Consider the following 912,599-nt stretch of genomic DNA (forward strand, 5'->3'; position numbering starts at 1 on the left):
GGTCGCGACCAACCAGAAGGCGGACACCTCCGGCTACAACTCGCTGCAGAAGAAGGCGGCCGAGGTCATCAAGAACGCCAAGCACATCACGCAGTTCCTCGACCGCGACACCGACCCCGGCTTCGCGAGCGAGGCGGCCACCAACGGCCTCATCGAGTTCATCAAGGACCCGAACAACATCGACTCCGTGCTCAAGGGCATGGCCGACCAGGCGAAGAACATCTTCAAGTGACCGCGGTGCAGGAGAAGCCGAAGGCGGTGGCCCCCTCCGGGCCGCCGCCTCGTCGGCGTGGAAAGCGTGCCACCGCCCTCGCGGGCACGGACACGCTGGTGCTCGCGCTCATGCTCGGCATTCCCACGATCGTGCACCTGCTGTTCGTGTGGATCCCGACGCTGGGCTCGGTCGCGCTGTCGTTCAGCCGGTGGAACGGCATCGGCGGCCTCGAGGACATCGAGTGGATCGGTGTCGCCAACTACGTCGAGATCTTCACCGAGTACCCGCGGTTCTGGCCGGCGGTGCAGCACAACCTGATCTGGTTGCTGTTCCTGCTGGTCGTCCCGACCTCGGTGGGCCTGCTGCTGGCCGTGCTGCTCGACCGGGAGCTCCGGTTCAGCCGCATCTACCAGAGCGCGCTGTACCTGCCGATGGTGCTGTCGCTCGCGCTGGTCGGCTTCATCTGGCAGCTGATCTACACCCCGGACGGCGGCCTGCTGAACTCGGTGCTGGGCCTCGGCGACGACCCCGTCGACTGGATCGGCGACTCGGACATCAACCTCTACGCGGTGCTCGTCGCGGCCGCGTGGCGCCACACCGGCTACATCATGCTGCTGTACCTGGCGGGCCTGAAGTCCGTCGACCCGGCGCTGAAGGAAGCGGCGGCGCTGGACGGGGCCTCCGCGACGCAGACGTTCTTCCGCGTCACGTTCCCGGTGATGAAACCGGTGAACATCGTCGTCGCGGTGGTGACGGTGATCGAGGCGCTGCGCGCGTTCGACATCGTGTACGTCATCAACAAGGGGCGCAACGGCCTGGAACTGCTGTCGGTGCTGGTGACCGACAACATCATCGGTGAGGCCTCGCGCATCGGCCGGGGCTCCGCGGTCGCGGTGATCCTGCTGACGATCTCGCTCGGCGTCATCATCCCGTACCTGTACCAGGTGTTCAGCAAGGAGAACCGGACGTGACGGCCACGCTGGAACGGCCGTCGGAGACGGTCGGGGTCAAGAAGAAGCGCCCGGTGACGCCCGCCCGCGTCGCGTTGCACGTGTTCCTCGTCCTGACGTGCCTCATGACGCTGGCCCCGCTGCTCTGGGCGGTCTACGCGTCGCTGCGGACCTACGAGGACACGTCGGTCAACGGCTACTTCTCCATCGCGAAGTCGCTGACGTTCGAGAACTTCGCGAAGGCGTGGGAGATCGGCGACCTGCCGCACTTCTACTGGAACACCTTCCTGATCACCGTGCCCGCGCTGGTCATCACGCTGGTGCTCAGCTCGATGGTGGCGTTCGGCGTCTCGCGGTTCAGCTTCAAGCTCAACATCGCGCTGCTCATGCTGTTCACCGCCGGCAACCTGCTGCCGCAGCAGGTGATCGTGACACCGCTGTGGAGGCTGTACCGGCTGATCGAGCTGCCGGCGTGGATGTCGGAGAGCGAGTCGCTGATCGACTCACCGCTCGGCGTGATCCTGATCCACATCGCGTTCCAGATGGGCTTCTGCACGTTCGTGCTGTCGAACTACATGAAGACCATCCCGTACGAGCTGACCGAGGCCGCCCGCGTGGACGGGGCGTCGGTGTTCCGGCAGTACTGGCAGCTCACCCTGCCGCTGTGCCGGCCGGTGCTCGCGGCACTGGCCACGCTCGAGTTCACCTGGATCTACAACGACTTCCTGTGGGCGTTGGTGCTCATCCAGGACGGCGACAAGATGCCGGTGACCTCGGCGCTGCAGAACCTGAAGGGCACGTTCTTCACGGACAACAACCTGATCGCAGCCGGCTCTCTCCTGGTCGCGCTGCCCACCCTGGTCGTGTTCTTCGTGTTGCAGCGGCAGTTCGTGGGCGGACTGACGCTGGGATCGACGAAGGGCTGAGGCCGAACGCGAAGAGGGCGGGGACCCGCGTGGTCCCCGCCCTCTTCGCACGTCTTGCGGCTACTTCCCGCCGGTCTGCGGGTTGTGGTCCGAGATACCGCCCCACCGGCTCACCGGGATCACGATCACGCGGGCCTTGCCCACCACGTTCTCGACCGGGATCGCGCCGTCGGCGGGCGTCGGGTCGCCGTGCTTGCGCGAGTCCGACGAGTTGTTGCGGTTGTCGCCCATCACCCACAGCTTGCCCGCGGGGACGGTGACCTTCTCGAACGAGTCCTGCTGCGGCACGCCGCCGCCGAAGTTCAGGTACGGCTCGTCGAGCGGCTTGCCGTCGACGAGGACGCGGCCCTGGTCGTCGCAGCACTCGACGGTCTGGCCGCCGACGGCGATGACGCGCTTGATGAAGTCCGTGCCGCTGGGCTCGGAGAGGTTCACCATCGAGCCCAGGTCCTGCAGCGTGCCGACCACGAAGCTCGGGGGCTGCTTGCCGCCCGTCCAGTTCGGCGGGCCGCGGAAGACGACGACGTCGCCCGGCCGGGGGTCGCTGAACAGGTACGTGATCTTCTCGACCAGCACCTTGTCGTTCACGCAGCCCGTGCAGCCGTGCAGCGTCGACTCCATCGAGGCCGACGGGATGACGAACACGCGCGCGACGAACGTCTGGATGACGACGGTCAGCAGCAGCGCCACGCTGAAGATGACCAGCAGCTCTTTCCAGAACGGCTGCTTCTTCTTCGCCTTCTTCTTGGAGAACCCCGGCGCCGCCTCCTCCTCGTGCGAGGAGGAAGACCGCGAAGACCGCGAACCGGACGTCTTGAAGCGCGACGTGGGCTCGGCGGGACCGTCTCCGGCGGGAGGCGTCGTCTCCCAGGTCGACGAAGAATCGTCGTTCACGCGATGACTCACGCTCCCACCTTACGGTCGTCCGGGTAGGCGCAACGTGAACAGGGCTCCGCCCTCGGGGGCCCTGCCCGCCGTGGCCGTGCCGCCGTGCCGTTGCGCCACCTGCTTCACGATGGCGAGCCCGAGACCCGAACCCGGCAGGGTCCTCGCCTCGGACGAACGGTAGAACCGCTCGAAAACGTGAGGTAGATCGGCATCCGCGATGCCGGGGCCCGCGTCCGCGACCTCCACGACGGCGCTGCCGTCGCCCAGCTGGCGGAGGCCCAGCCGCACCGTCGAGGCCGGCGGGCTGAACTTCACCGCGTTGTCGAGGAGGTTCAGCACGGCCCGTTCCAGGGCGCTGGAATCACCCAGAAGTGTCCACGGCTGGAGCTGCACGTCGAACCTGACGTTGTTCGAGGCGCGCCGGCGGGCGCGGTCGAGCGACCGCTCCACGACCTCGACGAGGTCGACCGGCTCGTGCACGACCTGCGGGGCGTCCTCGCGGGCCAGTTCGACGAGGTCGCCGATCAGCGTGGTCAGCTCGTCGAGCTGGCCGCGCACGTCCGACTGGATCTCCCGCTTGTCCTCGTCGGACAGCGTGGGGGCGTCCGGGCGTTCCGACGCGAGCAGCAGCTCCAGGTTCGTGCGCATGGACGTCAGCGGCGTGCGCAGCTCGTGGCCCGCGTCGGCGACCAGGCGGCGCTGCCGTTCCTGCGACTCCGCCACGGCGCCGAGCATCGCGTTGAAGCTGTGCGTCAGCCGGGCCAGCTCGTCGTCGCCCGACACCGGGATCGGCGTCAGGTCGCCCGTGTTCGTCACGCGTTCGGTGGCCTCGGTGAGCCGTTGCACGGGCCTCAGGCTCGTGCGCGCCACCGCCGTGCCCGCGATGGCCGCGAGCAGCACGCCGGCACCGCCGATGAGCAGCAGGACCACGCTGAGCTTGGCCAGCGTCGTGCGCTGCGGTGTCATCGACTGGGCGATGATGATCGCCTGGCCGGGCTGGTAGCCGACCGCGATGACCCGCGTCTCGGTCTTGTGGTCGGTCCAGATGAACTCTTCGCGCTCGCCGTCCGCGACGTCCCAGGACTCCTGGACCGTCGGCGGCGGCACGGACTCCTTGGGGTAGATGAGCTTGCCGGAGTCGGCCAGCAGCACGCCCATCTTCACGTCACCGGCCGCGAGGAACGCCGCCGGGTAGTTGGCGACCTCGTCGGGCGAGGTGACCTTCTTGCTGTTCGCCACCGTGGCGGCGCGTTGGCGCAGACCGTCGTCGAGCGCGTCGTACGTGCTCTTGCGCACGACCATGTACGCACCGAGGGAGACCAACGCGACCGCACCGGCCACGCAGAACGCCGCGAGCCACGTGACCCGGGCCCGCAGCGACGCCCGCTGGAGGCGTCCTTGGGGCTCGAGGATCACGGAGGGGTCTCCCGCAGGACGTAGCCCACCCCGCGCACCGTGTGGATCAGCCTCGGCTCGCCGTCCGCCTCCGTCTTGCGGCGCAGGTACCCCACGTAGACCTCGAGCGCGTTGCCCGAGGTCGGGAAGTCGTAGCCCCACACGTCCTCCAGGATGCGGCTGCGGGTGAGCACCTGGCGCGGGTGCGCCAGCAGGAGCTCGAGCAGCGCGAACTCGGTGCGGGTGAGGCTGATCGGCCGGTCACCGCGGCGGACGTCCCTGGTGGACGGGTCCAGCTCCAGGTCGGCGAACTTGAGCGCGGCGGCGGACTTCTGGGCGACGTCGTCGTCGTGGGCGGCGCGGCGCAGCAGGGCGCGCAACCGGGCCAGCAGCTCCTCCAGCGCGAACGGCTTGGGCAGGTAGTCGTCGGCACCGGCGTCCAGCCCGGACACCCGGTCGCTCACGGCGTCACGCGCGGTCAGCACGAGGATCGGCAGGTCGTCGCCGGTGCTGCGCAGCCTGCGGCACACCTCGAGCCCGTCGAGGCGCGGCATCATCACGTCGAGCACCATCGCGTCCGGCCTGGCGGCGGTCACCGACTCCAGGGCCTGCATGCCGTCCCCGGCAGTCTCGACCTGGTAGCCGTTGAACTGGAGCGAGCGGCGGAGTGACTCCCGGACCGCCCGATCGTCATCGACAACGAGGATGCGCATGGGAGCAGTCTTGCCGAGGGATCTGAGAGCCGCCTGAGAAGGGCCCTAACTGCGGGTGTGAGTACCGCGTTAGTTTCCCGCTAGCCCTCCAGGCCCCGTGCGACCGGCGCGTTCCACTTCCGCCAGAGCGCGATCAGCCTGATGGTGATGATCAACGACGCACCGGTGAGCGCGACCAGGCCCTTGGGCAGCTTCACCCATTCGCCGACCGCGACGACGACCGCTCCGGCGAGAGCCGCGACGGCGTAGATCTCTCTCCTCAGGACCAGCGGGATCTCCCGGAGGAGGAGATCGCGGAGCGCTCCACCGCCGATGCCCGTCGTCATCCCGATCAGGCACGCCGCGTACGGAGGGGCGCCGAGGGCGAGCGCGGTCGACGTGCCGGACGTGACGAACAGGCCGAGGCCCACGGCGTCCAGCAGCAGCACGCTGCGGCGGAGCTTCGCGACCTGCGGGTGGTACCAGAAGACGACCAGGCCCGTGCCGCCCGCGACCAGCAGGTACGGCCAGTTGCGCAGGCTCGTCGGCGGGTGCACGCCGAGCAGGACGTCGCGGACGATGCCACCGCCCAACGCCGTCGTGAGGGCCAGGATGGTCACGCCGAACACGTCGAGGCGCGCGCGGACCGCGGCGACCGCCCCGGAGGCGGCGAAGACCGCGATACCGATCAGCTCCAGGACGACGAGCAGCACGAACGGAGAGCGTAGTTGGTCAGCGCGGGGGCGCAGCCCGGCGGTAACCGGCCTCCATGCGCCCTCCCGCGGACTCCAGCACGGCCTCGACGACGGCGATGAACCGCTCGGCGCCCTCACCGCGCACCAACGCCCGGTAGGCGTCCACGAGCTCGTCCTCCTTGGCGTCGCGCAGACGCCGCAGCAGCCACTTGCCGTGCCCGAGCCACCGGTTCTGCACGACCAGGGCGAGCTCGCCCGCGCAGGTCAGCAGCCTCGCCGCGACGAACAGCCGTTCGTCCTCGTCCCGTGCGCCGATCAGGTCTTCCAGCAGGTCGGTGGTGCCGTAGCGGCGGTCTTCCAGCTCGGTGATCGTCGGAGGAGGCGGGCCGGCGTCCAGCAGAGCGCGCGCTTCGGCTCGCAGGCGTTGCCCGGTGCCGTCGGCGTCGAGCATGAGAAAACCCTTGGCGCACATGTTCAGCAACGGCGGCCGTCGGCCTTCGGCGTCCCTGGCCACGAAGTCCTGGAACGACTCGAGCGTGTGGCAGAACAGCTCCACCGGCCAGCCGCGGTGCTGCAGCGTCTCGCGGAACGCGCCGGGCAGGTCGTCGACGATCACGACCATGTCCAGGTCGGAGTTCGCCGTGTAGGTCCCCGCCGCGACGCTGCCGCCGAGGAACGCCGCCCTCGCGAGCGGGTACCGGACGTCGAGCAGGTCCCGCGCCACCTGCACCGGGTCCCTGTCCCAGTCGAGCGGGTGACCGGTGACGTAGTAGTCCTGGTCGGGGTCGAGCGGGCCGAGCACCTGCTCGACGCGCTGCCGGATGTCCGGGACCACCTCGTTCAGGTCCACCAGCCACGGGTTGTCCTCGGCGTCGAACAGCGGCCGGATCCGGAGGAACTGCTCGCGCGTGATCTCCCGCGCGCTGACCGGTGCCCCGCTGCGGCGCTTCGCGTAGCCCTTGAGGCGCCACCCCATGTTGTCGCCGTAGGCATGCCTGACGTCGTCCTGGTCCCCCGCCACGACCCCATTGTTACTCGAACGAGCCGTTCGGGTGAACAGTGACGCGCGTCAGAAGAAGTCGGCGAGCCTCGGCGTCCCGGCCGATCCGGCGAGCTGGTCGAGCACCACCGCGTCGGCCGGATCGCCCTCCAGCAGACCCGCGCGCCGCAGCGCGTGCGTGTTCTGGGCACCGGCGAACCACGGTCCGAGTGCCCGCGCGTGCAGCCGCACCGCCCCGCTGCCGCCGGGCTCGACGCGCACGGCTCCGTCCTCCGCGACGAGGCGGTGGAGACCGGCGTGCCACGGCGCGTGCTCGTCGACGACCTCCAGGTCCACCGCGGCGTTCGCGAGCCGGGGCCAGCCCCGTGCGGCCACGGCGGCGGGCAGGTCGACGACCCGCTGCATCCACGTCGAGGTCCACACCGAATGGCGCAGGGGCGTGCCACCGAGGAGGTCCACCGTCGCCGGGTCGGTGATCCGCAGGTCGACCGCTTCGAGCGTGCCCGCCCAGGAGGCCAGCGACGCCAGGAGGGTGAGCTGCGCCTCGACGTCGACGCCGATGAGGTCGGAGACCTTGAGCCGCCCCATGTCGCCGCCGGCCTCGCGGGTGGCCGTCAGGTAGCCGCGCAGGCCGTTCGGACCGGGCAGCACGCTCACGAGGTCCATCTCGAGCACCTTGGCGAGGTCGATCCGCGGCGGCCGGCGGTCGGCCAGGCCGTCGACCGTCCGCGCCACCTCGAGGTAGCAGTCGTGCAGCGCGGCGAGGTCGCTCTCCCCCGCCGGGCGCGACGGGACCGGCTCGGACGGCCGCGGCACCGACAGCAGCCTGTCCATCGGCAGCTCGACCCACTCGAAGACGCCGGTGCGCTCCCAGCCGAACTTGCGGTACAGCGTCGGCACGGTCGGGTAGAGCGCCGAGATCGCCTGGCCGTGCTCGCGCATGGTCGTCAGTGCCTCGCGGAGCAGCGCGTTCGCCACACCGCGCCCGCGCAGCGCGCCGTCGACGGCGACACCGCCGATCCCGCCCATGGGGACCGCGGCGCCGCCGTAGAACTGCGCGTAGGCACCGATGCCGAGCACTCCGGCGACCCGGCCGTCGATCTCGGCGACGAGTCCGTGCGACCCGGGCTTCACGACCCGTTGGGGTCGCTCGGTCGAGTTGAACGCGAGCTTGCGGAGGCGGAACACGGCGTCGAGGTCGTCCTCGACCAGCTCACGGATGCGCACGGCCGCCTGTCTACCAGGTGAAGAAGCCCTGGCCCGTCTTCTTCCCGAGCTCGCCGCGGGCGACCTTGTCCCGCAGGAGCCGGGGCGGGTCGAACCGCGGCCCCAGCTCGGCCGCGAGGTGCTCGGCGATGGCCAGCCGCACGTCGAGGCCGACCAGGTCGGTCAGCTCCAGCGGCCCCATCGGCCAGCGGTAGCCGAGCTTCATGCCGGTGTCGATGTCCGCCGCGGAGGCGACGCCCTCCTCCAGCATGCGGATCGCCTCCACACCGACGGCGACGCCGAGCCTCGACGTGGCGAACCCCGGCGAGTCGCGCACCTCGATGACGGTCTTGCCCATCTCCTCGGCCCAGGCCCGCGCCTTGGCCACGTTCGCCGGGTCGACGCCGTCGTGGTGCACGAGCTCGACGAGCTGCTGCACCGGCACGGGGTTGAAGAAGTGCATGCCGAGCACGCGTTCGCCGGGCAGTCCCGCCGCGATCTCCGAGATGGACAGGGAGGACGTGTTGGAGGCGAGGACCGCGTTCGGGCACTTCCCGGCCGCGATGCCCAGCACCTCCTGCTTGAGCGGCACGTTCTCCGGCACGGCCTCGACGACCAGCTCGGCGTCCGCGGGCAGCTCGCCCGTGCCGAGGTTCGCGAACACCGCGGCGGCGTCGGCGAGCTTGCCCTTCTCCTGCGCCCTGTCGAGCGAGCGCCTGATGGCGAGCCTGCCCTGCTCGGCGCGTTCGGCGTCGGCCTCGGACAGCGTGACCTCGTGGCCGCCCGCGAGCAGGAGGTGCGCGATGCCCGCGCCCATCGTGCCGCCACCGATGACGACGGCCTTCACCGCTCGACCACCTCGGCGCTGAACATGGCGACGAGCTCCATCCCGCCGATCTCGGCGAGGTTGGCGCCGGACGTCGCCCACTCCGGCGACTGGATGGCGGCCTTGAACGACTCCGGCGAGTCGAAGTACATCTCCGCGATGAGGTGGGGCTCGGTCTCACCGAGGAAGCCGGCCAGGAACACCCGCTGCACCTTCGCGACCTCGGCGCGCACCAGGCCGGGGACCGAGCCCACGATCGGCAGGTGCGACTCGAAGTACTTCTCGTCGAAGCCCTCGGGGTCGTCGGGCTTCTTGTACAGCGCGATGTACTTGATCATGTGACACCATCCTCCTCGACTCGCCGAGCACTGTAACGCCCGGAGCACCCGCGGGGGTGGGGCACGATGGTGAGGTGCGGATCATCCTGCTGCGCCACGGCCAAAGCCTCGGCAACGTCGACGAGCTCGCCTACTGCCGCATCCCCGACCACGCGCTGCCGCTGACCGGGACGGGCGAGGAGCAGGCACGCGCCGCCGGACCGGTGATCAAGGCCCTGGTCGGCGACGGCCCGGTCGCGGCCTACGTCTCCCCGTACACGAGGACGAGGCGGACGTTCGACCTGCTGGGCATCTCCGCGGAGCGCGTCGTCACCGAGCCGAGGGTGCGCGAGCAGGACTGGGGCAACCTCCAGGACCCGGTGCAGCAGGAGGTGCTCAAGCACCAGCGGCACGCGTTCGGCCACTTCTTCTTCCGGCTGCCCAACGGAGAGTCCGGCGCGGACGTGGACGACCGCGTGGCGGCGTTCCTCGACGGCCTGACCGTGCGGATGCACGAGGACGAGAGGCACCCGAAGACCGTGCTGGTCGTGTCGCACGGGCTGACGATCAGGCTGCTGTGCCGCCGGTTCTTCGACTGGAGCATCGACCTGTTCGAGTCGCTGTCCAACCCGGACACCTGCGAGCACCGCGTGCTCGACCACGACGGCACGGGGTGGAGGCTGGACCGCCCCTTCGACCAGTGGCGCGACTCACCGGACGGGACGGTCCAGCTCCGGCCCTAGATCAACCCGCGCTTGTAGGCGGCGACCAAACGACGGGGAACGAGCAGTTCCTTGCCGTCCAGCGTCCGCACGCGCACCAGGTCCGGCGCCGTGGCCTTCCACTGCGAGCGGCGGTGGCGGGTGTTGGACCGGGACGTCTTGCGCTTGGGAACGGCCATCAGCGCTCTCGCTTTCCGTAGCGGCGGTTGAACTTCTCGACCCGGCCGGCGGTGTCGACGAGGCGTTGCGTGCCGGTCCAGAACGGGTGCGAGTCGGCGGTGATGTCGACGACCAGCAGCGGGTAGCTGTTGCCGTCCTCCCACTCGACCGTCCTGCTCGACGTGGCGGTCGAGCGGGTCAGGAACGTCTTGCCGGTGGACGCGTCCTGGAAGACGACCGGGTGGTAGTCGGGGTGGATACCGGGCTTCATCAGATCTCCAGCTTTCGGATCGAGTCCACGAAGGACAGTTCGTCGTCGGTCAGCAGCGCTTCGGCGAACGCCGCGGTGATGGAGTCCGGTTCGCCCAGGGTGATCGCCACGATCTGGGTCGTCCTGCCCTCGCGGGGACCGCCCTCGCCGACGTGCATCCCGCCGCCCGCGGACTCCAGGTGCAGCGCGACGTCCGGTTCGTCGGCGACCCAGAGCCGGCCGCGCGAGCGCACGACCGTGCCGTCGAGCAACGAGTCGAGCGCGTCGTTCAGCCGCACCGGGTGGAACGGCCGGTCCGCCGTGAAAACCGCCGTCGAGACACCGCATTCGGGCGTCAGGGGCACCAGCCGCGGCCGCGTGCCCTTGCGCACGACGACCGTCTCGGGCGTGCAGCGGTGCGCACCGGGGGCGACGCGGTCGAGCACGGCGAGGGTCCGCTCGTCCGCGTCTCCCTGCAGCACCAGCACGTCGGCGGCCTCGGCCTGCGCCACGACGACCTGCGCCACCGTGCGCTCGTCGGTGACCATCGAGGCGTCGCCCAGCGCGTCGTCGAGCCACGTCGCCGCGTCCAGCACGGTGATCACGCACTCCACCTCGACGCCGAGGTCGCGGCGCACCGCGTCCGGTTCCAGCAAAGGATCCAGGTGCAGCACGACCGGGTGGCCCGCGAACGCGCCGAGCAGCTCCCGCAGGTCCTCCCGGACGGTGCAGGAGACGCAGCCGTGCAGCAGTTCGACGTCGGTCGGGATGCCGTCGACCCAGCGCCGCACGCACGTTTCCCCGGCGACGTGCCGCACGAGCACCGACCCGGGCCGGTCCCGCCACACCCGCACGGCGACGTCGTGGTCGACCAGCCCCGCCACCATGACGACAACGGTTTCCATGTGGGGTACCGTAGATGAAAACGAAAGTCGTTTCAATCTGGAGGTACCAGTGCGCTGCCAGCTGACCGGCCGCGAGCCGGGCTTCGGCAACCGCGTCTCGCACTCACAGCGCAAGACCCGGCGCCGGTGGAACCCGAACGTCCAGCGCAAGCGGTACTTCGTGCCGTCGCTGAACCGCTTCGTGACGCTGACGTTGTCCGCGAAGGGCATCAAGACCGTCGACAAGGTGGGCATCGAGGCCGCCGTGGCCCGGCTGCGCGCCCAGGGGGTGAACCTCTGATGGCCAAGAGCACCGACGTCCGGCCCATCATCAAGATGAGGTCCACCGCGGGCACCGGCTACACGTACGTGACCCGCAAGAACCGCCGCAACGACCCGGACCGGCTGGTGCTGCGCAAGTACGACCCCGTCGCGCGCAAGCACGTCGAGTTCAAAGAGGAGCGCTGACGTGGCGAAGAAGTCGAAGATCGCCGCGGACCTGCGCCGCCGCGAGGTCGTGGCCCGGTACGCGGAACGCCGCGCCGAGCTCAAGGAGAAGCTGCGGCACCCCGAGACGCGCGAGGAAGCGTTGCGGGGCCTGCAGAAGCTGCCCCGCGACGCGTCGCCGACCCGGTTGCGCAACCGGGACGCCGTGGACGGACGGCCGCGCGCCTACAACCGGAAGTTCGGCCTGTCCCGGCTCCGCCTGCGGGAGATGGCCCACCGCGGTGAGCTGCCCGGCGTGTCGAAGGCGAGCTGGTGATGCGCGAGAAGAGGCCGCTCAAGCGCAGGGTGAACCTCCTCGCGAAGGAGGGCGTGGCGGTCGTCGACTGGAAGGACGTCGCGCTGCTGCGCAAGTTCATCTCGGACCGGGGCAAGATCCGGTCCCGCCGGGTGACCGGCCTGACGCCGCAGCAGCAGCGCCAGGTCGCCACCGCGATCAAGAACGCACGGGAGATGGCTTTGCTGCCGTACCCGTCACAGGGACGATGACGCGGACCGCCGCGCCGGCCAGGAAGGCCAGCGCGGCGAGCTGCACCAGCAACGCGAGCACCCAGGTCGTGTGTTCGTCGACCGTCAGATCGCCGCGAACACCCACCAGGAAGGTCGCGTAGAGGCCCCAGCACTGCACCGCCGCGAACGCCGCCCCGGCGACCGTCGTCCGCAGCGAGACGACCATGACGACCGCCGCGAGCAGGACCAGGGCGAGCAGCGGCCAGGCTCCGGTGAACGCGGTCACGCCGACTCCGCCGCCGAATGCGAGCGCCGAGCCGTGACCACCTCTCATTCTCCGCATCCGATCGGTGTAACCCGCGGATGAGATCAGCGCCACCTCTCCAGCGTGAAGTTGGTGCTTTCGAGTGAGGCACGATCGCACGAATGAACCTGTACGAAGTTGTGCACCGGCGCAGGGACACGCGAGCCGAGTTCTCCGGCGAGGAAATCCCGTCCGACGTGCTGCGACGGGTGCTGACCGCCGCGCACGCGGCTCCGAGCGTCGGCCTTTCCCAGCCGTGGGACTTCGTGCTCGTGCGGGACGAGTCGATCCGGCGCGCGTTCCGCGACCACGTCCAGGCGGAACGCAGCGTCTTCGCCGCCCAGCTCGACCGGGAACGTGCCGAGACGTTCTCGCGCATCAAGGTCGAAGGGGTCATGGAGTCGTCCCTCGGCATCGTGGTCACGTACGACCCGGACCGGGGCTCACCTGCCGTTCTGGGCCGTCACGCGATCGCGGACGCGGGTTTGTACTCCGTGTGCCTGGCCATCCAGAACCTGTGGCTGGCCGCGACGGAGGAGGGCCTCGGTGTGGGCTGGGTGAGCTTCTACCGGGAAGATGTGCTGCGCCGCCTGCTGGACATCCCCACGAGGGTCCGTCCGGTTGCGTGGTTGTGCGTCGGTCCGGTTCGATCACTGCCCGACACTCCCGATCTGGAACGTCACGGTTGGCGCAACCGGCTACCTCTCGACGACGTCCTGCACCACGATCGGTACGGGGCGCGACCAACCCGGTAGCCTGTGCGGGCCGCTCGGCGAGTCGGAACGGAGTCGATGATCGAGTGGAGCAGCGCGATCCGCAGGTAGCGGGCCAGATTCCGCGGCTGGACCTCGAGGTCCGCGCGTTGTACAACGCTGGCCGTGTGCCGGAGGCGAACAGCCTCTTCGACGAGGTGGTCACGAAGGTCTCCCCCGGCGCCGACCGCTGGGTGCGCTCCGCGGTGCTGGTCAACCGGGCTGTGATGGCGTGGCGCCTCGGCCGGATACCGCTGGCCCTGGAACTGGCCGCCGAGGGGTGGACCGACCTCGACGCCGAACGTTCCGACAGCCCGGCCGTGGCCCACACGATGGGCTCCCTCGGTTATCTGATGGAGGGCATCGGCAACCGGCGCGCCGCCCTGGACATGCTGCGGCTGTCCGTCCAGGTGGCACGGCGCGCGGGCAACACCGACGTGCTGGCGCAGTGCCTGCAGCGCCTCGGCGGCTCGCTCAACTTCCGCGCCTGCTCCGGACCACCCGCCGCGGCGCCCGCGATCTTCGAGGAAGCCCTGGCGTACCTGGACGAGGGCTTGGGCATCGTCAAGGACGAGGGCCACCGGCGCGCTCTCCTCGGTGCGTGCGGGCGGTCCCTCGCCGGCGTCGGCCAGCTGGACAAGGCCGAGGAGATGGGCGAGGAGACCCTGCGGCTGTCGTTGGACGCCGAAGACCTGTGGGGCATCTCGGTCGGCAACTGGGTTCTCTCCGTCGTGCGCCGCGAACAGGGTGATCTCGACGAGGCGCGCACACTCGCGTCTCAGGCGGTGACGCACGCCGAACGCATCAACGACACGTCGCTGCTGCTGCGGTTCTCCACGGAGCTCGCGGACATCTGCCAAGCGCTGGGTGACGCGCAGGGCGAAGCGGAGGCGCTGCGCCTTTCCATGCGGGCCTCCAGCACGGCCAGGGAGACGTTGCAGGAAGGCCTCGGCCAGGCGCTGGAGCAGCGCCGCGTGGCCGTGCAGGCGCAACGGCTCGCGGTGGCGGCGCAGGAGGCGGCGGCGCGCGACCCGTTGACGGGGCTCGCGAACCGGCTCGGGCTGGAACGCGCGGCGGCGGCGTTGCTGGAGTCGACGGCGGCACGCGGCCGGGTGCCGTGGCTCGTGCTGGTCGACGTCGACTGGTTCAAGAGCGTCAACGACGACGCCGGGCACGCGACGGGCGACGCGGCGTTGCGCGAGATAGCGGCGTTGCTGCGGCGCGAGTGCCGGGCGGACGACCTGGTGGCGCGCTGGGCCGGCGACGAGTTCGTGGTGCTGCTCGGCGACACCGGCCCGAACAGGGACGTCGGCCCGAACGTGGCCGAGCGGATCCGCGCGGCCGTCGACGGGCACGACTGGACGATGGTGCTCGGCCCGGTCCGCCGCCCGACGGTCAGCATCGGTGTCGCGGCGGGACCGGCCAAGCTGGACCAGCTGTTCGCGGCCGCGGACATGGCGCTCTACCGCGCCAAGCGGCACGGCCGCAACAGGGTCGAGGTCGAGCCCTCGGTGGACGAGGTGCCCGAGATCGTCTCCGGGAACTAGCTAGGCGATCAGGCCGCCGCGGTAGGCCACCAGCGCGGCCTGCACGCGGTTGACCGCGCCGATCTTGCCGAGCACCGACGAGACGTAGCCCTTCACCGTCGCCTCCGACAGGTGCAGCGTGCCGCCGATCTCCGCGTTGGACATGCCCTGGCCGATCAGGACGAGCACCTCGCGCTCGCGTTCGGACAGGCTCTGGAGCAGCCTCCTGGCCGGCTCCGCCATCCGTTCGCCGTCGGCCACCGCCGCGAGAACCCTCGCCGCGACCCCAGGGTCGAGAACCGCACCTCCGCGCGCAAGGTCGCGCACGGCCTTCACGAGCTGTTCCGGTTCGGTGTCCTTCAGCAGGAAGCCCGCCGCGCCGAGGCGCAGTGCTTCCGACACGTACTCGTCGACGTCGAACGTGGTCAGGATGCAGACCCTAGGTGGGTCGGGCAGGGTCCGCAGCCGCCGCAGGGCCACCAGCCCGTCCGAGGTGCGCATCCGGATGTCGAGCAGGACCACGTGTGGGCGGTGCTGGCGCGCCAGGTCGGCTACCAGGTGCCCGTCATCGCATTCAGCAACTACCTCGATGTCTCCGACGCTGCTCAGGATCATGCGAAGGCCGGAACGGACGAGGTCCTCGTCGTCGGCCAGCAGAACCTTGATCACGACGCCTCCCGCATTGGCGTTCCGTGCTCCCTCATGTCGTGATCTTCGCGTACAGAAGCCGAAGGTCACGTTAATTCTCAGTTATCTCATCATGTGGTAACGGATTTTCGAGATCACCGGCACCGTTCACAGTTACCGGAATTGGGTGGTGACTTCGCTGCGTAAGCGCTTCACCTGGGGTTGGGAGGGGTTGTCGGAACACTGAGTGACGAAACATCGGAATCTCACTGAGTGGAATGACGTACCAGAAACACGGATACGCCCCGCTTAATCCGATTCAGAAGTCGTTCGTACCCTCGTTTCTGCCCATATGTCTCCTCGATGGGTTGCCGAATCGATACAGCACCTCCCGTTCCAGCCAGGTAAACGCGAAGCTCTTTCGCAATAGCCTTACCTGAAAGTAACGTACGTCACAACAGCCCTGCACGGAGAGGAGCTTCGCGGATGCGGAGAGCCAATCCGGTGACGTCCCTGCTGGCGACCGCCGCCGTCACCGCCTCCCTCATGATCGTCCCGTCCGCGGCCCAGGCCGAACCCCTCGCGCCCGCGTACACCGCGGACGACCACTGCCTCGGCCAGTGCGGCGACATCCTGCCGCCCGGCAACAACGGCAACGCGACGCTGGCCGAGATCCTCGGCCACAAGGCGTTCGGCACCAGGCCCGCGCACTCGGCCGACCAGCTCGCCAAGTACGACGGCCTCGTCGCCGGCCACAGCGGCCTGACCAACGCCCAGCTGTCGGACTTCTTCAACGACGGGTCGTTCGGCGTGCCGTCCGACCAGGTCGAGAGCACCGTCAAGCCGCGGCCGGACGTGACGATCGTGCGCGACAAGAAGATCGGCATGCCGCACATCACCGGCACCACGCGGTCCGGCACGATGTTCGGCGCCGGGTTCGCGGCCGCGCAGGACCGCCTGTGGCTGATGGACCTCTTCCGCCACCTCGGCCGCGGTCAGCTGACCGGGTTCGCCGGGGGCGCGCCGGGCAACCGCGTGCTGGAGCAGAGCTTCTACAACCAGATCCCGTACACCGAGGCCGATCTGCAGAAGCAGATCGAGACCGCCGCGGCGAAGGGCGGGGAGCGCGGGCGGCAGGCGCTGGCCGACGTCGACGACTACATCTCCGGGATCAACGCCTACATCACGCAGTCGGTCGCGGCGCGGAACTTCCCCGGCGAGTACGTGCTGACCGGGCACGCCGACGCCATCACGAACTGGAACGACATCCAGCCGTTCAAGTCGACCGACATGGTGGCGATCGCCTCGGTGGTCGGCGGCCTGTTCGGCGCGGGCGGTGGCGGTGAGGTGCAGTCGGCGCTCGTGAAGCTGGCCGCGCAGAACAGGTACGGCGCCGCCACCGGTGAGCAGGTGTGGAAGGCGTTCCGGGCGCAGAACGACCCCGAGGCCGTGCTGACCCTCCACGACGGACAGTCGTTCCCCTACTCGGCCTCCCCCGCGAGCCCCGCGGGCGTGGCGCTGCCCGACTCCGGCAGCATCACCCCCGAGCGCATGGTCTACGACGAGGTGGGCGGAACGGGCACCGCGGTCGCCGTCCCCGCGTCGCCGGAACTGGAGAAGGCCCGCGGGATCTTCTCCGACGGCGTGCTGCCCGCCGACCTGCTGAACAAGAAGCACGGCATGTCGAACGCGCTGTCCGTCTCCGGCGCGCACACCGACACCGGCAACCCGATCGCCGTGTGGGGCCCGCAGACCGGGTACTTCGCACCGCAGCTGTTGCTGCTGCAGGAGCTCAACGGCCCCGGCATCCGCTCACGCGGCGTCTCGTTCGCCGGCGTCTCGATGTACGTGCAGCTCGGCCGCGGCGTCGACTACTCGTGGAGCGCGACCTCGTCGGGTCACGACATCGTCGACACCTACGCCGTCGAGCTGTGCAACCCGGACGGTTCCCCGGCCACCAAGGCCTCCTCGTCGTACCTGTACCGCGGCGCCTGCCTGCCGATGGAACGGCTGGAGCGCAAGAACGCCTGGAAGCCGACCGTCGCCGACGGCACGCCGGCCGGTTCTTACACGCTGGTGATGTACCGGACCAAGTACGGGCTGGTGACGAGCCGTGCCACCGTCGGTGGCAAGGTCGTGGCGTACACGACGCTGCGCTCGACGTACATGCACGAGGTCGACTCGATCATCGGCTTCCAGGAGCTCAACGACCCGGACGCCATCCGTTCGGCCGCCGACTTCCAGCGCGCCGCCGACAAGATCGGCTACGCGTTCAACTGGTTCTACGTGGACTCCCGAGACACCGCGTACTTCAACTCGGGCCTGAACCCGGTGCGCCGTTCCACTGTGGACCCCAACCTGCCGACCTGGGCCCGTCCGGAGTACGAGTGGGTGAACTGGAACGGCGACGAGAACACCGCCGCGTACATGCCGTTCGCCGCGCACCCCAACTCGATCAACCAGGACTACTACATCTCCTGGAACAACAAGCAGGCCCGCGACTTCACCTTCGGCGGCTTCGGCCACAGCGCCGTGCACCGCGGCGACCTGCTCGACAAGCGGGTGCGGGCGCTGATCGCGTCGGGCCAGAAGGTGACGCGAGCGTCCCTGACCCGCGTCATGGCCGAGGCGGCCGTGGCCGACCTGCGCGCCGAACAGGTGCTGCCCGAGCTGCTGCGCGTCGTCGAGTCGGCGCCGGTCGACCCGGCCCTCGCCCCGGCCGTGCAGAAGCTGAAGGACTGGCAGCGCTCCGGCTCGTTGCGCAAGGAGACCTCGAAGGGCAGCAAGGCGTACGGGCACGCCGAAGCCATCCGGATTCTCGATGCCTGGTGGCCCCTCCTCGTCGAGGCGCAGTTCAAACCATCGCTGGGCGACGGGTTGTTCAACGCGGTCGTCGGTGCCGTCCAGGTCGACGAGGCCCCGTCCGACACGCACGGTGCCGCGCCGCACAAGGGTTCGTCGTTCCAGTACGGCTGGTGGGGCTACGTGGACAAGGACCTGCGCAAGGTCCTCGGCGACCCGGTCCAGGGCGCGTTCCCGCAAACCTACTGCGGTGGAGGCACTCTGACCGGCTGCCGCACGGCCCTCGTGACCTCCCTGCAGGCCGCCGTCGCCAAGCCCGCCACCGGGGTCTACCCGGGCGACGCGGACTGCGCCGCGGGCGACCAGTGGTGCGCCGACACGATCATCCACCGCGCCATGGGCGGCATCACCCACGACAAGATCCATTGGCAGAACCGCCCGACCTACCAGCAGGTCGTGCAGTTCCCGTCCCGCCGTGGCGAGAACATCACCAACCTGGCAGCGGGCCGCACCGCCACCGCGTCGTCCCACGAAACGGGCTGGAACACCCTCCCACCGTCCAACGCGGTGGACGGCAACCCCACCTCCCGCTGGGCGAGCGACTGGAGCGACGACCAATGGATCCAGGTGGATCTCGGCGCAGTGCAACGGATCGGTCGCGCGGTGTTGCGCTGGGAGCCTGCGTTCGGCAGGGGCTACCGCATCGAGATTTCCGATGACGGAACGAACTGGAGGAACGTTTTCTCCACAAGTGCTGGCGATGGCGGCGAGGATGTCGTAGCGTTCTCACCACAGGATGCGAGGTACCTCCGCATGACGGGTACCCAGCGGGCCACCCGGTACGGGTACTCCCTGTACGAGCTTGAGGTCTACAGCTTGTAGGCCTTCGAGATGAGGACGCCGATCCACCCCCAGGGGTCGGCGTCCTCTACTTATGTCCGGCCTCTTGCGACATGGGCGTCGATCAGCCCGACGTGCTCCAGGTCCCGCGGCCGCCCCAGCATCACCTTCGTGGCCCTGATGACCTCGAGCCGCACGAACCTCAAGCCGTGCAGGACGTCCGCCTCGTCGATCAGCGCGTCGGTGTCCCACCCGGGGAACCAGCGGTCCAGGAACTGGAGATCTCCCAACGTGATCTCCGCTCCCTCGGCGAGCGGTGTCGGCTTCGGCTCACCGAGCTGCGACACGCGGTCCCAGGCCTTCCCCCGCGCCAGCACGTCGAGGTCCCGCGGGTCGCCGATCACACCGTGGGCGTACAACACGGCACTACCGGTGACCGCGAAGTCCTCGGCCGGCAGCCCGAGGGCGAGCAACGCGCGGAAGTACTCGTGCTCCCAGAACCTGTTCATCACAACCTTCAGAGCGGCGACAGCCCGATCCCGAGCCTCACGGTGATCGCCACGATCGTCGCCAGCACGACGCTGGTCAACGTACCGACCAGGTAGTACTCGGTGAAGTCTCGGCTGCGGTCCGTGCTGATCCGGAACAACGCCTTGATCGTAATGGCCAGCGCCGCCGCCTCCGCCTGCCCGCCCGCGACCAGGATGAACACCAACGCCCGTTCCATCCAGCCGATGTGCGCACTTGTCGGCGCCAGTGACGCCACGTCGACCCCTTGCTGCTTGAGCTGGCGCACCAGCGGCCGCAACACCACACGGATGAGGTCGTCACCGACGAAGACGGCCGTGATCATGCCGGACAGCACGACAGCCCACCGGTGGTCCTGCAGCGCACCGACCAGGAGGCCGGAAGCCCGCGATCCCTTGCTGCCGAGAATCGCCACGAGCACCGTGGTCACCAGGGCGAGCAGCACCGTGATCGGCCACCACCGCAGGCGGAACCACTCCCAGACCTCGCGGGGGTTCTTGCGCGCACGAACGACTACGGGGTCTTCCCCGGCCCGACGCCCGAGGACGCCGAGGATCGCCGTGACAAGCCCCGCGCACAGCCAGGAGGCGACGGCCGCGACCCCGTCGACCGCCGGGAACACGACATAGGCCGCGTACACCAGGCTGACCGCGACGCAGACCCACAGACGCTGCCCCTGCCTGGCGAAGCCGACCGGGACGGTGACGGCGACGAGCAGCCCGAGACTCAACCGAGCGATCTCCACGTTGTCCTGCACATCCGCAAGACGCGCCCCATGCGCCCGCCGTGCACTCCGGTCCCGGGTTTCGCCCGGCCGGCCTAAACCCGGAAGAGGTAGTTGCGGATCTCGCCCCCGATGGCGTTCGTCGGCACCCACTCACCGCCGTGCCACGTGCTCATCCGGTACCCGCGCTCGGTCAGGAAGTCGGCGACGTCCTTGGCCTGGTACCCGAACCGTTCGACGTGCCGTTCCTCGATCTCCAGCAGGAACGCGGGCCTGAAGCGCTCGATGGTCCCCTTCGCGCCCTCGAGCACCTTGAGCTCGGCCCCCTCCACGTCCGCCTTGACGAAGTCGAGCCGCGAGATCCCCTGCTCCTGCACGAAGTGGTCGAGCGTGTCCGTCTTGACGAGCACGTCCAGGTGCTGCTCGAACTCCTCGTTGGACCCCAGCCCGTTCGCCCCCGCCGTGAGGAACGACCGCCCGGTGACGGGACTCCCGTGCCGCACCGGAACGCTCATGACCTCACGCCCCTGCTCCTCGGCGCCAAGCGCCACCGAGTGCCGCTTGATGTTCCGCCCCTCCCGGGGCCGCAGGACGTACGACAGGGCGGGGTGCGCGAACACCAGCGGCTCCACGCTGTGCACAGTCCCGTGTGGACCGACCAGCCGCGAGAGCGTCACCGTGTAGAGCCCCAACGCGGCCCCGACGTCGACACACACATCACCGGGCTTGACGACCTTGCGGAGCCCGATCAGCTCCGCCTCGGCATAGGGCGTGAGCCGGGCCAGGGCCCGCAACCCGGCGACAACCGCGGCACTGCGAAGTTGGGTCAGCACCTCACCGAGCCTAGACGTGTCCGTTCCGGTGCGGTTCGCCCGCGGGCAACCCGACCTGATCAGCGAACTCCGCGGCCACCCGAGCACCCCCGTAGACGCTCAGCGCCTTGGCCAGGTGCAGCCTCAGGTCCTTGCGGTGCACGTCCTCGAGCTCCGGCATGGCCCGCTCGACGCTGCTCACCAACGACTCGGCCCAGTGCGTGGCCGGCTCCCGCTGCGCGATCTTCACGAGCTCGGCGAGGTGGTCGGCCAACTTGACCGCCTCCTGCACCTGGTACCCGTTGCGCTGCAACCACCAGATCGTCGCGGTGCCGACGTCCGTCAGGACCTCGTCGCGCAGGTACCGGATCTCAGCGCGTTCCACATCCCGCTCGGCCAGCTTGAACGTCGAGTTCCTCAACAGCTCGATGTGCTTTCGAGCCATCTCCAGGTCCTCGTCCCCCACCGTGACCTTCACCTGCTCGGCCCGGGCCCACACGTGCGTACCGGGCACCTGCCGTTCGGTGGCGAGCTCGTCCCCCAACTGCACCTGCAGCGCGGCGTGGTGCACCAGCATCGCCTTGCCGCTGATCTCCTTCGCCCGCTGCAGGACGTGGTGGATGGCAGCGCTCTTCGGCGAGTTGTGCCGCAACCCGGTCGCCAGGTCGAGCCGCCAGACCACGGTCAACCGGAGCTGGAAGTCCAACCCGTACACGGCACTGGCCAACGGCGTCTCGAACTCCTGCTGATGGCTGCTGGCCGGCGGCACGAAGGTGATGTCGTCAACGCGCCGGGGCACCCGCCGGCGCCACCAAGCCTTGAGGGCACCGAGCGGGCCAGGACGGAAGTCGGGCCAAGGTCTGCTCACGCAACCCTCCCTACCTGACGTTTCTACTCGAAAGAAGGTGGCCTGCCTCACTTCCCTCCAACGGCCGCAGCTCCCTCCTCAGGGTGTTCACGGTGCGTGAGGAACCGGCCCGTCGTGCCGTAGCCGGGGGGCGCTGGTCAACTCGGTGGCGGTACCCCGCTAGACTGCTGTCGCCAGCCCTAGTAGCTCAGGGGATAGAGCATCGGTTTCCTAAACCGTGTGTCGCAGGTTCGAATCCTGCCTGGGGCACCACCTTTCGCCGGGTGAAACTAAGGGCTCTGACCAGTGAAAACAGGTCGGAGCCCTTGGTCTTTAGCCGGGACTGAAGTCGATCTACGTCCTCGTTCGTGGTGCCGCGCGTGGTGCGGACCGGGCGTACGGTCGCACCATGACCAAGCGCAAGGCGGGTCCCAAGGACCGCGAGCGCGGGCGGATCGAGGTCCTGCCGAGCGGCTCGCTGAGGGTGGTCGTCTACGCGGGAGTCGACCCGCTGACCGGTCGCCGGAACTACCGGAACGAGACGATCCCGAAAGACACGCCGAACCTCTGGGACGAAGCCGAGAAGGCCAAGACAAGAATTCTCAACGAGATCGACGAACAGCGCAGCCCGCGCACCAAAGCGAATGTGAACACCCTCCTCGATCACTACTTGAAGAACCTCGACGTCAAGCGGAACACCCGCAAGGGTTACGAGGGGTATATCAACAACCACATCCGCCCGCTGATTGGCGATCTGCCGGTAGCGAAGCTGGACGGCGAAGTCATCGACTCGCTTTACACGACCCTCCGCACGTGCCGCGCTCACTGTGGAGGCCGGAAGTTCATCGAGCACAAAACCGAGAAAGATCATGACTGCGGGAAGCTCAACTGCCAGCCGCACAAGTGCAAGGGACTGGAGAAGAACTCCGTTCGTCAAGTTCACTTCTGTCTGAGCGGCGCGCTTGACTGCGCGCTTCGCTGGGGCTGGATCAAGGTCAATCCTCTCGCCCAGGCGAAACCGCCGAAGCCGGTCAAGCCGAATCCGAAGCCGCCCACGCCCGAACAGGCGGCAGCGATCGTCAACGAGGCTTTCAAGGATCTTCCGTGGGGAATGTTCGTGTGGCTCGCGATGACGACCGGCGCACGACGCGGTGAGGTCTGCGCGCTACGGCTGGACCTTCTCGACTTGGACAACGCGGTGCTGTCCATTCAGACGGCTATCGCGCAGGACGGCACTGAAACCTGGGAACAGGACACCAAGACCCATCAACAGCGCCGCATCGCGCTCGATCCGGAAACTGTCGGTCTTCTCCGGACCTACCTCGAACAGCGCAAGGCCGAAGCGGAGATCGGCGGAGTCAAGCTCCAGAGGGACGGCCGTGTCTTCTCGCCATCTGCCGATCACAGCACCTGGCTCAAGCCGGACACCGTGACGCAGCGATACCGCCGCATGTGCGAACGACTCGGATGGAAGATGAACATCCACCAGTTGCGCCACTACTCTGCGACAGAATTGATCGCGGCAGGCGTGGACGTGCGCACCGTGGCCGGTCGTCTGGGACACAGCGGCGGAGGCGCTACCACTCTGCGCGTTTACTCGGCCTGGGTGTCGGAGGCAGACCAGCGGGCAGCCGGGAACATCGGCACCCGGATGCCCAAAGCACCGATCAAGGTTTCCGAGTCCGGCGCGGTGATGACGACTCTGGAACCGACAGCCGACAGCCCGTATCAGAGGATCTACACAGACCTTCGAGGCGCAATCACGTGCGGCGCGCTACGTCCCGGAGACCTGCTTCCCACCGTGGTCGAACTAAAGGGCCGTTACGGCGTGTCCGCTGGAACCGCCAATCGCGCTATCGCCGAACTGAAAGCTGACGGACTCGTTCACGCGAGCCGTGGCAAACGCGCCGTTGTGCTGGCTCCGGACGAAGAGCCGGACATTGCCGAAGTCGTGAGCCTTAGCCGGAAACGAGCAGCGAAGTAAGCCGCTTCCGCTGGCGCTGAGATCCGATCTGCGTAGCAAGTAGCCGCGCGCGCTCCGCGTGTGCGGCTACTTCGTTTTTCTCTCCGATAGCGGTGAAGACTTGGACCAAATCGACCCTGAGTGCGGTCTCGGCCCGCGTGAAAGTGGGGTCGAGTCGGCTAAGGACTTCAGACAGGGTCTCGACGGCCTCACGGGCACCGAGCCGAGCAAGCGCACTGCCGCGCCAACGCGCGAGGTGTGTTGAGTCGAACACCAGATACGGCGTGTCCGCCCCGTCGATCCTGGCAGGCATCGAACGCAGCGCCTCATCAAATGCGCGCATACAGGTCTCGGGTTCTCGGTTCGCCGCGCACGCTTCGCCATATCCCGCAGTGAGCCACGCGAAGAGCAGTTCGGGAACCTTGCCCCTGGCGGTCGTCAACGCATACTCCGTCAGATCGACGGCCGCCCGCACGTCGCCGATGTCGAGCAACACCACGGCCTGCCCGGCACACGCATACGCCTCAAGGGCGAGCGAACGCGCTTCGCGAGCTGCCATTCGAGCCGTGTTGTAGTGATCCCACGACTCGCTGACGAGTCCCTGATCAAGCGACTGCCAACCGGCGAGAGCGGAAGCGTCAACGAGCACTTCGGCAAGAGCGGTACGGATGGGCTGACTGAGCACGTCGCGCATCGCTCGTTCCATCTGCCCTATCTGCGAGCGAAGCTCGCCGAGCAAGGCGGACGCGCCCAACCGACGATCAATCACGCGCGTAATGTCGAGCTTCTGCCGGAGGAGATCGACGGTCTCCACGTCCAGGTTCCGCCCTGCGGCAATCCGGGCCTGCAATCCCAGGTCGTCATCGGTCACCACGGGAACGGCATCGGGCACGGGTGCGAGCAGCCGTTCGATCGGCACGCCGAGCATGTCTTCGAGCAGACGACGCGTTGACGACTGCGGAAGTCCAAGAGGCTTGCCATCGGCACGCCGGCCAGACGCGAACCGTTGAACGTGGCGCGCACTTATCGTCGCGCTCAGCCCGTGCTCGCGAGCGAAACGCTCAGCCTCTTGGCTGAACTCCTCCGCGGACTGCCTTCGCTGGCGCAGCAACTCGCCGAACAACGTCCGTGGCTGCCGTTCTCGCTCTCCTGAGTCCATCGGCTGACCTTCCGTCTCACTTGATGTCAGCGCCGATCAGTATAGGTCGCGAAATGTCGCCAGAGGTCGCATCCAGGTCGTTTACGCCCGATCTGTCGCCAGAGAAGCTGATATCTGCGATCAAGTTCCTGAGAAGGGCGGTGGACGGTCATGGTCTGGGATGCAACAGGAGTCGTGCTGTTCGTGGTGTGGCTGGTGCTGCCGCCCGCCTACGTGGTGCTTCTCGGTCGCCGATACGTCAGGGAGGCGCGGGCGGCTGCCGAGGAGGCCGCGAACGCCGCTCAGGAGGCCGCTTGGGCAAGCGCGGACGTTCAAGACGCACTTGACGACCTGGAGTCCGGACACGGCCCACAGCAAAGCGCTCCGGTCTCATTGCCGACCGCTCGCTCAGAGAGCACACAGGAGCTTCCTGCGATCGAGTTCCCGACGTCGATGGGCAAGCACAGACTTGACGAGGCACAGCTCGCGCGAAGGGTCGCATCGTGATCCCCGATGACAGCGACCTGATTGCCGAGTTCGGGAAGGTCTCCAGGCTCATGCCAGGTGTCCTGTTCGACTTCATCATGGGCACCCTGACACCGGAGCGACAGCACGAGTTCGGCGAGATCCTGATCATGCTCGGAGAGCTTCTGATTAAGAACGCCGAAGACCGCGAACAGCTGGGGCAGCCGACAACCGTTGAAGCTGCCGACAGCCCACCGCCACAGGTCGCCGGGACGGTCGAACCGTTGCCGCCCGTACGGGATCAACAGTCCTCGGGGACTGACTGAAGCCACCAGCTTCCGGGGCTCCGTCTCACTCCGTCAGAGGCTGGTCAGGGAGAGCCGACGCGGCACACGCCGCGTCGGCTTCTCGCATCGTCCACATCAAACCAGTGCGAGGAAGTTGGTATGCCGAAGCGGATCTCTACCGCGCGCGGCCGTGAGTTCGGCGCTGGCCTGCGAGCGGCGATCAAGGGCACCGGGTTGACCTCACGTGCGCTCGCCGACATCACGGGCTGGGATGAGGCCAAACTGTCGAACGTGGTGAACGGCAGAGGTGGCGCCACTCAGGTCGAGATCGCCGCGCTGTTGGGCGCTTGCCGGGTCAAATCGACCGAAGCCAGCCATCTGCTGGCGCTGTACCCGGAGACGCACATACGTGGCTGGTGGCAACAGCACGGCATGTACGCACCTGTCCAGGCCCGGACGATCGCCGAGAATCTGAGATTGGCCAAGGCTCTGACGAGTTGGCACACGCACATGGTGCCGCCGCTTCTTCAGACAGCGGACTACATCCGCGAGGCTCTACGTGCGTCCTCCACAACACCAGCCGACGAACTGCAAGAGCGAGTCATGGCGCAACTTGGGATGCAGGAGTCCCTTCGGCGCGGCGTGAGATGCACGTTCCTCATCCACGAGTTGGCATTGCACCTGCCGGTCGCTGGCGCCGAGGTGCACACCGGACAGTTGCTTCACCTTCTGCACATGGCGAGCCGACCGAACATCACCATCCGAATCGTCCCCACCGCCCACGGCGCGCACGCGGGATTGACCGGCCCCTTCACTCATCTGACCTTTGCGAAGCACGAGCCGCTGGTGATCACGGAGACCGAGAACTCCACTCTCTTTACCGAGGCAGCGGACGCGGTCAAGGGCTACGAGGAGGTCGTCCGCGCGCTCGGCGAGATCAGCCTGAGCGAAGCGGACTCCACGGAACTGGTGCTCCACCTGTGCGATGCCTCGCGAGACGCCGAGAGGCAGTGAGCGCGTCGCAGACGCGCTCACCCGACCCGTCTCCGCTGCACAGAAATGCCACCCCCAGACTGCGCGGATAGCACGCGATCAACGAGAATCGCCAGATGGCAGACGAGACTGAAGAGATCGACTGGAACGAGCTACGTGTCGGCGACATTCAGGTAGCCCCTGACGGGCGAACCCGTTCGGTCACCTCAGTGACCGAGGTTCCTGGGGGAACCAACTGGGTCAGCTTCGATGGCGACCCCTTGGTTGGCGACGGTGTGAAGGTAACCATCCGCGCTCGCGCATAGAACTTCTCTCGAAGCGTTGACGATGTGCCGCGCCCCTCCTGGAGCGCGGCACACGACCGTTTTAGGACTCCTGTGACGGGACTACCCGTCACACGTCACACCCGTCACGGTGGCCTGTTCCCGCTGCTAGATGGCCATTTTCGGCCCGTCACAGGATGTGTGACGGGGTGACGGGTAGCTGGGACGGGTTGTGACGGGTCAGCGGTCGTCATCGTCGATCACCTCGCCGTCGATCACGGCCGCTTCGCGGAGGCGTTCGACCGCCGCACGGATGTCTGGAACGGCGTAGCCGCGTACCTGCTTCACGCCGTCCTCTGTGGGCACCCTGTCCCGTGTCGAGCGACAACCGAGCTTGGCCATGTCGAGCCCGAACGTCGGCCCGACATCGAGCGCGGCCACGAGTTCAGCCGTAGGAACGAAGTCCCGACCGTCCTCACTGCTGATCTCGTCTGCGAGATAGTCCACAACGGATGCCAGCGGTTCGGGCAACTCGATCTCCTCGGCCCGCTCCGCTTCAGCGGGTGTCGGCGCGCTCCCGATGGCCTTCGCCACGGCCGCATGATCGAGCATCGGCTGTGCCTCCTGTCCTGCCGCGTGCCCGGTAAGCGTGCCTTCGGCCTCACGCAACGCCCGTCCTCGTTGACAGATCTCCCTCCAGTCCTCGTTGGGCATGTAGAACGTACGCACGGTCAGCGCAAGAACTTCGGCTCCAGCTTGGGTCTCCCCGTCTGGTCGCAGGATGCCCACGCCCTTGTGCGAGGGCAGTAGTCGGCTGGAGTCGTACCCGCGCGTGTTCATCTGCTCGCCAAGGATGATGTTGCTGTCCCGGTAGTCCATCACACGCAACGCGAAGCGCGAGCCGAGCACCGCCCGCAGCCGGGTCGGCAGGGTCTTGGCATCCGGTCGCTGCGTCGCGAGGACCAAGATCAGCCCTGCGGCCGGCGCCTTCTTCGCGAGCCACGTCAGCAACTCACCGATGTACTCACCCGCCGTGAGCTTCTTTCCCTGCACCTCAACGGGAGTGCGGTCCTCTAGCGGAATGTGAAGCTCATCCACGAACAGAGCCGTGATCGGCATGTCCAAGGACGGATCACGCGACATGTCCGGCGTCACCTTCGACTCCGGGCACGTTAGGTCGTCCAGTTCGCGCATCCTCCGGTAGCGCTGCTGCACGTCGGCGACCAGTTCCACGAGCCAATCCAGGAACGCCAACACGTGCTCGCTGTCGTCGCCGGACATGAACCGGTGCGCCACCTGCGCAACGGCGTCCCAATCCTTACCGGCCTTGAAATCCGCCACGAGCAGCCGAACGTGCGGGTCCATGATCAAGCCCGCGGCTGCCAACCGTTGCGCCATCGTCTTGCCCTGTCGGGGCAGAGCGCCGATCAGTACCGACGTCCACACCATCGGCAGGTCGATCAGGCGTCCGCGTGCGTCGGTGCCGAACGGCACCGGCCGCCACGCGTCCCACCGTTGCACCCCGAGCAGCGGTGTTCGGATGGGCGGCTTGGCATACGGATCCTCATCGGCTACCCACATGGCCACCCGTCCGGCGTGTCCGCCGTTGCCGCGTACGCGCTCCACACTGAGTTGGATCTCGTCCACCGCGAGCGCGGACGCGAGCGCTTCCCGGTTCTTGACGACATCGGCCGCCTTGCGGGTCGCGGGCAGATCGACGGTGACCGCCCACCCTTCACCTCTGCGCGTGGCTCGGTCGACCAGGCGCAGCGTCTCGTCCTTCCCGATCAACTTCGCGTCCCGGAAGGCGTCCACAAGGATCTGAGGGTCCATCGTCCACGTCAGCGTGCGCGGACCGGCAAGTACAGCCTTACGTCCAGGGCTGCCGTCTTTCCGGCGACCGAGGATCGCCAGCGCCACTGACGCAAAGCCGCCAGCGATCCACAACGCCCGATGCCCGTACACGAGATCGAGCACAGCGACCACGACCGCCATCGTGACCACCGATGCCCCGGTGACCTTCCAACGGAACAAGGCCAGCTCACGGATGTCGGTGAACTTGTCCGCCAGCTTCTCCGACTGTTCGGCAGCCTGCCGGTAGTCCCGCACGGTAACCCATGAACGCCACCATCTGACCGCGACCACCAAGCCACGCACGACCGCGCCCATGAACCGGATCGGTGAACGCAGCACCGCCGCTACGAGATCCTTCGCGGCCTGCGCCGTATGAACGCGATCCTTCGCCCACAACGGCACACGCGGTGAACGCCGCCACCAGATCACGACCCGCCGACGCCACGGCGTCCGCTCGACCGCCGGGACGTCGTTCACGAACTCGCCTTCGAACACGGCCCGCACCGGCAGGGAAGCGTCCACGTTGGCCAACTCTCGATCCTGCTCGGTCACCGCGGATCACCTCCGCTCGGTGTGGCCGCAGTCCGGAGTTCGGTAGCGAGGGTTGCGGCGAGCCGTGACGACAGGCCACGTGAGCAGCTGGTGACCTCACGTATCCATGCAGGACTGATCACGACCTCAGGTGTCCACGCTTCGCGAGCAGTCGCTAGGTAGTCATCGAACGTCACCCGTCGCTTGGCTCGACTCCTGTTGCGCTGCTTACGTTCCACGGCAGGACGCCCGGGAGTGGTCGTCTCCGGCGCACTTACCGACTCGACCGGTGCCGCGCGTCGCTGCGCTTCGGCGAACGCGGCCGTGACCGCCTCCGTCAGCTTGTCCCGAAGGTCCGTCACCGCCTCCGCAGCCACGAACACCACGAGGGGCGGAACCGAGTGCAGGACCACACCCGACACGGACCCTTCCGCCCATGAGTGCCAGGTGTTCATCACGTAGGTGGTTGCGAGCGTGAACCACTTCGCCCGACGCGTCCACGCACCCGTGCGCACCTGATACCGCGCGGTCACCTGCTCCGCGCGCAGAATCGCCAGCAACACCAGCGACACCGTGGGATCGAGCAGCCACGCCGCGAGCCACGGCAGCGACCATGCCGGCGTGCCCGCTGCCGCGAAGCTCTGAACGTTGGTCATCGTGAAGCCGAGGCCGAGCACGATCCCTGCCCAGCACAGCCGGTCGACCTCAGCACGGACGCGCTCGACACGTAGCGCTACCACGTCCGGATGCGTCGCATAGGCCCTCAGCTCTGCCGCCTCCGCAGCGTCAGCCGCGAGCCGCTGCGCTGCCGGGGCGGCGGGTGGCCGCCCGAAGGCGGCCACCCCTTCCCGAACCCTGGTGACAGCGTTCATCGCCGATCACCCTTACCGCGCGGGCTGTCGTACGACGTGATCGTGAGTGCACGAGTCAGCGTGTACGCGGCGAACAGTGCGGGCAGACCCAACACCACGAGCAACAACACGGTGTCGCCCCGGTGCGTGATCACCACCCACTGAAATCCGACGATGACGCCAGCCATCATCAGCACCCGCCCGGTCAGTGAGAGCAACCGAGCACCCGTTCGCGCTGCGTTCGCAGCGGCCTTCGCCCTACGGGCACTGGCTCGCCAGATCCACAGCAGCACCACGGCCACACCCAGAACGGCGAGCAGTTGCGTTGGTGTCACGTTGATCGTCACGATTGCTGCCCTCCGTCCTGGTCCTCGTTCATCGACTTACGGCGGGCACGCCACACCCGGTAGAGCGCACGGCGGTCCTCTCCTGTCAGTCCGCCGCACACGCCGAACTGGTACTCACCAGCAAGGCGCAGCTCCCACTCAAGGCAGAGCCGCCGCACCGGGCACGGCTCGCACAGACAAGCCGCCAACTCCCGATCGGTGATCTCCTCGCCCTGCCATTCCGGTTGTTTCTCGTTCGACCACAACCACATGCACGTGCCGTCACGCGTGACGATCTCCATCAGCACCGCGTCGGGCACCTTGGCGTAGCGGTCGAGCTCGGCCGCGATCACCTCGTAGTAGTTCTCCGGGTTCACCACGCACCCCCGGACTTCCGCTCGAACTCACGGGCGGACCGGCGCTCGGCGGTCATCCGGGCAACGTCCACGACGCTTCCGGACTCCGACGCCTGTCGAACGATCTCCTCGACGGCGCGAGAAGGGATCACGTAGCGAGTGCGCAGCCGCACGGCCGGGAACGCGTCCTCGCGGATCGCCCTGTAGATCGTCGCCACGTCCACGCGCAGAATGCGGGCGGCTTCAGCGACTGTGTAGAAGATCGGCGGGACGTTTCCCGCCGCGCCTGACATAGACATCAGCGAAGTACCTTTCGAAGGACTGATTTCTTCTCCGATGACGCTGACATCGGCGTTGATTAGTGCTGATTTACCGCCGATGTCAGCGCTAACCCCGTTTCAGGGCAAGACCGCGCGCTAACGTCGGCGCTGAGGCGGAGCACGGAGGCGTACGTGGCAGAGGATTGGTCGGCAGTCGCGGAGGCAATGAACGCCCGCGCGGCAGAGCTGGCTTTGAAGCAGAAGGAAATTGCGGAGAGATCCGGCGTATCGCTCGCGATCGTTCGCGAGATTCAGCAGGGAAAGATCCAGCGGCGACGCAATCCACGAACGCTTGAAGCGCTGTCGATCGCACTCGACTGGCACCCCCAGCACCTGATTTCGGTGCTGCACGGGAAGACGCCGCCTGAGCCGCCGACCCTTACCGCTGACGATCCGCTTGTTCCGCTGCTCAACACGATCATTCGAGAACTGCGCGGCCTTCGCGCTCAAGTCGGAACGCTCGCTAACCGCCTCGACGATGGGAACCGTCGAAAGGACTAGCTTGCGTTCTCTTGTTGCTTTCGGTGTCGCTGTCATGTGAACAGCAGACATCCGGAGAGGGGGTCCAAATAATTGTCAGCGGCTATCACGCTGCGTGTTAGGACGAGTTAGGTCCGCAGGTCACAACCGTTGGGGAGCGGGAGACGTGGCGACAAGAAAGCGCGGTGACCAGCCTCGATCGAGGCTGCAAGGGGTCCGCCTGGAGCTAGGCCACACGCAGGCGCAAGTGGTTAGGTTCTTCTTGACACGAGGACCACAGATCGGTGCTCCCCACGCGACGGAGCAATCAATGCTCATCATGATGTCGCGTTGGGAGAACGGCCACGTAGAGGTGACCGATCACAGCTATCGACGGTTGTTCCGAGAGTTCTACGGACGAACCAACGAAGAGCTTGGGTTTCCCCCTGAGGTCGAGAACCAAAGCGCTGAAGAGCTGCGCGAACGGCTGATCGTCGCACGTAGCATCGACCGCGGAACACTCGACATGTTCCAGCGCCAAGTCAACGATCTGCGTCGCTCTGACCACAAATTCGGCGCGGTCGTGGTCCTGGACCAGCTCAACACCCTTGTGCGTCAGATTGAGGACTATCGCACGTTCAGTGTGAGTTCGCGTCACCGCGAACGGCTCGCCGCGATCCTCACCGATGCGCGCACGCTCGCCGGTTGGACTGCCCTTGATAGAGGCTCACAGCTTCAGGCATGGCAGTACCACGAGGATGCGAAAGTCTCTGCACGAGAAGCTGATTCACCTCACCTGCTCGCGCACGCTGCCGCCCAGCAAGCGGTGATCCTGCTCGACATCGGGCAGCCGGCCGAAGCTGTCGAACTACTGGAGTACGCGCGATACGTCGCGGAGAACCGCGCGCCGTCGCTGCTTCGATCGTGGCTCGCCGCAGCACACGGCGAAGGGCTTTCCGCCAACGGCCAGCGGGACGCAGCGCTACGCGCGTTCGATGACGCAAGTTCTTTGCTGCCAACGAATCCCGTCGATCCCGAGATGCCTTTCCTGCTTCTCAACTCAGGACAGCTCGCACGGTGGCGCGGCAGCTCGCTCTTGCGGTTGGGCGACCAGGACGCCATCAACCAACTCGAAGCAGCCGTTCGAGATCTCGCCGCGCCCGGACTCAACGCTGTACGCGGTCAGACCAACCTGTACGTCGATCTCGCCTTCGCGTACGCCGCTGCTGGCGACAGCCGGGGAGCACTCGACTACGCGCGCAAGGCACGACAGCTTGCGTCCCGCATCAAGTCCGATCGCCAGCAACGGCGGCTCGCGAACCTAGAGCTACCGGTCCCCCGAGGACGTTCCGACAGCACGTGAAGCGAGGTAGTACAGAAGAGGCACGATCGCCCCAGAGCCCAGAACCTCGCCACGCCGTACGAGGTCTAGGACGCGATCAACGGGAATCCACTCGATCCGTGCGGCTTCCTCACCATCAGTCGGTTCGCCGACCTTCTCGGCCGCGCGCCAGAGATACGCATCAACGGGTGCATCGATGATGCCGGGCAACGGCTGGAAAGTGCCGATGTGCTCAGGTTTACCGATCGGCCGCCATCCCGTTTCCTCCTCAGCTTCTCGCGCTGCGGTGCGCTCAGGCTCCTCGCCTTCTTCAACAAGCCCACCGATAAGTTCATATCCCCACTGATCAACAGCAAACCTGTAGCGCCATAGCGTGAGTACTTCTTCGTGTTCATTCACCAACAACGCGACCGCCACATGATCGAGCTTCACAACGTGATGCTCGAACCGGCTGCCGTCAGGCGGTTGCACTTCAACAAGCTTGAGCTTCACCCATCTATTATCATATACAGTCCGCTCTCCGTAGACCTTCCACTTCAGTTCCTCCGGGTACTCCGTCACACGCGAATCCTAATGCATCTCGACTACCAGCGACAGTTGCAGTAAGCCTAGCTGCAGTAAATCGCCTGACGACTTTCGTCGCCGTTAGCATCCCTGATGATGTTCGTCCGATCGGGCGAACAATTCCAAGCGACGAAACGCAAGCAACCACACGTGCGATACAAGAGCAATAATCCTGGGAGGGATCGAGATGGCACGGCAAGCAGCAGACACCAACAAAACCTCCTTGTATCGCGTCAACCTAACCGCGAAACAGAAAGAGATCGAGGCCATACAGGAGAAGTATCTACAAAAAGGGTTCGAAACAAAACATCTCTCGATTGATGGACACGACGCCCTGCTGGTGTACGGCAGCATAACGAACGAACAGCCAGACTGGGCGAAGCACGTAAACTCACTAAGCGATTTTCTCCCTCCCGTCGGAAATAACACATCAGCAGGCGTGCTCATAATACGACTCGACGAGCACCACGAATTTTGCTACGCCCTCAGCTGGGGCATGGGGCATATCACCCTGGAACAGAAGTACATAGACACCGGATTCGGGCTTCGATTTGCACTTCGCCGTGCAGACGCCGATCAGATCAGTGCGCTTACGACGCACGCGCTTGATACGCTACCGAAAACTGCACGCATGTCAGTCATGGGCGGAACATCGCTGAGATCATACGGCCTTGAAGAGATCGGCGAAGTCATCAGCAGACTGGTGGGGCGAATTCCAGCCGACGGCCTTTCGAGCGAAAAAATACCTACAACCACCCCTACGCGGCGGAAGGTCAAGCCACCAGCGAAGAAATTCATCACAGTTAAGGGCGCAGACTCTCTGGGCATTCCACTTGCAAAGAAGGCATCTGCACTATTGGACGATCTACGATTCATTCATATGGTCGTAGAGACGGAGAAGCCGGCCGAAGGACTTGAGCACCTCGAAAACACCCATCCCCTCCAGCCCAAGAACCCCAAGACGAAGGAGCTAAACGCAAAGCTCTCCGAGCTCCTGCAGGCGGGCACAAGTCGACTAGCACTATGTTGGCCTTCCGAGTGGGACGACGAGGTAGGCGATATCTCCAACTTCGAAATTAGCGGATTCGGACGGAAGTGGGACACTACGGTCGACGAGCTTGAACTAAGCGACCTCGTCGATCCACTGGCAGCCACTGCTCCCGAAAACCGATTGCAGAGACTGAAGTCTGCACGCGTACAAGGCATCAATAGCGGATCGGCCGCATCGCGTGCGATATCCGGAGACCGGTGGATCACCTTCGAGACCGAGCTCAATGACGAACGCTTCGTCTTCCACCGTGGCCGATGGTACAACGTCGGCGGCGCCTATTTGGAACTGCTCAGGGATCGAGTGGACCGCATCCTTTCCAAAAAGAGTCCTGAGAGCCTGCCTCCGTGGCCGCAAATGAAGAAAACCCGAAAGCGGACAGGCGAAGAGTACATCGGTTCTGCTACCGAAGGTGTCTACAACGATCATGTTGTGACACAGACTGACGGATACTACTCGCTCGACCGCAAGCTGATTTATACCCAACAGCATCCTCGCGGGTTCGAGGCATGCGACATTTTGACGCCGAACAACGCGCTTGTTCACGTCAAGCGTCTAGACGACTCAGTCTCAGCTAGCCACCTTTTCAACCAAGCGATCGTTTCGGCAGAGGCGCTTCGTCGCCAGGTCGATGCACTTGAGAAGTTCCGCGAGCGAGTAAGAAATGTCAGTAATGGCTCTCGCGACCTTCCTGCAGATTTCCGCGTCAAAGAGGTCGTGCTCGCCTTTACAGGTGGTGCAGCTGAGGCAGGAAGCTTGTTCACCTTCTCACAGGTGACGCTCACTAGATGTGCGCAGCGGCTTGAGGAGCTGGAAATCTCGCTGACCGTGATTGAGATCCCCGAATCGGACGAACTCATCACACCTCCTCCAGCACCGCCCGCGACGAGAAGGCGAAGATCAACCAGATAGCTTGCACCTGTCGCTGTCGGCGTGGTCGCGGCTGAGACTCCGTGGTGCGGGTCGTGGTGCGAACTGTGGCCGAACCGAGACCAAGCGGCGCATGGTGCGATCGTTCGTGACGGCAAACCCGCAGGTAGACCGGCATTCGCGGCCCGAAAAGCACATTCCTAAACCGTGTGTCGCAGGTTCGAATCCTGCCTGGGGCACCACCTTTCGCCGGGTGAAATCAAGCTCTGACCAGCGGCAACGCGGTCGGAGCTTGATCTTTTCGCCCCAAAGCCGCTCACCCAGAACGCAGCGCCGAACGGCGTCAGCCGCCAGAGCGCACGAAACGGATGTAAGGCTCGTAGGCCGAGAGATCGCGACCGGGCTCATAGGTGCTGAGGTAGTAGTAGTCGGCCACGATGTTCGCCTGCTGCTCGGTGTTGAAGTCCGTGAAGGTCTTGCCGCGCAGGCCTTCGACGCCGCCGTAGTCGTAGAGGCTCTTCTTGAAGAAGCCTGCGATGGCGGTGGGCAGGAGGCTGAGGACGCCGCGCCCGCGCTGGTACTGGTAGGCGTGGGTCAGCTCGTGGACCAGCCAGCGTTCGTAGCGGGCCTGGTGTTGCGGGGTGGTCAGGACTCCCCTGGGGAACGTGACCAGGCGCGGGAGGGTGCGGGCCACGCCGAAGCTGCCGAGGACGCCGCCTTCGGCGAGGGTCAGGGCGCTGATGTCGAGGGCGTCGCCGAACACCTCGCGGGCTATCGAGGCCTCGCGGGACTCCAGGTTGCGGCGGAAGACCGGTCGGAACACCACGGCTGCTCCCTGTGTGCGCATCGGGATGCCGATGGTAGGCAGGAAGCGGGTGCCCACGAGCAGCGGAGCGAGATCAGGTCACCTGGCCGGTGAGGCGGTAGCGGATCTCCTTCAGCTCCTTGCCGTCCATGGTCTCGAACTTCTCGTGGCCGTCGGCGCGGAAGCCGAGGCGCTCGTAGAACCGGCGGGCGCGCGGGTTCTCGGCGAACACCCACAGCACGACGTCTTCGTGGCCGGCGAGGGCGGTCCTGGCCAGTTCGCGGGCCAGGCCGGTGCCCTGGGCGGAGGGCAGTACGTAGATCGCGTACAGCTGGGAGGTGGCGTCGGGTTCGCTGGACGGGCCCACGCAGATGAAGCCGGCCACGGTGTCGTCGAGCAGGCCCACCCACACGCCGCCGCGGGGGATCGCGCGCTCCCACATCGACGTGCGGGCTTCTGTGGAGAGGTTGTCGAGCTCCGAGTCCGGGACCAGGCCGCGGTAGGCGGACTGCCAGGTGCGGACGTGCACCGACGCGATGGCCGGAGCATCTGCCGGCACGGCTGGACGGACTGTCATGGCATCCCCCAATGGCATGATCGATCGCATGCGCATCATCGTCGACGCGGATCCCGGGATCGATGACGCCCTTGCTCTGTACTACCTGCGCGACCGGCCCGAGGTCGAAATAGCCGCCATCGGCACGGTGCACGGCAACGTTCCGGTGGAGCTGGCGACGGCCAACGCGTTGCGGCTCACCGAGCGCCTCGGTCTCGACGTGCCCGTGGCCACGGGGGCCGCGAAGCCGCTCGCGCAGCCGCTCATGACGGCCGAGGACGTGCACGGGGCGGACGGGCTCGGCGGGTACGCCGGTGACGAACCCACGACCAGCCCCACCGGGCAGAGCGCCGCCGAGCAGCTGGCGGACCTGGCGCGGCGGAACCCCGGTGAGCTGGGCCTGCTCGCGATCGGGCCGCTCACCAACGTCGCGCTGGCGCTGCAGATCGAGCCGCGGCTGCCGCGGCTGCTGGACAAGGTCGTGGTCATGGGTGGTGCGCTCAACGTGCCGGGCAACATCACCTCCCACGCCGAGGCCAACTTCTGGCACGACCCGGAGGCGGCGGACCTGGTCCTCGCCGCGGGCTTCGAGGACCTCACGATCGTCGGTCTCGACGTCACCATGCAGTGCCACGCTCCCGCCGAGTGGCTGGAGGCGCTGCCCGGCGACTGCTACCCGCGGCGGATCCTCGGGTTCTACGCCGACTTCTACGGCAGCTTCCTGGGCAAGCGGGGGTTCGTGCCGCACGACCCGCTCGCCGCCGCGGTCCTGGTCGAACCGGACCTCGCCACGTACCACGAGGACAGGTTCGCCATCGAGCTCACCGGGCGGTACACGCGCGGCAAGATCGTCGCCGACCAGCGGTTCCTCGCGCCGGACAGCCCTTTCGGCCGTGACATCGCCACCGAACGCACGAAGGCGAAGTACGCCGTCACCGCGCGGACCGACGTCTTCCTCGACCAGCTGAGGCGCGCTGTGACACAACCATGACGAACCGACGACGGAACCCGGACGAACAGCAGGGACCGTCGGAGGGGTGAACGTCCACTCGAAACGATGGCTCGCGGTCTCGGGGGCCGCCGTGGTCATCGCCGCGGGTGTCGTGGCCGGGGGTTCGTACTGGCGGCTCGAGAGCAACCTCGAGACCGTCGACCTCGCTCGGGAGATCACCCGCCCCAGGCCTCCGTCGACGCCCGGCCGCCCCCTCAACGTCCTGCTGCTCGGCAAGGACGACGACCGGTCCGACACCGCGATGGTCGTGCAGCTCAACGCGAAGGGCGACCGGGCCCGGGTCGTCAGCATCCCGCGCGACACGATGGTGCCGAGGCCGCGGTGCGGGGACACCCCGCCGGCCGCGATCGCCATGTTCAACAGCGCGTTCTCCACGGGCGGTGCGGCGTGCACGGTGGCGACGGTCGAGCAGCTGAGCGGCATCCGCATCGACCACTTCGTGCAGGTCGACTTCGGCGGTTTCCGCGACGTCGTCGACCGGCTCGGTGGAATCGACGTCACCCTGCCCGAGGCGATCGACGACGACAAGAGCGGACTGCGCTTGCCGGCCGGGCCGGCGAAGCTGAGCGGAACGCAGGCGCTCGCATTCGTCCGGACCCGGTACAGCATCGGCGACGGAAGCGATTTGAACCGCATCAAGAACCAGCAGCTCTTCATGCGCGCGTTGAGCGAGAAAATCGCGAACGAGAACTGGCTCGCCAGTCCGCGGAAAACCTTCGAGCTCGCCGACGTCATGACGAGGTCCGTCGTCACGGACACCGGCATCGGGTCGATCCCGCAACTGGCCGACCTCGCGGGCGAGCTCACCGCGTTGAGGCCGGACGCGATCACCTACGTGACGCTGCCGACCGAGACCTACCCGCCGGACCCGAACCGGGTCCGGCTGAAGCAACCGGAGGCGGACGCCCTCTGGCGGGCCGCCTGACCTAGCAGGCCGCGCCCTGCCACTCGCGCGGCCCGGGCCACGGCTGAGGAGACCCCCAGCGCTCCTCAGCCGTGGAAGTTCTGCCCCAGTCTGCCTCTGCCACTTTGACGGTCTCCCGATCTCGTGAAGGACGTGCGGTCGAGGTTGTCAGACCACCTCGTTATGGTGGGTTCCTGACAGCTCGTCCGGTGCGTTCGCCGCAGCTCAGACGGGCGGTACGCGTTTTCCGGACCGGAGGGTGGGAGGCCGCTTGGGACCCCGTGGCGTCTTCGCGGAGCGCTTCGCGCTGCTCTACGCGGAGGCGGGAGACCCTCCGCTGAAGCGGGTCACGGAGTCGGTGGCGCGCGCCCGCCGGACGGACGAACGGGGCAGGCCGCTGAGGGTGCCCGCGCAACGGGTCAGCGACTGGCGGCGGGGGCGCAACGTGCCCGCCCGGTTCAGCGGGCTGAGCGCGGTCCTCGAGGTCCTCGTCGGCGAGGCCCGCAAGCGCAGGCCGCAGCCGGTGATCGAGGGTCTCTACGAACTGGACGCCTGGCGCGCGCTCTGGGAGGAGGCGCTCGCGAGCCCCGCCTCGGAGGCGGAAACACCCCCTCAGGAAGACAGCGCGGTCTGCCCGTACATGGGTCTGAGCGCATTCGGTCCTGGCGACGCGAATTGGTTCTTCGGCCGGGAAAGGGCGACGAAAGCACTTCTCGGGCGAATGGACGACAACGGCATCACAATGCTGGTCGGCGCCTCCGGGGCCGGCAAGTCGAGCCTCATGAAGGCAGGCGTCGTACCGCGCCTGGACAAAGAGGTCGTCGTCATCTCCCCCGGCACCGACCCGTTGAAGGAGCTCGGGCTCCGGCTGCCGGAACTGGCGCACGCGCTGGAGGCGGCGGCCGAGCAGGACCTGCCGGCCGGCTTCGCGCACGAGGTGCAGTCCGCGGTCGGGGACAGGGTGGTGATCGTCGACCAGTTCGAGGAGGCGTTCACGCTCGGCGGCGACGAGGACCGGCTGCGGGTCTTCGTGCAGGCGCTGCACGTGGCGGCGGAGAAGACGGCGGTCGTGCTGGGCGTGCGGGCCGACTTCTACGGGCGCTGCCTCGACTTCCCCGAGCTGTCCGAGGCGTTGCAGAGCAGGCAGATGGTGCTCGGCGCGATGTCGGCCGCCGAGGTGCGCGACGCGGTGGCGAACCCGGCCAGGGCCGCGGGTCTGCAGCTCGAGGCCGGTCTGGTCGACCTCATGCTGCGCGACCTCGGCACGCACAACCGCCGCGGCAAGGACGCCTACGACGCGGGCGCGCTCCCCCTGCTCAGCCACGCCCTGCTCGTCACGTGGCAGCGCAGGCAGGCCGGGCGGCTCACGATCGCGGGCTACCGCGCGGCCGGCGGCATCCAGGGCGCCGTCGCCGCCACGGCCGAACGCGCCTGGGCCGACCTCGACGAACCGGCCAGGGCGGCCGCGCGGCAGCTGCTCCTGCGGCTGGTCAGGGTGGGCGACGACACGCAGGACACGCGCCGCCGGTCGAGCCGCCACAGCCTGCTGGAGGCGAGCACCAACCTGCCCGCCGCCGAACGGGCGCTCGAGGTGCTCACCCACGCGCGCCTGATCACCGCGGACGCCGGCTCGGTGGAGATCACGCACGAGGCGCTGCTGCAGGCCTGGCCCCGGTTGCGCAGCTGGATCGACGAGGACCGCGCCGGCAACCTCACCCGGCAGCGGCTGGAGGAGGACGCGGCCACCTGGGCCGCGCACGACCGCGACTCGTCGTTGCTCTACCGCGGCGCACGGCTGGAGGGCGTGCGGCAGCAGCGGGGTGTCACCACGATCGCGAAGGAGTTCGTGCGGACGTCCGAACGCCAGCACCGCAAGAGCGTCTGGCTCCGCCGCAGCGCCATCTCGCTCGTGGTGGTGTTCGCGCTGATAGCGGCCAGCGCGGCGGTGATAGCCGTCCGGCAGCGCAACGACGCGGTGTTCCGGCAGGTCGTGGCCGAGGCCGACCGGCTGGCCGACACCGACCCGTCGGTCGCCGCGCAGCTGCTGCTCGCCGCCCACCGGATGCGGCCGGACGACCTCGACGTGGGCTCCAAGCTGCTCGCGAACCAGCAGACGCCGCTGGCCGTGCCGTTGCAGGGCCACACCGGCGCGGTCTACCTGACGTCGTTCACGAAGGACGGCACCGTCCTCGCGACGGCGAGCTACGACCGCACGGCCCGCCTGTGGGACGTGCGCGACCGCTCGCACCCGAAGCCCCTGGCGGTGATCAGCGGCCACACCGACTGGCTGACGTCCGCGGTGTTCTCGCCGGACGACCGGGTCCTCGCCACCACCGGCAACGACAGGACGATCCGCCTGTGGGACATCGGCGACAGGGCGAATCCCAGGCACGTCAAGACGATCGATACGGGCAACGGCACCAGCTACCTGCTGGAGTTCAGCCCCGACGGCAGGACGCTGGCCGCGGCGAACGAGGACAAGACCGCGCGGCTGTGGGACGTCAGCGACCCCGCGGACCCGAAACCGCTCGGCGAACCGCTGCGCGGCGCCACCGCCGCGGTCAGGACGCTCGCCTTCACCCGGGACGGCAGAACGCTCGCCACCTCGGGCGACGACCAGACCATCCGGCTCTGGGACGTCGCGACCAGGACCCCGGTCGGCAAGCCGATGTCCGGCCACACCAACGGCGTGCACTCGGTGACGTTCAGCCCGGACGGCCGCCTGCTCGCGTCCGCCGCCGACGACACGACGGTGCGGCTCTGGGACGTGGCGACGCAGGCACCGGTCGGTGATCCGCTCGTCGGCCACACCGCCGGCGTGTGGTCGGTGAAGTTCAGGCCCGACGGGCTGGTGCTCGCCTCCGGCGCCGTGGACGGCACCGCCCGGCTGTGGAACGTCACCGACCCGGTCAACGCGAACCAGATCGGCAAACCGCTCGCGGCGCCGAGCGGTGGCGTGTTCGCGGTCGGCTTCACCCCGGACGGCCGCACGCTCGCCACCGGCGCCGGCGAGAACTCGGTGCGGCTGTGGTCGTTGCCCGAGCACGTGGTGCCGGTCCCGGCGGGCAACGCCGGGGTGGTGTCGTTCAGCAGGGACGGCGAGCTCCTCGCGACCGCCGACGGCACCGGCGGCAAGGACGGCAAGACCGCGCGGCTGTGGAACACGACGGACCCGTTCCGGCCCCGGTTCCTCGGCTCGGCGAAGGTCAGCCCCGACCGGGGCTCCGTGCGGGTGCAGCTCAGCCCGGACGGCAAGGTGCTCGGCACGTTCGCGGGCGAGAAGACGCTGCAGCTGTGGGACACGAGCGATCCGGCTCGGATCACGCCGCTCACCGAGCCGATCATGCTCGGCACGAGGTTCGCGAACCAGCTCGTCTTCTCGCCCGACGGCAAGCTCCTGGTGACGAGCGCCGACGACGAGTCGGTGCAGCTGTGGGACGTCAGCGATCCGGCGAACCCGCTCGAGCTGGGCGAGCCGCTGCCGGGCCACGACGGCTACGTCAACGACACGGCGTTCAGCCCGGACGGCAGGACCATGGTGACGGCGAGCAGCGACCGCATGGTCCGGCTGTGGGACGTGACCGATCCGGGTGCGCCGCGACTGCTCGGCAAGCCGCTGGAAGACCACCACGAACCCGTGCAGCGCGCCGTCTTCACGCCGGACGGCTCCACCCTGGTCACCGGCGGCACCGACAAGGCGATCCGGCTCTGGGACGTGCGCGACCGGGAGGAGCCGGTGGCGATCGGCGTGCTCACCGGGCAGACCCAGCAGGTCTTCTCGCTCTCGGTGACACCGGACGGGAAGACGCTCGCGAGCGGCAGTTCGGACAAGACGTTCCGGTTGTGGGACATCTCCGATCCCGCGAGCGCGACCCCGCTCGGCCAGCCGATGGCGCTCGCGTCCGGCGCCGAGCCGAACGTCCAGTTCCGGCCGGGCACCAGCGTTCTGGTGCTGTCCGGCACGGGCGACGGCCTGCTGCGGGCGTGGGACGTCGACGTCGCGCACGAGGCGGAACGCATCTGCGCCACCACGAGAGGAGCGCTCACGGAGAAGCTGTGGCAGTCGCGCCTGCCCCAGGTGGAGTTCCGGAACCCCTGCTGACCGGCGGCAATCCGCTCAACCGCGCCTCACCGGCAGCAGGTCGTCGGTTACTGTCCGCTCCATGCGTCTTCTTGCTCGGGTCGGCAGCTTGCGCGCGGTCGTCGCGGTGACCGTCGGGTTCACCGCCCTCAACATGCTCCTGGTGGTTCTCGGCAACATCACGGACTACGGCACGAACGAGGCGTTCGTGCGGCACGTCCTCGCCATGGACACCACGTTCGGCGAAGGTCTGAAGTGGCGGGCCATCACGAGCCCCGCCGTCGTCACGATCGTCTACGTCGCGATCATCGTGTGGGAGGCGATCTCCGCGGTCCTGCTGACCGCCGGCACGATCGCGTACCTGCGCGACAGGGAGGACAGCGCGCGCAGGTTCGCGTCCGCGGGCCTGCTGATGGTCGTGGCGCTGTTCCTGGGCGGCTTCATCACGATCGGCGGCGAGTGGTTCGCGATGTGGCAGTCGAAGGACTGGAACGGCATCGGCGCGGCCCTGCGCATGGTGACCATCGCGGGCTTCGCGCTGGTCCTGGTGCACCTCACCCCGCGACGGGCCACTCCGTAGTCGGCTCCCCGCAGAACACCGGCCCGACCCCGGCGTCGGCGCCCAACGAAGCCCACCAGTCGCGCTGCTCGGCGTCCTCGACCGGATCGACCACCACGAGCCCACCGGCCTCGTGCACGAACCCGACGAGGTCGCTGAGCACGTGCGACACGAGCTCGTCCGGCTTCTGGCAGCGCCCCTTCACCCGCACGGCCGTGACGCCGAGAGAACGGACGAGCTCGATCTCCGCCGTGGACCCCTTGAAGTCCCGCGCGCCGATGTGGATCCCCATGTCCGACAACAGGTCCAGGTTGTCAGCGGCCTCGCTGTCCTGCGACGCGAGCACGTGCACGGGAAAGCCCAGCAGCAACCGGCCCGCCGGCAACCCGGTGTCCGCGAGCACCCGCCGCACGTCCCGGACGAGGTCGGGACTGTTCGCCAGGCTCTCGGTGAGGCACACCGCGAGCACTTCCTCGTGCTCGCACGCGGTCTCGGCCGCCCTGCGCAACATCCACTCGCCCAACGGCAACATCAACCCGGTGTGCTCGGCCATCGACACGCACTTCTCGTGCGGGATGAGCCCGGCGTCGCGGTGCCGCCAGTTCAGCTCGGCCTCGACGCACACCCGTGCCGTCCCGTCGAGCCTCATGACGGGGTTGAACACGACCTCGATCTGACCGTTCTCCCACGCCCCCGGCATGACCGCGGCCAGGGCGAGCTCCTCCTGCTCGCGCTTGTCCTGCGTGGCGTCGTGCAACCCCCACTGCCGGCGTCCGCTGCGCTTGGCCCGCCGCAACGTCATGTCCGAGGCCCGCAACACCTCGGCGGGATGATCACCGGGGTGCAGCCGCGGTAACACCCCGATCGTCGCCGACACCGCGACCCCGTGCTCACCGAAGTACGCGGGCTCGGCCAGCTCGTGCTCGATGGTCCGCACCGTCGTGTCGACGTCCGGCGTGCCGGGTCCGTTCTCCACGAGCACGGCGAACTCGTCGCCCTCGAGCCGCGCGACCATCGCCTTCTCCGCGGCGAAGACGGAGCTGAGCCGCTCGGCGACGAGCTTGAGCACCTTGTCCCCGATCTCGCGCCCGAGCCCGTCCGTGATCACCGCGAAGGCGTCCAGGTCGAGGTGGTAGAGCGTCACGCCGTGCTCGATGTCGCTGTGCAGCAACGACTCCAGCCGAGTCGTCAGGTACTGCCGGTTGGGCAACCCGGTCAGCGCGTCGTGCAGGGACTGGTACTGCAACCGCCCGCCGAGCAACGTGAGCTGGCTGTCGTCGTCGATCATCACGACGTGGTGCCGTGGGTTGTCCTCGGCGTCCTTCTGCACGGTGGCGGCCAGCAGGACCCGGAAGTGCTCACCATCTCGGTCGATCAACCGCGGCCGCTCCTCGACGCGCCGCATCCGCCCGTGCCGGAGACTGGCGAGGGCGTCGTCGACCAGGGGTAGGTCGGCGGGCGCGATCAGGTCCGCTAGCGTCATCCCCGCGACGTCCTCGCGCCGCAGGATGGTGCACAACGCCTCGTTCGCCCGCTTCAGCTCGCCGTCGAGACCGACGATCGCGATGCCGGTCGACGAGTGGGCGAAGATGTCCTCGAACCGCTCCTCGCTGGCCTGCAGGTCGAGCTGCACAGCCCGGGTCGCCCGCAGCAACGCCTGGCTGACGCTCTCCTGCTGCTCCAGCACGAGCGCCTGGATCGCCGCTGTGTACGCGGCGGACACGGCCCCGATCACCAGCGCGGCCCGCTGCGCGTCCGCCCCTTCCCGCACGACGAACCGAGCAAGCACCTCGACGGACTTCGCCAGGCTCTCCGCGCCGACGCAGTGCATCTCGACGAGGCGGGTGCCTACCCGGGAGGCGACGGCGGGATCCTCGGCGACCGCCTCGGCCACGACGTTGAGCAGCTCGTGCAGCTCTTCCGTCAGCTTGGCGGCGGACAGGGGGATGTACGCGGTACGACTGACCTGGGCAGCCCAGTCGCGCGCCAGCTCGTCACGTCCTAACCGACGTGACGGTCCCGCGTCGTCCTGGCTCGGCAACCGTTCCACCTGACCTGCTCGGCGAGCAACGGTGCGGAAGCCTACCGCCGGCAACCCGCACCGTCCGATGACGAGGCGGCGTTCCCCCGGACGGGGGTATGGCGAACTCTCAGCGTTACGAGCTTGAGTCGCTCAACCAGACCAACTTCCGCTCAGAACAGCCCAACCCTCGATACACCATAGGGCTACACGCGCCCAGCAGGAGGAACGCACCGACGACCGGCACCGGCACACGACGAGCGGTGATCAGCACCACAGATGCGCGATGCCTGGCCGGCACACCCCGCGCCCCTCATGCTCCCAGGATGTGCCGCAACTGAGCCAGCAGATCCGACCGGGAGGTGGACCCCAGCCGCTGCCGCATCCGAGCCATGTGGTGCTCAACGGTCTTGGCGGAGATGAACAACCGGTCCCCCACCTGCCGGTAGGTCATCCCCTCGACGACCAGCTGGGCCACCTCCCGCTCCCGGTCGCTCAACTTCCCGGCGTCCTCGACGACGTCGACGGCCACGGCCTCGGCGGCCCGGCGAGCGGACACCGGCCGCCCCTGCAACAACCGGGCGCAGTCGAGCAGCCGGACCATCGCCTGCCGGTCGGAGGTCCGGATCGCGGCCTGACCGGCCAGCCGCGAGGCGTCCCACCAGAGCCCGACCGCGTGCAGGCCGCGAGCCGCGGCCTCGACCCGGTCCGGATCCACCTTCCCCGCCACCACGTCCAGCCAGCACTCGGCGGCGGCGGACAGGATCGAGCAGTACCGCGACCGTTCCCGGAACTCCCCCAGCACGGCCGCGTGCTCCTCGGCGACGGCGGTGTTCTCGTCGATGATCGCCGAGTGCAGCAAGCTCCAGTGGAACTGCGCGGCCCACAACGGCGGGTTTCCCAACGACTTCAGCAGCGCGGACGCCTGTGCCAGGTGGGGCGCCAGCCGCTCCTGGTCCCGCAACCGGGCGGCAGCCGCCGCGAACTCCCCCAGCGGCAGCAGGCTGAACAGGTCCACCGGATGCCGCAGAACAGCCTCGCAGGCCTGTTCCCAGGTGCGGCGCAGGGTGGCCAGGTCGCTGTTGCGCCGAGCCACCCCCACTTCCAGAGCCACGGCGAAGATCCAGTCACGGGGCTCGAAAGCACCCCGGACGGACATCAGGGTCTCCCGAGCCACGGCCAGGTTCCCGCGCAGCATCTGCAACCAGGCCTGCAACAACCGGTGCCGCACGGACATCAGCACGCCACCGGTTCCGGTCTCCACAGCGCGGTCCAGCACGGACTCGGCCATGTTCGGCTCACCGCAGTGCACCGCCACCAGCGCCGCCAGCGCGGCCGGGCTGTCCGGCAGCAGCACCGCCCCGCCGGCGGGTTCGAGCATCGACGAGGCGCGGACCAAAGTGGACAGTGCGGCGGTCTCGGCCCCGACCACCGACTGCCGGACACCTTGCAGCATCAGCGATGCCGCTCCACCGAGCATCGTCGGGGGCTGCGGCGGCGTCTCCTCGAACAGGTGCCCGGTCCCGATCAACCCGATGCCGGCGAACGCTGCCGCGTAGGGAGTGGCCGCCCACCGGAACAGCTCGGTGCTGCGGGCCAACTGGCCGCGGTGCGCGAGAGCCACCGCGGCGACCTCGGCGGCGGTCCGGCGCTGCGGGGTGTCGGACGAACTGATCACCTGGTCGGCGAGGCGCAGAGCCGCGTCCAGGTCACCGGCCATCGCGGAGGCGGTGGCCCACGAAGCAGCGGTCTCGGAAGAGGGCGTCCCGCCACCGGTGGAAGCGCGGAACAGCCGAGCCGCCAGCGCGGGGTCCGACGACAGGGCCTCCCTGGCGGCGGCGGCGAACACCGGCCCGCCGATCCCGGTGTCCAGCAAGGGGCGCACCAGCTCCAGAACCGGTCCACCGCGGTCCATCTGCAGCTGGGCCAGCTTCTGGCGCACGGCGATCCGCCGCTCGGCACGGGCGAGAGCACCGACGGCCCGGTGCGCGAGAGGCAGCAGGGTGCCGTCCTCGGCCAGCACGCCGGTGGCGCGGGCGGCCTCGATGATGTCGCTGACCTCGTCGAAGTCCTTGTCCAGCAACGCCGACAGCAGGTCGAGGCGCTGCGCGGCCCCGGCCTCGGCGGCCAGCAGGAACTTCTGCAGGTCCGGGTCCAGCCAGTCGAGCTCGGCGCGGAACGTGCCGAGCACCTCCGGCGAGACCTCGGTGGCGGCGCCGAGCCGTTCCACGAGCGCGGGCACGCCGCCGGTCTGCGCGTGCACGAAGTCCACGACCGCCTTGGGCGCGTGCAGGAGGTCGCGGACCTGCTCGCGGGTGAACGGCGCCAGCGGCACGACCACGGCGCCGCGGGTCAGCTCGGCCAGCACGGCGCGGCGCGGCCAGGGGCGGTAGGCCACCGCCAGCAGCGGCTCGGCAGCGAGCTCGCGCAGGGTGGCGTCGTCCAGCAGGTGCGCGTCGTCGACGACGCGCACGGCGGTGTTGGTGATCTCGGAAAGAAACGCTGTCTTGCCGTAACCGCCGGGCGCCGCGACGACGACGCGCAGGCGGGTGTCCGCGGCGGCGTCGTTGATCCGGTCGAGGACTCCTCGCACGGAGGTGTCCAGCACCAACCTGGCTCGCGTGGTCACGCTCAACGGCCGTCCTCATCATCGTCTCGGGATCGGGAGCTGGACCGGCGTCCGGCCGGCTTCAGCACGCTCGCCACGCGCTTGACCCGGCGCGGCGGCAGCTCCAGCGGGGACACGTCCACCGGCGGGCGGGGCGGTGGCGCGGTGAACTCGTCGTCGTCCGGGGCCGGGACCTCGCCGACGGGGAAGCGCAGCGACTGTTCGCGGGTGTGCAGCAGCACCGAGGTGTCGAGCGGTTCCGGCTCGACCTCGGGTCCCAGCAGGACGAGGCGGGCGGCGACCGCGAGGCCCTTCGCGACCGAGTGCTCCGGCGCCGCCTCGGCCAGCACCCGGCAGTCGACCGCGGCCGACAGCGCGTCGCCGACCGCGGTCATCCGGCAGGCACCGCCGACCAGCAGCACCGCGTCGGGCCGCACCGGGCCGACCGCGCGGACGAAGGTGCCGACCAGGTGGTCGACGGACGGCCGGACCTCCTCGACGAACTCGTCGCGGGTGATCTCGACACCGCTCACCACCACCGACTGCCCGAACGCCCGCTTGGCCGCCTCGCACTCGACGGCCGACACGCGGCCGTCCTTGCCGAGCCTGCCGCGCACCAGCGCGCCCAGCAGGTCGTCGAAGTCGGCACCGGTGTGGTGGTCGACGCCCTCGACGTGGTTGACCAGCTCGAACGTCCGGTTCTGCGCGCGCCGGACGACCGACGCGGAGAACGCGTGGCTGCCCAGCGAGAACACCGCCAGGAAGGCGTCGGGCAGCACACGGGCGCGCACGGCGTGGTTCTCGGCGGCCGCCAACGGCTCCGCCACGAGCGTCACGTCGTGCACGCCGACCGCCCGCAACGCCCCGTGGAGCTGTCCACGGCGGTAGGGGCCCCACCCGGCGGGGTGACTCACTGCCACGTGACGAGGCTGTTCACCCTCTCGGGCGACCACCTCGCCGATGACCCACATGATCATCAACGCGGTGAGCTCCTCGGCCGGGCACGTCTCCGGTCCCAGCGAGAACGGCACCGCGTCGCCGGCCCTGCGGGCGAAGCCGAAGGCCGTCCAGCCGGGAAGGCCGAGTTCACCGACCGTGAACGTGCCCGCGTCCGTGAGCTGCAGCAACGACGGCACCACCAGCGCGACCTCGGCGTCCCGGGTCCCGTCGAGGCGGCACACGGCAGCCGTCGTCCGGGTGGTCCCGACATCGACTCCGAGTACGTACGCCAAGTCTCTTCCTCACCTGTTCGCAGCAGCGACCAGTACCTACACGGGTGAACGAGAGGCACTCAAGTGATGCCCCTAATCCCCTAGGGGGTCAACGAGCATCACCCCATCGGGGAACGGGGATTCACTGGGAGTGATCCCCGATGTAGGGGAAGGCCGGGCTCTCATAGCTTTCAGCCGCACACCCCGACCGATCCGTGCCTCAACCATGGAGTCCCTTCAGATGATCCAGCCCAGCACGCTCCACGACTTCGTGCTCAACCTGCTCAGCGACCCGGCCCTCAAGGACGCGTTCGCGAACGACGCCCAGGGCACCTTGGAGCAGGCCGGTCTGGCGGACATCACGGCCCTCGACGTGCAGGAGGTCATCCCGCTGGTGATCGACCTGCTGCCCGCCACCCCCGCTGGCCTGCCCGCCATCGACGGGGTGGACCTGGCCCTGCCCACTGACGACCTCCTCTCGGACGGTCCGCTCGGCGCCATCAGCCAGCTGCAGGCGGTCGCGTCTCAGCTGACCTCGTCGGGCCTCAGCCTGAGCGACCTGCACACCTCGTCGGCCGGCGTGCTGGCGGCGGACGCGGACGGCCTCAACCTGATCGTCGCGAACAAGACCCTGGGCGAGTACACCTCGACCAACATCGGTCTCGACGGCGACTTCTCGGCCATCGGCGACGTGACGAGCGTCCTCGACCAGACCACGTCGCCGCTCACCGGCACCGTGCTGGACGTGGCCGACACCGCCACCGCGACGGTCGACGCGCCGCTCGCGGGCGTCACCTCGACCGTTCCCGGTGTCGACGGCGCCCTCGGCCACCTCGACGGCGTGACGGGCCTCGCCCACGACGCCCTCGGCGTGCTCGGCGGCGGTGACGCCAACCTGGGCGTTCTCGACGTCTCCGGCCTGGGCGACCTGGCCGACGGCACCCTCACCGCGCAGTCCACCGAGACCGTCGCGACCGTCTCGCACACCGCGACCGGCGTGGTCGGCACGGTCACCGGCGTCGGCGGCACCGCGACCGGCCTGGTCGGCGACGCGGGTGTCGGCAACGTGCTCGGCACCGTCAGCGACGTGACGCACAACGTTCCGGTCGTGGGCGACGCCCTCGACCTCGGCGGCCTGCTCGGCTGAGCCACCCTCCCCACCGCGAACCGGCCCTGTCCCACCTGGACAGGGCCGGTTCGGCGTCTCCGAGGCACCGTCCGGCCCGCTCACGCGGTGAGGAACGTCACCGCCCCTTCCGAACTGCCCGGTCCTGACAGAACCGGACCGGTCTCCCGTTCGAGACTTTCACCCAAGGGGGTGAACACGGCACTATGAGTCAGGTGATGGCACCGCCCTGGCTCGACGTGCTCGACGAGACGATCGGGGCCTGCGTCACGCACCGGCGGCCCGACCTGGAGGCCCGGCTGCGCGAGAAGCGGGCACAGCAACTGGATCCCAAGTTGCGCGTCCTCGTCGTCGGCGAGTCCAAACAAGGCAAGAGCCAGCTCGTCAACGCGTTGCTCAACGCCCCCGTCTGCGCGGTGGGCGACGACATCACGACGACTGTGCCTACCTTCGTCCAGCACGCCGACACGCCGTCGGCGGCGCTGGTCCGCAACGCGTCCGCGGGCGGCTCGATCTTCCACACCCCGACCGAGCGCATCGCCGTCCCGATCGACCAGGTGACGAAACAGGCCACCGCGCAGTCGAAGCACGTCGTGCGGGCCGAGATCGGCATCCCGCGCGCCCTGCTCGACAGCGGCTTGGTCCTGATCGACACCCCGGGCGTCGGCGACACCCGTTCCGCGCACACCGCCAGCACGTTCGCGACGCTGATGCAGGCCGACGCCGTGCTGCTCGTGTCCGACGCGACCGGTGAGCTGACGTCCGCGGAGATGACGCTGCTCAAGAAGGTCATGGAGGCCTGCCCGAACGTCACGGTGGTCGTCACGAAGATCGACCTCGTGCCGAGCTGGCGTGCCGTCGTCGAGCGCAACAGGGCGCTGCTCGCCCGCGCCGGCGTTCCCGCGAAGCTCATCCCGGTGTCGTCGGCGCTGCGCCTGCGCGCGGCGAAGACCGGTGACCAGCGGCTCAACGCGGAGTCCGGCTTCCCCGACCTGCTGGCGTGCGTGCAGCGCGACATCGTGGCGAGTGCCGACCTGCTGGCCCGCCGCGCCGTCGCCGTCGTCGCGTCGAGCGCGATCACCCAGCTGGTCACGCCGTTGCGCGAGGAGCTGACGGCCCACGACTCGTCGCACACCGCCGCCACGATCTCGACGCTGCAGGAGGCCCAGCGACGGGTCGACGAGCTGCGGCGCCGGTCCGCGCGCTGGCAGAACGTGCTCAACGACGAGATGGCCGACCTGATCTCCGACGTCGAGTACGACCTGCGCGACAGGACCCGCAAGATCCTGCGCGAGGTGGACAAGACCTACGACGAGGCCGACCCCGCGATCGGCTGGGACAAGTTCGAGCAGTGGCTCGAGGACAACCTCAACGAGGCCGCCACCACGAACTTCGCCTGGCTGATGGAACGCGCGGAGTGGGTGGCCGCGAAGGTCGCCAGGAACTTCCCCGTCTACCGGGAGGACCTGATCCCCGGTTCTGTGCTGCCGGACGACCTGCTCGAGCCTGCGAGCAAGCTGGAGAAGCCGAAGATCGAGCCGTTCTCGATGCCGCAGAAGCTCTTCACGGGTCTGCGCGGCTCCTACGGCGGTGTGCTGATGTTCGGTCTGGTCACGTCGCTCGCGGGCATGCCGCTGATCAACGTGATCTCGCTCGGCGCCGGTGCCCTCTTCGGCGGGAAGTCCATTCTGGACGAGAGCGACCAACGGCTGAAGCGCCGCCAGGCGGCCGCGAAGGCCGCCGCGCAACGGCACGTGGACGACTTCTTCATGAAGTTCTCCAAGGACGTCCGCGACTCCGGCCGCCACATCCAGCGAACGCTCCGCAACCACTTCAGCACGCTCGCCGAGGAGCTGCAGGAGACGTTGCTGGAGTCGGCCCGCAGCGCCAAGCGCGCGGTGCAGGACGACCAGACCGAGCGCGAGCGCAGGATGCGGGAAGGCCGCAAGGAGCTCGACAAGCTCGTCACGCTCTACAAGAGGGTGCAGGCACTCGGGGGTCCCGCGATGGAGCTCACCGCGTGACGCTGGACCGAGTCGTCTGGTCGATGCTGCAGGAAGCGATGGCGGTCTACCGGGACAGCCCGCGCGCCACGGCCTGGCTGCGCTCGCACGCCGAGCGCTACACCGAACCCGTGCGGATCGCGGTGGCCGGCCGGTCGAAGATCGGCAAGTCCACCGTGGTCAACGCGTTGATCGGCGACGAGTTCACGCCGCAGAGCTCGTTCGTCTGGTACCGGGGCGCGACCGAGCCGCGGGCGCACGTGTTCTCCGGCCCCGGCAGGCCGCACGAGGTCACGATCGGCAGGCGGGGCAGCCGCAACCACGTGGAGACCGGCCAGGTCGACCGCGCCGACCGGGTCGTCGTCGAGTGGCCGGCGCGGTCGCTGCGGGACGTCGTGCTGATCGACACCCCGGCCGAGGCCACGCCGGACCAGGTGCTCGGGGACGCGGACGCGTTGCTGTACCTGATGCGGCACGTGCAGGACGAGGACCTGAAGTTCCTGCGGTCCGCCAACGACCACCCCATCGCCCGCAGCGCCGCCGTGCACACGGTCGCGGTGCTCGCCCGCGCCGACGAGATCGGCGCCGGGCGGATCGACGCGCTGTCGTCGGCCAAGCAGATCGCGCGCCGCTACCGCCGTGACGTGGCCGTGCAACCGTTGTGCCAGAACGTGGTCTCGGTCGCCGGGCTGTTGGCGGTGGCCGCGAGGACGGTGCGGGAGGACGAGTTCGCCGCGCTGCGGGTGCTGTCCTCGCTCGGCCGCGAGGAGCTCGAGGACCACCTGCTGTCGGCGGACAGGTTCGTCGGCGAGCAGTTCCCGCTGACGATGGAACCCGCTGTGCGCCAGGCGTTGCTGGAGCGGTTCGGGATCTTCGGCGTCCGGCTGGTCACCGCGCTGATCCGGCAGGGCTTCGACTCGCAGGTGAAGCTCACCGGGCAGCTGGTGCAGCGCAGCGGGCTCGGGGAGCTGCGCGACTCGATCGCGATCCACTTCACCGAGCGCCGCGAGGTCCTCAAGGCCCGATCGGCGTTGCTCGCGCTCGACGTCCTGCTGCGGATGGAACCGCGGCAGCAGGCCCGCAAGCTCGTGACCGACCTCGAACGGGTCGTCGCCTCCGCGCACGACTTCCGCGAGCTGCGGCTCGTCGCGGCGCTGCAGTCCGGGCGCACCAAGCTGCCCGCCGACCTGCAGGGCGAGGCGCTGCGGCTCGTCGGCGCGGAGGGCACGGCTCCGGCGGTACGGCTGGGCTTCGAGTACGAGGCCGACGCCGGGGAGCTGCGGGAGGCGTTGCTCGACGCGCTGGTCCGCTGGCAGGCGCGGGCCCTCGACGTCCACGCGCCGAACGACCACCGCAGGGCCGCCCAGGTCGTGGTCCGCACGTGCGAAGGGCTGCTCCCCCGGTTCGGCTGAGGCACGATGGTCCGCATGGAACTCGTGCCGTGGCAGAACGAGCACTTCGGCTACATGCTGCGGTGGGCGTCCGATCCCCGCATGACCGCCCACGTCGGCAACGGCATGCCGTGGACGCCGGACTACGTGGACGAACGCCACGCGCAGGCGTTGAAGCACTGGGAGGACCACGGCTTCGGCCTGCACGCCGTCGTCGAGGACGGCGTGGTGATCGGGCTGGCGCAGATGCTCGACGGCGACCTGGGGCAGATCGAGATCGGCTACTGGATCGACCCGGCGCACTGGGGCCGCGGGGTCGCCACCCGCGTCGCCGCGGAGCTGCGGGACAAGGCCCTCGCCATCGCCGACCGGGTCGTCGCGGGCCACCAGGCGGACAACGTCGCGTCCGGGCGCGTGCTCGAGAAGGCCGGGCTGACCTACTTCACCAGCAGGTGCGGCGGCGGAAGAGTGGAGCACCACTACGCGTTGCAGCGGGGTATGAGCGACACCGGGGTACTGCGCTACAGCGCGTTCACGAAGGACCCGGCGGGCGGCAACCCGGCCGGAGTGGTGCTCGACGCGAGCGACCTCACCGACGAGGAGATGCTCGCCATCGCCGCGAAGGTGGGGTACTCGGAGACGGCGTTCGTGCTGCCGCGTTCGGAAGAGCGCGTGTTCGACGTCCGGTACTTCAGCCCGAAGGCCGAGGTGCCGTTCTGCGGGCACGCCACGATCGCCACCTCCGTCGCGCTGGCGGAGCGGATCGGGGACGGGACGCTGACGTTCCACACGCCCGCCGGGGAGATCACCATCGAGACCTCCGGCGGCACGGCGTCGCTGACCAGCGTGCCGACCAGCACGGCCGAGGCCGGTCCTGAGCTGGTGTCCGCGGCTCTGCGGGCGTTGGGGTACGAGGAGATCGGCTCCGGACCGGTGCACGTCGGGTTCGGCGGGGCGCGGCACCTGATCGTGCCGCTGCGGGACCGCGAGCAGCTGGCCGCCCTCGACTACGACTTCGACGCGTTGCGCGACCTGATGCTGGAGCACGACCTCACGACCGTGCACCTGTTCTGGCGCGAGTCGGCGGACCTGGTGCACGCCCGCGACCCGTTCCCGGTCGGCGGCGTGGTCGAGGACGCGGCGACCGGGGCGGCCGCCGCGGCGTTCGGCGGCTACCTGCGCGACCTCGAGGGACCGCAGCGGTTCGTGATCAGCCAGGGCGAGGACATGGGCAGGCCGTCGCGGCTGGAGGTCGACGCCACCCGCGAGGACCGGCGGGTCACCGTCACGGGTGCCGCCGTCCTCATCCCTTGACGCGCTCCAGCACGACGACGGGGATCTCGCGGTCGGTCTTGGCCTGGTACTCGTCGTAGTCCGGCCAGACCTCGGTCATGAGCTTCCACAGCCGGTCCCGCTCGACGGGGCCGGCGGTGCGGGCGTTCGCCTGGAACTTGTCCGCCGCGACCTGCACGTGGACGACCGGGTCCTCGGTGAGGTTGAGGTACCAGGACGGGTGGGCGGGCGCGCCGCCCTGCGAGGCGACCACCACGTACCCGTCACCGTCGGGCTGGTAGATGAGCGCGGTGCGCCGCAGCTCGCCGCTCTTGCGCCCCTTGGTGGTCAGCAGCAGCGTGTGCACGCCGGGCCGCCACTCGTGGCCCTCCGCGCCGTCGGTCTCGACGTACTTCCTGATGTGCTCTTGCACCCAACTCGTGGGAGAGTCCTTCACCGCCATGGGTTCGACGCTACTGCCGCGGAGCGCAGGGTGCGCGGCAGCAGCGTCGAACCGAGGGGTGCACCCTCCCGCGCCGGACCCGTAGGCGCTGCCGCAAAGCGCCGGGCCGGAAGATCGATCGAAGCCACTATGCCCCGATCGAAGGGTGGCGGCGCATTCAGAAGGGGGATACAAGGTCTTTATGCCCGAGCTGGAGCTGCGCCACCTCCGCGCGGTACGGACCATCGCCGAGGAAGGCAGTGTCACCAGGGCCGCGACGCGCCTGGGACTCACCCAACCGGCGCTGTCGGCCCAGCTGCGCACCGTCGAGAGACTCGTCGGCGGCCAGCTGTTCGACCGGACGCGCAACGGATGCGTCCCCACGGACCTGGGCCGCCGGGTGCTGGGCACGGCACGCCTGGTGCTCGACGAGATGGCCCAGCTGATGAGCACCACCCCGGCCGCGGACCGCCGCGGGCCGCTGATCTTCGGCTGCATCCCGGTCCTGTACTTCGCGCGGCTCGTGGAAGGGCTCCGGGAGCTCAACTCCGACGTCCGCGCGGAGGTGCGGCCGTCGTCGGCGGAGATCGTGGACATGCTGGAGGCCGGACAGGTCCACGTGGCGCTGTTCGAGTTCTTCGACGGGATGCACGCCCGCGACCTCGCCGGCATCGAGCTGCGCAAGCTCGTGACCGAGCCCGCGTTCGTGGCCCTGTCGGAGACGGACCCGCTGGCGTCGCAGGAGGAGGTGGAGCTGGGCCAGCTCGCGGACCGCGACTGGGTGACGCCGCCCAAGCCGCACATCGGCTCGCGGACGCAGCTGTTCCAGGTCTGCGCGGACGCCGGGTTCGTGCCCCGGCTGACGCACCACACGGGCGAGGCGAGCATGGCCAGGGGCCTCGTCGCCGGCGGGTGCGTGTCGTTCGCGGCGGCGCCCTCGCGGACCGGGGAGGGCATCGTGATCCGGCGGTTGCGGGGCATGCCGTTGATGACGGACATCTTCGTGGCCACCCGGAGGGATTCGCCGGTGGCCGGGCGGGCGCACGAGGTGTTCGCCTGTGCTGCCGGGGCTTATCGGTCCGTGTTGGACCGCAATCCGGAGTACCGGAAGTGGTGGGACGCGCATCCGGAGGCGCATCCGGAGTTCAACTGACGGACTTTGGGTGGGGTGTGGGTGCGGGGCGGTTTGCGTTGGTTGGTGCCGGTTCCAGCGGGGTGGGTGCGTTGGCGCGGTTTGGTCGCCTTGCGAGGGTGGTTCTTCAGGTCGGGACGAAGCGCCGGGGTTGCGATTGGAGCTTGACCTCGAGCCTCTGGCGGGGTGCTTAGACGGCCGGAAAAGCCGGGGCAGAAAGAGCCCCGGCCGAGCCCTGCGAGGGAAGCATCCCGCCCCTCGAGGTAAAGCCCCAATCGCCTTCGCCGGTGCCGACCGCTACCCGGCGGCGCCAGGTTCATCCGGCTCGCTGCGCATCGCCACGCCAGGCTGCGTGCGCGGCTGGGCTGCGACTTCGGCTGTCCGGTTGGGTGCGCGCGCTGGGCCTGGGTGCGTGGTCGCCTTGCATTGGCGACTGCGGCGGGCACCACGCCCACAAGCCTCGGTTGTAGGAATGTCAACATTGCTACAACCGGCCCACGGCCCACTGGCGGCTGGCGGCGAACTCGCCTCGGTGGCCGCCCCGCGAGGGCGACCACAGGAAGGCGCAGCGCGTGGGTCAGACCGCGATCGGCCGGGACGGGCGGCCGATCAGCTTCTCCAGGTCCGGGCGCACCTCGGCGAAGACGCCCTCGCGGATCGCCTTGAAGAAGTCGACGACGATCGGGGGCACGCCCGCTGCGAGGAGGTCGTCGTCGCTCACGTCGCGGAAGCGGTCGCCTGCCAGTTCCGGGAACGACCACGAGGTCGAGCCGGTGAGTTCGTAGGTCTGGTTCTCGTGGCCCTCGGTGGTGAGGGCGACGGCGGCGGCGAGGGCGTAGTCGTCGCGGGCCGCGCTTGCGATGCGGCCGTCCTTCGTGGAGACGGCGACGGTGTCGGCGGCGAGGGCGCCGAGGTAGTTCTCGTGGTACATGCCGTTGCGGAGGAAGGTGTACGGGATGCCGGTGGCGCGGATGGCCTCCTCGGTCGCCTTGTGGACCGCGGCCACGCCGACCGTGGAGGTGTCCGCGTCGGTCAGGCTCGTGTAGAGGATGTGGCCGACGCCGGCTTCGACGGCCTTGGCGACGGCGTTGGTGTGCTGCTGGATGCGGGTTTCGGTGTCGGGGGCCTCGCCGGACACGATCAGGAGCTTGCCCGCGCCGCGGAAGTCGAGGGTCTCGGGCTTCTCGAAGTCGCCCTGGCGGACCTCCACGCCGTCGAGCGTGAACTTCTTCGGGTCGCGCACGGAGACGATGACCTGCTCGTTCGTGCGGTCGAGGACGTAGCGGACCACTGCGTTGCCGAGCTGGCCGGTGGCGCCGGTGATGAGGATCGTCATGAGCGGAAGCATGAAGAAAGCGCTAACCTTTCGTAAGTACCCACCTTGGAGTTGGGTACTTACTCGGAGGTGAGCATGCAGGTCACCGCGTGTCCTGAGCGGGCGATCATGGAGCACATCACAAGCAAGTGGGGTGTGCTGGTGCTGCAGGTGCTGTCCGACGGCGGGTCGTGGCGGTTCAGCGCGCTGCGGCGCGAGCTGGCGGACGTGGTCAGCGAGAAGATGCTGACGCAGACGTTGCGGACGCTGGAGCGGGACGGGTTCGTGCTACGGGACGTGAAGCCGATCATCCCGCCGCACGTCGAGTACGCGTTGACGCCGCTCGGCAAGGGGGCCGCTCGTCACCTCGTGGCGCTCGCCCATTGGATCGAGGCCAACCAACCGGAGGTCAGCCAGGCGCAACGGCGCTATGACGCGTCCTGAAGTTCGCTGGAGAACGGCAGCTCAGACATCGGGTCGGTCACCCGAATGCGTAGTGAACGTTCTCACACCTCCCTGGTCAGCGCGATGGATCATCGGATGGGTCACGATCAGGGGGCGCATTCGGAGGCCTTGAACTGGCACAATGGACCAATGGCCCAACCGTTCACCGACGAAAGCCATCCGGCGGAGCCCTATCCGGGCACTCGTCCAGACCACTGTTTCGTCCACGTCGACGAAACGGGCTGGCCAGTGCGACCGGACCTCACGATGGAGTCGGGATGGCGTGTGGAGCCGGAGAACATCGATCTGGACCAATGGCTCGCAAACCACGGTGAACCCCCGCTGGCCGCCCGGATGCCGGTGCTCGGTTACGGGTCGAACGCCAACCCCAGCAAGCTCACCTGGCTCCGCGAGGAGCTCGGTCTCGAAGGCCCCGCTGTCGTGCTCCGCGCACGGTGCGAGGGCCTTTCTGCTGTCTGGGCCGCCGGGCTGCGCATGCGCGACGGGCAGCGGCCGGCCACGCTCGCCGGGGCGCCCGGCGTCACCGAGGAGCACTCCATCTGGTTCGCGACGCCCGAGCAGCTGAGGGTGCTGGACCGGTGCGAGGGGCGTGGGCTGCGGTATCGGCTCGTGCGCGTGCACACGGGGCGTGTGGTGCTTTACAACGGTGGCGTCATCGACAGCGTTCTGGCGTACACGGCGGGCTCCAAGAAGCGGATGCCCGTGCTCTTCAACGGCCGCATGGTCCGGTGCGCGGACGTCTCGCAGCGGGGCGCGCGCGTGCTGGGTGAGAGGCCTGCCATGACCGACGGTCTGGACGTGACCGAGGCGCACGGGGAGCCGTCCGCAGACGACTGGCCCGAACTGCTGTTCGTCTACGGGACGCTCCAGCCCGGCGCGAGCGCCTGGCGGCTGATGGAGCCGCACGTCGTGGAGTCCGAGAAGACCCACCTGCCCGGCACGCTGTTCGACACGGGGCTGGGCTACCCGGCTCTGCGTCCCGGCGCCGGCCTCGGCGTGCCCGGCTTCGTGCTGCGGCTGCGGTCGCCCGAGATCGCGCTGCCGCAGCTCGACGAGTACGAGGGCGACGACTACCGGCGCGTGCGGGTCGTGCTGCCGGACGGGCGGATCGCCTGGACGTACATCTGGACCGCCGCGGTGAAGGGCATGGCCGAGCTGCCCGACGGCTGGGACGTCCACCAGATCCGGTGAATTTCCGGCACGTTGTGTGGGCTTGTTGGTAATTGGGCACATCCTCCAGTGGTAGGAGGTGCACCCATGACACGACGGTTGATCGCTTGCGGACTGCTGGTGCTCGCTTCCGTTACGGCCTGTGGGACCAGAACGCCGGAAAACGCCGCGCAGACGCTGCCGACTGCGTCGTCCACGTCCTCGTCCACGCCGTCATCGACCGATCCGTCGGCCGCTCCGCCTTCGGACAACCCGGGAGCGGCCGGCCAGGACGTGAAGCGCTGCGACTCGACCACGCTCAAGGGCGAGGTCGCCCCGACCGACGCCGGTGCGGGCAACAGGTACGGCAGGTTCATCGTCACGAACTCCGGCACGGTGCCGTGCACGTTGAACGGCTACAGCGGTTTCCAGCTGGAGAACGCCTCCGGCGTGGTGCCGACCAAACTGGAGCGCAAGGCCGATCCCGGGCCTTCCCAGATGACGCTCGCGCCCGGCGGCAAGGCGGCGGCGAACCTGCACTGGAACGTCGTGCCCGCGGGCGGCGAACCCGTGGAGGGCCCGTGCCAGCCCGAGCCGTCGAAGGCCTCGGCCATTCCGCCCAACGAGACGGCGCCGCTCAGCGTGCCGTGGACCCTGGGCCCGGTGTGTTCCGGCGGCCGGATCGAGATAAGCGCTTTTTACGCCGCTTAGGCGCGAGCACACCCGGATGTCCTCGCCGTGCTGCCCCGCGGCGGGGACATCGGGCTGCGGCGAAGGCCCCGCCGGGCCGCCGACCGTCCTGATAGGACACTGCATCGGCGCACCGGCCGGATCCGCGGTTCCGCCTTCGAGGAGCGGCCCGCCGGTCGGCGGCGAGGCCGTCACCCAGGTGCTGGAGCGCGCCGGCCGCGTCGTCTGACACCATCTCTGCTGCCATGGACGAAGACGACCTCGTGCTGCTGATCACCGTTGTGGTCGAGGCGGCGGACGAGCACCAGGCGCGCGCCGCGTGCGACGCGCTCATCAGCCGTGCGGGTGCCCAGATCGTGGACGCCCGCGACTGCTCGGACGAGGAGCCCGGTTGCTGGGCCGTCGTCCTCACCCGGCAGAGCACCGAGAAGGCCACCCACAACGTCTCGGCGGCGCTGGCGCGGGCCGTGCGGACCTTCGTGCGCGGCCTCGGCGACGGCTTCCCGACGCCGCGAGTGGCGTGCGAACCGCCCACGGCGTGGACCGTGCTGGACGAACCGGAGCTCATCAACGGCCTCGTGCCGGGCGCCGAGCGCGTTCTGGTCGAGGCGTGGGCCGGAGATGACCCTTTTGGTGCAGGCACTTTGCGTGACAACGCCCCCGCGAAGCCGTCTTGATTCACCCGGCCGGTCGGCATGAACGCTCAACAGGCTGTAGGCGGCATTGTGAGAGTTGCTACACCCGTGGACAAGGGGCCAGCCGCGCGCTCAACTGATCATTAAATCAAGGCCCGTTCGAGTGCATTCAGGCATCCACCCGGTTAGCCGATCTTCGCTCTCAACTGTGAAAATCTGGGCACAATCTCTACTCAGGGTGGTCTCCAACCACCTGTGTTCCGGAGGGTTCGGGAGCCGACATGGCCAGCATCGAAGAGGTCCGTGCCGCAATTGCCCAGGCGATCGACAAGGCGAGCCAAAGCCAGTCGGCCCTCCAGCAGGCGGCTGAGCTCGCCGAGGACGCGCAGCAGCTGCTGACATCGGTCACGCAGGGCTCCGTGCAGGCGGACGTCGAGACGACGAACGCCCAGTTCGCCCAGGTCGTGTCCGGCGTGAGCGAGCTGCAGAACTACCTCGGCGCCGGCATTTCCGGGGCCGAGGGCATCAACAGCAGGCTTTGATGGCTTCCATCGGCGAGGTTCGCGCCGCGCTCGAGCAGGCGAGCGAGATCCTGCGCGAGTCGTACCGCAGTGTGCGATCAGCGCAGGAAGGCCTCGACGAGGCGGTCGCCATCCTCGCCGAGTCGAGCGAGAACCACCACGAGTCGCTGCTTCCACCGGAGTTCGTGCGCGCCAAGGAAAGATTTCCCGATCAACTCGAACTGATGGTGGGAACACTAGAGCGCATCCAACGACTCACCGTGGAGCTGTGATGAGCAGGCGCGACGACCGGCGGCGGAGGATCGAGGACGCGTTCGCGGAGTTCCAGCGCGCCGTCTCGGCCGCGCTGGGCTCGGTGGCGCGCGAGCACCGTGCGCTCGCCACCGAGCACGCCAAGGACATGTTCGAGCTGACCGTGCGCGGCATGGGCGTCGACAAGGCGGTGCAGGACGCCGCGCTGAGGGACGTCACGCCGTTCCTCACGGTCGACGAGAAGCGCACGGGGAACCCGCGCCGGGCACCGCTGTCGATGGCGCAGTTCGCCGATCGGCTCGCCCAGATCGAGCACGACTGGAAGCAGTCGTACCGCGAGTGGACGACCTCCGGCCCCGACCAGCTGACGGCGCTGGTGAACTCGGTGGCCGCCGGACCCGCCTCCTGGCCGTACGAGGCGTGGCTCGGCCATCCGGGCACCCACGACGGCAGCCAGGGCGTGCCGGAGCTGTGGCGCATCGGCACCGGCGTGGTGACGTCCGCGCCGGAGACCAGCCCGTTCCCCGTCGCGGTGCCGCTGCTCGACCAGGCGCACCTGCACATCTCGTCCACACCGGACACCCGCCAGCTCGCGGACACGCTGGTGGAAAGCCTTTTGTTGCGGGTGCTGTCGCACTTCCAGCCCGGCCTCGTGCACGTGCACGTGTGGGACGTCGGCCAGCTGACCGGGTCGCTGCCCGGCCTCTACCCGCTGACCCGCGCGAACCTGCTGACGGTGCACGACCCGTCGCGGCTGCACGAGCTGCTCGACGAGCTGTCCGAGCACATCCGCCAGGTGCACACCAAGGTCCTGGTCGACGGCCACCTGACCGTGCGCTCGGTCAGCGGCGAGGGCAGGCGCACCGAGCCGTGGCGGATCGCCGTGCTGTTCGGCAACCGCAAGGCGTTGAAGGAAGAACACCAGCAGCAGCTGCAACGCGTGGCGCGCAACGGTTTGGCGTGCGGCGTGCAGCTGTTCATCGTGGACATCCCGATCACGGTCAACTCGCCGGTCGAGACGGTGTCGTTGCGCAACGACGGTTCCGCCACCTGCACGATGACCGGCAAGCACGTCGCCGTGACGCTGGACCCCGCTCTGCCGCGCACCCTCGTGCCGCGGGCGTGTGCCGCCATCGCCGAGAAGCGCGAGGAACGCCGTTCGCGCATGGGCAAGTTCGGCGACCTGCTGCCCGACAGGCCGTGGACCGAGAACTCGTCGGCGGGAGTCATCGCGCCCGTGGGGTTCGACGACGGCGAGCAGGTCTGCGTGCAGCTGGGCGACACCTCGCCGCACGCGTTGATCGGCGGGCCTTCGGGCTCCGGCAAGACGAACTTCCTCTACGCGATGCTCGGCTCGCTGTGCGCGCGGTACTCGCCGGACGAGCTGGAGCTCTACCTGCTGGACTTCAAGGAGGGCGTGTCGTTCGCGCAGTTCGCGCCGGGCCGCAAGGACCCGTCGTGGCTGCCGCACGCGCGCCTGGTCGGCGTGAACGTCAACACCGACCGCGAGTTCGGCGTGGCACTGCTGCGCTTCCTGTCCGACGAGATGCGCCGGCGTGCCGACGCGGCGAAGCAGCACGAGGTCACGAAGCTCGAACACCTGCGCGCCGAGGACCCGTCCGGCCGCTGGCCGCGGATCGTCGCCGTGATCGACGAGTTCCAGTACCTGTTCAGCGAGCGCGACCAGGTCACCGCCGCCGCCACCCAGCTGCTGGAGGACGTGGCGCGCCGCGGCCGTTCGCAGGGCATCCACCTGGTGCTGTCGTCGCAGGACGTCTCGGGCATCGAGGGGTTCTGGGGCAAGTCGGCGATCTTCGAGCAGTTCACCGTCCGCATCGCCCTGCCCAAGGCCCGCCGCGTGCTGGCCGAGCCGCAGAACGACGCCGCCGTGGAGCTGCCCCGCTGGCACGCGGTGATCAACCACGAGTCGGGGGTGAAGCCCGGCAACGAGATCTGCCGCATCCCGGACTCGACGTCCAAGGGCACCATGGACCTGCTGCAGACCCAGCTGTGGCGGCACGAACCCGGCCAGGCGCCCGGCCTGTTCGACGGCAGCAAGATCCCGCTGCTCGACGCCCTGCCCGACTTCCTCGACCTGCGACCCGGTGACGCCTCGCCCACCGTGCTGCTCGGACAGGTGATCGACGTCGCGGGCAGCGCGGCACGGGTGAGGTTCGCCCGCACGCCGGGCCGCAACATCGCGGTGATCGGCTCCGTGGTCCAGGACGCGGCCGCCGTGCTCGGCGGAGCGGCCGCGTCGCTGGGCAGGCAGCACGAGCCGCACGAGGCGGCGTTCACGCTGGCCTGCATGGTGGACGAGGCGATGCCCTCGGCGCAGCACCTGGCGAAGCGCCTGAGCGCCGACGGGCACGACGCGTCGGTGGTCGGCATCGACGGCATCCGCGAGCTGCTGGACAGGACGGCGACCCGGTTGCAGGCGATCAACACCGGCACGGCCGACTCCCCGCCGTCACCGCACTACCTGGTGCTGTACGGCGTGGACGCGGCGCAGACGTTGCTGGAGCAGAAGGACCCGGCGACCCGCACGTCCGGTGTGGACAGCCTGCGCACCGTCCTGAAGCACGGCCCGGAGAACCGCACGCACGTGCTGGGCTGGTGGCGCGGCGTGCAGAGGCTCAAGGCGAGCCTGCCGCCCGGCGTCTACGACGACATCGGCGCCTGGGTGGCGTTCGACGTGCAGGGCAAGGAACTGCTGTCGCTCGGACCGGAACAGGTGATGGCGTGGTCGCCGCGACCGCGGCGCGGCCTGTTCTTCGACAGGTTCGAGCACTCGCGACCGCAGGTGATCATCCCGTTCGACACCGGAGAAGCGTCTTGACCTCGTCCCCGCGCCTCGCGGCAGGGGACTCCGACCCTCGCGGATCGAGTTCCCCGCCCCACGGGCAACCGCCTCGCCGACCGGTATCGGCTCGGTCACCGTTCGCAGTGGGATTCGACACCTTCAAGATTGCCGTCCTCGCCACCGTGGGTACACGTCGATGGGAGTTCCGATGAACCCGATGATGACGACGATGTTCGAGCCGGTCCCGTCGCAGCGCCAGAGCGAGGAGGTGATCGAGGTGCCGGCGATCTCCGCCGTCGAGCGCTACAAGGAGATCATCGCCATCGCCACCGACGCGGCGGCCCGCCAGCGCAAGCTGGACGAGGTGCGGTGTGCCGAGCTCGCCCGGCGGATCGCGGCGACGCAGCACGAGATCGCCGAGGTGCGCGATCGCGAGCGGGTCGTGCGGATGGGCGCCGCGCTGCACTGGGAGGCCGCCGTCGAGCAGCTGTGGAACGAGCGCTGGCTGCAGATGGTCACGTTCCCGCAGCCCGACGAGTCGGTGCCCCCGCGTCCCCAGGGCGAGTACAACCACGCTATGGACGTGGCGTACCAGGCGCTGGAGGACTCGCTCGCGAAGCGGACCCTGTTGCGCCGCAAGCAGAAGGACTGAGTGCGCCGCTTGCGCACCACCGCCGACGTGCTGGACGCCAGCGACGACCCGCTCGTCCGCTGGGCGTCCCAGGCGCTGTCGGCGGGAGGTGCCGCCTGGGGACACTGCGGCGCGGTCGCCGTGCACGCCCCCTGCCTGGCCCGGCGCCGCCGCCTGGTCCTCGCCGGCCCGGCCGAGGGCGTGGCCTCGCTGCTGGCCGCGCACGGCCGCGGTGTGGACCTGAGGCCGCTGATGGAACGCCGGCTGGCCGAGGAGGTCGAGCCGCTGATGCCGACGCCCTGGGTCGAGGACAAACCGTTCGGCTGGATGGACCGCACGGGCACGCTAGAGCTGCCCGGGGACGCCTCCTGGCTCACCGACACCGGCGACGTGACACCTCTGCTGCGCGAGGCGAACCCGGACTCGTGGGCCTGGCCGGGCGAGAAGGGCGTCCGCCGCTGGGCGGGGATCCACGACGACAGCAACACCCTCGTCGCCACAGCGGCCGAAGCGTGGTCGTCCACCGACGTCGGCTTCATGATGGGCGTGGCCGTCCACCCGTCCCGCACGAACCAGGGCCTGGGTCACCGCGTCTGCCAGTTCGTGACGTCGTCCCTGCTCACCCGCTACGGCACGTGCGCCCTTTTCGTCGACAACCACAACGCCCCGGCCATCGCCGTGTACCGCAAGCTCGGCTTCAGGTACCGCGACGTCACAACACTTCTGCCTGCGGCCTAGGTCACATCCCGGAACAGTCGTCACCGGCAGGCGGTTGAAACGGATAGTTGATCCGCAAATCAGGATGGAGATGGTTAGACCATGACCAGCACCGCACTCGAGGTCCGGCTCGCGTCCCGCCCGACCGGCTGGCCGACCGAGGACACCTTCGAGATCGCCGAGGTCGAGATCCCGACGCCAGGCGAAGGCGAGATCCTGGTCCGCAACGTCTTCATGAGCGTCGACCCGTACATGCGCGGCCGCATGAACGACGTGAAGTCCTACGTCCCGCCGTTCCAGGTGGGCGCCCCGCTGGACGGCGGCGCGGTGGGCGAGGTGGTGGCAGTCGGCGCAGGCGTCGAGGGCTTCGCCGAGGGCGACAACGTCCTGCACGGCCTCGGCTGGCGCGACTACGCCGTCGTCAACACCAAGCACGCCGTGAAGGTCGACAGCTCCGTGGCCCCGCTCACCACGTACCTGGGCGTCCTGGGCATGCCAGGCCTCACCGCCTACGCGGGCCTCCTGGTCACCGCGGAGTTCAAGCCGGGCGACACCGTCTTCGTCTCGGGCGCGGCAGGCGCCGTGGGCCAGATCGTGGGCCAGATCGCCCGCCTGAAGGGCGCAGCCCGGGTCATCGGCTCCGCGGGCTCCGCGGAGAAGGTCAAGTACCTCACCGAAGAACTCGGCTTCGACGCGGCCTTCAACTACAAGGACGGCCCGGTGGCGGACCAACTCGCCGCAGCCGCCCCCGACGGCATCGACGTCTACTTCGACAACGTGGGCGGTGACCACCTCGAAGCAGCCATCTCGAACCTGAACCTCAACGGCCGGATCACCATGTGCGGCGCCATCTCGCAGTACAACGCCTCCGAGAAGCCCACCGGTCCGAGCAACATGATCCAGATCCTCTCCAAGCGCCTCACCCTGCGCGGCATGCTGGTAAGCGACCACAAGGGCCTGCAGCAGCAGTTCGTGAGCGAAGCGGCAGCCTGGATCGCCTCAGGCGAGCTCAAGTACTCCGAGACGGTGGTGGAAGGCGGCGTCCGCCAGGCCCCCGCAGCGTTCCTGGGCATGCTGCGCGGCGAGAACACCGGCAAGATGCTCGTGAAGTTCTGACAGCCGCCCCAACGCAAAGCCGAAGGCGAGCAGTCCCAGAAGGCGAAGCTGAGCCGCTTTGCTTCGGCTTTTCAGGCGGCCCCGCCGGTGGGGTGTCCTGTCACGAGTCGCACCACAGCTCTCGCTGGTGTGGCTCGTGACGGGACACCCCACCGGCCACCACCCGACTACGCAACGCGCAGCCGCCCAACCCGACAACCCCGGGCTAAACCAACTTCCCGGGGTTCAAGATCCCGGTCGGATCCACCCGCTCCTTCACCGCCCGCAGAACCGACATCCCCACGCTCCCGATCTCCCTCTCCAACCAGGGCGCATGATCAACCCCGACAGCGTGGTGATGGGTGATGGTCCCCAAAGAGGAAACGACCTCGGAAGCCGCAGCCTTGGCCCGCCCCCACTGCCCCACGGGGTCCTCGAGGTCCCGGGGCACCAGAACCGTGAAGTACAACGAGGCCCCGGTCTCGTAAGCATGCGAGACGTGGCACATCACCACGGGATTCCCGAGCTCGGCGACCAAAGCGGCCCGAACGGCCGAACGCACCTCGGAAACCCGGGACCAGTGGGCAGCGGTCTCCACGGTCTCGACGCACACGCCGGCATCCAGGAGCGCATCCCGCTGCCGAGGCCCGTTGAACCGCCCGTGCAGCCACGACGCCCCCATCGCCCGCCCGAGCCGAACGACCTTGTGCCCGCTCAACGAGCTCATGGTCGCGGACCGCGACCGGCACTCCCACCCCAGGATCACCAGACAAGGCTGCGCCACCCGCCGGAACCGCAGGTACTTGCGCAGCAGAGCGGCCTTCTCGCCGGCCATCTCCAGCGCGACCTCGGTCTCGTCCGCGTCGGACAGCCGGGTGATGTCGGCGAGGACCCCGTCCTGGGCCAGGGTCCGGACGAGCGCGACCCCGGCCTCCCACCCGTCCACCACGAAGCCCTCGTACCGGGGCCCGTACGGCCGGGGCCGGACACGCACGGAAACCTCGGTGATGACCCCGAACACCCCTTCGCTGCCCAGGACCAGCTGCTTCAGGTCGGGTCCGGCGGCAGAGGCGGGAGCGGTCCCGGCCACCCACTCCCCCACGGGAGTGGCCACCCGGACGGACTCGACCATGTCCTCGAAACGCCCGTACCCGGACGAAGCCTGACCAGCGGACCGAGTGGCGGCGAACCCGCCGATGGTCGCCCGCTCGAACGACTGCGGCACGTGCCCGAGCGTGAACCCGTGCTCTCCCAACAACTTCTCGGCCTCAGGCCCGGTCAACCCGGCCTGGAGCACAGCAACCCGTGACACGGGATCAACGGACACGAGAGAAGAAAGCCCGGAAAGGTCCAGCGCCACCACAGCGGCCTTGGACCCGCGCAGGGCCTCGACCCCGCCGACGACAGAGGTGCCCCCGCCGAACGGCACCACGGCGACGTCGTGCTCGACGCAGACCTTCAGCACCTCGACGACCTCGTCGGGCGAGCCGGGCGTCACGACGGCGTCCGGCACGGCCAGCTCGCCGTGTCCACGCCGCCGCAGCAGGTCGAGGTACGACAGGCCACCGGCACGCCCCAGCCGGTCCTCGTCGTCGGCCGAGACAGCGCACACGGCCTCCAGCGCCGTGAACGCGTCAGCGGACAGGGCGGACGGCGGTGCCGACACCGGCACCTCGGTGAACGGCTCGCCCAGGCCGACTCGCTGGGTCAGCCACGCCAGCGCAGGAGGCGGCAGCGGCACGGTTTCGGTGGTCCATCTCGCCCTGGTCACTGCTACAGTGTGACACATGACGTCTCAACGTCACACCCATGACGCCCTGCTCGACGCGACCCGTGAGTGTGTTCTCGAGGTCGGGGTGCGCCGGACCACCCTCACCGACGTGGCGAAACGGGCCGGCGTGAGCCGAATGACGCTCTACCGCCGCTACCCCGACGTCGACCACCTCGTGCGGGCCCTCATGACGCGGGAGTTCGCCGCGCTGCTCGCCGAGGTGGAACGGTCGAGCGGCCAGGGCAACGCGCGCGAGCAGCTCGTCCAGCGGGCCGTGGACGCCATCCGGATGCTGGACGCCAACCCGCTCATGCGCCGGGTCGTGCAGCTCGACGCGGACCTGATGCTGCCCTACCTCACCGACCGGCTCGGCAGCACGCAGCGGCTGGTCGAGCAGTTCCTCGTCGCGCAGATCGAGGCGGGGCACCTCGACGGGTCGATCCGGTCCGGCGACGCCAGGACGCAGGCCCGCGTGGTGCTGCTGAGCACGCAGTCGATGGTGCTCTCGACGCGGCCCGCCACGTCCGGGCTCGAGTTCACCTCGCTGCTCGACGAGCTCGCCCGGCAGCTGGACGGAGCCCTGAAGCCGTGAACACCTCCCTGAACGCCGCCAGGCGCGCGGAAGACCTCGAAGCGGCACAACGGGAGGTCGCCGACGTCCTCGTGGTCGGCGGTGGTGTCACGGGCGCGGGCGTCGCCCTCGACGCGGCGTCCCGCGGCTTGAAGACGGTGCTGCTGGAGGCGCACGACCTGGCGTTCGGGACGTCGCGGTGGTCCAGCAAGCTCGTCCACGGAGGTCTGCGCTACCTCGCGAAGGGCGACGTGCGGCTCGCCCACGAGAGCGCCGTGGAGCGCGGGATCCTGATGACCAGGACGGCTCCGCACCTCACCCGCACGCTGCCGATGCTGTTCCCGTTGCACGGCACCGCCGGTCACTTCGTGATGTCGGGCTTCCGCGCCGGCAACGCACTGCGCATCGCCGCCCGCACGCCCGCCGACGTGCTGCCCGGACCGCGCAGGGTGTCGAGGCACGAGGCGCTCGCGCTGGTCCCCGGCCTGGACGCGGGGAAGCTCACCGGCGGCCTGCTGAGCTACGACGGCCAGCTCGTCGACGACGCGCGGCTCGTCGTGGCACTGGCGAGGACCGCCGCGGGCCACGGCGCGAAGGTCATCACGCGCGCGAAAGTCGTGACGCTGCAAGGAGACGGGGCCGAGGCGCGGGACACGCTCACCGGCACCTCGTTCACCGTCAGGGCCAGGGCCGTGATCAACGCGACGGGGGTCTGGGCCGGCACCCTCGCACCGGTGCCCCTGCGGCCGTCGCGCGGCTCGCACCTCGTCCTCGACGCCGGGAGTGCCGGGATCACCGCGACGGCGCTGACGATCCCGGTGCCGGGCGAACGCAACCGCTACGCGTTCCTGCTGCCCCAGGGCAACGGCCGCGCACACCTCGGCCTCACCGACGAACCGGTCGACGAGATCCCGGACGTGCCGGTCGTTCCCGAGTCCGATGTGGACTTCCTGCTCGCGACGGCTTCCCTGGTGCTGCAACGGAATCTGACCAGGGAGGACGTCATCGGCAGCTACGCGGGCCTGCGCCCGCTGCTGCGGGCCGAAGGCACCACCGCGGACCTCTCCCGCCACCACGCCGTGCTCAGGGCGTCCAACGGCGTCATCACGATCGTCGGCGGCAAGCTCACCACCTACCGCAAGATGGCGGCGGACGCGGTGAACGCGACGAACCTGACGCAGATCCCCTGTCGCACCGAGGACATCCGCCTCGTCGACGACAGGCCCGCCCCGACCACGCCGATCGCTCCCGGCGTCACCGAGGCCGACGTCGTCCACGCCGTCCGGCACGAGGGCGCGCTCGACGTCGACGACGTCCTGGACCGGCGCACGCGGATCGGCCTGGTGCCGAGCGATCGCGAGAAGGCCGCCCCCGAGATCGCGAAGCTCCTGACCGACGCGTGAGAACGGGGCGCCCCGTGGGGGACGCCCCGTTCTCAGCGCAAGGATCGCAGGATCACTCGCCGATGACCGGCTTCGCGGCCTTGGGCGGGTCGACCAGGGCCTCGCCCTCGATCCGCACCTTCCGCTTGTGCTCGCTGTTGCCGCCCTGCTGGCCACCGGCACCGGCCATGGGAGCACCGCCCATCATGCCGCCCATGCCACCGCCGGCACCCTTTCCGCCACCGGCGCCGGGCGCGCCCGCCGCGGGCGCCGGGCTGCCGCTGGCCGCGGGCATGACACCGGCCGCGCCGCCGAACTGCGTGGCCGAGGTGCCGCCGGCACCACCGCCACCGGCGGGGCCGCCGCCCATGCCGGCGGGGATGCCGCCGCCACCGCCGCCGCCGCCGCCCATGCCGCCCTTCGGGATGCCACCGCCACCGCCGCCACCCGCACCGCCGCCGGACGCGGCCGTCGCGGCGTGGTCAGGGGTGGTCGGGCGGTACCAGTCGGTGTTCGGCGTCGTGGGCATGACACCGATCGACGGCGGCTTGACGCCCGTGTTGCCCCCGGCCGTCGTGGTCGTGTCGGGCTCCCAGTGACCTGGGACCCAGCGACCTCCGCCGGAGCCGGAGCCGGAACCCGTGCCCGTGCCGGAGCCCGAACCCGTGCCGTAGCCGGGCGGAGGGGTGTACCCGCCGTGGCTGACCCGGCCACCGGAGCCGGTCTGCGGCCGTCCACCGGTGCCGCCGTGCTGGCCGGGAACGGGCTGGAACGGCGTCACCGCGGGACCGGTGCCGACGCCCGAGCTCCAGCCGGACGGACCGCCCGAGGCGTTGCCCGGCACCGGCTGGAAGGGCGTGACCTGGGGGCCCGCACCCGACTGGCCGAGACCGCCACCGCCGGCACCGCCGCCGGCGCCGCTCGTGTACGTCCCGCCCGCACCGGCGGACGCGCGGTCCTGCTGGTCGGCGCGGATGCCGTCGAAGCCGCCCTGCGTCTGCCGGGTGATGCCACCGGCGCCGCCGCCACCGCTCCTCTGCGCCATCGAGGAGATGGCGTCGATGACCTGCTCGGCGACCTTGGCGATCTGCGTGACCGACTTGATCAGGTTCATCAGCTTCTGCACGGAGCCGACGAGCTTCTGCAGGAAGTCGGCGAGCTTCTTCGCGTAGTTGACCGCGGTGGTCACGATGTCCGAGATCGCGCCCGCGATGGCCGCGCCGAAGGTGAGGAAGGAGGCCGCCAGCCACTGGATGATCTTCATGACCATGTCCGAGACGGCCTGGCTGATCAGGTCCATGATCATCTTGCGGACGGTGCCGACGAGCTGGCCCGCGCCCTCGACCGCGCCGGCGATGCCGTCGACGGACCTGGCGAGGGTCTCGAGGCCGCCCGCGTGCTTCTTGGCGGCGGCGCGGTAGCCGTCGGCCGCCCGGCCCTGCCACTCGCGGGTCTGCGAGACGCAGATCTTCTCGTACTCGGTCGCGATGCCGTGGACCTGCTTGCCCGCGGAGCGGAACGACTCGGCCATCCGCGAGATGGACTCGGGGCTGCCGAGCAGGACGTCGAACGGCTCGCGCAGGAAGTCGACGTGCTGGATGGCCCAGCTGAACCCGGCGGACAGGAAGCCGCTCAGCGGGTTCGCGGACATGCCGACGATGCCCATCGCCGTGTTCGCGATGCCGAGGCCCGCGTTGACCCAGTCCCCCCGCTCGATGGCGGAGTAGGTGGTGGAGATGCTGGTGATCAGCTGCTGGGGGTCGGTGCCCTTGGCCTGCGACTGCGACGCTGGCGCGGTCATCCCCGGCCTCCCTTGAAACCGAACATGTTGTCGAGGTCGACCTGCTCGTACTGCTCGATGGTCTCGCGGAGACCGGTGCTCATGTCCATCAACGAGTTCGCCGCCTTGCCGAGCCCGTCCTGCGACAGACCGGCCTGCTGCAGGACGTTCTGGGCCAGGAACCCGAGGAAGACGCCGAAGGCCTCGGTCGTGAGAGCCCCCGGATCACACGTCTCGGTGGCCTTGCGCATCCGCTCCATGAGCTTGTTCACGTTCGCCGCGTGAGTTCTGAGCTCGTCCAGGTCGATGTTGAACTGCTGCTGCATGCCTAACCCCCTCCTCCTGCACTCAGGCCATGACGTCGGGCGGGTTCGTGAAGTACTCGTCGTCGGGCCGCGTGTCCTTGCGCTCCAACTCCGACTTCGGTTCTTCCTCGTCGGTTCCATCGCCCTTGTAGCCGTTCGGCATCTGGGCCTTCACGAACTCGAGAGCGGGACTGTCACCGACGAAGTCCGTCATGATCTGCACCACACGCCCGGAGGCGTCGCGCTGGGCCTTCGCGGAGGCCGTGAGCACGGCGGAGGCGATCTCGGAGGGGTCCATGCCGCGGGCCTCGGGCTTGATCTGCAGGCCGGTCAGCACGCCCGTCGCGTTGACCGTCACCGTGATCAGGCCGTCGGGCGAGCTGGCGCTCCCGCCCACACCTCCGAGCTGGTCGCGGGCCTGTTCGGCGTTCTGCTTCGCCTGCTCGATCTTGGCCCCGTACTGCGCGAGCCACTGGTCCGGGTCAATGGGCTGCATGGTCACCCCCGTTGAGTGAATTGGTCGTTCGTTCGATTCGCCGTAGACGCCCGTATCGTTTCACCCGTTCCCTGCTCACCGATACTTTCCGTCCGATTACCGCCATCCGGGCTAACGAAGGGGTTCACCGTGCCTGAGGGAGTGCTGGAGATCGACGCGGTCTCCAAGCGCTACGGGGAGGTCGTCGCCCTGCGGGACATGTCCTTCGACGTGCGCGGGGGCGAGCTCTTCGGGTTCGTCGGCAGCAACGGCGCCGGGAAGACCACGACCATGCGCATCGCGCTGGGCGTGCTCGCGGCCGACTCCGGCGAGGTGCGGTGGAACGGCAGAACAGTCGACCTCGACACGCGGCGCCGCATCGGCTACATGCCGGAGGAACGCGGCCTCTACCCGCGGATGAAGGTGCTCGACCAGCTGGTCTACCTCGCGGAGCTGCACGGCATGGGCACCAACAAGGCCCACACGAGCGCGGAGAACTGGATCGCGCGTCTCGGCCTGCGCGACCGCCGCTCGGACGAGGTGCAGCGCCTGAGCCTCGGCAACCAGCAGCGCGTCCAGCTCGCCGCCGCGCTGGTGCACGAACCGGACGTGCTGGTGCTCGACGAGCCGTTCTCGGGCCTCGACCCGGTCGCGGTGGACGTGATGAGCCAGGTGCTGCGCGAGAAGGCGTCCGCCGGTGTGCCCGTGGTGTTCTCGAGCCACCAGCTCGACCTCGTGGAACGGCTGTGCGACCGCGTCGGCATCGTCAGCCAGGGCTCGATGGTCGCGAGCGGCACGGTGGACGAGCTCCGGTCGGGCGGGGTGCCGCGCCTCGTCGTGGAGTCGCCGACCACCGGCTGGGCTGACACCCTGGACGGCGTGCGGGTGATCGAGAAGGACGAGACGCGGTGCGTGCTCGAGCTCGCCGACGGCGTGGACGACCAGACGGTGCTGCACGCGGCGTTGGCGGCCGGTCCGGTGCACGAGTTCTCGCGGCAGCGGCCCTCGCTGACCGAGCTCTTCCGCAACGTCGTGACCACCGAGGGCAGGAGCGCATGACGTCGGCCCGAGCGGTCTCGCTGGTGGCGAAGCGCGAGTTCGTCACGAAGGTGCGCACCAGGTCGTTCCTGATCGGCACAGCGGTGATCATCGCCGTGCTCGCCGGGTACGTGGTGCTGCAGTCGGTGCTCTTCGACGACCAGCAGCGCAGCGTCATCGGCCTGTCCGGGCAGGCCACCCAGCTCGCGGACCCGTTGCGGGACAAGGCGATGTCGTTCGGCATCGAGGTCGAGACGCGCGACGTCACGCCCGCGGGCGACGCCGAGCAGCAGGTCCGCGACGGCAAGCTGGACGCCCTCGTCACAGGTGCGCCGCCGGAGCTGAAGATGATCGTCAAGGGCTCCGGCGACGAGGTCCTGACGGCGGTGCTGAACGACGTGCTGCGCCAGCAGGTGCTCGTCGCGCAGCTGGCCGAGGCGGGCATCACCCCGCAGCAGGTCGCGCAGAACCTGGCGAACGTCAAGGTCGCCGTGACGGCGCTGGAACCCGTTGACCCGCAACACGGACAGCGCCTCGCCATCGGGTTGGTCGTGGCCGCGCTGCTGTACTACTCGTTGCTGGTCTACGGGACGATGGTCGCGCAGGGCGTGGTGGAGGAGAAGTCCAGCCGGGTCGTGGAGATCCTGCTCGCGACCGTGCGGCCGTGGCAGTTGTTGCTGGGCAAGGTGATCGGGCTCGGCGCGGTCGGCCTGCTGCAGCTGCTGGTGATCTCCACCATCGGCCTCGGGCTGTCCTCGGCGTTCGACGTCGTGGACGTCGGCTCGCTCGGCGGCGCCGCCCTGCTGACCGGCATCCTCTGGTACCTGCTCGGCTTCTTCCTGTACGCCACCGTGTTCGCGGCCGCCGCGTCGCTGGTGTCGCGGCAGGAGGAGCTGCAGTCCGTGCTGACGCCGATCAGCATGACGATCATCGTGGCGTTCGTCGCCGGCATCAACCTCATGATCGGCAGCCCGACCGGGTCGGCGGTGACGGTCCTGTCGCTGCTGCCGCCGTTCGCCCCGATCCTGATGCCCGGCCGGATGGCGCTGGGCGTCGCGCCGGCCTGGCAGGTCCTGCTGGCCGTGGTGCTCGCCCTGGCCGCCATCGCGGCGATCACGTGGCTGGGCGGGAAGGTCTACGCGAACGCCGTGCTGAGGACCGGCGCCCGCGTCAAGCTCCGCGAGGCGCTCAGGCTTTGACCGCCTGGTAGCGGTCGAGCGCCACCCGGCGTTCGACCGCGTGGTCCACGATCGGCGTGATGTCCGGCGAGTCGGGTGCGTACCTGCGCACGTAGGCACCGTCCGGGTCGAACTTCTCGGCCTGCGTCGTGGGGTTGAAGACGCGGAAGAACGGCGCCGCGTCCGTGCCGCAGCCCGCCACCCACTGCCAGTTGTGCTGGTTCGAGGCGAGGTCGCCGTCGACCAGGTGCTCCATGAAGTGCCGCGCGCCCCACCACCACGGCAGGTGCAGGTCCTTGACCAGGAAACTGGCCGTGATCATGCGCACCCGGTTGTGCATGAAGCCCTCCTGCTTGAGCTGCCGCATGCCCGCGTCCACGATCGGGAACCCGGTGCGGCCCTCCTTCCAGGCCTCGAACAGCTCCTTGTCGTCGTCGTGCACCATGCGGTCGAACTTGCGGTCGTAGTTCTCCCGCGCCGTCTCCGGCCTGTGCCACAACACGTCGGCGTAGAACTCGCGCCAGGCGAGCTCGCTGCGGAACGTCCCGTCGCAGTCCCGCAGGAGCGTGCGGGGTGCAGCACGCCCCACCGCAGGAACGCGGACATCCGGCTCGTCGCGTCGAGGTCGGGCCGGTCGCGGGTCTTGTCGTAGTCCGCCAGCCGTTCGTCGCGGAACTTCTCCCAGAGCGCCAAGGCGTCGGGCAGCTTCTCCTTGGCGTCAGGGATCTTCTGGCCGCCGCGCGGCTCCACCCAGTCCACAGTGGAGGAGCCGCTGTCCGCGGGTTCGCGCCAGCCGTGCTCCAGCCAGGCGCCGCGGAACGGCGTGAAGACCTTGAACGGAGTCCCGTCCTGCTTGAGCACCCGGCCCGGCGCCACGGCGTAGGGCGAGCCGGTGCGGACGAGCTCGACGTCCCCCAGCGCCTCCTCGACGGCCTCGTCGCGCTTGCGCCCGTACGGCGCGTAATCCGCGGAGATGTGGACACTGGCCGCGCCGATCTCCTCCGCAATGCGCGGAACGGTCGTCACCGGGTCGCCGTGCACGACCATCAGGCGGCCGCCCAGTTCGTCGTTCAGGGCGTGCAGACAACGGTGCAGGAAATCAATTCGCGCCTGCCCCGACGGTTTCAGCAACCGGTCGTCGAGAACGAACAACCCGAGTGCGCGAGGAGACCTTTCCGCGGCCGCGAGAATGGCCGGATGATCGGATGTCCGCAGATCGCGGCGGAACCAGACGATCGAGGGTTCGGAACTCACCGTTCGACGCTAAGGCGAGGCCGACGGGGCCGCACAACGAGCGGCGAGTTCCTGCAACCCGATCGTGTAGGCGATCTCGTGCGGCTCGGCGAGCAACGGCAGCACCAGCTACGTCCGCCACGCCCACCCCAGAACACGCCGAAGGCGCGTCACCCGACGGGGTGACGCGCCCTCAGCTCACGAAAAACCTAGCCCGTGATCAGCGGTTTTCCATCGCGACGAAGTCACGCTCCGTCGGGCCGGTGTAGATCTGCCGCGGGCGGCCGATCTTCGTGGCCGGGTCGTTGATCATCTCGCGCCAGTGCGCGATCCAGCCGGGGAGCCGGCCGAGCGCGAACAGCACGGTGAAGAACTTCGTCGGGAAGCCCATCGCCCGGTAGATCAGACCCGTGTAGAAGTCCACGTTCGGGTAGAGCTTGCGGGAGATGAAGTACTCGTCGCTCAGGGCGGCTTCTTCGAGCTGCTTCGCGATGTCGAGCAGCTGGTCGTCGGCGCCGAGCTTGCCGAGGATCTCGTCGGCCGTCTTCTTGATGATCGCGGCGCGCGGGTCGTAGTTCTTGTAGACCCGGTGGCCGAAGCCCATCAGGCGGACGCCGTCCTCCTTGTTCTTGACCTTGTTGACGAACGACTTCACGTCGCCGCCGTCGGCCTTGATCTTCTCGAGCATCTCCAGCACCGCGCTGTTCGCGCCGCCGTGCAGCGGGCCGAACAGGGCGTTGATGCCCGCGGAGATGGACGCGAAGAGGTTCGCCTCGGAGGAGCCGACCAGGCGCACGGTCGACGTGGAGCAGTTCTGCTCGTGGTCGGCGTGCAGGATGAACAGCAGGTCGAGCGCGCGGACCAGGTCCGGGTCGAGGTCGTAGGCCTCGGCCGGGAAGCCGAAGGTCATGCGCAGGAAGTTCTCCACCAGACCGAGGGAGTTGTCCGGGTAGAGGAACGGCTGGCCGACCGACTTCTTGTACGCGTAGGCCGCGATCGTCGGCAGCTTGGCCAGCAGGCGGATCGTGGAGATCTCCACCTGGTTCGCGTCGAACGGCGACAGCGAGTCCTGGTAGAAGGTCGACAGCGCGGAGACCGCGGACGACAGCACCGGCATCGGGTGCGCGTCGCGCGGGAAGCCGTCGAAGAAGCGCTTGAGGTCCTCGTGCAGCAGGGTGTGCCTGCTGATCTTCTGCGAGAAGTCCTCGAGCTGGGCGGCGGTCGGCAGCTCGCCGTAGATCAGGAGGTAGCTGACCTCGATGAAGTTCGAACGCGCGGCCAACTGCTCGATCGGGTACCCGCGGTAACGCAGAATTCCGGCGTCACCGTCGATGTAGGTGATCTCGGAGGAGCAGGAGGCCGTGTTGACGAAACCGGTGTCCAGGGTTACCAGGCCGGTGGTCGACAGCAGCTTGCCGAGATCGATGCCGGACGCGCCTTCGGACGCCCGCACCACCTTCATCTCGAGCTCTCCGCCCTCGTGGCGCAGCGCGACGGTCTGTGGGTCGTTCGGCGCAGTCGTCGCGTCGGGCATTCAAGTCCCTCTCAACGCTCGGACGGGGTGGCGGCAAACCACGCTGGGCCTGCCGTCGTCTCGGACCACCCCGTTGGGATCTGAGTCTTCAAGTCCACTCACGCTAGTCGGCGGAAGGCCCGCCTCGCAGCAGCGGTGTGAACCGATTCTGTGAGATGGGACCGGCATCACATCCGCAATGCCGGTTTCTAGCGCGGCTCCCCCACGGTAGTCCGATCCTCCGCTTTATCCAGCCAACGCGGCGGTGAGTTCGCTCGCAAAGGGCGGTTCGGCACCCGCGCGGGAACATGTGATCGCGGCCGCGGCGCCCGCGTAGGTCAATGCGGCCGTCCATTCCTCGCGTGAGAGCGCGCGCACCTTCTCGACGTCGAGGGCGTCGTGGTCGTGCAGCCACGCGAGCAGGGCACCTTGCACCGTGTCGCCCGCCCCGATCGTGTCGACGACGTCCACCTCCACCGGCGGCACGTCGACCTGGTCGGTGGCGGTGATGACGGACAGGCCGTCACCGCCCTTGGTCAGGACGACCGCGGCCGGTCCCTGTGAAATCCACGTCCTTGCGATCTCGATCACGTCGCCGTCCTCGGCGAGCCACCGGGCGTCCTCGACGGAGGCCTTCAGCAGTCCGACGTCCGGCAGCCACGACGTGAAGCGCTCGCGGTACGCGCCCGGATCGGCGATGAGCCCTGCCCGGATGTTGGGGTCGAGCGCGGTCAGCAAGCGCTTGCTCTCGCGCCGCAGCACCTTCTCGTAGACCGAGGCGCCGGGCTCCAGGACGAGGCTGAGGGTGCCGAACGACACCGCCTTCGCGTCCGCCGGCAGCGGTCCCGGGTCCTCCACGAGGCGGTCGGCGGTGCCCTCGACGTAGAACGAGTAGCGCGCGCTCCCGTCCTCCGCGAGCCCCACGACCGCGAGCGTCGTGTTCTCCGGCCCGCGCTGGACGAGAGACGTCTCGACGCCCGACTCCTCGAGCCGCTTCACGAGCTGCCCGCCGAAGTGGTCGGTCGAGATGCGCGACAGGAAGCCCGCCGGCACGCCGAGCCGCCCGAGCGCGACGGCCACGTTGTACGGCCCGCCACCGAGCTTCGGCGCGAGCGGCGCCAGCTCGTCGTCCCCGACCGGCACCATGTCGACCAGCGACTCACCAGCAACCACGATCACAGCGTTCTACTCCTTCGGGGAAGCGCCCGTCCTCTGGAGCCCATCCAACAGCAGTTCCCCCAGCGCGGTGAACGCCTCGGCGTCCGAAACACCTGCCCGTTTCGTGAGGACCCCCGTCTGGATGCCCTCGATGAGCAGCCCGGCCATCTCGGCGAACAACGTCGCGTGCACCTCGCGGAACACGTGCAGCTCGACGCCCTCCTGGATGAACGCCTTGATGCGCTCGGCGGCGGCACGGGCGTTGCGCTCGTAGGTGGCGCGCGTGGGCGGGAAGCCGGAGACGTCCGCGATGAACGCCGCCGAGGCCTTCGTCAGCTCCTCCGCCGCGCCCGCGAGGTAGCTGCCGATGCGTTCGCGCACGTCGTCGAGGCCCGCGATGCGCTTCTCGATGCGCTCGGCCGCCCCTTTGAAGTACCGCCCGACGACCCGCACGGCCAGCTGCTCCTTGCTGCCGGCGAGCGCGTACAGCGTCGACTTGGAGCAGTGCAGCCTGCCCGCGATGTCGTCCAGGGTGAGATGTCCGAAGCCCTCGGTGAGGAACAGCGCCTCCAACCGGGTGAGCAGCTCGGCCTGCCGCTGCGTGAGAGCCCGCGTCATGGTGAGGACCCTGCCACATGCGCTGGCCGGTGTACTGCACAACGCACTAGAGTACTGCTACCAGTACACCACCGGAGGTCGACGATGCCCGCCGAGCGGCTGCTCCCCACCCAAGAGGCCGAGGACCTGATCGCGCTGGTCAGGGAGATCGCGCGGGACGAGCTCAAGCCCCACGCCGCGGACGCCGAGGAGAACGAGAAGTTCCCCCGCGACGCGTTCCGCCTGCTGGGCAGGACGGGTCTGCTCGGCCTGCCGTACCCCGAGGAGTTCGGTGGCGGCGAGCAGCCCTACGAGGTGTACCTGCAGGCGCTCGAAGAGGTCGCCTCGGCGTGGATGACGGTCGCCGTGGGCCTCTCGGTGCACGTGATGTCGTGCTACGGCCTGGCCACGTTCGGCACCCGCGAGCAGCAGGACCGCTGGCTCCCCGAGATGCTCGAGGGCGAACTGCTCGGCGGCTACGCGCTGTCGGAGGTCCAGGCGGGCTCCGACCCGGCCGCCATGGCGACCCGCGCGGTCCGCAAGGGATCCGAGTACGTCGTGAACGGCACCAAGGCGTGGATCACGCACGCCGGCGCCGCCGACTTCTACACCCTGATGGCCCGCACGTCCCCCGACGCGGGCCGCGGCATCTCCTGCTTCCTCGCGCCCGGCGAGACGCGGGGTCTCACCGCGCTGACCCCCGAGCGGAAGATGGGCCTCACCGGCTCCATCACCGCCCAGCTCGAGTTCGCCGACGTGCACTTCGAGGCCGACCGCCTGATCGGCGAGGAGGGCGACGGCCTCAAGATCGCACTGTCCGCTTTGGACTCCGGCCGCCTCGGCATCGCGGCGTGCGCCGTGGGTCTCGCGCAGGCGGCGTTGGACGAAGCGGTCGCGTACGCCAAGACCCGCACCCAGTTCGGCCGTCCGATCATCGAGTTCCAGGGCCTCGAGTTCCTCCTGGCCGACATGGCCGCGGCCGTCGAGTCGGCGCGCGCCACGTACCTGCAGGCCGCCCGCCGCCGCGACCGCGGGCTCCCGTTCCGCCAGCAGGCGTCGATCGCCAAGCTCGTCGCCACCGACGCGGCGATGAAGGTGACGACCGACGCCGTCCAGGTGCTCGGCGGCGCCGGCTACACCCGCGACTTCCCGGTGGAGCGCTACATGCGCGAGGCCAAGGTCCTGCAGATCTTCGAGGGCACCAACCAGATCCAGCGCCTCGTGATCGGCCGAGGCCTGCGCTAGCTAGCCGCGCTCGCGGTAGAAGGGGTCGGCGACGACCCCTTCCCCCTTGCTGTCGTCCCACGTGTAGACCTCGCGCCCCTGCACGAACACGCGCAGGGCCCGGCTCATCACGTCGAGCGGGTCCCCCGACCAGATGACGACGTCACCGTCGAGCCCCGGCTTCAACGACCCGACCCGGTCGTCGAGCCCCATGATCCGCGCGGGGTTGGTCGTGATCGACCGCAGCGCCACGTCGCTGTCGAGCCCTTCCTTCACCGACAGCGTGGCCTGGTGCACCAGGAAGTGGATGGGCACGACGGGGTGGTCCGTCGTGATCGCCAGCTCCACCCCGGCCCGCGCCAGGATGCCGGGGTTGCGCAGCCCGCGGTTGCGCAGCTCCACTTTGGACCGCGAGGTGAACAGCGGCCCGATGATGACCGGGATCCGCTTGTCCGCGATGACGTCCGCGATCAGGTGGCCTTCGGTGCCGTGGTTGAGGATCAGCCGGTACCCGAACTCCTCGGACAGGCGGATCGCCGTGGCGATGTCGTCGGCCCGGTGCGCGTGCTGGCACCACGCCAGCTCACCGGTGAGCACCTTGCCGAGGACCTCGAGCGTGGTGTTGCGGTCGAACGGCTTCCCGTCCGCCTCCGCCTCGGCCTTCTTGGCGAGGTAGTCCTGCGCCTTGGTCAGCTCGTCGCGGATGACCGCCGCCACCCCCTGCCGCGTGGCGGGCAGCTTCCCCTTTTCGCCGTAGACCCGCTTCGGGTTCTCGCCGAGCGCGCTCTTCACGCTGACGGGCTCCTTGACGAGCATCTCGTCGACGGTCCGCCCCCAGCACTTCACCGCGACCGTCTGCCCACCGATGGGGTTGCCCGACCCGGGCTTGATCACCGCCGTCGTGACACCACCACTGAGCGCGTCGGCAAAGCCCAGGTCAGCAGGGTTGATAGCGTCCAGCGCCCGCATCCGAGCCCCGACGGGATCGGTCATCTCGTTGGTGTCCTGCCCGGCCCACCCCTCGGCCTCCTCGTGGACACCGATGTGCCCGTGGGCCTCGACGAAGCCGGGCAACACCCAGGCCCCGCCCGCGTCGACGACCTCGACGCCGTCCGGAACGTCGACGTCAGCGCCGACCGCGACGATCTTCCCGTCCTGGACGAGGACGGTGCCGCCTTCGACGGGGTCGCCGTCGACGGGCACGACGTAGCCCCCGGTGATCGCGATGTTCATGGTTAGCAACGCTAACGGTTGGGCGGACCGACGGCCACCCCTGACCGCTCACACACGACGCCAAAGGCGAGCCGCCTCACGCGCGATGCCGAAGGCGAGCCGTCCTGAGCAGACGCTCCCGCCAACGCAACAGGGGAACGCTACGGACAGAGCGCGCACACCCACGCGAACGCAAGCTAACGCAGGCGTCCCCCCACCCTCAGGACCCCTCGCAACACAACCTACCCAGCACCCCCGACAAGATCAGGAGCTCAACGGCCGGATCCCCCACCGAGCCCCCCAGGACTCCCCCGGAGAAACCCAGATCAGGTCCACCCCGGAGTTCAGGGCGTCCGGCGGGCAGGTCATCGGCTCGACGGCCACGGCCCGCCCCCGCCCGGGGTAGGAATCGGGCGTGTAGACCTGAACCCACCGGAACGCCGGATCCGCCCACACCTCCACCCCGCCGTTCTCGGCGACCAGGGTGTGGTGGACCAGCCCGTCCTCCGAAGGCTCACACCCGCCGAACGGCGTGTCCAGCCGGACGCCCTCGAGCAGCCGCCCGCCGCGGAAGTCGAACGGCGTCCCCTCCACCGGCACGGCGGGCCCGGAAGGCACCATCCGCTCGACGTCGAGCGGCAGCACCGAGGTCGCGGCCAGCGTCAAGGTGCACGAGTCCGTGGAAGCGTTCCCAGCCCGAGGGTAGGGGTGCGTCCCCACCCCGAACGGCGTGGCCGTGTCCCCGACGTTCGTGACCCCGTGCGTGACCGTGAGACCGCGATCATCCAGTGCGTAGGACACCGTGACGTCGAGAGCGACGGGCCATCCCGCCTGGGGCTCGATCAACGCGCGCAACGACACCAAGGAGCCGGTGTGCTCCAGCACGGACCAAGGACGTCGGCGCAGCAACCCGTGGACAGCGTTTCCCCGGGCCGGCTCGGTGACCTCGAGCTGCTGCCGCACGCCGTCCAGCACCCAAGACGCGCCTGCTGTCCGGTTCGGCCACGGCACCAGGACGGCGCCCGCGCTCATCGGCGGTTTCTCGTCGGCGCCGAACGTCTCGACGTACGGGACGCCGTCCACCTCGAAGGACCGCAGGCCCGCGCCTACAGTCGTGATCACGGCGGTGGCACCCTCGTACGAGATCCCCAACATGAGGCTGAAGCCTACGGGGCCAGCGGAAGGATTCGCCCATGAAGGTTCACCATCTGAACTGCGCCACGTTCCGGCCGCCCCTGGTCGCGGGCGGGCTGGTGGCCCACTGCCTGCTGGTCGAGACCGACCAGGGGCTCGTGCTGGTCGACACCGGGTTCGGCATGAACGAGATGACGAACCCCAAGGCGACGATCGACCCGCTGAGCCGCAAGCTGCTCCAGCCGGTGCTCGACATCAACGAGACGGCGATCAGCCAGGTCGAGCGGCGCGGGTACACCGCCGACGACGTGCGGCACGTCCTGCTCACGCACCTCGACCTCGACCACGCGGGCGGGTTGCGCGACTTCCCGAAGGCCACGGTGCACGTGCTCGACTCCGAGCTGGAGGCGGCGAGCAACCCGCGCAACGTCAAGGAGCGGGCGCGGTACCCGAAGGCGCAGCGGGAAGGCGTCACCTTCCGCACGCACAGGGCGGAGGGCGAGGACTGGTTCGGGTTCCAGGCCGTGCAGGACGTCGCGGGGCTGCCGGACGACATCCTGCTCGTGCCGCTGATCGGTCACACCCGCGGCCACACGGGCGTCGCGGTCAAGGGGGACGACGGCTGGATGCTGCACGCCGGCGACGCGTACTTCTACCGCGGCGAGGTCGAGACGCCGCCGAGCACCATCTTCGCGCTCAAGCTCACCGCCAGGCAGACCGAGACGATCCGCGAGCAGCGTCTGTCCAATGTGGAACGACTGAGGGAGCTCAAGGCGCGGGGCGAGGTCGAGGTGTTCTGCGCCCACGACCCGGTCGAGCTGGCCAGGCTGGCGTGACCTTCATCCGCCAGATCCGGCTGGACGGGCGGCACGACACGCGCCGCTACCCGTTCACGCTGCCGGTCGTCCGGCACCTGCTGGAGAACCCGGTCGACCTCCGGACGCCGGTCACGTTCCTCGTCGGCGACAACGGCGCGGGCAAGTCGACGCTGGTCGAGGCGATCGCCGTGGCGGCCGGGTTCAACGCGGAGGGCGGCACGCAGTCGTTCCGCTTCGCCACGAAGGCCACGGAGTCCTCGCTCGGCGACCACCTGACGCTCAGCTGGGGCACCAGGAAACCCCGCACGGGGTTCTTCCTGAGGGCGGAGTCGTTCTACAACGTCATCACCGAGATCGACCGGATCGGCGCGGGGATCCACGCGTCGTACGGCGGGAAGTCGTTGCACGAGCGGTCACACGGCGAGAGCTTCATCGACCTGATGACGCACCGGTTCGGCGGCAAGGGCCTCTACGTGCTGGACGAGCCGGAGGCCGCGCTGTCGGTCAAAGGCTGCCTCACGGTCCTGAGGCGCATGCACGAGCTCGTCGGGGAAGGGTCGCAGTTCATCATCGCCACGCACTCGCCGATCCTGCTCGCGGCGCCGGGCGCGACGATCCTGGAGATCACCGACACGATCGACGAGGTCACCTACGACACGGCGGAACCGGTCGCGCTCACCCGCAACTTCCTGGGTGGGCCCGACCGGTTCCTGAAGCACCTGCTGGACTGAGCGGCTACTTGCCGAGGTTCTCCGGGTGCATCTCCACCTTGCCGTGCAGCACGCGGTTGATGCCCCAGAGCACCAGGCCGGCGAGCAGCAGCCAGCCCGCGATCACGTAGTCGGCCCACGGGCGGCCCGAGAGCACCGGCATCGCGAGGTACGCGCACGTGATCGCGCCGAGCACCGGAGCCCACGTCGGCGCGCGGAAGTGCTCGTGATCCGACTTCTCGCGGCGCAGCACGAGGCAGGCGACGTTGACGATGGTGAAGACGATCAGCAGCAGCAACGACGTCGTGCCGCCGAGCTTGCCGATGTCCGCGGTGGACACCAGGATCACCGCGACGCCGGTCGTGAAGACGATCGAGATCCACGGCGTGCGGCGGAACGGGTGCACGGTGCCGAAGAACTGCGGGATGATCTTCTCGTTCGCCATGCCGTACAACAACCTCGACGCCATCAGCATGTTGATCAGCGCCGAGTTGATGACGGCCAGCAGACCGATCAACGCGAAGATCCACAACGGGAAGCCGGGCGCACCGACGGTGACGACCCTCAGCAACGCGCTGCTGCCCGCCTTGGCGAGCTCGTCGGACGGGATCAGCAGCGACGACGTGATCGCGACCAGGACGTAGATCAGGGCGGCGATGCCCATGCCCCACAGCATGGCGCGCGGGAAGATCTTGGCCGGGCTCTTGCACTCCTCGGCCATGTTCACCGAGTCCTCGAAGCCGACCATCGCGAAGAACGCGAGCGCCGTGGCCGAGGTGACCGCGAGCACCACGCTGCCGTCCGACGGCACGTTGATCTCGGTGAGCCTGCCGGGTTCGCCGTCGCCGTTCAGGACGGCCCAGACGCCGATCAGGATGATGATCACCAGGCCGGACAGCTCGATGCAGGTCAGCACCACGTTCGTCTTGACCGACTCGGACACGCCGCGGAAGTTGATCAGGGCGAGACCGGCGATGAAGAGGATCGCGATGCCCGTGATGACGAGCGACTCCGGGCTGAGCGCGACGTCGAAGAACTCGACGAGCAGCTGCCTCAGGTACGTGCGGCCGAACGCGAGAGCCGCCGACGACGCCGACGTGATGCCGGAGCACATGACGGCGAACGCGACCATGAACGTCAGGAAGTGGATCCCGAACGCCCTGTTCGTGTAGAGCGCCGCGCCGGCGGCCTTCGGGTACTTGCCGACCAGTTCGAGGTAGCTGAACGCGGTCAGGAACGCCACCACGAACGCGAGCAGGAAGGGCAGCCAGAGAGCGCCGCCGATCTTGCCGGCCACGTTGCCGGTGAGGGCGTAGATGCCGGTACCGAGGATGTCGCCGACGACGAAGAACAGCAGCAGCTTCGGGCCGATCGCCCGGTGCAGCTCTGGTTGCTCCGTTCGCGGAGTCGCTTCAGCCATGCCCGAAGATTCTGCACGTTCTGCCGGTCACCTGCGAGAACGGACGCTGACCTCACCCGATTGGTGTAACAATCGGACGATGAGACTCGCGGCAACAGCGATCATCGCCGCCTTGGCGCTGACCGCCTGCTCCTCGTCCGAACCCGCGGGTGAGGACGCTCCGCAGCACCGCGACGTGAAGAGCCTGGTGGCCGCGGTGGAGAAGTCCGTCGCCGAGAAGGGCGCGTACCGCTTCACCATCGCGCCGCCGGCGACCGGGGGCGGCGTGCGGTACCCGTCGAACGGCACCGTGCGGCTGGGCGGTGAGGTGCCGGGCATGGACGCGACGACCACCCGTCCCGTGCGGTCCGGCGGTGACGCGGTGGAGCTGCGGCTCGTCTCGACCGCGAAGGACGCCGCGTTCGTGAAGCTGCCGGCCGCGCTGTTCGGGCTGCCCGCCGAGAAGCCGTGGGTGCGGCTCGACCGCAGGGTCGACGACGACTTCACCACGACGATGCTCGGGTTCCACGACGTCGTCTTCCAGCAGGCCGCCTTCACCACCTACCACCTGCCGGTGATCAAGGCCGGCGGCGAGCTGGAGCTGACGGCGCAGGTCGGCGGGAACACCCGGTACTCGATCGCCGTCGACTACCGGAAGGCCTACGACGCCCTCGCCGACGAGGGCCTGCGCACCGAGCTCAAGCTCGCCCTCGACCAGCAGGTCGCGGGCTCGACCGGGGAGATCGAGCTCGACGGCGCCGGCCTGCCGGTCCGCATCGCGTTCTACACGCAGTTCCAGGGTGCGCGGATCGTCGACGAGGCCCGCTTCTCCGACTGGGGAACCGCAGCGGAGATCACCGCGCCGGGCCCGGCCGAGATCAGTCCGCGGAGTTGACGCGGTAGCGCCAGATCGCCGGCATCAGGGCGACCATGGCGACCGACGCCACGACCACCAGCAGGCCACCGACGGACACGGCCGCCGCGGTGCCGAACGCCGCGCCACCCGTGCCGTGCAACAGGTCCGCGACGCGCGGGCCTCCCGCCACGACGACGATGAAGACGCCCTGCATCCGCCCGCGCATCTCGTCGGTCGCGGCCGACTGCAGGATCGCGCCCCGGAACGCCATCGACACCATGTCCGCCGCACCGGCGAGCGCCAGGAACGCCGCCGCGACCCACAGCGAGCCCGCGAGGCCGAAGCCGGTGATCGCGAGGCCCCAGCCCACCACGGCCAGCGTCAGCGCGACGCCGTGCCGGTTGATGTTCGAGATCCACCCGGACGTCAGCCCGCAGATCACCGCGCCGACCGGGATCGCCGCGAACAGCACGCCGAGCGCGAACCCACCGCCCGCCGGGTCGCCGAACGTGTGCTGCGCCATCTCCGGGAACAGCGCCCGCGGCATGCCGAACACCATCGCGATGATGTCGAGCAGCATGCTCGCCATCAGCACCTTCTGCGCCCACAGGTAGACGAACCCGTCGAGCACGTCCCTCAGGCCCGCGCGGCGGACCACCCCGTCCAGCGGGGGCATCGCGGGCAGCTTCCACACCGCGTAGACCGTGGCGGTGAGCGCGATCGCGTCCACCAGGTAGAGCGTCGAAAGCCCGACGACCGGCATGAACGCACCCGCGAGCAACGGCCCGAGCACCGCGCCGAACTGCATGACCGTCGAGCCGAGGGCCCCCGCGGACGGCAGCAGCTCCGCCGGCACGAGCCTCGCGATCGCCGCCGAACGCGCCGGGGCGTTGGCCGCGAAGAACACCTGCTGCAGGCCGAGCAACGCGATGACGAGCCACACCGAACCGACGCCCAGCGCCGCCTGCACCCAGAGCAGCACCGACGAGACGGCGATGCCGGCGTTGGTGACGAGCATCAGCTTCCGGCGGTCGACGGTGTCCGCGATCGCACCACCCCAGAGCCCGAAGACGAGCAGCGGGACGAGCGCGACACCGGCGGCGATGCCGACCCACGCCGACGAGCCGGTGAGGTCGTAGACCTGCTTGGGGACAGCGACGGCGGTGAGCTGGGAGCCCACCGCCGTCACGATCGTGGAGAGCCACAACCGCCGGTACGCGACGATCTTCAACGGACGGGTGTCGATCACGAACGTCGAACGCGCGCTTCTCCCCACAGTGGCCACATGGTTAGCCTATGACAACTAACATCCGCTTCACGTGGGGATGTCACCAAGACCACTCGGCTAGAGGCGCACCGGGTACACCGGCTCCGGCACCTTCGGGCTGATCCGGCCCTCGACGAAGATCCCGTGCCAGATCATGAAGCACAGCAGGCTCCAGAGCTGCCGGCTGCGGTCGAACTGCTCCGACCTGTGCTCGGCGAGCAGGTCGAGCACGGCGTTCTTGTCGAGCAGGTGGCCGGTCTGCGAGTCGTTGATGATCCCGCGCGCCCAGTCGTACATCTCGGCGCGCAGCCAGTGCCGGATCGGCACCGGGAAGCCGAGCTTCGGCCGGTTCAGCACGTGCGCCGGGATGATCTTGGCCAGCGCCTTGCGCAGCGCGTACTTGGTCGTGCCCTCGGTGAGCTTCTGGTCGAGCGGCACCTCGGCCGCGACCTTGAAGACCTCGGGGTCGAGGAACGGCACCCGCAGCTCGATGGAGTTGGCCATCGTCACCTTGTCGGCCTTGACGAGGATGTCGCCGCGCAGCCACGTGAAGAGGTCGATGTGCTGCATTCGCGCGACCGGGTCCCAGTCCTCCGACTCGCGGTACCAGGGCGCCGTGACGTCCTGGAAGCCGATGCCCTCCCTGTAACCGGGGAACACCGCCCGCACCTGCGCGTCGCTGAAGTTGCGCGCGTTGCCGTAGTAGCGCTCCTCCAGCTTGAGCGAGCCGCGCCGCAGCAGGTCCTTGCCGCGCACACCCTCCGGAATGGACTTCGACACCGCGCCCATCAGCTTGCGCACGCCGCCCGGCACCTTCTCGAACGGCGCCAGCGACAACGGCTCGTGGTAGATCACGTAGCCGCCGAACAGCTCGTCCGCGCCCTCGCCCGAGAGGACCGCCTTCACGTACTTACGCGCCTCTTTGGCGATGAAGTACAACGGCACCAACGCCGGGTCCGCCACCGGGTCGTCGAGGTACCAGAGGATCAGCGGCAGCTCTTCCATCATCTCTTCGGGCGACACGGTCCTCACGACGTGCCGCACCCCGATGGCCGCCGCGGTCTCCGCGGCGACGTCCACCTCCGAGTACCCCTGGCGGTCGAAACCGCTGGTGAACGCGATGAGGTTCGGGTTGTGCAACTTGGCCAGCGTCGCCGTGGCCGTCGAGTCGATGCCACCCGACAGGAACGCCCCGACCGTGACGTCCGGGTCGGAGATCATGTGCTTGGCCACCGAGTCGCGCATGACCTCGGCGATGCGCTCGTGCAGCGCCTCGGCCTCGTGCGCCCCGTTCACCGGCCGCGGCGAGAACACGGGCTTGAAGTACCGGTTGAACAGCACCTGCCCACCCGGGCTGACCTTGAACGACGTGCCGGACTCCACCCGCCGGATCGCCTTGTGCAGCGACTCGGGCTCCGGCACGTACTGCAGCACCAGGTAGTGCTGCAACGCCGTCTGGTCCAGCTCCTGGCTGATCCCGAGCACACCGGTCAGCTGCAGCAAGCTCTTCTTCTCCGACGAGAACGCCACCCCACCGGGGCCGCTCGCCCAGTACAGCGGCTTGATCCCGAACGGGTCCCGCGCCCCGAACACCACGCGCTCCTGCGCGTCCCAGATCATGAACGCGAACATCCCGCGCAGCCGCTTGACCCAGTCGGCCCCGAGGTAGTGGTACCCGGCGACGATGGCCTCACCGTCGCCCTTGGTCTTGAAGTGCGCGCCGAAGTGCATGGCCAGCTCGGCCCGCAGCTCCTTGTAGTTGTAGATCTCGCCGTTGAAGTTCAGCGTGTACCGCGTCGGGTTCTCCGGCGGCCCCCACACCAACGGCTGGTGGGAGTGCTCCAGGTCGATGAAGCCGAGCCGGTTGAACCCGTAGACGACCTCGGCATCGGCCCACGTGTCCTGCTCGTCGGGACCGCGGTGCCGCTGGCAGCGCAGTGCTGCGGCCACGGAGCCGCGCGCCGAGGCCGCGGCGGCTTCGGTGGAACAGATGAGTCCGAGCACTCCGCACACGTGAAATCGCACCTCGTAGCTAGCTGTTGCTGAAATCCCAGTATGCCGAAGCTGGGATCGGACATTCGCGCCACCCGAAGGACGCCCGGGGGCCGGGTCAGGTTCCGGAGGGGTGGCGCCGGGCACGGCCGGGGCGGCGCGGACGAGTGGTGGCCGTGGTGGTGGGGGCCGCGGTGGCGGGCCGTGTTGGCAGGGCCGGGGTGGCGGCACCGTGTCGGTGGGACCGTGGTCGTGGGCCGTGGCGGGGCCGTGGTGGGGGACCGGCGTGGGGGGCCGTGGCGGTGGGACCGTGATCGTGGGCCATGGCGGGACCGTGGCGAGGGGACCGGCGTGGCGGGGACCGGGTGCTCGGCGGTGCGGCTCGCGGTACGGGTGGCGGCAGCGGCTGTCGGCGGCAGCGGAGCTCACCAGCCAGGCGGTGGCTGCGGCTACGCACGCTGACGCAGGGGTCCCCTTCGATTTCGGGTCCCCCGCGACCGAACGTACTCAGCGGGTCTGACAATTCCGACGCGAAGCCGAAGGCGGGCCACCTGACCGCCGGCCCCAACCGGCCGCGACAAGCGAGCCGCGACGAGCAAAAGGGGCGCCTCCCGCCCACAGGAAGCGCCCCATCGCGAAAGCTCCAGCCGAACCTACGGAGCGACCCGCTCCAGCTGCCACCCGTCCCGCCCCAGCCGGAACCGCAGCCGGTCGTGCATCCGATCCCGCCGGCCCTGCCAGAACTCGACCTCTTCCGGCCGGATCCGCCACCCGCCCCAGTGCGGCGGCACCGGGATCTTCTCGGTGTCCGCGAACTGGCGCTCGATCTTGTGCAGCGCGGAATCCAAAGTGGACCTGCCGGTGACCACTCGGGACTGCGGCGAGGCCCAGGCGCCGATCTGCGAGCCGCGCGGGCGCGAGTTCCAGTACTCGGCGGTCTCCACCGGGCCGACCTTCTCCACGGTGCCGCGCACGTGGGCCTGGCGCTGCATCGCGAACCACGGGAACGTGGCCGAGGCGTAGCGGGTGGCCATCAGGTCGTGCGACTTGTTGGACGTGTAGTTCGTGAAGAACACGAGTCCGCGGGCGTCGAGGCCCTTGGCCAGCACCGTGCGCGACGACGGGCGGCCCTTGGTGTCGGTGGTGGCGAGCACCATCGCGTTGGGCTCCGGCACGCCGGCTCCCGTGGCCTGGTCGAGCCACAGCTGGAGCTGTTCGTGCCAGGTGGCGGCAAGCTCCGACTCGCTGAGCGAGCCCTGCTCGTAGGACACGCGCATCGCCGGTAGCGCGATGTTCGTGGTCTCCGTCATCGGCGAACCTCCAAGCGGCGGGCAGAACTCGTGGTCCCTGGACCCGCGACCATACGCACGGCGAACGGATCCCGAAACCGCCTGCGCGGTGATGACCACCACCCGAACGGTGACTGTCCGTGCAAAGAACAGTTCTGGATCGAGTCCGTGATCGAGTCAGATGGAATCGAGCACACGTGTGACGGTGACCACGTCTTCACCCAGTGCGGTGGCGAGGGTTCCGCCTGCTGCCAACGGAACGACGCTCCACCACTCTCCGCCGCCCGCGGGGCGCGCCTTCGCGTCCAGGAGCAGGTCGGTGCCGATCACGCGCTTGCCCGCGAGGCCGGCGGGCGATGAGTCGACAAGGGAGTCGCCGACGACGAGCTGCTGGTGCAGCAACGGCTTTCCGCACCGGGTCGCGCGCACCGACGTGGACAGCGAGCCGGCGGGCTCACCGGTTCGGCCCAGCGCCAGGACCTCGCGAGTGCGCAACTCCGCGTGACTGTCCAATTCGGCCTCCACCACGGCGGTGTGATGCGCGCGGGCCGTCACGACCGTCGGCTCCGGCCGGTACGACAACGTTCCCCCGATCAGGAAGCGCACCGAGGACGAGGACGCCGCACCGGACGTTCCGGGCAGCAACAGCGTCGCCGCAACACCTCGGAGCTCGAGCGAGGCCCCGGGACCGACTTCGACGGTCAGGGACAACGAATCGCCGCCCAGCGGTGCCGTCACCGAGGACACCAGGTGCACCAGCGCAACCGGGCCCACGCGGCGGTGCGGCACCAATGTCAACGGTGTCATGGACCGGAGGACCCGCACGACGCTGTTGCCGTGCGAGTCCAGCGTGACGACCAACCGTGCCGACGCCTTCACAGCTGGGCCAGCACCCACTTCGCGACCTCGGGCGCGTCCGGGGTCTCGACGAGCGACTGCGCGATGACGGGCAGCTCCCCGCGCACCCGGTGCGCGTCGGAGATCATGACGTCCATGTCCGCGCCGACGAACGGGGCGAGGTCGGTCTTGTTGATGACCAGCAGGTCCGCGGTCGTGACGCCGGGGCCGCCCTTGCGCGGCACCTTGTCGCCGCCCGCCACGTCGACGACGAAGATCTGCCGGTCCACCAGGCCGCGCGAGAACACCGCGGTCAGGTTGTCGCCGCCGCTCTCGATGATCACCAGGTCCAGCCTGGCGAACCGGTGCTCCAGGCGCTCCACGGCGTCGAGGTTCGCGGTGATGTCGTCGCGGATCGCGGTGTGCGGGCAGCAGCCCGTCTGCACGGCCTCGATGCGCGACGGGTCGAGCACGCCGGCGCGACGCAGGAAGTCCGCGTCCTCGGTCGTGTAGATGTCGTTGGTGACGACCGCCAGCTCCAGCTGCGAGCCCAGCGCGCGGCACAGCGCCGCGGTCAGCGCGGTCTTGCCGCTGCCGACCGGGCCGCCGATGCCGATGCGCGGCGCGGCTCCGTGGTGGTGGTCGTGCGGGTCGGGCCCGTGATTAGCTCCCAAAGAGACGCACCCCTTCTCGTCGTGCATGTGCTTCTGCCAGAAGATCCAGAGCAGGCGACCCCAGCGCGGGCAGTTCCTTGCAGGCCCTCGAAGCGACGTCCTGCACGGGCAGCGCGGCCACGATCGCGTTCACCCCGAACGGATCGAGCCCCAGCAGCCGCACCGCCGCCGACGCGGGCCCGCTCACAGCCAGGTAAGCGCACGTCAGAGCGGCTTCGAACGGCTCACCGACCAGCACGCCGATCACCAGCGGCTGGTGCGGGTCGCGCGGCAGCGCGTCCAGGCGCTCGGAGGGCCAGGCCCGGCGGGCGGCCCGCAGCATCCCGCGCCCCTGCGCCCGTGACGCCTCGCGTTGGGCGGGCGAAGGTGTGCGGGCGTCCAGCTCCGCGTCCAGCCCGGCCAGGTCCTCACCCCGCGCCGCCGCGGCCGCGAAGCCCGCCGCCAGCAGGCCCGCGCCGAGCAACCGGCCGTGCAGGAAGGACCGCAGCGACGGTTCGTCGTGCACCAGCCCGCGCGCGGCGGCCTCTTCCAGGCCGCCGGAGTGCACGTGGCCTCCGCCGGGGAAGCGGGAGTCGGCGAGGATCAGCGCGGTCAGCATCAGAACAGGAAGTACCGCTGGGCCATCGGCAGCTCCGCGACCGGCGAGGGCTCGACCAGCGATCCGTCGACGTGCACGGCGAAGCTGTCCGGATCGACGCGGACGTCCGGCATCGCGTCGTTGAGCACCATGTCCGCCTTGCTGACCGACCGCGTCGACGACACCGGCAGGACCCGCCGCGCGTACCGGTCCGCGATCCCGGCCTCGACGGCCTCCGGCGCCACGAAGAACACCGACGAGGCCGCACCGGCCGTGGCACCGAACATCGGCCGCGCCCAGACGGGCTGGGGCGTCGGGATCGAGGCGTTCGCGTCCCCCATCGCGCCCCAGGCGATGAAGCCGCCCTTGAGCACCACCGAAGGCCGCACGCCGAAGAACTTGGGCTCCCACAGCACGAGGTCGGCGAGCTTGCCGACCTCCACGGACCCGACCTCGTCCGCGATCCCGTGCGCCAGCGCGGGGTTGATCGTGTACTTGGCGACGTACCGCCGTGCCCGCAGGTTCTCGTCCAGCGACCGGCGCGACGACATCACGTGCGCGGTCTGCCAGGTCCGGACGACCACCTCGCCGACGCGGCCCATCGCCTGCGAGTCGGACGAGATCATCGAGATCGCGCCCAGGTCGTGCAGCAGGTCCTCGGCCGCGATCGTGGTCGGCCTGATCCGCGACTCCGCGAACGCCAGGTCCTCCGGCACGGACGGGTTGAGGTGGTGGCAGACCATCAGCATGTCGAGGTGTTCCTCGAGCGTGTTGACGGTGTGCGGGCGGGTCGGGTTCGTCGACGACGGCAGCACGTTGGGCAGCGAGACGACGCGGATGATGTCCGGCGCGTGCCCGCCGCCGGCGCCCTCGGAGTGGTAGGCGTTGATCGACCGGCCGCCGATGGCGTCCACAGTGGACTCCAGGAAGCCCGCCTCGTTCAACGTGTCCGTGTGGATCGCGACCTGCACGCCCGACTCGTCCGCGATCCGCAGGCAGGCGTCGATCGCGGCGGGCGTCGTGCCCCAGTCCTCGTGCAGCTTGAACCCGCCCGCGCCGCCCGCGAGCTGTTCCCGCAGGCCCTCCTCCGAGACGGTGTTCCCCTTGCCCAGCAACAACACGTTGATCGGCATGTGGTCCATCGACGTCAGCATGCGGTCGAGGTACCAGGCTCCCGGTGTGACGGTCGTGGCCTTCGTGCCCTCCGCCGGACCGGTGCCACCACCGATCAGCGTGGTCAGCCCGGACGCCAGCGCCTCGTCCACGATCTGCGGGCAGATGAAGTGGACGTGGCAGTCGATGCCGCCCGCGGTGAGGATCTTCCCGTTGCCGGACAGGATCTCCGTCGACGGGCCGATCACCAGGTCCGGGTGCACCCCGTCCATCGTGTCCGGGTTGCCCGCCTTGCCGATCGCGACGATCCGCCCGTCCCGCACGCCGACGTCGGCCTTGACGACACCCCAGTGGTCGAGGACCACCGCACCGGTGATGACCAGGTCGGGAGCCCCCTCGGCACGGGTCGCGATGCCCTGCCCCATCGACTCGCGGACGACCTTGCCACCGCCGAAGACCACCTCGTCGCCCGAGGTGGCGCCGCGCGAGCGGTCCTCGGTGACCTCGATGAACAGGTCGGTGTCGGCGAGCCGGATCCGGTCGCCGGTCGTCGGCCCCAGCAGGTCGGCGTAGCGCTCGCGGTCGATCATCGCTGCAACCCCCGGACGATCCTCGAGCCTGCCAGCGGAACCAGCACCACCTCGCGTTCGACGCCGGGCTCGAACCGCACGGCCGTGCCCGCGGGGATGTCGAGCCGGTAGCCGAACGCGGCCTCGCGGTCGAACTCGAGCCCCGTGTTGACCGAGGCGAAGTGGAAGTGCGAGCCGACCTGGACGGGCCGGTCGGCGGTGTTCACGACGACCGTCGTCACGCGCGGCCGGCCGGGGTTGAGCTCGACCGGCTCGGCGCCGACGACCACCTCCCCCGGCGCCGGACCGGCGGACGGCGCGATCGGGTGGTGCACGGTGACGAGCTTCGTGCCGTCCGGGAACGTCGCCTCCACCTGCACCGAGTCGATCATCTCCGGCACGCCCCGCATGACCTGCTCCGGCGCGAGCACCGTCCTGCCGCTCTCCATGAGCTCGCTGACCGTGCGTCCGTCCCGCGCGCCCTCCAGCACGTGGTCGGTGATCAGCGCGACGGCCTCGGGGTAGTTGAGCAGCACGCCGCGTTCGAGCCGGCGGCGGGCGACGTCGGCGGCGACGTGCACGAGGAGCTTGTCGCGTTCATGCGGCGTCAGATGCACTTCGCCGTTCTAGCACGCGAAAGCGCGCTATCCCGGAGTGGAAACACGGCCGAAACACGACCGCGTGTCCACCGACCGGTTGACGACCGGGGTCAGCGGTGCGGTCGTCCCGCGAGAGGGGTCCGCGACCGCAGGATTCACGGCATGAACGCGATCCGGGTGAGGGGCCTGACGAAGGCCTACAAGGGCCACCAGGCGGTGGCGGGGGTGGACCTCGACGTCGCTCGCGGCGAGGTGTTCGCCGTGCTCGGCCCGAACGGGGCCGGCAAGACCACGAGCGTCGAGATCCTGGAGGGGCACCGCGACCGCGACGGGGGCGAGGTCAGCGTGCTGGGGGTCGACCCGGCCAGGGGCGGCCGGGAGTGGCGTTCGAAGCTCGGCATCGTCCTGCAGAGCGCGACGGACGCGGCGACGCTCACGGTGCGCGAGGCCGTGCACCACTACGCCGGGTACTACGGCGACCCGCGCGACCCGGAGGAGGTCATCGACCTCGTCGGGCTCACCGAGAAGGCGAAGTCGCGCGTCGGCACGTTGTCCGGCGGGCAGCGGCGACGCCTCGACGTGGCGCTCGGCATCATCGGCCGCCCCGAGCTCGTGTTCCTCGACGAGCCGACCACGGGCTTCGACCCCGAGGCGCGCCGGCAGTTCTGGGGGCTCGTCGCACGGCTGGCCGCCGAGGGCACCACGATCCTGCTGACCACGCACTACCTGGACGAGGCCGAGGCGCTCGCCGACCGCGTGGCCGTGCTCGCCGGGGGACGGATCGTCGCCGAGGGCACCCCGCAGACGCTCGGCGGCCGCGCGCACGCCGACGCCACCGTCCGGTGGCTGTCCGACGGCGGCTACCGCGAAGTCCTCACGCACGAGCCCACCAAGGTCATCGCCGACCTGTCCCGGCACGGCGAGCTGGCCGAGCTGACCGTCACCCGCCCGTCGCTGGAAGACGTCTACCTGGAGCTGATCAAATGACCACCGCTGTCGCGTCCGGGGCGGCCGCTCTGCCCTCGACCCTCGCCCTCGGTCTCGCGAGGGGTGGGACCGAGCTGCGGGAGTTCTTCCGGCAGAAGGAAAACCTCATCTTCACTGTCTCGCTGCCGGCGGTCCTGATGCTGCTGCTCGGCACCGTGTACGTGAAGGAGGTCGCCGCCGCGCAGATGTTCGCGGCCAGCATGATCGGCGCCGGCATCATCTCGACGTCGTTCGTCGGACTGGGCATGAGCGTCGTGGCCGACCGCGAGGACGGCACGCTCAAACGGCTGCGCGGCACGCCGATGCCGTTCACGTCCTACTTCATCGGCAAGATCGTGCTGGTCTTCGTGTCGAGCCTCTTCGAGGCCGTGCTGCTGGTCGCGGTCGGTGTGCTGCGCTTCGACCTGGAACTGCCGGCCAGCGCGGAGAAGTGGCTGACGTTCGCCTGGGTCTTCACCCTCGGCGTCATCGCCTGCTCGCTGATCGGTGTGGCGCTGAGCGGGATCGCGAAGTCCACCCGCAACGCCGCCGGCGTGCTGAACCTGCCGTACATCGTGCTGCAGTTCCTCAGCGGCGTGTTCATCATGCAGGCGGCTCTGCCGGAGTCGCTGCGCACGGTGGGTTCGCTCTTCCCGCTCAAGTGGGTGTGCCAGGGTTTCCGCTCGGTGTTCGCACTGGAAGAGGGCTACGCGGTCATGGAGGCGGCGGGATCATGGGAGCTGGGCAAGACCGCGCTGGTGCTCGGGGCGTGGAGCGTCGCGGGCCTCGTGCTCGTCGGCAGGACCTTCAGGTGGAGCAACACCAGCCGCTGACCACCTGGTACGTGCTGTTCGGGCTCACCCAGGTCACCACCATCGCGCTGATCCTGGTGGACGCCAACCCCCTCGCCGACCGGCTGTCGGCGGTGGGGTTGCTCGTCCTGAACTCGCTGTGGTTCGTCGGGTACGGCCTGCGGCTCATGAGGGACGGGATCGAGGACTGGCGCGGCCTCGTCTACGCGGCCGGCTCGCTGGCCCTCTGGGCCCCGGCGGTCTGGCTGACCGGCAACGCCACGTTCGCGCTGTTCGGGCTCGTGCCGCAGATCTACATGATGATGCCGGTGACCTGGGCGTTCTTCCCGATGGTCGTCTTCGTCTTCACCCCGCAGCTGCTGACCTGGCTGGCCGGTGCCGACCCCGCGCTGCCGTGGCCCGGCGCACTGCTGATCGTCGGCTTCTCCCAGGCGTTCGGCTGGGCGGTGAGCCGGATAGCGCAGCAGAACGAGCAACGCGGTGAGCTGCTCGAACGCATCGAGGCGCTGACGCTCGAGACCGAGCGGGCGCGCTGGGCGGCCGAGATCCACGACACGCTGGCGCAGGGCTACACGTCGATCATCACGCTGCTGCAGGGCGCTCAACCGAACGTCGAGCTGGCGTTGCGGACGGCGCGGGAGAACCTCCGCGAGGCACGGGCCCTGGTCGCGTCGAACTCACCGTCGCCTTTGGACGGTTCGTCGCTGGAGGACGCGTTGCGGCGCCTGGTGTCCGGCGTGGCGCTGCCGTCCAGCTTCAGGGTGATCGGCGACGCCCGGCCGCTGGCGACCTCGGCCGAGGTGGTGCTGCTGCGGACCGTGCAGGAGGCGCTGACCAACGTCGACCGCCACTCCGGCGCCTCGCGGGTCGACGTCGTGATGAGGTTCGACGAGGACGGCGTCTCCCTGGAGGTGCGCGACGACGGCCGCGGCTTCGGCGACGCCCCGGAGGGCTTCGGCCTGCGGGGGATGCGCGCCCGGCTCGAACAGGTGGGTGGGACGCTGTCGCTGTCCTCGGACGAGGGGGCGTCAGTGCTGGTGGAGGTGCCGCTGTGATCAGGGTTCTGCTGGTGGACGACCACCCGGTGGTGCGCCAGGGCCTGCGGGGGATGCTCGTGGCCGACGACCTGGAGGTGGTCGGCGACGCAGGGTCCGGCCAGGAGGCGATCACCTCGGCGGCCGCTCTGAAGCCGGACGTCGTGCTGATGGACCTGCGGATGCCCGAAATGGACGGTGTGGCCGCGACCGCCCGGATCGTCGGGACCGGGCCGCGGGTGCTGGTGCTGACGACGTACGAGACCGATTCGGACATCCTCCGCGCGGTGGAGGCCGGTGCGTCCGGATACCTGCTGAAGGACTCGACGACCGAGGACCTGATCGCGGCCATCCGAGCCGCCGCGCGCGGCGAGACCGTGCTCGCTCCGTCGATGGTGGCGAAGGTGGTCGGGCAGGTGCGGACGCCGCCGCTGTCGGCTCGGGAGGCCGAGGTGTTGAGGCTGGTCGCGAAGGGGTTGTCCAACGTCGAGATCGGGCGGGCGCTGTTCATCTCGGAGGCGACGGTGAAGACCCACCTGCTGCGGGTGTTCAACAAGCTGGGGGTGTCGGACCGGACGGCGGCGGTGACGACGGCGATGGGTCGAGGCATGCTGCGGTGAGACCCCGACACGCCGTGGTGAAGTGACCCAGGACACCCGGTTGTCACCTCCCGGCCACCGGCCTGCAACACTGTGAACTCCGGCAACGGCGCCGGTCAGGTCCCTGAAGCTCGTCAATCGCCCCGGAGGCGTGACCACATGACCCAGACCGCCGATCCGACCTCGTTGGTGCTTCCCGCCGAGCTCAAGCCGTCCGACGGCCGCTTCGGCTGCGGACCGTCCAAGGTGCGTCCCGAGGCCGTGCAGGCCCTCGCCTCCGAAGGTGCGGCGCTGCTCGGCACGTCCCACCGGCAGAAGCCCGTCAAGAACCTCGTCGGCCGCGTGCGCTCCGGCCTGCGCGAGCTGTTCCAGCTCCCCGACGGCTACGAGGTCGTGCTCGGCAACGGTGGCACCACGGCGTTCTGGGACGCGGCGTCCTTCGGGCTCGTTCGCGAGACCGCGCAGCACTTCACCAACGGCGAGTTCTCCTCCAAGTTCGCGAAGGTCACGCAGACCGCGCCGTTCCTGAAGGACTCGCTCGTCACCAAGGCCGAGCCGGGCACCGCGCCCGAGCTCTTCTACGCCGAGGGCGCCGACCTGGTCGGGTGGGCGCAGAACGAGACCTCGACCGGCGTCGCGATGCCCGTCACGCGCATCGAGGGTTCCGAGCAGGCGCTGATCGCCATCGACGCCACCTCCGGCGCGGGTGGTCTGCCGGTCAAGGCCGAGGACTTCGACGTCTACTACTTCGCACCGCAGAAGTCGTTCGCGAGCGACGGCGGCCTGTGGCTCGCGCTGATGTCGCCGAAGGCCCTGGAGCGCGTCGAGGAGCTCAAGGACCGCTGGGTGCCGGAGTTCCTGTCGCTGCCGACGGCTCTCGACAACTCCACCAAGGACCAGACGTACAACACGCCGTCGGTCGCCACGCTCTTCCTGCTGGCGCACCAGATCGACTGGATCAACGGCAACGGTGGCCTCGACTGGTCGGTCGCGCGCACGAAGGACTCGAGCGACCGCCTGTACTCGTGGGCCGAGAAGACCCCGTACACCACGCCGTACGTGGAGAAGGCCGCTGACCGCTCGCAGGTCGTCGGCACGATCGACTTCTCCGACGACGTGGACGCCGCCACTGTCGCGAAGGTGTTGCGCGCCAACGGCATCGTGGACGTCGAGCCGTACCGCAAGCTCGGCAAGAACCAGTTGCGCGTCGCGATGTTCCCGGCCATCGAGCCGAACGACGTCACGATCCTGACGCAGGCGATCGACTGGATCGTCGGCCAGCTCTGACGACAGCAGCGACCTGGGGCGCACCGAACGGCTTTCCGGTGCGCCCCAGTGCTTTTCAGGCGAGTGCCTCCGTGGGCGACTGCCGTGCCGCCCGCACCGCCGGGTAGACGCCGGCGATGGCGCCGATGAGGACCGCCGACCCCACTCCTCCGAGCAGGGCGGGCCACGGCAGTGCCGCGGGCCACTGCTGGCTGATCGAGTACCCGGCCGTGACCGCGATGCCCACGACCACGCCGACCAGCCCGCCGAGGCCCGACAGCAGCACCGACTCGGTGAGGAACTGCCACCGGACCTGCCGGCGGGTCGCCCCGAGCGCCCGCCGCAGTCCGATCTCCCTGCGGCGTTCCAGCACCGAGATCACCATCGTGTTCGCCACGCCGACGCCACCCACCAGCAACGCGACCCCGCCCAGTCCCAGGAACAGCGCGTTGTAGGAGCTCTCGGCCAGCTGCTGGGCTTCGAGAGCCTCCGACGGCCGGGAAACCTTGACCTCGTTGGACTTCTGCGGGTTCAGCGTCGGCCCGAGCAGGTTGCGTACATCGTCCACCTGGTCGGGCGACGTGCGCACGTAGACCGTGTTCGCGTTGCCCTCGAACCCGAACGCCTCCTTCGCCGCCTCCCAGCCGACCAGCGCGGACCTGTCGATCTCCGGCGAGAGCGGCAGCGGCCCGAGGATGCCGACGACGGTGAACCACTGCCCGTCGATCCACAGCTGCACGCCCGGCTCGTCGACGCCCAGGCGCGAGGCCGCGGTGCCCCCGAGCACCACCGACTTCTCCCCCGGCGACAGCCACCGGCCCGCGCGGACCTCGGCGTTCAGCACCTTCAGCAGGTCCTGCTCCGCCGCCTGCACCTGCAGCCCGAGCGTGTCGCTCGACGGCACCAGGTCGTTCTTGCGGACGCTCGCGGAGATCTTGCCGGTGGCGCTGGCGGACGACACCGCGCCGATCCGCTTGGCCATCGGCACCGCGGTCTCCGGCAGCTTCGCGTCCTGGCCGAAGAGGTCCTGGCCGGGAGCGGCGGTGAGGAGGTTGGTGCCGAGCTTGGACATCTTCTCCCGCAACGCGGCCGCGCTGGAGGCCGGGATGCCGACCACGGCGACCACCGCGGCGATGCCGATCGCGATCCCCAGGGCCGACAGCACGGCGCGGACGGGACGGGTCCGCATGCCGAAGAACCCGAGGCGGAGGAGGTCGATCACAGCGCCCTCCTCGTGCAAGCCCGCGTCCGACCACTCATGGTGTTCCCGGTGACAGGTCGCTGGACGAACGGGCTCGCCGCTATCGCGACGAGGACGAACGCATGTCGTATCGCGGGACAGACCGGCTCGCCGAACTGCGGCTTTCGGCGCGGCAGTGGACGTGTCCGAGCTGCCGCACCCGGCACGACCGGGACCTCAACGCGGCCGAGAACATCCTTGCGGCTGGTCGAGCCGTAGCCCGAGGTGACTCGAGCGAGGCCGCGAGTCCCGGTTCTTGGTGAAGTCACACGATCACCCCGTCCCGCACCTCGACGCGGCGCGGCGCCCAGGCCGCGATGTCCCGGTCGTGCGTGATCATCACGATCGTCGTGCCGTCGGAGTTGAGGCTCTCCAACAGCTCCAGCACGCCCGCGCCGTTCTTCGTGTCCAGGTTCCCCGTCGGTTCGTCGGCCAGCAGGATGCCCGGCGTGTTCACCACGGCCCGCGCGATCGCGACCCGCTGGCGCTCGCCGCCGGAGAGCTCGTGCGGCTTGTGCAGTGCGCGGTGGATCAGGCCGACCCTGTCCAGGGCGGACATCGCCATCGACCGCCTCTTCGACCGCGGCACGCCGGCGTAGACGAGGCCGGAGGCCACGTTCTCGATCGCGGACAGGCCCTCGGTGAGGAAGAACTGCTGGAACACGAAGCCGATCGTGCGCGCCCGCAGTGCGGACAAGGCGTTGTCCGACAACGAGGACACGTCGTGGCCGTCGATCTCGACGCGGCCGGCGGTGGGCTTGTCGAGCGTGCCCATCAGGTGCAGCAGCGTCGACTTGCCGGAGCCGGACGGCCCCACGATCGCGAGCATCTCCCCGCCCCCGACGGTCAGGGAGACGTCGCGCAGCGCCTGCACACCGCCGGGGTACGTCCTGCTCGCGTGGTCGACGGTGATCACTCGGTGGTCACCACCCTCATGCCCTCGCGCAGGCCTTCGCCCTGCACCTCGACCTGGCCCTTGGCGAAGATGCCGGCGGTGACCGGGACGGTCCTGCCGTCGTCGGTGACGACGCCGTAGCCGCCCTCGTTCAACGCGAGCAGCGCGCCGATCGGCACGGCCAGGACGTTCTGCTTCTTCGCCACGGTGAAGAGCGCGGTGACGTTGGCGGTGTCCAGGCCTTCCGCGGCCTTCGGGTCGTCGACGGAGATCGTGAGGACGATCTTCGGCTTGGAGCCCTGGTTCGGGTCGCCCGTGGTGCGGTTGACGCCGGTGATGGTGCCGGTGGCGGGCTTGCCGCCGGTGATCGACAGCTCGACCTTCTCGCCCTGCTTGGCGAGGCGTTGCTTGGACTGCTCCAGCTCGACGGTGACCGCGCGCTCGGTGCCGGTGACCTTCATCAGGTCACCGCCGGCGGGTGCGCCGAGCTGGCCGGTCACCGACGCGACGCGGATCGCCCCGGGTTGGACGACGACGTCGCCGGCGCCGAGCTTCCCGGTCTGCTCGAGGCCGTTGGCCTTCTGCCACTTCTTCAGCGCGGTGGCCGTGTAGTAGGTGAACTTCTCGTCGGGCGTGCCGAAGTCCTGGAACCCCAGCGCGGCGAGGTTCTCCTCCACCACCTTGACGTCGGGCCCGTTCGACATGCCCTGGTCGAGGTCGCGGTAGAGCGGCATCCGGCCGTAGAACAGCGGCACCGGCTTGGCATCCGCGTGGAACACCGGCTTGCCCTGCTCGATGACGTCGCCCTGCTCCGGCAGGCCCGTGACGGTGCCGCCCTTCCGGCTGGCCAGCGCTCGTTCCGAGCCGAAGCCGAGCTGGCCGGTCACCGACTGCTGGTCGGCGAGGTCGGTCCTCGTCACCTGGGCGGTCTTCGCGGGGGCGTTCCGCAGCGGCGCGGCGCCGGCTCGGTCGGACGCGATCCTCGTCAGCACCACGACCCCACCGGTGCCGAGCACGACGGCGGCGACGAGGGCGGCGATGACGATCTTGCGGTTCACGCGGCGCTTCATCCGACGGGCCTCGCCGCGATCATGCCGCCGTCCCCGATGCCGCACTCCTTCATGTCCTGTTTGACCTTCTCGTCCTCCATGTCGGGCAGCTCGATCGGCTCCCCCGGCTCGCCAGGACCACCCCCGAACTTCGGCTCCGGCCAGCTGTGGCCCTTGTCCCGCATGCACTTCGCCTGCTTGCGGATCTTGTCCTGGTCCTCGGGCGACGGCGGCTTGAACTCGCCTCCGTTGGGCAGGAACTTCTTGCACGCCTCGTGCGCGGTCTTCATCTTCTCGGGGTCCATGCCTCCCTCGCCGCCGATCGTGATGCCGACGCCCGCGTCGCTCGACTCCGGGTCCGGCATGTCGATGCCGTTCTCCCGCATGCACTTGGCGAACTGGACCGAGTCGCCCTTCTCGTCCTTCTCCGCGTCGGCCGGCTGGTCCTCCGCCCCGCAGGCGGTGAGCGCCAGCAGCAGGCCGAGCAGCACTGCGATGGTGGATTTCATGGCGACAGGTCTACGGAGGCGCTCATTCGGCGGCGTTAAGCGAAAGGCCTTATCCGGTGCTTATGCCCTCCGCGCGGAAAATGGGCGCCATGCGTGTGCTGGTGGTCGAGGACGAACAGCTGCTCGCGGACACGATCGCCGAGGGGCTGCGCAGGTTCTCGATGGCGGTCGACGTCTGCTACGACGGTGAGGCGGCGTTGGAGCGTGTGGGGGTGCACGCGTACGACGTCGTGGTGCTCGACCGCGACCTGCCGCTCGTCCACGGTGACGAGGTGTGCAGGGCGGTGCACGCGACCGGCGGTGAGGCGCGGGTGCTGATGCTGACGGCGGCGGCCGAGGTGGACGACCGGGTCGCGGGGCTCGGCCTCGGCGCCGACGACTACCTGACGAAGCCGTTCGCGTTCGCCGAGCTCGTGGCACGCGTGCAGGCGCTGGGCCGCCGGGCCCGTCCCGCGTTGCCGCCGGTGCTGGTGCGGGCGGGCGTGACGCTCGACCTGCCGCGCCACCAGGCGTCGCGGGACGGGACGTTCCTGCCGCTCTCCCCGAAGGAGTTCGCCGTGCTGGAGGTGCTGATGCGGGCGGAGGGCAACGTCGTGAGCCCCGAGGAGCTGCTGGAGAAGGCCTGGGACGAGCACGCGGACCCGTTCACCAACGCCGTGCGGGTGGCGGTGATGACGCTGCGCCGCAAGCTGGGCTCGCCGCAGGTCATCCAGACCGTGCCCGGCGCCGGCTACCGGTTCGGCTCGTGAAGCTGCGGACCAGGCTGACGGCCTGGTACGCCGGGGTGTTCCTGATCGCGGGCGTCGCGCTGATCGGGCTCAACTACTGGCTGCTCGCCGAGTGGATGCCGATGGAGGGCATCGCCGTCTCGCGGGCCCTGCCCCCGGACGTGGCGGCCTACCCCGGTTTCGTGCCCGTCGAGGCCTCCCAGCTGCCCGCCGACACCCTGGTGGTGAGCGGCGCCGACTTCGCGGCGAACACGATGAACACCGTCCTGTGGCAGTCGGTCGTCGCGTTGCTGGTGGCCGCGGTGATCGCGGTGTGGCTCGGCTGGGTCGTCGCCGGGCGCGTGCTGGCGCCGTTGCACGCGATCACCACGACCGCGCACCGGCTGGAAGCGGAACGCCTGGACCGGCGCATCGAGCTGGACGGGCCGCCGGACGAGCTGAAGGAGCTCGCCGACACCTTCGACGGCATGCTCGACCGCCTCGCGTCGTCGTTCGACAGCCAGAAGCGGTTCGTCGCGAACGCCTCGCACGAGCTGCGGACGCCGCTGGCCGTGCAGCGGACGCTGATCGAGGTGGCGCTGGCGGCTCCGGACGCGAACGACGACATGCGGCGTCTCGGAGCGCACCTGCTCGACACGAACGAACGGAGCGAGAAGCTCATCGACGGACTGCTGCTGCTCGCTCGCAGTGACCGCGGCCTCGCGACGCGTGAGCTCGTGTGGCTGGACGAGGTCGTCGACGACGAAATCGAGTCCTGCGCGGCACTTGCCGCCGAGAAAAACGTCACGTTTGCCGTGCGCACTCGCAGGTATCTGGTCGACGGCGACCCGGTCTTACTAGCTCAGCTCGTCGGCAACCTGTTGCGCAACGCCGTCCTCTACAACGTGCCGGGCGGCTCCGTGACCGTCGAGCTTGATCGAGAACTCACCGTCACCAACACCGGCCCCACCGTGCCTGCCCAGGCAGTACCCGGGTTGTTCGAGCCCTTTCGACGTCTGCGCGACCGGACCGGGACCGCCGGATCGGGCCTCGGGCTGTCGATCGTGCAGTCCGTGGCGCGGGCTCACCAGGGCTCGGCGAAGGCTCGTCCGAACGGGGGAGGAGGCCTGGTGGTCCAGGTGAACCTTCCGGAAACCGGCGTGCGGCAACCCTCGTGAACTGGCAAGATCACGTAGAGATATCGGCGAGTCTCCCACTGCTGGTCGGCTCGTTGTCCTAACGTTGTCTGCTGGCGAGGTGCGAATTCAGGGAGGCCACGATGCGAGCGCTGCGAGTCATCGGGCTCGACGAGGACGGCAAGTCCGTCATCCTCGAGGACCCCGAAAACCGCGGCGAGCGCTTCACGCTCCCCGCGGACGAGCGTCTTCGGGCGGCCCTGCGCGGTGATCTCGCGCGCCTCGGCCAGATGCAGATCGAGTCCGGCGAGGCCCAGATGCGGCCGCGCGAGATCCAGGCGCGCATCCGCGCCGGCGAGTCGATCGAGCAGGTCGCGGCTGCCGCGGGCATGCCGACGAACCGCATCGAGCGCTTCGCCTACCCCGTCCTGCTGGAGCGCTCGCGCACGGCCGACATGGCCCAGCGCGCGCACCCGGTCCGTGAGGACGGCCCGGACGTGCAGACGCTCGGCGAGGTCGTCGCGCACTCGTTCGGCCTGCGCGGCCACGACCTGTCCGACACCAGGTGGGACTCGTGGAAGGGCGACGACGGCCGCTGGATCGTCCAGCTGCACTGGACGACCGGGCGTTCGGACAACCGCGCGCACTGGGCGTTCCACCCCGGTGCGCAGGGCGGCACGGTCACGGCGCTCGACGACGCGGCCGTCGACCTGATGGACCCGAACCCGAACCGGACGCTGCGCACGGTGCGACCCGTGACGCAGCTGGCGCGGCAGGCCCTGGAGGCGACTCCGGTCCTCCCCGCGTCCATGCCCCTCGTGGAGGACCCGGCGCCCGTGCCGGTTCCCGCCCAGGCGACGGCACCCGTGGCCACCCCGGTGGTCGCGGAGAAGCCGGTCCAGGAGAAGGCGCCCGAGCCCGTTCCCGTCCCTCCCGCACCGCCGGTGGAGCACGAGCAGGAGCCCGTCGCGGAGAAGCCGGTCCGCAAGGACCCTCCTCCGAAGCGGGGGAAGAAGAACCACCCCATCGTCCCTTCGTGGGAGGACGTTTTACTGGGCGTGCGGTCGAACCGCTGAGTGAGAAGCTGACGCCGTGGGACGTCGTGTCGCGCTGGCTGCCGGAGTGGGTGCACTCCTCGGCCTGGCCTGGTGGGGAATGTTCGAGCTCCTCGCCTCGGGTGCCGTCTGCTCGAAGGACGACTGGGGCTGCCTCCAGGCGTTCGTGATCGCAGCACCGGTGTTCGCGGTGGCCGGAGCTGTCGTGGGCGGTTTCGCCCTGCGTGCGTGGAAGGTGTCGCGGGCCTGGCTGGTCGCCGTGCCCGCGACCCTCATGGCCGTGGTGGCGATGGTGCTGCTCCTGGGGGTGACCCCGGTGTCCTTCGCGGTGTTCGCCGCGCTGTACGCGTTGATCGCCCTGCTCACGACGCCCCGCGGTGAAGGTGTCGTGGAGGGTTCGTGAAGATCGGCCCGGTCCGGTGCCCGGCCCGGTAGTCCTGGGTTCATGTTGCTGCGCACCGCGGTGGGGGCGGGTGCGGGAGTCCTCGCCGGCGCGGGGTTCGCGCTGACGCTCGAGGGCTTCTCCCGCCACTGCCACCTCCGGCCCGGCCGCACCGGCTGCGGCGTCTCGCTCCCCGTGCTCTACCCGCCGGTCTTCGCGCTCTGGATGGTGGTCGCCGGGGTCCTGGTCTGGGCGGGGTTCCGGCTGGCCCGGCAGGAACGCGGGTGGCTCGCCACCGGCATCGGCAGCGTGTTGTGGGCCGTGCTGATCGTGGGCGTCGTGTGGTTCGAGTCCGCCTACCTGGACCTGTACCAGGCGGAAGGGGTCCAGTTCCTCATGGCCGCGGCGGTGGTCGTGCCCGGCGTGGCCTACGCGGTCGCCGCTTCGGCGGCGGGGCGGGCGCGGCGGCGCTGACACGGCGGTCACCCGCCGTTCAGCCGCTGGTGCGTTCCGGTCCGCGTCGTCATGATCTCGGTGTGAAGGTGATCGCGGCCGCGGCCGGGTACGCCTTGGCCGCCGCGGTGACCGCTGGTTACCGTGGGAGGCGTGACGGAGCAGAGCACCGCGGGCAGGACGGGTAGGGCTGGACGCCGACTGCTGCTGCGGGTCGTCCTGTCGATGGCCGTGGGCGCCGGGCTGGTGCTCGGGTGGACGTGGGCGTACGAGTCGGGGTTCCTGAAGTCGTGGCTCGACAGCACGTCGATGTCGACGTTCCTGCTGCTCGTGCTGATCGGGTTGCCGCTCGCGCTGGTGTCGTCGCTGGTGCTGGCGGGGCCGGTGCTGTGGATCTTCGGAGTGCGGCCGGTGTGGCCGATCATCCTGCTCGGGCCCGTCCTGCTGGGACTCGGGCTCTACTTCAAGGTGCACGAGCCCGTCCTCGCGTGGTTCTCCAACCGGCACCACGCCGAGGCGTTGCTCGCGGCCGTCGCCTACGGGCTGGTAGGCCTGCTCACCTTCAAGAGGTCGTAGCCGGCACCTCGTCGAGCAGGTGCAGGTCCCAGCCCTCGCGTTCGCACCAGTCCTCGGCGTCCTCGCGGGAGACGGGCATCGCGTGCCTGGGGCGCGGGCCGGCCAGGTGGTCCCAGCCGTCCGGGGCCAGCACGTAGTTCACCCCGTCGCGTGAGGCGATGAGCCGTCCGTGTGGAAACGCCATCGTCTGCTCGCTGCGCAGAAACCGCGTCATGCTGGTCATGGTGCCCTTGACCTCGACCTAAGTCGAGCCGGCAGGCTCCGGTGGGGTGAAAAACCGGATGCTGAGTGCCGGTCCTCCTTCGTACTTTGGAGAGGACCTGGAGGGGGCTCGTCGCGTGAGCGATCAACGTAACTCGACAATCAGGACCTTGCGGAGGCTGTGGCCGTACGTGCGGCCGCACCGCGCACGGATGGCTGTCGTGCTGTCGGCGACGATGCTCGCGATGCTGTGCGGCCTCGGCATCCCGCTGCTCACGCAGCGCATCGTCGACGGTCCGATCCAGAACAAGGAGACCGGCCCGCTGCCGTGGCTGATCGCGGGCGTGCTGCTGCTCGGTCTCGGCGAGGCGGCGCTGTTCTACATCCGGCGCAAGATCGTCGCCCGGCCCGCCGCCGAGGTCGAGGCGCGCATGCGGTTCGACCTCTACCGCCACCTGCAGCGGCTGCCGGTGGCGTTCCACGACCGGTGGCAGTCCGGTCAGCTGCTCTCGCGCGCGACGAACGACCTCACGACCGTGCGGCGGTTCGTCGCGTTCGCGATCGTCTTCCTGATCGTGAACAGCCTGGTCGTGCTGATCGGGCTCGGCATCATCGCGGCGCTGTCGCCGTGGCTGCTGATCGTGTCGCTGTGCGGCGCGCTGCCGCTGATCGTCATCTCGTACTTCTTCGAGGCGAAGTTCAAGGTCGTGGCACGCCGGGCGCAGGACCAGGCGGGCGACCTGACCACGACGGTCGAGGAGTCGGTGCTCGGCATCCGGGTGCTCAAGGCGTTCGGGCGCGGCCCGGAGCTCTCGAAGCGGTTCCTGGCGCAGGCCCGCGAGCTGCGGACGACCGAGCTGAACAAGATCTCGATCCTGGCCGCGCTGTGGTCGGTGCTGATCGTGCTGCCGGAGCTGTCGATCGCGGGCATGCTCGGCGTCGGCGCGATCGGCATCGTGAACGGCGGGATGACGGTCGGCACGCTGGTCGCGGCCGTCGCGGTGAGCGCGTACCTGCGGTGGCCGATCGACTCGATCGGCTGGCTGCTGGCGGAGACGAACCAGGCCGCGTCGGCGCTGGAACGCTACTGGGAGGTCATCGACTCCCCCGTGACGATCACCGGCCCCGCGAAGCCCGCGCCGCTGCCCACGCCGCTGCGCGGGCACGTTCGTTTCGAGGACGTGCGCTTCGCGTTCGAGGACGGGCGGGAGGTGCTGTCGGGCATCGACCTCGACCTGCGGCCCGGCGAGACCGTGGCGCTGGTCGGCGCGACGGGCTCCGGCAAGACGACGCTGACCGCGCTGGTGCCGAGGCTCGCGGACGTGACCGGCGGGCGGATCACGATCGACGGCGTCGACGTGCGCGAGCTGTCGCTGGAGGACCTGCGGACCGTCGTCGGCACGGCGTTCGAGGAACCTGTCCTGTTCTCCGCGTCGGTGACCGAGAACGTGGGGCTGGGCGTGCCGGACGTCTCCGAGGCCGCCGTGCGCGAGGCGCTGCGGGTGGCCAAGGCGGAGGAGTTCGTCGACGCGCTGCCGTGGGGTCTCGCGACGCGGATCGGCGAGCAGGGCCTGTCGCTGTCCGGTGGTCAGCGGCAACGCCTGGCGCTGGCCCGCGCGGTCGTCGGCAAGCCGGCGGTGCTGGTGCTCGACGACCCGCTGTCGGCGCTCGACGTCCACACCGAGGCCGAGGTGGAGGCCGCGCTGCGCCGCGTCCTGAGCGACACCACGGCACTGGTCGTGGCGCACCGCTCGTCGACGGTGCAGCTGGCCGACAGGGTCGCGCTGCTGTCCGAGGGCAGGATCGCCGCGATCGGCGAGCACCGCGACCTGTTGGAGCACAACGAGGAGTACCGGCGACTTCTGTCCAGCATGGACGACGACCTGGTCGAAGAGGAGGTGGCGTCGTGAGTGAGTCCGTTGCACCCGTTGCGGCTGAAGAGGAAGAGTGGCGCGGCGTCGCCGCCGAGGAGATCGAGGAGCTGTCGCACTCGACGGGCCTGCGCCTGCAGGCCCGCTCCCGCAAGCTGCTGGGGTCGTTGCTGCGCCCGCACGTCGCCCGCACGTCGCTGGCGATCGCCGCGGTGGTCGGTGGCAACGTGGCGGCCCTGGCCGGCCCGCTGCTGATCGCCGCGGCGATCGACCGCGGCATCCCGGCCGCGCTGGGCGGCAACGCGTCGATCCTGATCTGGTGCGTCGCCGGCTACACGGTCGCCGCGCTGCTGATGACGTTCCTGCGCTGGGCGTTCCTGCGCGTCTCCGGCCGCGTCGGCCAGGACCTGCTGCTGGACCTGCGCGGCCGGATCTTCCGGCACTCGCAGCGCCTGTCGGTCGGCTTCCACGAGTCGTACACGTCCGGCAAGGTCATCTCGCGCCTGACCAGCGACGTCGACGCGTTGCAGGACCTGCTCGAGGAGGGCCTCGACAGCCTGTTCAACGCGGCCCTGTCGGTCGTCGGCATCGCGGTCATCCTGATCTGGCTCGACGCCCCGCTCGCCACGGTCGTGATCGCGGGATTCATCCCGCTGTTCTTCCTGTGGCGCTGGTTCCGCCGCCGCTCGATGGAGGCCTACCGCGGCACGCGAGGCGCGATCGCCAAGATCATCGTGCAGTTCGTGGAGTCCATGAACGGCATCCGCGCGGTGCAGGCGTTCCGCCGCCAGCCCCGCAACGAGCAGATCATGAAGGGCTTCAACGGCCAGTTCCGCGACGCGAACACCGACGCCCTGAGCGTGATGGCCACGTTCGTCTCCACGATCCGCGCCATCGGCAACGTCTCGCTGGCCGTCATCCTCGCCTGGGGCGCCTACCGCGTCGCGGGCGGCGTGATGGAACTGGGCGTGCTGACCGCGTTCACCCTGTACCTGCGCCGCTTCTACGACCCGTTCGACGAGCTGGCGATGTTCGCGAACTCGTACTCCTCCGCCACCGCCGCCCTGGAGAAGATCTCGGGCGTCCTGGAGGAGGAACCGTCGGTGCCGGAACCGAGGTCGCCGGCGGCCCTGCCGCACGCACGCGGCGCCGTCCGCTTCGCCGACGTGGAGTTCCAGTACCCCGGCACGTCGAGGCTGGTGCTCCCGCGCTTCTCGCTGGACGTCCCGGCGGGCCAGACCGTGGCCCTCGTCGGCGCCACCGGCGCGGGCAAGACCACGGTCGCGAAGCTCGTGGCGCGCTTCTACGACCCGTCTGCCGGCTCCGTCCGGCTCGACGGCACGGACCTGCGCTCGGTGGCGGACACCGACCTGCGCAAGGCCGTGGTGATGGTGACGCAGGAGAACTTCCTGTTCTCCGGCTCCGTGGCCGACAACATCGCCCTGGGCCGCCCTTCGGCGACCCGGGCGGAAATCGAGGCAGCGGCAGCCGAGGTGGGCGCGCACGAGTTCATCGCCGCCCTCCCCGACGGCTACGACACGGACGTCCGCAAACGAGGCGGCCGCCTCTCGGCGGGCCAACGCCAGATGGTCGCGTTCGCGCGGGCGTTCCTGGCAAACCCCGCCGTGCTGGTCCTGGATGAGGCAACATCATCCCTGGACGTGCCCACCGAACGCGCGGTGCAGGCGGCCCTGGAAACAGTGCTGGCGGACCGGACGGCGTTCATCATCGCCCACCGCCTGTCCACGGTCCTGATCGCCGACCGCGTGCTGGTGCTGGATGGTGGCATTGTGGTGGAAGACGGCTCCCCGGAGGAGCTGATCGGTGAGCGGGGCCGGTTCGCGGCCCTGCACACGGCCTGGCGCGACTCGCTCGCCTAGGCCAGCAGGTCGCGTTCGCGCCAATGGGGATCTGGCGCGAACGCGACCTACCGCTTCGGGCCTTGGGGCGGGATGGCGGCTCAGGCCGGGGGCGGGGTTACTCGCTTGGGGCCGGGGCGGCGGGGATGCGGAGTGCAGGCAACGACGCGGATGCGGCGGGCAGGCTCGCGCAGGGGTCCCCTCTGATTTCGAATCCCCGCGACCGAATGTACTCAGCGGGTCTGACAATTACGGCGCCGAGCAATGCGAAGCCGAAGGCAAGCCGTGACGAGCACCGTCCAAAGGGCAAAGCCGAAGACATCCCAGTTGCCAGGGGTGTCAAGCGGCTGCGGCGGTGTGGTGTGCCCAGGCGGTGTGTTCGTTGTAGGTGGTGCGGGTTTTGAGGCAGCCGTGCAGGATGCCGACCAGGCGGTTGGCGAGCTGGCGCAAGGCGGCGTTGTGGCTGCCGCCTCGGGCGCGTTGCTGCTGGTAGTAGGCGCGGGCGCCGGGGCTGACCCGCATGGCGACGAAGGCCTGGGCGATCAGGGCGTCGAGCAGCCGGTCGTTATGGACGTGCCGGGCCGCGATGGTGCGTTTCTTGCCGGAGGCGATGGTGATCGGGCTGGTGCCGGCGTAGTTCTTGCGCGCCTTGGCGCTGGCGTAGCGAGTGGGGTCGTCTCCGAACTCGGCGAGCACCCGAGCGCCGAGAACGCGTCCCATCCCGGGTTGGGACAGGATGATCTCAGCGTCCGGGTGCCGGCCAAAATGGGCCTCGACCTCGCGCTGCAGGCCGGTGATCTGCTCGGCCAGCGTGGCCAGGATCGCGATCGTGGCGCGGGTCGCCGCCGCATAGGCGGCCGTCACCACCGGCGGCTGTCCGAGGTGTTCGGCGCGCAGCGCGGCCTGGATCTCGGCGGCCCTGGTGTCGACGTCCCGACGCCGGGCCCGCGCCAACGAGCCGCGGATCTGGTTGAACGACAACCTCTTCGCGGTGTCCGGATCGGCTGCCCGGCCCAGCAGCTCCAGCGTGTCCGGCGCGTCCAGATCGGTGAACGCCGCAAGCGCAGCGGGGAAGTACTCGCGCAACGAATGCCGCAACCGCAGCGTGTGACGGGTCCGATCCCAGATCAACGTCTTGTGCACCCGCGCCACGACCTTGATGCCCTCGGCCTCGGCCGAATCACCCGCGACCGGACGCAACTGGTGCGCGTCGGTGCGGACCATGTCCGCCAGCACATGCGCGTCCCCCGCATCGCTTTTCGCGCCCGACACCTGATACCGGTCCCGAAACCGCGCCACCGACAACGGATTCACCGCGAACACCGCATACCCAGCGGCGACCAGCGCGGCCACCCACGGACCCCGGTCGGTCTCGATCCCGACCCGCACCTGCACATCCCCCACATCGGCATCACCCGAGTGCTCGGCGATCAACGCGTGCAACCGCGCCATCCCCGCCACCCCCTCGGGCAACCGGGCCTTCGCCAGCCTGCGTCCGCCAGCGTCCATCACCTCGACATCGTGATGATCCTCAGCCCAGTCATCACCCACCAGCAGCAGCATCTCACCCTCCCGACTCACACCTCATCAGCAGCAACGGGAGAACCATCAGCGACCTAATGAACAGTGCTCACACCAGCCGGTGGGCACGACATCCCAGCAGCGATCCCGTTCTCCCGGCACCGGCGAGGGCACGATCTTCGGCAAGGACTCACAGTCCAGGCGAGCCGAGTGCTCACCCACCAGCGCTACCAGAACCGAGCCTGCCAGACGACCGGCTCAGCACTCATTAGGCGAGCCACCCGTCCACCAACCGCGACGGCGAAGCCGAGCCCGTCCGAACCACACGCCCCTGAGCAGCGGTGATGACGCAACCACGACGGCGATTGGGGCTTGACTTCGGGTGCGAGGTGCTACCGTTGCCCGGATCGGCCGAGCCTTTCTGCTCGGCTTTTCAGGCCGGCCCAGCATCTCGCAAGGGCCCCGAAGTCAAGCCCCGATCGCGATCGTCGCGAAGCGGCGATGACCCAGCCACGCGCGATACGGCACCCAACGCAACCACCCGCACAAAGGTGACACCACCACACAGGTCACCACCCCGCTGGAACCGGAACCAGCCAACCCGAGCCGACCCGCACCCTCGCAAGCACCGCCCCAGCCCCCACATATCCGTTCTCCCCCTCCCCCACGTCCGATAGGTTCCTCCCGAAGCTCCAGACCGAGGAGGATCCAGTGGAGTTGCGAGTCCGGGACGGCCGTGCCGTGCTCGCCGGAGAGGATCCCTCCGGCGACCACCAGGGCGAGCGCGAGGTCGACCCGCACAGCCTGCCGCTCGGCGCCGACCTGGCCGAGGCGTTGCACGAGTGGGCGAAGGTCGCCGACGCCGTGGTGCGCACCGAGACGCCGGCGGACGGGGTGGCCAGTGCCCTCGTCGCTCGCAGGGGCAAGCAGCTCGCCGGTCGGATCGCGGCGGTCATGAACACGCCGATTCGCTACACCGACCCCGTCAGCGGCGAGCTGGTGAGCGTCGAAGCCCCTGAAGCCTCCGAGGAGGCGGTGGACGAGCCGTCTCCGGTGCAGACGTCGGTCGAGGAGGAGCCCGAGCCGACGCCCTGGGGTACCGGGCTCACGGTCACCGTCATCACGGCGGCGATCGTCACGGTGACCGTCGTGTCGCTGTCGCTCGGGCTGGGTGAGACGAGCCTGTGGCTCGCGCTCGTCGCGAACGTGCTGGTGGTCGGTGGTCTCGCGCCGAGCGTGTGGCTGGGGCGCAACGTCCCGGTATGGCGCTGGGTCGCGTACGGCGTGGCGACCGGGGTCCTCGTCGCCTGGCTCGCGCTCATCCTGACGCTGCTCTGACCCCGACCCTCACAGCAGCGCGTAGAAGGCCACCGCTCCGGCGGTGGCCACGTTGAGCGAGTCCACCCCGGACGACATCGGGATGCGCACCGCGACGTCCGCCGCCTCGATCGCCTCCTCGGTCAGGCCCGGGCCCTCGGATCCCAGCAGGACCGCCACGCGGCGGCCGCGCAGGTTGGCGTCCGCAAGATGCAGCGCGGAGGGTCGGGGCGTCAGAGCGGCAACTGTGAACCCCTTGTGCCGCAACATGTTCAGCGCCGCAGGCCACTCATCCGTGGTAGCGAACGGCACGCGCAGCACGTGGCCCATCGAGACGCGCACGCTGCGCCGGTACAGCGGATCGCTGCACCCCGGGCCCAGCACGACGCCGTCGACGCCGAGGGCCGCGGCGTTGCGGAAGATCGAGCCCAGGTTCTCGTGGTCGCCCACGCCCTCGAGCACGGCGAGGCGGGTCGAGCGGTCGGCCAGGTCCTCCAGGGGGACCGCCGGGGCGCGGTCGGCCGCCGCCAGCACACCCCGGTTCAAGTGGAACCCCACGACCGACGCCATCACCTCCGCTGACGTCACGTAGGCGGGAACGTCCAGGTCGGAAAGGTCGAGCGCCTCGATGCGCCGCCGCACCCCGAGCAGCCCGCGCACGGGGTACGGCGAAGTCAGCAGACGTTCCACGACCACGACGCCCTCGGCGATGACGAGACCTCGGCCTCCCGGCCGGTCCGGCCTGCGGTCGGCCGTCGACAGGTCGCGGAAGTCGTCCAGCCGGGGGTCACCCGGGTCGTTGATCTCGATCACCTTCGCCACGCGAGGAGTTTCGCATCCGGCCCGATGTGGAACAGGCGAGGTAGTCCGGAGGGCGGAACCGCACGCGCCCGACCAGCGGATGATCGCTGGTTGTTACCGCGACGTGACAGAGAGCACCGTTTTGGGCGATGTAAAGGGGCATTCGGCTGTGTCACGTTGGGCGTTCCGCCTGGCCCGCGCCCACCGGCGCCGAGCGAAGGGGTAGCGGCATGGGAAGTGAAGTGTCCAGCCGCACTTTCACCAGAGACGACCGCCAGCGCTACCGCGAGAAGATGCAGCGGAGTCTCGACGCACTGGCCACGATGCTGGCCGAAGACACGTTTTCCTTTCCCCGCAGGCAGATGGGGCTCGAGATCGAGCTGAACCTCGTCGACGACGCGATGCGTCCGGCGATGGCGAACTCGGAGGTCCTCGAGAAGATCGACGATCCCTCCTACACCTTGGAGCTGGGCCAGCAGAACCTGGAGATCAACGTGCCGCCGCGCGAGCTCGCCGGCGGGGAGATGCTCGGCCTGGAGGAGGAACTGCGGCAGTCGCTCGACAACGCCGACTCCAAGGCCAACGACGTGGGCGCGAACCTCGCCATGATCGGCGTGCTGCCCACGTTGCGGGAGCGGCACTTCGACCGCAGGTGGCTCTCCGAGGCCCCGCGGTACGCGCTGCTCAACGACACCATCTTCAAGGCCCGCGGCGAGGAGATGGTGCTGCACATGGAAGGCCCGGCGATGCCGGGCAAGGGTCCCGAGAAGCTGCTGAGCTACGCGGAGTCCATCCTGCCGGAGGCGGCGTGCACCTCGGTGCAGCTGCACCTGCAGGTCGAGCCGACGGACTTCGCCGCGCACTGGAACGCGGCGCAGTGCCTGGCGGGCGTGCAGGTCGCGATCGCGGCGAACTCGCCTTTCCTGCTGGGCAAGGCGCTCTGGCACGAGACCCGCATCCCGTTGTTCCAGCAGGCCACCGACACCCGCCCGGACGAGCTCAAGAACCAGGGCGTCCGTCCGCGCGTGTGGTTCGGTGAACGGTGGATCACGTCGATCTTCGACCTGTTCGAGGAGAACGTGCGCTACTTCCCCAGCCTGCTGCCCGAAACCGACGACGAGGACCCGATCGAGACCCTCGAAGCCGGTGGCGCGCCTCGTCTTTCCGAGCTGCGCCTGCACAACGGCACGATCTGGCGCTGGAACCGCCCGGTGTACGACGTCGTCGAAGGCGTTCCGCACCTGCGCGTGGAGAACCGCGTGCTGCCCGCGGGCCCCACGGTGCTCGACACGATGGCCAACGCGGCCTTCTTCTACGGCACCCAGCGCGCCCTCACCTCCCAGGAGCGTCCACTGTGGACGCAGATGTCGTTCCAGGCGGCCGAGGAGAACCTCTACACCGGCGCGCGGCACGGCATGAACGCCCAGCTGTACTGGCCGGGCATCGGCTGGATCCCGCCGGACGAGCTGGTGCTGCGCCGGCTCCTGCCGATGGCGCACGAGGGCCTGCGCGACTGCGGTGTCTCCGACGAGGCGCGGGAACGCTACCTCGGCGTGATCGAGCAGCGCTGCCTCGCGCGGCGCACGGGATCGTCGTGGCAGCGGGAAACCGTTGCGCTGCTGGAAGAACGCGGCCTGTCGAGGGACGCGGCGCTGTCCGGCATGCTCAAGCGGTACATGGAGCTGATGCACGCGGGCGAGCCCGTGCACACGTGGCACGTCGGCTAGGAAGCACGCGACTCCCGGGCGGATCGGCGTCAACGGCGCCGCCGGTCTCGTCCCCGGACCCCGGCCTCACAGCGAGGCGAGGAACTCCTGCCAGACCACCCTCGTGAGGTCCGTGTCGGTCGTCTGGTCCACGAAGACCGCCACCGCGAGCTGCGGCGTGTAGCCGACCGTCCACGGGTGGGCGCCGGTCACGCACGAAGTCCCTCCGCAGCCGGGTTTCTCCTTGAGCTGCGCGCTGACCCGCTCCGCCACCCGCCGGTCGACGACCTCGGGGGCACCGGTCCTGCGGTAGAGCTGCGAACCGTCCGCGCCCGTGACCGAGGTGACGAAGTGGGGCTGCTGCCGGACGCCACCACCGGCGAGAGCCGCGTACGCCGCCGTCACCTCCAACGGGCTCATCATCGTCCGCACCACCTCCGGCGCGCCCGCGTCGGTGAACGGGCGGACGACCTCCGGCGTCAGCTCCTCCGGCTCACCGCCCGGGTCGGAGGCCCGGCTCAGTCCCAGGTAGACCCGCACACCACCGGAGGCCGGTTCCACGGCGGTCACCGACGCGGCCCGATCACCCCGGTCCACCGCGACCAGCCTGCCGACCACCGCGGCGGCCATCGTCTGGGCCTTGGCGTCCACGGTCGTCCGCACCACGCCACCGGCGGCGCGGAGCTGGTCGAGGGACAGGCCCAGGTCGGCGAGCTCCGCGAGCACCCGGCGTTCCAGGTGCGACCTCGGCCGCCCCTCACCGCTGTTCCACAGCTCGGACCCGTCGGCGTACTGCAGGACGACGTCCCGCACCGGAGGCGGCGCGGGCGGCGGAGGCTCGGGCCTCAGCCAGACCACCGCGCCGACGAGCACCGCGACCAGCACCAGCGCGCCGAGGTTCGGCAGAAGACGTTGCACAGCTCCCCCGAGAAAAACTCCCAGGGGACCGAACCTAGCGGCGGCGTCCAGCCTTCAGGGGCGCCACGTCCGCGCCGTCGTGGGAGATGCGGCACTCGTCCGGGGTCACGGCCTCGACGGCCAGCGTGAGCTCGCCCTTCACCCCCGTGTAGATCGACTCACCGCGTGACGCCAGCGAGGCGTGCACCCGGTTCGAGTCCGTGAAGTCGCGCTCGTCCTTCACGCGCTTCTTCCCCGTCTCCTCCGGCCTGGTCGCGCTGCGGAGGTTGACCTCCAGCCACGCGGCGACCTCGGCCGGCGACGTCAGCACTTCCTCGGGGGTGCGTTCGAGCCGAACCTGCCGAGGGGAGGCGTGGTCGAGCGACGTGTGCTCCACGTAGGCGTGCCAGTGGGTGTTGCGCATCGACCAGGTCTGTTCGACCGGCCAGTCCTCCTCGGTGGTCATGACCCATATCTTCCACCCTTCACACGCGGAAACGTGAGAAGGTCGCGGACGTCGGTCTCGTGATCCACCCGCACGGCCGAAGCCAGCCGCCGGTCGTGCGTGACCAGCAGCAACGTTCCCCCGTACGTGTCGAGCGCCTGTTCCAGCTGCTCGATCGCCGGCAGGTCGAGGTGGTTCGTCGGTTCGTCGAGCACCAGGCAGGTCGTGCCGCGGGCTTGCAGCAACGCCAAGCCCGCGCGGGTGCGTTCGCCCGGTGACAGCTCCCGCGCCGGGCGCAGCACGGCGTCCGCGCCGAGCCGGAACTTCGCGAGCAACGTGCGCACCTCGACGTCCGGCAGCCCTGTCGCGTCCGCCACGATCCGCAACGCCGGGCAGTCGCTCGCGAACTCGCTCCTGAGCTGGTCGACCTCGCCGACCACCACGCCGGGCCCGATCGAGCGGTCGCCGGAGAGCAGCGGGATCCGGCCGAGCAGCGCGCCGAGCAACGTCGACTTGCCCGACCCGTTCGGCCCGGTGATCCGCCACCGCTCGCCCGCGCCGATCGTGAGGTCGACCGGCCCGAGCGTCACGTCGCCACGGCGGACGACCGCCTGCCGCAACGTGAACGCGGTGGAGCTGCCCCGTCCGGCCGACGGCAGGGTGAACCGCAGCCGCCACGCCTCGCGCGGCTCCTCGACCTCCTCGAGCCTCGCCAGCTGACGGTCCACGAGGGACGACTTCGCCGCGAGGTTCTCGGCCGACCGCGCCCGGCCGGCGCGGACGTTCTTGTCCGGCTCGTCCCTGCGCGCCTTCGCGCCCGTGGCCCGCCGCACGCCCTGCCTCGACCACTCCCCGACCTGCCGGCCGCGCTGCACCAACGAGTCGCGCTTGGCCGCGTAGGAGTCGTACTCCTCCTGCGCACGCCGTTCCGCGTTCGCCTTCTCCTCGACGTAGGCGTCCCAGCCGCCGCCGAACACGGTGAGGCGGTGCGAGAACTCGTCGAGCTCGGCGATCGCGGTCGTGGTGCGCGCCAGGAACTCCCGGTCGTGGCTGACCAGCACGACCGCGCCCCGGTAGCCCCGCACGTGGGACTCCAGCAGGTCGAGACCGGCGGTGTCGAGGTCGTTGGTCGGTTCGTCGAGCAGCAGCACCTCCGCGCGCGTCAGCAGCACCGCGGCGAGCCGGAGCCGGGCCTGCTGGCCACCGGACAGCTCGTCGGGCGCACGGCCGTCGAGGAGGTCCGCGGGCAGGCCGAGGCGGTCGCAGACGGCGTTCGCGCGTTCGTCGAAGTCACCGGCACCGATGGCGGTCCAGTGGTCGAGCGCGTTCGAGTAGTCCTCACCACCGCCGACGGCCAACGCCTCGGCTTCGCGTTGCAGCCGCTGCTCGGCCTCCGCGACGCCCGTGCGGCGGGCGAGGTGGTCGCGCAACGACTCCCCGCCGAGGTGGAGGGTCTCCTGCGTCAGGTGCGCGACGGTCCCGGTGGCCGAGACGGACCCGGACTCGGGTCGCAGCTCACCGGAGAGCAGGCGGAGCAACGTGGACTTGCCGACGCCGTTGGGCGCGATCAGACCGACGCGGTCACCAGGCGAAACATCGAAATCGACCTCCGAGATCACGGTCCTCGGACCGAACGACAGCGAAACGTTCCTTGCTGTCAGCACGGACACGCTTACGACCGTACGGGTCTCCGCAACTGGTTAACCGGCGTTGTTGCTAGTAAGTTGCAAGAACCAAGAGATTGCAATTGGGGAGACGTCATGGCCCAGTACGTGCTGCCGGATCTCGACTACGACTACGGCGACCTCGAGCCGGCGATCATCGGCGAGATCAACGAGCTGCACCACGGCAAGCACCACGCCGCCTACGTGAAGGGCGCGAACGACACGCTGGAGCAGATCGAGGAAGCCCGCGACAAGGAGGCCTTCGGCTCCATCGTCGGACTCGAGACCACGCTGGCGTTCCACCTCGCGGGCCACGCGCTGCACCAGGTGTGGTGGAAGAACCTCTCACCCGACGGCGGCGACAAGCCGGTCGGCGAGCTCGCCGCCGCGATCGACGAGCACTTCGGCTCGTTCGACAGGTTCCGCGGTCAGCTGGGTGCCGCCGCGTCGTCGATCCAGGGCTCGGGCTGGGGCGTCCTCGCGTGGGAGCCGATTGCCCGGAAGCTGATCACCTTGCAGCTCAAGGACCACCACTCGAACCTGTCGATCGCGGTCACGCCGCTGCTCGCGTTCGACATCTGGGAGCACGCGTACTACCTGCAGTACCGCAACCTGAAGGCCGACTACATCTCGGCGCTGTGGAACGTCGTCAACTGGGAGGACGTCTCCGCCCGCTTCGAGGCGGCGCGCACGGGCCGGAACGGCCTGCTGCTGCCCTGACGCTTCGGCGGTGGATGCTCCGACAAGCGTCCCTGCCGGACACGACGAGGCCCCCCGCTCTGCCCAGAGCGGGGGGCCTCGTCCGTTCCCGAACTGACTGCCGCTCCCACCACGAAGCGACGAGACTTAGGTTAGCCTAACTTCGCCTTCTTGGGAAGGCCTCCTGATCAGTCCTCTCGCGATCAGCTCGACGACGGTCGAGACGGCGGCGGCTTCGACGGCCAGCAACGCGAGGAGCACCACGATCTGCAGGGCGCCGGCCTGCCAGACGGGCGCCCCACCCAGCAGCATGCCGACAAAAGCACCCGGGAGGGTGACCAGGCCGACGGTCCTGGTCTGGTCGAGCGGCGGCACGAGCGCCTCGGCGGCGGGCTGCCGGATGACCAGGCGCACCGCCGTGGACTCCATGAAGCCCAGCGCGAGCGCCGCCTCGTACTCGCCGTGCCGCTCCTGGAGGGCGTCGAGGGCCCGACGCGCCGACAGCGTCGTGGCGGTCATGGCGCCGCCGATCAGGATGCCGCCGACCGGGATCAGCGCGATGCCCTTGACCGGCAGCAGCCCGATCGCGATGAGCAGCACGAGCGCGGGAACGGTGCCGACGAGGATCGCCGCCGCCACCCAGACACCCCGGCGGCCGGTCCTGGTGCGGCGGGCCGACGTCGCCGTCGCCACCACCGCCATGACGACGAGGAACACCCCGGTGAGGCTCAGGTGCGTGAGGACGACGGTGATCACCGCGGAGACGGCCGCCAGCTGCAGCACGGCCCTGACGGCGGCCTTGAGGAACGGCTGGGGCTTGGTGAGACCGGTGAACCAGGCGATCGCGCACGCGGCCGACGTGAAGACGACGCAGACGATCAGGAGCCGGACCCAGTCGGTTGCCAGGATCATGTGCGGCTACGCGCTGTCGAGACCCTGCTGGGCCGTGCGTGACCCTCGCCTCGCCGCGCGACGTTGCCAGTAGAAGACTCCGTAACCGATGATCCCGAGCAGACCGCCGGACAGCGTCGTCCAGAGCAACGTGCCGTTCGAGCGGTCGACGACCAGGACGACCAGGAACCCGAGGAACCACAGCGCGGTTCCACCCAGCACCACCGGCACGGGGTCAGCCAGCCTGTGCGGCAACGGCGGCGGGTGCGGCAGGGTGGAGTCGCGTTCGGACACATCGTTAGGAGACCAGATGCTGGACGGGTTCTTCAAGATTTCCGAGCGCGGATCGACCGTGGCGCGCGAAGTGCGCGGCGGTGTCGTGACCTTCTTCACGATGGCGTACATCGTCGTGCTGAACCCGCTGATCATCGGCAGCTTCGCGCCGACGGGTCCCGGAGCGCACCCGGACGTGCTCGGCAACATCCTCCCGGTCGGCCAGGTCGCCGCCGTGACGGCGCTGGTCGCCGGTGTGATGACCATCCTCTTCGGACTGATCGCGAACTACCCGTTCGCGCTGGCCACCGGCCTCGGCATCAACTCGTTCGTCGCGGTCTCCGTGGCGGCCAAGGTCTCCTGGCCGGAGGCGATGGGCCTCGTCCTGGTCAACGGCCTCGTCGTGCTGCTGCTGGTCGTCACGGGCGTGCGGACCGCGGTGTTCAACGCCGTCCCGAACGAGCTGAAGGCGGCGATCGCCGTCGGCATCGGCCTCTTCATCACGTTCATCGGCCTGGTCGACGCCGGTTTCGTCCGCCGCCTGCCCGACGCCGCCAACACCACCGTGCCGGTCGGCCTCGGCATCAACGGCTCGATCGCGAGCTGGCCGACCCTCGTCTTCGTCGTCGGGCTCGTGGTCACCGGCGTGCTGTTCGCGCGCAGGGTCAAGGGCGCGATCCTCATCGGCATCGTCGCCACGGCGATCTTCGCGATCGTCCTGGAGGCGATCGTGAAGGCGGGCCCGTCCGCCGGCGTCAACGCCAAGGGCTGGAACCTCGGCTACCCCGCGCTCCCCGACCAGGTCTTCGGCGTCCCTGACCTCTCCCTGCTCGGCGACGTGTCGTTCGGCGCCTGGACGAGGCTCCCGGCCCTGGCCGCGGCGCTGATCGTCTTCACGCTCGTGCTCACCGACTTCTTCGACACCGTCGGCACCATGACCGGCCTCGGCAAGGAAGCGGACCTGATCAAGGAGGACGGCCAGCTCCCCAACGTGAGCAAGGCCCTGTTCGTCGACGGCCTGGGCGCTGTCGCGGGCGGCGCGGCCTCCAGCTCGTCGAACACCGTCTACATCGAGTCGGCCTCCGGCATCGCCGAGGGCGCGAGGACGGGCCTCGCCAACGTCGTGACGGGCGCCCTGTTCCTGCTGGCGATGTTCTTCACCCCGCTCTACGAGGTCGTCCCGATCGAGGCCGCCGCCCCCGCGCTGGTGATCGTCGGCGCGCTGATGATGATGCAGATCCGCGAGATCGACTTCACCGACTTCACCATCGCCCTGCCCGCGTTCCTGACCATCGTGGTCATGCCGTTCACCTACTCGATCGCGAACGGCATCGGCGCGGGCTTCGTCAGCTACGTGCTGCTCAAGGCCCTGACCGGCAAGGCCCGCGAAGTCCACGCGCTCATGTGGGTCGTGGCGGCCGCTTTCGTCGTCTACTTCTCGCTGGGACCGATCCAGGGCCTGCTGGCCTGACCTTTCGGCAGGAAACTATTTCGTGAGGTATGCTAACTACGTGGCGACCGATCAGCACGGACTGGCGAGCAGGCTGAGGCTTGCCGTCGTTCGCCTCAACCGCCGCCTGCGAGCACAGCGCACCAACTCGGCGGTGTCGCTCACGCAGGTGTCAGCGCTGTCCACGCTGCACAAGTGCGGCCCCCTGACCCCGGGCGAACTGGCGGCGAAGGAAGGCGTGCAACCGCCGTCCATGACGCGCGTGATAGCGGCCTTGGAGGACTTCGGCTTCGCGACGAGGCGCCCGCACCCCACCGACGGCCGTCAAGCGATCGTCGAGCTGACCGGTGAAGGCTTGTCGTACCTGCAGGACGAGATCACAGCGCGCGAAGCGTGGCTGGACAAGAGGCTGGCCGAGCTGGACCCCGAAGAACGGGAGCTGCTCGCGCGGGCCGCAGAGATCATCGACAGGATGGCGGGGCAGTAAGGACGTGTCGGGTTACGCGGGTGGTGGAGCGGACGGTTCGCCACCTCGCCCTACCCGGATGTTCGGATCGTTGGGCATTTACAACTACCGCCTCTACGCCTCCGGTCAGATCATCTCGCTCGTCGGTGTCTGGATGCAGCGCGTGGCCCAGGACTGGCTGGTCCTGGAGCTCTCCAACGGCTCCCCCATGGCCCTGGGCATCGCGGCCTCGCTCCAGTTCCTCCCGGTCCTGCTGCTCTCGATGTGGGGCGGCGTCCTCGCCGACCGCATGGACAAGCGCAAACTCCTGCTCTGGCTGGAATCGGCCCTGGGCCTCTGCGCCCTGGCACTGGGCCTGCTGGACGTCACCGGCGTCGTGGAGCTGTGGCACGTCTACCTGCTCTGCCTGCTGCTGGGCGCCTTCTCGGCGGTGGAAACCCCGGTGCGCCAGTCGTTCGTCGTCGAGATGGTCGGCCGCGACTCCCTGACCAACGCCGTCGCGATCAACTCGATGATGTTCAACCTGGCCCGCATCATCGGCCCGGCCATCGCGGGCGTGACCATCGTGGCCATCGGCACGGGCTGGGTCTTCCTGGCCAACGCCATCAGCTTCGTCGGCGTGGTGGGCGGCATCTGGCTGATGCGCACGTCCCAGCTGCTGCGCTCGGACCCGGTACCGCGCGAGAAGGGCCAGCTGCTCTCCGGCCTGCGCTACGTACGAGGCCGCCCGGACCTCCTGACCGTCATGCTGCTGGTGTTCTTCATCGCCACCTTCGGCATGAACTTCTACATGACCCTCGCGATCATGGCCCGCAACGTCTTCGGCGGCGACGCAGACGCCTACGGCCTCCTCTCCACGTTGATCGCCGTGGGAACCCTCGCCGGCGCAACGCTGGCAGCACGCCGCAAGACACCGCGCATGACCGTCTTCATCGCCTCCGGCATCGTCTTCGGCCTGCTGGAGATCATCTCCGGCCTGATGCCGACAATGCTGCTCACGGGCCTGATGATGATCCCGGTGGGCGTGGCGATGATGACGTTCACCACGACCGCCAACGCCACCATCCAACTGGCGGTGGAACCAGAGATGCGCGGCCGGGTCATGGGCATCTACATGCTGGTCTTCCTGGGCGGCAACCCGGTGGGCGGCCCGCTGATGGGCTGGCTGGGCGAGATCAACGGCCGAGCCCCGATCATCATCGGCGGAGCGGTGTCGATGGTCGTGACGATCACCGCGTGGATCATCCTGATGAGGCGCGGGGACATCGGGAAACCCCGCCTGCGCCGCAGGAAGCAGAGCGAGGCGGGGCCGGCGCCGCAGGAACGGGCGGAGTTAGCCGGCTAGCCGCGCGCGACGCCGCCCTCCCACGCGCGATGCCGAAGGCAAGCCGCCTCACGCGCGACGCCAAAGGCGAGCCGTCCTGAGCAGACGCTTCCGGCGGTGGGACCCCACCGCCAACGCAAGCACCAACGCAACAGAGAGGATGCTGTGACGGGATCGCTTGGGCTGGTCTGACCCTCAACGCAACTGACCGTGGTGTCCTTCGCCGGATCTGTCGTCCGATCCAGGCGGTCCCGCTGCACGTCACCAGGCGGGCGGAAGTGACCTGATAGGAGCCTGTCGCCACAGGACCCATCTCTGTTCTGTCCATCCCGCCCAGCCCGGCGCGTGCCGTCCCACCACGTTCCAGCGAGCAAGGACGGCGGTCTTCAGGATGCCCGACCCACACCCCCCTGCCCACATCCAGGTCTACGGCGGAGTCGACACCCACACCGACACCCACCACGCCGCCGCACTCGACCACCTCGGCCAGGTCCTCGGCGACGCCGAATTCCCCGCCCCCCGAGGGCTGCGCACAACTACTCGGCTGGCTGACTGGCTTCGGCCCGGTCAACGCAGCCGGCGTCGAAGGCACCGGCTCCTACGGCAAACAACTCGCCACCCTGCTGCGCCACAACAACATCACGGTCCGTGAAGTCTCCCGGCCCAACCGGAGAACACGCCGCAGTCACGGCAAATCCGACGTCCTCGACGCGATCAACGCCGCCCGCACCGCTCTGTCCGGCAACAGCACCGCCACCCCCAAAACAGCCAGCGGACCAGTCGAGTCCATCCGCGCCCTGCGCATCGTCCGCGGCGGCGCGGTCAAAGCCCGCACCGCCGCCCTCAACGAACTCAGCAACCTGATCACCACCGCACCCGCCGCACTCCGCGAAGCCTTACGCGACAAGCAACGCAAAGCACTACTCACCGCCTGCGCCGCGCTGAACCCCGACCTCACCCAACTGGCAGACCCCACCCACGGCACGATGCTCGCCCTACGAGCGATCGCCGAACGGATCATCACCCTCAACCAGCAGATCAACCAGCTCGACAAACACCTCGACCACCTGGTCGCGGCCACCGCACCGACCCTGGTCGACCTACTCGGCATCGGCACAGACGTCGCAGGGCAACTCCTCGTCACCGCCGGCGACAACCCCGAACGCCTGCACAGCGAAGCCTCCTTCGCCAAACTCTGCGGCGTCGCACCACTACCCGCCTCATCCGGACGCACCGACCGGCACCGCCTCAACAAAGGCGGCGAACGCCAAGCCAACCGAGCCCTGCACATCGTCGCCGTCGTCCGCCTGCGCTACTGCCCACGCACCCAGGCCTACCTGCAACGACGCACCGAACAAGGCCTCACCAAACGCGACATCATCCGCTGCCTCAAGCGCTACATCCTCCGCGAAGCCCACACAGCGATCATGAAAGACCTCACACTCGCCGCTTGACATCTATAGGAGCGTCCGGCAGCCGCTCAACACAACAGGCGTGCCATCAACCCGCCAACGGCGCGGGTCCCCTGATCAGATTGCCGGGGGTCTGGGGGCAGAGCCCCCAGGGGAACCACCAAACAGGAACCGGCCGCCCGCAAAGCGACCACCCGCAGAAGCCGCCGCCAGCGAAACCGCGCGCTGACGCAGGCGTCCCCCCACTCTCAGGACCCCTCGCAACACAACCTACTCAGGGGGTCTGACAGCAACCGGCCCCCGAAGCTCACCCCAGCAACGTCGCAGCGGTCGGATCACCGATCAAAGCCGCGAACGTGTGCCGATCCCCCCACCGCCCGCACACCCAGGCGAGGGCCCGGGCCAGCCCCTCAGGCGTGTCGGCGGCGTGGGGAACCCCGTCAGCCATCCACCACTCGACCCGCTGCCCGTCCACGAACAGCGAGTCGTGCACCACCACGACCCCATCGGGCAGCGCGACCTCGAGCAGCTCGCAGGCCATCCGGACGGCTCCGAGATCAGCCCAGGCCACCACCGAACCGACGTGGTCCGGCGACCCGTCGAACTCCTCCGACGCCAGCGCCAGGTCCAGCAGGTCCGCCAGCTCCTCGGACCCGTCGGCCAGCAACACCCGGGACGCGGGCACGACCCCCAGCAACCAGGGGTGGTCGAGCACCACGACGTCGTCCGCGGCCACGACCTCGCCGCTCAGCACCCGAACCCGCTCGGGCGGGGCGAAGTCTCCCTCGGGCAGCGCCGCGTAGGCCCGCAGCACGACGGCGTCGGCGATGGTGCGGTCCGCGTCGCCGAGCCGGTCGAGCACGAACTCGGCGTCGTCGTCGTCGAGGATCTCCAACGACGACCGGACGCCGGCGGCTCGCAGCACGTGCTCCGGCAGTTCGACGTCGGGCACGACGTCGAACAGCCCGTCCAGCACCGAGGCACCGGGCAGCCGGAAGGAGCGCGGCGGCAGGCCGGCCAGGGACGCGTAGCGGGCGATCCACCAGCCCGTGTACCCGTCCGGCTCGGTGACGGCGCGCCAGGTGACCGGGTCGGCGGCCAGCAACCTCAGCGCGGCGGGCCAGTCGGCGACCAGGTCCAGGTCCCGGACGGCCACCACCCGCCGGGGCTCGTCGACGGCGGAGGACCACCAGGCGGACTCGTCGGCGAGGTCGTGGTCGGGCCCCGCCGGCTCGTCGTCGACCACCAGGGAGAACCCGTCCACCACGCCGATCGCGACCAGCGCGGACCGCGGGTAGGCCTCGGCGACCTCCTTGGACAGCAGCGGGAACGCGTCCGGCTCCAGAACGCCGACCAGCGCGGAGTCCGGCAGCAGCAGCTCGTCGGCCCGGTGCCACTCCCCGGAGGCGTCCGGCAGCGCCAGCGCGCCGAGCCACGGCTCCTCACCGGCTCGCACGCCGGCCAGGTCGACCAGCCGCAGCACGGTCCCGGCGAGATCGGCGCCGTCCAGCCCGGCCTCGGCGTCCTCCACGGACCGGGCCACGTTCTCGCGCAGCGAGGGATCGGCGAGCAGTTCGGAGGCCCCGGCCTCGACCGCGCCCAGGCGCACCAGCAGCGGGTGCACCGCGTCCGGGTGCACGACGCGCAGGCCGGGCAGCGGCTCGTCGGCGATCAGGGTCGTGCGCGGCCCGGTGACCACGCGGCCGTCGGCCAGCGGCACGGGCAGCGACGCCAGCGCCTCGCGGACGTCCGGGTCCACCTCGGCCAGCGGCTCGAAGGCGGCGTAGACGTCGCGCCACCAGCCGGGGTCGCCGGACACGCCGGCGAGCGCCGCGACGACCTCGGCCGTCGACACGCGCGGAACTTCCAGGGCCGCCAACGCCTTCGCGTGCGCGGGAGCCGACAGCTCGGCGTCGAGCAAGCCCGGCAGCGCGTCCTCGACGAGGTCGACCAGCTCCTCGGAGCCGACGTCGAGGACGCGGGCCCTGGCCGGCTCGATCCACTCGCCGGAAGCGAGCGGCAGCCAGGCGGAGGCGCGCAGCGCGCGCAGCACGGCGGTGCGCAGGCGGTCGTCCACTTCGGACAGCGGGAAGCCGGGCAGCGGCACCAGGGAGGTCCGCTCGACGGCGGGCACGCGGGCGACGAGGGCCGGGTAGGCGGCCGCGGCGGCGTCGAGCACCGACCACGCGGCCGGGCCGGGCAGGATGCGGCGGCGCGAGGGCTCGACCGGCAGCGTGGCGATCAGGCGGGCCGGCAGCGACAGGCGTTCGTCGGTCGGGGTCGGCGCGTGCAGCACGTCCTCGCCCAGCGGCTCGTCCAGCGGGTACGCCCACGAGACGGTCCACTGCGGACGGTGTTCGACGCCGGCGACCAGCTCGCCGGGCAGTTCGCCGACGGTGCGCTCGACCAGCCAGCGCGCCGAGCCGACGGTGACCACGCCGTCCGCGGTGACGAAGCGCTCCCACGACCGGGAGCCGATCTCGATCCGGCGCAGACCCGGCAGCGCGAGCAGGAGGTCGGGGACCTCGGCGGCGAGGTCGTCCAGGGACAGGTCGACCTTCAGCGGCAGGCGGACCTCGGTCGTGAAACCGGAGGGCACCTCCTCGGCGCAGGGCCACACCAGGCGCAGCACCGGCACGTCGCCGCCGCGTTCGGAGGCCAGCTCCGGCACCTCGGCGCGGGTCCGGTCGGCGGAGAACTCGACGCCACCGGACGTCGACACCACGCGCGGCGCGTCGGACACGGCCAGCACGGCCGCGAAGCCGACACCGAACTGACCGACGCCGGACTCCTTCGCGGACGCCCGCAGCGACGCCAGGGCGGCGACGCCCGCGGCGGTCAGGGGCGCGCCCGTGTTCGCCGCGCGCAGCTCCCCGTCGACGAGGGTGATCCGCAGCACACCGGGCTCGGCACCGGCCGCGTCGGCGGCGTTCTGCGCGAGCTCGACCAGCAACCGGTCGCGGTAGCCGCCCAGGCGGAGGTCTTCCTCGGCGTTCGCGTCCTCGCGGAACCGGGTGGGCGAACCGCGCCACGCCGCGAGGACCGAGGTGCGCAGGGCCTCGGTGCCGAACGGGTCGGTCACTCCGAGACGTCCAGAACGTCGAGCTGCGCGTCGTCGTAGACCAGGTCGGCGACCGGCACCATCGGGCTGATGTCGACCTCGACCTGCGAGTGCGCGCCGCAGCCGTACTCGACGTGCACGACGTGGCCGTCCGCGGGCGCGATCTCGTTCGCGCACACGCCGAACGCCGCGCCGAACGCACCGGCCACGCGGGTGTAGAAGCCGCAGGTGCCGCAGTGCGCGGGGGCGCTGCGGGCCATGTCGGAACGCGGCCCGAAGTCCGACGCCGCCCAGCGCTCCGCGGCTTCCAGACGGCCCTCGCGGGACAGGACGCGGGTGCGGCCGAGGCCGATCTCCAGCGCCACCTCCTCGACCGCGGGGTCGTCGGACTGCACGTACGCCTCGACCAGGCGCGGGTCGTCCTCGCGGGGCGGCATCAGGTCGCCGACACCGAGGTCGCCGGCGCGGACCCGTTCGCTCCACGGCACCCACTCCGGGGCGACCAGGGCGTCCTCGCCGGGCAGCAGCACGACCTCGCTGACCGAGACCGGGGTGCCCTCGCCCGCGTAGGCGACGGTCACGGCCCAGTTCCAGCCGCGGTAACCCGCGTGCTCGGCTTCGAAGAGGTGCGTCACCGAGTACTCGTCCTCGGCGGACACCCCCACATGAGCACCGACGCGGTCCAACCCGGCTTCGTCCTGCGCTGCGGCACGGGCGATGTCAACGGCGTCGGCGAGCAGTTGCGTGGCGTTCACGAGCTGAATTGTGCCGCAGGACTTCGCCGGGACGAAAACTCGTGCCACCCTCCGTTGCGTGCGCTCACCCGTCTGGCTGGTCATCGTCGCGGTCCTGGCCGCCTGCTCGACGCCTCAGGAAACAAAACCGCAGGTAGAAGTCCTGCAAAAGATTCCGCACGACACCTCGGCGTTCACCCAGGGGTTGGAACTCGTCGACGGCGTCCTCTACGAGGGCACCGGACTCGAGGGCCAGTCGACGATGCGCGCGCTCGACCCGTCGAGCGGCAACGTCCAGAAGAAGGTCGACCTGCCGCCTGACTTCTTCGGCGAGGGCATCACCGTCGTCGGCGACACCATCTGGCAGATCACGTGGCGCAACGGCGTCGCGATCGAACGGGACCGCCGGACGCTGGACGAGCTGCGCCGCGTGAGCTACGAGGGCGAGGGCTGGGGCATCTGCGACGACGGGCAGCGGCTGGTCATGAGCGACGGCACGGCCGAGCTGACCTTCCGCGACCCGAAGACGTTCCGGGAGACCGGAAGCGTGCAGGTCGTGCGGGACGGGAAGCCGCTGTCCCAGCTCAACGAGCTGGAGTGCGTCGGCGGCAAGGTCTGGGCGAACGTCTGGAAGACCGACGAGGTCGTCCGCATCGACCCGTCCACCGGCCGGGTGACCGGCACCTACGACCTCTCCTCGCTCAAACCGCCCGGTGACGTGGACGTCCTCAACGGCATCGCGCACGTCCCCGGGACCGACGAGTTCCTGGTCACAGGCAAGAACTGGCCCACCATCTTCCGGGTGAGGTTCAACGGCATGGGGCAGGATTGACGGTGTGACGGGCGACCGCGGGTGGAGTGACGACGGAACTCCGAAGCGCTACCCGTGGCAGGACGACGAGTACCGGCCGCGGGAGCGCCGCGGGGCGCCGTCCGAGCACGGGTTCGAGCCGCCTCCGCGCGGCCCGCAGAACACCCGTCCGCTGCCGAACCAGGACCAGCAGACGACCCCGACGCCCAAACCGCCGCGCAAGCTCACGGTCACGCGCGTCGCGTGGTTCCGCAGCAAGCAGCTCTCGCAGCGGGCGGTCGCGGCGTTCCGGCGCGCGGCCCGCGCCGACGGCGCCGGCAAGTCCGGCATGACATCGGTCACCTACGCGGTGATGATGAACTACGCCGCCGACGCCGCGATGGCCGTGGCCCTGGCGAACACGCTGTTCTTCTCGGCCGCGAGCGCCGAGTCCAAGACCAAGGTCGCGCTCTACCTGCTGATCACCGTCGCGCCGTTCGCGCTGATCGCGCCGGTGATCGGCCCGCTGCTCGACCGGATCCAGCGCGGCCGCCGGCTCGCCCTGGCCTCGTCGTGCGTGCTGCGGATCGGGCTGTCGGTCGTGATGGCGCTGAACTTCGACAACTGGCTGCTGTACCCGGCGGCGCTCGGCAGCATGGTGCTGTCCAAGTCGTTCACCGTGCTCAAGTCCGCGATCACGCCGCGCGTGCTGCCGCCGGAGATCACGCTGTCCAAGACCAACGCCCGCATGACGGTGTTCGGGCTCGCCTCGGGCGCGGTGTTCGGCGCGCTGGCGGCGGGCTTCGCGAACCTGTTCGGCTCCCCCGGCGCGCTGTGGTTCACGGCGGTGCTCTGCGGCGTGAACGCGTGGCTGTGCATGAAGATCCCGTCCTGGGTCGAGGTGACCGAGGGCGAGGTCCCGGCGACGCTGACGTCCAGGCCCGCGAAGCAGCGCATCTCCCGGCACGTCGCCGTCTCGTTGTGGGGCAACGGTTCCATCCGCATGCTGACCGGGTTCCTGACGCTGTTCGCGGCCTTCGTGGTGCGCGCGCAGACCGAGGGCGACGCGGTCCGGCAGCTGCTGCTGCTCGGTGTGATCGCCGGCGCGGCGGGTGCCGGCAGCTTCCTCGGCAACGCGATCGGCGCGCGTCAGCACTTCGGCAAGCCCGACGAGGTGGTCATCGCCTGCGTCGCCACGGCCCTCGCCGCGACGATCGTCGCCGCCGTCCTTCCCGGCCTGGTCACCGCCGCGATCGTCGGCCTGCTGGGCGCCACGGCGTCGTCGCTGGCCAAGATCAGCCTGGACGCGGTGATCCAGGACGACCTGCCGGAGGAGTCGCGCGCGTCGGCGTTCGGGCGTTCCGAGACGATCCTGCAGCTCGCGTGGGTCTTCGGCGGTGCGCTGGGCGTGCTGCTGCCCGCGACGTTCTGGATCGGCTTCACGGTGCTGTCCGTGCTGCTCGCGCTGGGCCTGGCGCAGACGTGGATGTACCGCAACGGCACGTCGTTGCACCTGCTGCTGGGCAGGCTCGTCCGCCGGCCCTCGCCGGCGACCCCGTAGGCTGCTGACGTGCGTCGACTTGCTTCGGTAATGGCTGCCAGTGTTCTCGTGCTGTCCGGGTGCTCGTTGCAGCGGCACGACCCGGAGGTCACGTTCTACGCGAACGGCGAGACCATTCGCATCGAGCCGACGATCTACTGCGACGTCGAGGGTGCGAACTGCGCCGAGAAGAACGCGCCCGGCAGCCTGAAGGTGCCGGCGGGCAAGGTCGTGCAGATCTCCGTGGACGGCCAGCTCGCGAAGGGCCTCTGGGAGGTCGTGTGCGTGTACGAGAACGCCGCGAAGGTCCAGGAGGGCTGCACCTCGCCGTTGCTCGGCAAGGGCGAGAACTACACCTACACGCTGGCCGTGCCGGACGACTCGGACCAGTTGCTGCGCATCGAGGTGCACGAGGCGGCCGGCGCGGTGCTGGAGACCGGCCAGCCGCTCATGCGCGGCTCGTGGGTCGTCGACATCACCCGCTAGGCACCTACCGCCTGCCGAAGGCCTCCCACCACTCGGTCGGCGCGATCCGGAGCGCGGAGTCCATCAGCGCCCTGCCGGTGTCGGTGACCACCGACTCCTGCATGGTCTGGATGAAGCGCTCCATCTTGGAGATCCCCGCCGCCTGGTACTCCCTGGCCTGCACCAGCAGCTCGAGCTTGTCCGCGTCACGCGAGCAGCGCGCCTCGGGCGTGTGGTCGAGGTCCTTGGCGGCCTCGTGCTCGGCGACGAGGGCCTCGACGTGCGCGGCGAGCGGTGCGGGCAGGTGCTGGACCTGGTCGCGCGCCACGGCCTCCGGCGGCACCTTCACGTCGAGGTAGAGCTTGCCGACGTACGGGATGTCGCCGAGGCGCGTCTCGGGCACGTCGTGGAAGAGGCCCAGCGTTGCCGCCCGGTCGGGGTTCGCGCCCTCCTGCACGGCGATCGCGAACGCCAGAACGCCCACCCGGAACGAGTGGGCGGCCACCGTCTCGGGGTGCTGCACCCCGGCGAAGAGCCACCCCGCTCTGGGCAGGCGTTTGAGCTGGCCGACCTCGTAGACGAACTCGACGATCCTGTCAGCGTCAGACATGACGCCGATCCTTTTACGGATCGAGGTCCCGCGCCACCGCCCGGACGACCTCGGCGATGAGCTTCATGTTCTTCTTGTCGGACGGGTAGCGGCCGCGGCGCAGGTCGGGCTGGACCTTGTTCTCCAGCAGCTTGATCATGTCCTCGATCAGGCCGTGCAGCTCCTCCGCGGGACGGCGGCGCGCCTCGACGACGGACGGCGCGGGGTCGATCAGGCGCACGGACAGCGCCTGCGGCCCGCGGCGGCCCTCCGCCATGCCGAACTCGATGCGCTGGCCGGCTTTCAGACCGGTGACACCCGGAGGCAGGGCGGCCTTGCGGACGTAGACGTCCTCGCCACCGTCCTGGGTGACGAACCCGAAGCCCTTCTCCGTGTCGTACCACTTGACCTTGCCGGTCGGCACCGCGCTCACCATTCCCAAGCTTGTCGCACAACGAACGCGCCCCGGGGCGTACCCAGGACGCGTCCCACCAGAGTAGCCAGAAGACCAGACCGAAGGCACCTCCGTTAGCACGACTACGCTGCCGGCATGACCGCTCCGAAGCTGATGCCGCTGGCCATCGGCCTGTTCGCCGTCGGCGTACTGGCCATCGTCGCGGTCTTCGTGCTGTTCATCGCGGGCCACAGCGACCTGCCCGTGTGGCTGAACGTCGCCGCGACCTACCTGCCGGCGATCGGCCTGGGCCTCGGGATCATCGCGGTGGTCAGGAAGTCACGCCGGAAGAGGTCCTGAGCCAGTCCGGGAACTCGCGCAGGTCCTCCAGCACGACGGCGGCGCCCGCCCCGGTCAGCTCCGCCCGTGAGCACGGCCCGGTGACGACGCCGACGCCCAGCGCCCCGGCCGCCTCGGCTCCCCGCATGTCCCCGACGTGGTCGCCCACGTAGATCGCGGCGCCGTGCAGCTTCAGCGACTCGGCCTTGCCCGTCGACCACAGCTCGCCGTAGAGGTGGTCGACCTCCCAGCCGAGCGCTTGCAGGTGCAGCGCGGCGTTCTTGCGGTACTTGCCCGTCACGATCATCGTCCGGCCGCCGAGCTCGCGGACGCTCTGCAACGCGGCGGACGCTCCGGGCAGCGCGACCGTCGCGGGGATCACGACCTCCGGGTACAGCGCGCGGAAGAGCGTGATCATGTCCGGGATCTCCTCCTCGGGCACGCCCATGTCGCGGTAGATCATGTCGAGGGGCGGGCCGAGGTTCGCCGCGAAGTGCTCGCCGTCGAGGTCGTGGCCGGTGCGGGCACCCACCTCGTTCAGCACGGCGGCCATGCCCGGCCGCGGGTCGATGAGGGTCATGTCCAGGTCGAAACCCACGGTGAACGGCACAGGACCCGACTCTACGTCTTTACAAAAGCCGTATTTGTGTAAAGGTGAACGCGTGAGCGACATCACCGGGCTCCTGCTGGACGCCGCCGCGGACCTCCTGGCGGCACGAGGGTTCCACGGGCTGCGCATGATCGAGGTGGCCAGCCGTGCGGGGGTGAGCAGGCAGACCGTCTACAACGAGTTCGGCAACAAGGAAGGGCTCGTGCAGGCCGTCGCGGCCCACAAGACGGAGGAGTACCTGACCGGGATCGCCACCCGGCTCGGCGAGAACCCCGACCCGTGGGAGGCGATGCGGTCGGCGTTCCGCTTCACCTTCGAGCAGACGGAGAAGGACCGGCTCGTCTCGGCGGTGCTGACCGGCCAGAACGCCGAGGACCTCCTGCCGTTCATCACGATCCGCGGCCACCCGATCCTCTTCCACGCCACCGAGGTCGTCGAGCAGCACCTCAGCGGGCACTTCCCCGGCAGGCGCGTGCGGCTCACGGCCGAGACGACCGTGCGGCTCGCCCTGAGCCACCTGCTGATGCCGAGCGGGGACCTGGACAGCGCGATGGACGCCGTGGTGCGGGTGGCGAGAGTGACGATGGACGCATGACGCCTGACCCCTTGTTGCAATAACATGGCAACAGGGTGAGGTGTCCGGAGGTTCTCGTCGCGCCGGCCGCGTGGGCGTTGGGCCTCGCGGCCGGTGCGACGACCGTGGCGCTGGTCTACCCGGCGGTGTCGTAGGCGACGCCGAGCTGGCGCAGCGCCTCCTCCACCGTGCGCATGATCTGCAGCGTGTTCTCCCACGTGATCGCCGGGCTCTCCGTCAGGCCGGCGGCGACGTGCTGCTCGACCGCGCGGATCTGGTGCGTGTAGCCCTCGTCCTCGATCGTGTGCTCGACACCGTTGATCGTCGCCCTGGTGGCGTTGAACATCGGGTCGGCGATCCGGATGCTGCCGCCGGTGCCGACGACCTCCGCCTCGCAGCGGAGGTTCGCGACGAGCGAGCAGCTCAGCAACGCGTGCGCGCCACCGGGGTAGCCCAGCAGCAGGCCGACGTCGGAGTCCACATCGGACGGTGCCACGCCGCCCCAGGCGTGCACCCGCTCGGGAACGCCGAGCAGCAGGTGCGCGAGGGCGACGGGGTAGACGCCGAGGTCGAGCATCGCGCCACCGCCCGCCTCCTTCGCCCAGAGCCGGTCGTTCGCGTCGAAGGGGTGCGCGAAGCCGAAGGACGCGCGCAGCGACCGGACCTCTCCGATCTCACCGCCGCGGACGGCGTCGTGGACCCTGCGGATCAACGGGTTGAACCGCGTCCACATGGCTTCCATGAGGAAGAGGCCGCGGGCGCGCGCCCGTTCGACCATCTCCTCGGCCTGCGCGACGGAGAGGCCGATGGGCTTCTCGCACAACACGTGCTTGCCCGCGTCGAGCGCGGCGAGGGTGACCTCGCGGTGCCGGCCGTGCGGGGTGGCGACGTAGACGACCTCGACGTCCGGGTCGGCGAGCAGCTCCCGGTAGTCCCCGTACGCGCGCTCGACGCCGAACCTGTCGGCGAACGCCCGTGCCTTCGCGACGTCGCGGGAGGACACCGCGAGAACCGTGACGCCCTCGACTTTCAGCATGTCGGCGGTCACGGTCTGCGCGATACCGCCGGTTGCGATCACACCCCACTTCATGATGTGAGCTTAGATGGACGCATGCGCCTCATCCTGAACGTGATCTGGCTGGTGCTCGCCGGTTTCTGGATGGCGGTCGGGTACGCGGTCGCCGGCCTGGTCTGCTGCATCCTGATCATCACGATCCCGTGGGGCATCGCGTCGTTCCGGATCGCGAACTACGCGCTCTGGCCGTTCGGCCGCGAGGTCGTGGACAAGCCGGGGGCGGGCACCGGGTCGCTGCTCGGCAACGTCATCTGGATCGTCGTCGCCGGCATCTGGCTCGCGATCGGCCACGTCGTCACCGGCATCGCGCTGTGCGTGACGATCATCGGCATCCCGCTCGGCATCGCGAACTTCAAGCTGGTGAAGGTCTCGCTGGTGCCGCTGGGCAAGGAGATCGTCGAACTCCCGTGAGGGCTACCGGGCCTCGTCGCCCATCACCGCGATGTGGCCGACCGTCTCGAAGCCGGGCAGGTCGTAGTCCTCGAAGCGCACGCCCCGGCCCTCCGGCACCGTGTGCCCGGTCTGCGCACCCTTCTCCGCGGGCATCAGGCCCCGCGCGTCACCCCGGCCGAGGGCGAAGACCCGCGTGCCGTCCGGGGTCGTGGTGATGGGCTCGAGACCGAGCACGTCCGCGTAGAAGCGGCCTGCGCGCTCGGGGTCTTCGACGGGCAGCATCGTCGTGGTCCTGGTGGCGGTGAGCATGCTCGCCTCCTTCGACGGGGACCACTGATGCCGCGCGCCGCGCAGCCCCGCCCACCAGGGTCTTTACGCCTCATCACCCCGTAGTGCGGCGATCACGGTCCGTCCGGTCAGGCGTGCTCCGCGCTGTCGTCCAAGCCGAGCAGCTCCACCGACCTGGCCCGCATCTCCACCTTGCGGATCTTGCCGGTCACCGTCATCGGGAAGTCCTCGACCACGTGCACGTACCGCGGGATCTTGTAGTGCGCGAGCTTGCCGGCGCAGAACTCCCGCACGGCCTCGGCGGTCAGCTCCCCGGCGCCCTCGCGCAGGCGCACCCACGCCATGAGCTCCTCGCCGTACTTCGCGTCGGGCACCCCGACCACCTGGGCGTCGAGCACGTCGGGGTGCGTGTGGAGGAACTCCTCGATTTCGCGCGGGTAGATGTTCTCGCCGCCGCGGATGACCATGTCCTTGATGCGGCCGGTGATGTTCACGTACTCGTCGTCGTCCATCACCGCGAGGTCGCCGGTGTGCATCCAGCCCGCGGCGTCCACCGCCTCGGCCGTCTTCTCCGGTTCGTTCCAGTACCCGAGCATGACCGAGTAACCGCGCGTGCACAGCTCCCCCGGCTCGCCGCGCGGGACCGTGAGGCCGGTCCCGGGGTCCACGATCTTGACCTCGAGGTGCGGGCCGACGCGGCCGACCGTCCCGACACGACGGTCGAGGGAGTCGTCGACACGCGTTTGCGTCGACACCGGGGAGGTTTCGGTCATGCCGTAGCAGATCGAGACCTCGCGCATGCCCATCCGGTCGACGACCTGCTTCATCACCTCGACCGGGCACGGCGAGCCCGCCATGATGCCGGTGCGCAACGACGACAGGTCGTAGCCGTCGGCCAGGTCGAGCATGGCGATGAACATCGTCGGCACGCCGTAGAGCGACGTGCACTTCTCTTCCTGAACCGCCGCAAGGGTTTTCGCCGGGTCGAACGCCGGGGCGGGGATCACGACGCACGCACCGTGGCTGGTGGCCGCGAGGTTGCCCATGACCATGCCGAAGCAGTGGTAGAACGGCGGCACCACGCAGATCCGGTCGTGCTCGGTGTAGTCGATCAGCTCGCCGACGAAGTAGCCGTTGTTGAGGATGTTGTGGTGCGACAGCGTCGCGCCCTTGGGGAAGCCCGTGGTGCCGGACGTGTACTGGATGTTGATCGGGTCGTCGCGGTCCAGCTCGACGTCCGGGAGCTCGTCGCCGGTCCACCGCGGGTCGTCGGTGAAGACGACGTTCTTCAGCGCGTCGCAGCGCGGCCGGACCTCGGCGATCATGGCCGCGTAGTCCGAAGTCTTGAACGACCGCGCCGACACCAGCGTGTGGATGCCGGCCTGGTTCAGCACGTACTCCAGCTCGTGCACGCGGTACGCCGGGTTGACGTTGACCAGGATCGCGCCGATCCGGGCGGTCGCGTACTGCACGAAGACCCACTCGGCGCAGTTCGGCGCCCAGATCCCGACCCGGTCGCCCTTGCGCACGCCGAGCGAGTGCAGCCCGGCGGCGGCCCGGTCGACCTCGGCCGAGAGCTCCGCGTACGTCCACCGTCGATCTGTTGCCTTGTCGACAAGTGCCTCGCGATCCCCGAACCGCGCGACCGTGGCCGCGAGGTTCGCGTGGATCGTGTCGCCCAGCAACGGGGCGGTGGACGTGCCCGAGGAGTAGCTGAGGGTCATCCCCCAGACCGTAGTCAGGCTCCCGCGTATGGCAAGGGCACGACCAGGCACGGACCGCCGCTGTAGAGCCCCGCGTCGATCGCCAGCACCTTGTCGCCGGCGTACACGAGAGGCCCGTCGATCTCCTCCGGCGGCACCCCGAGCTGGTCGGCGATGACGCTGTGCCCGTGCACGATCCGGCTGCCGCCGAGGGTCGCGAGCAGCTCGTCCGCGATCTCCGGGCCCTGCGGACCGCGGAACGCGTAGCGGGTCGTCATCTTGCGCCAGCACTCCCACCACTCGACCAGGTCGTCGCTCTGGAGCACCTGGCGGACGGCCTCGTTGACCTCCTCGATCGAGGACCCCCATTCGAGGTAGGCCGCCGTGTCGGAGTGCATCAGCAGGTGGTCGTCGCGCAGCTTCAGCACGGGCCTCGTGGTGAGCCACTCGACGTGCTCGTCGGTCAGCCGGTCCTGGTCGCTGCGCAGGCCGCCGTTCAGCAGCCAGCTCCGCGCGAACGACCGCGGCCCGAGGCTGTCCGGCACCTGCTCGTCGCCGAACCGGTGCATGCCGAGCAGCAGCACCTCGTGGTTGCCGATGAGCGAGCTGACCGTGCCGCCCGCCTCCGCGGCCTCCTCGCCCAGCCGCATGACCAGGTCGATCACGCCCACGCCGTCGGGACCGCGGTCCACGAAGTCGCCGAGGAACCACAGCTCGGCCTCGCCGCCCGACCAGCGCCCCTCCTCGTCGCACAGCCCGGCGACGTGCAGCGCTCTGATCAGTTCGGCTAGGTGCCCGTGCACGTCACCCACGACGTACATCGGGCGTCGATCCGTGTCCACCTCCGCGACGATAGGTGATGGATCCTCGCGCGTCAGTGGTCAGTCCAGTCGCCGAACGGGTCCGCGGAGTGACCGACGAGCTCCGCGATCGACTTCAGCACGCGCGTCGGCCGGTACGGGTACATCTCGGCCGTCTCGGCGCTGAAGACCCCGGACAGCACGAGGATGGTCGACAGGCCCGCTTCCAGGCCGGACCGCACGTCGGTGTCCATCCGGTCGCCGATCATCAGCGCCTGCTCGGAGTGCGAGCCCAGGGCGCGCAGGGCCGAGCGCATCATCAACGGGTTCGGCTTGCCGACGTAGTACGGCTCACGTCCGGTGGCGCGCTCGATCAACGCCGCCACGGCGCCGGTCGCGGGCAGCGAGCCCTCGCGCGACGGGCCGGTGGCGTCGGGGTTGGTCGCGATGAACTTCGCGCCCTCCTCGACCAGCCGGATGGCCTTCGTGATCGCGGTGAAGCTGTAGGTGCGCGTCTCGCCGAGCACGACGTAGTCCGGGTCGCGGTCGGTCAGCACGTAGCCGATCTCGTGCAACGCGGTCGTGAGGCCGGCCTCGCCGATGACGAACGCCGAGCCGTTCGGGCGCTGCGAGTCGAGGAACCGGGCCGTGGCCAGCGCGGACGTCCAGATGGACTGCTCCGGGATGTCCAGGCCGGTGCGCTGCAGACGTGCTCGCAGGTCCCGTGGCGTGTAGATGGAGTTGTTGGTGAGCACGAGGAACGGCGTCTCGGAAGCGCGCAGCTCCGCGACGAACTCGTCGGCTCCGGGGATCAGGTGCTCCTCGTGCACGAGGACGCCGTCCATGTCCATCAAGTAGTGCCACATGGCCTAAGTATCGATCACGCGCTTGCGGAACGTCTCGGTCTGGAGCTTGAGATAACGCTCGATCACCTCGAGCTCGGCCGCGTCGAACTGCTCCAGGACCTCGACCATGCTGTCGCGGGCCTTCTCGAACGGCGCGCCGAACTTCTCCAGGTCACCGGGCGTGACCTCGACGAGGACCTTGCGGCGGTCGCGCGGATCCCGGACACGGCGGACATAACCGGCGCGCTCCAGCCGGTCGATCACCCCCGTGACGGCACCGGTGGACAGGCCGGAGAGCTCGGCGATGCGCCCGGCGGTGAGCGGTCCCTCCGCCCGAATGGCGAGATCGAGGCACTTCTCGTCGGTCGCGGACAGCCCCATCTGCTCAGCCACGCGCGCGTGGAACATGACGGTGAGCGCGCTCTGCTCCCGCATGTACCAGGTGAACCTCTCCATCACTTCCGGTTCCATGCCGAACATCTTAGCTAGTAAAACAATTTGTTGTGACATTGCTCCAACGGAGCGGCGGTGAGAAATCTCGTTCGTGGAGTCATCTGCAAGGAGTTGTTCATTAAGCTGAACAAGGTGACAGCAGTGGAGTTGGGACTACCCGTCGTGCGCGGCACACCCGACGCGTCCACGCGTCCGGACTCGCCCCTGCTCGTCGACAGGTTCGCCCGGGTGGCGAAGGACCTGCGGGTCTCGCTCACCGACCGCTGCAACCTGCGCTGCACCTACTGCATGCCGGCCGAGGGCCTCGACTGGCTGGCCAAGGACGAGCTGCTCACCGACGCCGAGCTGATCAGGCTCATCCGGATCGCGGTGGTCGACCTGGGTGTCACGGACATCCGGTTCACCGGCGGCGAGCCGTTGCTGCGGCGCGGCCTGGAGCAGGTCATCGCCGCGACCGCCGAGCTGGAACCGCGTCCGCGCATGTCGATGACCTCGAACGGCATCGGGCTCGCCCGGCGCGCGCGGTCGTTGAAGGACGCCGGCCTGAACCGGATCAACATCTCGCTCGACACCCTCGACCCCGCGAAGTTCGCGACGCTGACCAGGCGAGACCGCATCACGGACGTGCTGGACGGCCTCGACGCCGCCCGTGAGGCCGGGCTGGAGCCGGTGAAGGTCAACTCCGTGCTGATGCGCGGCGTGAACGAGGACGAGGCCGTCCCGCTGCTGCGGTTCTGCGTCGAGAACGGCTACCAGCTGCGGTTCATCGAACAAATGCCGTTGGACGCGCAGCACGGCTGGACGCGCACGAACATGGTCACGGCCGATGAGATCCTCACGAAGCTCTCGGCCGCCTTCACGCTCACCCCGTCGGAGGTCCCGCGCGGTGGTGCCCCGGCCGAGCGCTGGCTGGTCGACGGCGGCCCCGCGGTCGTCGGCGTCATCGCGTCGGTGACCAGGCCGTTCTGCGCCGCCTGCGACCGCACCCGGCTCACCTCGGACGGCCAGATCCGCAACTGCCTGTTCAGCAACGGCGAGACCGACCTGCGCGCACTGCTGCGCGACGGCTCCCCCGACTCCGCGATCGCCGACGCCTGGCGCGCGACGATGTGGGCGAAGGCTGCCGGTCACGGCATCAACGACGAGGGCTTCTCGCAGCCCGACCGCCCCATGAGCTCCATCGGAGGATGACAGTGAGCACCGCCGTGAACGTCCGCTACTTCGCGGGTGCGCGGGCCGCGGCCGGGGTGGCCGACGAGGACCTGCTGCTCGACGCCGCCGAGCCCACCGTGGCGCTCGTGGTGAGCACCATCGGCGAACGGCACGGCGACAAGCTCGGCAAGGTCCTCGCGGTGTCGAGCTTCCTGCTGGACGGCGTGGCGGTGCGCGACACGTCGACGCGCGTGCCCGCCGGGGCTCAGCTGGACGTGCTGCCGCCGTTCGCGGGCGGCTGAGCCAGCCTCCGCACCCACGCCGTTCGCCCGGTCTCGCGCGCCAGTTCCCCGGCCCGCAGCCGGTGCCGTCCTGCCCGCGCGGGGTCTCCCGCGGCCAGGTGGATCTCCGCGAGTTCGGCCTCGACCTAGACGCGGCGCACCCGCAGCTGGCCCCGTTCGGCGATCTTGCTCGCCTCGGTGGCGCGGTGGAGCGCCTCCTGCAGGTCGCCCTGCTCCCGGAGGTCGGCGGCCAGCCCGGTGAGCGCCTGGACCTGGCCGCGCGCCAACGCGGCGTCCCTGCACGTCATCAGTGCCTGTTCGTGCTGTGCGGCGGCCTCGTCCAGCCGCCCGAGCCGCCGCAGCACCGTGCCGAGGGTGCTGCGGGCGTCCGCCTCTGCCATCTCCTTCTCGGCGCCCGCCGACGCCTCGACCGCGCGCCGGCAGACGATCTCGGCCTGCTCGAACCGCCCCTGTTCGAGCAGGAGGAACGCGCGGGCGTCCAGGACGCGGGACTCGAACGTCGGGCCGAACTCCGGTGTCAGGAGCGCCTCCACCTCATCCAAGTACTTCGCCACCCGGGCCAGGTCGCCGATGAAGAGGTGCGCGATCGCGAGTCCGTGCAGGCAGAACGCCACGCCTGCGGTCAGCTTCCGCTCGGCCGCCATCCGCAACGCCTCCTCGCAGCGCGACACCGCGAGCGGCAGCGGGCCGAGGTCGGTGAGGACGCAGCCGAGGTTGAACAGCGTGGTCGGGGTGGGCGCGATGCCCAGCGACTCGTGCATGGCTCTCGCCGCCTCGGCCAGGTTGCCGAGTTCCCAGTGGATGATGCCCAGGTTGCCGACGTAGGACGACAGCGAGTGGAGGTCGTCGCCGCGACGTGCCAGTGCGACCGCGTGCTCGTACTCGGGCAACGCGTCCACGAAGTTGCCCGACCGCCAGTGCGCGAGACCGAGCGAGCCGCGCATGCTCGCCTCGGCCGTGACGTCACCGAGTTCCTGCGCCGCTCGCAGGCCCGCCCGCGCGGACACGTACCAGTCGGCCACGTTCGCAGCGTGGCGCAGGAAGTAGCCGCGCATCGAGTCGGCCAGCTGCCAGGCGATCGGCCGGTCCCCCGCGGCGAGCACGGCCGCAACCACGTTCGCGCGTTCGGCGTCGAGCCAGGCGAGCGCGTTCGGCATGTCGCCCACGTCGTGCGCGGGCAGGTCGTCCTGCAGCGGCGGCACCGCCAGCCGCTGCAGTTCCGGGTTGAGCGTGCGGCCCGCCGCGTCGGCGTTGAGGAGGTAGTACTCGTACAGTCGGGTGGGCGCGTCCGCGCCAAGGCGGCGCGCGTAGACGCCGAGCAGGTCGTGCAGGCTGTACCGCTCCTTGGAGCGTTGCACGAGGTTCGCGGTGACGAGGTGGCCGAGCGGCACCGTCGCGTCCCTGCCGAGCAACGCCGTGGCGGCCTCGACCGGGAAGTCCGCGCCCGGCACCTGGCCCAGCAACCGGAAGAGCGAGCGGGACAGTTCGGGCTGGGCGAGGTAGGAGAGCTCGAAGGTGGCCCTGACCGCGGTGTCGCCCTCGATCTCCAGGGCCTCCAACCTGTTCTCGCCCCGCAGGTCGGTGAGGTAGTCGGTGATGTCGCGCTCCGCCAGGTGCGCCGCGGCGATGCGCAACGCGAGCGGGAGGTGGGCGCACAACCGGATCAGCTCCGCACGCTCGTCGGGCCTGCCCGCGACACCCGTGTTGTCGAGCAGTGCGCGGGCGTCGGCATCCGTGAAGACGCCGACGACGATCTGGTCGTGTTCGGGCAGGTCGGCGCGGCTGGTGACGATCGCTCGCGACCTGTCGCCCGCCGGGCACAGCGGACCGATGAGGTCGTGGGAGGCGTTGTCGATCACCACGAGCACCGCGCGGTGCGCGGTCAGCTGCCGGAACAGCGCGATCTGGGCGTCGAGGGCCGCCGGGACCTGCTCGGTCCCGAGGGCGCGCAGGAACCGCGACAGCGCCTGCTTCGCGGTGACCGGTTCGCCTTCCGAGAACGCCCGCAGGTTCACGTACAACTGACCGTCCGGGAACCGCGCGCTCAGCCGGTGCGCGACGTGGACAGCGAGCGAGGTCTTGCCGACCCCCGGCGGTCCGGTGACGGCGAGCACGGGCGCCTCGCTCGCCAGCGCTCGTGCGATCTCGTCCTTGCGGCCCACGAAGTCGGGGAGAACCGCGGGCAGCTGACGCGGCTCCGGCCCGCGCGCCACCAGCCGGTACCCGGACGTCTCGGTGACGACCTGGTCGGTGGCGCGCAACCGTTGTACGAGCTTGCGCAGCGCCTGCCGGGGGTTCGCCAGCCGCTTGTCGGGCCAGACGGCGTCGATCAGGTCGTCGAACGGGACCGGCTGGCCCGGTGCGGCGGCCAGAGCCCGGCGGAGCGCGTCGATCCTCATGCACCTGATCTTGGCGACTCGGCCCGCTCCGGTCGACCGCGTCGCGCCCCCGCCGGACACCTTTCGGAGGCGCCGCGGGAGCCGCCACGAACGGTCGACACACGTGAGCCATGCCTCACTTTGAGTGATAGATCTCGATCGATCTCAGAAGGGAAACGGAATGATAACGGCGCTCTGAGCTGCATGTTTGTCGGCCTAGCACAAGTCTTCGAGTCATTACAGTGATGCGTGTCACAGCGCGAAACATTTGGAGACCGGCTCGGCGGTTACGTACGGTCGCTCCTCGGCTGGCCCCGACCAGTCACGAGCTAGACCGGAGGACCGTGCACCGAACCCAGTCCTGGGGTTCTCCGGAAAATCCCCGAGCGAGAGAAACCGCCGGACTGGGAGCGCAGGAACGCACCGGGCCCGAACCCGAGTTTCCTGGCAGCAGGTGCAGGTGGACCGAGAGGCACATGGCTTTCAACCGAGGCAGCAAGGGCAAGCAGGGTTCCGCCGCTCGCACTATCGCCAAGGTCGCGGCTGTCGGCATCATCGCCGGCGCCCCTCTGGGCCTGGCCGTTGGCACCGCCAACGCCGCCCCCGGAATGGACTGGGACGCCCTCGCGCAGTGCGAGGCAAGCGGTAACTGGGGCGCCAACACGGGCAACGGCTACTACGGCGGCCTGCAGTTCACGCAGCAGACCTGGAACGCCTACGGCGGCCAGGGCAACCCGGCCAACGCCTCCCGCGAGCAGCAGATCGCTGTCGCCGAGCGCGTGCTGGCCGGCCAGGGCCGCAACGCGTGGCCGGCCTGCAGCGCCAAGCTGGGCGCGGGTCAGGTCACCCAGCGCACCGCCCCGGCCCCGCAGCAGCGGAAGGCCCCGGTGCAGCAGAAGCAGCAGCAGCAGCGCCAGGCCCCCGTGCAGCAGGCGCCGGTCGTGGTCGTCGACGCGTCGAAGTCGAACCCGAACGGCAACTACGAGATCAAGGCGGGCGACACCCTGTCGAAGATCGCCGAGGCCAACAAGGTCGCGGGCGGCTACCAGGCCATCGTGGAGAAGAACAAGGGCTTCCTCACGAACCCCGACCTGATCTTCCCGGGCCACAAGATCCTGATCTGAGCAGGACCAGGACAGGCCGCATGATCGCCGGCCCCGCACCCGTGGGCTGACGCAGGACCAGGGATCTCACCGTTACCCCCCGACGGTGAGGTCCCTGCCTGCGTCTCCGGGTTCGGCCGGCGCGGAAAGGGCGCTTGCGGCAGCGGGTGGACGCGGGCTGCCGGGGCGCTGGTCGAGGCGGGCCGGGCCGGGCAGGGTCCGGCACCGCCGGAAGTGCGGCGAGCGAGGGTCAGGCGCCGGGCGCGTCACGGACGGCCCCGGCTCACCGGAGCCGGGCAGGGCCCGGCACCACCGGAGATGCAGCAAGCAAGGACCAGGCGCGCCGCGGAAGATCCCGGCTCGCCAGGGCCGGGCTCAGGGGCAGTTGACCCACTCGTCCTGCCCGTCGGAGAACACCTGCCGCTTCCACACCGGCAGCCGGGCCTTCACCTCGTCCACCAGGTCGGAGCACAGGGCGAAGGCCTCCCCCCGGTGCTCGGCGGCCACCGCGCAGGCCAGGGCCACGTCACCGATCTTCAACGGCCCGACCCGGTGCGACACGGCGATCCCGTGCACGCCGGGGTACTTCGTGGCCAGCGAGGAGACCACCTCGACGACGACGTCCTCGGCCGAGGGGTGCGAGTGGTACTCGAGCTCCAGCACCGACCGCCCGCCGTCGTGGTCCCGGACGACACCGGAGAAGGTCACCACCGCGCCGGCGCGTTCGGACTCGACGAGAGCGGCGTGCTCCTGCACCGACAACGGCTCCGAGGTCACGACGGCCCGCAGCACCACGCTCATCGGTGGTCACCTCCACGCAGTTGGTCGAGCGCATGCTCCACGACGGTGCCGAGGACGTCCAGCCCGTCCCGCACACCTCCGGTGGAGCCCGGCAGGTTGACGACCAGCGTCCGGCCCGCCACGCCGGCCACCCCGCGTGACAGCACGGAGCCCGGGACCCGCGGCCAGCCGGACATGCGGATCGCGTCGGCCAGGCCGGGGATCTCGTAGTCCAGCACGGCCCTGGTCATCTCCGGGGTCCGGTCGGTCGGGTTGATGCCGGTGCCGCCGGTCGTCACGACCAGGTCGGCACCACCGGCCACCGCGGCGGCCAGGGCCTCGCGGACCGGCTCGCCGTCCGGCACGACCACCGGCGTGGACGCCGAGAACCCGCGTTCGACGAGCCACGCCAGGATGATCTGACCGCTGCGGTCCTCGTACACGCCGGCGGCGGCGCGGTTCGAGGCCGTGATCACCACCGCCTTCACGGGCGTTCCCACAGGCCGGTCTTGCCGCCTTCCTTGCGCTGCACCCGCACCGCGTCCAGCGAGGCCGCCGGGTCGACGGACTTCACCATGTCGTGCAGGGTCAGGCCGGCCACGGAGACCGCGGTCAGGGCCTCCATCTCGACGCCCGTGCGGTCGGTGGTGCGGACCGTGGCCGTGATCAGGACCGAGTCCTCGGCCAGGGCCAGGTCGACCACCACCGACGACAGGGCGATCGGGTGGCACAGCGGCACGAGCTCCCAGGTGCGCTTGGCCGCCATGATGCCCGCGATCCGGGCGGTGGCCAGGGCGTCGCCCTTGGGCAGGCCGTCGGCTCCCAGCAGCTCGACCACCTCGGCGGTCGTGTGCAGGATTCCGGTGGCCACGGCGGTCCGGGTGGTCTGCTCCTTGCCGGAGACGTCGACCATCCGGGCCGCGCCCTGGGAGTCCAGGTGGGTGAACTGCTTGGTCATACGGCGATCGTAGGCCTGCCTCTGACCGTTGCCCCCTGTCGAACGGCCCTCTAGGAGGCCGCCGCCTTGCGGACCGCCTCGGCCACGGCGGGCGCGACGGTGTTGTCGAAGACCGACGGGACGATGAACGACGCGTTCAGGCGGTCGCCGTCCACCACGTCGGCGATCGCGGCCGCGGCGGCCAGCAGCATCGCGTCGGTGATGGTCTTGGCGTGCGCGTCCAGCAGGCCGCGGAAGACGCCGGGGAACGCCAGGACGTTGTTGATCTGGTTCGGGAAGTCCGAGCGGCCGGTCGCGACGACGGCGGCGTGCTGCTGGGCCTCCATCGGGTCGATCTCCGGGTCGGGGTTGGCGAGCGCGAACACGATGGCGTCCTTGGCCATCGTGGCGACCTGCTCGGCACCGAACAGGTTCGGCGCCGAGACGCCGATGAACACGTCCGAGTCGACCAGGGCGTCGTGCAGGCGTCCTGACTGGTTGTCCTTGTTGGTCGACGCGGCGATCGACTTCAGGTTCGAGTCGAGGCCGGGGCGGTCGCGGTGCACGATGCCGTCGACGTCCACGGCGATGATGTCGCCCGGCGTCTGGGCCTGCAGCAGGCGGATGATCGCGGAACCGGCGGCGCCGACACCGCAGACCGTGATGCGGCAGTCCTTGATGTCCTTGTTCACGACCCGCAGCGCGTTGCGCAGGGCGGCGACGACGACGATGGCCGTGCCGTGCTGGTCGTCGTGGAAGACGGGGATGTCGAGCTTCTCGCGCAGGCGGGCCTCGATCTCGAAGCAGCGCGGAGCGGAGATGTCCTCGAGGTTGATGCCGCCGTACACGGGAGCGATGAGCTCCACCGCGCGGATGATCTCCTCGGTGTCCTGGGTGTCCAGGCAGACCGGCCAGGCGTCGACGCCGGCGAACTTCTTGAACAGCGCGGCCTTGCCCTCCATCACGGGCAGGGCGGCGGCGGGACCGAGGTTGCCGAGACCGAGCACGGCCGAGCCGTCGGTGACCACGGCGACGGTGTTGCGCTTGATGGTCAGGCGGCGCGCGTCGTCCGGGTTCTTGGCGATGGCCTCGCAGACGCGGGCGACACCCGGCGTGTACGCGCGGGAGAGGTCGTCGCGGTTGCGGAGCGGGACCTTCGACGAGATCTCGATCTTGCCGCCGAGGTGCACGAGGAACGTGCGGTCCGACACCTTGCGGACGACGATGCCGGGCAGCGTCTCCAGCGTGTCGGTGATGTCCTTGGCGTGGTTCGCCGAGAGGGCGTTGCAGGTGAGGTCGATGACGACGCGGTCGTTGTGCGACTCCACGACGTCGAACGCCGTGATCACACCGCCCGCGCGGCCGACGGCCGAGGTGAGGTCACCCGCGGCGCTCGCTGACGGCGGCGCCTCCAGTCGAACGGTGATCGAGTAACCAGGGCCGGGGACCGGCATCGTCGTCCTCCCACGAAGTGCTGCTCAAGCGGGAAACGAGCCTATCCCCGGGCCCTTTGCGGTACGCACGCGACTCGGCAGTTTTAAGACCGCCCTGACAGTCCGATGAGGACGTTCAGGACTTGTTGATCTCGGTGACCGGGTGCGTGTAGGGCAGGTCGTCCACCGGCAGCGGGAACGTCACCGTGCCGAACGGGGAGAGCGCACCCTGCAGGTCGCTGGTCAGTTCGGTGACGGGGTGACCGCCGTCGGGGCCATCCGGCCAGTGCGGGTCGACCCGTCCAGGGCGTCCTTTCGCCACGTTCTCCTCCTCGGTGGTGCCTGCCGATGACGCCACAAGTGTGACAGAGCACGACGCGATCTCCAGCGACCCATATACCGTGGTGAGAATGTCCGGCATCACTCTCGCCGACTGGCTGCGCGCCCAGGACGACGCCTCGCTCGTGGCGCTGCTGCGCGCGCGTCCGGACCTGGCAACGCCCCCACCTGCCGATATGTCCGTGCTCGCGACACGGGTCGGCACCAGGGCGTCGATCGCGCGCGCCTGCGAGGACCTCGACACGTTCACGCTGGCCGTGCTCGAAGGCCTGGTCGTGCAGGGCGCGGACGCCGCGCCCGTGGCGTTGCCCACACTCGCGGGCCTGCTCGGGCCGGACGTGAAGCCCAAGCCTCTCAAGCAGGCGCTCGCGCGGCTGCGGTCCCTGGCACTGGCGTGGGGCGACGACGACGCGCTGTCGGTCCCGCCCCTCACGCGCGAGGCGTTCGGCTCCCACCCCGGCGGGCTGGGCAGGTCGACGGGGCAGACCTACGACCTCGACGGCATCAGCGAGGGCGAGCAGCGCGTCCTGCGGAAGCTCGCCGCCGGCCCGCCCATCGGCGACACCAAGGACGCCTCGCGGGTCGTGCCGCTGGAGAAGGCGGAGACGCCGGTGCAACGGCTCCTGGCGCGCGGTCTGCTGCTGCGGCGCGACCCCGGCACCGTGGAGCTGCCACGGGAGATCGCCCTCGAACTGCGCGGCGAACGCCCGCTCGGCCCGATCCAGGTCACCGAGCCGAAGCCGAAGACCACGGCGTTGCAGCAGTCGAGCGTCGACGCGACCGGCGGCGGGGAGGCCCTGGAGCTCGTCCGGCACGTCGAGAACCTGCTCGCGAGCTGGTCCGCCGAACCGCCGCCGGTGCTGCGGGCGGGCGGCCTGGGCGTCCGCGACCTGCGCAAGGCCGCCAAGGACCTCGGTGTCGACGAGCAGCGCGCGGCCCTGCTGATCGAGCTCGTGGTCGGCGCTGACCTGGTCGCGAACACCGAGGCCACCGAACCGGAGTGGGTGCCGACGACCAAGGCCGACGTCTGGCTCGCCGCGACGGCCGAGGTCCGCTGGGCCACGGTCGCCCACGCGTGGCTGGAGCTGCCGAGGCTGCCGGCGCTGATCGGCCGCCGCGACGAGAAGGACAAGCTCTTCAACCCGCTCGCGGACGAGATCCGCCGCGCCCAGGCTCCCCGCGACCGCCGCTGGGTCCTGGAGGCGCTCGGCGCGTTCCCCGGGGCACCTCGATCGCGAACCCCGCCGACCTCGCCGCGCTGCTCGGCTGGCGCTCACCGCGCCGGGGCGGGCGTCAGCGCGACGAGCTGGTGCGCTGGACGGTCGAGGAGGGCACCGCGGTCGGCGTGCTGGCCCTCGGCGCGCTGACGAGCGCGGGCCGCGTGCTGCTCGACGAGGGCCCCGGCCACGCCGCCAAGTCCCTCGGCGACGCGCTGCCCGCACCGCTCGACCACGTGCTGGTGCAGGCCGACCTGACCGTCGTCGCCCCCGGCAGGCTCGAACCGGAGCTCGCCGACGAGCTGGCCCTGGTCGCGGACGTCGAGTCGGCCGGCAGCGCCACCGTCTACCGGGTCAGCGAGGCCACGGTCCGCCGCGCGCTCGACGCCGGGCGCACCGCCGACGAGCTGCAGGAGCTGTTCAAGCTCCGCTCCCGCACGCCCGTCCCGCAGTCGCTGACCTACCTGATCGACGACGCCGCGCGCCGCCACGGCCGGTTGCGCGGCGGCGCCGCGGGCTCGTTCCTGCGCTGCGACGACCCGGTGCTGATCAGCGAGGTCCTCGCGCACCCGGAGGCGGGCCGGCTGGAGCTGCGCCGGATCGCGCCGACCGTCCTGGTCAGCCCGCTGCCGCTGGCCGACGTGCTGGACGGGCTGCGCTCGGCCGGGTTCGCCCCGGCGGCGGAGGGCCCCGACGGCCAGGTCCTCGACCTGCGGCCGGGTGGGCGCCGGACCACCCCGAGGCAGCGCAGCGCCCGCAAACCGGCGTCACCGGCCGTGCCCACCGACGAGCGGCTGGGCGAGTTCGTCCGGCTGGTCCGCGCCGGTGATCGTGCCGCGGCGACACCGCGGGGTGAACGCGTGGCCGTCCCCGGCCACCTCGGCGCCGGTCCGTCCGCGACCCTGTCCCTGCTCCAGCAGGCCGCACGGGCGCGTCGCAGGGTGCTCGTCGGGTTCGTCGACTCCCACGGCACGGCGGCGCAGCGCGTGATCGAGCCCCACGTGGTGGGCGGCGGGGTGCTCGAGGGCTACGACCACAGCTACGGAGAGGTGCTGCGGTTCCCGCTCCACCGCGTCACGTCCGCCGCTTTGGTGGACGAGGACTGACCGCCGATCATCACCCGGTGGGGATGCACGAATCACCCGTACGTGGTCGTGCAGCGATGTGGCGTCGGTTGACGCGGGCGTACCCGAAGACGCCGCGCTGAGCAGGGCACAACGACGAGGCGAGCGCTCACCCGCGGGTGGCGCTCGCCTCGTTCGGTTGTCGTGCGGGTCGTACTCCGGCGGAGGGAGTTCAGCCCGCGCGGACGGACATCCACTGGCGCATCGCGTGCTCCACCAGCGTGATGAGCGTCTGCTTGGTCGACTGCCGGTTGCGCGCGTCGCACGTGACGATGGGCACCGACTCGTCGATCGTCAGCGCCTCGCGCACGTCCTCCAGCCTGTGGTGCAGGAGGCCGTCGAAGCAGTTGACGCCCACGACGTACGGCAGCTGCCGGTCGTCGAAGAAGTCGATCGAGGCGAACGCGTCGGCCAGGCGGCGGGTGTCGACCAGCACGATGGCGCCGATGGCACCTCGCACGAGGTCGTCCCACATGAACCAGAACCGGTGCTGACCCGGTGTACCGAAGAGGTACAGGATCAGGTCGCTGTCGAGCGACACGCGGCCGAAGTCCATCGCGACCGTCGTGGTGACCTTGTTCGGCGTGGCGGAGAGGTCGTCCACCCCCGCGCTGGCCTCGGTCATCACCGCCTCGGTGGTCAACGGGACGATCTCGGACACCGAGCCGACGAACGTCGTCTTGCCCACACCGAAGCCACCCGCCACCACGATCTTGGCGGAGGTCGTCGGCTTCCGTGCGCCCTCGGCGCCCTGGGGACTAGAGCCTGCGAAGCCCACTGAGCACCCTCTCCAGGAATTCCATGGAAGGCCGGTCCCCCACGACCAGACCGCCCTGGTGAATCAAAACCAAACCCATGCTTGCCATGTCGCCGATCAACACCCGAACGACGCCCAGTGGCAAGCGTAGGAGTGCCGCGACCTCGGCCACCGACCGCGTGTCCACACACAGCCCGCAGATGGACCTGTGCTCGGGAAGAACTGCGGCATCCCGTTCGAGGCCCTTCTCGCTGGTGGAGATCAGCGCCTCGATCGCAAGGTCGTAGTCGGGTCGTGTGCGTCCACCGGTGCGCGTGTAAGGCCGCACCAGTGAACCCGAGTCCGCAGAAGCATTCTCCTCCGGACGCACTTGAGGCTGCGCACCGGTGCTGTACGCCGGCTGCGCGCCGGTGCTGTACACCGGGTGCGGGCCGGTTGTGTACGGCAACTGCTCCGGCACCGCGTCCGGCATCTCGTGCTGGCCGAAGAGGTCCGCACCGGGTCCACCGAACAGCCCGGTGCCGTACCCGTCTATGTCGAACCGGTTCGGCACGTCGTCGTACTGATACGACGACGAGTCGTCCACCTCACGCTGAGACATATCGCCTAGCCCTTGCCCTGTAACCCGCTCATCGTGGGGCGCGTCCTCGGTTTCCTCTGGTTCTTGGGGTATCGCGTCAGGCTCGTCGAACTGGAACCCACCAGAAGCCCACTCCTGGTAGTTGAAGTTCCTACCGAAGCCACGGCCTCTAGCGCCAGATCTACCAGCCATTTGTTCTCACCCCTGAACTTCAGATGAGGTCTAGCGACGGACCACGCCCTGAAGCTGCGCGCGCAGCTCAGGGGTGAGTTGTTGACCGACTCTCTCCACCAACAGCGTCATCTCGTAGGCCACGAGACCGATGTCGCAGTTGGGTGCCGCCAGAACGGCAAGGCAAGAACCGTCACTGATCGACATGAGGAACAGGTAGCCCCGCTCCATCTCGACGACCGTCTGGTTGACCCCGCCTGCCTCGAAGCAGCGGGCAGCACCCTGGGTGAGGCTGACCAGTCCGGACGCGACCGCGGAGAGCTGTTCCGCGCGGTCCCGGGGCAAGCCCTGGGATCCCGCGAGCAACAGCCCGTCCGCGGACACCACAACGGAATGTGCCACGCCGGGCACCCTCCGCACGAAGTCGGTGATAAGCCAACCAAAGCTGCCTGGCTGCGCTGCGGTCGTCACTCCTGCTCCTCGTTCTGCCGGCTCGACTGGTCACCAGCGTATGCCTCGATCAATGCGTGCCGGCCTCGCTTGACACCACTCTGCAGGCTCGACATCCGTCCGCGCACCGCGTCAGCGGAGCGGGGCGGCAGCGGCGGGCGCTGTGCTGTCTGCGACAGGCTCTGCGGCTTGGGTGCTGCAGAGCCTGGCACGAGCTGAGCCTTCGGTGTCCGTTTCGGCAATCCTGCCGTCGTCTTCGTCTCCGGCGTCTTGTTCAACAACGCCTGAGCCGCGTGCCATCCCTCGTCGGCAGGCGACTGCCAAGCCGACTCGGAAGTGAGTGCCGCCGCTGGAGTCTCCTCCACAACGGGCTCCGGTTCCACAACTCGCTCCTGCTCGGCGGGTGCGATCACTTCTTCCTCGGCCGCCTTCTGGATCTTCGCGCGCGGCTGGCGCACGGGAAGACCAGCGGCGGACGTGGTCGTGGGCGCCACAGCCGGCACGGGCTTGCGGGTTCGGGTCGGGAGCTCCGGTTCGGGCCCGTCCGAGAGCGGAGGGGTCGTCACCGGCTCGTCGATGTACTCGACCGAACCCTTGTCGGCGCCGCCGAGCCTCGGCTCGACGTGTCCGTTGGTGTCGGCGCGGCCGTCACCCTCGGCGGCCGCTGGGACCGGCTGAGCGGCCGAAGCGGACGTCTCGCTGCCGACGGCCTGGAACCACTGCGACAGGACGGCCTCGTAGATCGGCAGGCGTTCCGTCGGGGCGTCCAGGTCGTGCTCGATCTTCTTGCGCGAGGCTTCCGAGGTGCCGTTGCGGTGTGCCATCCCGATGTCGAGGCGGCCCTCGTCGACCGAGGCGCGCGAGACGCCGTTGGACGAGGCGGGCTCGTCCTCGATCGGGGGAATCGGCACGAACTGCGTGGTCTCGTAGCCCGGCTCGAAGGAGATCTCGCCGGCTTCCTCGTTGCGGTCCTCGTAGGCCGTGAAGAGCGTGGGCTCGCCGAACGACCCCTCGGGCTCCACGGCGGCCAGCTGGTCGCGGCGCCACCGCTCGGACGGCGTCACGTCCTCGATCGGCGGGTCGGTGAAGACCGGGATCGCCGTCGCGCCGGCACCGGTGTCGGTGATCGGGCTCGGGACGAAGCTGACCGGGATGCTCGGGCTCGACTCGTCGATCCGCGGCTGGACGCCGGTGGCACCGCCGAAGGCGCCCGCGATGCCGCTGGCCCTCGTCGCGGTGGCGCCGATCTCCGTCGTGTGCTCGGCCGGGGACATCGGCGAGGGCATCGCCGGGGCCGACGCGGACGGCGACATGCCGAACGCGGAGGCGAGCGACCCGGAACCGGACGGCGGGGTCGAGACCGGCGTCTGGCCGGGGATCGCGATGAGCGTCTCCGGCACGATCACCAGTGCCGTCGTGCCGCCCTCGATGTCCTCGTTGCCGCGCAGGCGGACCTTGATGTCGTGGCGCTTGGCGAGCCGCGCGACCACGTACAGGCCCATTCGGCGGGAGACGGCGACGTCGACGTCCGGCGGGTCCGCCAGGCGGTCGTTCGCGTCGATGATCTCCTGGTCGCCCATGCCGACGCCGCGGTCCTGGATCTCGATCGCCAGCTCGCCCTTGCGGGTCTTCGCCGTGCGGACGGTGACCTTGGTGACCGGGTCGGAGAACGCCGTGGCGTTGTCCAGCAGCTCCGCGATGAGGTGCACGAGGTCGTTGACCGCGCGGCCCTGGACGGTGACGTCCGGGGTCTGGCCGACCTGCACGCGGGCGTACTGCTCGACCTCGGAGACCGCGGCACCGAGGACCTCGGCGGCCGGGACGGGCCGGGTCAGGCGCCGCGACAGGTCCGTGCCCGAGAGGACCAGCAGGTTCTCCGAGTTGCGGCGCATGCGGGTCGCGAGGTGGTCCAGCTCGAACAGCGAAGCCAGCTGGTCCGGGTCCTGCTCGTCCTGCTCCAGGCGGTCGATCAGGTTCAGCTGGCGCTCGACCAGGGCCTGAGAGCGACGGGAGAGGTTGACGAACATCGCGTTGACGTTGTCGCGCAGGAGGGCCTGCTGGGCGGCCAGCCGCACCGCTTCACCGTGCACCGCGTCGAACGCGCGCGCCACCTGGCCGACCTCTTCACGGGTGTGCACCGGCACCGGCTCGACTGCGTTCTTCGCCGCGTTCTCCGGGTCGGGGTCCGCGAGGATCCGCTCGACCGCGTCCGGGAGACCGTGGTCGGCGACGTCGAGGGCGGTGCGGCGCAGCGTGCGCAGCGGGTTGAGGATCGAGCGGGCGACGAACAGCGCCATGAGCAGCGCGAGCGCGAGGAACGCGAGCACCAGGGCGGACGCGATGTACGCCTGGGTCCTGGTGGCGCCCGCGAGGTCGTCGGTCTTGTTCTGCAGCTGCTCGACCAGCAGGTTCTCGACGTCACGGGTCAGGTTGACCGTCAGCGTGGCCGCGATGTCCCACTTCTCGGACGTCAGCTGCGTGAAGTCCTTGCGGCCGGCCTGCTGGTTGATCGCCGATTCCTGCATGTCGTTCGCGGTGTCGACGATGAGGCCGGTGACGGTGTCGTCGTAGATCTTGGCCTGGTCGGGCGTCGCGGACTTGCGGAAGTCGTTGCGGGCGGCTTCGAGCTCGGCGTCGGCCGCCTGCAGGGCGCGCAGCTGGGCCGGCGTGAACGCCTTGCGCTGGAAGACGTCCAGGAGGATCGCCCGCTTGAGCGACTCCTGCTCCTTGATGCGCGCGATGGCGTTCGTGGTCAGGTGCAGTCGCACCAGTTCCGGGTCGTTGATCTCGGAGATCGTCTGCTCACCGAGGTTGATGAGCGTCTCGATCGACTCCGAGTAGGTGCGCTGGACGGCCTCGGCGGGGTACTGCGTGTCGCGCACCGAGTTGCGGAGGCTGTTCAGGCGGTTGAGCTGGTTGAACGCGACCTGGAAGCGCTCGACTGCCGCCGGGTTCAGGTCGGAGCTGAGTTCGGCGATCTTGTTGTTGAACGCCTCGGTGGTGTCGTTCACGCGGCGCAGCTGGCGCTCGAGGACGACCCGGTCGACCTTCTTGTTGGACGCGACGTAGCTGACCGACAGGTCCCGCTCGCGCTGGAGCTGCTGCACGAGGTCCGCGACCGCCGTCTCGAGGCGGATCTGGTTCGCGAGGTTGTTGAGCTCCGTCGCGGCCTGGAGGTCGCTGCGCACCCTCAGGCCACCCAGGACGAGCGCACAGACAGTCGGGATGAGCAGAACGGCGAGCAGCTTCGTGCGCAACCGCCAGTTGCGCAGGCGCCATCCCGCGGATCGGGCAGGTCCTGAACCGGCTCCGGGCGCGACGTCGTTCTTCACCGAGTCCGGTGTCACGTTCATCGTTCCGTCACCCAGCGCAGCCAGTCCGTCACCCGATTCGGGCCTTTCGGAGCGTGTGGTGTCACCCACGCCAAACTGGCTGGGACCTCTCTCACGTCGGGCCACTCTGGGCTTCCTCTTCCAGCAGCAGTGTCCCGGTCTCTCCCCAGGACCGAGCATGGACTCGTCAAACGGGCCGAATTGCAGCACAGAGGTGGTTCGCCCGCTGAGGCGCCCCTACCCCGTCTGAAGACACGTCGGTCGACAACAACCTGTGCCACCCGGCGGGGAGCGTAATGGTCACCCCCGGCTCTGGGGAAGTCTCCAGAAGCACTCACCGTATCGAGATGGGGTGTCGTTTCATACGTTCAGGTGGTTAACATCCCCGGTTGTCGGCACGCTGCACCTCCGTCCGAACGCCCTGTTGGGGCTGTGGACGACCTGGTCTGTGGCGACCCTCACTGATCGATTCGATGCTACTCAAGGCCTACCGGCGAGAGGTGCCATGGCTACCCGAGCCAAAGCTCTGCGGCTTGCCGCAGTGCTCATCACGTGTGTTCTGACCGCGAGCTGCGGCCTGTTCGGAAGTTCGTCGAACGGTGGCACCGCGGACATGGAGCGCAACGTCCTGCGCATCGGCGTGCTGCCGGTGGTCGACGTGGCCCCGCTGCGGATCGCGCTGAACGAGAAGCTGTTCGAGAAGGCCGGCCTGCAGGTCAACCTGGTCACGCAGCCCAGCGAGACCGACGCCATCAAGCAGCTGGACACCACGCTCGACATCACGTGGGCCACGCACGTCAGCCTCTTCCGCGCCGTCGCCGAGGGCACCGAGCTGCAGCTGCAGGGCGAGGCCTACCAGGCCGGTCAGAACTCGATGGCGCTGGTCACGGCCGCGACCTCGGACTACGACGACCCGGGCAAGAAGACCAACCCGCGCATCGCCGTGAACAACGAGACCGACATCGGCGCACTGACCACGCGTGCCGTGCTGGACACCGCCGCGGTCGAGAAGCAGAAGATCAAGTTCTCCTCGATGCCGTTCGCGGACATGGAGAACGCGCTGACGTCCGGTCAGGTGGACGCGGCCTTCATGATCGAGCCGTTCATCACGAAGGCGCAGCGCAAGATCGGCGCGAAGATCGTCACCGACACCGCACGCGGCCCGACGCTGGACTTCCCGATGTCCGGCTACGCGTCGTCGAAGAAGTTCGCCGAGGCGAACCCGAAGACGATGAAGGTGTTCCGGGACGTGCTGCGCGACGCCCAGCAGCGCGCGCAGGCCAACAAGCTGGCCGTCCAGGACTCGCTGACCAGCTACGCCGACGTCGACCAGCCGACCGCGGCCCTCGTGTCCGTGGGCACGTTCCCGCTGTCGCTGAACCCGATCCGGCTCCAGCGCGTCGCCGACATGATGGACACCGAGGACGTGCTGTCGGGCCGTCTGGACGTGCAGCAGCTGCTGCCGCCGGGCACCACGAGCTAGCCCTCGGCGGACGCGGAAGAAGGCGGGCCGGTGCTCCGGCCCGCCTTTTCTCGTTCCGCCACCGCGTGCCGCGCGGGAGCACTTCCGTCACGGCACGGGCACCCGCCGGGCCGCGGCGCTCCCGGGGTCACTGACCGCCGAGCGGCGAGACGCAGTACGTGATGCCCGGCGAAGGCTCGGTGTAGGAGACCGCCGTGGCCTCACCGCAGTCGGCGGTGGCCGCCTTCACGACCTTCTCGACCTTCATCGCCTTCTGGACGGAGAACTCGTTGCCGCCCTTGGAGCAGTCGATGACCTTCATGCCCTCCATGTTGATCTTGACCATCTCCTCCTGGTAGCACTTGCCCTCTTCGAGCTTCTCCACCAGGCAGAGCTTCAGCGACGACCTGCGCCGGCCGGTCTCGGTGTACTCGGCGTAGTCCTCGCTCGGGCACGCCTCCGACGTCGAGTTCATGGCCTTGGCGATGATGTAGTTCGCCTCGGGCGCTCCGCAGTCGACCTTCTTGTACTTCGGGCTGATCGTGGTGCCCGTGACGCTCGCGCAGTCGCCCGCCTTGGTCGACGGCTCGCCGATGCCGCCGCTCAGCAGGGCCCTGACCAGCAGGACGCCGCCGACCAGCACGACGATGCCGACGAGCGAGCCGATGACCTTGCCGGCACCGCTCTTCTTCGGCGGCGGGCCGTACGGCATCGGCTGGCCCAGGGGCTGACCGGGCATCTGGCCGGGCGGAGGGCCGTAGGGGTTCGGCTGGCCGTACGGGTCACCGGGCTGGCCGGGCATCGGACCGGGCTGGCCCGGCTGGGCGTACGGGTACCCCTGCTGGGGCGGCTGCCCGTACGGGTTGGGCTGGCCGTACGGCTGCTGCGGCTGGCCACCGGGAGGCGGGCCGTAGGGCCCCGGCTGCTGCGGGTGGTTGGGGTCGGTCACTGGGTTTCCTCTCCGATGGGTGGCGCGAAAGACGGCGAAACCGGAGCCGTGGGTCACGACTCCGGTTTCGCCGAGGTGGTACCTGCTACGCGGGGGCGCCGACGCAGTAGTGGATCTTCGCCTCGGGGAACGAACGCGCTTCCTCGGCCTCGGGGCACTGCGGTGCGGCGGCGTCCTTGACGACCTTGGTCACCTTGAAGGCGGCCGACCCGGTGCACTCAACGACCTTCGCGCCGACGCCGCCGACGTTGTCGCCGTAGCACTTGCCCTCGAGCAGGACCGGCGCGAGGCAGAGCTTCGTCTTCGGGCCGCGGCGCTGCGTCTGGGTGTACTCGTCGTAGTCCGTGCCGCAGACCTCGCTCGTGCCACCGGCCTTGGCGACCACGTAGTTCGCCTCGGCGGCACCGCAGTCGACCGGCTTGTACTCCGGGCTGGTCGACGTGCCGGTGATGGCGGCGCAGTCGCCGACCTTCGCCTGCGCGACGTCGCTGGAGAAGTAGTTGAACGCGTAGATCGCGCCGGCGGCGACGATGAGGCCGACGACGTAGGTCAGGATCCGCTTGCCGATGCTCGACTTCTTCGGCGCGGGCTCCTGGGTGGGCTCCGGCGCGGTCGCGGGCGAAGCGGACTCAGTCGTGCTCATGCGGTTCTCTCATTTCCGAATTACCCCAGATGGCCCATGCCCCCCGACACAGCCGGAGCAGACAGTGCCACGTGGAGCGGAAAACCGCTGGGGCTTTACGGAAACGTTACGGCCGCTTGGATCACGTCGTTGGTCGCGCTGCAGCAAGGGCGCTGCACCCCGGAGGTCACCGCCGCGGGCCGCCGCGCTCCAGGCAGAACGTGACCGCGGGCTCGGGGAAGACCGCCGCGCGGGACTCGCCGCAGGCGGCGCGGTCGGTCTCGCCGCCGATCACCCTGGCGACCTTGACCGAGTCCTCCGCCGCGCAGTCGACCTTCGCGATGCCGGTGTCGGAGTCCTGGCCGTAGCAGGAGCCCTCGACGAAGTTCGGCATCAGGCAGAGCGTGGAGCCGCCCGTGTACGTCGAGTAGTCCATGCCGCCGGACGGGCAGGACTTCTCGTTCCACCGCAGGACCTTGGCGACCTTGACGTTCGCCCGGCCGGAACCGCAGTCGAGGGCCTCGTACCTCGGCGCGTCGAGCGCGCCGGAGATGCGCGCGCAGTCGCCCGCCCGGGCCGCGTCACCGCGCTGGGTCAGCACGAACCCGCCGAGCAGCACGAGCGCGAGGACGACGCCGATGCCCAGGCCGACCTTCTTCATGGCCCGGGTATCGGCGCCGTGCGGGTTCGAACTCAACCGAGTTCACCCGATCAGGACCCTTCGTGCACGCCCATGCAGTAGACCGACGCCGGCTCGCTGAACCGCAGCTCGCTCGACCCCTCGGGGCACACCGAGCCCTCCTCGGGCAGGCCGTCGACCTTCTTCACGATCTTCACCGGCGACTCGGTGGTGCAGGCTTCCTTCTTGAAGGCGCCGTCGTCGCTCGACGTGTAGCAGTTGCCCTCGGCGAGGTTCGGCATGAGGCACATCGACTTGCCGCCGTCGGCCTGCATCTGCTCGTAGATGCCCTCGGCCGGGCACTGGTCCTCGGCGTTGTCCAGCAGGGCGGCCACCCGGTGGGTGGCGGCGGTGTCGCCGCAGCCCTGCGACGAGATGTTCCACTCGCCGTCGGGCTTGTCGACGTCCTTCGGCGAGGCGCTGACGCAGTCGCCGACCTTGACGCCGCCCAGCGACGTGAGCGCCCACACGCCACCGCCGACCAGCACGACGGCCAACAGGCCGACGATCACGAACTTCAGCCAGTTCTTCTTGGGCGACTCGTCGGTCCCGGCCTCTTCGGGAGCCGGTGCCACCGCGGCCGGCGGCTCGACGGGATCAGTCGACTCGGTGCTCATGGGCCAGAACGTACGACACGTCGTGTGGGCTCGGTGTGTCGGCTCACACCTGTCGTCACCAGCTGACGCAGGTCGAGCACATTTGGCGTCGTCAGGGAGACTGGGGGCGTGACCGATGGCCCTTTGATCGTCCAGTCGGACAAGACGCTGCTCCTCGAGGTCGACCACCCGCTCGCCGACGAAGCGCGCACGTCCATCGCGCCGTTCGCCGAGCTGGAGCGGGCACCGGAGCACGTGCACACGTACCGGGTGACGCCGCTGGCGCTGTGGAACGCGCGCGCGGCGGGGCACGACGCCGAGCAGGTGGTGGACGCGCTGGTGCGGTTCAGCCGCTACCCGGTGCCGCAGCCGCTGCTGGTGGACGTGGTCGACACGATGAGCCGCTTCGGGCGGCTCGTGCTGGCCAACAACCCCGCCCACGGGCTGGTCCTGCACTCCCACGACCGCGCGGTGCTCGAAGAGGTGCTGCGCAACAAGAAGATCGCGCCGATGTTCGGCGCGCGGATCGACGACGACACGGTCGTCGTGCACCCGAGCGAGCGCGGGCGGCTCAAGCAGCTGCTGCTCAAGGTCGGCTGGCCCGCCGAGGACGAGGCCGGGTACGTCGACGGCGAGGCGCACCCGATCGAGCTGGACGAGGCCGACTGGAAGCTGCGCGACTACCAGCGGCTCGCGGCGCAGGCGTTCTGGGCGGGCGGCAGCGGCGTGGTCGTGCTGCCCTGCGGCGCCGGCAAGACGCTGGTCGGCGCGGCGGCGATGGCCGAGGCGCAGGCGACCACGCTGATCCTGGTCACGAACACGGTGGCCGGGCGGCAGTGGAAGCGCGAGCTGATCGCGCGCACGTCGCTCACCGAGGAGGAGATCGGCGAGTACTCGGGCGAGCGCAAGGAGATCCGGCCGGTCACGATCGCGACCTACCAGGTGATCACCCGCAAGTCGAAGGGCGAGTACAAGCACCTGGAGCTGTTCGACTCCCGCGACTGGGGCCTGATCGTCTACGACGAGGTCCACCTGCTGCCGGCGCCGGTCTTCCGGATGACGGCGGACCTGCAGAGCCGCAGGCGGCTCGGGCTGACCGCGACGCTGGTGCGCGAGGACGGCCAGGAGGGCGACGTCTTCTCGTTGATCGGGCCGAAGCGCTACGACGTGCCGTGGCGCGACATCGAGGCGCAGGGCTGGATCGCGCCCGCCGAGTGCACCGAGGTCCGCGTGACGCTGACCGACAACGAGCGGCTGCTGTACGCGACGGCCGAGCCCGAGGAGCGCTACAAGCTCTGCTCGACCGCGCGGACGAAGCTCCCGGTGGTCCGGCGGGTGCTCGAGCAACACCCCGACGAGCCGGCGCTGGTGATCGGCGCCTACCTGGACCAGCTCGACGAGCTGGGCGAGGAGCTGGGGGCACCGGTGATCAAGGGGTCGACGAAGAACAAGGAGCGCGAGGAGCTCTTCGACAGGTTCCGCAGGGGCGAGCTCCGCACCCTGGTGGTCTCCAAGGTCGCGAACTTCTCCATCGACCTGCCCGAGGCGTCCGTCGCCGTGCAGGTGTCCGGCACGTTCGGGTCCCGGCAGGAGGAGGCGCAGCGCCTCGGCCGGTTGCTGCGGCCCAAGGGCGACGGCCGGCAGGCGCACTTCTACTCGGTCGTCTCGCGCGACACCCTCGACACCGAGTACGCCGCCCACCGGCAGCGGTTCCTCGCGGAGCAGGGCTACGCCTACAAGATCGTCGACGCGGACGACCTGGTCGGATGACCGCCTGGTGGATGTGGAACCCGGCCGGGACCGTGCCTTCGCGGCGGTTCCGGTCGGAGGAGTCGCTGGCCCGCTCCGCCCCGGACACCGACGTGGTCCGGTCCGGCGACTTCACCTGCCCCTCGCAACGCCGCCGCGCCACGGCCGTGCGGTCCGACTTCCTGCGCGTGACCGGAGACCCGGTGCAGGTGGCGCTCGTCGAGCAACGGCTGTGGACGCTGCTCGTGGCGTTGCGCCGGGCCCAGCCGCTGCGCGACGCGCTGGCGTCCGCCGTGCCCAGGCCGGGCAGGGCGGCGCTGGTCGCGGAGCCCTCTCGCGAGCTGGCCGAGTTCGACCGGCGCTTCGACCAGTTCGCGGCCGCGCTGCGCGTCCTGGTCGCGGACCCGACACCGCAGCAGCTGCGCCACACCGCCGCCCTCGACTAGACCGCCACCACTGCGTCCCAGCGGTCGTTACGCAACGATGACGCGGCGAGAACGTCCTCATCAGAGGAGTCGGGAAGGCTGGGGGCATGCCGCGCGTACTGCTGATCGAGGACGACGAGGCGGTCCGCGAAGGGCTGTCACTCGCCCTGACCTACCAGGGGCACACCGTCGAAGCGGTGCGCACGGGCGAGGAGGGGCTCGAGCTGTTGAGGACCGCCACGCCCGACGTCGTGGTGCTCGACCTGATGCTGCCGGGCGTGGACGGGTTCGAGGTGTGCCGCCGCATCCGCGCCGCCGGTGACCTGCCGATCATCATGCTGACCGCGCGCAACGACGACATCGACGTCGTGGCCGGCCTGGAGGCGGGCGCGGACGACTACGTGGCCAAGCCCGCCCGGGCCCGCGTGCTGGAGGCCCGCATCCGCGCCGTGCTGCGGCGGTCGACCGCCTCGGCCACCGAGGTCGTCGCCGAACGCCACGGCGACCTGACGATCGACCGCGACGGTCTCGTCGTGACGCGGCTCGGGCAGCCGGTGTCGCTGGCTCCGACGGAGCTGCGGCTGCTGCTGGAGCTGTCCTCGTCGCCGGGCCGCGTGATGTCGCGGCAGCAGCTGCTGCAGTCCGTGTGGGACCAGGGCTACCTCGGCGACTCGCGGCTGGTCGACGCCTGCGTGCAGCGGCTGCGCTCGAAGCTGGAGGACGACCCTGCCGCGCCGCGGTACGTCCAGACCGTGCGGGGCTTCGGCTACCGGTTCGGACCGCTGTGACGCTCCGCCTGCGGCTGCTGCTCGCGTTCGCCTTCCTGACCGTCGTGACCGCCTCGGCCGTGGCCGGTGCCGGGTACGTGCGGGCGCGCGACGCCATCGTGCAGCGAGCCCAGGACAACGCCGTCATCGAGACCACGAACCGCGTCGAGCAGCTCTACCCGCTGCCCGCGCGGCCGGTGGACGCCGCGACCCTGGACCGCGTCGCCGCACGGGTCTCCGGCCGCGAGGGCTCGGCGTTGGCGTACGGCAACGGGCTCTTCGCGGGCGGCATGGACCCGTCCGTGATCACGACCGAGCTGCGGGCCCTGGTGGCGTCCGGACGCGTCGGCTGGCAGCGCGTGTCGTACGCGGACAGCGTGTGGCTCGTCATCGGCATGCAGCTGCGGGTGACGGGCGGCGGCACCTCGGGCATCGAGGTGTACGTGCTGAGGCCGTTCACGTCGGAGATCGCGTTCGTCGGCGAACTGGCCCGCAACGCGTGGCTCATCGGCGGCGCCGTGCTGGTCCTCGCCCTGGCCCTGGGCCTGCTGGCGGCCCGCGGCGTCCTGCGCCCCGTGCGCGAGCTGCGGCTGGCGGCGTGGAGGCTCGGCCAGGGGGAGCTGTCCGCCCGCGTGCCGGTGCGCGGGCGCGACGAGCTGGCGTCCGTGGCGTCGACCTTCAACAGCACCGCGTCCTCGCTGGAGCACCACGTCCTGGAGCTGCGGCGGATGGAGGCGGACGCACGGCGGTTCGTCGCCGACGTGTCCCACGAACTGAGGACTCCCCTCGCCGCGATGACCGCCGTGACCGACGTCCTGGACGCTGAGACGGCGTCGCTGCCAGGCGTGGCCGGTCAGGCGGCGCGGCTGGTGAACCGCGAGACGCTGAACCTGACGCGCCTGGTCAACGACCTGATCGAGGTGACGAGGTTCGACTCGGGCACGGCGGCCCTGGCGCTGGACGACGTCGACGTGGCCGAGGTCGTGCGCGCCTGCCTGCGGATGCGCGGCTTCGAGGTGCGGACGACGCTGCCGACCGACGTGCGGGCGCGCCTGGACCCGCGACGCCTCGACGTGATCGTGGCGAACCTGGTCGGCAACGCCCTGCGGCACGGCTCGCCGCCGGTGTCGCTGGTGCTGTCGGTGTCGGAGTCCTCCCTGGTGATCGAGGTCGCCGACTGCGGGCCGGGGCTGCCCGCGGAGGTCCTGCCGCACGTGTTCGCGCGGTTCTTCAAGGCGGACTCGGCACGCGGGCGGTCGGAGGGGTCGGGGCTCGGGCTGGCGATCGCCTGGGAGAACGCGCGGCTGCACGGGGGGACGCTGGAGGCGGCGAACCGGCCGGGAGGCGGGGCCTTGTTCACGCTGCGGCTGCCGCTGGACGGTGGGTCGTGAGGCGCCGTCGGCTGCGCGGGCTCGGCCTGGTCGCGCTCGCCCTCGCCCTCCTCACCGCCTGCGGCATCCGCCCCACCGACCCCATCCCCGGCCTCCAGGCCCCGAGCGGCCCCGTCGAGAACACCACCCCGTCGCTCTACTGGGCGTCGCCCGGCGGCACGGTGGTCCCCACCAGCCGTCCCCGGGGCAGCCTCAGCGGCTTCGACGTCATCGCCCTGCTCGCCCAGGGCCCGACAGCGGCCGAGCAGAGCCTCGGTCTCGGCACCGAGGTCCCGTTCGACGCGGCACCGGCCACCATCGACCGCGTCGCCAACGGGCTCGACGTCAACCTCTCGACGGACGTGTCGCAGCTCAGCGGCACCGCCGTCCAGCAGATCGTGTGCACGGTGCTGGGCCTGCAGCCGGTCGGCAGCGTCAACCTGCGCGGGGGAGGGCGTTCGCTGGAGCTGCGCAGGTGCGCTTGAATCGGGCGGTGCACGTCTACTCCGTCCCGCTGCGCGCCCGGTTCCGCGGCATCACGCGGCGCACCGGTCTGCTGTTCGAAGGTCCGGCCGGGTGGGGCGAGTTCTGCCCGTTCGAGGAGTACGGGGACGAGGAGGCCGCGGCCTGGCTCGCGTGTGCGCTGGAGGCCGCGAACGAGGGCTGGCCGCCGCCGGTCCGCGACCGCGTTCCCGTCAACTGCACCGTGCCCGTCGTCAGCCCGGAGAGGGCGCACGAGATCGTGAAGCGATCCGGGTGCTCCACGGCCAAGGTGAAGGTCGCCGAGTCCACGCTCGCGGAGGACTGCGCGCGGCTCGAGGCGGTGCGGGACGCGCTCGGGCCGCTGGGGGCGGTCCGGGTCGACGCGAACATGATGTGGGACGTCGACACGGCCGTCACGGCGATCAAGGCCATGGACCGGGCCGCCGGAGGGCTCCAGTACGTCGAGCAGCCGTGCCGGACGTTGGACGAACTGGCGGCGGTCCGCCGGAGGGCCGGCGTCCTGATCGCCGCCGACGAGTCGATCCGCAAGGCGGACGACCCGCTGAAGGTGGCCGTGTCGGGAGCGGCGGACATCGCGGTGATCAAGGTGGCGCCGCTCGGCGGGGTGCGCCGGGCGCTGGAGGTGGCCGAGGCGTGCGGACTGCCGTGCGTGGTGTCGTCGGCGCTGGAGACGTCGGTCGGCATGGCGGCGGGGGTCGCGCTGGCGGCGGCGTTGCCGGCCCTCGACTACGCGTGCGGGCTCGCGACGGTGCAGCTGCTCGACGGCGACGTCACGAGCGAGTCGCTCACGCCTGTGAACGGCTTCCTGCCCGTGCTGCGCCAGGCGCCGGAGCCCGACCGGATCGCCGAGTTCGAGACGGGCGACCCGGTGTGGGTGGAGCGGTTCGACCGGGTCAGGGCTTGCGCCGGGTGAGTCCCTGGTCGTCGGCGCCCATGCTGAACACGATGCCCTCGGTCCGGTTGATCGCCTGCGTCCGCCGCTCGGTCGCGGGCACCCTGGTGAGGTCGACGAGCCGGATCGGCGGCCCCAGCTCGACCAGCGTCGGGGTGTAGGAGGCCTCGACGACGGACCAGCCCGACGGTCCCTGCTCGAACTCGAAGCGCGCGATCACGCCCTCCTCGGTCACGCCGCGGGGTTCGGCGTGCCGGGCGACCTCGTTTCCCAGGCCGTAGGCGACCCACTTGGAGCCGATCTTCTCGAACGGCTGCACGACGTGCACGTGCGTGCCGATGATCAGGTCGAGCGCGGGGTCGGCGAGCAGCTGGCGGGCCAGTGCCTTCTGGTCCGCGGTCGCCTCGTGCTGGTACTCGTTGCCCCACTGCACGGACAGCACGACGACCTCGGCGCCGGCGGCACGCGCGGCGCGGGCGTCGGCGAGGATCTTCGCGGCGTTGATCTGGTTCGCGCGCCACGGCTGGGGCAGCGGGATGCCGTTGAAGCCGTAGGTGAACGACAGCTGGGCCACCTTCACGCCGCCCGCGTCGAGGACCAGCGGCGCCGTGGACTCCTCCTGCGTGCGGAACGAGCCGGTGTGCTTGAGGCCGACGGCGTCCATCGCGTCCAGGGTCGTCGTGATCGCCGCGACACCGCGGTCGAGCGTGTGGTTCGAGGCGGTCGAGCACGAGTCGTAGCCCACGTCGACCAGGCCCTTCGCCACCTCGGGCGGCGCCAGGAACGCGGGGTAGCCGAAGAACGGGCCCTCCTTGGTGCCGAGCGGCACCTCGAGGTGGCAGAGCGACAGGTCGGCCTTCAGCGCTTCCTCGATCCCCGAGAACAACGGCTGGAAGTCGCGTCCGGCCGCGCCCCCGTCGGCGACGGCCTGCTCGGTCAGCGCCGGGTGGATGAGGACGTCACCGCCCGCGGTCAGGACGAACGACCGCGCCGGGGGTGGGCCGGAGGAGGTCGGCGACGGGGCCGGCTCGGAGGTGACCACGACCGGGGAACCGGTGCACCCGGACAGCACGAACCCGGCGACCAGCACCAAGGCGGGCCACCGGGTCGCACGGCTCAGCGCTGCCGCCGGCGTCGCAGGACCACTAACAGCGCGACGGCCAGCACAGCGGCCGCAACGGGCAGCACGCGCTTCAACACCGGAACGCCTGCCGTGTCGACCAGGTCGATCGGCTCGTCGGGTACGACTCGGAGATGCTGCTGTTGCGCCACCTCGTCAGGATCCACGGATCCCGGCGTGCTCGCCAGGCATTCCGCGAAGTGGCCGACGAGCTCGCCGCTGACCTCGGAGATCAGGCCGCGGCCGAGTTGCGCCGGCCTGCCGGTGATCGCGAGGTCGGTCTGGTGACGAGCGTCGTTCCTGTCTGCGGAACCACCGATCAGCGGTGGATCGGTTCACCGAGGTCGACCAGGCGCCTGCCGGTTCCCTTCCACCGCAGGGAGATGATCTCGGCGGCGATCGACACCGCCGTCTCCTCGGGAGTCCGCGCGCCGAGGTCCAGGCCGATCGGCGAGGCCAGCGCGGCCAGCTCCGACTCGGTCAGGCCCGCTTCCCGCAGGCGTTGCAGGCGGTCCTCGTGCGTGCGGCGCGACCCCATCGCTCCGACGTAGCCGACCTTGAGCCGCAACGCGACCTCCAGCAGCGGCACGTCGAACTTCGGGTCGTGCGTCAGCACCGCGATCACCGAGCGTTCGTCGAGCTTGGACGCTTCGCGCCGCAGGTACCGGTGTGGCCAGTCCACGACGACCTCGTCCGCCTCGGGGAAACGGCTGCGCGTCGCGAAGACCGGCCGTGCGTCGCACACCGTCACGCGGTAGCCGAGGAACGCGCCGAGCCTGGCCATCGCGGCGGCGAAGTCGATCGCTCCGAACACGAGCATGCGCGGCGGCGGTTCGAACGAGTTCACGAAGACGCTCATGCCCTCGCCACGCCGCTGACCGTCCGGTCCGTACCGGAGCACGCCGCTGCGCCCCGAGGCCAGCATGCCGCGCGCGTCGTCGGTGACGGCGTCATCGATCCGTGCGCTGCCGAGAGTGCCGTCACGGCGGTCCGGCCAGACGACCATGCGCCGGCCGACGCCGTCCGGGTGCTCGACCACCGTCGCCACGGCGACCGGTTCCTCGGCGCGCACCGCCTCGACGACCTCGCCGAGCTGCGGGAAGGTCTCGGCGTTGATCTTCTCGACGAAGATGTCGATGATCCCGCCACAGGTCAGCCCCACCGCGAACGCGTCGTCGTCGCTGACGCCGTACCGCTGCAGCACAGGGCCGCCGGTCGCCTGCGCGAGGTCGTAGACGGCGCCCTCGACGCAGCCGCCGGACACGCTGCCGACCGCCTCGCCGTCCTGCGTCACGAGCATCGCCGCGCCCGCCGGCCGGGGCGCCGAGCTGAAGGTCGCGACCACCGTGCCGACGCCGACCGTCTCGCCGTTCGCCACCCGTTCGGCGAGGTCGTAGAGGACATCACGCACGGCGCACCTCCTCCAGCAGTTCTTCCAGGGCGTGCACGCTGTGGCGCTGGACCGGCCGGTAGCCCTCTTCGCCCGCGTGCGGGTCGGCCCGGATGACCTCGTGGCTCACGCGGCGCAGCCCCGCCCCTCGGGGGACCCCATGAGGGTCAGGGTACGACTAGCCTCGGGAGATGGGGTCGATCAAGAAGGTCCAGGTCACGTTCGACTGCGCGGAACCCGTGCGGGTCGCGGAGTTCTGGAGCCAGGTGCTGGGCTACGACGCTCCACCGGAGAGCGACGGCTCGTGGTCGGCCGTCGCCGATCCGACCGGCGAGGGCCCGCGCTTCTACTTCCAGCGGGTTCCCGAGAGCAAGGTCGTGAAGAACCGGGTGCACGTCTGCGTCCGGGCGGGCACGGGGCTCGTCGGCGCGGAGCGGCTGGCGGCGTTGCAGGCCGAGCGCGCCCGGCTCGAAGCGATCGGCGCGACGCTGGTGCGCGTGATGGAGGCCGACGAGGAGAACGAGTCCTGCATCGTGATGCAGGACGTCGAGGGCAACGAGTTCTGCCTCGACTGAGACCCCGGTTCCCCGACCCCGGATCAGGGTCGGGTTCCGGGTGGTCACCGATGTGCCGCGGCGTCGTCCCGACGACTCTTGAGCCATGACGAACAACGTGCTCAACGAAGCCACCGACCAGGTCAAGAAGCTCCGCCGCAGCCGCAGCGACAAGATGCTCGCCGGTGTCTGCGGCGGCGTCGCCAAGATGATCGGCGTCGACGCCGCGATCATGCGGATCGTCCTGGTGGCGGCGACGCTGCTCGGGTTCGGCGCCGGGGCCGTCCTCTACGTCGCCGCCTGGGTCCTCATGCCCGAGGAAGAGCCGGCCGTGTGATCAGCGTGGAAAGCCGGGGACACCGGGGAGCCGCTGCCAGGGGTGGGGTCCGTCCAGGGGCCGGTACTCCACCCCCAGGGCGTCGAGACGCGGCAGGTGGTGCTCCCGCAGCCGCTGCACGAAACCGGGATCCTTCTCCGCCGGGGACCACATGACCTCGGCGAACGCGGCCAGCCTCGGGAACGCCGCGTAGTCCACCCGCCGGGGCGAGTCGAGGTGCTCGGTCCAGATGTTCGCCTGCGCGCCCAGCAGCCGTCCGGGCTCGGTTCCCGTGACCTCCGCCGGCACCGGCTCCCACGCGTGGACGTCCTCCAGCGTCGTCACCGTGCCGACCGGGATCGGTTCGCCGGGCGACTCCGACTGCCGGTAGTCCAGGTAGACGTGCTGTTCGGGGCACATCACCACGTCGTGGCCCTCGCGCAGCGCCGTGACGCCGCCCTCCACACCGCGCCAGGACGCGACCACCGTGCCCTTCGGCAGCGGGCGGGCGTCCAGGACCTCGTCCCACCCGTACGGCCGCCGGCCCCTGCCCGCGATGTGCTCGGCGATGGCCCTGACCAGCACGCCGTCCTCGTGACCGGGTGCCTCGTCGCCGCCGAGCCCGATGAACTCGCCGGGGAAGACGTCCATCAGCTCGTCGAACACGTTCCGGTAGAAGTCCACTGTGGACTCCTCCGTGTTGAGCACGCGTTCGTTGACGCCCCAGTCGGTCCAGACGCCACCGCCGTGCACGCCCAGCTCCGGGTAGGCCGCGATCGCCGCCTGCGAGTGGCCGGGGACGTCGATCTCCGGTACCACCGCGACGTGCCGCGCCCGCGCGTACTCGACGATCTCCCGCAGGTCGTCCTGCGTGTAAAAACCGCCGTGCGGACGGCCTTTCAGCCCACCGGAGCGCCGGTCGCCGAACCGCGAGTCCTCCCGCCACGACCCGACCTCGGTGAGCTTGGGGTAGCGCTTGCACTCGAAGCGCCAGCCCTGGTCGTCGGTGAGGTGCAGGTGCAGGACGTTGAGCTTGTGCACGGACAGCAGCTCGACCCAGCGCAGCACCTCCCGCTTGGGCAGGAAGTGCCGCGCGACGTCGAGCATCACGCCGCGCCAGGGGAACCGCGGGTGGTCGACGACCTCGCACGCCGGGATGAACCGGGGCTTCTCCCCCGCCGCCCGGAACGCCCGGGCCCCGAGCAGCTGGCGCAGGGTCTGCAGCGCGTTCATCTCGCCGGCCGCGTCGCTGGCCTCGATGAGCACGCCTTCGTCGGACGAGAGCAGCCGGTAGCCGCCGGGCGGCCCGTCCACGAGGACGGTCTCCCAGCCCCGGTACTCGCAGAGCCGTCCACCGTCCACGTAGGACACCGGGCGTGGCAGCAGGTTCATCCCTTCACCGCCCCCGCGAGACCGGACACGAGCCGGCGCTGCACGAGCACGAAGAAGATCAGCACGGGGATGGTCATCAGGGTGGAGCCCGCCATGATCGCGCCCCAATCGTTCTGGTCGGGTTTGACGAACACCTGGAGAGCCAGCGGCAGGGTCTGGTTCTCCACGGCCGAGATGATGAACGTCTTGGCGAACAGGAAGTCGTTCCAGGCGTGGATGAACGACAGCACGCTCGTCGCCACCAGGCCGGGCGCGACGAGCGGGAACAGCACCTGCCACAGGAAGCGGAACCGCGAGGCGCCGTCCAGGGTGGCGGCCTCCTCGAGCTCCACCGGCACCGCGGCGACGAAGCCCCGCAGCATCCAGATCGCGAACGGCAGGCTGAACGCGAGGTGCACGAGCACGAGCGAGCCGAGGTGGTTCAGGCCGAAGACCGGAACGCTGTCGCCGACCGACCGCATCAGGAAGAACAGCGGGACGGTCAGCGCCTCGACCGGCACCATCTGCACGACCAGCAGCATGATCAGCAACGTCGTGCGGCTGCGGAAGCGGAACCGGGTCAGCGCGGTCGCCGCGAGGAACGAGATCAGGATGCTCAGGGCCACCACGATCAACGCGACGATGATGCTGTTCATGAAGTAGCGCCCGAAGTTCGCGACCGTGAGCGCACGGGTGAAGCTGTCGAGCGTCGGCCGCGTCGTCCACGGCACCGGGTCGGCCGAGATGATCTCGTCCTCCGGCTTGAACGCGGACAGGACCATCCAGAACAGCGGGAACGCCACCACGGCGGCGACGACGAGGACGAACGCCTCGGTGATCCAGCGCCTCACAGGACCTCCCCCGACCGCCGCAGCGCGCGGAGGTAGAACATCGTGATGCCCAGCAGCAGCACGGTCATCACGACACCGATGGCCGCGCCCAGGCCGTACTCGGACGCCGCGAACGCCTGCTGGTAGGCGTAGACGTTGAGCACGAGGTTGCGCCCGGCGATGCCACCTCCGTTGGTCATCACGTAGATCTGCGTGAAGACCTTGAAGTCCCAGATGATCGACTGGATCGTCACCACGAGGATGATCGGCCGCAGCAACGGCAGCGTGACGCTCCACGCCGTGCGGAACGCCGAGGCGCCGTCCAGTGCCGCGGCCTCCAGCACCTCGCCCGGGATCGCCTTGATGCCCGCGTACAGCGTCACCATGACGAACGGGAACGAGCACCAGATCACCTGTGCGGCGACGAGCCCGAACGCCGTCCACTTGTCGAACGTCCAGGAGAAGCCCTGGATGCCCAGGACCTCGTTCACGAACCCGAAGTTCGCGTCGAACAGGAAGAGCCAGATCGTCGAGCCGGCGACGGCGGGCGTGGACCACGCGCCGAGAGCCGCCAGGAACAACGTCATCCGGACCCAGGTGCGGACCCTCGTGGCGAGGACCGCGAGGAACGCGCCCACCAGCAACGTGCCGACCACGCAGACCGCCGCGAAGGCGACGGTCTGCCCGAGCACACCCCAGAACTGCCGGTTGCCCAGCAGCTCCCGGTAGTTCCCGAGACCGAGGAACTCGAGCGGCGCCCCGCCGCTCACCTGCTCCTGGCCGTAGTCGTAGAGCGAGATGAGCACCAGCTGGTAGATCGGGTAGGCCAGCAGGCCTGCGAGGACCAGCAGCGCTGGAGCCAGGTAGGCGAACGCGGTCCGCCCCTGGCCTCTGGCGGTCACGCTCACGACGTGAAGGCCGCGTTCATCGTCTTGGCGGCGTCGGCGGTGGCCGTGTCGACGTTCTTCGCGCCGGTCACGACCTCCTGCAGCAACGTCGGCACCACGGCCTGCGCCTCGATCTTCGCCCACGCCGGCGTGACGGGGACGAACTTCGTGCCGGCCTGCAGGGTCTTCGTGAACGGCTCCAGGAACTTGTCGGAGTCGGCGACCTGCTTCTGCACGTCGCTGAACGTCGGCAGGTTGCCCATCGCCGCGTACATCTTCTGCTGGTACTTCTTCGACGCGAGCAGCTGCGTGAACTCGGTGGCGAGCGTCTTGCGCTGCGTGCCCTTCATGACGCCGAGCAGGTTGCCGCCGGCGAACGCGGGGGCGATGGAGCCCTTCTCCTTGCCGGGCAGCGGCACGACGGCGTACTTGCCGGCGGCGCTCGACGCGTCGACGGACTTGCGGTTGAAGTCGCCGCCGATGGTCATCGCGGCCTTGCCGGCGCGGAACGCCTCGACGCTCGCGTCACCACCGTTGCCCGCGCAGGCGGCGGGCGGGCAGATGTCGTCCTTGATCAGCTCGGTGTACTTCGCGACACCGGCCCTGGCCTCCGGGCTGTCGATCGCGGCGGTGAACCTGCCGCCGTCGGACTTGGCGAGGTCGCCGCCGTTGGCCCAGATGAACGGCAGGGCGGCGAACAGGTACTTGCCGCCGGCCGAGATGCCGATCAGCTCCGGCTTGCGCTGCCGGATCTCCCGCGCCAGCGGCGCGATCTCGTCGAGCGACGTGGGGGGCTTGAGGCCGAGCTCGGAGAACACGTCGGTGCGGTAGTAGAGCGCGCGCACGCCGACGAACCACGGCACGCCGTAGGTCTTCCCGTCGACCTTGGCGGTGTCGAGGATCGTCGGGACGAGGTCCTTCGACTCGGCCCACCCGCTCAGGTCGAGCTCGGAGAAGCCGCCCGCGGAGACGTAGCCCGCGAGGTCGGTGTTGCCGAACTCGGCGACGTCCGGAGCGCTCTTCGGGTCGCTGAAGGCCGCCTTGAAGCGCTCGGCCCTGCTCGACACCTGGATGTACTGCACGTCGACGGTCACGCCGCTGTGCTTGCCCTGGAACTCGGAGATCGCCTCCTTGACGACCGCTTCCTTGGGGCCCCGGTTCACCTCGTCGAACAGCCAGACCCGCACCTGCCCGGTCTGCTCGTCGGTGCCGGAGTTCGTCGGTCCGGACTGCACCGGAGCGCAGGCGACCACCGCGCCTACGCCCAGCACGGCCACGAGTGTCTTCAGCCTCATCGCGCCCTCCGTATTGCATATAGTGCAACAGCCATTTCACAGGAAGCAACGTGACTGTAGAACGGACGCGGTCAAGGGTCTAGACCAGACGGTCGACCCATTCCCGGACGGACGCGCTGTCGACGGGCGAATCCCACCCGCGCGGACGCACCGCACTGCCGACGTGGAAGCCGTCCACGCCCGCCACCAGCAGTTCCGGGACGTGCCGAGCCTGGAGACCACCGCCGACGAGCAGCGCCGGAGGTGCCTGCGCGACGAGGTTCTTCAGGTTCTCGATCCCGTCCTCCACGCCTTTCGCACTGCCCGCGGCGAGGACGGTGTCGCAGCCGAGCCCCCGGACGACCTCCCAGGAGCGGAAGACGTCGTTCGAGTTGTCGAGCGCGCGGTGGAACGTCCAGGCACACCCCTCCAACTCCGCGACGAGGTTGAGGGTGACGCCCTCGTCGACCTCCCCCTCGGCGTCGAGGAAGCCGAGCACGAACTCCGTCGCGCCGGCCTCGCGCAGCTCCGCCGCCCGCCGCCGCAGCTGCCTGAGGTCACCCGGCGAGAACCCCCTGGCGTCCCTCAGCATCACGCGGACGGGGAGGTCGACGGCGCGCCGCACCTCCCGGAACGTGGCGACGGACGGCGTGAGCCCGTCGGAGGCCATGTCGGCGACCAGTTCGAGCCGGTCGGCGCCTCCGGCCTGGGCGGCCTCGGCGTCCTGCGCGTCCAGTGCGATCACTTCGAGAATCGGCATGGTCTGGACCATAACGGTGAATCGCATGTGCTTTCGCGAATCGGGAGCGCTTTCGCCGTTCCGCGCGTCAGAGGCGTGTATCTGCTCGCCTGGGTTCCGCTCTTCTGAGTTGAGCGAGTGATCCAGGCGCGGAGCCCGCGTCGGTCGGTTCGAGGGGTGCCGGCCGGCGCGGCTTCCACACCGGCGGCCCGTGATGCGAGGGGGAATCACGGGCCGTTGGCATGCCCGGAGGAAGATGAGGCTGTTGCGGCGGTGGTACTGCTCCATTCGAGTGAACTTTGTATCTACCGCCCAGTTAGCCCTTCATGAGTTGGCGGACGGCGCTGACAGGGCGGCCGATCGGAGGTGCTGCATGGACGAGCTGCACACGGCGGATGACCGTCCGCCGTGGGACGGGCTTGAAGGCACCGAACGTCATGCGGTCTGCGTGGCCGCCGCACGCGAGGGCAACCGCCACGCACTGGACGTCCTCGTGACCGAGCTGACCCCGCTGCTCTGGCACGTCGCACGAGGTCAGGGTCTCGACAAGTCCGCCGCCGAAGACGTCGTGCAGACCGTGTGGCTCGCGTTCTTGAAGAACATCGAGAACATCAACGAGCCAAAAGCCCTGGTCGGCTACCTGGTGGTCACGACGAGGCGTGAAGCGCGCCGAACCTGGACACCCAACAAGCGTGAGACGCACCTGTCCGACGAGTACGCCGAACAGCTCGAGTCCGACACCGGCCTGCCCGAGGACGTGACGCTGATGGACGACCGCGACCGCCGCCTGTGGCTCGCGTTCGGCCGCCTGACCACGAGGTGCCAGGAACTGCTCCGGCTCACCGTGCTCGCGGGCCGCGCGGAGTACCGAGCGGTGGCCGAGGCGCTGGCCATGCCCCACGGCAGCATCGGTCCGACCAGGGGACGGTGCCTGACACTGCTGCGCAACTACCTGGAGACGGAAGGAGGATCGCGGTGAACGAGATCGACCCGCGCGACGACCGCAGGGGCCCCGAGGACACCGCAGTCCTCTCCGAACTGAACAGGCTCGTCGACGAACTGGACCCACCACCCGCCGACCTGGTGGACCGCGTGAAGTTCGCGATCGCCCTCGAGTCGCTCGACGTGGAGGTGGCGCGCTGGGAGCGGGCCGGGTCGTTCGCCGGGGTGCGCGGGGGGCAGACCGGCACGATCACGTTCACCGTGGACAACCTGACGCTGATGGTGAACTTCACGTCCACCGGGTCGCGGCACCGGATCGACGGGTGGCTGGTGCCGGCCGGGGAGCACACGGTCGAGGTCAGGGTCGCCGATCACCAGTCGTCCTGCACCCAGGCCGATGACGGGGGGCGGTTCGTCCTGCCCGACGTCCCGGCCGGGACCACGCAGATCCTGGTGCATTTGGTGAATTCTCGCGGGGAGCCCGGGCGGACCGTTGTCACGCCCACGATCATGCTTTGAGCTTTCTGGGGTTCTGGGGATTTCATGGGTCGATGCGGCGAAAGGCGGCAGCTGAAGCCGCTGCCGCCCGTCGTGTGGCCGGCCGTCAGAAACGGCCGGTCTTGGTCGCGTTGAGGAAGAAGGCCAACGCGTTCCCTCCGAAGATCAGCACATCTCCTTCGGGATTCTTGCTGTCACGCGCGGCGCCGTGCTCACCGATTAGGGCCAGCTCGACGCACTGGCCTCCGTTGCCGCCAGAGCGACTCGACTTGCGCCAGGTCGCCGTACCCAGGTCCGGGATCATGCCCGTACCTCCTCGTCTTGCCGTCACACAGTTGCTTGGCAACAGTATCGAGCAGCTTGACGGATTCCTGCGGCGACAACGCACTGGTCATCAACGCTTGCCAGGTCAGCTCGTAGGACTCGATGCGGCCAGCCTCGGACACGAAGAGGCGGTGTAGCCGCCGTCGGCCCACACCAACGCCACCCGGCCGCCAGCGGTGGTGCGCATCCGCCGCAGCAGGCTGCGGGCGGCGACCCGGTCCTGCGTCGACGCCGGCGTCACCAGCACCGCCAGCAACAAACCCATCGTGTCCACGGCGATGTGGCGCTTGCGGCCCGCGACCTTCTTCCCGCCGTCCCAACCCCCGCGTGGCCCGGCCCACGGTCTCCGCGGCGCACACCGACTGCGAGTCCATGACTGCCGCCGACGGCGCCGCCACCCGCCCCTGCGCCAGCCGGACCCGGTCACGCAACGCGTCCGGCGGCAGCTGTGTGACGCCGACCTTCTCCCAGGCGGCGAAACGCTTGTAGACGCCGGCCAGGGTGGAAAGTCGGCCGGAAGTGCCCGCCACTTGATGCCGTTGTCGACCACGTAGAGGATCGCTTCCACGATCACCCGGCGACAGTGCTTCTCCCACCGCCCACCCGACCGGCCAGACACGCCGGATCAGGTAGCAGCGGGTCGAGCACGGCCCACTGGGCGTCGGTGACATCGGTGGGATACCGGGCCGTCCGCACGGTGGGCGGGTGGGAGACGACCAGGCGACAGCAGAGGGCTCCCGCGGTGGACCCGCCCGCGGGAATCGGGCACGATGACAACGGAACTCCTGGTGGAACGGCGCTTCGACAACGTCCGATCTACCAGGAGTTCCTCGTCTGCGCACCAAAGGCCCACACCCCGATCAAGCTCGGAAACGGACGCTGAGGCGATCACCAGGTCGTCATCGGCTGGCGTGACGCTCACGTGTCAGGCTATGCGAGTTCTTTCTGAGTCAGTTTGTAGCTGGCCAAGTACCCCTCGAGCAGCGCAATCCAGCTCTCGCAGATCTTCCTGTCCGATGGCCCCATGTCCTTGTATCGCGGGCTGTCGAGGTGCAGGTAGATGTAGTCCATCATGAAGAGGGCAATCTTTTCGACCACGTCGGGATTGAACCTCTGGATTACGCAGAAAATATCAGCGATGGCACTCAGCGTCCTGGAGTGCGGGCTCTCTGTGAGTTCCAGCGAGTTCAGCACTCCGTCTCGGCGGTCCCTGACCATCGAAGCGATGTCATTGATGTCGTCGATGAACACCACCATCTTCTCGTAGGTAGCAGCGAGAATCGGCTCGGGTTCGTCGATGTCCATCACGGCCAAGCACATCGTGTAGAAGAGTCCGGGGAACCCGGTTCGCGCCCGAACCCAATCCGCGACGTCCAGGTCCCTGGTTTTGCCGAGGGACTCAACCTCCCTGAACATCTTCCCTTCTGATCTGACCCAGAAGTTTTGGTACACGCTGGCCAGCAGCCTGTCGTTGCAGCCGAGGCCCTTCAGTTCGGTCAGTTTCTCAAGAAGCCACGAGTTGACGTGGTCCATCTTCTTGTCGGGCCCGAACACCAGCTCGTTCAGCCTGAACTCCGGCTTCCCGCAGATGAAGATCAGGGCGAGGAGCTCGCCGGTGATGATCGACTTTTCGTGGGGGTAGCGGTGACTGAGCATCCTTTCGGCTGTTTCAACCCCCTCTTTGACCGAAAAGGGGTACATGGACATGTACTTCTCGATCACAACTGTCACCGCAGGGTCCTCCACGACGCGAAATCAACGACTTTCACTCAAGCAGTGTGGTGACTGAAAAACGATTCAGCAAGCGCTCGTTCCAGGTGGCGGAACGGGGTGTTCATGCTGGCCGAAAATGATTCGAGCTGCGCCTGACTGCGGACGTTATTTGTGTCCACGACAGGACTGCGGTAGAAAATTCTGATGAATTTTACATGGTGCCGTGTTCCCGAGGTCCGGAATTCGGTGGAGCGGGAGATCGCCCTCAGTCGTGACTTCGACGCGGATTCTACCGTTACTGCGGCTTCCCTGCTCGACCTCGATCAAACACCAATGATCAGCTGTTCAGAAGGACCTGCCTTCACAGATGCGATCCGTGTCGTCCGTTCGATCGCTCGAAACCGCGGTTCCACGGTCGACCGCTGCCCAGGCGGGGTGAAAGTCCCGACATATTCGCTGAAATTCTGGATGAATACCTATTGAGCCGAAGGTGCTCGGTTGCCTGCATGATGGCGTAGCGGACGTGCGGAGCTTGAAAGTAGCTGCGGACGATGTGCGGCTGGCGTTGGCGGCGACGTAGCAAGCGTCGGGTCTCGTGGGCGAGTCGGTCGGCGTTGTGGGCGCGGGATGCGTTGACGTTGTGTTTCAGGTCGGCGCCCCGCAGCTCGCCGGGGTTGAGCTCGGGGCTGTAGCCGGGCCTCAGGTGCAACTCGACCCGGTCGGCGTTGGTCTTCAGCCAGGCACGGACCGCCTTGCTTCGACGCACCGGATGCCGGTCGGCGACGACGTGCACCTTCCGACCCGCCTGACGGGCCACACGGTCGAGAAACGCGGTGAACACGGCCGCGGTGAACCGCTCGGTGAACACGGTGAACCACAACGCGCCGCGTGAGGCGACCGCGGACATGACGTTGATCCGCAGCTGCTTACCGGTCACCCGCACGATCGGCGTACGGCCCTTCGGGGCCCACGAGCGGCCTTGCGGTGTCGGAGCGCAGCCCGCACTGGTCGACCCACGCGATCACCGCGCCCTCGGCCTTCGCCGGTGCCTCAATCGCCGGACAGTCCTCGTCCAGCCACGTGCGCACCGCGGCGGGCTGCTGTTCGCAGGCGCGGCGGGCCGGACGCTGTGGGGTGAAGCCGTGGCGCCTTGTACTCGCCGGTCGCGGCGTCCAGACCCTCGCCAGAGGGGAGGGACTTGACGAGCTCGACCACGACGCCGCCTTCTCGGATTTTGGTGCATTCGGTGAATTCTCGCGGGGAGCCTGGGCGGACCGTTGTCACGCCCACGATCATGCTTTGAGTTTTGGCTTCATTGGGTCCCGGGGTATTGCGGCGGGTCGGCTTGCGTTGGCCAGTTCATGTTCCAGCGGGGTGGTCGCCTGCCGTGCTTTCGGTCGCGTTGCGCAGGTGGATTGGAGGCTGTGCCGAGCCTGGGTCGATTCATCGCCGCTTCGCGACGATTGCGCTTGGGGCTGTGGTCACCTCGTGACCAGTTGCCCGGCACGTCTTGGTTCACACGTCTTGGCTTCGCCATTGCCGTTGTCGTGATGGCTGGCTCGCCACTCAGGAAACGTCCGACTCCTGCCAGTCCACACAGGTCGGACGTTCTCCGGTTTGACGGAACTCCTCCAGTGCCGCGAGGATTCGGGCGATCGGCAGTGCCGAATCCGGCGGAAACGGCGTCTTCGTGTCGGTGTCGACGTACAACGTCGGCGAGTCCAACGTTGGCTGGTCCCCACGAGTGGCGTACACGCCGGTCGAGTCGTCCCCGTCTGCCGGCGGATCCCAGGACTGCGGGCTGAGGAACAGCAGTGCGCCCTGCCGCTCGGGAATCGCCACGGCGACTTTGATCAGGGTGTCCGGCTCGTCGTACGGACCGATCCTTGGACGCTCACGGGCGACGATCTGCGGCGGATGCGGTTGCTCGTGCGTCAGCAGGTACTCCAGCAGCTCCTGCAACTCGGAGCTGGAGGTGACTGCCACGGGAACGTTCGCATGCCTGGCGATGTCGTCGTCTCGGTAGTACCAGACATCAAGTGTGTAGCTCACCGGGTGCCTTTCCCCTGGAACGTGTGGGACCTTACCGGATCGTGCACGACCAGCGTTTGCCCTGGCAGGAGCAACAAAGGCAGCAGCTCGAAGCAGGACAGCGGCCCCTCGCAGAGCCGGTTGTTCACCACCACCTCGGCGCGCCGGACACCAGATATGCGCATGCGCCACCCCACTTTGATCTCCACGTGCTGGGCCGCGGTCGGGAACGTCCGCGGGCGCACTCGGCCGATGGCGACCAGGTGCTGGGCGATGGCTCTGTCTTCACCATTGGGCTCGGCTCCGCTCTGGACGAGATCGCCGTGCCCCTCCTCGTCGCAATGGAAGCCGCTGGTGACGTAGGTCGGGAGTTGAGCTCGCTGGCGCTCGATCCACGTTGTCGGCGGGAGGCTCGAAGGCGGCCCAGCCGATGCCGTGGGACCTGTCGCGTTCGACGAAGCCCGGTCGACTTCGAGAGTCCTGCGGTAACTCTCGACGCATTGCCGGACCGCTGTGACGGCCTGGGACAACTCTGCGGCTCTCGTGGCGGCTTCTGACCACTGCTGCACCGCTCGGCCGAACTCGTCCTCGAGCTGACCCGCTCCCCGCATGACAGCCGTCAACAGCTGCACGGCCTCGTCAGCGAGCTGCCCGGCCTGTTCCAGGGCCGCTGCCACCTCTTCGGACTTGGCGACCACCCGGCTCAGCTCGGCTGACACCTCTTCGAACGACGCCATGCGCACCCCTGACCACAGCATCGCATTCGCTCACCCAAAGCCCCGGCATGCCGAAAGGCCCGGCTCGCCGAAGCGAACCGGGCCTCCCGGAGGTGGAGCGGAGCGGTAGGACTCAGAAGTCCATGCCGCCGGCGTCCGGCGCGGCCGGCGCGGCGTTCTTCTCCGGCTTGTCCGCGACGACGGCTTCCGTCGTCAGGAACAGGGCGGCGATGGACGCGGCGTTCTGCAGCGCGGAACGGGTGACCTTGGCCGGGTCGATGATGCCCGCGGCGACCAGGTCCTTGTACTCGCCGGTCGCGGCGTCCAGGCCCTCGCCCGCGGGGAGGGACTTGACGCGCTCGACCACGACGCCACCCTCGAGACCGGCGTTGATCGCGATCTGCTTGAGGGGAGCCTCGACGGCGACCTTGACGATGTTGGCACCGGTGGCCTCGTCGCCCGTGAGCTTCAGGCCCGCGAAGGCGGCCTCGGCGGCCTGGAGCAGCGCGACGCCACCACCGGCGACGATGCCCTCCTCGACGGCGGCCTTGGCGTTGCGCACCGCGTCCTCGATGCGGTGCTTGCGCTCCTTGAGCTCGACCTCGGTGGCCGCGCCCGCCTTGATGACGGCGACGCCGCCGGCGAGCTTGGCGAGGCGCTCCTGGAGCTTCTCGCGGTCGTAGTCGGAGTCCGACTTCTCGATCTCGGCGCGGATCTGGTTGACGCGACCCTGGATCTGGTCGGCGTCGCCCGAGCCCTCGACGATGGTCGTCTCGTCCTTGGTGACGACGACCTTGCGGGCCTTGCCCAGCAGCGAGATGTCGGCGTTCTCCAGCTTCAGGCCGACGTCCTCGGTGATGACCTGGCCACCGGTGAGGGTGGCGATGTCCTGGAGGATGGCCTTGCGGCGGTCACCGAAGCCCGGGGCCTTGACGGCGACGGACTTGAAGGTGCCGCGGATCTTGTTGACGACCAGCGTGGCCAGGGCCTCGCCCTCGACGTCCTCGGAGATGATCAGCAGCGGCTTGCCGCCCTGCATGACCTTCTCCAGCAGCGGGAGCAGGTCCTTGACCGTGGAGATCTTGGAGCCGAACAGCAGGATGTACGGGTCCTCGAGGACCGCTTCCTGGCGCTCGGGGTCGGTCACGAAGTAACCGGAGATGTAGCCCTTGTCGAAGCGCATGCCTTCGGTGAGCTCGAGCTCGAGACCGAGGGTGTTGCTCTCCTCGACGGTGATGACGCCTTCCTTGCCGACCTTGTCCATCGCCTCGGCGATGAGCTCGCCGATCGTGGGGTCAGCGGCGGAGATGGACGCGGTAGCAGCGATCTGCTCCTTCGTCTCGATCTCCTTGGCGGCCTTCAGCAGCTGCTCGGCGACGGCCTCGACGGCCTGCTCGATGCCGCGCTTGAGACCCAGCGGGTTGGCGCCGGCCGCCACGTTGCGCAGGCCCTCGCGGACCAGCGCCTGGGCGAGAACGGTCGCGGTGGTGGTGCCGTCACCGGCAACGTCGTCGGTCTTCTTCGCGACTTCCTTGACGAGCTCGGCCCCGATCTTCTCCCACGGGTCCTCGAGCTCGATCTCCTTCGCGATGGAGACGCCGTCGTTCGTGATCGTCGGCGCACCCCACTTCTTCTCGAGCACGACGTTGCGGCCCTTCGGGCCGAGCGTCACCTTGACGGCGTCAGCGAGGGTGTTCATACCCCGCTCGAGACCGCGGCGGGCGTCCTCGTCGAACGCAATCATCTTGGCCATTGCGGTGTGTTCCTCCGCCTTTGTGGTTTCTGGGCCACTGCGAGCCGGCAAAGCCCGCAGCGGAACACGGTGCGAGTGACCAGGTTGGTGCCCGCGACGGACGACCCCGGAGGGCCTCACCAGTCCCAGCCTCACTTCTTTGGCACTCGACTCAGCCGAGTGCCAAGTCGTGTTTAGCACTCGGGCGGGTCGAGTGCAAGCGGCCTCAGGTGACTCTCAGCGTGACGTGCGCACCGGCACGGAGGTGGGCAGCGGCTTGCGCGAGGTCGAGCCCTCGTCGCCGATGTTGAGCGTCGGCGACGAGTTGGTCTTGGGCTGACGTGCGGGCTCGTCGCCGGGCGACAGGACGATGACCACGATGATGATCAGCACGATGGCCACGGCGGCGGCGACGACCGGCGCGAACCACGCCGGACGCTCCTTCTTGCCGGTCGACGTGAACGCGCTCACGCCCACCTGGTTCGGCGGGCGCAGCCGGACGGGATCGGCGAGCTGCTGCTGGTAGCCGCCCTGGAAGTGCGCGGGCACCGGGCCCGACACCGGCGACTGCACGGGGACCGAGCCGGACGCGGGCCCGATCTGAGCGGGAGCCGAGCCCTGCGCGACCCCGGCGAGGGCGACGCGTGCCGCGGCGATCAGCTCGGCGCAGCTCGCAAACCGCTGCGCCGGGTCCTTCGCGGTGCCCTTGCGGATCACCTCGTCGATGGCCGGCGGCAGCGCCACGAGCTGCGACAGCGCCGGGACGTTCTGGCCGAGGTGGCCCGCGATGACCTCCTGCACGCCGCCCTGGAACGGCGGGCGCCCGGACAGGCAGGCGAAGAGCATGCAGGCGAGGGCGTACTGGTCGGTGCGGCCGTCGACGGGCTCGCCGCGCAGGTGCTCCGGCGCCGCGTAGGTCGGCGAGCCGAGGAAATCACCCGTCCGGGTGCGGTGCCCGGTGGCGCCGCGGCGGGTCAGGCCGAAGTCGGCGACGTAGACGTGCTCGCGCACGCCCTCCTTCTGCGTCACCAGCACGTTCGCCGGCTTCACGTCGAGGTGCACGAGGCCCTTGCCGTGCAGCATGTCGAGCGCTTCGGCCACCTGGCCGAGCAGCGTGAGCGTGCGCGCGGGGGTGAGCGGCCCCTCCTTGATGTGACCGGCCAGGTCCTGGCCGTCCACGAGCCGCATGGCGATGTAGAGCAGGCCGTCGACCTCGTCGAAGTCGTACAGCGGCACGATGTTCGCGTGGTCGATGGCGGAGGTGTTGCGCGCCTCGTCGACGAACCGCTCGCGGAACTCCGCGTCGGGCGCGAGGTGCTCACCGATGACCTTGAGCGCGACCTTCCTGCCCAGCCTCACGTCCGTGGCCCGGTACGTCACGCTCATGCCACCGCGGCCGAGCACTCCGTCGATCCGGTAGTGCGCGATCCGCCGCCCGCTCAGGTCCTCCGACACGCCAGGCAGCCTAACGTCCGGCCGGACCGGCTTGCCCGGGGTTGGTCGAAGCCGTGATCGGAGTGATCTCTAACCGGCGCGGCGCACGTCCGACGCCTGGCTGCGCCCGTCCCTCCCGGCTTGCACCTCGAACTCCACCCGGTCGCCTTCTGAGAGGGTCCGGAAGCCTTCCATCTGGATCGCCGAGTAGTGCACGAACACGTCGGGCCCGCCATCGGTTGCGATGAAGCCGTATCCCTTTTCGGAGTTGAACCACTTGACGGTACCGAGAGCCAAGACGTCCTCCTTCAGATGACGCATCTCACGCAAAGCGCAGAGAGCAACGCTAAAAGAAGAAATCTCACGCGGATACCTCCTTACGGAGTCATGAACTCCGGCTGACTCCGTTGCCGCGCAACCAGGTGGTGAGCCGCCGGGGCCCGCGCGTCTGCGTCAGCACGGCACCGGGGCCGGCGAAGTCGAACACCAGGCCCTCACCCGTCTGAATGGATTGCACGCCATCGGGCACCGACGGGCGGAGACGGCATTGCACGGTGTCCGCGAACGCCACGACGTGGTCGCTGCTGATGGTCACCGCTTCACCGGCTTCCAGCGTCACGAGGTCGAGTGCGCCGCAGCACGCGAGCAGCACGTCACCACGGCCCTGCGCGTAGTTCAGGAACCCCTCCGCGCTTCCGAAGAGAGCCTGCATCGGCGGCGCCTCGGGGTTCATCGCCACGGTGCTGCTCGACGCGATCCAGCTGTGCCGGGCGAGGCACCAGCCGTGCGTCCCGTCGAGCTCGACCTGCTGCAGGTCACCGGGCAGCACGGGCGCGGCGTCGAGCCAGCCGCCCTCCGCCCCCGCCGTGCACAACGCGACCGCCTGGGCTCCCACGCCCTTCACCTCGACGGCGAGCCCGTAGCTCGTGGCCGCGATGGTCAGGGGGTCGACCAGCACCATCTCGCCGGGCGCGAGCACAAGCCTCGCCACGCCGAACGTCGGTGTGTGCCTGGTCCGGACCTGCACGAACAACACCTCCGGGGAAATGTGGGGAATGCGATCGTCACGATCACCGCGACGTTGGCAGTATGCAGTCGTGTCCCCCACCTCTGTCGCCGAACACCGCCGGCGCGTCATGGAGCTCGTCGGCCTGATGCCGGTGCTGCGGCTCCCGCTCGACGAGTGCCTCGGGCTCGTGCTCGCCGCCGACGTCGTCGCTCCCGTGGCCCTGCCGCCGTTCGACAACTCCGCGATGGACGGGTACGCCGTGCGCGCCGCCGACCTGGAGGGCGACCTGCCCGTCCGGCTGCCGGTCGCCGACGACATCCCCGCGGGCCGCACCCGGCTCACCGCGCTGGAGCCCGGCACGGTGCACCGGATCATGACCGGCGCCCCGGTGCCGCCCGGCGCGGACGCGGTGGTCCAGGTCGAGTGGACCGACGGCGGCACGGGGACCGTGACGATCGAGAAGGCCGTCCTGCCCGGCCAGAACATCCGGACCGCCGGCGACGACGTGCGGGAGGGCGACCCGGTGCTGACCGCGGGCACCGTCCTGCGCCCGTCCACGGTCGGCCTCGCCTCGGCGCTCGGGCTGCCCGTGCTGCCGGTCCGCCGCCGCCCGCGCGTGCTGGTCCTGTCGACGGGCTCCGAGCTGGTCGAACCCGGCCGGCCCCTGGAGCCGGGGCAGATCTACGAGTCGAACGGCATGATGCTCGCCTCCGCCATCCGGGACGCGGGCGCGGAGGCGGTGCGGCTGAGGTTCGTGCCGGACGACGTGGAGGCGTTCCACCGCGCGCTGGCGCCCCACCTCGGTTCGGTGGACGTGGTCGTGACGTCCGGCGGGGTCAGCGCGGGCGCGTACGAGGTGGTCAAGGACGCCCTGGCGGACCACGACGTGCGGTTCACGAAGGTCGCGATGCAGCCGGGCGGGCCGCAGGGCTCGGGCCGGTACGAGGGCCTGCCGGTGCTGTCGCTGCCGGGCAACCCGGTGAGCGCGCAGGTGTCGTTCGAGGTGTTCGTGCGGCCGGCGCTGCTCGCGTCGATGGGCCACCCGCAGCCGGAACGCCCCACCGCGCGGGCGAGGATCACGACGTCGCTGACGTCCCCCGCGGGCAAGACGCAGTTCCGGCGCGGCCTGCACGACCCGTCGTCCGGCCAGGTCGTGACGCCGGTCGGGGGGCCCGGCTCGCACCTGCTCTCGGCGCTCGCGCTGTCGAACTGCCTGATCGAGGTTCCCGAGGACGTCACCGAACTGGCCGCGGGATCCGAGGTCACCGTGAGATACCTGCGGTAGTCGCGGAAGACCTGGGGAAAGCAGCAGATGAGAGCAGGACTGGCACTGGCGTTGCTCGGCGGGTTCTTCGTCCTCGCGGTGACGCTGTTCGCGGGCCTGGGAGGGCTGGCGCTCACGCTGTTCCAGCGCGAGGACGTCGCGGGCGGGCTCATGCTCGCGGGGCTGGCGGTCGTCCTGGGCGGCCCGCCGCTCGTGGCGATGGCGATCGCGGTGTGGGTGAGCCCGCGTCCCACCGGCGTCGCGCTGACCAGGGCCGCGCATCCCGAGCTCTGGCACCACGTCGACGAGCTGGCGAGGATCGCCGGCACCCGAGGGCCGGACGACATCCGGCTGGTCGGCGACGCGAACGCGAGCGTGTGGGAGCGCAACGGGACCCGGTACATGGAGCTCGGCCTGCCGTTCGTGGCGGGGATGAGCATCGGCGAGCTCAGGTCGGTGCTCGCGCACGAGCTCGGTCACTACGGCGGCGGGCACACCAAGGTCTCCGCGCTCACGTACCGCGCGATGCTCACCCTCAGGCTCACGACGGAGCGGTTCGACACCCTCGGCGTGCTCTACGCGTGGGCCCGCCTGTACGCCCTGGTCGCCGCCGGGGAGAGCCGCAAGCACGAGCAGTTCGCCGACGAGGTCGCGGTCGCCGCCGCCGGGCGGGAGGCCGCGGCGCGGGCGATGCTGCGGATCGGCCCGGTCACCGAGGCGTGGAACGACTACCTGAGGTGGTACGTCTCGCTCGCCACCCACGTGGGCCGCACTCCGCCGCTGGTCGAGGGCTTCCGCTCCTACCTCGACCACCCGCGGCGCGTGCACCGGCTGCGCGAGCTGGAACCGGTGCTCGCGGAGCAGGAGCCGACCTCGGTGTTCGACAGCCATCCCCCGGTCCGCGAGCGGGTGGCCTCGATGAGGTCGTTCCGGCCGTCCTCGGGGGTCGTGGTGGACGCGGTCGACGAGCGCCCCGCCCACGCGCTGCTGCACGGCGCACCGCCGGAGCAGGTCGCGGAGCTGGCCGGGGTGTCCGGACCGCCGGTGACGTGGGAGGAGCTGCCGGCGCTGGCGGGACCCGCCCTGCTGCGCTGGAACGCCGACAAGCTCCGGCACGCGGGCCGCGTGAGCCGGATCGGCGACACCGCCGCCGACGTCCTGACGGCGTTGGAACGGGGCAGGTTGCACGACCTCACCGGGCGTCCGGTCGACGGATCGCTGCGGCAGGAGCAGGTGCACGAGGCCGCTGCCCAGGCCGTGACGGAACTGCTCGGGTGCATGGTGGCCGACCAGCTCGTGACCGCGGGACGTGCGACGCTGGAACTCAACTGGGGAGGGCTCTTCGTCGTGCGCATGCCGGACGGAGCTGCGGTCTACCCGGACGACCTCGTCGAGCCCGCCGTGCGCGACCCCGGCCGTGTCGCCGAGGTGCGGTCTCGGCTGCGGTCCCTCGGAGTGGACGGAGTGTGACGGAACGCTCACCAAGCGGCGTTGTTCACGCCATGTGACGGGGATTACACTGGTTGCAGGTGCCGGTCGGCCCGTGCATTCGTCGGGGGATGCACGGGCTTACCGGCCACTTGTCCTTCCGGGCAGTCCCCATGGGCGGTTTGGCGTGTTGCCGTAGCGTGATGCCGCCCGACAATCCACGGAAGCTACGGAACCCACAGACACGATGAGCAGCGAGAAGCCCGTCTCCCACTTCCTCGAACTCGCGCGCGGCATGGTGCCGCCGATGCACCCGGCAGGGCGCCCGTTCGTCGCCGGTGCGGCGATCGCGACCCTCCTCGTCCGGCTGCGCTTCAAGCGCCTGGGCGTCGTCCTCGCCCTGGTCACGGCGTGGGTGGCGTGGTTCTTCCGCGAGCCGAAGCGCGTGACGCCGACCCGTCCGAACCTCGCCGTGGCCCCGGCCGACGGCACCGTCTCGCACGTGGTCGACGCCGTCCCGCCGGCCGAGCTCGGCCTGGGCTCGCAGCCGATGACGCGCGTCAGCGTGTTCCTCTCGGTCTTCGACGTGCACGTCCAGCGCGTGCCCGCGGACGGCGAGGTCGTCCAGGTCTCGTACCACCCCGGCAAGTTCCTCTCGGCCGACCTCGACAAGGCCTCCGAGGAGAACGAGCGCAACACCGTGTGGCTGCGCACGGCCGACGGCCACGACCTCGTCGTCGTACAGATCGCCGGCCTGGTCGCCCGCCGCATCGTGTGCGAGGTCGCCGAGGGCGAGAAGGTCACCGCCGGCCAAACGTACGGCCTCATCCGCTTCGGTTCGCGCGTGGACCTCTACGTCCCGCGCGGCAGCCGTGTCCTGGTCGAGGCCGGCCAGCGCACGATCGGCGGCGAGACCGTTCTCGCCGAACTCCCGGAGGCCTGATGGCTCCCAGCGGGCCCGGCGTTCGCCTGCTGCCGAACGCGATCACGGTCCTCGCCATGTGCTCCGGCCTGTCCGCCGTGCACTTCGCGAACGTGGGCATGTGGGGCGCGGCCATCGCGTCGATCGCGGCGGCGGCCGTGTTCGACGGCCTCGACGGCCGCATCGCCCGCCTGCTGGACGCGACGTCGAAGATGGGCGCGGAGCTGGACTCGCTGGCCGACGCCATCTCGTTCGGCGTCGCGCCCGCCCTCGCGATCTACCTGTGGAAGTTCGAGGGCAACCGCGCCGGCTGGGTCATCGCACTGATCTTCGCGGTCTGCATGGTGGTCCGCCTGGCCCGCTTCAACACGTTGCTGGAGAAGGAACAGCCGCCGTTCGCGAAGGAGTTCTTCGTCGGCGTCCCCGCTCCGGCGGGCGGGCTGTTGCTGCTGCTGCCCCTGATCGTCGAGGAGCAGGTGCGGGCCGACGGCTGGTGGAACAACACGTACGTCGTGAGCGCCTGGACCGTCCTGGTCGCGATGCTGCTGGTGTCGCGCATCCCCACGCTGTCCGTGAAGACCGTGAAGGTGCCGCCGCGCGCGGTGGCACCGCTGCTGGTCGCCGTCGGCCTGCTGGCCGCCGCCATCATCACGTACCCGCTGGTGGCGCTGATCATCGCGATGGTCGTGTACCTCGCGCACCTGCCTTACTCGGTGCGCCGGTACCTGTGGCTGTCGAAGCACCCGGAGGCGTGGACCGTCACCGGGGCTGACCGTCGTGCGATCAAGCGGGCACACGGCGTCGCCGCTCGTCGGCTTGGGCTGCGTCAGCCTTTGCGCGGTCGTGTCGCCGGTGCGGCCATGCGTGCAGTGCGCCGGCCCCGGCGTGACGGTGCTGCTCCTACTGCGGTGGACAGCACGGTCCCTTCTGCCAACGGGCGTCGTCGTTCGTGGCGGCAGTTGGGCTTGAGGCGCCAGCCGAAGCGCTGATCGCTTTCGGAACAGACTGAGGGCCGGACACGACTGCCGTGTCCGGCCCTCAGCGTTGGAGTGTATTCGCAGCTCTTCGCAGAGGAAAGATCCGCTCATCGCCGAGCAGGAATGTGACCGAACACACTGACGCGTTCGGCCACATTCTTCAATTCATCGTCACCAAATTCGACCGCCTGAGTCCTGATTCTCGATTATCATCGGATCGGATAATGATCGTAAAGCGTTTCCGAATCGACACCGACAATAAGACCGTCCAAGCCGGCGAGACCACTTCCGATGTGTCCCAGCCAGTCGGCCACCAAATAGATGATCCCTGACTCGTCCATCCCCAGGAAACACCTCCCGCCATCGAGCTCGCCGATCGGGACCAATGACACTCCGATCAACTTGCCCCATCCAACAAATCTTCCCTCTTCTCCGTCACATAGTGAGGGATCTATCTCGAATGACTCCCGCGCGGACGAGATACCGGTGCCCCCATGCGCGAATCTCAAGCCGCCGAACTCAGCCAAGAAATTCTCGGCAGCTTTGTGCATAGTGATTCCGGCATCTTTTAGCTGGACCCGCCAGTGTGAGATATCGACTCGTCGACCAGGCTTCCATCCCGACGAAAGAAGCGCTGTTTTCGCTGTGTCGGAGAGGTCACTCATCGCTTTCCCGTCATGTCAGCCAGTTTATCCCGAAATGTTCGACGAGGCGCTGACAGCTGCCACATGGCTGCGCGTTCCCGCCGTGCTTTTCATGGGTCACACTCTTCCTGATCGTCACTCCCGCCCCAGTGGATCCGACAGGGCTCTCGCCGCTGAAGAGCGCCTGAGAAAGGCACACGACCAACCCGCACTGCCCGTGTCCTCGGCCACGATCTCCGTGGGAAACAGTGTTGAGAACAGCCTGGACAGCCGGATGCACCTGAACCCTCCCTTGGCGGACGCTCGTGCTGGCGATGATCCTCCCACTCGGCAACTGAATCGCTTCCGCGACCACGGGTCTCGCCTCATCCGGACGGATAGAAGATGCGGTATCAGCGACTGATTTAGCACCTGAAATGGCGTCACCGCAGTTGTGCGTCAGCACCGAGGCGGTGTCCAAGAGTGCGCTGCGTGGGCCTTCTGGCGCTTCTTCGCGGCTTGCGGGAAGGCCTGCGCGAGTCCGGCTTCCTCATGCGGCGGAGGGTCGCCGATGATCGTTCCGCCGCCCCGCATGTCGATGCCCCAGGTGTGGCCGTCGTTGCCGGTACCACCCTCGAGATACATGCTCGACGGGTCGGAAAACGTGACGGAGTTGTTGTTGCTGTACGAGTACCCGTTGACCTCCTGCGGGTTCGCCGTGTTCATGATCGGGTCGTCCGACAGGAACCGCCCCGTCGCCGGGTCATACTCGCGAGCCCCGAGATGCGTCAGACCGGACACGTCCCGTGTGCCACCGACGAACCCCTTGTCGTCAGGCCAAGATCCGCCCGTTGGAGCCGCGGGCCTTGCCGAACGGGTCGAGGTACTGGCGCTGGTACGTCAGGTCGCCCGCCTTCACCGACACTGTGGGCGTGCCCTGGTGGTTGCCCACCTCGTACGACAGGCGGCTGGCGGAGTTCGCAGGGCCACCCACATTGCCGATAGGAGATCGACGGGTGTTGCCCGTGATCTTGCAGTGGGTGGTGTTGTCGGCCTTACCGCAGCCGAACTCGTCGATCGCGGTACCGAAGGGGCCGGTTGTTGCAGATGCGGGCGGTGCGCCGACCACGGCGTGACGTCGCTACTCCGTCGGCCGCGGACAGCTCGGTGCCCAGCGCCAACGGGCGCCGTCGTTCGTGGCGGCAGTTGGGGCTCCGGCGCCAGCCGAAGCAGTGAGCTGAAACCCGAACGGGCCGGGCACGTCGATCGTGCCCGGCCCGTTCGCTCTTCCACGTCGATCAGGTGCGGACGGCCTGCGCCAGGATCTGCTCCTGCGAGAGCACTCCGGCGTAGACGCGCACGTCGTCGATCCCGCCCTTCCAGAACGAGCCGGCGGCGGTACTCGGCGAGAGCCTCCCGAACTCCACCACGGCCCCGGTCTCCGCGGAGCCACCCGAGGTGAACGGGACCTTCGTGACGTACACGCCGCTGAAGTAGAGCCGGACCTCGGCATTGGCCTTGTCGTGCACGGCCGTCAGGTAGGTCCACTCCTGCAGCTCGACGCCGTACCTGGTCTCGACGGTGGTGCCGCCGACCACGAACTCCCAGGTCTTCGAGGTTCCGCCGTACCTCAGGTCGAGCAGCGAGGTGCCGTTGTGCACCAGGCTCACGACCGTGCGGTCCTTGTCCTCGTGCGTGGCGGTGTCCAGCCGGGCCCACGCGGAGATCGAGAAGGAGCGGTCCGTGCGGATCCCCGGCGCCGGGCCCGAGACGTGGGCCTCGCCGTCCTGCTCCTGACCTGCCTCGTCCGGCCCGTTGAACCTCAACGACGTGTCGTCACGGTCGAGCTCCCAGCCGGTCTTGCCGTTGAGTGGCGCGACCGCGCCGGTGACCTCGTCCTGGGTGCCGCCACCGGTGCCTTCGTTGAACCGGTAGTGGGCGCGAAGGCCGACCTGCCCGGCCAGCTTCTTGACCTCGGCCTCGTTCACCGTTCGCGCGTACACCTTGACCTCGTCGACCGCGCCGGGCGCACCGCCGACCTCCACGCCGTTCCACCGGTGCCGTCCCACCAGCAGCTGCGACGCCTGCCAGCCCTCCACCCCGGTGACCTGGCCCTGCCCGACGCCGTCGACGTAGAGGCTGAGGGTCCGGGTCGTGACCTCGTAGGTGCCGGCCAGGTGCGTCCAGACGCCGGTCTCCGCCAGGGCCTGCGAGTGGGCCACCCGCACCGCGGTCCTGTCCGCGGTCGTCATCCCGAACGCCCAGCGCCCCACCGCGGCGTCGTAGTAGAGGCCGGCGCTGAACGCGGTGCCGTCCGCGGTGGCGACGACGGCGCGGTCGGCGCTGCCGTCGTCCACCTTCACCCACGCGGACAGGCTGAAGTTCTTCGACGTGTCGGCCAGGACCGGACCGCTGAGGTGGTCCTGCGGGTCACCCAGCGCGGCACCCCTGCCCGAGTAGCCGGTCGAGGCCAGGTCCGGACTTCCGTGGGGCATCAAGGCGTTGGCGCCGTTGGCGTCCGTCAGCGTGCCGTCCAACCGCCAGTGCGCCGCGGGGTGCCCGCCCGCGAGCACGTAGAACCCGTACGACGGGACCTGGGAGTAGCCCTCCCGCGTCACCGCGGCGACGAAGATCTCGTGCTGACCCGAGACGCGCGGCGTCCACCGGATCGTCGCCTTGCCGTCGGCGTCGGCGAGGACCTCCTTGTCGAGGAAGCCCGCGTCGTTGGTGAACGAGTAGACGTACTTCAGCACGTCGTAGTCCGCGTCCAGCTCGAACGCGCCCGCCACCCCGACACCACCACCCGGCTGCGACGGCGGGTACTGCTGGGAATGCACCCGAGGCGCGGGCGCGGGCTCGGCCGCGGCGTGCGCGACAGGTGCCGAGAGACCGGCCGAGACGGCCAGTGCGAGAGCGAACGCGGCCATGCGAAAGCCGCGCGCCGGTTGATGGCGCATGAGCGGTGATCCCCCAGGTGTTGTCACGACCGGGCCTCCGGCCCGATCACGGCCACCGTAGCGTTCCGGCCTGCCTCGTCGGGAAGACTCCGTTCAGGGCAACCACGGGCCGCCGCGGATGCTCGTTCCCGGCTGCCCGTTCTCCGGGGAACGCGGGAGCCGGGGAGGAACTAGAGTCGTCTTCGTGATCACGCTGACGGCTCGCCTGTCCCCGTCCGCACTGGACACCCGGCGCGGTGTCGTCCGCCTCCACCCCGAGGTGCTCGACGCGCTGGGCCTGCGCGCCTGGGACGCGGTGAAGCTGACCGGTGCGCGGGTGAGCGCCGCGCTGGCCGCCTCCGGCGAGCAGCCGCCCGGCGTGGTCCTGGTCGACGACGTCACGCTCACGAACCTCGGCGTGGTCGAGGGTTCCGAGATCGTCGTCGCGCCGGTGCGGGTGGCGCCGGCCCGTTCGATCACCGTCGCGGGTTCGCGCCTCGCCACCACCGCGCTGACGCCGGAGCACGTGCGCCTGGCGTTGACGGGCAAGGTCATCACCGTCGGCGACAACGTCTCGCTGCTCCCCCAGGACCTCGCGCCGCCGCCCGGCACCAACGTCTCCGAGACGCGCCGCAAGCTGTCCAACGCCATCGGCATGACGTGGACCAACGAGCTCATCACCATCACCTCGACCGACCCGGCGGGCCCGGTGGCCGTGCAGCCGTCGAGCGTCGTCGGCTGGCGCTCGGCCTCGGCCCCCGCCGCCGAGGTGACGCCGGTGGTCGTGCAGGAGAAGCACGAGGCGCTCCCCGTCGCCGACCTGGTGGGCCAGCGCGAACAGGCCCGCCGGCTGACCGAGTGGCTGGAGCTGATGTTCCGCCAGCCCGAGCTCCTCACGAGGCTGGGCGCCTCCGCCCGCCTCGCCGCGATGATCAGCGGTCCCGAAGGCGTCGGCAAGGCGACGCTGGTCCGCGCGGTGGCCCGTTCCGTGGACGCCACGGTGGTCGAGCTCGCCTGCCCGAGCATCGCCGTCCTGGAACCGGGTGCCATGGCGAAGCAGCTCGGCGACGCGATCGCGGGCGTCCCCGAACAGCCCACGGTCCTGCTCCTGACCGACATCGACGCCCTGCTGCCCACCGCACCCCCGCCGGTCGCGACCGTCGTCCTCGACATCCTGCGCACGGCGATCTCCCGCCCGAACCTCGCCCTGGTCGTCACCTCGGCCCGCGCGGAGTCGGTCGACGCCCGCCTGCGAGCCCCGGACCTGGTGGACCGCGAACTGGCGCTGCCCCTCCCGGACGCGGCGGGCCGGACCGAACTGCTGAGGGTCCTGCTCCGCGAGGTCCCCCTGGAGTCCGATGTGGACTTCGGCGAGGTGGCCGCCCGCACCCCGGGCTTCGTGGCGGCGGACCTCTGCGCCCTGCGCCGCGAGGCAGCCGTCCGGGCCGCCCTGCGCCAACGCGAGGTGGCGGAACCCCGCGTGGGCCAGGAAGACCTGCTGGGCGCCCTCAACACGGTCCGCCCGATCTCGATGTCCGCCTCGGACACCGTCCAGACCGGAGGCCTGAGCCTCGAGGACGTGGGCGACATGGTCGAGGTCAAGCAAGCCCTCACCGAAGCGGCCCTCTGGCCCCTGCGCTACCCGGACTCCTTCGCCCGCCTGGGAGTCGACCCCCCGCGAGGCGTCCTGCTCTACGGCCCACCGGGATGCGGCAAGACGTTCCTGGTCCGCGCCCTGGCAGGCTCGGGCCAGCTCAACGTCCTGACCGTCAAGGGCGCGGAACTGATGGACAAGTTCGTCGGCGAGTCGGAACGAGCGGTCCGCGAACTCTTCCGCCGGGCAGCCGACGCCGCCCCCGCCCTCGTCTTCCTGGACGAGGTGGACGCCCTGGCCCCACGCCGAGGTCAGTCGTCGGACTCGGGCGTGGCGGACAGGGTGGTAGCCGCCCTCCTGACCGAGCTGGACGGCGTGGAACCCCTGCGCGACGTGGTCGTGATCGCCGCGACGAACCGCCCGGAACTGATCGACCCGGCCCTGCTCCGCCCGGGCCGCCTGGAACGCCTCGTCTACGTCCCACCACCGGACGCGGACGCCAGGACGGAAATCCTGAAAGCCGCCTCCCGCAACACCCCGCTGGCAGCGGACGTGGACCTCCACACCCTCGCCACCGAGCTGGAGATGTACTCGGCAGCGGACTGCGCGGCCCTGGTCCGCGAGGCAGCGCTGACCGCGATGCGCGAGTCCCTGGACGCGGCCGAGGTGACCGGGACCCACCTGGCCAAGGCTCGCGAGGTGGTGCGCCCGTCACTGGACCCGATGCAGCTGGCATCGCTGGCGATGTACGCGACGGGCCGCTGAGAGAACAGCAGGTACGCGAAGCCAAGAGCAAGGGCATGCTCGCTCCGTGACCCAACCGACGCGCTTTGTGCGGCAAAGACGGCGTGCTGCTCACGCGAAAAAACTTGCTATGCAAAAGATTCCGCGACAAGCAGTGTCTACAATGGAGACTTACAATAAAAAATTCTTGCTACGCAATACTTTCTGAGACATCTACTTTGGATACGTTGCCACGCAACGAAAGGTCCGTTTGAGTCTCGCCGCACTACGCGCTGGCGGCGACTACTCTACTTGCCGCACAAAGGAAATGCTGCGTTCTATATTGCGGTACGCGCGTAATCGAATTGCTGTTCCTGTTGTTCCGCAAAGGGAACACGCCGAAAAGGCGCCCCGGTTGAGGTGCCCTGTGATCGTCGTGGCATGGGCTGCGCTGCGCGCTGCCCGGTGGACGTGCTCCGCGACGCCCTGCCGCAGGCCTGCGCACGGCTCCGCCTGCACGCGGCGACGAGGACCAAGCGCTCCCCCAGATCTCCCTGAACCAGTTCTGAACAGCCGACGCACGGAGTCCGGTACTACCGGAATAACGGACTCCCGCGCGAACCCGTGCGGAACCGTCCCCCAGGCGCCCGCTCCGCGCGGCTGCCACCAGGACCAGGGCGTTCCTCCAGGCACGAGCGCCAGGCGCTCACGACCCGACAGCAGCCCTCACCAGGCAAGACACGAACTCCGGAACTACCGGACTCCCACACTCCGGCCGACCATCACCGACAATGCACCACACACTCAAACAGCCCGAAACGTCCTGACCAGCACCGACACCACAGCCGGCGACACGAACTCCACGGCGGCCCACCCGCACCAAACCCCAACAGCCATCGGGACAATCCCAGCCGATGGGGTTGTCCCGATGGCTGTTGGTCCACCAAGACGACGGGCAGCCCGCAGAAGCGCCGGCCGAACCACCTCAGCCCCGAGCAGGCCGGGCGAGCAGCCGCGGCACTCCACCGTGCATCCCGCCGGACACACCCACTAGTGGGACTGTCCAGCAAAACGCACCACAACCACCAGCCGAACACACCCCTCAACGCCCCTACAACCCCGACCAGCACCAACACCACGCCTGGCACGCCCAAGACCACACTCTGACCGGCCGCACCGCACACGGCGTCCGCACCCTCCGCCCCGCTCCACGCCGCCGTCGGTCCTGACCGCTAGTCGATTCTCTGATGCAGAAAACGCTCCAGTTGCTGCTCAGGCCTCGTCACCCTGACGGGGGCGCCTACGACTCGCCGGGACGATCTACTTGGAGGTTATCCTTAGCGGCGTCTGCTGGCTGCTCTGGCGCCGTGGCGGAGCTGAGACACTCCTTGCCCTCTGCACCATCCGACGTACCCGCTTCACCGGAAGCATGGCCAGCGCAACTCGGCCCGCGCAGCGTCCATGAAGGTCATCCACACCATTGGTGCCGAGGCCGGCCTCCTAGGATCATCGGCGCCGGCGGCGGGTCGCCGCATCGAACAGCGCCACAAGATCATCGATCTCAGCGCCCCAGGCTGGTGGCTCGTTCAGATCGCTGCAGCATGGCGGCTTTGTCCGCCTGCCGGCGGGCACGGAGAGGCCGAGCGATTCATACAGGCGCGTGTAGACGTCGATCTCGGGGTCCTGGTCGTCGTGCGGGCCCACCAGGAGCACGACGGCTTCTTCGGAGGACTCGAACGCCACCACAGCCCTCAAAGGCCCGCGGATGTGCCTCACGCACAGGCGGTCTACGACGTCGCCAGTAAGGCGGTAGTCCAGTGCGGCACATCCACGGCGCCTGAGGTCTTCGAGCCAGCTGGCGAAGGCTGAACCGTCCTTGCTGCGCAGCAAGTCGATCTGTGCCTTGGCCAGCTTCGTTGCGCGTACTTCGACTGCCACCGACACAGCCTGCCAGCCCGGAAAGCGATGGCATCAAACGACCCTCCATGAGGGTCTCGCTCTGCTGTCAGGTCAGAGCTTGACGGTCTCGCCGCGCTTCCACTGCCCGATGCTCTCCTGCAAATCCTCGCGCTCCATCAGGATGCGATCTTGCAAGCGGTACCACACCTGATTCATCAGCTCGTTCGGCTGAGTTCCTCTTGCCCGCAGCTTGCGAGCCAGGTGCATCACGGTGTGCAGCCGGAGCGGATCGACGTGGGCGACGGAGTTTCGCTCGTGCTCCGCTTTGAGGAGGACGCCTTCCTCTGCCCAGGTCCGGACAGTGTGAGGGCTGAGGTCCAGCAAGAGGGCCGCAATCGACACCCGTATCGGACCGAGACTGTTGAGCAGCGATCCAATCGCCTGCTCAAGCTTGGCCATGTCCTCCTCCGACGAAGGGTTGGCGACCTCCTCGATTGCCTCCACAGCAGCGAAACGGTTGAGCACTTCAGCGCGTTCGCGCTCGATGACAGACATGTGCACCTCCTCGGTTCTCCCGCTCGCAGGCGGTCGTTCCGTTTCCCAGAATAGGGGGTGTTTTCGTAAACGCACAGCTCAGTAGGGTGTACATCACTAGGCCAAAAGAGTGATTCTGGCGCAACGAGCGCGAGGACCAAGCGCTCATGACGCGACACAGCAGCACCGACCACACAACGCCTCCCGAACCACCAGATTCCCACACCCAGACAAACCAATCACCGACGAAGCTCTGCACCTTGAGCTAGGCTCGAAACCCTTTGAACAGCATCGACGCTAACGTCGACGTGTGGAACCCGCAGTTCAATACATGGACCAATCCTAGTTGCCGCCGGTCAGCGCTCCGTGCAGCGTGGCTTCTGTTCCGCGGCTACCAGCACCAGGTTGCAGTTGCTCAAACGCCCTCAGAGCTCTTGAGCGGTCGGGGCAGCACGGGTCACACTTGCACGCCGTCATGAGCCGCCAGAAGACCCACCAGGCGTCTTCCTTACGCGCTTTGATCGGCCTTCGTCGCCTTGAGGTTCGCTGCGATCGCGGCGCGTGCCTGCTCTGCTGTCAGCTTCTCGCCGCTCCGCTCCTGGTCGACGTCGACCACGGCCGGAGCCGGGGCGAGCGTCGCCGGTCGACGGGGCCGGAGCTGCGGAGCGGGCAGCCGGTCCGGTGCGAGTGCTCCGCGCAGGTACGGCACCGGGCGCCACCCTCGTTGGGCGCCTTGACGCGGTTGACCGCGGCATGGAGGTGCCGCTTGAGCTCCAGCAGCGTCAGGCCCGGTCCCGCCGTGGCTTCGTCCACGAGCCGGGCCAGCAACTTCATGTCCGCTTCAGACGGTCGTGAATGGAGCCCGTAGTTCAGCTCCAGGACGAAGTCCTGGGCTGCCTGGCTCGGTTCGAGCGGAGCGTCATCGCTCGCTCGTCTCGATTGATCTTTGAAAGAAACTACTTCCTTATGGGCTACCAGGTTTCTGGTAGTTGGCACGACCTGCGGAAACGGGTTCCGGGAAGCCCTTGCTTTGCCTTTGGTTTTTCGCTGGCCCCCGCCGGTGGGGTATCCCTTCACGAGTCGCGCCACAGCTCTCGCTGCATTCAGCTCCTAGTGCGGCTTGGGACGGGACACCCACCAACGCGACACCGTCACTTGTTCTTGGAAGCACCCTGGAAGTCGTTGGTCACGATCAGGATGATCCCCGCGGCAGCGGACTGGATCCCGTCGAACCGGGGCTCCACCCGAGCCCGCAACAACCCGGCCAGCTCCCGGGCGGAAGCCTCTTCGTCGGTCCCGGGCCGGAAGTACACGGTCGTGGTCGGGATGGTCCCGGACGAGTAGTTGCCGGTCTCCGCGACAGTCCACCCGTTGGCCCTGACCTCGTCGGAGGCCTTCGAAGCCAGCCCGGTCACGGTCGAGTTGTTGTAGACCCGGACCGGCACCTTCGCCACCCCGGGCTGGGTGACCGGAGGCGGCGGCACCGCGGAGGTCGCGGGTGACGACGTCGTCGCGGCCGGGGGGGCCGACGACGGTGTCGAGGCCGGCGCGGAGGACGCGGGTGTCGACGCGGGCGGCTGCTCGGAAGCGGTCGGCCCGCTGGAGGTCGCCGCGGGCGGCGCGGACGAGGTCCCCTCGGCGGCCGGAGGCGCGTCGGAGTCACCGCCGAACAGGCTGATGACACCGATCACCAACGCCACGGCGGCGACGCCGAGCAGGGCGAAGCCGGCGGCCTTGGCCGGACGGGACGGGCTTGCGGACTCGGGGGAGGTCATCAGTCCTCGGTGCTCCTGGCGCGTGCGCGAACCCTCTGACGGCCTGTCCGCACGCCGCGCAACCGCTTCACCAGCATCGGGTCGGCCGCCAGGGCGGCTTCTTTCTCAACGAGGTCGTTGAGCAGCTGGTAGTACCGAGTCGCCGACATGTCGAACAGTTCCCTGATGGCCTGTTCCTTGGACCCCGAGTACTTCCACCACTGGCGCTCGAACGCGAGCATCGTGCGTTCGCGGCTGGTCAGCCCGTCAGCGGAGGTGAGCGTCTCGGCGTGATCCATCTGGCTCCCCACGGTCGCCACACCATCTCAGGTGCGGGCAATTCAATCACGTGATCGTTCCAACCTACCGCGCGACACCGACAGTTTTGGACGGCTTAAAGTTCAGCCATGGCCGTCCACCGCATCCGCATCGCCGGCGACCCCGTGCTCCACAACCCGACGCGCGAGGTCACCGAGTTCGACACCGAGCTGAAAACCCTCGTCGACGACATGTTCGAGACGATGGCGGCGGCTCGCGGAGTGGGGCTCGCGGCCAACCAGATCGGCGTCGACCTGCGGGTGTTCGTCTACGACTGCCCGGACGACGAGGGCGTGCAGCACCGCGGTGTGATCTGCAACCCCGTGCTCGAGACCGACGGGATCCCGGAGACCATGCCGGACCCCGACGACGACTTCGAGGGCTGCCTGAGCGTGCCCGGCGAGGCGTACCCGACCGGACGCGCCCGATGGGCGAAGGTGACCGGCGTGGGCCTCGACGGCCAGCCGTTCGAGGTCGAGGGCACCGGCTTCTTCGCCCGCTGCCTGCAGCACGAGACGGACCACCTGAACGGCTACCTCTACACCGACCGCCTCGTCGGCCGGTACAAGAAGGAGGCCAAGCGGATGCTGCGCGACAACGAGTGGGGCGTGCCGGGCCTCTCGTGGGACCCGGCAGACCCCGCGAACTTCGACGACGACGACGACGAGGACTAGGACCGGGGCCGGAGCACCGACTCCACCTGCGCCAGCTCGTCCGCCGTCAACGCACCGAACGCCAGCGCGCCCGCGTTCTCCTCGACCTGCTCCACCGTCCGCACGCCCGGGATCGGGACCAGCCGGGGAGAACGCGCCCAGAACCACGCCAGCGCGCCCTGCACCAGCGTCCGCCCGCCCGAGGTCAGCACGTCGCGCACGGCCTCCCGCGCCCGGAAGTACTCCGGTGACGGCTTCCCGTCGACGAAGAACCGCAGCCAGGCCGGGTTCGTGACGCGCACGTCGTCCTCGGGCAGCGCGGTGAACGTCTCCCGCGCCAGCAGCCCCATCGCGAGCGGGCGCCGGCACAGCACCGCGAAGTCGCCCGCGTACATCTCCGGGTTGTCGAACAGCACGTTGATGTCGGCCTGCGCGGCGATGCCGTGCTCGCCCTCGCAGAAGAACCGCGCCCGCTCGACGTCGTCCGTGCTCCACCCGTAGGCGCGGATCTTGCCCGCGGCGACCAGCGCCTCGCACTCAGCCCTCAGCAGCGCGGCCTCCTCCAGCGCCAGGTCGCCGACGTGCAGCTGGTACAGGTCGATCCGATCGGTGCCCAGCCGCCGCAGCGACCCCTCGACGGCGCGGCGCAGGTACTCGACGGACCCCTCGTTGCTGGTCATCCTGCGCGTCGCGGCGTCGAAGCCGCAGCCCCACTTCGTGGCGATCAGCACCTGGTCACGCATGCCCGCAAACGCTTGCCCGACGAGCGTCTCCGCGTGCCCGCAGCCGTAGACGTCCGCCGTGTCGAACAGCGTCACACCGAGCTCCACCGCGCGCCGCAGCGCCTTCACCGACTGGCCGTCGTCGGACGGACCCCAGCCGACCTGGGCGCCGTCCGGGCCGAGGAACGGCCCACCCATCGCCCACGTGCCGAATCCCAGCTTCCCCAGTTCCAAGGTCATGGGGACACCGAACATCCTGGAGCGCGCTCCAGGTCAAGAAAGAAGTTGCGGCCACCGGCGACCATCGGGGCATGCCCCTCGACAACATCGTCGCCTTCGTCGCGGCCTCGTTCCTCATCGCGCTGTCGCCAGGACCCGGCACGGCCATGGTCCTGCGACAGTCGGTGCACGGGCGAAAAGCCGCGCTGGCGACGGTGTTCGGCATGGAGGTCGGCGTCGCCTGCTGGGCCGTCGCCGCGGCGCTGGGCGTGTCCGTGCTGCTCACGGCGTCCGAGATCGCCTACCACGGGCTGCGGATCGCCGGAGCGGTCTTCCTGGTCTACCTGGGCGTGAAGGCCCTGATCAGCAGGAGCCTGCCGGGCGCCGCACCCCCGCCCGCGAGCCGCGCGTTCCGCAGCGGCCTGGTCGTGAACCTCGCCAACCCGAAGCTCGGCGTGTTCGCGATCTCGTTCCTACCGCAGTTCGTGCCTGCCGGGGAGGCCGGCCAGGGGGTTCTGCTCCCCCTCGCCGCCGGGTGGGTCCTGATCGACACCGTCTGGTACCTGCTCATCGTGGCGGTCCTGCACACCGTCCGCGGCTGGCTGGGCAGGCCCCGCGTCCGTCCCGCGCTCGAGAAGCTGTCGGGCTGCGTGCTGCTGGCGCTCGGAGTCCGGCTGGTACTCGACCCGCGTTGAGATCGGGTCACCGCCCCGGCGCCAGAAGAGCTCGGGCAGCCCGGCCAGCTCGGCGAAGGTGTGGCAGGCGGCCATCGACGCGTAGCCGCCGGCCAGCACGTGCGCCCGGATCCGGTCCAGCCGCCCGAACTCGACCACCTCACCGGCGATCAGGAACGGCAGCACCAGCTGCCAGGCCTGCACCACGGCCGGACGACGCCGGTGAGGTGCGCGCAGGGCCGCACGAGCCACGCGCAGGAGGTGCTCGTTCGCGCTCATCGTGCTCGGGTGGGCCGTGTGGTCCCAGCTCCAGCGGCGTTCCTCGGTGACCGCGCACCGCACGCACTCGACCGGCCCGGTGCCCAGCTCGGCACCGCAGCGCGAGCACGCGAGCAGCGTCATCGCCCAGTCCACGCACGTCCAGGGGTGCTGGCCGACGTCGGCGGAGGTCACCAGCTCGGCGAGCTCGCGGTCCGCGAGCTGCGACGACATCCGCAGCGCCTCCCAGTCGGCGAGCCAGAACTGGTCGAGCAGCTCCGCGCAGAAACCGCAGTCGGGGTAGCCGCGACCCGCGAGCTCACCGCAGGAAGGGCATGCCGAGACGACGGCGGGGCGCTGACCGCGACGCGCGCCGGGCGGGAACGGCTGATGATCCGCCACGCGAGAAGATTAGGGGCAAACCACGCCCTTGGCAGCTGCGGCGCGCTCTGACTATGGTCGGTTCTCGACAACTCAACACAACGCGGGAGCTCGCGCCTGAGCGGGCTGAGAGGGTGACTGGCCGTCGTGCCGGTGTCACCGACCGCCTGAACCTGACCGGGTAATGCCGGCGTAGGGAGGAATGTCGTGACGGCACTTGACGACCGTTCGGTCAAGCCCAGTGTGACCACCGGCCCGATCTCGGGCTCGCGCAAGGTGTACCGCGAGGTGTCCCCGGACATCCGCGTGCCCTACCGCAGGGTGGAGCTGACCAACGGCGAGCATGTCGATCTCTACGACACTTCCGGTCCGTATACCGACGACAACGCGACCATCGACGTCCACAGTGGACTACCCGACCTGAGGTCGGGGTGGGTCGCCGCACGCGAACCGATCGGCGGGGCCGTCAGCCAGCTCGCGTACGCGAAGGCCGGGATCATCACCCCGGAGATGCGCTACATCGCCGCGCGGGAGAACCTCGACGCCGAGTTCGTGCGGGACGAGGTGGCCATCGGACGTGCGGTGATCCCGTTGAACCGCAAGCACCCCGAGGCCGAGCCGATGATCATCGGCAAGAAGTTCCTCGTGAAGATCAACGCCAACATCGGCAACTCCGCGGTGTCGTCGTCGATCGAGGACGAGGTCGAGAAGATGGTGTGGGCGACCCGCTGGGGCGCCGACACGATCATGGACCTGTCCACCGGCAAGCGGATCCACGAGACGCGCGAGTGGATCCTGCGCAACTCCCCCGTCCCGGTCGGCACCGTGCCGATCTACCAGGCGCTGGAGAAGGTCAACGGCGATCCGGAGAAGCTGTCGTGGGAGGTCTACCGCGACACGGTGGTCGAGCAGTGCGAGCAGGGCGTCGACTACATGACCGTGCACGCGGGCGTGCTGCTGCGGTACGTGCCGCTGACGGCCAAGCGCGTCACGGGCATCGTCTCGCGCGGCGGGTCGATCATGGCCGCGTGGTGCCTCGCGCACCACAAGGAGAGCTTCCTCTACACGCACTTCGAGGAGCTGTGCGACATCCTGCGCACCTACGACGTGACGTTCTCGCTGGGTGACGGGCTGCGGCCCGGCTCCATCGCGGACGCCAACGACGAGGCGCAGTTCGCGGAGCTGCGGACGCTGGGCGAGCTGACGCACATCGCGCGCGCCAAGGACGTCCAGGTGATGATCGAGGGCCCCGGCCACGTGCCGATGCACAAGATCGCCGAGAACGTCCGGCTGGAGGAGGAGTGGTGCGGCGAGGCGCCGTTCTACACCCTCGGGCCGCTGGCCACGGACATCGCGCCGGCGTACGACCACATCACGTCCGCGATCGGCGCGGCGCAGATCGGCTGGCTCGGCACCGCGATGCTCTGCTACGTCACGCCGAAGGAGCACCTCGGCCTGCCGAACCGCGACGACGTGAAGACCGGCGTGATCACGTACAAGATCGCCGCGCACTCCGCCGACCTCGCGAAGGGCCACCCCGGTGCCCAGGACTGGGACGACGCGCTGTCGAAGGCGCGCTTCGAGTTCCGCTGGGAGGACCAGTTCAACCTGTCGCTCGACCCGGACACCGCGCGCTCGTTCCACGACGAGACGCTCCCCGCGGAGCCGGCGAAGACGGCGCACTTCTGCTCGATGTGCGGGCCGAAGTTCTGCTCCATGAAGATCACGCAGGACGTGCGGCGCTACGCCGAGGAACGCGGGCTGTCCACTGTGGAGGCGATCGAGGCGGGCATGGCGGAGAAGTCCGGCGAGTTCGCCGACACGGGCGGCAAGGTCTACCTCCCGGTCGTGGAGACTTCGTGACGCGCACACCACCCAGGGCCCTCACCATCGCCGGAAGCGACTCCGGCGGTGGTGCGGGCATCCAGGCCGACCTCCGCACGCTCTTCGCGTGCGGGGTGCACGGCTGCGTCGCGCTGACAGCGGTGACGGTCCAGAACTCGCTGGGCGTCACGGGGGTCTCCGAGATCCCGGCCGACGTCGTGGCGGCGCAGGTCGTCTCGGTGGCCGAGGACATCGGCGTGCAGGCCGCGAAGACCGGCATGCTGGCGTCGGCGCGGATCATCGAGGCCGTGGCACCGGCGCTGGACCGCGTCGGCATCGGCTCGGGGAAGGTCCCGTTCGTCGTCGACCCGGTCTCGGCGTCCATGCACGGCAACCAGCTCTTGGCCGACAACGCCCTGGACGCGTTGCGCGGCCTGATGTTCCCGCGCGCGACGCTCGTGACGCCGAACCTCGACGAGGTGCGGCTGATCACCGGCATCGAGGTGCGGGACCGCGAGGACCAACGCGTGGCGGCGAAGGCGTTGCACGCCCTGGGCCCGGAGTGGGTGCTGGTGAAGGGCGGCCACATGTGGGACGACCCGGAGTGCCTCGACCTGCTCTACGACGGCAGCGAGTTCATCGAGCTGCCCGGTCCGCGCTACGACACCGGGAACACGCACGGCAGCGGCGACACGCTCGCGTCGTCGATCAGTGCCGCGCTCGCCCACGGCGCCTCGGTGCCGGAGGCGGTGCGCTTCGGCAAGGACTTCATCACGAGGTCCGTCGAGACCGCCTACCCGCTGGGTGCCGGTGTCGGGCCGGTGTCCCCGTTCTGGAAGCTCGACAGGTAGCGGGCGTACATCGCCCTCAGGTCGGTGGTCTCGGGGTCGAGCAGCCAGACCGTCAACGCGCCTTCCAGGAACGCGACCAGCTCCACCGCGGCCGCTTCGCCGAGCACTCGGGCGAAGTGGCCGCGCAGCAGGCGGTTGCGAGCCCGGAACCGGTGCGTGATCTCGTCGCCGCGCGCCAGGTGCTCGGCCTGCAGCACGATGTGCAGCGTCGCCAACCCCTTGTGCGCCATCGTGTACTCGGCGTCGGCGAGCAACGCCTCGACCAGGTCGCCGCCGGTGACGCGCGCGGCCGCCCGTGCGTCGAACTCGTCCAGGACCGCCTTGAGCAGGTTCTCCTTGGACCCGAAGTGGTGGATCACCGCCGACGGCGTGACGCCGGCCTTCTTGGCGATGGCCGCGACCCCGGTGCCCGCGTACCCGTTGGCACCGAACAGTTCTATTGCGGCGTCAACGATCTCGCGGCGTCGCTCGACGCCGCGCTGCTGCACCTGCCCCTTGATCCCGGCGATGGGAAAAGACTAGCGGGCGTCATTATGCTGAACGACCATGCAGGAAAATGAGGTCAGGGCAGAGCTGGTCATCCCCGCGCCGATCGACGACGTGTGGCGGGTGCTGGTGGACTTCGGCGGCTACGCCCGCTGGAACCCGGTCATGGAGTACACGGAGGTGGATGGCGTGCGCACGAAGGTGAAGGCGGCCAAGGGCACGCCGTTCGAGCGCGACTTCGAGGGAGAGCTGGTCTCCGTCGAGCCGCACACCGTCGCGTCCCAGGGCGGCGATCCGGAGACGTTCCTCGGTCGCCACCGCTGGGAGCTCAGCGAGGTGGAGGGCGGCACCCGGCTGGTGAACGCGGAGAGCTTCACCGGCACGATGGCCGCGGACGTGCTGGCGCAGACCCGCGAGGTGCTGGTCGCGGAGTTCGACGCCTTCAACCAGGCGCTGCGGCGGGTCTGCACCGCCGGGCGCTGAGCGGCGGTGCTACTTCGGCTCTTCGCCGACCAGGGTTTCCAGCGCGTCCAGGGCGTTCACCAGAGCGGCGACGTGCTCCGGTGTCAGCTGCTCGATCCGGCGCTGCAGTTCGCGCACCCGCGCGGACCGCACGCCGGACACCATCGTCTCGCCCTCGGGCGTGGGGGTGGCGAGCCACGCGCGGCCGTCCTGCGGATCGGGTTCGCGCTTGACGTACCCGGCCTCGACCAGCGCGGCGACGATGCGGGACAGCGTCGGGGGCGCCACGCCCTCCTTGTTCGCCAGGTCGCCGAGGCGCATGGGGCCGCACCGGGCGAGCGTGGCCAGTGCGGAGACCGCACCGGGGCCGAGTCCGGGGGAACCGGTGCGTCGCAGCAACCGGGCCAGCCGGCCGATCGCCAGGTACAGACGCGCGGTCGCGTCCTCGACCTCGGCGTCAATGGGGGCCGTCACGGCTTGTCGTCCTCCTCGGCGGGATTTCAGGTAGTGCTCAATCATCCCCCAACACGTGAGTACCCACGGTAGCGACTCAGAGACCCGGCGAAGACGCTTGGGCCCAAAAGCGCCGCGGAATCCTTCCGGCCAACCGCGCCAGACGTCCGCCCTCGACCGCACAACGCATGGCGGCGCCCATGCGTTCCGGGTCCTGAGCACGGGTGACGGCCGTCGCCAGCAGCACCGCCGAGCAGCCGAGCTCCATCGCGAGCGCCGCGTCGGACGCCGTGCCGATGCCCGCGTCGAGAACGACCGGAACACCGGCGCGCGTGGTGATCAGCTCGATGTTGTGCGGGTTGCGGATGCCGAGACCCGTTCCGATGGGCGAGCCCAGCGGCATGACCGCGGCGCAGCCGACGTCCTCCAGCTTGCGCGCCAGCACCGGGTCGTCGTTGGTGTACGGCAGGACGACGAAGCCGTCGGCCACCAGCCGCTCGGCGGCGTCCAGCAGCTCGACCGGGTCCGGCAGCAGGGTCTCCTCGTCGTGGACGACCTCGAGCTTGACCCAGTTCGTCTCCAGCGCCTCCCGCGCGAGCTGCGCGGTCAGCACGGCCTCCGCGGACGTGCGGCAGCCCGCGGTGTTGGGCAGCACCTCGATCCCCAGGCGCCGCAACAGCTCCAGCACACCGGTCCGGCCCGCCGCGTCGACCCGGCGCATCGCCACGGTCGTCAGCTCGGTGCCGGACGCGACGAGCGCCCGTTCCAGCACCGAGAGGTTCGCGGCACCGCCGGTGCCGGTGATGAGCCTCGACCGGAACTCCCGGCCCGCGATGATCAGCGGATCGTCCACGTCAGCCTCCCTGGACCGCGGTCAGCACCTCGACCACGCCGCCGTCCGGCACGATCGTGGAGCCCCACAACGCCTTCGGCACCACGGCGCCGTCGAGCGCCACGGCCACGCCCTTCTCGGGCGCCCCCACCAACGCGACGACCGCGGCCACCGACGTGCCGTCGGCCAAGTCGCGGGAGGTCCCGTTCACCTGTGCCTTCACGAACTTCCTCCCTGCAGGAGCTGGACCACGAGCCGAGCGGTGTGCGGAGCGAGCAGCAGTCCGTTGCGGTGGTGACCCGTCGCGGCGATGACACCGGGTTCGAGCCAGCGCACGACCGGCACGTTGTCCGGGCTGCCCGCGCGGAATCCCACGGCGGCCTCGGCGAGCGCGTACCCGGCGATGCCCGGCAGCACGGTTTCCGCGTCCCGCAACAGGTCCCGCACACCCGCGACGGACACGTCGGTGTCGAACCCGGCCTCGTACTGGGTCGCGCCGACGACCAGCCCGTCGTCGCGCGGCACCAGGTAGACCGGCCGTCCGGAGACGAGCGCGCGGATGGTGTGCCGAGGGGGCGGCAACGCGCCGGGACGGTGCGTGAGCCGCAGGATCTCGCCCTTGACCGGCCGGATCACGTCCTCGAGCGCGGGGTGCAGCTCGCCGCTCCACGCCCCGGCGGCGATCACCGAGACCCGTCCCTCCACATCGGACACGACACCGGCGTCCAGGCACGCCCTGCGCAGCGCGGAGAGCAGCAGGCGGTTGTCGACGGCGAGGTCGCCGGACGCGAACACGCCACCGCGCACCGCCGGTCCCAGCGAGGGTTCGAGGGCGCGGACCTCCCGCGAGGTCAGCACCTGCCCCGCGTGCCGCAGGTCGGCGAGGTCGCCCGGTTGCGTGCCGACCGCCAGCGTCCCGGCGGTGAACAGCGGGACACCGATCGACGAGGCGAACCCCGGCCACATCGCGAGGGCCTCGACCCCCTGCGCCACCACGGCTTCCTCACCCGGCCACGCCTCCGTGAGAGGCGCCAGCATGCCGCCCGCGACCCGGGAACCCGCGTGCGGCGAACCGAGGTCGGACACGGAGACGGAGAACCCGGCCCGTGCCGCGGCGAGGGCCACGGACAGACCGATGACACCGCCACCCCGGACGGCCACTTCCACACTGCTCAAGGCATTCACGCTCCCTGCGCCGGCATGACCCGGATCAGGTTCGACGGTCGGAGCGAACCACGCTCCCTCTCAGCCCGGTGTTCTCCAGGCTCCCGTGCGGACCGACTTCAACATAACGGTTAACGTGCGTGCGTGCCAGGACTCGACGGAAACCTGATCAGGCAACGACTCGCCGACGCGACGCTCTACCTCTGCACACCGGACCGGCCGGACCTGGCCGAGTTCGCGGACGCGGTCCTCGCGGGCGGCGTCGACATCATCCAGCTGCGGGACAAGTCACTGGAGGCGAAGCAGGAGATCGAGGCGCTCGAGGTCCTCGCCGAGGCCACCGAGCGCCACGGGAAGCTGCTCGCCGTCAACGACCGCGCGGACATCGCCCACGCGGTCGGCGCCGACGTGCTGCACCTGGGCCAGGACGACCTGCCCGTCCCGCTCGCCCGCCGGATCGTCGGCGACGAGGTGGTGATCGGCCGGTCCACCCACGACGTGGGCCAGATGACCGCGGCCGCCGCGGAGCCCGGCGTGGACTACTTCTGCACCGGACCGTGCTGGCCGACCCCCACCAAGCCGGGCCGTCCGGCGCCGGGGCTCGACCTCGTCCGCGCCACGAGGACCGACCGGCCGTGGTTCGCGATCGGCGGCATCGACCTCGCCAACCTCGCCGAGGTGAAGGCCGCGGGCGCCACCAGGGTCGTCGTCGTCCGGGCCATCACCGACGCCGAGGACCCGCGCAAGGCGGCCGAGTCGTTCAAATTCGAACTTGATCGTTGAAATTTGAACAAACGGCGTACGCTCGAAGACGTGAGCGCACCAGTGCTGTACCTGAGCCACGGGGCACCCCCGCTGGCCGATGACGAGACGTGGACCGGAGAGCTCCGTGCCTGGTCCGCCACCCTCCCGCGCCCGGAGGCCGTGCTCATGGTCTCCGCGCACTGGGAGGAGGCGCCGACGACCATCGGCGCGACCACGACCGTGCCGCTGGTCTACGACTTCTGGGGCTTCCCCCGGCGCTACTACGAGGTGACCTACGAGGCGCCGGGCGCGCCGGAGCTCGCCGAGGACGTCCGCAAGCTGCTCGGCGGCCACGTCGAGCAGGACGAGGAACGCGGTCTCGACCACGGCGCCTACGTGCCGTTGAAGGAGATGTTCCCGGACGCCGACGTGCCGGTGCTGCAGATGTCGATGCCCACGCTCGACCCGCGCGAGCTGCACGAGATCGGCCGGAAGCTCGCGCCGTTGCGGGACCGGAACGTCCTCATCGTCGGCAGCGGCTTCATGACGCACAACCTCAGCTGCGTGAACTTCCCGGCCGGACCGGACTACGAGCCGCCGTCGTGGTCGAAGGAGTTCGACGACTGGGCGCACCGGCAGCTCGCGAACGGCGACGTGGACGCGTTGCTCGACTTCCAGGTGAAGGCACCCGCCGCCGGGATCGCGCACCCGCGGACCGAGCACTTCGCACCGCTCTTCGTGGCGCTGGGCGCTGCGAGCGACGAGAAGGCGCGCACCAGCGTCGAGGGCTTCTGGTACGGCCTGTCGAAGCGGTCGGTGCAGTTCAGCTAGCCGCACCCTCCAGGAACAGGGTGGCGAGCCTCCGCGCGATGGCGGGCGTCCCGTTGCGGACGCCCCCACCGGCCATCAGCACGAGCACCACGTCGTCGACCGAGAAGTCGGCCCGCAGCCGCCCGGTCGCCTACGGCGAGGGCCTGGCCGACCGGGTCGGGCGGGTGGACGCGGTCCTGCACTGCGCGGGAACGGTGGCCGACCTGGTGGCGATCGCGGGCTCACCGGACCGCGTCGTGACGATCATCGACCTCTCCGGCGATCACGGCGTCCGGCTGACCCACGCGGCGGGCGGTCCCGACGCCGACCCCCAGGCGCTGCACGGCCTCGCCGTCGCCGCGGACCTCGCCGAGCGGGGTGCCTTCACCGTGCCGTTCGCCGAGGTCTTCCCGCTCTCGCGCGCCGCCGACGCGCACCGGCTGAGCGAGACGGGCCACGCCCACGGCAAGATCGTGCTGGTCTGAGAACGCGAAAGCGCCGCGACACCGGGGTGCCGCGGCGCTTCGCACCGATTTCTAGCCCCGCGTGAGGGTGAGGCCCCAGCGCGACAGGATCGGGTTGAGCGGCTGGAAGTAGGTCGTGCCGCCGGACGAGCAGTTGCCCGAACCACCGGACGTCACGCCCTGGGCCTGGCCGAAGCCCGAGCCCGCCACCCACGAACCACCGGAGTCACCCGGCTCCGCGCAGGCGTTGGTGCGGGTCAGGCCGCGCACGGTGCCCTGCGGGTAGTTCACGGTCTGGTTGTAGGCCTGGACGGTGCCGCAGCGCCATCCGGTCGTCGAACCCGAACGGCAGATCTGCGCGCCGATCGCCGCCACGGTGGAGCCGCGGACGATCACGTTCGTGCCGTTGTAGCGGTTGACCCACGGGCGCGGGGTCCAGTTCGCGTTGGTGCGGACCCAGGCCATGTCGCTGCCGGGGAACACCGAGCCGGCGAACGAGCCGGCCGCGACGCGGTTGTAGCCGGAGACGGAGGTGCCCGTCGTGCCGCAGTGGCCCGCGGTCACGAAGCCGCCGGTCACGGAGAAGCCGAGCGAGCAACGGCCGCCGCTGCCCATGTAGATGGCGTCACCACCACGCAGGTCGTAGAGCGTCGTGGGGCTCTCGGCGACCTCCTCGACCTTGACGGTCGAGCCGATGGACTTCGCGGTGGCGATGAAGCTCTCCGCCGCGGCGTCGCGGGTGTTCTTGTTGACCTCGACCACGACGGAGTTCGACTTCTCGTCGACGCGCCAGCTCGTGATCGACTTGGGGGCGTTCATGACGTCGAGGACCGACTTGGTCCCGTTGAGCTGGGTGAGCGAGTTCTTCACCACCGTGGTGTCCGCGCCGGTCACGGAGAGTCCGGGCTTGGTCACCGCGACGGTCAGTCTGCCGCTCGCCTGGTCGATCCACGCTCCACCGAACGCGTCGCCGAGAGACGCCTTGGCGGCCTCCGCGATTTCGCTCGACTTCTGGTCAGAGGCCAACCGGACGCGGGCCTGGTCAGCGTTCAGGCCCAAATCACGTTCGACCGCTTGGAGCAATTCGGCCGGGTAGCTCTCCGTATCGGAACCGGTTGGGGCGACCGGTGCAGCAGGGGCGCCAAACGCCGGTACGCTGAGAGCAGTCACGACTCCGGTGGCGAGCAACACGGCACCGGTAACACGGGCCGCACGTGTGCGGTTCATCAAGCGTCTCCCTCACTTTCGGGTGCAGGGGAACCCGAGAGATCGGTTGCAGGGACCTCTCTCGGGGGCTCTAGGGGGACGGGTGGTGGGGCGGCGGCAGGGGTCGCCCCACCCCTCCCATCCCTTGGTGCCTCTCGAACCCGGTGCGGCAGCCGGGTCCTCCACGGCGGGCGCCGGGCTCAAGCGGACGTGCCACGAGCCTCATTGCGCCTCCTCCCGGTCTCTTTCGGACCGAATCCTTCGCCCGTTCGAGTGAAGTTGGGGATCGCTTGTCTATGACGCCCCGCCTCGAACGTGAACGAAGTGTGTCACAGCTCACGACAGATCAACTGCGGTGCGTATACGTTGACAGTTAACTATCGCTCAAAGTAGTGACGTGATCACCGAATGGGGTCAGTAGTGGCCCACGGCGTCATCGTGCTCCCGGAGGCTGACCGGACGTGCTCGGAGGCGTCGTCTCGGTGCGGGTGCTCGTGGACGGTGCACGGGTGTCGGCCGTGGACGGTGCCGGTGACGAGGTGGACGCCCGTGGCGGTGAGGACGGCCATCACGAAGACGAGCAGACGCCGGCGGCTGTTGCCTGCCAACGCTTTTCGCGTTCCATCGACCCCGGTGGAACACAGCGCCCACAGTGCCTGTGAACCACGACAGACGTAGGACGTTGGGCACAGTTCACCGGTTGCGGCCGGGCGACGTGCATCATCAACCCATGCGCCTGGTGACTCTCGAAGACGTTCGGACGGCCGCCGCAGCGATCGCCCGGCACGTCGTCCACACGCCGCTGCTGCCGTTCGACTCCGGCTTGTGGATCAAGCCCGAGTGCCTGCAGCCGATCGGCGCCTTCAAGCAACGCGGCGCGGTGAACGCCTTGTCCCGCATACCTTCCGAGAACCGGGCGCGCGGTGTCGTGGCGTACTCGAGCGGTAACCACGCGCAAGCGGTCGCCTACGCCGCCAAGACCCTCGGCATGCCGGCCGCGATCGTCGTGCCGGAGAACACGCCGCAGCTCAAGATCGACGCGACCCGCGCGCACGGCGCCGAGGTGTTCGTCGTCGGCATCACCGAACGCGAGTCGCGTGCCGCCGAGCTCGTCGAGGAGCGCGGGGCCACGCTGATCCCGCCGTTCGACCACCCGGACGTGATCGCCGGCCAGGGCACCGTCGGCCTGGAGATCGTCAATGATCTTCCCGACGTGGCAACGGTTCTGGTGCCGGTGAGCGGTGGCGGGCTGATCGCCGGCGTCGCGACCGCGGTCAAGGCGCTGCGCCCGGACGTCCGCGTGATCGGCGTCGAGCCCGAGCTGGCCGGAGACGCCTCCGCCTCGTTCGCCGCGGGAGAGCGCGTGCACTGGGACGCGCACGACCGCGCCCGCACCATCGCGGACGGCCTGCGCGCCGAGCCCTCGGAGCTCACCTGGGCCCACATCAGCGAGTACGTCGACGACTTCGTCACCGTCTCGGAGGACGAGATCCGCGACGCCGTGAACCAGATCGCCCGCCGCACGCGGGTCGTGTCCGAGCCGAGCGGCGCCGTGCCCGTGGCCGCGTACCTGAACCGGAAGCTGCCCGCCGGCCCGGCCGTCGCGGTGGTGTCCGGCGGCAACATCGAACCCCGGCTGCTCGCCTCGATCCTCGGATGATCGCGCTCCCGGACGTCCTCTCGGCGGCGGCGGTGATCGCACCGCACGTGGTGCGCACACCGCTGCTGCCGTTCGGTCCTGGGTGGGTCAAGCCGGAGAACCTGCAGCCGATCGGGGCCTTCAAGCTCCGGGGCGCGCTGAACGCGTTGGCGCGCCTGGAGAACCGTGCGAACGGCGTGGTCGCGTACTCCAGCGGCAACCACGCCCAGGCCGTGGCGTTCGCGGCCCGGCTGCACGGCGTCCCGGCCGCGATCGTGATGCCGGACAACACCCCGGCGGTCAAGGTCGAGGCCACGAAGGCGCTGGGTGCCGAGGTCTTCATCGTCGGCATCACCGAACGCGTCGAGCGCGCCGAGGCCCTGGTCGCCGAACGCGGCGCGGCGCTGATCCCTCCGTTCGACCACCCCGACGTCATCGCCGGTCAGGGCACCATCGGCCTGGAGGTCCTCGAGGACCTGCCGGACGTCGAGGCCGTCGTGGTGCCGATGTCCGGCGGCGGGCTGATCTCGGGCGTGGCGACGGCGGTCAAGGCGCTGCGCCCGGACGTCCGCGTGATCGGCGCGGAACCCGCCCTGGCCGCCGACATCGCCGAGTCGCTCGCCGCGGGCGAGCTGGTGCGCTGGGACCCGTTGCGGCGCGCCCGGACGGCCGCCGACGCCCTCAGGGACGAGCCGTCGGCGCTCACCTGGGCCCACATCAGCAGGTACGTGGACGACGTGGTCACGGTGTCGGAGGACGAGATCATGGCGTCGGTGGTGGACCTGGCGCGGCGGGCGCGGCTGGTCGCCGAGCCCAGCGGTGCGGTCGCCGTGGCCGCGCAGGCCAAGCTCGGTGGCGGTGTCGCCGTCGTGTCCGGCGGCAACGTGGACCCGCGGCTACTGGCGCGCCTTCTCCCCGCCTGACCGGATGTGCGTGGGAGGGCCCTCCACCCCGCAGTGCAGGCACTCACCGGGGTGCGGGGCCTCGTGCTGCTCCGGCGCCGCGTCCAGCACCCGGTTGTCGACGCCGATGGCCAGCACGCCGCCGATGATCGCGGCCACCGCGCACAGCACGAGCGCCATCTCCCAGCCGGCGGTCATGACCTCGGGGTTCGCGTAGTCCTCGCCCACCAGGCCGACCGCCGCCGGCAGCACGGCCATCGCGAGGAGACTGCCGGTGCGCGCGACGGCGTTGTTCACCCCGGACGCGACGCCCGCGTGGTGATCAGGTGCCGAGGCCAGCACGGTCGCCGTCACCGGGGCGACCACGACGGCGAGCCCGATGCCGAACACCAGCACGCCGGGCAGCACGCCGAAGACGTACGAGGCACCCGGAACGGCGTTGCGCAGCAGCAGCATGCCCAGGCCGACCAGCACCGGGCCGACGACGAGCTGCAGCCGCGGGCCGTGGCGTTGCGCGAGGCGGCCGGACGTCGAGGACGCCAGCAGCATGATGACCGTGATCGGCACGCTGGCGAGCCCCGAGGCCGTCGGCGAGTACCCGAGCGAGATCTGCAGCTGGAGCACCAGCAGCACCATCACGCCGCCGAGAGCCGCGTAGACGAGGAACGTGAGGACGTTCGAGACCAGGAACGTCCGGTTCCGGAAGAGCTCGGGCGGCACGAGCGGATCCGCGGACCTCTTCTGGACCACCCCGAACGCGATCACCGCGACCGCTCCGGGAACCGCGAGGACGTACGACTGCTCGACGAGACCGCCCGTGAGCAGAGCCAGTCCCACCGCTCCGACCAGCGCGGACACGTAGCCGGGGTGCCCGGCCGAATCATCCTTGGACTCCGGCACGAACCGCAGCGCGAGGAACACGCACAGCGCGGCGACCGGGAGGTTCACCAGGAACGCGAGGCGCCACGACCACGCCTGCACCAGCAGGCCGCCGACCAGCGGCCCGATCGCCGTGGCGACGCCGGAAAGCCCGGACCACGCGCCGATGGCCCGCGACCGGTCCTCCCGGTTGAACGACGACTGCAGGATCGCCAGGGCCCCCGGCGTGAGCAACGCGGCACCGACGCCCTGCAGCACGCGCGCGGCCACGAGCACCGGCACGTTCCACGCGGCACCGCACAGCAGCGAGGCGACGCCGAACCACACCACGCCGACCACGTAGACCCGGCGCCGGCCGAACCGGTCGCCGAGGGACCCGGCGACCAGGATCAGCGAGGCCAGTGCCAGCAGGTACCCGTTCAGGATCCACTGCAGGTCGGTGACCGACGCGGAGAGCTCCGCGCCGATCCTGGGCAGCGCCACGTTGACGATCGTGCCGTCGAGCATGGCCATGCCCGAGCCGAGGATCGTCGTCGTCAGCACCCAGCGGGCACGCGGTGTGCCCCAGGCGATCAAGACGGCCGGTTCAGCGTGGCGACGAACTTGTAGCGGTCACCGCGGTAGACCGAGCGCACCCATTCGATCGGGTTGCCCTCGGTGTCGAACGAGTGCCGCGACAGCAGCAGCATCGGCAGGCCGATGTCGGCGCCGAGCAGCTCCGCCTCCTCCGGCGAGGCCAGCGCGGTCTCGATCGTCTCCTCGGCGTGGCCCATCTCGACGCCGAACCGCTCGGACAGCACCTGGTACAGCGAGGCGCCGGGCGCCAGGTACCGGCGCAGCCCGCGGAAGCGGCCGAGCGCGAGGTGGGTCGTCTCGATGGCCATCGGCTCGTTGTCGGCGAGCCGCAGGCGGTGCAGGCGCAGCACCTTGGCACCGGGACGCACGCCGAGCAGCCGCGCGAGCTCCGCCTCGGCGGGCATCTCGGAGGCCTCGATGAGTTGGGACGACGGCACGCGGCCCTGGGCGCGCATGTCCTCTGTGTACGAAGACAGCTGCAACCTCTGGGCGACCTTCGGTTCGGCCGCGAAGGTGCCCTTGCCCTGCACCCGGAGCAGTCGCCCTTCGACCGTCAGCTCGGCGAGCGCCTGGCGAACGGTCGTCCTGGAGACGTCGAACTCCGCGGCCAGCGACCGTTCCGTGGGGATCGGCGAACCGGGCGGCAGAGCCCTCAACAGGTCGAGCAGGTGCCGCTTGAGACCCCAGTACTTGGGTTCGCGTTGTGCACGCGTCCTGGCGTCCACGCCTGATGCAGGCGTCGTCTCCAGCATGGCCTCCTCCTCGCACTCCACGTCACGCATCCACAAGGATGCCTTGTCCGTGTCGATTCGTGCGTCCGAACCCCCGACATCTCCCGCGAAATTGGTCGGAGGACTTCGCAACGTCTTGGCAACGCGCTTGACAGACGCGGTGACGCAGCACACGCTGTTCCGCATTGGTCTACACCACTTGGACGTTCCGGCCGAGGGCCGGGCTCGGTGAAAGGGCGCGAACTGTGAAGGGCTGGAGAGGACTCGCTGCTGGTGCCGCCGCACTGGCAGTGGCCGTGTCGGGATGTGGCACGAGCACGAACAGCGGTGGCGGCGCGGAGACCAAAGAGATCACCGTGTGGCTCATGGACGGCTCCGCGCCGACGACCCTGACCGACGCCTTGAACAAGGAGTTCGAGTCGGCGAACGGCATCAAGGTCAAGTACGAGGTCCAGAAGTGGACCGGCATCCAGGAGAAGCTGACCACCGCGCTGGCCAGCAGCACGCCGCCGGACGTCATCGAGCTCGGCAACACCCAGATCGCGGGCTTCGCCGACCAGGGCACGCTGGCCGACCTGACGGCGGACGCCGGTCAGTTCAACAGCGGTGAGTGGCTCGGCGGTCTCAAGGACTCGCTGACGCTGAACGGCAAGCAGTTCGGCGTGCCGTTCTACGCCGCGAACCGCACCGTCATCTACCGCACGGACCTGTTCCAGGCGGCCGGCATCACCACGCCGCCCACCTCCCGTGCCGAGTGGATCGACGCGATCAACAAGCTCAAGACCGCGAACGCGTCCAACCCGGACTTCCAGGCCCTGTACCTGCCGGGTCAGTCCTGGTACTTCCTGCTCTCGCTGATCTGGGACGAGGGCGGCGACATCGCCAAGCAGGACGCCGGCAAGTGGACGGGCACGCTCGACTCGGCTCAGTCCAAGGCGGGCTTCGAGGCCTACAAGGCGCTCTACGACGCGTCGGCCACCAAGAAGGCCCCGGCCGACACCGACGAGGCGAAGCCGCAGCAGTACGAGGTCTTCCAGACCGGCAACGTCGGCATGATGATCGGTCTCCCGTGGGAGCTCGGCAGCGCCGTCAAGGACAAGCCGGAGCTCAAGGAGAAGACCGCGGCGTTCCCGATCCCGTCCAAGAAGGCCGGCTCGACCGCCCCCGTGTTCCTCGGCGGCTCGAACCTCGCCATCCCGACGGCCAGCAAGAACGCCGAAGCCGCGAAGAAGTGGCTCGCGCTGCTGTCGTCCAAGAAGTACCAGGACATGCTCGCCGAGGGCGGCGCGGTTCCCGGCACCTCGAAGGACACCTCGAAGCTCGAGACCAACGCGGTCGGCAAGGCGCTCGCCGCCTCCGCCCCGAACGGCAAGGTCACGCCGAGCTCGCCGAAGTGGGGTGCCGTCGAGGCGGGTCAGAACCCGCTGAAGGACGCGCTCACCGCGTACCTCTCCGGCGCGAAGCCGCTGGACCAGGCGACGAAGGACGCGAGCGACGCCATCACCAAGGCCTTGGGCTAGCCCGGCTGAGATGACGGCCGTCAAGACGACCGAAACGGCAGCGCCGGCAGGGGACATCCCTCCGGCGCTGCCGCCTGCCGTGACGGGTGGGGCGCGCAAGCGCCGCCGCCGGGGCAGCGCCTTCGACAGGTCGCTGCCCTACCTGCTGCTGGCTCCCGCACTCATCGCGATCCTCTGGCTGATCGGCTGGCCGGTCATCTCGGTGTTCGTGACGAGCTTCCGCCAGCTCAACCTCGGGGAACTGGTCCGCGGCGAGATCGTGTGGACCGGTTTCGACAACTACGCGACGGTGCTGCAGGACGAGCGCTTCTGGGACGTCTCGCTGCGCACCCTCGTGTTCACCCTCTCCGTCGTCGTGGCGTCGGTGGGCATGGGCCTCGGGATCGCGCTGCTGATGCGCGTGCTCACGCCGTGGGTGCGAGTCGCGCTGCAGATCGCGATGCTCTGCGCCTGGGCCATGCCGATCCTGGCGTCCACCACGGTCTACCAGTGGATGTTCGACCAGAACTACGGCATCTTGAACAAGACGCTGGTGCGGCTGGGCTTCGACTCGTTCGCCGGCTACTCGTGGTTCTCCTCCGGCACCTCGACGCTGTCCGTCGTCGGGCTGCTGATCGTGTGGCAGGCGATCCCCTTCCTCGCCTTCTCGCTCTACGCCGGTCTCGTCGGCATCCCGCGCGACCTCTACGAGGCCGCGGGCATCGACGGCGCGACGGGCTGGCAGACGTTCCGCGCGGTGACGTGGCCGGAGATCAAGTCGCTGCTGATGATGGTGACGTTCCTGTCGACGCTGTGGGACTTCAAGGTCTTCGCGCAGATCTGGGTGTTCCGCGAGGGCGGTCCCAGCGGTGAGAGCACGACGCTGCCGGTGCTGCAGTACCTGGAGGGCATCGCGAAGAGCCACTTCGGCGTCGCGGCCGCGATCTCCGTGCTGATGATGGTCATCCTCGGGCTGATCACGTTCCAGTACCTGCGCAAGCTGCTGCAGACCGAGGAGGGCAAGATCTGATGCTCAAGAAGTCTGCGGCGAACGTCGTGGGCCTCGCGCTCGCGCTGTTCTTCCTCTTCCCGACGTACTGGATGATCACGTCGGCGCTCAAGCCCAAGGGAACGACGATCACGTCGGACTACGACCTGGTCCCGTTCTCGGTGACGCTCACGAACTTCGTGACGGCGTGGACGAAGCCCGGCTTCCTGTCCTCGCTCGGCAACAGCCTCCTCGTGACGCTGACCGCGGTGCTCGCCGCGATCATCGTCGGCATCACGGCGGCGGTCGCCATGTCGCGCTTCGCCTTCCGCGGCCGCAAGAGCTTCGTGCTGCTGATGCTGGTCGCGCAGATGGCGCCGTTCGAGGCGTTGCTGATCCCGATGTTCCTGATGATGCGGGACCTGCAGCTCTACGAACACCTCTCGTCGCTGGTCCTCGTGTACTTCGCGGTGACGCTGCCGTTCTGCGCGTGGACGTTGCGCGGGTTCGTCAACGGCATCCCGATCGAGCTCGAGGAAGCCGCGATGGTCGACGGCTGCGGCCGCTGGGGCGCGTTCCGGAAGGTGACCCTGCCGCTGCTGGGACCGGGCCTCGTCGCGACGTCGGTGTTCGCGTTCATCACGGCGTGGAACGAGTTCCTGTTCGCCAAGGTGCTGATCCGCAGCCAGGACAGCGAGACGCTGCCGGTGTGGCTGTCCGGGTTCCAGACCGCCTTCGGCACGGACTGGGGTGGCGCGATGGCCGCCTCGGCGCTGTTCACCGTGCCCGCGCTGGTGTTCTTCCTGATCGTGCAACGCAAGATGGTCGCCGGCGTCACCGCCGGTGCGGTGAAGGGATGACACGTGGATCAGTTGGCCGCTGCCGTTCTGCTGCCCGGTTTTCACGGAACGACCGCCCCCGACTGGTTGCTGCGGCGCGTCGCTGACGGACTCGGCGGCGTTGTGCTCTTCGGGCGCAACGTCGTCGACGACGCCCAGGTGACCGCGCTGTGCACCGAACTGCGCTCGGTGCGCCCGGACGTGGTGATCGGCATCGACGAGGAGGGCGGCGACGTCACGCGCCTCGACGCGGGCCGCGGCTCCGAGGTTCCCGGCAACCACGCCCTGGGCCAGGCGAACGACCTCGACCTCACCCGCTCGGTGGCCGCGTCGATCGGCGCACGCCTCGCGAAGTGCGGCATCTCGCTGAACCTCGCCCCGTCCGCCGACCTCGTGCTGACGCTGGACGACCCGATCATCGGCGTCCGCGCGTTCGGCTCGGACCCGGTGCTCGCCGCGCGGCACGTCGCCGCGTGGGTCGAGGGGCTGCAAACGGTGGGCGTCGCCGCCTGCGCCAAGCACTTCCCCGGTCACGGCGCGTCCACGGAGGACTCGCACGAGCAGCTCCCGGTGCTCCCGCGCACCGAGGAACAGCTGCGCGCCGTCGAGCTGGTGCCGTTCCAGGCGGCGGTGAACGCGGGCGTCCGGTCGATCATGACCGGCCACCTCGTCGTCCCCGAGTGGGGCACGCAGCCGGTGACGCTGAACAAGCACGCGATCGACCTGCTCCGCACCGAACTGGGCTTCACCGGCGCGGTGATCACCGACGGCCTGGACATGAAGGCCGTCGGCGGCGACCTCGCCCACGGCGCCGTCCGGGCGCTGTCCGCCGGCGTGGACGCGCTCTGCCTCGGCGGCATCGCCCTCGACGACCAGGACCTCCAGTGGCTGATCGACTCGATCGTCGCCGCGGTGAAGTCCGGCGAGCTGTCCGAGGAACGCCTGGCCCAGGCCGCCAAGCGCTCGCTGGCGCTCGGCCTGCCCCCGTCCACGGTCGACGCCCACGACGCTGAGATCGGTCTCACGGCCGCTCGACGCGCTGTCGAGGTGCGCGGCCGGGTTAGTGTCGGAAGCGACCCGGTCGTCGTCGACCTGGTCGTGGACCCGTCGATCGCGGTCGGTGACGTCCCGTGGGGCCTCGGCCCGTACCTGCGGGAGGTCCTCCCGGGCACCGAGGTGATCGCGGCCCGCGACATCTCCGCCGACGAGGTCGCGAAGGCGGCGGGAACCCGCACGATCGTGGTCGTGACGCGGGACGCCCACCGGCACACGGCCGCTCGACAACTGGTAACAAACTTAACTAATCTGCAGCTGGACGTGGTGCACGTCGAAACCGGCGTCCCTGGTCCAGACCTGGGCAGCGCCGCCCGCATCGACACCCACGGCGGTTCTCGGGTGAGCCTCCGAGCCGCGGCCGAGCTGATCCTGAAAGGCACGACATGACCACGCCCCAGCCAGGCCGGCACATGGCAGCGGAGATCGCCGAACAGCCGTCGATCTTCTCGGCCCTGCACTCCGCGCGCTCGGCCATCGCCGAGGTGGCCGCGGTGATCCGCGAACGCGCCCCGCGCTTCGTCCTCTTCGCCGCCCGGGGCTCCAGCGACCACGCGGCGATCTACGCGAAGTACCTGACCGAGATCCTGCTCCAGCTCCCGGCAGGCCTGGTCTCCGCCTCGACGACCACCCTCTACGGCGCCGAGCCCGACCTGCGCGACGTGCTGCTCGTGACGGTCTCGCAGTCCGGTGGCTCGCCCGACCTGCTGGAGGTCACCGCCTCCTACCGCAGGCGTGGAGCGCTGACCGTGGCCGTGACGAACACCCCGAACTCCCCGCTGAACGCGGCCGCCGAGCTCTCGGTCGACGTGTCCGCGGGCGTCGAGCACGCGGTCGCCGCCACGAAGACGTACTCGGCGACGCTGCTCGCCCTGTACCTGCTGATCGACGCGGTGCGAGGCGGCAACGGCGAGGCGGCGGCCCCGCTCGGCGACCTGGCCCGGGTGACGCTGGACCAGTCCGCTCCGACGGTCGACGAGGCCGTCCGCCGCTACCGGTTCGTGGACCGGGTCCTCACCACGGGCCGCGGCTACTCCTACGCCACGGCCCTGGAAGCCTCCCTGAAGCTCGCCGAGACCTCCTACCTGGCGGCACGCGCGTACAGCGGGGCGGACCTGCTGCACGGCCCGGTCGCCGCCGTCGACGGCGAGACCGCGGTCCTCGCGATCACGTCGCTGGGCAAGGGCGGCGACTCGCTGCGCGACGCCCTCGACGTGGTGCACCAGCGCGGCGCGGACGTGGTGGCGGTCGGCTCGGCCTCGGAGAAGGTCGGCGCGACGCTGGCGATCGGCATCCCGGAGACGGCCGAGGAGGTGGCGCCGGTGCTGGAGATCCTCCCCGTGCAGCGCCTGGCGTACGGCCTCGCGCTGGCGCGCGGCGGTGACCCGGACAGCCCGCGGGGCCTGAACAAGGTCACCCGCACGCTCTGAGCAGCACGGCGGAAGAGCCCGCCCGGTTCCCCCGGGCGGGCTCTTCGCTCGCGCTCAGCCGAACACTTCCCCGACGAGGTTCTTCGTCACCGCCTGGAACGCCTCCGCCAGCGACAAATCGGCGTCGTCGACGTAGTTGAGCGCGGCTGTCAGGGTCTTGCACCCGTCGGCGGTGGCGTACATCAACGCGCCGTGGCCGATCGCGCCACCGTTGTGCGAGATCACCCTGCCGCTGCCCGTTTCCTGCACGAACACGCCCAGTCCGTACGGGACCTTCGAGTGCGGCTGGAGCATCTCGGCGAGCAGCGGAGCCGGCAGGAGCTCACCGCGTACGACCGCCCTGATGAACGTGCCGAGGTCCGCGGTCGTCGAGATCATGTCGCCACCGCTCGAGATCCAGGACGGGTCGATCCCGGTGACGTCCACCGTCTTCTCCTCGCCGGCGTCGACGTACCGGTAGTAGGCGTGCGCGTGCGGCTCGGCGATCGCGCGGCCGGTCGGCACCGAGGTGTCCGCGAGACCGAGCGGTCCGAGGACAAGCTTGCGCATCACCTCGTCGATCGGCCGGCCGGTGACCCGTTCGAGAAGCAGCCGGGCGACCACGTAGTTGGTGTTCGCGTAGCTCCAGTCCGCGCCGGGCTCGAACCGCACGGGCTTGGACAGCGCGAACCGCACCAGGTCCTCCGGCCGGTGCACCTGGAACCGGCTCTCCACGAACTCCTTGCCCTGCCAAAGGATTCCCGGCGCGACCGTGCCGTCCTCGTAGTACTCGCCGGTGTGGTTGAACAGCCCGCTGGTGTGCTGGAGCAGCATCCGCACGGTGATCCGGCGGTCGAGGCCGAACCCGGGCAGGTGGTCGTCCACCGCGCCGTCCAGCTCCACCAGGCCGTCCGCCACGAGCCGCAGCACCGCGACCGCGACGAACGTCTTGGTGTTGCTGCCGATCCGGACGTGCCCGTTCGGCGGCGGTTCCGCGTTCCCGTCGACCTCACTCAGCCCGGCTCTCCAGCTCCGGTCACCGGTGTCGTCGTGCAGCCGGAGCTCCACACCGGTGAAACCGGCGTCGACCATCTCGTCGGCGATCTTCTGCATCTGCTCCGTCATCGTCGTGCTCCTGCGGCTTGGTGTTTCTGACAGCCGAAACGCTACGTTGCGTTTTCAGGTCGAGCCAACAGCTTCGTTGCAGAGCTTTACGATATTCGCAGTTCAATCCGCTGAAATCGTTGCAGCCGAGTTGACATCTAACGCAACGATCGCCCCGCAGATCGTTGCAATGAACTGAAAATGAACGCCCTGAGCACGACGAAGGGCGCCTCCCCCGTCCTGCACGGGGAAGGCGCCCTTCGTCGTTCGGAGCTCTACTGGCCCGCGGTGGCGTACCCGGCCACGACCGGGGCGACCGGCACCTCGGCGTCGAACACCACCTCACCGTCGACCCAGACCTTCCTGGGCCGCAGGTCGTCGTCCCACCACACGAGGTCGGCGACGGCACCCGGCGCGAGGCGGCCGAGACCGGACTCGCCGATGACCTCGGCGGGCACGATCGTCGCCGAAGCCAGGGCGTCGGCGACCGGAACGCCCACGGACACGATGTTCCGCACGGCGCGGTCGAGCGTGAGCGCGGAACCCGCGATCGTGCCCTCCGGCGAGCGGGGCACGCCGTCCTCGGTGAGCAGCACGTCCGCACCACCGAGGTGGTAGCGGCCGGGCGGCATCCCCGCGGCGGCGACGGCATCGGTGACCAGCGCGACTCGCGCTCCGGCGGCGTTGAACACGAGACGGCACACGTCGGGGCCGACGTGGGCGAGGTCCGCGATCAGGCCGAGGGTGAAGCGCTCGTCGACCAGAGCCACGCCGGGCACACCGGGTTCGCGGTGCCCCAACGGCCTCTGGGCGTTGAACAGGTGCGTCACCATGCGGGCACCCGCGTCCGCCGCGGCGCGCGTCTGCTCACCGGTGGCGTCGGAGTGCCCCACCGCGACGAGCACACCGGCCTCGACGAGCCGGCGAACCGCCTCGAAGCCGCCGGGCTGCTCCGGGGCCATCGTCACCATCCGCAGCGCGCGGCGGATCAGATCGTCGTCGAGCAGGGCCGAGATCTGGTCGGGACCAGGCTCCACCATGAACGACGGGTCGTGCACCCCTGCCCGTTTGGGTGACAGGAAGGGGCCTTCGAGGTGCACGCCCAACGGCCGGGCGCCCACTCCGTCCGGCAACGCGGCGGATGCGGCGAGTACTGCACGGGCCTGCCTGAGGACCACGTCGACCGGTGCGGTGATCAACGTGGGCAGGAACCGGGTCACACCGGTGGACGGCAAGGCCTGCGCCACGGCACGCATGCCGGCGGCGTCCACCTCGGCGAAGTCGACGCCCACGGCGCCGTTCACCTGCACGTCGACCAGGCCCGGTGTCAGCAGGCCGTCGGACAGGACCTCCGCGCCGGGTGGTGCTTCACCGGTGGTCACCTCGACGATGCGGCCGTCCCTGATCCGCACCGAGGCAGGACCGACGATCGTGCGACCGAGCAATGCGCGCGGTGCTGCGACAACGGCGTCCAAGATCCCTCCTTGAATGGTCCAGACCATTATGGCGACAACAGGGGTTCCCGTCACGTGTCGTTAAGAGATAACCATCCCACACCGCAATTCGTGAATGAAGTCCGAAACGCCGGGGGTGCCACGAAGACGACCTTGCGTGGCGCATACTGGTCGCCAGACATCCGAGGTCTACGACGAGTTGAGGGTGCCCGTGGCAGTCACCGACGATGCGATCCTGCGCGTCAAGGAGATGATTGTTTCGGGCGAGCTCAAGCCCGGCGACCGCCTCCCGCGAGAGGCTGACCTGGCAGAACGCCTCGGGCTGTCCCGCAACTCACTGCGCGAGGCCGTGAAGGCACTTTCACTCGTCCGTGTGCTCGACGTCCGCCAGGGCGACGGCACGTACGTCTCATCGCTCAGGGCCGACGACCTGCTCGGTGCTCTGTCGTTCGTCCTCGACCTCCACCGCGGCGAGGACTCGGTGCTCGAAGTCCTCCAGGTCCGGCGCATCCTGGAGCCCGCGGCGGCCGCGATGGCCGCCCAAAGGGTGGAACCGGACGAGATCGTCAAGCTCCGCGCGCTCTGCGACGCCGCCGAGAGCGCCAAGTCCGTGGAGGAACTGGTCGAGCACGACCTCGAGTTCCACCGCGCCATCGCCCAGTGCTCCGGCAACGCCTACCTCGCCCAGCTCCTCGACACGCTGGCGGGCCCGACGGTCCGCGTCCGCATCTGGCGCGGCATCACCCAGTCCAACGCCGTCGACCGCACCGTCGCCGAGCACCGCGCCATCGTCGACGCGCTGGCCGCCCACCAGCCCGAGCTCGCCCGCAGCTGGTCCACGGTGCACGTGGCGGGCGTCGAGCAGTGGCTCTCAGACCTGGCGTAGCTGCTCCAGCACGGCCCGCACGGCGGGCTGCCCGTCGGCCCGGTTCCGCACGACGGCGGACACCGTCCGGAACACCTGCTGCTTCAGCGGCCGCAACGCCACGCCGGGCCGCCGTGCCACCGAAGGCACCAGCGCCACCCCGAGCCCGGCCTCGACGAGCCCGCACATGACGCCGAAGTCGTCGCAGTAGGCCTGCGCCCGCGGCACGAACCCGGCGGCGCCGCAGGCCCGCTGGGTCAGCTCGTGGCACGAGGCGTCGGTGCGCGGCATGATCCACGGCCGGTCGGCCAGGACACCCAGGTCCACGGAGTCCTGCTGCACCAGCGGATCGCTCAACGGCAGCGCCACGTTGACCGGTTCCACGAACAGCTCGTGCGACTCGCAGGACGGCGGCAGGTCGCGCGGCATGATGTTGTACGAGTGGACGACGGCGATGTCGACGTCCCCGCGCCGCAGCGCGGGCAGCGACGCCTCCGGCTCCATCTCGTGCACGAAGAGGTCCACATCGGACCCGTGCTCGGACCGCAGCACCTGGATCACGCGCGGGAGCAGGGCGGCCACCGACACGAACGCCCCGATGCGCACCACACCGGAGACCGACGTCCGCAGCGAGGCCAGGTCCGCCTCGGCGGCCGCCAGCTGGTCCAGGACGAGCTGCGTGTGCGCGGCGAGCACGTGGCCGGCACGGGTCAGCACCAGCCGCCGCCCGTCCCGTTCGACCAGCGCCACCCCGGCTTCCCGCTCCAGGGCTGCCAGCTGCTGGGACACCGCGGGGGACGTCACGTGCAGGGCCTCCGCGGCGGCCGTGACCGTCCCGTGGACCGACAACGCGTGGAGCAGTCGCAGCCTTCGCACGTCCAACACAAAGCTCAGCTTAACGTTCCGAGCAGAACTTCTAACTGGAACTTCGCGAAAACTGGAGCCACGCTGGAGTCATGTTCGGACGAGTGCTGGTAGCGATGGTCACCCCGTTCACCCCCGACGGTGACCTGGACCTCAAGGGTGCGCAGGAGCTGGCGGCGCACCTCGTCGACAAGGGCGGCGCGGACGGGCTGGTCGTCAACGGCACGACCGGTGAGGCGCCCACGACCACCGACGCCGAGAAGGCGCAGGTCGTCAAGGCCGTGAAGGAGGCCGTCGGCGACCGCACGCAGGTCCTCGCGGGCGTCGGCACCAACTCCACGCGCCACACGGTCGAGCTCGCCCGCCAGGCCGAGGACAACGGCGCCGACGGCCTGCTGGTCGTGACGCCGTACTACAGCAAGCCCACGCAGGAGGGCGTCGAGAACCACTTCAGGCAGGTGGCGAACGCGTCCGGCCTCCCGGCGCTGCTCTACGACATCCCCGGCCGCACGGGCACCGCGATCGACACCGAGACGCTGCTCCGGCTCGCCGAGCACCCGCGGATCGTCGGCGTGAAGGACTGCAAGGTCGACCTGCTCGCGACCGCCCGCGTGATCGCCGAGACCGGCCTCGACTACTACTCCGGCAACGACGAGCTGATCCTGCCGCTCTACTCGATCGGCGGCGTCGGCACGGTCAGCACCGTCGGCCACGTCGTCGGCAACGAGATCAAGGCGATGCTCGACGCCTACGACGAGGGCGACAACAAGGAAGCCCTGCGCCGCCACCAGGCGCTGCTGCCGGTGATCACCGCGATCATGACCCGCGAGCCCGGCGCCGTCGCCGTCAAGGCGGCGCTCACCCTGCTCGGCCTGCCGTCCGGCCCGGTCCGCGAACCGCTGGCCGGCGCCACGCCGCAGCTGATCAACGAGCTGAAGGCCCTCTTCTAGAGGGAGTACACCCGGCGAGCAGTGCCCGAGAAGATCGCGTCCTGCTCGTCGACGGACAGCTCCGACACCAGTTCCCGCGCAGCACCGAGCCACTCGTCGTAGGTGGCGGCCAGCAGGCACACGGGCCAGTCGGAGCCGAACATCAGCCTGTCCGGTCCGAACGCGTCGAGCACGACCTCGAAGTGCGGTCGCAGGTCGGCGACGGTCCACGACCTCCAGTCCGCCTCGGTGACCAGGCCGGACAGCTTGCACGTCACGTTCTCGTGCGCCGCCAGCGACCGGATCAGCTCGGCCCACTCCCCCGGGTCCGAGCCGATCGCGGGCTTCGAGCAGTGGTCCACGACGAACGGCACGGTGGGCAGCGCCGCCACGGTCCGGCGCGCGGCCGGCAGCTGGTGCGGCAACGTCAGCAGCTCGTAGACCAGCCCGTGCGCCCCGACGTGGCGCAGGCCGTTCCGGACGTCCCCGCGGCACAACCACTCCGGGTCGGGCTCGCTCTGCACCTGGTGCCGGATCCCGCGCAGCCACGAGCCGTCCGGCCCGCCGACCAGCTCCGTCAGGGCGTCACCGACGGCGGGCGAGGTCAGGTCGGTCCACCCCACCACCGCGCCGACGACGTCCGAGGACGCCGCCACCGCCAGGAACTCCGGCGTCTCCTCCGGCACGCACACCGTCTGCACCAGCACGGAGGCGGAGACCTCCGGTGCGGCCGCGAGGAAGTCCGGTTCCAGGAACGACCGCCGGATCGCGCCCATCGGCGGATCGGTGATCCAGTCCTGGTCGCGGGCGGACAGGTCCCACAGGTGGTGGTGAGCGTCGACGATCACGGCGTCGGGACCTCCTCGCCCAGCAGCCCCGACGACTTCAGCTCGTCCCAGAGCCCTGCCGGGATCGACGCCGAGAAGCGGGCGGCGTTCGACGTCATCTGCGCGGCAGTCCGCGCCCCGACCACGACCGACACGACGGCCGGGTGCCCGAGGGCGAACTGGATCGCCACCTCCGGCAGCGCCACCCCGTGCCGGTCGCAGACCGAGGCGATCGCCCTGGCCCGTGCCACCAGTTCGGGCGGTGCGTCCGCGTAGTCGTACTTCGCGTCCGACGGCACGACCGGCTTCGACAGCAGCCCGGAGTTGAAGACACCGCAGGCCACGACCGACACGCCGCGCTCGGCGCACGCGGGTAGGAACGACGGCAGCGCGGGCTGTTCGAGCAGCGTGTACCGCCCGGCCAGCATCACCACGTCGACGTCGGTCTCGCGGACGAACCGCTCCGGCATCTCCCACTGGTTCATGCCGACGCCGATCGCCCGCACGACGCCCTGCGACCGCAGCTCTTCCAAGGCCGGGTACGCCTGCGAGTAGGCCGCGTCCCAGTGCTCGTCGGGGTCGTGGATGTAGACGACCTCCACCCGGTCCGTCCCGAGGCGCTCCAAAGAGGACTCGATGGACCTGCGGACGCCGTCGGCCGAGTAGTCCCGCACGCGGCGGAAGTTCCGCGGCACCGCGAAACCCTCGTCGTCGGAGCCCTCGCCGTCGAACGGCTCCAGCAACCGCCCGACCTTCGTGGAGATCACGTACTCGTCGCGCGGACGACCGGCCAGGGCGACGCCGAGCCGGCGCTCCGACAGCCCGAGCCCGTAGTGCGGCGCGGTGTCGAAGTACCGGACGCCGGATTGCCACGCCGCCTCGACCGCGCCGAAGGCCTCCTCGTCGGAGACCTCGCGGTACAGGTTGCCGATCGGCGCGCCGCCGAAGCCCAGACGGGAAACAGCGATCTTCACGGCAGCTCCCATACGAGTCGCACAGCGGGTTCGGCGCCGGAGTAGTCGTCGGGGACCTCCAGCAGCTCGGCCATCCGAGCCTGCCACGGAACGTTGGCGGGGTGCTCGGCCAAGCGGGCCCTCATCGCTCGGTAGTCGTCCACCTCGACGAGGTGGAACAGGTCGCGCCCGGATCGCCAGATCCGCCACGAGTGCACGCCGGCCTCGCGCAACGCCCCGTCGAGCTCGGCCGGGATCGTCGCGTGGACCCGGTCGTAGTCGGCTTCGCGGCCCTCGCGGAGCCGGGTGTGCAGGGCAACGGTCTCCACGGGCTCACTCCTGCTTCTGACCGGTCGCGAACCGCGTGACGACCAACGCGAGGATGATCACCGCGCCGTACGAGGCCTTGATGTAGAAGCCGGAGACACCCTGCAACCGCAGGATCTGCTCCACGAGCCCCAGCATCAGCACCCCCGACAGCGCGCCGAACAGCGTGCCCTTGCCGCCCTGCAGCGAGATGCCGCCGATCACCGCGGCCGCGAAGACCTGGAAGATCATGCCCTCGCCCTGCGTCGCGGCGACGGACCCGAGCCGCCCGGTCATGAGGATGCCCGCGACCACCGCCAGCACCGAGCCGATGACCAGCACGGTCCACACCACGCGGTCGACCCGGATGCCCGCGGCGCGCGCGGCCTCGGAGTTGCCGCCGATCGCGTACAACGACCGCCCTGCGCGCAGGTACTTCAGCACGAAGATGCCCACGGCGTAGCAGACGACGCAGATCCACACCGCCGCCGGCAGCCCGAGCCAGGTCGCGGAACCCAGGTACAGGAACGACTCCGGCACGGCGATCAGCGACCTGCCCTCGGTGATCGCGAGCTGCAGGCCGCGCAGCATCGTCAGCATGCCCAGCGTCACCATGAACCCGGACAGCCCGACCTTGAGGATCAGGAACCCGTTGAGGCCACCGATCGCCACGCCGATCAGGAGGCACAGCGGCAACGCGAGCCACGCCGCCAGCCCGACGTCCAGCCCACCGGCGGACGCGGGGATGATCAGCGCGACCGCCAGCGCGGGCGCGAGACCGACCGTCGACTCGAGCGACAGGTCCATCTTGCCGACGACGAGGATCATCGCCTGGCCCAGCACCAGCAGCGACAGCTCGCTCTGCTGGGTCAGCACGGCGATCAGGTTCGCGGGCGTCAGGAAGATCGGCGACAGGACCGCCCCGACGACCAGCAGCAGGACGATCACCGGGACCAGGGCGAGGTCCTGGTAGCGCGCCAGCCGGAACTTCTGCTTCCCGGGCGCGGGTGCCGCGACCGGCGGAGTCATGGCCTTGGTCATTCCGAGCTCATCCCTTCGATGGCCGCGATGAGTTCCTGGTCGTGCCAGCCCCGGCCGAACTCCCGCACGACCCGGCCGTGGAACAGCACCAGCACGCGGTCGCAGACCCGCAGGTCGTCGAGCTCGTCGGAGACCACGAGGGCGGCCTTGCCGCGGCGCGCCTGCGCGTCGACGACCCCGAGCAGCGACTCCTTGGACTTCACGTCGACCCCCGCGGTCGGGTTGATCAGGACCAGCACGGACGGGTCGCCGGCGAGAGCGCGCGCCATCACGACCTTCTGCTGGTTGCCGCCGGACAGGTCGGACACCGGCTGGTCGGGCCCGGCGGCCTTGACGTCGTACGACGCGATCGCGGTGCTGCCCGCGGTGCGTTGCGCCGACGGCCACACGAACGCCCCGGCCGTGCTCATGGTCGCGTTCTCCGCGATCGACAGGTCCAGCACGAGCCCCTGGTGGTGCCGATCCCGCGGCACGCAGCCGATCCCGGCCTTCAAGGCCGCCGGAACCTCACCGCCGCGCACCGGCACTCCGTCCACCGAGATCGATCCGGCCGACGGCTTGCGCAGCCCGTAGACCGTCTCGGCGAACTCGTGCTTCCCCGACGACGCGCTGCCCGCGAGCCCGATGACCTCGCCGCGCGTCGCCGTCAGCGAGATGTCCGAGAAGTGGTCGCCACTCAACGACGACACGGTCAGCACCTCCTCCGCCGAGGAAGGCCTGTCGTCCCCGCTCGGCACGGTGAGGCCGCCCACCTCACCGGTCATCGCCTCGATCAGGTCGGGCTTCGACATCTGCGAGACCGGCGCGGTGACGACGTGCCGCGCGTCGCGGTAGACCGTCACCGTCTGGCAGACCTCGTAGACCTCCTGCAGGTGGTGGGAGATGAACAGGAACGTCACCCCCTTGTCCTGCAACGACCTCATCCGGTCGAAGAGCCGCTCGATCGCCGGGCCGTCGAGCTGCGCGGTCGGTTCGTCGAGGATCACGAACCGCGAGCCGATCGACAGCGCCCGTGCGATCTCGACGAGCTGGCGCTGCTCGACGGTCAGCGCGGACACCAGCTCGTCCGGGCGCACCGCCACGTCGTAGGTCTCGAGCAGCTCGCACGCCCGGCGCCGCAGCTTCTTCCAGCTGATCAGACCGCCGCCGAGGTCCTGCCGGTTGATGAACAGGTTCTCGGCGACGGACAGCTCCGGCACGACCGTCGCCTTCTGGTAGACGCAGGCGACGTGCCGGCGCCACGCCGCGCTGTCGGTGACGGGCGGCGCCGGTTCACCGAAGAAGGCGACCTCGCCCGCGTCCGGCGCCCGCATGCCGGTCAGGATCGAGACCAGCGTCGACTTGCCCGCGCCGTTGCGGCCGACGAGTGCGTGCGACTCACCGGCGCGGACCTCGATGCCCACGTCGTCCAGCGCGAGCGTGCGCCCGAACCTCTTCGTGACGCCGCGTGCGACAGCCGCGAACTCGCCCATCAGATCTGGTTTCCCCAGAACGCCTTGTCGTCGACGTTCTCCTTGGTGATCAGCGGCGCGGGCAGCTGGTCCTCCAGGCGTCCGCCGCCGACGTCGACGATCGTGGAGTCGTGGTCGGTCTTGCCGGGCTGGAACGTCTTTCCCTCGACAGCGGCCTTCGCGTAGAAGAGCGCCCACTGCGCGTAGAGGTCGGCCGGCTGCGAGACGGTCGCGTCGATCTCGCCCTTGCGGATGGCTTCGAGCTCCGACGGGATGCCGTCGTTGGAGACGATGAAGATGTGCTTCGGGTCGGTCGGCGGGACGATCAGGTTCTTCTGCCGCAGCACCTGCAGCGTCGGCGTGAGGAACGCGCCGCCGGCCTGCATGTAGATGCCGTTGATGTCCGGGTGCTGGTTGAGCCTGGTCTGCAGGGCGGCGGCCGCCTTGGCACCCTCCCAGTCGGTCGGTTCCTCGAACACCGTGATGCCGGGGTAGTCCTGCTTCATGCACGCCGCGAACGCCTCGGACCGGTCGCGCCCGTTGACCGACGCGAGCGCGCCCTGGAACTCGACGACCTTGCCCTTGCCGCCCAGCTTGTCGCCGAGGAACTTGCAGGCCTTCTCGCCGTACGCCTTGTTGTCCGCGCGCACGACCATGTAGGTCTTGCCCTTGTCCGGACGGGTGTCGACGGTGACGACGGGGATGTCGGCCTTCTCCAGCCGTTCCAGGGTGGACGTGATCGCGCCGGTGTCCTGCGGGGCCATGATGATCGCCTTGGCGCCCTGCGACTGCAGCGACTGGGCGTTGGCGACCAGGTTCTCGACCTTGTTCTGCGAGTTGGTGGGGTTCAGCAGGCCGACCCCGAGGTCCTTCGCCTTCTCCGGGAAGTACTTGATGTAGGAGTTCCAGAAGTCGGTGTCGGCGCGCGGGTGGTCGGCACCGATCGGACCGACGCCTCCGCTGCCGGTCCCGGTGGCACCGCCACCACAGGCGGTCAGGGTGAGGGCACCGGCGAACGCGAGGCACACCGCTGCGGTGAGGTTGCGACGCTTCATCGTTGAGTTGCCTTTCATGACTGCGGGGGACGCAAGCGCAAGCCGTGCATGCCGCCGTCGACGGCGAGGACCGTGCCGGCGGTGGATCCCGAGAGCGGGCTCGCCAGGTAGGCGATGGCTCCCGCGACCTCGTCGGCGGAGACGAGCCGGCCGTGCGGCTGGCGTGCCTCCAACGCGGCTCGTTCGGCGGCCGGGTCCGGCGCCGAGTCGAGCAGGCGGCCCACCCACGGGGTGTCCGCCGTGCCGGGGGCGACCGCGTTGACGCGAATGCCCTCGCGCACGTGGTCGGCGGCCATCGCGAGGGTCAGCGAGTACACCGCGCCCTTGCTGGCCGAGTAGAGGGCGCGGTTCGGCAACCCCGCCCGGGCGGCGATGGAGCAGGTGTTGACGATCGCCGCGGCCGGCGAGCTCCGCAGGTGCGGCAGCGCTGCCCGCGACACCCTGACCGCGCCCATGACGTTGACGTCCAGAACCCTCGACCACTCCTCGTCGGAGTTGGCGAGGACGTCTCCCTGCGCACCGATGCCCGCGTTGTTCACCACGACGTCGAGCCGTCCGAACCGCTCGACGACCTCGCCGACCGCGGCCCGGACGCTCTCGTCGTCCGAGACGTCCGTGCGGATCCCGACGAGCGGGTCCGGCACGTCCGGGTTCAGGTCCAGCGCCGCGACCGTCGCTCCCCTGCTGCTCAGCAGGGTCGCGGTGGCCAGGCCGATGCCGGACGCCCCGCCCGTGACGACGGCGACGAGCCCCTCGAAGTCAGTCATCCCGGCCCTCCAACTCCGTCCACACAGGACCGTCGGGGTAGACGTACTCGACCAGCGTCTCGTCCTTGAGCCGCGCGGAGAACCCGGGTTCGGCGGGCGCGAGGTAGCGGCCCCCCTCGACGACGGCCGGGTCGAGGAAGTGCTCGTGCAGGTGGTCGACCCACTCGATCACGCGCTCGCCGACCTCGCCGGAGATCGCGACGTAGTCGAAGAACGACAGGTGCCTGACCAGCTCGCACAGGCCGACACCGCCGGCGTGCGGGCACACCGGGACGCCGAACTTCTTGGCCAGCAGCAGGATCGCGATGTTCTCGTTCACGCCCGCGACCCGGCACGCGTCGAGCTGCAGCACGTCGATCGCGCCGGCCTGCAGCAGCTGCTTGAACACCACGCGGTTCTGCACGTGCTCGCCGGTCGCGACCCGGATGGGGGCCAGCGCGTCGGCGATCGCGCGGTGGGCCAGCACGTCGTCCGGCGAGGTGGGCTCCTCGATCCAGTACGGGTCGTACGGCGCCAGTTCGCGCATCCAGCGCACCGCCGTGCCGACGTCCCAGCGCTGGTTCGCGTCGACCGCCACGCGGACGTCGTCACCGACGACCTCGCGGGCGAGCTTCATGCGGCGCACGTCGTCGTCGAGGCTGCCGCCGACCTTGAGCTTGATCATGTCGAAGCCGTCCGCGAGCGCCTGCCGCGCGAGGCCCGCGAGCTTCTCGTCGGAGTAGCCGAGCCAGCCCGGTGACGTCGTGTAGGCCGGGTAGCCGTCGCGGGCGATCGCGTCGGCCCGCCCGGCCTTGCCCTCCTCGGCCTCGCGCAGGATCCGCAGCGCCTCCTCCGGCGTCAGGGCGTCGGAGAGGTAGCGGAAGTCGACGAGGCCGACGACCTCCTCGGGTGACATCCGGGCGAGGAAGCGCCAGACCGGCAGCCCGGCGCGGCGGGCCGCGAGGTCCCAGGCCGCGTTGACGACCGCGCCGATCGCCATGTGCGCGACGCCCTTCTCGGGGCCGAGCCAGCGCAGCTGGGAGTCGCCGATGAGCTCGAAGTACAGCTCGCCCAGCGCTGCCGCGGTCTCCGGCACGTCCTTGCCGACGACGTGCGGGGCCAGCGCCCTGATGGCGGCGGCCTGCACGTCGTTGCCGCGGCCGATCGTGAACGCGAGGCCGTACCCCTGCGGGCCCTCGTCGGTCCGCAGCACCACGTACGCGGCGCTGTAGTCCGGGTCGGGGTTCATCGCGTCGGAGCCGTCGAGCTCCCTGGACGTGGGGAACCTGATGTCCAGCACGTCCAGTTCGGTGATCTTGGGCATGGGCTCAGGCCTGCCCGAGGATCTGCCGCTGCCTGCCGAGACCCTCGATCTCGAGCTCGACGACGTCGCCCGCGCGCAGGTACGGCTTGGGCTCCGGCTGGCCGAGCGCCACTCCGGCGGGTGTACCCGTGTTGATGACGTCACCCGGACGAAGGACAAGGAACTGGCTGAGGTAGCGCACGACCTCCGCGATGGGGAAGATCATGTTCTTGGTGGACGAGTTCTGCCGGATCTCGCCGTTCACCCAGAGCCGCATCTCGAGGTTCTGCGGGTCGGCGATCTCGTCGGCGGGCACGAGGAAGGGACCGAGAGGGTTGAACGTTTCGCAGTTCTTGCCCTTGTCCCACGTGCCGCCCCGCTCGATCTGGAACTCCCGCTCGGAGACGTCGTGCGACAGCACGTACCCGCCGACGCACGCCAGAGCGTCCTCTTCGGACTCCAGGTAGCGGGCGGTGCGCCCGATGACGACGCCGAGCTCGACCTCCCAGTCGGTCTTCACGGACCGGCGCGGGACGAGCACCTCGTCGTACGGGCCGACGACCGTGTCCGGCGCCTTGAGGAACACCACCGGCTCACCGGGGATGTCGGCGCCGGTCTCCTCCGCGTGGTCGCGGTAGTTGAGACCGATGCAGATGATCTTGCCGGGGTGCGCGAGCGGTGGCCCGACCCGGACGCCCGCGGTGTCCAGCACCTCCAGCTCACCGGCCTCCAACGCGGCGCGCACGCGGTTCACGCCGTCGTTCGCGAGGAACGCCCCGTCGACGTCCGGGGTGATCGGCAGGAGGTCGTACGTGGTCTCGTCGTCGGTCCTCACAGCAGGCCGTTCATCACCGACCGGTCCCAGGCGCAAGAACTGCACGGCCGCTCCTCCTCTGCTCCACACCGTACTGATACATCGGATGTATAGCCCTGTGGGGGTGCATTCGTCTAGGTCCCGACGTGAAGTCGTCCGATGACTAAGAGAGGTTGATCATGAATCTGGTGGCTGCGGCACTCCTGGTGGGCACCCTGCTCACACCGCCTGCCCCACCTGAACCCGTCACCGTCTTCGTGGAGCTGACCTCGACCGCGGCGGTCGACACCGGCACCGCTCCGCAGGCCCGGTCGGCGAGGAGCACGACCTCGGAGCACGTGTCCCGGGTCGTCTCCCGGTCCGGTGGCCGCGAGGTCACCCGGACGACCAACGCGGTGCCCGGCGTCGTGCTGGCGACCGACAGGTCCCGCCTGGCCGCCCTGTCGCGCATGCCGGAGGTGCGGGCGGTGCACCGGATGGTCCCCAAGCAGCTCACCAACTCGCACGCCGTCCGCCTCACCCGGACGTCCGAGGTGTGGGAGTCGCTCGGGCGGCTCGGCGACGGCGTGCGGATCGGCGTGGTCGACACCGGCATCGACTACCGGCACGCGGACTTCGGCGGCGGCACGTTCCCGAACGCCAAGGTCGTCGGCGGTTACGACTTCGCGGGCGACGCCTACACCGGCAAGCCCGGCGTGGTCCCCGAGCCGGACGCCGACCCGGTCGACTGCAACGGCCACGGCACGCACGTCGCCGGCACCGCGGCCGGGTACGGGGTCAACGCCGACGGCACCACCTACGGCGGTCCGTACTCCTCGATCGACCTCGACTCGCTCAAGATCGGGCCGGGTACCGCACCGCGTGCGCTGCTCTACGCGCTCAAGGTGTTCGGCTGCAAGGGCGGCACGAACCTCACCGCGAAAGCCCTCGACTGGGCGCTCGACCCCAACGGCGACGGCGACTTCTCGGACAAGCTCGACGTCGTGAACCTGTCGCTGGGCAGCGACTTCGGCGCGGCGGACGACCCGGACTCGCTGTTCGTGCGCAAGCTCGTGCAGCACGGCGTCGTGGTGGTCGCGGCGGCCGGCAACGGCGGCGACTTCTACGACGTGGCCGGATCGCCCGCCAACACCCCCGAGGCGATCTCCGTGGCGAACAGCCGCGACTCGTTCTCGATGCTGGACGGGCTGGAGGTCGGCGGGAAGCGGCTGCCGGGCCAGTACAGCCAGAGCCTGAAGGGCGAGTTCGACCTCACCGCGCCCGTCGTGCGGCTCGCGTCCAACGTGGACGGCTGCCAGCCGATCTCCGAGCCGCTGGACGGCAAGGTCGTGTGGCTGGAGTGGGACGACAGCGACGCCACCCGCGCGTGCGGCACCGGCGTCCGCACGGACAACGCCTGGAAGGCCGGTGCCGCCGGCGTGCTGCTGCCGACGGCCCTGCCGGTGTTCGCCGCCGCGATCGCCGGCAACGCGCACATCCCCGCCTTCCAGATGACGGCGGCGGCGTCGCGCGAACTGCTCCCCGCGCTGGAGGCCGGGACGCTCACGGCGCACCTGTCCTCGGCGTTGAAGGTCGCGGTGCCGTTCGTGGAGCCGTCGATCGAGGACACGATCACGCCGTCGTCGTCGCGGTCCCGTTCGTCGATCGCGGTGGCCGCACCCGGCGACACGGTCTTCTCCGCCGCCTCCGGCACCGCCTCGGACGGCGTGTCGATGGGCGGCACGTCGATGGCGGCGCCGCACGTGGCCGGGATCGCCGCGCTGCTGCGCGAGGCTCGTCCCGAGTGGACGGTCGAGGAGGTCAAGGCCGCGCTGGTGAACACGGCCTCCGGCGTCGTGCGGTCGGCCTCGGGCGTGCGGGAGGCACCGATGCGCGTCGGCGCCGGCCGGGTCGACGGTCCGGCCGCCCTCTCCACCGACGTCCTGGCCCTGGGCGACGCGTCGTTCGGCACGGTCGAGGTCGGCGGCCCGGTGCGGGCCAGCCGGACGATCCGCCTGGTCAACAAGGGTTCGCGGCTCGTGATGCTGAAGCCCAGCTACGAGCCGATCACCACGGTTCCCGGGGTGTCGTTCCAGGTCGCGCCGCCCCTCGTCGTGCTGCCGCCGGGCGGGTCGGTCACGGTGCCCGTGCAGCTGCGGGTCCCCGGCCCCGCCGCGCTGCGCAAGACGCCCGACCCCACGGTGTCGCTGGAGGAGGGCCGCCAGTTCCTGGCGGAGGCGTCGGGCCTGCTGACGTTCACGGGCGACCGCACCCTGCGGGTCCCCGTCCACGCGGCGCCGAAGCCGGTCTCGCGGCTCACCGTGTCGGACTCCCGCGTCGCCGGCCGCGGCCTCGACCAGCAGGACTACCGCTCGCGCATGACCGTGCTGGAGCTGGGCGCGCGGTCGGACCGGCTGCCCGACTGCAGCCCCGACGTCCAGACCGACTGCGCCGCGAACCGCACGGCGCGCGGCGGCGACCTGCGGTACGTCGGCGCGACGGCGACCGACTCGCTGCTGGCGTTCGGGATCGCGACCTGGAGCACGTGGGCGAACCTCGGCGGCAACACCCGGCCCGAGGTGCGGTTCTCGGTCGGCGGCAAGAAGTTCGTGACCACCGCCGTGAAGCGGGCCAAGGGCGGCGACATGACCGCCGACGTCTGGCTCGCGCGGACGAAGGCCGAGGGCTCGGACGAGGTGGTGGACGAGCAGCCGCTGAACGGCTTCGACGGGACGACGGACACGAACCTGTTCGACAGCGACGTCGTCGTCCTGCCGGTCGCGCGCTCGGCCCTGCCGTCCGGCCCCGTCACCTACACCGCCGGGGTGCTCAGCCGGTACACCGCACCGGCCGATCCGGACGACCTGGTCGACGTCGCCCCGACGGCCGTGTTCGACTACGGCACGACCGTCCCGTCACTGTCCACAGTGGTTCGTCCGGGTGATCCGGTTCCTCCCGGTTCGCTGGTGTTCTTCCACCACAACGCAACGGGTGACCGTGCCCTGACCCGGTGACACCCGGTTGGGCGTGCCTCCGGCGAGCGTCTCTCGGCATACTCGGTCGGTATGGATCTGGTCGTGGGACTCGACGCTGGCGGCACCTCCACCAGGGCTCTGGTGCTGGACCTCGACGGCGCCCGCCTGGGCCAGGGCCTGGCGGGCGGCGCGAACCCGAACTCGCACCCGCCCGCCGTCGCCGCCGCCCACATCGCCGAGGCGCTGGCGGAAGCCCTGGACGGCCTCGACTCCCGCAAGGTCCGCTCCGGCGTGCTCGGCATGGCGGGCGCCTCGAAGCTGGCCGACCCCGCGATCGCGGCCCTGTTCCACGAGGCATGGGAACGAGCCGGCCTGCACTGCCCGATGCGCGTGGTCACCGACTGCGAGGCCGCCTTCGCCACCGGCACCTCCTCCCCCGACGGCACGGTCCTGGTGGCGGGCACGGGTTCCATCGCGGGCCGCATCACGGGCCACCGCATGGTCGGCCGGTCCGGCGGCTACGGCTGGCTGATCGGCGACGACGGCTCGGCTTTCTGGCTGGGCCGCGAGGCGGTGCGGGCGACGTTGCGGCTGCTCGACCTCGACGCGCCGCTGGAGGGCCTGGCCACCGCCGTCCTCGCCGCCGCGGGTGCCAGGGGCCGCGGCCAGCTGATCAACGCCGTGAACGACCAGCCGCCCGTCGCCCTGGCGAAGTTCGCACCCCTCGTCAGCTCCGCCTACCACCACGGCGACCCCGAGGCCCTGACCATCGTCTCGTCGGCGGCCCGCCTGCTCGCCGACACGGCCTCCGCCGTGCGCTCGCCGACCGACACCAGCCCGATCGTGCTCGTCGGAAGCCTGATCAAGACCCCGGTCGGCACCCACCTGAAGCAGGAGCTGCTCACCCGCTGCAACGCCCAGGTGATCATGGCGACCGAAGGGGCGGCCGGGGCGGCGTGGCTGGCGGCGGTCGACGTGCTGGGCCCCGAGGCCCCCCGGCCCGCCTGATCGGGGCGCCGCGGATCACACCCGGCTCTCCGCGTTCAGCCGCCCGCGCTCCACCGGCTGTGCGATGGTGCTCGCGTGCTCCACGTCCTCGCGGCCGAACCCGGCGGCGCCTTCGTCCTGGGCCGCCTGATCGGGTACCTGATCTTCCCGGCGCTCCTCGTCACGGTGGTCGTCGGTGGTCACCAGCCGGAAGAGGCAACGCGAGCGGTAGCAGCAGTGGGCTCAGCAGCAGTACTACCTGCACCAACAGCACCTGCACGGCCAGCCGCAGCACGTGTCCCAGCCGTACCCCCAGCACTTCCCGCCGCAGCAGGACCAGCCGGCCTCCCCGCAGGAGCAGGCTCCGCCCTCGCGGTGACGCTGTCCTAAGAGGCCGACTCCGGCACCTGCGGGTGCCGGAACCCGGGGTGCCCCGCGGGCAGCGCCTTCCGCAGCACCCACCCCGACACCAGGACGCAGACGATCTGCACCGGCCACGACAGCGCGAGACGCAGGGTGGCCAGCCAGTACACCTGCGCGTCCAGCCACAGTGGAGTGAAGACGGCGACCCGCAGCACGTACTGCCCGACCCAGGGCCAGGACGCGACGGAGTAGGCGCGCAGCAGGGCGGGATCCCGCCGCCAGCGCGCCTTCTGGCCCAGCAGGGTTCCGACGACGACGCCGAGCAGCGGCCAGCGCACCGCGATCGAGCCCGCCCAGGCCAGGGCCGAGGCCACGTTGGACAGCAGCTGGACCAGGAAGAAGTCCTCGGCGCGTCCGGTGTAGAGCGCGATCAGCGCCGCCGCCACCACGGCCAGGACCGAGAACACGACGGCCCGGGGCTTCTGGCCGCGGATGAACCGCACGACCCCGATCACCACGCCGCACACGACCGCCGCGACCGCGCCGGCGCCGATCGAGTGGCCGGAGAGCAACCAGCCCGCGACGAACGCCACCGGCGGCAGGGAGGCGTCGAGGGCGCCGCCCCGGCCTCCCAGCAGTGATGCGAGCGACTCCTGGCGCACGTCCGTCATGGTTCCAGAGTGCCTTAGGTGAACCTAAGTCAGGTAACGGACCCGTATCGGGGATTGACCGCGGTGAACCAGGTCACTACCGTCTGCGAAAATCGTCTGGAAAGTTAACAGACAGGAGCGGACCCGTGCGTGCCGGAAGCCCACGACTGCTGCGGGAGATCAACGACCGCGCGGCCATCGAGGCTCTGCTGCGCAACGGGCCGCTGACCAGGTCGGAGCTGGAGGGCCTGATCGGTCTCTCCAAGCCGGCGACCGCACAGCTGCTCACCAGGCTCGAAACCGCCAGCACCGTGGTCCGCGACGGGCTGCGCGGCGGCGGGCGCGGGCCGCGGGCCCAGCTGTGGTCGGTCAACGGGGCGCTCGCGCACGTCGCCGCTGTCGACCTCACCCCCGAGACGGTCGACATCGCGATCGCGGACATCTCCGGCGCCGTGCTCACCGAGCACAAGGCACCGATGCCCGTGAAGCACGGCGTGCTGGACGCGTTCGTGAGCGCGGTGGGCAAGGCGTGCGGTCAGGCGGGCCTGAGCCCCGACCAGCTGCTGCACGTCGTGGTGGGCTGTCCGGGAGCGGTGAACCCCGCCAACGGCGAGCTCGGCTACGCACCCCACCTGCCCGGCTGGAGCGGTTTCGACGTTCCCGGCCGGCTGCGGGAACGGCTCGCGACCTCGGTGAGCGTCGAGAACGACGTCAACCTCGTCGCGCTGGAGGAGATGGTCGCCGGGCGGGCCGCGGAGGTGCGCGACTTCGTCGTCATCTGGCCCGCCGACCTCGTCGGTGCCGCCGTCGTCGTCAACGGGGTGCTGCTGCACGGCGCTTCCGGCGGCGCGGGCGAGATCGACGGGCTGATGATCCCCGACCGCGCGTACGCCGACACCGGCACCGACCGCTCGGGCGGCACGTTCGGCGAACTGCTCAGCAGCACGTCGATCTGCAAGCTCGCCAGGGCCCACGGACTCCCCGCGCGCAACGGCCACGGTGCCGTGCGCAAGGCGCTGGCCGCGGGACCCGCGGGCCGGGAGTTCCTGGGCGACCTCGCCCGGCGGATGGCCACCGGCGTGGCCGGCGTCGTCGCGGTGCTCGACCCGGAGCTCGTCCTCCTGTCCGGCGACATCGCCCAGGCGGGCGGAACCACGCTGAACGATCTCGTTGCCGCGGAACTGCGGCAACTGGTGGTGCCGAGGACTCCCGTCCAGCTGGCACTGGTGACCGGGAAACCGGTGCGCAGCGGCGCACTGCACTCGGCCCTGGCCTTCGCGCGCGAGCAGGTGTTCGGCCTGCCGGCAGCCACCACGGCTCCATTCCGCGGCCCTGTGGCCGCCGGGTCCCCACGTTGATCGAGAAGGAGTGCACATGCGCAAGCACACCCGTGCTGCCTTGCTCTGTGTCGCCGCAGCGCTGACCCTCACCGCGTGTGCGGCGGGCAAGGGCGGCGGCGCGAGTTCCGACGCCGCGGCTGCTCCTGGCAAGGACGACAAGCTCACGCTCACGGTCTGGAGCAACTACTCCGACCGCGAGCTCGTGGAGGTCACCAAGGCCCTCAAGACCTTCAACGAGAAGTTCCCGAACATCGAGATCAAGCACGAGGGCTCGCAGGACGACGACAAGATCACCGCGGGCATCCGGTCGGGCAACACACCGGACGTCGCGATGTCGTTCACCACGGACAACATCGGCCAGTTCTGCTCCTCCGGCGCGTTCCAGCCGCTCAAGTCCTACATCGAGCGCGACAAGGTCGACCTGAACCAGATCTCCCCCGCGGTCCAGGAGTACACCGAGTACAAGGGCAACCGCTGCGCGATGCCCATGCTCACCGACGTGTACGCCATGTACTTCAACAAGGACAAGCTCGCCGAGGCCGGCATCACGGCACCGCCGAAGACGCTCGACGAGCTGTACGACGCGGCGGTGAAGGCCACCAAGAAGGCGCCGAACGGCGACATCGAGGTCGCGGGCTACCTGCCCACGATGGGCTTCTACGCCAACCGCCCGACCATCCTCGCGCCGTCGTTCGGCGCGGAGTGGGAGAAGGACGGCAAGTCCTCGCTCGCGAGCTCACCCGGCTTCGGCGAGATGCTGAAGTTCCAGAAGAAGCTCGTCGACTTCTACGGCTACGACGCCCTCGAGCGGTTCCGCGCGGGCCTCGGCCAGGAGTACTCGGCCGACCACGCGTTCCACCAGGGCAAGATCGCGATCATGATCGACGGTGAGTACCGCACCGCGTTCCTCAAGGCGCAGGCACCGCAGATCAAGTTCGGCACCGCCCCGTTCCCGACCCTGAAGCCCGCCGACTACGGCACCGCCTTCACCACCGGCACGATCATGGGCATCCCCAAGGGCGCCAAGAACCCCGGCGCCGCGTGGGAGCTGATCAAGCACCTGTCGTTCGACACCGACACGATCGTCGACCTCTCGAACGCCATCAAGAACGTCCCCAGCACCAAGGCCGCCATGGAGAGCCCGAGGCTCGAGGTGGACGAGCAGTTCAAGACGTTCATCGACCTCGCCAAGAGCGACAAGCTCAAGGGCAACCCCGTCACCCCGATCGGCGACGCGCACATCAAGGCCGTCACGGACTTCTCGGTCTCCTACCAGTCCGGCAAGGTCGCCGACCTGGAGGCAGGACTCAAGGAGGTCGACAAGAACATCGACGACCAGATCGCCAAGAGCGGCAAGTAGGGATTCGCGCGATGACCGCCTCCGTTGGCGCTCGGCCCGCCCCCGGCCGGGGGCGGGCGCGTGCCCGGCACCGCCTCGCCGTGCTCGGGTTCATGGCCCCGGCCATCATCGGCTTCGTCCTGTTCTTCGGCTACCCGCTGGTCGCCACGGTCGTCTTCAGCTTCACGAAGTACGACCTGATCAACCCGCCGGAGTTCAACGGGCTCGCGAACTACGAGTTCATGTTCAAGGATCCGCTGCTCACCAAGGCGATCGCGAACACGCTCTGGTTCGTGGTGGTGCTCACGATCACGCGGACGGTGTTCGCGCTGGGCGTGGCATCGGTCATCGCGCGTCTCAAGTCGGGCGTCGGCCTGATCAGGACGCTCTGCTACCTGCCGTCCCTGGCCCCGCCGGTGGCCGCGACGCTCGTGTTCTTCATGGTGCTGCGCCCCAACGGCGGCCCGGTCGACAGCGTCCTCGGCTGGTTCGGCGTCGACTCGCCGCTGTGGTTCTCGGACCCGGCGTGGGCCAAGCCCGGCATCACCGCGATCATGCTGTGGATCTCCGGCGACCTGATGATCATCATCCTCGCCGCGATCCTCGACGTGCCGCAGGAGCAGTACGAGGCCGCCGAGCTCGACGGCGCCGGCCCCGTGCGGCGCTGGTGGCACGTCACGCTGCCGACGATCTCCCCGGTGCTGCTGTTCGGCGTCGTGAACTCGGTGATCCTCGCGCTGCAGCTCTTCACGCAGGCGGTCGTCGCGGGGTCGGCCGGCTCGGGAGCGGCGGACGCGACCGGGTCGACCAAGTACCTCGGTTTCCCGGACAACTCCACGCTGACGTTCCCGGTCTACCTGTACACGCAGGGCTTCCGCTACTTCGACATGGGCTACGCGGCCGCGATGGCCACGGTCCTGTTCGTCATCTCGTTCGCCGTGACCATCGTCCTGGTCCAGCGGATGCGCAAGAACTCCACGGCTGAGGAAGGGGGTCCGGGAGCATGACCGCCACGCTGACCAAACCGCCGGTCGACGTCCCCGCGGAACCGGAGCAGCCGCGCCGCGGGCGTTCCACCGGCAGCTTCCTGAACTGGGTCGCGACCCACGCCATCGGCCTCGCGCTCGGCCTGATGTTCGCCACACCCGTCGTGTTCGTCTTCCTCACCGCGGTGATGTCGGACGACCAGGCGTTCACCTCGAACCTGTGGCCGGCGGAGTGGCACTGGGAGAACTTCGTCGAGGTCTTCGACAAGGCGCCGCTGCTGCAGTACCTGGTCAACAGCCTCACGTACTCGCTCCTCGCGACCGCGGGCATGCTGATCTCGTCGATCCCGGCGGCCTACGCGCTCGCGAAGCTCCAGTGGCGCGGCCGGAACCTCGCGTTCCTGCTCGTCATCGGCGCGATGATGCTGCCACCGCAGGTCGTGGCCGTGCCGCTGTACGACACCTGGTCGTCGCTGGGCCTGACGGGCACGCTGTGGCCGTTGATCGTGCCGTACTTCCTGTTCGACGCGTTCAGCATCTTCCTGCTGCGCCAGTTCATGCTCACCATCCCGCAGTCCTACGTGGACGCGGCGAGGGTGGACGGCTGCTCGGAGTTCCAGGCGCTGGTGCGGATCATCGTGCCGATGGCGAAGCCCGGCATCGCGGCCACCGCGCTGTTCTGCTTCCTCTTCACCTGGAACGACTACTTCGGCCCGCTGCTCTACACCGGCGAGGTGAAGGACCAGTGGACGTTGTCGCTGGCCCTGGCGACGTTCAAGGGCATGCACATCGTCCAGTGGAACTCGTCGATGGCGGTGACGTTCCTGACGATGGTCCCGGCCGTCGTCCTCTTCGTCTTCGCCCAGAAGTCGTTCGTCAAGGGAATCACGTTCACGGGGGTAAAAGGGTGAAACTCACCGTCGTCGGTGGCGGGTCCACCTACACACCGGAGCTGGTCGACGGCATCGCCGGTCGTCGCACCAGCCTGGCGGTGGACGAGATCGTCCTCGTCGACCCGGACCAGCACCGCCTCGGCATCGTCGGCCCGTTCAGCCAGCGCCTGCTGGACCACGCCGGTCACCCGGCGAGGGTCCGCACCACCTCGTCGCTCGAAGAGGGCGTCGAGGGCGCGTCGGCGGTCCTGCTGCAACTGCGGGTCGGCGGGCAGAAGGCGCGCGCCTCGGACGAGACGTTCCCGCTCACCTGCGGGTGCGTCGGCCAGGAGACCACCGGCGCGGGAGGCCTCGCCAAGGCCCTGCGGACCGTGCCGGTGGTCCTGGACATCGCGGACCAGGTGCGCCGCCTCGCCGGCCCCGACACGTGGATCGTGAACTTCACGAACCCGGTCGGCATCGTGACGCGCGCGTTGCTGCAGGAGGGCCACAAGGCGATCGGCCTGTGCAACGTGGCGATCACGTTCCAGCGCTGGACGTCCGCCCTGCTCGGCGTCGACCCGTCCACCGTGGAGCTGGAGCACGTCGGCCTGAACCACCTCACGTGGGAACGCGGGGTGTACGTGGACGGCGTCGACCGCCTGCCGGAGCTCCTGCGGGACCACGTCGAGGGTCTGGCCGAGCACATCGGCATCGACGGCGCCCTGATGCGGCGCCTGAACATGGTGCCGTCGTACTACCTCAACTACTTCTACAACCACGACGCCGTCGTGAAGAAGCAGCTGAACGAGCCGCCTCGGGCAGAGGTCGTCGCCGCCGTGGAGAAGGAGCTTCTCGACATCTACGGCGACCCGTCGGTCGTGACGAAGCCGGAGCAGCTCGGGCAGCGCGGCGGCGCGTACTACTCCGAGGCGGCCGTGCAGCTGGTGCACGCGCTGACCGGCGGCGAGGGAGCCGAGAGGCACGTCGTGAACGTGCAGAACAACGGCTCGCTGCCCTTCCTGCCCGACGACGCCGTGGTCGAGGTGTCCTCCACAGTGGACTCGAACGGCGGAACACCGCTGCCCGTCCGTCCCGTGGAACCGTCCATCTCCGGCCTGATCTCGCACGTCACCGCGTACGAGTACCTGGCGCTGGAAGCAGCGAGGCACGGCGGCCGGGACCGGGTGGCGAACGCGCTGCTCGCCCACCCGCTGATCGGTCAGCACGCGATCGCGGACCAGCTGGCCGACGAGCTGATCGCGCAGAACCGCGACCTGCTGCCGTGGGTGAGGGGAAATTGACGACGATGACCGACCGGGTGCTCGCCATCGACGGCGGGAACAGCAAGACCGCGGTGCTCTTGGTCGACGCGGACGGCAAGGTGCTCGCGCAGGTGCGCGGCCCCGGCGCCCCGCCGCAGACCGTGGGCATGAAGCGCGGACTCGACGTGTTCGAGGCACTGGCACGCGAGGCCGCAGCTCAGGCGGGACTGTCCCCCGACGAGCCGATCGCCGCGCACACGTCCGCCTACCTCGCGGGAGCAGACCTGCCCCGCGAGGAGGAGGACCTGACGCGAGCGATCTCCGAGCGAGGCTGGTCACGCACGACGTTCGTCGGCAACGACACGTTCGCCCTGCTCCGCGCGGGCACCGCCGCCGCCGGGGGTGTGGCGGTCGTGTGCGGAGCGGGCATCAACGCGGTGGGCGTGGCCCGGGACGGCCGAACCCACCGCTTCCCCGCCCTGGGCGCCATCTCCGGCGACTGGGGAGGCGGCGGCCAACTGGGCAACGACGCCCTCTGGCACGCGGTGCGAGCGGAGGACGGCCGGGGCCGGCCCACCCTGCTGCTCCCCGCGCTGCTGGAGCACTACGGCGAGACCTCGATCCTCACCGTGGTGGAGAAGATCCACTTCGAGGAGCTCGAACTGGACCCGCACGCCCTCTGCCCGCTGGTCTTCGAGGTGGCCGCACAGGGCGATTCCGTTGCCCTGCAACAGATCGACCGCCTGATCGAGGAGATCGTCCTCCTCGCCACCGTCTCCCTGCGCAAGCTGGACCTGATGGACGAGCCCGTCGACGTCGTGCTGGGCGGCGGGGTCCTCACGAACACCGGCGACGTGGTCGTGGGCCCGGTCAGCCGGCGGATCGCGGAAGCCGCCCCGCTGGCCCAGGTCCGCCTGGTCGACGTGCCACCGGTGGTGGGCGCGGCACTCCTGGGCCTCGACCACATCGGAGCCTCGCCGAGCGCGGAGCTGAGGCTGCGCTCGGCCTACAACGACCACCTGCCGGCAGCCACCCTGGACGTGGTGGCCAGCGGGTAGACAGCCCCGTCTCAGGGGGAAGACCGGCGGCGGCGCCTCCTGAGACGGCCCAGCCCACTGCTCGGGGCTTTCGGCGGCGGCGCCCCGAGCAGTGGTCCCACCCCTTTCCGAGGGGGCATCGGCGGCGGCGCCCCCTCGGAAAGGCCCACACCCCCGCAAACCGACCGCGCCAGGCCCGCAGGGGTTTCCGGCGTCCACAACGGAAACCCAAGACCACCCGCGAAGGCGAAGCCGAGCCGTCAGAGCGAACACGAGCCGCACGCGATGCCGAACGCGAGCCGTCTTCTCCAGCCGCTCCACCTACGGAACCGGCGCCACCACAGAAGAAACCTCAGACGCCAGAACCCCGGAAGACAAGGGCGCAACCTCAGGCGGCAACACGGTCGTCCCCACGACGCTCTCCGCCGCCACCGCCCCAGAACTCTCCCGAGCCGCACTCCCCTCAGGAGTGACCACGGGGTGCGAGTGACGCGGCGGGGTGACGACAACCGCCCCGCTCCCCCGAGTGGGCCGGACCGCACCGGACGAGGGCACGAACTCCATCGGCGGCTGGTCCCCGCCGATCTGGGCCACCTCCGGCTCACCGGGCCCACCGTCGCTCCCGCCACCCGGCGCGGCACCGGGGAACCCGCCGATCACCAGCCCGGCGACCACCCCGGCTGTGACGAGCGCGACACCAACGCAAAGAGACGGAAGCGGCAAACCAGATCGCACCCGGCAGAAGGTAGCGACCGAGTGGGACGAATCTCCCGTAATGCTCTCCAGCTTCCCTCGATCGAGTGGTAAAAGAATCGTCACCCACTGCGACAAAACCTACGATGCCGTAACCGACGGTGGCGTAACCAGGGGTTCGTTGTGCATGCTAACCAGTCGCCCGCGGATGGGAGCCCGCGGACGGCGGCCGCAACACCGCCGCAGCGGTTCGGCAGCGGAGCCGAACCGCGGCGGAGCAGGATCCGCGGAACCGCCACAGCGGACGGACGGATCCCGCGGCCGGGCGACACCCCGCCCGGGCCGGGCAGGCCCGGCGGACGAACGCAGGACCCCGCCGGGCAGGGCAGGCCCGGCGGAGAGCGAAGGGGGATGTAGTGCTGCTGCGATGGAACAGTCTCGTGTCCCTGGGGGACAGCTTCACCGAGGGCATGGACGACCCGGGGCCCGGCGACACCTACGTCGGCTGGGCCGACCGCCTGGCCGGGATGATCGCCGCGAACGCACCCGAGTTCCGGTACGCGAACCTCGCGGTCAGGGGCAAGATGCTGCAGGAGATCATCGACGAGCAGGTGCCGCTCGCGATCTCCCTCAAGCCCGACCTCGTCACGTTCTGCGGGGGCGGCAACGACATCATGCTGCCGAACAGCGATCCCGACGCGGTCGCCGAGGTCTACGAGGTGGCCGTGGCCGACCTCCGGGCCGCGGGGTCGGACGTCCTCATCTTCACCGGCTTCGACACGCGGGCCACCCCGCTGCTCAGGAGCCTGCGCGGCAAGATCGCCATCTACAACTCGCACCTGTGGTCGATCGCCGAGCGCTACCACTGCCGGATGGTCGACCTGTGGTCCATGCACGTGCTGCACGACCGCCGCGCGTGGGGCGAGGACAGGTTGCACCTCTCACCGGAAGGTCACCGGCGGGTCGCGCTCAAGGCCGCGGAGGTGCTCGGGTTGATCGACAGCCCCTCCTGGAACGAGCCGTGGCCCGCTCTCCAGCAGGCGGACTGGGTGACCCAGCGCAAGGCCGACCTGAAGTGGGCGCGCGAGTACGTCGTGCCGTGGATCGGCCGCACGCTCCGGGGCGAGTCGATGGGGGACGGGCTGGCGCCGAAGCGGCCGGAACTGCTGCCGTTGGCGCGGTGCACCGAGGAGAACTACGGCTAGGAGCGGAAAGCCCGACCGGCACTCTCCCCCGAATGCCGGTCGGGCCCTTTCCGGTGCGGGCGCCTCACCCCCTCGGCAATCCCCCACTCGGCGGCCCGCACGTCCAACATCCCATGTTTTGGGACCAGATGACTAAACGCCCGCTAAACCTCGGACGACAGCGAGTCCAAAAGAGCCCGCACCTCGACCGCGCGGGCTGAGTTGACCTGCGAGTACAGGCGCAGCGCCTCGGTCAATTCCGCTGCCGCAGCAACCCATTCCGCCCGCCGGAGCAACACGCCGCCGAGGACGTGGCGGCCGAAGCCCTCCAGGTACAGCACCTCGGCGACGGCGGCCTGGTCGACGACCTGGCGGGCCAGCAGCTCGGCCTGTTCGAGGTCTCCCGCGTCGAGGTGCAGTTCGGCGAGGTTCGCGAGGCCTCGGATCAACGCCACCTGGTCGCCCGAGCGCCGGTACACCTCGACGGCGTTGGCCTGGTGCCGCAGGGCGACGTCCACGTGGCCGCGGGCCTGCTCGACCTGCGCCACGTTGTTGAGGCCGTGGGCCTCGCCGACGGTGTCGCCGGACTGCTGGGCGAGCTGCACCGACTCCCAGAAGTGCAGCAGCGCCTCGTCGTGCAGCTGCAGGCGGAACAGGACGTCGGCGAGCTGGGCGAGCGTCAGCACCAGGTACTGGCGCTCCCCCAGCTCGATCGCGAGCCGGTGCGCACGGCGCGCGTCCGGCAGCAGGACGGGTCGTCCCAGCCGGGCGTTCGTCGTGTAGGTCGTGTCCAGCATCAGGACCTGGCCGAGGCGGCTCCCCGTCACCTCGGCCGCGGCCAGGCCGAACCCGACCAGCGCCACCCACTCGCCGGTGAGCGCGCGCACGGTCGCGTAGTGGTGCAGCAGCCGGACGAGCTGCCACACCTGGTCGTGCAGGCCCCGTTCGGCGGCCGCGTGCACGACCGCGACGATGTTGGGCCACTCCCGGTCGAACCAGTCGACCGGGTCCTCGAACGCCGGCAGGGCCGTGGACCCGTTGTCCCGCAACGCGAAGTCGAGCCCGTCGCGCGCCGGCCGGATGGCGCGGCGCACGTGGTCGCACACGACCAGGTAGTAGTTCACCAGGCGCCGCAACGAGTCCAGGTCCGCACGGCCGACCCCGCGCACGTACAGCCGGACCAGCTCGTGCATCGTGAACCCGTCCGGCCACGGTTCGACGAGCAGGTTCACCTCGACGAGCTGCGCCAGCCGGTCACGGGCCGACTCGACGCGGGTGCTGGTCAGCGCCGCCACGGCGTGCGACGACATCCACCGGCCGGGCGCGAGGCCGACGGACCGGAAGACCTCACCCAGCTCGGACGGCAGGTCGCGGGTCGAGAGGTCGAGCGCGCGCGACACCCCCACCCCGGCCTCGGGCAGGTCGAGGCCGCGCAGGCGCTGACCGTCGTCGGCCAGCTCCCCCACCAGCTCCTCGACAGTCCACTCCGGACTGATCACGAGCTTCGCCGCCGCCACCCGCAGCGCGAGCGGCAGCCCGCCGCACAGCTCCGCGAGCTTCTTCGCCGCCACCGGGTCCTCCGACGACAGGGGCTTGCCCAGCACGTCGTCGACCAGCTCGCGGGCGGCGTCGTCGTCCAGCGGGCCGAGCTTGCGCACGCGGGCGCTGTGGGTGACGACGAGCCGTTCGAGCTGGGACCGCGACGTCACCAGCACGACCGAGCCCGACCCCGGCGGCAGCAGCGGCTGCACCTGGTCGAAGGCCGTCGCGTCGTCCAGCACCACCAGCACGCGGCGGCGGTGGAGCAACGAGCGGTACAGGCCGACGCGGTCCTGCACCGCGACCGGCACGCCGTCCGCCGGCACGCCCAGCGCCACGAGGAACCTGGTCAGCACCTCACCGGGCTCGGTGTCGCCGAGCGACGCGAACAGCACGCCGTGCGGGAACATCTCGGAGTTCTCGTGCCCCCACGTGATCGCGAGGGCGCTCTTGCCGACGCCGGGCGCACCGGTCAGCACGGCCACGGTCGTCGCGAGCAGGTTCCTGGCCGCGCAGACGGTGTCGAGCCACGCCTTGTCGTCGTCCCGGCCGAACAGCCTCGACGCGGACGCGGGCAGCAGCGCGGGCGCCACGATCCCCGCCCTCGGTGCGACGGGACGAGACTCGACGGGGCCGACCACGCTCAGCGCCGGGTCGTCGCGCAGCACCTGCTCGTGCAGCAGCCGCAGCTGCGGTCCGGGGTCGATGCCCAGCTCGTCCACGGCACGGCGCTGGAACCGCTGGTAGGCCTCCAGGGCGTCGGCGCGCTGCCCGGACCGGTAGAGCGCGCGCATGCTGTGCGCGACCAGGCGTTCCCGGAACGGGTACTCGGTGCACAGCCCGCGCAGCTCGCCCACCAGCTCCAGGTGGCGGCCCAGCTCCAGCTCGGCGTCGATGCGTTCCTCCAGCGCCGACAGCCGCAGCTCTTCGAGTCCCGAGGTCATCGGGTCGCCCGGTACGTCCACGAGCACCGGGCCGCGCCACAGACCCAACGCCTCGCGCAGCAAGCCCGCCCTGATGGCGGCGGGCTTGCCGCGGGCAGACGCCACGAGCTGCCGGGCGCGGTGCAGGTCGAGACGCCACGGGTCCACGGTCAGCTGGTACCCCGTCGGCGTGGTGCGGATGGTCGCGGAGGCTGACGGGTCGGCCTCCTCCAGCACCTTGCGCAACCGCGAGACGTAACCGTGCACGATGGTGCGCGCCGTGGCCGGAGGCGAGTCCGTCCACAGCGCGTCGACGATCCGGTCGATCGAGACGGGTCGGTTCGCCTCGACGACCAGCATGGCCAGCAGCCCGCGCATGCCGCGGCGGCCCAGCTGGACGAGCCGTCCGTCGGCGAGCACCTGGAGTGGACCGAGCACGCCGAACTCGAGTCCGGTTTTGCTCCGCATGCCCCTCCCTCTCCCGTGCTGACCTCGTCACTCCAACAGGTGGGCAGGGGGCCGTCCCAGATACAAGTGCGGCCCGAGTTCGCGGGACGCTACTGTTCACGGGTGCCGCGAGATCGGAACTCCGTGGTTGACCGCGGCGCCGGGTGTCTCCTCGGCGGCGCTCTCGGTGATGCGCTCGGTGCTCCTGTGCAGTACCTCGGCTGGGCCGACATCCAGCGCGAACACGGCCCCGAGGGCGTCCTGGGACCTCCGAAGCCCGCGTTGTTCACCGACGACACCCAGCTGACCCTCTTCACCGCCGACGGCTACCTGCGCGCGTACGTGCGCGGCAAGCGCACCGGCGAGTGGCAGCCGATCGAGACGGTCTGGCACAGCTACCGGCGGTGGCTGGTCACCCAGCAGCAACCGGCTCCCGAGCAGGGTGCCGTGGGCCTGCTCGCCGACGAACGGCTGTACGAGAGCCGCTCGCCGGGCCTGACGTGCCTGCGCGCGCTGGCCGCCGAGACACCGTCCACTCCGGAGAACCCGCACAACGAGTCGTCCGGCTGCAACGGCGTCACGCGCACCGCTCCGGCGGGCTTCGCGCCGTCCGCGGCGATCGCGTACGACCTGGGCTGCCGGTTCGCCGCGCTGACGCACGGCGGCACGGGCGGCTGGGTGTCCGGTGGCGCGCTGGCGCTGCTGGTGCACCTGCTCGCCGTGAAGGGCAGGCCGGTGCGCGAGGCCGTCGACCAGGTCATCGGCCGGGTGCTGCGTGACGACACCTACACCGCGACCGTCCTCACGCGAGCCGTGGTGCTGGCCGAGGAGCACGACGGCCAGTCGCCCGTGCGCGTCGACCGGCTCGGCAGCGGCTGGACGGGTCCGGAGGCGCTGGCGATAGCGGTCTACACCGTGCTGACGCACCCGAAGCCGGCGCAGTTCGTGGACGCGATGCGCGCGGCGGCCAACCACTCCGGCGGCAGCGACGCCACAGCGGCGTTGACGGGGAACATCCTCGGCGCGCTGCACGGCACGGACGCGTTGCCCCGCGACTGGCTGATGGGCCTCGAGATGGTGGACGTGCTCGACGCGATGGGACGCGACCTCGGCATGTCCGCGGTCAACCTCGACTTCAACGAGGACCGCTACGCCTGACACAGAAAAAGCCTGCTGGGTTGCGCTCCCGAATTCGCAACACAGCAGGCTTTCTCGCACGAGCAGTTGGTCGACAGCAGGCCGGGACTTGCCCCGAGCGCGAGCTCCGATCCAGCTCTTGATCAACGAAAACGTGCCCCGGAGTCAAGGCTCCGTTGGGCGAGCATGTTAACAGATGTGTACGGGAAGTCCAGGACTCGAGTACACGCGACGATCTTCGTCGACGATGAAGACCTCGCACTCCTCCTGTGCCGCAGCCCATTCGATCCCCTCCCTGCCCAGCGCGAACGCCGCTGTGGCAGTGGTGTCCGCGATCGCGAGGTCGTCGGAGAAGACCGTGACGGAGATCAACCCCGTCACGGGCTGCCCGGTGCGGCCGTCGAGGATGTGCTGACCGCGTTCGTACAACGCCGACGTGGCAACGGCTCCGTCGCGCACGCCGAGCACGACGCTCAGCCGGTCGGCGAGGTCGGGATGCCGAACGCCCACGCGCCAGGGCTTTCCGGGTTCCGGCTCGCCGGCCGTCACGACGTCGCCGCCCGCGTTGAGGCAGAACGACGTGGCGCCGCCCTCGCGCAGCACGTCCGCCGCGCGTTGCACGGCCCAGCCCTTCACGACCGCGCACGGGTCGAGCCCGCGTCCCGGCACCCGCGCCGTGAACGCGCCGCCGGTCGACTGCTCGTACCAGTCGCACAGCGACAGCACCTCGACCAGGTCCGGGGTGAGCTCCTCCCCGGTCAGCTCGCCCCGGTCCAACCTGGACACCTCGCTGTCGGGCTTGAACGGCGAGAACCGGGCGTCCGCCTCGCGCAGCCAGGCGAACGCCCGCTCGGCCAGTGCGGCGTCCCCGTCACGCAGGTCCACCGAGATCGGCAGGCCCATGACGTGGTCGACGCGCCGCACGGACATCCCTACCTCGCCCCGTCGATGGCGGCCTGCAGCGACTGCTTGTAGCCCTCGGAGGTCGCGGTCGCGCCGGACACCGTGTCGATGTCCGCGCTCTGCGCCTTCAGGGCCGACTCGCGCAGCAGCGGCAGCGCCGTCCTGGTCGGGTTGCTGTTGGGCGCCCGCAACGCCTTCACGTCGACGATCTTGGTGCCCTGGAACGTCACCTGCACCTGCACGGTGCCCTCGGACGTGTTCACCGCGGGCCCGGAGACGCTGCGGTTCTGGGCCTGCTGCTGGGTGGTCTGCTGCTGGGTGGTCTGCTGCTGGCGGCGTTGCGTCGTCTTCGGCGCGGCCTGGGTGGTCGGGGGTGCCGTCTGCTGCTGGGTCTGCTGCTGCGTCTCCGGTGCGGCGACCTCGCTGATCTCGCCCTCGTGGCCGGAAGCCGGCGAGTAGAGCCAGACCGGGACGAGACCGGCCACGCTCAGCGCCAGGACGGGAATTGCCCTCTTCACGTCGTCGGACCCTTTCAGTCGGCCAGCGCGAAGCGCTCGGCGTGGATCTGGTTGCCGGGCACTCCCAGCTCGTCGAGGCTCGTGATCACCGCGTCGGTCATGCCGCCGGGGCCGCAGATGAACACGTCGCGGTCCTGCACGTCCGGCACGAGCGCGGCGATGTTCTCCGGGCCGAGCAGCGGGCCGTTCGGGGTGATCGTCTTCGAGGAGCCGGTGACCAGGCGCAGCACCGCGCCCTTGGCCCTCGCGAGGCCCTCGATCTCGCGCAGCAGCACCGCCTCGCTCGGGTCGCTGACCCGGTACAGCACCACGACGTGGCCCTTGATCTCCTCCAGCAGCGCGCGGACCGGCGTGACGCCGACACCGCCCGCGACGAGGAGCGCGTTCGGCTTGGTCTGGTGCATGGTCGTGAAGGCGCCGTACGGGCCCTCGGCGAACACGCGGGTGCCCACCTGGATATTGCGGATGTCCGCGCTGCCGGTGCCGAGCGCCTTCGCGGTGAGCCGCAGGTACTTGCCGTTGGGCGCCGCGGACAGCGAGAACGGGTTGGCCTGCCACCAGCGGTCCTTGGTGAGGAACCGCCAGAGGAAGAACTGGCCGGCCTGGGCGCCGAGCCGGTCGAGGTCCCTGCCCTCGATGTAGACCGAAACGACGTTGTGCGCCTCGGGCACGACGGCGGCCACGTGGAACCGGTGCCGCCAGTTGCGCCACAGCGGGAGCACGACGCGTCCGATGAGGACGGAGCCCAGCGCGAACGCCCAGAGGCCCCACCAGTAGCCCGTGGCGAGCGCGGACTTGTGGAACGTGCTGCCGACCGCGACCTGGTGCGAGAACGCGAGGAAGATCGCGATGTAGGTGTAGAGGTGGATGAAGTGCCAGGTCTCGTAGGCCATCTTGCGCCGCGCGAAGCGGGCGGAGACGACGCCGACGACCATGATGATCGCCCACGCCACCAGCGCGCGGAGGATGCCTTCGAGCTCGGTCGCCTGCCGGACGACCTCGGCGATCGGCCCCTCGGGGCCCGCGTTGCCGAACGCGATGAAGACCAGGTGCCCGACGAGCATCCAGAAGATCGTGAAGCCGACCCAGCGGTGCCACGAGGTGAGCTTGTCCATGCCCAGGCGCCGGTCGAGCCACGGCAGCCGCGCCACCAGCAGCAGCTGGAACGCCATCGCGAGCGCGCCGTAGAGGCCCGCGAGCCGACCGAAGTTGACCAGCTTGTTCGAGCCGACGCCCGCCGCGGTGAACAGGTACGTCACGAACGCCGCGTTGGCCAGGAGGAACACGTAGAGGCCGGCTTTGGCCAGCACCTTGTGCGGCGTCGCCCGGCCGGCCTGGGCCGGTCGGGCGGGGTGCTGCAGGGTGGTCGTCACGGCGGGCTCCTCGGTCGGGCGGTCTCCGGCGGTCGTGGTCGATCCTCTGCGCCGCGGCTGTGGCTCCCCTTTGCCCGCGCTGTCGACTTCCTGTCGATCGAGCGGGGGAGCCACCGGGTGACGCACCATGAGCACGTGGACAAGGGCAACTCGGTTCGATTGCTCGTCGTGGACGACGAGCCGCACATCGCTGACCTCGTCGCGACCGTCGCCCGCTACGAGGGCTGGCAGGCCGCGACCGCGCTCAACGGCGAAGAGGCGTTGAGGGAGGCGGCCGAGTTCCAGCCGGACATCGTGGTGCTCGACCTCATGCTGCCCGACCTGGACGGGTTCACCGTTCTCGATCGGCTCCGGTCGGCCGGCGCGATGGTGCCCGTGGTCTTCCTGACCGCTCGTGACGGCACCGCGGACCGCGTGGCGGGTCTCACCCGAGGCGGCGACGACTACCTCGTGAAGCCTTTCTCGGTCGAGGAGCTCATGGCCCGGCTGAGGGCAGTGCTGCGCCGCTCGACCGGTCCGTCGTGGAAGCGGTCGGTGCTGAAGGTCTCCGACCTGGTGATGGACGAGGACACCCGCGAGGTCCGCCGCGGCGGCAAGCTCGCGACGCTGACGCCGACCGAGTACGAGCTGCTGCGGTACCTCATGCGGCGCTCCCCGGCCGTGCTCACGAAGGCGCAGATCCTCGACCACGTGTGGGAGTACGACTTCGGCGGCCGGTCCAACGTGGTCGAACTGGTCATCTCCCACCTGCGCCGCAAGCTCGACGACGGCCGCGAGCCGTTGATCCACACCGTGCGCGGTGTGGGGTACGTGCTCCGCCGAGCAGCGGAGTGAGCCCGCGATGAAGCTCGCCTGGAAGCCGCTGCGCGACTGGCGGCTCGGCACCCGGCTCGCGCTGGCGCTGGGCGCGCTCGCGCTGACGGTGTTCGTGATCGTCGGCTGGGTGATGGTCGCGTCGATGCAGTCGTTCCTCGACCGCCGCCTCGACGACCAGATGGTGATCAGCCAGCAGGGCGCGGCCAAGGAGGTCGAGTACTACGGCAAGGTCACCAAGATCCCGCCGGACTGGTTCGCGGTCGTCTACAAGATCGAGAACGGTGGCGTCACGCCCCTGCCCGGCGACCAGCAGCCGCAGGACCGCGAGGAGTTCGACGCCCTCGCGAAGAAGGCGCTGACGGCCGACGGGTTCCAGACCGAGTACCTGCGCGGCGAGGGCAAGTTCCGGCTGCGCGCCTGCCAGATCGTCCAGGACGAGTTCATCGTGGTCAGCGCGGCCCCGATGACCGACCGCGACGGCACGATCTCCCAGCTCGTCACGGTCAGCGTGATCGCGTTCCTGGCCGCCCTCGTCGCGCTGGTCGTGGGCGGGCAGGCGTTGATCCGCAAGGGCATGCGCCCCCTGTCGGACATGGCGGACACCGCGCACGACATCTCCTCGCACGACCTGACCGACTCCAGCGACCTCAACGCGCGGGTGGACGGACGTGGCGGCGGCGTGGAGGTCGAGGAGCTGCGCGAGGCGTTCAACAAGATGCTCGCGCACATCGACTCCTCGTTGTCCGCGCGCACGGCGGCGGAACAACGGTTGCGGCGGTTCATCGCCGACGCCTCGCACGAGCTGCGCACGCCGCTGACCTCGTTGCGCGGCTACGCCGACCTCTTCAAGTACGCGGCGGCCAACGAACCCGGCGAACGCGAGAAGCACCTGGAGAAGCTGCGGTCGGAGGCGTCGCGCATGAGCGTGCTGCTCGACGACCTGCTGCTGCTGGCGCGCCTGGACTCCGCGGAGTCGGAACCGCCGCTGCGCCCGGAGGAGGTGGACCTGTCCGTGGTCGCCGAGGCGGCCGCCGACGCGTTCCGCGCGGCCCGGCAGACCCACGAGCTGTCGCTGGACGCCGACACGGTGACCATGACCGCCGACCCGACGCGCCTGCGGCAGGTGCTCGACAACCTGCTGACCAACGCGGCCGTGCACACCCCCGCCGGCACCGCGGTGTCGGTGGAGGTGACGGCCGAGAACGGCTGGGCGGTGATCCGCGTGGCCGACACCGGTCCCGGCATCCCGGAGGCCGACCAGGCGCGGATCTTCGACCGGTTCTACCGGGTGGACGACTCGCGGACCCGCCAGCGCGGCGGCAGCGGCCTCGGGCTCGCCGTCGTCCAGTCGCTGGTCGAGGCGCACGGCGGCACGATCGCGCTGACCAGCAGGCCGGGGTCGACGGTCTTCACGATCCGCCTCCCCCGGCACGCGAGCTAGCTCATTCCGCCCGCGAGGACGTGGCCCACAGGTCGATGCCCGACTCGACGGCGTGCTTGTCGATCTCGGCGAGCTCGTCGTCGGTCAGCGGCGGCGCCTGCAGGGCCGCGAGGTTCTGCTCCAGCTGCCCGACCGACGACGCGCCGATCAACGCCGACGTGACGCGCGGGTCGCGGATCGTCCAGGTGAGCGCGAGCTGCGCGAGCGACTGCCCGCGCGACTTCGCGATCTCGTCGAGCGCCCGGATGCGGCCGAGGTTCTGCTCGCTCAGCAGGTCCGTCGACAGCGACTTGCCCTGCGTGGCGCGCGACCCCTCCGGGATGCCGTTCAGGTAGCGGTCGGTCAGCATGCCCTGCGCGAGCGGCGAGAACGCGATGCAGCCCGCGCCGACCTCCTCCAGCGTGTCCAGCAGCTCCGGCTCGATCCAGCGGTTGAGCATCGAGTACGACGGCTGGTGGATCAGCAGCGGCACCCCGGCGCTCTTGAGCAGCTGGGCCGCCTCGCGGGTCTTGGCGGGCGAGTACGACGAGATGCCGACGTAGAGCGCCTTGCCCTGCTGCACGGCGCTGACCAGGGCGCCCATCGTCTCTTCCAGCGGCGTCTCCGGGTCGAACCGGTGCGAGTAGAAGATGTCGACGTAGTCGAGCCCCATCCGCGTGAGCGACTGGTCGAGCGAGCTCAGCAGGTACTTGCGGCTGCCCCACTCGCCGTACGGGCCCGGCCACATGTCGTAGCCCGCCTTCGTGGAGATCACCAGCTCGTCGCGGTAGGGCCGGAGGTCGTCCTCGAGGATCTGCCCGAACGTGATCTCGGCCGAGCCGTAGGGCGGGCCGTAGTTGTTCGCGAGGTCGAAGTGCGTGACACCGAGGTCGAACGCCCTCCGCGCGATGCCCCGGCCCGATTCGTACGGCCGGTCACCGCCGAAGTTGTGCCACAGGCCGAGCGAGATGGCGGGCAGCTTGAGGCCGCTGCGTCCCGTCCGCCGGTACGTCATCTGGTCGTAGCGCGCGCTATCCGCGAGGTAGGACATGGGTCCCACAATGTCATGTCCTGACAAAACAGAGCAGGACGAGGACCACCTCGGCGCGATGCCCGTGGCACCGGTTCCCCGGTGTCACGGACGCCTGTTCACCGGTGAACAGGATCAGTCTTGCGGCGGATCCGGCGATCACACCGGTGAGATCCGGTCGCACACCGACGTGCGAACTGGCGAACGGCGCAGCGGGACGGTGGGCGACCGGAGCAGGCCGGGTCGTGCGGATCCCCCGCGGGCCCTTCGCCGCACCGGGCGGCACGCGGCCCGTTCGCAGGAACTGGCGGGCGCGGTGGCGGAAATGAAACAGGGGCCCGCCCACCTGGGCGAACCCCCGTCTTCCCGAGAGCCGGCGAGGGGAATCGAACCCCTAACCTTTCGCTTACAAGGCGAGTGCTCTGCCAATTGAGCTACGCCGGCCGGCCCGCGTTCGCGAACATCGTAAGCGCCCGTTGCGGGTGCTACCTGCGGCGAACGGTCTGCTCTCAGTGTGATCGGATTGCTCCGACCGGAGTCGGACCAACCAACTGAGTGGCCCAAAGCGTCGCGACGACCGCCTTGACCAGGTCAGGAGGGTAACCAACGGACAGTGATCATGTCCTCCTTTTCAGGTCGCCCGATCGGAGGTGGCCGATGACACAGCAACAGCCGAAGTCCCGTCACGATCATTCGACGGAGGTGCGCAAGATTTCCGCGAACAGCCTGCACGGCCCCGCGCTGCCCGACGACACCACGGTTCACCTGGTACTCGATCTCGCCTTGAAGATCGGTGAGGTCCAAATGGCCAGCGGAGCCGGTGCGGCCGATGTGACAGCGACGATTCTCTCCGTCACCGAGAGCTATGGGTTGCCGCACACCGAAGTCGACGTGATCTACACCTCCATCAGCGTGTCGTGCCACCGCGGCACGGAGGCGTTGCCGATCACCTCGATCCGCGTCGTCCGGCAGCGCGGTCTCGACTACACCCGGCTGGCGGACGTGGAGCAGCTCGTGCGCAACCCAGGGCCGATCGAGGAGGCGCACGCACGGCTCGAGGACATCGTCAACGCCAAGCACCCGTACCCGCGCTGGGTGGCGACCGCCGCGTGGGGCGGGATGGCCGCCTCCGTGGCGTTCCTCGTGGGCGGCGGGCTGGTGCTCGCGCTCACCGCCGCGGCCATCACCGCGGTGGTCGACCGGGTCGGCCGGCTGCTGAACCGCCGCGCGCTGCCGTTCTTCTTCCAGCAGCTGGTCGGTGGTGCGCTCGGCACGGGTGCCGCGCTCGCCGTCTACGCGACCGGGTTGCTGCCGGTGCGGCCGAGCCTGCTCGTAGCCGTCGGGATTGTCGTGCTGCTGTCCGGGCTCGCGCTGGTCAGCACCGTGCAGGACGCGATCTCCGGCTACAACGTCACCGCCGCGGGCCGCACGGTCGAGACGGTGCTGCTCAGCGCCGGCCTGATCGCGGGCGTCGCGCTGGCGATCCGCGCCGCCGTCAGGTTCGGGCTCGACATCAAGCTCAGCGACCCGCTGCCGGCCCTGATCTCCGCGGTGCCGATGCAGTTCGCGGCCGGGGCGGCGACGAGCGCGTTCTTCGCGCTCGCCTGCTACGCCCGGCCCCGCGCGCTCGTCGCCGCCGCCCTCTCCGGCGGGATCGGCACCGCCGCCTACGGCCTCGTGACGAGCGCCGGGCTGGACGCGCTGCTCGCGTCGGCCGTGGCCGCCGCGATCACCGGGTTCGGCGGCGCGACGCTGACCCGCCGGTTGCGCATCCCGACGCTGGTCGTCGTGCAGGCGGGCGTGGTGCCGCTGCTACCCGGCTGGACGACCTACCGGGGCCTGTTCCAGCTCACGGCGGAAGGTGACCCGGCCGGTCTGAGCACCCTCGTCTTCGCCAGCGGCATCGCCCTCGCCCTCGCCGGGGGTGTCGTGTTCGGCGAGTACCTGGCGCAGCCCGTGCGCACCGGGCTGGGCCGCCTGGAGCGCAAGTTCGCCGGGCCGCGCCTGTCCGGGCCCCTGAAGCCCACGAAGCGTCGATTGGAGTGAACCTCCTTGTGACGGCCGTTACACGACACGCGACACGTTCGCATCAGCACTAACGTGGGCATTTGTGAGCATGGACATTGGCGAGAACGGGGCGGAATTCGTAGTCGTGGCCAACAGGCTCCCGGTCGACCTGGAGCGCTTGCCCGACGGAACAGAGCGCTGGAAGCACAGCCCCGGCGGACTGGTGAGCGCGCTCGAACCGTTCCTCCGCTCACACAGCGGCGCCTGGGTCGGCTGGCCCGGCATCGCCGACGCCGAGGTGGCGCCGTTCGAGGACGACGGCCTGCTGCTGCACCCCGTCGAGCTCTCGGCCCGGGAGGTCGAGGACTACTACGAGGGCTTCTCCAACGGCACGCTCTGGCCGCTCTACCACGACGTCGTGGCCCAGCCGGCGTTCCACCGGCGCTGGTGGAACACCTACGTGAGGGTCAACCAGCGCTTCGCCGACGCGACGGCGAAGGTGGCCGCGCAGGGCGCGACGGTGTGGGTGCAGGACTACCAGCTGCAGCTGGTGCCGGCGATGCTGCGCGAGCAGCGGCCCGACCTCAAGATCGGTTTCTTCCTGCACATCCCGTTCCCGCCGGTCGAGCTGTTCATGCAGCTCCCGTGGCGCACGGAGATCATCCGAGGCCTGCTCGGCGCCGACCTGGTGGGCTTCCACCGGCCCGGCGGCGCGCAGAACTTCCTCTGGCTGGCCCGCCGCCTCGTCGGCCTGGAGCCGAGCCGCGGCACCGTCGGCGTGCGCACCCGGCCCGGTGTCGTGCAGGTCGGTGACCGCACCGTGCGGGTCGGCGCGTTCCCGATCTCGATCGACAGCGCGGGCCTCGACGCCGTCGCCCGGCGCAAGGAGACGCAGGCCCGCGCGAGGCAGATCCGAGAGGACCTCGGCAACCCGAAGCGCATCCTGCTCGGCGTGGACCGCCTCGACTACACGAAGGGCATCGACGTCCGCATCCGCGCTCTGTACGAGCTGATCGCGGACGGCCGCGTGGACCCGGAGGACGTCGCGATGATCCAGCTCGCGACGCCGAGCCGCGAGCGGGTCGACCACTACAAGACGATGCGGCAGGACATCGAGCAGTCCGTCGGGCGGATCAACGGCGAGTTCGGCCGCGTGGGCAAGCCCGTCGTGCACTACCTGCACCAGTCGGTGAACCGCGAGGAGCTCGTCGCGTTCATGAGCGCGGCGGACGTCATGGTCGTCACGCCCGTTCGGGACGGAATGAACCTCGTGTGCAAGGAGTACGTGGCCTGCCGATATGATCTTGGTGGAGCTCTGGTGCTCAGCGAGTTCGCCGGCGCCGCCGCAGAACTGACCAGTGCGTTCTTGGTGAACCCCCATGATCTGGACGGTGTCAAGAACGCGTTGCAGGCCGCCCTCGACATCGATCCAGCCGAAGGCCGCCGTAGGATGCGCGCGCTGCGCCGCCAAGTCCTCACCCACGACGTTGACCGCTGGGCGAGGTCGTTCCTGGAGGCGTTGGGCACGCAGACCTCGGTCTGAATCCTTTCAGATCCCCTGACCCATCGAGTGCTCCAGGAGGGGCGTTGACCGCCGAGGCCCTCCCCGCCGAACTGCGCCGAGCGATCTGCCAGCTCGCGCGGACCCCGCGACTACTTGTAGCCAGCGACTACGACGGAACACTCGCTCCGATCGTGGCCGACCCCGAACAAGCCCGCCCGCTCCCGGAGTCGGTGAACGCCCTGCGTTCACTGGCCTCGCTGCACGAGACCACCTCAGCCGTGATCTCCGGGCGCGCGCTGCGCGACCTGGCCACGCTGTCCCGACTGCCCGGCGAGGTCCACCTCGTCGGGTCGCACGGCTCCGAGTTCGACGTCGGCTTCGTCCACGCGCTGGACGGCGACGCCAAGGCGTTGCTGCGCCGGCTCGAAGCCGAACTGGAAGAGATCGCCGACGGCCAGGAAGGCGTCCAGCTCGAGGTGAAGCCCGCCTCGGTCGCGGTGCACGTGCGCCGTGCCGCCACCGAGGCCATCGGTGAGGCGGTGCTCTCCGCCGTCCGCTCCGGCCCGTGCACGTGGGACGGCGTGCAGGTCACCGAGGGCAAGGCCGTCATCGAGCTCGCCGTCGTCGAGACCAACAAGGGGCAGGCGCTCGACATCCTGCGCCACCAGGTCGGCGCCACCGCGGCGATCTTCCTGGGCGACGACGTGACGGACGAGAAGGCGTTCGCTCGCCTGCACGGCCCCGACCTGGGCATCCGGGTCGGCGCGGGCGAGTCGCTCGCCCAGCACTACGTGAACGACCCGTCCGACGTGGCCACCGTGCTCGCGTTCCTGCTGGAGGAGCGCCGGGCGTGGCTGCACGGCGACCAAGCCGTGCCGATCGAGCGCCTGACCATGCTCGCCAACGAGCGGTCAGTGGCCCTCGTGACGCCCGACGCCAAGGTCAACTGGCTGTGCCACCCCGAGCCGGACTCCGCGGCGATCTTCGCGGACCTGCTCGGCGGACCGGCCGCCGGCCACTTCTCGATCAAGCCGGAGCACGGGTCGCTGCCGCTGGGCCAGCGCTACCTGCCGGGCACGATGATCGTCGAGACGCGCTGGTCGCGGCTCCTGGTGACCGACTACCTGGAGCACAACCTGGCGTCGCACCGCACGGACCTCGTCCGCCGCATCTCCGGCTCCACCAACGCGGTGATCACGTTCGCGCCGCGCCCCGAGTTCGGGCAGGTGCCGGTCCGGTTCCTCCGCGAGCGCGACGGCCTGCGCGTCGTCGGCACGTCGGACCCGATGGTGCTGCGGTCCCCCGGCGTCGACTGGGAGATCACCTCGGACGGCATCCAGGAGACGGCCCGCGCCGTCGTCCGGCCGCGCGAGGGCGCACCGGTGCTGCTGGAGCTGCGCTGCGGCACCGACGACATCTCCGAGCACCCGCTGAACGAGTCGGTGCGCCGCGACCTCGCGGCCAGCTACTGGTCGGACTGGGCGGCGGGGCTGAAGCTCCCGACCGTGCAGACGGACCTGGTGCTGCGCTCGGCGCTGACGCTGCGCGGCCTGGTGCACAAGGACTCCGGCTCGATCATGGCGGCGGCCACCACGTCGCTGCCCGAGGAGCTCGGCGGCGTCCGCAACTGGGACTACCGCTACTGCTGGCTGCGCGACGGTGCCATGACCGCCTCCGCCCTGGTGTCGGTCGGCTCGTACGCCGAGGCCGACGGCTTCCTGGCGTGGCTGCACCGCGTCCTGGAGACCATCCCCGGCCCGGAGCGCCTGCACCCGCTCTACACGCTGCACGGCACGCAGCTGGGCGCCGAGGCCGTCATCGACACGCTGCCCGGCTACGCGGGCTCGCGCCCGGTGCGCGTCGGCAACCTCGCGAACCAGCAGGTGCAGCTCGACGTGTTCGGCCCGGTCGTCGACCTGGTCGTGTCCCTGGCCACCGCACGCGGTTCGCTGTCGGACAACGACTGGGCGATGGTCCAGGCGATGGCCGAGGCCGTGTCGCGCCGCTGGCACGAGCCCGACCACGGCATCTGGGAGGAACGGCACGCGCCGCGCCACCACGTGTACTCGAAGGTCATGTGCTGGCTGACCATCGACCGCGCGATCAAGCTCGGCGAGCAGTTCGGCCGCGAGCTGGACCCGTCCTGGGTGCCGCTGCGCGACACGATCGCCACGGACGTGCTCAAGAACGGCTGGAACGACGAGGTCCAGTCGTTCACCACGGCCTACGACGGCGACGACCTCGACGCCGCCTCGCTGTTCGTGGGCCTGGCGGGCCTCATCGACCCGACCGACGAGCGCTTCCAGTCCACGGTGACCGCCATCGAGGCCGAGCTGCGCTCCGGCAGCACCGTCTACCGCTACCACCGCGACGACGGCCTGCCGGGCGACGAGGGCGGCTTCCACCTGTGCGCCGCGTGGATGATCGAGGCCTACCTCCTCACCGGCCGGCGCACCGAGGCCGAGGAGCTGTTCGCTCAGATGGTGGACGCGGCAGGCCCCACCGGCCTGCTGCCCGAGGAGTACGACCCGGTCGCCGAGCGCTCGCTGGGCAACCACCCGCAGGCGTACTCGCACCTGGGCCTGATCCGCTGCGCCCAGCTGCTGTCGCAGTAGCTCGTCCGTGCCGCCGCGGTCCCCTCAGGGCCGCGGCGGCACTTTTTCGATGATCCGCGCCGTCCCGGGCGAGCTGCCGTGCAACGTGATGACGTCGCCCCGGATGAGATGCGCCCACGCCGGCGGCACCAACGGCCTCAGCCTGGCCGTCGCGCGTTCCCCAGGGCCCAGCCGGGGCTTGGACTCGATCCACAGCGCCGCCACGCGCTGCTCCCGGCCCGTGACGTCCCACAGCGGGCGCTCTCCCTGGCCTCCAAGGGTTCCGCGTCGACCGAGAGCGTCAGCTCGACCCGCAACAGGCCCTGGATCGACTCCACGCAGCGCCACTGGAACCAGGCGTCGTCCTGGTCCATCTGGACGGCCGCCTCGGCGAGCAGGGCCCAGTAGCGCGGCGTCTGCCACGTGTGGCCGTCGAACTCCCCCAGCAGGTCGAGGACCAGCTCCCACTCTTCGAGGTCCAGGTAGTCGAGCAGGTCCGCGCTCCGGACTTCCCGGGGCATCATGGACGTCGCGAACCGCAACAACTCACCGATCTCGCTGTCGTGTCTCCCCAACACGCGCGTATTCGATCATGGCTGCGCATTCCGCCGTGGGGCGCCCGGTACCGTCGCCGACTGCGGTGGGCGCATCAGCGCCACGCGGCGGCCGCGGGCACGTTGCCCTGGCCGCATGCCGGACAGGCCGCACGCTCCTGGGCGCGACACCGCCGGTCCCGATCACGTCGGCCGGGCGGCTGAGGCGGTCCGAAGGCGAGGCGGTCTCCGTCAGCTCAGGCCGGGGTACGTGTCGGCTGCAACGCCAACCTCGCTCAGTCGTCAAGGCCACTCGCCGCGTGCGCCCGGCGGGCGCCGGATGCACGCGACGCCCGGCGGGTCAGCCGATCACCGCTGCCGCACCCCACGACTCACTCGTCGTCGTTCGCGCTCTCACCCTTGCCACTGCTGCGCCGCCGGTTCAGGCCCAGCACGTCCAGCGCCGACACCAGGTCGTTCGCCACCAGCGCCCGCACGCCGTCCGGCAGCGGCCCGTGGTCCGGCGGCACCAGGGCCTTCTTGAAGCCGAGCCGTGCGGCCTCCTGGAGGCGCTTGCCGACGCCGTTGACGCGCCGGATCTCGCCGGCCAGGCCCACCTCGCCCAGCACCACCAGGTCGGCGGGCAGCGCGATCTCGCGTTCGGCGGAGGCGACGGCCAGGACCACGGCGAGGTCGGCCGCAGGTTCGACCAGGCGCATACCGCCGACGGTCGCGGTGAAGACGTCCTTCTGGAACAGGTTGACCTTGCCGCGCTTCTCCAGGACGGCCAGTGCCATCGAGATCCGCGCCGAGTCGAGGCCGCTCACCGCGCGGCGGGGGGCCGGGAGGTTCGTCTTGGCCACCAACGCCTGCACCTCGCCGAGCATGGGGCGCTTGCCCTCGACGATCACCGTGACGCAGGTGCCCTCGACGGCCTTCTCGCGGCGCGTGAGGAAGAGGCCCGACGGGTCCGGCACGCCGACGATGCCGTCGTCGCGGAGCTCGAAGCAGCCGACCTCGTCGGCGGCGCCGTAGCGGTTCTTGATGCCCCGCAGGAGGCGGAGGCTGGAGTGGCGGTCGCCCTCGAACTGCAGCACCACGTCGACGAGGTGTTCCAGAACCCTCGGTCCCGCAACGGATCCGTCCTTCGTGACGTGTCCGACCAGTACGACCGGGAGGCCTCGTTCCTTGGCCATCGCGATCAGTCCCGAAGCGACGGTGCGCACCTGCGTGACGCCGCCGGGCACGCCCTCGACGCTCACCGTCGACATGGTCTGCACGGAGTCGACGATCAGCATCGACGGCTTCACCTCGTCGACCTGGCCGAGCAACGCGCTCAGCTCGCTCTCGGCCGCCAGGTACATCTCGGCGTGCAGGTTGCCGGTGCGTTCGGCGCGCAGCCTCACCTGGCCCGCGGACTCCTCGCCCGTGACGTAGAGGCAGCGGCCGTGCGACTCGGCCCAGCGGTGCGCGGTTTCGAGCAGCAGCGTCGACTTGCCCACGCCGGGCTCGCCCGCCAGCAGCACGACGGCGCCCGGCACCAGGCCGCCGCCCAGCACCCTGTCGAACTCGCTGACGCCCGTGGAGAGCGCCCGGGCCGACTCGATGTCGACCTCGCCGATCGGCCTGGCCTTCGACGTCGGCGCGCCCGCCACGACACGCGTCACCGACGCGGTGCCCCGTTCCTCGATGCTGCCCCACGCCTGGCACTCGGGGCAGCGGCCGAACCACTTCGCCACCTCGTGCCCGCACTCGGCACAACGGAAGATCGGCCGCGCTGTCTTCGCCACGGGACGAACGTTAGAGCACGGGTCTGACACTCCCGATCGCCGCAGGTCAGGGCGCACGGCGAAAAACTTCGAAGATTTTCGGCCGGGTGTGTCGATCCGGTGGGCCGCCCGTTCGACGCATCAGTGGAAGGACACGACAGCCTGGAGGACACAGTGACCACCGCCACCGCGACCCAGACCCGCAAGTTCGCCCTCGGCCGCTACGCCACCGTCGTCACCCGCGTGCTGACCGGCCTGCTGTTCGCCACGACCGGCCTGAACGGCTTCCTGGCGTTCATGCCCGCCCCGGACCCCGCCTCGATGGCCGCGGAGGGCGTGGCGTTCAGCGCGGCCCTCCACGCGACCGGCTACATGCTGCAGCTGACGTCCGGTGTCCAGCTGCTCGCCGGCGTCCTGCTCGTAGTCGGCCGGTTCGTGCCGCTGGCGCTCGCACTGCTGGCCCCGGTGGTCGTGAACATCTTCCTGTTCCACGTCTTCCTGGAGCCGAGCGGCATGGTGCTGGCGGTGCTCGTCGTCGCCGCCGAGATCGGCCTGGCGTGGGCGTACCGCGACAGGTTCCGCCCGATGCTGCAGGCCCGCTAGACCCGGCACGCACACGAAAACGCCGCTCCTCCCACGATCGCGGGAGGAGCGGCGTTTCGCGCATTTCGCGAGTTCGCGTCAAGGGGCGAACTCGTCGCCGCTGCAGAGCAGCGGCAGACAGCTCAGTGGCCGCCGGCCTCGTGGCCCTCGCTGACGCGCTTGTGGTCGGACGGCGCCACCGGCACCTCCAGCGTCAGGGAGCCGGCCTTCTCGAAGAGGAACGTGACCTTGACCGTCTGAGCGGCCACCACGTCGCGGTTCAGCTTCTTCAGGGTGCAGCGGATCTGCAGGACCTCGAGCTCCTGGTCCTTCGCGGCCGACGCCGAGGTCGGGGCGACCGACGAGCCGGACGGGCGGCCGGAGGACGACGCGGCGCTCGACGACGGCACCGAGCCCGACGTGGGCGCGACCGACGAGGACGACGGGGCGCCCGAGGTCGGCGAGACGGACGACGACGGCGCGTTCGAGGACGAAGGCGCGCTCGACGAGGCGGAGGCGGAGGACGAGGGCGCGGAGGTCTTCACCGGCGCCTTCGAGGCGTCGTACTCGGCCCGCAGCGCGTAGCCGGCCGGGATGTCCTTCGAGCCGGCGACCTCGAGCTCGGACCCGGAGGCCTCGGACTTGATCGACAGCAGCTTGTCCGGGTCGGTGCCCGTGTTCGCGATGACGAACGTCAGCGGGACGTCCTCGCCCTCGTGGTACCGGTTGCCCTCCGCCGGGAAGGCGAGCATGGCGTTGCGGACCGCGATGGGCCCCGCGTTGCCGCTCGCACCGTCGACGGCGGCGACCTGGGTGTCGGTCTGGGTGACCTGACCGGCGCTGCAGCCGACCGCCACCAGGCCGAGGCCAGCGGCCAGCGCTGCCGTCACGATAAACCGGCGAGACACTCCTGAGTTCACGGCTCCAGCGTCCTTCCTAGGGAACAACCACCAGGCAAGGAGCCTAACCGGGACCCGAATCGAGGACGCGTTGGGCTGCCAGTCGATCTTCGGTGAGACGTACCTTGCACGCGAACAGGTGTTTTGTCAACCCCCCGCATGGCCCTGACCAGCACTAACGGATCATCGAGCAGCAATCGGAGGGTTGCCGGGCGTGTTAGGATGGAGGCATCGAAAGGGGCAGAGGACACATGGTTTTCAAGGTCGGAGAGACCGTCGTCTACCCGCACCACGGTGCCGCTCTCATCGAAGCGATCGAGACCCGCGTGATCAAGGGCGAGGAGAAGAAGTACCTCGTTCTCAAGGTTGCGCAGGGCGATCTCACCGTTCGGGTTCCCGCTGACAACGCCGAAATCGTAGGCGTGCGCGACGTTGTCGGCCAGGAAGGGCTCGACCGGGTTTTCGAGGTCTTGCGCGCTCCCCACACGGAGGAGCCGACCAACTGGTCTCGGCGGTACAAGGCCAACCTTGAGAAGCTCGCCTCCGGCGACGTGAACAAGGTTGCGGAAGTGGTGCGCGACCTCTGGCGGCGCGAGAAGGATCGCGGGCTTTCCGCCGGCGAGAAGCGGATGCTGGCGAAGGCGCGGCAGATACTGGTCAGCGAGCTGGCGCTGGCCGAGGGCACCGACGAGGACAAGGCCGAGGTCCTCCTCGACGAAGTTCTCGCCACGGCCTCGTAGTTTTCACCGAAACACCTGAAGAGCATCGGATTCAGTCGCGAACATGAGTGTTGTCGCGCTCGTGCCCGCGGCAGGGCGGGGTGAGCGCCTGGGCTACGGGATGCCCAAGGCGCTCGTGCCGGTCAACGGGGTACCGCTGTTGACCCGTGCCGTTCTCGGCCTGTTCGAGTCAGGCCAGGTGCAGCACGTCGTCATCGCCGCGCCACCGTCCGATGTGGACCAAGTGCACTCCGCAACCGCCTCGCTGGCCCCGGCCGGCGGGGCGGTGCACGTGCTTTCCGGGGGTGCCGAGCGCACCGACTCCGTGCGGCTCGCCCTCGACCACGCGCTCCGCGTGATTCCGGACACGTCGATCGTGCTGGTCCACGACGCTGCTCGTGCCTTCACCCCTCCCGAGGTCATCGCCGGTGTCGTGGCCGCGGTGCGCGACGGGCACGATGCCGTCATCCCGGTGTTGCCGGTCGCCGACACGATCAAGCAGGTGGACGAGGTCGGAGTGGTCGTCTCCACACCTGATCGAGCGGCACTGCGGGTCGTGCAGACCCCGCAGGGTTTCCGCGCCGAGACTCTCAGAGCCGCCTACAGCTCCGGTATCGCCGCGACTGATGACGCTGCTCTCGTGGAGAAGAACGGTGTCGCGGTCCACACGGTTCCCGGACACGCCCACGCCATGAAGATCACCACCCCGTTCGACCTCGCGGTCGCGGAAGCACTGTTCAGCGGAGGTCAGGAGTGAGGATCGGCCAGGGCGTCGACGTCCACCCGGTCGAGGCAGGTCGTGAGTGCTGGGTCGCCGGCCTGCTGTGGGAGGGCGTAGACGGGTGCGCGGGCCACTCCGACGGCGACGTGGCCTCGCACGCGCTGTGCGACGCGCTGCTCTCCGCGGCGGGCCTCGGTGACCTGGGCGCCGTCTTCGGCACGTCGGACCCGCGCTGGTCGGGCGCGCACGGCGTGGTGCTGCTCACGGAGGTGCGCCGCCTCGTCGAAGAGGCCGGATACCGTGTGGGAAATGCCACAGTGCAGGTCATCGGCAACGAGCCGCGCATCGGCAAGCGCCGCGACGAGGCGCAGGAAGCGCTTTCCGCGGCCGTCGGCGGCCCGGTCTCCGTCGCCGGCACGACCACGGACGGCCTCGGCCTGACCGGTCGCGGCGAGGGCATCGCGGCCATCGCGACCGCGCTGCTGATCCCCACCGCCTAGCCGGGCCGCCGCTGAGCGGGCACGTTCAGCACCGCGGTGCCGCCGTCGAGGTCCACCCGGCTCCGCGGCGGTGCGGCGTCGCCCTCCTCGTCGCGCAGCTGCCGCTCCTCCTTGCGGTACTCGAGCTCGTCGCGCTTGCCCGTCTCGAACGTCGCCCCCAGCTCGCCGATGCCCGCGGTGGCCATCGGCGTGCCCTTCTTCTTCCTGCGCACGAACCGCTCCACGACGGCGAGCACGAACAGCGCCGCCACCAACGCGGGCAGCGACATCGCGAACAGGAACCCCAGGCTCATACCGGGACAACTCCCCCGCCGGCGGTGTGGTTCCCGCCACTACCATGCGCGTCGTGCCCAAGTACGACGTGTGCCTCTCCTTCGCCGGTGAAGACCGCCCCTACGTCGACGAGGTGGCACGCCACCTCACGGAACTGGGCGTGTCCCGCTTCTACGACACCGACGAGCAAGCCGACCTCTGGGGCAAGAACCTGGTCGAGCACCTCGACCGGATCTACCGCCACGACTCGCGCTTCTGCGTGATGTTCATTTCGGAGGCGTACGCCAGGAAGATGTGGACGAAGCACGAGCGGCAGGCGGCGTTCGACCGCGCGCTCGTCTCCGACACCGAGTACGTGCTGCCGGTCCGGTTCGACGACACCGAGATCCCCGCGCTGCGCGTCGGCACCGGCTACCTCGACCTGCGCGACCGCACCCCGCGCGAGCTGGCCGAGATGATCGCGCGGAAGGTCGGCGCGGCCGTCGGCGCTCCGGCGGCCGGCTGGGAGTACCAGCTGTTCGCGGACACCGTGGCGCTGCACATGCGCAAGCTCAAGGACAAGCAGATCAACCACGAGATGGGGTACGCGGCGCCCGGACGCGAGATCACGACGGACACCGACGCGCTGGACAACCTCACGGCGAAGTCCCGCACGTTCGACGGCGTCCTCAACGGCATCGCGGACCTCCTCTCGCCCGGCCGGCAGCAGTGGGCCTTCGGCCCGGCGGGCAAGCCGGGGGACAGCGACAAGATCCGCCACCTCGCGAACCTGTTCGTCGAGGCGTACGAGAAGCTGCTCGACTGGTCCGCCGACCTGCGCGGCACGACGACGCCGGACCGCTTCACCGCGCTCTACCGGACCGCGGCGCACCTCGCCGACGAGCCGTTGCGGCAGATCGAGCGGTTCGTCGAGGAGTTCATCGCCGCCAGCGAACGCCGAGCGGGCGACCTGCAGCTGGTCCTGTCCTACGACGACTCGGCGTTCAGGACCGAGCTCATAAAGGTCCAGACCACCTAGCCGTCCGGCACGTAGAGTCGGGGGCGTGACGATCCGCGCCGCGCTCTTCGACTTCTCCGGCACGCTGTTCCGGCTCGAGCACCCCGAGCTCGAGTCCAACGGCGACCTGATGCGTGCCCTCACCGCCCCGGTCGGCATCGCCGACGGCGTGGACCCCGAGCTGGCCGACGCCTGGTACCGCCGCGACCTCGACCCGGACGTGCACCGCTGGGTGCACGTGCGCGTCCTGAACGACTCGCTCGTGCCGGACGCCGAGGCGTTGTACGACCAGCTGCTGCACCCCGCCTCGTGGGTGCCGTACCCGGACACCAGGGCGGCGCTGGAGCACCTGCGGGACGTGCCCGTCGCGGTCGTCAGCAACATCGGGTGGGACATCCGCGCGGTCTTCGAGCACCACGGCCTCACCCACCTCGTGGACGAGTTCGTGCTCTCGTACGAGGAAGGCGTCATCAAGCCGGACCCGAAGATCTTCACGACCGCGTGCGAACGGCTCGGTGTCGATCCCCGCGACGCCGTGATGGTCGGCGACAGCCAGGAGGCGGACGGGGGAGCCGAGGCCGTCGGTTGCTCCTTCCGGCTCGTCAACCCGGTTCCGACGAGTGACCGCCCGGACGCACTTGTGGATGTGGCCCGTACCATTCCCGTGTGAGCCTCCACATCTACGACACCGCGAGCCGGTCCATGCGGGAGTTCCACCCGCAGGTCAACGGAACGGCGTCGATCTACGTGTGTGGGGCGACCGTGCAGGGCGTGCCGCACATCGGCCACGTCCGCAGCGGCCTGAACTTCGACGTCCTGCGCCGCTGGCTCGCCCGTGACGGCGCCGAGGTCACGCTGGTCCGCAACGTCACCGACATCGACGACAAGATCCTCGCCAAGGCCGCCGACCACGGCCGGCCGTGGTGGGAGTGGGCGTACACGCACGAGCGTGCGTTCGAGGACGCGTACGACGCGCTGGGCTGCTTGCCGCCGTCGTACGCGCCGCGCGCGACCGGCCACGTCACCCAGATGGTCGAGCTCATGCAGCGCCTGATCGACAAGGGCCACGCGTACGACGTCGACGGCGACGTCTACTTCGACGTGCGCTCGTTCCCCGAGTACGGCGCCCTGTCCGGGCAGCGGCTCGACTCCGTCGAACAGGGCGAGGCGGCGGTGCGCGGCAAGCGCGACCCGCGCGACTTCACGCTGTGGAAGGCCGCGAAACCCGGCGAGCCGTCCTGGCCGACCCCGTGGGGCGAAGGCAGGCCCGGCTGGCACCTCGAGTGCTCGGCGATGGCCACGACGTACCTGGGCAGCACGTTCGACATCCACGGCGGCGGTCTCGACCTGATCTTCCCGCACCACGAGAACGAGCAGGCGCAGTCGCGCGCGGCCGGTGACGGCTTCGCGAACTACTGGATGCACAACTACTGGGTGACGCTGTCGGGCGAGAAGATGGCGAAGTCGCTCGGCAACACCGTGTCCATCCCCGCGATGCTCGACAAGGTGCGCGCGCAGGAGCTGCGGTACTACCTGGTGGCGCCGCACTACCGGTCGCACATCGAGTACTCCGAGGACGCGTTGCAGGAGGCGGTCACGGCGTACGGCCGTGTCGAGTCCTTCCTGCGCCGTGCCGTCGAGCGCCTCGGCCCCGTCGAGCTGCGCGGCGACATGTGCCCGGACTTCGTGGTCGCGATGGACAACGACCTGAACACGCCCCAGGCCGTGGCCGCCCTGCACAACAAGGTGCGCCAGGGCAACACGGCGCTCGCCGACGGCGACGACGACACGGCCCGTTCCGCGGCCGAGTGCGTGCGCCGGATGGCTGACATCCTCGGCGTCGACCCGTTGTCGCCGAAGTGGAACGACGCGTCGCCTGCCGACCTCGGCATGCGGCAGGCGTTGACCACGCTGGTGGATCGGCTGCTCGCCGAACGCCAGGAAGCCCGCAAGAGCAGGGACTTCGCGCGCTCCGACGCGTTGAGGGACCAGTTGCACGACGCGGGCATCGCCGTCGAGGACACCCCCGGCGGTCCGCAGTGGACTTTGAAGGACGACTGACTTCCGTGGCTGGCAACTCCAAGCGCAAGGGCGCGATGCGCAATCCGGGCTCCAAGAAGGGCGCGGTCGTCGGTTCCGGCGGGCAGAAGTCCAAGGGCCTGCAGGGCAAGGGTCCGACGCCCAAGGCGTCGGAACGCCCGAACCACCCCGCGTACAAGCGGGCCAAGGTGGCGGCGAAGACCGAGGCCGTGAAGAGCCAGCGGCGCCAGAAGACGGAGAAGGCCCAGGCCGAGACCGTCGCGGGCCGCAACCCCGTCGTCGAGTGCCTGCGCGCGGGCACGCCGGCGACGGCGCTGTACGTGGCGCTGGGCATCGACGCGGACGACCGCGTGCAGGAGGCCGTGCGCCTCGCCGCCGACCGCGGCATCTCCGTGCTGGAGGTCGCCCGCGGTGAGCTCGACCGCATCACCGGTGGCGCGATGCACCAGGGCCTCGGCCTGCAGGTGCCGCCGTTCGAGTACGCGACCCCGGACGAGCTCCTCGAGCTCGCCCAGCGCTCGTCCACGCCGCCGCTGCTCGTGGCGCTGGACGGCGTGACGGACCCGCGCAACCTCGGCGCTGTCGTGCGCTCCGCCGCCGCGTTCGGCGCCCAGGGCGTCGTGCTGCCGCAGCGGCGCAGCGCGTCGATGACGGCGGTCGCCTGGCGCACCAGCGCGGGCACCGCGGCGAAGCTGCCGATCGCGATGGCCACGAACCTGACGCGCACGCTGCGTGACTGGGCCGAGGCCGGTCTGATGATCGTGGGTCTCGACGCCGACGGTGACGTGGACGTCGACGGCCTCGACCTCGCGACGAGCCCGCTCGTCGTCGTGGTGGGCTCCGAGGGCCGCGGTCTCGGCCGCCTGGTCAAGGAGACGTGCGACCAGACCGTGTCGATCCCGATGGCCACGGGCGTCGAGTCGCTCAACGCCTCCGTCGCCGCGGGGGTCGTGCTGGCCGAGGTCGCTCGCCGCCGCCGGGTCGCCGCGAAGGGCTGAACGTCCTGACGTAATCGGCTAGTTCGTGACGCTAAGCGCCTCGTTTCGCCGACGTTAGTGATCGTTTTCCTGCCCGCGAAACCGGTTCAGGTTCGCGGGCGGGAAAGTCGACTTTCCACACTTGCCAGAACTGCGCATCCGTTCGCATGACAAACGGCGTGGCCTATTACGCGCCACTCCCGGGCGCGGGTACCGTCGTCTCGTTCGCCATTAACGGGGTCTGCCGGGCAGGAGTCGGAGCGGTGTTGCACCGGTTGGTCGAGCCGTGGACACCCGTTTGGCACCAGCTGACACACAACGTGACCATTTGGGGTCCAATCAGGCGAACCCGAGGTCAACTGTGAAGAAGATCAGCCCTACGTTTTGTTATTGTAACTACTTTAGGTAACCGGCCTGCTCCGTTTAGGTACACACTGTGGTAGGACAGACGTTGAACGGTCAGGCAGCTTCTACCGTGATTGTCGATAGAAATTGATTACCACCGGCGGGGGCGACGTGACTCGGCGCAGGACGAATCGGGACGAGCCGATTCGCCGCGCGCGGGCGGCGGACCCGCGAGGTCGCGCATGACGACCCGCGGCGCCCTCCGCGAGCTCCTCGGTTTGCGCGAGTTCCGCGCCATGTGGATCGGCTCGACCGCCTCGACCGCCGGTGACCAACTCGCCGCGGTGGCTTTGTCACTGCTCGTATTCGAGCGGACACAATCCGCAGCGTGGACCGCTCTCACGTGGTCGCTGACGCTCTTCCCGCCGCTGATTTCCGGGCCCTTGCTGGGATGGGTCGCCGACCGCTTCCCGCGACGCACGGTAATGGTGACGACGGCGTGGTTGCAGGCCGTGCTGATGGCCGTGATGGCCATTCCCGGCATGCCCCTGTGGGCCATGATCGTGCTGCTCGTCGTGGTGCTGGCGATCTCCTCGCCGTACCTGGCGGCGCAGGAGGCGAGCTTGCCCCACGTCCTCCCGCCGAAGCGCTACGACGACGGCGTGGCCCTCTTCGGCACGTCCGTCGACATCGCCCAGATGGCGGGCCTCGCCGCCGCGGGCTTCCTCGTGGCCCACACGAGCCCGGGCCTCGCACTCGCGATCAACGCGGCCACGTTCGCCGCCCTGGCGATCCTGGTGCAGACGTCGGTGAAGCACCGTCCGGCGGCGGACCCGCTGGGCCGCAAGAAGAAGGACGACGAAGAACCACGCGGCGTGCTGACGCTGATGGTGGCCGAACCGCGGCTGAGGACGCTGCTGGGCGTCCGCCTCCTCGCGGGCCTCGCGATGGTGCCCGAGGGGCTGGCGGTGCCGCTGGCGGCGAGCCTGAACGCCGTCTGGGCGGTCGGCCTGATCCTCGCGATCGAACCCGCGGCGAACGTCCTGGGAGTGGCGCTGCTGTTCCGCCTGGTGCGCGATCCGGCGAAGCGGGAACGGCTGATCGGCCCGCTGGCGATCCTGTCGCTGGGGCCGTTGATCATGTTCGCTTTCCACCCGAACCTGACCTGGACGATCGTTTTGCTGGTGATCGCCGGTATAGGCGGGGCTTATCACACGCCCGCTCGTGCGGCGTGGATGAGGCTGCTACCCGATCAGTACCGGGGACGCGCTTATGGCATCGGTCGCGCGGCGCTGCGTTCGAGCCAGGGCGGAGGAATGGCACTGGCCGGCGTGGTGGCCCATTCGATCGGATCGGTGACGGCCACGATCGCGGGAGCGGGCGGTGTCGGACTGCTGCTGGCGACGCACGCCACCTTCGCCTTGAGGCGCGCCAGAGGTCGCAACGACTCGAAGGCGGTGGCAATCTGAAACAGAACGGTCACCAATAGCGATATCCGTCTCAGAGGTACCAGGATGATCCGGATGCATGATTGAAGTCCAGTCGAGGAGAGGTGGAGTTCAGAAGTCACGGTTGCGCATGGAAGGACACCTCCTCGTTGCGGCGAGCAGCAGCGCAGGTAGGTCTACGACCTGGTCAGCGGCGGCTTTGCTCATGGTGTTCCATGAGCGTAGGGGGTCGTGGTGAAGAACAGTTTGACTGATCGCGGGCGATCGCGGGCACTCGGCTTGACTCCGATTCGCAACTGGGACCTCTGGACCGTTGCACCCAGTGCGATCGCTTACTTTTTCGTGCTCGAAGCGGCCGTGGCAGTGGCCTCCATCTGGCTCCTGACGAAGCTCACCGCGGTGTCCCCCACGGACTGGCTCCGCTTCGGCGCGCTCATCGCCGCCATCACGATCCACCTGACCGTCGTCCGCAGAGCGGAAGAGGCCCGGCGCAACGAGGCCTCCGGTCCCCACATCGACCTGACCTCGGTCTGGACCTTCGCCGCGGCCGTCGCACTCCCCGGTGGCCTGGCGGTGATCGCCACGATCTGGATGCGCATCCTGATCCAACCCATCGCCCGCCGCCAGCCGTACAGATTCGTCTTCGGCACCGCCTCCATGCTCGCCTCGACGCTGCTCTCGTGGGCCCTGGTCCACCTCACCGGCGTCTCCCTGGCGGCCACCGGGAACATCCCGACCGACCTGAGCCTGGTATTGGTCCTCGCGATAGCAGCGGTCCTCTACTGGTTCGTCCAGGTGATGACCGTCGCCGCGGCGTTCAAGATCGTCACCCCGAACTCGAAGGTCCTCGACTTCCTGGGTTCCAAGGTCGACAACATGCTCGAGATGAGCACCCTCGGCGCCGGCGCGATGCTCGGCATGCTCATGACGAGCCACTGGGTCGGCCCGCTGCTGCTGGTCGTGCCGGTCATCCTCGTGAACGCCCTGCTCTCCCGAGCGGGCGAGCGGAGGACACACCTCGAACGCCTGCTGCGCGAACAGGAACAGCTCCACCAGCGCCTGGCGGCCGACGCCCACACCGACTACCGGACGGGCCTGCTGAACACCAACGGCCTGGCCGAGTACGCGGGCCGCCTGGCAGAGCGCTGCCGCCTGGACGGCGAGCCGATGACCGTCCTGGTCATCGACCTCGACCACTTCAAGCGCATCAACGACACGTGGGGCCACCCGGCGGGCAACGCGGTCCTGGCCGAGGTGGGCAGGATACTCCGCGAGAAGCTCCGCCCGGGCGACGTGGCGGGCAGGGACGGCGGCGAGGAGTTCGTCGTGGCCCTGAAGGCCACCCCGGTCGCCCAGGGCGTCACGATCGCCGAACGCATCCGCGAGGCCATCGGCTCCCTGGCCGTCCCGACGACCGACAAGCACCGCAACGTGGTGACGCTCTACGGCCGCGAGATCCAGCCCCCGGAACCGGAGGGCGAGTCGCTGCAGGCGATCTCGGCCTCCATCGGCGTGGCCGTGATCCCGGACAACGGCCCGGACGTGGCCACGGCCCAGCACTCAGCGGACGCCGCGCTCTACAAGGCGAAGGAGAACGGCCGCAACCAGGTCCGGGTGGCGGGCCTGGACATCCCGCCACGCCTGATGCCCGCTCCGCGGCAGGACGACGTGACGAAGCCGATCACGTCCCGCACTGCCTGACTCGGCTCGTGCGCGGCCTGACGCAGGCTCGCGCAGGGGTCCCCCGCGATCAAGGGTCCCCCGCGACCCACCGTACTCAGCGGGTCTGACAGAGGGTTGACCAGCGGGAAGGGGCGCCGCCAAGGAGTGACACCCGCGACGCCGAAGGCGAGCCGTCTTTCCAAGACACCTCGGGTGTGGCTCGCTCCGGCCCGGCTCGTGACGAAGCCACCCCACCAACGCAACAGCAAGCCGCCAAAGCACCAGGCGTGCCATCAACCCGCGACCGGCGCCGGCCCAGGCTTTTGATCAGATTGGCGGAGCCCCGAGCGGTGGAACAAGCGGCAACTCAAGCAGCCCGCCGCTGCAAAGCCCCGACTCCGCGACAAACCAGATAAATCACGAAACTGACCCCGGTGACCAATGCGGACACGGGCAACCCGGGCTGCAACGACAACAAAATTCCACCCACCGCGGCGATTTCGGCGAAAACCACCGACAACACGGTGGCCCGCAACGGCGAAGCCGTCACCCGCATCGCGGCGGCGGCGGGAGTGATCATCAGAGCCAGCACCAGCAACGCCCCGACGACCTGGACCGACAAAGCCGTGGCAACGCCGACCAGCACGGCGAACACAATGGACAACCCGCGCACCGGCACCCCGCGCGAGACAGCCACATCGGGGTCGACGGAAGCGAAGAACAACGGCCGCCAGATCAACGCCAGCACGGCCAGCACGGCGACGGACGACACGACCAGCAGGTCCAGGTCCGTCGAGTCCACACCGACGATCTGCCCGGTCAGCAGCCCGAACTTGTTGGCGGAGCGTCCCTTGTAGAGCGCGAGCATCAGGATGCCCATGCCGAGCCCGAACGCGAGGATCGCCCCGATCACCGAGTCCCGGTCGCTCTCCCGCCGGGACAGCACGCCGAGCAGCACCGCGGCGATGATCGACCCGGCGAGCGCGCCATAACCAACACCTATGCCGAGCAGGAGCGCCGCCGCGCCGCCGGTGAAGGCGAGCTCGCTGGTGCCGTGCACGGCGAAGGCCATCTTGCGGGTCACGATGAACGGGCCGAGCACGCCGGCGACGAGGCCCAGCACGGCGGCCGCGATCAGGGCGGTCTGCACGAACTCCAGTTCGAGGAGGTCGAAGAGCGTCACGAAGCGGCCTCCGCCGACAGGTGGTGCGTCTGCTCCTCGCAGGCGCCGGCGCCGACGACCAGGATCTGGTCGCGCACCCGCACGACCTCGACCGGCGTGCGGTACAGCTCGGACAGCGTCCGCGAGTTCATGACCTCTTCCGGCGTGCCCACCCGGAACCGGCCGCCCACGAGGTACAGGACGCGGTCCACGAGGGGCAGCACGGGGTTCAGCTCGTGCGTCACGAAGAGCACGGCCGTGGCGGCCTCACGGCGGCGCTTGTCGATCAGCTCCGAGACCACCCGCTGGTTCGCGAGGTCGAGCGAGAGCAGCGGTTCGTCGCACAGCATCACCGTCGGGTCGCCGACGAGGGCCTGGGCGACGCGCAGCCGCTGCTGCTCGCCGCCGGACAGCAGGCCGATCGGCGAGTCCGCGTACCGCTCGGCGCCGACGGACGCGATGGCCGCGTCGACGCGGATGCGGCGCTCGCGGCGGTTGCGCAGGCCGAGACCCCACCGGTGGCCGTCGAGGCCGAGGCCGACGAGGTCGCGGCCGCGCAGCGTCATGGACTGGTCGAGCGCTCGCTGCTGCGGGATGTACCCGATGGCGTTGTTGCCCCCGGCGATCGAGACCGAGCCCGACGACAGCGGCTGCAGGCCGAGCAGCACGCGCATCAGGCTGGTCTTGCCGGAGCCGTTCGGTCCGAGGACCGCCAGGAACTCACCGGGCTCGACGTCGAGGTCGAGCCCGTCCCACAACACCCTGTCCCCGTAGGACAGCCGGGCCCCGCGCAGCGAGATCGCGGTCATGCCTTGAGCGCCTGCGACAGCGCGTCCACCTGCTTGCTCATCCAGTCAAGGTAACCGGTCGTGCCTTCGGGCAGCGTCTCGGTGACCACGACGACCGGGATGCCCGCCGCCTTGGCCTTCTCCACGACCTGCTCGGTGACCTGGTTCTCGGTCTGGGTGTTCTCCAGCAGCACGTTGACCTGCTTGCCGTCGACGAGCTGGTTCATCTCGGCGAGGGCCGCGGCCGGGACGTCCGACTCCTCCTCGATGGCCTTGCTGAACGCCTCGGGCGTCACGTCCTGCGCGCCGGACGCGTCGACCAGGTAGTGCGCGATCGGCTCGGTCGCGGCGATCTTCTTGCCGGCGCCGATGCCCTCGACCTTCTTCTCCAGCTCCTCGAGCTTGGCGGTGAAGTCGGCGGCGTTCTTCTCGAACGCGGCCTTCTTGTCCGGCGCGATCGCGGCGAGCTCGGTCGCGGCCGCCTCGGCCACGGCACCGACGGTGTGCAGGTCGTACCAGACGTGCTCGTTCTCGCCGTGCTCGTGGTCGTGGCCGTCGCCGGCCGGGGCCTCGCTGGTGGGCGTCTGGCTCGCGGGGGCCTCGCTGCTGCCCGGCTCGGCGTGGCCGTGGTCGCGCAGCGGGAACGCCTCGACCTTCTTCGTGGCGTCGCTGGTGATCAGCTTCGCGAAGAAGTCGTCGTAGCCGCCGCCGTTGAACACGACCAGCTTGGCGTCCTTGACCAGCGCGGCGTCGGCGGGCTTGCTCTCGTAGGAGTGCGGGTCGGCGCTCGGGTCGTCCAGCAGGGCCTTGACCTCGACGTCGTCGCCGCCGACGGCCTTGACGACGCTGCCCCACACGTTGGTGGAGGCGACGACCTGGATCTTGCCGCTGTCGGAAGACGGCGTGGAGGTGCCACACGCGGCCAGGCTCACGACGGCGAGAGTGCCGACCAGAGCGTTGCGGAGAGTCATCACGCCGTCCCTCGATCAGGTAATGGAAACCGTTGTCGAGTTCAGTTTACGACACGAAAAAGCCCCCGACGGTCACGCCGGGGGCTTTAGCCTGTGACTCACGCCTCCAGGCGCTCGCCCGATTCGGGGTGGAACAGGTGGATCTCGCTGTGGTCGCGGACGGCGACCTTGACGTGCTGGCCCAGGGTCGGCGGCGTGCGGCCGTCGACGCGGACGACGAAGCGCTGCGACGAGTCACCGATCTTCACCGCGCCGTGCACGAGCGCGTCGGCGCCGAGCTCCTCGACCAGCTCGACGGTCATCTCCATGCCCTCCTCGCCCGACGGCACGATGCCGAGCGCCTCGGGGCGGATGCCGAAGGTGACCTCGTCCAGACCACCGGCGGCGGCGATCGCGTCACGCGAGAGCGGCACGATGACGCCGTCGAGCTTCGCGCCCTCCGACGTGATCGGCACGGTCTTGAGGTTCATGGCCGGCGAGCCGATGAAGCCCGCGACGAACGCGTTCGCCGGGCGGTCGTACAGCGCGCGAGGCGTGTCGCACTGCTGCAGCAGGCCGTCCTTGAGCACCGCGACGCGGTGACCCATCGTCATGGCCTCGACCTGGTCGTGCGTGACGTAGATCGTGGTGGTGCCGAGGCGCTGCTGGAGGGCGGCGATGTTCGCACGCGTCTCGACGCGCAGCTTGGCGTCGAGGTTGGACAGCGGCTCGTCCATGAGGAACACGGAGGGCTCGCGGACGATGGCGCGGCCCATCGCGACGCGCTGGCGCTGACCACCGGAGAGCGCCTTCGGCTTGCGCTCCAGGTACTTGGTGAGGTCGAGCATCTTGGCGGCCTCTTCGACCTTCGCCTTGATCTCGGTCTTCGCCACGCCGCGCAGCTTGAGCGCGAAGCCCATGTTCTCCGCGACGGTCATGTGCGGGTAGAGCGCGTAGGACTGGAACACCATGGCGATGTCCCGGCCCTTCGGCGGCACGTTGGTGACGTCCTTGCCGCCGATGTGGATGGCGCCCTCGTCGATGTCCTCGAGGCCCGCGAGCATGCGCAGCGCGGTCGACTTGCCCGAACCGGACGGACCGACCAGCACCAGGAACTCGCCGTCCGCGACCTCCAGGGACAGCTCGTCGACAGCGCGGACCGGCGGGTTGCCGGAGAACACGCGCGACGCCTTGACGTAGGACACCTCTGCCATGTGACGCACCTTTCACCCTTGTCTGGGCGCGACGTTATGTGTTGCAAGCGCTTACGTGAACAGACGAAAGCGCTTACGTTGCACGGATTCGCAACGTAAGCGCTTTCGTTCGGCCAGATGGACGGGAGCGCTCTCACGCGTCGAGGCCGCCCCGCGGAAGCGGAACGGCCTCGTGACGGAGCCCGCGGGCTACCCCTTGACGGCGCCGGACGCGAGTCCCTGCACCAGGAACCGCTGCACCAGGTAGAACACCGCGATCGCGGGGATCGCGACCAGGATGGACGCGGCGGCGAGGTGCCCCCACTCCGTCCGGTTCTGCTGCACGAACACCTGCAGGCCGACGGCCAGCGTCTTCGACTCGTCCGCGGCGGACAGGAACGCCGACGCGAACGCCACCTCGCCCCAGGCCGTCAGGAACGCGTAGAACGACGTGACCGCGAGACCGGGCTTGGCCAGCGGCATGATCAGCCGCCAGAACACGCCGAACGGCGACAGCCCGTCCACGCGGCCGGCCTCGTCGATGTCGGCCGGCACGGTGTCGAAGTAGCCCTTGAGCATGTAGGTGCAGAACGGCACCGCGGTCGTGCAGTAGACCAGCACCAGGCCGATCGACGACCCGTTCAGGCCGAGCGCGATCAGGATGTTGTAGAGCGGCACGATCAGCACCGCGAACGGGAACATCTGCACCAGCAGGAACGACATCATCAGGCCGCGCTTGCCGGGGAACCGGAACCGCGAGGCCGCGTACCCGGCGGTGGCCGAGATGAAGACGCCGATCACGGTCGTCATCAGCGCGATCAGCACCGAGTTGCCGAACCAGGCGAGGAAGTCGCCCTTCTCGCCGGACAGCACGCGGGTGTAGTTGTCCAAAGAGGACTCGTTGAACAGCTTCGGCGTCGGCTCGACGGCCCGCGCGTCCGGCTTCAGGGACGTGATGAACACCCAGAAGACCGGGAACACCGCGACGACCGACGCGCCGATCAGCGCGGCGTGCAGGGCGATCGACGCGCCCTTGGACCGGTCCGTGCGGCGCAACCGGCGGTCGGTGGCCTTGACCACCTGGAGAGACGAAGCATCGAGCGTCACGTCACCACACCTCGCCCTGCTTGCGCAGCGCCCGCCGGTAGACCGTGGCGAACACCAACAACACCGAAAGGATCAGCACGCCGTAGGTCGACGCGATGGCGTAGTCGCGCGACGCGCCGGAGAAAAAGCGCTCGAACGCGTAGGTGACCAGGATCCGGGCGTTCGGGTTCGGACCCGCGACCAGGTAGATCACCGGGAACATGTTGAACGTCCAGATGATGCCCAGCAGGACCACGGTCGACGACACGGAGCGCAGGCCCGGCAGCGTCACGTGCCGGAACCGCTGCCACGGCGTGGCGCCGTCCACCTCGGCCGCCTCGTAGAGGTCGCCGGGGATCGACTGCAGGCCGCCGAGGAGCGCCACCATCATGAACGGCACGCCGAGCCAGGTGTTCACGATGATCACCGACACCAGCGCCCAGTTCGACTGGCCGAGCCACACCGGGTCCGGCAGGCCGACCGAGCGCAGCAGCTGGTTGATGATCCCGTACTGCGCGTTGAACATGTACTTCCACGCGAACGCGCTGATGAACGCGGGCACGGCCCACGGCAGGATCAGCAGCACGCGGTAGAACGCGCGGCCGCGCACCTGGCGGTTCAGCAGCATCGCGAGGCCGAGACCGATGGTGTAGTGGAAGAACACGCACGAAAACGTCCAGATCAGCGTGCGGACGAGCGTGCTCCAGAACGCACCGTACGACTCGCCGCCGGACAGCACGTTGAGGTAGTTCTTGAACCCCACCACGTCGTAGCCGGCCGGCCGGTCGAGGTTCGGGTTGGCGATGTTGCCCTCGTTGATGTTCGTGAAGGTGAAGAACACGCCCTGCGCGAGCGGGTAGAGCACCAACACCGCGATGACCACCACGACCGGCAGCACCATCGCATACGCGTACCAGTACCTGTCCAGGAACCGACGCACCGAGACTCCCCTCAGGCGAACGGCCGGGGCGCGAACCCCGGCCGTCCATCACAATCAGCCGATCGAGTACTCGGTGACGACCTTCTCCTTGTACGCCTTCGCGACGTCGTCAAGGGCGGCCTTGGCGTCCTTCTTGCCGGCCAGGAAGTCGGCGTAGCTGATCTTCAGCGGGTCGAACAGCTCGCCGCCCTCGGGGATCCACGGACGCTCGTGCGCGGTCTTGGTGACCGGCTCGAACGCGGTGACGACGGCGTTCGACTTGACGTCGGCGTTCTGGTACGCCGACTTGCGGGTCGGCAGCAGGCCGAGCTCCTTGGCGATGGTGGCCTGGGACTCGACCGACGCCATGCACTGGACGAACTTGATCGACGACTGCTTCGCCTTGGTGCCCTGGCGGATCACGTAGTCGTGGCCACCGACCGGCGCGCTGCCCTTGCCCGCGGACGGGCCGGGGACGGGCGCGATGCCGAGGTTCGCCGGGTCGCTGAACGCGGCGCCCTTGAGGTAGTCGGCGACGGCCCACGGACCGTTGACGACCATCGCGGCCTCACCGGACGAGAACGCGGCCTGCATGTTCGAGTACGAGTTCGTCGCGTCGAGCGCCGTGGTGGCGGCCTTCGCGTCGAGCAGGCCCTTCGCGGTCTCCAGCGCCTTCACGTTCTGCGGGGAGTTCACGACGATCTTCTTGGCCGACGCGTCGACCAGGTCGCCGCCCTCGCCGTAGATGAACGGCAGTGCGTAGTACGCGTCGTTGTTGAGGAAGAAGGACTTCTCGCCACCCAGCTTGGCGGCGGCGGCCTTGAGCTCGTCCCACGTCTTCGGCGGCTCGACGCCGGCGTCGGCGAGCTTCTTCTTGTTGTAGAGCAGCGCGAGGGAGTCGGTCACCTGCGGCACCGCGTAGGTCTTGCCCTCGTACTTCGTGGAGCCCAGCGGGGCCTCGAGGAAGTCGGAGGTGTCCTTCGCGAGGTCGGTGTCGGACAGGTCGGCGACGTAGCCCAGCTTCGCGAGCTGCGGCACCCACGCGACCTCGGACCGGAAGACGTCGGGACCCTGACCACCCTGGGCGGCGGTCTTGTAGTTGTTGAGCGCGCCGTCGAACGCCTGCGTCTCGACCTTGACCTTGTAGCCGTCCTTGGTGGCACAGCCTTCGGCGATCTTCTTGAACACGGGGCTCTCGTTGGGACCGCTGGTGTCCCAGAAGGTCACCTCGCCCGAGTCGGATCCGCTGTTGCTGCCCGATCCGCCGCTTCCGCAGGCGGTGAGCACGAGGGCGACACCCGTCGCCATGGCGGTCACGAGGGTTGTCCGTCGCATCGTTGCTGCCGTTCCCTCCAGCTGGGCCCCATCTCCCGGTGAGATGAGGGGTCTTGCAAGTTTTTGCGAGAATGTTGCGGGCGATTTCACTACCCGAACCATGGTCAGGTCAAGACGTCGACCGTAACCAAGCCGTAACGGCGCTGTCCCGGAAACGCTCGTTGCAAAATTTTTCCGAACGCGGCAGGCTTGCGCCGTACCTGACGTGAGCTGGGAGGCAACGTGTCCGGACTGTCCGAGATCGCCAGGGCAGCCGGGGTGTCCATCTCCACCGTGAGCCGTGTTCTCAACAGGCGCGCGGGTGTGAACGAAGAGACCAGGCAGCGCGTGCTGTCGGTGCTCGCGGAGATGCCGTACACCCCGCGCGGCCTCGGTGCGCTGCAACGCACCGGCGTGATCGGCCTGCTCGTGCCGGAGCTGTCGAACCCGGTCTTCCCCGCGTTCGCCGAAGCCCTGGAGACGCGGGCCGCCCGCCTCGGCTACTCGTCGCTGCTGTGCAACACGCGCAGCGGCGCCCCGATGGGCGAGGAGGAGTACGTCCGGATGCTCCTGGCCCGCGGCGTCGAGGGCATGGTGTTCGTGTCACCGGAGATCACCAACGTCGAGGTGCCGCTCGGCCAGGCGCCGCGCCCGAGCTACTACGCGAAGCTCGTGGCGGACGGCGTCCACATGGTCTTCCTCAACGGCGCCACGCCCGCGCTGGACGTGCCCGACGTGACGGTGGACGAGCAGCTCGCGGGCTACATGGCCACCAAGCACCTGATCGAACTGGGCCACGAGCGGATCGGGTTCGTCTCGGGTCCCGCGCGGTCGCTGCCGTCGCGCCTGAAGCGCGCCGGGTGGGCCGCCGCGCTGGAGGAGAACCACCTGCCGGCGGGCTCGGAGTACGTCGCGCACGCGCCGTTCAGCGCGGAGGGCGGCGGCCAGGCCGTGGCCCAGCTGCTCGACACGGTGACGCCGACCGCGGTGATCTGCTCGTCGGACCACATGGCGCTCGGCGTCATGCGCGAAGCACACCAGCGGGGGATCTCGGTACCCGACGAGCTGTCCGTCGTCGGGTTCGACGACATCCCCCTGGCCGCCTACTCCTCGCCCGCTTTGACGACTCTCGCGCAGCCGATCGAGGAGATGGCGGCGGCCGCGATCGACGAGCTCGTGCTGCGCCTCGACCCGGATCGCCGCAGGCAGGGCACCGACAACTACACGCGCGTGTTCCGGCCGAGGCTCGTCGTGAGGGAATCGTCCGCGCCGTCGAAGTGAGAGGACCTGTTCACCTAATTGGTCTGGACCAAATTCTGAACAAGGCAGATGGGTCAACCTGCGTTGATGCGTCATTGGAGGGACACAGGTCACCCTGACTTCACGAATTGGTTCTGAACCGTTACGGTCCTTTCATGGCGCGGTCGATGCATGTGCGACGTCCGGCGACGCTGGCCTCTCTGGCCGCTGAGCTGGGCGTTTCCCGGACAACGGTGTCCAACGCGTACAACCGGCCCGACCAGCTCTCCCCGAGCTGCGTCGGCGGGTGTTGGACACGGCCCGAAGGCTGGGTTATCCCGGCCCGGATCCTGTGGCGCGCTCGTTGCGCACGCGCAAGGCCGGGGCGGTGGGCCTGTTGCTCACCGAGAACCTCTCCTACGCGTTCCGCGACCCGGCCGCGATCGGGTTCCTGGAGGGCCTCGCCCTGGCGTGCGAGGACGCCGGGACCGGTCTGCTGCTGGTGCCCGCGAACCCCGAGCGCGAGGACGTCGCGTCCGTGCACCGCGCCGGCGTCGACGGCTTCGTCGTCTACTCGGTCCCGGACGACGACCCGCACCTCGCCGCCGTGCTGGAGCGACCGGTGCCGACCGTCGTCTGCGACCAGCCGGACCTCGGCACCGTGGACCGCGTCGGCATCGACGACCGCGGGGCGATGTACGAGCTCGCCAAGCACCTGATCGGGCTGGGCCACCGCCGCATCGGCGTCGTGTGCATGCGTCTGGCGCGTGACCGCAACGACGGCTTCGTGACGCCGGACCGCCAGCACGCCGCGCACTTCCACGTGCAGCGCAACCGCCTGTCCGGCCTCGCCGAGGCGTTCAGCGAGGCGGGCGTCGACTGGTCCCAGGTGCCCGTGGTCGAGCGCTTCGACCACAACATGGCCTCCGGCGCGTCCGGCGCGGCCCAGGTCCTCGACCGCGACCCGCAGGTCACCGCGCTGATCTGCACCTCGGACGTGCTGGCGCTCGGCGCCATGACCGAGGCGGCTCGCCGCGGTCTGCGCGTGCCGCACGACATCTCGGTCACCGGGTTCGACGGCATCCGCGCCGGCGAGGAGGCCGGGCTCACGACGGTCCGCCAGCCGGTGCTCGAGAAGGGCCGGGCGGCGGGCAAGCTGCTGCTCGACGCGAACGAGCGCTCGCGGCCGCGGTCGGTGAACCTCGCGACGGAGCTGATCATCGGCAAGACGTCGGGGCCGCCGCGCGGCGGTGCCGAGGAGCGCTGGTTCGGTCCGTGATCAGTTCTGGAGCCTGAACACCACGGGTGAGCTGGCCTTCCCGGCCAGCTTCGCCACCAGCAGGTAGTCGCCGGGCCCCACTCGCGTGTGGGCCCCGCACCCCGGCCGCGAGGTGGAGCCCGCCCACTTCGTGCCGTAGTTGAAGAGCTCCTTCGGCTGCAGGACGCGCACCTCGTTGCCGACCGCCGACAGGCAGTGGTTGCTCGACCACAGCACCGTCGCGCCGTCCGCGGTGAGCACCGTCAGCTCGCGGTGCCGGCGCCCGATGTCCCTGATGCACGGCACCGGCCCGTTGTTGACGATGTCCATGGACAGTCCCGGCTGGTCACCGACGGTGTGGAGCGGCTTGTCGACCTTCGCCACGATCCCGATCACGTCGTCCGGGCACGCCTGAGGCGGTCCGGGAGGCGGGGGCGGCGGCCCGGCCTCGGTCGACGAGGGCGGGGACGTGGTGGACGAGGACGACGCGGCCGGGCTCCCGGACGAGCTCGGCGGCGGGTTCGAGGACGACGCCGCGGCCGCGTTCGTCGGCTGGGCCGTCCCGCCGTCGGAGCCGAACATCGCGATCACCCAGATGGCGAGCAGGAGTGTGACCACGGCCGCCCCGATCGCGGCGATGCGGCGGCGCCAGTACACCGTGGAGGACAGCGGACCTGTGGGCTCGATCACGGCCCGAACGTAGCTCGACCGGCCCGCATCCAGTCGGAGGCGAGCATCGCTCGATCCGGTGAACGTGATATTGGGCGGAACCCCTTGTGAACGTGTGCTAACTCCGGTTCCAATCGACGCGGGGGTCCGCCGGTAGGCCATGGAGGTGTGTCACATGACCGCGATCGACGAACTGCTCAAGCGGAACTACGAGCTCGGGAACGTGGTTCCCGGAGATCGTTCGTCCGCGAAGCCGTCCCTGCAGGTGGCAATCCTGACCTGCATGGACTCGCGCATCCGGGTGTTCGAGATCTTCGGTTTGAAGCAGGGTGAGGCGCACGTGCTGCGCAACGCGGGTGGTGTCGTCACCGACGACATGGTCCGTTCGCTGGCGCTCAGCCAGCGCAAGCTGGGCACGCGCGAGGTCCTCCTCGTGCACCACACCAACTGCGGCCTCGAGATGGTCACCGAGGACGACTTCAAGGACGAGCTGGAGACCGAGACCGGCCTGCGCCCGACCTGGGCCGTCGAGGCGTTCAAGGTCGTGGAGCAGAGCGTGCGCGGGTCGATGGCGCGGCTGCGGCGCAGCCCGTTCATCCCCCACACCGACAAGATCCGCGGGTTCGTCTACGACGTGCACACCGGGGAGCTGCGCGAGGTCGACGCGGCGGAGACCGCGGCCGCCTAGGCCTCGACGCTTCGAGGGCCCCCTTCGGGGGGCCTTTTCGTTGCGCGACAATGGTGGGCGATGAATCACGAGTTGCTGCTGGGCTGGTGGGACACCGCGGCCCGCGACCTGCCGTGGCGCCGTCCCGACTGCACCGCCTGGGGTGTTCTGGTCAGCGAGATCATGCTGCAGCAGACGCCCGTCTCCCGCGTGGAGCCCATCTGGCACGAGTGGCTGGCGCGCTGGCCCGTGCCGTCCGCGATGGCCGCCTCCTCGCAGGGCGAGGTCCTGCGCATGTGGGGCAAGCTCGGCTACCCGCGCCGTGCCATGCGGCTGCACGAGGCCGCCACCGCGATCGCCCGCGACCACGGCGACGTGGTGCCGTCCGACGTCGAGACGCTGGAGTCGCTGCCGGGCATCGGCAGCTACACGGCTCGTGCGGTGGCCACGTTCGCGTACGGCAAGAAGTGCGCTGTCGTGGACACGAACGTCCGCCGCGTCGTAGCGCGCGCTGTGCACGGCGCCGGTGACGCCGGTCCGCCGTCGACCAAGCGCGACCTGCGCGACGTCGAGGCGATCCTGCCCTCGTCGCAGCAGGACGCGGCGGTGTTCTCGGCGGCGTTGATGGAGCTCGGCGCGTTGATCTGCACGGCCAAGAACCAGAAGTGCGCCGACTGCCCGTTGTTCGCCGAGTGCGCGTGGCAGCTGGCCGGCCGTCCCGCCTACGCGGGGCCGGAGAAGAAGGTGCAGAAGTTCGCCGGCACCGACCGCCAGGTGCGCGGCAAGCTGCTGGACGTGCTGCGGGGCGCTCCCGGACCGGTGCCGAAGATGCAGCTCGACATCGTGTGGAACGACATCACGCAGCGGGAGAAGTGCCTGGTCTCGTTGCTCGACGACGGGCTCGTCGAGGTGACGCGGGACGGACTGTTCGCACTGCCCGGGGAGCACTGAGTGCACGCGTTGGTGGCGTTCTTCGACGACGAGGCGGACAAACGCGTCCGTGAGCTGCAGCAACGCGTCGGAGCGAAGCACAGGTACCCGCCGCACCTCACCTACGCCGTAGCGGGCACGATCGGTCCCAAGGTCCGCAAGGAGCTGCGCGAAGACCTCGAACGGCTGTGGCTGCCGGACCTCTACCTGCACACGCTCAGCACGTTCTCCACCTCCGAGAACGTGCTGATGCTCGGCGCCGTCGTCGACACCGAACTGCTGGCGGTCCACTCGGCCATCCACGACGTGCTGGCGAGCAAGGTCAAGAACCCGAGCGCCTACTACCTGCCGGGCAACTGGGTTCCCCACTGCACGCTCGTCCACGACGTCGACGACGAGGCGGTGAAAGCCGCGTTCGCCGCCGTCTTCCCGGTCGAGCCGATCCGCGCGAAGGTTCGAGAGGTGTCGATCGTCGACACTCAGACCGGCGAGATCGACGTGCTCAAGAAGGCCTCCACGGCGCCGCGGTAGACCCACGGCGCGCTGTCGTGCACGACGTGACCGGCCTCCTCGACGTAGAGGTACTGGCCTCCGGAACGTCGTGCCGCCTCGGCCATCTGTCCTGGCAGCTGCCCGCCGCGACCGGCCTCGACCACGAGCGACGGGCACCGCACGGCGTCGATGAAGTCCCAGTACGCCCGCGTGCCCCAGTGCGCCGCGATCTCGTAGAGGTCGTCCATCTCGGCGATCAGGTGCCAGCCGTCGGAGCGTTCCTCGAAGTAGTCGCAGAACAGCTCGACGCCGAAGTACGACCGGATGTGGCCCAGCGACTCGAAGGGCACCGGCCAGGCGTCGAAGAGCCACTTCCACTCGTCGGTGGTCCGTCCCCTGTTGTCCGGGGCGAAGTCCTCGACCACAATCGCGCTGACCAGGTCCGGCCGGGTCGCCGCGAGGCACCACGCGTGCAGCCCGCCCATGGAGTGCCCCACCACCACGGCGGGTCCGAGACCGAGCTCCTCGATCGCCCGCGCGGCGTCGGCGACGAAGTCCTCGGTGCGAAACGGCCCCCGCCGCGGGTTCCGGCCGTGCCCGCGCTGGTCGATCGCGACCACGCGGCCGAACGGCCTGAGCCACTGCGCGACCGGCCACCACGCGGTGGCCCTGCTCATCAGGCCGTGCAGGAGCAGCACGCCCTGACCCGTTCCGCCGAACTCGACCACCGACACGGGGATGATTAAACGCATGAAGGCCCGCCCGTACCTGATCGCCCTGGTCCTGATCGTGCTCGTCGCAGGTCTGCTCGTCGTGTTCAGAACGCCCGGCGACGACCCCGCGCAGCAGCGGGAGACGTCGCCGCAGGCGGCGGTCGAGGCCGGGGCGGGTGCGGGCGACGCGTACTACCCGACGGACGGCAACAGCGGCTACGACGTCACGCTCTACGACCTCGCGATCAGCTACGACCCCGGGTCCAAGCGGCTCGACGGCGTCGCCTCGATCACCGCGACCGCCTCGCAGGACCTGTCGCGCTTCAACCTCGACCTCGAAGGCCTGGAGGTCAGCGAGGTGAAGGTCGGCGACCGGCCCGCGAAGTTCGCGCAGGAGGGCGACCACGAGCTGGTGATCACGCCGTCCGCGCCCCTCGCGAAGGGCAGGCCGTTCACCACAGTCGTCACCTACGGCGGCGAGCCGACGACGATCGACGACGCCTCGCTGGGCCGCAGCGGCTGGCAGATCTCGTCGACCGGCGGAGCGTTCGCCGCAGGTCAGCCGCACTCCGCGACGACGTGGTTCCCGGCCAACGACACGCCGCGCGACAAGGCGGCGCTGAAGGTCGCGGCCCGCGTCCCCGACGGCTGGACGGCGATCTCGAACGGCCTGGAGGGCCCCGTCGCGCGCGACGGCGGCTGGACGACCTTCACCTGGTCCGAGGAGACGCCGCTCGCGACGTACCTGGCCACCGTCGCCATCGACAAGTTCGAGGTCGTGCGCTCGAAGCTGCCGAACGGCACGCCCGTGGTCGACGCGTACGCGCCCGGCACGTCCGGTGCTAAGAAGCCGATCCAGTCGCAGGGGCCGGAGGTCCTCGCTTTCCTGGAGACGAAGTTCGGGCCGTACCCGCAGCGCGCGGCCGGCAGCATCTGGGTGGCCGACCAGATCGGCTTCTCCCTCGAGACCCAGACCCGACCGATCTACGCGGCGTGGGCGGACCTGGAGACGGTCGTGCACGAGAACGCCCACCAGTGGTTCGGCGACTCGGTGTCGATCGAGAACTGGGCGGACATCTGCCTGAACGAGTGCCTCGCGTCCTACGCGCAGTGGCTGTGGCTGGAGAAGGAGGGCACGGACCTCGACCAGCGCTACCGCGACAGCGTCGAGCAGCGGCGCGGCAGGGCGTCGTTCTGGGCGCCGAAGCTCTACGACATGGGCAGGGGCAACGAGTTCCGCGGCGTCTACGACAAGGGCCTGATGGGCATGCACGCGCTGCGCAAGCAGGTCGGTGACGACGTCTTCTTCAAGGCCCTGCGGTCGTGGGCGTCCCAGCACCGCGACGGCAACGCCTCGTGGCCCGAGTTCGAGGAGCACTTCGAGCAGGCCTCCGGGCAGCCGCTGGACGGGTTCTTCAAGGCGTGGTTCCGCGACTCGGGCATCCCGGAGGAGCAGTACCTGCTGCCTGTCGGAGTGCGCCGCTAGTGTGGGTGGCATGGCAGTCGTGAAGATCAACGCGATCAAGGTCCCCGAGGGCAGCGGCCCCGAGCTCGAGAAGCGGTTCGCCGCCCGTCTCGGCGCCGTCGACGACCAGCCGGGCTTCCTCGGCTTCGAGCTCCTGCGCCCCGTGTCCGGCGACGACCGCTACTTCGTCGTCACGCACTGGGAGACGCACGAGGACTTCGTCGCCTGGCGCGACGGCCAGGCCGGTGCCGCGGCGCACTCCGGTGAGCGGGCCAAGCCCGTCGCCTCGGGCGCCGACCTGCTGGAGTTCGAGGTCGTGCTGGGCAGCAAGCCCAAGCAGTGATCGACGAGGCCTACGACAGAGCCGCCGAGCTGATCACCGGTGCGGACGCCGTCCTCGTCTGCGCCGGTGCCGGCATCGGCGTCGACTCCGGGCTGCCCGACTTCCGCGGCACCGAGGGGTTCTGGCGGGCGTACCCGCCGTACGAGCGGCTCGGGCTGAAGTTCGAGGAGATCGCCGACCCGGTGCACTTCGCCGACGACCCCGCGCTGGCGTGGGGTTTCTACGGCCACCGCCTCGCCCTGTACCGCGCGACGGTGCCGCACGAGGGTTTCGCGGTGCTGCGGTCGTGGGGCGCGCGGGTGTTCACGTCCAACGTGGACGGCCAGTTCCAGAAGGCGGGCTTCGCGGACGTCGCCGAGGTCCACGGGTCGATCCACCACGCCCAGTGCGTGGAGCCGTGCACGGACGAGATCTGGGAGTGCTCGTTCGACGTGGAGGTCGACCCCGTCTCGATGCGCGCTGTCGGCGAGCTGCCGTCGTGCCCGTCGTGCGGCGGCCTGGCCAGGCCCAACATCCTGATGTACGGCGACTGGGGCTGGGTGCCGCACCGCAGCCAGGCGCAGCTGGACGCGTTGGCGCAGTGGCGTCGTGCGCAGCGCGACCTGGTCGTGGTCGAGATCGGTGCCGGCACCGCCGTGCCGACCGTGCGGCGTCAGGCCGAGCTGGCGAGCGCGGCTTCCGGGGCGTTGATCCGCATCAACACGCGCGAACCCGCCGTCCGGCACGGCCGGGGCGTGTCGCTGCCGGTGGGGGCGCTGGAGGCCCTCACAGCCCTGGCACGACGAACTGGGTGACGACGGCCCGGTGGTCGCTGCCGGGCACGTCGAACACGTCCACCGTGTCGACGAGGACCTTCGAGTCCACCAGCACGTGGTCGATGGTGACCGGCGGCGGCCAGAACCCGCTGTTGCTCGGCCAGGTGTGGATCAGCCCCTTGCCCACCTGGTCGGCCGCGTCCACGTAGCCCTTGTTCAGCAGCCGCGTCATGCCGACGTGGTCGAGGGTGGCGTTGAAGTCGCCGGCGAGCACCCTGATCGCCCCGGTCGAGTCGGGTGAGGGCAGCCCGGCCAACTCCCGCTGCCACGCCTCCGGCCCGGCGGTGACCACGGGCGGCAACGGGTGCACCGAGACGACCTCGATGTCCTCGCCCGGCAGGTCCACGAGCGCGCCGGCCTGCCGCAACGTGCCCGGCGGCGTCAGGTTCCGCTGCGAGAGCGGGAACCGCGACGCGATGCCGCTGCCCGACCCACCCGGTTCGTCGAGGAACACCCGGTTCGGCAGCACCTGGTCCAGCCCGGCGCGTTCGAGGTCGCGCACCATCTCCGGCGTCAGCTCCTGCAGCGCCAGGACGTCGATGTCTCGCGCGCGGACCTGCCGCACGATGAACTCCGCGTCCGCGATCCCCACGAGCAGGTTCGAGCTCATCAGCCTGACCTGCTGCCCCACCCCGTTGGGCCGCGGGTCCGGGAACGCCCGCGGCGCCACGTTGGCGACGAGCACGACGCCCACCAGCGTCATGGTCAGCCCGACGACCCACCGCCGGCGGAACAGCGCGAACAACCCGACCAGCAGGCCCGCGACCGTGATGTACGGGGTCAACGACGTCGTCGCGATCATGTACCGCGTCCCGTCGATGCCCAGCAGCCTGACCAGCGCCGCCGTGACGAACGCCATCGCGCACACGACCAGCAGGAACGTGGCGAACCCGCTCCGCGGCGGCTTCACCTCGGTGGTCACCACGCCGTGCAGTGTCGCCGAACCGTCGTCAGTCTCCCGTGTGGTCTCCACGACCAGGGGACGGCCGACGAGGGTGTTCCGTTGCCCGCCGAAACTGTCAGACCCCTCCGCCACACTGAAACCCAACCGACCTCAGGGGGACCGCAGTGGGTGCCAAGGACTGGATGCTCTTCTACGCGTCGGACGACGTCAGCAAGGTGCTGCGCTCGTCACCGCAGATCGACCGGGAGGCCACAGCGGCCTTCGTGCAGCGCCTCCACCCGTCGCACGACATCCGCCCGATCGCCGACGGCAGCCTCGACTACGCCAACCCACCGGACGGCGAGGTCTACGCCGCCGTCTACCCGGGCCTGTCGATCATCTGCACCGCCGACGCCGCCCTGGACGACCCCAGGGGCCTGGACGAGCGCTTCCACCGCGAAGCCGCCGGCCGAACCCTCTACTCGCACGCCATGCACAGCGTCGTCGACTTCTTCGCCTACGCGATCTGGGAGCCCGACGGCACGCTGCGCCGGGCGTTCAGCCTCTCCCCGGACAGCGGCGTGATCGCCGACGTGGGCACACCCCTGCCGTTCGAGGAGAAGTACCTCGCGGGCGACCCCGAGTTCCTCGCCTACCTCGAGGAGGACGACGACTACCCGTTCCGGTTCCACCCGCTGTCGCTGGCCGAAGCAGCCCTGCGTGCGCTGTTCGGCTTCAACTACGAGGGCGAGTGGCACGACGACGACCCGGACCTGGAGAAGATCGTGCTGGCGGGCTACGCCGTGACGCCGCGCTGACTCAGGCGGCCGCCGCCGGGTGGACGTGCTCGGGGATCACCGCGTACGCGAACCCGGCCTCCACGGTCAGCCGCAGGTGCCGCGCCCCGAGCGGCAGGCCGTCCTGCCGGCTCAGCAGCCACTCGAGGGCGTCGGGGTCCAGGTTGCGCTGGCAGAGGGGACATCCGCGCCGCACACGTTCCACAGTCGACGGCGGCCCACTCGCCCGTCCCCGAACCGGACCTGCCGGAGGACCTTCACCGGCGCCAGCCGGACCGTGGCCACCTCGACCCGGTGCTCCTGCTCGTACCCCACGGCGTCGCCACCCGCCGACGCCTTGCGCACCGAGCGCTGGTCGATCCCGCCCGGCCCGCTCAGCACCCGCGCCATCGGCGCGTGCGGCTCAGCCGACCGGGCCACCGCGGCGTCCGGACCGGTCATCGTCCCGCCGAGCCAGTCCGCCGAGGGCGCCGGCCGCGCTCGATCTGCTCAGACGGCCGCCGCCGGGTGCCTGGGCCGGGCACCCGGCATCCGGTCGAGCAACCCGCAGATCATGTCGACCACGGCCATCAGGCCGGCTTGATCGATGTGGTGGTCCATGACGATGTACACGACCCCCGCCTCGAACGTCAGGCGCATCGAACGGGCCTGCGGCGGCAGGTGCTCCTCGTGGTCGATCAGCCAGTGCAGCGCGTCGAAGTTCAGGTCCCTGACCACCGCGGAGGGGTCACTTCCCCAGACGAAGAACTCCTGGTCCATGGGCGACGGGAGCTGCACGCGCTGCCACGCCGCCTGACGGCTCCGCACCGTCGCCGGCGGCTCGGACAGCCAGCTGTCCCACAGCTTCTCGAAGTCCGCGAGCGGAATCGGCCGACCGTCGTCGGTGTACTTCTTCGGCCGGGCCATCCGCATCGGCGCCATGGGTGCGGTGGCCACCTCGACGCGGTGCTCCTGCTCCCAGCGCACGCCGTAGCCGGTGTACGCCGCGATCCGCACCGCTGCCTCGGTCACGCGGACGTGCCAGTCGCCCCGCCGGAAGTCCATGGCGATGTCCCACTGGGGCTTGGACCGCCGGAGCCACTTGCCTTTCAGCACGGTGTCGTAGGCACTGCCGTCGCTCTTCACCGGCTCCAGGAAGCCGGCCGACCAGGCCGCGGTGTCACCCTGCTCAGGGCTGATCACCGTTCCACCGAGCCTGGCGGCCAACGGGTTCAGCGCGCTGATCTGCTCGGCCCGCGCGGCCCGGTGGGAGCGGAACTGCCACCAGCGTCGCACGAGGGTGGCCACGACGGCACCGGCGATCATGGTCAGGAAGATCGGGTCGGTCAGCAGGTCCAGCAGACCCTTGATGAGCTTGTCCATGATCAGATGTCCAGGTATCCCTTGATCTGGTGCTTCGAGTAGTCGGTCCCGGTGTCGCGTGCCGCGGCCGCCTGCTCCTGGAGAGACCGGTTGCGCAGCCCCTTCTCGTTCCGGGGGTCGACCTGCGCAGCGGCCTCGAGGCCGACCGCTTCACCCATCGACTTCCAGAAGCCCTGGTTCATGCGCTCGCCGACGATGCCCTGCGAGCCGTCCTTCTTGTCCCCCAGCTCTTGAACAGCCCCTTGTTCTCCGGCAGTGCGCGCCGGCGGTCCGCCTCCGCGACGTTGGCCCTCTTGTCCGCCATGGCCTTCTTCATGCCGGCGCCGAGGTTCTTCGTGCGGGTCACCAGGTTGCGCAGGAACTGCAGGATCTTGCCGAGGAAGGCCTTGAGCCTCGCGATGATGCGCGACACCCGGCTCGCGGTGGTGGCGGCCCGCACGCCGGTCACGGCACCTGCCGCGGCGGTCGACGAGCCGCAGCTCGGCACGGCGGCCGCGAGGGCCGGGATCCAGATCATCGCCAGCCAGATGATGAACTCGGTCAGGATCGCCTTGAGCAGGTCCTCGATGACCTGCATGATCATCGAGGACATCAGGAGCAGTTCGGAGAGCTCACCGGCCTGTCCGATGACGCCGTCGATGCCGCTGGCGAACTCACCGAGCCTCGTGGCCGCCGCGTCCGCTGTCTCGCCACCCCAGCTCTGCACCGAGCTCGTCAGGTCGTTCGTGAACCCTTCCTTCAGCTTGGTGAGGCCCTCGGCGAGCTTGCCGAAGTTCTCCCCCGCCTGCTGCAGGGCGGGGCCGTCGCCGCTGACGAAGTGGATCGCGTCTTCCAGCGGTTCGCAGATGCTCATGAGGAAGCTCAGGCCCTGGTTGACGAGCCAGCCGATCGGGTCCGTCGCGATCTGGGCCGCCTCGCTGAACGAGCTGACCAACGCGCTGCCCTCGGAAGCCAGCGCGGCGATTCCGCCGGGGTCTCCGACGTTTCCCGCTGCCTCCATGGCCTTCATGAAGCTGCCGGCGAACGGCGCGGCTTCGAGCGCCTTCTCCCCGGTGGACTTCTCCTCGACCTCGAGCGTGCCCTCCTTGCCGCTCAGGCCTGGAACGGTGAGATCCGGTTCGGTCACGGCCGCGCTACCCCCGCTCGACGTGGATGCCGTCGAGGATCTGCTTCAGCGCCTCTTCCTGCTGCGCATAACCCTCTGCGGTGTCGCGGAACTTGTCGGCACCGGACTGGAGGCCGTCCTGCATGGCCTGCATCGTCTCCTTGAGGTCTCCAAGCATCTGCGTGTACTGGTCCTTGACGAAGATCCCGACCACGCCCCAGGACTTGTCGCCGACGTCGGCCAGGGCGACCAGCTCGGCGATCCTGCTCGCCGTGCTGTGGTGGCCGTCGAGCTTGCCGGCGAACGTCCTCAGCTCCTCCGGGCTGACGCTGAACCCGCTCACCGGCCGTCCTCGTCGTCGTAGAGGTTCAGGAACTTTCCGTCCTGCTTGGGCGGCGCGGCGGGCGGCTGCGGCGACCTGTCGTTCCAGCTGTCGCCGCGCATGATGTTCTGGTCGCCGAAGTCGTCCGGCTGCTCGGGGGCGGGCCTGCGCGGCGGGGCCGGCGGACGGGCCTGCTGCGGACCGGGTTGGGGCACGGGCGGCGCGGGCGGCATCGGCGGGCGTGGGGCCGCCGGGGGTGGCGTGGGTGCGGTCTCGTCGGACCTGACGGCGCGGAGTTCCTCTTTGGACATGCCGAAGAGCTGCGACTGGGTTTCGAGGACCTGGTCGGACAGCTTCATGTCGTCGCCGATCGCGCCCTCGACGATGCCCGCCTGGCGGCGGGCGGCTTCGGCGACGGCCTGCTGCAGGACCGTCATCAGTTCGGCGGCCAGCGCGGGGGCCGGTCTGCGCATGGCGAGGTCGGTGAGCCTGATGGCCTTGATGCTGCCGGACGGGCCTGCCACGACGGTCACGGCGCGGTCGGCCGAGGTGGCCACCGCTTCCATCTCGGACAGCTGTTGCTGCATCTCGCCGATGTTGGCGAACTGCTGGTCAACGCGCTGCATCCGGGACTGGAACTGCTCGAACTGAGCTACCAGCTGTTCGAACGCGGCCGACGGCACTGGGACCTCCTCTGGACAACCCGTCCGCGCAAGATCGCGCGGAGCGGGCGCCATAGTGGCAGGTCGGGTTTCACGTGCGCCGTGGAACGGGCGAATCGGTGTGGCCGCGTGACGCGCGCAACGCCTCACCCGCGGCGCCTACTCGGGTGGGCGCACGAGAACGGCCCCCAGACCGGAGCCTGGGGGCCGTTCTCGGTACTGCCTAGATCACTCGGACTCGGTGGCCGGAGCGTCCTGCTGCTCGGAGGCCGCGGAGGCGGTGAGGTCGACCGGCGGGGCGTCCGGCACGCGGTTCGGCTTGGTCTCGCCGCGGAACACGAACTTCGCCTTGTCGTGCTGGTCGGACTCGCCGTCCCAGCCCTCGACGTCGGTGATGATGATCTGGCCCGGCTGGATCTCGCCGAACAGGATCTTCTCCGACAGGGCGTCCTCGATCTCGCGCTGGATCGTGCGGCGCAGCGGGCGGGCGCCCAGCACCGGGTCGAAGCCGCGCTTGGCCAGCAGGGACTTCGCCCTGTCGGTCAGCTCGAGGGCCATGTCCTTGTTCTTCAACTGCGTCTCGACGCGGGCGATCATCAGGTCCACCATCTTGATGATCTCGTCCTGGGTCAGCTGGTGGAAGACGATGATGTCGTCGATGCGGTTGAGGAACTCGGGGCGGAAGTGCTTCTTCAGCTCGTCGTTGACCTTGTTCTTCATGCGCTCGTAGTTGGACGCGGTGTCCTGACCCGAGGTGAAGCCGAGGCCGACGGCCTTGCTGATGTCCGACGTGCCCAGGTTCGACGTGAAGATGATGACGGTGTTCTTGAAGTCCACCGTCCGGCCCTGACCGTCGGTCAGGCGGCCGTCCTCCAGCACCTGGAGCAGCGTGTTGTAGACCTCGTTGTGCGCCTTCTCGATCTCGTCGAAGAGCACGACGGAGAACGGCTTGCGGCGCACCTTCTCGGTGAGCTGGCCGCCCTCTTCGTAGCCGACGTAACCGGGAGGGGCACCGAAGAGCCGCGACGCCGTGTAGCGGTCGTGGAACTCGCCCATGTCGATCTGGATGAGCGCGTCGTCCTCGCCGAACAGGAAGTTCGCGAGCGCCTTCGAGAGCTCGGTCTTACCGACACCGGACGGGCCGGCGAAGATGAACGAGCCGGAGGGGCGCTTCGGGTCCTTCAGGCCGGCGCGGGTGCGGCGGATCGCCTGCGACACGGCCTTGACCGCGTCGACCTGGCCGATGATCCGCTTGTGCAGCTCGTCCTCCATGCGGAGCAGACGCGAGGTCTCCTCCTCGGTGAGCTTGAACACCGGGATGCCGGTCCAGTTGGCGAGGACCTCGGCGATCTGCTCGTCGTCGACCTCCGCGACGACGTCCAGGTCACCGTCCTTCCACTGCTTCTCCCGCTCGGCCTTCTGGCCCAGGAGCTGCTTCTCCGCGTCACGCAGCTTCGCCGCGCGCTCGAAGTCCTGCGCGTCGATCGCGGACTCCTTGTCGCGACGCACGTCCGCGATCTTCTCGTCGAACTCGCGCAGGTCCGGCGGCGCGGTCATCCGGCGGATGCGCATGCGCGCACCGGCCTCGTCGATGAGGTCGATCGCCTTGTCCGGCAGGAACCGGTCGTTGATGTACCGGTCGGCCAGCGTGGCGGCGGCGACCAGCGCGGAGTCGGTGATCGAGACGCGGTGGTGCGCCTCGTACCGGTCGCGCAGGCCCTTGAGGATCTCGATGGTGTGCTCGAGCGACGGCTCGCCCACCTGGATCGGCTGGAAGCGGCGCTCCAGCGCGGGGTCCTTCTCGACGTGCTTGCGGTACTCGTCGAGCGTGGTGGCACCGATCGTCTGCAGCTCGCCACGAGCCAGCATCGGCTTGAGGATCGACGCGGCGTCGATCGCGCCCTCGGCGGCACCCGCACCGACGAGCGTGTGGATCTCGTCGATGAACAGGATGATGTCGCCGCGCGTGCGGATCTCCTTGAGGACCTTCTTCAGGCGCTCTTCGAAGTCACCGCGGTAGCGCGAGCCCGCGACCAGCGAGCCGAGGTCGAGCGTGTAGAGCTGCTTGTCCTTGAGCGTCTCGGGCACCTCGCCCTTGACGACCATCTGCGCCAGGCCCTCGACGACGGCGGTCTTGCCGACGCCGGGCTCGCCGATGAGGACCGGGTTGTTCTTGGTGCGGCGGGACAGCACCTGCATGACCCGCTCGATCTCCTTGGTGCGCCCGATCACCGGGTCGAGCTTGCCCTCGCGGGCCGAGGCCGTGAGGTTGCGCCCGAACTGGTCGAGCACCAGGGAGGAGGACGGCGTGCCCTCGCCACGACCCGGCGACTCCGACGCGCCCTTCTCCGTCGAGTAGCCGGACAGCAGCTGCAGCACCTGCTGCCGCACCCTGTTCAGGTCGGCGCCGAGCTTCACGAGGACCTGGGCCGCGACGCCCTCGCCCTCGCGGATCAGGCCGAGCAGGATGTGCTCGGTGCCGATGTAGTTGTGGCCGAGCTGAAGCGCCTCGCGCAGCGAGAGCTCCAGGACCTTCTTCGCACGTGGGGTGAAGGGGATGTGTCCGCTGGGGGCCTGCTGGCCCTGGCCGATGATCTCCTCGACCTGCTGGCGGACGCCTTCCAGCGCAATCCCCAACGACTCGAGCGCCTTGGCGGCGACACCTTCACCCTCGTGGATCAGACCCAGGAGGATGTGCTCGGTGCCGATGTAGTTGTGGTTGAGCATCCTCGCCTCTTCTTGGGCAAGAACAACCACCCGCCTCGCGCGGTCGGTGAACCTTTCGAACATTCGCACTCCCTGACTGCTGCGTCGGCGGTCCTCGGCTCCACCGATCTACCCTGGTGAGCGCGGCACCGTGACTCCACTGTAGTGGGCGGTACCGAGGCCTGTGGTTCCCGTCAGCGGACCGTCGTGTCCGGGGAACGTTGACATCAGCATCAACGCAGGTCGGGAGCAACGGATTCCACAGATCGGGCGATGTCCGCTGAGCGCGAACAACCCACCGCCGAGCGACACGGCTGTGACCGGGGCCACCTGAAGAGGCGTAAATCCGGTGATCGTGGGTAAGGTTAGGCAAGCCTCATGTACCCATGAGATTGGACTTGCGCCTTGACCGTACCTGCGAGGGTCTCACAGCAGAACCCGAGTGCGCTCACGCCGCTGGCCGAGTCCGTCGCCCGCCTGCGGGTCGGCTCCGAGATCAGGTTCGGGATGCCGTCCGAGGACTGGACGATCTGCTCGGACCTGCTGGCGGAGCCCTCGCGCTTCGACCTGTGGCGCAAGGACCTGGCCGAGTGGATGGTCGAGCAGTACGGCGAGTCCGACGACAGGGCGACCGCCGGCTACGTCATGGGCTGGTACCTCCACCAGCCCGGCTACCTGGCAGGCCTGCTCTTCCACACCGCCCGCCGCGTCCCGTCCCTGAAGCCGAGCGACATGGCGTTCCGCATCAACACCGAGGGCCGCCCCCACCCGGACGGCATCGCGCTGTTCTGCGACGAGTTCGCCTGCCTCCCGGACGACCCGGCCTCGAACCACCCGGCGGCCACGGTCGTGGCCGACGAGGCAGCCCTGGCCGCCGTCCTGCGAGCCCGCTACGCGGCCCACGCCGCCCAGTTCGTGGCCTCCTTCGGCCAGGTGGTCCGCTTCGGCCGCCGCACCCTCTGGGCAGCAGCCACCGACATGCTGGAATACGGCCCCTGGGCAGCAGGCCGCATGTTCGGCGACGAGAACGCGGGCGTCACCGACGCGGCGATGATCCTCCCCGAGAAGCTGGCCCCGTTCGTCGCCGCTTCCTCACTGCACTTCACCGACGAGGGCTGGAAGCGCAAGCGCAACAGCTGCTGCTTCCACTACGTCCTGCCGGACGCGGAGCCGTGCACGGCCTGCCCGCGCACCTGCAACTGACCGCAGGCTGACGCAGGGGTCCCCTCGGTTCCAGCGGCCCCCGCGACCCAACGTACCGAGCGGGTCTGACACTGCCGCGAGACCGCGAGACCGCGAGGCCGCGTCACCGAAGGCGAGCCGAAGCGAAGGCGAAGCCGAGCCGCTTTGGCTTTTGGCTTTTCAGGCGGCCTCGCCGGTGGGGGTATCCCGCCGGCCCCACCTCCCAGGCCGCAAGCAACGAACCCACCAACCAGAAACGCTTACGGCAACCGATGCCGAGACCCCACGGGAACAACCAGCGGAGTACCGGCCACCGGATCCTCCACGACCCGGGCGTCCAACCCGAACACGTCCAGCAGCATCCGCTCGGTCAGCACCTCCCCGGGCGTCCCCTGGGCAACGATCCGCCCACCCCGCATGGCGACGATGTGATCCGCGTACCGGGCCGCGAGGTTGAGATCGTGCAGCACCATCACGATCGTCCGCCCCATGGAGGCGTGCAGCTCCTGCACCAGGTCCAGCACATCGATCTGATGAGCGAGGTCCAGGTAGGTGGTGGGCTCGTCCAGCAGCAGCAGGTCCGTGCCCTGCGCGAGAGCCATCGAGATCCAGGCCCGCTGCCGCTGCCCGCCGGACAGCTCGTCCACGGTCCGGTCGGCCAGGTCGGAGATCCCGGTCATCTCCAGCGCGGCATCCACGGCAGCCGCGTCATCGGAGGACCACTGCCGGTACCAGGCCTGGTGCGGGTGCCGCCCCCGCGCCACCAGGTCGGCGACGGTCAGCCCTTCGGGAGCGGACGGGGCCTGGGGCAGCATCCCCAGCACGCGGGCGACGTCCCGGGTGGCCATCCGGTCGATCTGCTCGCCGTCGAGCAGCACCGCCCCGGACCGGGCGGGCAGCAACCGCCCCAGGGCCTTCAGCAGGGTGGACTTGCCGCACCCGTTCGGCCCGATCACCGCGGTCACGGTGCCGCCGATGACCGACAGGTCCAGGCTGTCGACGACCAGCCGCTCCCCGTAGCCGATGGACAGCGACGACGCTTCGAGACGCACACTCATATCCGCGCCTCCCGGCGGCTCCGAACCAACAGGTACATCAGGTAGGGCGCACCGAGCACGGCGGTCACGACGCCGACGGGCAGTTCGGTGCGGTAGATCGTCCGCGCGACCAGGTCCGACAGCATGACCAGCACGCCGCCGACCACCACCGAGCCGAACAGCGGGGGCTGGGCGGTTCCGGCCAGGCGCAGGGCGATCTGCGGGGTGGCCAGGGCGACGAACGCGATCGGGCCCGCCGCGGCGGTGGCCACGGAGGCCAGGACGATCGCGACGACGATGAGCAGCGAGCGGGCCGCGTTGACGCGGATGCCGAGGCCCCGCGAGGTCTGGTCGTCGAACTGCAGGGCGCCGAGTACGTGGCCGCCGACCAGGGCGACCGGGACCAGGACGACCAGGGCCAGCGCGACCGGGACGACGTGTTCCCAGCCGCGGCCGTTCAGGGAGCCGGCGATCCACACCATCGCCCTGCCCGCGTCCTGCACGTCGCCGACGGTCAGCAGGTAGTGCGTGAAGTTGCCGGCCACGGCGGTGATGCCGATGCCGACCAGCACCATCCGGAAGCCCTCGATGCCCTGCCGCCACGCCAGCGCGTAGACCAGCAGGCCCGTGACCAGGCCTCCGGCGAGACCGGCGAGCGGGACGCCGACGGACGCGGCGGTGCCGGTCACCACCCCCAGCGAGCCGGAGAAGGTGATCACGGAGACCGCGCCGGCGCCCGCTCCCCAGGTCACGCCCAGGATGTCGGGCGAGGCCAGCGGGTTGCGGACGATCGCCTGGAAGATCGCGCCGGACAGGCCCAGCGCGCCGCCGACCAGCAGGCCGGTCAGCGCGCGCGGCAGGCGCAGCTCCGTCACGACGAACTGGTCGCGGCGGGTGCCCCCGCCGAGCAGCGCGTCGACGACCTGCACCGCGGTCAGCGGGAAGTCGCCGACCATGATGTCGACGACCAGGACGGCGGCCAGCAGCACCAGCGCGACCGCCACGACCGTCATCGGCCGGCGGCGCAGCCGGAACGAGACCGCGCCGACCCGAAGTGCCGTCCTCGCGGTGGTCAAATCCTCACCAGCTTCTTGCGGCGCACGAGGTAGATGAAGAACGGCGCGCCGAACAGCGCGATCATCACGCCGACCTCCACTTCCGACGGACGGGCGACCACGCGGCCGAGGATGTCGGCGACCAGGAGCAGGATCGCGCCGACGAGCGCCGAGAACGGCAGCAGCCAGCGGTAGTCCGGGCCGGTGAACGCACGCGCCACGTGCGGCACCACGAGCCCGATGAACCCGATGGGTCCGCACGCCGCGACGGCGCTGCCCACCAGCAGCGTGATCGCGAGGATGCCCAACGACCGCGTCGCCCCGACCTTCACGCCGAGCGACCTGGCCACGTCCTCGCCGAGCGACAGGGCATTGAGGCCCGGCGCGTTGAACGCCGCCAGGCCGAGACCGGCGAGCAGGAACGGCAGCACCTGGGTCAGCACCGTCAGGTCGCGGCCGGCGATGCCGCCGACCTGCCAGAACCGGAACGCGTCGAGCGACTGCTGGTCGAGCAGCACGATGGCCGACACGAGGCCGTTCATCAGCGCCGACACCGCGGCTCCCGCCAGCGCGAGCGTCACCGGCGACGGTCCGCCCCGCCCGGCCGAGCCGAGCAGGAACACCACCACGCTCGCGATCATCGCCCCGGCGAACGCGAACCAAATGTAGCCGTGCAGCGAGCTGACGCCGAGCAGGAAGATCGAGAGCACGACCGCCAGCGCCGCGCCGTGCGTGACGCCGAGGATGCCGGGGTCCGCGAGCGGGTTGCGCGTGTGGCCCTGCATGAGCGCGCCACCGACGCCGAGAGCGACGCCCACCGCGATGCCGATCAACGTCCGCGGGATCCGCAGCTCGCGGATCACGACGTCGTCCTCGACACCGGTCGGCGTGAAGAGACCGTGCCACACCCCGGACAGCGGGATCTCCTTCGACCCGATCGCGATGCTGGCCAGGCAGACGGCGACCAGCACGACCAGGAGGAAGAGCAGGCCCAACGACCTACGACCCAAGGCCCACCCTCCTCAGTCCACACAGGAGAGGTAAGCCTAACCGAACTACCTGCGCAGACCGAGGTCCAGGGCTTTGGCCCTGATCACACCGAGCCGCGGGAACGAGCGGTGGAAGATCGCCGAACAATGGCCGCGGACACGTTGCTCGCTCAACCAAAAGGTCCGGAGCAAGAGAGAACGCGATTTCGTTTGGATCGCATCGTTGGGCCCACAGTGGTTGAGCAGTCACCCAAATAGCACGAAGGGGTTCCGAGGAATCATCCTCGGAACCCCTTCGTGCTTTACCGAATTTCAGCCCTGCTGGTGGTACGCGTCGAGCACCTCGGCCGGGATGCGGCCGCGGTCCGACACCTTCATGCCCTGCTTGCGTGCCCACTCGCGAATGGCCTGGTTCTGCTCACGATCCGCCGACGCCGGACGGGCCTTCACAGCGCCGGCCGGACGACCCGGACCAACGCGCTTGCGGCCACCGGCACGTCGCGCGCTTCCCACGAAGTCGGCAAGAGCGTCCCGCAGTTTGCCCGCATTGCCCGAGGAAAGGTCGATCGTGTAGCTGACACCGTCCAGTCCGAACTCGACGGTCTCCTCAGCGGTGGAACCGTCCAGATCGTCGACGAGGGTCACCGTGACCTTCTGCGCCATGCGTATCCTCCTGGACCCCGAATGTGCGGTCACCCGCGTCGCCAACTAAAGCCTTCTGCGAGGCAGGTTAGCGCACGGGTGCCGCATTGCACCTATCGACATCCGGAAAGTTACTCATTCAGGGCGAACGAGCGGGAACAAGATGGTCTCCCGGATACCCAGACCGGTGAGGGCCATCAGCAGCCGATCGATACCCATTCCGACACCACCACTCGGTGGCATTCCGTACTCCAGTGATCGCAGAAAGTCTTCGTCGATCGGCATCGCCTCGTGGTCACCGGCGGCCGCAAGGCGCGCCTGCGCTTCGAGGCGTTCCCGCTCGATCACCGGGTCGACCAGTTCGGAGTAACCCGTTCCCAGTTCGAATCCGCGGACGTAGAGGTCCCACTTTTCGGCGACACCCGGCTTGGTGCGGTGCTGCCTGGTCAGGGGGGACGTCTCGACCGGGTAGTCGCGCACGAACGTGGGCGCGTAGAGCGAGTCGCACACCAGGTGCTCCCACAGCTCCTCGACCAGCTTGCCGTGACCGAACTTCGGGTTGACCTCGAGTTCGTGGCGGTCGCAGAGCTTGCGCAGGGTCTCGGCCGGCGTCTCGGGGGTGATTTCCTCACCGACCGCGTCCGACAACGACTCGTAGATGCTGAGCGTCGTCCATTCACCCGAGAGGTCGTACTCGGTGCCGTCCGCCAACGTGACGACCTGAGAACCGGTCACGGCTTCCGCCGCTTCCTGGATCAGCTCGCGCGTCAGTACCGCGTTCGAGTCGTACGTGGCGTACGCCTCGTAGTACTCGAGCATCGAAAACTCGGGCGAATGCGACGAGTCAACACCCTCGTTGCGGAAGTTGCGGTTGATCTCGAAGACCTTCTCGATGCCGCCGACGACGCACCGCTTCAAGTACAGCTCCGGCGCGATGCGCAGGAACAGGTCGATGTCGAGCGCGTTCGAGTGCGTGATGAACGGCCGCGCGCTGGCACCTCCCTGCAGCGTCTGCAACATCGGCGTCTCGACTTCGAGGAATCCGCGCCGGTGGAACGACTCGCGCAGAGAACGAACGACGTTCGCACGGGTCCGAACAGTGTCGCGGGCGGTCGGCCGCAGGATCAGGTCGACGTATCGCTGGCGAATGCGGGTTTCCTCGCCGAGTTCCTTGTGGGCGACCGGCAACGGGCGCAGCGACTTCGACGTCAGCTGCCACGCGTCGGCCATCACGGAAAGCTCACCGCGGCGCGAGCTGATGACCTCGCCGTGCACGAAAACGTGGTCGCCGAGGTCGACGTCGGACTTCCACTCGGAAAGCGCTTCTTCACCCACACCGGCGAGGCTCAGCATCGCCTGGAGTTCGGTGCCGTCGCCTTCGCGCAACGTCGCGAAGCACAGCTTTCCGGTGTTGCGCAGGAACATCACGCGGCCGGTGACGCCGACCTGCTGACCGGTCCGGGTGTCGGGTTCGAGATCGGGGTGCGCGTCGCGAATCTCGCGCAACGTGTGCGTGCGCGCGACTTCGACGGGGTAGGGCTCCTTGCCGGAAGCGAGCAGCCGCGCACGCTTCTCCCGGCGCACGCGCATCTGCTCTGGCAGGTCTTCTTCGCTGGTCACGAGGTTTTGCTTCGGCTGCTCACTCACGCGGAGAAGGGTACGGACACGCGCGAACTCAAAGCGAACCGGATACCACTAAATCGTTGGAAGATCCGCGTTCGGCGCCGACCGGACCAGCCCGCGCGCCGGTCCACTCACTAAGTTGGGGTGATGGATCTACACGCGAGGCGAGCGGACTCGTTCGGCGCACAGGCGGAGGCCTACGCCGAACACCGGCCTGACTATCCCGTGGCGGCGATCCGGTGGGCTCTGGAGCCACTGGGGACGGACGAGCGGCTGGACGTGCTCGACCTGGCCGCCGGCACCGGCAAGCTGACCGCGGGCCTGTGCGCGGAAGGCCACCGCGTGACAGCCGTGGAGCCCAACGAGCAGATGCTGTCCGAGCTGGTGCGCCGCGTTCACGGCGTGCGCGCGCTACCGGGCCACGCCGAGCACATCCCCGTTCCCGACCAGACCGTCGACGCCGTCTTCGTCGGCACCGCGTTCCACTGGTTCGACCAGGAGAAGGCCCTCCCGGAGATCGCGCGCGTGCTGCGGCCCGGCGGCGTGCTGGCGGCCATGTGGGTCGAGCCGGTCACGGACGTCGAGTGGGTGCGCGACCTGGAGCGGCTGTCGGCGACCAGCGTCGAGTCCGTCCGGCACGACCCCGTCTCGATCACGGCGCACCCGTCGTTCGCGCCGGAGGAGCGCACCACGTTCCCGCACAGCCACTACCGGGACTCCCCCGAGGCCGCCGTCGCCTGGATCAACACCCATTCGCGCATGATCGTCATCGACGAGCAGGAGCGCGCCGCGATCAACGACAAGATGCTCGCCTACCTGCGTGAACGCCCGGAGACGTCGAACGGGCCGTTCGACGTCCCCCTGCGCGCCGAGGTCTTCCGGATGGTGCGGGTCAGCGAGTAGGCGACAGGTTGCGCTCGAACACGAGCCGCAGCCCCAGCAGGGTCAGGTCGGGCACGTGGTGCGCGATCGTCGAGGACTCGGAGACGACCAGCGGGGCGAGCCCGCCCGTGGCGATCACCGTCACGGGGCCGGGGTCGGCCTGCTGGAGCTCCTCGGTGATCCTGCGCACCAGCCCGTCCACCTGGCCGACGAACCCGTAGACGATGCCCGACTGCAGGCACTCGACGGTGTTCTTGCCGATGACGCTGCGCGGCCGGACCAGCTCGACCTTGCGGAGCTGGGCGGCGCGCGCGGCCAGCGCGTCGACCGAGATCTCGATGCCCGGAGCCAGCGCCCCGCCGAGGAACTCGCCGCGCGACGAGATCACGTCGAGGTTCGTGGACGTGCCGAAGTCGACCACGACGCACGAGGTCGAGTAGAGGTGGTGCGCGGCCAGCGTGTTGATCACGCGGTCCGAGCCCACCTCCTTCGGGTTGTCGACGAGCAGCGGCACGCCGGTCTTCACGCCCGGCTCGACCAGCACCTTCGGCACGGCGTCGTAGTAGCGGCCGAGCATCACCCGCAGCTCGCGCAGCACCGCGGGCACGGTGGACAGCGCGGCGATGCCGGTGATCTTGTCGGCGTACTCGCCGAGCAGGCCGCGCATGGTCAGCGCGAGCTCGTCGGCGGTCATCCTGGCGTCGGTGCGCATGCGCCAGTCGCGCACGAGCGGGGCCGAGTCGCCGACCCCGTCGTACAGACCGAGCACGATGTTGGTGTTGCCGACGTCGATGGCGAGCAGCACGGTGTGTTCCTCAGTTCTCGGTCTTGATCAACGCGTCCAGCGCGGTCGCCTCGACGGTCTCCGAGGACGGTGCGCTCGTCGAGCCGTTCACCAGTCCGGAGCCCTCGGGGGCGTGGGCGGGGTCCGAGCCGAGGTCGACGACCTTGTTGTCGGCGTCCACGAACACGACGCGCGGCTGGTAGGTGCGCGACTCGGCGTCGTCCATCTGCCCGTACGCGATCAAGATCACGATGTCGCCGGGGTGCACGAGGTGCGCCGCGGCGCCGTTGATGCCGAGCACGCCGGTGCCGCGCTCGCCGGGGATGACGTAGGTCTCCAGCCGGGCGCCGTTGGTGACGTCGACGATGGCGACCTGCTCGCCCGCCAGCAGGTCGGCGGCCTCCATCAGGTCCTCGTCCACGGTCACCGAACCGACGTAGTGCAGGTCGGCCTGCGTCACGGTCGCGCGGTGGATCTTGGACTTCAGCATCGTGCGGAACATGTCATTCCCCCTACTCGTCGCCTTCGCCGAGCAACACCGCGATGTTGTCGATCAGGCGGGTGGAACCGACGCGGGCCGCCACGAGCAGCCGGGCGTCGCCGTTCTCCGGCGCGGGACCGAGGTCCGGCCCGCGCAGCTCCAGGTAGTCGAGCTCGACCTCGGGCGTCTGCGCCAGCACGTCGTGCGCGGCCTTGAGCACCGCGTCCGCGCCCTGGGCCGACACGTGCGCACCGGCGGTGAGCGCGGCCGACAGCGTCACGGCCTGGTGGCGCTCCTCCTCGCCCAGGTAGGCGTTGCGCGACGACAGCGCCAGGCCGTCGTGCTCGCGGACGGTCGGCACGCCGACGACGTCCAGCGGGAAGTTCAGGTCGCGCGCCATCTTGTGGATGAGCTGCAGCTGCTGGTAGTCCTTCTGCCCGAACACCGCGTACGTGGGCTGCACGATGTTGAACAGCTTCGACACCACCGTGAGCACGCCCGCGAAGTGGCCGGGGCGGACGGCGCCCTCCAGCTCGTCGCCCAGCGGTCCGGGGTGGACGGTGACCTGCGCCCCCTCGGGGTACATGTCCTCGACGGACGGCGCGAAGACCAGGCCCACGCCCTCCTCGCGGCAGACGTCCACGTCGGCCTCGAACTGCCGCGGGTACTTCGCGAGGTCCTCGTTCGGCCCGAACTGCAGCGGGTTCACGAAGATCGAGACCACGACCACCGTGTTCTGCATGACCTTCGCCTCGCGGATCAGCTGCCGGTGGCCCGCGTGCAGGGCGCCCATCGTGGGCACGAGCGCGACGTTGCGGCCGGCGCCGCGCAGGGCCCGCACCACGCGGTTCAGCCGCGCGGGGTCGCGGTGCACCGTGACGTCGTCCGGGCGGTAGTCGTCCTTGGTCAGTGGCTTCGTCACGTCAGTCCTCGAGAGTGGTGCGAACGTCGTCGGCCGCGTCGGGCTTGAGCAGCCCGGAGTGCTCGGCCCGGTCGGCGGTGCGCCGGGCGAGCACGCGGTAGCTGGGCAGGGTCTCGGGTGCCTGCTGCGCGAGCACGCCGAGGTGCTTGCGCAAGGTACCCGTGTCGCCTCGGGCGACGGGACCGGTGAGGGCCCGGTCGCCGTGGCGCAGCGCGTTGTCGAGCGCGGCGGACAGCAGCGGGCCGAGCAGCCGCTCGGCGTCGGCGACGCCGGCGTTCGTGAGCAGGTCCGCGGCGTCGCGGACCAGCGTGATCAGGTGGTTCGCGCCGTGGGCCAGCGCGGAGTGGTAGAGCGGGCGGACGGACTCGGGCACCCTGACCGGCTCCGCGTCCATCTCGACGACCAGCGCCTCGCCGACGCTCCAGGCCACCTCGTCGCCGTCCGCGGCCGTCACGCCGACGCACGCGGAACTCATCCGCTGCAGGTCTTCCGGACGACCGGTGAAGGTCATGACGGGGTGCAGCGCGATCGTGAGGGCGCCCAGCCCGGCGGCGGGTTCGAGGACCTTCACGCCCTGCGCGCCGCTCGTGTGCACGACGATCTGGCCCGCCCGCAGCGAGCCGGTGGCGACCAGGCCCTTGACCAGGCCCTCCAGCTCGTCGTCCGGCACGGCCAGCAGCACCAGGTCGGCGCGCTGGGCGACCTCGGTGGGATCGGCGACCGGGACGCCGGGCAGCAGTTCGTCCGCGCGGTCGCGGGAGGCACGGGAGACGGCGGAGACGCCGGTCACCACGTGGCCCGTCCTGGCGAGCGCGGCACCCAGCACGGAACCGACGCGGCCTGCCGAGACGACACCGACGGCGAGCCTCGCCGGACGTGGGGTCGCGTCCATGCGACCAACTCCTTCTGACGTTCCAGTCCCGGTGCGGGTACCAGACGACGCCGCCGAGGGTAGTCCCGCCGATCCCCTGCCGAGGGGATCGGTGACGGGACTCACCGGCGGGCGGCCGCCCTGGCGGCGTGCAGCGCGTCGAGCAGCGCCCCGTGCCGCTGCTCGGCGCTCTGGCCCGCCGTTCCCTGCTCGATGCGGTGCCGCAGGAACGCGAGCTCGGTGACCGCGATCTGGTAGGCGCGCACGGACTTGACCGCCGAGTCACCGGACTTGCGCTTGACCGCCCTCAGCCAGTTCCGGCGGCCGTTGAGGCTCGCCAGCAGGGCCACCTCGCTGTTGGCGATCCACCGGTTCTGCGCCATCGCGGCGAGCTGGCCCGCGACGATCCGCTGCTCCCTGCGCCGCTGCCACACCACGATCGCGACGGCGCCCGCGAACACCGGCACCATGATCAGGAAGTACAGGTTGATGAAGTCGGACCCGGTGCCGACGGTGGTCGAGAAGTTCCACAGCGAGTGCAGCCCGACGGCCACGAGGTAGCCGCCGATCGGCGCGATGACGCGGACCTTGGCGTTGCTAGTGGTGGCCGCGATGCCGACACCGATGCCGGTCATGGCCGTGAACAGCGGGTGGGCGAACGGCGACAGCACCCCGCGCAGGACGAACAGCGCGACCACGCCGCCGCCCATGTCGCCGAGCCCGTCCTCCAGGAAGACCCGGCCGAAGTACCAGATGTTCTCGGTGAACGCGAAGCCCGCGGCCGTGATGCCCGCGTAGACCATGCCGTCCACGACGCCGTCGAACTCGTGGCGGCGCCGCGCGAACACCGCGATGAGGAAGACGGCCTTCGTCGCCTCCTCCACGATCGGCGCGCCGACCACGGCGGTGAACGTCGTGCCGTCGTTGGTGAGCAGGTCGCCGAGGACCCGGGACGTCTGGTTGAACGCGAGCGAGCTGATCGTCGCGCCGCAGGAGCCCCACACGAACGCGAAGAGCAGCATCTTCGCCGGTTCCGGCTCCCACCTGTCGATCCACAGGAAGGCGCTCACGACGAACGCGACGGGGATGAGCGCCGCGGCGGCACCGACCAGCAGCGGCTCGATGCCGATGCTCGACGTGCCGAGCGCGAACAGCACGAGCCCGGCCGCGGCCAGCGCGATCAGCGCCACGACGGGGAACAGAACGGTCCAGCGGCGCTGCTCGATGCGCTTCTTCGGCGTCGGCGTCGGCGTCAGGTCGGCGTCGGTCACGAAAATGACCTTAGATGCACACTTGTCCGATGTTCGACTGGGAAGCCGCTTGGCACGCCGCGCTGTACGGGCCGGGCGGTTTCTTCGCGCGCGGCGAGAAGCCCTCGTCGCACTTCCGCACGTCTGCCCTGGTCGGCACGGAGCTGGCGGAGGCGTTGCTGGTGCTGCTCTCCCGCGTGGACGCCGCCCTCGGATTTCCCCCGGTCGTGGACTTCGTGGACGTCGGCGCGGGCGGCGGTGAGCTGGCCTCCGCGGTGCGTTCCCTGGCGTCGGGATCGCTCGGCGAACGACTGCGGGTCACCGCCGTGGACGTCGGTCCCCCCGTCGAGCTGGCCGGGGTCCGGTGGGTGCGCGAGATCCCGCCCTGCACCGGGCTGCTGGTCGGCCACGAGTGGCTCGACGCGATCCCCTGCCCCGTGGTGACCGGGCCGTCCTCCGATCCGTGGATCACCCGGTGGTGGCCTTCGCTGCGGGACGGCGAGCAGGCCGAGGTGGGAGCGCCCCGCGACGCCGCCTGGGCCGCCGCCGTGGCCTCCGTGCGCGGTGCCGCCCTCGCGGTCGACTACGGGCACCTGGTGTCGTCGCGGCACTTCTCGCTGACCGGGTACCGGGCCGGACGTCAGGTGCCCGTGGTGTTCGACGGGTCCTGCGACATCACCGCGCACGTCGCCCTGGACGCCTGCGCCGCGGCCGCGGGCGGGGAGCACGTGCTGGTGTCGCAGCGGGACGCGCTGGCGGCCCTGGGGCTGTCCGGCTCGGTGTCCGGCTCCGGGTGGGACTGGCTCGAGTCGGCGTCGCGGGCCGGCCGGATCGCCGAGCTGCGGGACCCGTCCGGGCTCGGCGGGTTCGGGTGGCTGCTGCACGGGTGCGGGGTGGCCGTGGCGGACCTGCTGCCTCCGCTGCCGCCCTGGCGTCCGAATCCCGCCGGAGATCCGCTCCCGTGACGGCGATCGTGGACGTCATGCGAATCCACACCGTGCCGTCGTCCGCCCCGTTCTCCGACCCCTGCCGCGAGTACCGCGAGTCCGAGCCCGGGGTGCCGTTGCGCTGCTGCCTGCGGAAGTCGCTGCCGGGTGAGCCGGTCTGGCTGCTGCGCTACTCGCCGCCGTTCGGCAAGGGGCCCTACGCCGAGGTGGGGCCGGTCTTCCTGCACGTGGAGTGCCCGGACTCGCCCGCGCTGGACCGGTTGCCGCAGGAGCTGCTGGCCGGCTCGCGGATCCTGCGGTCCTACAACGCCGCCGGGCAGATCCACGACGGCGAGGTGGTGGAGCCGGGCTCGTTCGACCGCGTGGTGCAAAGGCTGTTCGACGACCCGGAGGTCGACGCCGTGCAGGTCCGCAGCGTGTCGCACGGGTGCTTCCTCTTCGCGGTCACCAGGGCCTGAGCCGCACGTCCCGGCTCGTGAAACCATGCTCGGGTGAGCGAGCAGATCACCGTCGGCGTCGGTGCGGGGGCCCAGTACCTGGGCGTGGACCGCGTGATCGACCTGGGTCCCCTGCACCCGTCGGCCCACGGCGCCTACCGCCTGCGCCTCACCGTCACGCCCGAGCTCGTGATCACCGCCGCCGAGCCGCTCGTCGGCCACCTGCACCGCGGCGCCGAGAAGCTCTTCGAGGTCCGCGACTACCGGCAGGTGCTGACGCTCGCGAACCGCCACGACTGGCTCTCGGCGTTCTGCAACGAACTCGCGGTCGCGCTGGCCGTCGAACGCATGACGGGCATGGACGTGCCGGCCCGCGCCCAGTGGTTGCGCGCCCTGCTGTGCGAGCTGAACCGGCTGATGGCGCACATGGTGTTCCTGACCCCGTTGTCCCCCAACGCCGCCACGTACCGCGAGGGCGTGCAGGCGCTGATGGAGGAGGCGTCGGGCGGGCGCATCCACTTCATGTTCAACCGGATCGGCGGCCTGCGCGAGGACGTCCCGGCGGGCTGGACGGGCAGGGTCCGGGACTTCCTGTCCACTGTGGACGTCTCGACGCTGGAGATCGACTTCGGCGGGCTCGAAGGGCTCGGCGTCCTGCCGCACGAGGACGCGCTGGCGTACGGCGTCACCGGGCCGATCGGCCGGGCCAGCGGGGTGGACTTCGACCTGCGGCGCGACGACCCGTTGCCCGCGTACGCGCAACTCGGTTTCACGCCGGTCGTCCGGACCGCGGGCGACGCCGCGGCACGGGTGCGGTGCCTGGTCGACGAGGTCACCAGGTCGGTCGAGCTCGCCGCGGCGTGCCTGGAGCGGCTGCCGCAGGGGGCGGTGAACCTCCGGCTGCCCAAGGCCGTCAAGGCGCCGGAGGGGTCGGTCTACACCCGCGTCGAGGCGCCGCTCGGCACCTCGGGAGTGCACCTGTCGTCGCGCGGCGAGAAGACGCCGTGGCGCCTCAAGCTCCGCACGCCGTCGTTCAACAACGTCCAGGCGCTGTCGGCGTTGCTGCCCGGCACGCGGGTCGACGACCTGCCCGCGGTGCTGCGCTCGTTCGCCGTCATCGTCGGCGACATCGACAAGTGACGACTAGTCGTCGCGACGGCGCCGGCGACGGGGTGCGTCGCCCCCGCCCAGGGACGCCAGCAGTTCGCTGACGGACTTGCCGTCCGCGTGCGCGCCCGACGGGTCCTCCGGCGCCGCGCGGCGTCCGGTCGAGACGGCGGGCAGGCGCGTCGACGAGTCCTCGGCCACGCGGCGGCCCGACACGGACGGCTCGTCGGCCGCGGAGCGACGGCCGGTGTTCACGACCGGCAGCCTGGTGGACGACTGCTCCGAGGCGCGGCGGCTCACCGGCGGCAGCGACACGAGCGAGTCCTCGGACGCGGTGCGGCGAGGCGGGACGTCGTCGGCACGGCGGCGGCCACCCGCGCCGGAGCTCGACGGGCTGTCCGGCTTCAACGTCTCCCACGAACCGCTGTCCTGCGCGGGCGCCGGACGGTCGTCGGTGCGGCGGCGGCCACCGGCGGCCTGCAGGGACTTCGGGTCGATCATCTCCGTGCGCTCGGCGACGCGGGAGCGGGTCTCGGGCTTGCGGGGTTCCACGGGCTTCGCGACGGGCTTCGCCACGGGCGCCTTCGGCGGCTGCTCCGGACGCGACAACGCCTCGGTGCGGGCCGGCGGCTGCGGCGGCCGCTGCACGCGCTCGGTGCGGTGCGCCTGCGCCTGCACGGGCTTCGCCTTCACCGTCGGGGCCGGCGGCTGGACCTTCTGCTGCGCGGCGGCGGCACCGAGGCGAGCGGACACGGGGGCAGCGGCGGCACCGGGGCGCTGCTGCGGCCTCGCCGGTTCCTGCTTCGCGGCCTTCACGGGCTCGCGGCGCGCGACGGCGGGCTGCGGGCGCGGCGAGTTCCTGGCCGGGTCCGGGCGCGCGGGCTCGGGCCTCGCCTGTTCGCGGCGCGGCTGCTGCACCTTGGCGGCCTCGTGGGCGATGCGCTCGATCAGCTCGGTGCGCTCGGAGGGCTTCTCCGGCACGACGGACGCGCTGGCGGTGATCGCGGGCGTGGCGTTGATGACGCGGTTCTCGGCGCCGGAGGTCAGCCGGGACGCCTCCGAGCCGAGCGAGCGCAGGCGGGTCGACTCCGCGCGCAACGCCACCCGTTCGACCAGCACGTCGCCGCCGAGCAACGCCTGGAGGTTGTCGCGCAGGGCGTGGAGGTCGGCGCGCAGGGCCTCGATGTCCGCGCGCGACTCCTCCTCGATGCGCTTGCGGGTCTCCGACTCGATTTCGAGCTCGTACTCGCGCCGGGCAGCGACCTCGCGCTCCAGCTCGAGCTCGTAGACCGACTGGAGATCGGCCACCTCGTCGTCGCGCTCCGTGACCTGCTTGCGGTACTTGGCGGCGAGGAAGGCGCCCACCAGGGCCGCCCACAACGCGGCCACCACGGCCAGGCGCAGCATGCGGGCACTGTCGCTCAGCACGAGCACCGCCGCGGCCACCAGGGCGAGCGCCAATGCCGCTACCAACAGCAACCGCCCGGAGCCACGACCGTGATCTTCTTGCTCGCCGTCGGTCGACGCGCCTCGCCCGGTCATGGGCACTACGGTACCGCGTAGTTATGCGACTGAGACCTACGGCCGGGTATCTATTCGTTCCCGGAACTCTCCGTCGGCGTCCTGCAGCAGTGCTCGAGCCACAGCGCCGCGGCCGTCAGCGCGAGCGCCGCGACCACCCCGACAATGCCTGCCACCAGGTCGTTCGAGGCCGCCGCGAACGAGTCGCGAACGGGCAGGACGAAGATCAGCAACCCGGTCCACGCACCGAACATCAAAGCGCCCAGAACGGACGAAGCCTTCGCGAGTGCGACGGCGCGGGCGGCCGTCAGCGGCTGCACCGGACGCGCTCCCGGACGGCGCTGGATCCTGGCGCGCAACGAGAACGCGAACACGAGCTCCGCGACCGCGATGACGAACAACGTCGACCCGGCGAGCACGGGCAGTGGCGGCAACGAGTCGTACGCGAGCCGCAGCAGCAGGTGGGCCAGCAGCGCGGCGATGATCGCGACGGCCGCCAGGTCGCGGGGACGGGTGAACCTCACGAGTCCATCCAACCGGAAAGCACGAGGTCGTCGCGCCGCCGCACGCCCTCGGCCGAGAACTCCAGCGCCGCAACGGGTCCGTGGCCCGGCAGGACGGCGTCCGGCTCGACGTCGAGCCACGGGATCAGCACCGTCGCGCGCTCGAACGCCCCGGGATGCGGCAGGAGCAGCTCGGGGTGGTCCGAGGTCACCCCGTCCACCGAAACGACGTCCACGTCCAACGTGCGCGGTCCCCAGCGCTTCTCCCGCACGCGTCCGGCGGCGTTCTCCAGCGCCTGGCCGCGCCGCAGCCAGCCCCACTCGTCGACGTCGTCCGCGGCGACGACCACGACGGCGTTCAGGAAGTCCGGCTGGTCCTCGACGCCCCACGCCGCCGTCTCGTACACCGGCGACACGGCGACCACGTGCGGGCGCAACCCGTCCACGACCGACTGCAGGAAGGCCAACCGGTCGCCGAGGTTCGAGCCGATCGAGAGGACCGCGCGGCTCAAGGCTTGCCCTGGGGCAGCGGCGCGGCGAGCCGGCGCGAACGGCGGATCGTCACCGACACGTCGTCGAACGTCAGCGGGATCGGTGCGGACGGCTTGTGCACCGTCACCTCGACCGCGTGCAGCCGTGAGTCGGTCATCGCGGCGTCGGCGATCTTGCCCGCCACCGTCTCGATGAGGTCGTACGGCTCACCACCGACGATCGCCGCGGCCATCTCCGCGAGCTCGCCGTAGTGGTAGGTCTCCTTCAGGTCGTCCGTGCGGGACGCGGCACCCAGGTCGAGCCACAGCGTGATGTCGACGACGAACTCCTGCCCGTCGCGCTTCTCGTGCTCGAACACCCCGTGGTGCCCGCGCACCCGCAGGCCCGTCAACGCGATCCGGTCAGCCACGTCCCCGCCTCCACGCACCGGCGACGGCGACCGCGTCCAGCGTCCGGTCGACGTCGTGCACCCGCACACCCCAAGCTCCGTTGAACGCGGCCAGAGCGGACACCGCCGCGGTCGCGTCCTCCCTGCCGTCCGGTGGACGGCCGCCGAGCAACGTGCCGAGGAAGCGTTTGCGCGAAGCCCCCACCAGCACCGGGAAACCCAGCTCGACCAGTTCGTCCAAGCGCTGCAACAACTCCCAGTTGTGGTCGCCGAGCTTCGCGAAGCCCAGGCCGGGGTCCAGCACGATCGACGACTCCGCGACGCCCGCGGCCAGGGCGGACTCGACGCGCTCCAGCAGTTCGGCGCGCACGTCGGTCACCACGTCGTCGTAGCTCGCCAACGAGTCCATCTCCGTGCTGTGGCCGCGCCAGTGCATCAGCACGTACGGCACACCCGCGGCGGCGACGACCGAAGCCATCTCCGGATCGGCGAGACCGCCCGAGACGTCGTTCACGATCGACGCGCCCGCCTCCAGCGCCGCCGAGGCGACGGAGGCGCGCATGGTGTCGACGCTGACCGGCACCTGCTCGGCGACCAGCGCGCGGATCACCGGCACGATCCTGGCGATCTCCTCGGCCGGGTCGACGCGCTGCGCACCGGGCCTGGTCGACTCGCCGCCCACGTCGACGACGTCGGCACCGCGCTTGAACATCTCGACGCCGTGCGCCACCGCGTCGCGGCGGTCGACGTAGCGGCCGCCGTCGGAGAAGGAATCGGGCGTCACGTTCAGCACGCCCATCACGACGCAGCGGCCGGGACGAGGCAGACCGGTCACCGCGTCCGGCCCCTGATCAGCTCGATCGCCTCCGCCCTCGACGAGGCGGAGGTGCGCAGCAGCCCGCGCACCGCGGACGTCGTGGTGCGGGAGCCGGGCTTGCGCACGCCGCGCATGCCCATGCACAGGTGCTCGGCCTCGACGACCACGATCACGCCGCGCGGCTCCAGCTTGCGCACCAGCGCGTCGGCGACCTGCGACGTCAGCCGCTCCTGCACCTGCGGCCGCTTCGAGTAGAGGTCGACGAGCCGCGCGAGCTTCGACAGCCCCGTGACCCTGCCGTGCTCGTTCGGGATGTACCCGACGTGCGCGACACCGTGGAACGGCAGCAGGTGGTGCTCGCAGAAGCTGAACATGGGGATGTCCGTGACGAGGACGAGCTCCTCGTGGCTCTCGTCGAACGTCTTCGCGAGCACGCTGTCCGCGTCGGTGTAGAGACCGGCGAACAACTCGCGGTAGGCGCGCGCCACTCGCGCGGGTGTCTCGCGGAGGCCTTCGCGCTCCGGGTCCTCACCGCACGCGATCAGCAGCTCGCGCACCGCAGCCTCGGCGCGGGCCTGGTCGAAGACCCGCCGCGCGGAGACGCCGGCCTCCCCGTTGCGGGTGAGGCCGGCGTCTCCGTCGAGCTGGTGTTGCTCGGTCACTGCCGCTCGTCCTGGTCCGGCTGCGGCTTCTTCGGCTCCCAGACGTTGTGCGGCTTGCCGCCGGGCACGGTCGCCGGGGTCCACCCGGGAGGGGCGCCGTAGTTCGGCGGGCCCGCCTGGGCGCCGGGCTGACCCGGCTGGTGGACGCCGTTCGAGCCGTTCGTGGACGGCAGCTGCTCGGTGGGCTGCTCACCGGGAGCGGGATCGGGCAGCGGCTCCGGGTCTTCGTCGAGGGTGTCCTCGACGACCGGGGGCCACGGCTCGCCGCGCTCCTTGGCGAGCTCACCGGGCGTCTTGACCGGCGGGATGTCGGACGGCGTGCGGTCACCGAAGTCGTTGAACTGGGTGATGCGCGGCCGCTTCTCGACGCGGGCGAAGATCCGCTCCAGGTCCTTCTGGTGCAGGGTCTCCTTCTCGATCAGCTCGAGCGTGAGGTCGTCGAGGACGTCGCGGTAGGTGTTGAGCACCTCGTACGCCTCGGTGTGCGCGGCCTCGATGAGCTTGCGCACCTCCTCGTCGATCTCGTGCGCGACCTCCAGCGAGTAGTCCGCCTGGCGGCCGGCCGAGCGACCGAGGAACGGCTCGCCCTGCTCCTGCCCGTACTTCACGGCGCCGAGCTTCGCGCTCATGCCGTACTCGGTGACCATCGCGCGGGCGATCTTCGTCGCCTGCTCGATGTCGTTGGACGCACCCGTCGTGGGCTCGTGGAAGACGAGCTCCTCGGCGGATCGGCCACCCAGTGCGAACACCAGTCGCGCGATCATCTCGGACCTGGTCATCAGGTCCTTGTCCTCTTCCGGCACCGAGAGGGTGTGACCGCCGGTGCGGCCGCGGGCGAGGATCGTGACCTTGTAGACCGGGTCGATGTCCGGCATGGCCCACGCGGCCAGGGCGTGCCCTGCCTCGTGGTACGCGGTGATCTTCTTCTCCTTCTCGGAGATGATCCGGCTCTTGCGGGCCGGACCGCCGATCACGCGGTCGACCGACTCCTCCAGCGCGGCACCCGTGATGGTGGTGCCGTTCTGGCGGGCGGTGAGCAGCGCTGCCTCGTTGATGACGTTCGCGAGGTCGGCGCCGGAGAACCCGACGGTGCGCTTGGCGAGGCCGTCGATGTCCGCGTCCGCGGCCAGCGGCTTGCCCTTCGAGTGCACCCGCAGGATCTGCTTGCGGCCCTTCAGGTCCGGTGCGGACACCGGGATCTGGCGGTCGAAGCGGCCGGGGCGCAGCAGGGCCGGGTCGAGGATGTCGGGGCGGTTCGTCGCCGCGATCAGGATGATCCCGCCGCGCGAGTCGAAGCCGTCCATCTCGACGAGCAGCTGGTTCAGCGTCTGCTCGCGCTCGTCGTGGCCGCCGCCGAGGCCGGCACCGCGGTGGCGGCCCACCGCGTCGATCTCGTCGACGAAGATGATGCACGGCGCGTTCTGCTTGGCCTGCTCGAACAGGTCGCGCACACGCGAGGCGCCGACACCGACGAACATCTCGACGAAGTCCGAGCCGGAGATCGAGTAGAACGGCACCCCGGCCTCACCGGCGACGGCCCTCGCGAGCAGCGTCTTGCCGGTTCCCGGCGGGCCGTAGAGCAGCACGCCCTTGGGGATCTTGGCGCCGAGCGCCTGGTAGCGGCCGGGGTTCTGGAGGAAGTCCTTGATCTCCTCGAGCTCCTCGACGGCCTCCTCGGCACCCGCGACGTCGGCGAACGTCGTCTTGGGCATGTCCTTGGAGAGCTGCTTGGCCTTGGACTTGCCGAAGTTCAGGACGCGGTTGCCACCGCCCTGGGCGTTGTTCATCATCCACATGAGCAGCAGCAACAGCAGACCGAGAGGCACGAGGTAGATCAAGATCTGCATCAGGATGGACTCCTGGCTGACCTTGGTCTCCACCGTCGGCTTGTTGCCGGCCTGGTCGAGGACGGTGAAGATCTCGTCCGTCGAGCTGGCCGGGAACTGCGTGATCAGGCGGTTGTTGCCCTCGAACGTGGTGCCGTCGGTGAGGGTGAGACGGAGACGCTGCTCCTTGTCCTCGATCGTGGCTTCCTTGACCTTGCCATCCCGCACCTGTTGCAGTGCCTGGGACGTCTTCACGGGGTGGTAGCCCCGCGAGTCGTCAAAGAGAACGGTGAAGACGAAGTACAGCAGCAACACCGCAGCGATCCACAGCAGCGGGTTGCGAAGCAGGCGCTTGCGGTCCATGCACTTACGGCCGGCGGGCGGCCTCGACCCTCCCTGACTTGCGCGTCGGGCAGTGGAAGACCCACATACCGCGTCCGACCAGCCTACCGCCCGCTGGCCGGGTACTGAGCAACCAACGGGCGGGGGCGCTTCCGGGTTCCCGCGGGTGACCCCTGCCACGCATGTTCACGCACTTTGGTTCATCCGGAACAAATGCCGCCGGACAGACGAGTGACGCAGGTCACGCCATCTCATTACGTTTGAGGGTCACATGTCATCCTCATTCGTCCCCCCGAGTGTTTCCCCGCCACTCGAAAGAGTGAACACGTGACCGAAGGTAAGTAACTGTATGTCAGCACGTCACACGTCCCCCGGACTGTTCCGGCGGGTGGCCCTGCCCGTGGGCGCCCTGCTCGGGGTGATCGCGGCGGCGGGCGTCACGGTCGTGGCCCTGCGGGTCACCAGCGGCGCCGACTGCTCGGGCGCTCTGCCGTTGAAGGTCGCCGTCACCCCTGCCGCCCTCGATGTGGTGAACGCGGCCGCACAGGACTACCAGCGGTCGCAACCGGTCGTGCGCGGGCGGTGCGTGCAGGTCCAGGTCGAGTCGCGCAACGCGGCCGACGTGGCCAACGAACTTCCCACCGCGCAGATCAACCCGCACTCCCTCTGGGTCCCCGACTCCTCGATGTGGGCGGCGGAGGCCCAGCGCCAGGCCGCGGAGACCGGTCCGGAGGCCCCGAAGCTGGACATCAAGCCCTCGCTGGCGTCCAGCCCGCTCGTCATGGCGGGTTCCGAACAGGCGATGTCGAAGATCGGCTTCCCGGTCCAGCCCGTCTCGTGGGCGAAGGTCGTGGACCCGAAGGTCCAGATCTCCATGAGCGACCCGACGATGACCTCCGAGGGCCTCGCCTCGCTGTTCGTGATCCGCACCCTGCTCGGCAACGCGGACGGCACCCCGAAGCCCGAACTGGTCGGCACGCTGCTGCGCGTGGGCCGCAGCGCCGTCCCGTCGGTCCGCGACGCCTTCGGCAAGGTCACCACCGACGCCGGCAAGGCCCCGCTCTTCGCCGCCACCGAGCAGTCCGTCGTGGCGAACAACCGCGCGGTGAAGGACAACGCCGTCCTCGGCGCCCCGCCGAAGGAGGGCACGCTCTCGTTCGACTACCCGCTGGTCCGGGTCTCGCGCCCGAACGAGCAGGAGGGCATCGGCGAGGCCGCGGCGGAGTTCGAGAAGGTCCTGCGCTCCGCCGACACCTCGAAGCGCTTCGGCGAGGCGGGCTTCCGCACCGTCCAGGGAGCAGCCCCGGCCAAGTGGTCGACCGACGTCGAGGGCGTCCAGGCGGGCGACGTCAAGCTGATCGAGACCCCGAACGCCGACCAGGTCTCCGAGCTCCTCAGGACCTGGGGCGCCATCAACCTCGACATGCGCATGCTGACCGTCATCGACGTCTCCGGCTCCATGATCGAGAAGAGCGGCAACGGCAAGACCAGGGTGGAAGCCGCCACCGCGGCGTCCATGACCGCCCTCTCGATGCTCCCGGACACCACCGCCATCGGCCTCTGGGCGTTCTCGACCGACAAGAAGCCGCCGAACGACTGGATCGAACTGGTCCCGATAGGGCCTCTCGGCGAACCGCTGGCCGGCGTCACCCGCCGCAAGCGCCTCGAAGCGGGAGCCTCACAACTCCCCGGCCTGGTCGGCGGCGGCACAGCGCTGAACGACACGACCCTGGCCGCCTACCGCCACGTCCTGTCCGGCTACGACGCCTCGAAGGTGAACTCCGTCGTCCTCATGACCGACGGCCGCAACGACGACATCTCGTCCATGGACACCGCCGCGCTGATCGAGACCCTCAAGCGGGAGTCCGACCCCGCCAAGCCGGTCCCGATCATCATGGTGGGCCTCGGCGACGAGGTGGACATGGACGCTCTGCGTTCGATCGCCGCGGCCACGGGCGGCAAGGCGTACCAGGCGCCGAACCCGGAGGACATCCGCGACGTTCTCCTCGACGCGGTGTCGCAACGCCGCTGCCGTCCGAACTGCTGATTCCGCTCGACGCGACGCCGGGTTTCCCACGGGAGGCCCGGCGTTTTCCTCCCCACGCGCCGGGTGGCGGTTGGCACCCGGGCAGGCCAGCACCAGCGCGACCCGTGCAACAACGAGCCACGCACAAGAACGGGGGCGCAGCCGAATCGGCAACGCCCCCGCCCGCGAACCAACCCTCAGCTCGAATAGACCTTCGGGTCCAACGTCCCGATGTACGGCAGGTCCCGGTACCGCTCCGCGTAGTCCAGCCCGTACCCGACGACGAACTCGTTGGGGATGTCGAACCCGACGTACTTCACCGGGACCTCGACCTTCACCGCGTCCGGCTTGCGCAGCAGCGTGCACACCTCCAGCGAGCGGGGCTTGCGGGACTGCAGGTTCTTCAACAGCCAGGACAGCGTGAGCCCGGAGTCGATGATGTCCTCCACGATCACCACGTTCCGGTCCGCGATGTCGCGGTCCAGGTCCTTCAGGATCCGCACCACGCCGGAGGACGACGTGGAGGAGCCGTAGGACGAAACAGCCATGAACTCGAGCTGCACCGGAACGGGCAGCGCGCGGGCGAGGTCGGCCATGAACATCACGGCGCCCTTGAGCACGGTGATCAGCACGAGGTCGGAGTCACCTTCTGGGTGATCATCCGCGACCTGCTTGGCGAGTTCGGTGACCTTGTCGCTGATCTCCTGCTCGGTGATGAGCACGGATGCGATGTCGCCGTCGTACACGGACAGGTCCCCTCTGCTTAAGACTGTGGTTCCACAACGAGCCTGCCATGCGCGCGCCGCACGACAAAGCCGCCGGGTAGCCAGACACCGCCCTGACCGCGCCATTCACTCACCAGTGCGTCGACTCGTCGCAGGTGTGAATCGGACAGTTCAGGCACGCCTTCGTAGATGAGCCACGACCTGACCACCCTGCGTCGCAGTGCCGCGGGCAACTCGGCGATGTCGTCAACGGCACAGCAGTCGCCGGTGAAGGCTGCCGCGAGGGAGTCGAGTGCGTCACAGTCCTCACGCAGCTGGGCCGCCGTGCGCGCCAACGACGACGCGACGCCGCCCTGCAGCACGGATTCGAGCAATGGCAGCACCTCGGCCCGCAGGCGCACGCGCGTGAACGACGGGTCGGCGTTGTGCGGGTCGTCCCACGGTTCGAGGCCCTGCTCCGCGCACGCGGCACGGGTGACCTCCCGCGACACGCCGAGCAGCGGACGGCCCCACGGCGCGTCGAAAGCGCGCATGCCGGCGATCGAGCGCGGGCCGGAACCCCGGCCGAGGCCCAGCAGCACCGTCTCGGCCTGGTCATCGAGGGTGTGCCCGAGCAGCACCACGCCGGACGACGGCCTCAGGGCCGCGTAGCGGGCGTTGCGGGCCGCCGCCTCCGGTCCGCCGGGACCCGACACCACGACGGGCTCCACGCGCGGCACGAGACCCAGGTCGGCGCACTGCCGGGCCGCCTTCGACGCCACGTCCGCCGACCCCGGCTGGAGCTGGTGGTCGACCACGACGGCCGAGGCACCGGGCACCAGCCTGGACACGGCCGCGGCCAGCGCGAGCGAGTCGGCGCCGCCCGAGACCGCGACGGTCACCGCCTCCGGTCGCACGGCGTCGAGGAAGCGGCGGACCGCCGTCCGGACCTCGGCGACCGGTCCGTTCACGGCGCCACGCGGCGCAGCCAGCCCATCGGCTCGGCGATCTCCGCCCTGGTCGGCAGGGTGTCGGCGGAGGTCCAGATCGCGTTGAAGCCGTCCATGCCGACGCGCTCGACGACGTACTCGGTGAACCGGGCGCCTTCCTCGTACTGGCGCACCTTCGCCTCGACGCCGAGCACCGTGCGCAGGATCCGGTCGAGCAGGCCGCCGCCCTTGCGCCGCGCGCTGAAGCGGCTGCGGATCGTCGACACCGACGGCACGACGGACGGCCCGACGGCGTCCATCACGTGGTCGGCGTGGCCTTCGAGCAAAGTGGACAGAGCGATCAACCGGTCCAGCACGGCCTTCTGCTGCGGCGACTGGACCAGCTCGATCAGCCCCATCGGACCGTCGCCCTCGCGCAGCTTCTGCCGGAAGTCGCGGATCACGTCGGACAGCGGCGCGCGTTCCTCGTCCATTGAGGACAGCAGCGTGGTGACCTGGTCCGAGAAGTACCGGCGCAGCCACGGCACGCCGGTGAACTGCAGGCGGTGCGTGCACTCGTGCAGGCACACCCACATGCGGAAGTCGTCGTCCGGGACGTCCAGGGCCTGTTGCGCGCCAACGATGTTCGGCGCGACGAGCAGCAGCCGTCCGGCGAGCTGGTCCTGGGGGCTGAACGGGTCGTACTGGCCGAGCACGCGCGAGGACAGGAACGCCATCACGACGCCCGCCTGCACACCGGCCGTCCCGGCGAGGATGCCCGCCATCGGACCCGTCTGGCGCGGCATGGCGGGGCCGGTCAGCGCGGCGAGGCCCTGCGCGGCGGCCGCCACCCACGCCGGGCGGTCGACGACCTCGCCCGGCAGCAGCGGCAGGCCCTGGCCGAGCCCTGTCAGCTCGCGGACGTGCACCTCCGCCTGCGGAGCGAGCTCCCGCAGTCTGCCGACGACGTGCTCGGCCTCCTCCTTGCCGATCACCGGACCTGGTCGCACGAGTCGCACGGCGGTCGAAACCGCCAGGTCCCAGTCCACCGGGCCGAGCTCTGCCTCCGTCGCGCCGTTCACGCTTCCGACGCTACCTGCGCACGGCCCGCTACGAACAGCCACAACCCCGCAACGCAGCGGCCAGCACGTCCAGCGCGGGCCGGACCTCGGTCTCCGGGTTGCGGTTGCTCGCGGACATGAACGAGAACACGAGCACCCGTCCGTCCACGTCGACGACCACGCCGGCAAGCGCGTTCACGCCGGTGAGCGTGCCGGTCTTGGCCCGCACCCAGCCCTTGCCCTGCGCGGCGGTCCCGCCGTAGCGGTCGGCGAGGGTGCCGCTGCCGCCCGCGACCGGCAGCGCCGTCAGCAGCGGCCGCAGCTTCGCGGTGCGCGGGTCGTCCAGCGCGGGCTTGGCCGCCGCGGTCAGCACGTCGGTGAGCAGCTTGGCCGGGATCTTGTTCGACGCGGACAGCCCGCTGCCGTCCACGAAGCTCGCCCCGGTGAGGTCGAACCCGTTCTTGGTGAGCACGTCCCGCACGGCCTTGACCCCGCCCGCGAACGACGGCTCGTTGCCGGTCTTGATCGCGATCTCGCGGGCGATCGCCTCGGTGAGGACGTTGTCGGAGATCTGCATCATGTTGTCGACGAGCTGCTCGACCGGCGCCGACTTGATCTCGCCGAGCACCGGCGCGCCCTGCGGGGCCGTGCCCGCCGACGCGGCGGGAGCCCCGACGCGCTGGGCGAACGCGTCCGCCGCCGCCTGACCGGGGCTGCCGGTGCGCACGCCGTTGACGTTGGCCTGGTCGACCCGGCCGCCGTCGAGCATGAACGGCACGATCGGCGCCACCGAGCCGCCCGCGATGTCCGCCGACTCCCACTGCGGCCCGAGCGCCTCGCCCGCGTACCGGCTCAGGTCGAACTGGACCTTGGTGACCTGGCCCTTCTGCTTCACCTGGTTGGCCAGGTCGTCGAGGGTCGCGGCACCGGGGTAGACCGACCTGCCGGGCACGCCGGAGATCGTCGGGTCGCCACCGCCCACGATCACGACGGTGCCGGGCTCGGCGCCCTGGACGACCTTGGTGGACAGCTGGTCGGTCCTCTCGAGGCTGAGCAGCGCCGCGGCGGCCGTGAGGATCTTGAGGCTGGACGCCGGGGTCGCGGCCGTGGTGTCGCCCTGCTGCCACAGCGCCGCGCCGCTGGCGGGGTCGACGACGCTGCCGGTGAGCGTGCCCAGGGCGCTGTTGCCCGCGGGACCCGCGAGGGCCTGCTTCACGCCGGCCGGGCTCGGCGCCGGTCCGCCCGCCGTGACGGCCTTGACGAGCGGCTGGACGACCGCGGGCGCTGCCGGGGGCTTGGTCTCGACGGCCGTGGCACCGCCGAACTCGTCGACCGCGTACACGGTGGCGCCCGCCAGTGCCGCCACGACCAGCAGGCTCAGGACCACGACCAGCGGCTTGCGGCTCTTCCCCGGCTCGTCGGTGGCGAGGCGGTCCTCCGGCTCCTCGTCGTAGCCGGTGACGGGCAGCTCCCGGGGCTCCTTGCGCGGCGGCGGCACCGGACGGGACTGCTCGGAGCGCGGCGGCTCCTGCCGCGCGGGCGCCTGGGCCTGGAGCTGGTCGACGCGCTTGGTCTGCTCGGGGCGCTGCGGTTCGGGGCGCTGCGGTTCGGGGCGCTGGGACTGCTGGGACTGCTGCGGTTGCCGGCGCGGCTGCTGCTCGGTCCTGGAGTGCTGGTCGAACCACGACGGCTCGGAGTTCGGCAGCTGGTCGACGCGCGCCGTCTTGGCGTTCGGCACCGAGAGCTCGGTCGTCCTCTGGTCGCCCTTCGGCTCGACGCGCACCGGAACGGCCCGGGGTTGGCCGACTTCCGGACCAATCGCCCCGTGAGACTTCCCACCGATCTTTTCCGCGGAGGGCCTGCCGGAACCGGCCGTTGGCACAGCGGAACCACCCGAACCGGCCGCGGACCCGTTCGCGGCGACGTGCACCGGCGACGACCGCGGCGGTTCCTGAGTGGACGGTGCCGCGAGGACGGCGGCCAGCGGGAACCGCATCGTCGGCTGGTCGACCGTCGGGCGGCTGACCTGCACCGTTGACTCGGAACGCCCGGCATCTGAATCGATGTCGTCGTCCTCGGTCGGCCATTGGGGGTCGTCCGGCACAGCGGCCTCCGTCAGCTCGGTACGGGCAATCTCACACCCACCAACCACCGCTCCGATGAGGGTTGACAAGGCGTCGTGGTCCACACTAGTGGGCATCACGAATGGGCTACATGAGCGAGGACCAGTGGAATTCGACGTCCTGATCGAGATCCCCAAGGGCGTGCGCAACAAGTACGAGGTGGACCACAAGAGTGGCCGCATCCGCCTCGACCGCACGTTGTTCACGTCGACGCAGTACCCCGCCGACTACGGGTTCATCGAGAACACCCTGGGTGAGGACGGCGACCCGTTGGACGCCCTCGTCCTCGTCCAGGAGCCGACGTTCCCCGGCTGCCTGATCGCCGCTCGTGCGATCGGCATGTTCCGCATGACGGACGAGAAGGGCGGCGACGACAAGGTCCTGTGCGTCCCGGCCTACGACCCGCGGCACGAGCACCTGCGCGACATCCACCACCTGGCGGAGTTCGACCGCCTGGAGATCCAGCACTTCTTCGAGGTCTACAAGGACCTCGAGCCCGGCAAGAGCGTCGAGGGCGCCACCTGGGTGGGCCGCACCGAGGCCGAGGCCGAGATCAAGCGCTCCTACCAGCGCCTGAAGGACGCCGAGGCCAGGGGCGAGACGTTCCACTAGGCACGCGCGCGACGAAGAAGAGGGGCCGCTCGGGAGCGGCCCCTCTTCTTCGTCGCGGTGAGACCTAGACGGCGACGGTCTCGGCGTCGGCCACCCGCTCCAGACCGGACCTGGTCGACAGCGGCTTCTCGCGCAGGAACCACACGAGGACGAACGCCGCGATCATCACGATGCCGCCGGTCAGGAAGACCGTGTCGATCGCGCTGGAGAACCCGTCGAGGAACGGCTTCGCGAGCACCGGGTCCAGGCCGTTGAGGAACTCGGTGTTGTTGATGTCCACGCCGGTCCCGCCCTGCAGCGTCTTCGCGAACTCCGGGTTCTGCCGCAGCGCCGCGTTGAACGCGTCGGTCTGCAGCGCGGCCCGGATGCCGGACTCGATCTTGCCGCCGACCGTGCTGAACAGGATCGACAGGAACACCGCGGTGCCGACGGTGCCACCGATCTGGCGGAAGAACGTCGCCGACGCGGTCGCGACGCCCATGTCCCGCGGCTCGGCGTCGTTCTGGATCGCCAGCAGCAGCGTCTGCATGCACTGGCCGAGGCCCGCGCCCATGACGAACATGTAGACCATGACCAGCCAGCTCGGCGTGTCCGTGCCGATGGAGCTGAGCAGGAACAGAGCGGCCGCCATCAGGCCGGCGCCGATGATCGGGAACACCTTGTAGCGCCCGGTCTTCGACGTGACCCTGCCCGCGATCGCGGTGGCCGACATGATGCCGAACGTCATCGGCAGCAGCATCAGGCCGGCCGTGGTGGGCGTGACGCCCTTCACGATCTGCAGGTACAGCGGGATGGAGACCATGCCGCCGAACATGCCGATGCCGAGCACGAAGTTGATCGCGTTGCCGAGCGCGAACGTGTGGTTGCGGAACATCCGCATCGGCAGCAGCGCCTCGTCACCCGCGCGGAACTCGGCCCACACGAACGCGACCAGGCCGAGCACGCCGATCACGTACATGGCGATCGCGGTGCCGGACGCCCAGCCCCACTCGCGGCCCTGCTCGGCGACGATCAGCAGCGGCACCAGGCCGACGGTCAGCGTCAGCGCGCCCAGCCAGTCGACGCGGTGGTTCACCCGCTGGTGCGGGATGTTCAGCACGCGCGCCACGACGAACAGCGCGAGCAGCGCGATCGGGACGTTCACGAGGAACACCCAGCGCCAGCCGGTGATGCCGACGAACGAGTCGAGGCCTGCGAAGACGCCGCCGATGACCGGGCCGAGCACGCTGGCCGAACCGAACACGGCCATGAAGTAGGCGGAGTACTTGCTGCGCTCACGCGGCGAGATGATGTCCGCCATGATCGCGAAGGCCAGCGACATGAGGCCACCGGCGCCGAGGCCCTGCACCGCGCGGAACGCGGCCAGCTCGTACATCGTCGTCGCGAGGCCCGAGAGCAGCGAGCCGAGGAGGAACAGCGAGATCGCCGCGAGGTACATCGGCTTGCGCCCGTAGATGTCGGACAGCTTGCCGTACAGCGGGGTCGTGATGGTCGCGGTGATCAGGTAGGCGGTGGTCGCCCACGCCTGCAGCGTCTGCCCGTGCAGCTGGTCGGCGATGGTCTTCATGGCGCTGGCGACGATCATCTGGTCCAGCGCCGCGAGGAACATGCCCAGCAGCAGGCCGGACAGCACCGTCATGATCTGGCGATGCGTCAGGGACACCCCTGGCGTGGGTGTCGCATCGGTCGTTGATGACATTTCTAGTCGTTCCCTCCTGCGCGGGTCCCCGTCCCGCGTTCGTTCAAAAGCGCCGGAATCGTGCGCTCGTAGTCGTGGACGAAGCGTTCGAACAGGTCCGCGAAGCCCTTGAGGTCCTCGCCGGTCCAGTCCGCGAACACCTGCTGGATCGCCTCGTTGCGCTGCCGGCGTCGCTCTTGGATCAGCTCGCGGCCCGCTTCGGTGACCGCGAGAACGCTGGCCCGGCCGTCCGCCGGGTCGGCGCGCCTCTCGACGAGCCCGTCCTTCACGAGTCCGGCCACCTGCCGGCTGACCGTGGACGGGTCGGAGAGCACCGCCTCCGCCAGGCCGCTCGAACGGCACTCCCCGAGGCCGGAGAGGGTCGCGAGGAGCACGAAGGCGGACTTGTCCATGCCCTGCTTGGCCATCTGGTGGGCGACCTGGGCGTGCATCTTGTTCAGCCGCACCATCGCCATGCCGACCCGGTCCGCGAGCTCGTGCTCGGGATCGGGGCCGGGGCTGGGGCACCTGCCCGGATCGACCATCTGACACCTCGTTGCTTGTATCACCCAACTAGTTGCTCAGTACAAGCATCCATCTCGGCCGAGCAGATCGCAAGTGAGTTTCAGGTCTCACTCCAGCGCGGAGTGCTACAGGCGCGGAGAGTGTGGTTACCGGCGGGTAGCCACGTGGGTTACCGGTCGGTAGCATCCGTCTCATGAGCCAAGACGTGTCGTTCATCGCCGATGCCATGAAGCAGGCCGTGCCGTACGTGAAGACGACCGGCATCGAGTTCGAAGAGGTGTCGGCGAGCCGCATCGTCGCGTCGCTGCCGGACGAGCCGTCGCTGCACAACCACATCGGCGGGCCGCACGCGGCGATGATGTTCGGCCTCGGCGAGTCCGCCTCGGGCGCCGTCGTGATGGCCGCGTTCGCCGCGCACCTCGGCAAGGCGACGCCGCTCGCCGTCCGCGCCGACATCTCGTACAAGAAGATCGCGATGGGCGTCCTGCGCGCGGAGGCGGTTCTCGGCCGGTCGGCGGAGGACGTCCTGGCCGAGCTGGAGTCCGGCACGCGGCCGGAGTTCCCGGTCACCATCACGATCACCAACGCCGAGGGTGTCGTCACCGGCGAGATGACCGTCGTCTGGACGCTCAAGCCCGCACGCTGAACCGGGCGTCCCCGTATTTCGGTTCGGACTACCCGTGAACCGATCCGAACCAAATACGTAACCTTGGCCACACCGCGACGACCAGGCATTGTGCGGGTCATGTCGGGGTGGAGAACTGCGAGCGGGGTCCTGCTGGTCGTGCTCACCGCGGGATGTGCCGCGCAGGTGCAGCAGTCGAGGCCCGTGGCCGTGGAGGAGCCGGCGCAGGACGCGCCGGTCACCGCGTCGTCGGCGACCTCGGTGCCGGTCCCGCCCGCCCAGCCGGCGATCAGCGTGGCGTCGATCGTCGACGGCCGCTCCGTGATGCTCTCCGACGGCTCGAAAGCCGAGGTCAGCGGCCTCGCCCAGCCCGGGCCGTGCTGGGCGGACGCCGCCACGGGCTTCGCGAGGAGCATGCTGCTGAACCAGCAGGTCCGCTACGACCGGGCCACCGGCGCCCTCAGCCTCACCGACGGCACGGACTACGCGTTGCTCGCCCTGGGCAACGGCGCCGGGCGCACCACGGGCACCCCGTCGCCCGCCCAGAAGGAGGCCGAGGCAGCCGCGCAACGCGTCCCGATGGGCCTGTGGGGCCCGCCGTGCGGCGGCAAGGACGCCACCGAGACCCCCACTCCCCCGCCACCCGCACCCGCGCCGACCACGACGAAGCCGCCGGCACCGCCCAAGCCGAAGCCGGTCTTCTACGCCAACTGCGACGAGGCGCGGCGCGCCGGTGCGGCACCGCTGTACTGGGGCCAGCCCGGCTACCGGATCGAGCTCGACCCGAACCGCAACGGCATCGCCTGCGAGTCCCGGTACCGCTAATAGCCTCTCCGGCATGAAGCTGGACAGCAGTGCCGTCGAGTACACCCCCGCGGACGCCGGGGCCATCGCGAAGCGGGCGGAGGACCAGGGCTACGACGGGTTCTGGCTCGCCGAGACCAAGCACGACCCGTTCCTCGCGCTGTCCGGTGCCGCCGCGGCCACCGAGCGGATCGAGCTGGGCACGGCGATCGCGGTGGCGTTCGCGCGCAACCCGATGACCGTCGCGACGACGGCGAACGACCTGCGCCTGCTGTCGGGCGGCAGGTTCAACCTCGGACTGGGCTCGCAGGTCGAAGCGCACATCACCAAACGCTTCTCCATGCCGTGGAGCAAACCGGCCGCGCGCATGCGGGAGTTCGTGCTGGCGATCCGCGCGATCTGGCACGCGTGGGAGACCGGCGAGCGGCTGGCGTTCCGCGGCGAGTTCTACAAGCACACGCTGATGACGCCGTTCTTCGACCCCGGCCCGAACCCGCACGGCACGGCGCCGATCTACCTCGCCGGCGTCGGCGAGCTGATGACCGAGGTGGCGGGTGAGGTCGCGGACGGCTTCCTGTGCCACAACTTCACGACCGAGCGGTACCTGCGGGAGGTGACGCTGCCCGCGCTCGAACGCGGCCGCGCGAAGGCCGGGAGGACGCTGGAGGGCTTCGAGATCAGCGGCCCGGTGTTCACCGCGACCAGCGACGAGGAGGTCGCCGGGGTCAAGCGGCAGATCGCGTTCTACGGGTCGACGCCCGCGTACCGGCCGGTGCTGGACCTGCACGGCTGGGGCGCGCTGCACGAGGAGCTGCACCGCATGTCACGGCGGCAGCAGTGGGCGGAGATGAGCGAGCTGATCACGGACGAGGTGCTGTCCGAGTTCTGCGTCCTGGGGACGCCGGAGACCGTCACGGCCGCGCTGCTGGACCGCTACGGCGACGTCGTGACCAGGGTTTCGCCGTCGTCGGGCGCGGTTCAGCGCCCGGAGAAGTGACTCAGCCCGGACCGTGCCAGCTCGGCGTGGAAGGCGTCGAGCCCGGCGCGCACTCTGGCGACGCCGCGCTTGCGGATCCACCTGCGTCTTCCGACGTTCGCGGCGGTCAGGGCGAACGGCAGCGCCAGCAGGGTCAGGACCAGCATCGTGATCATGTCGTCTCCTCAGGGGTTGCGAACGTGCAACGACCAATCGAGACACCGCTTACGGTACCGGGTTCAAAGCCACCCGGGTGGAGCAAAGTCACCGACAGCAACTCAGTTCTTGACTAATTTTGTTTTCGGTGTGACGCTGGCGGCATGTTCGAAGTGGCGGTGATCGAGGACCCGTCCGCGGCCGAGGTGTCGCTGGACCCCGTGCGGGCGAGACTGCTCGCGGAGCTGGTGGAGCCCGGATCGGCGACGATGCTCGCCGCGAGGGTCGGCCTGCCCAGGCAGAAGGTGAACTACCACCTGCGCACCCTGGAGCAGCACGGCCTGGTGGAGCTCGTCGAGGAACGGCGCAAGGGCAACGTCAACGAGCGCCTGCTGCAGGCGACCGCGGCGTCCTACGTGATCTCCCCGGCCGCGCTCGCGGCCGTGCAGCCCGATCCGGCGCGGTCACCCGACCGGTTGTCCGCGCGGTGGCTGCTGGCCGTCTCGGCGAGGCTGGTGCGCGACGTCGGCACGTTGATCACGGGCGCGACCAGGGCCAAGAAGCGGCTGGCGACGTTCGCGCTGGACGGCGAGGTCCGGTTCGCGAGCGCCGCGGACCGCGCGGCCTTCGCCGAGGAGCTGGCCGGCTTCATGACCCAGCTGGTCGCGAAGTACCACGACGAACAGGCAGAAGGAGGGCGTCCGCACCGAGTCGTCGTCGCCCTGCACCCGAGCGTGAACGCTTCCAAGGAGGACGAGTCGTGACCCGCGAGTTCGAGATCAAGAAGGAAGTCGAGGTCGCCGGAACCCCGGAGCAGGTCTGGGACGCCATCGCGACCGGACCGGGCATCGACTCGTGGTTCATGGGTCCGCACACCGTCGACGGACGGCTGGGCGGCCGCATGTCGGTCGACATGGGCTTCTTCCAGGAGGCCTCGACGATCACCGCCTGGGAGCCGGGCAAGCACCTCGCCTACGAGAGCGACAAGGGCGAGGACGGCACGTTCCACGCCATGGAGTTCCTGGTCGAGGGCCGCGACCAGGGCTCGACCGTCCTGCGGTTCGTGCACAGCGGGATCCTGGCGGACGGCTGGGGCGACGAGTTCGTCGACCAGCAGTCGAAGGGCTGGGACATGTACCTCTTCACGCTGGGCCAGTACGTCGAGCACTTCGCGGGCCGGCCCGGCACGTACGTCTTCGCGCAGTGGCCGGAGCAGCCGGAGGGTGCCGACAACTGGCCGGTGCTGCTCGACGCGCTCGGCGTCCCGCGCGACGCCGAGGTCGGCGACGAGGTGACGCTGAAGCCGTTCGGCATCAACGGGGTCGTCGACTACCTCGTCCGCCACGACGCGCACAACTTCCTCGGCGTGCGCGGCCCCGGCGGCCTCTACCGCTTCCACGGCACCAACGCCGTCGGCCACCACGTCTTCGGTGACGCCACCGGCGAGGCCGGGAGGTGGCAGGCGTTCCTGGCTCAGATCGTCGGCGGGCAGACCTCGTAGACGTAGTCGTCGTGCCCGTACGGCACCACGTTCCTGTCGCGGCGGATGATCGAGACCCGTCCGCCGCGATCGGTGCACGACTTCCTGAAGCCCTCGTCGGTGTACTCGATCTGGAAGAAGGCGTTGCCGAACGCCTCGGCGTAGGCCCCGCACTCACCGAGGGCCTGGCAGTCCTCGGTGATCGCGAAGTCGAAGCCGATCTCCTGCTTGCCGGCGGTGCCGAGCTCGGCGACGTTCTTCTGCGCCACGGCAAGCCCTTGCTCGTGCGCGTACCGCACGAAGTCCTTCATGAAAGCCTTGGTGGCGTTGAGGTCGAACGCCCCTTCGGAGCGCTGGTAGGAGTCGAGGTTGTCCGGCTCCACGCCCTTGAACATGGCCGTCTTGCAGCCCTTGATCCACTTCTTCTGGATCTCCAGGATCCTGCGGCGCTTGTCGTCGGTGGAGATGTCGAGGACGCCCTCCTGCCACTCCGGGTCGATCACCACCTCGCCGTCGGCCTTCTTCACCAGCAGGTCGGCGTGGTGCTGCCGCCACCAGTCGAGGCCGCCCTCCATCTTCTCGGGCTGCGTCTGCAACGCGTTGAGGTAGCAGATGTTGTAGCGCCTGCCGTCCGCGAACGTGGTGCGGTCCCGCACGACGATCTTGACCGGCACGTCCGGCTGGTAGGTGCCGCCGAGCTGGTAGTCGAGCTGCCCACCGACGGGCGGCAGTTCCCTGGGTGGCAGCTCGGGCTCACCCGAGCAGGCGGTGACGAGCAGGACCGCAACGGCCACAACGACTTTCACGCACGACGACCTGCGAGCCACCCGTCGACGACCTCCTCCAGCAACGCGAGCGTCAGCCTGCCCTGGCTGAGCACGACCTCGTGGAAGTCGCGGACGTCCTCGCCCGCGGCTTCTGCTTTCCTGCGCAACTCCTGGAACTTGAGGCGCCCCACCGCGTACGCGAGCGCCTGCCCCGGTTCACCGAGGTAGCGGTCCACCTCGGACTCGATCTGCGCGAGCCCGACGGGGGTGTTCTCGACCAGGTAGCCGACGGCGTGCCGGCGACTCCACCCCAGGGCGTGCAGGCCGGTGTCGACGACGAGCCGACCGGCGCGCATCGCGTCCATGGTAAGCATGCCGAGCCTCGACTCGTCGCTGCCGTACAGGCCCATTTCGTCGGCCAGGCGTTCGCAGTACAGCGCCCAGCCCTCGCCGAACACGCTGATCGGCGCCTTCCGCCGCACGAAGGGAGCCCCTTCGAGCAGCGCGGCCTTGGAGTGTTCGAAGTGGTGCCCCGGCACGGCCTCGTGGTACGCCGTGGCCTCGTCCTCGATGCGGAGCCGGCTGCCGGGTTCCTTGGTGTTGACGAAGTAGGTGCCGGGCCTGCTGCCGTCCTCCGCGGCCGGGAAGTAGTGCGGCGGCACGTGCGCGGGCACCGCAGGCGGAGCCTCCCTGATCGCGCACGCCGCAGCGGGTGTGGTGCGGAACCACTGCGGCGCAACGGCTTCCGCCTTCGCGACGGCCCTGCGTGCGGCGTCGAGCACGTCCGCGCCGCTGGTGTGCCGGAACGCTGGATCGGTGCGGATGCGGTCGAACACGTCGTCGCCGTACCGCGCGAACTCGTGCTTGAGGTCCTCGACCATCCCGAGGCCGATCGCGTGCAGTTCGCCGGGGTCCAGGTCTTCGGTCGTGTGCGCGCGGATCGCCTTGCGGTAGACGTCGTCGCCGTTCGGCAACCAGCACAGCCCGGCACGTTCGGTACCGCGCCCGCACGGCAGCGCCTCTTCCAGCAAGAAGTCCCGGTAGCGCTCGAGGGCCGGCCCGGCGATCTCACCGCCACCGCCGACCACGTCGAAGGCGCCGAGGTTGCCGAGATGGCCGTCCAGCAGCTCGACGGCCTGCTCCACCAGGTGTCTCACCGGTGTGAGGCCGTCCGAGAACCCCTGCCGGTGCCGTTCGGCCATCGTGTCGAAGAACGCGCCGAGCCCGCGCATCCGCTGCAGGTACCCGGCTCGCCGTTCGGGCGTGTCGACGGGCAGCCTCGGCAGGAAGGCCAGCGTGGAGGGAACGGCGGTGCGGATGTTCGCGCTGATCCCGAACTCGAGCTGCCTGCTCTCGACGGCGTCGGTCTGCGTGCGCACCTCGTGCAGCACGATCCCCAGGGTGAGCCGGTCGGACAACGTCTCCGGGTCGATGCTGCGCGCCGCCGTGCCGATTTCCCGCAGCCGGTCGAGGTAGATGCGCTCCCCCTCGGCGCTGTGGTCCACCAACAACCCGTCGTCGCGGCCGAAGCCCATGAGGCTCGCGTCGACCGGGTAGTGGTCGAGGATCGCGTCGAAAAGGCGGTCAGCCAACGCGTTGACGTTCGACATCCGTCCCCCAGGAGTTACGCCGTTGAGCGGCCATCACGACCTTTGTAGCGGGTATGCCGCGGACATGCGCTGGTTGCTGCTGATCGTCCTGTTGACCGGCTGTTCCGCGTTGCCCCTGCCGCCGGCCTCCGCCCCGCAGGTCGACAGGGTGCCCGCAGGAACCCTGGACGCCGTGACCGCCCGCACCTCCCTCGCGGCGCTGCCGGTGGCCACACCGGGCCGCCTCGACGGCTACGTCCGCGACTGCGACGGCGGCAAGGCGTGCGTGTTCGGGCAGCCGTGGTTCGACACCGACGGCGACGGCTGCGACCAGCGGAGCCAGGTGCTGGCCCGCGACCTGACCGGCGTGGAGCGCAAACCGGGCCGCTGCGGCGTCCAGTCCGGCACCCTCGACGACCCGTACACCGGCACGCAGGTCACCGGCACCTCGAAGATCCAGATCGACCACGTGGTGCCGCTGGCCGAGATGTGGCGCAGCGGTGCCGCCAGGTGGGCGCCCGAGCAGCGCCTCGCCGCGGCCAACGACCTGCGCAACCTCGTGGCGGTGTCGGGGAAGGTCAACCAGTCCAAAGGCGACAAGACGCCCGACGAGTGGATGCCGCCCAACGCCGGGTACGCGTGCTCGTACGGGCGGATCTACGTGACGGTGAAGGCCGCCTACGGCCTCTCGGTCGCGCCGGCTGAACGTTCCGCCCTGGAGCAGGCACTCACGACGTGCGGTTGAGCTCCTCCTCCGCCGCGACCCGCCGAGCCGTCCACTTCCGGTCGATCTCCACGGGCCGCTTGTGCCCGCACTCCACGACGTTGCCCTCTTCGTCGGTGACGTCGACGTCGTACGAGCAGTTCTCGACGTAGATCGTCAGGTTCTCGATCCCGTCGGCACGCTCCTCGTCGTTCGCGTGGTACTCGACGTCGAAACCGAGCTTCTCGCCGTTGTTGTCCGTGCGGATGCACAACATGTCGCCACGTTCGAGCCAGCGGTCCTCACCCCAGGGCTCCAGCCAGACGACGAGCCACCTCGAAGAACCGTTTCTCACGTGCATCACAGCCATGGCGCCAGCGTAAGCGCCGAACAAAGCGAAAGGGCCAGGTCACCGGAGTGACCTGGCCCTTCCATCTCACCGAGCCGCCTATCGGAATCGAACCGATGACCTGCTCATTACGAGTGAGCCGCTCTGGCCGACTGAGCTAAGGCGGCGAGACGCGATAACTATAACCGACCCGCGAGCGCGTTACTCACGGGGGTCCTGTTCGTTGTACGGACCGTGACCGACGTCACCACCTCCTAGGTCCGAGGAGAGGTTCATGCGCCGTTCGTTGTCCGTGCCGTTGGCCGGCTTGGTGCTCGCGCTCGCCACGGCGCCCGCACTCGCCCAGCCTCCGACCACGCCGGTGCCGGGACCGCGGGACCCGAACCAGCCGCCGGCGTCCGCGCCGAACGGGCCCCAGCCGCTCGCGCACGCCGTCGGTGACGCGGGGACCGGGTTGAGCGTCGTGCGGCTCGGGCCGCAGGGGGTGCCGACCAGCACGATCCTTCCCGGGTTCGGGGACCGGCTGCCCAGGCAGTCGGTCACGGAGTTCGGGCTGGGGCTGGCGAGCGCGCAGGTCAACACCGAGGCGTTCCTGGCCGGCGAGAAAGTCGTGACGCAGGCGAACCCGTTCGGCTTCGCGGTGGCGGGGCGGTCGCCGCAGTCTCCGGGCACGCTGGTGCAGACGGCGGTCCCGGACAACCCGCAGCCCACGACCGGGGGGCTGCCGATCCCGGAGACGCCGCTCGGCAAGCTGCGGGTGCTCAACGGCAGCGTGCACGCGCGGTGGGACGAGAAGCTCGGGCCGTGCGTCACCCCGCTGGCCACGGCCAGGACGTCGCTGGCGGGGCTCGAGGTCCTCAGCGCGCTGCCGGCCGAGGTGCCGCTTCCCGCGAAGACGAGCCTGGTGAGCGTTCCGGACACGTTCGAGGCGACCTCGCAGGTCCGGCTGGTCGACCTGCCCGGCAGCGCGAACAAGGCGGTCGAGTCGACGTCGACGATGCGGGCGGTCAGCGTCGAGCTGGCGGGCGGCATCAAGATCGACGTGGTCAGCCCGCCGGCGCTCACGGCCACGGCGACCGGGGACGAGAAGACCTCGAAGATCACCTACACGGCCCCGGTGCTGAAGGTCAGCCAGAACGGCAAGGACCTCGGCACGCTCGACGCCGCGCACCCCGCACTCGACGTCCCGCTGCTGCTGGACCTGGTCGTGGTCAAGCTGCAGATCGCGGGTCTCAACGAGAAGAAGGCGAGCTTCTCGGGCAACGGCTTCAACGGCTTCCAGCTCGGCGCGACGGCCAGGATGCTCGACGTCCAGCTCCTGCCGACGGACAAGCTGAAGCTGCCGAACCTGCCCTCGGCGCTCGCGCAGATCTCGCTGGGCGAGCAGATCGTGCGGGCAGCGGCACCGCAGGGCGGCGTGATCTGCGGAACGTCGCAACCACCGCAGACGACCGCGCCCGCGCAACCCGGCGCACCGGCCGCACCACCCGGGGCAGCACCGCCGCTGGCCTACACGAACGCCGCGTACCAGGCGATCCCGCTGTTCTGGACCGGCACGGGACTCCTGCTGGCCGGCGTCGTGATCTTCGCGGCGCTACCCGCCAGGCGCCGTCCTCAAGCCGAAGCAGCCGAGGTCGAGTAGCGACCACCTACGGCCCCAGGACAACCTCACCCACGATGCAACGTGGTCACCATCGCCTCAACGGCGATCCGAGGCTTGACGTTGACCTCGATGGCCTCCCGGCAAGCCAGCACCGCCTCCAACCGCCGCAAGATCGACTCCGAGGACCACTGAGCGGCAGCGGTCCGGGAGTCCCCGGCCCGGTCCGGGTGCATCAACGCGGCCTCGGACCCGGTCTTCACCACCAGCGCATCGCGGTAGAACCCGGCCAGGTCGACCAGAGCCATGTCCAGCGAGTCGCGCTGAGTCCGCGTGGCCCGGGACTTCTGGCGCTTCTCCAGGTCCTTCAACGCACCCTTGGCCCCCCGAGTGGCCGCAGCGGTCCCCTTGCCGGTGCCACCAGCCCCCATCGCGGTTTCCAACGCCTCCCGCTCCGCCTCGTTGCGGGCCTCGTTGGCGGTGGACGCGTCCTCCTCGGCAGCCTTGATCAACTCATCGGCGCAGGTGAAGACGTCCCCGGGACGCCGCAGCGCCAAAGGAATCCGCAGCACGGCCTCACGCCGGGCCCTGGACTGCTCGTCCGCGGCCAGCCGCCGAGCCCGCCCCACGTGCCCGCCGCACACCGAGGCAGCCCACTGGGCCATCTCCGGCGAGACCCCGTCCACGGCTTCCAGCGCCGAGGCGATGGCCGCGGGCCGGGGCGATCCCAAGGACACCAGCCGGCAGCGGGACCGGATGGTCACCGACACGTCGTCCGGGTGGTCCGACGGCGCGCACAGCAGGAACACCGTCCGCTCCGGCGGCTCCTCGACGGCCTTCAGCAGGGCGTTGGCGGCGCCCTCGGTCAACCGGTCGGCGTCCTCGATGATCACCACCTGCCACCGCCCCGACGTGGGCCGGCGGGCGGAGATCTGGACGAGGGACCGCATCTCGGCCACCGAGATCGACAACCCCTCGGGCGCCACCACGCGCACGTCGGCGTGGGTGCCGTGCAACGTCGTCCGGCAGCCGGTGCACTCGCCGCAGCCGGGGCGGTCGTCGGTCACCACGCACTCCAGGGCCCCGGCGAAGGCGCGGGCGGTGGACGAACGGCCGGAGCCGGGCGGGCCGGTGAAGAGCCAGGCGTGCGTCATCACGCCGGGTGCCGGAGTGCCGCCCGCGACGATCGCGGCGGCGGCTTCGGCGGCCGCGGACAGCGTTGCCACCGCGTCGGGCTGGCCGACCACCTCGTCCCACACGCTCATGGGTGCAGTCTTCCAGCGGTGGGTCAGACCGCAGCTTCGGGGACCGCGCGCTTGCGGGTCGCGAGCAGCGGCACGACGGCGGAGCGGACCCGGTCGGCCACCTCGTCGGCGTCGCCGTCGGCCTCGACCACGACGTAGCGGTCCGGGTCGGAGGCGGCCATCTCGCTCAGCAGCCGCTGGACGCGCCAGTGGTGCTCCGGGCCGATCCTCTTGCCGTCGGCGACCGGGCGGTCCAGCAGGATCGTCAGGTCGGGGCGCAGGCGGCCCGTCGCCCAGTCCACCAGGCCTTCGAGCTCCTGGTGCTCCAGCGAGCTGGTGGCGGTGAAGTGGGCCAGCGGCGAGTCGACGTAGCGCTCCATCACGACGACGGAGCCTTCTTCCAACGCCGGGCGCACCTGCCGTTCGACGACATCGGCGCGGACGGCGGCGGCTACGAGCGCTTGGGCTCGCACGCCTGCCAGCTCCGCGGAGGACAGCATCGTGCGCAGGCGGCGTTCGTCGTGTTCGGGGTCGGCGGCCAGCAGGACGTCGAGGCCCTCGGCGCGCAACGCGGCGGCCAGGCGGCGGGCCTGCACCGACGTGTCCTCGCGGGTGTCGCCCTCGACGGCGATCAGCATGCCCTTGGTGTGCCGGCGGCCGCGGATGGCCGCGAACAGCGACGACAGCACCCGCTCCTCGCGGCGGTCGTCCATCTGCCGGTACGCGACGAGCCCCAGCACGATGGCGATCACGGCACCGCCGAGCATCACCGGACGGCTCGCGTCGACCTCCATCGGGTGGCCGAACACGCTGACCTGCCGCTTCTGCAGCAACGTGAGCAGCAGCGGCGCGCCTCCCGACGCACCGAACAGCACGACCTTCAGCAACGTCTGGATCAGCGCGACCGTGCGGCCGCGCATGTCGTCCTGCACCTGCGAGCCCACGATCGTGAGGCCCGTCAGGAACGCCACGCCCGCGCACGCGCCGACCAGCGCCACCGTCAGCAGCGCGATCCACAGGTGCGGCGCCAGCGCGACCAGCGCGAGCGAGATGCCGGCGAGCACGATCGTGACGCCGAACAGGCGGTTGTAGGCGAGGCGCTGGGCCAGCCGCGGTGCCGTCGCCATGCCGACCGCGAGTCCGAGGAACACGGCCACGAACAGCAGCCCGAACGTCGAGGCGCCGCCGAGCAGCGACAACGCGTAGAGCTTGGCCGTGCCGATCACGACACCGGCCGCGGCGAACGCGCCGATCATGCCGATGAGCAGGCCGCGGACCAGTGGCGTCTTGCCGGCGAACTTCAGGCCCTCGCGGAACATCGCGACGAACCCGGGCTTGTCCTCGTCCTTCTTGCGGTTCGCGGAGATGCGGCCGGACAGCTCCGGCAGGCGGGTCGCGACCAGGGCCGCCGAGGTGAAGTACAGCAGGCCGTTGATCACCACCGCGATCGTCGCGACGGTGAACTCCAGGTTCCCGCCCTGCAGGTTCAGGTAGCCGGGGATGCCGGAGATCAGCGAGTACAGGCCGAAGCCGCTGATCGTGGAGATGCCGTAGGTCATCACCAGGCCGAGCTGGTTCGCCGACTCCACCTGGTCCGGGCGGCGCAGCAGGTTCGGCACCGCCGACTCCTTGGCCGGGATCCACAGCATCGCGCAGCAGCCGACCAGGAAGTTCGCGACGAAGAGCCAGATCGGCGAGCCGACCAGCGCGATCGAGATGAACAGCGAGCCGCGCAGGACGTCGCAGACCACCATGACCTTGCGGCGGTCGAACTTGTCCGCGAGCACGCCGCCGATGGGCGCGAAGAGGATGCCGGGCAGCAGCTGGGTGAGCACGACCAGCGGCAGCGCGAACGACTGCCACTCGTAGCTCTTCATCATCGTGGAGACCAGACCGGTCAACGCGAGCAGTGACAGCCAGTCACCAACACTGCACAAATAGGTGACAAGCCACAGCCGCCGGAACGGGCGAATGGCGAGCACCGATCGAAGCCGGTGGACCGTGGACACGCTGGACTGGGCCTGCCCTGCCTGGCCTGCCCCGGTCACCGGTGTGTCCGCGTCCTGAATTTCAGTCACCCCTAATCGCCCACTCCCGTGCGATCAGCGTAACCGGATGTGGTGAGTCAGGATGCCGGACTCACAGCACGACTAGCTGAAGATCGCTCCGAGGACGCCGAGCAGGACGAGCACGAAGAACCCGATCACGACCAGGCACCCGATGAACGTGGCCACGCCGCTGGCCTGCTGGGTGGGCTGCTGTTGTTGCGGCGCAGGTGTTTGCGCCTCCTGGAGGTACTGCTGGGGCACGAACTGCCGCTGCTGTTCCCGCGGCTGCGGACGCTGGGCACGCGGCCTGCGTTGTTCCTGCCTCATCTGCGCGTGGAGGGCCTGCCGCACCGCCTCGGCGGGTGCGGGCGGTGTCGGCACCACCACACGTGAGCTGGGAGACGTCCACTGCGGGGCGACCCGGCCGGTCGCCGTCACGAGCCCGGCCAGCGGGTCGGGGAACAGCCGGGGAGGCGGCGGGGCCTGCGTCCCGTCGGGACCGAAGTCGGAACTCGGCACCGCCACCTCCGTCAGCTCAGCTCTTGGACTTCGCCGGAGCCTTCTTCGCCGCGGGCTTCTTCGCCGTGGCGGCCTTCTTGGCCGGGGCCTTCTTCTTGACCGGCCCCTTGGCGCGCTTCTCGGCCAGCAGCTCGGCCGCGCGCTCGTCGGTGATCGTCTCGACGCTGTCCGACTTGCGCAGCGACGCGTTCGCCTCGCCGTCGGTGACGTACGGGCCGAAGCGGCCCTCCTTGATCACCATCGGCTTGCCGGACACCGGGTCGTTGCCCAGCTCGCGCAACGGCGGCGCGGCGGCCGCCCGGCCGCGCTTCTTCGGCTCGGCGTAGATCTTCAACGCCTCTTCGAGCGTGACGGTGAAGATCTGGGCCTCGTCGGCCAGCGACCGCGAGTCCGTGCCCTTCTTCAGGTACGGGCCGTAGCGGCCGTTCTGCGCGGTGATCTCGGCACCCGTCTCCGGGTCCTTGCCGACCACGCGCGGCAGCGAGAGCAGCTTGAGCGCGTCGTCGAGCGTCACCGTGTCCAGCGACATCGACTTGAACAGCGAGCCGGTGCGCGGCTTCGGGGCCTTCGCCTTCGACGTGCCGTTCTCGGCCGGCTCGGGCAGCACCTCGGTCACGTACGGGCCGAAGCGGCCCTCCTTGGCCACGATCTCGTTGCCCGAGACCGGGTCGGTGCCGAGCGAACGGCCCTCCTGCGGCGTCGAGAAGAGCTTCTCGGCGATCTCCGCGGACAGCTCGTCCGGCGCCAGGTCGTCCTGCACGTTCGCGCGCTGGGCGACTCCGTCGACCTCGCGCTCCAGGTACGGCCCGAAGCGGCCGACGCGCACGACGACCGTGCGGCCCTCGGAGTCGCTGAACAGCGGGATCGAGTTGATCTCGCGCGGGTCGATGTCCTCGACGCCCGTGCCGACCAGCTTCTTCAGGCCGCCGGAGCGGCCGATCGAGCCGTCGGGACCGATGCTGCCGCCGAAGTAGAACCCGGACAGCCACGTCGTGCGGCCCTGACGACCCGCGGCGATGCCGTCCAGCTCGTCCTCGAGGGCGGCGGTGAAGTCGTAGTCGACCAGGCGGCCGAAGTGCTGCTCCAGCAGCCCGACCACGGCGAACGCCACCCAGGACGGGACCAGCGCGGCACCCTTCTTCCACACGTAGCCGCGGTCCTGGATGGTGCTGATGATCGACGAGTACGTGGAGGGACGGCCGATGCCGAGCTCCTCCATCGTCTTGATCAGCGACGGCTCGGTGTAGCGCGAGGGCGGCGAGGTGGTGTGACCGTCCGCGGACAGCTCCGCGATCGTCAGGTCCTGGTCCTTGACCAGCAGCGGGAGGCGCGACTCGGCGTCGTCGGACTCGCCGCCCGCCTCGGCGTCGACCGTCTCGACGTAGGCCTTGAGGAAGCCGGCGAACGTGATCGTGCGGCCGGACGCGGCGAACGTGACCTCCTGGCCCGTCGCGGCACGCCCCTGGATGCGGATGCTGGTCGTGTTGCCCCGCGCGTCGGCCATCTGGGACGCGATCGTGCGCTGCCAGATCATCTCGTAGAGCTTGAACTCGTCGGAGTCGAGCTCGGCGGCCACCTGGCCGGGCGTGCGGAAGACCTCTCCGGCCGGCCGGATCGCCTCGTGCGCCTCCTGCGCGTTCTTGACCTTGCGCGTGTACTGGCGCGGCTTGTCCGCGACGTACTGCGCGCCGTACAGGTCCGTGGCCTGCGTGCGGGCCGCGTTGATCGCTGTCTCCGACAGCGTCGTGCTGTCGGTGCGCATGTAGGTGATGTAGCCGTTCTCGTACAGCTTCTGCGCCGTGCGCATCGTGCGGTCGGCGGAGAACCGCAGCTTGCGGCCCGCCTCCTGCTGCAGCGTCGAGGTCATGAACGGCGCGTACGGCTTGCGCGTGTACGGCTTCTCCTCGACGGAGGAGACCTTGACCGGCGCGTTCTCCAGCCCGGTCGCGATGGACCTGGCCTGCGCCTCGTCCAGCACGACCACGTCGGCCCTGCCGGTCAGCTTGCCGTCGGAGCCGAAGTCGCGACCCGTGGCGAGACGGGTGCCGTCGACGGCCACGAGCCGTGCGCCGAACTGGCGCGGCGTGGCGTCCTCCCCGGCGTCCATCTGCGCGGAGATGTCCCAGTAGCTCGCTGAGACGAACTTCATCCGCTCTCGTTCGCGCTCCACGACCAGACGCGTCGCCACGGACTGCACACGGCCCGCCGAGAGCTTCGGCATGACCTTCTTCCACAGCACCGGGCTGACCTCGTAGCCGTAGAGGCGGTCGAGGATGCGGCGGGTCTCCTGCGCGTCGACCAGGTCCTGGTCGAGGTCGCGGGGGTTGGCGGCGGCGGCCTGGATCGCGGACTCGGTGATCTCGTGGAACACCATCCGGCGGACCGGGACCTTGGGCTTGAGCGTCTCGAGGAGGTGCCAGGCGATGGCCTCGCCCTCGCGGTCACCGTCTGTCGCGAGGTAGAGCTCGTCGACGTCCTTCAACGCTTCCTTGAGCTCGGTGACCAGCGACTTCTTGTCGGCGGAGACCACGTAGAGGGGCTCGAAGTCGTGGTCGACGTCCACGCCGAGCCTGGCCCAGGCCTGGCCCTTGTACTTCGCGGGGACGTCGGCGGCACCGCGTGGCAGGTCCCGGATGTGTCCCCTGGAGGACTCCACGACGAAGTTGCTGCCGAGGTACGAGGCGATCTTGCGCGCCTTCGTGGGCGACTCGACGATCACCAGTCGTCGGGTGCTGCCCCCGCCTCCGCTGCTCTTTTTCGTCCGTGTCGATCCAGCCACTCGCCGTCCCGCTCTCTTCCAAACCCGGTTCCCAGGCCCGCCAGTGTTGCCCAGCGTCGGCCGAAAAGCACACCATCCGTCGTGTGTCCGCGACGCCTGTACGACGTGACAGAGTGACACAACCTTGCCGGACCGCCCGCCTCAGGCCGCCGGCCAGGTGCTCATCGCCACTCCCTGCGGAGGGCTTCCGACCAGCTCAGCGAGCCGTGCCAGCCGTCGTCGGCCGGTCACCCGCAACGCGGGTGCCCCTACCAGGGTGCACGGAAGTCCGGACGCGAGCAGCGCATTTTGCAACGGTTGGTGTGTCTGGGGTGCGTTGGGGTCCAAACCGAGCAGGTAGGCGGACTCCATCCAGCAGCCCGCGGCGAGCGCCCAGACGCGGAGCACTGCTCCGTTGAGCTCGAAGTCGGCGGGCACCCGCTTGACGGGTCCGTCCAGCCAGCGGGCGGCCAGTCCGGTGAGGTCGGTGCGGAACGGGGTGCGGACGAACCGCGTGCCCTCCTCGTTGACGCACAGCTCCGTGGTGACGCCGCGCTCGGCGCACGCCTGCTTGAGCGGCCCGTGGCGCCACTCGTCGCGCAGCTCCACGTACACGCGGGCCGCCGTGCCGCGCGCGAAGCTGACGGCCTGCCCCGGCCCGCAGAGGAAGCCGGCGAGGTCCGCCTTGGCCGGGGTGCGTGCCTCGGCCGAGAAGAAGGACAGCTGCCCAACCACGGCCCACAGGGTAGAACAGACGTTCGACTGTGACCAGTGGTGCGCTTGGGACTACGCCGGTCGAGCGATCACCGCTGCCCGGAGTTCTTCAGCTCGCCGCACGGCGCGGATTTGCTGATCGCCGCCGAGTACTTGGGCGACTTCTCCAACGTGTCGAAGGTCGCCCGCAGCTCTTCCGGACTGCTGACCTGGGAGGTGTCCGCGAGCACCTTCTCGGCGCCTTCCCAGAACTGCGCGTTCGGCTCCAACGCCGTCACCGGCGCTTTCGCCGCCTCGTAGGACCGCGCCGACTCGCTGAAGTACTTCGTCAGCCGTTCGTGGACGGTCTTCAGCTCGTCCGAGGGCGGCCCGAGCTCGCCGAGCTGCTTCTCGGCCGCGGCGAGCGCCGTGGCGTTCTCGGCGATGAGCTCCAGGTAGGCCGCCTTGACCGCCGCCGGGTCGGCCGGGTCCTGCGCCTGCAGCTCCCTGCCCGCCTCGATGCCGGGCAGCAGGCCACCGCAGAAGGTGTCGACCCACCGGCCCTGGGCCTCGGTGAGCGGCTTGTCCTCGTCGGAACCGCAGGCGCCGGTCAGCACGGCTGTGCCGACCAGCGCGGCTGCGATCAGGCGCTTCCTCATGAGGCCTATTTTGCTCGGGCCAGGCCCTGCCGGTCCGAGCAGACCTCGTTCGAGCGGAACGCCTCGGAGAGCTCCGGGGTCTCCACGATCTGCTTGAACAGCGCTCCCACGCCGTCGCTGTTGCCCCCGCGGCTGGCCATGACCTGCTCGTACCGCTCGGGGAACCTGTCGTCCGCCGCCAGCGCCCGCACCCGCGCCGCCACGTCGTCGAAGCCACCGGCCTCGAGTCGCAGCGACTCGACCAGCCGTTCGTGGAGGTTCCGCGAGTCGGAGCCCATCGGACCCAGCTCCTCCAGGTCGTCGGCCATCTTGCGGTTCGCCTCGGCGACGCCTGAAGCCCAGCTCACCACGGCGCCCTGCACCGCGGCCATGCCTTGCGGGACCTTGCTCTGGATGTCGCGCCGCGCGAGCTCCGTCACGCCCATCGGACCGCAGTAGGCCTCGAACCACGCCTTCGGGTCGGCGCCGGGAACGTCGCCGTCGTCGTGGTCGTGGGTGCGGCCTGCTGGACCGGGGCGGGCGGCGGCGTGCCGCAGGAAGCGAGTGCGGCCGCGCTCAGCACGGCCGCCACCAGCGAGAACGGTCTCACTGACCGATGATCTTCCCGAGCTTGGTGCGCATCTCGGTGCACTCCGGCGCGGTCTTGACGGCGTCCTTGAGCTTCGGGTCGGCGTCGAGCTTCTTGATCTGCTCCGAGAGCTTCGACGGGTCCGCGGAGTCGCCACCGATCTTCTCGACCTGGGCCATGAAGTCGGGCGCGTTCGCGTCGATCTTGCTGATCTGCTCGCGGACGGTCACGTACTCCTTGGCGCCGTCGCCGAACATCTTGACCAGCTCGTCGTGCATGGCCTGGTGCTCCGGGCCGGGCGCGCCGACGTCCTCGAGCTTCTTCTCCGTGTCGGCCATGGCCTTGCCGCCCGTGTCGAGCAGCTTGAGCATGCCCTCCTTGATCGCCGGCGGGTTCTCGGCGTTGGCGGCCACGACGGTGATGAGCTCGACCGCGCCCGTCAGCACCGGCGTGGTGCCGCTGCAGAACGCACCGGCCCACTTGACCGGGTCACCGGTCGGCTGGGTCGTCGTGGTGGTCGTGGGCGCGCTGCTGCCCTGCGACGCCGGAGCCGCGCCGCCACCGCACCCGGTGACGACCAGGGCGACACCCGCGCAGGCGGTGACGAGCGACAAACGTGCGTTCATGGTGGAAAACCCCCAGAAAAAGCTGATCGGACGCCGAACAGTACACGTTCGGGCGATCCGATCAGCCGGGGTTTCCGCTTGTCAGGAGGTGGGCCGGGAGGCCTGCAGGCCCTGGCAACCGGAAGCCTTCCGCGCTGCCGTGGCGAGGCCCGTCTCGTCGAACTTCCTCTGCACGTCCGCACCCGCCTTCTCGAGCTCACCGGCCTTCGAGGCCATCTCGGTGAAGGCGGTCACGGCCTGGGTCTCGTCGGTGGCCGAGTCGAGCTTCGACTTCGTGTCCGCGAGCAGGACCTTGATCTGGCCCATGCCCTCCTGGGCGGCGGTGGCCAGCTCCTTCGACCTCGGGTGCGGGCCGTTCTCGAGCCCCTTGAGGTCCGAGATCGACCTGTCGGCCGCGGCGACCTTCGTGCCGAGCCACTCCGACATGCCCGTCTTGAGCTTCGACGGGTCGCTCATGTCGATCGGGGGCTCGTCGGACAGGGACTTCACGGTGCCGTCGACGGCACCGCAGACCTTGTCCATCCACGCGACCACGTCCGCCTCGCTGGCGGTCGGTGCCGAAGACGTGGACGAACCTCCGGTGCTGCACGCGGTGACCGCGAGCAGGCAGCCGGCGAGAAGTGCGATGACTGTGCGACGCATGGGGCGGAAGTTACTCCGAACGGCCTTGCTCAGCTCGTCGGCGTGAGGTTGAGGCGCTGCATCTCCTGGCACTTCGGCGCCGTCTGCGTGGCCTTCTGCAGCTCGGGGACGCCCTGGAGGTCGCGCAGCGGGTCGGCGAGCTCGGAAAGCTTGGCGATGGCCTCTCCGGCGGCCTGGAGGCCTCCGGTGGCGTTGTTGGCGTCGGCCTGCTCGACCTTCGTCTTGGCGTCGGTGAAGACGGTGCCGAGCGAGGTGAAGGTCTCCGCCATCTTGGTGACGGCCTCGTCGCCGCCCGCGACGGGCGACGGGCCGACGTTCTTCAAACCCTCCGCGGACTTGGTGAAGGCGTCGGCGAGCTGGCCCATGTAGGCGGCCATCTCGGCCTTGAGCTTGGCGGAGTCGCCGGCGTCGAGCTTGGGGGCGGTCTTCTCCACCTTGGCGAACTCGGACGCGGCGCCGCACACCTTGTCCATGTAGGCGACGGTCTCGGGGCTGACCGCGCCGCTGGTGGGCGTCGTCGTGGTGCCGGAGTTGCCGCCGTTGGTGCACCCGGCCAGCGCGAGGGCGGCAACAGCGGCAGTGGCGACGAGGCTGCGCCTCATGTCGTAACTCCTCGGTCGGGGTACGTCGGGGAATACCCGAACGTACCCCGACCGGAGGTGGTGGACTACGCGGCGCCGTTGCTCACGGTCTCCGCGGGGGTGTCCGTGATCGCCGTGCCACGGCGCTTCGACACGACCACCGCACCGACGATGATCAGTGCCGCGACCACGGCGATCGCGATGCGGATCGGGTCGGACGCGTTGTCACCGATGGAGAAGGTGACGATGGCGGGCGCGATCAGCACCGAGACCAGGTTCATGACCTTGATCAGCGGGTTGATGGCCGGGCCGGCCGTGTCCTTGAACGGGTCGCCGACGGTGTCGCCGATGACCGTCGCGGCGTGGGCGTCGGAGCCCTTGCCGCCGTGGTTGCCGTCCTCGACCAGCTTCTTCGCGTTGTCCCAGGCACCACCGGAGTTGGCCAGGAACACCGCCATGAGCGTGCCGGTCGCGATCGCACCGGCGAGGTAGCCCGCCAGCGGGCCGACGCCGAGGCCGAAGCCGACGGCGACCGGGGCGAGCACGGCCATCAAACCGGGGGTCGCCAGTTCCCGCAGCGAGTCCCTGGTGCAGATGTCGACGACCTTGCCGTACTCCGGCTTCACCGAGTAGTCCATGATGCCGGGGTTGTCGCGGAACTGGCGGCGCACCTCGAACACGATGGCACCGGCGGCGCGCGTCACGGCGTTGACCGCGAGGCCCGAGAACATGAACACGACGGCGGCACCGATCGCGACACCGACGAGCACGTTCGGGCTGAACACCACGTTGCTGAACGACACGGGCAGGTCGCCCGCGACGTTGCCGACCTTGACCAGTGCCTGCGTGATCGCGTCCTGGTAGGAGCCGAACAGCGCCGTCGCGGCGAGCACGGCCGTGGCGATCGCGATGCCCTTGGTGATGGCCTTGGTGGTGTTGCCGACCGCGTCGAGCTCGGTGAGGATCTGCGCGCCCTCGCCGTGCACGTCGCCGGACATCTCGGCGATGCCCTGCGCGTTGTCGGAGACCGGACCGAAGGTGTCCATCGCCACGATGACGCCGACGGTCGTGAGCAGACCACAGCCGGCGAGCGCGATCGCGAACAACGCGACGATGACCGACCCGGACAGCAGGAACGCGCCGTACACGGCGGCACCGATGACCAGTGCGGTGTAGACGGCCGACTCGAAACCGACCGAGATGCCGGACAGGATGACCGTGGCCGCACCGGTCAGCGAGGTCCTGCCGACCTCCTGCACCGGCTTGTGCTCGGTGCCGGTGTAGTAGCCGGTCAGCCAGAGGATGACGCCGGCGAGCACGATGCCGATGATCACCGCGACGGACGCGATCAGCGCCGGGTTGCCGCTGGTGGACTTGACCGCGTCGCTGATGCCGTTGAGGTCCGCGAAGGAGCTCGGCAGGTACGCGAACGCCGCGATGGTGCACAGCACCGCGGAGATGACCGCGGAGATGTAGAAGGAGCGGTTGATGGCCGCCAGGCCGTTCTCTCCCGCCTTCGCCCGCGTCGTGTAGACGCCGATGACCGCGGTGAGCACACCGATCGCCGGGACGATCAGCGGGAACAGCAGGCCCTGGACGCCGAACGCCGCGGTGCCGAGGATCAGCGACGCGACCAGCGTCACGGCGTAGGACTCGAAGAGGTCCGCGGCCATGCCGGCGCAGTCACCGACGTTGTCGCCCACGTTGTCCGCGATGGTGGCGGCGTTGCGGGGGTCGTCCTCGGGGATGCCCTGCTCGACCTTGCCGACGAGGTCGGCGCCGACGTCGGCGGCCTTGGTGAAGATGCCGCCGCCGACACGCATGAACATCGCGAGCAGAGCGGCACCGAAACCGAAGCCCTCCAGGACCTTCGGGGCCTGGCCGGCGTAGACGAGCACGACGAGCGCCGCACCGAAGAGACCGAGGCCGACCGTGGTCATGCCGACCACGCCACCGGTGCGGAACGCGATGCGCGTCGCCTTTTCGCGACCGCCTTCTTCGTTCGCGGCGGCGGCGACACGCACGTTGGCACGCGTGGACAACCACATGCCCAGGTAGCCGATGATCGCCGAGAACGCGGCACCGACGATGAAGAACAATGATCGGCCGATTCGTTCGCCCAAATCATCCGCCGGTAGCGCGAACAGCAGCACGAACACGATCACGACAAAGATGCCGAGCGTGCGGAACTGCCGGTTGAGGTAAGCCGCTGCGCCCTCCTGAACCGCCTTGGCGATGTCCTGCATCTTGTCGGTGCCCTGGCCTGCGGCCAGCACCTCCTTGAGCAGCACGTACCCGACGGCGAGAGCAGCCAGGGCGACCACGGCGACCACGGCTACGACGCCGCGATCACCCCCGGAGAGCTCTAGGCCCTCCGCGAGGAAATGCCGGGACATCCGTCCTCCTGGTGAGTTGCCATGTGCAGCGCCAAGGCAGACCGGCCGCCCAGCGCGACGTGACGCATCCCTCATTGGATGCGATGAGCGGGGAGTCTAGGGGGTGGTTGCAACGAGGCAACGAAACGTCCCGATCCGTGCACACACCGTTATCTGCGCAGGAAGTCGAGCACTGCCCGGCCGGGACTGTCGGTGGTGTATGCGAAGCTCGGCCTCGTGGTGGATCAGGGACGCCGGTTGCTGGACCGCGTGCTGGCGGGGGTGCCCGCCGGGGAGTCACCCCTCACGCACGCGCGTGATCTGCCGTTGCGGCAGGCAGATCACGTGGAGTGGCCTGCGTGGACAGCTCTCCCGGTCGTCGAGGCGTTCGTCGAGACGGGTGTGCGGGAGCCGTGGCGGCACCAGGTGGAGGCCGCGTCGCTGGCGTGGTCGGGGCAGCACGTGGTGCTCGCGACGGGCACGGCGTCGGGCAAGTCGCTCGCCTACCAGTTGCCCGTGCTTTCCACTCTTTTGGCGGACACGAAGGCCACCGCGCTGTACCTGTCGCCGACCAAAGCCCTTGGCGCGGACCAGCTCCGATCGCTGGGCGAGCTGGGGATCAAGGGCGTGCGCGCGTCGGCCTACGACGGCGACACCCCGATGGCCGAACGCGACTGGGTCAAGGCGCACGCCAACTGGGTCTTCACCAACCCCGACATGCTGCACCGCGGAATCCTCCCGCAGCACCCGAAATGGTTGCGCTTCTTCCGCCGACTGAAGTACGTGGTGATCGACGAGTGCCATTCCTACCGGGGTGTTTTCGGTTCGCACGTGGCGTTGTTGATGCGGCGGTTGCGGAGGGTCGCGCGGAAATACGGAGCGGATCCGGTGTTCGTTCTCGCATCGGCCACTGTGGCTGATCCTTCCGGGTCCGCCGAACGGTTGCTGGGCGTGCCGGTTTCCGCTGTCGTGGACGACTTTTCGCCCCGTGCGTCGCGCACGGTCGCGTTGTGGGAACCACCGCTGACCTCTTTGGAAGGTGAGAACGGTGCCCCCGTCCGGCGCTCGGCGGGCGCGGAGACGTCGCGGATCCTCGCGGACCTGGTGGTGGAGGGTGTGCGGTCGCTCGCGTTCGTGCGCTCGCGCCGCGGTGCGGAGCTGACCGCGATCGGCACCCAGCGGATCCTGTCCGAAGTGGACAGCGAGCTGCCGTCGCGGGTGGCCGCGTACCGGGGCGGGTTCCTGCCGGAGGAGCGGCGAGCGCTCGAGAAAGCCCTGACCACCGGTGATCTGCTCGGCGTCGCGACCACGAACGCGCTGGAGCTCGGCGTCGACATCGCCGGGCTGGACGCGGTGGTGGTGGCCGGCTTCCCCGGCACGCTGGCGTCGTTCTGGCAGCAGGCGGGCCGTGCCGGCAGGTCGGGTGACAGCGCGCTGGTGGTGTTCGTGGCGCGCGACGACCCGTTGGACACGTACCTGGTGCACAACCCGTCCGCGGTGCTCGACAGGCCGGTCGAGGCGACGGTCCTGGACCCGCTGAACCCGTACGTGCTGGGCCCGCAGCTGGCGTGCGCCGCGTCGGAGATGCCGCTGACACAGGCCTGCCTGGACGACTTCGGCGGACCGCTCGCGGAGTCCGTCCTCGAGGAGCTGGTGGCGGAGAAACTGCTGCGCAAGCGCCCCGCGGGCTGGTACTGGGCGTCGCACGACCGCCCGCACGCCGGGGTGGACATCCGCGGCTCCGGCGGCGAGCAGGTGGTCGTCGTGGAGGCGGACTCCGGCCGGATGCTCGGCACGGTCGACCCCGGATCGGCCTGCTGGCAGGTTCATCCCGGTGCGGTCTACCTGCACCAGGGGCGCGCGTACGTGGTCGACGAGCTCGACCTGGACAGCGGCCTCGCGATGGTCCACCGCGAAGACCCGGAGTGGACGACGCAGCCGCGCGACTGCGTGGACATCACCATCGTGCGCGAGGTCGAACGCGCCGAGTTCGACGGGGTGTCGGTGTCGCTCGGCGAGGTGGAGGTGACGACCCAGGTCGTCGGCTACCTGCGGCGGCTGCCGTCCGGGGTGGTGCTCGACCAGATCCCGCTCGACCTGCCGGAGCAGACGCTGCGGACCCGCGCTGTCTGGTACGCCGTCGACGAGTCGCTCCTGTTCGACGCCGGTGTGGAGGCCAAGCGGATCCCCGGCGCCCTGCACGCCGCCGAGCACGCGGCGATCGGTCTGCTGCCGCTGTTCGCGACGTGCGACAGGTGGGACATCGGCGGCGTGTCGACAGCGGCGCACCCGGACACGGGGATGCCGACGGTGTTCGTGCACGACGGCCACCCCGGCGGCGCGGGCTTCGCGGACCGCGGGCACTCGGCGTTGCGGGCCTGGCTGACGGCGACGAGAGCGGCGATCAGCGCGTGCTCGTGCCCGATGGGCTGCCCGTCGTGCGTGCAGTCGCCGAAGTGCGGCAACGGCAACGACCCGCTGGACAAGGCCGGCGCCGTGCTGGTGCTGGACGTGGTGCTGGGCAAAATCGCCTGACCGGGTGGTCGTTGCCCGGCTACCGTGACCTGGTGAACGCCTGCGGCTGCAACGCCATGGACCGGACCCGTCGCGCTTAGGCGCGGCTGAGCCCGGCGCACCCGCCCCGACCGGGGGTCACCCCGACTTGGGCGGTCGCCTTGTCCTGGGTGGTCGCCTTGTCCTGGGTGGTCGCCTTGTCCTGGGTGGTCGCCTTGTCCTGGGTGGTCGCCCCGCCGCACCCCGGTGCAGCGAGCCGACCCCCCTGTGTCCGGGCCGTCTCCTCCGCCGCGCCCGTTCCCTCCACCGGCCACGGGTTCACGGGAGTCTGCCTTGTTCACCCCCTTTTCCGACCTGAACGCCCTGCTCGCCGACCTGGTCTCCTCGGTCCGCGAGATCCTCGGCCCCACCTACGTCGGCACGTACGTCCAGGGTTCGTTCGCCCTGGGTGCCGGCGACGTCCACAGCGACTGCGACTTCATCGTCGCCTGCACCGAACCGCCGTCCGGCGACCGCGAAGCGGGGTTGCGGCGGTTGCACGACGAGATCCCCCAGCGTCCGGGCCGCTGGTCGACGGAGGTCGAGGGCTCGTACGCCGACGTCGAGTCGTTGCGCTCCGTCGCCGGCCTCGGGGTGCCGTGGCTGTTCAACGACCACGGCACGCGGACGTTGGAGTGGGATCTGCACTGCAACAACCCGCACGCCCGCTGGATCCTGCGCCACCACGGCATCGTGATCGACGGCCCGCCGATCACCTCACTGGTCGACGAGGTGCCTGCTTCCGTCCTGCGCTCGTCGATGCGGGCCGAGCTGCCGCACGTGCTGACGGGCATCCGGGAGTGGGCGCCGATGGGGAACGCCTGGACGCAGCGCTACATCGTCTCGACGTACTGCCGCACGCTCTACACCATCCGGACCGGAGAGGTGGAGTCGAAGCGCGGCGCCCTGCTGTGGGCGTTGAATGTGCTCGATCAGCGGTGGCACCCGCTGATCGAGCAAGTCCTGCGCGACCGGGACCTCGGCTGGGACGCCGACGCGGTACCGCGGCCCGGATCCTTGGAGGAGACCTTCGCCTTCGCGGCGTACGCGGAAGGGCTCCACCTCTAGCTTTTCGTGGGCGCGGCGGGGGCTCACGGGTACCCCCGCCGCGCTCTCCACGTGCCGAACACCGTGTTCCCGCCTGCTACCGCTTCGTGACCGGATCCCTTGGAACATCGGTGGAATCTGGTTCGTTCGTCTCGACAGGACACGCGGGAGGCGACGGTGTCGACTGTCTGCTGACGAACTCCGGGGAGGAGCCGGCTTCACCGACCGCGGCAGAGCGGGGGCTCTGCCACTACTGTCCTCGGTCCGGTCACTGTTGCGGGAGGCTGTCCTTCGGGGTGCGTGTTCGGCTTTTCCGCCCGTTCCTTCGCCGGCCCCCGACGTGCGGGGTGCGGAGGCCGGTCATCGGACCGGGCTTGGTGGAACGGCCGTGCAGGGCATCGCCTTCGGGGTTGTCGGGGAGAGTCCACGACGACACCCAGCACGGCCGGGCTTTTCGGTTGTGTCAGACGGTTTCGAGCTGGTAGCCCGCCGGGGTGCGGACCGCCTCGACGAGTGCGTCCTGCACGACGTGCGCGTCCGGCAGGTTCCAGCCGCAGACCTGCGGCTTGACCCGCCAGTGCACGACACCGTGCGCCATGGTGGTGGGAGGGAGCGGGATGTACTCGCCCTTGGCGTAGTGGTGCACGTCCGAGTTGTTCGCCAGCTCGGAGTTGAGCGTCGAGCCGGACTTCACGAGGAACATCCAGCGGCCGGACGGGGTCGCGGCGATCGGCACGGGAACACCGATCGACCGCAGGGCGACGGCCGCGCGGCGGCCGAGGGCGGTACCGACCTCGATCGCGTCCACCACGTGGCCGGTGGCGACGAGAAGGCTGTAGGAACGGCCGGCCCACCAGGTGGCGACCTGGTCGGGGCTCGTCCCGATCCGGTCGACCCAGTCGCGGTGCACCGGGATCGGGCCGTGGAGCTCGAGGCCGCTGCGGCCCGCCCACTGCGTGACGCCGTTCTCGGTGGCGGCCGGGTAGGTGCCGGGCAGCACAGGCCAACCGCGGTACGCGAGGCTCACGGCCTCGGCACGCAGTTCGATGCGGAAGGCCCCGCGCCAGCTGTCCGACCAATCCATCTTCCGTCGCCTTCTTCCTAGGCTCTGACTCGACATCGACGTGGTGCCGGTTCCTGTGGAGCACCGCGTCGGTGCCGCCACTACAACTAACGACACCGGCCCGGGCCGCCGTAACCCCCTCTCGACAACTGGTAGCTGTGGAACGGCGAACGTCCTCCGGCTGAACGGAGCGCCGAACGCCGGGCGTTTGGTTCGATCACCGTTCAGCATGTTCGGGCGCGGGTGTGAGTCCGCTCACCGCTGCGAGTCGACCGCTCGTCGCTCTCCAAACGCTTCGATCTTCAGCCGGACCTGCCCTCGCCCGTGCGTTCACCGGGCCGAACGGTGTGGCCGCGGACACCTCGACCACCACCTCCCAGCCGTTCACCGTGCAGCCCGTCAGCTCGGCACTGTTCTCCAGGGCGACTCGTTTTGCCTGCTCACAAGCACTTTCGTCGCCTTCGACGAGACGAGCGGCAGCCGCGAGCGCCGCCAGATCGGCCGCACCGGTCACCCGGTGCCGCGCGACGACCGCCGAACCGATCCGCGCACCGCCCGCCGCGACGATGATCAGCAGCAGCATCGCCACCACGCCGCTCACCGCAGCCGAACCGCGCTCGCGACCAGCCCGTTCGCCGCTCATCGCGGCTCCGGCACGGCGAACGCCCGCGCGCTGAGCGGTAAGCCGAGCGGACCTCTCTTGCTGACGACCACCTCCACCGCGTCCGGGTCGAGGTGGATCACGACGGTCGCACCGGGCGCGATCTCCGCCACCGCCGCCTCGCCGCGCTGCCGTTCACCGCGCGCCGCAAGCCGCGCCGCCTCTCTCGCAGCGTCGGTGCACCGCATCTGTTCGATGACCGCCGTCAGCCCGTTCGCCGCCAGCCACATGGCCACCAGCAACGCACTCACCGCGATCGCCGCCTCGACCGTGACCATGCCGCGGTCGTCAGACCGTCGACAGCGCACGCTGTATCAGCCCTTGCAACAGGTTCTGCACGAAGTCGCTGGTGACGACCACGTACAGCACCGCGGCCAGCGCGGCCGCCACCAACGTCCCGATCGCGTACTCCACGGTGCTCATGCCGCTGTCGTCGTCGAGCAGGTCCATCTCTTCTCCCGGGTGAGGAAACAGGTCAGGTGAGCAACTGATCGGCCAGCCCCAGCACCACCGGCACGACGCCGAGGCACAGGAACGCCGGCAGGAAGCACAGTGCGAGAGGTGCGGCCACCGCGACCGCGGCCCTCTGCGCCTTCGCTTCGGCCTGGTCGGTCGCCTCGGCCCTGGTCCGCGCGGCGAGCTCGGCGGTCTGCCGGGCGAGCGCCGCCCCGGACCGCGCGGTCCGCCTGGCGGCCCTGGCGAGCCGCTGCGTGGCCGGGTGCTCCAGCGCGGGCGCCCACGCCGTGACCGGGTCGGCACCGAGTCTGAGCAGGTCGGCGACCTGCGCCAGCTCTCCGATCCCGGCCGCCCGGATCGCCGTCGGCACCGGCAGCCCGGCCTTCAGGCACGCTGCCAGCAGGTCCCAGGCCGCCGCCCTTTCGAACGGCCCCTCCGCTCTCCGTTCGTCGGGCGGAGCATGGGCCCGGGGCTTGAGGCGATCGACGGATCGCGGCGGGCTCGGCACCACGAGCAGCGCCAGCGCGAGGAGGAGGAACGTCACGGCTCCACCTCCGTGATGCGCTTCGTCCACCACAACCCGGCCGCCAGGAACACCGCGCCCAGCACCAGCAGGCACTGCCCCGCGGTGGTGCTCGTGAGGACGTGGAACGGCTCGGCGCCGCTGATCTCGCCCAGCAGCACCCCGAACACCGGCAGCGCCGCCAGCACCGCCGCGCTGGCCCGCGGCCCCGCCATCCGCGCGTGCACCTGCCGCGCGAACGCCGCCCGCTGGTCGAGGTCGCGCCTCGTGGCGTCCAGGACGTCCGCCAGTGCCACACCGTGCTTCGCCGACACGTGCCACGCCTTCGCCAGCTGTGCCACGGCGGGCTCGAGCAGTGGCTGGTCCAGTTCGGTCAGCGTCCTGGTGATGTCACCACCCAGCCGTGACGTCGCCGCCGCGGCTTTCAGCACTTCACCGGCCGGCGCCGGGGTGTCCTGGGCCGCACCCTCCGCCGCCTGGGCCGGGTGGGCGCCTGCCCGCAGCTCGTCGACCACTCCGCCCAAGCCGTCGCTGAGCGCTTCGGTGGCGGCGGTACGGGCCTTGTTCTCCTTGTGCTGCTTCAGAACGGCTCTCACCGTCGCGGCGAGGACCGCTGCGGCCACGAGTCCGCCGATGCCCGTCGTCAGGTAGGCGACCGCCGCCGCGGCCACGAGCCAGAGGTGCTTCGGCACCACGACTTCTCGTTCGCCCCGCGGCTTGAGCCGCCGGATCGGCTTGAGATGCGGCCACGTGACCAGGGCTGCCGCCAGCAGCAGGAGGGTCAGCACAGCAACTCCTTGTCGTGCCAGCCTTTCTCCCGCGTCCAGACCGGACGGACCACGAGCCCGTCGCCGGTGCGCTCGAAGGCGCCGATCTCGTTGAGGTAGCGGACGCCGCTGTCCCGCCGCATGTGCAGGACGATCCGCAACGCCGCCGCCACCTGGCTGTGCAGGGCGTGCGGTGCGAGCCCGCCCAACGCCCCCAGCGCTTCCAGCCGGGCGGGCACCTCGGCCGGCGAGTTGGCGTGCAACGTCCCGGCACCTCCTTCGTGCCCGGTGTTCAACGAGGTCAGCAGCTCACGGACCTCGGCCCCGCGCACCTCCCCCACCACGATCCGGTCGGGCCGCATCCGCAACGCCTCCCGCACCAGCTCCCGAGCTGTCACCTCGCCCGCACCCTCGACGTTCGCGGGCCGCGCGGTGAGCCGCACGAACTGCGGGTGGCCGGGGCTGAGCTCGCTGGCGTCCTCGACGCACACGATGCGTTCGGTGGCCGGCACGCACCCCAGCAACGCGGACAGCAGCGACGTCTTGCCCGACCCCGTTCCGCCGATCACCAGGAACGCGAGTCTCTTCCGGACGATCGAACGCAACGCCAGCCCGATCTCGGCGTCGAACGTGCCGAGCCGTTGCAACGCTTCGAGGTCGTGCGTCGCCGGCCGCAGAACCCGCAGCGACAGGCAGGTGCGCTCCGCGATCGGCGGCAACACCGCGTGCAACCGCACACCGCTGCCCGGCAACCACCCGTCGACGCAGGGCGAGGCGTCGTCGAGGCGCCGGCCCGCCGCCACCGCCAGCCGCTGGGCGAGCCGCCGGACCGCGTCTTCGTCGGGGAACGTGACGGTGGTGCGGCGCAGGCCCGCCCTGCCGTCCACCCAGACCTGGTCCGGCGCGGTGACGAGGACGTCGGTGGTGCCGGGGTCCGCCAGCAGCGGGTCGAGGGGGCCGGTGCCGCTGAACTCCTGGCGGAGGACCCGGAGGGCTTCGAGGACGTCGGAGTCCGCCAGGACGCCGCCGGCTTCGGAGCGGACGGCGTCGGCGACCACCGCCGCGGTCAGCTCGATGTCGGTGCCGGCCAGGCGGTGGCGGACGCGGTCGATGAGGGCGGCGGTCATGTCACGGGCCTTGGCGGGTTGGGCCGGGGTGGCTTCGGCGGGGTGAGGACGCTTCGCGCTGGTGGGTGGGGCGGAGTGCTCGGCGCTGGTGGGTGGAAGCGGACGGGCGGGGTGCCTCGCGCGGGTCGGCGGATGCCTGTGGGAGGGGTGCTCGCCGGTTCTGGAACGCGGTCATGTCACGCCGCCTTTCGGCCTGGCACTTGTGTCGTGCGCGGAGATCGGGAAGTGGTCGGGTGTCGTGGGAGCAGCTCGGGTCTGCTTGCGGTGAGGGCCGGGCGGCGGTCATGCCGCGCACCTCGTCGGGTTGGACTGGGGTGACTTCGTCGGCACTGGGCTGGGCGCTTCGCGCTGGTGCGCGCAGACGGGTGGGCGGGTGTTCGGCGCTCACGGCTGGAAGCGGGTCGCTGTCTGGAATGCGGGCATGTCGCACACCTCCGGGCTCAGCACGCGCGATGCGCGCAGGAGTGGAGCGCGCCGGTCCGACGGAGGGCCGGGCGGCGGTCATGTCGCCGGTCCCGGGCGGCGGGCGTGGCGGCCGTAGGTGATCTCGCCGCCGGTGAGGCGGAGCCAGATCTCGGTGCACCAGATGAGGAAGCGGTTCATCGCGGTGGCTCCTCCTTGAAGACGAAGCGGGGTGGGAAGGGGCGGCGGTAGACGACGAGGTTGCGCAGCATCCGGCCCAAGATGCGCAGGCAGAGGCGGAGCACGGTGGTCCTTCCGGACGAGAAGGGCGGAGGTGAAACCGTTGGTGGCGAACGGAAAGCGGGCTGGCGGCCTCCCGGCGACATCCCTTGCAGCCGGGGAGCGCCTGGACGTCGGCGCCTCCGGCGCAAGCGGGTCAGGGGCGCAGCTCCTTCAGGACCTGACGGGCCGCTGACGCGAGTGGGCCCTTGGCGTTGCGTGGGAAGCGGCCCCGTTCCAGCACCTCCGGCAGGCCCGGTTCCGGGCGCATCGAGGTGAGCAGGGGGACGCCGATGACCTCGGCCATCTCCGCCGGGTGCAGGTTGCCCGGTGAGGGGCCGCGGACCACCAGGCGGAGGTTGCGGCCGTTCGTCAGCAGGCGGGTGGCCACCCTGCTGGCGGCCGCGGTGGCTCTTACCTCGGCCGGTACGACCAGGACCGTCAGATCGGTGCGGTCCAGGGCTGCCGAGGCTGCCGACGTGGGGAACCTCGGGAGGTCGCAGACCACCGTGCAGCCCGCTCTGCGGCCGGCGTCGAGGACTGCCGCCACGGCGGCCGGTTCCGGGTCGGGGCCGGTGCGGTCGCAGGCGAGGACGCTCAGGTTGCCCGAGGTGGGCAGGGCGGCGCGGAGGGCGGACATCGGGACCTTGCCGCCGCTGCAGTGGACACCGGGCCAGCGGGCGCCCTCGTCGGACTCCGTGCCCAGGGCCAGGTCTATGCCGCCGCCGAGGGGGTCGCAGTCGACGAGCATCGCCTCGCCGCCCTGGGCGACGGCTTCGCGGCCGACGGCGACGGCGAGGACCGAGGCTCCGGCTCCGCCCCGGCCGCCCAGGAAGGACACCACCCGGCCCCGGTCGGAGGGCGGGCCCTCGCCGAGGTCGGTCAGGGCGTTCACCAGGGCGCGGCCCTCCGCGGGCAGTTCCAGGACGCCGTCGGCTCCCAGGGCCACGGCCGGGGCCCACGGCGGATCGCCTCCGTGGACTACCAGAACGCCGGAGCGGCGCGGGAAGCCCGCGTCGAGGCAGGCGGAGACCGCGTGCGGGTCGAGCAGGACCAGCGGGGCCGAGTGCCACTGCGAGCGCAGCGACGTGACGTCCGGGGTGCAGGCGAGCGGGCAGTCGGCCGCGGCGGCGACGCGGAGGACCTCGTCGAGGAGGTCCTGGTCGGTGAGCAGGGCGGTGGGGCGGGTCATGGGGTTCACGCTGCTGGGTCGTGATGAATGACACAACGGGGTGAAGATCGAGATGTGGACAAATCAGCGGTTGTGGACAGGTCGCGATCTTCGAGGCCTTGGGGCGCAGGAAGTGTCGGGGCTGTGTGCCACGCTGAGGGGTTGGGCTGTGCGACGCCGGGCACGGGCGGCAGAGGTCCAGTCGCGGCCACCGGGAAACGGCCTGCGGATATGGGACGACCCCCGCCAGGGGGAGGGACGGGGGTCGTCAATGGTTCAGTCCCGGGGGGTCGGACTGAACCCGTCCGTCGAACCGGACCCTCCTACTGTATCCCCATGCGCCAGTGCCGCGCGCAACTTCCGCAACAGCCGCTGGGCAAGTTTCGGTAACCGTGCGGCACAACGGTTTCGTACACGAGCGAAATGCCGCCCGAACGGTCTACCGACCAGTACGCCTAAGCTGCGCTACATGAGCCGGATCGCCGCCTTCTTCGACCTCGACAAGACCGTGATCGCGAAGTCGAGCACGCTGGCGTTCAGCCGTCCCTTCTTCCAGGAAGGGCTGATCAACCGCCGCGCGGTGTTGAAAAGCGCGTACGCGCAGTTCGTGTTCATGCTGGCAGGGGCGGACGCGGACCAGATGGACCGCATGCGCGCGCACATCACGGCACTCGCCGCCGGGTGGGACGTCGAGCAGATCCGCAGCATCGTCAGCGAAACGCTGCACGACATCGTCGACCCGCTCGTCTACAAAGAAGCGACACAGTTGATCGCCGACCACAAGGCGGAGGGCCACGACGTCGTCATCGTGAGCGCCTCGGGTGAGGAACTCGTCGCGCCCATCGCCCAGATGATCGGCGCCGACCACAGCGTCGGGACGAGAATGGTCGTCCTCGACGGCCGCTACACCGGTGACATCGACTTCTACTGCGCGGCCGACAACAAAGCCATCGCCATCAAGCAGCTCGCCGCCGAGCACGGCTACGACCTCGCGCAGAGCTACGCCTACTCGGACAGCGTCACGGACCTGCCGATGCTCGAGGTCGTCGGCCACCCGACGGCCGTGAACCCGGACCGGGGCCTGCGCCGGGTCGCCGTCGACAAGGACTGGCCGGTGCAGCAGTTCGTCGACCCGGTGAGCCTGCGGGGCCGCATCCCCACGCCGTCCGGCAGGGCGGTCGCGGTCACGGCCCTCGGCCTCGGTGCCGCCGCGGCGGCGGGCGCCGCCTGGTACGGCCTGCGGCGCAAGCGGAACCGCGACTAGTCAAGTCCCCGAGCGACATCGGCACCCTTCGAGTCCGGTACCGGCGAGTAGCGGCAACGCGCCGCGCACGAGGTGCCCGCGTGGGTGCACGGCACCGCCCCCGTCAGCGGTACCCGAACGCGAATACGAGCTGACAAATCCAGAAACCCCAGTACTTTCACTACTGAACGTGGCTTGAACGGTGCACCCGTCCGAGCCCTTGCTGTGACCGGGCACACGCACTTAAATGGATGGTGCGGACCTCGGGTCGGCCAGGGACCTGGCGAAGAGAAGCCAGACTCCACCCCGGCGGAGCTCCGTGCGCGGACTTCGAGTACCCACGCGCAGCACGCCGCGGGAGGCTTGTCGTCTAGGGCCTGCGTATCGGGACGCCGGACGCCGAGGCCAGGGTTGTACGACACGAGTTGCACGCTTGGTAACTCGCAAGCCCGCGCTGAAGACGGGGCACCCTTTCGAGGGTGCCCCGTCTGCTTGCGCGTGGAGAATTGCCACCGAACGGCACAATGTGCCCCCGTTGACCCACCACACAGCCGTGAGTAACTTGCGAACTACGCCAGTTACCTGTGGGAACATTACCGGGAGGCACGGACAAGTGCGGAAGTTCGCCGCGTTGACGCTGGTCACAGCCATGGTCGCCCTCACGCCGGTGGCGAGAGCGGACGCCGCCGTGACCACCCTGCGCGGGATGTCGCTGGAACAGAAGGTCGGCCAGCTCTTCGTCACGTACGTCAACGGCCAGGCCGCCGACGTCCCGCACCCCAAGAACCAGACCGACTTCGGAGTGACGACGGCCGCGGAGATGGTGCGCAAGTACCAGCCGGGCGGTGTCATCTACTTCAACAACTCGAGCCGCGACAACATCGACACGCCCAAGCAGATCGCGCAGCTCTCCAACGGCCTGCAGAAGGCCAGCCGCGTTCCGCTGCTCATCTCGATCGACCAGGAGATGGGCGTCGTCACGCGCATCGGCCCGCCCGCCACGCAGCTGCCGGGCAACATGGCCCTCGGCGCCGGCCGCAGCACGCGGGACGCGGAGGAGGCCGCGCGCATCACCGGCTCGGAGCTCCGCGCGATGGGCATCAACCAGAACTTCGCGCCGGACGCCGACGTCAACTCGAACCCGGTGAACCCCATCATCGGCGTGCGCAGCTTCTCGAGCGACCCGAAGCTCGCAGCCGAGATGACGGCCGCGCAGGTCAGGGGCTACGAGGGCCGCCGCCTGCTCGACCCGGCGTCGGTCACCTCGACCGCCAAGCACTTCCCCGGCCACGGCGACACGTCCGAGGACAGCCACACCGCCCTGCCGGTTTCCAACCGGAGCCTGGAGCAGTGGCGCCAGATCGACTCGCCGCCGTTCAAGGCCGCCATCGACGCCAAGATCGACTCGATCATGACCGCGCACATCCAGGTGCCGCAGATCGACCCGTCGGGCAACCCGGCGACGCTCAGCCCGAAGATCATCACCGGTCTGCTGCGCGACGAGCTGGGGTACGACGGCGTGGTCGTCACCGACTCGCTGGAGATGGCGGGCGTGCGCAAGCTGCACTCCGACGCCGAGATCCCGGTGCTGGCCATCAAGGCGGGCGTCGACCAGCTGCTGATGCCGCCGAACCTCGGTCTCGCGATCGACAGCGTCCTCAAGGCCGTCCGCAGCGGTGAGATCTCCGAGAAGCGCATCGACGAGAGCGTCCTGCGCATCCTCAAGATGAAGCTCCTGCGCGGCGTCATGGTCACCGCGCGGGTCGACGAGAACAGGGCCGAGCAGGTCGTCGGCTCCCACACGCAGCAGGCCCAGGCCATCGCCGACCGCACCGTCACGGCCGTCCGAAACGACGGCCAGGCGATTCCGCTGAACGCCACCGCTCCCCTGGTCGTCGGCACGAGCGACGCCACGGTCTCGGCACTGGCCACGCGCCTCAAGGGCGCCAAGGTCGTCACGGCGGCGAGCCCCACGGCGGCGCAGGTCCAGCAGGCGCTGGCAGCGGCGGCCGGCGCCGACAAGATCGTGGTGCTGACCAACAACCTGAGCACCAGGCCGGCCCAGCTCGACCTGCTCAACCAGCTCGTCGCCACCGGCAAGCCGGTCATCGCGGCCGCCACCGCCAACCCGTACGACGTGGCCCACGGCAACGCCAAGACGTGGCTCGCGACGTACTCGACCACGACCGTGTCGATGGAGGCGCTGGCCAAGGTCCTGCTCGGCGAGACCACGCCGCGGGGCAAGCTCCCGGTCGACGTCCCCGGCCCGACGCCCTACCCGTTCGGGCACGGGGTGACCTGGTGAGGCGGCGGAGCTTCCTCGCCGCGGGCGCCCTGTCCGTCCCCCTCGTCACCGCTCCGGCCGCTCAGGCGGCCCCGAAGCTCACCACCGCCGCGGAGCAGCTCGCGAGCGACGGCTGGCGCAAGCTCCGGGGCCGCAAGGTCGGCGTGCTGACGAACCCCACGGGGATCTTGAAGGACCAGACGCACATCGTCGACTCGATGGTCGCCCACGGCGCCAAGCCGACGGCCGTGTTCGGCCCCGAACACGGCTTCCGCGGCACGGCGCAGGCCGGCGGTTCCGAGGGCGACTACGCGGACCCGCGCACCGGCATTCCCGTGTACGACACGTACGGAGCCAACCCCGCGAAGATCCAGGCGATGTTCGCGAAGGCCGGCATCGACACCGTCGTGTTCGACATCGCGGACGTGGGCGCGCGCTTCTACACCTACATCTGGTCGATGTACCAGGCGATGGAGGCCGCGGCGAACCTCGACTTCATCGTGCTGGACCGCCCGAACCCCATCGGCGGCAGGGCGAACGGCCCGCAGCTCGACCCTTCCTACGCCACCTTCGTGGGCCTCAAGCCCATCGTCCAGCAGCACGGCATGACGGTCGGCGAGCTCGCCCGCTTCTTCGTGGGCGAGTTCGGCCTGAAGACGAGGCTGGAGGTCGTGAACGTCCGGGGCTGGCGGCGCGACCAGCTCGACACCGGCCTGCCGTGGGTGCCACCGAGCCCGAACATGCCCACCCCGGACACCGCGCTGGTCTACCCCGGCACGTGCCTGTTCGAGGGCACGGTGCTGTCCGAGGGCCGCGGCACCACCCGTCCGTTCGAGACCGTCGGCGCACCCGGCGTCGACTGGCGCTGGGCGGAGGAGCTGAACGCCCTGGGCCTGGGGGGCGTCAGGTTCCGCGAGACCTACTTCTCGCCGACGTTCAACAAGTTCCAGGGCAAGACCTGCGGCGGTGTCACCCTGCACGTCACCGACCCGCACGAGTTCGACGCCATCCGAGCCGCCGTCGCGATGATCATCACCGTGAAGTCGCTGTACCCGGCCGTCTTCGCGTGGCGGCCCGACAACTGGATCGACAAGCTCAGCGGCTCCGGCCGGCTGCGCGGGATGATCGACGCCCAGGCTCCGCTGGACGAGGTCGTCGGCGCGTGGCAGCAGGAGCTGCAGCAGTTCCGCCGCACCCGCCTGCCCTACCTGCGCTACCGGTGAGGACGCCATGCTCATCCCTGCCCTGGCCGTCGCGCTCGTGACGACGGCGGTCCCCGGACACTTCGACCAGCCCCAGGACGGCTTCGCGCACGAACGGACGACGTTGCGCCAGTCCAACCCGTACTGGGCGGGTCTCGACCCCGAGCCGATCAACGCGGCCCTGCGCCGGCTCCACGACTTCACGAAACCGCAGGCGAACGGCAAACCGCTCTACGCGGGCGCCGTCACGCTGTACGTGCACGACGGCAAGATCGTCACGCACGACCGCACGGGTTACGCGGTGCTCTACGAGGACGCGCAAACCCAGCTGCCGGAGGGAGAACGCGTCCCGATGCGCAAGGACACGATCTTCGACCTCGCCTCCATCTCCAAGCTGTTCACGTCGATCGCGGTGATCCAGCAGGTCGAGCAGGGGCGTGTCGGCATCGACGAACGCGTCGCGACCTACCTGCCCGAGTTCGGCGTGAACGGCAAGGAGGACATCACCGTCAAGCAGCTCCTCACACACACGAGCGGCCTCGAACCGTTCATCCCGTTGTGGAAGCTGTACCCGGACATCCCGTCGCGCATCAAAGCCGTGATGGACGTGAAGCCGAAGTCCACGCCCGGCACCACGTACGTCTACTCGGACCTGAACCTGATCACGCTCGGCGAGATCGTCTCCAAGGTGAGCGGCAAGAGGCTCGACCAGGCCGTGCGGGACGGCATCACCGGGCCGCTCGGCATGAGGGACACCGGCTACAACCCGAAGGCGGAGGACCGCACGGCGGCGACCGAGTTCCAGTCCTCACCACCACGCGGCATCGTCCGCGGCGAGGTGCACGACGAGAACGCCTGGTCCCTCGGAGGAGTCGCCGGCCACGCGGGCGTCTTCGGCACGGCCAGGGACCTCGCGGTCCTCGGCCAGACGATCCTCAACGGCGGCACGTACAACGGCCGCCGGATCCTGGCCGAGCACTCCGTCGAGCTGATGCTCACGAACTTCAACCAGCAGTTCCCCGACAACGACCACGGCCTCGGCTTCGAGCTCGACCAGCGCTGGTACATGGGCGCGCTGAGCGGGCCGGGCACCGCCGGGCACACCGGCTACACCGGCACGTCGTTCGTGGTCGACAAGGCCTCGCGGTCGATCGCGGTCCTGCTGACCAACCGCGTGCACCCGAGCCGCGACTGGGGCAGCGTGAACCCGGCCCGCCGCGTCGCCGCCGACGGCCTGGCGAACGCGCTCGCCGTCAAGGCGCACGGAAGGCAATGGCGTGCGACGACTTCCGGCGGGACGCTGGTCGCGGAACGCCCGGTCGAGGTCTTCGTCGACGTCGACAAGGGCGACAAGCTCACCGTGCAGCACTGGAACGGCACCGACTGGCAGGACGCGCGGACGATCACGACGACCGGCCGTCGCTGGGTGGCGGTGGAACCGGTGAAGTCCCGGTTCGTCCACACCAGGGCAGGCCAGTACAACGGCCGTGGCGTCTACGTGCACGCCCGCGGCGAAGTCACGGCCGAGGGCTGGTCAGCAGCACGCCGCTAGCACTTCGGCGAAGCTCTGGAGCGCCCGGGGAAACGCGGGCGCTCCGAAGCTCACGACCACTCCGGACCGGTCGTCGCCGCTCAGCTCGTGCCGGAACCACGACAGCGGGCTGAGCTCGATCCCACGTTCGCGCGCGGTCTCCACGATCGCCGTTTCGTGAGGCGTCTCCAGCACTGCGTGCATCCCGGCGGCGATGCCCGAGACCGTCACGTACGGCGAGACAGCCTCCACGAGCCGGTCACGCCGCCGTTGGTACTTCAGCCGCATCCGCCGCACGTGGCTGTCGTAGGCGCCGGACGACAGGAAGTCGGCCAACGTCAGCTGGTCGAGCATGCTGATGTGCTGCTCGCGGTCGGTCTTCAACTCCAGCACCGGGCCCACGAACCGGTCCGGCAGCACCATCCACGCGATCCGCAACGCCGGCGACAGCGCCTTGCTGGACGTCCCGAGGTAGACGACGTGCTCGGGGTCCAGCCCCTGCACGGCTCCCACCGGCTGCCGGTCGTAGCGGAACTCGCCGTCGTAGTCGTCTTCCAGCACAAGCCCGTCCACGCGCCGTGCCCACTCCACGGCCGATGCGCGCCGCCGTGGGTGCAGTGGACCGCCCAGCGGGAACTGGTGCGCCGGCGTCAACACGCACGCACGCACGTCGTCGGGCAACTGCTCGGTGTTGGCGCCGTGGTCGTCCACCGCCAACGGCACCGTCGACGTCCACAGCGACCGGTGGAAGTGCAGCCCGTACTCCTCGACGACGACGGGTGGCTCGAGCAGCTGGTCGAACATCCCGACAGCGCCCCCGAACCCCGAGCACACCACGATCCGCTCGGGGTCGGCCCGCACGCCCCGCGCCCGTGCGAGGTACTCGGCCAGCGCGGTGCGCAACTCGATGCGCCCCTGCGGGTCCCCCGGACCGAAAGCCTCCGACGGTGCCGCCGTCAACGCCCGCCGCGTCGAGCGGATCCACTCCGCGCGCGGGAACTCGGTGACGTCCGGCGTCGACACGGTCAGGTCGAACTGCGCGTCCGGCCCCGCGGCCCTGCGGGTGACGGGGGCAGGCGGTGAGACCCGTTGCGCGACAACGGTTCCGGATCCCTGACGGGCGGTCAGCCAGCCTTCGGCCACCAGTTCCGCGTAGGCCTCGGCGACGGTGTTGCGCGCGATCCCGAGGTCGGCGGCGAGCGACCGCGAGGCGGGCAGCCGGGTGCCGGGAGGCAGTCGCGCCGACCGGACCGCGTCCCGCAGCGACGCCGTCAACCGGTGCCGCAGTCCACCCGGACCGGACAGGTCCAGGTGGAAGTCGAGATTGGCCCACGATTCCACGATCAGATTGCACCACGACCAGGGCCATTGCGCGGCCTAGTTTCAAGACATGACGAACCGCATCGACATCGCCAAGAAGGCCCCGAAGGTCTACCGCGCCATGATCGCCCTCGACGCCGCCGCCCGCGAGGGGCTCGACGAGCAGCTCGCCGAGCTCGTCCGCATCCGCGCCTCGCAGCTCAACCACTGCGCGTACTGCCTCAACATGCACACGGTCGACGCGCGGAAGGGAGGCGAGACCGAGGCCCGCATCTACCTGCTCAACGCGTGGGAGGAAGCGGGCGACCTCTACACCGAGAAGGAGCGGGCCGCACTGCGGCTCACCGAGGCCATCACGGTTCTCAGCAGCCACGAGTACGTCAGCGACGAGGTCTACGAGCGGGCCGCGGAGCACTTCGGCGAGGAGGAGCTGGCGCAGCTCATCGCGTTGATCCTCACGATCAACTCCTGGAACCGGATCGCCGTGTCCACGCGGAAGAAGCCCGACGTCCGCTGACCGGCGAACCTGCCGACGGAGTGACTTTCGGACACACTCCGTTGACCGTTGGTGTGGCGGTTAGTAAGTTTCCCACGTGTCCAGTGAGAGCAGTGCCGAATCCAGTCCGCTGGTGAAGATCCGGTCGTTGCTGCCGGGCCTCGCGCGCGCCGAGCAGCGCGTCGCGAAGGTGGTGCTGGAGAACCCGGGGACGGTCGCGCACCGCAGCATCACCGAGGTCGCCGAGCAGGCGGGCACCAGCGAGACGACGGTGACGCGGTTCTGCAAGGCCATCGGCGTCGGCGGGTACCCCGAGCTGCGCATCGCGCTGGCCGCCGACACCGCCCGCAGCGCCGCCCGTGCGAACCACGACATGGGCGGCGACATCGGCCCCGGCGACGACCTGCGGCAGGTCGTCGGCAAGGTCGCGTTCGCCGACGCCCGCGCCGTCGAGGAGACCGCCGAGCAGCTCGACGTCGAGGCGCTCGACAAGGTCGTCCAAGCCGTCGCGGGCGCACGCCGCGTGGACGTCTACGGCTTCGGCGCGAGCGCGTTCGTCGCGTTCGACCTGCAGCAGAAGCTGCACCGCATAGGGCTCACCTGCTTCGCGTGGAACGACACGCACATCGCGCTGACGTCGGCCGCCGTGCTGACCGAGGCGGACGTCGCCGTGGGCATCTCGCACACCGGCTCGACCTCGGAGACCGTCGAGGCCCTGCGCGTCGCCCGCGAGACCGGCGCCACCACGGTCGCCCTCACGAACTTCCCGCGCTCGCCGATCACCGAGGTCTCCGACCACGTGCTGACCACGGCCGCGCGCGAGACCACGTTCCGCTCCGGTGCGATGGCGAGCCGGATCGCCCAGCTCACGGTGATCGACTGCCTGTTCATCGGCGTCGCCCAGCACCACGTGGACTCGGCCAAGACGGCGCTGGAGGCGACCTACGAGGCCGTCTCCGGCCACCGGCTGGGAGCGAGACCGGACGGTCGCAGGCGGCCGCGGGAGACGACTAAATGACGTCCCCCCGGAACGGTGTGGTGGTGCGCGTGGAATCTCCGACCGAGCAGCGGAACCCTCGCACGACCGACATCGACCGGGTCCCCACGGTCGACGTGCTGCGCATGATCAACGACGAGGACAGCACGGTCCCGGCGGCCGTCGCCGCGGCGTTGCCCGAGCTCGCGGAGGCGGTCGACCTCGGTGTCGCCGCGATCATGTCCGGCGGCCGCGTGCACTACGTCGGCGCCGGCACGTCCGGCCGGCTCGCGACGCTGGACGCCGCGGAGCTGGTGCCGACGTTCAACGTGCCGGCCGACTGGTTCGTCGCCCACCACGCGGGCGGCTCCGAGGCGCTGGTCCGCGCGGTCGAGGAGGTCGAGGACTCCTCCGGCGCCGCCCAGATCCGCCGCCACGCCACGGCGAAGGACCTGGTCGTGGGCGTGACGGCGTCCGGGCGCACGCCGTTCGTGATCGGCGCGCTGGAAGAGGCGCGGGCGCTGGGCGCTCGCACCGTGCTCGTGTCGAACAACGCCTCGGTGCCGTTCACCCCGGACGTCCTGGTCGCCCTGGACACCGGCCCCGAAGCCATCGCGGGCTCCACGCGGATGAAGGCGGGATCGGCCCAGAAGCTCGTCCTGACCTCGTTCTCCACCGCGGTGATGGTCAAGCTCGGCCGCACTTACTCGAACCTGATGGTCAGCATGCGCGCGACGAACGCGAAGCTGCGCGGCCGGACGATCCGGATCCTGCACGAGGCCACCGGCCTGCCGGTGGACGACTGCGAGCGGGCGCTGGCGGACGCGTCCGGCGACCTCAAGGTGGCGCTGGTGCACCTGCTGTCGGGCGAACCGACCGAACGTGCTGCCGCGGCGCTGGAGGACACCAAGGGCCACGTCCGCAACGCCCTGAACCGGCTAGCCGGCTGACACGACGACGTCCGGGCCGAACACCTCGTAGTGGATGTCGGTGACCCCGGCTTCGAGCAGCTGGGCCCGCACCGCGCGCAGGAACGGCACCGGTCCGCACAGGTAGGCGGTCGCACCGGCCGGGACCGGCACCGACGAGAGGTCGACGAACCCGGTCCGCTCGGCGGGCCACTGCCCGACGGGCTCCTCGTAGAAGACGTGCGCCTGCCCGTCCTCGAGCTTCGCCACGAGCTGGCCGAGCTCGGCGCGGAACGGGTGGCTGAACTGGTCGCGGTCGCCGTGCACGGCGATGACCTCCCGCCGCGACCCGGTGGCGGCGAGGTCGTCGAGCATCGCGATCATCGGCGTGCAGCCGATCCCCGCCGACGCGAGCAGCACCGGACCGTCACCGGGCTGCAGGGTCACGTCGCCGGTCGGCCGGCTGAGCCGCACGGTGCTGCCCACCGGCGCGTGGTCGTGCAGGTGGTTCGACACCTCGCCGTCGCGCTTCACCGAGAACTGCAGCGCGTCGTCGGTCCGCCCGGAGGGGCTGTACTGGCGGATCTGCCGGATGCCGCCGGGCAGCGGGACGTGCACCGACACGTACTGCCCCGGCTTGTTCAGCGGTACGGGGCCGTTCACCGGCCGCACGACGAACGTCACCACGTCGTCGGTCTCCTGGAACCGGGCGATCACGCGGTAGTCCTCCTGCCCGCGCGGCAGGAACCGCTCCAGGCCGATCAGCGTGTCGGCCATCAGCCAGTAGACCTCGCTCCAGGCGGCCGCGATCTCCGGCGTGACGTCGAGGACCTCGGCGATCGCGCCCATCAGGTGCTTGTGCACGACCGCGTACTGGCCGGACGTGACGCCGACCGAGACGTGCTTGTGCGCGATGCGGCGCAACATCGCGTCGGGCTGCTTGCCCCCGAGCAGGCCCGACGCGAAGACGGCGACCGAGCCGGCGAGCGCCTGGGCCTGGGTGCCGTTGGCCTGGGTGCCCCGGTTGAACAGGTGCCGCAGCAGGATCGGGTGCTCGTCGAACACGCGGGTGCAGAACAGCTCGCTGATCTCGCCGATCGCCGCCCCGGCGGCGGGCAGCGTGGCTTCGACCAGTTCAGCGGACTTCGGGGACAGCATCGGCGAACTCCTCACTTCGGCTGCAGGCTCAGCAGCACGGGACCGGTGGGATCAGCGACGAGGTCCTCGACGCGCAGTGGGTCGAGCGAGGCGGAGAAGGCTTCCTGGGCCTGGCGCAACGCGCGGCGCAGCCGGCAGGCGGAACTCAGCGGGCACGACACCTCGCCTTCGCAGTCGACGACGTCGCCGACGCCCTCCAGCTCGCGCACGAGCCACCCGACCGAGGTGGACCGGCCCGTCCCGGCGAGCGCCAGACCGCCGCCCCGGCCGCGCCGCGCCACCACCACACCGAGGTGCTGGAGCTGGGACACGACCTTGGCCGCATGGGTGTACTGCACACCCATGACTTCGGCGACTTCGCGCGTCGTCGGGTTGGCCCGTTCGGCGGAAACGGCCAGCCGCATCACGATGCGGGTTATCCGGGCAACACCGGGCGCCACGGGATCGGCGTCGACAGCACCATCGCGCTGGACGTCTCCCCGTGCGCCGCCAGCCGGACCAGCAGCCGTTCCAGTTCCACGATGGACGTGGTCACGACCTTCACCACCGAGCAGATGTCCCCGGTCAGCCGCACGACCTCGACGACCTCGGGCAGGTCGTCGAGCAGCTCCGGGTGGACCGTGATGCACCTCGGGCCGTAGCACTTCATGCGCACCAACGCGACGACCGGACGTCCGACGACGGTGGGGTCGACGACGGCGCGATAGCCGGTGATGGCGCCCATGTTCTCCAGGCGCCGGACCCGTTGCGCGACCGTCGGCGGCGAGACGTGGACCCGGCGGGCCAGTTCGTTGTACGACAGGCGCGCATCCTCTTGGAGCGCCTCCAACAGGGCCTTGTCCACATCGTCCAACATGAACGCAAAGCTACCCGGCGATCTGTTTTGCGTTCGGAAGAACTTCGGCGCGAATGCCTTTCGTCGTCCATTCAGGTGACGAGCCGTTCCGGCGACGATTGAGGGCATGAGCTGCCCCGTTTCTCCGAAGCTGGATTTCGGCGGCACCACGCCGTACGAGGACTACGTGCACGCGTCGGTGCTGCACACCCTTCAACAGCAGTGGTCCAAAGATCCGCGCGAGATGTCGTTCCTGGTCATCACGCAGGTGATGGAGCTGTACTTCGGCCTGCTCTGCTTCGAGTGGCGGCAGGCCCAGACCGAGCTGCGCGCCGACGACCTGCGCGCGGCGGTCCGGACGCTGCGGCGGTCCGACCTGCACCTGCAGGCGCTGTCGGCGGCGTGGCGGCCGATCGCGCGCATGACGCCGACCGAGTTCAACTCCTTCCGCGACGCGCTCGGCGAGGGCTCGGGCTTCCAGAGCGGCATGTACCGCGAGATGGAGTTCCTGCTCGGCGAGAAGTCGCGGTCGATGCTCGTGCCGCACCGCGCCGTGCCGGCGATGCACGACCAGCTGGAGAAGTCGCTGGGCGAGCCGTCGCTCTACGACGACGTGCTGGCAGCGTTGCAGCGCAGGGGTTTCGCCATCCCGCAGGAAGTCCTCGACCGCGACCTCACCCAGGCCTACGAGCCGTCGCCGGAGGTCGAGCAGGTGTGGGCGGCGATCTACCGCGGCGACGACCGCGACCTGCTGGAGCTGGGCGAGGCGCTGACCGACATCGCCGAGGAGTTCGCGCGCTGGCGCTACGACCACCTGCTCGCGACCCGCCGCTCGATGGGCTCGAAGGTCGGCACGGGTGGCTCCGCCGGTGTCGCCTGGCTGGAGAAGCGCACCCAGCGCGCGGTGTTCCCCGAACTGTGGACCGCCAGGAGCTACGTGTGAGGCGCGAGCTGTTCGACATCCCCGAAGGCGTCATCTACCTCGACGGCAACTCCCTCGGCGCGCTGCCGAAGCACGTCGCCGAGCGCATGCGGGAGGTCGTGGAGCACCAGTGGGGCCGGCGGCTGATCCGGTCGTGGTCCGAGGGCTGGTGGGAGACGCCGCAACGGGTCGGCGACCGCGTCGGGCGGCTGGTCGGGGCGGCGCAGGGCCAGGTCGTCGTCGGCGACTCCACGTCGGTCAACGTCTTCAAGGCGTTGATGGGCGCGGTCAGGGGCACCGACCGCACCGAGATCGTGTGCGACGAGTCGACGTTCCCGACCGACGGCTACATCGCGCAGTCCGTCGCTTCCCTGACCGGCATGAAGATCCGCGCCGCACATCCGTCCTCTTTGGACCTCACCGGGGACACCGCGGTGGTGCTGCTCAACCAGGTCGACTACCGGACCGGCGAACTGCACGACATGAAGGCGCTCACCGAGCAGGCGCACGGCGTCGGCGCGCAGGTGGTCTGGGACCTCTGCCACAGCGCGGGTGTGCTGCCGATCGAGCTGGACGCCCTCGGGGTCGACTACGCGATCGGCTGCACGTACAAGTTCCTCAACGGCGGGCCGGGCGCGCCGGCGTTCATCTACGTGCCGAAGCACAAGCAGGCGAGCTTCGAGAACCCGTTGTCCGGCTGGAACGGGCACCGCGAGCCGTTCGGCATGAAGCCCTCCTACGAACCGGATCCCGGCGTCGCGCGCGCACGCGTCGGCACGCCGGACATCCTGTCGATGCTGGCCCTCGACGCCGCCTTGGACGTGTGGGACGACGTCGACCTCGCCGAACTGCGGCAGCGCGGCCTCGCGCTGACCGCGTCGTTCCGCGAGCACGTCGAGAAGCTCACGTCCCTCGAGGTGATCACCCCGGAGAACCGCGGCAACCAGATCTCGGTGCGCTGCCGGGACGCCAGGGCGGTGATGGACGAACTGATCGCGCGGGGCGTCATCGGCGACCACCGGCCGCCGGACATCCTGCGGTTCGGGTTCGCCCCGCTCTACGTGACCGACGAGGACGCGGTCAGGGCCGCCGAGGTCCTGGCGGAGGTCACCCGGTGAGTGCGGCGTCCGCGATGCTCTTGGCCTCGCGGGCGCCCGCCTCCAGCGACGAGCACACGAACAGGATCCACTGGGCCAGGCCCTCCAGGGTCCCCGACGCGAACGCCACGGACGCGGCCTCGTACTCGGCCGACCGGCGCAGGCACGCCACCTCCGGCACGCCGAGCCCCTTGGGGTCGAGGCCGGTCGAGATCGACGTCATCCGCGCCGCGGCACGCGCCACCACGCCGTTGGCGACGTCGAACGGTGCCAGGCCGAGCAGTTCGCCGTGCACCACGGCGACGACGACCGGCGACGGCACGGACGTCCCGCCGGTGACGAGGGAGCCGAGCAGGTCGAGCCGCCGCGACACGTCCTCGGAGACGCGCGGCCGTCCGACGTCGGAGCTCAGGTCGGCGGCGGCGAGGACGTGCAACCGCGCGAGAGCCTGCAAGGGCGCGCGCTGCCAGACGGCCACCAGGCCGCCCAGGGCCTCGGCGACCCGCAGCGAGCCGGCCAGCACCGGGTCGGTGACCTCGCCGGACTCGGGGATCTCGGTCGGGCCGCCCTCCAGCGCCGCCGACGCACGGGCCGCGCGGACGGACGCCTCCGCCGCCGTCGTGGCCCAGCCGCGCAGGTTCACCCGATGGCGGTGCACCTGGAAGACGGCGTCCTTGGCGGCGTTCGCGGCGTCTGCCACACCGGGCAAGGAAAGCAGCGGAGCGAGAGGATCGGTCACGGTCGCGCAGAGTACCTGACCAGGTGAAACGCGTGACCCAGCTCACTGGGTGGACCGTTGAGCGCGCAACTTCGTCCGTTCAACGCGCCACACGTGCCCGGACCAGACAAAACGGGTTACACAATGACAGCCGTGTAACCGACCTCCCCAGATTGGTCTGAACCTTTTTGGGGAGGAACCTGTTGGAAGTGAGCTGGCTCGCACTACGGTCAGTACCCGCATCCCCAACCGGTCTGGACTTTCCAGGAGGTCTCGCACCATGACGCAGTCGCCAGGCCAGGGCAACGCCCTGGACAACCTGCTCACGGAGAGCAGGACGTTCCCGCCTTCCGACGAGTTCGCGGCACAGGCGAACGCACAGCCCGCGCTGTACGAGGAGGCGAAGGCCGACCGCGAGGCGTTCTGGGCGAAGCAGGCGGAACGGCTGCACTGGGACACCAGGTGGGACCAGGTGCTCGACTGGTCGAACGCACCGTTCGCGAAGTGGTTCGTCGGCGGCAGGCTCAACGTCGCCTACAACTGCGTCGACCGGCACGTCGAGTCCGGCCACGGCGAGCAGGTCGCGATCCACTGGGAGGGCGAGCCCGGTGACTCCCGCGCCATCACCTACGCCGAGCTGCAGCGCGAGGTCTCCAAGGCCGCGAACGCGTTGACGTCGCTGGGGATCGGCGCCGAGGACCGCGTCGCGATCTACATGCCGATGGTCCCCGAGGCGATCTTCGCGATGCTGGCCTGCGCCCGCGTCGGCGCGATGCACAGCGTGGTGTTCGGCGGCTTCTCCGCCGAGGCGCTGCGCACCCGCATCCAGGACTCCGAGTGCCGGCTCGTGATCACGACCGACGGCCAGTACCGCCGCGGCAACCCGGCTCCGCTCAAGCCCGCCGTGGACGAGGCCGTCGCCGGCGCGCCGTCGGTGGAGAAGGTCATCGTCGTGAAGCGCACCGACACCGAGGTCGCGTGGACCGACAAGGACGTGTGGTGGCACGAGCTGGTGGACTCGCAGTCCGACCAGCACACCCCCGAGGCGTTCGACTCGGAGCACCCGCTCTTCATCCTCTACACCTCGGGCACCACGGGGAAGCCGAAGGGCATCCTGCACACGTCCGGCGGCTACCTCACGCAGGCGTCGTACACGCACAACTACGTGTTCGACCTCAAGCCGGACACCGACGTGTACTGGTGCACCGCGGACATCGGCTGGGTCACCGGCCACAGCTACATCGTCTACGGCCCGCTGTCGAACCGCGTGACGCAGGTCGTCTACGAGGGCACGCCGAACACCCCGCACGAGGGCCGCCACTGGGAGATCGTGCAGAAGTACGGCGTCTCGATCTACTACACGGCGCCGACGCTGATCCGCACCTTCATGAAGTGGGGCGCGGACATCCCGGCCAAGTACGACCTGAGCAGCCTCCGCGTCCTGGGTTCGGTCGGCGAGCCGATCAACCCCGAGGCGTGGATCTGGTACCGCGAGAACGTCGGCGGCGGCAAGGCCCCGATCGTCGACACGTGGTGGCAGACCGAGACCGGCGCGATCATGATCTCGCCGCTGCCCGGCGTGATCTCGGCCAAGCCCGGCTCGGCCCAGCAGCCGCTGCCCGGCATCGGCGCGAAGGTCGTCAACGACGAGGGCGTCGAGGTCGAGCACGGCGGCGGTGGCTACCTGGTGCTCGACGAGCCGTGGCCGTCGATGCTGCGCGGCATCTGGGGCGACGAGGAGCGCTACCGCGACACGTACTGGTCGCGCTTCGGCGAGCAGGGCTTCTACTTCGCCGGTGACGGCGCGAAGTACGACGACGACGGCGACATCTGGCTGCTCGGCCGCGTCGACGACGTGATGAACGTGTCCGGTCACCGCATCTCGACCACCGAGGTCGAGTCGGCGCTCGTGTCGCACCCGACCGTGGCCGAGGCCGCCGTCGTCGGCGCGTCCGACGAGACGACCGGCCAGGGCATCGTGGCGTTCGTCATCCTGCGCGGTGGCGCGGGCTCCGACGCCGGTGGCGCCGAGGCGATCAAGGCGCTGCGCGACCACGTGGCGAAGGAGATCGGCCCGATCGCGAAGCCGCGGCAGATCATGGTCGTGCCGGAGCTGCCGAAGACGCGCTCGGGCAAGATCATGCGCCGCCTGCTGCGCGACGTGGCGGAGAACCGCACCGTCGGCGACGTGACGACGCTGGCCGACTCGTCGGTCATGGACCTGATCTCGGCGGGCCTGCAGTCGGGCAAGTCCGAGGACTGATCCTCCGCCCGAAACGTGACGGGCGTCCTCCGAGGAGGGCGCCCGTTCGCGTTAAGGTTGCGCCAGGGTGAGCCGGGAAGTCTGGTCGGCACGAGGATTTGTCGTGCCCGCATACTGCCCAGGGAGACCCGTGCCGCCCAAGATCGCCGACTTCGCCCGCTACCTCCGCACCGAGACCGTCGGGGGCATGGTGCTGCTCGGCGCCACCGCCGTCGCGTTGATCTGGGCCAACTCGCCGCTCGCCCCCGCGTACTTCACGCTGCGCGATCTCCACCTGGGACCGCTGAGCGTCGGCGACTGGGCCAAGGACGGGCTGCTCGCGATCTTCTTCTTCGTCGCCGGTCTGGAGCTCAAGCGCGAGCTCGTCGTCGGGGAGCTGTCGAACTTCAAGGCGGCCGTCCTGCCGATCGTCGCCGCGATCGGCGGGATGGTCGTGCCCGCGCTGGTCGCGCTGGGCGTCGGCTGGGGGCAGCCGGGGATCGAGAAGGCGTGGGCGATCCCCGTGGCGACGGACATCGCGTTCGCGCTCGGGGTGCTGGCCCTCACGGCGTCCGGGTTGCCGTCGAGCCTGCGGGTCTTCCTGCTGTCGCTGGCCGTCGTGGACGACCTGGGGGCGATCATCGTGATCGCGGTCCTGTTCACGGCGAAGTTCAACCTGCTCGCGGCGGGTGCGGTCGTGCTGCTGCTGGCGCTGTACTGGTTCCTGCAGCACAGGAGGATCACCAGTCCGTGGCTCTACGTGCCGATCGCGCTCGGCACCTGGTGGTTCATGCACGAGTCGGGCATCCACGCCACGATCGCGGGTGTCGCGCTCGCCCTGCTGACGCGGGTGAGGCGCGACCCGTACGAGGCCGAGGCGCCGGCGGTCCGGCTGGAGCACCGGCTGCAGCCGTTCTCGGCCGGGGTGGCCGTGCCGGTGTTCGCGCTGTTCGCGGCGGGTGTGCCGGTGGGCGCGGAGGCGTTCGGGAAGCTCTTCTCGGACAAGATCGCGATCGGGGTGATGGCGGGGCTGGTCGTCGGCAAGGTGATCGGCATCGTGGGCGCCTCGGCGCTCGCGGTGTGGTTCAAGGCCGCCGTCTGGCCGTCCGGCGCGGGACCGCGCGACATCGTGGCGGTGGCGACGCTGGGCGGCGTCGGGTTCACCGTCAGCCTGCTGATCGCGGACCTCTCGCTCGACCAGCCGGAGACCGCGAAGGCCGCCGTCCTGCTCGCTTCGATGATCGCGTCGCTGCTCGCCGCGGTGTTGCTCATTCGCCGCAGCCGGGCGCATGGCACGATGTCCGGGTGACCACCAGGGAGCACATCGCGTCGATTCCGCTGACCGCAGACGACCCGACTGCCGAGGCATCGATCGGCGGTCTCGTTCGTGATGCGACCGCCCACGTGTCGACTCTGGTCAGAGCAGAGGTCGAACTCGCCAAGGGCGAGATCACCAAGGAGATCAAGAAGGGCGTCAAGGGCAGCGTCTTCTTCATCGTCGCGCTGACCGTGCTGTGCTTCAGCCTGTTCTTCCTGTTCATGGCCCTCGGCTTCGGCTTCGCCGAGTGGTTCGGCTGGGGCTACTGGGCGGGCTTCGGGCTGGTCTTCGCGGTGATGCTGCTGACCGCCGTCGCCTGCGCCTTCCTCGGCTACCGCAAGGTGAAGAAGATCAGGGCGCCGGAGAAGTCGATCGCGGCCGCGAAGGACACCGTCGCGGCGCTGACGCACCGCGACTCCCAGAGCAGGGGCGCCGTCAACTGAGCCGCAAACCCGACCCGTCCGTCGTGCGGGTCGCGGGTCCGTGGACGCACCGCGACGTCTCGGCCAACGGCATCCGCCTGCACGTCGCCGAACTCGGCGAGGGACCTCTCGTGCTGCTGCTGCACGGGTTCCCCGAGTTCTGGTGGTCGTGGCGGCACCAGCTGACCGCGCTGGCCGAGGCCGGGTACCGCGCGGTCGCCGTCGACCTGCGCGGCTACGGCGACTCGGACAAGCCACCCCGCGGCTACGACGGCTTCACGCTCGCCGGTGACGTCGCGGGTCTGGTCAAGGCGCTCGGCGCCCAACGCGCACACCTGGTGGGCCACGCGTGGGGCGGCTCCATCGCCTGGACGGTCGGCGCCCTGCACCCGCGCGTGGTCTCGTCGGTCTCCGTGCTGTCCGCGCCGCACCCGCTGGTGACGCGCCGGGCGTTCCGCACGCACCCCCGCGTGAACTCCCACGTGCTGCGCTTCCAGCTGCCGATCCACCCCGAGCGCTGGCTGACCCGAGAGAACGCCCTGCAGGTCGCCAAGCTGCTCTCGGCGTGGTCCGGTCCGAAGTGGCGGTCGGCGCCCGAGTTCGACGAGGTCATCCGCCGCTGCCGGCAGGCGATGACGGTGCCGGGCGTCGCCCACAGCGCGCTCGAGTACTACCGCTGGGCGGTGCGCTCGCAGCTGCGCAGCGACGGCCGCCGGTTCGCCGAGGCCGTCGACAAGCCGGTGCAGGTGCCCGTGCTGCAGCTCCACGGCGCCCTGGACCCGGTCGTGCTCGAGTCCTCGGCACGCGACTCGCTGCCGTGGCTCGGCCCCGAGTCGGAGTTCCGCTACCTGCCCGAGGTGGGGCACTTCCCGAACCAGGAGGCGCCCCACACCACGAGCAGGCTGATCACCGAGTTCCTGCGGAAGCTGACCTGAACGCGGCCTCCAGGACGGCGGCGGGGTCGTCCGGCAGGTCGACCGAGCGCCACGCGACGTAGCCGTCCGGCCTGACCAGCGAGGCGCCCTTCTCGGACAGCCCGAACGCGTCCAGCCGCTCGACGCGTTCGCACCGGACGCCGAGCGGTGCGGCGGCCTCCTCCCACTGCGGGTGGTCGGCGACGAGCACCCAGCCGCGCCCGAAGAGGTCCACAGTGGACCTGCCCGGCTCCGTCCACACGTGCGGGGCACGCGTGCCGGGCTGACCTTTCCACTGCTCGGGGAGCTGGGCGGGTGGCAGCTCCGGACCCGCACCGAGCACGGCCGACGACCGGTAGAGGACGCCGAAGTGCATGGCGTTGTTGTCGTACAACGGCGCCTCGTCCGGTTCGCCGTCGCGGTTGTGGCCGTCGTTGCGCGCGAAGATCTGCTGGTGGCAGAGGACCGCGACCGGCCGCCGCTCGGCGTCGTAGGTGTCCAACAGGGACGGTCGTGACTCGCCGTTCAGCACGGCGGCGAGCTTCCAGGCGAGGTTGTGCGCGTCCTCGATGCCGACGTTCGCCCCGAACCCGCCGCGGCTCGGCGGCAGCGTGTGCGCGGCGTCGCCCGCCAGGAAGACCCTGCCGTCGGAGAACCGGTCCGCCACCGACGCGCTGATCGTCCACCGGCCGGTCGTGATGATCTCGACGTCCAGGTCGTCGCGGCCGATGGCCTGGAAGATCTTCCGCCGCAACTCGGGCTCGTCGTACTCGCGGTCGTCGAGCATGAGGACCCAGCGGCCGTCGCCGTAGGTGGTCAGGAACCCGACGTCGTCGATGACGAACTGGCCGATCCCGTCCCGCAGGTACTCCTCCAGCGGCGCGCGGAACAGCACGCTGCGGGAGGTGTGCAGGTACCCGCGGCCGGTGCGGGTGATGCCGAGCTGTTCCCGGACCGGGCTGCGGTGGCCGTCCGCCGCGACGAGGTGGTCGGCGCGGATCTCGTACGGGTCGCCGTCGCCCCGGACGACCGCCGTGACGCCGTCGCCGTCCTGGGAGAACTCCAGCATCCGCGTGCTCATGCGGATGTCCGCGCCGAGCTCGCGGGCCTTGTCGCGCAGGATCGGCTCCATCCGGTCCTGCGCCACGCCGATGCCCGTGACCGGTGAGTGCTCGACGTCGGACAGCTCGGCCGGCGGCGTCCAGAACGTCTCCTCGTACCTCTTCCCGACGAGGCTCTCCGCCCTGACCCGCCGGACGCCGAAGCCCTTCGCCATCCGGCTCTCCGGCAGCTCGTCCTCCAGTCCTACCCCGCGCAGCAGCTCACCCACGCGGGCGTTGAACCCGACCGCGCGCGGGTGCGCCGAGCTGCCCGGGTGCTTCTCCACCAGCGTCACCGGCACGCCGCGCCACGCCAGGAACAGCGCGGCCGACGTTCCCGCGAGGCCTCCCCCCACGACCAACACCGAAGTCTTCACGACATCCCCTCTCGATACGCCGTATTGCTTGATACACTGTATCGACATAAGACGGTGTATTGTCCAGTGCGATGTCGAACGAGACCGTGTGGGACCGCCCCGAGCCGCCCGCCAAGCCGTCGCCGACCCCGCTGAGCAGGGAACTGGTCGTGGGTGCCGCGATCAGGCTCGCCGACGCGGGCGGGCTGGACGAGGTGTCCTTCCGCAAGGTCGCCGCCGCCCTCGGCGCGGGCCCGATGCGCCTGTACGGGTACGTGGAGACCAAGGACGAGCTGCTCGACCTCATGGTCGACGAGGTCTACGGCGAGATCACGCCGCCGTCGCCCTCAGCGGGCTGGCGCGAGGGCCTCCGGCACGTCGCGCACGGCATCCGGGCCGCGGCGAAGCGGCACGAGTGGTTCGTCGACCTGGTCGGCAACCGCCCGCACCAGGGCCCGAACGCGCTCACGCACCTGGAGACGACGCTCGCCACCGTCCGGTTCGAGGACATCGACCAGGTGCTCGACGTGGTCGGCGCGGTGATGGCCTACGTGTTCGGGGCCGTCCGCGGCGAGATCTCCGAGCTCCGCGCGGAGCGGTCGAGCGGCATGACCGAGGAGCAGTGGCAGCGGGCGTCCGGTCCGTACCTGCGGCGGGTGCTCGCCACCGGCCGGTTCCCGATGCTCGCCAGGGTCGTGCACGAGTCGAGCGACCGCGACCCCGCGGAGAGGTTCGAGACGGGCCTCGGCTACGTCCTGGACGGCGTCGCGGCCCGCCACTCGCTCTAGGAGGCGCAGCCCTGGGTCGAGGCGCGGCGGGTGAGCGTCGGCGCCTTCTGCACCATCTGCTGCACCTGCTGGGCCGTGAGCACGAAGCCGGTCTCCGGGTCGTCGACGGCCGCGCCGAACACCACGCCCATCACCCGGCCGTTCGGGTCGACCAGCGGCCCGCCCGAGTTGCCGGAGCGGACCTCCGCGCGCACCGTGTAGACGTCCCGCGTCACCGTCTGGGCGTCGTAGATGTCCGGGCCGCGCAGCAGCGGGATGCGCTCCCGCACGCGGGCCGGCGAGGCCTTGTACGGGCCGTCGAGCGGGTAGCCGAGCACGATGCCGTCCTCGCCCGGCTGCACCTCGTCGGAGCGGAACTGCAGCGGCGTGGCCTCCAGGTCCGGCACCGCGAGCACGGCGATGTCGGTCTTCGGGTCGTACGCCACGACCGTCGCGTCGAACTGGCCGCGGCCGACCTCGACCGTCACCTCGTTCGTGCCGGCGACGACGTGGGCGTTCGTCATGACCCGCTCCGGGGCGATCACGAAGCCGGTGCCCTCCAGCGCGCGCGAGCACGACGGGGCGCGGCCGCGGACCTTGAGCACCGAGGACTTCAGCCGGCCCGCGACCGGGGAGCTCGCGAGCTGGCCGTCCGGCGGCTCGACCTCCTTGAGCGGCGTCCGGTTGAACGGGTCCATCGCCTGCGGGAAGCCGGAGACGTCGAAGAGCTTCTGCAGGTCGCCCGACAGCACGCGGGCGGCGGGCGGCATGGCCTGGTCGACCTTGCCGAGGATCACCGACTGCTTGAGCGACGAGGTGAGGTCCGGCAGGCCGACGACTGAGGTGAGCGGCAGCGCGATCATCCACGCCACCACGAACACGACCAGGCCCTGCACGATCGCGCCCAGCGCGTTGTCCGCGCCGCGCAACGGCGACGCGTTGACCCGCGCCTTGATCGTCCGCCCGATGTAGACGCCGATGGTCTCGCCGAGCGCCACGAGCAGCACGACGATGCCGACCGCGAACACGACCTTGGTGACGACGTTCTCGAACTGGGACACCAGCAGCGGCGCGATCTGCGTGCCGAGGATCAGGCCGACGAGCACACCGACGAACGCGGGCAGCGCGACGACCATGCCCTGCCTGGCCCCGGACACCGCGGCTATCGCGGCGAGGCCCAGCACGAGCAGGTCAACCCAGTTCAACCCAGAACCTCCGCCTCACTGTGTAGCGCGCAACGCTAGTTCAAGGTCGCGCACATCCGTCGCATCCCACGGCCGTTCCCAGCCGCCGAGTGCGATCAGGCCGTTGATCAACCCCGCGGTGAAGCCCCACACCAGCATGCCCGGCGCGGAGAAGGCCGCTCCGACGTAGCCCGCGGGGTGGCGCACCCGGAACCTGTTGGCAGGATCGGCGAGGTGCGACACGGGCACCCGCGCGACGGCGGCGGTCTCCGCCGGGTCGACGGGTGCGACGGGGCTCGGCTGTTCCCAGTAGGCGAGCACGGGCGTGACCACGAACCCGGACACCGGCACGTGCAGCTCCGGCAGCAGGGCGAGCGGTCTCACTCCTGACGCAAGTACACCGGTCTCCTCGTAAGCCTCGCGTAATGCGGTGGCGACCGGCCCGTCGTCGGTGTCGTCCATCGCCCCGCCCGGGAACGCGACCTGGCCGGGGTGCGAACCCAGCGTGTCCGACCGGCGCAGCAGCAAGATGTCCGGCCCGTGCTCCTCGGACTCGCCGAACAGCATGAGAACGGCCGCCTTGCGGTAGGCCCTCGTCGGAGTGCGCGGGTCCCGCATGAACGTTCGCCCGTCTATCTCCTCGGTGGCCTTGGCCAGGCGCTGCATCCAGTCGGGTGGCTCTACCGCCTCCGTCATCGAACCGCCTTCTCCACCTGGTCCGGAGCGGTGAAGGTCGGCGGATCGGTGATCAGCCGGACCTGACCGTCCGCTGTTACGTAATACGTGGCGGGAAGCGAGTTCGGCGCCTTCACCCGCTTGCGGAGTTCGTCGGCGCCGTCGTGGACGGACGGCAGCCGCACCCCGAGCCGGGCGAGCAGCTCCAGGCCGTCCGCTTCCCTGCTCTCCACGAGAACCGGGACGACCGGCACGGCGCCCGGTTGCTTCGCGTACGAGTCCAGCACTGGCAGCTCCTCCTGGCACGGCTGGCACCAGGTCGCCCAGAAGTTGATCAGGAGCGGGCCCTTGAGCGCGAGAGCCGTCCGGGTGCCGTCACCGAGGCACGTGACGTCCACGCCGCCCTCCGAGCCCGGCACGCACGGCCTGAGCTGGGCCTGCGCGCGCAGGGCGGACACGTCCTGCGTCGGGCGGGACGGCGTGGGCGGCGGCCCCGGCTCGTCGTCACGGGGCCAGAGGGCCACGACACCCGCCAGGCCGAGGACGAGCACCACGACGAGCCAGCGCGTGCGGTTGTTCACCCCACCAGCTTCTCACCGGCCCTGACCCGCTCGGCCAGCTCGATCAGGTGTGGCTTCTCATCGCCCTTGACGAGCTTCGCCGCCTTGTCCGGGTCCTCCGGGCCGAGGCCGTACGACGGGCAGTCCTTCATCAGCAGGCAGGCGCCGCAAGCGGGGGTTTTGGCGTGGCAGACGCGCCGGCCGTGGAAGACGATCCAGTGCGAGGCCATGGTCCAGTCGCGCTTCTCGACCAGCTCGCCGACGGCGTGCTCGACCTTGACGGCGTCCTCGAGGTCGGTCCAGCCCCAGCGGCGCACGAGCCGGCCGAAGTGGGTGTCGACTGTGAGCCCGGGCACACCGAAGGCGTTGCCGAGAACCACGTTGGCCGTCTTGCGTCCTACACCGGGGAGCTTGACCAGCTCCTCCATGGTGCCCGGCACCACACCGTCGTGCTGCTCCACGAGAGCGGCACCGAGACCCATCAGAGACGTCGCCTTGCTCCGGAAGAAACCGGTCGGGCGGAGCATCTCTTCGAGTTCCGCCCGGTCGGCGCCGGCGTAGTCGGCGGCCGTCGGGTACTTCGCGAAGAGGGCGGGAGTGACCTCGTTGACCTTCTTGTCGGTGCACTGCGCGGAGAGGACCACCGCCACGACGAGCTCGAGCGGCGTGGTGAAGTCCAGCTCGCAGTGCGCGTCGGGGTATCCCTCGGCCAGCACGCGGACCATCCGGCGGGCCCTTCGGGTCAGGCCGAGCTTGGTTTCCGGCTTCTTGGTTGCGGGCACTGATCCAGAGTAGTCAACACGCCGCAACCGACCCCTAGATCCGTACTCGAATCCCTCATGCGCCAGACTGCGGAGCATCATGACTGCCTGGTTTGTGATCGTCGTCCCCATCGTGATCATGTTCTTCGCGCTCTTCATGGAGCGCGTCGAAGCGAAGCTCCGGCACGTCGCCGTGCAGGAGAACGAGGTCGAGGAGTTCCTGGAGTCGGCGCGACCCGATGAGGTCAAGGCGCTCTACGGACACGGCATCGGTCGCGCGCTGGAACTGTTCCGCCTCCGTCGTCGCGGTCGTGGCGTGCGCCAGAAGCGCGTTCGCTGACGGCCCCGGCTCTGACGCACACCCGAATGGCGTAGACTGGTTCGTTGGGCTCTGGATCGAGTCAGTCTTGTTGTTCCCGCTGAGACGGCGAGCCGAGCGGCGATCCACAAGAGAGCCCTTAGACTGCAACGCAGTGATCGGCGGCACGGCGCTGACTCCACCAAAGAAGGTGGTAGGCGTGCCGTCGCGTCGATTAGGAGGGACGAGGTGGACGAGACCCTGGCGCGAGCGGGCATCTTCCAGGGGGTGGACCCGGCGGCCGCAGAGGCGCTGGCGACGACCCTGGAGACGGTGGAGTTCCCGCGTGGCCACGTGATCTTCGCGGAGGGTGAGCCGGGCGATCGCCTGTACATCATCCAGTCCGGCAAGGTGAAGATCGGCCGCAAGTCGCCGGACGGCCGCGAGAACCTGTTGGGGATCTTCGGGCCCTCCGACATGTTCGGCGAACTGTCCATTTTCGATCCAGGCCCCCGCACGTCCACTGCGACGACGGTGACCGAGGTCCGCGCGGTGTCGATGGACCGCCCCGCGCTGCGCCAGTGGATCACCAACCGGCCGGAGATCGCCGAGCAGCTGCTGAGGGCCCTGGCCCGCAGGCTGCGCCGGACGAACTCCATGCTGGCCGACCTGATCTTCACGGACGTGCCCGGCCGCGTCGCCAAGGCGTTGCTGCAGCTCGCGCAGCGCTTCGGCTCGCAGGAGGCCGGCCTGCTCCGCGTCACGCACGACCTGACGCAGGAGGAGATCGCCCAGTTCGTCGGCGCGTCCCGCGAGACCGTGAACAAGGCGCTGGCCGACTTCGCGCACCGCGGCTGGCTGCGCCTCGAGGGCAAGAGCGTGCTGATCCTGGACCCGGAGCGCCTCGCGCGCCGCGCCCGCTAGCGAGATCCCGGGTACGCGACGGAGTTCGCGCCGGTCGTTCCTCCTCGGACGGACGACCGGCACCGCTCGCGGCCCGCGCGGCAACGGCCGACAGGCACGACCGAACACAAAGGACCGGGCGCCACCCCCGACGTGGCGCACCGGTCCTTTGCGCTGCACGGCCCATCCCCCGACGAACCGTGCTTTCCATCCCTCCGGCGCACAGGCCCCGACCCTCAGGCCGGAGGTTGGTCTCGATCGGCGAGTCAACTTTCGCACGTCGGCACCCCGACCACTCAAGTCCTTTCACCCTCAAGGACCTCGTGTGTTGCCGATTCGTTGCATGTTTCACCCGGTCATCCCATTCCCGTGACCCAATCGCAACCGTGGTGACTCCGAGCACCCGAACTGGTACGTGCGTACCAGGTCTGGCACACTGGTACACATGTCCCACTCCGCCCGTCTCTCCGACTACCGCGCTGCCCTGACGACTCCCGGCATGGGCGGCGCCGTGGTCGCGTCGCTGCTCGCCCGCCTGCCCATCGCGATGGTCGGGCTCTCGCTGCTGCTCTACGTGGAGCGCGCGACGGATTCGTTCGCGGTCGCCGGCATGGTCTCGGCGGCGGCTCTGGTGGGCGTGGCGCTCGGGTCCGTCGTCCAGGGCCGGTTGATGGACCGCTTCGGTCCCACCCGCCCGCTGCTCTTCACGACCGGGCTGTTCGCCTTCTTCGTGACCGTCTCCGTGCTCGCCGTCGAGGCGGGCGCATCGGTGTTCCTGCTGGTCCCGCTGGCTTTCGGGGTCGGCGCCACGGAGCCGATGGTGGGCTCCGCGTCGCGGGCGCTGTGGGAGCGGATGGTCCCGGCCGGGCCCACGCGGATGGCGGGCTACGCCTACGAGGCGATCAGCATGGAGGTCTTCTTCATCCTCGGGCCGGGTCTCGCCGGCCTGCTGCTGGCCGCGCCGTGGGCGGGCACCGGTGTCGTCGTGGGTGCCGTGCTGATGGTCGTGGGCGCGCTGTGGTTCGCGTTCAACGCGGTCGTCCGCGCCTGGGGCCCGGTCGAGCAGGCTCCTCGCCCGCTGCTCGGCGCGTTCGCCTACCCCGGCATGCGCACGGTCGCCCTGGCCGCGCTCGGCTTCGGTGTGACCATCGGCTTCGTCGAGGTGGCCGTGCCGGCGTTCGCGAAGGCCGCGGGCCACGCCTCGATGGGCGGCCTGATGCTGTCGCTGTGGTCGATCAGCTCGGTGATCTTCGGCGTGCTCTACGGCATGCGCCCGTGGCCGCGCCCGATGCACCTGCGCCTGCCCGTGCTGCTGGGTGGTTTCGCGCTGCTGTCGTTCCTGCTGGCCGTCCCGGCCACGCTGGTCGGCCTCGCCGTGGCGCTGTTCCTGGTCGGCACGTTGATCACGCCGCAGTCGACCGCGCACTCCGCCGCGATCGAGCAGGTCACGCCGAACGGCATGGCCGCGGAGGCGTTCGGCTGGGTGATCACCTCGGTGACCGTGGGCCTCGCCCTCGGCCAGGGCCTGGCCGGCCAGCTGATCGAGCACTTCGGCACGCGCCCGGCGTTCGTCGCGGCCGGTGTCGCGGGTCTGCTGATCGCGCTGGCGGTCTGGCTGCTGCGCGGCACCGTCAGCCGCGGCGTGCCCGCCGAGGTGCCGGCGCGGTCCGAGATGGAACTCGCCTCGCGCTAGGTCCCCTCGAAGTAGGCGCCGAGCCGGGCGCTCAGCTCCTCCGCGCCTCCTCGTGGCGCTCCCGGCCAGTCGGCCTCGTTCCACGGCAGTTCGTCCGGCGTCCCCCGGTGCCGGACGAACACGTGCTGGTGGAAGTGGGCCACGGACCGCCCGACCACGGCCGAGAAGACGAACTCCGGATCCAGCTCCGCCCGCAAGCCGACGGCCGTCAGCCTCGCCGCCCGCGCCACCGCCTCCGCTTCGGCGACCGTGAGCAGGTCGAACGAGGCGACGTGCCTGCGCGTCTCGACGAAGAGGTAGCCGAGCACCCCTCGCGGCAGGTGCGACACGACGACCAGGTCGTCGGCGAACACCACGGGTCCGGCCAGCGGCCCTTCACCGCGGTGCTTGGCGCAGATGAGGCATCCGCCCGTCCACTCGAACGCCCCGTTCCCGCTCTTCTCCGCCACAGGACCACCTTGCCGCGGACCGCGTGACCGGCCGAGCCTTTCGAGGCACCCGGAATTGTCAGGGGTGCCCGCTACCGTCCGGATCATGGACCTCACCGCCACGACAGCCGACCTGGCCGGTGCCGCCGCCGAGGTGGCGCGGCTGCTGCCCACCCGCGTGCTCGACCCGGTGCTGGCCGGGCTGCGGCTGCGAGCGGGCACGGACGTCGAGATCGCGGGCAGCGACCAGGAGCACGGCGTGCGCCTGACCGTCGACGCGACCGTCCACACCGAGGGCGAGGTGCTCGTGCCCGCCAAACCGCTGGCGGCGACCCTCCAGGCGCTGGACGAACCGCAGGTGAGGCTCAAGGTCGAGGGCCGGCGGCTGGCCGTCCGCACGCCGACGTCCCGCTTCGCGCTCCCGCTCCTCGAACTGCACGACCACCCCGGCGTCCCCGAACTCCCGCCCCGGCAGGGCCACGTCGACGCCGAGAAGCTCAAGGCCGTCGCGGCCGTCGCGGGCGCGGCGTCGAAGGACGACGCGTTGCCGATCTTCACCGGCATCCGCATCCAGTCGGACGCCCACAGGCTGCACATCATGGCGACCGACCGCTACCGCATGGCGTACGCCACTCTTCCGTGGGAACAAGAAGGTCAACTGGACCTGTTGGTACCTGCGAAGGCCGTCGTCGAAGCGGCGAGGCAGGCCACCGGTCAGGTGGCCCTGCACGCGAACGCCGACCGCATCGGCCTCGCCTGGGCCAACAACTCCATCTCCACCGCGCTCCTGGCCGCTCCGTTCCCGGACGACCGCGCGCGCCGACTCCTGGAGGCAGTCATCGACAGCACGGTGCTCGTGGACGCGGACGCGCTCGCCCGCGCCGTCCGCAGAGCGACCCCCTACGGCGGACCTCACCAGGCGGTGACGATCCAGGTGGAGGACGCCGAGCTGCGCGTCAAGGGCAGCGACCCGCAGCAGGGCGAGTCCGAGGAGTTCGTCAAGGCCGACGTCGAGGGCGACCGCCTGACCAAGACCTTCCAGGCCCGCTACCTGGCCGACGCGCTGAAGGCGTTCGCCGGCCGCCGGATCGAGCTGAAGATCCAGGACGGGCTGCGGTCGACGGTGCTGACGTCGACGCCGGGTGAGGACGGAGTGGAGCTCACCTACCTCGTGGTGCCGATGCGCTCGGTGGCCTGACGGGCGCCGGCTTCGCCCGCGCGAGGGGAGGGCCGGGGACCGGCCCTGAGAGATGGGGAGAAGGCGCTGCCGTGGACGGCTTCGGGCGACTGCGGCGGCGACTGACCGGCGAGCGGCGATCAGCTGGCGGCCGGCTCTGCGGCAACTGGCTGACGAACGGCTGGCTGGTGATGGCTGACGGCAACTGGCCGGCTGCGGGACTGAGCAGCGGCCGGAGGCGGCTGGCGGGGCGCAACTGGCGGCGGCAGGCCGACGGGCAACCGGCGGCGACCGAGTAGTGGCGGCAGTTCGCGGTAGCTGCGGCGAGACGGAATCGCAGTGCGGCAGGCGACTCAGCAGCCGCCTCTTGTCGAACGCCGCGCGGCTTCCCGCACGCCCAAGTTGCGCACGCCCCGGCTGCACCGCAGCCGACTCGCCGCTCACCACCCCGGTAAGGCACTCAGCCCTTCAAGCTTCGCGCACGTCTCCGGGTCGATCGTGAACTTCACGCCCCGGCCTTGCTCCTCGCCAGGTCGATGATCCGCTGCAGGTGCAGTCCGCGCCGCACATCGCATTCGTGCGCGGTCGTCCCGCTGTGCACCATCGCCACGAAGTCGTCGAGCAGGTTCGTGAAGCACTCCAACGCGGGCGTGTCGCGGTTGGTCAAAGTGCGCGCGCCGTTGACCCCGAAGACCGTCAGGTCGGCGAAAGCGGGTTGCAGCGGCAGGGACAGGCACAGCGAGACGGTGCTGGTGGCGCCGCCCTCGTGCCGCAGGATCAGTTGCCACAGGCCCGTGTCGGAGACGGTGGCGGCCACGACGTCGGTGATCTCGCCGAGGGCCGCGTCCAGCAGGTCGAAGGCGTGCGGGCCGACGTCGTCGAGCGCGCCCTTGTCGTGGCGCCACGGGGAGTTCGAGAACGGGCCGTCGAGCAGCGCGCCCGAGATCCAGCGGCTGTCGGCGCCGGTCCAGCCGCCCGTGCGGTGCAGCTGGGCCAGCATCTGCTTGGTCTCGGGGGCGTAGCGGCGGGTCAGCACGACGAGCGACGCGACGCCGGCCTCGGCCACCGCGTCGGCCAGGGTGGAGGCGACCTCGGCGTTCTCGGCGATCGGCTTCTCCAGCACCAGGTGCTTGCCGGCGCGGGCGGCCTCGATCGCCATCGGGCCCTGCACGCCCGGCGGCACGCAGAAAGCCACGGCGTCCACTGTGGACAGCATTGCGCCGTAGTCGGAGAACGGCTCGGCGCCGGAGGAGGCGGCGAGTTCCGCGGCTGCCTCCTCGCGGCGCGCCCACACGCCGGTCAGCGTGGTGCCGGGGTGGTTCGCGATGCCGGGGGCGTGGATCATCCGGGCCCACGGGCCCGCACCGACAAGTCCTACGCGCAGCTGTTCGTCCACTCGCACATCCTGCCTCAGGAGTAGCTGGCCTTGGGGACGAAGATCTCGCCGCCGTTGCCGAACACCAGGCGCAGGCCGTCCGGGGAGGGCTCGCGCCGCGGGTCGTGGTCCCAGCCGGCGGGCACCGTCACGACGTGGCCGCGGTCAGGGGACGGGCCCAGCCAGATCTCGTGGTGGGTGCCGCCGACGAGCTGCTCGACCTTCTTCACGTACACGCCCGGTGTCGTGGAGGTCGGGTCGACGCTGATCACGGTCGTGCGGTCCGGCACGAACATCACCACGCCCGCCACCGCGGTGAGCCCTGTCGCCAGCACGGCTCCGAGCAGGAACAGCAGCACCTGCACCAGACAACCGGAGACCTTCGTCGCCATCACACCGTCCTCGGGTAAGCGCGGTCGTACGCTCGGAGGATGCCCGACGACATGACCTTGCCGGGAAACCTGGTACCCGCGAAGCCCGTCTCCCAACCCGCCGAGCCCCGCGACGCCGTCACCGTGGTCCTGCTCCGCGACGGCGTGCAGGGCCTGGAGGCCTTCCTGCTGCGCCGCGTGAAGGGCATGGCGTTCGCCGGGGGCATGACGGTCTTCCCCGGCGGCGGCGTCGACCGGCGCGACGCCGACACGTCCGTCGCGTGGACCGGTCCGGAACCGCAGTGGTGGGGCGAGGTGTTCGGCGTCGACGCGTCGACGGCCCGTGCGTTCGTGTGCGCGGCCGTGCGCGAGACGTTCGAGGAGTCCGGAGTGCTGCTCGCGGGTCCTGACGCCACGTCGGTCGTCGCGGACACCTCGGCGTACTCGAAGGCCCGGCAGCAGCTGGTCGACCGCGAGATCTCGCTGGCGCAGTTCCTCACCTCGGAGGGCCTCGTGCTGCGGGCGGACCTCCTGCGGCCGTGGGCGAACTGGGTGACGCCGCGGGAGGAGCCCCGCCGCTACGACACCCGGTTCTTCGTCGCCGCGCTGCCGTCCGGCCAGAAGGCCGACGGGGAGACGACCGAGGCGTCGGACGCGTCGTGGCAGACGCCCGGGGACGCCGTCCAGGACGCGCAGGAGGGTCGTCGGATGCTCATGCCGCCGACCTGGCGCACCCTCGAGGAGGTCGGCGCGCTCGGCAGCGTCGAGAAGGTGATGGCCGAGGAGCGCAGCGTCGAGAAGATCATCCCCAAGCTGATCCGCGACGGCGACGTCATCCGGGTGGTGCTGCCGTGAGCGGGTCCCCGCTGATCGGCGCCCGCGCCGCGCACCCGCTGTACGGCGAGCTGCGCCAGGTCACGCCGCACGCGGCCGTGCTGCTCGCGGACAACCCGTCACCGATGACGCTCGACGGCACGAACACGTGGCTGCTCAAGGCCCCGGACGCCGAGTCGTACGTCGTGGTCGACCCCGGTCCGCTCGACGGCGCGCACCTGAAGCGCATCGCGTCGTTCGGCCCGGTGTCCGAGATCCTGCTGACCCACGGCCACCCGGACCACTCCGAGGGCGCTCGTGAGTTCGCGGAACTGGTCAAGGCCCCGGTGCGCGCCCTCGACCCGACGTTCACCTACGGCTCGGAAGGTCTCCGCGACGGCGACGTGATCACCAGCTCCGGCCTGGAGCTGCGGGTCCTCGGCACGCCCGGCCACACCAGCGACTCGCTGTGCTTCGTGATCGACGGCGAGGCCGTGCTGACCGGCGACACGGTCCTCGGCCGCGGCACGACGATCGTGGCCCACCCGGACGGCAGGCTCGGCGACTACTTCGAGTCGTTGAAGCTGCTCGCCGACCTGCCGGAGCACACGGCGGTGCTGCCCGGCCACGGCCCCGAACTGGCGGACGCGGGCGAGGCCGCACGGATGTACCTCGCGCACCGCACGCAACGGCTGGAGCAGATCCGCAACGCCGTCGAAGCTCTCGGCGGCGCGCCGACCCCGCGTGAGGTCGTCGAGGTCGTCTACGCGGACGTGGACAGGGTGCTGTGGCCCGCCGCCGAGTGGTCGGTGCGGGCCCAGCTCGAGTACCTGCGCGGCGGCTACTGAGACTGGTGGCCGTTGTTCGTCGCACCGAACGCGGACTGGCGCGACGAGGAGCGGTCGATCTGCCAGCGGCCGCTGTCCGAGGCGGGCGCACCGGTCTGCTCCCGCTGCGCCAGCTCCTCGTGCAGCTGCTGCAGCAGGGCCCGTTCGCGCTCGCTGAGGTTCGCGTCCACCGAGGACGGCTCGGCGGGCTCGGCGAGAGCGGCCTGCAGGGCCGCCAGCTCGTCGGCCTTGAGCTCCGTGGTGACCTCGGCCCTGTTGATCGGCACCGGCTCGGGCAGCGGCTCCGGGAGCGGCTCGGCCTGCGGTTCGACGGTCGCCATCGGGATGCGCTTCACGGGCTTGGGCGGGAACGGCTGCGAGCCCTCCAGCGCCGGTGTGGAACGCGTGCGTCGTGAGCCGGTCTCCTCCTGTGGCTCCGGCGCCGGTGTCGGCTCGGCCACCGGCGCCGGAGCGGGAGGCTCTTCCGACTGGTCGAACCACGCGCCCTGCGGGGAGACGGGCTCGGCGACCGGGACCGGGGACCCGGACATCGGCACCGCGCGCGAGGACGTCACGGCGGACGCGTGGTACTCGCCGAGCTGCATGCCGGTCGTGAGGACCTCGACGGCGGCGCGGACGCCGGCCTTGCGCAGCACGGAGTCGATCCGGTACGCGGTCGCGGGCGCGAAGCCCTGCGGGCCGATGTCCACCAGCACCACCCGCTGCGGCAGCGGGCCGGGCGTGGAACCCGTCGGCGAGGAACGCCAGACGCACCGCACCGAGCGGATGTCGGGCAGCACCGACACCGCGCGGACCAGGTGCGCGGCGATGTCCGCGCCGGGGTCGGTCTCGGAGGTGAAGCGGTGCCGGATGAACGGCAGCATCTCGACCACCGGCAGGCGGTCGGTGAGCGAGGCGTCCGAGCGGACCTCGTGCAGGACCCACGTGATGGTCGCGCGCTCGTCCGGCAGCACCGGGACGCCGCCGGCGATGAGGGTGCCGACGAGCAGCTCGATCGAGCGGTCCAGTTCTCCGACCGCGAGGAACTCGCGCGCCAGCGACAGGGTGTCGTCGTCGACGCGCCCGGCCATCGACAGCAGGAGGTCGTGCAGACGGACCGGCAGGCCGACACCGTCGTTCGTCACGTCAACTCTCCTTAGCTGAGCACGAGGTGCTCATCGGACTCGGCGCCGGCGCAGACCAGCTCCGATGCCGCCAACGCCGCCCGGTGGTAGGGCGGAAGGTCCATGCCGGACGGAACGACCTCGACGCACGGGTCGTGCTCGCCCAACGCCCGCAGCACGCGCTGCAACTCTCCGGTCAGCCGGGCGTGACCGGTGGTGGCCGCCACCAGCAGGACGCGGTTGATCCCGGAGGGACCGATGCGCCAGCAGGAGCGAACCTCACCGACCCCGTTGCGGCCTCGCAGCGTGGCACCGAGAACGACGGTCGCGGAATCCCCCATCGGCACCCGATCGGGTGATTCTGGGGAAAAGGTGTAGTCGGTGGGGGGCAGTTCGTCCAGCCCTTTGACCGAACTGACGGCACCGGGTTCCGCCCCGTAGGGCACGAGCGAGTCCTGCAGGAGGCGCAGCTCGTGATCGGTCAGGGGGATGCGCCCGTGCAGCAGGGTGCGCGGCAGTGACCTGGCCAGCACCGCGTACGCGTCCGAGGCCGCCCAGTCGCGGTACCGCCACAGCAGCTCGTCCGGCAGGCGTCCGGCGAGCCTCAGGAGCAGCTCGTGGCACGTGTCCGACATGTCACACCCTTCAGCGGAACCCGGTACGCGAACCGGGACTCAGACCTCGACGACCAGTTCGATCTCCACCGGAGCGCCGATCGGCAGCTCGGCCACGCCCACGGCGGACCGGGCGTGCCTGCCCGCGTCGCCGAAGATCTCGCCGAGCAGCTCCGACGCGCCGTTGATGACACCCGGCTGCCCCGTGAAGCCCTCGGCGGAGGCCACGAACCCGACAACTTTCACGACTCGCTTGATCGAGTCAATCCCCACGAGCGCGTCGACGGCCGCGAGGGCGTTGAGGATGCACGTCGCCGAGTACTCCTTGGCCTCCTCCGGCGAGACCTCCGCGCCCACCTTGCCGGTGGCGGGGAGCTTGCCGTCGACGAACGGCAGCTGACCGGAGGTGAAGACCCACGAACCGCTCTGCGTGGCGGGCACGTACGCCGCCAGCGGCGCCGCGACGCCGGGGAGCTCGATGCCGAGCTCCTGCAACCGCGCGCTCCAGGTGCTCACGCCTTCACCCGCTTCAGGTACGCGACGTGCTGCTCACCGGTCGGGTTGGTCAGCACGGTGACCAGCTCCCAGCCGTCCTCGCCCCACTGGTCGAGGATCTGCTTCGTGGCGTGGATCAACAACGGCACGGTCGCGTACTCCCACTTCGTCATGCGCCGAGCCTAACTTGCCACCCGATCGACGCCTGCGGGGTTCGCGCACTTCGGGCTACCTTGATCACGTGGAGACCTGGAGGATCATCGCCACCAGCCTGTTCGCGCTGGGTGGGCTCGTGATGGTGCTCGTCGCCATGGCCCAGGTCCGCGACCGCAAGCACAGCAACCGCCCCCAGGTCGTGCAGGCGGGGCTGATCGGTCTGGTCGTCGTGGTCGTCGTCACGGCGAGCATCGCGCTGTGGCTGCCGTCCGTCGTGGCCTGGGCACTGGTCGCCGCCACCGCGATGGCAGTTCTCTTCCTCACCATGGTTGATTGACCGCCAGGCCCACACCTGACCGATTTCACACATAGTCTGGACGTGTGACGTCGTGGACCGAGGAGCTGACCCGAGCCCGTTTGCACGTGGTCTCCGGCAAGGGCGGCACCGGGAAGACCACGGTCGCGGCCGCGCTGGCGCTCGCGCTCGCCACCGGTGGCCGCCGGGTGCTGCTGGTGGAGGTCGAGGGCAGGCAGGGCATCGCCCAGCTCTTCGACCGGGCCCCGCTGCCGTACTCCGAGGAGCGGATCGCGTCCGCGCCGGGCGGCGGTGAGGTGCACGCGCTCGCGGTCGACGCGGAGGCGGCGCTGCTCGAGTACCTGGCGATGTTCTACAACCTCGGCTTCGCCGGCCGGACGCTGCGCAAGATGGGCGCCATCGAGTTCGCCACCACGCTCGCGCCCGGCCTGCGGGACGTGCTGCTGACCGGCAAGGTCAAGGAATGCGTCAACCGCACCGGGCCGGACGGCCGCCACGTCTACGACGCCGTCGTGCTGGACGCGCCGCCGACGGGGCGCGTGGTCAAGTTCCTCGACGTCACGAAGGCCATGGCCGACCTCGCGAAGGTCGGGCCGATCAAGGGGCAGAGCGAGGGCGTCGTGCGGCTGCTGCACTCCGGTGACACGGCGGTGCACCTGGTCGCGCTGCTGGAGGAGATGCCGGTGCGCGAGACCCTGGACGCGGTCGCCGAACTGGACGGCGCCGACCTGCGGCCGGGCGCGGTGCTGGTGAACCGGGTGCAGCCGACGCGGCTGCCCGCGCAGTCCGTACCGGTCGCCGCCGAGGGCGGGGTGGACGAGTCGCGCGTGCTCGCCGGGCTGAGGACCGCCGGGCTCGACCTCGACGAGTTCACGCTCGAAGGCCTCGTCGACGAGACCGTGGAGCACGCCGTCCGGGTGCAGTCGCAGCAGGAGGCCAAGGAGCTGCTCGGCGAGTCGGACCTGCCGACGCTCGAGCTGCCGGACCTGACGGACGGGGTGGACGTGGCCGCGCTGTACGAGCTGGCCGAGGTGCTGGTCGCGGCGGGAGTCCGATGAACAAGCTCGACTTCGACCCGTTGCTCGACAACCTCGAGACGCGTGTCCTCGTGTGCTGCGGCTCCGGCGGCGTGGGCAAGACGACGACCGCGGCGGCGCTGGCGCTGCGCGCGGCCGAACGCGGCAGGCGCGTGGTCGTGCTGACGATCGACCCGGCCCGGCGCCTCGCGCAGTCGCTGGGCCTGCGGGAGCTCGACAACCACCCGCGCGCGGTCACCGTCGACGGCTTCCAGCCCAAGGGCGAGCTGTTCGCGATGATGCTGGACATGCGTCGCACGTTCGACGACATGGTGCTGACCCACGCCGGTCGCGACCGGGCTGACCAGATCCTGTCGAACCCCTTCTACCAGACCATTTCCTCGTCGTTCTCCGGCACGCAGGAGTACATGGCGATGGAGAAGCTGGGCCAGCTGGTCGCGCAGGACGAGTGGGACCTGATCATCGTCGACACCCCGCCGAGCCGGTCGGCGCTCGACTTCCTGGACGCGCCGCAGCGGCTTTCGACCGTCCTCGACGGCAAGTTCATCCGGATGCTCTCGGCACCGGCCCGTGCGAGCGGCCGGGGGTTGCTCAAGATCGTCGGAACCGGGTTCAGCCTTTTCACGCGGGCCGTCTCGACGATCGTCGGTGGCCAGCTGCTGCAGGACGCGTCGACGTTCGTCCAGGCCTTCGACAGCATGTTCGGCGGATTCCGCGAGCGCGCGCAGCGCACGTACGAACTCCTCCGGTCGCCCGGAACCGGTTTCGTGGTGGTCGCGGCGGCCGAACCCGACGCGTTGCGCGAGGCGAGCTACTTCGTGGAACGGCTCAGCGCCGAGAACATGCCGTTGTGCGGCCTCGTCGCGAACAGGACCCACCCGGTGCTCGCGGCGGACCTGCCCGCGGCGAAGGCGCTGGCCGCGGCGGACGACCTCGACCGCTCCGGTGACGCGCCGCTCGCCGCGGCAGTGCTCCGGCTGCACGCGGACCGGGTCGCAGTGGCCGATCGTGAGAAGCGGCTGCTGGCCCGGTTCACGCGTGCCCATCCCGGTGTCGCGCTGGTCGGCGTGCCCGCGTTGCCCGCGGACGTGCACGACCTCGACGGCCTGCGGGAGATAGGTCGCCGGCTCGCCGGGGAATGACCCCTAGCCGACCCTCGTGTCCTCGACGTGCTCTTGACGTGCGTTGTCGAGCAGTTCGAACCACGACTCGACGTCCGGGCGGCGGCGCAGCAGAGCGCGGCGTTCGCGCTCGGTCATGCCTCCCCAGACCCCGAATTCGATCTTGTTGTCCAGCGCTTCGGCCAGGCATTCCATGCGCACCGGGCAACCCAGGCACACGAGCTTCGCCTTGCGCTGCTCCGCACCTCGGACGAAGAGCTGATCCGGCTCTTCGTCTCGGCACGAAGCGTTGATACGCCAATCCCCCTGGTTCATATCCCCCACTCCTCAGTGCTGTCCAAATGTGGAAATCCGCCACACCCCTGCCACGGATGCCGTAGCGTTCGAGCTACGACTGCATTCCTTGGACGTTGACGGACTGTAGTGCCGTTCGGTTCCCTGTCCAACCCTGGGTCACCCGACTGTTACCTGTCTTGCGTATGTCTACTCATGCTGAGTAACGGCACTTACTGATCACCTTCACCCGTTCGTGTACGGCGTACGCTGACCTGCGTGCGAGTCAGGAATGGCGTGCTCAAGATGCTCGGCCTGTGCCTGCTGGCTGGGGTTCTCCTCGCCGGCATGCTGTTCCCAGTCGTGGGTGCGACAGGTCTCGTCTCGAACAGGGCCAGCGACACCGTGGACAGCATCTCCGCCGACCTCGTGACGACGGATCCCCCGTTGATCACCACGGTCACCGACAGGGAGGGCGCCCCGATCGCCTACCTGTTCGACCAGTACAGGGTGCTGACACCACCCGAGAAGATCTCGCCGACCATGAAGGCCGCGCTGATCTCGGTCGAGGACCGCCGGTTCTACGAGCACCAGGGCGTGGACTGGAAGGGCACCATCCGCGCGGGCCTGACGAACCAGGTCAGCGGCTCGGTGTCGCAGGGCGCGTCCACGCTGACCCAGCAGTACGTCAAGAACTACCTGGTCCACGTCGTGGCGCGGAACAACAAGCTGGAGCAGGCCAAGGCCCAGGAGCAGACCATCGCGCGCAAGATGCGCGAAGCCCGGATCTCGCTGCAGCTGGAGCGCAAGCTCGGCAAGGAGGAGATCCTCGCCCGGTACCTCAACGTCGTTCCTTTCGGCTCGACCATTTACGGCATCGCGGCGGCGGCGCAGGCTTACTTCAACACGACGCCGGACAAGTTGACCGTTCCCCAGTCCGCGATGCTCGCGGGAATGGTGAACAGTCCGTCAGCGCTCGACCCCGAAGCGTATCCGGACAAAGCTTTGGACCGGCGCAACAAAGTGATCGACAGGATGGTCGAGAACGACAAGCTGTCGCGCGACGCGGGTGAGGCGGCGAAGAAGGAAGGACTGGGGCTCGCGACCCCGGTCCGCACCCCGCCGAACGGCTGTGTCGGGGCGGGCCCGGAAAACGGTTTCTTCTGTTCGTACGTCGTGAACTACTTGCAGCGCGCGGGTTTCAGCGAGGAGCAGCTGCGCACCGGCGGCTACACCGTCCAGACCACTTTGGACAGGACGGTCACCCAGCAGGCCAAGGCGTCGGCCGAGGCAGGCGTCGCCAAGACCACCGAGGGCATCGCGAACACGATGGCGGTCGTCAAGCCCGGCAAGGAACGCCACGAGGTGCTGGCGCTGGTCGCGAACCGCGACTACGGCCTGAAGTCGGACCTGCGGCAGACGACGTACGACCTGCCCAGCGGCGTGGAGAACAAGTTCGGCGCGGGTTCGGTCTACAAGGTCTTCACCGCGGCGGCGGCGCTGGAGAAGGGCCTCGGCATCGAGAACGTCATCCCGACGCCGGCCTCGCACGTGTCGCGGGTGTTCAAGGGTGGCGCCCAGCGCTGCCCGAGCACCGGTGAGCCCGGCACCCGCTGGTACTGCCTGTCGAACTTCGACTCGAACTACCCGTCGTCGATGTCGCTGCAGCAGGCCCTCGCGACGTCGCCGAACACCGGCTTCGTCATCCTCGAGGAGCAGACCGGCATGGACGCGGTCGTCGACATGGCGTCGCGCCTCGGCATGCGCGAGACGATGGCGACGAACCTGCAGGGCACCCGGCCCGACCCGAAGGCCAAGGACAAGCAGAACCGCATCTCGCAGACGGAGTTCTACAAGCAGAACGGCGGCAACGCGTCGTTCACGCTGTCGCCGGCGCCGGTGTCCACGCTGGAGCTGGCGAACGTCGCCGCGACCATCGTGAGCGGCGGCAAGTGGTGCCCGCCCACCCCGATCGCGAGGGTGCTGGACCGCAACGGCAAGCCCGTCCAGGTCAACGAGGCGCAGTGCGAGCAGGTGGTCGCCGAGGGCCTCGCGAACGGCCTCGCGGTCGGCATGAGCAAGGACGACGTCGGCGGCGGCACCGCGGCGGCGGCCGCCCGCAACGCCAAGTGGACCCGCCCGATGATCGGCAAGACGGGCACCACCGAGGAGTACAAGTCGGCGGCGTTCATCGGCGCGACCCCGGACTTCGCGGGCGCCGTGCAGACGTTCAACGACGGCACCACCCCGCGCCCGATCTGCGTGACCGGCGCGCCCCGGTTGTGCGGCAACGGCAACATCTTCGGCGGCACCATCCCGGCCAAGACGTGGTTCGAGACGATGACGAAGGTGCACGCGAACGTGCCGGTGTCGCCGCTGCCGCAGGTGGAGCAGCGCTACCTCAAGGGCGGTCGCGAGATCCAGATCCCGGACGTCGTGGGCAGGCAGGTCAACGACGCCGTGCGAGTGCTCGAGCAGGCCGGTTACAAGTCGAGCCAGCAGACCGTCAACTCCGACCAGCCGAAGGGCAGGGTCGTGAGCCAGACGCCGCGCGGCAACGCGTTGCGCGGCACGGTGATCACGCTGTCGGTGAGCTCGGGCTACGTGCCGCCGCCGGTGCCGACGGAGCCGTCGAACGCCCCGCCACCGCCGGGCGACCCCGGCAACCCGGGCAACGGCAACGGCCCGCCGATCACCCTGCCGACCGAGCCGGGCAGGCCGACCCGCTAGCGGTGTGGCGCAGAGCGTCGCCGGTGGAATCCGCGGTCGGACGGGTGTGTCGTGGTGCCCCGCTGAGCCTGGATCACATCGCCGACGTTCTGCGACGCGCCGCTAAGGCCTCAGCATCGCCTTGAGGCGGTCCACGCTCGCGTCGACGTGGGCGCGGATCTCGGCGACCGCCCTGTCTCGGTCGCCGCGGCGGAGGGCGTCGAGGATGGCCTCGTGCTCCGCGACGACCTGCTCCGGCGTCTCGGACCTGCTCAGGACCGTGAGGTAGAAGCGCAGCTCCTTCGTCAGGCCGGCGTAGAACTCGTCGAGCCTCGTGCTGTCGAGCAGCGCCACGATCGCCTGGTGGAAGGCGAGGTCGCGGTCGACGATCTCGCGGGTGTCGCCCCTCTCCGCGGCCGCGCGCAGCTCCTCGAACCTCTGCGTGATCGCCTCGAGCTGCTCCGGGCGCGGGACGCGGGCCAGCGCGGCGGTCTCCAGGCGTTCGCGGGCGGTGTAGAGGGCCTCGACGTTCTCCGGCGTGGGCGCGATGACGACGGCCCCGCGGTTGACCTCGTAGCGCACCAGCCCGGTCAGCTCCAGGATCCGGACGGCCTCGCGGATGGTGTTGCGCGCGACGCCGAGCTCGGCCGCGATCGCGCTCTCCCGGAGCCGGTCACCGGGGCCGAAGGCGCCCGCCATGATCCGTTCGGACAGGCCGTCGGCGAGCTGCTGGGCCGTGGTGGTGCGGCGCACTTCGAGGCCGTCGAGGGCTGACATGTGGCCAGCTTAACGGGTTGCCCTGCAGTTGAACTGTACTACAGTTCATGGCATGGACCTGACTGCGTACAAGGCGCTCAGCTTCGACTGCTACGGCACGCTCATCGACTGGGAGACCGGGATCGCGGCGGTGCTGTCGCCGTGGGCGCGCTCGGCGGACCTGTCCCTGTCGGACGAGGAACTGCTGCTCGCGTACGGCGAGCAGGAGGCCGTCGTGGCGGCCGAGACGCCGTTCCGGCTCTACCCGGAGGTGCTCGCGGAGTCGTTCCGCCGCACCGGCGCCGCGCTGGGGCGCGAGGTGAGCGACGAGTGGGCCCAGCGGCTGGGGTCGTCCGTGCCCGACTGGCCGGCGTTCCCGGACTCCGCGGACGCGCTGGCGCGGCTGGCGGCGCACTACGAGCTGATCATCGTGTCGAACGTGCACCGCGCGGGCTTCGCGGGCAGCAACCGGCACCTGCGCGGGGACTTCGCGGCGATCATCACCGCCGAGGACGTCGGCGCGTACAAGCCCGCCGAGAACCACTTCCGCGCGCTGGACACCACGCTCGGTTCGCTGGGGGTGGAGCGGTCGGAGCTGCTGCACGTGGCGCAGAGCCTGTTCCACGACCACGTTCCCGCCAAGCGGGAGGGGCTGCCGTCGGTGTGGATCAACCGGCGGCACGACAGGCCCGGCTGGGGCGCGACGCCGCAGCCGTCCGGCGACTACCGCTACGACCTCGAGTTCGGGTCGATGGGCGAGTTCGCGGACGCGGTCGACAAGGCGTTCTGAGGTTGGTGTGCCGCAGCGGTTCCGGCCGCTGCGGCACGTCGGTTCAGCTGGTGAGCTTGGCCTTCACGGCGGCGGCGACACGACCGCCGTCGGCACGGCCCGCGACCTCGGCGTTGACGGCCTTCATGACCTGGCCCATCTGCTTGGGCCCCGGCGCCTCGCCGAGCTGCGCGGCGACGGCGTCGTACGCCTTGTCCACAATGGACGCCAGCTCCGCGTCGTCGAGCTGCTTGGGCAGGTAGGTCTCCAGCACGGCGAGCTCCTGGCGCTCCAGCTCCGCCTTCTCGGCCCGGCCGGCACCGTCGAAGGCCTCCGCGGCCTCCTTGCGCTTCTTCGCCTCGCGCGCGAGGACCTTCACGACCTCGTCGTCGGTGAGCTCACGGGCCTGCTTGCCCGAGACCTCCTCGTTCGTGACAGCCGTGAGCGCCATCCGCAGCGCACCGGCCGTGACGGTCTCCCGAGCCTTCATCGCCACAGTCAGGTCGTTCTGCAGCCGCGTCTTCAACTCCGCCATGGCGCAGAACGGTACCGCCCGCCGGATGCCGCGCCGATCGAGTTAACCGCCTTCCGTACCCTTGACGCGTGAACAAGCTCGGCCGAGCCCTCCTCGCCACGACCGCAGTAGGCGCCGCGACCATCGCGTACGCGGCGGGAATCGAGAGGAGGCACTGGACCCTGCGCACGGCGACAGTGCCGGTGCTGTCCCCCGGCGCGAAGCCGATCCGCGTGCTGCACATCTCAGACCTGCACATGACGCCGAACCAGGTGTCGAAGCAGCGCTGGGTGGCCGCGCTGGCCGACCTCGACCCGGACTTCGTCGTGAACACGGGCGACAACCTCGCGCACAAGGACGCCGTCCCCGGAACGCTGCGCGCGCTCGGCCCGTTGCTCGACAAGCCGGGCGTGTTCGTCTTCGGCAGCAACGACTACTTCGCCCCGAAGCTCAAGAACCCGGTGCGCTACCTCCTGCCGTCGTCGAAGACCAAGCGCATCCACGGCGCGACGCTGCCGTGGCGCGACCTCCGCGCGGGCATGATCGAGCGGGGCTGGGAAGACCTCACGCACGTCCGCAAGACCGTGATGGTCAACGGCCAGGCCATCTTCTGCGCGGGCCTCGACGACCCGCACCTCAAGCGCGACCGCTACGCCGACATCGCGGGCACCCCCGACCCCAGCGCCGCCCTGAGGCTGGGCGTCACGCACTCCCCCGAACCCCGCGTGCTCGACCCGTTCGCTGCTGACGGCTACGACTTCGTGATGGCCGGCCACACGCACGGCGGCCAACTCCGCATCCCGTTCTACGGCGCGGTCGTCACGAACTGCGAACTGGACCGCGGCCGGGCCCGCGGGGTTTCGCGCTGGGGCTCGCACATGTGGATGAACGTGTCCGCCGGCATGGGCACTTCCCCGTACGCGCCGGTGCGGTTCTGCTGCCCTCCGGAGGCCTCCCTGCTGACCCTGGTCCCGAGGCCTGTTACGCCTGGTCAGGGCCGAAATGAGGGGGTCCGATTCGGAGCTGGGGCGGACATGATGTAGAGTTCTACTCGTTCCCAGCCGGGGTGTGGCGCAGCTTGGTAGCGCGCTTCGTTCGGGACGAAGAGGTCGCAGGTTCAAATCCTGTCACCCCGATTGAAATGCAAATCAGCTCCTGTTCCGCAGCAATGCGGACAGGGGCTTTTTTGCTTTCCGGGGGAATGGTCGGGGTTGAGTGACTCAGAACACTCAAGCGGCGTCGGCGAGTGGCGAAGGCCGGTGGTGGCACGGGCCGGGCCGACAACGGCCTCGCAGGCGGTCGCCGGGTTCGGCGGCGGGCGGTGGCGGACAAGGCCGGGGGTTCGAGTCGGCGAGCGGTCCCATCGCTCGTCTCGCGACCCCATCGAGCCGAATCCACCATCCATCCCCGGCCAGGGATGCAATTCCACATCAGCACGATTCGTATTGCTTTTTGTTTGCGGACAAGTCGGTGAGCAGACCCTGACGGCACAGGGTCGAAGGTCCCGACTCCACACCCGCGAAAGGCATCAACGTTCCCGATAAGCCACCCGATCGGGTGATACGGCTCGACACGTGCGGCCGCAGACGTCACCGTGCCTTTATGACAGAGAGCCATCGTTCTGCACCAAATCTTACGGAACGACCACGTCGCGTTAACCCTTACGAGTGAAGGTTGACGGTTCAACTCACGTTGCGTAACGGGCGTCTTGATCCAGACGACGAAGGCAGTGGCTCGGACCTCATTGCACAAAATCGGGAGATGTTCTGATGAACTCCGCCTCCGCCGCCAATCCCGGTCATCGCTCTTGGATCGTCATCGCGGCCAAGGCAATTGTGGTGTTGCAGTCACTGGGGATCGTTTACATGCTTACGTCGATATGGGTGACGCTTGCGGTCGCAGCCGCGATCGCGGTCGTGGTCTTCTCGGTCAAGGCGCTCTCGCGCGCGTCGCGCCAGGTCGACCGGATCTTCGAGGAGGAGCTGGGCCGCCAGTAGGGTCGGTCCGTGCTGACGCGGGTGTCCGAGGCTCTGGTGAAGCCCGGGCGGGAGAAGGAGTTCGTCGCGCGGGTCCTGGAGCTCGTCAGGACGTTCCCCGAGACCTACGACGGGCTCGAAGGGCACGAGGTGCTCGTCGACCTCGACGACCCGTCGCGCGTGCGGTACGTGAGCCGGTGGCGGGACGAGCAGGCGCTCGAACGCTACGCGGGGCCCGGCCGGCGGACCGATCCGGTGACGTTCCCGGACGAGGACGAGTACCTGCGGCGGCCGTTGACCCTGCGGCACTTCGCGAGCGTCACCTGCTGAGGAAGCCCCGTGCGGGCAGGCCCTCCGGGAAGCGTTCCAGCGCCTCGCCGGCGGAGACCGCCAGCGCTTCCAGCGTCCGCACCTCGGCAGGGGTCGCGGAGTGCGGGACGGCCCAGTAGCACCCGATCGCGCCGATCGGCTCCGGGCGCAGCACCGGGGAGATCACCAAGCTCCGCACGAATGTCGGCCGATACGCTTCCTGGGGAATTCTCGAATCGAAGCGGATGTCGCGGATCGCGACGGTCTGACGATTTCTCATCGCCCAGCCGCTGATGCAGTTCACCGCGGGGAAGCGCTGGCCCTTCCACAGCGGGCTCATGGAGTCCTCGTCGGCGTAATAGCAGAGGTCGCCGTCAAGGAGAACCACCGTCGCACCGTGCGCTGCCAGCGACGACCTGGCCGTCGTGCGCACGATGCGCTGCACTTCCTCCAACGTGGCAGCCCCCGCGAGGCGCTCCATCGTTTCGGACATTCGTCAACATCAACCGTCGGCAGGTCTCACGCCTAGACGTTCCACCGGCGGCGGGAACTGTTTCGATCAATTGAATTGATCACCCGGCTTCGGCTCGTGCCACGCGAGAAAGCCGGGTGCGTCAGAACAAAAGCCGCGAACCGTCGAGCGGGGTGGCGGTTCCGGCCCGTACGAGGTCGAGGCCGATCGTCGCCTCCCCCGGGCCCGGGGCGGACTCTAGTGTTGAAGCGTGACGACGCACCCTTCTCCCGCCATTCCGGACCAGCTCTTCGAAGACCCCGCCGCCGAGACCCGGTGGCGCGAACGGTTCACCGCTCCCCGGATGAGCCTGCCCGGCTGGGCCGACGACGCACCGGACCGGACCCTCTACGTCTCCAACGCGAGCGGCGTGTGGGAGATCTACGCCTGGGACCGCGCGACCGACGAGCACCGCAAGGTCACCGACCGCCCGAACGGCACGTCGCACGCCACGCTGAACCCGGACGGCACCGAGATCTGGTGGTTCGACGACCACGACGGCGACGAGTTCGGCGTGTGGGTGCGCGAGCCGTTCGAGGCGGACGGCAGCAAGGCCGAGCCCGCGGTCGCCGGTGTCACGCCCGGCTACCCGGCGGGTCTGGAGATCGGCCGCACGGTGACGGTCGTGGCCGCGTCGACCGATGACGGCACCACGGTGTGGCTGTCGCGCGACGGCAAGAGCGAGGTGCTCTACCAGCACGTCAACGACGCCGGTGTCAGCGCGCTGGCCAAGGACGAGTCGCTCGTCGTGATCGCGCACTCCGAGCACGGCGACAACCGGCACATGGCGTTGCGCGCCCTGAACGCCGAGACCGGCGAGACGGTCGCCGAGAAGTGGGACGGCAAGGGCAAGGGCCTCGACGCCATCTCGTTCAGCCCGGTGCGCGGCGACCAGCGGCTGCTGGTGCTGCACGAGCGCCGCGGCCGCGAGGAGCTGCTGATCTGGGACGTCGCCGCCGACACCGAGCGCGAGATCGTCCTCGACCTGCCGGGCGAGGTCGCCGCCGACTGGTACCCGGACGCCTCCGCGCTGCTGATCGTCCACACGCACCACGCCCGCAACACCGTGCACCGCTACGACCTCACGACCGGTGAGCTGTCCACTCTGGACACCGCGCCCGGCGTGATCGGCTCCGCCGGGGTGCGCCCGGACGGCACGGTCGAGTACTCGTGGTCGTCCGCCGAGAAGTCCACGGTCATCCGCGCGCTCGCCACGGACGGCACCGAGCGCGTGCTCGTCGAGCCGGCCGGCGCCAAGCCCGCGACGTCCGCGCCGCTGGAGGACGTCTTCGTCGGCGACGTGCACGCCCTGGTGTCGAAGCCGGAGGGCGAGGGCCCGTTCCCGACGGTCTTCCTGATCCACGGTGGTCCGCACTCCTCCGACGAGGACCGCTTCTCCGCGTACCGCGCGGTGTGGCTCGACGCCGGTTTCGCCACCGTGCACGTGAACTACCGCGGTTCGAGCGGCTACGGCTCGAAGTGGCGCGACGCCATCGAGGGCCGGCCCGGCATCACCGAGCTCGAGGACATCGCCGCCGTGCACGACTGGGCGGTCGAGTCCGGGCTCACCGACCCGGCGCGGTCGGTGCTGAACGGCGCCTCGTGGGGCGGCTACCTGACCCTGCTCGGCATCGGCACGCAGCCGGAGCGCTGGGCGGTCGGCATCGCGGGCGTTCCCGTCGCCGACTACCTCGCCGCCTACGAGGACGAGATGGAGCCCCTGCGGGCGTTCGACCGGGCGCTGTTCGGCGGCTCCCCGGAGGAGCTCCCGGAGCTCTACCGGGAGTGCTCGCCGCTCACGTACGTCGACCGGGTCACCGCGCCGGTGCTGATCCTCGCGGGCGAGAACGACCCGCGCTGCCCGATCCGGCAGATCGACAACTACCTCGACGCGCTCGCGGCCCGCGGGCACACCTACGAGATGTACCGCTACGACGCGGGCCACGGCTCGCTGGTCGTCGCCGAGACCATGCGGCAGACGGCGGCCGAGGTGGACTTCGCCCGCAGGCACCTCGCGAAGTAGGTCCGGACACGACGAAGGCCCGCTCCACTGCGGAGCGGGCCTTCCGTTCGCCGCGGGTCAGGCCGACTGGGCCTGCCACATCCAGTGCGCCTGCTCCAGCTCCTGCGTGATGCCGATCAGCAGGTCCTGGCTGACGAGGTCGTGCTTGTCGGACTCCTCGATGCGCGTGCGCATGCGGGCGATCAACGACCCCAGTGAAGCCGTGATCGACGAGACGACCTGCTCCTCCTTCAGCCAGCCGGTCTCGATCTCCTGCACGCCGGACGACGCGGCGATGGTCTTCGCCGTGCCGTTCGGCGTGACACCGAGAGCGGCCGCGCGTTCGGCGACCTGGTCGGCGGCGTTGCGCGCGAGGACGACCAGTTCGTCGAGCTGCAGGTGGACGCTGCGGAAGTTCTTGCCGATCACGTTCCAGTGGGCCTGCTTCCCGATCAGGGAGAGGTCGACGAGGTCGACCAGCGTCGCCTGCAGGATGGCGCCGACGGCGTCGCGGTCAGCGTCAGCGAGAGGGCTGGTGATCGGGTTCTTGGCCATGGTGAAACGAGCCTCCTCAGACGGTGACGGTGAGCGCCACCTCGATGTTGCCGCGCGTCGCGTTGGAGTACGGGCAGACCTGGTGGGCCTGCTCGACGAGCTTCTCCGCGACCGCCTGGTCGAGTCCGGGGATCTTCACGGCGAGTTCGACGGCCAGCTGGAAGCCGCCCGCGCCGTTGGATCCGATACCCACCTTGGCGGTTACCTCGGAAGACGCAACTTGAATCTTCCCGGCACGCGCGACGGCTGCGATGGCGGAGTTGAAACACGCCGAGTACCCGGCTGCGAAGAGCTGCTCGGGGTTGGTCGCGTCGCCGCCGGGGCCGCCCATCTCCTTCGGGACCGACAGCACCTCGTCGATCACACCGTCGGAGGAACGCACCTCGCCGTTGCGGCCTTCGCCGTAAGCAGTCGCCTCAGCCGTGTACAGCGCTTCCATTCCGCTCTCCCTCGAGTCAGTGGGTGGTGCCCTTTCACCCAGGAGAACGCATCGCGCGCGACCTAAATGCCCGATCGTGTCTCAGTTCACGTCCGGTCGGGGCGCCTGGCGCAGCGCGAACTCGGCGACCTGACGGCCGATGACCCGCAGGTTGCGGTCCACGTCGGCGTCCGAGCAGGAGCCGTCGCCGTCGAACTTGACCTGCGCGGAGTTGATCGCGGAGCCGAGCGGGGTCGGCCAGCCGCGCAGCGCGTGCACGATCGAGCGCACCGCCGCGAGGGTGTTCACCGCGGCCTGCCAACCGTAGGCGGCGGTGATGGTGCCGACCGCGCGGCCGTCGAGGTACGGGCGCTCGTCGTCGCGCAGGTCCTCGATGTAGTCGAGGGCGTTCTTCACCAGGCCGGACACGGTGCCGTGGTAGCCGGGCGACACGACGATCACGCCGTCGCAGCGGCGCAGGTCCTCGACCATCCTCACCGCGACGTCCGTGCGGTCCGGCACCGACGGGTCGTAGAACGGGAGCACCAGGTCGGGGCCGCTGTACTGGATCGTCCGCGCACCGAGTTCGCGAGCACCCTCCAGAGCCACCCGCAGCGCCCGTTCGGACTGCGAGTCGGACCTGATCGAGCCCCCGATGCCCACCACCGTCACCGTCATGGCAACGATCCTTCCACCTCCAGCTACCTGGAGATCCAGCACTACTCGTGAGTAACCTGCACCACATGTCGAACTTCCAGGCGGCCGCGCTGGCCCGTGCTCTCCGCTTCGCGTTCGGTCTTCCCGGTCCCGTGCGCCGGCTCATCGCCGGGCCCCCGATCCGCCTGGACGGTCAGGACCTGCACCCCGAGGCGCAGCTGCTGCTGAGGTTGCAGCAGCTGTCCGGGACGGGGTGGCGCACGAGGACGGCATCCGAGAGCCGGCTGGACCTGGAGTGGAGCTCGAAGCTCGTGGCGGGGCCGAAGATCACCGGTGTGGGTGCGCGCGAGCTCACGATCGGGGAGTTCGCCGGCCGCCTCTACACGCCGGACGGCCTCGCCGCCGGCTCACCGCTGCTGATCTTCTACCACGGTGGCGGCTGGGTGACCGGCAGCCTGGAGAGCCACGACAACCTGTGCCGGTTCCTCGCCGCGCAGGCCGGTGTCCGGGTGCTCGCGGCCGACTACCGGCTCGCCCCGGAGGCGCCGTTCCCCGCCGCGGCCGACGACGCCGCCGAGGTGCTGCGCTACGCCGTCGCGAAGGCCGGGGACCTGGGTGTCGACGCGAAGCGGATCGCGCTCGGCGGGGACAGCGCGGGCGGCAACCTGGCCGCGGTGACCGCGCACGGCGCCGAGGTCGACATCGCGTTCCTGCTGCTCCTCTACCCCGGCGTGGACGCCTCGGTGCGCCGCCGCTCGCGCGAGATCTTCGGCGACGGCTTCTTCCTCACCGACGAGAAGATGGACTGGTTCCTCGACCAGTACGCGCCCGGCGGCGAGGACCGCCACGACCCGCGCCTGTCGATCATGCTGGCCGAGGACCTGTCGAAGATGCCGCCCACCTACATCGCGACCGCGGGCTACGACCCGTTGCGCGACGAGGGCGAGGCCTTCGCGGAACGGCTGGCGGCGGAGGGCGTGCCGGTCGTGCTGCGGCGGCACGAGGGCCTCTTCCACGGCTTCGCGAACGTGCTCGGCGTCGGCGGGGTCTTCCGCGAGGCCGTGTCCGAGGCCGTGGGCGCGCTGCGGACCGGCTTCGCGCTGGCCAACGCCGCTCAGGACGTGACGGGGACCGCCTGACGCCGGCGGGAGAACACCCAGCCGAGGCCCGCCACCACCAGCCCGGCCAGCCCGGCGACGACGAAGCCGAGCGGGGGTCCGCTGTGGTCCACGGCGACCCCCGCGAGCGGCTGGCCGGCGGCGACGCCGAACGTGAACGCCGACCCCTGCAGGCCGAGCGCGAGACCGCGGGCGGAGGCGGGCGCGTGGCGGCTGATCAGCTCGGTCGACGCGGTGATCGTCGGCGCGCACACGAGGTTCATCGGGACCAGCGCGATCGCGAGCAACGCCACGCTGCCGTCGCCCAGGCCGACCGGGATCTCCAGCAACGCCATGCAGGCCAGCAGCACCACCCCGCCCGGCACCCGCTTGAGGCTGCCGTAGACGAGGCCGCCGACGGCCGACGCCGCGCACATCACGACGAAGACGAGCCCGAGCCAGCTCTGCTTGCCCGCCTGCTCCAGCGACGCGATCGAGGCGATCTCCATGCCGGACAACGTCATCGTGGCGCCGAACGGGATGATCAGCGCCGCGATCACCGGCCCGCGCAACCACTCCCGCACGCGCGGCTGCGGGCCGGAGACGTCCTCGTCCTCGTGCACCAGCACGGGGTTCACGACGAAGAGCACCAGGCTCGCCGCCAGGATCGCCACGCCGATCGCGACCAGGGCCGTGCCGGTCGAGAACTCCGTCGCGAGCAGCACGCCCGCCGCGGGTCCCACCATGAACGACAGCTCGACCGAGATCGAGTCCAGCGAGAACGCCGGTCGCCGTTGCGGCTCGGGGATGAGCGCCGTCAGCGCCTGGCGGCCGATCGACATCATCGGCACCGCCACCAGCCCGTTGGCGAACGCCAGCACGAGCAGCACGTAGTAGTCCATCAACGGCGCCGTGACCCAGAACAGGCCTTCGAGCAGGCTGAGCGCCAGCACGAACCTCAGGCCCTTGCTGTCGACCAGCTTGCCCATGAGCGGCGACCCGAGGCCGAGGCCGACCATGGTCGCGAAGCCGACCGTGCCGGCGGCCGCGTACCCCTTGTCGAGCGTGGTGACGACGTGCAGCGTCACCGTGACCCCCGCCGCCGTCGGAGGGATCCGGGCGAACAGCATCAGCAGCATCAGGGGCCGGACCCCCGGCAGGGACAGGACGGTCCGGAACGGCGCGAGGTTCACGGAGCCATCGTCACCCGACTGGCAACGGATTTACCCGCCGCTGCCGCGCGAGCAGCCAGGCGACACCCGCCACGAGCAGCCCGATCACGCCGGCGATCGCGAACCCCGCCGGAGCACCGCCCCGGTCGATCGCGACGCCCGCGACGGGTGCCCCGATCGCGTTGCCCATGGTGAACGCCGAGCCCTGCAACCCGATCGCGAGGCCACGGGCCGTGGGCGGCGCGAGCCTGCTGATGTGCTCACCGGACGCCGCGATCAACGGCGCGCACATGAGGTTCATCGGCACGAGGAGCAGGCACAGCAGCAGCACGTTGCCGTCACCCAGACCGACCGGGATCTCCAGCGCGGCCATGAGCACGAGCAGCACCAGCACGCTGGGAACCCGCTTGACCCCGCCGTAGACCAGCCCGCCCACGATCGACGCCGCGCACATCGCGAAGAACACGGCCCCGAGCCAGCTCTGCTTGCCGATGTGCTCCAGGGACGCGATCGCCGAGACCTCCATGCCCGCGAGGCACACGGTCGCTCCGACGCACACGACGAGCACGCCGAAGATCCGGCCGCGCAGCCACTCGAAGAGCTTCGGCTTGGGCCCGTCGACGACCTCGTCCTCGTGCAGCATCGGCGGGTTCGCCCAGTACAGCAGCACTCCGGCGACGAGGATCGAGACGCCGATGAAGGGCAGCGCGACGTTCGTGGAGAACTTCGTCGCGACGAACACCCCGAGCGCCGGCCCGCCCATGAAGGACAGCTCGACCGAGATCGAGTCGACCGACAACGCCACCCGGCGCCGGTCCTGCGGCACCAGCGCGGTGATCACCTGGCGGCCGATCGACATCATCGGCACGCCGAGGAGCCCGACCAGGAACGACGTCGCGAGCAACGTCCAGTAGCCCATCAGCGGCGCGGTCAGCCAGAACGCCGCGGACGCGACGACGCCGACCGCGAGCATCGGCCGCAGGCCGCGCTCGTCGACCAGCTTGCCCATCAGCGGGGCGCCGAGCCCCATGCCGACCGTGCCCGCCGCCCCGACCAGGCCCGCCGCGCCGTAGCCCCGGTCCAGCGTGACCGCGACGTGCAGCGTCAGGATCACGCCGGTCGCCGCCGGGGGCATCCTCGCGAAGAACATGAGCAGCGCGAACGGACGCACTCCCGGCAGCATCAGGACGTGTTTGAAGGGCGCGAGGTCCACACCGTCATCCTCGCCCGGACGGCAAAAGGTTTTCTTTGCTAACGATGTGATCGTCGCCTCAGCCGTAGAGGTCCTCCAGCGCCCGGTAGGCCTTGACGACGAACGGCCGTGCGGCGGCATAGCGCTCGACGAGCCTCTCGTCCGGGATGATCGTCCGGATCGGCTCCACGAGGTCGACGGTCAGCGACTCGATCTCCCCCAGTGCCCGCCACGCGAGCAGCGCCGCGCCCACCGCCGAACCGCCCGTGTCCTCGGTGAGGTGCAACGGCATGCCGAGCGTGTTCGCCAGGGTCTGGGCCCAGATCGGGGCGCGGAACGCACCGCCGGTGATCCGCAACGACTCCACGTGCGGCACGGCCTCCAGCACCAGCGCCAGCTGCTGACACACACCCTCGACCAACGCCTTGGTGATCTGCTGAGGGGTGTGTTCGCGCCGGAGGCCGAGCAACGCGGCGTGCGCCGTCGGGTCCCACCACGGCGCACGCTCGCCCAGGAGGTAGGGCAGGGCGACGAGCCCGTCCGAGTCGGCGTCGGCGGACTGGGCGAGGAGCTCGCCGACCGGGACGCCGAACATCTCCGCCGCCCACTGCGCGACCACGCCACCGTTGCTGATCGCGCCGCCACGCACCCAGAGGCCCTCGCCGATCGCGTAGCTGAACGTGCGGCCCTCGGCGTCGACGCCCGGCCCCAGCTGGGCCACGCGGAGCGCGCCGGACGTTCCGAGCGACACGGCACCGGCTCCTGGGGTCGCCGCTCCGACACCGAGGTTGCCCAGCGGCCCGTCGCCACCGCCGATGACCACGGGGATGCCCGGTCGCAGTCCGGGGATGTCGGCCCTCAGCGGCGTCGAGTGCGTGGGTTCGACCAGCGGCGGGAGCTGGTCCGCCGTGACGCCCGCGAACTCGAGCGACGGCTCGTGCCACTGCAGCGTGTTGATGTTCATCAGACCCGTGCCGGAGCCGCACGAGTACTCGTTGAGCAGCTCGCCGGTCAGGTGCAGGTGCACGAAGTCCTTGATCTCGCACCACTTCGCGGCGCGGATGCCGTTCTCGTGGAACCAGGCGAGCTTCATCAGCGGCGTGAACGAGTGGATCGGGGCGCCGGTCGCCTGGTGCAGCGCGCGGCCCTCCGCGGTGCCGCGCAGGCGTTCGGTCTGCTCGACGGCGCGGTTGTCGGCCCAGCTCAACGCGTCGGTGACCGGGCGCAGGTCTGCGTCCAGGCCCATGATCGAGTGCATGGCCCCGGTCAGCGAGATCGCCCGGACGTCGTCGGAGGCGAGCTCGCGCAGTGCGTCGACCGCGGCGGCGAGCACCCGGTGCGGGTCGTGCGTGGCTTCGAGGCCGCTGGTGCGCATCGGGTAGGCGCGTTCGGTCGAGGCGACGACGCGGGCCTGCGCGTCCACCGCGACGACCTTGGTGGCCGTGGTGCCGAGGTCGACGGCGAGAACGATCACCGGGCACCTCGCACCGCGGTGAAGACGGCGAAGCTCGGGGAGTTGCGCAGCGGGCCCCAGAACTCCTCGCCGCGCTCGTCGTCCGGCGTCACGGCCGGCTGCCGCGTCACGTCCGTGAGCCCCGCACGGGTCAGCGCCGCGTCGAACACGCCGCGCTCCCAGTAGAAGGAGTCGAAGTCGAACGGCGGGTCGCCCAGCACGTGCACCTTGACCGGCTGCTTCACGTTCATCGGCCCGGTGCGGGTGATCTCGTAGCCGTAGCGGCCGTACTGGCCCAGCAGGTCCCAGTCGGCGTCCGGGTTCGGCACGAGCACGACGAGCCGGCCGCCCTCCGCGAGGTTCGCCTTCAGGTTGGCGAGCATGGCGTCGAGCGCGGTCTCGTCGTCCGCGTAGCCGAGCAGCCACACGGCCGTCACGACGTCGAACTCGCCGAGCACCGGCAGCTCGGTCGCGTCGTGCTGCTCGTAGGTGATGCCGCGGGGTTCGCGTCCCTCGACGTACCGGGCGTAGCCGATCATCTCGCCGGCCGAGTCGACGCCCACGACCCGCGTCGCGCCGAGGTCGTGGAAGAGCCGCGCGTAGAACCCGGTGCCGCAGGCCACGTCCAGCACCGACCTGCCGAGCAGGTCGCCGACCGCCGACAGCAGCGTCGCGCGCTCGGCCAGTCCGGTCGGGATGTGCTTGGCACGTTCGTAGATCGCGCCCAGGGCGTCGTACTGCTCGTCGCTCTCCGCCATGGGGCTCAGCCTAGGAGAGAGGAGGCCCCCGCCGTTCGTACGGCAGGGGCCTCGACTTCACGATCTTCAGAGCCGCTTCGCGAGCTCTTCCGCGACCTCGTAGGTGTTCAGCGCGGCACCCTTGCGCAGGTTGTCACCGCACACGAAGAAGTCCAGCGTGTTCGGGAAGTCCAGCGCCTGGCGCACGCGGCCCACGTACGTCGGGTCGCCGCCCACCACGTCGGCGGGCGTCGGGAACTTCCCCGAGGCCGGGTCGTCGATGAGGACGATGGTCGGCTGCTCCTCGAAGATCTTGTGCGCCGCCTCGACGGTGACCTCGCGCGCGAACGTCGCGTGGACCGACAGCGAGTGCGTGGTGACGACCGGGACGCGCACGCACGTCGCCGAGACCTTCAGGTCCGGGATGCCGAGGATCTTGCGGGCCTCGTTGCGGACCTTGAGCTCCTCCGACGACCAGCCGTCGTCCTTGAGCGACCCCGCCCACGGCACCACGTTCAGCGCCAGCGGGGCCGGGAACGGCGAGTCGCCGGCCGACAGGCCGGCGGCGGCGAGCGCCTGCGCCACGTCACCCGCGACGACGCCCGCATCCTTGCCCGCGAGGGCCGCGATCTCGGCGTACAGGCGGTCGATGCCGGACTGCCCCGCGCCGGACGCCGCCTGGTAGGAGGCGACGACCAGTTCCTTGAGCTCGAACTCGCGGTGCAGGGCACCGAGCGACGCCATCATCGACAGCGTCGTGCAGTTCGGGTTCGCGATGATGCCGCGCGGGCGGTTGTCGATCTGGTCCGCGTTGACCTCGGGCACGACCAGCGGCACGTCGGTGTCCATGCGGAACGCGCCGGAGTTGTCGATCGCGATCGCGCCGCGCTCGGCGGCGATCGGGGCCCACTGGGCGGAGACCTCGTCCGGCACGTCGAACATCGCGATGTCGACGCCGTCGAACGCCTCGGGCGACAGGGCGACGACCGTCAGGTCCTGACCCCGCACGTTGATCTTCTTGCCCGCCGACCGCGGGGAGGCGATCAGCCGGACCTCGCCCCACGGGAAGTCGGAGCGGGTGTTCATGATGTCGATCATCACGGTGCCGACGGCACCGGTCGCGCCGACCAGCGCGAGCACGGGGGCGGTCATCGTCCAGTCCCTGCGTAAACGACGGCCTCTTCGTCGGTGCCCAGGTCGAACGCGTCGTGCAGGGCACGGACGGCGTCGTCGAGCTGGGTGTCGCGGCAGATGACCGAGATGCGGATCTCCGAGGTGGAGATGATGTCGATGTTGACGCCGGCCGTGGCCAGCGCCTCGCAGAACGTCGCCGTGACACCGGGGTGCGAGCGCATGCCCGCGCCGATCAGCGACACCTTGCCGACGTGCTCGTCGTAGAGGACCTGGTCGAAGCCGATCTCGCCGCGGGCCTTCTCCAGGGCCGCCACCGCGCGCGGGCCGTCGTCCTTGGACAGCGTGAACGTGATGTCCGTGCGGCCGGACGCCGCCTGCGACACGTTCTGCACGACCATGTCGATGTCGAGCTCCGCCTGCGCCACGACGCGGAAGATCTTGGCCGCGATGCCGGGGTGGTCGGGAACTGCCGTCACGGTGATTTTGGCCTCGGACCGGTCGTGCGCGACGCCGGTGATCATCGCCTGTTCCACGGGAAGGTCCTCCACTGAACCGGACACGATGGTTCCGGTCTTGTTGCTGAACGAAGAGCGGACGTGCACGGGGACGTTGTAGCGCCGGGCGTACTCCACGCAGCGGAGCATCAGCACCTTGGCGCCGCAGGCGGCCATCTCGAGCATTTCCTCGTACGTGATCGTGTCGAGCTTCTTCGCGTTCGGCACGATGCGCGGGTCGGCGGTGTAGACGCCGTCCACGTCGGTGTAGATCTCGCACACGTCGGCCTTGGTCGCCGCCGCGAGCGCCACCGCGGTGGTGTCGCTGCCGCCGCGGCCGAGCGTGGTGATCTCCTTCGAGTCCTGGGAGACGCCCTGGAAGCCCGCGACGATCGCGATGGCCCCCTCGCCCGTGGCGTCCTGGATCCGGCTCGGCGTCACGTCGATGATCCGCGCTTTGCCGTGCACCGAAGTCGTGATCACGCCGGCCTGCGAGCCGGTGTAGGAGCGCGCCTCGGCACCGAGGGAATTGATCGCCATCGCGAGCAGCGACATGGAGATCCGCTCACCGGAGGTGAGGAGCATGTCGAGCTCGCGGGCGGGCGGCACCGGCGAGACCTGGCGGGCGAGGTCGAGCAGCTCATCGGTCGTGTCGCCCATGGCGGACACGACGACCACGACGTCGTTCCCCGCCTTCTTGGTCGCGACGATGCGCTCGGCCACGCGTTTGATCCGCTCGGCACTCTCCACCGATGAACCGCCGTACTTCTGGACGACGAGCGCCACCGACCTGACCTCCTTCGCGCGACCAAAACCCCACGTCGTAGGCAGCCTACCCGGACCACCTGGTGAGACTCTGGAGCCGTGATGCGCGTGACTACTCTGTCCGCGTGTCGTCGAGCGCCGATGTCGTGGAGGCCCCAGCAGCCGTGCAGGAGAGCAGTGCGCGCTCACGGATGGCCGACGCGCTCAGACACCCGGCCGCGCTCTGGACCGCTCCGGCGGTCATCTACCTGGCCGTGCGCCAGGTGGGCCTGTTCGTCCTGCAGCTCGTCGTCGAGTACCAGAACGGGATCACCGGCAAGGCCGACACCGCGACCGACAACCTGAAGTCGTGGGACGGCGACTGGTTCCTCGGCATCGCCTCCGGCGGCTACAACGGCGTGCCGTCACCGCCGTTCGACGCCTTCGGCCGGCGCACCGCCGAGACGCCGCTCGCGTTCTTCCCCGGCTACCCCGCGCTGATCAGGTGGGTCGACGGCCTGCCGGGCGTGGACGTGGTCGGCGCGGCGTTCGCGGTGAGCCTGATCAGCGGGCTCTTCTGCGCCTACGGCCTGTTCGTCCTCGGCCGCGTCGTGCGCGACGGCTCGACGAGGGCCGGCCTGGTCTTCGTGACGCTCTTCGCCGCGTCCCCGATGGCCGTCGTGCTGTCGATGACCTACTCCGAGGCGACGTTCTGCGCGTTCGCCGCCTGGGCCCTGGTCGGCGTCGTGAAGAAGCGCTGGGTCCTCGCGGGCGTCTGCTGCGCGGCGGCGGGCCTGGTCCGCCCGACCGCGGCGGCCCTGATCGCCGCCGTCGGCCTCGCCGCCCTGGTCGCGGTGATCGCCGACCGCCGGGACTGGCGGGCCTGGGTGGGTGGCGCCGTCGCCCCGCTCGGCCTGCTCGGCTACCTGGGCTGGGTCGCCGTCCGCACGGGCGACCTGATGGGCTGGTTCGGCGTGCAGCAGCGGGGCTGGGGCTCGAAGTTCGACGGCGGCGCCGCCACCTGGGACTTCGCCCTGGGCCACCTCGCGAACCCGCGCTCGGTCCTCGAGACCGGCACCGTCTGGCTGCTGGCCCTGGCGATCGTGCTGGTCTTCTACGCCTTCCAGCGCCGCCTCGAATGGCCCCTGGTCGTCTACGCGATCGGCGTCCTGGTCATGGACCTCGGCTCGAACGGCCTGATGAACTCGAAGGCCCGCCTGCTGCTGCCCGCGTTCACCCTGCTGCTCCCCCTCGCGCTGGTCCTGGCCCGCCGCCGCACCTCGACGGTGCTGACCGTGCTCGGCATGGCGACGCTGCTCAGCGCGTGGTTCGGCGCCTACTCCCTCGCCGTTTGGCAGTATGCGATCTGATGAACGAGCTGATCTCGAAGCGCTGGAGCCCCCGAGCCTTCGACGCCGAGGCCGAGGTCTCCGACGACGAACTGCGCACGGTGCTCGAAGCGGCCCGCTGGGCCCCGTCCCACGGCAACAGCCAGCCGTCCCGCTTCATCGTGGGCCACCGCGGCACGGAGACGTTCGACGCGATCTTCGACACCCTCACCCGCGGCAACAGGACGTGGGCCCACCGCGCCTCGGTGCTGCTCATCGGCTGCGTGATCACCCGGGACGCGCGCGGCGACATCCCGAACGTCGAGTTCGGCCTGGGCCTCGCCATGGAGAACATGGCCCTGCAGGCCACCGACCTGGGCCTGATCGCGCACATGATGGGCGGCTTCGACGAGCAGGCCGCCCACACCGCGTTCGCCATGCCCGGCGACGTCCGCCCGCTCGTGGCCATGGCCCTGGGCCGTCAGGGCGACCTCTCGGTCCTCCCGGACGACCTCCAGGCCCGCGAACAGCGCGAACGCCGGCGCCAGCCGCTGTCCGAGACGGTCTTCACCGGCACCTGGGGCCAGTCACGGTTCGGTTGAGAAGTACTTGGTCGCCACCTCGTCGTGCAGCGGGAACGCCAACGGCTCCCACTCGAAGATGACCCGGCGCTCGGAAGCCTCCTCGTTCGGCACGAACGGGGGCATGTCCTCGGCGTCGATGGCGGGCGCGGCGGCGAACATCAGCACCGTCTCCCCGTCCGGCGTCGACACGAAGTGCAACGGCCGCAGGTCCTCCGGCGGAATCCGCACGCCGGCCTCTTCCTCGAGCTCCCGCACGGCGCTCTGCTGCCAGGACTCCCCGCGGTCCATGAACCCGCTGACGAACGCCAGCTGCCCCACCGGCGGAATGGCCCGGCGCACGGTGAGCAACCCGGTGCGGGACCCGTCCTTCACAGGCACGAGCAACACCACGACGGGCGAGGGGTTCGCCCAGACCACGTGCCCACAGGAAAGGCACTTCCGCGGGTAGCCGGACGTGTCCGCGTACCCGGTGCCGCAGCTGTCGCAGAAGTCGTCTCGCGCCATAACCACCGAATCTAGTTCAGGCGCCTCACGACTTTGAGGACGATCGCTCGAACGGCCAGCCAGAAGACCGCGGCGAGCCCGAAGTTGACGATCACCCGCAGCTTCGCGTCCTCAGGGCTGAACAAATCCCTGAACGCCAGAGCCACGGGCTCGGCCACCGCCTTGACGGAGGTGGTGATGGGGTTTCCGGGGTTGGCCCCGCCGACGGTGAGCACGACGTGAACGACGAGCACGACCGCCAGCGCGAGGCCGACCCAACTGACGATCCCGGCGGCGATACCGACCACGCGTGTCCGCATACCACCGAAATCTACTACTCAGTAGCTCAGTAGCGCGAAACCGCACGCGCCAGCAGACCGGTCACGACCAGCCAGAACACGGCGGCCAGACCGTAGTTGAGGAAGACGTCGAGGTTGTAGTTCCCGGTGGCGAAGAGGCCGGGGAAGAACAACGCGAGAGGCTCGGCGAGGGACTGGACGAACTTGAAGAACGCGTTGGCCTGGTTGGCACCCAACACGATCATCAGGATGTAGAGCACCTCGATGAGTGCGAAGAGCGCGCCGATGCCGCTGATCACGCGGGAAGCCGTGCCGCGGCCACTGGTCGTACGTAATCTGGACATACATGAACTTTTCCCGGGTATCCGGCTCGCAAAACGTGCAAGTTGACCTGCTTATGAACCCGTTACCAGTGCAAAGCCCCGCCCGCACGCGAAGGCGAAGCCGAGCCGTCTTGGCTTTTGCTCTTGGCTTTTCAGGCGGCCTCGCCGGTGGGGGTATCCCGACCGGCCACCACCCACAACGGACGCAACCCAGCTACGCGACCGGCAGCCGCCCAACGCAACAGGCCGCACGCAACAGGCGAACACGACCAGACCGCCGCACCAGGCCGTACACAACCAGGCCGCACCCCACCCGAAACCCGCCACATCCAGCACAAACCGCAAGCTGACGCAGGCGTCCCCCCACCCTCGGGACCCCTCGCAACACAACGTACTCAGCACCCCCGACAACCACGGACGTCCCACGATCCGGTCGTCGAGTTCCACCCGTCCCCGACATGTGGCTACTCTGTCCCCCGTGTGGCGTTCCCTCCTGCTTCGCTGCCGTGACGGGGTCTGATCAGACCGGCCCCCCGTCGCGGGCTTCAGCGTTGCCGCCGGTCGTTCCCCGCTGACGACCCGCAGGAGCACCGAAGATGACCTCCAACGAGGCTTTCACCACGACCAACGCCTACGACTCGGCCGACGCGTACAGCGCGGGCACCAGTCGCATCCGCAAGCCGAGCCGCCCCGCCCCGGAGTCCCAGCAGTCCTGGAACCGCCAGCTGGGCAGCAGCATGCCGTTCCACCGCTACCGCCCGTTCCACGAGCTGGTCGAGGTCGTCGACGTACCGGACCGCACGTGGCCGACGAAGCGGATCGAGAAGGCCCCGCTGTGGTGCGCGGTGGACCTGCGTGACGGCAACCAGGCCCTGATCGACCCGATGTCGCCCGCGCGCAAGCGGAAGATGTTCGACCTGCTGGTCCGGATGGGCTTCAAGGAGATCGAGGTCGGCTTCCCGGCCGCGTCCCAGACCGACTTCGACTTCGTCCGCGAGATCATCGAGGACGGCGCCATCCCGGACGACGTCACGATCCAGGTGCTGACGCAGTGCCGCGAGGAGCTCATCGCCCGCACGTTCGAGTCGCTGCGCGGCGCGAGCAAGGCGATCGTCCACTTCTACAACTCGACCTCGATCCTGCAGCGCCGCGTCGTGTTCCGCTCCGACCGGGACGGCATCAAGAAGATCGCGACGGACGCGGCGAAGTTCGCCAAGGAGCAGGAGAAGGACTACCCCGAGACCGACTTCCGCTACGAGTACAGCCCCGAGTCCTACACCGGCACCGAGCTGTCCTACGCGGTCGAGGTCTGCAACGCGGTCCAGGCGGTCATCCAGCCGACGCCCGAGAAGCCGCTGATCGTCAACCTGCCGGCGACGGTCGAGATGGCGACGCCGAACGTCTACGCCGACTCGATCGAGTGGATGTCGCGCAACCTGGACAACCGCGAGGCGATCATCCTCAGCCTGCACCCGCACAACGACCGCGGCACGGGTGTCGCGGCGGCGGAGCTGGGCTACCTGGCCGGTGCGGACCGCATCGAGGGCTGCCTGTTCGGCAACGGCGAGCGCACCGGCAACGTCTGCCTGGTGACGCTCGCGATGAACATGTTCAGCCAGGGCATCGACCCGCAGATCGACTTCTCCGACATCGACGAGGTCCGCCGCACGGTCGAGTACTGCAACCAGCTGCCGGTGCCCGAGCGGCACCCGTACGGCGGTGACCTGGTCTTCACCGCGTTCTCCGGCTCGCACCAGGACGCGATCAAGAAGGGCTTCGAGGCCCTGGAGTCCGACGCCAAGGATGCGGGCCAACACGTCGACGACTTCCCGTGGGAGGTCCCGTACCTGCCGATCGACCCGAAGGACGTCGGCCGCAACTACGAGGCCGTCATCCGGGTCAACTCGCAGTCCGGCAAGGGCGGCGTGGCGTACCTGATGAAGCAGGAGCACCACCTGGACCTGCCGCGGCGCCTGCAGATCGAGTTCTCGAAGGTGATCCAGGAGGTCACCGACACGCAGGGCGGCGAGATCGGCCCGAAGGAGATGTGGGACGCCTTCGCGGAGGAGTACCTGCACGGCCGGGTGCCGATGTACCTGCTCAAGCACAAGGCGTCGTCGGACGGCAGCGGCCACGAGGAGATCACCGCGACGCTGCTGGTCGACGGCGAGCAGCAGGAGATCACGGGCTCGGGCAACGGCCCGATCGCCGCGTTCGTCGACGCGCTCGCGTCCATCGGCTACGACGTGCGGGTGCTGGACTACGCCGAGCACGCGCTGTCCGCCGGTGACGACGCCCGCGCGGCCGCCTACCTCGAGTGCGCGGTGGGCGACCGCGTGCTGTGGGGCGTGGGCATCGACTCCTCCACGGTCGCCGCGTCGTTCCGCGCGATCGTGAGCGCGGTCAACCGGGCCAACCGCTAGGACGCGAGCGACGGGGAGGACGCGTGCGGCACCAGCTGCCGCGGCGTGCCCTCCCCGTTCGCCGGCACGGCCCAGATGCCCTGACCCGGCAGGCCGTAGGCGATGGTGTCGTCGTCGAGCCACACGACCTGGTCGTCGATCCCCCGCGTCTCGGCCAGGGGTGTCTCCACCATCGTGGTCAGGTCCAGCACGTGCTGCCGCCACGGCCGTGCGCCGTCGCCGGGCACGCGCTTCTTGAACGCCAGGCGCTTGCCGTCCGGCGAGAGCGACGGGCACTCGGCGTTCTCCCGCAACGGTGTCGCCGACTCCTCGGAGGCGTCTCCCCGGACCAGGTACGTCTTCCCCGCGGTGCTGAGGGTCGCGTAGTACGTGCGGTCGTCCGACGCGAACGTGACGCCCCAGAAGTTCATGTCGTCGGTGGTCTTCATCCCGGCGACGCGCGTGCCCTCGATGTTGCTGGAGTACACCTCGCCCTGCCGGTCGAAGATCGCCGTGCGGGTCGAGAACGTGCCCGCCTGGGCGTAGGAGTCACCGGTCACGAACGTCGTCCACGACGCCATCCGCCCGTCCGCCGACAGCTTCGCGCGGTTCGGCACGCCGGCGACGTCGACGCGGCGGGTCTCGGTCAGCGCCCGGTCGACGAAGATCGAGACCGATCCCGGCAGCGGACCGGAGCGGTCGGCGAGGCAGACGCCCTGCTTCGCGGCCGTGTAGAACCGCTTGCAGGACAACGAGCTCACCCGCCGCGGCCCGGAGGGGTCGGACAGCGGCACCGACGCCACCTTGCCGCTCACGTCGTCCACGAACACCAGCCTCCCGGCCGACAGCTCGACAGGACCGGCCTCCACGGCGACGGACACCGCGTCCGGAGCGCGCAGGGCGTAGGCGGTGGCACCCGCGCCCAGCGCGATCACCGCGAGGACGACGACCAGGACCCTCACCACGCGAACCACGTCCACAGGGCGCCGAACAGAACGGACGAGGCGGCACGGGCCAGCACCTGCCCGGTCTGGAGCAGGGCCAGACCGGACGTCCGCAGCTCGTCGGGGACCATCGGTCCGGCAACGGCCATCAGCACGCCGTCGGTGCACGCGTAGAACAGCCCGTGCAGCACCAGAACGCCGACGAGCAGCGGGATCCCGGACGCTCCCGCCAGCAGCACGTACGCGCCGAGCAGCGCGAGGTGGCCCGCCAGGAAGATCCTCCACCGGCCCACGCGGTCGGCGAGCGACCCCAGCGGCACGGCGGCGAGCAGGTACACACCGGCCGTGCCGAGGGGCAGCAGGGCGATGTAGGCGAGCTCGACGTCGAGCTTCTTCTGCAGCAACAGGTAGACGAACCCGTCGCCGAGCGTCAGGAACCCGAGCCCGCACGCGACCAGGCAGATCCGGCGGAACGGCCCTGACCGCAACAACCCGAACGCGGCGCGGAGCGACACCGCGACGCGTGGCAGCACATCGCGGTGATCACGCACGAACAGCACGAGGACCAGGAAACCCACCGCGGCGAAGCAGAAGCTCACCACGAACACCACGTCGTAGCGCGCCGGCAGCGTCCACAGCAGGCAGAACGCCACCAACGGGCCGAGGAACGCGCCGACGGTGTCCATGGCGCGGTGGACACCGAAGGCGCGTCCGAGTGCCGAGGGCTCGCTGCTCAACGTGATCAGCGCGTCCCTCGGCGCGGTCCGCAGCCCCTTGCCGGTCCGGTCCCCGGCGAGCACCAGCCCCATCGCGGTGGCCGAGGTCCCGGCGGCGAGCAGGCCGAGCTTGCCCAGCGCCGAGATCCCGTACCCCAGGCCGGCCACGAGCTTGCGGCGCTGCCAGCGGTCAGCCGCATGACCGCCGACGACGCGGACCAGTGCTGTCACACCGGTGTGGACGCCGTCCAGCACACCGAACTGCAGCGGGGAGAAACCCAGCCCCAGCACGAGGTAGAGCGGCAGGACGGCGGTGACCATCTCGGACGAGACGTCCGTCAGCAGGGACACCGCGCCCAGCGCGAGGACGTTCCCCGCGACCCTGCCGGTGCCACCCGCCGCCGGCGCTCGTCTTGCGGTTGCGATGTACACGACGGCCTCCGATCAACAGCCAGGTGTGGTCAGCGACAGGTGAAGGGACCGGCCTTGTCGCGCACCGTGCCGGCCGTGTCGACGACCTCCCAGGAGTAGGTCCGGCCGGACAGGGTGATCTTCATGACGCCGTGGCTGTCCGCGAACCACTTCTCGACGCCCGCACGCGGCGTGACGTCCTTGTAGAGGTAGTCACCGCCGATGCCGACGATCGCGGCGCGCATGCCGTTGGTCGTGTCCACCGCACCGCTCTTGTCGAGCGGCTTGAGCCGCTCGTAGTGGTGGTCGTGACCACTGAGCACCAGGTCGGCCTTGGCGTCCGCGAACGCGTTCCACAGCGGGGCCATCACGGACTTGTCGCCGTACTCGCCCGAGTTGAACCGCGGGTGGTGCCAGTAGCCGACGACGCACGGCTTGGTGTTCGCCGCCAGGTCGGCCTTGAGCCAGTTCAGCTGCGTGGAGTCGTCACCGGTGTCGTAGAGCTTCTGCGAGTCGAACGACACGAAGTGGAACTCGCCGGCTTCCCAGCTGTAGTACGGCTTTCCGGCCGGGTAGGCCTGGGCGCCGAAGTACGCCTTGTAGCCGTTGAGGCCGTCCTCCCACTCGTGGTTGCCGGTCGCCGGGTGGGTGATGCTCTTGTAGCGGCCCCACGACTTGTCGTAGTGCGCCTTGAACTCGGTGAGCGTGCCGCTGTCGTACTGGTTGTCGCCGACCGTGAGGATGTGGTCCGGCTTGATCTGGTCGATGAGCTTCGCGGTCTCGTAGTGCTCGCTGTTGGTCAGCGACGCGATGTCACCGGCGGCGACGATCGTGGTGGTGTCGCCGGGCCCGGCGGGCAGGGTCGTCACCTGCACCGCGTTGCTCACCGCGGAGAGGTTGCCCGCCGCGTCACGGGCTCGGACGGTGTAGGTGAACGCCGTCCCGGACGCGAGGCCCGAGTCGGTGAACGCCGTCCCGGTGGGCGTGCCGACGACGCTGCCGTTGCGCAGCACCTCGTAGCCGGTCACGCCGACGTTGTCGGTCGAGGCCGTCCACCGCAGACCGGCCGTGCTCGACGTGGTGCCGGTGCTCGCGAGCCCGGACGGCGCCGTCGGGGCCGTGGTGTCCCCGTTCGCGATGCTGCCCCAGACCTCGAGCTCCCACAGCGAGTAGCCGTAGGACGTGCCGCGTTTGGTGCCGTAGATCCGCACGTAGCGGCCGCTCGTCGAGACGGCGACGTCGTCGGTGCCGCCGTTCTGACCGGTCAGGGTCTTCTTGGTGCTCCACGACGAGCCGTCGCCGGACGTCTGGATCTTGTACTCGGACGCGTACGCGACCTCCCAGTTGAGCTTGACCCGCGAGATCGTGGCGTTGCCGCCGAGGTCGACGGCGATCCACTGCGGGTCGACGCCCTCGAGGCTCGCCCAGCGGGTCGTGGAGCTGCCGTCGACGGCGTTGGCGCCGCCGAAGGTCGCGGCCTCGACGGACGAGACGGTGGTGGGTTTGTTCGCCGACAGCAGGGAATCAGCCGCGTTGGCCGTGCCGGACGCCGCGATCTGCGGCACCACGAGCGCCAGCAGGGCTAGCGCGACACCGGTCCTGGTGTGCTTTCTGATCACTTCGTTCCTCCTGGGCACAGGCGGCGGCTCGAAGGATTGGTTAACAAGCTTTCCAATTGAGTTCGGACGCTAACGGCGGCCGAACGAGCAGGTCAACGGCGGAGACCCGACCTGGTCAGCGGGCGACGGCACCGCGACGCGGATGACGTGGATCACACCTGGCAGGCGGCACGGCAGGAGGCATCGGGACCGCGGTGCGGTCGTGCCCCTTCGGACAGCGGCCAGGGCCGTTCGGCGGAGCCGGGGCGTGCCACCTGTGGACGCGCTGAAGAAACGGCCTGGTCGGGATTGTTCATCTGGCTCACGTACGTTCACCGGTCATGAGCACCACAGCCGCCAGCCTCGTCGTGCTGTTCCTGGTCGCCGTGGTGCCCCTGGCACCCACGGAGGCGGTGCTCATCGGCGCCGGCGTCCTCGCCGCCTCCGGTGAGGTCCCGCTGTACCTCGTGGTGCTCGTCGCCGCGGCCGGGTGCCTGGTCGCAGACATGATCAACTTCACGGCCGGCCGCCGCATGGGCATGCGAGCCCTCGACAAGGTGAACCGGAACGCCAGGGCGCGGGCCATGGTCGTGTGGACGGCCGACCAGCTCGGCTCCAAGGGCGAGACGATCCTCGTCGCGGCGAGGTTCCTGCCCGCGGGCGGCATCGTCGGGGCGCTGCTCGCCGGAGCGCTCAGGTGGCCGTTGCGCCGGTTCCTGCCCGTCGCGGCGATCGGCTCGGCGCTGTGGAGCGTCTACCCCGCGACCGTGGGCTACATCGGCGGCCAGATCGTCGACGAGGCGTGGCTCGCGATGCTGTTGTCGTTCGGCGTGGCCACGCTCCTCTCCATCCCCGTCGGCATGGCGATCCGTGCGCGCAACGCCAACCGCACCCTCTCGTACGCCGAGGCGTCGTCGTAGAGCACCGCGAACCGGTCCGCGGCCGTCAGCAGGGCGTCCACCTCGAACGCCATCTGGGCGTCGCCGCAGAGCCGTTCCAGCAGTGAGGCCCAGCGCAGGGTGAACAGCACCAGCGCGTCCCGCACGCGCCCCGGCCTGGCGGCGAACTCCGACCGGGTCACGACGAAGAAGCAGCCTCCGGGGAACACGCGGCGCTTCGAGTAGTCGAGCCAGCGCTCGCTCAGGTCGAGCAGCGAGCCCCCGGCCGCCACCACCTCGCGCGCGAAGATCTCCGCGGCCTTGTGGACCGTCGAGAGCTGCAGCTCCTCCTTGGCGCCGAAGTGCGAGAACACCCCGCTCTTGCTCATGCCGAGCTCGACCGCGAGCCGTCCGATCGTGACGCCCTCCAGGCCGTCGACGGAGGCGATCTCGGCCGCTCTCAGCAGGATCGAGCCACGACTGTCCATCCACCGAGGACAGCGGAGGTCCCTGGAGAAACGAACGGGGCCACCTCGAAGTGAGGTGGCCCCGGCCGGACGAGCGGGTGCTACGGGTTGAGCGCCTCGGTGACGGACGCCGGACCCACGAGCGGCACGTCGGGCGACAGGCCGTCGCCCTCCTCCACCAGGACCGGCTTCACCTCGTGCGGCTGGATCTCGCCGGAGCGGATCTGCTCGGCCCAGTGGCACGCCACCTTGTGACCGGGCTTGAGCTCGCGCAGCGCCGGCCGTTCGGTGTCGCACTTCGTGGCCTGCCGCCACGGGCACCGGGTGTGGAACCGGCAGCCGGTCGGCGGGTTCGCGGGCGACGGGAGGTCACCCGCGAGCAGGATGCGCTCGCGCCGGTCCTCGACCTGCGGGTCGGGCACCGGGATCGCCGACAGCAGCGCCCGCGTGTACGGGTGCAGCGGCTCGTCGTAGAGGTCCTCGGAGGTGGCCTCCTCGACCAGCCCGCCGAGGTACATCACGCCGACCCGGTCGGAGATGTGCTTCACGACCGCGAGGTCGTGCGCGATCACCAGGTAGGTCAGGCCGAACTTCTCCTGGAGCTCCTCCAGCAGGTTCACGACCTGCGCCTGCACCGACACGTCGAGCGCGGACACCGGCTCGTCCGCGACGATCAGGTCCGGGTTGAGCGCCAGGGCGCGGGCGATGCCGATGCGCTGCCGCTGACCGCCCGAGAACTCGTGCGGGTACTTGCGCAGCGCGGTGGACGGCAGGCCGACGGCGGCCAGCAGCTCGCGCAGCCGCTTCGCCGTGGCCTCCTTGCCCTCGTCCAGGCCGTGCGCCCGCAGGCCCTCGACCAGGATGGACTCGACGGACTGGCGCGGGTCGAGCGACGACAGCGGGTCCTGGAACACCATCTGGATCCGGCGCCGCATCTTGCGCAGCTCCTCGCCCTTCAGGGTCGAGAAGTCCTGCCCGTCGAAGATCATCTTGCCGTCGGTGGGCTCGTTGAGCCGCAGCATCGCCCGCCCGAGGGTGGACTTGCCGCAGCCGGACTCGCCGACCAGCCCGTACGTCTCGCCACGCTTGATCTCGAGGTCGACGCCGTCGACCGCGTAGACGTGGCCGACGGTGCGGTCGAAGAACACGCCCCGCTTGATCGGGAAGTGCACCTTCATGTCCTGGACGGAAACCAGGGTCTCGCTCATACCTGCACCTCCTCGGCGGCGGGAGTTCCCGGCACCACCGGGTTGTGGCAGCGCAGCAGGCGGCCCAGCTTGTCGACCTCCGCGGGCGTCTCCGCACGGCAGACGTCCAGCGCGTTCGGACACCTCGGGGCGAACGCGCAGGCGCTCGTCCACGGGATGTTGTCCGCGACGGAGCCGCGGATGGGCGTGAGCTTCTCGCCGCGCGGGGCGTCGAGACGCGGGATGGACGCGAGCAGGCCGTGCGTGTACGGGTGGCGCGGCTCGGCGAAGAGCTTGTGCCGCATGGCCTTCTCGACCACCTTGCCGGCGTACAGCACGTTGACCTCGTCGCACAGGCCGGCGACGACACCCAGGTCGTGGGTGATCATCACGAGCGCGGTGCCGAGGTCCTGCACCAGTTCCTTCATGAGCGAGAGGATCTGGGCCTGGATGGTCACGTCCAGCGCCGTCGTCGGCTCGTCCGCGATCAGCAGCTTCGGCCGGCACGCCAGCGCGATCGCGATGAGCGCGCGCTGCCGCATGCCGCCGGAGAGCTGGTGCGGGTACTCCTTGAGCCGCCGGTTCGGGTCGGGGATGCCGACCTTGTCGAGCAGGTCCTTCGCCTCGATCATCGCTTCCTTGCGGGCCAGGCCGCGGTGCCGTTCGAGCACCTCGGTGACCTGCAGGCCGATCGGGACGACGGGGTTGAGCGAGGACAGCGGGTCCTGGAAGACCATGCCGAGCTCGCTGCCGCGCTTGTCGCGCATCTGCCTGTCGGACAGCTTCAGCAGGTCCGTGCCGTCGTAGGTCACGCTGCCGGTGACCTTGGCGCCGCGCTTGGGCAGCAGGCCCATGATCGCGAGCGACGTCACCGACTTGCCACAGCCCGACTCGCCGACGAGGCCGACCGTCTGGCCGGGTTCGACGTCGAAGCTGACGCCGTCGACGGCGTGGAACGGCTCCTCGCCCTTGCGCTGGAACACGACGGTGAGGTCACGTACTTCGAGCAGTGCCACGACGACTCACCGCCTGTTCTTCGGGTCGAGGGCTTCGCGCAGCGTCTCGCCCATGAGGGTGAAACCGAGCGCGACGATGATGATGCAGATCGCGGGCCACGCGGCGAGGTGCGGGTGCGTGTCGAAGACGTTCTGCACGTCACCGAGCATCTGCCCCCACTCCGGCAGCCGGTCGTCCGGGTTGCCGAGGCCGAGGAACGACAGCGCGGCCGCCTCGATGATCGCGGTGGCCAGCACGAGCGTCGACTGCACGATCACCGGGCTGAGCGAGTTCGGCAGCATGTGCCGGAACACGATCGCGCCCTTCTTCACGCCCAGGGCGGTCGCCGCCAGCACGTGGTCGCTGTGCCGTTGCGCGAGCATCGAGCCCCTGAGCAACCGCGCGAACACCGGGATCTGCACGATCGCGACCGCCAGGATCACGGTGAACTGGCTGGGCCGCGCGAACATCGCCGCGATCGAGAACGCGAGCAGCAGCGACGGCAGCGAGAGCATGACGTCGACGATGCGCATGACGATCGAGTCGACCCAGCCGCCGAGCGCGCCCGCGAGCGTGCCGAGGATCAGGCCACCGGTCAGACCGATGATCGTCGCGCCGACACCCACGACGAGCGTCTGCTGGGAGCCGACGAGCAGGCGCGAGAAGAAGTCGCGGCCCTGCAGGTCACCACCGAGCAGGTGGCCCGGCTGGGGCGGCGGGATCTCGTTGCGCGCCTTCACGACCTGGTCGATCAGCATCGGCACGGACGGGTCCTGCGGCGCGAGCCACGGCGACAGCAGCGACAGCACGATGAAGATGCCGATGATCACCGCGCCGGTGAGGAACACCGGGCTGCGGCGGAGCCTCTTCCACGCGCTCGCCGCGAGCGAGACGCCCGCGGACTCGGCGAGGCCGTCGATCTTTTCCTTCTTGGAAACTCCGAGTGCCACCGGGCTCACCTCGTCCTGATGCGCGGGTCGATGAGCGCGTACGAGAGGTCGACCAGCAGGTTCACGACGACGTAGACGATCGTGGCCATGATGATCAACAGCAGCAGCACCGGGTAGTCACGCCGTTCGAACCCGATGGCGAGCGCCTGGCCGACACCGGCGAAGGAGAACACCTTCTCGGTGAGCACCGCGCCGGACAGCAGCGCACCGGTCTGCAGGCCGATCGTCGTGACGACCGGCAGCATCGCGTTGCGCAGCACGTGCCGGCGGCGGATCACCGGTGCGGTGAGGCCCTTGGACTCGGCGGTGCGCACGAAGTCCTCGTCGAGCACGTCCAGCACCGCGGCGCGGGTGATCCGGAAGATCACCGCGAACGGGATGGTGGCGAGCGCGATCGCCGGCAGGATCAGGTGTTCCAGCGCGTTGATCGTCGCGTCGATCTCGCCGGTGATCAGGCCGTCGAGGGTGAAGAACCCGGTGACGCGGGTGGCGTCGATGGCGTCCTGGCGGCCCTGCGAGGGCAGGCCGAGCGCCGACGACGCCACGTCCTTGAGCAGGTAGGCCAGGAAGAACACCGGCACCGCGACACCGATCAGCGAACCGATGACGCTGAGGTTGTCGAACCAGCCGCCGCGACGCTTCGCGGCGAGGTACCCGAGCGGGACGCCGACCGCGATCGCGATCAGGATCGCGAAGAAGCTGAGCTCGATCGTCGCGGGGAACCGCTGGAGGAAGATGTCGAGCGCCGAGTCACCGGGTTGGACACCGGTGGAGACGCCGAAGTCACCGGTCGCCGCGCGACCGAGGAACTTGAAGTACTGGACGAAGATCGGCTGATCGAGGCCGAGCTGCTTGGTGAGGGCTTCGCGCGACTCCGGCGTAGCGCGTTCTCCCAGGAGGGCCGAAACCGGCCCTCCTGGGAGAAGTCGCAACCACGCGAAGAGCAACATCGAGAGCACCAGCACCACGCCGATCAGCTGGACCAGCCGTCGAATGGTGTAGCGGAGCACTTTGAGCTACCCCGTTGTTCTCTTGTGGTGGGAGCTGGTCAGCTCAGCCCTTCGAGGCCGGGCCGAACCTCTCGTCGGTCAGCGGGCTCGGGACGACACCCTTGATGTCCGACTTCAACACCAGAGCGGGCGGGGAGTGCGAGATCGGGATCGCGGGGAGGTACTCCTCCATGATCCGCTTGTTGACGTCCTCGTAGAGCTTGGTGCGCTTGGCCTCGTCCGGCTCGGAGTTGGCCTTCGCCAGGTCGTCCCTCAGGGTGTTGCCCCACGCCGACACACCGGTGTTGAAGCGGTTGTCGGTGCGGCCGAAGAACGTGCCGACCCAGTTGTGCGCGGTGCCGTTGTCACCGGTCCAGCCGAGCAGGAACAGGTCCGGGATGCCCTGGTCGACGTCGGTCAGGTAACCGCCGTTCCACGGCTTCGTGACGACCTCGAGCTTGATGCCGGCGGCCTGCAGGTCACCGGACATCGCGCCGAACAGGTCCTTCGGGGACGGCATGTACGGACGCGTGACCTCGGACGGCCAGTAGAACTTCAGCGTCAGGTCGGAGGCGCCGGCCTCGGCCAGCAGCGACTTGGCCTTGTTGACGTCGTAGCCGACGGCCTTGATGTCCTTGTTGTAGCCGTTGACGGTGTCCGGCATGAACTGCGTCGCGACCTTGGCGCCCTCGGGCAGCTGCGACTTGACGAGCTGCTCGCGGTTGATCGCGTACATCAGGGCCTGGCGGACCTTGAGGTCGGCGAGCTTCGGGTTGTTCTTCTGGTTGATGCCCAGGTAGAACACGTTGAACGCCGGGCGGATCGCGACGTTGAAGCCGTCCTGCTTCAGGCCTGCCCAGTCGGCGGCGTTCGGCAGGTCGTACCCGTCGATGTCGCCGGCCTTGAGCGCCTGCTTGCGGGCGGTCTCGTCCGGGATGATCTTGAAGACGATCTTGTCCAGCTTGGCCTTGGTGCCGTGGTAGGCGTCGTTGCGCACGAGCTCCACGGTGTTGTTGGCCTTGTCGTACTTGCCGAACTTGAACGGGCCCGTGCCGGTCGGGTGCTCGTTCGCGTACGCCGGGTAGGTGAACGCGTCACCGGCGGCCTGGACGTTGTCCGCGTCGTACTTCTTCAGCGCCTCGGGGCTGGAGATGGAGAACGACGTGAAGCCGAGGACCGACGGGAACTGCGAGGTGACCTCGTTCAGCTCGATGACCGCGGTCTTCGGGTCCTTGGCGGTGCAGGACTTGTACAGCGAGGGCTTGTCCGGCGTGGTCGCGAACCCGCCGAAGTTGTCCAGCCAGTACTGCGAGACGGCGTCGGACTGGCCGGCGCCCTTCTGGTTGTACCAGCGGTTGAAGTTGAAGCAGACGGCCTCGGCGTTGAAGTCCGTGCCGTCGTGGAACTTCACGCCCTCCTTGAGGGTGAACGTCCACGTCTTGCCGTCCGCGGAGGGCTCGTACTTCGTGGCGAGCGCGGGCTCGACCTCGGCGGTACCCGGCTTGAAGCCGACCAGGCCCTCGAACATCTGGCGGGAGACCCGGAAGGTCTCGCCGTCAGTCGCGTAGAACGGGTCGAAGAGCTTCGGCGCGCCGGCGGCGCCGAAGGTCAGCGTGCCGCCTTCCTTGCCGCCGCCGCCTGAGTCGCGCTGGGATTGCGCGCAACCGGACAGGGCGAGCGCGCTGACGCTGAGGAAGCCGATCGCGGCAACCCAACGGCGGCGAGCCGTTACTGAGTGGACCATCAAACACCCCTTGGACAATCCGCACATCTCACGGTGTGGTCGCCGACCATAACCGTTGTAGATACCCCGTCCGGGGTTACTCAGGTCACGATCCGGCCACTAGACCAGGCATTCTGATACGTGCGGCGCACGGCCGCTGACCCAACGTGAGCACCGCAGATGGGTCGAACGCTCTCCTAGGCTGTAGAAACGACAACGACACGGGGAGGAGGTCGTATGAGCAGGCAGGTCGAGTTCCGCGTGCTCGGCCCCCTCCAGGTCCTCCTCGACTCCGACCCGTTGCTGGTCAGGGCCGGTCGGCAGCGCGCGCTGCTGGCGTCGTTGCTGCTGCGCGTCGGCACCTCGGTGTCCGTGGACGAGCTCGCCGGCAACGTGTGGGGAGACGATCCGCCCGCTCGGGCGCGCGCGACCCTCCAGACGTACGTGATGAGGCTCCGGCAGCTGCTCGGACCGTCCGTGCCGATCAGGACCGTGCCCGACGGCTACCTGATCGACGTCGACGAGAAGACCATCGACCTGATGCGCTTCGAGCCGTTGATCGAGCAGGGCGAACAGGAGCGCGCCGCCGGGAACCTGCAGGCCGCGTCGGCCGCGTTCACCGCCGCGCTGGGGCTCTGGCGGGGCCCGGCGCTGGTCGACGTGCCGTCGGAGATCCTGCACCGCGACGAGGTGCCGAGGCTCGACGAGCGCCGCCTGCACGTGCTCGAACGCCGCGTCGAGGTCGACCTGGAGCTCGGCCGGCACGGCGAGCTCGTCGCGGAGCTGTCCCGGCTGACGAGCGACCACCCGTTGCGCGAGCGGTTCTGGGCGCAGCTGATGGTGGCGCTGTACCGCTCGGGCCGCCAGAGCGAGGCGCTGGCCGCCTACCAGCGCGTTTCCCGGCTCCTGGGCGACGAGCTGGGCATCGACCCCGGTGACGAGCTGCGGCGCGTGCACAGCCAGGTGCTGTCCGGCTCGATCGGCGCGGTGACCACGGCGGTCTCGGGTGCGCCGGTCGCCGCGAAGCCCGAGCGGGTCGTCCCGTCGCAGCTCCCGGCGGACATCCCGGACTTCGTGGGCCGCGACGAGGCCGTGTCGCTGATCGTGGCGCTGCTGCGGACAGCGCAGGGTGTGCCGGTTGTCACATTGGCCGGGCCGCCGGGCGTGGGCAAGACGGCGCTGGCCGTGCACGCGGCGCACCGGATGCGCGCGGACTTCCCGGACGGCCAGCTCTACGTCAACCTGCGCGGCTACGCCCCCGGCCCGCCGCTCAGCGCCGTCGACGTGCTGCCGCGGTTCCTCCGCGCGCTCGGCACCGAACCCGACCAGGTGCCGCTGGACCAGGACGAGCAGGAGGCGATGTTCCGGTCCACGCTGACCGGCCAGCGCGTGCTGCTGCTGCTCGACAACGCGTCGTCCGCCGAGCAGATCCGGCCGCTGCTGCCGGGGTCGCCGGGGTGCGCGGTGCTGGTGACGTCGCGGGACACGTTGCGCGGCCTGGCCGTCTCGCACGCGGCGTCGAACGTGCGGCTCGACGTCCTCGACTGGCACGAGACGAAGTCACTCCTCGCAGGCATTTTGGGTGCGGACGAAGTCGCGTCCCAAGAGGACGCCGCGCTGGAGCTGGCGGCCCTGTGCGCACATCTGCCATTGGCTTTGCGTATCGCAGCGGCCAACCTCGTGTCGCGCCCCGAACTGTCCATCGCGGACTACGTCGAGGAGCTGAGGGCGGGCAACAGGCTCGCCGCCCTGGCCGTGGAAGGCGACGAACGGGTGGCGGTGCACGCGGCGTTCGACCTCTCCTACACGGCGCTGAAGCCGGAACTCGCGCAGATGTTCCGGGTGCTGTCGCTGGTTCCCGGCACGGACTTCACGCCCGAGATGGCGGCCGCCCTGTCCGGTCTGACCACGCAGGACGCCCGCCGGCGCCTCGACCGCCTGGCCACCGCGAACCTGATCTCGAACCACGCGCCGTCGCGCTACCAGTTCCACGACCTCCTGCGCGACTACGCGGCCGAGCGCCTGGCGTTCGAAGAGGGTCGCGCCGACTCGCTGCTCGCGTTGCGGCGGCTGTTCGACTGGGCGGTGCGGTCGGTCGACAACGCCACGGCCGCGATGAAGTCGACGCTCTTCCGGTTCCCGCGCCCCGCACCGCTGGACGGCGTGGTGCCGCGGACGTTCAGCACCAGCACCGAGGCCCTGGCCTGGCTCGACTGCGAGCGCGCCAACCTCGTCACCCTGGTCGCCCACTGCGTCGAGCGCGACCCGGAGAACTCGCCGTGGCAGCTGGCCGACGCCCTGCGCGGCTACTTCTACACGCAGGGCCTCACCGCGGAGTGGCGCGAGACGGCCAAGGCGGGCCTGCTCGGCGCCCGCGCGCCCCGCGACGAGCTCGGCCAGCTCGCGATGCAGTCGTCGCTCGGCACGCTGTACTGGGTGACCGGCCGGCACCGCAACGCGCTGGGCCACTACCAGCAGGCCATCGCGCTGCAGGAGAGCATCGACCTGCCGGAGGCCGAGGCGGCCGTGCTGTCGAACGCGGGCAGCGTCCACATCGACCTGGGCGAGCTGGAGCAGGCCGCCGACCACCTCGAACGCGCCCTGGTGATCGCCCGCCGGGTCGGTGCGCTGCAGGTGCTCGCGAACGCCCTGTTCAACCTCGGCGGCGTCTACATGCAGCTCGGCCAGCTCGACCGCGCCGCCGCGACGTTCGAGGAGGCACTGGAAGCCGGCACGCGCATCGACTCGTGGATCACGCAGGCAAACTCGATGCGTGCTCTCGGCGAGGTCTACGCGTCACGCGGTGAGCCGGAGTTGGGTGCGTCGTACTTCGTGCGCGCGAGCGAGCTGTACGAACGTGCGGCAGCCCGCAACTTCGGCCACACGATGCACGAGGGCATGGCCATCACGCTGATCATGCGCGGCCGCTACGAGGAGGCGGCCGTCGAGGCGTCCGCCGCCATGCGGATCGCGCAGGACCTGGAGAACGTGAAGAGCGTCTGCGACGCCCGGAACCTGCTCGGCCGCGCCCTGGAGGGCGCAGGCCGCCACGAGGAGGCCCTGGAGCAGTTCTCGTCGGCGCTCACGATCGCGGTCGAGACCGGCTACTCGTGGGGCATCTGCTCGGCCCGCCGCGGCCTCGCGTCGACGTACCGCGCTCTCGGCCGTTACGAGGAAGCCCTGGCGACGGCCACCTCGGCGCTGGACGAGGCGGGCCGGTCGCAGTTCCGCCTGGCCGAGATGGAGGTGCTGCTCGTTCTCGGCCGCACCCACCTCGACACCTCGGACGCGTCCGCCGCCCTCGACTGCGCACTGCGTGCCGCCGCGGCCGGTTCCGACTCAGGCCACCGGTGGGTGTTCGGGCGCGCCCTGCAGCTGGCCGGCGACGCCTCCTCCGCGCTGGGCGACTACGCCGCCGCCCGCGCGCACTGGTCGTCCGCGCTGGACGTGTTCAGCGCGATCGGGACACCCGAGGCTTCCGTCGTGCGGGCTCAACTGCTCGACGTGACAACGTAGTCAGCCCTGGCCCTGGTCTCGTCGACCGCGAACCAGCCTCTTTCGTACTGCTGCCAGCGCAGGAAGTGCTCGCGGTGCTCCTCGCCGTCACGGGCGACGGCCCGCTCCAGCCTCACCCGTTCGTCGGGGTGGTCGACGAAGATCGCGCAGCTCAGGCGGGTGTTCGCCTTCCTGGCCGACGAGAACCCCTCCAGGATGACCGTCCCGTGTGGAGCGATCGTGACTTCGTCGCCTTCGCCGATGCACGGAAACCCTTGGGACCAGTCAGTTTTCCGGTAGCGGCCGGGTGAGCCGCTCGCCACGGCGTCGAGTGCCCGCCACAGCCGGGGCCACCACCGCGTCGTCGGGTCGTCCCACGTGGCGAAGTGGTCGGTGCTGATCAGCTGCGCGCCGATCTCCTCGGCGAGCTGCCTCGCGAACGTCGACTTGCCCGCGCCCGACGGGCCGTCCACCGCGACCAGGCGTGTGCCGCCCAGCCGCGGTGGGGCCGCTGTCACATGCTGCGGCGACCAGATAGCGCACGCCCCAGCGTGAGCTCGTCGGCGAACTCCAGGTCGCCGCCCATCGGCAGCCCGCTGGCGAGCCGCGTGACGGTGAGCCCCGGGAAGTCCCTGAGCATCCGGACCAGGTAGGTGGCCGTCGCCTCGCCCTCGGTGTTCGGATCCGTGGCGATGATGACCTCGGAGATGTCGACCCCGTCGGTCGCCGTGCCGATCCGGTTGAGCAGCTGCCGGATGCGCAACTGGTCGGGCCCGATCCCGCTCAACGGGTCGAGCGCGCCACCCAGGACGTGGTAGCGCCCCCGGAACTCCCTGGTCCGCTCGATCGCCTGGACGTCCTTCGGCTCCTCGACCACGCAGACCAGGCTCAGGTCCCGCTTGGGGTCCCGGCAGATCCGGCACCTCGTCTCGGCGGACACGTTGCCGCAGACGTCGCAGAAGACCACGCCCTCCTTGACCTTCTGCAGCGCGTGCTGGAGCCGCTCGATGTCAGCGGGTTCCGTGGCGAGGAGGTGGAAGGCGATCCGCTGCGCGCTCTTCGGGCCGACGCCCGGGAGCCTGCCCAGCTCGTCGATCAGGTCCTGTACCGGGCCCTCGTACATGGTGTTAGCCGAGCAGTCCGCCGAGGCCACCCTGGGCGAGCGGGCCGAGCTTCTGCTCGACCAGCTGCTGCGCCTTGGTGTTGGCGTCCTTGATCGCGGCGATCACCAGGTCCTGGAGGGTTTCGACGTCCTCCGGGTCCACGATCTTCGGGTCGATGGTGAGGCTCACGAGCTCGCCGCCGCCGGTGACGGTGGCCTTCACGAGGTCGTTGCCCGCGTTGCCGGTGACCTCGGTTTCGGCCAGCTGCTGCTGGGCTTCTGCCATCTGCTGCTGCATGTTCTGGGCCTGCTGGAGCAGGGCCTGCATGTCGAACTGACCGGGTTGCACCGCTGGTCCTCTCGGTGGGTGGTACTTGGTCTTTCGTGGGTCGCGTCCAGCGTACGGGTGCCTTTCGGCGGGTTGACGGCACGCCTGTCGCTCTGGCGGCTCGGCTCGGACGTCAGGCCTTCTTCAGCGGCCGGGCGCCCAACTCGTCCGCCAGCAGCTTCAGCATCACCGATTCCGGGTCCTTCGCCTCGGGGGTGCTGTCCGGGTCCGCCGGGCGGGCGGCCTCGGCCAGCATCGCCTCTTCGTCGTCCGGTTCCGGCGGCAGCGGGTCGTCGGGCTCGGGCGGTTCCGGCGGGGGTGGGACGTCGTCCACCGGCGGGCGTGGTGCCGGGCGTTGCTGGGGTTCCGGCTGGCGGGCGTTCTGCGCCTGGCTCGGGCGGACCGGGGCCGGGCGGGACGCCTTGGCCGGGGCCGCGGCCTGGGGGGTGGCGCCAGGGGTTCCGTGGGTGCAGCGGACCTGCCAGGTGCCGCCGAGCACCGTGGACAGGGCCGCGGCGATGGCCTCGGTGTTGCGCGGCTCCGCCAGGCGGCGGGCCAGGGGGGCCGAGGTGTGGGTGATGGTGACGACGTTGCCGTCCACCTCGCTGACCACGGCGTTGGTCAGCATCGCCTCGGTGCTCCGGCTGCTGGAGCGGACCGCGGCCAGCAGTTCGGACCAGATCCGGCGGACCGCCGTCGCGTCCATCGCACCGGCTTCCGCGATGGGGGCCGGGGCGGGTGCCGCGACAGGAGCGGAAGGCGCGGCGGTGGCGACCGGCGCGGTCGGCTGTGCCTGCACCGGGGCTGCCACCGGGGCCGGGGCCGGCGTCGGGGTCGGTGCCGGGGTCGGGGTCGGTGCCGGGGTCGGTGCCGGGGTCACGGCGGCGGGCTGGGGTGCCGGGCGCTGCGGCTCCGGCTGCCTCGGGGGGTCCGCGGGTGCCGGTTCCGCTGCCTGCTGGGACCTGCGGGTGAAGACCGGGCCGCCGGCGGGGGCGGCGCCGTCGCCCGAGCCGGCCGCGATGGCGGCCGGGGGGCGGCGTTCCAGTTGTTCCAGGCGCTGGAGCAGGGCCGCTTCGGACTGGCTCACCGACGGCAGGAGCATGCGGGAGACGAGCAGTTCGAGGAGCAGGCGCGGGGCCGTGGCTCCTCGCATGTCGACGAGGCCCTGGTGCACGATCTCGGCGTAGCGGGTCAGCGTCGCAGGGCCGATCCGTTCAGCCTGGGCCGCCATCGTGGCCAGCTCGTCCTCCGGGGCGCTGACCAGGTTGCGGTCCGCGGCGTCCGGGACGGCGCAGAGCAGGACCAGGTCGCGGAGGCGGTCCAGGAGGTCGCTCGCGAAGCGGCGGGGGTCGTGGCCCGCGTCCACCAGGCGGTCGATGGTGCCGAAGACCGCCGCGCCGTCGCCGGCGGAGAGGCCGTCGACCACGTCGTTGATCAGGGCCGAGTCGGTGACGCCGAGGAGCGTGATGGCTCGTTCGTACTTCACGCCGTCCGGGCCCGCGCCGGACAGGAGCTGGTCCATGACCGACTGGGTGTCGCGGGCCGAGCCGCCGCCCGCGCGGATGACCAGCGGGAAGACGGCCGGTTCGACGGCCACGCCCTCGGCGGCGCAGTTGCGTTCGAGCAGGGTGCGCATCACGCCGGGCGGGATCAGGCGGAACGGGTAGTGGTGCGTGCGCGAGCGGATGGTCGGGAGGACCTTGTCCGGCTCGGTGGTGGCGAAGATGAAGATCAGGTGGTCCGGCGGCTCCTCGACGATCTTCAGCAGGGCGTTGAAGCCCTGCGTGGTGACCATGTGCGCCTCGTCGATGATGAAGACGCGGTACTTGGACTCGGCCGGGGCGTAGAAGGCCTTGTCGCGGAGGTCGCGGGCGTCCTCCACACCGCCGTGCGACGCCGCGTCGAGCTCGACGACGTCGACGCTGCCGCTGCCGTTGGGAGCGAGGCCGATGCAGCTGTTGCACTCGCCGCACGGGTCGGGGGTCGGGCCCTTCGCGCAGTTCAGCGAGCGCGCCAGGATGCGGGCCGACGAGGTCTTGCCGCAGCCCCGGGGGCCGCTGAACAGGTACGCGTGGTTCACCCGGCCCGCCGCCAGCGCGGTGCGCAGGGGGTCGGTCACGTGCTCCTGGCCGACGACCTCGGAGAACGTGGCCGGTCGGTACTTGCGATACAGAGCGAGCGCCACGCCGCAGACAGTACCGGTGGGCCCCGACACGAAAAGGGGACCCCGTGCACCCACCAGAGCCCGCTTATCCTTGCTGCCTTCCGGCCCTGGGGAGGTTCGCGAGATGTGTGCCGCACGAGGTCCGACGCAAGTGTAGCGAACCCTCTACTTCGAACGCATGTTCGATCTACCCACAGCGTTGTCCCCACCTGTGGACAACTTCCGGCCGGTGGCGAGCATCAGCAGGTCGGGGACCGGTAGATCGGGGATTCCGGTGTCCCGAAACGCTTGCGGGCTCCCCAGAACGGGCTCTTCAGCACGTGTTCCAGGGCGGCCTCAGCCGGTTCGGGCGGCATCTCGCGGACGCGGCCCAGCGGGCGGGCGACGTCCTGGCCGTGGACGAGGAAGTCGACCAGCGGGTCGATCGGGGACGCCATCGGAGCGCGCTTCGGGGAGGCGGCGGTCGCGCGGATCCGCGCGATCAGCTCCTGCCGGGTGAACCGCGCGGCGATCTCGCGGGCCCTGGTGTCCTCCATGCGCTCCCAGTCGAAGCGCGCCCTCACCACCCCGGTGAGCACGTCGCGCCAGCCCGTGCGGGTCGACGTGGTCAGGTGGGCGGCCATCTCCTGCGCGGTCCAGCCCGCGCAGAGCGTCTCCCTGCGCCACTCGTCGTCGGTCAGGTCCTCGAGGAGGTCGGCGACGCCCAGGCGTTCGGCCTCCAGCCACTTCATGATCATGATCGCCCTTCGACAGCGGCCAGCCTGCGGCGCAGGAAGTCCTGTTCGGTGCCGGTGCCCGCGAGCGCGATGGCCTCGCGGTAGGCCTGCGCGGCCTCGGCGTCGCGGCCCAGGCGGTGCAGCAGGTCGGCGCGGGCCGCCCGGTACGGGTGGTAGTCGCGGAGCTTGGGCTCGTCGGCCAGCGCGTCGAGCAGCGCGAGCCCCGCCACCGCCCCGTCGCGCATGGCGATCGCGGCGGCCCTGTTCAGCGCGACGACGGGCGACGGCGTCAGCTCGGCCAGCACGTCGTAGAGCGCCACGATCTGCGGCCAGTCGGTGCCGGCGAAGTCCGGTGCCTCGTCGTGCAACGCGTTGATGGCCGCCTGCACGCCGTACGGACCGTATCCACCCGTCAGCGCGCGCTCGGCCAATGCGCTGCCCTCGGCGATCATGTCGCGGTCCCAGAGCGAACGGTCCTGGTCCTCCAGCAGGGCGGGACGGGCGTCCCGGCGCGCGTGGACGAGCAGCATCAACGCCAGCAGACCCGTGACCTCGCGGTCCGGCAACAGGTTCCGCAGGATCCTCGCCAGCCGGACCGCCTCGTCGGCGAGGTCGGCCCGCTGCGCCGCGTAGCCCTCGGTGAAGATCGAGTAGAGGGCCTGCAGCACACCGGGCAGGCGTTCCGGGAGCTCGTGCGGGTCGGGCACGCGGAACGGGATGCGGGCCTGCTTGATCTTCTTCTTCGCCCGCACGATCCGCTGCTGCATGGTCGTGACCGGCACCAGGTACGCCCGCGCGACCTCCGGCGTCGTGAAGCCGGCCAGGCACCGCAGCACCAGCGCGCCGCGGTCCTCCTCCGCCAGCGCCGGGTGCGCGCACGTGAAGAACAGCTCCAGCCGCTCGTCCGGCAACGACTCCCCCGCCGGCGCGTCCGCCCGCGAGAACTCGACCTGCAGCAACGCGAGCCGCGCCGCGTACACCCGGTCGCGGCGCAGGCGGTCGACGGCCTTGCGGCGCGCGGTCGTGAGCAACCACGCGCCGGGCCGGTCCGGCACCCCGTCCACCGGCCAGTGCCGCAGCGCCGCCTCGATCGCGTCGGAGGTGACCTCCTCGGCCAGGTCGAGGTCGCCGAAGCGCTTGACCAGCGTCGCGAGCAGCCTGCCGCGCTCCTCCCGGAACACCTGCTCGACGTTCACGGGATCAGAAGTCGAACTCGGCGATCGGCCGCACGACGACGGCCCCGCCGTCCCGCGAGCCGGGGCACTTCGCCGCCCACTCGAGCGCCGCGTCGAGGTCGGGCACGTCGATGACGTTGTAGCCGCCGAGCACCTCGCGGGTCTCGGCGAACGGCCCGTCCGTGACGGTCCGCCTGCCGTCCGGCCCGACCTGGACGGTGGTCGCGGTGACGAGGTCGGCGAGCGAGTGCCCGGACACCAGGACCCCCGCGTCCCTCATCTCCTTCTCGTAGGAGGTCCAGTCCTCGACGGTGCAGCTCGACTGCTGGTCAGCGGCCGCGTGGATCAACAGCATGTACTTCACGGTTGCCTCCTGGGTTCGGTCTTACGGGATCACGACGAGCGGGTCCCCGCCAGATCGACACGGCCACCGGACTTTTTCCGGCGACCCCCGTTTTGGGCCCCGGAACACCCGTCCGGTAAGGTTCTCCACGGAGGATTCGCATAGCGGCCTAGTGCGCACGACTGGAAATCGTGTTGGGTTCACCCCCTCACGGGTTCAAATCCCGTATCCTCCGCTCGCTCGAAGGGCGCCGAACGTTCACCGTTCGGCGCCCTTCTGGCGTTACCGTTGCATGATGCTGCCCGAAGAGCTGATGCTGCTGTTCATCAACCAGCAGAACGGAAAGCTGCACGTCGACTCGGCGTCGGCGGAGAACGCGCTCGCGGGAGCCGTGCTCATCGAGCTGGTGAACTCGGGGCGTGTCGCGTTCGAGCCCAACGGCAAGAAGCTCCAGGTCGTCGACCCGACGCCGCTCGAGGACCCGCTGCTGCGGGAGTCGCTGGCGAGGATCGACAAGCCGATGAAGCCGCAGAAGGCGGTCGAGCGCCTGCGGAAGAAGGTGCGCGACAACGTGATCGCGCACCTGGAGAGCCGTGGTGCCGTCCGGGTCGAACCGCGGAAGGTGCTCGGGATCTTCCCCGGCAAGAGCTACGTGATCACCGACGAGCCGGGGGCCGACGCGGTGCGCAAGGCCGTCGGCGAGGTCGCGCTCGGGTACCGGGGTGCGGATGCGCGCACGGGGTCGTTGATCACGTTGCTGTACGCGGTGAAGGCCGTGCACAAGGTGGTCAGGGGCGAGAAGCGCGATCTGACCAGGCGGGCCAAGGAGATCGCCGCCGGCAACTGGGCGGGCGACGCCGTGCGCAGGGCGGTCGAGGCGATCCAGGCCGGGGTGGTGGCCGCGACGGCGGCTGCCGCCGCCGCGTCGTCTGGCTGACGCGGCGACGGCAGCGGTCGAACCGTCAGCTCTCCAGGCAGTCGAGGATGTCCTCGAGGGCGAACACGACCCGGTCGACGTTCGCGTCACCCGTGGACGGGCGGGCGCGGACGATCTGCGGGTCGTGGTCGCTCGCCTGGTCGGCGAACTCGGCGTTGATGTGGACCACGTCGTAGCTGAAGCGCGTGATGTTCTTGCTCACCACGAGGTGGTCGAGCGTCTGCGAGTTGCCCTCGAAGACGTAGCTGTACCGCTCGGCGGCGGGCAGCGTGTCGATCAGCGCCTTGAGGTTGCCGTCGCCGGTGAGCGTCTTGAGCGCCGGCGAGAACTGGTAGTCGTTCAGGTCGCCCGCGAGGACGACGTTGGCGCCCTTGTCGACCGCGCGGATCTGCTCCGTGAACGCCTTCAGCGCCGCGGCCTGCTTGCCGCGCTGCACCTCGGACGAGCGGTTCGGCGGCTGGTTGCGGCCGTGGATCGCCTCGTCGCCACCCTTGGAGTTGAAGTGGTTCGCGACGACGAAGACCGTGCGGCCGCGGAACTTGAACTCGCCGGCGAGCGGCTTGCGGCTGTTCGCCCACGCGTCGTTCAGCGGGTCGATCCGGCCGGGTGACACGGAAAGCGCCGCGCGGCCGTTCTTCTTCACGACCTGGACCGGCGTGGAGAAGTCGCCGCCCGGACGGTCCACGAAGGACACCCGCTGCGGGTTGAAGAAGAAGCCGACGCGGATGTTGCCGCCGGGCTCGCCGCCGTCCTTGAGGTTCTCCGGGTCGATCTGGCGCCACTCGTAGCGCGGGCCGCCCTTGGCGACGATCGCGTCCGAGAACTTCCGCAGCGTCTGGTCCGCCGCCACGACACCGTCGTTGGTGGCGCCGTTGTTGTCCTGGATCTCCTCCAGCACGACGACGTCCGGGCTGCGCAGGTTGGTCGTGACGCCGTCCGCGAGGCGGTCGAACTTCGCCTGCGGGTCGGACGGGTCGAGGTTCTCGACGTTGTAGGTCGCGACCGAGAGCTCGGCCTGCTTCTGCTGCGCGGTGATCTCGCGCTGCAGGTTGGAGGACGTGTGCGTGCCGAGCGTGAGCGCCGCCAGCGTGTAGCCGCCGAAGTTCGTGTACTCGAGCGCACCGACGGTCGCGCCGGCGAACACGTCACCGACGTCGGCGGCCGGCAGCGTGCCGACGGCCTTGATCTTCAGGCGGCCGCTGTTGGGCTGGTCGTAGGCGGTGTAGGTGGTGCCACCGCGCTGGTTGCGGTTCTGGTCGGGGTTGACCGTGACCCAGACCTCGCCGAAGGAGTTGCTCGGGCCGACCACGCGGGCGTCGTCGACCTGGACCAGCGTGCCCTCGAGCGACTCGAAGTGGTCGAGGCCGTACTTGGCGGGCTCCAGCGGGAGCTGCTCGATGCTGCCGCCCGGAGCGGGCAGGTAGCCGGCAGGGACGTTCTTCACGACGACCGGCGCCGGGACGGGGTTGCCCTTCGACACGGTGATCGTGGTGGGCGAGGTGATCTCGGTGAGGGTCTGGTTGGAGCCCGTCTCACCGCCCGGCCGGTACTCGGCGACCGTGCCGCTGACGAGCACGCTGTCGCCGACGGCCACGGTCGGCGCGGTGCCGGCCGTGTAGACGAAGACGCCCTCGCTGGTGCGCGGGTCGTCGTCCTGGCCGGTGACGTCCTGGATCCAGAAGCCGCGGTCACCCGTGGCGCGCGTGCCGGTGACGACGCCGGGGACGTTGGTGACCTTCTGGCCGACCAGCGGCGAGACGCGCGTGACGCCCTGGACGTCGTGGATGCGCTTGTCGCCGGGGGTGGGGTCCGGGTCGGGATCCGGGTTGCCGCCGCCCGGGGTCTCGCCCTTGGAGTTGGTCGGGGTGGGCGCGCCGACGGTGAAGTCGGCGGCGTTGTCGTCGGTGTCACCCGCGGTGCGCGACGCCGAGGTCGTGTTGCTCAGGGCGCCCGTCGCGGCACCCTCGCGGACGGCGGCCGAGCCGTAGCCGACGAGGTCCTTGACCCGCGTGTCGGCGGCGCAGTCGGCGGCCGTCTTGCAGGTGAGCGGCGCGGTGCCGCTGACCAGCGCGATGGTGCCGTTGGCGCCGCTCATGGCGATCGTGCCGGTGGCGTCCGGGGCGGGCAGCTCGACCGTGCCGCCCGTGCCCTTGGCCTGCGCGACGAGGAACGTCTTGCCGGGCGCGATCGAACCGGTCAGCGGCGTGACGCCCCACTGCGTGGTCGCGCCGGGGCTCGCCGAGATGTACTGGACGCTGAAGCCGTCGAGGGCGAACGGGGCGGCGCCCTTGTTGGCCAGCTCGACGAAGTCCTGCGTCAGCGTGGCGCCGGAGTTGCCGCCGCCTCCGTAGACCTCGGAGATCAACGCGTCGGTGCTGGGTGCGGCGACGGCCGGGGCGGCGGCGAGCACGAGTGCCGCCACCGCTGTGCCGACGACCGGCAGGGTGGGTCTCAAAACTTCCTCCAGGGGATGCGGCGGACCGACGCATCTTTCCCCGATCGTGTGAGCTTTGGTAGCCGTTGTTACTAACGGTTAACCGGTTGGCCCATCAATCATCACTCGAACAAGTGTTCGATCATGGTGTATGCTCGATCTCGGAACGCCGGCCTGTGGGCCCCTCCCAGGCACCGGCCGGCGTCCCTACAACTCCCGGAGTAGGACTTCCGGCCACGAGCGCCGCTGCGCCGAGATCGTCAACCGGCCTTCGCCGCCCGCGTCCGCCCTGATTGCCGCTGAACTGGGCTTTCAGGTGCGTTGACCCCGGACCGGACGCTTACCCAGCTGCTCCGCCACCTCGGCCACGCCCACCACTGGGCCGGCTCGGTGCTGCGCGACAGAGTTCCGGAGATCGACTTCTCCCGCAACGGCACACGGCTGCTGTCGTCGATATGGGTGAACCGGTCACGGCTCTCAACTCGGAAGATGCGGCGCGGGAGAGCTTCCACTGCTGCGCCCGGCAGGCTTGATCGCCACCACGAATGCCACCAAACGTCAGAGCCCCGGTTGCCATGATCGGCAACCGGGGCTCTGAGCAGCGGTGGCGGTGGGATTTGAACCCACGGAGGCTTGCACCTCACACGCTTTCGAGGCGTGCTCCTTCGGCCGCTCGGACACGCCACCGGTAAGAACAATACACAGCCCGATCCACCGGCTTAACGCTGGGTCCGGAAGAAGCGTTCCAGCAGGTCAGCGCACTCCTGCTCCAGCACGCCGCCCTGGACCTCGGGGCGGTGGTTGAGCCGGCGGTCGCGCACGACGTCCCAGAGCGAGCCGACGGCGCCCGTTTTGGGCTCCCAGGCGCCGAAGACGAGACGGGAAACACGTGCCAGGACGAGCGCGCCGGCGCACATCGTGCACGGTTCCAGGGTGACCGCGAGGGTGCAGCCGTCGAGGCGCCAGCCGTCGCCGTAGCGGGAGGCCGCCTCGCGCAGGGCCAGGACCTCGGCGTGGGCGGTCGGGTCGCCCAGCGCTTCGCGGGCGTTGCAGGCCTCGGCGAGCACCGTGCCGTCCGGTGCGTAGACGACGGCGCCGATCGGGACGTCCGCGCCCGACGCCGAGGCCGCGCGCAGGGCCGCGCGGACCATGTCCTCCGGGGTGGTCACGCTTCGATCGTGTCGAGCAGCTTCGTGAACTCGTCGATGAAGCCGATGCGCTGGGCGATCATCTGGAGCTGCTCGTCCGGGTAGAGGTCGACCTGGTCGACGATGATCTGGAGCTCGTGCGAGGGCATGCCGAGGTCGGAGAGGACGCCGAGGTCGCCTTCCGGCCAGAGCTCGTTGTCCTCCTCGTCCGGGGGGTCGACGCGCAGCAGGTCGAGCACGTCGGCCGCGATGTCGTAGTCGAGGGCGGCGGCCGCGTCCGAGAGCAGCAGCGCCACGCCGCCCGGCACGGGCCTGAGGATGATGAAGAACTCGTCGTCGACGGCGAGGAGCCCGAACACGGCTCCCGTCGACCTCAGCCGGCGCAGCTCCGTGATCGCCGCGTCCAGCTCCGACAGCGCGGAGCTGTCCATCCTGCTGCACCGCCAGCGGCCGTCCTCCCGGACCACCGCGACCGCGAAGCCGTTGACCGGCTCCTGCTGTGTCATGAGCACACCGTAGGGCCCAGACGACCTTCCCGGTAGCCGAGGTGGTGGCACCATCGGTGGATGAGCACAACTACGCCGGACCCCCGTCTCGCCGGACTGCTCGAAGGGGCGCGCGCGCTGCAGCCCCGCACGGTGGCGCTGCGCCGTCAGATCCACAAGCACCCCGAGCAGGGCCTGCAGAACCCCAAGACGCAGGCGGCGATCCTGCACGCGTTGGACGGGCTGCCGCTGAAGGTCACGAAGGGCGAGTCGACGACCTCCGTCGTGGCGGTGCTCGAGGGTGACCAGCCGGGGCCGACCGTGCTGCTGCGCGGCGACATGGACGGGCTGCCGCTGCAGGAGGACACCGGGCTGCCGTACGCGTCCGAAGTGGACGGCAACATGCACGCCTGCGGCCACGACACGCACGTCGCGATGCTGGCCTCGTCCGCACGGCTGCTCGCGGACCGGCGGGACGCGCTCAAGGGGCGCGTGCTCTTCATGTTCCAGCCGGGCGAGGAGGGCCACCACGGCGCCCGGTACATGATCGAGGAAGGCCTGCTCGACGACGGCGTGGAGAAGGCGTTCGCCCTGCACATCACGTCCACGCTCAAGTCGGGCGTGGTGACGTGCCGGCCCGGCCCGATGATGGCGTCCGCGGACACGTTCCACGTGCACGTGAAGGGCCGCGGCGGCCACGGCGCGATGCCGCACAACGCGCTCGACCCGGTGCCCGCGGCGGCGGCGATGGTCGGTGCGATCCAGACGATGCTCGGCCGGCGGATCAGCGTGCACGAGCCCGCGGTGGTGACGGTCGCGCAGATCAACGCCGGTACGACCACGAACATCATCCCCGAGGTCGCGACCCTGGACGGGACGATCAGGACGTTGTCCGAGGCGACGCGCGCGCTCGTGCACAAGGAGCTCAAGCAGGCCGTGAAGCACACGGCCGCCGCCTACGGGTGCCATGCCGAGGTCAGCATCGTCCCTGGCTACCCGGTGACGGTGAACGACGACGCCGTCGGCAAGCACGTGGTCGACCTCGCGGCCCGGGCGATGGGCGCCTCGTGGAGCGAGCCGATGGAGTACCCGCTGATGGGCGCGGAGGACTTCTCGTACGTGCTGCAGAGGGTGCCGGGGGCGATGGCGTTCCTCGGGGCGTGCCCGCGCGGGATCGACCTGGAGGAGGCCGCGCCGAACCACTCGAACCGGGTGCTGTTCGACGAGGCCGCGATGGAGCACGGGGTCGCGATGTACGCGGCGTTCGCGCTGGACGCCCTCCGGTAGTTCGCCGCACACGTGCGGCACGGAATGATGAGCGCCGTGCGAGACGTGTGCGTGATCGGACTGGGACTGATCGGCGGCTCCGTGCTGCGGGCCGCCAAAGCTGCCGGGCGCACGGTGTGGGGTGCGACGGCGAGCAGGGACGACGCGGACAAGGCGCGCGCCGAGGGCTTCGACATCACGACGGTGGACGAGGCCCTCGGCCGCAGCCGGGAAGCTCTCGTCGTCCTCGCGGTGCCGCTGCCCGCGCTGCCGGACCTGCTGCGCAAGGTCCCCGCGGGCACGCGGCTCACGGACGTCACTAGCGTGAAGGGTCCCGTCCACGACGCCGTGCACCGGTACGCGCCGCACGCGCGGTTCGTCGGCGGGCACCCCATGGCCGGCACGAGCAGGAGCGGCTGGGACGCGGGCAGCGCCACGCTGTTCGAGAACGCCGCCTGGGTCGTCACGCCCGAGGAGGCCGACGACCACCTCAACGACGTCATGCGGCTCGCGCTCGACTTGAAAGCGCACGTCGTGCCCACGACGCCGGAGGAGCACGACGAGGCGGTGGCGCGGATCAGCCACCTGCCGCACATCATGGCGGCGGTCCTCGCGGCGGTCGGGGCCGACGGCGGACCTCTCGCGATGGCCCTCGCGGCGGGCAGCTTCGGGGACGGCACGCGCGTCGCCGGGAGCAGGCCGGAACTGGTCCGCGCGATGTGCGAGGGCAACCGGGACGCGCTGCTGATGGCCGTCGACGACGCCCTCGGCAGGCTCGGCGCGGCACGCGGCTCGCTCGCGTCGACCGGTGGCCTCGCGAAGACGATCGAGGCGGGTCACGAGGGCAGGAACGCGCTGGTCGACCAGCCGCGGCGGACCGGCGTCACGATCGACCTGACCAAGCCGGGGGCACTGGCGGCGTTGCGGAACCTCGGGTCGCGCGGCGGGCGCGTGGTTGGGCTGAACGGCAGCACCGCCGTCGCGGAAACGTCGTAGGGTCGCCGGGTGGATCGACGGACCCTCGCCGGTGGGCTCGGTGGTCTCGCGCTCGTCGTGGCCGCCGTGGTGGCGCTCCGGACCGGTGACGCGCCGGGCACGCTCGAGCGGGAGATCGCGGACGGCGTCGAGGTCGTCGCGCCGCAGGAGCCGGTGAAGCCCGCCAACCCGCGGACGCAGGCGCTGGACGTGGACGCGTTGCAGGTCGCCTGGAACGGCTCGGCGTCGGCGTACGAGGTGCGCTGGAACGGCAACGTCCAGCTCGTCCCGACCCCCGAGGTGGAGCTGCCGGGGCTGGACCCCGACGCGGAGACGTCCGTCGAGGTCCGCGCGGTGAGCGCGACCGGCAGGCGGTCCGAGCCGCTCCTGATCAGCGCGACGCCCGAGGACCTCTACGACGACCGGTGGGACGACCGGCTCGTCGGCCAGGTCGACAGGTTCGACGGACCGGAGGCGCTGGACCCGCGCAAGTGGCGGGTCCTGGCGGAACCGGAGTGCCTCGGGCTGCGGCCGTTCGGGCAGGCCAGGCGCATCGACGTCGACTGCCCGACGGCGGCCTTCCAGTCGAACACGCCCCTCCGGTTCGGGATGCCCGCCGCGGACGGCGCCACCGGCCGCGCGGTCGTCAGCGTCGCGGGCGCGGTCGAGTCGAGCCACGTGCGGCTGACGCTGCTGCCCGACCCGTGGCAGTACCTGGAGGAGACCGACGCGCAGCCGAAGGGCTCGGTCAGCCTCGACGTCACGACGCAGGGCACGCGGATCATCGCCGACCCGGACCTGTCCCGCACCGGCAGGCAGATCACCCTCGGCGACTCGCAGACGACCGGGCTCGTCGCGGGCGTGCGGCACCGGTGGGAGATGCGGGTGCTGCCGGACGCCGTCGTGGCGCTGCGGGACGGCGTCGTGGTCGCCTACGAGCCCGTCGCGATCACCGAACGGCTGGTGCACCCGCGGATCCGGATCGACGGCGGCGGGTTCCTCGACGCGTTCGGCGTCGGCGGCGTGCCGGAACGGGTCGTGCCCACCGAGGTCATCCCGCTCGAGAAGGACGTCGAGCTGCCGCAGGACGCCGTCGCGGCGAAGCTCGTCTCGCCGGTGCCCGGCCGCCAGGTCACGGTCTCCGACCTGCCCCTGACCACCGGGAAGGTCGCCGCCGCGCAGCAGGCTCGGCTCGTGGTCATCCGCAAGCCCGAGAGCCGTCCCCAGGCCCTCCCCCGGCTCTCCGACCGCCCCGGCGGCATGAAGACCGGGGCGCCGCGGTTGCACGTGGTGCACGAGGACGGCACGAAGCCGCCGCAGCCGTTGCCGCGCAAGGGCCGTGTCCTCGTCACCGCCGAGGTGAACGCGATCGGGCACCGCGGCGTCGAGCTCGAGCTGGACGGGAAGCGGATCGCCGCGCTGCCCACCGACGAGCAGGGCTCCGCGGTCCCCGGCAGGCACGAGTTCTGGCTCGACACCGCGGCCCTGGGCGTCGGGGCGAGCGCTCGGCTCGAGCTCGGCGTCCTTCCGGCGGACGGTGGCGAACCCGTTATCGCGGAAACCGTGTTCGCACTGGGGTGAACGCCCTAGCGTGACCGCTATGAAGCGGGTCGCCTTCGCTGTCGCGGGCCTCGCGCTGGTGGCGGGCGTGCTCGTGCTGCGCGACACCGGCGGGAGCGACTCGACCCTGCCCACCGCCGCACCGCCGCCGACGAAGCTCAGGGCGTACGCGGCGGAGCAGGTGCTGGTGCCGGGTCCGCAGGGCCGTCCGGGCACGCCCTCGAACGTGGTCGCGCGCGCCGGCCACCACAGGATCCAGCTCACCTGGTCCGGCGACGCGCCCGCGTACGAGGTGCGGTGGGGCGAGAAGACCAAGCTCGTCACGCGGCCGGGCACGCAGCTCAACGGCCTGCTGAACGACCGCGAGCAGGAGGTCGAGATCCGCGCGGTCGACTCCTTCGGCCAGCGGTCGCAGCCCGCGAGGACCAGGGCGACCCCGCGCGCGGACAACGCCCCGTACACGTTCGTCGACCGCTTCGACAGCCCCGCCGAACCCGACCTGCGGCGGTGGCGGCTCTCCAAGCGCACCGACTGCGCCCGCGCCACCTCGGGTGACGAGGAAGACCACGACCGGCTCGTGGTCGGCAGCAGTTGCGGCACCCGCGCCGTGACGCTGAGGGCGCGCACGCCGTTCGCGCGCGGTGACGACGAGAGCCGGCTCGTGGTCGAGACCGACGCTCCGGGCACCGGCGGCAAGCTGCTGCTCGACCTCGTGCCCGGCCCGGTCAGCGTCCAGGGCGACCCGGTGCCGCCGAACACCGTCCGCGCCACGGTCTCGACCGACGCCGCCGGCAACTCGGTCGTCGAACTGGTGCCGAACGGCACCGCCGTCAAGCCGCTCCCGCCCGCGCTGCCGGGCGTGACCGTGCGCTGGGAGGTCGTGCTGACCTCCGCGGGCGTCCAGGTCGTGCGCGACGGTGACGTCGTCGCCACCTCGTCGTTCGTGCCGCAGTGGCGCGAGGCGACGGCGCTGGTCGGCTTCGCGGCGCTCGCGGGCGACCGGATCCGCGCGGGCGTCGACCTGATCGGCTACCGGACCGCCAGGGCCGACACCCCGCCCACGGGCCCGACACCGCAGGTGCGCGTGGACGGTCCGGCGAGCACCGGCGCGAGCCCCCTGGCGGACGTCACCGCGGGTCAGCTGCGCATCGCGCTCATCCCGTCCCGTGAAGGCGCGCCCGTCCCGGCGGTGAGGGTCAACGGCGTCGAGGTGCCGATCAGGCCGGCGGTCGAGGGCACGCCGTGGAAGCCCGGCGCGGAGTACCCGGCCGTCGCCGACCTGCCGCGGGAGGCGTTCACCGACACCGTGGACGTGCAGCTGGTGACGCAGGAGCGCATCCAGGTCACCCACACCGACGTCGAGCTGACCGGCCCGCAGAGCATCACCCAACGCGAGAACTCGACCCCTCTGGTCGACGCGAAACCGGCGCTCGCCGATCCCGTCCCCGAGGTCCTGGACGCCGGTGGGCAGCCCATCGGGAACGGTGCCGCGTTCAACCGGGGCCGCGTGGTGCTGGAGGTCCGCGTCAACGCCCTGGACGCGGCCGTGGCGGGCCTCGCCGGGTTCGAGGTCAGGCTCGACGGCACGCACATCGCCACCGTTCCCACCACGGCCGACGGTCCCGCCGCAGCGGGCCGGTGGCGGATCTCACTCAACACGGCGGCGCTGAGCCCCGGCGCCCACGCGGTCGAGGTGAAGGCGTTCAGCACCGATCAGGGAGTGCACCCCGAAACGGGTTACGTCCCCTTTTTGCTCAAGCCCTGATTGGCCCAAGATGGGGGCATGGCTCGCGCATTGATCATCGACGCCGCCCGCACGCCGTTCGGCAGGTACCGCGGAGGCCTCTCCGGCATCCGCGTGGACGACCTCGCCGCGCTGCCGATCGTCGACCTGCTGCGCCGCTACCCGTCGCTCGACCTGGCCCGCATCGACGACGTGGTGCTGGGTGACGCGAACGGCGCCGGCGAGGACAACCGCAACGTGGCCCGCATGGCCGCGCTGCTGGCGGGGCTGCCGGTCTCCGTGCCGGGCGTGACGGTGAACCGGCTGTGCGCCTCGGGCGGGGAGTCGATCATCCAGGCCGCCCGCGCGCTGATCACCGGGGACGCGGACCTGGTGGTCGCGGGCGGTGTCGAGGGGATGTCGCGGGCGCCGTTCGTGACGGCCCGCCCGGACAAGGCGTTCCCGGATCGCCTGGAGACCGTCTCGACGGCGCTCGGCTGGCGGCTCGTGAACCCGCGCATGCCCAAGCACTACACCGTTCCGCTGGGACTGGCCGCCGAGAAGGTGGCCCACGATCTGGGGATCACGCGCGAGCAGATGGACAACTTCGCGCTGCGCTCGCACCGTCGCGCCGCCGCGGCGTGGGACGCGGGCGTGCACGAGGGTTTCGCGTTCCCCGTGCAGCTGCCGGACGGGACGGCGGTCAGGCGCGACGAGAACGTCCGCGCGGACACGAGCATCGAGAAGCTCGCGAAGCTCAAGCCGGCGTTCACGGAGAACGGGTCGGTGACAGCGGGCAACGCGTCACCGATGAACGACGGCGCCCTGGCCGCCCTGCTCGGCACGGAAGCGATCGCGGCGGAGCTGGGCGTCGAGCCGCTGGGCGAGGTGCTGGGCAGCGCGACGACCGGCGAGGAGCCGCACCGGTTCACGGTCGCGCCCGTCCCGGCGATCCGGAAGTTGTTGAAGCGCCTGCACCTCGACGCCGAGCAGGTCGACCTCTGGGAGATCAACGAGGCGTTCGCCGCGATGGCGTTGTCGGTCGTGCACCACCTGCCCGAGATCGACAGGGAGAAGGTCAACGTGCACGGCGGCGCCATCGCCTACGGGCACCCGCTCGGCGCCTCGATGCCGCGCGTGATCATCGACCTGTGCCGCCACCTGCGGGCGCGCGGTGGCGGTGTGGGCATCGCGGCGGCGTGCGTCGGCGTCGGCCAGGGCGTGGCGGTCGCGGTCCGCGTCTAGGGCTTGGTGTGCAGGACGTCCCGCGCCTGTTCGGCGGCGCGGGTGATGGCCTCGCTGACGAAGTCGAGGAACCGCGCGATGTTCTCCAGCCGGACGGCCGCGGGCGTGCCGGGGCCGAGGCTGCTGACGCCGTGGCGCGCGGCCCCGGCGAGTGTCGTCGTGCCCTGCGCGCTCGCGATCATCGACCGGTACCAGATGTCGCCCTCGTCGACGACGTAGCGCTCGCGGCGGCGTTCGTCGCGCACGCGGCCGATCAGGCCCTGGCCTTCCAGGTACGCCACGGCTTTCGAGACCGAAGCCGGGCTGACCTGCAGGTGCGACACCAGTTCCTGCGCGGTCATGCTGCCGGAGTCGGTGGCGTAGAGGCTGGCGAGCGTCCGCGCCGTCATCCTGGGCAGGCCCTGGCCGATGAAGATGCCCGAGAACACCTCCTCGAACTCCCGCACGGCCTCCGGGTCGCGCCCGTCGGTGCGTTCCGCCGCCCGGCGGCCCTTCGGTGACGCCGGCTTGCGGCGCTGCGCCCGGCGTTCGGTGGAGAGCTGGGCGATGTCGGGCTTGTAGCCCGCGGGACCTCCGTTGCGCAGGACCTCGCGGGTGATCGTCGAGGTGGGCCGGCCGAGGCCCCGCGCGATCTCCGCGTACGCGAGACCGTCGGCGAGGCCGAGGGCGATCTGACGGCGTTCCTGCTGGGTGAGTCGGCCTCCTGGCATGCCGCGAGCATAGCCTTCACCTTCAGTTCATTGCAACGATCGTTGCGTTAGATTCAGATCCGGTTGCAACGATATTGCCGTCCTGAGCTGGTGTTACTCGCCTTTTATGCAACTAGCTTGTTGGCTGGATATGGAAACGCAACGTAGCTTTTCACCCATCGGAAACAACGAGCCACAGGAGCCAGAGATGCAGACCTTCGCCACCACCGCCCCGATCGCCGCCCTGCTCGACCTCCCCGCCGGGCGCGTCCAGTTCATCGCCTCCGACCGCGCCGACGCCGCCGTCGAGGTCCTGCCGGTCGACGCCTCGAAGAGCCGCGACGTGAAGGCCGCCGAGAAGGTCTCGATCGCGTTCGCCGACGGGGTCCTGCGCATCGAGGCCGATTCCGGCGGCAAGCTCCTCGGGTCGTCCGGTGCGGTCGAGATCACCGTCCAGCTGCCCGCCGGGTCGCGGGTCGAGGCCAAGGCCGCGAGCGCGGAGTTCCGCGGCGTCGGCAGGCTCGGCGACATCACCTTCGAGGCCGCGCAGAGCGACATCAAGATCGACGAGGCCGCGCACGTCCGGCTGTCGACGCAGGCCGGCGACGTGACCATCGGCCGCCTCACCGGTTCGGCCGAGATCACCACGCTCAAGGGCCACATCACCGTCGCCACCGACCGCTCCGCCTCGCTCGACGCCGGCACCACCTACGGCCGCATCACCAACTCGCTGCGCAACGACGGCTCGGACGCGGTGACCATCCGCGCCACCACGTCGTACGGCGACATCACCGCCCGCGGCCTCTGACCACAGAGGAGACCACCATGACCACCGACGCCGGTCACGCGGTGGTCGACCCGGAGGTGCTGGGCGAGATGGTCTAGCGGGCTTTGACCTCCGCCAGGAACGCCGACCACGCCTTGTCCGACACGGGCAGGTGCGTGGTCGGCGCCTTGCTGTCCCGGATGCCGACGCCACGACCGACCTCGACGCAGTCGCTCGCCGTGCCGCTGTAGCTGCTCTTCCGCCAGGTCATGAGCCGTCCCCTCACGTCAGCAAGCGCGTGATCACCTCCCTCGATTGTTCCTCATCCAATGCTTGGGCGGCGAGCGCCTTGAGCACTTCGTCGTAGACGGTGATCGAACCTTTGTCCTCCAGGAACAGGCTCAGGTTGTGGGTCTCGACGAAGACGACCGGTTCGAACTTCTCGAAGCCGAGCTTGGTGAAGGAACCCGCCAATCCCGCATGCACGCCTATCGAGTGAGGCACGACGCGTACGCGCACGCAAGGCCGGATCGACATGAGCAACAGGTCCTGAAGCTGCGCAGCCATCAGTTGCGCGCTGCCGACCTGCAGGCGTAGCGCCTGCTCGTGGACGTAAAAGGTGAACTCGCGGCTCGGGTGGAAGATCGCTCGCCGCGCTTCTCGCGCAGCCACGACCTCGCCCACCTGCTCCGGCTTGATCGTCGGGACGGCCCGCACCACTTCGAAGGAGTACTGCGGGATTTGCAGAAGGCCTGGCACCAGGTTCATGGCCCACACGAAGATCTTGGTGGCCAGCCGCTCCTGGCTGATCAGGGTGCGCAGCTGGTCCGGCACGCCATCCTCGTCACCGAACTGGAGGAAGCCCTTCTCGCGCGTCTCCTTGAACAGCGCGAGCAACCGCCGGAGCTCCCCCGCTTCCGTCTGGCACAGGCCGAGCAGTGTCGCCACCTCGACCTCGGTGACCCCGCCCTTGCCCTTGACCAGGTCCGAGACCTTGGCCTCTTCCCAGTCGAGCAGCTCCGCGATCCGCCGCTGCGTCATCCCGGTGGACTGGATGGCATCGCGGACACCATCACCGAACGAGCGGCCGACCACGCTCGAGAACCGTTTCGGCATGGTCGGACGCTAGAGGGCCGCGCCAGGTCGCTTCCACCGCCGGACGGCGACTCGCCACGAAGGAGGTACTTCTTGGACGGGCTCTAAATCCGCTTCGAGATCAGCGGGTACTCGACGACGAGGCCGTTGGCGTCGACCTTGATGTTCTGCTCGAAGCCGCCGCTCTTGAACCGCACGACCGAGACGTCGTCGGCCACGGACACCGTCTTGTACGTCTGGGTGACGGCGCGGACGGACAGGTCGGGCAGCGACACCCGGACCACGGGCAGGGCGTGCTCGCCCGGTTCGCGGTGCAGACCCAGGCGGCGGATCGGGATGGCGTTGAACAGCACGGCGAACTGGACGTCGACGTCGAGGGCGTCGTTGAACGTCTCGCGCTTGCTGCCCTGGCCGTGGTCGACGAGCCAGGCGCCGTCCTCGGTGCGGGAGAGGGAGCACTGGCGCTCCTCCAGCACGGTGGCCGTGCGCAGGAGCAGCCTGGTGACCTGGCCGCTCTCGCCGACGGACACCTCGAACGAGGCGTTGAACTGCTCGTCGGGGCCGGCGGCGACGAGACGACCGGAGGCGCGCAGGCGCTGGTCGCTCGACAGGAGCAGGCGGACCTGCTCGAGCCGCGGCTCGTGGATGCCCTGCCAGGTGAACATCTCGGGCCTGCGGGCAGAAGTGGAGCGGGTCTCCCCGGAGGTGACCCGCTCGGCGTCAGTGGCGTTGAAGGAGTTCACTCATCCACCTGGAAGGATGTCCTTGAGCTTCTGGGCTACCGAGTCGACCTGCTCTTCGTGACCGAACTTGCCCGCGAGGAAGTCCGCCGCGGCGTCCACGCCCTTGTCGACCTGCTCGTGGTGCTGCTCGGCGAGGTCCATGGCCTTGGTCTTGATCTCGTCGAAGTTCATGTGGTGCTCCTTCGTCCCTGACGCAGGGTACCCGAGCAGGCCCCGCGTGGTGATAGCCGCGATCACGCCACTTCCGCCTGGACAGGCCGGCCCGGCGACGACGAAGATGTGCCCTGCCGCCGCCTGGGTCGGCCGCCGACGCGGTCAGAACCAGGAGGAAGCCCGATGACACGGCTCCTGCGTGGAGTTATGTCCGCAGTGCTGCTGTTGCCGCTCGTCGCTGTTCCCCCGGCCAACGCCACGGCCGATCCGCGGGGGAAAGCGGAGTTCACGGTGACGACCACGGCCACGAACGTCGCCGCCCGCAGTGACCGGCGGCCCGTCGCCGGCGGGGTGCACGACCGCAAGGCCGGGAAGACCTTCATCTCGTGGGCCGGTCGGCACGAGGACAGCTACGTCCAGACGTACGACCACCGCGAGTCCGCGTGGTCCGCGCCCAACCGGATCGCCGACGGCGACTCCGACGCGCACAACTACCCGACCGTGGTCCAGGCCCGCGACGGGCACCTGCTGGTCTTCCGCGGCATGCACAACGTCGAGCTGCGCATGTCCCGCTCGCCGGAGCCCCACTCGGCGGACGGCGTCTGGGAAGAGACGCTGATCTCGAAGAACGCGGCCACGTACCCGATGCCGTTCGTCACGCGCGACGGCACGATCCACGTCTTCTACCGGGAGACGACCCGCGACCTCGACGGCACGACGCCCACGGACACACGTCCGATGCTCTACGTCGTGTCGAAGGACAACGGAAGGACGTGGAAGACCTCCACCGAACTGACCGGTGACCGGTTCGCGATCGGGTCGACCTCGCGCGCGGACAACATGAACGAGATCTACATCGGCCAGCTCCGCCAGGAGGACAACGGCCGCGTGCGGATCGTCTACACGCTCGCGGGCGGTGGTCCCGAGGGCAACAAGCACGACCGGTACCACCGCAACATCTACTACACGTGGTTCGACCCGCGGAACCGGCACTTCCACTCGGCGTCCGGCCGCGATCTGGGCACCCAGGTCGACGACGCCGACCAGGAGGCGCACCTCAAGGTCGCCGAGACCCCGCTGACCGTGCCGAACGGCGTGAAGTCCCCGGACTACATCCAGCAGGTGGGCACGACGCTGGGCAAGCCGTTCGTGCTGTGGTTCACGGGCGACGAGGCGGGCGGGCCGCTGCGCAACCACCTGTCCACCTGGAACGGTCGCGCGTGGGAGACCAAAGAGGTCGCACGGGGTCTGCGCACCCGTGAGGCCGAACCGGTCGACCCGATCACCTGGCGCGTGTACGCGACCGAGGACGGCAAGCCGAACGTGAACACCTACCTGGTGCGGTTCGGTCGTCACTGGACGCCGGAGACCGTCATCCCTACGGCCAAGCCGGTGCAGCGCGTCGAGGTCGTGGAGAACTTCCGCGACCCGGCCCGCGCGATCTTCTCCGGAGCTTCGTCCAACCGGGACGTCGCCATCGCCGACGGCGACATCAGCGTGGCGGGCACCAGCCGCCGCTGACCGGGTCCGGACAAGGCAAACGCCCCCTGCTCCGGCGCGGAACCAGGGGGCGTTCGTCTGGGTGGCGGCTACCTCAGATCAGGCGCCGGCCTTCTTGCGACGGACCACGAACAGCGCAGCCGCACCGCCGCCGACGAGGACCAGACCGCCGATCAGCGGCCACAGGATCGACGCACCGGTCTGGGCGAGGTCCTCGCCACCACCGGGAGCCGGGGCGGCCGGCGTGGTGGAGGTGGTGGACGGAGTGGTGGTCTCCGGCGCCGTGGTGGTGGTCGGGGCCGTGGTCGTGGTCGGAGCCGTGGTCGTGGTGGTCGGCACGACGCCGGCCTTCCAGTCGGCCTTGGCCTCCTTCTCGACCTTGGCCTTCTGCGGCTGCGCGACGACGAGCGACTGCGCCACGTCTTCCTTGTCCTTGTTGTGCGCGACGAACAGGCGGCCGATCGCGAGCTCGGCCTCGGCCGAGAGCTTGATCGAGGCGTTGCCGGCCGGGGCCTTCTCCGGGACGTTCACGAAGAACTCGGAGACCTTGTCGCCCGTGGACTTGGCGGCGACCTTGTCACCCTGCTTCTGCAGGGCGAGCGGCGTGCCGTCCTTGTCGGTGAGGGTGACGCCCTCCGGGAGGTTCGCGGTCAGCTTGACCTCGGAAGCCGTGGTCGTGACCTTGAACGGGCCGATCTTCTCGCCGGACTTGCCGGACTTCGAGGCGGGCTCGAGCTCCAGCGTCGGCTTCGGCTGCTCCTTGATCTCGTTCGCCGCGGCGTCCTTGACCAGGCGCTCGTACAGCTTGACGACGTCGGCGTTCGTCTTGTCGCTGTCGAGCTCGGCCTCGTCGGTGAAGTGCCAGATCGCGGCCTGCGTGGCGGCGATCGTCTCCTTCTTGTCGAACTGCTTGCCGAACTTCGCCTGGACCTTGTCCATGGGCTGTCCGGGGTAGGAGTTCGTGAGGATCCACAGGACCTTGCCCGCGTTGACCTTGAACTTGGTCTTCGGGTTCGGGTGCTTGTCCCACGGCACCTCCTTGAGGGCGTCCCGGTCCTCGAGCGGCGTCGGCAGCTCCACGCAGTAGGTGAGGACGTTCGAACGCTCGGCGTCGTCCTCGATGCGCAGCTTGATCACCGCGGTGTTCTGGCGGTGGTGGTGGTCGCCGTTGATGAGGTGGACGTCGTGGCCGTCCTCCTGGCCGCCGCGGTCCGGCTTGATGATCACGTCGGCGTGGGCCGGAAGGGCCGAGAACGACAGAAGGGCGGTGGCGCCGAGCAGCGCCGCACCCATCCTCAACCGGGAAGCCATGGGTCTCCTTGCTCACTGAAGTTAGCCCGAACGCGGCGGGAAGTCAGTCATCCGTCGGGACGGTCGGCACGTCGGACGTCGACACTGAACCGACAGGAAGCGAGCGGGACGTTAGCCGATGGGGTGACACACGTTCGGGTGAGGTACGGAGTCCCACGACACCCACTGTGAACAGCGAAAACACACTCAGGGTGTCCACAGTGGATAGGGCTGCGATGCATTCATTCCGTCAGGTGACGTTAAATTCGTTGCCGAACAGTTATCTGTCCACGCGTCCCGCTACGGATGAACGGCACGAGCGGTTCAACGGTCAGGCAACCAATTCCACAACTTCCACCGGACGAATGTCTCCCGGACGCAGTGAAGTGCCGCGCAGGCACATGTCCCTGGGCTCGGGGCGGTCACCGGTGAGAATCCACCTGGTGAGCCCGGCCAGCTGGTAGGCGATCAGCGGCGGAACGGCGTCGCCCACGTGCCGGTACGCGTTCCCGAGAATCGAGACGTCGAACCGGAACTGGCGCGGGAACCCTTGCAGGAGCGCCATCTCGCGCACGGTGCAGAGCCGGTGCTGGACCGGGTGGGCATAACGCCCGTTCCCGACGTGACCGCATTCCCTCTTGATCGTCCTGGCCGGTTCGTCCCACCACATCCGGCCGTAGACGTCGGGGTGCGAACCCCAGTTCTGCTGCTCGACGATCTTGCGCTGTGCGGGGTTCAACAACCGGGCCGTCTCCGGTGACCGGAGCAGATCGGCCCACGATCCGCCATTTGCCGGAATGGCGCGCATTCTTTCGAGACTGCGGTCCTGCGAGAAAGTCGGCGAGACGTGAATGGGGTCGTCCGGGTCCGCGGCCCCGGGCTCCACGACCGGGAGCTTGCCGATCGCGCGCCGGACGGTGATGGCGGACGGGCGGACGACCCTGCCCTCCCACAGGTCGTCGAGCGTGAGCAGCGGCAGCCCTCCGTCGACCGCGACCATCAGCGTCCGCTCGCGCAGCTGCGGCAGGCCGAACCGGGACAGCATGTGCGTGCCGCCCCAGACCTTGTAACCGATTCGGGTGAGTTCTTCGGCGAGGCTGTCGAAGTGGTGGCGCTGCTTGCCCTTGACGAGCTCGCGGGCGTTCTCCATCAGCACGACCTTCGGGCGCAACTCCTGCGCGTACACCGCGATCCGGCCCACGAGGGAGTTGCGCGGGTCGTCGCGCAGGTGGTTCTGCGAGGTGATCCGGCTGAAGCCCGAGCACGGCGGGCAGGCCAGCAGCACGTCCAGTTCGCCGCGCCGCAGGCCCCAGACCTCGCGCAACGCCGCGGGCGAGACCTTCGCGAGGTCGACCTCCAGCGGGTCGACACCGATGTTCGCGCGGTACGTGTCGTTGCAGCGCAACGAACCGAGCTTCGAGCTGGGCTTGCCGATCTGCGCGTCGGCGGCACCGACGACCCGGAAGTCGCGGTGGGCGTGGAAGCCGTAGCTCATGCCGCCCGCACCCGAGAAGATGTCGGCCACCGAGAAGGACACGGCGAGATCGTACGGGCGAGGCGCCGAGGCGCTTTCCCTGACATCCCGTACCTTTCCCGCCTATGGAGCTGCCGCGTGCCTGGCAACGGCCTGACCCGTTGCGCGGACTCGACAGGATTTCCTGGAGCGAGGTCTACGACGGCCGGGGTGGCGCCGGTCGCGTGCCCCGGCTGCTGCGCTCCCTGGTGGACCCCGCCGCCGACGTCCGGCTGGAGGCGTTCAGCTCGCTCGCCGACCGGCTGCTGACCGACGACACGGTCTCCGAGGCGTCGTTCTGCGCCGTGCCGTTCCTGGTGGAGCTGGGGGCCTCGTACAAGGTCGCCGGCGACGTGCGGGACCGGGTGGTCTTCCTGCTGGCCGCCATCGCGCTGGCGGGCAAGGGGTACACAGAGGACGGACGGCGCACGCACCGCCGCTGGAACGCCCTCGGCCGCGAACTGCCCCGCACCGCACCGGACTGGCTGACGCAGACCCGGCACGCCGTCGCCCAGGGCGCGCCGAAGATCTTCGAGGCGCTCGCGTCCGAACGGGTCGCGTGCCTGGTCGCCCTCGCCTGCGCGGTGCCCGAAAGGCTGCCCGCGTTCGTGCACGGGCTCATGCAGGAGATGACGGACCTGCCGGGCGAGGAGATGCTCGCCGACGCCGCCGAGATCGCCGTGGCGCTGCTGAGGGGAACACCCGAACTGCTCGGCCTCGACGTGCCGCGGCCGAAGGTGCTCGGCGAAGGGCTGGTGCGCCCGGCGCACCAGCCCCGTGAGGTCGCCGCCGCCCTGATGGGCTACCGGTTCGCCCTCATCTCCGCGTACGGCGACGAGGGCGCCTGGTAGGCCTTTCTAGGCGATCACGGCCTCTTCGAAGGTCTCCTCGACCGGGACGCTGTCCTCGACCGCGATGGCGGGCTCCAGGGCACCGAGGCCCGTCCCCCACTCCTGGTCCGCCAGCGCGAACGCCGCGACCGTCAGCGCCGCCACGGGAGCGCCCACGGGCATGTTCTCCCGGTGCAGGTCCAGGTCCAGCCTGCCGCCGATCGGCGACGGGCTGAGCCGCAGCGTCGCGTGCGCGGGCTCCTCGGGGTGCGCGAGGCGGCACGCCCAGCCGGTGAAGATCACCCGGCGCTCGTCCACCTCGGTCGGCTGCACGGCTCGCACGTTCGCGCCCACGGCACCGGCGCGGTGGTTGTCCGCCGCCTGCAGGACGAGCTCCTCGAACTCCATCGAGGAGATGCCGAGGTCCCAGCCGGCGACCAGGGCGACCTGCACGAGCGCGAGCGGCAGCGTCGGGACGGCGTCCTCGAAGCAGACCATCGCGCCGCCGTAGCGGGTGTTGATCTCGGTCGGCAGGAAGCCGTCCTCGGTCGCGATGCCGTCGAGCGTGAACGTGCCGCGGTAGCCGACGGTCTCGCGCAGGTGCTCGCCGACGCGGCGGGCCAGGTTGCGCATCTCGTCGCGGATCCACACGGGCGGGTCGTAGTACGACGCGCAGCCCGCGTAGAGGAACTTGGCCTGGCCCTGGCGGCGCGGCACGACCATCTCGATCGGGCGCAGCACCGCGGTGCCGTCGGGGAAGACGATGCCGTGCACGCTCACCGGAATGCCTTCCAGGAACGGCATGACGCGGACCTGCTCGCACTTGGGCGCGAGCACGTCGAAGGCCTCCTTGGCCTCCTCGTACGACCGCACGCGGCGCACGAAGTTGGCACCGCCGTTGATCGCCGGGCCGTCACCGGACCAGACGACGCCCGCGCCGCGGTCCAGGATCTCCGAGGCGCCCCAGAGGCGTTCGAAGTCGAGGTCGAACACCATGGCGGGCGCGCGGCGGGCACTGAGCTCGTCCCACAGCGCGTCGATCGTGGTCTTGTTCTCGAGCTCGACCCACGAGTGCTGCCGGGCGTTGAGCACCGGGCGGCCCTGGAAGGTGCCGATCTCGTTGTAGGGCGTGCTGATCACGACCGCTTCGCCGTCGGCGTCGAAGTCCCGCAGGATCTCCTTCACCTCGGCGCCCGGCTTGGTCAGCAGCTTGCCCAGGCGGCGCTGTTCGACGGCGACGAAGCCGCCCTTGATGCCCAGCGAGACCCAACGGGCGATCACGGAATCATGCAGCGGGGCATGATCGTCGGTATCGAGCACGAGCGTATGGCGAGCGCCGAGCGTATGGAGCTCCTGGGCGCGCTTGGCCAGACGCGTGCCACCGGCCAGCACGACGAGCCGGTCACCGAACAACCTGCCGAGGCGCTCGTTGAGCGCTGCGAGAACATGATTCATCGCCGAGAACCCGCTTTGAGAGAAGCAGAAGGATGCGACCGGCGATCGCCGGGTGACGCGTAGCGTAGAGCCACCCGGTATGTGTGTCGAAGCACGGTCCGGCAACAGCCGGATGAATCTTGCGGCGGGCCTGTCGGCGCGAGCCCCGCGGCAGGTGGATCAGCGGGCGAACCCGCTGATCAAACGGCGCGCGACGCGTCCCGGAGGACCTGGTCGACCCGGTTGAGGAAGCTGCGCCTGGGGTTGATCGAGGGCAGCGGTGCCGTGAGTCCGGCGGGGGCGGGCTGAGGCGCGGGTGCGGCTCCCACGATGTCAGCCACGTTGCGCAGGAACTCCTGCCGCTTGAACTCGTGCACGGCGTGGTCGTGCAGAAGCTCGGCGATGCTCGTGTGCACAGCGCGATGGGGGTAACTCACTCGTGTGTTATCGGCGGAGTCAACGTCGACCTTTAGGGTCAACTTGTGCGAGTTCTGGTGACCGGTGCCACTGGCTATGTCGGTCGTGCCGTGGTGCGTGAGCTGCAGGTTCACGGCCATGAGCCTGTTCCGTCCCGCCAACGCCTCTCCGAGCCGTTCGAGTTGCACGACGTGGACGCCGTCATCCACCTGGCGGCCGCGGCGCGCGTCCGGGAGTCGTTCCTCGACCCGCTGCCCTACTGGGAGACGAACGTGGGCGGGACGCTCAACCTGCTCAAAGCCTTGCGGGGCCAGCGGTTCCTGCTCGCCTCGACGGGCACCGTCTACCGGCCGTCACAGGCCCCGCTGACCGAGGAGTCCGTCCGCGAACCCTCCTCCCCGTACGCCGCTTCCAAAGCAGCCGCCGAGGACCTCGTGGCGTGGGCGGCGCGGTCGGGACGGATCGGCGCGACCACTCTCCGCTTGTTCAACGTCGCTGGAGGTGGTGACACGGACACCAGTCGGGTGATCACGCGCGCCGTGGCGTGCGCCGCCGGGACCGTGCCGGGCATGGAGGTCTACGGCGACGGCACGGCCGTGCGCGACTTCGTGCACGTGCGCGACGTTGCTGCTGCTTTCGTCGTGGCTCTGGAGGCCTGCACCGTGGGCACGTCGTCGGTCTACAACGTCGGCGCCACCGCGGCCTCGGTGGAGGACGTGCTGTCGACGGTCGCGGAGGTCACCGGCCGGCCCGTGCACGTCGACTGGAAGCCCGCGCACGCCGGCGAGGTCCGCGCGCAGCGCGCCGACGCCTCGAAGCTGCGCGCGCTCGGCTGGGAGCCGCGGTCGTCCTCGCTGACCGAGATCGTCACCGACCAGTGGCGCGCTTCGGCACCGGCACCCGGTCCAGGTCCTTCGCGATGACGATCTCGCCGTCGAACTCCGCGGCGGCCTCCGCGTGGAACTCGGCGGGATCGTCGTAGCGCTGGGAGAAGTGCGTGAGGACCAGCTTGCGCACCCGGCAGTCCCTGGCGACGCGGGCGGCCTGCTGGGCGGTGAGGTGGCCGTGGTCCCCGGCGAGCCTGGTGTCGCGAGCGAGGTAGGTCGACTCGATGACGAGCATGTCGGCGTTGTCCGCGAGCTCGTAGACGTTGTCGCAGAGCCTCGTGTCCATGACGAACGCGAACCGCTGGCCCTTCCGCGGCTCGCTGACGTCCTCCAGCCTGACGCCGTCGAGCTCGCCCTGCGCCTGGAGCGTGCGGACCGCCGGGCCCTGGATGCCGTGCTCCCTCAACTTCTCGGGCAGCATGCGGTGGCCGTCCGGCTCGACCAGGCGGTAGCCGAAGCTGTCGATGCCGTGGTCGAGCGCGAAGGCATCGAGCCTGCCGAACCTCCCCTCGGCCTGGAGGCCGTCGCGTTCGACCGGCTCCTCCGAGATGTCCGCGGCGTCGTAGAAGGCGCTGGCGTACCGGAGGCGTTCGAAGAAGTGCGCGCCCGACTTCGGGAAGTGGGCGTGGACGGTGTGCGGGACCCGGTCCAGGGACAGCCGCTGGACGATGCCGGGGACGCCCAGGCAGTGGTCGCCGTGGAAGTGCGTGATGCAGAGCCGGGTGATGTCGCTCGCAGCCGCGCCCGACCTGAGCAGCTGCCGCTGGCTGCCGTCGCCCGGGTCGAACAGGAAGCCCTCGCCGTCCCACCTCAGCAGATAGCCGTTGTGGTTGCGTTGACGCGTGGGAACCTGGCTGGCCGTTCCCAGGACGATCAGTTCCCGGACTGTCACACCGTGACGTTAACGTCTGTCCCATGCAGAGCGTCGAAGTGGCAGCGTCGTGGCCCGTCGAGAACGTGGCGGTGGCCGTCGTGTCGTCCCCGGACGGCGTGGTCGGCGCGCTGGGCGACCAGGAGTGCGTGTTCCCGCTCGCCTCGGTGACGAAGCTGCTGACGTCGTACGCCGTCCTGGTCGCCGTCGAGGAGGGCGCGGTCGAGTGGGACCAGCCCTGCGGCCCCGCCGGCTCGACCGTGCGGCACCTGATCGCGCACACCGCCGGCTACGCGTTCGACAAGCCCGAGGTGCAGGCCGCTCCGGGCACCCGCCGCATCTACTCGAACGCGGGCTTCGACGTGCTGGCGTCATTCGTGGGCGAGGCGTGCGAAATGCCGTTCGCGACTTATCTGCACGAGGCCGTTTTCGCGCCCTTGGGCATGAAATCCTCGGCCCTGGTCGGCTCGGCGGGCGCCGGCGCCGAATCCTCCGCGGCCGATCTCGCACTTTTCGCCGCGGAACTGCTTTCCCCCCGGCTGGTCTCGCCAGAGCTGGTCACCGAGGCCACGTCGGTCGTCTTCCCGGGCCTGAACGGCGTCCTGCCCGGCTACGGAATGCAGAAGCCGAACGACTGGGGCCTCGGTTTCGAGATCCGTTCCACGAAATCGCCGCACTGGACGGGGAACTCGTTCTCCCCGCGCACCTTCGGCCACTTCGGCCAGTCCGGCACGTTCCTGTGGGTCGACCCGGAGATCTCCGCCGCCTGCGTCGCCCTGACGGACCTGCGCTTCGGCCCGTGGGCGGTCGAGGCGTGGACGCCGTTCTCCGACGGCGTCCGCGCGGAACTGGTCAGTCGGCGAGCCTGAGAGCGAGCTGCCGCAGGATCTCCTGCACGTCGGCGTCCTCGTAGTCGTTCTCGTACGCCTGCGCCACCCCGTGGAAGGCGTACAGCAGGCCGGCGGTGAACCACCCGAACTGCGACAACACCTGGTCCATCGCCTGCTTGAGGGCCTGCGCACCGGCCTCGTTCAGCTCGCCGTCGACCTTGACCTCGTAGCTGAACACGCCCTCCTGCAACGACTTGAGGGCCATGCGCAGGTAGTCGTTCGACCCGGCGCCGTCGTAGGTGAGCGTGAGGACGCCGAGCGCCCGCTGCATGATCTCCCGCTGGTCCACGCCGCCACTCTGCCTCGTGGGCGTGGCCGCGTCACCTCCCGACACCCCAACGGCGTCAGTCGAAGTCGTACACCGTGGTCGGGAGTCGACTCGTTTTACGAGGTCACGGGCTCGTGAGACGCACCCGTCGCCGGGAGCCGGAGGCCCGCGGCTCGGTCTTGAAGCGGTCGCGGCGCAGCACGGGGCTGGGCAGCGCGGTCGCGTCGGCGATGCCGCCGATCTGTTCACGCGCGCACTCCGCGCTGGTCTTCCGCGGCGCCCAGCCGAGCTCCTCGCGGGCTCGGGTGGTGTCGATGAGCGGGGACTTCGTGCCGACGTCGAACCACCCCGGCGACATGTGCAGGGCGCGCAGCCTCCACAACGCGCTGACCACCGCCTTCACCGCCCGCACGGGCACGGGCACGGCCCGCGCGCCGACCGCGGCGGCGAGGTCATCGAGTTCCAACGCGTCGGCGGCGACGTTGAACGGCCCGCGTGCCCGGATGTGCAGGATCCGCACGATCGCGTCACCGACGTCGTCGGCGTGCACCAGCTGCACCCTCAACGGCGAAGGCAAGGGCAGCAGCGGCAGCCGTCCGCGGCGCATCAGGCCGAACACCTGCCGGGGCACCACCGGGTCGAGGAACAGCGCCAGGAAGCTCGCCGAGGCGCCGGCCTGGGCCACCAGCGCGGGCCGCACGACCGCCACCGCGATGTCCGGGTTCTCCGCGGCGAACCGCGCCACCTCGGCCTCGACCTCGGACTTGCCCTCCCCGTACGCCGAACCGGTGATCCCCGTGGTCGGCGCCTCCTCGGAGACGGTCGAGGTCGGCGCGGACCCGTAGGCCGCGATCGACGACGCGTGCACGACGTGCGGGACACCGGCACGCCGAGCCGCCCTGAGCACCGCCGCGGTGCCCTTGAAGTTCGTGCGCTGCAACCGCGCCCCGTCCCGGACGGGCTGGAACATCCACGCCAGGTGCACCACCGCGTCGGCGCCCCGCATGACGTCCTCGAGGACGTCCGGCGCGTCGTCAGCCGCCAGATCGCACGCCTGCCACGTCACCGAGTCGTACGGCGCCACGGCCTGCGGTGGGCGCCGGCACACGCCGACGATCTCGTGGTCGGGGCTGTCCGCCGCCAGAGCGCGGACCAGACCGGTGCCGACGTTCCCCGACGCCCCGGTGATCACAACCTTCACCATCGACCTCTTCTCGCATTGGCCCCCCGTTCCGGGCCGTGTACCCGTGCTAGGGGGCGGTATGCGTTCGGTCGGGGTCCCTCGCACCGTCGAGAACAGCGATGGCCCAGAACGGTTCCTTGCCCGATCCGATGCCGCGAGGCACCTCGACGACGTCCTCGGTGCCCGTCCGGGTGTCGGTGACCTCGGGCTGCTGAGCGAGCCGACGCAGGTTCTCCCCGACGGACCGGTAGAACCGGTGCTGCGCCCGCCGGCCGAAGATCGACCAGCCCAGCCTGATGAGCGGATGCGCGCGCGGGTTGACCTGGTTGTAGCTGTTCACCTCCAGCGTCACCAGACCGGACTCGAGGTCCTTGACGACCCGGTAGTCGACCCGGCCGCGCTCGATGTGCCCCTGCAGCGTCTCGTAGCTCCAGCCCCACGAGTAGCGCACGCCGTCCTCGTCGAACCCGGTCTCGGTGATCCGCACCCCCATCACGAACCGCGCCAGGGCGAACCGGCCCACCAGCAGCAGGTCCTTGCCGAGCAACGGCGCCTCGCGCAGGTAGTGGGCGCGCAACAGATCGGCGGGCGTGAAGGCGTACGCCGCCACCTCCTTGTAGGCGTGCCACCACACCGAGCCCTCCTGCGGACGGCCCGGCGGATCGGTGCCCAGCACGAACCGGTGGTGGTCGAAGTGCCACTCGGATCCGCGGATCTCGTCCACGTCGTAGTTGACAGCTCTGTCGTGGAGCTGGGTGACGGCTTCGTGGACCGGGAGCTTGTTCGCCCGCATGATGCGCATCCGGGCGGATACCCCGGGACGGCCGGTTGATCCGGCGATGGCGGGTCCCGTTGCTTCACGGGGCCGGGATGCCTCCAACTCGCGCGGACGACGGCTCGCCGCGATCGTGGTGCGAACTGTGTGACGTCGATCTCACGCCAACTGGCGCTCAGCGGCGAAGCCCGAAATCAGGAAAACCGCTCCAACACGACAAATCCCGCCGGACTGATGTCCGGCGGGATTTGTGGAGCGCGCTCGACAGGATTCGAACCTGTAACCTTCTGATCCGTAGTCAGATGCTCTATCCGTTGAGCTACGAGCGCAAGCTATTCAATTGTAACCGATCCCCTAGAGGCTCGGCCTTGCGGAGGCTCCGGGATTTGAACCCGGGATGGGGGGTTACCCCAAACCGCATTAGCAGTGCGGCGCCATAGACCAGACTAGGCGAAGCCTCCCGGGACCATCCTTGGCCACGGGACATAGGTTACACAGGTCCTCAACCGACTTGCAAAACGCCCCCCTCCTAACCCGAAACGTGCTGGTCAGAGCACGTTCAGGGGGCCGGAGAAGGGCGTTGAATGCCTGGTCGGCGCGAACGGAGTGACCTAGATCATTCCGAGGCGAGTTCCAGGAAGGGCCTTAGGGACTCCGGATTGCGCAGCGCGCCCGTGCTCACGGCCTTGTCGGGGTCGGTGCCGGCGAGGATCTTCTTGACCGGGACCTCGCACTTCTTGCCGTTCAGGGTCCTCGGGATCTCGGCCACGGCCACGAAGCGGTTCGGGACGTGGCGCGGGGACAGGGACGAGCGGAGCTCGCTGCGCAGCAACGGTTCCACGTCGGCCAGCGAAACGCCGTCCAGGACGACGAAGCACAGCAGCTCGCCTTCGGTGACGCCGGAGGTGTCGATCACGAGGGAGTCGACCACGCCGTCGACGCCTTCCACGACGCGGTAGAACTCCGAGGTGCCCATGCGGACGCCGCCGCGGTTCAGGGTCGAGTCGGAGCGGCCGTAGATCACCGCGGAGCCTCGCGGGGTGATGCGGATCCAGTCGCCGTGGCGCCAGATGCCGGGGTACGTGTCGAAGTACGCGTCGCGCAGCCGGGAGCCGTCCTCGTCGCCCCAGAAGAAGACCGGCATGGACGGCATCGGCTTGGTGATCACGAGCTCGCCGACCTCGTCCTCCAGGGCTCGGCCGGCTTCGTCGTAGGCGTGGACCGCGGCGCCCAGGGCCCGGCAGGAGAGCTCGCCGAGCCAGACCGGGCGGTCCGGGGAGGCGGCCACGAAGGCCGTGCAGAGGTCGGTGCCGCCGGAGACCGAGGCGATCTGGACGTCCTCGCCCACGGCGGAGGCGATCCAGCGGAAGCCTTCCGGGGTCAGGGGTGCGCCGGTCGAGCCGACGACGCGCAGGCCCGTCAGGTCGTAGGTGGACGACGGCTCGAGGCCCTCCTTCAGGCACGACTGGACGTACGGGGCCGAGGTGCCGAAGTAGGTGACGCGGTGCTGTTCCGCCAAGTGCCACAACGCGTTCAGCGACGGGTAGGCCGGGCTGCCGTCGTACAGGACGATGGTGGTGCCGACCATCAGGGCGCCCACCAGGTAGTTCCACATCATCCAGCCGGTGGTGGTGAACCAGAAGAAGCGGTCCCCGGGGCCGAGGTCGCTGTGCAGGCCGAGCATCTTCAGGTGCTCCAGGACGATGCCGCCGTGGCCCTGGACGATGCCCTTGGGCAGGCCCGTGGTGCCGGACGAGTAGAGCACCCACAGCGGGTGGTCGAACGGCACCGGCGCGAACTCCAGCGGAGCGCCTTCGTGTGCGGCCAGCAGCTCGGAGAACGACAGGGTGTCCGGCAGGGTGGCGCCGTTGTCGAGGTAGTCGATCAGGACCGTGGCGCGCAGGCCCGGCAGCTGCGAGCGGATCTCCTCGACGACCGGGCGGCAGTCGAACGACCGTCCGTTGTAGACGTAGCCGGAGACGGCGACGAACACGACGGGCTCGATCTGGGTGAAGCGGTCGGCCACGGCCCGTGCGCCGAAGTCCGGCGAGCACGACGACCACGTGGCGCCGAGCGAGGCGGCCGCCAGGAAGGCGATCAGGGCCTCGGGAGCGTTCGGGACGAGTGCCACCACCCGGTCGCCTTGAGAGACGCCCTGGGCGGCCAACGCGGCCCGGAAAGCGGCCACGCGTGAACGCAGCGCACCGAACGTCAAAGAAGAAGCGACACCGTCTTCGCGATGGAAGATCACGGCGAGGTCGTCGTCGGCGCCGCGGCGCAACGCGTGCTCGGCGTAGTTGAGCGTGCTGCCGGGGAACCACCGGGCGCCCGGCATGTCCGCCGAGCCCAGCACGCGCTCGGGGGCCGAGTGGAACCGGACGTCGAAGTACGAAGCCACGGCGCCCCAGAACCCCTCGAGGTCGGAGACGGACCACTCCCACAGCGACTCGTAGTCGGGGAAGTCGTGGCCGCGTTCGGAGCGCAGCCACGTCCGGAAGGCGGTCATCCCGTTGTCCCTCGTGGGGTCGGGGCGCCACAGCAGTTCGACGTCGGTGTCGGTCATGCCCCAATGTCTAATCGAGGCACAACCGCACGTCCATGTGTGATTGGCGGACTTGCGCGAGCCCGCCGGTGTGGACCTACGCGGCGGCGATCAGCTCGTCGACGGCGGTGGTCAGCCGCGCCGCGTCCGCCGGGGCCAGCACGAGCCAGCCGTCCTGCTTGCGCAGGAGGTACCGGCCCTCCCGCGTGTCGAGCCACGACACCGAACGACCGGTCGGGCGCGGCACGCCGTCGCGGTTGCGGGCGGTCAGGCCGAGTTCTCCGCCGCCGATGCGGGACGTGACGATGCGCATCAGGTTGTGCGCCTCGGGCTCGCGGATGCCGGCGTCGCGCAGGACGTCGAGGAACGCCTGCTTGCCCTCCTGCTCCCCCGCCCGGCCCGCGCGCACGTAGTCGTCCCAGCGGACGTTGACCGAACGGCCGGTCCCCGGCGCGAGGCCCGGCAACGACGACACCGTGGCCGCGGCCAGCGCGTTCGCCCGGAACGGGTAGAGGTGCACCTGGTCGTTCACGCGGGCGGCGAAGGCACCGCCCCAGCCCGCGCAGGCGATGCCGCGGGCCAGTTCGGTGCCCTTGAAGTACGCGATCTCCAACGCGCGGTCGAACTCGCCCAGGCCGCTGACCAGTGCCCTCAGGTCGGGGTCGGGGCGCTGGATCGTGCCCAGACGGCGGGCGTGCAGCGTCCGGGAGCTCTCCTCGACGAGGCGCTGCCGCGCCGCCCGGGTCGCCCCGACGTGGGGCGTTCCGAGCGGCACGACGCGGTCCTCGCCGTGCACGGCCTGCCACAGCAGGAAGAACTCCTGCGAGCTCACCGTGAACTGGCGTTCGTTCACTGACCGATCACCGGCGGGGCCGCCTTGCGGTCCAGGCCGAAGACGTTGTCGTCCTCTTCCAGGTAGCTCGCGGCCTTGTGCTCCCGCGAGTCGTCGCGGCCGCCCGCCGCGGGGGCACCGGCGGCCATCGGCGCGGCGCCCATCGCGAGCGGGTTCTGGAACGCCTTGGTCTGGCCACCGCCGGTCGCGGACGACGCCGCGGCAGCGGCACCGCCGGCACCACCGCGCGGGCCGTCGCTCACGCCGGCCGCGCCACCGCTCGAAGCGGCCGCGCCACCGGCACCGGCACCACCCGCGGCGCCCTGGCTGCCGGAGCCGGAGCCGAACGGACGGGCCATGCCGCCGCTGAAGCCGCCGCCCCCTCCGGCGCCACCGCGTCCGCCACCGCCACCGCCACCGCCGCCGAAGCGCGAGGAAGCGTTCGTGGTGCCGCGGTTCTGGTTCTGGTTCTGCGTCCCGGTCGCGACCGGAGCAGCACCCGCCGCACCGCCCGCGGTGCCGTCCGGCGGCGTTCCCGGCGTGCGGGTGCCACCGATCTCGGGACCGGTCGGCGTCGGGTTGATCGGGTTGACGGGGGGCGTGAACTGCGCGGGCACTGTCTGGTCGACCGCGGCCGAGTTGCGCTGGAACGCCGCCATCACGTCCGCCGCGCGGCGGTGCGAGGCGTCGTTGGCCGCGAGGGTGTCGACGGGGCTGGTACCGAGGCTCTCGAAGCCCGCGAACTCGCCCTGCACCGTGCTCGTGCCCGCCACCAGGCGGGGGTCCTTGACGCTCGCGAACCCGTCGACCTGGTCGACCATCGCGAGGCGGTCCTGCGAGACCGGGATCGGCCGCTGGACCACGGGGTCCGTCGGCACCGGCGGCTGGGGGGCCGCGGGCGGCGGCGGCATCGCGGCACGGGCGGCCTCGACGTTGCTGGTCTCGGTCGTGATCGCGACGGACACCTTGGTGGCGTAGTTCGCGGTGTCGTCGACCCAGTTGGTGACCTCGGTCAGGCCGTCACGGGCGAGCCGGGCGGACTCGCTGTCCCAGCCGACCGCGGAGTCCTCGACGGCCTTGAGCAGGCTCGCCCGGACGCCGGCGATGTCCTCGCCGATCTTCTGCCAGTTCGCCGCGGCGGTCTGCGCACCGTCGAGGTTCACCCCGGTGTGCACCATCTTGTAGAGCTCTTCGTGGGAGTACGTCATCCAGTCGACCGGCTCGTGCAGGTAGCTGCGGTCGTACTTGTGGTCGTCGTGGTGGTGGTTCGAGGACTTGTCGTCCCGGTGGCCGTTGCCCCTGTTGTCGTTCGATCCCTGACTCACCAGGACCCCCCGGCGTTCTTCATGGCCTGCTCGGCCTCTTCGTCGGTGTCGCGGATGCTGTCGCGGCTGCGGCGCAGGGCGTCACCGATGTCGTCGAGGACCTTGAAGAGGTCCAGCAACGCCTTGGCCGCCCCGGAGTCCTCGCCGACGGCGAGGTCGGCGAACCGCGCGCTGATCGCCTTGGCGACCGGGTTCTCCCCCAGCTGCAGCGGTGTGGCCAGCTGGTCCGTCGCGCGCTTCCACAGGTCCATCACCTGGTCGCGGGCGGCGTCGACGGCCTTGATCAACGCGTCCGCGGACTCGACGTCGAGCGTCAGCTTGCCGTCGTCGGCGGCCTGGTCGAGCTTGGCCGCCGCGTTGCTCGCCTGCGCCTTGTCCACCAGCATCTGCTGCTGGAGGGCGGGTTTCGCCGCTGCCAGCTGCTCGGCGGTGATCGGCGCGGTGACCGACGTCGAGACGTCCGGGGTCACCGGCGGTGCTTCCGCGGCGGTGGGCCCGGTGGTTGTCGTGCCGGTCGTACCAGTCGTCGTACCCGTGGTGGTGCCTGTCCCAGTGCCTTCAGCCATCCCTCATAACCCCCTGCACTGCATAACTCGTCACCGCAGCACTGGGCGTTACGCAGCGCTACACCCAGTCAGCCGTCCGAAGCACTCCTTAGATGTACCTGGACGACGGTTCGGTTCCAATCCGCCGGAAAGACTCTTACCTCATGTGAGCGTCGAACCAGTTCAACGCACGAGACCACGCTTCGTCACTCGAAACGTTGAAACGCACCAGATCTGACGCGGTTTCCGAGCTGATCACAGCATCACGAAGCTTGCTCACTTCTTCCGAGTCCTCGTCGCGGAAGATCCCGAGCCACGGGCAGGAGAGGTCCGCGGCGACGTCGACCAGCGCGGGCAGCCCGTCGGAGAGCGGCTCGAGGATGCCGGGGGCCTGCACGGTGACGGCCGCGCCGATGGTGCGGCTCGCGGCGACCACCATCGCGACGGTGCCGCCGATGTCGAAGCCGACGACGCCCATGCGGTCGGCGCTCACGCCCTGCTGGCCCAGCCAGACGAACGCCACGTCGGTGTCCGCGAGCAACCGGTCGCCGTTGAGCTTGCTGACCCGGTCCTTGATGTCGGCACCGTGCACGCGGTCCTCGTCGTAGAGGTGCGGCGCGATCGCGAGCCAGCCCTCGTCGGCGAGGCTGCTGACCAGCGTGCGCACCCCTGTGGTGATGCCTCGTGCCTCGTGCAGCACCACGAGCCCGCCCCGCACCGCGGAGTCGGGTTCGGCGATCGTCACCCGCAGCTCACGGCCGTCGGAGAGGGAAAGCGTCTCGATGCGGGTAGTGGTCATGATTCCCACCCTTCCACGACGGGGTGAACTCCAGTCAACGTGACCAATCGGACGGAGCAATGCGAGGATCGGGCGTATGACCGTGCGAACCCGTGCTGACCTGGCGTCCCTGCCGTCCTACGTGCCCGGCAGGACCATCCCCGGCGCCATCAAGCTCGCGAGCAACGAGGTGTCCGCCGGACCGCTGCCGAGCGTCGTCAAAGCGATCGCCGACGCGGCCACCGGCATCAACAGGTACCCCGACTCGGGGAGCACCGAGCTCACCGCCCGCCTCTCCGACAAGCTCGGCGTGCCGGCGGACCACCTGGCGCTCGGCTGCGGCTCGGTGACCCTGTGCCAGCAGCTCGTCCAGGCCACCTGCACCGAGAACGACGAGGTGCTGTTCGCGTGGAGGTCCTTCGAGGCCTACCCGATCGTCACGCACGTGGCGGGCGCGCGGCAGATCCGCGTGCCGTTGAACTCGGAGCACACGCACGACCTGGACGCGATGCTGGCGGCGATCACGCCGAACACCCGGATGGTCTTCGTCTGCAACCCGAACAACCCGACCGGCACCGCGCTGCGCACCGACGAGATCGAGTCGTTCATCGCGCGCGTGCCCCGGGACGTTCTCGTGGTGCTCGACGAGGCCTACAAGGAGTTCGTCGACGACGCCCACGTCCCCGACGGCGTCGAGCTCGCGAAGCAGCAGTGGGCCGCGGGCCACAACAACGTGGCGGTGCTGCGGACGTTCTCGAAGGCGTACGGCCTCGCGGGCCTGCGGATCGGCTACGCGGTCGCGCCGCCGGTCGTCGCGGACGTGCTGCGCAAGGTCTACGTGCCGTTCTCGGTGAACGCCCTCGCGCAGGTGGCCGCCCTGGCCTCGCTGGACGCCGAGGACGAGCTGATGGTCCGCTGCCGCGGGATCGTCGCGGAACGCACCCGCGTGCGCGGCGAGCTGCTGGCCATGGGCTACGACGTGCCGGAGACCCAGGCGAACTTCGTGTGGCTGCCGCTGGGCGAGCGCACGGGCGCGTTCAACGAGCACTGCCTGGAGCACAAGGTCGTGGTGCGCGCGTTCGTGGGCGAGGGCGCCCGCGTGACGATCGGTGAGCCGGAGGAGAACGACGCCTTCTTGGCCGCCGCCCGCGCGTTCACGGTCTGAGGGTTACTTGATGAGCAGCTGAACGATCGCCGCGACTCCCACCACGACGATGACGCCGCGCAGCACGGCGGGTGGGAGTTTGCGGCCGATCTTGGCCCCGATCTGGCCACCGACGACCGACCCGACGGCCAGCAGCAGCACGGCCAGCCACGCCACGTCCGCGATGAAGATGAACATCACGCCCGCGACGAGGTTCACGAACGCGGTGAGCACGTTCTTCAGGGCGTTGAGCCGCTGCAGGTGCTCGCTGACGAGCACGCCCATCAGCCCCATGACCAGCACGCCCTGGGCGGCGCCGAAGTAGCCGCCGTAGATGCCGGCCGCGAACACGCCGAACCACAGCAGCACGCCGCCATCGTTGTCGTTGCGCCGGTGGGAGAGCTTGCGGTTGAGCCACGGCTGGATCACCACGAGGACCAGCGCGATCACGATCAGCACGGGCACGATCGCGGTGAAGGCCTCGTCCGGCAGCGTGACGAGCAGGATCGCGCCGACGACGCCACCCAGGATCGACGCGGGCAGCAACCGCTTGACCCGGTCCGCCTGCCCCTTGAGCTCCTCGCGGTAGCCCCACGCCCCGGACAGCGAGCCGGGCACGAGGCCGAGGCTGTTGGAGACGTTCGCGACCACGGGCGGGTACCCGACGGCGAGCAACACGGGGAACGTCACCAGCGTGCCGCTGCCGACGACGGTGTTGATGCCGCCGGCGAACACACCCGCGATGACCACCGCGATTGCTTCCCAGACCGTCATGCCACCCCCGTTACCCGATGGTTCGCGACGCTAACACTCCGTTCGGACCAGCGAGGTGTGGCGCTGCTGACAGCAGGGGTGGTGCCGGTCAGGTCGTCCTGGGACGCCGGCCGATCACTCCGGCGCCGAGGCCGAAGGCCACGAGCAGCGCACCGATCAGGCCGAGGCCGAGCACGGAGGCGCCGGTCCTGGCGAGCGCGCCACCTCCCTCGTGGCCTCCGGTGTCCCCCGTGCCCGGTAGTGCGGGAGGCGCCCCCGGCACCACGAAGACCAGGTGGAAGGCGTCGCCTTCGGGAGAGGCCCTGACCTCGCCGGTGTACCCGCCCTCGAACCGCCACGGCCCGTCGACCTGCAGCCAGTAGGTGCCGGCGGGCACCCGGTCGTAGATCAGGACCCCTTCGGCGTTCGTGACGGCCTCCGCGACGACGCCGCCGTACTCGGGCTCGGTCATCAGCCGGACCCGGACGCCGGGGAGCAGTTCGCCGGGATCCGCCCGGAGGTCGCGGTTCTCGTCGTGCGCGAACTGCGCCCGCACCGTGCCGGTGCCGCCGGGGACGCTCGCCCAGTCGTAGCCGACGACGACGTCCTCGTTCCACCTCACCCACGGCGCGAACCCGCAGTGCACGGCCACCTTGCTGGTCCTGTGCGCTTCCTCGGGCACCTTCGCGGAGACGACGACGGTCTTCGTCTCGCCGGCGGCGAGCGTCAGACCGGGTTCGTGCAGCTCACCCCAGTTCGCCTGCACCGGCCAGGTGTTCTCGTACCTCGCGCAGCCGGCCTGGACGTTGGTCAGCGCGTAGGTGGCCTTGTTGGTCAGCGTGACGGTGATCCGGACGTCGTCGCCGACGGCGTAGACCGGCCTGTCGAGCACGGTCGTCACCTTGAGCGCCTCGGTGTACGGGCGCTCCGCGCGTGCGGTGAGGCGTCCCGGTGTCCCCGGGAGCACGCGGACCTGCGGCTCACCGCTCTCGCGGTGCACGACCCACCCGCCGTCGAGCGTGTAGCCGGCGGTGTAGTCGCCGGAGGGGATGTTCTCGAACTCGTAGCGCCCCTCGGCGTCGGTCCCGGTCTTGAAGTACCCGTGGGGCACGCCGCCGTTGATCTCCACGACGGCGTCCCGGGCGGCCTCGCCCGGGTCCTGCTGCCGGTTGTGGTTCCTGTCGACGTAGACGACGCCGGTCAGGTCCCCGTAGGTCTGCACGACCTCCGCGCTCGCGTTGACGTGACTCGGATGGTCGCTCGGCATGCCGCTGTAGTTGAAGTACAGCCACAGCTGCAGCTTGCCGCCGGTGAAGTGGCGGATCCTGCCCGACAGGCTGAACGTGCGGGACTCCCCGCCCGCGATGCGCACGCCGGGGCCGTGCCGGTCCGCGTCACCCCACTGCGCGTCGGCGATGTCCACGTCATAGGTGCCGTTGTCGACCCGGAAGCCTTCCGCGGGCTTTCCACCGGTGTTCGTCACGACCAGTTCCGCGCGCACGGTCTCGTGCGACTCGTAGCGCGGCTTGTCGAACTTCACCTCGTACTCCAGCGAGGCGGGCTCGTGGTCGCCGGGCACCCGCGTGGGGCCGACGCCGCCGGTCACCTGCTTCTCGACGTGCAGCCGCGCGCCGTCGCGGTTCCACGCGGCGTTCGGCGCGAACTCGCAGTCCAGAGTGAACTTCCCGGCGCTGACTGCCTCCCGCGGGATCTTCGCCGTGCTCTTGACCGTGCGCCGTTCCCCGGCCGCAAGCGCCTGGCCGGCCGCGTCGAACTCGAGGTCGAGCGCGTTGCCGGCCTTCGCGCGGTCGCACACGGCCTGGATGCCGTCGATCCTGCGGTCGGCGGTGTTGGTCAGCTCCACCGCGACGGTCGCGGACGCCGGGTGCTCGTAGCTGTCGCGGTCGAGGGTGGCGGTCGCCTTGATCTGCTCCGAGTAGGGCCGCTCCGCCCGCACCACCACCTCCGCGGTGACGCCGGCGGTGACCGAGATCCTGTCCGGTCCCCCGGCGTGGACGTGGTGCGCGACCCAGCCGTCCGGCAGCTCGTAGGACGGGACGTGGTCGCCCGGGGCGAGGCCCGTGAAGGAGAACCGGCCGTCCGCGTCGGTGGTCGTCTTCGCCTGGGCGACGGTGACCACGCCGTCCTTGACCGCCTCGCCGGGGTCCTGCTGCCCGTTGCCGTTCTTGTCGGCGTAGACGACGCCGGAGACGCTGGGCTCGGCGCTTGGTGGCGTTGAACCGTCCTGAGCGAACGCCGTGACGCTCGCCGTGCTGAACGACAGCCCGGCGACGACGGCCACAGCGCCGCTCTTGAGCACGGCAAGGCGCGATCTGCTGGACAACGGTTCCCCCCGGATGACTTGATCGTCCGCCAGGTGCCCCCGCACGCCTCCGCCGGACGTTCGGAAAAGTACCGCGAACGGACTTCTCCCCCGAAGCTTTTTGGCGATTCAAAGGTCCTGATCTGTGGGTTCACGTAATTCCGATGACAATTCAAGATTTTCTTCCAGGTGGGGCAACCGACCTCGCGGGAAAAGCGTGAGCACAGCGGGGACGGGTGTGTCCGCGGCCTGGCATGCTGGTCGGCGTGACGCCCGAGGACCTCGCGCACCTGCGCCGGGCACGTGACCTGATGGACCGCCAGTACGCGAGTCCGTTGGACGTGCCCGCGATGGCCCGTGCCGCCCTCATGTCGCCGTCGCACTTCTCGCGCCGATTCCGCGCAGCGTACGGCGAGACCCCGTACGGCTACCTCATGACGAGGCGCATCGAGCGCGCCAAAGCGTTGCTGCGCCTGCGAACGCTGTCCGTGACCGAGGTGTGCGTCCAGGTCGGCTGCACCTCGCTCGGCTCGTTCTCCGCCCGGTTCACCGAACTGGTCGGCGAGACCCCATCCGCCTACCGCGCACGGACGCACGACGCGCTGGCCGCCGTGCCGGGATGCCAGTTGAAGGGCCTGACGCGACCGAGCAGGTTTCGAGAAGCGACGCGCGCACGTTCTACCTAGGGTTTCGTCCCATGAAGCTCTCGCACACGTTCCTCTTCGTCCACGACCAGGACGCGGCCCTGAAGTTCTACCGCGACGTCCTCGGCCTCGAAGTCCGCACCGACGAGACCATCGAGAACGACTACCGCTGGCTCACCGTCGGCCCCGCCGAGCAGCCGGAGGTCGAGATCGGCCTGTCGCGCATCGGCCCGCCCGTCCCGCCGACCGACCACGAAGCGCTGGAAGCGTTGCTGGCCAAGGGTTCGCTGCTCGGCATCATCTTCGAGGTGCCCGACGTCGACGCGAAGTTCGACCAGGTCCGCGCGGCCGGCGCCGAAGTCATGCAGGAACCGGTCGACCAGTACTACGGCGTCCGCGACTGCGCGTTCCGCGACCCGTCCGGCAACATGATCCGCTTCTCCTCGCCCCGCAAGTAAAAACCGCTTCCGCTTTCCGCGCCCCACGTGCTTCAGTGGTGCCTTCAGGCGTACTCAGAGACAAGGTCGATGCCATGGGCAGCCCCGGACACACCGGGTGCCTTCGCAGTACCCGGTGACCCTCGCGTTCTTCTCCCGCGATCACCAGGAGCACCACCTTGACTTGGTACACCTCTTTCTTCACCGATCTCGCCAACACCTTCTGGCGCGGCGCCGTCCCCCCGTCGCAGACCACAGCGGAGATCGACTTCGCGACCGGTCTCACCGACGGCCGCCGCGTGCTGGACGCACCGTGCGGCAGCGGCAGGCACAGCATCGAACTGGCCGGCCGCGGCTACACGGTCACCGGCATCGACATCTCGGCCGAAGCCATCGCCCACGCCAGAACGCTCGCTCCCTCGCTGGACTGGCGCCAAGGCGACGTGGCGGCGCTGGGCTCGTTCGGCGTGGAAGCCGACCTGGCCCTGTGCCTGGGCAACAGCTTCGGCTACCTCGACCACGAGGGCTCGCGGCGGTTCCTGCGCGACCTGGCCACCGCCGCACCGCTGCTCGTCATCGACTACAGCTGCGCGGCCGAGTCGCTGCTGCCCTCGCTCCCCGGCGAGATCCGCATGTCCGCGGGCGGCGTCGACATGGTCGCCGTGAACACCTACGACGTGGCCACGGGCCGGCTGCTGATCGACTTCACCTTCAGCGACGGCGAGCGGACGCAGCGGTCGACCTGCGTGCAGCACGTCTACACGGCCGGTGAGCTGACCCGGATGCTCGTCGAGGCCGGGTTCTCGTCGATCGAGCTGCACGGGGGCGTGGCGGGCGAGGCGTTCTCGGTGGGCAGCCACCGGTTGCTGGCGGTGGCGCGCCGCTGACGCGGACGGGGCTGTGGAGGTCGTCCTCCACAGCCCCGTCCAGGCTTGTTCGCAGAGGTTCTTCAGGCTGGTCAGACGCTCGACACCGCAATGGTTGAACGTTCGTGAACGAGTCCGTGTGAGACCGTCATTGAGACTGGTGGGTCAGGTGGTCCTGGAGGTCGCGTGTTGCACGGACCTACGCGGAAGTGCTGTCCTGACAGGTAACGTTTGACCTCGTTCGGAACGGCGTCGTGAACCGCGCCTTGCTGAACCCGGCTACGCCGTCGAACAGGCTCGATGCGGCACGCGATCATGTCGGCCGAACTCGACCGCAGCGCCCGCGCCACCCGGTTCGGCTGGAACCCGAGGCCCGTGACGGCGCACTGGACTCGTTCCCGAGTCTCCGGGCGCACCTTCTCCGGGTGGTTCATCACGTTCGGGACCGTCTGCTTCGACACCCGGCGGCCACGGCGACGTCAGCGATCGTCACCGGACCAGACCGTGGTGCGACTGGACTGGCGGACGGTTTCGCCACGACGAACATCCCTGACCCCTGCTGCGCATCGTCATCGGCGCACCGCGTTGCGTTGATCGATGGGACCCGGCTGGCCGATGCCATCGCAACGAGACCCTGCAGGGAGGCCGGCCAAGGCGGTTTCCCGGCGAAGGAGGCTCTCGCAGTACCTGTACCGCCAGGATCTCCCGGACTTCGAGGGCACTCGGCAACCTGTTCGCGTCGGCTTTCGCAACAAAGGGAAGAACATCAATGGCGGACAACCAGTTCACCTCTCACGCAGACCTCTTCGACCTGAGCGGGAAGTGCGCACTCGTCACCGGCGGCACCGGCGGAATCGGAATGATGATCGCGCGTGGCCTTCTGCAGGCCGGTGCCCGCGTCATCATCAGCTCACGCAGGGCGGACGCGTGCGCGGAGGCACAGCACCGACTGTCCGAATTCGGCGACGTGCGAGCGTTCCCCGCCGACCTGTCGAAGTACGACGAATGTCAGCGCCTCGCGAATCTCGTCACGGCCGACTCGGAACGCCTGGACGTCCTCGTCAACAACGCGGGAGCGATGTGGCGCGAGCCGCTCGCGACGTTCCCGCCCGAGGCCTGGGACTCGGTGGTCGACCTCAACCTCAAGTCACCGTTCTGGCTGGTGCAGGCGCTGCTCCCGGCACTGCGCAGGGCGGGCACCGCCGACGACCCCGCGCGGGTCGTCAACATCGGCAGCATCGCCGCCGTCCACGTCGCCGAGTCGCCCAACTACTCGTACGCCAGCAGCAAAGCGGGACTGCACCAACTCACCAGGGTGCTCGCCAGGGAGCTGGGCCCACAGCACGTCACGGTGAACGCGGTAGCTCCGGGGCCGTTCCCGTCGCAGATGATGGCGGCCACGCTCGAGGCCGTCGGCGACACGATCGCGGCGAAGGCCCCTCTGCGCCGGCTCGGCCGCGACGACGACATGGCGGGTATCGCCGTGTTCCTCGCCAGCCGGGCGGCGTCCTACCTCACGGGTACCGTCATCCCGGTGGACGGCGGCATTGCGACGACCGCGACGGGCACCTGAATGCCGGGTACCGGCAGAACCTCCCTCCGCTTCCGGACAGGACCTACGGTGAAGTCGTGACCACGATCGATCTGCGCACCGAGATCAAGGAGTTCCTGAGCTCGCGTCGCGCACGGCTCACGCCCGAGCTGGCCGGACTGCCCGCCTACGGCGCCCACCGCCGGGTCAAAGGTCTACGTCGCGAAGAGGTGGCTCTGCTGGCCGGGGTGTCGGTCGACTACTACGTCCGCATGGAGCGCGGCAGCCTCGCCGGCGCCTCCGACGGTGTGCTCGACGCGCTGGCCTCCGCCCTGCGGCTCGACGAGGCCGAGCGCGCTCACCTGTTCCACCTGGCGCGGCAGTCCAAGGCGCCGGGTGGTGCACAGCGCAAGCGACCCGCCGTGAAGGTGCGGCCGGCGCTTCTGCGGGTGCTCGACGCCATCACAGACGCACCGGCTTGGATCTGCAACGGCCGGTACGACGTCCTGGCCATGAACCGACTCGCCCGCGCGCTCTACTCACCGGTGCTGGCCGACCCGCGACGGCCGGCGAACACCGCGCGGTTCGTGTACCTGGAACCCGAAGCAGCGAGAACGTTCTTCGTCGACTACGACCGGATCACCGGCGACGTGGCCGCGAAGCTGCGCATGGAAGCGGGCCGCAACCCGCACGACGAGGAGCTGATCGCCCTGGTCGGTGAGTTGTCGACGCGCAGCGGGCTGTTCCGGCAGCGGTGGGCTTCCCAGGACGTCCGGCTCCACCGGTCCGGACGCAAGAGCGTGCACCACCCGGTGGTGGGCCGGCTCGACATGGACGTCGAGTCGATGGAGATGTCCGCCGAACCCGGTCTGCTCCTGAACGTCTACACAGCGCCGATCGGCACGGCGAGCGCGGACGGTCTGGCCCTGTTGGCATCGTGGGCGGCCGGTCAGGAGGAGCTGAAGACAGAGGGGCGGGCGCCCACTCGCTGATGCCGGACCAATTCGGCTACGGCGTGCCCACCACGCCCGTGGCCGGCGCTCTGCCGCCGCCCAATGGTCTTCGCCACTTCGGACTCCGCTGTGGGGCGAGGGGTTCTGACGACTCCGCCGAACTCGCTCACACGTGCCGCAAGCATGGAAGAAGCCCCCGCCACGGCCTTGATCACCAGTTCAAAGGTGCTGGCTCACGAGGAGGTGCAGGCAAAGGAGCGGGAAGCCGCGGGCTCGGAGTGGCACGACGGTGACTGGATGTTCACGCGGCCCAACGGAAAGCCGATCGACCCACGCGCGGATCACAACGACTGGAAAGCACTGCTCGCCGAGGCCGGCGTACGGGACGCTCGCCTGCACGACGCACGCCACACCGCGGCGACGGTCCTGCTGTTGCTGAACGTGCCGCAGCGGGTCGTCCAGGAGTTCATGGGCTGGTCCAACGCGAAGGTGGCGGAGCGGTACACGCACGTCACCGAGTCCATGCGGCAGGACGTCGCGGGCAGGCTCAACGGGTTCCTCTGGGCACCCGAATGAGACTGGAAATGAGACTGGACGCAGCGGGGGTGCCTCACCGACTGGTGAGGCACCCCCGTTTGTCCTGGTCAAACTGCGGAAGCGGAGGGATTTGAACCCCCGGACGGTTGCCCGTCTCCCGCTTTCAAGGCGGGTGCATTCGGCCGCTCTGCCACGCTTCCCCGACGCCACCGGCGTCAGCCGAGAAGCCTAGCCGTTCGACTCCCGCAGGTGTGTGATGACCCGGTCGAACACCTTGGCCAGCACCTCGCCCTCCTCGGGGGTGAGCAGGTCGACGATGTGGGTGCGCACGCCGCGGAGGTGGGTGGGGGCGGCCTCCACCAGTTGGGACATGCCCTTCTGGGTCAGCTCGGCGAGTACGCCGCGGCCGTCCTCCGTGCACTCGCGGCGGGTGACGAGGCCTGCTTTCTCCATGCGGGCGACCTGGTGGGAGACGCGGGACTTCGAGGAGGCCACGTCTTCTGCCAGCTGGGTCATGCGCATGCGGTGGTTCGGTTGTTCGGAGAGGCGGACGAGGACCTCGTAGTCCGCCAGTGACACTCCGTGGGTGTCCTGCAGTTCCCGGTGCAGGCGGTCCATGAGCATCGAGGAACCGTTCACGTAGGTGCGCCACGCCCGCATCTCGCCCTCGTCGAGCCAGCGGGGCTCCTGCTCGCTTGGTGTCACGGGAACAAGGCTAGACGGCAGGATGACGATCCTGTCATTCCTCTGGAAAACGCGGCCTTCGCGAGGCAGACTCCTCCGCCGTACACGCGCGTTAACCTTGCCTTCGAAAGGCTTCACCCATGAGTTCGTTCAGACGGCTCTCCGTTCTGGCGATCACCGCCGCCGCGGCCACTGTCATCAGCGCTACCGGGCCTGCCCAGGCCGATGTCCAGTCACTGCGCGGTCGGGGCACGGTTGACGTGCGCCTGATCGGCATCAACGACCTGCACGGCAACATCGAGCCGCCCACCGGGTCGTCGGGGCGCGTCATCCTGCCGGACGGCACGACCGTCGACGCCGGTGGCGCCGCTTACAACGCCACGCACATCAAGAACCTCCAGAGCGAGGTCAAGAACTCCGTCATCGTCGGGCAGGGCGACCTGATCGGTGCTTCGCCGATCGTGTCGGCGCTGTTCCACGACGAGCCGACGATCGAGGTGCTCAACAAGGTCGGGATGGACACGACCGCGGCGGGCAACCACGAGTTCGACGAGGGCTACCAGGAGCTGCTGCGCATCCAGCGCGGTGGCTGCCACCCGGTGGACGGGTGCCAGTTCAGCGAGAAGTACGAGGGTGCGAAGTTCCCGATCCTCGGCGCGAACGTCACGCACGCCAAGACCGGGCTGCCGGCCCTTCCGCCGTTCTGGGTGGAGATCCGCGACGGGATGCCGATCGGCTTCATCGGCATGCCGCTCAAGGACGTGCCGATCCTGGTCGACCCCAACGGCATCAAGGACCTCCAGTTCGGTGACGAGGTGAAGGCGGCCAACAGGTACGCGAACCTCCTCGACGCCATCGGCGTGAAGTCGATCGTGCTGCTCGTGCACCAGGGCGACCAGGTCACCTCCTCCGGTGGCGGCCCCAACGCGTGCAACGTCGCCGCCAACAACCCCGGCAGCTACATCGCCACGAACGTCAGCCCGAAGATCGACGCGGTCTTCTCCGGCCACAGCCACCAGCACTACAACTGCGTGATCAAGGACCCGGCGGGCAACCCGCGGCCGTTCATCGAGGGTCTCGCGTTCGGTCGTGAGCTCAGCGTCGTCGACCTCAAGATCGACCGCCGCACGCGCGACGTCATCCGCGGCGAGACCAAGGCCGACAACAAGATCGTCACCCGCACGGTCACGCCGGACCCGACCGTGCAGGCGATCATCGACCTGGCCAAGCAGAAGTCCGGCCCGATCGCGAACAAGCCGGTCGGCACGATCAGCTCGGACATCCTGCGGGCGCAGAACGCCGCCGGTGAGTCGCCGCTCGGCGACCTGATCGCCGACTCGCAGCTCGAGGCCACCAAGGGCAACGGCGCGGTGCTCGCGCTGATGAACCCCGGCGGTGTGCGCGCGGACCTCACGTTCGCCGGCTCGCCCGCGGGTGAGGGCAACGGCGTGGTGACCTACGGCGAGATGTTCACCGTGCAGCCGTTCGGCAACATCCTGCAGACCGTCACGCTGACCGGCGCGGAGATCAAGAACGTGCTGGAGCAGCAGTTCACCGCTGCCCGCCAGTTCGTGCTCCAGCCGTCGTCCGGCCTGAAGTACACCTGGTCGAAGGGTGCGGCGTTCGGCTCGAAGGTCTCCGACGTCACGCTCAACGGCGCCCCGCTGGACCCGAACGCGAGCTACCGCGTGACGATCAACAGCTTCCTGCAGGGCGGTGGTGACGGCTTCAGCGAGTTCACCAAGGGCAGGGACATCACCGGCGGCGGCATCGACCTGGACGCGTTCTCCGCCTACCTGGCGGCGCACCCGAACCAGGGCGCGCCGGCGCTCGACCGCATCACGCAGCTGCCGTAACGGCGGCCGGCGGTAGGCCGCCCCGGTGACCCAGGTCGCCGGGGCGGCCTTTTACGTGCTCCGTTGCTCCGTTTGATCTAGGGTGAGGGCCGATGTCGTGGTTGCGTCGGCTCCTGCTGCTCGCCGGTCTGGTGACCGGTGCCTGGCTGCTGGGCGGCACCGGGCACGCGAACGCCGACGTCCGGGTCGAGATCGACCGGCTCGAGGTCGAGCTGGAGATCCCCCTCGTCGACGTCGGCCTCCAGGTCGAGACGGGGCTCGCACCGCCACAGCCGGAAGCGCCCGTTCCGCCGAAGCCGACCCCTCGCGTCGAGAACCCCGTACCGCCGAAGGAACTTCCGCCACCCGTCCCGCCTGCCGTGAAGGCCGCCGTGCAGACCGAGGCGCCCCGGCAACAACAACTGCCGCCACAGCAGCACCACACGCAGCCCACGAGCCCGGCGCCCGTTCCCGAGCAACCCCAGGCGGAGCAGCCGACGCCCGGCACCCTCCCGCAGAGCGGCGCGGGGACGTCCTCCGGCACGCAGATCCCGGTGGGCACGCTGCCGCACGCGACGCGGCCACCCACCACCACGACATCGCTTGTCAGCACGGAACAACACGACGTCCCGCGCTCCGTGCGCGCGGAGGAACCGACGTTCTCCCCGGACTGATCCCGGCCCACGGCCAGACAGGGATCCGTCTTCGCACTCCAGGGAGAAACAGCCATGCGCAAGAACCTCAACCGCACCATGTCCGCCGCTCTGCTGACCGGTGGCCTGCTGGCCGCCACCGCCGGCTTCGCCCAGGCCGTCCCGGTGCCGCTCGACGTCGACGAGGAGGTCCGCGTCGGCAGCCTGCTGAGCGTTCCGGTCGAGGTCTGCGGCAACGCGGTCAACGTGCTGGGCAGCAGCGACGCGACCTGCCAGGACGAGCCCGCCGAGCGCGTCCAGGCCGACAAGGCCCTCGTCTCCGCGCCTGTCACGGTGTGCGGCAACGCGGTCGGCGTCGCCGGTGGCGGCAACGGCAGCTGCGGCGACACCGGGCCGAAGCGGGCCAACGGCTCCGTCGAGGCCCCGGTGACGGTCTGCGGCACCGGCGCGGCGGTGCTCGGCACCGCGAGCGGCGACTGCGGCGGGACCGGGGCGCCCGAGGAGCCGCAGCCGGAACCGGAGCAGCCCGAGCAGCCGGAGCCGGAGCAGCCCGGCGAGAACCCCGGCGACGAGAACCCCGGCAACGGCAACCAGGGCGGCGGCGACACCGGCGACGACTCGGGCGCCGGCGCCCCGCAGACCGGCGACAAGGCCTCGCAGCGGGCTTCCGCGGTGGTCCCGGCCCTGTCGAGGACCGGCGCCGACCCGCTCGAGTTCCTCCTCGCGGGCCTCGGCCTGATGACCGCGGGTGTGATGGCCCGCCGCGGCGCCAGGCGCGCAGGGAAAGCCTGATCGACTGATTCCGATCATTTTTCACAGATCGCCCGGCGGGAGTTTCTCCCGCCGGGCGATTGCTGTCCGCGCTGTCGATCTCCGCAGGTCACCCGTCCGACTTCACCAATTCAGGTTTCCCGTGAAGTGTTGAGAAATACGACGATCAAGCGCATGCTCGACAACGAGCTGGCAACCGGTAGTTGAATGAAGTGGACCGCCCGGTGGCCACGCCCGGAAGGGGTAGGTGGTGCTGTGCAGGTATCTCCTCGCTGTGGCGAAACGCGGTCTGTCGCATCCCCGCGAGTGGATCGGACGTGACGGTCCGGTCGCGACTGTGTAGCGACGGACACGAGGTTTCGGGTGCCCAGGCGCCGTCAGGCGTCGCTCCGCGCACTTCGACGCTGTTGAGCTCGGCATCGGTGTCGCCTCATGGCGTCACCGGCTGAGCGCCACGCCAACCTTCGTGGGCCGTAGTCGTCACAACCACATGGGAAAGCCTTGGTGCGGTGCCCCGACGTCGGGCGCCGCACCAAGGTGTGTTCGGTGCTTTATCGTTTGCGGCACCCAGGGGGTCCTTGGCAGGAGGATGCGGTGCAGTTCAACGAAGGCGCGGGACTCGACCTTTCCCAGGTCTCGGACCAGCGGGGCGTCGGCGGCCGGGTGGCCGGTGTCGGCGGTGGCCTCGGCGTGGTCGGTCTGATCATCTACTTCCTGTTCCAGCAGTTCACCGGCATCCAGCTGCCGGCGGGCGGACTGGAGGGCCTGGGCGGCAACACCCAGGTCGAGTCCGGCCAGCTGGCCGAGAAGTGCAAGACCGGCGCGGACGCGAACCGCGACAGCGACTGCCGGGTCGTGGCGACGATCAACTCGATCCAGGCCTTCTGGACCGACCAGTTCGCCCGCTCCGGCCGCAGCTACCAGGTCACCAAGACCAACTTCTTCCGCAACAGCGTGAACACCCGCTGCGGCAACGCCACCTCGGCCGTGGGCCCGTTCTACTGCCCCGCCGACTCCCAGGTGTACATCGACCTCGACTTCTTCAACGAGCTGCGCACCAAGTTCGGCGCGACCGGCGGCCCGTTCGTCGAGGCCTACGTGCTGGCCCACGAGTACGGCCACCACGTCCAGAACCTCCTCGGCACGTCCGACCGCGTCAGCTCCCGCACCGGCCCCACCTCCGACTCGGTGCGCCTGGAGCTGCAGGCCGACTGCTACGCGGGCGCCTGGGCCAAGGCGGCGACGACCACCCCGTCGTCCAACGGCCAGCCGCTCATCACGAACATCACCCAGGAGGACGTGAACGCGGCGCTCGACGCGGCGGCGCGCATCGGTGACGACTTCATCCAGCGCGAGCTCGGCGGCGGCCAGGTCGACACGACCCAGTTCAGCCACGGCAGCTCGGCGCAGCGCCAGAAGTGGTTCACCACGGGCCTGCAGACGGGCGACCCGGCCCGCTGCAACACGTTCGACACCGACAACCTGGGCTGACACCCACTCAAGCGAAAGGCCGGGCCTCCCGAGGGAGACCCGGCCTTCTTCGTGCGAGACCTACGAAACGGCGGCGTGCGAGTGGTCCTCGTGCGCCGTCAGCGACATCTTGGCCGCGGCACGGGCCTCGGCCCGCTTCGAGCGCGGCGGCACGCCGTTGACGTCCTCGGTGGACACGCCGTAGGCGGCCGTCACGAACGCGATGGCACCGGCGTTGCGTCCCAGGGCGACCCGGTCGACGTTGCCGAGGCTGTCACAGGCGGCGTGGTAGCACGGGTCGTAGGCGACCCCGGCCGTTCCGCCCCACTTGGCGGCCTGGGCCGCGGTCTTCACGCCCTCGGCACCGGTGAAGAGACCACCGGCGGGAATGCCCTGGGCGATGAACTCGCCGTAGTCCGAGCGGCCCGAGAAGTCCGTGCCCTCGGTGGGGACGCCCTTCGCCGCGAAGTAGTCCGCGAACGCCTTCTCGATCTGCGCCGAGCCGAACGGGCCGGGGCCCGCGCCCACGCCGTCGGAGTTGTCGCCGTCGTAGATGAAGTACGCGGCGTTCGGCGAGCCGACCATGTCGAAGTTCAGGTACAGCGCGATGTCGAGCTGCTGCTCGAACGTCAGCGAGCGGACCCACTCCTCGGAGCCGATCAGGCCGCGCTCCTCGGCGCCCCACCAGGCGAAGCGGACCGCGTTGTCGACCTTCGGGCGGGAGCCCAGCTGCAGCGCGGTCTCCAGCAGGGCCGCGGAACCCGTGCCGTTGTCGTTGATGCCGGCGCCGAGCTCGACGCTGTCGAGGTGCGCGCCCGCCATGACGACGTTGTTCGTGCGGCCGGTGCGGGTCTGGGCGATGACGTTGCGCTCGGTGCGGGTCTCCGAGTGGAAGCGCATGTCGACCGTGACGGCCGAACCGGCCTTGCCCGCGAGCGTGGTGCCGTCGGCCTGGGAGATGCCGCCCGTGGGGATCTTGCCGGGGTTGGTCAGCGTCACGTCGGAGAGCGGGCCCGCGGTGTTGTTGGACACCAGCACGGCGATGGCGCCGGCGGCGTGCGCGTTGAGGTGCTTCTGCTCGAACGTGCAGCCACCGCGGCGGATCAGCGCGACCGAGCCGGTGAAGTCCTGGCCCGCGAAGTCGCTCGCCTCGCACCCGGTGCCGGCGTCCTCGGGCACCACGCGCAGCGGGCCGGTGACGCCGCCGGCGGGGGTCTGCGGCGACGCGACCATGATCAGGGCCTGGTAGTTCACGCCGTCGACGCGGGCGGTCTCCGCGTCGTTGACGTTGATCTCGTAGCTGAACGTCGGCGTCGTCACGATGAAGCCCTCGTCGCGGAGCTTGCCCGCCACGTAGTCGACGCTCGCGTCGTAGCCGGGGGTCAGGGCGGCACGGGTGCCGCCGTTGCGGTCGGCGATCCGCTGGAACGCGATCAGGTGCCGGTTGACGCCCTCGACGGTCACCTTCTTCGAGAGCTTCTTCGCCAGCGCGGGGCCGGCGGGTTCGGCGGCGGACGCCGTGGCGGTGGGGGCCGCGACTAATGCCGAGATGGCAAGCACAGTCGCCAGCTTGGTTCTGCCGGACATTGAACGTTCCCCTTCGTTCGAGATGGCAGAACCCTCACAAGAAGGAGACCTGGGACACAATCCGACGGTCGGCGGGTGTTCAGCTCGTGATCAGCTGAACACACTCAGCGAGCCCCTCGACGGCCACGTCCCACCCCGGGCGCACGAAATTCTCCTTGTCCAGGCGCAATCGCACGTGCTCAAGGCGTTGTCCGCGCGGTGCGGCACGCATGGTGCCGTCGTGGACGTAGCCGAGCTTCTCGCTGACGCGGTGGGAGGCGTGGTTGCCCAGCCAAGCCGCCGAACGAGCGACGTCCGCACCCAGGTGGTCGAACGCGAACTGCAGGACCGCGATCCGCATCTCCGTGCCGATCCCGCCGCCCTGGTGCTCCAGCCCGAGCCACGAGCCGGTGTTGACCTCGCGCAGCACGCCGAAGTCCTTCGCGGAGACCTCCTGCATGCCGATGACCCTTTCCTCGTGCCGCGCGAGGAAGTTGATCGTCCAGTCCCCGGCGGCGAACGCGGAGCGCGCACCCCAGTAGTGCTTGATCATGCCGAGCCCGCCGTCGTCGCGGACCCAGTCCGTCCACGGCACCAGGAACGGCATCTCCTCGGGGTCGTGCACGCCCTGCTTCGCCACCTCGACGAGCTCGTGGAGGCCCTCGTCGTCGTCCGGGCGCAGCTCCAGCCGCGGGGTGCGGAGAACCAGGTGTCGCAGAGGCCAGGGGTCCATGCTCCGATGGTGCCGGAGGTGTCGAACGGTATTACGGTCGACTGCGTGCATGCGATCACTGTTCGCGAACCCGGCGGCCCGGAAGTGCTCACCTGGACCGAGGTCGACGATCCGGTACCCGGTCCCGGCGAGGTGTTGATCGACGTCGCCGCGAGTGCGGTCAACCGCGCCGACCTGTTGCAGCGGCAGGGGTTGTACCCGCCGCCCCCCGGCGCGTCGGACATCATCGGGCTGGAGTGCTCCGGCACGATCGCGGCGCTCGGCGAGGGCGTCACGGGGTGGAACGTCGGCGACGAGGTGTGCGCGCTGCTCGCCGGTGGCGGCTACGCCGAGAAGGTCGTCGTGCCCGCGCCCCAGGTCCTCCCGCTGCCGGACGGCGTCGACGTCGTCACGGCCGCGGCGCTGCCCGAGGTGGCCTGCACGGTGTGGTCGAACGTCGTGATGGACGGCCGGCTCAAGCTCGGTGAGACGTTCCTGGTGCACGGCGGCGCCGGCGGCATCGGCACGCACGCGATCCAGGTCGCGAAGGCGCTCGGCGCGACCGTCGCGGTCACCGCGGGCTCGGACGAACGCCTCGCGAAGTGCGCCGAGCTCGGTGCCGACGTCCTGGTCAACTACAAGACGCAGGACTTCGTGGCCGAGGTGGGGAAGGCCGACGTCGTCCTCGACAACATGGGCGCCTCCTACCTGCCGCGCAACATCGACGTGCTCGCGCCGGACGGCCGGTTGATGATCATCGGCATGCAGGGCGGCGTGAAGGGCGAGCTGCCCATCGGCAAGCTGCTGTCCAAGCGCGCCTCGGTGATGGCGACCGGGCTGCGCGGCCGGTCCGTCGAGAACAAGGGCGCGATCGTGGCGCAGGTGCGCGAGCACCTGTGGCCGCTGGTCGGCAGCGGTGCGGTGAAGCCGGTCGTCGGCAGGGTCGTGCCCATGCGGGAGGCCGCCGAGGCGCACCGGTTGCTGGAGGCGAGCGACGTCTTCGGCAAGGTCCTGCTCAGGCGAGAGCGGTAGCGGTCGCCAGCGAGGTCCGGGGAGCCGTGCGGAACTCGATGCCGAACTCCTCGGACCACCGCGTCAGCACGGCCTGCTCGTCCGGCCGGTCGGCGTCGTCGGCGAGCACCGTCGCGCCCGGCGCCAGCACGGCGCGCAGCACGGGCAGCGCCGGGTAGCGCGAGTCGCCGGAGCCCGGCCCGTCCACGAGCAGCAGGTCCACCAGGCCGAAGCGCTCGACGTAGCCGAGCACCTCGTCGTGCACCTGCTGCGGCGCGTACCACTGGCCGTGCCGCGACAACGCCGCCGGATGCCGCGACAACGGCGCGTGCACGACGCGGGCGATCGAGCCGAGACCCTCGCGTCGCAGTTGTGAGGCGGCGAAAGCAGCCGTGCGCTCGTCGTGCTCGATCGACAGCAGGTGCCCGAAACCGCGCTGCTGGAGCAGACGCGCGAGCAGGACCGAGGACGAGCCGCAGCCGAGTGCGACCAGGACGGTCCTGGCGCCGAGGACGACCTCGTCCATCACCGCGACGAGCTCGGCCGGCCGGAGGTCGCCGGAGAACCGCGGCAGGTACTCGGTGTTCAGCGACCCGATGCGGTGCAGGGCCGAGAGGTCCGCGAGCTCGCGTGCCAGCGAGTCGTCCAACGGTGCTCTCCCGTGTTCCCTCAGCCCAGTTCGGCGACCGCCCGCACCAGGTCGTCCACCTCGACCGCGTTCGTGTAGTGCGCGAGCCCGACGCGGATGGCGCCGCCGACCTCACCCACGCCCAGCACCGAGAACACGCCGTGCTGGCCGGGGTCGGCGAACGCGCAGACGCCCCGCGACGCGAGGTGTTCGACGCCGTCCTCCGCCTTGACCCCGGCGATCGTGAACGCCAGCGCGGGCACCCGCCGCATGGCGTCGCCGATCACCATCACGTGGCGCAGCGAACGCAGTTCGTTGATGAGGTTAGCGAGCAGCCCCGCCTGGTACGCCTTCACGGATCCCAGAGACGTGAGCAGGCGCTCGCGCCGCGTGCCGGAAGCCGCGTCGTCGAGGTCCGCGAGGTACTCGACGGAGGCAACGAGCCCGGCGAGCATCGGATACGCGTGCGGGCCCAGTTCGAGGCGTTCCGGTCCGCGGGCCGTCGGGTCGACCGAGACCGACGGCAGCCGTTCCAGCACCGACGGGTCGCGGAACACCAGCGCGCCGACGGGCGGCCCGCCCCACTGGCCGGCGGAGAGGGCGACGACGTCAGCGCCCATGCCAACGATGTCCAAGGGGACGAAAGGCGCCGCCGACGACGCGTCCACGACCATCAGCGCGCCGTGCGCCCGCGCGACCGCCGAGATCTTGGCGAGGTCGGGCCTGGTGCCGACGACCCCGGACGCCGCCGTGATGGCGATCAGCTTCGTGCGGTCGGTGACGAGGTCGTCGTATTGCCAGCTCGGCAGCTCGCAGGTCTCGATGTCGATCTCGGCCCACTTGACCGCGCTGCCGGTGCGTTGCGTGGCGCGCAACCACGGCGCGATGTTCGCGGCGTGGTCCAGGCGGGAAACCAGGACCTCGTCGCCCATGAACCAGTCGTCCGTCATCACCTCGGCGAGGCGCTGCAGCAGGACGGCGGAGGACGGGCCGAGCACGACACCCGCGGGGTCACCCCCGACCAGGTCCGCGACGGCCCTGCGGGCGGCGTCCACGATGCCCTGGGCCCGCTGGGAGGCCGGGAAGATGCCACCGGGTCCGGAGACGGGAGCGCGCAGCGCGGTGGAGACGGCGGTGGCGACCTGCTCCGGCACCTGCATGCCGGCCGGAGCGTCGAGGTGGACCCAGCCGTCGCCGAGCGCGGGGAAGAGCCCTCGTACCCGTGCGACGTCGAACGCCATGCCACACACCGTACGTATGAACGCAACCACGGTGTCGAGCAGCCCCCACCCGGATAATCGTCACGAGGTGAAAGACGCGAGGATGGAGACCATGAAACAGGAGCAGCCCGTCGTAATCGTCGGTGGCCAGGACGGCGACATCGCCGACCTGGTGGAGCAGCCGGCCAAGGTGATGCGGATCGGCACGATGATCAAGCAGCTCCTGGAGGAGGTGCGAGCGGCACCTCTGGACGAGGCGAGCCGCAACCGCCTCAAGGAGATCCACAAGCGGTCCATCGAGGAGCTCGAGGACGGCTTGGCGCCGGAGCTGCGGGAAGAGCTGGAGCGCCTGTCGCTGCCGTTCACCGAGGACGGCACCCCGTCCGACGCCGAGCTGCGGATCGCCCAGGCCCAGCTCGTGGGGTGGCTGGAAGGCCTCTTCCACGGCATCCAGACCGCGCTGTTCGCCCAGCAGATGGCGGCACGCGCCCAGCTGGAGCAGATGCGCGGCCGCGCCCTGCCGGCGGGTGGCGGCGAAGGTAACGAAGGCGGAACAACCGGCAAAGGGACGGGGCAGTACCTCTAGCTAAGGCAGTCGGTGGTGGCTCTACGATGCGCTCACCGTTCTGGAGAGGAGCCACCGTGCTCGACCGAGTCCGCACAGGTCTGCAGGCCAAGCAGCTGCGCCACAAGCTGCGCGTCAAGGCGATCGAGCTCATCCAGGACGCGTTGCAGCCGCAGCAGGAGCAGATCGCGCGCCTCCAGGTCCAGCTCGACGGCCTGCGCGACGAGGTCGCGCAGCAGGCGAACCGCATCGTCGACCACACCGTCGGCCACGAGGTGCGGGCCCGCCGCGACATCGTGTTCGCCGCGGACAGGGACGCCGCGTCGCAGAGCGCCCGGTTCGTGCACGAGAACATGCCGCGGGTCCCGCACTTCGGCTCGCCGCACGAGACGCTCGAGTTCGCGCTGGACCAGGCGCCCGAGGGCGGCATGGCGCTCGAGTTCGGCGTCTACACCGGCGGCACGCTGAAGATCATCGCGAACGCCCGCGAGGGCGGCGGGGTCTACGGCTTCGACTCCTTCGAGGGCCTGCCGGAGAACTGGCGCAACGGGTTCCCCGCGGGCACCTTCACCATGGACGGCCTGCCGGACGTGCCCGGTGCCGAGCTCGTCGCCGGGTGGTTCGACGAGACGCTGCCGAAGTTCCTCGCCGATCACGAGGGCCCCGTCACGTTCCTGCACGTCGACTGCGACCTGTACTCGTCGACGAAGACCGTCCTCGACCTCGTCGGGCCGCGGCTGGTCGAGGGCAGCGTGATCGTCTTCGACGAGTACTTCAACTACCCGCAGTGGCAGGACCACGAGCACAAGGCCTGGCTGGAGCACGTGGCGGCGCACGGCGTCGAGTTCGAGTACCTCGGGTACACGTACGACCACGAACAGGTGATCGTCAAAGTGATCAAGGTCTGACCGCACCGTGACCGCCCGGTGAGCACGGCGCCGGGCGGTCGCCGGTACGCTCAGTCCTCGTGCAAGCCACCAGTACGCTCGACCAGGCTGAGGCGCCCCCTGCCGTGAAGTCGCGCAGCTTCAAACGCGCGTTCGCGGATGTGCGGGAGGCGTGGGACCACCGCGAACTCTGGGGTCACCTCGGCTGGCAGGACATCAAACAGCGCTACCGCCGCTCGGTCATCGGTCCGCTGTGGATCACCATCTCGATGGCGACGACGGCCCTGGCGCTCGGCCTGCTGTACTCGACGCTGCTGGACACGCCGATCAACACGTTCCTGCCGTACGTGACGGTCGGCTTCATCATCTGGAACTTCATCCTCGGGTGCGTCACCGAGGGCACGGACGTCTTCATCGCGAACGAGGGGCTGATCAAGCACCTGCCCGCTCCCATCACGATCCACGTGATGCGGATGGTGTGGCGCCAGGTGCTGTTCCTGCTGCACAACCTCGTGGTCTACGTGATCGTGCTGGCGATCTTCTTCGGCGCGCTCGACCAGCCGTACAAGATGACCCCGACCGGTCCGACGAATCCGGGCCTGAGCTGGGAGATCGTGCTGGCGGTCCCGGGCCTCGTGCTGCTCGCGGTGAACGCGGTGTGGGTCGCCCTGCTCTTCGGCGTGATCAGCACCCGCTTCCGCGACATCCCGCCGGTCGTGAACAGCTTCATCAACCTGGTGTTCTTCATGACCCCGATCGTCTGGGACGCCAGCATCCTCACCAGGGTCACCGGTGGCGGCGACGTCGGCTGGCGCGTGCTGGTCGCCGAGCTCAACCCCGTGTACCACTTCGTCGAGATCGTCAGGGCCCCGCTCCTCGGCCACACCGTGGACTGGCACCACTGGGCGGTCGTCGGCGGCTTCACCGTCCTCGGCTGGTTCGCCGCTCTGGTGATCCTGCGCAACTACCGCGCCCGCGTTTCCTACTGGGTCTGAGAAGGAGGTCGACGAACCAATGGTCAGCATCGACGTCTGGAACGCATCGGTCGACTTCCCGATCTTCGACGCGAAGTCGAGGTCGCTGAAGAAGCTCGCCCTCGGCAAGGTCGGCGGCAAGATCGAGTCGGAGGGCCGCGTCCCGATCATCGAGGCGCTGCACGACATCACGCTGTCGCTCAAGGACGGCGACCGGGTCGGCCTGGTCGGCCACAACGGCGCCGGCAAGTCCACGCTGCTGCGCCTGCTCGCGGGCATCTACGAGCCGACGCGCGGCCACTCGCGCATCATCGGCAAGGTGGCGCCGGTCTTCGACCTCGGCGTCGGCATGGACCCGGAGATCTCCGGGTACGAGAACATCATGATCCGCGGCCTGTTCCTCGGCATGAGCCGCAAGCAGATGGAATCCCGCGTCGACGACATCGCGCAGTTCACCGAGCTCGGTGACTACCTGCAGATGCCGCTGCGCACGTACTCGACGGGCATGCGCGTCCGGTTGGCCCTCGGCGTCGTCACGTCGATCAACCCGGAGATCCTGCTGCTCGACGAGGGCATCGGCGCGGTCGACGCGGCGTTCATGGCCAAGGCCCGCGACCGCCTCAAGGACCTGGTCGCCCGCTCCGGTCTGCTGGTGTTCGCGAACCACTCCGACGAGTTCCTCGCGGAGTTCTGCGACAAGGCGATCTGGATGGACGAGGGCCACGTCAAGATGTTCGGAGGCTTGCGCGAGGTGCTGACCGCGTACAAGGGGTTCGACCCCTTCGAGCGGGCGCACCAGCACGACGAGACCCCCGTCCTCAGCGGAAATGGTGGCGAGTAGACCGTGAACCTCGAGGCACTGCCCAAGGGCTCCGTGGTGGCCGTGGTGGTCACCCGCCACCGCAGGGACCTGCTGGCCGAGTCGCTGAAGGCCCTGGCGACCCAGACGCGCGTGCCCGACCACCTGGTCGTCGTCGACAACGGTCCGGACCAGCCGGTCAACGACCTCGTCGAGCAGTGCCCGCTCCCCACGACCTACCTGCCGTCGCACCGCAACCTCGGCGGCGCCGGCGGCTTCGCGCTGGGCATCCTGCACGCCCTCTCGCTGGGCGCGGACTGGGTGTGGCTCGCCGACGACGACGGCCGCCCGGCCGACGAGAACGTCCTGGCGGTGCTGCTGGAGGAGGCGGAGCGGCGCAAGCTCGCGGAGATCTCCCCGGTCGTCACGAACATCGACAGGCCGGAGAAGCTCGCGTTCCCGTTGCGCCGCGGCCTGACGTGGAAGCGCTCGGCCGCCGAGCTCGGCACCGACTTCCTGCCGGGGATCGCGTCGCTGTTCAACGGCGCGCTGTTCCGGGCCTCGACGCTCGACGTCGTCGGCGTGCCGGACTACCGGCTGTTCTTCCGCGGCGACGAGGTGGAGATCCACCGGCGCATGGTGCGGTCCGGCCTGCCGTTCGGCACGTCGCTGCGGGTCGCGTACGTGCACCCGGACGGCTCCGACGAGTTCAAGCCGATGCTGGGCGGCAAGTTCCACGCCCAGGACCCGGAGAACCCGGTCAAGCGCTACTACACCTACCGCAACCGCGGGTACCTGCTGTCGCAGCCGGGCATGCGCAAGCTCGGCGCGCTCGAGGTGTTCCGGTTCGGGCTGTACTTCCTCGCGGTGAAGCGGGACCCGAAGGCGTTCGTCGAGTGGATCAAGCTCGTGCGCCTCGGCCAGCGGGAGCGCTTCTTCCGCAAGTGAGCCGGTTCGCTCGAAGGGCGGGACTCCCCGGAGTCCCGCCCTTCGGCCACTTCGGGTAACCACTCGCGCACGCGAGGTGATCGGAGTAAGACGGGACGGGTGATTTCCCGACGCAGACTCCTCTCCCTGGCCGGTGCGAGCGCGCTGCTCGCGGCGTGCGGATCGAACACCGGCCGCGGCGGCAGCGGCGCAGCCCTCCGGCAGTGGTACCACGCGTACGGCGAACCCGGCGTGCAGCAGGCCGTGGAGCGCTACGCCAAGGCGTTCACCAAGACCCCGGTCGACGTGCAGTGGAACCCCGGCGACTACGACTCGAAGCTCGCCACGAGCCTGCTGTCCGACGGCGGGCCGGACGTCTTCGAGTCCACGCCGCAGATCAGCTCCGTCAGGGCGGGCCAGCTCGTGCCGCTCGACGACCTCTTCGGTGACGCCAAGACCGACTTCTCCGCGTCCATCCTCGAGACGCACACCGTCGAGGGAAGGATCTACGGCATCCCGCAGGCCGTGGACATGCAGATGCTGTTCTACCGCAAGAGCATGCTCGACCGGGCGGGCGTGCAGCCACCGTCCACTGTGGACGATCTGCTCGACGCGGCCCGCAGGCTGAGCACCGGCGGCGTCAAGGGGCTCTTCGCCGGCAACGACGGCGGTGGCGGCGTGCTCGGCGGCCCCGCGCTGTGGTCGGCGGGCCTCGACTACGTGCGCGACCGCCAGGTCGGCTTCGACGATCCTCTGGCGGCGAAGGCGATCGGCAAGCTCCGCGACCTCTACACGAGCGGCGGCCTGCTGCTGGGCGCGGTGAAGGACTGGGCGGAGCCGGACGCGTTCACGCAGGGCCTCGTCGCCATGCAGTGGACCGGTCTGTGGGCGGTCCCGGCGGTGCAGAAGGCGCTCGGCGACGACTTCGGCGTGCTGCCGTTCCCCTCGCTGGGTGCCGGCGGCAGGGCGAGCGTGCCGGTCGGGGCGTTCGGCGCGATGGTCAACGCGAAGTCGAAGCGGATCGACGAGGCCAAGGAGTTCGTGCGCTGGCTGTGGATCGAGCGCACCGACTACCAGGAGGACTTCAACCTCAGCTACGGCTTCCACATCCCGCCGCGCAAGAGCATCTCGGACAAGGCCTCGAAGCTCACCTCGGGCGCCGCGGCGGACGCGGTGGAATTCGTGCGGGACAACGCCAAGGCGTCCAACCCGCCGGACTGGACCTCGGTGATGCGGACCGCGTTCAACGACGCCGTGTCCCGCGTGGTCCGCGACGGAGCGCCCGCGGACGCGGAACTGCGCAGTGCGGCCGGAGTGGTCCGGGACGAGCTGAAGCGCCTGTACGGATGAGTCACGCTCGCGCTTTCTGGCTCTTCGTGGGACCGTTCGCCGCCGGGCTGCTCGTGTTCGTGTACGTGCCGATCGGGTGGAGCGTGCTGCTGTCGTTCTTCGACGCGCGCAACACGGTGACGCCGGTGGAGTTCGTCGGGCTGCGCAACTACGCGGACATGCTGACCGACGGGCCGTTCCTGAGGAGCCTGGGCACCTTCAGCGTGTTCGCGGCGTTCATCGTGCCGTCAACGTTCGTGCTGGCCCTGGTCCTGGCCCTGCTGGTCAGTCAGATCAGCTTCATGCAGGCGTTCTTCCGCTCGGTGTTCTTCCTGCCGACGGCCTGCTCGTACGTCGTCGCGTCCCTGGTGTGGAAGCTGTCGATCTTCAACGGCCTGCGCTCCGGTCTCGCGAACACCGTGCTGGGCTGGTTCGGCGCGGATCCGATCGCGTGGACGGTCTCCACGTCGCCGCCCTGGTACTGGCTCGTGCTCGTGACGCTGCGGCTCTGGTTGCAGCTCGGTTTCTACATGATCCTGTTCATCGCCGGCCTGCAACGGATCCCGGCCGTGCTGTACGAGGCAGCCGCCCTGGACGGTGCCCGCTCCTGGCAGGCTTTCCGGTTCGTCACGCTGCCGCAGCTGCGCACCACCTCGGTGGCGGTGCTGCTGCTCCTGCTGATCGGCGCCTACCAGGCCTTCGACGAGTTCTACAACGTCCTCGGCACCGACCGCGGCTACCCGCCGTTCGCGCGGCCGCCGTTGATCTACCTCTACTACACGGCTCTGGGCAGCGGCGGGCAGGACTTCGGGCACGGCAGTGCCGGTGCGGTGATCCTGACGTTGCTGATCGTCGGAGTGACGCTGCTGCAGGGCCGGGTGGTGCGGCGGTGAAAGCGTTGCGGTACCTGGCTTTGAGCGTTGCGGCCGTGCTGTTCCTCGTGCCGTTCTACCTGGTGGTGCGCAACGGCCTGGTGTCGGAGGCCGAGATCAGCGCGACCTCTTGGACGTTCCTGCCGTCCTCGGTGCGGTGGGAGAACTTCGCCGAGCTGTTCTCCGACCCGGCCGTGCCGTTGGTGCGCAGCATGGTGAACTCGCTGGTGGTGGCGGTGTTGCAGACCGCCGGTCAGCTGCTGCTGTGCTCGTTGGCCGGGTACGGGCTCGCGCGCATCCCCTACCGGTACTCGGGTGTGGTGTTCTACTTCGTCGTCGCGACGCTGATGATCCCGGCGGCGGTGACGTTCGTGCCCACGTTCGTCGTCGTGTCGACCCTCGGGTGGGTGTCGGACCTGCGCGGACTGGTGATCCCGGGGCTGTTCAGCGGGTTCACGGCGTTCCTGTTCCGGCAGTACTTCCTGAACTTCCCGCGGGAGCTGGAGGAGGCCGCGCGGATCGACGGGCTAGGGCACTGGGGCACGTTCTGGCGGGTCGTCGTGCCGAACTCGCGCGGGTTCTTCGCCGCCCTCGGCGTGATCGCGTTCGTCACCTCGTGGAACCAGTTCCTGTGGCCGCTGGTGATCGCCCAGGACCAGGAGTCCTGGACGGTGCAGGTGGCGTTGTCGACGTTCCTCACGGCTCAGTCGATCAACGTGCACGAGCTGTTCCTGGCGGCGGCGGTGTCGATCACGCCGTTGGTCATCGTGTTCGTGGCGATGCAGCGGTGGCTGGTGCGCGGGGTGGCGGAGACCGGGATCAAGGGGTGAGCCGGGCGGCTGCGGCAATCCTGAGTTCAGCGCCCTCGACCACAAGCCATCAACCTCGCGAGGACCTGGCAGCGGATACCGTCCCGTCCCCCGTACCGCTCAGTTCTCGCCAGCACGCGTCGACTCCTGGGGGCGCACCTGACTTCCCAGCACCTCGAAGAAGATCGGCACGATCGTGCAGACGCGAGTGGCAGCGCCCACCGCCAGACATCGTTCCACCTGCTCGCACACGTCAAGGACTGATGGTGATCGGTTCGTCGGTGTCGCAGTAGAGGACGAAGCCCGCGTCGGCGGACTCGGCGGTGCCGAACTCCAGCACCAGCACGGGACGCGGCAGCCAGCCCGTGTCCCTCGGCCGCTCCAGCCGCTTGACCGCGAGGACCACGGCGTCGACCTCGGGGATGGACAGCTCGACCGTGTCACCGGGGTTGAGGTCCCAGGGCTCGGTTTCGAGGCGCCACGGCGTGTGCAGCCAGTCCGGGTGGTCGGGGGCCCTGGGGAACGCAACGGTACCGTCCCAGTCGAACTCCGACTTCGGGTCCTTCGTCTTCCAGGGCCAGTCGAGGAAGACGTGGTAGCGGGAGACGCGAGCGACGGTCGTCGAGACGACCGGGCTCGACACCACGACCACGTCGCCCTCGTAGAGCTCGGGAACCTCGTGTGCGCGCAGAGCCGATCCACTCCTCCAAGACGAACGGGGAGGTCAGGCTACCGAGCTCGCGAAGTCGCCCGGCGGGATCCACGGCACCCCGGGGTGGAACACCCGCCCGTCCGGCTGGTACCGCCTGCTCAACGCCCCGCGCCAGCTCCAGGCGTTCAGCTCCGGGTCGTGCGGCCAGTACGCGTCCCAGATCGCGGTCTTCCGGTCGCGCAGGAAGCCGTGGACGTTCTCCGGGAAGCCGAGCACCTTGTAGCCGTCGTACTCGAAGCGGCGGACCAGGGTTCGCCGGGCGTCGTCGGTGTCCGCGTCGGCCACGAGGATGGCTCCTGCCGTGTGGTCGACGTGGTCGCCTTCGCGGTGGCCGACGGAGCTGCTCGTGCGGATGAGGTCCGGAGCGGTGGCGTCGATCAGGCCGCGGAGCATGCCGGTGAACTCGTCGCAGGTGTACGAGGGGCGGCCGTCGATCGGCTGGGCCCGGAAGCCCGGCACGGTGAGCAGGCGCCAGAGGTCGCCGAAGTTGTCCTCCGGGCCCGCGGCGGCGTGGACGTACGTGTAGACGATTCGCACTTTGGTGCCCACGAGCCTGTTCGTGGACACCGGGTGGCCACCGAAGGTGATCTGTTCGTACGACCACTCATTGGCCACGCCGGCTGTGCGCGCGTAGGCGGCGCGTGCGCCGTCCAGGCGCATCTCCGTGTACTGGATTCCGCCGTACGCGGCGCCGGGGCGTTGCGGGATGTCACCCGCCGTCAGGTACACGACCCAGACGTCGTTCCCGTCCCAGACGTCGCAGGCGATGTCCGGGTTCATGAACAGCAGGTCGTCGTCCGGGTGCGCGATGAAGCTGAGCGTTGTCGCCACGGTTCCCTCCCAAGGCCGTGTGTCTGCCTTGGGAAGGAGGGGGCGGTCAGCGCTCGAATACCTTTCGCCACGATTCCGTCGAGGTGAGCTCCGGCAGGGCGTCGCGGTAGACGCGCTTGAGCTGGTCCCACTCCTGGCCGAGGCGGCGGTAGTTGCGGGCCGCCCGCTTGGCCAGGGCGCGGAACTCCTGCGGGTCGCGCTTGTAGAACGCCACCGCGGTGCCGTCGGCGGTGGAGACGGTCGCGCTGTCGAGGTTGCCCAGCAGGAACCAGCGGGCGCTCAGGGCCGGCACGTTCATCTGCGGGCGGCCCGCGGCGTCCGGAGCCGGCTTGCTGAGGTTGTGCAGCAACGACTTCGCGGCGCGCTTCGCGGTGGTGATCTTCGACTGCGAGGGCTGCAGCAGGGCCTCGGCGCGCACCTGGTCGAACGTCGGCGGCGGGAACTCGCGGGCCGACGGCAGGGTCTGCGCGTCGGAGTACTCCGCGCGGAGCTTGCGCACCTCGGGCAGTGCGGTGCGCAGCGAGTCGAACAACGACGACGGGCCGGCGAGGAAGTCCTCGATCGCCTTCTGCTGCAGGGCGACGGTCGAGTACTCCATCGACAGCAGGTGGCGCAGCGTGAGCTTCAGGCCGTGCTTCACGATGCCGTTCTTCACGTCGTACGGGCTGTGCAGCGCGGCGAGGATCAGGCGGTTGCGCGTGTGGAAGTACGCCTGCCAGTCCGTCGAGTCGTTCTTGTCGGTCCACGGCATGTGCCACACGGCCGAGCCCGGCAGCGACACCGTCGGGAAGCCGTGCTCCAGCGCGCGCAGCGAGTACTCGGCGTCGTCCCACTTGATGAAGAGCGGCAACGGGTAGCCGCTGCGGCGCACGACCTCACGCGGGAACAGGCACATCCACCAGCCGTTGTAGGTGGCGTTGACGCGCGGGTGCAGTTCCTTGGTCTCCCGCAGCGAGTCCGTGGCGAAGTTGTGGTCGGTGACCGCACCCGGTGCCGCGCGCCAGAAGCACGTGTTGAGGTCGACGATCTCCGCGAAGCTGTGCAGGCGGGCCCGCGAGTGCAGGTTCAGCATGTGGCTGCCGACGATCACCGGCTGGGCGGTGGCGCGGGCGAACGCGTTGGAGCGCAGCACGGCGTCCGGTTCGAGGCGGATGTCGTCGTCCATCAACATGATCTGGTCGGCGTCGCTGTGCTCGATCGCCTCGAACATGCCGCGGGTGAAGCCACCGGAGCCACCGAGGTTGTCCTGCTCGATGACCTCGAGCTTGTCGCCGAGCAGGGCGGCCGCCTCCGCGAAACCTTCGGTGTCGCGGACCTTCACGGCACCCTGGTCGGCGACGAAGACCTTGGTGAGCACGCTGAGAACGGCCTCGTCCTCGCCCAGCGCGCGCAACGCGATCACGGCGTCGACCGGGCGCATGGTCGTCATGCCGATGGCGACCTTCTGCTCCGGCAACGGCTGGCGCACCGTCCACGCCGCCTCGCGGATCTCGAGCGGCGCCTCGTCGGTGAAGACGTCGAACCAGATCCAGCCGCCGTCCTCGAACGGCTTGAGCGACACCGCGAACTCGACGTCGGCCCACTCACCGGCGTCGCGGACGTAGTGGCCCTCGACGTGGATGATGTCGCCCGACGGCCGCGAGCGGTACACGTCGACGCGACCGCTGCCGCGCACCGACAGGCGCAGCACGACCTCCTCGACGGTCGTCCAGCGCTTCCAGTACGAGGCGGGGAAGGCGTTGAAGTAGGTGGAGAAGGAGACCTTCGCCGACGGGGGGACCGTGGTGCTGCGGCGGGACGCGACGTGGCAGTGCACGGTGTCCGGCTCGTCCAGGTACAGCGGCCGGACGTCGAGCGGGTCGGAGTCCCTCGGCAGGATCACCCGCTGCAGCACGCAGTTCTGGTCCACAGACCTTCCCCCGTCAGTAGTGCGGGCGGCCCGGAAGATCCGGACCGCCCGTGCAGAACGTTGTGTGAATCAGAGGTCGTACAACCGCGACCAGGTGTCGCGGCTGGTGAGCTTCCCCATCGCGTCCTTGTAGGAGCGCTGGATCTCGGGAGCCCTGCGGTACAGCTCGCGGAACACCTTGGCGCCCTGCTTGGACAGGCGGACCGCGAGCTCCTTGTCCCGCTTGCGGACCCGCACGCCCTCCTGCGACGCGTCGGTCACGACCGCCGTGTTGAACAGCGAGACGTGCCACCACGCGGCGTCACCGGCGGGAACGGCACCGGCGTCGTGCACGGACTTGCCGAGCAGCTGGTTCACGAGGCGCTTGGCGAACACCGGCGCGATGAGCTTCGGCGTCGGCGCGGCGGTGATCATCGGCAGGCTGCCCGGCTTGAAGCCGGGGATCTCCGACGCGGGGTGCCGCACCGTCTCCGGGAACTCGGCGCGCAGCTTGCGGATGTCCGCCGCCGCCTGCACACCGCCGTCCGCCAGGAAGTCCGGGCCCTTCAGGAAGTCCTCGACCGCCTTGAGCTGCGTGGCGGCGAGGCCGTACTGCATGCCCAGGATGTACGTGGCGAACTGCTTCGCCATGCCGCGCACGATCATCTTCGGGTCGAAGCGGCTGTGCAGCGCGGAGGTGATCAGGGCGTTGCGCAGGTTGAAGTACCTGTGCCAGTCGTCCCAGTCCTTCCAGTGGAAGTCCGCGTGCCAGACACCGGCGCCGGGCAGCGACACGGTGGCGAAGCCGTGCGCACGGGCGCGGTAGCCGTACTCGATGTCGTCCCACTGGAAGAACAGCGGCAGCGGGTAGCCGACCGCCTTCACGATCTCCGACGGGATGAGGCACGACCACCAGCCGTTGTAGCCGGCGTCGACGCGCTTGTCCTGGACGTTGCGCTTGCCCGTCTCCTCGTCGTACCCGGTGAGGTCGGCGTTGAACAGCGCGCCTTCCACGACCTGGCCCGGCGAGAGGGTGTCGAGGTTCGCGTACTCGGCACCGACGTGCAGGAAGTTCGGGTGCAGCAGGTAGAGCATCTGACCGCCGACGATCGTCGGCTGCGTCGTGCGGTTCGCGAACGCGGTGAGCCTGATGACGATCTCGGGCTCGCACAGCACGTCGTCGTCCATGAACAGGACGTTGGCGTGCTCCGCGTGGTCGATCTCGGTGACCTCGTAGAGGCCGCGCGTGAAGCCGCCGGCACCCCCGAGGTTCGGCTGGCGGATGTAGCGCAGCTTCGAGCCCAGCGCGGCCGAGACCTCGGCGAACCGCTCACGCGACTCGACGGCGTCCGTGCCCTGGTCGACGACGTAGACCGTGTCGACGAGCTCCAGCGGCTCCGGGTCCGAGGCCAGCGCGGCCATCGTGTTGAGGCAGTCGTCCACGCGGTTGAACGTGCAGATGACGACCGCGGTCGGACGCACCGTCTTCGGCGGCGCGACCGTCCAGCGGACCCCCTCGACGACCAGCGAGTCGTCCCCGGTGATCACGTCGAACCACAGGCCACCGCCGTCGGTGAACTTGTCGATCTTCGCGGAGAGGCGCACCTTCTGCGCCTTCGCACCGGCGATCTTCTCCGCGGCGACCGTGCGGGTCTCGCCCTCGGAGTCCGAGGCGACGAGGGAGACCTGGCCGGAGCCGGTCACCTCGAGCTCGAGCTCCACCTCGGGGCTCACGCACCACCGCTGCCAGTACGACGCGGGGAACCGGCCGAAGTAGGTGTTCATGGTGACCGTGGCGTTCGGGTGCACCACCATGCGGTGGCGCTCCCGGTCCGCGATCCCGCGCTTCACCTCGGCGTACAGGTCCTCCGAGACGATCTGCGAGGGCCCTGCGAACAGGCCGCGCTGCGTCAGCAGCTTCTCCGGCGCCTCGTGCTCCACGAGCTTGGACTTGCCCGGCATTGCGATTCAGTCCTCCAGCGACCCGTCCAGCGCCTGACCGGACGCCAGGTGCGGAGCGATCTTGTTGTCGAACACGCTCAGCGCCGAACCGATCGCCATGTGCATGTCCAGGTACTTGTACGTGCCGAGACGTCCACCGAAGATCACGTTGCGCTCCGCGGCCTCCTGCTTGGCCAGCTCGCGGTAGCGCTCCAGCTTCGCGCGGTCCTCGGGCGTGTTGATCGGGTAGTACGGCTCGTCGTCCTTCTCCGCGGCGCGGGAGAACTCCCGAACAATAACCGTCTTGTCGCTCGGGTACTCGCGCTCGGGGTGGAAGTGGCGGAACTCGTGGATGCGCGTGTACGGCACGTCCGCATCGTTGTAGTTCATGACCGACGTGCCCTGGAAGTCGCCGATCGGCAGCACTTCCTGCTCGAAGTCGAGCGTACGCCAGCCCAGCCAGCCCTCGGAGTAGTCGAAGTAGCGGTCCACCGGGCCGGTGTAGACGATCGGCGTGCCGGCGGGGATCTCCTCGCGGACGTCGAAGAAGTCCGTGGACAGCTTGACGTCGATGTTCGGGTGGTCCGCCATCTTCTCGAGCCACGCGGTGTAGCCGTCGACCGGCAGACCCTCGTAGGTGTCGTTGAAGTAGCGGTTGTCGAAGGTGTAGCGCACCGGCAGGCGGCTGATGACCGCGGCGGGCAGCTCCTTCGGGTCCGTCTGCCACTGCTTGGCCGTGTAGGCCTTGATGAACGCCTCGTAGAGGGGGCGGCCGACCAGCGAGATCGCCTTCTCCTCGAGGTTCTTCGCGTCCTTGGTGTCGATCTCCGAGGCCTGCTCGGCGACCCACGCCTTCGCGTCCTCGGGCGACATGTAGCGACCCACGAACTGCGAGATCAGGCCCAGACCCATCGGGAACTGGTAGGCCTGGCCGTCGTACATCGCGAAGACGCGGTGCTGGTAGTTCGTGAACGAGGTGAACTGGTTCACGTAGTCCCACACGCGCTTGTTCGACGTGTGGAACAGGTGCGCGCCGTAGCGGTGCACCTCGATGCCCGTCTCGGGCTCTGCCTCCGAGTAGGCGTTGCCTCCGATGTGGTCACGCCGCTCCAGCACCAGCACCCGCTTGTTCAGCTGGGACGCGGTGCGCTCGGCGACCGTGAGGCCGAAGAATCCGGAACCGACGACGATCAGGTCATAACCTGCGAAGCTCACGGCAAGCGAGGTTACCTGCATGCCCGGAGTGCCCCGAATTCAGGGCTGGGCTCGGAGAAGTCGTTCTTCGGCGTTCGTGATGCGCTTGTCCAGCTCAGCGCGCACGCCTTCCAGCTCACAGCGCAGCAAAGCGATCTCCTCGACCGTGGTGCGCACCTCTTCCTCCAGGTGACCCACCTCACTCGACAGCTGCAGCACGACGAAGAGCAGCGTGAACGCGGCGGCGGCGAACAGGAAGTTGGCCGCGAGCTGGATCCCGGTGAGGTTCGACAGCCACGTCGGAAGGCCCGGGATTGCACCCAAACAGACCACACCGATACCGACGAACAGCCACATTCCCGCGTACTTCTCGCGGAGCTTGCGGCGTCGCATCATTTCGATCACGACGACGAGAACGAGCGCCGCGACCACAATCGCCAGCAATCGGAACGCAGACACGGGAGCCTCCTAAGCGGCTTCGAAGGAGCCGGTCTTGGGCTTGCGGCGAACGAGCGCGAGCGTCAGCGCCAGGGTGGCCCGCAGCAGGTAGACGGCGGACTTCACGGGCGACGTGCTCGGCGTGCCGCCGGCGCGCACGCGCATCTCCACGGGCACCTGGACGATCTTCAGATCGGCCCTGGCGGCCATGACGAGCGCCTCCAGCGTGTCACCGAGGTACTCCGCCGGGTAGTGGGCGGCGAACAGGCGCACCGCGCGCGGACCGGCGGCCTTGAACCCCGACGTGACGTCGGTGAGCTTCGTGCCGGAGATCTTGGAGATCACCACGGCGAAGAGCTTCATGGCCCAGCGGCGCGGGCCGCGGGCCTTGTAGTCGCCCTTGCCCGCGAACCGGGCGCCGATGGCGATGTCCGCGTGGTCGAGCTCGCGCAGCAGCTCGGGCACGTGCGCCGGGTTGTGCTGGCCGTCGGAGTCCACCTGGACCACGACGTCGAAGCCGTTGCGCACGGCGTAGCGGAACCCGGTGCGCATCGCGCCACCGACACCGAGGTTGACCGCGAGGCGCGCGACCTTGGCGCCGCTCTCCCGGGCACGCAGCGAGGTCTGGTCGGTGGAACCGTCGTCCACGACCAGCACGCCGACGTCCGGCAGCGCGGCCTTCACCTCGGCGATGACCTTCTCGATGTTGTGCTCCTCGTTCAACGCGGGAAGCACGATGAGCACTCGTCGCAGGTCGACAGAGTCAGACACGTCGAGGAGCCTAACCAGTGGATGTTTCGGCACGGACACCAGGCCGCAGCACGAAAGCCATGGCGACGAACGCACCGGCCGTCGGCGCGACCACCAGGCCGAGCACGGCGCGCAACACCAGGTCACCGGGCGCGAACGCCAGCACGAGGACGCTGAGCGCCGCGACGACCGCCCACAGCACGAGCACCTTGCCGCCCTCGGTGCGGGCCACGAGCACGGCCGCGAGCAGCATCACGGCGCCGAGCAGCACCGACGACCACACCAGACCGGCCACGACCCAGCCGGGGACGTCGAACTTCGCTCCGAAGAGGAGCCGGACGACCCACGGGCCGATGAGCCAGCCGAACGCCGCGCCGACCGCCGCGAGCCCGAACGCCCCGGCTGAACCTTTGACCAACAGGGCGCGAAGCTTTCCGTGCCCCTCCTCGTCCTGCGAGAGCCGCACGACCGTCGGCACGGCCATCGCCTGCACCGGCGACAGCAGCAGCAACGGCACGCGCGCCACGCTCAGCGCGAGGAACAGGCCGCCGAGCGCCTCCAGCTCCCCCTGCGTGGTGGCGAACAGCTTCACGATCGCCGGGTAGCCCGTGAGCACCGACGCGGTGAGGCCGGCGCTGAGCATCAGCACCAGGATCCGCCGGGCGACGACACCCCACGGCTCGGCGTCACCGGCCACGTCGAGGTGCTTGCGCGCACGCAGGCCGAACGGCAGGAACGCGAACGACCCGGCGGCGACGGCGACCGCGAGCGGCACCACGCCGTTCAGGCCGAGCAGGAGGAAGAGGCCGAGCAGCACGATCCGCACCGCCGCCTCGGTGACCACGAGGCCGCCGAACGACTTCGCCTCGTGGAAGCCGATGAGCAGGCCGCGCGTGCCGAACTGCACGGCGAACGCGAGCCCCGACGCCAGGGCGACGAGCGCGATCACGGAGTACTCGCCGAAGAGCCGCTCGCTCACCGGCGGCACCAGGACCAGCAGCCCGAACACCCCGACGGCCGCGGCGGCCACGGCGACCGTGCGCACGGCGGTCCCGCCGACGCGCTTGCCCGCCACGTCCGCCACCGCCGCGAGACGGGACAGCTCCTGCTCGACGGGTGCGAGAGTGCTGCCGACGCCGAAGACGAGACCCCAGAACGTGAGGAAGACCGCGGCGTCCGCCTCGGACAGGACCCGGCCGGTCACGATCAGGATCGGATAGCCCAGCCCCGCCGCGACCAGCACCGCGATTCCGACGGTGCCGAGCGAACGGCCCGCGGTCTTCCCGGTCACCTCGACAAGGCCTTCTTCAGCGCGAGGAACAGACCGCGCACCACACCGGAGCCGAAGCTCGCGGCGAAGACGGGTAGCAGCTTCGACACCGCCAGCGCTTGGCCCTGGGACGCGCCGGCCCTGCGGGCCACCGCACCCGCCGCGACCATGCCCAGCAGGACGAGCACGAGCGCCGTCTTCGGGAACTTCGCCGCGATGACGAGCCCGACGACACCGACCGCCATCGCGGCGAACAGCGCGTTGCGCGCGGGGCCGGGCGAGTCGAGGTAGCTGTCGACGAACGTGGTGCCGCGGAAGTAGGCGTGCTTCACGAACTTCTTGAACGAGTCGCGGCTGTTGTAGGTGGCCGCGAACTCCGGCGTGAGGTGGATGTTCTCCTGCTCGGCGATCCACCGCAGCATGCGCGTGTCGTCGCTGGCGAGCTTCACGTCGTCGAAGAGGGACTCGAACGACCGCGCCGCCGCCTCGAGCAGCTCGCGCGGCGCGCAGAAGAAGCCGGTGCCCTTGGGGTAGACGTCGAACTCGTCGGCGCCGAACGACACCAGGCGCGGGTTCGCCATGTAGCGCCGCCAGCCGATCGCGACCAGCCCGGCCCAGAACCCGCCGTAGGGGTTGCCGTCGGTGCTGACGTTGATGTGGCCGTTCCACACCTTGCGTTCCGGGTGCCGCAGGAACTGGTCCTTCAGGAACAGGAAGGCGTCCGGCTCGATGATGACGCGGGCGTCGAGCAGCAGGACGCGCTCACCGGTGGCGGCGCGGATGCCCGCCAGGCGCGCGGCGAACCGGCCCGCGTTCTCCTGGCTCACCACGGTGATGCCGAACTTCTCGGTCAGCTCCACGAGCCGCTTCGGCGTGCCGTCCGTGCTGCCGTCGTCGACCGCCACGATCTCGGCGGGCCAACCGGCGCGGTCGAGCGACGTCACCAGCGCCTCGATCGAGCGGCCGATCCAGTCCTGCTCGTTGAAGACCGGGATCACGATGCTGAGGCTGGGGACGTCGGGGAGGGATTTGCTCCGGCTCGTCACACCTGACAGTATCCAGGCGGTCCTTTGATCCCGAGCCTCAGGGGTCCTTCCCGTGATCGCCTTCATCGCAGGTACCACCGCTGAACTCATCAAGGTGGCACCCGTCTACCACGCGCTCGTCGCCCGCGGCACGAAGCCGCTGCTGTGGTTCACCGCGCAGCACTTCGACGAGGTCGCCGACGTCCTCGAAGACCTCCAGCTGCCCGAGCCCGACCTGTGGCTGGTGCCGCGGGGCAAGGCCCGCAACCTGGAGACCCCCAAGCAGGTCCCCGGCTGGGCGCTCTCCGTCGCGCAGACCGCGTGGAGCCAGCGCAAGGAGCTGCGGCGCTCGCTCACCACGGACGGCAAGCCGGGCCTGGTGGTCGTGCACGGCGACACCTTCACGACCCCGTACGGCAGCCTCATCGCCCGCCGCCTCCTGGGCGCGCGCGTCGCCCACGTCGAGGCCGGAATGCGCTCGGGCAGCCTGCTCTCGCCGCTGCCGGAAGAGCTCAACCGCCGCATCGCGACGAAGTTCACCGACGTCCACTTCGCCCCGTCGCAGAACGAGGTCGACAACCTCCGCGGCGCCCGCGGCGTGGTCGTGAACACCGGCGCGAACACCGTCATCGACGCGATGCGCCTGGCGATCAACGCGAACACGACCGAAGACCTCCCCGAGGAGTTCGGCCTCGCCACCCTGCACCGCTTCGAGCTCGTGTCCCGCACGGACAAGTTCCGCGAGGCGCTGGAGCTGCTGAAGAAGGCCAGCGAGAAGACCCCGATGCTCTACCTGGCCGGCGCGCCGGAGCGGGAGCGCATCGAGCGGCACGGCTGGGGCCACCTCTTCGACAACGAGCGCTTCATCATGCGCCCGAAGAAGCGCTACCTGCAGTTCCTGCCGATCCTGGCCCGCGCCAAGTTCGTCGTCACGGACTCGGGCGGCCTCCAGCAGGAGTGCAGCTACATCGGCATGCCGTGCGCGATCCACCGCGAGCGCACCGAGACCAAGCAGGGCCTCGGCCAGAACATCGTGCTGACCGGCATGGAGACCTCGAAGCTCGAGAAGTTCCTCGGCGAGTACGAGACGCTGCGCCGTCCGTCCATCATGGAGAAGTACCACCCGAGCGAGATCATCGCGGACACGCTGACGCAGCTCGGCTACGTCTGAGTCCTCAAAGGACATGCCCGGCACCCTCAGGGATGCCGGGCATTTTCTTTGCGACAACAAAACAAACCGCACCCGCCAAGGCAAGGCGACCACGCGATCAGGTCAGGCGCGCGCTCTCAACCGGACGCCCGCAATCGCAACCCGGCTACGCACGCAGCCTGGCGTGGCGATGCGAAGCGAGCCGGATGAACCTGACGCCGCCGGGCAGCGGTCGGCACCGGCGAAGGCGATTGGGGCTTTACTTCAAGGGGCGGGATGCTCCCCTCGCAGGGCACGACCGGGCTCTTTTCGCCCCGGCTTTTCCGGCCGTCCCAGCATCCCGCCAGAGGCTCGAGGTCAAGCCCCAATCGCCACCCCAACGCTTCGTCCCGACCCGCAGGACCACCCTCGCAACGCAACCCGACCACCAAAACGCAACCAACCCCGCTGGAACAGGCACCCGACCAACGCAAACCGACCCCGGACAGCAGAACGCCCGGCCGGGGAAACCCCAGCCGGGCGCGAAACCAACGAGATCAGGAAGACTGCCCGGTCCCGGGCTCCACGAACTCGTAGATGGTGGCCTGCGGGTTCTCGTAGACCTTGCGCACCTCGGGCAGCCGCTCCAGGGCCATCAGCCCCGGCGCCGGCCGCGAGTTCTGCCGCACGTAGCCCGCGCCGACGACGGCGTACTTCACACCGAGCGCGTTGATGGCCTTGCGGACGTCCGGGTCCTTGTCGATGTCCTGCAGGTGCCAGGTGATCTGACCGGCGTTGCTCTTCTCGTCGGCGCCGTAGAACGTCCACTCCACGGGCTTCACGCCGGCGAGCGCGTACATCCACACGGAGCCGTCCAGCCGGTCGTTGACGACCGGGCGGTCCTTCGAGTGCTGCGCGAGCCACTGGTAGGCCTCGCGCTCTCCCCTGGTGACCGTCGCGCCCTCGTTGTTGGTCTCCGACAACCGTTCCGCGTTGCGCCCGATGTACGCGCCCTTGCCCAGCAACCCGAGCACGAGGACGCCGGCGAGTCCGAACGCGACGGGCACGACGAAAGCGGCCCGCTGCGGGCTGACCCGAGAGCCGAGCTTCGCCGTCAACGCCGTGGCGACCCTGTAGCCGAAGTAACCCACGGCGATGGCGCCGGCGAGCGGGATCAGGGCCGCGAAGCGCCAGGCGTCGTTGTAGAACGGGCCGCTGAGCGTGTTGATCAGGTCGTTGTTCAGCGACGCGGTGCCGGCGTACATGCCGCCGACCACGACGAAGGCCGCGACGACCCACGGCATCACGCGGTGCTTGATCATCAGGATGATGCCGGTGATCGCCGCGAGGCCGAGGAACCACTGCGGGTACGTGGCGACCGGCGAGAACAGCAGCGTCTGGCCGATGCCCTCCGCTGGCGAGGCGAACTCGTCCCACTGCGCGCCCGTGACGCCGGCGGACTGCACGAGCGCCGGCATCATCACCGGGATCACCGCGACGAGCCCGAGCACCGCCGTGATGGCGAGCGGCTTCCAGCTCACGCGCCAGTCGACCGGCTCGAACTTGAAGACCAGCGCCAGCGCCAGCATCAGCAGGTACACGAACGCGATGAACACGAGGCTCGTGTGCAGGCCGGTCAGACCGGCGACCGCGAGCGCGAGGCCGAGCGGTCCGGTGAGGCCGGGCGTGGTGAGGATCTTGCGGGCGATGGCCAGCACGGCCGGCACCAGCGCGACACCGGCGACGTACGGCCACAACGGGCCGCGCCACAGCGAGTCGTACGGGAAGGCGGTGAACCACGTCGACACGGCGGCGGCGATCGCGGCGCCGAGCGGTGGCATGCGCCACGCCAGCGCCATCGCGGCGATGCCGAGCGGCCACGCGAGGACCACCGAGAGCGCCGCGAGGTTCAGCAGCTCCGGCATGCCCGCCGCCTTGTCGAGCAGCGGGGCGAGCAGCGCGTGGTAGGTGTTGGGGTAGAAGTACTTCGTGCCCGCCGGCAGGTTCGCGATCTGGGCCAGCGCGGACGGCAGCGCGGTGGCGTGCTCGGAGATCCACCGGATGGCGTTGCCGTGGTACGGCGCGTCCCAGTCCTGGTTGACCGTGCTGAGCGTGCCGCCGATGCCGCGCAGGAACGTCGCGGCCCCCACGGCCATGCCGAGCACGACGCCGCCGAGGACGACGAGGTTCTCACCGAGCGAGCGCTTGGGCTCCTCGATCAGCGGCTCGCTGCCGGTGCGGCGCGCGACGAGCCACGTCACCGCGCCGACCACGGCCGTCAGCACCACCGTCCACAGCGCCAGGGACAGCAGGTTCCACGCGATGCCCAGGTTGCCGATCACCAGCGTGCCGAGCGCGACGGTGCCGAACGTGAGCACCGGCGCCGCGGCCGCGAGGGTCCAGCCTCTCAGCCGCAGCGCGAGCCCGACCGCGAGGCCGGGCAGGATGAACGCCAGAACGACGAATGCACCCATCAGAAGTCAGTTCCTCGGAGTCAGCCGGTCACCGCGGCGGACTTCGCCTTGACCTCGGCGACGGCGCGGTGCGAGGGGAGGATGCGGCGGCGCTCGTCGTCGGCGTCGAGCTCGCCCGCGACGAGGTCGAGGAACCGGTCGAGCTGGGTGGCGAGCGGCTCCCGTGCCGTGACCAGCTCGGGGATCTCGATGACGGTCTGCTGGCGGTAGCCGCGGCCGTCCGGGTCCGAGTCGTGCGAGATGTGCTTGTAGATCGTCACGTCGCGGCGCAGCAGGTCGACCTCGATCGACCGCTCCAGCTCCTGGATCGTCAGGGAGCGGATCTTGCGCTGGCCGATGCGGCTCGCCGAGACGCTCGCGATGCCGCCGGACGGGAACGTGAGCAACGTGTCGACCACGTCCTCCGCGCCCGGCACCGACGACGGGTGGAACTGGGCCACGCCGGCCGACACGCGCTCGGGCTCCGCGCCGCCGAAGCACTGGATGGCGAGGTCGACGTCGTGGACCAGCAGGTCCCACGCCACGCCGGTGAGGATGCGCGGCGCGTACGGGGAGTGGCGCTGCGCCGAGACGTAGACCGGCTCGGTCACCAGGCCGAGAGCGGTCATGACGGCCGGGTTGTAGCGCTCCAGCAGACCGCACATGATCGGCAGGCCCTTCGACTCGGAGAGCTTCAGGACCTCCTCGGTCTGCTCCAGCGAGGCGCAGACCGGCTTCTCGACCAGCAGCGGCTTGCCCTTGTCGAGGATCTCCAGCGCGAGGCCGTGGTGGCTCTCGGTGCTGGAGGCGAGGACGACCGCGTCGATGTCGGTCAGGTCGCCCATCTCGGGCGCCCACGACGTCTCGAACTTCTCGGCGGCGGCCTTGCCGATCTCCTCGCGCGGGTCGACGATCAGGGCGAGCTCGGCGCGTTCGGACTGGGCGGTCACGCGGGCGTGCAGCGAGCCCATGTTGCCGACGCCGATGACCGCGATGCGGGGGAGGTTGCTCATGCGCCCAGCACCTCGCGCACCGTCGAGATGATCGTGTCGAGCTCGGCGTCGGTCAGCTTCGGGTGCACCGGCAGCGACAGGGCCTGGCGGGCGACGCGCTCGGCGACCGGGACGTCGGAGATGACGACCTTCGGGTTGTCGCGGTAGCAGTCGTAGTCGAAGACCGTCTTCGGGTAGTAGATCCCGTTGCCGATGCCCTTCTCGGTCAGCTTCGCGGCGAACTCGTCGCGGCTGACCGGGGCGTCGTCGGTGATCAGGACGGTGTACTGGTGCCAGACGTGCGTGCGGCCCGGCAGCACCTGCGGCAGCCGCAGGCCCTTGACGCCCGCGAGGCCCTTGGTGAGGGTCTCGGCGTTGGCCTGGCGCGCCTTCGTGATCGTCTCGAGGTTCTCCAGCTGCGGGATGCCGATCGCCGCGTGGATGTCGGTCATGCGGTAGTTGTGACCGGCGACCTCGTACTGGTAGCGCTGGCGCATGCCCTGGTTGCGCAGCACGCGCAGCCGGTCCGCGAGGGTGTCGTCCGACGTCGTGATGACGCCGCCCTCGGCGGTGGTGATGTTCTTGGTCGCGTACAGCGAGAAGCAGCCGAGGCCGAAGCTGCCGGACGGGCGCCCCTCGTAGGTGGCGCCGACGGCCTGGGCGGAGTCCTCGACGAGCGCGAGCCCGTGCTCCTGGACGAGGGGCATGATCTTGCCCATGTCCGCCATCTGCCCGTAGAGGTGCACGGGCATGAGCACCTTGGTGTTCGGGGTGAGGGCGGCCTGGACCTTGTCCGCGTCGATGTTGAAGTCGTCCTCGCGGATGTCCGCGAACCGCGCGGTCGCGCCGGCCTCGAGGATGGCGTTCAGGGTCGCCACGAAGGTGAACGGCGAGGTGATGACCTCGTCACCCGGCTGCAGGTCGAGGACCTGGAGCGACGCCACGAGCGCGGTGGTCCCGTTGTTCACGGCCACGGCGTGCGGAACTCCGGCGACGCCCGCGAAGGCGTCCTCGAAGCGCTTGACCATCGGGCCCTGCGCGATGGCTCCCGAGCGCAGCACCTGGAGCACCAGCTGCTCGGCGGCAGCGACGTCAACAACAGTAATCGGGATCATTCAGCAGTCTCTCGCCTTCGGGGATCTCCACCGGCGCGGCCGGTACAGTGCTCTGGCCTGCACGCGGGGCCCCACGCTACCCGTACGGGCGACACCGCCTGTCCCCACCTCCTGATCGGACGCCCGTGGTCAACCACATCCACCCCAGTGCCGTCGTCGGTGACGGTGTCGAGCTCGGCGACGGCATCACCATCGGTCCGGGTGCCGTCGTGCTCGGCCCGTGCGTCGTCGAGGACGGGGCGTGGATCGGCCCGGGCTGCGTGATCGGCACCCCGCCCGAGATCACCTCCGCCGAGCACAACCGGGCGTGGGACGGCGAGCTGGCCCACGCGGGCGTGCACATCGGTGCGCGGGCCGTCGTCCGCGAGCTGAGCACCGTCCACCAGGGCTCCTACCGCGCGACGACCGTCGGTGCCGACTCGTGGCTGCTCAACCGCGTGTACGTGGCGCACGACAGCCTGGTCGGCTCGGGCGTGACCCTGTCCGCCGGCGTCTCGCTCGGCGGGCACGTGCAGATCGGCGACAAGGTCAACGTCGGCATGAACGCCTCGGTGCACCAGCGCCGCGTCATCGGCGCCGGTGCCATGGTCGGGATGGGCACGCCCGTCTCGAAGGACGTGCCCCCGTTCGCCCGCGCGTACGGCAGCCCGGTCCGGGTGCACGGCGTCAACTCGGTCGGCATGAGCCGCTCCGGCATCTCCGACGCCGCGATCGAGGCGCTGACCAGCGCTTACGCCGCCGGTCAGCTGCCGGGTGAGATCCCGGCCGAACTCGAGATCGCGTTCGAGTGGTGGACCGAGGTCGACCCGCAGAAGCCCCTGGTCGGCTAGAACCGGCTAGAACCAGCGTTCGAGGACCAGCGCCACGCCGTCCTCGGCGCTGGACGCGGTGACCTCGTCGGCGGCGGCGAGCGCGGCCTCGTGCCCGTTCGCCATGGCCACGCCGTGACCCGCCCACCGGAGCATCTCGACGTCGTTGGGCATGTCACCGAACGCGATCACGTCCTGGGCCGTGACGCCGAACCGTTCGACCACGTCGGCGAGCCCGGACGCCTTGGTGACGCCGTGCACGGACAGCTCGATCAGCCCGTTGTTCGTCGACCAGGTCACGTCGACCTGGTCGCCGAGCACCCCGCCGATGCCCGCCGCCATCTCGCCGCTGGTCATGTTCGTGTGCCTGACCAGCAGCTTGATCGCCGGGTGGCCGAGGGTCTCGGCACGGGTCGCGCCCACGTTCGGCCCCTCCGGCCACGGGTGCGTGTAGCTGATCTCGGCGACGAACGTGACGTCGTCGGTCGCCGTGCCCACGCGTTCGACCGCGAAGGCGCAGCCGGGCAGCGCGTTGTCGATCGCGGAGACGATGTCGTGCAGCTGCACCGGGTCGAGCGTGCGCGCCCAGACGATCTCGTCGCGGCCGATGTCGTAGAGCACCGCGCCGTTCGCGCACACCGCGAGGCCGTCGAGCCCGGCGGCCTTCGCGATCTGCGGCACCCACCGCGGGGGCCTGCCGGTGGCCAGGACGAACGGCACGCCCGCCTCCAGCACGCGGGCGACGACCGCGGCCGTGCGGGGGGTGACGATGTCTCCGGGGGGCGGGGTGAGCAGGGTGCCGTCGACGTCCGATGCGACCAATCTGGGCTGTTCCACGCCCCTATGGTGCCTGGTCCAAGTTCGGCACCCGCTGAACAGCTGGTTACCGTACGACCGTGCGCGCTGGAATCGTGATCCTTCCCGAACACCGGTGGTGGATGGCCGAACCCAAGTGGCGCGCCGCCGAGGAGTACGGCTTCCACCACGCGTGGACCTACGACCACCTCGGCTGGCGCACCCTGGTCGACGGCCCGTGGTTCGGCGCGGTGCCGACACTCACGGCCGCGGCGATGGTCACCTCGCACATCCGGCTCGGCACGTTCGTCGCGAGCCCCAACTTCCGCCACCCCGTGCCGTTCGCGCGGGACCTGCTGGCCCTCGACGACGTGACGGACGGGCGCTTCACCCTCGGCGTCGGCGCAGGTGGCGCCGGGTACGACACGACCGTTCTCGGCGAGGAGCCGCCGCTGCCGCGCGACCGCACGGCCCGGTTCGCCGAGTTCGTCGAGCTGCTCGACCAGCTGCTGGTCAAGGACCGCACGTCGTGGCGGGGCGAGTTCTACGCGGCGGAGGAGGCCCGCAGCGCACCCGGTTGCGTGCAGCGGCCGAGGCTGCCGTTCCTGGTCGCCGCGAACGGCCCGAGGGCGATGGGCGTCGCCGCGAGGTTCGGCCAGGGCTGGGTCACCACCGGACCGCCCACCGAGGACGTCGACGCGTGGTGGCGCGGCGTGCGGACGCTCTCGGAGCAGTTCACCGAGACCTTGGCCACAGAGGGCAGGACCACGCGCGTGCAGCGCTTCCTGAACCTCGACTCCGCGCCGGTGTACTCCCTGTCGAGCGCGCAGTGCTTCCAGGACGCCGCCGGCAGGGCGGCCGCGCTGGGCTTCACCGACGTCGTCGCCCACTGGCCGCGGCACGACGGCGTGTACGCGGGCAGCGAGTCGGTGGTCGAGGAGATCGCGGCGGACGTTCTGCCCGTTCTGGGTCACTAGGGCATCTACGGTGTCCACCGTGCGACATGTCGTGGTGATCGGTGGCGGAATCGTCGGGCTCGCGGTGGCGGACGAGCTCGCCTCGCGGGGCTCCCGCGTGACGGTGCTGGAGAAGGAACGCGTCTGGGGCGCGCACCAGACCGGCCACAACAGCAACGTCGTGCACGCGGGCCTCTACTACAAGCCCGGCTCGCTCAAGGCGCGGATGTCCGTCGCGGGCAACGCGTCCATGGTCGCCTTCGCCCGCGAGCACGGCGTGCCGGTCGACGTCTGCGGCAAGCTCGTCGTGGCGACCTCGGAGTCCGAGCTCCCCCGCCTGCACGACCTGGCGGCACGCGCCGAGGCCAACGGCGTCCCGGCGAAGCTGATCTCGGCCGCGGAGGCGCGCGAGCACGAGCCAGAGGTGTCGTGCGTGGCGGCGTTGCGCGTGGAAAGCACGGCGATCATCGACTTCCCCGCGGTGTGCACCGCGCTGGCCGGCAGGCTGTCGTCGCACGACCTCCGCCTGCGCTCGCCCGCGCTGGCGATCCGGTCGGTCCCCGGCGGCGTGGAGGTCGCGACGCCGCAGGGCGTGGTCAGGGCGGACGCGCTGGTGAACTGCGCGGGCCTGCACAGCGACCGCGTGGCGCGGCTCGCCGGCCTGACCCCGTCGGCCCGCATCGTGCCGTTCCGCGGCGAGTACTTCGAACTGCGCCGCACCGGCCTCGTCCGCGGCCTGATCTACCCGGTGCCGGACCCGACGCTGCCGTTCCTCGGCGTGCACCTCACCCGGATGCTCGACGGCAGCGTGCACTGCGGCCCGAACGCCGTGCTGGCGCTGCGCCGCGAGGGCTACCGGTGGCGCGACTTCTCGCTGGCCGACGTGGCCGACGTCGCCCGCTTCCCCGGCACGTGGCGGCTGGCCCGCAGGTACGCGCGCACGGGCGCCGAGGAGGTCCTCCGCTCGCTCTCGCGCAAGCGGTTCGCCGCCTCGCTCGCCCGGCTGGTCCCGGCCGTGCGCGAGGACGACCTGGTGCGCGCCGAGGCGGGCGTGCGGGCGCAGGCGATGCTGCCGGACGGGTCGCTGGTCGACGACTTCCGGATCGAGACGGCGGAACGGCAGGTGCACGTGCTGAACGCGCCGTCTCCGGCCGCGACGGGTTCACTGGAGATCGCCAAGCACGTCGCCGACAAGATCTTTACTCCGTTGGAGTGAACCCCGGCCTCTAGATCGACTACTCAGCGCTGCATACTCACCCGACCTGGTGACACCGCCGAGCTGAGAGGGACCTCCGCATGCGCACGATCACCCATGCCGAGTACCTGGCGCTGAAGCGGTTCCCGGCGTTGGACGGCATGAGGGCGATCGCCGCCGTGATGGTCGTCTTCTTCCACTTCGCCGGCCCGAACTGGAAGTGGCTCAACGGCTGGATCGGCGTGCACCTGTTCTTCGTGCTGTCCGGCTTCCTGATCACCACGCTGGCCCTGCGCGAGGAGAGCCGCGCCGGGAGGCTGTCGCTGCGCGACTTCTACCTGCGGCGGGCGTTCCGGATCCTGCCCGTGTACTACGCGGTGCTGCTGGTCGTCGTCGCGTTCCTGTGGCTGCGCGGCGAGTTCACCGCCTACCGGCTGCCGGACCTGCTGCCGTACTACCTGACCTTCACCAACGAGTGGGCGATGCCCGGCCAGATCTACGGCCAGTCGTGGACGCTCGGGGTCGAGCAGAAGTTCTACCTGGTGTGGCCCGCGCTGATGTTCACCGTGGGCGCGTTCACCCTCAAGCGCCGGCTGCCGATGACGATCGGCCTCATGGTGCTCGCGGTGTTCGGGCACTTCTCCGGCGTCTCCGGGCTCAGCGCCGCCGCCTACTTCATGATCCTGCTGGGCTGCCTGCTCGCGCTGGTGATGCACAGCCCCTGGGCGTTCGCCGTCGTGCGGCCGTTCACGCACCCGCTCGCCGCGCTGCCTGTGCTCGTGGTCGCCGCGCTGGTCCAGACGAACATCGCGGAGATCGACGCGGTGTTCGGCGGCAGCGGTGGCCTGGTCCCCGTCGCGCTGTACGGCGTCGCGATCGCCCTGCTCGTCACGTCGACGCTGGGACGCGGCCCGGTGCGATGGCTGCTGTCGGTGCGGCCGATGGCGTTCGTGGGTGAGCGGTCGTACTCGCTCTACCTGATCCAGGAGATCGCGTGCTTCGCGGTGATCTACACGATCCCGCGGCTCAGCACGCCGAGGCTGGCGGCGGCCGTGGTGATCACGCTGGTGGCGCTGGTCATGGCGGACCTGCTGTACCGGTGGGTGGAGCTGCCGATGATCGACCTCGGGCGGGCTCTCACCACGAGGCTGCACGCCCGGAAGACGGCTCCGGCTGCCGCGGTGCGACAGCCGGAGCTCACCACTACCTCGGCTTGAGGACTTCCAGGCCGCCCATGAACGGGCGCATCGCCTCGGGCACCACCACGGAGCCGTCGGCCTGCTGGTGGTTCTCGAGGATGGCGACGATCCAGCGGGTCGTGGCCAGGGTGCCGTTCAGGGTGGCCGCAATCTGCGACTTGCCGTTCTCGTCGCGGTAGCGGACGTTGAGGCGGCGGGCCTGGAACGTGGTGCAGTTCGAGGTCGAGGTCAGCTCGCGGTACTTCTGCTGGGTCGGGACCCACGCCTCGCAGTCGAACTTGCGGTGCGCGGACGTGCCGAGGTCGCCGGTGGCCGTGTCGATGACGCGGTACGGGACCTCGATCTTCGCGAGCATCTCCTCCTCCCAGCCGAGCAGCCGGGCGTGCTCCGCCTCGGCGTCCTCGGGGCGGACGTAGGAGAACATCTCGACCTTGTTGAACTGGTGCACGCGGATGATGCCGCGGGTGTCCTTGCCGTACGAGCCGGCCTCGCGGCGGTAGCACGACGACCAGCCCGCGTAGCGGCGCTCGCCGTCGAGGATCTCGTCGGCGTGGTAGCCGGCGAGCGGCACCTCCGACGTGCCGACGAGGTACAGGTCGTCGTTCGGCAGGTGGTAGATCTCGCTCGAGTGGGCGCCCAGGAAGCCGGTGCCCGCCATGATCTCGGGGCGGACCAGGGTCGGCGTGATCATGAGCTCGAAGCCGTTGGCCGTGGCCTGCGCCGCCGCCATGTTGAGCAGCGCGAGCTCCAGCTGCGCGCCGACGCCGCGCAGGAAGTAGAACCGCGAGCCGCCGACCTTCGCACCGCGTTCCATGTCGATCGCGCCGAGCCTGGTGCCCAGGTCGAGGTGGTCGAGCGGCTCGAAGTCGAACTGGCGCGGCTCACCGACGTGCTTGACCACGCGGAAGTCGTCCTCGCCGCCGACCGGGGCGTCCGGGTGCACGAGGTTCGGGATCCTGGCCAGGAGCTCGTTGACCTCCTCGGCGGTGGCGTTCTGCTCGGCCTCGGCGGCCTTGACCTCGGCGGCCAGGTCCTTCGCCTTGACGAGCAGTGCGGCGCGGTCGTCGCCCTTGGCCTTGCCGACCTCCTTGCCGAGCACCTTCTGCTCGGCGCGCAGGGTGTCCGCGCGGGAGATGGCGGAACGCCGGCGCTCGTCCGCGGACAGCAGGCTGTCGACGACGGCCTCGTCCTCGCCGCGGGCGCGCTGCGAAGCGCGCACGATCTCCGGGTTCTCGCGCAACACCTTGAGGTCAATCACCCTGAAAAGGGTAGTCCCCGCCTCGCCCGCGCTTCATCCGGATATCCGTTCGGCCTGTTCAACGGACGGATCACGCCAAAGCGGAGGGACCCGGCACCTGAGGCGCCGGGTCCCTCCGCGGCCGTGCCACTAGCTGATGGCGACCGCCACCACGAGGCCGAGGGCGACGTGGGCCGCCGCCACGACCACGGAGGCCGGGGCGAAGCGGTCCGACTCGATGATCGTGCCGATGTCGAGCTTGGTCACGTACTCCAGCAGGCGCACCGCGGCGACCTGCACGATGATGCCGACGAGGCCGTAGATCAGCGCGGACAGCAGGCCCTCGTCGAGCTTGCCCACCGAGCTGGTGATCGCGATGACGACGATGAACGCCATCGAGACCAGGCCCGAGGCGGTCACGATGACGGCGTTCGGGGCGCCGTTGCGGACGAGGGCGGACAACTTGCCCGGCGTCGTCCAGTCGATCGCGTAGAAGCCGAAGACCATGAGGACGAGACCGACGACGGCGTACAGCGCGATCGCGCCGATGTTCCGACCCAAGGTCGCGCCGAAGCCGGGATCCAACGCGAGCAGCGTGGTCGTCATGTGCTGTTCCCTTTCGGTGTCTCACTCAACAATTCGATGCGGCACGAACGCCGCGCCATCGTCGGTCACCAGACCGACCGTTTCCCGGATGCCGAGGCCGGCGGACGTGTCGCCCACGACCCAGGCACCCAACGCGGGGCGGTAGCCGTCGAAGTCCGGAAGCGGATCGAACAGCTGGTAGACGAATCCTTCTTTGCCGTACACGCCACCGGTCTGCGTTTCGTAGCCCGGAGCGACGATCTGGATGTTCGCACCCTCGCGGCCGAGGATCGGCTTGCGCACGTACTCGGTGAGCATGCCGGGGTCGTTCAGGTAGGCGGGGAGCAGGTTGGGGTGGCCCGGGTACATCTCCCACAGGATCGCGAGCAGCGCCTTGTTGGAGAGCAGCATCTTCCACAGCGGCTCGACCCAGAGGGTGCCGGGCAGCGACTCGACGGCGTGGCGGCCGAACTGCTCCTCGACCACCCACTCCCACGGGTAGAGCTTGAAGACCGTGCCCATGGGGGCTTCTTCGAGGTCGACGAACCGGTTGAGCAGCGTGTCCCAGCCGATGTCCTCCATCGCGATGCCCACGGTGTTCAGCCCGGCCTCGGCGGCCGTCTCCTGCAGGCAGGCGATCGTGAGGTGGTCCTCACCGGAGGGGTCGGCGCTCGACCAGCTGAAGTGCAGCTCACCGGACGGGAGCTTGGCACCGATCTCGCCCCAGCGTTCGACCAGGCGCTCGTGCAGCGAGTTCCACTGGTCGTCGTCGGGGAAGACCTCCTCCTTCCAGTACCACTGGACGTAGGCGGCCTCGAGCAGCGACGTGGGGGTGTCGGCGTTGTACTCGAGCATCTTGGCCGGGCCCGACCCGTCGTAGCGCAGGTCGAAGCGGCCGTAGACGTGCGGGTCGCGGCGCCGCCACGACTCGGCGATGTGCGGCCACACCCATTCGGCGATGCCGAAGTCGCGGTAGCGCTCGGTGAGGACCACGTTGTCGACCGCTTCGAGGCACATGGAGTGGAGGAGCTCGACGTCGGCTTCGAGCGAGAGGACCTCGCTCATGTCGAACACGTAGTGCACCGACTCGTCCCAGTAGGGGCGTTCGGCGCCGTTCGCGTACTTCGCGGGCAGCCCGAACACCAAGCCCTGGTCGGAGACCGTCCGCTGCCAGTTCGGCCGCGGGTGTGAGGCTTCACGACGCAACTGTGCTCAGCCCCCGCTGCTCTTCGAGCCGCTGCTGACGCCGAACCCACCGCGCTGCACCGTCGTGCCCGACTTGGTGGTGACGTTCGCGCCCTTCGGGATCGTGTAGCTGCCGCCGCTGACCTTCTGCCCGACGGTGCCCGAGCCGCCGTAGTTGTAGCGGTACGAGCTGCCGCCGATGTAGATGAAGCCGCCGCTCGAGTACCCGCCGTGGCTGCGGTAGTAGCTGTCGGAGCAGTAGTCGTCGTCGACGATGACGTTGTTCTGGTCCGTGCACTGCGCCGTGACGTTCTTCGGGCTGGCGGCCGCGTACCAGATCGCGACCAGCGCGATCACGCCCACGGTGACGCCACCGCCGATGAGCAGGCGCTTGCGCGTCTTGCGCTTCTTCTCGAACGCGGCGGACTCGGCGGCGAACCGCTCCTGCTGCGCCTTGAGCGCGGCGGCACGGGCGCGCTGCTCGGCGACCGACGGCTGGCGCGCCTTGGTCACGCCGGCCTGCTGCTGGCGGACCGCGCCCTTGACGGGCTTCCGCGGCGCCGGCTGGTTCGGCCCGGGCTGCTGCTGTGACGCCGGCTGGTACGGCGGCGGCTGTTGCGGCTGACCGGGCGGTCCCGACTGCGGCGTCGGCTGGCCAGGTCCTGGCAGGTTGTTGTCAGTCATCACCACTCCCGCGGGCAAGGTACCTAGCGAGACGTCGGAAACGCCGCCGAATCGGTGACGAGTGTCCTAAAAGCAACACTCGACCAACCCGGCGCACAGCCGTCTCACACGGCACGGGCATCATGGATGAGATGTCTCCGAGCGCCGGTTGGTTGAGTCGATCTGGTCACATCCGCGACACGCGGCTTGTGATGGTCGGTGCTTTCGTGGGCGCGTTCGGCCTGTTGATGTTGTCGGCGTTCACGTCGGTGCTGGCAGGAGGCCCTGTCACCACCAAGCGCGAGCTGGTGAACGCCGCGTACCAGGCCGGCGTCGGCGAGTGCCTGAACTGGGAGAAGCCCGACCTGTCGGACGCGCAGAAGGTCGACTGCTCGGCCGCGCACAAGTTCGAGGTCACCGGAACGGCGGACATCACGGCCGCCTACCCGAAGGAAGCGCCGTTCCCGGACGCCGAGGCCTGGGAGAAGATCGCCCAGGACAACTGCGCCCAGGCGGCGACCACGTACATGTCCGGCAAGCTCGACCCGAAGGGCAAGTACGGCGTCAGCACCCTGAACCCGGACGAGACCCGCTGGTCGAGCGGCTACCGCCAGCTCCGCTGCGGCCTGCAGGTCACGGCCCCGTCCGGCGCCGCCCTGCCGTCGTACGGCAGCGCGAAGACCCAGGACCAGTCGAACGTGTACGACCCTGGCGTCTGCGTCGCGCTCGCCGAGAACAACACGGTGGGCGACCCGGTCGAGTGCGCCAAGCCGCACGCGTTCGAGATCGTCGGCGTGGTGCAGCACCCCGAAGGCCCCTTCATCGCGCTCGAGCAGCAGGACAAGGTGATGTCCGAGCAGTGCGCCACGATCGCGGCCGAGTACACCGGCGGCGCCGACCTCAAGGCGAAGAAGCTGCTGGTCACGTGGGACACGCGGGCCGAGGAGAGCTGGGCCGTCGGCTCGCGCAAGGCCAACTGCAAGATCGGCGCCGTCCCCCAGGGCAACAACCTCGTGGCGTGGGAGGGCAGCGTCCGCAACCCCAACGGCGCGCCGCTGACCACCTCGAACCCGCCGCAGACCACGTCGGTCAAGGCCCAGGACGAGCCGACCGGCGCCCCGCTGCACTCCGAGAGCAACGGCCAGCAGTCCTCCGAGGCGGGCAAGCCGTCGGACTCGGGCAAGCCCGACAAGCCGTCGTCCAGCTCGCCCACGACGAGCACCGAGAACCGATGACCGTCGAGATGACGCGGGCCCGTTTCGACGAGCTCGTGGAAGAGGCCCTGGACCTGGTCCCGCCCGACTTCCTGCACGCGATGAACAACGTCGTGGTGCTCGTCGAGGACCGCAACCCGGACGAGCCGTCGCTGCTGGGCCTCTACCAGGGCATCGCGCTGACCGAGCGCAGCACCGACTACGGCGGCACCCTGCCCGACCACATCTTCATCTACCGCGAGGCCATCCTCGACATCTGCGACACCGAGGAGGACGTCGTGGAGGAGGTGACCATCACCGTGGTGCACGAGATCGCCCACCACTTCGGGGTGGACGACGCGCGGCTGCACGAGCTGGGCTGGGGCTAGGCCCCGCCTAGATCTCCACGCCCGCCCAGGACCGGCACAGCCAGCCGTCGCCACTGGACTCGAGGACCACGACGCCGGTGTTCGGCAGCAGGTTCTCCGCCAGCTCCACCGGCACGTTCGACGCCAGCGCCAGCGCGCCCATCCGGCCGGAGCCGCCGTGGGTCACGACGACGACGGTGCCGTCCTGCTCGATCGACGAGATGGCGGCGAGGAACCTGTCGAGGACCTGCTGCCCGGTCTCGCCGCCGCCGGGGAACGGCACGTCGAGCTCGCCTTCCGCCCACCGGACCACGGTCTCGAGGTACGTGCGGTACGCCTCGGTGTCGTTGCGGCCCTCGAGAGAGCCGACCTGGATCTCGTGGACGCCTTCGAGGACCCGCACGGGCAGGCCGAAGCGTTCGGCGGTGGGAGCGGCGGTCTGCTGGGCGCGCAGGCCGATGCTGGCGTAGACGGCCACGACCTCTTCGGACGCGAGGGAGTCGGCGAGCTCGCGGGCCTGCTTGTGGCCCAGTTCGGTGAGCGGCGGACCCGGCATGGCCGTGTCCAGCTTGCGCTCGATGTTCGACGCCGTCTCGCCGTGCCTGACCAGCAGCAACCTCACCCGCGCTCGCCCTTTCTGACAGCATCGACCCAGGTGGCGGCTGCGGCGAACTCGTCGTTGCGGGCCTCGACGGGCCTCTGGTCGGCCTTCGGGAAGGACCCGAGGAACCGGATCTCGCGCGAGTGTCGGTGCAGCGCGGCCAGCGCGTCACCGATCCTCGGCTCTGCGATGTGCCCCTCGACGTCGATGTAGAAGCGGTACTCCCCCAGTTTGCCCTTCGTGGGGCGCGATTCGAGGCCGGTGAGATTGATCCCACGCAGGGCCAGCTCGGTGAGCAGCTCCGACAGCACGCCCATGCGGTCCGGGGTGGTGACGACGACGCTCGTGCGGTCTGCGCCGGTCGGCTCCGGCAGTGCGCCCGGCCGGCGGAGCAGGAGGAACCGCGTGCGCGCGTCGGCCACGTCCAGGACGTCGGTCGCGTACTCCTCCAACGCGTAGTGGGTGACCGCCACCGGGGCCGTCACGGCGGCGTCGAACTCGCCGCGCTCCACGGCGGCGGCGGCAGCGGCGGTGGACGACGTGGCGATCGAGGTGACGCCCGGCAGTTCCGCGGCGATCCACTCGCGGACCTGCGCCAGCGCGTGCGGGTGCGAGGCGATCGTCCTGATCTCCGCCGTGCCCGGCCGGACCAGGACGCTGAACCGGACGTCCAGCACGGTCTCGGCGACGGCGACGACCGGTTCGTCGCGCACCAGGGCGTCGAGCGTCGCGGGCACGGCGCCCTCGACGGAGTTCTCGATCGGCACGCACGCGAACTCGGTCTCGCCCTTGCGCACGGACGCGATGGCGAGCTGGATCGTCTCCACCGGCACCAGGTCCGCCCCGAAGCGGACCGCCGCCTGCTCGGTGAAGGTGCCCTGTGGTCCGAAGTACGCAATGCGCGGCATCAGGTCAGCGTAGTGCGGTGATCCGAGGTGGAAATCACGCCTGTGACCACCGCCGGACCTGGGTTCCGCCGAGGCCGTTCGAACTGGAATGCTTGGGGCGTGCCCGCTCTAGCGCCAGAACTCGTGTTGTGCGCGGTCGACGAACCGATGGCGAACGCCTGGCTCGCCGTCGCTGACGGACGCACGGGAGTGCGGGTGCACCGCGGGTCCGTTCTGGACATCCACGCGCAGGCGGTGGTGAGCCCCGCCAACTCGCAGGGCTGGATGCGCGGCGGCATCGACGCCGTCTACGCCACGGCGTTCCCCCAGGTCGAGAACAACGTCCGCAGCGCCGTCCTCGCGCTGCACGGCGGTGAGCTCCCGGTGGGCGACGCGCAGATCGTGGCGACCGGCGAGACCGAGCCGGCCTGGATGATCAGCGCGCCGACCATGCGCCTGCCCGGCGAACGGCTGCCGGTCGACACCGTCCACCCGTACCTGGCGGCGCGAGCCGTGCTCCGGCTGTGGCTCGAAGGCCGGCTGGAGGACGGCACGCCGGTGCGCGACGCCGTCCGCACCATCGCGATGCCGGGTCTCGGCACCGGGGTGGGAGGCGTCGCCCCGTCCACGTGCGCGCACCAGGTCGCCATCGCGTGGGACGAGGCGTTCAACCCGCTGCACGTCTGAGCCCAGGTTGTGCACAACCCTGTGGACAGAGTTGTGTACAGCTGTGGACTACTGCCGTGGAGCGACCCATCTCTCCAGGTCGAGCTCATCTGTGATGGGGATGCCGAAGTCGCCGACCGCAGGGATCTCGGGTTTGAGCTTGCGGGCCTCGCGCACCGCGTCCGGCCTCAGCGCCGCGAGCTTGAAGCCGCGGCGCTGGTAGAAGCGGATCGCGTCGAGGTTGTCGTTGGTGGTCGTCAGCCGCACCCGGTTGCACCCGAGCGTGCGGGCCTGGCGCACCGCGGCGTCGACCAGCGCGGTGCCGACGCCGCGACCGCGCCTGAGCGCGTCGATCGTCACGATCTCCAGCTGGTGGTTCGCCACCGCGTAGGTCAGCAGACCCAGCACGTGACCCTGCTTCTCCACGAGGAAGCCCGGCAGACTCGCCGGGAAGAACACCTCGCCGTGCGCGACGGAGGTGTGCGCTCCCCACAGCTCGAGGACCAATCGGGCGACAACTATGCGATCCGCTTCCTCGATCGGCCTTACCGAGCCTTCTGCCATGACAAGAACTGTCTCAATCCGAGTCACGCTCAGGAACAGCCATTCGACGTACGGTGGATTCGTGCCAGTGCGCGTTTTGTTGGTTGACGATCACGAAGTGGTGCGCAGAGGACTGCGCGAGATGCTCGATGACGAGGAGGACATCTCCGTCATCGCGGAAGCCGGTTCCGTCGGCGAGGCGGTGACACGGGCCGGGCGGACGACGCCCGATGTGGCCGTCGTGGACGTTCAGCTCCCCGACGGCAGCGGTGTCGACCTCTGCCGCGAACTGCGGGACCTCGGCATCCGCTGCCTCGTGCTGACCGCGTTCGACGACGAGGAGGCGCTCGTCGGGGCCATCATGGCCGGTGCGTCGGGGTATCTGCTCAAGCAGGTCCGCGGCCAGGACGTCGTGACGGCCGTGCGGGAGGTCGCGGCAGGACGGTCCCTTCTGGACCCCGCCACCACAAGCCGGGTACTCGAACGGATGCGCAACCCGGCCCCGGTCGGGCTCACCGACCAGGAACAGCGCGTGCTCGAACTCATCGGCGAGGGCCTGACAAACCGCCAAATCGGTGAAAGGTTGTTCCTCGCGGAGAAGACCGTGAAGAACTACGTGACGTCGGTTCTGTCCAAACTCGGCATGGAACGGCGCACGCAAGCTGCCGCCTGGGTGGCTAAACGGGGACGGACCAGGTGAGCGTCGTCCCGTTCGGCGAACTCGCGACGCGGAAATCACCGCTCGCCGCCTTGGCCCGTTCCGCGAGGTGCCGCAATCCGCGTTGGGTGACGCCGGACGGGATGCCGCACCCGTTGTCCGCGACACGCAGCAGCAGATGCTTCTCGTCGCGCCGTACGTCGATCTGGACGTTCGTGGCGCCTGAGTGCCGCACGACGTTCGACAACGCCTCGCGCAACGCCGCCCGTGCGTCGTCGGCGTACTTGCGCGGCACGTTCGCGAGGTCGCCCGCCACGTGCAGGCGCGGCGCGAAGCCGAGCAGCTCGCCGGCCGTGCGGACCTCGGCCTTGATGGAGTCGAGCAGGTCGGCGGAGTCGGCGGGGTCGGTGTTGCGCAGCTTGCGGACGGTCGCGCGGACCTCGGCGATCGTCTCGTCGACCAGGTCGACGGCCTCGTTGATCCGGGCGCGCTGCGAGTGGTCGAGCTTCTTGCCCAGCCGCCGTTCCAGCAGGCTGAGCTGCACACCGGCGCCGTAGAGCCGTTGGATGATCACGTCGTGCAGGTCGCGGGCGATCCGTTCGCGCTCCTCGTAGACCGCGACGCGCTGCCGTGCCGTGAAGCCCTCGGAGAGCACGACGGCGAGGCCTGCCTGGGCCGCGAACGCCGACAGCACGTCCACGGTCTCCTGCGTGAACGGCGGCTTGTCCCGGCGCCGGTAGACGGCCAGGGCGCCGATCTTGCGGTCCGAGGTGCCGAACGGCGCCACCGCGAACGGCCCGTAGCTCCTCAGCGCGTGCGGCACGTACGGGGCCGTGCGCGGATCGCTCGTCACGTCGTCGGCCATCACCGGGACGCCCGTGCGCGCGGCCTTGGCGGCGGCGCTGCGCGGGCTGAGCGTCGCCACGACCGGCTCGCCGCTGGACGCCTCGACGGTCAGCGTGCCGTCGTCCTCCTCGGTGGCGAGCATGGCGAGCACGAGGTCGGCGTCCGCGATCTCCGCGGCCGCGTCCACGACGAGCCGCAGCACGTTCTCCGGGTCTTCCAGCGCAGCCGACGTGATCTCGGTCGACGCGACGAGCACGCGCCGCGCGAGGGAGGGGTCCATGGTCCTCAACGGTAGGCGGGCGTGCCGAGGTCCAGCACGAGGTCTGCCCGTGCCGCCTCATCGGGGCGGTGGGTGATGTGCAAGATCGTCCTGCGGTCGCGCCGGAGCTCGTCCAGGAGCTTGCGCGCGGTCGGTTCGTCGAGGTGCGCGGTGGGCTCGTCGAGCAGCACCACGTCGGCGTCGTGCAGCAACGCCCTCGCCAGCGCGAGCCGTTGCGCCTCGCCGCCCGACACCTGGTCCGGCCGGATGACCGTGTCGAGCCGGTCGGCCCACTCCGGCAGGCACGCCTTGCGCAGGGCCTCCTTCAACGCCTCGTCGTCGTGCCGGCCCGACATCCGCAGGTTCTCCCGCACGGTCGTGCTGACCAGCATCGGTTCCTGCGGGCACCAGGTGGCGCGCGGCAGCTCGACGATGCCCCGTTCCGGCTGCAGGAAGCCCAGGAGCAGCGCGAACAGCGTCGACTTGCCGCTGCCCGACGGTCCGACGATCGCGACGTGCGCGCCGGGTTCGACGTCGAGGTGCAGGTCGGTCAGCGTCGGCTCGGTCGCGCCGGGCCAGCGGACGTCGACGTTCTCCAGCCGGATGCGCTTGCCGCGCAGCGGCTCCGGAGCTTCCGGGGCGTCGAACTGCAGCCGCGCACTCGCCTCCTGGAGCGCCCTGCGCTGCTGGGCGGCGAGGGGCAGGGCGGTCAGCGGTTCGGCCAGGGCGAGCGGGACCAGGCCGAGCACCGGGTTGCCGGTCGTGGCGCAGACCAGGGCGGCCAGACCGGTCGCGAGCAGGACGATCGCCGTGGCGGCGCCCGTGCCAAACGCTTGCCTGCGGGTCTCCCGCGCGAGTTCGACGTCCTCCGCGTGCAGCCGCGCCAGCAGGCGGTGGTGGGCGTCGTGGGCGATGAGGTCCGGCGCGGCGGTGAGCGCGTTGATCGTGTCCCTGGCGACCCTGCGGCGGCCCCTGGCGAGCTTCGTGCTGGCCCGGCGCTCGGTCCGGACGGCGACGGCCGGTGCGGCCAGCCCGGCCACGAGCAGCAGACCGCCCAGGGTCAGCGCGGCCGCCGGGTCGATGAACGCGAACAGGACCGTGGACGCGATGCCGGCGCCGATCGCCACGACCGGCGGCACGAGCACGCGCGGCACAAGGTCGCGGATCGTGTCCGTGTCCTCGACGAGCCGTTGCAGCCCATCACGCCGTTGGGTCCGCACGAGCCGTAGCCACAGCTCAGCCCGCAGGTTCGTCGCGAGCTTGAACGCCTCGTGGTGCGTGACCAGGCGCTCGACGTACCGGAGCACGCCCTTGCTCAGCGCGAACGTCCGCACGCCCACGACCAGCACCGACAGGGTGAGGATCGGCGGCATCTCGGCGGCGCGGGCGATGAGGTGCGCGGCGAGCGCGGTCAACGCGATGCCCGCGACGGCCGCGAGCACGCCCAGCCCGGCGCCCTTCCACGGGATCGGCAGTCGCTTCGGCCGTTCTCGCTGGGTCTCCTCGGTGACGACCCTGGCGAACGTCTCGTCCTCGGTCGTCTCCTTGTCGCGGTGCGAGGCGAGGACGACGGCCGCGGTGGCGCTGGCTCGCTTGATCGCTTTGTCGACTTTGCGACTTGTCACCGGGTCGAGGTGCGCGGTCGGTTCGTCGAGCAGCAGCACCGTCGCGCCGTGGCGAACCCTCAGCAGAGCGCGCGCGACTGCGACTCGTTGGCGTTCACCGGTCGAGAGGTCCGTGATCTGGCGGTCGAGCAGATGTGCGGCCACGACCTCGTCGGCGACCTGCTCGACGTCGTCGGCCCCGGGAACCGTGAGCTCCAGCTCGGCGCGCGGCGTGGCGGCGGCGAACGCGGGCTTCTGCGGCACGTAGGCGATGTCGCCCGCCACGAACGCGGTGCCGTCCGTCGGCTCCAGGAAGCCCAGGAGCACCTGGAACGTCGTCGACTTCCCGGAGCCGCTCGCGCCCTCGAGCCGGTGGACCTCGCCCGGCCGGACGCTGAAGCTCAGGCCGTCCGGCGCGAACCCGCCGCGCCGCAACACACGCAGGTCGTCGACCTGCACGGTGGCGACGTCCCCGCGACCGCCGGGCAGGCGCGGGCGCGACCTGTCCTCGTGGTCGACGACCTCGGCGACGCGCCTGACCGCCTCCAGGCCGTCCTCGCTGGCGTGGTGGGCGGCGCCGGCCGCCCGCAGCGGCAGGTAGCACTCGGGCGCGAGGATCAGCACGACGAGCGCGGTCATCAGCGTCATGTCGCCGTGCACGAGCCGGACGCCGATGCCGACCGCGATCAGCGCGACGCTCAGGCTGGCCGCGATCTCCAGCACCAGGGCGCTCAGGAACGCGATCTTGAGCGTGCCCATCGTGGCCCTGCGGTGCTGCTCACCGATCTGCCGGACCGCGCCGGCCTGCTGCTTCGCGCGGCCGAAGACGGTCAGCACCGGCAGTGCGCGGAGCAGTTCGAGGAGCTGGGCGGACAGCAGTTCGGTGACGTCCGCGGCCTTGCGGACGCGCTTCTCGGTGTACCAGCCGATCAGCGCGGCGAAGACCGGGATCAGCGGCACGGTGACCGCGATCAGCACCGCCGACGGCCAGTCGGTGAAGAGGATCCACGCCCCGGCGAGCGGCGGCACGATCACGGCCGTGACCAGCGCGGGCAGGTAGCGGGTGAAGTAGGCGTCGAGCGCGTCGAGGCCCTTGGTGGCGAGCACCGACAGCTCGGCCGTGCCGCGGTCGGCGATCCAGCCGGGACCGCGTTCGAACGCCTTGGCGAGCAGCTGGGTCCGCAGCTCCTCCTTGGCACCGGCGGCGGCACGGGCGGCGGCGCTCTCCGTCGCCCACGACAGACCGGCGCGCGCCAGGACCGCCACGGCCAGCAGCGGGAGGCCTTCGCGCGTCGTGATCACCGACGCCAGGGCGACCGCCTGGGCGACGAGCGCCAGGGCGTTGAGGAACGCCAGCGCCCCCACCCCGGCGAGGGCGCGCCTGGCGTTCTTCGAGAGCTGGGGCAGAGCGCCCAGCGGGCCTCGCCTCATCAGTGCGCCGCCGGGATGTGGCGGACGCCGATGCGCTTGCGGAACACCCAGTAGGTCCAGCCCTGGTAGACGAGCACCGCGGGCGTGCCGAACGCCGCCACCCACGTCATGACCTTCAACGTGTACGGGCTCGACGCGGTGTTGGCGACCGTGAGCGACCACGCGTCGTTCAACGTCGACGGCAGGACGTTCGGGTAGAGCGAGCCGAACAGGATCACGACGGTCGCCGCGATCGCCAGGCCCATCAACGCGAACGACTGCCCGTCGCGGTCCGCGACCAGCCGCCACATCGCCAGGCCGAGGATCGCCACGACCACGGCCGCCCACAGGCCGGCGACGATCGCGAGCAGCGCCACGAGCGGCAGCAGCGCCACCGGTGCCAGCGTCATCGCGACCCGGCGTGCCCGTTCGCGGATCTCGCCCTCGGTCTTCAACGCCGTGAACACGGCGCCGTGCACCAGCGCGTACCCCGCGAAGGCGAGCGCGCCGATGACCGTGTCGAGCCGGATCGCCGCGAAGGGCGAGCCGACGCGGTCGCCGTTCGCGTCGATCGGCAGGCCGAGCACCGTCGTCGAGATCAGCAGGCCGACGCAGAGCGTGGCGATCCACGAGCCGGCGACGATGGTCAGGTCCCAGGCCCTGCGCCAGCGCGGGTTGTCGACCTTGCCGCGGTAGTCGAACGCGACCCCGCGGCCGATCAACGCGATGAGGAACAACGTCAGTGGCAGGTATGCGGCGCTCAGAAGCGCCGCATACCAGCCGGGGAAGGCCGCGAACGTGGCACCGATCGCGACGATGAGCCACACCTCGTTGCCGTCCCAGACCGGCCCGATGGTGTTGATCATGACCCGGCGTTCGGTGTTGTCGCGGCCCAGGACGGGCAGCAACATGCCGACGCCGAAGTCGAAACCTTCGAGGAACAGGTAGCCGAGCCACAGCACGGCGATGAGCACGAACCAGAGCGTTTCCACGTCGCCTCTCCCCTAGTACGCGAACGCCAGGGCGCCGTCGTCGGTCTTCTGGGGCAGCACGCCGGGGATGCCGCCCCGGACGTACTTGCGGATCAGGTGGAACTCCACGACCGCCAGCACGCTGTAGACCGCGGTGAGCGCGATGAGCGAGGTCAGGACCTCGCCGGGGGTGCTGTTCGAGACCGCCTGCGCGGTGAACATCCAGACACCGTCCACACCGGACGGGTTGGGCACCACGACGAACGGCTGCCTGCCCATCTCGGTGAAGATCCAGCCCGCGCTGTTGGCCAGGAAGGGGGTCGCGATGCCGGCGAGGCCGAGAACCGGGAACCACCATCCGGTGGGCGTCCGGTTCCCGCGCGTCAACCAGAGCAGGAACACCCCGAGGCCGGCCGAGACGGCACCGAACCCGATCATCAACCGGAAACCCCAGTACGTCACGGGAAGCGCGGGCACGTAGTCGATCGGCTTGCCGCTGAGCTCGCCCAGCCGTTCGTCGACGGGGTAGAACTCGCCGTAGCGCTCCTGGTACATCGGGACCAGGTCCTGGATGCCCTTGACCTCGCTGCTGAAATCGTTGTGCGCCAAGAAGCTCAGCAGTGCGGGCACCGTGATGCTCTTGACGTTCTCGCAGTCGGGCCTGGTGACGTCGCCGATCGCGAAGACGCTGAAGCTCGCCGGTTGTTCGGTGTGGCACAACGCTTCCGCGGCGGCCATCTTCATCGGCTGCTGCTCGAACATCAGCTTGCCCTGGAGGTCACCGCTGATGCTCAGCGCCCCGAACGCGACCACGCCGACCCAGGTGCCGAGCTTGAGCGAACTGCGCCACACGCCCTCGTCCTGCGACCTGCGGTACAGGTGCCAGGCGGCGATGCCGACGAGGAACGCGCCGGCGACCGCGAAGGCGCCCGCGATGGTGTGCGGGAAGGCGGCGAGCGTCGTGTTGTTGGTCAGCACGGCCCAGATCGAGGTGAGCCGCGGCCGTCCCTCGTCCATCACGATGCCGACCGGGTGCTGCATCCACGAGTTGGCGGCCAGGATGAAGTAGGCGCTCGCCATCGTGGCGAGGCTGAACGCCCAGGCGCAGGCGAGGTGGACCTTCTTCGGCAGCTTGTCCCAGCCGAAGATCCACAGGCCGAGGAAGGTCGACTCGACGAAGAAGGCGACGATCCCCTCCATCGCGAGCGGCGCGCCGAACACGTCGCCGACGAACCGCGAGTAGGCGCTCCAGGCCATGCCGAACTGGAACTCCTGCACGATGCCCGTCACGACGCCCATGGCGAAGTTGATCAGGAGGAGCTTCCCCCAGAACTTCGTCATCTTGTAGTAGCGCTCGTCGCCCGTGCGCACCCACGCGGTCTGCATCGCCGCCACCAGCAGCGACAGGCCGATCGTCAACGGCACCATCAGAAAGTGGTAGACGGTGGTGATGCCGAACTGCCACCGCGCGAGCTCGAGTACTTCCACGTTTCCGAGCCTAGGTGTGGATCATGGCCGTCATCAGGTACGACGGTCCCGTCCCACCTCGGGACCAAGGTCCCGTGCGCGAGGTCACGCCTTGCGCGTGACCTGCCTCGGTTACGATGGATGCGCCAGAGGGGAGTAGTTCCCACCGGAGCTTTCGGCCGGTGGCGTGGTGATCGACATACTGGCCCGCCTTCGAGCGGACCCGGTCCCACACCCGCCTTCAGCGGGCGAACGAGACCTCCGGCCAGGCTGCAACACGCCTGGTCGGGGTCTGTTGCGCCTCCGTCCGGGCTCGTATTCGGACGTGGAGGACCTCGTGGCCACATCGCTGCTCGCGTTCATCACCGCTTTCGCGGTGGTGTTCCTCGTCGAGCTACCCGACAAGACCATGGTCGCGACCCTGGTGCTGACCACCCGCTACCGCGCGCTGCCGGTGTTCGTCGGCGTCATCGCGGCCTTCGCCGTGCAGAGCGTCGTCGCGGCCGCGTTCGGCTCGGCCCTGACCCTGCTCCCCGACCGCGTGGTGGCGGCCGTGGTCGCCGTGCTGTTCGGCGTGGGCGCGTTCATGCTGCTCAAGGAGGGGTTCTCGCAGGACGGGGACTCCGCGGACGAGGCCGGGACCCGCACCGTCGTGCCGTTCTGGCGCGCTGCCCTGACGTCGTTCGGCGTGCTGTTCGCGGCGGAGTGGGGCGACGCCTCGCAGCTCGCGACGGCCGGCATCACGGCCCGCTACGCCGAACCGCTGGCCGTCGGCCTGGGCGCCTGGCTGGCGCTGGTCGCCGTGGCCGGGCTCGCCGTGCTCGTGGGGCGCAAGCTCGCCGGTCGCCTGCCGACGCACTGGATCCAGCGGGTGGCCGGGGTGGTCTTCGCGGTGTTCGGCGTGGTTGCGCTGACGCAGGTGTTCTGACGGGCTTTTGCCTGGTGTTCTGGCTGGTCACCAGACCGGCCGGAGCCCTGGCCGGTCCTCGCCGTGGACGTGCTGGAGGTACGCGGCGAGGCCCTGCTTGACGGTGGCGAGCGTGTCCGCGCCGATCGCCTCGGCCATCTCCGCCTCGAGGTCGGACCAGAGGTTGTCGGCCAGCTTCAGGTAGTCGCGACCCTTCGTGGTGAGCGTGACGTACTGGGCGCGCTTGTCCGTCGGATGCGGTTCTCTCAGCACGTAGCCCCACTCGTCGAGCTCGTTGACGATCTTCGCCGCGGCCTGCTTCGTGACGCCGAGGTGCTGTCCGATGTCGACGGTCGTGGCCCGCTTCTCCTCGAGGAACCGGAAGACGTAGCCGTGGGCCGGCCGCAGCGGTTCGAGACCGATCTGCCGGAGCCGGTCGTGGAACTGGTCGCCCAGGGCGCGGTACGTCATCGCCAGCAGCACGGGCACCGGTTCCACCGCTGCTCCTCGGATGTAGACAACCAGGTTGACCTTATTCTAAGGTTGGACAACTTGGTTGACTACTTTGGAGGTCGTCTTGCTGGTCACGGGAGAGTCCGCCGCCACGCACTCGTTCGGCGGGTTCGAGTTCAGGTCGCTGGCCGTGCCGTCACGCGGCAGCACCGAGATCGCTCTGTGGACCGTCGACGTGCCCGAGGGTGGGGACGGCACGCCGCACCGCGCGTCGAAGGAGGAGGTGTTCTACGTGCTGTCCGGATCGGTGACGATCCAGGGGCAGACCGCCGGGGCCGGCGACGCCGTGGTGGTGCCGCCGGACACCGAGCTGTCGCTGACGGGAGGGCCGGCGCGCGTGCTGGTCGCCACTTCGGTGGGGATCCGGGGCACGCTGGCGGACGGGCGGACGATCACGCCGCCCTGGTCGCTCTGATCCGGACGGCGGGCAGCCCGCCCTGCTCGGGTCTGCCCGCCGTCGGGGCCGGGTTGGGGTCGCCGCCGTTCGGCGATCTGTGGACGGCTCGCCTCAGTTGGCCGGGGAGCCCTCTTCGCGAGGAGGCTCCGGCGCGGTGTCCGGGATCTCTTCGCGCAGATCGTGAGCGATCTTCTTGGCCTCGTCGATGAGCTGCTGCGACTCTTCGAGGCGGCTCTCGTCGGGCGGGACGAGGTCGCTGCCGTCCGCGGCAGCGGTGGTGCGCTCGCCCGAAGGCACGACGGGGTCTGTTCCGTCCGGCGCGCCGGGCTGCTCGTCGTCCACCTCGGCGGAGCGCTCGTCGTCCACGGGGACGGGGCGCTCCGCGTCCGGCACCACGGCGCTGTCCTCGTCCCGGCCGACGGGGCGTTCTTCGTCCAACACGGTCGCGCGGTCTTCGTCAGGTGCGGTCACGCCTCTGGGATCACCGGATCGGAGGGGCGTGAAACTCCGGCCATGAGGCCTCGGACGTGCGCGGCCAGCCGTTGCGCGATGTCCGGGTCCCATTCGTCGCCGGCGGCAGGGGTGGGGGTCTCACCGGCCACGACCCGTTCGCCGAGCAGGCGCCGTTCGGCGGGGGTGAAGTCGGTGATGGCTCGGCGGAGCAGGGGCAGGGCGTCGTCGAACGCCTCGCCCCGCAGGCCGCTCAGCCACTCGTCGATGAGGCCGAAGAGGCGCGGGTCGGCGGCCAGGAGCGTCGCCGAGCCCCGCAGGAAGCCCGCGACGAACGCCGTGGCGACGTTGCGGTGCAGGCGGGCGGCCACGTCGTCACTGGTCAGCTCGCCCGCTTCCCAGAGCAGGCGGGTGGCCCTGCCGGTCGGGAGGCCGTGCGCCTCCGCCTCGACCAGGGCGTGCAGGGCCCGCCACCAGGTCTGCTGGTGGTCGTCGTCCGCGGCGAGACGGGTGGCCTCGTGCGCGCCGTCGACGGTGGCGAGCGCGTTCTCCGCCGTTTCGTCGTCGACGCCCCGGCAGGCGAGGGGAAGGCCGACCGCCCCTCGCGTCAGCAGGCCGTGCAGGGCCACGCGCAGCAGTTCCGGGTCGGTGCCGCGGACCGACCCGTAGCGCACGGTCCTGGCCAGGTCCGGGAGGGCGGCGAGCAGTTCGAGGGCGTCGGTGGCCATGGCGGCGCAGCGGTCGAGCGCGCCGCGGGCCTCGGCGACGGCCTTGGGCAGCTCGCAACCCACCGACCTGGTCAGGGTCGCGGCGGCGTCGGCGACCCGCTTGGCGTCCTTCGCGGACTGGACGAGGACGTTCTCGGCGGCGGTGTGGACGGTCGTGCCGTGGCGGGCGGCGACGGCGACCGAGACCGCGAAGACCGGGTCCCAGCGCAGCTGCCACACCTCGGCGAACGTGCCGAGGGAGTTGGACCGGTCCGGCCTGCCCCACGGGACGCCGAGAACTTCCAAGCGCTGCAGGAGTTTCGAGCGTTCGCGGTCGGTGTCCTTGCGGAGGTCCAGTTTGAGCTGCTTGGGCTGGACGTCCGCGGGGAGGCGCAGTTTCCGTTGCAGGCGTTGGAGATCCGCCGCCAGCGGCGACCGCGGGACGGCCTCCCCCACCTCGCCCAGGCGTTCGCCGACGACGAGCTTGCGGTGGACGAGCTGGAGGTGGATCTCCTCGCCTCCGCACAGGACGGCGAGCGCGGCCTCGTTCACCTCGCTCAGGCCCGCGCTGGGGCGTTCCCTCAGCGCGGCAAGGGTTTCCGCGAGACGAACGGCCTCCACGGCGCTCGCGGTCGAGGCCGGCAGGTCTTCCTCCCTGAGCACGGCGGCGGCTTTGGCGAACCAGCGCGGGACCACGTCCTCGCGGTGCTGCCAGAGGTGCGCGTACCAGCCAGGGGAGTCGACACCCGCGCCGTAGCCGGACTCGGCGGCGAGCTGGCCGTGGCTCCACGGCACCCAGGTGCCGGAGATCCTGCGGCGGCGCAAGCCTTTCAGCAACGCGGTGTCGCTCGCGGCCGTCGGTTTGGTCAGCAGCGCGGGAACGTGCCACGCGCCGCAGACGACGACGATCGGGCCGTCGGTTTCCTTGCGCGCCTTGCGAATGGTCTGGCGCATGAACGCTTCCCGCCGGAGCGTGCGCTCCCCCACCTCGTCCTCGAACTCCTCGCGGACGGCCACCATCGCCTCGGCGATGGCGTTCGCGAGGTCGAGCGGATCAGAGGCGCTGTGCTCGACGACGTCCTCCCACCAGCGTTCGGGGTCGTCGAAGCCCGCCGCCTCGGCGAGCAGGCCGATGGGGTCGACGGTCCCGCTCGGACCGTCGTCACCGATCGAGGCCGCCGCGGGCAGGTCGAAGAAGCGCGCGGTGGCACCGGTTCCGGCGGCGTACCTGAGCGCCTGCCACTCCGGCGAGAACTCCGCGAACGGCCAGAACGCGGCGTTCTCCGGCTCGGTCTCGTCGTGCAGCAGGATCGCGACCGGCGGTGTCAGGGCGTGGACGTGGTCGAGGAGGGCGTCCGCCTCCGGAGGCCCCTCGATCAGGACGAGCGCCGGCCGGACGGCCTCCAGCGCCCGCTTGACCATCCGGGCCGAGCCGGGGCCGTGGTGGCGGATGCCGAGCAGGACCGGCCCGGGGTCCGGCTCAGTCACCGCTGGCGTCCAGGCAGGCCCGGTAGAGGTCGCGCCACTCGACGCGCTCCTTCAGCACCGTCTCCAGGTACTCCCGCCACACCGTCGCGTCCGACACCCTGTCCTTGACCACCGACCCGATCAGGCCGCTGGCCAGCTCGTCCGCGCCGAGCGTGCCGTCGCCGAAGTGGCCGGCGAGCGCCATCCCGTTCGCGATCACCGAGATCGCCTCCGCGGTGGACAGGCTGCCGCTGGGCTTCTTCAGCTGCGTGCGGCCGTCCACCGTGGAACCGCCGCGCAGCTCGCGGAAGATCCGCACGACGCGGCGCACCTCGTCGAGCGCGGGCGGTTCGGCGGGCAACTGCAGCGCCTTGCCGAGCTGCTGCGCGCGGGTGATGACGATCTCGACCTCGGCGTCCTCGGTCGCGGGAGGCGGCAGCACGACGGTGTTGAAGCGCCGCGCGAGCGCCGACGACATCTGGTTGACGCCGCGGTCCCTGTCGTTCGCCGTGGCGATGACCGTGAAGCCCGGCACCGCCTGGACCTGCGAGTTGAGCTCCGGCACCGGCAGCGACTTCTCGCTCAGGACCGTGATGAACGAGTCCTGCACCTCGGACGGCATGCGGGTCAGCTCCTCGACCCTCACCACCGAGCCCTGCTGCATGCCCTTCATGACCGGGCTCGGCACCAGGGCGTTCTCGCTCGGGCCCTCGGCGATCAGCCGGGCGTAGTTCCAGCCGTAGCGGACCTGGTCCTCGCTCGTGCCCGCCGTGCCCTGGACCACCAGCGTCGAGTCGCCGCTGATCGCCGCCGCGAGGTGTTCGGACAGCCACGACTTGGCCGTGCCCGGCACGCCGACGAGCAGCAGCGCCCTGTCCGTGACCAGCGTGCCCACCGCGACCTCGACCAGCCTGCGCGCGCCGACGTACTTCGGCGTGACGACCGTGCCGTCGGGCAGCGTGCCGCCCAGCACGTACGTGACCACGGCCTGCGGTGACAGGCGCCAGTTCGGCGGCCGCTGCCGGTCGTCCTGAGCCGCGACGGCCTCGAGCTCGGCGGCGTACTGCTGTTCGGCCGTCGGCCTGAGCACGGCGGTCACGGGGCCTCCCGGGGCGGTTGCGGTGGTGCGAACGATTCGCGCAGGCGGATGCGGAGGCGGAGGACCTCCAGCTCCAGCGAGTTCTCCGGCCAGCGGCGGGTCAGAGCCTCCCAGCTCGCCCCGAGCAGGTCCGCGTCACCCCGCGCCAGCAGCACGGCCGGCGGACGGCCCGCCCGCCAGCGCGGATCGGGCAGCGCGGCGTAGCGGTGCATCAGCGCGCGGGTGGTCTCGGGCGACCACGGCGCCGGCAGCTGGGCGCAGGCGTGGTCGAGGAGGTCGTAGTGCCAGTTCTTCGACACGGCCACGACCGCCTGCTCGGCGACGCTCGCGGGCAGCGCGGCCAGCATCTCCAGCTGCTCCATGCCGGTCAGCGTCTCGGCGGCCGCGACGGCCCACGGACGCGGGTCCTTCGCCGCGGAGAGCTGACCGGCGACGCCCCTGAGCAGAGCCGCGGCCCACGGCCCCCGCCGGAGCACGTCGGCGGCCTTGGCGTCGTCGGCCCGCAGGGTCGAGGTCCAGTACGACGGCGGAACGCTCGCGGCCGCCGCCCGGATGCGCCCCGCCACGCCCTTCTCGGACCCGTCGCGCATGAGGTCGCGCTGCTCGGCCGGATCGGCCTGCGCGGTCCAGAGCTCCTCCGGCCGGACGTCGAGCCCGTCCGCGGTGAGGCGGAGCCCGCGGCGCAGGCGGTGGGCCGCGCGGGCGGCGAGACGCGTGCGCCCCAGGGTGCGCAGGAGCCGGAGGGCCTCGTCGTGGACGGCCGCCGCCTTGTCGTCGAGGGCCGCTTCGAGCAGCCGTTCGTCCTGCGGCCCCAGGCCGGTCTCGAGAGCGCTGACCAGCACCTGGCGGTCGGCGGAGCGGCGGGACGCGGCGAACTCCCGCGCGATGAACCCGCCGACGCCCACCGGGTCGGCCTTGCGCTTGCGGCGCAGCGCGCGGACCCGTTGCGCGCTGGGCAGGTCGAGGACCTCCTCCAGCGGCACCTCGTCCACGAGCGGCGCGGCACCGCTCGCCCAGGACCAGCCCGGGCGGGTGCCCGCGAGCCAGCGGCCCCGCGTGCCCAGCACCTCGACCACGGCGGCGCGCAGGCCGGGACGGGCCGTGCCGAGGGCGAGCAGCGCGGGGAGCATGCGGTGCTCGGCCACGACGCCGCCGGCCTTGGCGAGGGCGCACCACTCGGTGAGCAGGACCTCGTCGTCGAGGCTCATGATCGCTTCGAGGACTGCCCTGGCGGCCGGCCTGGGGAAGCCGGCCGGCTCGGGTGGGGCCGGTGGGAGCGGGTCGGCCCGCACCTCCTGCGGGAGGGTGGCGCCGAACGCGGCCACGCCCAGGGCGGCGCAGTCGGCGAGGAGGACCGCAGGGTCGCCGCCGCCTCTCGTGGTGCCGATGAGGAGGTCTTGGACGGTCTTGGACCAGTCGTCCTTCACGCCGCCACCTCCGGGACGGGCTGGGAGCGGCCGGGGAAGGGGGCGGCGCAGGAGCGCAGGGCGCGGCCGGGCCGTGGCGCGGTCACGCGACCACCTCCAGGGTGCCGTCGATCGACACCGCGCCCAGCCGCAGCGCGTGCCCGTCCCACAGGCCCCAGGCGTCGAACGGGACACCGCCGCTCAGCGCCAGCGCCATGTCCAGGCCTGTGTCGTCGCGCACCGGGAGGCCGTGACCGGACGGGTCGACCAGAGAGCCCCCGTGCAGCCTCACGGAGGCGCAGCCGAGCGGGAACAGGCGCTGCCACGGGTCGGCCGTCAGCATCGGTTCCAGGGCCGCCAGGGCCGTGCGCCACGTGAGCGGGGCCGGCACCGGGTCCGGGGGACGCGAGCCTTCCAGTTCGCCGAGGGCCACGCGGTCCGAGTCCGGGTACCTGTGCACGAGCGCGGAGGACTCCTGGCCGTGCGGCAGGAGCGGGACCGGGGCGCCGACCGCGGAGTGGCGGATCGCGACCACCCAGCCCGACGTCCGGCGGCCCCAGCACCACTGGCGGACGGTGCGGACGCGGCCGTCGTCCGTCTCCAGGCGCAGGAGGGCCACCCAGTGGTCGAAGACGCCGGGGGTGGCCCGGACGGCCTCCTCGGGGATCGTGACGCCCAGGCGCGATCGTGGCTGCACGAAGCACAGCAGGTGCAGGCCGCCCAGGCGGTCGGCCACGTCGGAGGTCCAGCGCGGGCCCGAGCGGGCGACGATCTCCTGGATCTCGGCCACGGCCGCGGCGACGCCGGGGACCTGGGCGTCGATCATGCGGGCGGTGAACGCCTGCCACCACGAGGCCGGGCGGCCGGGCAGGGACGCGATGCCCGCGGAGGCCACGTCGAGCAGCCAGTCGCGCAGGCCGTCGATGCCCGAGGACATCGCCGAGGCGCGGTTCGCCGCCGTCTTCTCGCGGGCGCGCAGGCGCCTGGCCACGGCCTCGGGTGAGGAGTCGAGCTCACGAGCGGCTCTGCGGGCCGTCCACTCCCGCACCCAGTCCGGCGGCGGGGCGTCGGGGAGGTCGAGCTCCTGCAGCGAGACGGCGTGCTTGCAGGGGAACTTGCGGGACGGGCACGTGCACTTGGCCGAGCCGGCGGCCAGGTCGACGCACACGCGGTAAGGCACGGAGCCCGAGCCCGTGTAGAGGCCCCACAGCACCGGCAGGGCCTTGCCCAGGCCCTGCCAGCGCGTCGGAACGGCTCGTGTCCTCACGGGACCAAAGTAGCGAGGACCCCCGACAGGAAATCAGGCCGGACCGCGTCGGGCCCACGTCCACGCGTACGCCGGGTCCTCGCAGGCCTCCGCGGCCTCGCCCAGTTCCAGCGGCCGGAACGTGTCGACCATGACCGCGGTCTCGTCGAAGTAGTCCACGCCCAGCGAGGCCTCGACGGCTCCGGGCTGCGGGCCGTGCGTGCAGCCGGAGGGGTGCAGCGACATCGAGCCGATGCCGATGCCCGACCCCTTGCGCGCCTCGTAGTTGCCGCCGACGTAGAACATCAGCTCGTCCGAGTCGACGTTCGCGTGGTTGTACGGCACCGGCACGGCCAGCGGGTGGTAGTCGACCTTGCGCGGGCAGAACGAGCACACGACGAAGTTCGGGCCCTCGAACGTCTGGTGCACGGGCGGCGGCTGGTGCACGCGGCCGGTGATCGGTTCGAAGTCGCGGATGTTGAACGCCCACGGGTACAGGTGGCCGTCCCAGCCCACTACGTCGAACGGGTGGTTGGCGTAGGTGAACTTCGTGAGCCCCGCGCGGTGCCGCACGATCACGTCGACGTCGGTGCCCTCGACGAGCAACGGCTCCTCGGGCCCGCGGATGTCGCGCTCGCAGTACGGCGAGTGCTCCAGGAACTGGCCGGCCTTCGACAGGTACCTCTTCGGCGGTCCGATGTGCCCGGTCGCCTCCAGCACCAGCAGCGACATCGGCGACGACGGCACCACCCGGTACGTGCAGGAGGTCGGGACCACGACGTAGTCGCCGTCGCCCACCTCCAGCGCGCCGTAGATCGTCTCGACGACGCCGGAACCGCCCTGCACGTACAGCAGCTCGTCACCGGAAGCGTTGCGGTACAGCGGAGACGGCGCGTTGGCCACCACGAAACCGATGGTCACGTCCGGGTTGTGGAACAGCCGGCGACGGCCGGTCACCGCGTCGACCTCGTCGGAAGCCCAGGTCAGGTCGGTGGTCTTGAAGTGGCGCGGCTTGAGCGGCAGGTTCGGCGCCACGGTGCCGCGCTCGTCCTTGAGCGTCTCCGCGTTGACGATCGCGGTCGGCAGGTACCGGTGGTAGAGCAGGGCCGAATCGGCCGAGAACCCCTCGACCCCCATGAGCTCTTCCGCGTAGAGCCCACCGTCCGGTTTGCGGAACTGGGTGTGGCGCTTTCGGGGGATCTCCCCGACCTGGCGGTAGTAAGCCATGACCTCTCCGAGGGCGTTCGACTATCGGACATCTTTGTTCAGTTGGCGGTACACGGCTAGCGTGTCAGCCGTGTCAAGCGCTGTCGAACTCCGTGCGCCCGGTCCGCGCGGTACTCCGCCCCTGCTCGCGAGGCTTGTGGACGATGCCGCGCTGTTCCCCCCGGGGAGCGCGTCGATGCCCGACGCGGTGCGCGGTCACCTCGACGGACGAGTCGGTGAGTGGTCCGGTGTCATGGGTCTTTTCCTGTGCCCGGCCTCCCGCCTCGCCGAACTGATCACCGAACTCATCAAGGTCAAGCCCCCGAAGCCGATCGCGCTCTCCCTCGTGATCGACACGGGTCTCGGCGGTGTGCCGAAGGCCGTGTCGATCGTCGAGAGCCGCAGCGAGCTCCTGGCGCTGCGCATGGTCGAGATGCCCGCACCGTCCGATGTGGACGAGGTGTGGCTCGAGCGCGTGTCGGAGTTCGTCCCCGAGGACGTCATCCGCGTCGTCGAACCCCGCCGCGGTGGAGCCGAGTGGCTCGACGGCGTCCGCCGGGTCATCGAGCACGGCAGCTGGCCCAAGCTGCGCTGCGGCGGCCTGTCGCAGGAGAACTTCCCGAGCGTCGAGGAGGTCGCGGACTTCCTGTCCGTCGTCAGCGGTGGCGGCGTCGCGTTCAAGGCGACGGCGGGCCTGCACAAGGCCGTCCGCCACACCGACGAGCAGGGCTTCACGCACCACGGCTTCCTCAACCTCCTCGTCGCCACGGCCCGCAGCCTCAGCGGCCGTGACGTCCGCGAGGCGCTGGCGAGCACCGACGCCGAGGCTCTCACCGCCGAGGCCAAGGCGCTCAGCGACCAGGCCGCGCACGCCGTCCGCGGCGTCTTCGCGAGCTACGGCTCGTGCTCGCTCGCCGAACCTGTCGCCGACCTCGAGGGGCTTGGACTGCTGTGAGCTGGATCAGCGACCCGAACTTCACCGAAGACCAGCCGTTCGGACCGCAGACCCTCCCCTACGGCGTCGTCGACGGCGGTGTGGCCGTCCGCGTGGGCGACCGGGCTCTGCTGCTGAAGAGCCTCGCCCTGGGCAAGTGCAGCGAGTTCGTCCAGGGCGACTCGCTGGACCCGCTGCTCGCGGCGGGCCGCCCGGTGTGGAGCGCGCTGCGCGCCAAGCTCAGGGAGATCGTCCGGTCGAGCTCCGCCCCCAGGGGCGCCGAGCTCGTCGGGATCGAGACCGCGAAGCTGCCGTTCACCGTCGGCGACTACGTGGACTTCTACTCGAGCCGGCACCACGCCGAGAACGTCGGACGCATGTTCCGCCCCGACGGCGACCCGCTCACCCCGAACTGGACGCACCTGCCGATCGGCTACCACGGCCGCGCGGGCACGGTGTACGTCTCCGGCACCGACGTCAAGCGCCCCAAAGGCCAGAAGCGCGGCAGCGACGGCCCGAAGTTCGGCCCGTCCGAGCGCCTCGACATCGAGGCCGAGGTCGGGTTCGTCTGCGGCGGCCCGCGGGCGGCGAACGTGAGCACCAGCAGGGCCGCCGAGCACGTCTTCGGCGTCGCGCTGGTCAACGACTGGTCGGCGCGCGACATCCAGGCCTGGGAGTACCAGCCGCTGGGCCCGTTCCTCGCCAAGTCGTTCGCCACGTCGATCAGCGCGTGGATCACGCCGCTGGAGGCGTTTTCAGTTGCACGCGTCCCGACGCCGCCGCTGCCGAACAAGCTGCACGACTACCTGACGTGCGACCAGCCGTGGGGCCTGGACATCACCATCACGGTGGAGCTGAACGACACGATCGTCGCGCGGCCCCCGTTCCGGGAGATGTCGTGGTCATTTGTGCAACAGCTGGCCCACATGACGGTGAACGGGGCTACGGTGCGCCCAGGTGATCTGTTCGCCTCCGGCACGGTCTCGGGACCGGAGAAGGACGAGCGCGGCTCGTTCCTCGAGCTCAGCTGGGGCGGCAAGGAACCGTTCAAGCTCGACGACGGCTCCACGAGGTCCTTCCTGGAGGACGGCGACACGGTCAGGCTGACCGCGACGGCTCCCGGTGAAGGCGGCTCCGTGGTCGGTCTCGCCGAGGTGGTGGGCACAGTTCGGAGTGCGTGATGGTGGGAGCGACGAAGGAGAGCTCGCTGACCCTGGAACGGGGTCTGGCGCTCCTCCAGGCTGTCGCCGAGGCGGAGTCCGAGGCGCCGTCGATCTCGGAGCTCGCCACGGCCATCGGCGCGTCCAGGGCCGCGGTCTACCGGCTCCTCGTCCCGCTCCAGGCGCGCGGTCTCGTGCGCCGGGAGGGGTCGAAGGTCCGGCTCGGCCTGGGCGTGCTGCGCCTCGCCTCCAACGTCCTCCCCCAGCTGCGGATGGCGGCCAACCCGGCGCTGCGCGAGCTCGCCGAGAAGGTGGGCGCCACCGCGCACCTGACGGTCGCGGACGGCAGCGAGGCCCAGGCCGTCGCCGTCGTCGAACCGTCGTGGACCGCTTTCCACGTGGCGTACCGGGTGGGATCGCGCCACCCGGTGCACCGCGGGGCGGCCGGCAAGGCCATCTCGCAGCCCGCGGAGGTCTGGGTGGTCTCCGCGGGCGAGTTGCAGCCGAACGCGTTCGGCGTCGCGGCACCGGTGCGCGGCGTGCCCGGCCTGCGGGCGTCCGTGGGCGTCGTGGCGCTGGAGAAGCTCGACGCGGACATCGTCGGCCCTCACGTCGTGCGCGCGGCCGAAGAAGTGGCGGCGGCGCTCAAATGACCGACGAACGCCTGAGGCGCTGGCGGCTGCTGCTCGGCCCGAGCGCCGAAGACGTCTCTCAGCTCGGAGACGACGACCAACGGCGTGACAGCGCCCTCACGGGCCTCTACGGCGGTGGCGGCGACCGCGGCGCCGGTCTCGGTGCCAGCAACCCGCAGCTGCACCGCTGGCTGGGCGACGTCCGCAAGTACTTCCCCACGTCCGTCGTGCAGGTCATGCAACGGGACGCGGTCGAGAAGCTGGGACTCAAGCAGCTGCTGCTCGAACCCGAACTGCTGCAGTCGGTCGAGCCGGACGTGAACCTCGTCAGCACCCTGCTGCAGCTCTCCCGCGCCATCCCCGCCCGCACCCGCGACACGGCGAGGGCCGTGGTGGCCAAGGTCGTCGAGGACATCGAGAAACGCCTGCAGGACCGGCTCGTCGAGGCCGTCCGGGGCGCCGTCGACCGGTCCCGGCGCACCCGGCGGCCGCAGCTGCCGGACGTCGACTGGGCGACCACGATCCGCGCGAACCTCAAGAACTACCAGCCGCGGCACAAGACCGTGATCGTCGAGGACCTGATCGGCCACCGCCGGCGCAGCAGGGCCGCGGCGATGCGGGACGTCGTGCTGCTCGTCGACCAGTCCGGCTCGATGGCGGAGTCGCTGGTGCACGCGGCGGTCCTGGGGTCGGCGCTCGCGTCCATCCGCTCGATCTCGACGAAGCTCGTCGTCTTCGACACCGAGGTCGCGGACCTGACCGACCAGCTCAGCGACCCGGTCGACCTGCTGTTCAGCGCCCAGCTCGGCGGCGGCACGGACATCAACCGCGCGGTCGCCTACGCGCAGACGCTCGTCCGCAGGCCCACCGACACGGTCGTCGTGATCATCAGCGACCTCTACGAGGGCGGGTCGGAGTCCGAGCTGCGGCGCCGCGTCCGGGAACTGGTCGCGAGCGGCGTCACGGTCGTGAACCTGCTGGCGCTCAGCGACTCCGGCACCCCCGCCTACGACCACGAGCTGGCGGCGAAGCTGCACGCGCTGGGCGCTCCCGCGTTCGCCTGCACGCCGGACAAGTTCCCCGAACTGATGGCGGCCGCCCTGCGCAAGGACGACCTCACGCAGTGGGCCGAGGCCGAGGGCATCGCCACGGGCCGTTAGGCCAGCTCGTCGGCCAGCGCCGTGATCGTCCTGGCCAGCTCGGGCAGCAGCTCGGGCGGGATCTTGTCGAGCACCCGCTTGCGCGCGCTCGCCAGGTGAGCCGGCTGGGCCGCGCGCATCACCCGCAGCCCCTCGTCGGTCAGGATCGCGTCGTTGCCGCGCGCGTCCTCGCCGTGGCGCTCCTTCTGCACGAGGCCGTGCTTGCCCAACCCGTCGACCACCCTGGTGATGCGGGACGCGGTGAGACCCGCCCGGGAGGCGAGCGCGAACATCCGCAGCCGACGGCCCGGCTGCCACCGCCGACGCACTGACCCGCTTCTTCGCGGCCTGATCAGGGAGCCAGAAAACATGCAGATCCTCGTCACCGGCGCCACGGGCTACGCCGGCCGCCGCGTCTCCGCGGCCCTCGCCCGCGCCGGGCACACCGTCCTCGGCCTCACCCGCGACACGTCCACCGCCGGGAACCTGGTCGTCGACGAGGTCACGCCCGTGCGGGGTTCCCCCGCCGAGCCGGAGACCTGGCGTCACCACCTCGACGGCACCGACGCCGTCGTGCACCTCGTGATGGACCTCGACGACCCGGTGGGCACCGACCGCACGGTGTTCGCCGAGATCACCGCGGCCGGGGAACGGGACGGCCGGCGACGTCACCTCGTCTACACGACCGGCATCTCCTCCTACGGCCGCACGGGCGTGGCACTCATGGACGAGAACACGCCCGGCAACCCGGAGAGCCCGATCGGGTTCCGGTTCGCGCTGGAACGCGAGCTCGCCGCGAGCGGCCTGGCGCACACCGTGGTGCGGCCCGGTTTCCTCTACGGCGGCCCGGCCACCACCTCCATGACCGCGCAGTGGTTCGCCGCGGCCGAGGCGGGCGCACCGGTCTTCTACGGCGACACCGCCAAGCGCTGGAGCTGGGTGCACGTCGACGACCTCGCCGAGGCCCACGTCCGCATCCTCGACCGCGGACCGGAGGGCGAGGTGTTCGTGATCGCGGACGACCAGCGCCTGACCGCGCTGGAGGTGCAGCGGGTCGCGGTGCGCGCGGCGGGCTTCACCGGTGGGATCCGGCTGGAACCCGTGGAGGCGGGCGGGATCATGCAGGTCGCGGCGGACCAGGACGAGCTCGTGTCGAGCGCCAAGGCCCACCGGCTGCTCGGCTGGCGGCCGCGGCACGTCTCGTTCACCGACGCGCCCGAGAAGCACTACCGGGCCTGGGTCAGCGGTCGATGACCCGTCCGCGCGTGAGGAACGCGAGACCGCGCGTCATCGCCACGACGCGGCCGCGTTCGTCCGGTCCGGCGATCCAGATCCGGCCGGTGTGCCGGACCAGCACGCGCGCCCGCTCCGGCAGTTCGGGCAGGCGCAGGTCGTTCTCCGAGTCGGCCACCCGCAGGTAGGCCTGGCGCCCGATCCGCTTGCCCGGCACGAACTTCACCGACACCGGGCGGAACGGGAACCGCTCGACCAGCTCGACCGTGCCGCCGCGCTGCAGGAAGTGCCGCAACCCCGGGGCGGCCAGTTCCAGCACCACCGGCACCGACAGGACGGTGAGCCAGAGCCAGCCGATCAGCAGCACGAGGCCGAGCACGGCGAGGGAGAACAGGATGTGGCCGACGGCGCGGCGGTCCGCCCGCGCGAGGCAGGTGTCGCTCCAGTTCTCGACCATCGTCGTCATCGGGTCACCCGCGCGGAGATCAGGCGCGGCACGCCGCGGAACGTCACGACGGTGTTCCCGGCGGCGTCCGGCGGCACGAACCACGCACGCCGGTGACGCGCGATCCGGCCGCGCAACAGCGGACCGGCGCTCAAGGTCAGCAACAGAGGCGGTGAAGACAGCACGACCAGACGCCCTCCCTCCCACTGCACATGAGCGAAATGCCACGGTTCACCTTCCGGTAAACGCACGGGACGCCGTCGGGTGACCCCCCACAGCACGGCCGCGGCGAAGAAGAGCAGCACCAGCGCCACCGGTGAGGACCACGACCACACCAGGACCAGGAGGAACTGGAGAACGAAAGCCGTACCTGCGAGAACCGTCCACATGAGGGCGCGACGACTTGCCCGGTCCACGCAGTGCCGGGTCCACCGGTCGTCGAGCGCCGCCCCCTCGGTGGACGGCTTGCTGGGCACGGCCACGCGTCCACCGTACAGGTGACTGTTCCCTTCCCGAGCACCACTAAGTTAGGCTTGCCTAACCTTCGAGGAGGTGGAGCGGTGACCGACACCCAGACCAAGCGCCCGCCGGCGCCGCACGCCGCCGAGCGCGCCCGCACGATCGCGGCCCGCCACGGCTCCGCCGCCCTGCTCCCCCAGTCCGGGTCCCGCACCACCCCGCTGCTGCACCACGTCCACCCGTGCGGCTCCACGACCCTGCTGCTGCCCGACGAGCACCCGCTGGTCGCACAGCTCCGGCACTCCCCGCGGACCGAGGTGACGGCGATGCTGGAGATCGCCGACCAGGCACCGGTGGCGTTGCGCGAACCCGTGCGCGGCCTGCTGTGGCTCACCGGCTGGGTCTCCGCGCTCGACGACCGGGAGGCGCGCGAGGAGGTGCTCGCGGTCGCCGACGTGCGGCCGGACCACCGGCTGCTCGACGCCGGTCACGGCGCCGCGGTGCTGCGGCTCACGCCCGCGTCGATGGTGATCGCGGACGCCGAGGGCACGTCGTCGATCCGGCCGGAGCAGTTCGCGAGCGCGACGCCGGACCCGTTCTGCGGCAACGAGGACCACTGGCTGCGGCACCTGGAGGCCGCGCACCGCGACGTCGTCGGCCAGCTCGCCCGGCACCTGCCGCAGGAGCTGCGGGCGGGCCGCGTGCGACCGCTCGGGCTCGACCGGTTCGGGCTGCGGCTGCGGGTGGAGGCGGAGTGCGACGACCACGACGTGCGCATCGCGTTCTCCAAGCCGGTCAGCACCCCGGCGGAGCTCGCCGCCGAGCTCCGGCGCCTGATGGGCTGCCCTTTCCTCGCACAGAGGTGAGCGGGGCCTGCGGGTAGCGTCACGCGGGTGACCTCGACCGCCCCGGAGATCCGCACCGAAGAAAAGCGCGGTTACCAGCTCGAACTGCTGATCGTCTTCAGCATGACGCTCGGGCTCTCGGGCCTGCGCAGCCTCGTGCGGCTCGTCGACAGCCTGCTGCAGCCGACGCCGCTCAACCAGCAGTCCGTCGCGCTCAACGTCCCGCAGGCGCGCGCCGACCTGCTGGACCTCGTCGCACAGCTGCTCGGCGTGCTGCAACTGGCCGCGTGGGGCGGCATCGGGCTGTACCTGCTGTGGCGCACGGGGATCAAGCTCAAGGTCATCGGGCTCGACGGCACCCGCAAGCTCGCCGACTCGCTCGGCGCGCTCGGGCTGGCCGCGATCATCGGCATCCCGGGGCTCGCGTTCTACTTCGCCGCCTGGACGCTCGGGCTGAACCTCGCCGTCCAGCCGTCCACCCTGGACAACCAGTGGTGGATGAACGTGGCGCTGGTCCTCGCCGCCGCCGGCAACGCGTGGGCGGAGGAGGTGCTCGTCGTCGGGTACCTGATCACCCGGCTGCGGCAGCTCGGGTGGCGGCAGTACACCGCGCTGGTCGCGGCGGCCGTCCTGCGCGGCTCCTACCACCTCTACCAGGGCTTCGGCGGGTTCGTCGGCAACCTCGTGATGGGTCTGGTCTTCGGCTACTACTGGCAGCGGACGAAGCGCCTGTGGCCGTTGGTGATCGCTCACACGATCCTCGACGTCGTCGCGTTCGTGGGCTACGCAATGTTGCGCGGTAAAGTCAGCTGGTTGCCCTAACGATTCGTCGTTCAGGCTGACATTCACACGCGATTCGTTGCCTGTTGAAGCTCTGGAGCGGCGATTTGTGCTGTTCGGAGTTACGCTCGACCGGTGACTGCGCACACGATCGCCGAAACCGAAGCACTCCCGGACGCCGCGCCCCGCGTCGACAGCGAGGTCGGCCCGCTGCGCACGGTGCTGCTGCACCGGCCGGGCAACGAGCTCAAGAGGCTCACCCCGCGCAACAACGACCAGCTGCTGTTCGACGGCGTGCCGTGGGTCGGCCGCGCCCAGGAGGAGCACGACGCGTTCGCCGCGACGCTCACCTCCCGCGGTGTCGAGGTGCTGCTGCTGGCCGACGTGCTGGTGCAGGCGCTGGAGGACAACCGCGCGCGCATCGCGGGCATCCACAGCGCCGTCAACGAGCGCCGCCTGGGCATCGACCTGGCCGACGCGCTGCGCAGCCACCTCACGTCGCTGCCGGCCCCGCAGCTCGCCCAGGTCCTGATGACCGGCATGACCTTCGAGGAGCTGCCGGCCGCCGAGGGCGCGTCGCTGGTGCGCAAGATGCACCTGCCGATCGACTTCGCCGTCGACCCGCTGCCGAACCTGCTCTTCACCCGCGACTCGTCGGTCTGGGTCGGCGACCGCGTGGCCATCACCTCGCTCGCGCTGCCCGCCCGCGACCGCGAGACGACGCTGACCGACCTGATCTACGCCTACCACCCGCGGTTCCGCCGCACGGGCCGCGCGTACGGCGCCCACTCGGCACCGCTCGAGGGCGGCGACGTGCTGCTGCTCGCGCCGGGCGTCATCGCCATCGGCGTCGGCGAGCGCACCACCCCGGCCGGCGCGGAGTCGTTCGCGCGCTCCGCTCTCGCGGACGGCCTCGCGCACACGGTGCTGGCGGTGCCGATCAAGCAGGAACGCGCCACGATGCACCTCGACACCGTCTGCACGATGGTCGACCGCGACGCCGTGGTGATGTACCCGGCGATCAGCGACTCGCTCACCGCCTACCCGATGCGGTCCGACGGCAACGGCGGCGTGCGCGTGGACGGCCCCGTGCCGTTCCTGGAGGCGGCGGCCGAGGCCATGGGCATCGAGCGGCTGCGCGTGATCGACACCGGCCTGGACACCGTCACCGCCGAGCGCGAGCAGTGGGACGACGGCAACAACACCCTCGCCGTGGCTCCCGGTCTCGTCGTGGCCTACGAGCGCAACGTCGAGACGAACGCGCGCCTGGAGGACGCGGGCGTCGAGGTGCTGCGGATCGCCGGTTCGGAGCTGGGTTCCGGCCGCGGCGGTCCCCGGTGCATGTCGTGCCCGATCGACCGCGCGCCATTGGTGTGATCGTTAGGAATGCCTAACCTTTGTTTGGCATCCCTTTCCGAACAAAGGTCAGCTTTTCCTCGAATGCAAATTCCGGCATTCTCGGCTAACGTACTCCCCATGGCCTCGAACGTGAAGAAGATCCTGTCCGGCAAGTCGAAGTTCCACGAGCTCCTGCAGGCCCAGGTCGGCAACGAGTTCTCCGCCTCGCAGCAGTACATCGCACTCGCCGTGTGGTTCGACAACGAGGACCTCCCGCGCCTCGCGTCGCACTTCTACAAGCAGGCCCTCGAAGAGCGCAACCACGCGATGATGATCGTCAAGTTCCTCATGGACAACGACATCCCGGTCGCCATTCCCGGCATCGAGACGCCGTTCAACGAGTTCAAGGCCCCGCGCGATCTCGTCGACTTGGCGCTGCGCCAGGAGCAGCAGGTCACCGACCAGATCGTGGCCCTCGCCAAGGCCGCCCGCGAGGAGGGCGACTACATCGGCGAGCAGTTCATGCAGTGGTTCCTCAAGGAACAGGTCGAGGAGGTCTCCTCGATGAAGACGCTGCTCACGATCATGGACCGCGCGGACGGCAACATGTTCTACGTGGAGACCTTCCTCACCCGGGAGAGCGTGGGCGACGAAGGTGCCGACACCAGCGCTCCGGCCGCCGCGGGCGGCGCGCTCTGACCTTTTCCTTCGCGCGGTTGAGTGCCTGATCACAAAAGACCTCCCGACCCGCCTGGGCCGGGAGGTCTTTTCAGTTGTTGAGCCGGGCGGCCTGCCGGGTGAGGTGTTCCCGCTCGGCGAGGTTCGTCGCTTTCTCCGCCGCTTCGGCGTAGAGCCGCGCGGCCGTGCGCAGATCGCCGTCGCGTTCGTGGAGGTAGGCCGAGACGGCCGAGTGGCGGGGCAGGGAGTCGTCCAGTTCCGCCAAGGCCTTCAGCCCCGCTCGCGGTCCGTCGGCCTCGCCCACGGCGACCGCGCGGTTGAGCCGGACGACCGGGCTGTCCGTCAGCGCCAGCAGCTCGTCGTACCACTCGACGATCTGCACCCAGTCGGTCTCCTCGGCCACCGGGGCGTCCGCGTGCAGCGCCGCGATGGCCGCCTGCGCCTGGAACTCCCCCAGCCTGTCCCGCGCGAGCGCCGCCTGCAGCACCTCGACGCCCTCGGCGATCATCCGCGTGTCCCACCTCCCGCGGTCCTGCTCGGCGAGCGGCACGAGGCTGCCGCCGACCGTCCGGGAGGCGCGGCGGGCGTGGTGCAGGAGCATGAGCGCGAGCAGGCCGGCGACCTCCGGGTGGTCGACGACGGCGGCGAGCTGCCGGGTGAGCCGGATGGCCTCGGCGGCCAGGTCGACGTCGCCGGAGTAGCCCTCGTTGAAGACCAGGTAGAGCACGCGCAGCACCGTGGCGACGTCGCCGGGCTGGTCGAACCGCACGTCGGAGACCGTCTTCTTGGCCCGGCTGATGCGCTGGGCCATCGTCGCCTCCGGCACCAGGTAGGCCTGGGCGATCTGGCGCGTCGTGAGGCCGCCGACCGCCCGCAGCGTGAGCGCGACGGCCGACGACGGCGTCAGCGACGGGTGCGCGCACAGGAAGTAGAGCTGCAGCGTGTCGTCGGACGTCGGTGCGGGCCCCGGCTCGGGCTCGGCGTCGACGAGGTCCTCACGCCGGCGCCGCGCCTTCTCGGCCCTGGTGGCGTCGAGGAACTTGCGCCAGGCCGCCGTGACCAGCCAGCCCTTCGGGTCGCGCGGCGGGTCGTCCGGCCAGACGCGGACGGCCTCGACCAGCGCGTCCTGCACGGCGTCCTCGGCCGCCGCGAAGTCTGCTCCGCGACGGACGAGGACGCTGAGCACGGCCGGGGTGAGGCTCCTGAGCAGTGCCTCGTCCACCATCACTCCGTGATCGTCGGCGGCGTGCCGTAGAACGGTCGAACCTCGAGCCATTCGTGGATCGGCTTGCCGTCCTTGCCCGGTGCCGCCGACAGCTCACCGGCGAGCTCCACCGCGCGCTCGTAGCTGTCGACGTCGACGACCATCCAGCCCGCGATCAGGTCCTTCGTCTCGGCGAACGGGCCGTCGGTGACGGGCGGCCTGCCCTCGCCGTCGTAGCGGACCCAGGCGCCCTCCTGCGCGAGGGCCTGACCGTCGACGAACTCACCGGTGGTCTTGAGCTTGTCCGCGAAGGCGTTCATGTAGTCGACGTGCGCGGTGATCTCGTCCGGCGACCACTGGTCCATCGGCACGTCGTTCACCGGCTCCGGGGCGCCGCGGTAGTGCTTGAGCAGCAGGTACTTCGCCATCTCTGGAATCTCCCTCGGTGCTGTCGCGACCCATCCTGGCCGCTGTCACCACGGGGACGACGCCGCAACGCGGATCTCGACACGGTGGCCCGAAGGATTTTCAGGCGGTCGGGCAGTCGTGGGCGGCCAGCCGCATGTGGACCATCGTGACCGTGGTGCCGTTCGTCGTGAAGACGTACGACCACGAAGGCGACGCGGCCATCGGCACGAGCACGGTCGTCCCGCTCTGCGTGGCGGTGCCGTAGGCGGCCTTCACCTCGGCCACCGTCGAGCCGACGCCGACGTTCTTCTGCGTCTTGGCCGTGCTCGGCCGCGTGATCCGCACGATCCCCTTGGCCGGTGAGATCACCACGGCGTCGCCGTCGGGCACCGACCGGGTGGCGTAGGCCTTGCACCGGTTCTCCTGGTCGGCCGGGCTGCTCGGTTCGACCAGCGCGCCGGTCGCCAGCGCGTCGGCCTCGGACATCCCGAGCAGCAGCGCGCCGAGCCTGCCCGGCTCCGCGGGCGGTGGGGGCGGTGGGGACGGCGTCGTCGTCCGCGGCTTGCTCGACCCGGTGCCGGGAGGCGTGGTGTTGCCGCCGCTGGAGGTCGGCGGCGTGACCGGCCGTCCCGAGGAGCCGGGCGCGACGACCGTGCTGGTCGACGGTGGCGGCGAGGTCGTGGAGGCGGTGGAGGTGGCGGTCTCCAGCAGTTCGTCGGCGGGGTCGTCGTGCGACAGCGTGCGGAGCTGGGTCGCCCCGAGCCCCACGCCGACCAGCGCGACCACGAGGAACGCGCTGGAGATCGCGGCACGCCGGCGGCGGCGGCGGTGGGCACCGCGCAGCACGGCGTCGGTCGCGTCCGGCGCCGGGTGGACGTCGAGCCGGTCGTCGCCGAACAGCCTGCGCAGGTCGTCGTCGAGGTCGCCCACCGGTCAGTCCCTTCCCAGGCGTGCCCGCAGGCTCGCCATCGCCTTGCTGCTCTGGCTCTTCACCGTGCCGCACGAGATCCCGAGCGCGTCCGCGATCTCGGCCTCGGAGAGGTTCTCGTAGTAGCGGAGCACGACCACCGCCCGCTGCCGCGGCGGCAGTTCGCGCAAGGCTTGCCAGAGAGGTTCGTTCTCGAGCCTGCTGAGCTCCGGTGCCACGGCACCTCTGTCGGGGATCTCCGCGACGAGGTTCTCCCGGCGGCGACGGCGCCAGACGCTGATGTGGGTGTTCGCCATCGCGCGGCGGACGTACGCGAGCGGGTCGTCGCCTTTGCGCTGCACCGCGGCCCAGCGCGAGCCGACCTTCTCGAGCACGGACTGCACCAGGTCGGCGGAGTCGTGCGGATTTCCCGTCAAGGCGTGGCCATAGCGCAGAAGCCCCGGCATGGACGCGCGCACGAACTCCGCGAAATCCCCCACGGCTTCCGCTCTCCCCCCGCCCCGCTCGGCGGCTGGTCCCCGCTGCAGCACCGCCGTCACGGCACGGCCCCCTCCCCGAAGCAAACTGCCCCGGGGTGTGCACGCGCAAGACGGCGAAGCGGTTGCCTCGCGGGATCAGGGAGTCGCGACGGCGTCCGGCAGGACGAACGAGCCGTCCGGCCGCGGCGGGAAGTCGTGGACCTCCTGGACCGCCGTCACCGGGATGGGGCCGTAGACGTGCGGGAACCACAGCGGCGAGTCGGGCACCGCCTCCCACCTGACGGGGACGTCGATCAGCTTCGGGTCGATGACCAGCAACAACAGCCCGGCCTGCCCGTGGAAGAACTTGCCGGCCGTCACGTGCACGACACCGCGGTCGGAGCAGTGCACGAACTCGTCGCCCCCGGCGGGCGTGATGGAGCCGGCCGACCGGGCAGCAGCCCAGCCGGCCGTCGTGATGATGTGCAGCAGCACCTGTCCACAGCTCCCTGTGTACAACTATGTGGACAACCTGTGGACTAGCGCAGGGTGATCTGACGTCCCCGCAGGCCCTCACGGGCGCGGCGCTCGGCGTCGCTCAGCGGCTCGTCGGAGGCCAGGGCCTCCAGCAGGCGCTTGCCGAGGGCCTCGGCCGGCTCGGCCCACTCGCGGGCGTGCATCTCGCGGTCGAGGTCCCAGACCGGCACGAGCAGGCCGTGCGCGCGGAACGAACCGGCGTACCGGGAGCCCTCGCCGAGGTCGAGCTCGCCGCGGGCGGCCAGGCGGGCCATCGCGGTCAGCAGCTTCTCCTCGGGCTCCGGGCGGACCCAGCGCAGGTGCGCCTTGTCGCCCGCGTCCACCCAGTAGGCGGCCTTCACGCCGGGCGCGTCGAGGCGCTCGGTCGGCAGGATCGCCGCGTTCGCGCGCTCCAGCGACAGCGCGACGTCACCGGTCGGCTCGGTGCCCTCCGGCATCCACCAGATGAAGTCGGTGTGCAGCTCGGGCGTGATCTCGGCCTCGGGGTCGAGGAGGTCCTGCAGGCGGCCTGGGTTCTCGCCGTTGTCCGGGCCGACGACCGGGAGCACGTCACCGGTCTTCGCCTGCTGCGCCCACTGCACCGCGCGCGCGAGGTCGCGGCTGATGTCGCCGGACCGCGTCTGGACCTGCAGGCCCACGAACGGCACGTCGTCGCCGCGGATCAGACCGGCGGCCGCCATCGGCAGCACCGTGGCCAGCGTGACCTCGCGCCCGTCCTTGACCGGCAGCTCCACGACCGCCGACGGCACGAACTCGCGCAGCGCGATCAGCTCGCACTCGGCGGCGAGGCCCTCGAACGGCCGGGACACGATCACGTCGGCCGCGCCACCGGGCGCGCCGTGGCAGGCCTTGTAGCGCTTGCCGGACCCGCACGGGCAGGGCTGCTTCGGGTTGATCCCGTCCTTCGGTGCGTCCTTGACCGCGGTCCGCTTGGCCACCTCGGCCCCTCCTCGTGTTCAGGCTTGGTCAGGTCGCCAAGTTAGCCGTCAGCAGGCGGCGGGTGTTCGCCGGGGCGTTCGTCGCGAGGTAGCGGACCCCCAGGTCACGGCACAGCGCGATGTCCTCGGCGCTGTCCACCGTCCACACGTACGTCTCGTGGCCCGCCTTGCGCGCGCGATCGACATATCCGGGGTCGTTGCGCAGCAGGTGCACCCCCGGCCCGGTGTAGTCGGCGAACGACGGCAACGCGCCGCCGCGGTACCGGCCGAGGCGGTCGAGCAACAGCACCGTGCGGACGTCCGGAGCCAGGTCGCGGAACGCCTTCACGGCCGTCGGGGAGAACGACATCATGACGATCTGCGCGTCGAGCCGATGCCTCCTCAACGCCTCGGCGAGCTTGCGTTCGACGTCGTTGCGGTACCGGACCGGGTGCTTGGTCTCGACGAAGAGCTGCACGTTCGTGCCCTTGACCAGCTCCAGCAGCTCGTCGAGCACGAGCAGTCCGGCCGGCTGCCCGTGGCGGTGCCAGCTGCCGTAGTCGTACGCCTTCAGCTGTTCGAGTGATAGTGCGCTGACCGTGCCACGGCCGTTGGACGTGCGGGAGAGCGTGCGGTCGTGCACACACACGATCTCGCCGTCGCGTGACAACCGGATGTCGCACTCAAGGCCCTCCGCGCCCTCTTCTAGCGCGAGCTCGTAGGCGCCGATGGTGTGCTCGGGACGGTCGGTGGACGCGCCACGGTGCGCGACGATCGAAGGCAGCTGCACAAGCGGAACGATAGTTGCTTCGCAACAATTTGAGTCATCAATCAAATCTGCGTGGACGAATCGAGAATCGCGACTTACCGTCCCGCCTTGTGACGTTCGACCAGCGCGATCCCGCCTTCATCGCCGACCCCTACCCGGCCTTCGCCGCCCTGCGCGAAGCCGGTGAGGTGCATCACCACGAGCAGCTGGGCGTCGCCGTCGCCGTCTCGCACGCGGCCTGTTCGGCCGTGCTGCGGCACCGGTCGCTCGGCCGGATCTGGTCGGACGTCAAGCCGGTCGAGCAGTTCATGGCGTTCAACCTCCTGCACCGCAATTCGCTGCTGGAGAACGAGCCGCCGACGCACACCCGCCTGCGCCGCCTGGTCGCCGCCGCGTTCGGCCGCGGCCACGTCGAGCGCCTGCGCCCGTGGGTCGCCGAACTGGCCGACCGCCTCGTCGACGAGCTCGTCGCGAAGATCTCCGACCAGGGCCAGGCGGACCTGCTCGCGCACGTGGCCGCGCCGCTGCCCGTCGAGGTGATCGCCGAGCTGCTCGGCGTGCCCGGCGAGGACCGCTACCTGCTGCAACCGTGGTCGAACGCCATCGTGAAGATGTACGAGTACGGCCTCCCCGCCGACCAGCAGGCCGCCGCCGAACGCGCCGCCGCCGAGTTCGTCGCCTACCTGCGCGAGCTGGTCGCGCTGCGCCGCGTCTCCCCCGGCTCCGACCTGGTGTCCGACCTCGTGGCCGTCACCGACACCGACGGCGCCAGGCTCACCGAGGACGAACTGGTCGCCACGGCCGTCCTTCTGCTGATGGCGGGCCACGAAGCCACGGTCAACGTCATCGGCAACGGCGTCAACGCGCTGATGCAGCACCGTTCGCAGTGGGAGCGCCTCTCACCGGAGCTGATGCCCACGGCCGTCGAGGAGCTCATCCGCTTCGACTCGCCGTTGCAGCTCTTCGAACGCACGGCCACCGAACGCGTGGAGATCGCCGGTCACGTCGTCGAGCCGGGCGAGAAGATCGCCGCCCTGCTCGGCGCCGCCGCCCGTGACCCGCTGGTGTTCGAGAACCCCGACGTGCTGGACATCGGCCGCGAGAAGAACCAGCACCTCGGGTTCGGCATGGGCATCCACTACTGCCTCGGCGCACCCCTGGCCCGCATCGAGGTCGAGGCCGCGCTGTCGGCGTTGCACCGCAAGCTGCCCGGCGCCGTCCTGGCCGAGGAACCCGGCCGCCGCGCGGAGTTCGTCATCCGCGGCCTGCACTCCCTGTCCCTCGGCAACGGCGGGTGACCGGGCAGCCGCGCTAGTACCGCCTGGGGAGCTTGAAGCCGCGTTCCTTCATCACGACGCGCAGCCGGTCCGGGTAGTCGGTGATGATGCCGTCCACCCCGTCGTCGATCAGCTTGTGCATCGTCGCCGGGTCGTTCACCGTCCACGGGACCACCTTCAGCCCCTGGCGGTGGGCGTCCCGGACCAACTCCTTCGTCGTGAACGGGACGTAGCCGGGGTCGCCGACCTTGCCGTTCTGCGGGTTGCCGTGCACCGGGGACAGGGCGTGGGCGCCGAAGCTGCGGACGGCGCGGGCCACGCTGCCGCCGAAGTCCGCCAGTTCCAGGCCTCCCGTCCACGGCGAGCCGGGGCGGAGCATCTCGGGCTGGGTCAGCGCCACCAGCGGGATGCGGGGTTCGACCTGGCGCAGGCGCATCAGGGTGCCCCAGTCGAACGACTGGACGGTCACGTTCCGCAGGAAGCCGGAGCGGCGGATCTCGTGGACGGCGCGTTGCACGAACTGTTCGCGCGGGGCCGTTTCGTGGGGTGCGGCGGCTTCGACCTTGGTCTCGATGTTGAAGCGGACGCCCCACGCCCGGTGGCGGCGGGCCAGGTCGAAGAGCTCCTGCAGGGTGGGCATGCGGGCGCCTGGCGAGAGTTCCTGGCCGGGGTACTGGGACCACCTCGTGCTGCCGCAGTCGAGGGTGCGCACCTGGGCGAACGTCAGGTCCTTCACGTACTTGCCCGCGTAGGGGAACTCCGGGTCGCCCGGGAAGGCGGGCGCGGTGTCCTGGCACTTCGCCGGGTTGGTCCTGCGGTCGTGGGTGATGACCTCGCGGCCGTCCCTGGTGATCTGGATGTCCAGCTCCAGGGTCGTGACGCCCAGCTCGAGCGCTTTGCCGAACGCCTTGAGGGTGCTCTCGACGGTCAGGCCGATGCCGCCGCGGTGCGCCTGGAGGTCGAAGTCCCGGTGGTGCGCCTGGGCGACGCCCGGGGCGACCAGCGCGATCACCAGGGCCGCGATGAGTGTCCGCATCCACCCAACCTGGCACTCGCGGCACGGCGCCGGCAGGTCCGGCAGGGCGAACGTCGGCTGAACGGTCAGCGGGGCGAGCCGGAGGCGCGGACGGACCGCAGCGGGGGTTCGGGGGCGTCCTTGACCTCCACCACCCGCATCAGCCGGACGGACGCGGAGTCGACCGGCAGCAGCAGCGTGGTGGTGCGGCGGACGACCAACGCCGTCGTCACCGCGACGCCGACGAGCACCAGGTCGGCGAACGCGTGCAGCAGCACGCCGTCGGCGAGCGCCTGGGTGCTGTCGCGGAACGACCACAGGACGGTGATCGCGAACAGCAGACCGGAGCCCGCCCAGAAGCCCCACCACCAGCGCAGGAGCTTCGACGGGCGGGGGCGTTCGTCGGCGGGCCTGCGGGCCACGGCGTGTTCGAGCTCGGCCAGCACCGAGCCGGGGACGACGAGGTTGACGCCGGGCACGACCAGGCCGAGCAGTGCTTCGCCGTCCGAGCGGGACGGGCCGTAGCCCACCAGCGTCGCCGCGACGTTCCGCGTTCGCCGCACCCACAGCAGCGTGAGGACCAGCGAGAGCACGCAGCCGCAGATCGTGATGGCCGAGGAGGACACCACCATCGCGTCCGACGCGCTGACGACGCCGGGCGACAGCGCGCCGAAGCGGCTCATCGCGACCAGCACGTAGCGCCAGACCTCGGAGAACGCGGCCCAGACGGCGACGGCGGCGAGCAGCCAGAGCGAGTTCTGCGCGGTCTTGCCGAGGCGGCGCACGCCGTCGACCGAGTCGGCGCGCTCGACCGTGCCGGGCACGGCCGTGGGCCAGCGCCACGCGAGCAGCGGGAAGCCCCAGCGCGGTGGCACCGGGTAGTTCGGCGGTCCGCCGTAGGACAGCCGCTGCGGCCTCGACTGCGGCTGTGGGTAGGCACCGGGTGGCGGGGTCGCCACCCAGTCCACGCGCATCGGCTGCAACGGCTGCACGGTCAGATGACCTCGGGTTCCATGCCGTCGACGCCGCCCTCGAGCGGACGGCCGGCGGCCTCCCAGTGCTGCATGCCGCCCTCGACGTTGACGGCCTCCCAGCCGTTCTGGTTGAGGTACTGGGTCACGCGGGCGGAGCGGCCACCGGCGCGGCACACGACGTAGAGCTGCACGTCGTTCGGCACGTCCCCGAGACGGCCGGCGATCTCGCTCATGGGGATGTGCAGCGCGCCGGGTGCGTGGCCGGCATCCCACTCGTCCTGCTCGCGCACGTCCAGCAGGACGGCGCCCTCGGGCAGCTGCGCCGGAACGTCGGCGATCTCCACGCTTGGAACAGTCACGTCCTAGATGGTGCCATGCCGGAGGTTGCACGGACGTGAGCCTCCGGCACGGCACATCCCGGTCCCTACTCCGCGAAGACGGGCCCGAGCCTGGCGAACTGCTCTTCCGACAACGGCAGCGTCGCACGGCCGGCACCGGTGCGCCGCGTGGCACCGGGGTTCGCCGGGTCGTCGGCGGTGAAGTCCGGGCTTCCGTAGTTGCTCACCTCGAGTTGGACGAGCAGGCCGTCTTTGCGGAACACGGCGAGCGCCTGGGTGAGCGTTTGGAACGGCTCCTTCGGCCGCACGCTGTGCAGCTGCATGACCGCGCCGTCCGGTTGGACGAGCCGCCGGGCGGGCTCGCAGTCCCCGGTCTCCCACAGCGCGTCGTCGGCACTGGCCTGGGGAGGACCGGAGAACCTGGCGGCCCAGATCCGGATGCTGCCGGTGCCGAGGGCGTCGGACACGTCGAACGTGTAGAAGACGTTGGACGGGTAGCCCGACACCTCGCCGATGGTCATCTCCGGCAGCACCTCCCTCACCCGATCACGCCACCGGGCGATGAGCTCGGGAGCCAGCTGCTCCGCTCCGAGGCCCGGATTCCGCGGCGCGGACGGCCTCTGGACGTCGCACAGGGGGATGTCGACCACGGCCCTCCCCGCGGGCGGTGGGGCCGTGGACGCGGGCGACCAGGTCCTGTACGGGGTCTGCGGTGGCGTGTTCACCCGAGGCCAGGCCAACGCGCGCTCCGTGGTGGCGGGCGGCCGGTCGGCGTGCTGCGGTGGCGCCGCCTGGTTCAGCGTCGTGGCGCCGATGCCGATACCGGCCACCACCGCGACCACGCCGAGCATCGCGCCGGCCCGCTGGGCGAACACCCTGCGGCGACCGCGCTTCAGCACGGCGTCCAGCGTCGTCGTGGGTGGGGGCGCGGGTACGTCGAGAGCTCCGCGCAGCTTCTCTTCGATGTCCATCAAGCACACTCCGAGTTGACCGGTTCGCCGTACGCCTCGCGGAGCGCCGCCAAACCCCTGGCTGTCTGACTTTTCACGTTGCCGACCGAACAGCCCAGCTCGGCAGCGGTCTGTTCGATGGACAGGTCGTGCACGAACCGCAGCACGAGCGTGGCCCGCTGCTTGGGCCCCACCCGCAGCAACGCGGCGTTGAGCTTGGCGTCGGGATCGGAGAAGCCACCACCGACGCCGCGCTCGGGGAGGTCGGCGACCGGTCGTTCGCGCTCGCGGCCACGACGCCTGCTGTCGAGGAACAGACGCGTCACGATGGTGCGGACGTACCCCTCCGCCGTTTCGCGCCTGATGCCGGGCCACTTCGCGTACGCCTTCACGAACGCGTTCTGCGCGAGCTCTTCCGCCTCCGACCAGTCACCGCACAACGCGTAGGCCGTGCGCCGCGCCCAGTCGAACCTGCTCGTGAAGAACTCCGAGAACTCCTCGTCCCGTCGCACCCCGGTCCCCCAAGCTTCTGCCGCGTTCGCAGTTCAGTACGCGGTCAGCGGGTCCGGGGTTGCACGCACGAAAAACGGGCCGCCCCGCTGAGGACGGCCCGTTCTCGGAGACGACGAACTAGTGCGCGATCGCCTTCTCGGCGCCCGCGCCGGTGAGGGAGCGGACCTCCATCTCGGCCTGCTTGGCGGGGTCGGCCTTGTCCTTCGAGAGGATCGTGCCGATGTAGCCCAGCAGGAACGCGACGGGGATCGAGACGATGCCGGGGTTCGACAGCGGGAACAGGTCGAAGTCGGCGTTCTTGAACATCGAGGTCGGCGTGCCGGAGACGGCGGGCGACAGGATGATCAGGGTGATCGTCACGAACAGACCGCCGTAGATGCTCCACAGCGCGCCCGAGGTGTTGAACCTCTTCCAGAACAGCGAGTAGAGGATCGTCGGCAGGTTCGCCGAGGCGGCGACCGCGAAGGCCAGCGCCACGAGGAACGCGATGTTCTGGCCGTTGGCGATGATGCCGCCACCGATGGACACGAGGCCGATGACGATCGCGGTGATGCGGGCGACCTTGACCTCGGAGTCCTTGTCCTCCGCCTGGCCCTTCTTGATGATGTTGGCGTAGATGTCGTGCGCGAACGACGCCGACGCCGTGATCGTCAGGCCCGCCACGACCGCGAGGATCGTCGCGAACGCGACAGCCGCGATCAGGCCGAGCAGGATCGGGCCACCCAGTTCCAGCGCGAGCAGCGGGGCGGCCGAGTTGGCCTTGCCGGGCGCCGCGTTGATCTTGTCCGGACCGACGAGCGCGCCGGCGCCGTAACCCAGGACCAGGGTGAACAGGTAGAAGATGCCGATCAGCCAGATCGCCCAGACGACCGAGCGACGGGCTTCCTTCGCCGTCGGCACGGTGTAGAAGCGCATCAGGATGTGCGGCAGACCCGCGGTGCCGAGCACCAGGGCGAGCGCCAGCGAGAGGAAGTCGAGCTTGCTGGTGCCGGTCTTGCCGTACTGCAGGCCGGGGCCGAGCAGCTTCTCGCCCGCCTTCGGGGCGGCGTCGACCGCGGCACCGAGCAGGGACGAGAGGTTGAAGCCGTACTTGCCGAGCACCCAGACGGTCATGACGCCGGCACCGGCGATCAGCAGGACCGCCTTGATGATCTGCACCCAGGTGGTGCCCTTCATGCCGCCGATGAGGACGTAGGCGATCATCAGGGCGCCGACCACGGCGATGACGAGGGCCTGGCCGCCGGTGCCCGTGATGCCGAGCAGCAGGGCGACGAGACCACCGGCACCGGCCATCTGGGCGAGCAGGTAGAAGAACGAGACCGCCATCGTCGACGTGGCCGCCGCCGCGCGGACCGGACGCTGGCGCATCCGGAAGCTCAGCACGTCGCCCATCGTGTACTTGCCGGTGTTGCGCAGCAGCTCGGCGACCAGCAGCAGCGCGATGAGCCACGCCACCAGGAAGCCGATCGAGTACAGGAAGCCGTCGTAGCCGTTGAGGGCGATGGCGCCCGCGATGCCGAGGAACGACGCGGCCGACAGGTAATCACCGGCGATCGCGATGCCGTTCTGCGGACCGGTGAACGCGCGGCCGGCGGCCAGGTAGTCCGCGGCGGTCTTCGTGTTGCGGCTCGCCCGGATAACCACGATGAGCGTGGCGATGACGAAGACGCCGAAGATGCTGATGTTGAGGATCGGGCTGGACTCGTTCACTTGCCGTCTCCCTCGATCTCGTTGCGGAGCTTCTCCGCCAGCGGGTCGAGGTTCTTGTTCGCGTGCCGCACGTACAGCGTCGTGATGACGAACGTCGACACGAACTGCAGCAGGCCGAAGATGAGCCCGACGTTGATGTTGCCCAGCACCTTGGTGGACATGAAGCCGTGCGCGTAGTCCGCGAGCAGCACGTACAGCAGGTACCACGCGAGGAACAGTCCGGAGACGGGGAAGACGAACTTGAGGAGCCGGCGCTTCAGCTCGGCGAAGTCATCGCTTGCTTGGACGTCGGCCCACTTCTGCGCGTCCGGGGCCGACTCGGACGGGGTGTGATCGACGGTGCTCACAGGCCCCTCCTCGCGGTACTCGTCGTAGGTGTCAGCAACGTGACGTGCACGTAATGCCTCCAGGTGCGGTCCGTTCTTGGTCGAACCGTATGGAGACTTGAGTCACTCAGGTAAGACTCCGTTCGTGCCGTTGCGCCCAGCAGTCGGGTGATGCGACGAACGGTCAGTATCCGTAGACGAATAGCACTCAGCGTGACTTAGTTCACCGTTCACCGATTCGAGTGATTAATTTTCACCCGTTCGAGTCGGCTACTTACCGTGCGCGTCCAGATCCCCTGCGCTTGCCCTCGGCCATCCGGGCCTTCTCCTCGGCGGTCCCGAAGCGGGCGACGTCGCGGTCCCGGATGAAGCCCAGCGGGTCCGGCGCGTGCAGCCGGAGCAGGATCTGGCTGACGTCCGCCGGCACCCGCCTGCGGGTCGCCTTGCTGACCACGATCATGACCGCGAACGCCACCGGCACCGTGATCAGCGCAGGCTGGGTGATGAACGCGGGCGCCCAGCGCCCGGTGTAGGAGCTCACGACGCTCACGACCTGAGCGCTGATCACGAGGCCGCCGCCGACCACGAGCCCGCAGACCGCGCCCACCCACGTGAGCCCGCGCCACCAGATGCCGAGGACCAGGAGCGGGCAGAAGGTGGACGCCGCGAGCGCGAACGACATGGCCACCGTCAGTGACGCGTCGGAGCGCGGCAGCAGCACCGCGAGCGCGATCGCGATGGCTCCCGTGAACACGGTTGCCCACCGGAAGTCACGGACCTTGCCCGGCAGGATGTCCGTCGAGACCACGCCGGCGACGGACACGACGAGCCCCGACGAGGTCGACAGGAAGGCGGCGAACGCGCCCGCGGCGACGATCGCGCCGAGGATCTGCCCGCCCAGGTTCGGCAGCATCGTCTCCGGCAGCATCAGCACCGCCGCGTCGGTCTTGCCGTTCACCAGCAGCTGCGGCAGGTAGAGCTTCGACAGCACGCCGAGCACCGTCGGGAAGAGGTAGAACAGGCCCAGCAGGTAGAGCACGTGCAGCGCCGTGCGGCGGGCCGCCTTGCCGTCGGGGTTGGTGTAGAAGCGGACCAGCACGTGCGGCAGGCCCATGGTGCCGAGGAACGTCGCGAAGATCAGCGAGTACGTCCTGACCAGCTCGGAGATGCCGCCGGTCTGCGGCCGCGACCAGGCCTCGTTCGTCGTCGGCGAGCCCTCGACCACCGGTACCGGGCTGCCCGCGGTGAACTCCATCGTCGTGCCGGGGCTGAGCTCGTAGACCCCGCGGCCCCAGAACACCGGCCCGTCCGCGTCCCTGCCGTCGATCTGGCCGCTCACCCGCAACGTCAGCGGCTCGTCGACGCGGACCTTCACGACCTGCTCGGCCACGGTGATCTTCTCGGCCTGCGGGAACCGGACCACGCCCTCGTCGGACAGCGGCTGCGTGGCCCGGTTCGGCGACGCCAGGAACACCACGAACAGCACGAACGTCGGCGCGGCGATCGCGAAGAGCTTGCCCCAGTACTGGAACGCCTGCACCAGCGTGATCGCGCGCATGCCGCCGCCGAGGACGTTGACCACGACGATCGCCGTGACGACCAGGCCGCCGAGCCACGCGGGCAGGCCGGTGATCGTGGTCAGCGTCAGGCCCGCGGACTGCAGCTGCGGCACCAGGTACAGCACGCCGATGCAGACCACGAAGAACGTGCTGAAGTGCCGCACGTTCACCGACCCCAGCCGGGCCTCGGCGAAGTCCGGCAACGTGTACGCGCCGGACCGCCGCAGCGGCGCCGCCACGAACAGCAGCAGCGCGAGGTAGCCCGCGGTGAAGCCGATCGGGTACCAGAGCGCGTCCACTCCGTCCTTGAGCACGAGCCCGGCCACGCCGAGGAACGACGCCGCGGACAGGTACTCGCCGGAGATCGCGGCGGCGTTGCGGCTGGCCGGGATCGCGCGGCGCGCCACCAGGAAGTCCGGGGTGGTGTTCGCCTTGCGCGACCCGACGTAACCGAGCAGGAACGTCACCATCGCCATGAGGACGATGGCGGTGAGGCTGTAGACGGTGGTGGTCACGTCAGCGGTCGACCATGTTCACGAAGTCCCGCTCGTGCCGCTCGGCCTGCCTGCGGAACACCCACCCGACGCAGTAGAGGATCGGGAAGGGCGCGGCGCCGAGCACGAGCCACGGGACGGGGATGCCGAGGAACTCCAGGTCCCCGATCTGCGGGACCAGGTAGAAGGTGATCGGCAGCAGGCACATGCCGATCAGGACCGCGAAAGCGAGCCCGAACGCCGACTTGAGCTGCTGCCGGATGAGGTCGCGAACCAGCTTCTCACCGACGCTGGTCTGCTCCTCCAGCTCGATGATCGTGCGCAAGGCCTTGCCGCTCTTCTTCGTGGAGTCCGCGAGCACGACCCTGCGCCGGCGCGGCTTGCGGCCCTGCTCGCCGAGCCAGGCCTCGCGGGCGGGCTGCTCGGGCTTTCCCGCGTCGTGCCTGCTCACCAGCCGCTCTTCGGCGGTCGCACGATCCGTTCCTTGAGCTCCTTGGTGTGCCGACGGCTGACCGGCAGCTCCTTGGCTCCCTCACCGGTGCCGATGACGACCGCGTAGCCGTTCGCCGTCATCCTCAGCTCGCTCACCAGCGGCAGCGCCACCAGGTACGAGCGGTGGATGCGCACGAACCCCGCGTTGGCCCACCGCTCCTCGAGCTGGGCGAGCGGGATGCGCACCAGGTGGCTGCCGTCCTGGGTGTGCAGGCGGGCGTAGTCGCCCTGCGCCTCGACGTACCGCACGGACGCGCGCGGCACGAGCTTGATGGTGCCGCCGAGCTCGACGGGGATGACCTCGTCGTCGGTCGGTTCGGCGGGGTTCTGCGCCGCCTGGCTCGCCTGCGCCGCCGGGGCCGAGGTGCGGCCCACCCGGTCGGCGACCCGCGAGATCGCCTTGAGGACGCGCTCCTCGTTGATCGGCTTGTTGATGAAGTCGAGCGCACCGACGTCGAACGCCGTCACGAGGGCGTCGCGCTCCTCGACCCCCGTCACGAAGACGAGCGCGGGCGGGTAGCGGAACGCGCTGAGCACCCGTGCGAGATCCATGCCGGAGAGCCCGGGCATGTTGATGTCGGCGAACACCGCGTCGACCGGCGGCAGGCCGGCCTTGGTCCTCGCCATGACCTCCTGCTCGTAGTCACCCCTCAGGATGCGCAGGGCCTCCGCGGCGTCGAACGCCGTGAGGACCCTCCTGATGTGAGGAGAGCTCTCGAGCAGGAACTTGATCTCGCTCAGCCCGGGAGCCTCGTCGTCGACTGCGAGGACGAGGAGACCGGCGTTGTCGGACGGCATTCTTTCTGGGGTACTCACTGTGACGGGCATCTTGCCCACCAATGTGCGGTCGTGTCTACGCCGGGGCAGGTGTCGACACGCCCTGTGAAACCGAACTGATGCTCAGAGCCCGAATCGGGACCAGCGAGCACGTTCCTCGACACTGGCCAGCACCTGCGTCACGAGATCGCCCGATCGGGTGGACGCACCGGCGAGCCCGAGCTTGGCCAGCAACGGCTTGCGCGGTTCGACGATCGTCAGCTCGGCGTCCGGGAAGCGCTTCGCGACGACGCTGCGGATGGTGCCGATGCCGTCGACCAGCCCGAGCTGCTGGGCCCTGCTACCGGTCCACACCTCGCCGCTGAAGAGGTCCTCCCCGGTCTGCAGCTTGGCGCCGCGGCGTTCGGTGACCCACGCCTTGAACTGCTCGTGCAGGTCGGCGTGCAGCCCCTTGAGCCACTCGACGTCCTCGGGCTTCTCCCTCTGGAACGGGTCGAGCCGCACCTTGTTCTCGCCCGCGGTGTAGACGCGGCGCTCGACGCCGGCCTTGTCCAGCAGGCCGTTGAGCCCGAAGCCCGCGCTCACGACACCGATGGAACCGACCAGGCTCGTGCCGTGCGCGTAGATCTCGTCACCCGCGCACGCCAGCCAGTAGCCGCCGGACGCCGCCACGTCCTCGCAGAACGCGAGCACCGGCACGTGCTTCTTGGTCGCGAGCTCGCGGATCCGCTCGGCGATGAGCGCGGACTGCGTCGGCGCGCCGCCGGGCGAGTTGATGAGCAGCGCCACGGCGATCAGCCGCTCGTTGTCGAACGCGCGGTTGATCGCCGATTCGACGTTCTGGAGGCTGATCGTGTTGCGCGCGACGGGCGAGGACTGCGGGGTGATGACCCCGTGCAACCGCACCGCCGCGACGACGGGAGGCCGTTCACCGCGGTCCATGACCCTCGGGAGACGGGCAGCGATCTTGTCCGTGACGCTCATGTACTCGACAGTACGTGCGTTTCGCGGACACGCGGGAGCCTCGACGGTGGTCGGTCGCTCCCGCGTGACCTGGAACACAGGAAGTGGTCGTCCTGGTGCTAGGTTCGGGCTGTGACGTTCAACCCGATCCGCTGGCTCGAGCGCTATGTCGAGTGGTGGGACGACCGGGGCAGGCAGAACGCCGCCGGGCCGACGCCCATGCACATCTACTGGATGTGGGTGAGTTGGAGCGTGTGCGCCGTCGTGCTGATCACGACCCTGGCGGTCGCGGCGCGCTGAGCCCCGTCAGCACTTGCAGCTGGTGATCCCCTTCGCGGTGCACTTGATGCAGACGCGGACGCGTTCGGGTGCTTGTTGTTCCTGCACTGGATGGCCTTTGCTCGTGGCCGGTCTCTGGTTGTTCAAAGAACCGGCTGTTCATTGGTCACCACCACAATCGGCAGGGCGAACGTCCGGGTTGAGCATGGTTGACCCTGCAATTTTCTGAGAGCGCGAACGCGCTGGACCGGGCTGCTCGTTCGCGACAGGTCGGCGTGTCGATCGTCCCGGCCGGCCTGCCCGGCCTCGCCGGCGCCGCTGATCAGGCGCGGATCGCCGGCTGCTCGTTCGTCATCGGCTCGTCCGTCAGCTGGTTGCCCAGGTTCAGGTTCGGCAGCACGTTGCGGGCGAACTTCGGCACCTTGAGGATCACCTTCGTGCCCGCGTTCGGCGCGGTCTCGACGACCAGGGCGTACTCGGCGCCGAACACCGTGCGCATGCGGTCGTTGATGTTGCCGATGCCGACGTGCGCGCCGGTTTGGTGGGCGTCCTTGATGTCGTCGAGGCGGTCCGGGTCCATGCCGACGCCGTCGTCCTCGACGCTGATCAGGGCCTCGCTGCCGTTGTCCTCGGCGGTGATGGTGAGCATGCCGCCGCCGGGCTTCTTGGCGAGGCCGTGGCGGACCGCGTTCTCGACCAGCGGCTGGAGCACGAGGAACGGCAGGACGACCTGCAGCACCTCGGGGGCGATGCGCAGGCGCACGGTCAGCCGCGAGCCGTACCTGGCCTGCTCGATGGTGAGGTAGCGGTCGATGTTGGTCAGCTCGTCCGACAGCGTCGTGAACAGGCCGTCGGTGCGGAACGAGTAGCGCGTGAACTCCGCGAACTCCTGCAGCAGCTCGCGGGCGTGCGCCGGGTCGGTGCGGATCAGCGAGGAGATCGTGTTCAGGGCGTTGTAGACGAAGTGCGGCGAGATCTGCGCCCGCAGCGCCTTCACCTCGGCCTGGGCGAGGGCCTGCCGCTGCTTCTGCACGACCTCCAGCTCCAGCTGGGTCGAGACGAAGCGGGCGGTCTCCTCGGCCATGCGGATCTGGCGCTTCGAGGCCACGCCGGACACCACGATCAACGTGCCGGCCACGTCGCCCTCGACGACGAGCGGCACGACGACAACGCTGTGCAGGGAGCACGGGCCCTGCAGCTCGCAGCCGAGCTTGCGGTGGTCGACGTGTTCCTTGTGGCAGTTGTTGATGGCTCGCGCCACCGTGTCGCGGAGGTACTCGTAGTGGTCGTTCGCGCCGCCGTCCCACGACAGGACGGTGCCCTCTTCGTCGGTGATGGCGACCGCGACGCACCGCAGCATCTCGCGCAGGTGGGGCGTGGCCTTGTCGGCGGCCTCCTGGGTCAGGCCCGCGCGGAGGTCGCTCGACGCCTTGGACATGCGGTCGAGCATGTCCATCACGGCGTCTTCGACGGAGGTGCTGACCCGTCGAGCGCGGCACAGCATCACGAAGAGGCCTAAAACAGCCAGAGTCGCGATGACACCGAGCACCGCGCGCTCGGTCAACAGGTCGCCCACGGTGCACATGCTGTGCTGTGGGGCACCCCTATAGCAAGAGGCACGCCCACCGTACGCCCGTACGGTCCACCGCTGCGGGTAGACATCCGATGAATTTGGGGGGAGGGTGTGCGGGTGAGAGTGGCTCTGTTCGCGACCTGCCTGACGGACACGTTCTTCCCCGAGACGGCACGTGCCGTGGTGCGTTTGCTGGAACGACTCGGCTGTTCGGTCGAGTTCCCGCTCGACCAGACGTGCTGCGGCCAGATGCACTTCAACACCGGCTACCGGGAGCACGCGAGGCCGCTGGCCCGCAAGTACACCGACGTCTTCAGCGGCTACGACCACGTCGTTGCGCCATCCGGGTCATGTGCCGGGATGGTCAGGGAGATCCATCCCACGCTGGGTGAGTCCCCGCCGCGGACGTTCGAGCTCGCCGAGTTCCTCGTGGACGTGCTGGGCGTGACGGACGTCGGCGCGTGGTTCCCCCACCGCGTCACCTACCACCCCACGTGCCACTCGTTGCGCATGCTGGGCGTCGGGGACAAGCCGCTGGCGCTGCTCAGGGCCGTGAAGGCACTCGATCTGGTGGAACTGCCGGACTCGACGCACTGCTGCGGCTTCGGCGGCACGTTCGCGGTGAAGAACGCCGAGACGTCCACGGCGATGCTCGCGGACAAGATGACGTGCGTGCTCTCGACCGGGGCCGAGGTGCTGAGCGCGGGCGACAACTCCTGCCTCATGCACATCGGCGGCGGGCTCTCCCGGCTGCGGGCGGGTGTGCGGCCGGTGCACCTGGCGGAGATCCTGGCTTCGACGGAGGAGGACCCGTGGCTCGCAACCCGGTGACGTGGCTCGGCAGCCCGACGTTCCCGAAGGCCGCGCACGAGGCGCTGGCCGACACGCAGCTGCGGCAGAACCTGCGCAGGGCCACCGGCACCATCCGCGCTCGCCGGGCCGCCGCGGTCGCCGAGATGACCGACTGGGAACAGCTCAGGGTCGCCGGCGAGCAGATCAAGAACGACGTCCTGGCGCGCCTCGACACGCTCCTCGTGCAGCTCGAGGAGTCGGTCACGGCCCGCGGCGGCGTCGTCCACTGGGCACGGGACGCCGAGGAGGCGAACCGGATCGTGCTCGACCTGTGCCGGGGGAACGGGCGACCGAGGTCGTCAAGGTCAAGTCGATGGCCACGGCCGAGATCGGGCTCAACGAGGCCCTCGAAGCCGGCGGCGTGCACGCCGTCGAGACCGACCTCGCCGAGCTGATCGTGCAGCTCGGCGACGACCGCCCGTCGCACATCCTGGTGCCCGCGATCCACCGCAACCGCTCGGAGATCCGCGAGATCTTCCGGCGCCGCATGGGCGTCGAGGTGTCCGACGAACCGGCTGACCTCGCCGAGGCGGCACGGGTCTACCTGCGCGAGAAGTTCCTCACCACCAAGGTCGCCATCTCGGGCGCGAACTTCGCCGTCGCCGACACCGGGTCGATCGTGGTGCTGGAGTCCGAGGGCAACGGCCGGATGTGCCTGACGCTGTCGGACACGCTGATCACGGTGATGGGCATCGAGAAGCTCGTGCCGTCGTGGCAGGACCTCGAGGTCTTCCTGCAGCTGCTGCCCCGCTCCTCGACCGCGGAGCGGATGAACCCGTACACGAGCGTCTGGACCGGCGTGACCCCCGGCGACGGTCCGCAGAGCTTCCACCTCGTGCTGATCGACAACGGGCGCACCGCGACGCTGCGGGACTCCATCGGCCGTCAGGCCCTCCGGTGCATCCGGTGCTCGGCGTGCCTCAACGTCTGCCCGGTCTACGAACGCACCGGCGGCCAGTCCTACGGCTCGGTCTACCCGGGACCGATCGGCGCGATCCTGACACCGCAACTGGTCGGCGACATGCGCGACCCGCAGGCGGCCTCACTGCCCTACGCCTCTTCGCTTTGCGGCGCGTGCTTCGAGGTCTGCCCGGTGCGCATCGACATCCCGTCCGTCCTCACGCACCTGCGCGCCGAGGTCGTGGAGGCCAAGGGGCGCACGGCGGAGTCCGTCGCGATGGCCGCCGCCGCGTGGATGTTCAAGGAGGCGTCGCGCTACGAGAAGGCGCAGAGAGCCGGTGCCCTGGCACGGTTCCTGGCCAGGGACGGGCGCATCACGTCGTTGCCGTGGCCCGGTTCGAGGTGGACGTCGTCCCGCGACGTGCCCGCGCCGCCGTCCGAGTCGTTCCGCGCCTGGTGGAGGAGGAACCGTGGCTAGTGCTCGGGAGGAGATCCTGCAGCGCATCCGAGACGCACGAGTGCCCGCGGCGGACCCGGTCGTCCGCGGTTACCGCGACACCGGACCGGGCGGCGTCGAGCTGTTCGCCGAACGGGTCGCCGACTACCGCGCGGTCGTGCACCTCGTCACGGACGTTCCCGGGGCGCTCGACCGCCTGCGCGGCAAGAGGATCGTCGTGCCGCGGGACGTCCCGGCCGAGTGGCTGGTCGACGGTGTGGAGTGGCTGCACGAGCCGCTCACCGTCGAGGAGCTCGACCGGTCGGACGGCGTGCTCACCGGGTGCGCGGTGGCGATCGCGGACACCGGCACGATCGTCCTGGACGGCGGGGTGGCGCAGGGACGGCGCGCGCTCACGCTGCTCCCCGACCACCACCTGTGCGTCGTGCGGGCGGACCAGATCGCCGCGTCGGTACCGGAGGCGTTGCACCGGCTGGAGCCCACCCGGCCGCTGACGTTCATCAGCGGCCCGTCGGCGACGAGCGACATCGAGCTCAACCGGGTGGAGGGCGTCCACGGCCCCCGCACCCTGGAGGTCCTCGTCGTCACTTGAGCAGCCGCGACAACCGGCGGTCGGCCAGGGGCTTGCCGCCGGTCTGGCAGGTCGGGCAGTACTGGAACGCCTTGTCCGCGAACGACACCTCACGGACCGTGTCGCCGCAGATGGGGCACGGCAGGCCCGTGCGCGCGTGCACCCGCAGGCCCGACCGCTTCTCGCCCTTGAGCCGGGCCGCGTCCTGACCCACGGACCGTGCGACCGCATCGGTCAGGGTGCTCAGCATCGCCTCGTGCAGGTGGTCGAGCTGTTCGTCGTTCAGCTTGCCCGCCGTCGCGTACGGCGACAGCCGCGCCATGTGCAGGATCTCGTCGGAGTAGGCGTTGCCGATGCCCGCGATCAGGCTCTGGTCCGTCAGCGCCGTCTTGAGCCGTTCGGTCCGCTGGGCGAACAGGTCTTCCAGCTGCGTGCGGGTGATCCCCAGCGCGTCGAGGCCCAGCCTCGCGACGCTCGCGATCGTCTTCGGGTCGCGCACGATCCACGCCGCGAGCCCCTTCTTCGTGCCCGCCTCCGTCAGGTCGAACCCCGGTCCCCGGCCGGGCGGGCCTAGGTGCACGCGCAGCGCCAGTGGCCCCCTGCCCTGCTTGGGCGGTGGCGCGGTCATGGTGTCGGCCCAGCGCAGCCAGCCGGCGCGCGCGAGGTGGACGACGAGGTGCAGGCCGTCCGCGACCTCCAGGTCGAGGTGCTTGCCGTGCCGGTGCGCGGCCACGACCTCTTGGCCGTGCAGCGCTGTCCACGGCGGGTCGAACGTCTTCAACACCTGCAGCGACGCCACGTCGACGCGGTGGACCGTGCGGCCGACAGCGTGTTCACGCAGGTGGTGAACCAGTGCTTCTACCTCGGGTAGCTCGGGCACCGGTCCAGTGTCGCATCAGTCGACGGGCTGCAACGGGCCTTCGACGTCCGGCAGCGAGTGCATCTCGATCGTGCGGGCGACGCGGGAGGCCTCCTGGCGCACCGCGAGCGGACCCCTGACCTGCCCGATCCACCGCTCGGGCGGCAGCTCGTCGGCCGTGGCCTTGCTCTCCGCGACCAGCGTGTGCGGGCGGCGCAGCGCCCAGCGGACGGGGAAGAAGGCGAAGAGGAAGATCAGCGCGAGGATCAGCCACGCCGGCACGACGACCTGCTCCGGCGTCCAGGCGATCAGCACGACCACCATCACGGCGAGCATCCCCGCCATCATGATGCCGGGCAGAGCACCACCGCTGACGTCGTGCTCGAAGTCGTCGGACTCCACCGGGTTGCGCCACTCGATGCGGCTGTGGACCGTCCACATCCGCCCGTCCGCACCGCGCACCAGCCGCGTCATGTACCCGTCTCCCACGCTCGGTCGGTCTTGGTCAAACCGTACCTGGCGCGGGCCGAGCCTTGTGGGTGAACTCGCCCCGACTTGATCGTCACCGTCAGTTCTGCCGGGGCTCCGTCGGGTAGAGCGTGGCGGTCGTGACCGTCGTCCGCGGGGTCGAGCACGGCTGCGAGGAAGACGGGCTCGACGAGGTCGACGGCGCGTTGAGCGACTGGATCTCCCGCGACGTCGTCGCCGCGGTGCTCACGACCCCGGTCTCGCCGGACGACTCGACGACCTCCTCCGCCCGCTCCACCGGCGGTGCCTGCTGCGCCCCGGACGTCGGGACCGGCGCGGACGACTGCGTCTTGCGCACGGTCTCCTGCCGCTGCCCAACGGGGTTGACCACGTTCTCGCGCGGCTCCTCCCGCTGCGGCTCCCGCGCGGGCGGTGGCGGGTCGGCCACCACGAGGCCGCGGCTGTGCTCGGAGCTGGTCGAGCCGGAGAGGTCCAGGGCGATCACCGGGTTCTGGTCCGGCTGCAGCACCGCGACGCCCGGTCCGCCGTTGAACACCGCGGCCATCGTGCCGACCAGGCCGACCGTCGCCACGCTCGCCGCCGCGAGGGCCATCTTCGCCTTGGTGAGCAGCACCTTCCCGGCGAACGTGAGGCCCAGCGCCGCCGGCACGACCAGGAACGCCGCGTTGGCGCGCAGCGTCGCGCAGACCTCGTTCAGCTCGGCGTGCAGCTGCGAGCACGACGAACAGGTGTCGAGGTGGGCGCGGATCCGGCGTTCCTCGACGCCCTGGACCCCGCCTGCCGTGTAGGTGCCGAGCTTCGACCGGATCGCCGCGCACGACGAACGCCCGTCGTCGGCGGCGAGGTGCGCCTGCAGATATGCCGCACGCAGCCCTTCGCGCGCACGGCGGGCCAACGCCGACATGGCGTTGGGTGAGAGTCCGAAGTGCGGTGCCACGGTGGCGGGGCGTTCGCCCTCCACCTCGACGCGCCACAGCACGACCCGCCAGCGTTCCGGCAGGCTGGAGAAAGCCCTGGTGATGAGGTTGTGCTCGACCCGGCTGTTCGCGTTGTCGCTCACCGGCTCGACGCGCCGGCCCAGCTCCTCGTCCTCCACCGGCACGTCCCGGCGGCGCCCGCTCCACTCCCACGCGACGCGGCGGGCGACCGTCAGCAGGTAGGTGCGGACGTGGTCCGTCGGACCGCTGCCGCGGCGGATCGCCTGCAGCATGCGGAAGAACGCCTCGGCGGTGAGGTCGTCGGCTTCGGCCGCCTCGCGGACGTGCCTGAGGGAAAAGCGGCGGATCGCGTCCGCATGCCGGGAGAACAGTTCGCCGTAGGCCGAGTCGTCTCCCTCGCGCACCCTGGCGAGCAGGTCCCGGTCGACCTCGTTCTCGTCGACCATCACACGGCTCAACATGCCACAAGGGGCCAGACCTGCTCCTTGTCGAGAACAGGTCGATATACAAGACCATCCGTTCGTAGTGGGCTGTTCAGCGCAACGCGATCGGTGACAGGACGGTCACAGGTGGGCGTCGTACGGTCGGCCGAAGAAGATCGAGCGACTATCGTCACGTGCGTGGTGGACTGGCGGGAACGCGCTTCGGCTCTGGTGCCGGAACTTCGGGCTGTCGCCGAAACCGGGGAATGGTCCTGTCACGTCTTCTTCTCCGAGCTCTGCCAGCTGACCCAGGAGGCGCACCGCGAGCAGGACGACGACGTGCTGCGGCGCGCGTACGGGTTCGCGCACTGGTGCTTCCACCAGCCGGAGCAGTTCCTGGAGAACGCGGCACTGATCAGCTTCTACGAGCACGTGTTCGACGACTGGGAACTCCGCGAGGAGGTCGCCGCGTGGCTCCCGGTCGACGTTCTGCCCAAGGTGCGGGCGCTGTGGGAGTGGCGGTGGTCCAAGGAGCAGTTGTCCGAGGTGGATCAACTGCTGGCGGGTTTGGCACCCCCCTCGCAAGACGCGGTTTGAGGCTGTTGTATAGTTCTCTCCCGTAAGGCAGTGCGGATGTAGCGCAGTTGGTAGCGCATCACCTTGCCAAGGTGAGGGTCGCGAGTTCGAGTCTCGTCATCCGCTCTCGGAAGAAGTCCGGTACCCCTCGGGTGCCGGACTTCTTCCGTTTCAGCGGATCGCGGGCCCCACGGTGAGCGTGGCGAGCACCCCGCGGTCGCAGCACGACGTCCGCACAGGCGACTCCCCGGTCCCGCACGGTGGTTCCCGGGGTGATCTCCCGGCCGAGCCGTGAAAGGGTGGAACCGTTCGCTCGCATCACCCTGATCGAGCTCGTTCGACAAGGACTCGGAGACCATGGCCATCACGCAGACGGCAAACGCGCACTGGGAAGGCTCCCTCGTCGAGGGCAAGGGCAACGTCAGCCTCGCCACCTCCGGCTCGGGCAGCTTCGACATCGACTGGAAGGCGCGCGCCGAGGAGGCGGGCGGCAAGACCAGCCCCGAAGAGCTCATCGCCGCCGCGCACTCCTCCTGCTTCTCCATGGCGCTGTCGCACGGCCTGACCGGCGCGGGCACGCCGCCCACCTCCATCGACACCAAGGCGGAGGTCTCGTTCCAGGCGGGCGTCGGCATCACCGGCATCCACCTGACCGTCCGCGCCTCCGTGCCGGGCCTGTCCCAGGAGGACTTCGTCGCGGCCGCCGAGGGCGCCAAGGCGAACTGCCCGGTCTCCAAGGCGCTCGCGGCCGTCGAGAACATCACCCTCGACGCTGCCCTGGTCTGAACCGCAGCTCCGCGGGCCCGTGACTGATCAGGTGCTCGCGGTAGCGCACGTCGCCGGGCTGCTCGGCCACCTCGCACGAGCGGTCGAGCAGCTCTTCGACGACGATCCGGCCCTCCAGGCGCGCCAGCCGGGCGCCGAGGCAGTGGTGCGGGCCGTACCCGAAGCCCGGGTGCGGCGGCACGGACGGCCTGCCGGGGTCGAAGTCCTCGGTGAACACCTCCGGGTCGCGGTTGCCCGCCGCGTAGTCGAGGAACAGGTGCTCCCCCTCCTCGACCTGCACGCCGCCCACCACCACCGGGCGCGTCGCCGTGCGGAAGAAGCCGGTGAACGGGAGTCGAGGCGCACCACCTCCTCCACCACGCCGCCTGATCGGCGCTCTCGTGCGTCCAGCCGCAGGACCGCGCCGGCCAGCATGGTCGTCGTCGAGTCGGTGCCGGCGACGACGACCGCGAGGCACAGCGACAGCCGTTCCTGCTCCGACAGCTGCCCTCCGCGGAACGCGTTCGAGCGCCCGAAGTAGGCGCGGAACTCCCCCAGCGCGGCGAAGTACGACCCGAGGACCCGTGCGCTGACCTCCTCGCCGCTCGTCAGGTCCAGCACCGGCGCCACGATCTCGCGGAACAGCGGCAAGTCCGCGTCCGGCACGTCGAGCACGTCCGCGACGACGCCCAGCGCGAACGGGGCGGCGAAATCGACTTCCCCCTCCAGTTCGTCGAGCAGTGCCCTTGCACGATTCCTGATCGGGTCAGCCATTCGGCGCACGGCCGTTTGAGTGAATTCGTGGTTCGCCGTTCCGCGAATTCGCGCGTGCCTGGCGCCGCCACGGCCGCGAGCTGCGGACCTGCCGAGTTCCGGGAGGAGAACGTCACCGGATCAGCCAGCACGGCGCGCAGGTCGGCGTATGCGGTCACCCGCCGCGCGTTGATTCTCGGGTCGAATTCCATTGCGCTATCTTGGCGCGGTTCCAGCCTTTGTCGGGGGCTGACGACAGGACGAACAACGTGATCATCCGGCTGCTCGGACCGCTCGAACTCACCGGTCCGAACGGAGCGGTTCAGCTCAGCAGCGCGGGGTAGAGGACGCTGGTGGCCCGGCTGGCGCTGACCCCGGGGGAAACAGTGCCGAGGAGTGCGCTCGTGGACGCGCTCTGGTCGGACGAGGCACCGGCGACCGCCACGAAGACCCTGCACAGCCTCCTCGCGCGCCTGCGCGGGCAGATCCGCGACGCCGGGCTCGGCGAGCTGATCACGACCCGCGAGCCGGGCTACGTGCTGAACGCGTCGGCGGGGACCGTGGACGTGGCACGGTTCGAGGCGCTCGTCGCAGCAGCACGGCACAGCGACGAGCCGTCGGAGTCGGCGAAGATGCTGCGCGAGGCCCTCGCGTTGTGGACGGGCGACCCTCTCGCGGACTGCCGGCCGGGCGAGTGGACCCGCCAGGAGTCCGCACGGCTCGTCGGTCTGCGGATGGACGCGACCGAGGACCTGGTGGACGCCTCCCTCGCGCTCGGCGAGCACGCCGCGGTGGCGCCGCTGGTCACCGCGCTGGTCGAGCGGCTGTGGGAGCAGCTGATGATCGCCCTCCACCGCTGCGGGCGGCAGGCCGAGTCGCTCGCGGCGTTCCAGCGAGCGCGCGCCGTCCTCGTCGACGAGCTCGGGATCGAGCCGGGCACGCGGCTGCGCGACCTCGAACAGGCGGTGCTGACCGCCGACCCGCGCCTGGACCTGCCGGAACGGGTCGTGCTGCCGGTGCGCGGCCACCTCCCGGCCGACCGGTCGAGCTTCGTCGACCGCCCGGAGACCGAGCACGTCACGGACCTGATCAGGCAGCACCGGCTGGTCACGCTGATCGGCGTCGGCGGCGTCGGCAAGACCCGGCTCGCCCTGCACGTCGCCCGCGCCGAGCAGCCGCCGGACGGCGCGTGGCTGGTCGAGCTCGCGGCGTTGCGCGACCGGACGCTCGTCCCCCACACCGCCGCCGAGGCGCTGGGCGTGGTCGACCAGACCGGCCGGGGGCAGCTGAACGTGCTCACGGAGTTCCTCGGCGGCCGGGACGCGTTGCTGGTGCTCGGCAACTGCGAGCACGTCGTCGACCACTGCGCGGTCCTGGTCGACATGTTGCTGCGGGTGGCACCGAAGCTCCGTGTCATCGCGACATCCCGGCGCGCGCTGCGCGTGTACGGCGAGCAGGTGCTGTCCGTGGCGCCGTTGTCCGTTCCGTATCCGGCGGCGACGTTGTTCGCCCAACGCGCCGACGCCGCGATTCCCGGTTCGTTCGTCATCACGGATGCCAACGAGCAGGGGGTGGCGGACCTGTGCCGGCGGCTGGACGGCATCCCGCTGGCGATCGAGATGGCGGCGTTGCGGGTGCGGGCGCTCACACCGGCGCAGCTGCTGGAACGGCTCGACGACAGGTTCCGGGTGCTCACCGACGGCGGCAGGACCGCGTTGCCCCAGCACCAGACTCTGCTCGCGACGATGGAGTGGAGCTTCGACCTCTGCTCGCCGCGCGAACAGCTGCTGTGGGCGGGGGCGTCGGTGTTCGCCGGCGGCTTCGACCTCGCCGCGGCCGAGGCGGTGTGCTCGGACGACGCGCTGACCGCGGACTTCATGTTCGACGCGGTCGACGGGCTGGTCGACAAGTCCGTGCTGCAGCGCGAAGAACACGCCGGCGTTGCGCGCTATCGGTTGATGGAGACGATGCGCCAGTTCGGGCAGACGCGGTTGCGTGCGAGTGGTGAAGAGCAACGGCTGAAGGCCCGCCATCGCGACTACTACGCAAACCTTGCGGCACAAGGTGAACGGGCCTGGTTCACACCGCGGCAGCTGGCGACGGTCGGCGCGATGACGGCCGAACGCGGCAACCTGCATGCGGCGCTGGAGCACTCGCTGACGACGCCGGGCGAGGCCGGGCGAGGCCGCCGCCGGTCTGCGGCTGGCGGCGACGCTGTGGTTCCACTGGGTCGGCTGCGGGCGGTTCGCCGAGGGACGGCACTGGCTGAACTGGGCGCTGTCGCTCGAGACCGAACCGTCGAAGGCGCGCCGCAAGGCGTTGTGGGTCAACGGGTACGTGGTGGAACTTGTGGCACGGCAGAACGGCGTGCTGCTCCGGTTGCTCGGACGCGACTCGCTGAGCGTCGGTGAGGCCGCGAGTGCCGTGCTGCTGGCCTCGACCGTGTGGGGCCTGGCGTCACAGCCGCTGCTGCACGAGGGCGCGGTGCTCGTGCGCGTCGGCTGGCAGCCATCCAATGCCGAACCGTTGCCTCCGTCGGCCCGCTAGGTCTTCCTCCGGCGAGGACCATGGGTGCGTGGACCGGGACAGAACGCTGGCGCACCTCAGCCGCGACGACTGGCGCAACCCCGACTCGTCGTCGACCCAGCTCTATCGGGACCTGTGCGCCCTGCGGGACCTGCCGGTGGGGCAGCTGACACCGACGTCGCTGCACCTGCTGGTCACCCACCAGGTGGGCCTCGACGTGACCGCGCTGCTGGCGCTGGAACACGTCGAGCGCGATCCGCTCGGATCGGTCGCCCTGTACCCCGGTGACCTGCTCGCCGCTCTACTGAGAGTAGACCATTCCTTCTGGTCCGATCACCCTGAGTTACTGGCCAGGATGTCCGCCGTGCTCGATCAATTGCGCATCCTGCCCGACGGCGATTGGCAGCTGCTCGTGTCCGCTGCGGACCAGTTCCCCGGTTAGGCGCTCATCGGTCGACGCGCCGGCCATCTGCAAGATGATCGCGTTGCTGTTACGGAGCGTGATCATCATAACGTTCACAAAGCTTTGATTGAATCGAAAACAACCGGTTCGCTTGACCCAATCGAGTGAACGGGATAGGCAGTCGGGGTGTTGGCGGCGATGAGCGGGCCCGGTCGGCTCGCAACCGGTGCTCTCCTGGGCGTTGTCGTCGCCGCGTTTTACGTGCTCGCGCCTCATGTCGGGTCACTCGCGTCGGGCGATTCGCAAGGGTCGGGAGGCGGCGAACCGGCCCGCGTCTCGCTGATCAACACCCCGTCGCTGCTGCCGACGCAGACCGGGACGCCGTCACAGACCGTGGCGGGCAGTTCATCGTCCGCAGCGTCGTCTTCGTCGTCTTCGTCGTCCTCAGCGTCCTCAGCGTCCTCGTCGTCCAACGCGACGACCACCACGAACACCACGAACACGACCACCGTGGCGGTGACGACGACTCAGACATCGCCACCCGTCACCACCACGACGACCTCGCGACAGCGGCCGACGACGACCACGACCACGAGGCCGTGCGGGCTCATCTTCTGCTGATCACGCGGTCCTGCGTCGCGCGAGGAACACCGAGGCGCCACCCACGAGCAGCGTGAGCGCGCCGACCAGGCCGAGGCCGCCGACGCTGGCACCGGTCTCCGCGAGCGCACCGGCCGTCGCCGTGTAGTTCGACGCGGGCAGGATCACCGGCGTCCGCTCCTGCTCGGGCTGCGGTTGAGCACCACCGGGAGCTTCGCCGCCCGGCTCCTCGGTCGGCACGACCTCGACGGCCCAGCCCGTCTGGCACCACCGGGAGCAGTCCGCCGCGCTGACCAGCCACTCCGACTCGACCTTCCACGGTCCGTTCACGACGACCTTGTAGAGGCCCGTCGGGATGTCGGTGAAGTAGGCCTGCCCGTCCTCACCGGAACCGCTGGCGGTGCCGGCGACAACACCGGTCTTCGGGTCGACCAGGCTGAACGACACCCCGTTGAGGTGCTCGCCCTCGGCGTCCTTCCAGCCGTTGCCGTTGCGGTCGACGTAGATGGAACCGTTGGTGTTCGTGCGCTTTTCCCCGACCTTGACGTAGTCGAAGACGGTCGGGTAGCCGTGGACGAGGCCGTCCCGCGGACCGAAGTCGCACGCCACGTAGGAGTAGCCGTAGTCAGAGGCGTTGATCGAGACCTGGCCCGCCACCGCGAACACGCGGCTCTGGCCGGCGGGGATGGTGGTGCCCCTGTCGTAGCTCAGCTCACCGAGACCGCCCCAGACGTTGATGTGCGGACCCTCGCCGGAACGACCGCAGCCGGCGACGACGCCGCTGATGTCCGCCCCACCCCTGTTGGTCAGCGTGAACTCCAGGCTCACCGGGCCACCGTCCACGTGGTCGGTGGTCAGGAACCGCACCGACGCCGACAGCTGGTCCTCCAGCGGCCGGACCGCCTGGTAGCGCAGCTCGGAGGTCGTGTCACCGCCGACCACGGGGATCAGCTCGCTGTTGTACGCCACGATCCAGCCGCCGGGCAGGTTCTGGAAACTGAGGCCCCACGCGCGGAGCTCGAGGTCGGTGAAGGTGAAGCGGCCGTTGGCGTCGGTGCGCGTCCTGGGCGTCTCGTTCGGGTTGCCGCCGCCGTACAGGTACGCCTCGGCACCGGCCAGGCCTTCACCGGCGTCGTGCGTGCCGTTGCCGTTGGCGTCACCCCACAGGATGCCGCTGATCTTGCCCTGCTTGACCGGCTCCCGGACGGCGATCTCGACGGTGGCTCCGCCGTCGAACGGGTTCACGTCGTTGGTCGCGGTGGCACGCAGCGTGAACCGCGAAGTGCCCTGGTAGTTGTAGAACCTGCCGTTGAGGTGGAAGGTCCGCGACTCGCCCGGAGCGAGCTTCACCGTGGACGGACTGCCCCACGGCGGCTGCAGGCCGTCCCACTCGTCGGGGTTCAACGTGTAGTACGAACCGGAGATGTGGTCGAGCCGCGCGGAGACCCCCGTGGCCTCGGCCGGACCGCTGTTGGTGATGGTGAGCTCGACCGGCACGGTCTGGCCGACGACGGGCGGAGCGGCGCCGACGGTGGCCGTGGCCTTGATGTCGGACTTGGTGGCGGGATCGTTCTGCGGTTGCTCGACGGGCTTGTCCGCAGGCTTTTCCGCGATCTCGTCAGCCGGCTTCTTCTCCGTGGACGGGGCCACGGACTCGCTCGTCTCGGTCGGTGTGCTGGTCTCGATCGGCGGCGTGGTCTCGGTCGGCGGCGTGGTCTCGGTCGGCGGCGTGGTCTCGGTCGGCGGCGTGGTCTCGGTCGGCGGCGTGGTTTCGGCCGGCGTGCTCGGCTCCGTGACGGACGTGGTCGGCGCGGCAGGGTCCTCCTGCGCGTACGCCGTGAAACAGGTGGTGGCGCTCAACGCCAGAACTGCTGCGAAGACAGCGGATTTGCGCGCGACACCGCGCGCACGACGTGCGGACAACGTGAGACTCCCCAGGAACAGGCCACCGCGCCGACGCGACACGACCCCCGACGTACCGCGCGAAACCCCCGCCGTGCGGTGAACGTGGCTTCGCCGAGCACGCTAGGTCGACCGAACTGGGAAAACAAGTCTCAATCAGCTCACATGCCGCAGGTCACGGCTGCTCGGCGACCTTCAACCCCACCGGGTCGGACACGACCAGGACCACTTCGGCGTGCCCGATCCGGCCCGAGCAGACTTCTCGGGCGTGGGGTTCGACGTGGGACCACCCGCGTATCCGACGGCGGTGGCCCGGAGGGAACGGCAGCGCCGCCGGGGGAAGTGGTGGAATGCGCGGAGAGGTGTGAATTCATGATCGACTGATCCCACTACTACGAGTGGATAACCACATCGGCGAACGTTCGGGATCGATTCGCGTGGCCAACTACCCTCAGCCCGAAGTCTCTCGTGAGCAGGTGCGACAATGGCGCGGTTTCATCAAGGCCGCGTCAGCAGGGGGCTACTGTGAGTTGGCAGGACGAGCTGCAGAAGCTCGACGCTGAGTTGGCAAGCGGCCGCGTGTCCGCTGATGAGTACCGGCAGCGGCGCGACGCGCTCCTCGCCGGTGACACACGTGGGCAGCAGCAGGGCGGCGCCTTCTCGCCCCCTCCGCCGCTGCAGTGGCAGGCGGTGCCGCCACCGGAGAAGACGCAGTACATCCAGCCCGTGCAGCCGCAGCAGGCCCAGCCGCCGCAGCAGGCCCAGCAGCCGCAGCAGAACTCGGACAAGACCCAGGTCGTGTCCGTCAACAACGGCGGCGGGCAGGCGAACCCGGACGCCACCCAGGTGGTGCCCAACAGCGGCGGCTTCCCCCAGCCGAACTACGGGCAGCCCCAGCAGTTCCCCCAGGGCGGCTGGCAGCAGGGCGGCGGTTCGAGCAACGCGGCGCCCCCTCCGTGGGTGACGGGTGACGACTCCTTCTCGACGCCGGCGTGGAACCAGGGCCCCGAGGTCTTCGACTCGGCCAGCGAGTCGTCCGGCAAGGGCAAGAAGATCATCGGCATCGTGATCGTCGTGGCCCTCCTCGCGGGCCTCGGCGTCGCCGGCTACTTCTTCTTCAGCGGCAACAAGGACAACAACCAGGGGCAGTCGCCGACCGGGCAGACCTCGACGTCGGCCACGCCGACGGTGAAGCCGATCCCGGACCCGCCCGCGCAGAAGCCGGACGCCGGCGCGACCGCCGACTCGGTCTACGGCCCGCTGCCCGGCACGGAACGCGCCGGTGGCGGTCAGTTCGACCTGCCGAAGCTGGCCGCGCAGAAGCTGCTGGTCGGCAAGACGACCGACGCGCTGGTGGCCGCGGGCATGACCGAGGCGACGCTCAGCACGTCGGTCGACGGCAAGAACACCCTCAGCATCATGGCCCTGGCGGTCACGGACCAGGCCGCGGCGAGCAAGGTCGTCGCCGCCTACCTGCAGGACCAGGCCGCGCTGAAGGAGGACAAGGACCTCTCGTACAAGGGCGTCAAGGTCGTCACCGACCCCGCCAAGAAGGTCCTGCGCGCCACCTACGTCTACTACAACAAGATGGTCTTCGTGGAGGTCTTCACCGACGGCGGTGACAGCGCGGAGGCCCAGTTCAAGGAACTGCTGAAGAACCAGCTGGAGTTCGCTCCGCCGACGGTGCGCTAGTCACCGCACGGCAAGGAAAAGGCCCCGAGTCTCCTCGGGGCCTTTTTCGCGTCCTGCCTACTTCAGCAGGTCTTCGAGCACCGCGCGGGCGACCTGCGGTCCGAACTGGGCGGCGACCTGTTCCTTGGCGGAGCGGGAAAGCTGGTACCAGAGGTCGTCGTCGCGCATCAGCCGGACGATCGCCGCGGCGATCTCCTCCTCGGTGTCGCCGACGAGCACGTCCTGCTCCGGCGTGAGGTGCATGCCCTCCAGCGCGAGCGTCGTGCCCACCACGGGGACGCCCTCGCTGACGCTCTGCCCGATCTTGCCCTTCACCCCGGCGCCGTAACGCAGCGGTGCCACCGTCATGCGCGCACGGGAGTAGACGGGCCCGAGGTCGGCGGCGAAGCCGACCACGTCCACGCCGGCGTCCTCGTCGTGCAGGGCGAGCAGCTCCTTCGTCGGGTTGGACCCGACCAGGCGCAGCGTCGCGTCCGGGATCTCCTTGCGCACCAACGGCATGATGGACTTCGCCAGCCACTGCGCCGCGTCCCGGTTCGGCACGTGGTCGTACCCGCCGATGAACACGATGTCGGTGCGGCCACCCGCGGAGACGGGCGTCCAGTCGACGGAGTGCACGTTGGACAGCACCCGCACGTCGGCATCCGGCACCTGCTGCCGCAACAACTGCTGCTCCGCCTCGGACACCACCAACGTCACGTCCGTCGCGCGCACCAGGCCGAGCTCGAGCTCGCGCGTGGCGTTCGCCTTGCGGCGCAACGCGAACGCCTCCTCGGGCTGCCCGTCGCGCTCGGCGACCACGGCCTGCCGCTCCAGCCGCAGGAAGTGCAGGTCCACGGTGTCGTAGGCGATGACGCACTGCGGCGCCCGCGTGCGCAGCTCCTCGAGCATGATCCAGGCGACGTTCGGCCGGGACAGCAGCGCGAACGACAGCTCGGACGCCGCCTCGCGGATGAACTCCCACTGCCGCTCGTGCTGGGTCAGCACGGTGATGCCGAGCTGGCGCAGCTCGTCGGTGTCCGGCTGCAGTTCGCCGAAGTTGGCGGGGAAGAACACGACCCGGCAGCCGAGGTCCACGAGCTCCTCGAGCACCGCGCGCATCCGCACCGACCCGGAGTCCATCCGGGTCGCGGGCACCTGGTGGTCCATGACCAGCACCAGCGGGCCGCCGCGGTCGTACCTGTCGCGCTGGCGGGCGAGCCAGAGGTTGGCCTCGCTCGGGCCCGGCAGCTGGCGGGCGAGCGCGTCGGCCCACTTCTCCGCGAACACCGTGCGGTTGAGCTCCTGGTACCGCTTGACGCCGGTGGCGACGTCCTTGCCGTGCGAGATGCCCTCGTGGTGGATGACCACGGCCTTGGGCTGCACGACCACGCGGTGCCCGGACTCCCTGATCGCGAACGCGAGGTCGGTGTCCTCGTAGTAGGCGGGCGCGTAACGCGTGTCGAAGCCGCCGACGCGTTCGAAGAGGTCGCGGCGGACCAGGATCGCCGCGCCCGAGCAGTAGTCGACGTCGCGCACGACGTTCACGGCCTGGTCGTTCGGGTCGCCGTTGCGGCCGTAGTTCCAGCCGGTGGCGTCGGACCAGATGATGCCGCCGGCCTCCTGCAGGGTGCCGTCCGGGTAGACCAGCTTGGCGCCGACGAGGCCGATCCTGTCGTCGGAGTTCGCGGTCTCGACCAGCGCTTCGAGCCAGCCGGGCGTGACCTCGGTGTCGTTGTTGAGGAACAGGACCAGCTCGGAGCGGGCCTTCTCGGCGCCGAGGTTGCAGGCGCCGATGAACCCGAGGTTGCGCGGCGTGCGGACGAGCCGGATGCCGGTGCACGCGGCGAGCTTCTCCGCGCTGTCGTCCGGGGAGGCGTCGTCGACGACGATGACCTCGAACGGCACCGTGGAGTGCACGCTGTTGATGCTCAACAGGCACTGGCGCGTGTACTTCCACTTGCCGTGCACCGGGATGACGATGCTGACCAGCGGCTTGTCGCTGGTGTGGACGGCGACGGGCGTCCGCGGCTCCGCGGCGATCTGCTCCACCGGGCCCGGCTGGCGGCCGAGCGCCTTCTCGTAGGTGTCGCGCAGCGTGCTGCCGCGCGGCGCCACCTTCTCGACGACGCTGCGGTACTTCCCGAGCGCGCGCTGCACCAGCGCGTTCTGCTCGTCGACCTCCTTGCGCAGGCGCTGCACCTCCGCCTCGGCCCGCACCGCGCGCTGCTCGAGGGCGTTGGACGAGTCCTGCATCCACTCGATGATGGCCGCGGACCGGTCGGCGGCGCGCACCGCCTGGTGCAGCTCGCCGGCGAGGCGTTCGCGTTCGGCGTGCGAGTCCCGCACCGACTCCAGCGCGGCCAGCTTGTCCCGCTCCTCGGTCTGGCGGTGCTGCTCCAGCCCCTCGATGGTCGCCTTGAGCTGCTCGACCTCGGCGCGGCTGTCCTCGTACAGCGCCCGCAACCGGGCCGTGGCGCGGCCGACCAGCGACTGCTCCGGGTCGAGCATGACCGCGGCGGAGGGCAGCGCGGGCAGCTTGCCCTGCGACGCCACCGCGACCAGGTAGGTGTGCGGCAGGCCGTTCTCGACGGTCCACGTGTCACCGTCGGCACGCAGGGTGTGCGCGCCGAGCGAGCCCTTGGCCGAGCTGACCGACGTGATGACCGAGCCCACGGCGACGTTCTGCCGGAACATGGCCACGTTGGCGAAGTCCGCCTTCAGCAGCTCGGCGAACTCGCACTCGGTGAGCTCCTTGAGGTGGAACTCGTTGCAGTTGTGGTGCTGGTGGCTGTAGACCTCGGTGTCCGGGGTGCTGATCAGCAGCAGCCCGCCGGGCGCCAGCCGTGCGCGGACCAGCTCCATCAGGCCGGCGTGGTCCGTGACGTGCTCGACGGCCTCGAAGCAGGTGATCACGTCGAACTGCCCGGCGTCGGCCAGCACGGCCGGGTCGGTGATCGACCCGACGACGAACCGCAGCGACGGGCCGCCGTAGTTCACCTGCGCGTGCTCCACCGACGGCACGTCGATGTCGACACCGACGACCTCCGCGGCGGTCTCGGCGAGCATGGCGGCGCCGTAGCCCTCACCGCTCGCGAGGTCGAGCACCCGCTTGCCCGCGACGAGGTCCCTGGCGAGGGCGTAGCGGTGGTAGTGCTCGTACACCACCTGCGTGTCCTCGGTCCACGGAACGCAGCGCTCCCCGGTCCACTCGATCCGGCGGTCCAACTCCATCAGTCGTTCTCCAGCGCTGTTCATCGGCGGGTGCTGCGCAACAACGCGAACGCGCGTTCGTCGCGGTCAGCGTGAGCGGGGTCCGAGCCTTCCGTGACACCGACGGTGACGTAGTCCTCGACCGCCCACCCGGTCCTGTCGAAGATCCGGCGAAGCCCCGCGTCCGAGAAGATCCAGAAGTTGGTGGCGTCGTTGTTGGCCTCGGTCGGGTGGAGCAGGTACGCCACGGGCAGGTGCGCGAACGCGGTCTCGTGGTCCGGCGAGAGCTGCGCGATCCGCGTGGAGACGACCAGGCGGTCGACGCGCTTCGCGAGCTCCTCGAGCACGTAGTACGGGTTCTTCAGGTGGTAGAGGATCCCGAGGAAGAAGACGAGGTCGTAGTGGTCGCGCGGCAGCCGGAACTGCGTGTCGAGGTCGATCTCGTGGATCTGCACGTCCGACGCGAGCTCCTCGCGCATCCGGCGAGCGCCGCGCACCCCGTTGAAGTTCGTGGGCGGGTTGTCGATCAGGTCGACGGAGCACCCCAGCCGCTGCTCGAGGAAGAAGGCGAAGTCGCCGTCCGCCGCCCCGACGTCCGCGACCGTGCCACCCGCGACCTGCCCGAACAGGTTCCTTCGTTCACCCGTGAGCATGGCGTCGAGGTGGTAGATGTTGGCCATCGTGTCGTACGGGTACCAGTCGAACTCGACGGTGAGCTGTTCCTTGCGCGTGAGCAGCTCTTGCCTGAAGTCCAGAGCCTGCTTCTTCACGACCTCGAAGTCCACGAACGGAGATTCTGCCCGACCCCGACCTGCGGCGTGGCGGGTACGTACAACCTGCCCGCAGTGCTACACGTCTACCTGTGTAGGTCACCCACCCGGAGGCGACACATGTGGATCACAGTGACGCTAGTCACATTGGGCGGTTTGGCGTTCTTGACGCGAACCGTAGCGGCCGTCCTGGCCGTTTCCTCTTCCAAGAAGGGGAACGATTACCCTGCGCCACAACCGTCCACCAATTGAGATACTCGTTCGGACTACGTCTTACGGACGATCGTCGACTTACCGTACGATCCTTTTGGGTCGTATGACTGATCGGTCACCCTAAAGGTGACCCCACAGGGGTAGGTGCGCCATGGACCACGCACTGAACAAGGTCATCGAGCTGCGCGAGAACGGCTTCCAGTTCCTCCACCTGAGGGACGACGCCGGGCAGCTCGACCGCATCATGGCGTTCAAGCAGCGCAGAGGCTTCATCGACTCGATCCTGTTCTGGTCGGAGACAGAGGCGCGAGCAGGGCGTTTGCCCGCAGTCCGCGACTCGGCCCGCCCGGCCCAGGCCGTGTGGATCTACGAGGGCCCGCTGATCGAGGCCGTCGACCGGCTGCTCGACCTGCCGGAGCCTGGTGCCCGCAACGCTCCTTCGCTCATGAAGGCGACCGCGTCCGACCTGGCCGTGGTGACGACGCTGCCGTTCAAGCTGAAGCTGCCGCCGGGCGCGATCGCCTAGCCCACTCGTTTCGAGGCCGCCGCGCTTTGTGGCGTTGATTCGTGCTGCCCGTTTCCGGCGCTGTGTTCGGCACGACGGGAACGGTGACGTCCGGTAGCGCGTCCGGCGCGGCGGTCATCGCATTTCCCAAGTCTGCGTTACCCGTGTCCTGGCCACACCAAAGGATGAAGAACTTCCCTCGCCCGAGTTACGGAGCTTGATGTAGAGGGTCAGAACACGACACCTTCGCGCCCATGAACCTCAGGAAGACCGTCGCGGGGGCCGCTGTCGCCCTCGGCAGCACCGCCGTCCTGCTCGGCCTGGGTGGGACCGCACACGCCGACATCGCGGACGCCACCGCGCACACGCAGCCCGACCTCGGTGGTCAGCTGGGTGACGTCGCGGCGATCGGCGACCTCGCGAAGGTCGACACGTCCGCCGTCGACGGCAAGATCCAGGCGATCAACGGGCAGGAACCGGACGTGGCCGCGATCGTCGAGAACGTCGACAGCGTGCCCGCCTCGACGCTGCTCGGTCTCAGCGAGCCGGGGAAGCCGCTGAACGGCCTCGCGCACGTCGACATCTGATCTGACCGGCGCTTCCTGACCGGGGCGGCGCCCGATTCCCTCCCCCTCGAATCGGGCGCCGTCCCTCTTTTCGGAAGCGCGGTGTCTAACGGCCTGCCGCATACCCCTGCGCGCCGCGCGGATTCGCACCGGCGCGCAGAAGTCCGTCGGAGGCGTCCCTCGACACAGCCGACATCCGGCCGAGGGTCCACTCGCCGGCGTCCACGACCTGGTGGCCACGCTCTCGCAACGCAGCCAGGACGTCCACGCCGGCACGGGACTCGATGACGAGCTCTCCCGGCGTCCAGGCACGCGGGTAGAACGAGCTCGGGAACGCGTTCGAGTGCCACATCGGCGAGTCGATCGCCTCCTGCAGGTTGAGGCCCGCCCGGTGCGCGAGCCAGAAGCCGAGCTGCCACTGGTCCTGCTGGTCGCCGCCGGGCGTGCCGAACGCCAGCGCGGGACGGCCGTCGCGCAGCGCCATCGACGGGGACAGGGTGATCCGCGGGCGCTTGCCCGGCGCCAGCGAGTTCGGCAGGCCCTCGTCCAGCCAGAACATCTGGGCGCGGCTGCCCAGGCAGAAGCCGAGCGACGGGATCGTCGGCGAGGACTGCAGCCAGCCTCCGGACGGCGTCGCGGAGACCATGTTGCCCCAGCGGTCCACGACGTCGACGTGCACCGTGTCGCCGCGCGTCACGCCGGAGCGGGCCACGGTGGGCTCCCCGATCGCGCCGGTCGGGTCGGAGACCGTGAACGACGGACCGCTCACGACGTGCTGCGGTAGCAGCGGTTCCCGGCCGTCGGGCGAGCCGGGGCGCAGCTCGAGGGACGCGGTGTCGGAGATCAGCGCGCGGCGTTCGGTGGCGTAGGCGCGGGAGACCAGCGTTTCCAGCGGCACGTCCGGAACGTCGCCGTACCAGGCCTCCCGGTCGGCGAACGCGAGCTTGGCGGCCTCCACGGCCAGGTGCACGGTCTCGGCGGTGGGCTTGCCGTCCACATAGGACAGGTCATACCCCTCCAGCAGCCGCAGCTGCTGCGCCAGGGCGGGTCCCTGCGTCCACGCGCCGGCCTTCACGAGCGACCACTCGTCGAAGTCGACGATGAGCGCGTCCTCGTACGACGCCTCCCACGACGCCATGTCGGCACCGGTCAGCACACCGGCGTGGTCGCGGCCGGAGTCGTCGCGGAAGGAGGAGCGGCAGAACTCGTCGACCTGCGCGGCCACGAACCCCTGCGACCACGCCCGGCGCGCGGCCTCGATCTGCGCCTCGCGGTCGGCTCCGGCGGCCTCGGCGGCGGCGAGCAGCCACTCCCAGGTGTCGGCGAGCGCCGGGTTGCGGAACCGGCCGCCGGGCGCGGGCAGGACGCCACCCGGCATCCACTGCGCGGCCGAGGTCGGCCAGTGCTCGGTGAAGAGGCCGGAGACCAGCCCGATGGTGTGCACGGCGCGTTCGACGAGCGGGAAGCCGTCGCGGGCGTAGCCGATCGCGCGGTCCAGCACCTCGCGCAACGTCTTGGTGCCGTGGTCACGCAGCAGAGTCAGCCAGCCGTCCCACGCACCCGGCACGGTGGCGGCCAGCAGACCGCTGCCGGGCACCAGCGACAGCCCCAGGCCGGTGTAGTGCTCGATCGACGCACCGGCCGGCGCCACGCCCTGCCCGCAGAGCACGCGCGGGGCAGCTCCGGCCGCCGAGAAGAGGATCGGCACCTCTCCGCCGGGGCCGTTGAGGTGCGGTTCCACGACCTGGAGCACGAATCCTGCGGTCACGGCGGCGTCGAAGGCGTTGCCGCCGTCCTCGAGCACGGCCATCGCCGAAGCCGAGGCCAGCCAGTGGGTGGAGGCGACCATGCCGAAGGTGCCGACGAGTTCGGGGCGGGTGGTGAACACCCCATAAAGGTACGCGGGGCTAACTATATTTCGTGACTCCAAGTGACGCATGCCCCAGACCCGAACGGAGCACCCTCAGGGACGGGTGCGACTTTGGTCGTAGCCGACCGTCACGGATCTCCTCCCAGAGGTCTACCGGCGCGGGCGATGTTTCGAACACGGTCGAACGGCACAGTTCTAGGCATGGGAATTCTCATGATCGCCACGATCTTCATCGGCCTCGCGCTCCTGGCGGCGGTGCCCCTGGTGGCGCTGCTCCACTGGACCGACCGTTGAAGTACAGGTAACGAGCGTTAACCTCCTCGCGAGCAGTTCGCTTCGAGGAGGGTGAAGGCATGGAGATCTCGGGTACCGCGGCCATCGTCACCGGTGGCGCGTCCGGTCTCGGTGGCGCGACCGCACGTGCGCTGGCGGCGCGGGGAGCGCAGGTGTTCGCGCTCGACCTGCCGAGCGCCGTCGAGAAGGCCGAGACGGTCGAGAACGTCACCTACCTGGCCGCCGACGTGACCTCGGGCGAAGAGGTCCAGGCCGCCGTCGACACCGCGGCGGGCTCCGGTGTCCCGCTGCGCATCACGGTGAACTGCGCGGGAATCGGCCCGTCGTCCCGCACGGTCGGCAAGACCGGCCCGCACGACCTCGACCTGTACCGCAAGATCATCGAGGTCAACCTGATCGGCACGTTCAACGTGCTGCGCCTCGCCGCCGCCGCGATGGGCAAGACCGAGGAGCTCGAGCACGGCGCCCGCGGCGTCATCATCAACACCGCCTCGATCGCCGCGTTCGACGGCCAGATCGGCCAGGTCGCCTACGCCTCGTCCAAGGGCGGCGTCGTCGGCATGACCCTCCCGGCCGCCCGCGACCTCAGCAGCGTCGGCATCCGCGTGCTGACGATCGCGCCGGGCATCGTCGACACCCCGATGCTCGCCACGGTCTCCGACGAGTTCCGCGCCGGCCTCGCCGCCGGCGTCCCGTTCCCGAAGCGCCTGGCGCAGCCCGCCGAGTACGCGCAGCTCGCGCTGTCGATCATCGAGCACGACTACCTGAACGGAGAGGTCATCCGCATGGACGGCGCTCTCCGCATGGCGCCCCGCTAGGGCCTGTCCCGTGGGTCCGTTCGATGAGAGTCACGGTCGAGAGACCCGGAGACGGTGCCGCCGCGGCGCCCTCACACCGGGCGCGGTGCCGTCTCCGGGGCCCTCGTCCGCGACTGTCGCGGACGAGACTCACGGGACAGGCCCTAGAGGTCTCCGGCGTACGGCAGGCGGGACATCGCGTCCGAGGTCATCCACTCGCGCAGGCGGTGGGTGGCCCGGACGTCGTCCTCGTTGTACTCCAGCAACCGCTGCCGCTGTTCGACGTCGAGCTCGTCGCCGTTCAGCCCGACCGCGGCCCGGTACCAGCGCATCGAGTTCTCGCCGCCGGCTTCCGGGTCGCGCCACCGGAAGCCCGCGACCGGCGCGATGATCTTCAGGCCCTTGCCGTGCGCGCACAGGAACTGCTCGCGGACGATCCCGAAGAGGTCGACCCACGAGTCGGAGTTGATGAACTCCTTGACCTGCGCGACCGTCGGGATGCCGGGCTTGCCCGCGAACCTCTCCGCCGACGCCAGCAGCCAGCGGTTCTCCGCGAGCTCGTTGTAGCAGTAGGCGCGGAACGACAGCCCGCGCGCCTTGGCCCGCAGTCGGATCCCGGTCAGCCAGGTCCAGAACTCGGCGAACGAGCGCGCCTCGTCGTCGCACGGCAGGGCTTCCCACGTGACGAACGCGCGGTAGCCGTGCTCCTCGTCGATGTCCTTCCCGGACAGCAGGCAGCCCCACATGTACGCGCCGAGGTCGCCGAAGCTCTCCATGTCGACGTCGACCTCGACGTCCGCGCGCGGCACGTTCATCTCGGGCACGCGGCGCACCAGCGTCAGGTCGCGCAGCCACGCCCTCGCCAGCACCACGGCGTCGCCGAACGGCATGCCGACGAGCTGGACCGGGCCTTCCGCCGACGGGTCGAGCTCGGCCAGCTTGTCCACAGTGGACAGACCGATCTTCCGCAACGCCACGGCGTCCTCGCCGCGCACGACGAGGCTGACGTCCCTGCCCCGCTTGAGGTCGCCGTCGCACGTCGGCCACCACGGGCACGTCTTGCAGTCGACGATCCGCGACGGCCTGGCCAGCGGCTCCCTGGAGTTCGCGGCGGCCAGGGCCACGGCGAGCCGGTCGCTGAACCGCGCGTCGTACTCCGCCAGCGCGGTGCGGCCGCCCGGCCACGTCGGCGCTTCCAGGTCGTGCCACAGCACGACGTCGGCGTCCATGCCGATCACGCCACCGGTGGCGCGCCCGGCCCTGGCGTACCCGGCCGCCTGCAGCTGCCGCTGGGCGTGGGCGAGCCTGAGCTGGTCGCGGGGCTGCGGGCGCACCTTGCGGTGCGGGTCGGTGCGGCTGCCACCGGGCAACGGCATCGACAGCGGGCTGGTCTTCGCGCCCTGGCCGGGATCGGTGATCTTGTGCCGCACCACCAGGACCGGCACGTACCCCGTGGCGTCCTTGACCAGCAGGTCGATCCCGCCACGGCGACCGCCGCGCGCGTCACGGGGCAGCGCGGCGCCCCAGATGTACGGCGCGCCCATCTCCATCGCGGCGAGCGTCACGCGTTCCCGGTCCGCGCTGCGCACCTCGGGCCCGTTCGGCACCTCGAAGAGGTTCGAGCCGACGATCCGCCCGAGCGCGTCCGCCACCGCGCGACGGTGGTTCGTCGCGTCCGCTTTCCGTTGTTCCGAAGCCGGATCCAGCGCCGCCTTGGGGGCGTCGCGCATTTCCGGATCGTTTTCGAGGTGCACCCGCCGCCGACAACGAGTGACCACGCCGGCGTCTAGCTGCACCTGGGAAGTCACAGGATGCAGGGTATGTCGCGCGTCGCGGAGATGTGTCGGCAACCTGCACAGTAAGTTCCACGTGACGGAGGAGGAGTACCCGAATGGCGCGCAAAGCGAAGGCGGGCTTCACGCCCAGCCGGGCGAAGAACCTGGTCGGTGTCGCGAAGGTGGTGGCTCCCGCGCTCATTCCGGTGCTGGCCCCGGTCATCGCCCGCGGAGCCGGGGTCCTGAGCGAGCGGTACGACCGCTACCGGGCGCGCAGGCTCGGCATCGACGTCGCCGACATCGGGAAGTACTCGGGGTACGGCGCCCGCCTGCACGCGCGGATCGTCGGCTTTTCGGACTCGCTCGAGAGTTTGCGGACTTCCGATTCCGAGTGGGTTTCGAAGACCGAGGCACGACTGGCGCAGTTGCTCGCCGCGGTGCGGGCTTCCGAACGCATGCCGGCGGCCCGGCGCAAGGCTGCGCACCGGGCCGTCGGGACGGATCTGGAGATGCTCGAGCAGGAACTGCTCAGGCGTTTGAACGTGCGCTGACGTCCGGGGCCTTCGGTGAGACGTCCGGGGTCTTCCCGGTCACCTCGGCCACGGCCTTGATCGCCGCCTCCTCGACCACCTGACCGGGGTCGAGGTGTGCGGTGACCTCCTCCATGACCTCGGCGACGCGCTCCTCGCGCCGGATCATCGGGTCGGAGCGCAGGTCCTTCGCGAGGGACACGCACAGCCCGATCATCACGACCATGAACGGCAGCGCCGCGATGATCGTCAGGTTCTGCAGGCCCGTCAGCGCGTTGGACCCGCCGACCAGCAGCATCACCGCCGCGACGGCACCGGTGGTCACACCCCAGAAGATCACCACGGGCTTCTTGGGCTGGATCGTGCCCTGCTGCGAGAGCGTGCCCATGACGATCGACGCCGCGTCCGCGCCGGACACGAAGAAGATCGCCACGAGGACCATCACCACGATTCCCGAGACGGTGGCCAGCGGGAACTGGTCGAGCAGCGAGAACAGCTGCGACTCCGGCGAGGACTGGCCGGCGAGGTCGACGCCGCCGCGCTGCTCGAAGATCGCCGTCCCGCCGAGGATCGCGAACCACACGAGCGACACCGCGGACGGCACCAGGATCACGCCCGACACGAACTGCTTGATGGTGCGCCCGCGCGAGATCCGCGCGATGAACATGCCGACGAACGGCGTCCACGAGATCCACCACGCCCAGTAGAAGATCGTCCAGCCGGACAGCCAGGTCTCGGTCGCGTCGCCACCGGAGGCGGCGGTGCGGCCCGCCATCGTCGCGAGCTCGCGGAAGTAGTCGCCGAGGGCGGTGGGCAGCAGGTTCAGGATGAACACGGTCGGCCCGACGACGAACAGGAACAGCGCCAGCACCACGGCCAGCACCATGTTGGTGTTCGACAGCCACTGGATGCCCTTCGCGACGCCCGAGACCGCGGACGCGACGAACGCCATCGTCAGCACGGCGATGATCGCGACCAGCACGCCCTTGCCGACCTGTCCTCCCCAGCCGGCGGCCTCCAGGCCGGACCCGATCTGCAGCGCGCCCAGGCCCAGCGACGCCGCCGAGCCGAACAACGTCGCGAAGATCGCCATGACGTCGATGGCGCGACCCCAGCCGGACGCGGCACGGCGTCCCAGCAGGGGCGCGAAAGCGGAGCTGATCAGCGAGGACCGGCCGCGGCGGAAGCTGCTGTACGCGATGGCGATGCCGACGATCGCGTAGATCGCCCACGGGTGCAGCGTCCAGTGGAACAGCGTGGTCGCCATCGCGGTCTCCAACGGGTCCCCGTCGGTGCCGGGCGGCGGCTTCACGAAGTGGGTGAGCGGCTCGTTGACGCCGTAGAACATGAGGCCGATGCCCATGCCGGCGCTGAACATCATCGCGACCCAGGACACGGTCTTGAACTCGGGCTTCTCGTCGTCCCTGCCGAGCGGGATCTTGCCGTAACGGCTGAACGCGAGCCACAGGGCGAAGACGACGAAGCCGGTGGCGGAGAGCACGAACGCCCATCCCAGGTGCTGGATGATCCATCCCAGCGCGGTCTTCGACGCGGACGCCAGACTTTCGGTGCCGATGATTCCCCAGGTCACGAACGCAAGCGTGAGACCTGCGGCAACGCCGAACACAACCCGGTCGGTACGGCCCGGCCTGTCGCATTGAACGGTCATGCGGCCCCGATTACCCGCTCGTAGACCTGTCGAAACTCCTCCGATTACCCTCAATCCTCGTGAGTACCTGGACGAACGAGTTGCGCACCCTGCGTGGTGTCGCGCTCGCGTCGACGTCCGCGGCGCTCACGATCACCGCCCACGGGCTGGGCGGCGGTGAGCTGACGGAGTTCGTCCACGCGCTTCCGCTGGTGGCGCTGATCGCGTTCGCGGCGGCCTCGCTCGCCGACAGGCGCACCGGGAAGCTCTCGGTCATCGCCGGGCTCGGCACGGCCCAGCTCGCGCAGCACCTGCTGCTCACCTGGGTCACCCACGAGCACAACAACACGCTGACCGGGCAGATGTTCGTGGCGCACCTCGTGGCCGCGACGCTGACCGGCCTGCTGCTCTTCCACGCCGAGAACGCCCTGTTCAGGCTGTTCGCCGCCGTCACCCGCCTGGTTCCCCGCAGGCTCACGCCGCTGCCGGTCGCGACGCCGGCGCGGACGTTCACCAGCACGCCGTACGTCCAGAACGCGCACTACCTGGACGTCGTCCGTGCGAATCGGCGGCGCGGCCCGCCCTGTGGCTCCTGATCATCCGCATTCCCCCACCGAACCCCTTGGCGATCAGGAGCCACAACTTCATGTCGACAAATCGATTCGGCGTGCGCACGCTCGCCGTCCTCGCCGTTGCCGGACTCGCCGTCCTCGGCACCCCCACCATCGCGTCGGCGCACGTCAGCGCCCAGCCCGCGGAGTTCACCCAGGGCGGCCGCGCGACCTTCGCGTTCCGCGTCCCGAACGAGCGGGACAACGCCGGCACCACCAAGATCGAGGTGACGCTGCCGCAGGACACGCCGCTCACCTCGGTGCGCACCAAGCCGATGCCCGGCTGGAAGGCCGAGGTCGTGAAGGGCAAGCTCGACAAGCCCGTGACCGTCGCCGGCAAGGAGGTCACCGAGGCGTTCACCTCGATCACCTGGACCGCGGAGGGCGCCACGAAGATCGGCGTCAACGAGTACCAGGAGTTCTTCGTCGCGCTCGGCACGCTGCCGGAGGGCAAGGACACGCTGCTCCTGCCGACCAAGCAGACCTACGAGAACGGCGAGGTCGTCGACTGGTCGCAGGCCCCCGGTGCCGACGGCAAGGAGCCGGAGCACCCGGCGCCCGCGCTGAAGCTCGCCCCGAAGAAGGCCGGTGACGACGGCCACGGCGGTCACGGCACGACCCCGGCCGCCAACACCGGTGGTGACACGCACGAGGCGTCCGCCGCCGGTTCCGACAAGACCGCCCGCTACCTCGGTGGCGCCGGTCTGGCCGTCGGCGCGCTCGGCCTCGGCTTCGGCGTCGGCGCGATCCTGCGTTCGAGGCGCAAGGCATGAAGCGAGCGCTGATCGCGTTCCTGTTCGCCGGTGCGGCCGTGCTCGGCACGGCCGCGCCCGCGGCGGCGCACAACGCGTTGATCAGCAGCGACCCGAAGGACAAGACCTCGCTGGAGGTCGGTCCGTCGACCGTCACGCTGACATTCGACCAGGACGTGCAGGGCGGCGCGGGGGTCAACACGATCACCGTCGTCGACGCGAACGGGGGCCACTACGAGGCCCCCGGCGACCCGACGATCAAGGACACGGCCGTGTCCGCGAAGGTCAACGCCCTCGGCAAGGCCGGGCAGTACAGGATCGGCTACCGGATCCTCTCCGCCGACGGCCACCCGGTGTCCGGTGAGCTGACGTTCACGCTGACCAAGGACGGCACGGGCACGCCCACCACCCCCGCGAACCCGGACTCCGCGTCCGGCGGCGGTTCGGGTGACGGCCTGCCGGTCTGGGTGTGGATCGTCGGCGCCGTGGTGCTGCTCGGCGGCGGCGTGTTCTTCGCGCTGCGCGGCGGGGGCGCGAAGGCATGAGCGACGTCCGGACCGGCGCCCCCACCCACTACCGCGTGCTCGCCGGCCTGGTGTCCGGCGCGCTCGCGGGCATCGCGCTCGGCCTCGTGCTGGCACCACCCGTCGTGGTGGCCGGGGTCGTCGACGCCGGGGCGGCGGTCCGGTACGGCCTGCCGGTCACGCGGGTGCTGCTCGACGTCTCGGCGACGGTCGTCGTCGGGCTGTCGATCCTGCCGAAGCTGCTCGGCTTCGACCGGCCCACGCACACCGAACCCGTCATGCGGATCGCCCGGCCGGCCGCGGTCGTCGCCGCCGCCGTCTGGGTGGTCACCGCGCTGACGGCCATCGCGCTGCAGGCCGCCGAGCTGCGGCCGGGCAGCACCGTCAGCATCGGCAACGCCGTCGAGTACATCGCGACCGTGGGCGCCGGCAAGGGCCTGCTCTTCAGCGCGACCTGCGCGCTCGTGTACCTGGTCTTCGGTGTCATGGCCGTGCGCAGCGGGGAGTCCGTGCCCGCCGAGCTGCGCATCCTCGTCTCGATGTTCGGCCTGCTGCCGATCCCGGTGACCGGGCACGCCTCCAACTGGAAGTACCACGACTACTCGATGGTCTCCATGGAGCTGCACGTGCTGGGCGCCGCGGCGTGGACCGGCGGGCTCGGGGCGCTGATGGCGCTGGTCGTCCACCGCAAGGGCCTGCTGGCGATCGCGCTGCCGAGGTTCTCGAAGATCGCGACGATCAGCCTCGTCGTGGTCACGGTGACGGGCCTGTTCAACGGGCTCCTCGAACTTCTCCTCAACCCGGTCGTGCCGTTCCCGCGGTCGATGTTCACCACCGGCTACGGGTTGCTCTTCCTCGGCAAGGCGGTCTGCGCGGTGCTGATCGCCGTGCTCGGCGCGCACATCCGGTGGCGGCTGCTGCCGAAGATCTCCCGGCACGAGGTCACCGCGATCGTGCAGTGGGCGGTCCTCGAGGTGACGATCATGGGTATCGCGTTCGGCCTCGCGGTGGTGCTGAGCCGCGCGCCCGTCAGCTGAACCCCGTCGCCACCCTGACCAGGTCGGCGAGAGCGCGCGACCGGGCGTGCGGTGGCCACGCGATCACCGTCGTCACCTTCTGCGCGTCGACCACCGGTACCGCGACCACCCCTTCGGCCAGTCTCGTGCGGTAGGCCTCGGGCAGCACGGCGACCGCCCGGCCCAGCTCGACCAGCTGGAACAACTGGGTCAGGTTCCGCACCTCGACACCGGAACCGTCCGGGTAGGTGCCGTCCTGGGCGGGCCACCGCGCGAGCTCCGGCAGGGCCTCGACGTCGGCCTGCCGCAGCCCCGGCCGGGCCGCGAGCGGGTGCGCCGACGACATGACCACGACCTGGCCCTCGGTGTGGAGCACCTCCACGTCGAGGCCCGCCGTCGGCTCGTAGGGCTCGTGCAGCAACGCCACGTCAGCGCGTCCGTCGAGCAGCGCGAGGTGCGTGTTGGACTCGCACAGCAGGACCTCGACGGGAACGGCGCCGGGCTCGGCCGCGTACGCGTCGAGCAGCTTCGCCAGCACCTCGCCCGTGCCACCCGCCTTGGAGGCCAGCACCAGCGAGGGCCTCTCCTCGGCGGCACCGCGGGTTCGTCGTTCGGCCGCCGCGAGCGCACCCAGGATCGCCCTGCTCTCGGCCAGGAGCACCTCGCCGGCGTTCGTGAGCGAGACCCTGCGGCTGGTGCGGGTCAGCAACGCGACCCCGAGCCGGTGTTCGAGCTGGGCGATCGTGCGCGAGAGCGGCGGCTGGGCGATGCCGAGGCGTTCGGCGGCGCGGCCGAAGTGCAGCTCTTCCGCGACCGCGACGAAGTACCGGAGCTCCCTGGTCTCCACGCCGTCCACGGTATCCATAGCGGTCGGGTATCGCTGCGACACCGAAGCGGTGTTGGTCTTGAACGCCACTCCGACCACGATCGAAGTCATGGGCGAAAAGACGATTGCGCTGGTCACCGGCGCGAACAAGGGCATCGGGTACGAGATCGCGGCGGGCCTCGGCGCGCTCGGGATGAGCGTCGGGGTCGGGGCACGTGACCGTCAGCGCGGCGAGGAAGCGGCAGCGAAACTGCGAGCCAACGGCGCAGATGCGTTCTTCGTGCCGTTGGACGTGACCGACGACGAGAGCGTCACCTCGGCCGCGTCGTTGCTGGAGGAACGGTTCGGGCGGCTCGACGTGCTGGTCAACAACGCGGGGATCGCCGGGGCGTGGCCCTCGAAGCCGTCGGTCGTCACCCCGGATGACCTCCGGGAGGTGCTGGAGACCAACGTGATCGGCGTCGTCCGGGTCACCAACGCGCTGCTGCCGCTGCTGGAGCGGTCCACCCACCCGCGGATCGTCAACCAGTCGAGCCACCTGTCGTCGCTGACCCTGCAGACGACACCCGGCGTGGAACTCGGCGACGCCGACGGGGGCTACACGCCGACGAAGACGTTCCTGAACGCGGTCACTGTCCAGTACGCCAAGGAGCTCACCGGGATGAAGGTCAACGGGGTCTGCCCCGGTTACGTGGCGACCGATCTCAACGGCCACCAGGGGACCGAAACCCCCGCGAACGGCGCCAAGGCCGCCATCAGGCTGGCGACGCTGCCCGAGGACGGTCCGACCGGCGGCCTGTTCGACGACGCCGGAACCGTGCCCTGGTGAGGCCGGTCGGATGTTCAACGTGAAACATCCACGATCCGGCTGGACTCGGTGAGTGGTCCGATCAACGCGGCGAGCTGCCCACGAAAGGACTAATCAGTGATCAGTCGGGCCGAAGATTCCTCGCGCATCCGCGCCAGCCGGTTCATCGTCCGCTGGCCGCGGCGGTCCAGCTCCCGGCTGTCGATCCAGCCGTTGGCGTAGTAGCGGTAGTCCTGCGCCAGCGCCACGAGCTCGGCGAGGTAGTCGGCGGATCGGCGCCGTCGCTCCTCGTCGAACCCCGCGAGCAGTGGCAGCTGGGTGTCCACCACCTCGTCGAGCAACTGCGCGGACCGCAGCGCTCTCCTGGAACGCCACCTCCGGGTAATGCTCACGCGCCGCACCTCGTCCTCCGCCCGACCTGCCGCACCCCGGGCGTGGATTTCCCGCCCGTCGATGCTGCATTCGTGCGCGAAGGTCCTGGCGTTACCGGTTCGTGTCCCACGCCATCCAAAAGTGGTGCTACAGGTCCAAACGAGATGGCTCAGGCCGCCGTGTCGGTGCCGGTGAAGCGCGCGACGCGCTCGGCCAGCTCGCGGGCTTCGGGGTTGTTGCGGCGCTTCTCGGCCTCCTGGCGCAGCGGCTCCATGCGCTGCTTCGTGCGCACCGACTTCAGGCCCTCGGACAGGTCGACCGCCTGGCCACCGACCTTGGCGCCGTGGTCGATGTCGCCCTGGATGAGGTGGTTGATCGACATCGAGGTGAGGTTGAACGACCGGCTGCGGGCCATGTCGTCGCCGAAGCTGTTGATCGCCTTGGACAGGTAGGGGATCGCGGTCCGCGCGTACTTGGCGTCCACCGACTGGGCCAGCTCCGTGTGCACCGTGCCGATCATCGACGAGAGGTCGACCTCGTTGAAGAACCTGGCCCAGGCGGGGGCTTCGGCGACGTCGGCGCGGGAGAACTCGTCGCGCGCGCGGCCGAGCAGCTTGAGCGCCTGCTCGTCGGAGCCCATCTTCGCGTAGGCCCAGGCCTCGTTCGCGCAGAGGATGCCCACCGCGAGCTCGGAACCGGAGTTCTGCGCGGCCAGCTGCCCCAGCTGGAACACCTTGAGCGCGTCGTCGGGGGCGTTCTGGTGCAGGTAGACGCGGCCCATGCGGTACAGGATGTTCGCCATCAGGGCCTCGTTGTCGCCCTGCTTCGCGAGGTCGAGCGCCTGGCCGAAGTGGTTGCGGGCCGAGTCCATCAGGCCCGTGTCGAACGACGTCCAGCCGGCGAGGTTGTGCAGGTCGGCCAGGGCGACGAAGAGCCGCTGGCGGACGATGTCCGTGGAGCTGGCGCCGAGCATCTGCTGCCCCCAGGACAGCTGGGCGACCACGGCGTCACGGCACGAGCCGCCGCCGTACTGGTAGTCGAGGGCACGCAGAGCCCGCGTCGCCGCTTCGACCTGGCGCACATCGGTCATGCCGATGCGTCCCGGAGCCGGAGTCTGTGTGGGGTGGGAAACCCACGACCCGGAGTCCGCTCCGAACACGGCCGCGCCGACTGTCACGGCGGCGGCGTGCGCGAGGAACTTCCGACGCTTCACCGACTCTTCCTCCTCAGGATGGGGTGAATCCGCGGCTGCGGCCACCCTCACTGCCGTTGTCTCGTCATAGGCGAGACCCATGTATCCACGTGGGACACCCAGACCCACGGCGATCCTCGTCAGGACGTCGTACGCCATCACCTGGCGTCCCTTGAGGATCTCCGAGACCTCGGACTGCGACTGGCCAGTGAGCGCCGCGATCTGGCGCTGGGACACACCGTGCCGCCGGAGCAGCCGGTAAACCGAGCTGATCTCCCGTCGCGCCAGTGCGTCCCGCATCTCCGGGTGGTCCCACACCTCGGTGGGGATCGGAGAGCCCTGGGAACTCATGGTGTTCATCGCGCACCCTCACAGTCCGTTGGGCGTCATCGGCAGACTAGGGGCAGGTCCCCGAGCCCGAGAAGTCCTCTTCGGCGGGGCTGATCGGCCCTGCCGAACACCGCTTACCGCTCACCGTAAGAGTCCCACCGGTCAGCGCTGCGACGTCCCGTTCCGGCATGAATCATCGCAATCTGGATCCCGGTAAGCGAGTGAGCACGGAGAGGAACGACCTGATAGTGGACAGCTCCTCCTCGTACTCCACCTCCATTGTGGAGACGGGTGACACCGACTCCACATGGCGCGGCACGACCGGGCAGCGTCGGACGTGGCAGATCAGCTGCGGCGACGTGGTCGACCGGGACCGCCAGCTCACCGTGAAGGTGGTGCAGGGCCAAGTGGTCCTGGTAGGCCCTCCCGGTGAGACGGCAGTCTTGTCCCACGACCAGCTCGTACAGCTCAGGGCTGCGCTACGCGAAGCCGCCGACCAGGCGGAAAGGTGACGGTGACGTTTCGATGGACGCGATCCTCGGACAGGTTCTTCGCAACGCTGTGTGGGAACGCCTCGACCTGCTCACGGAGCTGGCGAGCCGCGCTGACGCCCCGTCCCTGCTGTCGGTGGCCCGGTCCGAGCTCCCTCGGCTGACCGAGGGATGGCGCGCTCTGCTGGCGGCGCACGAGCCGGACGAGAAGGGCAACTGCCCCGAGTGCTCCGGCCGCTGGCGCCAGCAGAAGTCACCTTGCTCGGTGTGGCGCGCCGCGTACGAACACCTGGTCGCGGGCGGACTCGCCCCGCGCCCGGCTCGCCACCTGCGCGAGGCCCCGGTGACCCCTCCTGTCACCCGGTCCCGCCGCGCGGTGGCTCGAGCCCACTAACGGGCGTTTGCGACCGACCTGGCGTCCCCCCGACACGACCAGGTCTGCAAACCGCCTACTGACCGGTGGTCCGCGATGTGCGAACCCCCGACCGCTACATCGCGGACCCCGGTCAGCTCACCCAACTCCACAGATTCCCGCGGGCCGGCGACGTGCACCTTCCCTCCCCGACCGTCGCCGGTCCGCGGTCACCAAACCCGGCCCCTGTCTGCACCTCCCGCGCAGGCAGGGGCCGTTTCCACGACTGCGCGGGGATCGGGCCGGAGCCCGCGAACGCGACTAGCCCCGTCCTCCGAGCTTCTCCTCGGCCGCCCGCGCGACGAGGACCGGCAAGAAGGACTCGATCTTCGCGTTGTCGATGATCTCGTCGTAGGCCTCGCGCACGGCGCGCTGAACGGCCTGGTCGTCGTACTGGTCACCGACGCGGCGCCGCACCTCGGAAGCCGCCTGGCGCACCTGGTCCTCGGCGTCGGCGTGCAGGCCGCGCGGGTCGCGCACCCGGTGGCCGTCGATCGTTCCGGTCATGGTGTCCTCCCTCGGTTCAGGTGGCCGGGGAGTTCCCGTTCTCAGCGGTGCGTACCCGTCTTCCACGCGAGGTACGAGATCAGGCCGGGGAACAGCCGTCCCGAGATCTCGAACGCCTTGAGCTGCCACGGGAAGAGGTGCTCGCCGCGCTCCTTCTCCACCGCGTCGACGATCGCCTTCGCGCACTGCGCGGGCGTGACCGTCGGGATCATCCTGGCGACCGCCGGGAACCGCTCCTCCACGCCGGGGTTGTTCGTGAAGTACTCGCTCGACACCTTGCCCGGCACGACCTCGCTGATCCCGACGCCGGTCCCCCGCAGGTCGAGGCGCAGCGACGCCGTGAGACCGCGCAGCGCCCACCGCGACGACTGGTAGCCCACGCAGCCGGGGATCGGCAGGCGCGACACCGGCGAGTTCACGTTGACGATCCAGCCGGAGCCACGAGACCGCATGGCACCCAGGTACTCCCTGGTCAGGAGCAACGCCGCCAGGTACGGCACGGCGGTCATGGTCTGCAGCTCGTCGGCCGACGTGTCGTCCAGGAACAGCCAGCGGCCGGCACCCGCGTTGTTGACGAGCACGTCCGGGGCCGGAACGTCCTCGGCGAGTGCGCGGATCTGCGCGCCGTCCGCGAGATCGGCCGGGTGGGCGGTCGCCGAGCCGCCGAACTCCGCGATCCGCTTGACCTGCTGATCCAGCAGCTCAGCGCTCCGGGCCACAAGGTGGACATGGGCGCCGTGCGCGGCGAACCGGAACGCGGTCTCCGCGCCGATCCCCTGGGACGCTCCCGTGACCAGGACCCGCTTGCCCTCGACCTGCATCAGACCACCGATCGCACTCGACTCATCAACACCGCCGCCAGCGCCGTCGCCAGCGCCGACACCGCGAAAAGCCCGCGGTAGCCACCCAGGCCGGCCAAGATCACCGCGGTCAGCAAAGGAGCGATGACCTGCGGCAGCGCGTTGGCGACGTTCAGCACGCCGAGGTCCTTGGCCCGGTCGGACGCCGCCGGCAGCACCTGGGTCAGCAGCGCGATCGCGACCGCCCAGTAAGTGCCGAAGCCGACGCCGAGCAGCGGCGCGGCGATCAAAGCGCTCGTCCAGGTGGGCCAGACGACCAACAACAACGCGGCAACCGCCATCACCACGGCCGCCAGGTACACGTACGGCTTCCGCCGCCCGGAACGATCACTCCGTGCGCCGAACAGCACCGCTCCTGCGGCGAGCGCCACCCCGTAGAGCGCCATCAGCACCAGCAGACCGTCTTCCGGCGACGGGTGGCGGACGACGTCGCCCAGGAAGAAGAGGAGGTAGAGCGTCCCGAACGCGTTGCCGAGGTTGATCATGAGGTGGCCGAGCCAGGCCCAGGCGAAGTCGGGGTGCTCGCGCGGGGAGATCCAGAACGTCGGCTTGACCGGCTTGGCGACGAGCTGCGTGTCCGGCGTGCGCCAGACGAAGAAAAGCGCTCCCACGACCACGATGGCAGCACACGCCAGATAGCCCGCGGTCAGTCCGCTGACCAGCAACGTCACGACGACCGCGCCCAGCACCGTGCCGAGCATCTGGCTGATGCCGATGAGCCCGCCGACCTGCGCCCGCTGCACGACGGGCACGCGGTCCGGCACCGCGGAGGTCAGCGCGGCGAGCATGCCGCCGATCCCCGCCTGCACCAGACACCAGCCCACGGTCATGACGAACACCGACGGCGCGTTGGCGAGAACGGCAAGACCGACGGCACCGACAGCAGCGCCGGCCAGCGTCCACGGATGACGACGACCGAACCGCGAGGTCGTGCGGTCGGACAAGAACCCGATCAGCGGCACGACCAGCAACGACACCAGGGCGCCGACGCCGGTGACGATGCCGAACACCAGCTCCTTGTCCGCCTTGTCCAGCAGCTCGGCCTGCTGCGGCAGCAAGACCTGGATGGGCGCGTAGATCGCGAGCCACAGCCCCAGGTTCGCCGCGAAGAGCCAGGCCATCCAGCCTCTTCTGACCGGGACCACCGGTTCGGCGAGCGCCTCACCCACCGCTGATCACCTCGCGGTACCAGTGGAACGAGTCGCGCGGCGTGCGGACCTGCGTCTCGTAGTCGACGTGGACCAGGCCGAACCGCTGCGAATACCCGGCCTCCCACTCGAAGTTGTCGAGCAGCGACCACACGAAGTACCCGCTGACGCCCGCCTCCCGAGCGGCCTCGAGGTGCCCGTCCAGGTAGGAGATCCGCTCGGCGTCGTGGAGGTCTTCCGGGAAGCTGCAGCCGCTCTCGGTGACGTGCACCGGCGGCAGCGACGGGTGGCGTTCGCGCAGCTGGGCGATCATCTCGCTCAGCCCGGACGGCACGATCGGCCAGCCGAACCCGGTGCGCGGGTACTCGTCGATCTCCACCAGCTCGAACGGCAGCGGGTTGCCCTCGGACGGCGACTTCAGCCGCGTCGGGTTGTAGTAGTTGACCCCGTAGAAGTCGAGCGGCTGGTGGATCGTGGCCAGGTCATCTCCGGCGACGGGCAGGAGATCGGCGACTGCGTCCGGATATCGGCCCGACAGCACCGGGTCGGCGTAGAGCCAGTTGTGGATCTCGCTGTAGGCCTCGGCGGCCGCTACGTCGTTCGGCGCAGCCGGCCAGGCCGGCGTGTGGTTGTTCGCCGTGCCAACCGCTTGCGCGCCGTACGAACGGAGCACCTGGACCGCGCGGCCGTGGGCGAGGTTCAGGTGGTGGGCGGTCGGCAACGCGTCGAAGAGCAGCGTCTTGCCCGGTGCGTGCTCACCGATCGCATAGCCCTGCAACGTCACCATCGCGGGTTCGTTGATCGGGATCCACAGCTCCACGCGGTCGGCGAGCCGGTCCGCGACCAGCGCCGTGTAGTCGGCGAACCGGTCGGCGACGTCCCGGTTGAGCCAGCCACCCTCCGCTTCGAGCTCCAGCGGCGTGTCCCAGTGGTACAACGTCACCACCGGTGCGATGCCGGCGTCGACGAGGGCGTCGACCAGGCGGTCGTAGAAGTCGAGTCCCTCGGCGTTGACGGGTCCCCTGCCGGAGGGCTGGACGCGCGGCCACGCGATGGAGAAGCGGTACGCGTTGACGCCGAGCTGCGTCATCAGCGCCACGTCCTCGCGCCACCGGTGGTAGTGGTCGCACGCGACGGAAGCGTTCTGGTTCTCGTGCACCGGGGTGAACGCGTCCCACACGGAGGGGCCTCGACCGCCGGCGTCGAACGCGCCCTCGATCTGGAACGCGGACGTCGACACTCCCCACAGGAAGCCGCTCATCGATCCTCCAAATGTGAAACTTGTTCGGATCGTAGGCGTGTTGACGGCTTCGGGGAAGTGAAAGAGCCGTACAACAGGCAAGATGGAAGTACCCGAACTACTGGGAGTCGCCGTGACGAGCACCACCCCGCTTCGCCGTCAGCCCGTCCAGCAGCGCAGCGCCAAGAGAGTCGAGCGAATGCTCGAGGCGTGCGCGACCCTGATCGACGAGGTGGGCTACGACGGCGTCACCACGACGTTGATCGCGGAGAGGGCGGGCGTCGCGGTCGGTTCGCTCTACCAGTTCTTCCCGGACAAGAGAGCCGTCGTGCAGGCGCTGACGCTGCGCAACGTCGACAAGTTCTCCCAGGGCATCACCGAACGGCTCGAGCAGGCGACACTCGAGCACTGGTGGGACGCCGTGGACACGGTGTTCGACGTGTACGTGACGATGCACCGCGAGATCCCCGCGTTCGGGAAGCTGCACTTCGGTGACGTCGTGGACATGCGCCTGCTCGACGACCGGCGCGACAACAACGCCGTCATCTCCGACAAGATCTCGGAGCTGATCTCGGGCAAGTTCGGCATCCCGATGGGCGAGGTCGGCCTGCCGATCGCGATCGCCGTCGAGGCCGCCGACGCCGTGCTGAAGATGGCCTTCCGCAACAACCCCGTCGGCGACCCCGCGATCTTGGCCGAGGCCAAGGCGCTGGTCAGGGGCTACCTGTCATCACGCCTGCCCGCCTAGCCGAAGTTGCGGCGCTCGCCGCGGTACGTGGGCACGGTGCGCTCGATGCGGTCACCGTGCACCAGGTGCACCTCGTCGAACCGCTCGAACAACTCGCCCGCCTTGGCGTGCCGCATCCAGACGCGGTCGCCGATCCGCAGCTGTTCCGCCGCCCTGCCGGTCACCGGCGTCTGCACCTCGCCGGCGCCCTCGAGCCCGAGCGTCTTGAGCCCCTCCGGCAGGTACGGCGAGGGCTGGCGGTCGGGGGTGGGCGTGCCGGACGCGATGTAGCCGCCGGCGAAGAGGGTGGCGACCCGCTTGGCCGGCTTGCGCACCACCGGCAACGCGAAGAGCGCGGCGGGCTGCGGCTTGAACGCCTGGTAGGCGTCGAACAACGTCGGTCCGAACAGGCCGCTGCCCGCCGCGAGCTCGGTGACCGACGGGTCGGACCCGGTCAGCTCCAGACTGCCGGTGCCACCGCCGTTGACGAACTCGAGGTCGGCGACCTGCCGCACCGCGCGGATCACGGCGGTCCGCCGTTCGACCAGCTCCGGCCCGGACCTCGCCTGGATGAACCGGATCCCGATCGCCCGGAAGGGCTGACCGGGCGGCTTGTCCCCCAGCCCGGCGATCTGCCCCTCGTAGGCCATGACCCCGACGAGCTGGAACCCGGTGCGGCGCACGATCTTCGCGGCGAGCGCCCTCGCCTGCTGCGGCGTGTGGACCGACGACCGCCGCGGACCGATGTGGACACCCGGCAACGGCCGCCACGACACGTCGAGCTCCAGGCACACCCGGATGTCGGCGTGCGGCCCGACGGCGGCGTCCACGAAGTCGAGGTGCTCCACCGAGTCGACCATGATCGTCACGCGCTGCCGCGCCGTCTCGTTGGCGGCGAGCTTCTGCAGAGCGGCCCGATCGGCCGTCGGGTAGGCGACCAGCAGGTCGTCGCTCACGTTCTGCTCCGACAACCACAACGCCTCGGCCAGCGAGTAGCACATGACCCCGGCGTAACCGGGCCGTTCGAGCGCCCGGCACACCAGGTCGCGCACGCGAACCGACTTGCTCGCCACCCGGATCGGATGACCGGCAGCGCGACGGGCGAGGTCCGCCGCGTTGTGGTCGAAGGCGTCCAGGTCGACGATCGCGAACGGAGGATCCAGGTCCTTCGTCGCGGCGTCGAGTCGAGTTCTGCGCATGCTCTGACGGTACGTCCTCCACCCTTGAAACGTGAAGGGCTTTCACTTACGTTACCCGCAGGTCACACTCTCTCGTGGAGGTTCGCGTGTGGACGAACTGGGCTGGAACTGCTTCGTGCACGCCGACGCGCGTCGTCCACCCCGCCGGCACGGACGAGATCGCCGAGGCGGTCCTCTCGGGTTCGCGCGTCCGCGCGCGGGGCAGCGGCCACTCGTTCAACGACATCGCCGTGGCCCCCGAGACGGCGCTCGACCTCGACCGCTGGACGGGCATCGTCCGCGCGGACGCGGAAACCGGCCTGGTCACCGTCCGCTCGGGCACTCCCCTGTGGTCGTTGAACGCGGACCTCCACCGCCTCGGCCTGGCCATGCCGAACCTCGGCGACATCGACGCCCAGACCGTCGCCGGCGCGATCTCCACCTCGACCCACGGCACCGGCGCCAAGCTCGGCGTCCTCGCCACCGCCGTCGAGTCCCTCGAACTCGTCCTGGCCGACGGCTCGGTCGTCACCTGCTCCCGAACCGAACGCCCGGACCTCTTCAACGCGGCCCGCGTGGGCCTCGGCGCCCTCGGCGTCATCAGCACCCTGACCCTGCGCTGCGTACCGTCGTTCGTCCTGCGGGCGTCGGAGTCCCCCGGCCGCCTGGACGCGGTGCTGGAGCAGTTCGACGACCTCTGCGCCGTGGAGGACCACGTCGAGTTCCACTGGTTCACCCACTCCGACCGCGTGATCCTCAAGCGCAACAACAGGATCACCGAACCGGCCCGCCCGCTCTCGAAGCTCCGCCAGACCTGGGAGTACGAGGTGATGGAGAACGCGGCGTTCGGCGCCGTGACCAAGGTGGCACGCAGGTTCCCGCGCTACACCAAGCGCCTCAACGAGGTCTGCGGCTCCCTGATCTCCGAACGGTCCTATTCGGACTACTCGCACAACGTCTTCGTGACCCCGCGCCGAGTCCGCTTCGTGGAGACCGAGTTCTCGATCCCCCGCGAAACCCTGTTGGACGTCATCGCGGAACTCCGCGCGGTGGCCGACAAGCTGGGCGACCGCGACCACCTGATCGTCCCGTGCGAGGTGCGCGTAGCCCAGGCAGACGACATCTGGCTCTCGACGGCCAACGGCCGAGACACCGCGTACATCTCGATGCACCAAGCACTCGGCATGCAGTACAAGGCTTTCTTCGACGCGTACGCGAGCATCGCCGCGTCAGTAGGAGGCCGCCCGCACTGGGGCAAGATGCACGACCTGACCGCGACCGAACTGCGCCCGCTCTACCCGCACTTCGACGACTTCCTGCGGGTGCGCGACGAGGTGGACCCGGGCCGCACCTTCACCAACCAGTACCTGGACCGCGTGCTGGGCACCTGACCACGAAACCGAAGGCGAGCCGATCCCAGCCGCGATGCCGAAGGCGAGGCGTGCCATCAACCCAGGAGACCAACGCGAGGCAACAGGCCGCCCGCAAAGCAACCACCCGCAGAAGCCCGCCACCAGCGAACCCCACGGCCAGAGCGCACACACCAGCGACACCGCACGCTAACGCAGGCGTCCCCCCACTCTCAGGACCCCTCGCAACACAACCTACCCAGCACCCCCGACAAGATCAGAGAACAGCGCGAACCGCCTCACCCACAGGCGTCTCGCCCTCGACCAACTCGAGGGTCTTCCCCACGGTCCCGGGAGCCCCCAGCAACTCCACCAGCACAGCAGCGACATCAGCCCGGGCAACCGACCCCCGGGGCAACCGAGGCGCGGCAAGGGTCACCAGCCCGGTCCCGGGCCCGTCCACCAACCGCCCCGGCCGGAGGATCGTCCAGTCGAGGTCCCGACCGCGAAGATCCTCTTCGGCCATCTTCTTGGCCTTCAGGTACACGGCGAACTCGGGGTCCACATCAGGCGAGTCGGCGGCTTCGATGCCCACCGACGACACCTGGACGAACCGCCGCACCCCCGCCTCCACGGCAGCGGAGGCGAAGAGGGCGGCGGCCCCGTAGTCCACGGTGTCCTTGCGGGCGGCGCCGGATCCGGCACCCGCACCGGCGGCGAACACAGCCGCGTCAGCGCCGTTCAAATACGAGGCGACCGAGTCGAGGTCGGCAGACTCCAGGTCGCACAACACCGGAACGGCTCCGGCTTCCTGCACGTCACCAAAGTGATCGGGATTGCGGACCAGTGCGGTGGCGGCGTGTCCACGGGTGGCCAGCTGCTGCTCGAGGAGCAGCGCGATCTGCCCGTGTCCGCCGGCTATGACTACTCGCATGTCCCGACCGTAGATCAGTGTGCGGCGCCCGGCACGACGCGCGCGATCAGGACGCGGTGGCGAGCACCTGCTCGTAGACGAGCTCGTTGACCCAGCGGGTGATGGCGGTGTCCTCGGCGGGGACGCTCTCCTGGCGGCCGGACACGTCGACCGAGAGGTCCTTCTCGTCGTCGGCCAGCAGGACCGAGACGCCGTAGCGGCGGACGCGGGGCAGGCAGTTCGCGAGGTAGTCGTGCGAGAAGGCGACCGACTCGGGGAGGACGACCGCGGCGTTGCCGTAGCGGGCGAAGGGGACCGCGGAGGCGAGGGCGGTGCGCCAGTGGCGGGCGACGGCCAGGACGCCGACGATGCGGACGGCGGCCGGCGGGACGCGGCCTTCCATCTCCGGCCACACCCAGGTGGAGACGGTGGTCTTGTCGGCCTCGGGAGCGGCACCCACGCACACGCGCTCGGCGTGGGCGTCGGCCAGGAGCTCGGCCACCACGACGACCTTGCGGCCCATGAGGACCATCTCGGGGAGAACGACTCCGTGCCAGCCGAGGCGGATCGCCGCGGCGGCTGCCAACTCCTCGACGGACGCGGGCAGTTCCGGAACCGGGACCGGGGTCGTCGACAGACCGTTCGAGCTGTCGAGGGCCGCGATCCTTGCTGGGGTGCTGCTCACGCCAGTGCCTCCTCGTCACCCGCGGCGGGCGATCCGCCGCGTTTCGACTCGTGCTCTGGATAAGGAGTAGCAGGAAGCGCACGGCCCGCCCCCAGGTCAGCGCACCCCCTGCGATCGACGGCGCCGAGCGGTCGGTGACCGGTCGAAGAACGGTCTGGCGAGTTCGGTCCTACGATGCTGCCGTCTGGGTGACGTCGACCCGGATGGCCGCACCGAAAGACCTGCTCAGAGTGAGTGCGCCAGGCGTGGCGCGCGAAACCGCCGATCGGTGAGCGGTCGCCGTCCGCCGACCGTTCACCGCGCCAGAACGACCACCTACATGATGATCACGGTCTTGCCGGGTCCGTGACCTGCGAAAACGTTGGTAGCCCCGCGCAGCGGCAAGCGGCGGGCGATCGGTACCCGCAGCTCACCGGCCTGCACCATCGACGCGAGCCGCTCCAACGCTTCCTTCGTGCCCTTCATGCTGAAGTTCTGCGCCGGGTCAGCGGAGACGTAGTTGGTGTTGAACGCCAACGGCGCGTAGCGCGCGTTCGCCTCGAACGACGAACGGTCGGCGCTCACGAGGTCGATCAGGGCGTCGGCTTCGACGAGCGAGTCGCCGCGGCCGACCGGGATGACGCGCTTGCCGGCCGCGCGGGCGATCTGGGTGGCGAACGACCCGACGCCTCCGGAAGCGCCGACGATCAGGACCGATTCCGCGGGTCCCAGCGCCTCGACCAACTGCAGGGCGGTCATTCCCGCTGTCGGCAATGCGGCGGCGACGGCGGGATCCATGTCCTCGGGCACAGAAGCCAACGCGTTGGTGGCCGGAACTGTGACGTACTCGGCGTATGTTCCGCCGCCGACGGGACGGCGGAAGAACGTGCCGAAAATCCTCTCCCCGGAACCGACGACCTCACCCGCACCATCAGTTCCGGGAACCAACGGGAACACGTGGGGCGCGGAACTCCGCAGCATCCCGTCGACGACTTTGCGGTCGAACGGGTTGACGCTCGCCGCGAGCAACCGGACCTTCAGCTCACCGGGCCCCGCCTGGGGTTCCGGGACCTCCACCAGCTCCAGCTCCGCGCCGAAGTCCGCTGCCGCCATCGCCCACATGCTGGCCCCCGAACGAGTGACAGACATCACCTGTTGGATCAAGGAATCCGATACTGCCGATCAACGAAAGAACCCCCCTCGCGATTCCGCGAGAGGGGTTCCCTCTGTCTTTCGATGGGCAAGGGGGGAGTTGAACCCCCACGTCCTTTCGGACACACGGACCTGAACCGTGCGCGTCTGCCATTCCGCCACTTGCCCCTGGAGACGTTGAGAACACTAGCACGCGTCCAAACCAGGTTCCTAATCGCCCCCTGTAGGCGTCGTCGCACCCGGATACGATCGGTGCAGGAGCCCGTCCGCGCGGAAGGAGTCGACATGGGCCTGCAACGCTTCGAGCGCAAGCTCGAAGGTCTCGTCGGCAACACCTTCGCGCGGGTGTTCGGCGGCAACGTCGTGCCCCAAGAGGTGGCACAGGCGCTGCAACGGGAGGGTGACAGCAACATCCGCGAGCTCGCGGGTGGCAGACTGCTAGCCCCCAACCACTACACAGTGCTGCTCGGAGCCCAGGACCACGAACGTCTTGCGGGCGATGAGCAGGATGAACTACGCATCACACAGCTCCTCGCAGAGGGCCTGCGAGAGCACCTGGCCGAGTCCGGATGGGATACCTATGGTGACGTCGTAGTCTCCCTGGAGCGCTCCGAGGCGCTGCACACCGGACAGTTCCGAACCAGCTCGTCCGTCGACCCCGACGTGAAAGCGGCCAGCCGACGGTCAGCACCACCTCGCACCGCAGGAGACCGATCCATGAGCCAGCCACCCGGCTACGGACAAGGACAGGGCCAGCCCGCCCAGGACCCTTATGGTCAGGGCGGCTACGGCCAGCAGGGCTACGACCAGCAGGGCTACGGCCAGCAGCAGGGCTACGGCCAGCAGGGTTACGACCAGGGCTACGGCCAGCAAGGCGGCTACGACCAGGGCTACGGCCAGCAGGGCGGCGGCTACGGCGGCGCCCCGCAGGGCTACGACCAGGGTTACGGCCAGCAGCAGGGCTACGACCAGGGCTACGGCGGCGGCCAGCAGGGCGGCGGCGGGTACGACCAGGGTTACGGCCAGCAGCAGGGCTACGGCCAGCAGGGCTACGACCAGGGTTACGGCGGCGCCCAGCAGGGCGGCTACGACCAGGGCTACGGCCAGCAGGGCGGGTACGACCAGGGCTACGGCCAGCAGCAGGGCTACGGCCAGCCCGGTGGCTACGACCAGGGCTACAACCAGGGCGGATACGCCCCGCCGGCGACCCAGGGCGCGAACCGCCAGCTCAACGCGACGCTGCACCTCGACGACGGATCCAACCGGACGTACAACCTCAAGCAGGGTGGAAACGTCGTAGGACGTGGGCAGGAGGCCGACTTCCGCCTCCCGGACACGGGTGTCTCCAGGCGCCACCTGGAAATCTCGTGGGACGGGCAGAATGCGATGCTCGCGGATCTCGGTTCGACCAACGGCACCACGGTGAACGGCACGCCAGTGCAGACTTGGCAACTCGCGGAAGGCGACGTCGTCCGCATCGGCCACTCGTCACTGGTCTTCCGCACCGCGGGCTAGTGGTCGGCACGGGCGTCGGCATGCAACTCAAGGCAGGAGCGGTTACAACCGGTGCAAGAGCTGGTGATGCAGCTGACCAGAGCGGGCTTTCTCGTGCTCCTCTGGCTTTTTGTGCTGGCCGCCCTACGTGTGGTCCGCTCTGATCTCTACGCAGCCTCAGGGCTCCGGGCGTCAGGTCTGCCCGGATTCCGGAGGTCCGAGAAGTCGGCGAGGGGGAGCAAGGCGCCTCGGCAACTCGTGGTCACCCACGGGGCGCTGACCGGCACCCGCATCTCGCTCGACGGCAGGCCGATCCTGATCGGCCGCGCTGACGACTCCACTCTCGTCCTGGACGACGACTTCGCGTCGACCAGGCACGCGAGGCTGTCCATGCGCGGTACCGACTGGTACGTGGAGGACCTCGGCTCCACGAACGGCACCTACCTGGACCGAGCCAAGGTCACCGCACCCCTGCGCGTACCTCTCGGCACCCCGATCCGCATTGGCAAAACGGTGATCGAGCTGCGCTCATGACCTTGGTTCTTCGATACGCGGCCCGCAGCGACAGGGGCCTGGTTCGTTCCAACAACCAGGACTCCGTGTACGCGGGTCCTCGCCTGCTCGCAGTAGCCGACGGCATGGGTGGCCACGCCGCCGGTGAGGTCGCGAGCAAGGTGGTCATCGCCTCGCTGGCCCACGTCGACGACGACGAGCCGGGCGACGACCTCCTCGGCAAGCTGCGCGACGCGGTCGCGAGTGGCAACGGCGCCATCTCCGAGCTCGTGACGAGCGACCCGGACCTGGAGGGCATGGGCACCACGCTCACGGCCATCCTGTTCGCGGGCAACCGCCTCGGGCTCGTGCACATCGGCGACTCGCGCGCGTACCTCCTGAGGGAGGGTTCTTTCGCGCAGATCACGCACGACGACACGTTCGTCCAGTCGTTGATCGACGAGGGCCGGATCACCCCGGACGAGGCGGCCACGCACCCGCAGCGCTCGCTGCTGCTGCGCGCCCTCACGGGGCACGACTTCGAGCCCAGCCTCACGGTGCGCGAGGCGCGTGCCGGCGACCGGTTCCTGCTCTGCTCGGACGGTCTGTCCGGCGTCGTGAGCATGGAGACGCTCGACGAGGCGATCCGCATCCCCGACCCGCAGGCCTGCGCGGACCGGATGATCGAGCTCGCGCTCAAGGGCGGCGGCCCCGACAACGTCACGGTGATCGTGGCGGACGTCGAGGACGTCGACTTCGGCGACGACTACCCGATCGTCGGCGGCGCGGCGGGCGACGGCAGCGAAGAGCACAACACCCCTCCGGACTCGGCGGCCTCGCGGGCGGCGACGCTCACGCAGCAGCGCCCGCCCGTGCCCCAGCGCATGGAGGCACCGCCTCCTCCCCCGCAGGACCCGAAGCGCAAGAAGCGCAACGCCCTCAAGGCGTTCGCGATCATCTTCGTGCTGCTCCTGCTCGCCGCGGTCGTCGCGGTCGGCGGCAAGCTGTGGCTCAACACCCAGTACTACGTCGGCGCCACCGCGGACGGCCAGGTCGCGATCTTCCGCGGTCTCAACGGCTCGGTGCTCGGCTTCAAGCTCTCGTCCAAGGTCGAGGACTCGTGCCCGCCCGGTTCCACGGGCTGCACCCCGATCACGCTGAACGACCTGCAGGAAGCCGGCCGCAAGACCATCACCGCGGGCATCCGCAGCGACAACGGCCTGGACGGCGCCCGCGCCGCGGTCCGGTTGCTGCGCACCGAGCACATGCTGCCGCTGTGCAAGGACACGTCGTCGACGTCGAGCACCCCCACGACGCCGGCCACCCCGTCCAGCACGCCGGGCAGCAGCACCTCGAACGCGCCCGCCAACGGTTCGGCGAACCCGGAGACCGGTTCCACCGAGCCTTCGCTCACCCCCTCCCAGCAGAAGCCGGGTGTGGAATGCCGGGAGGGTCCGTAGCTGATGGGCTCGCCCGTCCCCACCGGGGAAGGCTCAGCAGGTGCGTCGGTGGCGACGAGCACGTCGCCAGGACTGCGAGCGCCGACGCGGCGCGGCACCGAGCTGGTCATGCTGTCGTTCGCCGCCGGCCTCGTGACGCTGGCGTTGATCCTGGTCGAACTGAACCAGGAGCGCTCGCTGAGCCTGAGGATCCTCTACCTCGGTCTCGCGTACCTCGGTCTCTTCGCCTGTGCCCACCTCGCCGTGCGCCGGTGGGCGCCGTACGCCGACCCGGTGATCCTGCCGTGCGTCGCGTTGCTCAACGGGCTCGGCCTGGTGGTCATCCACCGGATCGACCTCGCCATGGAGGGCACCGTCTTCCCGGACGGCTCGACGTGGGACCCGATGGCGTTCAAGCAGGTCATCTGGACCGCCATCGGGTTGTTGCTGTTCGCGGCGACGCTGAAGTTCCTCACCGACCACCGCACGCTCGCGCGGTTCGGCTACACGTTCGGCCTCGCCGGCCTCGTCGCGCTGATGCTGCCCGGTGTGCTGCCGGGCTTCATCGCCCCGGAGATCAACGGCGCGAAGATCTGGCTGCGCATCGGCCCGTTGTCGATCCAGCCCGGTGAGTTCGCCAAGATCCTGCTGATGGTCTTCTTCGCCGCTTTCCTGGTGTCGAAGCGGGACCTCTTCACCGTGGCGGGCCGCCGGTTCCTCGGCATGGACCTGCCGCGCGCCCGCGACCTCGGCCCGCTGTTCGCGGCCTGGGGCGTCACGGTCGCGGTCATGGTGCTTCAGAAGGACCTCGGCTCCTCACTGCTGTTCTTCGGCATCGTGCTCGTGCTGCTCTACGTCGCCACCGAACGCGCGGCGTGGGTCGTGCTCGGCCTCGGCCTGTTCTCCGGCGGCGCGGTCGTCGCGTGGAAGCTGTTCGGGCATGTCCAGCAGCGCGTGGCGAACTGGCAGGACCCGATCTCGCGCTACGAGCTCGTCGGCGGCGGTTACCAGATCTCGCAGTCGCTGTTCGGGCTCGCGACCGGCGGCATCGGTGGTGCGGGCCTGGGCGCCGGCCGCCCGGAGATGATCCCCGAGGCGAACACCGACTTCATCACGGCCGTGATCGGCGAGGAGCTCGGGTTCATCGGCTTCGCGGCGCTGCTGCTGGTCTACATGATCTTCGCGTTGCGCGGCCTGCGCAGCGCCATCGCCGTGCGCGACAGCTTCGGCAAGCTGCTCGGCGGCGGTCTCGCGTTCGCGGTCTGCTTCCAGGTGTTCATCGTCGTCGGCGGTGTCACGAAGCTGATCCCGATGACGGGCATCACCGCACCGTTCCTGTCCAAGGGTGGTTCGTCGCTGCTCGCGAACTACATCCTGGTGGCGTTGCTGCTGCGGATCTCCGCGGCGGCGCGGGCCCCGCAGCGGGCTCCGAAGCCGAAACCACAGCAACCGGCCATCGCCGACCAGCACACTGTGATGGTGGAGCGTCCCAAATGAACACACCGCTCCGCCGCGTCGGCATGGCCATGATGGTGATGGTCCTGCTCCTGCTGGGCAACGCCACGTGGGTCCAGGTCATCAACGCCGACGAGTGGCGCAAGAACCCCTACAACCGCCGGGTGCTGCTCGACGAGTACGCCCGCAAACGCGGTCTGATCACGGTCGCCGACGGCACGGTGATCGCGGACGTCAAGGAGACGACCGACCGCCTGCGGTACCTGCGCACCTACAACGCGGGCCCGGTCTACGCACCCGTCACGGGGTACCTGTCGGTCACCTACGGCACCTCCGGCATGGAGCGCGCCGAGAACGACCTGCTCAACGGCTCGGACGACCGGCTGTTCGCGCGCCGCGTCTCCGCGTTGATCACCGGTCGCGACCCGGTCGGCGGCAACGTGCAGCTCACCCTGAACGCCAAGGTGCAGCAGACCGCGTACGACCAGCTGACGGCGAAGGGCTTCACCGGCTCGGTCGTCGCGATCAAGCCGGACACCGGTGAGATCCTCGCGATGGCGAGCACGCCGTCCTACGACCCGAACCTGCTCGCGAGCCACGACGTGAACGCGCAGGCGGCCGCCTGGAAGCAGTTCACGGCCAAGGACGCGAACGACCCGCTGGTCAACCGCGCGACGCAGGCCCTCTACCCGGCCGGCTCGACGCTGAAGGTGGTCGTCGCGGCCGCGGCGCTCGCCGACGGCAAGAACAAGGACTCGCAGTACACCGCCAAGGGCTCGATCACGCTGCCGGGCAGCACCACCCCGCTGCCGAACTTCAACGGCACCCCGTGCGGCCCCGGCGAGACGGTGTCGATGGAGACCGCCCTCGCCAAGTCGTGCAACACGGCGTTCGGTGAGATGGCGGGCCAGGTCGGCGCGAACAAGCTGCGCCGCCAGGCGGAGAAGTTCGGCTTCAACGACCCGGACCTCGAGATCCCGCTGGTGGTCGAGACCTCGACGCTCGGGCCGATCCCGGACGAGGCCGCGCTCTACCAGACCGGCATCGGCCAGCGCGACGTGCAGATCACGCCGCTGGAGAACGCGGTGGTGGCGGCGACGATCGCCAACGGCGGCAAGCGCATGCAGCCGTACCTGGTGTCGAAGATCCTGGGCCCGGACCTGAAGTCGATCGACGACACCGAGCCCGACGAGGTCGACACCGCGATGAGCACGGCCAACGCGGCCGCGCTGCGCGACATGATGATCCAGTCGGAGATCAACACGGGCGGCGAGGGCCGGCTGCAGAACGTCCAGGTGGCGTCGAAGACGGGTACCGCCGAGCACGGCGCCGACGTCACGAAGAACAACCCGCACGCCTGGTACATCGGCTTCGCGCCGGCGCAGAAGCCGGAGATCGCGATCGCCGTGATCGTGGAGGACGGTGGCGACCGCGGCCTGGGCGCCACCGGTGGCAAGGTCGCCGCTCCCATCGGCCGCGCCGTGATGAACGCGTACCTGGCAGGCCGCTGATGCTGACCACGGGCCAGCTCCTCGCCGACCGCTACCGCCTCACCAGGCGGATAGCGGTCGGTGGCATGGGCGAGGTCTGGGAAGGCGCGGACGAGCGGCTCGACCGGCGGGTGGCCGTCAAGGTCCTCAAGGCCGAGCTCTCCGGCGACCCGGAGTTCCTGCACCGCTTCCGCACCGAGGCGCGGATGACCGCGTCGCTCAACCATCCCGGCATCGCGTCGGTGCACGACTACGGCGAGACGGCGTCCGTCACCGACGGGCCAGAGGACACCGCCTACCTCGTGATGGAGCTGGTCGAGGGCGAGCCGCTCGCGACGATCATCTCCCGCGGCCGGCTGGCCGCCGACGTGACGCTCGACCTGCTGGAGCAGACCGGGAACGCGTTGCAGGCGGCGCACGAACGCGGGCTGGTGCACCGCGACGTGAAGCCCGGCAACATCATGGTGACCCCCTCCGGCAAGGTGAAGATCACCGACTTCGGCATCGCGAAGGCCGTGGACGCGGCCCCCGTGACGCGGTCCGGCATGGTGATGGGCACCGCGCACTACATCGCTCCCGAGCAGGCCCTCGGTGGCGAGGCCGAGCCGGCGAGCGACGTCTACTCCCTGGCGGTGTGCGGCTACGAGTGCCTCGCCGGGCACCGGCCGTTCCTCTCGGACAACGCGGTGACGGTCGCGATGATGCACATCCGCGACATCGCGCCGCCGTTGCCGCCGGACGTGCCGCCGGGTGCGCGCGCGTTGATCGAGGCGACGCTGGTGAAGGACCCGAGGCAGCGCTACCGGACCGGCGGTGAGTTCGCCGCGGCGGTGAGCGCCGTGCGGGTGGGCCAGCCGCTGCCGATGCCGTCCGGCTTCACGATGCCGCCGATCCCCCAGCAGGTCGTGCAGCAGCCACCGCCTCCGCAGGTGTCGCAGCCGCTTCCGGTACCACCGCAGATGCAGCAGCAGCAACACCACCAGAGCCGTCCCGGCACCCATCCGGCGATGCAGCCGGCGGCGCACCAGACGGGCATGCAACCGGTGCACCAGACCGGAACGTTCACCCCGATGCCGACACCACCGGGGAGGAACCGGTCCGTCGCCTGGGCTATGGTCGCTCTTCTGGTGACCGTGCTGGTGGTGCTCGGCGTGGTCCTCGCGTGGAAGCTGACGCTGGGGTCGACCGATGCCAGTGGTCAGGGTGGCCGTCCGACCACCTCCACCTCGGCGAACCCCAACCCGCCGGCGAACGGGCAGGCGAAGCCGGACTCCGCCGACCGCATACCGGGCACCGCGCCGAAGCGGATCGACGAGGACGACTACATCGGTCGTTCCGGCGACGAGGTCAGGACCGAACTGGTCGACCACGGCCTGGAGCCCCAAGTGCTGAGCGCCCAGGGCACGTCGCCGGGCGACCTGAAGAAGTGCCGGGTCACCGCCATCGCGCCGACAGGCGAGGTGCCGGCGGGCTCGCAGGTGAAGGTGACGTGCGCGCCATGAGCAAGACCAGAACCGACTTGGGAACACCGTCGACGAGGAGCGGGACGAAGCACCGATGAGCACTCCGCGACTGCTCTCAAACCGCTACGAACTGGGTGAGACCCTCGGGTACGGCGGCATGTCCGAGGTCCACAAGGGGCGGGACGTCCGCCTCGGCAGAGACGTGGCGATCAAGGTGCTGCGAGCCGACCTCGCCCGTGACGCCCAGTTCCAGGAACGATTCCGCCGCGAGGCGCAGAACTCGGCGGCCCTGAACCACCCCGCCATCGTCGCCGTCTACGACACCGGTGAGACGCAGACCGAGTACGGCCCGTTGCCGTACATCGTGATGGAGTTCGTCGACGGCCGGACGCTGCGCGACATGGTGAAGACGCAGGGCCCGCTGTCCGGCAAGCGCGCGATGGAGGTCATGGCCGACGTCTCGGCCGCGCTCGACTTCAGCCACCGGCACGGCATCGTCCACCGCGACGTGAAGCCGGCGAACGTGATGATCACCAAGTCCGGCGCCGTGAAGGTGATGGACTTCGGCATCGCGAGGGCGCTGCACGATGGTCAGGCCGCGGTCACGCAGACCGCCGCGGTCATCGGCACGGCCCAGTACCTGTCGCCGGAGCAGGCGCGCGGCGAGTCCGTCGACGCCCGTTCCGACGTCTACGCGGCCGGCTGCGTGCTGTTCGAGCTGCTGACCGGCGAGCCGCCGTTCACCGGCGACTCGCCCGTGGCGGTCGCGTACCAGCACGTCCGGGAGGACCCGAAGGCTCCGTCGCAGCTGAACCCGAAGGTGTCGCCGCAGCTCGACGCGATCGTGCTGAAGGCGATGTCGAAGGGCCCGGCGAACCGCTACCAGTCGGCCGCGGAGATGCGCGCCGACCTGGTGCGCGTGCTGTCGGGCCAGCGCCCGTCCGCGCCGGCCGTGATGACGGCCGAGGACCGCACCGCCGTGATGAACGAGCAGGCGCGCACTTCTCGCACGCAGGTGATGTCCGGTGGCGGCGGCAGGCACCGCCCGGCGGCGCTGAAGTCGGAGCCGGACGACAGCTACGACCCGCTCGCCGACGAAGAGGAAGAGCGTCGCGCGAAGCGCAAGAAGGCCATCATGGTCACGCTGGTGGTGATCCTCTGCGCGGCCGTGCTCGGCCTCGCCGCGTGGATCACCGCGAGCGTGATGGACAACGGCGCCGAGCCGGTGGAGAAGGCCTCGGTCCCGTCGATCGTGGGCCTGAGCCCGTTGGAGGCCAAGGAGAAGATCACCAAGGCCGGCCTCGTCGCGGTCCAGGAGGACGTCGCCTGCGAGCCCGGTCCCGCCGGCACGCCCGCGAAGTGCACCGCCGACCAGATCAACAAGGTCGTCGGCGTGAACCCGCCCGAGGGCACGCAGGTCCAAAAGGGTGGCCAGGTCACGATCGCCGTCGGCGCGCCTCCCGGTGAGGGCACCGTCCCCGACCTGACGGGCAAGACCCCGCAGGACGCCCAGGCGGTCCTGGACAAGGACCCGAACGGCTTCAAGCTGCAGCAGAGCGACCAGACCGTCGAGGTCGACGACCCGGCCAAGGCCGGCAAGGTCGCGCAGCAGAACCCCGCGGTGGGCTTGAAGCTCAAAAAGGGCGGCACGATCACCATCCAGCTCGGCAAGGCGCCGGACAGGCAGAACGTGCCGAACGTGGTCGGTGACGACCAGAACGACGCCCGCCAGACGCTGGAGGGCTCGGGCTTCAAGGTCGTCATCGAGCCGGTCGACGGCTCCAAGCCCGAGGGCACGGTCCTCTCGCAGACGCCGCAGGGCAACGCGAAGGTCGACAAGGGCACGACGGTGACGCTGCGGGTCTCGAAGGGCAACCAGATCGAGATGCCGGACCTGACGGGCCTCAGCGAGCGGGAAGCCGACGCGAAGCTGAAGCAGCTGGGCTGGAACGGGAACCTCAACGTCCAGGAGCAGCAGGTCGGCGACCCGACCCAGACCAAGAAGGTCGTGGCGCAGAACCCGGCCAGGGGCACCACGATCACCAAGGGCGCGACGGTGACGATCACCGTCGGCAAGTTCGGGATCGTGACGAGCTAGACGGGCTGCGAGCTGTGGGGCGGCTTCCCTCCGGGGGAGCCGCCCCTTCGCTTCTACTGGCGGGCGGCCGCCGCGAGCGTGCGCATGCCGTTCTCGAGCTGGGCGACCGTGGCCTCCGGCACCTCGAAGCCGCAGACCTTCAGCCAGTTGGCGAGCATCCGGTGGCCGCCGTCGGTGAGCACCGACTCGGGGTGGAACTGCACGCCCTCGACGGGGAGCTCCCGGTGGCGCATGGCCATCACGATGCCGGTCTCGGTCTTGCCGGTGACCTCGAACTCGGCGGGGATCGTCTCGGGCAGCACCGTCAGCGAGTGGTAGCGCGTCGCGATGAACGGCTGCGGCACTCCGGCGAGAACGCCCTGGCCCTCGTGGAAGACGATGCTCGTCTTGCCGTGCAGCAGCTCGGGGGCGCGGTCGACCGTGCCGCCCCAGACCACGCCGATCGCCTGGTGGCCGAGGCAGACGCCGAAGACCGGCTTGCCGGTGCCGGCGCACTTCTTGATGACGTCGACGCTCGCGCCCGCGCGCTCCGGTGTCCCGGGACCGGGGCTGACGAGCACACCGTCGACGTCGTCGATCTCGTCGAGGTCCACCTCGTCGTTGCGCCGCACGACGCACTCCGCACCCAGCTGGGCCAGGTACTGGACGAGGTTGTAGACGAAGCTGTCGTAGTTGTCGACCACGAGCACGCGCATGGAGAGAGCCTAGTCGGTCGCGTCGAGTGAGTTAGCTCTCGTCTTCTAACAGGTTAGGCTTCCCTAAAATAGGTGTCATGAGTCGCCCCTTGCGCGTCGCGATCGTCGGCGCCGGCCCCGCAGGCGTGTACGCCGCCGACATCCTGATCAAGTCCGACGTGGACGCGCAGATCGACCTCTTCGAGAAGCTCCCGGCGCCGTACGGCCTCGTCCGCTACGGCGTCGCACCCGACCACCCGCGGATCAAGGGCATCGTGGGCGCGCTGCAGAAGGTGCTCGACCGCCCGTCGGTCCGTTTCTTCGGCAACGTCGAGTACGGCGTCGACATCAAGCTCGACGACCTCCGCCAGTTCTACGACGCCGTCATCTTCTCGACCGGCGCCTCCTCGGACCGCGAGCTCGACATCCCCGGCATCGACCTGCCCGGCAGCTTCGGCGCCGCGGACTTCGTGTCCTGGTACGACGGCCACCCCGACGTCCCCCGCACCTGGCCGCTGACCGCGAAGTCGGTCGCGGTGCTCGGCGTCGGCAACGTCGCCTTGGACGTCGCCCGCGTGCTGGCCAAGACCGCCGACGAGCTCCTCGTGACCGAGATCCCGGCGAACGTCTACGAGGGCCTCGCCGCCTCCCCCGTCACCGACGTGCACGTCTTCGGCCGCCGCGGCCCGGCCCAGGCGAAGTTCACGCCGCTGGAACTGCGCGAGCTCGACCACTCGCCGAACGTCGAGGTGATCGTCCACGCCGAGGGCATCGAGTTCGACGAGGCCTCGATGCACGCGATCAGGACCAACAAGCAGGTCGAGATGATCGTGAAGACGCTGCAGGAGTGGGCGATCCGCGACGTCGGCAACCGCCCCCGCCGCCTGCACCTGCACTTCCTCGAGGCCCCGGTCGAGGTGCTCGGCGACTCCTGCGTCACGGGCCTGCGCACGGAGACCCAGGAGCTGACCGGCGACGGCAACGTCCGCGGCACCGGCGTCTTCACCGACTGGGACGTCCAGGCCGTGTACCGCGCCGTCGGCTACCTCTCGACGCACCTGCCCGACATCCCGTTCGACCACGTGTCGGGCACGATCCCCCACCTCGCCGGCCGCGTGCTGGACCTCGACGAGGTGCCCATGCCCGGCATCTACACGACCGGCTGGATCAAGCGGGGCCCGATCGGCCTCATCGGCCACACCAAGGGCGACGCCCTGGAGACCATCACCAGCCTCCTGGACGACGCCGCGAGCCTGCCACCCGCCTCGTCGCCCTCCCCGTCCGCGGTGGTTGAGTTCCTCGAGCAGCGCGGCGTGCCGTTCGTGACGAACGAGGGCTGGGGCCGGCTCGACGCGCACGAGATCGCGCTCGGCGCGGCTCACGGCCGTGAGCGCGTGAAGGTCGTCTCGCGCGAGGAGATGACCGCGATCTCGAACGGCTGAGCTGCTCGAACGGCTGAGCTGCTTCAACGGCTGAGCTGCTTCAACGGCTGAGCTGCTTCAACGGCCGAACGCCGTTCCTTGATGGAGCCGCCATCGCGTGTGCGCGGTGGCGGTTTCACTTATTTCGGTCGTGGGCTCACAGACACCCGCTGCGCGAGCCCGGCATCCGACGACCGCTGACGTTCCTTAGCCCAGCACCCCACGACCGCTGGACGTACCTGAGTCTGGCCCGCCCCAGCGCCGGCCGAGGACACGGCGGTGTAGCGGTGTGGCCCGGCTGAGGCGTGCTCCGGCGTCGACTCCTCGCCGTCGCCCCACCCAGTCGGCGAGTCACCGACCCGGCCGAGGGCAGTCGACCGGGGCAGTCGATCGAGCCCCGCTCCCCCCGCGCGCTTCCTCATGCGCAACGACAACGGCGAAATTCAGGTTCCCGCAGCGCCGGAAATCCTGTGGACAACTCCCGCGCCGACACCGTCCACGCTACCTCAGCACCGAGCTGAGCTGCGCAAACAGCCGCGCGGAAGGGCATGATCCCGACCGCACATCACCCGGTCGAGCGACCTTCAGCGGCGGCAAGCCGGGGTGCAGCTCACTGGGTCGTGACGTTGTTGAACGGCAGCTTCGGCTCCGCCCACGGGAAGACGACGAACATCAGCAGCGCGACGATGCCGGCGACCAGCACGACGGCCTCGATCACCCGCAGGAACAGCGGGCCCGGCAGGTGGCGCCAGATCCAGCCGTACATCAGCCCTCCGTCATCTCGGGCGGCACGAAGCCGTCGGCCACCGGGTAGCTCTTGGTCTCGATGGCGTGCACGATCAGCCGCTGCTTGTCGGAGAAGCGCGGGTGGCAGGTCGTCAGGGTGAGCAGGCGGGCCTGCTTGTCGGCGGGGACGGTGGCGCCCACCTGGTGCGGGATCGGGGCGATGACCTCGCCCTGCGTCGGGGCGACGATCTCCTGGCCGACGGTTTTGGCGTAGGCGTCGCCGAGGGTGGTGGCCAGCGGGGCGACGCCGGCGCAGGCGGCTTCCTTCGACTTCGGGTTGTTCGCCCAACCGGCGACCTCGTCGCGCATGGGGAGCACCCGGTAGACGAACCACTGGGTCTGGGTCTGCACGACGATCGAGTTGCACGACTGGAGCAGGTCGAGGTCGTTGAACGGCGCGCCCTTGCCCACGCGGTGGCCGGCGATGGCGAAGTTGCCCGCCTCGCCCGGCTGGGCGGTGTCCTTGTAGTGGCCGGGGCCGATTTCGAGGTGCTTGTCGGTGGTGCCCTCGACCACGGAGAACTTCCAGTCGTTGCCGAAGACCGGGATGTACATCTTCGCGAAGGCCTTGCCCTCGATGAGGTTCAGCTTCGACTGGCGGTTCGGGTCGGCCGGGGGCGGCGTGACGACGTTCGAGCTCCACTCGGAGTCGAGCGCGGCGGTGGCGTCCTGCTGCTTCTCCGCGGAGAGCAGGTCGGTCACGTAGACCTCGTAGACGACGAACAGGAGCACTACGAGGCCCAGCGTGATGAGGCCTTCGCCGATGCCGCGCACCGTCTTGCGGGCGAGGCTGTCCGGCGGCAGGGCGTTGTCGGCCTCCGGCTCGTCGTCGTAGTACTCGTCATCGTCGTAGTACTCGTCGTCGTAGTCGTCCTCGACGCGCGGGATCACCTCGGTGGGCGGCTCGACCGGGCGGGGACGGGGCGGCATCGGCCGCGGGGGCATGCCCCTGGGCGGCATTCCGGGAGGTGGACCGGGCTGCGGGCGGCCGGGCTGCGGCACTCCGCGGGCGGGCGTGCCCAGCGGGGGACCCTGGCGGTGCGGCGGCGGGGCGTTCGGCGGCAGACTTCCGGAGAAAGCGCTGGTGAACTGGGTTGCTTCCGGCGGCGGCAGCGGGCGCGCCGGCGGGTTGGGCCGCACGTGCCGCAGGTCATCGCGACGGGGTGCAGGGCGCCGGGGAGGCGGCTGCTGCGGTCCCGAGTTCACCTGAAACCTCCGCGCGGACTGTGAACTGAAAACAACTGAGTCTGCAAGGTGGTTCGCTCACCACCGCCGCTACGTTAACGTGTCTCCCGAGTAGTGCACGTAAACTAGCGTCACTCACGGATATCCACGTCAGGCGAGGACAGCATGCCCAAGTCCAAGGTCCGGAAGAAGGCGGTCTACACCGCACCCACTGACCGCCGCACGCCGGTCAAGGTCAAGGCAGCGGGGCCGTCTCACCCGGTCTACGTCGCCGTGATGCTCGGCTTCATGCTGCTCGGCCTCGCGTGGTTGGTCGTGAACTACATCGCGGCCGAGAAGATCCCGTTCATGCTCGAGCTGGGCGCGTGGAACTTCGCCATCGGCTTCGCACTGATGATCATCGGTCTGCTCATGACGATGCGCTGGCGCTAGCCGCAGGCCACGTCACTGTTCGTAGGGTCGGCCCGGACGTCACACGTCCGGGCCGACGTTTGTTCGGGGCGTGTTCACCTGGTTCACGTGAGCGTCACCGAAGCACACGGCTGTAACTCATCCCCATTGGGGACAAGTCCTGTGGACAACTTTGCACCAAATTGCACAAGCGACGGTTTTCCCTCATGCGGACCCGTTCGGTTGTCCACATTCCATGCGGCACACTCGACGGTGTGACTCGCACCTGGTCCACTCCCGCCCTGCTGGTCGTCGTCGCGTGGGTGGCGGCCCTCGCCCTCGCCGTCGCGACCTTCATCGCTGACGACAACGCGGGCCGTCTGCTCATCGGACTGGCAACGCTGCTGGTCGCGTACCTCGCGGCGTTCGCCTCCATCGCCCGGCCGAGGCTCACGGCGGACGCGGACGGGCTCGCCGTGCGCGGGTTCGCGAGCACCACGGTGCTGCCGTGGCACGAGGTGAAGGTGAAGCTGCAGACCACCCGCCGGCTCGGCAGGGAACAGCAGACGCTGGAACTCGACGCCGACGACCGCCTCGTCGTCCTCACGAGACTGGACCTCGGCGCCGACCCCGAAGAAGTGGCGGGGGTGCTGCACGCATTGCGCCCGTGAATCGCTTCTAGCGGCACGTCCTGGCGTACTCGAGGACGATTTCGGCGGTCGTGTCGAGTTCGGTGGCGCGCAGCGCGAACATCACGCCGAGCAACACCACGGCCGCCACGACGGCGCCGGTCTGGTACGCGTTGCGGTTCTGCCGCGGTGCCCTGACCATCGCGAGCGTCAGCAGGCCGCCGATGACGAACCCGCCGAGGTGCCCGAGCAGCGAGGCGTTGGTGAACAGGTTCGACACCAGGTTGATGCCGACGACGACGAGGATCGTCGAGATGTCCCGCTTCTGGCGCTTGAACACGATCAGCAGCGCGCCCATCAGGCCGAACACCGCACCGGACGCACCGGCGAGCTGCTGGCAGATGGTGCCGAAGTAGAACGCCGCCGCACTGCCGCCGAGCAGCGACAGGAGGTACACGGCGCTGTACCGCAGCTTGCCGAGCTCCTGCTCGACGATGGGACCCACCACGAAGAGCGCCGCCATGTTGAGCGCGAGGTGGATCAGGCCGAAGTGCATGAAGCCCGACGTCAGGATGCGCCACCACTCACCGTTGGCGGTCACCTCCGGGATCATCGACGTCGCCGTGAACAGCTCCGAGCGGGAGTTGTTCATCGGGCTGCCGGACTGGACGACCGTGACCACGTACGCGAGGACGTTGAGCGCGATCATCACCTGCGTGATGACCGGCCGGCCGGTCGAGACCACCGCGCCCGCGGACGTGCGGGCCTGGCGGACCGAACGGGCGCCCTCGTTCACGCAGTCGACGCACTGCATGCCGACGGAGGCGTCGCGCAGGCACTCCGGGCAGGCCGGACGGTCGCACCTGGTGCAGCGCAGCCGGGTGGGCCGATCGGAATGACGTGCGCAGACCGGGGTTTCCGGCTCCGCTCCGATCGGCCCCTCCGGTGGCACGGATGCGTTGCTCACGCGCGTTCGATCGTGATCCGCTCGATCTTGATGTCGTTGACCGGACGGTCGCCCGCGCCGGTCGTCGTGTTGCCGATCGCGTCGACGACGTCGCGCGACTGCTGGTCGGCCACCTCACCGAAGATCGTGTGCTTGAAGTTCAGCCACGTCGTCGGCGCCACGGTGATGAAGAACTGCGAGCCGTTGGTGTTGGGCCCGGCGTTCGCCATCGCGAGCAGGTACGGCTTGTTGAACTGCAGTTCGGAGTTGAACTCGTCCGCGAAGCGGTAGCCGGGGCCGCCGCGGCCGGTGCCCGTGGGGTCACCGGTCTGGAGCATGAAGCCCGCGATGACGCGGTGGAACAGGGTGCCGTCGTAGAACGGACCCGACTTGGTGCCGCTCGCGTTCGCCTCGGTGTAGTCCTTGGTGCCCTCGGCGAGCCCGACGAAGTTCGCCACCGTCTTGGGGGCGTGGTCGGGGAACAGGTTGATGCGGATGTCGCCCTGCGTGGTGTGCAGGGTCGCCGTCACCTTGGTCCCGACGAAGGATTCATTGCTGTCAGCCACCACCCCATCGTGCCATCACAGGCGCCGATGTTCAGAAACGGGCACGATGGGGTACCTCTACGCCATCACCGGACGACAACGTGTGGAGCACAGAATGGACGAGGTGGACGTCATGACCCGTGCCGGCGAGAACGTTGGCAAGGCTGTCGGCACCGGTCTGAAGGCCGCGCGTCAGGGTGTCGTTCGCGCTGGTCACGCCGCTGAGGTCAAGCTCGCCGAGCGCGGCATCACGGCTGATCACGTTCGCGGCGCACTCGTGGAGCGGGCCGACACGCTCATGGGCAAGGCCGAGGACTGGGAGAAGCAGACGCGTCGCTCTCGCAAGCGCCTCGCCAAGAAGAGCGCGCAGACTCGCGCCGACCTCATGAGCAGGGCCGAGGTCGTGCGCAAGGAAGTGAAGAAGGCAGCGAAGCAGGCGCGCAAGGACGCGAAGGTGCGCGCCAAGGAGATCCGCAAGGCCGCGGCCCAGCTCGGTGCCGACGCACCGAAGCGCCGCCGCTGGCCGTGGGTGCTGGGTCTCCTGATCGCGGCGGCCGCGGCGGGCTACGTCGCGATGACGCGCCGGCCGCAGGAGGTGCAGCTGCACGAGGAGGACCAGGTCCCGCACGCGGAGCCGGTTCTCAACGGACAGGTGCCCGCCCAGAAGGAACCCGTCAAGTAACCCCAGGGTGCAGTCAGAGCTTCAGCCCTTTGATCGCCTCTTCCGCGATCCGGCGAGCCTTGATCGACTGCTTCTGGTTGCTCGTGACGACCACAGCGGCGTCGCTCTTCGCCACGGCGTAGACGACGCCGCTGTTGTTGTTCACGTATCCCCCGGCCCAGCCGGTGGGTGAACTCGCGGGCTGTGAACCGTCCGGCGCCGCCTCGTTCACGATCATCTTCGCAACGCGCTCATCCCCCACGTACACGCGCACGGTCAACTGGACCTCGGTTGCCGTGGCGTAGAAGAAGCACGCTGGGTGAGGTTCGTCCGTTGACAGTTTCACCTTCGGTACGCGCTGCCCGTTCGCTTCCGCCACGAAGGCGGTCGCGAGGTACGGGCAGGTGCCGTCGCTCGCGGGCTGGGGCGCGGGCGGCACTGTCGGAGCCGCGCTGGTCGTGGTGGTGACCTGCTGGGTCTGGGTCGTCGGCGCCGGCACGTTCTGGGCGACGTCGGGGCCGCACGCCGCGAGCGCGCCGAGCAGGGGCAGCAACAGTGCTCGTTTCATAGGGGCAACAGTCAACCAGACGCCAGAAGCGCCTCGAGCGGGACACTGTAATTGGTCCATACCTTTCGTGCCCTGCCCCCTCATCCCGCGCCCCGGAAGGATCCCGTCATGGAGTTCCTGGAGTCACGACGAGAGCACGCCCTGGCGCTGTTCCGCATCGTCATCGGTCTGCTCTTCGTGTTCCACGGCGTGCAGAAGGTCCAGAAGGGAACCGAGCTGCTGTCCTGGCCCGGTGGCCCGGTCATGCTCATCGAGCTGATCGCCGGTGGCCTGGTCCTCATCGGACTGTGGACGCGCTGGGCGGCGCTGATCAGTTCCGGCGCCATGGCCTACGCCTACTTCGTGGTGCACCAGCCGAAGGCCCTGCTGCCGATCCAGAACGGCGGCGAGCTCGCGGCGATCTACTCGTGGGCGTTCCTGCTGCTGGTGTTCACGGGCGCCGGCGCTTGGAGCATCGACCAGCTGCGCACCAGGTCGTCGAGGAAGTCGCTGGCGAACGCCTGACACCTGAGCCGTGAATGCACTGAAGCCCTGTTCGCTGCGGCGCGAACAGGGCTTCAGTGTGAAAACGTGTGGAGACGAGGGGAATCGAACCCCTAACCCCCGCCTTGCAAAGGCGGTGCTCTGCCAATTGAGCTACGTCCCCGTGTCTGAGGACGGCACGCCGTCCGTCAGAGCGAGACCGAGATCAGTCGGTGGGAGCGGTGGCCTCGCGCCACAGGTCCGCGTCGGCCTTGGCCGAACGGCTGCGCTTGACGAAGAACAGAACCGCACCGGCGACCACGACGAGTGCGATGATCTTCTTAGCCACTTCGAATCCCTCCCAAGACTGCTGGCGCACGACCCCACTACGCTACAGGATCCCGAGCGATCATGATGGGGGTCCGGGGTTTGCCCCCGGCAGGGGGTCTGGGGGCTTGGCCCTCAGAGAACAAGACGATGATTCGGGATGAGGTCGACGATTTCCGTCGACGTATAAAGGCACCGAATCGAGTGGGCCTAGGAGGACTTGAACCTCCGACCTCTTCATTATCAGTGAAGCGCTCTAACCGCCTGAGCTATAGGCCCTCGATCAACTGTCACCCTCTCGGGGCGACGAGGAGAACCTTACAGGATCGTCCTCGCCGCTCCCAAATCGGGGGTCATTCACGCTCGGAGAGCGTCAACTCCAAGCCACCGGCCAGGTCCGCGGACACGTTGTAGACGAACGCGCCGACGGTCGCGAGGGCGGTGAACAGCACGATGTTCACCGCGCCGATGATCGCCGAGACGCCGAACACGCGGCCCGCGCTGATCAGCGGCTCCCCCGGCTCGTTGGCCTGGAGCAGGTCGTTCGCGGTGCTGTTGATCTTGTCCCAGACGCCCATGCCGTGCAGGACGCCGTAGAGCACGCCGACCGCCACGAGCCAGACGAAGAACAGCGCGACGCCGAGCACCAAGGCGAGCTTGAGCACCGACCACGGGTCGACGCGCTTCACCTGCAGCGAGGCGCGACGCGGGCCGCGGCCGGGGCGGCGGGCCGACGGGGTGGACGCCGCGGGGCGGGCACCGCCGGTGCCCATGTTCACCGACGTGCGGCTGCTGCCCAGGCCCACCGGCACGGCCGAGCCCGTGACCACGGGCTTCTGGACCTTGACCGTGTCCGGGTCGGTCGACGGGAACGCCGGTGCCGGCTCGGAGGACGGCACCGGTGGTGCGCCCGGAGCGACGTGCGTCTCGGCGGGGTCGTGCTGAGTGGCTTCCGTGTCGTTCGTCACCCGCTGCCAGGGCGGCGGGGTCGAGACGACGACCGGCTCGTCCGCGGCGGGAGCCACCGGGCCGGCCGAGACCGTCCCGTCCTCGGCCGTCGGCTTCTCCTGCGCGGGAGCGGCGCCCTCGGCCGTCTTGGCCTCGGTCACCTTCTCCGCCGACACGGGCTTTGTCTTGTCCTGCGCGGTTCCACCCGAGGAACCGGACGCCGCCGAGTCAGCCTTCTCCGCCTGCTTCTGAGCAGAACCCTGGGGCGTCGGCTTGGTGATCACCGCGGTCTTGTCCGCGTCCCGACCTTCGCGGTTCTCGGGTGGAGTCACGAGCTTGTCCTTGACCTCTCGCTAGCGGTTCCGACTACTCAGCCGAGTCGGTGGGGGTGGCTGCCTGGTCGGCGTCGGCGGCAGAGCCCTCCGCGGCAGACGTCTCGTCATTAACGACGTCGCTGGGCTCGTCCGCGTTGCGTGCGACCGCGATCAAAGTGGTGCTCTCACCGAGGTTCATCAGCCGCACGCCCTTCGTCTGCCGTCCAGCCTTGCGCACCTGCTCGGCGCGGGTCCGGATGACCCCACCGCTCGAGGTGATGGCGTAGAGCTCGTCGTCGACGTCGACGATCAGCGCGCCCACCAGCCTGCCACGTCGGCGGTCGTGCTGAATGGTCAGCACACCCTTGCCGCCCCGGCCTTGGACCGGGTAGTCCTCGATCGGAGTTCGCTTCGAGTACCCCCCGTCGGTCGCGACCAAAACGAAGAGACCCTCTTGGACGACGCCGACCGAAAGGAGCTCGTCGTCGGCGTTGAAACGCATGCCCTGCACGCCCGATGTCGCGCGCCCCATCGGGCGGAGGACGTCGTCGGTGGCGTGGAAGCGGATCGACTGGCCGTCCGCGGACACCATGAGCAGGTCGTCATCAGCTGAGCACAGCACGGCTCCGACCAGCTCGTCGTCCTCACGGAGGTTGATACCGATAAGTCCACCCGATCGGTTGGAATCGAAGTCGGAGAGCTTTGACTTCTTCACCAGCCCCTTCCGGGTGGCGAGCACGAGGTATGGCGACACACCGTAGTTCTTGATCTGGATGACCTGTGCGATCTCCTCGTCCGGCTGGAACGCAAGGAGGTTCGCGACGTGCTGGCCGCGGGCGTTGCGGTTCGCCTCGGGCAGCTCGTATGCCTTCGTGCGGTACACACGGCCCTTGTTCGTGAAGAACAGGATCCAGTCGTGCGTCGAGCACACGAAGAAGTGCGCGACGATGTCGTCCTGCTTGAGCTGCGCGCCCTGCACTCCCTTGCCGCCGCGCTTCTGCGCCCGGTAGAGGTCGGTCTTGGTGCGCTTCGCGTAGCCGGTGCGCGTGATCGTGACGACCACGTCCTCGACCGCGATCAGGTCCTCCATGGACACGTCGCCGTCGAACGGGATGATCTTCGTGCGGCGGTCGTCACCGAACTTGTCCACGATCGCCGTGAGCTCGTCGCGGACGATCTTGCGCTGCCGCTCCGGCTTCTCGAGGATGTCCTTGAGGTCCGCGATCTCCAGCTCGATCTCGGCCAGCTGGTCGATGATCTTCTGGCGCTCGAGGGCGGCCAGGCGGCGGAGCTGCATCTCCAGGATCGCGTTGGCCTGGATCTCGTCGACCTCGAGGAGCTCCATCAGGCCGGTGCGCGCGACGTCCGGCGTCTCGGACCGGCGGATCAACGCGATGACGGCGTCGAGCTGGTCGAGCGCCTTCACCAAGCCGCGCAAGATGTGCGCGCGCTCTTCGGCCTTGCGCAGGCGGAACCTGGTCCGCCGCTGGATGACCTCGATCTGGTGCTTCACGTAGTGGCGGATCATCTGGTCGATCCGCAGCGTGCGCGGCACGCCGTCGACCAGCGCCAGCATGTTCACGCCGAACGAGTACTGCAGCTGGGTGTGCTTGTAGAGGTTGTTCAGCACGACCTTGGCCACCGCGTCGCGCTTGAGCGTGATCACGATGCGCATGCCGATGCGGCGGTTCGACTCGTCGGCGATGTTCGCGATGCCGGTGAGCTTCGCGTCGCGCACCAGGGCGGCGATGTTCTCGACGAGGTTGTCCGGGTTGACCTGGTAGGGCAGTTCGGTGACGACCAGGATGGTGCGGCCCTTGGCGTCCTCGTCCATCTCGACGACGGCGCGCATGCGGACCGAGCCGCGGCCGGTGCGGTACGCGTCCTCGATGCCGGACGTGCCGAGGATCTGGCCGTACGTCGGGAAGTCCGGGCCCTTGATCCTGGCGATCATCGCCTCGAGGGTCTCCTCGTCGGAGGCCTCGTGGTTGTCGAGCGCCCACACCACCGCCTCCGCCACCTCGCGGAGGTTGTGCGGCGGGATGTTGGTCGCCATGCCGACCGCGATGCCCGAGCTGCCGTTGATGAGCAGGTTCGGGATGCGCGACGGGAGGACGACCGGCTCCTGGATGCGGCCGTCGTAGTTGTCGCGGAAGTCGACGGTCTCTTCCTCGATGTCGGCCAGCATGTGCATGGCCAGCGGGGAGAGCCGGCACTCCGTGTACCGCATGGCGGCGGCGGGGTCGTTGCCCGGCGAGCCGAAGTTGCCCTGGCCCTGGATCAACGGGTAGCGCAGCGCCCACGGCTGGGCGAGACGCACCAACGCGTCGTAGATCGCCGAGTCGCCGTGCGGGTGGTAGTTGCCCATCACGTCGCCGACGACGCGCGCGCACTTGTTGAAGCCGCGGTCGGGACGGAAGCCGGAGTCGAACATCGAGTACAGAACGCGGACGTGCACGGGCTTCAGCCCGTCACGCACGTCCGGCAGCGCACGACCCACGATGACGGACATCGCGTAGTTGATGTACGAGTTCTGCATCTCCTGCTGGATCTCGACCGGCTCGATGCGGTCGTGCTCCGGGGGCAGAGTCGTCTCGGTCACTGTTCTCTTTCCTTCTCGCCAGGAACGCCAGGATGCCCAGAAACCAAGACCGGACTAGATGTCCAGGAACTTGATGCTCTTGGCGTTGCGGGTGATGAACGAACGGCGTGCCTCGACGTCCTCACCCATGAGCACGCTGAACAGCTCGTCGGCGGTGGCCGCGTCGTCCATGGTGACCTGCCGCAGGATCCGGTTGGCCGGGTCCATCGTGGTCTCCCACAGCTCCTCGGCGTTCATCTCACCGAGACCCTTGTACCGCTGGATGTTGTCTTCCTTGCCGAGCTTCTTGCCGGCCTCCGTGCCCGCCTTGATCACGGCGTCGCGCTCGCGGTCGGAGTAGACGTACTCCGGCTCCGCACGCTGCCACTTGATCTTGTAGAGCGGCGGCTGCGCGAGGTAGACGTGGTTGTGCTCGATGAGCGGCTGCATGAAGCGGAACAGCAGCGTGAGCAGCAGGGTGCGGATGTGCTGGCCGTCGACGTCGGCGTCGGCCATCAGCACGATCTTGTGGTAGCGCAGCTTCGACAGGTCGAACTCGTCGTGGATGCCGGTGCCCAGCGCCGTGATCAGCGACTGGACCTCGGTGTTCTTGAGGACGCGGTCGATGCGCGCCTTCTCGACGTTGATGATCTTGCCGCGGATCGGCAGGATCGCCTGGTACATCGAGTCGCGCCCCTCCTTGGCGGAGCCACCGGCGGAGTCGCCCTCGACGATGTAGAGCTCGCAGCGCTCCGGCTCGGTCGAGCGGCAGTCCTTCAGCTTGCCCGGCAGGCCGCCGATGTCGAGGGCGCCCTTGCGGCGCACCAGCTCGCGGGCCTTGCGGGCGGCGATGCGGGCCTGCGCCGAGGAGACCGCCTTCGTGACGATCGTCTTCGCCTCGTTGGGGTGGCGCTCGAACCAGTCGGCCAAGTGCTCGTTCGTCGACTTCTGCACGAACGACTTGGCCTCGCTGTTGCCCAGCTTGGTCTTCGTCTGGCCCTCGAACTGGGGCTCCTTGAGCTTCACCGAGATGATCGCCGCGAGGCCCTCGCGGATGTCGTCGCCGGTGAGGTTCGCGTCCTTCTCCTTGAGGACCTTCTTCTCGCGCGCGTACTCGTTGACCACTCGGGTCAGCGCGGCGCGGAAGCCTTCCTCGTGGGTGCCGCCCTCGTGCGTGTTGATCGTGTTCGCGAAGGTGTAGACCGACGGCGTGTAGCCCGTGTTCCACTGCATCGCGACCTCGACCTGCAGGTCCTCGCCCTGCGCCTCGAAGCCGATGACCTTCTGGTGCACGGCCTCGCGGGTGTGGTTGATGTGGCGGACGAAGTCCTCCAGGCCACCCGGGTAGTGGTAGACGCGTTCCTTCACCGCGGCCTTGTGGCCCTCGGCGTCGGCTTCCTCGTCCTCCTCCGAGACCCGCTCGTCGCGCAGGACGATGGTGATGCCCTTGTTGAGGAACGCCATCTCCTGCAGGCGGCGCGCGATCGTCTCGACGTTGTACTCGGTCGTCTCGAAGATGTCGGGGTCCGCCCAGAACGTGACGGTCGTGCCCGTCTCGTCGGTCGGCTCGCCCTGACGCAGCTCGTGCGCGGGCTTCGAGTTCTCGTAGCGCTGGGTCCAGACGTACCCCTGGCGCTTGATCTCCACCTCGACGGCGGTGGACAGCGCGTTCACCACGGAGATGCCGACACCGTGCAGACCGCCGGACACCGCGTAGGAGTCGCTGTCGAACTTGCCGCCCGCGTGCAGCACGGTGAGCACGACCTCGACGGTGGGCCTGCCCTCGACGGGGTGGACGTCGATGGGGATGCCGCGACCGTCGTCGATCACCCGGACGCCGCCGTTGGCCAGCAGGGTGACGTCGACCGTCGTCGCGTAGCCGGCCATGGCCTCGTCGACCGAGTTGTCCACGACCTCCTGGACCAGGTGGTGCAGACCGCGCTCGCCGGTCGAGCCGATGTACATGCCCGGCCTCTTGCGCACTGCCTCGAGACCCTCGAGGACGGTGATCGAGGACGCGCCGTACTCATTCTTCTTAGCTGACACGGGCCTGGAGTCTCCTCGCTGATGCGGGCAGAGCCGCACGGTGATGGGTGACGCTCCCTGTGATTCTACCGGGACACCCCGACAGAAAGGGCCCAAGGACACCTTTGAACCGGTCACAGAGCGCCTCAACAAGCACGAGACGGGTCCGGACGGCTGAAACGGGGGTTCAAATCCGCAGGTGAACGCTCATTGAGCCGCAGAACGGCCGCTGAGCCCCGGACGGGACCTCACCCGTAGGTGTCACGCGGACCGCGCCCAGGAACGTGCCTGGGGCCGTGTCGCCAGTTCGGGGCGTCCGGGCCCTTGATCTTGAGCCTCTTCACGACGCCGTTGCCGACGCCCGCGGCGATCCGCTTGAGCAGGTCGCGCTGCAGCAGGCGCAGCTGGGTGGCCCATGCCGTCGACGACGCCTGGACCGTCAGTTCCCCGTCACTGAGCGCGATCGGTTTCGCGTGCTCGGCGACGTCCTCTCCCACCAATTTTGCCCAACGACCGAAGACCTGGCCACCCTGGAGCTGCTCGACCCAGCCCCGGTCGGCGGCGAGCCTCGACGCGATCCGCCCGAGCGGCTGGGGGTCGCGGTCGTCCGGTCCGGGACCCGACCAGCGCCGCCGGCTGCGGTGGACCGGACGGCCCTTCGACTTGCTCCCGGGCACCCGTCCGCGGGCCTTGGCGCTGGCCTTCGCCGCCTCCAGAGCGGCGCGCGCGAGGTCAGAACCCCGCAAAGGCTCACCCTCAGGTGTGAATGAACCTGTGGACAAGTCCGGATTTGTGACGGAGTTATCCACACCATCCACAGACTTGTCCCCAGATGTGTGGGCGGACACACCCGATCGAGCTACATGTGGGGGCTGAGAACCCCCGGAGTCGGCCTTCGAGTCAGACACGCCGCACCTCCCCGCCGTGCACCTCGTAACGGGCGCCGCTCAGCTCGTCCGGGACGTCCTCCGCCACCGCCGCGGTGATCAGCACCTGCTCGGCGGCGGCCGCGACCTTCGCCAGCTGCTGGCGGCGGCCCCGGTCGAGCTCCGCGAAGACATCGTCCAGCACGAGCACCGGTTCGATGCCGTCGACACGCATCAGCTCGTAGCCGCCCAGCCGCAGCGCGAGGGCGAACGACCACGACTCCCCGTGACTGGCGTAGCCCTTCGCCGGCAGTTCCCCGAGCGTCAGGTCCAGGTCGTCCCGGTGGGGACCGACGAGGCAGACGCCGCGTTCGATCTCCTGCCGCCGCACCCGGTCGAGCTCGGCCAGCAGGAGGTCCTCGATGCTCTCCCTGTCCTCCGGCAGGTCGCCGACGCTCGACCGGTACGAGATGAGCGCCGGACGCGACTCCGGGGCGACCTCCGCGTACGCCGAGGTCACGTGGTCCGCCATGTCGCGGACCAGCTTCAACCGCGCGGCCAGGAGCTCCGCGCCGTGCTGGGCGAGGTGCCCGTCCCACACGTCGAGCGTGGACAGGTCCGCCGACCGGGAGTGCTTCACCGTCTTCAACAACGCGCTGCGCTGCTTCAGGACACGGTCGTAGTCGCTGCGAACACCGGCATAGCGCGGTGCGCGCAGCACGAGCATCTCGTCGAGGAACCTCCGCCGATCGCTCGGATCGCCCTTCACGAGGGAGAGGTCTTCCGGTGCGAACAGCACGGTGCGCAGAATCCCCAGCACGTCACGCGGACGCGGCACCGGACCGCGGTTGATCCGCGCCCGGTTCGCCTTGCCCGCCGTGATCTCGAGTTCGACGAGCAGCTCGCGGTCGTCGTTGACCACGGCCGCCCGCACCACGGCGCGCTGGGCGCCGTGCCGGATCAGCGGGGCGTCGCTCGCCACCCGGTGGGAACCGAGCGTCGCCACGTACCCGATCGCCTCGACCAGGTTGGTCTTGCCCTGGCCGTTGCGCCCGACCAGCACCGAGGCGCCGGGGCGAGCTCCAGGTCGGCGAGCTTCCACGACCGGAAGTCGCTGACCTGGAGATGTCTGACGTGCACTCGCTAGCCCTGGGTGCTGCCGCCGCCGGACGACGGACCGGCGAGGTGCACCGAGTGACCGCCGAACTGGTTGCGCAGCGCGGCGACCGCGCGCATCGCCGGCGAGTCCTCCTGCCGGGAGGTGAACCGGGCGAAGAGCGCGGCGGAGATCACCGGCAGCGGCACCGCGTTGTTGATGCCCTCCTCGACGGTCCAGCGACCCTCGCCGGAGTCCTCGACGTACCCGCGCAGGTCGTCGAGCTCCGGGTCGGACTCGAGCGCGCGCACCAGCAGGTCGAGCAGCCACGACCGCACGACGGTTCCGCGCTGCCAGGCCGAGATCACCGCGGGCACGTTGTCGACGACGTCGGTCTTGTCGAGCAGCTCGAAGCCCTCGGCGTACGCCTGCATCAGGCCGTACTCGATGCCGTTGTGCACCATCTTCGAGTAGTGGCCGGCGCCGACCTTGCCCGCGTGCGCGAAGCCTTCCTCGCGCGGACCCTCCGGACGCAGCGCGTCGAAGATCGGCATCGCCTGCTCGACGTGGGCGGCGTCGCCACCCACCATCAGCGCGTAGCCGTTCTCGAGACCCCACACGCCACCGGACACACCGGCGTCGACGTAGCCGATCTCCTTCTCCGCCAACAGGTCCGCGTGGACGCGGTCGTCGGTGAACTTGGAGTTGCCGCCGTCGATGACGAGGTCACCGGGCGACAGGAGCTCGGACAGCTCCTTCACCGTGTTCCTGGTGATGTCGCCCGCCGGCACCATCACCCACACCACGCGCGGCGCTTCGAGCTTGGCCACCATGTCCGCCAACGACTCCGAGTCGCTGACCTCCGGGTTGCGGTCGTAGCCGATCACCTCGTGACCGGCCCGGCGCACCCGCTCGCGCATGTTGAAACCCATCTTGCCGAGGCCGACGAGTCCGAGCTGCACGGTGTTCTCCCCTACGTTCTTCTGGTACCCGGTAAGGGTTTTCTCAGCCGGGAAGGCGAACGGGCATCAGCAGGTACAGGTAGCCCGGCGCCACGTTCCCATCCTCGTCCACCGGCTTGAGCAGCGCCGGTCGGCTCGGTGTGGTGAAGGACAAGTGGACTTTCTGCGTGCGGACGGCACCGAGTCCGTCGAGCAGGTAGCCCGGGTTGAACGCGATGGTGACCGCGTCGCCCGTGTACTCGACCGGGAGCTCTTCCTCGGCCGAACCCTCGTCGTCGCCACCGGCGGACAGGCGCAGGCCGCCGTCCACGAACTCGAGGCGGACCTGGGTGCCGCGCTCGGCGACGAGCGACACGCGCTTGATCGCCTGCTGCAGCGCGTCGATGTCGATGATCGCCGCGGCCGAGTGCTCGGACGGGAGCAGCTGGCGGTACTTCGGGAAGTCGGCGTCGAGCAGGCGCGTGGTGGTGCGCTTGCCGGAGCCGGACAGGCCGAGCAGCCCGTCGTTCGCCGCGAGCGACATCTCGACCTTGCTGCCGGACGAGCCGAGCGTCTTGGCCGCGTCGCCGAGCGTGCGGGCCGGGACGAGCACCGCGACGTCGCCCAGGGACGCGTCGGGCTCCCACGGGAACTCGCGCATCGCGAGGCGGAAGCGGTCGGTGGCGACGAGCGTCAGCTTGCCCTCGCCGATCTCGACGCGGACGCCGGTCAGCATCGGGAGCGTGTCGTCCTTGCCGGCCGCGACGGCGACCTGGCTCACGGCCTCGCCGAAGATCTCGCCGGGGAGCTCACCGATCAGCTGCGGCATGGACGGCAGGGCCGGGTAGTCCTCGACCGGCATCGTCGGGAGGCTGAACCGGGCGCTGCCACAGCTGATCATCATCCGGGAGCCGTCGACCGAGATCTCGACGGGGTGGTTGGGCAGCGCCTTGGTGATGTCGGCGAGCAGACGCCCGGAGACCAGGGCGCGGCCGCCGTCGGCGATCGTGGCCGGGACGCCGACCTGGGCGGAGACCTCGTAGTCGAACCCGGAGACCGTCAGCGAGTCGTCCGACTCCGCGTCGAGCAGCACGCCGCCCAGCACGGGGACCGGTGGACGGGACGGAAGGCTGCGAGCGACCCAGGCGACAGCGTCGGCCAGGCCGTCGCGTTCGACGCGGATCTTCATGAGGCGTCCTTTCCTCGACAGTCGACAAGCCCATCCACGACAACGTGCCAGTGGGGGTCAGGGAGCCTCGCCTCGGCAACCCGAGGTGCGGAGCAACCACGTTAGAGCGTCCCGGCCCCTCCCGTCACTTCGGGGTTCGGGCACCGATCCCCGGGAGCTGTCCACGCTGTTTTGCTTTTGAAGATCTTCCTAGAAGAGAACCAACAGCAGTAACAGTAAGGGCTGTGGATTGTGTGGACTGGTGTTGAACGCGCAGGTCAAGGTGTCACCCACCATGTGGACTAAGGGGGGATGGCACCCGGGGACAGATCGGCACACCCGGGGACAGCCAGTTGTGCACAGGTCGCGATCCACAGATCGTCCACAGTTGTCCCCGGGTGCGTCCCCGGGTGCGGGCCAGTTGTACCCGGGTGTTCAACAGGCTTTCGTGGCCGGATCGTGGCCCGCGTCTCAAGTTTTTCCAGTTGTCCCCACCCCTTCGAGTGCCGGGGGTGAACAGAAAGCCCCGCCGGGCGGCCGCGGACCCCTCGTCTACCTGGGTACGTGCGTCGCGCGTGGTGGTGGTTGGGGCCGCACGTACGTATGCATCCCCATCGCTTCGCGTAGTTCGTCCCCGGGTGCTCGCCGCCGGGTCACGTCCGCGTCCCCGGGTGCTCGCGGTCGCGCCGGGCCGGTGCCGTCCGCGGTCGGACCGGTCCGCCGAGCGCCGGTCGGTGGACCGTCGCGCGGACACGAAAAAGGGGCCCTCCGTCGTGGAGGACCCCTTGGCTGCCACCCGGGTGGGTCAGGGAGCGTGGCGGGCGCGCTGCTTGATCCGCGACGTGAGCTCCTGGACCTGGTCGTAGATCCGCCGGCGCTCGGCCATCTCCTTGCGGATCTTCTTGTCCGCGTGCATGACCGTCGTGTGGTCGCGGCCGCCGAACGTCTGGCCGATCTTCGGCAGCGACAGGTCCGTCAGCTCGCGGCACAGGTACATGGAGATCTGCCGCGCCTGGGCGAGGGCCTTCGTCTTGCCGGGGCCGCACAGGTCGTCGATCGAGACGCCGAAGAACTCGGCGGTGACCGCCATGATCGTCGGCGCGGTGATCTCCGGCGCGTGCGAGTCCGGGATCAGGTCGCGCAGGACGATCTCGGCGAGCTGGATGTCGACCGGCTGGCGGTTGAGCGACGCGAACGCCGTGACGCGGATGAGCGCGCCCTCGAGCTCGCGGATGTTCCGCTCTATCCGGGAGGCGATGAACTCCAGCACGTCGGCCGGGGCCGCGAGCCGGTCCTGCGCCGCCTTCTTGCGGAGGATGGCGATGCGGGTCTCCAGCTCGGGCGGCTGGATGTCCGTGATCAGGCCCCACTCGAACCGCGTGCGCAGGCGGTCCTCCAGCGTCTCCAGCCGCTTGGGCGGCCGGTCGCTCGACACCACGATCTGCTTGTTCGTGTTGTGGAGCGTGTTGAACGTGTGGAAGAACTCCTCCTGCGTGCCTTCCTTGCCCTCCAGGAACTGGATGTCGTCGACGAGCAGCACGTCGATGTCCCGGTAGCGGCGCTGGAAGGCGACCTTGCGGTCGTCGCGCAGCGAGTTGATGAAGTCGTTGGTGAACTCCTCGGTCGACACGTACCGCACGCGCATGCCGGGGAACAGCCGCTGGGCGTAGTGCCCGACGGCGTGCAGCAGGTGGGTCTTGCCGAGGCCGCTCTCACCCCAGATGAAGAGCGGGTTGTACGCACGGGCCGGCGCTTCGGCCACCGCGACGGCCGCGGCGTGCGCGAACCGGTTCGAGGCGCCGATGACGAACGTGTCGAAGTTGTACTTCTCGTTCAGGCGCGTCTGCGACGGCGACGGGTTCGCGGGCCGCGTGTACGGGAGGTTCGCGTTGGGCGTCGTGGCGGCCGCCGTGTTCGCGGTGTTGAAGGTCGGCCAGATCTCGGTGACGGCGGCGAGCGCGTCGCCGGCCTCGTCCACCTCTTCTTCAGGGCCGTCGGCGGTGGCACCGTCGTCCATGATCACGGGGCCGGGCGTGTCGCCGCCGGGGAGCGACGGGCCGACCGGTGCCACGGGCTGGGCGACCTGGGCCGCCTGGAGCGCGTGGACGGGGATCGGGGTGGTCGGCGGGCTCACGACGGGGCTCACCGGTTCCGGCGAGTCGACCTTCACCGCGAGCGAGACCGAGCGGCCGAGCCTGCGGGACAGCGCGGCGGTGATCGGGTCGCGCAGCGCGCGCTCGATCGCCTCCTTCGCGAAGTCGCTGGGAGCCGCGAGCAGTGCCGTTCCGTCCAGCAAACCGATCGGACGGGTGACCCTCATCCACGCGCGTTGCTGGGGGGACAGGTGGCTCGTGGCGAGTTCCTGCACCACCTCGGCCCACACGAGACCAAGATCGACCTGCTGGTTCGACACCTCCGCGCTCCCCTCCCCTCCGCCGGAGCCCAAGACTCCACATGTGGACACGGAGAATAGAGGTATCCACAGAGTTATCCACAACTGTGCACTAAAAGGTGCGTTGTGGTGCCGGTTCGTCGGCGGCTCCCACGCCGGCCCGGCACGCGCGAAGGACGAACGGTAACAAGGCCCGGCACGCCTCACAAGACGTGGCGTCGCCCACCCCGATTTGGTGGCCGCACCCGGGCATGCGTACCCTCGTACGAGTCTCCCGCTTGCGACGGGCGCCTTTCGCGCGCCTACGTCCACTGCCATCGGGGACAACCACAAGGCTTTGTCAGCAGTGAAGCACCGGGAGACCGACCGTGAGCAAGGGTAAGCGCACCTTCCAGCCCAACAACCGCCGCCGCGCGAAGACGCACGGCTTCCGGCTGCGCATGCGGACCCGCGCCGGCCGCGCCATTCTGGCCGCGCGCCGCAGCAAGGGCCGTGCCACTCTGTCCGCCTGACAGCGGCTGGTAAGCGCAGCGTCGTCGTGCTCCCACCGGCCGCCCGGCTCACCCGCAGCCAGGACTTCGGCCTGGTGGTCCGCCGAGGCCGCCGCGCCGGACGACCCCGGTTGGTCGTCCACGTCTTGAAGCCCGACGTGCCCACCTTGGATTCGTCCAAGGTGGGCTTCGTCGTGAGCAAGGCAGTTGGCAACTCGGTGGTGCGCCACCGTGTCTATCGACGCCTGCGCCACGTGGTGCGTCTCGTGCTGGCGGAGATGCCGCCGGGAACTCTCGTCGTGGTCAGGGCGTTGGCCCCAGCAGCCGAGGCGTCGAGTTCGGAACTCGCCGCCGATTTCACTTCTGCCCTGCGCAAGGTGCTGCGATGACCACGTTGCCCGCGAAGGTGGCGTTGCTGCCGGTGCACTTCTACCGGAAGTTCATCTCGCCGCTGCTGCCACCGACCTGCCGCTTCTACCCGAGTTGCAGCGCGTACGCGGTGGAAGCCCTGACAGTCCACGGCGCACTGCGAGGAACCTGGCTGACCATCCGCCGGTTGCTGCGCTGCGGACCCTGGCACCCTGGAGGCCTGGACCCCGTTCCGCCGAGGCGGCAGGTCCCCGACGTATCCACCGAGGAGTAGCTCCCGTGCTCAACTTCATCTACTACCCGGTGTCCTTCATCTTGTGGTGTTGGCACTGGGTGTTCGGCAAGGTCTTCGGTGAGGCGAGCGGGTTCGCCTGGGCGCTGGCCGTGATCTTCCTGGTCTTCACCCTCCGCGCCATCCTCTTCAAGCCGTTCGTCGGCCAGGTGCGCTCCATGCGGCGGATGCAGGAGTTCGCCCCGGAGATTCAGAAGATCAAGAAGAAGTACCCGAACGACCGCCAGCGCCAGGCGCAGGAGATGCAGAAGCTGCAGTCCGAGCACGGCGTCAACCCGCTCGGCGGCTGCCTGCCGATGCTGGTGCAGATCCCGGTGTTCATCGGTCTGTTCCACGTGCTGCGCTCGTTCAGGCCCGGCTGGGGCGAGGTCTACTTCTTCGACAAGCAGGGCGTCGACTCGTTCGTCAACGCCAAGCTCTTCGGCACGAACCTCTCGACGTTCATCACGATGCCGTCCGACCAGCTCGCGCAGTTCGGCACCGAGCGCCTGAACGTCATCCTCGTGTCGGTGCCGCTGATGATCGTGGCGTCCATCGCGACCCACTTCACGGCCCGCCACTCGGTCGCCCGTCAGAACCAGGCCGCGCTGGACAACCCGCAGACGGCCATCATGAACAAGCTGACGCTCTGGATCTTCCCGGTGGGTGTCCTCGTCGGTGGCTTCTTCTTCCCCGTCGCGATCCTGCTGTACTGGCTGTCCAACAACGCGTGGACTCTCGGCCAGCAACACTTCGTCTACAAGCGCATCGACGCCGAGGAAGAGCAGAAGAAGGCCGCGGTCGTCGAGACCCGCCAGGCCCTCGCCCCGAAGCCGGGCGTGAAGCCGGTCAACCCGAAGAAGCCGGCTCCGGGAGCCAAGCCCGCGAACGGCGCCAAGCGCATGCCGACCGCCGGCCCCGGTGGCGCGCAGCCCGCTGCCAAGCCCGCCTCGGACGCCACGAACGGCAGTGCCAACACCGAGATTCCCGGCCTGACCCCAGGCCGATCCACCAGCAAGAAGCCGGGCAGCAAGAAGCGCCGCTGATTTCGGGCGTTGCCCCGGAGAGGAGACATCGTGTCGGAGACCTTGCAGGCGACCGACGACGTGGAGGCGTCGTCGTCGGCCGAGGCCACGACTGAGGCCGACACCGCGGCCCAGCCGCAGTCGCAGAGCAAGACCGAGGACCTGCTCGTCCAGGAAGGCGACATCGCGGGCGACTACCTCGAGCGCCTGCTGGACCTGCTCGACTACGACGGTGACATCGACCTGGACGTCGAAAGCGGCCGGGCCATCGTGAGCATCGACGGCGGCGAGGACCTCGCCAAGCTGGTGGGCCCCCGGGGCAACGTCCTCGAGTCGCTGCAGGAGCTGACCCGCCTGGCCGTCCAGCAGGAGACGGGCGTCCGCTCCCGCCTGATGCTGGACATCGCCCAGTGGCGTGCCGGCCGTCGCGCCGAACTGGCCGAGCTGGGCCGCTCCACCGCGGAGAAGGTCGCGGCTTCGGGTGAGCGTGCTCGCCTGCACCCGATGACCCCGTTCGAGCGCAAGGTCGTGCACGACGCCGTCGCCGCCGTCTCGGGTGTGCACAGCGAGAGCGAGGGTGAGGAGCCGCAGCGCCGGGTCATCATCTTCCCCAAGCCGTAGCGGCTTCCTGGTCGACGAACGGCCCCTGGTTCCGGTTGGAGCCAGGGGCCGTTCGCTGTCTCCGGGAGCGAGGACGTGCTGAGCGGGTGCGGCGCTGTCGCTGGACCGTGAACGCTTCGACCCGACCTCCCGACTCACTGTTCCACGTGAAACCGACTCGCCCACCACCCGGCGAGCCACTCCTCCTGCTCCCCCGTGTCCGGCACCCGGAAGCCGCGTGCCGCCGAGATCAACCTCCACGCCTCCCCCGGCTCCACCCCGTCCATCCCCAGCAGCAACCCGGCCAGCAACGACGACCGCCCGATCCCCGCCCAGCAGTGGAACACCACGTGCGACCCATTCCGGTACCGCGCGTGCAGAGGGCGGACCGCCTCGACCGCCGACCTCACGTCCGGCACCGTCATGTCGTCGATCGGGAAGCACACGAACTCCAAGCCGACTGCGGCAGCCGTGCGCGCTTGGTCCACCAGATCGCACTCAACCCGTTCGGCGTCCGTCTGGGCCGACACGAGAACGTCCACGCCGAGCTGTCGCAGTCCGCGGAGCTTGCTCTCCAGGAGCGTCCCGCCGGCCGGGTGGGACATCGTCGAGACGGCGCCCGGACCCGGCCGCGCCACCGTGTAGATCTTCGGAAGCAACTTTCCCCAAGTTTCACGTGAAACGGCGCTCAGGATTTGGCGGAGCGCACGGTCGATCCGTCATGATGGTGCCCTGGCATTCGCCAGCTTTTCCACCGGCCGCCGGAACTCCGCCGCCGCGTGGTTTCACGTGAAACGTTCACGGACGGAGAACATGGCCGGGGAGTTGCCCGACAACGCGAAGCTCGTCTTCGGTGAGCACGTCGATCGTGCCGCCGAGTTCGTCAGGCTCCTGGAGGAGCACGGCGTCGAGCGTGGACTCATCGGTCCCCGCGAGGTCGACAAGATTTGGGATCGTCACGTGCTCAACTCGGCGGTGATCGAGGAGCTGTTCGGGAAGAACGAGCGCGTGGTCGACGTGGGGTCAGGTGCCGGGCTGCCGGGCGTGCCGCTGGCGATCGCGCGGCCGGACCTGAGGATCACGCTGCTCGAGCCGATGGCGCGCCGCATCGCGTGGCTCGAGGAAGTGAAGGAACGCCTCCAGCTCGACAACGTGACGGTCCTGCGTGGCCGTGCCGAGGAGGGGCCGGTTCGCAAGCAGCTGCTGAACTGCGACTCGGTGACGGCTCGTGCGGTGGCTCCGCTGGAGAAGCTCGCGAAGTGGTGCCTGCCGCTCCTCAAGGGGGGCGGGCGGATGGTTGCGCTCAAGGGCGAGCGTGCGCAGGAAGAGCTCGAACGCGACGGTGCCGCGGTGCTCAAGGCCGGTGGCGCCAACCTCTCGGTCGTCGCGGTCGGAGCGGACGTGCTCGAGGTGCCGACGACGGTGCTGATCGTCGAACGCCAGACCCGGAGGGATCGGTGAGCGTGTACCCGGAATTCCATTCCGCAGATGTTCCACGTGAAACCGCACCTCCTCGAACCAAAGCCAAGCCGACCAACAACGGAGATGACAGCGCCGTGGTGTGGACCCCGATTGCAGAAGAGGCAGCTCGTGCGGCAAATGTGCTGCACCCCGACGAGTCACTGCTCCCCCGCCCCGCCCATCGCCGGGTGATCACCGTCGCCAACCAGAAGGGTGGCGTCGGCAAGACGACGAGCACGGTGAACCTCGCCGCGGCGCTCGCGATCCACGGGCTCAAGACGCTCGTGATCGACCTCGACCCGCAGGGCAACGCCAGCACGGCGCTCTCCGTCGAGCACCGCAGCGGCACGCCGTCGGTCTACGAGGTGCTGATCGGTGAGATCTCGATCGCCGAGGCGGCTCAGGTCAGCCCCACGTCGCCGAACCTCTACTGCGTTCCCGCGACGATCGACCTCGCCGGCGCCGAGATCGAGCTCGTCTCGATGGTGTCCCGCGAGGCGCGGCTGAAGGAGGCGCTCTCCCCCGAGGCGCTCGACCAGCTGCAGCCCGACTACGTCTTCATCGACTGCCCGCCGAGCCTCGGGCTGCTGACCGTCAACGCGATGGTCGCCGCCCAGGAGGTGCTGATCCCGATCCAGTGCGAGTACTACGCGCTGGAGGGTCTGAGCCAGCTGCTGCGCAACATCGAGCTGGTGCAGCAGCACCTGAACCCGGACCTCGGCATCTCGACCATCCTCCTCACGATGTACGACGGCCGCACCAAGCTCGCGGACCAGGTGACCAGCGAGGTGCGCGGCCACTTCGGCGACGTCGCCCTCAGGACCGTGATCCCGCGCAGTGTGAAGGTCTCCGAGGCGCCGGGATTCGGCCAGACGGTGCTGACGTACGACCCGGGCTCGCGCGGGTCGATGAGCTACCTCGACGCCGCGAAGGAGATCGCGAACCGCGGGGCCAGGAGGGAGGGCGCATGACGGAACAGCGCAGGGGCGGACTCGGGCGCGGCCTGGCCGCGCTCATCCCCCAGGGACCGCCGGCCGGCGCGCCCAGCACGATCCGGCCCGCCGCGGCCGTCGGCAACGGGGCCACCAAGACCGCGCCGCCGCAGCAGGCCGGTGAGGTCGCGGGTGCGGTGTACCGGGAGATCGCGGTCACCGCGATCAGGACCAACCCCAAGCAGCCGCGCCAGGTGTTCGACCCGGACGCGATCAACGAGCTCTCGTTCTCCATCAAGGAGTTCGGGCTCATGCAGCCGATCGTGGTCCGGGAGCTGACCGCGGACACGTACGAGCTCGTCATGGGCGAGCGCCGGTGGCGTGCCACCCAGCAGGCCGGGCTCAAGACGATCCCGGCGATCGTGCGGCAGACCGCCGACGACGTGATGCTGCGCGACGCGTTGCTGGAGAACATCCACCGCGTCCAGCTCAACCCGCTCGAAGAGGCGGCGGCGTACCAGCAGCTGCTGGAGGAGTTCGGCGTCACGCACGAGGAACTGGCGGACCGCATCGGTCGCAGCCGTCCCGTCGTCACGAACACCATCCGGCTGCTGAAGCTCCCCCTCCCCGTCCAGCGACGGGTCGCGGCCGGCGTGCTGAGCGCCGGTCACGCGCGGGCGCTGCTCGGTCTCGACGACGCCGGCGCGCAGGAAGACCTCGCGGCACGGATCGTCGCCGAAGGCATGTCGGTCCGCGCGACCGAGGAAGCGGTGACAATCGCCAAGAACGAGAGGCCCAAGAAGGAGAAAGCTGCCCCGCGCAAGCAGATGCACGCGCCCGGTCTGCAGGAGCTCGCCGAGCGCCTCTCCGACAACTTCGACACCCGCGTGAAGGTCGAACTCGGGCAGCGGAAGGGCCGGATCGTCGTCGAATTCGGGTCAGTTGACGATCTTGAACGCATCGTCGGCATGATCAGCCCGAACACGGCAATTCGGACATCGGAGTAGGCCCACAGGATCACCCACGGGCCTTATGTCACGGTGACGATGACGCCCCGCATCCGTCAGGATACGGGGCGTCACCTATGAGAAGACGTCAGCGAGCGACCGCTCGCTCGACCAAACCGGCGTAGATCTCGCCCAGGGACTGCCCCGCCGCCTCGACGGCCATCGGCAGGAGCGACGTCTCGGTCAGTCCGGGCGACACGTTCACTTCGAGGAAGTGGACAGTCCCGTCCTCGGCCACGACCGCGTCGGTCCGCGAGACGTCCCGCAGTCCGAGCAACCGGTGCGCCGCCACCGCGAGCTCCCCCACCGCCTTGGCCGACGCCGCGTCCAGTCGCGCCGGCGCGTGGAAGTCGGTCAGCCCCGCGGTGTACCGAGCGGTGTAGTCGTAGACCCCCGTCTCCGGAACGATCTCGACGGCGGGCAGCGCGTACGGACCCTCGGGACCGTCGACCACGGCGACCGCCACCTCCACCCCGGAGATGAACTGCTCGGCCAGCACGGTGTCGCCGTACGCCAGGCACCCGACCATCGCCGGCGGCAGCTCCGCGGCGTCCCGGACGACCTGGGCGCCCAGAGCCGAGCCGCCCTGGTCCGGCTTCAGCATCAACGGCAGTCCGAGCGTCGACACCATCGCGTCGAGCACCGGCTTGGCCCCGAGCTCCCGGAACGTCGCGTGCGGCAGCACGACCCACTCCGGCGTCGCCAGCCCGGCACGGGCCAGCTCGGCCTTGGCGGTCGGCTTGTCCCACGCCCTCCGGCACGCCCGCGAGTCCGTCCCGACGTACGGCACCCCGAACATCTCCAGGATCGCCTGCACCGACCCGTTCTCGCCCTCGCCGCCGTGCAGGGCGACGACGACGGCGTCCGGGCGGTTCGACCGCAGGCGGTTCAGCAACGAGGCGTCGGCGTCCCACTCCTCCACCGTCAGGCCCACCGACCGCAGGGCGGCCGACAGGCGGCGGCCGGAGCGGATCGAGACCTCGCGTTCGTGGGAGAGCCCACCGGACAGCACAGCGACCATGCGGTCAGCCACAGCACAACTCCAAGGATCAGGCGGTGTCAGGCGACGGGGTCTGCGGACCGGAAAGCCGACGGCCCGGCGTCGCCCCGAAGGTCGCGGCCAGCTGCATCTCTTCCTCGATGACGTTCGCCAGGCGGCGGACGCCCTCGCGGATGCGCTCCGGCGTCGGGTAGCAGTACGAGATCCGCAATTGGCGGGAACCGAACCCGTCCGCGTAGAAACCGGTACCGGACGCGTACGCCACACGGGCCGTCACGGCCCGGGCAGCATCGCCTTGGTGTCGATGCCCTCCGGCACCGTCACCCAGACGTAGAAGCCGCCATTCGGAATGTTCCACGTGGAACCTTGCGGCATGTGCTGCTCGAGCGCCGAGATCGCCGCGTCGCGCCGTTCCCGGTACGCCTCGCGGTAGGTCTTGATCTGCCCCTTCCAGTCCTGCGTCGACAGGTACCGGGACACGATCATCTGGTTCAGCGTCGGCGGGCACAGCGTGGCCGACTCGGCGGCCAGCACCAGCTTCTCGCGCACGGCGTGCGGCGCCAGCACCCAGCCGACCCGCAGACCGGCCGCGAACGTCTTCGAGAACGACCCGAGGTACACCACGTTGTCGGGGTCCATCGACCGCAGCGCCGGGTACGTCTGGCCGTCGAACCCGAGCAGCCCGTACGGGTTGTCCTCGACCACCAGCACGCCGTAGGACCGGCAGATCTCCAGCACCTCGGCCCGCCGGGACACCGCCAGCGTCACGCCGGCCGGGTTGTGGAAGTTCGGGATCGTGTAGAGGAACTTGACCCGCTGCCCGGCGCGCTTGCAGGCCTCCAGGGCCTCGCGCAGCAACGACGGCACGAGCCCGTCCGCGTCCATGGCGACGTGGACGACCTGGGCCTGGTAGGCGGTGAACGACCCGAGAGCGCCGACGTAGGAGGGACCCTCGGCGATCACCACGTCACCGGGGTCGCAGAAGATCCGGGTGACCATGTCGAGGCCCATCTGCGAGCCGACGGTCACCACCACGTCGTCCGGGTGGCCGTTGATGCCTTCCAGGGCCATGACGTCGCAGATCTGCTCGCGCAGCAGCGGGACACCGTGCGCCGAGCCGTACTGCAGGGCCACCAGACCCTCGGACGCCACCAGCTGACCGATCTCCGCGGACAGCGACTCCAGGGGCAGCGCGGCCAGGTGCGGCATGCCGCCGGCCAGCGACACGACCTCGGGGCGGGACGCGACCGCGAAGAGTGCCCGGATCTCCGATGCCGTCATCCCTGCCGTGCGCGCTGCGTAGCGGCGGAGGTGGGGGTCAAGGCTTCTGGGGCCCTGCTTCGCGGGCTGTCCGGGCACAGTCATGGGGGACTCCTGAATGGGAAATGTCCCGAGCGAGTGTAACCGTCGTCCCGTTCAGGGCACGCGCCTTCCGGCTTCCGTCACATTCGCCTACCCTCATAAGGGTTCACTGTGTGTGTTAACGGGTGGAGGTTGGGGTGTCCCGTCGCGTCGTGGGCGTCACGCTGGACAACCTGGAGCATCTCTCCAAGCACAGCAGGACGTGCGTTTTCTGGGAGCTGGCTCCTCACCTGCGAGAGCAGGCCGAGGAATACGGCGACACCGAATTCGAGAAGGAAGCCTGGGTCTCCAGCGTCCTGCTCGAATGGGGTTCGTGCGGCCGTCTCATCTACTGCGACGGCATTCCCGCCGGTTCGGTCTTCTACGCACCACCGGCCGCCGTTCCGCGCAGCGCCGCCTTCCCCACGTCCCCGGTGAGCCCGGACGCGGTCCTCATGACGTCGCTGGACGTCCTCCCGGAGTTCCGAGGGGGAGGACTCGCGCGAGTGCTCGTGCAGGCCGTGGCGAAGGATCTGACGCGTCGTGGCGTGAAGGCCATCGAGGCGTTCGGTGACATGCGCCCGGACGACGAAGGGCCCAGTTGCGTCACGCCGGCCGACTTCCTCACGAGCGTCGGCTTCAAAACCGTGCGGCCGCACCCGCGCTGGCCCCGGTTGCGCATGGAGCTCCGCAGCTCCATCACCTGGAAGGAAGACGTCGAGGCCGCGCTGGAGCGCCTCCTCAACAGCGTCACCGTCTCCACGGCGGAACCGAGCTTCCGCCCGGTCTAGGACCGACGAAAAAGGCCCCTCGCCGGAAACGAGGGGCCTTTTTCGTCAGATCAGCTCTTCGACATCTCGTAGCGCAGCAGGTCGTTGAACGTGAACGTGCCCGTCGGCTGGTCGTCCTTGCCGAGCAGGTACAGGCGCTTCACGGCCACGAGGATGCCCTCGGCCACGATGTCGCGGAAACCGGGCGTCGCCAGGCGAGCGCGGTCCTCGGCGTTCGTCAGATAGCCGACCTCGACGCGGACGGCCGTGCAGCGGGTGAGCCGCAGCAGGTCCCACGACTTCGGGTGCGAACCGCAGTTCGACATCGTCGTGCGGGCCGTGACCTCGCGCTGGATGAACCCGGCCAGCGCCTCGCCGACCGTGGACGACGTGCCGTTGCCCGTGCCGTAGTGGAACGTCGCCACGCCCTGCGCGTGCGGCGACGAGTTGCCGTCGGTGTGCAGCGACAGGATCAGGTCGGCACCCGCCTCGTTGGCGAACCTGGCGCGCTCCGCCTCGTCCGGGCAGTTGTCCGGACCGCGCGTGAGCAACGCCTCCATGCCGGTGGCGGCCATCTTGCCCTCGAGGCGGCGGGCCAGGTCCAGCATGAGGTCGGCCTCGGACACGCCGTTCACGACGACACCGCGGTCCTGGCCGCCGTGGCCGGGGTCGATGACGATCCGCTTGCCCGACAGGCGCGAACCGGCACTGCGGACCCGCTCCTGCTCGCGCAGCAGAACGGGACGACCACCGCGGACCTTCGGCTGGAGCTGGCGCAGCGCGCGCACGGTGTCCGGGCCGCACATGCCGTCCACGATCAGGCCGTAGTCGCGCTGGAAGTTCCTCAGCGCCTGCTCGGTCTGCTGGCCGAACACGCCGTTGGCGCGACCGGCGTCGTAGCCGAGCTCCAGCAGGCGTTCCTGCAACGTCAGCACGTCGTCGCCGGTGGTCGGCTGCGACATCAGGTACGCGAGCGGCCGGTCCCCCAACCGGAACGTCGCGTCACGCAGCGCGCGGTAGGTCGCCGGGCCGACGATGCCGTCGATGATCAGCCCCCGCTGCTGCTGGAACGCGCGCACGGCGTGCTCGACCTGCTGGTCGAACACCGGCGGCGCCTGTGGGTCGGCCGGCGGAAGCATTCCGAGGCCGGTCAGGGTCGACCGGATCTCGGCAACATCACTTCCGACGTCCCCGCGGCGGAGCAGCTGCATGCACCCTCGCTCGACTAGGGCGCCGAAACTGGTCGGCGCGTCAGTTGGGAAGTCCCCATTGTGCCCTGCTGCGCTCAGTGATCGATGCAGGGCTGCTCACAGTCGCACCGAGACGACCGGCTCGGCACCGAGAACGAACGTGACCCGCCCGTCTTATCGGTAGACGGGCGGGTCACGTTGCGCGTTGCAGCGGACTTCTCAGCCCGTGCAACTTCTTCGTCAGGCCAGGACGTCCTGGAGGTCGTTCAGCAGCGCCGCCTTGGGCTTCGCGCCGACGATCTGCTTCACCGGACGGCCGCCCTGGAACAGGATCAGCGTCGGGACGGACATGATCTGGTAGTCGCGGGCGATCGACGGGTTGGCGTCGATGTCGACCTTGGCGACGGTCAGCTTCTCGCCGTGCTCGGCCGCGATCTCCTCCAGCACCGGCGCAACCATCTTGCACGGGCCGCACCAGGTCGCCCAGAAGTCGACCAGCACGGGCTTCTCACTGGTCAGCACGTCGTCCGCGAACGACTTGTCGGTCACCGTGACGGTGGCGCCTGCCATGTTGTTCTCCCTAAGAGGTCTCGCAGAAGGAACTTCAGTTGCTCTTGCCGTAGCCGCCACCGACGGCCTCGGCGGCGATCTCGGCCTGCTCGGTGCCGTGCTCGGCGAGCCACCGCTCCGCGTCGATCGCCGCGCTGCAGCCGGAGCCGGCGGCGGTGATCGCCTGGCGGTATTCGTGGTCGACCAGGTCGCCGGCGGCGAACACGCCGTCCAGGTTCGTGTAGGAGGTCTTCCCCTTGGTGAGGACGTAGCCCTCCTCGTCCAGGTCGACCTGGCCCTTCACCAGCGCCGAGCGCGGGTCGTGGCCGATCGCGAGGAAGAAGCCGGTGACGGGCAGCTCTGACTCGGCGCCGGTCCGGGTGTCCTTGACCTTGATGGACGACACGGTGCCGTCACCGAGGACATCGGTGACCTGCGTGTTGAGCTGCCACTTGATCTTGTCGTTGGCGCGGGCGCGCTCCAGCATGACCTTCGAGGCGCGGAACTCCTCGCGGCGGTGGATGACGGTCACGGACTTGGCGAAGCGGGTGAGGAACGTCGCCTCCTCCATCGCCGTGTCGCCGCCGCCGACCACGGCGATGTCGTGGTCGCGGAAGAAGAAGCCGTCGCACGTCGCGCAGGCCGACACGCCGCGGCCGAGCAGCTCCTGCTCACCGGGGATGTTCAGGTACCTGGCGGCGGCGCCCATCGCGAGGATGACGGCCTTGGCCTCGTAGGTGACGCCGTTCGCGACGACCTTCTTGACCGGGCCGGTCAGCTCGACGGACTCGACGTCCTCGGCGCGCAGCTCGGCGCCGAAGCGCGTGGCCTGCTCGCGCATCTGCTCCATGAGCTCGGGGCCCATGATGCCGTCGCGGAAGCCGGGGTAGTTCTCGACCTCGGTGGTCGTCATGAGGGCGCCGCCGTACTGCGAACCCTCGAAGACCAGGGGCTCCAGCTGCGCGCGTGCCGCGTAGACCGCCGCGGTGTAGCCCGCCGGTCCCGATCCAATGATGATCACGTTGCGCACGCTCACGGCTCTGCAACTCCTCGATCTCGTCGTCTGACTCGCTCAACGGATCGTAGGTGCAGCTAATTCCGTGACTTGAACGACTACCTCGCCTTGATCGTCGTGTCGGCCAGAACGCCCTGCGGCTTGTCCGGTCCGCAGGTGTCCGGGTCCAGCACGACCAGCCGGTACTGCCCGAGACCGGCCGGCAGGATCGCCATCACGGCGTCCCTGCCCTCCAGGTTGATCGGGCTGATGCCGAGCGGGTTGCCCGAGCTGGTGATGCCGCCGCCCTTCAGGCAGCCGGCGAGGCGGTCCGAGGTCTCCAGCGGCCCGTAGTTCTGGGCCTTGAGCACCTCGCCCACCGCGGAACCCAGCTCGTCGCGCTTGAGCGCCAGAGGAGGGGCCTGGGCCGGTCCGGACGACGACGTCGCCGCCGGTGGCTGCGCGGAGTCGTTCGAGTTCTGCTGGGCGCCCGGCGACACGGCCAGGACGATGCCGAACGCGGCCGCGGCGGCGACCAGCACACCGGCGCCACCCATCCCCAGCCTGCGGTTGCGGCGCTTGCGGGCGTCGTTCAGCGAGACCACCGGGGCGATGCCCGGACGGGCCTCGGCCGCCAGCGCGGCATCGATCCGCGCGGCCACGTGGTCGGGCATCGGGATCGGGGGCAGCGCCCGCAGGTCCGCCAGCGTCGCGTCCAGCGCCTGGAGGATCTCCCGGGCCTCCGCGTCCGCCTCGACCCTCGGGCGCAGCTGTGCGGCGACCTCAGGGGGCAGCACGCCCGCGTGCAGGTCCGCGATGAGGTCGACAGACCACGGCGGACCCATCGGCACGCGCTCCATGCCGGTCATCGACCCTCCCACTGACGTTGCTCTTGCACATTCACACCGTCAGCTGGGACGTTCGCATCTGCGATTCGGTTCCTGAGGTGCCCGAGAACTTTGGCGAGCTTGGCGCGACCCCGCGCGCACCGGCTCTTGACCGTGCCTTCCGCGATGCCCAGCAGCTGCGCGGTCTCGGCGACGGAATAGCCCTCGACGTCGACGAGCACGATGGGCGCCCGCTGCTCTTCCGGCAGCTCCATCAGCGCCTGCTGCACCATGAGGCTGGTCTCGCGGTCGCTCATCGCGTCACGGGGGGCGACGGGCTCGCCGGGGCCGGCCTCGGGCAGCGGCACTGTCGGTCTTGTTTGTCGCCGTCTCATCCGGTCGAGGCACGCGTTCACCACGATCCGGTGAAGCCAGGTGGTGACCTGTGACTCGGCGCGGAACGACGCCGCCGCCCGGAAGGCCGAGATGAACGCCTCCTGCAGCGCGTCCGCGGCCTCCTCTGGGTCGCGCAGCGTGCGCAGCGCCACCGCCCACATCCGGTCGCGGTGCCGTTTGACCAGCTCCGAGAACGCGTAGGGGTCACCTGCGGCGTGGGCCGAGATGAGATCGGCGTCCGAGCTGGCTGCGGCGGTCACGGGGAGGACTTTAGCGGCGGTGATCACAGATCACCCGGACAGGTCTGCTCAGAGCGCCTGCGCAGTTCTACTGGGCCCGCGTGTAGAGGACCTCGCGGATCTCGGACTGGTTCTTGCCGCCGTCGGAGCTCGTCAGCTGCGTGATCCAGACCAGGACGTGCCCGGTCGGCTCGTGGTCGTTCAGCTGGATCTGCGTCTGCCCGTCGGACAGGTCCGCGACGCCGATGACCTTGGTCTCCTCGAGCGGCGAGTCCAGCGCGGACGCCACCCGGATCTCGACCTTCGTGCCCTTGCTGGGCGAGGTGATCGTGATCGAGGCCAGTTTCACCGGCTCGGCGAACGACGCCATCAGCCCGATGCCCGGCTTCAGCGTCGGGAAGGGCTGGAAGTAGTTGTCGGTCCGCCAGAACGTGCCCGGGTTGTTGTCGACCGCCCTGCTCGCCTGGTTCGCGTTGTCCGCCTGGTTCGTGACGTCGTAGACGCCGATCTGGCCTGGCTGGACCGGTCCGGCGGGCGCCGGCACGGGCGCGGACTGGCCGTTCGACCCCGGCTGGTTGATCACCACGGTCGGGCCGCCGCCCTTGGACGGCTCGTCGCTGAAGAACCCGACGATCTGCACGCTCAGCCACACGATCACGGCGACCGTGGCGACGGCGAGCACGCCGACGCTGATCCACAGCTTCTTCTTCTGCTGCTTGTCCTGCCTCGGCCGCTGTGTCGTCCACACGACCTGGTCGTCGTCATTGCGTGCCGACGACACGGGCGGGATGAGCGCGGTCTGGGCCTCCTCGGCGGCGATCTGGTCGAGGACCTGGAGGATCGCCGCGGACGTGCGGATGCCGCCGACCGACGTGTCCTCCAGCGACCGCACCGCCACGGACGACAGGTCGTGCGGCAGGTACGGGTGCAGCGCGTTCGGTGCGACCACGGAGCCGTCCGGGCCGGTCGGGGCCACCGGCACGCCCTGGGGGCCGCCCGGCAGCGCCCACCGGCCGGTGAGCAGCAGGTACAGGATCGCGCCGAGGCCCTTGACGTCGTCGCGCGCGATCGCGTCCGGCCGCGGGCCGGGGAACGCGAGGCGCAGGCGGCCGTCCGAGGTGACCCGGATGCGCTGCGGGTGGTCGGCGCCCAGCACGAGGCCGGCGTGGTGCGCGCCCTCGATGGCGGCGCCCAGCGGTTCGAGCAGGCGGGTCGCGGCGCCCGCCGGCAGCGGGCCCTCCGCGATGAGGTCCACCAGGTCGGTGCCCTGGGTCCACTCGGCGACGACCATGCCGAGGATGCCCTCGTCCGGGCGGATGCCGGTGCCGGGCGTCAGCACGTCGATCACCCTCGACACACCGGGGTGCGTGAACGACGACGCGTGCATCGCCCGCTCGACCGTCCGGCGGGCTCGGGCCGCGGCCTCGTTGTTCGCCAGGTCGCCCAGCAGGACCGTCAGTGCCACGTCCCGGTTGAGCTGACCGTCCCTGGCACGCCACAGCTCCGCGTTGGACCGGGCGTCTGCTCCCGATTTCGCGAGCAGGCGGTAGCGGCCGTTGCCGATGACACCGCCGGGGACCAGGGCGGCGTGGACTCCGCTACTCACGGAGACCAGGTTACGGGAAGGCGGTCACGGCCTGGAGTCATCGGCGCCGCACCAAACGGTTGATCTTGGCGATCGCCGGCTGCATCTCGGGCACCCGGAACGCCGCCAGCAGGCCGTACGAGAGCGGCAGGCCGACCAGCGTCACCAGGACGACCTCGACCCAGCTCGACGCGATCACGCTCGAGAAGCCGACCAGGTCCTGCACCAGCCAGTTCAGCCCCTTCGCGACACCGAAGGCGAGCGAGGAGGCCACGACGGTGAGGCAGACGGTCCAGATCGTGAAGCCGGTGCGCAGCCGGCCGAGGCGGACCCGCAGCCACACCTGGCCGACGACGGCGCCGAAGACGAAGCTCAGCGACATGGCGAGCGACACACCGACGGCGAGCTGCTCGGCGTCGCCGGGCGCCGCCACCTCGCGGAAGAGGAACAGCAGCCCGATGCGCACCGCGACGATCATCGCCTGGATGACCGTCGGCGTGCGGGCGTCCTTCATCGCGTAGAAGACCCGCAGCTGCAGCAGCGTGATCGCGTACGGCACCAGCCCGAACGCCGAGAGCGCGAGCGCGAGACCGATCCTCGTGCCACCGGTGACGCCCGAGGCGCCCAGTGCGAAGACGGCGAGACCGATCGCGAGGCCGGATGCCGTCATCAGCGCGCTGAACGGCATCAGCAGGATCGCCGACATGCGGTTGCCGAACAGCAGGTCGCGGACGATCGACTCGTTGTCGTCGTGCGCGGCCGCCCGGCTCATCTTCGGCATCAGCGCCGTCAGCAGCGAGACGCCGAGGACGCCGTAGGGCACCTGCGCGATCAGCCACTGGTAGTTGAACGCGGTCAGCGTGCCGGCGGCGCTGGTCGCGACCTTCGTCAGCACGGTCATGCTGGCGAGGCCGAGGCAGACGTAGAGCAGCACCCAGAACGCCAGGCCGCCGAACTCCGACAGGCGCGAGTCCCAGCCGAACCGCCACTTGAACTTGAAGCCGGTCTTCTTCAGGGCCGGGAACAGCACCGACGCCTGCACCAGCACGCCGAGCGCGGTGCCGAGACCGAGCACCAGCAGGTGCGTGTCGGTCATGCGGACCGGGTTGAGCGTGATCTCCCCCGGCAGCATCGCGTAGACGCCCAGCACGACGATCACGACGACGTTGTTGAGCACCGGCGCCCAGGTCGGGATGCCGAAGACGTGCCGTGCGTTCAGCACGGCGCTGAGCAGCGCCGTCAGGCCGTAGAAGACGATGCCCGGCAGGACCAGGTAGGCGAACGCCGTGACGAGCTCGGGGTTCGCGTTCTCCGAGTCGGAGATGTAGATCTTCGTGAGCAGGGGCGCGCAGGCCATGGCCACGACCGTGCCGACGCCGAGGATCAGCGTGCCCATGGAGATGAGCCACTGGGCGTACGACTCGCCGCCGTCGCCGTCCTCCTTCTCGGCGCGGACCAGCAGCGGGATCGCCACGCTGGTCAGCACGCCGCCGAGGAGCAGCTCGTTGATCATGGTCGGCAGCGTCGACGCCGCCTGGTACGAGTCGCCGAGCGTCTCGGCGCCGATCACCGCGATCAGCAGCACCTTCGACAGCAGGCCGGTGGCTCGGCTGACGATCGTCGCGATCGCCATCGAGCCGCTGGCCCTGGCGACCGACGGTGCCTGCTTGTGCTGTTCTGGTTCGGTGGTCGTGGATGTCTCGCTCACGCGCTCGACTTCTCCGGTGTGACGTTCTCGATGGACGGTGCCTCGCCGTTCTCGCCGTTGCGAGCACGGACCCGCTTGTAGATGCGCCGTCCCGAGAGCAGGACGAGCGCGATCCCGGCGATCACGGTGACGATCACCGTGATGGTGCCGTAGGCGGACGACGACACCTCCAGCTTGACAGTGTCCCCCAGCGGGACGCCCTCCGGAGTGGTCAGCCGCACGGTGACCGGGAACCGGCCGGAGCGCAGCACCTCGACCGGGACCCGCACGACGCGCTCGCCGCGGGCGGGGAGCACCTGGTCGGCGAGTTCCAGCTTGCGGATGCCGGGGGTGTCGGCGAGGTTGATCCGCACGGTCACGCGGACGTCGAGCTTGTTGGTGATGGTGACCGGGATCGGGCTGTCGCCGGAGCCGAGCAGGATCGGGCTGTTGGGCTGCGTCACGCCGACCATGCCGGTCAGCGCGTCGATCTCGCCCTGGCTGATGACGGCCGCGGACCGCGCGCCCTCCTCGTTCTGCCGCCAGGCGCCGGACATCACGCGCAGCAGGCCGAGCCACAGCGGGCCGGCCAGGTCGGCCGGTGACGCGTGGGCGCTGTCCTCCTGCTGCATGGCCGCGACCAGGCCGTTGAGCTCCACGCTCTGGTTCGTCACGGAGTTCGTGATGACCGACGAGATCTCCCGCGCACCGGCCTCGGGCGGGTACGCGACCTTGGCGGTGGTCACCGACGGCGCGGCCGTGGTGAGCTCCTCGAGCCCGGTCTGGGTCGCGTAGCCACCGGCCAGCAGCTTCTGCGCGGCGGTCAGGAACTCGGTCATCTCCGCCAGCGGCGCGTGCCAGCGGCGCGGCGGTGCGACCAGCACGTTGCGGCCGTCGCCCTGCCACCCGGCGCGGAACACCAGGACGGCGAGCGCGTTCTGCACCGACACCGGCTGGCTCTCGACCGGCGCGGCGACGCCGGACAGCGTGCGCGGCCGGGAGTCGCTGCCCTGCAGGGCGTCCGAGACCATCGAGTCGATCTTCACCGCGGTCACCGGGTGCTTGCCGCCGATGCCGACGGGGGCCGTTCCCGGCGCGTCCGCGAGACCGGTCGGGTCGAGCAGCAGCGACTTCACACCCGTGTCGGGCCTGTCCGGCAGCGGCGTGACCAGCTCGTCGAACGTCGACTGGTCCAGCACGCCGTCCTCGGGCCACGCCAGGTTCGGCAGCGGCCGCACGGACAGGACGTCCTGGATGAGCTTGGGGCCGTCGCTCACCGCGAGCGCGCGCATCGTGCTGAGCTTCGCCCTGTTGAGCGCCACGAGGTCGGCGTCGGCGTACGGCAGGGCCAGGACGCAGCGGCCGGTGACGGCGAGCTTGAGCCGGTCGAGCCACAGCTTGGCCTCGACCCTGCCCTTGCCCTCGGCGCCGCCGCGCACCGTGTACCCGGTGCTCATCGCCTGGACGGTGCGCAGCAGGTCCGGGTCGATGGCCACGCACATGGCGGTGCTCATCGACGCGATGGCCTGCTCGTAGGCCTGCAACAGGCCGTACAGCCGGCCGTTGACCGAGAGCGACGCGGCGAGCTCGTCGTCGACCAGCTCGGACCGGCCCTCACCGCCGAGCCGGACCAGCCGGGGGCGGTCCGCGATCGGCCACAGGACCGTGAGCTTGGCTCCGGCGCCCGGCTTGCCCTTGGTCTCGCCACCGGGCACCCCGAGCACGGGCAGCAGCGTCGACAGCGCCGCGAGCCGCGCCTGGCCGCCGTAGTCCGGCCTGCCGTTGACGTTCGCGAGGATCGGGTAGATGCCCGGCCGCTCGACCTCGAGCGACGTCGGCTCCGTGCCCCGCAGCGGCACCTCGAGCGTGAAGTCCTTCTGCTGACCGGACTCGAGCTCGGAGGCGATCTGGGTGAACTTGGGCTGCACCGCCTCGGCGGCCGCGGGCTCCCGCAACGCCTTGCGCAGGTCGTCCTCGGACTCGAGCGGCTCGCCCCGCTCCAGGCGCAGCACGATGTCGGAGACCTTGCGGTCGCCGACGTTGACGATCTTGCCGGTGATCTTGACGGTCGCCGGGGAGTCGCCGGTGACGAACCGGGGCGTGAGCTGGTCGATGTCGAGCCGCAGGAACTGCGGCTGCGGCTGGCCGGGCTGGGCGGAGAGCGATCTCGTCGCCCACACCTGGGTGGCGGGCTCCGGCATGAACGGCAGCGCGTCGATCCCGTCCGGTTGCGACTGCTCGACGGCGCCCGCGGGCGGCGCTGTGATCACCAGGAAGGCGGCGACAGCGGCTGTGCAGACGAACTTCCTCAGGCTCACGCCGACTCCGCCCCGTTCCGGCAGCGGTCGGAGAGCAGTTCGGCGGCTCGGCGGACCAGGCGGCGCTCGTCGGCGTACGCGAGTCGCTCGTCCAGTTCGCCGAGTGGCACCCACGCCACCTCGGTGACCTCCACGTCTTCGTCGGAAAGCTCTCCCCCGTCGCTTCGAGGAGGAAGTGGTGAACCGTCTTGTGCACCCGGCGGTCGTCCGCGACGAACCAGTAGTCGATCGACCCCAACGGGCGCAGCACCCTGCTATGAATACCGGTCTCCTCGGCGACCTCGCGCACCGCGGTCTGCTCCGCGGTCTCGCCGGCCTCGATGTGACCCTTGGGCAAAGACCACAGCAACCGGCCCCGCCGGTCAAGTCTGCCGATCACCGCGGCCCGCTGCTCGCCGTCGAGCACCAGGCCACCCGCCGACGTCTCGTCGACCGTCCTGAGCCGCCTGCCCCGTCGCCTCTTCCGGCGCCCCGGCTGGGGGCTTCCTCCGGATCGCGCTGCTGACGAGGGCATACGGCCGATCGTACTTACGAACCTTAAGTACGCTGGTTTCCCGTGTCTCGATCGCTCCAGCAGAATGCGGTGGTGGAACAGCCCACCATCACACCAGTCGTCGCTGAGCTCGCCGCTCGGTTCACCGCCGGCGGCAAGCGCCTCTACCTCGTGGGTGGAAGTGTGCGCGACGCCGTGCTGGAACGCCCGACGAACGACTTCGACTTCACCACCGACGCGCGTCCGGCCGAGATCCAGCAGCTGCTGAGCGGCTGGGCGGACGCGCAGTGGGACACCGGCATCGCGTTCGGCACGGTCGGGGCGTCCAAGAAGGGCGAGATCATCGAGATCACGACGTTCCGCGCGGACGTCTACGACGGTGTGACCCGCAACCCCGAGGTCACGTTCGGCGACTCGATCGACGGCGACTTGGTCCGGCGCGACTTCACGGTCAACGCGATGGCGTTCGACATCGCGGCCCGCGAGTTCGTGGACCCGACCGGTGGTCTTCAGGCGGCCCGTGACGGCGTGCTGGACACGCCGGCGACCCCGCAGGAGTCGTTCGGCGACGACCCGCTGCGCATGCTGCGCGCGGCCAGGTTCGTCTCCCAGCTCGGCTTCACGGCGGCGCCGCGGGTGGTCGAGGCGATGCGGTCGATGGCAGGCCAGCTCACCCGCATCACGCCGGAGCGCGTGCAGGTGGAGCTCTCGAAGCTCCTGTGCGGCGCGCACCCGCGCCGCGGCATCGAGCTCATGGTCGAGACCGGGCTGGCCGACGTCGTGCTGCCCGAGCTCACGGCCATGAAGCTGGAAATCGACGAACATCATCAGCACAAGGACGTCTTCGACCACTCCCTGGTTGTCCTCGAGCAAGCGATCGATCTCGAAGATGATGATCAGTCACCCGATCTGGTGCTGCGGATCGCCGCGTTGCTGCACGACATCGGCAAGCCGGCGACCCGCAGGTTCGAGCCCGGCGGCGGCGTCTCGTTCCACCACCACGAGGTCGTGGGCGCGAAGATGGTCCGCAAGCGCTTGCGGGCTTTGCGGTACTCGAAGGAGATCACCGAGGACGTCGCCAAGCTCGTCTACCTCCACCTGCGCTTCCACGGCTACGGCAACGGCGAGTGGACCGACTCGGCGGTGCGCCGGTACGTGACGGACGCCGGTGACCTGCTGACGCGGTTGCACAAGCTCGTCCGTGCCGACTGCACGACGCGGAACAAGCGCAAGGCGAACCTGCTGCGCCGGACGTACGACTCTCTCGAAGAGCGCATCGCGCGCATCGCGGCCGAGGAAGACCTCGCGCGCGTGCGCCCGGACCTCGACGGCAACGAGATCATGAAGCTGCTCGGCCTGCCGCCGGGCCGCGAGGTCGGCGCCGCGTGGAAGTACCTCAAGGAACTCCGCCTCGACCGCGGGCCGCTGGACCGCGACGAAGCCGAGGCCGCCCTGCTCGACTGGGCCCGTGAGCAGGGGATCACCCCTCCCTCCCGTGACTCATAGTGAGTGGATGAAATCCCCGCGTTAGCGAACTGTCAGCGCGGGGAGGCACCATGAGTAGTGCGTCAGGGAGCGCATGGGGGTGGTGCAGATGTCGTCACGAGGACTTTTCGCAGGTCCAGCGGTGTATGACCTGGACGTGCTGACCGATGACCAGCGGGCCGTGCTGAGGTGTCTCGCCCGGGGTCACGCCGACCACGAGATCGCACGCGTGCTCGGCTTCGCCCTGCAGAGGGTGGTGGACGAGGTCGCGGACATCCTCCAGCGCCTCGGTCTACCCGATCGAGTGGCTGCTGTCGTCTTCGCGCACGAGGCCGGCATGTTGCACCTGCCGTTTCCGCGCTGACAGCAGCAGGTAGGCGCCCAGTCCGACCAGGTAGAGGCTCGCGGCGACGAGGATGAGGGCGGGCGAGCGCCCGTCCAGGGGGACCACCGTCGCCGTGATCGACACCGCGGTGACCTGCGCGATGTTGAAGAGGGTGTCGTAGAGCGCGAACACGCGCCCGCGCACCTCGTCGCCGACGTCGTGCTGCACCGCGGTGTCCACGCAGAGCTTGACGACCTGACCGGCGAAGATGATGACGAAGCTGGCCAGCAGGACGGTCACGAGCGTCATCGGCAGCCCGAGCCCGACCTGGGCGGCGGACGTGAGCAGCAACGCGCCGCAGATCGTGCGCTTGACGCCGAACCGGTCGACGATCCGGTCGGTCAGGACCCCGGCGAGCAGCACACCGGCGCCGCCCGCCACCGCGACCTCGCCGAGCCCGCCGATGCCGGCCTTGAGGATGCCGACGTCCTCCAGGGTGTAGCGCATCAGCAGCAGCGTGATCATGAGGCTGATGCCGAACGCCGCCCGGTGCGCGAGCAACGCGGCCAGCCCGGCCGTGACGCTCGGCGTGCGCCAGGTCGCCTTCGCGCCGTCGAGCAGGCCGCGGGCGACGGCCGTGACCGCGTTGTGCGGCTCGTCGACCTCGTCCGGCCCGAGCACGCCCGCCTTGAACCGGCTGGCGATGAACGCGCTGAGCAGCAACCCGGCCACGGCGATGCTCGTGGTCCACGCCGAACCGCCGTCCCCCGCGCCGAGCAGCGTGCGGAACCCGATGGCGCTGGCGGCGCCGATCACGGCCATGACCGCCCCGGCCGTCGTGGCCAGCGCGTTCGCCTCGACCAGGTGGTCCTCGTCGACGACGTGCGGCAACGAGGCGCTCAGCCCGGAGCCGACGAACCGCCCTATGCCCATGACCACGAGCGCGGAGACGTAGAGGGGGAGCCCGCTCAGCCCTGCGCTGACCGCCGCCGCCGTGAGCAGCACGAACACGGCCCGCGTGACGTTGGCCACGACGATGACCTTCTTGCGGTCCCACCTGTCGAGCAGCGCCCCGGTGAAGGGCCCGATCAGCGAGTACGGCAGCAGCAGCACCGCGAACCCGGCCGCGATCGCCGCGGGGTCGGCCTGCCGCTCGGGGTTGAAGAGCACGGCACCGGCGAGCCCGGCCTGGAAGAGCCCGTCACCCCACTGCGAGGCGAGCCGGGTGGCGAGGAGCCTGCGGTAGGCGGGGATGCCGAGGAGCCGGCGTGATCCCCAGTGGTGCTTTTCCACCGCAAGCGTTGTCACACTTGCACTGTATGCGCGTTGGGGTGAAACCACGAAAGCCGGACCTCACGGTCCGGCTCCCCTGGATCGGATGCCAGGTCGCCTCACGGCGCGATGCACTACGCGGCTCCAGCCGAACGGTATTCCGCGAAGGCGGTTGTCTGTTGAGCCCGGGGGACACAAAGACATCCGACACCTCAGTCTAACGGGACGCGGGCCTGAGTTGTTCCGGCGATCACGAGTGATTTCATGGTGACGTGCGTCCCGATGCCGAAGTCGAGCCAGGCTCCCTGTTGGTTGCCGCTCCGAGCCTGAACGACCCGAACTTCAAGCGCACCGTCGTCTACGTCATCGATCAACGCCCCGAGGGGTCCCTCGGGGTGGTGCTGAACCGCCCGTCCGAGGTGGCTGTGCACGACGTGCTGCCGCCGTGGGGTTCGCACGTCACGAAGCCGCGGTGCATCTACATCGGCGGACCGGTGGAGCAGAAGACGGCGCTGTGCCTCGCCGCCCTGAAGGCCGGCACCGACCCCGCCACCGTCGAGGGCCTGGTCGCCGTGCAGGGTCCGGTGGCGCTGGTCGACCTCGACGCCGAGCCGGACGACCTGATGCCGCTGGTGCGCGGCCTGCGGGTGTTCGCGGGTTACAGCGGCTGGGGCGAGGGGCAGCTCGAGGGTGAGATCGAGCGCGGCGACTGGATCGTCGTGACCGGACTGGCCGACGACGTGCTCGTGGGCGCGAACGTCGACCTGTGGGGCCGCGTGCTGCGCCGTCAGGGCATGCCGCTGGCGCTGCTGTCGACCTACCCGAAGGACGTCCGCGAGAACTGAGTCAGGACTGATTCACGTGAAACGTGGGACTACAGCCCGGCGAGAGGCGAGCAACCGCCGCCACTGCAGGCGCAGCCACCGCAGCCCTTGGGCTTGACCGGCTCCGGCAGCGCCTCGGCCGCACGGCTCCCGACGATCCCGCCGGCGAACGCGATCGTGAGCGCCCCCACCAGCCCGATGACCCCGGCGGTGATGGCCAGGTCCGCCATGACGAACGCCATGGCGCCCGACACGATCGCCACCACGCCCGCAGCGATGTTCGGAACGCCGGCGACGCGGTTGGCCAGTGCGAACGTCTCCTCGTCGCGCAGCGCGGCGGCCGTGCGCACGCCGACGAAGCGGTTGCGGCGCAGCTTGCCCTGCAGACCCAGCAGACCGACCGCGCCGAGAGCGACGCCGAGCACACCCAGGACGACCGACAGCACGATGTTCACCCCATGAGGGTAAGCCGGGACCCGGGTCCGCCACGACCTCACCCCGTCCAGGTGTGCCTCAGGCCACCGCCCGGTTCACCGTGCTTGCGCTGCGCTGATACCGTTGACGGCATGAGCACGGCCCGCCTGCTCCTTATCTAGCCGCGACGACCTGATCGGAAGACGGTCGGCGCGGCCACCCTCCATGCCCGTCTGGGCTGGGGGGTTTCGTCATGTCAGGGGCAGGATCGATGTGAGAGGGACGTTGAGATGAGCACGGACGCGGCGGAGATCCCCGCCTTCCGCTACACCGCCGAGCTGGCGAACCAGATCGAGCAGCGGTGGCAGCAGTACTGGGAGGACCACGGCACCTACCACGCGCCCAACCCCGTCGGGGCGCTCCGGGGTGACGTGCCCGCGGACAAGCTGTTCGTGCAGGACATGTTCCCGTACCCGAGCGGCGCCGGCCTGCACGTCGGCCACCCGCTGGGCTTCATCGGCACGGACGTGTTCGCGCGGTACCACCGCATGAACGGCCGCAACGTGCTGCACACCATGGGTTTCGACGCGTTCGGCCTGCCCGCCGAGCAGTACGCGGTGCAGACCGGCCAGCACCCGCGCAAGACCACCGAAGACAACATCAACACCTACCTGCGCCAGATCCGCAGGCTGGGGCTGGGCCACGACGAGCGCCGCCGCATCTCGACGATCGACCCCGAGTACTACAAGTGGACCCAGTGGATCTTCCTGCAGATCTTCAACTCCTGGTACGACGCCGACCTGAAGCGCGCGCGTCCGATCGCCGAGCTGATCTCGCAGTTCGAGTCTGGCGAGCGGGACGTTCCGGGCGGCCACACGTGGTCTGAGCTGTCTTTTGCCGACCAGCAAAGGATCTTGGGCGATTTCCGCCTGGCCTACATGTCGGAGGCGCCCGTCAACTGGTGTCCCGGACTCGGTACTGTGCTGGCGAACGAAGAGGTCACCGCGGACGGTCGCAGTGAACGTGGCAACTTCCCCGTGTTCAGGAAAAACCTGCGCCAGTGGATGATGCGCATCACCGCGTACTCGGACCGGCTGATCGACGACCTGGACCGGCTGGACTGGCCCGACAAGGTCAAAGCCATGCAGCGCAACTGGATCGGGCGCTCGCACGGTGCCCGAGTCCGATTTGCGGTGGGAAGCGAGAACATTGAGGTCTTCACGACCCGGCCGGACACGCTGTTCGGCGCGACCTACATGGTCCTGGCACCGGAACACGAACTGGTCGACCAGATTGCGGCGCCCGATCGCGTGGCAGACATCGCCGCGTACCGGCGCGCAGCGTCCCTGAAGTCCGAACTGGACCGGCAGGAGAACAAGGAGAAGACCGGCGTCTTCATCGGGGCGTACGCCACGAACCCGGTGAACGGCAAGGAAATCCCCGTCTACATCGCCGACTACGTGCTGATGGGCTACGGCACCGGCGCGATCATGGCCGTCCCCGGCCAGGACCAGCGCGACTGGGACTTCGCGAAGAAGTTCGACCTGCCGATCATCCGCACCGTGCAGCCGTCCGAGGGCTTCGAGGGCGAGGCGTACACCGGTGACGGCCCCGCCATCAACAGCGGGTTCCTGGACGGCATGGCGATCGACGACGCCAAGAAGACGATCATCGGGTGGCTGGAGGAGAACGGCCACGGCCACGGCACCGTCCAGTTCAAGCTGCGCGACTGGCTGTTCAGCCGCCAGCGCTACTGGGGCGAGCCGTTCCCGGTCGTCTACGACGAGGACGGCACCGCGATCGCGCTGCCCGAGTCGATGCTGCCGATCGAGCTGCCCGACGTCGACGACTACTCGCCGCGCACCTTCGACCCGGAGGACGCGGACACCGAGCCGTCGCCGCCGCTGTCGCGCGCCGCGGACTGGACCACGGTCGAGCTGGACCTGGGCGACGGCCCGAAGACCTACCGCCGCGACACGAACACCATGCCGAACTGGGCGGGTTCGTGCTGGTACCAGCTGCGCTACGTCGACCCGGTCGAGACCGAGCGGTTCGTCGACCCGGAGAACGAGAAGTACTGGCTGGGCCCGCGCACGGCCGAGCACGGCCCGACCGACCCCGGCGGCGTCGACCTGTACATCGGCGGCGTCGAGCACGCCGTCCTGCACCTGCTGTACTCGCGCTTCTGGCAGAAGGTCCTGTTCGACCTGGGCCACCTGACCGGCGACGAGCCGTACCGCCGCCTGTTCAACCAGGGCTACATCCAGGCGTACGCCTACGTCGACCCGCGCGGCGTCTACGTCCCGGCGGACGAGGTCGTCGAGGAGGACGGCAAGTACTTCTACAACGGCGAGGAAGTCCGCCGTGAGTACGGGAAGATGGGCAAGAGCCTGAAGAACGTCGTCACGCCCGACGAGATGTGCGAGCGGTACGGCGCCGACACCTTCCGGTTCTACGAGATGTCCATGGGCCCCATGGACGTGTCACGCCCGTGGGCCACCAAGGACGTCGTCGGCGCGCAGCGCTTCCTGCAGCGCCTGTGGCGCAACCTGGTCGACGAGACCGACGGCTCCCTGCGCGTGACCTCCGAGGAGCCCTCGGTCGAAGCGCTGCGCCTGCTGCACAAGACGATCGCCGGCGTGCACGACGACTACGCGAACCTGCGCTACAACACGGCGGGCGCGAAGCTGATCGAGCTGAACAACTACGTCACCAAGCACTACCCCGGCGGCACGCCCCGCGCGCTGGCCGAGCCCCTGGTCCTGATGCTGGCCCCGCAGGCCCCGCACGTGGCCGAGGAGCTGTGGGCGAAGCTGGGCAACGAGGGCACGCTGGCCCACGGCCCGTTCCCCGCCGCCGACGAGCAGTACCTGGTCGAGGACACCGTCGAGTACCCGATCCAGGTCAACGGCAAGGTCCGCTCGCGGGTCGTCGTGTCGGCGTCCGCGTCGCAGGACGAGATCAAGGCCGCCGCACTGGCCGAGGACAAGATCGCCGAGCTGGTCGCCGGTGGTGAACCGCGCAAGGTCATCGTCGTCCCCGGCCGCCTGGTGAACATCGTTCTGTAGCCCCGGGAGAGGCCGGCGCGGCTACGGCTGCGCCGGCCCCACCTCGGGCCACGCCTCGGGAGCCGGGCCGAACGCGCGCCGGGCGGTTTTGACGGCGAGAGCGGCCATGGTGGCGTTGGCGGCGCCGCCGATCAGCGCGCCGATGCCGAACGGGACCGCCCTGCCGAGCACGACGATCCCCTGCTTGGTGCCGTACTTGGTGATGAAGTTCCTGCCCAGGACCTTGTTGATCTGCTTCAACGTCTTCGCGGGAACCGCGCTGACCAGCTGGCGGGCCCAGTGCTGACCGGTGCGCTCGGCGACCTTGCCGATGGTCTTGGAGCTCGACTCGCCGAGCAGGATCCCCAGCACGAGAGTCCGGCGGCGTTCGACCTCGTCGAGCGGGACCCCGTGGATCTCGGCGAGCGAGAGAACGTACAGGGCGCTCAGTTCGAGCGAGGAGAGCGCCTCACCCGCTGACAGCGCCAGCGAGATCCCGGTGCCGACGCCGGGCGCGGCCGCAGCTCCCCCGACCGCGGCGCCCGAGCTGGTCAGAGCACTGACGTACATCTTCTCCAGCGTGCCGATGACCTCCGCCGGGGTGGCCTCCGGGTTGCGCTGGCGTGCGCGGGCGATGTTCTTGCGCACCAGCGGTGCCTGCAGTCCGATGGCCTTGTCCAGCAGGTCGAGGACTGCCTGGCCGGGACCACCCGACGAGACCGGTCCTCCGGGAGCGGCGGGCAGTTCGGCGGGAACCGCGGAGTTGTTGGCGTCGACCACGGGTCGTATGTCGCCGAACGCCCGGCCGGCGCTACATCAGCGCACCGCTGAATCCTCCTCGAACCCTATGTCCGTCAACATCTGGTCGAGCATGCTGTCGAACATCGGCTCCGGGTTGCTCACCGCGAACGGGAACCGCCCGAACACCTCCAGCGCCACGTGCCCGTAGAGCCGCACCCACGACTGCACGACGTGGTAGATCTTGCCCAGGTTCAGGACCTCGTCGGTCAGCGTCACGCCGTGCTCGGCCACCGCGTCCCGCAGCACCTGCTGGAACCTCACCAGGTCCTCGTGCAGCACCGCGGGCACCTCCTCCTCCGCGTGGTCCGCCGTCTGGTTGGAGGCGATCAGCGGTCCGGCGAGCTGCAGGAACACCGAGCCGAACTGGTCGGCGCCCAGCGGGTCGCGCGGGGAGGCGAAGACCAGCGCGAACTCCTGCGGGTGGACCAGTGCCCAGCGGCGGAAGGCGTGGCAGACGGTTCTCACCTTGCACCCGACCTGCCCTGACGTCTCCGCTGCCAGGTCCGTGTGGAGGGCCGCGGCCATGTCGGCGCAGATGTCGTCGCAGAGCTGACGCAGCAGTGCGTCGTGCGAGTCGTAGTAGCGGTAGAGCGCGGGTGCGGTGATGCCGAGTTTGCGTGCGATCGCACGCAGGGTAACCGCATCGCGGCCGCTCTCCACCAATAGGGCGCGGGCCGCCTGCCGAATCTCACGCTCGGTCTCAGCGCGGAGTCGTTCTCGGCGAGTGGCCTCGGTCATATGTCACTCCATCGGGTTGTAGACCCTGTCCACGGCCCCGTACGGTTTTCGGTGAACGGTGTTTACAAGAGTTCTCGGGATTCGCAGAACGGTAACCCAGGAGGCCGTCGTCGATGTTCGCGAAGTGGGGCGCTACCGCATATCGCCGCCGGTGGGTGGTGTTGATCGCGACCGTGCTGCTCGCGGTCGTCGGCGGTGTGTGGGGCATCGGCGTGTTCGACAAGCTCAGCCAGGGTGGGTACGAGGCTCCTTCCAGTGAGGCGGCGCGGGCCGACAAGGTAGCCGAGGAGGCGTTCGGGCGGCAGAACGGTGATGTGATCGTCATTTATCGCGGCGATTTCGCGAACCCGCTCGAGCTCGAGGAGATCGCCGACCACATCAGCGGTTTCCCGAAGGACGACGTCCTCAAGACCGTCGGGCCGGTGCCGTCGGACGACAAGCGGCAGGCGCTGGTCGCCATCACGCTGAGCAGCGGCGACTCGAACGAGCAGATCAAGCAGTTCGAGGACGTCGAGAAGCAGCTCCCGATCGACGGCTTCACCCAGCAGGTCGGTGGGCTCGTGCCCACCCAGAAGGCCATCAACGACATGTCGCAGGAGGACCTGACGCGCGCGGAGATGTTCTCGCTGCCGCTGGTCCTGCTCCTGCTCGTGGTCATCTTCGGCGGTCTGGTCGCGGCCAGCCTGCCGGTCGTCGTCGGTGGTCTCGCGATCATGGGCGCGCTCGGCGTGCTGCACGGCATCGCGCTGTTCGCCGAGGTCAACTCGTTCGCGGTCAACGTCGCGTCGCTGCTCGGCCTGGGCATGGCGATCGACTACGGCCTGTTCATGGTCGGCCGGTTCCGCGAGGAGCTCGCCCAGGGCCGCACGACCGAACAGGCGGTGGGCCGCACGGTCGCGTCCGCCGGCCGCACCGTCGTGTTCAGCGCGACGCTGCTGGTCATCGCACTGGCCGGGCTGCTGCTCTTCCCGCACGGCTTCCTGAAGTCCCTCGCGTACGGCGGTGTGGCCTCGGTCGCGATCGCGGCACTGGTCTCGATCACGCTGCTGCCCGCGCTGCTGGGTGTCCTCGGCAAGCGGGTCGACAAGCTCGCCATGCCGTGGCGCAAGAAGGAGCCGAGCGAACGCGGCTGGCGCAAGCTCAGCGGCGCGGTCATGAAGCGTCCCGTGCTGATCGCCCTGCCGATCATCGGTGTGCTCGTCGCGCTCGGCTCGCCGTTCCTGAACGTGCAGTTCGGCCAGGTCACCGAGAAGGTCCTGCCCGAGGGCAACGCCGTGCGCGTGGCCACCGAGAACATCAACCAGAACTTCTCGGCGCTGTCCGCCACCGGCTTCAAGATCGTCGTCAAGGGTGGCGACCAGGCCGCGGTGCAGGGCTTCCTCGGCAAGGTGGCCGACGTCCCCGGCATCGGCGACGTCCAGCCGACCGGTTCGGACAAGGGCGTCACGGCCGCGTCCGCCGGGCTGGAGAGCGACGCGCTGAGCGAGCAGTCCAAGCAGGCGCTGAAGGACGTCCGGGCACTGGAACCGCCCGCCGGCGCCGAGGTGCTGGTCGGCGGCAACACCGCCACGGTCAGCGACTCGCTCGACGCCATCGCGGACGGCCTGCCGCTGATGATCGCACTGCTGGTCGGCGCGACGCTGATCTTGATGTTCCTGGCGTTCGGCTCGGTCGTGCTGCCGGTCAAGGCCGTGGTCATGAGCGCGTTGTCGCTGTCGGCGACCTTCGGCGTGCTGGTCTGGGTGTTCCAGGACGGCCACGGCGCCGACCTGCTCGGCGTCACGCCGGGGCCGCTCGAGTCCGGCATCGTCGTGCTGATGGCGGCCATCGTGTTCGGTCTGTCGACGGACTACGAGGTCTTCCTGCTCTCCCGGATGGTCGAGGCCCGCAGCCAGGGCGCGACGACCGAGGAGGCGGTGACCACCGGCCTCGCCAAGACCGGCCGCGTGATCACCTCGGCCGCGCTGCTGCTGATCGTGGTGACCGGCGCGTTCGCGTTCTCGCAGGTCGCGATGATGCGGTTCGTCGGCGTCGGCATGATCCTCGCGCTGGCGCTCGACGCCACCGTCGTCCGGATGCTGCTCGTGCCGGCCGTGCTCAAGCTGCTGGGCAACGCCGCGTGGTGGTCACCCGGCCCGCTCAAGCGGATCCAGGAACGCCTCGCGCTTCACGACGAGCCGGTGGACCGGGACGACGGCCTCGACGACGAGGTGCGCAAGCCCGTCGCCGTCGGCTGAGCGGGCGGGAAGGCGACCAGGGCCGCGTCGAACCGGCGCGGCCTCGCCTCCAGCTCCCGCGGCCTCATCAGGTAGGTCGCCAGGACCGCGTTCGTGCTGTCCAGCACCGTCGCCGTCGTGCCGGTCGCGAGGAAGACCCGCGCGTCACCCGGTGCGATGGCGACGCTCGGCGCGTCGATGGGCAAACGTTCGCGCACGGTCGTGCTCGCCGCGTCGACCACCAGGACCGAGCGCTCCTTCGGCAGCGTGAGGTACACCGTGGCGCCGTCCGGGGTGACGGCGATGCTGCCCGCTCCCCTGCCGACGGCCGCCGAGCCGACGACCCGGTTCGTGGTCGTGTCGATCACCGACAGCGTGCCGGGCGTGGAGCCGCCGAGGTGCAGGCTGCTCACGTAGAGGCGCCTGCCGTCCGGGGAGAGCGCGAGGTGCTGCGGCAGCCCGCCGACCCGCACCACGGCCGTCTGGGACGCCGTCGCGGTGTCGACCACGCCGACCGTGCCGTCCTGCGAGTTCGCGACGTAGAGGACCTTGTTGTCCGGGTGGGCGGCGAGGCCCTGCGGCTGCCCGCCCACCTTGATCACGGCGACCAGCCGGAAGTCCGCCGGGTCCACCACCGCGACACCGCCGCTGCCCGAGACGTACAGCCGCCCGCCGTCCGGGCGCATCACCGCGTGCGAGAGCTGGACCTGGGCGAAGAGCCGGTCGAGGACCAGTCCGGTCAACGGGTCGACCGCGGTGATCGCCCCGGTCCAGCCGTTGACCACGTAGAGGCGTCGTCCGTCGGGCGACACGGCGAGACCCGTCGCGCGGCCCCGCGTGTCGGCCTGCGCCAGAACGGCACCGCTGCGGGTGTCGACGACCTGCACGAGACCGGTCCTGCCCACCACGTACGCAAGCGGTGCCACCGATGCGGAGGAAGTGGTCGTGTACTCGTGCCCTTGGTGGACACCCATCGCCGCGAAGGCCGCTGAGAGCGCTAGAACCGCGGCCACGAGGCGTGGCTTTGCCATACGGCCGATGGGAGCACTTCCGGGTGCTTTCGATCCACTTGGGTCACTCGGTCGAGGGGGATCTATCCCTGGACGTAGTACGACCGTGGCCCGCGACGGCGGAGCGGGCCACGGTCGTCACTCAGTAAGAGTGCGGACCCACTGGTTTGGATTCATATGATCCGGGATTGCTCGCCGAAGCCACCAGTTTGGCGTAACGGGCGCCGGCGGTGAGCAGGACCAGACCGGCGCCGAGGAACGCCAGCACGCGGGCGATCCCGTCGAGCGCGGAGAGGTCGAACAGCACCAGCTTCACGACCGCGGCGGCGACGAGGATGAGGCCGGAGATCCGCAGCGCCTTGTTGTTGATGCCCTTGACCAGCAGGAACAGTGCGGCGATCGTCCACGACACCGTGACCACCGAGTGCCCGAACAGGAAGCCCGTCTCGTCCGGCGACACGAGCAGCGCCGCGCAGAGCACCGCACCCGCCGCGCCGTAGAGCAGCACCAGCCCGGCGAGGACCCACGGGAACGGGTGGCGCGCCGGCTCGCGCAGCACCTGCATCTTCAGCGCGGCCCACGGCACGGCGGCCGCGAACACGCCGAGCACCAGCGCGGTGAGCAGGCCGGCCGCGTAGTCGCCCTGCTCGACGGTGTTGAAGAAGCGGGGCTCCTCGACCAGCCACGTGAGCGGCACGGCCTGCACGATCGTCATGAGGAACCCGACGAAGCCGAACGCGATCGACCCGACCAGCGCGAACTTCCTGTCGAGCCGCGCCGCGAGGAACGCCAGCAGCACCGCCTCGGCCAGCACGATCGCCGTGCGGACGTTGCCGTCGAGCGCGATCACCGTGGTCTGGAACAACGCGAGCATGCCCGTCGCACCGGCCGCCGTCGTGAACGCGCGCGGCAGGTCCGGGACCATCCAGATCGCCAGCAGCACCGCGGCGACGGCGCCGACCAGCACCGAGTCGACCGGCGCCTCCAGCAGGGTCGCCGCGAACATCGCGGCCAGCGGCGAACCGGCGACGAGCGCGATCGCGACCACGTCGTCCGGGCGCTTGCGGATCGTGAGGAGCGCGACCAGGACGCCGACGACGGTCGTGGCCGCCGCGGCGCCGACCACGGTCCACTCGTAGGAGCGCGGGATGGCGTTCGCGGTGGCGAGCAGCGAGGCGGTGATCGGGGGGAAGCCGCCGGCGATCGCGAGACCCGGCCAGTTGCGCTGGATCTGCACGGGCGTGCTGGCCAGCTTCAGCACCAGCAGGAAGGCGACCAGCAGCACCGGGAAGCCCTCGGTCAAAATCGGTGAGCACAGGGCGCACGCTGCGACGACGGTGACCGCGAGCGCTTGCGAGTTCCAGCGCAGCGCGAGCACGACACCCGCCGCGGCGACACCCAGGCCGACGACCAGGCCCGCGCCGTCGGGCAGGTAGCCGTAGAGGCTCGTAGCGGCGATCACGTCCAGGTAGAGACCCGCGAAACCGGTGAAGGCGAGCGCCATCGCGCCGGTGCGGTTGGCGGGGTTGCGGTTCAGCCACACGCCGATGCCGACGAGCGCGCCGCTGAGCACGGCACCGCCGACGACGCGCGGCACCGGGCCGAGCCAGCCGCGCTGGATCGCGAGGACGAGCAGCAGGACGAAGCCGAGCACGGTGATCGCACCGCCGACCCAGGCCAGCAGCTTCGCGCCGGCGCCGTCCTTGCCGAGCTTCTCGAACAGCGTCTCGCGGGGCGGCGCGGGCCACGGCTGCTGCTGCGGGTGCGGCCACTGCGCCTGGCCGGGCGGCGGGAACTGGCCACCGGGAGGCGGCGGCAGCTGGGCCGACGCGGCCTGCGACCAGGGGCTCGGCTGCGACGGCACCCCGGCGGGCCTCGGCGCGCCACCCTGCTGCGGCGGCACCCCGGCGGACTGCGGTCCACCGGTCGGCGGCGGCACGGGGGCGGACTGGGCCGGAACAGCGGCCGGAGGGGGCGCGGCCGCAGCCGTCGTGGACGGCGGCTGCGGCACGTCGCCCGGCCGTGCCGCTCCAGGTGCCTCGACCACCGCGGTCGCGGTCGAGGCGGAGTGCTCGCGCATCTCCGAGCTGATCGTCGTCAGCCGCTGCCCGATGGCCGCGAGCTCCAGTGCGAGGCGCTGCTCGTACCCGAGGCGATCCTGTCCGTCCATGTGATCAGCGTGAGGCAGAGCACGCCCGGTTACATCCGTACACCTACTCATCCGCTTGACTCGATACGTGTGTAATCGATTAACTACCGCTCCGTGACGACCATGAAGGACGTTGCGCAGCACGCCGGCGTCTCCACGGCCACCGTGTCGCGCGTGCTCAACGGCCATGCCGCACCGACTCCCGAGACCCGTGAGCGCGTGCTCGCCGCCATCGAGGAGCTCGGCTACCGGCCGAACGCCCTGGCGCGGTCCCTGCGGACCACCAGCACCCGAACCCTCGGTCTGGTCATCAGCGACCTGCTGAACCCGTTCTTCGCCGAGATCGCCCGGGCGGTCGAGGACGAAGCCCGGTCGCACGGCTACTGCGTCGTGATCGGGAACGCCGACGAGAGCGCCGAGCAGGAGGCCACCTACGTGCGCACCCTGCTCGACCGCCGGGTGGACGGCCTCCTGCTGTGCCCCGCGACCGACGACCCGAGTCTGGTCCGCGAAGTGAGCGCAGGCGGTGTACCGCTCGTCCTGCTCGACCGGACGGTCAGGGGCGCCACATGCCCCGTCGTCCGCGCTGACGGCAGCGAGGCGTTGACCGCGCTCGCCCGGCGGCTCGTCGGCGCCGGCCACACCCGCATCGGTGTGATCGCGGGTCCGCCGAACACCTCCACCGGAAGAGAACGCACGGACGTGCTGACGGGCTCGCTGGGCGGTCTCGCGCAGGTCGTGCACGGCGACTTCCGGCAGGAGAGCGGCAGCCAGGCCGCCGCGAAGCTCATCGACGACGGCGTCACGGCGCTGGTCGCGATGGACAACCTCATGGGGCTCGGCGCCCTCGGCGAGGTGCGGGCCCGCGGCCTGCGGATCCCGCACGACATCGCGTTCGCGGTGTTCGACGACCAGCCGTGGTTCCCGCTGCTCGACCCGCCGATCACGGTCGTCGCGCAGCCGACCGTCGAGATGGGCCGCGCCGCCGCGCGCAGCCTGCTCGCCCTGGTCGAGGGCAGGCAGCCCGACGACGTCCGCCTGACCGCGAAGCTCGTGCTGCGCGGCTCGCTCGGGGAGGCCGAGCTGTGAAGACCCTCATCACCGCCCGCGGCATCACCAAGCACTTCGGTGCCACCAAGGCGCTCGACGGCGTCGACCTCGACATCAACGCGGGCGAGGTCCACGTCCTGCTCGGTGAGAACGGCGCGGGCAAGTCCACGCTGGTCAAGGTCCTCGCGGGCATCCACGACCAGGACTCCGGCACGATCGAGGGCCGCGCGAGCCTGGCCGTCATCCACCAGGAACTGGCCCTGGTGCCCGAGCTCAGCGTCGCCGAGAACCTGTTCCTCAACCGGCTTCCGCGCAGGTTCGGCTTCGTCGACCGCGCCGGGATGCGCAGGCGTGCGCCGGAGCTGCTCGACCGCGTCGGCCTGCGCGTCGACCCGAACGCCAAGGTCAAGGACCTGGGCATCGCCCAGCAGCAGATGATCGAGATCGCCCGTGCGCTCGACGCGGACGCCGGCGTGCTGATCCTCGACGAGCCGACCGCGGTCCTCACCGACACCGAGACCGACCGGTTGCTCGAGATCATGGCCCAGCTGCGCCACAACGGCGTCGGCCTCGTCTTCATCACCCACCACCTGGACGAGATCCAGCGCATCGCCGACCGCATCACGATCCTGCGCGACGGCCGGTCCGTCGGCGTCCTCGGCCCGCGCGCCACCACCCGGCACATGATCGAGCTGATGGTCGGCCGCCCGATCGACGAGCAGTACCCGCGCGCCCGGCAACGTCCCGGCCAGCCCCTGCTCAGCATCTCCGGCCTGACCAAGCGCGGTGTGTTCCAGGACGTCGACATCGAGGTCCGCGCCGGTGAGGTCGTCGGCATCGCCGGGCTGGTCGGTGCCGGACGCACGGAGGTCGCGCGGGCGGCGTTCGGCGTGGACGGCTACGACAGCGGCACGGTCGCGGTCGACGGGAAACCGTTGCCGCGCCACGACGTCCAGGCCGCGATCAAGGCAGGTCTCGGCCTCGTCCCCGAGGACCGCAAGGGCCAGGGCCTGGTCCTCACCGCGACCGTCGGCCAGAACCTCGAGCTCGTGACGCTCGCCAACCGCGATTCGAAGCGCCTGCACGACATCGCGGGCAAGCTCCGGATCAAGGGCCGCGTGGAGCAGCCGGTGAAGGAGCTCTCCGGCGGCAACCAGCAGAAGGTCGTCATCGGCAAGTGGCTGCTGGCCGACCCGAAGGTGCTGATCCTCGACGAGCCCACGCGCGGCGTCGACGTCGGCGCGAAGGTCGAGATCTACGAACTGATCAACCGCATGACCGCGCAGGGCCGGGCCGTGCTGCTCGTGTCCAGCGACCTGCCCGAGGTGATCGGGATGAGCGACCGCGTCGTCGTGATGGCACACGGCCGGGTGGCCGGTGAGCTGCCGAAGGGCGCGACCCAGGACCAGGTGATGGCACTCGCCGTGCAGGAGATCCCAGCGTGAGCACGATCAGCATCCGCAAGTACGCCAGCGAGAACGGCGCCCTGGCAGGACTCGTCGTCCTCGCCCTGGCCATCGCCCTCGTGCAGCCGGCGTTCCTCAACGCGCAGAACCTGCTCAACGTCGGTGTGCAGGCCGCGGTCATCGCGATCATGGCCTTCGGCATGACGTTCGTGGTCGTCGCGGGCGGCATCGACCTGTCGGTGGGCAGCATCGCCGCGCTGGCCGCGATGGTCGGCGCCCTCACCGCGGGGCCCGTCGGCCTGGTCGTCGGCGCGCTCTGCGGTCTCGTCAACGGCGCGCTGATCAGCTACGGCAAGCTGCCGCCGTTCATCGCGACGCTCGCCATGCTCAGCGTCGCCCGCGGTCTCACGCTGGTGTTCTCCGAGGGCCAGCCGCACGAGACCGACGAGGTGGTCACGTTCCTCGGCTCGAACCTCGCGCCGATGCTGCCGTTGCCGCTGCTGCTGATGCTGGCGTTCTTCGGCATCACCGGCCTGGTCCTCACGCGCACGAACCTCGGCCGCCGCATGTACGCGATCGGCGGCAACGAGGAGGCCGCGAAGCTCAGCGGCATCGACGTGCGCCGCACCAAGCTCTGGATCTACGCCCTTTCCGGCCTCTTCGCCGCCGCCGCGGGCCTCGTGCTCGCGGGGCGGCTCGGGTCCGCCGGACCGCAGGCAGCGGTCGGCTACGAGCTCGACGCCATCGCCGCGGTCGTCATCGGTGGTGCGTCGCTGTCCGGTGGCGTCGGCCGCGCCACCGGGACGTTGGTCGGCGCACTCGTGCTCGCCGTCCTGCGCAACGGCCTCAACCTGCTGCAGGTGCCGCCGTTCTGGCAGCAGGTCGTCATCGGCGCGGTGATCGCTCTCGCCGCGCTGCTCGACTCACTTCGCCGTCGCTGAGAAATCCCGCAACAGGTAAGGAAGACACCAATGAAGGTGACCCGACGGATCGCGCTGACGCTCGGTGCCGCTGCTCTGCTGGCAACCGGCTGCAGCGGAACAGGGGCGTCCGGAGGCAGCGACATCACCATCGGCCTCGCGGTGTCCACTTTGAACAACCCGTTCTTCGTGGAGCTCCAGCGGGGTGCGCAGGAGATGGCGGACCAGCTCGGCGCCAAGCTGACCGTCGTCGACGCCCAGAACGACGCCACGAACCAGGTCAACCAGGTGCAGACGCTGGTCACCCAGGGCGTCAAGGCGATCATCCTGAACCCGGTCGACTCCAAGCAGGCCGCGCCCGCCGCCAAGGCCGCCGAGACCGCGAACATCCCGCTGATCTCGGTCGACCGCGCGGTCGAGGGCGGCAAGGTCGCCGCCGAGGTCGCCTCGAACAACGTCTCGGGCGGCAGCCTCGCGGCCATCGAGCTCGGCCGCGCCACGTCCGGCGAGGTCGCGCACCTCAAGGGCATCTCGGGCGCGTCGGCGTCGCGCGACCGCGGTCAGGGCTTCGAGCAGGGCCTGAACAGCGGCAGCATCAAGGTCGTCGCCACCGCCGTCGCGGACTTCGACCGCGCCAAGGGCCTCAACGAGACCACGAACCTGCTGCAGGGCCACCCCGGCATCAAGGGCATCTTCGCCGAGAACGACGAGATGGCGCTCGGCGCGATCAAGGCACTGGGCGCCCGCGCCGGCAAGGACGTCATGGTCGTCGGTTTCGACGGCACCCCGGACGGCCTGAAGGCGGTCCAGGACGGCACGCTCACCGCGACCATCGCCCAGCAGCCGGAGCTCCTCGGTTCGAAGGCCGTCGAGCAGGCCGTGCGCGCCGCGAAGAACGAGCCCGTCCAGCAGGTCGTGGACGTCGAGGTCAAGGTCATCACGAAGCAGAACGTGGCAGAGTTCATCAAGTGACGAACACGCTGCTTGTCCTCGGGTCCGCCAACGCCGACCTCGTGGTCGAGGTCGGCAGGCGGCCCGCCGGCGGTGAGACCGTGCTCGGCGGCGACACCGTCGTGCTGCCCGGCGGCAAGGGTGCGAACACCGCCGTCGCGGCCGCTCGCGTCGGTGCCCGGGTCGCGCTCGTCGGTGCTCTCGGCGACGACGGGTACGGCTCGCTGCTGCGCGAGTCGCTGGAGTCGTCCGGTGTCGACACCGCGCTGGTGAAGACCTCCCCGCGCCCCACCGGGATCGCGTACATCACCGTGACGCCGGACGGTGAGAACTCGATCGTCGTCTCCCCCGGCGCGAACTCCGACGTGGCACCGTCCGATGTGGACGCCCTGTCGCTCGGCGGCGTGCGGGTGCTGACGTGCTCGCTGGAGGTGCCGCTGGAGACGGTGGTCCACGCGATCGGCGTGGCTTCCCGCGCCGGCGTCCGGACCGTGCTGAACCTGTCGCCGGTCGCCGACCTGCCCGCGGAGACGCTGGAGCAGCTCACCGTGCTGATCGTGAACGAGCACGAGGCCGCGCAGCTCGCCACCGACTGGAACGGCCTGCTCGCGCTCGGTCCTACGTTCGCGATCGTCACGCTCGGCTCGCGGGGCGCCGCCGTGGTGGCGCGGGACGGTGTCGTCGAGGTGCCGTCGATCGAGATCGCCGAGGTCGTCGACACGACCGGTGCCGGTGACGCGTTCGCCGGGGCGCTGTCCGCACGGCTGGCCGAGGGCGACGACGTCGTGCAGGCCGCCCGCTACGCCGCGAAGGTCGCCGCGCTGTCCGTCACGAAGGCGGGCGCGCAGCCGTCCTACCCGACCGCCGCCGAGGTCGGTTAGACCGCACGGTGCCGCTCCGAACGGCCCGGTCCGCGCCCTGGCGCTCGATTCGCCACACTGGGCTGTCCCGGGTTGCCAGGTGAAGGGTATGGTCTAGACCATGTCGAGCGCGCGGCTGAGCGGTGTCGGTGTCAGCAGCGGCCGGGCTTCCGGCCCCGTCGTGAGGGTGTCCGAAGCCCTGCCCGAACCTCCCGCGGGTCCGCGACCAGCGGACGCAGCGGCCGAGGCCGCCCGCATCCGCCCGGCGACCGAGGTCGTGGCGCAGCGCCTGATGGAGCGCGCGAAGACAGTCGAGGGCGACGCCCGCGCCGTTCTGGAGACCACGGCGGCGATGGCGGGCGACCCGTCCCTCATCAAGTCCGCCGAGAAGCTCGTGTCCGACGAGTCGCTGCCCGCCGCCCGCGCGGTGCACCAGGCGGCCGAGAAGTTCATCGCCGCCCTGCAGGCAGCCGGTGGTTACATGGCCGAACGCGCCCGCGACGTCCAGGACGTCCGCGACCGCGTGGTGGCCGAGCTCCTCGGCCTGCCCGCCCCCGGCGTCCCCGACCTCGCGTCGCCGTCCGTGCTGGTGGCGCGTGACCTCGCCCCCGCGGACACGGCGGGCCTCGACCCGTCGAAGGTCCTCGCTCTCGTCACCGAGGAGGGCGGCCCCACCTCCCACACCGCGATCCTCGCGCGTTCCCTGGGCATCCCGGCCGTCGTCGCGTGCCGCGGCGTCCTGGCGTTCGAGGGCACCTCTCTCGACGTCGACGGCGACACGGGTCAGGTCCGCGAGTCGGACGGCAAGGTCCGCGCGGCGGGCACCGGCAAGAAGGCCGAGTGGAACGGCGTCGGCGTCCTCAAGGACGGCCACCGCGTGAAGGTCCTCGGCAACGTGGGCTCCCCCGCCGACGCCGCCGCCGCGGCCGCCGCGGGTGCGGAGGGCGTCGGCCTGTTCCGCACGGAGTTCTGCTTCCTGGACGCCGCAGAGGAACCGACCGTTGCTGAGCAGACTGCTGCTTACGAGGCCGTGCTGGCGCCGTTTGCGGGCAAGCCGGTTGTGGTGCGCACCCTCGACGCGGGCGCGGACAAGCCGCTGGCGTTTCTGAACCCGGAACCCGAGCCCAACCCGGCCCTCGGCGTCCGCGGCCTGCGCGTCGCCTTCGACCGCCCCGAGGTGCTGGACCGCCAGCTCGAGGCCATCGCCGCCGCCGCGGCCTCGTCGGGCGCCGACGTCTCGGTCATGGCCCCGATGGTCGCGACCGCCGCCGAAGCCGCCTGGTTCGTCGAACGGGCCCGCGCCGCCGGCATCCAGCGCGCCGGCGTCATGGTCGAGGTCCCGTCGGCCGCCCTCTCCGCGCGCGAGATCCTGCAGGTCGTCGACTTCATCTCGATCGGCACCAACGACCTCGCCCAGTACGTCTTCGCCGCCGACCGCCAGCTCGGCGGCGTGGCGGCGCTCAACGACCCGTGGCAGCCCGCCCTGCTCCGCCTGATCGCCCTGGTCGGCGAGGCGGCCACCGCCACCGGTAAGCCCGTCGGCGTGTGCGGAGAGGCGGCAGCCGACCCGTTGCTCGCGTGCGTGCTCATCGGCATGGGCATCACCTCGCTGTCCATGAACCACACGGCACTCGCCGGAGTCGGCTCCAGGCTCGCGACGTCCAGCACGGACATCTGCCAGCTCGCGGCCCGCGGCGCACTGGCGGCGGGCGACCCGGCGTCGGCGAAGCTCGCGGCCCGCGCCCCGCACTAGGCACCGTCACCCGATCGTGTGATCAACGTGGGGGCCACGCCCCCGCGTTGTGGTCGCATGACCGACTTCATCACCAAGAACGGCAAAGTCATCCCGCTGAACGGCGGGGGCGGTGGTGGCAGGAAGGGCGCCGGAGCGGTGGTGGCGGGGGCGCTGGCGCTGACCGTGGCCGCGGGCACCGGCGGAGTCACGACCCTCGGCGGCTCCGGTGCGGCCGAGGCCGGATCGGGCGGGTCGTCGTCGCGCCTCGGCCCGCGCAAGGCCGAAGGTCAGAAGGCGGCCCGCAGGGGTGACGCCGAGGGTGCCTGGCAGCGCATGGGCATGAAGCAGCTGAGACGCACGGTCCGGCAGCAGGCCGAGTGCGTGGCGGTGTCGTTCGGCGAGGTCCGCGAGTTCTTCACCAGAACCCGCTGCACCTCTCTGGAACGCGTCCTGTTCGCCGTGACCGACGGCGCCGGCAACACCGCGGTGATCTCGGTGGTGTGGGTCGGCCTGGCGTCGTCCGGTGACGCCCGCAGGTTCCAGACCCTCATGAACAGGCACGGCAGCGGCGACGTCCACCCGCTCGGCAGCCACCTGCTCGACCTGGGCGACATCCACTTCACCGGCCTGCGCTACGGCAGCGGCCGCGACGGCGGGACCGTGACCGTCGCGGAGGCCGAGACGGCGACCGGCCAGGTCGACCACGACACCCTGGACGCGCTCGCCGAGGTCGCCGCTCACCTGCCCCGCGTCTGACGCCGAGCTAGCGCCGCAACTCGTCGAGGACCGCGCGGATCAGCGGGTGGTCCTCCGACCCGCGCCGCACCGCCGCCACCACCCGCCGCAACGGCGCGACTCCGGCCACCGGCACCCCGCGCACGGCGTTGCGGGGAGCCAGCGCCACCCCGGCACCGGCGGCGACCAGGGCCTGGATGGCCCGGAAGTCGTCGGACACGTGCCGGATCCGCGGCGCGAACCCGGCCTGCGCGCACGCCATCTCCACGACGTCCCGCAGCGGGTTCCCGGGCAGCGTCACCACCCAGTCCTCGTCGGCCAGCGACGCGAGGTCCACCGGTCCGCGCGCGGCGTGCCCCGGCGGCAGCACCACGTCGAAGGGCTCGGTGTAGAGCGGGAACCTGGTGAAGCGCTCGGTGGTGCGGTGCTCCTCGGTGATCGCCACGTCGATCTCGCCGTCCAGCAGCAACCGCACGCTCTCGTGCCCCTCGGCGTCGCGCACGGACAGTTCGATGGAGCGCCGCTTCAGCGCCGCCAACGCCGGTGCCACGACCTGCGTGATGGCCGAGGCGAACGCGGCGACCGCCACCCGTCCGGAGGTGCCCGACGCCAGGGCGTCCAAAGTGGCCTGGGCGCGTTCCAGCTCGGCGGCGACGACGTGGGCGTGCGTGACGAGCAGGTCACCGGCCGGGGTGAGCGACACCCGGCGACCCTTGCGCAGCAGCAGCGGATGTCCCGCCTCGGACTCCAGTGCCGCGAGCTGCTGCGACACCGCCGACGGCGTGAGGTGCAGTGCGGCGGCCGCGGCCGTCACGGTGCCGTGGTCGGCGAGTGCGCGCAGCACGCGGAGCCGTCGTGGGTCGATCACCGCTCAATGATGGGGGACTCCACCTCGCCGTTCACGGGGACGTCCTGGGGCAGGATCGGCTCGAAGTCCACCTGCTCCAGCAGGAGGTACTGCTCCTGCGAGATGGCCGTGCCCGCGGGCAGACCGCGCTGCGGCGTGGTGATCACGTCCCGCTTGAGGATCGGCAGCCCGGTCTCCGGGTCGGCCACCAGCTGCGTCTCGACGCCGGTGAACTGGAAGGTCGACGGCGCGGCGATCGCCACGCCGGTCCCCCTGCGCTCGTCGAGCACGGTCACGTCGCCCAGGAACCGAGCCCCGTCGAGGGTCTTGAGCAGCTCGAACGCCGCACGCCGCTGGTCGTCGCGCACGTTCGCGCTCATCAGCTCCATCGCGAGCGACCCGATCCGGTAGGCGTCCTTCCCCACGATGGTCTCCAGCGCCTTCCCCAACTCGCGCGGGTCGGCGGGCAACGCGTCGAGCGAGTCGAAACGCGCGTTGCTGTGCAGGGACATCTGGAACCCGGAGACGGCGGTCTTCTGCACGGCGGGCTTCATCGGACCGATGCGCACCAGGTGGTCGCCGCCGACCTGCGGCACCGCCTCCGGCTTGCCCGCCGCCTCCCACTCGTTGCCGCGGTCCAGCGAGAACGGCGTCACCTCGCCGTCCTTCTGGATGACCGCGATCTGCTGGTCCTCGGCCACCCACCGTTCGGTCCTGTGGTCGAACGACACGGCGTACGGGTCCGCCGGATCACCGACGATCATCAACGACCACTGCCGCGTCAGCGCGTGCCACCACTTCGGCGGCGCCGCGGGCTGCACGGGCTGAGGGGGCGCAGGCATCAGCACGACCGCAAGCACGATCACGGCGGCGATAACCACCAACGGAGCGAAGCGCCGCACGAACTGCTTCTTGGCCGGCCTGTCGCGCGGCAACGTGGTGATGCGTGCGAGGTCGCTCTCCATCCGCTGCGGGTCGACCTCGGGCGTGGGCGGCTTGGCCTGCGCCAGGTCCTTCATGAGGTCTTCCATGACTCCCTCGCACGGTCGAAGTTCGCTGACGAGAGAGCGGCCTGCAACCGCCGCCGGGCCCGGTGCAGGCGCACGAAGAACGTCGCCGTGGTGCACCCGAGCACTTGCGCTGCCTCGGCGGCGCCCAGTCCGTGCCACGCGATGAGCGTGAGCACCTCCTGGTCGGACTCGGAGAGGCTCGCGAGCGCCGCCCGCAGCTCGATGACCGCGAAGGCGTCGTCCGCGGGCAGGTCGGCGAGCTCGTAGTGCGTCGTCTGCCGGCGTGCCTCGCGCACCAGGTTGCGGGCGATGCCGATCAGCCACGGCAGCGCGTTGGACGGCATCCGGTCGAGCCTGCGCCAGGCGATCGTGAAGGTCTCGCTCGTGATGTCCTCGGCGAGCCGCGACCCGGCGTGGCTCGCGGCGTAGGCGAGCACCCGCGGATAGCACTCGCGGTAGACAGCGGAGAAGTCCTCCACGATCGCCCCCTCCCTCTTCACGAGGTAGTGCGCCGATCGCGGTGATTCTTACATCTCTGTGACCGGCGTCACATCTTGGCGCGGGCAGCGACGAACGCGTCGACGGCCCGGTTCACGTCCTCCGTCGTGTGCGCGGCTGACATCTGCGTCCGGATCCGCGCCTTGCCGTGCGGCACGACCGGGTACGAGAAGCCGATGACGTAGACGCCCTGCTCCAGCAGCAGGTCCGCCAGCCGCGCCGCCTCCGCCGCGTCGCCGATCATCACCGGGATGATCGGGTGCTCGCCCGGCAGCAGGTCGAAGCCCTCCTCCGTCATCCGCCGGCGGAACAGCTCGGTGTTGGAGCGCAGCTGCGTGAGCAGGTCGGACGAGGTGGACAGCAGCTCCAGCGTCGCGATCGCCGCGGCGGTGATCGACGGCGCGAGGGAGTTCGAGAACAGGTACGGGCGCGAGCGCTGGCGCAGCAGCTCGACGATCTCCGCGCGGCCGGACGTGTAGCCGCCGGACGCACCGCCCAACGCCTTGCCGAGGGTGCCGGTGACGATGTCGACGCGGTCCTGCACGCCGAAGAGCTCCGGGGTGCCGCGGCCGGTCGGGCCGGTGAAGCCGACGGCGTGCGAGTCGTCGACCATGACCAGCGCGTCGTAGCGCTCGGCCAGGTCGCAGATCTCGTCGAGCGGCGCGAGGTAGCCGTCCATCGAGAACACGCCGTCGGTCGCGATCATGCGGTAACGGGCGTCCGCCGCGTCCTTGAGCCGGCGCTCCAGGTCGTCCATGTCGCGGTTGCGGTACCGGTAGCGCTTCGCCTTCGAGAGGCGGACGCCGTCGATGATCGACGCGTGGTTCAGCTCGTCGGAGATGATCGCGTCCTCGGCGCCGAGCAGCGTCTCGAACAGACCGCCGTTGGCGTCGAAGCACGAGCTGTAGAGGATCGTGTCGTCGGTGCCGAGGAACTCGCTGAGCTTGCGCTCCAGTTCCTTGTGCGGCTCCTGGGTACCGCAGATGAACCGCACCGACGCCATGCCGAAGCCCCAGTCGTCGAGGGCCTTCTTCGCGGCCTCGACGAGCTTCGGGTGGTCGGCGAGACCGAGGTAGTTGTTGGCGCAGAAGTTCAGCACCTCGTCACCGGAACCGACCCGGACGGCGGCGTTCTGCGGGGTGCCGATCACGCGCTCGGACTTGTAGAGCCCGGCCTCCCGGATCTCCCCGATCGTCTTGACCAGGTCGTTCTTCAGCTCGCCGTACATCAGGCTCCCGTCCAGTCGAGGATGACCTTGCCGCACTTGCCTTCGCGCGCGGTGGCGAACGCCTCCGCGTGCCGCGTGTGGTCGTACCGGTGCGTGATCACCGGTGCGAGGTCGAGACCGCGCTGCAGCAGCACGGTCATCGAGTACCAGGTCTCGAACATCTCGCGGCCGTAGATCCCCTTGACGTGCAGCATCTTCAGCACGACGCTGCTCCAGTCGACGGGGAACTCCTCCGCGGGCAGCCCCAGCATCGCGATGCGACCGCCGTGCGCCATGTTCGCGATCATGCTCTGGAGCGCCGACGGCTTGCCGGACATCTCCATGCCGACGTCGAAGCCCTCGGCCATGCCGAGTTCGGCCTGCGCCTGCTCGATCGTCTTCTCGGCGACGTTCACCGCGAGGTCGACACCGACCTTGCGCGCGAGGTCGAGGCGGTGCTCGGAGACGTCGGTGATCACGACGTTGCGCGCGCCCGCGTGCTTCGCGACGGCGGCGGCCATGATGCCGATCGGCCCGGCGCCCGTGATGATCACGTCCTCGCCGATGACCGGGAAGCTCAGCGCGGTGTGCACGGCGTTGCCGAACGGGTCGAAGATCGCGGCCACGTCCAGGTCGACCTTCGTGCGGTGCACCCAGGCGTTCTGCTCGGGCAGCACGACGTACTGCGCGAACGCGCCGTTGGAGTGCACGCCCAGACCACGTGTGTTCGCGCAGAGGTGGCGGCGGCCGGCCTTGCAGTTGCGGCACGTGCCGCACACGAGGTGGCCCTCGCCGCTGACCAGGTCCCCGACCTTCACGCCGGTGACGGAGGCGCCGACCTCGACGACCTCGCCGACGAACTCGTGCCCGAGGACCAGCGGCGCCTTGATGTTGGCCGCGGCCCAGTCGTCCCACGAGTCGATGTGCAGGTCGGTGCCGCAGATACCGGTGCGCAACACCCTGACCAGCACGTCCGCCGGTCCGGGGGTGGGGTCCGGGACGTCGGTCAGTTCGAGGCCAGGCCCAGCGGCGACCTTGACGAGAGCCTTCATGCGGGAAGTCTCACCCTTTGCTGCTTGTGCAGTCCATCAGGACTTTCTGAAGTTCTTGTGCAGCTCGGCTTCATTGGCGATGTTGCGCACCATGCCGCCGAACACGATGCCGTGGAAGGGGTAGACCGCCGCCCAGTAGAGGTGGCCGACGAGCCCTTTGGGGACGAACACGGCACGTTGGCGGTAAGTGGACCCGTGTCCCTCGTCGGCCGCCACTCGAAGCTCCAGCCAGGCCTTGCCGGGCACCTTCATCTCGGCCCGCAGCCGCAGCAACCGGCCGCGTTCGATCTCCTCGACCCGCCAGAAGTCGAGCGCCTCCCCGACGTGGAGGTGGTGCGGGTCCCGCCGCCCGCGCCGCAGCCCGACCCCGCCGACCAGCCGGTCCAACCATCCCCGGACAGCCCAGGCCAGCGGGAACGAGTACCAGCCGCGCTCACCGCCGATGCCCTCCACGACCTCCCACAACCGCTCGGGAGTGGCGCCGGTCCTCGTCTCGCGGTCGTCGGTGTAGACCGACCCGCCGGACCAGTCGGGGTCGGTCGGCAGCGGCTCGCTCGGCGCGCCCGGCGTCGACGCCCCCGACCAGCGCGTCTCCACGTCGGCGTCGCGCACCTTGTTCAGCGCGAGCTCGACGGCCTCGACGTACCCGAGGTTCTCGCCGGGCAGCACCTCGCGGATGTCGTCCTCCCGGCACACCACCTCGTGCACCAGCGACTCGATCAACGGCTTCGCGATCGACCGGGGCACGGGCGTGACGACGTTGACCCAGTGCGACGACAGCCCGGGCGTCAGCAGCGGCACGGGCAGCACCCGGCGCTTCGGCAACCCGGCGACCTCGGCGTACCGCAGCATCATCTGCAGGTACGTCAGCACGTCCGGCCCGCCGATGTCGAACGTCCGGTTCTGGTCCTCGAGCGCCGTGGCCTGCACGAGGTACCGCAGCACGTCGCGCACGGCGATCGGCTGGATCCGGTTGTGCACCCAGCGGGGCGTCACCATGACCGGCAACCGCTCGGTCAGGTACCGCAGCATCTCGAAGCTCGCCGACCCCGACCCGATGATCACCGCGGCCTGCAGCACCACGGCCTGCACCGGCGAGCGCAGGAAGACCTCGCCGACCTCCTTGCGGGACGCGAGGTGCGGCGACAGCTCCGTGCCCTCGGGGTGCAGCCCGCCCAGGTACACGATCCGCCGGACCCCCGCGCGCTCCGCGGCCCTCGCCGTGTTCTCCGCGGCCTTGCGGTCGGCGTTCGCGAAGTCCTTCGAGTGCAGCGAGTGCACGAGGTAGTGCACGACCTCGACGTCCCGCATGGCCTCGTCGAGGTCGCCGAGCACGTCACCGCGCACGATCTCGACGTCAGCGGCCCACGGGACGTCGCGCAGCTTCTCGGGTGAACGCACGAGGCAGCGGACCTCGTGCCCCTCGGCCAGCAGCCGGGGCACGAGTCGTCCGCCGAGGTATCCGGTCGCGCCGGTCACGAGGCATCGCATGCCCCGATCCTGAGGCTTGGGAAATCGCCGTGCAGATCAGCGCTTGCTGCGCTTGATCACGACGGTTCCCCCGCGCACCACGCCCTTGAGCTGGAAGTGCGGGTTGCCCACCGTGCTGCGCACCTTGTCCTTCACCTCACCCGCCGTGATCTCGACGGCGTCGACGTTGACGGAGGACCCGGCGGGCAGCACCAGCTTCACCGTGCCGAGCGACACGTCCAGGTCGACGTTCACGACCGGCGGCACCTCGGCCGCGGTGAAGTCGAGGTTCGTGGTGCCGAGCGTGTTGCGGATGACGAGCTCCTGCGGCACGACCCAGTGCCCCTTGCGGGTCGTGGTGCTCATCGTGTTCTTCAGTTCCGTGCGCGCGTGGGCCAGCTCGTTGTTGACCATGCCGGGCAGGTCGACCAGCACGACGTTCAGGTCGGCCCGCGTTGTGGCTGCCAGGGCGGTGTCCGTGCGGACGGTGAACTCGTCGAGCGTGATCATGCCGCGGCCCACCGCCTTGTTCAGCAGGCTGACGACGTGCTCGCGTTCCGCGTCGGACACGCGTAAGTCTCTGGGGTCTGTCATTTCTCTGCCTCCGGTTCGGCGTCGAGACCGTGCTCGATGGCATAACGCGCCAACTCCACCCGGTTGTGCAGTTGGAGTTTCCGCAAAGTCGACTGGACGTGGTTCTCGACCGTGCGGTGGGAGATCACCAGGCGGTTCGCGATCTGCCGTGCGGTCAGGCCCTTGGCCACGAGCCGCAGCACCTCGGTCTCCCGTTCGGTGAGCTGCGGCTTGTCCTCCGAGTCGTCCGGCGCGGCGGCCATGCGCCGGTACTCGCCGAGCACCAGGCCCGCGAGCCCCGCGGTGAACACGGCGTCCCCGGCGGCGGTGCGGGACACGGCCTCGACCAGTTCCTCCGAGGACGCGGACTTCACCAGGTAGCCGGACGCGCCGGCCTTCACGGCCTGCAGCACGTCGTCGTGCTCGCCGGACGCGGACAGCACCAGCACGCGCGTGTCCGGCAGCTCACTGGTGATCATGGCGGTGGCGTCCACCCCGGACAGTTCGCCGAGGTTGAGGTCCATCAGGACCACGTTCGGCCGCACCGCCTTCGCGATGCGCACCGCCGAGGGCGCGTCGCCCGCGGTCGCCACGACCTCGAAGCCGCGCTCCTGCAGGTCGCGCGCCACGCCTTCGCGCCACATCGGGTGGTCGTCCACGACCATCACCGAGACCGTCACCTTGCCGCCCCCTTCCTGAACACCCGAACCTCCCACTCCGTGCCCTCCCCCGGCCCGGTCTGGAGCTCCAGCGTTCCGCCGAGCGACTCCACCCGGCCTTTGATCGACTTCTCGATGCCCATCCGGCCTTCCGCGGCAGCGAGCGCGAGGCGGCCTTCCGGGATCCCCGGCCCATCGTCCCTGACGCTCAGCACGATCTCCTCGCCGAGGTCTTCCAGCAGCACCCAGGCCCGCGTGTCCTCACCGCAGTGCTTGTCCACGTTGGACAGGGCCTCGCGCACGAGCGACGTGAGCTCGCCCGCCGCGGCGGCCGCGAACATGACCTGCGTGGCGGGCGTCGAGACCTGGATCCGCGGCGTGGCGAGGACCTGCAGACCGGGCCGCAGGTCGATCTCCCCGTCCACAGTGGAGTCGACGGGGGCGGCGGCCACGAGGTTCCGCAGCGCGACCTCCTGCTCGCCGGCCATCTGCGCCAGCTCGGCCGCCTCGCCGCCGACCTCCAGACCGCGCTTGCGCACGCGGGCGAGGACCTGCAGCACGCTGTCGTGGATCGAACGGGCAAGGCGCTCGCGTTCCGCCGTCGCGGCCTCGGCTCGCAACGCCTGCGCGAGGAGCACCGCGGACCGCCGTGCGGTGGCGGACGCCATGCCGACGACCATGCCGGCGCCCGCCAGCAGCACGACGTCCCGCAGCAGGTCGAGGCTCGGCACGCCCTTCGACAGGTAGGTGGAGAGACCGACCGCCAGCCCGCCCGCGAAGCCCGCGTACGGCCCGCCGAGCGCGCCCAGGGCGACCGCCGGCACGCACGCCCAGATCGTCGTGATGAGCGGGACGTTGAGCGTCAGCAGCTGGTGGTCGGACATGATCAACTGTGACAGCGACATGAGTCCGCAGGTCAGCGCCAGGTCGACGAGCACGAGCGGCCACCGCCTGCCCCACGTCGTGCTGTACGCGCGGCTGGTGAAGACGGACCACAGCGCCATCACCCCGAGCGTGGTCCACGCGAGCCACGGCCGGACGTACTCGGACTGGTTCGCGATGACGTTGGCCGCCGCGAAGAGGAATGTGACTATGCGTAGCGCGATCGTCCCGCGCCACAGGGGCGTGGCCGGGTCGTCGATCACCTTCGTCACACGTTCGGCTGGCTCTCTGGGCACGCTGTGCTCCTTTCGGCCACCATCCTGCCGCGTGAACGTGGCGTAGCTAACCCCCAGGTGGCCGTCTTCTGCCAAACGGAGGAATGTGCGACGCTCTCCGGGTTCGGGGGAGGAGTGGTGCGGGTGCGCGATTGGCCGGTGTGGACTTTGCGGCGGCCCGCGCTCTGCTACTGGCTGTTGATCGACGCGGCGGCCCTCGCCACCGTCACCTACGCGATCGTTGCCTCCGAAACGCCGTCACCCTCCGAAATCGCCAGGTTCGCCGCCATCGCGGGCACCGCGGGCGCGGTCGTCATCGGCAGCTCCATCTACAGCCACCGCCTGGGCGAGACCGAACGCAACCCGTGGGCGGCGCACCTCTGCTACCTGACCGCGGGCATCCTCGCCCTGCCGCCGAACCTGATGGTGCTGCTGCTGTTCGGCCCGGCCCTGCACTGCCTGCTCGCCCAGCGCCCCGAGACCTACCGCTGGCTCTTCACCCTCAGCGCCACGACCCTCGCCGTCTTCGCCACCCGCTACCTGCTCGGCTGGGTCGACCCGCACGCGAACCTGCTGTTCATGACCCTCGGCGCCAGCGCCCTGCTGATCCTGCGGGCGGCCCTGATCGCGTTCGGCCTGAAGCTGCGCACCCCCGACGCGACCTTCGAGGAGAACGTCGGCGACCCCATCGACGCCGTCCTCGGCATCGTCGCCGTGTCGATCGGTGGCCTGATGGGCTGCGTGGCGGAGTCGAACGCCGTCCACGTCCTGATCGCAGGCCCACCGCTCGCCCTGCTGGAACGAGCGGCCCAGCTCCCCCAGTGGCGCCGCTCGGCCCAGCGCGACGCCAAGACCGGCCTCGCCAACGCCGTCCACTGGGACAGCCGGGCCCGCTACGAACTCACCAAGGGCTCGACCCGCACGCGCCCGATGGCCGTGATGCTCCTGGACCTCGACCACTTCAAGAGGGTCAACGACGAGGTGGGCCACCTGGCGGGTGACGCCGCCCTGGCCGCCATCTCGCTGCTGCTGCGCGGCACCGTCCGCCGTGGAGACCTGGTGGGCCGCTTCGGCGGCGAGGAGTTCGTGGTCCTGCTGCCCGACGCCACCCCGGACGAGGCCGAGTCGGTCGCCGAACGCGTGCGCAAGGCCGTGGCGGCCCTTCGCGTGCCCACGATGGCCACCGACGGCAAGCCGCACGAGCTGCACGGCCTGACAGTCTCCATAGGAGTGTCGACGACGACGCGGTTCGGCTACGAGCTGCCGGACCTGCTCGTGGCCGCCGACGCCGCGTTGCTGGCGGCCAAGGCGTACGGCCGCAACCTCGTCTCGATGGCCTAGCGGCTCAGAGTTCCTCGACCCGTTCGCTCTTGTCGTCCTTCGGAGCCGTCTCCTGCGGGTCCAGCACGTCCACCTTCTGCGGGTTCTGCTCCGCGTCCGCATCGGACACCAGCGACCGGATGCCGGAGTTCAGCACGGCCAGCAGCGGCACCGCCAGCAACGCCCCGGCGATGCCCCCGGTCACCAAGCCGCCCGCGATCGCCAGCACCACGGCCAACGGGTGCAGCTTCACCGCACGCCCCAGCAGGATCGGCTGCAGCACGTGCGACTCCAGCTGCATGACGCCGATCAGGACAGCAAGCACGACGAGAGCAGCGATAGGCCCGTTGGTCACCAACGCGATCAACACGGCGACCGCGCCCGTGAACACCGCACCGATGATCGGGATGAACGCACCGAGGAACACCAACGCGGACAACGGCACCACGAGCGGCACGCCGATGATCGCCAGACCGATACCGACACCGACGGCGTCCACGATCGCGACCACGGCCGTCGCGCGCACGTAGGAAACGAGAGAGCTGAACCCGCGACGGCCGGCGACGTCCACACGCTGCCGCACGTCGCGAGGAACCGCACGAGTCACGAAGCGCCAGATGCCGTCGCCGTCGTGCAGGAAGAAGATGAGGGTGAAGAGCGCCAGCAGCAGCCCGGTCAGCACCTCGCCGAGGGTCGCGGCGGTCGTCAGGGCACCGGACGTGATCTCCGCCTGGTTCTCCTTGATCGTCTGCACGATCTCGTTGACGTAGGTCTGCAGCTGCTGGTCCGACAGGTGCGCCGGCCCGTCCTTGAGCCACGTCTGGATGGTGTCGAGCGAGTTCGACACCTGCGACTGCAGTTCCGGCAGGCCGCGGGAGAACTCGCTGATCACGAACGTCAGCACGCCGCCGAGCACGCCGAGCCCGATGATCATCATCACGGTCACGGCGACACCGCGCGGCACCCGCCACTCGACGAGCTTCGACACACCCGGCGACAGCAGCGCGGCCAGCAGCAGCGCGATTGCGACCGGGATCACTATCGACGCCAGGAAGCCGAACACGTACGCGACCACGTACAGCGCGGCCACCACGACGACGAACCGCCAGCTCAGCGCGGCACTCACCCGTAGCAGCAGCGGAACGCGACTGCTGATCTCCGACTCCGGCGCCCTCATGGACCTCACGTTAACTGTTCGGACCCTCGCCAAACCGGAACATCGTTGGGGATGATCCGACTCGTCAGGGGGAGGACGAAGTGATCAAGCCGGAAGACTTGACCGGAGTGGAGCGCCAGGTCGCCGGGGCCTACGCGAGCGGCACCGAGGTCGACCTGACCGGGCAGAGCGCGCGCGGCGAGGTGCTCACCGGTCTGCTGACCGGCATGTACCGCGTTCCGCGCAAGGGATTGCCCGCGCTGCGACTGCGAAACGCCCGGATCACCGGCAGGTTCGAGCTGGAGGGCACGCGCGTCACGAGGGTCATCGACCTCACGCACTGCACGTTCGAGAACCCCCTCGACCTCCGCATGGCCCGCCTCATCGGGCTCCGGCTCCGCGGCACCCGCGTCCCCGGCCTGCAGGGCCGCAACCTCCGCGTCTTCAGCGATCTCGTCCTCGAAGCCGGCTTCACCTGCACCGGCACCGTCGACCTCACCGACGCCGCCGTCGACGGCACGCTCCGGCTCGCGGGCGCGGTGCTGCGCTCCGGCACCGACCACGCGCTGCTCGGCGCCCGGCTGCGGGTCAGCGGGTCCGTCCAGGCCATCGCGCTGCGGGCCGACGGCGAGGTGCGCTTCCGCGGCGCGTCGATCGGCGGCAGCGTCCACCTCGGCGGCGCACGCCTGATCAACACCGGCCGCGACGCGCTGGAGGCGTCCGGGATCGTGGTGGCGGGCAACGTCTTCTGCAACGCCGAGGGCGGCCGCTTCACCGCGGACGGCCGGGTGCTGTTCGACGGCGCGCGCGTCGGGGGCAACCTCGAGTTCACCGGCGCCCGCCTGCACTCCACCCACCGCGTCGACCACCAGGTGCTGGTCCTGCCGCACGGACTGGCCGACGAGGCGGCGACGCTGGTGGCCGACCGCATCCGGGTCGAGGGCAACGTCGAGCTCGACAGCGGCTTCACCTCCACCGGCACGGTCCGGCTGCCCAACGCCATCGTCGGCGGCTACCTGCGGCTGTCCGGCGCGGTGATCGGCCCGCGCGACGTCGCCGAGGAGCTCGCCGGTGACGTCACCAACCGGATCCCCGTCGCCCTGCACGCCGACGGCATGCAGGTGCGGGGTGACGTCGAGGCCCGCAGCGCCGCGAACAACGGAGGCACGCGCACGCCGCCGTTGCAGACCTACGGCCAGGTGCGGCTGGCGAACGCCCAGATCCAGGGCAGCGCCAGCATGTCCGGCGTCTCGCTGCACGGGCCCGGCATCGACGTCCTGTTCGCCGACCGCCTCCAGATAGGGGGCACGCTCTTCCTGCGGGAGCTGAAGGCCAAGGGCTCGGTCCGGCTGCAGAACGCCAACATCGGCTCCACCCTCGACCTCTCCGGCGCCGAGCTCACGCTGCCCCGGCTGCGCGCGAACGGCACGCAGAAGCCGTCGCTGGACGCCCGTGCCATCACGATCGGCAAGGACCTCCTGTGCAGCCGCGGCTTCACGGCCGTCGGCGGCGTCCGGATCCGGCTGGGCGAGGTCGGCAAGATGGCGACCTTCAGCGACTCGCACCTCGGCTCGACGGCCGCGGACATCGCGCTCAACGCCTACGGCCTCACCGTCCACCAGTTCCGCCTGCACATCCCCGAGGGCCAGCAGCCCAAGGGCAAGGTCGTGCTGAGCCGGCTGAAGGCGGTGTCGGTGACCGACGGGCCGGGCCTGTGGGACGCCGAGGGCGGCGTCGCCGTGGACGACTTCGAGTTCGCCGGCATCACCGCCGACCCGGACGTGCCGGTGCAGACGCGGCTGCAGTGGCTGCGCAAGGTGCAGCCGGACTTCGCACCCGGACCGTACGAACAGCTCGCCGCCGTCTACCAGCAGGGCGGCGAGGAGGAACTGGCGCAGAAGGTCCAGCTGGAGAAGCAACGCCGCCGCTACGCCGAACTCGGGCCTGCGGGGCGGGTCTGGGGCGTGGTGCAGAGGTGGACCGTCGGCTACGGCTACCGGCCGTGGCTCGCGATCTGCTGGCTCGCCGTCTTCTGGCTCTTCGGCGCGCTGTGGTTCAACTGGCACCCGATGGTCAGGCTCAACGACGACGAGAACCCCGTGTGGAACTCCGCGCTCCTCGCGCTCGACCTGCTGATCCCGATCATCGACTTCGGCCACGACGGCAAGTGGCAGTTCACCGGTGCGTCGCAGTGGGTGTCCTCGCTGCTCGTGGCCGTGGGCTGGGTGCTCGCGTCGACCGCGGCCGCCGGTGCCGCAAGGGTTCTGAAGCGCGTGTGATCGTCACACGATGTAGTTAATCGGACGCTCTGGGCGTGCTTTCCGGGTGGCGGGACTGGCAGAGTCGCCGACGTCGACTTGATCAGTTGATCGTCGGCGATTTCCCCCGAACGCCATCCGAGTAGCGAGGTCTCCTGCGTTGTCCGCTGATCTGCGAGCGAAGACGGGAGCGAACGGCATCCGCCGGTTCGCCACCCGAGCGCTGCTCGCCGTCGGCGGGGCGATCGCGGGAACCGCCGTTGCCTGGGTGCTCACCACGTCGTCGGCCCACGCGGCGGACGACGCGCAGCAGTTCGACGTCGTCAGTGAGATCGTCGCCAAGACGGACGAGAAGCTTCCGGTCGTCGCGCCCGCTGCCGAGGCAGTGCACAAGATCGACGAAACGCTGCGTGCCGAGCACGAGAAGGCTCGCGCCTCCATGCCGGACGTGCAGGTCTCCCCGGTGGTCCAGCAGATCACCGAGCGGGTCCTGCCGCAGGTCGACAGGACCGGTCAGTCCGACAGCGCCGCCACGGCGCGGTCGATGGACGTGACGTTCCCGGAGATCCCGGCCACCCCCACCGCCGAGGTCGCGCAGTCGCCGGCACCGGTGGTCCCGCAGTTCACCGGCCCCTCCGGTGCCTCGTGGACGGATCTGTTGGAGCCGGGCGACTCCGTCGTGCCCTCCGAGCAGCGTCCGTCCCTGCCCAGCAACCCGTTCCCGAAGCTGCCCGCCCCGGCGCCCGCGCCTGTGCAGTGCTCTTCGTGCAACGACGGTTCTGGTTCTGCAAAGGGCAGCACCACCGCTGCTCTCGCTGCGTCCGGCAACGCTCACGGCATCTCGTCGACGCGCGCTCTCGCGCCGTCCACCGACGAGGTCACCGTGACGCCGGGCAAGCAGCCCGGTATCAACCCCGACTGATTCCAGCGCGCGGTCCGCGGCAGCCCACTCCCCTGGCTGTCCGGAAGTCGACCGTCGCGCTTTTCCTTGCGCTCCTTCGGTCGATCACCGCGTGCGACTCCCCCGGTGATGACGCGCCTTCCCCTGCGCGTTTCGGCCCCACCCCCCATGAGCCCCCGTCGCTAGCAGACGGAAATTGGAAGAAGGAGATCTAATGCAGACCTGGGCAAAGCGCGGACTTCAGACCGCGTTTGTCACTGGTGGTTTGCTGATGCTCGGTACGGGCATCGCTTCTGCCCAGGAGAACGTCGACCCGGACGCGCCGCCTTCGCCCGTCGACGTCGCGGCCTCGGTTCCGATCAAGGCTGACCAGAACAAGCTGGCCACGCCGGCCAGGGAAGTCACGGTCCCCAAGGTCGACCGCACGGTCAGCACGGACCGCGTCACCAGCGCGGTGCCCACCCGCACGGCCGCGCCCGTCGCGAACCCGCTGGTCCGCCAGACGCACGAGCGCCTGCGCAGCACCCCGACGCAGCACGTCGTGCGCGGCAACAGGATGCAGGGGCACCTCGACGTGCCGATCAACATCTGCGGCAACGCGATCGCGGTTCTCGCCGACACCGAGGCGACCGGCGCCTGCTCGCAGGCCGCGCACCGCGACGGCACCGTCGTCACCGATGGCGCGGGCCAGTCCCTCGCCGGCAACGTGTTCGCCGTCGGCCACGTGGTCCCGGTCCAGGCCACCGGCAACGCGGTCGGCGCGGGCGGCAACGCCGCCACGAGGACCAGCGACGCCGAGCAGGTCACGACGACCGGCGGCGACATCACCACGAGTGGTGAAAAGGGCACGATGTCCGGCAACGTCGTTGCCGAGCGGGGAGCGACCCCGGTCCAGGTCACCGGCAACGGTGTGGGCGCGGGCGGCATCGCCGAGGCCGACTCCTCCGCCGACACGTTCGCCTCGTCCGAGGGCGACATCGTCACGAGCGGCCGGAACGGCTCGATGTCCGGCAACGCCATGCCGGTGCCCGTGGCCCCGCTGTTCGAGGTCAACGGCAACTCGGCCGGCGCCGCGGGCAACGCCGCCAGCAACTCGACGCAGACCGGCGCCGCCTACGCCGGCGGCAAGACGATCACCAACGGCGACCCCGCCACGCTCGCCGGCAACATCGCCGAGCCCTCGTTCGCCGGCCCGGTCACGGTCGACGACAACGCCGGTGCCCTCGGTGGCAACGCGGCCGCGGTCAGCGACACGACCAACGACTCCCGCGCCGGCGGCTCGAAGCACACCACGGGCAACGGTTCGACGGGTTCCGGAAACGTCGCCGGTGCGCCCATCTCGCTGCCCGTCGCGGCGGGTGGCAACGGTGGCTCGGTGGTCGGCAACGCGGTGACCGACCACGCGAACGAGGCGAACTCGACCGCCGGTGGCGAGGCCTACACGATCGGCGACAAGTCGGTCCTGTCCGGCAACATCGCGGACCTCCCGCCGGCCACGGCCGTGGACGCGTGCGGCAACGGCGCCGGTGTCGTCGGCCAGTCCACGGGCACCTGCGAGAACAACGTCAAGTCGGTCACGTCCGGCTACCAGGGCACGACGGGCAACGACTCCGTCGGCTCCGGCAACATCGGCTCGATCCCGGTCGCCACGCCCGCCGAGGTCTACGGCGTGGCGGGTGCGGTCGGCGGCCAGGCCCACGGCTCGGCCGACGAGGTCAAGGAGGTCCGCTCCGGCGGCACCCCGAACACCGCGGACGACCGCGGCACGGTCTCCAGCAACATCGTGACCGCACCGACCGCGGCCGCACCGCAGGTCTTCGCGTTCACCGCCGGCGTGGTGGGCAACACCACGTCGGACGCGTCGAACGACACCACGGTCACCGCGGGCAACGCGCCGCAGGCGACCGGCAAGAAGAGCTCGGTGTCCGGCAACATCGTCCAGGCCCCGACCTCGACGCCCGCCCAGGTCTTCGCCGACGGCTTCACCGTGGTGGGCAACAACTCCACCACGGGCGACAACGCCACCGACATGAAGGCGGGCGGCGACGCCGTCACCACCGGCGAGAAGGGCTCCATCGCGGGCAACGCCGTCTCGACCCCGGTCGCGACCGGCTCGCAGGTGCTCGGCTGGTCGGCCGGCGGCGGCAGCAACGTCGACTCCACGTCCACCAACGACCTGTCGTCCGTCGCCGGTGGCGACGTCAGCAGCAACGGCGACGGTGGTTCCGTCTCCGGCAACCTGGTCGGCGCGCAGCCGGCCGTGCTCCCCGCGGTTCCCGGCAACAGCGTCTCGGCGGCCGGCATCACCGACTCCGACTCGGTGTCCGACACCAACGTCGTGTCCGGTGACGACAGCTCTTCCTCGGCCGAGGACGCCTCGCTCTCCGGCAACCTGGTCCACGCCCCCGCCAACGCCTTCACCGGCGTGTACGCGGACGCGGTCGCGGTGGCGGGCAACGCGACGACGCTCACCGACAAGTCGTCGCACAGCAAGGCCGGCGGCGAGATGACCACGGAGGGCAACGGCCCGCTGACCGCCCGCGAGATGACCGTCCCGGTCGAGGCGGCCGCGAAGCTCGCGCGCATCCCCGTCGAGGTGCTCGGGCAGGCCATCGTCGAGGGTGTCGACGACGATGAGCAGCTCACCGGCGAGGACACCGGCACCCTGCGCGCCACGCAGCTCAAGGGCATCCAGCTGCCCAAGGGCATCGACAGCCTGATGAAGGTCGACGAGGTCCCGGCGTTCCACGGTCTCGACAAGCTGCCCGTGAACCAGCTGCCGAACCCGGCCGCCCTGCTCGCCGTGACCAACCAGCTGCCCATCCCGGCGCTGCCCGGCCAGCTGCCCGCCCCGGCTCTGCCCGGCAAGCTCTCCGCTCCGGCGCTGCCCGGTCTGGCGAAGCAGCGCGCCGCGCTGCCGCTGAACGGTGGCACGGCCGGCATCACGCCCAACGTGCAGGGCCTGCCGCTCGGCCAGGTGCTGGAGGTCGCGAAGCGCCTCGTCCCGCTGGGCGCCACCCAGCGCGCCGCGCTGCCGCTGAACGGCGGCACGGCCGGCATCACGCCGAACGTCCAGGGCCTGCCGCTCGGTCAGGTGCTGGAGGTCGCGAAGCGCCTCGTCCCGCTGGGCGCCACCCAGCGCTCGGTGCCGTCCGTCCCGGTGACCGCCCCGGCCCTGCCGCTGCCGGTGCAGCTGCCCGCGGTGCCCACCGAGCGCTCGCTGCCGACGCTGCCCGTCAACGGCCCGGCCTCGCTCTCGGGTCTCGACCTGAACCCGACCCGCGGCCTGTCCCCGCAGGCCGAGGAGCGTGCGCTGCCGCAGCTGCCGCTGGTGAACAACCCGGCGCTGGCCCTGATCGACCCGGCCAACCTGTTCCAGAAGGTGACCGGCTCGCTGTAACACCCCGCAGTTGTAACACCCTCCTCCGGTAAGAAGCCGAGCCCCGGCGACACGACGGTGTCGCCGGGGCTCGGTGCCGTCCAGAGGTTCTGCGCCGCCGCAACCCCCGCCTCAGGACCTTGGCCGCGGCCAGCACGTCGAGCGGCCTGCCGACCAGCACCGCCGTCTCCAACAACCCCGCAAGGGTGAGCCGTCATGAGGCCGTCGGTGCGGGAACCGCCTTCTCCGCGGCCCGGCTGGTCTCCTCCCAGGCGGCCCAGGTGTCCATCCGCCGCCGGGAGATGTCGAAGGCGACGTCGTAGACCATGCTGCCGAGCAGGAGCCGCAACGGCGGTTCGTCGCTCGCGACCAGCTTCATCACCGCTTCGGCGGCCAGCCTGGGCTCGCTGTCGACAGACCCCTCGGCCCACTGCTCCTCGAGCTCGGCGCGGAGATCGCCGTAGACCGGGTTCGGCTCGGTCGCCCTGCTGCTGGTGTAGAGGTCGGTCCAGTACCCGCCGGGCTGGACGATGGTGACCTTGATGCCGAACTGCGCGACCTCGGCGGCAAGGGCCTCGCTCATCCCCTCCAACGCGAACTTGCTGGCGCTGTAGAGCCCGGTGCTCGGAAAACCACCGAGCGCACCGACGCTGGAGATCTGCAGGAGGCGTCCGCCTCCGGCGGCGCGCAGGTGCGGCACCACCGCCTGGCTGACCCAGAGCGCGCCGAAGAAGTTGAGCTCGACCTGCGCGCGGGCCTCGGCCTCGCCGAACTCCTCCACCATGCCGGTGAACAGCGCACCGGCGTTGTTCACGACGACGTCGAGCCGTCCGAAGTGCTCGACCGCCCTGCTCACGACCTCGAAGACCGCCTCCCGGTCCGTGACGTCGAGGCCCAGCCGGAGGAGCCCCCCGGGGTGCCGCTCCGCGAGGTCGTCGAGCGGCGAGAGGTCGCGGGCCACGCCGACGACCCTGTCGCCGGCGGCCAGCGCCGCCTCGGTGAAGGCACGGCCGAGACCCCGGCTGGCACCCGTGACGAACCAGACCTTGGAGCTTGCTGACGTGACCACATCGTCCCCCTGGGTTCGGTAACGAGACGAACCGTCTCGTCTCGCTGATGGCCACAGCTTGCCCGCGCTCCTCCGCCACGTCAAGACGGACCGTCTCGTCTCGTCCGCCGCTAGACTCCCCGCGTGCCCACGAAGGTCGGTCCCGATCCCAGCCGCCGCAACGACAACGCCCGGCGCGCCATCCTCACCGCCGCCATCGAACTGGTCGGGGAGGTGGGGTATCCGAAGCTCAGCATCGAGGGCATCGCCCAGGCAGCCGGCGTCGGCAAGCAGACGATCTACCGGTGGTGGCCGTCGAAGGGCGCGCTGCTGTTCGACGCCTTCCTCTCGTTCGCCGGCGAGGGCGAGGCCGCGGCACTGCCCGACACCGGCGACCTGTCCGCGGACCTGAAGCTCGTCCTCAAGGCCACGGTCGACGAGCTGGAGGACCCGCGCAACGACAAGGCCATGCGCGCGATGCACGTCGAGATCGTCAACGACCCGGCCCTCGCCGCCGACTACCGGGCGCGACTGGACCAGCCGATGCGCGAGCTGAAGAAGGAACGCCTCCGCGCCGCCCAGCGCGCCGGCCAGCTCGCCGAGGACGTCGACCTCGAGGTCGCCGTCGACCTGGTCTTCGGCCCGGTCCTCAACCGGTGGCTGCAACGCACGGGCCCGCTGACCCACGAATACGTCGAGCACGTGGTGGACACGGCACTGCGCGGCCTGGAGCCGAGATGACCTTGATCTGGGAGGGCTACAACCGGTGGGTCGACCGGTAGAGGGGCGAGGTGGTCCTCGCCCCTCCCGACCCGGTGCCCGCCGGCTGGCTCGACCGCTACGGCTGGAGGATCAACCGGGAGAAGGTCAAGACCCTGGCCGCGAGAACGCAGGCGGAGACGGCGTTCCTGTGCGGATGCGTCGAGAACGAGGAAGAGGTCCTAGACCTCTTCGACCTCGTCGTGTGCCTGGTGATCGACGACGAGACGCTCCGGCAACGCCTCCTGAGCCGCACCACGATTGCCTTCGGCAAGCACCCGGAGGAACTGGCCGCCTCACTCGGGCACAACGCACAGGTCGAGCCCGCGTACCGGCGGCTGGGCGCGACCATCATCGACGGCTGCCGTCCGCTGGAGGAGGTCGTGGAGGCCGCCAGGCGCCTCGCCGGAGGTCAGCCGCCCGTGACCAGGCGGACTGATGTGCCTGGACGTGGCGCTTAGGTCTGCGCCAGGTCCGTGAAGCGGCTGTAGTGCAGCTGGTGCGCGACGGTGATGGTGGCGGTCGGGCCCGCGCGGTGCTTGGCGATGATCAGGTCGGCCTCGCCGGCTCGCGGGTCGTCGCGTTCCCAGGCGTCGGGGCGGTTGATCAGGATGACCATGTCGGCGTCCTGCTCGAGCGAGCCGGACTCGCGGAGGTCGGAGAGCATCGGGCGCTTGTCGGTTCGCTGTTCCGGGCCTCGGTTCAGCTGGGAGATCGCGATGACCGGGACTTCGAGCTCCTTGGCGATCAGCTTGAGCGACCGGGAGAACTCGGAGACTTCCTGCTGGCGCGACTCGGACTTCTTGCCGGACGACATCAGCTGGAGGTAGTCGACGACCACGAGCCTGAGGTCGTGGCGCTGCTTGAGGCGACGGGCCTTGGCCCTGATCTCCATCATCGTGAGGTTGGGGCTGTCGTCGACGAACAGCGGGGCCTCGCTGATCTCGCTCATGCGGCGGGCCAGGCGGGTCCAGTCGTCGTCGCTCATCGTGCCGCCTCGCATGTCGCCCAGGCGGATCCGCGCCTCGGCGGAGAGCATGCGCATCACGATCTCGGTGCGGCTCATCTCCAGGCTGAAGATGGCGCTGGTCAGGCCGTGCTTCACCGAGCACGACCGCGCGAAGTCGAGGCCCAGCGTCGAGTTGTGGGTCGGGATCATCGTCTCGCCCGCGAGGTACAGGTGGTCGTGGTTGTCGACCTCCACGCACCTCACCGGAACGGAGGCGATCGGGCGCACCGCGACGATCTCCACCCGGTCGTGGCGGCCGAGGCCCGCGACGAGCTCGTCGACGTCGCGGCGGAGGCGGGCGAAGCGGCCGTCGATCTGCAGCGCCGCCAGCAGTTCCTCGCGCTGCCTGCGGGACGCGCGCAGGTACGCGGCGGGGATGTGCGGGTCGTCGGCCAGGCCGAGGTCCTTGGCGACGCGCAGTTCCTCGTCGGTCAGCTCCAGGTCGCCGAGGCCCGAGAGGAACAGGCCGAGAGCGCGCGGCGAGAGGGGCAACGGCAGCGCGGGCAGTTCCCAGGCGGCGGACATGCGGATGAACTGGCGGCACAGGCCGGAGCGGTCGAACAGCTGCGCGGTGGTGCGGATCGCCCAGAAGCCGCCGGTCTCGCTGCACGACTCCGTCAGCCACTGGTGCTCGGCGTCGGCCACGATCACGGTGCCGTCGGAGAACTCCACCTCGAAGCACGGGCGCCCCGTCATCACCTCGGTCGCGGCGACCACCCTGGTCGGACGGCCGTCGGCGCCGATCAGGAACGAGCCGACCTCCACCTCGCCCATCGTCGTCCAGCCGGACGGGGTGGGCAGCGGGGTGTCGAGGGCGAGCGCCTTGCCGACACCGGGGCGGGCGGCGACGATGATCATCTGGCCGCCGTGCAGGCCGTTGGTGAGCGCGTCGAGGTCGGCGAAGCCGGTCGGGATGCCCTGCGAGATGCCGCCGCGGGACGCGATCGCGTCGATCTCGTCCATCGTCGGCTGCAGCAGGTCTTCGAGGGCCACGTAGTCCTCGGTCGTGCGGCGGTCGGTGACCTCGTAGATCGCGGCCTGCGCCCGGTCGACCACCTCGTCGACGTCCGCGCCCTCGGCACCGTTGTACCCGAGCTGCACGATGCGGGTGCCGGCCTCGACCAAGCGCCGCAGCACCGCCTTCTCGGCGACGATCTCGGCGTAGTAGCCGGCGTTCGCGGCCGTGGGCACCGTCGCGATCAACGTGTGCAGGTACGGCGCGCCACCCACGCGCAGCAGCTCGCCGCGGCGCTCGAGCTCGGCGGAGATGGTGATCGGGTCGGCGGGCTCGCCGCGGCCGTACAGGTCGAGGATGCAGTCGTAGATCGCCTGGTGCGCCGGGCGGTAGAAGTCGTTCGGCGCGAGCGCCTCGATGACGTCCGCGATGGCGTCCTTGGACAGCAGCATGCCGCCCAGCACGGACTGCTCGGCGGCCAGGTCCTGGGGAGGCTGACGCTCGAATGCGGGCTCCGCCATGCCCCGGTCGTCCACGAGCGCCACTGCTGAATCACCCCTGCGAAGAGTCGAGAGCCGGTGCCTGGTCCCCTAGTTGTACTTCACTGCACCGACAATTTCGGGCGGCCACGCTGCGCGATGACCTCTCCCTGGCAGCGACGCTAGAGGGACCCGTCCGGAGCAAGCAAACCAGCGTGTGGATCGCCCTGTGGACAACTGGGGGACAACCTGTGGATGGTTGCCCACAGGGCTCATGACGCTGGGGACAACCTGTTGACAACCAGTGGAGTGACAGAAGTAACTCCAGCTCAAGGGCTGTGTACAAGTTGTGGAAAAAGTTGTGGGGCGCACGGTCGGCGTGTCGTGAAGAACACCTTCTTCGGCGTGTCGCCGACACGCTGTACGCCGCGTTTATCCACAGGGCGTGGACAGATCAACACTGCTCCGGACGAGCGAAAGCGCCACCCGCCCGGAGCATTCCGGGCCGGTGGCGCTTCGGCAATCCGAACCGCAGGCGAACCTGCCGACGAGTCGTCATCGGGGTCTGCGGGGTCGCCCCCGCAACGGACACCCGAAGCCGAGCCCTGCGAAGCCGCGTCAGCGGCGAGCAGGGCTGGTCACTCGGCGGAGGTCACGTTCAGCGGCAGCGCGACGGTGACCTCCGGGTGGAGGCGAACCGTCACCGAGTGCTTGCCGGTGGTCTTGATGTGACCCGGCAGCTCGATGGCGCGCTTGTCCAGGACCGGACCACCGGCGGACTTGACGGCAGCCGCCACGTCCGAGCTGGTGACCGAGCCGAACAGCTTCTTCGAACCCGAGGCGGCCTTCGCGGTCAGGGTGACGCCACCCAGACCCTCGAGAGCGGCCTTGATCTCCTTCGCGTGGTCCAGGTCGCGCACGCGGCGGGTGTCCTGCGCGCGGGTGATGACCTGGATCTGCTTCTGCGCGCCGCGGGTCGCGACGATCGCGAGGCCGCGCGGGAGCAGGTAGTTGCGGCCGTAGCCGTCCTTGACCTCGACGATGTCGCCGGGAGCGCCGAGGCCGGAAACGTCAGCGGTGAGGATGAGCTTCATCGCGGTGTCCCCTTTCCTTAGCGAGCGGTCGAGGTGTAGGGCAGCAGGGCCATCTCACGGGCGTTCTTCACGGCAACAGCGACGTCGCGCTGGTGCTGCGAGCAGTTGCCCGTGACGCGGCGGGCACGGATCTTGCCGCGGTCGGAGATGAACTTGCGGAGGAGCGTCGTGTCCTTGTAGTCGATCAGGTTCGCGCTCTTGTCCTTGCAGAAGGCGCAGACCTTCTTCTTGGGCTTGCGCACAGGCGGCTTGGCCATGTGTCTCTAACTCCTGGATACGCGGTGAATGAAGTACTGGGTGACCGGTGCAGTTCGGTCTAGAAGGGAGGCTCGTCGGCGAAGCCACCGGAGCCGGCCGGCGGGGCGGAACCCCACGGGTCGTCCGCCGGAGCGCCGCCGCCACGAGACTGCTGACCGCCGCCGCCGCCGAAGCCGCCGCCACCGCCACCGTCTCCACGGCTGACCTTGTTGACCTTCGCGGTCGCGTAGCGCAGCGAGGGGCCGATCTCGTCGACCTCCAGCTCCACGACAGTGCGCTTCTCGCCTTCCTTCGTCTCGAAGGAACGCTGGCGCAACCGTCCGGAGACGAGCACGCGCGAACCGCGGGTGAGCGACTCGGCCACGTTCTCGGCGACCTGCCGCCACACGTTGCACCGCAGGAACAGCGCTTCGCCGTCCTTCCACTCGCCGGACTGGCGGTCGAAGGTGCGGGGCGTGGAAGCGACCGTGAAGGACGCCACCGCGGCACCGCTCTGGGTGAAGCGGAGTTCCGGGTCGGCGGTCAGGTTCCCGACCACCGTGATCGTCGTCTCACCAGCCATGTCTTGGGAGCTCCCCTAATCGAGGTTCGTCAGGCCTTGGCGGCCGACTTGGCGGGCTCGCGGCGCAGGACCTTCGTCCGGAGCACCGTCTCCTGCAGACCGAGCTGGCGGTCCAGTTCCTTCACCGCGTCGGGAGTCGAGGTCAGGTCGAGCACCGCGTAGATACCCTCGGTGTTCTTGTTGATCTCGAAGCTCAGCCGGCGCTTGCCCCACACCTCGACCTTCTCGACGTTTCCACCCGTGGTGCGGATGACGCCGAGGAACGTGTCGAGAGACGGCGCGATCGTGCGCTCGTCGAGACTGGGGTCGAGGATGACCATCACTTCGTAATGACGCATGAGGACCACTCACCTCCTGTGGACTCGCGGCCACGGGCTCTCCGTGGCAGGAGGGTCGTCGCGTCAGCAACTGAAGAAGGTTAACAGGGCGCGTCCACCGACTACGCAGGGGTGCGGCGAAGCGCCCAGGTCCTCACCAGCGCGCCCGTCACCAGGGCCAGCATCAGCACCGCGACCAGCACCGGAGCGCCGACGCCACCGGGACCGCCCAGCCTGGGCAGCGCCGTCGCACGGCCGGCCGCCTGCACCGAGTCGCCCTCGATGCCGTTGCCGCTGGACGCGCGCGGGACCTGGGAGCCGTAGCGCACACCGGGCGACGGCGAGTACAGGCCGGGCATCGCGAACGGCAGCGAGCCGTAGCTGAACAGCGGCACGCGGCCGAAGTTCGCGCCGACCGGGTACAGCGAGAAGTCGCGGTTGCTCGGCGCGCCCGCACCCGTGCCGGGGACACCGGGCTGGGTGCCCGGCTGCGTGCCGGGCTGACCGGGCGGCGTACCGGGCCGGGGCTGCCCGGCGGGGGGCTTCGGTGCGCCGGGGACCGCGCCGACGGCCTGCCGGGAGGCCTCCGCGACGGCCCTGCTGCCGTCCTGGATCGGCGCCGCGACCTGGTTCACGCCGGTCACGGTGACCTTGCAGCCGCTCGTCAACGTCGCGCGGACGGTCTGGTCGAGCGTGCCGAGGATCGGGCCGAGCAGCGGGATCTTCGCGACCTCGACCATCACCGCGTTCGCGATCGTGCCGCCGCCGATGGTCGTCGTCCCGGCCTGCACCGCACCGATCGGGATGGGCTTGACCTGCGAAAACGCCTGCTTGAACGGCTCCGCGAGGGGTGGTCCGAGCAGGGGCACCGCGCGCACGAGGTCCGTGATGGGCTGCGTGACGGCGGCGGGGCTGAGCGAGACGGGGGTGCCGGGCGCGCCCTGGATCGACGTCGCACAGCTGCCGATGACGATGGGCTCCGCGGCCGTGGCCGGACCCGCCCCCACGCCGGCGGAGGCCAGCGCCAGACACGTCGCGGCGGTGACGCTCAGCAGTCGCATGCCAACCCCTTTCCTACTCTCTGGTAACGACCGTAGGTCCTGGTGGTGACGCGAACCACCCCCAGTTTTTCCGATTACTCCTATCGGCGGCGGCTGCGATGGCGTTGCGGGTGCCGACTACCCTCCTGTGCATGCGCATCGGGGCCCATGTACGCGACGACGACCCGGTCGGCGCCGCGGCCGAACGCGGGGCCGAGGTCGTCCAGTTCTTCCTGTCGGACCCCCAGGGGTGGAAGAAGCCCAAACCCCATCCGCAGACGGAGGCGCTGCTCGCCTCCGGCCTCGAGGTGTTCGTCCACGCCCCGTACCTGATCAACGTCGCGTCGCTGAACAACAAGATCCGGATTCCGAGCAGGAAGAACGTGGTCCAGCACGCGGAGGCCGCCGCCGCCGTCGGCGCGAAGGGCCTGGTCGTGCACGGCGGCCACGTCACGAAGGGCGAGGACCCTGCGGAGGGCTTCGCGAACTGGCGCAAGTTCTTCGAGCGCCAGGTCGCCGAGGGCGGCTTCGCGGTCCCCGTCCTGATCGAGAACACCGCGGGCGGCGAGAACGCCATGGCCCGCACGTTCGACTCCCTCAAGCTGCTCTGGGACGCGGTCGGCGAGTTCGGCGCGGGCTTCTGCCTCGACACCTGCCACGCGTTCGCCGCCGGTGAGGACCTGGTCGGCGTCGTCGACCGGGTGAAGGCCATCACCGGCCGCATCGACCTCGTGCACCTCAACAGCTCGCGCGACGAGTTCGGCTCCTCGCGCGACCGGCACGACAACATCAGCACCGGCACCATCGACGCCGAGCAGCTGGCCGCCGTGGCCGCCACCGCCGGATGCCCCGTCGTGGTGGAGACACCGGACGAGGGCCAGGCCGCCGACATCGCCTTCCTGCGCGACCGCGCCGGCCGGTGAGCACCGTGCACGAGGTGGTGAGCGTGACGCCCGAGCGAGGCGAAGCCCGGCGTTTCGCGAACCGCTTCGGCAGCGCCGCCGCTGTCGTGCTCGTGCTCCTGTGCGGCCTCACGCTGCTGCTGGGCTTCATCAACAAGGACCGCTGCACGGGTCCGGCGTTCGACCAGTGGGGCCGCACGCAGCCCGACTACGACGAGCGCAACAAGGAAGACGTCTGCTACTCCGACATCCAGCACCTCTGGATCGGGCGCGACATCGACCGGCACGTCTTCCCGTACGTCGACGGCGGCATCAACGACAAGGGCGTCCTCGTCGGCGGCTCGGTCGAGTACCCGGTGCTCTCCGGCCTGATCATCTGGGCCGGTGCGATCTTCGCGCACAACGACGCGGAGTACCTGCTCTACTCGTCGCTGCTGATGGCGCCGTTCGGCCTGTTCACGGGCTGGTTGCTGGGCAAGCTCGCCCGCTGGCGCGCGTTGCTGTGGGCGATCGGGCCACCGCTGGTCCTCTACGCGTTCCACAACTGGGACCTGCCGGTCGTGCTGTGCTCGGTGGCCGCGGTCTTCGTGGTGCACCGCTGGAACCGGCCGCTGGTCGAACGGGCCGTGGTCGCGTCGGTGCTGCTCGGGCTCGGGTTCGCGTTCAAGGTCTACCCGGCGGCGTTCGTGCTGCCGCTGATGCTCTTCGTCGCCACCGGCGGCTGGCGCGGCCAGGAGATGCCCGAGGGCAAGAAGGTCGACGTCGCCGGCGCGGTCAAGGTCGCCCTCGCCTCGATCGTCACGGTCGTGCTGGTCAACCTGCCGTTCGCCTTCGCGGGCTACGACGGCTGGCTCGCGTCGTTCGAGTTCCAGCAGCTGCGCCGCGTCGACATCACCACGAACTCGATCTGGTACTGGGGTCTGCGGCCGTTCATCGGCGACGACGCCATGCAGTCGCTGGTCGGCGTGATCTCGCCGATCACGATCCTGCTCTCGTTCGCGATCGCCGCCGGCTACGGCTGGCTGCGCTTGCGCCGCGAGGGCACCTACCCGTGGATCGCGGTGTCCGGCGCGATGCTGTGCGGCTTCATGCTGCTGCACAAGGTCCACTCGCCGCAGTACACGCTGTGGCTGGTGCCGTTCCTCGTGCTCCTGCGCGTGAAGCTGGTCTGGGCGTACGTGTACTTCGTGGTCGACCTGGCGATGGGGATCGGCATCTTCCGCTGGTTCTGGGCCATCGAGTTCGGTCAGCCGGCCGGGATCTACGACAGCTTCTCCGCGCAGGCCGTGATGATCGGCGTGTGGGGTCGTGCGGCTCTGCTGGTCGCGCTGTTCGTGGTCTTCCTCAAGGCCCGGGACGTGACCGAGGACGACCGGGAAGACCTGAAGTTCCTCCGCGGGGCAGTGGCAGCGAAGAGCTGATCGTCGCAGACTTCACCCGTGAGGGTGATCATCGTGCTGGCGTTGCTGCTGGCCTGCGGCGCCTCCGGCGTGCCCCCGCGGTCGGAGGTGATCCGCTGGCTGCCCGTGTGGCAGGCCGTCCCGACCCTGTCGGGGGCGGTGCCCGACCGGAGCGTGCGGACGACGATCGACCTCACCGCAGGCGGCACCTCGGTCCGGGTGCGCCTGTCGAACCTCATGGGCACCGAACCCGTCCGCGTCGAGCAGGTCACCGTCGCGGCAGGCGGTGAGACGCGGCAGCTGACGTTCAACAGGTCCCGCGCCGTCACGATCAGGGCCCGCGACGAGGTCTACAGCGACGCCGTGCAGCTCGCCGTCACCAAGACGCTCGACATCAGCACGTACACCCCGGCCGGCACACCGTGTCAGGCGCGCGCACATCGCACCATCACCTCCACACGCGAGCACATCTGCCTGGTCTCGGCGGTCGAGGTGGCGGGCTTCACGGCACCGGGCGCGGTGGTGGCCCTCGGCGACTCGATCACCGAGGGCTTCTACGACGACACGTGGCCGTCGTTGCTCAAAACCGACTACGCCGTGCTCAACGCGGGCATCAACGGCAACGGCGTGGTGGTGGGCAACGCACCGATGGTCATCCGCATGTCCCGCGACGTGCTTTTCAGCCGGGAGGTGCGGAAGGTCTTCCTGCTGGGCGGCATCAACGACATCCAGAACGGCGTCAGCGCCGAGAACGTCATCGCGGGCATCCGCACGATCCAGCGGCGTTGCGAGAACGCGGGCGTGCAGTTCCACCTCGGCACCATCACGCCGTGGCGCGGCTGGTACACCTGGACCGAGGCCAAGGAACAGCAACGGCAGAAGGTGAACGCGTGGATCCGCGCCACCTTCCCCGGCCACGTCGACTTCGACGCCGCCGTCCGCGACCCCGCCGATCCGCTCAGACTGCGTCCGGAGTTCGACTCCGGTGATCACCTGCACCCGAACGCGGCCGCATTCGGTGCGATGGCTCGCCTCGTGCGGGTGTGATGAGCTGCCGGTCCGGCGCATCGACCAGGACGCCCGCCAACGGGTCGTCGCCCGCCATGCGCACGAGGTCCCGCTCCGGGTTGTAGATCTCCTTCAAGATGAAGACGCACAACGCGATGACGGCCGCGTCCCGCAGCAGCACGGCACCGAGGAACCAGTCGATCGGCAGTCCCTTGTTGTCCGTGCCGAGGTAGAAGTACATGCGCGGCACCCACACCAGCGCGTCGACCGCCATCCAGGCCAGCAGCAGCTTCCAGCGCGGCAACGCGAGCACCGCCAGCGGCACCAGCCACAGCGAGTACTGCGGGCTCCACACCTTGTTCGTCAGCAGGAACGCCGCCACGACGAGGAACCCGAGCTGCGCGAGCCGTGGCCGCGTCGGAGCCGAGAGCGCCACGTAGGCGATGCCCGCGCAACACACCAGGAACAACACCATGCTGACCGTGTTGAGCACCGTCGGCGGTTGTCCCTGCGTCAGTCCGGGGTCGAAGCCCTGCCACCCCGTCCACTGCACGAGCACGTTGTAGAGGGTGTCGGGGTCCGCGTTGCGCTCGGTGTTGAGGCGGAAGAACTCCTTCCACCCCGTGTGCGAGGCCGGGTTCAGCGCGATCGGTGCGTTGACGAGCGCCCACGCGCCTATGGCCGCCGCGGTGGTGGTGAGACCCACCTTGAGTCTGTTGGACCGCCAGCACAACAACAGCAGCGGTCCCAGCAAGAACAACGGATAGAGCTTCGCCGCGCCACCGAGCCCCAGCAGCACACCGGCGAGCACGGGTTTCTTCCGTGCCCAGGCCAGCAGACCTGCCGTGGCGAACGCCGTCGCGATCGTGTCGAAGTTCGTGAACGCGTGGACGATGACCAACGGCGACACGGCGACTATCGCCGCGTCCCACATCCGGCGACGCGCAATGCGCGCAACGCAGAACACGGTGACAAGCCACGCCACGGCCAACCAGAACGCCGTCACGTTGAAGAACACGATCACCGTCATCGGCATGCCCGGCACGAGCGCCACGAGACCCTGCGCCACCCGCGCGTTGAGCCACATGAACAGCCCCGTGACCACCGGGTACTCCATGTACCGGACGTGCTCGGTCGGCTTGCCCTCGTCGTCCTTCCACGACGTGATGTACGGGAAGGAACCGCGCTGGTCGAGCCGCTCCGCCGTGTACAGCGGCACCGTGTCGGAGTAGCAGAGGGCCGTGAACTGCCTGCTGCCCCGCCAGTCGAGCTGCACGACGCCCTTGTCGTCGACGTACTGCTGGATGCACGGCGACTTCTGCACCCACCCCAGCAGCAACGTGACCACGGCGAGCATCAGCACGACCCGCACCGCCGTCCAGAAGTAGTTCCTGCCGACGAGCGCGTGCTCGCCGAGAGGACCGCCGAACGGTCTGCTCAGGCCGCGGGCGAGCGACTCGGTCCACGTGGGTGCGACCCGCTCTTCACGGGTGAGCGAGACGGTGTCCTCGGCGCGGTCCTCGGTCGGGACCTCGGCGGGAAGCTCGGCAGGGCTGCTGGGCACCTCGCGGATGTTACGGCCAAGACCGTTTGACCGTGGTCAACATCCCTGGACCGATCTCGGTCCGGCCGCGCGGTGCCGGGCAACGGAACGGGCCCGGCGCGTCGGCGCCGGGCCCGTTCCGTGTTCAGTTCCTCAGATCAACCCGGGCATTCAGGTGTCGCCGGGGTCGCGGCCCCCCGTCGGGTTGCCGGGTCCCGGCTTCGACGACGTCGAGGTGTTCGGGTTGCTCGGAGGACAGATCAGGCCCTGGCACGGCTCGCCCGTCGGCCTGGTCGGCTTCGTCGGGGACTCCGGCGTGTTCGACGACGGCGTGTTCGACGGGGTGTTGGACGGCGTGTTGGACGGGGGTGGCGGCTCCGACTTCCGCGGCGGGTTGAAGTTGCCGAGGGGCTTGGGCTTCGGGAACGGCTCCTTCTGAGCGCCCGCGAGAGCCCCGTCCATGAACTTCTTCCAGATCTGGCCCGGGAGACCCGAACCGAAGATCGCCTTGCCTTCCTTGTTCCTGATCGGCACGTTGCCGGCGTCCTTGCCCATCCAGACCGAGGCGGCGAGCTGCGGCGTGTAGCCGACCATCCACGCCTTCGAGTTCTGGTCGATGCTGTCGGCGAGCTCGTGCGTACCGGTCTTGCCGGCGCACTCGCGGTTGCCCGCGCAGCCGATCTTCGAGAAGGCCGGGATCTCCTTCAACGCCTCGGTGACGTTGTCGGCGATGTCGCGGCTCTTCTCCTCCACCGGGTCGAAGGCCGGGACCGGCTGGTCGACGTGCTGGTAGAGGACGTCGCCGTTCGGGCCCGCGATCTTCGTGACGAAGAACGGCGCGCGGTAGATGCCGCGGGCGGCGAACGTCGCGTAGGCCGAGGCCATGTCGAACGGCCGCACCTGGGCGTTGTCGGCGCCGATGGCGATACCGGCGTTGGGCTTGCCGCCGCCTTCACCGACCAGCAGCTGCTTCGCCTTGCCGTCGACCATGACGGTCTTCGGGATGCCGGCCTCGTGCGCCGCGTTCGCGACGGCGACCGTGCCGGTGCCGTTCGGGCTCGCCACCATGTCGTAGAACACGGTGTTGAGCGACTCCTTCATGGCCTGCTTGATCGGGCATTCCTTGCCGCACGTCGTGTTCGAGGCGTTGCGGATCGGAACGCCGGCGATCGTGCGCGGCGTGCTGTCGTAGGTGTCGCCGATGCCCTTGCCCATCTTCAGGGCGGCGACCAGGTCGAACGGCTTGAACGACGAGCCGGCCTCCTGGATCGTGCCCTTGGCGTAGTCGATGCCCTTCAGGCCGTCCTTGCCCGGGTAGTACGCCCTGACGGCGCCGGACTGCGGCTCGATCGCGCTGAGCGACGTGCGCAGCTCCGGGTCCTGGCCCTGCATGACGGAGTTCACGGCGTCGACCGCGGCCTGCTGCATCTTCGGGTCGATGGTCGTGTGGACCGTGACGCCGACCTTCTGCGCCTTCTCCATCGTGAGACCGATCAGCTCGCTGTCGATCTCGTTCTGGACCTGCTGGCTCACGCGGGCGAGCGGGCCGTCGAGACCCGCGGGCTGCGTCTGCTCGAACGGCAGGGGCGTCGGGTACTGGCGCGCGTCGTAGTCGGCCTGGCTGATCCACTTCTTCTGAAGCATCTGGAGCATCACGAACTCCCAGCGCTTCTTCGAGTACTCCTGGTCCTCCGACCACGAGGGCGTCTGGATCATGCCGGCGATGAGGGCCGCCTCGGAAGGCGTGAGCTCCTTCATCTCCTTGTCGTAGTAGACCTGCGCCGCCGCCTTCATGCCGTTGGCGCCACGACCGAAGTACACCGTGTTCAGGTACGCGGTGAGGATCGTGTTGTGGTCCGACTCGTTGCTCATCTTGTAGGCCTTGACGAGCTCCGTGAACTTGCGGGTCAGCGTGGCTTCTTCCTTGCCCGTCGCCTTCTTGATGTACTGCTGCGTCAGACCGGAACCACCACTGCTGCCGCCGGTCGCCTGGATCCAGACGGCGCGGACGATGGCCTTGGCGTCGAAGCCGGGGTTGTCGTAGAAGTTCGCGTCCTCCGCGGCCATGACCGCGTTCTTGACGGTGTCGGGGATCTCCTCGTACGTCAGCATCGTGCGGTTCTGACCGGGCGAGGTGATCTTGCCCATCTCGGTGCCGTCCGAGTAGAGCAGCGTGATCGTCTTGTCCTGGTCGGCCGCGATGTCGTTCGGGCGCGGCCAGTCGACGAGCGGGTACGCGACGGCGACGGCGATCACCGGCCCGAGGATCATCAGGCCGATCGCGACGAACGCACCGATCCGGACGCGCTTCCAGAGCTTCTTCTTGCGCAGGCGGCGCTCCTCCTCTTCGGTGAGCTCCGGCTCGTCGTCGTACTCGTAGTCATCGTCGGCGACACCGGCACCGACGCCCGCCATGAGGAACTCGTCCTCCGGCTCGCGGTGGGTGATCAGCTCCGGTTCGCGCTGCGTCGGCCGGTTGACCGGCGGCATCTGCGTGGTGCGTTCCTCACCGGGGTTGCGCGGCGCAACGCCGGGACGACCGGGACCGCCCTGGGGACCGGGACCGCCGGGACCACCGGGACGGCGGCCACCGGGAGGCGGGGCGATCGGCATGCCGCCGGGAGGCGTCGGGGGACGGCCACCGGGACCGCCGGGTCCACCAGGACCTCCGGGACCGGGCGGACGGCCGGGACCGCCGTGCGGGCCACCGGGCCCACCCTGCGGACCGCCTGGTCCGTTCGGGCGGCGTGGGGGCTGCTGCTGTGGGAAACCACCGGGCGGCGTGCCACCCTGGGGAGGGCGCGCGAAACCGCCGGGCGGAGTGCCCGGTCGCGGCTGATTCGGGACATCGCGTCTCGTGCCGCCGCCGTCCGGGTCGTCCCCGGTCGGCCATTGCGGTTCGCCTCCGCGCTGCCTGTCATCATGCTGGTCGTTCACGTGAAAAGGCCTCCCAGACCGGCGTGCGTCAGCACACGGTTCGGTGGTCGTACTTCATTCGGAGCAGTGTCACCTGTGGGTCATTCCGCCGCGGTCCTCCTGCGTGGCTTTTCCAGCCCACGCTTCCCCAGGACGTATGACTGCACCAGGTGGTTCCAACTGCACGTGCGGCAAACCTCCACCACGTACACGGAGAACTCCTCGAAGAGGTTCGCCATCTTCGCGAGTTCTTCGGGTGCGCGGGCCGAGCCGGCCGCGTGCTTGAGCTCGTCGCCGTAGACCCACGAGACGTGCGTGAGCGGTTCCTTCCGGCAGACCGGGCACGGCACTTCGGTCGCCGTCCCGTGGAACTTCGCAGCTCGCAGCAGGTACGGGGACGCGTCGCAGACCTCCATGGTGCCCGTGCGACCGGCATAGACCTCCGCCAGCAGCGCGCGGCGCTGCAGCGAGTAGTCCACCACCTGTCGTTGGGTCAACACGAGACAAGAGTACGTGCCGGTCGCTTTGGCCATGATGGGCCGTTCAGGGCAGCGGGCCCGGACGCGGTATCACGGTGTGCCACATCCCACAGTTGAGAGGACCCACCGATGTATCGCATCGATATAATCGCCTCACCTATCGGTGCAGGCGCGAGGAGGTGACTCGTGTTCGAGTTCGCGCTGCTCGGCCTGCTGCACGAGGCGCCCATGCACGGCTACGAGCTGCGCAAGCGCTTGCATGACCTGCTCGGAGCGTTTCGAGCGTTCTCGTACGGATCGCTGTACCCAACACTGCGGCGACTCCAACGTGCGGGCCTGATCGTGGAGGAGGGGCCGGAAGAGTCGGCTCTTTCTTGGGGACGTCGGGCGCGCAAGGTCTACAAGCTCACGCCGGAGGGCAAGGAGCGGTTCGCCGAACTCCTCTCCGACGCGGGCCCGCAGACCTGGGACGACGACTCGTTCGGAGTCCACCTGGCGTTCTTCTCGCGCACGCCGGCCGACGTCAGGATGCGCATCCTGGAGGGTCGTCGGCGGTGTGTCGAAGAACGCAGGGAGGGGCTGCGCGAGCGGCTCACGCGCACGGGTGAGCAGATCGACCGCTACACGCGTGAGCTGCACAGGCAGGGCCTGGAGAGCACGGAGCGCGAGGTGCGGTGGCTCAACGAGCTCATCGCGCACGAGAAGCACGAACTGTCCGAGCAGGACGAGTAGGACTTCAAAGTTGATCAAGGAGGACTCGGCAATGGGCGAAAACCGCCGCACCGTTCGAGTGGCCATCGTCGGGGTTGGCAACTGCGCGGCGTCGCTGGTGCAGGGCGTCCACTACTACCGTGACGCCGACCCGAGCACCCGCGTGCCCGGTCTGATGCACGTGCAGTTCGGTGACTACCACGTGCGCGACGTCGAGTTCGTCGCAGCGTTCGACGTGGACGCGAAGAAGGTCGGTGTCGACCTCGCCGAGGCGATCGTGGCCAGCGAGAACAACACCATCAAGATCGCGGACGTGCCGCCTCTCGGCGTCGTCGTCCAGCGCGGGCACACCTACGACGGCCTCGGCCGGTTCTACCGCGAGACGATCGAGGAGTCCGACTTCGAGCCGGTGGACGTCGTCGCGGCGCTGCGCGAGGCCGAGGTCGACGTGCTCGTCTCGTACCTGCCGGTGGGGTCGGAGGAAGCGGACCGCTTCTACGCCCAGTGCGCCATCGACGCCGGTGTGGCGTTCGTCAACGCCCTGCCCGTCTTCATCGCCTCGGACCCGGAGTGGGCGGAGAAGTTCCGCGCCGCCGGCGTCCCGATCGTCGGTGACGACATCAAGTCCCAGGTGGGCGCCACCATCACGCACCGCGTGCTGGCGAAGCTCTTCGAGGACCGCGGCGTCCAGCTCGACCGCACCATGCAGCTGAACGTCGGCGGCAACATGGACTTCCTGAACATGAAGGAACTGGAGCGCCTGGAGTCCAAGAAGGTCTCCAAGACCCAGGCCGTCACGTCCCAGGTGGACCGCGAGATGGGCAAGCGCAACGTCCACATCGGCCCGTCGGACTACGTGGCGTGGCTCGACGACCGCAAGTGGGCCTACGTGCGCCTCGAGGGTCGCGCGTTCGGCGACGTGCCGCTGAACCTCGAGTACAAGCTGGAGGTCTGGGACTCCCCGAACTCCGCGGGCATCATCATCGACGCGGTCCGCGCGGCGAAGATCGCCCTCGACCGGGGCATCGGCGGCCCGATCCTCTCGGCGTCGTCGTACTTCATGAAGTCCCCGCCCGTGCAGTACTCGGACTCCGAGGCGCACGAGGCCGTCGAGGCGTTCATCCGCGGCGAAGCCTGATCTGCGAGGGGCCGCCTTCCCGGCGGCCCCTCCTCTCAGCGCTTCGAGAGCCTGAGCTTCTGCCAGCTGCCGTCCGCGGTCCACCCACCGTCGACGGGCAGTGCGACACCGTTGACGTACTTCGAGTTGTCGCTCGCCAGGAACCGCACGGCCTGCGCGATGTCGTCCGGCGCCGCGAACCTCCCCGCCGGCACGTGGTCGGTGATGTCGTCGTCCACGTAGTACCCGCCGGCCTGCGACTCGACGTCCATCTCGGTCTTGACCCAGCCGGGGCACACGGCGTTGACCCTGATCCCCCGCCCGCCCCACTCGACGGCGAGCGTGCGCGTCAACCCGATCAACCCGTGCTTGGTCGTGTTGTAGGCGGCCCGGTCCGCTACCCCCTGCAACCCGGCGACGGACGCGATGTTGACGACGCTGCCGCCGCGCTGCTCGAGCATCACCCTGCCCAGCGCCTGCGTTAGCAGGAACGGCCCGGTCAGGTTGACCGCCATGATCCGCTCCCACTGCTCGAGGCTGGTGTCCTCGAACGGCACGATGCCCGCGATCCCGGCGTTGTTGACCAGCACGTCGACCCGTTGGTGGGTGTCGAGGACGTGTTCGGTCAGGCGCTGGACGTCCGCGGCGCTCGCCACGTTGCCGACGATCCCGCCCTCGCTCTCCCGCAGGTCGAAGCCGACGACGGCGTACCCGTCCTCGCGCAGCACCTCGGCGATGCGCCGACCCATGCCCTGCGCGGTGCCGGTGACCACAGCAACTCGTTGCGTCATGGACGCCACGCTAAGGACAGACGGCGCCCGACGGGAGGCACCTGCCCGTGGTTCTGGTGCTCAGCACCAGACCTGCTGGCAGAGGCAGCAGGAGATGCGTCACGCCAGCGCGTCCGGCAGCTCCGAGATCGACCCCAGCACCCGCACCTGCTCCAGCACCTCCGCGGCGGGCGGGAAGTGCGGGTTCGGCACCGCGAGCACGGTCATCCCCGCGGCCAGCGCCGCCTTCAACCCGTTCGTCGAGTCCTCGACCGCATAACAGGAAGTGGCGGACACCCCGAGCCGTGAGGCCGCCAGCAGGTACACGTCCGGCGAGGGCTTCCCGGCAGCGCACTCCTCCGAAGACACGGCCACGGGCACCGGCAGCCCGGTCACGTCGAGGAAGACCCTGATCAGCACGGCGGGCGCCGAGGACGCGATCGCCACCGGAAACCGCGAGGCCACCGCCCGAACAGCCTCGACGGCACCGGGAATCACCGGCAGGTGGGCCGCGTAGGCCTTCTCCATCTCGGCGATCACCCCGGCGGAGGCCTCTTCGGGCTCCAGGCGCACCCCGACCGCCTCGACCAGGTACGCGCCCCACTCCGGCGTCGACATCCCCTGCATGTCGCGGGTGGCGGTGGCCGTCCACGTCCCGCCGTGCGCGGCGGCGAACGACTGGCGCACCTCGTCCCACACCTGTTCGGAGTCGATCAGCACGCCGTCGAGGTCGAAGATCACCGCATCCACACCGGGAACCGTACCGCGTGCTCCACAATGCTTCGCTATGCTAATGAAAATCTGCCGGCTCAGCCCAGGCGGTTGTCGCTTTCACCGGATCGGCCTGCGCGGCCGCGTTCTTCACAGTTCTCGCCTGGTCGCCGTTCGTCGTCGCCGCGGTCCTCTGCCTCGTGGCCACCGGACTGCCGGTGTTCACCCGCACGGACACAAGGGACGTTCCGTCCGAAGCTGTGCTCGCGGGTGAACAACTTGTGGGTTAACAAAGCATGAACGGACGCCTACGGTCGGGTGCGGTTCCCCAGCCGACCGTAGGAGGCCCCCACCATGATCCCTCTGCCTCTCGTCAACCACCGCGTCGGCAGAGCAGCGGTGACGTGCGAGTACCGCTGCGGGGACGCGTGCTTCCACGACGTCCCGAACACCTCCGACAACCCCTACTTCGGCGACCTGGTCAGCCGCCGCACCGCCCTCAAGGCCGGTGCCGTGGTCGCGGCCACCGCGGCGGTCGCCCTGCCCGCGACCGCCGCCGCGGCCCCCGCGCAGGCGCAGGGCCACCGCCCGCCGAAGGGGCTCGACTTCAAGCCCGTCGAGGTCAACACCCTGGACGAGGTCGTCGTCCCCGAGGGGTACGAGCAGGGGATCGTGATCCGCTGGGGCGACCCGCTGTTCCCCGGCGTCCCCGAGTTCGACTTCGACGACCAGACCGCCGCCAAGCAGGAGAAGCAGTTCGGCTTCAACTGCGACTTCGCCGCGATCCTGCCGCTGGACCCGCTGGAACTGAGCGGGATCATGGTCACGAACCACGAGTACACCAGCGAGACGTTCATGTTCCGCGGGTACGACCCGAACAACCCGACCGAGGAGCAGGTGAAGATCGGCTGGGCCGCGCACGGCCTGTCCGTCTTCATGATCAAGCGGTCGCTGTTCTCCGGGCACTACCGGCCGAAGTTCAGCAAGTACAACCGCCGCATCACGCTGCACACGCCGTTCGAGGTGCGCGGTCCCGCCGCGGGCAGCGACCTGCTCAAGACCTCCGTCGACCCGACCGGCCGCAGGGTGCTCGGCACGATCAACAACTGCGCCGGCGGCGTCACGCCGTGGGGCACGATCCTGTCCGGTGAGGAGAACTTCAACCAGTACTTCGCCAACGCCGCCGGCCGCAACGACCCGCGCCTGACCCGCTACGGCGTCACCGGGAACGCGACCACCCGCAAGTGGGAGCGCTTCGACAAGCGCTGGGACCTCGCGCAGGAACCCAACGAGGTCAACAGGTTCGGCTGGGTCATCGAGCTCGACCCGCACGACCCGGACTCCACTCCGGTCAAGCACACCCACCTCGGCCGCTTCAAGCACGAGACCGCGAACATCCGCGTCGCCGACGACGGTCGCATCGTCGCCTACTCCGGTGACGACGAGCGGTTCGAGTACATCTACAAGTTCATCTCCAACGGCAAGATGAAGCGCGGCAACAGCAAGGCCGCACGCCGCCACAACATGACGCTGCTCGACGACGGCACCCTGTACGTGGGCCGGTTCAAGGGCGACAGCCCCGTGAGCGAGATCGACGGCACCGGGAAGCTGCCGAGCGACGGCAAGTTCGACGGCACCGGCGAGTGGATCCCGCTCGCGGCGGGCGACAGGTCCTTCGTGCCCGGCATGACCGCCGAAGAGGTGTACGTCTTCACGCGCCTCGCGGCGGACAAGGTCGGCGCGACGAAGATGGACCGCCCCGAGGACATCCAGTGCCACCCGCGCACCGGCACGGTCTACTGCGCGCTCAGCAACAACGTCGAACGCGGTGTCACACCCGGCAAGGAGGGCGCGACCGAGCCGAACCCGCGGGTCAACAACCGCCACGGCCAGGTGCTGGAGATCACCGAACGGCGGGGCGACGCGCTCGCGCTGACGTTCAACTGGGGCCTGTTCCTCGTCTGCGGCTTCCCCGACGACCCGGCCACCTACTTCGGCGGCTACGACAAGTCGCAGGTCAGCCCGATCTCCAGCCCGGACAACGTGGCGTTCGACCGGCACGGCAACCTGTGGATCTCCACGGACGCGGACGGCAAGCTCGACGGGCTCAACGACGGCCTCTACGGCGTGCCGCTCGAAGGGCCGGAACGCGGTCACCTCAAGCTGTTCCTCACCGTGCCGCGCGGCGGTGAGACCTGCGGACCGGTGATCGGCGAGCGGGTGATCACCGTGTGCGTGCAGCACCCCGGCGAGGTGGACGGCGCGAGCGCGGACAAGCCCGTGTCGAACTGGCCGGACCGCGGCACCAGCAGGCCCCGCCCGTCGGTCGTCGCCGTGTGGCGCAAGGGCCGTCGTCAGCTGGGTGAGATCGGTTGATCACCCTGCGTGCTGTGGTCGTGCGGGTGTAGTACGAGTTCGCCTGCTGTTCATCTGCAGGACGGCAGGCGATCTCGTTCGGCTCTTAGGTTCGGCCAGTTCCCACACTGACCGATCTCGGAGGCCTGCGTGTCCTCACCCACCGATCGGGGCCGCCGCCTGCTGCCCCTGCTCCCGACGAACCACCCGCTCGGGCGTCAGGCGGTCACCTGCGAGTTCCGTTGCGGCAACGCCTGTGCGCACGACGCGCCCAACACCTCGCGCAACGCGTACTTCGGTGATGTCGTCAAGGAGGTCGTGAGCCGTCGCGGCATGCTGAAGGCCGGTGCCGTCGTCGCGGCCGCCGGTGCCGGTGCGCTCGCGTTCTCCGGTTCCGCCGCCGCCGCCCCGGCGCACGTCGACGCCGAGGCCCTCGGTCGCGGCGGCCACGGCAACGACGGTCTGAACTTCGAGCCGGTGGCGCCCAACACCCTCGACCAGATCTCCGTGCCGAAGGGCTTCCGGCAGGACGTCGTCATCCGCTGGGGTGACGCGGTGCTGCCCGACGCGCCGGAGTTCGACTTCGACAACCAGACGCCCGAGGCGCAGGCCAAGCAGTTCGGCTTCAACAACGACTTCTGCGGCCTCGTCCCGGTGCCCGGCGCCTGGGACAGCTGGCTCATGGTGAGCAACCACGAGTACACGTCCGAGACGTTCATGTTCAAGGACTGGGCGCCGGACAAGATCACCGAGAAGCACGCCAAGATCGCGTGGGCCGCGCACGGCATGTCCGTCGTGATGGTCGACCGCGACCACCGCACCGGCAAGCTGGTCGTCTGCAAGGACGACATGAAGAAGTACAACCGCCGGATCACGCTCACCACGCCGTTCGAGGTGCGTGGTCCCGCCGCCGGTTCGAAGTACCTCAAGACCTCCGCCGACCCGACGGGCCGCAAGGTCCTGGGCACGCAGAACAACTGCGCCGGCGGCGTCACGCCGTGGGGCACGATCCTGTCCGGCGAGGAGAACTTCAACCAGTACTTCGCCAACGGCGGTCAGGTCGCCGACCCGGACACGAAGGCGAAGCTCGCCCGCTACGGCATCAGCGGCGGCGCGTCGACGCGCCAGTGGGAGCGCTTCGACAAGCGCTTCGACCTGGCCCAGGAGCCCAACGAGGCCAACCGCTTCGGCTGGATCGTCGAGATCGACCCGCTCGACCCGAAGTCGACACCGGTCAAGCACACCGCGCTCGGCCGCTTCAAGCACGAGGGCGCGAACGTCATCGTCGCCAAGGACGGCCGCGTCGTCGCGTACATGGGTGACGACGAGCGCTTCGACTACATGTACAAGTTCGTCACCGACGAGCGCTACATGAAGGGCAACTCGAAGCGGGCCCGCGAGCACAACAAGAAGCTGCTGGACAAGGGAACGCTCTACGTCGCCAAGTTCACCGGTGACAGCCCGGCCGCCGAGATCGACGGCACCGGCAAGCTGCCCGCGGACGGCGAGTTCGACGGTTCGGGCGAGTGGATCGCGCTGGCGCACAACGACAGGTCGTTCGTGCCGGGCTTCACCGCCGAGGAGGTCTACATCTTCACGCGCCTGGCCGCCGACAAGGTGGGCGCCACCAAGATGGACCGCCCGGAGGACGTCGAGCCCTCGACGCACAACCGCCGGATCTACGCCGCGCTCACCAACAACACCGACCGCGGCAAGGTGGGCAAGGAAGGCCCGACCGAGGTCAACCCGCGCAACGGCAACAAGCACGGCCACGTCCTGGAGATCGAGGAGCGCCGCAGCGACAACACGGCGCTGACGTTCTCGTGGAAGCTGCTGCTGGTCTGCGGTGACCCGAAGGACCCCGGCACGTACTTCGGCGGCTTCGACAAGTCGCAGGTCAGCCCGATCTCGTGCCCGGACAACGTCGCGTTCGACACGCACGGCAACCTGTGGATCTCCACCGACGGCAACGCGCTGGGCTCCAACGACGGCCTGTTCGCGGTGCCGGTCTCCGGCAAGCGCCGCGGTCAGGTCAAGCAGTTCCTGACGGTGCCGAAGGGTGCGGAGACCTGCGGCCCGGTCATCACCGAGGACTTCGTGCTGGTGTCGGTGCAGCACCCCGGTGAGGTCGACGGCGCCTCGGCCAACAACCCGCTGTCGCACTGGCCGGACGGCGGCACCTCGCAGCCGCGTCCGTCGGTCGCGGTGGTGTGGCGCGAGGACCGCCGCAAGATCTGCGACTGATCCTCTCTGTGGTCCGGCTCACGCACGCCCGGTGAACCGGTGCAGCCGCTCCTCCGTGTGAGGGGTGGCTGCACCGCGGACAGCCAAGGGAACGTCCACATTGGCTGTCTACTTTGGAGCTTTGGTGCGTCGTGCTGGTCTTTTCGTCGGTACTGCTGCTCTTTTGTGTCTTGCCGCGTGCGGCACCTCCACCGCCGGCACCGCGACGCCCAGCCCCGTCGCCCAGGCGGAGGAGGCGCCGGTCGCCGTCGCCGCGGCCGTCACCGAGGACGGCAGCGCGGTCGAGGCCGCTCCCGTCGACGGCGCCGAGAACGACGTCACGGGCGCCGTCCCCGAACTCCTGCTCAAGACCAGGACCGCACGCGGCGGCGGCCTGTTCGGCAAGGTCACCTACGTGCAGCGCCTCCAGACCGAGGGCGGCGTGGCGCCCTCCGGCGGGTGCAAGGCCTGCGCGCAGACGTCCGCCGGCTGAGACGGAACTGAACCGGTCCGCTGACCTTCCCGTAGGCCCGGACGTGATGAAACGCGCAGGCTTGGTCCTGGTCTCGTCCACTCTCCTGGGCATCCTGGCGGGAGGTGTCGGCTCCACCGCCGCGCCGACGCCGGCTGCCATGAGCGAAGCCGCCGCGAGGGTCGCACCCGCGGTCCAGGTTCCGCCCGGCAACAAGGTCGTCGAGAGGTTCTACGCGAAGGGCGTGCAGACCTACACCTGCACAGCGGGGGCGTGGAAGGGCCTCGAACCCGCCGCCACCCTCGCCGACCGGCTCGGCAGGGCGGTCGGATTGCACTCGCGCGGTCCGATCTGGGTCTCCACCGTCGACGGCAGCGCGGTCGAGGCGGCACCGGTCGACGGCGCCCGCAACGAGGTCGCCGGAGCCGTTCCGGAGCTCCTGCTGAAGGCGAAGTCCACCAGGGGCTCCGGGGTGTTCGCCGGGGTCAGCTACGTGCAGCGCCTCAACACCAAGGGCGGTCTCGCGCCGACCGGCGGCTGCACCGAGGGCGCCCAGACCTCCGTCCGCTACGAGGCGCTCTACACCTTCTCCGCGCCCGCCCTCTGAACGAGCGCGACCACCGCTGCCGCGACCATCGTGACGCCGACGACCCAGAGGCCCGTCTTCTGGGTCCCGGTCAGGTCGCTCAGCCACCCGGTGACGTACGGCGCCGCGAAGCCGCTCACGTTGCCGAGCGAATTGATCAACGCGATGCCACCCGCCGCCGCCGTGCCGCCGAGAAAACTCGTGGGAAGCGCCCAGAACGTCGGCAGGGCGGCGCAGACCCCGATGGCGCACACCGACACGGCCACCATCGCCGCGACGGGGTTCTCCAGGTAGAGCGCCACGGGGATCGCCGCGCCACCGAGCAGCATCGGCGCGGCGACGTGCCACTTCCGCTCCCCGGTGCGGTCGCCGTGCCTGGCCCACAGGACCATGGCGACCGCGCCGAGGACGTACGGGATCGCGTTGATCAGCCCGCGCTCGACGATGCCCGCCCCCGGCGCCAGCCCCTTGATGATCGTCGGCAGGAAGAACCCCAGCGTGTAGAGCCCGTACACGATCCCGAAGTACACGAAGCTCAACGCCAGGACCCGCGGGTGCGTGAAGACCTTCTTCAACGGCCAGTGCTCCTCCCGCGGCTGCTCGACGGCTTCGGCGGGCTTGTCCGGCAGCCAGAACCACGTCACGAACGCCAGCGCGATCGCCGGCAGCCCCTCCACCAGGAACATCGTGCGCCAGTCGAACCACTGGATCAGCAACCCGCTGAACGTCGCCCCGAGCGCCGTCGAGATCGGCACCGCCACCATGAACAGCGCGACGATCCGCGCCCGGTCCTTCTGCGGGTACCAGTAGGTCAGGTACAGGATGATCCCGGGGAAGAACCCGGCCTCCGCGACACCGAGCAGGAACCGCAGCACGACCAGCACGGTCCCGTTCGGCACGAACGCCATGGCCGTGGCGACGATCCCCCAGCTGACCATGATCCGCGCGATCCACCTGCGTGCCCCGAACCTGTGCAGCGCGAGGTTGCTCGGCACCTCCAGCAGGAGGTAGCCGATGAAGAACACCCCGGACGCGAACCCGAACACCGTCGCGCTGAGCCGGAGCTCCTCCGACATGCCGTTCGGTCCGGCGAACCCGATGTTGACCCGGTCCAGGTAGTTGATGAAGTAGAGGAGGCACAGGTACGGCAGGATCAACTTCTTGGGCACTACAGTTCCCCCATGAGTGATCGTCCGGTCGCCCTCGTCACCGGGGCATCCAGCGGAATCGGCGCGGCCATCGCCCGCAGTCTGGCCCCGACCCACGACCTCCTGCTGGGCGGACGTGATGAATCGTCGCTCTCCGTGCTCGCCGCTGAGCTCCCCGGCGCGCAGGCGTGGCCGTTCGACCTGACGAACGTGGCCTCGGCGGACCTCACGGCCGTCTCCCGCCTGGACGTCGTCGTGCACAGCGCCGGCATCGCCCTGCTGGGCCCGCTCTCGGAGGCGACGCAGGCCGACTGGCGCCAGACCTTCGACGTGAACGTCTTCGCCGTGGCCGAGCTGACCAACCTGGTCCTGCCCCAGCTCCGCGCGGCGGGCGGCCACGTGGTGCTGATCAACTCGGGCGCCGGCCTGAACGCGAACCCGGGCTGGGGCGTCTACGCGGCCTCGAAGTTCGCCCTGCGCGCCTACGCCGACGCCCTCCGCGGCGACGAGCCGGCCCTGCGCGTCACCACGGTCTACCCCGGCCGCACCGCCACGCCGATGCAGGAGTCGGTCCGCCGCCAGGAGGGCGGCGAGTACGACCCGTCGAAGTACATCGACCCGGCCTCGGTGGGGCGGGCGGTGGCGTCGGCCGTGCTGGCGACGCCCGACGCCCACATCACCGAGATCAACGTGCGGTCGCGCCCGCACTGACAGTTGTCCACAGATCCATCAACAGCCTGTGGTCAGACACTGACGGACGGTAAGATCAAAACTGGGGGAACCCGGCGCACACCTGCTGCTGCGCGCCGCTCTTGATGCGTGACGCCGCTTCGGTCCGTGGCGCCGCTTTCTCGGGCGCCAGCGGACCGGCGTACTGCCCGGTGTCCGGGTTCCAGCTGCGGCACGCGGGCCGATCGACTTTCGGCCCGTGGCGCCGCTCTCGGCTTTTAGACGCCGCCCTCGGCCCGTGGGCAACCCACAGCGTCGTAACCGTTGGCAGGCGGTCGGGATCGACGCGGGCTGAGGGGCCCGGACTCCGGAACGCCGCCTCGGCCCGGTCCCGCACAGCCGCAACCGGTCCGCAGCCCACCGCCGCGGACCGGAAACGCGCCGCGGATCAGGCGGACCGCAACCGCGCGGCCACCGCCGAAACCGCCGCCTGGGCCTCCCCCGGTCCACCCTGGTCGACTCCCCACCGGTCACGACGTGGTCCCCGGCCACCCACACGTCGGTGACCCTCCGCGACCCCGACCCCCACACCAGGTTCGCCAGCAGCTGCGAGTCCGGCGCGTCCAGCCCGGTGGCGAAAGCGGGGTCGTCGGCGGCGATGTGCACGACGTCGCCCCACCGCCCGGCCTCCAGCGCGCCGATGTCGGACCGCCCCAGGGCGGACGCCCCGCCCCGCGTCGCCATCAGCAGCGCCTGGGCGGCCCCGAGCGCGGTGGCGTCCATCTTGGACACGCGGGCGAACAGCCCGGCCAGCCGCGCCTCCTCGAACAGGTCCAGGTCGTCGTTGGACGCGGGCCCGTCGGTTCCCAGGCCGACCGGCACGCCGGCCGCCAGCATCTCCGGCACCCGCGCGATGCCGGAGGCGAGCTTCGCGTTCGACCCCGGGCAGTGCGCCACGCCGACGCCGAACGACGCGTAGAGGGCGATGTCGTCGTCGGACAGGTGGACGGAGTGCGCGGACAGCACCCGGCCGCCCAGCACGTCGGACGCCTTCAGCAGCGCGGGCACGGAGCCGTACTCGGCGCGGACGGCCTCGTCCTCGAACGGCGACTCCGCCACGTGCACCATGAACAGCGCCCCGCGCGCACGGGCCTCGACGGCGATGGCCGAGAGCTGGGCGGCCGACAGGGTGTAGGCGGAGTGGGGGCCGTAGGCCAGTTCGACGCGCTCGCCGGGGCCGAAGCGCAGGCCGTCGGCGTCGATCCACGACGAGATGTCGTCGGTCAGCGACTGCCACGACATGCCCGGCACGTCCAGGATCGCGCCGCCGAACACCACGCGCGAGCCCGCCTCCAGCACCGAGGACACCAGTTCGGCGCCGTGGAAGTACATCTCGGCGGACGTGGTCACGCCGTGCCGCAGCATCTCGACGGCGCCCAGCAGCATGCCTGTGCCGACGTCCCGGGCCGTCATCCGCGCCTCGTTCGGCCAGATCTCCTCCTGCAGCCACCGCAGCAGCGGCAGGTCGGAGCCGAGGCCGCGCAGCACGGTCATCGGGCTGTGCGCGTGGGTGTTCACGAGACCGGGCAGGAGGATGCCGGTGAGCGAGCGGACCTCGCCGTCGAACGCGGGTGCCGACGAGATCGGGCCGACGTGGGTGATCCGGCCGTCGACGACGTCCACGACCGCGTCGCGCACCACCGTGCAGGACTCGTCGCAGGGCAGGACCACCGGGGCGTGCAGACGCAGTGACATGCGGAGAATCCTGCCATTGTGATTCCGGTCACATCCATGCATGCATCCGGAGGGGATGGGCATCCTGGCTCTGTCGGGCGCGGGCCGACCCCCAGGGTCCGCCCCGACCAAAAACTCTCCCCCATCCAAGGGGCCCGTTACGCGTCATGCGGCGGGCCCTTTGTGCATCCACAGGCAACCACGGGCAGGACAGGGGCGTCTCAAGATCATGTCGAAGAAGCCGTGCACGTCCAGTGGGCAGTTCCGCCGCGCGCAGAAGCCCGCCACCCCCAAGCCGCCGACCCGGCGCTGAGTTGGCATGATCACCCCGCACGGGTAGCGGGCGTGATCATGCGGAGGCATCAGTGGCCGACATCGACCCTCAGAACGACGACCAGCTCACCGATCTCGAGATGACCCAGGAGTTCGAGGTCATCCGCGACGACAGCTGAGCTAGGCGATCGGCAGCTCGGCGCGGACCGTCCACCCAGCCGGTTCGCGTCGGCCTGCGGAGAAGCGGCCGCCCAGCAGGTCCACGCGCTCGCGCATGCCGACGAGCCCGTAGCCACCCGATCCCCCGACGGGAACGCCCGAGGCCACCCCGTCGTCCACCACCTCCAGGTGCAGCAGCCCGTCCCCCGAGGTCAGCGACACGTCCACTGAGGACACCGCCGCCGCGTGCTTCCGGGTGTTCGTCAACGATTCCTGGACCAGTCGCAGCACCGAGCGGGCCAGTTCCTGCGGCACGGCGTCCCGCAGGTCGAACGAGAGCCGCACCGGCAGGCCCGATTCCCCTGCCAGCGCGCGCACGTCGTCCATCAGCGACGAAGAAGCGGCCGGACCGGCGGACTCACCGTCCCGCAGCGTTCCCACCAGGCGGCGCATCGCCGTCAGCGCCTCGTGCCCGGACGCCTCGATCGTCGGCAGCACCTGCTCGGCGGCCGCGCGGTTCAGCTGACCCGCCCGCGCGTGCACGACGATCGCCGTCACGTAGTGCGCCACCACGTCGTGCAGCTCCCGTGCCAGCGCCATCCGCTCGGAGTTCTGGGCCGCCGCGACGGAGGCCGCCAGCTGCGACGCGCGTTCGTTGTCGCGGGCGCGGAAGTAGAGACCGGTGCCGATGGCCAGCACGAGCATGATGCACGCACCGAACAGGTACGACGTCGGATCCGGCTGCCACTCGCGGTACTCGCGGGCGGACACGGCCGGCCACCCGAGGACCTCCGCGCTGATCATCGCCGCCACGACGAGCACGGTGCCGAACACCGCGCGGACGCGCGAGGCCTCCCGGACGAGGATCGCGATGGTCGCCATCGCCGCGCCGGTCATCGAGACGGTGGCACCGCTGAGGAAGAAGTGCGGTTCGAAGGGGATGCCGAGGAGCCGCAGGTAGAGCGCCGAGCAGGCGATCGCGAACGCCGCCGCGAGGGCCGCGTCGAACGGCTTGCGCGGAGCCAGCACCGAGATCGCGCAGACGACCAGGACGCCGGGGAGCTGCCACCAGCCGAGGTCGGTGCTGATCGCCCCGGTTTCCGCGAGGACGATGCCGGTGAGCGAGAGCGCCAGCGGCCACTGGCGTTTGGCGAGCAACCGCCAGTTCATGTCCGTGCTCTCCACCCGAGCAACAGTAGGGCCGAAGGGGTGATCCCGCGTCCGACTCCGGTCTACCCACGGGTCAGCCGGAAGGCTGAGTGGGCGACCTGCGGAAATACCCTCACGGCGGATGTCGGACCACACGCCGGTCACGGACTCTGGAGGAGCGGAAGACGAGAGACGGAGGACACCATGTTGTCAGTTGTTTTCACCTGGGCGGCCGCGGTGGTCGGCCTGCTGGTCCTCGCGCTGATGGCCCTGTCCGGCGTGATGATCGACTCGAAGCACTAGTACCGCGACGGACCAGCGTGTGATGGGGAAGTCAGGCGCTGGTCAGGGAGTGGTGCTGGCGGAGCAGCTCCGCCAGCCTGCTCGTCGGCTGGGGACGGGTCTCGTCCAACGCGGTCGTGAAGCGCGCAGGGGAACCGGTCCGTGCGCGCGCCGCGGCCGCGGTGTCCAGCCGGAACGCGGGTCGCGCGGCCGACGGGCGCTGGCGCGAACGCAGCCAGGCCAGGCGGTGCAACGCCTCCGCGTGGTGGTCCGTGATCGTGACGGCCGCCTTGTCGAACGAGTGCAGCACTGCCGCGTTCAGGTGAACCGTGGCGAAGTCCCGCCACAGCGTGCGTTCGGACGACGTGTCGAGCCCCAGCGCCTCGGCGACCTGACGCGCCACGCCGTAGGCGCCTTCCTCGGCCAGTGACCGCGTGCCGATCTCGGCGCCGACGAACCACGAGTTGAACGGTGCGGCCGGGTAGTGCACGCCGCCGATCGACAGCCTCATGTTCGAGATGACCGGGACCGCGTGCCAGCGCAGGCCCATCTCGCCGAACCACGGCAGGACCGGGTGCTCCAGCGGCACCTCGTGCACGACCTCGGACGGCAGCGTGAACAGCCGCGGTCCCTCGTGCCGGGTCTCCACCACCAGCGGCAGCAGGTCGAACCGCGACCGCCGCGCCGGTGGACGCCACCCCATGCCCTGCATGGTCTCGGTGAACTGGGCGTACCGGCGGTCCCCCGTGCCGTCGGCGTACCCGGCGTACCGGACGAGCTGCTCGTTCCAGATCACCGGTCCCGGCGCACCGGGCGCGTCCGGCGCGAAGACCGTGACCAGCGGCCGGATCTCGCCGCCGTTCGTCGCGAGGCGCAGGTGCTCGACGCACTCGCCGGCGACGGCGGCGGCGTTGCGGTAGCCGCGCAGGTCGCGGACCTTCAGCCGGCGCCACGGCACACCCGAGGTGCACCAGCCGGAGTCGCGCAACGCGATCCTCGCGCCGTACGCGAGCTCGTGGGTGGTGTGGCGGTAGGTTCCGGTCTCGGCGATCTCGGCGCGCACCTGTGCGATGCGGGCGGACAGCGAGCCTGCGTCGGAGTGCGCCGCGTGGAACATGCGGACGAACTCCTCCGCGACGGGGAGGACGTCGGGGGTCACGGAGCGGAACGCTAAGCCCGGAAGAGCTTCACGCGTCACTGCCACTCGGGGCATTTCGGGTGATCAACACCAGCCACTCCGACGAGTGAACGCAAGACCCACGGTGTTCGCTCGCTCGGCTTGAGACCTCGATCAGGTGAGGTCGTTCCGGCGGAACATCAGGTCGTGGGAGATCCGGCCCTCGTTCACCGCGCGCTGCTCGAACTTCGTGACGGGCCGCCAGTCCGGACGGGGCGCCCAGCCGTCGTGCACGTTCGTCAGCAGCCGCTCGCCGGAGCACACCTCGAGCATCTGCTCCGCGTAGTTCTCCCAGTCGGTCGCGAGGTGCAGCACGCCACCGGGCTCCAGGCGCGACGCCACGAGCGACACGAACTCGGGCTGCACGAGCCGGCGCTTGTGGTGCTTCTTCTTCGGCCACGGGTCCGGGAAGAAGATCCGCACGCCGTGCAACGACGCGGGGGCGATGTGGTCGGTCAGCAGGTCGACGGCGTCACCGCGCAGCACGCGCAGGTTGGCGAGGCCTCCGAGGTGCTCGGCGCGCAGCAGCAGCTGGGCCAGTCCCGGCTTGTAGACCTCGACGGCGACGTAGTTCAGCTCGGGCGCGGCGGCCACGAGCTGGGAGGTGGTCTCGCCCATGCCGGAACCGATCTCCAGCAGCACGGGAGCGGAACGGCCGAACCACGACGTGAAGTCCAGCGGGCCCTCGGGCAGGGACTTCACGTCGTTGCCCATCTTCTCCCAGTACGTGTCCCAGGCACGTTCCTGTCCCACGGTCATGCGCTCGCCGCGCTGCACGAAGCTGACGATGGAACGGTGGTGCTCAGGCCTGGTCACGACCGGAAAGCCTAGGCGATGAGCTCGATGTCCTCGATTTGCGCCCGCAGGTCGGCGACCGTGAAGTCGATGGCGTGGGGGTGACCCGGCCCGCGGTGGGCGGGAACGAGGTGGACGAAGCCGCGGTGCGAGTCGGTGAACTGCACGGTCGTGGGGGTGGCGGGACCGTAGACACCGCTTTCGGAGGGGACGTACTCCCAGTACCCGACCTCGCCGAGGTCGACCCACGGGACGAACACCCAGCCGGGACGGGACGAGAGCAGCTCGCTCACGGCGTCCTCGACGGCATGACCTTCGGCGCGGGAGCGCAGTCGCCCCCGGTCCAGCGCGCGCAGCCACCACGGCGCGGGCGCGTCCTCGACGGACCGCACCGAGCGGTACATCGCGAGCACTTCGTCCTCGGGAGCGCGGTTCACCCAGGAACGGCGCGCCTCTGCAGGGGTGAGGGCGATTTCAGCAGGATTGGGAGCTTCGAGAGCACTGGACCACTCGAGGCCGAGCATTGCTTCCACACGGACCACTGGCCACCTCCGCAGCGGGGATAACCCAATTGAACGTGAACTCATACGCCGGTGATGTCCAGATTGCCGGGTTTCACAGTTTGTTAACAGCTCTCTTACGCAACGTGTGACACCAGGCACGTTGCGCCGTGACCTGGAAACACGATGTAGCTGGCGTGGCCCTGCTTCCCGCGCTCACCGTCGCGCTGCCCCTGCTGCTCGCCGCGCAGACGATCGAGGAGCAGGAGTGGCACCTCGACGCGCTCGACGTCTACTCCGCGCAGGCCCAGGCGCGCGGGGACGGCGTGGTCGTCGCCGTGATCGACTCCGGCGTCGACGCCCAGCACCCGGACCTGGCAGGACAGGTGTTGCCGGGGGCCGGGTTCGGCAGCTCGAAGGGCACCGGCGGCACGACCGACACCGACGGCCACGGCACCGCGATGGCCGGGATCATCGCCGCCACCGGCCGTGACGGCGGGGCGCTCGGCATCGCGCCCGGCGCCAAGATCCTGCCGGTCGCGAGCGCCGAGAGGGAGCAGTTCACGCTCGACGTCGTCGCGGAGAGCATCAGGTGGGCCACCGACCACGGCGCCAAGGTCATCAACATGTCCCTCGGCTTCTCCAGCTCGATGACGCCGACCCTCGTCAAGGCCGTGAACTACGCGATCGAGAAGGACGTCGTCCTCGTCGCCGCCACCGGCAACGAGGGCAGGGCCGTCTCGGCGCCCGCGAACATCCAGGGCGTGATCGCGGTCTCCGGGACGACCAGGGACGGCAAGCCGTGGGCGTCGTCGAACGTCGGCGCGGACACCGTGCTCTCGGCTCCGGCGGCCGGCATCGTGACGACCTCGCCGAAGAGCGTCTACCCCAGCGGCTACGCCGAGGTGGACGGCACGAGCGCGGCGTCGGCGATCGTGTCCGGGGTCGCGGCGCTGGTGCGGGCCAAGCACCCGCGGATGCCCGCGAAGGACGTCGTCAACGCGTTGATCAAGTCCGCGAAGGACCTGGCGGAACCCGGCAGGGACGCGACGACGGGCTTCGGCGTGGTCGACCCGGTGGGCGCGCTCACCGCGCAGCTCCCGCCGGTGGAGCGCAACCCGCTCCTGCCGCCGCCGAAGCCGTCGACCACGAAGCCCGCCCCGACGCCGGCGCGGACCGCCCAGCGCCCGGACGTGGACCTGGGGAGCCGGATGCCGTTCATCGCGGCCGTCGCCGGTGGCACCGCGGTGATGACGGGCCTGCTGATCGCGTTGCCCGCCATCAGGTCCCGCCGTCCCCGCCCGCAGGCCACCGTGCGCGTGCTGCCGCCGCTCAGTGGGAGTGGTACTCCACCGACTCCTTGGTGAGCTGCATGAAGGCCTCCTCCAGCGAGCCGCGCTGAGGGCTGAGCTCGTGCAGCACGACGTGGTTCTCCGCCGCGATCTCACCGATCCGCTGCGCCGGGATCCCGTGCACCACCAGGGCTCCGCTCGCCGAGTCGTCCGTCACCGTGGCGTGCGCGGCGAGGATCTCGCGCAGCTTCGCGGCGTGCGGCGAGCGCACCCTCACGTGGTCCTGCGTGGCGTCGGCGATGAACTGCTCGGTGGAGGTCTGCGCGATCAGCCGCCCCTTGCCGATCACGATGAGGTCCTGGGCCGTCTGCGCCATCTCCGAGAGCAGGTGGCTCGACACGAACACCGTGCGGCCCTCCTCCGCGAGCCGGTGCATGAACTGCCGGATCCAGAGGATGCCCTCGGGGTCGAGGCCGTTGACCGGTTCGTCGAAGAGCAGCACCTCGGGGTCGCCGAGCAGCGCGCCCGCGATGCCGAGCCGCTGGGACATGCCGAGCGAGAACCCGCCGGCGTTCTTGTGCGCGACCTCGGTGAGGCCGACGACCTCCAGCACCTCCCGCACCCGGCTGACCGGGATCTTGTTCGACACGGCGAGCCACTTGAGGTGCGACCGCGCGGAACGGTTGGGGTGCACCCACTTCGCGTCGAGCAGCGCGCCGACCTTGCGCAGCGGCTGCTTGAGCTCGGCGTAGTGCTTGCCGTCGATCCTGACGTCACCGCCGGTGGGGGTGTCGAGGCCGAGGATCATCCGCATGGTCGTGGACTTGCCGGCGCCGTTCGGGCCGAGGAACCCGGTGACCCTGCCCGGCCGCACGGTGAACGACAGGTCGTCGACGGCCTTGGTCCTGCCGTAGTGCTTGCGCAACGCCACTGCTTCGATCACGGCCTTCTCCCGTTCGCTCGGTGGAAAGACTGATCGGGACGTGGGTCATCCCCCGACGGATGACCCACGTCCCGCTCCCCCTTGCCCGGTCACGCGTCCCGGCGCTTGGCGACGATCAGCGCGACCACCAGCAGCGCCGCGGCGATGCCGGCGAAGTAGCCGAGCGAGCCCCATTCGCTCAGCTTGAAGTCGACCCCGGCGCCACCCTGTTCGGGGCTGTCCGCTCCCATCGACACGAAGTGGGTGGCGTTCATGAACGGCAGCCACGCCTGGATCTTCTCGCCCGCCTTCGGGATGATCCCGATCAGGCTCTCGGCGAGCATCTGCCACACGAGCAGGATCGCGACGGCACCGGCGGTCTGGCGGACCAGGATGCCGACGGCCACCGCGATGACCGCGCCGACGGCGTAGATCAGGCCGATGCCCGCCACGTGCCGCCACTCGGCGGCCGTGTTGATCGCGAGGTCCGAGCTCGGCGAGATCAGCTTCGCCACGCCCCACGAGCCGAAGGCGATGATCTCGCCCAGCACGCCGGCGATGAACGCGACGACGACGGCCTTGGCGACGAGCGCGGACGTGCGGTTCGGCACCGCGAGGAACGTCGAGCGGATGGTGTTGAAGCGGTACTCGGTGGTGACCGCGATCGCCGACATCACCAGCACCACCGCGATGGCGAGCTGGCTGCTGCCGATCTGGGTGAGGCCGAGCGGGATCGGACCGTCGCCGGCCGCCGCGAAGATCGCGGTGAGCCCCACGCCCAGGACGATGGCGAGCGCGCTGCACCAGTAGGGCGAACGGGTCGAGAAGAGCTTGATTCTCTCCACTGCCAACAGGGTCATCAGACTCACTTCCCGATCTCTGCGTGGTACTCGACAGCATCGCCGGTCAGCTGCATGAACGCCTCTTCGAGCGAACCGCGCTGCGGGCTCAGCTCGTGCAGCACGACGTCGTTCGCCGCCGCGATGTCACCGATCTGGTCACTGGTGGCACCCGTTACGGACAACGCGCCGTCCGCGCCGTCACGAACCGTGAAGCCCTTGTCGACGAGCAGCGGGCCGAGCTTGAAGAGCTGAGGGCTGCGCACGAGCACCGAGTTGCCCGTCGAGCGCTCGATGAACTCCTGCGTGGTGCTCTGCGTGATCAGCTTCCCCCGGCCGATCACCACGAGCTCGCCGGCGGTGAGCGCCATCTCCGACAGCAGGTGGCTCGACACCAGGACCGTGCGGCCCTCGGCGGCGAGGTTCTGCATGAACGTGCGGATCCAGAGGATGCCCTCGGGGTCCAGGCCGTTCACCGGTTCGTCGAACAGCAGCACCTTCGGGTCGCCGAGCAGTGCCGCGGCGATCCCCAGCCGCTGCGACATGCCGAGCGAGAACCCGCCGGCGTTCTTGCCCGCGACCTGCGTGAGGCCGACGGACTCGAGCACCGCGTCGACCCGCGACTTCGGCAGGCCGTTGGACACCGCGAGCCACTTGAGGTGGGCGCGGGCCGAGCGGTTCGGGTGCACCCACTTGGCGTCGAGCAGTGCGCCGACCGTCCGCAGTGGACGCTTGAGCTCGGTGTAGGACTTGCCGTCGATCAGCACGCGGCCTGCCGTCGGACGGTCGAGCCCCAGGATCATCCGCATGGTGGTGGACTTGCCCGCGCCGTTCGGACCGAGGAATCCGGTCACCCGTCCAGGTTGGACGGTGAACGACAGGTCGTCGACCGCGACCGTCCTGCCGTATCTCTTGGTGAGGCCGATTGCCTCGATCATGGGCTTCCCCTCTCGGTGACGGGACAACTGTCGCGCTCCGAGGGGGTCCGGCACATCGACCTGCGGTCTTCGAGTGCCGTCAACTTCCGTCGCCGGGTGGCGCTACCTCCGTCGTAGTTGAATGAGCCACATGGGATACACGGAAGCTCCCGAGGGCTGGTGGCGCGAGTTCGTCCTGGCCAAGCCGGCGCGCACCGCCAAACTGGCCGTCACCCGCAAGGACGGATCGCCGCACGTCGCGCCGGTGTGGGTCGACCTCGACGGCCCGGACGTCGTCTTCCTGACCGGCCGCGACACGGTCAAGGGCAGGTCGATCCTGCGCGACGGCCGGGTGGCGCTCTGCTTCGACGACGAGAACCCGCCGTTCAACTTCGTGACGATCACCGGCCAGGCCGTCGTCGACGAGGACGCCGAGCAGTTGCAGTACTGGGCCGGCCGCACGGCCGCGCGCTACATGGGCGACGACCGCGCCGACGAGTTCGCCGAGCGCAACGGCGTGCCCGGCGAGCTGCTCGTCCGCGTCAAGGTCGACAAGGTCGTCGCCAAGGTGAACGTCTCCGACTAGGACGAGGGTTCTAGGCAGGGAAGAACCTCGTCAGGACCTGGGCCGCGCCGTCCTCCAGCACGGTCGGCGCGACCTCGTCCGCCACGGCCCGCACGGTCGCGGGCGCCTGCCCCATCGCCACGCCGAGCCCCGCCCACTCGAGCATCTCGACGTCGTTGCTGCCGTCGCCGATCGCGAGCGCGTCGCGCGGGTCGATGCCGAGCTCCCGGCTGAGCTCGTCCAGCGCCGTGCCCTTGGTGGTGTTCGGCGGCACCGCGGTCAGCCACGCCTCCGTGTGGTCGACGGACCACTCGATGCCCGGCAGTTCGAGGTCCTTCACCGCGAACGACAGCTCCGGCGGCGTGCGGTCGAGCCAGCGCATCACCAGCCGCGGCGTGCGGATGGCCGCGATCTCGTCGAACGTCGCGCTGGTCGTGACGCCCCACAGGTCACCAGGCAGGAACTCGCCGAGCGAGAGGTTGCCCACCCCGGTCTGCTCGACCGCGAACACCGAGCCCGGCAGCAACGCCCGCAGCGCCTCGATCGTCGGGCCGGGCTCGAACGTCGTGCGCTTGACGACCTCCGCGCTCACCGGGTCCCACCACACGGCGCCGTTGGAGCACACGGCGAACGAGGCGGGCACCTGCGCGGCGATCGGGGTGGTGCCGATGAGGCTGCGGCCGGTGCAGAGCACGACCTTGGTGCCGTGTTCCGTCACGCGGGTGATGGCCGCTCTCACGGCGGGTGAGATGTCGTTCGAGCCGACCGAGGTCAGGGTTCCGTCGATGTCCAGGGCCACCAGGCGCGGTCTCCAGTTCACGTGGAGCCACCCTAGGCGAAGGTTAGTGAATTGTGGTTCACTAATGCCGTGGCACGACCTCGCACCATTACCGACGAACGGATCCTGAACGCCGTCGCGGCCGTGATCGACCGGCGCGGCCCGGAGTTCACCGTCGCGGACGTGGCGGCGCAGGCCGGGGTGTCGGTCGGCGCGGTGGCGAAGCGGTTCGGGTCGAAGAGCGGTCTGCTGCAGGCGTTGACCCGCGCGGGCACCGAAGACGTGGTCCGCCGGATGCGCGAGGCGGGGTCCGTCCGCGAGGCGCTGCTGACCTGGTTCGACCGCCTGGCCGACCCGGTCGTCGCCACGAACAACCTGGCGCAGCTCGGCGTCGACCTGATCGACCCGGAACTGCGCGCGCTGCTGGCCCGGCACTACGCCGTGCTGGAAGCGGAGCTGGAAGTCCTGTGCGCGGCCGAGAACCTCCCACCGAACGCGGCCCGAGTCCTCGCCGCGCTGGTGTACGGGATCTCGATGGACTGGTCCGTGCGACCGCGCGGCGACCTCCTGACCCGCACGGCAGAAGACGTCGACCTGGTGCTGAAAGGGATGCGCTGATGGCTACCTGGGCCGAGTTCACGGCAGAACAGCCGGACATGGCCGCGTTCGTGGAGAGCAGGTTCGCCGCCGACCGGCACGCGCTGATCGCGACCCTGCGTCGTGACGGCGCGCCGCGGATCAGCGGCGTGGAACCGGATTTCCTCGACGGCGAGCTCTGGGCGGGCATGATGCCGAACTCGCTGAAGTCCCGCGACCTGCGGCGCGACCCGCGGTTCGCGCTGCACTGCACGTCGACGGTCGCCTCGATGACCGAGGCCGGCGACGCGAAGATCAGCGGCACCGCGGAGTTCTGGACCGACAAGGACGTCTACCTGAAGAACCTGTTCGACCGCACGGGGTGGCAGCCGGAGGAGATCGACCTGTTCCGGTTCGACGTCACCGAGGTCGTGCAGCTCACCGTCGAGGGTGACGGGATGGCCGTCCTCTCCTGGCACGAGGGAAGGGGAACTCGGCTTGTCAGCAAGAAGTGAACCCGATCTGAGCGGGAAGGTCGCGGTCGTCACCGGCGCCACCCGGGGCGCGGGCCGGGCGATCGCGGTCGAGCTCGGAGCGGCCGGCGCGACGGTGTACGTCGCCGGCCGGACCACCCGGTCGCAGCAGTCACCGGTTGGACGGTCCGAGACGATCGAGGAGACCGCGGAGCTGGTCGACTCCGCCGGCGGCAAGGGGATCCCGGTCCGGTGCGACCTCACCTCGGTGTCCGATGTGGACGCCCTGGCCGCGCGCATCGACCGGCTGGACGTCTTCGTCGACAACGCCTGGGGCGGCGAGGACCTCGTCGAGTGGGGCAAGTTCTGGGAGCACGACCTCGAACGGCAGCTGCGGATGTGGCGCAACGGGGTCGAGACGCACCTGGTGGCGATCCACCGGTTGATGCCGTTGGTCCTGCGGTCCGACGACGCGCTGGTGGTCGAGGTGACCGACGGGGAGGACGGGGAGGCCTACTTCGTGAACCTCCCCTATGACGCCGTGAAGTCGTCCGTCCGGCGGTTCGGGGAGGTGCTGGCACGGGACCTCCGCGAGTTCCCGCACGTCACCGCCGTTGCCGCCACGCCGGGGTTCCTGCGGTCCGAGCAGATGCTGGAGGCGTTCGGGGTCACCGAGGCGAACTGGCGGGACGCCGTCGAGAAGGTGCCGGACTACGCGTTGTCCGAGACGCCGCACTACCTCGGGCGGGGGTTGGCGCACCTCGCCGCCGATCCGCAGCGGCGGCGGTTCGCCGGGCAGTGCTTGTCGTCCTGGCGGTTGAAGCGGGAGTACGGGTTCACGGATCTGGACGGGTCTCAGCCCGACTGGGGGCGGTGGTACGAGGAGGTGGTGAAGGCTCGGATGGCCGGGGTGGAGGTCGAGGCTGATCCCGAGTCGTACCGGTGAGGCTGGAGGAGCGGGCCACAACGAGGCAGGGGTGCCAACTCGACGAGAAGTGTGTCGAGTTGGCACCCCTACCTCGTTGCAGCGGGAGCTGTGGCGCGACTCGTGATGGACCCCACCGCCGGGAGCGTCTGCTCAGGACGGCTCGCCTTCGGCGTCGCGGTTGGTCAGGCGTCGCCCGGGCGTACCAGGCCCGTCTCGTACGCCAGCACCACTGCCTGGACCCGGTCCCGCAGTTCCAGCTTCGCCAGGATTCGTCCCACGTGCGTCTTCACCGTCGCCTCGGACAGGAAGAGCTTCCGCGCGATCTCCGTGTTCGACAGGCCCTTCGCGATCAGCACGAGCACCTCGCGCTCGCGTTCGGTGAGCACGTCCAGCACCGTGGCGTCGCGGAGTTCGCCGCCGCCGTCGCCGAGGAAGCGGCCCAGCAGGCGCTTGGTCACGGACGGGGAGACCACGGCGTCGCCTGAGGCGACTGCTCGCAGGGCCGAGACCAGGTCCGAGGGTGGTGTGTCCTTCAACAGGAAGCCGCTGGCTCCGTTGCGCAGGGCGGAGAGCGCGTACTCGTCCATGTCGAAGGTGGTCATGACCAGCACCTTCGCCGTGTCGGCCTCGGCGATGCGCTTGGTCGCCTCCACTCCGTCCAGGACGGGCATGCGGACGTCCATCAGGACCACGTCCGGGCGGAGTTTGTCGGCCATCTGCACGGCGTCGAGGCCGTCGGCGGCTTCGCCGATGACGTCGATGTCTTCCTGCGCGCCCAGCACCATGCGGAAGCCCATGCGCATGAGTTCCTGGTCGTCTACCAGCAGCACCCGAATCACTCGATCACCCTATGCGGCCAGTGGGAAAGTCGCGCGGACGCGCCAGCCCCCGCCGGGGTTGGGGCCCGCCTCGAACTCGCCGCCCAGGACCGCTGCCCTTTCCCTCATGCCGATCAGTCCGTTGCCGCCGGAGACCTTGACGACGTCGTGCGGTGTGCCGAAGCCGTTGTCGACGACTTCCAGGCGCAGCTCTTCCGGGGTCCTGGCCAGGCGGACCATGGCGGTCGTGCCCGAGCCGGCGTGCTTGATGGTGTTGGTCAGCGCTTCCTGCACGATGCGGTAGACGCTCAGACCCACGCCCACCGGGAGGTCGTCCACGTCGCCGGTGATCTCCAGCCGCACCGGGACCCCGGCGGCTCTGGTGTTCTCGGCCAGTTCGACGACTCCTCGCGCGTCCGGTTGCGGTGCCCACTGGGTTTCGGCGTCCTCGCTGCGCAGGACGCCGAGCAGGCGGCGCATCTCGGTCAGGGCCAGGCGGCCCGTGTCGGCGATGGTGCGGACGGCGTTCTCGGCCACTTCCGGTTGCGACCTGATCGTGTACGCGGCGCCGTCGGCGTGGACGATCATCACGCTCACCGCGTGGGCGACCACGTCGTGCAGTTCGCGGGCTATGCGCGAGCGTTCCTCGCCCACCGCGATCTTGGCCTGCTGGTCGCGTTCGGTCTCCAGCAGGACCAGGCGTTGCTCCATCTCCCGCTGGTAGGCGCGGCGGGCTCCGACGAACTCGCCCATGGCCCAGCTGAAACCGAAGATCACGAAGACCATGAACACCAGGAACACGGCCTGGAGCTCGCCCACCTGGAAGATCGCCCAGAGCAGCGTGCCCGCCAGCAGCCAGCCCGAGTAGATCAACGCCGTCTTGCGGTTCGTGGACGCGACGAGCGTGTACAGCGCTATGGCCAGCGCGAAGTCGGACATCCGGACCGGGATGCCGAGGTCGTAGCTGCCGTGGCTGAAGAGTTGGAGGAACGCTCCGCCGAGGATCAGGTAGCTCGAGCCGAGCGGGTGGTGGCGGCGGAACGGCAGGGGTCCGAGCATCAGCAGCGTCACGGCCAGGTAGGCCGAGAACGACACCCCGCGGTCGACCGCCTCGACGCCGAAGCCCAGGTCGAAGAGCAGCAGAAGACCGGCGATCAGGGAGTCCCCGAACGCCGGATGAGCCTTCATCCACAGGCTGAACCGCCGCACCGGACAAGATTAGGTGCGGATCGAACTTCCCCGCGTCGCGCCACGGGCTGACGCTCCGTACGACTTCAGTGTGAGTTGTTGTGTCGAGGGGTTGATGCAAACCGGGGGCTGGTCGCCGTGGCCCGGGGGCTCGTGCCGCTGGTGGTCCTGTGGCCGATCCCTCGAACCGCGCGGCGTTCGCTGGAGCGGTGGGCGGTGTCGGACGCGTTGCGGGTGGCGACGCTCACCCCGAGTGCGCTGTTCGACTTCGCTTCGAGGGCGGGTGCTGGCGTCGCGGTTGGCGCCGGGTCCGGGACCAGCTCGTCCGGTTGATCGGCGGCGGGGTGCTGCCGGTGGGGGCGCGGTTGCCGGCGATCCGGCAGCTCGCCGCGGACCTCGGGCTCGCCGCCGGCGCGATTGCGCGGGCGTATCGGGAGCTGGAGACCGAAGGGGTGCTCACAACAGGACGAAGGCAGGGCACCGTGGTGGCTGCCCTGCCTTCGCATGCACCGAACCCGCTCTCCGCCGCCGCGGCGGAGTTCGTCGCCACAGCTCGGTCGCTCGGCGCCAGTGAGGGGGAGGCACTGAACGCCGTGCGAGCCCACTACTTGGGTGAGTAGGGCGACTCGATCTTGGGTGCGGGTCGCGGTTCGCCGACGTGCGCCTGGCGTTCCTCGTAGATGCGGTGCTCTTCGGCCATCTGGTCCGCGAGCTGTTGCTGGAGCTGGCGATCCCTGATCCTGGCCAGGATCGCCATCGTGACGCCGTGGGCGAGTGCCAGGAGCAGCAGCACCACGCCGAGCTTCACGACCACGTTCTTCACCGAGTCGCCGGTGTCGACGTCGATGGTCGACACCAGTGCCAACAGGCCCAGCACGACGAGGTGGAACAGCACGGCCGTCAGCTTCATCATGCCGCCGGCCTGCTCCTCGTCGTACGAGGCGCGCCTGAGGTATGCCTTGCCGCTGTGGTAGATCAGCTGGCCGTCGACCACGACCAGGACGATCCCCAGCACTAGGAACGTCACGTAGCTGTCACCCATGAGCTGTGGCTACCCGTGCACGCACGCCCACAAACCGTGGCACGATTTGTGCCCGTGACGGCGTTGCAGGGACAACAGTTGGCCGGTCCGCTGTGCGCGGCGGTCGCCAACCTGTGCGTTGCCCTGCAACCGCAGGTCTCCCCGCGGACCGCGGCGGGGTTCCAGGAGGTGCTGCGCCGCCTCCACGCGCCGTTGCAGGTCGCCGTCGCCGGCCGGATCAAGTCCGGCAAGTCGACTCTCGTGAACGCTCTGATCGGCCGCCGGGTCGCGCCCACCGACATTGGTGAGTGCACACGGCTCGTGACGCGCTATCAGTACGGCACCGTCGACCGCATCGAAGTCGTGCTGCGAGACGGCAGGCGGCAGGTGCTGCCGTTCGACGCGAACGGAATGATCCCCGCTTCTCTCGGCGTGGAGGGCATCTCGCACATCGAGGCGTATCTGACGAACGCGGTGCTGCGCGACTTCACCGTCATCGACACGCCTGGGCTCGGTTCGCTGGACGCGGCTTCGGTCGCCCGTACCGAGGAACTGCTCGATCCCGTGTCGCGCAACGCGGTCGCCGGTGCCGAGGCCGTTCTCTACGTCGTGACGCAGGGCGTGCGCGCGGACGACCACTCCGCCATCGCCGCCTTCACCGCCGCGACGGCGTCCCGCGAGGCCGGGCCCGTCAACGCGATCGCCGCGTTGAACAAGGTCGACGCCGTCGCGCCGGAAACCGTCGAGGGCGCGGAGGGTGACCTCTGGCGGGCCGCGGAGATCCTGGCGGCGAAGCAGGCCGAGCTGCTCAGGCCGCGGGTCGCCGACGTGCTGCCGGTGATCAGCCTGCTCGCCGAGTCCGCCGAGACCGGGGAGTTCACCTCGGCGGACGCGGAGGCGTTGCGCCAGCTCGCGGCGCTGGACGCCGAGACCCGCACGATGATGCTGATGTCCGGCGACCTCTTCACCTCCTGGGACTGCGACGTCGCGGCCGGGGTGCGGTCGAGGTTGCTGGAGAAGCTCGACCTCTACGGGATCGGCCGCGCCCTCGCGGCCCTGGACGCCGAACCCGGGCTGACGGCCGGCGCGCTGCGGCGGGTGCTGTTCGACGCGTCCGGGTTCGCCGCCGTCCGGGGCAGGCTCGACGCGGTGTTCCGGGCGCGGGCGGACGGCATCAAGGCGGCGGCGGCGCTGGCGTCGGTCACGTCGCTGAGCTCCGCCGAGCCCGGCGAACGGCAGCGCGTGCACGACGCGATCGAGGTCCTGCTCGCGAGGCCCGAGGCGCACCAGCTGAGGTTGCTGGAGGCGTTGACGCTGGTCTCGTCCGGTGCCGTGACGCTGGCGCCGGACCTGACGGAGGAGGTGCTGCGCGTCGGCAGCACGCCGGACGTCGCCGCGCGGCTGGGGCTGCCGGGCCGTCCCGGACCGGAGCTGGTCGCGTACGCGCTGGAACGCGCCGGGTGGTGGCGTTCGTTCGCCTCCTTCGGCGCGACCCCGGCGCAGGCCCGGGTGGCGCACGTCGTCCACCGGGCGTATTTCCTCATGTGGCAGCAACTACGTGCTGGGGGGCACCGATGAGCGTGAACGGAACCGATCCGGCCGAAGTGGCGTCGGACCACGGTGTGGAGACCATTGCCGACGAGCTGCTCGACCAGGCGCTGGCCGAACGCCGCGCGCTGGTGCAGCTGTGCCTGTACGCGCTGGACCGCGCCAGTGCCGGCGTGGTCCAGCGCATCGAGGAAGGTCTGTCGTCCATAGGGGTCGTGGCGGTGCGTGCCGACGGTCAGCGCTTCGACCCGTCGCGGCACGAGGCCGGTGGCGCCGTGCCGACGGACGACCTGTCGTTGCAGGGCCTGGTGGCGGAGACCGAGGTGCCCGGCTTCTGCGACCGTGGCCGCGTGCTGCGCGCACCGATCGTGACGGTCTACACGGCCCGATGAGCAACCTCTCGCAGACAGTCCGCCAGACGCGCGAACGCCTCACTGCTCTCGTGCGCGAGCTCGACCCGTCGATGGCCGACTGGGTGACCCGCCGCTCGGCGCCCGAGGTGTCGTCGGTCGTGATCGTCGGTGAGACGAACCGCGGCAAGTCCTCGCTGGTCAACGCCCTCCTGGCGACCCCGGGCCTGTCCCCGGTCGACGCCGACGTGGCCACCTCGACCTACCTCGTCTTCCAGCACGGTCCGACCTGGGCGGCGCGCGCCTGCTACCCCGGCCTGCTCGCACCCGTCAGCTTCCCGCTGCCCCTGCTGATCAACTGGGTCTCCGCCGCCCACGACCTGCCCGAGGGAGAGCTGCCGCCCCGCTACGTCGAGGTCGACGCGCCGATCCCGTTGCTGGAACGCATGTCCGTGGTCGACACCCCCGGCGTCGGCGGCCTGGACTCGGTGCACGGCGAGCTGGCCCTCGAAGCCGTCACCTCGGCCACCGCCCTGGTGTTCGTCGTGGACGCCTCGTCCCCCTTCACCCGCGGCGAGCTCGACTTCCTCAAGCGCGTCGGCGACCGCGTCGAAACCGTCGTCTTCGCCCTGACCAAGACCGACCAGTACCGGGGCTGGCGCCAGGTCCTCGACGCGGACAGGGCCCTGCTGGCCGAACACGCCCCGCGCTTCGCCGACGCCCCCTTCCACCCGGTGTCGTCGCGCATGTTCGACATGGCCGCGCAGGCCCCGAACCCGGACGCGGCAGCCATGCTCCGCGAACGCTCCGGGATCTCCGCCCTGCAGACCGCGCTGCAGGAACTGGTCGCGGGCCGAGCCGGAATGCTGGCGGAAGCCAACGCCCTGCGCGCCCTTTCGACAGTGCTGGCGGAACTGGAAATCCGTCTCGAACACGAGAAGCGCGCTCTGTCCGTGGGCGAAGACGAAGCCGCGGTCCTCCGCGCCCGCCGCGAAGAGCTGCAAACCGAACGCCGCTCCTCCACCAGGGGCTGGCAGGTGCGCCTGCGCGGCGAGGTCCAACGAGCCCGCATCGAGAACTCGCACGAGATCTCCCGCCAGATGCGCGACCTCCAGACCTGGTACCGCCAGGCCATCGACGCCGCCGACCGCACCGCCCTGGCCGGCCTGCCGCACCAGGTCGACACAGCGCTGCAGGTCGTCTCCGGCCGCATCTCCACAGCGCTGTCCGCGCGCCTCTCCCAGGTCACCGACTCCGTGCTCGCCACCCTGTTCAGCGCGGAGGAGCTGACCCTGATCCTCGGCCAGTTCGCCCGCGGCGAGCAACCGCCGATCGTGTTGCGCCCCAAGGAGAAGCGCCCTCCCACGGCCGAGGACAAGCTCCTGGTCTTCATGGGCGTCTCCGGCGGGCTGGGCGCGGGCAAGCTGGCCGTCATGCCGCTGGCGGGCCTCGGCATCGCGGCCCTGAACCCGATCGTCCTGCCCGTCACCATCGCCCTGGGCCTCGGCGCGGGCTGGTGGATGGCCCGCACCCGAACCCACACCGCCGAGAAGCAGCACGTCAAGCAATGGCTCTCCGACGCCATCGCCGACGCACGCTCCACAGTGGACCAACTGGCCGCCGAGCAGCTGATCGAGGCCGAGCAGGCCCTGTCGCTGGCCCTGGACGAGGCACTGGCCAAGCGCATCGAGGCCATCGAGGCGGAGCTGCGCGAGGTCGACCGGGCGCTGCGGATGGAGGCCGGCGAGCGCGGGCGCGAGCTGCAGGCGGCGACCCGGCAGCTCGCGGAGGTGGAGCAGGGGCGGTCGAAGGCGGAGGAGCTGCTGGGCCGGATCCGGTCGGTCCGCGACCGGGCGTGACCCGGCGGGAAGTCGTCCGGACCGGCGCACACGGTTGGCGGCGGAACCAAACCGGCATAACGTGGGTCATACCGGTACATGAGCAAGTAGGAGGTGTGTCCCGGTGTACATCGACGAGAACGGTGCGGCCGACGCCGAGCTGAAGGTGACCGTCGAGGACGAGGAGTACACCGCCGACGTCACCTTCGACCTCGACCAGGACGGCACGAACGACTCCGCCGTGGTCGAGACGGACGACGGTGGCCATCTCGCGTTCACCGACACGAACGGCGACGGTGACGCCGATCTGATGAGCACGTTCGACAAGGACGGCAAACTCCTGAGCCAGGCGCGGTTCGAGGAGAATTCAGGTGAGTGGATCGCGGTGGACCCGAGCGACACTCCGCAGGAAAAAACGAATTCGTCGCCCAAGCAGGCGATTGTCGTGGACACCGAAGACGGCCAGCGAAACGTCGGGCAGGCGACCGAGGACACCGACGGGGACGGCAAGGCCGACACCGCGGTCGTGCGCGATGACGACGGCGACACGTGGTTGTTCACCGACAAGAACGGTGACGGCAAGGCCGACGTGGCGACCGAGATCACACGATCCGGCGAGGTCACGATGTCGGAACATCGTGGTGACGACTGGGTCGAGGTCGAGCACGGGCACATCGAGGCCGACGGCCGCTACGTCACCGACTCGAAGAGCGGCATTTTGGACGACTCGGACGACTGGCTCGAGGAAGAACGGTTCGACGGGGTCGTCCGAATCGATTCCACAACGGGGCAGTGGATCAGCCCGAACTGACGTCCGAACTGAAGCGCAGGTCACAGGCCCCGGTGTGGTGAGAACCGCACCGGGGCCTCTTGTGTTTTTCCGATCTCTCGCCCGCCTTAACCTCCGTCCGAGTGCTGAATCGATTCCAGAATCGGTTTTGTGAGAGAAGCGACAGGCTGGGGGTGCGTTACCTGCCATTCACCGGGCTAACCTCGGTCCATCCCCTTCCACGCACGCCCGGGACCACCGGGCGTTGTGGAGCTATTCCCGAGGACGACGCAGTCCTGCACCGGACCACCACGTCCTCGGGCGGCCGAGGCGTTCAGTCAGGAGACGAGACGAGATGACGGCAGTGACCATTCCCGGTCTCGAACAGGCACCTACCAACCACGCGCGCTTGCTCGCATGGGTTCAGGAAGTCGCTGAGCTGACCTGCCCCGACGAGGTTGTTTGGGCTGACGGGTCCCAGGGCGAATGGGACCGTCTCACGAAGAAGCTCGTCGACGCCGGCACTTTCGTGCCCCTGGAGAAGAAGCCCAACTCGTTCTGGGCGGCTTCGGACCCGAGCGACGTGGCTCGTGTGGAGGAGCGGACCTACATCTGTTCGGTGCGCGAAGAGGACGCGGGCGCCACGAACAACTGGATGGACCCTTCCGAGATGAAGGCCATCATGACCGAGCTCTACCGGGGCTGCATGCGTGGTCGCACGATGTACGTCATCCCGTTCTGCATGGGCCCGCTCGACGCCGAGAAGCCGATGCTGGGCGTGGAGATCACGGACTCGGAATACGTCGTCGTTTCCATGCACATCATGACCCGCATGGGCACCAAGGCCCTCGCGGTCTTCGGTGAGGACGCCGACTTCGTGCCGGCGCTGCACTCCCTCGGCGCTCCGCTCGAGCCCGGCCAGGAAGACGTGCAGTGGCCGTGCAACACCACCAAGTACATCTCGCACTTCCCGGAGACCCGCGAGATCTGGAGCTTCGGCTCCGGCTACGGCGGCAACGCCCTGCTCGGCAAGAAGTGCTACTCGCTGCGCATCGCGTCCGTGATGGCGCGGGACGAGGGCTGGCTCGCCGAGCACATGCTGATCCTCAAGCTCACCTCGCCGGAGAACAAGGCGTACTACATCGCCGCCGCGTTCCCGTCGGCCTGCGGCAAGACGAACCTCGCCATGCTGGAGCCGACCATCCCCGGCTGGAAGGTCGAGACGCTCGGCGACGACATCGCCTGGATGCGCTTCGGTGAGGACGGCCGCCTCTACGCGGTGAACCCGGAGAACGGCTTCTTCGGCGTCGCGCCCGGCACCGACTACCACACCAACCCGAACGCGATGCGCACCATCGCCAAGGGCAACTCGCTGTTCACGAACGTCGCGCTGACCGACGACGGCGACGTCTGGTGGGAGGGCATGGGCGAGCCCCCGGCCCACCTCACCTCGTGGAAGCACCAGGACTGGACGCCGGACAGCGAGGAGCTCTCCTCGCACCCGAACTCCCGCTACTGCACGCCGATCGAGCAGTGCGACATCAAGGCGCCCGAGTGGGACGACCCGAAGGGCGTGCCGATCTCGGCGATCTTCTTCGGTGGCCGCCGCGCCACGACGATCCCGCTGGTCACCGAGTCGCGCGACTGGCAGCACGGCACCTACATGGGCGCCACCCTGTCGTCGGAGACCACGGCCGCCGCGGTCGGCAAGACCGGCGTCGTGCGCCGCGACCCGATGGCGATGCTGCCGTTCATCGGCTACAACGCCGGTGACTACTTCCAGCACTGGGTCGACCTCGGCAAGCGCGCCGACGCCGACAAGCTGCCGAAGATCTTCTACGTCAACTGGTTCCGCCGCGGCGACGACAAGCGCTTCCTGTGGCCCGGGTTCGGCGAGAACTCGCGCGTGCTGAAGTGGGCCATCGAGCGCATCGAGGGCAAGGCCGCCGCGCAGGAGACCCCGATCGGCTACGTGCCGACCGCGGACGACCTGGACCTCGAGGGCCTGGACGCGCCGCGCGAGGACATCGAGGCCTCGCTCGCGTTCGACGCCGACGAGTGGCGTGCCGAGATCCCGCTGGTCGAGGAGTGGTTCGCGAAGATCGGTGAGAAGGTGCCGACCACGCTCCGCGACGAGCTGGAGGCTCTGAAGCAGCGCCTGGGCTGACTCGCCCGAGGTGTTTGACGACCCGGCGGTCAACGGCGACCGCCGGGTCATCTTTTGGGGTACTACTGGTCGTGTGACGCAGGACGACTTCCTCGGCGGGCTGAACTTCGACGGTTCGAAGCGCGACGTCGAGGTCGGCCCGAGTACGGGCATCGTGCGCTACTACCCCGTGCCGCCCGCTCCGCCGGCCCGCACGCCGTGGTGGCGCTTCGCGCTCGTGTTCATGATCGGACTGGCGATCGGCGTGGCCGCCGGAGTGGTCCTGTGCAGCGATTTTCTCTGAGTCCGCGCAGCTCGTAGTCCACACGGGACGAAGTTGTCCACAGGTGTGGACGAACTTGTGCACATGTTGTGGATAGCTGTGGACAGCTTGGGGACTTCTCCACGACTTGCGGAAACGGTCTTGCTCCGGGAATGAACCCGGCCGGTTCCGGGAACGTCTCAGGTGTGTGAGGGCGATCACAAAGATCGTCAACCTGGACGGAAAGGGAGGTGTGCCGTGGGAATCGCAGGAATCGCGATGCTGGTGCTGTCCCTGGCCGCCGTGCTGATGGTCGTGGTCGCCGGATCAGTTCGGGAGCGGGTTGTCGCGGATGCCGAGGAGGGTGCCGCTGAAGGTCTTGCCGGCCTCCGCGTAGCAGACGGCGTTGGTCCAACCCTCTGACCAGGCCTGCGAGCCGGGGTTCCGCCACGCGGGGAACACGTCGGTGCGCTTGGACGAACCCAGGTAGTCGTGCACGGCCTTGGTGCACTTCTCGTTCGCGATGGAGTTCATCTGCTCCTTGGACGGAGCGGGGTCGGACGACTTGCCGAGCGACACGACGCCACCGGGCACGGCCTCGGCCATGTGCGGCGTGTTGCAGGCGACAACCTTGACCTCCTGGTCCTTCGACGGCGAGCCCTGGGTGCAGGTCTGGAACGTGCTGAAGCCGTTGTTCTTCAGCACGTCCTTCACGGAACCCTTGCGCGGCAACGGCTTCTCGTCGGGGCTGATCTCCACGACGGTGCACAGCCGCCAGCGCTGGCCGTCCTTCCAGCCCTGCTCGTTCGGCCAGAAGGCCCAGACCCGCAGGCGCGTCGAGTCGGAGTCCGCGCCGCCCAGGTAGTCGCTGAGCGCCTGCCGGCACGGCGGGAGCGCGGCCTTGCGCAGCGCCTGCGTGTCCGGGTACGTCGAGGGGAGGCCGGACATCTCACCGATGCTCATGACCTCGGCCTCGTGCGAGTCGGTGCACTGCAGCACCTTGAGCTCGTAGGCGTTCATGCACTGCCCCGGTTTGGGCAGCGTGGGCGCGGCGGCGGAGGCGGTGGACGGCATCGGTCCGGGGACCGCCTGCCCTCCCACCTGGATCGCGCACGCGGACAGCGTCAACGTGCTCAGGACAATCGCCACCGCCAGCCGCACACGAGTCACACCACAGAGACTAGGGCCTTCACCTGGTCGGCGATGTCCCGACGCTGCTTTTCGAAGGCCGCATCGGTCAGCGCGGCCGGGTCCGCGGGCTGCCCGAGCACCGGCGTGTGGAGGTGTCCACCGAGGACGTTCGTTGCGCCGTAACCGATTCGCAGCCGGTTGGCCCGGTACATGCTCTCGTTGGAGAGGTAGTCACCGCCGCCGCCGGAGGCCGCGACCCTGCCCGGCGTCGGCTCGTCCGTGCGGCACGACTGCTGCGAGCCGACGACGACCCACTCGCAGAAACCGCGGTTCAGCGCCACGGTGAACGGACCGGTGCCCGCGTCGATCATCTTCTGGAACGGCAGCGTGGTCTCGATGAACTCGTCGGCCGGCTGCGGCCAGCCGGGCGCGTTCGGGACGCTGCCGTAGGAACCGATGTCGTTGTTGTCCGCGAAGCCACCGCGCCAGCGCGCCGCCCACCGCTCGATGTCGAACCGGCCGGGCCGGCCCTGGCTGATCGTCACGAACGCGTCGGGCTTCTGCGCCAGCGCGGTTCCGTAGAACCGCTCGACGACTCCCTCGTCGAAGCCGCCCCACAGCACCGGCAGCACCGCGGCCTGCAGCACGACCTTGCCGGTCGGCGTGGTGATCTCGCGGCCGTCGAGCTGCAACGCCGCCGCGCCCGCCGGGTTGGCGCGCCGCACGTTCGTGCCGGTGAGCTGGAACGGGTCGAAGCCGGTGACGGCGATCCTGCGCACGCCGGGCTGCGGGCCGAACGCGGCGTCGCTCAGGCCCCGTGACGCCCAGTCGAACTTCTGGATGAGCTTCGCGCGCTCGCCGGGCGCCAGGGCGAACCGCGGCTTCCACTGGCGCAGCGCGGAGCTGAGCTGCAGCCGTGCCCAGTAGAGCGGGCGGTCGTCGTAAGCGTCGTGCGTCTGCGGTTGTGTGCTTTGCGCGCGGGCCACAGCGGCCTTCCACAGCGCGTTGCCTTCGCGGTCGACGAACTGCTGCGCCTGCCTCGCGACGACCTGGCGGCAGAGCTTGGAGGTGAACTCGGTGACGCGGGTGTCGAACCCGGCGAGCCGCACGAGCGCGGGTCCGACGGCGGGACCGCCGGTGACGAGGGTGTCGTCGAGGCGCTGCTCCTCGACGGTCAGCGGGACGGTGGTGTCGTAGCAGTTCGGGTCCTGCGCGTGTGCGGCGGCAGGACTCAGGGTGAGGGCGAGTGCGGTCAGGCCGACCAGTCCGGCGATGGTTTTCACGTGTTCGATCCTCAACGCAAAGGGCCACCCGCCGTAACCGACAGGTGGCCCCAAGTGTTGACGACAGCGTCTCAGTGGGCTGCGACGGGCTTGACCCTCGGGTTGTCCTCGTCGACGTGGTAGTCCGACGGGTCCGTCTGGTCGGTTCCGTTGAACCACTTGGCCTTCTGGGCGATCAGCGTGACGACCACCGCGACGAGCAGGTTCACGAACAGCGCGACCATGCCGACGTAGATCTGCGTCGTCGATGCGCCGAACGGGTGCCAGCCGAAGATCGAGATGTTGCCCAGCGGCAGCGCGGACCCGGCGAAGTGCGACTTGCCGATGGCCGGGTTGCCGATGTTGTAGAGCAGCCACATGCCGTAGCCCATGCCGCCGACCCAGCCGGCGACCAGGCCGTACACGTGGAACCAGCGCGTGTAGAGCGCGATCGCGACCGCGGGCAGCGTCTGCAGGATCATGACGCCGCCGATGAGCTGCAGGTCGATCGAGAACTGCGGGTCGACGAACACGATGAACGCCACCGCGCCGAACTTCACGACCAGCGACGCGACCTTGGCCTGCTTGGCCTCCTCGGCCGGGCTGGCGCTCTTCTTGATGTACTCCTTGTAGACGTTGCGCGTCCACAGGTTCGCCGCCGCGATCGACATGATCGCCGCCGGCACCAGCGCGCCGATGCCGATGGCCGCGAACGCGATGCCCGCGAACCACGACGGGAAGTTCGCGCCGAAGAGCTCGGGGACGATCGTGTTGGTGTCGGGACGGCCGGTCGCCTGGTTGACGATCGGCTTGGTGCCCGCGCTGATCGCGACGAGGCCGAGCAGGGCGAGAAGGCCCAGCAGCAGCGAGTACGCGGGCAGCGCGACCATGTTGCGCTTGATGACGTTGCGCCCGCGGCTGGCGAGGATGCCGGTCAGCGAGTGCGGGTAGAGGAACAGCGCGAGCGCGGAACCGAGGGCCAGCGTCGCGTACTGCAGCTGGTTCGTGCCGGTCAGCAGCGTGCCGTCGGCCTTGCTGGGCGTCGCGTCGAACTTGGCCTGCGCGTCGCTGAAGATCTCGCCCCAGCCGCCGAACTTCGCGGGCAGGTAGATGATCGCGACGAGGATGACCAGGTAGATCAGGATGTCCTTGACGAACGCGATCAGCGCCGGCGCCCGCAGACCCGACTGGTAGGTGTAGAGCGCGAGGATCAGGAACGCGATGAACAGCGGCAGGTGGCCGAGGATGCCGGAGCCGTTGAGGCCCATGGACCGCAGCACGGCCTCGAGGCCGACGAGCTGCAGCGCGATGTACGGCATGGTCGCGACGATGCCGGTGATCGCGATGATCAGCGCCAGCCAGTGCGAGCCGTAGCGGCCCTTCACGAAGTCCGCGGGCGTGACGTACCCGTGCACGCGGCTGACCGACCACATCCGCACCAGCGGCAGGAAGACGAGCGGGTACAGGATCACCGTGTACGGCAGCGCGTAGAAGCCGAGCGCGCCCGCACCGAACATCAGCGCCGGCACCGCGACGAAGGTGTACGCGGTGTAGAGGTCACCACCGACCAGGAACCACGTGATCCAGCTGCCGAACTTCCGGCCACCGAGACCCCACTCGTCGAGGTGCTCGAGCGTGTCGCCCTTCTGCCACCGCGCAGCCAGGAAGCCCATCACGGTGACGAGCAGGAAGAGAGCGCTGAAAACGATCAGCTCGGTCCACTGCATCAGTTCGCTCCCTCGTCCAGGTCGTCCACGCCGAGCTTGTCGGGCTTGCCGGTGACCACGGGCTCGTCCTTGGTCTTGACGTAGACGGTCCCGACGCACAGGACGCCGAGCGGCACGAACAGGAACTGGTACCAGTAGAAGAACGGCAGCCCGAAGACGCTGGGCTCGCTCTTGTTGAACCACGGCGTGATGAGCATGAGCAACGGAACTATCAGCAGCAGGTTCCAGTTGCTCCAGCGCAAGCCGGTCTTGTGGTCCGACGGCATGGTGGCCCTCCGTGTACGCGGTGTTGCGCGGATGTTAGGCCTGATGAAGGGTGCCGTCAGCCTCGTGATCGGAATCGTTGTCTACGACTTAACGTTCCCTTTGGACTGATGGGCCTCGAGGCGGGCGACCAGGTCCTGTTCGGCCGCGTCGAAGTACTCCGCGAGCTGGTCGACCGCCTGGGCCGTCCTGCCGCCGTCGAGCAGCTCGACGATCCTGCGGTTCCACGGCACGTAGGTCTGGTAGAAGTCGTTGATCTCCTGCGCCACCCGGAAGGCCAGCATGAGCTCGGCGAACAACCGGTCGGACTCGTCGCTCAGCCGGCTGCTGCCCGCGAGCCCGACGATGCCGCGGTGGAACTGGATGTTGGCCTGCCCGGCCCTGGTCCAGTCGTTCTGCTCCGCCCTGGCCACCGCCTGCCGCACCGGCGCGCGCACGGCATCGCGCCGCGCCTCCGCGACGTCGCCCCACAGCCTCAGCGACCCGCATTCGATCACGCGCCGAGCGGCGTAGAGGTCCCTGACGTCGGTCCCGCTCGGCCTGCGGACGAAGACGCCGCGGCTGTGCTCGTGCACCAGCAACCGGTCGCGCGTGAGCAACCGGAACGCCTCCCGCAGCGTGTTGCGGCTGACCCCCAGCGCCCCGCCGATGGCCTCTTCGCTGAGCCGGAGACCGGGCGCGAGGTCGCCGTCGAGCACCCGCTCCCGCAGCATGTCGGCGACCTTCTGCGCGGTGCTCGCCCGCTCCAGGTCGGCCTTGCCCTGAGCCAGCGTCGACACCCACGTCTCGGTCACCCGCCAAGTCTATTTGCAGGATCGTTTAATTGCCCTATCGTAGAATCGTTCAACAATCCAACGATCTGAGAACACGAGTGGAGGTGGAGTGCGGCCGTGGACCTGAACGCGGATCTGGGAGAGGGCTTCGGACGGTGGACGCTGGGATCGGACGAGGCCCTGATGTCAGTGGTGACCAGCGCGAACGTCGCCTGCGGCTACCACGCCGGCGACGCGGACACGATGCGCGAAGTGTGCGCGCTCGCCGCCTCCGCGGGTGTGGCCGTCGGGGCTCACGTCGGCTACCGCGACCTCGCGGGGTTCGGGCGGCGGTTCATCGACGTGGCGCCCGAGACGTTGACCAACGAGGTGCTGGCCCAGCTCGGAGCCCTGTCGGTGTTCGCCAGGGCCGCCGGGACTCGGGTGTCGTACGTGAAGCCCCATGGGGCGTTGTACAACGCTCTGGTCCGGCACGAGGCCCAGGCCGACGCCGTCGTGGACGCCGTCCGGTTGTTCGATCCCGGGCTGGCCGTTCTCGGGCCGCCGGGCGCTGTGTGGTTGAAGCGCGCGTCCGTCGCCGGGTTGCGGGTGTGGCACGAGGCTTTCGCTGACCGGGCCTACACGTCCGCCGGCACCCTGGTGCCTCGTTCCGAGCCCGGGGCGGTGTTGCGGGATCCCGCCGAGATCGCTGCCCGGTGCGTGGTGCTGGCCACCGAGGGGTGGGTCCGCAGCGTTTCCGGGCGGCCGGTCCGGATCGCCGCCGATTCGATCTGCCTGCACGGCGACACGGGTGGTGCTGTCGAGATCGCCCGGGCTGTCCGGGCCGCCTTGGAGGGGGCCGGGGTCGACGTGGGACGGGTCGAGGGGCCGCTCCGGCACGCCCGGCAGGCTGGGTGAGGGGCCTTCGGGCCCTGCACGCTCCTACCGCACCAGCGCGGCCGCACCCACCAGGCCCGCCTCGCCGCCGAGCTGCGCCGGGCGCACCTCCAGGTCCGCCAGGTACGACAGGCCGGCGTGCGCCTTCAGGGTGCGGCGCACCGGCTCGAAGAGCAGCTCGCCCGCCTGCGCCACGCCGCCGCCGATGACGGCGAGGTCCAGGTCGCACAGCGCGGCGGCGCCCGCGATGGCCATTCCCACCGCGGCGCCCGCTCGGTCGAAGGCCGCCAGCGGGACCTCTTCTCCCGCGAGGGCCGCGGCCGCGAGGTGGGCGGCGTCGGCGTGTTCCGGTGCCCGCCACCCCGCGCGGCGGGCCCAGGCGACCATGCGGGGGCCGCCCGCGACTGTTTCGGCGCAGCCCCGGCCGCCGCAGGTGCAGGGGGCGCCGTCGGCCTCCACGACGACGTGACCGATGTGGCCCGCGTTGCCCGTCCGGCCGCCGAAGGGGTGGCCGTTCAGGACCAGGCCGCCGCCCACGCCCGTGGAGACGACCAGGCCGACCATGAAGTCGCTGCCCCGGCCCGCTCCCCTGCGGTGTTCGCCGAGGGCCATGCAGACGCCGTCGCCGGCCAGTTCCACGGGGACGTCCGGGAAGAGCGACGCCACCGAGGAGCGCAGCGGGAAGTCCTGCCAGGCCGGGACGTTGATCGGGGACACGGTGCCGCGGACGGTGTCGACGGGGCCCGCCGAGCCGATGCCGACTCCGGTGACCCTGGTGCCCCCGACGACCTCGGAGATCAGGGCGACCACCGCGTCCCACGGGTCCTCGGGCGTGGGAACCCGGGAGGAGCGCACCACGGCGCCGGTCGGGTCCACCAGGGCGGCGGCGATCTTGGTGCCGCCGAAGTCCAGTGCCAGCACCAGATCAGTCACGGTCGTGGATGGTAACCAGCCACCTCCACGCGGACGGGGGCAGTGGTGCGGACCAGGTCGCCCGCGGTCACGCGGACGACGGCCGGCCAGGTGCCCGGGGTGGCCCACGCAGGGGCGCGGACCGTGAAGTCGAGCGGCAGGCGGCCCCGGGCCGGGAGGAGACCGCCGACGCAGAACGGGCCGACCAGGTCCCAGGTCGAGCGCGGTGAGAGCACCCGTGCCTGCACCGGCAGGGCGCCGTGGGCGCCGGAGGCCATGACCACGCGGAGCCGCGACGACTCGCCGGGCCGCACGGTGACCGACGGCGGCGAGGAGGCGACCCAGAGCACTTCGACCGGGTCCTCGGCGTCCCACTCCGGGACGGTCAGCAGGGCCACGTCGTACACCTCGAACGGCAGGCCCTCCAGCGTCGCGCGGACCGGGTGGCAGCCGGGTGTGCGGGGTGGCCTGAGGCTCACCTCGGCGGAGACGTGGCCGCCTGCCGGGAGCGTCACGGGCAGCGCCTCCCACGACGCCGACCAGCCGTCGGGCAGGGTCAGGCGGACGGTCGCGGTGAACGCCTCGGCGTCGGACACGACGACGACGCGCAGCCGGGTCGGTCCGAGGACCTCCAGGTGGACGTTGGCGGCCAGGCCGCCCAGCGGTGCCGGCTCGTGCAGCCAGTAGCGCGCGAAGATCGGCGTGACGGCCGGTGCGACGGGGCCGAGCGGCGGTCCGGCCACCGAGAGGCGGGACACCTCGGCGTCCAGCGTGCCGGTGGCCGGTGAACGGGAACCCAGCACTCCCACCAGCGGTGACGGGTCCAGGTGGGGCACGTCGTGCCACAGGGTGAAGGTCGTGGAGCCGACCATCCTCTCCCCGACCTCGCTGTACCAGACCGTCACCGGGCCGATCAGGCGCGGCGCCTCGAGCGGTGGACCGTCCACGGCGATGAGGGACGCGATCGGGTCGTACGACAAGACGTAGTGAGCGGACGCGATCTCCGTGCCACAACCGCGCTTCCAGCCGTGGTCGACGTCGTCCTCGACCAACGAGTAGGTGCGCCATCCGTGCGCCGGCACATCGCGCGCCAGGAACGTCACCGTCACACCGTCGACCAACGTCGGCAGAACGGCGCCCTCGAACTCCACGTGCACGTTACGAGCCGATGGCAGGTGCACGGACACGATGTCGCTGCACGGCGAGGGCAACGGGTTCCACACCACGACCGACGAGTCCACAGCGGACGTCAGGGCGTCCAGGGAACGCGAGACGACGTCGGTCTGCAGGTCGAAGGCCTCCCGCGGGTGTGCCAGGGCGGCACGGGTGAGAGCGGCGGAGGGGAAGGCCGCCCCGGTCAGGCGCGAGGCGTGCGTGGCGAAGACGGCGGCGGGCGAGTCGTCCGCCGGAGCGCGAGGCACCGGAACGCCTCCGCGCACGTAGTAGTCGCGCGGCGACGAGCAGACGACCCGTGGCCACGTGTAGCGCGCGCTCCAGTCGTGGTGGATCGCGGTCACCCACGGGTTCGGAGCGGCATGAGGCGTCCCGACCGGCAGCATCACGTGCGGCGCGGCGGCGAAAGGCCGCAGCTCCAGGAACGACGAGTACACCGAACGCTCGGCCTCGCCCAGCGAAGCCGCCGCGAGCGGCGACCCGGGAGGCAGTGACGACAGCAGCGGCCGCGCACCGACCACGTTGGACGCCGAGCCCACGACCTCGACGCGGCCCTCGGCGATCAGCCGCAGCAGCGACGAGCGGTGCTGCGGGAACGTGTCCCAGTACGGCTGCAGCAGCTCCACCGACGTCACGGCGAACCGGTAGGCGGGATCGGTCAGGGCCAGGTCCAGGTGGGCCCGCAGCGCGGCGAACGGCGCGTCACCGGCGACGTGCCCGACGAGGTGCACCGTCCACCCCGGAGTGCCCACCACCAGCGAGAACGCGCACGACTCCTCGCCGGCCGCGGACCTCACGACGGCCCGGGCGGGCACCACGGTGCCGGGTGCGTGCTCGGAGACGTCGACACCGAGCTCGTAGCCGAACGGGCCCGGCGGCAGCGCGCCGCCGTGCCGCGGCGAGTGCAGGCCGGGGCCGGAGACGTGCGCGTGCACCGGCCCCGCCAGAGCGGGCGAGGTCAGCCGCACCACCTGCAGCGGCGCGGTCCGAGGCCCGACGAACAGCTCGGTCGACTCGGCGGCGATCACCGGTCGATCGCACCACTGTTCACCACCCGGCGGAATACCCCGATGGTGGAGTCCTACCGCTTCAACATCCGGGTGAGGCCGGCCGCCACGGTCGTCGCCAGGATCCAGCCCGTCACGATCAGGCCCGACGCGATCCACTGCGACGCGCCCGGGGTCTGCCAGCGGTTCTTGTTGCCGAAGTCGACGATCGGCACCACCAGGTCGATCGTGTAGAGCCACGCGTTCCACGGCAGGTGGTCGTCCTCGTTGATCTCCACCAGCGGCCCCTTGAACTGGAACCACAGGCTGCCCACCAGCCACGCCGCGATCAGCCACCCGAGTGCGCGCGCCGGGCGGTAGCCGTAGCCGACCATCGACCGCTGCAGGAAGCTCCACAGCAGCACCAGCGGCCCGAAGAACCGCATGCCCTCGGCGACCGCGCGGTACCGCAGGCGTTGCTTCTCGATGAGCACCGTCGAGGCGTGCTCCTCGTTGCCCGCGGCGGTCAGCATCTCGGCGAAGTGGTCGTACGGGCGCGGGTGGTAGCTGCGCCGCATCGCCTGCCGCAGCCAGCGCAGCCGCCGCTGCACCTGAGCGTCGTCGCGCAGGTCGATCGGGTAGGCGAGCGAGTCGTAGCGGAAGTCGTCGAGGTCGATGAAGCCGGTGGCGCTCCAGAAGTTCTCGTTGTCGTCCAACGACGTGCAGCGCGCCTGCCGCAGCGTCACCAGGCCCTTGGGCGGCGACACGACGTTGAGCATCAGCTCCTGGACCTGCATGCCCATGGCGTTCAACGCGTGGCTGTCGAGCTTGTAGCCGAGCACCGCGCCGTTGAAGTTCGCCATGCGGCCGATCACCGCACGACGGCAGCGCACACCGCCGTGCGCCACGAACTCCTTGTCGCCGCGCGCGCAGATGAGGTCGCGGCCGATCGTGGCGCCGCCGATGTCGAGCGACGGCTTCTCGCGCGGCTGGTGCCGGTACTTGCCCGGCCTCGTCAGCCTGCTGCCGCGCAGGTCGAGGTTCGCGCCGACGGTGATGCCGCGCAGCTCCAGGCCGCCGGACACGTCCGACTCGCGCACCACGAAGTTGCTGCCGATCTGGGAGCGGTTGGCCAGCACGGCATCGGCGGCCGGGTTGTCCACGGTGGCCCGTTCGACCGTGATGCTGCCGCGGACGTGCGTGTCGACCATGCGCAGCTGGCCCCTGATCTTCACGCCGCGCCCGACGACGTCACCGCCGATCTCCGCGCCGTCGACGTGCAGCGCGCGGCCGGAACCGGTCGGGTCGGTGCCGACCGAGTTCGGCGACACGGCGTCCAGAACGGCTTCCGCCAGCGAGAACGTGCCGCCGATCTTGGCGTTCACGGCGCGGATGGTGCCCTGGCTCGTGAAGCCGCGGTCGAGCTCCAGGTCGCCCGAGACGTCCACGCGGTCGAGGATGAGCGTCGCGGACGGGTCGGCGTGCGGGTCGCTGGTGGGCTTGAAGTTCGTGCCCCGGGAGAGGACCGCGCCGCTGAGCGAGAGCGTCGAGCTGATCCGCGCGTTGGCCAGGAACACCACGCCGTGCGAGGTGAACGCGCCCAGCAGGTTGCCGCCGACCTGCATGCCGTTGCCGTTCAACGTGAAACCGTCGGCGTTCTCCAGCACCGCGCTGCCGAGGTTGACGTTGCCGCCGATGCGCGCGCCCGCGAGCCGCACCTCGCCCTCGGTGGTGATGCCGAACCCGAGCAGCGCCCCGGCGACCGTCAGCCGGTCACCGTGCAGGCACAGCTCGCCCGGCACGCTGAACCTGCTGTCGCGCAACAACACCGAGCCCGCGATCTCGGCGTCGGTCAGGTCCGCCAGGCCGGTGACGGTGCAGCCGAGCAACGACACGTCGTTGCCGCTGTGCAGGTTCCGCGCCTCCAGCCCCGGCAGGTCGCACTCGCTGAACGAGATGCCGGCGAGGTTCGCCTGGCGCAGGTCCGGCGCCGCCTCGAACTGGCAGCGCTCGAACTCGAGCACGTACGGCACCTCGACCGCGCGCAGGTCCAGCACGTCGGTGACCACGCGGTCCACGACGCGGATGACGGGCGGGGTGCTCGGCTTGCGCCGCGGCAGCCGCCACCCGCCACCACCTGAGTTGTCGTTCTCCCCCAGCAGTCCCCGCAGTACCTCGGCCGCGGCGACTCTCCCCCTCGCCACGCGCGACCTAGACCGGGTCGCTCGGGCCGTGGTGCGTCGGGTCGAGCACGCGGGCCAGGAACTCCTGGGTGCGCGGTTCCTGCGGGTTGCCGATCACGTCGGCCGCCGGACCCTCCTCGACGATGTAGCCGCCGTCCATGAAGATCACCTTGTCGGCGACCTCGCGGGCGAACTGCATCTCGTGCGTCACGACCAGCATCGTCATGCCCTCGTCGGCGAGCTGGCGCATCACGCCGAGCACGTCGCCGACGAGCTCGGGGTCGAGCGCCGAGGTCGGCTCGTCGAACAGCATCACCTCGGGGTCCATCGACAGCGCGCGGGCGATCGCCACGCGCTGCTGCTGGCCGCCGGAGAGCTGCGCGGGCATCGAGTGCGCCTTCTCGCTCAGCCCGACGCGCTCGAGGTTGTGCAGCGCGATCTTGCGCGACTCCTCCTCCGAGCGCTTGAGGACCTTGCGCTGCGCCACCGTGAGGTTCGCCAGCACGTTGAGGTGCGAGAACAGGTTGAAGCCCTGGAAGACCATGCCGATCTTGGTCCGGGCGGAGTCGATGTCGACGTCCGGGTCGGTCAGCTCGGTGCCGTTGACGACGATCTTGCCGCCGTTCGGCTCCTCCAGGACGTTCACGCAGCGCAGCAACGTCGACTTGCCGGAACCGGACGGGCCGATGATGCAGACCACGTCGCCGCGGTTGACCTTCAGGTCGATGTTCTTGAGGACTTCCAGCGAGCCGAACGACTTCTTCAGCCCGGTGATCTCGACGGCGACGTCGCTCATGCCGACACCTTCTTCCTGCCGCCGGTGGTGCCACGGCGCTCCAGGTACCGCGACAGGTAGCCGAGCGGCAGCGTGATGATCAGGTAGCACAGACCCGCGATGAGGATCGGCGTGAGGGACGGGCTGCGGCTCAGCGTCTCCCGGCCGAACTTGGTGAGCTCGTACTGCTCGCGGAACAGGCCGAGGATGTAGATGAGCGAGGAGTCCTTGGTCAGCAGGATCAGCTCGTTCGTCAGCGGGGGCAGGATGATCCGGAACGCCTGCGGGATCACGATGGTGATCATCGCGCGGCCGCTCGACATGCCGAGCGAACGGGCCGCCTCGACCTGCCCCTTCGGCACGGCCTGGATGCCGGCGCGGATCGTCTCGGCCATGTAGGCGGCGCCGACGCCACCGAGCGCCAGCATGACCGTGGTCAGCGGCGGGAACTGCATCTGGAACGCGATCGGCACGCCGTAGTAGATGCCGATGAACACCAGAAGTGCCGGCACACCGCGGAAGAACTCGATGTAGACCGTCGCGATCCAGCGGTACGGCGCGACCGACGACAGCTTCATCAGCGCGAGCACGAGGCCCAGCGCGAGACCGAAGGCGAAGCCGAGCGCGGTGTAGATGATGGTGTTCTTCAGCGCCACGGTGATGACGCTGGGGAACATCGAGGCGGCGATCTCCGTGTTGAAGAACGCGCCCTTGATCTGCCCCCAGTTCGCCAGGAAGGCGACCAGCAGGGCGATGACGACCAGCAGTCCGTATTGCGCGTAGCGGATGTATTCCGCGCGCTTGCGCTTGGACATGGCCATTGCGGCTCCTAGCGAAAAGGGTTCGGACAAGCGGCGGGGCCGGCGCGACGTGCTTGCACCGGCCCCGGAGAAGCGACTACTTCGACGTCGGCTTCTTGCCGAACCACTTCTCGTAGATCTTGTCGTACTCGCCGTTCTCCTTGGCCTTCTTCAGGACCTCGTTCACCTTGGCCTGCAGGGCGGTGTTGCCCTTCTTGAGGCCGATGCCGTACTTCTCGCCGGTCTCGAACTCGGTGGTGACCTCGGTGTCCGGGAACGCCTTGGCGTAGTCGTAGAGAACGCCGTTGTCGTTGATCACCGCGTCGACGGCGCCGGTGCGGACGGCCGTCTCGGACAGCGGCAGGTCCTCGAACTGCACGACGGTGTAGCCGTTGGCGGCCGCGTTGTCGTTGCCGTACTTCTCACCGGTGGTGTCCTGCTGGACGCCGAGCTTCTTGCCCTTGAGGTCGGCCAGCGACTTGATGTTCGACCCCTTCTTGACCAGCAGCGCCTGCGAGGCGTCGAAGTACGGGTCGGAGAAGTCGATCGCCTGCTTGCGCTCGTCGGTGATCGTCATGCCGGCGGCGGCCAGGTCGCACTGGTTCGCGCTGAACGACGTGCCCGAGGTGATCGTCTCGAACGGGGTGTCGAAGATCTGCTGCGTGACCCCGAGGTCCTTCGCGACGAGGTCGACCAGGTCGACGTCGAACCCGACCGTCTTGTCGCCCTCGCTGTACTGGAAGGGCTTGTAGGAGAGGTGGGTGCAGGTGACGAGCTTGCCGCTCTGCACCAGCGTGACACCCGAGTTGCCCGCGGGCTGGTTCACGGGAGTCGCGCAGCCCGAAGCTGCCATCACGGCCAGTCCCAAGGCCGGGATCATGGCCATCAACTGCCTGGTACGACTAGCCACTGCGTCACTCCTCGTAACTGTCGCGGACGAGTGAACGGGATCCTGCCACTCGGGTGACGTGGTGGACAGCACGTGCGTGTTACAGGCCACTGCCTTGCAATGATTTTGCGTCAAATCACCCAACGAGGCGCAAAATATTGTGCGATTTGGTCTAAGTCACACAACCTTTGCACGTATTGCACACGAATGATAACCATCCGTGAGCGTGTCCTTGATCAGGATTTGATCACGGCAGTGCTGCTCAGCGCGTGCGTTCGGTCAGCAGACCGGCCACGAGAGCCGTCCAGCCGGTCTGGTGCGTCGCACCGAGCCCTTCCCCGGTGTCCCCGTCGAAGTACTCGCTGAACGTGACGTGCTTGCGCCAAAGAGGTGACTCGGAGGCCTCGACGCGCTTGCCGTCGGACGGCCTGCGCCCGTCGTGGTCGGGCAGGAAGAGCGCGACGAGCCGGTCGCTCAGCTCGTCCGCCACCTGGCCCGCGGTGACCCAGCGGCCGGAGTGCGTCGGCATCTCGACCTGGAACGTGCCGTCGTGGAACGCGCAGACCGTGCGCAGCGCCTCGACGAGCAGCGCGTTCGTGGGCAGCCAGACCGGGCCGCGCCAGTTCGAGTTGCCGCCGAACATCGGCGTGTGCGACTCGCCGGGCTCGTAGCCCATGCGGTGGTCCTGACCCGCGACCTTGACCTCGAGGCCCTCGCGGTGGGCCGCGCTGAGGCTGCGGATGCCGTGCGGCGAGAGGAACTCCTGCTCGTCCAGCATGCGGTGCAGCACGCGCTTGAGCTTGCTCTCGTCGAGCAACGACACGAAGGCGCCGCGCTCGTAGTGGAACGTGATGAACTGCCGCAGCTCGGGCCGGCGCTTGAGCAGGTGGTCCAGCCGGCTGGTGAACCCGTGCAGCTCCTCGAGCACCCACGGCTGCAGGACGGCCGAGGCCAGCAGCGGGATCAGCCCGACCATCGACCGCACGCGCACCGGCTCGGACTCGACGCTGCCGTCGGGCCGGCGCCGCGAGACCCGGTCGTAGCAGAAGCCGTCCTCGTCGTGCCAGATGCCGCTGCCCGACGAGCCGAAGTGCGTGAAGGCCTCCGCGATCGACAGGAAGTGCTCCACGAACTTCGTGGCGACGTCCTCGTAGGACTCGTCGTCGCGCGCCAGCTCCAGCGCGATCTGCATCAGGTGCAGGCTGTACGCGGCCATCCACGACGTGGCGTCGGACTGCTCCAGCCGCCACTCGCCCAGCATCGGCTCCGACCGGTTGACCGGCCCGATGTTGTCCATGCCGAGGAACCCGCCCTCGAACAGGTAGCTGCCGTCGGCGTCCTTGCGGTTGACCCACCACGAGAAGTTGAGCAGCAGCTTGTGGAAGATCTTGGCGAGGAACCGCCGGTCCCTGCCGCCGTCCGCGCGGTAGACCTGCAACGCCGCCCACGCGTGCACCGGCGGGTTGACGTCGCCGAACTCCCACTCGTAGGCCGGGATCTGGCCGTTGGGGTGCATCATCCACTCGCGGCAGAACAGCAGCAGCTGCTCCTTCGCGAACGCCGGGTCGACCAGCGTGAACGGAATCGTGTGGAACGCCAGGTCCCACGCCGCGAACCAGGGGTACTCCCACTCGTCCGGCATCGAGATGACGTCGGCGACGTCGAGGTGCCGCCAGTGCACGTTGCGCGCCTCGTGCGTCCTCCTGCTGGACGGCGCCTCGGGCTTGGTCGGGTCGCCGTCGAGCCAGTCACGTGTGCGGAAGCGGTAGTGCTGCTTGGTCCACATGAGGCCCGCGAGCGCGCGCCGCAGCACGTGCTTCTCGTCGGTGCTGGTCTGCGGCGCGATGGCGTCGTGGAACTCGTCGGCCTCGAGCTTCCGCGCGCTCATCGTGTCCCCGAAGCTCGGCCCGAACGGGTCGAGGTGCCCGTCGCCGCCGGTCAGCCGCAGGCGGATCGTGACGGTCTCGCCCGGCTCCACCGGGTCGAACGAGTACCAGGCGGCGAACTTCGTGCCCGCCACCCCGGTGTCGTCCGGCCCGGCGACCTGGCACGACGAGGTGCTGCCGCGCACCACGTAGTCGCAGATGCCGTCCTTGGTCCACGGCGAGGGGTTGCGCTCGGCCCCGAACAGGGCGACCTCGTTGCTCTCGTTGTCCGTCATGAGCATCGACGGCGAGTCGTCGAGGTGCAGCGTGTACCGGCCGAGGTTGCCGTGGTCGGCCGTGACCTTCCGCCCGGTCGTGGTGCTCGCGACGAGCTGGCACGGCCGCTGGTCGCGCCCCCAGGCCCACGTGTTGCGGAACCACAGCTGGGGCAGCAGGTGCAGCGGCGCGTCCTCGGGCCCGTGGTTGGTCGCGCTGATCTCGACGCAGATGTCGTCCGTGTCGGCCTTGGCGTAGGTGACCTGGACGTCGAAGAACCGGTTCTCGTCGAGCACCCCGGTGTCGCTCAGCTCGGGCTCGCGGTTCTCCCGCCCGGCGTTGCGCGCCATCTCCCGCAACCGCGCGTACGGGAACTCGCGCTGCGGGTAGCGGTAGACCACCTGCATCCAGGAGTGGGTGGGCGTCCCGTCGGTCACCCACCAGTGCTCCTTGACGTCCTCGCCGTGGTTGCCCTCTTCGTTGGCGAGGCCGAAGTACCGCTCCTTGAGGAACGGGTCCCTGCCGTTCCACAGGGCGACGGCGAAGTTCAGGAACCCGTGCACGTCGCAGAGGCCGGCGATGCCGTCCTCGCCCCACCGGTAGGCGCGCGATCGGGCGTGGTCGAACGGGAACGAGGCCCACGCGTCACCCTCGGGCGAGTAGTCCTCGCGGACCGTGCCCCACTGGCGACCCGACAGGTACGGCCCCCACAGCCGCCACGGCGAAGTCGGTGTGTCCGACTCCGCGAGACGCGCCCGTTCCGCATGCTCACCCATCACCCCAGTGTGCGACACGGGTACAAACAGGTGGTCGGGGCTGCGTCTCGGCTGAGTCCTACCTCACTCGAAAGCGGGTCAGCCCTGCTTCGCGTGCGAGTCGAGGACCAGGGCGATCGCCTCGGTGACCCTCGCCGCGTGCGCCAGGTGCAGCCACTCGTCCGGGACGTGGCAGTTCGAGTCCGGCCCGATCACGCCGGTCACCACGAACTGGGCGTCCGGGTAGGCCTCGTGCAGCAGGCCCATGAACGGGATCGAGCCGCCCAGCGACACGGTGCGCCACGGCGCGCCGAAGATCTCCTTGCCCGCCTCGTCCAGCACGGCCGACAGCCAGGGTGCCAGCTCGGGCGCGTTCCAGCCGTCGGCCGCCTCGACCCGGGAGAGCTCGACCGTCGCGTTGTAGGGCACGTCGGTGGTCAGCTTCTCGCGCACCGCCTCCAGGGCGGCCGAGGACGACGCCGTCGGCGGCAGGCGGAACGACAGCACGAGGGTCGTGTACGGGCGCAGGACGTTGCCCGCGTCGTCCGGCAGCGGCAGGCCCTCGGCGCCGGTGACCGAGAGGGTCGGCCGCCAGCCGGAGTTCAGCGCGAGCTCGACCTCGTCGGACGACACCGGCTGCAGGTCGCCGACGCGCGGGACCGGGTCCCACAGCGCGCCCGGCGCGGCCTCGACGGCCTCGCGGACCTCGGCCAGGCGGTGGGCCGGGATCTCGACGTGCATCTCCGGGACCAGGATCTCGCCGGTCTCCGAGTCCTCGATCCGGTCGAGCAGGACCCGGGCGATCCGGAACGACGACGGCACGATGCCCGACGCCATGCCGGAGTGCAGGCCGCCGTCCAGGACCCGCACGGTGGCCGTGACCTGCACGAGGCCGCGCAGCGACGTCGTCAGCCACATGCGGTCGTAGTCGGAGCCGCCCGAGTCGAGGCAGACGACCAGCGACACCCGGCCGAGGCGGTCCGACAGGTGCTCCAGGTACGCGGGCAGGTCGGGCGACCCGGACTCCTCGCCGGTCTCCAGCAGCACGACGCACCGGGCGTGCGAACCACCCGCCGCGCGCACGGCCTCGATAGCGGCAATTGCGGCATATCCGGAGTAACCGTCATCCGCGGCGCCGCGGCCGTAGAGACGTCCGTCACGCAGCACCGGCGTCCACGGGCCCAGTCCCTCGCCCCAGCCGCCCACCGGCGGCTGCTTGTCGAGGTGTCCGTAGAGCAACACGGTGTCGTCGCCCGAGTTGCCGGACGCCGGGACGTCGACGACGAGCAGCGGCGTGCGTCCCGCCAGTTGGACGACCTCGAGCGTCACGCCGGGCAGCGAGCGCGAGGCGATCCAGGCCTTCACGTGGTCGATCGCCGCCGCCAACTCCCCGTGTTCCTCCCAGGCGGGGTCGAACGCGGGGGAGATCGCCGGTACGGCGACGAGCTGAGACAGGCTCGGGACGATGTCGTCGTCCCAAAGCGTCCTGACGGTGCTGGTCACAACTGAGCGGTCCACCTCTCGATCCTGTCACGACTCCGCCTCCGCTCGCGTCCGTAGCCTCTTGTGCGGGACCTCCCGATGAGTTAACGATCGGTAACCGGGACAGTGGTGTCCGGTGATCGGACGAGGACCGTCGGAGGGCAAAAGGTCGAACCTCCGACAGTTGTCGCTGATCAGAACGTTGACTCGTGTGTTACGAAGTGGGACGGGTCTCACCAACTCGGGTGAGGCCGTGTCAGGATGTGGTCGTAAGCCACCGTCACCGTCGACGGCTGCCTCCGGCCCCACAGGGTTGGCGGCGACCGCCGGCGTCGCCGCACGAGGTCGTCACGAGCGATCGGGCGGTCGGAGAAGACAGAGGAGAAGGCGCATGTCGTCCCCTGAGCAATGGACGCACCCTGAGCCGGACGCAGCGCCGGCCGCCACTGCCGCAAAACCGACAGCGGAACAGGTGATCGCAGGCTTGCGAGCGACAGACGAGGGCGGCGCCGACCTGGTGCAGCTCCTCACCCCCGAGGGTGAGCGCGTCACGCACCCCGACTTCGACATCGACATCACGCCGGAGGAGCTGCGCGGTCTGTACCGCGACATGGTCCTGATCCGCCGGGTCGACCGCGAGGCCAACGCCCTGCAGCGCAAGGGCCAGCTCGGCATCTGGGTGCCGCTGCTCGGTCAGGAGGCCGCGCAGATAGGCGCCGGCCGCGCGATGCGCGAGACCGACATGGCCTTCCCGAGCTACCGCGAGCACGGCATCGCGTGGACGCGCGGGATCAACCCGACCGAGCTCCTCGGCATCTTCCGCGGCACCGACCAGGGCACGTGGGACCCGGTCGAGAAGCGCTTCCACCCGTACACGATCGTCATCGGCAACCAGGTCCTCAACGCGGCCGGGTACGCGATGGGCCAGAAGTTCGACGGCAAGGTCGGCGACGACGAGGGAGAAGCCACCATGTGCTTCTTCGGCGACGGCGCTACCAGCCAGGGTGACGTGCACGAGGGCTTCGTGTGGGCCGCGGTCTACGACGCGCCGCTCGTCTTCTTCTGCCAGAACAACCAGTGGGCCATCTCCGAGCCCACCGAGCGCCAGTCGCGCCTGCCGCTGTACCAGCGCGCCCGCGGCTACGGCTTCCCCGGCATCCGCGTCGACGGCAACGACGTCCTCGCGACGCTCGCCGTGACGAAGTGGGCGCTCGACGAGTGCCGCCACGGCAACGGCCCGATCCTGATCGAGGCGTTCACCTACCGGATGGACGCGCACACCACCTCCGACGACCCGACCCGCTACCGGCTGTCGGACGAGCTGGAGATGTGGAAGCTCAAGGACCCGATCGAGCGCGTGAAGGTCTACCTCGTGCGCCAGCAGTGGGCCGACAGCGAGTTCTTCGAGAGCGTCGAGGCCGACGCCGACAAGTTGGGCGAGGAGCTGCGGGAGTTCTGCACGAACATGCCCGACCCGCCCGCTGAGCGGATCTTCAGCAACGTCTACGCCGAGGGCAACCCCAACCTCGAAGCGCAGCGCGACGAATTCCTCGACTACGTCTCGGGTTTTGCTGGAGGTGAGCACTGATGGCTGCTCCGACGATGGATCGTTCGACCGCCGCCGCCCCGGCGACCCCGGTGCAGACGCTCACGATCTCCAAGGCGCTCAACATGGGTCTGCGGGCGGCCATGGAGGCCAACCCCAAGGTCATCATGATGGGCGAGGACATCGGCAAGCTCGGTGGCGTCTTCCGCATCACCGACGGCCTGCAGAAGGACTTCGGTGAGCAGCGCGTGCTCGACACGCCGCTCGCGGAGTCCGGCATCATCGGCACCGCCGTCGGCCTCGCGATCCGCGGCTACCGCCCGGTGTGCGAGATCCAGTTCGACGGCTTCATCTTCCCGGGCTTCGACCAGATCGTGTCGCAGGTCGCGAAGCTGCACTACCGCACGCAGGGCAAGATCAAGATGCCCATCGTGATCCGCGTGCCGTTCGGTGGCGGCATCGGTGCCGTCGAGCACCACTCGGAGTCGCCCGAGTCGTACTTCGCGCACACCGCCGGCCTCAAGGTCGTCTCGTGCTCGAACCCGTCCGACGCGTACTGGATGATCCAGCAGGCGATCGACTGCGACGACCCGGTGCTGTTCTTCGAGCCCAAGCGCCGCTACTACGAGAAGGGCGAGGTCGACACGACGGCCGCGCCCGGCAAGCTGTTCGAGTCGCGCGTGCTGCGTCAGGGCACGGACGCGACGCTGGTCGCATACGGCCCGATGGTCCGCACTGCTCTCGACGCCGCCAACGCGGCCTCCGAGGACGGCACGTCGCTGGAGGTCATCGACCTGCGCACGCTGTCGCCGCTCGACCTGGCGCCCGTGTTCGAGTCGGTGCGCCGCACCGGCCGCCTGGTCGTCGTGTCCGAGGCGCCGTCCGAGTCCTCGATCGCCAGCGAGATTGCAGCCAAGGTCCAGCAGGAGTGCTTCTACTCCCTGCAGGCACCGGTGCTGCGGGTGACCGGTTTCGACACCCCGTACCCGCCGTCGAAGCTCGAGGAGGAGTTCCTCCCCGACCTCGACCGGGTGCTGCACGCCGTCGACCGCTCTCTCGCCTGGTAAGGGGACAACCGGAAATGCCGCAGTACAAGCAATTCCCCCTGCCCGACACGGCGGAGGGGCTGACCGAGGCCGAGATCCTCACCTGGCACGTGAAGCCCGGTGACACCGTCACGGTCAACCAGATCATCGTCGAGATCGAGACGGCCAAGGCCGCCGTCGAGCTGCCCTGCCCGTGGGCGGGCGTCGTGACGGAGCTGCTGGCCGAGCCGGGCCAGAGCGTCGAGGTCGGCGTCCCGATCATCACGATCGACACCGACCCCGGTGGCGCCGCGGCACCCGCCGCCCCGGCTCCGGCTGCCGCCGAGGCCAACGGCGCCTCGTCCGGCAAGATCGGCGAGGAGATGCCGGGCGGGCGCATCGCGACGCTCGTCGGCTACGGCCCGAAGTCCGGTGCCGCGAAGCGCCGTGCCCGCAAGGACACCGGTGCCGCTCCGGCCGCCGCCGTGGTGGCTCCGCCGGCGCCCGCACCCGTGCCTGCTCCCGCTCCCGCGCCTGCTCCCGTGGTGGTCGCCGCTCCGGCGCAGGCGCCGGGTGGCTACGTGCCGCTGGCCAAGCCGCCGGTCCGCAAGCTGGCCAAGGACCTCGGCGTCGACCTGCACGCCCTGACGGGCTCCGGCCCCGGCGGCGTCATCACGCGCGAGGACGTCGAAACCGCCGTCTCCGCCCCCGCCGCCGCTCCGGCTGCCGCCGCGTCCCACGTGGACAACGGCACGCGCGAACGCCGGGTGCCCATCAAGGGCGTCCGCAAGGCGACCGCGCAGGCGATGGTGGACAGCGCGTTCACCGCACCGCACGTCACCGAGTTCCTGACGGTCGACGTGACCCCGATGATGGAACTGCGCGCGCGCCTCAAGAACGCGCCGGAGTTCCGCGGCGTGAAGCTGACCCCGCTGGCGTTCTGCGCCAAGGCGGTCGTCCTCGCGGCCCGCCGCACGCCGGACGTCAACGCCACCTGGGACGCGGCGGCGAACGAGATCGTCTACAAGGACTACGTCCACCTGGGCATCGCGGCCGCCACGCCGCGCGGCCTGGTGGTCCCGAAGGTCCGCGACGCCGACCGGATGTCGTTGAAGGAACTGGCGATCGCGCTCGACGAGCTCGCCACCGTCGCCCGCGAGGGCAAGACGTCCCCGGCCGACATGATGAACGGCACCATCACGATCACCAACGTCGGCGTCTTCGGCGTCGACACCGGCACGCCGATCCTCAACCCTGGCGAGTCCGCGATCCTCGCCCTGGGCGCGATCCGCGACATGCCGTGGGTGGTCGACGGCGAGATCAAGGTCCGCAAGATCTGCCAGCTCGCGCTGTCGTTCGACCACCGCGTGGTCGACGGGCAGCAGGGCTCGCAGTTCCTGGCCGACGTCGGCGCGCTGCTGGCCGAGCCGGGCATCGCGATGACCTACTGAGGTAGCCCGTGACGAGGCCCCCGCACTCCGGTGCGGGGGCCTTTTCGCTGTTCAGCCGCTCATTCGGCTATTCGGGTTGACCCTCCAGTCGCTGGAGACTGCACAGTGTCCCCGTGACGCGCTACCAGATCGGCGAGCTCGCCAGGATGACCGGACTCACCGTCCGCACCATCAGGTTCTACTCCGACTCGGGCCTCATCCCGCCCGTGGACAGGACCACCGGCGGCTACCGCACCTACGACGCCGACGCCGTGGCGAGGCTGAAGCTGGTCCGCACGCTCAGGGACCTGGGCGTGGACCTGCCGACCGCCGGCCGCGTCCTGGCGCGCGAGGTGTCGGTGACCGACGTGGCGCGGGCGCACGCGGATGCGATCGACGCGCAGATGAAGACGTTGCGGCTGCGCCGCGCCGTTCTGCGCGCCGTCGCCAAAGGAGGGGAGATGGAACTGATGAACGAGTTGGCACGCATGTCGGACGAGGAGCGCCAGCGGATCCTCGACGACTTCTTCGAGGAGGTGTTCGGGCCCTACGAGCTGGACCCGCGGTTCGAGCAGCACATGCGGTCCGTGCGGATCGAGCTGCCGGACGACCCGTCGACCGAGCAGCTGGAGGCGTGGGTCGAGCTCGCGAAGCTCGTGCAGGACCCGGACTTCCGCGCCTCGGTGAAGCGGATGTCGCAGCAGCACGAGGAGTACCGCCGCAACGGCGAGGACATGGGTCCCCGGTCGGAGAACCAGATGGCGGCGTTCACCTTCGCGATCGCCCAGGCCCGCGAGGCACTCGACGCGGGCATCGCGCCGGACTCCGAGCAGGCGCGCGAGGTCGTGGACCGGGTGAACGCGAACTGGGCGCAGGCCCTGGGCCTGCCGAACGACGAGCACCTCGTGACGAAGCTGCGCGAGTTCGCCGACTTCGCGGACCCGCGGGCCGAGCGCTACTGGGTGCTGATCGCGAAGGTCAACGGCTGGCCGGCCGTGCCGGACCACTCGCGGGAGCGGGCCTGGCTGCGCGAGGCCGGGCAGCCGTTCGGATAAGCCTTCCCGAGCAACGGGAACCAGCTGGGCGCCCAGCTCGTTCCTGTGGCAACGAAGGGGGATCGTGATGTCTGCGTTGTTCGAGATTCTCGGGGGAGTCCTCGGCGAGGCCTTCGGGCCGGGCGGGGACGACAACTCGCGCGGGGACGGTGACGTCTTCCTCGACGGCGAGTGGCAGGAGGGTGAGCTGTTCTTCGGGCCCACCAAGATCATCTGGGATGAGCGGATCGTCTTCAGCAACGACGAGGGCAGGGTCGAGCAGGTCGTCGACCAGGACCCGCCGCACCCCAACTTCGTGGTCCTGCACTTCCGCAGGCCCGCCGACGTCGTGCTGCTCGCCGTGCACCGCCGCGAGCTCGACCGCGTGCGTGCCGTCCTGCGGCTACCGCTCTAGGCGGTTCCCTCAGGCGTTGACCGGGACCGGCGGGACTTCCTTGTGCGGCGGGTTGACCGGCGCCTGCGCCTTCTGCGAGCGGCGCGCGATGATGCGGCGGCCGAGCTCGATCGCCGGGTGCTCGACCCAGCGGAACACGATGTCCGCCAGCAGCAACGACACCAGCGTCACCACGACGGCCGTGAGCGTGCCGTAGACCTGGAAGCGCGGCAGCATCGAGGCGACCATGAAGCCCGCGATGCCCTGGAACAGGTACAGCGAGTACGAGCGGTCGCCGACGAAGCGCATCGGCGCGGTCGACAGCACCCACGTGACGGGGTTGCGGTTCATCAGCGACACGATCAGCGCCGCCGTCAGCACCGCGTAGCCCAGCAGCAGCACCACGGCGTTGCCGGTGGAGTGCCAGAGCGTCTCCATGTTCACGTGCAGCACGACGAACGCGATGATCGAGACCGGCGCGACCAGCGGGTGCGTCAACGGCTGGACGAACGCGTACAGGCGCTTGCTGTTCATGACGATCGCCAGCAGAGCGCCGACCAGCAGCACCACGTAGTGCACCGACGACGTGTAGAGCGCGCTCATCGAGTACGCGGTGTACCAACCACCTGTGAGCGGGATGAGGGCGATCAGCACGGCCATCGCACCCAACGCGATGTACACGCGCCGACGGGCCGCGGCGACTCCGGCGACGACCATCAGCGCGGGCCACACGAGGTAGAACTTCTGCTCGATGCCGAGCGTCCACGAGCCGGAGAAGTAGTCGTTCGGCGCGCCCGCCATGCCCGCCGGCAGGAACTCGTTCATGAACGGCAGGTAGTACTTCAGCGTCTCCGGGTAGCGGATCGTGAAGAAGTCACCGCGCAGGTAGAAGAACGCCATGATGAAGAAGAAGATCACGAAGTACGGCGGCATGATCCGGAAAACGCGCCGGATGTAGAAGTTCTTGAGTGAGATCCGGCCCTTGGTGTCCTGCTCGCGCAGCAGCAACGTGGTGATCAGGAAGCCGGAGAGCACGAAGAACAGGTAGACGCCGACCCAGCCGGAGAGCCACTTCCACTCGGCGCCGCCGAAGTGGAACACCACCACGATCACGGCCGCGAACGCCCGCAACCCGTCGAGCGCGGGGAAGCGCCGCATCTCCATGAACTCGGCATGGGTCAACGTGCGCACGGCGTTCCTCCAGGGTGGGGTCGCCCAGACCGCGGGGCGCCCGGCACATTACCAAACGCCGCAGATCGCGGGCTGGGGCGCACGTCCGGGCCCGCGGGGCGGCTCACCTGATCTCGCAGCCAGTCACCAGAGGGCGCGGCTCGCAGTGGACGGGGTCTTCAAGCCTCGCAAGACCCCGTCCCCTCAGACGGACCAGAAGTGATCAACTCACTTGATCTGCATGCCGGAGATCGCGCGCGACACCACAAGTCGCTGGATCTCCGACGTCCCCTCGAAGATGGTGAAGATCTTGGCGTCGCGGTGCATCCGCTCCACCGGGTGCTCCCGCGTGTACCCGGCGCCACCGAGGATGTGGATCGCCCGCTCGGTCGCCCACACCGACACCTCGGACGCCTTGAGCTTCGACATCGAGCCCTCGCCCGCGGTGAACGGCACGTTGTTGCGCCCCATCCACGCCGCGCGCCACACGAGCAGGCGGGAGGCGTCGATCTCCATCTTCATGTTCGCGAGGTCGAAGGCGATCGACTGGTTCTCGATGATCTTGCGGCCGAACGCCTCGCGGTCCTTGGCGTAGTCGAGCGCGTAGTCGTAGGCGGCACGGGCGACGCCGACGGCCATGGCGCCGACGGTCGGGCGGGTCGTCTCGAACGTCGCCATCGCGGCCTGGCCGCCGGCGCGCTGGCCCTCGCGGGCGCGGGCCAGCCTGGCCTCCAGGCGTTCGCGGCCGCCGAGGACGCAGCGGCCGGGGACGCGCACGTCGTCGAAGAAGACGTCGGCCGTGTGCGAGGCGCGCATGCCGTGCTTCTTGATCTTGCCTGGGGACGACACACCGGGTGTGCCGGGCGGGACGATGAAGCCCGCCTGGCCGCGGGCGCCCAGTGCGGGGTCGACGACGGCGGTGACGACGTGCACGTTCGCGATGCCGCCGTTGGTGGCCCACGCCTTCTGGCCGTTGATGACCCACTCGTCGGTGGCCTCGTCGTACCGGGCGCGCGTGCGGTAGCCGGCGACGTCGGAGCCCGCCTGCGGTTCGGAGGCGCAGAACGCCGCGAGCTTCGGGTCCGACTCGTCGCCGAAGCACTCCGGCACCCACTCGGCGAGCTGCTCGGGTTCGCCGCCCGCGAAGATGCCCGCGACGGCGAGGCCGGTGCCCATCAGCGACAGCGCGATGCCGGCGTCACCCCAGAACAGCTCCTCGGTGGCGATCGGCAGGGACAGGCCGATCGGGTCGGCGAACCAGGTCGCGAGGGCCTCGAAGCCGTAGAGGCCGATCTTCGCGGCCTCCTGGATCACGGGCCACGGCGTCTCCTCGCGCTCGTCCCACTCGGAGGCCGCCGGCCTGATCACGTCACGAGCGAAGCCGTGCACCCAGTCGCGCAGGTCGGTCTGGTCTTCGTTCAGCTCGAGCGAGAAGCCACCCACTGAGTCACTCCCAAGAGAAATTCGGTCAGGCCTTCGGGATGTTGAACAGGCTCATGAACCCGGCCGCGAACCCCAGGTCGCCCTTCACCTTCAGCTTGCCCGTCATGAACAGCACGGGGGCGGAGGCGTTGCCGGTCGCGAGCTTGAGGAAGTCGGCGGGCGTCAGCGTGACGATGGCGCGGGCCTCGCGCGTCACACCCTTGTTGATGGTGCACTCGGCGTTCTCGATGATCGCCTCGTAGACGTCTTCGAGCACGTGGAAGTGCACGACGGCCTTCGTCGCGCCGGCCCGGTCCGCGCGGAAGTGGACCTCCATGCGGCGGAAGACCTCGTCCAGCACGCGCACCCGCAGGGCGTCGTCGGCCACGACGGCCTCGATCTGGTCCTTCGAGGCGCGCGAGATGATGCGGGCGAAGTTGGACGGGTCCATCTTCGACAGGTCGAGGTCGGCGCCACCGTCGGCGAGGGCGCCGAGCGCCTTCAGCAACGCCGCGAAGTCGTCCTTGCCCAGCTTCTTCGGGTCGATGCCGCGCGCGATGACGTCGATGTCGACGCCCTTGAGGGCGGGGTCGTCCGGCGAGACCTGCTGCAACGTGCTGATCAGCTCGGCAGGGCTGAGCTTGGCGATCGCCTCGGTGGTGAGGTCGAGCGTCATGGGGACACCTCCTGGTACCTACTCGCGAGTAAGACTACTGGCGAGTAGATAGGGCGGCAAGCCGATCGGATAATCTTGTCCCTTCGGGACGAGGGGTAGTGATGCGCACAGAAGGTCGAGCCAAGCGCTTGCCACGCGCGGTGCGTGAGCGGCAGATCATGGACGCTGCCGTCGACGTGTTCTCGCGGCTCGGCTTCCACTCCGCCTCGATGGACGAGATCTCCGAGGTCGCGGGCATCTCCAAACCGATGCTCTACGCCTACCTCGGGTCGAAGGAAGAGCTGTTCGCGACCTGCATCCGGCGTGAGGCGACGCGGATGATGGAGGCCATCGCGACGGGTGTCGAGCCCGACCAGGAACCCGACGTGCAGCTGTGGAGCGGCCTGCGCGCGTTCTTCGGGTTCGTCGGGGAGAACCGGGCGAGCTGGCAGGTGCTGCACCGGCAGGCGTCCACGCAGGGCGGTCCGTTCGCGATCGAGCTCACCGACATGCGCGGCCGCGCGGTGTCACTGGTCGCGGCGCTGCTCACCCAGTCCACGAAGGCCCCGGCGACCAAGCTCGAGGCCGAGTCGCTGGCCGCCGCGCTGGTCGGGGCGGGCGAGTCGCTCGCGGACTGGTGGCTCGACCACCCGGAGGAGCCCTCCGGCGTCGTCGCCGCCCGCCTCATGAACCTCGTGTGGATGGGCTTCGGCGACCTCGTCGACGGCAACGTGTGGCATCCGCCGTCACGTCGCTGAACCGAGCAGATGGGGCCCCTTGCCCCAGACGGCGAACTTCCAGCCGTCGGCGTCCTCGTGCGCGGAGAACTCGACGCGGCCCGGGATGAGCAGCGGCTTCTTGAACCGGACGTCGACCGTCACGGACTCGGGCAGCCGCCCTTCCAGCGCGGCGAGGCACCGGGCCTTGGTCCACATGCCGTGCGCGATGGCGCGCGGGAAGCCGAACAGCCTGGCGCTCACCGGGTGCAGGTGGATCGGGTTGCGGTCGCCGGACGCCGCGCCGTAGCGCCGTCCGATGTCCGCGGGCACCCGCCACACCGCCGAGCCGGCCGGCCGTTGCGGTTCCTCGCCGGAGCCCGCCGGGCCTCCGGTGCGCCGCAGGTAGGTCGACACCCCGGCCCAGACACCGGAAACCGACGTCACGACGTCGACCTGCGTGCCCTGCGGGTGCGGCCGCAGATCGCGCGCCGACACCGTGATCTCCAGCGGCTCGTCCAGCGCCAGCGGGCGTGACTGCGTGATCCGGTTCGCGACGTGCACGAGGCCCGGCAGCGGGAACGGGAACCCGGCGCCGGACATCAGCCTCATCTGCAGCGGGAAGCCGAGCACGTGCGGGTACGTCAGCGGCAGCGCGTCGCGCAGGCCGAAGCCGCACACCGCGTTGTAGGCCGCCAGGTGCTCCAGCGACACGTCGATCGAGGCCGAAACGGGTTCGGCGGTCAGGGTTTCCCCGCGCCGGAACGACGTGAGGGCCGCACGCAGCAACATCAGGCCCCCAGCAGCATCTGGCCGCACACGCGCACGACGTTGCCGTTCACGCCACCGGATCCCGGCGAGGCGAACCACGCCACGGTCTCGGCGACGTCCACCGGCAGACCGCCCTGCGACAGGCTGTTCATCCGCCTGCCGACCTCGCGGGTCGCGAACGGCACGGCCGCGGTCATCTTCGTCTCGATGAAGCCGGGCGCGACGGCGTTGATCGTGGCGCCGCGGGAGGCGAGCACGGGCGCGAGCGTCTGGACCATGCCGATGACACCGGCCTTCGACGTGGCGTAGTTGGTCTGGCCGACGTTGCCCGCGATGCCGGCGATCGACGACACCCCGACGATCCGCCCACCGGGGCGCAGCACGCCGCCGTGCAGCAGCGCGTCGTTGACCCGCTCCTGGCAGGCGAGGTTGACCTCCAGCACCGCGTCCCACTTGTCGGCGTCCATGCGCGCGAGCGTCTTGTCGCGCGTGATGCCCGCGTTGTGCACGACGACGTCCACGCCGCCATGCCGTTCGAGCAGGTAGGAGGTCAGCTTGGCGGGGTCGCCGGTGATGTCGAGCTGCAACGCCGACCCGCCGATGGCGTTCGCGACCTTCGACAGGTCCTCCCCCGCCGCGGGCACGTCGAGGCAGACCACGTGGGCGCCGTCGCGGGCGAGGGTGGCGGCGATCGCCTCGCCGATGCCCCGCGAGGCGCCCGTGACCAGCGCGACCTTGCCCCGCAGGGTGCCGGTCGGAGAGTTGCCGGACACGTGGATGACCTGCCCGGACACGTACGCCGACCGTCCGGACAGCAGGAACCGCAGCGTCGACTCCACACCTTCTTCGGCACCGTCGTGCACGTAGACGAGGTTCGCCGTGCCGCCCTTGCGCAGCTCCTTGCCGACCGAGCGCACGAACCCTTCGAGTGCCCGCTGCGCCACGGAGTCCGGCGACCGCCCGATGACGACCACGCGTCCGCACGACCCGAGCTGCGTGATCACCGGGTGGAAGAAGTCGTGCAGCCGGCGCAGGTCGGCGACCGTGCTGATCTCGGACGCGTCGAACACCAGCGCGCCGTAGGGGGCGGCCCCCGTTTCCAGCTGCTTCAGGAAGGGCAACCGGCTCGCGCCGCCGACGAACACCGGCGTGGCCAGCGCGGCGTCACGGCGGAGGGGGTGCGGGTTCGGCAGGCCGAGCCTGCGGACGAGCTGGCGGCCCAGCCCTGACGTCGCGAACTTCTGGTACCTGTCCACGCACAACAACCTACTCGCTAGTAAGTCTACCCGCTAGTAGGTAGTATGGCGGGCATGCGAGTAGCGATCATCGGCGGCAACCGCATCCCGTTCGCCCGCTCGAACGGCCCGTACGCCACCGCGTCGAACCAGGACATGTTCACGACGGTGCTCGACGGCCTGGTCAGCCGCTTCGGGCTGCAGGGCGAGCGCCTCGGCGAGGTGGTCGCGGGAGCCGTCCTCAAGCACTCGCGCGACTTCAACCTCGTCCGCGAGTCGGTCCTCGGCAGCAGGCTCAGCCCCGAAACCCCCGCCCACGACCTCCAGCAGGCGTGCGGCACCGGTCTGCAGGCGATCATCGCCGTGGCGAACAAGATCGCGCTCGGGCAGATCGAGGCGGGCATCGCGGGCGGCGTCGACACGACCAGCGACGCCCCGATCGGCGTCAACGAGAACTTCCGCAAGCTGCTGCTGGAGTTCAACCGCACGCGCAAGATCAGCCTGCTGACCAGGCTCCGCCCGAGCCACGTCGTCCCGCACCTGCCGCGCAACGGCGAACCGCGCACCGGCATGTCCATGGGCGAGCACGCGGCCATCACCGCCGCCCGCTACGGCATCACGCGCGAGGACCAGGACGAACTGACCGCGCGCAGCCACCGCAACCTCGCGCGCGCCTACGACGAGGGCTTCTTCGACGACCTCGTCACCCCGTACCTCGGCCTGACCCGCGACCAGAACCTCCGCCCGGACAGCAGCGTCGAGAAGCTCGCGAAGCTCAAGCCGGTCTTCGGCGACACGATGACCGCCGGCAACTCGACCCCGCTCTCCGACGGCGCCTCCGCGGTCCTGCTCGCCACCGAGGAGTGGGCCGCCGCGCGCAAGCTGCCGGTCCTCGCGTACCTGACGTTCGCCGAGACCGCCGCGGTCGACTACGTGCACGGCGACGAGGGCCTGCTCATGGCACCCGTGCACGCCGCGCCGCGCATGCTCGACAAGGCGGGCATCACGTTGCAGGACTTCGACTTCTACGAGGTGCACGAGGCGTTCGCGTCGCAGGTGCTCGCCACGCTCAAGGCGTGGGAGAAGGAGCTCGGCGAGATCGACAGGGAGAAGCTGAACGTCAACGGCTCGTCGCTCGCGGCAGGACACCCGTTCGCCGCGACCGGCGCCCGGATCGTGGCGACCCTGGCGAAGCTGCTGCACCGGAAGGGAAGTGGCCGCGGGTTCGTGTCCATCTGTGCGGCGGGCGGCCAGGGCATCACTGCGATTCTGGAACGGTGACGCGGTAAGGCTTGCCGAACACGAGGGTTGCTCATGCACACTTTCCGGACCGCAGTGCCGCGGATCCGGGGGTGGGGCGTGGGCGACCTGGAAGTCGATCCCGAGAGAGATCCGGTGCTGGCGCGTGCGCTGGTCGGCACGCTCCGCGACGAGTGGCGCCCGGCGGCGGACGCGATGAGGTCGGCGCGCGAGTGGGAACGCCGCGCCTACATCACGCTGACGCTGGCCACGGCGGCGAGGCGGCGCGTCGAGTGGCTCAGGAGGTGGCTGAAGGCCTGCCCGGGCGACGCCGACGCCACCGCCGTGCACCACGCGATGGAGTCGCTCAACGGCCACTAGCGCGGCGGATCACCCTCAGTCGAGCAGCGACCACGCGGCCGTGCACGACGCCGTCACGGTGATCTGCTGCGCCTTCAGGTTCAGCTGGTCGACCATTCCCGCAGGCCCCGCCATCTCGAACGACGCGGCGCCGCTCATCATCCGCGGCGAGTAGTGCGCGCCGCCCTCCGTGTCGCCGATGCGCAGCAACGGGCCGAGCCGCCGCCCCAGCGCCGTGGCGTAGCCCTCGGCGCGGCGCAACGCATCGGCCACGGCTTCCCGTTGTGCCTCGCGAATGGCCTCGGTGTCGTCGACGAGCGCCCACGTCGGGCCGTTGATCCAGGACGGCTCGGCCTGCACGAGCTCGGCCAGCAGGGCGTCGAGGCGGTCGAGGTCCTTCACCCAGATCACGTACTGCTGCTGGGCGCGGCTGCCGACGCGCTGGTTGTTGTCCCAGTTGTCGTGCGCGGACAGCTGCCGCGACCGCACCTCGAACTCCTCGAGCAGCGGCTCGACGGCGGAGATGCGCTGGTTGAGCGTGCTCACCGCCTCGGAGCGTTCGGCGCCGAGAGCCTCGAACGTCACGTCCACCTGGGCGCGGTCGGCGGTGCGCTCGACCTCGCCGGTCCCCTTCGTCACGACTTCAGCCACGGGGACCAGCCAACCCGCACCGCCCACCATCCGCAACTATTCGTCTCTATTGCTCTATCGCTAGAAACGGCTATAGAACGCCATGCGGCGGCACTTCGAGGCTGGTCTGCGCGTCTCTACGGGTAGCGCTAGAAACGCGGATACGGTGCGAGCCATGGACCCGGTGCGCAACCCGTTCGCCCCCGGTGCGGGCCAGCGGCCCCCTGAGCTCGCCGGCCGGGACAGGGAGTTCGGAGCGTTCGAGGTGGTGCTCGAACGCGTGGCCCGCGGCCGTCCCGAACGCAGCCTCGTGCTGACGGGGTTGCGGGGTGTCGGCAAGACGGTGCTGCTCGGCGAGCTGCGGTCGATGGCCGTGAAGCGCGGCTGGGGCGCGGGCAAGGTCGAGGCGAGACCCGACGCGGACCTCAGGAGGCCCCTGTCGGCGGCGCTGCACCGGGCGATCCGGGACCTCGCGGTCCGCCACCGCGCGCCGGACCGGGTCGAGGCGATCCTCGGGGTCCTGAAGGCGTTCGCGCTGCGGGCCGCCCCGGACGGCGCCAAGCTGCGCGACCGCTGGCAGCCCGGCATCGACGTGCCCGCCGCGTCGGGGCGCGCCGACTCCGGCGACATCGAGATCGACCTGGTCGAGCTGTTCACCGACGTCGCCGAGCTCGCGCAGGACGTCGGCACGGGCGTCGCGCTGCTCATCGACGAGATGCAGGACCTCAAACCGGACGACATCAGCGCGTTGTGCGCGGCGTGCCACGAGTTGTCGCAGCTCGGCGCGCCTCTCGTGGTCGTCGGCGCCGGTCTGCCGCACCTGCCGGCGGTGCTCAGCGCCGCCAAGTCGTACTCGGAACGCCTCTTCCGCTACGTCCGCATCGACAGGCTCAGCCGCGAGGACGCCGACCGCGCCGTGCTGGCCCCGGTCGAACGGGAGGACGCGGGCATCACCGACGAGGCGCTGGACGCCCTGTTCGACGCGTCCGGCGGCTACCCGTACTTCATCCAGGCCTACGGCAAGGCCGCCTGGGACGCCGCACCGGCCGACCCGATCACCGCCCTGGACGTCTCCGTCGCCGCTCCGGAGGCTGACGCGGAGCTGGCCGTGGGCTTCTTCGGCTCCCGATACGAGCGTGCAACGCCCGCTGAACGCGAGTATCTCCGGTCGATGGCCGAGTTGACCGACGGAAAGGATGCGGGCGTCAACACCGCCCAGGTGGCGGACCACCTGGGTCGCAAGCCCTCGTCGCTGTCGCCCGCGCGGGACTCGCTCATCAAGAAAGGCCTGGTCTACAGCGCGGAACGGGGTCAGATCGCCTTCACCGCGCCGCACTTCGGACGCTTTCTGCTGGGTCGGGAGGACTGACGGCAGCCTCCGACCGTTGTCCGGTAGTTCACGTTGTCGGCCGATGATTCATCGGCGTGTGCGCCAACTCACCGGATAATCACGTGCTTCTGTGCTCGGCAAGGTGCATACTTGAGTTACCAGCCGACAAGACCTCGAAGAGGGAAGTGCAGACCGAGATGAACTTCGCAGCGAAGCTCCGCGCCCGTCGTGCCGAGGCGCGCAACCGGAAGGCCGTGGCTCGCGCGATCGACATGGCGACCACCCCGTCCATGCGTCACGAGCTGATGGCCATCGCCCAGGCTCAGGTCACCACCTTGCGCTGACTCACGAACCCGGCACTCGCACCGCGCCCCGATGCGGGTGCCTCCCCAACGGGAACCCCTGGAGCACCTCCCGCGCTCCAGGGGTTTCACTCTGTTAAACGTGATCCACGCCACACTAGCGTGGTGTTGTAACAGCGCGCGTCGGTACGCCGATGTCACTGTTGACCTCGCGGTGCTGTCGGACCCCCGACCTGGCAGCACCGCGAGGTTTCTTGTTTGCTGGGGACATGAAGATCGCCGTGCTCGGCACCGGCCTCATGGGTGCCCCCATCGCAGCCAACCTCGCCGCGGCCGGACACGAGGTCCGGGTCTGGAACCGCACGCGGGCGAAGGCCGAACCTCTCGCCGCCAAGGGCGCCACCGTCGCCGGCACCCCCGCTGACGCCGTCGACGGCGCCGAGGTCGTGCTGACCGTGCTCAACGACGGCGTCACCGTCACCGAAGCCATGCAGGCCGCGGCTCCCTCGCTGGCGCACGACGCCATCTGGGTCCAGGCGTCCACCGTCGGCGTCGAGGCGACCGAGGACCACATCGCGCTCGCCCGGTCGCTCGGGCTGGAGTTCGTGGACGCGCCCGTGCTCGGCAGCACGAAGCCGGCGGCCGAGGGCCAGCTCGTCGTGCTCGCCTCCGGTGCCGAGGAGCTGCGCGACCGGGTGCAACCCGTGTTCGACGTGATCGGCGCCCGCACGATGTGGGTCGGCGAGGCCGGGGCGTCGTCGAAGCTCAAGCTCGTCGCGAACAGCTGGGTGCTCGCGCTGACCGCGGCGGTGGGCGAGGCCGTGTCGCTCGCCGAGGCGTCCGGGCTCGACCCGAAGCTGTTCCTGGAGGCCGTGTCCGGTGGCCCCCTGGACTGCGCCTACCTGCAGATGAAGGGCAACGCGATCATCGAGCGGTCCTTCCCGCCCGCGTTCACCGTGCAGAACGCCCTGAAGGACGCGTTGCTCGTGAACCAGGCCGCGGTGCGCGCCGGCATCCAGCTCGACGTGGCCCAGGCGTCGAGCGCACGGCTGAACCGCGCTGTCACCAAGGGGCACGGTGACGAGGACATGGCCGCGTCCTACTACGCGAGCTTCGGATAAGCCCGACGATCGGCCGGTCCGGCGGGGCGTGCGAGCTCAATAGCTTGAGGTGGTGAACAGACTCGCACGCTCCCTGCTGGCGTTCGGCCTGGCATCGGCGCAGCTCGCCGCCACCGCCGCCGTGGTGTCCGCCGCCCCCGACATCGAAGACCGCCTCGCCGCCCTTCCCGGCGTGCGGATCATCAGCGAGGGGACGTCCGGCACCGCGCGGACGTTCGTCCTCGGCATCGAGCAGCCCGCGGACCACCGCAAGCCGCGCGGCCAGAAGTTCGAGCAGCGGTTCTCGTTGCTGCACAAGGCGGAAGCCAAGCCGATGGTGCTGCACACCTCCGGCTACCACCTGTCCGGCACGGTCAGCGCCTCCGAGCCCGCGCGGCTCGTCGACGGCAACCAGATCAGCGTGGAGCAGCGGTTCTTCGCGCCGTCGCGCCCGTCGCCCGCCGACTGGGACGACCTGACCATCTGGCAGGCGGCCAACGACCACCACCGGATCGTCACCGCGTTCAAGAAGATCTACGGCGCGAAGTGGCTGTCGACCGGTGCCAGCAAGGGCGGCATGACGTCGATCTACCACCGCCGGTTCTTCCCGCGCGACGTCGACGCGACCATCGCGTACGTCGCGCCGAACGACGTGGTGAACGACCGCGACGTCTACGGCGAGTTCATCCGCGAGGTCGGCAACGACCCGTCGTGCAACCGGCGCCTGGAAGGCGTGCAGCGGCAGGTCCTGCAGCACCGCGACGAGTTCGTCGCCCGCCTGGAGGCCAAGGGGTACACCTACAGGCAGTTCGGCGGTGCGCACCGGGCGCTGGAGGTGCTGGTCCTCGACACGCCGTTCACGTTCTGGCAGTACGGGACCCAGGACCAGTGCTCCCTGGTGCCGGGTGCGGGTGCCTCGGTGGACGACCTGTGGACGTTCATCGACAAGACCGTCGGCTTCGACTTCTACACCGACGCGGGCGTCGCGCCGTACGAGACCTACTACTACCAGGCCGGAACGCAGCTGGGCTGGCCGGAAGCGGACGAGTCCGCGGTGCGCGACCTGTTGCGCCACCCCGGTTCCAGCGTGCCGCGCACGATGGTGCCCGACTCGATCCGCTTCCCGCGCTTCGACAAGCGCGCGATGGCCGACATCGACCGCTGGGTGCGCCACCAGGGCTCGCGGCTGCTGTTCGTGAACGGCGAGAACGACCCGTGGAGCGCCGAGCCGTTCACCCTGGGCCGCGGCACGCGCGACTCGCTGTCGTTCACGGTGCCGGGCGGCAACCACGGCGCGAACATCGCCCGCCTGCCCGAAGCCGACCGCGCCACCGCGACGGCCGCTGTCCTGCGCTGGGCCGGCGTCTCCTCGGCCCCCGCCGCGGCACTCGCCGTGGACGAGGGCCCGGACTCGCTCGACGCGCTGCGGGCCCGCCGGGGCTGAGGCACGCTGGAGGCGTGAAGCCGTTGCTCGTCGTCGACGCCGCCAACGTCGTCGGGTCGGTGCCCGACGGGTGGTGGCGCGACCGGGCGGCCGCGGCCGAACGCCTCCGCGACGCCCTGCGCGGCCGTGACGAGGAAGTCGTCCTGGTCGTGGAGGGCAAGGCGCGCACCGTCTCCTCCGTCGAAGACGTCCGTGTCGTCGCCGCACCCGGCGACGGCGACGACACGATCGTCGAGGTGGTGCGCGAGGAGGGCGCCGGCCGCGCCGTGACCGTCGTGACGGCCGACCGCGAGCTGCGGCAGCGGGTGACCGCCCTGGGCGCCGAGGTGGCGGGACCCACGTCGGTCCCGCGCCGTTAGAGGCGGAAGAGCCGTTCGAGGACCTGCGCTACCCCGTCCTCGGTGTTCGGCGGCGCGTGGTTGTCGCAGGCCTGCTTCACGAGCGGGTGCGCGTTGCCCATCGCGTACGCCGTGCCGGCCCACCCGAGCACCGACAGGTCGTTCGGCATGTCGCCGAACGCGATGACCTCGTCCTTGTCGATTCCCCTTGCGTTGCACAAGCTTTCGAGCGTCGCCGCCTTCGACACACCGGGCGGGCTGATCTCCAGCAACCCGAGACCGCCCGAGTGCGTGACCGCGACGTGCTGCCCGACGGCCTCCCGGGCGATCTCCATCATGTGGTCGCTCTCGGCGTCCGGCGCCCACGCGAGCATCTGCACGACCTGGTGCGCCTCGTCGAAGACGTGGTCGAGCAACTCCAGCGTCCGATGTGGATTGCTCGGCCCGAACCCCCGGAACCCCGGCTCGCACAGCACTTCCAGCCCGGTCTCGACCGCGATGCCGACCCCGGGGATCACCTCGGCCAACGCCTCCGACACCTTCCGCACGACGTCGAGCGGAACCGTCTGCGCATGCGTCACCTCGCGGTGGGTGAGGTCGTAGACCATCGCGCCGTTGGAGCAGATCGCCGTGCCGGTCAGCCGCAGGTCCTGCACGAACCGCGGCGGCCGCGCGGTGACGACCACGACGTCCGCCCCGACGGCGTCGAGCGCGGCGCGGGTGCGGTCGCTGAGCACGCCGCCCGGTCGCAGCAGCGTGCCGTCGAGGTCGGTCGCGATCAGCCTGAACACCGGGCGATTATCGGGCCTGGCGACGGCGCGGACGAAGACCTTTTCGCCGGGGCGGAGGTAGCTCACAGGTGCGGTGCCGCGCTCCCGCCCTCTCGGGCAGGATCGTCGCATGACGCATCGAGTGAACGACATGCCGTTGCCGCTCTGGCTCCCCGAGTCCGGCTCCGGCCCCGGCATCGTGCTGATCCAGGAGATCTTCGGCCTGGACGGCTACCTGCGGGGCATCGCGGAGAAGCTCGCCGCGCTCGGGTACGTCGTGGCGGTGCCCGAGCTGTTCCACCGCTTCCAGCCCGGCTGGGTGGGCGAGCACGACGAGGCCGGCATCCAGCGGTCGATGGAGGTCGTCGGCAACCTCGACTTCCCGCTCGCCGTGCAGGACGTCGTGGCGTCGGTGCGGTACCTGCGCGGGCTGCCCGAGGTGAGCGGTGGTGTCGGTGTGCTCGGCTTCTGCCTCGGCGGCACGCTGGCGTACAACGCGGCCGTCGCGTCGGACCCGGACACGGCCGTGTCCTTCTACGGTTCCGGTGTACCGGACCAGATCGGCACGCTCGGCGAGGTGTCGTGCCCGATCCTGTTCCACTTCGGCACCGAGGACGCGTACATCACCGAGTACCGGAAGGTCGTGGACGCGGTGGAGGGGCACGACAACGCCGAGATCCACCTGGAGCCCGCGGGCCACGCGTTCCTCAACCACCTCGGTCCCTGGTACGACCAGGCCGCCGCCGACCGCGCCTGGGACCTCACCGCGCAGTTCCTCGCGCGCACGCTGCCCGTCTAGGCGATGCACGGCACCGCGAGCTGCTGCGAGAAGAACTTCTCCAGCGGCTTGCGGTGCAGGCGGCGTTCCACGGCGATCAGCTCGTTGCGCCGGTAGTGCCGGACCTGCGTGCTGGTGATGACGAAGCCGTTGCGCTCGGCCGTGGGCATCTCGTCGTAGAGCAGGGCGTGTTGCCCCTGCGTCACCACGACGTCGGCGAGGCCGTCCGGGATCTCGCCGGCCCGTGTCGCGATGGTCGCGGCCAGCGCGTCCGGGCGGTTGCGCAGCCTGCGGTGCGGCCACGGGACGCCGTGGTGCTCGGATTCCAGGGTGCGGTGCAGTGCTCGGGCGGCGTGCCGGATCGCTTTGATCGAGTCGCCGGTGAGCACGTGCGCCTGCGGGTGGTCGAGGGTGGTGTCGCGGCGGAAGCCGGCGCAGACGATGACCCTGTCGTACCGCAGTTCGCCGGTGCCGTCGATCGTGGCGACGAACTCCTCGCCGTCCTTGCGGATCCGCTGCACGGTCCGTCCCACGGTGTGGGTGAGGCGGGCGGTGGCCGAGATGTTGTCCGCCGTCTCGAACGCGCTGTGCCCGCGGCCGATGATCAGCACCCTCTTGCCCGCGTACTCGGTCGGGTCGGTGCTCGCGCTCGCGTAGGTCTCCGCGTGCTCGACGCCCGGAATGCTGGGCAGGTGGGGCTTTTTGCCCGTCGCGATGATGACGTGCCGCGCGTTGTAACGGCTCAGGTCGCTGACCGGTGTGTTGTACCGGACGTTCAACGGCCGCGCGAAGTCCTCCAGATAACGCACCAGGTCGTCGGCGTTCGGGAAAGACCTCTTGCTGTAGCGCGAGAACGGCGCTCCGTCGAACAACCAGTTGTCGTCCGTCGAGAGAACGCGGTGCCGCGGAAACGTCCGGAAGAAACCCGCCGGTTCCGGATCCGCCTCCACGACCAGGTAGTCACGGCCTGCGCGGTGCAGGAAACTCCCCATCTGCAAGCCCGCCGGACCCGCACCGATCACCAGGTACTCCACCATCACGCACCTCCCGGCGTCCTCTACGCCAAAGATGGCGCAAAAGTTCAGACGGGCGGTCAACGTCCACCATGTGGATTCCGGCCTGGTTCGGTCGATCAGAAGGCATCTCGTCCTCGTTGTGCTGATCGGCCCAACGGTTTTCGCCCTCGCGGCGGCACTGCTGTGGACGGCGCTGGGATTTCCCACCGCGCCGACGAGCCGTCTCGACATCATCAAGGTCGCGCTGACCGTCGCTACCTGCGTATCCCGTACGAACCGGAGTCGGAGTGGTACCTCGACGCGAGTCCGAGGTGCGCCTGGCGATCACCGGCGTCATCTCCCGCCACCTGCGCGACGGCGCGGCGGTCAGCCGGCAGGGCCACGACTTCGACCTCGTGCGGGCGGTGCTGCGGTCGGCGGCACGGAGTTCAACGGCGGTGAGGTGTCGTCCGCGGCGCCCGGTTCACCGGTGGCGAGGTCGACCTGTCGAAGGCGCGGATCGGGGTGGTGCCCGGTGTTCGACGACGGCGAGGAGCCGGGACTGCGGCTGCCGTGAATTGTCGGTGGCGGCTGCGAAGATCACCGGCATGGGAACCTGGGACATCGGCCACTTCGACAACGACACCGCCGCGGACTTCTCGGCCGCGCTGCGCGAGGCCTCGGAGACCGAACGCGAGAACATCATCCGCACCGCTCTGACCAGCACGATCGAGTCCGACGAGTTCCTCGACAACTACGAGGCGTGCCAGGCGGTGGCCTCGGCCGCGCTGATCGCCGCACAGCTCCCGGGCGGCACGCCGGTCACCACCGCGTACGGTCCGGGCGTGCCGATGCCCGCCTTCTCGCCGGAGGTGCGCGCTCTGGCCGTGCAGGCGCTGGACCGCGTGCTGGCGCCGGAATCGGAGCTGGGCGAGCTGTGGGACGAGACCGAGTACGGTCCGAAGTGGCGGGAGGGCATCGGCGAGCTCAAGGCCGTCCTTCTCACCTGATGGACGCCGGAACAGCACGACCGTCCACAGTGTTGGATACGGCCGTGACGACTGTGAAGCGCCGTGCCCGTGTCCGTGCCCCCGAACTCGCAGGCCGCGGCTGGCTGAACACCGGTGACGCCACGGTCAGCCTGAAGGACCTGCGCGGCAAGATCGTGCTGCTCGACTTCTGGACGTTCTGCTGCATCAACTGCCTGCACGTCCTCGACGAGCTGCGGCCGCTGGAGAAGGAGTTCGAGGACGTCCTCGTCACGATCGGCGTGCACTCGCCGAAGTTCGTGCACGAGGCCGACCCGGACGCCCTGGCGGCCGCGGTCGAGCGCTACGAGGTGCACCACCCGGTCCTCGACGACCCGGAGCTCACCACCTGGCAGAACTACGCCGTGAAGGCGTGGCCGACGCTGGTCCTCGTCGACCCCGAGGGCTACGTCGTGCACGTCGCCGCGGGTGAGGGCCACGTCGAGGCGCTGAGGACCGTCATCGGCGAGCTGGTCGCCGAGCACGACGGGAAGGGCACGCTGCACCGCGGTTCCGGTCCGTACCGGGCCCCGGAACCGGCGAGCACCACGCTGCGCTTCCCGGCCAAGGCCGTCGTCACCCCCAGCGGCACGATCCTGGTGAGCGACTCGGCCCACCACAGCATCGTCGAGCTCGAGGCGGACGCCGAGACCGTCGTCCGCCGCATCGGCACCGGCGAGCGCGGCAGGCGGGACGGCACGTCACCGACCTTCTCCGAGCCCGCGGGCCTCGCGCTGGTGCCGAACACCCACGGCTACGACGTCGTCATCGCGGACACGGTCAACCACCTCCTCCGCGGCCTGGACCTGGCCACCGGCGAGGTCACGACGCTCGCGGGCACCGGCGAGCAGTGGCGCGACGGCGAGACGGACGGCCCGGCGGACGAGATCGAGCTGACGAGCCCGTGGGACGTGGCGTGGTGGAACGGCGGCGTGGCCATCGCCATGGCCGGCAACCACACGCTGGGCTTCTTCGACCCGGAGGCGGGCACCGTCCGCCGCCTGGCCGGCACCACCGTCGAGGGCATCAACGACGGGCCGGCCGAGGGCGCCTTCTTCGCGCAGACGTCCGGGCTCGCGGCGGACGGCGACCGGCTGTGGATGGTCGACTCCGAGACGAGCGCGCTGCGCTACCTGGAGCACGGCGAGGTCCACACCGTCATCGGCAAGGGCCTGTTCGCGTTCGGGCACAAGGACGGCGACGCGGACGAGGCGCTGCTGCAGCACCCGTTGGGCGTCACGGTCCTGGACGACCACTCGGTGGTCATCAGCGACACCTACAACAACGCGGTCCGCCGCTACGACCCCGCGACCCGGACGCTGACGACCATCGCCACGGACGTCGCCGAGCCGTCCGACGCGCTGCTGGTCGACGGTGAGCTGGTCGTCGTCGCGAGCGCCGCCCACCGCCTGGAGCGGTTCGCGGCGTCCGCGACCAGGATCGACGGCGCCGCCCACGAGGTGAAGCGGCCGTCGACGGACATCGCGTCCGGGGCGTTCGAGCTCGCGGTCGTCTTCACCCCGCCGACCGGGACGAAACTGGACGAGAGGTACGGCCCCTCGACGCGTTTGGAGATCACGAGCTCTCCCCCGGAGCTCATCCTCGAGGGTGCGGGGGTCAGCACCGAACTGGTACGGGCGTTGCGGATCAACGATCAGGTCACGAACGGCGTTCTGCACGTCGTAGCGCAGGCCGCCAGTTGCAGTGACGATCCTGCCGACGAACACCCGGTCTGCCGTCTGACCAGGCAGGACTGGGGGGTCCCCGTCCGAGTGGTTGCCGATGCACCTACCCGTCTGCCGCTGCTGATGGGCGGCATGGACGAGGGAGCTGGGCAAGCCACGTAGACTCTGCTGGTGCCTGATGTCAAGCTCGAGATCCAGATGCTCTACGACCGTGTGATGGTCCGCATCTCGCCGGAGGACGGCGAGCGGCGTTCCAGCGGAGGCATCGTGATCCCCGCTACGGCCCAGATGGCGAAGCGGTTGGCGTGGGGTGAGGTGTTCGGAGTCGGTACCGGAGTGCGCCACGTGAAGGTCGGCGACCGGGTGATGTTCAACCCGGAGGACCAGCTCGAGGTCGAGGTGCAGGGCACCACGTACCTCGTGATGAGGGAACGCGATCTGCACGCGGTGGCGACCGAGCTGACCGAGCACGGTACTGGTCTGTACCTATGAGCCGCCGGTTCGTGATCTGCGCCTGATAGCTGCACACATATGCCACCTCAGGAGAGACAGGCAACGGGGAGAGCTGTGCCGTACGACGCTGACAAGACGAGAGCGATGCCTCCGGTGGGTCCCGGCGGCACGTCCTCCGAGCAGACGACCAGGTTGACCCCGGTCCAGGTGGACGCCTCCACCGAGGCCTGGCCGTCTGAGGAGCCGGACTCGGCCGAGCCGACCGTCACCGCGGCCGTGCCCGGTGTCGGGTTCCCGGCCGGCGAGGAAGCCACGGAGTACATGAAGCCGGTGGCGCCGCCCGAGCCGCGGCCCCTGCCCCGGCCGGAGGACTCCGGCGTCCACGGGCCCGTGATGATCGAGCCCGGCGCGGACGAGGCACAGCGGAAGAACCCGAAGAAGAAGGCGCTGATCGTGGTCGCGGCCGCCATCGGCGCCCTGGGGCTGCTCTACGGCCTCGACATCCTCGTCTCGAGCGGCAACGTCCCGCGCGGCGTGACCGTGGCGGGCGTCGACGTCGGCGGCATGGCCCACGACGAGGCCGAGAAGAAGCTCCGCGACGAGATCGGTCCCCGGCTGAGCAAGCCCGTCGCGCTCAAGGCGGGCGACGTCACCGCGGAGCTCGACCCGAAGGCGGCGGGCCTCGAGCTCGACTGGAACAGCACGATCGACCGTGCCGGCAGCCAGCCGCTCAGCCCGATCACGCGCGTCACCTCGTTCTTCACGAGCCGTGAGGTCGGTGTCGCGACGAAGGCCGACGACGCGAAGGTCTCCGGCGCGCTGGAGGCCATGCGCCCCAAGCTCGACCACGAGCCCGTCGAGGGCACCATCAGGTTCGAGGGCGCCACCCCCGTCGCCGTCGAGCCGCACGCGGGCCAGAAGCTCAAGACCGAGGGTGCCGTCAGCGCCGTCGTCGCGAGCTGGGCGTCCGGTGACCCGGTCGAGGTCCCGATGGACTTCACCGAGGTCAAGACGACCAAGGAGGGCGTCGAGAAGACGCTCAACGAGATCGTGAAGACCGCGGTCTCCGGTCCGGTCGTCATCAAGGGCGAGGGCAAGAACGCGACGCTCACCCCGGAGCAGATCGGCACGACGCTGTCGTTCGCCCCCGGTGAGGGCGGCGCGCTGAACGTGACGCCGAACAAGGACAAGCTCGCCGAGGTCACCGCGCCGCAGCTCAAGGACACGGTCAAGGAGGGCAAGGACGCCCAGATCGTCTTCGAGGGCGGCAGGCCGACGGTCAAGCCCTCGGTGGACGGCCTCGACCTCGACTGGGACAAGAACCTCCAGCCGTACTTCGACACGCTGAAGAAGACCGACGGCCGCGAGATCAAGTTCGAGTACAAGCACACGCCCGCGAAGGTCACCACCGAGCAGGCGAACAAGATGGGCATCAAGGAGGTCATCGGCGAGTTCCAGACCGGTGGCTTCACCCCCGCCTCTGGCGTGAACATCCGCGTCGTCGCCGAGAAGGTCAACGGCGCGATCGTGAAGCCCAAGGAGACGTTCAGCCTCAACAAGTACACGGGTCCGCGCGGCACCGCGCAGGGCTACGTCGAGTCGGGCATCATCGAGAACGGCATCCCCGGCCAGGCGGTCGGCGGCGGCATCTCGCAGTTCGCGACCACGCTCTACAACGCGTACTACTACGCGGGCATGAAGGACGCGGGCCACCGGGAGCACAGCTACTGGATCACGCGGTACCCGAAGGGCCGCGAGGCCACCGTGTTCATGGACGGCGCGGGCAACAGCGTGATCGACATCGCCTTCACGAACCCGGACGACACGGGCGTCGCGATCCAGACGATCTGGACGCCTTCGTCGATCAAGATCGTGCTGTGGGGCACCAAGAACTACGACGTCACCGGCTCCACCAGCGGTGAGTTCGCCCCCACGCAGCCGCAGGAGAAGAAGGTCAACAAGGCCGGTTGCACGCCGAGCAACGGCTCGCCCGGCTTCTCCGTGACGGACACGCGCACGATAACGGACCGCCGCAACGGCCAGTCCCGCACCGAGTCGCGCACGGTGAAGTACGACCCGCAGTTCAAGATCATCTGTGAGCCGCCGCCGCCCGGCAGCTGACAGAACGCTGGTTCGCGGTGGCCACGCGCGGGTATTCACCCGTTCGTGGCCACTGTTGCGCAAGAGGCGCGAAGACACCCCGTCGTCCAGACGCTGGGGCGCGCGGGGATGGTGTTGTACGGGGTCGTGCACGTCCTGGTGGCGTGGCTCGCGGTCCAGGTCGCGTTCGGTGATTCCGAACAGGCCGACTCGAAAGGCGCGTTGAGCGACATCGCCCAGGCCGGTCCGTGGCTGCTGTGGACGCTGGCGATCGGGCTGGTGTGCTTCGCGCTGTGGCAGCTGCTGCTGGCGTTCGTCGGGTACACCTACATCGACAAGAAGCGCAAGCGGATCTCCAAGCGCATCGGCTCCGCGGCCCGCGCCGTCACGGCGACCGGTATCGCCTACGGTGCGATCAAGTACGCGACGGGGTCCGGTGGCTCCGGCAACCAGAACCAGCAGCAGCAGGAGCTCACCGCGCAGGTGCTCTCGTGGCCCGGCGGCCAGTTCATCGTCGGCGCCGTCGCGATCGGCATCCTCTCCATCGCCGGTGTGATCATCTACAAGGGCGTCAAGAAGTCCTTCGAGAAGGACCTCGACATGAGCCGCGCGCCGTCGTGGATCGAGCCGGTGGGCAGGATCGGCTGGATCGGCAAGGGCGCGGCGTACGCGGTGATCGGTGTCCTCGTCGGACTCGCCGCCGTCAACGCGGACCCGCAGCAGTCCGGTGGCATGGACAAGGCCCTGAAGACGCTGGCGGCACAGCCGTACGGCATGTTCCTGCTGACGGCGGTCGCGATCGGCATCGCCGCGTTCGGCGTCTACTGCTTCGCCGCTGCCCGCGCTGTCAAGGAGTGACGTCGGTGGCCGCGCGCCTGTGCTGGTGCCGGGCCGCGGCCTCCTGCGCCTCCACGGTCATCAGCGACAGGACCTGACCCGGCGCCACGTAGAAGACGTTGGGACTGCCGGCGTCCGGCCCCCAGCCCGGGCTACCGCGCAGCAGCAGGAGGTCGCCGGGGTCCAGGTCGGTCCCCTCGAACCACGTTTCCTGCTCCACCTGCGTCCGCTCCCACGCGATCACGGCCTTGGTGCCGTGCTCCGCCCTCTGGTGGACCTGCGCGACCCTGGCCAGTTCGGCTCCCGGTGACGCCTCGCGCAGCTCGTCCATGTGCCGCCGGTACCCGGACCACAGCGCGTCCTGACGCCGCTGCCGGTTCTTCACGCGGCGCACGACGAGCGTCGCGAGCACCGCGACACCGGCGATCGCGCACACCATCAGAAGGTACAGGGCCACCAGCCAATTTTTGATTCCGAACGAGGACCTGTCAACTGACAACGAAGTCAAGCTGCACCCGGTGAGGCGTTCGCGCTAGCGTGTCGTCATGTCGAGTCCTGAGGCAGCGAAGGTCGGGTCTGCGGTCTAGCCGTCAGCCCCGAAAACCCTTCAGTCCTCCGGAGCTCTTCCGTGCCTTTTTCGCTTTACCTGCTCGCCCTGGCCGTGTTCGCCATGGGCACCTCCGAGTTCATGCTCGCCGGGCTGCTGCCGTCCATCGCGGCCGAGTTCGGCGTGCCTGTCGGCACCGCCGGCCTGCTCACCTCCGCGTTCGCCGCGGGCATGGCCGTCGGCGCACCGCTGATGGCGGTGGTGGCTCGCACGTGGTCGCCGCGCACCAGCCTGTTCGGGTTCGTCGTCGTGTTCCTCGTGGCGCACGTGGCAGGTGCCATCACCACGAACTTCTCGCTGTTGCTGGTTTCCAGGGTCTTGGCCGCACTCGCGAACGCCGGGTTCCTCGCCGTGGCCCTGACGACGGCCGCTGTTCTCGTGCCGCCGCAACGGCGTGGGCGGGCGCTCGCCGTGCTGTTGTCCGGCACCACGGTGGCCACGATCGCCGGTGTGCCGGGAGGGTCGTTGCTCGGCACCGCGTTCGGTTGGCGCGCGACGTTCTTGGCTGTCGCCGTGCTCTGCGTGCCCGCGGCGATCGGTGTCCTGCGCGGAGTCCCGGCCAGGCGGGAGCGCGTCGCGCCGCCCGCCCTGCGCCCTGAGCTCTCCCAGCTCGGCAAACCGGTGCTGGTGCTCGTCATCGCGCTCGCGGTCGTCGTGAACGCGGTGACGTTCGGTCACTTCACGTTCCTCGCGCCGGTGGTCACGGGTGCCGGGCTGAGCGAGTGGTGGGTGCCGGTCGCGCTGGTGCTGTTCGGCGTCGGCTCGTTCCTCGGCGTCACCGCCGCGGGCAGGCTGGCCGACTCGTCACCGCGTCCGGTCGTGGCGCTCGGCGGGCCGTTGGCCGTCGTGGGCTGGACGAGCCTCGACGTGCTGGGCAGGGAGCCGGTCACGTTGCTGTGCCTGGTGTTCGTGCTCGGGGCGCTCTCGTTCGCGGTCGGCAGCACGTTGATCGCGCGCGTCCTGCACCACGCGTCGGGTGCGCCCACGATGGCGGGCTCCTACGCGACGGCGGCGTTCAACGTCGGTGCCGCGATCGGTCCGCTGTTCTTCTGACGCAATGGAAACGGGCCCGTGCACCTCGGGCAGGAGGTGCACGGGCCCGTCGTCGGTGAGGCGCTCAGAAAGCGCTCTCGTCGATGTCCATCAGCGCGTTGTCCGTGGACTCCGCGATCTTGCGGCGCGAGGTGAGCTCCGGCAGCACGTTCTTCGCGAAGAACGACGCCACCGCGATCTTGCCCTCGTAGAACGCCTTGTCCTTGGCGGACGGCGTGCCGCCGAGCTTCTCCAGCGCGACCTCGGCCTGGCGCAGCAGCAGCCAGCCGACGAGGACGTCACCCGCGGTCATCAGCAGGCGGACCGAGTTCTGGCCGACCTTGTAGAGGTTGCGGACGTCCTCCTGCGACGTGGTCAGGAAGCCGACCAGGGCGCCGAGCATGCCCTGCAGGTCTTCCAGGCCCTGCTTCAGGAGAGCGCGCTCCTCCTTCAGGCGGCCGTTGCCGCCCTCGTTGTCGAGGAACTTCTGGATCTCGCCGTTGATGAACGCGAGCGCCTGGCCCTTGTCGCGGATGATCTTCCGGAAGAAGAAGTCCAGCGACTGGATGGCCGTGGTGCCCTCGTACAGGGAGTCGATCTTCGCGTCGCGGATGTACTGCTCGATCGGGTACTCCTGCAGGAAACCCGAGCCGCCCAGCGTCTGCAGCGACTGCGCCAGCTGCTCGTACGCGCGCTCCGAGCCGACACCCTTGACGATCGGCAGCAGCAGGTCGTTGACCTTGGCGGCCAGCTCCGCGTCGTCGCCGCCGAGCATCACCTTGTCCTGCAGGGTCGCGGTGTAGAGGTACACGGCGCGCAGGCCCTCGGCGTACGCCTTCTGCAGCATCAGGCTGCGGCGGACGTCCGGGTGGTGGGTGATGGTGACGCGCGGGGCGGTCTTGTCCGTCATGCGCGTGAGGTCGGCGCTCTGCACGCGCTCCTTGGCGTACGACAGCGCGTTCAGGTAGCCGGTCGACAGCGTCGCGATGGCCTTGGTGCCGACCATCATGCGGGCGTACTCGATGACGTCGAACATCTGCGCGATGCCGTCGTGCACCTCGCCGAGCAGCCAGCCCTTGGCGGGCACGCCGTGCTGGCCGAAGGTCAGCTCGCACGTGGTGGACGCCTTGAGGCCCATCTTGTGCTCGACGTTGGTGACGAAGGCGCCGTTGCGCTCGCCCAGCTCACCGGTCTGCGGGTCGAAGTGGAACTTCGGCACCAGGAACAGCGACAGGCCCTTGGTGCCGGGCTTCGCCTCGATCCCTTCGCCCTCGGGACGAGCGAGCACCATGTGCATGATGTTCTCGGTCAGGTCCTGGTCCGCGGACGTGATGAAGCGCTTCACGCCCTCGATGTGCCAGCTGCCGTCGTCCTGCTTGAAGGCCTTGGTGCGGCCGGCGCCGACGTCGGAGCCGGCGTCCGGCTCGGTCAGCACCATCGTGGCGCCCCAGCCGCGGTCGATCATCAGCTGGGCCCACTGCTTGTCGCGCTCAGTGCCGTTGTTGTAGACGACCGTCGCGAAGCTCGGACCCGCCAGGTACATGTAGACGGCCGGGTTCGCCCCGAGCAGCAGCTCGGACGCGGCCCACGTGACCGACGGCGGGGTGCCGAAGCCGCCCAGCTCGTTCGGCAGGAACAGGCGGTACCACTCGCCGTCCCACACCGCCTGGTACGACTTCTTCAGCGACTCCGGCAGGGTGGCCGAGTGCGTCGCCGGGTCGAACACCGGCGGGTTGCGGTCGGCGTCGACGAAGGAGTCCCCGAGGACACCCTCCGCGAGGTTCTTCACCTCGGCCAGCACGCTGCGCGCCGTGTCCTCGTCGGACTGCTCGAACGGCCCCGTGCCGAGGTGGTCCTGCACGTTGAAGACCTCGAACAGGTTGAACTCGAGATCCCGGACGTTGCTCTTGTAGTGGCCCATCTCGTCAGCTCACTCCTCAGGGTCGCGGCGGGGTCGCCTACTGACCGGTAACAACAGAGTATTACTCGACAGTAACCTCGGCAAGACCGACCACCCGGTGGTGGCGAAACAGACACTCCTCCGCACCCCCTGAACCGGGCATGAGCGAGCGGGGAGACCGCTCGCGCGGACGCGGCGGCCGATCAGGAAGCGCAACCGGTAGGCGTCCAGCCAGCAGCCGGATCGGGTCAGAACTGGCCTCATTCTGTTCATGTGGATGAACAAGGGTCACGAATGTGATTCAAGACCGCTCAAGGTCTTCCGTCCCACCGCAACAGTCTCGTAAGACCTACGTCACATATCCCGTGCGGGATGTGCCAGGTTCCGCCGCCCGAGGCCTGGTGCGCTCTCGCGGGCACACGTGTGTGCACGCTTGGAGGTCACATGAAAAGCCTCGATTGGGTCGTGGTCGCCGGCTACTTCGTGGTGATGGTCGGAATCGGCCTCTGGTCCCGCGGGCGGATCAAGAACATCGCCGACTTCTTCACCGCGGGCGGCAAGATGCCCTGGTGGTTGTCCGGCATCTCCCACCACATGTCCGGGTACAGCGCCGTCATGTTCGTCGCGTTCGCGGCGGAGGCGTACCGGCTGGGCCTCACGGTCTACATCTGGTGGTCGCTGACGATCGGCATCGGTGTCGGCATCGGCGCGTTCCTCTGGGCGCCCGCCTGGAACCGGCTGCGGTCGAAGCACGACGTCAAGTCGCCCCTCGAGTACCTCGCCATCCGCTACAACGTCCCGACGCAGCAGGTCATGGCGTGGGCGGGTGCCGGTCTGAAGGTCGTCGACATCGCGGCCAAGTGGGTCGCCGTCGCGTTGCTGCTGCAGGGCTTCGCCGGTGTCCCGATCGGCTGGGGCATCGCGCTCGTCGGCATCGTCACGATGGTCTACTCGGTGCTCGGTGGCCTGTGGGCCGACGCGCTGACCGACTTCGGCCAGTTCATCATCCAGGGCCTCGCGGGCTTCGCGATGTTCTTCGCCGTCGCCTCGCACTTCGGCGGCATCGACTTCATGTGGACGATGTGGGACAAGCTCCCCGAGAGCCACAGCGACCCGCTGACCGGCCCCTACACGCTGACGTTCTTCATGGCGCTCTTCCTGATCAAGACGCTCGAGTACAACGGAGGCATGTGGAACCTGGCCCAGCGCTACATGGCGGCCCCGTCGGGCTTCGCCGCGAAGCGTTCGGCCCTGCTCTCGGCCGCGCTGTGGCTCGTGTGGCCGCTGGTGCTGTTCTTCCCGATGTGGGCCGCCCCGCTGATCGTGCCGGGCATGGAGGCCAACGCCGAACAGGCCTACGTCGAGATGGGCAAGGCCATGCTCCCCGCGGGCATGGTGGGCCTCGTCCTCGCCGGCTTCTTCTCGCACACGATGGCGATGGTCTCCTCCGACGCCAACGTCATCACCGCCGTCATCACCCGTGACATCCTTCCGCGACTGTGGAAGGGCGCACTCTCGATGAGCGCGGACGCACAGCTGAAACTGGCGCGCATCACCACGTTCGCGTTCATCGGCCTGTCGATGACCATCGCCCTGACCGCGGACACCAAGGGCTTCGTGCTGAAGGTCGTGATCGCCCTGGTGGCGGCCACGATGGGCCCGATCGCGATCCCGCTGATGCTCGGCCTGCTCCCGTGGTTCCGCAAGATCGGCCCCACGGCAGCGCTGTCGTCGACCGTCGGTGGCCTCGCCACCTGGGTGTTCCTCTACGTCGAGCAGCAGTTCCTGAAGGACTTCACCGTCTCGCAGGCCCTGATCGTCTCGACGCCGCTGCTGGTCTCGCTGGTCCTGTACCTGGTGATCGGTTTCGCGAAGCCGGAACCGTCCCGGGAGCGCGACGCCCTGATCGACTCGCTGAAGTCCGACGAGCCCGACACGGCACCCGAACGAGCCGTTCGTTCCTGATGATCCTCGCGGCGGCGCACCCGAACAGGGTCGCCGCCGCGAGGATCACGTGGGCATCGGCATTCCGTGGCGTGCGTCATCGTCACGAGACTCTTGCTCCACCCGCATGCACAGTGGAGACATGGGTAAGTGGAGTCCCGCGGACGACGCGGAACTGGCAACGGGCTGGCGGCTCTGGCTGGAGCTGAGCGACCGCGTGTGGCCGGACCCGTCGTGGGACGGCACCCCCGCCGACGCCATCCGCCAGGTCCGCGCCCTCCTCACCGCCTGCGAGGAGATCCGTCTCGCCTACCTGGCCGAGACCTCGCAACCGTCCGTGGCCCTCCTACAGCTGTTGCAGTCGATGTCGTTCGTCGCCTCGTTCGCCGTTGACCTGTGGCACGACGACACGCACCCCCTGGACGTCGAACGCGCCGAGCTGCTGCACGGGGACCTGGCTTCGTTCGCCGAGCACGTGGCCGGGGTCCGGGCTGCTCTGGCCCGTGGCGGTGGCTGGGTGGAGCTGGACCGCCGGCCGTGGGGCCTGCCGGTCGACTGAGCGCTGAGCACCAACTGCTGCCTCAACCCGCGCTGAGCACCATGCGGGATGCCGTCGCGCTCTGGTACGCCGGCGCGGGCAGCGGTGACGTGGCGGCGCACAGCGAAGGCCCCAGGTCGTGGCGACCGGGGCCTTCGTCGTGGAGCGGGTGACGGGAATCGAACCCGCCTCTACAGCTTGGGAACCCGTTGCGGCAGGCCAAGTGGAGGCCCCGACCTGCGCTCGGGGTCAGTCGTGAGGGACCGTGACGTACCTCTGTTTACCAGGGCTTACAGCACGCGGACAGCACGGTCGTGATCAGGCTGTGACCAAGCCGATGAAGCGCCGCGAGGTGGAGACGGCGTTGCGGAAGGCTGGGTGCGTGTTGGTGAGCGACTCGGGCAGCCACACCGAGTACGGCTGTCCGTGCGGGCGTCACACCACTGCGGTACCTCGCCACAAGGAGATCACTGCTGGTGTCGTAGGCAGCATCAGCAAGCAGTTGGCCTGCCTACCGGAGGGGTTGTTGCAGTGAAGACCGCGGTGAAGACCTACAACGCAACCGCGACTCGCGAAGGCCGCTGGTGGGTTGTCGACGTGCCCGAAGTTGGCGTCACCCAAGGTCGTACGACTCGTGAGGCGGAACGCATGGCTGCGGATCTCGTGGCCGTCATGCTCGACGTGCCTGTCGAGAAGGTGTCCGTGCAGGTCGACTTCCATCTCAAGGGCAAGCTGGCTGATGAAGTTCGTAACGCGAAGCAAGCTCAGCAGGATGCAGAGAAGGCGCAGCGGCAAGCTGCTGACCAATCTCGTGCGGCGGTCCGCCACGTGCTTGCCGCCGGGCTCTCTAAGCAGGACGCCGCTCGCGTCTTGGGCATCTCTGCACAGCGAGTGAGCCAACTTGCCCCTGAGGTGGCCATGGCGACAACTCGCGCGCCAAAGACCAGGCAAGCGCTGGCAAACCAGGCCAAGCGCACGCCTGCCTAGCCCATGTTGTTGCAGATCATTCGAGGGCAAGCCTGTGGGCTGGTCAACGCCGTCAAGGCGTTGAGCTGTCCACAGGCGCGGCAGCCGAGCGCCGTAACCAGCTCGATCAAGTTGAGCACTTGGCGCTCGTCCCAACTGGGCTACCCCAACGGCGGTAGCTCTTCGGGCAGCAGCATCTTGCCGCCAACCGCGTGCACACGCCACGAGTTCAGCTCCGGCCGGTACTGAAGCGTCGCGATCACCGCTTCGACCAAGACCTCGGCGGCAACCTGCATCCCTTCGATGCTTGGGTCTCGTACGTACTTGACGTACGCAACTCCCGTCTCGCCAAAGGCCGGGTAGTTCGCCCGAGTGGTGATCGTTGCGTCGCGCAACGCCTCGGCAACCGACTGAAAGTCACCCCAAGCGGCCAAGGACTCTGGCGTAACGAGAGCTGGCAATGCTTCCAACCTCGGCCCAGCTTCGTCCGTCACGGCGAGGAGAAAGAGCAGACCAACGAACACGGGATTCTGTAGGTTCTGTGGGCCTAGATCGGCGATCGCGTCTTCGTCTGTACCTGGCACGAACGCTGGTCCGGGCGCTCTGTCTGCTGGATCTGGACTGCTAGTCATGCAGTATCTGACCATGCAATGCGGGTCGACTGGTCGAGGTTGAGCGCAACACGCGGCTCCGTGTGGGGGGCGCTGGTCGTGACCTCGTCCGTCGCGGACAGCCCCGGTTGCCTCGCCGGCGCCGACGCGGGCCGCCAGGCCCGCTTGGAGGCGCCGAACAAAACCTTCCGGGGATGGGCTCCGCGACGGACTAGGACACGAACGACCAGTGGCCCCCGCAGGGGGCCGCCTTGATGAAAAAAAGAAACTCTGAACACGGCAGCTGCGGCAAGTTGCGGCAGATCTCAACTACCGGCCGCATGACATAGCATCCTCGATGGACATAACTGCACACGCGTTAACACGAACGGGATTGCGTGAGACATCCGCTCTCCCGATCAGCCTATGACACGGCCCCGAGGTGGATCACCCGTTCGGAGGTGCCGAAGCCATTACGTGCGTCGATACTGTCGCTCCGGGGGCTTTCAGGGGCGGGCTAGCGTTGCACCAACACAGACTTCCTTCTGTCGCTGAGTGAAATTTCACACGGCCGAGCCCTATTTTAGGTAATCCATTGCAATGAATGCGAATACCGACAGGGAGGTCAATGTCCAAACCGCCCGAACGGCAGGCGGTTGATCGTCCCAAACAATTCCATTCAACGAACAGTAGCATCCTTGCACTTCAAGTGCGTCAAATCGACTCGTTTCCTGGGGGAGCAATGAGTAGACCGTACCGTGTTTCAATCCTTGCAATCACAGTTGCGTTGTTGGGGGCGCCCGCGATCCATCCCGCGTCCGCTAGCCAGAGCACGTCAGAAGCCGAAAAACATGCAATCGTCGGCCTCGCTCACACGTACCTGCAAGAACGCGCCGAGAGGCTCGTAGTAGGCACGGCGCGTGCGGCGAGCCCCATGACGTCTGTCAAGGTGGAACCCGCTCTGCAAGAGCGCTTCGCCACAGAGGCCCGACAACTCGACGCCAAGCGAGAGCTCTATCGGCGAGCGAGCGGGGGCAGGAAGGCCGCAGAGGTCAGTATCGGCCAAATTGTCTGGCTCAGCACGACACCCAACTCTGTCCAGCTTAGCGCCGTTGAGACGGGGAAGCTGTATTTCGTACGCAGCGCACCTGACGGACCCAAGTTCGAAACTTACTGGCTAAGCCACACGTTCTCATTCGTCCGAAAGGCGGACGGGTGGACGCTAGTCGACACGAAGGCGCTCGTTGCACCTGGCATTCCACCTGCGACACAACCAGCAAATACGACCGACAAAAATGAGAAGGAAGACCTCAAGGTCGCGGGGAAGTTCAGGCCGATGGCCTCGGAGACTGACCGCTCAGCGCCATTGAAAGCAGCAGCCCCCGGGGCAAAGTTTAGTGGTGCACCGCGTGTCGCCGGGCCGCCGTACGACTACAGCGCCATGGTGAACTACGCTATCCGATACGCGGAGAATTACAACCCCAACTACCGCGCCTATGGCAACGATTGCACCAACTTCGTCTCCCAGGTCATGCAAGCGGGGGGCTGGGACTACGTCGGTGGTGGAATCTTGGACCGTACCGATCCGGACAAGTGGTTCTATGGGGGCGGACCAGGTGAAACTTTTCTCACTAGCTACACTTGGGCGGGTGCACATAACTGGGGCGTATTCGCTCAGATCCATTCGCAGCGCACTTGGGGTTTGTCGAATGTGTGGTTGATGGACCTTGCGGACGTGCTCCAGGTTGACTGGGATCATCCGGCGGGCGATCCTGGGAGCATCATTGACCATACGATGGTAGTTACCGGCAGGTGGGGCTACCAGGGCGACCCGTTCGCCCAAGAGCTGTACATGACCTACCACACCAACAACAGGCTCCACTTCCCACTCAGTGACATCATCGCAGAAACCAATCCCGAAGATATTTGGTACGCACATCGAACGTGAGGGTCGTGGAAACACAAGGCAGTGACCGGCCGTCAGCGCGAGCACTCGGCGTGCTGACGGCCCTCCTGATGATCGTGAGCGGATGTTCCGGCGAGACCGGTACGAGGGCAGCAGTGGACGCGCGCTGCGGTAAGCCCACCAAAGAAGAATTAGTCTCAAGCTATATCGACGCACTGAACGCCAACGACCGCGAGGCGGTGCGCCAACTTGTCGATGGCTACGGCTTAGACCTGGGCGGTTCTGACCATGCGAGCTTGGACAACGCCGTCGAAAAGCGGGTTTCATCGTTTGGCGGACGCAGCATCCGGCTTCAGAAGCAAAACTTTAGCGATGCTGTGCCGTATGTATCCACGGCCGACTTGGAAGGTGATGCGAACCGCGGCGCGTATGTCGAGCGGCTATCGATGCGACGGCCGGATGGAAGGCCAAACTGGTGTTTAAGCTTGCAAGACACCCCATCGATCACCAATCCGCCCCTTCCCACAGCGGGCACTGGCCGCTAGACATTGGTGTAGAACTGTGAGGAATTTGCGTCTGCTAGCTACGGCGCACTCGCTCGGGAAATGACATATACTTCCCCCCGAGCGAGTGCGCCTATATTTTCCCGTTGCGGTCGCTTGTGCGTGCTTACCTCGCTAGGAGTGTGGCCGCATTGCCGGGAGCAGCGCTCCGGAAACGTCCAAGAACTCTCGAATGGCGGGAGAGTCACTGTGGCTCTGCAAACGGACTCGGAGATCCGAAACCGCTTCAACTGATCGAGACGACTTCACGGTGGCGGCGAGCTTGGCGGCTGCCATGCCCGCAGAAGCGGCAGCCTCCAGGTCACGGGAGTTGATCGCCGCGCGTGCTAGGGCTGCCTGTGCCATTGAGCCACGACGCGCCCGGTTCTGCCGCTCTGCTTCAGTGATCGAAAGCCCGGCGAAGTGGGTTGCCTCCTCGGGCCGCTCAAGGTCCCGGAAGGTGTGCGCGTACTCGCCGTTCAGGTAGGCAGGATCGATGAACCGCGCCCACTCGGGCTCGTCCTCAGCCTGGACTGGGCCTGACCCGATTTGACGGACACCTGAGATCAGGGGTTTTGCCCCTGGAAGGATGTCCTTATGAAGACCTCGGGCTCGAACAAGCCCCGGCGTCCTCGTCGTGCGTTCACCCCGGAGTTCAAGGCGGAGATCGTCGAGCAGTGCCAGCGTGGTGACCGCTCGATCGGTCAGGTCGCGAAGGATTTCGACCTGACCGAGACCGCCGTGCGCGAGTGGGTCCGCCAGGCCGAGCGCGACGCCGGGATCCGCGACGACGGCGGCCTGAGCAGCGATGAGAAGGCCGAGCTCGCTGCCCTGCGGCGGGAGAACCGGCGGCTGCGGAAGGACGTGGAGATCCTCAAGCGGGCCACAGCTTTCTTCGCCAAGGAGACCCGGTGAACGTTCGTTCACCCGTTCATCGAGGCGGAGAAGGTCGGCAGCGGCAACGTCAAGCGTGCGTGCGAACTGCTCCAGGTCTCCCGTGCCGCCTACTACGCCCGCCGCGCCGCGGGCCCGTCCGCGCGTGAGCGGGTCGACGCCGCGCTGACCGAGAAGATCATCGAGGTGCACGATGAGTCGAACGGCATCTACGGGACGCCGCGGATCCACGCCGAACTCGCCGATCAGGGGTATCGGCACTCCCGCAAGCGCGTCGCTCGGCTCCTGCGCCAGGCCGGCCGAGCCGGACGGGCACCGAAACGCTGGCGCACCACCACCATCCCGGATCTGGCCGCGACCACACCCGCTGACCTGATCAAGTGAGATTTCTCTTGCAGCGCAGGGGAAATCAACAACCGCTGGTGCGGAGACATCACCTACATCAACACCTGGGAAGGCTGGCTCTATCTCGCGACTGTGATCGACCTCGGCTCCCGGAAGGTCGTCGGCTGGGCCACCGCCGACCACCTGCGCACCGACCTGGTCGAACAGGCCCTGCGCAACGCCGTCGCCCAGCGCCGCCCCGAACCGGCGTGATCTTCCACTCCGACAGGGGCTGCCAATACACCTCTGGCCAGTACGCCCGCGCGGCGGCTGACGCCGGGGTGCGGCTCTCGGTCGGCCGCAAGGGCCAATGCTGGGACAACGCGGTCGCCGAATCGTTCTTCGCCACCATCAAAACCGAGCTGCTCGACCGGCAGCCCTGGCCCACGAAAACCGAGGCGCACAAGGCAATCTTCGAATACATCGAGGGCTGGTACAACACGCGCCGCCGGCATTCCAGCCTCGGCTACCTCAGCCCCAACGCCTACGAATCCGCCCGATACCAGCCAGTCGATCAGGTAGCGTGATCACACCTCATCGACCTTGTCCGTCAGAACGGGGCAATCCCATCACCTCTACGACTGGCTACTCACCAAGTACGTGACTCCGCACCTCGGCGACACGCAGTTGGGGGAGCTCGACACCCCGATGATCCGAACGTGGAGAGCCAAGCTCCTCCGTGAGGGCGTGTCTGCGTCGATGACGGCCAAGGCCTACCGCCTCCTGCGGGCCGTGCTCATGACAGCAGCGAACGAGGACCGGATCATCCCGCGCAACCCGTGCCAGGTGCGCGGCGCTGGCTCTGAGCATCCCGATGAGCGGCCAGTGCTGACTGTGGCCCAGGTGTTCGACCTGGCCTCTCGGATGGCAGAGAAGCGGTACCGGGCGTTCGTGCTCCTCGCCGCGTTCGCAACGCTGCGGTGGGGCGAGATCACCGCTCTTCGGCGGCAGGACATCGCGCCGGACGCAAGCTCGGTGCGGGTTCGTGGTGCCTTCGTCGAGCTGCCCGGTCGTGGGCTGATCTACGGGCCGTCGAAGTCTCGTGCGGGACTGCGCACGGTCGCTGTTCCTGAGGCGATTCGCGCAGACCTGCTTGCCCACCTGGACGAGTTCACCGGCTCCAAGCCGGACGCCTGGGTGTTCACGGGGAAGCGCGGCAACCCGCTTCGGCGGGGCGACTTCAACCCGCGTACCGGCTGGAAAGCGGCAGTGAAAGCGGTTGGTGTTCCTCACCTGCACTTTCACGACCTGCGGCACACCGGGAACACGCTCGCCGCTCGCACGAAGGCCAGCACCAAGGACCTGATGGCGCGAATGGGCCACGACAGTCCCCGTGCGGCGAGGATCTACCAGCACGCGACCAGCGAGGCCGATCAGGAGATCGCTCGTGGGTTGAATGGCCTGGTCGATCGGGAGCGTGGGACGAAGGCCACGGATGAGGACGACGACGGACAGGCCGGCGTGCTAGCTCCGGTCGGCTAACCGCACGTAGACAGCACGGTGACGTACTCGCGAGATCGAAAAGCGAAGGCCCTGGCGAGTCGCTTGTGACTCTTACCAGGGCCTTCGCTGTTGGAGCGGGTGACGGGAATCGAACCCGCCTCTACAGCTTGGGAAGCTGTCGTTCTACCAATGAACTACACCCGCGAAGCACTGCGTCGCCGATCATACACAAGCCTGGGCTAGCCTGTCCCGGTGCTGCTGAGTGACCAGGATCTGCGCAAAGAGGTCGAGTCCGGCCGTCTCCTCCTCGACCCCTTCACGGTCGAGATGCTCCAGCCGTCGAGCATCGACGTGCGGCTGGACCGGTTCTTCCGGGTCTTCAACAACACGAGGTACACGCACATCGACCCTGCGCAGCAGCAGGACGACCTCACGAGCCTGGTCGAGACGCCCGAGGGTGAGCCGTTCGTGCTGCACCCCGGTGAGTTCGTGCTCGGCTCGACGTACGAGATGGTCACGTTGCCGGACGACCTGGCGGGGCGGCTCGAGGGCAAGTCCAGCCTCGGCCGGCTCGGGCTGCTCACGCACTCCACGGCGGGCTTCATCGACCCCGGCTTCTCGGGGCACATCACGCTGGAGCTGTCGAACGTCGCCAACCTGCCGATCACGTTGCACCCCGGCATGAAGATCGGGCAGCTCTGCCTGTTCAAGCTGTCCAGCCCGGCCGAGCACCCCTACGGCTCGACGCAGGCCGGGAGCCGGTACCAGGGGCAGCGCGGGCCCACGCCGAGCCGCGCGTACCTGAACTTCCACCGCACGGACACGCGCCGCTAGAAGCCGTAGCGCTCCAGCACCCGGCGCCGCAGGTCCGGGTCGGTGCGGGGCACCGGTTCCAGGAAGATCTCGTCGAGGTCGGGGAACTCCGCGTGCAGTTCCGAGGAGATGCGGACGCAGGCGTTCTCCAGTTCGGACGCCGTCAGCGCGTCGACGAAGTCCAGGCGCGCGCAGAGCAGCACGCGGTCGGTGCCGATGAGCATCGTCAGCAGGTCCACGACGGCGTCGACCTCGGGTTCCCCCGCCAGGCGGTGCCAGATCGCCTTCACCACCACCGGGTCCGCCTGGCGGCCGATCAGCAGGCCGCGGTTGGTGCGCGCCAGGGTGTAGGCGACGAGTGCCAGCAGCACGCCGATCGCCAGCGAGGCGAGGCCGTCCCACACCGACGAGCCGGTCAGCTGGTGCAGGCCCAGGCCGAGGAACGCCAGGACCAGGCCGATCAGGGCGGCGGAGTCCTCGAGGAAGACCGTCTTCACGGTCGGGTCGTCGGACACGCGCAGGAAGTCCCAGAAGCCGCGGCCGTGCTTCTTCGACTCGGAGCGGACCTGCCGGAACGCCTGGGTCCACGACACCGACTCGAGGGCGAAGGCCAGACCCAGCACGATGTAGCCGACGAGCGGGCGGGTCTGTTCCTCCGGGGCGCCGAAGACCGTGCGGAAGCCCTCGTAGAACGCGAACACCGCGCCCGACGCGAAGATCGAGACGGCGGCCAGCAGTGACCAGAAGTAGCGCTCCTTGCCGTAGCCGAACGGGTGGCGGCGGTCGGCGGGGCGGTCGGAGCGGCGCAGGGCCGTCAGCAGCAGGGCCTCGGTGAACGTGTCGGCCACCGAGTGGGCCGCTTCGGAGAGGATCGCGGCCGAACCGGTCACAACGCCCGCGATGGCCTTCATGACCGCGATAGCCAGGTTGACCAGCAGCGCGAGGACGACTGTCAGCGTGCTCTCGCCCGATCCCGACGGCTTCTCGCTCATGGTGATCAGCCTAGGACCGGTGGGGTGCGCCAGCCGATCGTTACTGCATTCGAGTGACATTCGGCCGACGGGGCAACATCGGTCGCACCTGAGGTGTCTTACATGCGGGATCCGCAACCGGGGGAAGCTGATCACCAGGGGGTGAGACGGAACGGCCCGCGTCCGGGAGAGACGCGGGCCGTTCTGCATTTCCGTTGGGGCACAACGGGAATAACGATCAGATCACCGCGGCAACCGGCTTGCCCGCTCGTGCGAGTCACCTCCTGCAGGCCCGGGAAGGGCCTCTGGGGAATCTCGAACACGGGGGAAGCACCGATGCACAAGTTCACCGTGGGCCTCGTCGCGTCCGCAGCAGTCCTGCTCGCCGCCTCACCCGCGATCGCCGAGCGGCCGAACGCCGTCAACGGCGAGGTGTGGCTCGACGTCAACGAGGACGGCGTGCGCCAGGCGGGCGAACCGCCGATGGCGGGGGTCCTGGTCGGTCTGCCGGGCAGGCCTGCCAACGCCACCACCGACGAGCGCGGCCGCTACCGCCTCACCGGGCTCGCCGACGGCACGTACGAGATGGAGTTCGCCCGGCCGCTGGGGCACGGCCTGACGAAGCCGGGCCGGGACTCCGACGTCGACTGGCTGCGCAGCGGCCGGCACACCGTCACCGTCCGGCACGGCTCGCGGCAGCGGGTGGACGCCGGCTACCGCAAGGCGGTGCACGACAAGAGCGTCGGCGTCGTCGTGGCGGACCGGCCGGTGGTCGCGGTCGGCGAGCGCTTCACGTTCCAGGTCTTCTACGCCAACTTCGGCAACGTCGCCGACCAGGTCCAGCTCGACGCCCGCTGGGGTGCGGGGCTGAGGCTGGAGAGCATCACCGGCGACGTCCACCACGTCTGGGAGCGCGAGGCCACCACGTTGCTCGGCGCGGTCGCACCGAACACCGGTGAGCCGAACTTCGTGCTGGCCACGTTCGTCGCGACAGCTCCCGGCGACCTGGTGGTCGAGTTCAGCGCGCCGGCGGACGTGGAGGGCGACGCCACCCCGCAGAACAACGCCTGCAACGGGTACGTCAGCGTCACCGGCTGACGGGGAGCGCGGCCCGCGTCCGGGAAGGGCGCGGGCCGCGCCGCAACTACCATCGTGGGATGGGCAACCGTGGTGCTGACGACACCGATGCCGAGGTCGAGTCGTGGAGGGCCGTGGTTCCGGCGATCGATCCGGTGGTCGAGGGCGTGGTCGACCGCGTGCACCAGATCAGCAAGTACCTCGACTTCCTCGCCACGGAGATCGCCGCGCCGCACGGCCTCAACCGCGCCGACTACGAGATCCTCGCGCGCCTGTTCTGGACCGGGCCGCCGCACCGCCTCACGCCCAAGCAGCTCGCGAACGGCACGCTGAGCCCGGCCACGACGATCACCAGCCGGCTCGACCGGCTGGAGAAGGCCGGTCTGGTCGTGCGTGAGCTCGACCCGAGCGACCGGCGGTCGTTGCCGGCGACGCTCACGGACGCGGGCCGCGCGATCTTCCTGCAGATCGTCGCGGGTCAGGCGGAACGGGAGCGGGACCTCTTCACCGCGCTGCCGGAGCCGGACCTCGTGACCCTGCGCGATCTGCTGCGCCAGGTCGTGGAGGTGCTGTCGGGCGAGCTGGGGCCCGCTCATCGGCGCACACGGCTCGCACTCGACAGCAAGGAGTAATTGATACGAACTCGTACTATCCGATATCGTGCTGAATAGCATGAGAGGGAGGGGTGCGAGATGGGTGGCTGCCCGCTGTCCGAGTGACGGAGCTCACGCAACGCCGGGACCCCCGGATTCCGATACCCAGATGGAGTAGCGGAACCTGGGGGAACTGTGCGCAAGCTCTGCGCGGCCGCGATGGCGGCTGCCTTTCTCCTGCCCGTGGCCGGTACGGCCGCCGCGCAGGACGGGATCTCGATCGAAGGCCTCGTGTGGTTCGACCGCGACGAGGACGGCAAGACCGCCGACGAGCCGGGCGTGCCGAACGAGAAGATCGTCAAGGTCGTCCGGGACGGCTCCGGCGAGCTCGTCGGTGAGTACGCGACCGGCGCGGACGGCAGGTACGGCGTTCGCGACCTGCCCGCGGGCAGGTACGTGGTCAGCGTCGAGGTCGCCGGGCGGTACGCGCCCACCGGGCGCCGGAGCGTGACGACCGGGGGCGGCACCGTCGACTTCGGTGTGCGCGGTGGTCAGCTGATCGGCTACTCGTTCCTCGACCAGAACCGCAACGGCGGGATGGACGCGGACCTGGGCGAGCGCCCCTTGGAGCCCGGCACGCTGAACGGCAGGAAGCTCGAACTCCGGCCGGACGGCCAGTTCCTCGTCCAGGACCTGCCCTTCGGCAGGTACGAGCTCGTCGCGGCGGACTACCGCCGTGAGGGCCTCGCGCTCCGGGACACGCAGACGTCCAGCGGCCTGGACTGGGTCACCGGCCGCCGCGTCTACGACGTCGACGCGGACTTCTCCTCGGCGCCGATCGACGTCCTCTACTTCAACCCCAAGGGCGACCTGACGATGGGCATGCCGGTCGTGACGCCCGCGAAGGACGTCTACACCGTGGGCGACGAGGTCGGCGTCGACTTCCGGATCACCAACAACGGTGAGGCGCCGGACAAGGCGGACGTGCTCCTCTCGGCGTGGCACGCCGAGACGCTGTCGTTCAGCGACAACCTCGTCGGTGAGGACGACACGTTCACGATGAAGGACCTGCTGCTGCCGGGGAAGAGCATCGACGTCGAGCTCCGCGTGAAGCTCACCTCGACCGAGCTGCCGTACGTCTTCCCGTTCGTCACCCCGAGCAAGTGGGGCGAGGACAACTTCGCCGACAACAAGCAGAAGCTGCTGATCGAGGTCGTGGAGAAGGGGGCGGAGACCACCGCGCCGACCACGTCCTCGCCCGTCCAGACCTCGCCCGCGCAGACCTCGGCCGTGCCCGCCACGACGACCGGCCCGGCCGCCGCCCGGGCGGGCAACGGCTCGGGCCTCGCGTCCACGGGCGCCTCGCCGCTGGGTTTCCTCGGCCTGGCCGCCCTGCTCCTGACGGCGGGCACCACGGCGTTCTTCGTGGCGCGCCGCCGTCGTTCCTGATCCACCGAAAACTCCTGGGGACACAAGTGAAGAAGCTCTTCGCCGTCGCGATGACGGCTGCTCTCGCCCTTCCCGTCACGGCCACCTCGGCCGCGGCCCAGGGTGAGACGATCACCGTCGAGGGCCTGTTCTTCCTCGACCGCAACGGGGACAACCTCTTCAGCGAAGGGGAGAACGTCCGGGCCAGCGGTCCCGGGGTCACCGTCTTCGTCGTGGGCACCAACGAGAAGGTCGGCAACTTCCCGACGGGTCCGGACGGCAGGTACAAGGCCGTTCTGCCCAAGGGGCCGAAGTACTCGATCGCCAACTCGGACATGTCCGACTACTCGACCACCAAGCCGGCCCGGGGCGCTGCCGAGTCCGCGTCGAACGTGGACTTCCCGCTGCGCGGGAACTTCCTCAGCGGGTTCACGTTCGTCGACGCGAACGACGACGGCGTGAAGCAGGCCGACGAGAAGATCCACGAGGGCAAGGTGAAGGTCACCGGCAAGACGGCGACCGGGGCCGACTTCGCCGCCGAGACCGGCGCGGGCGCGGACGGCCGCTACCTGCTCGACCTCCCGTTCGGCACCATGACCGTCACCGCGCCGAACCTCGCGAAGAGCCGTCTCGCGCTGGCGCGGCCCAAGTCCGACCAGGACGTCGACTGGCTGACCCGCAGCCGGGCGGTGCCGTTCACCCACGAGCGCAACGCGCGGGTCGACCTGCGCTACGTCGACGCCAAGGCCGACATGGCGCTCGCGTCCACGCTCTCGCCGGTCAAGGACACCTACACCCTCGGCGACCGGCTCGACCTGAAGCTCACGGTCTCCAACAAGGGCAACGTGCCGGTCGCGCCGACCGTCGTCCTCGGCAGCTTCTCCGCGAAGCTGCTGTCCCACAGCGACAACGTGACCCTGCAGCCCGGCACCGACGAGGTCTTCACCACCGTGGAGAAGATCCTGCCCGGCGAGCAGACCGAGATCGCGCTGAAGATCGAGCTGAACGACCTGGAGTACACCGAGGTGCACGCGATGGTGCGCTTCGTCCCCGAGGGCTACGAGGACGTCGACCACAAGAACAACGTGGTCAGCACGATGATCAAGGTCGTCGAAGGGGGCACCACGGCGCCGACGACCACCACGTCGCCTTCGCAGACCGGTGCCGCGCCGACGACCACCACGACCACGACCGCTCCGGTCGTGGCGCAGGCGGGCAACAGGTCCGGTCTCGCGTCCACGGGCGCGTCGCCGCTGGGCTTCCTCGGCCTCGGCGCGCTGCTCCTGGCGGCCGGCACGGGTGTCTTCTTCGCGGCGCGCCGCCGCCGCTCCTGAACAACCGAAAACCACTGGGGGACAACGTGAAGAAGGTGTTCGCCGTCGCGATGACGGCAGCCCTCGCCCTGCCCGTCGCGGCCACCACCGCGGCGGCGCAGGACGAGACGATCAGCATCGAGGGCCGGGTCTACCTCGACCGCAACGGCAACAGCCGGTACGACGAGGGTGAGGTCGCGCTGGCCGGGGATCCGGGCGGCACGATCGTCAAGGCGGACTCCGGTGAGAGGGTCGCCAAGTACGCCACCGACGCGGAGGGCCGCTACCGGGTGGAGAACCTCCCGCCGGGCAGGTACCGCGTCGAGTCGCCCGCGATCGAGCGGTACAACGCGGGTACCTCCAGCACGTTCGACCGCACCACCACGGGCGGCACGGTCGACGTCCGCCTCTACGGTTCCCGCGTCATCGGGTACTCGTACGTGGACGCCAACCTGGACCACGTGCGCCAGCCGGACGAGCAGCTGCTCGATCCCGGCACCCTGAACGGCAAGCCGCTGCCGGCACCCGACGAGAAGGGCTACTTCGAGCTCAACGACCTGCCCTTCGGCGACTACGCGTTCGTCCCCGCCGACCACTCGGCCAGGAACCTCCGCCCGGTCGGCACGACCGGTTCGAGGACGTTCAAGCTCGAGCGGTTCAACAACGTCACCACGTTCGACCTCCGCCACGCGGCGATCAAGGGCGACCTCGCGGTCGACGTTCCGGTGCTCACGCCGGCCAAGGACGTCTACGTCCTCGGCGAGGAGGCCGACGTCGTCATCAGGATCAGCAACAAGGGCGAGGCCGCCGAGAAGGCGTCGTTCGTGCTCGCGAGCTACGACGCGGAGACGTTGTCGCACAGCGACAACGTGGTGGCGCCGAACGGCACCGGGTTCGAGTTCGAGTCGAAGGACCCGATCGCGCCGGGCGGGAGCGTCGACGTGCGGCTCAGGATCAGGTTCACCAAGCTGGAGATCCAGAACCTGCACGTCATCGTGCGGCCCAGCAAGTTCTTCAAGGACCCGTTCCAGGACAACGTGGCGTTCCGCGCGGTGAGGGTCGTGGAGAAGGCCCCGGAGACCACGACCCCGAGCACGCCGTCACCGACGACCACCACGACCACGACCGCCCCGGCCGTGGCGCAGGAGGGCAACAAGTCCGGCCTCGCGTCCACGGGCGCCTCACCACTGGGTTTCCTCGGCCTGGGCGCGCTGCTGCTCGCGGCCGGCACGGGTGCGTTCCTCGTGGCGCGCCGCCGCCGGTCCTGACCACTTAGGACCCGCCACGGCTAGTCTGCGCGGCATGGGCATCTTGGTGCATGTGCTGCTGACCGCCGTGGCGGTCTGGGTGTCGACCGCCCTCCCGGGCATCGACCTGGGTGAGGGCACCACCGGGTCGAAGGTCCTCACGCTGCTCGGCGTCGCGGTGATCTTCGGCCTGGTGAACGCGGTCGTGAAGCCGCTGGTGAGGTTCTTCGGCTGCCTGTTCTACCTGCTCACGCTCGGTCTGATCGGGCTCGTGGTGAACGCGCTGCTGTTCATGCTCACCGGCTGGCTGGCCGAGCAGCTCGACCTGCCGTTCCGCGTCGACGGTTTCTGGCCCGCGTTCTGGGGCGCGATCATCGTCGCCCTCACCGGCTGGGTCCTGAACGTCGTCTACGACAAGGTCACCGACAAGGACTGACCCGGTGACGAAGAAGGCCCTCGGTCCGTTGTGGACCGAGGGCCTTTCTCTTGCCGTGGGACTCAGGCCTTCGCCTTGTCCTCGTCCGGCAGCGGCGTGCCGGTCGGGACCTCGTCGGTCGGCGTGTCCTGCTTCTCCGTGCCGCGGCGCACGGACTCCAGCAGCATCTGCGCGACGTCCACGACCTCGACGTGCGCACCGGCCTGGCCGTCGGACTGCCGCGCGGTCACGCCGTCGGTCAGCATCACGCGGCAGAACGGGCAGCCGGTCGCGATCTTCGACGGCGCGGTGCCCAGGGCCTCGTCCACGCGGTCGAGGTTGATGCGCTTGCCGATCCGCTCCTCCATCCACATGCGAGCGCCACCGGCACCGCAGCACATGGAGCGCTCCTCGTGGCGCGGCATCTCGCGCAGCTTCGCGCCGGACGCCCCGATGAGCTCGCGGGGTGCCTCGTAGACCTTGTTGTGGCGGCCCAGGTAGCACGGGTCGTGGTACGTGACGTCCTCGGTGACCGGCGCGACCGGCACCAGGCGGCGTTCGCGGACCAGCTTGTTCAGCAGCTGCGTGTGGTGCACGACCTCGTAGGTGCCACCGACCTGCGGGTACTCGTTCGCGAGCGTGTTGAAGCAGTGCGCGCACGTCACGACGATCTTGCGCTGGCCGGCCGGGCGGTCCTCGAAGACCGCGTTGAGCACCTCGACGTTCTGCTGCGCGAGCATCTGGAACAGGAACTCGTTGCCGGCGCGGCGGGCCGGGTCACCGCTGCAGGTCTCCTCCGGGCCGAGCACCGTGTACTTCACGTCCGCGGTGTGCAGCAGCTCGGCGACGGCCCGCGTGGTCTTCTTCGCGCGGTCCTCGAACGCGCCGGCGCAGCCGACCCAGAACAGGTACTCCGCGTCGCCCAGGTCGCCGTCGAACACCGGCACCTCGAAGTCGAGGCCCTCGGTCCAGGCCAGGCGGTCCTTGGCGTTCTGGCCCCAGGGGTTGCCCTTGTTCTCGAGGTTCTTGAACATGCCGCCGAGCTCGGTCGGGAAGTTCGACTCGATCAGCACCTGGTAGCGGCGCATGTCGACGATGTGGTCGACGTGCTCGATGTCCACCGGGCACTGCTCGACGCACGCGCCGCAGGTCGTGCACGACCACAGCACCTCGGGGTCGATGACGCCGAGCTCGTCGGGACCGCCGACCAGCGGGCGCTCGGACTCGGCCATCGCCAGCACGTCGATCGACTCGAGGCGCTTCTTGTAGTCCTCGTACTTGTCCTCGACCAGGCCGACCTCATCACCGGCCATGTCGCGCGAGCCGCCGGCGAGCAGGTACGGCGCCTTGGCGTAGGCGTGGTCGCGCAGCTGCGTGATGACCATCTTGGGCGACAGCGGCTTGCCGGTGTTCCAGGCGGGGCACTGCGACTGGCAGCGGCCGCACTCGGTGCAGGTGGAGAAGTCGAGCCAGCCCTTCCAGCTGAAGTCCTCGACCTTGCCGACGCCGAACACGTCCTTGTCCGGGTCGGCCTCCTCGAGGTCGAGCACCTTGCCGCCGGACATCATCGGCTTGAGCGCGCCCAGGGCGACGCCGCCGTCGTCCTCGCGCTTGAAGTAGATGTTGAAGAACGCCGAGAACCGGTGCCAGGCGACGCCCATCGTGAGGTTCCGGCCGACGACGACCAGCCAGATCATGCCGCTCAGCAGCTTGACCAGCGCCATCACCGACACCCAGATGGGCGCGGAGGGCAGGAGCTGCGCGAGCGGCTGCGTCACGAACGACGTCCACAGCGGCGCGGACTCGAGGCCGCTCGACTGCTTGAACGCCTTGACCATGAGGATGCCGACGCCCTCGATGATCACGACCGCCTCGACGAAGTAGGCGGAGCGGAAGCTCGAGCCCGCGAAGCGGGAGATCCGGTCGGCCCGGCGCGGGTGGTTGAGCTGGCGGATGATCGCGAGGGCCACACCGCCGACGACGGTGCCGAGGCCCAGCAGTTCGACCAGCAGCAGCCAGATCGACCACGTGCCGATGACCGGCCAGTGGAAGCGCGGGTCGAACACCTCGCCGTACGCCTCGAACAGCACCGCGGAGCCGATGAGGAAGCCCCACATCACCATCCAGTGCCACGGGGCGACCGAACGGAACTTCGCCATCCTGGTGTGGGCGACGAACTCGACGATCATCGTCTTCATGCGCGGCACGAACGGCCCGAAGCGGGTGCCGTCCGGCTGCCCGAGCCGGATGATCCTGATCTGCTTCAGCACGCCGGCGACGAACACGCCCCAGGCGACGACGCTCACCGCCACGGCGACGAGTCCGAGAACCAGCTGGAGGGTCATGGCGGGAGTCTAGGCCAGGTTACCGCTGAGTAACCACTTGGACGTGGCCGGTGTCTCCTCACGGACCGGTCAAGAAAGCGGAACTGGACCTCAAACTTGTGGAACAATCGTTCAGGTATCTGGTTCCAGCCTCCGGGGGTCGCCGTGCTGTACCTGCTCCTCGCCGCGGCGATCGCGGCGGAAATCGGGGCCACGGTCTCGTTGAAGCTGTCCGAGGGATTCACCAGACTGTGGCCGTCGGTGGTGGTCGTCATCGGGTACGCCATCGCCTTCACAGCACTTTCGCGCGCGTTGAAGTTGGGTATGCCCGTGGGCGTCGCCTACGCCGTGTGGTCGGCCGTCGGCGTCGCAGCCGTCGCGATCATCGGCTGGAGGTTCCTCGGCGAGACCCTCAACCCGACGATGGTCATCGGACTGGCGCTGATCATCGGCGGCGTGGTGACGCTCGAACTCGGGAGGACGCACTGACCGCGGTGGTGGAGAGCCAGAAGGTCGACGGCCGCAAGGCGCGCGGCGAGAAGAAGCGGCGGGCGATCGTCGAGGCCGCGCTGCGCGTGATCGAGCGCGAGGGCATCGCCGGCGTGACGCACCGCAGCGTCGCCCGTGAGGCGGGCGTGCCGACGACAGCGCCCACCTACTACTTCGCGACGCTCGACGAACTGCTGATCGCGACGCTGCTGTGGTCGGCCGAAGCGCTGTGCGACGACATCCTGAAGATCGTCGCGAGCGGCACCGCGCGCGAGATCGCGTCGAGCCTCGCGAGGGCGGTCGGCCGCGACCGGGGACGGACGCTCGCCGAGTACGAGCTGTACCTGCTGGCGGGCCGCCGTCCCGAGCTGAAGCCCGCCGCGCGCCGCTGGCTCGACCTGGCGGTGGAGCTCGCGCGGCCCGCCGACCCGGTCGCGTTCCGCGCGTTCCTCGCCGCGATCGACGGGCTGCTGGTGCAGGGCCTGATAGCGGACGTCGCCCCGACCGAGGACGAGCTGGAGCCAATCGTGTCCTTCTTGATCCGCGGTCGCGACGATCCGGCCCCGCTCACCGGGGAAGAATGAGGGCATGAAGTTCGCGCGAGAGGTGTCCGGCATCAGCCACGGAGTGAGCCTCGGGCTGCTGGCCGCGCTGTACGTGCGCGACTCCCTCGCGTTGTCGGTGGACGTCGAACCGCACGTGCCCGGTCTGGACCCGCCGCTGCCGGTGCGGGTGCCGACCGGCGTGGACCGCGTCGCGGTGACGGCGGAGTGGCCGGGCTGGTGGGCCGACGCGCTGGACGCGTGCACGCACGACGCCGAGTCCGTGACGGCCGAGAACGCCGCGGCGTTGCTGACCCGACCGGCCAGCCGGGCCGCCGTGCTCGCGCTCAAGCCTGGCATCGAGCAGCTGCACCGGGTGCAGAGCCCGGCCCCGCTGCCGATCGGGGACGTGCTGCGCGGCGTCGAGTCGCGCATCGGCCGGTGGGCGCAGAGCGTGGAGCTGCACATCGCCGAGGTGCCGGTCGAGGGCCTGCTGTGGGAGCGGATCGCGCCCGCGCACGTGCTGGCGTCCACGCGGTTCCTGAACGACCCGGCGCGCACGGCGCCGGCGTTGCGCGCGGTCCTCGAAGACCTCGTCTGACGGGGTAGGGCCAGCCCCACCCCGTCTTCGGGGGCTGACTGCCGTGTCGCCGAGCCACGCCACCTCTAGTTTTGTGCGCATGATGAGGACGGCGCTGGTGGCGTTGCTGGCCGGGGCGGTGCTGACAGGGCTGTCGGGCTGTGGCATCCGCATCGTGGAGTACGAGTTCTCCGACGACCACGTCGTCGCGGAGAAGTTCACGTCGGTGCGTGCGCGCAACGGCTCGGGGGACGTGACGATCAGGTACCGGCAGGGCCTGACCGAGACGAAGATCCACCGCAGGGTGGAGCACAACAAGAACAACAAGCCGGCCGGCGCCACCCACCGGATCGAGGGCGACGCGCTGGTGCTGGACACGTGCGGGGACAGCTGCGAGGCCAACTACGAGGTCCTGGTGCCCTCGGCCGACATCGCGGTCGTCGGGGACGTCGGGTCGGGCGACGCGGTCGTCGAGGGCCTGAAGTCCGTCGAGTACCAGACCGGCTCCGGCGACATCGCCGCCCTGGACATCGCGGGGGACGTCAAGGTGAGCACCGGGTCGGGCGACTTCCGGGCCACCAGGGTGGGCGGCACCGCGACCGCCGACCTCGGGTCCGGGCGCATCGAGCTGAACACGGTGAAGGGCAAGGTCCTCGCCGTCACGAGGTCCGGCGACATCGACGGCTCCTTCCTCGGCGGCGACGTGATCGCCGACGCCAGCTCCGGCCGGGTCGAGCTGACCTTGGCGGAGCCGAGGTCGGTGCGGGTGATGAGCGGCTCCGGCGACGTCAACGTCCGGGTGCCGGGCGGTCCGTACCGGGTCACCGGGACGTCGGGCAGCGGGGAGCGCGAGGTGCACGTCGCGACCGACCCGGACGCGCCGCTCGAGCTGAACCTCACGACCGGGTCCGGCGAGGTGCGGGTGTTCGCGATCTGAGCTCGTCCGAGGGGGACTGTGTCGAGGGCCACTCCACAAGGGGCGGCCCTCGTCGCGTTGTGAGGGAACAACGAGACTTTCCCGGCCGTTGAGCCAGTCAGAAAGCTTGAGTCGGATAGACTCAAGGTTGAGCAGGTGGCAAACTTGAGCCAGCAACGCTCAACAAGTACTAGCGGAAGGAACTCCAATGGCGCGTGCAGTCGGCATCGACTTGGGGACGACCAACTCCGTCGTCGCCGTTCTCGAGGGCGGTGAGCCGACGGTCATCGCCAACTCGGAGGGCTCGAGGACGACCCCGTCCATCGTCGCGTTCGCGAAGAACGGCGAGGTTCTCGTGGGTCAGCCCGCGAAGAACCAGGCCGTCACCAACGTCGACCGCACCATCCGGTCGGTCAAGCGCCACGTCGGCACCAGCTGGAAGACCGACGAGATCGACGGCAAGCAGTACACCTCGCAGGAGATCTCCGCGCGCGTGCTGATGAAGCTCAAGCGCGACGCCGAGGCGTACCTCGGTGAGGAGATCACCGACGCCGTCATCACCGTCCCCGCCTACTTCGAGGACGCGCAGCGCCAGGCCACCAAGGAAGCCGGCCAGATCGCCGGCCTCAACGTGCTGCGCATCGTCAACGAGCCGACCTCCGCCGCCCTGGCCTACGGCCTCGACAAGGGCGAGAAGGAGCAGACCATCCTGGTCTTCGACCTCGGTGGCGGCACGTTCGACGTCTCGCTGCTCGAGCTCGGCGACGGTGTGGTCGAGGTCCGCGCGACCTCCGGTGACAACCACCTCGGTGGCGACGACTGGGACCAGCGCATCGTCGACTGGCTGGTCGACCGCTTCAAGCAGGCCAACGGCATCGACCTGACCAAGGACAAGATGGCCCTGCAGCGGATCCGCGAGGCCGCCGAGAAGGCCAAGATCGAGCTGTCGAGCTCCAGCAACGCCTCGATCAACCTGCCGTACATCACCGTCGACGCGGACAAGAACCCGCTGTTCCTCGACGAGACGCTCTCGCGCGCCGAGTTCCAGCGGATCACGAACGACCTGCTCGAGCGCACCCGCGCGCCGTTCAACAACGTGATCAAGGACGCCGGCATCTCCGTCGGCGACATCGACCACGTCGTGCTCGTCGGTGGCTCGACCCGCATGCCCGCCGTCGCGGAGCTCGTCAAGGAGCTGACCGGCGGCCGCGAGCCCAACAAGGGCGTGAACCCGGACGAGGTCGTCGCCGTCGGCGCCGCCCTGCAGGCCGGTGTCCTCAAGGGCGAGGTCAAGGACGTCCTGCTGCTCGACGTCACCCCGCTGTCCCTCGGCATCGAGACCAAGGGCGGCATCATGACCAAGCTGATCGAGCGCAACACCACGATCCCGACGAAGCGCTCCGAGACCTTCACCACCGCGGACGACAACCAGCCGTCGGTGCAGATCCAGGTCTTCCAGGGCGAGCGCGAGATCGCGGCCCACAACAAGAAGCTCGGCATGTTCGAGCTGACCGGCCTGCCGCCCGCCCCGCGTGGCGTGCCGCAGATCGAGGTCACCTTCGACATCGACGCGAACGGCATCGTCCACGTGTCGGCGAAGGACCTGGGCACCGGCAAGGAGCAGTCGATGACGATCACCGGTGGCTCCGCGCTGCCGAAGGACGACATCGACCGCATGGTCAAGGACGCCGAGGCCCACGCGGAGGAGGACAAGCGCCGCCGCGAGGAGGCCGAGGTCCGCAACCAGGCCGAGACCCTGGTCTACCAGACGGAGAAGGTCGTCAAGGAGAACGACGACAAGCTCCCGGCGGAGATCAAGGAGAAGGTCAACGCCGCGATCACCGAGGCCAACGAGGCGCTCAAGGGCACCGACATCGCCGCCATCAAGGCCGCGGTGGAGAAGCTCGCGACCGAGTCGCAGGCCATCGGCCAGGCGATCTACGCGAACGCTCCGGGTGCTCCCGGTGCCGAGGCCCCCGGTGCGGACGCTCCGGGTGCCGCCGGTGCGGGTGCCAAGAAGGACGACGACGTCGTCGACGCCGAGATCGTGGACGAGGACGAGAAGAAGTGACCGAACCGAGGCACGCCGCCCCTGACGAGGAGCAGCCTCAGGTCGTCGTGAACGACCGGCGCCGGATCGACCCCGAAACGGGCGAGGTCCGGGCGCCGGCCCACGCGGCGCCCGAGGACGGCCTTGGCGAAGGCACTGCTCCGGTTTCCGAAGAGCCCCTGGTCGCCGAGGTCGTGGACTCCGTCGCCGCCGAGCTGAAGACCCAGCTCGACGAGCGCACCGCCGACCTCCAGCGGCTCACCGCCGAGTACGCGAACTACCGCAAGCGGGTGGAACGCGACCGCGAAGCGGTGATCAACAACGCGAAGGCGTCCGTCGCCTCCGAGCTGCTCTCCGTGCTGGACGACATCGAGCGGGCCGCCGCGCACGGCGACCTGACCGGTGCGTTCAAGGCGGTGGCGGACAAGCTCGTGTCCACGTTGCAGAAGACCGGCCTGGAGCCGTTCGCGCACGAGGGCGAGGCGTTCGACCCGTCGGTGCACGAGGCCGTGCAGCACAGCACGTCCCCGGACGTCGAGGGGCCGACGGTCACCGCCGTCCTGCGCCGCGGCTACACGTTCGGCGACAAGCTCGTCCGGCCCGCGCTCGTCGCGGTGACCGACCACGAGCCCGGTGCGCCGGCTGAAGAAGCGTAGGGAGGAGGAGACGTCCGGTGAGTGCTAGGGACTGGATCGAAAAGGACTTCTACCGCGAGCTGGGCGTCTCCTCCGACGCGTCGGCCGACGAGGTCAAGAAGTCGTACCGCAAGCTCGCCCGCGAGCTGCACCCCGACGCGAACCCGGGTGACGCCAAGGCCGAGGCCCGCTTCAAGGCGGTCTCCGAGGCCTACGGCGTGCTGTCGGACCCGGCGAAGCGCAAGCAGTACGACGAGGCCCGCCGGCTGTTCGCGGGCGGTGGGGGCTTCCCCGGCTCCGGCGGGTTCGGCTCGGGCGGCTTCGACGTCAACGACCTGTTCGGCCGTGCCGCGCAGGGCGCCGGTGGCGGCGGCCTGGGCGACCTGCTCGGTGGCCTGTTCAACCGCCGCGGTGGTGCGTCGGCCGGCTCGGCCACGCGCCCGCGCCGCGGCGAGGACGTCGAGACCGACGTCCGCATCGACTTCACCGAGGCGGTGAGGGGAGCGACGGTGCCGCTGCGCCTGTCGTCCCCCGCCGCCTGCACCACGTGCAACGGCTCGGGTGCCAGGCCGGGCACCACGCCGCACACGTGCGCGACCTGTTCGGGTTCCGGCCTGGTCACGCGCTCGCAGGGCGCGTTCGCGTTCAGCGAGCCGTGCCGCGACTGCCGCGGCACCGGCCGGATCATCGACGACCCGTGCCCCGAGTGCGGCGGCGACGGCGTCAGCACCCGCACCCGCACGCTGACGGTGCGGATCCCGTCCGGGGTCGACGACGGCCAGCGGATCCGCCTCGCGGGCCAGGGCGAACCCGGCCGCAACGGCGGTCCGAACGGCGACCTGTTCGTGCGGGTGCACGTCAACCCGCACGGCATCTTCGGCCGCCAGGGCAACGACCTGACGCTGACGGCGCCGATGACGTTCCCCGAGCTCGCGCTCGGAACGACGTTGACCGTGCCCACGCTCGACGGCAAGGTGACCTTGAAGGTGCCCGCCGGAACCGCCTCCGGGCGGGTGCTGCGGGCCCGGGGCAAGGGCATCACCAAGCGCGACGGCTCCGCCGGGGACCTCCTGATCACCCTGGAGGTCGCGGTGCCGAACAACCTCTCGTCCGAGGCCCGCGCGGCACTCGAGGCGTACGCGGACGTGACGAAGGGCCACGACCCCCGTGGTGATCTGAACGCACTGCTTGAAGGGCGGTGAAAGCGGTGGGTTTTCCGTTCCCTCCCGGGACCGATGAGGACACGCCGTTCTTCGTGATCTCGGTGGCGGCGCAGCTGTCCGGGCTGCACGCCCAGACCCTGCGGTCCTACGACCGGATGGGCCTGGTGTCGCCCGGCCGCACGCCCGGTGGCGGGCGCCGGTACTCGATGCGCGACATCGTGCTGCTGCGCGAGGTCCAGCGGCTCTCGCAGGACGAGGGCGTGAACCTCGCGGGCATCAAGCGGATCATCGACCTGGAGAACCAGGTCGACGCCCTCCGCTCGCGGGTGGCCGAGCTCCAGCAGGAGCTCGCGCAGGCGCACGCGGCGGCCGACTCGGCCGCCGCCGCCGTGCACGCCTCCTACCGGCGGGACCTGGTCCCGATCCGGCAGGAGACGGCGCTCGTCGTGTGGAAACCGAAGCCCCGCAAGTGATCGAGCGCCTCTACGAGGTCTTCGCGACGCCGCGTCCCCGCGTGGTCGAGTTCTGCGACCACTGCGTGGACGCCGCGAGCGTCGCGCCGTTCACCGAGGTTCCGCTGCGCCGGCTGACCTCCGAGCACCTCGGGGAGTTCTGGCTGCGGTCCGGGACGATCGGCGACGAGACCTTCGTGCGCTACCTGCTCCCGCGCGTGATGGAGCTGATCGCGGCCGGTGAGCTCGACGCCGACTTCTTCTGGCTGCGCCTCGTGACCGAGGCCCACGAGAACGGCGGCCCGGACGAGCGGGCGGCGATCGAGGCGTACTTCCTCGCCACACCGCCCGCGCTGGCGGGTCTCGTCACCGGACGCCTGCGCGACCTGCCCCCCGGCGGTTCGGTGGCCGCGTGGCTGCGCGGACCGGAACCCCTCGCCGTGCTGGAGGAAGCCGCGCTGACCGAGCCCGATCCGGACGGCGCGTTCTCCGAGGCGCACCTCGAGCTCGAAGCTCACCTCTCGAAGTAGAACCCGGCTTCCAGGTCCTCCAGGAGGCCGGGTTCCCGCGGTTCCCAGCCCAGCAGGGCCTTCGTGCGCTCGGCCGACGTCGGTGAGTCGCGTGACACCATGAACGCCAGTGCGCCGAAGTGCTCCTGTGCTCGTTCGGCCGGGATGCTCTCCGTCGGCACGCCCAGTTTGCGGCCGATGACCTCGGCGATCTCCCTCATGGTCACGGCCTCCTCTGCCACCGCGTGCAGCACCGAGCCGGCGGGTGCCTTCTCCACGGCCAGCCGGTAGAGGCGTGCCGCGTCCAGGGTGTGGCCCGCTGACCAGCGATTCGTGCCGTCGCCGGGGTAGCCGGAGATGCCGGTGGCCCTCGCGGTCCTGACCAGGGTCGGGATGAAGCCCGCCGTGTCCAGGCGGCTGTGGACGGTCGGCGGCAGGACCACCACGGAGCCGCGGACGTCCCGGGCGTCGATGATCGCGTTGCGGGCCGCGCCGCGGGGGCTGTCGTCCGGGACGCGTTCCTCCTCGGTGGCCGTGCGGCCCAGGTCCGAGTACGACAGGGTGCCGCTGGTGCCGACCAGGGGCTTGCCGGTGCCCGCCAGCTCGTCCAGGAACGCCCTGACGACGGTGAGGTCGGCGTCGGCGGCGCCCTGGTAGTCGCCCGCGTACATCTCGTCGTGCTTGAACGCCAGGTGGATCACCGCGTCGGACTCGGCCGCGCCCTTGCGCAGGCCGTCCAGGTCGTCGAGGTCGCCCAGCCGGGCGGTGGCGCCTTGGGCCTCGACCTCGGCGGCGGACGCCTCGGAGCGGGCCAGGCCCACGACCTGGTGGCCTGCTCGCAGGAGTTCGGGGACCACCGCTGATCCGACGTGACCGCTGGCGCCCGTGACGAAGACCTTCATGGGTGCTTCTCCAACAAGTGATGGGACTTGGTCTCATCAACCGTAGCAGAGTGATGGGACTAAGTCGCATCACTTAGGATGGGCGCATGGGTCGATGGGAGCCGGACGCGCGGGAGCGGTTGGTGCGCGCCGCACTCGACCTGTTCGGCGAGCAGGGGTACGAGAACACGGCGGTCGCGCAGATCGCGGAGCGCGCCGGGCTCACGAAGAGCACGTTCTTCCGGCACTTCCGGGACAAGCGCGAGGTGCTGTTCGGCGGTCAGGACGAGCTGGCCGAGGTGCTGACGACCGGCATCGCCGAGACCCCGGAGGGGGCCGGACCCCTGGCCGCGGTCGGGGCGGCGCTGGTCGCCGTCAGCGCCTGGTTCACCGACGAGCAGCGGGCGTACGGGCCGCAGCGGCAAGCGGTGATCGCGGGCAACGACGAGCTGCGCGAGCGTGCGGCGTTGAAGATGGTCGGGTTCGCCGTCGCGATGACGGACGCGCTGAAGCGGCGCGGGGTCGCCGAGCTGGAGGCCGCCGTGGCCGCCGAGCTCGGCGTGCTGGCGTTCCAGCGCGGCTACGACGCGTGGCTGGAGGCCGGCGGGGACTTCGGTGAGATCACCCGCCGGACGCTCCGTGACGTGTGCGAGGCCGTCAGCTCGCTAGAGGGCGCCGAGTAGTTCCTCGACCTCGGCCGCGATGCGGTCCAGGGCCTGCTCGTCGTCGTGGGCGGTGATCGCGCGGTCCATCCAGTCCGCGATCAGCGGCATCTGCTCCGGCTTCAGGCCGCGGGTGGTGACGCCGGGCGTGCCGAGGCGGATGCCGGACGGGTCGAACGGCTTGCGGGTGTCGAACGGAACGGCGTTGTAGTTGAGCTCGATGCCCGCCCGGTCGAGCGCCCGCGCGGCCGGCTTGCCGCCGATCAGCTTCGACGTGAGGTCGATCAGGACCAGGTGGTTGTCGGTGCCGCCGGACACCAGGTCGAAGCCGCGTTCCAGCAACGCCTCCGCGAGGGCCTGGGCGTTCTTCACGACCAGGTGCGCGTACTCGCGGAACTCCGGCTGCGCGGCCTCGTGCAGCGCCACGGCGATGGCGGCCGTGGTGTGGTTGTGCGGCCCGCCCTGCAGACCGGGAAAGATCGCGCGGTCGACGGCCTTCGCGTGCTCGGCGTCGCTGAGGACCATGGCGCCGCGCGGGCCCCTGAGGGTCTTGTGCGTCGTCGTGGTGATCACCGGGGCGTGGCCGACCGGAGACGGGTGCGCCCCGCCCGCGACCAGTCCGGCGATGTGCGCGATGTCGGCGACGAGGAGCGCGCCGACCTCGTTCGCGATCTCCGCGAACGCCGGGAAGTCGATGGTGCGCGGGATCGCCGTGCCACCGCAGAAGATCACCTTCGGGCGTTCGGCCAGCGCGAGGGCGCGGACCTCGTCCAGGTCGACGCGGCCGGTGTCCTTGCGGACCTCGTACTGCACGCTGCGGAACCACTTGCCGGTGGCCGAGACGCTCCAGCCGTGCGTGAGGTGGCCGCCCATCGGCAGCGACATGCCCATCACGGTGTCGCCCGGCCGCAGGAAGGCCAGGTAGACGGCGAGGTTCGCCGGGGAACCCGAGTACGGCTGGACGTTCGCGTGGTCCACGCCGAACAGCGCCTTCGCGCGCTCCTGCGCCAGCAGCTCGACCTGGTCGATGACCTGCTGGCCCTCGTAGTACCGCTTGCCGGGGTAGCCCTCGGAGTACTTGTTGGTCAGCACCGAACCTGTTGCCTCGAGCACGGCGGCCGACACGTCGTTCTCGGACGCGATCATGCGCAGTTTCCGGGCCTGCCGCTCGGCCTCTGCGGTGACCAGGGCGAACACGGCGGGATCTGTCTCAGCGAGCACAGCGCGACTCCACGCCGGGCACCCAGGCGTTCGGTGCGCTCGGCAGTCGCTTCCCGGTGGTCGCTTCCACCCTCGGCACGCCAGTCGCGGACGTGCCGAGCTTAGTCCAGCGTGAACGGGTCGTACTTGATCCGGTCGAGCGGAGTTCCGGCGACCAGCATGCGGGAGACCGTCGACCTGATCATGGCGGGGCTGCCGCAGACCAGGACGTCGCGTTCCTCCCACGCGCCGTAGCGGGTGACCACGTCGGCGAGGCTGCCCTGCTCGACACCCCGGACGCCGGGGTCGGACTCCAGCACCGGCACGACCGTGAGCCACGGGTTCGTGGTCGCGATGCGCTGCAGGTTGTCCAGGTCGTAGAGGTCCTCGCGGGTGCGGCCGCCGTAGAACAGGTGCACGCGCGGGTTCTCGCCGTACTGCGCCATCTCGTCGATGATCGCGTGCATCGGCGCGACACCCGTGCCGCCGGCCACCATCAGGATGTCCGACCCGGCCGTGCGGTCGACCGAGAGACGTCCCATGGGCGGTCCGATGCGCCACGTGTCACCGGCCTGCGTGTGGCCGACCACCGAGCGGGACACCCAGCCGCCGTCGACGGACCGGATGTGGAACTCGATGACGCCGTCCTCGCGGGGGGCGTTCGCCGGCGAGTAGTACCGCCACAGGCGCTTGCGCTGCGGCGTCTCCACGCTGACGTACTGACCGGCCTTGTAGTTGACCGGGTGGTCGGGCTGCAGCCGCACGACCGCCAGGTCCCACGAGACGCGCTGGTGCTCCAGCACCGTCGCGTGCCAGTACGCGGGCCCGTTGTCGGCGTCGGCCGCCTCCTGCATGGCCCTGGCCATGAGGGTGTAGGCCTCGGCCCACGCCATCTCGACCTTCGGCGTCCAGGCGGCACCGGCGAACTTCTTCACCGCGGACAGCAGTGCCGTCCCGACCGCCTCGTAGTGGACGTTGATGACACCGAACTTGCGGTGGTCGCGGCCCAGCTGGCGCAGGAACGGGATGAGGTCGTCCGGGCGGTCGACCATCTGCACCACGTGCACGAGGGCACGCAGCAGACGGCTGCGTTGCACCTCCATGTTCGCGGGGAACATCTCGCGTGTGGCGGGCGAGAGCGAGAAGAGCATTCCGTAGAAGAACTTCGCCACTTCTTCGGAATGCGGCTCCACCACCGCGAAGCTCTCCCGGATCATCCGCACCATCGCGGTGACGCCGGGGGGTGGCTCTCGGTGGGGCGGGGTAGGGATGGGGCTCAGCACAGCGTTCGCAGTCATGGTCCGCGCGCAGTCTCCACGTTCTGGTTGGCGCCAGCAAGGCGCTGTCGTCCTCGTCAAGCATCCGTCCCCCGACAGGGTGGACAGTAACCCCTGTTCGGGCCGCTTGACTCCTTGATGCCACCTTCGAGCGAAGCACGATTACTTTAGGTGAGTGGTTGCTACCGCAACAGTGTGAATGTGAGGGTCCTTCTGTACCGGGTTGCGTGCTTGCGTGCTTGGGTAGGCCGCGTGTCCCCGCCTGAGTTGACTGAAACCACCTCACCCAACCGTGTCGAGCTCCCCGGCTCACGCGGAGAGCACTTCCTCCAATGTGCCCTGGAGACGTCCGATCGCGCCAGACGCTTCTACACGGACCAGGTGCTGGACCACCTCAACCCCGCGATGGCCGACTTCGTCGGCCGGATGGAGATGGCCTTCATCTCGACGGCCGACGCCGACGGCGAGTGCGACTCGACGCTGCGCTGCGGGCCGGCCGGGTTCCTCCACGTCGTCGACTCGCGGACCGTCGTGTACCCCGAGTACCGCGGCAACGGCGTCATGGCGTCGCTGGGCAACATCATGGAGAACCCGCACGTCGGAATGCTGATGGTGGACTTCACCGAGGACCTGATCGGGCTGCACGTGAACGGACGTGCCCGGATCGCTCCCCTCTCCGAGTTCGCGGAGCTCGCCGGAGGGGACCGGAAGGTCGAGCGTTGGGTGGTGGTGGAGGTGCAGGAGGCCTACGTCCACTGCCGCAAGCACATCCCCCGGATGGTGCCCGTGGACCGGGTCCGGGACTGGGGGACCGACGACGTCCGGCGGAAGGGTGGCGACTTCTTCGGGGTCAAGGCGGATCGGATGAGTTCGGCGGAGAGCTGATCCCGGCGGTGTGATGACGGCCTGTGCACCTGGCGCGCGGGCCGTCTCGTCGTTCGAGGGCCTGTCTGTCCAACTTCGCTGTTCCGATCTCCCCGGGCCGCGCGCCCGATCTCGACTCCACCGAGGCGCGCAAACCTGGTGTGACGCATCAGCCACCGAATTAGTTGGCCTAGCTAACTATCTCCAGATATAGTTGTATGGCGTCAACTAACTACTGGAGGTGTGCTTGAACCGGCCCTCGTCACACAGGGAGATCCTCGAAGCGCTGTCCGGCATCTGGGTCGCGTTGCTGGTCGCCATTCTCAGCTCCACCATCGTCTCGAACGCTCTCCCGACGATCCTGGCCGAGCTCAAGGGCACGCAGACCCAGTACACGTGGGTCATCACGGCGATGTTGCTGGCTTCCACGGCGAGCACGCCGCTGTGGGGCAAGCTCGCGGACCTGTTCGACAAGAAGAGGTTGTTGCAGGCGGCGATCGTGCTGTTCGTCGTCGGTTCCGTGCTGGCAGGGTTCAGCCGGAACATGGAGCAGCTCATCGGGTTCCGGGTCGTGCAGGGGCTCGGGATGGGTGGTGTGCAGGCGCTCGGGCAGGTCGTCGTGGGGGCGTTGCTCAGCCCGCGCGAGCGTGGGCGCTACAGCGGCTACACCGGCATGGTGATCTCCGCCGGCACGGTCGGCGGGCCGCTGGTCGGCGGGTTCCTCGTCGACTGGCCGGGGTGGCGGTGGTGCTTCTTCGTCTGCGTGCCGCTGGCGCTGGTGGCGCTGGGCGTGCTGCACAAGACGCTGCACCTGCCGGTGAAGAAGCAGCACGTGAAGATCGACTACCTCGGGGCCACGCTCATCACCGGTGGTGTGAGCCTGGTGCTGATGTGGGTGTCGTTCGCCGGCAAGGACTTCGCCTGGGTCAGCCGGGAGAGCGCGCTGTTCGTCGGCGGGGCGTTGCTGGCGATCACCGCTGCCTACTTCGTGGAGCGGCGGGCTTCCGCGCCGGTCATCCCGCTGCACCTGTTCCGGAACCGGACGGTGGTGCTCGCGATGCTGGGTGGTGTCGCGGTGGGCACGGCGATGTTCGGGGCCTCGGTGTTCATGGGGCAGTACTTCCAGATCGCCCGCGGGTTCTCGCCGACCAAGGCCGGGTTGCTGACGGTGCCGCTGGTGCTCGGGCTGAGCGTGTCGTCGACGGTCAGCGGGCAGTTGATCGCCAAGAGCGGCAGGTGGAAGAGCTACCTCGTGTGGGGGTCGTTCTCGCTGGTCGCCGGGTTGGCGCTGCTCGGGACGATCGACCACCGGACCAACCTCGTGCTCATGGGGGCCTACCTGGCGCTGGTCGGTGTCGGGGTGGGGCTGACCATGCAGAACCTCGTGCTCGCCGTGCAGAACGGGGTCGGGATGGCGGACCTCGGGGCGGCCAGCTCCACGGCCACGTTCCTCCGGTCGCTGGGCGGGACGGCCGGCGTCTCGGTGCTGGGGGCCGTGCTGGCGGCCCAGGTGAGCACCAAGACGCTCGACCCCGGGTCCCTCTCCCCGGTCGTGCGGGACTCCTACGGCGACGCGATGGGCGAGCTGTTCCTCATCGCCGCCGGGCTCGCCGTGTTCACGGTCATCGCGGTGCTGCTGATCAAGGAACAGCCGTTGCGGGACTCCGTGGACGAGGACGTGGTTGTCACTCCAACGGGTTCTGGCGCACAGACGGTCGCCACTGAACTTGACTCACCTGTGGATACTGACCAGCGGATTGTGGACAAGTCGGCATCTGCTGTGGACAAGCTGCTGGTGCTTTCGAGTGACGACGATCAGGACGTCGCGGCGCGCTCGGCTGCGCTGCGTTCCACGCAGAACTCGTTGCCCTCGGGGTCGCGGAGGGTCACCCAGCCGGTGCCGTCGGGCCTGCGCTGATCGTCGAAGAGCGTCGCGCCGAGGCCGATCAGGCGCTCCACCTCCTCGTCGCGGGTGGTACCGACCGGCTGCAGGTCGAGGTGGAGCCTGTTCTTGAGCTCCTTGCCCTCCGGCACGGTGATGAACAGGTAGCGGATGCCGCTCGGCAGGTGGATCAGGCACTCCGGGTCGCCGGGGTTGTCCTCCGGGTCGAGCGGCAGGCCCAGGACCTGGCCCCACCACGAGGCGATCTCGTACGAGTCGCGCGCGTCGACCGTGATGTTGTGGATGATTGAGGTCATGGCGCCGATCTTCGCCGAACCCCCGCCGCCGGCCACCTGGTTTTCCGGGCGGGCGTGTGATCTGCGCCGTGTTCAGGGTTGAGCGGAACACACTCAACTTTTCTGACGTTGTGCGGGATGATGGTCCATGCTTGACGCTGACCACGAGGTGGAGGAATGGACGCTTTCAACCCGACGACCAAGACGCAGCAGGCCGTGTCCGCGGCGGTGCAGGCCGCGACGCTGAACGGGAACCCGGACGTGGGTTCCGTGCACCTGCTCAGTGCCCTGCTGGCGCAGACGGACGGGTTGACCGCGCCGTTGCTCGAGGCGGTGGGCGCCGACCCGGCCCAGGTGCGCAAGGAGCTGGAGCAGCTCTCGCGCTCGTTGCCGAGCGCCTCCGGCTCGACCGTCTCCGCCCCGCAGCTGTCGCGCGACGCCGTGCGCGTGCTGAACAAGGCGCAGGAGCTCGCGACCGGGATGGGCGACGAGTACGTCTCCACCGAGCACCTGCTCGTGGGGCTCGCGCAGCACGGTGGCCAGGTGGCCGACCTGCTGCGGCGCAACGGTGCCACGCCCGACGCGCTGACCGAGGCCTTCGCGAAGGTGCGCGGGTCGGCGCGGGTGACGTCGGCTGATCCCGAGGGCACCTACAAGGCGCTGGAGAAGTACGGCGTCGACCTGACCGAACGTGCGCGCAAGGGCGAGCTCGACCCCGTGATCGGCCGTGACTCCGAGATCCGGCGGGTCGTGCAGGTTCTGTCGCGGCGCACGAAGAACAACCCGGTGCTGATCGGCGAGCCCGGTGTCGGCAAGACGGCCATCGTCGAGGGCCTGGCGCAGCGCGTCGTGGCCGGGGACGTGCCCGAGTCGCTGCGCGGCAAGAAGGTCGTGTCGCTGGACCTCGGCTCGATGGTCGCGGGCGCCAAGTACCGCGGTGAGTTCGAGGAGCGGCTCAAGGCCGTGCTCAAGGAGATCACCGACTCCGCCGGGCAGGTCATCACGTTCATCGACGAGCTGCACACGATCGTCGGCGCGGGCGCGACCGGTGAGTCCGCGATGGACGCCGGCAACATGATCAAGCCGATGCTGGCCCGCGGCGAGCTGCGCATGGTCGGTGCCACGACCCTGGACGAGTACCGCGAGCACATCGAGAAGGACGCCGCCCTGGAGCGCCGCTTCCAGCAGGTGCTGGTCGGCGAGCCGTCCGTCGAGGACACGGTCGGCATCCTGCGCGGGCTCAAGGAGCGCTACGAGGTGCACCACGGCGTGCGCATCACCGACGCCGCCCTCGTCGCCGCCGCCACGCTGTCCGACCGCTACATCACCGCGCGCTTCCTGCCGGACAAGGCCATCGACCTCGTCGACGAGGCCGCGTCCCGGCTGCGCATGGAGATCGACTCCCGGCCCGTCGAGATCGACACCGTCGAACGCGCCGTGCGCCGCCTGGAGATCGAGGAGATGGCGCTCGCCAAGGAGTCGGACGCGGCGTCGCTGGAACGGCTGTCGGCCCTGCGCGCCGAGCTCGCGGAGAAGCACGAGGAACTGGCCGCGCTGACGGCGAGGTGGCAGAACGAGAAGGGGTCGATCGACAAGGTCCGCGCCCTGAAGGAGCAGCTGGAGTCGCTGCGCGGCGAGTCGGAACGAGCCGAGCGCGACGGCGACCTCGGTCGTGCCGCCGAACTGCGCTACGGCCGGATCCCGCAGCTGGAGAAGGAGCTCGGCGTCGCCGCCGAGTCCACCCAGGAGGCCGCCATGCTCAAGGAGGAGGTCGGCCCGGACGACGTCGCGGACGTGGTGTCGGCGTGGACCGGCATCCCGGCCGGACGGCTGCTGGAGGGCGAGACCGCCAAGCTGCTGCGCATGGAGGACGAGCTCGGCCGCCGGGTCGTCGGCCAGGCCGAGGCCGTGCGGGTCGTGTCGGACGCGGTGCGCAGGACGCGTGCCGGCGTCGCGGACCCGGACCGCCCGACGGGCTCGTTCCTGTTCCTCGGCCCGACCGGCGTCGGCAAGACGGAGCTCGCGAAGGCGCTGGCGTCGTTCCTGTTCGACGACGAGCGGGCGATGATCCGCATCGACATGAGCGAGTACTCCGAGAAGCACTCGGTGGCCCGCCTGGTCGGAGCGCCTCCCGGCTACGTCGGCTACGACCAGGGCGGCCAGCTGACGGAGTCGGTGCGCCGCCGCCCGTACTCGGTCGTGCTGCTGGACGAGGTCGAGAAGGCGCACCCGGACGTGTTCGACGTGCTGCTGCAGGTCCTCGACGACGGCCGACTCACGGACGGTCAGGGCCGCACGGTCGACTTCCGCAACACGATCCTGGTGCTGACGTCGAACCTGGGCTCGCAGACGATCGTGAACCCGTCGCTGACCGACGTGGAGCGCAAGGACGCGGTCATGGCCGTCGTGCAGCGGCACTTCAAGCCGGAGTTCCTGAACCGGCTCGACGACGTCGTGGTGTTCCACGCGCTCGCCACCGAGGAGCTGACGTCCATCGTGGACATCCAGGTCGCTCGCCTGGCGGACCGGCTCGCGGCCCGTCGCCTGGCGCTCGACGTCACGCCGGCGGCGCGCGACTGGCTCGCGCTGAACGGCTTCGACCCGATCTACGGCGCCCGGCCGCTGCGGCGGCTCGTGCAGTCGGCGATCGGCGACCAGCTCGCCAAGGAGCTGCTGGCCGGCGAGGTGCGCGACGGCGACGCGGTGCGGGTCGACGTGCTGGACGACAACTCCGGCCTGATCGTGGGCCGCAGCGCCTGACGTCCGAACGCGTGAGGGGGATCCGGGAGGGTCCCCCTCACGCGTGTTCACCGGCTCTCGATCTTCAGGTCGCCCGCCGTCACCGCCCGGATGTGGTCGCTCGCGAGCAGGTCGTGCGGGTAGCCGAGGTCGATCGCGCCGGCGTCGTCGAGCCGGGCCACCTGCTCGTCGCCGAGGTCGACCTCCAGGGCGGCCAGGTTCCCCTCCAGCTGCTCGGGCGTGCGCGCGCCGATGACGGGAGCCGTGACACCCGGCCTCCGCAGGTTCCAGGCCAGCGCGACCTGCGCGGGCGTGCGGCCGAGCTCCAGCGCGACCTCCCGCACCACGTCGGCGATCGCCAGCGTGGCCGGGGTGACCATGCCCAGTCCGGCGTTGAAGCTCTTGCGACCCGTCCCCTCCGCCGGTGTCAGGTCGGCGCTCGAGTACTTGCCGGACAGCACGCCACCGCCCAGCGGCGAGTACGGGGACACGCCCAGTCCCAGCGCCCGCGCCATCGGGAGCAGGTCGCGCTCCGCGTCCCGGTTGATCAGGCTGTACTCGACCTGCAGCGCCACCAGCGGCGACCAGCCGCGCAGGTCGGCGACCGCCTGCAGGCGGGAGATCTCCCAGGCGGGCGCGTTGGACATCCCGACGTGCAGGACCTTCCCCTGCCGGACCAGGTCGTCCAGGCCGCGCAGGACCTCCTCTCCCGGCGTCAGCGCGTCCCACACGTGCACGTACAGCAGGTCTACGCGGTCCGTGCCCAGCCGGCGCAGGCTGTTCTCCACGGACGCGAACAGGCTCTTGCGGTGGGCACCCCCGGAGTTCGGGTCACCCGGCGTGCGCAGCGTGGAGTACTTCGTGGTGAGCACCAGGCGGTCGCGGCGGTCGCGGACGAGCTCGCCCAGCAGCTCCTCGGAACCGCCGTAGGAGGCGGCGGTGTCGATGAAGTTGCCGCCGCGCTCGACGTACGTCTCGAACAGCCTGCGCGCGTCGTCCGGTGCGGAGCCCCAGCCCCACTCGTTGCCGAAGGTCGCCGTGCCGAGGGCCAGTGGCGAGACCCGCAGCCCGGAGCGGCCCAGCAGCCGGTAGGTGTCGAGCGACATGTGTTCTCCCGTGGTCGTGGTGGGACACCAGCCTGTGATCACCGGGGACCGGGGGTAAGGGAAAGGGCTTCCTGGGAACAGCGGTCCCACCCAGGCGGTTGAACGGGCCGTGGTCACCGATGTGGCGCAGGAGCTGGCCGCGTTCCTGCGGAACAGGCGCGAGCGGCTGGACCCGCGCGACCTCGGGCTGCCGGAGAGGCGGCAGCGCAGGACGCCGGGGCTGCGCCGCGAGGAGGTCGCCGAACTGGCCGGGGTCAGCGTCGACTACGTGGTGCGGCTCGAACAGGCGCGGGGGCTGCGGCCCTCGGCCGACGTGGTGGAGGCGCTGGCGCGGGCGTTGCGGCTCGCCCCGGACGAACGCGACTACCTCTTCGGCCTCACCCGCCACCGGCCTCCCCGCACGGGTGAACGCGCCACCGCCGCGCCGTCGCTGGCACGGCTGGTCGAGGACCTGTCACCGCGGCCCGCGATGCTGATGAACCACCGCTACGACGTCCTGGCCTGGAACGACGAGATGGCGCGCCTGTTCCTGGACTTCGGCGCGCTGCCGCCGTCGCGGCGCAACGCGATGTGGGTGTGCCTGGTGCACCCGAGGATGCGGGAGCTCTACGTCGACCGCGAACGCGTCCTGCGGGAAGGGGTCGCCCACCTGCGCGCCGCGTGGGCCGTGCACCCGGACGACCGGCTGCTGGCCGGCCTCATCGCCGAGTGCGTGGCCGGTGACGAGGAGTTCGCGCGGCTGTGGGCCGCCCAGGACGTGAGGGTCGGCGGGCGCGGGCACAAGGTGCTGCGCCACCCGGACGTCGGCCTGGTCGCGGTCGAGTTCGAGACGCTCAGGCCGGTGCAGGACCCGGACCACCTGCTGGTGGTCCACCGCGCCGCGGACGAGCGGAGCCAGGCGGCGATGGACCGGTTGCGGGCCCGCGACCACGCCGAATAGGCACTCGGCGGCACGACGCGCGGAAGTGATCTTCGTTCCTCGCGTCCGACCCACTACGCTTCAGCTGTGGGCATACCGGCGTGGGTCTGGTTCACCGTCGCCGCGGTGGCGGCCGTGGCGGGGTTCGCCCTGCTCGCGACCGACCGGGCGCAACGAACCGCGCGTAATCGTGAACGGCGCCGTTGGGCTGCCCTGCGCGGCTGGCAGTTCGAGGAGACAGACCACGTGCTGCCGACCCGCTGGGAGGCGGGGGCCATCGCGTACTACGGCACCGGGCTCGCCCGGGACGTGGTCGCGGGCTCCACGTTCACCGCGGACGGCCGCCGCCAGGTCTACGTCCTCGACCACGAGACGGCCGGCAAGGTCAACTCGGTGCTGGTCGGCGTGCGCTGCCGCAGAGCGCTGTCGGTGGTGATCGAACTGTGGCTGTCGACGGTGCCGTTCCAGCGCGACAACGACAAGATGCCGATGCCCGACCTGCTCGGACCGGTCGGCTCGCGGTACGCGTTCGTCACGGACGTCCCGGCCGCCCGGAAGATCATCACCCCGGACCTGATCGACGCCGCCGAGGAGATCGGGGGCGACGTCACGGTCGTCTGGATGGAGAACGACTGGGTGCTGGCCGCCGCGCCGCCGAACTCCTCACCCGCGCGCCTGGAGCGGCTGCTGCGCGACATCGGTGAGCTCGCGGACGTCATCGACCCGTTCGACCCGGACCCCTCCGAGCGAGAGGAGCCGGTCGAAGAGGACGAGGGCGGCGAGGTCTACCGCCCGTCGTTCGGCCGCAAGCAGCCCTGACGAACACTTCCGGACGCCGTTGCCGAGCTTCTCGGCAACGGCGTTTTCGTTTCTGCGTGATCTACTAGGCTTTACTTTGAGTAATCATCCACAGCCTGCGCTGTCATCCACACGTTCTTGATCAGCGCATTCAGAACGTATGTGGGCTACATCACATCGCGCTCCGTGTAAAACATCCGCCGGTGGTCCAGATACCCCGTGAGCAAGACGTCGTGTCCCCGAACCCCAGGAAGGGATCCACGATGTACGGAGGAAAGGTTGTTCCGCCCGCAGCCGTCGCGGGGACGGCGTCCGTCGTGACGCTGGCCAACACCGGTGCATCGGTCGGGTGGTTGCTGTTCGGTGGCGTGGCGCTGGTCGTGTCCGGCCTCGCGCTGCGCCTCGTCGTGCTCCGCCGCCCGGCGAAGCGCGAAGCGTGATCGTCGGCGGCCTTCGACCCCGGCGATTTTCCGACTACCGTGCGGTGGCATGCCAACCGCACTGGTGACCGGATCGACCGTCGGGATCGGGGCCGCCTTCGCCCGCAGGCTCGCGGCGGAGGGGTACGACCTCGTGCTGGTCGCGCGCACCGCGTCCGCACTCGAAGAAATCGCGAAGCAGCTGCACGACCGCCACGGCGTCCAGGTGGACGTCCTGCCGGCCGACCTCGGCGACCACGGCGACCGCCTCAAGGTCGAGCAGCGGCTCGCGGAGTCGGCCGTCGACCTGCTGGTCAACAACGCGGGCTTCGCCAACTCCGGCGAGTTCTTCGCCGCCGACGTCGAGAACCTGCAGGCCCAGCTCGACGTCAACGTCGCCACCGTCCTGCGCCTGTCCAGGGCCGCCATCCCGGCCATGATCGCCCGCGGCAAGGGCGACGTGATCAACGTGTCGAGCGTCGCCGGCTTCCTGCCCGGCCGCGGCACGAGCTACAGCGCCGACAAGGCGTGGGTGACGATGTTCTCCGAGGGCATGAACCTCGCGACCGAGGGCACCGGCGTGCGGGTCATGGCGCTGTGCCCCGGCTTCGTGCGCACGGAGTTCCACAAGCGCGCCGCGATCGACATGTCGAAGACGCCGGGCTGGCTCTACGTCGACGTGGACAAGCTCGTGCACGAGGCGCTGCGCGACCTGCGGCGCGGCAAGCCGCTGTCGATCCCCGGCGCGCAGTACAAGGCCATCGTGACGGCGACGAAGCTGATCCCGAGGGCGGTCGTGCGCAGGATGGCGTCGCGGTTCGCGGGTGGGCGCGGGCGCACCTGACCGGGCCGGTCGCCCCGTGCGCGGTGACGCAGCGTACGAGGCAACGGGCGCGCGTATGTGCGAAGCTGACGACCCGTGCGAACTGAAGTGGTCTTGGACGCGAACGCTAAGTCGGAACTCGCTCGCCTGGTGAGCGAATTGGCCGTGGTGCACGGCAAGGTGACCCTCTCCAGCGGCAAGGAAGCCGACTACTACGTCGACCTGCGCCGCGCGACGCTGCACCACGCGGCGGCCCCGTTGATCGGCAAGCTGCTGCGCCAGCTCACGTCCGACTGGGACTTCGTCGCCGTCGGCGGCCTGACGCTCGGTGCGGACCCCGTGGCCTACGCGATGATGCACTCCGCCGCGAACGACGGTGACGTGCTCGACGCGTTCGTCGTCCGCAAGGCGAGCAAGGCCCACGGCATGCAGCGGCAGATCGAGGGCATCGACGTGCGCGGCCAGCGGGTGCTCGCCGTCGAGGACACCTCCACCACGGGCGGTTCGGTGCTCACGGCCGTCACGGCGCTGCGCGAGCACGGGGCCGAGGTCATCGGCGTGGCCACGGTCGTCGACCGCGGCACGGGCGCCAAGGAGGCCATCGAGGCCGAGGGGCTGCAGTACCGCTACCTGCTCGACCTGAACGACCTCGGGCTCGCCTGAGGTTTTGCCGAGAGCGCTTCGAGCCACCCCGTCCTAGTCTGGAGGGCGGGGTGGTGAGAATGGCCGGGTTCTTGGCGGAAGCGGTCGTGGTGCTGCACTTCACGGTGCTGGCGTTCCTGCTCGCGGGCGGTTTTCTGGCCTGGCGGTGGCGGTGGGTGATCTACCCGCACCTGGCGTTGGGCGCGTGGGCGGTCCTCAGCGTCGTCACGCCGACTGTGTGTCCCCTCACGGTGTGGGAGAACGACCTCCGGGCGATGGCGGGGATGCCGGTGCTCGAGACCGGGTTCATCGACCACTACATCGACGGCGTCTGGTACCCGCAGAGCGCGTCGACGCTGGTCCAGCTGGTGCTCGGGACGATCGTGATCGTCTCGTGGATCGGCTTCTATGCTGGCAACCGTGCTGCTCGAAGGCTTTCACGCTGTTAAGCACGCGCTGCGCTTCGGCGCCGACGTGCACCCGTTGATCACGACGGACCTCGCCGCCGCGGTCAGCCTCGCCGAGACGCACGCTCCCGACCTGCGCGAGCGGTTCGCCGCCGCCACCGAGGTCGACCAGAACCACTTCAAGCTGCGCGTCGGCCGCACGCACCCGACGGGCGTGGCCGGGTTCGCCGAACGGCCCGAGCTGCCGTTCGACCGGCACGCCCCGGTCGTCCTGCTCGACAACCCGCGCAACCTCGGCAACTTCGGCGCCGCGATCCGGGTGGCGGCGGGCCTCGACGCCGGAGGCGTGCTCTCCACCGGCGACGTCGACCCGTGGCACCCGAACGTCCTGCGCGGCTCCGCCGGCCTGCACTTCGCGCTGCCGGTCGCCAAGGTCACGAGCCTCGACTTCGCGGGCGAGCTCATCGCCTTCGACGCCGATGGCGACCTGCTGGAAGGCCCCATCCCGGACGACGCCGTGCTGGCGTTCGGCTCGGAGCGCCACGGCATCTCCGACGAGGTCAGGGCGAAGGCCTCCCGGACCGTCCGGCTGCCGATGCGCGCGAAGGTCAGCAGTTACAACCTGACAACTTCTGTGGCCATGGGCCTGTACCACTGGGCGGTTCACCGAGCTTCTTGACCGATCAAGCACTCACGATGGCCAGGTGGTGATCGCGAAACTGCTGGCGGCGCGTGCGGGCGTCGCGGAGCGCGCGGTGTACTCCAGGCACCTGCGGCGTGTCTGGGGTGTGCCGGGCACGCTCCTCGGAGCGGGCGCGTGGCCCCCGCTCTTCAAGGACAAGATCCACACGAGCTTCAACTACTGGTGGCAGGCCCACCTGCTCGACTGCATGGTCGACGGGTACCTGCGCTCGCCGAGCGAGCTGCGCAGGAGGGCCATCGGCAAGCTCGTCCGCGGCATCCGGGTGCGCAACGTCCTGGGCTGGACCAACGACTTCTACGACGACGTGGCGTGGCTCGGCCTCGCGCTGCAACGCGTCCAGCACGACGTCGGCATCGCGAAGCCCAAGGCGGTGAACGCGATCGCCGAACGCCTGCGCGACGGCTGGACCGACCACGCCGGCGGCGGCATCTGGTGGAAGCGCGACGACGACTTCAAGAACGTCCCGGCCAACGGTCCCGCCGCGATCTTCCTGGTCCGCCAGAACGAACGCGCCGACCTCGCCCGCGCGCGGTCCATCGTGGACTGGGTGGAGGAGCACCTGGTCGACCCCGGCAGCGGCCTCGCGTGGGACGGCCTGCACGTGCACCCCAACGGCGAAATCCGCGAGTACGAGAAGAACATCTACACGTACTGCCAAGGGGTGCTCATCGGCGCGTGCGTCGAGCTGGCCAAGCACGGCCAGGCGGGCAAGTGGCTCGACAAGGCCGCCCGCACGATCACCGCCGTGCACGACGACCTGGCCACCAACGGCGTCATCAAGGGCCGGGGCGGCGGGGACGGCGGCCTGTTCGGGGGCATCCTCACCCGCTACCTCGCCCAGGCCGCGCTGGCGATCCCCGATCTCGACCCCGACCGGCACGAGACCGCGGACCTGGCCAGGGAGCTCGTGGTCCGGTCGGCGGAGGCCGCGTGGCTCAACCGCACGGTGGCCATCAGCGGGCCGCTCTTCGGTCCCGAGTGGACCGAGCAGGCGCGGGAGGAGGAGGGCCGCGACCTGTCCGTCCAGCTCGGCGCCTGGATGTGCCTGGAGGCGGCCGCCCTGCTCGAACGGAGCGGCCTGGACGTCGCTACGGCCTGATGCAGCTCAACAGCGCCTTGGCCTTCGACCACGGGCCCCCGTCCGCGCCGCCCCACTCGACGGCCCGCAGCCCGCACTCCGCCGCCAGCTCACCGATCTCGGGGGACCGTGAGCTGCCGGAACGTCACCGGGACGAGTCCCGGGATCAGCACCCGCAGGACTGCCTGTGCATGAGCGAGGGCGGGAGCCGGATGGTCTCCGGGGCCCTCTCCGGGTCGGCGATCCGGGACAGGAGCAGCTTCACGGCGGTCCGCCCGATCTCCTCGACCGGCTGCGCCAGCGTCGTGAGCGGCGGCTCGATCAACGTCGCCCACTCGACCTCGTCGTAGGCGACGACGGCCAGGTCGGTGCCGAGCTTCAGGCCGCGGGCGCGGGCCTCGTGCAGCATGCCGACCGTGACGAGGTGGTCCGCCGCGACGACGGCCGTCGCCGGGTCCTCCTGGTCGAGCAGCGGCGCGAGCCAGCCGCTCTGCGAGACCAGGGCCTCGTCCCACTTCAGCCCGGCACGGCCGAGACCGAGGCGGTAGCCGAGGATGCGCTCCTCGGTCGTCGCCACGCCCGCCTTGCCGCAGACGATGCCGATCCGGCGGTGGCCCAGCTCGGCGAGGTGCTTGACCAGCCCCGACGTGGCCTGCACGTTCTCCGGGCCGACCTGGTCGATGTCCTTCGCCACGGTCAGCCGGTCCACCAGCACCGTCGGGATGCCGAGCCGCTTGAGCTCGGGCAGCACCAGGCCGCCGGCGCCGGCCGACGGCGTCAGCAGCAACCCGTCGACTCTTCGCGAGCGCAGCATCCTCACCGCGGCCTGCTCCGACTCGGGGGTGTCCCTCGTGTCGATCAGCACGAGCGAGTAGCCGCTGCGGGTCGCCTCCGACTCGATGGCGGCGATCAGCTCGGCGAAGTACGGGTGGGAGACCAGCGACACGGCCAGGCCGAGCGACTTCGTGCCGCCCATGACCAGCGACCGCGCGATGGCGTCGCCCGTGTACCCGGTCTCGTCGATCGCCTTCTGGACGCGCTCGCGCGTGTCCCCGGCGACCGGTCTCGTCTCGTTGATCACGTGTGACACCGTGGTGATGGAGACCCCCGCGAGAGCCGCGACATCCCGCATGGTGACCATGGCTCGGACCTTACCCGTTTGGAGGAAGCCCTGATGGCAGCCGTGCTGTGTGTCGGGCTCACAACTCTCGACGTGACCCAACGGGTGGACGCCTTCCCGGAGCCCGGGCAGAAGGTCCGCTCGCTCGGCGCGGTGCTGTCGCCGGGCGGTCCCGCGGCCAACGCCGCCCGCGCCGTCGCCGCGCTGGGCGGGAGGGCCTCGTTGCTCACCGCGTTGGGTGGCGACGCACTGGGTGAATTCGTGAGGGCTTCCTTGGACCCGGTCCACGTCACCGCCGTGCCCGGTACGACGCCCGTGAGCATGGTCGTCGTCAGAGACGCTGATGGGGAGCGCACGGTCGTCTCCCGCAACGCGTCGGTGCCCGTCGAGGCGCCTGATTTGTCCGAACTGCTGGCCGCCGTGGACGTCGTCCTCTTGGACGGGCACCACGACGGCCTGGTGCTTCCCGCCGCCCGGCGGGCGAAAGCTCTCGGATTGCCTGTGGTGCTCGACGCCGGGAGCTGGAAACCTGTCCTCGATCACCTGTTGCCGCTGGTGGACGTCGTCGCCTGTTCGTCGGGGTTCGAGCGGTCCGAGGCCGAGGTGCACTCCCGTGGAGTGCCGCTGGTCATTCGCACGCAGGGTGCGAAGCCGGTGACCTGGTCTCGGAACGGCTCGACCGGCGAGGTGCCCGTGCCGGCGGCGGAGGTGAAGGACACGAACGGTGCCGGCGACGTCTGGCACGGCGCGTACGCCTACGCGCTCGCGTCAGGGGCGGACCCGGTGGCAGCCATCGGCTTCGCGTCGGAGGCGGCCGCCGTTCGCGTCGGTGCGGTCGGGGACTGGGTTGAGGAGCTGGCGCGGTGGCAGGACAGCAGGTCAGGTTCGACGAGCTGCTAGAGCGGGCTCGGGTGCTCACGGACCAGGGAGAGCGGAAGGTCCTCGGCATCAGCGGGGCACCCGGCTCGGGCAAGTCGACACTCGCGCGACGGCTCGTCGAGGCGCTCGACGGCCAGGCGGTGCTCGTCGAGATGGACGGTTTCCACCTCGCGCAGAGCGAGCTCGAACGGCTGCGGCTGGTCGAGCGCAAGGGCGCGCCCGACACGTTCGACATCCCCGGCTACGTCGACCTGCTCGGCCGGATCAAGGCGTGCGGGCCGGACATGATCTACGCGCCGCAGTTCCGCCGCGAGATCGAGGAACCGATCGCGTGCGCCGTGCCGGTGCACCCGGACGTCCCGCTCGTCGTCACCGAGGGCAACTACCTGCTGCTCAACTACGACAAGTGGAAGCGCGTGCGGATCATCCTCGACGAGGCGTGGTTCCTGTTCATCGACGAGGACGTGCGCGTGCAGCGGCTGATCGAACGCCACCTCCGGTACGGGCGCACCCTGTCGGAGGCGGAGGAGCGCGTGCTGCACGGCACGGACCACGTCAACGCGCTGATGGTGAACTCGTCCAAGGGCTCGGCGGACCTGCTGATCACCGAGGTGCTCTGAACTCAGCCGGCGTGCGGGTGGCTGATGTGCTCCAGGTCCTCGCCGGCCTCGTCGATCGGCTTGCGCATCTCCTGGCGGTAGCGCCAGATGCCCCAGCCGGTGCCGCCGAGGAAGAACCCGACGCTGACGACGATCGCCGCCGTCTCGAGCCACGGCAGCGCCTGCAGCACGCCCGCGCCGTAGTAGCCGGCGAGCACGAGCGTCGGCACCCAGGCGATCGCGCCGATGGTCGTGGCCAGGGTGAACCGGCGGACGTCCATGCGCGCGGCACCGGCGATCATCGGTGCCAGCGTGCGGATCCACGGGATCCAGCGGGCCAGCACGACGGCCCAGAACCCGCGGCGGTCGAGGAACTCGCCCGCGCGTTGCAGGTTCTGCCGGTTCAGCACCTTGCCGCCCTTGCGCGCGAGCACGCGCGTGCCGGTACCGCGGCCGATGTAGTACCCGACCTGGTTGCCGACGACGGCCACGACGAGGGCCACGAAGGACAGCGCCCAGGCCGACAGCTCGCTGTTGTGCGTGGCCAGCACGACACCGGCGGCGAACAGCAGCGAGTCACCGGGCAGGAACAGCCCGAAGATGAATGCGCACTCGACGAAGATGAAGCTGAGCACGATGACCCACACGGCCACCGGACCCGCGGTCTCCAACGAGGCGAAAGCATGCGCCACGGTGAGCCAGCCTACGTCGTGCCGTGCCGGCGGCAGGGCGACATCGCGTCGACGCGTGGGCGAAATCTGGATTGAGCACGCTGAGTCATGGCGTGAACCTCCTCCTGGTGGGACCACTCCGAGTGAACCAGCCGCTCCGGTGCCGTGCGCACTAGCGTGGAGCGCATGGAGACGTTGCTCGCTGAACTCCGCACCGCAGTGGGTGACCAGGGCGTCCTGACCGATGCCGACGTCACCGCGAGCTACCGGCGCGACATGATGCCGTTGGCGCCGCACGGCAGTCCGTTGGCCGTGGTGTTCCCGGTGAGCACCGAGCAGGTCCAGGCCGTGGTGCGGGCGTGCGCGCGCCACCGCGTCCCGATCGTCCCGCGCGGTGCCGGCAGCGGCCTCTCGGGCGCCGCGAACGCGATCGAGGGCTGCGTCGTGCTGGTCACGACCAAGATGAACGCGATCGTCGAGATCGACGCCGACAACCGCCTCGCCGTGGTCGAGCCCGGCGTCGTCAACCTCGACCTGCGCGGCGCCGTCGAGAAGAACGGCCTGTTCTACCCACCGGACCCGAGCAGCTACGACTGGTGCACGATCGGCGGCAACCTCTCCACCAACGCGGGCGGCCTGTGCTGCGTGAAGTACGGCGTGACCACCGACTCGGTGCTGGGCCTCGAGGTGGTGCTGGCCGACGGCGAGGTGCTGCGGACCGGCCGCCGCACGGTCAAGGGCGTCGCGGGCTACGACCTCACGAAGCTCTTCATCGGCTCCGAGGGCACGCTCGGCGTGATCACGCGGGCCACCCTGGCGCTGCGGCCCCTCCCGCAGGCCCCGGCCACGCTGGTCGCCGCGTTCGGCAGCACCGCCACCGCGGGGGCCGCCGTGAGCCGCATCGTCCGCGAGGGCCTGGTGCCGTCGTTGATGGAGATCATGGACCGCACCTCGATCAAGGCCGTCGAGCAGTACCTGAAGACCGAGATCGGCGCCGGACCCGGCTGCGCGGCGCTGCTGATCTGCCAGTCCGACGCGGGCGGCGAGCAGGCCCGGCACGAGCTGCAGCAGATCGAGGCCATCTGCGACGAGGCCGACCTCGTCTACGCGACCCACGACGTCAACGAGGGCCGCGACCTGCTGACCGCGCGCCGGGCCGTGCTGACCGCGCTGGAGATCTACGGCTCGTGGCTGACCGACGACGTGTGCGTGCCCCGCACCCGCATCGCCGAGCTCATCCAGGGCTGCGAGGACATCTCGGAAGAGGTCGGGTTGAAGATCGCCGTCGTCGGCCACGCGGGCGACGGCAACATGCACCCGACGATCGTCTACGACCCCGCTGACGCCGACCAGTTCGCACGGGCCCGGAAGGCGTTCGACGACATCCTCGCGCTCGGCCTCTCGCTCGGCGGCACCATCACCGGCGAGCACGGCGTCGGCAAGGTCAAGCGCGAGTGGCTGGCGCAGGAGATCGGGCCGGTCGGGCTCCGGGTCCACCGCGAGGTCAAACGGGCGCTGGACCCGGAGAACCTGTTCAACCCGGGCTCGATGTTCTCGCTCTAGCAACAGGTGGTGACAGCCGGCGGCATCGGTTCCTGCGCCGCCTTCTCCACCTCGTCGAGCATCCGCTGCCTCTCCGCCGGTCCGAGCACCCGCCCGCGCGTCAGCACGGTGTGGATCCGCCGCGTGTTGCGGATGTCGGCCAACGGGTTGCCGTCGAGCACGACGAGGTTCGCCGGCGCACCGGGCTTCACGGCGGCGTTGCGGGTGCCGGACTTCAGCGCGTCCCCTGGCGACAGACCAGCGTCCACCAGCAAATGCAGCTCGTCGTGCACCGAGAAGCCGGAGAACGAGTACGGGTTGCCGGCGTCCGTGCCGACCAGGACCTCGACGCCGTGGGCGTGCATCTCGGCGACCTGGTCCTGGCGGCGCCGGAAGAACTCGGCTTGGTCCCGGACCTCCCGCGGGGTCACCGGCACCCAGTTCTCCAAGCCGTCGCGCCAGTGGTCGCGGTAGAAGGCCGGCATGTACTTCATCCGCGGGTCGTCGGAGAACGCGTCCGCGGGGCTGGAGTACACCCGCATGGCGACCAGCGTCGGGCACAGCGCGGAACCGTTGCGCCGCAGGCGGTTCGCCAGTCGCGCGGCCTTGCTCCGGCTGTGCGAGAGGGTCGCCTGGCGTTCGAGCTCCAGCACCTGCTTGAACCACGCGAAGGAGTTCGCCGGGTCGAGGAGCAGGTCCGCGATCGCCTGGCGCAGCTGGGTTTCCCGCGTGCTGGTGGCGAGCGGGAGGCCGTACACGTGCTCGAAGGTGCGCTGACCCAGGTCGCTCGCGTCGCCCAGCGCCACGTGGTTCGAGCAGTGGCCCGCGAACGTGATGGCCTGCCGCGCGCACTCGTCGGCGATGGCCACGAGCGTGGGGCGGTCGAGGTACGAGTAGACCTTCACGAAGTCCGCGCCCTGCGCCTTGGCGTCGCGCACGGCCTGGCGGCCCTCGTCCGGGGTGCCGACGACCAGGGCGCCGGGCAGCGTCGAGTGCGGACCGTCGACGATCGAGCTGCCGACGACCAGGCGGGGGCCGAACACCTCGCCGCGCTCGATCCGCCCGCGCAGCTCGTAGATCGGCGGGAAGCCCCACATCTCCCGGATGCCCGTCACACCGTTGACCAGGCACAGCGGCAACGTGATGCGGTCCAGGAACGCGCCGTGCACGTGCATGTCCCACAGGCCGGGGATCACGTACCTGCCCGCGAGGTCCAGCACCGCGCAGCCGCGGGGCAGCGGCAGGTCGCGCGAGCCGACGGCGAGGACCTCGTCGCCCGCCAGGACGATCGTGGTGCCGGGGCGGACCCCGGACGAGTCGACGAGCGTGACGCCGCGCAGCGCGGTGACGCCGGCGGAGGCGCCCGCCCGGCCCGGTGCGAGCAGGCCCGCGCCCGCCGCCACACCGAGTCCGGCCAGCCATCCCAGCACCTCACGTCGAGTGGTGTCAGTCATGCCGTTCAACCAACACTCTGACGTTGCGGGAGGCTCAAGTCCTTTCGAGCTCGGGCACCGACGATCTTCGCGGTTCAGACCGCTGGAGGCCTAGAGGTGGTAGCCGAGCTGGAGCAACACCTTGTGGAGGTAGGCCTCCAGTTCTTCCGGGGTGTTGTGCTCCGGACGGGTCAGCGCGCGGTAGAAGAGCGCGCCCGCGGCCATGTCCACGACGACGTCGAGGTCCGTACCGGGCGGAAAACCGGAACGCACCACGTCCTTGAGCACCGCTCGCCGCGGCGCGATGAACAGCTCCCAGTACCGCCGCATCAGCTCGAAGTTGTCCGCCGAGGCACCGATGATGCGGCGCAGCAGCTGCACGGACTGCCCGTTCGACAGCAGCGCCGCCCACCCCCTGAGCGTCTCCTCGGGTGGCGCGACCGCCATGCGTCCGGGATCGAGCGCCGCGACGGTGCGCGGCAGCTCGATCACGCTGAACAGCAGGTCCTCCTTGGTGGCGAACCGGCGGTAGACCGTCGCCCGCGTCACGCCCGCGCGCTTCGCGACCTGCTCGATCGAGGTGCCGTCGAGACCGCGTTCCAGGAACAGCTCGAAGGCCGCGGTCAGGATCGCGGCGTCCGCCTCGGGGTCGCGGGGACGCCCAGAACTTCGTTCAGCCACGCGGAAAGCCTCTCGGGGAAGACGGGCCGCGCCACGCCAGGCGCGCGTCCGGACGCACCAGCAGCGTGTCACCGGCGCGTTCATGGTGCACGACGTCCCCCAGCCGCTCCCGTGCCACCTCCAGGCACGCCGGCGGCCCCGCCAGCACCCACCTGCCGACGCGCGCGAACGCCGGGACGCGCTCGCCGCCGCGTCTCCCCGTGGCGAGCGGCCCGCTGTACTTCAGGTCGAGCTGCGAGGTGAACCTGACCAGCCGGCGCTGGACGGGCGCGGCGGCGAGCAACGGCCACAGCAGCCGGTCGCGGATCGTGCGCGTCAGCAGGCCGGGGCCGAGCACCAGCCTCGTCGCCGGCGTGGTCGAGGCGAGGACCCGCGCGCCGATCGGACGCCGCTCCGCCTCGTAGGTGTCGAGCAGGCGCTCCGAGGCCCGGTTCCGGACCACCAGCGCCAGCTTCCAGGCCAGGTTCTCCGCGTCGCCGAGACCGGTGTTCATGCCCTGGCCGCCCACCGGGCTGTGGATGTGGGCCGCGTCGCCTGCCAGGAAGACCGTGCCGCGCCGGTAGGTCGCGGCCTGCCGGCGGTGGATGCGGAACGTCGACTCCCACTCGACGTGGTCGACCGGGCCCGGCGTCCAGCGGCCGCCGTTCGGAGACATCACCCGCCACTGCCCGCCGGGGAGCGGGAAGATCGTCGTCATCGACGGGCCGTCGGTGTGGACGTGGATCGACTCCCGGTCCAGGTCCCAGGCGGCGTGGACGTCCCGCAGCAGGAAGTTCTCCATCACCTGCGAGCCCTCGAACGGGATGCCCGCCCGCTTGCGCACGGCCGAGTGGGCACCGTCGCAGCCGACCAGCCAGTCGTCGGCCGGGACGGACTCGACCGGCGTGCTCCACTCGACCTCGACGCCCAGTTCCGACAGCCGGGCGCGCAGGCGTTCCTCGACGAGGGCCTGCGACACGACCAGCTGCCCGGCCTCGCGCAAGGCGGTCATGTCGAGTGCCTTTTTGCCGTTGATGCGCAGCGCCCGCAGGCGCACCGCCTTCTCCGCCAGGTCTCCCAGGGCGCCGAGTCTCGCCAGCACCTCGGCTCCCCCGGGTTGCAGACCCATCGCCCTCGACGTGGTGGCCGGTCCGTCGGCCGCGTCCACGACGCGCACTTCCACTCCGCACTGCCTGAGCCCGCACGCCAGCGCCATGCCGGTCGGACCCGCCCCCGCGATGATGACCATACGAATACAGTACAGCTCTGTATTCAAATCTCACAGGAGAAAAGCCCGCCCGTGCTCCGGGCGGGCTCTCGGGTCAGCGTTCGACGCGCGGGATGACCTGCGTCGCGTCGTCGTGGAGCGTCGCCTCCATGACCTGGGTGATGTCGTCGGCCTCTTCCTCGATGAGCGACTTCTTCTCCCGGCGCGCCTTGATCACCTCGATGATGATCGGCACGATAGACAGGAACACGATGGCGAGCAGCGTGATCTCGAGGTTGTCCTTGATGAAGGACACCTGGCCCAGGAAGTAGCCGAGCACCGTCAGGCCCGCGGCCCACGCGACGCCGCCGATCGCGGAGTACGTGAAGTACTTCTTCGGGTCCATCTTGCCGACGCCCGCCATGGCCGTGATGAACGTGCGGACGATCGGCACGAAGCGGGCCAGGACGATGGCGCGGGCGCCGTACTTGTCGAAGAACTCCTGCGTCTTGTCGACGTACTCCTTCTTGAAGATCTTCGACTCCGGCTTGGCGAACAGCGCCGGACCGGCCTTCGCGCCGATGTAGTAGCCGACGACGTTGCCGACGAAGGCGCAGATCGTCAGCAGCACGCAGACGAGCCAGAGCGGGGTGTCGATGGTGCCCGCCGCGACGAAGAGACCCGCCGTGAACAGCAGCGAGTCGCCGGGCAGGAAGAAACCGACGAGGAGCCCGCACTCCGCGAAGATGATGAGGCACAGACCGATGAGCATGTACGGGCCGAGCCCGTTCAGCAGCACGGTGGGGTCCAGCCAGTCAGGGCCCAATGCAATCGTCACGGCGACAACGGTACAGGTCAGCTCAGCGTGATCACTGCCGCCACCGTGCCCGCTGCCAGGCCCAACAGCAGGGCGAGGCCCAGCACCCACCACGCGGACATGGGTGCGGGGCGCTCTCCAGCGATCTGGGCAGGTGCGACAAATCCGGCATTCGTGCTGGTCGCCTGCGCGCGCAGCGCGTCGGTCACCAGCCGCTCCGGATCGTCCGCCATCCACCTAGTCCTTGACCCACTCGCCCCTGACCATCACGTCCCTCGGCTTCAATTCTGCATCCAGCACGACGAGGTCGGCCGCGCAGCCCGCCTGCAGCTTGCCGGTGTCGAGGCCGAGGAGCTCGGCGCCGCGGGTCGCGGTGGCGTACGCGGCTTCGACGAGGGTGAGGCCGCAGGAGTTGACGGCGTTGCGGAACGCCACGTCCATCGTCAGGGTGCTGCCGGCCAGCGCGGCGCCTCCTGCCAACGTTGGCACCCCGTCGACGACGCGCACCTCCAGGCCGCCGACGTCGTACACGCCGTCGCCGACACCGGCGGCCGCGATGGCGTCGGTGATCAGGATCGTGCGCTCCGTGCCCGCGTGGCGCGCGGCCAGGCGGACGGCGGTCGGGTGCAGGTGCACGAGGTCGCAGATCAGCTCGACGGTCACGCGTTCGTCGTCCAGCAGGGCGCCGATCGGACCGGGCTCGCGGTGGTGCAGCGGGCGCATGCCGTTGAAGAGGTGCGTCGCCACGGACGCGCCGGCGTCGACGGCCGGCCGGACCTGGGCCTCGGTGGCGTCGGTGTGGCCGATGGCGGCGATGACGTCGTTGTCGACGAGCTGGTGCACGGCCCGCACCGCGCCTTCGAGCTCGGGGGCGACGGTGATCATGCGGACGGTGCCCTTGCCCGCGTCGAGCAGCTTCGTCACGGCCGTCTGCTCCGGCGGGCAGAGGATGGCCGGGTCGTGCGCGCCGCAGCGGGCGGCGGACAGGAACGGACCCTCCAGGTGGATGCCCGCGACGACGCCCTCCTGCACCAGCTCGGCCAGCGCGGACACCTGGTCGGCCAGCTCGGGGACCGGGCGCGAGACCAGCGAGGCCAGCAACGTCGTGGTGCCGTGCCTGCGGTGGGCGGCGGCCGCCTTGCGGATCTTCACCGGGTCGCTGCTGGTGAACGCGTCACCGCCACCGCCGTGGCAGTGGATGTCGACGAACCCCGGCACGACCGTGCCGCCGGCGACGTCGGTCGTCGGGCCGTCGGGCGCGGCGCCCTCGCCGACCCCGGCGATCCTGCCGTCGCGGACGCTCACCCACCCGTTCTCGAGCACCCCTCCCGGCGTGACGACCCGACCACCGGTCAGGGTCACGTCGACTGGTCCACCCCACGTGCTCATCACGCCTCCAGCGTGTCGATGGCCAGCAGCGCAGCGCCGAGGAAGCCCGCCTCGTCGCCGAGCGCCGCGAGCCGCAGCTCCGGTCGGCGCTGGAAGGCGATCAGGCCGTCCAGCCTTTCCCTCAGCGGCTCCACCAGCAGATCTCCCGCCAGCGCGAGCCCACCGCCGAGCACCACGGCCTCCGGTCCGAGCAGCGTCGCCAGTACCAGGATGCCCCTGGCGAGCGCGTCCACGGCCTCGTGCCACACGGCGACGGCGTCCTGCTCCCCGTCCCTCACCCTGCGTGCGACCTCGGCGGCACCGTGGACGGGGATGCCGGTGCGCGCGGTGTACCGGCGGGCGATCGCCGCGGAGGACGCCACCGTCTCCACGCAGCCGATCTGGCCGCACGCGCAAGGCACGCCGTGGCCGACGTCCACATGTCCGATCTCACCCGCGTAGCCCCCGCCGCTGAAGATCTTGCCGTCCAGCAGCAGCGCGCCGGCGATCCCGGTGCCGATGGGCATGATCACCGCGGTGCGCAGGTCCTTCGCGGCCCCCATGCGGCACTCGGCCAGACCCGCGGCACGCACGTCGTGACCGAACGCGACGGGGATCCCCAGCCGTTCGGTGAGGACGGTGCTGAACGGGAACCGGCTCCACGGCAGGTTCGTCGTGTACACGCCGACGCCGTTGGCCTCGTCCACGATGCCCGGCGCCACGATCCCCACGGCGTCGATCTCGTGCTCGGAGGCGTTGCTCAGCTCGGCGACGAGCTCGGCGATGACGTCGAGGAGGGGCTCCAGCTCGCCGGGAGTCGGGCGGCGGGCGTGCTTCTGCGCCGCCACCGCCTCCGAGGTCCCGGTGACGAGCGCCGCCTTGGTTTCGGTGCCACCGATGTCGACGGCGACCACGTGTCTGCGTGCCACGGGGACTGATCCTGCGCCATGAGAGGCCTATTGGTCTATACCAAGTACCGATTTGGGCGCGTGCTTCTACGAGCTGAAACCGCCCGCATCGGACGAAACGACTTCAGCTGGGAAACGGTGAAGTTTGCTTACTACTGGGACGGTACGGGTTCGCGGCCGGTTGTGCGCGTCGAGCAGGCTCCGCGCAGCCGTCGCCGGGCCCGGTGCGCGCCCGCCGAGCAGTGCGGCCGAACTAGCCCGCCATGATCTTCTGCAGCGCGTCGAGCGCCCGCGAGGCCGTCGACTTCACGGTGCCCTTCGAGATGCCGGTGGCCTCGGCGATCTCCGCCTCCGACAGGTCGCCGTAGTACCGCAGCACGAGCACCTCGCGCTGGCGCGGCGGCAGCTGCTGCAACGCCTTGACCACGGCCTGGTGCTCGGCGGTCAGCATCGCGAGCGACTCGGCCGAACGGGCGTTCGCCACGTGCGGCGGGGTGTAGTCGCGGGCGGTCTTGCGCCGGCGCAGCACGCTGCGCGAGCCGTTGACCACGGCGGTGCGGAGGTAGCCGACGGCCGCCTGGGCGTCGCGCAGGCCCTTCCAGTTGCGGTGCAGGCCGGTGAAGGCCTCCTGGACCACGTCCTCGGCCGTCGCGGGCTCGTCCACGAGCAGCAGCGCGAGCCTGATCAGGCGCATGCGGTGCTGCTTGTAGAGGTCTTCGAGCGTGAGCGGCCCTGCGGGAGGTCCTGCGACGCCGTCCTTGATTCGCAGGTTGGTCAGGGTGTCCTGCACGGTGCGCGGGGTTTCTTCGCCAACCACGGGGTAGGACGGTACCGGTCAGCTTCACTACGGTGGTGGCATGGCCCGCTTTGCAGTCGAATTGGTGTTCGGTCCCGACAGCGAGAAGCGCCTCGCGGTGCGCCCGGCACACCGCGAGTACATCGCCTCCCTCGCCGAGAAGGGCGTGGTCCTGGCCGCAGGCCCGTACGCGGACGACACCGGCGCCTTGATCATCTACGAGGCCGCCGACGAAGCCGCCCTGCAGGAGGTCATCGCCGCCGACCCCTACTCGCCCGCGAACGTCGTCACGAAGTGGGACGTCCGCCCGTGGAACGCGCTGCTGGGCTCCTGGCTCACCGACTAGCGGCCTGACCGCCCGGCCCGACCAGGCCCGACGTGTCCTGCTGGGCCATCTGCCGGTCGGCGTCGGCCACCTCCGCGATCGCCTGGCGGTCCACGACCACCGGCGTGAACGCGCGGAAGTACTTCAGAGCGCCGACCCAGCCGGGGACGTGGACCGCCTTCGCCCGCTTCTCGATGCCCCTGACCACGGCCCTGCCGACGTTGCGGACCGGGTACTTCTTGCCGGCGAGGCCCGGCATGCCCTGGCGCAGCTTGCCGAAGACCGGGTGCTCGTCGGCGCTGTTGACCATGTCCGTGGAGATCCACGAGAAGTACGCGGTGCCGACGTCCACGCCCAGGTGCCTGACCTCGGCGCGCAGGCTGTCCGCGAACGCCTCGCAGCCCGCCTTCGCCGCCGAGTAGGCCGCGTTGCCGGGGATGTGGACGATCGCCGCGAGCGACGACACGACCAGGCAGTAGCCGCGGCTGCGGATCAGGTGCGGCAGCGCCGTGCGGACCGTGCGCCACACGCCGAGCAGGTTGACCTCGATGACCCGCTCGAACGCCTTGGGGTCCATCGACCGCACGAAACCCGTGGCGGCGATGCCCGCGTTCGCGACCACGACGTCGATGCCGCCGAAGTGCTCGGCGACCTCGTTCACGACGCGTTCGAGCACGTCCCAGTCCGTGACGTCGACTTCCCACGCCTTGCCGCCGGTCTCTCGCGCGACCTCTTCGAGCTGGGCCTTCTCCAGCCCGACGAGCGCGAGGCGAGCCCCCCGTGCGGCCAGCTGCCTCGCCACCTCGGCGCCGATGCCCCTGGCCGCGCCGGTGATCAGTACCACCTTGCCCGTGACGTCCATGCCGTCACGGTAACCCAACCTACTCCCAGTAAGCTACTGGCAAGTTAAATTGCGCTCAGGCGGTCCACCTCGGCCTGGGTGAGTTCGAGGGTCAGCATCGGCAGCAGGTCGCTGAGCTGCTCCGACGTCCGTGCGGACGCGATCGGCGCGACCACCGTCGGCTGCCGGGCGAGCCACGCCAGGGCGACCGCGGCCACCGTGGTCCCGTGCGTCTCGGCCAGCTCGTCGAGGACCTCCAGCACCTGCAGGCCGTGTTCGTCGAGGTGGGCGGAGGCGGCCTTCGCCCGGACGCTGCCGACCTCCACGCCCGGCCGGTACTTGCCGGTCAGGAAGCCCTTCGCGAGCGACCAGTACGGCACGGTGGCGAGACCGTGCCCGGCCACCACGTCCCGCAGGCCGCCCTCGAACTTCGCGCGGCTGACCAGGTTGTACTCGGGCTGCAGCGCCACGAACCTCGCGAAGCCCTCGCGCTCCTGGACCTCCAGGGCCTCCGCCAGCCGCTCGGCGGAGAAGTTGGACGCGGCGACGTAGCGGACCTTGCCCTCGCGGACGAGCCGGTCGTAGGCGGCCAGCGTCTCCTCGAGCGGTGTGCCGGGGTCGTCGCGGTGGTTGTAGTAGAGGTCGATGTGGTCGACACCGAGCCTTTTCAACGACCGTTCGGCGCTGCTCAGGACCGTTTCGCGCTTCTGGTTGTCGAACCCGGCGAGCATGCCGACCTTCGTGGCGACCACGACCTGGTCGCGGTCGCGCCCGGCCAGCCACCGGCCGATGATGGTCTCCGACTCGCCGCCGGAGTTGCCGTCGGCCCAGGCCGAGTACGAGTCGGCGGTGTCGACGAAGTTCCCGCCCGCCTCGGCGTAGGCGTCGAGCACGGCGAACGACCGGTCCTCGTCGGCGGTCCAGCCGAACACGTTGCCGCCCAGGCACAGGCGTGAGACGTCCAGGTCTGTCGTGCTCGAGATCGGCATACTGCGCAAGGTAGTCCGCCACGACGAATGGGGTTCGCATGCTGGGAACGTTCGGTGTCTGGGGCTCGCACTTCGAATGGGCTTCGAAGATCGACGAGATCGCGCGGCTGGAGGAGCTCGGCTACGGCGCGTTCTGGATCGGGGCCTCGCCCGACATCGCCCTCGTCGGGCAGGCGCTCGACGCCACGAGCTCGATCACGATCGCCACCGGCATCACGAACGTCTGGCAGACCGAGCCGGAGGAGGTCTCCGCCGAGTTCCACCGGCTCGCGAGCGACCGGTTCCTGCTCGGCGTCGGCGTCGGCCACCGCCAGCTCGACCAGGCCTACGAGAAGCCCTACGACAAGCTCGTGGGCTACCTCGACCGCCTCGACGTGCCGGCCGACAGGCTGGTCCTCGCCGCGCTCGGCCCGAAGGTGCTGCGCCTCGCCGCCGACCGCACCGCGGGCGCCCACCCGTACCTGGTGCCGGTCGAGCACACCGCCGAGGCGCGCAGGGCGCTCGGCGACAAGCTCCTCGCACCCGAGGTCACCGTCGTCGTCGAGGAGGACCCCGAGGCCGCACGGGCCATCGCCCGCGAGCAGCTGGCGCTCTACTTCACCCTCACCAACTACGTGGACAACTGGCGCCGGTACGGGTTCTCCGAGGAGGACGTGAAGGGCTCGGACCGCCTGATCGACGCCCTCGTGGCGCACGGCAGCCCGGACCAGGTGGCCGCCAAGCTGCACGCCCACGTCGAGGCGGGCGCCGACCACGTGGCCGTCCAGTCGCTGAACGGCCACTACGCGGAACTGGCCGGGGCCCTCGGGCTCAGGCGGTGATCTCGACGCCCTTCCAGAACGCCACGCGGCCCTTGATCTCCGCGGCTGCCTCCTTGGGCTCCGCGTAGTACCAGGCCGCGTTGGTGTTCTCGGCGCCGTCGACCACCAGCGAGTAGTAGTTCGCGTTGCCCTTCCACGGGCAGTGCGAGGTGTGGTCGGTCGGCTTCAGGACGTCCGGGGCGACGGACTCCAGCGGGAAGTAGTGGTTGCCCTCGACGACGACCGTGTCGTCGCTCGAAGCGATGATCTTGCCGTTCCACTCAGCGGTTGCCATGTCCTCCAGTGTCCCCGTACTGGCGAGTAGTGCAGACCGGCTGGTCAACTGGTACTTGATCGATCACTCTGTGAGGACGGCCACTGCGGTGGCCCCCTGACACCGCCTCGTAGGATGCGGGCTGACACCCGTTCAGGGCGCCTGAGGAGGACCACCGATGCCCATCGCAACTCCCGAGGTCTACGCGGAGATGCTGGACCGGGCCAAGGCGAACGAGTTCGCCTACCCCGCCATCAACGTCACGTCGTCGGAGACGCTCAACGCGGCTCTGCGCGGCTTCGCCGAGGCTGAGAGCGACGGCATCATCCAGGTCTCGACCGGCGGTGCCGAGTTCGCCTCGGGCACCAAGGTCAAGGACATGGTGACCGGCGCCGTCGCGCTCGCCGAGTTCGCGCACGTCGTGGCCGCCAAGTACCCGGTGAACATCGCGCTGCACACCGACCACTGCCCGAAGGACAAGCTCGAGGGCTACGTGCGTCCGCTGATCGCCATCAGCCAGGAGCGGGTGGACAAGGGCGGCAACCCGCTCTTCCAGTCGCACATGTGGGACGGCTCCGCGGTGCCGCTGGAGGAGAACCTCCAGATCGCGTCCGAGCTGCTCGACCTCTCCGCCAAGGCCAAGCTCGTCCTCGAGATCGAGGTCGGCGTCGTCGGTGGCGAGGAGGACGGCGTCGACAACGAGATCAACGACAAGCTCTACACGACGCCCGAGGACTACCTGAAGACCGTCGAGGCCCTCGGCACCGGCGAGAAGGGCCGCTACCTGCTGGCCGCGACCTTCGGCAACGTGCACGGCGTCTACAAGCCGGGCAACGTGAAGCTGCGCCCGGAGATCCTCAAGCAGGGCCAGGACGTCGTGGCGGAGAAGCTCGGCCTCGCCGCCGGCTCCAAGCCGTTCGACCTGGTCTTCCACGGCGGCTCCGGCTCGCTGCTCGAGGAGATCCACGAGGCCGTGTCGTACGGCGTCATCAAGATGAACATCGACACGGACACGCAGTACGCGTTCACCCGTCCGATCGCGGCGCACATGTTCTCGAACTACGACGGTGTGCTGAAGATCGACGGCGAGGTCGGCAACAAGAAGACCTACGACCCGCGCAGCTACCTCAAGGCCGCCGAGCAGGCCATGGCCGCCCGCATCGCCCAGGCGTGCGAGCACCTCAAGTCGTCGGGCCGCATGATCGCGGGCTGATCCACGGCTTCGCACGAAGGCCCCCGGTCTTGGGTTCTAGGGATCGTTGCAACACCTGAGTTGTTCAGGGGTTGCAGTGTTCGAGATCCGTGAGGACCGGTCGCCGCAGGGACGTAGGAAGTTGGTGGCGGAGCGCCGCCAATATCTTGATCTTGTGGCGAAGGGTGTGGGCACCGCGCAGGCGTGCCGGATTGTCGGGATCAACCGGCGGACCGGGCATCGGTGGCGGTATGGACGCAAGAGCCAGGCCGGACGGAAGGCGGACCAGCCGCCCGCCGTCCGGCCTGCGCCGTCGACGGGCCGGTTCCTGTCTCTCGACGAGCGGATCGTGATCGCCGACCTGCTGCGGGCGGGGCGAGGGGTGCGGTCGATCGCCGCCGAGCTGGGCCGCCCGCCGTCCACCGTCAGCCGGGAGATCACGCGTAACCGTCATCCCGGCTCGGGTGACTATCGGCCGCACGCGGCCCAGGACCGGGCCGACCGGCGCCGGCCGCGCCCGAAGACGCGCAAGATCACGGCCTGCCCCGAGTTGCGGGAGCGGGTGCAGGGCATGCTGGACGACCGGTTCAGCCCCGAGCAGATCAGCCGCCGGCTGCGCCGCGACCATCCCGACCGGCCGGAGCTGCACGTGACCCACGAGACGATCTACCAGACGCTCTACCTGCAAGGCCGCGGCGAACTACGCCGCGAGCTGGCCCGCGCGCTGCGCACCGGCCGCACCGTCCGCAAACCCCGCCGCACCGGCGAAGCCCGCCAGCCCCGCTTCACCCACCCGATGATCATGATCAGCGATCGGCCCGCCGAGGCCGAGGACCGCGCCGTCCCAGGCCACTGGGAAGGCGATCTGATCATCGGCGGCGGCGGCACCTCCGCGATCGGCACCCTGGTCGAACGCGCCACCCGCTACGTGATGCTCGTGCATCTGCCCGCACGCCATGACGCCGAGACCGTCCGCGACGGCCTGATCACCACGATCGGCACCCTGCCCGCACATCTGCGCCAGTCACTGACCTGGGACCAAGGCTCGGAAATGGGCCGTCACCACGAGTTCAGCGTCGCCACCGGCACGCCCGTCTACTTCTGCGACCCGCACAGCCCCTGGCAACGCGGCTCCAACGAGAACACCAACGGCCTGCTACGCCAGTACTTCCCCAAAGGCAGCGACCTGTCCGTCCACAGCGCCGAGGACCTCGCCGCCGTCGCCGCACAACTCAACCGCCGCCCACGCAAAACGCTCGGCTGGGACACCCCAGCCGAGCGCTTGACCAAGCTCCTGGCCCAAGCCAGTTGATCACCTGTGTTGCAACGACCCCTCGAATTCGCCGGTGTCCGCCGGGGGCCTTCCTCGTCAGCGGAACGCCTCGACGTGCCGGGCGACCCAGTCGGCGAACGTGCGCGGGGCGCGGCCGAGGACCTTCTCGACGTCCGGGCTCACCGCCACCTCGTCCGGCGTGGGCGCGCCCAGGATGTCCAGCGTGTCGTCGGCGAGCTCGCCCGGCATCAGCCGTTCCAGTCCCGCCCTGGCCTCGGCGCGGGTGAGCTCGTGGAACCGCACGGGTTCGCCGAGCGCGTCCGCGATCGCCTCCGCCTGCTGCCGCGGCGTGATCACCTCCGGCCCGGTGAGCTCCAGGACGCCGTTCCTGTCGCTGAGCAGGGCGGTGGCCGCGACCTCGGCGATGTCCGCCGGGTCGATGATCGGCAGGCCGATGTCGCCGAACGGCGCCGCGACGGTGCGCTGGGCGCGCACGGACTCGGCCCACCACAGCGCGTTGGACGCGAACCCACCCGGCCGCAGGACCGCCCAGTCGAGACCGGACCCGCGCAGCACGTCCTCCAGCCCGCGCAGCTCGACCCGCGTCGTGCCGAACGGCCTGGTCCGCACGCCCAGCGACGACAACAGCACCACCCGGCCCACCCCGTGCGCGACGGCCCGTTCGACGAGTCGGACGGGACTGGCCCCCACGGCGTGCAGGTCTCCGGACAGCAGCAGGAACAACGCCTTCGCGCCGTCCAGCGGGAGGGTGTCCGGCCGGGAGAGGTCGGCCCGGACGTGCCGCACGCCCTCCGGCACCTCGGCGGTGTTGCGCGACACGGCCACCACCTGCTCGCCCGCCTCGGCGAGTGCCTTCGTGAGGGGTCGTCCGATGTTCCCGGTCGCTCCGGTCACCACGATCATGTCCAGCTCCTTCGTCATTGGTGGAGGCGACGTTAGGAACCGGGCTTACATTTCGTAAGGACGTACCTGGAGGTAAGCTCCCGCCGTGGAGGTCGGAAAACAGTTCACGCTGGCGGGCGCAACGGGGCGGTATGAGGTGTTTCACACCACCTGCCCCGCGCGCGAGATGGTCGACCACGTCACCAGCCGGTGGGGCATCTGGGTGCTGATCGCCCTGCAGACCAACGACCTCAGGTTCTTCGAGCTGCGCGAGAGCATCGTCGGCATCAGCGAGAAGATGCTGTCCCAGACGTTGCGCGGACTCGTCGCCGACGGCCTGATCTGGCGCAGGGTGGAGCCGACGACCCCGCCCCAGGTCACCTACGGGTTGACCGAGTTCGGGCGGGACGTCGGCGAGCCGCTGGCCGACCTCTTCGGCCGGATCACCAAGAGGCTGTCAGCCCAGCTCGAGGCGTGACGCGACCAGCTGCGTCCGCGGCCGCCGGACCGCGAGGTCCCCGGCCGTCCACAGCACCGCCAGCAGCACGGCCGTGACCGCCGCCGACGAGAACGAGATGGGCGGCCCCCACAGGTACTCCTGCTGGAACCAGATGCCGACGTACCCGACCGTCGTGACGGCCGCCGACCCCAGCACGGCCGCGGCCGGCGTGGGCATCTCGACGGCGTGCACCGCGTCGATCGCGAGCCCGACGAGCACCAGGAACAGCGGCACGGCGGACTTCGGGAAGTCGATGCCCGCGAGCAACGGCCAGATCAGGCACCGGTAGGCGACGTAACCACCCACCACCGCCGTGGCCGCCCACGGCCGGTTGATCGTCCTGCGTGCGATGACCAGCACGATCGCCGCCGCCACCAGACCCCACACCGGGTACACCCAGTCCGCGATGGGCAGCGCGAAGTTCACGACCGCCTCGCGCCCGACCGGGACGCCGAGCTGGTCGGCCGCGAACTGCAGCAGGATCGGCTCGGCCTCGGGCCGGCCGCTGTCGTACGCCTGCAACGCGCGCACGCCGTACTCCTGGTGCTGGTTGGGGAACCAGACGTTCTCCAGGAAGAAGAACCACAGCGCGACGAGCCCGAACGTCCTGGCGCGGCCCTCGGGGAAGAACTTCATCCACCCGCGGATGGCGCCGGCCAGCATGACCGCCGTCCCCAGGTACAGCAGCGCGTGCGACCCGCTCCAGCTCGTGATGTCGAGCCCGTTGACGCGGTGGTTGATGACGTCGATCGGCAGCGCGACCAGGAAGATCCCGCACCCGACCTGCATGAGCCGCAACGTCAGCCTGTCGGCGCCGTACCCGGTGAACGTGTGGAACAGCGTCAGGCAGACCACGATCACCGTGCCGACCGTGTTGATCAGGTGCGGCGGCGCCAGGTCGTCGCGCAGCCACTTGAAGTGCCACGAGACGTCCCACGACGACCCGATCAGCTTGAGCAGCAGGCCCACGAGCCACAGCTGGTAGAGCTGCTTCGTGAGCACCGCCGGTGTCTCCCTGCCCGGTGTGCCGCGCTCCCAGTAGCGGTCCCGGAACTGCCTTGCCCCCTGGATCATCCGAACATCATGAGCGCAGCCCCGGTGTCCAGGAAGGCCGAACGGCCCTGGTTTTACCCTGATGTTTCCGATTCGTGTGCACGATGGGGTGAACGGAGTTGAACTCCTGTGGTGCCGATCGGCAAGGTGCACGGCCATGAGCAGTGACTCGACCGACAACTACAAGGCGACCCGGAGCCAGCGGATCGTCGCCGGGGTGCTCGTCACCGTGCTGATGCTGGCCGTGGTGGCGACCGTCTTGAGGATGTTCGTCTAGCCCGTCGATCAGGATGCGGCACGATGGGGCGCATGCGTGAGAACCTCCTCGGACCTGAGCCGACCCGTCTTCCCGAGCGCCCTGAGGCGCAGGCTGCTGCTGATGGTGGGACTGATCCCGGCAAGATCGTCCGGGCCTACCCGGACTTCTCCGAGGCCTGGGCCTTGTTGGCTGAGCGGGCGCTGCACGCCGGTGATCCGGTGGCGGCCTACGCGTACGCCCGGACCGGCTACCACCGCGGGTTGGACCAGTTGCGGCGATCCGGGTGGAAGGGCTTCGGGCCCGTGCCGTGGGCGCACCGGCCCAACCAGGGCTTCCTGAGGGCGCTGGCCGCTCTGGCCCGGGCCGCCCGCGAGATCGGGGAGGACGAGGAGTTCGAGAGGTGCTCGAAGTTCCTCGCCGACTCCGATCCCGAGGCGCCTGCCGCGTTGGGGCTCGGCTGAGGTTCCGCTGGTTGTCGGACCCTGGTTGTCGGACCCCTTGAGTAGGTTGTGTTGCGAGGGGTCCTGAGGGTGGGGGGACGCCTGCGTCAGCTTGCGGTTTGCGCTGGTTGTGGCAGTTTGGGTGGCGTCCCCCGTGTTGCGTGCGGCCTGGTCGCTTTGCGTTGGTCCCCTGGGGGCTCTGCCCCCAGACCCCCGGCAATCTGATCGGGGGCCCGCGCCGTTGGCGGGTTGATGGCACGCCTGTTCCGTTGGGCGGCTGCCGGTTGCGTCCGTTGTGGGTGTGGGGCCGGTGGGGCCGCCTGAAAAGCCAAGAGCAAAAGCCAAAGCAAAGCGGCTCGCTTCGGCTTCGTGGGCGGCTCGCCTTCGGCTCGCGCTGGAGTGCTCCTCGCCTTCGGCGTCGTGGTGTGAGGTTGCTTGCCCTGGGGCAAGGAAATGTGTCCCCGCAGGTTGTGACTGGTGGCCGTTGGTTCGAGACTGGCGGCGGGCAACAGTGGCGAACCAGGTCGGGGTGGGTGTGGGCGCGGTCAAGGAAGCCGTCGGGCGTGGGCTGACGCGGTGGCGTGCGGCTGCTTTGCCGATCGTCCAATGTGCTCTGTCCGCCGGGTTGGCCTGGACGGTGGCCACTGCGCTCATCGGGCATGAGCACCCCTTCTTCGCGCCCATCGCCGCTGTTGTCTGCCTCGGGGTGTCGTTGGGGCAGCGGTTGCGGCGTGTCGGTGAGCTGGTCGTGGGTGTTTCGGTCGGGGTCGGGGTGGGGGACGCGCTGATCGGGTGGATCGGTAGTGGGCCCTGGCAGATCGCGTTGGTCGTGGCGTTGGCGATGTCGACGGCCGTGTTGCTGGATGGCGGGACGGTCATCGCGTTGCAGGCCGGGTCGTCCGCCGTGCTGGTGGCGACGCTGTTGCCACCCAGTGCCGGTGGTGGGTTCGACCGGATGATCGACGCGTTGACCGGGGGGCTCGTCGGGCTCGCCGTGGCGGCGCTCATCCCCGCCAACCCGATCACGGTGGCGCAGCGGCAGCTCAAGGTGCTGACGAGCACGTTGAGCGGTGCGTTGAGGAACCTCGCGGCGGCGTTGGACGAGAAGGACGCGGTCAAGGCCGCCGGGGTGCTGGCCGAGTTGCGGACCAGTCAGACGACGATCGACGACTACAAGTCCGCGTTGCAGACGGGGAGTGAGATCGCGAAGATCGCGCCCATCCGGTGGCGGTCCAAGGACGAGCTGAGCCGGTACCAGACCGCCGCGGGGCCCGTGGACTACGCGATTCGCAACACGCGGGTGCTGGCTCGGCGGACGATGGCGGCGTTGAAGGCCGATGAGCGGATCCCGGACGGGGTGCCGCAGGTGCTCGTGGACTACGCGGACGCCGTGGACTGCCTGAAGGGCGAGCTGGAGAAGGGCAGGGAGCCGAAGGCGACCCGGGAGGCCGTGCGGGACGCCGCGCGGGAGCTGACCGCGCGGCGTCTCGGCGGGGACGGGTTCTCGTCCAAGGTCGTGCTGGCGCAGATCCGCAGCGTCGCGGTGGACCTGCTGCAGGCGACAGGGCTCAGCCGGGGTGAGGCGATGGAGGCGTTGCCGCCCCTCAGCCCTCCGGGCGGTGCAGAAGCCCGTGCAGAAGGGAGTGCACCTGCTCGTGATCTCGAGGATCGGCCAGGACGCACGAAGCGCCCGTGATGGCGTACCACTCCTCCGCGCCCTCGTAGCGGACCAGTGCGCGCAGCTTCCCGTCGTCGGAGAGGTCCGTGCACAGCTCCAGGTCTCCGGTGACGACGCCGACCTCGTCGGTCATCACGCCACCGGGGCCCGCCACGAAGAGCGTGGAGAGGGACGCCATCAGCACCTTCCGAGCATGCCCGCCAGTTCGGTCTTCTCCGCCGAGTTCACGCTGAGGTTCCAGCGGTACTTGGTGTGTACCCACATCTTGGCGTAGGTGCACCAGTACGACGACAGCGGCGGCTTCCAGGTGGCCGGGGTCTGGTCGCCCTTGGCCTGGTTCACGTTGTCCGTCACGGCGATGAGCTGCGGGCCGGACATGTCGTTGGCGAACGCCTGGCGCTGGGCGGTGGTCCAGGAGGCCGCCCCCGAACGCCAGGCCGCCGCCAGCGGCACGATGTGGTCGATGTCCACATCGGACGCCGCGGACCAGGTCGCGCCGTCGTAGGGCGAGTACCAGCGGCCCGAGGTGGCGGCGCAGCTCGAGTCCGTCACGACGTTGGTGCCGTCGCGCTTCAGCACGGCCTCGCGGGTGTTGCAGGTGCCCGACTGGGTGATCCAGTGGGGGAACTTGTCGCGGGAGTAGCCCGTCATCGAGCCGTCGGCGCGGACCGTCAGGCCGGCCAGCTCCGACTTGGCGGTGGCAGCGGTGGGGATGTTCGGCGGTGTCGCGAGCGCAGGGGAAACGGAACCGAAGGTGATGGCCGCGGCGGCAACCAGGACACCCAGGGCTCGGTTGACTTTTGACATCGTCCCGACCTTCCTCGTGGAAAGTGATCGGGACCACCCTTGGTCACAATCTGAAATTAGGCAATGCCTTCGAGTGACACTCAGATGAATGACAAGCGCACGGCTAGACGCCTCGGACGAGCCTCAAGTCCTCGGTGTGGCGGTACCAGGTCCACTTGTCGACCGGCCTCGGGTGCTTGTGGCCGTCGAGGACGGCGGTCGTGGGGAGGCAGCCGAGCTGGAACGCCCGCGGCCGGCTCTCGCTGACCTTTGAGCCGAACAGGCGCTTGTTGATGATCCTGATCGTCAGGCCGAGGCCGCCCTCGGTGTCGGGCGTGCACTCGATCCGGGACGCCTGCCCGCGCAGCACGTTGTCCGCGTCGCTGTAACCAACGCCACGAACCGGTGACAACACGCCGAGGCCCATCAGCACGCCGCCGACGTCGTCGCGGACCAGCGGGACGGGGTCGACGTCACCGTTGAGGGCGACGTCGAGGGCCCGGCCGGGGTCGGTCGACAGGCCCCAGAGCGCCGCGACGGCCGACTCGCCGACCGGGACGTAACCGAGGGCCACCGAGCCGAGCTTCTCCTTGCGCAGCAACCGCAACGCGACCGTCGCGAGGTCGGCGTCGGTGCCCGCGACGACGAGCCGTTCGGCGTCCAGGTGGGCGTCGACGTGGTCCTTGCCGGGACGCGCCGGGACGGTGTGGACGTCGTCACGTTGAGCGATCATCGGCAACTGCGTGTTTCCGCAGGCCAACACGATTCCGCGCACGGTCATCTCCTGGTCTACCCTCACTTACCGGCATTCGCTCGAACCAGTCCAAGCGCTTGGAGTTTCACATGCCGGCCGTCGTGCTGATCGGTGCCCAGTGGGGCGATGAGGGCAAGGGCAAGGCCACCGACATCCTCGGTGAGCGTGTCCAGTGGATCGTCCGCTACCAGGGCGGCAACAACGCGGGTCACACCGTGGTCCTCCCGGACGGCCAGAAGTTCGCCCTCCACCTGATCCCCTCCGGCATCCTCACGCCCGGTGTGAAGAACGTGATCGGCAACGGTGTCGTCGTCGACCCCGGCGTGCTGCTCACCGAGCTCGCGGGCCTGGAGGAGAAGGGCGTCGACACCAGCGGCCTGCTGATCTCGTCGGACGCGCACTTGATCATGCCGTACCACGTGGCCATCGACAAGGTGACCGAGCGCTACCTGGGCAAGGCGAAGATCGGCACGACCGGGCGCGGCATCGGGCCCGCCTACCAGGACAAGCTCGCCCGCGTCGGCGTCCGCGTGCAGGACCTGCTGGACGAGAAGATCCTGCGCCAGAAGGTCGAGGCGGCCCTGGACTTCAAGAACCAGGTGCTGGTCAAGGTCTACAACCGCAAGGCGCTCGACGCCGACCAGGTCGTCGACCAGGTGCTGGAGCACGGCCAGCACTTCGTGCACCGCATCGCCGACACCCGCCTGCTGCTCAACGAGGCGCTCGACCGCGGCGAGATTGTCGTGCTGGAGGGCTCGCAGGGCACCCTGCTCGACGTCGACCACGGCACCTACCCGTTCGTCACGTCGTCGAACCCGACCTCGGGTGGCGCGACCGTCGGCTCGGGCGTCGGCCCGACCCGCATCAGCACCGTGATCGGCATCCTGAAGGCCTACACGACCCGCGTCGGCTCCGGTCCCTTCCCGACGGAGCTCAACGACGACATGGGCGAGTACCTGCGCAAGCAGGGCGGCGAGTTCGGCGTCACCACCGGCCGCAGCCGCCGCACCGGCTGGTTCGACGCCGTGATCGCCCGCTACGCCAGCCGCGTCAACGGCATCACCGACTACTTCCTCACCAAGCTCGACGTGCTGTCCGGGCTGGAGAAGGTGCCGGTCTGCGTCGCGTACGAAGTGGACGGACGCCGCGTCGACGAGATGCCGATGACGCAGACCGACGTGCACCACGCCGTCCCGGTCTACGAGGAGCTGCCGGGCTGGTTCGAGGACATCTCGCACTGCCGCTCGTTCGACGAGCTGCCCGCGAACGCCAAGGCGTACGTCGAGTACCTGGAGGGCATCATCGGCGCCCGCGTCTCGGCGATCGGCGTCGGCCCCGGCCGCGACCAGACGATCGTGCGCCACGACGTGCTCAGCTGAGAGCTCGCTCCTGGGCGTCGAGCAGCGCGGTCTGCGTGCGTTGCAGCTGCTCGATGCCCTTCAGGAACTCCTTCGTCATCGAGCCGTCGTCCGGACCTCCGTCGCGGAAGACGACGAGGCACGAGCGGGTGCCGTTCTCCAGCGCCCGCAACCCCTCCGACCAGCTCGTGGCGATCTGCGCGTCCGGCGGCTGCGGGAACTCCTCCCGCAGCACCGGGCCGAGCGCCTGGCACCCGGCCGCGATCGCGGCCGGGTCCGCCGCCCGCACCCCGGCGAACACCTGGTCGTTGGCCTTGATCACGGTGGTCAGCCGCTCCCAGCCGCCGCCGTACATCCACGTGTTCACGGCCTGGTCGGTGTTCACCCGCTCCTGGGCGGCCGCCGGTGGCCGCAGCGCCACCACGTCCTGGTCCGCAGGCGGCCACCACAGCGACACCGCCACTCCCAGGGCCGCGATCGCGACCGCCCAGACGGGCCGTGAGCGCTCGCCACCGCGACGGAGGCCGTAGCCACCCGCGAGCAGTGCCGCGACCGTTCCGAGGACCGGCAGGACCTGGTGCGGGCGCGTCGCGAGCACGCTGTCCACTTCGGACCCGTCCAGGTGCGTCAGCCAGATCGCCGCCGTCCCGGCCAGGCCGACGATCCACGCCGTCAGCAACGCGCCCACCCGGTCCACGCGTGCCGCCGCCACCACGACGAGCTGCACGCCGACGACCGCGACGACCTGCCAGGCCGTGGCCGCGAGAGGCGTCCCGGCCGAGTCGAGCAACGCCACCGCGCCGGCCGCGAGCAGACCGCCGGCAGCACCGGCCAGAGCGGCGGTCCTGGGGAACTCCCGGCGCAGCAGCAGCGGCACGAGCCAGAGCAGGGCCAGCGCCACCACGGTCGCCACGCGGTTGAAGTTCAGCAGGAACGGGAGCACCACGGCCTTCGTCGCGGTGCCGTCGAGCGCGTCCAGCACCGGCGCGATGTTGTCGCGCCACACCGCGTGCGCCACGCGGATCTCGGGGAACCAGCCCAGCAGCGTGTGCACGACGGCGACCGCCGACAGCCCGAGGAGCCAGGCGTGCCACCGGGTCCGCACGAGCGTCGCGCAGTGCCCCGCCCAGACCGCCACCAGCGTGGCGGTGCCGATGAGCGCGAGCGAGGCGATGACGCGGTGCGGTGTGACGGGGAGGACGTTCTGCGCGTCCAGCACGTCGCCGAGCGCCAGGCCGAGGCCTACGGCCAGACCGGGCAGCGCGAACGTGCCGCGCCGGGGGCCGAAAGCCGCACCGCGCCAGGCGACCAGGCAGACGAGCACGGCCACCGGCACCGCCCAGGCGATCCTCATGACCAGGAACGACTCGTTGCCCTCGCGGTACCAGGTCAGCTCGCGCAGGCCGCCGACCGCGTGCCACCACGCGATCTGCACGGCGAGCGCGCTGCCGAGCGTCTCGAAGAAACCGGGCCGCAGCAACGACCTCGGGTCGCGCATGACGGCGAGACGGCCGGCCGGCGCCGGGTGGTGCCCGAACCAGCGCCGCAGCCGTCCTGCGGGCAGCAGCACCCGGTACGGGTCCGCGTTGCCGGTCCAGCGCACCACCAGCGCGTCGGCGTGCTTCTCCCGTGCCCGCAGCACGGCGACGCGGGCGGCGAACACCAGCAGCACGAGCACGGCCAGGTGCCAGAGCTGGGTGAAGGTGGCGTGATCCTTCGGAAGCGGCGCGAACAGCGTGGCCACGTACGGCGTCAGCACCACGAGGACGAAGGCGCGCCAGATCGCCAGCGTGGCGTAGGTGGTCGTGACGTCGTTGCGGACGTGCGCCAGCTCGTGCAGGACGATCGCGCGGAACGACTCGGGTTCGATGCGCCGCAACGCCATCATGCCGAGGTTGAGCGCCACGTACTTGCGGCGGTGCGTGCCGAACGCGACGCCGCCGGTGCGGGTGTTCGTCCGGTCGAGCAGGAACGTCGGCGCCTTCGCGAGACCGGCCTCCGCGACCAGCGCGGCGAGCGGCTCGACCAGCTCCTCGGGAACGGGGGCCAGGTTCCTGCGGTAGCGCAACACCGCCGGCCGCAGCGCGTAGACCAGCAGGGCCACGGCGAAGAGCAGCACCAGCCCGCCGGCGAGCCAGACGGCCCTGCTGCTCAGGAACGTCGCCATGCACTCCCGGTAACTGTCCCATTTGGACTCGTCGGGATCGACCCACAGGGTCGAGGTCAGGTAGAGCCCCGACCGCACCTGGCACCGCGCGAAGTCGAGCGTGGTCGGCGACCGCCACACCGACGCGTACAGGCCGAAGATCTGCAACGTCGTCGCGACCGCCAGCAGCACCAGCGACGCGAACCTCAGCGTGGTGCCCGAAGGCACCCCTGGTCTGTCCCCCTCTTGCATGCCTGCATGGTGATCGTTGCGGCCGTCGCTGTCACTCAGCCGTTGGCGGGAAATAGCTCCGTGCGGGGAACATCTCGCTGTGCGACGCATTTTCACGATTTGGGCGTCGTTGACTCGTCTCGCGGGCTCGCCTGTACTTCCGCCCATGACCTCGTCCACGGCGGAAGTGGCCGCACGGCTGAAATCCGCGACGCCTGTGCCGGCGCGGAAGTTGACGCTGCCGCTGCGCTGGACCAGCCCCGTCGCGCTGGTTCTGCTGTGGCAACTGGCCAGCTCAACGGGTGTGCTGCCACCCGACAAACTCGCGTCTCCGCTCACCGTCGCCGAAACCGCCGGTGAGCTGATCGCCGACGGCCAATTGGGTGAAGCATTCGCGGTGTCCATCACGCGCGTGTTCTTCGGATTCCTGATAGGCGGTTTCATCGGGGTCGCCCTGGGTCTTGTCTCGGGCCTTTCCCGGTGGGGCGAGACATTGCTCGACCCGCCCGTGCAGATGCTGCGGACACTGCCGCACCTCGGCTTGATCCCGTTGTTCATCCTGTGGTTCGGCATCGGTGAGGAACCCAAGCTGGCGCTCGTCGCGGCCGGTGTGGCGTTCCCGCTCTACCTCAACCTGCACGCGGGCATCCGGCAGACCGATCCGGGCCTGGTCGAGGCCGCCCGCGTGCTCGGGTACAGCCGCTTCGAACGGGTCGTGCACGTCGTGCTGCCGTCCGCGGTGCCGCAAACCCTGGTGGGGCTGCGGATCGCGCTCGGCACCGCGTGGCTGTCGCTGATCGTCGGCGAGCAGGTCAACGCCGACGCCGGTCTCGGCTTCCTGATCAACAACGCCCGTGAGTTCCTCCGCACCGACGTCGTGGTCGTCGGCCTCGTGGTGTACGCGCTGCTCGGCCTGACGACGGACGCCCTGGTGCGGCTGCTGGAGAGGAAGGTCCTGCGGTGGCAGAAGCGGTGAGCGTTTGCGGGCTGCACAAGGCTTTCGGCGCGCGGACCGTGCTGGACGGCATCGACCTCGAGGTCGAGCCCGGCGAGTTCGTGGCCCTGCTCGGGCGCAGCGGCTGCGGCAAGTCGACGTTGCTGCGGATCCTCGCCGGCCTGGACCGCGAGGTGCGGGGCGCGGCGCGGGTGCCGGGCACGGTGTCGATCGCGTTCCAGCAGCCGCGCCTGCTGCCGTGGCGCAAGGTCTGGCGGAACATCGCGCTGGGCCTGCACAGGCCGGACGGCCGCGCGGTCGCCCTCAGGGCGCTGGAGGAGGTGCGGCTGCCCGGCCACGCCGACGCGTGGCCGCTGACGTTGTCCGGCGGCGAGGCCCAGCGCGTCTCGCTCGCCAGGGCACTGGTGCGCGAGCCGGACGTGCTGCTGCTGGACGAACCGTTCGGCGCCCTGGACGCGCTGACCAGGCTCGCCATGCACCACCTCGTGGAAGACCTGTGGGCGAGGCACAGGCCCGCCGTGCTGCTCGTGACGCACGACGTCGACGAGGCGTTGCTGCTGGCCGACCGGATCCTCGTGCTCGACGAGGGCCGGATCGTCGCCACGCACCACGTCGACCTGCCCCGCCCGCGCCGCCGGGCCTCCGTCGTGGAGCAACGCACCCGCGTGCTCGCTGACCTGGGAGTCGAAGTTGAAGAAGCTGCATAACAGGGCTTGGCTCGGTCTGCTGGCCGCGACCCTCCTCACCGCCGGCTGCTCCGCGGCTGCGCCGACCGACACCCCCGCGGCCGACGTCGTGCTCAGGGTCGGCGACCAGAAGGGCGGGGCCAAGGCACTGCTCACGGCCGCCGGTCTGCTCGACGACTTCCCGCACAGGCTCGAGTGGTCCACCTTCACCTCCGGCCCGCCGCTGCTCGAAGCCGCGTCCGCCGGGGCCATCGACGTCGGGGGTGTGGGCAACACACCCCGATCTTCGCCGCCGCCGCGAACGCCAGGATCGCCGCCGTCGCCGCGTCCAAGGGCCAGGTCGAGGCCGACGCGATCCTCGTGCCGGAGAACTCGCCGCTGCGGGAGGTCACCGACCTCAGGGGCAGGAGCATCGCGGTCGCCAAGGGCAGCTCGGCGCACGGTCAGGTGCTGCTCACGTTGCGCGCCAACGGGTTGACGACCAAGGACGTGACACTGAACTTCCTGCAGCCCTCGGACGCCTACGGCGCGTTCACCCAGGGCAAGGTCGACGCGTGGGCGGTCTGGGACCCCTACACGGCACAGGCGCAGGCCGAGGCCGAGGCCCGCGTGCTGACCGACGGCCGCGGCAAGGCCAACGGCTACGGGTTCCAGGTCGCGGGACGCGAGGCGCTGGACGACAAGGGGAAGAACGCGGCGCTCAAGGAGTACCTGATCCGCTACTACAAGGCCCAGAGGTGGGCCGACACGCACCGCGAGGAGTGGGCGAAGGCGTGGGCGGCGGAGACCGGGCTGGAGTACGAGGTCGCCCTGACCGCCGTGAACCGCAACGGCGACCTCCCGGTGAAGATCGACGACACCCTGATCAGGTCGGAGCAGGAGCTCGCGGACGTGTTCACCGACGAGAAGACGTTGCCGGGCAAGGTCGACTTCGCGAAGTTCGTCGACACGAGGTTCCAGGGAGATCTCGCATGAGCATCACGCTGCACTGGTTCCTGCCGACCTCCGGCGACGGCCGCACGGTGGTGGAGCACTTCCACGCCAACCGCGCACCCGCCGCCGGGGCCCGCCGCGAGCCGGACATCGACTACCTCGCGCAGATCGCGCGGACGGCCGAGCAGGTCGGGTTCACCGGTGTGCTCACGCCGACCGGCACGTGGTGCGAGGACGCGTGGCTGACCACGTCCGCGCTGATCGCGCAGACGAAGACCCTGAAGTTCCTCGTGGCGTTCCGGCCGGGCGTGCTGTCCCCGACCCTGGCGGCGCAGATGGCCTCGACGTACCAGCGGATCTCGCGCGGGCGTTTGCTGCTCAACGTCGTGACCGGTGGTGACTCGATCGAGCAGCAGCGGTTCGGCGACTGGCTCGACAAGGACCGGCGCTACGAGCGCACCGACGAGTTCCTCCAGGTCGTGCGCGGGGTCTGGACCGGCAGGCCGTACACGTTCCAGGGCAAGCACTACCAGGTGCGGGACGCCACGGTGCTGGCCGCGCCGGACCCGGTGCCGCCGATCTACTTCGGCGGCTCGTCGGACGCGGCCCTGCCGGTGGCCGCCGCACGGGCCGACGTCTACCTGACCTGGGGCGAGCCGCCGGCCGACGTGGCCGGGAAGATCGCGCGGGTGCGGGCGCTGACGGACCGGCCCATCCGGTTCGGCATCCGGCTGCACACGATCAGCCGGGACACCTCGGCGGAGGCGTGGGCGGTGGCCGCGAAGCTGCTCGACGCGCTGGACCCGGCCGCGGTGGCCAAGGCACAGGAACAGCTGGGCGCGTCGGAATCCGTTGGCCAGCAACGGATGCTGGCCCTGCACGGCGGCGACCTCAGCCGTGGCGTGCGCGGGCTGGAGATCCACCCGAACCTGTGGGCGGGCGTCGGGCTCGTGCGCGGGGGTGCCGGAACGGCGCTGGTGGGCTCGCACGCCGAGGTCGCCGACCTGGTCGAGGAGTACCACTCCGTCGGCATCGAGGAGTTCGTCCTCTCCGGCTACCCGCACCTGGAGGAGGCGTACTGGTTCGGCGAGGGCGTGCGGCCCCTGCTGGAGCAACGCGGGTTGCTCGACGGGGACCGCACGCTCGCACTGGCTACCGCTTGACCTTGGCCTCGACGGCCGTGTCGGGGTTGTCCGCGAACACGCCGTCGACGCCCTGCCCGAAGAACAGCTCGTACTCCTCGAAGGCCCGGCCGTACGCGGCCGGGTCGGTCGAGGACCGGAAGTCCGCGGGCAGGAACGAGTTCTCGTTGCGGAACGTCCAGGCGTGCACGGTCAAACCGGTCCTGTGCGCGTCCTTGACCACCGTGGTCGGCGTCTTCAGGAAGCCGTTGGCGTCCCGCGGGACGATGACGTCCTTGGCGAGGCCCACGCCGTCCGCGTACGACCGGATCTCGCGCAGACCGGCCGGGGTGACCAGGTCGGCGTAGGTGCGCTTGTCGCCGGCCTTGACGAAGTCGTACGGCGCGCCGGAGGCGTTGACCAGCTGGACGATCGGCACGCGCAGCGACCTGTTGAGCTCCTTGAGGTTCGCGACCTCGAACGACTGCACGTAGACCTTGGCGCCGCGGCGGTTGAGGCCGTTGCGGTTCAGCACGTCGACGAGCTTCGGCTCCAGCGCGAGACCGATCGACCGGAAGTACGTCGGGTGCTTGGTCTCCGGGTAGATGCCGATCTCGCGGCGCAGCTCGCGCGACAGGCGCTTCGACAGGTCGACGACCTCCTGCAGCGTCGGCACCTCGAAGCGGCCGTCGTAGAGGGTGTTGCGCGGGCGGATCGCCGGGATGCGTTCCTTGGCGCGCAACGTCTTCAGCTCGGCGAGCGTGAAGTCCTCGGTGAACCAGCCGGTGACGGCCGCGCCGTCGATGGTCTTGGTCTTCCTGCGGTCGGCGAACTCGGGCTTGGTGTCGACGTTCGTCGTGCCCCCGATCTCGTTCTCGTGCCGGGCGACCAGCTCGCCGTCCCTGGTGGGCACCAGGTCCGGCTCGATGAAGTCGGCACCCATGCGCGCGGCGAGCTCGTACGCCGCGAGCGTGTGCTCGGGCCGGTACGCCGACGCGCCGCGGTGCCCGATGACGATCGGGCCCTTGTCGTCGTGTGCCGACGCGGAGGGCAGGGACGCCACCACCGCACCCGCGAAGACGAGTACTACGGCGGCCAGACCTCTCCGATGCATCGTTCGACCTCCCATTCCGTGTTGGAAGCGCACCCAAGCATCGCAACACGAAAAGCAGGTGAACGGTTACTCACGAGACAGTGCGGCTTCTTCCAGGTCCAGCTCGCGCAGCACCCGGAACAGCACCTCGTCGTCGATCTCCCCGGCGTCGCGGGCCCTGACGAACTCGTCACGTTCGGCACCGAGCATCACCCGGCGCAGCCTGCGGTACGCGGCCGCCGGGCTCTCCTGCTCCTGGCGCCCGAGCCGTTCCCAGGCCGCGTTGCCCCGGTGCTCGGCGAGGGAGCGCAGCTGGTCGCGCACGTGGTCGGGGACGTCCTCGGTCTCCTGGTCGAGCCTCGTGACCGCGGCCTGCGCCGCCCGGTGCTGCACCTGCGCCTCGGCCAGGGCGTCCTGGCGCGCGTCGTCGCCCTCGAAGCCGATCTTGTTGATGACCCACGGCAGCGTCAGGCCCTGCAACAGCAGGGTCGCGACCGTGACCACGAACGCGCAGAACAGGATGACGTCACGGCCGGGGACGTCCTGCGGGATCGCGGCCGCCGCGGCCAGCGTCACGACACCGCGCATGCCGGCCCACGCGATCACCGTCACCTGCCCGAGGTGCGGTGGGCGTTCGCGCTCGCGCAACCGCTTCGACAGGTACCTGGGGACGTACGTGGCCGGGTACATCCAGGCGAACCGGGCCAGGATCGTCGCGAGCAGCACCGCGCCCGCACCGAGCAGCAGGGCGGCGTCCAGGTCGACGTCGCGGATGATCGCGGACACCTGCAGGCCGATCAGCGCGAAGACGAACGCCTCCAGCAACGCGTCCAGCGCCTTCCAGACCGCGGCGTCCTGCAGCCGCGTCGAGTACTTGCCGCGCGGCGAGTGGTGGCCGACGTAGAGGCCCGCGACGACGACCGCGAGCACGCCCGAGACGTGCGCGGCCTCCTCGGCGAGCAGGTACGCGCCGAACGGCACGAGCAACCCCAGCGCGCTCTCCAGCACACCCTCGCAGAGCCGCTTGCGCAGGAACCTGACCACCACGCCGACGACCAGCCCGACCGCGATGCCGCCGGCGGTGACCAGGAGGAACAGGCCGACGCCCTCGACGGGGTGCATGGCGGCGCCCGCCGCGGCCGCCACCGCGACCTTGAACGCAGTCAGCGCGGTGGCGTCGTTGATCAGGCTCTCGCCGACCAGCAACGTCATCGCCCGGCGCTGCAGGCCGAGCTTGCGCCCGATCGCCACCGCCGCCACGGCGTCCGGCGGCGCCACCACGGCACCCAGCACCAGCGCGGCCGCGAACGGCATCTCCGGGAAGACCAGCTTGGCCGTGACGCCGACGACGAGCGTCGTGAACAGCACCAGCCCGACCGCGAGCAGGCCGATGGGCCGCAGGTTCGCGCGGATGTTCAGGTAGGAGCTGTCGAGCGCCGCGCTGTAGAGCAGCGGCGGCAGCACCACCAGCAGGATGAGGTGCGGGTCCAGCTCGAACTCCGGCACGCCCGGTAGGAACGAGACCACGAGCCCGACCGCCACCAGCACCAGTGGCGCCGACCAGTTCAGGCGCCGTGCGATGGACGTGACGACCAGCGCACCGAGCAACAGCAGCAGCAGTTCAGGCCCGACCATGCCGCTCATTCTGCGCAACGGCGGCAGCGCTGTCCTGCGCGTGCCGTGTGGACGGTCGCCGGGACTCTTTGCAGTTCCTTTGGATTGATCCTCTACGCCTGTGATCGGCCCCACAGTACGGTCGGTCCGTGGCCAACCCGGACCTCGCCCGCATCGTCGCGGAGCACGACGAGGAGATGCCGTCGCGTTCGCTCTCACCCCGGTGGGAGAGGGCGCTGTGGATCGCCGGTCTGCTGATCGCGCTTCTCGTGCTGAAGCAGGTGTTCTTCCCGTTCGCCAAGGGAAGCCAGTACTACCTGATCATCTTCCTCGCGGTGACGCTGCCGCTGGTGTTCCTGGCCTACGGCAAGGGGCACACGCCTCCCTGGTGGGACTGGGCGCTGGCCGGGCTCGCGTTCCTGGCGGGCGCCTACCCGCTGTTCGGGGGCTACGACGAGTTCCTGAACCGGCAGGGCCAGCTCACGACGCTCGACGTCCTCGCGGGCTCGGTGCTGCTGGTGCTGGTCCTGGAGGCGTGCCGGCGCACGACCGGCTGGGTGCTCCCGGTGGTGTGCCTCGCGTTCATCGCCTACGCCTACTACGGCGGGTTCCTGCCGCCGGCGTGGTCGATCGCGCACTCCGGCGTCGACTTCCCGCAGATCATCAACGGCTTCTTCAACGACGCCAGCGGGTTCTACGGCACGCCGCTGGACGTCGCGGCGACCTACATCGTGCTGTTCACGATCTACGGCGCCGTGCTGAACGCGTCCGGCGCGGGCAAGTTCTTCGTCGACGTGAGCTTCGCGGCGTTCCGGAAGTCCCGGACGGCACCCGGACGCACCGCGGCGACGGCCGGGTTCCTGCTGGGCACGGTTTCGGGCTCGGGCACGGCGACCACGGTGTCGCTGGGCGCCGTGACGTGGCCGATGCTGCAGAAGGCCGGGTACCCGAAGGAGAACGCGGGCGGGCTGCTCGCGGCCTCCGGCATCGGCGCGATCCTGTCGCCGCCCACGCTGGGCGCGGCGGCGTTCATCATCGCCGAGTACCTGCAGGTCTCGTACCTGTCGGTGCTGATCTGGGCGATCATCCCGACGCTGCTCTACTATCTCGGCATCGCGCTCGCGGTCGAGGCCGACGCGCGGCGGTTCGGCGCGAAGCCGGTCGACGTGGACGCGCCCCGCTTCCTCGACGTGCTCAAGCTCGGCTGGTACCACTTCCTGTCGCTCGGGATCATCATCGTCTTCCTCGCGCTGGACATCCCGGTCTACCGGGCCGTCGTCTACGCGACCGCCGTGGCGGCGCTCTTCGCGCTGATCAACCACCGGCGTGACTGGCTGCGGCTGGTCGCCGACGCGCTGTCGACCGGGGTGCGCTCGGCGTTCCCCGTGATCGCGGTCTGCGCGGCGGCCGGTGTGATCACCTCGACCATCACCAAGACCGGCCTCGGGCAGGCGCTCGCGGGGTCGCTGGTCGACCTGGCGTCGCTGCTGTCGTCGTCCGAGGTCGTGGTCCTGATGCTGACGGCGGTGTTCGCGGCCGTCGCGGTGTCGGTGCTCGGCCTGGCCGTGCCCGTGACGGCGTCGTTCATCATCTCGTGGGTCGTCATCGGGCCGGCGTTGATCACACTCGGCGTCGAGCCGGCCGAGACCGCGATGTTCATCTTCTACTACGCGGTGCTGTCCGAGGTCACGCCGCCGACGGCGCTGGCCGCGGTCGCCGCGGCGGCCCTGACCGGCGGCGACGTGATGAAGACGATGTGGCAGACGTGGAAGTACACGCTGCCGGCGTTCCTCGTGCCGCTGGCGTTCGTGCTGACCGACGCGGGCTCCGCCCTGCTGCTGCGCGGGCCGCTGCTCGACTCGGTGTGGGCGTTCGGGGCGTCCGCGCTGGGCGTCGCCGCGCTCGCCGTGCTGACCGGCGGCTGGTTGTTCGGTCCCGCGCGCTGGCCGGAACGCGCGCTGTGCGTGCCGGCCGCGTTGTTCCTGCTCTACCTGCAGCCGTGGACGATCGCCATCGGGGCCGGGTTCCTCGTGGTGGCCGTCGCGGTACACCTGGTCACCCGTGGGAGGGTTCGTGATGCAGCTGCGTAAGTACGCGATCGGTGCGATCGCATTGGCGCTCGTGGTCTCCGGGTGTGGCGGCAAGCGCACACCCACCACACCGGACGCCTCCGGTGGCGGAGCGTCCTGCGAGGCGTCCGACGGCCGGATCACGATCGCGACCGGCAACTCCGGCGGCGTGTACTTCGTGGTCGGCGGTGGCCTGGCCAAGCTGATCAGCGACAACTCGAAGCTCAAGGCGTCGTCCGCGGAGACGGGCGCGTCCGTGCAGAACATCCAGCAGCTCGTCAGCGGCACGTACGACATCGCGTTCTCGCTGGCCGACACCGCCGCGGACGCCGTCAACGGCACCGGGGCGTTCAACGGGCAGAAGCAGAAGATCGCGGCGTTGTCGCGGATCTACCCGAACTACACCCAGGTGCTCGTCCGGGCGGACTCCGGCATCAACTCCGTGGCCGACATGAAGGGCAAGCGGATCTCGACCGGCTCGCCCAAGTCCGGCACCGAGGTCATCGCGGGACGCCTGCTCAAGTCGGCCGGGCTGAACATCGACACCGACGTGCAGGCGCAGCGCCTCGACCTCACCAAGACCGCGGACGGCATGAAGGACGGCAGCATCGACGGCCTCATCTGGTCGGGCGGCCTGCCGACGCCGCAGATCACCGACATCACGACGTCCATGAAGGACAGGGTGAAGTTCCTCGACATCACCCCGCAGCTGCCGGAGATGAAGAAGATCAGCCCGGTGTACGACACCGCGCCGATCCCGGCCGCGACCTACGGCGTGGCCGAGGTTCCCACGATCGTGGTACCGAACCTGCTGCTCGTGCGCGAGGACTTCGCGGCCAACAACGCGTGCGCGGTGACCAAGCTGATCTTCGACAAGAAGGCTGACCTGGAGAAGGTCCACCCGGCCGTGAAGGACGTCGACAGGGCCAAGGCCGCCTCGTCCGACCCCGTCCCGCTGCACCCTGGGGCGAAGCAGGCGCTCGGCTGAACTACGCTCAGGCATCGTGCGCGTCCTGGTCATCGGGTCTGGAGCCCGTGAGCATGCCCTTGTCCTCGCGTTGTCACGCGACCCGCAGCTGACTGCTTTGGCGTGCGCGCCGGGCAACGCGGGTATCGCGGGACACGCCGAGATCTACGGCGTCGACGTCGCGGATGCCTCGGCGGTCGCCACCCTCGCGAAGGAGTGGAAGGCCGACCTCGTCGTCATCGGCCCCGAACAACCCCTGGTCGTCGGGGCCGCTGACGCGGTCCGCGCTCTCGGCATCCCGTGCTTCGGCCCGTCCAAGGCCGCCGCCTGCATCGAGGGGTCCAAGGCGTTCGCCAAGGACGTCATGAACGCCGCGGGGGTGCCGACCGCCCACAGCGAGGTCGTGGACAACCCGGCGCGCCTCGACGCCGCCCTGGCGCGCTTCGGACCGACCTGGGTCGTGAAGGACGACGGCTTGGCCGCCGGCAAGGGCGTCGTGGTGACGTCCGACCTGGCCGCCGCCCGCGCGCACGCGATGACGCTGCTCGACGGCGGTCACCCGGTGCTGCTGGAGTCCTTCCTGGACGGACCCGAGGTGTCGCTGTTCTGCGTCACCGACGGCGTGTCCGTGGTGCCGCTGATCCCCGCGCAGGACTTCAAGCGCGTCGGCGACGGCGACGCGGGCCCGAACACCGGTGGCATGGGCGCCTACGCGCCGCTGCCGTGGGCTCCCGACGGACTCGTCGAGGAGATCGTCTCCCGGTGCGTCCAGCCCGTCGTCGACGAACTGCGCGCCCGCGAGACGCCGTTCGTCGGTCTGCTGTACGCGGGCCTGGCGCTGACGTCGTCCGGCGTGCAGGTCATCGAGTTCAACTGCCGCTTCGGCGACCCGGAGACGCAGTCCGTCCTGGCCCTGCTGAAGTCGCCGATCTCCGCGCTGTTCCTCGCCGCCGCCAACGGCACGCTCTCCGAGCTGCCCGCCCTGGAGTGGGAGAACGGCTACGCCGTGACCGTCGTGGTGGCCGCCGAGGGCTACCCGAACCGGCCGCGCACCGGTGACGTGATCACCGGCTCCGAGGCCGAGGGCGTCCTGCACGCCGGCACGCGCCGCCGCGAGGACGGCGCCGTCGTCTCGTCCGGTGGCCGCGTGCTGTCGGTCGTGGGCACCGGCAAGTCGCTGGCGAAAGCCCGCGAGCGCGCCTACAAGCGCGTCGCGGAGATCCACCTCACCGGCTCGCACCACCGCTCGGACATCGCCTCGAAGGCCGTCGGCGGGAAGATCACGCTGCCATGAGCCTGCTGGGGTGCGTGCTGGGCGGGGCCGTCGGCGACGGCCTCGGAGCGCCGGTCGAGTTCTCGTCGATCGACGTGATCCGCCGCCAGCACGGTCCCGAAGGCGTCGTCGACCTGCCCTCGCTGGAGATCACCGACGACACCCAGATGGTGCTCTTCACCCTCGAAGGCCTCCTGCTCGCCCGGCAGCACGGCGTCGACCCGCTGCTGACCGTGCGGGCCGCCTACGGGCGCTGGCTGCACACGCAGGGCGGCCCGGAGGTCGCTCCCGACGGCTGGCTCGTGGCGGACCGGCGCCTGCACTCGAGGCGGGCGCCGGGCCACACGTGCATCACCGCGTTGAAGCACAACGAGAAGAACGACTCGAAGGGCTGCGGCGGCGTCATGCGCGCCGCCCCCGTCGCCGTCTGGTCGCAAGACGTGCGCGAGGTCTTCGAACTGGCCGTGGGCACGGCCCGCATGACGCACCACCACCCGAGCGGCTACCTGTCCGCAGGCGCCCTGGCGGTGATCGTGCAAGCCCTTCTCGCCGACGCGGACCTGCCGTCGGCCGTCGCCGTCGCGCGTGCCGAACTGGTCCGCTGGGAAGGCCACGAGGAGCAGACCTCGTTGCTGGACAAGGTGATGGGCCTCGGGCCGTTGACGCCGGAGGAGATCGAGTCCGAACTCGGCGGCGGCTGGGTGGGCGAGGAGGCCCTCGCCATCGGCCTGCACGCCGCGCTGGTCGCGCCGGACTTCCCCTCGGCGATCCGCCTCGCCGTGAACCACTCGGGTGACAGCGACTCGACGGGTTCCATCTGCGGGAACATCCTGGGAGCGAGGGACGGCATCGCCGTGGTCCCCGACTCCTGGCTTTCGGTCCTGGAACTGCGGGACGTGATGGAACGCCTCGTCCTCAGCTGGTGACGGGGATCCACAACTCCGCTTCGGCCCGTTCGCCGTCGATCCGCGTGTGCAGCATCGACGGCCCCTCGACGCTCTCGTAGTTGTTGGACGGGAACCACTGCGTGTAGACGTCCCGCCACAGGTGCTGAATGGTCTCGGGATAAGGCCCCTCGGCCTTGAACACCGCCCACGTGTGCTTCGGCACCGTGAGCGACTCCAGGTCCTCCGGCACCTCCCGGCTGCTCACCACCCCCTGGAAGTAGTCGAGCATCGAACCCTCCTCGACCCCCTCCTGGTTGTAGGTGAGCGCCAGCATCCCGGCCGGCTCCCCGTCACCCAGCTCCTTGATCCGCTCGAGCGCCGGCATCCCGATGCCCTTGACGAACTCGACGATCGCGGGGTTCATCCCGACGTGCACCAGCGGCACCCGCGTCCCCCGCCCGACGACCTGGAACGCGTCCTTCTCGACGATCCGGTACTCCATGCTCGTACTCCCCTCGACAACCAACCTGAACGTGAGAACCTGCTGCGACTGCAACGCCTTCTTCGTGGCCCGGGCCTCCTGCGGCCCGATCTTGTGCATGGCCTTGAAGGCCCGCGCAAAGGCCTCGTTGGACCCGTAACCCCACCGGACGGCGATGTCGAGCAAGGAGTCCTGTCCACTGAGGACCTCACTCGCCGCCATGGTGAGCCGCCGGCGCCTGATGTACTCGCTGAGCGGAAGCCCCGCGAGCGCACTGAACATCCGTCGGAAGTGGTACTCACTCGTCCCCGCGATCCGCGCGAGCCCTTTGACGTCGACCTCCCGCCCGAGGTCCTCCTCGATGCGGGCCATGGCCTCGTTGAGTCGTTCCAGCACGTCCCCAACGCTATGGGCCTCCGCGCGCCCTCACCCGACTTCTCGTGCCCGATCCGGTCGCCTGGCCTCACCAGCACCGTTCCGGTTCCTGCGCGGAGTGACGTGGAACCGACGAGGGGTGGTCTTCGTCCAACTACAGGTGCGTCTTACGTGGGCGTTGGTAGCCTGCGAAGCGGGACCGAACCGTTACCAACCGTACGGGGGTAGGACGTCGTGACACAGGAGAACGCGGGGGCGGATGCCGTTCTCGGTGCCGCTGCGGGAGTGGCCGGTGGCGCGGTGGCCGGTGCCGTCAGCGCTCTGAAGGCCGCCAACTCGGTCATGGATCGAGTGTCGGAGAGCTTTTCCAGCGGCGGTGGGACGCAGAAGTTCCACGTCGAGAAGGACACCGTCCTGAAGGCGGGAAAGATCATCTACAGCCAGTACAAACTGCTGTCGGATGAGTACCAGGACAAGGTCGACCTGTTGCGGATCAGGACCGCCGGTGGTGACAAGGTCACCACCGACGTCGTCGAAGCCTGGAACGACCGGCTCGTGTTCCACGCTGATTCGTACGGCAATCGGATCTCGGCGTACATCGAAGCCTTGAAGAACCTGTCCGACCAACTGGAGGCGTCTGCCCGGCAGTACGGTTTCACCGAAGAGGAGATCACTGCGACGTTCGGGTCGAAACTGTGATGATGCGTTGCTCCAAGCTGGTCGCCATGCTGATCTGCGCGGCGGCGATCTCTGCCTGCACACCCGGTGTCGAGAAGGGGAATCCCACAGCCGCTGCACCGGCCAGCAGCTCATCCACAAGTGATCCCACGGGTGACCTGCCTGCACGTCCGTCGACCTTGAAGGTCGATTCCGTGGATGTGTGCATGCTGCTCACCACGGACGTCATGAAGCAGATCGGCGTGAGCACCGCCACCCCCAGAATGGCGGACCTGGTGGAAGGTCAGCAGTCGTCGGCCTGTCGGTACTCGGGTGATGGCGGCTTTGGTTACACCGTAGGTGCGGTGACGCACAAAGGCGTTTCCTACTGGATCGAAGGATCGGGGAACACCGACGGCAAAGTCATCAAGATCGCGGATTTCGGTGCGGTCGAGATCACTTTGAAGGGCGGCACGGGCTTCGACTGCTCTGTGGCTGTCGACGTTGCCGATGGTCAGCAGCTGATGGTCAGCTACATCCCGACCACGACCACGGAAAAGCAGAAGGACCAGTCCTTCCTGTGCGGAAACGCCGAGAAGGCTGCCGGGTTCGCGCTCGCGACACTGAAGACATTGAAGTGAGGGGGAGTCATGTCGGGTTATCGACAGCTGACTGACTGGAACTTCGACGGTTGGTCCAACCAGCAGCTCGCTGACGAGGTCGCCAAACTGTCGAGCAGCTCGATGGCTTCTCGGTTCGGTCAGGCGTCCGAGGCGCTGCGCTCGCTGGCCGACACCCTGGAGTCGGTGGACCGGGAGATCCGCAAACAGCTCGACGACCTCGACATCACCTGGGGTGGCGCGGCCGGCGAGAACCGCAAGCAGAAGACGGACGTCGTCGCCGCCGGTCTCGACCAGAGCACCCAGGCGACGAACCAGAGCTCCCAGGCGATGACGCAGCAGGGTGAGAGCACCAGTCAGGCTCGCCACAGCACTCCGCCGTCCAACACCCTCCGCGGTGACACGGAACAGAACTTCGGGGACAAGGTCGGCGGTTTCTTCGGCATCGAGACCGACCACGCCAAGGAGGTCGAGGCGACCAACAGGGCACGGCAGCAGGCCATCGACAGCCTGAACGGGTACGTCTCCGGCAGCCAGAACTCGCTGGACGGGTTCCGCGCGCCGCAGCAGGCCCCGGACATCGTCGTGACCAGCGGCGCTGTCGCCACGCCCGTCGGGCCCCCGGTCAGCCTGCCCCAGAGCGGCACCCCCGGCATCACCGGCGGCGGCCCCGGCTTCACGGGCTCGCCCGGCAGTCCCGGCTCGCCCGGCGTCCCGCTCGGCCCCACGCCCAGCATCCCCGGCAACAGCACCGGCGTCCTCCCGGGCACCGGTACGCAGGGCCCGATCGCGGCCGGTCCCGGTCTGCCCAAGCCCTTCGGTGCCCCGTCGATCGGCGTAGCGGCCGCGGCGGCTGCGGCTGCCGGTCTCGCCGGCACCACGGGTGGTGCGCGCGGGGCTCAGGTCGTCGGCGGTGGCCGTGGGCCCAGCCAGGCTCCCAAGACGCCCATCGCGCCCGCCGGGCCGAAGGGTGCGCCCAGCACGATCGGTGCCGGCAAGGGCGGTGGCGGTGGCGCTGGTGGCGCCGGTGGTCCCGGTGCCGGCGCCGGTGGGACCGGTGCGGCCGGCAAGGGTGCGATGACGCCCGGCGGTGCCGCCGGTGTCGGGCCCGAGGCGAACCGCGCCGGTGCGGCCGCGGCGGGCAAGGGTGCCGTCGGCGGCAAGGGTGCCGGGCCGCTCATGTCTCCCGCGGCGAGCGCCGCCAGGGGCGAGGGCGAGGAGGACGGCGAGCACGTGCGCAAGTACGGCGTCGACTCCGACGAGATGTTCGGTGATGACCGCATGGTGGTTCAGTCCGTCATCGGCGAAGACCCGAAGGACAAGTAGATCCCTTGAGCGCACCAGGTTCTGTGGTTTTGTCCACAGTGGAGTTCGCCGTGGTCTGGGAGGCGCAACGCCTCCCGGCCGCGCACGTCGCGCTGGACACGCGGATTCCCTCCGTCACCCACACCGAGAAGTTCGAGGTGGTGAAGCGGGCCTGGGAGTCGCTCGAGGCGCGCGGCCTCGCCGCCAACGGCCGGGTGGTGCCGGAGCTCGCCGACGGGTTCGCGTTGCTCGCGAACCCGCAGGTGTCCATCGACCTGTGGATCTGGGCCGACCGGCAGATCAGCGGCCTCGCGGCGGCGATCGGCGACGAGGCGATCCTCGCCGTGCAGGACCGCGACGAGATGTGGCTGATCGAGGCGCGCGGCACGGCGCTCGCCGAGGCGGCCGTGTCCGTCGCCGGTGAGATGCCCGCCGGGTTCGGGCGGTCGATCAGCATGCCGTACGACGAACTGGTGGCCGCCGCCAAGAACGTCGGCCTCGACGCGCAGCGGATGATCACGATGCTGGAGCGGCAGGGCATGCGCCTCGGTGACGCCCAAGAGCTCGCCGGGATGCTCGACGGCATGTCCACGCGCGGTCAGTTCGGCGTGCAGCGCAACGGACGGCGCGCCGGACGCGTGGTTTCTTTCCACGACACGCACAACGGCCGCTATCTCCGCCAGCTCAAGCCGAGTAGCGACGGCCGTCAGTGGTGCACGATCACGCCCGTCGACAACCACCGGCTCGCGAGTGCCGTCTGGGAACTGTTGCAAGAAGTCTGAACGCGGAACCCCCGTTGGTGCCCGCCCGTCGAACTCGGCGGGCGGGCACCGCCGTCTCGAAAGAGCGAATCGGCGCACCACCCGGTGCCATTCGTTCTAAGGTCATCGAGCAGACGTTGAGGGGGTAGGCGCGCGTGGCTGTGACGCAGTTCAACACCGAAGCCATGGAACAGTGCCGAACGACCGTGAGCAGTCAGGCCGGACAATTCGGCGCGATCGGTGACGGCTTTTCCAACCAGTACGGCAATCCGGACATCTTCGGAAAACTCGGCGCATCCGGTGCCGTTTCGAGCGCGGTGAGCGCGATGGACCAGGCGGCCGCGCAGGAGTTCGAGGCGGCCGAGAAGGTGCTGCGCAAGGTCGAGAGCGCTCTCGACGCGATCCAGACCTCCGTCCACGACGTCGAGGAAGCCAACAAGAACTCCATGAGGGCGGTGTGACGTGAGCGCGATGGACGAAGTCGCGGCGTTGCCCGGCGGCGCGGAACTGGCCGCGCTCGCGGACAAGATCGAGACCGCACAACCCCAGGCCGTGCGCGACATCGCGAACCGCTGGAAGCAGGCGGCGGGCAAGTGCGGCGACCAGACGAACGTCCTGCAGAGGTCGGTCAGCCAGCTCGACGGCGCCTGGCAGGGCACGTCCGCCGACGGCTTCGTCGCCTACATGGGCAACGTGACGAAGTGCGGCACCTCGATGACCGACGCGCTCAACGGCGCCGCGGCCGACCTGGAGGCGGCCGCGAACGCGTTGGAGACCGCGAAGTCCTCGATGAGCCGCATCTGTGAAACCCTCCTGAGCCGCGCCCGGCAGACCCGCCAGCAGCTGCACAACCAGCCGCAGGAGGACGTCGACAGCATCATCCGCGGCTACTGCGCCGAAGCCCTGGTCGACGCCAACCCCGTTGTCTCCCAAGCGGAAAACGCCGTGTCGTCCGCCGCCGGTGCCTTGAAGGGCCGCCCCGGCGCCCTCGCGCCGAAGTTCTCGTCCGTCCCGGACCCGAACGCGCAGCCGTTCACCCCGGCCCCGAACAAGCCGGTCGAATGGGCACCGACCCCACCGCCCGACGACTCGACCAAGGCGTCTTCCGCCACGCCCGCGGAACCGCAACCCAAGCCGGCCGTCGCTGATCACGGTGGCGGCGGAGGAGGCGGTGGCGGTGGCGCTTCCGGCGGTGGTTCCGGCGGAGGTGGCGGTGGCGGTGGCGGCATGGGTGGCCTCGGTCCCAGCGGTGGCCCGCCCTCGGGCAGCCCGCCTCCCGGCAACGTCGAGGAGTGGATCCGCGAGGCCATCAAGATCCTCCAGGCCAACGGCATCCCGGTCACCGAGGAGAACATCGACGAGATCTGGAAGATCATCGAGAAGGAGTCGAGCGGCAACCCGCACGCCATCAACCTCTGGGACTCCAACGCCCAGGCGGGCACGCCTTCCAAGGGTTTGATGCAGTGCATCGACTCGACGTTCAACGCGCACAAACTGCCCGGCCACGACGACATCTGGAACCCGGTCGACAACATCATCGCCGGTGTTCGCTACACGTTCTCGCGCTACGGCGGTTTTGAAGGCCACCCCGGCCTGAAGGCAATGGCCCAGGGCGGCGGCTACCAAGGGTATTAGCCATCGCTTGATCGGGTGAGCTTTGTCCGGAACCCGGCACTTCTCCGTCTGGTAGATCGTGACGGAAATGTGCCGGGTTTCAGTTGTCCACACCCTGTCGGGTGGTCGATGTCCTGAAACGCTGTTTTGTTTCTCCCGCATATGCGGAAGCGCGGGGGGTTGCGGACCGGAGGCGGCGGGCGGGGCGAGGGGTGGAAGGGCCGAGGGCGTGGTGGTCCGGACGGCTCCGGCAGGACCCGGAGCGCACCGGCTGGCCCTGGAGCGCACCGGCTGGACTCGGAGTGCACCGGCAGGACCCGAAGCACGGCGGCTTGATCTACGGCGGCTTGGCTTGCAGGGGCTCGGTCTGCTGCGGCCTGGTCTGCGACGGCTCGGTCTGCGACGGCTCGGTCTGCGACGGCTCGGTCTGCGACGGCTCGGCCTGCCGCGGCTCGGTCTGTGGCGCTGTGGTCGGGCGGCCTGGTGTGGCGGCGCGCTCGGTCGGGGGTCTCACCGCGTGCAGGGGAGTTAGCCTGGCGGCATGCTGACCGTGGCTGCCCGCGCCGACGTCCCGCCCTTCCACGTCATGGACGTGTTGTCCGCCGCCGCTCGCAGGCAGCGCACGCACGGGGACGTGATCTCCCTGGCCGCCGGGCAGCCGTCGAGCCCTGCGCCGTTGCCCGTGCGCGAGGCTGCCGTCAAGGCGTTGGGCGAGCAGGCGTTGGGGTACACCGAGCAGCTCGGCATCCTCGAGTTGCGGCAGGCGATCGCCGGGCACTACAGGCGGCAGTACGACCTCGACGTGTCCGCGGACGACGTGGTGGTGACCACCGGGTCGTCGGGGGCGTTCACGTTGGCGTTCCTCGCGGCCTTCGACGCCGGGGACCGGGTGGCGCTGGCGCGGCCCGGGTATCCGGCCTACCGCAACATCCTCAAGGCGCTGGGGTGTGAGGTCGTCGAGTTGCCGTGCGGGCCGGAGACGCGGTTCCAGCCCACGGTCGAGATGCTGGATCCCGGGCTCAAGGGTGTGATCGTGGCCAGTCCGGCCAACCCGACCGGGACGGCGGCCGACGTCGCGCCGATCGCTCGGTGGTGTGCGGGCAACGGGGTTCAGCTGATCAGCGACGAGATCTACCACGGGATCAGCTACGGCGAGCCGTTGCGGTGTGCGTGGGAGACGAGCCGGGACGCGATCGTGGTCAACTCCTTCTCGAAGGCGTTCGCGATGACCGGGTGGCGGCTCGGGTGGATGTTGTTGCCGGAGCGGCTGCGCAGGGCCGTGGACTGCCTGACGGGCAACTTCACGCTGTGTCCGCCGGCGTTGGCGCAGTACGCGGCGGTGCAGGCGTTCCACGAGGACTCCTACGCCGAGACGGCGCTGCACCTCCAGCGGTACGAGGTGAACCGGGACCTGTTGCTGGAGGGGTTGACGAACCTCGGCATCGACAAGCTGGCGCCGGCGGACGGGGCTTTCTACGTCTATGCGGACGTGCGGCACCTGACGGACGACTCGATGGCGTTCTGCCGGCGGTTCCTGGACGACACGGGCGTGGCGATCGTGCCCGGCATCGACTTCGACCCCGTGGACGGGCACCACTTCGTGCGGATGTCGTTCGCCGGGGCCACGCAGGACGTCGAGGAGGCGCTGCGGCGGCTGAAGGCCTGGCTGTGACCCGGAACTGCGAGCCGCGCCGCAACAAAACCGGGCGGCGGGGCGTTCAGGCAGCAGAGGGGAGGTCGCATGTGGGCGATCATCGGGTGGCTGGTGGCGGTCTGGATCCTGCTCGCCGTCGTCGGGGCCGTGGTGAAAGGACTTTTCTGGCTCGCTGTGGTCGGGGGGCTGCTCCTCGCGGGCACCGCGGCCTACGGTGCGGTCAAATCCAAGCGATGACCCTGGATTAATTCGCGCAAACCGCTCACCATGGGGTTGTGCTGCTGGCGAACGAGGCACGCCTCGAGCGGTGGGAGAGAAAGGTCGAGTGGCCGTTGACGGCACTCGCCCTGCTCTTCCTCGCCGCTTACGCCTGGCAGGTGTTCGACGACCACGGCGCGATGCACGTGCCGTTGGAGATCGTGTTGTGGCTGGTCTGGGCCCTGTTCGCAGCCGACTTCATCACCAGGTTGACGCTGGCGCAGAACAAGGCGAAGTTCCTCAGAACGCATCTTTTAGATCTTGCCGCGGTCGTTCTGCCGATGGTCCGGCAGCTCCGCGTTCTGCGGTTGATCACCGTTGTCACGTTGCTCAACGAGAAGTTCCAGCACAAGATCAGACAACGGGTCGGCATTTACGTGGCGGGCGTGACGACCATCGTCGCGTTTTGTGCGAGCCTCGCCGTGCTGGACGCCGAAAGGCACGCGGAAAACGCCAGCATCACCACGTTCGGCGACGCGTTGTGGTGGACGCTGACGACCATGTCGACGGTCGGGTACGGCGACCGCTACCCCGTCACGGGTGAGGGGCGGCTGGTCGCCGGACTGCTGATGGTCGGCGGCATCGCGCTGCTCGGTGTCATCACCGGCACGATCGCGAGCTGGCTCGTGGAGAAGCTGCGCGGCGTCGAGGACGCCGAGCAGGAGACCGCGCGGGAGCTGCGGAACCTACGCGCCGAGATCGCGGAACTCCGTGCGGAGCTGAGCGCGCGCAGCAAGGGCTGAGGTCCACAGCCGGGCGTCCCAGCCGGCGGCGGCCGCACCCTCCACGTTGGACTGCCGGTCGTCGAAGAAGACCACGTCCGACGACCCGATCACGGACGACGTGTGCTCCCAGATGGCCGCGTCGGGCTTGGCGAAGCCGAGGTCGCCGGAGAACACCAGGTGCCGGAAGTGCCCGGCCCACGGCACCTCCTCCGCCAGTCTCGCGAACGTCGACGGCGCGTTCGACAGCAGCGCGAGCGGCACGTCCAGCGCCGCCAGGTCCTCGATCAGCGCCACGGTCTCCGCCACCGGCTCGTCGAGCCACCCGGCGTTGTCGAGAGCGGTCAGCTCCCGCACGGCGGCGGAGTCGAACGTGAGCCCCAGCGACGACCCGATCGTCGCCCAGTACTCCTCGTCGGAGCAGCCGCGGTCGTAGGCGTCGCGGTTCCAGTACGCGGCCTCGAAGTCCACCAGCGGCACCCCGAGCCGGTCGGCGATCGCGGGCAGCGCCGGGTTCCGCTGACTGATGACCTCGCCGAAGTCGAACACGACCCAGCGCATCAGGCGCGCTCCCCGACCCGTCGCAGCACCTCGGTGATGTCGGCCTCGGTGACGTCCCCGTGGGTCACGAACCGCACCTTGCCGGACATCGGACTGGCGAGCACGCCGATCTCGCGCAGCGACAGCAGCGCCTTGTCGAGGTCGGGCACCGACGCCAGCACGATGTTCGTCGCCGGCTCCGGCACGTCCCAGCCGAGCGAACGCAGCCCGGCAGCCAGCGCGGAGGCGTTGGCGTGGTCCTGGGCGAGCCGCGGGATCCGGTCCAGCGCGACCAGCCCGGCGGCCGCCAGCACGCCACCCTGCCGCACCCCGCCGCCGAGCATCTTGCGCACCCGCCGCGCCTCGACGACGAACGAGGACGACCCGGCCACGACCGACCCGACCGGGGCGCCGAGCGCCTTCGACAGGCACACCTGCACCGTGTCGACCCCTGCGGTCAGCTGGGAGAGCTCGACCCCGAGCGCCACCGACGCGTTCCACAGCCGGGCGCCGTCCAGGTGCACCGCCAGCCCGATGGACCGCGCCGCCGCCACCAGGGCGGCGTGCCCGTCGACGGTCGTCACCGTGCCGCCGGCCGCGTTGTGCGTGTTCTCCAGGCACAACAACGTCGTGCGCAGCCCGTAGTAGGGCGACTCGCCGCCGCCGGCCGCGACCACGGCCTCGGGAGTCACCGAGTGGAGCGCGTGCGGCATCCCGCCGGCCAGCCACGCGGCGGTCCCGAGCTCGGCGTCCAGCACGTGCGCGCCCAACGGCGCCAGGAACCGGTCTCCGCGCTGCAGGTGCAGGTACAGGGCGATCAGGTTGCCCATCGAGCCGGACGGGACCCACAGCGCCGCCTCCACGCCGAGCAACGCCGCGACGCGCTCCTCCAGCGCCGCCATCGTCGGGTCGTGGTCCAGCACGTCGTCGCCGACCTCGGCCGACGCCATGGCGCGGCGCATCTCGTCGTCCGGGCGGGTGACTGTGTCGGAGCGCAGGTCAATGGGGGTCACGCCCCCGATCCCACCACATCCCGCCGGGGACGGAGGGGGTGATGTAGCTCTCCCGCGAGGTTCGTGCAACCGTTGTCGGCACAGATTCCGTCCTGTCAGTGCAACTCGAGGAACGAGCGGAGAGCAGTCCGCGTGGATCAGCGCGACGAGCAGGAGTTCGCGGAGTACTTCGTGGCTCGCCGTGAGGCCGTGCGCCGAACGGCATACCTGCTGTGCGGCGACTGGCACCGCGCTGACGACTTCGCGCAGACGGCCTTCGTGGCGGTGCACAGGAGGTGGCGGAAGATCCGGGACAAGCAGGCCCTCGACGCCTACGTCCGACGCACCGTCGTGCGCGCGGTGATCGACGAGTCGCGCCGTCCGTGGCGGCGCGAGAAGTTCACCGACGAGATGCCGGAAGCGCCGGCGACCGGCACCGAGGTCGGCGAGGCGGTCGCGACGCGCGAGGCGTTGATGAAGGGTCTGCGCAGAGTCCCGCCCCGGCAACGGGCCGTGCTGGTGCTGAGGTTCCTGGAGGGCCTCGACGTGACGGCCACGGCCGAGACGCTGAAGTGCTCGGAAGGAACTGTGAAGAGTCAGACCGCCCGCGGGCTGGCGGCGTTGCGAGAAGCTCTGGGCGACGCCGTCGACGACCTGCGACCGGCGTCGTGACCGGCGAGAGGAGGACGTAGGAGATGGACGAGCAGAAGCTCGCGGACCTGTTCCGCGACGCCGCGCACGACGCGCCGCCGGCGTCCTTCGACGCGGGCGACGTCAGGACGGCCTCGCGCCGCGCGACGCTGCGCCGGCGCGGCTCGATCGCCGCCGGCACCACTTTGGTCGTCGTCCTGGGTTTCGGCGGCGTCCTCGCTGCCAACTCCTGGTACGGCCAGGACGGCGGGAATTCGACCGCCGCCGGTTCTGGGCAGCAGGGCACCGACACGGCACAATCGCCGATGACCCTGATGGAGGCACAGCCTCCGCCGAACAACGACTTCCCTGGCGACGCCCCGTCCACGCAGGGGGACGGGACAGCGCCGGGAAGCACCAGCTTCACCGCTGGTGAACGCGCAGTGCAGGGCTGCGCAGGTGTGGACCGGGAGCTCGCCGACGCCCTCGCCGCCGAGCTTTCGGTCTCACCGGACCCCGCGATCCCGCCCGCGGTGACGTGCTCACCGGCCTCCCGCGCGGCCGCGTACAAGATCGACGGACTGACGATCACCGCGATCGTCACGCCCGACCCGTTCGAGGGTCCCGCCGGCACGGAGAAGGCCAAGACCGCCCGCGGTCAGGACCTCTACGTGTTCACCCAGGGCGACGGGGAGCTGAAGGGCCAGGCCAAGCGGTTCGCGGACGCACTGGCCCCGAGGTTCTGACCAGCCGCCCAGTACCCTGGCGCGACTATGACGGCAGCAACCCCCAAGGGTGAGCGCAGGCGGCAGGCGCTCGTGGAGGCCGCGTCCGAACTGCTCGTGGAGGGCGGGTTCGACGCGGTCCGGCACCGCGCGGTCGCCGAACGCGCAGGTCTGCCGCTCGCGTCGACCACGTACTACTTCGACTCGCTCGACGAGCTGATCACCGCGGCGGTCGAGTTCCACGGCCGCGCCGAGCTGGCGAGCTGCCGGGAGCGCCTGGCGGCGGTCTCGGACCGGCTGGCGGACGACGACGTTCTCGTCGAGCTCGTCCTCGACCTGCTGGTCGGCCAGGACGTCACCGACACCGAGTCGATCCTGCTGCGCTACGAACGCCTCGTCGCGACGGGCCGCCGCCCGTACCTGCGCCCGTTGATGCACGTGCTGTCCAAGGAGCTGCACGAGCTGATCGCCGAGATCTTCCACCGCGCCGGCCGCGACATCGCGAGGGACCGCGTCGAGGAGCTGATCGCCCTCGTGGACGGCACGATGGTGAACGCGTTCATCGAGCTGAAGCCGGACCCCAGGGGCGTCGCGGCGAGGATGCTCCGTTCGGCCCTTTCGCGTCACACGTGATGCAACCTCGCGTTCCCCTGACGCGTTCCCCTGGGTGAGGACGCGAGAGGGGATCGCATGCGCAAGGCCGATGAGCAGGGCTTTCGCGAGTTCGCGGCAGCCAATGCCGCGTCTTTGCGACGCACTGCCTATCTGTTCTGTGGCGACTGGCACACGGCTGAGGACCTGATGCAGTCGAGCCTCATGAAGATGTACATGGCCTGGAAGCGCATCAAGGACCTCGACAACCTGATCGCGTACGCCCGCAAGGTGCTGCTGCGCACGTGGCTGGACGAGAAGCGCAGGCCGTGGCGCAGGGCGGAGCAGCGCGACGGGGAGCTGCCCGATGCCGCCGACGCCACCGTGGACCCGGACACCACGAGCGCGAAGCTGTGGGCGCGTGAGCTCGTGCACACCGCGTTGTTGCAGGTGCCTCCGAGGCAACGGGCGGTGCTCGTGCTGCGTTATTTCGAAGACCTCTCGGTCGCCGAGGTGGCGGTGGCGATGGGGTGCACCGAGGGAACGGTCAAAAGCCAGACGGCGCGCGGTCTCGCGACACTGCGCACCATCGTGGAGAAGCTCGACAACAGTTCGGGGAGGGTCGCGTCGTGAGTGAGCAGGAGATCCGCGAGGGGATGCTGCTGGCCGTCTGGGACGAGCCGCCCCTCGACTTCGACCCGGACACCCTGATCAGGCGGGTGGAGCAGAAAAAAAGTCGTCGGCGAGCGCTGGTCGCCGTGGGCGTGGCTACGGCGGTCATCGCCGTAGCGTCGTTCTCGCTGCCGGGACTGCTGCCCCGCGACCGCGACACCCGGCTCGGCGCCGAGGTCCAGACGACCACGTCCGCGCCGCCCAGCGTGCCCGCCGAGCGGAAGGCCCAGCGCCTCGGCGACAAGCTGGCCGAGAGCCTCCAGGCGCAGCGCAAGGACCTGAAGGACGTCTACGCCTCGTTCACGCCCGGAGGGTTCGTCTATCCGCCCTACTCGACGTTGACCCCGCCGCGGAACTCCGGCGACCCCGAGTACACGGGGTACGTCCACCTGACCGACCTCATCGGACCGACCGCGCTGCGGGTGGTGGTGACGAAGGCCGGCTTCAACAAGCAGAACTTCTGCAGCTCCGCCACGGTGTGCCGGGACGTGGCGCAGGCGGACGGGACGATCGTCACGGAGGGCGAGTTCTTCCAGGGCACCACCAGCCTCCAGCAGGTCGAGGTCGCTCGGCGGTTCGAGAGCGGCCTCGTCGTGCAGATCGGCGCCTACGCCTACAACCCCTCGAACGGCAGCGGGCGGCGCGAGACCGTTCCGGTGTCGGTGAACGTCCTCACAGCGCTGGTCATGGACTCGGCCATCGACTGGGAGTGAGCCTCGGGTGCACTAGCCTGAGCGCGTGACGAAGCCCCGCATCGCCAACGTCCTCGCAGGTCGGTACGCCTCCACGTCGCTCGCGACGCTCTGGTCCGCCGAGCACAAGATCGTGCTGGAGCGGCAGCTGTGGCTCGCGGTCCTGCGGGCCCAGGCGGCCGCGGGCATCGAGGTGCCCGAGACCGCGATCGCCGACTACGAGCGCGTGCTGGAGCAGGTAGACCTGGAGTCGATCGCGGCGCGC

General features: G+C 69.9%; 902 protein-coding genes, 14 tRNA genes, 1 other RNA gene, 13 pseudogenes and 3 riboswitches (2 of these 933 cut by a window edge). Of the genes and pseudogenes, 431 read left to right on the top strand and 499 right to left on the bottom strand.

Features of this window, described 5'->3' with window-relative positions; all coding sequences use genetic code 11:
* The 3 genes in view from V1227_RS24760 to V1227_RS24770 are tightly spaced (each overlapping or abutting the next) and all read left to right on the top strand, a layout consistent with a single transcriptional unit that may run on beyond the window.
* Nucleotides 1-232, top strand: partial view of an ABC transporter substrate-binding protein gene (locus tag V1227_RS24760; RefSeq protein ID WP_329787893.1) — the 3' portion only. It extends 1,022 nt beyond the left edge of the window; the window shows 232 of its 1,254 coding nt (coding positions 1,023-1,254); the start codon falls outside the window, past its left edge; its stop codon occupies nt 230-232.
* On the top strand, nt 229-1,185 hold the full coding sequence (locus V1227_RS24765) for a carbohydrate ABC transporter permease (protein WP_329787894.1): 957 nt from the start codon (nt 229-231) through the stop codon (nt 1,183-1,185). The genes V1227_RS24760 and V1227_RS24765 overlap by 4 nt, the downstream gene beginning before the upstream one ends.
* The gene (locus tag V1227_RS24770; protein ID WP_329787895.1) at nt 1,182-2,090 is read left to right on the top strand and encodes a carbohydrate ABC transporter permease; all 909 of its coding nucleotides are present in this window, start codon (nt 1,182-1,184) and stop codon (nt 2,088-2,090) included. The genes V1227_RS24765 and V1227_RS24770 overlap by 4 nt, the downstream gene beginning before the upstream one ends.
* A gap of 60 nt (nt 2,091-2,150) precedes the next feature.
* Here V1227_RS24770 and lepB read toward each other — a convergent pair whose 3' ends face one another.
* The 8 genes from lepB to V1227_RS24810 all read right to left on the bottom strand — a co-directional run bounded on the left by lepB (nt 2,151) and on the right by V1227_RS24810 (nt 9,130).
* On the bottom strand, nt 2,151-2,996 hold the full coding sequence (gene lepB, locus V1227_RS24775) for a signal peptidase I (RefSeq protein ID WP_329787896.1): 846 nt from the start codon (nt 2,994-2,996) through the stop codon (nt 2,151-2,153).
* A gap of 9 nt (nt 2,997-3,005) precedes the next feature.
* Nucleotides 3,006-4,394, bottom strand: coding sequence for a sensor histidine kinase (locus V1227_RS24780; RefSeq protein WP_442916357.1), 1,389 nt, complete (start codon nt 4,392-4,394; stop codon nt 3,006-3,008).
* A complete protein-coding gene (locus tag V1227_RS24785) occupies nt 4,391-5,086 on the bottom strand; it encodes a response regulator transcription factor (protein WP_090097311.1) in 696 nt (231 codons plus the stop codon). The genes V1227_RS24780 and V1227_RS24785 overlap by 4 nt, the downstream gene beginning before the upstream one ends.
* A gap of 80 nt (nt 5,087-5,166) precedes the next feature.
* Nucleotides 5,167-5,778 (bottom strand): trimeric intracellular cation channel family protein, encoded by a 612-nt coding sequence (locus V1227_RS24790; protein WP_329787897.1) that lies wholly within the window; start codon nt 5,776-5,778, stop codon nt 5,167-5,169.
* A 19-nt stretch (nt 5,779-5,797) separates the two neighbouring features.
* Complete coding sequence (locus tag V1227_RS24795; protein ID WP_329787898.1) at nt 5,798-6,781, bottom strand: nucleotidyltransferase domain-containing protein; 984 nt, start codon at nt 6,779-6,781, stop codon at nt 5,798-5,800.
* A gap of 48 nt (nt 6,782-6,829) precedes the next feature.
* On the bottom strand, nt 6,830-7,987 hold the full coding sequence (locus V1227_RS24800; protein WP_329787899.1) for a GNAT family N-acetyltransferase: 1,158 nt from the start codon (nt 7,985-7,987) through the stop codon (nt 6,830-6,832).
* A gap of 10 nt (nt 7,988-7,997) precedes the next feature.
* Nucleotides 7,998-8,813: a 3-hydroxyacyl-CoA dehydrogenase family protein gene (locus V1227_RS24805; RefSeq protein ID WP_329787900.1), complete on the bottom strand. Its 816-nt coding sequence runs from the start codon at nt 8,811-8,813 to the stop codon at nt 7,998-8,000.
* The gene (locus V1227_RS24810; protein ID WP_236220490.1) at nt 8,810-9,130 is read right to left on the bottom strand and encodes an EthD family reductase; all 321 of its coding nucleotides are present in this window, start codon (nt 9,128-9,130) and stop codon (nt 8,810-8,812) included. The genes V1227_RS24805 and V1227_RS24810 overlap by 4 nt, the downstream gene beginning before the upstream one ends.
* Nucleotides 9,131-9,204: 74 nt before the next feature.
* Here V1227_RS24810 and V1227_RS24815 point away from each other — a divergent pair, with 74 nt between their 5' ends.
* A complete protein-coding gene (locus tag V1227_RS24815; protein ID WP_329787901.1) occupies nt 9,205-9,852 on the top strand; it encodes a histidine phosphatase family protein in 648 nt (215 codons plus the stop codon).
* On the opposite strand, the gene rpmF is transcribed toward V1227_RS24815, so the two are convergent.
* The 3 genes from rpmF to V1227_RS24830 are packed head-to-tail and all read right to left on the bottom strand — an operon-like array spanning nt 9,849 to nt 11,145.
* Entirely contained in the window at nt 9,849-10,010 is a 162-nt protein-coding gene (rpmF, locus tag V1227_RS24820) for a 50S ribosomal protein L32 (protein WP_030481357.1), read from the bottom strand. The two genes, V1227_RS24815 and rpmF, sit on opposite strands and share 4 nt — an antisense overlap.
* The gene (locus V1227_RS24825; RefSeq protein ID WP_089949824.1) at nt 10,010-10,261 is read right to left on the bottom strand and encodes a type B 50S ribosomal protein L31; all 252 of its coding nucleotides are present in this window, start codon (nt 10,259-10,261) and stop codon (nt 10,010-10,012) included. Before V1227_RS24825 ends, rpmF begins: the two co-directional genes overlap by 1 nt.
* Nucleotides 10,261-11,145, bottom strand: a complete 885-nt coding sequence (locus V1227_RS24830) for a GTP-binding protein (protein WP_329787902.1) — start codon at nt 11,143-11,145, stop codon at nt 10,261-10,263. The genes V1227_RS24825 and V1227_RS24830 overlap by 1 nt, the downstream gene beginning before the upstream one ends.
* 49 nt (nt 11,146-11,194) lie before the next feature.
* Here V1227_RS24830 and rpmB point away from each other — a divergent pair, with 49 nt between their 5' ends.
* The 4 genes from rpmB to rpsR (V1227_RS24850) are packed head-to-tail and all read left to right on the top strand — an operon-like array spanning nt 11,195 to nt 12,117.
* Nucleotides 11,195-11,425 (top strand): 50S ribosomal protein L28, encoded by a 231-nt coding sequence (gene rpmB, locus V1227_RS24835; protein ID WP_245733419.1) that lies wholly within the window; start codon nt 11,195-11,197, stop codon nt 11,423-11,425.
* Nucleotides 11,425-11,592 carry a 50S ribosomal protein L33 gene (gene rpmG / locus V1227_RS24840; protein ID WP_090097319.1) on the top strand — a complete coding sequence of 56 codons (168 nt, stop codon included), beginning with the start codon at nt 11,425-11,427 and terminating at the stop codon, nt 11,590-11,592. Before rpmB ends, rpmG begins: the two co-directional genes overlap by 1 nt.
* Before the next feature lies 1 nt (nt 11,593).
* Nucleotides 11,594-11,887, top strand: a complete 294-nt coding sequence (gene rpsN, locus V1227_RS24845; RefSeq protein WP_236220494.1) for a 30S ribosomal protein S14 — start codon at nt 11,594-11,596, stop codon at nt 11,885-11,887.
* A complete protein-coding gene (rpsR, locus tag V1227_RS24850) occupies nt 11,887-12,117 on the top strand; it encodes a 30S ribosomal protein S18 (RefSeq protein WP_329787903.1) in 231 nt (76 codons plus the stop codon). Before rpsN ends, rpsR (V1227_RS24850) begins: the two co-directional genes overlap by 1 nt.
* Here rpsR (V1227_RS24850) and V1227_RS24855 read toward each other — a convergent pair.
* On the bottom strand, nt 12,065-12,364 hold the full coding sequence (locus V1227_RS24855; protein WP_329787904.1) for a hypothetical protein: 300 nt from the start codon (nt 12,362-12,364) through the stop codon (nt 12,065-12,067). The two genes, rpsR (V1227_RS24850) and V1227_RS24855, sit on opposite strands and share 53 nt — an antisense overlap.
* A gap of 140 nt (nt 12,365-12,504) precedes the next feature.
* Between V1227_RS24855 and bluB the strand changes: the two genes are divergently transcribed.
* Nucleotides 12,505-13,137, top strand: coding sequence for a 5,6-dimethylbenzimidazole synthase (bluB, locus tag V1227_RS24860; RefSeq protein ID WP_329787905.1), 633 nt, complete (start codon nt 12,505-12,507; stop codon nt 13,135-13,137).
* A 44-nt stretch (nt 13,138-13,181) separates the two neighbouring features.
* On the top strand, nt 13,182-14,681 hold the full coding sequence (locus tag V1227_RS24865; RefSeq protein WP_329787906.1) for a GGDEF domain-containing protein: 1,500 nt from the start codon (nt 13,182-13,184) through the stop codon (nt 14,679-14,681).
* Here the strand turns inward: V1227_RS24865 and V1227_RS24870 are convergent, their stop codons facing one another.
* Nucleotides 14,682-15,329, bottom strand: coding sequence for a response regulator (locus V1227_RS24870; protein ID WP_030467690.1), 648 nt, complete (start codon nt 15,327-15,329; stop codon nt 14,682-14,684).
* A gap of 444 nt (nt 15,330-15,773) precedes the next feature.
* On the opposite strand from V1227_RS24870, the gene V1227_RS24875 reads away from it, so the two are divergent.
* Entirely contained in the window at nt 15,774-18,971 is a 3,198-nt protein-coding gene (locus V1227_RS24875) for a penicillin acylase family protein (RefSeq protein WP_442916358.1), read from the top strand.
* Nucleotides 18,972-19,021: 50 nt separating this feature from the next.
* On the opposite strand, the gene V1227_RS24880 is transcribed toward V1227_RS24875, so the two are convergent.
* The 4 genes from V1227_RS24880 to V1227_RS24895 form a co-directional block, all read right to left on the bottom strand.
* Nucleotides 19,022-19,438, bottom strand: coding sequence for a hypothetical protein (locus tag V1227_RS24880; RefSeq protein WP_329787907.1), 417 nt, complete (start codon nt 19,436-19,438; stop codon nt 19,022-19,024).
* A gap of 8 nt (nt 19,439-19,446) precedes the next feature.
* A complete protein-coding gene (locus V1227_RS24885; RefSeq protein WP_329787908.1) occupies nt 19,447-20,202 on the bottom strand; it encodes a hypothetical protein in 756 nt (251 codons plus the stop codon).
* A gap of 74 nt (nt 20,203-20,276) precedes the next feature.
* Nucleotides 20,277-21,014 (bottom strand): FkbM family methyltransferase, encoded by a 738-nt coding sequence (locus V1227_RS24890; RefSeq protein WP_236220501.1) that lies wholly within the window; start codon nt 21,012-21,014, stop codon nt 20,277-20,279.
* Between the two features lie 10 nt (nt 21,015-21,024).
* Nucleotides 21,025-21,861: a hypothetical protein gene (locus V1227_RS24895; RefSeq protein ID WP_329787909.1), complete on the bottom strand. Its 837-nt coding sequence runs from the start codon at nt 21,859-21,861 to the stop codon at nt 21,025-21,027.
* A 176-nt stretch (nt 21,862-22,037) separates the two neighbouring features.
* Between V1227_RS24895 and V1227_RS24900 the strand changes: the two genes are divergently transcribed.
* Together V1227_RS24900 and V1227_RS24905 are read left to right on the top strand one after the other, a co-directional pair.
* Nucleotides 22,038-22,113 (top strand) — tRNA-Arg (locus V1227_RS24900).
* Nucleotides 22,114-22,249: 136 nt separating this feature from the next.
* A complete protein-coding gene (locus V1227_RS24905; RefSeq protein WP_329787910.1) occupies nt 22,250-23,824 on the top strand; it encodes a tyrosine-type recombinase/integrase in 1,575 nt (524 codons plus the stop codon).
* Here V1227_RS24905 and V1227_RS24910 read toward each other — a convergent pair.
* Nucleotides 23,799-24,962 carry a hypothetical protein gene (locus tag V1227_RS24910; RefSeq protein WP_329787911.1) on the bottom strand — a complete coding sequence of 388 codons (1,164 nt, stop codon included), beginning with the start codon at nt 24,960-24,962 and terminating at the stop codon, nt 23,799-23,801. The genes V1227_RS24905 and V1227_RS24910 overlap by 26 nt on opposite strands.
* 174 nt (nt 24,963-25,136) lie before the next feature.
* Here V1227_RS24910 and V1227_RS24915 point away from each other — a divergent pair, with 174 nt between their 5' ends.
* The 4 genes from V1227_RS24915 to V1227_RS24930 all read left to right on the top strand — a co-directional run bounded on the left by V1227_RS24915 (nt 25,137) and on the right by V1227_RS24930 (nt 26,991).
* On the top strand, nt 25,137-25,448 hold the full coding sequence (locus V1227_RS24915) for a hypothetical protein (protein ID WP_329787912.1): 312 nt from the start codon (nt 25,137-25,139) through the stop codon (nt 25,446-25,448).
* Nucleotides 25,445-25,732, top strand: coding sequence for a hypothetical protein (locus tag V1227_RS24920; protein ID WP_329787913.1), 288 nt, complete (start codon nt 25,445-25,447; stop codon nt 25,730-25,732). Before V1227_RS24915 ends, V1227_RS24920 begins: the two co-directional genes overlap by 4 nt.
* Before the next feature lie 120 nt (nt 25,733-25,852).
* Entirely contained in the window at nt 25,853-26,707 is an 855-nt protein-coding gene (locus V1227_RS24925; RefSeq protein WP_329787914.1) for a helix-turn-helix domain-containing protein, read from the top strand.
* Nucleotides 26,708-26,802: 95 nt separating this feature from the next.
* The gene (locus V1227_RS24930) at nt 26,803-26,991 is read left to right on the top strand and encodes a hypothetical protein (RefSeq protein WP_329787915.1); all 189 of its coding nucleotides are present in this window, start codon (nt 26,803-26,805) and stop codon (nt 26,989-26,991) included.
* Between the two features lie 198 nt (nt 26,992-27,189).
* Here V1227_RS24930 and V1227_RS24935 read toward each other — a convergent pair whose 3' ends face one another.
* From V1227_RS24935 to V1227_RS24955, 5 genes are read right to left on the bottom strand one after another with little or no spacing between them, the layout of a single operon-like run.
* Complete coding sequence (locus V1227_RS24935) at nt 27,190-29,355, bottom strand: FtsK/SpoIIIE domain-containing protein (RefSeq protein ID WP_329787916.1); 2,166 nt, start codon at nt 29,353-29,355, stop codon at nt 27,190-27,192.
* Nucleotides 29,352-30,206 carry a hypothetical protein gene (locus V1227_RS24940; protein ID WP_329787917.1) on the bottom strand — a complete coding sequence of 285 codons (855 nt, stop codon included), beginning with the start codon at nt 30,204-30,206 and terminating at the stop codon, nt 29,352-29,354. Before V1227_RS24940 ends, V1227_RS24935 begins: the two co-directional genes overlap by 4 nt.
* The gene (locus tag V1227_RS24945; protein ID WP_442916359.1) at nt 30,203-30,532 is read right to left on the bottom strand and encodes a hypothetical protein; all 330 of its coding nucleotides are present in this window, start codon (nt 30,530-30,532) and stop codon (nt 30,203-30,205) included. Before V1227_RS24945 ends, V1227_RS24940 begins: the two co-directional genes overlap by 4 nt.
* Nucleotides 30,529-30,888, bottom strand: coding sequence for a WhiB family transcriptional regulator (locus tag V1227_RS24950; protein ID WP_329787918.1), 360 nt, complete (start codon nt 30,886-30,888; stop codon nt 30,529-30,531). The genes V1227_RS24945 and V1227_RS24950 overlap by 4 nt, the downstream gene beginning before the upstream one ends.
* Entirely contained in the window at nt 30,885-31,166 is a 282-nt protein-coding gene (locus tag V1227_RS24955; protein WP_329787919.1) for a helix-turn-helix domain-containing protein, read from the bottom strand. Before V1227_RS24955 ends, V1227_RS24950 begins: the two co-directional genes overlap by 4 nt.
* A 153-nt stretch (nt 31,167-31,319) precedes the next feature.
* On the opposite strand from V1227_RS24955, the gene V1227_RS24960 reads away from it, so the two are divergent.
* Nucleotides 31,320-31,688, top strand: a complete 369-nt coding sequence (locus V1227_RS24960) for a helix-turn-helix domain-containing protein (RefSeq protein ID WP_329787920.1) — start codon at nt 31,320-31,322, stop codon at nt 31,686-31,688.
* 289 nt (nt 31,689-31,977) lie between these two features.
* Complete coding sequence (locus V1227_RS24965) at nt 31,978-33,009, top strand: tetratricopeptide repeat protein (protein ID WP_329787921.1); 1,032 nt, start codon at nt 31,978-31,980, stop codon at nt 33,007-33,009.
* Here V1227_RS24965 and V1227_RS24970 read toward each other — a convergent pair.
* Nucleotides 32,974-33,549: an NUDIX hydrolase gene (locus V1227_RS24970; protein WP_329787922.1), complete on the bottom strand. Its 576-nt coding sequence runs from the start codon at nt 33,547-33,549 to the stop codon at nt 32,974-32,976. The genes V1227_RS24965 and V1227_RS24970 overlap by 36 nt on opposite strands.
* A 190-nt stretch (nt 33,550-33,739) precedes the next feature.
* Here V1227_RS24970 and V1227_RS24975 point away from each other — a divergent pair, with 190 nt between their 5' ends.
* The gene (locus V1227_RS24975) at nt 33,740-35,512 is read left to right on the top strand and encodes a DUF6119 family protein (protein ID WP_329787923.1); all 1,773 of its coding nucleotides are present in this window, start codon (nt 33,740-33,742) and stop codon (nt 35,510-35,512) included.
* Nucleotides 35,513-35,813: 301 nt separating this feature from the next.
* Here the strand turns inward: V1227_RS24975 and V1227_RS24980 are convergent, their stop codons facing one another.
* The gene (locus V1227_RS24980) at nt 35,814-36,296 is read right to left on the bottom strand and encodes a hypothetical protein (protein WP_329787924.1); all 483 of its coding nucleotides are present in this window, start codon (nt 36,294-36,296) and stop codon (nt 35,814-35,816) included.
* A gap of 73 nt (nt 36,297-36,369) precedes the next feature.
* On the bottom strand, nt 36,370-36,891 hold the full coding sequence (locus V1227_RS24985; protein WP_329787925.1) for a GNAT family N-acetyltransferase: 522 nt from the start codon (nt 36,889-36,891) through the stop codon (nt 36,370-36,372).
* Here V1227_RS24985 and V1227_RS24990 point away from each other — a divergent pair.
* From V1227_RS24990 to V1227_RS25005, 4 genes are all read left to right on the top strand, one after another.
* Nucleotides 36,881-37,822 carry a nucleoside hydrolase gene (locus V1227_RS24990; RefSeq protein WP_329787926.1) on the top strand — a complete coding sequence of 314 codons (942 nt, stop codon included), beginning with the start codon at nt 36,881-36,883 and terminating at the stop codon, nt 37,820-37,822. The two genes, V1227_RS24985 and V1227_RS24990, sit on opposite strands and share 11 nt — an antisense overlap.
* A 46-nt stretch (nt 37,823-37,868) precedes the next feature.
* The gene (locus tag V1227_RS24995) at nt 37,869-38,768 is read left to right on the top strand and encodes an LCP family protein (RefSeq protein WP_329787927.1); all 900 of its coding nucleotides are present in this window, start codon (nt 37,869-37,871) and stop codon (nt 38,766-38,768) included.
* Between the two features lie 250 nt (nt 38,769-39,018).
* Nucleotides 39,019-42,849: an nSTAND1 domain-containing NTPase gene (locus V1227_RS25000; protein WP_329787928.1), complete on the top strand. Its 3,831-nt coding sequence runs from the start codon at nt 39,019-39,021 to the stop codon at nt 42,847-42,849.
* A 61-nt stretch (nt 42,850-42,910) separates the two neighbouring features.
* The gene (locus V1227_RS25005; RefSeq protein ID WP_329787929.1) at nt 42,911-43,408 is read left to right on the top strand and encodes a DUF2165 domain-containing protein; all 498 of its coding nucleotides are present in this window, start codon (nt 42,911-42,913) and stop codon (nt 43,406-43,408) included.
* Here V1227_RS25005 and V1227_RS25010 read toward each other — a convergent pair.
* From V1227_RS25010 to V1227_RS25020, 3 genes are all read right to left on the bottom strand, one after another.
* A complete protein-coding gene (locus V1227_RS25010; RefSeq protein WP_329787930.1) occupies nt 43,383-45,437 on the bottom strand; it encodes a diguanylate cyclase domain-containing protein in 2,055 nt (684 codons plus the stop codon). The genes V1227_RS25005 and V1227_RS25010 overlap by 26 nt on opposite strands.
* 283 nt (nt 45,438-45,720) lie before the next feature.
* The gene (locus V1227_RS25015; RefSeq protein WP_329787931.1) at nt 45,721-48,036 is read right to left on the bottom strand and encodes a helix-turn-helix transcriptional regulator; all 2,316 of its coding nucleotides are present in this window, start codon (nt 48,034-48,036) and stop codon (nt 45,721-45,723) included.
* Nucleotides 48,037-48,038: 2 nt separating this feature from the next.
* Nucleotides 48,039-49,247, bottom strand: a complete 1,209-nt coding sequence (locus V1227_RS25020) for an Hsp70 family protein (protein ID WP_329787932.1) — start codon at nt 49,245-49,247, stop codon at nt 48,039-48,041.
* A gap of 220 nt (nt 49,248-49,467) precedes the next feature.
* Between V1227_RS25020 and V1227_RS25025 the strand changes: the two genes are divergently transcribed.
* The 4 genes from V1227_RS25025 (at nt 49,468) to V1227_RS25040 (ending at nt 55,060) form a co-directional block, all read left to right on the top strand.
* On the top strand, nt 49,468-50,373 hold the full coding sequence (locus V1227_RS25025) for an IniB N-terminal domain-containing protein (RefSeq protein ID WP_329787933.1): 906 nt from the start codon (nt 49,468-49,470) through the stop codon (nt 50,371-50,373).
* Between the two features lie 197 nt (nt 50,374-50,570).
* Nucleotides 50,571-52,376: a dynamin family protein gene (locus V1227_RS25030; RefSeq protein ID WP_329787934.1), complete on the top strand. Its 1,806-nt coding sequence runs from the start codon at nt 50,571-50,573 to the stop codon at nt 52,374-52,376.
* Nucleotides 52,373-53,767 (top strand): hypothetical protein, encoded by a 1,395-nt coding sequence (locus tag V1227_RS25035; RefSeq protein ID WP_329787935.1) that lies wholly within the window; start codon nt 52,373-52,375, stop codon nt 53,765-53,767. The genes V1227_RS25030 and V1227_RS25035 overlap by 4 nt, the downstream gene beginning before the upstream one ends.
* Before the next feature lie 15 nt (nt 53,768-53,782).
* A complete protein-coding gene (locus V1227_RS25040) occupies nt 53,783-55,060 on the top strand; it encodes a PhzF family phenazine biosynthesis isomerase (RefSeq protein WP_329787936.1) in 1,278 nt (425 codons plus the stop codon).
* Here the strand turns inward: V1227_RS25040 and V1227_RS25045 are convergent.
* The gene (locus V1227_RS25045; protein ID WP_329787937.1) at nt 55,050-55,481 is read right to left on the bottom strand and encodes a nitroreductase family deazaflavin-dependent oxidoreductase; all 432 of its coding nucleotides are present in this window, start codon (nt 55,479-55,481) and stop codon (nt 55,050-55,052) included. The genes V1227_RS25040 and V1227_RS25045 overlap by 11 nt on opposite strands.
* A 181-nt stretch (nt 55,482-55,662) precedes the next feature.
* Between V1227_RS25045 and V1227_RS25050 the strand changes: the two genes are divergently transcribed.
* On the top strand, nt 55,663-56,613 hold the full coding sequence (locus V1227_RS25050) for a LysR family transcriptional regulator (protein WP_329787938.1): 951 nt from the start codon (nt 55,663-55,665) through the stop codon (nt 56,611-56,613).
* Nucleotides 56,614-57,169: 556 nt separating this feature from the next.
* Here V1227_RS25050 and V1227_RS25055 read toward each other — a convergent pair.
* Nucleotides 57,170-57,928: an SDR family oxidoreductase gene (locus V1227_RS25055; protein WP_329787939.1), complete on the bottom strand. Its 759-nt coding sequence runs from the start codon at nt 57,926-57,928 to the stop codon at nt 57,170-57,172.
* A gap of 108 nt (nt 57,929-58,036) precedes the next feature.
* On the opposite strand from V1227_RS25055, the gene V1227_RS25060 reads away from it, so the two are divergent.
* The 10 genes from V1227_RS25060 (at nt 58,037) to V1227_RS25105 (ending at nt 66,886) form a co-directional block, all read left to right on the top strand.
* A complete protein-coding gene (locus V1227_RS25060; protein ID WP_329787940.1) occupies nt 58,037-58,351 on the top strand; it encodes a winged helix-turn-helix transcriptional regulator in 315 nt (104 codons plus the stop codon).
* Between the two features lie 285 nt (nt 58,352-58,636).
* The gene (locus tag V1227_RS25065) at nt 58,637-59,563 is read left to right on the top strand and encodes a gamma-glutamylcyclotransferase (RefSeq protein WP_329787941.1); all 927 of its coding nucleotides are present in this window, start codon (nt 58,637-58,639) and stop codon (nt 59,561-59,563) included.
* A 66-nt stretch (nt 59,564-59,629) separates the two neighbouring features.
* Nucleotides 59,630-60,232: a DUF4232 domain-containing protein gene (locus tag V1227_RS25070; protein WP_329787942.1), complete on the top strand. Its 603-nt coding sequence runs from the start codon at nt 59,630-59,632 to the stop codon at nt 60,230-60,232.
* 224 nt (nt 60,233-60,456) lie between these two features.
* Complete coding sequence (locus tag V1227_RS25075) at nt 60,457-60,888, top strand: hypothetical protein (RefSeq protein WP_329787943.1); 432 nt, start codon at nt 60,457-60,459, stop codon at nt 60,886-60,888.
* Nucleotides 60,889-61,127: 239 nt separating this feature from the next.
* Entirely contained in the window at nt 61,128-61,388 is a 261-nt protein-coding gene (locus V1227_RS25080) for a hypothetical protein (RefSeq protein WP_030467713.1), read from the top strand.
* The gene (locus V1227_RS25085) at nt 61,388-61,639 is read left to right on the top strand and encodes a hypothetical protein (protein WP_191303694.1); all 252 of its coding nucleotides are present in this window, start codon (nt 61,388-61,390) and stop codon (nt 61,637-61,639) included. The genes V1227_RS25080 and V1227_RS25085 overlap by 1 nt, the downstream gene beginning before the upstream one ends.
* The gene (locus V1227_RS25090) at nt 61,639-64,458 is read left to right on the top strand and encodes an FtsK/SpoIIIE domain-containing protein (protein ID WP_329787944.1); all 2,820 of its coding nucleotides are present in this window, start codon (nt 61,639-61,641) and stop codon (nt 64,456-64,458) included. The genes V1227_RS25085 and V1227_RS25090 overlap by 1 nt, the downstream gene beginning before the upstream one ends.
* 172 nt (nt 64,459-64,630) lie before the next feature.
* On the top strand, nt 64,631-65,074 hold the full coding sequence (locus tag V1227_RS25095; RefSeq protein ID WP_329787945.1) for a hypothetical protein: 444 nt from the start codon (nt 64,631-64,633) through the stop codon (nt 65,072-65,074).
* Nucleotides 65,075-65,791: a GNAT family N-acetyltransferase gene (locus V1227_RS25100; RefSeq protein WP_329787946.1), complete on the top strand. Its 717-nt coding sequence runs from the start codon at nt 65,075-65,077 to the stop codon at nt 65,789-65,791. It begins immediately after the preceding gene.
* Between the two features lie 81 nt (nt 65,792-65,872).
* A complete protein-coding gene (locus tag V1227_RS25105) occupies nt 65,873-66,886 on the top strand; it encodes an NADP-dependent oxidoreductase (protein ID WP_236220541.1) in 1,014 nt (337 codons plus the stop codon).
* A gap of 205 nt (nt 66,887-67,091) precedes the next feature.
* On the opposite strand, the gene V1227_RS25110 is transcribed toward V1227_RS25105, so the two are convergent.
* Nucleotides 67,092-68,654: an FAD-binding oxidoreductase gene (locus tag V1227_RS25110; RefSeq protein ID WP_329787947.1), complete on the bottom strand. Its 1,563-nt coding sequence runs from the start codon at nt 68,652-68,654 to the stop codon at nt 67,092-67,094.
* On the opposite strand from V1227_RS25110, the gene V1227_RS25115 reads away from it, so the two are divergent.
* Both V1227_RS25115 and V1227_RS25120 read left to right on the top strand, forming a co-directional pair.
* A complete protein-coding gene (locus V1227_RS25115; RefSeq protein ID WP_329787948.1) occupies nt 68,653-69,228 on the top strand; it encodes a TetR/AcrR family transcriptional regulator in 576 nt (191 codons plus the stop codon). The genes V1227_RS25110 and V1227_RS25115 overlap by 2 nt on opposite strands.
* Entirely contained in the window at nt 69,225-70,610 is a 1,386-nt protein-coding gene (locus tag V1227_RS25120) for a glycerol-3-phosphate dehydrogenase/oxidase (protein ID WP_329787949.1), read from the top strand. Before V1227_RS25115 ends, V1227_RS25120 begins: the two co-directional genes overlap by 4 nt.
* A 52-nt stretch (nt 70,611-70,662) precedes the next feature.
* Here V1227_RS25120 and V1227_RS25125 read toward each other — a convergent pair whose 3' ends face one another.
* From V1227_RS25125 to V1227_RS25135, 3 genes are read right to left on the bottom strand one after another with little or no spacing between them, the layout of a single operon-like run.
* Complete coding sequence (locus V1227_RS25125; protein WP_329787950.1) at nt 70,663-72,390, bottom strand: WXG100 family type VII secretion target; 1,728 nt, start codon at nt 72,388-72,390, stop codon at nt 70,663-70,665.
* Nucleotides 72,387-72,695, bottom strand: a complete 309-nt coding sequence (locus V1227_RS25130) for a hypothetical protein (protein WP_090097358.1) — start codon at nt 72,693-72,695, stop codon at nt 72,387-72,389. The genes V1227_RS25125 and V1227_RS25130 overlap by 4 nt, the downstream gene beginning before the upstream one ends.
* A 22-nt stretch (nt 72,696-72,717) precedes the next feature.
* Nucleotides 72,718-73,170 carry a YbaB/EbfC family nucleoid-associated protein gene (locus V1227_RS25135; protein WP_090097732.1) on the bottom strand — a complete coding sequence of 151 codons (453 nt, stop codon included), beginning with the start codon at nt 73,168-73,170 and terminating at the stop codon, nt 72,718-72,720.
* 129 nt (nt 73,171-73,299) lie between these two features.
* On the opposite strand from V1227_RS25135, the gene V1227_RS25140 reads away from it, so the two are divergent.
* A complete protein-coding gene (locus tag V1227_RS25140; RefSeq protein WP_329787951.1) occupies nt 73,300-74,208 on the top strand; it encodes an ABC transporter ATP-binding protein in 909 nt (302 codons plus the stop codon).
* Entirely contained in the window at nt 74,205-75,386 is a 1,182-nt protein-coding gene (locus V1227_RS25145) for an ABC transporter permease (RefSeq protein WP_329787952.1), read from the top strand. Before V1227_RS25140 ends, V1227_RS25145 begins: the two co-directional genes overlap by 4 nt.
* Here V1227_RS25145 and V1227_RS25150 read toward each other — a convergent pair.
* From V1227_RS25150 to V1227_RS25165, 4 genes and pseudogenes are all read right to left on the bottom strand, one after another.
* Nucleotides 75,376-76,580: pseudogene (locus tag V1227_RS25150) on the bottom strand (cryptochrome/photolyase family protein). The gene V1227_RS25145 and the pseudogene V1227_RS25150 overlap by 11 nt on opposite strands.
* A 238-nt stretch (nt 76,581-76,818) precedes the next feature.
* Nucleotides 76,819-78,132 carry a citrate synthase gene (locus V1227_RS25155; protein WP_089949867.1) on the bottom strand — a complete coding sequence of 438 codons (1,314 nt, stop codon included), beginning with the start codon at nt 78,130-78,132 and terminating at the stop codon, nt 76,819-76,821.
* A 225-nt stretch (nt 78,133-78,357) separates the two neighbouring features.
* On the bottom strand, nt 78,358-79,290 hold the full coding sequence (locus V1227_RS25160) for a carbohydrate kinase family protein (protein WP_329787953.1): 933 nt from the start codon (nt 79,288-79,290) through the stop codon (nt 78,358-78,360).
* A gap of 6 nt (nt 79,291-79,296) precedes the next feature.
* Nucleotides 79,297-79,887: a TetR/AcrR family transcriptional regulator gene (locus V1227_RS25165; protein WP_329787954.1), complete on the bottom strand. Its 591-nt coding sequence runs from the start codon at nt 79,885-79,887 to the stop codon at nt 79,297-79,299.
* 84 nt (nt 79,888-79,971) lie between these two features.
* Here V1227_RS25165 and V1227_RS25170 point away from each other — a divergent pair, with 84 nt between their 5' ends.
* Nucleotides 79,972-81,111 carry an acyl-CoA dehydrogenase family protein gene (locus tag V1227_RS25170; protein WP_329787955.1) on the top strand — a complete coding sequence of 380 codons (1,140 nt, stop codon included), beginning with the start codon at nt 79,972-79,974 and terminating at the stop codon, nt 81,109-81,111.
* Here the strand turns inward: V1227_RS25170 and V1227_RS25175 are convergent, their stop codons facing one another.
* Complete coding sequence (locus V1227_RS25175; RefSeq protein WP_329787956.1) at nt 81,112-82,323, bottom strand: amidohydrolase; 1,212 nt, start codon at nt 82,321-82,323, stop codon at nt 81,112-81,114. It abuts the gene before it with no gap.
* A 243-nt stretch (nt 82,324-82,566) separates the two neighbouring features.
* Nucleotides 82,567-83,457, bottom strand: coding sequence for an aldose 1-epimerase family protein (locus V1227_RS25180; protein WP_329787957.1), 891 nt, complete (start codon nt 83,455-83,457; stop codon nt 82,567-82,569).
* Nucleotides 83,458-83,495: 38 nt separating this feature from the next.
* On the opposite strand from V1227_RS25180, the gene V1227_RS25185 reads away from it, so the two are divergent.
* Complete coding sequence (locus V1227_RS25185) at nt 83,496-84,272, top strand: MBL fold metallo-hydrolase (RefSeq protein ID WP_329787958.1); 777 nt, start codon at nt 83,496-83,498, stop codon at nt 84,270-84,272.
* The gene (locus V1227_RS25190) at nt 84,269-84,985 is read left to right on the top strand and encodes an AAA family ATPase (RefSeq protein WP_329787959.1); all 717 of its coding nucleotides are present in this window, start codon (nt 84,269-84,271) and stop codon (nt 84,983-84,985) included. The genes V1227_RS25185 and V1227_RS25190 overlap by 4 nt, the downstream gene beginning before the upstream one ends.
* 4 nt (nt 84,986-84,989) lie before the next feature.
* Here the strand turns inward: V1227_RS25190 and V1227_RS25195 are convergent, their stop codons facing one another.
* Nucleotides 84,990-86,384, bottom strand: a complete 1,395-nt coding sequence (locus tag V1227_RS25195) for an APC family permease (RefSeq protein ID WP_329787960.1) — start codon at nt 86,382-86,384, stop codon at nt 84,990-84,992.
* Nucleotides 86,385-86,463: 79 nt separating this feature from the next.
* On the opposite strand from V1227_RS25195, the gene V1227_RS25200 reads away from it, so the two are divergent.
* Nucleotides 86,464-87,258 (top strand): hypothetical protein, encoded by a 795-nt coding sequence (locus V1227_RS25200; protein ID WP_329787961.1) that lies wholly within the window; start codon nt 86,464-86,466, stop codon nt 87,256-87,258.
* Here the strand turns inward: V1227_RS25200 and V1227_RS25205 are convergent.
* The 8 genes from V1227_RS25205 to V1227_RS25240 form a co-directional block, all read right to left on the bottom strand.
* Nucleotides 87,242-88,504: an MFS transporter gene (locus V1227_RS25205; RefSeq protein ID WP_329787962.1), complete on the bottom strand. Its 1,263-nt coding sequence runs from the start codon at nt 88,502-88,504 to the stop codon at nt 87,242-87,244. The two genes, V1227_RS25200 and V1227_RS25205, sit on opposite strands and share 17 nt — an antisense overlap.
* Before the next feature lie 60 nt (nt 88,505-88,564).
* Entirely contained in the window at nt 88,565-90,499 is a 1,935-nt protein-coding gene (gene asnB, locus V1227_RS25210) for an asparagine synthase (glutamine-hydrolyzing) (RefSeq protein WP_329787963.1), read from the bottom strand.
* Nucleotides 90,500-91,131: 632 nt separating this feature from the next.
* Nucleotides 91,132-91,788, bottom strand: coding sequence for a pyridoxamine 5'-phosphate oxidase (pdxH, locus tag V1227_RS25215; RefSeq protein WP_329787964.1), 657 nt, complete (start codon nt 91,786-91,788; stop codon nt 91,132-91,134).
* Nucleotides 91,789-91,944: 156 nt separating this feature from the next.
* A complete protein-coding gene (locus tag V1227_RS25220; RefSeq protein WP_329787965.1) occupies nt 91,945-92,646 on the bottom strand; it encodes an urease accessory protein UreD in 702 nt (233 codons plus the stop codon).
* Nucleotides 92,643-93,278, bottom strand: coding sequence for an urease accessory protein UreG (gene ureG / locus V1227_RS25225; RefSeq protein WP_329787966.1), 636 nt, complete (start codon nt 93,276-93,278; stop codon nt 92,643-92,645). Before ureG ends, V1227_RS25220 begins: the two co-directional genes overlap by 4 nt.
* Nucleotides 93,268-93,876, bottom strand: coding sequence for an urease accessory protein UreF (locus tag V1227_RS25230; protein WP_374236846.1), 609 nt, complete (start codon nt 93,874-93,876; stop codon nt 93,268-93,270). Before V1227_RS25230 ends, ureG begins: the two co-directional genes overlap by 11 nt.
* Nucleotides 93,876-95,558 (bottom strand): urease subunit alpha, encoded by a 1,683-nt coding sequence (locus V1227_RS25235; protein WP_329787967.1) that lies wholly within the window; start codon nt 95,556-95,558, stop codon nt 93,876-93,878. The genes V1227_RS25230 and V1227_RS25235 overlap by 1 nt, the downstream gene beginning before the upstream one ends.
* Nucleotides 95,555-96,154: an urease subunit gamma gene (locus V1227_RS25240; RefSeq protein ID WP_329787968.1), complete on the bottom strand. Its 600-nt coding sequence runs from the start codon at nt 96,152-96,154 to the stop codon at nt 95,555-95,557. The genes V1227_RS25235 and V1227_RS25240 overlap by 4 nt, the downstream gene beginning before the upstream one ends.
* A gap of 144 nt (nt 96,155-96,298) precedes the next feature.
* Here V1227_RS25240 and V1227_RS25245 point away from each other — a divergent pair, with 144 nt between their 5' ends.
* The 5 genes from V1227_RS25245 to serC all read left to right on the top strand — a co-directional run bounded on the left by V1227_RS25245 (nt 96,299) and on the right by serC (nt 100,834).
* Nucleotides 96,299-97,123 carry an ABC transporter ATP-binding protein gene (locus V1227_RS25245; protein WP_329787969.1) on the top strand — a complete coding sequence of 275 codons (825 nt, stop codon included), beginning with the start codon at nt 96,299-96,301 and terminating at the stop codon, nt 97,121-97,123.
* Complete coding sequence (locus tag V1227_RS25250) at nt 97,120-97,935, top strand: ABC transporter permease (protein ID WP_329787970.1); 816 nt, start codon at nt 97,120-97,122, stop codon at nt 97,933-97,935. Before V1227_RS25245 ends, V1227_RS25250 begins: the two co-directional genes overlap by 4 nt.
* Entirely contained in the window at nt 97,914-98,969 is a 1,056-nt protein-coding gene (locus tag V1227_RS25255; protein ID WP_329787971.1) for a sensor histidine kinase, read from the top strand. The genes V1227_RS25250 and V1227_RS25255 overlap by 22 nt, the downstream gene beginning before the upstream one ends.
* Nucleotides 98,966-99,568, top strand: coding sequence for a response regulator transcription factor (locus V1227_RS25260; RefSeq protein ID WP_329787972.1), 603 nt, complete (start codon nt 98,966-98,968; stop codon nt 99,566-99,568). Before V1227_RS25255 ends, V1227_RS25260 begins: the two co-directional genes overlap by 4 nt.
* Nucleotides 99,569-99,706: 138 nt before the next feature.
* Nucleotides 99,707-100,834 (top strand): phosphoserine transaminase, encoded by a 1,128-nt coding sequence (gene serC / locus V1227_RS25265; RefSeq protein ID WP_329787973.1) that lies wholly within the window; start codon nt 99,707-99,709, stop codon nt 100,832-100,834.
* Nucleotides 100,835-100,889: 55 nt separating this feature from the next.
* Here the strand turns inward: serC and V1227_RS25270 are convergent, their stop codons facing one another.
* The gene (locus V1227_RS25270) at nt 100,890-102,002 is read right to left on the bottom strand and encodes an ABC transporter permease (RefSeq protein WP_329794105.1); all 1,113 of its coding nucleotides are present in this window, start codon (nt 102,000-102,002) and stop codon (nt 100,890-100,892) included.
* A gap of 134 nt (nt 102,003-102,136) precedes the next feature.
* Between V1227_RS25270 and V1227_RS25275 the strand changes: the two genes are divergently transcribed.
* A complete protein-coding gene (locus V1227_RS25275) occupies nt 102,137-102,316 on the top strand; it encodes a zinc ribbon domain-containing protein (RefSeq protein WP_442916360.1) in 180 nt (59 codons plus the stop codon).
* 2 nt (nt 102,317-102,318) lie between these two features.
* Here the strand turns inward: V1227_RS25275 and V1227_RS25280 are convergent, their stop codons facing one another.
* The 3 genes from V1227_RS25280 to V1227_RS25290 are packed head-to-tail and all read right to left on the bottom strand — an operon-like array spanning nt 102,319 to nt 104,506.
* Complete coding sequence (locus tag V1227_RS25280; RefSeq protein ID WP_329787974.1) at nt 102,319-102,969, bottom strand: ABC transporter ATP-binding protein; 651 nt, start codon at nt 102,967-102,969, stop codon at nt 102,319-102,321.
* Nucleotides 102,966-104,006: a peptidoglycan-binding protein gene (locus V1227_RS25285; protein WP_329787975.1), complete on the bottom strand. Its 1,041-nt coding sequence runs from the start codon at nt 104,004-104,006 to the stop codon at nt 102,966-102,968. Before V1227_RS25285 ends, V1227_RS25280 begins: the two co-directional genes overlap by 4 nt.
* Before the next feature lie 8 nt (nt 104,007-104,014).
* On the bottom strand, nt 104,015-104,506 hold the full coding sequence (locus V1227_RS25290; protein WP_329787976.1) for a hypothetical protein: 492 nt from the start codon (nt 104,504-104,506) through the stop codon (nt 104,015-104,017).
* 89 nt (nt 104,507-104,595) lie between these two features.
* On the opposite strand from V1227_RS25290, the gene V1227_RS25295 reads away from it, so the two are divergent.
* From V1227_RS25295 to V1227_RS25320, 6 genes are all read left to right on the top strand, one after another.
* Nucleotides 104,596-105,255: a response regulator transcription factor gene (locus tag V1227_RS25295; RefSeq protein WP_329787977.1), complete on the top strand. Its 660-nt coding sequence runs from the start codon at nt 104,596-104,598 to the stop codon at nt 105,253-105,255.
* Nucleotides 105,252-106,391, top strand: a complete 1,140-nt coding sequence (locus V1227_RS25300) for a sensor histidine kinase (RefSeq protein ID WP_329787978.1) — start codon at nt 105,252-105,254, stop codon at nt 106,389-106,391. The genes V1227_RS25295 and V1227_RS25300 overlap by 4 nt, the downstream gene beginning before the upstream one ends.
* Before the next feature lie 101 nt (nt 106,392-106,492).
* Nucleotides 106,493-107,425, top strand: a complete 933-nt coding sequence (gene sepH, locus V1227_RS25305) for a septation protein SepH (protein WP_329787979.1) — start codon at nt 106,493-106,495, stop codon at nt 107,423-107,425.
* 16 nt (nt 107,426-107,441) lie between these two features.
* Nucleotides 107,442-107,807: a hypothetical protein gene (locus V1227_RS25310; protein ID WP_236220579.1), complete on the top strand. Its 366-nt coding sequence runs from the start codon at nt 107,442-107,444 to the stop codon at nt 107,805-107,807.
* 42 nt (nt 107,808-107,849) lie between these two features.
* The gene (locus V1227_RS25315; RefSeq protein ID WP_329787980.1) at nt 107,850-108,260 is read left to right on the top strand and encodes a hypothetical protein; all 411 of its coding nucleotides are present in this window, start codon (nt 107,850-107,852) and stop codon (nt 108,258-108,260) included.
* A 132-nt stretch (nt 108,261-108,392) separates the two neighbouring features.
* A complete protein-coding gene (locus V1227_RS25320; protein WP_329787981.1) occupies nt 108,393-108,815 on the top strand; it encodes a hypothetical protein in 423 nt (140 codons plus the stop codon).
* On the opposite strand, the gene V1227_RS25325 is transcribed toward V1227_RS25320, so the two are convergent.
* Entirely contained in the window at nt 108,802-109,029 is a 228-nt protein-coding gene (locus V1227_RS25325; RefSeq protein ID WP_329787982.1) for a hypothetical protein, read from the bottom strand. The genes V1227_RS25320 and V1227_RS25325 overlap by 14 nt on opposite strands.
* 157 nt (nt 109,030-109,186) lie before the next feature.
* On the opposite strand from V1227_RS25325, the gene V1227_RS25330 reads away from it, so the two are divergent.
* Together V1227_RS25330 and V1227_RS25335 are read left to right on the top strand one after the other, a co-directional pair.
* On the top strand, nt 109,187-110,926 hold the full coding sequence (locus tag V1227_RS25330) for an ABC transporter ATP-binding protein (RefSeq protein WP_329787983.1): 1,740 nt from the start codon (nt 109,187-109,189) through the stop codon (nt 110,924-110,926).
* Nucleotides 110,923-112,767: an ABC transporter ATP-binding protein gene (locus tag V1227_RS25335; RefSeq protein ID WP_329787984.1), complete on the top strand. Its 1,845-nt coding sequence runs from the start codon at nt 110,923-110,925 to the stop codon at nt 112,765-112,767. The genes V1227_RS25330 and V1227_RS25335 overlap by 4 nt, the downstream gene beginning before the upstream one ends.
* Nucleotides 112,768-113,085: 318 nt before the next feature.
* Here the strand turns inward: V1227_RS25335 and V1227_RS25340 are convergent, their stop codons facing one another.
* The gene (locus V1227_RS25340; RefSeq protein ID WP_329794022.1) at nt 113,086-114,306 is read right to left on the bottom strand and encodes an IS110 family transposase; all 1,221 of its coding nucleotides are present in this window, start codon (nt 114,304-114,306) and stop codon (nt 113,086-113,088) included.
* A 672-nt stretch (nt 114,307-114,978) separates the two neighbouring features.
* Between V1227_RS25340 and V1227_RS25345 the strand changes: the two genes are divergently transcribed.
* Nucleotides 114,979-115,605 carry a DUF2537 domain-containing protein gene (locus V1227_RS25345; protein WP_329787985.1) on the top strand — a complete coding sequence of 209 codons (627 nt, stop codon included), beginning with the start codon at nt 114,979-114,981 and terminating at the stop codon, nt 115,603-115,605.
* Nucleotides 115,606-115,614: 9 nt separating this feature from the next.
* Here the strand turns inward: V1227_RS25345 and V1227_RS25350 are convergent, their stop codons facing one another.
* Nucleotides 115,615-116,406, bottom strand: a complete 792-nt coding sequence (locus tag V1227_RS25350) for a TrmH family RNA methyltransferase (protein ID WP_329787986.1) — start codon at nt 116,404-116,406, stop codon at nt 115,615-115,617.
* Between the two features lie 209 nt (nt 116,407-116,615).
* Here V1227_RS25350 and V1227_RS25355 point away from each other — a divergent pair, with 209 nt between their 5' ends.
* Complete coding sequence (locus V1227_RS25355; RefSeq protein WP_329787987.1) at nt 116,616-118,112, top strand: glutamate-cysteine ligase family protein; 1,497 nt, start codon at nt 116,616-116,618, stop codon at nt 118,110-118,112.
* A gap of 66 nt (nt 118,113-118,178) precedes the next feature.
* Here the strand turns inward: V1227_RS25355 and V1227_RS25360 are convergent, their stop codons facing one another.
* From V1227_RS25360 to V1227_RS25370, 3 genes are read right to left on the bottom strand one after another with little or no spacing between them, the layout of a single operon-like run.
* Nucleotides 118,179-119,009: a hypothetical protein gene (locus V1227_RS25360; protein ID WP_329787988.1), complete on the bottom strand. Its 831-nt coding sequence runs from the start codon at nt 119,007-119,009 to the stop codon at nt 118,179-118,181.
* Between the two features lie 34 nt (nt 119,010-119,043).
* Complete coding sequence (locus tag V1227_RS25365) at nt 119,044-119,454, bottom strand: hypothetical protein (protein ID WP_030467775.1); 411 nt, start codon at nt 119,452-119,454, stop codon at nt 119,044-119,046.
* Nucleotides 119,451-121,103, bottom strand: coding sequence for an ABC-F family ATP-binding cassette domain-containing protein (locus V1227_RS25370; RefSeq protein WP_329787989.1), 1,653 nt, complete (start codon nt 121,101-121,103; stop codon nt 119,451-119,453). The genes V1227_RS25365 and V1227_RS25370 overlap by 4 nt, the downstream gene beginning before the upstream one ends.
* Nucleotides 121,104-121,193: 90 nt before the next feature.
* Between V1227_RS25370 and V1227_RS25375 the strand changes: the two genes are divergently transcribed.
* The gene (locus V1227_RS25375; RefSeq protein WP_329787990.1) at nt 121,194-121,817 is read left to right on the top strand and encodes a superoxide dismutase; all 624 of its coding nucleotides are present in this window, start codon (nt 121,194-121,196) and stop codon (nt 121,815-121,817) included.
* A 126-nt stretch (nt 121,818-121,943) separates the two neighbouring features.
* Here the strand turns inward: V1227_RS25375 and V1227_RS25380 are convergent, their stop codons facing one another.
* Nucleotides 121,944-122,708, bottom strand: coding sequence for an ABC transporter permease (locus tag V1227_RS25380; RefSeq protein WP_329787991.1), 765 nt, complete (start codon nt 122,706-122,708; stop codon nt 121,944-121,946).
* Nucleotides 122,709-122,714: 6 nt separating this feature from the next.
* Nucleotides 122,715-122,981: a DUF2530 domain-containing protein gene (locus tag V1227_RS25385; protein ID WP_329787992.1), complete on the bottom strand. Its 267-nt coding sequence runs from the start codon at nt 122,979-122,981 to the stop codon at nt 122,715-122,717.
* Nucleotides 122,982-122,997: 16 nt separating this feature from the next.
* On the opposite strand from V1227_RS25385, the gene V1227_RS25390 reads away from it, so the two are divergent.
* The 4 genes from V1227_RS25390 to V1227_RS25405 all read left to right on the top strand — a co-directional run bounded on the left by V1227_RS25390 (nt 122,998) and on the right by V1227_RS25405 (nt 127,654).
* Nucleotides 122,998-124,431: an NCS2 family permease gene (locus tag V1227_RS25390; RefSeq protein ID WP_329787993.1), complete on the top strand. Its 1,434-nt coding sequence runs from the start codon at nt 122,998-123,000 to the stop codon at nt 124,429-124,431.
* 40 nt (nt 124,432-124,471) lie between these two features.
* Nucleotides 124,472-124,897: a MarR family winged helix-turn-helix transcriptional regulator gene (locus V1227_RS25395; protein WP_329787994.1), complete on the top strand. Its 426-nt coding sequence runs from the start codon at nt 124,472-124,474 to the stop codon at nt 124,895-124,897.
* Between the two features lie 58 nt (nt 124,898-124,955).
* The gene (locus V1227_RS25400; protein ID WP_329787995.1) at nt 124,956-126,221 is read left to right on the top strand and encodes an MFS transporter; all 1,266 of its coding nucleotides are present in this window, start codon (nt 124,956-124,958) and stop codon (nt 126,219-126,221) included.
* Between the two features lie 527 nt (nt 126,222-126,748).
* Nucleotides 126,749-127,654 (top strand): transposase, encoded by a 906-nt coding sequence (locus tag V1227_RS25405; RefSeq protein WP_329794106.1) that lies wholly within the window; start codon nt 126,749-126,751, stop codon nt 127,652-127,654.
* A 265-nt stretch (nt 127,655-127,919) separates the two neighbouring features.
* Here the strand turns inward: V1227_RS25405 and V1227_RS25410 are convergent, their stop codons facing one another.
* Both V1227_RS25410 and V1227_RS25415 read right to left on the bottom strand, forming a co-directional pair.
* The gene (locus V1227_RS25410; protein ID WP_329787996.1) at nt 127,920-130,694 is read right to left on the bottom strand and encodes a sacsin N-terminal ATP-binding-like domain-containing protein; all 2,775 of its coding nucleotides are present in this window, start codon (nt 130,692-130,694) and stop codon (nt 127,920-127,922) included.
* Nucleotides 130,691-131,428, bottom strand: a complete 738-nt coding sequence (locus V1227_RS25415) for a DUF3027 domain-containing protein (protein WP_329787997.1) — start codon at nt 131,426-131,428, stop codon at nt 130,691-130,693. The genes V1227_RS25410 and V1227_RS25415 overlap by 4 nt, the downstream gene beginning before the upstream one ends.
* Before the next feature lie 58 nt (nt 131,429-131,486).
* On the opposite strand from V1227_RS25415, the gene V1227_RS25420 reads away from it, so the two are divergent.
* Genes V1227_RS25420 through V1227_RS25430 form a run of 3 tightly spaced genes read left to right on the top strand, consistent with a single transcriptional unit; the run spans nt 131,487 to nt 134,223 of the window.
* The gene (locus V1227_RS25420) at nt 131,487-132,239 is read left to right on the top strand and encodes a glutaminyl-peptide cyclotransferase (protein WP_442916361.1); all 753 of its coding nucleotides are present in this window, start codon (nt 131,487-131,489) and stop codon (nt 132,237-132,239) included.
* Between the two features lie 4 nt (nt 132,240-132,243).
* Complete coding sequence (locus tag V1227_RS25425) at nt 132,244-133,758, top strand: MFS transporter (RefSeq protein WP_329787998.1); 1,515 nt, start codon at nt 132,244-132,246, stop codon at nt 133,756-133,758.
* A 30-nt stretch (nt 133,759-133,788) separates the two neighbouring features.
* On the top strand, nt 133,789-134,223 hold the full coding sequence (locus V1227_RS25430; protein ID WP_329787999.1) for a DUF2771 family protein: 435 nt from the start codon (nt 133,789-133,791) through the stop codon (nt 134,221-134,223).
* A 4-nt stretch (nt 134,224-134,227) separates the two neighbouring features.
* Here V1227_RS25430 and V1227_RS25435 read toward each other — a convergent pair whose 3' ends face one another.
* Nucleotides 134,228-134,812 carry an HD domain-containing protein gene (locus V1227_RS25435; protein WP_329788000.1) on the bottom strand — a complete coding sequence of 195 codons (585 nt, stop codon included), beginning with the start codon at nt 134,810-134,812 and terminating at the stop codon, nt 134,228-134,230.
* Nucleotides 134,813-134,825: 13 nt separating this feature from the next.
* Entirely contained in the window at nt 134,826-135,215 is a 390-nt protein-coding gene (locus V1227_RS25440) for a cold-shock protein (RefSeq protein WP_329794108.1), read from the bottom strand.
* 126 nt (nt 135,216-135,341) lie between these two features.
* Between V1227_RS25440 and V1227_RS25445 the strand changes: the two genes are divergently transcribed.
* Entirely contained in the window at nt 135,342-135,545 is a 204-nt protein-coding gene (locus V1227_RS25445; RefSeq protein WP_329788001.1) for a hypothetical protein, read from the top strand.
* Here the strand turns inward: V1227_RS25445 and V1227_RS25450 are convergent.
* Nucleotides 135,517-136,134 (bottom strand): HAD family hydrolase, encoded by a 618-nt coding sequence (locus tag V1227_RS25450; protein ID WP_329788002.1) that lies wholly within the window; start codon nt 136,132-136,134, stop codon nt 135,517-135,519. The genes V1227_RS25445 and V1227_RS25450 overlap by 29 nt on opposite strands.
* A gap of 52 nt (nt 136,135-136,186) precedes the next feature.
* On the opposite strand from V1227_RS25450, the gene V1227_RS25455 reads away from it, so the two are divergent.
* Nucleotides 136,187-136,729: a TetR/AcrR family transcriptional regulator gene (locus V1227_RS25455; RefSeq protein WP_329788003.1), complete on the top strand. Its 543-nt coding sequence runs from the start codon at nt 136,187-136,189 to the stop codon at nt 136,727-136,729.
* A gap of 115 nt (nt 136,730-136,844) precedes the next feature.
* Here V1227_RS25455 and V1227_RS25460 read toward each other — a convergent pair whose 3' ends face one another.
* Nucleotides 136,845-137,798 carry a Gfo/Idh/MocA family protein gene (locus V1227_RS25460; RefSeq protein ID WP_329788004.1) on the bottom strand — a complete coding sequence of 318 codons (954 nt, stop codon included), beginning with the start codon at nt 137,796-137,798 and terminating at the stop codon, nt 136,845-136,847.
* A gap of 21 nt (nt 137,799-137,819) precedes the next feature.
* Here V1227_RS25460 and V1227_RS25465 point away from each other — a divergent pair, with 21 nt between their 5' ends.
* On the top strand, nt 137,820-138,194 hold the full coding sequence (locus V1227_RS25465; RefSeq protein WP_236220608.1) for a YccF domain-containing protein: 375 nt from the start codon (nt 137,820-137,822) through the stop codon (nt 138,192-138,194).
* 3 nt (nt 138,195-138,197) lie between these two features.
* Here the strand turns inward: V1227_RS25465 and V1227_RS25470 are convergent, their stop codons facing one another.
* The 5 genes from V1227_RS25470 to V1227_RS25490 all read right to left on the bottom strand — a co-directional run bounded on the left by V1227_RS25470 (nt 138,198) and on the right by V1227_RS25490 (nt 142,283).
* A complete protein-coding gene (locus V1227_RS25470; RefSeq protein ID WP_329788005.1) occupies nt 138,198-138,485 on the bottom strand; it encodes a VOC family protein in 288 nt (95 codons plus the stop codon).
* Nucleotides 138,486-138,592: 107 nt separating this feature from the next.
* Nucleotides 138,593-140,188, bottom strand: a complete 1,596-nt coding sequence (locus tag V1227_RS25475) for an AMP-binding protein (RefSeq protein WP_329788006.1) — start codon at nt 140,186-140,188, stop codon at nt 138,593-138,595.
* A 14-nt stretch (nt 140,189-140,202) separates the two neighbouring features.
* Complete coding sequence (locus V1227_RS25480; protein ID WP_329794109.1) at nt 140,203-140,988, bottom strand: metallophosphoesterase; 786 nt, start codon at nt 140,986-140,988, stop codon at nt 140,203-140,205.
* Nucleotides 140,989-141,041: 53 nt separating this feature from the next.
* Nucleotides 141,042-141,833: an HAD-IIA family hydrolase gene (locus tag V1227_RS25485; protein ID WP_329788007.1), complete on the bottom strand. Its 792-nt coding sequence runs from the start codon at nt 141,831-141,833 to the stop codon at nt 141,042-141,044.
* Between the two features lie 3 nt (nt 141,834-141,836).
* Nucleotides 141,837-142,283, bottom strand: a complete 447-nt coding sequence (locus tag V1227_RS25490; RefSeq protein ID WP_236220612.1) for a MarR family winged helix-turn-helix transcriptional regulator — start codon at nt 142,281-142,283, stop codon at nt 141,837-141,839.
* Between the two features lie 114 nt (nt 142,284-142,397).
* Here V1227_RS25490 and moaA point away from each other — a divergent pair, with 114 nt between their 5' ends.
* Both moaA and V1227_RS25500 read left to right on the top strand, forming a co-directional pair.
* Nucleotides 142,398-143,456, top strand: coding sequence for a GTP 3',8-cyclase MoaA (gene moaA / locus V1227_RS25495; protein WP_329788008.1), 1,059 nt, complete (start codon nt 142,398-142,400; stop codon nt 143,454-143,456).
* Nucleotides 143,453-143,719 (top strand): MoaD/ThiS family protein, encoded by a 267-nt coding sequence (locus V1227_RS25500; protein WP_329788009.1) that lies wholly within the window; start codon nt 143,453-143,455, stop codon nt 143,717-143,719. Before moaA ends, V1227_RS25500 begins: the two co-directional genes overlap by 4 nt.
* A 125-nt stretch (nt 143,720-143,844) precedes the next feature.
* Here the strand turns inward: V1227_RS25500 and V1227_RS25505 are convergent, their stop codons facing one another.
* The gene (locus V1227_RS25505; protein ID WP_329788010.1) at nt 143,845-146,118 is read right to left on the bottom strand and encodes a tetratricopeptide repeat protein; all 2,274 of its coding nucleotides are present in this window, start codon (nt 146,116-146,118) and stop codon (nt 143,845-143,847) included.
* A gap of 455 nt (nt 146,119-146,573) precedes the next feature.
* Between V1227_RS25505 and V1227_RS25510 the strand changes: the two genes are divergently transcribed.
* Nucleotides 146,574-147,221 carry a transglycosylase family protein gene (locus V1227_RS25510; RefSeq protein WP_329788011.1) on the top strand — a complete coding sequence of 216 codons (648 nt, stop codon included), beginning with the start codon at nt 146,574-146,576 and terminating at the stop codon, nt 147,219-147,221.
* A 354-nt stretch (nt 147,222-147,575) separates the two neighbouring features.
* Here the strand turns inward: V1227_RS25510 and V1227_RS25515 are convergent, their stop codons facing one another.
* The 5 genes from V1227_RS25515 to V1227_RS25535 form a co-directional block, all read right to left on the bottom strand.
* Nucleotides 147,576-148,001 (bottom strand): molybdenum cofactor biosynthesis protein MoaE, encoded by a 426-nt coding sequence (locus V1227_RS25515; RefSeq protein WP_236220616.1) that lies wholly within the window; start codon nt 147,999-148,001, stop codon nt 147,576-147,578.
* Nucleotides 147,998-148,468, bottom strand: a complete 471-nt coding sequence (locus V1227_RS25520; protein ID WP_236220617.1) for a MogA/MoaB family molybdenum cofactor biosynthesis protein — start codon at nt 148,466-148,468, stop codon at nt 147,998-148,000. Before V1227_RS25520 ends, V1227_RS25515 begins: the two co-directional genes overlap by 4 nt.
* Nucleotides 148,465-148,938 (bottom strand): cyclic pyranopterin monophosphate synthase MoaC, encoded by a 474-nt coding sequence (gene moaC / locus V1227_RS25525; protein ID WP_090097419.1) that lies wholly within the window; start codon nt 148,936-148,938, stop codon nt 148,465-148,467. Before moaC ends, V1227_RS25520 begins: the two co-directional genes overlap by 4 nt.
* A 50-nt stretch (nt 148,939-148,988) precedes the next feature.
* Nucleotides 148,989-150,371 (bottom strand): NAD-dependent malic enzyme, encoded by a 1,383-nt coding sequence (locus V1227_RS25530; protein WP_329788012.1) that lies wholly within the window; start codon nt 150,369-150,371, stop codon nt 148,989-148,991.
* A gap of 115 nt (nt 150,372-150,486) precedes the next feature.
* Nucleotides 150,487-150,672, bottom strand: coding sequence for a hypothetical protein (locus V1227_RS25535; RefSeq protein WP_090097748.1), 186 nt, complete (start codon nt 150,670-150,672; stop codon nt 150,487-150,489).
* Between the two features lie 88 nt (nt 150,673-150,760).
* Between V1227_RS25535 and V1227_RS25540 the strand changes: the two are divergent.
* Nucleotides 150,761-153,012, top strand: a pseudogene (locus tag V1227_RS25540) (helicase-associated domain-containing protein).
* Between the two features lie 190 nt (nt 153,013-153,202).
* Here V1227_RS25540 and V1227_RS25545 read toward each other — a convergent pair.
* The 4 genes from V1227_RS25545 to V1227_RS25560 are packed head-to-tail and all read right to left on the bottom strand — an operon-like array spanning nt 153,203 to nt 158,341.
* Entirely contained in the window at nt 153,203-153,808 is a 606-nt protein-coding gene (locus tag V1227_RS25545) for a GTP-binding protein (RefSeq protein WP_030470877.1), read from the bottom strand.
* On the bottom strand, nt 153,789-154,559 hold the full coding sequence (locus V1227_RS25550) for a DUF742 domain-containing protein (RefSeq protein WP_329788013.1): 771 nt from the start codon (nt 154,557-154,559) through the stop codon (nt 153,789-153,791). The genes V1227_RS25545 and V1227_RS25550 overlap by 20 nt, the downstream gene beginning before the upstream one ends.
* Nucleotides 154,560-154,589: 30 nt before the next feature.
* Nucleotides 154,590-155,009 (bottom strand): roadblock/LC7 domain-containing protein, encoded by a 420-nt coding sequence (locus tag V1227_RS25555; protein ID WP_030470879.1) that lies wholly within the window; start codon nt 155,007-155,009, stop codon nt 154,590-154,592.
* The gene (locus V1227_RS25560) at nt 155,006-158,341 is read right to left on the bottom strand and encodes a nitrate- and nitrite sensing domain-containing protein (protein WP_329788014.1); all 3,336 of its coding nucleotides are present in this window, start codon (nt 158,339-158,341) and stop codon (nt 155,006-155,008) included. The genes V1227_RS25555 and V1227_RS25560 overlap by 4 nt, the downstream gene beginning before the upstream one ends.
* Nucleotides 158,342-158,825: 484 nt before the next feature.
* On the opposite strand from V1227_RS25560, the gene V1227_RS25565 reads away from it, so the two are divergent.
* Nucleotides 158,826-159,803, top strand: a complete 978-nt coding sequence (locus V1227_RS25565; RefSeq protein WP_329788015.1) for an ABC transporter substrate-binding protein — start codon at nt 158,826-158,828, stop codon at nt 159,801-159,803.
* A 127-nt stretch (nt 159,804-159,930) separates the two neighbouring features.
* Here V1227_RS25565 and V1227_RS25570 read toward each other — a convergent pair whose 3' ends face one another.
* From V1227_RS25570 to V1227_RS25585, 4 genes are all read right to left on the bottom strand, one after another.
* Nucleotides 159,931-160,731, bottom strand: a complete 801-nt coding sequence (locus V1227_RS25570; RefSeq protein ID WP_329788016.1) for an LppU/SCO3897 family protein — start codon at nt 160,729-160,731, stop codon at nt 159,931-159,933.
* Between the two features lie 85 nt (nt 160,732-160,816).
* A complete protein-coding gene (locus tag V1227_RS25575) occupies nt 160,817-161,374 on the bottom strand; it encodes an LppU/SCO3897 family protein (RefSeq protein ID WP_329788017.1) in 558 nt (185 codons plus the stop codon).
* A gap of 166 nt (nt 161,375-161,540) precedes the next feature.
* Nucleotides 161,541-162,014, bottom strand: a complete 474-nt coding sequence (locus V1227_RS25580; protein WP_329788018.1) for an LppU/SCO3897 family protein — start codon at nt 162,012-162,014, stop codon at nt 161,541-161,543.
* A gap of 50 nt (nt 162,015-162,064) precedes the next feature.
* Nucleotides 162,065-162,649 carry an LppU/SCO3897 family protein gene (locus V1227_RS25585; RefSeq protein ID WP_329788019.1) on the bottom strand — a complete coding sequence of 195 codons (585 nt, stop codon included), beginning with the start codon at nt 162,647-162,649 and terminating at the stop codon, nt 162,065-162,067.
* A gap of 108 nt (nt 162,650-162,757) precedes the next feature.
* On the opposite strand from V1227_RS25585, the gene V1227_RS25590 reads away from it, so the two are divergent.
* From V1227_RS25590 to V1227_RS25615, 6 genes are all read left to right on the top strand, one after another.
* Complete coding sequence (locus tag V1227_RS25590) at nt 162,758-164,398, top strand: DNA repair helicase XPB (protein WP_329788020.1); 1,641 nt, start codon at nt 162,758-162,760, stop codon at nt 164,396-164,398.
* Complete coding sequence (locus V1227_RS25595) at nt 164,395-164,823, top strand: hypothetical protein (protein WP_329788021.1); 429 nt, start codon at nt 164,395-164,397, stop codon at nt 164,821-164,823. Before V1227_RS25590 ends, V1227_RS25595 begins: the two co-directional genes overlap by 4 nt.
* An 86-nt stretch (nt 164,824-164,909) precedes the next feature.
* Nucleotides 164,910-165,590: a response regulator transcription factor gene (locus V1227_RS25600; RefSeq protein WP_329788022.1), complete on the top strand. Its 681-nt coding sequence runs from the start codon at nt 164,910-164,912 to the stop codon at nt 165,588-165,590.
* Nucleotides 165,587-166,960, top strand: a complete 1,374-nt coding sequence (locus tag V1227_RS25605) for a HAMP domain-containing sensor histidine kinase (RefSeq protein ID WP_329788023.1) — start codon at nt 165,587-165,589, stop codon at nt 166,958-166,960. Before V1227_RS25600 ends, V1227_RS25605 begins: the two co-directional genes overlap by 4 nt.
* Nucleotides 166,957-167,424: a GerMN domain-containing protein gene (locus V1227_RS25610; RefSeq protein ID WP_329788024.1), complete on the top strand. Its 468-nt coding sequence runs from the start codon at nt 166,957-166,959 to the stop codon at nt 167,422-167,424. The genes V1227_RS25605 and V1227_RS25610 overlap by 4 nt, the downstream gene beginning before the upstream one ends.
* 8 nt (nt 167,425-167,432) lie before the next feature.
* Complete coding sequence (locus tag V1227_RS25615; RefSeq protein ID WP_329794110.1) at nt 167,433-168,356, top strand: o-succinylbenzoate synthase; 924 nt, start codon at nt 167,433-167,435, stop codon at nt 168,354-168,356.
* On the opposite strand, the gene V1227_RS25620 is transcribed toward V1227_RS25615, so the two are convergent.
* The 3 genes from V1227_RS25620 to V1227_RS25630 form a co-directional block, all read right to left on the bottom strand.
* Nucleotides 168,337-169,425 carry a CapA family protein gene (locus tag V1227_RS25620; RefSeq protein WP_329794111.1) on the bottom strand — a complete coding sequence of 363 codons (1,089 nt, stop codon included), beginning with the start codon at nt 169,423-169,425 and terminating at the stop codon, nt 168,337-168,339. The genes V1227_RS25615 and V1227_RS25620 overlap by 20 nt on opposite strands.
* Before the next feature lie 26 nt (nt 169,426-169,451).
* The gene (locus tag V1227_RS25625) at nt 169,452-169,622 is read right to left on the bottom strand and encodes a hypothetical protein (RefSeq protein ID WP_329788025.1); all 171 of its coding nucleotides are present in this window, start codon (nt 169,620-169,622) and stop codon (nt 169,452-169,454) included.
* A 152-nt stretch (nt 169,623-169,774) separates the two neighbouring features.
* Nucleotides 169,775-170,866, bottom strand: a complete 1,092-nt coding sequence (locus V1227_RS25630; protein WP_329788026.1) for an XdhC/CoxI family protein — start codon at nt 170,864-170,866, stop codon at nt 169,775-169,777.
* A gap of 170 nt (nt 170,867-171,036) precedes the next feature.
* Between V1227_RS25630 and V1227_RS25635 the strand changes: the two genes are divergently transcribed.
* The gene (locus tag V1227_RS25635) at nt 171,037-171,420 is read left to right on the top strand and encodes a VOC family protein (RefSeq protein WP_329788027.1); all 384 of its coding nucleotides are present in this window, start codon (nt 171,037-171,039) and stop codon (nt 171,418-171,420) included.
* A gap of 85 nt (nt 171,421-171,505) precedes the next feature.
* A complete protein-coding gene (locus V1227_RS25640; protein ID WP_329788028.1) occupies nt 171,506-171,736 on the top strand; it encodes a PspC domain-containing protein in 231 nt (76 codons plus the stop codon).
* On the opposite strand, the gene V1227_RS25645 is transcribed toward V1227_RS25640, so the two are convergent.
* The 5 genes from V1227_RS25645 to V1227_RS25665 form a co-directional block, all read right to left on the bottom strand.
* On the bottom strand, nt 171,737-173,107 hold the full coding sequence (locus tag V1227_RS25645; RefSeq protein WP_329788029.1) for a beta-N-acetylhexosaminidase: 1,371 nt from the start codon (nt 173,105-173,107) through the stop codon (nt 171,737-171,739). It abuts the gene before it with no gap.
* Nucleotides 173,104-173,937, bottom strand: a complete 834-nt coding sequence (locus V1227_RS25650; RefSeq protein WP_329788030.1) for a carbohydrate ABC transporter permease — start codon at nt 173,935-173,937, stop codon at nt 173,104-173,106. Before V1227_RS25650 ends, V1227_RS25645 begins: the two co-directional genes overlap by 4 nt.
* Complete coding sequence (locus tag V1227_RS25655; RefSeq protein ID WP_329788031.1) at nt 173,934-174,818, bottom strand: carbohydrate ABC transporter permease; 885 nt, start codon at nt 174,816-174,818, stop codon at nt 173,934-173,936. The genes V1227_RS25650 and V1227_RS25655 overlap by 4 nt, the downstream gene beginning before the upstream one ends.
* 2 nt (nt 174,819-174,820) lie before the next feature.
* Entirely contained in the window at nt 174,821-176,098 is a 1,278-nt protein-coding gene (locus tag V1227_RS25660) for an extracellular solute-binding protein (protein ID WP_329788032.1), read from the bottom strand.
* Nucleotides 176,099-176,177: 79 nt separating this feature from the next.
* Nucleotides 176,178-176,849, bottom strand: a complete 672-nt coding sequence (locus V1227_RS25665) for a copper homeostasis protein CutC (RefSeq protein ID WP_442916548.1) — start codon at nt 176,847-176,849, stop codon at nt 176,178-176,180.
* A gap of 340 nt (nt 176,850-177,189) precedes the next feature.
* On the opposite strand from V1227_RS25665, the gene V1227_RS25670 reads away from it, so the two are divergent.
* On the top strand, nt 177,190-177,795 hold the full coding sequence (locus tag V1227_RS25670) for an RNA polymerase sigma factor (RefSeq protein ID WP_090097441.1): 606 nt from the start codon (nt 177,190-177,192) through the stop codon (nt 177,793-177,795).
* Between the two features lie 5 nt (nt 177,796-177,800).
* The gene (locus V1227_RS25675) at nt 177,801-178,277 is read left to right on the top strand and encodes a carboxypeptidase regulatory-like domain-containing protein (RefSeq protein ID WP_374237089.1); all 477 of its coding nucleotides are present in this window, start codon (nt 177,801-177,803) and stop codon (nt 178,275-178,277) included.
* An 85-nt stretch (nt 178,278-178,362) separates the two neighbouring features.
* Here V1227_RS25675 and V1227_RS25680 read toward each other — a convergent pair whose 3' ends face one another.
* From V1227_RS25680 to V1227_RS25725, 11 genes and pseudogenes are all read right to left on the bottom strand, one after another.
* Nucleotides 178,363-178,560 (bottom strand): DUF397 domain-containing protein, encoded by a 198-nt coding sequence (locus V1227_RS25680; protein WP_329788034.1) that lies wholly within the window; start codon nt 178,558-178,560, stop codon nt 178,363-178,365.
* A gap of 105 nt (nt 178,561-178,665) precedes the next feature.
* Nucleotides 178,666-179,199, bottom strand: a complete 534-nt coding sequence (locus V1227_RS25685) for a transposase (RefSeq protein ID WP_090097444.1) — start codon at nt 179,197-179,199, stop codon at nt 178,666-178,668.
* Between the two features lie 311 nt (nt 179,200-179,510).
* Entirely contained in the window at nt 179,511-180,326 is an 816-nt protein-coding gene (locus V1227_RS25690) for a hypothetical protein (protein WP_090097445.1), read from the bottom strand.
* A 328-nt stretch (nt 180,327-180,654) separates the two neighbouring features.
* A pseudogene (locus V1227_RS25695) lies at nt 180,655-181,269 on the bottom strand (IS630 family transposase); the annotation flags it as partial.
* Nucleotides 181,220-181,480, bottom strand: a complete 261-nt coding sequence (locus tag V1227_RS40700; RefSeq protein ID WP_374237091.1) for a winged helix-turn-helix domain-containing protein — start codon at nt 181,478-181,480, stop codon at nt 181,220-181,222. The gene V1227_RS40700 and the pseudogene V1227_RS25695, both read right to left, overlap by 50 nt.
* A gap of 379 nt (nt 181,481-181,859) precedes the next feature.
* Nucleotides 181,860-182,345, bottom strand: a complete 486-nt coding sequence (locus V1227_RS25700; RefSeq protein WP_329788035.1) for an Imm1 family immunity protein — start codon at nt 182,343-182,345, stop codon at nt 181,860-181,862.
* Nucleotides 182,342-183,061 (bottom strand): DddA-like double-stranded DNA deaminase toxin, encoded by a 720-nt coding sequence (locus V1227_RS25705; protein WP_176959761.1) that lies wholly within the window; start codon nt 183,059-183,061, stop codon nt 182,342-182,344. Before V1227_RS25705 ends, V1227_RS25700 begins: the two co-directional genes overlap by 4 nt.
* A 112-nt stretch (nt 183,062-183,173) precedes the next feature.
* Nucleotides 183,174-184,793, bottom strand: coding sequence for a chaperonin GroEL (gene groL / locus V1227_RS25710; protein ID WP_329788036.1), 1,620 nt, complete (start codon nt 184,791-184,793; stop codon nt 183,174-183,176).
* A gap of 216 nt (nt 184,794-185,009) precedes the next feature.
* Nucleotides 185,010-186,227 carry a serine/threonine-protein kinase gene (locus V1227_RS25715; RefSeq protein ID WP_329788037.1) on the bottom strand — a complete coding sequence of 406 codons (1,218 nt, stop codon included), beginning with the start codon at nt 186,225-186,227 and terminating at the stop codon, nt 185,010-185,012.
* A 69-nt stretch (nt 186,228-186,296) separates the two neighbouring features.
* Nucleotides 186,297-186,503 (bottom strand): cold-shock protein, encoded by a 207-nt coding sequence (locus tag V1227_RS25720; RefSeq protein WP_030470913.1) that lies wholly within the window; start codon nt 186,501-186,503, stop codon nt 186,297-186,299.
* 88 nt (nt 186,504-186,591) lie between these two features.
* Nucleotides 186,592-187,233, bottom strand: coding sequence for an AIM24 family protein (locus V1227_RS25725; protein WP_329788038.1), 642 nt, complete (start codon nt 187,231-187,233; stop codon nt 186,592-186,594).
* A 70-nt stretch (nt 187,234-187,303) separates the two neighbouring features.
* Between V1227_RS25725 and moeA the strand changes: the two genes are divergently transcribed.
* From moeA to pssA, 4 genes are all read left to right on the top strand, one after another.
* Entirely contained in the window at nt 187,304-188,500 is a 1,197-nt protein-coding gene (moeA, locus tag V1227_RS25730; protein ID WP_442916362.1) for a molybdopterin molybdotransferase MoeA, read from the top strand.
* Between the two features lie 27 nt (nt 188,501-188,527).
* Nucleotides 188,528-189,949 (top strand): M48 family metallopeptidase, encoded by a 1,422-nt coding sequence (locus tag V1227_RS25735; protein WP_329788040.1) that lies wholly within the window; start codon nt 188,528-188,530, stop codon nt 189,947-189,949.
* Nucleotides 189,950-190,154: 205 nt separating this feature from the next.
* The gene (locus V1227_RS25740) at nt 190,155-190,850 is read left to right on the top strand and encodes a phosphatidylserine decarboxylase (protein ID WP_329788041.1); all 696 of its coding nucleotides are present in this window, start codon (nt 190,155-190,157) and stop codon (nt 190,848-190,850) included.
* The gene (gene pssA, locus V1227_RS25745) at nt 190,850-191,818 is read left to right on the top strand and encodes a CDP-diacylglycerol--serine O-phosphatidyltransferase (RefSeq protein WP_442916363.1); all 969 of its coding nucleotides are present in this window, start codon (nt 190,850-190,852) and stop codon (nt 191,816-191,818) included. Before V1227_RS25740 ends, pssA begins: the two co-directional genes overlap by 1 nt.
* A 197-nt stretch (nt 191,819-192,015) precedes the next feature.
* Here pssA and V1227_RS25750 read toward each other — a convergent pair whose 3' ends face one another.
* The 5 genes from V1227_RS25750 to V1227_RS25765 all read right to left on the bottom strand — a co-directional run bounded on the left by V1227_RS25750 (nt 192,016) and on the right by V1227_RS25765 (nt 195,356).
* A complete protein-coding gene (locus V1227_RS25750; RefSeq protein ID WP_329788042.1) occupies nt 192,016-192,471 on the bottom strand; it encodes an SUKH-3 domain-containing protein in 456 nt (151 codons plus the stop codon).
* Nucleotides 192,472-192,481: 10 nt separating this feature from the next.
* Nucleotides 192,482-192,895, bottom strand: a complete 414-nt coding sequence (locus V1227_RS40705) for a YwqJ-related putative deaminase (RefSeq protein ID WP_442916549.1) — start codon at nt 192,893-192,895, stop codon at nt 192,482-192,484.
* Entirely contained in the window at nt 192,889-193,230 is a 342-nt protein-coding gene (locus V1227_RS25755) for an RHS repeat-associated core domain-containing protein (protein ID WP_329788043.1), read from the bottom strand. The genes V1227_RS40705 and V1227_RS25755 overlap by 7 nt, the downstream gene beginning before the upstream one ends.
* A gap of 31 nt (nt 193,231-193,261) precedes the next feature.
* Nucleotides 193,262-193,423 (bottom strand): hypothetical protein, encoded by a 162-nt coding sequence (locus tag V1227_RS25760; protein ID WP_329788044.1) that lies wholly within the window; start codon nt 193,421-193,423, stop codon nt 193,262-193,264.
* A gap of 304 nt (nt 193,424-193,727) precedes the next feature.
* A complete protein-coding gene (locus V1227_RS25765; protein WP_329788045.1) occupies nt 193,728-195,356 on the bottom strand; it encodes a LamG domain-containing protein in 1,629 nt (542 codons plus the stop codon).
* Nucleotides 195,357-195,570: 214 nt separating this feature from the next.
* On the opposite strand from V1227_RS25765, the gene V1227_RS25770 reads away from it, so the two are divergent.
* Nucleotides 195,571-197,724, top strand: a complete 2,154-nt coding sequence (locus V1227_RS25770; RefSeq protein WP_329788046.1) for an AAA family ATPase — start codon at nt 195,571-195,573, stop codon at nt 197,722-197,724.
* Nucleotides 197,725-199,188: 1,464 nt separating this feature from the next.
* On the opposite strand, the gene V1227_RS25775 is transcribed toward V1227_RS25770, so the two are convergent.
* From V1227_RS25775 to V1227_RS25795, 5 genes are all read right to left on the bottom strand, one after another.
* On the bottom strand, nt 199,189-199,620 hold the full coding sequence (locus V1227_RS25775) for a hypothetical protein (protein ID WP_329788047.1): 432 nt from the start codon (nt 199,618-199,620) through the stop codon (nt 199,189-199,191).
* Between the two features lie 72 nt (nt 199,621-199,692).
* Nucleotides 199,693-200,136, bottom strand: a complete 444-nt coding sequence (locus tag V1227_RS25780) for a hypothetical protein (protein WP_329788048.1) — start codon at nt 200,134-200,136, stop codon at nt 199,693-199,695.
* A gap of 487 nt (nt 200,137-200,623) precedes the next feature.
* Nucleotides 200,624-200,824: a hypothetical protein gene (locus V1227_RS25785; protein WP_329788049.1), complete on the bottom strand. Its 201-nt coding sequence runs from the start codon at nt 200,822-200,824 to the stop codon at nt 200,624-200,626.
* Between the two features lie 442 nt (nt 200,825-201,266).
* Nucleotides 201,267-201,890 (bottom strand): LytR C-terminal domain-containing protein, encoded by a 624-nt coding sequence (locus V1227_RS25790; protein ID WP_236220654.1) that lies wholly within the window; start codon nt 201,888-201,890, stop codon nt 201,267-201,269.
* Nucleotides 201,890-202,168: a DUF3263 domain-containing protein gene (locus V1227_RS25795; protein ID WP_329788050.1), complete on the bottom strand. Its 279-nt coding sequence runs from the start codon at nt 202,166-202,168 to the stop codon at nt 201,890-201,892. The genes V1227_RS25790 and V1227_RS25795 overlap by 1 nt, the downstream gene beginning before the upstream one ends.
* 108 nt (nt 202,169-202,276) lie before the next feature.
* On the opposite strand from V1227_RS25795, the gene V1227_RS25800 reads away from it, so the two are divergent.
* Nucleotides 202,277-202,861, top strand: a complete 585-nt coding sequence (locus V1227_RS25800) for a peptide deformylase (RefSeq protein ID WP_329788051.1) — start codon at nt 202,277-202,279, stop codon at nt 202,859-202,861.
* On the opposite strand, the gene V1227_RS25805 is transcribed toward V1227_RS25800, so the two are convergent.
* Entirely contained in the window at nt 202,858-203,802 is a 945-nt protein-coding gene (locus tag V1227_RS25805; protein ID WP_329788052.1) for an aldo/keto reductase, read from the bottom strand. The two genes, V1227_RS25800 and V1227_RS25805, sit on opposite strands and share 4 nt — an antisense overlap.
* A 71-nt stretch (nt 203,803-203,873) precedes the next feature.
* On the opposite strand from V1227_RS25805, the gene V1227_RS25810 reads away from it, so the two are divergent.
* The 3 genes from V1227_RS25810 (at nt 203,874) to thiD (ending at nt 207,769) form a co-directional block, all read left to right on the top strand.
* Nucleotides 203,874-204,476 carry a LysE family translocator gene (locus tag V1227_RS25810; RefSeq protein WP_329788053.1) on the top strand — a complete coding sequence of 201 codons (603 nt, stop codon included), beginning with the start codon at nt 203,874-203,876 and terminating at the stop codon, nt 204,474-204,476.
* Nucleotides 204,477-205,187: 711 nt separating this feature from the next.
* Nucleotides 205,188-205,312: riboswitch (TPP riboswitch) on the top strand.
* Complete coding sequence (thiC, locus tag V1227_RS25815) at nt 205,302-206,957, top strand: phosphomethylpyrimidine synthase ThiC (protein WP_236220659.1); 1,656 nt, start codon at nt 205,302-205,304, stop codon at nt 206,955-206,957. It overlaps the preceding riboswitch by 11 nt.
* The gene (gene thiD / locus V1227_RS25820; protein ID WP_329788054.1) at nt 206,954-207,769 is read left to right on the top strand and encodes a bifunctional hydroxymethylpyrimidine kinase/phosphomethylpyrimidine kinase; all 816 of its coding nucleotides are present in this window, start codon (nt 206,954-206,956) and stop codon (nt 207,767-207,769) included. The genes thiC and thiD overlap by 4 nt, the downstream gene beginning before the upstream one ends.
* Here thiD and V1227_RS25825 read toward each other — a convergent pair.
* Nucleotides 207,712-208,257 (bottom strand): TetR/AcrR family transcriptional regulator, encoded by a 546-nt coding sequence (locus V1227_RS25825; RefSeq protein WP_329788055.1) that lies wholly within the window; start codon nt 208,255-208,257, stop codon nt 207,712-207,714. The genes thiD and V1227_RS25825 overlap by 58 nt on opposite strands.
* 58 nt (nt 208,258-208,315) lie before the next feature.
* Between V1227_RS25825 and V1227_RS25830 the strand changes: the two genes are divergently transcribed.
* Entirely contained in the window at nt 208,316-208,738 is a 423-nt protein-coding gene (locus tag V1227_RS25830; protein ID WP_329788056.1) for an SRPBCC domain-containing protein, read from the top strand.
* A 9-nt stretch (nt 208,739-208,747) separates the two neighbouring features.
* Here the strand turns inward: V1227_RS25830 and V1227_RS25835 are convergent, their stop codons facing one another.
* The 4 genes from V1227_RS25835 to V1227_RS25850 all read right to left on the bottom strand — a co-directional run bounded on the left by V1227_RS25835 (nt 208,748) and on the right by V1227_RS25850 (nt 211,178).
* A complete protein-coding gene (locus V1227_RS25835; protein ID WP_236220661.1) occupies nt 208,748-209,191 on the bottom strand; it encodes a MarR family winged helix-turn-helix transcriptional regulator in 444 nt (147 codons plus the stop codon).
* 76 nt (nt 209,192-209,267) lie between these two features.
* Entirely contained in the window at nt 209,268-210,023 is a 756-nt protein-coding gene (locus V1227_RS25840; RefSeq protein WP_329788057.1) for a thiazole synthase, read from the bottom strand.
* Between the two features lies 1 nt (nt 210,024).
* Nucleotides 210,025-210,225: a sulfur carrier protein ThiS gene (gene thiS, locus V1227_RS25845; protein ID WP_090097465.1), complete on the bottom strand. Its 201-nt coding sequence runs from the start codon at nt 210,223-210,225 to the stop codon at nt 210,025-210,027.
* A complete protein-coding gene (locus V1227_RS25850; protein ID WP_442916364.1) occupies nt 210,222-211,178 on the bottom strand; it encodes an FAD-dependent oxidoreductase in 957 nt (318 codons plus the stop codon). Before V1227_RS25850 ends, thiS begins: the two co-directional genes overlap by 4 nt.
* Nucleotides 211,173-211,284: riboswitch (TPP riboswitch) on the bottom strand. It overlaps the preceding gene by 6 nt.
* Nucleotides 211,285-211,310: 26 nt before the next feature.
* Between V1227_RS25850 and thiE the strand changes: the two genes are divergently transcribed.
* Genes thiE through V1227_RS25865 form a run of 3 tightly spaced genes read left to right on the top strand, consistent with a single transcriptional unit; the run spans nt 211,311 to nt 213,205 of the window.
* Nucleotides 211,311-211,949, top strand: coding sequence for a thiamine phosphate synthase (thiE, locus tag V1227_RS25855; protein ID WP_329788058.1), 639 nt, complete (start codon nt 211,311-211,313; stop codon nt 211,947-211,949).
* A gap of 30 nt (nt 211,950-211,979) precedes the next feature.
* Nucleotides 211,980-212,741, top strand: coding sequence for a dioxygenase family protein (locus V1227_RS25860; protein ID WP_329788059.1), 762 nt, complete (start codon nt 211,980-211,982; stop codon nt 212,739-212,741).
* Nucleotides 212,742-212,761: 20 nt separating this feature from the next.
* Nucleotides 212,762-213,205: a zinc-binding dehydrogenase gene (locus tag V1227_RS25865; protein WP_329788060.1), complete on the top strand. Its 444-nt coding sequence runs from the start codon at nt 212,762-212,764 to the stop codon at nt 213,203-213,205.
* 51 nt (nt 213,206-213,256) lie between these two features.
* On the opposite strand, the gene V1227_RS25870 is transcribed toward V1227_RS25865, so the two are convergent.
* Nucleotides 213,257-214,243 (bottom strand): S1 family peptidase, encoded by a 987-nt coding sequence (locus V1227_RS25870; RefSeq protein WP_329788061.1) that lies wholly within the window; start codon nt 214,241-214,243, stop codon nt 213,257-213,259.
* Nucleotides 214,244-215,120: 877 nt separating this feature from the next.
* Here V1227_RS25870 and V1227_RS25875 point away from each other — a divergent pair.
* Together V1227_RS25875 and V1227_RS25880 are read left to right on the top strand one after the other, a co-directional pair.
* Complete coding sequence (locus V1227_RS25875; protein WP_329788062.1) at nt 215,121-216,050, top strand: threonine ammonia-lyase; 930 nt, start codon at nt 215,121-215,123, stop codon at nt 216,048-216,050.
* Nucleotides 216,047-216,952, top strand: coding sequence for a threonine ammonia-lyase (locus tag V1227_RS25880; RefSeq protein WP_329788063.1), 906 nt, complete (start codon nt 216,047-216,049; stop codon nt 216,950-216,952). Before V1227_RS25875 ends, V1227_RS25880 begins: the two co-directional genes overlap by 4 nt.
* Here V1227_RS25880 and V1227_RS25885 read toward each other — a convergent pair.
* Nucleotides 216,926-218,386 (bottom strand): MFS transporter, encoded by a 1,461-nt coding sequence (locus V1227_RS25885; RefSeq protein WP_329788064.1) that lies wholly within the window; start codon nt 218,384-218,386, stop codon nt 216,926-216,928. The two genes, V1227_RS25880 and V1227_RS25885, sit on opposite strands and share 27 nt — an antisense overlap.
* Nucleotides 218,383-219,138: a GntR family transcriptional regulator gene (locus tag V1227_RS25890; RefSeq protein ID WP_090097755.1), complete on the bottom strand. Its 756-nt coding sequence runs from the start codon at nt 219,136-219,138 to the stop codon at nt 218,383-218,385. The genes V1227_RS25885 and V1227_RS25890 overlap by 4 nt, the downstream gene beginning before the upstream one ends.
* A 224-nt stretch (nt 219,139-219,362) precedes the next feature.
* Between V1227_RS25890 and V1227_RS25895 the strand changes: the two genes are divergently transcribed.
* Genes V1227_RS25895 through V1227_RS25915 form a run of 5 tightly spaced genes read left to right on the top strand, consistent with a single transcriptional unit; the run spans nt 219,363 to nt 224,926 of the window.
* Nucleotides 219,363-220,637, top strand: coding sequence for a sugar ABC transporter substrate-binding protein (locus tag V1227_RS25895; protein ID WP_236220670.1), 1,275 nt, complete (start codon nt 219,363-219,365; stop codon nt 220,635-220,637).
* A gap of 10 nt (nt 220,638-220,647) precedes the next feature.
* Nucleotides 220,648-221,646, top strand: a complete 999-nt coding sequence (locus V1227_RS25900; RefSeq protein WP_329788065.1) for a carbohydrate ABC transporter permease — start codon at nt 220,648-220,650, stop codon at nt 221,644-221,646.
* Nucleotides 221,646-222,464, top strand: coding sequence for a carbohydrate ABC transporter permease (locus V1227_RS25905; protein WP_329788066.1), 819 nt, complete (start codon nt 221,646-221,648; stop codon nt 222,462-222,464). Before V1227_RS25900 ends, V1227_RS25905 begins: the two co-directional genes overlap by 1 nt.
* Nucleotides 222,465-222,467: 3 nt before the next feature.
* Nucleotides 222,468-223,886 (top strand): glycoside hydrolase family 3 protein, encoded by a 1,419-nt coding sequence (locus tag V1227_RS25910; RefSeq protein WP_329788067.1) that lies wholly within the window; start codon nt 222,468-222,470, stop codon nt 223,884-223,886.
* Entirely contained in the window at nt 223,883-224,926 is a 1,044-nt protein-coding gene (locus tag V1227_RS25915; RefSeq protein ID WP_329788068.1) for an SIS domain-containing protein, read from the top strand. The genes V1227_RS25910 and V1227_RS25915 overlap by 4 nt, the downstream gene beginning before the upstream one ends.
* A gap of 54 nt (nt 224,927-224,980) precedes the next feature.
* On the opposite strand, the gene V1227_RS25920 is transcribed toward V1227_RS25915, so the two are convergent.
* Complete coding sequence (locus V1227_RS25920) at nt 224,981-226,030, bottom strand: serine hydrolase domain-containing protein (protein ID WP_329788069.1); 1,050 nt, start codon at nt 226,028-226,030, stop codon at nt 224,981-224,983.
* Between the two features lie 254 nt (nt 226,031-226,284).
* On the bottom strand, nt 226,285-227,484 hold the full coding sequence (gene nagA, locus V1227_RS25925; RefSeq protein ID WP_329788070.1) for an N-acetylglucosamine-6-phosphate deacetylase: 1,200 nt from the start codon (nt 227,482-227,484) through the stop codon (nt 226,285-226,287).
* A 190-nt stretch (nt 227,485-227,674) separates the two neighbouring features.
* Here nagA (V1227_RS25925) and V1227_RS25930 point away from each other — a divergent pair, with 190 nt between their 5' ends.
* A complete protein-coding gene (locus V1227_RS25930; protein WP_329788071.1) occupies nt 227,675-228,349 on the top strand; it encodes a FadR/GntR family transcriptional regulator in 675 nt (224 codons plus the stop codon).
* On the opposite strand, the gene V1227_RS25935 is transcribed toward V1227_RS25930, so the two are convergent.
* A complete protein-coding gene (locus V1227_RS25935; RefSeq protein ID WP_329788072.1) occupies nt 228,335-229,213 on the bottom strand; it encodes a LysR family transcriptional regulator in 879 nt (292 codons plus the stop codon). The genes V1227_RS25930 and V1227_RS25935 overlap by 15 nt on opposite strands.
* A gap of 71 nt (nt 229,214-229,284) precedes the next feature.
* On the opposite strand from V1227_RS25935, the gene dapA reads away from it, so the two are divergent.
* Nucleotides 229,285-230,142 carry a 4-hydroxy-tetrahydrodipicolinate synthase gene (gene dapA / locus V1227_RS25940; protein ID WP_329788073.1) on the top strand — a complete coding sequence of 286 codons (858 nt, stop codon included), beginning with the start codon at nt 229,285-229,287 and terminating at the stop codon, nt 230,140-230,142.
* Here dapA and V1227_RS25945 read toward each other — a convergent pair.
* The 9 genes from V1227_RS25945 to V1227_RS25985 are packed head-to-tail and all read right to left on the bottom strand — an operon-like array spanning nt 230,139 to nt 238,683.
* Complete coding sequence (locus V1227_RS25945; RefSeq protein WP_329788074.1) at nt 230,139-230,969, bottom strand: amidohydrolase family protein; 831 nt, start codon at nt 230,967-230,969, stop codon at nt 230,139-230,141. The genes dapA and V1227_RS25945 overlap by 4 nt on opposite strands.
* The gene (locus V1227_RS25950) at nt 230,966-231,922 is read right to left on the bottom strand and encodes an aldo/keto reductase (protein WP_329788075.1); all 957 of its coding nucleotides are present in this window, start codon (nt 231,920-231,922) and stop codon (nt 230,966-230,968) included. The genes V1227_RS25945 and V1227_RS25950 overlap by 4 nt, the downstream gene beginning before the upstream one ends.
* Nucleotides 231,919-232,230 (bottom strand): L-rhamnose mutarotase, encoded by a 312-nt coding sequence (locus V1227_RS25955; RefSeq protein WP_236220680.1) that lies wholly within the window; start codon nt 232,228-232,230, stop codon nt 231,919-231,921. Before V1227_RS25955 ends, V1227_RS25950 begins: the two co-directional genes overlap by 4 nt.
* Before the next feature lie 4 nt (nt 232,231-232,234).
* Nucleotides 232,235-233,248 (bottom strand): ABC transporter permease, encoded by a 1,014-nt coding sequence (locus V1227_RS25960; protein ID WP_329788076.1) that lies wholly within the window; start codon nt 233,246-233,248, stop codon nt 232,235-232,237.
* The gene (locus V1227_RS25965) at nt 233,245-234,720 is read right to left on the bottom strand and encodes a sugar ABC transporter ATP-binding protein (protein ID WP_329788077.1); all 1,476 of its coding nucleotides are present in this window, start codon (nt 234,718-234,720) and stop codon (nt 233,245-233,247) included. The genes V1227_RS25960 and V1227_RS25965 overlap by 4 nt, the downstream gene beginning before the upstream one ends.
* On the bottom strand, nt 234,720-235,754 hold the full coding sequence (locus tag V1227_RS25970) for a sugar ABC transporter substrate-binding protein (RefSeq protein ID WP_329788078.1): 1,035 nt from the start codon (nt 235,752-235,754) through the stop codon (nt 234,720-234,722). The genes V1227_RS25965 and V1227_RS25970 overlap by 1 nt, the downstream gene beginning before the upstream one ends.
* Nucleotides 235,755-235,768: 14 nt before the next feature.
* Entirely contained in the window at nt 235,769-236,521 is a 753-nt protein-coding gene (locus tag V1227_RS25975) for an SDR family NAD(P)-dependent oxidoreductase (RefSeq protein ID WP_329788079.1), read from the bottom strand.
* A complete protein-coding gene (locus V1227_RS25980) occupies nt 236,514-237,824 on the bottom strand; it encodes an enolase C-terminal domain-like protein (protein ID WP_329788080.1) in 1,311 nt (436 codons plus the stop codon). The genes V1227_RS25975 and V1227_RS25980 overlap by 8 nt, the downstream gene beginning before the upstream one ends.
* A gap of 4 nt (nt 237,825-237,828) precedes the next feature.
* Entirely contained in the window at nt 237,829-238,683 is an 855-nt protein-coding gene (locus V1227_RS25985) for a fumarylacetoacetate hydrolase family protein (protein WP_329788081.1), read from the bottom strand.
* 113 nt (nt 238,684-238,796) lie between these two features.
* Between V1227_RS25985 and V1227_RS25990 the strand changes: the two genes are divergently transcribed.
* Nucleotides 238,797-241,610 (top strand): S8 family serine peptidase, encoded by a 2,814-nt coding sequence (locus V1227_RS25990; RefSeq protein WP_442916365.1) that lies wholly within the window; start codon nt 238,797-238,799, stop codon nt 241,608-241,610.
* A gap of 51 nt (nt 241,611-241,661) precedes the next feature.
* Nucleotides 241,662-242,579 carry an N-acetylglucosamine kinase gene (locus V1227_RS25995; RefSeq protein WP_329788084.1) on the top strand — a complete coding sequence of 306 codons (918 nt, stop codon included), beginning with the start codon at nt 241,662-241,664 and terminating at the stop codon, nt 242,577-242,579.
* Between the two features lie 15 nt (nt 242,580-242,594).
* Here the strand turns inward: V1227_RS25995 and V1227_RS26000 are convergent, their stop codons facing one another.
* Together V1227_RS26000 and V1227_RS26005 are read right to left on the bottom strand one after the other, a co-directional pair.
* Nucleotides 242,595-242,762 (bottom strand): hypothetical protein, encoded by a 168-nt coding sequence (locus V1227_RS26000; protein ID WP_329788085.1) that lies wholly within the window; start codon nt 242,760-242,762, stop codon nt 242,595-242,597.
* Between the two features lie 182 nt (nt 242,763-242,944).
* A complete protein-coding gene (locus tag V1227_RS26005) occupies nt 242,945-243,592 on the bottom strand; it encodes a DUF3159 domain-containing protein (protein WP_329788086.1) in 648 nt (215 codons plus the stop codon).
* A 125-nt stretch (nt 243,593-243,717) separates the two neighbouring features.
* On the opposite strand from V1227_RS26005, the gene V1227_RS26010 reads away from it, so the two are divergent.
* The 7 genes from V1227_RS26010 to V1227_RS26040 all read left to right on the top strand — a co-directional run bounded on the left by V1227_RS26010 (nt 243,718) and on the right by V1227_RS26040 (nt 252,308).
* Entirely contained in the window at nt 243,718-244,929 is a 1,212-nt protein-coding gene (locus V1227_RS26010; RefSeq protein WP_329788087.1) for an ROK family protein, read from the top strand.
* A 16-nt stretch (nt 244,930-244,945) separates the two neighbouring features.
* On the top strand, nt 244,946-246,271 hold the full coding sequence (locus V1227_RS26015) for an ABC transporter substrate-binding protein (protein ID WP_329788088.1): 1,326 nt from the start codon (nt 244,946-244,948) through the stop codon (nt 246,269-246,271).
* 11 nt (nt 246,272-246,282) lie between these two features.
* A complete protein-coding gene (locus tag V1227_RS26020) occupies nt 246,283-247,257 on the top strand; it encodes a carbohydrate ABC transporter permease (RefSeq protein WP_329788089.1) in 975 nt (324 codons plus the stop codon).
* Nucleotides 247,254-248,147: a carbohydrate ABC transporter permease gene (locus V1227_RS26025; protein WP_329788090.1), complete on the top strand. Its 894-nt coding sequence runs from the start codon at nt 247,254-247,256 to the stop codon at nt 248,145-248,147. The genes V1227_RS26020 and V1227_RS26025 overlap by 4 nt, the downstream gene beginning before the upstream one ends.
* Nucleotides 248,144-249,412: a 6-phospho-beta-glucosidase gene (locus V1227_RS26030; protein ID WP_329788091.1), complete on the top strand. Its 1,269-nt coding sequence runs from the start codon at nt 248,144-248,146 to the stop codon at nt 249,410-249,412. The genes V1227_RS26025 and V1227_RS26030 overlap by 4 nt, the downstream gene beginning before the upstream one ends.
* A gap of 5 nt (nt 249,413-249,417) precedes the next feature.
* Nucleotides 249,418-250,431, top strand: coding sequence for an N-acetylglucosamine kinase (locus tag V1227_RS26035; RefSeq protein ID WP_329788092.1), 1,014 nt, complete (start codon nt 249,418-249,420; stop codon nt 250,429-250,431).
* Nucleotides 250,432-251,543: 1,112 nt separating this feature from the next.
* On the top strand, nt 251,544-252,308 hold the full coding sequence (locus V1227_RS26040) for an SGNH/GDSL hydrolase family protein (RefSeq protein WP_329788093.1): 765 nt from the start codon (nt 251,544-251,546) through the stop codon (nt 252,306-252,308).
* 143 nt (nt 252,309-252,451) lie between these two features.
* Here the strand turns inward: V1227_RS26040 and V1227_RS26045 are convergent, their stop codons facing one another.
* Nucleotides 252,452-255,217, bottom strand: a complete 2,766-nt coding sequence (locus tag V1227_RS26045) for an AfsR/SARP family transcriptional regulator (RefSeq protein ID WP_329788094.1) — start codon at nt 255,215-255,217, stop codon at nt 252,452-252,454.
* Between the two features lie 102 nt (nt 255,218-255,319).
* Between V1227_RS26045 and V1227_RS26050 the strand changes: the two genes are divergently transcribed.
* Nucleotides 255,320-256,354, top strand: a complete 1,035-nt coding sequence (locus V1227_RS26050; RefSeq protein ID WP_329788095.1) for an ADP-ribosylglycohydrolase family protein — start codon at nt 255,320-255,322, stop codon at nt 256,352-256,354.
* 168 nt (nt 256,355-256,522) lie between these two features.
* Here V1227_RS26050 and V1227_RS26055 read toward each other — a convergent pair whose 3' ends face one another.
* From V1227_RS26055 to V1227_RS26065, 3 genes are read right to left on the bottom strand one after another with little or no spacing between them, the layout of a single operon-like run.
* On the bottom strand, nt 256,523-257,263 hold the full coding sequence (locus V1227_RS26055; RefSeq protein WP_329788096.1) for an FAD:protein FMN transferase: 741 nt from the start codon (nt 257,261-257,263) through the stop codon (nt 256,523-256,525).
* A 2-nt stretch (nt 257,264-257,265) separates the two neighbouring features.
* On the bottom strand, nt 257,266-257,754 hold the full coding sequence (locus tag V1227_RS26060; RefSeq protein ID WP_329788097.1) for an FMN-binding protein: 489 nt from the start codon (nt 257,752-257,754) through the stop codon (nt 257,266-257,268).
* Between the two features lie 14 nt (nt 257,755-257,768).
* Entirely contained in the window at nt 257,769-259,127 is a 1,359-nt protein-coding gene (locus V1227_RS26065; protein WP_442916366.1) for a ferredoxin reductase family protein, read from the bottom strand.
* 117 nt (nt 259,128-259,244) lie between these two features.
* On the opposite strand from V1227_RS26065, the gene V1227_RS26070 reads away from it, so the two are divergent.
* Entirely contained in the window at nt 259,245-259,961 is a 717-nt protein-coding gene (locus tag V1227_RS26070; protein ID WP_374236914.1) for a response regulator transcription factor, read from the top strand.
* 7 nt (nt 259,962-259,968) lie between these two features.
* Nucleotides 259,969-261,384 (top strand): sensor histidine kinase, encoded by a 1,416-nt coding sequence (locus V1227_RS26075; protein WP_329788098.1) that lies wholly within the window; start codon nt 259,969-259,971, stop codon nt 261,382-261,384.
* A gap of 1 nt (nt 261,385) precedes the next feature.
* Here the strand turns inward: V1227_RS26075 and mgrA are convergent, their stop codons facing one another.
* Together mgrA and V1227_RS26085 are read right to left on the bottom strand one after the other, a co-directional pair.
* A complete protein-coding gene (gene mgrA, locus V1227_RS26080) occupies nt 261,386-262,414 on the bottom strand; it encodes an L-glyceraldehyde 3-phosphate reductase (protein ID WP_329788099.1) in 1,029 nt (342 codons plus the stop codon).
* A 350-nt stretch (nt 262,415-262,764) separates the two neighbouring features.
* Nucleotides 262,765-262,837: transfer RNA gene (locus V1227_RS26085), tRNA-Thr, on the bottom strand.
* Nucleotides 262,838-263,050: 213 nt separating this feature from the next.
* On the opposite strand from V1227_RS26085, the gene V1227_RS26090 reads away from it, so the two are divergent.
* The 3 genes from V1227_RS26090 (at nt 263,051) to otsB (ending at nt 268,519) form a co-directional block, all read left to right on the top strand.
* Nucleotides 263,051-264,439: a threonine/serine ThrE exporter family protein gene (locus V1227_RS26090; protein ID WP_442916367.1), complete on the top strand. Its 1,389-nt coding sequence runs from the start codon at nt 263,051-263,053 to the stop codon at nt 264,437-264,439.
* A 70-nt stretch (nt 264,440-264,509) separates the two neighbouring features.
* Nucleotides 264,510-265,943 carry an alpha,alpha-trehalose-phosphate synthase (UDP-forming) gene (locus V1227_RS26095; RefSeq protein WP_329794115.1) on the top strand — a complete coding sequence of 478 codons (1,434 nt, stop codon included), beginning with the start codon at nt 264,510-264,512 and terminating at the stop codon, nt 265,941-265,943.
* A 44-nt stretch (nt 265,944-265,987) separates the two neighbouring features.
* The gene (gene otsB / locus V1227_RS26100; protein WP_329788101.1) at nt 265,988-268,519 is read left to right on the top strand and encodes a trehalose-phosphatase; all 2,532 of its coding nucleotides are present in this window, start codon (nt 265,988-265,990) and stop codon (nt 268,517-268,519) included.
* Between the two features lie 137 nt (nt 268,520-268,656).
* On the opposite strand, the gene V1227_RS26105 is transcribed toward otsB, so the two are convergent.
* Nucleotides 268,657-269,076 (bottom strand): hypothetical protein, encoded by a 420-nt coding sequence (locus V1227_RS26105; RefSeq protein ID WP_329788102.1) that lies wholly within the window; start codon nt 269,074-269,076, stop codon nt 268,657-268,659.
* A 347-nt stretch (nt 269,077-269,423) separates the two neighbouring features.
* Nucleotides 269,424-270,821 (bottom strand): DNA repair protein RadA, encoded by a 1,398-nt coding sequence (gene radA, locus V1227_RS26110; protein WP_329788103.1) that lies wholly within the window; start codon nt 270,819-270,821, stop codon nt 269,424-269,426.
* A gap of 153 nt (nt 270,822-270,974) precedes the next feature.
* On the opposite strand from radA, the gene V1227_RS26115 reads away from it, so the two are divergent.
* Nucleotides 270,975-271,403: a hypothetical protein gene (locus V1227_RS26115; protein WP_329788104.1), complete on the top strand. Its 429-nt coding sequence runs from the start codon at nt 270,975-270,977 to the stop codon at nt 271,401-271,403.
* Between the two features lie 122 nt (nt 271,404-271,525).
* Here the strand turns inward: V1227_RS26115 and V1227_RS26120 are convergent, their stop codons facing one another.
* Nucleotides 271,526-272,272 (bottom strand): hypothetical protein, encoded by a 747-nt coding sequence (locus tag V1227_RS26120; protein ID WP_329788105.1) that lies wholly within the window; start codon nt 272,270-272,272, stop codon nt 271,526-271,528.
* 260 nt (nt 272,273-272,532) lie between these two features.
* Here V1227_RS26120 and V1227_RS26125 point away from each other — a divergent pair, with 260 nt between their 5' ends.
* Genes V1227_RS26125 through ispF form a run of 3 tightly spaced genes read left to right on the top strand, consistent with a single transcriptional unit; the run spans nt 272,533 to nt 274,221 of the window.
* Entirely contained in the window at nt 272,533-273,021 is a 489-nt protein-coding gene (locus V1227_RS26125) for a CarD family transcriptional regulator (protein WP_065915127.1), read from the top strand.
* A gap of 43 nt (nt 273,022-273,064) precedes the next feature.
* Nucleotides 273,065-273,757 carry a 2-C-methyl-D-erythritol 4-phosphate cytidylyltransferase gene (ispD, locus tag V1227_RS26130; RefSeq protein WP_329788106.1) on the top strand — a complete coding sequence of 231 codons (693 nt, stop codon included), beginning with the start codon at nt 273,065-273,067 and terminating at the stop codon, nt 273,755-273,757.
* Nucleotides 273,754-274,221 carry a 2-C-methyl-D-erythritol 2,4-cyclodiphosphate synthase gene (ispF, locus tag V1227_RS26135; protein WP_329788107.1) on the top strand — a complete coding sequence of 156 codons (468 nt, stop codon included), beginning with the start codon at nt 273,754-273,756 and terminating at the stop codon, nt 274,219-274,221. Before ispD ends, ispF begins: the two co-directional genes overlap by 4 nt.
* On the opposite strand, the gene V1227_RS26140 is transcribed toward ispF, so the two are convergent.
* A complete protein-coding gene (locus tag V1227_RS26140; protein WP_329788108.1) occupies nt 274,218-274,514 on the bottom strand; it encodes a DUF6191 domain-containing protein in 297 nt (98 codons plus the stop codon). The two genes, ispF and V1227_RS26140, sit on opposite strands and share 4 nt — an antisense overlap.
* Before the next feature lie 53 nt (nt 274,515-274,567).
* On the opposite strand from V1227_RS26140, the gene V1227_RS26145 reads away from it, so the two are divergent.
* The 6 genes from V1227_RS26145 to V1227_RS26170 all read left to right on the top strand — a co-directional run bounded on the left by V1227_RS26145 (nt 274,568) and on the right by V1227_RS26170 (nt 282,002).
* On the top strand, nt 274,568-275,512 hold the full coding sequence (locus V1227_RS26145) for a toll/interleukin-1 receptor domain-containing protein (protein WP_329788109.1): 945 nt from the start codon (nt 274,568-274,570) through the stop codon (nt 275,510-275,512).
* A 25-nt stretch (nt 275,513-275,537) separates the two neighbouring features.
* Complete coding sequence (locus V1227_RS26150) at nt 275,538-276,161, top strand: HAD family hydrolase (RefSeq protein ID WP_329788110.1); 624 nt, start codon at nt 275,538-275,540, stop codon at nt 276,159-276,161.
* Nucleotides 276,158-277,552, top strand: a complete 1,395-nt coding sequence (gene cysS, locus V1227_RS26155; RefSeq protein ID WP_329788111.1) for a cysteine--tRNA ligase — start codon at nt 276,158-276,160, stop codon at nt 277,550-277,552. The genes V1227_RS26150 and cysS overlap by 4 nt, the downstream gene beginning before the upstream one ends.
* 5 nt (nt 277,553-277,557) lie before the next feature.
* The gene (gene rlmB / locus V1227_RS26160; RefSeq protein WP_329788112.1) at nt 277,558-278,529 is read left to right on the top strand and encodes a 23S rRNA (guanosine(2251)-2'-O)-methyltransferase RlmB; all 972 of its coding nucleotides are present in this window, start codon (nt 277,558-277,560) and stop codon (nt 278,527-278,529) included.
* Nucleotides 278,530-279,095: 566 nt separating this feature from the next.
* Entirely contained in the window at nt 279,096-280,322 is a 1,227-nt protein-coding gene (locus tag V1227_RS26165) for an MFS transporter (RefSeq protein WP_236220716.1), read from the top strand.
* Between the two features lie 336 nt (nt 280,323-280,658).
* Complete coding sequence (locus tag V1227_RS26170) at nt 280,659-282,002, top strand: GGDEF domain-containing protein (protein ID WP_236220717.1); 1,344 nt, start codon at nt 280,659-280,661, stop codon at nt 282,000-282,002.
* Between the two features lie 328 nt (nt 282,003-282,330).
* Here V1227_RS26170 and V1227_RS26175 read toward each other — a convergent pair whose 3' ends face one another.
* From V1227_RS26175 to V1227_RS26205, 7 genes are all read right to left on the bottom strand, one after another.
* Entirely contained in the window at nt 282,331-283,146 is an 816-nt protein-coding gene (locus V1227_RS26175; RefSeq protein ID WP_329788113.1) for a metal ABC transporter permease, read from the bottom strand.
* Nucleotides 283,143-283,934 (bottom strand): metal ABC transporter ATP-binding protein, encoded by a 792-nt coding sequence (locus V1227_RS26180; protein WP_329788114.1) that lies wholly within the window; start codon nt 283,932-283,934, stop codon nt 283,143-283,145. The genes V1227_RS26175 and V1227_RS26180 overlap by 4 nt, the downstream gene beginning before the upstream one ends.
* A complete protein-coding gene (locus tag V1227_RS26185; protein WP_329788115.1) occupies nt 283,931-284,884 on the bottom strand; it encodes a metal ABC transporter solute-binding protein, Zn/Mn family in 954 nt (317 codons plus the stop codon). The genes V1227_RS26180 and V1227_RS26185 overlap by 4 nt, the downstream gene beginning before the upstream one ends.
* Before the next feature lie 98 nt (nt 284,885-284,982).
* The gene (locus tag V1227_RS26190; protein WP_236220720.1) at nt 284,983-286,077 is read right to left on the bottom strand and encodes an ABC transporter ATP-binding protein; all 1,095 of its coding nucleotides are present in this window, start codon (nt 286,075-286,077) and stop codon (nt 284,983-284,985) included.
* A gap of 189 nt (nt 286,078-286,266) precedes the next feature.
* The gene (locus tag V1227_RS26195) at nt 286,267-287,163 is read right to left on the bottom strand and encodes a sugar ABC transporter permease (RefSeq protein ID WP_329788116.1); all 897 of its coding nucleotides are present in this window, start codon (nt 287,161-287,163) and stop codon (nt 286,267-286,269) included.
* A gap of 1 nt (nt 287,164) precedes the next feature.
* A complete protein-coding gene (locus V1227_RS26200; RefSeq protein ID WP_442916368.1) occupies nt 287,165-288,082 on the bottom strand; it encodes a carbohydrate ABC transporter permease in 918 nt (305 codons plus the stop codon).
* Nucleotides 288,083-288,136: 54 nt separating this feature from the next.
* Nucleotides 288,137-289,396: an extracellular solute-binding protein gene (locus tag V1227_RS26205; RefSeq protein ID WP_329788117.1), complete on the bottom strand. Its 1,260-nt coding sequence runs from the start codon at nt 289,394-289,396 to the stop codon at nt 288,137-288,139.
* 222 nt (nt 289,397-289,618) lie between these two features.
* On the opposite strand from V1227_RS26205, the gene V1227_RS26210 reads away from it, so the two are divergent.
* Nucleotides 289,619-290,656: a LacI family DNA-binding transcriptional regulator gene (locus V1227_RS26210; RefSeq protein ID WP_236220723.1), complete on the top strand. Its 1,038-nt coding sequence runs from the start codon at nt 289,619-289,621 to the stop codon at nt 290,654-290,656.
* A 134-nt stretch (nt 290,657-290,790) separates the two neighbouring features.
* A pseudogene (locus V1227_RS26215) lies at nt 290,791-291,893 on the top strand (LacI family DNA-binding transcriptional regulator).
* On the opposite strand, the gene V1227_RS26220 reads toward V1227_RS26215, so the two are convergent.
* Nucleotides 291,894-292,562 (bottom strand): hypothetical protein, encoded by a 669-nt coding sequence (locus V1227_RS26220; protein WP_329788118.1) that lies wholly within the window; start codon nt 292,560-292,562, stop codon nt 291,894-291,896.
* A gap of 154 nt (nt 292,563-292,716) precedes the next feature.
* Here V1227_RS26220 and V1227_RS26225 point away from each other — a divergent pair, with 154 nt between their 5' ends.
* Genes V1227_RS26225 through V1227_RS26235 form a run of 3 tightly spaced genes read left to right on the top strand, consistent with a single transcriptional unit; the run spans nt 292,717 to nt 294,669 of the window.
* Nucleotides 292,717-293,229, top strand: coding sequence for a beta-class carbonic anhydrase (locus V1227_RS26225; protein WP_329788119.1), 513 nt, complete (start codon nt 292,717-292,719; stop codon nt 293,227-293,229).
* 60 nt (nt 293,230-293,289) lie between these two features.
* Nucleotides 293,290-294,159 carry an A/G-specific adenine glycosylase gene (locus V1227_RS26230; protein WP_329788120.1) on the top strand — a complete coding sequence of 290 codons (870 nt, stop codon included), beginning with the start codon at nt 293,290-293,292 and terminating at the stop codon, nt 294,157-294,159.
* Nucleotides 294,160-294,669 carry a 2'-5' RNA ligase family protein gene (locus V1227_RS26235; protein WP_329788121.1) on the top strand — a complete coding sequence of 170 codons (510 nt, stop codon included), beginning with the start codon at nt 294,160-294,162 and terminating at the stop codon, nt 294,667-294,669.
* On the opposite strand, the gene V1227_RS26240 is transcribed toward V1227_RS26235, so the two are convergent.
* Nucleotides 294,618-295,364, bottom strand: coding sequence for an alpha/beta fold hydrolase (locus V1227_RS26240; protein WP_442916369.1), 747 nt, complete (start codon nt 295,362-295,364; stop codon nt 294,618-294,620). The two genes, V1227_RS26235 and V1227_RS26240, sit on opposite strands and share 52 nt — an antisense overlap.
* 16 nt (nt 295,365-295,380) lie before the next feature.
* On the opposite strand from V1227_RS26240, the gene V1227_RS26245 reads away from it, so the two are divergent.
* Genes V1227_RS26245 through V1227_RS26255 form a run of 3 tightly spaced genes read left to right on the top strand, consistent with a single transcriptional unit; the run spans nt 295,381 to nt 297,945 of the window.
* The gene (locus tag V1227_RS26245; protein WP_329788123.1) at nt 295,381-296,829 is read left to right on the top strand and encodes a M1 family metallopeptidase; all 1,449 of its coding nucleotides are present in this window, start codon (nt 295,381-295,383) and stop codon (nt 296,827-296,829) included.
* A gap of 10 nt (nt 296,830-296,839) precedes the next feature.
* Complete coding sequence (locus tag V1227_RS26250) at nt 296,840-297,151, top strand: antibiotic biosynthesis monooxygenase family protein (protein ID WP_236220731.1); 312 nt, start codon at nt 296,840-296,842, stop codon at nt 297,149-297,151.
* Nucleotides 297,151-297,945: an SIR2 family NAD-dependent protein deacylase gene (locus V1227_RS26255; protein WP_329794117.1), complete on the top strand. Its 795-nt coding sequence runs from the start codon at nt 297,151-297,153 to the stop codon at nt 297,943-297,945. Before V1227_RS26250 ends, V1227_RS26255 begins: the two co-directional genes overlap by 1 nt.
* Here V1227_RS26255 and V1227_RS26260 read toward each other — a convergent pair.
* Nucleotides 297,917-298,891: an endonuclease/exonuclease/phosphatase family protein gene (locus V1227_RS26260; protein ID WP_329788124.1), complete on the bottom strand. Its 975-nt coding sequence runs from the start codon at nt 298,889-298,891 to the stop codon at nt 297,917-297,919. The two genes, V1227_RS26255 and V1227_RS26260, sit on opposite strands and share 29 nt — an antisense overlap.
* A 143-nt stretch (nt 298,892-299,034) precedes the next feature.
* Here V1227_RS26260 and V1227_RS26265 point away from each other — a divergent pair, with 143 nt between their 5' ends.
* Nucleotides 299,035-299,667, top strand: a complete 633-nt coding sequence (locus V1227_RS26265) for a DUF6928 family protein (protein WP_329788125.1) — start codon at nt 299,035-299,037, stop codon at nt 299,665-299,667.
* A 1-nt stretch (nt 299,668) separates the two neighbouring features.
* Here V1227_RS26265 and V1227_RS26270 read toward each other — a convergent pair whose 3' ends face one another.
* The 7 genes from V1227_RS26270 to V1227_RS26300 all read right to left on the bottom strand — a co-directional run bounded on the left by V1227_RS26270 (nt 299,669) and on the right by V1227_RS26300 (nt 305,887).
* Nucleotides 299,669-299,851 carry a hypothetical protein gene (locus V1227_RS26270; protein ID WP_329788126.1) on the bottom strand — a complete coding sequence of 61 codons (183 nt, stop codon included), beginning with the start codon at nt 299,849-299,851 and terminating at the stop codon, nt 299,669-299,671.
* Between the two features lie 284 nt (nt 299,852-300,135).
* A complete protein-coding gene (locus V1227_RS26275) occupies nt 300,136-301,008 on the bottom strand; it encodes a hypothetical protein (protein WP_329788127.1) in 873 nt (290 codons plus the stop codon).
* Nucleotides 301,009-301,010: 2 nt separating this feature from the next.
* Entirely contained in the window at nt 301,011-301,190 is a 180-nt protein-coding gene (locus V1227_RS26280; protein WP_329788128.1) for a hypothetical protein, read from the bottom strand.
* A complete protein-coding gene (locus V1227_RS26285) occupies nt 301,187-302,134 on the bottom strand; it encodes a WXG100 family type VII secretion target (RefSeq protein WP_329788129.1) in 948 nt (315 codons plus the stop codon). Before V1227_RS26285 ends, V1227_RS26280 begins: the two co-directional genes overlap by 4 nt.
* 7 nt (nt 302,135-302,141) lie before the next feature.
* The gene (locus V1227_RS26290) at nt 302,142-302,456 is read right to left on the bottom strand and encodes a WXG100 family type VII secretion target (protein ID WP_236220736.1); all 315 of its coding nucleotides are present in this window, start codon (nt 302,454-302,456) and stop codon (nt 302,142-302,144) included.
* Nucleotides 302,453-303,118: a YbaB/EbfC family nucleoid-associated protein gene (locus V1227_RS26295; RefSeq protein WP_329788130.1), complete on the bottom strand. Its 666-nt coding sequence runs from the start codon at nt 303,116-303,118 to the stop codon at nt 302,453-302,455. Before V1227_RS26295 ends, V1227_RS26290 begins: the two co-directional genes overlap by 4 nt.
* 207 nt (nt 303,119-303,325) lie before the next feature.
* Entirely contained in the window at nt 303,326-305,887 is a 2,562-nt protein-coding gene (locus V1227_RS26300) for an ATP-dependent Clp protease ATP-binding subunit (RefSeq protein ID WP_329788131.1), read from the bottom strand.
* A 321-nt stretch (nt 305,888-306,208) separates the two neighbouring features.
* Here V1227_RS26300 and V1227_RS26305 point away from each other — a divergent pair, with 321 nt between their 5' ends.
* Complete coding sequence (locus V1227_RS26305) at nt 306,209-307,006, top strand: (2Fe-2S)-binding protein (RefSeq protein WP_329788132.1); 798 nt, start codon at nt 306,209-306,211, stop codon at nt 307,004-307,006.
* A gap of 239 nt (nt 307,007-307,245) precedes the next feature.
* On the opposite strand, the gene V1227_RS26310 is transcribed toward V1227_RS26305, so the two are convergent.
* From V1227_RS26310 to lysS, 5 genes are all read right to left on the bottom strand, one after another.
* A complete protein-coding gene (locus tag V1227_RS26310) occupies nt 307,246-308,043 on the bottom strand; it encodes an ABC transporter ATP-binding protein (protein WP_329788133.1) in 798 nt (265 codons plus the stop codon).
* Nucleotides 308,040-309,098, bottom strand: coding sequence for a FecCD family ABC transporter permease (locus tag V1227_RS26315; RefSeq protein WP_329788134.1), 1,059 nt, complete (start codon nt 309,096-309,098; stop codon nt 308,040-308,042). Before V1227_RS26315 ends, V1227_RS26310 begins: the two co-directional genes overlap by 4 nt.
* Nucleotides 309,095-310,087: a FecCD family ABC transporter permease gene (locus tag V1227_RS26320; protein WP_329788135.1), complete on the bottom strand. Its 993-nt coding sequence runs from the start codon at nt 310,085-310,087 to the stop codon at nt 309,095-309,097. The genes V1227_RS26315 and V1227_RS26320 overlap by 4 nt, the downstream gene beginning before the upstream one ends.
* Before the next feature lie 291 nt (nt 310,088-310,378).
* On the bottom strand, nt 310,379-310,729 hold the full coding sequence (locus V1227_RS26325; RefSeq protein WP_090097541.1) for a histone-like nucleoid-structuring protein Lsr2: 351 nt from the start codon (nt 310,727-310,729) through the stop codon (nt 310,379-310,381).
* A 114-nt stretch (nt 310,730-310,843) separates the two neighbouring features.
* Nucleotides 310,844-312,298: a lysine--tRNA ligase gene (lysS, locus tag V1227_RS26330; protein WP_329794118.1), complete on the bottom strand. Its 1,455-nt coding sequence runs from the start codon at nt 312,296-312,298 to the stop codon at nt 310,844-310,846.
* A gap of 180 nt (nt 312,299-312,478) precedes the next feature.
* Between lysS and V1227_RS26335 the strand changes: the two genes are divergently transcribed.
* Nucleotides 312,479-313,234, top strand: a complete 756-nt coding sequence (locus V1227_RS26335; RefSeq protein ID WP_329788136.1) for a class I SAM-dependent methyltransferase — start codon at nt 312,479-312,481, stop codon at nt 313,232-313,234.
* On the opposite strand, the gene V1227_RS26340 is transcribed toward V1227_RS26335, so the two are convergent.
* The 5 genes from V1227_RS26340 to V1227_RS26360 form a co-directional block, all read right to left on the bottom strand.
* Nucleotides 313,224-314,018: a type III pantothenate kinase gene (locus tag V1227_RS26340; RefSeq protein ID WP_329788137.1), complete on the bottom strand. Its 795-nt coding sequence runs from the start codon at nt 314,016-314,018 to the stop codon at nt 313,224-313,226. The genes V1227_RS26335 and V1227_RS26340 overlap by 11 nt on opposite strands.
* A gap of 10 nt (nt 314,019-314,028) precedes the next feature.
* Nucleotides 314,029-314,499: an aspartate 1-decarboxylase gene (gene panD / locus V1227_RS26345; protein WP_065915165.1), complete on the bottom strand. Its 471-nt coding sequence runs from the start codon at nt 314,497-314,499 to the stop codon at nt 314,029-314,031.
* Nucleotides 314,500-314,509: 10 nt separating this feature from the next.
* Entirely contained in the window at nt 314,510-315,400 is an 891-nt protein-coding gene (panC, locus tag V1227_RS26350) for a pantoate--beta-alanine ligase (RefSeq protein ID WP_329788138.1), read from the bottom strand.
* A 1-nt stretch (nt 315,401) separates the two neighbouring features.
* A complete protein-coding gene (locus V1227_RS26355; RefSeq protein ID WP_329788139.1) occupies nt 315,402-316,292 on the bottom strand; it encodes a Rossmann-like and DUF2520 domain-containing protein in 891 nt (296 codons plus the stop codon).
* Between the two features lie 101 nt (nt 316,293-316,393).
* Nucleotides 316,394-317,542 carry a PrsW family intramembrane metalloprotease gene (locus V1227_RS26360; protein WP_329788140.1) on the bottom strand — a complete coding sequence of 383 codons (1,149 nt, stop codon included), beginning with the start codon at nt 317,540-317,542 and terminating at the stop codon, nt 316,394-316,396.
* A gap of 29 nt (nt 317,543-317,571) precedes the next feature.
* Here V1227_RS26360 and V1227_RS26365 point away from each other — a divergent pair, with 29 nt between their 5' ends.
* From V1227_RS26365 to V1227_RS26375, 3 genes are read left to right on the top strand one after another with little or no spacing between them, the layout of a single operon-like run.
* Nucleotides 317,572-318,486 carry an SAM-dependent methyltransferase gene (locus tag V1227_RS26365; RefSeq protein ID WP_329788141.1) on the top strand — a complete coding sequence of 305 codons (915 nt, stop codon included), beginning with the start codon at nt 317,572-317,574 and terminating at the stop codon, nt 318,484-318,486.
* A gap of 17 nt (nt 318,487-318,503) precedes the next feature.
* Complete coding sequence (locus V1227_RS26370) at nt 318,504-318,926, top strand: DUF1203 domain-containing protein (RefSeq protein WP_329788142.1); 423 nt, start codon at nt 318,504-318,506, stop codon at nt 318,924-318,926.
* 33 nt (nt 318,927-318,959) lie between these two features.
* Nucleotides 318,960-320,045, top strand: coding sequence for an NADH-quinone oxidoreductase subunit D (locus tag V1227_RS26375; RefSeq protein WP_329788143.1), 1,086 nt, complete (start codon nt 318,960-318,962; stop codon nt 320,043-320,045).
* Nucleotides 320,046-320,048: 3 nt separating this feature from the next.
* On the opposite strand, the gene V1227_RS26380 is transcribed toward V1227_RS26375, so the two are convergent.
* From V1227_RS26380 to ftsH, 7 genes are read right to left on the bottom strand one after another with little or no spacing between them, the layout of a single operon-like run.
* Nucleotides 320,049-321,554 (bottom strand): DUF6779 domain-containing protein, encoded by a 1,506-nt coding sequence (locus V1227_RS26380; protein WP_329788144.1) that lies wholly within the window; start codon nt 321,552-321,554, stop codon nt 320,049-320,051.
* Between the two features lie 50 nt (nt 321,555-321,604).
* Nucleotides 321,605-322,057, bottom strand: a complete 453-nt coding sequence (locus V1227_RS26385; protein ID WP_329788145.1) for a DUF3180 domain-containing protein — start codon at nt 322,055-322,057, stop codon at nt 321,605-321,607.
* Complete coding sequence (gene folK / locus V1227_RS26390; protein ID WP_236220850.1) at nt 322,054-322,548, bottom strand: 2-amino-4-hydroxy-6-hydroxymethyldihydropteridine diphosphokinase; 495 nt, start codon at nt 322,546-322,548, stop codon at nt 322,054-322,056. Before folK ends, V1227_RS26385 begins: the two co-directional genes overlap by 4 nt.
* A complete protein-coding gene (folB, locus tag V1227_RS26395; protein ID WP_236220851.1) occupies nt 322,545-322,937 on the bottom strand; it encodes a dihydroneopterin aldolase in 393 nt (130 codons plus the stop codon). The genes folK and folB overlap by 4 nt, the downstream gene beginning before the upstream one ends.
* Nucleotides 322,930-323,751, bottom strand: a complete 822-nt coding sequence (gene folP / locus V1227_RS26400; RefSeq protein ID WP_442916370.1) for a dihydropteroate synthase — start codon at nt 323,749-323,751, stop codon at nt 322,930-322,932. Before folP ends, folB begins: the two co-directional genes overlap by 8 nt.
* Nucleotides 323,748-324,395 carry a GTP cyclohydrolase I FolE gene (gene folE, locus V1227_RS26405; RefSeq protein WP_236220852.1) on the bottom strand — a complete coding sequence of 216 codons (648 nt, stop codon included), beginning with the start codon at nt 324,393-324,395 and terminating at the stop codon, nt 323,748-323,750. The genes folP and folE overlap by 4 nt, the downstream gene beginning before the upstream one ends.
* Complete coding sequence (gene ftsH / locus V1227_RS26410) at nt 324,392-326,584, bottom strand: ATP-dependent zinc metalloprotease FtsH (protein WP_329788146.1); 2,193 nt, start codon at nt 326,582-326,584, stop codon at nt 324,392-324,394. The genes folE and ftsH overlap by 4 nt, the downstream gene beginning before the upstream one ends.
* A gap of 328 nt (nt 326,585-326,912) precedes the next feature.
* Here ftsH and V1227_RS26415 point away from each other — a divergent pair, with 328 nt between their 5' ends.
* Entirely contained in the window at nt 326,913-328,610 is a 1,698-nt protein-coding gene (locus tag V1227_RS26415; protein WP_329788147.1) for a substrate-binding domain-containing protein, read from the top strand.
* Between the two features lie 176 nt (nt 328,611-328,786).
* Here the strand turns inward: V1227_RS26415 and hpt are convergent, their stop codons facing one another.
* Genes hpt through dacB form a run of 4 tightly spaced genes read right to left on the bottom strand, consistent with a single transcriptional unit; the run spans nt 328,787 to nt 333,066 of the window.
* Complete coding sequence (gene hpt, locus V1227_RS26420) at nt 328,787-329,335, bottom strand: hypoxanthine phosphoribosyltransferase (protein ID WP_045317223.1); 549 nt, start codon at nt 329,333-329,335, stop codon at nt 328,787-328,789.
* A gap of 17 nt (nt 329,336-329,352) precedes the next feature.
* The gene (tilS, locus tag V1227_RS26425; RefSeq protein ID WP_329788148.1) at nt 329,353-330,264 is read right to left on the bottom strand and encodes a tRNA lysidine(34) synthetase TilS; all 912 of its coding nucleotides are present in this window, start codon (nt 330,262-330,264) and stop codon (nt 329,353-329,355) included.
* Entirely contained in the window at nt 330,261-331,304 is a 1,044-nt protein-coding gene (locus V1227_RS26430) for a zinc-dependent metalloprotease (RefSeq protein ID WP_236220856.1), read from the bottom strand. Before V1227_RS26430 ends, tilS begins: the two co-directional genes overlap by 4 nt.
* A 28-nt stretch (nt 331,305-331,332) precedes the next feature.
* Entirely contained in the window at nt 331,333-333,066 is a 1,734-nt protein-coding gene (gene dacB / locus V1227_RS26435) for a D-alanyl-D-alanine carboxypeptidase/D-alanyl-D-alanine endopeptidase (RefSeq protein WP_329788149.1), read from the bottom strand.
* 445 nt (nt 333,067-333,511) lie between these two features.
* On the opposite strand from dacB, the gene V1227_RS26440 reads away from it, so the two are divergent.
* Nucleotides 333,512-334,018, top strand: a complete 507-nt coding sequence (locus V1227_RS26440; protein ID WP_090097559.1) for an inorganic diphosphatase — start codon at nt 333,512-333,514, stop codon at nt 334,016-334,018.
* Between the two features lie 64 nt (nt 334,019-334,082).
* On the opposite strand, the gene V1227_RS26445 is transcribed toward V1227_RS26440, so the two are convergent.
* On the bottom strand, nt 334,083-335,717 hold the full coding sequence (locus tag V1227_RS26445) for an MDR family MFS transporter (RefSeq protein ID WP_329788150.1): 1,635 nt from the start codon (nt 335,715-335,717) through the stop codon (nt 334,083-334,085).
* 2 nt (nt 335,718-335,719) lie between these two features.
* A complete protein-coding gene (locus V1227_RS26450) occupies nt 335,720-336,241 on the bottom strand; it encodes a MarR family winged helix-turn-helix transcriptional regulator (protein ID WP_329788151.1) in 522 nt (173 codons plus the stop codon).
* Nucleotides 336,242-336,414: 173 nt separating this feature from the next.
* Between V1227_RS26450 and V1227_RS26455 the strand changes: the two genes are divergently transcribed.
* The 3 genes from V1227_RS26455 (at nt 336,415) to V1227_RS26465 (ending at nt 338,647) form a co-directional block, all read left to right on the top strand.
* Nucleotides 336,415-336,867, top strand: a complete 453-nt coding sequence (locus V1227_RS26455; protein WP_090097562.1) for a DUF4442 domain-containing protein — start codon at nt 336,415-336,417, stop codon at nt 336,865-336,867.
* A gap of 99 nt (nt 336,868-336,966) precedes the next feature.
* The gene (locus tag V1227_RS26460; protein ID WP_329788152.1) at nt 336,967-337,671 is read left to right on the top strand and encodes an excalibur calcium-binding domain-containing protein; all 705 of its coding nucleotides are present in this window, start codon (nt 336,967-336,969) and stop codon (nt 337,669-337,671) included.
* Nucleotides 337,672-337,684: 13 nt separating this feature from the next.
* Nucleotides 337,685-338,647 (top strand): TIGR03617 family F420-dependent LLM class oxidoreductase, encoded by a 963-nt coding sequence (locus V1227_RS26465; protein WP_329788153.1) that lies wholly within the window; start codon nt 337,685-337,687, stop codon nt 338,645-338,647.
* On the opposite strand, the gene V1227_RS26470 is transcribed toward V1227_RS26465, so the two are convergent.
* A complete protein-coding gene (locus V1227_RS26470; RefSeq protein ID WP_329788154.1) occupies nt 338,629-338,802 on the bottom strand; it encodes a hypothetical protein in 174 nt (57 codons plus the stop codon). The two genes, V1227_RS26465 and V1227_RS26470, sit on opposite strands and share 19 nt — an antisense overlap.
* A gap of 144 nt (nt 338,803-338,946) precedes the next feature.
* Between V1227_RS26470 and V1227_RS26475 the strand changes: the two genes are divergently transcribed.
* A complete protein-coding gene (locus V1227_RS26475) occupies nt 338,947-339,546 on the top strand; it encodes an ArsR/SmtB family transcription factor (protein ID WP_236220863.1) in 600 nt (199 codons plus the stop codon).
* Nucleotides 339,543-340,283, top strand: coding sequence for an SRPBCC family protein (locus tag V1227_RS26480; protein ID WP_329788155.1), 741 nt, complete (start codon nt 339,543-339,545; stop codon nt 340,281-340,283). Before V1227_RS26475 ends, V1227_RS26480 begins: the two co-directional genes overlap by 4 nt.
* Here the strand turns inward: V1227_RS26480 and V1227_RS26485 are convergent.
* Together V1227_RS26485 and V1227_RS26490 are read right to left on the bottom strand one after the other, a co-directional pair.
* Complete coding sequence (locus V1227_RS26485; RefSeq protein ID WP_329788156.1) at nt 340,256-341,068, bottom strand: endo alpha-1,4 polygalactosaminidase; 813 nt, start codon at nt 341,066-341,068, stop codon at nt 340,256-340,258. The two genes, V1227_RS26480 and V1227_RS26485, sit on opposite strands and share 28 nt — an antisense overlap.
* Nucleotides 341,065-342,621, bottom strand: coding sequence for a DUF885 domain-containing protein (locus tag V1227_RS26490; RefSeq protein ID WP_329788157.1), 1,557 nt, complete (start codon nt 342,619-342,621; stop codon nt 341,065-341,067). Before V1227_RS26490 ends, V1227_RS26485 begins: the two co-directional genes overlap by 4 nt.
* 82 nt (nt 342,622-342,703) lie before the next feature.
* Between V1227_RS26490 and V1227_RS26495 the strand changes: the two genes are divergently transcribed.
* Nucleotides 342,704-343,363 (top strand): HNH endonuclease family protein, encoded by a 660-nt coding sequence (locus tag V1227_RS26495; RefSeq protein WP_329788158.1) that lies wholly within the window; start codon nt 342,704-342,706, stop codon nt 343,361-343,363.
* On the opposite strand, the gene V1227_RS26500 is transcribed toward V1227_RS26495, so the two are convergent.
* Entirely contained in the window at nt 343,347-343,691 is a 345-nt protein-coding gene (locus V1227_RS26500) for a hypothetical protein (protein ID WP_329788159.1), read from the bottom strand. The two genes, V1227_RS26495 and V1227_RS26500, sit on opposite strands and share 17 nt — an antisense overlap.
* 72 nt (nt 343,692-343,763) lie before the next feature.
* A tRNA-Thr gene (locus V1227_RS26505) sits at nt 343,764-343,837 on the bottom strand.
* 107 nt (nt 343,838-343,944) lie between these two features.
* On the opposite strand from V1227_RS26505, the gene V1227_RS26510 reads away from it, so the two are divergent.
* Nucleotides 343,945-345,312 (top strand): hypothetical protein, encoded by a 1,368-nt coding sequence (locus tag V1227_RS26510; protein ID WP_329788160.1) that lies wholly within the window; start codon nt 343,945-343,947, stop codon nt 345,310-345,312.
* A 26-nt stretch (nt 345,313-345,338) separates the two neighbouring features.
* On the opposite strand, the gene V1227_RS26515 is transcribed toward V1227_RS26510, so the two are convergent.
* The 11 genes from V1227_RS26515 to V1227_RS26565 form a co-directional block, all read right to left on the bottom strand.
* Nucleotides 345,339-346,535, bottom strand: coding sequence for a DNA polymerase III subunit delta' (locus tag V1227_RS26515; protein ID WP_236220869.1), 1,197 nt, complete (start codon nt 346,533-346,535; stop codon nt 345,339-345,341).
* A 23-nt stretch (nt 346,536-346,558) separates the two neighbouring features.
* Nucleotides 346,559-348,592 (bottom strand): bifunctional MFS transporter/dTMP kinase, encoded by a 2,034-nt coding sequence (locus tag V1227_RS26520; RefSeq protein WP_442916371.1) that lies wholly within the window; start codon nt 348,590-348,592, stop codon nt 346,559-346,561.
* Between the two features lie 72 nt (nt 348,593-348,664).
* The gene (locus V1227_RS26525; protein WP_329788161.1) at nt 348,665-349,081 is read right to left on the bottom strand and encodes a hypothetical protein; all 417 of its coding nucleotides are present in this window, start codon (nt 349,079-349,081) and stop codon (nt 348,665-348,667) included.
* Nucleotides 349,082-349,097: 16 nt separating this feature from the next.
* Nucleotides 349,098-351,860, bottom strand: coding sequence for a type I DNA topoisomerase (gene topA, locus V1227_RS26530; RefSeq protein ID WP_329788162.1), 2,763 nt, complete (start codon nt 351,858-351,860; stop codon nt 349,098-349,100).
* A 141-nt stretch (nt 351,861-352,001) separates the two neighbouring features.
* On the bottom strand, nt 352,002-352,574 hold the full coding sequence (locus V1227_RS26535; protein WP_329788163.1) for a hypothetical protein: 573 nt from the start codon (nt 352,572-352,574) through the stop codon (nt 352,002-352,004).
* A 68-nt stretch (nt 352,575-352,642) separates the two neighbouring features.
* A complete protein-coding gene (locus V1227_RS26540; RefSeq protein ID WP_329788164.1) occupies nt 352,643-353,191 on the bottom strand; it encodes a hypothetical protein in 549 nt (182 codons plus the stop codon).
* 5 nt (nt 353,192-353,196) lie between these two features.
* Nucleotides 353,197-353,616 (bottom strand): hypothetical protein, encoded by a 420-nt coding sequence (locus tag V1227_RS26545; protein ID WP_329788165.1) that lies wholly within the window; start codon nt 353,614-353,616, stop codon nt 353,197-353,199.
* A gap of 160 nt (nt 353,617-353,776) precedes the next feature.
* Nucleotides 353,777-354,385, bottom strand: coding sequence for a hypothetical protein (locus V1227_RS26550; RefSeq protein WP_329788166.1), 609 nt, complete (start codon nt 354,383-354,385; stop codon nt 353,777-353,779).
* 81 nt (nt 354,386-354,466) lie between these two features.
* Nucleotides 354,467-355,027 carry a hypothetical protein gene (locus V1227_RS26555; RefSeq protein WP_329788167.1) on the bottom strand — a complete coding sequence of 187 codons (561 nt, stop codon included), beginning with the start codon at nt 355,025-355,027 and terminating at the stop codon, nt 354,467-354,469.
* 29 nt (nt 355,028-355,056) lie between these two features.
* Complete coding sequence (locus V1227_RS26560; RefSeq protein WP_329788168.1) at nt 355,057-355,629, bottom strand: hypothetical protein; 573 nt, start codon at nt 355,627-355,629, stop codon at nt 355,057-355,059.
* A 65-nt stretch (nt 355,630-355,694) separates the two neighbouring features.
* Entirely contained in the window at nt 355,695-358,004 is a 2,310-nt protein-coding gene (locus V1227_RS26565; protein ID WP_329788169.1) for a sodium-translocating pyrophosphatase, read from the bottom strand.
* A gap of 192 nt (nt 358,005-358,196) precedes the next feature.
* On the opposite strand from V1227_RS26565, the gene V1227_RS26570 reads away from it, so the two are divergent.
* Nucleotides 358,197-360,518 carry a DEAD/DEAH box helicase gene (locus V1227_RS26570; protein WP_329788170.1) on the top strand — a complete coding sequence of 774 codons (2,322 nt, stop codon included), beginning with the start codon at nt 358,197-358,199 and terminating at the stop codon, nt 360,516-360,518.
* Nucleotides 360,519-360,830: 312 nt separating this feature from the next.
* Nucleotides 360,831-361,604, top strand: a complete 774-nt coding sequence (locus V1227_RS26575; protein ID WP_329788171.1) for an aminoglycoside adenylyltransferase domain-containing protein — start codon at nt 360,831-360,833, stop codon at nt 361,602-361,604.
* A gap of 442 nt (nt 361,605-362,046) precedes the next feature.
* On the opposite strand, the gene V1227_RS26580 is transcribed toward V1227_RS26575, so the two are convergent.
* From V1227_RS26580 to ssd, 8 genes are all read right to left on the bottom strand, one after another.
* Nucleotides 362,047-362,667, bottom strand: coding sequence for a bifunctional DNA primase/polymerase (locus tag V1227_RS26580; RefSeq protein ID WP_236220883.1), 621 nt, complete (start codon nt 362,665-362,667; stop codon nt 362,047-362,049).
* A gap of 196 nt (nt 362,668-362,863) precedes the next feature.
* A complete protein-coding gene (locus V1227_RS26585; protein ID WP_329788172.1) occupies nt 362,864-363,289 on the bottom strand; it encodes an Rv3654c family TadE-like protein in 426 nt (141 codons plus the stop codon).
* The gene (locus V1227_RS26590) at nt 363,286-363,585 is read right to left on the bottom strand and encodes a TadE family type IV pilus minor pilin (protein WP_329788173.1); all 300 of its coding nucleotides are present in this window, start codon (nt 363,583-363,585) and stop codon (nt 363,286-363,288) included. The genes V1227_RS26585 and V1227_RS26590 overlap by 4 nt, the downstream gene beginning before the upstream one ends.
* Nucleotides 363,586-363,595: 10 nt before the next feature.
* Entirely contained in the window at nt 363,596-363,757 is a 162-nt protein-coding gene (locus V1227_RS26595; RefSeq protein WP_090097586.1) for a DUF4244 domain-containing protein, read from the bottom strand.
* A gap of 25 nt (nt 363,758-363,782) precedes the next feature.
* Nucleotides 363,783-364,307, bottom strand: coding sequence for a type II secretion system F family protein (locus tag V1227_RS26600; RefSeq protein ID WP_329788174.1), 525 nt, complete (start codon nt 364,305-364,307; stop codon nt 363,783-363,785).
* Entirely contained in the window at nt 364,304-365,074 is a 771-nt protein-coding gene (locus tag V1227_RS26605) for a type II secretion system F family protein (protein WP_329788175.1), read from the bottom strand. The genes V1227_RS26600 and V1227_RS26605 overlap by 4 nt, the downstream gene beginning before the upstream one ends.
* Entirely contained in the window at nt 365,068-366,180 is a 1,113-nt protein-coding gene (locus V1227_RS26610) for a TadA family conjugal transfer-associated ATPase (RefSeq protein ID WP_329788176.1), read from the bottom strand. Before V1227_RS26610 ends, V1227_RS26605 begins: the two co-directional genes overlap by 7 nt.
* Before the next feature lie 838 nt (nt 366,181-367,018).
* A complete protein-coding gene (gene ssd / locus V1227_RS26615) occupies nt 367,019-368,053 on the bottom strand; it encodes a septum site-determining protein Ssd (RefSeq protein ID WP_329788177.1) in 1,035 nt (344 codons plus the stop codon).
* A gap of 448 nt (nt 368,054-368,501) precedes the next feature.
* Here ssd and V1227_RS26620 point away from each other — a divergent pair, with 448 nt between their 5' ends.
* The 4 genes from V1227_RS26620 (at nt 368,502) to V1227_RS26635 (ending at nt 374,313) form a co-directional block, all read left to right on the top strand.
* Nucleotides 368,502-369,296, top strand: coding sequence for an HAD-IB family hydrolase (locus V1227_RS26620; protein ID WP_329788178.1), 795 nt, complete (start codon nt 368,502-368,504; stop codon nt 369,294-369,296).
* 628 nt (nt 369,297-369,924) lie between these two features.
* Complete coding sequence (locus tag V1227_RS26625) at nt 369,925-371,580, top strand: glycoside hydrolase family 3 protein (protein ID WP_329794121.1); 1,656 nt, start codon at nt 369,925-369,927, stop codon at nt 371,578-371,580.
* Nucleotides 371,577-372,782, top strand: a complete 1,206-nt coding sequence (locus tag V1227_RS26630) for an exo-beta-N-acetylmuramidase NamZ family protein (RefSeq protein WP_329788179.1) — start codon at nt 371,577-371,579, stop codon at nt 372,780-372,782. Before V1227_RS26625 ends, V1227_RS26630 begins: the two co-directional genes overlap by 4 nt.
* A gap of 7 nt (nt 372,783-372,789) precedes the next feature.
* Nucleotides 372,790-374,313, top strand: a complete 1,524-nt coding sequence (locus V1227_RS26635; RefSeq protein ID WP_329788180.1) for a serine hydrolase domain-containing protein — start codon at nt 372,790-372,792, stop codon at nt 374,311-374,313.
* Here V1227_RS26635 and pdxR read toward each other — a convergent pair.
* Nucleotides 374,296-375,633 (bottom strand): MocR-like pyridoxine biosynthesis transcription factor PdxR, encoded by a 1,338-nt coding sequence (gene pdxR, locus V1227_RS26640; RefSeq protein WP_329788181.1) that lies wholly within the window; start codon nt 375,631-375,633, stop codon nt 374,296-374,298. The genes V1227_RS26635 and pdxR overlap by 18 nt on opposite strands.
* Before the next feature lie 49 nt (nt 375,634-375,682).
* Here pdxR and V1227_RS26645 point away from each other — a divergent pair, with 49 nt between their 5' ends.
* The 3 genes from V1227_RS26645 (at nt 375,683) to V1227_RS26655 (ending at nt 378,034) form a co-directional block, all read left to right on the top strand.
* Nucleotides 375,683-376,129: a carboxymuconolactone decarboxylase family protein gene (locus V1227_RS26645; RefSeq protein ID WP_329788182.1), complete on the top strand. Its 447-nt coding sequence runs from the start codon at nt 375,683-375,685 to the stop codon at nt 376,127-376,129.
* A 76-nt stretch (nt 376,130-376,205) separates the two neighbouring features.
* Nucleotides 376,206-377,126 (top strand): MurR/RpiR family transcriptional regulator, encoded by a 921-nt coding sequence (locus V1227_RS26650; protein ID WP_236217950.1) that lies wholly within the window; start codon nt 376,206-376,208, stop codon nt 377,124-377,126.
* The gene (locus V1227_RS26655; protein WP_329788183.1) at nt 377,123-378,034 is read left to right on the top strand and encodes an N-acetylmuramic acid 6-phosphate etherase; all 912 of its coding nucleotides are present in this window, start codon (nt 377,123-377,125) and stop codon (nt 378,032-378,034) included. The genes V1227_RS26650 and V1227_RS26655 overlap by 4 nt, the downstream gene beginning before the upstream one ends.
* On the opposite strand, the gene V1227_RS26660 is transcribed toward V1227_RS26655, so the two are convergent.
* From V1227_RS26660 to V1227_RS26670, 3 genes are read right to left on the bottom strand one after another with little or no spacing between them, the layout of a single operon-like run.
* On the bottom strand, nt 378,023-379,150 hold the full coding sequence (locus V1227_RS26660; RefSeq protein ID WP_329788184.1) for a globin domain-containing protein: 1,128 nt from the start codon (nt 379,148-379,150) through the stop codon (nt 378,023-378,025). The two genes, V1227_RS26655 and V1227_RS26660, sit on opposite strands and share 12 nt — an antisense overlap.
* Nucleotides 379,151-379,161: 11 nt before the next feature.
* Nucleotides 379,162-379,554: an Rrf2 family transcriptional regulator gene (locus tag V1227_RS26665; RefSeq protein WP_329788185.1), complete on the bottom strand. Its 393-nt coding sequence runs from the start codon at nt 379,552-379,554 to the stop codon at nt 379,162-379,164.
* Between the two features lie 11 nt (nt 379,555-379,565).
* Complete coding sequence (locus V1227_RS26670; RefSeq protein ID WP_218130281.1) at nt 379,566-380,006, bottom strand: Lrp/AsnC family transcriptional regulator; 441 nt, start codon at nt 380,004-380,006, stop codon at nt 379,566-379,568.
* A gap of 106 nt (nt 380,007-380,112) precedes the next feature.
* On the opposite strand from V1227_RS26670, the gene V1227_RS26675 reads away from it, so the two are divergent.
* Together V1227_RS26675 and kynU are read left to right on the top strand one after the other, a co-directional pair.
* Entirely contained in the window at nt 380,113-380,928 is an 816-nt protein-coding gene (locus V1227_RS26675; protein WP_329788186.1) for a tryptophan 2,3-dioxygenase, read from the top strand.
* A complete protein-coding gene (kynU, locus tag V1227_RS26680) occupies nt 380,925-382,025 on the top strand; it encodes a kynureninase (protein ID WP_329788187.1) in 1,101 nt (366 codons plus the stop codon). Before V1227_RS26675 ends, kynU begins: the two co-directional genes overlap by 4 nt.
* Here the strand turns inward: kynU and V1227_RS26685 are convergent.
* The gene (locus V1227_RS26685) at nt 382,015-382,743 is read right to left on the bottom strand and encodes an oxidoreductase (protein WP_329788188.1); all 729 of its coding nucleotides are present in this window, start codon (nt 382,741-382,743) and stop codon (nt 382,015-382,017) included. The genes kynU and V1227_RS26685 overlap by 11 nt on opposite strands.
* 259 nt (nt 382,744-383,002) lie before the next feature.
* Between V1227_RS26685 and acs the strand changes: the two genes are divergently transcribed.
* The 4 genes from acs (at nt 383,003) to V1227_RS26705 (ending at nt 387,639) form a co-directional block, all read left to right on the top strand.
* Nucleotides 383,003-384,985 (top strand): acetate--CoA ligase, encoded by a 1,983-nt coding sequence (gene acs / locus V1227_RS26690; RefSeq protein ID WP_329788189.1) that lies wholly within the window; start codon nt 383,003-383,005, stop codon nt 384,983-384,985.
* Nucleotides 384,986-385,115: 130 nt separating this feature from the next.
* Nucleotides 385,116-386,273, top strand: coding sequence for a Na+/H+ antiporter NhaA (gene nhaA, locus V1227_RS26695; protein ID WP_329788190.1), 1,158 nt, complete (start codon nt 385,116-385,118; stop codon nt 386,271-386,273).
* Nucleotides 386,270-386,725: a phage holin family protein gene (locus V1227_RS26700; RefSeq protein ID WP_236217934.1), complete on the top strand. Its 456-nt coding sequence runs from the start codon at nt 386,270-386,272 to the stop codon at nt 386,723-386,725. Before nhaA ends, V1227_RS26700 begins: the two co-directional genes overlap by 4 nt.
* On the top strand, nt 386,722-387,639 hold the full coding sequence (locus V1227_RS26705) for an alpha/beta fold hydrolase (RefSeq protein WP_090097778.1): 918 nt from the start codon (nt 386,722-386,724) through the stop codon (nt 387,637-387,639). The genes V1227_RS26700 and V1227_RS26705 overlap by 4 nt, the downstream gene beginning before the upstream one ends.
* Here the strand turns inward: V1227_RS26705 and V1227_RS26710 are convergent.
* On the bottom strand, nt 387,611-389,095 hold the full coding sequence (locus tag V1227_RS26710) for an FAD-dependent oxidoreductase (protein WP_329788191.1): 1,485 nt from the start codon (nt 389,093-389,095) through the stop codon (nt 387,611-387,613). The two genes, V1227_RS26705 and V1227_RS26710, sit on opposite strands and share 29 nt — an antisense overlap.
* 71 nt (nt 389,096-389,166) lie before the next feature.
* Here V1227_RS26710 and V1227_RS26715 point away from each other — a divergent pair, with 71 nt between their 5' ends.
* Nucleotides 389,167-389,862, top strand: coding sequence for a TetR/AcrR family transcriptional regulator (locus tag V1227_RS26715; protein WP_329788192.1), 696 nt, complete (start codon nt 389,167-389,169; stop codon nt 389,860-389,862).
* Here the strand turns inward: V1227_RS26715 and V1227_RS26720 are convergent.
* The 4 genes from V1227_RS26720 to nth are packed head-to-tail and all read right to left on the bottom strand — an operon-like array spanning nt 389,859 to nt 392,985.
* On the bottom strand, nt 389,859-391,046 hold the full coding sequence (locus V1227_RS26720) for a MarP family serine protease (protein ID WP_329788193.1): 1,188 nt from the start codon (nt 391,044-391,046) through the stop codon (nt 389,859-389,861). The genes V1227_RS26715 and V1227_RS26720 overlap by 4 nt on opposite strands.
* 15 nt (nt 391,047-391,061) lie before the next feature.
* Nucleotides 391,062-391,721: an NUDIX hydrolase gene (locus V1227_RS26725; RefSeq protein ID WP_236217926.1), complete on the bottom strand. Its 660-nt coding sequence runs from the start codon at nt 391,719-391,721 to the stop codon at nt 391,062-391,064.
* Nucleotides 391,718-392,281 (bottom strand): TlpA family protein disulfide reductase, encoded by a 564-nt coding sequence (locus V1227_RS26730; RefSeq protein WP_329788194.1) that lies wholly within the window; start codon nt 392,279-392,281, stop codon nt 391,718-391,720. Before V1227_RS26730 ends, V1227_RS26725 begins: the two co-directional genes overlap by 4 nt.
* Nucleotides 392,278-392,985 carry an endonuclease III gene (gene nth, locus V1227_RS26735; protein ID WP_329794122.1) on the bottom strand — a complete coding sequence of 236 codons (708 nt, stop codon included), beginning with the start codon at nt 392,983-392,985 and terminating at the stop codon, nt 392,278-392,280. The genes V1227_RS26730 and nth overlap by 4 nt, the downstream gene beginning before the upstream one ends.
* Nucleotides 392,986-393,121: 136 nt before the next feature.
* Here nth and V1227_RS26740 point away from each other — a divergent pair, with 136 nt between their 5' ends.
* From V1227_RS26740 to V1227_RS26750, 3 genes are all read left to right on the top strand, one after another.
* A complete protein-coding gene (locus V1227_RS26740) occupies nt 393,122-393,361 on the top strand; it encodes a hypothetical protein (RefSeq protein ID WP_090097610.1) in 240 nt (79 codons plus the stop codon).
* 207 nt (nt 393,362-393,568) lie between these two features.
* On the top strand, nt 393,569-394,243 hold the full coding sequence (locus V1227_RS26745; protein WP_030477589.1) for a Crp/Fnr family transcriptional regulator: 675 nt from the start codon (nt 393,569-393,571) through the stop codon (nt 394,241-394,243).
* Between the two features lie 424 nt (nt 394,244-394,667).
* Entirely contained in the window at nt 394,668-395,915 is a 1,248-nt protein-coding gene (locus V1227_RS26750) for an MFS transporter (protein WP_329788195.1), read from the top strand.
* Here the strand turns inward: V1227_RS26750 and V1227_RS26755 are convergent.
* Nucleotides 395,912-396,364, bottom strand: a complete 453-nt coding sequence (locus V1227_RS26755) for an HIT family protein (protein WP_329788196.1) — start codon at nt 396,362-396,364, stop codon at nt 395,912-395,914. The two genes, V1227_RS26750 and V1227_RS26755, sit on opposite strands and share 4 nt — an antisense overlap.
* Nucleotides 396,365-396,449: 85 nt before the next feature.
* On the opposite strand from V1227_RS26755, the gene dnaN (V1227_RS26760) reads away from it, so the two are divergent.
* Both dnaN (V1227_RS26760) and V1227_RS26765 read left to right on the top strand, forming a co-directional pair.
* Nucleotides 396,450-397,541, top strand: a complete 1,092-nt coding sequence (gene dnaN, locus V1227_RS26760; RefSeq protein WP_329788197.1) for a DNA polymerase III subunit beta — start codon at nt 396,450-396,452, stop codon at nt 397,539-397,541.
* A 71-nt stretch (nt 397,542-397,612) separates the two neighbouring features.
* Complete coding sequence (locus V1227_RS26765) at nt 397,613-397,819, top strand: hypothetical protein (protein WP_329788198.1); 207 nt, start codon at nt 397,613-397,615, stop codon at nt 397,817-397,819.
* A gap of 206 nt (nt 397,820-398,025) precedes the next feature.
* Here the strand turns inward: V1227_RS26765 and V1227_RS26770 are convergent, their stop codons facing one another.
* Entirely contained in the window at nt 398,026-398,916 is an 891-nt protein-coding gene (locus V1227_RS26770) for a Gfo/Idh/MocA family protein (protein WP_329788199.1), read from the bottom strand.
* A 14-nt stretch (nt 398,917-398,930) separates the two neighbouring features.
* Nucleotides 398,931-399,287: a hypothetical protein gene (locus tag V1227_RS26775; RefSeq protein ID WP_329788200.1), complete on the bottom strand. Its 357-nt coding sequence runs from the start codon at nt 399,285-399,287 to the stop codon at nt 398,931-398,933.
* A 39-nt stretch (nt 399,288-399,326) separates the two neighbouring features.
* Between V1227_RS26775 and V1227_RS26780 the strand changes: the two genes are divergently transcribed.
* Nucleotides 399,327-400,121, top strand: a complete 795-nt coding sequence (locus V1227_RS26780; protein ID WP_329788201.1) for an NUDIX hydrolase — start codon at nt 399,327-399,329, stop codon at nt 400,119-400,121.
* The gene (locus V1227_RS26785) at nt 400,118-400,927 is read left to right on the top strand and encodes an MBL fold metallo-hydrolase (RefSeq protein WP_329788202.1); all 810 of its coding nucleotides are present in this window, start codon (nt 400,118-400,120) and stop codon (nt 400,925-400,927) included. The genes V1227_RS26780 and V1227_RS26785 overlap by 4 nt, the downstream gene beginning before the upstream one ends.
* On the opposite strand, the gene V1227_RS26790 is transcribed toward V1227_RS26785, so the two are convergent.
* Genes V1227_RS26790 through V1227_RS26805 form a run of 4 tightly spaced genes read right to left on the bottom strand, consistent with a single transcriptional unit; the run spans nt 400,921 to nt 403,312 of the window.
* On the bottom strand, nt 400,921-402,051 hold the full coding sequence (locus V1227_RS26790; protein ID WP_329788203.1) for a hypothetical protein: 1,131 nt from the start codon (nt 402,049-402,051) through the stop codon (nt 400,921-400,923). The two genes, V1227_RS26785 and V1227_RS26790, sit on opposite strands and share 7 nt — an antisense overlap.
* Before the next feature lie 11 nt (nt 402,052-402,062).
* Nucleotides 402,063-402,665 carry a hypothetical protein gene (locus tag V1227_RS26795; protein WP_329788204.1) on the bottom strand — a complete coding sequence of 201 codons (603 nt, stop codon included), beginning with the start codon at nt 402,663-402,665 and terminating at the stop codon, nt 402,063-402,065.
* 39 nt (nt 402,666-402,704) lie between these two features.
* A complete protein-coding gene (locus V1227_RS26800; RefSeq protein WP_329788205.1) occupies nt 402,705-403,160 on the bottom strand; it encodes a RidA family protein in 456 nt (151 codons plus the stop codon).
* Complete coding sequence (locus V1227_RS26805; RefSeq protein ID WP_086668176.1) at nt 403,157-403,312, bottom strand: DUF4177 domain-containing protein; 156 nt, start codon at nt 403,310-403,312, stop codon at nt 403,157-403,159. Before V1227_RS26805 ends, V1227_RS26800 begins: the two co-directional genes overlap by 4 nt.
* 68 nt (nt 403,313-403,380) lie before the next feature.
* Between V1227_RS26805 and V1227_RS26810 the strand changes: the two genes are divergently transcribed.
* The 3 genes from V1227_RS26810 to V1227_RS26820 are packed head-to-tail and all read left to right on the top strand — an operon-like array spanning nt 403,381 to nt 405,790.
* The gene (locus V1227_RS26810; protein ID WP_090097619.1) at nt 403,381-403,632 is read left to right on the top strand and encodes a hypothetical protein; all 252 of its coding nucleotides are present in this window, start codon (nt 403,381-403,383) and stop codon (nt 403,630-403,632) included.
* A 44-nt stretch (nt 403,633-403,676) separates the two neighbouring features.
* Complete coding sequence (locus V1227_RS26815) at nt 403,677-404,669, top strand: ArsA-related P-loop ATPase (RefSeq protein WP_329788206.1); 993 nt, start codon at nt 403,677-403,679, stop codon at nt 404,667-404,669.
* Complete coding sequence (locus V1227_RS26820; protein ID WP_329788207.1) at nt 404,666-405,790, top strand: ArsA family ATPase; 1,125 nt, start codon at nt 404,666-404,668, stop codon at nt 405,788-405,790. The genes V1227_RS26815 and V1227_RS26820 overlap by 4 nt, the downstream gene beginning before the upstream one ends.
* A gap of 3 nt (nt 405,791-405,793) precedes the next feature.
* Here the strand turns inward: V1227_RS26820 and V1227_RS26825 are convergent, their stop codons facing one another.
* On the bottom strand, nt 405,794-406,084 hold the full coding sequence (locus V1227_RS26825) for a WhiB family transcriptional regulator (RefSeq protein ID WP_090097622.1): 291 nt from the start codon (nt 406,082-406,084) through the stop codon (nt 405,794-405,796).
* A gap of 237 nt (nt 406,085-406,321) precedes the next feature.
* Here V1227_RS26825 and V1227_RS26830 point away from each other — a divergent pair, with 237 nt between their 5' ends.
* Nucleotides 406,322-408,772, top strand: coding sequence for a transglycosylase domain-containing protein (locus V1227_RS26830; RefSeq protein WP_329788208.1), 2,451 nt, complete (start codon nt 406,322-406,324; stop codon nt 408,770-408,772).
* A gap of 102 nt (nt 408,773-408,874) precedes the next feature.
* Here V1227_RS26830 and V1227_RS26835 read toward each other — a convergent pair whose 3' ends face one another.
* Nucleotides 408,875-409,528, bottom strand: coding sequence for a GntR family transcriptional regulator (locus tag V1227_RS26835; protein ID WP_329788209.1), 654 nt, complete (start codon nt 409,526-409,528; stop codon nt 408,875-408,877).
* A gap of 52 nt (nt 409,529-409,580) precedes the next feature.
* Here V1227_RS26835 and V1227_RS26840 point away from each other — a divergent pair, with 52 nt between their 5' ends.
* Nucleotides 409,581-410,297, top strand: a complete 717-nt coding sequence (locus V1227_RS26840; RefSeq protein WP_329788210.1) for a haloacid dehalogenase type II — start codon at nt 409,581-409,583, stop codon at nt 410,295-410,297.
* 43 nt (nt 410,298-410,340) lie between these two features.
* Here V1227_RS26840 and V1227_RS26845 read toward each other — a convergent pair whose 3' ends face one another.
* Nucleotides 410,341-410,811 carry a GatB/YqeY domain-containing protein gene (locus tag V1227_RS26845; RefSeq protein WP_329788211.1) on the bottom strand — a complete coding sequence of 157 codons (471 nt, stop codon included), beginning with the start codon at nt 410,809-410,811 and terminating at the stop codon, nt 410,341-410,343.
* 68 nt (nt 410,812-410,879) lie between these two features.
* On the opposite strand from V1227_RS26845, the gene V1227_RS26850 reads away from it, so the two are divergent.
* The 4 genes from V1227_RS26850 to V1227_RS26865 all read left to right on the top strand — a co-directional run bounded on the left by V1227_RS26850 (nt 410,880) and on the right by V1227_RS26865 (nt 413,096).
* Nucleotides 410,880-411,833 carry a metallophosphoesterase gene (locus V1227_RS26850; protein ID WP_329788212.1) on the top strand — a complete coding sequence of 318 codons (954 nt, stop codon included), beginning with the start codon at nt 410,880-410,882 and terminating at the stop codon, nt 411,831-411,833.
* A gap of 19 nt (nt 411,834-411,852) precedes the next feature.
* Nucleotides 411,853-411,926 (top strand) — tRNA-Pro (locus tag V1227_RS26855).
* A gap of 633 nt (nt 411,927-412,559) precedes the next feature.
* Nucleotides 412,560-412,787: a hypothetical protein gene (locus V1227_RS26860; RefSeq protein ID WP_329788213.1), complete on the top strand. Its 228-nt coding sequence runs from the start codon at nt 412,560-412,562 to the stop codon at nt 412,785-412,787.
* Between the two features lie 9 nt (nt 412,788-412,796).
* On the top strand, nt 412,797-413,096 hold the full coding sequence (locus V1227_RS26865) for an antibiotic biosynthesis monooxygenase family protein (RefSeq protein WP_329788214.1): 300 nt from the start codon (nt 412,797-412,799) through the stop codon (nt 413,094-413,096).
* Here V1227_RS26865 and V1227_RS26870 read toward each other — a convergent pair.
* A complete protein-coding gene (locus V1227_RS26870; protein WP_329788215.1) occupies nt 413,086-413,568 on the bottom strand; it encodes a GAF domain-containing protein in 483 nt (160 codons plus the stop codon). The two genes, V1227_RS26865 and V1227_RS26870, sit on opposite strands and share 11 nt — an antisense overlap.
* Nucleotides 413,569-413,797: 229 nt before the next feature.
* On the opposite strand from V1227_RS26870, the gene V1227_RS26875 reads away from it, so the two are divergent.
* The gene (locus tag V1227_RS26875; protein WP_329788216.1) at nt 413,798-415,609 is read left to right on the top strand and encodes a prolyl oligopeptidase family serine peptidase; all 1,812 of its coding nucleotides are present in this window, start codon (nt 413,798-413,800) and stop codon (nt 415,607-415,609) included.
* A gap of 57 nt (nt 415,610-415,666) precedes the next feature.
* Here the strand turns inward: V1227_RS26875 and V1227_RS26880 are convergent, their stop codons facing one another.
* The 3 genes from V1227_RS26880 to V1227_RS26890 form a co-directional block, all read right to left on the bottom strand.
* The gene (locus V1227_RS26880; RefSeq protein ID WP_236217882.1) at nt 415,667-416,143 is read right to left on the bottom strand and encodes a Dps family protein; all 477 of its coding nucleotides are present in this window, start codon (nt 416,141-416,143) and stop codon (nt 415,667-415,669) included.
* 16 nt (nt 416,144-416,159) lie between these two features.
* Nucleotides 416,160-416,582: an organic hydroperoxide resistance protein gene (locus V1227_RS26885; RefSeq protein ID WP_065915251.1), complete on the bottom strand. Its 423-nt coding sequence runs from the start codon at nt 416,580-416,582 to the stop codon at nt 416,160-416,162.
* Between the two features lie 81 nt (nt 416,583-416,663).
* Nucleotides 416,664-417,239: an NADPH-dependent FMN reductase gene (locus V1227_RS26890; RefSeq protein WP_329788217.1), complete on the bottom strand. Its 576-nt coding sequence runs from the start codon at nt 417,237-417,239 to the stop codon at nt 416,664-416,666.
* Nucleotides 417,240-417,304: 65 nt separating this feature from the next.
* Between V1227_RS26890 and V1227_RS26895 the strand changes: the two genes are divergently transcribed.
* Entirely contained in the window at nt 417,305-418,357 is a 1,053-nt protein-coding gene (locus tag V1227_RS26895) for an alpha/beta hydrolase (protein WP_329788218.1), read from the top strand.
* On the opposite strand, the gene V1227_RS26900 is transcribed toward V1227_RS26895, so the two are convergent.
* From V1227_RS26900 to V1227_RS26925, 6 genes are all read right to left on the bottom strand, one after another.
* Complete coding sequence (locus V1227_RS26900) at nt 418,333-419,508, bottom strand: MFS transporter (protein WP_236217874.1); 1,176 nt, start codon at nt 419,506-419,508, stop codon at nt 418,333-418,335. The two genes, V1227_RS26895 and V1227_RS26900, sit on opposite strands and share 25 nt — an antisense overlap.
* Before the next feature lie 10 nt (nt 419,509-419,518).
* Nucleotides 419,519-420,700, bottom strand: a complete 1,182-nt coding sequence (locus tag V1227_RS26905; RefSeq protein WP_329788219.1) for an MFS transporter — start codon at nt 420,698-420,700, stop codon at nt 419,519-419,521.
* 58 nt (nt 420,701-420,758) lie between these two features.
* The gene (locus V1227_RS26910; protein WP_329788220.1) at nt 420,759-422,153 is read right to left on the bottom strand and encodes a gluconokinase; all 1,395 of its coding nucleotides are present in this window, start codon (nt 422,151-422,153) and stop codon (nt 420,759-420,761) included.
* On the bottom strand, nt 422,150-422,890 hold the full coding sequence (locus V1227_RS26915) for a class I SAM-dependent methyltransferase (protein ID WP_329788221.1): 741 nt from the start codon (nt 422,888-422,890) through the stop codon (nt 422,150-422,152). Before V1227_RS26915 ends, V1227_RS26910 begins: the two co-directional genes overlap by 4 nt.
* A gap of 66 nt (nt 422,891-422,956) precedes the next feature.
* Complete coding sequence (locus V1227_RS26920; protein ID WP_329788222.1) at nt 422,957-424,021, bottom strand: aspartate-semialdehyde dehydrogenase; 1,065 nt, start codon at nt 424,019-424,021, stop codon at nt 422,957-422,959.
* Nucleotides 424,018-425,283 (bottom strand): aspartate kinase, encoded by a 1,266-nt coding sequence (locus tag V1227_RS26925; RefSeq protein WP_329788223.1) that lies wholly within the window; start codon nt 425,281-425,283, stop codon nt 424,018-424,020. The genes V1227_RS26920 and V1227_RS26925 overlap by 4 nt, the downstream gene beginning before the upstream one ends.
* 104 nt (nt 425,284-425,387) lie before the next feature.
* Here V1227_RS26925 and V1227_RS26930 point away from each other — a divergent pair, with 104 nt between their 5' ends.
* Nucleotides 425,388-426,611: a hypothetical protein gene (locus tag V1227_RS26930; RefSeq protein WP_329788224.1), complete on the top strand. Its 1,224-nt coding sequence runs from the start codon at nt 425,388-425,390 to the stop codon at nt 426,609-426,611.
* Nucleotides 426,611-427,171 carry a nitroreductase family protein gene (locus V1227_RS26935; protein WP_329788225.1) on the top strand — a complete coding sequence of 187 codons (561 nt, stop codon included), beginning with the start codon at nt 426,611-426,613 and terminating at the stop codon, nt 427,169-427,171. The genes V1227_RS26930 and V1227_RS26935 overlap by 1 nt, the downstream gene beginning before the upstream one ends.
* Here V1227_RS26935 and V1227_RS26940 read toward each other — a convergent pair.
* From V1227_RS26940 to V1227_RS26950, 3 genes are read right to left on the bottom strand one after another with little or no spacing between them, the layout of a single operon-like run.
* On the bottom strand, nt 427,157-427,657 hold the full coding sequence (locus tag V1227_RS26940; RefSeq protein ID WP_329788226.1) for an NUDIX domain-containing protein: 501 nt from the start codon (nt 427,655-427,657) through the stop codon (nt 427,157-427,159). The two genes, V1227_RS26935 and V1227_RS26940, sit on opposite strands and share 15 nt — an antisense overlap.
* A gap of 11 nt (nt 427,658-427,668) precedes the next feature.
* On the bottom strand, nt 427,669-427,956 hold the full coding sequence (locus tag V1227_RS26945) for a hypothetical protein (protein ID WP_236217856.1): 288 nt from the start codon (nt 427,954-427,956) through the stop codon (nt 427,669-427,671).
* A 26-nt stretch (nt 427,957-427,982) separates the two neighbouring features.
* Nucleotides 427,983-428,279, bottom strand: a complete 297-nt coding sequence (locus V1227_RS26950; RefSeq protein WP_090097643.1) for a hypothetical protein — start codon at nt 428,277-428,279, stop codon at nt 427,983-427,985.
* A 575-nt stretch (nt 428,280-428,854) separates the two neighbouring features.
* Between V1227_RS26950 and leuA the strand changes: the two genes are divergently transcribed.
* A complete protein-coding gene (gene leuA / locus V1227_RS26955) occupies nt 428,855-430,681 on the top strand; it encodes a 2-isopropylmalate synthase (RefSeq protein WP_329788227.1) in 1,827 nt (608 codons plus the stop codon).
* Here the strand turns inward: leuA and V1227_RS26960 are convergent.
* Genes V1227_RS26960 through V1227_RS26970 form a run of 3 tightly spaced genes read right to left on the bottom strand, consistent with a single transcriptional unit; the run spans nt 430,678 to nt 434,350 of the window.
* On the bottom strand, nt 430,678-431,625 hold the full coding sequence (locus tag V1227_RS26960; protein ID WP_329788228.1) for a hypothetical protein: 948 nt from the start codon (nt 431,623-431,625) through the stop codon (nt 430,678-430,680). The two genes, leuA and V1227_RS26960, sit on opposite strands and share 4 nt — an antisense overlap.
* Nucleotides 431,619-432,752, bottom strand: coding sequence for an MFS transporter (locus V1227_RS26965; protein WP_329788229.1), 1,134 nt, complete (start codon nt 432,750-432,752; stop codon nt 431,619-431,621). Before V1227_RS26965 ends, V1227_RS26960 begins: the two co-directional genes overlap by 7 nt.
* 29 nt (nt 432,753-432,781) lie before the next feature.
* Complete coding sequence (locus V1227_RS26970) at nt 432,782-434,350, bottom strand: discoidin domain-containing protein (RefSeq protein ID WP_329788230.1); 1,569 nt, start codon at nt 434,348-434,350, stop codon at nt 432,782-432,784.
* 320 nt (nt 434,351-434,670) lie between these two features.
* Here V1227_RS26970 and V1227_RS26975 point away from each other — a divergent pair.
* A pseudogene (locus V1227_RS26975) lies at nt 434,671-435,045 on the top strand (DedA family protein); the annotation flags it as partial.
* 56 nt (nt 435,046-435,101) lie between these two features.
* Here V1227_RS26975 and V1227_RS26980 read toward each other — a convergent pair.
* The 6 genes from V1227_RS26980 to V1227_RS27005 all read right to left on the bottom strand — a co-directional run bounded on the left by V1227_RS26980 (nt 435,102) and on the right by V1227_RS27005 (nt 441,540).
* Nucleotides 435,102-435,695, bottom strand: coding sequence for a TetR/AcrR family transcriptional regulator (locus V1227_RS26980; protein WP_329788231.1), 594 nt, complete (start codon nt 435,693-435,695; stop codon nt 435,102-435,104).
* An 80-nt stretch (nt 435,696-435,775) separates the two neighbouring features.
* Nucleotides 435,776-436,882, bottom strand: a complete 1,107-nt coding sequence (locus V1227_RS26985; protein ID WP_329788232.1) for an ABC transporter ATP-binding protein — start codon at nt 436,880-436,882, stop codon at nt 435,776-435,778.
* Entirely contained in the window at nt 436,879-437,877 is a 999-nt protein-coding gene (locus V1227_RS26990) for an ABC transporter ATP-binding protein (protein WP_329788233.1), read from the bottom strand. The genes V1227_RS26985 and V1227_RS26990 overlap by 4 nt, the downstream gene beginning before the upstream one ends.
* 6 nt (nt 437,878-437,883) lie before the next feature.
* Nucleotides 437,884-438,807, bottom strand: a complete 924-nt coding sequence (locus tag V1227_RS26995; RefSeq protein ID WP_329788234.1) for an ABC transporter permease — start codon at nt 438,805-438,807, stop codon at nt 437,884-437,886.
* Nucleotides 438,808-438,812: 5 nt separating this feature from the next.
* Entirely contained in the window at nt 438,813-439,817 is a 1,005-nt protein-coding gene (locus V1227_RS27000) for an ABC transporter permease (protein ID WP_090097650.1), read from the bottom strand.
* 43 nt (nt 439,818-439,860) lie between these two features.
* Nucleotides 439,861-441,540 carry an ABC transporter substrate-binding protein gene (locus V1227_RS27005; RefSeq protein ID WP_329788235.1) on the bottom strand — a complete coding sequence of 560 codons (1,680 nt, stop codon included), beginning with the start codon at nt 441,538-441,540 and terminating at the stop codon, nt 439,861-439,863.
* Nucleotides 441,541-441,756: 216 nt separating this feature from the next.
* Between V1227_RS27005 and V1227_RS27010 the strand changes: the two genes are divergently transcribed.
* Nucleotides 441,757-445,035: an AfsR/SARP family transcriptional regulator gene (locus tag V1227_RS27010; protein WP_329788236.1), complete on the top strand. Its 3,279-nt coding sequence runs from the start codon at nt 441,757-441,759 to the stop codon at nt 445,033-445,035.
* On the opposite strand, the gene V1227_RS27015 is transcribed toward V1227_RS27010, so the two are convergent.
* From V1227_RS27015 to V1227_RS27050, 8 genes are all read right to left on the bottom strand, one after another.
* Nucleotides 445,011-445,532 carry a uridine kinase family protein gene (locus tag V1227_RS27015; RefSeq protein WP_329788237.1) on the bottom strand — a complete coding sequence of 174 codons (522 nt, stop codon included), beginning with the start codon at nt 445,530-445,532 and terminating at the stop codon, nt 445,011-445,013. The two genes, V1227_RS27010 and V1227_RS27015, sit on opposite strands and share 25 nt — an antisense overlap.
* Nucleotides 445,529-446,137 (bottom strand): recombination mediator RecR, encoded by a 609-nt coding sequence (gene recR / locus V1227_RS27020; RefSeq protein WP_090097787.1) that lies wholly within the window; start codon nt 446,135-446,137, stop codon nt 445,529-445,531. Before recR ends, V1227_RS27015 begins: the two co-directional genes overlap by 4 nt.
* Before the next feature lie 4 nt (nt 446,138-446,141).
* Nucleotides 446,142-446,444, bottom strand: coding sequence for a YbaB/EbfC family nucleoid-associated protein (locus tag V1227_RS27025; RefSeq protein ID WP_329794123.1), 303 nt, complete (start codon nt 446,442-446,444; stop codon nt 446,142-446,144).
* A 133-nt stretch (nt 446,445-446,577) separates the two neighbouring features.
* Nucleotides 446,578-448,629 carry a DNA polymerase III subunit gamma and tau gene (locus V1227_RS27030; protein WP_329788238.1) on the bottom strand — a complete coding sequence of 684 codons (2,052 nt, stop codon included), beginning with the start codon at nt 448,627-448,629 and terminating at the stop codon, nt 446,578-446,580.
* Nucleotides 448,630-448,660: 31 nt separating this feature from the next.
* An RNA gene (gene ffs, locus V1227_RS27035) (signal recognition particle sRNA small type) lies at nt 448,661-448,755 on the bottom strand.
* A gap of 92 nt (nt 448,756-448,847) precedes the next feature.
* A complete protein-coding gene (locus tag V1227_RS27040) occupies nt 448,848-449,345 on the bottom strand; it encodes a maleylpyruvate isomerase family mycothiol-dependent enzyme (protein ID WP_329788239.1) in 498 nt (165 codons plus the stop codon).
* Nucleotides 449,342-450,520 (bottom strand): RNA polymerase sigma factor, encoded by a 1,179-nt coding sequence (locus V1227_RS27045; RefSeq protein WP_329788240.1) that lies wholly within the window; start codon nt 450,518-450,520, stop codon nt 449,342-449,344. The genes V1227_RS27040 and V1227_RS27045 overlap by 4 nt, the downstream gene beginning before the upstream one ends.
* Nucleotides 450,521-450,524: 4 nt before the next feature.
* Entirely contained in the window at nt 450,525-450,863 is a 339-nt protein-coding gene (locus V1227_RS27050) for a YciI family protein (RefSeq protein WP_329788241.1), read from the bottom strand.
* Between the two features lie 129 nt (nt 450,864-450,992).
* On the opposite strand from V1227_RS27050, the gene V1227_RS27055 reads away from it, so the two are divergent.
* Both V1227_RS27055 and V1227_RS27060 read left to right on the top strand, forming a co-directional pair.
* Nucleotides 450,993-451,077: transfer RNA gene (locus V1227_RS27055), tRNA-Ser, on the top strand.
* A 60-nt stretch (nt 451,078-451,137) separates the two neighbouring features.
* Complete coding sequence (locus V1227_RS27060) at nt 451,138-451,779, top strand: GOLPH3/VPS74 family protein (RefSeq protein ID WP_329788242.1); 642 nt, start codon at nt 451,138-451,140, stop codon at nt 451,777-451,779.
* A gap of 25 nt (nt 451,780-451,804) precedes the next feature.
* Here the strand turns inward: V1227_RS27060 and V1227_RS27065 are convergent, their stop codons facing one another.
* The 4 genes from V1227_RS27065 to V1227_RS27080 all read right to left on the bottom strand — a co-directional run bounded on the left by V1227_RS27065 (nt 451,805) and on the right by V1227_RS27080 (nt 455,867).
* Nucleotides 451,805-454,234 (bottom strand): endonuclease/exonuclease/phosphatase family protein, encoded by a 2,430-nt coding sequence (locus tag V1227_RS27065; protein ID WP_329788243.1) that lies wholly within the window; start codon nt 454,232-454,234, stop codon nt 451,805-451,807.
* Between the two features lie 581 nt (nt 454,235-454,815).
* Nucleotides 454,816-454,900, bottom strand: a tRNA-Ser gene (locus V1227_RS27070).
* 32 nt (nt 454,901-454,932) lie between these two features.
* Nucleotides 454,933-455,364, bottom strand: a complete 432-nt coding sequence (locus V1227_RS27075) for a nucleoside deaminase (RefSeq protein ID WP_329794124.1) — start codon at nt 455,362-455,364, stop codon at nt 454,933-454,935.
* Nucleotides 455,365-455,378: 14 nt separating this feature from the next.
* Nucleotides 455,379-455,867, bottom strand: coding sequence for a tRNA adenosine deaminase-associated protein (locus V1227_RS27080; protein ID WP_329788244.1), 489 nt, complete (start codon nt 455,865-455,867; stop codon nt 455,379-455,381).
* A 60-nt stretch (nt 455,868-455,927) separates the two neighbouring features.
* Between V1227_RS27080 and V1227_RS27085 the strand changes: the two genes are divergently transcribed.
* Genes V1227_RS27085 through V1227_RS27105 form a run of 5 tightly spaced genes read left to right on the top strand, consistent with a single transcriptional unit; the run spans nt 455,928 to nt 462,615 of the window.
* Complete coding sequence (locus tag V1227_RS27085) at nt 455,928-457,133, top strand: M20 metallopeptidase family protein (protein ID WP_329788245.1); 1,206 nt, start codon at nt 455,928-455,930, stop codon at nt 457,131-457,133.
* A 27-nt stretch (nt 457,134-457,160) separates the two neighbouring features.
* A complete protein-coding gene (locus tag V1227_RS27090) occupies nt 457,161-458,108 on the top strand; it encodes a prephenate dehydrogenase (protein ID WP_329788246.1) in 948 nt (315 codons plus the stop codon).
* 9 nt (nt 458,109-458,117) lie between these two features.
* Nucleotides 458,118-459,668, top strand: a complete 1,551-nt coding sequence (locus V1227_RS27095; protein ID WP_329788247.1) for a fibronectin type III domain-containing protein — start codon at nt 458,118-458,120, stop codon at nt 459,666-459,668.
* Nucleotides 459,669-459,687: 19 nt separating this feature from the next.
* Nucleotides 459,688-461,412 carry a hypothetical protein gene (locus V1227_RS27100; RefSeq protein ID WP_329788248.1) on the top strand — a complete coding sequence of 575 codons (1,725 nt, stop codon included), beginning with the start codon at nt 459,688-459,690 and terminating at the stop codon, nt 461,410-461,412.
* A gap of 18 nt (nt 461,413-461,430) precedes the next feature.
* The gene (locus tag V1227_RS27105) at nt 461,431-462,615 is read left to right on the top strand and encodes a thiolase family protein (protein ID WP_329788249.1); all 1,185 of its coding nucleotides are present in this window, start codon (nt 461,431-461,433) and stop codon (nt 462,613-462,615) included.
* Here V1227_RS27105 and V1227_RS27110 read toward each other — a convergent pair.
* Nucleotides 462,612-463,325, bottom strand: a complete 714-nt coding sequence (locus V1227_RS27110) for a GbsR/MarR family transcriptional regulator (RefSeq protein WP_329788250.1) — start codon at nt 463,323-463,325, stop codon at nt 462,612-462,614. The two genes, V1227_RS27105 and V1227_RS27110, sit on opposite strands and share 4 nt — an antisense overlap.
* Nucleotides 463,326-463,512: 187 nt before the next feature.
* On the opposite strand from V1227_RS27110, the gene V1227_RS27115 reads away from it, so the two are divergent.
* On the top strand, nt 463,513-464,112 hold the full coding sequence (locus V1227_RS27115) for a DUF4097 family beta strand repeat-containing protein (protein WP_329788251.1): 600 nt from the start codon (nt 463,513-463,515) through the stop codon (nt 464,110-464,112).
* A 73-nt stretch (nt 464,113-464,185) separates the two neighbouring features.
* On the opposite strand, the gene V1227_RS27120 is transcribed toward V1227_RS27115, so the two are convergent.
* From V1227_RS27120 to V1227_RS27135, 4 genes are all read right to left on the bottom strand, one after another.
* Nucleotides 464,186-464,341, bottom strand: a complete 156-nt coding sequence (locus V1227_RS27120; RefSeq protein WP_329788252.1) for a DUF397 domain-containing protein — start codon at nt 464,339-464,341, stop codon at nt 464,186-464,188.
* A gap of 11 nt (nt 464,342-464,352) precedes the next feature.
* On the bottom strand, nt 464,353-465,186 hold the full coding sequence (locus V1227_RS27125; protein ID WP_329788253.1) for a DUF5753 domain-containing protein: 834 nt from the start codon (nt 465,184-465,186) through the stop codon (nt 464,353-464,355).
* Nucleotides 465,187-465,269: 83 nt separating this feature from the next.
* A complete protein-coding gene (locus V1227_RS27130) occupies nt 465,270-465,908 on the bottom strand; it encodes a putative glycolipid-binding domain-containing protein (protein ID WP_329788254.1) in 639 nt (212 codons plus the stop codon).
* Nucleotides 465,909-466,079 (bottom strand): antitoxin, encoded by a 171-nt coding sequence (locus V1227_RS27135; RefSeq protein ID WP_329788255.1) that lies wholly within the window; start codon nt 466,077-466,079, stop codon nt 465,909-465,911.
* 189 nt (nt 466,080-466,268) lie between these two features.
* On the opposite strand from V1227_RS27135, the gene V1227_RS27140 reads away from it, so the two are divergent.
* On the top strand, nt 466,269-467,582 hold the full coding sequence (locus V1227_RS27140) for a BNR-4 repeat-containing protein (protein ID WP_329788256.1): 1,314 nt from the start codon (nt 466,269-466,271) through the stop codon (nt 467,580-467,582).
* Nucleotides 467,583-467,660: 78 nt separating this feature from the next.
* Here V1227_RS27140 and V1227_RS27145 read toward each other — a convergent pair whose 3' ends face one another.
* Nucleotides 467,661-468,872 carry a thioester domain-containing protein gene (locus V1227_RS27145; RefSeq protein ID WP_329788257.1) on the bottom strand — a complete coding sequence of 404 codons (1,212 nt, stop codon included), beginning with the start codon at nt 468,870-468,872 and terminating at the stop codon, nt 467,661-467,663.
* 310 nt (nt 468,873-469,182) lie between these two features.
* Complete coding sequence (locus V1227_RS27150) at nt 469,183-470,388, bottom strand: DNA cytosine methyltransferase (RefSeq protein WP_329788258.1); 1,206 nt, start codon at nt 470,386-470,388, stop codon at nt 469,183-469,185.
* A 62-nt stretch (nt 470,389-470,450) separates the two neighbouring features.
* On the opposite strand from V1227_RS27150, the gene V1227_RS27155 reads away from it, so the two are divergent.
* A complete protein-coding gene (locus tag V1227_RS27155; RefSeq protein WP_329788259.1) occupies nt 470,451-471,215 on the top strand; it encodes a hypothetical protein in 765 nt (254 codons plus the stop codon).
* A 6-nt stretch (nt 471,216-471,221) separates the two neighbouring features.
* On the opposite strand, the gene V1227_RS27160 is transcribed toward V1227_RS27155, so the two are convergent.
* Entirely contained in the window at nt 471,222-472,475 is a 1,254-nt protein-coding gene (locus V1227_RS27160; protein ID WP_329788260.1) for a hypothetical protein, read from the bottom strand.
* 18 nt (nt 472,476-472,493) lie between these two features.
* Between V1227_RS27160 and V1227_RS27165 the strand changes: the two genes are divergently transcribed.
* Entirely contained in the window at nt 472,494-472,712 is a 219-nt protein-coding gene (locus V1227_RS27165) for a hypothetical protein (RefSeq protein WP_236217792.1), read from the top strand.
* Between the two features lie 116 nt (nt 472,713-472,828).
* Here V1227_RS27165 and V1227_RS27170 read toward each other — a convergent pair whose 3' ends face one another.
* Nucleotides 472,829-473,044, bottom strand: a complete 216-nt coding sequence (locus tag V1227_RS27170) for a hypothetical protein (protein WP_329788262.1) — start codon at nt 473,042-473,044, stop codon at nt 472,829-472,831.
* Nucleotides 473,045-473,122: 78 nt separating this feature from the next.
* Here V1227_RS27170 and V1227_RS27175 point away from each other — a divergent pair, with 78 nt between their 5' ends.
* A complete protein-coding gene (locus V1227_RS27175) occupies nt 473,123-473,968 on the top strand; it encodes an NAD-dependent epimerase/dehydratase family protein (RefSeq protein WP_329794125.1) in 846 nt (281 codons plus the stop codon).
* On the opposite strand, the gene V1227_RS27180 is transcribed toward V1227_RS27175, so the two are convergent.
* A complete protein-coding gene (locus V1227_RS27180) occupies nt 473,913-474,824 on the bottom strand; it encodes a ribonuclease Z (protein ID WP_329788263.1) in 912 nt (303 codons plus the stop codon). The two genes, V1227_RS27175 and V1227_RS27180, sit on opposite strands and share 56 nt — an antisense overlap.
* A gap of 23 nt (nt 474,825-474,847) precedes the next feature.
* Here V1227_RS27180 and V1227_RS27185 point away from each other — a divergent pair, with 23 nt between their 5' ends.
* Nucleotides 474,848-475,672: a serine hydrolase domain-containing protein gene (locus V1227_RS27185; protein ID WP_329788264.1), complete on the top strand. Its 825-nt coding sequence runs from the start codon at nt 474,848-474,850 to the stop codon at nt 475,670-475,672.
* On the opposite strand, the gene V1227_RS27190 is transcribed toward V1227_RS27185, so the two are convergent.
* From V1227_RS27190 to V1227_RS27235, 10 genes are all read right to left on the bottom strand, one after another.
* Nucleotides 475,656-475,982: a hypothetical protein gene (locus tag V1227_RS27190; protein WP_090097679.1), complete on the bottom strand. Its 327-nt coding sequence runs from the start codon at nt 475,980-475,982 to the stop codon at nt 475,656-475,658. The genes V1227_RS27185 and V1227_RS27190 overlap by 17 nt on opposite strands.
* Before the next feature lie 103 nt (nt 475,983-476,085).
* Nucleotides 476,086-477,165 (bottom strand): NAD-dependent epimerase/dehydratase family protein, encoded by a 1,080-nt coding sequence (locus tag V1227_RS27195; RefSeq protein WP_329788265.1) that lies wholly within the window; start codon nt 477,163-477,165, stop codon nt 476,086-476,088.
* 46 nt (nt 477,166-477,211) lie between these two features.
* On the bottom strand, nt 477,212-477,946 hold the full coding sequence (locus tag V1227_RS27200) for a DUF1990 family protein (RefSeq protein ID WP_329788266.1): 735 nt from the start codon (nt 477,944-477,946) through the stop codon (nt 477,212-477,214).
* A 229-nt stretch (nt 477,947-478,175) separates the two neighbouring features.
* A tRNA-Arg gene (locus V1227_RS27205) sits at nt 478,176-478,248 on the bottom strand.
* Between the two features lie 42 nt (nt 478,249-478,290).
* A tRNA-Ser gene (locus V1227_RS27210) sits at nt 478,291-478,380 on the bottom strand.
* A 155-nt stretch (nt 478,381-478,535) separates the two neighbouring features.
* Complete coding sequence (locus tag V1227_RS27215; RefSeq protein ID WP_329788267.1) at nt 478,536-480,482, bottom strand: acetoacetate--CoA ligase; 1,947 nt, start codon at nt 480,480-480,482, stop codon at nt 478,536-478,538.
* A gap of 76 nt (nt 480,483-480,558) precedes the next feature.
* The gene (locus V1227_RS27220) at nt 480,559-481,314 is read right to left on the bottom strand and encodes an ESX secretion-associated protein EspG (RefSeq protein WP_329788268.1); all 756 of its coding nucleotides are present in this window, start codon (nt 481,312-481,314) and stop codon (nt 480,559-480,561) included.
* The gene (locus V1227_RS27225) at nt 481,311-482,618 is read right to left on the bottom strand and encodes a PPE domain-containing protein (protein ID WP_329788269.1); all 1,308 of its coding nucleotides are present in this window, start codon (nt 482,616-482,618) and stop codon (nt 481,311-481,313) included. Before V1227_RS27225 ends, V1227_RS27220 begins: the two co-directional genes overlap by 4 nt.
* Nucleotides 482,615-483,088, bottom strand: coding sequence for a hypothetical protein (locus tag V1227_RS27230; RefSeq protein ID WP_329788270.1), 474 nt, complete (start codon nt 483,086-483,088; stop codon nt 482,615-482,617). Before V1227_RS27230 ends, V1227_RS27225 begins: the two co-directional genes overlap by 4 nt.
* Before the next feature lie 232 nt (nt 483,089-483,320).
* Nucleotides 483,321-483,962 carry a dienelactone hydrolase family protein gene (locus V1227_RS27235; protein WP_329788271.1) on the bottom strand — a complete coding sequence of 214 codons (642 nt, stop codon included), beginning with the start codon at nt 483,960-483,962 and terminating at the stop codon, nt 483,321-483,323.
* A 76-nt stretch (nt 483,963-484,038) separates the two neighbouring features.
* Between V1227_RS27235 and hisC the strand changes: the two genes are divergently transcribed.
* Nucleotides 484,039-485,106 (top strand): histidinol-phosphate transaminase, encoded by a 1,068-nt coding sequence (gene hisC, locus V1227_RS27240; RefSeq protein ID WP_236215707.1) that lies wholly within the window; start codon nt 484,039-484,041, stop codon nt 485,104-485,106.
* A gap of 3 nt (nt 485,107-485,109) precedes the next feature.
* On the opposite strand, the gene V1227_RS27245 is transcribed toward hisC, so the two are convergent.
* Nucleotides 485,110-485,859 carry a sulfite exporter TauE/SafE family protein gene (locus V1227_RS27245; RefSeq protein WP_329788272.1) on the bottom strand — a complete coding sequence of 250 codons (750 nt, stop codon included), beginning with the start codon at nt 485,857-485,859 and terminating at the stop codon, nt 485,110-485,112.
* Between the two features lie 88 nt (nt 485,860-485,947).
* The gene (locus tag V1227_RS27250; RefSeq protein ID WP_329788273.1) at nt 485,948-488,182 is read right to left on the bottom strand and encodes an SdrD B-like domain-containing protein; all 2,235 of its coding nucleotides are present in this window, start codon (nt 488,180-488,182) and stop codon (nt 485,948-485,950) included.
* A gap of 245 nt (nt 488,183-488,427) precedes the next feature.
* Between V1227_RS27250 and V1227_RS27255 the strand changes: the two genes are divergently transcribed.
* The 3 genes from V1227_RS27255 (at nt 488,428) to V1227_RS27265 (ending at nt 490,129) form a co-directional block, all read left to right on the top strand.
* Nucleotides 488,428-488,847, top strand: coding sequence for a helix-turn-helix transcriptional regulator (locus V1227_RS27255; protein WP_329788274.1), 420 nt, complete (start codon nt 488,428-488,430; stop codon nt 488,845-488,847).
* Nucleotides 488,848-488,858: 11 nt separating this feature from the next.
* The gene (locus tag V1227_RS27260; protein WP_329788275.1) at nt 488,859-489,263 is read left to right on the top strand and encodes a VOC family protein; all 405 of its coding nucleotides are present in this window, start codon (nt 488,859-488,861) and stop codon (nt 489,261-489,263) included.
* 158 nt (nt 489,264-489,421) lie between these two features.
* On the top strand, nt 489,422-490,129 hold the full coding sequence (locus V1227_RS27265) for a class I SAM-dependent methyltransferase (RefSeq protein ID WP_329788276.1): 708 nt from the start codon (nt 489,422-489,424) through the stop codon (nt 490,127-490,129).
* 71 nt (nt 490,130-490,200) lie between these two features.
* Here the strand turns inward: V1227_RS27265 and V1227_RS40710 are convergent, their stop codons facing one another.
* A complete protein-coding gene (locus V1227_RS40710) occupies nt 490,201-490,569 on the bottom strand; it encodes a LacI family DNA-binding transcriptional regulator (protein ID WP_442916373.1) in 369 nt (122 codons plus the stop codon).
* A 308-nt stretch (nt 490,570-490,877) separates the two neighbouring features.
* On the opposite strand from V1227_RS40710, the gene V1227_RS27270 reads away from it, so the two are divergent.
* The 3 genes and pseudogenes from V1227_RS27270 to V1227_RS27280 form a co-directional block, all read left to right on the top strand.
* A complete protein-coding gene (locus V1227_RS27270; protein WP_329788277.1) occupies nt 490,878-491,681 on the top strand; it encodes an SDR family oxidoreductase in 804 nt (267 codons plus the stop codon).
* A 56-nt stretch (nt 491,682-491,737) separates the two neighbouring features.
* Nucleotides 491,738-492,631, top strand: a complete 894-nt coding sequence (locus tag V1227_RS27275) for a helix-turn-helix transcriptional regulator (RefSeq protein ID WP_329788278.1) — start codon at nt 491,738-491,740, stop codon at nt 492,629-492,631.
* A 189-nt stretch (nt 492,632-492,820) separates the two neighbouring features.
* Nucleotides 492,821-493,168, top strand: a pseudogene (locus V1227_RS27280) (tyrosine-type recombinase/integrase); the annotation flags it as partial.
* Nucleotides 493,169-493,244: 76 nt separating this feature from the next.
* Here the strand turns inward: V1227_RS27280 and V1227_RS27285 are convergent.
* Together V1227_RS27285 and V1227_RS27290 are read right to left on the bottom strand one after the other, a co-directional pair.
* Nucleotides 493,245-493,329, bottom strand: a tRNA-Ser gene (locus V1227_RS27285).
* Between the two features lie 28 nt (nt 493,330-493,357).
* Nucleotides 493,358-493,789, bottom strand: a complete 432-nt coding sequence (locus V1227_RS27290) for a MarR family winged helix-turn-helix transcriptional regulator (RefSeq protein ID WP_236215814.1) — start codon at nt 493,787-493,789, stop codon at nt 493,358-493,360.
* A 164-nt stretch (nt 493,790-493,953) separates the two neighbouring features.
* Between V1227_RS27290 and V1227_RS27295 the strand changes: the two genes are divergently transcribed.
* From V1227_RS27295 to ypfJ, 4 genes are all read left to right on the top strand, one after another.
* Complete coding sequence (locus V1227_RS27295; protein WP_236215716.1) at nt 493,954-495,669, top strand: bifunctional metallophosphatase/5'-nucleotidase; 1,716 nt, start codon at nt 493,954-493,956, stop codon at nt 495,667-495,669.
* A 92-nt stretch (nt 495,670-495,761) separates the two neighbouring features.
* Complete coding sequence (locus tag V1227_RS27300) at nt 495,762-496,322, top strand: hypothetical protein (protein ID WP_329788279.1); 561 nt, start codon at nt 495,762-495,764, stop codon at nt 496,320-496,322.
* Nucleotides 496,323-496,376: 54 nt separating this feature from the next.
* On the top strand, nt 496,377-497,093 hold the full coding sequence (locus V1227_RS27305) for a hypothetical protein (protein ID WP_329788280.1): 717 nt from the start codon (nt 496,377-496,379) through the stop codon (nt 497,091-497,093).
* Between the two features lie 573 nt (nt 497,094-497,666).
* Nucleotides 497,667-498,563 (top strand): KPN_02809 family neutral zinc metallopeptidase, encoded by an 897-nt coding sequence (gene ypfJ, locus V1227_RS27310; RefSeq protein WP_329788281.1) that lies wholly within the window; start codon nt 497,667-497,669, stop codon nt 498,561-498,563.
* Nucleotides 498,564-498,623: 60 nt separating this feature from the next.
* On the opposite strand, the gene V1227_RS27315 is transcribed toward ypfJ, so the two are convergent.
* On the bottom strand, nt 498,624-500,129 hold the full coding sequence (locus V1227_RS27315; RefSeq protein ID WP_329788282.1) for a M28 family metallopeptidase: 1,506 nt from the start codon (nt 500,127-500,129) through the stop codon (nt 498,624-498,626).
* Nucleotides 500,130-500,208: 79 nt separating this feature from the next.
* Nucleotides 500,209-500,841, bottom strand: a complete 633-nt coding sequence (locus V1227_RS27320) for a GNAT family N-acetyltransferase (RefSeq protein WP_329788283.1) — start codon at nt 500,839-500,841, stop codon at nt 500,209-500,211.
* A 45-nt stretch (nt 500,842-500,886) separates the two neighbouring features.
* On the opposite strand from V1227_RS27320, the gene V1227_RS27325 reads away from it, so the two are divergent.
* A complete protein-coding gene (locus V1227_RS27325; protein ID WP_329788284.1) occupies nt 500,887-501,852 on the top strand; it encodes an NAD(P)H-quinone oxidoreductase in 966 nt (321 codons plus the stop codon).
* Here the strand turns inward: V1227_RS27325 and V1227_RS27330 are convergent.
* Together V1227_RS27330 and V1227_RS27335 are read right to left on the bottom strand one after the other, a co-directional pair.
* The gene (locus tag V1227_RS27330) at nt 501,836-502,480 is read right to left on the bottom strand and encodes a class I SAM-dependent methyltransferase (RefSeq protein ID WP_329788285.1); all 645 of its coding nucleotides are present in this window, start codon (nt 502,478-502,480) and stop codon (nt 501,836-501,838) included. The two genes, V1227_RS27325 and V1227_RS27330, sit on opposite strands and share 17 nt — an antisense overlap.
* A 20-nt stretch (nt 502,481-502,500) precedes the next feature.
* Nucleotides 502,501-503,700 (bottom strand): cysteine desulfurase-like protein, encoded by a 1,200-nt coding sequence (locus V1227_RS27335; RefSeq protein ID WP_329788286.1) that lies wholly within the window; start codon nt 503,698-503,700, stop codon nt 502,501-502,503.
* 82 nt (nt 503,701-503,782) lie between these two features.
* Here V1227_RS27335 and V1227_RS27340 point away from each other — a divergent pair, with 82 nt between their 5' ends.
* The 8 genes from V1227_RS27340 (at nt 503,783) to V1227_RS27375 (ending at nt 510,862) form a co-directional block, all read left to right on the top strand.
* Nucleotides 503,783-504,265, top strand: coding sequence for a bacterial proteasome activator family protein (locus tag V1227_RS27340; RefSeq protein ID WP_442916374.1), 483 nt, complete (start codon nt 503,783-503,785; stop codon nt 504,263-504,265).
* A gap of 56 nt (nt 504,266-504,321) precedes the next feature.
* On the top strand, nt 504,322-505,152 hold the full coding sequence (locus V1227_RS27345) for a class I SAM-dependent methyltransferase (RefSeq protein ID WP_329788287.1): 831 nt from the start codon (nt 504,322-504,324) through the stop codon (nt 505,150-505,152).
* 59 nt (nt 505,153-505,211) lie between these two features.
* The gene (gene wzm, locus V1227_RS27350) at nt 505,212-506,126 is read left to right on the top strand and encodes a galactan export ABC transporter permease subunit Wzm/RfbD (protein ID WP_236215726.1); all 915 of its coding nucleotides are present in this window, start codon (nt 505,212-505,214) and stop codon (nt 506,124-506,126) included.
* Between the two features lie 19 nt (nt 506,127-506,145).
* The gene (wzt, locus tag V1227_RS27355) at nt 506,146-506,946 is read left to right on the top strand and encodes a galactan export ABC transporter ATP-binding subunit Wzt/RfbE (protein ID WP_236215727.1); all 801 of its coding nucleotides are present in this window, start codon (nt 506,146-506,148) and stop codon (nt 506,944-506,946) included.
* A 3-nt stretch (nt 506,947-506,949) separates the two neighbouring features.
* Nucleotides 506,950-507,852 (top strand): galactofuranosyltransferase GlfT1, encoded by a 903-nt coding sequence (gene glfT1, locus V1227_RS27360; RefSeq protein WP_329788288.1) that lies wholly within the window; start codon nt 506,950-506,952, stop codon nt 507,850-507,852.
* Nucleotides 507,853-507,951: 99 nt separating this feature from the next.
* Nucleotides 507,952-509,181 (top strand): ABC transporter substrate-binding protein, encoded by a 1,230-nt coding sequence (locus V1227_RS27365; RefSeq protein ID WP_329788289.1) that lies wholly within the window; start codon nt 507,952-507,954, stop codon nt 509,179-509,181.
* Nucleotides 509,178-510,053: a carbohydrate ABC transporter permease gene (locus tag V1227_RS27370; RefSeq protein WP_329788290.1), complete on the top strand. Its 876-nt coding sequence runs from the start codon at nt 509,178-509,180 to the stop codon at nt 510,051-510,053. Before V1227_RS27365 ends, V1227_RS27370 begins: the two co-directional genes overlap by 4 nt.
* On the top strand, nt 510,050-510,862 hold the full coding sequence (locus V1227_RS27375; protein WP_329788291.1) for a carbohydrate ABC transporter permease: 813 nt from the start codon (nt 510,050-510,052) through the stop codon (nt 510,860-510,862). The genes V1227_RS27370 and V1227_RS27375 overlap by 4 nt, the downstream gene beginning before the upstream one ends.
* A 232-nt stretch (nt 510,863-511,094) precedes the next feature.
* On the opposite strand, the gene V1227_RS27380 is transcribed toward V1227_RS27375, so the two are convergent.
* The 9 genes from V1227_RS27380 to V1227_RS27420 all read right to left on the bottom strand — a co-directional run bounded on the left by V1227_RS27380 (nt 511,095) and on the right by V1227_RS27420 (nt 520,911).
* Nucleotides 511,095-511,493, bottom strand: a complete 399-nt coding sequence (locus V1227_RS27380) for a hypothetical protein (protein ID WP_329788292.1) — start codon at nt 511,491-511,493, stop codon at nt 511,095-511,097.
* A 72-nt stretch (nt 511,494-511,565) separates the two neighbouring features.
* Nucleotides 511,566-512,384 carry a PIG-L family deacetylase gene (locus V1227_RS27385; protein ID WP_329788293.1) on the bottom strand — a complete coding sequence of 273 codons (819 nt, stop codon included), beginning with the start codon at nt 512,382-512,384 and terminating at the stop codon, nt 511,566-511,568.
* A gap of 46 nt (nt 512,385-512,430) precedes the next feature.
* Nucleotides 512,431-514,293, bottom strand: coding sequence for a glycosyltransferase (locus V1227_RS27390; protein WP_329788294.1), 1,863 nt, complete (start codon nt 514,291-514,293; stop codon nt 512,431-512,433).
* Nucleotides 514,294-514,362: 69 nt separating this feature from the next.
* A complete protein-coding gene (locus tag V1227_RS27395; protein WP_329788295.1) occupies nt 514,363-516,234 on the bottom strand; it encodes a glycosyltransferase in 1,872 nt (623 codons plus the stop codon).
* Nucleotides 516,235-516,240: 6 nt separating this feature from the next.
* Nucleotides 516,241-517,449 (bottom strand): UDP-galactopyranose mutase, encoded by a 1,209-nt coding sequence (glf, locus tag V1227_RS27400; protein ID WP_329788296.1) that lies wholly within the window; start codon nt 517,447-517,449, stop codon nt 516,241-516,243.
* Nucleotides 517,450-517,467: 18 nt separating this feature from the next.
* Nucleotides 517,468-517,866, bottom strand: a complete 399-nt coding sequence (locus V1227_RS27405) for a DUF2304 domain-containing protein (RefSeq protein WP_329788297.1) — start codon at nt 517,864-517,866, stop codon at nt 517,468-517,470.
* 9 nt (nt 517,867-517,875) lie between these two features.
* Nucleotides 517,876-518,616 (bottom strand): glycosyltransferase family 2 protein, encoded by a 741-nt coding sequence (locus V1227_RS27410; protein WP_236215736.1) that lies wholly within the window; start codon nt 518,614-518,616, stop codon nt 517,876-517,878.
* A 10-nt stretch (nt 518,617-518,626) separates the two neighbouring features.
* Nucleotides 518,627-519,886 carry a lipopolysaccharide biosynthesis protein gene (locus tag V1227_RS27415; protein WP_329788298.1) on the bottom strand — a complete coding sequence of 420 codons (1,260 nt, stop codon included), beginning with the start codon at nt 519,884-519,886 and terminating at the stop codon, nt 518,627-518,629.
* Entirely contained in the window at nt 519,883-520,911 is a 1,029-nt protein-coding gene (locus tag V1227_RS27420) for a glycosyltransferase family 2 protein (RefSeq protein ID WP_329788299.1), read from the bottom strand. Before V1227_RS27420 ends, V1227_RS27415 begins: the two co-directional genes overlap by 4 nt.
* A 52-nt stretch (nt 520,912-520,963) precedes the next feature.
* Between V1227_RS27420 and V1227_RS27425 the strand changes: the two genes are divergently transcribed.
* On the top strand, nt 520,964-522,061 hold the full coding sequence (locus tag V1227_RS27425; protein WP_236215739.1) for a UDP-N-acetylglucosamine 2-epimerase: 1,098 nt from the start codon (nt 520,964-520,966) through the stop codon (nt 522,059-522,061).
* Between the two features lie 515 nt (nt 522,062-522,576).
* On the opposite strand, the gene V1227_RS27430 is transcribed toward V1227_RS27425, so the two are convergent.
* From V1227_RS27430 to V1227_RS27440, 3 genes are read right to left on the bottom strand one after another with little or no spacing between them, the layout of a single operon-like run.
* Nucleotides 522,577-524,493 carry a DUF6541 family protein gene (locus V1227_RS27430; protein ID WP_329788300.1) on the bottom strand — a complete coding sequence of 639 codons (1,917 nt, stop codon included), beginning with the start codon at nt 524,491-524,493 and terminating at the stop codon, nt 522,577-522,579.
* Between the two features lie 20 nt (nt 524,494-524,513).
* Nucleotides 524,514-525,485, bottom strand: coding sequence for a Gfo/Idh/MocA family protein (locus tag V1227_RS27435; protein WP_329788301.1), 972 nt, complete (start codon nt 525,483-525,485; stop codon nt 524,514-524,516).
* Complete coding sequence (locus V1227_RS27440) at nt 525,482-526,579, bottom strand: DegT/DnrJ/EryC1/StrS family aminotransferase (RefSeq protein ID WP_329788302.1); 1,098 nt, start codon at nt 526,577-526,579, stop codon at nt 525,482-525,484. Before V1227_RS27440 ends, V1227_RS27435 begins: the two co-directional genes overlap by 4 nt.
* 125 nt (nt 526,580-526,704) lie before the next feature.
* Here V1227_RS27440 and V1227_RS27445 point away from each other — a divergent pair, with 125 nt between their 5' ends.
* Nucleotides 526,705-527,409, top strand: coding sequence for a UDP-N-acetylglucosamine acyltransferase (locus V1227_RS27445; protein WP_329788303.1), 705 nt, complete (start codon nt 526,705-526,707; stop codon nt 527,407-527,409).
* A gap of 6 nt (nt 527,410-527,415) precedes the next feature.
* Here the strand turns inward: V1227_RS27445 and V1227_RS27450 are convergent, their stop codons facing one another.
* On the bottom strand, nt 527,416-528,225 hold the full coding sequence (locus V1227_RS27450; protein WP_329788304.1) for an HAD family hydrolase: 810 nt from the start codon (nt 528,223-528,225) through the stop codon (nt 527,416-527,418).
* A 59-nt stretch (nt 528,226-528,284) separates the two neighbouring features.
* On the opposite strand from V1227_RS27450, the gene V1227_RS27455 reads away from it, so the two are divergent.
* The 3 genes from V1227_RS27455 (at nt 528,285) to V1227_RS27465 (ending at nt 531,551) form a co-directional block, all read left to right on the top strand.
* Nucleotides 528,285-529,160, top strand: a complete 876-nt coding sequence (locus V1227_RS27455) for an LLM class flavin-dependent oxidoreductase (protein ID WP_329788305.1) — start codon at nt 528,285-528,287, stop codon at nt 529,158-529,160.
* Between the two features lie 19 nt (nt 529,161-529,179).
* Nucleotides 529,180-530,355: an L-2-hydroxyglutarate oxidase gene (lhgO, locus tag V1227_RS27460; RefSeq protein ID WP_329788306.1), complete on the top strand. Its 1,176-nt coding sequence runs from the start codon at nt 529,180-529,182 to the stop codon at nt 530,353-530,355.
* A gap of 80 nt (nt 530,356-530,435) precedes the next feature.
* Nucleotides 530,436-531,551 carry an acyltransferase family protein gene (locus V1227_RS27465; protein WP_329788307.1) on the top strand — a complete coding sequence of 372 codons (1,116 nt, stop codon included), beginning with the start codon at nt 530,436-530,438 and terminating at the stop codon, nt 531,549-531,551.
* On the opposite strand, the gene serS is transcribed toward V1227_RS27465, so the two are convergent.
* The 4 genes from serS to V1227_RS27485 form a co-directional block, all read right to left on the bottom strand.
* Nucleotides 531,538-532,791, bottom strand: coding sequence for a serine--tRNA ligase (serS, locus tag V1227_RS27470; RefSeq protein ID WP_329788308.1), 1,254 nt, complete (start codon nt 532,789-532,791; stop codon nt 531,538-531,540). The genes V1227_RS27465 and serS overlap by 14 nt on opposite strands.
* A 129-nt stretch (nt 532,792-532,920) precedes the next feature.
* On the bottom strand, nt 532,921-533,376 hold the full coding sequence (locus tag V1227_RS27475; protein ID WP_329788309.1) for a DUF350 domain-containing protein: 456 nt from the start codon (nt 533,374-533,376) through the stop codon (nt 532,921-532,923).
* 21 nt (nt 533,377-533,397) lie between these two features.
* Nucleotides 533,398-534,561, bottom strand: a complete 1,164-nt coding sequence (locus V1227_RS27480) for a glutathionylspermidine synthase family protein (RefSeq protein WP_329788310.1) — start codon at nt 534,559-534,561, stop codon at nt 533,398-533,400.
* Nucleotides 534,562-534,567: 6 nt separating this feature from the next.
* Nucleotides 534,568-535,224 (bottom strand): hypothetical protein, encoded by a 657-nt coding sequence (locus V1227_RS27485; protein WP_329788311.1) that lies wholly within the window; start codon nt 535,222-535,224, stop codon nt 534,568-534,570.
* Nucleotides 535,225-535,415: 191 nt separating this feature from the next.
* Here V1227_RS27485 and V1227_RS27490 point away from each other — a divergent pair, with 191 nt between their 5' ends.
* Together V1227_RS27490 and V1227_RS27495 are read left to right on the top strand one after the other, a co-directional pair.
* Nucleotides 535,416-536,438, top strand: a complete 1,023-nt coding sequence (locus V1227_RS27490) for a septum formation family protein (RefSeq protein ID WP_329788312.1) — start codon at nt 535,416-535,418, stop codon at nt 536,436-536,438.
* Complete coding sequence (locus V1227_RS27495) at nt 536,435-536,785, top strand: metallopeptidase family protein (protein ID WP_236215752.1); 351 nt, start codon at nt 536,435-536,437, stop codon at nt 536,783-536,785. The genes V1227_RS27490 and V1227_RS27495 overlap by 4 nt, the downstream gene beginning before the upstream one ends.
* Nucleotides 536,786-536,792: 7 nt before the next feature.
* Here the strand turns inward: V1227_RS27495 and V1227_RS27500 are convergent, their stop codons facing one another.
* Both V1227_RS27500 and pheA read right to left on the bottom strand, forming a co-directional pair.
* Entirely contained in the window at nt 536,793-537,386 is a 594-nt protein-coding gene (locus V1227_RS27500) for a histidine phosphatase family protein (RefSeq protein WP_329788313.1), read from the bottom strand.
* Nucleotides 537,383-538,273: a prephenate dehydratase gene (gene pheA, locus V1227_RS27505; protein WP_329788314.1), complete on the bottom strand. Its 891-nt coding sequence runs from the start codon at nt 538,271-538,273 to the stop codon at nt 537,383-537,385. The genes V1227_RS27500 and pheA overlap by 4 nt, the downstream gene beginning before the upstream one ends.
* Nucleotides 538,274-538,420: 147 nt before the next feature.
* Between pheA and V1227_RS27510 the strand changes: the two genes are divergently transcribed.
* A complete protein-coding gene (locus V1227_RS27510) occupies nt 538,421-538,939 on the top strand; it encodes a macro domain-containing protein (RefSeq protein WP_090101938.1) in 519 nt (172 codons plus the stop codon).
* 48 nt (nt 538,940-538,987) lie between these two features.
* Here V1227_RS27510 and V1227_RS27515 read toward each other — a convergent pair whose 3' ends face one another.
* Entirely contained in the window at nt 538,988-539,482 is a 495-nt protein-coding gene (locus V1227_RS27515) for a GNAT family N-acetyltransferase (RefSeq protein WP_329788315.1), read from the bottom strand.
* Nucleotides 539,483-539,543: 61 nt separating this feature from the next.
* On the opposite strand from V1227_RS27515, the gene V1227_RS27520 reads away from it, so the two are divergent.
* A complete protein-coding gene (locus tag V1227_RS27520; protein WP_308102638.1) occupies nt 539,544-540,161 on the top strand; it encodes a response regulator transcription factor in 618 nt (205 codons plus the stop codon).
* On the opposite strand, the gene V1227_RS27525 is transcribed toward V1227_RS27520, so the two are convergent.
* Genes V1227_RS27525 through V1227_RS27540 form a run of 4 tightly spaced genes read right to left on the bottom strand, consistent with a single transcriptional unit; the run spans nt 540,139 to nt 546,697 of the window.
* Nucleotides 540,139-541,245 carry a GAF domain-containing sensor histidine kinase gene (locus V1227_RS27525; RefSeq protein ID WP_329788316.1) on the bottom strand — a complete coding sequence of 369 codons (1,107 nt, stop codon included), beginning with the start codon at nt 541,243-541,245 and terminating at the stop codon, nt 540,139-540,141. The two genes, V1227_RS27520 and V1227_RS27525, sit on opposite strands and share 23 nt — an antisense overlap.
* 5 nt (nt 541,246-541,250) lie before the next feature.
* Nucleotides 541,251-544,259 (bottom strand): thiol reductant ABC exporter subunit CydD, encoded by a 3,009-nt coding sequence (cydD, locus tag V1227_RS27530; protein ID WP_329788317.1) that lies wholly within the window; start codon nt 544,257-544,259, stop codon nt 541,251-541,253.
* Nucleotides 544,259-545,230 (bottom strand): cytochrome d ubiquinol oxidase subunit II, encoded by a 972-nt coding sequence (cydB, locus tag V1227_RS27535; RefSeq protein WP_329788318.1) that lies wholly within the window; start codon nt 545,228-545,230, stop codon nt 544,259-544,261. Before cydB ends, cydD begins: the two co-directional genes overlap by 1 nt.
* Before the next feature lie 12 nt (nt 545,231-545,242).
* A complete protein-coding gene (locus V1227_RS27540) occupies nt 545,243-546,697 on the bottom strand; it encodes a cytochrome ubiquinol oxidase subunit I (protein ID WP_329788319.1) in 1,455 nt (484 codons plus the stop codon).
* A gap of 316 nt (nt 546,698-547,013) precedes the next feature.
* Between V1227_RS27540 and V1227_RS27545 the strand changes: the two genes are divergently transcribed.
* On the top strand, nt 547,014-547,604 hold the full coding sequence (locus V1227_RS27545; RefSeq protein WP_329788320.1) for a TMEM165/GDT1 family protein: 591 nt from the start codon (nt 547,014-547,016) through the stop codon (nt 547,602-547,604).
* Nucleotides 547,605-547,631: 27 nt separating this feature from the next.
* On the opposite strand, the gene V1227_RS27550 is transcribed toward V1227_RS27545, so the two are convergent.
* A complete protein-coding gene (locus tag V1227_RS27550; RefSeq protein WP_329788321.1) occupies nt 547,632-548,081 on the bottom strand; it encodes a MarR family winged helix-turn-helix transcriptional regulator in 450 nt (149 codons plus the stop codon).
* Between the two features lie 79 nt (nt 548,082-548,160).
* On the opposite strand from V1227_RS27550, the gene V1227_RS27555 reads away from it, so the two are divergent.
* A complete protein-coding gene (locus V1227_RS27555; RefSeq protein ID WP_329788322.1) occupies nt 548,161-548,511 on the top strand; it encodes a cupin domain-containing protein in 351 nt (116 codons plus the stop codon).
* A 93-nt stretch (nt 548,512-548,604) separates the two neighbouring features.
* Here the strand turns inward: V1227_RS27555 and V1227_RS27560 are convergent, their stop codons facing one another.
* From V1227_RS27560 to V1227_RS27585, 6 genes are all read right to left on the bottom strand, one after another.
* Nucleotides 548,605-548,964: a hypothetical protein gene (locus V1227_RS27560; protein WP_329788323.1), complete on the bottom strand. Its 360-nt coding sequence runs from the start codon at nt 548,962-548,964 to the stop codon at nt 548,605-548,607.
* Nucleotides 548,961-551,138: a DUF5682 family protein gene (locus V1227_RS27565; protein ID WP_329788324.1), complete on the bottom strand. Its 2,178-nt coding sequence runs from the start codon at nt 551,136-551,138 to the stop codon at nt 548,961-548,963. Before V1227_RS27565 ends, V1227_RS27560 begins: the two co-directional genes overlap by 4 nt.
* On the bottom strand, nt 551,131-552,216 hold the full coding sequence (locus tag V1227_RS27570) for an ATP-binding protein (RefSeq protein WP_329788325.1): 1,086 nt from the start codon (nt 552,214-552,216) through the stop codon (nt 551,131-551,133). The genes V1227_RS27565 and V1227_RS27570 overlap by 8 nt, the downstream gene beginning before the upstream one ends.
* Entirely contained in the window at nt 552,213-553,643 is a 1,431-nt protein-coding gene (locus V1227_RS27575; protein ID WP_329788326.1) for a DUF5691 domain-containing protein, read from the bottom strand. Before V1227_RS27575 ends, V1227_RS27570 begins: the two co-directional genes overlap by 4 nt.
* Before the next feature lie 82 nt (nt 553,644-553,725).
* Entirely contained in the window at nt 553,726-554,889 is a 1,164-nt protein-coding gene (locus V1227_RS27580; RefSeq protein WP_329788327.1) for an SWIM zinc finger family protein, read from the bottom strand.
* A gap of 33 nt (nt 554,890-554,922) precedes the next feature.
* Nucleotides 554,923-556,095, bottom strand: a complete 1,173-nt coding sequence (locus tag V1227_RS27585; RefSeq protein WP_329788328.1) for a homogentisate 1,2-dioxygenase — start codon at nt 556,093-556,095, stop codon at nt 554,923-554,925.
* A 70-nt stretch (nt 556,096-556,165) separates the two neighbouring features.
* On the opposite strand from V1227_RS27585, the gene V1227_RS27590 reads away from it, so the two are divergent.
* Genes V1227_RS27590 through V1227_RS27605 form a run of 4 tightly spaced genes read left to right on the top strand, consistent with a single transcriptional unit; the run spans nt 556,166 to nt 559,960 of the window.
* Complete coding sequence (locus V1227_RS27590) at nt 556,166-557,029, top strand: hypothetical protein (protein ID WP_442916375.1); 864 nt, start codon at nt 556,166-556,168, stop codon at nt 557,027-557,029.
* Nucleotides 557,026-558,189: a fumarylacetoacetate hydrolase family protein gene (locus tag V1227_RS27595; RefSeq protein WP_329788330.1), complete on the top strand. Its 1,164-nt coding sequence runs from the start codon at nt 557,026-557,028 to the stop codon at nt 558,187-558,189. The genes V1227_RS27590 and V1227_RS27595 overlap by 4 nt, the downstream gene beginning before the upstream one ends.
* Nucleotides 558,189-558,821, top strand: coding sequence for an IclR family transcriptional regulator (locus V1227_RS27600; protein WP_329788331.1), 633 nt, complete (start codon nt 558,189-558,191; stop codon nt 558,819-558,821). Before V1227_RS27595 ends, V1227_RS27600 begins: the two co-directional genes overlap by 1 nt.
* A complete protein-coding gene (locus V1227_RS27605) occupies nt 558,818-559,960 on the top strand; it encodes a VWA domain-containing protein (protein WP_329788332.1) in 1,143 nt (380 codons plus the stop codon). The genes V1227_RS27600 and V1227_RS27605 overlap by 4 nt, the downstream gene beginning before the upstream one ends.
* Here V1227_RS27605 and V1227_RS27610 read toward each other — a convergent pair.
* Nucleotides 559,957-560,268 (bottom strand): MarR family winged helix-turn-helix transcriptional regulator, encoded by a 312-nt coding sequence (locus tag V1227_RS27610; RefSeq protein WP_329788333.1) that lies wholly within the window; start codon nt 560,266-560,268, stop codon nt 559,957-559,959. The two genes, V1227_RS27605 and V1227_RS27610, sit on opposite strands and share 4 nt — an antisense overlap.
* 40 nt (nt 560,269-560,308) lie before the next feature.
* Here V1227_RS27610 and V1227_RS27615 point away from each other — a divergent pair, with 40 nt between their 5' ends.
* Nucleotides 560,309-561,193: an NAD-dependent epimerase/dehydratase family protein gene (locus V1227_RS27615; protein WP_329788334.1), complete on the top strand. Its 885-nt coding sequence runs from the start codon at nt 560,309-560,311 to the stop codon at nt 561,191-561,193.
* On the opposite strand, the gene V1227_RS27620 is transcribed toward V1227_RS27615, so the two are convergent.
* Together V1227_RS27620 and V1227_RS27625 are read right to left on the bottom strand one after the other, a co-directional pair.
* Complete coding sequence (locus tag V1227_RS27620; protein ID WP_236215773.1) at nt 561,180-561,638, bottom strand: hypothetical protein; 459 nt, start codon at nt 561,636-561,638, stop codon at nt 561,180-561,182. The genes V1227_RS27615 and V1227_RS27620 overlap by 14 nt on opposite strands.
* Nucleotides 561,635-562,099 carry a hypothetical protein gene (locus V1227_RS27625; RefSeq protein WP_329788335.1) on the bottom strand — a complete coding sequence of 155 codons (465 nt, stop codon included), beginning with the start codon at nt 562,097-562,099 and terminating at the stop codon, nt 561,635-561,637. Before V1227_RS27625 ends, V1227_RS27620 begins: the two co-directional genes overlap by 4 nt.
* A gap of 78 nt (nt 562,100-562,177) precedes the next feature.
* On the opposite strand from V1227_RS27625, the gene V1227_RS27630 reads away from it, so the two are divergent.
* From V1227_RS27630 to V1227_RS27645, 4 genes are all read left to right on the top strand, one after another.
* On the top strand, nt 562,178-562,942 hold the full coding sequence (locus V1227_RS27630) for a DUF2470 domain-containing protein (protein WP_329788336.1): 765 nt from the start codon (nt 562,178-562,180) through the stop codon (nt 562,940-562,942).
* Between the two features lie 102 nt (nt 562,943-563,044).
* Nucleotides 563,045-563,743, top strand: coding sequence for a CPBP family intramembrane glutamic endopeptidase (locus tag V1227_RS27635; protein ID WP_090101946.1), 699 nt, complete (start codon nt 563,045-563,047; stop codon nt 563,741-563,743).
* A gap of 93 nt (nt 563,744-563,836) precedes the next feature.
* Nucleotides 563,837-565,078 carry an arginine deiminase gene (locus tag V1227_RS27640; RefSeq protein ID WP_236215777.1) on the top strand — a complete coding sequence of 414 codons (1,242 nt, stop codon included), beginning with the start codon at nt 563,837-563,839 and terminating at the stop codon, nt 565,076-565,078.
* 99 nt (nt 565,079-565,177) lie between these two features.
* Complete coding sequence (locus V1227_RS27645; protein ID WP_329788338.1) at nt 565,178-565,738, top strand: ferritin; 561 nt, start codon at nt 565,178-565,180, stop codon at nt 565,736-565,738.
* A gap of 70 nt (nt 565,739-565,808) precedes the next feature.
* Here the strand turns inward: V1227_RS27645 and V1227_RS27650 are convergent, their stop codons facing one another.
* The 7 genes from V1227_RS27650 to V1227_RS27680 all read right to left on the bottom strand — a co-directional run bounded on the left by V1227_RS27650 (nt 565,809) and on the right by V1227_RS27680 (nt 570,959).
* Nucleotides 565,809-566,939, bottom strand: a complete 1,131-nt coding sequence (locus tag V1227_RS27650; protein WP_329788339.1) for an RNA polymerase sigma factor — start codon at nt 566,937-566,939, stop codon at nt 565,809-565,811.
* Nucleotides 566,940-566,941: 2 nt separating this feature from the next.
* The gene (locus V1227_RS27655) at nt 566,942-567,349 is read right to left on the bottom strand and encodes a YciI family protein (protein ID WP_329788340.1); all 408 of its coding nucleotides are present in this window, start codon (nt 567,347-567,349) and stop codon (nt 566,942-566,944) included.
* 100 nt (nt 567,350-567,449) lie between these two features.
* Nucleotides 567,450-568,259, bottom strand: coding sequence for a hypothetical protein (locus V1227_RS27660; RefSeq protein ID WP_329788341.1), 810 nt, complete (start codon nt 568,257-568,259; stop codon nt 567,450-567,452).
* Nucleotides 568,260-568,262: 3 nt separating this feature from the next.
* Nucleotides 568,263-568,736, bottom strand: a complete 474-nt coding sequence (locus V1227_RS27665) for a SigE family RNA polymerase sigma factor (RefSeq protein ID WP_329788342.1) — start codon at nt 568,734-568,736, stop codon at nt 568,263-568,265.
* Nucleotides 568,737-568,871: 135 nt separating this feature from the next.
* Nucleotides 568,872-569,210 (bottom strand): DUF952 domain-containing protein, encoded by a 339-nt coding sequence (locus V1227_RS27670; RefSeq protein ID WP_329788343.1) that lies wholly within the window; start codon nt 569,208-569,210, stop codon nt 568,872-568,874.
* Between the two features lie 44 nt (nt 569,211-569,254).
* Nucleotides 569,255-570,190 (bottom strand): DUF5926 family protein, encoded by a 936-nt coding sequence (locus tag V1227_RS27675; RefSeq protein ID WP_329788344.1) that lies wholly within the window; start codon nt 570,188-570,190, stop codon nt 569,255-569,257.
* A 28-nt stretch (nt 570,191-570,218) separates the two neighbouring features.
* Entirely contained in the window at nt 570,219-570,959 is a 741-nt protein-coding gene (locus tag V1227_RS27680; RefSeq protein ID WP_329788345.1) for a glycerophosphodiester phosphodiesterase, read from the bottom strand.
* An 89-nt stretch (nt 570,960-571,048) separates the two neighbouring features.
* On the opposite strand from V1227_RS27680, the gene V1227_RS27685 reads away from it, so the two are divergent.
* On the top strand, nt 571,049-572,236 hold the full coding sequence (locus tag V1227_RS27685) for a cytochrome P450 (RefSeq protein WP_329788346.1): 1,188 nt from the start codon (nt 571,049-571,051) through the stop codon (nt 572,234-572,236).
* A 13-nt stretch (nt 572,237-572,249) separates the two neighbouring features.
* Here the strand turns inward: V1227_RS27685 and V1227_RS27690 are convergent, their stop codons facing one another.
* The 11 genes from V1227_RS27690 to V1227_RS27740 all read right to left on the bottom strand — a co-directional run bounded on the left by V1227_RS27690 (nt 572,250) and on the right by V1227_RS27740 (nt 582,347).
* Complete coding sequence (locus tag V1227_RS27690; RefSeq protein ID WP_329788347.1) at nt 572,250-573,251, bottom strand: glycerophosphodiester phosphodiesterase; 1,002 nt, start codon at nt 573,249-573,251, stop codon at nt 572,250-572,252.
* A gap of 65 nt (nt 573,252-573,316) precedes the next feature.
* Nucleotides 573,317-574,222, bottom strand: coding sequence for a DUF4328 domain-containing protein (locus tag V1227_RS27695; protein ID WP_329788348.1), 906 nt, complete (start codon nt 574,220-574,222; stop codon nt 573,317-573,319).
* Nucleotides 574,223-574,224: 2 nt separating this feature from the next.
* Nucleotides 574,225-574,563, bottom strand: a complete 339-nt coding sequence (locus V1227_RS27700) for a rhodanese-like domain-containing protein (RefSeq protein WP_329788349.1) — start codon at nt 574,561-574,563, stop codon at nt 574,225-574,227.
* Nucleotides 574,564-574,628: 65 nt separating this feature from the next.
* Nucleotides 574,629-575,513 carry a hypothetical protein gene (locus V1227_RS27705; protein WP_329788350.1) on the bottom strand — a complete coding sequence of 295 codons (885 nt, stop codon included), beginning with the start codon at nt 575,511-575,513 and terminating at the stop codon, nt 574,629-574,631.
* Nucleotides 575,513-576,004, bottom strand: coding sequence for a SigE family RNA polymerase sigma factor (locus V1227_RS27710; protein ID WP_329788351.1), 492 nt, complete (start codon nt 576,002-576,004; stop codon nt 575,513-575,515). The genes V1227_RS27705 and V1227_RS27710 overlap by 1 nt, the downstream gene beginning before the upstream one ends.
* A 118-nt stretch (nt 576,005-576,122) precedes the next feature.
* Nucleotides 576,123-577,715, bottom strand: a complete 1,593-nt coding sequence (locus V1227_RS27715) for a solute symporter family protein (RefSeq protein WP_329788352.1) — start codon at nt 577,713-577,715, stop codon at nt 576,123-576,125.
* Complete coding sequence (locus V1227_RS27720; RefSeq protein WP_236215791.1) at nt 577,712-578,062, bottom strand: DUF485 domain-containing protein; 351 nt, start codon at nt 578,060-578,062, stop codon at nt 577,712-577,714. Before V1227_RS27720 ends, V1227_RS27715 begins: the two co-directional genes overlap by 4 nt.
* Before the next feature lie 253 nt (nt 578,063-578,315).
* A complete protein-coding gene (locus V1227_RS27725) occupies nt 578,316-580,076 on the bottom strand; it encodes a sodium/solute symporter (RefSeq protein WP_329794126.1) in 1,761 nt (586 codons plus the stop codon).
* Between the two features lie 40 nt (nt 580,077-580,116).
* The gene (locus tag V1227_RS27730; protein ID WP_236215792.1) at nt 580,117-580,545 is read right to left on the bottom strand and encodes a hypothetical protein; all 429 of its coding nucleotides are present in this window, start codon (nt 580,543-580,545) and stop codon (nt 580,117-580,119) included.
* Entirely contained in the window at nt 580,542-581,414 is an 873-nt protein-coding gene (locus V1227_RS27735) for a LytR/AlgR family response regulator transcription factor (RefSeq protein WP_374235418.1), read from the bottom strand. The genes V1227_RS27730 and V1227_RS27735 overlap by 4 nt, the downstream gene beginning before the upstream one ends.
* A 72-nt stretch (nt 581,415-581,486) precedes the next feature.
* The gene (locus V1227_RS27740; RefSeq protein ID WP_329788353.1) at nt 581,487-582,347 is read right to left on the bottom strand and encodes a S49 family peptidase; all 861 of its coding nucleotides are present in this window, start codon (nt 582,345-582,347) and stop codon (nt 581,487-581,489) included.
* A gap of 111 nt (nt 582,348-582,458) precedes the next feature.
* Between V1227_RS27740 and V1227_RS27745 the strand changes: the two genes are divergently transcribed.
* Nucleotides 582,459-582,626, top strand: a complete 168-nt coding sequence (locus V1227_RS27745; protein ID WP_166048541.1) for a hypothetical protein — start codon at nt 582,459-582,461, stop codon at nt 582,624-582,626.
* 301 nt (nt 582,627-582,927) lie between these two features.
* Here V1227_RS27745 and V1227_RS27750 read toward each other — a convergent pair whose 3' ends face one another.
* Nucleotides 582,928-584,190, bottom strand: coding sequence for a sensor histidine kinase (locus V1227_RS27750; protein ID WP_236215795.1), 1,263 nt, complete (start codon nt 584,188-584,190; stop codon nt 582,928-582,930).
* A 111-nt stretch (nt 584,191-584,301) separates the two neighbouring features.
* On the opposite strand from V1227_RS27750, the gene V1227_RS27755 reads away from it, so the two are divergent.
* The 3 genes and pseudogenes from V1227_RS27755 (at nt 584,302) to V1227_RS27765 (ending at nt 586,979) form a co-directional block, all read left to right on the top strand.
* The gene (locus tag V1227_RS27755) at nt 584,302-585,009 is read left to right on the top strand and encodes a (Fe-S)-binding protein (protein WP_329794127.1); all 708 of its coding nucleotides are present in this window, start codon (nt 584,302-584,304) and stop codon (nt 585,007-585,009) included.
* Nucleotides 584,991-586,408: pseudogene (locus V1227_RS27760) on the top strand (LutB/LldF family L-lactate oxidation iron-sulfur protein). The gene V1227_RS27755 and the pseudogene V1227_RS27760 overlap by 19 nt, the downstream one beginning before the upstream one ends.
* Nucleotides 586,401-586,979, top strand: a complete 579-nt coding sequence (locus tag V1227_RS27765; RefSeq protein WP_329788354.1) for a LutC/YkgG family protein — start codon at nt 586,401-586,403, stop codon at nt 586,977-586,979. Before V1227_RS27760 ends, V1227_RS27765 begins: the two are co-directional and overlap by 8 nt.
* On the opposite strand, the gene V1227_RS27770 is transcribed toward V1227_RS27765, so the two are convergent.
* The 3 genes from V1227_RS27770 to V1227_RS27780 all read right to left on the bottom strand — a co-directional run bounded on the left by V1227_RS27770 (nt 586,972) and on the right by V1227_RS27780 (nt 589,705).
* A complete protein-coding gene (locus tag V1227_RS27770) occupies nt 586,972-587,838 on the bottom strand; it encodes an Fpg/Nei family DNA glycosylase (protein ID WP_329788355.1) in 867 nt (288 codons plus the stop codon). The two genes, V1227_RS27765 and V1227_RS27770, sit on opposite strands and share 8 nt — an antisense overlap.
* A gap of 15 nt (nt 587,839-587,853) precedes the next feature.
* A complete protein-coding gene (locus V1227_RS27775; protein WP_329788356.1) occupies nt 587,854-588,291 on the bottom strand; it encodes a DUF983 domain-containing protein in 438 nt (145 codons plus the stop codon).
* 94 nt (nt 588,292-588,385) lie between these two features.
* The gene (locus tag V1227_RS27780) at nt 588,386-589,705 is read right to left on the bottom strand and encodes a sigma-70 family RNA polymerase sigma factor (RefSeq protein ID WP_329788357.1); all 1,320 of its coding nucleotides are present in this window, start codon (nt 589,703-589,705) and stop codon (nt 588,386-588,388) included.
* 159 nt (nt 589,706-589,864) lie between these two features.
* On the opposite strand from V1227_RS27780, the gene V1227_RS27785 reads away from it, so the two are divergent.
* From V1227_RS27785 to V1227_RS27795, 3 genes are all read left to right on the top strand, one after another.
* A complete protein-coding gene (locus tag V1227_RS27785; protein ID WP_329788358.1) occupies nt 589,865-590,263 on the top strand; it encodes a DUF7674 family protein in 399 nt (132 codons plus the stop codon).
* 32 nt (nt 590,264-590,295) lie between these two features.
* A tRNA-Gly gene (locus V1227_RS27790) sits at nt 590,296-590,368 on the top strand.
* 231 nt (nt 590,369-590,599) lie between these two features.
* Nucleotides 590,600-591,028, top strand: a complete 429-nt coding sequence (locus V1227_RS27795; RefSeq protein ID WP_236215803.1) for an OsmC family protein — start codon at nt 590,600-590,602, stop codon at nt 591,026-591,028.
* Here the strand turns inward: V1227_RS27795 and V1227_RS27800 are convergent.
* Nucleotides 591,003-591,485 (bottom strand): cytochrome P450, encoded by a 483-nt coding sequence (locus V1227_RS27800; RefSeq protein ID WP_329788359.1) that lies wholly within the window; start codon nt 591,483-591,485, stop codon nt 591,003-591,005. The two genes, V1227_RS27795 and V1227_RS27800, sit on opposite strands and share 26 nt — an antisense overlap.
* A 628-nt stretch (nt 591,486-592,113) precedes the next feature.
* On the opposite strand from V1227_RS27800, the gene V1227_RS27805 reads away from it, so the two are divergent.
* From V1227_RS27805 to V1227_RS27815, 3 genes are read left to right on the top strand one after another with little or no spacing between them, the layout of a single operon-like run.
* Entirely contained in the window at nt 592,114-594,171 is a 2,058-nt protein-coding gene (locus tag V1227_RS27805; protein ID WP_329788360.1) for a BTAD domain-containing putative transcriptional regulator, read from the top strand.
* Nucleotides 594,110-594,307 carry a hypothetical protein gene (locus V1227_RS27810; protein WP_329788361.1) on the top strand — a complete coding sequence of 66 codons (198 nt, stop codon included), beginning with the start codon at nt 594,110-594,112 and terminating at the stop codon, nt 594,305-594,307. Before V1227_RS27805 ends, V1227_RS27810 begins: the two co-directional genes overlap by 62 nt.
* A gap of 28 nt (nt 594,308-594,335) precedes the next feature.
* Nucleotides 594,336-594,728: a contact-dependent growth inhibition system immunity protein gene (locus tag V1227_RS27815; RefSeq protein WP_329788362.1), complete on the top strand. Its 393-nt coding sequence runs from the start codon at nt 594,336-594,338 to the stop codon at nt 594,726-594,728.
* 233 nt (nt 594,729-594,961) lie between these two features.
* On the opposite strand, the gene V1227_RS27820 is transcribed toward V1227_RS27815, so the two are convergent.
* Nucleotides 594,962-595,192: a hypothetical protein gene (locus V1227_RS27820; protein ID WP_329788363.1), complete on the bottom strand. Its 231-nt coding sequence runs from the start codon at nt 595,190-595,192 to the stop codon at nt 594,962-594,964.
* 118 nt (nt 595,193-595,310) lie between these two features.
* A complete protein-coding gene (locus tag V1227_RS27825) occupies nt 595,311-597,212 on the bottom strand; it encodes a hypothetical protein (RefSeq protein ID WP_329788364.1) in 1,902 nt (633 codons plus the stop codon).
* Between the two features lie 504 nt (nt 597,213-597,716).
* Here V1227_RS27825 and V1227_RS27830 point away from each other — a divergent pair.
* Nucleotides 597,717-598,883: a hypothetical protein gene (locus V1227_RS27830; protein ID WP_329788365.1), complete on the top strand. Its 1,167-nt coding sequence runs from the start codon at nt 597,717-597,719 to the stop codon at nt 598,881-598,883.
* Nucleotides 598,884-598,940: 57 nt separating this feature from the next.
* Here V1227_RS27830 and V1227_RS27835 read toward each other — a convergent pair whose 3' ends face one another.
* Nucleotides 598,941-602,096, bottom strand: a complete 3,156-nt coding sequence (locus V1227_RS27835) for a glycosyltransferase (protein WP_329788366.1) — start codon at nt 602,094-602,096, stop codon at nt 598,941-598,943.
* Between the two features lie 20 nt (nt 602,097-602,116).
* The gene (locus tag V1227_RS27840; RefSeq protein WP_329788367.1) at nt 602,117-602,860 is read right to left on the bottom strand and encodes a class I SAM-dependent methyltransferase; all 744 of its coding nucleotides are present in this window, start codon (nt 602,858-602,860) and stop codon (nt 602,117-602,119) included.
* A gap of 349 nt (nt 602,861-603,209) precedes the next feature.
* Here V1227_RS27840 and V1227_RS27845 point away from each other — a divergent pair, with 349 nt between their 5' ends.
* On the top strand, nt 603,210-603,584 hold the full coding sequence (locus V1227_RS27845) for a hypothetical protein (protein WP_236215813.1): 375 nt from the start codon (nt 603,210-603,212) through the stop codon (nt 603,582-603,584).
* Nucleotides 603,585-603,817: 233 nt separating this feature from the next.
* Nucleotides 603,818-604,150: a hypothetical protein gene (locus V1227_RS27850; protein ID WP_329788368.1), complete on the top strand. Its 333-nt coding sequence runs from the start codon at nt 603,818-603,820 to the stop codon at nt 604,148-604,150.
* 85 nt (nt 604,151-604,235) lie between these two features.
* On the opposite strand, the gene V1227_RS27855 is transcribed toward V1227_RS27850, so the two are convergent.
* Nucleotides 604,236-606,017 (bottom strand): gamma-glutamyltransferase family protein, encoded by a 1,782-nt coding sequence (locus tag V1227_RS27855; RefSeq protein WP_329788369.1) that lies wholly within the window; start codon nt 606,015-606,017, stop codon nt 604,236-604,238.
* A gap of 335 nt (nt 606,018-606,352) precedes the next feature.
* Between V1227_RS27855 and V1227_RS27860 the strand changes: the two genes are divergently transcribed.
* Complete coding sequence (locus tag V1227_RS27860; RefSeq protein WP_236217095.1) at nt 606,353-607,111, top strand: SDR family NAD(P)-dependent oxidoreductase; 759 nt, start codon at nt 606,353-606,355, stop codon at nt 607,109-607,111.
* A 143-nt stretch (nt 607,112-607,254) separates the two neighbouring features.
* Here the strand turns inward: V1227_RS27860 and V1227_RS27865 are convergent, their stop codons facing one another.
* Nucleotides 607,255-608,898, bottom strand: a complete 1,644-nt coding sequence (locus tag V1227_RS27865; protein WP_329788370.1) for a TM0106 family RecB-like putative nuclease — start codon at nt 608,896-608,898, stop codon at nt 607,255-607,257.
* Between the two features lie 83 nt (nt 608,899-608,981).
* On the opposite strand from V1227_RS27865, the gene V1227_RS27870 reads away from it, so the two are divergent.
* A complete protein-coding gene (locus V1227_RS27870) occupies nt 608,982-609,416 on the top strand; it encodes a DUF6474 family protein (RefSeq protein ID WP_329788371.1) in 435 nt (144 codons plus the stop codon).
* Here the strand turns inward: V1227_RS27870 and V1227_RS27875 are convergent.
* Nucleotides 609,394-611,064: a BCCT family transporter gene (locus V1227_RS27875; protein ID WP_329788372.1), complete on the bottom strand. Its 1,671-nt coding sequence runs from the start codon at nt 611,062-611,064 to the stop codon at nt 609,394-609,396. The two genes, V1227_RS27870 and V1227_RS27875, sit on opposite strands and share 23 nt — an antisense overlap.
* A gap of 59 nt (nt 611,065-611,123) precedes the next feature.
* Between V1227_RS27875 and V1227_RS27880 the strand changes: the two genes are divergently transcribed.
* The 4 genes from V1227_RS27880 to V1227_RS27895 are packed head-to-tail and all read left to right on the top strand — an operon-like array spanning nt 611,124 to nt 613,967.
* Nucleotides 611,124-611,639, top strand: a complete 516-nt coding sequence (locus tag V1227_RS27880) for a hypothetical protein (RefSeq protein WP_329788373.1) — start codon at nt 611,124-611,126, stop codon at nt 611,637-611,639.
* A gap of 50 nt (nt 611,640-611,689) precedes the next feature.
* Nucleotides 611,690-612,427, top strand: coding sequence for a YcnI family copper-binding membrane protein (locus V1227_RS27885; RefSeq protein ID WP_329788374.1), 738 nt, complete (start codon nt 611,690-611,692; stop codon nt 612,425-612,427).
* Nucleotides 612,424-612,951, top strand: a complete 528-nt coding sequence (locus V1227_RS27890; RefSeq protein WP_329788375.1) for a copper resistance CopC family protein — start codon at nt 612,424-612,426, stop codon at nt 612,949-612,951. Before V1227_RS27885 ends, V1227_RS27890 begins: the two co-directional genes overlap by 4 nt.
* Nucleotides 612,948-613,967: a copper resistance D family protein gene (locus tag V1227_RS27895; protein ID WP_329788376.1), complete on the top strand. Its 1,020-nt coding sequence runs from the start codon at nt 612,948-612,950 to the stop codon at nt 613,965-613,967. The genes V1227_RS27890 and V1227_RS27895 overlap by 4 nt, the downstream gene beginning before the upstream one ends.
* Here the strand turns inward: V1227_RS27895 and V1227_RS27900 are convergent.
* Complete coding sequence (locus V1227_RS27900) at nt 613,960-614,811, bottom strand: LysR family transcriptional regulator (protein WP_329788377.1); 852 nt, start codon at nt 614,809-614,811, stop codon at nt 613,960-613,962. The genes V1227_RS27895 and V1227_RS27900 overlap by 8 nt on opposite strands.
* A gap of 70 nt (nt 614,812-614,881) precedes the next feature.
* On the opposite strand from V1227_RS27900, the gene V1227_RS27905 reads away from it, so the two are divergent.
* Entirely contained in the window at nt 614,882-615,601 is a 720-nt protein-coding gene (locus V1227_RS27905; protein WP_329788378.1) for an SDR family oxidoreductase, read from the top strand.
* 89 nt (nt 615,602-615,690) lie between these two features.
* Here V1227_RS27905 and V1227_RS27910 read toward each other — a convergent pair whose 3' ends face one another.
* On the bottom strand, nt 615,691-615,972 hold the full coding sequence (locus V1227_RS27910; protein ID WP_090101956.1) for a hypothetical protein: 282 nt from the start codon (nt 615,970-615,972) through the stop codon (nt 615,691-615,693).
* A gap of 149 nt (nt 615,973-616,121) precedes the next feature.
* The gene (locus V1227_RS27915; protein WP_236217113.1) at nt 616,122-617,504 is read right to left on the bottom strand and encodes a helix-turn-helix transcriptional regulator; all 1,383 of its coding nucleotides are present in this window, start codon (nt 617,502-617,504) and stop codon (nt 616,122-616,124) included.
* Between the two features lie 191 nt (nt 617,505-617,695).
* On the opposite strand from V1227_RS27915, the gene V1227_RS27920 reads away from it, so the two are divergent.
* Nucleotides 617,696-617,986, top strand: coding sequence for a hypothetical protein (locus tag V1227_RS27920; protein ID WP_374235836.1), 291 nt, complete (start codon nt 617,696-617,698; stop codon nt 617,984-617,986).
* 13 nt (nt 617,987-617,999) lie between these two features.
* Entirely contained in the window at nt 618,000-618,359 is a 360-nt protein-coding gene (locus V1227_RS27925) for a hypothetical protein (RefSeq protein WP_030480258.1), read from the top strand.
* Nucleotides 618,360-618,638: 279 nt separating this feature from the next.
* On the opposite strand, the gene V1227_RS27930 is transcribed toward V1227_RS27925, so the two are convergent.
* The 4 genes from V1227_RS27930 to V1227_RS27945 are packed head-to-tail and all read right to left on the bottom strand — an operon-like array spanning nt 618,639 to nt 622,153.
* Nucleotides 618,639-618,884, bottom strand: a complete 246-nt coding sequence (locus V1227_RS27930; RefSeq protein WP_329788379.1) for a three-helix bundle dimerization domain-containing protein — start codon at nt 618,882-618,884, stop codon at nt 618,639-618,641.
* 41 nt (nt 618,885-618,925) lie between these two features.
* A complete protein-coding gene (locus V1227_RS27935) occupies nt 618,926-619,705 on the bottom strand; it encodes an SDR family NAD(P)-dependent oxidoreductase (RefSeq protein ID WP_329788380.1) in 780 nt (259 codons plus the stop codon).
* The gene (locus V1227_RS27940; RefSeq protein WP_329794128.1) at nt 619,705-620,865 is read right to left on the bottom strand and encodes an MFS transporter; all 1,161 of its coding nucleotides are present in this window, start codon (nt 620,863-620,865) and stop codon (nt 619,705-619,707) included. Before V1227_RS27940 ends, V1227_RS27935 begins: the two co-directional genes overlap by 1 nt.
* Before the next feature lie 40 nt (nt 620,866-620,905).
* Nucleotides 620,906-622,153, bottom strand: coding sequence for a GH1 family beta-glucosidase (locus tag V1227_RS27945; RefSeq protein ID WP_329788381.1), 1,248 nt, complete (start codon nt 622,151-622,153; stop codon nt 620,906-620,908).
* A gap of 82 nt (nt 622,154-622,235) precedes the next feature.
* Here V1227_RS27945 and V1227_RS27950 point away from each other — a divergent pair, with 82 nt between their 5' ends.
* Nucleotides 622,236-622,880 carry a TetR/AcrR family transcriptional regulator gene (locus tag V1227_RS27950; RefSeq protein ID WP_218130449.1) on the top strand — a complete coding sequence of 215 codons (645 nt, stop codon included), beginning with the start codon at nt 622,236-622,238 and terminating at the stop codon, nt 622,878-622,880.
* Here the strand turns inward: V1227_RS27950 and V1227_RS27955 are convergent.
* On the bottom strand, nt 622,877-624,058 hold the full coding sequence (locus tag V1227_RS27955; RefSeq protein WP_329788382.1) for an amino acid deaminase/aldolase: 1,182 nt from the start codon (nt 624,056-624,058) through the stop codon (nt 622,877-622,879). The genes V1227_RS27950 and V1227_RS27955 overlap by 4 nt on opposite strands.
* Nucleotides 624,059-624,144: 86 nt before the next feature.
* On the opposite strand from V1227_RS27955, the gene V1227_RS27960 reads away from it, so the two are divergent.
* A complete protein-coding gene (locus V1227_RS27960; protein ID WP_329788383.1) occupies nt 624,145-625,428 on the top strand; it encodes a D-arabinono-1,4-lactone oxidase in 1,284 nt (427 codons plus the stop codon).
* 235 nt (nt 625,429-625,663) lie between these two features.
* Here V1227_RS27960 and V1227_RS27965 read toward each other — a convergent pair whose 3' ends face one another.
* The 4 genes from V1227_RS27965 to V1227_RS27980 all read right to left on the bottom strand — a co-directional run bounded on the left by V1227_RS27965 (nt 625,664) and on the right by V1227_RS27980 (nt 628,283).
* Nucleotides 625,664-626,320, bottom strand: coding sequence for an NAD(P)H-binding protein (locus V1227_RS27965; RefSeq protein ID WP_329788384.1), 657 nt, complete (start codon nt 626,318-626,320; stop codon nt 625,664-625,666).
* A 46-nt stretch (nt 626,321-626,366) separates the two neighbouring features.
* Entirely contained in the window at nt 626,367-626,984 is a 618-nt protein-coding gene (locus V1227_RS27970) for a hypothetical protein (protein WP_236217129.1), read from the bottom strand.
* A 315-nt stretch (nt 626,985-627,299) separates the two neighbouring features.
* Nucleotides 627,300-628,076 (bottom strand): NADP-dependent oxidoreductase, encoded by a 777-nt coding sequence (locus tag V1227_RS27975; protein WP_329788385.1) that lies wholly within the window; start codon nt 628,074-628,076, stop codon nt 627,300-627,302.
* A gap of 124 nt (nt 628,077-628,200) precedes the next feature.
* Nucleotides 628,201-628,283 (bottom strand) — tRNA-Leu (locus V1227_RS27980).
* Nucleotides 628,284-628,400: 117 nt separating this feature from the next.
* Here V1227_RS27980 and V1227_RS27985 point away from each other — a divergent pair.
* From V1227_RS27985 to pknB, 7 genes are read left to right on the top strand one after another with little or no spacing between them, the layout of a single operon-like run.
* Nucleotides 628,401-629,630, top strand: coding sequence for a DUF3662 and FHA domain-containing protein (locus V1227_RS27985; protein ID WP_329794129.1), 1,230 nt, complete (start codon nt 628,401-628,403; stop codon nt 629,628-629,630).
* A 51-nt stretch (nt 629,631-629,681) separates the two neighbouring features.
* Nucleotides 629,682-630,143: an FHA domain-containing protein FhaB/FipA gene (locus V1227_RS27990; RefSeq protein ID WP_030480247.1), complete on the top strand. Its 462-nt coding sequence runs from the start codon at nt 629,682-629,684 to the stop codon at nt 630,141-630,143.
* Nucleotides 630,140-631,561, top strand: coding sequence for a PP2C family protein-serine/threonine phosphatase (locus V1227_RS27995; RefSeq protein WP_329788386.1), 1,422 nt, complete (start codon nt 630,140-630,142; stop codon nt 631,559-631,561). The genes V1227_RS27990 and V1227_RS27995 overlap by 4 nt, the downstream gene beginning before the upstream one ends.
* A gap of 3 nt (nt 631,562-631,564) precedes the next feature.
* On the top strand, nt 631,565-633,037 hold the full coding sequence (locus V1227_RS28000; protein ID WP_236217137.1) for an FtsW/RodA/SpoVE family cell cycle protein: 1,473 nt from the start codon (nt 631,565-631,567) through the stop codon (nt 633,035-633,037).
* Nucleotides 633,034-634,506 carry a peptidoglycan D,D-transpeptidase FtsI family protein gene (locus V1227_RS28005; RefSeq protein ID WP_329788388.1) on the top strand — a complete coding sequence of 491 codons (1,473 nt, stop codon included), beginning with the start codon at nt 633,034-633,036 and terminating at the stop codon, nt 634,504-634,506. The genes V1227_RS28000 and V1227_RS28005 overlap by 4 nt, the downstream gene beginning before the upstream one ends.
* Nucleotides 634,506-635,987 (top strand): serine/threonine-protein kinase, encoded by a 1,482-nt coding sequence (locus tag V1227_RS28010; RefSeq protein ID WP_329788389.1) that lies wholly within the window; start codon nt 634,506-634,508, stop codon nt 635,985-635,987. The genes V1227_RS28005 and V1227_RS28010 overlap by 1 nt, the downstream gene beginning before the upstream one ends.
* Before the next feature lie 55 nt (nt 635,988-636,042).
* Nucleotides 636,043-638,046 carry a Stk1 family PASTA domain-containing Ser/Thr kinase gene (gene pknB, locus V1227_RS28015; protein ID WP_329788390.1) on the top strand — a complete coding sequence of 668 codons (2,004 nt, stop codon included), beginning with the start codon at nt 636,043-636,045 and terminating at the stop codon, nt 638,044-638,046.
* A gap of 53 nt (nt 638,047-638,099) precedes the next feature.
* Here the strand turns inward: pknB and V1227_RS28020 are convergent, their stop codons facing one another.
* Entirely contained in the window at nt 638,100-638,741 is a 642-nt protein-coding gene (locus tag V1227_RS28020) for an aminodeoxychorismate/anthranilate synthase component II (protein ID WP_329788391.1), read from the bottom strand.
* 77 nt (nt 638,742-638,818) lie between these two features.
* Between V1227_RS28020 and V1227_RS28025 the strand changes: the two genes are divergently transcribed.
* Nucleotides 638,819-640,162, top strand: coding sequence for an FAD-dependent oxidoreductase (locus V1227_RS28025; protein ID WP_329788392.1), 1,344 nt, complete (start codon nt 638,819-638,821; stop codon nt 640,160-640,162).
* 589 nt (nt 640,163-640,751) lie between these two features.
* Here V1227_RS28025 and V1227_RS28030 read toward each other — a convergent pair.
* Nucleotides 640,752-640,907, bottom strand: coding sequence for a hypothetical protein (locus V1227_RS28030; protein ID WP_090101863.1), 156 nt, complete (start codon nt 640,905-640,907; stop codon nt 640,752-640,754).
* Nucleotides 640,907-642,067: a class E sortase gene (locus V1227_RS28035; protein WP_329788393.1), complete on the bottom strand. Its 1,161-nt coding sequence runs from the start codon at nt 642,065-642,067 to the stop codon at nt 640,907-640,909. Before V1227_RS28035 ends, V1227_RS28030 begins: the two co-directional genes overlap by 1 nt.
* Before the next feature lie 210 nt (nt 642,068-642,277).
* Between V1227_RS28035 and crgA the strand changes: the two genes are divergently transcribed.
* Nucleotides 642,278-642,544 (top strand): cell division protein CrgA, encoded by a 267-nt coding sequence (gene crgA / locus V1227_RS28040; RefSeq protein WP_090101865.1) that lies wholly within the window; start codon nt 642,278-642,280, stop codon nt 642,542-642,544.
* Between the two features lie 233 nt (nt 642,545-642,777).
* Entirely contained in the window at nt 642,778-643,173 is a 396-nt protein-coding gene (locus V1227_RS28045; RefSeq protein ID WP_329788394.1) for a PH domain-containing protein, read from the top strand.
* 7 nt (nt 643,174-643,180) lie between these two features.
* Here V1227_RS28045 and V1227_RS28050 read toward each other — a convergent pair whose 3' ends face one another.
* Complete coding sequence (locus V1227_RS28050; RefSeq protein WP_329788395.1) at nt 643,181-644,098, bottom strand: rhomboid family intramembrane serine protease; 918 nt, start codon at nt 644,096-644,098, stop codon at nt 643,181-643,183.
* The gene (locus V1227_RS28055; RefSeq protein WP_090101867.1) at nt 644,095-644,643 is read right to left on the bottom strand and encodes a peptidylprolyl isomerase; all 549 of its coding nucleotides are present in this window, start codon (nt 644,641-644,643) and stop codon (nt 644,095-644,097) included. The genes V1227_RS28050 and V1227_RS28055 overlap by 4 nt, the downstream gene beginning before the upstream one ends.
* A gap of 94 nt (nt 644,644-644,737) precedes the next feature.
* Here V1227_RS28055 and V1227_RS28060 point away from each other — a divergent pair, with 94 nt between their 5' ends.
* Complete coding sequence (locus tag V1227_RS28060) at nt 644,738-645,304, top strand: hypothetical protein (RefSeq protein WP_236217155.1); 567 nt, start codon at nt 644,738-644,740, stop codon at nt 645,302-645,304.
* A 13-nt stretch (nt 645,305-645,317) separates the two neighbouring features.
* Here V1227_RS28060 and V1227_RS28065 read toward each other — a convergent pair whose 3' ends face one another.
* Nucleotides 645,318-645,851 (bottom strand): DUF2020 domain-containing protein, encoded by a 534-nt coding sequence (locus tag V1227_RS28065; protein WP_442916376.1) that lies wholly within the window; start codon nt 645,849-645,851, stop codon nt 645,318-645,320.
* 108 nt (nt 645,852-645,959) lie between these two features.
* On the opposite strand from V1227_RS28065, the gene V1227_RS28070 reads away from it, so the two are divergent.
* The gene (locus V1227_RS28070; RefSeq protein ID WP_329788397.1) at nt 645,960-646,355 is read left to right on the top strand and encodes a DoxX family protein; all 396 of its coding nucleotides are present in this window, start codon (nt 645,960-645,962) and stop codon (nt 646,353-646,355) included.
* A gap of 69 nt (nt 646,356-646,424) precedes the next feature.
* Here V1227_RS28070 and V1227_RS28075 read toward each other — a convergent pair.
* The 11 genes and pseudogenes from V1227_RS28075 to dnaA form a co-directional block, all read right to left on the bottom strand.
* A tRNA-Ala gene (locus V1227_RS28075) sits at nt 646,425-646,497 on the bottom strand.
* A gap of 45 nt (nt 646,498-646,542) precedes the next feature.
* Nucleotides 646,543-646,662, bottom strand: a pseudogene (locus V1227_RS28080) (DLW-39 family protein); the annotation flags it as partial.
* A 183-nt stretch (nt 646,663-646,845) separates the two neighbouring features.
* A tRNA-Ile gene (locus tag V1227_RS28085) sits at nt 646,846-646,919 on the bottom strand.
* A gap of 74 nt (nt 646,920-646,993) precedes the next feature.
* Nucleotides 646,994-647,665 carry a DUF3566 domain-containing protein gene (locus V1227_RS28090; RefSeq protein WP_329794130.1) on the bottom strand — a complete coding sequence of 224 codons (672 nt, stop codon included), beginning with the start codon at nt 647,663-647,665 and terminating at the stop codon, nt 646,994-646,996.
* Between the two features lie 289 nt (nt 647,666-647,954).
* Nucleotides 647,955-650,504 carry a DNA gyrase subunit A gene (gene gyrA / locus V1227_RS28095; protein ID WP_329788398.1) on the bottom strand — a complete coding sequence of 850 codons (2,550 nt, stop codon included), beginning with the start codon at nt 650,502-650,504 and terminating at the stop codon, nt 647,955-647,957.
* 54 nt (nt 650,505-650,558) lie between these two features.
* Entirely contained in the window at nt 650,559-652,529 is a 1,971-nt protein-coding gene (gyrB, locus tag V1227_RS28100) for a DNA topoisomerase (ATP-hydrolyzing) subunit B (RefSeq protein ID WP_329788399.1), read from the bottom strand.
* 227 nt (nt 652,530-652,756) lie between these two features.
* Nucleotides 652,757-653,254 carry a DciA family protein gene (locus V1227_RS28105; protein WP_329788400.1) on the bottom strand — a complete coding sequence of 166 codons (498 nt, stop codon included), beginning with the start codon at nt 653,252-653,254 and terminating at the stop codon, nt 652,757-652,759.
* Between the two features lie 154 nt (nt 653,255-653,408).
* A pseudogene (gene recF / locus V1227_RS28110) lies at nt 653,409-654,514 on the bottom strand (DNA replication/repair protein RecF).
* Nucleotides 654,515-654,517: 3 nt separating this feature from the next.
* Complete coding sequence (gnd, locus tag V1227_RS28115; protein ID WP_329788401.1) at nt 654,518-655,432, bottom strand: phosphogluconate dehydrogenase (NAD(+)-dependent, decarboxylating); 915 nt, start codon at nt 655,430-655,432, stop codon at nt 654,518-654,520.
* Between the two features lie 43 nt (nt 655,433-655,475).
* On the bottom strand, nt 655,476-656,600 hold the full coding sequence (gene dnaN / locus V1227_RS28120) for a DNA polymerase III subunit beta (RefSeq protein WP_329788402.1): 1,125 nt from the start codon (nt 656,598-656,600) through the stop codon (nt 655,476-655,478).
* Nucleotides 656,601-657,384: 784 nt separating this feature from the next.
* Nucleotides 657,385-658,992, bottom strand: a complete 1,608-nt coding sequence (gene dnaA / locus V1227_RS28125; RefSeq protein WP_329788403.1) for a chromosomal replication initiator protein DnaA — start codon at nt 658,990-658,992, stop codon at nt 657,385-657,387.
* A 347-nt stretch (nt 658,993-659,339) separates the two neighbouring features.
* Here dnaA and rpmH point away from each other — a divergent pair, with 347 nt between their 5' ends.
* The 5 genes from rpmH (at nt 659,340) to V1227_RS28150 (ending at nt 661,748) form a co-directional block, all read left to right on the top strand.
* On the top strand, nt 659,340-659,483 hold the full coding sequence (rpmH, locus tag V1227_RS28130) for a 50S ribosomal protein L34 (protein WP_030465619.1): 144 nt from the start codon (nt 659,340-659,342) through the stop codon (nt 659,481-659,483).
* Nucleotides 659,484-659,557: 74 nt separating this feature from the next.
* Nucleotides 659,558-659,851, top strand: a complete 294-nt coding sequence (rnpA, locus tag V1227_RS28135) for a ribonuclease P protein component (RefSeq protein WP_442916550.1) — start codon at nt 659,558-659,560, stop codon at nt 659,849-659,851.
* Complete coding sequence (gene yidD, locus V1227_RS28140) at nt 659,848-660,105, top strand: membrane protein insertion efficiency factor YidD (RefSeq protein WP_030480223.1); 258 nt, start codon at nt 659,848-659,850, stop codon at nt 660,103-660,105. Before rnpA ends, yidD begins: the two co-directional genes overlap by 4 nt.
* A 5-nt stretch (nt 660,106-660,110) precedes the next feature.
* The gene (gene yidC, locus V1227_RS28145; RefSeq protein ID WP_329788405.1) at nt 660,111-661,148 is read left to right on the top strand and encodes a membrane protein insertase YidC; all 1,038 of its coding nucleotides are present in this window, start codon (nt 660,111-660,113) and stop codon (nt 661,146-661,148) included.
* Nucleotides 661,149-661,178: 30 nt separating this feature from the next.
* A complete protein-coding gene (locus V1227_RS28150) occupies nt 661,179-661,748 on the top strand; it encodes a Jag family protein (RefSeq protein ID WP_236217173.1) in 570 nt (189 codons plus the stop codon).
* A 134-nt stretch (nt 661,749-661,882) separates the two neighbouring features.
* Here V1227_RS28150 and V1227_RS28155 read toward each other — a convergent pair whose 3' ends face one another.
* Nucleotides 661,883-662,386, bottom strand: a complete 504-nt coding sequence (locus V1227_RS28155; protein WP_329788406.1) for a protein-tyrosine phosphatase family protein — start codon at nt 662,384-662,386, stop codon at nt 661,883-661,885.
* Nucleotides 662,387-662,540: 154 nt separating this feature from the next.
* Between V1227_RS28155 and rsmG the strand changes: the two genes are divergently transcribed.
* The 3 genes from rsmG (at nt 662,541) to V1227_RS28170 (ending at nt 665,127) form a co-directional block, all read left to right on the top strand.
* On the top strand, nt 662,541-663,188 hold the full coding sequence (gene rsmG / locus V1227_RS28160) for a 16S rRNA (guanine(527)-N(7))-methyltransferase RsmG (RefSeq protein WP_329794131.1): 648 nt from the start codon (nt 662,541-662,543) through the stop codon (nt 663,186-663,188).
* Nucleotides 663,189-663,283: 95 nt separating this feature from the next.
* Entirely contained in the window at nt 663,284-664,159 is an 876-nt protein-coding gene (locus tag V1227_RS28165) for a ParA family protein (RefSeq protein ID WP_329788407.1), read from the top strand.
* Nucleotides 664,156-665,127 carry a ParB/RepB/Spo0J family partition protein gene (locus V1227_RS28170; protein ID WP_329788408.1) on the top strand — a complete coding sequence of 324 codons (972 nt, stop codon included), beginning with the start codon at nt 664,156-664,158 and terminating at the stop codon, nt 665,125-665,127. Before V1227_RS28165 ends, V1227_RS28170 begins: the two co-directional genes overlap by 4 nt.
* Nucleotides 665,128-665,215: 88 nt before the next feature.
* Here the strand turns inward: V1227_RS28170 and V1227_RS28175 are convergent, their stop codons facing one another.
* Complete coding sequence (locus V1227_RS28175) at nt 665,216-666,160, bottom strand: D-alanine--D-alanine ligase family protein (RefSeq protein ID WP_329788410.1); 945 nt, start codon at nt 666,158-666,160, stop codon at nt 665,216-665,218.
* A 16-nt stretch (nt 666,161-666,176) separates the two neighbouring features.
* Nucleotides 666,177-667,492, bottom strand: a pseudogene (locus V1227_RS28180) (aminotransferase-like domain-containing protein).
* Between the two features lie 134 nt (nt 667,493-667,626).
* On the opposite strand from V1227_RS28180, the gene V1227_RS28185 reads away from it, so the two are divergent.
* Nucleotides 667,627-668,259, top strand: a complete 633-nt coding sequence (locus tag V1227_RS28185) for a GNAT family N-acetyltransferase (RefSeq protein ID WP_329788411.1) — start codon at nt 667,627-667,629, stop codon at nt 668,257-668,259.
* A 50-nt stretch (nt 668,260-668,309) separates the two neighbouring features.
* On the opposite strand, the gene V1227_RS28190 is transcribed toward V1227_RS28185, so the two are convergent.
* The 9 genes and pseudogenes from V1227_RS28190 to V1227_RS28230 form a co-directional block, all read right to left on the bottom strand.
* Entirely contained in the window at nt 668,310-669,449 is a 1,140-nt protein-coding gene (locus tag V1227_RS28190) for an N-acetylmuramoyl-L-alanine amidase (RefSeq protein ID WP_236217185.1), read from the bottom strand.
* Between the two features lie 219 nt (nt 669,450-669,668).
* Entirely contained in the window at nt 669,669-669,998 is a 330-nt protein-coding gene (gene trxA, locus V1227_RS28195) for a thioredoxin (protein WP_090101891.1), read from the bottom strand.
* A 34-nt stretch (nt 669,999-670,032) separates the two neighbouring features.
* Complete coding sequence (trxB, locus tag V1227_RS28200) at nt 670,033-671,013, bottom strand: thioredoxin-disulfide reductase (RefSeq protein ID WP_329788412.1); 981 nt, start codon at nt 671,011-671,013, stop codon at nt 670,033-670,035.
* 77 nt (nt 671,014-671,090) lie between these two features.
* Nucleotides 671,091-671,840: a hypothetical protein gene (locus V1227_RS28205; protein WP_329788413.1), complete on the bottom strand. Its 750-nt coding sequence runs from the start codon at nt 671,838-671,840 to the stop codon at nt 671,091-671,093.
* Nucleotides 671,837-672,454 (bottom strand): RNA polymerase sigma factor SigM, encoded by a 618-nt coding sequence (gene sigM, locus V1227_RS28210; protein ID WP_166048697.1) that lies wholly within the window; start codon nt 672,452-672,454, stop codon nt 671,837-671,839. The genes V1227_RS28205 and sigM overlap by 4 nt, the downstream gene beginning before the upstream one ends.
* Nucleotides 672,455-672,521: 67 nt before the next feature.
* Complete coding sequence (locus V1227_RS28215) at nt 672,522-674,039, bottom strand: protein kinase family protein (RefSeq protein WP_329788414.1); 1,518 nt, start codon at nt 674,037-674,039, stop codon at nt 672,522-672,524.
* Between the two features lie 37 nt (nt 674,040-674,076).
* Nucleotides 674,077-675,726 (bottom strand): murein biosynthesis integral membrane protein MurJ, encoded by a 1,650-nt coding sequence (gene murJ / locus V1227_RS28220; protein WP_329788415.1) that lies wholly within the window; start codon nt 675,724-675,726, stop codon nt 674,077-674,079.
* Nucleotides 675,723-678,023, bottom strand: coding sequence for a DUF6049 family protein (locus V1227_RS28225; RefSeq protein ID WP_329788416.1), 2,301 nt, complete (start codon nt 678,021-678,023; stop codon nt 675,723-675,725). Before V1227_RS28225 ends, murJ begins: the two co-directional genes overlap by 4 nt.
* A pseudogene (locus V1227_RS28230) lies at nt 678,020-678,537 on the bottom strand (NUDIX hydrolase). Before V1227_RS28230 ends, V1227_RS28225 begins: the two are co-directional and overlap by 4 nt.
* A 42-nt stretch (nt 678,538-678,579) precedes the next feature.
* Between V1227_RS28230 and V1227_RS28235 the strand changes: the two are divergent.
* Together V1227_RS28235 and V1227_RS40715 are read left to right on the top strand one after the other, a co-directional pair.
* The gene (locus V1227_RS28235) at nt 678,580-680,022 is read left to right on the top strand and encodes a CCA tRNA nucleotidyltransferase (RefSeq protein WP_329788417.1); all 1,443 of its coding nucleotides are present in this window, start codon (nt 678,580-678,582) and stop codon (nt 680,020-680,022) included.
* Between the two features lie 88 nt (nt 680,023-680,110).
* Nucleotides 680,111-680,365 (top strand): LuxR C-terminal-related transcriptional regulator, encoded by a 255-nt coding sequence (locus tag V1227_RS40715; RefSeq protein WP_425412560.1) that lies wholly within the window; start codon nt 680,111-680,113, stop codon nt 680,363-680,365.
* Here the strand turns inward: V1227_RS40715 and V1227_RS28240 are convergent.
* Nucleotides 680,294-681,634 carry an MFS transporter gene (locus V1227_RS28240; protein ID WP_329788418.1) on the bottom strand — a complete coding sequence of 447 codons (1,341 nt, stop codon included), beginning with the start codon at nt 681,632-681,634 and terminating at the stop codon, nt 680,294-680,296. The two genes, V1227_RS40715 and V1227_RS28240, sit on opposite strands and share 72 nt — an antisense overlap.
* A gap of 236 nt (nt 681,635-681,870) precedes the next feature.
* Between V1227_RS28240 and V1227_RS28245 the strand changes: the two genes are divergently transcribed.
* Nucleotides 681,871-682,443: a YqgE/AlgH family protein gene (locus V1227_RS28245; RefSeq protein ID WP_236217202.1), complete on the top strand. Its 573-nt coding sequence runs from the start codon at nt 681,871-681,873 to the stop codon at nt 682,441-682,443.
* Between the two features lie 29 nt (nt 682,444-682,472).
* Here the strand turns inward: V1227_RS28245 and V1227_RS28250 are convergent, their stop codons facing one another.
* Nucleotides 682,473-682,877, bottom strand: coding sequence for an SdpI family protein (locus V1227_RS28250; RefSeq protein WP_329788419.1), 405 nt, complete (start codon nt 682,875-682,877; stop codon nt 682,473-682,475).
* A gap of 249 nt (nt 682,878-683,126) precedes the next feature.
* Between V1227_RS28250 and leuS the strand changes: the two genes are divergently transcribed.
* A complete protein-coding gene (gene leuS, locus V1227_RS28255; protein ID WP_329788420.1) occupies nt 683,127-685,904 on the top strand; it encodes a leucine--tRNA ligase in 2,778 nt (925 codons plus the stop codon).
* Between the two features lie 21 nt (nt 685,905-685,925).
* On the opposite strand, the gene V1227_RS28260 is transcribed toward leuS, so the two are convergent.
* Together V1227_RS28260 and V1227_RS28265 are read right to left on the bottom strand one after the other, a co-directional pair.
* Entirely contained in the window at nt 685,926-686,663 is a 738-nt protein-coding gene (locus V1227_RS28260) for a hypothetical protein (RefSeq protein ID WP_329788421.1), read from the bottom strand.
* Nucleotides 686,664-686,699: 36 nt separating this feature from the next.
* Nucleotides 686,700-687,422, bottom strand: coding sequence for a TetR/AcrR family transcriptional regulator (locus V1227_RS28265; protein WP_329788422.1), 723 nt, complete (start codon nt 687,420-687,422; stop codon nt 686,700-686,702).
* Nucleotides 687,423-687,535: 113 nt separating this feature from the next.
* Between V1227_RS28265 and V1227_RS28270 the strand changes: the two genes are divergently transcribed.
* Nucleotides 687,536-689,659, top strand: coding sequence for an MMPL family transporter (locus V1227_RS28270; protein WP_329788423.1), 2,124 nt, complete (start codon nt 687,536-687,538; stop codon nt 689,657-689,659).
* Here the strand turns inward: V1227_RS28270 and V1227_RS28275 are convergent.
* Together V1227_RS28275 and V1227_RS28280 are read right to left on the bottom strand one after the other, a co-directional pair.
* Nucleotides 689,590-690,669: a YncE family protein gene (locus V1227_RS28275; RefSeq protein ID WP_329788424.1), complete on the bottom strand. Its 1,080-nt coding sequence runs from the start codon at nt 690,667-690,669 to the stop codon at nt 689,590-689,592. The genes V1227_RS28270 and V1227_RS28275 overlap by 70 nt on opposite strands.
* A gap of 121 nt (nt 690,670-690,790) precedes the next feature.
* Nucleotides 690,791-692,818, bottom strand: a complete 2,028-nt coding sequence (locus tag V1227_RS28280; protein ID WP_329788425.1) for a DUF2339 domain-containing protein — start codon at nt 692,816-692,818, stop codon at nt 690,791-690,793.
* Nucleotides 692,819-692,920: 102 nt separating this feature from the next.
* Between V1227_RS28280 and V1227_RS28285 the strand changes: the two genes are divergently transcribed.
* From V1227_RS28285 to V1227_RS28315, 7 genes are all read left to right on the top strand, one after another.
* On the top strand, nt 692,921-693,886 hold the full coding sequence (locus V1227_RS28285) for a LacI family DNA-binding transcriptional regulator (RefSeq protein WP_329788426.1): 966 nt from the start codon (nt 692,921-692,923) through the stop codon (nt 693,884-693,886).
* Nucleotides 693,883-695,292, top strand: coding sequence for a sugar ABC transporter ATP-binding protein (locus tag V1227_RS28290; protein ID WP_329788427.1), 1,410 nt, complete (start codon nt 693,883-693,885; stop codon nt 695,290-695,292). The genes V1227_RS28285 and V1227_RS28290 overlap by 4 nt, the downstream gene beginning before the upstream one ends.
* Nucleotides 695,289-696,194, top strand: coding sequence for an ABC transporter permease (locus V1227_RS28295; protein ID WP_329788428.1), 906 nt, complete (start codon nt 695,289-695,291; stop codon nt 696,192-696,194). Before V1227_RS28290 ends, V1227_RS28295 begins: the two co-directional genes overlap by 4 nt.
* 30 nt (nt 696,195-696,224) lie before the next feature.
* The gene (locus tag V1227_RS28300) at nt 696,225-697,145 is read left to right on the top strand and encodes a substrate-binding domain-containing protein (RefSeq protein ID WP_329788429.1); all 921 of its coding nucleotides are present in this window, start codon (nt 696,225-696,227) and stop codon (nt 697,143-697,145) included.
* Entirely contained in the window at nt 697,142-698,005 is an 864-nt protein-coding gene (locus tag V1227_RS28305) for a ribokinase (RefSeq protein WP_329788430.1), read from the top strand. Before V1227_RS28300 ends, V1227_RS28305 begins: the two co-directional genes overlap by 4 nt.
* 100 nt (nt 698,006-698,105) lie before the next feature.
* On the top strand, nt 698,106-699,737 hold the full coding sequence (ptsP, locus tag V1227_RS28310) for a phosphoenolpyruvate--protein phosphotransferase (protein WP_329788431.1): 1,632 nt from the start codon (nt 698,106-698,108) through the stop codon (nt 699,735-699,737).
* 57 nt (nt 699,738-699,794) lie between these two features.
* Entirely contained in the window at nt 699,795-700,475 is a 681-nt protein-coding gene (locus V1227_RS28315; RefSeq protein WP_329788432.1) for a hypothetical protein, read from the top strand.
* Between the two features lie 7 nt (nt 700,476-700,482).
* Here V1227_RS28315 and V1227_RS28320 read toward each other — a convergent pair whose 3' ends face one another.
* Genes V1227_RS28320 through macS form a run of 9 tightly spaced genes read right to left on the bottom strand, consistent with a single transcriptional unit; the run spans nt 700,483 to nt 708,948 of the window.
* Nucleotides 700,483-701,322, bottom strand: coding sequence for a LysR family transcriptional regulator (locus V1227_RS28320; RefSeq protein WP_236221077.1), 840 nt, complete (start codon nt 701,320-701,322; stop codon nt 700,483-700,485).
* Complete coding sequence (locus V1227_RS28325) at nt 701,319-702,332, bottom strand: hypothetical protein (RefSeq protein ID WP_329788433.1); 1,014 nt, start codon at nt 702,330-702,332, stop codon at nt 701,319-701,321. The genes V1227_RS28320 and V1227_RS28325 overlap by 4 nt, the downstream gene beginning before the upstream one ends.
* Nucleotides 702,317-702,811 (bottom strand): RNA polymerase sigma factor, encoded by a 495-nt coding sequence (locus V1227_RS28330; RefSeq protein ID WP_236221075.1) that lies wholly within the window; start codon nt 702,809-702,811, stop codon nt 702,317-702,319. Before V1227_RS28330 ends, V1227_RS28325 begins: the two co-directional genes overlap by 16 nt.
* Before the next feature lie 47 nt (nt 702,812-702,858).
* Nucleotides 702,859-704,037: a glycine C-acetyltransferase gene (locus V1227_RS28335; RefSeq protein ID WP_329788434.1), complete on the bottom strand. Its 1,179-nt coding sequence runs from the start codon at nt 704,035-704,037 to the stop codon at nt 702,859-702,861.
* Nucleotides 704,037-705,068 carry an L-threonine 3-dehydrogenase gene (gene tdh, locus V1227_RS28340; protein ID WP_329788435.1) on the bottom strand — a complete coding sequence of 344 codons (1,032 nt, stop codon included), beginning with the start codon at nt 705,066-705,068 and terminating at the stop codon, nt 704,037-704,039. Before tdh ends, V1227_RS28335 begins: the two co-directional genes overlap by 1 nt.
* A gap of 36 nt (nt 705,069-705,104) precedes the next feature.
* Entirely contained in the window at nt 705,105-706,559 is a 1,455-nt protein-coding gene (locus V1227_RS28345; RefSeq protein WP_329788436.1) for an SDR family oxidoreductase, read from the bottom strand.
* Nucleotides 706,560-706,595: 36 nt separating this feature from the next.
* On the bottom strand, nt 706,596-707,108 hold the full coding sequence (locus V1227_RS28350; protein ID WP_329788437.1) for a DUF1707 SHOCT-like domain-containing protein: 513 nt from the start codon (nt 707,106-707,108) through the stop codon (nt 706,596-706,598).
* Between the two features lie 20 nt (nt 707,109-707,128).
* Entirely contained in the window at nt 707,129-707,776 is a 648-nt protein-coding gene (locus V1227_RS28355) for a response regulator transcription factor (protein ID WP_329794132.1), read from the bottom strand.
* Between the two features lie 11 nt (nt 707,777-707,787).
* Nucleotides 707,788-708,948 (bottom strand): MacS family sensor histidine kinase, encoded by a 1,161-nt coding sequence (gene macS / locus V1227_RS28360; RefSeq protein WP_329788438.1) that lies wholly within the window; start codon nt 708,946-708,948, stop codon nt 707,788-707,790.
* Between the two features lie 117 nt (nt 708,949-709,065).
* Between macS and V1227_RS28365 the strand changes: the two genes are divergently transcribed.
* Nucleotides 709,066-710,268: a GGDEF domain-containing protein gene (locus tag V1227_RS28365; protein ID WP_329788439.1), complete on the top strand. Its 1,203-nt coding sequence runs from the start codon at nt 709,066-709,068 to the stop codon at nt 710,266-710,268.
* A 4-nt stretch (nt 710,269-710,272) separates the two neighbouring features.
* On the opposite strand, the gene V1227_RS28370 is transcribed toward V1227_RS28365, so the two are convergent.
* Nucleotides 710,273-711,424: an AI-2E family transporter gene (locus V1227_RS28370; RefSeq protein WP_329788440.1), complete on the bottom strand. Its 1,152-nt coding sequence runs from the start codon at nt 711,422-711,424 to the stop codon at nt 710,273-710,275.
* An 80-nt stretch (nt 711,425-711,504) separates the two neighbouring features.
* Here V1227_RS28370 and V1227_RS28375 point away from each other — a divergent pair, with 80 nt between their 5' ends.
* The 3 genes from V1227_RS28375 to V1227_RS28385 all read left to right on the top strand — a co-directional run bounded on the left by V1227_RS28375 (nt 711,505) and on the right by V1227_RS28385 (nt 717,962).
* Complete coding sequence (locus V1227_RS28375; RefSeq protein ID WP_329788441.1) at nt 711,505-713,682, top strand: hypothetical protein; 2,178 nt, start codon at nt 711,505-711,507, stop codon at nt 713,680-713,682.
* 139 nt (nt 713,683-713,821) lie between these two features.
* On the top strand, nt 713,822-714,583 hold the full coding sequence (locus V1227_RS28380) for a hypothetical protein (protein WP_329788442.1): 762 nt from the start codon (nt 713,822-713,824) through the stop codon (nt 714,581-714,583).
* Nucleotides 714,584-714,833: 250 nt separating this feature from the next.
* The gene (locus V1227_RS28385) at nt 714,834-717,962 is read left to right on the top strand and encodes a beta strand repeat-containing protein (protein ID WP_329788443.1); all 3,129 of its coding nucleotides are present in this window, start codon (nt 714,834-714,836) and stop codon (nt 717,960-717,962) included.
* A 193-nt stretch (nt 717,963-718,155) separates the two neighbouring features.
* On the opposite strand, the gene V1227_RS28390 is transcribed toward V1227_RS28385, so the two are convergent.
* On the bottom strand, nt 718,156-719,010 hold the full coding sequence (locus V1227_RS28390; RefSeq protein ID WP_329788444.1) for an SDR family oxidoreductase: 855 nt from the start codon (nt 719,008-719,010) through the stop codon (nt 718,156-718,158).
* Nucleotides 719,011-719,133: 123 nt separating this feature from the next.
* On the opposite strand from V1227_RS28390, the gene V1227_RS28395 reads away from it, so the two are divergent.
* Together V1227_RS28395 and V1227_RS28400 are read left to right on the top strand one after the other, a co-directional pair.
* The gene (locus V1227_RS28395; protein WP_329788445.1) at nt 719,134-719,730 is read left to right on the top strand and encodes a TetR/AcrR family transcriptional regulator; all 597 of its coding nucleotides are present in this window, start codon (nt 719,134-719,136) and stop codon (nt 719,728-719,730) included.
* A gap of 50 nt (nt 719,731-719,780) precedes the next feature.
* Nucleotides 719,781-720,209, top strand: a complete 429-nt coding sequence (locus V1227_RS28400) for a hypothetical protein (RefSeq protein WP_329788446.1) — start codon at nt 719,781-719,783, stop codon at nt 720,207-720,209.
* Here V1227_RS28400 and dnaB read toward each other — a convergent pair.
* The 6 genes from dnaB to V1227_RS28430 all read right to left on the bottom strand — a co-directional run bounded on the left by dnaB (nt 720,206) and on the right by V1227_RS28430 (nt 725,483).
* On the bottom strand, nt 720,206-722,233 hold the full coding sequence (gene dnaB, locus V1227_RS28405) for a replicative DNA helicase (protein WP_329794133.1): 2,028 nt from the start codon (nt 722,231-722,233) through the stop codon (nt 720,206-720,208). The genes V1227_RS28400 and dnaB overlap by 4 nt on opposite strands.
* Before the next feature lie 596 nt (nt 722,234-722,829).
* Entirely contained in the window at nt 722,830-723,285 is a 456-nt protein-coding gene (gene rplI / locus V1227_RS28410) for a 50S ribosomal protein L9 (protein WP_236221060.1), read from the bottom strand.
* Between the two features lie 17 nt (nt 723,286-723,302).
* Nucleotides 723,303-723,542 (bottom strand): 30S ribosomal protein S18, encoded by a 240-nt coding sequence (gene rpsR, locus V1227_RS28415; protein ID WP_030465683.1) that lies wholly within the window; start codon nt 723,540-723,542, stop codon nt 723,303-723,305.
* Nucleotides 723,543-723,601: 59 nt separating this feature from the next.
* A complete protein-coding gene (locus V1227_RS28420) occupies nt 723,602-724,105 on the bottom strand; it encodes a single-stranded DNA-binding protein (RefSeq protein ID WP_086666964.1) in 504 nt (167 codons plus the stop codon).
* A gap of 29 nt (nt 724,106-724,134) precedes the next feature.
* Nucleotides 724,135-724,443, bottom strand: a complete 309-nt coding sequence (gene rpsF, locus V1227_RS28425) for a 30S ribosomal protein S6 (protein WP_236221059.1) — start codon at nt 724,441-724,443, stop codon at nt 724,135-724,137.
* 101 nt (nt 724,444-724,544) lie between these two features.
* Nucleotides 724,545-725,483, bottom strand: coding sequence for a hypothetical protein (locus V1227_RS28430; protein WP_329788447.1), 939 nt, complete (start codon nt 725,481-725,483; stop codon nt 724,545-724,547).
* Between the two features lie 131 nt (nt 725,484-725,614).
* Between V1227_RS28430 and V1227_RS28435 the strand changes: the two genes are divergently transcribed.
* From V1227_RS28435 to V1227_RS28445, 3 genes are read left to right on the top strand one after another with little or no spacing between them, the layout of a single operon-like run.
* Nucleotides 725,615-726,385, top strand: a complete 771-nt coding sequence (locus V1227_RS28435; RefSeq protein ID WP_329788448.1) for a deoxyribonuclease IV — start codon at nt 725,615-725,617, stop codon at nt 726,383-726,385.
* A gap of 23 nt (nt 726,386-726,408) precedes the next feature.
* Entirely contained in the window at nt 726,409-727,785 is a 1,377-nt protein-coding gene (locus tag V1227_RS28440; RefSeq protein WP_329788449.1) for a glycosyltransferase family 87 protein, read from the top strand.
* An 18-nt stretch (nt 727,786-727,803) separates the two neighbouring features.
* On the top strand, nt 727,804-728,811 hold the full coding sequence (locus V1227_RS28445; protein WP_329788450.1) for a GDSL-type esterase/lipase family protein: 1,008 nt from the start codon (nt 727,804-727,806) through the stop codon (nt 728,809-728,811).
* Here V1227_RS28445 and V1227_RS28450 read toward each other — a convergent pair.
* The 3 genes from V1227_RS28450 to V1227_RS28460 form a co-directional block, all read right to left on the bottom strand.
* Nucleotides 728,723-730,336: a glycosyltransferase family 87 protein gene (locus tag V1227_RS28450; RefSeq protein ID WP_329788451.1), complete on the bottom strand. Its 1,614-nt coding sequence runs from the start codon at nt 730,334-730,336 to the stop codon at nt 728,723-728,725. The two genes, V1227_RS28445 and V1227_RS28450, sit on opposite strands and share 89 nt — an antisense overlap.
* Nucleotides 730,337-730,486: 150 nt before the next feature.
* Nucleotides 730,487-732,928 (bottom strand): transglycosylase domain-containing protein, encoded by a 2,442-nt coding sequence (locus V1227_RS28455; protein WP_329788452.1) that lies wholly within the window; start codon nt 732,926-732,928, stop codon nt 730,487-730,489.
* A 404-nt stretch (nt 732,929-733,332) separates the two neighbouring features.
* Nucleotides 733,333-733,731, bottom strand: coding sequence for a DUF5318 domain-containing protein (locus V1227_RS28460; protein WP_236221054.1), 399 nt, complete (start codon nt 733,729-733,731; stop codon nt 733,333-733,335).
* A 165-nt stretch (nt 733,732-733,896) separates the two neighbouring features.
* Between V1227_RS28460 and V1227_RS28465 the strand changes: the two genes are divergently transcribed.
* Nucleotides 733,897-734,442, top strand: coding sequence for a PadR family transcriptional regulator (locus tag V1227_RS28465; protein ID WP_236221053.1), 546 nt, complete (start codon nt 733,897-733,899; stop codon nt 734,440-734,442).
* Between the two features lie 31 nt (nt 734,443-734,473).
* Complete coding sequence (locus V1227_RS28470) at nt 734,474-735,559, top strand: inositol-3-phosphate synthase (RefSeq protein ID WP_329788453.1); 1,086 nt, start codon at nt 734,474-734,476, stop codon at nt 735,557-735,559.
* A 35-nt stretch (nt 735,560-735,594) separates the two neighbouring features.
* On the opposite strand, the gene V1227_RS28475 is transcribed toward V1227_RS28470, so the two are convergent.
* Entirely contained in the window at nt 735,595-736,329 is a 735-nt protein-coding gene (locus V1227_RS28475) for an SDR family NAD(P)-dependent oxidoreductase (protein ID WP_329788454.1), read from the bottom strand.
* A 99-nt stretch (nt 736,330-736,428) separates the two neighbouring features.
* Nucleotides 736,429-737,058, bottom strand: coding sequence for an HAD family hydrolase (locus V1227_RS28480; protein WP_329788455.1), 630 nt, complete (start codon nt 737,056-737,058; stop codon nt 736,429-736,431).
* 315 nt (nt 737,059-737,373) lie between these two features.
* Between V1227_RS28480 and V1227_RS28485 the strand changes: the two genes are divergently transcribed.
* The 4 genes from V1227_RS28485 (at nt 737,374) to V1227_RS28500 (ending at nt 742,676) form a co-directional block, all read left to right on the top strand.
* Nucleotides 737,374-739,395: a PhoX family protein gene (locus tag V1227_RS28485; protein WP_329788456.1), complete on the top strand. Its 2,022-nt coding sequence runs from the start codon at nt 737,374-737,376 to the stop codon at nt 739,393-739,395.
* A 129-nt stretch (nt 739,396-739,524) separates the two neighbouring features.
* Nucleotides 739,525-741,618, top strand: coding sequence for a PhoX family protein (locus tag V1227_RS28490; RefSeq protein WP_329788457.1), 2,094 nt, complete (start codon nt 739,525-739,527; stop codon nt 741,616-741,618).
* Between the two features lie 124 nt (nt 741,619-741,742).
* On the top strand, nt 741,743-742,090 hold the full coding sequence (locus V1227_RS28495) for a DUF3455 domain-containing protein (protein WP_329794134.1): 348 nt from the start codon (nt 741,743-741,745) through the stop codon (nt 742,088-742,090).
* Nucleotides 742,091-742,136: 46 nt separating this feature from the next.
* Nucleotides 742,137-742,676 (top strand): DUF3455 domain-containing protein, encoded by a 540-nt coding sequence (locus tag V1227_RS28500; RefSeq protein ID WP_329788458.1) that lies wholly within the window; start codon nt 742,137-742,139, stop codon nt 742,674-742,676.
* On the opposite strand, the gene V1227_RS28505 is transcribed toward V1227_RS28500, so the two are convergent.
* Nucleotides 742,649-743,824 carry an MFS transporter gene (locus V1227_RS28505; protein ID WP_329788459.1) on the bottom strand — a complete coding sequence of 392 codons (1,176 nt, stop codon included), beginning with the start codon at nt 743,822-743,824 and terminating at the stop codon, nt 742,649-742,651. The two genes, V1227_RS28500 and V1227_RS28505, sit on opposite strands and share 28 nt — an antisense overlap.
* 12 nt (nt 743,825-743,836) lie before the next feature.
* Here V1227_RS28505 and V1227_RS28510 point away from each other — a divergent pair, with 12 nt between their 5' ends.
* Nucleotides 743,837-744,514: an SDR family oxidoreductase gene (locus tag V1227_RS28510; RefSeq protein ID WP_236221045.1), complete on the top strand. Its 678-nt coding sequence runs from the start codon at nt 743,837-743,839 to the stop codon at nt 744,512-744,514.
* A 406-nt stretch (nt 744,515-744,920) separates the two neighbouring features.
* Here V1227_RS28510 and V1227_RS28515 read toward each other — a convergent pair.
* From V1227_RS28515 to V1227_RS28535, 5 genes and pseudogenes are all read right to left on the bottom strand, one after another.
* Nucleotides 744,921-746,227: pseudogene (locus tag V1227_RS28515) on the bottom strand (amidohydrolase family protein).
* A gap of 432 nt (nt 746,228-746,659) precedes the next feature.
* On the bottom strand, nt 746,660-747,823 hold the full coding sequence (locus V1227_RS28520; protein ID WP_329788460.1) for a sensor histidine kinase: 1,164 nt from the start codon (nt 747,821-747,823) through the stop codon (nt 746,660-746,662).
* A gap of 298 nt (nt 747,824-748,121) precedes the next feature.
* A complete protein-coding gene (locus V1227_RS28525; RefSeq protein ID WP_308102830.1) occupies nt 748,122-749,228 on the bottom strand; it encodes a nitric oxide synthase oxygenase in 1,107 nt (368 codons plus the stop codon).
* A 132-nt stretch (nt 749,229-749,360) separates the two neighbouring features.
* Nucleotides 749,361-750,005, bottom strand: coding sequence for a tRNA (guanosine(46)-N7)-methyltransferase TrmB (trmB, locus tag V1227_RS28530; RefSeq protein ID WP_329794135.1), 645 nt, complete (start codon nt 750,003-750,005; stop codon nt 749,361-749,363).
* Nucleotides 750,006-750,073: 68 nt separating this feature from the next.
* On the bottom strand, nt 750,074-750,478 hold the full coding sequence (locus V1227_RS28535) for a hypothetical protein (RefSeq protein WP_245734027.1): 405 nt from the start codon (nt 750,476-750,478) through the stop codon (nt 750,074-750,076).
* Nucleotides 750,479-750,738: 260 nt separating this feature from the next.
* On the opposite strand from V1227_RS28535, the gene mycP reads away from it, so the two are divergent.
* Nucleotides 750,739-751,908, top strand: a complete 1,170-nt coding sequence (gene mycP, locus V1227_RS28540; protein WP_329788461.1) for a type VII secretion-associated serine protease mycosin — start codon at nt 750,739-750,741, stop codon at nt 751,906-751,908.
* Here the strand turns inward: mycP and V1227_RS28545 are convergent.
* From V1227_RS28545 to V1227_RS28555, 3 genes are all read right to left on the bottom strand, one after another.
* Nucleotides 751,874-752,776 (bottom strand): ABC transporter ATP-binding protein, encoded by a 903-nt coding sequence (locus tag V1227_RS28545; RefSeq protein WP_329788462.1) that lies wholly within the window; start codon nt 752,774-752,776, stop codon nt 751,874-751,876. The genes mycP and V1227_RS28545 overlap by 35 nt on opposite strands.
* Nucleotides 752,777-752,865: 89 nt before the next feature.
* The gene (locus tag V1227_RS28550; RefSeq protein WP_329788463.1) at nt 752,866-753,615 is read right to left on the bottom strand and encodes a hypothetical protein; all 750 of its coding nucleotides are present in this window, start codon (nt 753,613-753,615) and stop codon (nt 752,866-752,868) included.
* A 5-nt stretch (nt 753,616-753,620) separates the two neighbouring features.
* Complete coding sequence (locus V1227_RS28555) at nt 753,621-754,532, bottom strand: ABC transporter ATP-binding protein (RefSeq protein WP_329788464.1); 912 nt, start codon at nt 754,530-754,532, stop codon at nt 753,621-753,623.
* A gap of 130 nt (nt 754,533-754,662) precedes the next feature.
* Here V1227_RS28555 and V1227_RS28560 point away from each other — a divergent pair, with 130 nt between their 5' ends.
* Nucleotides 754,663-755,097 carry a PPOX class F420-dependent oxidoreductase gene (locus V1227_RS28560; protein WP_090103448.1) on the top strand — a complete coding sequence of 145 codons (435 nt, stop codon included), beginning with the start codon at nt 754,663-754,665 and terminating at the stop codon, nt 755,095-755,097.
* A gap of 10 nt (nt 755,098-755,107) precedes the next feature.
* On the opposite strand, the gene V1227_RS28565 is transcribed toward V1227_RS28560, so the two are convergent.
* The gene (locus V1227_RS28565; protein WP_329788465.1) at nt 755,108-755,896 is read right to left on the bottom strand and encodes an HAD family hydrolase; all 789 of its coding nucleotides are present in this window, start codon (nt 755,894-755,896) and stop codon (nt 755,108-755,110) included.
* A gap of 48 nt (nt 755,897-755,944) precedes the next feature.
* On the opposite strand from V1227_RS28565, the gene V1227_RS28570 reads away from it, so the two are divergent.
* Genes V1227_RS28570 through V1227_RS28580 form a run of 3 tightly spaced genes read left to right on the top strand, consistent with a single transcriptional unit; the run spans nt 755,945 to nt 757,849 of the window.
* The gene (locus tag V1227_RS28570) at nt 755,945-756,472 is read left to right on the top strand and encodes a TetR/AcrR family transcriptional regulator (RefSeq protein ID WP_329788466.1); all 528 of its coding nucleotides are present in this window, start codon (nt 755,945-755,947) and stop codon (nt 756,470-756,472) included.
* Nucleotides 756,472-756,945: a pyridoxamine 5'-phosphate oxidase family protein gene (locus tag V1227_RS28575; RefSeq protein WP_329788467.1), complete on the top strand. Its 474-nt coding sequence runs from the start codon at nt 756,472-756,474 to the stop codon at nt 756,943-756,945. The genes V1227_RS28570 and V1227_RS28575 overlap by 1 nt, the downstream gene beginning before the upstream one ends.
* Complete coding sequence (locus tag V1227_RS28580) at nt 756,929-757,849, top strand: SDR family oxidoreductase (protein ID WP_329788468.1); 921 nt, start codon at nt 756,929-756,931, stop codon at nt 757,847-757,849. The genes V1227_RS28575 and V1227_RS28580 overlap by 17 nt, the downstream gene beginning before the upstream one ends.
* 164 nt (nt 757,850-758,013) lie before the next feature.
* On the opposite strand, the gene V1227_RS28585 is transcribed toward V1227_RS28580, so the two are convergent.
* Nucleotides 758,014-758,670, bottom strand: a complete 657-nt coding sequence (locus V1227_RS28585) for a response regulator transcription factor (RefSeq protein WP_329788470.1) — start codon at nt 758,668-758,670, stop codon at nt 758,014-758,016.
* 9 nt (nt 758,671-758,679) lie between these two features.
* Nucleotides 758,680-759,858, bottom strand: coding sequence for a sensor histidine kinase (locus V1227_RS28590; RefSeq protein ID WP_329788471.1), 1,179 nt, complete (start codon nt 759,856-759,858; stop codon nt 758,680-758,682).
* A 149-nt stretch (nt 759,859-760,007) separates the two neighbouring features.
* Here V1227_RS28590 and V1227_RS28595 point away from each other — a divergent pair, with 149 nt between their 5' ends.
* A complete protein-coding gene (locus tag V1227_RS28595) occupies nt 760,008-760,457 on the top strand; it encodes a GntR family transcriptional regulator (protein ID WP_329788472.1) in 450 nt (149 codons plus the stop codon).
* Here V1227_RS28595 and V1227_RS28600 read toward each other — a convergent pair.
* On the bottom strand, nt 760,442-760,879 hold the full coding sequence (locus V1227_RS28600) for a hypothetical protein (RefSeq protein WP_329788473.1): 438 nt from the start codon (nt 760,877-760,879) through the stop codon (nt 760,442-760,444). The genes V1227_RS28595 and V1227_RS28600 overlap by 16 nt on opposite strands.
* A gap of 48 nt (nt 760,880-760,927) precedes the next feature.
* Between V1227_RS28600 and V1227_RS28605 the strand changes: the two genes are divergently transcribed.
* From V1227_RS28605 to V1227_RS28630, 6 genes are all read left to right on the top strand, one after another.
* The gene (locus V1227_RS28605; RefSeq protein WP_442916551.1) at nt 760,928-762,436 is read left to right on the top strand and encodes a dynamin family protein; all 1,509 of its coding nucleotides are present in this window, start codon (nt 760,928-760,930) and stop codon (nt 762,434-762,436) included.
* Nucleotides 762,433-762,798 (top strand): nucleotide exchange factor GrpE, encoded by a 366-nt coding sequence (grpE, locus tag V1227_RS28610; protein WP_236221029.1) that lies wholly within the window; start codon nt 762,433-762,435, stop codon nt 762,796-762,798. Before V1227_RS28605 ends, grpE (V1227_RS28610) begins: the two co-directional genes overlap by 4 nt.
* A complete protein-coding gene (locus V1227_RS28615) occupies nt 762,795-764,615 on the top strand; it encodes a dynamin family protein (protein ID WP_329788475.1) in 1,821 nt (606 codons plus the stop codon). The genes grpE (V1227_RS28610) and V1227_RS28615 overlap by 4 nt, the downstream gene beginning before the upstream one ends.
* 103 nt (nt 764,616-764,718) lie before the next feature.
* Complete coding sequence (locus V1227_RS28620; protein ID WP_329788476.1) at nt 764,719-765,405, top strand: hypothetical protein; 687 nt, start codon at nt 764,719-764,721, stop codon at nt 765,403-765,405.
* Nucleotides 765,406-765,718: 313 nt separating this feature from the next.
* A complete protein-coding gene (locus V1227_RS28625) occupies nt 765,719-767,530 on the top strand; it encodes a phosphoenolpyruvate carboxykinase (GTP) (protein WP_329788478.1) in 1,812 nt (603 codons plus the stop codon).
* A gap of 10 nt (nt 767,531-767,540) precedes the next feature.
* A complete protein-coding gene (locus V1227_RS28630) occupies nt 767,541-767,813 on the top strand; it encodes a hypothetical protein (protein ID WP_329788479.1) in 273 nt (90 codons plus the stop codon).
* Nucleotides 767,814-768,098: 285 nt separating this feature from the next.
* On the opposite strand, the gene V1227_RS28635 is transcribed toward V1227_RS28630, so the two are convergent.
* The 5 genes from V1227_RS28635 to V1227_RS28655 form a co-directional block, all read right to left on the bottom strand.
* Entirely contained in the window at nt 768,099-768,941 is an 843-nt protein-coding gene (locus tag V1227_RS28635) for a septum formation family protein (protein WP_236221024.1), read from the bottom strand.
* Nucleotides 768,938-770,185 carry a hypothetical protein gene (locus V1227_RS28640; protein ID WP_329788480.1) on the bottom strand — a complete coding sequence of 416 codons (1,248 nt, stop codon included), beginning with the start codon at nt 770,183-770,185 and terminating at the stop codon, nt 768,938-768,940. The genes V1227_RS28635 and V1227_RS28640 overlap by 4 nt, the downstream gene beginning before the upstream one ends.
* A gap of 71 nt (nt 770,186-770,256) precedes the next feature.
* A complete protein-coding gene (mctP, locus tag V1227_RS28645) occupies nt 770,257-771,891 on the bottom strand; it encodes a monocarboxylate uptake permease MctP (RefSeq protein WP_329788481.1) in 1,635 nt (544 codons plus the stop codon).
* Nucleotides 771,891-772,157, bottom strand: a complete 267-nt coding sequence (locus V1227_RS28650; protein WP_329788482.1) for a DUF3311 domain-containing protein — start codon at nt 772,155-772,157, stop codon at nt 771,891-771,893. Before V1227_RS28650 ends, mctP begins: the two co-directional genes overlap by 1 nt.
* An 81-nt stretch (nt 772,158-772,238) precedes the next feature.
* Nucleotides 772,239-772,949, bottom strand: coding sequence for a GntR family transcriptional regulator (locus V1227_RS28655; protein ID WP_329788483.1), 711 nt, complete (start codon nt 772,947-772,949; stop codon nt 772,239-772,241).
* A 96-nt stretch (nt 772,950-773,045) separates the two neighbouring features.
* On the opposite strand from V1227_RS28655, the gene V1227_RS28660 reads away from it, so the two are divergent.
* The gene (locus V1227_RS28660; RefSeq protein ID WP_236221019.1) at nt 773,046-773,825 is read left to right on the top strand and encodes a LamB/YcsF family protein; all 780 of its coding nucleotides are present in this window, start codon (nt 773,046-773,048) and stop codon (nt 773,823-773,825) included.
* A gap of 24 nt (nt 773,826-773,849) precedes the next feature.
* Here the strand turns inward: V1227_RS28660 and V1227_RS28665 are convergent, their stop codons facing one another.
* The 8 genes from V1227_RS28665 to V1227_RS28700 form a co-directional block, all read right to left on the bottom strand.
* The gene (locus V1227_RS28665; RefSeq protein WP_329788484.1) at nt 773,850-774,737 is read right to left on the bottom strand and encodes an ROK family protein; all 888 of its coding nucleotides are present in this window, start codon (nt 774,735-774,737) and stop codon (nt 773,850-773,852) included.
* The gene (locus V1227_RS28670) at nt 774,734-776,917 is read right to left on the bottom strand and encodes an NEW3 domain-containing protein (RefSeq protein ID WP_329788485.1); all 2,184 of its coding nucleotides are present in this window, start codon (nt 776,915-776,917) and stop codon (nt 774,734-774,736) included. Before V1227_RS28670 ends, V1227_RS28665 begins: the two co-directional genes overlap by 4 nt.
* 53 nt (nt 776,918-776,970) lie before the next feature.
* Nucleotides 776,971-779,079: a hypothetical protein gene (locus V1227_RS28675; RefSeq protein WP_329788486.1), complete on the bottom strand. Its 2,109-nt coding sequence runs from the start codon at nt 779,077-779,079 to the stop codon at nt 776,971-776,973.
* 7 nt (nt 779,080-779,086) lie between these two features.
* The gene (locus V1227_RS28680) at nt 779,087-779,854 is read right to left on the bottom strand and encodes an amino acid ABC transporter ATP-binding protein (RefSeq protein ID WP_329788487.1); all 768 of its coding nucleotides are present in this window, start codon (nt 779,852-779,854) and stop codon (nt 779,087-779,089) included.
* Entirely contained in the window at nt 779,851-780,654 is an 804-nt protein-coding gene (locus tag V1227_RS28685) for an amino acid ABC transporter permease (protein ID WP_329788488.1), read from the bottom strand. Before V1227_RS28685 ends, V1227_RS28680 begins: the two co-directional genes overlap by 4 nt.
* 76 nt (nt 780,655-780,730) lie before the next feature.
* On the bottom strand, nt 780,731-781,543 hold the full coding sequence (locus V1227_RS28690; RefSeq protein WP_329788489.1) for a basic amino acid ABC transporter substrate-binding protein: 813 nt from the start codon (nt 781,541-781,543) through the stop codon (nt 780,731-780,733).
* A gap of 241 nt (nt 781,544-781,784) precedes the next feature.
* Nucleotides 781,785-784,439 (bottom strand): MGH1-like glycoside hydrolase domain-containing protein, encoded by a 2,655-nt coding sequence (locus V1227_RS28695; protein WP_329788490.1) that lies wholly within the window; start codon nt 784,437-784,439, stop codon nt 781,785-781,787.
* 78 nt (nt 784,440-784,517) lie between these two features.
* Nucleotides 784,518-785,936: a M20/M25/M40 family metallo-hydrolase gene (locus V1227_RS28700; protein WP_329788491.1), complete on the bottom strand. Its 1,419-nt coding sequence runs from the start codon at nt 785,934-785,936 to the stop codon at nt 784,518-784,520.
* 355 nt (nt 785,937-786,291) lie between these two features.
* On the opposite strand from V1227_RS28700, the gene pdhA reads away from it, so the two are divergent.
* The 5 genes from pdhA to V1227_RS28725 all read left to right on the top strand — a co-directional run bounded on the left by pdhA (nt 786,292) and on the right by V1227_RS28725 (nt 791,350).
* Entirely contained in the window at nt 786,292-787,488 is a 1,197-nt protein-coding gene (gene pdhA, locus V1227_RS28705) for a pyruvate dehydrogenase (acetyl-transferring) E1 component subunit alpha (RefSeq protein WP_086661407.1), read from the top strand.
* Nucleotides 787,488-788,513, top strand: a complete 1,026-nt coding sequence (locus V1227_RS28710) for an alpha-ketoacid dehydrogenase subunit beta (RefSeq protein ID WP_236221008.1) — start codon at nt 787,488-787,490, stop codon at nt 788,511-788,513. The genes pdhA and V1227_RS28710 overlap by 1 nt, the downstream gene beginning before the upstream one ends.
* Before the next feature lie 14 nt (nt 788,514-788,527).
* Entirely contained in the window at nt 788,528-789,922 is a 1,395-nt protein-coding gene (locus tag V1227_RS28715; RefSeq protein ID WP_329788492.1) for a dihydrolipoamide acetyltransferase family protein, read from the top strand.
* Nucleotides 789,923-790,035: 113 nt separating this feature from the next.
* Nucleotides 790,036-790,956 (top strand): helix-turn-helix domain-containing protein, encoded by a 921-nt coding sequence (locus tag V1227_RS28720; RefSeq protein ID WP_329788493.1) that lies wholly within the window; start codon nt 790,036-790,038, stop codon nt 790,954-790,956.
* A 67-nt stretch (nt 790,957-791,023) separates the two neighbouring features.
* Complete coding sequence (locus V1227_RS28725; protein WP_329788494.1) at nt 791,024-791,350, top strand: hypothetical protein; 327 nt, start codon at nt 791,024-791,026, stop codon at nt 791,348-791,350.
* A gap of 9 nt (nt 791,351-791,359) precedes the next feature.
* On the opposite strand, the gene V1227_RS28730 is transcribed toward V1227_RS28725, so the two are convergent.
* The 3 genes from V1227_RS28730 to V1227_RS28740 all read right to left on the bottom strand — a co-directional run bounded on the left by V1227_RS28730 (nt 791,360) and on the right by V1227_RS28740 (nt 794,597).
* Complete coding sequence (locus V1227_RS28730; protein WP_329788495.1) at nt 791,360-792,520, bottom strand: acyltransferase family protein; 1,161 nt, start codon at nt 792,518-792,520, stop codon at nt 791,360-791,362.
* Between the two features lie 207 nt (nt 792,521-792,727).
* Nucleotides 792,728-793,942: an acyl-CoA dehydrogenase family protein gene (locus V1227_RS28735; RefSeq protein WP_236221002.1), complete on the bottom strand. Its 1,215-nt coding sequence runs from the start codon at nt 793,940-793,942 to the stop codon at nt 792,728-792,730.
* 25 nt (nt 793,943-793,967) lie between these two features.
* A complete protein-coding gene (locus V1227_RS28740; protein ID WP_090103511.1) occupies nt 793,968-794,597 on the bottom strand; it encodes an SCP2 sterol-binding domain-containing protein in 630 nt (209 codons plus the stop codon).
* Between the two features lie 101 nt (nt 794,598-794,698).
* On the opposite strand from V1227_RS28740, the gene V1227_RS28745 reads away from it, so the two are divergent.
* Nucleotides 794,699-795,334 carry a TetR/AcrR family transcriptional regulator gene (locus V1227_RS28745; protein WP_329788496.1) on the top strand — a complete coding sequence of 212 codons (636 nt, stop codon included), beginning with the start codon at nt 794,699-794,701 and terminating at the stop codon, nt 795,332-795,334.
* Here the strand turns inward: V1227_RS28745 and V1227_RS28750 are convergent.
* Both V1227_RS28750 and V1227_RS28755 read right to left on the bottom strand, forming a co-directional pair.
* On the bottom strand, nt 795,323-796,084 hold the full coding sequence (locus V1227_RS28750; RefSeq protein WP_329788497.1) for a MaoC family dehydratase: 762 nt from the start codon (nt 796,082-796,084) through the stop codon (nt 795,323-795,325). The genes V1227_RS28745 and V1227_RS28750 overlap by 12 nt on opposite strands.
* Nucleotides 796,084-797,319, bottom strand: a complete 1,236-nt coding sequence (locus V1227_RS28755) for a 3-oxoacyl-ACP reductase (protein WP_329788498.1) — start codon at nt 797,317-797,319, stop codon at nt 796,084-796,086. The genes V1227_RS28750 and V1227_RS28755 overlap by 1 nt, the downstream gene beginning before the upstream one ends.
* 45 nt (nt 797,320-797,364) lie before the next feature.
* On the opposite strand from V1227_RS28755, the gene V1227_RS28760 reads away from it, so the two are divergent.
* Nucleotides 797,365-798,579, top strand: coding sequence for an acetyl-CoA C-acetyltransferase (locus tag V1227_RS28760; RefSeq protein WP_442916378.1), 1,215 nt, complete (start codon nt 797,365-797,367; stop codon nt 798,577-798,579).
* Nucleotides 798,580-798,657: 78 nt separating this feature from the next.
* Nucleotides 798,658-798,918: a hypothetical protein gene (locus V1227_RS28765; protein ID WP_329788500.1), complete on the top strand. Its 261-nt coding sequence runs from the start codon at nt 798,658-798,660 to the stop codon at nt 798,916-798,918.
* A gap of 15 nt (nt 798,919-798,933) precedes the next feature.
* Here the strand turns inward: V1227_RS28765 and V1227_RS28770 are convergent, their stop codons facing one another.
* On the bottom strand, nt 798,934-799,548 hold the full coding sequence (locus V1227_RS28770) for an SIMPL domain-containing protein (RefSeq protein WP_329788501.1): 615 nt from the start codon (nt 799,546-799,548) through the stop codon (nt 798,934-798,936).
* 154 nt (nt 799,549-799,702) lie between these two features.
* Here V1227_RS28770 and V1227_RS28775 point away from each other — a divergent pair, with 154 nt between their 5' ends.
* The 5 genes from V1227_RS28775 to V1227_RS28795 all read left to right on the top strand — a co-directional run bounded on the left by V1227_RS28775 (nt 799,703) and on the right by V1227_RS28795 (nt 804,062).
* Nucleotides 799,703-800,896, top strand: coding sequence for an ATP-binding protein (locus tag V1227_RS28775; RefSeq protein ID WP_329788502.1), 1,194 nt, complete (start codon nt 799,703-799,705; stop codon nt 800,894-800,896).
* Nucleotides 800,897-801,054: 158 nt separating this feature from the next.
* The gene (locus V1227_RS28780) at nt 801,055-801,201 is read left to right on the top strand and encodes a hypothetical protein (protein WP_169746017.1); all 147 of its coding nucleotides are present in this window, start codon (nt 801,055-801,057) and stop codon (nt 801,199-801,201) included.
* 227 nt (nt 801,202-801,428) lie between these two features.
* Complete coding sequence (locus V1227_RS28785) at nt 801,429-802,280, top strand: NAD(P)-dependent oxidoreductase (protein WP_329788503.1); 852 nt, start codon at nt 801,429-801,431, stop codon at nt 802,278-802,280.
* A gap of 52 nt (nt 802,281-802,332) precedes the next feature.
* Nucleotides 802,333-803,703: a S28 family serine protease gene (locus tag V1227_RS28790; RefSeq protein ID WP_329788504.1), complete on the top strand. Its 1,371-nt coding sequence runs from the start codon at nt 802,333-802,335 to the stop codon at nt 803,701-803,703.
* A gap of 14 nt (nt 803,704-803,717) precedes the next feature.
* Complete coding sequence (locus V1227_RS28795; protein ID WP_329788505.1) at nt 803,718-804,062, top strand: NTP pyrophosphohydrolase; 345 nt, start codon at nt 803,718-803,720, stop codon at nt 804,060-804,062.
* Here V1227_RS28795 and V1227_RS28800 read toward each other — a convergent pair.
* A complete protein-coding gene (locus V1227_RS28800; protein ID WP_329788506.1) occupies nt 804,059-804,832 on the bottom strand; it encodes an HAD family hydrolase in 774 nt (257 codons plus the stop codon). The genes V1227_RS28795 and V1227_RS28800 overlap by 4 nt on opposite strands.
* Before the next feature lie 109 nt (nt 804,833-804,941).
* Here V1227_RS28800 and V1227_RS28805 point away from each other — a divergent pair, with 109 nt between their 5' ends.
* Complete coding sequence (locus V1227_RS28805; protein WP_329788507.1) at nt 804,942-805,610, top strand: dienelactone hydrolase family protein; 669 nt, start codon at nt 804,942-804,944, stop codon at nt 805,608-805,610.
* Here the strand turns inward: V1227_RS28805 and V1227_RS28810 are convergent.
* The gene (locus V1227_RS28810; protein ID WP_329788509.1) at nt 805,607-806,626 is read right to left on the bottom strand and encodes an NAD(P)-binding domain-containing protein; all 1,020 of its coding nucleotides are present in this window, start codon (nt 806,624-806,626) and stop codon (nt 805,607-805,609) included. The two genes, V1227_RS28805 and V1227_RS28810, sit on opposite strands and share 4 nt — an antisense overlap.
* A gap of 566 nt (nt 806,627-807,192) precedes the next feature.
* Between V1227_RS28810 and V1227_RS28815 the strand changes: the two genes are divergently transcribed.
* From V1227_RS28815 to V1227_RS28835, 5 genes are all read left to right on the top strand, one after another.
* Complete coding sequence (locus V1227_RS28815; RefSeq protein WP_329788510.1) at nt 807,193-807,594, top strand: DUF4259 domain-containing protein; 402 nt, start codon at nt 807,193-807,195, stop codon at nt 807,592-807,594.
* Nucleotides 807,594-809,459, top strand: coding sequence for an NHL domain-containing thioredoxin family protein (locus V1227_RS28820; RefSeq protein WP_329788511.1), 1,866 nt, complete (start codon nt 807,594-807,596; stop codon nt 809,457-809,459). Before V1227_RS28815 ends, V1227_RS28820 begins: the two co-directional genes overlap by 1 nt.
* Before the next feature lie 9 nt (nt 809,460-809,468).
* The gene (locus tag V1227_RS28825; RefSeq protein WP_329788512.1) at nt 809,469-809,789 is read left to right on the top strand and encodes a GroES family chaperonin; all 321 of its coding nucleotides are present in this window, start codon (nt 809,469-809,471) and stop codon (nt 809,787-809,789) included.
* A gap of 282 nt (nt 809,790-810,071) precedes the next feature.
* Entirely contained in the window at nt 810,072-811,871 is a 1,800-nt protein-coding gene (locus V1227_RS28830; protein ID WP_442916552.1) for a VanW family protein, read from the top strand.
* A gap of 45 nt (nt 811,872-811,916) precedes the next feature.
* Nucleotides 811,917-812,708, top strand: a complete 792-nt coding sequence (locus V1227_RS28835; protein ID WP_329788514.1) for a DUF1206 domain-containing protein — start codon at nt 811,917-811,919, stop codon at nt 812,706-812,708.
* Here the strand turns inward: V1227_RS28835 and V1227_RS28840 are convergent.
* On the bottom strand, nt 812,698-813,144 hold the full coding sequence (locus V1227_RS28840; protein ID WP_329788515.1) for a hypothetical protein: 447 nt from the start codon (nt 813,142-813,144) through the stop codon (nt 812,698-812,700). The genes V1227_RS28835 and V1227_RS28840 overlap by 11 nt on opposite strands.
* 171 nt (nt 813,145-813,315) lie before the next feature.
* Between V1227_RS28840 and V1227_RS28845 the strand changes: the two are divergent.
* Nucleotides 813,316-814,338, top strand: a pseudogene (locus tag V1227_RS28845) (Cmx/CmrA family chloramphenicol efflux MFS transporter); the annotation flags it as partial.
* Nucleotides 814,339-814,411: 73 nt separating this feature from the next.
* Here V1227_RS28845 and V1227_RS28850 read toward each other — a convergent pair.
* A complete protein-coding gene (locus V1227_RS28850; protein WP_329788517.1) occupies nt 814,412-816,247 on the bottom strand; it encodes an acyl-CoA dehydrogenase in 1,836 nt (611 codons plus the stop codon).
* A 423-nt stretch (nt 816,248-816,670) separates the two neighbouring features.
* Here V1227_RS28850 and V1227_RS28855 point away from each other — a divergent pair, with 423 nt between their 5' ends.
* From V1227_RS28855 to V1227_RS28865, 4 genes are all read left to right on the top strand, one after another.
* A complete protein-coding gene (locus V1227_RS28855) occupies nt 816,671-818,191 on the top strand; it encodes a sodium:solute symporter family protein (RefSeq protein ID WP_329788518.1) in 1,521 nt (506 codons plus the stop codon).
* A gap of 121 nt (nt 818,192-818,312) precedes the next feature.
* The gene (locus tag V1227_RS28860; protein WP_329788519.1) at nt 818,313-818,729 is read left to right on the top strand and encodes a hypothetical protein; all 417 of its coding nucleotides are present in this window, start codon (nt 818,313-818,315) and stop codon (nt 818,727-818,729) included.
* 316 nt (nt 818,730-819,045) lie between these two features.
* Nucleotides 819,046-819,243, top strand: a complete 198-nt coding sequence (locus V1227_RS40720; RefSeq protein WP_442916553.1) for a type II toxin-antitoxin system HicA family toxin — start codon at nt 819,046-819,048, stop codon at nt 819,241-819,243.
* On the top strand, nt 819,240-819,695 hold the full coding sequence (locus V1227_RS28865; protein WP_329788520.1) for a type II toxin-antitoxin system HicB family antitoxin: 456 nt from the start codon (nt 819,240-819,242) through the stop codon (nt 819,693-819,695). Before V1227_RS40720 ends, V1227_RS28865 begins: the two co-directional genes overlap by 4 nt.
* A gap of 140 nt (nt 819,696-819,835) precedes the next feature.
* Here the strand turns inward: V1227_RS28865 and V1227_RS28870 are convergent, their stop codons facing one another.
* Nucleotides 819,836-820,258 (bottom strand): hypothetical protein, encoded by a 423-nt coding sequence (locus V1227_RS28870; RefSeq protein ID WP_329788521.1) that lies wholly within the window; start codon nt 820,256-820,258, stop codon nt 819,836-819,838.
* Between the two features lie 940 nt (nt 820,259-821,198).
* Here V1227_RS28870 and V1227_RS28875 point away from each other — a divergent pair.
* The 7 genes from V1227_RS28875 (at nt 821,199) to V1227_RS28905 (ending at nt 825,472) form a co-directional block, all read left to right on the top strand.
* On the top strand, nt 821,199-822,212 hold the full coding sequence (locus tag V1227_RS28875) for an amidase domain-containing protein (RefSeq protein WP_329788522.1): 1,014 nt from the start codon (nt 821,199-821,201) through the stop codon (nt 822,210-822,212).
* 50 nt (nt 822,213-822,262) lie between these two features.
* On the top strand, nt 822,263-822,715 hold the full coding sequence (locus V1227_RS28880; protein WP_329788523.1) for a hypothetical protein: 453 nt from the start codon (nt 822,263-822,265) through the stop codon (nt 822,713-822,715).
* Between the two features lie 594 nt (nt 822,716-823,309).
* Complete coding sequence (locus V1227_RS28885) at nt 823,310-823,627, top strand: transposase (protein WP_329788524.1); 318 nt, start codon at nt 823,310-823,312, stop codon at nt 823,625-823,627.
* A 144-nt stretch (nt 823,628-823,771) separates the two neighbouring features.
* Nucleotides 823,772-823,990 (top strand): IS3 family transposase, encoded by a 219-nt coding sequence (locus tag V1227_RS28890; RefSeq protein ID WP_329794136.1) that lies wholly within the window; start codon nt 823,772-823,774, stop codon nt 823,988-823,990.
* A gap of 24 nt (nt 823,991-824,014) precedes the next feature.
* Nucleotides 824,015-824,203, top strand: coding sequence for a DDE-type integrase/transposase/recombinase (locus V1227_RS28895; protein ID WP_329794137.1), 189 nt, complete (start codon nt 824,015-824,017; stop codon nt 824,201-824,203).
* Nucleotides 824,200-824,517 (top strand): integrase core domain-containing protein, encoded by a 318-nt coding sequence (locus V1227_RS28900; protein WP_329788525.1) that lies wholly within the window; start codon nt 824,200-824,202, stop codon nt 824,515-824,517. Before V1227_RS28895 ends, V1227_RS28900 begins: the two co-directional genes overlap by 4 nt.
* Before the next feature lie 73 nt (nt 824,518-824,590).
* Entirely contained in the window at nt 824,591-825,472 is an 882-nt protein-coding gene (locus V1227_RS28905; RefSeq protein ID WP_329788526.1) for a tyrosine-type recombinase/integrase, read from the top strand.
* Between the two features lie 91 nt (nt 825,473-825,563).
* Here V1227_RS28905 and V1227_RS28910 read toward each other — a convergent pair.
* A tRNA-Gly gene (locus tag V1227_RS28910) sits at nt 825,564-825,637 on the bottom strand.
* Between the two features lie 48 nt (nt 825,638-825,685).
* Here V1227_RS28910 and dcd point away from each other — a divergent pair.
* Nucleotides 825,686-826,267 carry a dCTP deaminase gene (gene dcd / locus V1227_RS28915; protein WP_329788527.1) on the top strand — a complete coding sequence of 194 codons (582 nt, stop codon included), beginning with the start codon at nt 825,686-825,688 and terminating at the stop codon, nt 826,265-826,267.
* On the opposite strand, the gene V1227_RS28920 is transcribed toward dcd, so the two are convergent.
* Nucleotides 826,264-827,238 (bottom strand): cation diffusion facilitator family transporter, encoded by a 975-nt coding sequence (locus V1227_RS28920; protein WP_329788528.1) that lies wholly within the window; start codon nt 827,236-827,238, stop codon nt 826,264-826,266. The two genes, dcd and V1227_RS28920, sit on opposite strands and share 4 nt — an antisense overlap.
* Nucleotides 827,239-827,553: 315 nt before the next feature.
* Between V1227_RS28920 and V1227_RS28925 the strand changes: the two genes are divergently transcribed.
* The 6 genes from V1227_RS28925 to V1227_RS28950 all read left to right on the top strand — a co-directional run bounded on the left by V1227_RS28925 (nt 827,554) and on the right by V1227_RS28950 (nt 833,311).
* On the top strand, nt 827,554-828,315 hold the full coding sequence (locus V1227_RS28925) for an SdrD B-like domain-containing protein (RefSeq protein ID WP_329788529.1): 762 nt from the start codon (nt 827,554-827,556) through the stop codon (nt 828,313-828,315).
* Nucleotides 828,316-828,374: 59 nt separating this feature from the next.
* Entirely contained in the window at nt 828,375-828,926 is a 552-nt protein-coding gene (locus V1227_RS28930; protein WP_329788530.1) for a MarR family winged helix-turn-helix transcriptional regulator, read from the top strand.
* A gap of 156 nt (nt 828,927-829,082) precedes the next feature.
* Nucleotides 829,083-830,336, top strand: coding sequence for an SdrD B-like domain-containing protein (locus V1227_RS28935; protein ID WP_329788531.1), 1,254 nt, complete (start codon nt 829,083-829,085; stop codon nt 830,334-830,336).
* A gap of 26 nt (nt 830,337-830,362) precedes the next feature.
* On the top strand, nt 830,363-831,649 hold the full coding sequence (locus V1227_RS28940) for a hypothetical protein (protein WP_329788532.1): 1,287 nt from the start codon (nt 830,363-830,365) through the stop codon (nt 831,647-831,649).
* Nucleotides 831,650-831,675: 26 nt separating this feature from the next.
* Nucleotides 831,676-832,896: an SdrD B-like domain-containing protein gene (locus V1227_RS28945; protein WP_329788533.1), complete on the top strand. Its 1,221-nt coding sequence runs from the start codon at nt 831,676-831,678 to the stop codon at nt 832,894-832,896.
* A gap of 34 nt (nt 832,897-832,930) precedes the next feature.
* Nucleotides 832,931-833,311, top strand: coding sequence for a phage holin family protein (locus V1227_RS28950; RefSeq protein ID WP_329788534.1), 381 nt, complete (start codon nt 832,931-832,933; stop codon nt 833,309-833,311).
* A gap of 62 nt (nt 833,312-833,373) precedes the next feature.
* Here the strand turns inward: V1227_RS28950 and V1227_RS28955 are convergent, their stop codons facing one another.
* The gene (locus V1227_RS28955; RefSeq protein ID WP_329788535.1) at nt 833,374-835,635 is read right to left on the bottom strand and encodes a (Fe-S)-binding protein; all 2,262 of its coding nucleotides are present in this window, start codon (nt 835,633-835,635) and stop codon (nt 833,374-833,376) included.
* Between the two features lie 144 nt (nt 835,636-835,779).
* Between V1227_RS28955 and V1227_RS28960 the strand changes: the two genes are divergently transcribed.
* The 9 genes from V1227_RS28960 to V1227_RS29000 all read left to right on the top strand — a co-directional run bounded on the left by V1227_RS28960 (nt 835,780) and on the right by V1227_RS29000 (nt 842,971).
* Nucleotides 835,780-836,103, top strand: coding sequence for a DMT family transporter (locus V1227_RS28960; RefSeq protein WP_329788536.1), 324 nt, complete (start codon nt 835,780-835,782; stop codon nt 836,101-836,103).
* An 8-nt stretch (nt 836,104-836,111) separates the two neighbouring features.
* On the top strand, nt 836,112-836,687 hold the full coding sequence (locus V1227_RS28965; RefSeq protein WP_329794138.1) for a TetR/AcrR family transcriptional regulator: 576 nt from the start codon (nt 836,112-836,114) through the stop codon (nt 836,685-836,687).
* Between the two features lie 4 nt (nt 836,688-836,691).
* A complete protein-coding gene (locus tag V1227_RS28970) occupies nt 836,692-837,246 on the top strand; it encodes a hypothetical protein (protein ID WP_329788537.1) in 555 nt (184 codons plus the stop codon).
* 79 nt (nt 837,247-837,325) lie between these two features.
* The gene (locus V1227_RS28975) at nt 837,326-838,162 is read left to right on the top strand and encodes a DUF4097 family beta strand repeat-containing protein (RefSeq protein WP_329788538.1); all 837 of its coding nucleotides are present in this window, start codon (nt 837,326-837,328) and stop codon (nt 838,160-838,162) included.
* A gap of 187 nt (nt 838,163-838,349) precedes the next feature.
* Entirely contained in the window at nt 838,350-840,212 is a 1,863-nt protein-coding gene (dnaK, locus tag V1227_RS28980) for a molecular chaperone DnaK (RefSeq protein WP_329788539.1), read from the top strand.
* Nucleotides 840,209-840,847, top strand: a complete 639-nt coding sequence (gene grpE / locus V1227_RS28985) for a nucleotide exchange factor GrpE (RefSeq protein ID WP_236220961.1) — start codon at nt 840,209-840,211, stop codon at nt 840,845-840,847. The genes dnaK and grpE (V1227_RS28985) overlap by 4 nt, the downstream gene beginning before the upstream one ends.
* Nucleotides 840,848-840,864: 17 nt before the next feature.
* The gene (gene dnaJ / locus V1227_RS28990; RefSeq protein ID WP_329788540.1) at nt 840,865-842,028 is read left to right on the top strand and encodes a molecular chaperone DnaJ; all 1,164 of its coding nucleotides are present in this window, start codon (nt 840,865-840,867) and stop codon (nt 842,026-842,028) included.
* A gap of 5 nt (nt 842,029-842,033) precedes the next feature.
* Nucleotides 842,034-842,462, top strand: coding sequence for a heat shock protein transcriptional repressor HspR (locus V1227_RS28995; protein WP_090103635.1), 429 nt, complete (start codon nt 842,034-842,036; stop codon nt 842,460-842,462).
* Nucleotides 842,459-842,971, top strand: coding sequence for a hypothetical protein (locus V1227_RS29000; RefSeq protein ID WP_329788541.1), 513 nt, complete (start codon nt 842,459-842,461; stop codon nt 842,969-842,971). The genes V1227_RS28995 and V1227_RS29000 overlap by 4 nt, the downstream gene beginning before the upstream one ends.
* Here the strand turns inward: V1227_RS29000 and V1227_RS29005 are convergent.
* Nucleotides 842,956-843,852 (bottom strand): SDR family oxidoreductase, encoded by an 897-nt coding sequence (locus tag V1227_RS29005; RefSeq protein ID WP_329788542.1) that lies wholly within the window; start codon nt 843,850-843,852, stop codon nt 842,956-842,958. The genes V1227_RS29000 and V1227_RS29005 overlap by 16 nt on opposite strands.
* A gap of 86 nt (nt 843,853-843,938) precedes the next feature.
* Between V1227_RS29005 and V1227_RS29010 the strand changes: the two genes are divergently transcribed.
* Nucleotides 843,939-844,514, top strand: coding sequence for a TetR/AcrR family transcriptional regulator (locus V1227_RS29010; RefSeq protein WP_329788543.1), 576 nt, complete (start codon nt 843,939-843,941; stop codon nt 844,512-844,514).
* On the opposite strand, the gene glyA is transcribed toward V1227_RS29010, so the two are convergent.
* Nucleotides 844,497-845,714, bottom strand: a complete 1,218-nt coding sequence (gene glyA / locus V1227_RS29015; protein WP_329788544.1) for a serine hydroxymethyltransferase — start codon at nt 845,712-845,714, stop codon at nt 844,497-844,499. The two genes, V1227_RS29010 and glyA, sit on opposite strands and share 18 nt — an antisense overlap.
* Before the next feature lie 13 nt (nt 845,715-845,727).
* Nucleotides 845,728-845,812: riboswitch (ZMP/ZTP riboswitch) on the bottom strand.
* A gap of 3 nt (nt 845,813-845,815) precedes the next feature.
* Entirely contained in the window at nt 845,816-846,919 is a 1,104-nt protein-coding gene (locus V1227_RS29020; RefSeq protein ID WP_329788545.1) for an FAD-binding oxidoreductase, read from the bottom strand.
* Between the two features lie 432 nt (nt 846,920-847,351).
* Here V1227_RS29020 and V1227_RS29025 point away from each other — a divergent pair, with 432 nt between their 5' ends.
* Nucleotides 847,352-847,855 (top strand): pyridoxamine 5'-phosphate oxidase family protein, encoded by a 504-nt coding sequence (locus V1227_RS29025; protein ID WP_329788546.1) that lies wholly within the window; start codon nt 847,352-847,354, stop codon nt 847,853-847,855.
* A gap of 226 nt (nt 847,856-848,081) precedes the next feature.
* The gene (locus V1227_RS29030) at nt 848,082-849,752 is read left to right on the top strand and encodes an MDR family MFS transporter (protein WP_329788547.1); all 1,671 of its coding nucleotides are present in this window, start codon (nt 848,082-848,084) and stop codon (nt 849,750-849,752) included.
* On the opposite strand, the gene V1227_RS29035 is transcribed toward V1227_RS29030, so the two are convergent.
* Nucleotides 849,650-850,033, bottom strand: a complete 384-nt coding sequence (locus V1227_RS29035; RefSeq protein WP_236220952.1) for a VOC family protein — start codon at nt 850,031-850,033, stop codon at nt 849,650-849,652. The genes V1227_RS29030 and V1227_RS29035 overlap by 103 nt on opposite strands.
* A 156-nt stretch (nt 850,034-850,189) precedes the next feature.
* On the opposite strand from V1227_RS29035, the gene clpB reads away from it, so the two are divergent.
* Complete coding sequence (gene clpB, locus V1227_RS29040; RefSeq protein ID WP_236220951.1) at nt 850,190-852,772, top strand: ATP-dependent chaperone ClpB; 2,583 nt, start codon at nt 850,190-850,192, stop codon at nt 852,770-852,772.
* A gap of 47 nt (nt 852,773-852,819) precedes the next feature.
* Here the strand turns inward: clpB and V1227_RS29045 are convergent, their stop codons facing one another.
* Complete coding sequence (locus tag V1227_RS29045) at nt 852,820-853,857, bottom strand: aldo/keto reductase (protein WP_329788548.1); 1,038 nt, start codon at nt 853,855-853,857, stop codon at nt 852,820-852,822.
* A gap of 109 nt (nt 853,858-853,966) precedes the next feature.
* On the opposite strand from V1227_RS29045, the gene V1227_RS29050 reads away from it, so the two are divergent.
* From V1227_RS29050 to V1227_RS29085, 8 genes are all read left to right on the top strand, one after another.
* Nucleotides 853,967-854,797: a helix-turn-helix transcriptional regulator gene (locus V1227_RS29050; RefSeq protein ID WP_329788549.1), complete on the top strand. Its 831-nt coding sequence runs from the start codon at nt 853,967-853,969 to the stop codon at nt 854,795-854,797.
* A 66-nt stretch (nt 854,798-854,863) separates the two neighbouring features.
* Entirely contained in the window at nt 854,864-855,595 is a 732-nt protein-coding gene (locus tag V1227_RS29055) for a hypothetical protein (protein WP_329788550.1), read from the top strand.
* A gap of 242 nt (nt 855,596-855,837) precedes the next feature.
* Nucleotides 855,838-856,014 (top strand): LPXTG cell wall anchor domain-containing protein, encoded by a 177-nt coding sequence (locus tag V1227_RS29060; RefSeq protein ID WP_329788551.1) that lies wholly within the window; start codon nt 855,838-855,840, stop codon nt 856,012-856,014.
* A 49-nt stretch (nt 856,015-856,063) separates the two neighbouring features.
* Entirely contained in the window at nt 856,064-856,837 is a 774-nt protein-coding gene (locus tag V1227_RS29065; protein ID WP_329788552.1) for an SDR family NAD(P)-dependent oxidoreductase, read from the top strand.
* Between the two features lie 93 nt (nt 856,838-856,930).
* Nucleotides 856,931-857,479 carry an orotate phosphoribosyltransferase gene (gene pyrE, locus V1227_RS29070; protein ID WP_329788553.1) on the top strand — a complete coding sequence of 183 codons (549 nt, stop codon included), beginning with the start codon at nt 856,931-856,933 and terminating at the stop codon, nt 857,477-857,479.
* 59 nt (nt 857,480-857,538) lie between these two features.
* Nucleotides 857,539-857,907 (top strand): DUF2784 domain-containing protein, encoded by a 369-nt coding sequence (locus V1227_RS29075; protein ID WP_236220946.1) that lies wholly within the window; start codon nt 857,539-857,541, stop codon nt 857,905-857,907.
* A complete protein-coding gene (locus tag V1227_RS29080; RefSeq protein ID WP_329788554.1) occupies nt 857,879-858,544 on the top strand; it encodes a TrmH family RNA methyltransferase in 666 nt (221 codons plus the stop codon). The genes V1227_RS29075 and V1227_RS29080 overlap by 29 nt, the downstream gene beginning before the upstream one ends.
* A gap of 25 nt (nt 858,545-858,569) precedes the next feature.
* The gene (locus V1227_RS29085; protein ID WP_329788555.1) at nt 858,570-859,667 is read left to right on the top strand and encodes a glycoside hydrolase family 76 protein; all 1,098 of its coding nucleotides are present in this window, start codon (nt 858,570-858,572) and stop codon (nt 859,665-859,667) included.
* A gap of 145 nt (nt 859,668-859,812) precedes the next feature.
* On the opposite strand, the gene V1227_RS29090 is transcribed toward V1227_RS29085, so the two are convergent.
* A complete protein-coding gene (locus V1227_RS29090; protein ID WP_329788556.1) occupies nt 859,813-860,787 on the bottom strand; it encodes a LacI family DNA-binding transcriptional regulator in 975 nt (324 codons plus the stop codon).
* A gap of 33 nt (nt 860,788-860,820) precedes the next feature.
* Between V1227_RS29090 and V1227_RS29095 the strand changes: the two genes are divergently transcribed.
* On the top strand, nt 860,821-861,666 hold the full coding sequence (locus tag V1227_RS29095) for a PfkB family carbohydrate kinase (RefSeq protein ID WP_329788557.1): 846 nt from the start codon (nt 860,821-860,823) through the stop codon (nt 861,664-861,666).
* On the top strand, nt 861,630-862,265 hold the full coding sequence (locus tag V1227_RS29100; RefSeq protein ID WP_329788558.1) for a nucleoside/nucleotide kinase family protein: 636 nt from the start codon (nt 861,630-861,632) through the stop codon (nt 862,263-862,265). The genes V1227_RS29095 and V1227_RS29100 overlap by 37 nt, the downstream gene beginning before the upstream one ends.
* Before the next feature lie 2 nt (nt 862,266-862,267).
* Here the strand turns inward: V1227_RS29100 and V1227_RS29105 are convergent, their stop codons facing one another.
* Nucleotides 862,268-862,936, bottom strand: a complete 669-nt coding sequence (locus tag V1227_RS29105; RefSeq protein ID WP_329788559.1) for a DedA family protein — start codon at nt 862,934-862,936, stop codon at nt 862,268-862,270.
* Nucleotides 862,937-863,101: 165 nt separating this feature from the next.
* Between V1227_RS29105 and V1227_RS29110 the strand changes: the two genes are divergently transcribed.
* The gene (locus tag V1227_RS29110) at nt 863,102-864,478 is read left to right on the top strand and encodes an FAD-binding oxidoreductase (RefSeq protein ID WP_329788560.1); all 1,377 of its coding nucleotides are present in this window, start codon (nt 863,102-863,104) and stop codon (nt 864,476-864,478) included.
* On the opposite strand, the gene V1227_RS29115 is transcribed toward V1227_RS29110, so the two are convergent.
* The 8 genes from V1227_RS29115 to V1227_RS29150 form a co-directional block, all read right to left on the bottom strand.
* The gene (locus V1227_RS29115) at nt 864,475-865,911 is read right to left on the bottom strand and encodes an amidohydrolase family protein (RefSeq protein ID WP_329788561.1); all 1,437 of its coding nucleotides are present in this window, start codon (nt 865,909-865,911) and stop codon (nt 864,475-864,477) included. The genes V1227_RS29110 and V1227_RS29115 overlap by 4 nt on opposite strands.
* Nucleotides 865,912-866,001: 90 nt before the next feature.
* A complete protein-coding gene (locus V1227_RS29120; RefSeq protein ID WP_329788562.1) occupies nt 866,002-866,571 on the bottom strand; it encodes a TetR/AcrR family transcriptional regulator in 570 nt (189 codons plus the stop codon).
* Nucleotides 866,564-867,799, bottom strand: a complete 1,236-nt coding sequence (locus tag V1227_RS29125; protein ID WP_329788563.1) for an FAD-dependent oxidoreductase — start codon at nt 867,797-867,799, stop codon at nt 866,564-866,566. The genes V1227_RS29120 and V1227_RS29125 overlap by 8 nt, the downstream gene beginning before the upstream one ends.
* 73 nt (nt 867,800-867,872) lie before the next feature.
* Nucleotides 867,873-868,589, bottom strand: coding sequence for a DedA family protein (locus tag V1227_RS29130; RefSeq protein WP_329794139.1), 717 nt, complete (start codon nt 868,587-868,589; stop codon nt 867,873-867,875).
* Nucleotides 868,590-868,612: 23 nt separating this feature from the next.
* Nucleotides 868,613-868,807 (bottom strand): hypothetical protein, encoded by a 195-nt coding sequence (locus tag V1227_RS29135; RefSeq protein WP_329788564.1) that lies wholly within the window; start codon nt 868,805-868,807, stop codon nt 868,613-868,615.
* A 4-nt stretch (nt 868,808-868,811) separates the two neighbouring features.
* On the bottom strand, nt 868,812-869,963 hold the full coding sequence (gene nagA, locus V1227_RS29140; RefSeq protein ID WP_329788566.1) for an N-acetylglucosamine-6-phosphate deacetylase: 1,152 nt from the start codon (nt 869,961-869,963) through the stop codon (nt 868,812-868,814).
* On the bottom strand, nt 869,963-870,871 hold the full coding sequence (locus tag V1227_RS29145; RefSeq protein WP_329788567.1) for an ROK family protein: 909 nt from the start codon (nt 870,869-870,871) through the stop codon (nt 869,963-869,965). Before V1227_RS29145 ends, nagA (V1227_RS29140) begins: the two co-directional genes overlap by 1 nt.
* A 232-nt stretch (nt 870,872-871,103) precedes the next feature.
* Nucleotides 871,104-871,667, bottom strand: coding sequence for a SigE family RNA polymerase sigma factor (locus tag V1227_RS29150; protein ID WP_090046037.1), 564 nt, complete (start codon nt 871,665-871,667; stop codon nt 871,104-871,106).
* Nucleotides 871,668-871,707: 40 nt separating this feature from the next.
* On the opposite strand from V1227_RS29150, the gene V1227_RS29155 reads away from it, so the two are divergent.
* Entirely contained in the window at nt 871,708-871,992 is a 285-nt protein-coding gene (locus V1227_RS29155) for a YciI family protein (protein WP_329788568.1), read from the top strand.
* Here V1227_RS29155 and V1227_RS29160 read toward each other — a convergent pair.
* A complete protein-coding gene (locus V1227_RS29160; RefSeq protein WP_329788569.1) occupies nt 871,982-872,833 on the bottom strand; it encodes an SDR family oxidoreductase in 852 nt (283 codons plus the stop codon). The two genes, V1227_RS29155 and V1227_RS29160, sit on opposite strands and share 11 nt — an antisense overlap.
* Nucleotides 872,834-872,877: 44 nt before the next feature.
* On the bottom strand, nt 872,878-873,801 hold the full coding sequence (locus tag V1227_RS29165; protein ID WP_329788570.1) for an aldo/keto reductase: 924 nt from the start codon (nt 873,799-873,801) through the stop codon (nt 872,878-872,880).
* A gap of 38 nt (nt 873,802-873,839) precedes the next feature.
* On the opposite strand from V1227_RS29165, the gene V1227_RS29170 reads away from it, so the two are divergent.
* Complete coding sequence (locus tag V1227_RS29170; RefSeq protein ID WP_329788571.1) at nt 873,840-874,622, top strand: TIGR03620 family F420-dependent LLM class oxidoreductase; 783 nt, start codon at nt 873,840-873,842, stop codon at nt 874,620-874,622.
* On the opposite strand, the gene V1227_RS29175 is transcribed toward V1227_RS29170, so the two are convergent.
* Nucleotides 874,612-874,896 (bottom strand): DUF427 domain-containing protein, encoded by a 285-nt coding sequence (locus V1227_RS29175; RefSeq protein ID WP_329788572.1) that lies wholly within the window; start codon nt 874,894-874,896, stop codon nt 874,612-874,614. The two genes, V1227_RS29170 and V1227_RS29175, sit on opposite strands and share 11 nt — an antisense overlap.
* 157 nt (nt 874,897-875,053) lie before the next feature.
* Here V1227_RS29175 and fbaA point away from each other — a divergent pair, with 157 nt between their 5' ends.
* Both fbaA and V1227_RS29185 read left to right on the top strand, forming a co-directional pair.
* Complete coding sequence (fbaA, locus tag V1227_RS29180; RefSeq protein WP_090102494.1) at nt 875,054-876,088, top strand: class II fructose-bisphosphate aldolase; 1,035 nt, start codon at nt 875,054-875,056, stop codon at nt 876,086-876,088.
* 154 nt (nt 876,089-876,242) lie between these two features.
* Nucleotides 876,243-877,379, top strand: coding sequence for an IS30 family transposase (locus V1227_RS29185; RefSeq protein WP_442916379.1), 1,137 nt, complete (start codon nt 876,243-876,245; stop codon nt 877,377-877,379).
* Between the two features lie 57 nt (nt 877,380-877,436).
* On the opposite strand, the gene V1227_RS29190 is transcribed toward V1227_RS29185, so the two are convergent.
* Complete coding sequence (locus tag V1227_RS29190) at nt 877,437-878,264, bottom strand: NAD(P)H-binding protein (RefSeq protein WP_329794140.1); 828 nt, start codon at nt 878,262-878,264, stop codon at nt 877,437-877,439.
* Between the two features lie 85 nt (nt 878,265-878,349).
* Here V1227_RS29190 and V1227_RS29195 point away from each other — a divergent pair, with 85 nt between their 5' ends.
* A complete protein-coding gene (locus V1227_RS29195) occupies nt 878,350-878,721 on the top strand; it encodes a winged helix-turn-helix transcriptional regulator (RefSeq protein WP_329788573.1) in 372 nt (123 codons plus the stop codon).
* On the opposite strand, the gene V1227_RS29200 is transcribed toward V1227_RS29195, so the two are convergent.
* A complete protein-coding gene (locus tag V1227_RS29200; RefSeq protein ID WP_329788574.1) occupies nt 878,701-879,816 on the bottom strand; it encodes a hypothetical protein in 1,116 nt (371 codons plus the stop codon). The genes V1227_RS29195 and V1227_RS29200 overlap by 21 nt on opposite strands.
* A 288-nt stretch (nt 879,817-880,104) precedes the next feature.
* Between V1227_RS29200 and V1227_RS29205 the strand changes: the two genes are divergently transcribed.
* Together V1227_RS29205 and V1227_RS29210 are read left to right on the top strand one after the other, a co-directional pair.
* On the top strand, nt 880,105-880,515 hold the full coding sequence (locus tag V1227_RS29205; RefSeq protein ID WP_236220924.1) for a DUF3151 domain-containing protein: 411 nt from the start codon (nt 880,105-880,107) through the stop codon (nt 880,513-880,515).
* A gap of 514 nt (nt 880,516-881,029) precedes the next feature.
* Nucleotides 881,030-882,190: an FUSC family protein gene (locus V1227_RS29210; protein WP_329794141.1), complete on the top strand. Its 1,161-nt coding sequence runs from the start codon at nt 881,030-881,032 to the stop codon at nt 882,188-882,190.
* On the opposite strand, the gene V1227_RS29215 is transcribed toward V1227_RS29210, so the two are convergent.
* From V1227_RS29215 to V1227_RS29225, 3 genes are all read right to left on the bottom strand, one after another.
* Nucleotides 882,099-882,350, bottom strand: a complete 252-nt coding sequence (locus V1227_RS29215) for a hypothetical protein (protein WP_090102594.1) — start codon at nt 882,348-882,350, stop codon at nt 882,099-882,101. The two genes, V1227_RS29210 and V1227_RS29215, sit on opposite strands and share 92 nt — an antisense overlap.
* Nucleotides 882,350-882,979 (bottom strand): HNH endonuclease family protein, encoded by a 630-nt coding sequence (locus V1227_RS29220; protein WP_329788575.1) that lies wholly within the window; start codon nt 882,977-882,979, stop codon nt 882,350-882,352. Before V1227_RS29220 ends, V1227_RS29215 begins: the two co-directional genes overlap by 1 nt.
* Nucleotides 882,980-883,082: 103 nt before the next feature.
* Nucleotides 883,083-883,691, bottom strand: a complete 609-nt coding sequence (locus V1227_RS29225) for a hypothetical protein (RefSeq protein WP_329788576.1) — start codon at nt 883,689-883,691, stop codon at nt 883,083-883,085.
* Between the two features lie 110 nt (nt 883,692-883,801).
* Between V1227_RS29225 and V1227_RS29230 the strand changes: the two genes are divergently transcribed.
* Nucleotides 883,802-885,091 carry an adenylosuccinate synthase gene (locus tag V1227_RS29230; RefSeq protein ID WP_329788577.1) on the top strand — a complete coding sequence of 430 codons (1,290 nt, stop codon included), beginning with the start codon at nt 883,802-883,804 and terminating at the stop codon, nt 885,089-885,091.
* Here the strand turns inward: V1227_RS29230 and V1227_RS29235 are convergent.
* A complete protein-coding gene (locus V1227_RS29235) occupies nt 885,084-887,468 on the bottom strand; it encodes a M48 family metalloprotease (RefSeq protein ID WP_329788578.1) in 2,385 nt (794 codons plus the stop codon). The genes V1227_RS29230 and V1227_RS29235 overlap by 8 nt on opposite strands.
* A gap of 145 nt (nt 887,469-887,613) precedes the next feature.
* Between V1227_RS29235 and V1227_RS29240 the strand changes: the two genes are divergently transcribed.
* The 4 genes from V1227_RS29240 (at nt 887,614) to V1227_RS29255 (ending at nt 891,184) form a co-directional block, all read left to right on the top strand.
* Nucleotides 887,614-888,423 (top strand): ABC transporter permease, encoded by an 810-nt coding sequence (locus V1227_RS29240; protein WP_329788579.1) that lies wholly within the window; start codon nt 887,614-887,616, stop codon nt 888,421-888,423.
* Nucleotides 888,408-889,109 carry an ABC transporter ATP-binding protein gene (locus V1227_RS29245; protein WP_329788580.1) on the top strand — a complete coding sequence of 234 codons (702 nt, stop codon included), beginning with the start codon at nt 888,408-888,410 and terminating at the stop codon, nt 889,107-889,109. Before V1227_RS29240 ends, V1227_RS29245 begins: the two co-directional genes overlap by 16 nt.
* A gap of 174 nt (nt 889,110-889,283) precedes the next feature.
* On the top strand, nt 889,284-890,063 hold the full coding sequence (locus V1227_RS29250) for an ABC transporter substrate-binding protein (RefSeq protein WP_442916380.1): 780 nt from the start codon (nt 889,284-889,286) through the stop codon (nt 890,061-890,063).
* Nucleotides 890,060-891,184 (top strand): LLM class flavin-dependent oxidoreductase, encoded by a 1,125-nt coding sequence (locus V1227_RS29255; protein ID WP_329788581.1) that lies wholly within the window; start codon nt 890,060-890,062, stop codon nt 891,182-891,184. Before V1227_RS29250 ends, V1227_RS29255 begins: the two co-directional genes overlap by 4 nt.
* Here the strand turns inward: V1227_RS29255 and V1227_RS29260 are convergent.
* Both V1227_RS29260 and V1227_RS29265 read right to left on the bottom strand, forming a co-directional pair.
* Nucleotides 891,174-892,256, bottom strand: a complete 1,083-nt coding sequence (locus tag V1227_RS29260; RefSeq protein WP_329788582.1) for a glycerophosphodiester phosphodiesterase — start codon at nt 892,254-892,256, stop codon at nt 891,174-891,176. The genes V1227_RS29255 and V1227_RS29260 overlap by 11 nt on opposite strands.
* Before the next feature lie 66 nt (nt 892,257-892,322).
* Entirely contained in the window at nt 892,323-893,870 is a 1,548-nt protein-coding gene (locus V1227_RS29265) for a Na+/H+ antiporter (protein WP_329788583.1), read from the bottom strand.
* Between the two features lie 176 nt (nt 893,871-894,046).
* On the opposite strand from V1227_RS29265, the gene V1227_RS29270 reads away from it, so the two are divergent.
* The 4 genes from V1227_RS29270 to V1227_RS29285 are packed head-to-tail and all read left to right on the top strand — an operon-like array spanning nt 894,047 to nt 899,084.
* On the top strand, nt 894,047-895,939 hold the full coding sequence (locus V1227_RS29270) for a TRAP transporter permease (protein WP_329794142.1): 1,893 nt from the start codon (nt 894,047-894,049) through the stop codon (nt 895,937-895,939).
* On the top strand, nt 895,926-896,906 hold the full coding sequence (locus V1227_RS29275; protein WP_329788584.1) for a TAXI family TRAP transporter solute-binding subunit: 981 nt from the start codon (nt 895,926-895,928) through the stop codon (nt 896,904-896,906). The genes V1227_RS29270 and V1227_RS29275 overlap by 14 nt, the downstream gene beginning before the upstream one ends.
* Nucleotides 896,907-896,922: 16 nt before the next feature.
* Nucleotides 896,923-898,179, top strand: coding sequence for a phosphoribosylamine--glycine ligase (gene purD, locus V1227_RS29280; protein WP_329788585.1), 1,257 nt, complete (start codon nt 896,923-896,925; stop codon nt 898,177-898,179).
* Nucleotides 898,176-899,084, top strand: coding sequence for an ADP-ribosylglycohydrolase family protein (locus V1227_RS29285; RefSeq protein ID WP_329788586.1), 909 nt, complete (start codon nt 898,176-898,178; stop codon nt 899,082-899,084). The genes purD and V1227_RS29285 overlap by 4 nt, the downstream gene beginning before the upstream one ends.
* Here V1227_RS29285 and V1227_RS29290 read toward each other — a convergent pair.
* Nucleotides 899,074-899,922 (bottom strand): AraC family transcriptional regulator, encoded by an 849-nt coding sequence (locus tag V1227_RS29290; protein WP_329788587.1) that lies wholly within the window; start codon nt 899,920-899,922, stop codon nt 899,074-899,076. The genes V1227_RS29285 and V1227_RS29290 overlap by 11 nt on opposite strands.
* Nucleotides 899,923-900,201: 279 nt before the next feature.
* On the opposite strand from V1227_RS29290, the gene V1227_RS29295 reads away from it, so the two are divergent.
* The 6 genes from V1227_RS29295 (at nt 900,202) to V1227_RS29320 (ending at nt 904,879) form a co-directional block, all read left to right on the top strand.
* Nucleotides 900,202-900,600: a hypothetical protein gene (locus V1227_RS29295; protein ID WP_329788588.1), complete on the top strand. Its 399-nt coding sequence runs from the start codon at nt 900,202-900,204 to the stop codon at nt 900,598-900,600.
* A gap of 26 nt (nt 900,601-900,626) precedes the next feature.
* Entirely contained in the window at nt 900,627-901,199 is a 573-nt protein-coding gene (locus V1227_RS29300) for a DUF3558 domain-containing protein (RefSeq protein WP_329788589.1), read from the top strand.
* Between the two features lie 9 nt (nt 901,200-901,208).
* Nucleotides 901,209-902,504 (top strand): WXG100 family type VII secretion target, encoded by a 1,296-nt coding sequence (locus V1227_RS29305; RefSeq protein WP_442916382.1) that lies wholly within the window; start codon nt 901,209-901,211, stop codon nt 902,502-902,504.
* Between the two features lie 23 nt (nt 902,505-902,527).
* On the top strand, nt 902,528-903,265 hold the full coding sequence (locus V1227_RS29310; protein WP_236220825.1) for an ESX secretion-associated protein EspG: 738 nt from the start codon (nt 902,528-902,530) through the stop codon (nt 903,263-903,265).
* Between the two features lie 134 nt (nt 903,266-903,399).
* Nucleotides 903,400-903,705 carry a hypothetical protein gene (locus V1227_RS29315; RefSeq protein ID WP_329788591.1) on the top strand — a complete coding sequence of 102 codons (306 nt, stop codon included), beginning with the start codon at nt 903,400-903,402 and terminating at the stop codon, nt 903,703-903,705.
* A 10-nt stretch (nt 903,706-903,715) separates the two neighbouring features.
* Complete coding sequence (locus V1227_RS29320; protein WP_329788592.1) at nt 903,716-904,879, top strand: transglycosylase SLT domain-containing protein; 1,164 nt, start codon at nt 903,716-903,718, stop codon at nt 904,877-904,879.
* 316 nt (nt 904,880-905,195) lie between these two features.
* Here V1227_RS29320 and V1227_RS29325 read toward each other — a convergent pair whose 3' ends face one another.
* Nucleotides 905,196-905,372 (bottom strand): hypothetical protein, encoded by a 177-nt coding sequence (locus tag V1227_RS29325; RefSeq protein ID WP_329788593.1) that lies wholly within the window; start codon nt 905,370-905,372, stop codon nt 905,196-905,198.
* Nucleotides 905,373-905,399: 27 nt separating this feature from the next.
* Between V1227_RS29325 and V1227_RS29330 the strand changes: the two genes are divergently transcribed.
* The 3 genes from V1227_RS29330 (at nt 905,400) to V1227_RS29340 (ending at nt 907,513) form a co-directional block, all read left to right on the top strand.
* Nucleotides 905,400-906,530 (top strand): pyridoxal phosphate-dependent aminotransferase, encoded by a 1,131-nt coding sequence (locus V1227_RS29330; protein WP_329788594.1) that lies wholly within the window; start codon nt 905,400-905,402, stop codon nt 906,528-906,530.
* A gap of 69 nt (nt 906,531-906,599) precedes the next feature.
* A complete protein-coding gene (locus tag V1227_RS29335; RefSeq protein ID WP_176960035.1) occupies nt 906,600-906,749 on the top strand; it encodes a hypothetical protein in 150 nt (49 codons plus the stop codon).
* Nucleotides 906,750-906,787: 38 nt separating this feature from the next.
* On the top strand, nt 906,788-907,513 hold the full coding sequence (locus V1227_RS29340; protein ID WP_329788595.1) for a potassium channel family protein: 726 nt from the start codon (nt 906,788-906,790) through the stop codon (nt 907,511-907,513).
* Here the strand turns inward: V1227_RS29340 and V1227_RS29345 are convergent.
* Both V1227_RS29345 and V1227_RS29350 read right to left on the bottom strand, forming a co-directional pair.
* Complete coding sequence (locus V1227_RS29345) at nt 907,457-908,053, bottom strand: HAD-IA family hydrolase (protein ID WP_329788596.1); 597 nt, start codon at nt 908,051-908,053, stop codon at nt 907,457-907,459. The two genes, V1227_RS29340 and V1227_RS29345, sit on opposite strands and share 57 nt — an antisense overlap.
* Entirely contained in the window at nt 908,053-908,994 is a 942-nt protein-coding gene (locus V1227_RS29350; protein ID WP_442916554.1) for a threonine aldolase family protein, read from the bottom strand. Before V1227_RS29350 ends, V1227_RS29345 begins: the two co-directional genes overlap by 1 nt.
* A 183-nt stretch (nt 908,995-909,177) precedes the next feature.
* Here V1227_RS29350 and V1227_RS29355 point away from each other — a divergent pair, with 183 nt between their 5' ends.
* The 6 genes in view from V1227_RS29355 to purB are tightly spaced (at most 57 nt apart) and all read left to right on the top strand, a layout consistent with a single transcriptional unit that may run on beyond the window.
* Nucleotides 909,178-909,696: a SigE family RNA polymerase sigma factor gene (locus V1227_RS29355; RefSeq protein WP_329788597.1), complete on the top strand. Its 519-nt coding sequence runs from the start codon at nt 909,178-909,180 to the stop codon at nt 909,694-909,696.
* Nucleotides 909,697-909,719: 23 nt separating this feature from the next.
* Nucleotides 909,720-910,400: a hypothetical protein gene (locus V1227_RS29360; RefSeq protein WP_329788598.1), complete on the top strand. Its 681-nt coding sequence runs from the start codon at nt 909,720-909,722 to the stop codon at nt 910,398-910,400.
* 27 nt (nt 910,401-910,427) lie between these two features.
* Nucleotides 910,428-911,012 carry a TetR/AcrR family transcriptional regulator gene (locus V1227_RS29365; protein ID WP_329788599.1) on the top strand — a complete coding sequence of 195 codons (585 nt, stop codon included), beginning with the start codon at nt 910,428-910,430 and terminating at the stop codon, nt 911,010-911,012.
* A gap of 57 nt (nt 911,013-911,069) precedes the next feature.
* Complete coding sequence (locus tag V1227_RS29370) at nt 911,070-911,603, top strand: SigE family RNA polymerase sigma factor (RefSeq protein WP_329788600.1); 534 nt, start codon at nt 911,070-911,072, stop codon at nt 911,601-911,603.
* Entirely contained in the window at nt 911,600-912,355 is a 756-nt protein-coding gene (locus V1227_RS29375; RefSeq protein WP_329788601.1) for a hypothetical protein, read from the top strand. Before V1227_RS29370 ends, V1227_RS29375 begins: the two co-directional genes overlap by 4 nt.
* A gap of 25 nt (nt 912,356-912,380) precedes the next feature.
* Nucleotides 912,381-912,599, top strand: partial view of an adenylosuccinate lyase gene (gene purB / locus V1227_RS29380; RefSeq protein ID WP_329788603.1) — the start only. The gene runs 1,200 nt beyond the window's last position; only the first 219 of its 1,419 coding nucleotides appear in the window; its start codon is at nt 912,381-912,383; its stop codon lies beyond the right edge, outside the window.

It is taken from the genome of Lentzea sp. DG1S-22 (assembly GCF_036321065.1).
Taxonomy (GTDB): domain Bacteria; phylum Actinomycetota; class Actinomycetes; order Mycobacteriales; family Pseudonocardiaceae; genus Lentzea; species Lentzea jiangxiensis.

Excerpts from the sequence above, each read along its gene's own strand:
- V1227_RS26445 (WP_329788150.1), bottom strand. The coding sequence starts at position 335,717 with ATGTCATCAACGACCGATGCGACACCCACGCCAGGGGTGTCCCTGACG.
- V1227_RS28680 (WP_329788487.1), bottom strand. The coding sequence starts at position 779,854 with ATGAGCGACGTCGCCGTCGAGATCACCGGGCTGAAGAAGTCGTTCGGC.
- V1227_RS28025 (WP_329788392.1), top strand. The coding sequence starts at position 638,819 with ATGAGTCGCCCCTTGCGCGTCGCGATCGTCGGCGCCGGCCCCGCAGGC.
- V1227_RS29330 (WP_329788594.1), top strand. The coding sequence starts at position 905,400 with ATGCTGACCGTGGCTGCCCGCGCCGACGTCCCGCCCTTCCACGTCATG.
- V1227_RS27125 (WP_329788253.1), bottom strand. The coding sequence starts at position 465,186 with ATGCCGAAACGGTTCTCGAGCGTGGTCGGCCGCTCGTTCGGTGATGGT.
- V1227_RS29285 (WP_329788586.1), top strand. The coding sequence starts at position 898,176 with ATGAGCCTGCTGGGGTGCGTGCTGGGCGGGGCCGTCGGCGACGGCCTC.
- V1227_RS28060 (WP_236217155.1), top strand. The coding sequence starts at position 644,738 with ATGGACGAGGTGGACGTCATGACCCGTGCCGGCGAGAACGTTGGCAAG.
- V1227_RS27320 (WP_329788283.1), bottom strand. The coding sequence starts at position 500,841 with ATGGACCCCTGGCCTCTGCGACACCTGGTTCTCCGCACCCCGCGGCTG.
- wzt (WP_236215727.1), top strand. The coding sequence starts at position 506,146 with ATGGTCAGCATCGACGTCTGGAACGCATCGGTCGACTTCCCGATCTTC.
- V1227_RS27965 (WP_329788384.1), bottom strand. The coding sequence starts at position 626,320 with ATGCGAGTAGTCATAGCCGGCGGACACGGGCAGATCGCGCTGCTCCTC.
- V1227_RS25805 (WP_329788052.1), bottom strand. The coding sequence starts at position 203,802 with ATGACCTTGGAACTGGGGAAGCTGGGATTCGGCACGTGGGCGATGGGT.
- V1227_RS26365 (WP_329788141.1), top strand. The coding sequence starts at position 317,572 with ATGTTCGACTGGGAAGCCGCTTGGCACGCCGCGCTGTACGGGCCGGGC.
- V1227_RS29045 (WP_329788548.1), bottom strand. The coding sequence starts at position 853,857 with ATGTCGCTCGACACCTACCGGCTGCTGGGCCGCTCCGGGCTGCGGGTC.
- V1227_RS25505 (WP_329788010.1), bottom strand. The coding sequence starts at position 146,118 with ATGAGGATCGACGCGCTCCGCCGGGCTCTGGCCGCCGCACCGGGCCAG.
- leuA (WP_329788227.1), top strand. The coding sequence starts at position 428,855 with ATGACCTCCAACGAGGCTTTCACCACGACCAACGCCTACGACTCGGCC.
- V1227_RS28475 (WP_329788454.1), bottom strand. The coding sequence starts at position 736,329 with ATGACGCAACGAGTTGCTGTGGTCACCGGCACCGCGCAGGGCATGGGT.
- V1227_RS25200 (WP_329787961.1), top strand. The coding sequence starts at position 86,464 with ATGAGACTCGCGGCAACAGCGATCATCGCCGCCTTGGCGCTGACCGCC.
- V1227_RS29350 (WP_442916554.1), bottom strand. The coding sequence starts at position 908,994 with ATGCGCCGCGCCATGGCGTCGGCCGAGGTCGGCGACGACGTGCTGGAC.
- V1227_RS29275 (WP_329788584.1), top strand. The coding sequence starts at position 895,926 with ATGCAGCTGCGTAAGTACGCGATCGGTGCGATCGCATTGGCGCTCGTG.
- V1227_RS29230 (WP_329788577.1), top strand. The coding sequence starts at position 883,802 with ATGCCGGCCGTCGTGCTGATCGGTGCCCAGTGGGGCGATGAGGGCAAG.
- V1227_RS25830 (WP_329788056.1), top strand. The coding sequence starts at position 208,316 with ATGCAGGAAAATGAGGTCAGGGCAGAGCTGGTCATCCCCGCGCCGATC.
- V1227_RS28650 (WP_329788482.1), bottom strand. The coding sequence starts at position 772,157 with ATGCCGTCGGACCACAAGACCGGCTTGCGCTGGAGCAACTGGAACCTG.
- V1227_RS29270 (WP_329794142.1), top strand. The coding sequence starts at position 894,047 with ATGCCGTCGCGTTCGCTCTCACCCCGGTGGGAGAGGGCGCTGTGGATC.
- V1227_RS27945 (WP_329788381.1), bottom strand. The coding sequence starts at position 622,153 with ATGAGCGGCTTCCTGTGGGGAGTGTCGACGTCCGCGTTCCAGATCGAG.
- V1227_RS25580 (WP_329788018.1), bottom strand. The coding sequence starts at position 162,014 with ATGAAGAAGGTCGGCCTGGGCATCGGCGTCGTCCTCGCGCTCGTGCTG.
- V1227_RS27515 (WP_329788315.1), bottom strand. The coding sequence starts at position 539,482 with ATGGCAGAAGGCTCGGTAAGGCCGATCGAGGAAGCGGATCGCATAGTT.
- V1227_RS29060 (WP_329788551.1), top strand. The coding sequence starts at position 855,838 with ATGTACGGAGGAAAGGTTGTTCCGCCCGCAGCCGTCGCGGGGACGGCG.
- V1227_RS25050 (WP_329787938.1), top strand. The coding sequence starts at position 55,663 with ATGCCCGAGCTGGAGCTGCGCCACCTCCGCGCGGTACGGACCATCGCC.
- V1227_RS29075 (WP_236220946.1), top strand. The coding sequence starts at position 857,539 with ATGGCCGGGTTCTTGGCGGAAGCGGTCGTGGTGCTGCACTTCACGGTG.
- V1227_RS25275 (WP_442916360.1), top strand. The coding sequence starts at position 102,137 with ATGTCGTATCGCGGGACAGACCGGCTCGCCGAACTGCGGCTTTCGGCG.
- V1227_RS25145 (WP_329787952.1), top strand. The coding sequence starts at position 74,205 with ATGACGTCGGCCCGAGCGGTCTCGCTGGTGGCGAAGCGCGAGTTCGTC.
- V1227_RS27005 (WP_329788235.1), bottom strand. The coding sequence starts at position 441,540 with ATGGTCCACTCAGTAACGGCTCGCCGCCGTTGGGTTGCCGCGATCGGC.
- V1227_RS28695 (WP_329788490.1), bottom strand. The coding sequence starts at position 784,439 with ATGGGTGAGCATGCGGAACGGGCGCGTCTCGCGGAGTCGGACACACCG.
- rpsR (WP_329787903.1), top strand. The coding sequence starts at position 11,887 with ATGCGCGAGAAGAGGCCGCTCAAGCGCAGGGTGAACCTCCTCGCGAAG.
- V1227_RS25890 (WP_090097755.1), bottom strand. The coding sequence starts at position 219,138 with ATGCTGGAGACGACGCCTGCATCAGGCGTGGACGCCAGGACGCGTGCA.
- pdxH (WP_329787964.1), bottom strand. The coding sequence starts at position 91,788 with ATGACGGAGACCACGAACATCGCGCTACCGGCGATGCGCGTGTCCTAC.
- V1227_RS25800 (WP_329788051.1), top strand. The coding sequence starts at position 202,277 with ATGGCCGTCCACCGCATCCGCATCGCCGGCGACCCCGTGCTCCACAAC.
- V1227_RS25480 (WP_329794109.1), bottom strand. The coding sequence starts at position 140,988 with ATGTACGTCGTGGGTGACGTGCACGGGCACCTAGCCGAACTGATCAGA.
- V1227_RS26595 (WP_090097586.1), bottom strand. The coding sequence starts at position 363,757 with ATGGACCTGCTCGACGACGACAGCGGCATGAGCACCGTGGAGTACGCG.
- V1227_RS26895 (WP_329788218.1), top strand. The coding sequence starts at position 417,305 with ATGTCGAACTTCCAGGCGGCCGCGCTGGCCCGTGCTCTCCGCTTCGCG.
- glf (WP_329788296.1), bottom strand. The coding sequence starts at position 517,449 with ATGCAGGTAACCTCGCTTGCCGTGAGCTTCGCAGGTTATGACCTGATC.
- V1227_RS25295 (WP_329787977.1), top strand. The coding sequence starts at position 104,596 with ATGCGTGTGCTGGTGGTCGAGGACGAACAGCTGCTCGCGGACACGATC.
- V1227_RS27975 (WP_329788385.1), bottom strand. The coding sequence starts at position 628,076 with ATGGCGGCAGCGGACTTCGGCGCGGAGCTGGAGCTGGTGGAGGTCCCG.
- V1227_RS28170 (WP_329788408.1), top strand. The coding sequence starts at position 664,156 with ATGACGGAACAGCGCAGGGGCGGACTCGGGCGCGGCCTGGCCGCGCTC.
- V1227_RS27305 (WP_329788280.1), top strand. The coding sequence starts at position 496,377 with ATGCGCAAGAACCTCAACCGCACCATGTCCGCCGCTCTGCTGACCGGT.
- V1227_RS25365 (WP_030467775.1), bottom strand. The coding sequence starts at position 119,454 with ATGACCACCGAGGAGGACTGGCCGGTCGAACAGACCTGGTCGATGCGC.
- V1227_RS25810 (WP_329788053.1), top strand. The coding sequence starts at position 203,874 with ATGCCCCTCGACAACATCGTCGCCTTCGTCGCGGCCTCGTTCCTCATC.
- tdh (WP_329788435.1), bottom strand. The coding sequence starts at position 705,068 with ATGAAGGCTCTCGTCAAGGTCGCCGCTGGGCCTGGCCTCGAACTGACC.
- leuS (WP_329788420.1), top strand. The coding sequence starts at position 683,127 with ATGAGCACGGACGCGGCGGAGATCCCCGCCTTCCGCTACACCGCCGAG.
- V1227_RS25735 (WP_329788040.1), top strand. The coding sequence starts at position 188,528 with ATGAGAGCAGGACTGGCACTGGCGTTGCTCGGCGGGTTCTTCGTCCTC.
- V1227_RS26840 (WP_329788210.1), top strand. The coding sequence starts at position 409,581 with ATGGACCTGACTGCGTACAAGGCGCTCAGCTTCGACTGCTACGGCACG.
- pknB (WP_329788390.1), top strand. The coding sequence starts at position 636,043 with ATGAGCACTCCGCGACTGCTCTCAAACCGCTACGAACTGGGTGAGACC.
- V1227_RS27915 (WP_236217113.1), bottom strand. The coding sequence starts at position 617,504 with ATGAACACCATGAGTTCCCAGGGCTCTCCGATCCCCACCGAGGTGTGG.
- V1227_RS26890 (WP_329788217.1), bottom strand. The coding sequence starts at position 417,239 with ATGACGGTGACGGTGGTGGGCATCGGGGGCTCGATCAGGTCCGACTCG.
- V1227_RS27010 (WP_329788236.1), top strand. The coding sequence starts at position 441,757 with ATGAGCAGGCAGGTCGAGTTCCGCGTGCTCGGCCCCCTCCAGGTCCTC.
- V1227_RS25030 (WP_329787934.1), top strand. The coding sequence starts at position 50,571 with ATGGCACCGCCCTGGCTCGACGTGCTCGACGAGACGATCGGGGCCTGC.
- rpmF (WP_030481357.1), bottom strand. The coding sequence starts at position 10,010 with ATGGCCGTTCCCAAGCGCAAGACGTCCCGGTCCAACACCCGCCACCGC.
- V1227_RS28010 (WP_329788389.1), top strand. The coding sequence starts at position 634,506 with ATGCTGACCACGGGCCAGCTCCTCGCCGACCGCTACCGCCTCACCAGG.
- V1227_RS24810 (WP_236220490.1), bottom strand. The coding sequence starts at position 9,130 with ATGATCAAGTACATCGCGCTGTACAAGAAGCCCGACGACCCCGAGGGC.
- V1227_RS28500 (WP_329788458.1), top strand. The coding sequence starts at position 742,137 with ATGAAACGCGCAGGCTTGGTCCTGGTCTCGTCCACTCTCCTGGGCATC.
- V1227_RS25085 (WP_191303694.1), top strand. The coding sequence starts at position 61,388 with ATGGCTTCCATCGGCGAGGTTCGCGCCGCGCTCGAGCAGGCGAGCGAG.
- V1227_RS25105 (WP_236220541.1), top strand. The coding sequence starts at position 65,873 with ATGACCAGCACCGCACTCGAGGTCCGGCTCGCGTCCCGCCCGACCGGC.
- V1227_RS25780 (WP_329788048.1), bottom strand. The coding sequence starts at position 200,136 with ATGTCTGTCATCGAGCGCGAACGCGCTGAAGTGCTCAACCGTTTCGCT.
- V1227_RS27105 (WP_329788249.1), top strand. The coding sequence starts at position 461,431 with ATGGCTCGCGCATTGATCATCGACGCCGCCCGCACGCCGTTCGGCAGG.
- V1227_RS29240 (WP_329788579.1), top strand. The coding sequence starts at position 887,614 with ATGACCTCGTCCACGGCGGAAGTGGCCGCACGGCTGAAATCCGCGACG.
- V1227_RS27075 (WP_329794124.1), bottom strand. The coding sequence starts at position 455,364 with ATGGTCCGCGCGGCCCTGCGCGCGGCCTCGGCGTCGGGCGCGGACGTC.
- moaC (WP_090097419.1), bottom strand. The coding sequence starts at position 148,938 with ATGACCAAGCAGTTCACCCACCTGGACTCCCAGGGCGCGGCCCGGATG.
- V1227_RS27090 (WP_329788246.1), top strand. The coding sequence starts at position 457,161 with ATGAGCGCCGTGCGAGACGTGTGCGTGATCGGACTGGGACTGATCGGC.
- V1227_RS28470 (WP_329788453.1), top strand. The coding sequence starts at position 734,474 with ATGGGCGAAAACCGCCGCACCGTTCGAGTGGCCATCGTCGGGGTTGGC.
- V1227_RS28930 (WP_329788530.1), top strand. The coding sequence starts at position 828,375 with ATGGGCAACCGTGGTGCTGACGACACCGATGCCGAGGTCGAGTCGTGG.
- V1227_RS29265 (WP_329788583.1), bottom strand. The coding sequence starts at position 893,870 with ATGGTCGGGCCTGAACTGCTGCTGCTGTTGCTCGGTGCGCTGGTCGTC.
- V1227_RS26780 (WP_329788201.1), top strand. The coding sequence starts at position 399,327 with ATGCCCGACGACATGACCTTGCCGGGAAACCTGGTACCCGCGAAGCCC.
- V1227_RS29155 (WP_329788568.1), top strand. The coding sequence starts at position 871,708 with ATGGCCCGCTTTGCAGTCGAATTGGTGTTCGGTCCCGACAGCGAGAAG.
- V1227_RS27315 (WP_329788282.1), bottom strand. The coding sequence starts at position 500,129 with ATGTCCGGCAGAACCAAGCTGGCGACTGTGCTTGCCATCTCGGCATTA.
- V1227_RS27900 (WP_329788377.1), bottom strand. The coding sequence starts at position 614,811 with ATGGATACCGTGGACGGCGTGGAGACCAGGGAGCTCCGGTACTTCGTC.
- V1227_RS28760 (WP_442916378.1), top strand. The coding sequence starts at position 797,365 with ATGGCGGGCATGCGAGTAGCGATCATCGGCGGCAACCGCATCCCGTTC.
- V1227_RS25165 (WP_329787954.1), bottom strand. The coding sequence starts at position 79,887 with ATGACGCGGGCTCTCACGCAGCGGCAGGCCGAGCTGCTCACCCGGTTG.
- crgA (WP_090101865.1), top strand. The coding sequence starts at position 642,278 with ATGCCCAAGTCCAAGGTCCGGAAGAAGGCGGTCTACACCGCACCCACT.
- V1227_RS26090 (WP_442916367.1), top strand. The coding sequence starts at position 263,051 with ATGACACAGCAACAGCCGAAGTCCCGTCACGATCATTCGACGGAGGTG.
- V1227_RS25595 (WP_329788021.1), top strand. The coding sequence starts at position 164,395 with ATGACCGCCTGGTGGATGTGGAACCCGGCCGGGACCGTGCCTTCGCGG.
- V1227_RS27615 (WP_329788334.1), top strand. The coding sequence starts at position 560,309 with ATGCAGATCCTCGTCACCGGCGCCACGGGCTACGCCGGCCGCCGCGTC.
- V1227_RS25740 (WP_329788041.1), top strand. The coding sequence starts at position 190,155 with ATGAGCAGCGAGAAGCCCGTCTCCCACTTCCTCGAACTCGCGCGCGGC.
- V1227_RS25115 (WP_329787948.1), top strand. The coding sequence starts at position 68,653 with ATGACGTCTCAACGTCACACCCATGACGCCCTGCTCGACGCGACCCGT.
- V1227_RS25980 (WP_329788080.1), bottom strand. The coding sequence starts at position 237,824 with ATGCCCAAGATCACCGAACTGGACGTGCTGGACATCAGGTTCCCCACG.
- V1227_RS27620 (WP_236215773.1), bottom strand. The coding sequence starts at position 561,638 with ATGACGACGATGGTCGAGAACTGGAGCGACACCTGCCTCGCGCGGGCG.
- V1227_RS27985 (WP_329794129.1), top strand. The coding sequence starts at position 628,401 with ATGGGCCTGCAACGCTTCGAGCGCAAGCTCGAAGGTCTCGTCGGCAAC.
- V1227_RS28875 (WP_329788522.1), top strand. The coding sequence starts at position 821,199 with ATGACGTCTGTCAAGGTGGAACCCGCTCTGCAAGAGCGCTTCGCCACA.
- sepH (WP_329787979.1), top strand. The coding sequence starts at position 106,493 with ATGCGAGCGCTGCGAGTCATCGGGCTCGACGAGGACGGCAAGTCCGTC.
- V1227_RS26645 (WP_329788182.1), top strand. The coding sequence starts at position 375,683 with ATGACGAACCGCATCGACATCGCCAAGAAGGCCCCGAAGGTCTACCGC.
- V1227_RS29260 (WP_329788582.1), bottom strand. The coding sequence starts at position 892,256 with ATGCATCGGAGAGGTCTGGCCGCCGTAGTACTCGTCTTCGCGGGTGCG.
- V1227_RS28370 (WP_329788440.1), bottom strand. The coding sequence starts at position 711,424 with ATGAGGGCGCCGGAGTCGGAGATCAGCAGTCGCGTTCCGCTGCTGCTA.
- V1227_RS26495 (WP_329788158.1), top strand. The coding sequence starts at position 342,704 with ATGCGCTGGTTGCTGCTGATCGTCCTGTTGACCGGCTGTTCCGCGTTG.
- V1227_RS29170 (WP_329788571.1), top strand. The coding sequence starts at position 873,840 with ATGCTGGGAACGTTCGGTGTCTGGGGCTCGCACTTCGAATGGGCTTCG.
- V1227_RS28685 (WP_329788488.1), bottom strand. The coding sequence starts at position 780,654 with ATGGCCATGTCCAAGCGCAAGCGCGCGGAATACATCCGCTACGCGCAA.
- V1227_RS27025 (WP_329794123.1), bottom strand. The coding sequence starts at position 446,444 with ATGCAGGCCCTGCTCCAGCAGGCCCAGAACATGCAGCAGCAGATGGCA.
- dnaK (WP_329788539.1), top strand. The coding sequence starts at position 838,350 with ATGGCGCGTGCAGTCGGCATCGACTTGGGGACGACCAACTCCGTCGTC.
- V1227_RS28815 (WP_329788510.1), top strand. The coding sequence starts at position 807,193 with ATGGGAACCTGGGACATCGGCCACTTCGACAACGACACCGCCGCGGAC.
- V1227_RS25600 (WP_329788022.1), top strand. The coding sequence starts at position 164,910 with ATGCCGCGCGTACTGCTGATCGAGGACGACGAGGCGGTCCGCGAAGGG.
- V1227_RS26715 (WP_329788192.1), top strand. The coding sequence starts at position 389,167 with ATGTCGAACGAGACCGTGTGGGACCGCCCCGAGCCGCCCGCCAAGCCG.
- V1227_RS25005 (WP_329787929.1), top strand. The coding sequence starts at position 42,911 with ATGCGTCTTCTTGCTCGGGTCGGCAGCTTGCGCGCGGTCGTCGCGGTG.
- V1227_RS27885 (WP_329788374.1), top strand. The coding sequence starts at position 611,690 with ATGTCGACAAATCGATTCGGCGTGCGCACGCTCGCCGTCCTCGCCGTT.
- V1227_RS25530 (WP_329788012.1), bottom strand. The coding sequence starts at position 150,371 with ATGCCGGTCCCCGGCCCTGGTTACTCGATCACCGTTCGACTGGAGGCG.
- V1227_RS28420 (WP_086666964.1), bottom strand. The coding sequence starts at position 724,105 with ATGGCTGGTGAGACGACGATCACGGTGGTCGGGAACCTGACCGCCGAC.
- hisC (WP_236215707.1), top strand. The coding sequence starts at position 484,039 with ATGACCGTGCGAACCCGTGCTGACCTGGCGTCCCTGCCGTCCTACGTG.
- V1227_RS24925 (WP_329787914.1), top strand. The coding sequence starts at position 25,853 with ATGCCGAAGCGGATCTCTACCGCGCGCGGCCGTGAGTTCGGCGCTGGC.
- V1227_RS25660 (WP_329788032.1), bottom strand. The coding sequence starts at position 176,098 with ATGAGGCTGAAGACACTCGTGGCCGTGCTGGGCGTAGGCGCGGTGGTC.
- V1227_RS25920 (WP_329788069.1), bottom strand. The coding sequence starts at position 226,030 with ATGACGGAGCAGATGCAGAAGATCGCCGACGAGATGGTCGACGCCGGT.
- V1227_RS25460 (WP_329788004.1), bottom strand. The coding sequence starts at position 137,798 with ATGAAGTGGGGTGTGATCGCAACCGGCGGTATCGCGCAGACCGTGACC.
- V1227_RS28955 (WP_329788535.1), bottom strand. The coding sequence starts at position 835,635 with ATGACCCTCCAGCTGGTTCTCGGACTCGTCGCCGTGGCGGTGAGCGTC.
- V1227_RS28270 (WP_329788423.1), top strand. The coding sequence starts at position 687,536 with ATGTTCGCGAAGTGGGGCGCTACCGCATATCGCCGCCGGTGGGTGGTG.
- V1227_RS24975 (WP_329787923.1), top strand. The coding sequence starts at position 33,740 with ATGGCACGGCAAGCAGCAGACACCAACAAAACCTCCTTGTATCGCGTC.
- V1227_RS27195 (WP_329788265.1), bottom strand. The coding sequence starts at position 477,165 with ATGGTGAAGGTTGTGATCACCGGGGCGTCGGGGAACGTCGGCACCGGT.
- V1227_RS24965 (WP_329787921.1), top strand. The coding sequence starts at position 31,978 with ATGCTCATCATGATGTCGCGTTGGGAGAACGGCCACGTAGAGGTGACC.
- V1227_RS25575 (WP_329788017.1), bottom strand. The coding sequence starts at position 161,374 with ATGAGCACGACTGAGTCCGCTTCGCCCGCGACCGCGCCGGAGCCCACC.
- V1227_RS26205 (WP_329788117.1), bottom strand. The coding sequence starts at position 289,396 with ATGCGACGGACAACCCTCGTGACCGCCATGGCGACGGGTGTCGCCCTC.
- V1227_RS27060 (WP_329788242.1), top strand. The coding sequence starts at position 451,138 with ATGCTGCCCGAAGAGCTGATGCTGCTGTTCATCAACCAGCAGAACGGA.
- V1227_RS26980 (WP_329788231.1), bottom strand. The coding sequence starts at position 435,695 with ATGGACAGTCGTGGCTCGATCCTGCTGAGAGCGGCCGAGATCGCCTCC.
- V1227_RS27300 (WP_329788279.1), top strand. The coding sequence starts at position 495,762 with ATGTCGTGGTTGCGTCGGCTCCTGCTGCTCGCCGGTCTGGTGACCGGT.
- V1227_RS24955 (WP_329787919.1), bottom strand. The coding sequence starts at position 31,166 with ATGTCTATGTCAGGCGCGGCGGGAAACGTCCCGCCGATCTTCTACACA.
- V1227_RS27995 (WP_329788386.1), top strand. The coding sequence starts at position 630,140 with ATGACCTTGGTTCTTCGATACGCGGCCCGCAGCGACAGGGGCCTGGTT.
- V1227_RS27645 (WP_329788338.1), top strand. The coding sequence starts at position 565,178 with ATGGCCTCGAACGTGAAGAAGATCCTGTCCGGCAAGTCGAAGTTCCAC.
- V1227_RS26660 (WP_329788184.1), bottom strand. The coding sequence starts at position 379,150 with ATGCTGTCCCCGAAGTCCGCTGAACTGGTCGAAGCCACGCTGCCCGCC.
- V1227_RS29365 (WP_329788599.1), top strand. The coding sequence starts at position 910,428 with ATGACGGCAGCAACCCCCAAGGGTGAGCGCAGGCGGCAGGCGCTCGTG.
- V1227_RS25175 (WP_329787956.1), bottom strand. The coding sequence starts at position 82,323 with ATGAACATCGCGATCACCGGGGGCTACGTCGTGCCCGTCGACGGCGAC.
- pssA (WP_442916363.1), top strand. The coding sequence starts at position 190,850 with ATGGCTCCCAGCGGGCCCGGCGTTCGCCTGCTGCCGAACGCGATCACG.
- V1227_RS27635 (WP_090101946.1), top strand. The coding sequence starts at position 563,045 with ATGACGCTCGGGCTCTCGGGCCTGCGCAGCCTCGTGCGGCTCGTCGAC.
- V1227_RS26325 (WP_090097541.1), bottom strand. The coding sequence starts at position 310,729 with ATGGCGCAGAAGGTCACGGTGACCCTCGTCGACGATCTGGACGGTTCC.
- V1227_RS29300 (WP_329788589.1), top strand. The coding sequence starts at position 900,627 with ATGCTGATCTGCGCGGCGGCGATCTCTGCCTGCACACCCGGTGTCGAG.
- V1227_RS28885 (WP_329788524.1), top strand. The coding sequence starts at position 823,310 with ATGAAGACCTCGGGCTCGAACAAGCCCCGGCGTCCTCGTCGTGCGTTC.
- V1227_RS27845 (WP_236215813.1), top strand. The coding sequence starts at position 603,210 with ATGGACCACGCACTGAACAAGGTCATCGAGCTGCGCGAGAACGGCTTC.
- V1227_RS26825 (WP_090097622.1), bottom strand. The coding sequence starts at position 406,084 with ATGAACCAGGGGGATTGGCGTATCAACGCTTCGTGCCGAGACGAAGAG.
- V1227_RS28745 (WP_329788496.1), top strand. The coding sequence starts at position 794,699 with ATGCGCACAGAAGGTCGAGCCAAGCGCTTGCCACGCGCGGTGCGTGAG.
- V1227_RS28820 (WP_329788511.1), top strand. The coding sequence starts at position 807,594 with ATGGACGCCGGAACAGCACGACCGTCCACAGTGTTGGATACGGCCGTG.
- groL (WP_329788036.1), bottom strand. The coding sequence starts at position 184,793 with ATGGCCAAGATGATTGCGTTCGACGAGGACGCCCGCCGCGGTCTCGAG.
- V1227_RS28710 (WP_236221008.1), top strand. The coding sequence starts at position 787,488 with ATGGCTGCTCCGACGATGGATCGTTCGACCGCCGCCGCCCCGGCGACC.
- V1227_RS26245 (WP_329788123.1), top strand. The coding sequence starts at position 295,381 with ATGAAGGCCCGCCCGTACCTGATCGCCCTGGTCCTGATCGTGCTCGTC.
- V1227_RS27780 (WP_329788357.1), bottom strand. The coding sequence starts at position 589,705 with ATGTTGAGCCGTGTGATGGTCGACGAGAACGAGGTCGACCGGGACCTG.
- V1227_RS25195 (WP_329787960.1), bottom strand. The coding sequence starts at position 86,384 with ATGGCTGAAGCGACTCCGCGAACGGAGCAACCAGAGCTGCACCGGGCG.
- V1227_RS27110 (WP_329788250.1), bottom strand. The coding sequence starts at position 463,325 with ATGCCAGGAGGCCGACTCACCCAGCAGGAACGCCGTCAGATCGCCCTC.
- V1227_RS28775 (WP_329788502.1), top strand. The coding sequence starts at position 799,703 with ATGGACCCGGTGCGCAACCCGTTCGCCCCCGGTGCGGGCCAGCGGCCC.
- V1227_RS28850 (WP_329788517.1), bottom strand. The coding sequence starts at position 816,247 with ATGGGCCACTACAAGAGCAACGTCCGGGATCTCGAGTTCAACCTGTTC.
- rsmG (WP_329794131.1), top strand. The coding sequence starts at position 662,541 with ATGGCCGGGGAGTTGCCCGACAACGCGAAGCTCGTCTTCGGTGAGCAC.
- V1227_RS26465 (WP_329788153.1), top strand. The coding sequence starts at position 337,685 with ATGAAGCTGGACAGCAGTGCCGTCGAGTACACCCCCGCGGACGCCGGG.
- V1227_RS25485 (WP_329788007.1), bottom strand. The coding sequence starts at position 141,833 with ATGTGGCACTACTTGATGGACATGGACGGCGTCCTCGTGCACGAGGAG.
- V1227_RS28190 (WP_236217185.1), bottom strand. The coding sequence starts at position 669,449 with ATGCAGCTGCTCCGCCGCGGGGACGTCGGAAGTGATGTTGCCGAGATC.
- V1227_RS29135 (WP_329788564.1), bottom strand. The coding sequence starts at position 868,807 with ATGGCGGACGATCCGGAGCGGCTGGTGACCGACGCGCTGCGCGCGCAG.
- V1227_RS24785 (WP_090097311.1), bottom strand. The coding sequence starts at position 5,086 with ATGCGCATCCTCGTTGTCGATGACGATCGGGCGGTCCGGGAGTCACTC.
- V1227_RS25635 (WP_329788027.1), top strand. The coding sequence starts at position 171,037 with ATGGGGTCGATCAAGAAGGTCCAGGTCACGTTCGACTGCGCGGAACCC.
- V1227_RS25470 (WP_329788005.1), bottom strand. The coding sequence starts at position 138,485 with ATGCTCACCGCCACCAGGACCACGACGATGCTGCCCGTCGAAGACCCC.
- V1227_RS25130 (WP_090097358.1), bottom strand. The coding sequence starts at position 72,695 with ATGCAGCAGCAGTTCAACATCGACCTGGACGAGCTCAGAACTCACGCG.
- V1227_RS26185 (WP_329788115.1), bottom strand. The coding sequence starts at position 284,884 with ATGACTCTCCGCAACGCTCTGGTCGGCACTCTCGCCGTCGTGAGCCTG.
- V1227_RS40715 (WP_425412560.1), top strand. The coding sequence starts at position 680,111 with ATGTCGTCACGAGGACTTTTCGCAGGTCCAGCGGTGTATGACCTGGAC.
- V1227_RS25965 (WP_329788077.1), bottom strand. The coding sequence starts at position 234,720 with ATGGGCGAGTTCGCGGCTGTCGCACGCGGCGTCACGAAGAGGTTCGGG.
- dnaN (WP_329788402.1), bottom strand. The coding sequence starts at position 656,600 with ATGAAGATCCGCGTCGAACGCGACGGCCTGGCCGACGCTGTCGCCTGG.
- V1227_RS26665 (WP_329788185.1), bottom strand. The coding sequence starts at position 379,554 with ATGCGGCTGGCCGTTTCCGCCGAACGGGCCAACCCGACGACGCGCGAA.
- V1227_RS26795 (WP_329788204.1), bottom strand. The coding sequence starts at position 402,665 with ATGTCGGACACGTGCCACGAGCTGCTCCTGAGGCTCGCCGGACGCCTG.
- V1227_RS28950 (WP_329788534.1), top strand. The coding sequence starts at position 832,931 with ATGGGCATCTTGGTGCATGTGCTGCTGACCGCCGTGGCGGTCTGGGTG.
- V1227_RS28575 (WP_329788467.1), top strand. The coding sequence starts at position 756,472 with ATGGCTACCTGGGCCGAGTTCACGGCAGAACAGCCGGACATGGCCGCG.
- V1227_RS27525 (WP_329788316.1), bottom strand. The coding sequence starts at position 541,245 with ATGGACCCCTCCCTCGCGCGGCGCGTGCTCGTCGCGTCGACCGAGATC.
- V1227_RS24990 (WP_329787926.1), top strand. The coding sequence starts at position 36,881 with ATGCGCATCATCGTCGACGCGGATCCCGGGATCGATGACGCCCTTGCT.
- V1227_RS26190 (WP_236220720.1), bottom strand. The coding sequence starts at position 286,077 with ATGGCAGAGGTGTCCTACGTCAAGGCGTCGCGCGTGTTCTCCGGCAAC.
- trmB (WP_329794135.1), bottom strand. The coding sequence starts at position 750,005 with ATGACCGTGGGACAGGAACGTGCCTGGGACACGTACTGGGAGAAGATG.
- V1227_RS27085 (WP_329788245.1), top strand. The coding sequence starts at position 455,928 with ATGAGCACAACTACGCCGGACCCCCGTCTCGCCGGACTGCTCGAAGGG.
- fbaA (WP_090102494.1), top strand. The coding sequence starts at position 875,054 with ATGCCCATCGCAACTCCCGAGGTCTACGCGGAGATGCTGGACCGGGCC.
- V1227_RS26620 (WP_329788178.1), top strand. The coding sequence starts at position 368,502 with ATGAGCCGGATCGCCGCCTTCTTCGACCTCGACAAGACCGTGATCGCG.
- V1227_RS27495 (WP_236215752.1), top strand. The coding sequence starts at position 536,435 with ATGACCGTCGAGATGACGCGGGCCCGTTTCGACGAGCTCGTGGAAGAG.
- V1227_RS26950 (WP_090097643.1), bottom strand. The coding sequence starts at position 428,279 with ATGTCCAGATTACGTACGACCAGTGGCCGCGGCACGGCTTCCCGCGTG.
- V1227_RS28430 (WP_329788447.1), bottom strand. The coding sequence starts at position 725,483 with ATGCGACTGCTGAGCGTCACCGCCGCGACGTGTCTGGCGCTGGCCTCC.
- V1227_RS24880 (WP_329787907.1), bottom strand. The coding sequence starts at position 19,438 with ATGAACAGGTTCTGGGAGCACGAGTACTTCCGCGCGTTGCTCGCCCTC.
- V1227_RS28925 (WP_329788529.1), top strand. The coding sequence starts at position 827,554 with ATGCACAAGTTCACCGTGGGCCTCGTCGCGTCCGCAGCAGTCCTGCTC.
- V1227_RS25680 (WP_329788034.1), bottom strand. The coding sequence starts at position 178,560 with ATGATCCCGGACCTGGGTACGGCGACCTGGCGCAAGTCGAGTCGCTCT.
- V1227_RS26335 (WP_329788136.1), top strand. The coding sequence starts at position 312,479 with ATGGATCTACACGCGAGGCGAGCGGACTCGTTCGGCGCACAGGCGGAG.
- V1227_RS27835 (WP_329788366.1), bottom strand. The coding sequence starts at position 602,096 with ATGGAGTTGGACCGCCGGATCGAGTGGACCGGGGAGCGCTGCGTTCCG.
- V1227_RS27860 (WP_236217095.1), top strand. The coding sequence starts at position 606,353 with ATGGAGATCTCGGGTACCGCGGCCATCGTCACCGGTGGCGCGTCCGGT.
- dnaB (WP_329794133.1), bottom strand. The coding sequence starts at position 722,233 with ATGGCGGAGCCCGCATTCGAGCGTCAGCCTCCCCAGGACCTGGCCGCC.
- V1227_RS25790 (WP_236220654.1), bottom strand. The coding sequence starts at position 201,890 with ATGACCTCCCCCGAGTCCGCAAGCCCGTCCCGTCCGGCCAAGGCCGCC.
- V1227_RS27465 (WP_329788307.1), top strand. The coding sequence starts at position 530,436 with ATGCGCACGATCACCCATGCCGAGTACCTGGCGCTGAAGCGGTTCCCG.
- V1227_RS27725 (WP_329794126.1), bottom strand. The coding sequence starts at position 580,076 with ATGGCGATGGTGACGTTCCTGCTCGGTTACGTCGGGTCGCGCAAGGCG.
- V1227_RS26025 (WP_329788090.1), top strand. The coding sequence starts at position 247,254 with ATGACCGCCACGCTGACCAAACCGCCGGTCGACGTCCCCGCGGAACCG.
- V1227_RS28385 (WP_329788443.1), top strand. The coding sequence starts at position 714,834 with ATGCTCGGTACGGGCATCGCTTCTGCCCAGGAGAACGTCGACCCGGAC.
- V1227_RS24930 (WP_329787915.1), top strand. The coding sequence starts at position 26,803 with ATGGCAGACGAGACTGAAGAGATCGACTGGAACGAGCTACGTGTCGGC.
- V1227_RS27740 (WP_329788353.1), bottom strand. The coding sequence starts at position 582,347 with ATGAGCGTCACGGACAAGATCGCTGCCCGTCTCCCGAGGGTCATGGAC.
- V1227_RS25230 (WP_374236846.1), bottom strand. The coding sequence starts at position 93,876 with ATGCTGACCGCGCTGATCCTCGCCGACTCCCGCTTCCCCGGCGGAGGC.
- V1227_RS26820 (WP_329788207.1), top strand. The coding sequence starts at position 404,666 with ATGAACAAGCTCGACTTCGACCCGTTGCTCGACAACCTCGAGACGCGT.
- V1227_RS28750 (WP_329788497.1), bottom strand. The coding sequence starts at position 796,084 with ATGTTGCTGCGTGCGGCCCTCACGTCGTTCCGGCGCGGGGAAACCCTG.
- V1227_RS26880 (WP_236217882.1), bottom strand. The coding sequence starts at position 416,143 with ATGGCCAAGAACCCGATCACCAGCCCTCTCGCTGACGCTGACCGCGAC.
- V1227_RS24825 (WP_089949824.1), bottom strand. The coding sequence starts at position 10,261 with ATGAAGCCCGGTATCCACCCCGACTACCACCCGGTCGTCTTCCAGGAC.
- V1227_RS27140 (WP_329788256.1), top strand. The coding sequence starts at position 466,269 with ATGTCCGCAGTGCTGCTGTTGCCGCTCGTCGCTGTTCCCCCGGCCAAC.
- V1227_RS27290 (WP_236215814.1), bottom strand. The coding sequence starts at position 493,789 with ATGCGGGCGTGGCGCACCTACGTGAACGGTTCCTCGATGCTCATGGAC.
- V1227_RS25125 (WP_329787950.1), bottom strand. The coding sequence starts at position 72,390 with ATGACCGCGCCAGCGTCGCAGTCGCAGGCCAAGGGCACCGACCCCCAG.
- V1227_RS27245 (WP_329788272.1), bottom strand. The coding sequence starts at position 485,859 with ATGACGGTCTGGGAAGCAATCGCGGTGGTCATCGCGGGTGTGTTCGCC.
- V1227_RS27795 (WP_236215803.1), top strand. The coding sequence starts at position 590,600 with ATGGCCATCACGCAGACGGCAAACGCGCACTGGGAAGGCTCCCTCGTC.
- V1227_RS28550 (WP_329788463.1), bottom strand. The coding sequence starts at position 753,615 with ATGACCCTGTTGGCAGTGGAGAGAATCAAGCTCTTCTCGACCCGTTCG.
- V1227_RS28205 (WP_329788413.1), bottom strand. The coding sequence starts at position 671,840 with ATGACCGGCATGGAGCGCGTGCCGATGGGTCCGCCGTGGTCTGTCGAC.
- V1227_RS26750 (WP_329788195.1), top strand. The coding sequence starts at position 394,668 with ATGTCCCACTCCGCCCGTCTCTCCGACTACCGCGCTGCCCTGACGACT.
- V1227_RS27475 (WP_329788309.1), bottom strand. The coding sequence starts at position 533,376 with ATGACGACCACGCTGCTCGCGTTGGATCCCGGCTTCGGCGCGACCTTG.
- V1227_RS28560 (WP_090103448.1), top strand. The coding sequence starts at position 754,663 with ATGGGATACACGGAAGCTCCCGAGGGCTGGTGGCGCGAGTTCGTCCTG.
- V1227_RS25550 (WP_329788013.1), bottom strand. The coding sequence starts at position 154,559 with ATGGCTGGTAGATCTGGCGCTAGAGGCCGTGGCTTCGGTAGGAACTTC.
- V1227_RS25080 (WP_030467713.1), top strand. The coding sequence starts at position 61,128 with ATGGCCAGCATCGAAGAGGTCCGTGCCGCAATTGCCCAGGCGATCGAC.
- V1227_RS25565 (WP_329788015.1), top strand. The coding sequence starts at position 158,826 with ATGGCTACCCGAGCCAAAGCTCTGCGGCTTGCCGCAGTGCTCATCACG.
- V1227_RS26635 (WP_329788180.1), top strand. The coding sequence starts at position 372,790 with ATGCTCATCCCTGCCCTGGCCGTCGCGCTCGTGACGACGGCGGTCCCC.
- V1227_RS28065 (WP_442916376.1), bottom strand. The coding sequence starts at position 645,851 with ATGAAACGAGCACTGTTGCTGCCCCTGCTCGGCGCGCTCGCGGCGTGC.
- V1227_RS25430 (WP_329787999.1), top strand. The coding sequence starts at position 133,789 with ATGGCTGCCAGTGTTCTCGTGCTGTCCGGGTGCTCGTTGCAGCGGCAC.
- V1227_RS29005 (WP_329788542.1), bottom strand. The coding sequence starts at position 843,852 with ATGAAGGTCTTCGTCACGGGCGCCAGCGGTCACGTCGGATCAGCGGTG.
- V1227_RS25975 (WP_329788079.1), bottom strand. The coding sequence starts at position 236,521 with ATGACTGACTTCGAGGGGCTCGTCGCCGTCGTCACGGGCGGGGCGTCC.
- V1227_RS29205 (WP_236220924.1), top strand. The coding sequence starts at position 880,105 with ATGCGTGAGAACCTCCTCGGACCTGAGCCGACCCGTCTTCCCGAGCGC.
- V1227_RS26230 (WP_329788120.1), top strand. The coding sequence starts at position 293,290 with ATGAATCACGAGTTGCTGCTGGGCTGGTGGGACACCGCGGCCCGCGAC.
- V1227_RS28600 (WP_329788473.1), bottom strand. The coding sequence starts at position 760,879 with ATGGGTGACAGCTACGTGACGTTCCTAGTGCTGGGGATCGTCCTGGTC.
- V1227_RS26380 (WP_329788144.1), bottom strand. The coding sequence starts at position 321,554 with ATGACCGGGCGAGGCGCGTCGACCGACGGCGAGCAAGAAGATCACGGT.
- dapA (WP_329788073.1), top strand. The coding sequence starts at position 229,285 with ATGTTCGGACGAGTGCTGGTAGCGATGGTCACCCCGTTCACCCCCGAC.
- V1227_RS29305 (WP_442916382.1), top strand. The coding sequence starts at position 901,209 with ATGTCGGGTTATCGACAGCTGACTGACTGGAACTTCGACGGTTGGTCC.
- V1227_RS29360 (WP_329788598.1), top strand. The coding sequence starts at position 909,720 with ATGGACGAGCAGAAGCTCGCGGACCTGTTCCGCGACGCCGCGCACGAC.
- V1227_RS25235 (WP_329787967.1), bottom strand. The coding sequence starts at position 95,558 with ATGATCGACCGCGAGCGCTACGCCGACCTGCTGGGGCCGACGACCGGC.
- V1227_RS25355 (WP_329787987.1), top strand. The coding sequence starts at position 116,616 with ATGGGAAGTGAAGTGTCCAGCCGCACTTTCACCAGAGACGACCGCCAG.
- V1227_RS26940 (WP_329788226.1), bottom strand. The coding sequence starts at position 427,657 with ATGGCGCGAGACGACTTCTGCGACAGCTGCGGCACCGGGTACGCGGAC.
- V1227_RS27165 (WP_236217792.1), top strand. The coding sequence starts at position 472,494 with ATGATCGTCGGTATCGAGCACGAGCGTATGGCGAGCGCCGAGCGTATG.
- V1227_RS27155 (WP_329788259.1), top strand. The coding sequence starts at position 470,451 with ATGGAGCTGCCGCGTGCCTGGCAACGGCCTGACCCGTTGCGCGGACTC.
- V1227_RS26470 (WP_329788154.1), bottom strand. The coding sequence starts at position 338,802 with ATGATCACGATGCTGGTCCTGACCCTGCTGGCGCTGCCGTTCGCCCTG.
- V1227_RS29110 (WP_329788560.1), top strand. The coding sequence starts at position 863,102 with ATGGAGACGTTGCTCGCTGAACTCCGCACCGCAGTGGGTGACCAGGGC.
- V1227_RS25025 (WP_329787933.1), top strand. The coding sequence starts at position 49,468 with ATGATCCAGCCCAGCACGCTCCACGACTTCGTGCTCAACCTGCTCAGC.
- V1227_RS25990 (WP_442916365.1), top strand. The coding sequence starts at position 238,797 with ATGAATCTGGTGGCTGCGGCACTCCTGGTGGGCACCCTGCTCACACCG.
- V1227_RS27875 (WP_329788372.1), bottom strand. The coding sequence starts at position 611,064 with ATGACCGTTCAATGCGACAGGCCGGGCCGTACCGACCGGGTTGTGTTC.
- V1227_RS25435 (WP_329788000.1), bottom strand. The coding sequence starts at position 134,812 with ATGTCTGACGCTGACAGGATCGTCGAGTTCGTCTACGAGGTCGGCCAG.
- V1227_RS27490 (WP_329788312.1), top strand. The coding sequence starts at position 535,416 with ATGGTCGGTGCTTTCGTGGGCGCGTTCGGCCTGTTGATGTTGTCGGCG.
- serC (WP_329787973.1), top strand. The coding sequence starts at position 99,707 with ATGACCCAGACCGCCGATCCGACCTCGTTGGTGCTTCCCGCCGAGCTC.
- V1227_RS28555 (WP_329788464.1), bottom strand. The coding sequence starts at position 754,532 with ATGATCGAGGCAATCGGCCTCACCAAGAGATACGGCAGGACGGTCGCG.
- recR (WP_090097787.1), bottom strand. The coding sequence starts at position 446,137 with ATGTACGAGGGCCCGGTACAGGACCTGATCGACGAGCTGGGCAGGCTC.
- V1227_RS27040 (WP_329788239.1), bottom strand. The coding sequence starts at position 449,345 with ATGATCATGAAGTGGCTGGAGGCCGAACGCCTGGGCGTCGCCGACCTC.
- V1227_RS27485 (WP_329788311.1), bottom strand. The coding sequence starts at position 535,224 with ATGACTGACAACAACCTGCCAGGACCTGGCCAGCCGACGCCGCAGTCG.
- V1227_RS28355 (WP_329794132.1), bottom strand. The coding sequence starts at position 707,776 with ATGGTCGTGGACGACCACCCGATGTGGCGCGAAGGCGTGGCGCGCGAC.
- V1227_RS25875 (WP_329788062.1), top strand. The coding sequence starts at position 215,121 with ATGCGCCTGGTGACTCTCGAAGACGTTCGGACGGCCGCCGCAGCGATC.
- V1227_RS26005 (WP_329788086.1), bottom strand. The coding sequence starts at position 243,592 with ATGACGGACGTGCGCCAGGAGTCGCTCGCATCACTGCTGGGAGGCCGG.
- V1227_RS25290 (WP_329787976.1), bottom strand. The coding sequence starts at position 104,506 with ATGAAATCCACCATCGCAGTGCTGCTCGGCCTGCTGCTGGCGCTCACC.
- V1227_RS29160 (WP_329788569.1), bottom strand. The coding sequence starts at position 872,833 with ATGGACGTCACGGGCAAGGTGGTACTGATCACCGGCGCGGCCAGGGGC.
- pheA (WP_329788314.1), bottom strand. The coding sequence starts at position 538,273 with ATGCCGCGCATTGCGTACTTCGGACCACAGGGCACCTTCACCGAGCAG.
- V1227_RS26945 (WP_236217856.1), bottom strand. The coding sequence starts at position 427,956 with ATGCGGACACGCGTGGTCGGTATCGCCGCCGGGATCGTCAGTTGGGTC.
- V1227_RS28435 (WP_329788448.1), top strand. The coding sequence starts at position 725,615 with ATGCGCATCGGGGCCCATGTACGCGACGACGACCCGGTCGGCGCCGCG.
- V1227_RS28070 (WP_329788397.1), top strand. The coding sequence starts at position 645,960 with ATGGAGTTCCTGGAGTCACGACGAGAGCACGCCCTGGCGCTGTTCCGC.
- V1227_RS28315 (WP_329788432.1), top strand. The coding sequence starts at position 699,795 with ATGACCGACTTCATCACCAAGAACGGCAAAGTCATCCCGCTGAACGGC.
- V1227_RS26550 (WP_329788166.1), bottom strand. The coding sequence starts at position 354,385 with ATGAACGCACGTTTGTCGCTCGTCACCGCCTGCGCGGGTGTCGCCCTG.
- V1227_RS25905 (WP_329788066.1), top strand. The coding sequence starts at position 221,646 with ATGCTCAAGAAGTCTGCGGCGAACGTCGTGGGCCTCGCGCTCGCGCTG.
- V1227_RS25110 (WP_329787947.1), bottom strand. The coding sequence starts at position 68,654 with ATGTGTCACACTGTAGCAGTGACCAGGGCGAGATGGACCACCGAAACC.
- V1227_RS25315 (WP_329787980.1), top strand. The coding sequence starts at position 107,850 with ATGTTGCTGCGCACCGCGGTGGGGGCGGGTGCGGGAGTCCTCGCCGGC.
- V1227_RS27890 (WP_329788375.1), top strand. The coding sequence starts at position 612,424 with ATGAAGCGAGCGCTGATCGCGTTCCTGTTCGCCGGTGCGGCCGTGCTC.
- V1227_RS28325 (WP_329788433.1), bottom strand. The coding sequence starts at position 702,332 with ATGGAAGACCTCATGAAGGACCTGGCGCAGGCCAAGCCGCCCACGCCC.
- V1227_RS27435 (WP_329788301.1), bottom strand. The coding sequence starts at position 525,485 with ATGAGCAACCTCCCCCGCATCGCGGTCATCGGCGTCGGCAACATGGGC.
- V1227_RS26280 (WP_329788128.1), bottom strand. The coding sequence starts at position 301,190 with ATGAACCAGGGCTTCTGGAAGTCGATGGGTGAAGCGGTCGGCCTCGAG.
- V1227_RS25795 (WP_329788050.1), bottom strand. The coding sequence starts at position 202,168 with ATGGATCACGCCGAGACGCTCACCTCCGCTGACGGGCTGACCAGCCGC.
- mgrA (WP_329788099.1), bottom strand. The coding sequence starts at position 262,414 with ATGTCCTACCTCGCGGATAGCGCGCGCTACGACCAGATGACGTACCGG.
- V1227_RS25880 (WP_329788063.1), top strand. The coding sequence starts at position 216,047 with ATGATCGCGCTCCCGGACGTCCTCTCGGCGGCGGCGGTGATCGCACCG.
- V1227_RS24940 (WP_329787917.1), bottom strand. The coding sequence starts at position 30,206 with ATGAACGCTGTCACCAGGGTTCGGGAAGGGGTGGCCGCCTTCGGGCGG.
- V1227_RS26450 (WP_329788151.1), bottom strand. The coding sequence starts at position 336,241 with ATGGTCGATCCGGGCAGGTGCCCCAGCCCCGGCCCCGATCCCGAGCAC.
- V1227_RS27950 (WP_218130449.1), top strand. The coding sequence starts at position 622,236 with ATGGAAGTACCCGAACTACTGGGAGTCGCCGTGACGAGCACCACCCCG.
- V1227_RS25400 (WP_329787995.1), top strand. The coding sequence starts at position 124,956 with ATGTTCGGATCGTTGGGCATTTACAACTACCGCCTCTACGCCTCCGGT.
- V1227_RS27340 (WP_442916374.1), top strand. The coding sequence starts at position 503,783 with ATGGAGACCATGAAACAGGAGCAGCCCGTCGTAATCGTCGGTGGCCAG.
- V1227_RS25185 (WP_329787958.1), top strand. The coding sequence starts at position 83,496 with ATGAAGGTTCACCATCTGAACTGCGCCACGTTCCGGCCGCCCCTGGTC.
- V1227_RS26165 (WP_236220716.1), top strand. The coding sequence starts at position 279,096 with ATGACGACCCGCGGCGCCCTCCGCGAGCTCCTCGGTTTGCGCGAGTTC.
- V1227_RS25155 (WP_089949867.1), bottom strand. The coding sequence starts at position 78,132 with ATGCCCGACGCGACGACTGCGCCGAACGACCCACAGACCGTCGCGCTG.
- V1227_RS28970 (WP_329788537.1), top strand. The coding sequence starts at position 836,692 with ATGAAGTTCGCGCGAGAGGTGTCCGGCATCAGCCACGGAGTGAGCCTC.
- V1227_RS25060 (WP_329787940.1), top strand. The coding sequence starts at position 58,037 with ATGGAGCACATCACAAGCAAGTGGGGTGTGCTGGTGCTGCAGGTGCTG.
- ispD (WP_329788106.1), top strand. The coding sequence starts at position 273,065 with ATGAGTGTTGTCGCGCTCGTGCCCGCGGCAGGGCGGGGTGAGCGCCTG.
- V1227_RS25070 (WP_329787942.1), top strand. The coding sequence starts at position 59,630 with ATGACACGACGGTTGATCGCTTGCGGACTGCTGGTGCTCGCTTCCGTT.
- V1227_RS26370 (WP_329788142.1), top strand. The coding sequence starts at position 318,504 with ATGCGAATCCACACCGTGCCGTCGTCCGCCCCGTTCTCCGACCCCTGC.
- V1227_RS27200 (WP_329788266.1), bottom strand. The coding sequence starts at position 477,946 with ATGCGCATCATGCGGGCGAACAAGCTCCCGGTCCACGAAGCCGTCACC.
- V1227_RS27600 (WP_329788331.1), top strand. The coding sequence starts at position 558,189 with ATGGTGGGAGCGACGAAGGAGAGCTCGCTGACCCTGGAACGGGGTCTG.
- V1227_RS26180 (WP_329788114.1), bottom strand. The coding sequence starts at position 283,934 with ATGACCGCGATCTCGCTGCGCGGGGCCCGGCTGTCCTACGGGGACAGG.
- V1227_RS25040 (WP_329787936.1), top strand. The coding sequence starts at position 53,783 with ATGGAACTCGTGCCGTGGCAGAACGAGCACTTCGGCTACATGCTGCGG.
- V1227_RS28740 (WP_090103511.1), bottom strand. The coding sequence starts at position 794,597 with ATGACGCTCGACCTCACCACCGAGGCGATCGCCAAGCTCAGCCCTGCC.
- V1227_RS26045 (WP_329788094.1), bottom strand. The coding sequence starts at position 255,217 with ATGCGGAGCAAAACCGGACTCGAGTTCGGCGTGCTCGGTCCACTCCAG.
- V1227_RS26075 (WP_329788098.1), top strand. The coding sequence starts at position 259,969 with ATGAAGCTCGCCTGGAAGCCGCTGCGCGACTGGCGGCTCGGCACCCGG.
- V1227_RS28335 (WP_329788434.1), bottom strand. The coding sequence starts at position 704,037 with ATGTACGGCGAGCTGAAGAACGACCTGGTCAAGACGATCGGGGAGATC.
- V1227_RS29215 (WP_090102594.1), bottom strand. The coding sequence starts at position 882,350 with ATGGCGTCCCTCTCCACGCTCTTCGTGGCGGGCCCCGGTGGCGTGATG.
- V1227_RS26125 (WP_065915127.1), top strand. The coding sequence starts at position 272,533 with ATGGTTTTCAAGGTCGGAGAGACCGTCGTCTACCCGCACCACGGTGCC.
- V1227_RS27510 (WP_090101938.1), top strand. The coding sequence starts at position 538,421 with ATGGCGAACGCCTGGCTCGCCGTCGCTGACGGACGCACGGGAGTGCGG.
- V1227_RS29225 (WP_329788576.1), bottom strand. The coding sequence starts at position 883,691 with ATGATCGCTCAACGTGACGACGTCCACACCGTCCCGGCGCGTCCCGGC.
- V1227_RS25510 (WP_329788011.1), top strand. The coding sequence starts at position 146,574 with ATGGCTTTCAACCGAGGCAGCAAGGGCAAGCAGGGTTCCGCCGCTCGC.
- V1227_RS28855 (WP_329788518.1), top strand. The coding sequence starts at position 816,671 with ATGAAAAGCCTCGATTGGGTCGTGGTCGCCGGCTACTTCGTGGTGATG.
- V1227_RS26655 (WP_329788183.1), top strand. The coding sequence starts at position 377,123 with ATGACGTCCCCCCGGAACGGTGTGGTGGTGCGCGTGGAATCTCCGACC.
- V1227_RS26845 (WP_329788211.1), bottom strand. The coding sequence starts at position 410,811 with ATGGCGGAGTTGAAGACGCGGCTGCAGAACGACCTGACTGTGGCGATG.
- V1227_RS25665 (WP_442916548.1), bottom strand. The coding sequence starts at position 176,849 with ATGGTCCAGACCATGCCGATTCTCGAAGTGATCGCACTGGACGCGCAG.
- V1227_RS26915 (WP_329788221.1), bottom strand. The coding sequence starts at position 422,890 with ATGGCGGAGAGCGACGAGCAGTACGACGCCCTGGGCGCGATCTACGAA.
- V1227_RS28615 (WP_329788475.1), top strand. The coding sequence starts at position 762,795 with ATGAGCAACCTCTCGCAGACAGTCCGCCAGACGCGCGAACGCCTCACT.
- V1227_RS25995 (WP_329788084.1), top strand. The coding sequence starts at position 241,662 with ATGGATCTGGTCGTGGGACTCGACGCTGGCGGCACCTCCACCAGGGCT.
- V1227_RS28860 (WP_329788519.1), top strand. The coding sequence starts at position 818,313 with ATGGGTAAGTGGAGTCCCGCGGACGACGCGGAACTGGCAACGGGCTGG.
- V1227_RS26920 (WP_329788222.1), bottom strand. The coding sequence starts at position 424,021 with ATGACCGCCCCCGTGCTCGCGCTGGTCGGCGCGACCGGTGCCGTCGGC.
- V1227_RS40720 (WP_442916553.1), top strand. The coding sequence starts at position 819,046 with ATGAAGCGCCGCGAGGTGGAGACGGCGTTGCGGAAGGCTGGGTGCGTG.
- grpE (WP_236221029.1), top strand. The coding sequence starts at position 762,433 with ATGAGCGTGAACGGAACCGATCCGGCCGAAGTGGCGTCGGACCACGGT.
- V1227_RS25960 (WP_329788076.1), bottom strand. The coding sequence starts at position 233,248 with ATGACCAAGGCCATGACTCCGCCGGTCGCGGCACCCGCGCCCGGGAAG.
- trxA (WP_090101891.1), bottom strand. The coding sequence starts at position 669,998 with ATGGCAGGCGCCACCGTCACGGTGACCGACAAGTCGTTCGCGGACGAC.
- V1227_RS28625 (WP_329788478.1), top strand. The coding sequence starts at position 765,719 with ATGACGGCAGTGACCATTCCCGGTCTCGAACAGGCACCTACCAACCAC.
- V1227_RS26670 (WP_218130281.1), bottom strand. The coding sequence starts at position 380,006 with ATGTTGGACGATGTGGACAAGGCCCTGTTGGAGGCGCTCCAAGAGGAT.
- V1227_RS28265 (WP_329788422.1), bottom strand. The coding sequence starts at position 687,422 with ATGACCGAGGCCACTCGCCGAGAACGACTCCGCGCTGAGACCGAGCGT.
- nagA (WP_329788566.1), bottom strand. The coding sequence starts at position 869,963 with ATGAGCACGTGGGGTGGACCAGTCGACGTGACCCTGACCGGTGGTCGG.
- V1227_RS28455 (WP_329788452.1), bottom strand. The coding sequence starts at position 732,928 with ATGCCGATCGCCCCGCCTCCCGGTGGCCGCCGTCCCGGTGGTCCCGGC.
- V1227_RS28345 (WP_329788436.1), bottom strand. The coding sequence starts at position 706,559 with ATGCGATGCCTCGTGACCGGCGCGACCGGATACCTCGGCGGACGACTC.
- V1227_RS26415 (WP_329788147.1), top strand. The coding sequence starts at position 326,913 with ATGTCAGCACGTCACACGTCCCCCGGACTGTTCCGGCGGGTGGCCCTG.
- V1227_RS27335 (WP_329788286.1), bottom strand. The coding sequence starts at position 503,700 with ATGGCGTTCGACGTCGCACGGGTACGAGGGCTCTTCCCCGCGCTCGGC.
- V1227_RS25670 (WP_090097441.1), top strand. The coding sequence starts at position 177,190 with ATGGACGAGCTGCACACGGCGGATGACCGTCCGCCGTGGGACGGGCTT.
- V1227_RS25750 (WP_329788042.1), bottom strand. The coding sequence starts at position 192,471 with ATGAGTGACCTCTCCGACACAGCGAAAACAGCGCTTCTTTCGTCGGGA.
- V1227_RS24875 (WP_442916358.1), top strand. The coding sequence starts at position 15,774 with ATGCGGAGAGCCAATCCGGTGACGTCCCTGCTGGCGACCGCCGCCGTC.
- V1227_RS25325 (WP_329787982.1), bottom strand. The coding sequence starts at position 109,029 with ATGACGCGGTTTCTGCGCAGCGAGCAGACGATGGCGTTTCCACACGGA.
- V1227_RS25500 (WP_329788009.1), top strand. The coding sequence starts at position 143,453 with ATGACAGTGAGCACCGCCGTGAACGTCCGCTACTTCGCGGGTGCGCGG.
- V1227_RS27870 (WP_329788371.1), top strand. The coding sequence starts at position 608,982 with ATGGCGCGCAAAGCGAAGGCGGGCTTCACGCCCAGCCGGGCGAAGAAC.
- V1227_RS26985 (WP_329788232.1), bottom strand. The coding sequence starts at position 436,882 with ATGAGCGAGACCCTGGTTTCCGTCCAGGACATGAAGGTGCACTTCCCG.
- V1227_RS29115 (WP_329788561.1), bottom strand. The coding sequence starts at position 865,911 with ATGACTGACACCACTCGACGTGAGGTGCTGGGATGGCTGGCCGGACTC.
- V1227_RS27440 (WP_329788302.1), bottom strand. The coding sequence starts at position 526,579 with ATGATCCCGATTACTGTTGTTGACGTCGCTGCCGCCGAGCAGCTGGTG.
- V1227_RS27260 (WP_329788275.1), top strand. The coding sequence starts at position 488,859 with ATGAAGCTCTCGCACACGTTCCTCTTCGTCCACGACCAGGACGCGGCC.
- V1227_RS27585 (WP_329788328.1), bottom strand. The coding sequence starts at position 556,095 with ATGGCTTACTACCGCCAGGTCGGGGAGATCCCCCGAAAGCGCCACACC.
- V1227_RS28005 (WP_329788388.1), top strand. The coding sequence starts at position 633,034 with ATGAACACACCGCTCCGCCGCGTCGGCATGGCCATGATGGTGATGGTC.
- V1227_RS26300 (WP_329788131.1), bottom strand. The coding sequence starts at position 305,887 with ATGTTCGAAAGGTTCACCGACCGCGCGAGGCGGGTGGTTGTTCTTGCC.
- V1227_RS27940 (WP_329794128.1), bottom strand. The coding sequence starts at position 620,865 with ATGGCCTGGCTCTTCGCGGCGAACCTGGGGCTGTGGCTCGCGATCTAC.
- pdhA (WP_086661407.1), top strand. The coding sequence starts at position 786,292 with ATGTCGTCCCCTGAGCAATGGACGCACCCTGAGCCGGACGCAGCGCCG.
- V1227_RS29200 (WP_329788574.1), bottom strand. The coding sequence starts at position 879,816 with ATGATCCAGGGGGCAAGGCAGTTCCGGGACCGCTACTGGGAGCGCGGC.
- V1227_RS26510 (WP_329788160.1), top strand. The coding sequence starts at position 343,945 with ATGCGCCGTTCGTTGTCCGTGCCGTTGGCCGGCTTGGTGCTCGCGCTC.
- rpsR (WP_030465683.1), bottom strand. The coding sequence starts at position 723,542 with ATGGCCAAGCCGCCTGTGCGCAAGCCCAAGAAGAAGGTCTGCGCCTTC.
- rpsF (WP_236221059.1), bottom strand. The coding sequence starts at position 724,443 with ATGCGTCATTACGAAGTGATGGTCATCCTCGACCCCAGTCTCGACGAG.
- V1227_RS28830 (WP_442916552.1), top strand. The coding sequence starts at position 810,072 with ATGAAGCCGGTGGCGCCGCCCGAGCCGCGGCCCCTGCCCCGGCCGGAG.
- V1227_RS25180 (WP_329787957.1), bottom strand. The coding sequence starts at position 83,457 with ATGTTGGGGATCTCGTACGAGGGTGCCACCGCCGTGATCACGACTGTA.
- V1227_RS26740 (WP_090097610.1), top strand. The coding sequence starts at position 393,122 with ATGACTGCCTGGTTTGTGATCGTCGTCCCCATCGTGATCATGTTCTTC.
- V1227_RS28715 (WP_329788492.1), top strand. The coding sequence starts at position 788,528 with ATGCCGCAGTACAAGCAATTCCCCCTGCCCGACACGGCGGAGGGGCTG.
- V1227_RS28975 (WP_329788538.1), top strand. The coding sequence starts at position 837,326 with ATGATGAGGACGGCGCTGGTGGCGTTGCTGGCCGGGGCGGTGCTGACA.
- acs (WP_329788189.1), top strand. The coding sequence starts at position 383,003 with ATGACGCAGTCGCCAGGCCAGGGCAACGCCCTGGACAACCTGCTCACG.
- V1227_RS26055 (WP_329788096.1), bottom strand. The coding sequence starts at position 257,263 with ATGTCCGTGCGGCGCGTCGACCACGTCATGGGCCTGCCGATCTCGGTG.
- V1227_RS24830 (WP_329787902.1), bottom strand. The coding sequence starts at position 11,145 with ATGGAAACCGTTGTCGTCATGGTGGCGGGGCTGGTCGACCACGACGTC.
- V1227_RS26140 (WP_329788108.1), bottom strand. The coding sequence starts at position 274,514 with ATGAGCCTGGGGTTCCTGTTCGCGATGTCGCTGCCCGCGTTGGTGGCG.
- V1227_RS25380 (WP_329787991.1), bottom strand. The coding sequence starts at position 122,708 with ATGATCCTGGCAACCGACTGGGTCCGGCTCCTGATCGTCTGCGTCGTC.
- V1227_RS25095 (WP_329787945.1), top strand. The coding sequence starts at position 64,631 with ATGAACCCGATGATGACGACGATGTTCGAGCCGGTCCCGTCGCAGCGC.
- V1227_RS28000 (WP_236217137.1), top strand. The coding sequence starts at position 631,565 with ATGGGCTCGCCCGTCCCCACCGGGGAAGGCTCAGCAGGTGCGTCGGTG.
- V1227_RS26725 (WP_236217926.1), bottom strand. The coding sequence starts at position 391,721 with ATGACGGAGGCGGTAGAGCCACCCGACTGGATGCAGCGCCTGGCCAAG.
- V1227_RS26870 (WP_329788215.1), bottom strand. The coding sequence starts at position 413,568 with ATGTCCGAAACGATGGAGCGCCTCGCGGGGGCTGCCACGTTGGAGGAA.
- V1227_RS25250 (WP_329787970.1), top strand. The coding sequence starts at position 97,120 with ATGACCACCGCTGTCGCGTCCGGGGCGGCCGCTCTGCCCTCGACCCTC.
- V1227_RS25900 (WP_329788065.1), top strand. The coding sequence starts at position 220,648 with ATGACGGCCGTCAAGACGACCGAAACGGCAGCGCCGGCAGGGGACATC.
- V1227_RS27655 (WP_329788340.1), bottom strand. The coding sequence starts at position 567,349 with ATGGCGAAGTACCTGCTGCTCAAGCACTACCGCGGCGCCCCGGAGCCG.
- V1227_RS28510 (WP_236221045.1), top strand. The coding sequence starts at position 743,837 with ATGAGTGATCGTCCGGTCGCCCTCGTCACCGGGGCATCCAGCGGAATC.
- V1227_RS27930 (WP_329788379.1), bottom strand. The coding sequence starts at position 618,884 with ATGACCGGAACGATCGACGGCCACCGGGTGCGCGACCCGCGCGGCCTG.
- V1227_RS26625 (WP_329794121.1), top strand. The coding sequence starts at position 369,925 with ATGGTCGCCCTCACGCCGGTGGCGAGAGCGGACGCCGCCGTGACCACC.
- V1227_RS27690 (WP_329788347.1), bottom strand. The coding sequence starts at position 573,251 with ATGCGGACACTCATCGCGGCCCTGGTGATCGCGCTGGTCGCCCCGGGC.
- V1227_RS26275 (WP_329788127.1), bottom strand. The coding sequence starts at position 301,008 with ATGGACAAGCTCATCAAGGGTCTGCTGGACCTGCTGACCGACCCGATC.
- V1227_RS26580 (WP_236220883.1), bottom strand. The coding sequence starts at position 362,667 with ATGGATTGGTCGGACAGCTGGCGCGGGGCCTTCCGCATCGAACTGCGT.
- V1227_RS27120 (WP_329788252.1), bottom strand. The coding sequence starts at position 464,341 with ATGACCTGGCGGAAGAGCAGCTACAGCGGCACGGCGAGCGACTGCGTC.
- V1227_RS29125 (WP_329788563.1), bottom strand. The coding sequence starts at position 867,799 with ATGGTCATCATCGCGGGGGCGGGTCCGACCGGCATGGCGCTGGCGTGC.
- V1227_RS27775 (WP_329788356.1), bottom strand. The coding sequence starts at position 588,291 with ATGACGCGGCTGGTGCGCGGTGCGGACGGGCGGATGTGGACGGTCCAC.
- V1227_RS29010 (WP_329788543.1), top strand. The coding sequence starts at position 843,939 with ATGGGTCGATGGGAGCCGGACGCGCGGGAGCGGTTGGTGCGCGCCGCA.
- V1227_RS26610 (WP_329788176.1), bottom strand. The coding sequence starts at position 366,180 with ATGACCGCCGCCCTCATCGACCGCGTCCGCCACCGCCTGGCCGGCACC.
- V1227_RS27080 (WP_329788244.1), bottom strand. The coding sequence starts at position 455,867 with ATGACACAGCAGGAGCCGGTCAACGGCTTCGCGGTCGCGGTGGTCCGG.
- V1227_RS25560 (WP_329788014.1), bottom strand. The coding sequence starts at position 158,341 with ATGAACGTGACACCGGACTCGGTGAAGAACGACGTCGCGCCCGGAGCC.
- cydD (WP_329788317.1), bottom strand. The coding sequence starts at position 544,259 with ATGAGGCGAGGCCCGCTGGGCGCTCTGCCCCAGCTCTCGAAGAACGCC.
- ssd (WP_329788177.1), bottom strand. The coding sequence starts at position 368,053 with ATGACCCGCCCCACCGCCCTGCTCACCGACCAGGACCTCCTCGACGAG.
- V1227_RS25970 (WP_329788078.1), bottom strand. The coding sequence starts at position 235,754 with ATGAAGCGTCGCAACCTCACCGCAGCGGTGTGCCTCGCGTTCGCCGGT.
- V1227_RS27145 (WP_329788257.1), bottom strand. The coding sequence starts at position 468,872 with ATGGCTTCCCGGTTGAGGATGGGTGCGGCGCTGCTCGGCGCCACCGCC.
- V1227_RS27935 (WP_329788380.1), bottom strand. The coding sequence starts at position 619,705 with ATGCAGGTCGAGGGCAAGCGGGTCCTGGTCACGGGAGCGTCCCAGGGG.
- V1227_RS27115 (WP_329788251.1), top strand. The coding sequence starts at position 463,513 with ATGCAGACCTTCGCCACCACCGCCCCGATCGCCGCCCTGCTCGACCTC.
- V1227_RS27750 (WP_236215795.1), bottom strand. The coding sequence starts at position 584,190 with ATGTGCACCGTGGGCGACCTGTTGACCGAGCGCGCGGTGCTCGGTGTC.
- V1227_RS25135 (WP_090097732.1), bottom strand. The coding sequence starts at position 73,170 with ATGCAGCCCATTGACCCGGACCAGTGGCTCGCGCAGTACGGGGCCAAG.
- V1227_RS25705 (WP_176959761.1), bottom strand. The coding sequence starts at position 183,061 with ATGGCGTCGTTCGAAGAGGTGTCAGCCGAGCTGAGCCGGGTGGTCGCC.
- V1227_RS26310 (WP_329788133.1), bottom strand. The coding sequence starts at position 308,043 with ATGAGTGTGCGTCTCGAAGCGTCGTCGCTGTCCATCGGCTACGGGGAG.
- V1227_RS26500 (WP_329788159.1), bottom strand. The coding sequence starts at position 343,691 with ATGGCTGTGATGCACGTGAGAAACGGTTCTTCGAGGTGGCTCGTCGTC.
- V1227_RS27925 (WP_030480258.1), top strand. The coding sequence starts at position 618,000 with ATGGACGCGATCCTCGGACAGGTTCTTCGCAACGCTGTGTGGGAACGC.
- V1227_RS25245 (WP_329787969.1), top strand. The coding sequence starts at position 96,299 with ATGAACGCGATCCGGGTGAGGGGCCTGACGAAGGCCTACAAGGGCCAC.
- V1227_RS26455 (WP_090097562.1), top strand. The coding sequence starts at position 336,415 with ATGAGCCAAGACGTGTCGTTCATCGCCGATGCCATGAAGCAGGCCGTG.
- V1227_RS26805 (WP_086668176.1), bottom strand. The coding sequence starts at position 403,312 with ATGACGAAGTGGGAGTACGCGACCGTGCCGTTGTTGATCCACGCCACG.
- V1227_RS28785 (WP_329788503.1), top strand. The coding sequence starts at position 801,429 with ATGAAGATCGCCGTGCTCGGCACCGGCCTCATGGGTGCCCCCATCGCA.
- V1227_RS27430 (WP_329788300.1), bottom strand. The coding sequence starts at position 524,493 with ATGGGTGCATTCGTCGTTCTGGCGTTCATCCTGCCCGGCCTCGCGGTC.
- V1227_RS28805 (WP_329788507.1), top strand. The coding sequence starts at position 804,942 with ATGACGCATCGAGTGAACGACATGCCGTTGCCGCTCTGGCTCCCCGAG.
- V1227_RS29255 (WP_329788581.1), top strand. The coding sequence starts at position 890,060 with ATGAGCATCACGCTGCACTGGTTCCTGCCGACCTCCGGCGACGGCCGC.
- V1227_RS27185 (WP_329788264.1), top strand. The coding sequence starts at position 474,848 with ATGCAGAGCGTCGAAGTGGCAGCGTCGTGGCCCGTCGAGAACGTGGCG.
- V1227_RS29345 (WP_329788596.1), bottom strand. The coding sequence starts at position 908,053 with ATGCGCTGGGTCGTGTTCGACTTCGGCGAGGTCATCAGTCAGCGGAAC.
- V1227_RS26545 (WP_329788165.1), bottom strand. The coding sequence starts at position 353,616 with ATGGGCGTGACGGAGCTCGCGCGGCGCGACATCCAGAGCAAGGTCCCG.
- V1227_RS27215 (WP_329788267.1), bottom strand. The coding sequence starts at position 480,482 with ATGACCGACACCGACGTCGAACTGCTGTGGCGCCCCGACCCCACGAGG.
- V1227_RS24905 (WP_329787910.1), top strand. The coding sequence starts at position 22,250 with ATGACCAAGCGCAAGGCGGGTCCCAAGGACCGCGAGCGCGGGCGGATC.
- V1227_RS29190 (WP_329794140.1), bottom strand. The coding sequence starts at position 878,264 with ATGATCGTGGTGACCGGAGCGACCGGGAACATCGGACGACCCCTCACG.
- V1227_RS26560 (WP_329788168.1), bottom strand. The coding sequence starts at position 355,629 with ATGAGGCGCAGCCTCGTCGCCACTGCCGCTGTTGCCGCCCTCGCGCTG.
- V1227_RS27705 (WP_329788350.1), bottom strand. The coding sequence starts at position 575,513 with ATGGACATCGAAGAGAAGCTGCGCGGAGCTCTCGACGTACCCGCGCCC.
- V1227_RS24985 (WP_329787925.1), bottom strand. The coding sequence starts at position 36,891 with ATGATGCGCATGCGATCGATCATGCCATTGGGGGATGCCATGACAGTC.
- V1227_RS25270 (WP_329794105.1), bottom strand. The coding sequence starts at position 102,002 with ATGCGGACCCGTCCCGTCCGCGCCGTGCTGTCGGCCCTGGGGATCGCG.
- ptsP (WP_329788431.1), top strand. The coding sequence starts at position 698,106 with ATGTCGAGCGCGCGGCTGAGCGGTGTCGGTGTCAGCAGCGGCCGGGCT.
- V1227_RS27895 (WP_329788376.1), top strand. The coding sequence starts at position 612,948 with ATGAGCGACGTCCGGACCGGCGCCCCCACCCACTACCGCGTGCTCGCC.
- V1227_RS29370 (WP_329788600.1), top strand. The coding sequence starts at position 911,070 with ATGCGCAAGGCCGATGAGCAGGGCTTTCGCGAGTTCGCGGCAGCCAAT.
- V1227_RS26225 (WP_329788119.1), top strand. The coding sequence starts at position 292,717 with ATGACCGCGATCGACGAACTGCTCAAGCGGAACTACGAGCTCGGGAAC.
- clpB (WP_236220951.1), top strand. The coding sequence starts at position 850,190 with ATGGACGCTTTCAACCCGACGACCAAGACGCAGCAGGCCGTGTCCGCG.
- V1227_RS26355 (WP_329788139.1), bottom strand. The coding sequence starts at position 316,292 with ATGGACGCGACCCCACGTCCGGCGAGGCTCGCCGTCGGTGTCGTCTCG.
- lysS (WP_329794118.1), bottom strand. The coding sequence starts at position 312,298 with ATGCGCGTGCGCCGGGAGAAGCGTGCGCGGCTGCTCGCTTCCGGCAAG.
- V1227_RS26885 (WP_065915251.1), bottom strand. The coding sequence starts at position 416,582 with ATGGAAGCGCTGTACACGGCTGAGGCGACTGCTTACGGCGAAGGCCGC.
- V1227_RS26555 (WP_329788167.1), bottom strand. The coding sequence starts at position 355,027 with ATGCGTCGCACAGTCATCGCACTTCTCGCCGGCTGCCTGCTCGCGGTC.
- V1227_RS28920 (WP_329788528.1), bottom strand. The coding sequence starts at position 827,238 with ATGAGCGAGAAGCCGTCGGGATCGGGCGAGAGCACGCTGACAGTCGTC.
- V1227_RS26020 (WP_329788089.1), top strand. The coding sequence starts at position 246,283 with ATGACCGCCTCCGTTGGCGCTCGGCCCGCCCCCGGCCGGGGGCGGGCG.
- V1227_RS27735 (WP_374235418.1), bottom strand. The coding sequence starts at position 581,414 with ATGCCCGTCACAGTGAGTACCCCAGAAAGAATGCCGTCCGACAACGCC.
- V1227_RS28285 (WP_329788426.1), top strand. The coding sequence starts at position 692,921 with ATGAAGGACGTTGCGCAGCACGCCGGCGTCTCCACGGCCACCGTGTCG.
- V1227_RS29335 (WP_176960035.1), top strand. The coding sequence starts at position 906,600 with ATGTGGGCGATCATCGGGTGGCTGGTGGCGGTCTGGATCCTGCTCGCC.
- V1227_RS27235 (WP_329788271.1), bottom strand. The coding sequence starts at position 483,962 with ATGACCACTACCCGCATCGAGACGCTTTCCCTCTCCGACGGCCGTGAG.
- V1227_RS27370 (WP_329788290.1), top strand. The coding sequence starts at position 509,178 with ATGAGTCACGCTCGCGCTTTCTGGCTCTTCGTGGGACCGTTCGCCGCC.
- rpmG (WP_090097319.1), top strand. The coding sequence starts at position 11,425 with ATGGCCAAGAGCACCGACGTCCGGCCCATCATCAAGATGAGGTCCACC.
- V1227_RS27955 (WP_329788382.1), bottom strand. The coding sequence starts at position 624,058 with ATGCGCAGAACTCGACTCGACGCCGCGACGAAGGACCTGGATCCTCCG.
- V1227_RS26015 (WP_329788088.1), top strand. The coding sequence starts at position 244,946 with ATGCGCAAGCACACCCGTGCTGCCTTGCTCTGTGTCGCCGCAGCGCTG.
- V1227_RS28725 (WP_329788494.1), top strand. The coding sequence starts at position 791,024 with ATGTCTGCGTTGTTCGAGATTCTCGGGGGAGTCCTCGGCGAGGCCTTC.
- V1227_RS27295 (WP_236215716.1), top strand. The coding sequence starts at position 493,954 with ATGAGTTCGTTCAGACGGCTCTCCGTTCTGGCGATCACCGCCGCCGCG.
- V1227_RS26095 (WP_329794115.1), top strand. The coding sequence starts at position 264,510 with ATGGACATTGGCGAGAACGGGGCGGAATTCGTAGTCGTGGCCAACAGG.
- V1227_RS26250 (WP_236220731.1), top strand. The coding sequence starts at position 296,840 with ATGGCAGTCGTGAAGATCAACGCGATCAAGGTCCCCGAGGGCAGCGGC.
- V1227_RS27135 (WP_329788255.1), bottom strand. The coding sequence starts at position 466,079 with ATGAACTTCGACGAGATCAAGACCAAGGCCATGGACCTCGCCGAGCAG.
- rplI (WP_236221060.1), bottom strand. The coding sequence starts at position 723,285 with ATGAAGCTCATCCTCACCGCTGACGTTTCCGGCCTCGGCGCTCCCGGC.
- dnaN (WP_329788197.1), top strand. The coding sequence starts at position 396,450 with ATGGACCTCACCGCCACGACAGCCGACCTGGCCGGTGCCGCCGCCGAG.
- V1227_RS27100 (WP_329788248.1), top strand. The coding sequence starts at position 459,688 with ATGAAGCGGGTCGCCTTCGCTGTCGCGGGCCTCGCGCTGGTGGCGGGC.
- V1227_RS25585 (WP_329788019.1), bottom strand. The coding sequence starts at position 162,649 with ATGAGCACCGAGTCGACTGATCCCGTCGAGCCGCCGGCCGCGGTGGCA.
- V1227_RS25090 (WP_329787944.1), top strand. The coding sequence starts at position 61,639 with ATGAGCAGGCGCGACGACCGGCGGCGGAGGATCGAGGACGCGTTCGCG.
- V1227_RS25645 (WP_329788029.1), bottom strand. The coding sequence starts at position 173,107 with ATGAACCTGCTGCCACGCCCGGTGTCCTACGTGGACGGTGGACGGCTC.
- V1227_RS25765 (WP_329788045.1), bottom strand. The coding sequence starts at position 195,356 with ATGGCCGCGTTCGCTCTCGCACTGGCCGTCTCGGCCGGTCTCTCGGCA.
- V1227_RS25515 (WP_236220616.1), bottom strand. The coding sequence starts at position 148,001 with ATGAGCGTGGTGCTGCGGGCCGTCGTGACCTCGGAGCCGTTGTCGGTG.
- V1227_RS29220 (WP_329788575.1), bottom strand. The coding sequence starts at position 882,979 with ATGTCAAAAGTCAACCGAGCCCTGGGTGTCCTGGTTGCCGCCGCGGCC.
- V1227_RS26515 (WP_236220869.1), bottom strand. The coding sequence starts at position 346,535 with ATGAGCGTGTGGGACGAGGTGGTCGGCCAGCCCGACGCGGTGGCAACG.
- V1227_RS29320 (WP_329788592.1), top strand. The coding sequence starts at position 903,716 with ATGGACGAAGTCGCGGCGTTGCCCGGCGGCGCGGAACTGGCCGCGCTC.
- V1227_RS25475 (WP_329788006.1), bottom strand. The coding sequence starts at position 140,188 with ATGACCCTCAGCTACTCCTCGGGCACGTCCACCGCCCCGTTGCTGGGC.
- V1227_RS28810 (WP_329788509.1), bottom strand. The coding sequence starts at position 806,626 with ATGGTGGAGTACCTGGTGATCGGTGCGGGTCCGGCGGGCTTGCAGATG.
- V1227_RS26460 (WP_329788152.1), top strand. The coding sequence starts at position 336,967 with ATGTCGGGGTGGAGAACTGCGAGCGGGGTCCTGCTGGTCGTGCTCACC.
- V1227_RS29165 (WP_329788570.1), bottom strand. The coding sequence starts at position 873,801 with ATGCCGATCTCGAGCACGACAGACCTGGACGTCTCACGCCTGTGCCTG.
- V1227_RS25445 (WP_329788001.1), top strand. The coding sequence starts at position 135,342 with ATGACCGCTCCGAAGCTGATGCCGCTGGCCATCGGCCTGTTCGCCGTC.
- V1227_RS29065 (WP_329788552.1), top strand. The coding sequence starts at position 856,064 with ATGCCAACCGCACTGGTGACCGGATCGACCGTCGGGATCGGGGCCGCC.
- V1227_RS28020 (WP_329788391.1), bottom strand. The coding sequence starts at position 638,741 with ATGCGCGTGCTCGTGGTCGACAACTACGACAGCTTCGTCTACAACCTC.
- V1227_RS29095 (WP_329788557.1), top strand. The coding sequence starts at position 860,821 with ATGGCAGCCGTGCTGTGTGTCGGGCTCACAACTCTCGACGTGACCCAA.
- V1227_RS25170 (WP_329787955.1), top strand. The coding sequence starts at position 79,972 with ATGCCCGCCGAGCGGCTGCTCCCCACCCAAGAGGCCGAGGACCTGATC.
- V1227_RS26565 (WP_329788169.1), bottom strand. The coding sequence starts at position 358,004 with ATGTCCCGGCATTTCCTCGCGGAGGGCCTAGAGCTCTCCGGGGGTGAT.
- V1227_RS25075 (WP_329787943.1), top strand. The coding sequence starts at position 60,457 with ATGGACGAAGACGACCTCGTGCTGCTGATCACCGTTGTGGTCGAGGCG.
- V1227_RS25045 (WP_329787937.1), bottom strand. The coding sequence starts at position 55,481 with ATGGCGGTGAAGGACTCTCCCACGAGTTGGGTGCAAGAGCACATCAGG.
- V1227_RS25055 (WP_329787939.1), bottom strand. The coding sequence starts at position 57,928 with ATGACGATCCTCATCACCGGCGCCACCGGCCAGCTCGGCAACGCAGTG.
- V1227_RS29020 (WP_329788545.1), bottom strand. The coding sequence starts at position 846,919 with ATGGTGCGGATGATCCGGGAGAGCTTCGCGGTGGTGGAGCCGCATTCC.
- V1227_RS26585 (WP_329788172.1), bottom strand. The coding sequence starts at position 363,289 with ATGAGCGGCGAACGGGCTGGTCGCGAGCGCGGTTCGGCTGCGGTGAGC.
- V1227_RS26775 (WP_329788200.1), bottom strand. The coding sequence starts at position 399,287 with ATGGCGACGAAGGTCTCCGGTTGTCTGGTGCAGGTGCTGCTGTTCCTG.
- V1227_RS25640 (WP_329788028.1), top strand. The coding sequence starts at position 171,506 with ATGACGAACAACGTGCTCAACGAAGCCACCGACCAGGTCAAGAAGCTC.
- mctP (WP_329788481.1), bottom strand. The coding sequence starts at position 771,891 with ATGCAGTGGACCGAGCTGATCGTTTTCAGCGCTCTCTTCCTGCTCGTC.
- ftsH (WP_329788146.1), bottom strand. The coding sequence starts at position 326,584 with ATGGACCGCAAGCGCCTGCTTCGCAACCCGCTGCTGTGGATCGCTGCG.
- V1227_RS25375 (WP_329787990.1), top strand. The coding sequence starts at position 121,194 with ATGGCCCAGTACGTGCTGCCGGATCTCGACTACGACTACGGCGACCTC.
- nth (WP_329794122.1), bottom strand. The coding sequence starts at position 392,985 with ATGGTCCGCGTGCTGGCCGAGGGATACCCCGACGCGCACTGCGAGCTG.
- V1227_RS27270 (WP_329788277.1), top strand. The coding sequence starts at position 490,878 with ATGGCGGACAACCAGTTCACCTCTCACGCAGACCTCTTCGACCTGAGC.
- V1227_RS26935 (WP_329788225.1), top strand. The coding sequence starts at position 426,611 with ATGAACGAGCTGATCTCGAAGCGCTGGAGCCCCCGAGCCTTCGACGCC.
- V1227_RS26860 (WP_329788213.1), top strand. The coding sequence starts at position 412,560 with ATGAACTCCGCCTCCGCCGCCAATCCCGGTCATCGCTCTTGGATCGTC.
- V1227_RS27605 (WP_329788332.1), top strand. The coding sequence starts at position 558,818 with ATGACCGACGAACGCCTGAGGCGCTGGCGGCTGCTGCTCGGCCCGAGC.
- V1227_RS26540 (WP_329788164.1), bottom strand. The coding sequence starts at position 353,191 with ATGAGGAAGCGCCTGATCGCAGCCGCGCTGGTCGGCACAGCCGTGCTG.
- panD (WP_065915165.1), bottom strand. The coding sequence starts at position 314,499 with ATGTTCCGCACGATGCTGAAGTCCAAGATCCACCGCGCGACCGTGACG.
- V1227_RS27395 (WP_329788295.1), bottom strand. The coding sequence starts at position 516,234 with ATGCCGGGCAAGTCCAAGCTCGTGGAGCACGAGGCGCCGGAGAAGCTG.
- V1227_RS25465 (WP_236220608.1), top strand. The coding sequence starts at position 137,820 with ATGCGCCTCATCCTGAACGTGATCTGGCTGGTGCTCGCCGGTTTCTGG.
- V1227_RS28275 (WP_329788424.1), bottom strand. The coding sequence starts at position 690,669 with ATGGCAAAGCCACGCCTCGTGGCCGCGGTTCTAGCGCTCTCAGCGGCC.
- V1227_RS24910 (WP_329787911.1), bottom strand. The coding sequence starts at position 24,962 with ATGGACTCAGGAGAGCGAGAACGGCAGCCACGGACGTTGTTCGGCGAG.
- bluB (WP_329787905.1), top strand. The coding sequence starts at position 12,505 with ATGAACCTGTACGAAGTTGTGCACCGGCGCAGGGACACGCGAGCCGAG.
- yidD (WP_030480223.1), top strand. The coding sequence starts at position 659,848 with ATGACCACGTTGCCCGCGAAGGTGGCGTTGCTGCCGGTGCACTTCTAC.
- V1227_RS28300 (WP_329788429.1), top strand. The coding sequence starts at position 696,225 with ATGAAGGTGACCCGACGGATCGCGCTGACGCTCGGTGCCGCTGCTCTG.
- V1227_RS28030 (WP_090101863.1), bottom strand. The coding sequence starts at position 640,907 with ATGTACGGCTGGATCTGGCGCCACCTGCCGGGCCCGCTGTTCCTGCGG.
- V1227_RS26035 (WP_329788092.1), top strand. The coding sequence starts at position 249,418 with ATGACCGACCGGGTGCTCGCCATCGACGGCGGGAACAGCAAGACCGCG.
- V1227_RS28780 (WP_169746017.1), top strand. The coding sequence starts at position 801,055 with ATGAACTTCGCAGCGAAGCTCCGCGCCCGTCGTGCCGAGGCGCGCAAC.
- V1227_RS26675 (WP_329788186.1), top strand. The coding sequence starts at position 380,113 with ATGAGCTGCCCCGTTTCTCCGAAGCTGGATTTCGGCGGCACCACGCCG.
- V1227_RS29090 (WP_329788556.1), bottom strand. The coding sequence starts at position 860,787 with ATGGTCACCATGCGGGATGTCGCGGCTCTCGCGGGGGTCTCCATCACC.
- V1227_RS29175 (WP_329788572.1), bottom strand. The coding sequence starts at position 874,896 with ATGGCAACCGCTGAGTGGAACGGCAAGATCATCGCTTCGAGCGACGAC.
- V1227_RS25390 (WP_329787993.1), top strand. The coding sequence starts at position 122,998 with ATGCTGGACGGGTTCTTCAAGATTTCCGAGCGCGGATCGACCGTGGCG.
- V1227_RS27905 (WP_329788378.1), top strand. The coding sequence starts at position 614,882 with ATGGGCGAAAAGACGATTGCGCTGGTCACCGGCGCGAACAAGGGCATC.
- V1227_RS26590 (WP_329788173.1), bottom strand. The coding sequence starts at position 363,585 with ATGGTCACGGTCGAGGCGGCGATCGCGGTGAGTGCGTTGCTGGTGGCC.
- V1227_RS26475 (WP_236220863.1), top strand. The coding sequence starts at position 338,947 with ATGTTCGAAGTGGCGGTGATCGAGGACCCGTCCGCGGCCGAGGTGTCG.
- V1227_RS27850 (WP_329788368.1), top strand. The coding sequence starts at position 603,818 with ATGAACCTCAGGAAGACCGTCGCGGGGGCCGCTGTCGCCCTCGGCAGC.
- V1227_RS29035 (WP_236220952.1), bottom strand. The coding sequence starts at position 850,033 with ATGACCTCAATCATCCACAACATCACGGTCGACGCGCGCGACTCGTAC.
- V1227_RS29235 (WP_329788578.1), bottom strand. The coding sequence starts at position 887,468 with ATGCAAGAGGGGGACAGACCAGGGGTGCCTTCGGGCACCACGCTGAGG.
- V1227_RS25490 (WP_236220612.1), bottom strand. The coding sequence starts at position 142,283 with ATGGAACCGGAAGTGATGGAGAGGTTCACCTGGTACATGCGGGAGCAG.
- V1227_RS28280 (WP_329788425.1), bottom strand. The coding sequence starts at position 692,818 with ATGGACGGACAGGATCGCCTCGGGTACGAGCAGCGCCTCGCACTGGAG.
- V1227_RS28485 (WP_329788456.1), top strand. The coding sequence starts at position 737,374 with ATGATCCCTCTGCCTCTCGTCAACCACCGCGTCGGCAGAGCAGCGGTG.
- V1227_RS26835 (WP_329788209.1), bottom strand. The coding sequence starts at position 409,528 with ATGTCAGCCCTCGACGGCCTCGAAGTGCGCCGCACCACCACGGCCCAG.
- V1227_RS25915 (WP_329788068.1), top strand. The coding sequence starts at position 223,883 with ATGACCACGCCCCAGCCAGGCCGGCACATGGCAGCGGAGATCGCCGAA.